A 660,960-nucleotide genomic window follows, 5' to 3' on the forward strand; every position below is an offset into this window, starting at 1 on the left:
TGCGCGAAAACCAGCCATGAATGACTGTTATCGGCTGGTTCTTGCCGCTCTGGACAGCAAGGCCCGGCAAATGTTATTTTTGAACAAATGTTCATTTAATTTCGGAGACCGCGATGAAGCTTTCCATTTCTGCTGCTGTGATCACCGGGGGCGCATCCGGGCTTGGCGCGGCAACGGCCGAGGCGTTTCGCAGGGCCGGTGCCGCGGTGATGATCCTCGATCGTGACGCAGGTGGCGCGGCTTTCGCCGAAGGGATCCATGCCGGGTTTGCCGAAGTCGACGTGACCGATGAAGGCTCTGCCAAGGCGGGCATTGACGCGGCGATGAAGGCAATGGGGCGCATTGACGTTCTGGTGAACTGCGCCGGGATCGCGACCGCGGAAAAGACCGTCGGGCGCGAGGGTCCTCACCGGCTGGAAAGCTTTCGCAGAACCGTCGACATCAACCTTGTGGGCAGCTTCAATATGCTGCGCCTCGCCGCTGCCGCGATGGCCGAGAATCCGGGGCCGGAGCGCGGGGTGATTGTGAATACCGCGTCCATCGCCGCCTTTGACGGTCAGAAGGGCCAGGCGGCCTATGCGGCTTCAAAAGGTGGGATCGTCGGAATGACTCTGCCCGTCGCCCGCGATCTGGCGGGCCAGGGTATACGCGTCTGCGCCATTGCGCCGGGCATTTTCGCGACGCCTATGATGAAGGGACTGCCGCAGGATGTGCAGGATAGTCTGGCTGCCGAAGTCACCTTCCCCAAGCGGCTCGGCGATCCGGCGGAATATGCCGCCCTTGCCGGTTTCATCGTCGAATGCGGGTATATGAACGGCGAGGTGATCCGCCTCGACGGCGCGCTCAGGATGCGCTGACATCGGTCGGCCGGGCGTCGGCGAAGCGTCTGCAAAACGTATGGCACGGGCGCGCGGGGCCTTCACCCGACCTTTACGGCCAGCCCTTGCGCGCCCAGTTGCTCAGCGCGACTTGAAGAGCGAGCCGAGAATGCCGCGCACCAGCGCCTGACCCGTCTTGGTTCCAAGCTGGCGGACGAGGCTCTTGCCGAAGGCGGTGGCGAGGCTGTCGGAACGCGAGGACCGGCGACGCGAGGTTGACCGGCCGGTAGCGCGGTCATCGTAGCGGCGCGCCTCTTTCTCGCGGCGGGCCTCTTCTTCCAATCGCTCCTCTTCCTCCTCAGCGCGCGCGGCGGCCTCGGCAGCCTCCGCGGCGCGGGCCTGCAGCCGCTCAAAGGCGGAATCGCGGTCGATCACCTTGTCGTATTTCAGGCCAAGGCCCGAGGACTGGATCACCGCGCGACGCTCTTCGGGCGTGATCGGGCCAAGCTGGCTGGCGGGTGGGCGGATCAGTGTGCGCTCGACGACCGAGGGCACGCCCTTGGCCTCGAGAAACGATGTCACAGCCTCGCCGGTGCCGACCTCCTTGATCGCGGTTTCGGTGTCGAAGCGGGGATTGGGGCGGTAGTTCTGGGCGGCGCTTCGCAGTTCCTTCTGATCTTTCGCGGTAAAGGCGCGGAGCGCGTGCTGCACCCGGTTGCCGAGCTGGCCGAGAACATCGTCAGGCACATCCGCCGGATTCTGGGTGATGAAGAAGACCCCTACCCCCTTGGAGCGGATCAGCCGCGCCACCTGTTCCACCTTGTCGATCAGCGCTTTTGGCGCGTCGTCAAAGAGAAGATGCGCCTCGTCGAAGAAGAAGACGAATCTCGGCTTGTCCGGGTTGCCGACCTCGGGCAGTTCCTCGAACAACTCCGACAGAAGCCAGAGCAGGAAGGTCGCATAGAGGCGCGGCGAAGCCATCAGCTTGTCGGCGGCAAGGATGTTGATCTGACCGCGGCCGTCGGTGGCGGTGCGGATCATGTCGGAAAGCTCCAGCGCCGGTTCGCCAAAAAGACGCGTGCCGCCCTGATTTTCCAACACCAACAACTGGCGCTGGATCGCACCGATCGTCGCCGATGCCACGTTGCCGTAGCGCAGGGCGATCTCGTCCGCGTTCTGGCCGATCCAGACCAGCATCGACTGAAGATCCTTGAGGTCGAGGAGCGGCAGGCCTTCCTCATCCGCCAGCCGGAAAGCGATGTTCAGTACCCCTTCCTGGGCTTCCGAGAGATCCATGAGGCGCGACAGCAGGAGCGGCCCCATCTCGGTTACGGTCGTCCGAATCGGGGTGCCCGACTCGCCAAAGAGGTCCCAGAACGCCACCGGGAAAGATTGATATTGCAGGTCGTAGCCGATGGTCGAACAGCGTTTCATGAAGGCGTCATGCAGCTTTGCGTCCGCCGATCCTGCCACCGCAAGCCCGGCGAGATCGCTTTTCACATCCGAGAGAAAGACTGGAACGCCGGCGGCAGAGAAACCTTCTGCAAGTATCTGGAGCGTGACTGTCTTGCCCGTGCCCGTCGCCCCGGCGATCAGCCCGTGGCGATTGCCGAATTTCAACAAGAGTTCTTGCGGCGTAGCATAGGCTTCGCCACCACCGCCCACGAAAATCCCGGCCTCTGTCAACACGTCCTGCCCCCTCACTCAAACCCGTGGCGGTGCCACAATACAATCTTAACCCCGCCATGCCAGTCTCGATTGCATCCGGGCCGCAATCCTCTTCGCCCGGATTTACTTCCTCCCTGTCAGACTGGCCGCGCCCGCAACGGCGCGGTCTTTTTCCGTGCAAAATCAAATTTGTGCGTCCGGCAATTTTTCCGGTTGACGCATCGGGGCGAACTGAATAGCGTGCCGACCAATGACTAAGTCGGCCTGTCCGACAGGGAGCGAAAGATTGAAGAAGGGCCCCGCACGGGGCCCTTTTTTATTGACGCGACGGGCATATCCCGGGTGACGTTGCGGCAGCTTCCAACATAGGCGGATTGCCGCTTTCACGCTTTTGTCCGCTGACATGCCCCGCGGCACATGATAAGCCCGGGCCGAACTTCACGAGAAGGATCAACGGACCCAAAATGCCTGCATTTCCCAAAACGCTCTCGATGCTTTTCGCGCTGACCCTGGCCATGCCGCTTGCGGCGCAGGAAACGGCTGCGCCCGAGACGACCGAACAGCCGACCTCGCCCGCCGTGGCGCCGGCCACCGCGCCCGAACCCTATGTCAAGGAGAGCTTCGGCGACTGGCAACTGCGCTGCGTTAAGGTAGAGGAAGGCCCGGAGCCCTGCCAGCTTTACCAACTGCTCGAAGACAAGGAGACGGGCAACCCGATCATGGAGATGACCCTTCTGCCGCTGCCCGAAGGCGGTGAGGCCGTTGCCGGCGCCACCGTGATCGTGCCCCTGGAAACGCTGCTGACCCAGAAGCTCAACCTCACCATCGACAGCGGCAAGACCAAGCGCTTCGATTTCACCTTCTGCGCCGAAGTGGGCTGCGTCGCCCGCATGGGTCTGACCGAAGATGATTTGAACGCGTTCCGCAAAGGCAATGCTGCGACGCTGACGGTTGTTCCGGTTGCCGACCCCTCGCGCACCGTAGATGTCGAAATGTCGCTGAGCGGCTTCACCGCCGGTTTCGAAGCCGTGCAGGCGGCAATGCCGAAGGCCGAATAAGACCTGCCTACAGCGGTAGGAAGAATCGAACGCCGCCCTTCGGGGCGGCGTTTGTCATGGGAGCACATGAATCGTCCACGTTTGCCCCCGGTTTCCGGATCAGGCCCTTTTCAGCGCGATCACCGCGTTCAGCCCCCCAAAGGCGAAGGCATTCGACAGGGCCGCGCCAACCTTTGCCTCACGCGCGACATTCGGCACCACGTCGAGCGCACATTCCGGGTCCGGCTCTTCATAACCGATGGTGGGCGCGATCACACCGTTGCGCAAAGCCATGATGCAGGCCAGCAGCTCCACCGCGCCGGTCCCGCCGATCAAATGGCCATGCATCGCCTTCGTCGAAGAGATCATCAGCCGGTCGGCGTCGGCACCGAAAGCATGGGCGACGGCGGCGCATTCGGTCTTGTCATTGGCGGCCGTCCCGGTGCCGTGGGCGTTGACGTATCCGACATCGGCCGGGTTCAGCCCCGCATCGCGCAAGGCGCCCGAGATCGCCCGCTCAGCCCCTGCCTGACTTGGCATCACGATATCGGCGGCATCGGAACTCATGGCAAAGCCCGCCACCTCGGCCAGAATATCGGCGCCGCGTGCGGCCGCGTGGTCCCAGTCCTCGAACACAAAGACCCCTGCCCCCTCGCCCTGCACCATGCCGTTGCGGTTGGCGCTGAAGGGGCGGCAAGCGTCCTTGGACATGACCCGCAGCCCTTCCCAGGCCTTGATGCCGCCAAAGCACAGCATCGCCTCAGACCCACCGGTGATCATCGCCCGCGCCGCGCCTGAACGGACCATCTGAAAGGCAAGCCCCATCGCGTGGTTGGACGAGGCGCAGGCCGTGGCGACGGTGAATGAAGGGCCGCGCAGGTTCCATTCCATGCTGACATGGCTGGCGGCGGCATTGTTCATCAGTTTCGGCACGACGAAGGGATGGACCCGGTTCTTTCCGTCCTCATAGACTGTCCGGTAGTTTTCGTCCCAGGTGTTCACCCCGCCCCCAGCGGTGCCGAGCACGACCCCGCATTCGAGCCCGAGGCGGCCCGAGAAATCGAGCCCGGACTGGGCGACCGCCTGCCGGGCGGCGATCATAGTGAACTGGGTGAAGCGGTCGAAGAGCGCCAGATCCTGGCGGTTGAAATGGGCCTCAGCCTCCCATCCCCGGACCTGTCCCCCGATGCGGATCTGAAGCCGGTCGACATCGCGGAACTCCAACGGACCGATGCCGCAGCGCCCCTCGCGCATCGCGGTGAGCGTGGTTGCGACATCATGGCCAAGCGCGTTGATCGTGCCCGCGCCGGTAATGGCCACGCGCCTCATGCCGATTGCGCCACCAGATCCTCGACCGCCGCGATCACCGAGGCGACCGAAGACATGTCGAAGCTGCTTTTTTCGGGGGCGTTGGCATTGAAGGGAACGGTGATGTCGAACGTCTCTTCGATCGCGAAGATCGCTTCGACGAGGCCAAGGCTGTCGATCCCCAATTCGTCCAGCCGCATCTCGGGGCTGACCTGATCCACATCGAGAACCGCCTGTTCGGCGATGATCGCGATCACCCGGTCCTTAACGCTCACCGTCATCCTCCACGTCTTTGCGCCCTGTCTGCCCCAGACGTGTAACGGCTTCACGAAGTTCGGCGACCTGTTCGAAAAGTCGGCCGAGACGGCGGATATTCTTCCACGCCTGGACATGGGTTTCCATCTTGATGGCCGGATAACCGAGAAGCACGCGGCCCGCAGGGGCGTTCGAGAGGATCTTGGTGCCCCCACCCGCGATGACATCGTCGCCAATGAAGATATTGTCGACGACGCCGCATTGGCCGCCGAGGATGACGCGGTCGCCGATTTTCACCGATCCTGCAATGCCCGTCTGGCCGCAGAGCAGGCAATCCTCGCCCACGACGACGTTGTGGCCAAGGTGAACGAGATTGTCGAGCTTGGTGCCGTTGCCGATCACCGTGGCGCGGATGGTGCCCGCGTCGATTGTGGCGTTTGATCCGATCTCCACATCGTCGCCAATCTCTACCCCGCCTAGCGTATGGATGCGCGACCATTTCTGTTTGCGTATCTCGGTCTGCTGGCCAAGTTTCTCCCGCACTTCCTCGGCGCCCGATTTTTCGGGCGTGACATAGGAAAAGCCGTCACCGCCGATCACCGCACCGGGTTGGCAGATGAAACGGTCGCCGATCCGTACATTGCGGCCGATGCGGGCACCGGAATGGATCAATGCGTTCACGCCGATCCGGCTGTCTGCGCCGATGGTGACTTGACCCGCGATCCGTGCGCCCATGCCGATCTCAACGCTTTCACCGATCACCGTATAGGGACCGATCGCAGCTCCTTCGCCGATGCTCGCCCCTGCACCAACAATCGCCGTGGGATGTATGCCCGGAGCGATTGCCGGGCCCGGGTCCAGACGTTTCGTGATCACGGACATCGCGACGCGCGGGCGGGCCACGAAAATCGCCGCCTTCAAACCCAAGGCCCGCCAATCGGCATCCTGCCACAAAACCGCGACGCGCGCTTTCCCCTGGGCAAGGCCACTGGCATATTTCGGGTCCATCGCCAGGGCGAGGTGATCCGGTCCGGCCGTCGCAGGTTCCGCGGCACCGTATATCCGCAGGTCGAGGTCGCCCTCGGCAGGGGCACCGAGCGCCTCGGCAATCTCTGCGACCGAAAAAGATTGTTGCATCGGACCCTCCTGCGCCGGACCCAAGTGGCCCCGGCGACAGAATTAGCCCCGAAGTTCTGGCAAGACCACCCCGGCGGCCACCAGTGCGTCGAAAATCCGCCCGTCCCGTCCATAGACATCGCGGCGGAATTCAATCTCCCCCCGTGCCGAAGGCCAGGCGGTGAAGTAGACCAGATGCACTGGCACCGGTTGCGTAAGCGGCACCGTCACTTCACGGCCAGTATTCAGGTGGCGGCGGAACTCTGCCTGCGGATCATCGCTTTGACGCGCCAGCAGCGTGTAGGCGAGATCGAAAGGCTTGCCGAGCCGGATGCAGCCATGGCTGAAGGCGCGCACCTCCTTGGCGAAAAGCGATTTCGACGGCGTATCATGAAGATAGATGTTCCACTTGTTGGGGAACATGAACTTCACAAGGCCGAGCGCATTCGAGTTCGATGGCGGCTGCGACATTGCGAAGGGGAAGTTCCGCGCCGTGAACTGGGTGAAATCAACCTGGGTGCGATCGACAACCTGCCCCCGCCGGTCGGTGATCTTCAGATGACCGACCGAGTTCGGGTTCTTCTGCAGCATCGGCAGATATTCTTTGACCGTGATGGACCGCGGCACATTCCAGGTCGGATTCACGACCATGTGTTCCATCTGGTCGGAAAACTCCGGACTGCGGCGGTCATGCTGGTTCATGCCGACGACCGTCACAGTTTCAAACGTGACCTTGCCGTCATCAACCACCTTGGCGGTGAAATCCGGCAGGTTAACCCAGATATGGCGCTTGCCGAGCGATATGCCGTTCATCCAGCGCATCCGCTCCATCGCGACGAGCACGGAATGCAGCCGTGTTTCAGGCGAAACATTGATTTCGGTCAGTGTACCGGGACCGGCGACACCGTCGGGTGCGAGCCCGTGTTCGATCTGGAACCGCTGTACCGCCTTCTGTATGGCGCCATCGTAATCCTGCGTCGACGTGCGGTGCAGATAGCCCATCCGGATCAGGCGGTCGCGAAGCGAGATTACCGCCGCCCCACTGTCGCCGGGTTCAAGTTTCGTGCCATCAGCGGGGGCACCCCAGCCGCCCGCAGCGATGGTGTCAGTGAGGCTGAACATGGCGCGGCGGAGCTGTTCGTATTCGCGCGACTGCGGCGGCAACGACCGCAGATAGGCCCGCGGCTCGGCCGCAGCGAGGCCCCGCAAAGTGGCAAGCGGATCTCGGTAGGGCACCTCGCGCACGATCCCGGGATCGACGCTGGCCGGAACAAGCACCCCGGTCTGGACATCCTTGGCGTAGTGAAGAAAGGCTTCGGTCACAGCCACTTCGAGCCGCCCGCGCTGACGCTCGGATGACAAGGCCGCGAACCGCTCGCGTAATTCGGCATCCCCATACTGGCCTGCAGGCAGTCCGTGATCGCCTGCAGAGGCCAAGGCGCGGAACAACGCCTCGCGCCGGGCGGCATCCTTGCCCGACGTCCAGAGCGGCGCATAATCCCGTTCGCGGTAGAACGCGGCAACTGCCGGGTCCGATGCGGCGCTTTCGGCAACGGCCTGCTGAAACGCGAGCCCCTCGCCCTGCGCCGCACCGGTAAGCCCGATGAGCAGTATGGCGGCGACCGAGGCCACATGGCGTAGATTATCCAGTGTCTGTGCGCGCAGCGCCATCGTCATGACCGTTCCCCTCAAGCCGTCTTCGCCTGTTTCATGCAGTTTCGGGAAACTCGGCCTTCAAGTCCATTAACGAAACAGTCATCCCGCCCCTGACCCTCATTTCATTGTCGCATTTCGGCAACGACAATCGGAATTGTATTGCAGAAAAACCACGCAGAATCGCTTTCAGCGAAATCTCGCCGATGACGCTTGAAATTCCAATCCGGGGACAATTGCCCGGTTGGCGCGGGAATCGTCTTGTGCCATAAAGTGGCAGCACTTGGGGATTGTGCAATAAAAGCCGCTGATAAGGCGGCGAAAACACACGGGACAGGCGTCAAGCCATGACAGATCATTCGACCTCGGGTTTCTCTCGGCGTGGACTTCTTGCGGCCTTCGCTGCGACCGCAGTAGTCGCCGCTCCGACATGCTCCAACGCCTTCGGTCTGCTGCGTGGCGCGGGCGACGTCCGCCGCATCCGCATGTATTCGGGCCGGACTGGGGAAAGCATCGACACGATCTACTGGATCGAAGGCGAATATGTTCCCGAGGCCCTGAACGAGATCACCTATTTCATGCGCGACTGGCGGTCGGATCAGACCAAGGATATTGACCCGCGCATGATCGACATCGCTGCCGCCTCTCACAGGCTTCTGGATGTCAGCGAACCCTACATGCTGCTTTCGGGCTACCGCACGGCGCAGACGAACGCGATGCTGCGCTCGAAGTCGCGGCGGGTGGCGCAGAATTCTTTGCACATGAAGGCGCAGGCGGCGGATCTTCGGCTGCGGTCGCGGTCGGTCAGCCAGATGTATCGCGCGGCATCGGCCTGCGAAGCCGGCGGCGTCGGCAAGTACAGCCGCTCCAACTTCGTCCATATGGATTGCGGCCCGATCCGCACCTGGGGCAGCTGAGGCTGGTCAAATTCTGAAGACGGGCGCCGGTTCTGCGGCGCCTTTTTTATTTGGCCCGCCCGTTGCAGCGGCCCGGTTCAGAGTTTCGATGAGATGACGCCCGTCGCGAAGCCGCCCATGCGCAACTCGCCGTAAAGCCGCTGGTATTCGATCTTGGGGCAACGGTTCTGCACCACCCTGATCCCGCGCTCCTCGGCCCGCGCCGCGGCCTCGGCATGTTCCACGCCGATCTGCATCCAGATTGTCTTCAGCTTCGGCAGTTCCGCCAGCGCCTCGTCGACAATGGCCGGTACCGCGTCCGAGCGGCGGAAGATGTCGACCATATCCACGTTCATATCCTTGGGAATGGAGGCAAGATCGGCATAGACGGTGCGGCCGAGGATCTCGCCCCCAGCGTGACCGGGATTGACCGGGATCACGGTAAAGCCCTTCAGCCCTAGATAGCGCGCGACATAATAGGACGGCCGCACCGGATTGGGCGACACCCCGACCACCGCGATCACGCGGGTCGATGTGAGGATGCTGCGCAGGAAACTGTCGGAATAATCGGTCATGAAGGCCCATTGCCAGAAAAAGGCGCCCGATCCAAGGGGACGGGCGCCAGTCGCGGAACGAGGGACAGTGAATTGAAACGCGGCTGTTCCGGTGCCACGTTTCCAAAGAATTATGTAGGTATTGCCATTCGACTTTAAAGATTCCGTCGCGCAGTTGTGATCACATCACTGGCCGAGTGCCGCGGGCCAGTTTCCGTTGGCAAGAGCGATATTGCCGGGAATGTCGCCGCTCCAGATCGTGCGGACCTCGGTCGAGAAGTTCATGTACAGTCGGCCGTCATGAACCGTGAAGGCCTCGGGAACCGTCGGGGCGATCGCCCCTTTCGACATCGCATAAGCACAATAGCCGCCATATTGCGGCGCGTATCCGGCGGGGTTCATTTCAAACGATTCCATCGCCTCGGCGCTGGCAAAGTACCACAGCGCGCCGCGCCAGCGCAGCGCGTGGGCCGCCTTGCCCATCACCGGACGGCCATCGGTGAAATAGGCGACCGGGTCATAACCGCCCATCGCGACCCCGTTCGGGGCATAAACTTCCGGCTCCGCAGCCAAGGCCGGGCGCAGAATGGTTCCTGCAACGGGGATCACGAGGATAGCAGCGATAAGCGCGCGGCGGGTCAGTGTCATGGTGGTTCCTCAAGGGCGGGTGCCCGGTTGGCCTCAAGATGACATCACCCGGAGCTTCGTGAAAGATGCCTCCCGCAAGCGTGATCGAAAGTGGGGCAAGGGTGATCTATAGAACCGATGTCTAGCGCGTTGCCGCCGCGTAGAGCGCGACCGCCGCCGCGTTGGATACGTTGAGCGAGCCGAACGTGCTGGCGAAGGGGATTTTCACAAGGTGATCGCAGGTTTCGCGGGTCTTTTCCCTGAGGCCCGGCCCCTCGGCGCCCAGAACAAGGGCGACAGGCCTTTGACCCGTATCGGCCAAAGCCTCGGCCAATGTCTTGTCCGCCTCGCCATCAAGGCCCAGTAGCACGTAACCCATGTCCCGCAGCCGTTCGAGGGCCTCGGCAAGATTGCCGATGCGCAGATAGGGCTGGCGTTCCAGCGCGCCGCTCGCCGTCTTGGCCAGCGCCCCGGTTTCGGGGGCCGCATGGCGGGCCGGGGCGATGACGGCACGGGCGCCGAATACCTCGGCCGAGCGCAGGATCGCGCCGACATTGTGCGGGTCGGTCACCCGGTCCAACGCAACAACCAGCGCCCGCCCCTGCCCCGCCGCGCAGACCTCGTCGAGCCCGCCCCAGGCCAGCGGCTTCACCTCCAGCGCCGCACCCTGATGGACGCTGTCGGCCCCGAGCGGCACATGGGAATCGAACTTGCGCGGATCGACGATTTCGGGCTCCGGCCCGCCTGCACCGAGCGCTTCACCCAGCCGGTCAGCGGCATTCTTGGTCACCACCAGACGCAGTTTCTCACGCGCGGGATTCATCAAAGCGTCGCGCACCGCATGCAGCCCGAAGAGCCACACGGTTTCGGCCGCCGCAGCCCGCCTCGCGCGTTCCTTTTCGATCACCCAGGCGGGTTTTTTCATTGTATCAGGTCCCTTTGCCGATGGCGGCTGACAATGCGCCCTGGGCCCGAATGACGCAAGACCGCAAACGTGGATTTTCTTCCTTGACGCCTATCAGCCCCTCGCGTATTCCCGGCCCCGCGTCGGGCGACGTGCTGCAAGGTGCGGCAGCGGACTGTAACTCCGCCGGGGAGACCCATGCCTGGTTCGATTCCAGGGTCGCCCACCATCCACCCTCCCATTCAGAGCCAGATATTTCTGCACGCGGTATTGTGCCGTGGTTTCCGCGCCTTGTGCGGAGCAGGCTCCGAACATCGGCGGCATTTCGTCTCTGTAAGGGGCCAGAAGCTGCGGTTTCCGCACAAAGTCTCTGAGGGCGGATTTCGCGTGATATCTCTCCGTGGTCTGTGCTGCGGATCAGGCGGCAGGGAACCCAAGGGCCCGGCGCTGGTCGGACCAGGCGAGCGGGAGTTCCGGCAGATCACGCAAGGCCTTGGCCGTAAGGTCAGCGTGCTGGCGGCCTTCCAGGATCGCCTGTGTGATGTCCGGCGCGAGCCAGGCCAGCGGCAGGATGCGGCTGATGGCGCCGGGACGCAGCTGCTCCCGCTCGGTGAGTTCGGCAACGGAACCCGCCCGGCCTTCAATGAGACCCTGCATCCAGCGCCGCGCATCCGCGACCAACGCGATGAGGTTCGGATCGCGCTGCGGAACACGTTGTCCGCCCGCAGCACGATCGGACGGTTCCGGCCGTTGCGTTGCAGCGTGATCGGTACCTTGATCGGAGGGGCGAGCACTTCGGACGCAACAAGATCATTGAGGAGCGGTGCGAGATTGACCCGAAAGCTCACAAGTCCTTCCCGCAGCTCAACTCGATGCAGATAGGCTGAAAGGCTGTCCATGCCGCTCGCACCTGAGAGAGCGGATGCGTCCTTCGGGGCCTGCTCCAGCGCATCAGAGATTGCTTCGGGACGAACGCCGGCGGTGGCCAGCACCGATGTCAGCCAGGCACGGTCCAGTAGGCGCCGCAGGATGGTCTCTCGTACGACACTCTCCAGAGGACCAGCCGGACGGCGATCTACTATCCGTCTGTCGTCAGCGTGATCCGGCTTCGACACATGGTACCAGTAGCGTTTGGACAGCCGAACCGATCCGGATCGTACCGTCCGCATCGCGTAGCTTGTCCTCATCGGGCAGCCGTGCTGGTTGAAGAGGTGGCCGTCAAGCCAGCGTTAGGCGGGCTTGCGGCGACCGGATATCGGGCCGCCGCCGTTGCCGTCGAGATGCTCCTGTACACGTTGCCAGGTGGCTTCATCCACGATCGCAGCATGCTGACCGATGTGAATGTCACCCTTGTGACGGACCTTGCCGACATAGGTTGCGTTTTGCAGGAGATGATAGAGTGCGCCGGACGAGAATGGCTGCCCGCCGGTCACCCGTCCGTGTCTTTCCGTCTGGACCTTGCTGACGATCCCGAGCCGGCCGAGCCGTCGCCGCGAGACCGGGACGGAGCCGGCCTCCAGATACTCCCGGAAGATTGTCCGCACGGCGTCCGCCTCGTCGGCGTTCACGATGAGCGCCTTGTCCTGTGCCTCATAGCCAAACGGCACGGCGCCGCCCATCCACATGCCCTTCCGCTTCGAGGCCGCCACCTTGTCTCGGATGCGCTCCGCAGTGACCTCGCGCTCGAACTGGGCAAACGAGAGAAGCACATTGAGCGTGAGCCGCCCCATCGACGAGGTCGTGTTGAAGGCCTGGGTCACCGAAACGAAGGAGACGCCTGCCGCATCGAAGATCTCCACCATCTTTGCGAAGTCCGACAGGGCCCGCGTCAACCGGTCCACCTTGTAGACCACGATCACGTCGAGCCGCCCCGCGCGGACATCTTCAAGCAGCCGTTGCAAACCCGGACGTTCCATCGACCCGCCGGAGAAGCCGCCGTCGTCGTAGCGATCGGAAAGTTCCGACCAACCCTCCTATCGCTGGCTCAGGATGTAGGCGCTGCAGGCCTCCCGCTGCGCTTCGAGCGAGTTGAAGCTCTGCTCCAACCCCTCTTCCGTGGACTTCCGCGTATAGATCGCGCAGCGCTGCCGGATCATTGCCCGTCCTCTCGGAGCCCGAAAAACCTGGGTCCGCTGCGCGGTGTCCCCGTCATCGCCCGCGCCACGGCGGAGAGGGAGGAATAAGGCTTTCCCTTTCAGATCACGTTCTCCGCAGTGACGAGCACTTCGTGGGTCTCCCCGCCCCACGACTTCAAGAGCCGGGTGCCTGAGGCGGCGGGTGGTGCGGAGAGACCGTTCACCGCATCTTCCGCGTGTGCACCCCCTGCCCTCCGGGTCATGACCGCCTGCCATTGCCGACGAACCGCCGAAGACTCGCCGCCCTCCGCGTCGGCCTAGATCTCCCAGGCGAGGACGAGCCGCATGAGGCGCCCCGAGAGTGTCGGCGGCGGCTCTCCGCGCCGCGCTTGCCAGAGCTGCCGCAAATCAGCTGCCTTCGCTCCGGCCAGTACGGCAAGATCAAGGTCGGGAGGCCTGTGCTGCGCGGGCTTCGCTGCCATCGCTTCAGCCCTGCAGCCGGTATGCCTTGCGACCGCCCTCCTCGGACAGGACGGCCGGAAAGCCGCGCGGCCTGCACCGGTAAGGAAGTATGTTGCCGCGTCTGCAGTCTCGTCTCCGTCGGGGATCGCCTGTTTCGCGAGCCCCTTCGTCACGAGGGCTTCCAGAGCGCGATCATGGACCTTCCCGGCAATCCCCTCCGGTGCGAGCAGCAATGCGCCTTCATCCCGTGTTGCGGCGTTTGCGATCAAGGCAGCTTCTGTCTTGCTCAGTTTGGTCATTCCCGGTCACTCCATTCACGGCGGCGCCCCATGCACCGCCAGGTACTGACCGAAGGCCCGAAACCCGGGCCGAGCACGCGCCACCCAAGTGTCGGCGCTCACCTGCGACTACCGCTTCCCTTGCACACGTAGTCCAGCGGTTGCTTCAGAAGATCGGGGGAAACGGCCCTTTGCCGACATCCAGCGACTGGCAGCGATGCTGCGGTCGCAGCCCGCATTGCTGCCATTCAGGTTCGACGCAGAAAGTCGGAGTCAGATTGTTCGGAGATGGATCTCAGAGGTGCCGCTCGACATCCATGCTCTGATGAAGGATCCGCACGACCACGATATCGTCTTCGCTCTTGCGAAAGAAGATGACATGGCGCCCGGACAGGTATTTCTGCATTCCCTCCGCAATCGACACCGGCCTCCCCGTCCGGTCGCCGCGCGCGTGTTGGTCAACCGCGTTGATTAGGTCGGTGTTACAGGCGACCGCTTGTTCTGTGGACCAGCGCTGCGCGGTGAACAGCCAGATGTCTTCAAGGTCGGCCTCCGCGAGCGGAGAATACAGTATCCGTGTCATTTCACCCGGCGTGTCGGCGGTGCATACGAGCCTGGAAGGCTTCTGCATTCAAGGGACGGGGCGGGCCGGAGGAGATGCCATGACCATCGCCAATCTTCCCGCCATCCGCGCCTGCCGCCCCGCCTGGAACAAGTGCCATCTCGTCGGCCAGAAGCGGCCTCTGCTGCCGAAGCATGTCTGGGCGATCCGGGTCCGGCTCGAACTGGCCGGGAACATCCGCGACCTCGCGATCTTCAATACCGTGATCGACAGCAAGCTCAGGGGCTGCGATCTGGTGAAGCTCGAGGTCGCCGATGTCTATGCGGCGGGACAGGTGAAGGAGCGCGCCTCGATCATCCAGAGCAAGACACAGAAGCCGGTCCGCTTCGAACTCTCCGAGGGCACGCGGAAGTCGCTGGAGGACTGGTTCAGAAACCCGCTGATGATCGGTTCGGAATATCTCTGGCCCGGACGCTTTCATGAGCGGCTTCATATCTCAACGCGCCAATACGCCCGCCTTGTGCGCGACTGGGTGACGTCGATCGGGCTTGAGCCAAGTTCCTACGGGACGCATTCGATGCGGAGGACGAAGGTCGCCGAGATCTATCGCAAGACCGGCAATCTGCGTGCCGTGCAACTCCTCCTGGGGCACACCAAGATGGACAGCACGGTCCGGTATCTCGGTGCCGAGATCGAAGACGCGTTGGCCATCGCCGAAGGAATCGAAGTCTGAGCCGTAGGACCCTCCGGATACGGGCGGCCCATAGCGACATTCGCGACGGGGTTCGACGCCACGGCGCAGCTTCCGCGAAGCTGCCGTTAGCGCTTGGTTGCAGCATTTCCGTCGGTCGAACGGCAATATAGCGGACAAGGACGAAGCCGCTGCGCGGCAATGGCTCTTGCGGCTGAGGTATTGAGCGACCTGCGAGGGCGCGATATCTGTGTCAGATTCGGTGCGGCGCTTACAGCCGCACGCCATCTGGGCCAAAAAAGTGCAGCCGCCTGGCATCCACGCTGACGGACTGCCAGGCGCCTTCTTCCAGAACCACCTGGCCCGGCGCGCGGATCTTGACGATCTGTTTGCCGGCGCGTGCATTGACAATTGTGTAGCCACCCAAAGGCTCCACTGTGACGATGCGCACCTTCAAGGACGGGTTGCCTTGGGTTTCGCCCAGCCAGATATCCTCGGGGCGCACTCCCAGTGTTCCGACCCCACCCTTCTGCGTCGTGCCGACAACCGGGATACGGGTGCCTAGGGCATCGCTTTCAAAATGCAAGGCGTTGTCCGAGAACCTTCCCTTGAAGAAGTTCATCGGGGGCGACCCGATCACACCGGCGACATCAATCGAGCATGGTTCGGTATAGACCTCGTCCGGGGTTCCGATCTGGGCGATCCTGCCGCCGATGATCACTGCGACACGGTCGGAAATCGCCATCACCTCCTCCTCGTCATGACTGACATAGACAAAGGCCTGATTATTCTCGCGTTGCAGGCGTTTGAGCTCGACGCGCATCTCTTCGCGCAGGCGGGCATCGAGCGCGGCGATGGGTTCATCCAGAAGCATGGCGCGGGAATGTGCGGCAAAGGCCCGGCCCAAAGCGATGCGCTGGCGTTCGCCGCCGGACATCTGCGCGGGGTTTTTGTGCAGGATATGGCTGACATGCAGCACTTCGGAAACCATATCCAGCCGATTGGAAATCTCGGCCTCCGGGGCACCACGTTCCTTCAATGGGAAAATGATGTTCTCGCGCCCGGTCATGTGCGGAAACAGCGCGAGGTTCTGGAACACCATCGAAATGCCGCGTGCCGAGACGTCCAGCCCGGCCGCGTCCTGACCGGCAATCTCGACGCGGCCCTCATCCGGGCTGAGCAGGCCGAGGATCAGTTTCAGGATCGAAGTCTTGCCCGTCGAAGGCGGGCCGAAGATACCAAAGAACTCGCCCTGCCGGACCGACATGCTGATCGGTCCGAGCGTGAATTCAGGATAGCGTTTGACCGCTTCCGTGATCTTGATTGCGTCCATCTTACACCCCTCCCAGCCTGCGGCCGGTCTTCATGTCGAATGCCAGGCTCTTGTCCGACGGCAGGAAAAACGGCACTTCATCCCCGACCCGAAGCTGGTCCAGATCGTCAAAGGCCAGGAACAGCGTGTCCTGCACCTGAAGATGGGCGAGCCGTTTGGGCCCGACGCGCTCCAGAACCTCGACCTTGCCGTGCATGGTAATGTCGTCGCCGCCACGCTTTTCGCCGAAATAGATATCCTGCGGGCGCACCCCGAAGGATCCGCCATGCACCGATCCGTCACAGGTAAAATCGGCACGCACCTTCCCCGAAAGCGGAATTTCGGCCCCGCCATGCAGCATCAGATGCAGCGCGCCTCGTTCTTCGCGCAACTCACCGTCCACAAGGTTCATCCGCGGGCTGCCGACGAAGTTGGCGACAAAACGGTTCTGCGGGTCGTTGTAGATATCCAGCGGCGCGCCGTATTGCATCAGGCGGCCCCGGTCGATGATGGCGATCTTGTCGGCGAGGCTCATCGCCTCGATTTGATCATGGGTGACATAGATCATCGTCTGGCCAAACTCGTGCTGAAGCACCTTCAGCTCGGCCCGCATGTAGGCGCGGAAGCCTGCGTCAAGGTTCGACAGCGGCTCGTCCAGAAGGAAGATCCGCGGCTCGACAATGGCCGACCGTCCGATCGCCAGTTTCTGCATCTCGTTAACCGAGAGGCTGGATGCCGGCTGATCGAGGCGATGAGAGATGCTCATCCGCTCGGCCATCGCCTGCACGCGGCGTTCGATTTCAGGCTTGGCGACTTTCTTAACCTCAAGCCCATATGACAGGTTCCTGTAGACGCTCAGATGGGTGAAGATCGCGTAGTTCTGGAAGACGAAACCGATATTGCGGTCCTGGATACGCAGGCCCGCGAGGTCCTGCCCGTCAAACAGGATCTGCCCCTCCGTGGGCTCTTCCAGCCCGGCGATCATGTTCATCGTCGTGGTCTTGCCGCAGCCCGATGGCCCGAGAAGGGCGACGAATTCGCCCTCTTCGATGTCGATGGAGAAGTCGCGCACGGCAGTGAACTCGCCGAACCGCTTGGTCACGTTTCTGATCTGGATGGAGGACATGGCGTTACCCCTGTTTCCTGGCCATGTAGGCAAGGCCCTTGGCAGCGATGACAGAAAGGACGATCAGGATCGTCAGGCCGATTGCGGCCACATAGGACCATTCCAGATCGCCAAAGGTCTGCTTGTAGAGAAAGACCGAAATGGTTTCAGTCTGCACGCCCGGACCGCCCTTGGTCATGATGTAGATGAGGTCGAAGATCTTGAAGCACTCGACCGTGCGCAGCACCAGCGCGATGATGATGACAGTTTTCATCCGCGGCAGGATGATCTTGACGAAGTTCTGCCAGTTCGACCCGCCGAGAAGCCGCGCCGCGAGAAGTTGATCGGAGGGCACGCCCAGCATGCCCGCGAGCAGGATCAGGAACATCAGCGGTGTCCATTGCCAGATGTCGGCAACGATCACCGAGATCATCGCCCGGTTCACGTCGGTCAGCCACGAGAAATCCGCCGGAAGCCCCAGATGCGCGTTGACCGGCCCGGTGCCCTGAAAGAGCAGGAAGAACATCAGCCCGACGACCGCCGGCACGATCATCATCGGCGTCAGCAGGATCGAATAGAAGAGCTTGCGGCCCGGGAACTGGTCGATGAAGAGATAGGCCAGCGCCATACCCAGAAAAAACTGTGCAGGGACCGCGACGATCATGATCAGCGCCGTCCGCCAGAGTGCGCCCCAAAGCCGGGGATCGGTGGCAAGCGTCAGGTAGTTGTCGAACCAGCTGAAGACCTCCCACGCGCTGTACCAGGGGATGCCTTCCAGCGGCGTCCACCAGGTCACGCTGAGATAGAGCTGCATGAAGAAGGGAAAGACCACGATGAAGAGCAGCAAAAGGAAGGTCGGCAGGATGAACCAGAAGCCCATCTTCTGTCCGTCGCGGGCCACACTTGCCCAATAGCCCTGTGGTCTGGTGGTTCTGGCTTCGCCCGTATGTGCTTGATCGGTCATTGCTTGAGTGCTCCGAAGGTCAGGCCGCGCACCAGATGTTTCTGGATCATCAGCCCGAAGACGACTGGCGGGATGGCGGCGATGACGCCAAGCGCGGCCTTCATGCCATACATCTGCCCGCCCATGGCCGAGGTCAGCGTGGCCATATAGACCGGCAGCGTGACCCATTCCTTCTGCGTCAGCATCAGCGCCAGCAGGTAGTCGGACCAGTTCAGGATGAAGACGAACAGCGCGCAGGTCGCCAGCCCCGGTTTCACGATGGGCAGGGTGATGCGGTAGAAGACCCGCCAGTAGGAACACCCTGATACACGGGCCGCGTCCTCGATCTCGACCGGGACCTCTTCGAAGAAGGTCTTCATCAGCCAGAAGGCAAAGGGCAGCGTCACGATGCCGTAGATCAGCGACAGGCCCCACCAGGTATCCACCGCGCCGATAAAGGCCCACATCACCATGACCGGGATCATGACCGCCAGCGGCGGGAACAACCGCAGTTGCAGGACCGAGAGCGGCAGCGATTGCGCCAGCCCGAAACGTACCACGGCATAGGACGCCAGCGTGCCCGAAACGACCGCAAGCGCCGTGCCGCAGACCGAGGTGACGAGGCTTGCAATCAGCGGGCCGGTGATGGTGCGGTCAAGGCTGACGACCAGACCTTCGGCACGGCCGTAGAAGATGAACTCGAAATTCTGCCAGGTCGGGTCTTGCGGCAGCCAGGTCAGCCCGGCGACGGTCGTCCATTCCGGATAGGGCTTGAAGGCCATCGTGACCATCCAAAGCAGCGGATAGAGCACGACCGCGCAGGCCAGAAGGATAAAGAGATATTTCAGCGCCAGGGCGCCCGGTGACGGTTTCATCGCTGTCTCCCTGAAATCGTGGGCTGGTCTGACGGGGTGGAACCGACCCACCCCGCCAGAGCCGGGTCAGGCCGGATCGACGAGCGTCGGCCAGGTGGCGCGGCTGGCCTGGATCGCCTCGACGATGCCATTGCGGGCCTGCCGCTTGATGATCTTTTCCCACTTGCCCTGCGCCGCATCCATGGCGTCGCGCACCGATTTCTGGCCAGTGATCGCCGCCTGCAGCTCTTCGTCCAGCGCGTTATCCAGCGCGGTCTGGCCAGCGAAGTTGATCGAGGGAACCGACCGGGCGATGGTCGCCGGGATCGTCTCCATCGAATAGGGCTGGTAGCTCTGCGCCACGAGCGGTTCCTTGAAATTCGCCTGCTGGAACGGGTCGAAATAGCCACCGGGGTTGCCCGCCATCCAGGTATAGGTGCGGGTCGAGCTGAGCCATTGCAGGTACAGATAGACCGCCTCGGGATGCTTCGACTGCGACGAAATCCACGCAGTGATGCTGTAATAAAGCACCGAACGACGGTTGATCTGATCGCCGAAGCGGCGCCCGACCGGAAGGTGGCTGCCGATCATGCCCGTGGCTTTCGATTTCGGCGTGCCGTCGGGGTTGAACCCGTCACCGAACTTTACAAGGTTAGTGTAAATCGCGGTATGCGGGATCTGCAGGTTCCACATGGTGGCGTAGGCCTCGGCCCATGTGAAGGTCAGCGCGTCGGGCGGGCTCCACTCGAAGGAGCGGACATGCTCCTCGGCGCATTGCAGGCCAAGCTCGCTGTTCAGGTTCGGGCTGCCATCTTCGTTGAAGAAGAAGAAGTTCGGGAAATCCATCGAGGCGAAGCGCGCATAGAAGGTGGCCAGCCCCCAGAACGGGCTCATCAGGTTGCCATTGCCGTACATCGGACCATTGCCGAAATCCTTGCCCGTGAAGAATTTCGAAATGCGGTCGACCTCTTCCCATGTGTCAGGCGCCTTCAGCTCTGCCCCGGTTTCGGTCAGGAACGCCTCCTGCACGCGCGGGTCTTCGTAAAGACCCTTGAGGTAGAACCAGGTCTGATAATCGCCGTCGAGCGAGAAGGAATAGTAATCGCCCGCGTAGGTATAGAGGAGCTTCTCGTTTTCCGGCGTCGTCGTGCCGCGTTCGGGATCACCCCAGTCCGGCTGGTACTTCGCCACGAAGTCAGAGCAGTTCACCGCGCCACCCGACGACACCAGATCGCCGGTCGAGTTCCACGGGCCGGTATAGATGTCAAACGTGCCACCCCCGGTGGTCACATCCTGCATCACCTTCTTGAAGATGTCTTCGGCCGGTGCGCCGATGATGTCGATCTCGATCCCGGTCTCGCGTTCCCAGACCTCCTTGGCAGAGGGCGCCCCTTCCGGGAACGGGTTGGTGATCTGGCCAATCGCTCCGTCGGTCAGCAGCATGGAAATCTTGGTAGGCGCATTGCCCGCCGCCTGAAGCGCCTTGATCCCCTCGATCGCCCGACCTTCGGACATGGTGTTGTTGTACTGGAACCGTTCGGCGCCCTCAAAGCCGGTTGGTCCGCCGGTCATCCCCGCGGCATAGCCATTGGCAAAGGACGGCGTCGCGATGAACGACCCGATCCCGCCGAGGCCAGCGGCGGCGACGGCGGCGGATGAGTTTTGCAGGAATGCCCTGCGGGTCGGGTTCGTGATGGTTTGCGAACTGTATTTCATTCCTTCCTCCCTGATCGGCATTCAGATGGTGCCAATCAGAAGAAAGCAACGACCATGCCAGTCCGGCCAACTCAAACAGTCAAGCCTTTTAGATCATTGTTATTGCAATATTAAATTCTCAGGTAGATCGTCGATCCCGACCACACCGTCATTGCTGAGCGCCAGGCACAGTTCGAAGACGTTGATCATCTCACGGATGTTGCCTGGCCAGTCATGGGCCATCAGCGCCTCTTCCGCAGGCTTGGAAAAGCGCATCACAGATCCGTCCGACACCAGCGCGGCGATCTGCCGGATGACCCAAGACTTGTCTGTCCGGTCCCGCAGCGCCGGAATACCCAGAACCACACCGTTCAGCCGGTAATAAAGGTCCTGCCGGAACTGCCCCGCATCGACCAGCGACTTGAGATTGCGGTGCGAGGCCGAGATCACCCGGATGTCGACAGGCACGGGTTTTGTCGAGCCAACCGGCATCACCTCTTTTTCGGCCAGCACCCGTAACAGACGCGCCTGCAAGACCAACGGCATGTCCCCGATCTCGTCCAGGAACAGCGTGCCGCCATTGGCCTGTTCGATCAGGCCCTTCTTGCCCTTTGAATTGGCCCCGGTAAAAGAGTTGGGCGCATAGCCGAACAATTCGCTCTCGATCAGCGCCTCGGGCAAGGCGGCACAGTTGATCGCAACGAAGGGTCCCTTCTTCTTGCGCGAGGCATGGAGCGCCTTGGCGACATATTCCTTGCCGACGCCGGTTTCACCTTCAAGGATGATGCTGATCTGCTTGTCGACGATCCTTGCCGCCTTCTCTGCAATACTCTGCATGCTTGCGTCGCCGCCGTGGATTTCCGCAAGCGGCTTTGGCAGGACAGATCGCGCCGGGGCGCGTTCACGCCGCAAGGGCGCCTGCACATCGGCAAAGATGACCTGTCCATCGGACAGTTCCAGCGCCTGTTCCCCCGGTGTCTCGGCATTAACAAGGCAGGGTATTTCATTGAAATCGAAATCGAATACTTCCTCAAATGGTTTGCCCACAAAGGACTGCGCATTGGGGGTCTGAAGACCCTGTGTCTTGGAGAACAACTGATGCGCGCCGTGGGTCAGCCCCGAAATCGTTCCGTCCGGGGCCACCGAAATTGCGCAACTTGGATCGACGCCAAGAAACTCGGACGTCCGGTTCAGCCGCAAAATCCAGTCGGATTTGCGCGAATTCATCAGATTGGCCAGTTCGATCCGGCGAACACAGGACTTGACCACTTCCAGCGTCAGGGCCTGGGAATATTTCTCGGTCGGTGACATCAGCAAGGAAACGTCAAGCACACCGATCAGCGCGCCGTCCGAATGATAGATCGGCGCGGCGGTGCAGCTTAAGGGCGTATGCGCCATGTCGAAATGGTCGGTCTGGTGGATGACGATCGCCTCTCCCGATGTCAGGCAGGCGCCGACGCCACAGGTTCCGGCGTTCTGTTCGCTCCATTCGGAGCCGATATAAAGGCCCGCCCGCTTCAGTTCGCGGTCCACCTTTTCGTCCCCGATGAAATCGACCGTCACCCCCTTGGCATCGGTCAAAAGCAGCACATAACCCATGGAGTTGACCCGCCGGTAGAGATCCTCCATCCCGAAGCGGGCGATGGTCATCAGGTCTTCGGCTTCCTGCTGATGCTGACGCAGGACATTCTGGGGGAGAATTCGGGCCTCGCCCTTGTGTTCGGGGTCAAGTTTGTAGTCGTTCAGGCAGCGCAGCCAGGACTGGACAACCTCGGGGTCGCGCGACGTCTGTTTGCCCTCGGCGGCCGAGACGATTTCTTCCACATGCCGCGCGAACGCGATTGACTGATCCATGACGGCGCCCCTCCCAAAGCGTCGACCCCGCCATCGGCCCACGGAACTGCGCGGGCGATGACGAGGCGAAACTATCAACAAAACAAGGGTATTGCGAGTCTTTTGAGGCTTGGCGGCAGGACGGACAGTCCCCTAAACCCTCCAAGGGCGAGCTGACGTCAGACTATCGCGCGAGGTGTGAAAGAACCTCCCCCGACGCGGTGATTGTGACCGCGGTAGCATCCGGTTCGATGGCCATCCAGTCCACCCTCTCGTCACGGATCACCGCCGCATAGCGCTGCGTCCGCAGCCCCAGCCCCAGATCCATCAGGTCCAGAACCTGCCCGGCGTCACGGGCAAACTTCTGGCTGCCATCGGCCATGAACTGCACGGTTTCGGGCGGGTCGAACTGGTCGGCCCAGGCCCTGACCACGAAAAAGTCGCTGGTGGCAAGGATGATGATTTCATCCACTCCGGCGTCCCGGAACGCCTCAGCGTCGCGCAGATAGCCCGGCACGTGATCGTCGGTGCAGGTCGGCGTGAAGGCACCCGGCACCGCGACCAGAACCATGGTTTTCCCGGCCGAACGTGCGGCAAGGTCGATCTGCCTGACCTCGCCGTCCGCCAGTTGCTGAACGGGTGTCGACGGCACCCTTGATCCTGTTTTCATCTCGTCCTCACTCAATGCGGTGATGTCGTCAAAGCTGATCAAAGGCATCCAGCGCCTTCGCCGCGTAGACGGTTCCGGGCCCGCCCGACATTTCGACCGCTATCGCCAGAACCTCGACCAGCGTGGCGCGGTCAGCGCCGTGGGTTTTGGCCTCGTTCACATGATAGAGGATGCAATCCTCGCAGCCCCGCGCGGCGGCGATGGCCACGGCGATCATCTCCTTCATCGCGGTCGCGACATTGCCCTCGCGCACCGCCGTGTCGCTGAGACCCTTGAAGGCCAGCATGGTTTTCTGATCGGCCTTGAAAAGACCCATCAGGCGCTTGTTGGTTTCGGCCAGTTTTTCTTTCTGCGTGCTCATATCATTCGTCTTTCCATGAAAATGCCCACCCGGACGGGAGCGTACCGGGTGGGCAGGGGCCGGATCAGATCTGATCCCTGATCAGATCATTGACCCGCGAGGAGCCCTCCATCTGGACCATGTGGCCCGCGCCCTCGATGACGGTGACGCTGGCGCCGGGGATGGCATTGGCGTGGGCTTGCGGGATCACCGCGTCCCCGGCGCCCCAGATCACCTGAACCGGACCACTGAAACCGGCCAGACCCGCAACGATCCCGGCGGCTTGTCGGCCCGCGACAAAGAGGTTGCCCCTGAGGGCTTCAAGGAAGCCCTGCACACCGTCCAGCCGCTTGTATTTCAAGAGGTCATCGACCATCGCGCGGCTGACAAGGCTCTGATCGGCAAAGAGGTCCTTCAGCACAGGCTTAAGCTCCTTGCGGCTGGCCGCCCCGACGAAACCGTCGATATAGCCGCTGTTGATCTCCTCCCCCAGACCGGCGGAACAGATCAGCGTCAGCGAGGCGACGCGGCCCGGATGGTCGATGGCGACCTGTCCGGAAACGAGCCCGCCCATCGAATGGCCGACAAGATGAGCCTTTTCGATATTGAGGTGATCCATGAGCTGCACCACAGCATCGACCATCGTACCAAGGCCGGGATTGTCCACAGCCTTGACCGACTGGCCATGGCCGGGCAGATCCAGCGCGTGAACCGGCGCCTTTTCGGCCAGCGCGTCGATGTTGAAGAGCCAGTTGTCCAGATCGCCACCAAAGCCATGGATCAGGAGGATCGGCACGCCCTCGCCCTCTCGCGTGGTATAGCGGATGCGGCCGATGGGCAGATCGGCATAGTCATGCGCCGGGCCGGAGTCTTCATCCTCCTCGACCTGCGGCATCTCGAAGGCATCGACATAGGCGTCAACCTCGGCGTCCGACACTTCGGCCGGGGCCAGAACCCCCAGAAGCGCGCGGACAGGATAGACCTCGCCCGCCTGCCCGACGCGGCGCCGGAGGAGACCGCCATCGGCGGCCTCCACGACATTTGCGATCTTGTCGGTCTCGACATCCATGATCTCGTCGCCGGGGCTGATCTCGGTGCCTTCCTCCACATGCCAGGCGGCAAGGGTGCCTTCCCGCATGGAAAGGCCCCATTTCGGCATGAGGATCGGCGTTATCAGATCGCTCATTCCCTCAGGCCCCCATGGTCTTGCGCACCGCCGCGGCGATCCGGTCGGGCGACGGGATGTAGAGGTCTTCAAGCGCGGGCGAGAAGGGCACCGGCGCATGCGGCGCTGTGACCATCGCGATCGGCGCCTTCAGTGCCTTGAACGCCTCCTGCGCCACGCTGGCCGAGACGTCGGAGGCAATGGAACAGCGCGGGTTGGCTTCGTCCACGCAGACCAGACGGCCGGTGTTCTCGACGCTTTCGATCACCGTATCCATATCGATGGGCGAAAGCGTGCGCAGGTCGATCACCTCGACGTCGATGCCTTCCTTCTTCAGCGTCTCGGCGGCGGCCAGAGAATTGGGCACCATGAGGCCATAGGTCACGATTGTCACATTGCTGCCCTCGCGGGCGATGTTCGCCTCGCCGAAGGGGATGGCATAGGGCTCTTCGGGCACATCGCATTCCGAGGCGTAAAGGTTCTTGTGCTCAAGGAAGATCACCGGATCGTTGTCGCGGATCGCCTGGATCAGAAGGCCCTTGGTGTCATAGGCGTTCGAGGGGCAGACCACCTTCAGCCCCGGGATATGGGTGAAGATCGGGGTCAGCATCTGGCTGTGCTGGGCCGCCGCGCGGAAACCCGCGCCGCACATCGCGCGGATCACCACCGGCGTCTCGGCCTTGCCACCGAACATGTAGCGGAACTTGGCCGCCTGATTGTAGATCTGGTCCAGACAGACGCCCATGAAGTCGATGAACATCAGTTCCGCCACCGGCCTGAGGCCACAGGTTGCCGCCCCGATCGCCGCGCCGACATAGGCGCTTTCGGACAAGGGCGTGTCGATCATCTGTTTCGGGTGCTTGTGGTAAAGCCCTTTCGAGACCCCCAGAACCCCGCCCCAGGCATCATCCTCGCCCGCCGCACCGGCGCCGCCGACGATGTCTTCGCCCATCATGATCACCGTCGGGTCGCGGGTCATTTCCTGATCCAGCGCCTCGTTGATCGCGTCTTTCATGCTCAATGTACGTGCCATGTTCTCTCTCCTTTCTCGTGTCAGCGCGTGTCAGTAGGACACGTACACATCGGTGGTCAGGTCTGCGGGGGTGGGCAGGGGCGCGGCCTTGGCCTCGCGCACCGCATCCTCGATCAGCGTCATGACTTCGGCGTCGATGGCATTCAGCTCGGCATCGGTCAGTACGCCCGCCTCGGTCACCTTGGCGCGGAAGATCTTGAGGCAGTCGCGGTTCTTGCGGTTGTCCTCGTTCTCGCCCGGGGCGCGGTAGGTCTGGGCGTCGCCCTCGAAATGGCCGAAGAAGCGGATCATCTTGCATTCCAGGAGCGTCGGTCCGCCGCCTTCGCGGGCGCGCTTCACGACCTCGCCCGCCGCCTCGTAGACAGCGAAGAAATCGGTGCCGTCCACCGTGATGCCGGGCATGCCGAACCCGGTCGCGCGGTCGACATAGCTGTCGGAGGCGACGGCATAGTCAACGCTGGTCGATTCCGCATAGCCGTTGTTTTCCACGACGAAGATGGCAGGCAGGTTCCAGATCGCGGCCAGGTTCATCGATTCCAGCACCGTGCCCTGGTTCGAGGCGCCGTCGCCGAAGAAAGTGATGCCCACCCCGTCATGGCCCAGCTTCTGCGCTGCCAGCGCAGCACCACAGACAAGCGGCGCACCGGCGCCGAGGATGCCGTTCGCACCCATCATGCCCTTGGACAGGTCGGCGATATGCATCGACCCGCCCTTGCCCGCGCAAGAACCGGTCGCCTTGCCATAGATCTCGGCCATCATGCCTTTGACATCCACGCCCTTGGCGATGCAGTGGCCATGGCCCCGGTGGGTGGAGGCGATGCGGTCGTGGTCCTGCAAGTGCATCATGATGCCGACGCCCGCGGCCTCTTCGCCCGCATAAAGGTGCACAAAGCCCGGGATGTCGCCGCGGCCAAAATCGACATGCAGACGCTCTTCGAATTCGCGGATCGTCTTCATCCGGCGATAGGCTTCAAGAAGCCCGTCTTTTTCCAGTGGGAACGGGTTGCTCATGTGGTCCTCCCTGTTTGATGAGCGGTACGCAGCGCCTCGGACGCCGCGCGGGTGAGAAGCCCGTGCCGGGCCGCATAGGCCATGCAATCGGGCACGTTGACGGTTCGGAACGCATCGGTCTGAAGGCGGATGCTGACATCGCAGGTTTCGCTGAAGGTCAGCTCGCGCTCGCCATCGAGCGCGAAGGACCCGGCCGAGACGCTGGGCAGATAGACCGTGTCGGGCAGAACCTTTTCGACGCCGCCGATGCCGACCTCTTCGATCAGGCCGGGCGCGATCGGGGCGACCAGCCGGGTCTTTGCCGTCTCCAGCGGCAACAGGCGCGCGCGCCGGCCTTCGGGTGTCTGCCGGTCAAGTGGCGCCAGAAGCCCGATGATCGACGACATGCCGATCCCGTCTGGCCGCCCGAAGGTGACAAAGAGATCGCGGAAATTTGCGGTCTTCCAGATCGCGCGGGCACCGATGAAGCGTTCGGAGACGACGGCGACATCGACCAGCGCGATCTCACGCTGATCGTTGACGCGCACTTCCAGCCGCTTGTTGTAGGAATAGGCATGATCGCAGGGTACCTGCCCCGTCACCGCCAGCCCTACCGCCAGACCGGTGATCGTCGGTTCGCGCAGTTCGGGGAAGGCGTTGTTCGTGCCGGTGGATACCCCCGCAATCGGCGTGTTGCCGCAACGCGAGACGACGACGCGGTTGGTCCCGTCACCGCCCAGCACCACGATCGCGCCGACGCCCTGATCGTGCATCTGCCGCGCCGCCTCAGCACTGTCGTCCGAGGTGCAGGTGACCGGCATGTCCAGATAGCTGACGCGCGGAAACCGCAGATGGCCCATGCGGGATTCGCGGTCGATGGTGCGCATCAGCTGGGTGCGGATGCCGCCGTTTTCCGGCATGATCACGACCTCTTCCACCCCGGTCGCCATCAATCCTGTCAGCATCCGCAGGACGATATTCGCGCGATCGTTGATCGGCAGGTTGCCTGCATGGCTGACAATCCGCCGGATGTCGCGGGCCGAAACGGGATTGGCGATGATGCCGACTTTGGTCATGGCGGCGGTCTCCTTTCCACCTTTGAAAGCAACGATCGTGCCAGTTTGGCTGGCGCAGCGCATCGCCCGGATGGCGACTTGGCCACAATAGGGAACGGGCAACATCCGAACCCGGACCGCCCGTCATTTCTGGAAACTGCAATTGGATGTGGGATTATTCAGGCAGGCAGATATCGGACCGGGTCAGGAACCTGCGGCCGGACCCGTTTTCGAGCGAAAACATCCCGCCAATCCCCTTGATCGCGTCGATGGTCAGGTCGGTGTGCTTCCAGCGCTCGTACTGATCTGCGTTCATGTAGAATGGCACCCCGTCGACATCGCTGACCAGAACGTCGTTATTGCCGATCAGATAATCGCCCTGCTGAAACAGCATCGGTGCGGATCCGTCGCAGCACCCGCCGGATTGGTGAAACAGAAGATCGGCCCCGAACCGCGCCTTGATCTCGCGCAGCAGGTCCAGTGCCTCGTGCGTTGCCGTCACTGTCATGTTGCGCTGCATTCTTGCGTCCTTTCGCGATGGCGGCCCCGCACCAGGTCGGGACCGCCGTTCTGTCGATCTATCAGAAGAAACCCAGCGCGTTCGGGCTGTAGCTGACCAGCAGGTTCTTGGTCTGGCGATAATGGTCCAGCATCATCTTGTGCGTTTCCCGCCCGATGCCGGACTGCTTGTATCCGCCAAAGGCCGCATGGGCGGGATAGGCGTGATAGCAGTTGGTCCAGACCCGACCCGCCTGAATGCCGCGGCCGAAGCGGAACGCGCGGTTTGTGTCGCGCGTCCAGACACCGGCACCGAGGCCATAGAGTGTGTCATTAGCGATTTCCAGCGCTTCGGCATCGTCCTTGAATGTCGTGACCGATACGACCGGGCCGAAGATCTCTTCCTGAAATATCCGCATCTTGTTGTGGCCCTTGAAGACCGTGGGCTGGATGTAGTTGCCATTCGGCGCGCCCTCGACACTGCCCACGGACCCACCCGTCAACAACTCGGCCCCTTCCTTGACCCCAAGCTCCAGGTAGGACTTGATCTTTTCCATCTGCTCGGTCGACGCCTGCGCGCCGATCATCGTCTCCATCTGCAGCGGGTTGCCCTGCCTGATCGCCTTGGTGCGCTCGACCGCACGAGCGATGAAATCGTCATAGATCGATTCCTGGACCAGCGCGCGCGACGGGCAGGTACAGACCTCACCCTGGTTCAGCGCAAACATGGCGAAGCCTTCAAGGCACTTGTCGAAATAGGCGTCGTCAACATCCATGACGTCTTCGAAGAAGATGTTTGGGGATTTGCCGCCCAGTTCCAGCGTCACCGGAATGATGTTCTGCGAGGCATATTGCATGATCAGGCGGCCGGTAGTGGTTTCGCCGGTAAAGGCGATCTTGGCGATCCGGTTGGACGATGCGAGCGGCTTGCCCGCCTCAAGGCCGAAGCCGTTGACGATGTTCAAGACACCCGCCGGCAGCACATCGGCGATCAGTTCGGCCAGAACCATGATCGAGGCCGGGGTCTGTTCGGCGGGCTTCAGCACGACGCAATTGCCTGCCGCCAGTGCCGGGGCCAGCTTCCACACAGCCATTAAAAGCGGGAAGTTCCAGGGAATGATCTGACCGACGACGCCCAGCGGCTCGGGAATGTGATAGGCATAGGTATCGGCGTCAATCTCGCCGATCGTGCCTTCCTCGGCGCGGATACATCCTGCGAAATAGCGCCAGTGATCCACACAGAGCGCCAGGTCGGCCGCAATGGATTCGCGGATCGGCTTGCCATTGTCGAACGTCTCGGCCACCGCCAGAAGCTGGGTGTTCTGCTCCATGATGTCGGCGATCTTCAAGAGCATGTTCGACCGCTCGGCGATCGACGTTCTTCCCCAGGCCGGGAAGGCCGCATGGGCGGCATCCAGTGCGAGATTGATGTCATCTTCATTCGACCGGGCGATCTCGCAGAGCACTTCGCCGGTGATCGGCGTGACGTTCTCGAAGTAGCGGCCGGATTTCGGTTCGACGAAGGCGCCGTTGATAAAGTTGCCGTAACGCAACTTGAACGGGTACTCGACCCCCAGATGGGACGTGTCGAGCGCGGCGCTGCGGGCTTGGGTGTTCACATTCATGGCTTCCTCCAGGGTTATGGCATTTGACTGCAAGCAACGATGATGCCAAGCTGACAGGGCACCTCTCACGTCAGCGTCCCGGGACAGGCAATGCGGCAAGTTCAAAGGCAGACACAGGCTCAGAAACTTGCCCTGACACAGGTCATGCGCCACTCGCTCGCACTCCTGTCGATGGATGCGGACGAACTGCAAGACGCCATCCGCCGCCAACAAAGCCGCAATGGGTTTCTTCGTACGCCCCCACCGGCCCCGCCCTCTGGCAATACCGGAGAGGTGCGCGCCGACACCGCCGCGCAGGAAAGCGCCACGGACGATCTGTTGCGGCAAGTCTCGCTCATCCGGCTGAGCCCCCGGCAAAGCCTGCTGGCGCGGGATCTGGTTTATAGCCTAGACGATCGCGGCTTTCTGCCCGACAGCCCCGAGGAAACCGCCGACTACCTTCAGTGCAATCTCTCTGAACTGAAGGTGCTGCTGCCGCTCCTTCAGCAGGGTACGGAGCCCGCGGGCCTGTTTGCCTGGTCGCTAGCCGACAGCTTCCGCCTTCAGCTGCAGGCCAGAAACCGTTTCGACCCGCTTATAGAGAGATTGCTCGGCCGGCTCGATCTCATTGCGCGGCAGGATATCGACGCTATCTGCGCGGCTTGCGAGGTTGATCGCGAAGACGCCGTTGAGATGCTCGACGACATCCGGGCCCTGAACCCGGCCCCCCTGGTGCGCCAGTCGGCGGTGGAGCCACAACCGAGCGCACCGGAGCTTTTATTCACCACCAGTGACGGGGATACCTGCACTGCGTCGCTGAACGAATCAGCCCTGCCCCAAATCCTGACCGATGACGCACTTTTTTCCGCTACAATGGCCGCCGAGACTGACGCCCGCGCGCAAAGCTATTACCGCGATTGTTATCGAGGGGCCGCCTCCATGGTTCGCGCGATGCAGAAACGCGCCAACACCCTGCTGGCGGCCGGTCAGGCCATCGCGGATCATCAGCACAAGTACATCCGGACCGGACGCGCCCGCGACAAGCTGCCCCTGACCATGGCGCAGCTTGCGCACCGGATCGGGGTCAACAAAAGCACCATCAGCCGGGCCCTTTCCAATTGCAGGATCGGCACCGATCTGGGCGTTCTCCCCGCCGGGCACTTTCTGGCGCGCCCAGTCAGCGACGAGGCCCCCGACCGGACGCGCGACCATGTGTTGAACAGGCTGCGTCTGCTCGTCGAAACGGAGGATCCACGATGCCCCCTATCGGACGAGGCGCTGGCTAGGCAACTCGTCAAGGCGAGGCTGCCGATTTCACGGCGCACAGTCGCAAAGTATCGGCAGTTTCTTGATATCCCTGGAGCATACAGCCGCAAGGCCAATGGTGGAGCGTGATTCCTGTTCACTCCCAAATGCCCCAATGGCAATCCGCTTCCCTTGGCGACGACCGTAAACTCGAACAAGCTCGCACTCTAAAGTCATCTGAAGCAACGAGGTATCTCAAACCACCGGATCCTTCCACCAAAGGACGGGCCCATGCACTGTGGTTCCATTCGACGTGGAATCTGAATCTCCATAACGGTCATTAATCCTCGGCACTTTCGCACCTGCCGCGAATTTCCGCTTCGGACGAAACGGTCATTTGCACCGATTTGTCCTATTGGCACTTGCGGCCCATTGCGGACTCTGACCGTCGACCGTCACGCAACGGTGCAGCTTCCCTGAAGCCGACCTTGAATGACAGGTGCAGCATTACTGACGGCTGAGCAACTGCAGTGCGGACCAAGCTGCCTTTTGGCAGGGGTCGTCGCTTAGCCAGCACCTGGCCTCGTCTCGGGGCGAATTCTTCTGAAACGAACCTAAAAATCCTTCAGAAGCCGGGTTGTCTCTGGGTCGAGGAACCCCGCGACGGTCGCTTCGGTTTCCAGTTGCAGCGCCTGATGCAGCCCGCCGGCCGTCGCCTGGTTCAGCACTCGTTTCATCGCACGGGTGGACAGTGTCGGCAGCGCGGCCAGTTGCGATGCGACCGCTTCGGCCTCGGCCAGCAATTCATCATCCGCCACCACCTTCCACGCGACACCTATCTCTTTCAGTTCCGCCGCCGAATACCGCTGCCCCAGGAACAGCATTTCGCGTGCCTTCACCGGGCCGACAATACCGGGCAGGATCGAGGTCACGGCACCCGTCACGAACAGGTTGAGCGACACTTCGGGGAAAAAGCCCTTGGCGCTTTCCGCCCAGATCGGAAAGTCACAATTGATCGCCCATTCGAAACCGCCACCGACCGCCCAGCCGTTGATCGCTCCGACGACCGGCTTTGCCCCCATGACGATGGCAACCGTCGCGCGCTGGATCGCGTCGACTACGGCACGGGCCTCTTCTTCGGTCTCAGGGTGCACATGCTCATGCCGGTCATCGCCTGCGCAGAAGGCACGCCCTTCACCGGTCAAGATTATGGCCCGCGTGCCGGGGTCACGATTGGCATCGCCGAATGCGACCGAGATTTCGTCGATCAGGCGGCGGTTCATCGCGTTCATCGCCTGCGGGCGGTTCAGGGCAATCATCCTGACGCCTTCGGCTGTCATTTCCGAGCGAATGGTCTCATAGCTGAAGGTGGTCATTGATAGCTCCTGATCACACGTTTCGTTTTGCCTTCGGTTCGCGGGAATGTCCCGTGGGGGACGATCTTGACCCGGATCGTCGCCCCTAGTTTCTGCTTGAACCGCTCTTCCATCCGCCGGGTCAGCGCGCCATCGTCATGTCCGTCCGCGGCCAGCTCCGCATGCACAGGCAACACGTCGTAGGGTGGTGGCGCGTCCAGAACGATCCGGTAGTCGCCCGACAGTTCGTCAAAGCTTGTCACCACGGCAGCCACCATGGTCGGGAACATGTTCAGCCCCCGCACGACCACCATGTCATCCGACCGACCAATCACCCGGAACCGGAACCCAGCGCAGCCACAGGCGCAGGTGTCAGTGTTCTCGACCCGGATGATGTCGCCCGTGCGGAAACGGACCAGCGGCTGGCATTCTCGACTCAGATGGGTCAGCACCAACTCGCCCTCGTTCCCGGCGGCAACCTCCTTTGGTGTGCCGCTGTCTGAATCGATCAGTTCCACATGCAGCACATCATGCGCTACGAAATGCAGCGCCGTGTCGTGTGCACATTCGGACGCGAAATTGCAGAACACGTCGGATACACCGTAATTCGCATTGCGTGGCTGCATCCCCCAAGTGCCGCTCAGACGTTTGCGGAATGCCGGATCGTCAATGCCGGGCTCGCCCCCGAATAGGCCCAACTTAAGCCCGAGGTCACGGGGGGTGAGATGCGGGAATTTCTCGGCAATGACCCGTTCCAGAACACCCGGGTAGGAGGGCGTGCAGGAAATCGCCGTGATCCCGGTTTCCAGTATCGTGTTGATCAGCAACTCCGTCGATCCGACGCCGAACGGAACGACGGTTGCGCCCGTGCGCTCCAGCGTCAGGTGATCGGTCAACCCGCCCATCCACATCTGGTAGTTCAGGCAGTGGACCACCATCGTGCCCGCCTTCAACCCTGCAAGCGATTGCGCCCGGCCACCGACGATTTCGGTAATTTCGCAATCCCGCGCGCTCATCGCAAGGTTCATCGCCTGCCCCGTGGTCCCGGAGGTCCGGTGCAGCCGGCTGACCTTCTCGGGCGCCGCCGCCAGGTAGTCACCGAACGGCGGCGACGCGGGCTGCGCCAGTCGCAGCCCCGCCTTGTCCGAGAAAGGCAATTCGGCAATATCCTCCAGTCGTCGGGGCGGCGCCTTGCCATCCCAGAGTCTTTGGTACAAAGCCGAGTTCGCGGCGACATAGACGCTTTGCCGCTCCCAAGCCTCCTGCCGTTGCTCCGCGATACCGGCCAGTGGCAACAGGTGCCCGTCCTGAAGCAAGCTCATTCCTCCATGCCTTTCGTCCAGATGCTTGTAAGGGTTGAAATCACCGCCTCGGGATCCCGCGAGATCGCGGCGATCCACGGGTCTTCGGTCACGAAGAGGGCGGTGAGATACTGATCGACCATGCCACCAAGCGCATAGGCCCGACGCATCATCTCGTCTGCCTCAGGATGTCCGGCTTGCTTCTGTCTTTGAAGCGAGCGAACAACAGTTGTTGCCCACTCGTTGTTAAGTCGCTGGAATGCCCCTCTCGCTTCGGGAAAGGCGTCGATGCCCATCACGAGGCATTTCATCAACCCGGCATTTTCTTTGAACAGCGCGTAATATGCCGCAGTCGTATCACGGACGGGATCCTTGCCTTGCCGCGCGGCCGACCGCATCTGGATTTGAACATGGTCTACAAATAGGCCGAGCACCTCTGCCAGGATCGCGTTGAGATTATCGAAGTAGACGTAAAACGTTCCATGGGCGACGCCTGCCGCCTTGCACAGACCCGAAACCGTGAGGCGATCAAATGGCTCTGAAGCAAGAAGCGCAGCACAGGTTACCATCAGGTCCTTGCGTGTGCGCTCTCCCTTACGGAGGCTTGTACGGTCGCCGGCAAGCCAAGCGCAAAATTCACTCTCACCGTGGTGAGGTTCCACAGCGTGAATTGAAAGGCCGTTCATTTTCTCGCTTTTCTCCAGGCAAATACAGGACGCGCTGACCGCTTCTCAAAGGTTGTGCGGGTCGCGCCCGCAGAGAGGATGAATGAATTTTGCCAAGACTCATTCGGCCCTCTGCAACACAACAACCAACGCTAGGTTGACATAAATATGAAAATGATGTCAATTTTATTTTATTCGATCTCAACCTTTGCGGTCAGGGTCATTCGATCTCGTCTCTGTCAGGACAATAGCGCGTCTCGGGCATACTGACGCCGGACGCCGTCTGGCTCGTTTTACTCGTTGCGCCGCTCTCGGGTGTGTTTGCTGCGGGAGGAGCGAGTCTTCTCTGCACCTGGGTTCTGGCTCGCAAGCTGCACCCTCGGTTGGATCGGGCGCGCATTTCTGTCGAGACCTTTTCCAATGATCGCGACGACGACTTCTCCGCCACGGACCCTCTGCAAGCAATGGTTCGCAAGCGGACCCAACGGTTTTGACTACCAGACGAAAGAACCTAGAGAGCCATGTTTTGGCATCGCGCAGTATCACTCGCCGGGGGTCAATGCCAGTATTCTTACGCCTAGCGAAGAGCGGCCCAGCGCGGTCATTGGCCAAACTACTGCCGGCGGCGGCGCAGCGTCCCCAAACTTGCCGTTCGGCCCTAAGCGCAGCATTTCCGGCAGCCGTATGGCCGCTAGACTGGCGAACCCTGCTTAACTGGAAATCGTTATCGCGGTCGTAATTCGACGTACATCTGACACGGAACCTTGAGGTACACCTAGATTAGTAGACGCTTTGCCCCCTAACTTTGATCCGGGAAAGTCAATAGGGGGACAAACAATTGGAGCGACGAGTTCAAGTTGGAAGCGGCCATCATACCGAACCTTGGTCGATCGTGCGGCGTTGTTACAATGCAAGAAATCGCAATACAGGATCTTGCCGATCTCAGTCGATCGGTGGTCAGAGTGACTCTGCACCGTCGAGAACCAGTGCATGTCCTGTCATGAATGACGATCGGTCAGAAGCAAGATATACGATGCTTTCAGCGATCTCGTCGGGCGTTCCCCACCGCCCCATCGGGATGGTTTCCGATACATAAGTCTCGAGCGCTGCTCGGCCTCCCATTTGCGTTTCAAAACCGGCATTAAAGACCGTATCCACGAAACCCGGACAAATCGCGTTGCAGCGCACACCGAAGCGGGCATAGTCGACGGCAATCTGGCGCACCATTGCGATGACGGCATGTTTCGTTGTGCAATACGCGATCATCTCCCGGTCGTACTGCACGCCGGAATTCGATGAGGTGACGATGATTGACCCACGCCCGCACTGCTTCATGACCGCCATCGCGGCGCGCGCAGCAACAAAATGCGACCTGACATTGAGCCTCCAGGAAGCGTCCATCTGGTCCACACTGACCTCATCAAGGCGCCCCGGGATCTGGATGCCTGCATGGGAATGGAGGATATCGAGCCGTCCGAACCTGGCATTGGTTTCAGCTATTGCGTCTTCCAGCGCGGCATCGTCGGTCACATCAAGGCCGAGCGCGTGAGCGTGGCCGCCGCGAGCGGTAATCTCGGCGACAACGGTTTCGGCGCGGTTGGGATCGAGATCGCTTACCACCACAATCGCGCCGTTGCGGGCAAGGGCCAGCGCCCCAGCCCGGCCGATCCCTGATCCTGCGCCGGTCAGAAAAGCCACATGGTTTTGAAGCAGCGTCTCCATCTCGGTTCAGCCCGTTTTCGCGCGGCGGTCGCGCTGCAGGATGGACTGCGCAATAATCAGGATCAGCAGAGACGCTGCCAGAACCATCGTGCCAATGGCGTTGATCTCCGGGGTGACGCCGCGCCGGATCGACGAGAAGACATAGATCGGCAGCGTCGTTTCCGAGCCCGCGACGAAGAAAGCAATGATGAAGTCGTCGAAGCTGAACGTAAAAGCCAGTAGGAAACCGGCGAGGATCGCGGGGAAGATCTGCGGCAGGGTCACCTGCCTGAATGTGCCGAAGGGTGTTGCGCCGAGGTCGGCAGAAGCCTCCATCAAGCTGCGGTCCATACCCGCGACGCGGGCGCGGACGATGATCACGACCAGCGCCATCGTGAACATCCCATGCGCGGCGATAAGCGAGCCTTTGCCCATCTGCAGCTTAGGGGCGTTTTCGGCCACCGGCCAGAGCGCGGCGATCATCGGATTCAGCCAGTCGAAAAGTGTGACGAGCGCGATCAGCGTCGAGATGCCGATGACGATACCGGGCACCATGACAGCAACGTAGAGAAGCGCATCGAAGATCATCCTTGGTTTGCCGGTCACACCCTGCAGCGCCAGAGCCGCAAGCGTTCCGGCGACGGTCGCAAGCGTCGCCGACATCGCCGCCACGGTCGCGCTTGTTTGCAGCGCTTCCATCACGAACGGGTTCGACAGTGCCTTGCCGTACCACTGGGTCGAGAAGCCCTGCAACTGCGCTGCATAACGCCCGGCATTGAACGAAAAGACCGCGATCACACCAATCGGGATGTAGAGGAAGAGGTAGACGGCAATCGCATAGAACCGCATCGCGCCCTCACATCAACGAGACGTCGTCGCGCCCGCCCGCCCAGCGGCGGGTAAACCGCATGTAGGCGGTAACGGTGACGAGCATTATGACGACGAGCGCAACGGCCACGGCTGCGCCGTAGGGCCAGTTGCGTGATTGCAGAAAGAGATCGACGAGCGCATTGCCAACGAAGAACACCTTGCCGCCGCCGAGCATCGCTGGGATCAGGAATTCACCCATCAACAGGATGAAAACCAGCATGCAGCCGGTCGCAACACCGGGCGTCGATAGAGGCAGCGTGACCTGCAGGAAACTCCGCCAAGGCGGGCTGCCGAGGTCGGCAGACGCCTCCAAGAGGCGCTTGTCGAGCCGTTCAAGGCTGACATAGATCGGAAAGACCATGAGCGGCAGATAGCCATAGGTGATCCCGATCAGCACGGCGAAAGGAGTGTTGATGAGGCGTGGATTGCCGAAGCCGAGTGTCGAGATGAGCTTTGGGATGCCTTGACCGCCCAAGAGGTAGATCCAGGCGTATGACCGGATCAGGATCGAAGTCCAAAAGGGCACGATCACCAGGATCAGAAGCAGAGTGCGCCATTTCGGATCGACCTTGACCGCGAGGTAATAGGCAAGCGGATAAGCGATTATGAGACACATCAATGTGCCCGCCGGCGCCAGCATCAGCGTATTCTTGAACGCCGCCCAGCGGGCCCCGAGATTGGCGAAATTTTCCAGCGTGAAGGCGGCGGAGTAGCCCCCCGCCGCCGCACGCTCGCCAAAGCTAAAAACAGCCACGACCACCAACGGCAGGACGAGCATGGCCAGAAGCCATGCCGTCGCTGGCGCCAGCAACAGTGACGTCCTCAGCCGCGTGGACATGCGCTTAGGCTGACTTGAAGCGCGCCATCAGTTCGGCGCGGTTGGGGTCAGTCAGCGTCACCGCCGCGCCGAATTCGAGCGCATCGAGAAGCTCCTGCGCGGGGTAGAGGATCGGGTCGTTCAGAACCTCGGCTGGCAAGAGTGCATCGACGCGCGCGTCGGCGGTCGGGTAGCCGTGGAAGAGCGACTCTTTCGCGTTCACCGCCGGGTCGAGCAGGAAGTTGATCAGCGCATAGGCCGCGTCCATGTGCGGTGCGCCCTTGGGGATAGCGTAAAAATCAGACCAGAGCTCGCCGCCCTCCTTGCCCAGAACGTATTCTATCTCGGGCATGTCACGGTTCATCTGTTTGCCGTCGCCGGTCCAGCAAATTGTCATCCATGCGTCGCCCGACCGCATCGAGGGCTGGTAGTCCGAGTTGATCGCGAAAAGGTGCGGCTTGGCATCGATCAGGAGCTTCTCCGCCTCGGCAAGTTCCGCTGTATCGACCGAATTGAAGGAATAGCCGAAATACTTCAACGCGTTGCCGATCGTGGTGAGCTGGTAGTCGTGCACCATCGTTCGGCCCGAGAAGTCGGCCATTGTCATGTCCCAGAATTCCTTCCAGGTCGTGGGCTTGGGGTTGCTGCCAAGCTGCGCGGTGTTCACGGCAAAGCCCGTCGTGCCCCAGTTCTTCGGCACGGCATAGACGGTGCCGTCCACTGTGCCAGGGCCGGCGAAGCGCTGGTTGTAGGACGCCGCGTCGTAATTGGCGATCTTCGACAGATCGAGCGGTTCGATCAGGTCCTCGCCGACATAGGTGGTGATCGTGTAGTTCGTCGGCACGAACACGTCCCAGCCCGAGCCGCCGGCCTGAAGCTTGGCCAGCATCTCCTCGTTCGAGCCGAAGACGTTGACGTCAACGGCGGCCCCCGTCGCCGCCGTGAAGGCCTCGAAGTTGGCCGGGTCGTGGTAGTTCGGCCAGGTGGCAAGCACCACGCGGTCGCCGATATTGGCCTGCGCCCAGGCGGCCGACTGAAGCCCGGGCATGGCCGAGCCCAGCACCGCCGTCGCGGCGCCGAGGCCCGTCACGCCGAGGAAGTACCGCCGCGTCACCGAGCCCTTCTTGTAGCGATAAAGCTCGGCCATGAATTTCTCGCGTGAGATGAAATCATTCCGGTTCGTCATGTTCATTCTCCCAGTTGGTTTCAGTCGTTGTTGAGAATCAGCGCCGCGCCATCCCGCCAGCGCACGCTGCCCGTTTCCCCCGGTTCGAGATTGCCCTCCCCCGCTTCCGCCTGGCGTGATGCAAGGATCAGGAACTGGCCCAGATCGGGGTTCTGGACCAGATATTCGGTATGTTCCCCAAGAAAGATGCGGTTCACGACGGTGACGGGAACGTCGCCGCTGCCCCGGCTGAGGCTGATCTGTTCCGGTCGCAGGCTCGCAATCGCGCTTTGGCCGGTCGCAATACCGGCGCTGGCATGGCCAATGAAGGAAATGCCGCCAGCGCCGCGCATATCCGCCGTTTCACCGGAGACCGACGTCACCTTGCCTTCGAAAAAGTTCGATTTTCCGACAAAGTCCGCGACATAGCGGTTCTTCGGCCGGTCGTAGAGCTCGCGTGGGCTGCCGATCTGGACGATTCCGCCATCGAGCATGATGCAGATCCGGTCCGACATTGACAGCGCCTCTTCCTGATCATGAGTGACGAGGATGAAGGTGATCCCAAGCTTCCGCTGCAATGTCTGCAACTCGATCTGCATGTCATGGCGCAGCTTTTTGTCGAGCGCCGCCATCGGCTCGTCCAGAAGCAGAAGTTTCGGTTCGTTGATGATCGCGCGAGCCAGCGCCACACGTTGCTGCTGACCGCCTGACATTTCCCAGATCCGGCGCGGACCGAAACCCGGCAGGCGCACGGTTTCAAGCGCACGATTCACCGCTGCCTCAATCTCAACGGCGGGCGGCCTGGGACGCCGCTGGCGTAATCCGTAACAGATGTTCTCCGCCACGGTCAGATGCGGAAAAAGCGCGTAGTGTTGAAAGACCATGTTTACGGGGCGCTGATGAGGAGGAATATCGTTAACCCGCTGCCCGTCGAGATAGATGTCACCTTCTGTCGGCGTTTCGAATCCTGCCAGCATCCGGAGCGCCGTTGTCTTGCCGCACCCCGAAGGGCCGAGGAAGGACAGGAACTCTCCACGATTGATGCTGAGATTGATATTCCGGGCCGCGACAACGGCGCCGAACCGTTTGGTCGCGCCGCGCAGTTCCGCGATGGAGGATTTATCGTCTCCAGTCAAACTTTCAGCACCCACAACTATGCCTCAGATTGGCATAAATCGTAGAAAATAGCTTTCATCTTGTATATACCACAAAGTGCATAGTTTAGCGAAAGATGCGCCAGATGAGCATAGGGCTCCAATTCGACCGGATCGGCCGGATGATTACCGCCGAAGGCACCTCGGACTTTCCGAAATGCCTCGCGGAGTTTCTGCGGACGGTCGCAACCTATGATTTTACGGTCATGTTCAGCTATCGAGGCGCAGCGCGGCCGCTTAACCTGTTCGACGACTTTCCAGGCAAGAAACGAGCGATCTTCGTCACCGACTATCAGGCGGGGCCCTACATGCTCGACCCGTTTTATCTCGCGGCGACGAAGCCGGTCGAGCCAGGGCTTTACCGGATGCGTGATCTTGCACCCGACCGATTTTATCAGGGCGAGTATTTCCGCAGTTACTATGTTCAAACCGGGCTCGCCGAAGAGATCGGCTTTTTCATAGATGCGGGTCGCGGCGCGGTCGTCGTCGTTTCGCTCATGCGCGCACAGAAAGTCTTCTCGGCAAAGGAATTCGCCGCCATACAGCGCGCCTGGCCGATCGTCGAGGCCGCCTGCGCACGCCATTGGGCCGATATCGCCGACCAGTTCAACACCAAAGGCGCGGCGGATGCGGACTCGTCCGAAGGGCGGATCGAACGCACCTTCCAACGGTTCGGGGATGGGCAATTGACACCGCGCGAACGTGAGGTCGTCGAATACACGCTCAAAGGTTATTCGGCCGAGGCGATCCGGCAGGTTCTCGGCATCTCCTCGGGCACGGTGCGCATTCACCGGCGCAATATCTACGCCAAACTCGGTATCAGCTCTCAAGGAGAGCTTTTTGCTCGGTTCATTGACACTTTGGTCAATACGTGAAGCGGTATGGAGCGGACACAAGCGTCATTCCCGTCAGCGCAAGCGGCCCAGAGCCGACATCAAGCAGCTACCTACGATGCTGCGGTCGCAGCCCGCTTTGCTGCCATTCGTGTGGATCGCGGCGGTAAAACATCTGACAATGGCACGAGATGCAATGCGGAGTTTGGTCTTCATTCTGCCGATCTCAGAGTCCGCATCCAGCAAAATCATCGCGTCAGGCCCGCCGGCCAAGCAGCCAGACGAAGAAGAGCCCGCCGAGAAGGCCGGTGACGACGCCGATGGGCATGTCCTCCGGGGCCATGACGATGCGGGCGAAGGTGTCAGCCCAGACGAGGAAGATCGCCCCGAAAAGCGCCGAGAAGGGCAAAATGCGGGCATTGTCGCCGCCGAGGATCAACCGGACGATATGTGGCATCATAAGCCCGACGAATCCGATCATGCCGGAGAAGGCGACCATCACCCCGGTGATCAGTGCGCCCGCGACAAAGACCGAGAGCCGAAGCCGCGCGGGGTCGAGGCCGAGGGTGGCGGCGGTTTCGTCCCCGACCGTCATTGCATTGAGCGCCCGGGCCTTCGACCAGAGCCAGAGCCCCGCTGACCCGAGGATCGCGGCCGGATAGATCAGGTGCGACCATTGTGCGAGGCCAAGCCCGCCCAGCATCCAGAAGACGACCGTATGCGTGGCGCGGGGATCGCCGAGGAAGATCAGGATATTGGCCCCGGCCATCACGATGAACGACACCGCGACGCCCGCCAGAACCAGCCGGTCGGCCGAGGTTGCCCCGGCCAGCCTTGCGGTCCCGACGACCAGCATCGCGGCGAGAAGCGCACCGGCAAAGGCCAGAAGCGGCACGGTCAGGAGGCCGAGGAAAAGACCTGTATGGAGAAGCGCGAGGATCGCCCCGAAAGCCGCGCCCGAGGAGATGCCGAGCAGATGCGGATCGGCGAGCGGATTGCGGGTTACGGCCTGCAAGGCCGCGCCGACAAGGCCGAGCCCGCCGCCGACAAGGGCGGCGAGCAGGGCGCGGGGAAAGCGGATTTCCCAGACGATGGCGGCCTGCGCGCCCGTCGCGGCCGCACCGGGCAGAAGCTTCGACAGGACCACATCGATCACTGTGGCCAGCGGCACCGGCACCGCGCCGACCGCCACCGCAATGAGGATGGAAAAACCGAGAAGGCCGAGACCGGCGCCCGCACCCGCGCCGAGGCGGAGGCGGGTGGCACTTGGCAGGTTGGTGGCGATATCGGCCATTCCCGTCTCTTCCGTTCCTGTCAGTTCACGAGCTTTTCGCGCGCCTCGGAAAAGCCCACGACGAGGTCCTCGACCGCGCGGATATTGCGGGGGCCCGGAGTCGCCTCGACATAGTCGAGGACGACGAAGTTGTCATTCTTTACGGCTGCCATCCCGGCAAAGGCCGGGTTGGACTTCATGAAGGCGATCTTCTGTTCGGCCGTCACGTCGCCGTAATTGACGATGATCACCACTTCCGGATCACGCGCGACAACCGGCTCCCAGCCGACGGTGGCCCAGCTTTTTTCCAGATCATCCATCACGTTCACGCCCCCCGCCGCCTCGATCAGCGCGGTCGGCATTGCGTAGCGCCCGGCGGTGAAGGGCGTGTCCTCGCCGCTGTCATAGACAAAGACGCGGATCGGATCGGTCCCGCCGACACCTGCCGTCACCTCGGCCAGCCGCGCCTCGTAACCCGCGACCAATTCCTCTGCCTTTTGTTCGACGCCGAAGATGCGGCCGAGATTCAACAGGTCATTGTACATGTCGGCCATCGCCACCTTGGGTTTTTCACCGATATGGATGCAGCTTTCTGTAAGCTCGTAGACCTTGATGCCGAAGGGGGCGAGCGTTTCGGGCGTCACCTCGCCGCCGACCTTCATGCCGTAGTTCCAGCCGGCAAAGAAGAAATCCGCACCGGCGCCCACCAGCACCTCTTTTGTCGGGTATTTTTCCGACAGTTCCGGCAGTTCCGCGACGCCTTCGCGCATCTCCTCGTCGAGCGTCTTCCAGCCCGAGATGCCTGTATAGCCCACCATCCGGTCGGCAAGGCCGAGGACCAGCATCATCTCGGTCAGGTTGACGTCGTTCGAGACCGCGCGGGCGGGCGGCGTGTTGAAGGTCACGTTGCGGTTGCAGCTTTCGACGGTGACCGGTTCGGCAAGGGCTGCGCTGGCCGAAAGCAGAAGGGCGAGAACGGGCAGTTTCATAAATGGCTCCGTTGAAGGGTCAGAGATGGAAGGAGAATCTGGGCGTGCCACCCGACCGGTCGATCCGGGCGGAGACGTTGAAGGCGTGGGCGATGGTTTCGGGGGTCAGGATCTCGGCCGGGCTGCCCTCGGCCAGTTTCCGGCCCCCGGCGAGAACCAGCAGACGGTCGGCGAATTCGGCGGCCAGCGTCAGGTCGTGCAGGGTCAGCACCACGGTCAGGCCAAGCTGGCGCAGCAGCGCCAGCAGTTCGAGCTGATGGCGGATGTCGAGGTGATTTGTCGGTTCATCGAGAACCAGCAGTTCCGGCTCCTGCGCCAGCGCGCGGGCGATCATCACCCGCTGCCGTTCGCCCCCTGAAAGCCGGTCGAACCGGGTTTCTGCAAAGCGAGTGAGGTCAAGCTGCCGGAGCGCGGCGGCCACGATCTCGGCATCATGCGCGCTGGCGCCGGATAAACCGTCGCGATGCGGCAGGCGGCCGAGAGACACCATCTCGCGCACGGTCAGGGCGAAGTCGGTGGGCTGTTCCTGCACTACGGCGGCGACCCGGCGTGCTGTTTCGCGCCGGGGCAGAGCATGCAGGTCGACGCCAGACAGCAACACCTGGCCCAAGCGCGGTGTGAGGTAGCGGTAGATCAGCCGCAAGAGCGTCGACTTTCCGGCCCCGTTCGGTCCACAGACCGCGAGGACCTGATCTCGCTGCAGGGCAAAGGACAGATCGTGCAGGATGTCGGGCGCGCCTTTCGGCCCCCAGGAGAGGTCGTGGACGCCGAGATGCGGCGCATCGGGAACGGGATCGGGCGCGAGAGCCCTTTGCATCGCCATCAGAACACTCCTTCCGGGACACCCCGCCCGGGTCGAGAACCAAATTCAGATGGCAGGTCTCCTGACTTCGCGGGTCAACGCTCGCCCCGCCTTCCCGGCCCGGATCGGACCAGTGGCGTCGGGGGTCGCTCGCCGCTTACAGTTGCGGGGGCAGTCACGGGTTTGGCGCCTGATGGCTACACCGCACCGTGTTCCCTTTTCATCCGGCACCGCTTTGCGGGCCCGCCGGAACCATCGGACGTGAATCTACTGCCGACACCGTGGAGCGCTGCGGCAAACACGACAAACAGCATCACATTCGCGACTGGCATTTTCTGCGCCGATGTCAGCGGCGGCCAATGCGGACCGCCATTACACTTTCGAACGCTGCGACGCAGCTCCATCAGCTCTGCCGTTAACAGGACTCATCGGACGCTTCAGTGCAGTGCTCGCGGGCCACGCGCGAAAGTTTTGGGGGCGAGGGCGCATTGGCACTAGCGGGCATAGGAACAGAGTAACTCCTTAAAAAATTTTGTTATTTTAAGCGCTCGAAGCTCGATATAGAATCAAGGCGCAGCGGTAGCGTCGTAGATGCACCACATTCCGGGCGATAGCTTCGGCTGCGGCAGGCAGGCTCAAAGTCAAGCCCGGCCAGACGACTGAACAAGAGCCGGTTCGACCAGAAATGCCCAACAACGACTACTTCGCAAGATCGATCGCGAAGAGCGAGCATCCGGTCTGCCACGCGCCCCGTCCTGATCCAAACATCATGCAGGCTTTCGCCGCCCGGAACCGGTACGCACAGGTGGTCCTTGCGAAGCCGGAGACTGGTCTCCCGTTTCGACTTTCCCTCATAGACCCCAAAATCAAACTCGGTGAGGTCATGCTCGACGACCGGCACCAGCCCATGCAGCGCCGCGACCGGGGCGGCGGTTTCGAACGCCCGACGTAGGGGGCTTGTCAGCACGGCCCGGATCGGCGCGGCGCGCAATTCTTCGGCTATCCGTTGTGCCTGCCGGTGTCCCCTTTCGGTCATCGCGACATCGGTGCGCCCGGCAAAACTCTGGCCGCTGGTCGCGGTTTCGCCGTGGCGGACGAGGTAGATGATCATGCGCCCGCCACCAGACTGTCGTAAACCGCGTCCACCGCGCCTGCGGCGGTGGCCCAGTCGAAGCTCTGCGCCCGGCGACGCGCGGCGCGACCAAACTCTGACCGCAGATGTTCGTCGGTGATGAGCAAGCTCAGAGCCGCCGCTAGTTCCTGCGGATTGTCCGGCGAGATTAGCTGCGCCGCGCCTCCTGTCACTTCGGGAATGGCGCCGACGGCGCTGGCGACGACCGGCAAACCCATGGCCATGCCTTCGACGATGGCAAGGCCGAAGCCTTCCCATCGCGACGGGGCGGCGAGGATGTCAAAAGCCGCCAGAAGGTCGCCGATATCCTCGCGGTGCCCGACTAACCGGATGGCCTGCCCGGGCACCGCCTCCGCGCGGGCGCGGAGAGTGTCGGCAAGGGCCCGGTCCTCCATCGCGCCAAGCACGACAAACCGGGCCTGGGGCAGGTCGGGCAGCAGCCGTTCGGCCGCCTCGACGAATGTATCGACGCCTTTCTGCGCGCAGATGCGTCCGACGAGCCCGATGCAGATCTCGCCCTCCGCCAGTCCCAGCGCGGCGCGGCCGCGCCCCCGGTCGCCCTGCGCCAGACGGCCGAGGTCGAGCCCGTTGCGGATGACCGTCAGGCTCTCGGGCGCGACACCCGTCCATTCCGCGACATGCAACGCGACCGCGCCGGAAACCGCGATCCGGGCATCGGTGATGCGGCCAAGACGCCGTTCCAGCGCGATGGCGGAGGGGTCGGACCACTTGTCGGCATAGTCGTTGTGATAATGCGCCACGATTTTCAGCCCGGACGCCCGCAGAAGTGCGCCCGCCATGCGGCCATAAAGGTTCGGCCGGAAGGAATGCGTGTGCAGGATGCCGATGTTCCGCGCTTCCAGAAACTCCGCGAGTGCCGCGATGGCCCCGGTCTTGCCGCGCTCCTCTGCCGCGACCACGACCGTCGCATCGAGCCCCGAAAAGAGATCGAGGCCCTCGCCCGGTTTCAGGATGAAGACCGCGGGCGTGTAGCGCCGTCTGTCGGTCAGGCCCGCAAGCGCCCTGACCACGCGGGGGACACCGCCGAATCCGGGCGTGTTCAGGACATGAGCGACGCCTGTCGTCATCTTGAATACCCCAGTCGGCGCAGGATGTCCCTTGCCCGTCCCGCGCTCATGGGCCCGGGCCGTTGGGCATAGAACTTGGCAAGGTGCAGTGCGACGATGCCCAGGCACCAGTCGAAACTGTCCGCGCCCCGCTCTCTCAGTTCCCGGCAGGCCGCCGAAACCGTGGCGTCAGTGAGGCTGCCCAACTGGACTTCCATGTGCAGACGTCCGTAAAACTGCGCCAGATCGTAGTCGGGCGGGCCGAGGGACAGGCTTTCAGTATCTATCAGGGTGATCCCGGCAGGCCCGATGATCACATGTTCCAGCTTCATATCGCCATGGATCGGCCTCAGCGCCAGCCGCACCGGCGTTGCCTTGAGACGGCTGACGACACTCCGCGCAAGTGCGGCCAAACCCGGCATGACCTCTTCAATCAATCCAGCGGACCTCTCCGCGTTTTCAAGCAGGGCTTGCCGGTCATAGAGACGTGTCGGCGTGATTGGGGCAGACCAGAGGTTGCGCAGGTCAGCACACACCACGGCAAGTAGCTGTGTTGCTTTGTCCGGCGCCAGTTGCGACAGGGCTTCTTGAAGGTTCTGGCCCGGCACTGCGGTGAAGGAAACGGCATTCAGGTCGTGGTTAACCGCGTGGACCCGTGCGATCTGCAAGCGCGTCCCTTCGAGGTTGTCTGCCAGAAGGGCATTGGATGCGGCGAGCCGCGTCACCGCCGCGTCGCGCTGGAGCTTGACGTAAAAGCTGGCGCCATCGCGGCGCTGACAGCGGAAGGTGCAGGACAGGCCGGGGCGGTAGCGGACGAGCTGCGGGGCCCCGTCAGGTGCGCCGCCGATCAGAGGGCCGGCGAAGTCCGCGTAGCCGCTCAGGAATGTGCCAATCTCGGGCAGGCGGGGATCTTGGGGGAAGCGGGTGTAAAGCGCGTTGGTTCCCGGGTCGAAGACCGTGCCCCCGTTACGCGCGGCCAACCGCCGTGCCTTTTTGCCGGGATAGAACCAGATCGCCCCTTCGCGCGGGGCGTCCGACCCTTCCACTGTGCTCGACAGGTGCAGGATCGCGCGCTGGCCACGACTGTAACGAAGGCGAAGGACCTCGACGTCGGACGCCCCGGTGATCGCGCGCAACCGGTCCTGTGCCAATCCGTTGAGGCCCGGTAGCAGGGGATCGTCGATGGTGATCATCGCGCCGCCTCCGCAATCAGCCGGTGCAGAATGTCCGGGGCGGTGTCGGAAAAGGCATAGATCATCGCCAGCCGCAGCAGCGCCGCGCGGCGCCAGAGGCGGGCGCGGGCCACCGGCAGGTCGGGCATCCCGATCAGGAGCGCCCATTCGAAGGCCTGAAGGGACCGGCCTGCATGCAGGCCCGCGAGGAACAGGTGGGCCTGCAGGTTGCCGATATCGAGCGCGGGGTCTGCAAGCGACAGCGTGTCGAAATCGAGGATACCGGCGGCGTTCCCGGCGATGAAGATCTGTTTTTCGTGCAGGTCGCGATGTGTCGGCACTGGGTCGAGGGGTTCCAGTGCCGCGAGATCGGTCCTCAGGCGGTCGAGCGGCGCATGGATCTTTGCGGCAAGGCCGGGAAAAACCGATCGGGTCCGCCGATACCAGTCGCGCAGGATCGCGGTTTCCGCGCCCGTGTCATGTACCGGCAGGTCGGTGAGAGGCAGCAACTGCAGGGTGCGCAGGGCAGCCGTGATATCGCGGCAGGCGGCATAGCCGTCGAGGCCGAAAAACCGTGGCGCGTGGCCCGCAAGCGGCGCGTAGAGCGACAGGCCAAGCGCGGGGTCTTCACCCAAGGGTTCGGGAATGCGCAGGCGGCTGTGCTCGCCCAAGGCCCGCCACAGCGCCAAATGCCGTGCGAACTGGACCTGCCCCGTATCGCTCTTGACCGCCCGCAGCCGGGCATAGCGTCCTTTCCCGTCTGCCGCGTCAAGGCGCAGCACGGCGCGTTTCCCAAGCCGGTGCGCGACCAGTTGCGGTGTGATCGGACCCGGATTGGCGCCCTCCAGCCTGCCGACTAAGTCCCGCGCGGCTTCGGCGTCGTAAAGCAGCCGCAGGCCCGGCAGCCGCTCGTCCAAGCCGGATGTCCTGAGAATGAAGTCGCGGTCGGCGACGATGCGCGCCTCGGGGCAGCCCCGGGCCTGTCCGTGGCGGGGCTTACAAAGACGCCGGATCGTCTCAGCCGCGCGTTCCTTGCCCGCGTCGGGCACCCATTCGGCAAGAAGGGTTTCGTGTCCCGCCGCATATTGCAGAAGCACCGGTCGCCGGTCCGAGAAATGCACGCGTTCCAGACGTGGCCGTCCGGCGCCCGCGCCGATCAGCGCATCGATCGCCTTCTGGCTCGGCCCCTCGCGCAGCTTGGCGCGAAAAGCTTCGGACAGGTCGGTGCTGGCGGTGGCCACACTCATCATGCCTGCCTCGCGACATGGGGCCGGGAAGCTGCAACGAAGCCGCCATTCTCGAGATTCAGAACCCGGTCGGCGAGGATCAGGCATTGCGGATCATGGGTGATGAGCAATGTCGTCCGCCCACGCGTCGCGCCTCGCAGTTCCGCCATCAGCGCGGTTGCCGTCGCCGCGTCGAGCCCGGTCAGCGGTTCGTCCAGGATCAGGATCGGCGCATCGCGCAGGATCGCACGGGCAATGGCGATGCGCTGGCGCTGGCCGCCCGACAGGGTCTCACCCCGCTCGCCGACGATGGTGTCGTATCCGTCCGGCAGCGCGCGGATGAATCCGTCTGCCCCGGCGGCACGGGCGGCGGCGAGGATCTCGTTCTCCGAAGCATCGAGGCGGCCATAGGCGATGTTCTCGCGGATGGTCGCTGCAAACAGCACCGCCTCTTGCAATACGACGGCGATGTTCCGGCGCAGGCTGTCGAGCGTGAAGTCACGGATGTCGGTGCCGTCGATGGTGACCTGCCCCGCAACGGGGTCGTAAAATCGCATGATCAGCTTCGCGACGGAGGATTTGCCAGTGCCGCTTGGTCCGAGAAGGGCGACGACCTCGCCCGGGCGGATCGTCAGATCGGCCTCCGACAGCACGAGCGGCGTGTCGGGATAGGCGAAGCTGACGCCCCTGAGCGCCACCTCTCCGGTCAGCCGCCCCGCCTCTGCGGCGTCGGGGCGTTCGGCCACGTCCGGCTGCAGGTCGAAGATTTCCAGAAGCCGCTCGCCGCTTGCCGTCGCCTTGGCCACGCGGGCGGCCATCGAGGCCATCTTCCGCACGGGTTTGTAAAGCGTCGTCAGATAGGCGGTGAAGACCAGAAGGTCGCCCGGGCTGATCGCACCGGCCCGCACCAGCGTGACGCCGTACCACAGGACGACGCTGGTGCCGAGCGCCAGCAACACCTGATTGACCCGGTCCATATGGGCGGCAAGCCGTGTCGTCTGCACGCCCGCCTCGGCCGAGGACGAGTTCTGCCGGGCGAAACGTTCCTCCTCATAGGCCTCCCGCGCGAAGCCCTTGACGACGTTGATGGCCGACATGCTCTCGGTCATCACGATGGCGATCTTGCCCTCGTTCTTGCGCTGACGCCGGGCCGCGCCCTTTATCTGGGCACCGAAATGGCGCGACAGGACCCAGAGTGCGGGCAGGATGGTCAGCGCGATCAGCGTCAGCCGCCAGTTCATCCAGGCCATGATGCCAACCGTTGCGAGGATCACGAGAATGCGGGCCGCAAAGAAGACGACCGCATCGATCATAAGGTCGCGCATCAGCCGCACATCGCCCGTCAGCCGTGCGATGATATCGCCGGTCGAGGCGCTGTCATGATAGCTGTGCGACAGGTTCTGGATATGGCGGTACAGGTCCAGCCGGATCGCGGCGACCACCTTCTGGCCGACGGCGGCGATCAGATAGGCCTGAACATAGGCCGCCGCACCACCGGCAAGCGCGATGACGAGGATCGCGAGCACCGAGGCCGCAAGCAGCCCGTCGCCTGAGCCGAACGCGCCTATCAGCCAGGCCGTGACGCTGTCGGGCTGGTCCTGCGGAATGAGGATGCCGTCAAAGAGGATCTTCAGCGGCCAGGGCGCCAGCACCTCGGATGCGGCGACACCGATCATGGCAAGTCCGCCAAGGATCAGCTTTCGCCGGTATGGGCCAAGATGCGGTCCCATCCGTCGGAAGAGCCGCCAGAGCGCGCGCGGCTGAACCGTGTCGCTCCGGCGGCTCATGCGGCCTTCCTGTGTTTTTCGACAAACTCGATGACTCGTTGGGCATTTTCTTGCCAGTCATGTTTGCGCCCCTCTGCGGCGGCGGCGCGCGCCATGCGGGCGCGTCGGTCAGGGTCAGCCTGAAGTGCGGCTAGCGCCGTAGCCAACGCGTCGGCATCGCCCGGCGGCAGCAGATAGGCCGCGTCCGATCCTGTCAGCAATTCCGCCGTCTGACCGATCCGGCTGGCCACGACCGGTCGACCCATGGCGAGGTATTCATAAAGCTTCAGGGGCGAGAAATAGTGGCTGTCATCCTCGGGATAGGGGGCGGTCGCCACATCCATGCGGGCGATCATGGGCGCCAGGCTGGCGTGATCGACCCAGCCGGTCAGCGTCAGCGCTCCTGCGAATCCGGCCCCTTCGGCAAAGCCCTCGATCCAGCCCCGCTGCGGCCCGTCGCCGAGGATCAGAAGATGCGCGTCGGGGCAGGTCCGGTGGACTGCGCCGAAGGCGCGCAGCAGCGTTTCGACCCCGTGCCAGGCCTTGAGCGACCCGGTGAACCCGACGACAAATGCCGTATCGGGAATACCGCTGATCTGTGCCGGTCTGACGCCGGGATGGAACCGCGACGTATCGACACCGTTGCCGATGACCCTGACATGATCCGGGCGAGCGCCCCGGCTGATCGCGTATTCGGCGACCTGCCAGGACACGGCAGCAAGGATGGTTGAACTGGCAAGAACCATCGCCTCGATGGCCCGGGCCTCATTCTCATGTACCAGTTCCCGGTATTCGGATTGTTCGACCAGTAGTGGCGCGTTGATCTCGGTCACCACGGGCACACCAAGCCGGGCAGCGGCGCGGATGCCCGCTTCGGACCAGAGCGAGTAGCGTTCGTAGATGAGATCGAAGGGTCGCTGGCCATGCAGCGCGATCAGCCGGTCCTCGATGGCGCGGGCCTGCGCCATGGCGGCACGTTCCTTGGCCGGGCGGGTCGCACCGGAAAGAGCAGGATTGCCGACCTCCTCTACCGACAATTCGCCGCTCAGCGAGATGCCCTTGCGGGCGGCAAGTGCGTGAACCTCGTGACCGAGCGCGGCGAAGGCGCGCATCATCGCCTGAATGTGGACCGAAGCCCCCTTGGCGCCGAAAACCGGTATGCCACGATCGGCGGTGACATAGGCGATGCGCATCAGGCCGCCCTCCCGATCCGGGCGGGTGCCGTCATAGGGGCGGCCAGCAAGGCGCGCAGGGTGGCGGCATTCCGTTCAAGGTCAAAGAGCCGTTCCGCCCGCTTTCGTCCGGCTGCGCCCATCAGGCGGGCCCGGTCGCGATCGGTCAGAACGGATGCGATTGCGTCAGCGAGCGCAGCCGGATCGTCGGGAGGACAGAGCTTGCCGGTGACATCAGGCACGACGATTTCCGGGCCACCCGCGACGGTCGTGGTGACTACGGGCAGGCCCCGCGCCATCGCCTCCAGCAGGACCGTGGGCAACCCGTCCCGGTCGCCGCTGTCGGTCACGGTACAGGCAAGCACTGCGAGCGAGGCCGCCTCCATCCGCTCGACCAGCCGCTCCTGCGGTAAGGACCCGGCAAGCGTCACCTGACCCGACAGTGCCAGCCGGTCGATCTGTGCAGCCAGCGCCACCTCCAGCGGTCCGCTGCCGACGATTTCCAGATCGAAGGCGATATTCCGGTCGCGCAGGATCGCCACCGCGTCGACCAGCGTGGTAAAGCCCTTCTTTTCCACCAGCCTGCCGACGGCCAGCATCCGCCCCGTCCTTTGCCGCGCCGGACTGACCGGGCGGAAGGCGCCAAGGTCGATGCCATTGTAAAGTCGCACGATCCGACCGGCGGCCTCGGGACAGAGCATGCTCAGATGGCGGACGTTGTAGTCCGACACGGTCACTGTGAACGCCGCTTCGCGAAGTTTGGCGCGGCGCATCTCTGCGTCGGCCGTGAGTGAAACGTAGGTGTGATAGATGTCGCGGGCATGGGCGGTGAAAGAGAATGTGCCTCCCATCGCCCGCGCCGCCAGCAGCGCCACCGTCGCGGCGTCGGACCCGAAATGGGCATGCAGATGCCTGATTCCCCGCGCCTGCGAAGCTTCTGCCACGACCTCGGCCTTGGCCAACAGGCGCCCGATCTGATGCGGCGTCTTACCCGAAAAGAGCGCACCGTCCTCCGGCGCGGGTTCAGCCTCGCGGCTGTTGCCCTCGCCTGAAAGCATAGTCACGCGGGCCTTCAACCGCGCGAGGCTGGCGTGGCGGGGCTCATCCGGAGGATCGAGCAGGGAAAAGACATCGACAATGGCGCCGGCTTCCTCATGCGCGAGAAGTTCGTTGAGGATGAAAGTCTCGCTGAAACGGGGGAAGCGTTTCAGCACATATCCGATGCGAAGGCCGTCAGTGGGTCGGGGCATGGGTGACCTCCTCCTCATACCGGGATCTGGTCCGCGTCAGATGCAGGGCGAGCAAAGCTGCGGCTCGGCGGGCTCCGTCGAAACTTAGGCCCTCGGTGCGGGCGACGGGCGGTGGTGCCATCATCATCCGAGCGAGGCTTTCTGGGGTCAGCGTTTCCCGGCAGAGATGGCGGGCCAGGCCGCGCGCCGCCAGCGTCTCGGCCCGGATGCGTTGCTCGGCCGAGGGGCCGAGGCGTGGTACGGTGATGATCGGGCAACCTTGGGCAAGGGCTTCGTTGATCGAGTTGTAGCCAGTCATCGTGATCAGGAGATCGGCGGCATGGAGAAGTGAAGCGAGGTCGGGAACGCTGTCGAGACAAACGACGCCCAGCCGGGCAGCGCGGGCCGAGGCGGCGATCCGCAGTTCTTCGTCCATCAGCGGCCCGGTGACGACGGTCATGGCAGGTCGATTGCGCCGCGGAATCGTGGCCAGCGCGGAAAGCGCTGTGTCGATCAGCGGATAGGCGTCGCGGCCACCGCCGCCCGAGACCAGGATCGCACGCGGCGACTTGCCGGCGGGCCGCGTGCGGGCACGTCCCGGTGTGGTCACAATGCCGGAATAGTTGACCCGCCCCGGCAGCATCGCCTCAAGCCCATAGGCGGTGGCCGAGGGGTAGAACCCCTCGTTGCCATATATCATCACCCGATCATAACTGTTGGCGATCACCTGCGCGGTGCCGTTTGCCGTCCAGGCGTCGCGCACCCGTTCCGGATCATCGAGAATGTCGCGCAGGCCAAGGATTGTGCAGGGCCGCTCTCGCCGACGACGCTTCTCGAGCACCGGCAGGAGTTCGTCGAGAACTCCGCCCGGCTCGTGATCGACCAGCAGAAGATCGGGACGGAATGCCTCGAATACACCGTCGATGATCCGGCTTCGCATCTGCCGCAGGGTTGCAGCGTCAAGGCGCAGAGCGCCCGATTGGAATGCCCCCCTCCCAAGTTTCGTGAGTGAGGGCAGCTTGACATAGTCAATGCCGGGATGCGGTTCGAAGATCATGCCCGACGGGCAACCGACCAACATCAGCACTGACAAGCCGGGCACCAGCGCCACCAGTTCCCGCGCGATCGAGGAATTGCGGCGCATATGGCCGAGCCCGATCGTGTCATGCGAATACATCACCACCGATGGTCCGCGCATGGTGCGTGTGCCGGGCCCACCGTTTTCCGTGGTGAGTGCGGTGACCAGTTCCCTGAGCCGTGACAAAGCGAAGGGTTTTGCCAGGAACGCCGCCACCGGGACACTCTCGGCCCGGCCGCGGTTGTAGAGGCTGTCCTGTCCGGTCATCACCACGACCGGCGTTTTCCCAAGGCGGCTCCCAGCAGCAGAAATCACCTCGATCCCGTCGCCATCTCCCAGCGAGACATCAGCGAGCACAAGGTCGAACCTCCCCACGCGGAGTGCGGTCTCGGTCTCTCTCGCCGAGGCGGCATGAGTGACATGCATCGCGCAGCCTTCAAGCGACCGCATGATGTTTCGGGCAAGGACAGGTTCGTCTTCCGACAGGAGTATTCGGGTCATGGTGTGCCTCATCTTCTGATCAATATGCCCGATCGACGGCCGGGGCCTGAGAGGGAGGAAGGTCCCAATTTGGGCCAATTGCCGCGCCGGAATTGGGGCAAATGCCCCAATTTCCGCCAATGAATGCCAGTCTGATAACTCATCGGACCATGGTCCGTAGTCATGACACGCCCAACCGTCGAATACTCCGCGATAGGAGCCGATCTGAGGACATCCATGCCGTCGAAGCTGACAGAAGCGAAAGGCTCGCCGCATTACGTGCGGGTGCTGTCGCTCTTCATCGTCACGAGCTTCCTGGCGATCTTCGGGACGACCTTTCTCTTGTCATCCTACCTTGCCCGTTACGTCGCCGGTCAGATGATGATGCGGGATGCAGTCGTCTCGATGCAGTTCCTGAATTCCATCGTCCGCGTCGAAGAGGCCAACAGCTATTTTTACGGCGAAACGAAGAACCGCGAGGTTCCGGCGATGGAAGAGTTCTTTGTTCACGTCTCGCGTTTGCCCGATGTCTTCCGTGCCAATGTCTATGCCATGTCGGGAGAGATCCTTTGGTCAAGCGACCGCGAGATGATCGGCCGGACATTCGACGAGAACGACGAACTTTCTGCGGCGATGCGGGGTGAACTGCACCCGGAAGTCAATGTGATGGAGCGGGGCGAAAAGGATGAACATGTCGGGCTGCCACCGGATGTGACCGAGTTCATCGAGTTCTACATTCCGATCTGGTCGGAGGACCGCAGCTTTGTCGTCGGTGCGGTCGAGGTTTATAAGGCACCTGCGAGCCTGCTTCTGTCGATCCACAACACCGAGCGTTTGAGCTGGATTGCCGCCCTCTTGTCTGGCGCGGTGCTGTTTGCAGCGCTGCTGGGCGTCGTGATCTATTCGACGCGAATTCTGCGGCGGCAGGAACAACGGCTGGTCGAAACCGAGCGCTTGGCCGTTGTCGGCGAGATGGCCTCGGCCGTGGCGCACGGGTTGCGCAATCCGTTGGCGGCGATCCGGTCCTGCGCCGAACTGGCGGGCGAAGACGATCTGCCGGAAACGTCGCGGCAGTCGGTCCATGATATCATCGATCAGGTTGATCGGCTTGAGGTCTGGATCCGCTCGTTCCTGACCCAGATGCGCAACGATCCGGCCTCCGCCACCGACGCTGCACATATCGACATCATCATTCAGCGCTGCATTCAAAACTTCCGGCCACAACTTGAGAAACGCGGCATCCAGATCGTGGTTGACGGTTCGGGCCACAATGCCCTCGCCGCCGCCGGATCGGCCGAGATCGAGCAGGTGTTGAGCACGGTCTTTTCCAACGCGATCGAGGCGATGAATTCCGGCGGCCTTCTGCGCATCTCCTGGAATCGGGCGCCCGGGGGCAGGATCGCTGTCCAGGTCGCCGATACCGGACCGGGACTGAGCGAGGAGCAGTTGACCAGGCTTTTCATGCCTATGCAGACCACGAAATCCGCTGGCCTCGGTGTTGGTCTGGCACTGGGCCGCCGGATCGCCGAGCGACTTGGAGGCAGCCTCGACCTGCGCAACGGGCCGGAACGTGGGGTCGAAGTGACACTGACATTGCCAGCGGGGGCATGACATGAGTGAAGTTCTTGTGATCGACGACGAAACCGTGTTGGCCCGCGCGATGGTCAGTTTTCTGGAGCGGCGCGGGTTCCCGAGTGTCTATGCGGTCGACGGGGTGTCGGCAAAGGCGATGTTTCAACGCGAACAGCCCCGACTGGTCATTCTCGATTACAAGTTGAACGAGGATGACGGGCTGGAACTGCTGGAATGGATCCTGGAATCCGATCCGCGCACGCAGATCGTCATGATGACGGGACACGGCGATGTCGGCGTGGCCGTGCGGGCGATGAAGGCTGGCGCACGGGATTTCATCGTCAAGCCTGCCTCGCTTGCATCCATCGCGGCGATTGCCAGGGACCTGATGCTGGACGAACTCGGGGCGGGGCTGAACCGTACCGGTGTGGAACGCATCATCGGCCGCTCTTCCGCCGCCAACTCCCTGCGCACGGCCATCACCGGGCTTGCCCGCCCCTGCGACCGCGACACCCGGCCCGGCGTTCTTATCGTCGGTGCCGCGGGAACCGGCAAAACTCTCGCCGCCCGTGCGCTGCACGACGCGTCGGGCGGGATGCCGGAAGGATTTATCTGCGTCGACTGTACCCATCGGCGCGAAGACATGGGCGCGCATCTGGCCGAGATGGTATCCCGTGCGGCCCGGGGCACACTGGTGCTGCGTCATCTGGAGCACCTTTCCGAAACCGCGCAGGGTCAGCTCCTTGCCCTTCTCGACGATGCAGCAACGCCACCATCGCTCATCGCCACGGCGAACCAGTATCTGTCGCCCGGGAATGGTGAGGGGCTGATCCTGCCCGGTCTTCTTTATCGGGTGCAGGTCGGCTGGATCGACGTGCCGTCGCTGGGGGAGCGGACCTCCGACATCCTGCCCATCGCGGATTACACGGCCAGCCGGATCGCCCGTGACAACGGATTTGGCCGCCCGAGGCTGACCGCCGAGGCGCGGGCGCGGCTCTTGCAGCTCGATTGGCCCGGCAACGTGGCCGAACTGGTCAACTGCATCGAACGGGCGATGCTGCTCCAGACCGACGGCGTGATCGACGCGGGCCATATCCGGCCGATTACCGCGCGGTGCCCGGTGGATGACGATGTTCCGACGCTTCAGGAACTGGAACTTGGCGCGATCCGCAAGGCGCTGGGCATGGCGGGTGGGAATGTCTCACGCGCGGCGGGGCTATTGGGGGTCAGCCGGGACACGTTGCGCTACAGGATGGAGAAATTCGCCCTGTCACGGCGCTGAAAGGTATTGGGCGAGTGCCGCACCGTAGTCCGGGCGCCCGGCAGCGCGCAGCTTCAGATGGCGGCGGATCAGCGCCAGCCGAAGATACCGATCAATCCACTTTGGATCGCATCCGCGCCCGAGCGCGGCCCAGCCGCCAAGGACCTCCCTCTGCCAGAAGGCGAGGCTATCGGCAAAATTGCTGCGGGCGGTTTCTGCGCTCGACGACAGATGGGCGATGAAATTGCCTAGATCAGCCTCCGGCGGGCCTATCGCGAGATCGTCGAGGTCGACCAGCCACATGTCGCCCGCCTCATCGCGGATGAGTTGCCCGACATGGAAATCGCCGTGCAGGAGTGTCGTCCCGCCGATTTCTTCTGACCCCAGTTGGTCCAGCGCAGCGGTCAGCCAACCGGGATCGTCCGCGGTCCGGCGTGGCCGAATGCGCAACAGAGGGTCAAAACTGGGCACAGCCTTTGCAGGCACGTCGTGCAATGCGGCAAGCGGGGCGAGCAACGCAGAGATCGGCACGACTGCGATCAGCTCGAACCTGCTCGCGCCCGCAATGTAATCGAAAAGCAGATCCTTCGGGCCCCTGCCCGGACGGGCTTCCGGCGTGCGGATCCCCCCCGCACGCAGCCAAGTCGTCCGGCGTCCGGCTACCGTTGCCGCAGCAGCCGTCGCGTACGATTTCCGGAACAATGTCATAGCAGATCGAGAATCAGCTCGGCCGCACGCGCCGCACCGTCCGCGCCCAGAACGATCGGCGCCCTGCGTGTGGGCCGCGCGATCTGAGCGGAAAGCCAATCAACGGCCGCATCGTGCTGTTTGGGCGCGTAGCCATGGCCAAGTTTCGGCCCCCAGAGCCGGACACGCGCCGCCTGATCGTCAAGGCTGCGCGGGATGGGCAGCAAGAGCGCGGGCGTATCGGTTGTCGCCAGTTCAAGGACCGAATTGTAGCCCGCCGTAGTGATAACCAGATCGGCGGCTCGGAAGGTCAGGTTCAGATCGCCGCCGGGATCGAAGACTTCATCCGCCCCTGCAAGTTGTGCCCCACCTGCCCGTGGGCCAATCGCCTGCCGGATCAAGAAGGGAGCGCCAATTCGCCCGCGAGTATCGGCGAGAAGACGGTCAAGTATGGGATAGAGCAGATTTCGCGTCGCCTCGGTTCCGCCCCCTCCGGTCGCGACGACAATGCCTGCCGGTTTGTCCGAGGCGCGACGTACACCTGTCGTTCGCACGATCCATCCCGTCGGCTCGACGGAAGTCGACAGTGCAGAGCCGTCCGGCATCCAGTGAGCCCGTGGATTGGGCACGAGGACACGGTCCCAGAGACCGCCGGGGATGCGGAACGACGCAATACGATCCGCCGGTGTTTCCCTCAGGATCAGCACTTTTCGGCCTGCGGCCCGCTCGATCCCAGGCAGCTCGATGGTGTCGCAGACCAGGATGCCTGATGCCTCAGCCACGACTTGCGCCATCTCCGCTCTCGGTCGCAGAAGGATCCGGTCAAACACACCCAGTTCATCGCAGGCGATACCCGCTGGGGCAGCGTTGGTGATCAGCTGCAGATCGAGTGCCTTTGCCTTTCGGCGCAGGGCATGAGCAACCGTTGTCACGCGACGCAGATGGCCAATCCCGGATCTGCCGGTGGCAAGAAATGAGAGGGTGCTTTTATTCATTCTCGCTTAGGACTTGGGCTTCAAGACAATCACAGAGTTTCTTGGCCCATGATAGGCTCGAACGCCCGCAGATTGGGTTATCTCGCCAATTCCGCCCCGTATCGAATTTTGCGCCCAAGTTGCGTCGATAGTCCAATCTGCCGAAAACCATCCAGCCGTCGGATCCATGCTCCGAAGGTCCTAGCGAAGGGTAGCGCACCGTCGGAAAATCTGACGCAGCACTGAGAGTTACGAAATCAACCTTTGCGTTGGCCAGCAACGATGTCTGAATGGCAGGTTTCGCGGTTGACGCAGCTCACCTTCGCAACCGCAGCGAATGCCCGCTTCCCGCCGACCTGCTAGGCATCGCCCGGTGATCAACGGATCAATCACGCCCCGTGCGGATTGGGTTCGCCGCGCCGATCAGCTGTCGGCTGGCATGTCGGGCGCGAAGAATCCGAATGACGTGAAGTGCGCTGCAGTCTATCAATTGTTGCGACGGAACTGTTCTGGATTTTGTTGAGGGAACGCACCATGACGACCGCGACGGCCTTGAAACCCCGCCCGAATATCGACCATTGGCAGGAACGGGTTGAGCTTGCCGCCGCGTTCCGCTGGACGGCGCGGCTGAATATGCATGAGGGCGTCGCGAACCATTTCTCGCTTGCGGTCAATCCTGACGGCACGCAGTTCCTGATGAACCCCAATCAGGTCCATTTCTCGCGGATCAAGGCCTCCGACATCCTGCTTCTGGATGCCAATGACCTCGACGCGCTCAAAACGCCCGACGCGCCCGACCCCACCGCCTGGGGCCTGCACGGCTCGGTTCACCGGCGCTGCCCGCATGCGCGCTGCGTTATGCATGTGCATTCGATCTTTGCGACCGTGCTCGCCTCGCTTGCCGACAGCAATATACCGCCAATCGACCAGAACACCGCGACCTTCTACAACCGCTACATCATCGACGCGCATTTTGGCGGTCTTGCCTTCGAGGATGAGGGCGAGCGCTGCGCGGCGGCGCTGACCGATCCGACGAAGAAGGTGATGATTATGGGCAATCACGGTGTCCTCGTCCTCGGAAAGGATGTCGCTGACGCCTTCAACCGGCTTTATTATTTTGAACGCGCGGCCGAGACATATATCCGCGCGCTGCAGACCGGTCAGAAACTGCGGGTGCTGAGCCACGAGATCGCCGAAAAGACCGCGGCGGAGCTTGACGACTATCCCGGTCAGGCGGAGCGGCACATGGCCGAACTCAAGGCGATCCTCGACGAGGAAGGGTCCAACTATGCAAGCTGAGGCGGCTGGCAGCGCGGCGTGTCAGCCGCGCTCATCAGTCTGCATCCGGCGTTCGAGCCACCGCACCCCGGCTGAGACGATCAGGATCAGAACGAGGTATTCCAGCACCAGAACGGTGTAGATTTCAAGCGGTCGGTATTCGGTGACGACGAGTTCATTGGCCTTGCGGGTCAGTTCCTGCATGCCGATGACCGAAACCAGCGACGACATCTTCAGCATGTAGACAAGCTGATTGCCGAGCGCGGGCAGGATGCGGCGGATGGCCTGTGGCAGGATGACGTAGCGCATCGTGTCGATGTAGTTAAGCGAGACGGAATAGGCGGCCTCGTACTGGCCGCGCGCGATGGACTGGATGCCAGCACGGAAGATCTCGGCCTCGAACGCGCTGTCCGACAGCGCCAGCGCGATCACCCCGGCCCAGAAGACGCCGATGGTCAGGCCCGTCAGTTGCGGCAGGCCGTAATAGACCCAGAGGATCATGACGAGGATCGGCACGGCGCGGATCAGTTCCACATAGGTCCGGCTGGCCCGGCGCAGCCAAGGGCGTGATGACAGGCCGGGAAGGGCAACCAGCAGCCCCAGTGCAATCGAGATCAGGATCGCAGTCAGCGACAGAAGAACCGTGTATTTCAGGCCGCTGAGAAGGAAGGTGAGGTTGGTCCAGCCCGCCTTGGTCTGCGGGTTCACCACATACCAGCCCCAATTGGCCGAACAGGCCGAAAGCGCGAAAGCGAGGAATATGAGAAGAAGTCTGTTCATCGCCCGCCCCTAATGATTGAGGATCTTGTCGAGGAAATCGCGGCACCTCTGGCTTTTCGGTGCTGTGAAGAACTCCCCGGGCGCGGCGGTTTCGACGATCTCGCCATGATCCATGAAGACCATGCGGTCAGCGACCTTGCGGGCAAAACCCATCTCATGCGTCACGACGATCATGGTCATGCCGGTGCCCGCAAGTTCGACCATCACATCGAGCACCTCGGTGATCATCTCGGGGTCGAGCGCGGAGGTCGGTTCATCGAACAGCATGATCCGCGGTTCCATGCAGAGCGAGCGGGCGATGGCGACGCGCTGCTGCTGACCACCCGAAAGCTGGCGCGGATACTTGTCGGCCTGCTCCGGGATGCGCACCCGTTCCAGATAACGCATCGCAAGGTCACGCGCCTCACCGCTGCTCATTTTGCGCGCCCGGATCGGTCCGAGGGTGAGGTTTTCCAGAACCGTCAGATGCGGAAAGAGGTTGAACTGCTGGAACACCATGCCGACCTGGTTGCGCACCTTGCGAAGGGCTGCAGCATCTTTGCCAAGGCGCTGACCATCGACCGTGATTTCGCCCTGTTCGTAGCTTTCCAGACCGTTGATGCAGCGGATCAGTGTCGATTTACCCGATCCGGAGGGGCCGCAAACCACGATGCGTTCGCCTGACATGGCCTCGAAATCAACGGATTTCAGAACCTGAAAGTCACCGTAGAATTTTGAAACACCCGTGAACCGGATGATCGCGGTCCGCTCTTTTTCCGACATTCGTCCCCCTTCGGAAAAACGTCACCGCGAACCGGCGCGGGACAGGATCGTGCTGATAGTCCTCGCACATTTTGTGATTTGACGCTACAATATTATGTCTGCACATTATCAAATATACCTGAACATAAACAAACCGACCAACGACTGGGAGAAGGCATCATGAATCTAGTGAAGGCTTGTATCGCCGCTTTGGGACTTGTTCTTGCAGCACCTGCGGCCATGGCTCAATCCGCGCTTCAGGACATTCTGAACAACGGCGTTCTGAAAGTCGGAACGACGGGTGACTGGAACCCGATGACCATGAAGGATACCGCGACGGACTCTTATACCGGCTACGATATCGACGTCATGACCGCGCTTGCCACCGATCTCGGGGTCGAGGTGGAGTTTGTCCCGACCGACTGGAAGACGCTGGTCAGCGGTGTGACGGCGGGCAAGTACCACATGACCGGTTCGGCCTCGATCTCACCCGCCCGCGCAAAGGCGGCGGGTTATTCACAAAGCTACTTCTCGCTCGCCACCGTGCCGCTGATCAACAAGAAGGATGCTGACAGGTTCAAGGACTGGGCCGATCTCGACAATGGCGATGTGACCGTTGCCGCGACGCTTGGCACGACGCAGGAAAAGCAGGTGAAGGAGTTCTTCCCCAATGCCCAGTACAAGATCGTGGAAGCCCCCGCGCGTGACTTCCAGGAGGTGCTGGCCGGTCGTGCGCAGGCGCATATCACCTCGAACGTGGAGGCCAACAAGCTTGTCGCGCAGTACCCGGAACTGATGATCGTGCCGGTGTCGGCGCCTCGTGCACGGACGCCCATCGCGATGCTGCTGCCGCAGGACGATCAGGTCTGGATCAACTACGTGAACACATGGATCACGCTGAAGAAAGAGGCCGGGTTCTTTGACGAGCTTGGCGCCAAGTGGAACCTTGGCAACTGACGGGGACGGGGCGCTTTCGGGCGCCCCTTTTCTTACATGCTGAAACTCTATGCCATTCCGGTCAGCCTCTACTCTGCCAAGACGCGGATCGCGTTGCGGTTCAAGGGGCTGGACTGGAAGGAAATCGCGCCCCCGGGCGGCTATGGCTCGGCCGAATACAAGCGGATCGTGGCCAGCGGGAACTTGCCTGCGCTGGATCATGACGGCTTTCTGATCGCGGATTCCGAGGCCATTGCCGAGTATCTTGAGGAACGCTTTCCCGAGCCGCCCTTGTTGCCGAAAAATGCGCAAGACCGGACGCGGATGCGCGAACGGTCACGATTTCACGATACCCGGCTGGAACCGGCGCTGCGGGCGCTTTTCGGCAATCTCGCCGCTGACCGGCGCGACGCTGACCTGAACGCCCGGCAGTCAATTGCGATGAGCGAGCGGCTGGGCCAGTTTGCGCGGCTGCTGGATGCAGCCCCTGACCTTGCCTTTGGCTTGGGCGATTGCGGGTTCGCGGTGACATTCGCATGGATCGACGCCCTGACGCAGCGTCTCGGGCTTCAAATCGACTGGCCGGATACAGTCCGCTCCTATCAGGCAAGGCTGTCCGACGAGGCGGCGGTTGCGGCGGAGTTTCAGACCTATCTGCCAAGGCTTCAAAGCTAACTCGACGCGAAGGAGGAATAGGCCTTGCGGCTTGATCACATGACCTGGCCCGAGGTCGAGACGCATCTGGCCCGCAAGGGCGGGGTCATTCTGCCGGTCGGCTCGACCGAACAGCACGGGCCGATGGGGCTGATCGGGACCGATGCGCAATGCGCAACCGTGATTGCCGAGCGGGCGGCGGGCCTCTGCGGTGCGGTGGTGGCCCCGACGCTGGCACTGACGCCCGCACCGTTCAACATGGCCTTTCCCGGCACGATCTCCATCTCAGCGGCGACATTCGCTGCGCTTGCCGGGGAAGTCATTGATGCGCTGGCCCATCATGGCTTCAACCCGATCTACATCCTGAACGCACATGGCGCGAACCTCGCACCGCTGCGCGACGTCGTGGAGGCGCGCCCTGCCCTGCCGCTCTGCCTGAAAAGCTGGTGGGATTTTGAGCCGGTCAACGTGTTGCGTCGTGAGTATTACGGCGACTGGGAGGGCATGCACGCAACCCCATCCGAGGTCGCCATTACCAAAGCCGCGATCCGCGACGTTGCCGCAACCGAGGTAGCAAAGGCACCGCCAAGAATACTGACGCCCGACTTTATTCGCGACCATGCCGGGGATCGCCACGGCCCGCCCGATAAACACCGCAGGGATTTTCCGGATGGAAGGGTCGGTTCGCATTCCGCACTTGCACGGGCAGAACATGGCGAATTGCTCATTAAAGCGGCAGCCGCGGCCGTGGCTGAAGACTACCGGCTGGCAGCCTGACCCGGCACGATGTTTCTGCCGGTCCTGGCTGCATTAAGTATATACTTATTGCGAATTGCCGCTAACATGATTGCAGGCGCGAACTGGACCACGGGGGAAGACAGCGTTGAATCCCGGCGCATCGTCCATCATCGAACTGACCGGCGTTTCCAAGTATTTCGGGCCGTTCAAGGCGCTGGATGACATCAAACTAACGGTCAGGACCGGCGAACGCGTTGTTGTCTGCGGCCCGTCCGGATCGGGCAAGTCCACGATGATCCGGTGCATCAACCGGCTTGAGGAACATGACGAGGGGAAGATCGTCGTCGACGGCATCGAACTCGGTGAGGATACCCAGAACATCCGTGCCGTCCGGCAGGATGTCGGCATGGTGTTTCAGCAGTTCAACCTTTTTCCCCATCTGACGGTTCTGGAGAACCTGACCATCGGCCCGATCCGCGTGCGCAAGATGGAGAAGGCGAAAGCCGAGGCGCTGGCGCGGCAATATCTGGACCGCGTCCACATTCCCGAACAAGCGGGCAAATACCCGGCCCAGTTGTCCGGCGGTCAGCAGCAGCGCGTTGCCATCGCCCGCTCGCTCTGCATGGAACCGCGCATCATGCTGTTCGATGAGCCGACCTCGGCGCTCGACCCGGAAATGATCAACGAGGTGCTGGACGTCATGGTGGAACTCGCGGGCACCGGCATGACGATGGTCGTCGTCACGCACGAAATGGGCTTTGCCCGCAAGGTGGCCGACCGCATGGTATTCATGGAATCCGGCCGCATCGTCGAAGTGGCGCCACCGGCCAAGTTCTTCTCCGATCCCGACAGCGACCGGGCGCGGCTGTTCCTAGATCAGATCCTGGAGCATTAGGTGAGCGCGGGCGGGGATATCGCCGGTGCCGGGGCGCGTGCCGCCCGTGTCACGCCGCGGTGGCTGAAGCAGGCGCGCCGGGTCATGGCGTCGAGACCGGCCTCGATTCTCATCTACCTTGCCGTCATTTGGGCAATTGTCGCGACCGCGCTGAACGGCGCGGAGGCGATGGGGTATAACTGGCAATGGTACCGCATCCCGCGCTATTTTTTCGAGGCGGTCGAGGGCGGCATCGTTCTTGGCGAAATCCCGTGGGGGCTCGTCGGGACGCTCGCCCTGTCGGCCACGGCATTTCTTCTGGCCACATTTATCGGATTGATCGTGGCGCTTCTTCGCCTTTCCGATCTGATCGTCGGACGCTGGGTCGCGCGTGGATTTCTTGAAATCGTCCGCAACTCGCCGCTTCTGGTTCTGCTTTACGTCTTTTACTACGTGTTTGGCCCGATCTTCGGGCTCGACCGTTATTCCGCCTCGGTACTTTGCCTTGCCGTTTTCCACGGCGCGCTGATATCCGAGATCTTCCGCGCCGGGATCAACGCGGTCGCGAAGGGCCAGTGGGAGGCCGCCGATGCCATCGGCATGACACGCTGGCAGGTCTATCGCTATATCGTCCTGCCGCAATCGGTGCGCTTCATGCTGCCGCCGATGACGGGCGAAGTCGTGAACATGATCAAGAGCTCGGCCATCGTCAGCGTCATCGCCGTTGCCGAACTGACCACGATCGGGCGCAACATCATCTCTGACACTTACATGAGCTTTGAAATCTGGTTCACCATCGCGGCGGTCTACATGGTCGTCACGTTGATCATTTCCACCGGCGCCACGCTGCTTGAACGGCGCTACACCGTGCGCGACTGACGCAACTCACACTATCCGCAACAGGGAGAAACGACATGAAACTGACAAGACGAATGCTCAATGCAGGGCTCGGCGCGGTCATGGCCGCGGCCCTTGCCCTACCTGCCATCGCGCAGGACACGCGGCAGATGCTGTCCTCGGAAAGCGTGATCGAGACGATCAAGGAACGCGGGGTCATCAAGATCGGGTTGTCGCTCTTCGTGCCATGGTCGATGCGCGACAAGAATGGCGATCTGATCGGGTTCGAACTGGATGTCGGGCGGCAACTGGCCGAGGATATGGGCGTGGATGTCGAGTTTGTGCCGACCGCCTGGGACGGGATCATCCCGGCGCTGGTTTCGGGTAAGTTTGACGTGATCATCTCGGGCATGTCGATCACGGCGGAACGGAACCTGACCGTCAACTTTTCGGACCCGTATGCATTCTCCGGCCTCACGGTTCTGGCCAACAGGTCGATGACCGAAGGCTTCACGATGGAGGATTTCAACAAGCCTGAAGTGATCTTCGCCGCCCGCCGGGGTGCCACGCCGGTTCAGGTCATCCAACGCATCTTCCCCAACGCGCAGCTTCTGCAATTTGATGAGGATGGCGCGTCGGCACAGGAAGTGCTGAACGGCAACGCCCATGCTACGATGGCGTCCGAGCCGACCCCGTCGCGGGAAGCGCGCAAATACCCCGAAACGCTCTATGTGCCGTTCGATCAGGTGTTCGATGCACGGGGCGAAGGCTTTGCCTATCGCAAGGGCGATCCGGACGCGACCAACTACTTCAACAACTGGATCGGCACGCGCTGGCGGATCGGCTGGCTGAAAGAGCGTCACGACTACTGGTTCAAGGGCAACGAATGGGAATCGATGGTCGAGCAATGATCTGACTTCGCCCGGCCTTCGGGCCGGGCGGCCAAGGCGAACAGGACATGCGCAAGGCACGCAGGAAACTTCACTGGCTCGATTGGCTGATCCTCGCGGTTCTGGCGGGGTTCTTTGCCGTGATCTGGTTCCGCATTTCCGGCACGCTGAACTACAAATGGCAATGGGAGCGCATCCCCAACTACATCCTGCGCTGGGATGAGGAGGATGGCCGCTGGGTCACCAACCTCTTGTTGCAGGGCCTGATCACCACGATCCGCATTTCGATCTACGCCAGCGTTCTGGCGCTGATCCTTGGTACAATCCTTGGCATCGCGCGCTGCGCCCAGAACCTCGCCGTCCGTATGCTGGCGCGGACCTATCTGGAGTTTCTGAGAAACATTCCACCGGTCGTCGTCATCTTCATCTTCTACTTCTTTCTCTCGGAACAGATCGTCGCCGCCTTTAATATCGAAGGCTGGGCGCGGGGCATCGCGAAGCAGGAAGACAACGGCGTCTGGGAGTTTTTCTTCGGTGACATGCGGCGGTTCCCGTCGATGATCTCGGGGGTCATGGTGCTCGCGCTCTTTGAAAGCGCCTTCGTGGGAGAGATCGTGCGCGCCGGCATCCAGTCGATCCCGCGCGGCCAGCGCGAAGCGGCGCGCTCGATCGGCATGAGTTGGGTGGACGAGATGCGCTTTATAGTGTTGCCACAGGCGATGCGCAAAGTGATCCCGCCCCTATCGAACCAGTTCATCTCGCTGGTGAAGGACAGTTCCATCATCTCACTCATCTCGGTGCAGGAACTGACCTACAAGACTGTGGAGCTGGTTTCCTCCACCCGGATGATATTCGAGGCCTGGCTGACGACGGCGGCGCTCTATTTCATCCTCTGCTTCGGTCTGTCGCTTCTGTTCCGGCGGCTGGAACGGGCGCCTGCGCGGTGAAAAGCCCCCCGATCAGGTCACGGGCTGTGCGTTCGGCGATAAAGAGCGAGAGCACAAGCCCGGTGGTCACCGCAACCGCGATGCCGAACCACACCCCCCATGTGCCAAGTTCGAAGACCCGCACGAAGAGATAGCAGAAGACGGCGACGGCGATGCCCTGACGATAAAGCCCGACCCAGACGGTCGCCATTGGCCGCTTCAGGGCCTGAAGGAACGAATTCAACGAAAAGAGCACTATATAGACCGGCAGGATGAAGCCGTCGACATGCAGATAATCGCCACCGAGCCGCACCACGTCGGGATCGGATGTAAAGACTCCTACGAGTGGACGCGCGGCGAACCACAGCACGAATGAGCCGCAAAGCATGATCGCAACCCCCGCCTTGCAGCAGAAGAACACCGCCTCGCGCACCCGGTCGAAGTTCTTCGCCCCGAAATTCTGCGCGGCAATGGGCAGAAGCGCCCCGGTAAGCCCGAAACCGGGTAGGAGGATAAGCTGTTCGATTCTTAGCCCCACTCCATAGGCCGCCAAAGCGGCGGGGCCAAAGGATTTGAGGTAATATTGAACGACGAATCCGGCGATCAGCAGGATCATCATCGCGAATGTCGATGGCAGCGCCTGTGCCGTCACCTCTCTGTAGCGGGCCAGACGTGGCCACCACTCGGCCGGGCTTTCGTGACGCATCAGATCGCTCTGCATCACATGCCAGAGAACGTAGGCCATGACCCCGGTCTGGCTGACCAGTGTCGACAGCGCGATGCCGTTGAACCCCATGCCGGGGAACACCCCCGGCAGCCCGTAGATGAAGAGCGGGTTCAGCACGATATTGGCGAAGAAGGCCGCGATCTGGGCGCGCTTCATCGTGTCTGTATCGCCCTGCGCGCCGAGGATTCCGTTCGCGCCGAAGGCCAGAAGGAAGGGCGCCGTCGCGAAGAGTATGACGTTCATATAGGCATTGGCCGCGTCGCGGTAGCCGCCCGGCTCCGAGACCAGCGCGAGCATCGCGGGCGACCCCCAGATACCGCCGATACCCAATAGGATCGAGACGATGACACCATATCCGAGCCCCTGACAGGCGATCCGCTTCGCGCCTTCGGGATCGTCGGCCCCCAGCGCATTGCCGACGAGCGCGCTCATCGCGTTTCCAAGGCCCACGCCGAAGGCGATGAGGATGAAAAAGACCTGAAAGGTAATCGACAGTCCTGCCAGTGCCGTCGTGGACAAGAGCCCTGCAAACCACATGTCGACGACGTTGTAGAGCGTGGTGAAGACCATACCGATCGCCGCCGGAACAGCCAGCGCCCTGAAATGTCCGGGGATCGGTCCCTGCCTGAGATTGCGCGCGCGTTTCATCGACTATTTCGGAGTTTCTGACGCCGGGACCAGACCCGCCGCCACTGCGCGCAGCCTATACAGGGCCCAGTAATAAGTATATACTTAATCATTCCCAGCGGAGGCCACTCATGGCGAGGGACGTCATCACCCCGATCACCCAGGCGCTGGCCGAGGGCAAGCTGACCCGGGTCGAATTGCGCGCCCTGATGACGCGATCCGACGCGGCAGCTTTTCGGCATCTGGCAGGATGGCTTCTGCTGCTGCTGGCAACCGGCTCTCTGGTCTGGCTCAGCCTCGGCACATGGTGGGTGTTGCCCGCGATGTTCGTGCATGGTGTAGTTCTGGTCCACCACTTCTCGCTCCAGCATGAATGTGTGCATTACACGGTCTTCCGCACCCGCAAGCTGAACGACTATGCGGGAATTCTCTGCGGCTGGATCATCGGCCTGCCGCACCAGTTCTTCCGTTATGAACACTGTGACCACCACACATACACACAGCTTCACGGCGAAGACCCGGAGATGGTCGAGCTTCAAAAGTCGATCTGGGGCTATCTCTGGTACCTATCGGCCATCCCCTATTGGCGTGCAAAGCTGTCCGAGATCTCCCGCCATGCCCTTGGCCGCCTGAATGAAACCGAGCGGCGTTTCGTGCCGAAAGTGGCGGAAGCGACATTGGTGCGCGAGGCGCGGGTGATGGTTGCAGTTTATGCGCTGATCGCGGTCGCGATGGTCGTTTTTCAGTGGTGGGCGCCCCTGTGGTTCTGGCTGGTGCCGCTGATCCTTGGCGAACCCGTGATGCGCTTCGTGCGGATGACCGAACATGTCGGCCGCCCCACCGTGTCGGCGATGCGGGTCAATACCCGCACCAATCTCGTCTCGCGCCCGATGCGGTTCCTGTGCTGGAATATGAACTACCATGCCGAACATCACTATGCGTCCTCGGTTCCGTTCCACGCGCTGCCGCGGCTACATCAAAAGCTGCGTGACCATATCCATGTCGAACCGGACGGCTATCTGGGTGCGCATCGCGATATCCTCGCCCAGATCCTCGGCCGCAAACCGCGTGCGGATGATGGCGTGGTTGCCGGGCAATGAAGGATGACGCCGGTTGGCAGGACCTGATCGCCGTCGATGCACTGGAGCAGGGCTGGGTCACGGAAGCGAACCTCGGGCCACGCAGGCTTGCGGTTTACGATACACCGACCGGGGTCCATGTCTCGCTCGCGCTTTGCAATCACGGCGGGGCCAGCCTGTGCGACGGCTATTTCGACGGCCATGTCATCGAATGCCCGCTGCATCAAGGTGCATTCGATGTGCGCGACGGGCAGCCGGTCAGCGCGCCCGCGACGCGGCCGATGAAGGTGTTCGAGGCACGGGTCAAAAACGGAATGGTTCAGGTCAGGGTCTGACGGGCAAGGAATGGAATTTGACAAAACCCCTCTACAAAGCCGTGAAAACCACCCTGCTGGACCGGATCCGGTCGGGCGATCTTGCCTTTGGCGATCCGCTGCCGAATGACGCGGACCTGGCCGAAGAGTTCGGCTGCGCCCGTCTCACTGTTTACCGCGCCATGCGCGAGCTTGCGGATGAGGGTTACGTCGAACGCCGCAGGCGCGCGGGCACACGGGTTGCCACCCGCGCCAGCAGGGGGGTTCAACTTTCGATCGCGCGGGTGGACGAGGAAATCTTCGCCCGAAACGCCGTCTACCGCTACGAGCGTCTATTGCGCGAAAAAGCAGTCCCTCCAGCGGCGGTTGTCACCGCTTTCGCTTTGAAAGCGGGACAGAAGGCGCTGCACATCCGGTGCCGGCACTGGGCCGATGACCGGGTCTTTCAACTGGAGGACCGCTGGATCAACCTTGAAGCCGTGCCAGAGGCGGCTGAAAGGCCGTTCCTGCATTATGGGCCGAACCATTGGCTTTTAGAGCATGTGCCGTTTTCCGAAGTCCACCACGACATCAGCGCGGTCTGTGCAGATGCCGCCGATGCGGAAGGTCTGAAGGTTGCGGTCGGACATGCCCTGCTTCGGCTCGGCCGTACGACCGTATCGAAGGCTGGCTGCATTACGGTTGCAGACCTCAAACATCCCGGCGAGTTGTTCAGCCTGTGCTCTGATCCTCAACCCGCCTGACCGGTCGGGGTTGAGGCTTCGCGCCGCAGCCAATCGCGGAACTCGCGGATTTCGCGCACTTCCAGCGATTTCGGCGGGCAGACAAACCAGTACGAAAATTTCGACCGGGCTATGTGGGAAAGCGGCGCGACGAGTGTGCCTGAGGCAAGCGCATCGGTGACAAGCGGTTCACGGCCGAGCGCAACCCCTGCCCCCTGGATCGCGGCCTGTACCGACAGGTTTGACTGGCCAAAGCGTCTGATTCGGCTCGGGCGCGGCAGCGTCTGCCCGGTTTCATCCGCCCAGAAGTCCCAGGTGGGCGGTCGGGCCCGAGCGGGTCCGTGGACATCGACAAGCAGGGTGTGATCCGCCAGATCCGCGGTGGTCGCGATCCCCTGCCCTGTAGTCAGCAGCGTCGGCGCACAGACCGGAAACACATTCTCGCCCATCAACCGTTCGGCATGGAATCCCGTCGGTTTCGAAGCGGCATAGCGGATGGCCACATCGACGCCGCCGGTTTCGAACACCCCGATGCCGGTCTGGGTCCAGATCGATACCGGGATATCCGGATGGTCCTGATCAAAATTGATCAGCCGGGGAAAGAGCCAGTTGACCGCAAAACCCGGCGGGCACGCGACATTGACCGTTGCATTAGACCGGCGGGCCGAGCGGAGTTGATCGACCACACCGGTGATGAGTCCAAGCCCGTCAGAAATCGCCTCGGCCAGAAGCCGCCCGTCCGCCGTTGCCGACGACTGGCGCGATCCGCGCAACAGAAGGGTGCGGCCCGTCCAGTCCTCCAGCGCTTTGACATGCTGACTGACCGCGCTTTGCGTCATGCCCAGTTCTTCCGCCGCACGGCTGAAGCTTTTCAACCGCGATACGGCCTCGAAAACCCGAAGGGAAGGAAAGGGAAGTGCGCGCATTTTATTAGTTTGTCTAATGGATAGCATTATGCAAGCGAAATTGCCCGACCCGCCTGCCGCGGCAACAATAAAGCCGGGGAACCTTCGGAGGCACAAATGACACTGGGGGAAAGGCCGATTGACCGGGCCGCAGCCAATCTCCTGTCGCATTGCGCCGGTCTGAAGACCGGTAACCGCCTGATTGTGATCAGCGAGACCGAAGGCGGCGGATACTATGACGATTGCCTGGCCCCCGCCGTCGCCGGCATGGCCCGGGAACGGGGCATAAGGACGACGCTCTGCTCCGTCCCGTTTCAAGATGCGGTCGAAGACCTCGACGATGAAATCGCAGAACTGATATCCGAATCCGACTGCACGATCTTTTTCGCGCGGCTCGGCGATCAGGTCAGGTTCCGCGATCTGCGGAGCGGCAGCCGGGCAGTGGTCAGCTATGCGCTGGACATGGACATGCTCACGTCGCCCTTCGGAACCGCCCACTACCATGCCTTTACCGCCCTGAAGACGGCAATCGACCAGCACCTCGCCACGGCGCGCGAAGTTCATGTCACCTGCCCCAACGGAACCGATTTCACGGGCCCCGGCCCCGGCTGGCACAAGAAACCGAAGCAGGATGTCACCATCGTCCGGTTCCCGATGTCGGTCTTTGCCCCGGTTCCCGCCGCCGAGTTCACGGGCCGCGTTGCGATGGCCGGTTTCCTGATGGGTACCGGCTCGCGTTACTACGAACCCTATGGCCGCCAGCTTTCTGGCCGGTTGATCGCACATTTTACGCGGGGACAACTGAACGGTTTCAGTGGCGCGCCAGAGGCCGTGGCCGCGGCAAACGCGCATTACGACGACATTGCCGCGCGCTTCGGGATCGACCGCAACGTCGTGCATTCCTGGCATGCGGGCATTCATCCCGGTTGCGCGTTCAATCATCCGGTCGAAAGCAATTTCCTGCGCTGGAGCGGCGGCGCCTTTGGCAATCCGCGCATCCTGCATTTCCACACCTGCGGCGCTTACGCCCCGGGTGAAATATCCTGGAACGTCCTCGATCCGACGATCCGGGTCGACGGTGTCGCTGTCTGGGAGGACGGGCGGCTATACCCCGACCGCGTTCCGGGCGGGGAGGACATTCTGGCGCGCTATCCCTGCGCAGCGGCCGCCTTCGAAAACCCCGCACGGGACGTCGGCATCAGCGATACAGCGCTGCGAGCCAGCTATGCCTGATCTCCAGGCCCGCTATTTCTCACCCATCGGTCATCGCTTCGAGAAGCGCGCGGGCATTGCCGCCTGCAATCCTTTCCTTGTCGGCGTCGTCAAGGCGTGCCGGGGAAAGGGCGCGTTCATACGGGTTGTCGGAGAATATCGGATAATCGGAACCAAGAAAGATACGGTCCGCCCCGTAAAGGCCAGCCGCCGCTTCAACTGCGCGAGGGCCGAGCGAGGCGCAGTCATACCAGAGATTGCGAAGCCGGGCCGTCGGGAAAGGCGCGTCAGGGTTTCGGTGACGCGCAATGGCTTCCATCCGCTCATGGATGAACGGCAGTGTCCCGCCGAGATTGACAAGCTGGAAGCTGAGACGGGGCCAGAGGTCCTGAATATCGGACAGGATCAGCGTCAGGACATTCTGCGACACCTGGGCCTGCAATGCCACTGCCGACGTGCGGTACTGAACGAAGTCGTCCGGCGGCGCCGGAGGCGCCTCGCCCGCCTTCAGGCCCGGATGCAGCATGATGTGACAGCCTGTCTCGTTCGCGGCCGACAGGACGGGGGCGAGCGATTTCGCCTCGGCGACCGAGTTGAAATAGTTGGACGGCAGGATGATGCCCGGCAGACGCAACTCACGGCGAATGCGGCGCACCTCCTGCGCCGCGAGTTCGGGATCGGTAAGTGGCAGTCCGGCAAGGCCGAAAATGCGCCCTCCGGTCGCTCCATGAAGTTCGGCGAGATGGGTGTTGAAGGCAGTAATCGCCAGAGCGACCTCCTCGGCGGGCAACACGTCCAGCCCGAGCGCCCCCGGAAACGTCAGCAGACGGTGGGTAAGTCCCTGTTGATCCATCTGAGTAAGGCCCACGACGATATCGAAATAATCGGGCTTGAACGGAAACTCACCATTCATCGCGACCATGCCCTGCGACCCGTCCGGCCGGTGGCGCAGATAGGGGCGCGCGGTCCGGCCGTGCAGCATGTCCTGCAGGCCGCCACCGTAAAAATGGGCATGCATGTCGATGCGGTCTTTCACCAGAAGCTCCTTGCTTGCCGGGCAACAGCTTTAGTACCGATAAACCAGTTGCCGTGACGCGGTTCAACGAAATCCATGGCGGGAGGATGCGATGTTCTCAGGCGAATATCCACGAAATTGCTGGTACGTTGCGGGCCGGAGCGAGGATTTCGACCAGTCGCTGAAACCGCTTCGGCTTTTTGGTGAAGAGATCGTCTTTTACCGCAAGGCCGACGGCACGGCTGTCGCACTGGAAGATGCCTGCCCGCATCGGAAACTGCCGCTCTCCAAGGGCAAGATCGAAGGTGACCGGGTCGTCTGTGGCTATCATGGGCTGACCTTTGACGGCACCGGCACCTGCGTCGCGGCGCCGACGCAGGAAGGCGCGATTCCCAAGCGGGCGCGGGTGAAAAGCTATCCGATTATCGAGAAATACGGCTTCGTCTGGATCTGGCCCGGCGCACCGGAGAAGGCCGACATTGCCGAACTGATAGATATTCCGAATTACGATAATCCCGGCTGGGGCAAAACCCGGCGCGGTGCGCTCGACATCGCCTGCAACTATCTCTGGATAACCGACAATCTTCTTGACCCCAGCCATGTGGCATGGGTTCACCTGACCTCCTTCGCAGGCGGGGGCACCGACAATGTACCACTGGAGATCACCGAAGGCGAAGATCGTGTGATTGTCTGGCGCTGGATCCCGGACCGTCCCGCTGCGCCCTATTACCAGCAGTTTATCGGGTTCGAGGGGCATTGCGACCGCAAGCAACACTACGAATGCCGCGTACCGTCGATCGCAATCAACAAGTCGATCTATACACCCGCAGGCACCGGAGGCGACGATGACGCCCTGCCCCAGACGGCTTTCGTGAATTTCTCCTACAATTTCATGACGCCAATCGATGCGGATCACACACTCTATTTCTGGTTCCAGCACCGCAATGCCCTTGCCGATGACGAGGACGTCTCACGCCGCATGTTCGAAGGCGCGACGATGGCATTCAACGAGGACAAGGATGTGCTGGAAGAGGTGCATCGCGGCATGAAGGCCCCACGCTCCCCGCATCTCAACCTCGGTCTGGATGCCGGCGCGATGCGGTTCCGCAAACTGGTTGAAACCCGGATCGCCGCTGAAGCGCAATAAAAGATTGAATCGGCGCATCGAGCCACTGCGCGGGGCAACAACCTGAAATCATGGTGTAAATGGGTGGCGCACCCGACAGGATTCGAACCTGTGACCTCTGCCTTCGGAGGGCAGCACTCTATCCAGCTGAGCTACGGGTGCCTGTTGGTGGGATATAACGGCACGATGCCCGGCCCGCAATCGCGAATTTTGCCTTCGGTCAAATGCCGTGTCAGGCGAAAAGCTCGTGGCAGAGCTCCAGCGCCTCGATGAGTTTGTCGACCTCGGCCTTGGTATTGTAGAGGCCGAACGAGGCACGACAGGTCGCGGTAGCGCCGAAGAAATCGAGAAGCGGCATCGCGCAATGGGTGCCTGCACGAACCGCGACGCCCTTCTTGTCGAGGACGGTCGAGATGTCATGGGCATGGGCCGCGCCCTCAAGCGTCATCGAAAAAATGGCACCCTTGCCAGGTGCGTCGCCTTGGATGTTGAGCCAGTTCAGCCCCTTGAACCGCGTGGTCGCATAGGCCGCGAGTTTCGCCTCATGCGAAGCGATGTTCTCCATGCCGAGCCCCATGAGATATTCCAGCGCCACGCCCATGCCGATCTGCTGGACGATACCGGGCGTACCTGCTTCGAATTTCATCGGGGGATCGTTGTAGGTGACGGTGTCGCGATACACGTCACGGATCATGTCGCCGCCGCCAAGGAAGGGGCGCATCTCCTTCATTCGCTCCTTGGCGATCCAGATCGCGCCGGACCCGCTCGGCCCGTAGAGCTTATGCCCGGTGATCGCGTAGAAATCGCAGCCGATCTCGGGGATCGAGACGGGCCGGTGGACGGCGCCCTGCGAGCCATCGACAAGGACCGGCACGCCCTTCTCCTTTGCCCCCCGACAGATCGCGGCGACATCGACCAACGTGCCAGTGACATTCGACATCTGCGTCACCGCGACAAGTTTCGTCTTCGGCCCGATTGCATCAAGAACCTTCTGCGGGTCGAGCGAGCCGTCCAGTTCCGGCTCGACCCATTTCAGCACCACGCCCTGCCGTTCGCGCAGGAAATGCCAGGGCACGATATTGGCGTGGTGTTCCAGCACGCTTAGCACGATTTCATCCCCCGCCTGCATCCGCGGCGCGGCCCAGGCATAGGACACAAGGTTGATGCCCTCGGTCGTGCCGGTGGTAAAGACGATCTCTTCGGGGTCGGGCGCGTGCAGGAACCGGGCGACGATGCCGCGCACGGCCTCGTACTTGTCTGTGGCGAGGTTAGATAGGTAGTGTAAACCCCTATGAACGTTTGCATATTCATGTTCGTAGGCATGGGTCATCGCGTCGATCACGACGCGCGGCTTCTGGGCCGAGGCGCCGTTGTCGAGATAGACCAGCGGCTTGCCGTTCACCTCGCGCGACAGGATGGGAAAATCCGCCCGGACCTTTTCGACGTCATACATGGGATCAGCCTTTCTCAACCGGCGGCGCGACGCCGAACATGATCAGTACCATCGACAGGATCGTGATGATCACGAGGAAACTCACCACCATGCCGAGAACGACAAGGGCGAGGTTGGTGAAGCCGTGTAGCGCGGCGGTGAACTGAACAAGTAGCCAGATCAAGAGCCCGATGGCCACAAAGGCGATGAGCATGCCGACAGGCGGCACGAGGACGAGCGCGACCAGTTGCACCGCCTGGGCAAGAACCAGCATAAATTCGAGCCAGACGATCAGGAGGAGTGCATCCGCAAAGCTGCCCGTCCCGCCGAAGATTCGACCGATCCAAGCAATGGCGGTCGCGATCACAAGCTGCGACAAGACCTGAAACGGCACGCCGAGCACGGGGTCGGCGGCAAGCGCGAAGATCGGCGGCTGATCGTCGAGCGGCAGGACCAGACCGCCAAGCCGGGTTTCCAGAAGTGCCAGTACCGAAACCAGCAAGAGGCCGATCCACCGCGCCTCCATCGGCGGGTCGAGCGCAATGATCCGCCGGGCGGCCTCGCGTGGCGACCGCAGGGTCTCCATCACCAGATCGGTGACGAGGGCGGGCAGGCCGGTCATTCTCCGCCCCCGAATTCCGCGACCCTGAGGCCTGATACCCAGAACCACAGGAAGACTGTGAAGACGATCACGCCGACCAGCGTCGCCTGTAATCCCGGCCCGATAAAGCCGGCAACCATACCTTGCAGCAACATCAGCGGCGTGACCGCCAGAAGCGCCCAGAAGAGCGCAATGCGCGCGCTGAAATAGTCGCCGCGCCCGCCAAGGGCACGGGCCGCGAGGTGGCCGAGCGCCGCAAGCAGGTAAAAGGCCGGGATCATCGCCAGAGCGGCGAGGAACGTGCCTACCATGTGCTGGGTCAGCGGCACATCCGGCGCGAAATGGGCGGCCCGGCTAAGGCGCGGCCATTGCGCGACGAAGATCACGATCAACGCCGCAATCAGATAGGTCAGTGCCCGCGCCTCATGCCGCTCGCCCTGCAACAGGCGGCGCATGACGACGCGGGGTCCGCGATAGGTCGCAACGATATCGTCGGTGACGGCCATTACTTCTTCCGGCGTGCCAGCCAGGCTTCCAGACGTTCGACGATCTCGGCAGCCAATGCCTCGTCCTCGATCTCCTCGATCGCGTCGGCAAGGAAGGAAAGCACCAGAAGCGCGGTGGCATCCTCACGCGGCACGCCCCGCGAACGCAGGTAGAAAAGCGCGGTTTCGTCGATGGCGCCGGTTGTGGAGCCGTGCGAGCACTGGACATCGTCGGCATAGATTTCCAGCTCCGGCTTGGCGAGGAACTGGCTGTCCTCATCCAAGAGAAGCGACTGGCTGATCTGATAACCGTCGGTCTTCTGCGCGCCCGGCTTAACCAAGATTTTGCCCTGGAACACCCCGGTCGCGCCGTTCTTCAGCACCTTCTTGAAGACCTGCCGGCTTTCGCAACGCTCCGCGTCATGGGTGATAAAGATCGTGTCGTCATGATGGAACTTGCCGTAGCTGCCGTCACCAAGGGCCGCCCCCGCGACATGGGCCACCGCGTCGTCGCCCGCGATGTCGATCACGCATTCGTTGCGGGTCATCTGTCCATTGGCGGTCAGCGTAAAACTCTTGAAGCTCGCCTCTTCGGCAACGCGTGCGAAGATATGTGTGATCGCACGGCGCTCATGGTCGCGGCCCTGCGCGCGGACATGGTGGAACTTGCCGCCTTTGGCGATATCCACTTCCATCACCTTGTTGAACCGCGCCGCCGCAGGGCCGGTTTCCAGCACGGTGATCTCGGCCCCTTCCTCGACCTTCACGCAATGGTGCAAAACCGCGTCGGAGGTCTCGGACGCATGGCGATAGACCAGATGCACGGGCTTTGACGCCTGCCCGGTCACGCGGATCAGCACGCCATCGCTGGCAGCGGCGGTGTTCAGCGCCGCCAGCGGACGGGCAACCGGGTCCTGCCCGCGCGCTTCCAAAACGCCGTAAAGGTCCTGCGCCCAATGTATATCCGCCCTGCCCGCCTCGGCCAGCCGCGAAATCTCGACACCCGCCATGGCAGGATCGTCCGATTCCCATTCGGAAAAGACGCCATCGACGAAGACCAACTTGACACTGGCGACGGTGCCGAAAAGCTGCGGTTCTTTTCCGTCGAACAACGCTGCCTTCGGCGCCTCGGCCGCGATCAACGAGGCCGGATCGGTGAATTTCCAGTACTCATCCCGCCGGGTCGGCAGGCCCATCTCCCGCAGACGCGACACCGCTTCGGCGCGCGCCACGGCCGTGAACCCGCTCTTCGGCAGGTCCAGCGACGCAATCCGCACCTCGGTCACCTCGACCCGCGCCTGATCCTTTCGCATCGGCGCCGCCATCAGGCCATCTCCGCCAGAATATCGGCATAGCCGTTCTTTTCGACCTCAAGCGCCAGTTCCGGCCCACCGGTCTTCACGATGCGGCCATCGGCCATGATGTGGACGACGTCGGGTTTGATATGGTCGAGAAGCCGCTGGTAATGGGTGATGACGAGGAAAGACCGCCCCGCATCACGCAAAGCGTTCACACCGTCCGAGACGAGTTTCATCGCATCGACATCAAGTCCGGAGTCGGTTTCATCCAGAACGCACATGCGCGGTTCCAGGACGGCCATCTGAAGGATCTCGTTGCGCTTCTTCTCGCCGCCCGAAAAGCCGACATTCACCGGGCGCTTCAGCATTTCAGCGTCGATCTTCAGCGTTTTCGCCTTTTCGCGGACCAGCTTCAGGAACTCACCTGCGCTGACTTCCTCTTCGCCGCGCGCCTTGCGTTGTGCATTCAGCGCGGTGCGCAGGAAAGTCATATTGCCGACGCCGGGAATTTCGACCGGGTACTGGAACGCGAGGAACAGCCCCGCCGCCGCCCGCTCCTCAGGCTCCATCTCCAAGAGATCCTCGCCTTCCAGCGTCGCACCGCCATCCGTAACCTCATAGCCGTCCCGGCCGGACAGCACGTAGGACAAGGTCGACTTGCCCGACCCGTTCGGCCCCATGATTGCATGCACCTTCCCGGCCTCGACCGTCAGGTTCACACCCTTGAGGATCTGCTTGTCCTCTTCCTCAAGTTTGACGTGCAGGTTCTTGATTTCGAGCATGTTTTGTCCTTTCAAACGGCAAAGGCGGCCCCGGGGCCAAAGGCCCGGGCCGCGCTGATTTCAGATGTGGGTGAGTCTAGCCGGCGGGCGTCAGACGATAGTCCTTGCCTTCCTCGGCCAGAGCGGCGGCATAGTCCGCCGAGAAGAGTTGCGCCCAGATACCCTGCGCATTCGAGGCCACGGCGGCCTCGCCGTAATGCATCATCAGACAGCCGACGATGAGCGCCGGGAAACGCTGACGGGTGAAGAGGTGGAAAGCCACCATCAGGACACCGGCCAGAACCAGCGCGAACAGCAGCATGCCGCGCTGCTCCAGATCGTAGAATGCCTTCGGCAGACCTTCGAGCTTGGACATGTTGAAATAGATCACCCGGCCAAGCAGAACCGCCGAGATACCGGACAGGAAGGCCAGCAAAACCATCATCTTGTCCGCGAACGTGCGCTTTTGGTGCTTCGGTCGCTGCTTGAGGATCTTGTTGAATTTCTTTTGCGTCGACTGACCCACCAGGTCTGCATGTTCGAACTGCTTCCCGGCCTCGATCCGCTTCAGGCGTTCGGCAAAGGCGGTTTTCTGATGGTCCAGCATGGACATTCCGTGACCCCGGTCTTCTTCCCTTTGCGCGGCAGGATGAGAAAGATTCAAGGCGGAAATCAGGCGCGAAAGATGCGCTTTTCGGGGCACTTACGGCCGCCAGAAGGGTCAATGACGACGTAACGGCGCTTCTGTCGCCCAGGGGCGAACAATGCCCAATCTGCCTCTCTGCGGTCATGATAAACTCACCGCCGTGCCCGATGCCGAGACCATCAGCATGTTGTTGATCACCTCATAGTCCAAGTCGACGCCGACAATGGCATTCGCCCCCATCGCCACCGCCCGCTCCTCCATCTCGCGCAATGCGGTTTCCCGCGCCCGGCCCAGTTCCTGCTCATAGGCGGCCGAGCGGCCACCGACGATATCGCGGACCTGCGCGAACAGATCGCGGAAGATATTGGCACCAAGGATTGCCTCGCCGGTGACAATGCCGTGGTACTGGCGAATGGTTTTTCCTTCGACGGAAGGGGTGGTTGTGACGATCATCGTTGTTCCCTTCCCTCTTTTTCGGCCTGCAAACGTGCGATCAGATCGGCCTTTTGTCGGGCAAGCTGCTTCTGGGTCTCTGCTTCACGCGCCGCGCGCACGGCCTCACCGTTTCCGTTACGTGGGTCGGTCGCATCCAAATTCGCGAAAGCAACCCCGTGTTGCCACGCAGAAACCGGAGTGTTCAGCTTCCGGACCCAGCGGGCGACGAGCAGCCCTGCACCAGCACCGAGAGACAAAACCAGCCCGATTTTGCCAAACCGAGGCAGCCACGCCAATTCGACGGAAGAAAACAAAATCGTCCCGCCAATCCAGATCACTGCGGCAGCCTGAATGGCTTCGCGAACACCGCTCGTGTGGCGGCTGTCAAACGCATCGGCGGGTTCCTGAACCGGCCCCCTCCCATGTCCAAGACCGAACACTAACCGACGCTCCCCTCAAGCGATATCGCCACAAGGCTCTGCGCCTCCATGGCGAACTCCATCGGCAGCGCCTGCAGCACTTCCCGGCAGAAGCCGTTGACCACCAGCGCCACCGCCTCTTCCTCGTCCATGCCGCGCGAGCGGCAGTAGAAGAGTTGATCGTCATCGACCTTAGAGGTCGTCGCCTCATGCTCCACGCGCGAAGAGTTGTTCTTCACCTCGATATACGGCACGGTATGCGCCCCGCACTGGTCGCCGATCAGCAGGCTGTCGCACTGGGTATAGTTGCGGCTGTTCTTGGCCTTCGGATGCATTGTCACCAGACCGCGATAGGTGTTCTGCGCCTTACCGGCAGAAATCCCTTTTGAAACAATGCGAGAGCGGCTGTTCTTGCCCAGATGGATCATCTTGGTGCCGGTGTCGGCCTGCTGCATGTTGTTGGCGATGGCGATTGAATAAAACTCGCCCTGGCTATCGTCGCCGCGCAGGATGCAGGACGGGTATTTCCAGGTGATCGCCGAACCGGTCTCGACCTGAGTCCACATCACTTTCGCCCGGTCGCCCCGGCAATCGGCGCGCTTGGTGACGAAGTTGTAGATGCCGCCCTTGCCCTCCTCATCGCCGGGGAACCAGTTCTGCACGGTCGAGTATTTCACCTCGGCATCCTCAAGGATGACGATTTCGACGACGGCCGCATGAAGCTGCGCCACATCGCGCTTCGGCGCGGTGCAACCCTCCAGATAGCTGACATAAGACCCCTTGTCGGCGATGATCAGCGTCCGCTCGAACTGGCCGGTATTCTCCGCGTTGATGCGGAAATAGGTCGAAAGCTCCATCGGGCAGCGGGTGTTCGGTGGGATGTAGACGAACGAGCCGTCCGAGAAAACCGCCGAATTGAGCGTCGCAAAGAAGTTGTCGGATTGCGGCACGACCGAGCCGAGATACTTCTTCACCAGTTCCGGATGCTCGCGGATCGCTTCCGAAATCGAGCAGAAGATCACACCCGCCTTCTTCAGTTCCTCCTTGAAGGTCGTACCTACGCTGACCGAGTCAAAGACCGCATCGACGGCCACCTTGCGGGCATCGGCAGGCGCCTCATCCGCGCCCTCGACACCGGCCAAAATCATCTGTTCTTTCAACGGGATGCCGAGCTTTTCGTAAGTGGCCAGCAGCTTCGGATCAACCTCATCCAGAGACTTCGGCTTGACGTCCATGCTTTTCGGCCGGGCATAATAATACTGCGACTGGTAGTCGATCTCGGGATAATTAAGCATGGCCCAGCGCGGCTCTTCCATCTCCTGCCAGCGGCGGAACGCGGCCAGACGCCACTCGGTCATCCACTCGGGTTCTTCGTTCTTGGCCGAGATCAGGCGCACGATGTCCTCGTTCACGCCGATGGGCGCGTAGTCCATCTCGATCTCGGTTTCCCAGCCGTATTTGTAGGCGCCCATGTTCTGAACCGCCTCGACCGTCTCGCGGTCCACGCCCTCGCGGACTTCCAGTTCCACCGTCTCGCCCTGAGCCATGATCTTTTCCTGTTCGTTTTCCATGCGTTCCGCGTCTTTCCTCATGCAGCTCGCGCGCGTTGCCGCGCCCGTGCCGCGATCCAGGCCTCCGCGAAACGGTCGACCTCATCCATCGTCGTCGTGGGTCCGAGCGAGACGCGGATGGCCGAAGCCGCCTCTGCCTCGTCATAACCCAGTGCCTTCAACACCCGGCTTGCCTTGACCTTGCCCGATGAACAGGCCGAACCCGCCGAAATCGCAAACCCGGCCAGATCCATCTGCATCACCTGCGTCTCACCCTTCCAGCCCGGCGTCAGAATGCAGGTCGTGTTGGGCAGCCGTGGGCCGTCACCACCGACGAACACCGTTTCAGGTGCAGCCTCGGCAATACGCGCCTCAAGCCGGTCGCGCAACTCGGCAACGCCGCTCCAGACGCCTGCCTCCTGATCCGCCAAAGCCGCCTTCGCCGCCGCGCCGAACCCCGCGATGCCGCTGACGTTCTCGGTCCCAGAGCGACGCCCCAGTTCCTGCCCGCCGCCCGGCCGCAGGGTCGCAATCTCCAGCCCATCCCGCACGATCAGCGCGCCGACACCTTTCGGCCCGCCGATCTTGTGCGCGGAGACAATCGCGAAATCCGCGCCTGACCAGGAGAAGGCGAAGGGCACCCGCCCCACCGCCTGCACAACATCCAGAAGCAGCCAGTCGGCCCGCCGCGCGCCGTAAGGATAGCCGTCCTCACCCTTGGCGGGGGGCTCTGTGATCACCCCGGTCTCACTGTTGGCCAATCCCATTGCCAGCGTATGGCCACCCTCGGCAGCGCTATCCATCCGCCAATGCGCCATCAGGCAGTCATGCGCAGTCGGGTCGACATAGACGTCATGACCCCCGGCCAACACCCCTGCCGCCTCGGTCGCGCCCGAGGTGAAAACCACCTCTTTCGCGCGGCACCCGACCAAAGCCGCCACATCCTCGCGCGCCCGCTCGACGATCATTTTCGCCGCCCGCCCTTCGGCATGAACCGAAGACGGGTTGCCGACAGCGTCAAGTGCCGCGACAACGGCCTCCCTTGCATCCACCCGCAAGGGCGCCGTCGCGTTCCAGTCGAGATAGACCCGCCCCGTCACGCCCGCACCTTCTTCTGTTCGCAAATACTCCCGGCGGAGCCGACCCGAGCCGGAGACGCCAGGCGGAGGCGAGAAAAAACGCGTGGCGCGGAACGCGCCTCAATTTGAACAGACAGGATCATTCGTCGACCACCTGAAACAGCGCGGGCACCGCCGGGCAGGGTTTCAGCGTATTGCCGATCACATCCGAAAGCGTCGTCTGGTGAAGGAAGACGTAGACATGGGCCGACAGGCCTTCCCACAGCCGGTTGGTCATCGACTGCGCCCGGCTGCCTGAGACACCACCCGATGCTCCCGCGCCCGTGTGCAACGCACTCACCGTCTCATCGACCGCTTCCAGAACCTCGCTCACCCGGATCTCGACCGGATCACGGGCGAGCTTGTAGCCGCCCCCTGGCCCCCGCACCGATTCGACCAACCCCGCCCGGCGCAGCTTGACGAAAAGCTGCTCCAGATACGGGAGCGAGATGTCCTGACGCTTCGAGATCTCGGCCAGCGAGGTCAGCTGATCCTCGCGGACCGTGGCCAGATCGGCCAAGGCCACCATCGCATACCGCCCTTTGGTCGAGAGTTTCATCAGTTTTTGCCCCGCAAAGACATTGACGACGGGCAGAAGGCCGCTTAACTCCTTTCCACCCGGTCACCGGCATCCGCCGGTATTTAGAACAATTCTAGGGTGCCTGAGCAAAATCGTCAAGAATGGCCATGCCATTTTGACGGCAAAGGCCCCGCCAGAGAGAAGACAAGCGATGCCCGAAGTGATTTTTGCCGGCCCCGAGGGTCGGCTGGAAGGCCGCTACCACCCCCAGAAACAGCCCGACGCGCCGATTGCGATCATCCTGCATCCGCACCCTCAGTTCGGCGGCACGATGAATAACCGCGTGGTACACCGGCTGCATTACGCCTTCCACGAACTGGGCTTCACCGTCCTCAGGTTCAACTTCCGTGGCGTCGGCCGCAGCCAGGGCGAATATGACCAGGGCATCGGCGAACTTTCTGACGCGGCCTCTGCGCTCGACTACCTTCAGGCAATGAACCCGAACTCCAAGCATTGCTGGGTCGCGGGGTTTTCGTTCGGCGCATGGATCGGCATGCAGCTTCTGATGCGGCGGCCCGAGATCACCGGTTTCATCTCTGTCGCCCCTCCCGCCAACATGTATGACTTTTCCTTCCTCGCGCCCTGCCCCTCCTCGGGTCTGATCATCAACGGCACCGCCGACCGCGTGGCGCCGCCGAAGGACACGCATTCGCTGGTCGGAAAGCTGCGCGAACAGAAAGGCATCACCATCACACATCACGAGGTGGAAGGTGCCGGGCATTTCTTCGAGAATGACGAAACCCAGATGAACCCGATGATCGAAACCGTGCAGGCCTATGTCCAGCGCCGCCTTGGCGAGCAGACGAGGTAAGACCATGCCGTCGACCGAAGAGCTGGGAATCGCGCTGGCCGAGGACGTTTTGAAGGCGGTCGAGGAACTGGGCGACGAGGCGATCGTCAACGAGGTCAACAAGATCGTCGAGGCCTCGTCTTCGGGCCTCCAGGAAGCCTACATGGCCGCCATCCGCGCACAGCGCGCCTCGGCCCGGGCGCGCGAGCATCTCGAGGCGCGGCTGGAGAAAGCCCGCGCATCCAAGGCCAAACCCACGGCGGAAGCCGCTCCTGCAACCACGCACCCGCAGGGATGACCGACCGGCTCGACGCCCAGTTCGCCTTCCTGATAGAGGCCGACAAACTCAAACAGGTGATCCGCGCCACCACGCTCGCCGACGGGTCGCGGCGCGAAAACTCCGGAGAACACAGCTGGCATCTGGCGCTCTACGCGCTCGTTCTTGCCGACCAGGCCGGGCCCAGCGTGAATATCGACCGCGTCATCAAAATGCTGATCCTGCACGATCTGGTCGAGATCGACGTCGGCGACGTGCCGATCCATTCCGCGAACGGCGCGGCCCATGGGTCCGCAGAGATCGCCGAGGCCGAAGCGCAAGCGGCAACCCGTATTTTCGGTCTGCTTCCCGCAGATTTAGGCACAGACCTCCGCGCCCTATGGGAAGAGTTCGAGGCGGCCGAGACCCCCGACGCAATCTTCGCCAAGTCGCTAGACCGGGTGCAGCCTGTCCTCCACAACATCGCCTCAGGCGGCGGGACCTGGACGGAATACAACGTCACCTTCGATCAGCTTGAAACCCGAGTCGGCCAGAAGGTTGCGCGCGGCGCGCCGACGCTCTGGACCTATGTCCGAGGACGGCTGCGATCCTTTTTCCCCGAGGTTTGATCGGGCGTTTCCAGCGCTAAGTGAAAATCGAGCAAAACTGAACACAGATTTCTGCTGACCGCCTCTCACCAGCATATACAACACATGGACTCGCAAAAAAGTTTCGCATGATTTTTTTGTATACCATCGCATACCATCTTCCCCCTGCCTGTGTTTTCAGCTATGTGGACGCCAACGAGTCAGGCAAGCGAGAGGGCAAGCCCATGGGTAACACCGCCAATCCCGACATCATCTACACCAAGGTCGACGAAGCGCCGGAACTGGCCAGTGCCTCGCTTCTGCCGATCATCCGCAAATTCGCGTCGGCCGCCGGGATCACGATAGGAACCAAGGATATTTCGCTTGCGGGCCGCATCCTGTCGGCCTTCCCCGATGCCCTGACCGCAGACCAGCGCATCCCCGACGATCTGGCCGAGCTTGGCGAACTAGTGAAGACGCCCGACGCCAATGTGATCAAGTTGCCGAACATCTCGGCCTCGGTCCCTCAGCTCGTCGCCGCAATCAAGGAATTGCAGGCACAGGGCTACGCGCTGCCCGACTATCCCGAAGACCCCGCAACGGACGCAGAAAAGGCCGCCCGCGCGAAATATGACGCGATCAAGGGGTCGGCGGTGAACCCGGTCCTGCGCGAGGGCAATTCGGATCGCCGTGCAGCGACGGCGGTGAAGAACTATGCGCAGGCCAACCCGCACCGGATGGGCGACTGGTCTTCGGCCAGCAAGACCCGCGTTGCAGCGATGGCGGGCGATGATTTCCGGTCCAACGAAACCTCCGCGACACTCACAAACGCCACGACTGCGAAGATCGTGCTTGAGACGGCAAGCGGCGAGACCGTCCTGAAGGACGGCATCAAATACCCTGCCGGAACGGTCGTTGACGCGACCTTCATGTCGGCCAAGGCGCTTGATGCGTTCCTGACGAAGGAAATCGAAAAGACCAAGGCCGAGGGCGTACTGTTCTCGCTCCACATGAAGGCGACGATGATGAAGGTCTCGGACCCGATCATCTTCGGTCATGCGGTCAAGGCCTGGCTCGCCCCGGTCTTCGAGAAATTCGGCGACCAGATGGAGGCGCTTGGCGTCAACCCGAATTCCGGCCTCGGCGATCTTCTGGATCGGGTGAAGGATGACACTGAGATCATGGCAGCCATCGACGCCGTGAACGCCGAACGCCCGCTGATGTACATGGTGAACTCGGACAAGGGCATCACCAACCTGCATGTGCCCTCGGACGTGATCATCGACGCCTCGATGCCCGCGCTCATACGCGCTGGCGGCAAGGGCTGGGGACCGGACGGGAATGAGGCCGACTGCGTCTGCGTCATCCCCGACAATTCCTATGCGCCGGTCTATGACGCGGCGATCGAATTCTTCAAGGCGAACGGCAAGCTGAACCCGGCCACTGCCGGCACGGTGCAGAATATCGGCCTTATGGCGCAGAAGGCCGAGGAATACGGCTCCCACCCGACAACGTTCGAGATCCCGGCGGACGGCACCGTGAAGATGGTGCTGGAGGACGGCACCGTCCTGCATTCGCACGCGGTCGAAAAGGGCGACATCTGGCGGTCCGCCTCGGCCCGCAAGGCACCGATCGAGGACTGGGTGAACCTCGCCATCGACCGCCAGCGCTTGACCGGGTACCGCGCGATCTTCTGGCTGGATGCGACCCGCGCCCATGATGCCGAGCTCATCAGGATGGTGAAGCCCATCCTCGAGGCAAAGGGCGTGGCCAACAAGTTCGAGATCATGGCCCCGCGCGAGGCGACGATCGCCAGCCTTGAGACGATCACCAAGGGCGAAAACACCATCGCCGTCACGGGCAATGTGCTGCGCGACTATCTGACCGACCTCTTCCCGATCCTCGAACTCGCGACCAGCGCAAAGATGCTCTCGATCGTCAAGCTGATGCAGGGCGGCGGGCTCTTTGAGACGGGCGCGGGCGGCTCGGCGCCGAAGCATGTCCAGCAGTTGCAGGAGGAAAACCACCTGCGCTGGGACTCGCTAGGCGAGTTCTGCGCGCTCGGCGAAAGCTTCCGCTTCCTGGCAGAGAGCAAGGGCAACGCCAAGGCCAAGGTGCTGGGTGATGCGGTCGATGCCGCAACACAGGGCATCCTGGACCACGACCGTTCGCCGGGCCGCAAGGTCGGCCAGCCCGACAACCGCGACAGCCATTACTGGTTCGCCCGCTATTGGGCCGAAGCTTTGGCCGCGCAATCGGACGATGCCGGGTTAGCCGCTGAATTCGCCCCGGTGGCGAAAGCGCTGGCCGAGGATGAGGCGAAGATCGTCGCTGAATTCGCCGCCGTACAGGGCAAACCGGCCGATATCGGCGGCTACTACCACGCCGACCCGGCCAAGCTTGCCGCTGTGATGCGGCCAAGTGGCACGCTGAACGCCATCATCGACTGAGGAAACCGTGAGCGGGGGGCCAGCCCCCCGCACCCCCCGGAGTATTTTGGGACAGAAAGTGACAATAGCACACTTTCTGTCGGTAAATACCGTCGGAGGTGAATTGCCTGAATGGGCAGGAGGGGGCAGAAGGCCCCCTTTCTTTTGCCCGGCCCCTAGCCATTGGGCGCGATTTCCTCTATCGGGGCGCAACTTCAGAAAATGGCGGACCCATGGACCTTCGCAATATCGCGATCATCGCGCACGTTGACCACGGCAAGACGACGCTAGTCGACGAGCTTCTCAAGCAATCCGGAACGTTCCGGGAAAACCAGGCCACGACCGAACGGGCGATGGATTCGAACGATATCGAGCGTGAGCGCGGCATCACCATCCTTGCGAAATGCACGAGCGTGGAACACGGATCGACCCGGATCAACATCGTCGATACGCCCGGCCACGCCGATTTCGGCGGCGAGGTGGAGCGTATCCTCAATATGGTCGACGGCGTCGTCCTCTTGGTCGATGCCGCCGAAGGGCCGATGCCGCAGACGAAATTCGTGACCTCCAAGGCGCTGGCGCTGGGTCTGCGCCCCATCGTCGTGCTGAACAAAGTCGACAAGCCGGATGCCGAGCCGGACCGCGCGCTGAACGAAGTTTTCGACCTTTTCGCCAACCTCGGCGCCGATGACGATCAGCTCGACTTCCCGCATCTCTACGCCTCGGGCCGGTCTGGCTGGGCGGATGCGGAGCTTGACGGGCCGCGCGAAAATCTCGACGCGCTTTTCGACCTGATCGTCAAACATGTTCCCGCGCCGCGCCAAATCGCCGATGCCGACAAGCCCTTCCGCATGCTGGCCACTACCCTTTCCGCCGACCCTTTCATCGGCCGCATCCTGACGGGCCGGGTCGAAAGCGGCACGCTGAAAGTGGGCGAGACGATCAAGGCGCTCAGCCGCAAGGGCGAGCGGATCGAACAATTCCGCGTAACCAAGATCCTCGCCTTCCGCGGCCTTGGCCAGCAGCCCATCGACGAGGCCGTCGCGGGCGATATCGTCACGCTTGCGGGTATGACCAAGGCGACGGTTGCCGACACGCTTTGCGATCTTTCCATCGACGTTCCACTCCCCGCCCAACCCATCGACCCGCCGACGATCTCGGTCACCTTCGGCATCAACGACAGCCCCTTGGCAGGCAAGGACGGCAACAAGGTCCAATCCCGTGTCATCCGCGAACGCCTGATGAAAGAGGCGGAGAGTAACGTCGCGATCAAGATCGAGGACACGCCGGGCGGCGAGGCCTTCGTGGTCTCGGGGCGTGGCGAACTCCAGATGGGCGTGCTGATCGAGAATATGCGTCGCGAGGGGTTCGAGCTTTCAATTTCCCGCCCCCGCGTGATCTTCCGCGAGGAAAACGGCCAGCGGATGGAACCCGTCGAAGAGGTCATCGTCGATGTCGATGACGAGTATTCCGGCGTGGTGATCGAAAAGCTGACCGGTCAGCGCAAGGGCGATCTGGTGGAGATGAAACCGGCAGGTGCAGGCAAAACCCGCATCGTCGCCCATGTGCCCTCGCGCGGGCTCATCGGCTATCACGGCCAGTTCCTGACCGATACGCGCGGCACCGGCGTTCTGAACCGCATCTTCCACGGTTGGACCCCGCATAAGGGTCCGATCGAGGGGCGCCATGTCGGCGTCCTGATCTCGATGGAGAACGGCGTTTCGGTCGCCTATGCACTCTGGAACCTCGAAGACCGGGGCAAGCTTTTCATCGGCGCGCAGGAACAGGTCTATGAGGGCATGATTATCGGTGAACATTCCCGCGACAACGATCTGGAAGTGAACCCGCTTAAGGGCAAGAAGCTGACCAACGTCCGCGCCTCAGGCACGGATGAAGCGGTTCGTCTGACCCCGCCCGTTCGCATGAGCTTGGAAGAGGCCATCGCCTATGTGCAGGACGATGAACTGGTGGAGGTTACGCCGAAGATCGTGCGCCTCCGCAAACGCTTCCTCGACCCGCATGAGCGCAAGCGCCAGGCAAAGGCAGGTTGAGTCGTCACCACTTGTGACGACCACCCTGCCAGCCCGCGGCGACTTGTGTTTCGGCTTGTCCTTTTCGGCTCGTAGCTTTTTGAAAGCCTCTCGAAACACATGATCAATTATGCAATATCGGTCGCGTAGGGCAGGAAGGAACACGTGTTGAGCGGGAAAGGCGAACCCAAACTCGCGAAATGGATATCCATCATCGCGGCGCTGGCTCTTTTTGGCGGCGGCTCTTTCGCGTATGGTCTCTATTCCGGTGCCAAGGAAACCGGTTTGTTCAACGCTGCGAAGCGGTTCGAACAAATTGCCAAAGAGGCAGTTAGCCAACTCCGGCAGAACGTATCCAACCGGCCCGAAGAGTTTCTGCAACCTGCGCGGTTCGAAGGCAGCGGTGTCGTTAAGAACGACGTAACCGATCAGGACCTGGTAATGATCGCCGGGTTCTTTGACGGTGACAACGGGGTGCGTCTTCTTCGCAGAGATGGAACAGTGGTTGCCGCTTGGCGTCTGACATTTTCAGATTATGTCCCCGACCCGAGTTATCTGGGTGAAGACGCCCCCGCAACGGACTGGAACGTTGACCTGCATGGCACGTTGCTCAATCCGGACGGTTCTCTGGTCACAAACTTCGAATATGCCGCACTCGTCAAACTCGACCGCTGCGGCAGGCTCGACTGGATACTAGAACAGCCGACGCATCACTCAGTCGAGCGGTCGGAGCTTGGCGGGTACTGGGTGCCGGGTCGCCGCTTTACGAACGGCAAGGGGCCGGAGGCATCATTTCCACCGCTCACAGACATGAGTGGAGAACATCGGTACAAAGAAGATGAGATCCTTCACGTTACCGAGGACGGGCAGATCGACAAAACGGTCTCAGTGCCTCGCATTCTCTACGACAGTGGTCTTGCTCCGGTATTGAGCGCGACCGGAATTCGCTATCTGCCCGGCCGTGAGTGGTCGGACGAAATTGTCCATGTCAACAAGATCGCGGAACTGCCCGCCGCGCTTGCCCCTGCCTTCCCCATGTTCGAGGCAGGAGATCTGGCGATCTCGATCCGGGAATACAATCTTGTAGCGGTGATCGACCCGGATACATGGAAGGTCAAATGGCACCGGACGGGGCCATGGGTCCGCCAGCACGACCCAGAATTCATCGCCGATGGAACGATCGCGGTGTTCAACAACAACACCTATGCGACTCGCGTCGGTGCGTACAACCGAACCTCTCCGAACGACCCGCGTGTTTCCGACGTGATGGCTGTGAACCCGGCCACGGGAAACACCACGATTCCTTTCGCCGCCGGGGACGGCGAGGGAATGCTAAGCGTGGTTCGGAGCAAAATCGACCCTGTGACCGACGGCGGCTACCTCATAACCGAGTTCGAGGCCGGACGCGCCCTGCAAACCGATCGCGCGGGCCGGATCGTCTGGGAATACATCAACCGCTACGATACGGAATTCGTCGCTGAGATCACCGAGGCGCGACTCTATCCAGCGGATTATTTCACCGTCGACGACTGGTCCTGCGCCCAGTAGCACCGCAATTAACAGCGATCAGGCGGCCGTATCCACCACCTCGACCCCATGCGTCACCTCGGCCGTCTTGGCCATCATCGCCGAGGCGGAGCAGTATTTCTCGGCCGAAAGCTGCACTGCGCGTTCGACCTTGGCGGGGTTGAGGCCCCTGCCCTTTACCGTGAACTGCATATGGATCTTCACGAAAACCTTCGGCTCCGTCGTCGCACGTTCGGCGGTCAGGTCACAGGTGCAATCCTCAACCGGCTCGCGGCCCTTCTCAAGGATATGAATCACGTCGTAGGCGGCGCAGCCGCCGGTGCCGATCAGCACAAGCTCCATCGGGCTCGGCCCCGGTTTGCCACTCTCGCCATAGGCGTTGCCGAGAACGATCTGATGGCCCGCCTCAACCGTCCCGGTAAAGGTACGGTCCTCGACCCATTTCACGCGTGCTTTCATGATCTTCCCCTGTCTGACCGCCGCGCATCATGGCGACAAGGCAGGGTGGCTGCAAGGGTACTAGGCCGGCTTTCGCACGAACAGGAAATAGGCCGGATTGATGCCCGTCTCGACCAGGGTAAAACCGAGCGCGCGGGCGGTTCGGGCGATGGCCGCCGTGCGGGGATTGTCGGCGGCGAAGAGGATCGCTGACAGGCCGAACTCCCGGACGCCCCTGCGCAAGGTGTCTTTTGTGTCCGGAGCGTCCGTCTTGCCGTTCACGAGGTCAAAGAGCGCATGACGCAGGCCTAGCGCCTCAGGCGTCATCGTGTGCCGGTAATGCACGAGGTATAGGTCGCGTACGGCGATCTGTCGGCGCAGCGGCTGTAACGTGGACAGCCAGACCGCAACCGGTTCAGGCGCCAGCACGGTATCTGCGGCCGTCGTCGCGCCTGCGACCTCCTGTGCGATCCGGTAGTCGCCTTGAACCACCTTCAGTCCGAGGGGATCAAGATGGCCGCCATTGCGCGGAGCAAGGATAGACAGTGGCGACAGGAGCGCGGCCAGAAGCGCTAGTCCGGGGATCACCGCGCGTAGTTTCGGTGACAGCCCGCGTACCAATGCTGCAAGACCGATGCCGGTCAGCGCCGGGATCGGGATCGCGTAGAACAGCCGGTAGTTGAGATTGCCGGTGACGTGATCGGCGAAGGAATCAAACAGAATTGGGTTGAACGGTAACGCGAGAAAAACCAGAAGCACCCCCGCTGAAAAGCGCCGCAGGAACCCGGCCGGTAAGAAAGACCAGACCGCGAGGCCAATCCAGAGCGTGACGAGGCCAGGCACATTGGCACCGAAGATCCGCAACGTCTCGCGTAACGGCGGGATCACATCGGTGTATTCCGAGGCGAAGGCCCCGGTTGTCAACAGGACGACACCCCCCATCAAAACCGGCCAGAGGCTTGTTAGACCGCCGAGAACGTAGCGGACCGGTTGCACCGGTCCAGTGATCAGCAAGGCGGAGAAGGCGAGAAAACCGGCAATGGGCGCAAGGTAGATGCCGTTGGCCGTCATGCCGACCACTGCCGTCTGTGTCGCGGCCAGCAGTATCCAGTCACGCCGGCCGCCCGATGACCAGAAGCGGAGCGCGAAGAGATAGATCAGCGGCACGAGGATCGTGAAGGCAGCCCCCTTTCCCTGCTGGAAGCGGACAAAGCTGAAGTTGCCGTAACTGGCATTGGCGCCGGAATTCAGAAGCAGAAAGGTCAGGGTGAGCGCGACGGCAATTAGCCAGTGTCCCGGCAACAGTCGGCGGGCCAAGGCGGCGAAGACAAGCACACTAAGTGCTGCCATCAGAGGTGGCCAGACCAGATGCGCAACGGTGATGACCTGCCAGCCGGTCAGTCCGGCCATTGCGGCAAAGAGTGCGGGCAGCGCCTCCACCCGGTATGTGGGCAGATGAATGGGTTGGGCCGGGTCCCCGATCATCGTGTCCCATTGCAGGATCGGGCGCGGATCTTCGAGAATACCGACCGCAAGATTGAGGAAATTCGCGTCATCCTGATCCGGGCGTTGGATCAGAAGCGTGACCGCCATCGCGCCGACGATCAGAATAAGCAGGCCGAGAATATCGCGATAAGCGACCGGAGTAGCATCATCGGTCCGGCGTCCGGAAGAGGGCGCGGAATCGCGGCTCAGCACCCCAAAGATGAGCGTCAGCATGGAGATGAGCCAGAAGGCTGGATAGCTCTGGCCGCCGTAAAGCGCCGCAACGGCGACAAGCATCGCCGCCGCTGGGATGTAGCGGCGAAAAACGGACGCAGATGTGTTGCTCTTGGCCCCAATAACCACCTCGTCAACACCTTCTGGCACCAAGAAGGCGATAACAACACCACCGAACAGGGCAACGGCCAAGGCAGGGGTCAGAAATGCCGCGGACATCCCGGCCTGCACGCCAATATTGCAGATCACGGTCCAGACCGCGAAGAAGCCGATTGGGCCCGCAACCGCACGTGTCAGCGCCCGGTCGAACGTCCTTCCGTCAACGTTTCGCAGCATTCCCGTCTCCGGCGACAAAGACGAATCTGGCGGACAGGAAATAGGTGAGGAACATCGCCACCACTGAAGCAATGGCCTGCGGAAGCGCCGGATATTCCCTGGCCCAACCATAAAGTGCGATGAAAGTTGTGTAGACCACGAGATTGACCGAAACGCCTGCGATCTGCGAGCCGAAATATTTTGAGAAAATCCGGGTTTGGCCGCCTCCACCCCTGCGGTCACCGAAGGTCCAGACCCGGTTCAGGAAATACGTGGCCGCAACGGCAAGCCCGAATGACGGCACGCGGCTAAGCAGTGGGTCGACGCCGAAACCGTTGGCAAGGATCGTGAGCACGCCCGCATCGACGAGAAAACCGATGCTGCCGACCCCCACGAACCGCGATTTTCGGCGCAAGGTCACCGCACCGCGCCCTTGCGTTCGGCGGCGATTACGGGTCGGGGTGCTTCCCCCGCCCTGCGCATGAGTTCGGCGTGGATCGAGGGGAACGACAGATAGTGCAGCCGCTTCATCTCGCGCCGGCCGCGCGTCGTCGTATCAAGAATCAAACCCGCGACCAGACTCAGCATTGCGATCATCATCAGCGACGCGGCCAGAATCGCCGTTGGGAATTTCAGCACCAGACCGGTTTTCATGAACGCGTAGACGACTGGCAGGCCAAAGGCGAGCGATGCGGTCGCCGCGACGGCGGACATTACCGAAAAGAAAGCTAGCGGCCGTTCGTCGCGGATAAGCCGGGCAACGGTCCGCAAAATCCGCCAGCCATCGCGGAAGGTCGAAAGCTTGCTTTCCGACCCGTCGGGCCGGTCGAAATAGCTGGTCCTGAGCTCACCGATGGGCATCCGCAGTTCCAGCGCGTGTACCGCCAGTTCGGTCTCGGTCTCGAACCCCTGCGACAGGGCCGGGAAGGATTTCACGAACCGCTTCGACAGACCTTTATAGCCCGACAGCATGTCGTTGATCTCTGTGCCGAAGATCGACCGGACCATGCCGGTGAACATCAGATTGCCGAATTTGTGGCCGGGCCTGTAGGCGGCCTCCAGGTCAGTCACGCGCACGCAGTTAAGAAAGTCGAGCCCTTCGTCCAGCATCCGGCGCACGATTTCGGTCGCGGCGCTGGCGTCATACGTCGCGTCGCCGTCGACAATGATGTAGATATCGGCGTCAATGTCGCTGAACATACGACGCACGACATTGCCCTTGCCCTGTCGTCTTTCACTGCGAACGATGGCACCGGCCGTCTTGGCGCATTCGACGGTTGCGTCTGTGGAGTTGTTGTCGAAGACGAAGACGGTTGCAGACGGCAAGGCATCACGGAAGTCCGCCACGACCTTCGCGACGGTTTTCTCCTCATTATAACAAGGTATTAAAACAGATATTCTGGGAAACTGATCCATCGCCGTCACAAAGCGATCTCCTGCTGATACTGTCATGAGGGCATGGCCAGCCCGCACGCTCACCCGGCTGACCATACCGGCCCCTCGCGACTCTGCCGCAACCGGACCCCAATCGCAATGAAAGACCGGCGCTGTCCTCCCGGTCAGGTGCGCCCGAATTCGTCCTCGATCCGTTCGATATCGTCTTCCTCAAGGTAACTGCCGGTCTGAACCTCGATGATCTCGACCGGAATCTTGCCGGGATTGGCCAGCCGATGGACCGAGCCGATCGGGATATAGACGCTTTCATTCTCATGCAGGATCGACACTTTGGCATCGACCGTGACCTCGGCCGTACCCCGCACGACGACCCAGTGTTCGGCGCGGTGGTGGTGTTTCTGCAAGGAAAGCTTCGCGCCGGGCTTCACGACGATGCGCTTGACCCGGAAGCGTTCGCCAAGGTCCATTGTCTGGTACCAGCCCCAGGGCCGGTGGTTGCGGATATGTTCGACCGCCTCGGCCCGGTCCGCCCCCTTCAGCGCGCCAACAAGGCCCTTCACGTCCTGTGCCTTTTCACGCGGCGCGACCATGATCGCATCCGGCGTTTCGATTATGGCGAGCCCTTCGACACCAACAGCGCAGACGAGCCGCCCCTCGGAATGGATCAGGTTGTCCTTCGCCTCGAACGCGAACCCGTCACCGCGGATCGCGTTGCCCACGGCATCCTTGTCGGATTCCGTCCAGACCGCATCCCAGTCGCCGACATCGGACCAGCGGAACCGGCCCGGTGCCACGCGGGCCTCGCGCGTCTTTTCCATGAAACCGTGATCGAACGAGATCGCACGGGCCTTGCCAAAGCTCTTGCCTGGCACCCACATGCCGAGATCCTCGATCATACCGGCGACGGCCTGCGTCACATGCTCGACCGTGTCGGGTTCGACGGCGCGCACCGCCTCGATCAGCCAGCCCGCGCGGAAGCAGAACATGCCCGCATTCCACAGGCAGCCTTCCGCGATCAACTTTTCCGCCCGCGCCTCGTCGGGTTTTTCAACGAAACGTTCGACCGGCGATGTACCATCTTTTGCCGCAGCCCCGGGTTTGATGTAGCCAAGCCCTGTCGACGGACCGGTCGGCGTCACACCGACAAGGGCGATCCCCGATTTGCGCACTGATCCGGCGGCGGTATGTACGGCCTCGCTCAGCGCCGATGCATCGCGAATGAGGTGATCGGAGGGCATCACCGCCAAGACCTGATCGGGGTCGTCCACCGCCGCAATCGCCGCTGCGAGCAGAACCGCCGCCAGCGTGTCGCGCCGCTCAGGCTCGATCACCACACGGGCCTCGGGCGCCACCGCCTCCACCTGATCGCGGATGGTGAACCGCACGGCATGGGCGCCGATGACCATCGGCGCACCAAAACCGTTTCCGGCCACACGCGCCAGCGTCATCTGCAACAGCGTCTGGTCGCCGAGGATCGGCAGAAGCTGCTTGGCCATTCCCTCACGCGACACCGGCCAGAGGCGCGTACCGGTCCCGCCACACAGGATCACCGGCAGGATCTTGTCACTCATATTCCATCACTCCGCATTCAGGCGTCCGAAAAGAATAACCGGGGCCACGCCGGGGCGCGACTTCGCGTGCAGGGAATACCTCGATTGGCAGGCAACTGGAAACAATCGACGTCGTTCAACATTATTTCCGACAATGTCTTTGCCCAAGGGCAACCGGGATTCGCAGGGGCGCGGTGAAAGGCCATCAGAATGGTATCTTCAACGGTGCGGACTATACATCGCGGCCCGATCTGTCACAATGATCCACGCTAAACCACTGAAAGTAAACCACGGAAAGTCATCGCTATCCATGCCCCCCAAATTCGGCACGAGTGGCCTGCGCGGCCTTGTCAGCGACCTGACCGACGGACTTTGCGCAGGTTATGTGCGCGCCTTTCTGCAGGTCACGCCCCATTCCGGGCAGTTGATGATCGGCCGCGACCTGCGACCGTCGTCGGAACGGATCGCGGCGGCGGTCGCGGCGGCGGCGGCGGCAGAGGGTCTGACACCGGTCGATTGCGGGGCCCTGCCGACACCGGCGCTGGCGCTTGCGGCGATGGAGGCCGGAGCGCCGTCGGTAATGGTGACCGGCAGCCATATCCCGGCTGATCGAAACGGGCTGAAGTTCTACACCGCCAATGGCGAGATCACCAAGGCGGACGAGGCAGCGATCCTGCGGGTCTATGCGGGCGAAACCGACTGCCCGCCGGTCGAGGCGGTCGAGGACCCCGAGGCCGTGCCCAGCTATCGCCGCCGTTATCTGAGCTACCTTGGCCGCAGCGCGCTGTCGGGGCTCAGGATCGGCGTCTATGAACACAGTTCGGTAGCCCGCGATCTGCTGTCCGAGACGTTGCGATTTCTCGGGGCCGAAACGGTGTCTCTTGGCCGGTCCGAGACGTTCATTCCGGTCGATACCGAGGCCGTCGATACCGCAACGCGGGACATGCTCGCAGGATGGGCTGCGGAACACGGCCTGACCGCGATCGTCTCGACCGACGGCGATGCTGATCGCCCGCTGATGGCCGATGCGGCCGGACGTGTGATCCCCGGCGACGTTCTGGGCGTTCTGACTGCAAGCCTAATCGGGGCCGATACCGTGGTGACGCCGGTTTCCTCCAATACCATGATCGAGCTTTCGGGCCGGTTCACCCGGGTTGTCCGCACGAAAATCGGGTCCCCCTATGTGATCGCCGCGATGCAGTCGGCCCCGAAAAGCGCCCGTGTCGCCGGGTTCGAGGCCAATGGCGGCTTTCTTCTGGGCTTCGCCGCCGAGGGACGCGGCGGCCTGATCGCGCCCCTGGCCACGCGTGACGCGTTCCTGCCGATCCTCCTGCCGCTCGCCGAATGTGTGCGGCGCAGTGTCGGGCTGGCCGATCTAGTGGCGGCCCTGCCCGCTCGGGCAACCGCCAGTGACCGTCTGACCGGGGTTGAAACCGAAAAATCGCTGGCGCTGGTCGAGCTGCTGTCGACCGAGCCGGAGGCACGGCAGGTGTTTTTCGACGGCAACGGCCCAGAAGCCGCGATCGACAAGACCGATGGCCTGCGCGTGACCTTCCAGTCAGGCAACATCCTGCACCTGCGTCCCTCGGGCAACGCGCCGGAACTGCGCTGTTACGCCGAGGCGGAAGATACCGAAACCGCCGCCGAACTGGTGCAAAAAACGCTGGAAGTTGCGCGCGAGGCCATCGGCTAAACGCGCGACCTTGGATCACGTCCGGGACGGGGTTTTCACCATGACCCTGTCCGGCGTGTGGATCACCTTTTCCCCGGCCACGAAATCATCCAGCGAGAAGGTCCAGATTCCACGCGGCCAGCGCAGATCCATATGGCGCAAACGGGGCCGATAGACGGCCGTGTAAAGCGTGCCGAAACCGCGCGAAAACGCTGTCGAATAAAGCGGCGGGCGCAGGAAGGCGCCGATGAACTTCTCCTCAGGCTCCACATGCAGGGTTAGCCGTTGAAGCAGGAAACGTTCCCTTTCCACCGTCGCGGTCATGCGGGCATGGTCAGTCCATTCGACCGACTTCTGGTGGTTCGTCGCGACCGCCGCATGGGTGATCTGGGCAGGCCGGTCCGGTGCCATCAGAGCCGTCAGAAAGTGGCGTTTGGCGTCAAGCACCGTGACATTGTAGCTCATATGCGTCGGGATGCGGGCCAGCGCCTTGCCCGCCTCTTCCGCCGTCGTACAGGTTTCCAACACGTAACGCAGGATCAGCGGCACGCCGAACCCCTCGCCCACGACCTGCCGCCCACCGAAGGTCAGCGATACCGCAAGCCCGGCGTCGTTCATCCCGTCCACAAGCCCCCAGAGCCCGTCCGACGTGCCAAGCACCCGGCGCCCACGCCAGTTGGTGCGCATGATGAGGCGGTCGAACGCCGCAGGGCTGTAATCATAGTTCCGCACCATGACCGGTTCGCGCCCCGGCCAGATCGCCTGCGAACAGCCCGAAAGATATGGCGGAGGTCGCCAGAAACTCAGGAACCGGGCGGCATGATCGCCCCCACCCGCAAGTTCACAAAGCTGGTCATAGAGCCCGACCAGTTCCGGCATATGCGCCTCAAGCGCCTTGCGGCTTTCCCAATACGGCGGCCGCGGACCTTCACCCTCGCGCAGCCACCAGCGGTGGTAATCCGGCCAATACTCATGGAAAAGCGCGGCCCAAACCGGGCCAAGCTCCTCGATATCGACGGCGCGCCAGAGATAGTCCATTGCAGCTATGTGCCGGGGCTTGCCCCCGAAGTCTACATGATCTTGAAGGCAGGATCGGCAAAGGCCGGTCCCGCTTCAGCTGACGGCAGCGGCCGGGCGGCAAAGCCCTGCTTGATGCCGTGGATCCACTTCTTGGCCCTTTCGTTCAGCTTGAACCCATTGGTCATCGAGCGTCCGCGGGTGACGAGAATACCGAGGTCGGCCCCTTCATAGCGATAATCACCGGGCTTCAGGATACGCAGGAAGAAGGCCTCGTTTTCGGATTCAACCGCGCGGCGGTGATAGTCGAAGCGGTCATAGACGACCCGGCCATCCTCCAGCATCCGGTAGATGCCCGATTGCGGGGCATGGGTGACGATGTCCACCGAATCCTCGGTATGCTTGATCACCATCTGCGACCACGAGTCGATCATCGACTGATCGGCCCATCGGGCGTTCAGTTCCTCCACATCTAGATGGAACTTTTTCTTTGAGAATTCTAGGAGATGGAAGAGGAACAAGGGCGCATCGGCATGGGCAAAGGCCGCGTGGTTGGTCATCGACGACGCCCCGGTGATGCGGGGGTTCAACTCGCCCAGCCAAATCTCGCCCGTCTTTTTGTCGATCAGGAAATCAAGCTCGAAATAGCCGCGATAGCCTTCTTTCCGAAGCTGTTCGCCGAACTGGAACGTGAGTTCCCGCGCGCGTTGACGGGTCTTCGGCGGGAAGGCGGTGGAGAAGATTTCGTTGCCGCACCAGCCGCCACGATAAGGGGTGAGTTCCTTGAATCCCACAAGCTCGGTCATCAGCGGGCCGACGATGGTGCCCTCTTTCGTGGCGCAGGCCTCGATGGCAGACCCCCGGCAATCGATCCGCTTCATGATCTTTATTTCGCCCTCACCGACAATCTCATGCTCATGACGGCGGAAATCGGCCTCGGACTTGATGAAGAACGTGGTATGGCCGCTGTCACCGAAGGCCGATTGCAGTACCAGGTCATGACCGAGCCCGGCCTTGTCACAGATCTTCTTCAGGTGATCGTAGCTTTTCACCTCCGACAAAGTGTTCGGCACCGATGGCACGCCCGCCTTGTTGCCGATGCGGACCGTCTCGATCTTGTTGTCGCACTTGGTCCGAAGCTTCGCCTTCGGGAACCAGACCTCACCGCCCAGTTCCTTGGCTAACCGCTCGGTTTCCTCGTCAAACATCAGGAAGACGAATTTCGGCTTGCCACCACGCCGCTTGATCAGGTCGATCACCTCCTTGTGCTGCAGAAGGTAGTTGTTGATCTCTTCGATCGACTGGAATTCCGCATGCGGCTGCTCGGAGGGGCAGAAGACGTTCGGATGGCGGCCATCATAGCAATCGATGTAACATATGTATTTGAAATTCTTGCACCATTCGTCGATGCCCAGCAGATTGAAGTTCGTCGCGGATACGAAATAGATCGGGTCTTCGTTGCGGTGAAAGTGCCGGCGGATTTCCGAGATGTTCTTCAGTTCGCTGGTCGCCATTTGATACTCCCTGTTATTCCGCCGCTTCCGGCAGTTTTTGTCCCATGCGCTTTGCCAGCGCCTCTTCCGTAAAGACCCTCAGGCCCAGATCCGCGCGGTATCCGTGGATTTCGTTGACATCGAGCGCCCGCATGAAGGCGAGAATCTCCGAACTAACCACCTGCCCCGGCACGAGGATCGGGAAGCCCGGCGGATATGGGATGATGAACGAGGCCGACACAACTTCGCGCCCGCTTTCCATCGCCGCCTTGATCGAGCCGTCAAGCTCCAGATAGTCGCAGTTCTTGTCGTCGTAGCTGAGGAAGAACGCCGTTCGGATGTCGCCCTCAGTCGTCTCGCCGCCCGCCCGGAACGCATCATGGAAGCGCGAGAAATCGGGCAGCGGCGGCAGGTCTTCCATCAGCGCCTTGACGCGATGCTCGAATGCGCGCCGCTCCATGTTCGACGCGTCATCAAGCCGGTCGTCGAGTTCCTTGGCGATCTCGACCAGAACCTCGATCAGATAGGCGACCGAGGACCGCGTGGTGCCGATATTCGTCATGAACAGAACGGTGTTCCGCGAGGTCTTGTTGATCTGGATGCCGTATTTGTCCATCAGGATCTGGGTCTTGAACGTATCCCCGTCCCAGCCGGTGCCGCCGACGGCCAGCGTCACGCGGGTGGCGTCCAGCACGAACTCGTCCTTCTCCCAGCATTCCCAGATATCGGTCCAGCCCTGATGCGGGTCGTAGTAACTTGCCACACCGCTTTCGCGATATTCGTCGGGGATCATGTCGCCGGCCGTCAACACCTTGAAATATTTTTGCAAAAGCGGATGGGTGGAGATCGCCTTGCGCATAGACATGGCGGCCTCGACCTGACGCTGGACGAACTCGAACCCTTCCAGTTCCACCTGCCTGCGACCCACGTCGAGGGACGCAATGATTTGGTAATTCGGGCTGGTGGAGGTGTGGGTCATATAGGCTTCGTGGAACGACTGCTCCACCTCGCCCTTGAAATCCTGATCGTTGACATGGATCATCGAGCCCTGTCTGAGAGAGGTCAGCGTCTTGTGGGTCGACTGCGTTGTATAGACCCGGACGCGGGCATCCGGTGGCGGGATGAGGCGCGTGTTCAGTAACGTCTCTTCATCTGCGTCCTTCAGCTTCTCGGCCTGTTTTTCATAGGCCTTGGCGTGTTCGGGCGACTTCAGCCATTCACGCAGCAAATTGGCGGCATTCATGCCGGTCCGCTGGCGATAGGTCGGGCCGAAGCGGGCGAAGGCGAACCACGCCTCATCCCAAAGGAAGATGAGGTCGGGCTTGATGGCGAGGCATTCCTCCATCACCCGTTCGACATTGTAAACCACGCCGTCAAAGGTGCAGTTGGTCAGCAAAAGCATCCGCACCTGATCAAGTTTGCCCGCCGCCTTCAGCTTCAGAAGCTGGTGCTTGATCTCTTTCAGCGGCACCGCGCCGTACATCGAGTATTCGTTCAGGGGATAGCTGTCGAGGTACACGACCTGCGCACCCGCCAGCACCATGCCGTAGTGGTGAGACTTGTGGCAATCGCGGTCGATGAGCACAATATCCCCAGGTCTGACAAGGGCTTGCACCACTATCTTGTTACAAGTCGAGGTGCCGTTGGTGGCAAAAAAGGTCTGCTTCGAACCGAAGGCCCGCGCTGCCAGTTCCTGTGCCTTCTTGATCGGACCGTGGGGTTCAAGAAGGCTGTCAAGGCCACCGGACGTCGCCGAGGTTTCCGCAAGGAAGATGTTGGGCCCGTAGAAGGCCCCCATGTCCTGAATCCAGTGCGACCGCGAGATCGATTTACCGCGTGAGATCGGCATGGCGTGGAAAACGCCGGTCGGCTGCTTGGAATAGTTCACGAGCGCGGTGAAGAACGGCGTATTGTAACGCGACTGGACGCCCCGCAGGATGTTCAGATGCAGTTCCTGAAAATCTTCCTGATTGTAGAAGACCCGGCGGCAGATGCCGAGGTCCAGGCCGGCGATTTCCTCGACCGAACGGTCTGTGACCAGATAGGCGTCGAGCTCGGGCCGAACCGACGCGATCAGGCGGCAAAGTTCGGGCCCGTAATTCTCAGGTTTGAGTCCTTCCAACCCCTCGGCACCACCGGCGCGGTTGAGGTAACGCTTCAGGATCGGCAGGTCGACGCCCGATTTCAGCCGCAGGCCCGGCCGCACGACGACCGCCTGTACGTTATGGTTGAACAGTATACCGATCAGCGCGTCCTCGAGGCTCGGCACAACCACGGTTTCGTACATGAACGGATCTTCGAAGCGCCGCATCCGGGCGACGTTGTTCTTCAGCCAGCGTTCCTGATGTTCGTTGAGGTCATCGACGATCATCACCTCGAAATAGGGCTTGGTGAGGGCCCGCGCCTCCGGCGACAGCAGCGCCTCATCCTCGTGGTCTTCGGCGTCGGCGCTTTCGCGATCCAAAGGAATATGACGGCGGCGATAGGCACCGGTGGTCAGAGCCCGCGTCACCCGGTGTGTGCCAAAGGCCACGTCGTCGAGGCTGCCATGCTCGAATTGCCGCCTAAGTTGCTCGAAAGCCTGCATTCCAGGAAACGCCCAATAGCGTTCGATCAGGGCAAGCGATGCGAACAATTCCTCGATCTGCTTGCGCAGGGCAGCCGATTTCTTGCCCTGCGGATCACGGCTCAGCGCCCCGGTCGCCTCGCGCAGCGCGCTCCAACGGTCCGAACGCAGCTGGACCGCCGAGTAATAATCATTGACCGATTGCATCGCATCATCCCCGTCAGTGACGGCAACTGATGCCTTTTGCGGTCCTTCCGCGAGCCTTGCGGCGTTCCGCGAGGGGCTCAGCCGCTCGCTGTCTTGTCCGCCAAGGGCGGTATGTAACCCACGTCCGACCCAATCGGACCCGGACTGATGTTACCGCCAGCATGCGACATCCTGTCACCAGCCACAAGCGGCTTTTCCAGACCAGCGCGAGAGCCCTGACGCGGCATTTCCAGCGGCCCGAGCGTCTTCAGATACTCGTCGGCACCGCTCGACCGGTCATAGACGGAGAACTCCGCATCCCTGTCGCGGAAGCTTTTCAACACCTGACCCAACCCCTTGATCCCGGTTTCCCGCTGGCGGCGGACAAGCGACAGGTCGACCTCGATCGGGAACATGTCCTCCTGCCCCGCAGATTGGTGCAGCACGGTGGCCGAGGGGTCGACGATCAGCGAGCGACCCACGCCCCCTGCCCCAAGTCCGTTCACGTCGATGACGTAGCACTGGAACTGTGCCGCCGTGGCGCGAGCGATGGCAAGCTCCGCATCCCGGTCGGTAGTGCCGGTCAGGACCGGGTGCAGCAACACCTCAACCCCCGCGCTCGTCAGTTGCCGCGTGGTTTCAGGGAACCAGATATCATAGCAGATCGACAGGCCAAAGCGCCCGACATTCGGCACATCAAAGATGCAGAACTCTGTCCCCGCCTCGACCTCGATCTCATAGGGCCGGAACGGGAACATCTTGCGATATTTGGTAACTATCTGTCCGTCCGGATCGATCACGGCCGATGTGTTGTAGATCCGACCATCTGAGGTCTTTTCGAACATTGACCCCGGGATCAGCCAGATCTTGTGCTTCTTCGCCGCTGCGCGAAATTGGTCCAACGCCTCGTTTTCAAAAGGCTGGGCGAAGCGGTGCAGCGGGCCATAGGGCGCAAGTTCGGAAAACAGCACCATCTCGGTCCATGGAAACCGCGCCATCAGGACGTCGATCCGGTGGATCATGCCTTCGACATTGGATTGCAGCGCGTTCACGTACATCTGCACGCCGGCGATTGCGAATGGGGTCATCTTCGTCCTTCTGCACCGCGAAGCGTAACGGCCGCGCGCATGCCTTCTGTCATATCGTCCCGCCCTCTTATCCTGTCACGCAGGGAACCGGAACCCGATTGCACACGACTGTGACACCTATGTCGCAACACTTGCACGCTGTCCGGGCGGCGAAGGTCATTCGCGTCAGGTTTGTGTCGCGATCTGTCGCTTTCAGCGCGATGATTCCCACCTTTTTCGCGGATAAGCGCGCAGCCCGCCAAATCCGGCGGACACCGTCACATTTCAGGGACCCGCACCATGCTCCGCGATTCCGACATCCTCTCGCAGCTTCTCTCCCGCCGCCCGAAAACCTCGCTCGGCCGCGACTTCTACACCGCCCCCGAGGTTTATGACGCCGATATGCGGCTGATCTGGACCCGCGACTGGGTCTATGTTGTCTCGGCGCCCGAGATCGCGAAGCCCGGCAATTACGTCACCGTACAGATCGGCGACTATTCGGTGATCGTCGTGCGCGGCAATGACAACATCATCCGCGCGTTCCACAATTCCTGCCGCCATCGCGGCAGCCGCATCTGTCAAAGCGTCAAGGGCTCGAACCCGAAGCTCGTCTGCCCCTATCACCAGTGGACCTACGAACTTGACGGCCGTCTCCTCTGGGCCCGCGACATGGGGCCGGATTTCGACGCCACCAAACACGGGCTGAAACCGGTTCACTGCGACGTTGCCGCTGGTATGGTCTTCATCTGCCTCGCTGAAACCGCACCCGACTTTGCGCCGGTGAAAGCCGAAGCTCTGCGCTATACCGCACCGCACGGACTGGATGATCTGAAGGTCGCCGCCCAGTCCACGATCATCGAGAACGGCAACTGGAAGCTGGTGCTGGAAAACAACCGCGAATGCTACCATTGCTCGGGCTCGCATCCCTCGCTGTGCCGCACGTTCAACGACGACCCGAACCTCGTTGGCGCCGATGACTCGGTCTCGTCGCCCGTCGGCGCGGCCCATGTCGCACGTTGTGAAGCGGCCGGCCTGCCGTCGAAATACGTCATTGACCCGAACGAACAGTGGCGTTTTGTCCGCATCCCCTTCGTCGGCGACGCGGTCAGCTACACGATGGACGGCAAGGCGGCGGTCAGGAAAATGCTGAAGGGCATGCCTTTTGCCAATGCGGGCACGCTCCTCTTCTTCCACTACCCGAACACCTGGAACCACTTCCTGTCGGATCACATCCTGAACTTCCGCGTCCTGCCGGTCAGTGCGACGGAAACCCAGGTCACGACCACCTGGCTCGTGCACAAGGATGCCGTCGAGGGCGAGGATTACGACCTCAAGCGCCTGACCGAGGTCTGGGAAGCGACCAACGACGAGGACCGCATCGTCGTCGAGCAGAACCAGCTTGGCATCAATTCGCCCGCATACGAACCCGGCCCCTATTCCGACCTGCAGGAAAGCGGCGTGATCCAGTTCATCGACTGGTATGTCGCGACACTGCAGAACCGGATGGTCGGCCGCAAAGTCATCGCCGCGGAGTAAGCGCCATGATCCCGATGCCGCGCGAGGATACGCCGCTCTGGACCGATGCAGAGCCCTTGGAATGCGTGATGGTCGTCCCCGAGGCGCCGAACGTGAAGACATTCGTCTTCCGTCCGCCTTCGGGGGCTACCTTCCTCTTCCGCGCCGGGCAGTTCATCACGCTGGAACTGCCCGTGAAGGGCGGGCCGCTCTACCGGACCTATACGATCTCGTCGAGCCCGACCTCGAACGTCTACCTTTCGATCACCGTGAAGGCGCAGCCCAATAGTGAGGGTTCGCGCTGGCTGGTCGAAAACCTCGTGCCCGGCATGCGGCTGAACGTGAAGGGGCCCGGCGGCGTCTTCCACCTGCCGCGCCAGCCCAATGGCAAGTACCTTTTCATCTCGGCGGGTTCAGGCGTCACGCCAATGATGTCCATGGCCACGTTCCTTTGGGAACGCGGTGAGGAACCCGATATCAGCTTCATCCAATGCGCCAACAAGCCGTCGGAACTGATTTTCCGCAAACGGCTCGAATACATGGCGGGACGGGTGCGCGGCCTCCGGCTGAACTTCGTCGTGGCCGAAGAAGACCCCTATGAAGTCTGGACCGGCTATCGCGGCCATTTCAACCAGCTCATGCTGGGCCTGATGACACCCGACTACCTCGACCGTGATGTCTATTGCTGCGGGCCTGAGGGCTTCATGACGGGGGTGCGTGAAACGCTCTTGTCGCTTGGCTACGACATGGAACGCTACCACCAGGAGACGTTCCAGGCCCCGGTCATGCGGGTCGAGGATATCGAGGTCCACGAGGATGTGGTGCCGCAGGAAACCGCGAAGGCCGAAATCGCCTTCGTCAATTCCGGCGTGACCACGGAATGCACCGAGACCGATACGGTTCTGGCGGTCGCCAAGGCATCGGGCCTCAACATGCCATCGGGGTGCAACTTCGGCGTCTGCGGCACCTGCAAGGTCAAGACCCGTTCGGGTCAGGTTCACATGGTCCATAACGGCGGGATCAGTGAAGAGGATATCGAGGCCGGTTACATCCTCGCCTGCTGCTCGCGCCCGCTGGGCCGGGTTGAGGTCGAACTCTGAGCTTTCGCCGGGCGCGGCTTGACCGTGCCCGGGCGCTTTGCGACGGTGCCGGGACAATTCACGAAAGGACCGCCATGAGCCGCCTTGAAGCCGCCCTTGCCGCCATCGACGCCGCCAACGATGCCGACCCCGACGTGACCGAAGGCGCACCCGCCGCGCGGCTTTACGGCGAGCGGATGACGGTGGAACTGGAACGCCTCTTTTCCGATGCGTCGGACGAGTTGCGCATCGCCGCGCGTGGCCAGCATATCGAACGCTGGACATCGCCGCGCTCCGCCTATCCCGAGGGCCGTGAAGGCTACCTCAACTGGCGTCGGGATCTGGGAGCCTTCCATGCCGCCCGTGTCGGCGAAATCATGGCCGAAGCCGGATATGGCGAGGAGAGCATCGCCAAAGTCGGCACAATGCTGCGCAAGGAGGGCATCAAGCGGGACCCGGAGGTGCAGGCGCTGGAAGACGTGATCTGCTTCACCTTCCTGCGGTGGTATTTCCAACCCTTCGCCGAAAGCCGCGATGCCGCCTCGCTGGAAAAAATCGTCGCCAAGACCGCACGCAAGATGTCGGCAGAGGCGCGGGCAAAGGCATTGAAAGAATTCAATCTTCCTGAACCCTTCGCCGCGTCCTTCCGCAGCTGAGTCGTGCACAATTGTGTACCGCCAATTGAGTGCGCGCAGATCCCCTTCTGGTTGTGCGAAATAAAATTTCGTCGCGTAATATTGTTTCAAAAGCGCGTCTTGTCTGGCGCTAACAGGTCAAAACTGTTGCGAAATCGACTCGAAAGCAGGCGGATTGCCGCGCTGCGGCTTGGCGAAATCAACATCTCGTAGGAGACTCTCTTGACGGTGGGGAGAAGCGGACATATTTGCGCCGCGCGATTGCCACCGACATGTGTGAGTGATGGCCAGAGAGGCTTGGTAAATGTGATCTGAAAGATCACGCGGGAAGGAAGAGACGAATGGATATGCCCAAGCAGATGGACGCGAGCGGAGCAGCACCGCGCCAGCAGCAGCAACAGGGCGAGACCGACCGCGCCGAAAAGCGCCGGACGGCCGCGTCTGAGATTGCTGAAACGCCGGCCGAGCAGATGCGCGCCATGCATTTCAGCGACTGGGCCTCGATCTGAGGCTTTCGCCGGGTCGCGGCAGGAATTAACCTCGGGGCTCCGACGGAGAGACCCCATGCCGACACCCGTATCGACCATACCCAATCTCGGCCCCGCCTCCGAGGCAGCCTTTGCCCGTGCAGGCATTCATTCGGCCGAGGAAATCCGCGCGATGGGTGCGGACGCGGCCTATCTCAGGCTTCTGCAAGCCGACACAAGGCCTCACTTCATTGGCTACTACGTTCTGGTAATGGGTCTGCAGGGTCGCCCTTGGAATGATTGCCAAGGCGCGGAAAAAGCCGCCCTGCGGACGCGCTTCGACGAATTGAAGGCACAGGCAGCACGTACCCCTTCAAACAAAAGAGACCGCCTCCGGTTGGAAGCGGTCCTTGATGAGATCGGGCTTCGGGAGCCACCGAAGTAGGGTGCGCTTCAGCGCACCGCTCACCCGACGAGTTCGAGACCCGAGAAGAAGAAAGCGATTTCCTGCGCGGCGGTTTCCGGCGCGTCGGAGCCATGGACCGAGTTCTCGCCGACCGAGAGCGCGAATTCCTTGCGGATCGTGCCCGGCTCGGCATTGGCGGGGTTGGTCGCGCCCATCACTTCGCGGTTCTTGGCAATGGCGTTGTCGCCTTCCAGAACCTGCACGACGACCGGGGCCGAGGCCATGAATTCACACAGTTCGCCGTAGAAGGGGCGTTCCTTGTGAACCTCATAGAACTTGCCAGCCTGTTCCATCGAGAGCTTGATGCGCTTCTGTGCGACGATGCGCAGGCCCGCATCTTCGAACTTGGCGTTGATCTTGCCGGTCAGGTTGCGGTTCGTTGCATCGGGTTTGATGATGGAAAGCGTGCGTTCGGTCGCCATGGGTCAGCCTTCTTGCATTGGGGGCACGGGGCACCCTGCCCCGGCCGGATTTGGATTGCGCGCCTGCTATCATGCTGAGCCCGGCTTGAAAAGGTGCGGCGGCGGGCATGGCGGGCGTGTCCGGCGGGAGTATTTCCACCAAGATGAAGGTGAGGCGGTTGTGGCTCCGGTCGATCTGACAGATGATCGCGGCCAGAACGGTCCCGGGGGCAGGCAATGAAGATCGCGACATTCAATATCAACGGCATCAAGGCGCGGGCCGAGGCGCTGCCCCAGTGGCTGGACGAAGCCGCACCGGATGTTGTGCTGTTGCAGGAGATCAAGTCGGTTGACGAAGCCTTTCCGCGCGATCTCTTTGAGGATCGCGGCTATTTCGTCGAGACACATGGGCAAAAGAGCTTCAACGGCGTCGCGATCCTGTCCAAGCTGCCTCTGGAGGATGTAGAACGCGGCCTGCCGGGCGATGAGGATGACGATCAGGCGCGCTGGATCGAGGCGACGGTGGTGGGGAAAACCGCCGTCCGGCTGTGCGGGCTCTATCTGCCGAACGGCAATCCCGCGCCAGGGCCAAAATTCGACTACAAGCTTTCATGGATGGCGCGGATGAAGGACCGGGCTTCTGCCCTTCTCGCGGACGAAATGCCGGTCGTCATGGCGGGCGATTACAACATCATCCCGCAGGCCGAGGATGCGGCGAAACCAGAGGCCTGGTTCGAGGACGCGCTTTTCCGCCCTGAAAGCCGCGCTGCTTTCCGGCGTATCCTGAACCTTGGCTATACCGAGGCGTTCCGGTCCCGAGAACCGCGCCCTGGCCATTATTCCTTCTGGGACTATCAGGCTGGCGCATGGCAGCGGAACAACGGCATCCGCATCGACCATCTGCTTCTGTCGCCACAGGCCGCCGATCTGCTCACCGGCACGGGGATCGACAAGGAGATCCGGGGCCGCGACAAGCCCTCGGACCATGTACCGGTCTGGATCGAGCTTGACGCCTGACCCATGCGCTATCCCGATACCTTTTACAGCCGCACTTTGCGCGACACCCATTCGCGACCGACACTGACGGGCGTTGAAGAGGCGGATGTTGTCATCGTCGGCGGCGGCTTTGCCGGGCTGACGACGGCGCTGGAACTGGCCCGCGCGGGCAAGCGTGTGATCGTACTGGAAGCCGAATCCGTCGGATTTGGCGCCTCGGGCCGCAATGGCGGCATCGTCAGCCCGGCCTTTTCCGGTGGCGATGAGGCAATCCGGGCCCGGGTCGGGTCAAAAGCTGCCCGCGAGTTGCACCGGCTTTCCATCGAAGGCGTCGAACGGTTGCGGGCAACCATTGCCGATCTGAAAATCGACGGCGCGGTAACCGGCGAGGGTCTTTTCAGCCTTCGCCGCTTCGACCGCGCCGATGATCTGAAACGCCATGCCGAGGAGTTTGACCGCGATTTCGGCTATGAGATGCGCTATCTCGACCGCACGGCGCTCGCGGACCATCTGGTGAGCGGGCGCTATCATCACGCGCTTTATGACCCCCGCTCGTTCCACATCCATCCCCTGAACACGTTGCGGGGAATCGCCGCTGAAGTGGAGCGTCTCGGCGGGCGGATCTTCGAGGCATCAACCGCAACCGGACACGATCTGACGGGGCCCGCCAAACGGGTCGTCACCGCCACAGGACGGGCTGAGGCCCAAACGGTTGTCTTCGCCACGGGCGGCTATACCGGTTCACTGGTGCCGCGTCTGAAGCGCGCGATCCTGCCGATCGCGACCTATCTGACGATGAGCGAGGCCGCGCCCGACCTGCTGGCCAGCGCCATCCGCACGCGCGCCTCTATGTATGACGACCGGCGCGCGGGCGACTATTACCGGCTGGTCGAGGGTGGCAGCCGGCTTCTCTGGGGCGGAAGGATAACCACGCGGGCGGCATCGCCCGAGGGGATCGTGCGCGAGCTTCGCCGCGAGATGGTGGGAGCCTTCCCGCAGCTTGAGGGATTGAAGATCGAACTCGCCTGGTCCGGCCTCATGGGCTATGCCCGCCACCTGATGCCGCAGGTCGGAGAGATGGGCCCCGGCGTCTGGCACATCACGGCCTTTGGGGGCCACGGATTGAACACGACCGCGATCGCGGGAAAGGTGCTGGCCGAGGCGATGCTCGGCGAAAGCGACCGCATCAGCATGTTCGCGCCTTTCGGGCTGGACTGGGCGGGCGGTGCGGCTGGGCTTGTTGCAGCCCAGTTGACCTATTGGAAACTGCAGATGCAGGACCGGTGGCGCGAGCGTGGCTGAGCCGGATCAGCGCCCGCCTGTCACGTCATGATCATAAAGCCAGGCGAACCGGTCCATCACCTTGCCCGGCGCAAAACGGTTCAGCGTCTTCAGCCCGAAATGGGCGATGTCGCGGCGGATACCGGAAAGGTGGTAGTTCCGGGCATTTGCATTGGCCGCCTCGACAATCCGGCTGACCCGCGCCTGACGGCGTTGCTGATAGGCCGCGAAGGCGGCGTCGGGTTCAGCAGCAGACAGAGCTTCGGCCAGAACCCAGGCATCCTCCAGCGCCATATTGGCCCCCTGCGCCAGAAACGGCAGCGTCGGATGGGCAGCGTCGCCAAGGATCGCCGCGCCCTGCCCGTGCCAGCGTTTCGCAACGGGATGGCGGAAGAGCCCCCAGAGGTTCGGCCGCTCGATCTGGTCAAGCCAGCGCCGCACCTGCGGAACAAACTCCTCAAACGCGATGCGCAGGGCCAAGGGATCGTCGGTCAGCGACCAGCTTTCCTCCGCCCATTTGTGGCGCTCCTCAATCGCGACGATGTTCCTCAGCCGCCCTCCACGCAGGGGATAGGTCACGATATGACGGCCCGGCCCCATGAAAAGCTGTGCGACGGGACGGATATCGGGTTCCGCCGGAAGGGTCGCGCGCCACGCAACCTGATGGGTGAAGAAAGGCGCGACCGTTCCATTCAGGGCCTGCCGAACCTTCGAATGCAGCCCGTCAGCACCGATCAGGATATCCGCCTCGATCTCGGCACCCTGCGTGGTCTTCAGCCGCGGCGAGTGGTCGCCGAGCGTCACCTCGGTGATCTGCTGCAACAGGCGGATTTCGACACCTGCCGCCCGCGCGCCTTCGGCCAGAACGGTGATAAGGTCGGCACGGTGGACAAGGCGGAACATGCCTGCGGTCCGCTGCCGCGTCAGGTCGAGGCGCAGGACCTGCCCGCCGGTTTCGCCGTCGATCAGCTCCACGGCTTCCGATCCGATGCTTTGCGCCTCAAGCTCGGCCCCAAGGCCGAGCGCGCCCATGACCCGCGCACCATTCGGCGTGATCTGCAACCCGGCGCCGACCTCGCGAATCTCGGGTGCCTGTTCGAGAACGGTGACCTTCGCGCCCTTCAGCGCCAGCGCCCGCGCCAGCGCGAGCCCCGCGACCCCGGCGCCCAGCACCGTCACCGCCCGACCGTTCAACATGATAGCCCCCGTATGAAAACGAAAGCGCCGGAGCCTTGCGACCCCGGCGCCGAAATTCATTCCGACCCGTCGCCGGGATCAGTCGTCGCGATGCACACGCTCGCGGCGTTCGTGTTTTTCCTGCGCTTCCAGCGTCATCGTCGCGATCGGCCGCGCATCGAGGCGCTTTAGCGAAATCGGTTCGCCGGTCACTTCGCAATAGCCGTATTCGCCGTTTTCAATTCGCCGCAGCGCAGAATCGATCTTCGACACCAGCTTGCGCTGGCGGTCGCGCGTCCTGAGTTCCAGCGCACGGTCGGTTTCCTCACTCGCACGGTCGGCGATGTCGGGAACATTGCGGGCGCTGTCCTGAAGACCTTCGAGGGTCTCAGCCGACTGTTCCAGGAGTTCTTCCTTCCAGGTTGTCAGCTTGCGCCGGAAATATTCGAGTTGCCGCTCATTCATGAACGGTTCGCCTTCAGCCGGACGATAATCGTCGGGAAGAAAGACCTCTGGCTTCATCTTCGCTCCCTTCTGCCCACCGGATTCTGAATTCACTGTATCCATCTTCGTCCGGTACTCCTCGGGCGCTCCCATAGCCCATGCACCGGGGGATGTCACTAGCCCTAGCGGTGTCTTGCGGCAAATTGATGGCCCCGATAAGAGTCGCGTGATCAAAACGGGCCATTGTTGCGGAAAGAATATGAAATTCGAAGGCACAGACCGCTATGTCGCCACGACGGACCTCACTGTTGCCGTCAACGCATCAGTGATGCTGGAAAGACCCTTATTGGTGAAGGGCGAACCCGGGACCGGCAAGACCGAACTGGCCCGTCAGGTCGCTGAGTCGCTCGGGCTGAAACTCGTCGAATGGCATGTGAAATCAACGACCAAGGCGGCGCAGGGGCTTTACGAATACGATGCCGTCAGCCGGTTGCGCGACAGCCAGCTGGGCGACGAACGCGTTCATGACGTGAAGAACTATATCCGCAAGGGTAAGCTTTGGCAGGCTTTCGAGGCGGATGAGAAGGTCGTGTTGCTGATCGACGAGATCGACAAGGCCGATATCGAGTTTCCAAACGACCTTTTGCAGGAACTCGACCGGATGGAGTTTCACGTCTACGAGACGGGCGAAACGATCCGGGCAAAACACCGGCCGGTGATCATCATCACCTCGAACAACGAAAAGGAACTGCCCGACGCCTTTCTGCGACGGTGTTTCTTTCACTATATCCGATTCCCCGAGGCCGAGACGCTCTCGCAGATCGTCAATGTCCACTTCCCGGGCATCAAGGACCAGATCCTCGCAACCGCGCTGACCCAGTTTTATGAGATCCGCGAAACGCCGGGCCTGAAGAAAAAACCCTCCACCTCTGAAGTGCTGGATTGGCTGAAGCTGATCCTCGCCGAGGATCTTTCGCCAGAAGACCTGAAACGCGATCCGAAGAGCCTCTTGCCGAAGCTGCACGGTGCGCTTCTGAAGAACGAACAGGATGTGCAGCTTTTCGAACGTCTGGCATTCCTCGCCCGCAGCCGCGGTTAGGTCAGTTTCCGGAGAACCTGATCCCGCCCTTACGGCTGGCGGAATGACCGCAGACCGGCTAGCTTCACGGCAATAACGGGAGGCAGGCATGATCAGCTGTGTGGAGATTCAGCCGGAGAGAGTCCGTTGCGTGTAGTTCTTCCGGGCTGTTTCGTAATACTCTCCCTGCTTCTCGGTGCCTGCGCCGCCCCGACAAACCGCCCCGTCGCAACGCGCGCAGTCGCGAGCGATATGGCGCTGCCGCCGATGCGGCGGTTCGGGAACACGGTGGTCGCGCCGCCCGCCAGACCGAACGCCGAGATGATGCAGGATTTTCTCGATCTTGCTTTCCAACTGGAAAGCGGCCGCAGCCTGCCGGTCCTCACGCGCTTTGAGGGGGCTATCAATGTCCGGATGACCGGCCCGGTGCCGCCCAGCGCGCAAGCCGATCTGACCCGCGTCCTCGGACGCTTAAGGGCAGAGGCCGGAATACCGATCCGGCAGGCACAGGGCGAGGCGGCGGCGATTACCATCGAGTTCCTGCCCCGCCGCACCATGCAGCGTCTCGTCCCGCGCGCAGCCTGCTTCGTGGCCCCTCGCGTCAGATCGTGGGCCGAATACCGCCGGGCGGGGCGAAATGCGCTCGACTGGACGACGCTGGAGGCACGGCGGCAAAGTGCGATCTTCATCCCGAACGACACCGCGCCGCAGGAAATCCGAGACTGCCTGCACGAGGAACTGGCGCAGGCGCTGGGGCCGTTGAACGACCTCTACCGGTTGCCGGATTCGGTCTTTAACGACGACAATGTGCATACGATCCTGACTGGCTTCGACATGTTGATGCTGCGTGTCTACTACGCGCCGGAACTGGCCAACGGCATGAGAAGGGGAGAGGTAGCGGCCCGGCTGCCCCGCATATTCGCGCGGCTTAACCCCCGCGGAGAAGGGCGCTCTGGACGTATTGCAGACCCGGCACCGCCCGCCTTCGGCCGGGCCATCGAAACCGCGCTCGGCCCGGGAACGTCGCCGGGCCGCCGCCGCTCTGCCATCCGCGAGGCGCTGGCCATCGCACAATCGCGAAGCTGGACCGACGCGCGCGCGGGGTTCGTCTGGCTGGCGCTCGGCCGCCTGTCGCTTGGCCATGACGCGGAAGAGGCGCGCGACGCCTTCCTCCAGGCTTCGGCCATCTATCACAACGCGCCGGGCCTCGCGCTTCAGGCGGCCCATGCCGATATGCAACTGGCCGCTTTCGCGCTTTCGAACGGGCAGCCCGACATCGCGATCGGCCTCGTCGACCGGTCAACACGGGTCGTGGCCGCAGCCGAAAACGCAGCACTTCTCGCGAACCTCCTGATGGTCAAGGCCGAGGCGCTGGACCTCCTTGGCCGTCACACCGAGGCGCGGATCGTGCGGCTCGACAGTCTCGGCTGGGCACGCTATGGCTTCGCCTCCGATGCCGAGGTGGAGGAGCGTCTGCTGAACGTCGCCTCCCTGTCCCCGGTGCAGACTAAGAGGCGACCATGATCTTCTTCCCCGCCATCGTCATTGGTGCAGCGCTTGGCTGGTACCGGGCCACGAAACGCGGCGGCAACCGGCTGGACAAGCTGCAATATGCCGGCAGCCACGCGATCCTCTTCGCGATCCTCGGCCTCTTCCTCACGATCATCTACCACCGCCTGACCTGAGCCGATGTTCCTGCGCTTCTTCGAGACCCTGAGGAAGACCGGCGTCCCGGTCACCTTGCGGGAATATCTCAGCTTTCTCGAAGGCATGGCGGCAGGGCTTGTTACCTACGATATCGAGGGTTTCTACTACCTCGCCCGCACGGCGATGGTGAAGGACGAACGCCATCTCGACCGCTTCGACCGCGCTTTTTCTCAAGCGTTCAAAGGACTTGAGATGATCACCGCCGATCAGGTTCTGGAAGCGATCGACCTGCCCGCTGAATGGCTGGAACGGCTGGCCGAGAAGACGCTGAGCGAGGAGGAGAAAGCGCAGATCGAGGCGCTCGGCGGGTTCGAAAAGCTGATGGAGACGCTGAAGAAGCGGCTGGAGGAACAGAAGGGCCGCCATCAGGGCGGATCAAAATGGATTGGCACCGCGGGCACCTCGCCCTTCGGGGCCTATGGCTATAATCCGGAAGGCGTCCGGATCGGCCAGAAGGAAAGCCGCCACCAGCGTGCGGTCAAGGTCTGGGATAGGCGGGATTTCAAGAATCTCGACGATCAGGTTGAGCTTGGCACCCGCAATATCAAGGTTGCGCTGAAGCGGCTCCGCCGCTGGGCGCGGGAAGGTGCCGCCGAGGAACTTGACCTGCCGGAGACAATCCGCGCGACAGCCGAACACGGCTATCTCGACGTCAAGACCCGGCCCGAGCGGCACAATGCGGTCAAGGTGCTGCTGTTTCTCGATGTCGGTGGGTCAATGGACCCCTTCATCAAGGTGGTTGAAGAGCTGTTCAGCGCCGCGCGGGCCGAGTTCAAGCATCTGGAGTACTACTACTTCCACAATTGCCTCTACGAAGGCGTCTGGCGCGACAACCGCCGCCGCTGGGACGCGCAGACGCCCACATGGGAGGTGCTGAGGACCTATGGCGGCGACTACAAGGCGATCTTTGTCGGCGACGCCTCCATGTCGCCCTATGAGATCGCCTATGCCGGTGGCGCCAACGAACACTGGAATGCCGAGGCCGGGCAGGTCTGGCTGACCCGCGCCCGCGAACACTGGCCCGCAAATGTCTGGCTGAACCCACTGCCCGAGCGGCACTGGCAATATACCCAGTCGGTCGGCATGGTCCGACAGATCTTCGACGGCGCCATGTTCCCCCTGACGCTTGACGGGATCGGCCGGGCGATGAAGGCGCTGACGTGACCGCGTTTGGTCACCTCTGGCGTGAACACCGCATCGCGCTTCTGGCCTTTGTTGCAGCCCTCGTATTGGCGGTTTTCTTTGGCCTCAGGCTGATCGTTTTCACGATCTATTGGTCCGATCCGGCGCATCTGAACCAGCATCCCGAAGGATGGATGACGCCGGGCTACATCGCCCGAAGCTGGGATGTGCCGCGCGAAGATCTGCGTGCGGCGCTCGGGCTTGCGACTGAGGATGGTCGGCCCCGCACACTGGCCGAAATCGCCCGTAGCCGGGGCATGCCCCTTCCTGACCTGATCGCCGAGGTCGAGGCGGCGCTGAGGGCGTTGAGGGCCCGGACGGAATGACCGAATGGCTGCTCGCGCTCGTGCCCGAATACGGGGTCTGGCTGCTGTTCGCCATCACCTTCGTGTCCTGTCTCGCGCTGCCTGTGCCATCATCGCTCGCCATGTTGACCGCAGGGGGATTTTCGGCGGCAGGCGACATGGGCCTTCCCACGGTGATGCTTGCGGCGTTGACCGGGGCTGTCGTGGGGGATCAGACCGGATTCGCACTTGGCCGGATCGGCGGGCCTGCTTTTCTTGACCGCGTCGGACGCGGGCCGAAACGTCGTGCCGCGCTCGACCGCGCAAGAGCACTTCTGGCGCGCCGGGGCGGGATCGCCGTCTTTCTCACGCGCTGGCTCTTCAGCCCGGTCGGGCCCTGGGCCAATTTTGCATCGGGCGCGGGTGGGTTGGACTGGGCGCGCTTTACGCTCGCCGGTGTACTGGGCGAAGCGGTCTGGGTCGTGCTCTACACCGGTACAGGCCATGTCTTCGCGGGCAACCTCGTCGCGGCATCCGACATTCTCGGCTCTGCCCTCGGCCTTCTGGGCGCGCTTGCGGCAGCGCTGGGGCTCGGGCTCTGGCTGCGCGCTATGGCGAGGCAGCACGGATAAGGGACTGTTCCCAAACGCGCGCCCAATCCCCATATTGACCCCATGCTCAAGCTTACCCCGATCCTGCTTGCCGTTCTTTATGGCCTCGCCATGTACCGCTTTTCCGTATGGCGGACGAAACGGGAGCTTGATCAGCGTTCATCCGAACTTGCCGATCCCCGGCTTATGGCGCTGACCCGGCGTCTGGCCGAAGCCCTTGGGGTCGCGCGGGTGCCGGTCCATATCTATGAGATCGCCCCGGTGAACGGATTGGCCGCGCCGGACGGGCGCATCTTCATCACCCGTGGCTTTTATCAGAAATACACCGAAGGCGCGGTGACGGCTGAAGAGATGGCGAGCGTCATCGGCCACGAACTGGGCCACGTGGCCCTTGGCCATTCGCGGCGGCGGATGATCGACTTTTCCGGGCAGAACGCGATCCGTGTGGTGCTGGCAACTGTCCTTGGTCGCTTCCTGCCGGGGATTGGCGTCTATCTCGCCGGGTTCCTGACCTCAATGCTGGCCGCGCGGCTGTCGCGTCAAGACGAATACGAGGCGGATGAATATGCCTCAGCCTTGCTGGTGAAGGCAGGAATCGGGACCGGGCCGCAGAAATCCCTGTTTGAGAAACTTGAACACCTGACCGGCATGGCGGGCGGTGCGCCCGCGTGGCTCATGAGCCACCCGAAGACGTCGGAACGAATCGCCGCGATCACCCGGAACGAGTCACGCTGGGGCGTGCCGACGGCAAAGATCTGACGCCGGGGCTGCAGATCAGATCACGACGTCACGGCCCGCAAGCTACGCATCGACGCGGTCGAGCTTCAGCCACAACTCCCCGGATTTGTATCCGCCCCGGATCAAATATCCCGGCTGGTGCAATTCGGGATGTGTCTTTTCCGCGCCGCGAAAGCGACCATTGGTGACAACCCGCGCGCCCAAATGGCGGGCTGCTGCCAGAACCGTTGTTTCCGCCGTTTCGTCTTCGTCAATCACCAACACATTGTCCATCGGGAGGCCCAACAACCGTCCCAGAGCCGCGTTGTCCTGCGGCGCTCCGGTCAAGACTTGCCCGGCATCCGTGTCGAAAACGACACCGGGCGTGTATCCGAGGGCCATTACGTGTCGCACAACTTCGCGCAGGGTCTCCAGTTGCGGTTTCCCGTCCTTCCAACTCATCACATCCGATGCATCCACGACGATCCGTCTATTGTAGGCCCTGCCTGAAGGAGCTGGGTCGGGTTTGACGTTGGGGGTCTTCTCGCGAGTTCTGGCTCGAACCAACAGGTACAGGCTGGCAGCAAGGCTAGGCCCCGCGACGATCACGAGATCGGTCATGCCAGGAAGAGCGTAGGCGGCAATGATGCCGGCCAGAGACAGAAGGAGCAGGAGGAGCGGTGCAATCATAGATCCAGACTACGCTGTCTGCGGCAACTTTCAATGCTGGCGTACATGGATCCAGCCCCAGACACGCGGCATAAAGAGAAAGCCGGAATGTCGTTTGGATTGTCCCTGCAGGGACCTCAATCCGCATCAATCGGGCGGTGGCGCCCCGCCTTCGGCGCTGCGATCAGCAATGAAACGTGTAATACGATGGCCCCGGCCTTCGGATCCGTCGGGCGGCGCAAACTCTGCCAGCACGGTCTGCCAGATCGACGTCGCGCGTTCGGTCGACGTCTGCGCACCTGCCGCTTCCCAACTGCCGTGGTTCGCAAGATCCGCCACGAGCGGACCATAGAACGCGCGATCAAAACGATCCATCGTGTGCTGCGTGGCAAAGAAATGCCCACCGGGCTGGACGTCCGACAGCGCCGCCCAAGCGAGGTCGTCGGGGTTTGAACTGAGCGGGGTGCAAAGCTCGGCGATGATCTGCAACGCCTCTATATCGTTGATGAATTTCTCGTATCCGAAGGTCAGACCACCCTCCAGCCAACCAGCGGAATGAACGGTCAGCGTCGCATTGGCGACAAGGTTAGCCCAAAGGCCCATATGGTTCTCTCCAGCCGCCTGCATGTCGGCCACATTGGATGCTGACCCGGCTGCCGAGCGCCATGGCATTCCGACGTGACGGGCAAGTTGCCCGGTGCCAATGGCCAGCCGGATATGGGTCGGCGTGCCGAAGGCCGGGGCGCCAGATTTCATGTCGACGTTGGACGAAAACCCGCCATAGCTGACCGGTGCGCCGGGTCTTACAAGCTGCGCCAGCGTGATCCCGGCCAGACATTCCGCATGTTGCAGAACCAGCGCCCCTTCGACCGTCACGGGCGCCATGGCCCCGGCAAGGCAGAAAGGTGTGATGATCGACAATTGCCCGGCGCGGGCGAAGTCGATGATCCCCTCGGCCATCGGTTTGTCGAGCTGGCGCGGCGAGTTGGTGTTGATCACCGTCGTCGCCCAAGATCCATCGGTGAAATCGTCCTCTGACAGCCCCATCGCGAGACGGATCATCTCGAAGCTGTCCTCAATCTGCCCCCGTCCCCTCGCATAGACGAAAAGCGGCTTGTCCGAGAGCGTAAGCTGGCCCCGCATCATCGCGTAGTGCCTGAGATGCGCGGGCACGTCCTGTGGTTCAGCCGAGGGGCCGAGCTTGTGGATCACGTCAAAGCTCTGATGCAGCTTCAGCGTCTCTTCGAAGGTCGCCAGATTGCCGGGACGCCGACCGCGGATACGGTCCGTTGCATTGGGGCAGCCGCCCGCAGGCGAGAAGATGAGCGCCCCCTCCTCATAGATCAGCTCGCGTTCGGGGTTGGGCGCGCGCATCCGGATCGACTTCGGCGCGGTGGCGAGCGATGCCGCCACCATGTCGCGGCCAATACGGACCATTTCGGTCCCCTCATCGATGATCGCCCCGCCGGATGCATAGATCGCGCGGGCCTCGGGTAGAAGAACGCGAAGGCCGAGGTCTTCGAGCAGACGCAGCGCCATGTCGTGAATGGCGGCGACGGCATCGTCGGACAACACTTTCTGCGCCGTGAAAGGATGGCGGAGATGCCGGTAGTCCACGTTGCGAACGGGGGGGGCGCCGCGTCGTAAAGCGCGGCCCTTGCGGCGGGATGTCTTGTCCATCGAAGTTCCTTTCGCAGCAAGCCTTTCAGCTTGCCGCCACGCAATCTCGTCCGATTGCGACATGGAAACACCCGCATTCTGGATAAAGAACCGGGGCACGGGGTTTATTTTTTGCGCCCCCTTGCGGATACAGGTACCGCATCAGCATTTCAGGCCGGTCGGGTTCAACGAAACAACAGGGACATCATGCTGACGATTTGGTTGCCGCTTCTTGGCGGTCTGGTTCTTCTTGTTCTTGGCGGCGAGTTTCTGGTCAGGGGCGCCGTGCGCGTCGCCGAACGGTTGGGCGTATCGCCGCTGGTCATCGGCCTGACCCTTGTCGGGTTCGGCACCTCCACGCCCGAACTCGTGACCTCTGTTCGTGCAGCACTCGCCGATGCCCCCGGGATCGCTTACGGCAACATCGTCGGTTCAAATATCGCCAACGTTCTGCTGATAGGTGGCGTGGCGGCGCTCCTCGCCCCGATTTCAGTCGGCTCGGCTGCGCTGAAACGGGATGGCGGTGTCATGATACTGGCCGCGGTCGCGTTCGTCGCGCTCGCGGCAAGCGTTCCCATGACACGCGTCGTCGGGTTTGCCTTCGTGATCGCACTGGCGCTTTACGTCTACGCGTCGTTTCGAATGGAGCGAAACCCGGCGGAAAGTGAGCACGGCGCGGTCTATGAAAAGGCAGCAGCGCTCGAAGCGATTGACCCGGCCGTGGTCCCGGATGGGTCGGACGGAGCCGGGCTCTGGCCGTCGGTCGCGACGGCTCTCGGCGGGCTCGTGCTTGTCGTGCTGGGCGGAGGACTGCTCGTCGATGGGGCTGTCGCGCTGGCACGGTCCATGGCGATCTCCGAGACCGTTATCGGCCTGACAATCGTCGCGGTGGGCACGTCAATGCCGGAACTGGTCACGTCGGTCGTCGCGGCAATCCGCCGCCAATCCGATGTGGCCTTCGGCAATATCGTTGGATCGAACATCTATAACCTTCTGGGCATTGGCGGGATCACGGCGCTGATCGCCCCGACCGAGGTCCCCTCCCAGATCGTCGCGTTCGACAATCCGGTGATGCTGGGTGTTTCCTGCATTCTGATCGGCTTCGCCTTTACCGGCCTCAGCATCACCCGGCGCGAGGGGGCCGCGCTGCTGGCGGGGTACGGGGTCTATCTGTGGTGGATTTGGCCGGCCTGATCCTGGCCGTCAGACACCGAGATGCCGGTTCACCACATCCTCACCCAGCTCGGACATTGGCCCCTGCCACACTGCCTGCCCGCGTTCGAGGATCACGGCACGGTCGGCGACGCTGCCGAGTTCCTTCAGCGACTTGTCGATGACGAGGATCGAAACCCCCTGCCCCTTCAGGGCCCGGATCGCCGTCCAGATTTCCGCGCGCACCACGGGGGCCAATCCCTCGGTCGCCTCGTCGAGGATCAGAAGGCGCGGATTGGTCAGCAGCGCGCGGCCGATGGCCAGCATCTGCTGTTCGCCACCCGACAGCGTCCGCGCCGCCTGCCCCATCCGCTCCCCCAAACGCGGAAAGAGCTCAAGAACGCGCGGCAGCGTCCAGTCGCCCGGCCGGGCGGCAACGGAAAGGTTTTCCGCCACTGTCAGGGGCGCGAAGCAACGCCGCCCCTCCGGCACCAGACCGAGGCCGGCTTGTGCGGCACGGTAGGACGACAACCGCGCAATGTCGCGGCCGTCGAAGAACAGCGTTCCGCCGGTCAGTGGTAGCATCCGCATGATCACCCGCACGGTCGTGGTCTTGCCCATGCCATTCCGGCCCATCAGCGCCAGCACCTCGCCCTCGCGCAGCGCCAGCGTGACGCCGAACAGCGCCTGCACCGCACCGTAACCTGCCGTGACATCAGAGAGGTCAAGAAGCGCGGTCATGCTTCTTCCCCCAGATAGGACCGGCGCACCTCGGGATTTTTTCGGATTTCATCGACCGTACCGGTCGCGATGACCTTGCCGTACACCAGCACGGATATCCGGTCGGCCAAGGCAAAGACCGCATCCATGTCGTGCTCCACCAGAAGAATCGGCGCCTCGGACTTCAGTTCGGCAAGGATCGCCGTCAGGTCATGCGCGCCTTCGGCGCCCATCCCCGCCATCGGCTCATCAAGCAGGAAGGCGCGTGGGCGCATGGCAAGCGCCATGGCGATCTCCAGCCTGCGACGTTCGCCATGGGCCAGATCCGCCGCCTTCACCGTTTCGCGTCCGTCAAGCCCGGAATGCTGGATATGGAACAGTGCGGGAGCGGTGAGGTTGCGGTCTGACAGCGCCGGGCGGATGAAACGGAAGCTTGCACCGGACGCCCCCTGCACGGCCAGCATGACGTTTTGCAGGACGGTAAAGCCGGGGACGACGGAGGAGACCTGAAAACTGCGCGCCAGACCGAGCCGGGCGCGGTCCGCGGGACCGAGATCGTCAATCGCCTGACCCTCAAACGTCACGCTGCCGCTGTCAGGCCGGATTTCCCCCGCGATCTGCTTGATCAGTGTCGATTTACCCGCCCCGTTCGGGCCGATAAGCGCGTGAATTTCCCCGGGACGCAGGTCCAGCGATACGTCGTCGGTCGCCTTTAGCGCGCCAAAGCTCTTCGACAGGTGGCTGAGGGTCAGGATCGGCTCAGGCATTTCCGCGTTTCCCCAGTGCAAGCCCCATCAGGCCCTTGGGTGCGAAGAGAACGATCAGGATCAGCAAAAAGCCTAAAAGTGCCTGCCAATGGTCGCTGATGGGGCCAAGCAGGTATTCCAGCGTGATGAAGACCGCCGCCCCGGCGATCGGCCCTGCCAGCCGTCCGACGCCGCCGAGGATGACGAAGATGATGATCTCTCCCGACATGTGCCAGCTGAGCATCGTGGGACTTACGAAGCGGTTGAGGTCGGCGAAGAGCGCACCCGCCAGACCCGCAACCATGCCGGATAGGACGAAGGCGGTCAGGCGGATGGCAAAGGGCTTGATGCCGGAGGCGATGACACGGGTCTCGTTTTCTTTCGCCGCGCGGAGCGCAAGTCCGAAGCGCGACTGGGTCAGAAGCGCCACAAGGACCATCGTGATCGCGAGCATTGTTGCGCATATGCCAAAGAACTGCAGCGGCGCGAAGGTGTTGGCACCCGGGAAGGTATTTCGAACATAAAACGAGAGGCCATCCTCGCCGCCATAAGTCGGCCATGAAATCGCGAAGTAATAAAGCATCTGGGCAAAGGCCAGCGTGACCATGATGAAATAAACACCCTTGGTGCGCAACGACAGCGCTCCGATGACAAGGGCGGCAAACCCAGCAACGAGGATCGCGAAGGGCCATATCGCCAGCATCTCGTTTGTGCCCATCATCGTGAAGGGGAAGGTCGCAACAGGGGTGGCGCTGGCGGCATGGCTGGCAAGGATCGCGGTCACATATCCGCCAAGCCCGAAGAACGCGGCATGGCCGAATGAGACTAGCCCTCCGTAACCCAAAGCCAAGTTCAGCCCGACGCCCGCCAATCCGAAAATCGCCACCTTGGTGGCCAGCGTCACGATATAGGGATTGCCGGTCAGGTCGGCGATGACCGCTACAGCAATCAGCGCGGCAAAGACCACGAAGTTCGGAAGCGCACCGGTCAGCCTCATGCCCTTGCCCCGTAAAGGCCCGTGGGTCGCCAGATCAGCACCAGCGCCATCAGCACATAGATCAGCATCGAGGCCAGCGCCGATCCGACCGAGGTCGCGGCAGATGCCTCCATGAAGCGGGCGAACAGCCCAGGCAGCAATGCCTTGCCCAGCGTATCGGTCATGCCCACCAGCAGCGCGCCGATCAGCGCCCCCTTGATCGAGCCTATGCCGCCAATGACCACGGTGACAAAGGCAAGGATCAGCACCGGTTCGCCCATGCCCACCTGCACCGACTGGACCGACCCGACAAGCGCCCCGGACAGCCCCGCAAGTGCGGCGCCGAGAGCAAAGACCATCGTATAGAGCTTTGCGATATCGACACCAAGCGCGGCAATCATCTCGCGGTCCGCCTCGCCCGCGCGGATGCGAATACCAAGCCGTGTGCGGGTGATCAGCCAGAAGAGCCCGAGCGCGACCAAGACGCCGATGACGATGATCGCCAGACGGAAAGCGGGATAGATCAGCCCGCCGGGCAAGGTCACCGCGCCAGATAAAACGGGTGGTAGCGAAAGATAGAGGGGAAACGACCCGAAAAGCCAGCGAGTGCCTTCGGAAAAGACAAGGATCAGTGCGAAGGTGGCCAGAACCTGATCGAGATGGTCGCGGGCATAAAGTCGGCGGATCACCACGATCTCGACCAGCGCGCCCAAAGCCGCTGCCGCCGCGAGGCTCGCCGCAAGGCCCAGCCAGAATGACCCCGTGGCCGCCGCCACCGCCGCGCAGGCAAAGGCACCGACCATGTAAAGCGAGCCATGCGCAAGATTGATCAGCCCCATAACGCCAAAGACGAGCGTCAGCCCGGCGGCCATGAGAAACAGCATCATCCCGTATTGCAGGCCGTTCAGGACCTGCTCGGCCAGAAGCAGCATGTCAGGAAATCCCCGAAAGGCGGGCCGGGGTCAGTCCCCGGCCCGAACCCGTCACATCTTGCATTCTGCGGCGTAGGCGTCGCCGCGATCCTCAAGGGCAGTGCCGATGATCTTGTTGGTATAGACATCGCCCTCTTTCACCACTTCGCGGACATAGATGTCCTGGATCGGATGGTGGTTCGGGCCGAAGGCGAAGTCGCCGCGCACGGAGGCGAAATCGGCCGCTTCCAGTGCCGCACGGAACGCATCGGCATCCTTCAAATCGGCCTTCGCCATGGCCGACAGAAGCAGGTTCGCGGTGTCATAGCCCTGGCTGGAATAGAGCGAGGGCAGACGACCATATTCCGCCTGATAAGCCTCGACAAAGGCGGCGTTGGCCGGATTGTCGATATCCTTGTTCCATTGCGAGGTGTTTCTGACGCCAAGTGCCGCGTCGCCGACGGCCTGAAGGATGTTCTGGTCAAACGAAAAGGCCGGGCCGACCAGCGGGATATCGACCCCGGATTCGGCATATTGCTTCATGAAGGCGATGCCCATGCCGCCGGGCAGGAAGAAGAACACGCTGTCTGCGCCCGAGTTGCGGATCTGTGCGATCTCGGCGGCGTAATCGGTCTGACCCAGCTGGGTATAGACCTCACCCGCCGCAGCGCCTTCGTAGAACCGCTTGTAGCCCGCGATCGCGTCGGTACCCGCCGGATAATTCGGCGCCAGCATGAAAGAATTCGCGTAACCCGCTGAATTCGCGTAGGCTCCGGCGGCTTCATGCAGGTTGTCGTTCTGCCAGGCGACGTTGAAATAGTTCTTGTCGCAGCCCGCCCCCGCCAAAGCAGAAGGCCCGGCATTGGGCGACAGGTAGAACTTGCCCTGCGCAACTGCAGCCGGCACGACGGCCATGGCAAGGTTCGACCAGATGATACCGGTCAGCACATCGACCTGATCGGACTGGATCATCTTGTCGGCGATCTGAACGGCGATATCGGGCTTTTGCTGGTCATCCTCGACGATCAGCTCCACATCGCTTGTCCCGGCCATTTTCAACGCCAGCTGGAACCCGTCGCGCACGTCGATGCCAAGACCCGCGCCGCCGCCAGAAAGCGTGGTGATCATGCCGACCTTCACGCCCTCGGCATGGGCCATGCCCGCCGTAAGCGCCAAAGTGGCAAGACCCGCGATCAGTTTTCCCTTCAGTGTCATCATCTTCTCCCTGTTTTCATGTTTTGCCGCATTTCTGCGCGTTTAGCGGGCCACGTCCAGCCCCTTCAGTGTTTTTCCCTAAGCCGGAACCTCTGGATCTTGCCGGTCGCGGTCTTCGGTAGTGCGCCGGTAAAGACGATCCGGCGCGGGTATTTGTAGGGCGCAATCACCTGTTTCACGTGCTCCTGAAGCCTCAGTACCGTCGCCTCATCCGGCCTCACACCTTCTGTCAGAACCACATGAGCCGCAACAATCTGGCCCCGCGCCTCGTCCGGAGTTCCGATCACCGCACATTCCAGCACGTCGTCATGGGCCAGCAGCGCTGCCTCCACCTCGGGACCCGCGATGTTGTAGCCCGAAGATACGATCATGTCGTCGTTGCGCGCTGCGAAGTGGAAATAGCCATCCTCGGTCTGCACGAATGTATCGCCTGTGATGTTCCAGCCGTTTCGGACGTAGTTCCGCTGGCGATCATCGGCGAGGTAGCGGCACCCCGTCGGCCCCTTCACCGCCAGCCGCCCGGGCGTTCCGCGCGGGCATTCGTCGCCACTCTCATCAACCACCCGCGCCTCGTATCCCGCGACCGGCTTGCCGGTTGAGGCCGGGCGGTGGTCGTCGAAACGGTTGGTGAGGAAGATGTGCAGCATCTCGGTCGCACCGATCCCATCGAGCATTGGCTTGCCAGTTTTCGCGATCCATTCGTCATAGACCGGCGCGGGCAGTGTCTCGCCCGCGCTGACAGCGGCGCGCAAGCTGGAGAGGTCCGCCCCCTCTTCCATCGCCTTCAACATCACCCGGTAAGCCGTTGGTGCCGTGAAACAAACTGTCGCCTTGTACTGCTGGATGATGGAGATGAGGTTCGGCGGCGTCGCCTGTTCCAAGAGCGCCGCAGCGGCGCCGAAGCGCAAGGGAAAGACGGCCAGGCCACCCAGCCCGAAGGTAAAGGCGAGGGGCGGAGAGCCGACAAACACATCCTCGGGCACGACCTTCAGCACTTCCCTGGCGTAGCCATCCGCAATGATCATCAGGTCGCGGTGGAAATGCATCGTGGCCTTCGGCTCCCCCGTTGTGCCCGAGGTAAAGCCCAGAAGCGCCACGTCGTCGCGCCCGGTCTGCACCGCCTCAAACCGCACCGGCTTGCCGAGGGCTGCACGATCCAATTCGGCGTCATGGTTCGCGGTGCCGTCAAATCCGATCACCTTTTTCAAAAATCTCGAGCCCTTGGCGCAGGCCACGATCTCATCCATCAACCGGGTGTCGCAGAGCGCAAGCACGACCTCGGCCTTGTCGACGATCTTCGCAAGCTCGCCCGCACGCAGCATGGGCATTGTGTTGACCACGACCGCACCCGCCTTGGTCGCGGCCAGCCAGCAGGCCACCATCGCAGGGTTGTTGGCAGAGCGGATAAGAACGCGATTACCGGGCTTTATGCCATGATCCTCAACCAGAACATGGGCAATGCGGTTCGACCAGTCGGTCAGTTCCTTGTAGGTGCGGATACGGCCATTGCCGATCAGCGCCGTATGATCGCCGAACCCCTTCGCGACCATCGCATCGGTCAGTTCGACAGCGGCGTTCAGATAGTCGGGATAGTCGAAGCCCTCCAGCCGCATCTCGGGCCACTGATCCGCCGGCGGCAGGTTGTCACGGGCGAAGCTGTCGGTATGGGCGCTTGGTCCCAGCATGGTCTCCTCCCCTCACTCCGGCACGACGGCCGTTGCCTCGATCTCCACTTTCGCGCGGTCCTCGACCAAAGCCACGACCTGAACCAAGGCCATCGCCGGATAGTGCCGCCCGATGATCTTGCGATAGGCCGCGCCGATTTCGGGCAGGCTGGCCAGATAATCCCGCTTGTCGGTGACATACCAGGTCAGCCGCACCAGATGCTCCGGTCCCGCACCGCCCTCGGCCAGCACGGCGACGACATTGCGCAAGGCCTGCGCCACCTGCCCTGAGAAGTCGTCGGTCTCAAAGACGCAATCGGCGTTCCAGCCTATCAGGCCACCGGTGAAGATCATCCGCCCCGTGGCGGCCACTCCATTTGCGTAGCCCTTCGCTGGCTTCCAATGCGCCGGATGCAGGATCTCGTGCGGGCTCATGGCGCCTCCTCCAGATGTGCCGCCAGCCCATCAGCCAGCGCCTTGGGCCACCGTGCAGGCTTCAGGCCCGGACCCGTCCAGACGATAACCTGCCGGACGGTCAGCCGCCTTTCTGCGCCACAGGTGACAAGGGTTTCAAATGTCGCGCTCGATCCGCCGATCCGGCGAACCCTCAGCGTGAATGTCAGCACCTCACCCAGACGCGAGGGCGCTTGGAAGTCGACATCCAGATGCGCCGTCGGCACCCCGCAGCCTTCCTCGATATGGATACGTGCAAAGGAATGGCCCAATGCTTCGGCGAAGAACGCCTCCACCGTCGCATTCAGCATCTCGAAATAACGCGGGTAAAAGACGATCCCGGCAGGGTCGCATTGGCCGAACTGGACGGTGAAATCACGGGCATAGCTCATGTGAGAAGGCTCCGCGCGATGACCAGCCTTTGCACATCGCTGGCGCCTTCATAGATGCGCAGCGCCCTTATTTCGCGGTAAAGGTTTTCGACCGGCATGCCGGTCCTAACCCCGTCGCCGCCATGCAGCTGCACCGCCATGTCAATGACCTCCTGCGCCGCTTCAGTCGCGTAGAGCTTGGCCATCGCCGCCTCGCGGCTGATCCGCGCGGCACCCTGATCCTTGACCCAGGCCGCTCGGTAGATCAGCAGAGCGGCGGCGTCGATCTTCAGCGCCATGTCAGCCAGATGTCCCTGCACCATCTGGTAGTCCGCCAAGGGGCCCGAGGGACGCGCCCGCCCGACCCGTACCAGAGCCTCATCGAGCGCCCGCCGGGCAAAACCCAAAGCCGCCGCCCCAACCGTCGGGCGGAAATGGTCAAGAACCGTCATGGCGATCTTGAACCCCTCGCCCGTCTTATCAATCAGTGCGGTTTCGGGCAGGACGACCCCATCCATCCTGAGATGTGCCAAGGGGTGCGGCGCCATGACGTCGATCCGATCGACAACCGACAAGCCCGGCGCATCGGCTGGCATCAAGAAGGCTGAAAGCCCCTTCGCCCCAGGTGCTTCACCCGTCCGGGCAAGGACCACATAGACATCGGCAATGCCACCATTGGAGATATAGGTCTTCTCGCCCGACAACCGCCAGCCACCGGAAACCCGCTCCGCCACAGTGGCCGTCGCCGCCACATCCGATCCCGCACCCGGTTCGGTCAGCATGAACCCGGCGATGGCCTTGCCGGCCCGCGTTCGCTCCAGCCATTCGCGCTGTTCTGTCGTCCCGAAAAGGCTCACCGCCCCCATGCCCAGCCCCTGCATTGCAAAGGCAAAATCGGCCAGCCCGTCATGCCGCGCCAAAGTCTCGCGGATCAGGCTGAGCGTGCGGATATCCAACCGCTCGCCCTCACCCGCGCCGCTATGGGTAAGCCAGCCACCGGCCCCCAGCGCCACCACTAGCGTGCGGCACGCCGCATCGACATCGACGTGATCGACTGGCAGATGCGTTACGCACCATTCCTCCAGAGCCGCCGCCAGTTCACGATGGCGGGACTCAAAAAATGGCCAGTCAAGAAAGCTCGTGTCGCTCATCTCACTTTCTGTCCCAAAATACTCCGGGGGTCCGGGGGCTGGCCCCCGGTCCTCCCCTCAATCCCCCTGAAACTCGGGTTTCTTCTTCCCGACAAAGGCCCGGTAGGCCCGCTCGAAATCCCGCGTCGCCATGCAGATCGCCTGTGCCTGCGCCTCGGCCTCGATGGCCTCGTCCAGCCCCATATCCCATTCCTGAAGAAGCTGCGTCTTGGTGATCCCGTGGGCAAAGACCGGCCCGTCCGCCAGAGACCGCGCGAGCCGCATGGCTTCTTCCTCCAGCGCGTCGGACGCGTGCAGCGCGTTCCAGAAACCCCAACGCTCTCCCTCCGCGGCCGTCATCACCCGACCAGTATAGAGAAGCTCTGCCGCCCGCCCCTGTCCAATAATGCGCGGCAACATCGCGCAAGCGCCCATATCGCAGCCCGCCAGGCCGACTCGGGTGAAGAGGAATGCGCATTTCGCCGAAGGCGTCGCCAACCGCAGGTCTGCGGCCATGGCAAGGATCGCCCCTGCACCGACGCAGATACCGTCCACCGCCGCGATGACCGGCTTGCCACAATGCAGCATCGCCTTGACCAGATCGCCGGTCATCCGGGTGAAAGCAAGCCGGTCCTTCATGTCCATTCCGACCAGAGGGCCGATGATGTCATGCACATCCCCGCCCGAACAGAAATTGCCGCCATTCGATGCCAGCACGACCACATCGACATCCGTCGCATGGGCCAAAGCCCGAAACGTATCGCGCAGCTCGGCATAGCTCTCGAAGGTCAGCGGATTCTTCCGCTCCGGCCGGTTCAGCCGGATCGTCGCGACCCGGTCCGTCACGCTCCAGAGAAAATGGGCGGGCCTGAGCCCGGCAAGTTCGGTCATGCCTGCCCCCTCGCGCGTTTCATGATATCGGCCAATGTGTCGAGGTCGTTTTCATCGAGTGCGGCAAACAGCGTATCGACCTCGGCCTCGTGGTCCGCCGCCAGACCTTCGAACTGTGTCGCACCTGTGGGTGTCAGTGCTACATGCACCGTGCGCCGGTCGGCTTCGGACGGCGTGCGGCGCACCAGCCCCTCACCCTCCAGCCGGTCCACCACAGCGGTCGCATTGCCGTTCGAAACCAGCAGCATGCGGCTGAGTTCAGACATCGTGACCCCTTCGCGCCGCCGGTAAAGCGCGGCCATTACGTCAAAGCGTGGCAGGGTCGTGGCGTGGTTCACCCGAAGGTATTCACGCAGATGGTTCTCCGCCGCGCGGGTCACACCGAGAAGCCTGATCCATGCCTTGAGCCGACGCTTCGACAGATCGCTCATGTCTCGCCCCCGGAGATTGCGATGGCCTGACCGTTCACGCCCTCCGATCCCGGACCGCAAAGCCACAGCGCGGCGGCGGTCACCTCGGCGGGCTGGATCAGCCGACCCTGCGGGTTCATCCCTTCCAGCGCCGTCCGCGCCTCTTTCTCGGTTCGGCCGGTCTTTTCGCGGATTACCGCAATGGTCTGCTCTGTCATCGGCGTATCGAGGAATCCCGGGCAGATCGAATTGACGGTCACCTCGCTGCGCGCGACCTCGAGCGCGAGTGAGCGCGTCAGCCCGATGACGCCATGCTTGGCCGCCGCATAGGGAGCGATCTTGGCATACCCCTTCAGCCCCGCAGTCGAGGCGACCGAAATCAGCCGCCCCCAACCTGTCATCTGCAAAAGCCCGGCCCGGAGCGTCAGAAACACGCCCGTCAGGTTGACTGCGATCATCGCGTTCCACTGGTCGAACGTCGTCTTCCGGAACGGCGCGGAATCTGCCGCCCCCGCATTGGCGATCACGATGTCGCAGGGTCCGGCAGCATCAAACATTGCGGCGACGGAGGCCTCGTCGGTGACATCGGCTGTCACGCAGCGGACATTTGCGAGTTCCGTGGCAACGCGCTCCAGCGGTTCCCGCCTACGGCCCGAAATCACCACTTCGGCTCCAGCCTCTACAAAACCGCGAGCGAGGTCAGCCCCAGCCCCGGTGCCTCCACCGGTGATCAGAACACGCTTGCCGGTCATGCTCATGCCCGTATCGCCTCCTGCGCGCGTTCGGCCAACCGGTAGGCCTGATCGCGGCCCGGCAGATAGGGCAGCGGCCAGTCCGGTCCCCTGTCGCCCAAAGCCACCGCGGCATGCAAAGTCCAGTAGGGATCGGCCAGATGCGGCCGGGCGAGGCAGACGAGGTCAGCGCGCCCTGCCATCAGGATCGAATTGACGTGGTCGGGTTCATAGATATTGCCAACCGCCATTGTGGCGATGCCCGCCTCATTGCGGATACGGTCGGAAAACGGCGTCTGAAACATTCGGCCATAGACCGGCTGCGCCTCGGTCGAGGTCTGACCGGCGGAAACGTCGATGATGTCAGCGCCCGCCGCATGGAAGGCGCGCGCGATCTCCACCGCCTCTTCGGGTGTAACGCCGGCCTCGCCGACCCAGTCATTGGCGGAGATACGGACCGACATGGGTTTGTCGTCGGGCCAGTTGGCGCGAAGGGCGGCAAACACTTCAAGCGGATAGCGCATCCTATTCTCAAGACCGCCGCCATACTCGTCACCGCGCCTATTGGACATGGGAGAGATGAAGGAAGAGATAAGGTAGCCATGGGCGGCATGCAGCTCAATCATGTCAAAGCCCGCCCGGTCGGCCATCCGCGCGGCGGCGATGAATTGATCCCGCACCCGGTCCATATCCGCGCGCCTCATATCCAGCGGCACCTGATTGGCGGATGACCATGGGATCGGAGAGGCCGACATGACCGGCCAGTTCCCTTCCGTCAGTGGCGCATCGCCCTCTTCCCAGCCAAGCTGGGTGGAGCCCTTGCGGCCGGAATGGCCGATCTGACAGCAGATCTTCGCACCGCTTTCGGCATGGACGAAATCGACGATACGCTTCCAGGCCGCCTCATGCTCGGGTGCATAAAGCCCCGGGCAGCCCGGCGTGATGCGACCCTCGGGACTTACACAGGTCATCTCGGTATAGACCAGCCCCGCCCCGCCCTTGGCGCGTTCGCCGTAATGTACCAGATGCCAGTCGGTCGGGGAGCCATCCACGGCGCGGTATTGCGCCATGGGCGAGACGACGACGCGGTTCTTCAACGCCATCCCGCGCAATCGAAACGGCGCGAACATCGGCGCGCTACCGGGCGTGCCGCCTGCCCGTTCCTGAAACCAGTCTTCCGCCTCACGCAGCCAGTCAGGATCGCGCAGGCGCAGGTTTTCGTGGCTGATCCGCTGTGACCTTGTCAGCAGCGAATAGGCGAATTGAAGGGGCGGCATGTCGAGATAACGCTCAACCTCCTCGAACCACTCCAGAGAGTTCCGCGCCGCCGATTGCAGGCGCAACACCTCCAGCCGCCGTTCGTCCTGATAGCGTTCGAAGGCGGCCTCCATTGTCGGTTCCGAATGCAGGTAGTCGGCCAGCGCGATGGCGCTGTCGAAAGCGAGGCGCGAGCCGGACCCGATGGAAAAATGCCCCGTCGCCGCCGCATCGCCCATCAGGACGACATTGTCCTTGTACCAGCGCTCGCAGATGACACGCGGGAATTGCATCCAGACCGCCGAGCCCCGCAGATGCGCGGCGTTGGACATAAGCGCATGGCCACCAAGGTGGCGTTCGAAGATACGACGACAGGTTTCGACCGTCTCCTCCTTCGACATCGCCTCGAACCCCCAGCGATCCCATGTCTCGGGCAGGCATTCGACGATGAACGTCGCGGTGTTGTCGTCGAACTGGTAGATATGCGCCCAGACCCAGCCATGTTCAGTCTTCTCGAAGATAAATGTGAAAGCGTCGTCGAATTTCTGATGCGTGCCGAGCCAGACGAACTTGCAGCGGCGGATGTCGATATCGGGACGGAAGACCGCTTCATATTCCGTACGGACCTTCGAATTAATCCCGTCGCAGGCGACGACAAGGTCATAGTCCTTGCGATAGGTCTCCGCGCTCCCGAACTCCGTCTCAAACCGCAGATCAACGCCAAGCTCGCGGGCCCGTTCCTGCAGGATGATCAGCATCTGCCGTCGCCCGATTCCGGCAAAGCCGTGCCCGCCCGACACGGTGCGGTGGCCGTCATGGACAACGGCGATATCGTCCCAATAGGCGAAGTGGCTGCGGATCGCCTCGGTCGATTTCGGGTCGTTGCCCTCCATTCGGCTTAGCGCATCATCCGACAGGACAACGCCCCAGCCGAACGTATCGTTGGCGCGGTTTCGTTCGAGGACGGTGACCTGATGCGCCGGGTCCCGCAGCTTCATCGAAATCGCGAAGTAAAGCCCAGCCGGACCACCTCCGAGACACAGGACCTTCATTCCGCCCTCCCCTGGCTACAGGCGAAGCGTGGCATTGGTTGGAAATTATTTCAAGTTTAAAATTTATAACGCCGACCAGCTAAGTTGCTGGAGCCGGTTCGCGGCCACGGTGCACGCTGAGGGCGTTTCCGCCTTTCCGCCCCGGTCAAATTCCCTTAAACCCCGGGGACGAGCCGTACGGACGATACGCATGACCCAGACCATCATCGAACGCTGCGAGGCCAAGGGCCTCAGGATGACCGAGCAACGCCGGGTCATTGCGCAGGTGCTTGAGGAGTCCGACGACCATCCCGATGCCGAGGTGCTTTATGCTCGCGCCTGCGCGGTCGACCCAAAAATATCGCTCGCGACCGTCTACCGGACGCTGAAGCTCTTCGACGAATCCGGCATTCTCGACAAACTTGAATTCGGCGACGGGCGCGCGCGGTACGAGGATGCCGAACGTGCGCATCACGACCACCTGATCGACCTGACGACGGGCGAGGTGATCGAGTTCGTCGACCCCGAGATCGAGGCGCTGCAGGAAAAGATCGCCAAACGGCTCGGCTACCGGCTGAAGGGTCACCGGCTGGAACTGTTCGGCGTTCCCGTAAAGCAGAACGGCTGACCCCTTGCACAATCTGCGCGGCATCTTCCTGATCCTCTTCTCCATGGCCGCCTTTTCGGTCGAGGATGCGTTCATCAAGTCGCTGACGGGGTTACTGCCCATCGGGCAGGTGATGCTGACGCTTGGCCTCGGCGGCGTCGTGGTGTTTGCCGCCATCTCGGGGCCGAGGGCATGGCCCGGCATCGCGCGCGCCTTGTTCGTGCCGCAGGTCGCCTTGCGCACGGCAGGTGAGGCTGTGGGCGCGGTGTCCTTCATCACGGCCCTGTCGCTCATCCCGCTCTCGACCGTTGCGGCCGTCTTTCAGGCAACCCCGCTTGCGGTGACAGCAGGCGCCGCAGTTCTTTTCGGCGAGGCAGTCGGCTGGCGGCGCTGGAGCGCCATCGCGGCGGGTTTCATCGGCGTCCTAATGATCCTGCGGCCGGGGCTGGAAGGGTTCCGCCCCGAGGCCGCCATCGTCCTTGTGACCGTCGTTGCCATCGCGCTGCGCGACCTTGTCACCCGGCGCATTCCCGAACATGTCCCCTCTGTCGCGGTGTCGTTCCACGGCTTCTTCGCGCTGGTCATTTCCGGCTCTGTGCTGCTTCTCTTCGGCCCCGCCCCCTTAACGCCCGAACCCGTCGTCTGGGCCCGGATGGGGGCCGCAATCCTCTGCGGTACGACCGGCTATTACGCCATCGTCGCCGCGATGCGGATGGCGGATGCTTCGGCCCTGATGCCCTTCCGCTATTCGCGGCTGGTCTTCTCGCTGATCATCGGTGTCGTCGTCTTTGCCGAACGGCCCGATACGATGACGCTGGCCGGCGCTACACTGATCGTCTCTGCCGCCTTCTACACCTATCTGCGCGAACGCCGCGCCCTTACCACCCGCCCCGCCTGAAGGGCTTTCCCTTGGGCAAAGGAGGGCGTAAAGACCGCATCAACAGTCATTTCCGCCGAAGGGACCGCTTTGCCATGAGCACGATCATCGACATCCATGCCCGCGAAATCCTCGACAGCCGGGGCAATCCCACGGTCGAAGTCGACGTGACGCTGGAAGACGGCACGATGGGCCGCGCCGCCGTGCCCTCTGGCGCCTCGACCGGCGCGCATGAGGCTGTGGAAAAGCGCGATGGCGACAAGTCGCGCTATATGGGCAAGGGCGTTCTGGAGGCCGTCGCCGCCGTCAATGGCGAGATTGCCGAAAGCCTTCTGGGCGAGGATGCGACCGAACAGGTGGCCATTGACCGGCTTATGATCGAGATCGACGGCACACCAAACAAATCCCGCCTTGGCGCCAATGCGATCCTCGGCGTGTCGCTCGCGGTCGCCAAGGCGGCGGCAGATTTCACCACTCAGCCGCTTTTCCGCTATGTCGGCGGCACCTCGGCCCGTGTCCTGCCGGTGCCGATGATGAACATCATCAATGGCGGCGAACATGCCGACAACCCGATCGACATCCAGGAATTCATGATCATGCCGGTCGCCGCGCCCGATATCCGCGGCGCGGTCCAGATGGGGTCCGAGGTCTTCCATACGCTGAAGAAGGAACTCTCGGCGGCGGGCCTGTCCACGGGCATCGGCGATGAGGGCGGTTTCGCGCCGAACCTGTCATCGACCCGCGAGGCGCTGGATTTCATCCTGAAGTCCATCGAGAAGGCGGGCTACAAGCCGGGCGAGGATATCTATCTGGCGCTCGACTGCGCCTCGACGGAGTACTTCAAGAACGGCAAATACGTGCTGTCGGGCGAGGGCAAAACCCTGTCCTCCGAGGAAAACGTCGACTACCTCGCTGCACTTGTGAAGGATTACCCGATCATCTCGATCGAAGATGGCTGCGCCGAGGATGACTGGGCGGGCTGGAAGCATCTGACGGATGTTCTGGGTGGCAAGTGCCAGCTCGTGGGCGACGACCTTTTCGTTACCAACCCCGCGCGGCTTGCTGAGGGCATCGCGAAAGGCTGCGCCAACTCGATGCTCGTAAAGGTCAACCAGATCGGCACCCTGACCGAAACGCTTCAGGCCGTCGATATGGCCCACCGCGCGCGTTATACTAACGTCATGTCGCACCGCTCGGGCGAGACCGAGGACGCGACCATCGCCGACCTCGCCGTCGCCACGAACTGCGGCCAGATCAAGACCGGCTCGCTCGCCCGGTCCGACCGGCTCGCGAAGTACAACCAACTCATCCGTATTGAGGAAATGCTGGGCGAGACAGCGGAATATGCCGGGGCGTCGATCCTGCGCGCATAAGCGTCTCTGTTACTAAGATCCCGCCGGAGGCAAAAACGCCATTGGCGGGTTTTCTTTGCAGGATAGGCCGTTACAGCGCGACCTTGTGTTCCTGTACCGTGTTGCCGCCATCGACCACAATCAGTTGACCCGTGACATAGCTCGCCTCTTCGGCAGCGAGGAACAGAACCGCGTGGGCGACTTCCTCCGGCCGCCCCGGGCGGCCCACGGGCGTGTAACGGCCTGCGATGATCTCGTCCTCGCTCGATGACCCTGTCTCGATCCATCCCGGCCCGACGCAGTTCACCGTCACGCCCTTGGGTCCGGCATCAAGCGCCAGTGCCCGTGTCATTCCGAGCAGCCCCGCCTTGGCTGCAGCATAGGTCGAACTGGTCGCGATCCCGACCAGCGGCCCGGTGACGGACGACATCTGCACGATCCGCCCATAGCGTCGTGCGCACATGCCCGGCAATACCGCCCGCGTCAGGCGAAAGGCCGAGGTCAGGTTGATGTCCATACCGTAGGCCCAGTCGGCGTCGGATATCTCGGCAAGTCGCTGACCTTCGACGTCCACGCCGACCTGCACCATGCCCGCATTATTGACGAGTATGTCGATCGGCCCAAGCGCCGCCTCGGTATCGCGCACCAGTCGCTCGGCATCGGCGGTCACGCTCAGGTCGGCGGTCGCGGCGAAACTGTTGTCCGGCCCAAATTCATCCAGTCGCTGGAATATCCTGTCGGTCGTGGAACTTATCGCGACCTTTGCGCCCGCTGCTTTCAGAACACGCGCGCAGGCAAAGCCGATCCCGTCGGCACTTCCGGCGCCCGTCACCAGCGCCACGCGCCCTGCCACACCTGCCATTGTCCGCCCCCCCTATTCGCCGCGAGGCTAGCCGGGGCTATGAAAAAAGCAATGCGTTCAGTCGATATTTCCGCGGCGGATCACGCGGGCGGAAAGTTCTTCATAGGCCGCGCGCCAGGCCACTTCCAGTTCCCCGGTGAAGCTCTCGCCCAGTTCGTTGCGCAACGTGTCAATCAGCGCCTCGCCCATCGGCGCGAAATGCGCCGCTTTCACGCCGATCAGCGCATGGCCCTTGCCCAGTTCCTCGAACCGGTCGCCCAGTTTTTCCGGGTGGTCGATATTCTCGATCACCATGCCAAGCGTCGTCATGAACTTCATGCCCTGCCCGGCCAGATCGTCGCGGAACATCGACCGAAGCGAGGGATCGCGGGCAAAGAGCGCCTCGTAGAAGTAGATCGACGCCGGCTCCAGCCGCTCGCGCAAGAGAGCGAAACTTTCCCGGATCATGACGGACTGCTGCGCGGAGAGTGGCATCGGGCTTGTCCTTTGTTGTTGTCGATGGGAAAAGCCTGACAGGCGGGGCCAAACCTCGCCTTGACTCATCTCAAGTGACACTTGGCCGTTGCGGCCGGAGTACGAGCGGGCAAGTATGGGTCATGACCGCAGATGACATCATCGCCCTTCTTGATCTGTCGCCCCATCCCGAGGGCGGCTGGTATCGCCAGACATGGATCGCCGAAGGCGAAGGGCGGCCGTCCGGATCTTGCATCTATTTTCTGCTGAAGGCTGACGAACGCAGTCATTGGCACCGGGTCGATGCGGCCGAGATCTGGCACCATTACGCAGGCGCGCCGCTGACCCTGTCGATGGCCGAAACCGCGGCAGGCCCTGCCTGCGATCACCAGCTTGGGCCCGATCTTGCGGCGGGTGAACGCCCGCAGATCGTTGTACCTGCACATCACTGGCAGGCGGCGCGGTCACTCGGCGACTGGACGCTGGTCGGTTGCACTGTCAGCCCGAGTTTCCGGTTCGACGGGTTCGAACTGGCACCGGATGGGTTTGCAATCCCCAGCGCTTAACTCTGCGGTGAAAGGGCCTTGCCAAGGCGCGGCAGCCGCGCACGTTTCATCAGCGGTCGCAACGGCTGCGGCTCGCCCGACAGCTGTTCGGCTTTGGCGCGCACATTCTCGACCACTCGTTCGACCGATTCGGGATACGATTGCCACATGCCAAGAAGAAAATGGTCGGGATCATCGCGTTTCAGCCCCTCCTCGGTCAGCGTGTGGCGCGGGAAGTCGCTGGCATTGAAGGTGACGATAAGGTCCGCATGACCGGCAATGGCGGCCGCCAGCACATGGATATCGGCCGGGTCCGGCAGCCAGAGGCGCGCCTCAATCCCCTCCCGCGCGACAACACTTGCCTTCGGAAAATCCGCCCGCAACGCCGCGATCTCACCTCTCGCGATGTCCTCCGCACCCCGGCCGAGCTTGATTGTCGCGCGCGCCCATTCCTCGAGGATCCGGTCGGACCAGAGCGGGTCGTAGAGCCCCGCCTTGGCGACCCCGATCAGGATCTCGCGAAGGACGGTCGGGTAAAGGACGCAGGCGTCGAGGACGGCCTTCATCCGTCGAGCCGGAAGAAGAGCGCCTTGAGGTAACCGCTTTCGGCCAGTTGCGGCAATTGAGGGTGATCCGGCCCCGCAAAGCCCGTGTGCAGGAGCTGCCCCCGCCGCCCGCCGCGTCCGATGCCGCGGGCCGAGGCATTGCGGAACTGTGTGAGGTCCGCCGCATGTGAGCAGGAGCAGAGTGCGAGATAGCCCCCCGGCGCGACGAGCGGCGCGGCCAGCCGCGCCACACGCTCATAGGCCCGAAGTCCCGCCTGAAGCGCGGGTTTCGACGGTGCGAAAGCGGGCGGATCGCAGACGACGAGGTCGAACACCGCACCTTCCTGCCCCAACTCCTCCATCACCGCGAAGGCATCGCCCTTGCGGGTCTCAAATCGGTCGCCGAAATCCGATGCCGCCGCCCCCTGCCCCGCCAGATCGAGGGCCGCAGCCGAGGCATCGACCGCCAGCGCGCGTTCCGCCCCACCCGCGAGCGAGGCCAGCGCGAAGCCGCCGACATGCGAAAAGACATCAAGCATCTTTCCGCCCCGTCCTAGCCGCGCGGCAAAGGCGTGGTTGTCGCGCTGATCGAAGAAAAGCCCGGTCTTCTGCCCGCCGATGAGGTCGGCCAAATAGGTTGCACCGTTCATCGGCACCGGAACAGGGGCGTCGAGTCCACCGGAAAGCACGGCCATTTCCTCAACGAGCCCCTCCAACCCGCGCGCCCGGCCCGTACCGTTCTTGATGATCGTCGTGACACCGGTGACGTCCGCCAGCGCCCCGGCGAGATCCGCGCTCATCGCTTCGGCCCAGGCGGCGTTGGGCTGGATCACCGCCGCATCACCGAACCTGTCGATGATGACGCCGGGCAGCCCATCGGCCTCGGCATGGATCAGCCGGTAATAGGGTTTGTCATAAAGACGGTCGCGCAGAGCCGTTGCCCGGGCGATGCGCGCCGCGATCCAGTCGCGGTCAATAACCGTCTCCGCATCGCGGTCCAGCATCCGGGCGATGATCTTCGATTTCGGATTGACCGTAACCACGCCCAGAGGCCGCCGCTCGGCATCCTCCAAAACCGCGATCGTTCCCGGGACCAGCGCCTGTGTCCGGCGGTCAGTCACCAGTTCATCGGCATAGATCCAGGGAAAGCCGTGACGGATCGCACGGGCCTCGGCCTTTGGGCGCAGGCGGACGGTCGGATAGGCAGAGGACATCTGAGACTTTCCTGAGGACGAAGTTTCCCCTCCTCTAGTCGCATCGCCGCTTTGGGAAAAGCCCGCTTCGGTGCTAATTTCCACATCCCTTGTGGCAGGGTACGTGCCGATGATCTGCGCCAATTCACGCCAGGCGCTCCAACTGCTTGGTATGCGACAGCCACCGGACCTTCACGGCAGTTCCGATATGCACCCAATGCAGATCGGTGGGAAACGCACTTGTTAGCGCTAACACATCATGCTATTGCGCCTCCGACCAGATAGGCTAACGAAAGCCGGACCTGACAGGAGCCCCCCATGACCCTGAACACGCGCCTTGCAGAGATCACCGACAGGATCGTGCAGCGCTCGGCAACAACGCGCCGCGCCTATCTGGACCGGATCGCGGATGCTGCTGAGGCAGGACCGGCCCGCGCGCATCTGAGCTGCGGCAACCAGGCCCATGCCTATGCCGCCATGGGCGGGGACAAGGCCGATCTGGCGGCGGGACGCGCGCCGAATATCGGGATCGTCACCGCTTACAACGACATGCTTTCTGCCCATCAGCCTTACGAGGACTACCCGAAACTGATCCGCGACACTGCCCGCCGTGCGGGTGCGACCGCTCAGGTCGCGGGCGGAGTTCCGGCAATGTGCGACGGGGTCACGCAGGGGCGCGACGGTATGGAACTGTCGCTCTTTTCCCGCGATGTGATCGCTTTGTCGGCGGGCGTGGCGCTCAGCCACAACTGTTTTGACGCCGCGCTCTTCCTTGGCATCTGCGACAAGATCGTTCCGGGCCTCGTAATCGCTGCGGCAACCTTCGGCCATATCCCCGCAGTCTTCGTTCCCGCCGGACCGATGACGAGCGGTCTGCCCAATGACGAGAAATCGAAGATCCGCAACCGCTTCGCGGCAGGGGAAATCGGGCGCAAGGAGCTGATGGAGGCCGAGATGGCGGCCTATCACGGGCCGGGCACCTGCACTTTCTACGGCACCGCGAACACCAACCAGATGCTGATGGAATTCATGGGGCTGCACCTGCCGGGCGCGAGCTTTGTCAATCCGGGCACGCCGCTCCGCGATGCCCTGACAACAGCCGCTGTCGAACGGGCCGCCGCGATCACCGCCCTTGGCAACGATTACCGGCCCGCAGGCGAGATTCTGGACGAGCGGGCCTTCGTCAATGGCATGGTCGGGCTGATGGCGACGGGGGGATCGACGAACCTCGTGATGCATTTGCCGGTCATGGCGCGCGCCGCCGGGATCGCGCTCGAATTGCAGGACTTCGCCGATATCTCGGCAATCGTTCCCCTGATGGCGAAGGTCTATCCGAACGGACTTGCCGACGTGAACCATTTCCACGCGGCTGGCGGGCTTGGATTCATGATCGGAGAACTTCTCGATGCCGGGCTTCTGCATGAGGATGTGCGCACCATCGCGGGCGACGGACTTGGCCGGTACACCCAAGAACCGGCCCTTGCAGGGGGTGAACTGGTCTGGCGCGACGGACCGAAAACCTCGCTCAATGACAAGATCCTGCGCCCGGCGGCGCAACCCTTCGACGCGCAGGGCGGACTGAAACAGCTTTCCGGAAACCTTGGGCGCGGCGTCATCAAGGTCTCTGCCGTGGCGCCAGAGCGTCACGTGATCGAGGCCCCGGCCCGCGTTTTCGCCGATCAGGACGAGGTCAAGGCGGCGTTTGCAAAGGGGGAATTCACGACCGACACCGTGGTCGTCGTCCGGTTCCAGGGGCCGCAGGCCAACGGCATGCCGGAACTACATTCTCTGACGCCGATCTTGTCGGTCCTTCAGGACCGGGGACTGAAAGTCGCGCTTGTCACCGACGGCCGCATGTCGGGGGCGAGCGGGAAGGTCCCGTCTGCCATCCATGTCAGCCCCGAAGCGGCGGCGGGTGGCCCGCTTGCGCGGCTTCAGGACGGCGATCTCGTGCGCCTTGACGCGGTGGCCGGCACGATTGAAGTCAGGGGCGTCGATCTGGCGGCGCGCCAGCCTGCCACGCCCGACCTCTCTATGAACCGCTTCGGTACGGGTCGCGAGCTTTTCGAAACCTTCCGTCGCCATGTTGGCCCCGCGACCGAGGGGGCATCCGCACTGCTTTGACGTTCCGCCGAACGCTTACTGACCCGCCACAAGCCCCGCCTGAAAGGACCCAGCGATGACCCCAGCCGAGCAAAGCCGCCACGCAGCCGATATCTGCGCCCTTGCCCCGGTCGTTCCGGTTCTGGTGATCGACGATGCAACGAAAGCCGCCGACCTGGCCCGGGCGCTTGTCGCGGGTGGTTTGCCCGCACTCGAGGTCACCTTGCGCACGCCTGCCGCGCTCGACGCGATCCGCGCGATGGCGGAAGTGCCGGGCGGCGTGGTCGGGGCGGGCACCCTTCTGACGCCCGAGGACGTCAAGGCCGCAAAGGCTGCGGGGGCCCGGTTCGGTGTCTCGCCCGGCGCAACCGACCGCCTGCTAGCGGCCTGTGCCGAGGAGGATCTGCCGCTTCTGCCCGGCGCCGCGACGGCAACAGAAGTGATGGCTCTGCTTGAGAAGGGTTACACCGTGCAGAAGTTTTTTCCGGCCGAAGCGTCAGGCGGGGCAAAAGCGCTGGCCGCGATCGGTGCGCCCATCCCGCAGGTCCGGTTCTGCCCGACAGGCGGCATCGGCCCCAGGAATGTCCTCGACTATCTGAGCCTCGCGAATGTCCTCTGTGTCGGTGGCAGCTGGGTCGCACCGAAAGAGATGGTCGTGGCGGGAGACTGGTCCGGTATCGAGACGCTTGCGCGCGAAGCCGCGACGCTTGCCCGGTAGAGCCTAGCGCGAGGTTTCGACCCCGCGAAGCGCCCTGAGCAGGGTCTGCGTCGTACCGGCCCTGTCGCCGATCATGATCCAGGCGACGATGAACAAGAAGGCAACCATACCGAGAAACACAAGCGGTCCGGCCGCCTCAGGCGCGTCGATGCCGAGCGACAGCGCCAACCGCAGCGCCAGATCAACAGTCGCAGCCGCGGTCACAGCAAACAGGAATGCATAGCGACCGCGGTTACGCCTAAGATCGAGAACTCGCAAAACCGGTTCAGCCCCACCGCGACCGGCGCAGGCGAGGCTACATGCCGTCGCCGCACCGGTCGCAATGACGAAGGCCAGGAACCCGATCCCGAGAAGGATCATACCGGCATAACCAGGTATCCGAGGCGCCGCGAGAAACGCGAGGAGGAGGGCCAGGCCGCCTCCGGGTACAAAGAACAACAGGAACAATCGTAAGACGCAAGCAGCACGCGAAGTCTCGGACATCGAACACCTCCGTATAGAGGATATTCGCGAATCAATTTGGCGCTGAAATGGCCCGGGAGAGGTCCGGAAGCGGCAATTCTCGGACCTTTTCAACCCTCGGGATTATTGCCCTGTTCAGAGATCGCCCGAACGTGGAACGCGGGCACTTCTTCCCCCCCGGCGCACCGGTGCGGACGGGGCCGTGAGTCCCGCGGTCAGAACCGCCGTCATCGGATGATCCGGCCAGTCTGGCCCGTAATGCGACAGAAGAACCCGGATCGCCTCGGCCGTCTCGACCCCCGGTTTCAGGCTCAGCGCCCAGTCGAGGAAAATCGAGCGGCATTCCGACGCCTTGATCCCCTCGATCGCATAGCTTTCGCGAACCAGCCCCTTGGGGTCCGCCAGTGACATTTCCATGACTTTCCTCGCCATCGGTGCGCCCTGTCCGCCTGCTACCCCCCGCCGGCTTCCGGCGGCTGAAGGCATTTCGCGATAATCGACGCGGCGCGGGCGGTGTGGCCTTCCAGCCGCGACGCCATCTGGTCAAGTTCCGACGCGCCCGTCTCGCGCATGAGGAACGCCCGCCCGCCTTCTCCGATCGCATCCATATCGAGCGGCCCTTCGGTCAACAGTCGCCCGCCCGCCTGTAGCCGCCAGAGGAACCGATAAGCTTCCTGCAGTGCCGCCTCGTCCTCCTTCGCCAGATGCCCGGCGCGGAGCCCGGCGCGCAGTTGCGCCTCTACCCTGCGGGCGGGGGCGGCGGTGCGGAGTGCGCAGGCTTGCGCCAGAAGCTCGATATCCTGCAACCGGCCGGGACCGATCTTGGCCTCCCACGCGCCATCGGGCGCCTTCGCCGCGAAGATGCGGTCACGCATCTCGGCCACATCCGGCAAAACGCGGTCCTCGCACCCTTTGGCGGTCAGGACCTGCTGGCGCGCGGCCTCCACCTCTTCAGCCAAGACGACATCCCCCGCAACCGGCCGGGCGCGGGTGAGCGCGAGGTGTTCCCAAGTCCAGGCCTCCTCCATCTGATAGCTGGTGAAGGACTGGATCGAGGTCGCGACCGGCCCCTGACGGCCAGAGGGACGAAGCCGCATATCGACCTCGTAGAGCCGCCCGTCCGCCATTGGTGCCGAAAGACCCGTCACCAGCGCTTGCGTCAGACGGGCATAGTACGCCCGCGCCGCCAGCGGGCGCGGCCCGTCCGACGCCTCGACCCCGTCCGCATCATAGATCACGATCAGGTCGAGGTCGGAATGCGCGTTGAGCCGTTCGGCGCCCAGCGATCCCATGCCCAGCACAACCGCCCCCCGCCCCGGCGGCGCACCATGCTTGCGCGAGAACTCCGCCACGCAGACCGGCCAGAGTGCGGCAAGAATCGCGCCCGCCAGATCGGCATATTCGCGCCCCGCCTGCCCCGCGTCGATCAAGCCGCGCAAATGGTGCACACCGATGCGGAAGTGCCATTCCCGCGCCCAGATTCGCGCCGCACCGAGGCGCCATTCGTAATCGTCACGTTCCGCCAACCGTTTGGTCAGCGCCTCGGTCAGCGGCCCGAGCCCCGGCCAGGGTGCGAAAAAATCGCCGCCCAGAACGGCATCCAGCACGGCGGCATTGCGCGAGAGATAGGCGGCAAGGCCGGGCGCGGTGGCGCAGATATCAACGATCAGGTCGATCAGCTGCGGGTTCGCCTCAAAGAGCGAGAAGAGCTGCACTCCGGCGGGCAGACCGGAAAGGAAGCCATCGAATTGTCTCAGCGCCTCCCCCGGGCTCGCCGCGCGGTCAAGGCGTGAGAGGATCTCGGGCTGCACCCGTTTGAAGATCGCGACCGCGCGTTCGGACCGCAAGGCGGGATAGGAGCGCCAGCCATCGACGATCTCCTGCATCTCAGGCGTCATTTCGGGGCCCGACCGCACCTCACCCGGGGCGAAGAAACCCTCGGTCAGTTCCGCCACCCGCTCCAGCCGTTCTTTCAGCCCATCGCAGAAGGCGTCGGTATCCCCCTCACCACACATCCGGGCAATCCGGTCGAACTCACCCGGCATTGTCGGCAAATCGTGGGTCTGGACGTCGCCCACCATCTGCACCCGGTGTTCCACCTCGCGATGGGCACGGTAAAGCGCGGTCAGTTCCTCCGCGTCACCTTCGGGCACCCAGCCCTTCGCCGCCAGAGCGGCAAGCCCACCCACGGTGTCGCGGGCACGCAGCGACGGGTCGCGCCCACCGGCGATGATCTGCCGGGTCTGGGTGAAGAACTCGATCTCGCGTATACCGCCCGCCCCGAGCTTCATATTGTGGCCTTCAAGTACGATCGGCCCGTGCAGACCCTTATGCTCGCGGATGCGCAGCCGCATATCGTAGGCATCCTGAATGGAGGCGAAATCCAGATGCCGCCGCCAGACGAAGGGTGTCAGCGTTTGAAGAAACCTCTCGCCTGCCGCCAGATCGCCGCCGCAGGGCCTCGCCTTGATATAGGCCGCCCGCTCCCACGTCCGGCCCTGCGCCTCATAGTACTGTTCCGCTGCCGCCATGGAGATACAGACCGGCGTGACCGAAGCATCGGGACGCAGGCGAAGATCGGTGCGGAAGACATACCCATCAGCGGTCAGGTCCGACAGCATCGCCGCCATCTTGCGCACGACGCGGATGAAGGCCGCGCGGGCCTCCTGCACATCGTCGGGATCATATCGGGTCTCGTCAAAGAGGCAGATAAGGTCGATGTCGGAGGAGTAGTTCAACTCCCCCGCCCCCATCTTCCCCATGGCGAGCGCCACGATACCTGCCGCGGTTTCGGCGTCTTCGGGCGTAGCACCCGGCACCTTGCCGCGCCGGATTTCGTCAGCGCTGAGCGCCCTCAACGCGTGATGCACGGCCGTATCGGCCAGACGCGTCAGCGCGCCCGTAACCTGCTCCAATGGCCAGACCCCACCGAGATCGGCGAGCCCTGCCAGAAGCGCCACCCGCGCCTTGGCCTGACGCAGCGTAGAGCCAAGCTGATCAGAAGCAAAATCGTCGAACCCGGCGAGCGCGCCCGCCAGTGCATCCTCGGGCGCACCCACAAGCGTCTCTTCAAGCCAATCCGCCTGTCGCTCCATCAGCCCTGTCAGGTACGGGCTGCACCCTGCCGCGCCTTCCAGCAGATTTCTCAGTTCCGGAGCGAGCCCGGCGAAACGGGTTTTTACCTCGGCGGCCCGGTCGGGCTCAAAGGCGATTGGCGTGCGAGTCATGCGGGCGGCGAAGGTCATGGTCCGACACTAGCGTGCCGCGTTGCGGCGTCAACGACTGGCAGGACACCGTCCTTGCAATCCCTGTTGGGCCATGACTTCCTTTCCGCCGGAAGCGACGGGAAGGTGACGCATGAGCAAGAGTTTGAAACGGGTACGCGCGGCACTCGACGCGGCAGGCGTCCCGGCCGAAATTCTGGAAATGCCCGGAGAGACGCGCACAGCGGAACAGGCCGCCGCGGCTGCGGGATGCGCGCTGGACCAGATCGCCAAGTCGATCATCTTCCGGGGCGAGGCAACCGGCCATGTCGTCCTGTTCCTGACCGCTGGCGGCAACCGGGTCGATCCTGCCAAGGCCAGCTCCGTCGCGGGTCAGGCGCTTGGCCGTGCCGATGCCGATCAGGTCCGCGCGGAAACCGGTTTCGCGATCGGCGGGGTGGCGCCGTTGGGGCATCTGTCGCCCATCACCAGTTACTTCGATCCACGGCTACTTGAATTCGACCGGGTCTGGGGAGCGGCGGGCACGCCACGGCATATCTTTCCGATCGATCCCCAAACCCTCTTGCAGATCACCGGCGCGACGCTGGCCGATTTCACCTGAACCCTCCGCAACCGGAATGTAAAAAAGTTTTACATCACCTCTTGACGATGCGGAGCCGAGCCCCAATCTTGGGTCATGTGAAAGACATTTACATACCTTCAACGGAGGAACGCATGTCCACCATCGCCGCCTGGCCTTCACGGGCCGAAATGTGGCTCGACGAACGCGGCAAAGGCGCCTGGATCGCCGCCATGGTCCTTGGCTTCATCTTTTTCTGGCCCGTCGGCCTTGCCCTTCTTGCCTATATGATCTGGAGCAAACGCATGTTTTCGAAAGGCTGCGGCTGGAGCCGCAACGACGCCCACCACCACATGTCGCGCTGCCATGCGCGCCGCCACGGCTTCCGGTCGTCCGGCAATACCGCGTTCGACGCCTACAAGGCCGATACGCTTGACCGGCTGGAACGCGAACAGGAAGAGTTCGAAACCTTCCTCAAGCGTCTGCGCGAAAGCAAGGACAAGGCCGAGTTCGACCAGTATCTCGACGAGCGGGCCCGCGCCGCCCAAGAGACGGGTACGGATGCCGATGACGAGACCAAGGATCGGTCGGGTTCCGGCGCTTACTGAGCCGCGAGACTGGACAATCCCGCCCGGGCGGCCCGATTTGGGGCCGCCCGATGCGTTTCGCGGTTCGAGTGATCGGGGCCACGACTCAACACTTGGCGGATTCGAATCCGCTTGCTAACGTCGCCCTGCACCATCGAACCGATCGCGACCATGCGTCATACACTGCCCATAGCGCCCCAGTTTTATGTGACGGCACCACAACCCTGCCCCTATCTGGATGGCCGGTCAGAGCGGAAATTGTTCACGGCACTTCAGGGTGAAAATGCCGAAAAGCTGAACGACGCGCTTTCCAAACAGGGCTTCAGGCGGTCGCAGAACGTGCTTTATCGGCCCTCGTGTTCGGAATGCTGCGCCTGCCTTTCCGCACGGATCAGGGTCGCGGATTTTACACCGAACAAAAGCCAGCGCCGCACGCTTCGGCGCAATGCCAATCTAAGGCGCGAGGCGACGAGCCCCTGGGCGACCGAGGACCAGTACGCACTCTTCCGCCGCTACCTCGACAGCCGCCACGCCGATGGCGGCATGGCCGACATGGACATCTTCGAATTCGCCGCGATGATCGAGGAAACGCCGGTCAAGAGCCGGGTGGTCGAGTACAGCTCCCCGCCCGAGGCCAAGGGCGGACGCCGGTCGCTGACGGCGGTTTGCCTGACCGATGTGCTCGATGACGGACTGTCGATGGTCTATTCCTTCTACGATCCGGACCGGATCGGTGACAGCCTGGGCACCTATATCATCCTCGACCATGTGGAGATCGCCCGGCGTGCTGGGCTTCCTTACGTCTATCTCGGCTACTGGGTGCCGGGCAGCCGGAAGATGGGTTACAAGGCCGGGTTCCGCGCGCTTGAAATCTATAAGAACGGCCATTGGCAGGATATCGGCGAACCGGCGGATCATTCGTCCGAGACCCATCCGCTTTCCGTCGATCCGATTGCCGAGCAGGTGGCCCGCATCGCCCTACCCGAAAGCCGTCCGGTAAAGAACGGCTTGTGAGAGGTGTACGCCCCCTAAAAAGCGATCCTGACCGCCGTTTTGTGACATCTGACGCGGCCGGCCTGCTGATCCGGCGGCAGGCGCCCGCCCAGTCGCCGTCACACAGATGAGTTCGAATTCAGAGGGAGGAAGACCATGATCGAGAAAGTCCTTGTTGCCGTCGATGGCTCGGCCCATTCACTTAAAGCGGTGGAATATGCGGCGGAAATCGCGGGTGCCTGCAAAGCCAAGCTTTCCATCCTCACGGTGCTGAAGCCTCAGAAGGTCCCGAAAGTCTCGGAAGAACTGCGCAAATATGCGCAGTTGGAGCATATCGACAACGCCGATTACGAGGCAATCAAACTCTTGTCGAGCGACCTGCTGTCCCATGCCGCGGACGTCGCCAAGAAAAACGGCGCGACGGAGGTCGAAACCGCTGTCGAAACCGGACCCGTTGCCCGGACCATCGTGAACGCAGCAGTGAAGAAGAAAGTCAGCATGATCGTCATCGGATCGCGCGGCCTCGGCAATATCGAAGCGACGTTACGGGGCGGCGTTTCGCACCGTGTCGAATTGCTGGCAAATTGCCCGGTATTGACCGTCAAGTAAGACCGGGTCGGGGGCGATGACGCCCCCTTCCCCTTCGCATCAGTTGTTCGGCAACAGGTCCGGCACGATCGTCACGATGCCTGGGAAGGCCCAGAGAATGCCAAGCCCGATCACCTGGATCAGCACGAACGGGACAATGCCGCGGTAGATCATGCCGGTCGTCACGCTCGCAGGCGCCACACCGCGAAGATAAAAGAGTGCGAAACCGAAGGGCGGCGTCAGGAACGAGGTCTGCAGGTTGACCGTGATCATGATCGTCACCCAGGACGGGTCATAGGTACCGCCATAGATGACCGGCCCGACAATCGGCACGACGATGTAGATGATCTCCAGAAAGTCCAGCACGAAGCCAAGCACGAAGAGCACCAGCATCACGATCAGGAAGGCCGTCCATTCCTGTTCGAACGAACGCAGGAAGCTCTGGATATAGTGCTCACCTCCAAACGAGATCAGAACAAGGTTCAGGATCTGCGACCCGATCAGGATGGTGAAGACCATCGACGTGACCTTGGCGGTTTCCCGCACCACCGGCCCGAGAACCGAGCTGCGGAGCAGCACCCAACAGGCATAGAGGATGCCGAAGAGCGCAAAGAAATAGGCCGCGCGCGCGGCATAGAAGGCGATCTGATCCTCTAGCGGCACGTCGGACCGGGTGATCCGAAGGTCGAAATTGATACCGATCAGGATCATGATGATGACAGCAAAAGACGTGGCGAGGATGATCACGCCGCTTTTCTGTTGCTCATGCAACTTGCGGTAGGCGGCAAGAAGCAGCGCACCGCCTGCCCCAAGTGCGGCCGCCGGCGTCGGGTTGGTGATGCCGCCGAGGATAGAGCCGAGAACGGCGATGATCAGCACCAGAGGCGGAAAGACCACGCGGATCAGGTCGTTATGCGACATGCTCTTCGCCGCCGCCGCACAGCCATAAAGCGCAATGGCCATCGGCAGAGCGAGCATCACGAAGGTCTGCCCCGACGTGGCTGTGACGGGGATGAGGACGATATCGGCCAGAAGCCCCAGCACAAGTCCCCCCGCCCCGATCAGCAGCGGCTTGGGATCGGCTGTGGGCGAGACACCGCGCGCGGTGGTCAGGATGAGGCCAAGGAGGACAAGAAGCACGGCAACACCGGTACCAACCGGCGCCGCATCGTCGATCTTGGCGGCAAGCGCCGTTTCAAGCTCTTCAGCGGTACGACGATGGCTGGACGCAACCCCACCGGCCGCGTCGATCTCTGTCTGCTGGGCGACGGCGGCATCCCAGGCTTCCTGACCGTGAAGCTCGATCATCGAGGCCTGGCATTGCTCCGACACCCGGGTGCGCAGGCTCGCAGCCTGACCGGCATCGGTAAAGCTGTCGACGGTCAGGTTCTGGCTGCCGACGAACCCGACTTGCGCGGCCAGAAGCGTACCGCCGATGAGCGCGACCGGGGCCAGCACGAACCAGCGCATGGCGTCCGAACGGGTGACGATCTCACCCCCGACGGGTTCCAGCGAAACCGGCGGCGCTTTCTGCGGATTGTAGAGCGCAAAGCCGAAAGCATAGAGGCCATAAAGACCCGCCAGCATGATCCCGGGCAGAAGCGCCGCCTGAAAGAGCGTACCGACCGACAGGACGGCGGCCTCACCGAGATAGGTCAGCGCGTCGGAACAGCCCGCGGCACTGGCGCGGATCTCCTGCCCAGCGGCGTAAAGGTCGCCCGCGAGCGTGCCGAGAAGCACGATGACGATGGAGGGCGGAATGATCTGGCCGAGCGTGCCCGAGGCGGCGATGACGCCAGTGGCGAGTTCCGGCGAATAGTTGTTGCGAAGCATCGTCGGCAGCGACAGCAGGCCCATCGTCACGACGGTGGCCCCCACGATCCCGGTCGAGGCGGCAAGGAAGGCACCAACGACCACAACCGATACCGCCAGACCGCCCGGCAGCGGACCGAAGACCCGCGCCATCGTCGTCAGAAGCTCATTGGCGATCTTGGAGCGTTCAAGCGTAATGCCCATCATGACGAACATGAGAACGGCCAGCAGCGTCTCGATCGACTGCCCTGCAAATACCCTTTCGTTCATCCGGTTGACGATGAAGCCAAGATTGCGGTCCATCGCTAGTTCCCAACCACCGGGAAACAACGCCTCAGTGGCGCGTGGTAGGTCGGGATAGGTGAATTTCGATATCTCTATCTCGGGTATGCCCTGCGCCAGTAGCGCCTGGTAGCCCTCCGATCCCCGGTCGACAAATTCGTGGACCAGAAGGCCCGAACTGTCGAGCGCGGCGAGGATACCGAAGGCGATGACGCCCGCGCCACCCAGCGCGAAGGCCACAGGAAAGCCCGAAAGAATGCCCGCGAAGAGGCAGAGGAAGACGATGATCAGACCGATCTCGACGCCGTCAAATCCCAGAAACATGATCCATCTGCCCCTTAATGCGTGCCTTCATAGGCTTCTTCGCCCTGCCCGAGCGTGTCTTTGTCGAGATAGCGCCCCTCGCTTTCCGGTCCTTCGAGGAATTCCAGGAGCGAGCGCCAGAAGAAGGTCATCGCATGCAAGATCGTCAGGCCGACAAAACTCAGGATCAGAACCTTGAAGAGGAAGTAGGCGTCAAAGCCGTTCGGGCTGAAGCCGATGGTTTCCACCTTCCAGCGCACCGCGCGCGCTTTCATCAGGAGTTTGTCGAGGCTGTCCGAGGCCGAGGAGTTCGGCACCACCATGACCCGCCAGAAGAAGAACCAGGCGAAGAGCCAGGTCAGGAATGCGGCAGGCAGCATGAAGAAGAGGGAGCCGAACATGTCGATCAGCTTCTTGGTGCGGTAGGAAACGCCTGAATAGACCAGGTCCACACGCACATGGCCGCCCTGAATGAAGGTGTAGGTGACGCAAAGCGCCACGATCATCGCGTTGTAGAGCTTTAGCTCTTCCGACCACCAGCTTAGGTCCTTGGTGAACCCGATGCCGAACAGTCCGAACTCGATCTGCGCGACCGAGAAGATGCGTTGCAGGAAGACGATGACGATCTGCTGGATGACCATAATCAGACCAACCCATGCGGTGATGCGGCCGAGACCATTGGCGAAGGACTCGAGCCCCCGCACATAAGCCCACATGACCGGACGGCGCAGAAGGCCGATGATGGTCAGAATGACGAAAAGGACGAGGACGACGAACAGGAACTCTTTCGAGCTGCCGTAATAGATGAACCGCATCAGCGATTCCTTGGCCTCTGGCGTCTCCAGCTTGCCAATCTCGCCAACCCAGGCCAGCCACGCGGCCGGGTGGGTCAGGGCGTAAAAGACATTGACGAAGGCATTCAGAATGTTGGCGAAAAGCCAGGTGATGGCGTCGACCATCGCATCCCCCTCTGGTTCCGGTGGCCGTTTGCCGACCTTTCCGGAGATTGTCCCCGGCCGGAAGGCCGGGGACTTATCTTCATAGTGTCAGGCTTTGCTTAGCCGAGCACGCGGTCGCGCTGCGCGGTATAGGCGCTGTCCGACAGTTTGATCCACGCCGAAGAGGACTTCATCGAGGCATAGTAGCTGTCGTAGATATTCTTATAGAGCTCGTCGCCCATCTTGGCCGGGTCAGTCAGAACCTCGTTCGCGGCCTTGCCGAAGGCATCCCAGACGGTGTCAGGGAATTCGAGCGTCTTGACGCCCGCAGCCTGCAGCCGCGACAGCGCGGCGGCGTTGTTGGACAGGAACTGCGCGAGGTTGTGCTGATGCGCCTCACCAGCCGCGATCTCGAAGATCTTCTGTTGGGAGGGGGTCAGGCTGTCATAGACCTCCCGGTTCATGGCCAGCGACAGACCCGAACCCGGCTCGTGGAAACCTGCGGTGTAGTAGAACTTGGTGATTTCCTGGAACCCGGCCTTTTCATCGGCCCAGGGGCCGATCCATTCGGTGCCGTCGATCGCACCCGATGCCAGCGCCTGATAGACCTCGCCGCCGGGCAGGTTCTGCACCGATGCACCGAGTTTGCCAAGCGCCTCGCCACCAAGCCCAGGCATCCTGAACTTAAGCCCGGCGAAGTCCTCGGGGCCGTTGATCTCCTTGTTGAACCAACCGCCGGCTTGCGCGCCGGTGTTGCCGCCAAGGAACGACTTCAGGCCAAAGATCTGGCCGAGTTCGTCGTGGAATTCCATACCACCGCCGTGGTAATACCAATTCACCAGTTCCTGAGCAGTCATACCGAACGGAACCGAAGTAAAGAACGCGTATCCGGGATGCTGACCCACGAAGTAATAGTCCGCACCGTGATACATGTCGGCCTGACCGGAGGTCACGGCGTCGAACACTTCGAACGCACCCACAAGTTCGCCTGCGGCCTTCAGATCGACCGTCAGTTGCCCGTCGGTCATCGCGGTGATCATGTCGGCACCGCGCTGGGCGGCGTCATGCACACCGGCGAGGCCGCGGCCCCAGGTGGTGACGAGCGTCAGCGTGCGGTTGCCCTGCGCATACATCGGCGCAGCAAGCGCGGTTGCTGCCGCGGCAGTGGTGCCGCCAAGGGCCGCTTTCGTCAGGAATGAACGACGATCCATTCAGGTATTTCCTCCCAAGATTCGTCCGCCCGCGTTCCGGGCGGATCGTTGAAACTGACGGGAGACTAGCTGTGGAATTCTACCGTGGGAATACCGACTACTGCGTAGGCGGGTGCGGTTTTTTGACCGAATGGAGCGTCCTGCCTTCCGTTTGGCGCGCGAATTGACCTGCGGATAACAGACGGTCATTGTCAGAGGCGAATCACGGGGATCGGCTATCAGGAACAGGGCGAATGTGGGCTCGGCTGGCGGCGTTGCGACAGGCAATCCGCCTCAACTACGGACAGAAGATCTATCTGATCGCAACGCTGCCCCTCGTCTTCGCGGCAACGGCGATTGCGCTTCTGGTTGCGCATCAGTCCCGCGAACTGGCTCAGCGCGAAATCGCTGGACTTGAGGCGCAACTGATCTCTGTGAAAAAAGAGGAGCTGAGGAACTATATCAGCCTTGCCCGCACCGCCTTTGGCGGCATCTATGGCAACGCCCTGCCTGATGATGCGGCTGCAAAGGAACGGGTCGCGCAGATCCTCGCTGCGATGCTTTACGGGCAGGATGGTTATTTTTTCGTCTATGACTATGACGGCACGAACATCGTCGCGCCGCGCCAGACCTGGCTGATCAACCGCAACTGGGCCGGGCTCAACGACATCGCGGGAACGCCCGTCGTCGACGAACTGATCCGCATCGCCCGTCAGGGTGGCGGTTATCACTCATATGTCTGGCCGAAACCGTCGACGGGCAAGGATGCCCAGATGATCTCTTATGTCGTGGGCCTGCAGGACTGGCGCTGGGCCGTGGGGACCGGGGTCTTCGTCGACGACATCCTCGCCTCGGTCGCGGCGGCACGGGACGAGACAGAAGAACGCATCGGCCAAACCTTCCGCTGGATCGCCGCGATCGCGGTTGGCGCGGTACTGCTGGTGTTTACGAGCGGCTTGGGCATCACGATCCGCGAACGACGACTGGCCGACGCCAAGTTGAAGAAACTTACCCAGCGCATCATTGATACGCAGGAAGAAGAGCGCGGGCGGGTGGCGCGCGAATTGCACGATTCCATCAGCCAGATCCTAGTGGCGGTCCGCTACGCGCTAGAACTTGCGCGCCGACGGCTGTCACTCGGGGACGAGCGCGCAGGCGAAAGCCTGTCAGCCGGGATCGACAGTCTGAATGGCGCCATTGGCGAGGTGCGCCGGATCAGCCGGGACCTCAGGCCGGGCGTGCTGGACGATCTCGGTCTCGGCCCCGCACTTCAGACACTGATGGAGGATTTCAGCAAACGTACAGGGATCGAGACCGAGTTTGAGACGGTCGTTTTCCGAAACCGGCTCGACCAGGACGCCAAGATCGCGCTTTACCGCATCGCGCAGGAGGCATTGACCAATGTCGAAAAGCATTCCGGAGCGACCAAGGTGCGGCTTCTGGTGCGCGGCCACAAACAGGGTGCCATGATGCGGATCGAGGACAACGGGCGCGGCGTAGCGGCGTCTCGCGAGAGCGATGCCGCAGATGGCGGGCTGGGCCTGAGAAACATGACGGAACGGATGGAACAGTTGAACGGCTCACTTCGTGTCCTGTCGTCCCGAACCGGCACCGTGATCGAGGCGCAGGTGCCGTTGTCACATATGCTTCAACCCGCCGGACAAGCCTCAAAGAAGAAGGACAGCGCATGACCGCCCTTACACGCGTTCTCATTGTCGATGATCACCCCATGGTGGCCGAAGGCATCCGTGCCATTCTTGAGACCTATGACGACGTTATCGTTGTCGGCACGCTCGGCAACGGGCAGGAGGCGATCGACCAGGCCGAGGCTCTCGCGCCCGATGTGATCCTGCTCGACCTCAACATGCCGCAGGTGAACGGGCTTTCGGCCACGGAAATCCTGCTGGAGCGCAATCCCGAGACCCGCATTCTGATACTGTCGATGCATGACAGCCCCGAATACATCTCGACCGCATTGCGCCACGGCGCAGCTGGCTATGTGCTGAAGGACGTGCCAACCGAAGAGATCAAGGCGGCCATCGACAGGGTAATGGCTGGGGAACGCTACCTCTGCACCGGTGCGACGGCGAGCCTGAAGCCCTCCACGACCGATGGGCGCGAGCCTCTGACCGAACGGGAACAGACGATCTTGCTGCAACTGGCGCAAGGCAAGTCGAACAAGGATGTGGCGGCAGAACTCGATATCTCGATCCGTACGGTCGAGACGCATCGCAAGAACATCAAGCGCAAGCTTGGCATCGCGACGACCGCCGGGCTGACCCGCTATGCGATGGAACATGGTGTGCTGCAGGGAACCGGGCACTGAGGAGGACCACCTCGGGGGGCATCAAGCCCCCCTCGCCGGGCGTCGCGTTCCGCGCCGCGGCCTCCGGCGGGAGTATTTTGGGACAGAAAGTGGAGAAAGCGCCCCTACCCGCGCTGTGTCAGGATGACGCCGATGGCCATCAGACCGAGACCGGTCGCCCGCATTGGCGTGATCTGCCGCACGATCGCGCCCATCAGACCGAACTGGTCGATCACGGCGGCCGAGAGGAGCTGGCCGAGAAGAACGCAGGTGATCGCGTTGCCAAGCCCGAAGCGGGGAGCGACCCAGGTGATCGAGAGGACGTAGAAGACGACGAGAAGGCCGGCAAGGAAGAGGTGCTTTGGCTGCCCCGGAGCGGAGGCAAGCGCTGATATACCACCGGTCGCGATCATGGTCAGCGCGGCCCCTGCAAAGGCCACGCTGAAGAGGATGGCGGCGGCGGCGGCGGGCGAGCCGATCCGCACCCCGAGTCGGGCGTTCAGCGCCGCGAGGACCGGAATGCCGATCCCCGCCAGAAGCATGATTACCGCGTATCTGACCGTATCCGCCGTCATCCGTCATTCCCTAACCTTGCGACTGGGCCCGGAATGCCTGAACCCGCAGCCCGCCCACGCCCCAGTTTTCCAGTGCCACCTCGCCGATCACCACATGCGTGGTCGCCGGGTTCTTGTCGAGGACGCGGACGAGAAGGTCTGTCACGCCCGCGATCAGCTCGGCCTTCTGTTCACCGGTTGCGCCTTCGCGGGTGATCTTGATGTTGACGTAAGGCATTGTCCATCCTTGCTTTCAGGTCGTTCGCTCTTCCCAGTGGAAGACCTTGGAGATGATCTGCCAGCGCCCCTCATCGAGGATCAGCGTCAGGCAGTCGGTGAAGAATTTCGGCCCGATGGCGCAGTTGACCCGCGCGGTGGCGGTCTTTGGTCCGGCAAAGGCGATCCCGACGATCCGGTCGGCGCGCGGTTCTCCCCGCGCGGCGGGGGCTTCGCGGGCGGCGACGATGGGGAAATACTCCGCCATCGTCTTGTGGATCAGCGTGTCGCCGGTGGCCGAGAGATAGACCGCCTGAGGGTGGAAGACGCGGGCCAGAAGGCCCGTGTCGCTTTGGGACACCCGTCGAAATAGTCCTGAAGAACGGCGGCGACGGCGGAAAAATCCCCACCCGTCATGCGAGACCTTCGGCCTTAAGCGTTGCCTGCGTCGCGGGCCGCCCGGCCACGCGGGTGACGAAATCCTTTAATCGCGGCCAGCCGTCGAGTGGAATGCCGGTGAAGTTGGACCAGTTCGTCACCACGAAGGCATAGGCATCGGCGATGGTGAAATTTGCGCCCGTCAGATAGGCACGCCCGTCGGACAGTTTCGCCTCCAGCCAGTCGAATTTCTTCTGAACATTCTTCTTTGCCGCCTCTTTCGCAGCATCGTCGGAGGCGGGGTTGAAGAGCGGGCTGAAGGCGGGGTGAAGCTCAGAACTGACATAGGTCAGCGCCTCGTTCACCCGCGCCCGCGCCATGGTTCCGGCCTTCGGCGCCAAAGTCTCGGCCCCTGCAGCATCGGCCACGAATTGCAGGATCGCCGGGCCTTCGGTCAGGATGTCCCCCTGATGGTCAAGAACTGGGACTTTGCCCTTTGGATTGACGGCAAGGAAATCGACGCCAGACGCGGTTTTCTTCGCGGCATTGTCGACACGCTCGGCCTCGAGGGCTGGCCGATCTCGGTCAGGACGATGTGGGACGCCATGGAGCAGGCGCCGGGGGAGTAGTAGAGTTTCATGGGGGACCTCGTCTTGGGCTTGCGTTATGAAGATTACATAAAGCCATATGGTATCTATTGGAAACCATACATCTTGAAGTAACCGGTATTTTCGGGTAACCATCCGGTAACCCGGAGACCCAGATGCCCCTGAAACGTCGTAAGAATTCAGCGCCAAACCCGCTCTGCCCGCTTTCATCCTGTATGGCGCTTATCGGCGGCACCTGGACGCCCAATGCGATCTGGTACCTGTCCGGCGGACCGCGCCGGTTTTCCGAATTGAAGGCTGATATGAAACCCGTATCGGCAAAGGTGCTGACGCAGCGTCTGCGCGAGATGGAAGAGAACGGCATCATCACGCGCCGGGTTGTCCCGACCTCGCCGCCCTCGGTCGAATATGAACTGACGGAACTCGGAGGAGAACTGTTGCCCGCAATCCGGGCGATCGCGGATGTTGGCATGAAGCTCAAACAAAAAAACGGAAAAAACGCGGCCTGATCGCAACAACGGCGACCACCATTCCGCAACCCCTTGCATTCGCGGGCTTCACACCGATCTTGGGATGAACAGCCCCGGAGTACAACTTGACCTATTTTCTTTTTCTCGTCGGCCTGGTTGGTCTCTTTCTCGGCGGCGAGGTGCTGATCAGGGGGGCAGTCGGGGTTGCTAGGCGGTTTCATGTGCCGCCGTTGATCATCGGATTGACGATTGTCGGCTTTGGAACCTCGACGCCAGAACTGCTCGTTGGCTTGCAAGCCGCCCTTGCCGGGGCCCCGGCGCTGGCCATCGGCAATGTGATCGGTTCGAACATTGCCAATATCCTGCTGATCCTCGGGGCTTCAGCTGTGATCGCCGCAGTTCCGCTTCCCCTGCCCACGATGCAGCGCGATTTCACGGTCATGATCGGAGCGACGCTTACTCTATGGCTGATGCTGGCAGGCGGCACCGTCACACGGTTTGAAGGGCTGATCCTGCTGGCGGCGCTTGCCGTCTACCTCTGGCAATGCCTCAGAAACGCCGCGGGATCGGAACCACCCACTTTAGAGGAAGAACCCCGGCCGCTTTGGCAAAGCCTCGCAATGGCCCTTGGCGGGCTCATCATCCTGATGGTCGGTGCGCGACTGCTGGTCGACAGTTCGACCGAGATTGCCCGCGCTTTCGGTGTTAGTGAAGCTGTGATCGGCCTGACCATCGTCGCCATCGGCACTTCCCTGCCCGAGCTTGCGACGGCTGTAATCGCTGCCCTGCGCGGCCACTCCGAGATCGCTGTCGGCAACATCCTCGGGTCAAACGTATTCAACATCCTTGGCATTCTCGGGGTTACGGCGACCGTGACCCCCATTCCAGTTGAGCCGCGTTTCGTCGGGCTCGACATGGGACTGGCGCTCTTGGCCGCGCTCGCGATGCTGGGCTTTGCTGCGTTGACCGGGAAGGTAGCCCGCGCGGGCGGCGGCGTGCTCTTGGCGGCCTATGCCGCTTACATCGGGGTTATGGGCGCCGGCTGAATGCAAACACCGGAAGGAATCCGCCAATTCCTCCCCACAGTTTTGCGAGGAACCGCCCTGCCCCGGCACCGGTATCTGGGAATCGCGTTTCTTTCGAAGATGGCCGCATCTGCGGCAATAAAAGAAGCCACAGATCAGACCCGGCGACACAATATTGCGCATTTTGACGGTTGACGCCCTTTGGAAGCCTGAATAATGTCCGCTGCACAGCAGCAATGGGACCCGGGCGGATGGCTTCGATCCTCGTACTTGTAAGGACATGGCGCATGGGCCGGTAACGGTAGACCATAATGGTTCCCATGCGCCCCGGACCCGGATCCGGGGCTTTTTGTTGCTAAAGGAACGGCACGGACGGAGAAAACGGATATGTCGCGGCAGATGACCGGTGCGAAGATGGTGGTTCAGGCGCTCAAGGATCAGGGCGTCGATGTGGTCTTCGGCTATCCGGGTGGCGCGGTGCTGCCAATCTATGACGAGATCTTCCAGCAGAACGACATCCGCCACATCCTTGTGCGCCACGAGCAGGGTGCCGTGCATATGGCCGAGGGTTATGCGCGGTCGACAGGCAAGCCGGGCGTTGTCCTTGTGACCTCGGGCCCGGGGGCCACGAACGCCGTCACCGGCCTGACCGATGCGCTGATGGACTCGATCCCAATCGTCTGCCTCACCGGACAAGTGCCCACCTTCATGATCGGCACCGATGGATTTCAGGAGGCCGACACCGTTGGCATCACCCGCCCCTGCACCAAGCATAACTGGCTGGTGAAGGACACGAATACGCTGGCCGATACCATTCATCAGGCCTTCCATGTTGCCACGAAGGGTCGCCCCGGCCCGGTTCTGATCGACATTCCGAAGGACGTGCAGTTTGCGACCGGGACCTACACCGCGCCGCGCGAGGCGAAGGTCGGGCATTACCAGCCGAAGGTTAAGGGGGATCTGGCGAAGATCACCGAACTGGTCGCGCTGATGGAAAAGGCCGAACGGCCCGTCTTCTATACCGGCGGCGGCGTGATCAATTCCGGCCCCGGCGCGAGCCAGCTTCTGCGCGAACTGGCCGATGCAACGGGCTTTCCGGTGACCTCGACCCTGATGGGGCTTGGCGCCTATCCCGCGTCGGGCAAGAACTGGATCGGCATGCTTGGCATGCACGGGCTTTACGAGGCCAACCTTGCCATGCATGGCTGCGATCTGATGATCAATCTCGGCGCGCGGTTCGATGACCGGATCACCGGCCGCATTGCCGATTTCAGCCCGAAATCGAAGAAGGCGCATGTCGATATCGACCCCTCCTCGATCAACAAGGTCATCCATGTCGATATCCCGATCACCGGCGATGTCGGCCATGTGCTGGAAGACCTGATCAAGGTCTGGAAATCACGCGGCCGCAAGGTGAACAAGGACGGGCTTGCCAAATGGTGGAGCCAGATCGAACAGTGGAAGCTGAAGCGCTGCCTGTCCTACAAGAACTCCGACAAGGTCATCAAACCGCAATATGCTTTGCAGCGGCTTGAGGAACTGACCAAGGGCCGCGACCGCTATATCACGACCGAGGTCGGCCAGCACCAGATGTGGGCGGCACAGTTCCTCGGCTTCGACGCGCCCAACCGCTGGATGACCTCCGGCGGCCTCGGGACCATGGGCTACGGCTTCCCCGCTTCGATCGGCGTGCAGGTCGCCCATCCCGACGCGCTGGTGATCAATGTCGCGGGCGAGGCCTCCTGGCTGATGAACATGCAGGAGATGGGCACCGCGACCCAGTTCCGCGCGCCGGTCAAGCAGTTCATCCTGAACAACGAACGGCTCGGCATGGTGCGCCAGTGGCAGCAACTTCTGCATGGCGAGCGGTATTCGCATTCGTGGAGCGAGAGCCTGCCCGATTTCGTCAAGCTGGCCGAGGCCTTCGGCTGGAAGGGCATCCAGTGCAAGGACCCGAAGGACCTCGACGACGCGATCATGGAGATGATCGACTATGACGGGCCGGTCCTCTTTGATTGTCTCGTCGAGAAGCACGAGAACTGCTTCCCGATGATCCCGTCGGGCAAACCGCATAACGAGATGCTTCTCGGTGACGCCTCAACCGAGGGCGCGATCCAGGCGGGTGGCGCGGTGCTCGTCTGAGCCCCCGGGGGCCCTGCCCCCGGACCCCCGGAGTATTTTCAGACAGAAAGTGAAAGCAGGAACTGAGATGTCCGCACTGAAGATCAAGAAAGGCGCTTCCAGCCATTCCGCCTATGACCTGCGCGACCCGAATGCCGAGGTGATCGGCTCGCATACGCTGGCTGTCATGGTTGACAACGAGGCGGGCGTGCTTGCGCGCGTCATCGGGCTTTTCTCGGGGCGCGGTTACAATATCGAGAGCCTGACCGTGGCTGAGGTGGATCATGAAGGTCACCGGAGCCGTATCACGGTCGTCACCACCGGCACGGCGGCTGTGATTGAGCAGATCAAGGCGCAGCTTGGCCGTCTAGTGCCGGTCCATGAGGTTCATGACCTGACGGTCGAAGGCCCGTCAGTGGAGCGCGAACTCGCGCTGTTCAAGGTAGCGGGGTCGGGCGAGAAACGGGTCGAGGCCCTGCGGCTGGCCGACATCTTCCGCGCCAATGTGGTCGACTCGACGCTGGAAAGCTTTGTTTTCGAGATCACCGGCACGCCGGAGAAAATCGACGCTTTCGCGGAACTCATGCGGCCCCTGGGACTCGTTGACGTGGCCCGTACGGGCGTCGCGGCGCTGGCGCGCGGCGCCTGAGAAACGCGGGGCCCCTCCAATCGGCTGGGGAAGGGAAGAGTGGCAGGGCCCCGCGCTCGGGCCTTAGCTGTCCGTGATCAGCGTGCCCGCCTCGACCGCGGCGGTGAGTTCGGCCTCATCCACCGCGCCATCAGCATTGGCGTCAATCGTGACAAACGTGTCCTCGGTCGCGCTCGGATAGGCCACCTGGAGTTCTGCAAGGGAAAGCGCGCCGCTGCCGTCGGCATCGAGCTCGGTCATGCTCTGGGCAAAAGCCATTCCGGTCGCGGCAAGCCCGAAGGCGAGGGTGAAGGCGAGTTTTTGCATCGGATAGTCTCCTTGGTTCATCCGTGATCTGGAAGGCCGCCGTTTCGCGGCCCTCACATGTCAGGACGCGGCTGGACGGTGTTTATTCCCGTGCCTCCGGCTTCCACGCCCACCCCCGGCGGCAGGTTGCGCATGGCGTTCACCGGCACACGCGGGTTGCCGCCCAAAAAGCCCGCAACCATACAGCGATGCGTGGCTCGGCGGGATTCCCCGGGCTTGTCCGGCGTGCGGACCGGTTCAATGTCATGCGGGAAAGGAGACCGCCATGACGCACCCTACCCGTCCCTGCACCACACCCGACCTCCTCGCCCTCATTCCCGCATTACGCCGCCTTGCGCGCCGCCTGACCCGCGACCCCACTGCAGCAGAGGATCTGGCGCAGGAGGCATTGTTGCGCGTCTGGATACAGTTAGGCCGCAAAGCCGGAATTGACGATCTGAAGCCCTATCTGATGACAGCCGCGCGCAATCTTGCCCGGCGTCCTCGCCCGACGACCCTCGCCCTTTCAGACGCTCCGGAACCCTCGGTCCCGTCGGACGCTCCCGGCAGGCTTGCCCTGCGCGACGTCGCGGGCGCGCTCGCGCGGTTGCCGCCTGCCGAGGCGCGACTGATCCTGCGGCAGGTCACCGGCGGCGAAAGCTATGCCCAAATCGCGGCGGCCGAGGGATTGCCCATCGGTACCGTCATGTCTCGTCTTGCCCGCGGCCGCGCGCGTCTACGGCAGGATTGCGGGTTGCCCGAAAGCGGTCCGGTTGCCGACTACCTTACCCGAGATGATGCTGCCTGAACGAGCGGGATGGTTCCGTTTGCCTTCCAACCGGCGCCTTGCCCGAAAACGGTTCTCCCCCCTAGACTGATGTCCGACCACAAAGCAGGCGCCAGAAGGCATGTTCCAATCAAAGCCACGCATTCCGAATGAGACTTTGGCGAATTGGCAGCGCATTGTTGACCTGATTTCCCGGCTCACCGATGTGCCCGCAAGTCTGGTCATGCAGACGGATGCGCCGGATCACTCGGTCTTCGTTACCAGCCGTGGCCCCGAAAACCCCTATGAAGTCGGCCGCAAATTTACGCTCAACGAACGGCTCTATTGCTACGGTGTCCTCAAGAACGATGGCGAACTTGTGGTTGAGGACGCGACATGCGACCCCGTCTGGGCCGACAATGACGACATGGAGCACGGAATGCGCTTTTATGTCGGATATCCCCTGAAATGGCCTGATGGCGACGTCTTCGGCACGATCTGCGTTCTCGACCGCCGGCGAAACCGAAAGGCTCTGATGTTCCGTGACGGGCTTATGGAATTCGCTAGGGTGATCGAAGCAGATCTGCAGCTCCTGTCCGAAATCGAGGAGCGCAAGCGCCTTGAGGCGGCGTTGCAAACCGCGCTCGACCAGATGGAACAGCGCGTTGAGGAACGCACCGCCGATCTGGAGGAGGCCAATACCGCGCTTCGGGTCCTGCTGAACAATGTAGAGATGTCGCGAGATGAGTATGACGCAAAGGTACTGGGTCAGATCAAGGGATTGGTATTGCCACATCTGGGAAAGCTGCGGAGCCGCCTGAAAGCGGACGCCGCAGCAAGCGCCTATCTGGAAATCATCGACGAAAATCTGCGCGCCATCTCGGCCTCGATGTCGAACCGGCTGACCACAATGTTTGAAACGCTGACCCCGTCAGAGCAGGAGATCGCGCAACTGATCATTCACGGGCAGACCACCAAGGACATCGCGCGCACCCTGTCACGCGAACCCAGCACCGTGGAATTTCATCGTAACAACATACGCAAGAAGCTCGGTTTGCAGCGCAGTGGTCAGAACCTGCGCAGCATGCTGCGGTCAATGCAATAAACCATGGGGATTTTCCCCATGTTTCCCCATTGCTTTTCCCACAGTAGTGACATCGGTTCGCTTTGCTACCCTTTCGCCACCGGGGCGGCCCGGAGCCACACCAAGAGGGAGAGAGCGAATGGAACGAGAAGATCTGGATCTCAAACCGACACTTCTGAACGGACAAAAGGATACATTGTCGCCAGGCCTGTCGCGCAGGTCATTTTTCATGGCGGCGGGTGCCGCCGGCGTTGGCGGGACCGCGAGCTTGCTGAGCGGCACGGCCGCAAAGGCCCAATCGACGGACTGGACTCAGCCCGGCAACAACAACGGGGTGATCGAGCTGCAGAAAACCACCGGCACCCATGTTGCCGGTGATGTCGGGATCGACTTTTACGGCCACTGCGCACTCAAAATCACGTCACCGGGCGGCGCGACGCTGTTGTTCGACCCCTGGCGCGACGATCCGTCAGGCGCATGGGGGCTGTGGTTCAAGAACGAGTTCCCGGAAGTGCCGGTCGATATCTGCATGTCCACCCACACCCATTTCGACCATGACGCCATTCACCGTCCGGTTTCGACGATGGTTCTGGACCGGATGGTCGGCAATTTCGAATTTGCCGATATCAAGATCACCGGATTTGCCGACAAGCATGCCTGTGTCGCCCCCGGCTGGTACAGTTGGACCGACGCCTTGGCCGAATTCGGGCTGGATGCCTGCCCGCCCAACAATCCCAACCATATGGATATGGTGGTCTATCTGGTGGAAACCGGTGGCATCCGGACCCTGATCTGGGGCGACAATCGCCACAATCCCGCTGACGAATTCTGGGATGCGATCGGTCAGGTCGACGTGCTGACATTGCCGGTCGATGGCTCGATGCACATTCTCAGCTACGATATGGGCAATGCCATTGTCGAACGCCTGAAACCCAAGGTTGTCATTCCGACGCACTACCTCAATGAAACCACCAGCTACACACTGACCACATTGCAGAGCGCTGATGAATGGGTGAAGGCGCAGGCGAGCTACAAGATGCTCGACAGCGCGAGCCTGTCACTCAATGCCGGTGACGTGTCAGGGATGGACCGCGAGTTCCTGTATTTCGGCAATAATGCGATGACGGCCTGAACAATTTCGCATTGACCGGTCTGAACCCGGATCGGCTGCCCGGATCGACTGGCACCCTAAAACACAAGGGCCCCGGGGCGCGAACCCCGGGGCCTGTCCCGTAACGGGAGCGGATCGCGAATTACTGAGCGATCGTGCCGGCTTCCTGAGCGGCAGCCAGTTCGTCGGCGTCAACAGCACCGTCGGCGTTCGCGTCGATGGCCGCGAAGGTTTCCGCGGTCATGTCCGGGTACGCAGCGGTCATCTCTTCGATCGAGAAGGTGCCGTTGCCGTCGGTGTCGGTGACGACGGTCTGGGCATTGGCAGCGGCGGCGAAAGCGGCAACGGCGCCGAGGGCCAGAACGAACTTTTTCATCTTGTTGTACTCCAAAAGGGCAACGCCCTAGAATCAGTGGCTTAGGCACCACCGGGCGCTATGTGGCGTGCCGCGATGCGTCCCGCAAGAGGGGTGAAACAGCCGATCACGTCGGCGTGATCATACAAGCATAAAGACGCCGATGGATATATGCCCATAACGCATTCATCCGCCGAACTGCCGTGGGAACCGCTATTTCCTTGCGTTCTTCAGGCGGTTGGAACCGGCGCAAAAGAAAATCGGGGGGCCAGGGCCCCCCGTTTGAGTTTCGCCGTCCAGGCTCATCCTTGATACCGCTCGGTTTTCTGCCTGCGGCCTGAACGTCGTCTGGGGCGAGCGCACCCGCCCCGGAACTGGTCACCGGGGTGACCGGTATTCATGTGCGCTTGCGCACTCAGCGCCTAATTGAGTTCGTCACTCCTTCGTCAAAGCTAGCATTGCGCGTTCGACATACCCTTCCGGAAGAAGCCGCTCATGTACCTTCCGAGTTAGATATTGCTTGAAACGTCCCTCGCCGATGTAGTCTTCGCGAAACCAGCGACGAAACTCCCCGAGAGCACCATCAGGATAGCAAGCGGCAAGTTGTGGATTGCTGACGGCTTGGGGAAAATATGACGGATAATTATGGGGATACGACGCTCGCGTTCCGTACGCGTCCGCCATCCGAGCCTTTTCCCAGTGTTTGGCCCACGCCTGCCCCACGCTAATATCGGGTACAAACTTTTCATCGATGTGGAGTCCAGCAAGACCCAGAGTAACGATAAGGCTCGCCAACTCCTTAAAAACTCCGAAGTACCCCGCAGGAACTGCGTCATAGGTGAGGCTCACGCGGTCGCGGAATATCTTCCAAACATCATCTTCTGATTTGGAAACGTATCCCGTTTCGGCATAGATGAACCGTTTCAGTCCATGCCGAGCCAATCGCCTGTAGTTTTGTAGAGCGATATCAGCTCCCGCCCGATCCGCTTCGAATGCGAAGTACTCCAGAATCGCCATACAGACCGTATCTGGATATGCGAGGTAGCGACGCCGCCCGACCCACACTTCGATGTGCGGCACAGAGGGAATCGTTACCCCCTGATCATAGAGTAACTCTTTGACACGGCGTACTTCAGTTGGTGAATTTTGAGAATTCCACTCGGCAGAAATGATGCCGATGTACTTGTTCCTCAGCCCACAAAGGTCGCCGATTCCGCGTTGGTTTAGGAAGGGTGTGCCGTCACTAAGCACGCCCATTCCTATGCCATCTCGATCAATCTCACACTCTACGTGAAGCTCGAGTTCCGGCTGGTCAGGGTTAGCGAGCCTAGCGCGAACCGGCATCCGTGTTATTTTGGTGCTCACCGATTTGGCCATCTCAGCTACACCCGCTCGTTCCGCCGCAGGTGTTGCACTTCATGCAGGTGCCGTTCCTGACCAGCGTGTAGTTGCCGCATTCGCCGCAGGGATCGCCCTCGTAGCCCTGCATCTTGGCCTTTGTACGGGCATCCATCGTGACCGTACCCGTGGCAAGGGCCGTCGTCGCCGAAGCCGCGACCGCCTGCCCCGTTACCGGCACCAGCGTGTTCAGCGCCGCGACTGGGTCGCCGGAAAGTGCCATGGCGCCCACGCCCCCTTGCAGCACGATCAGTTCCTGCGGCAGGCGCTTGCGCATATAGCCGGTCGAGGCGACCTGCTTCAGCACCTCCAGCGACTTTGACGCGGCACTTTCGCTGATCTCGGAGACATTGGCCTGCCCCTCATTGGCGCCACCACCGAGGTCGTCAAAGCTCGCGCCCTGCGGCTGGACATGCGCGAGGTCGGTGCGGTCGAGATAGGAGATCGCCAGTTCGCGGAAGATATAGTCGAGGATCGACGTCGCCTGCTTGATCGAGTCGTTGCCCTGCACCATGCCCGCCGGTTCGAACTTGGTGAAGGTGAAGGCGTCGACAAACTCCTCCAGCGGCACGCCGTATTGCAGGCCGACCGACACCGCGATGGCGAAGTTGTTCATCATCGCGCGGAAGCCCGCCCCTTCCTTGTGCATGTCGATGAAGATCTCACCCAGCGCACCGTCCTTGTATTCGCCGGTGCGCAGATAGACCTTGTGGCCGCCGACGATAGCCTTCTGGGTATAGCCCTTGCGCCGCTCGGGAAGCTTCTCGCGGTGCGATTTCACCACTTCCTTGACGATGATCTTCTCGACGATCTTCTCGGCCAGAACAGCGGCCTTTTCCTGCGCCGAGCCGGTGGCGAGGATTTCCTCGGCCTCCTCGTCATCCTCGACCAGCGACGCGGCCAAGGGCTGGCTGAGCTTCGATCCGTCGCGATAGAGCGCATTGGCCTTGATGCCGAGTGACCACGAGAGTTCATAAGCCGCCAGCGTATCCTCGATGGTCGCGTTGTTCGGCATGTTGATCGTCTTGGAGATCGCGCCCGAGATGAAGCTCTGCGCCGCGGCCATCATGTGGATATGGCTGTCGACACCAAGGAAACGCTTGCCCTTCTTGCCGCAGGGATTGGCGCAATCGAAGACAGAGTAATGCTTGGGGTCCAGATGCGGCGCGCCTTCCAGCGTCATCGTGCCGCAAACGTGGTCGTTCGCCTCTTCGATCTGGCGGCGGGTGAAGCCGAGGTGACGCAGCAGATCGAAGGTCGGGTCGTTCAGCTTTTCGGCAGGGATACCAAGGGTTTCCGTGCAGAACTTCTCACCCAGGGTCCACTGGTTGAAGACAAAGCGGATGTCGAAGGCTGAGGGCAGAGCCGCCTCGATCTTGTCCAGTTCCGCCTGGCCGAAGCCGTGGCCGATCAGCGACGTGTGGTTGATGCCCGGGCAGTTGCCAAGCGAGGCATGGCCGACGGCATAGGCGATGATCTCTTCGATCTCGGCGCTGCCATAGCCCAGCGTTTCCAGCGCCGCCGGAACCGAGCGGTTGATGATCTTGAAGTAGCCGCCCCCTGCCAGCTTCTTGAATTTCACCAGCGCGAAGTCGGGTTCAATCCCGGTCGTGTCGCAGTCCATGACCAGACCGATCGTGCCCGTGGGCGCGATGACGCTGGTTTGTGCATTGCGATAGCCGTTCTTCTGGCCCAGCTCCAGCGCCTCATCCCATGCGGTTTTTGCAAGGGAAACAAGGCTTTGGTCGGGGCAGTTCGCGTGATCGAGTGCGACCGGCTTGACGGCGAGGTCTTCGTAGCCATCGGTCTTGCCATAGGCCGCGTTGCGGTGGTTGCGGATGACACGGAGCATGTGGTCGGCATTGCGCTCGTAGCCCGGGAAAGCGCCCAGTTCACCTGCCATCTCGGCCGAGGTCGCATAGGCGATGCCGGTCATCACGGCGGTCAGCGCACCGCAAAGTGCGCGGCCCTCATCCGAGTCGTAGCCATAACCCATGTTCATCAGAAGCCCGCCGATATTGGCGTAGCCGAGGCCGAGCGTGCGGTAATCGTAGCTGCGCTGCGCGATTTCCTTCGACGGGAACTGCGCCATCAGGACCGAGATTTCCAGCGTCACGGTCCAGAGGCGGGTCGCGTGGACATAGGCCTCGGCGTCGAACTTGGCGTCCTTGTAGAAGGTCAGGAGGTTCATCGAGGCGAGGTTGCAGGCCGTGTCGTCGAGGAACATGTATTCCGAACAGGGGTTGGAACCCCGGATCGCGCCGTCTTCTGGGCAGGTATGCCAGGCGTTGACGGTGTCATGGAACTGGATGCCGGGATCGGCACAGGCCCAGGCGGCGTGGCCGACCTGCTCCCAAAGCTCGCGCGCCTTGATCGTCTTGGCGACCTTGCCGTCGGTCCGGCGGATTAGTTCCCAGTCGGCATCGTCCTTGACCGCCTTCAGGAAGGCGTCGGTGACACGGACGGAGTTGTTGGAGTTCTGGCCGGAAACCGTCGCATAGGCCTCAGAGTCCCAATCCGTGTCATAGGTCGGGAATTCGATGGACGCATAGCCCTGCTTGGCGTAGTCGAGCACGCGCTTGACGTAAGTTTCTGGTATCGAAACCTTTTTCGCGGCCTTGATGGCCGTCTTCAACGCCTCGTTCTTCACCGGATCGACGGCATCCTCGCTGGAGCCGTCCCACTGACGGATCGCGGCGAAGATCTCGTTCAACTGGCGTTCGTGGATCTTTGAACCCGCGACAAGCGCCGCGACCTTCTGTTCCTCGATGACCTTCCAGTTGATGAAATCCTCGATATCGGGGTGATCCATGTCGCAGATCACCATCTTGGCCGCGCGGCGCGTGGTGCCGCCCGACTTGATCGCGCCCGCAGCGCGGTCGCCGATCTTGAGGAAGCCCATCAGGCCCGACGACTTGCCGCCGCCCGACAGCGGCTCATTCGCGGCGCGGAGCGAGGAGAAGTTGGTGCCGGTGCCCGAGCCGTATTTGAAGAGCCGCGCTTCCCGCACCCAGAGATCCATGATGCCGCCTTCCTGGACCAGATCGTCCGAAATCGACTGGATGAAGCAGGCGTGCGGCTGGGGATGTTCGTAGGCTGAGTTGGATCGGGTCAGCTTGCCCGTGGCGTGATCCACATAGTAGTGCCCCTGCCCCGGCCCGTCGATTCCGTAAGCCCAGTGAAGGCCGGTATTGAACCATTGCGGCGAGTTTGGTGCGGCCATCTGTTCGGCCAGCATGAAGCGCATTTCGTCGTAGTAGGCCTGCGCATCGGCCTCGGTCGAGAAGTAGCCGCCCTTCCAGCCCCAATAAGCCCAGGCACCGGCAAGGCGGTCAAAGACCTGTTTGCCCGAGCTTTCACCAGTGTAACGCTCATCCTCTGGCAGCTCCGCCAGAGCCTTCTCATCGGGGGCCGATCGCCAGAGGAACTCGGGCACGCCCTTTTCCTTGACCTTCTTCAGCCGCGCCGGAACGCCCGCCTTGCGGAAATATTTCTGCGCCAGAACGTCAGAGGCAACCTGGCTCCAGTCCGCCGGCACTTCGACCTTGTCATTCCTGAACACGACCTTGCCGTCGGGATTGCGGATTTCCGACGTCGTCGTGCGGAATGCAACCTCGGCATAGGCGTCTTTACCTGCCTTGGTGAATTTGCGTTCGATCTTCATCTGCCCCGTCCTTCATGTTTTCACTGTGCGGTCCGCCCCTCCGGGGCTTGTCACCGCGATCACTGAAGGGGCACGAGGGACGCGAATTTCCGACGCAGCGCGTGCGCTCGCTGCGTGGCGGCCATCATGATTGCGGCCTCTTCGTTTGGTGTTCTGTCCCCGTCGAACCGGCCACTAAATGTTGTGGCTTCTCCGTCAGCCCCCACAAACTGACGTATGACCCCCGGTCGGGTCAACAGCTTTTTCTCTTTTTTGTGACAAGATTTCGGTTGACCCAAAACGACCGTTCGCATGGCCAGTAGACGCCACCGATTCACCCACAAACCTCACACCAATCCGTTCGGCGGAAAATCGCTTGTTTGGTGGGAGCTTGGATCGCGTTGCTTTGAAAAAGCTTCAATTCATCCACAGGGATTTATCACGATTAACGCAAAGCAAGCGGCCGTCAGTATGTCCGCTCGATGGTCGAAACGACACATTTTTAATGCGGGTTTTTCGAAGTGGTCGGGGCGAGAAGATTCGAACTTCCGACCTACGGTACCCAAAACCGTCGCGCTACCAGGCTGCGCTACGCCCCGACATGCCGTCTCTAGCGGCTTGTCGCCGGAAGGGAAAGAGGCAAGGTCAGGAACAGGGCCAAAGAGCCGTTTCGGCAGCCAACGCGGGATGGCGCATTTCGGCGCCCTCGGCGAGCCCAAGCCGCGCGGCCAATCCACCCTTGATTTCAAGAACCATCAGCGTGGCGTCCGGGCCAGGAATGCCGGTAAGGTCGCCGGGGATAGCATTTGAATGCACGCGATTCACCCGGCCATCGGCCCCGATAAAGATCATGTCGAGCGGGATCAGCGTATTCTTCATCCAGAAGGACACTTTCTGCGGCTGATCATAAATGAAAAGCATCCCCGCACTGGAGGACAGGCTTTCTCGAAACATCAGCCCCCGCGCGCGCTCGGCATCGTCGTCGGCAATCTCAACCGCGAATCGGGCACCACCGCCGTCCCAACGAAACTCGGCCAGAGTCTCGGTGCAACCGGCCCAGGCGCCGGATCCCGTGATCAGGGCTATGGCGCCGGAAAGAACAGTCTTGATCACTTCTGAACCCGCAATGCCGCGTCCCAGGACACGACCTGCGCCGCCATCCGCCCGCGCTTGCCGTCCATGACGCGCAGACAGACTGCCTCACCGGGCTGGAGATCGGCAAAGCCCGACCGACGCAAAACCTCAATATGGATAAATACGTCCTCAGGGCGGCTATAGACGTTGGCGAAACCGAAACCTTTTGTCTTGTCGAACCATTTCACCCGCGCGGGTTCGAGGGGCAACCCGGCGATGACCTCGGCATCCGCCTCGCCGAGGTCCTGTATCGGGGGGGCGCCCTCATCTTCCGGGGGCAGAATCTCAACAACCTCGATCGCCTGTGCTCCGCGTGCCGTCTGCTGGACCATCACGGTAATCCGGGCATTGTCGGCAACCGAGCTTTGACCGAAATTCCGCAGGACATTGGCGTGCAAAAGGATATCACCGCCGCTTTCATCGGCCACGATGAACCCGAAACCCTTTGTGGGGTCGAACCATTTCACGCGGCCGGTGACCTCGTGCTGGCTCTGTTGTTCTTCTTGCATCGTCCGTTTCCCATTTCCGGCGTCCCCACAATGCAGTTCAGGGGGCGGCGGTTTCAAGCATGTCTTCGAACACTAGCACTCATAATCCGACAATTTGTCGGCAATTCCTCGACCATTAACAGATTATTAACAATCCATTCACCAATCACTCATATCAGGGATTCAGCCGTTCCACATCCCACCCGTCGTCAAGCGTATCACGACTCCATCGGAAACGATCGTGTAGCCGAAACGCTCCATCGGCCCAGAACTCGATTTCCAAAGGCCTTAGCCTGATACCGCCCCAGAATGGCGGACGTTGAGGCGACATGCCCTTGGACGCGGTCACTCGTGCTACCTCGGCCAACAACGCGCCGCGAGAGGCAAGAGGTTCCGACTGATGCGACGCCCAAGCGCCGAGCCGGCTCTGCAAAGACCGCGAAGCGTAATACGCATCCGCCTGCGGCCCCTCTTCGCGACTGGTCACACCCCTTACACGGATCTGCCGGCGCAGCGACTTCCAGTGCATAACGAAAGCTGCCTTGCCGGTAGCGGCGATTTCTCGCCCCTTGGCCGAACCATAGTTTGTGTAAAAGAGAAACGCGTCGGCCTCAATCTCTTTCAGCAACACCATTCGCGCATTCGGAAATCCATCTTCATCGACCGTTGCGAGCGCTATCGCATTGGGATCATTGGGTTCGGCCGGCTCAGCCTCGGCAAGCCAAGCGCGCGCGATGGCAAATGGGTCGTCCCCCACAAATATACCAGTCCTGTCGCCCATTTGATTTCCTGTCCCCTCGCTCATCCCTTGATTGCGCACAAAGCCTGCCACTCGCCCAGCATCCGGGCGCCGCGCCCTTGATGCGCGTCCGAAGTTAGCCTAATGCTTCGGCAATCAGTAAGAAAGTGGCACGGGGACGGAAATGGCGACCGAATTGATGGCCGGTAAACGCGGCCTGATCATGGGTTTGGCAAACGACAAGTCGATTGCTTGGGGAATTGCCAAGGCCTGCGCGGAACACGGAGCCGAACTGGCCTTCTCTTATCAGGGCGAGGCGCTGAAAAAGCGGGTGGAGCCGCTGGCCGCGCAGATCGGTGCGACCGAACTGGTCGAATGCGACGTCTCGGATTCGGCGTCCCTCGACGCGCTTTTTGCGCATCTGCAAAAGGTCTGGGGCAAACTGGATTTCGTCGTTCACGCGATCGGCTTTTCCGACAAGAACGAACTTCGGGGCCGTTATGTCGACACCGGGATCGAGAACTTCCGCATGACGATGGATATTTCGGTCTATTCCTTTACCGCCGTCTGTCAGCGAGCGGCGGCGATGATGCCAGATGGCGGCAGCCTTCTCACGCTCACCTATTACGGGGCGGAACGGGTGATGCCGCATTATAATGTGATGGGTGTCGCGAAGGCCGCGCTCGAAGCTTCCGTCCGCTACATCGCCGAAGACCTCGGCAAGGACGGTATCCGCTGCAACGCGATCTCGGCCGGACCGATCAAGACGCTGGCGGCAAGCGGCATCGGCGATTTCCGCTATATCCTGAAATGGAACGAATTGAACTCTCCCCTCCGCCGCAACGTCAATCAGGACGAGGTCGGCAAATCGGCACTTTACCTTCTCTCCGATCTCGGCTCCGGCGTTACCGGCGAAACCCATCACGTCGATTGCGGCTATCATGTCGTCGGTATGAAGGCCGTTGATGCACCCGATATCGACGCGGTGACGGGGCGCAAGGAGTAAGCCATGACCGACCGGCTGCCGCATGAAAAAGGCTTTCACGTCTCCTGGGACCAGATCCACCGGGATGCCCGCGCGCTCGCCTGGCGGCTGGATGGTAAGGGGCCCGAGAACGGCGACTGGCGCGCCGTCGTGGCCATCACGCGCGGCGGAATGGCGCCCGCGATGATCGTCAGCCGCGAGTTGGATATCCGTGTCGTCGATACCGTCTCGGTCAAGTCGTACAATCATCAGGATCAGAGTCAGCCCCGCCTAATCAAGGCGCCGCAGACCGAGATCATGGGCGATCAGGGTGAAGGCGTTCTGATTGTCGATGACCTCGTCGACACAGGCAAGACGCTGGAACTGGTGCGCAACCTTTATCCAAAGGCGCATTTCGCGACCGTCTATGCCAAGCCCGAAGGGCGCGGCATGGTCGACACCTATATCACCGAGGTCAGCCAGGACACCTGGATCTTCTTCCCCTGGGACATGGCGCTGCAATATGTCCAGCCCTATCGCGGGTCGGACTGACTGAACGGGTCCTGCGGGAGTATTTCCGAAAAGCTGAAGCCGCCACGCGGCCAAAGGAGTGTCCATGGTCCTGCCTCTGAACCCGGATATCCGCGCGACCTTCCTGCCTCCGGTGATGGAGGCGCGGCGCTGGTTGGAGGGCGTGGCTTTCCCGCCTGAGCGCCCCTTGATCAACGTCTCGCAAGCCGCGCCGATGGAAGCCCCGCCCGAGGGGTTGAGGCAGGCATTGGCAGATGCCGCACTGAACCAACCCGAGGCGCATCTTTACGGTCCCGTACTTGGCCTGCCGGAACTGCGTGCCGAAGTCGCGTCGCAGTGGTCCGTTGCCTATGGCGGAACGATTGCGCCTGAAGAGGTCGCGATCACGCAGGGCTGCAATCAGGCCTTCTGCACGGTGATCACGACTCTGGCGTCGGCGGGAGATGAAGTGCTTCTGCCAACGCCATGGTATTTCAACCATAAAATGTGGCTCGACATGCAGGGCGTCGGCGCCGTGCCGTTACCCACCGGCGCGGGTCTTATCCCCGATCCGGACGAAGCGGCAGCGCTGATCACGCCCCGCACCCGCGCCATCGTCCTTGTGACCCCCAACAATCCCGGCGGGGTGGAATATCCTGCGGAAACTCTCCGCGCCTTCTACGATCTCGCCAAGACGCGGGGCATCGCGCTGATCCTCGACGAAACTTATCGCGATTTCGATGCCCGGACCGGCGCACCGCATGATCTTTTCGCTGACCCCGACTGGCGCGGCACGCTGATCCACCTCTATTCCTTTTCCAAGGCCTACCGCCTGACTGGCCACAGGGTCGGCGCCATCGTTGCCGATGCCGCGCGTCTGAGCGAGGCCGAGAAGTTTCTCGACTGTGTCGCGATCTGCCCCAGCCAGCTTGGCCAGATCGGTGCGCTCTGGGGGATGCGGAACCTCTCGCAATGGGTTGCGGGCGAACGGGACGAAATCCTCGCCCGCCGCAAGGCGATGTCAGAGGGGTTTGCGAAGCTTCCCGGCTGGAAGCTGCTCGGCTGCGGCGCATTCTTCGCCTATGCTGAACACCCCCATCCCCTGCCCTCGCCAGAACTGGCCAAAAGGCTGGTACGCGAGGTGGGTATTCTGCTTTTGCCCGGCACGATGTTCCGCCCCGAAGGCGATCCGCGCGGCGAACGTGAGGTCCGCATCGCGTTCGCGAATATCGGAGTTGGCGATATCGCGCGATTGATTGCCCGTCTGGCCGCATGGCAGAGCTGACGCATACCCTTGCCCCGCCACACGGGCTGGCCTAAACACCCCCAGAACAGGTCTTTCGGGAGGGAAGCGCCCATGTCGAGCCCGCTGCGCAGCAAGAAGCGCGGAAACATGATCATCTGGATCCTCATGGGGATGCTGATCCTCGGCCTTGGCGGTTTCGGGGCCACGAATTTCGGCGGTTCGGTCCGCTCCATCGGATCGGTCGGAGATCGGGACATCGACCTGCGCGATTACGCCCGCGCGCTGCAAAGCGAGATCCGCGCTCTGTCGGGGCAGATCGGCCAGCAGCTCAGCTTCGAACAGGCCCAGTCACTCGGGATCGACCGCGATGTGCAGGCCCGCGTCATAGGCTCGGTCGCGCTGGAAAACGAAGCAGACAAGATTGGCATTTCTGTCGGTGACGCCACCGTCCGTGACCGGGTGCTGGCGGTCGAAGCCTTCAAGGGCCTGAGCGGTGAGTTCGACCGCGACACCTATGCGCTGGCCCTGCGTCAGGAAGGACTGAGCGAGGCTGAGTTTGAAACCAAGCTGCGCGATGAAGCCGCACGGACCCTGTTGCAGAGCGCCGTTCTCGGCGCCGCGACAGCCCCCGGCAGCTATGTCGAAAGCATCGCAAGCTGGCTTACCGAAACGCGCAGCTTCTCGCTGGCGGAACTGACCGCGTCGGATCTGGCCGAACCTGTGCCTGTCCCGACCGACGATGAGATGAAAGCCTATTACGACGCCCATCCCGAAGATTTCACCAAACCGGAAGCGCGCCGCATCAGCTATGTCTGGCTGTCGCCCGAAATGCTGGCCGACAAGGTGGAGCTGGACGAAGAGGCGCTGAAGGCCGCCTATCAGGACCGCATCGACGAATATGTCACGCCGGAACTGCGGCTGGTGGAGCGCCTCGTCTATCCCGATGAGGAAACCGCCGCCGCCGCCAAGGCGCGGCTCGACTCCGGTGAGGCGACGTTCGAGGACCTTGCCGCCGAGCGTGGGCTGACACTTGCCGATATCGACCTCGGCGAAGTCGCTGAAGCCGATCTCGGCGCGGCTGGCGCGGCGATTTTCGCGCTGGATACGCCCGGCGTCGTCGGCCCCTTCGCCTCCGATCTCGGTCCGGCGCTTTTCGCGATGAACGGTATTCTCGAAGCCAAGGAAGTGCCGTTCGAAGACGCCCGCGACGACCTTGCGGCAGAAGCCTCGGTCGACCGGGCGCGTCGGCTTGTCGCTGATCAGAGCGATGGGATCGAAGATCTGCTGGCCTCCGGCGCGACGCTGGAGGAAGTGGCCACTGAAACCGGCATGGAACTGGGTCAAATCGAATTCAGTGACGGCACCGACGAGGGCATCGCGGCCTATCCCGCCTTCCGCGAAGAGGCCGCCGCGGTTACCGCCGAAGCCTTCCCCACACTCGTCGCGCTTGACGATGGCGGTATCTTCGCCCTGCGCCTTGACGGGATCGACCCGCCCGCGCTCCGCCCGCTCGACGAAGTGCGCGACGCGGTGATCGCGGGCTGGACCCGGCAGGAAACCCATACCCGACTTCTCGCCCGGGCCGAGGAACTGAAAGCGGCGGTCGAGGGCGGTGCGGCACTAGAAGCGACCGGCGCTATCGTCACACGGTTCGCCGATTTCGCCCGCGACGGTCATATCGCCGACACGCCCGCCGATGTCGTCACCACACTCTTCAAGCAGAACGAAGGTGGCGTGGCGGTAATCGACACAAGCAGCCGCGTTTTCGTCGGCGCACTGACGGGCATCCATGCCGCCGATGCTGAGGGCGACGACATGACCCGCGCCCGGCAGGCCCTGACCGCGCAGGCCGGTCAGGCGGTGGCACAGGACATGTTCGAGCTCTTCACCCATGCGATCGAGGCCGAGGCGGGCATCCGGCTCGACCCGGCGGCCATCAACGCCGTTCACGCGCAGCTGAACTAAGGACGACCCCGTGGCGCTCACTCCTTCCTACGAGGCTTTCGAGGCGGGCTGGGCCCGGGGCGAAAACCAACTGGTCTATACCCGGCTCGCCGCCGACCTCGATACGCCGGTGTCGCTGATGCTGAAGCTGGCCGAAGCGCAGCCGATGAGCTTCATGCTGGAATCGGTCACCGGCGGCGAGGTCCGTGGGCGCTATTCCGTTGTCGGGTTGAAGCCCGACGTGATCTGGGATTGCCGGGGTGATGCCAGCCGGATCAACCGGCAGGCGCGGTTCGACGCGGACGCCTTTGAACCGCTTGAGGGTCATCCGCTGGAGACACTCCGCGCATTGATCGCCGAAAGCCGTATCGAGATGCCCGAGGGGATTCCGGCAATTGCCGCCGGGCTTTTCGGCTATCTCGGCTATGACATGATCCGGCTGGTGGAGCATCTGCCGAACGTGAACCCCGATCCGATCGGGGTGCCCGATGCGGTACTGATGCGCCCGACGATCATCGCGGTGCTGGATGCGGTGAAAAGCGAGGTGACGGTCTGTTCGCCGGTCTGGGTCAGTTCGGGGCTCTCGGCGCGGGCTGCCTATGCGCAGGCTGCCGAACGGGTGATGGATGCGGTCCGTGATCTGGAACGGGCACCTGCGGGCGAGACCCGGTCGCTTGGCAACGCCGCGCATCTGGGCGAGATGAAGTCGAACTTCACGCCCGAGGGCTACCGCGCCGCTGTCGAAAAGGCGAAGGAATACATCCGCGCTGGCGATATCTTTCAGGTCGTGCCCTCACAGCGCTGGACGGCTGATTTCACCCTGCCGCCCTTCGCGCTCTATCGCTCGATTCGGCGCACCAACCCCTCGCCTTTCCTGACCTTCTTCAATTTCGGCGGCTTTCACATCGTCGGCTGCTCACCCGAGATTCTGGTTCGAGTCCGCGATGGCGAGGTAACAATCCGACCCATCGCCGGAACGCGTCCGCGCGGGCGCACGCCAGACGAGGATCGTGCGCATGAGGCCGATCTCATGGCCGACAGGAAGGAACTGGCCGAACATCTGATGCTGCTCGATCTTGGCCGCAACGATGTCGGGCGGGTCGCGAAAATAGGGACGGTTCATCCGACCGAGAAATTCATCATCGAGCGCTACAGCCACGTCATGCATATCGTGTCGAACGTGGTGGGCGAACTCAGCGCCGATCATGACGCACTGTCGGCCCTGCTTGCGGGCCTGCCCGCTGGCACCGTCTCAGGCGCACCCAAGGTCCGGGCGATGGAGATCATCGACGAGCTGGAGCCGGAAAAGCGTGGCATCTATGGCGGCGGCGTCGGCTATTTCGCAGCCAACGGCGAGATGGATATGTGCATCGCGCTGCGTACAGCCGTGGTGAAGGATGAAAAGCTTTATATCCAGGCGGGTGGCGGCGTTGTCTATGACAGCGACCCCGAGGCCGAGTTCCAGGAAACGGTGAACAAGTCGAAAGCCCTCAAGGCGGCGGCCGAAGATGCCGGGCTTTTCGTCCGGCGCGGCAACTCCTGACCCGCAAAGGCGGCCCGGCTATTGCCGGGCCAACATCACAGCCGAGGCCGGTGCGATCACCGTTCCTTTGGCCCCAGCGGCAGCCCAGTCCTTCAATGCCTGAACCGTCGTCGGTGCCGTCGTACCCGCGACCAGGATCTCACCCTGCCGCGCCGCTTCGAAAGCAACCCGGTCAAGATAGCGGGCAATTGCCGCCTCGTTTTCCCCGCTTGCATCGAGCTCGCGGTAGACCGAGGCGTGTGGAAGGCCGTCACGGAACGCTGCCTGCTGGGCAGGGTTGAGACCGCGATCATAGGTTACAAGTCCGCGTCCTTCGGCCGACAGCAAAGCGACAAGGTGTTGCGCCAGACGCCGGTCACTCTGGAACGCGGCATCGGGCTGCCCGATCAGAGTAACCGTTTCAGGAAGTGCCCGAACGAAAGCGTGATAGCTGACCTCCATATCCGAGGCTTTCGCACCAGATGGCAGATCAGCCGCAAGGATTGCGATTTCGAGCCCGGCGGCGCGATACGCAGCGGCCCGTTCGCCAGCGTCAGGGCGGGTCGGGTCAATTGCAACCGTTACCGGAAGACCGATCCCGGCCAATGCTGCAGCATCAAGCCCACCGTTCTGCTCGCCCCGGTCGATCAGCACCACGCCGATGATCGGGAGCGACTCCGGATTGTCGAACGGCGCTGCGTAGCGTGCGACCGCAGGCAAATCCTCGGTCGACGGAAGCGTGACAATGTCTGAGGAGGGTTCGTCAGACAGAGTTTCAGTCGTATCACCGATGCTTGGCAACCGGTTGATCTTTACCCCGGGAACAGCTTGCGAAAAACCGGGCTGCGGAGCGGCTGCATTGGTGAGCGGCTGCGATTCCACGGTCAGGATAACCGGTTCGTCTGCCGCTGCCGCAGCGGGTTCCGTTGCTGCCTCCGGTGCGGCCTCTACTACGGCATTGTCCTGCACTTCGTTGACAGGTGCCACATCTGGTTCCGGTTTAGATTCAGGTTCCGACGCAGGCGGCTCCGGTGCAGCAGCGACCACGATCTCTTCTTCAGCATTCTCGGGGGCGTCGTTCTCAAGCGCGGGCGCTTGCGGTGCGTCGGGCGCCGTTTCGGGTGCGGCCTCTGCCACCACCGGCACGTCCGCAACGGCGGGCGGTTCCTGCGCCGCGGTTACGGCAGCCGATTCGTCGGCCATTTCAGGAACGACGGCTGGGGTGGTCTCAGGCAGAGCCGTCTCAGCGGCGGCTTCCGCTGCCTTCAACACCGGCGTTTCGGGCGCCTCCGGTGCCGGTTCGGTCATGTCTGCGACGACATCGGCCGCCGTCGGCTCCGCCGTGGGGTCGGCCGTAATGGCGATATCCTGCACCTCGGGCGCGGTTTCGGGTTCGGCGACCACCGTTTCCTCAACCGGCTCGACCTCCGGTTGCGGCTCGGCCGTCACGGCGGGCTCCGGTTCGGCCACAGGCTCGGCGGTGGCCGCCTCGGTCGCTTCGGGCTCGACCGCAACCACCGGTTCCGCCTGCACAGCGGCACCGTCCACGGACCCCGCGCCGGTATCAACGTCGGCTGCGCCGGCCGCCTCACGCATTGTCCCGACCGGCGGCGCCATCAGCGATGCAATCGCCAACGCCGATCCGCTGATCAGAAACCCGACCAGCACTCCATTTACCAGACCTCTGCCCACGCCTGCCTCCGACGTTCTATTCCTGCGGTCGGGGGCGCATCTTGCCTTGACCCCGCCGCGCTGCTCTGACCATGTATAGCCCGTCACGCGGGCGCGATCACCCCCTGATTGCGTCTGCAATTCGCGAAGGTCCGCCGATGCTGCTACTGATCGATAATTACGACAGCTTTACGTACAACCTCGTTCATTATCTGGGCGAGTTGGGTGCCGATGTTGTCGTTCACCGCAATGACGCGCTGAACGTGCAGGAGGCGATGGCGCTGAAACCCTCGGCCATCGTACTGTCGCCCGGCCCCTGCACGCCGGACCAGGCGGGCATCTGCCTTGCGCTGACAGAAGCAGCGGCCGAGACCAAAACCCCGCTTCTGGGGGTCTGTCTGGGTCACCAAACCATCGGGCAGGCCTTCGGCGGAAAGGTCATCCGCTGCCATGAAATCGTACATGGAAAAATGGGGCTGATGCACCATGCGGGTAAGGGCGTCTTCGCGGGCCTGCCCTCGCCTTTTGAGGCAACACGCTATCATTCGCTGGTCGTCGAGCGGGAAAGCCTGCCAGATTGCCTTGAGGTCACGGCATGGCTGGAGGATGGCACGATCATGGGACTCAGGCACAAGACCCTGCCCATCGAGGGCGTGCAGTTCCACCCCGAATCGATTGCCTCCGAACACGGGCATCAGATGCTGAAGACCTTCCTTGAGGGCGCGGGCGTGCCGCTGACGGTTCCGGCATGAGCATGGATATACGTCCGCTGATCGGCCTTGCCGCCGACCGCCCTCTGGCCCGCGACGAGGCTGAGGCGGCGTTCGAGGCCCTGTTCGAAGGTGCGGCGACGCCCTCGCAGATGGGCGGCCTTCTGATGGCTCTCCGCACCCGCGGCGAGACCGTCGAGGAGATTGCAGCAGCGGCGCGGGTGATGCGTGCGAAATGCCACAAGGTCCGTGCACCCGAAGGGGCGATGGACATCGTCGGCACCGGCGGCGACGGCAAAGGCACTCTGAACATCTCGACGGCGACGGCCTTTGTCGTGGCGGGCGCAGGTGTCGTCGTGGCCAAGCATGGCAACCGCAACCTTTCTTCAAAATCCGGCGCAGCGGATGCGTTGACCCAGATGGGCGTCAACGTGATGCTCGAGGCGGAAGCGGTTGAAAAGGTTTTAGAAAGCTGTGGTATTGCGTTCATGATGGCGCCGATGCACCACCCTGCGATCCGCCATGTCATGCCGACACGGGCGGAACTGGGAACGCGCACCGTCTTCAACCTGCTTGGGCCGCTGACCAACCCTGCAGGCGTCAAGCGGCAACTGACCGGCGCGTTTTCGCGGGAGTGGATCCGTCCGATGGCCGAGACATTGCAGGCCCTCGGCTCGGACCGGGCCTGGCTGGTTCATGGATCAGACGGGACCGACGAGCTGTCGATCGCAGGCGTCAGCTGGGTTGCCGCTTTGGAAAACGGCGCGGTGAGGGAGTTTGAGCTGCATCCCGAAGAGGCAGGCCTGCCGGTGCATCCGTTCGAGGCGATCATGGGCGGCAGCCCGGAAGAGAATGCAAACGCCTTCCGCGCGCTTCTCGCAGGCGAAACGGGCGCTTACCGCGACGCCGTGCTTCTGAACGCCGCCGCGGCTTTGGTTGTGGCAGGCAAGGCAGGGGCGCTGACCGAGGGCGTTGCCATGGCCGCCGAAAGCATCCACAGCGGTGCCGCGAAAGCGAAGGTAGAGGCGCTGGCCTCGGCCTCTCAGGCGGCATGATCCCGGAAAGCTGGGCACATCTGCCCTTTTTCACTAGGGACTGGCCCCGGATCGCGGCCGCGCTGGCGGCTGAGACCCGGATGATCCTGCCTTCCGCGTCGAAGCGTTTTGCGGCATTGGACCTGACACCCCCCGACAAAGTGCGGGTGGTGATACTCGGGCAGGACCCCTATCCGACGCCGGGCCATGCCCATGGTCTGGCCTTCTCGGTGGAACCGGACCTGCGCCCCCTGCCCCGGTCCTTGAACAACATCTACAAGGAGTTACAGGACGATCTTGATATAACGCGCCCGAATGGCGACCTGCGCGGGTGGGCGCGGCAGGGTGTGCTGCTGCTCAATACCGCCTTGTCCGTCCCGGCTGGTGATGCGGGTGGACATGCGAAACTCGGCTGGCAACGGTTGACCGAAGACATTCTGGACGCCGTCTCCGCCACGCCTTGTGCGTTCATTCTCTGGGGCGGCCATGCGCAAAAGCTCCGCCCGCATATCCGACCCGGCGATCATCTGGTGATCGAGACCGCTCATCCCTCGCCCCTCTCGGCGCGACGAGGATTCTTCGGCTCACGACCGTTCAGCCGGGTCAATGGCTGGCTGGAGGCGCGGGGCGAGGCACAGGTCGATTGGGGCGGATAAGTCGAAGGCGGGTGTATTTTCACAATGCGGAAGCAGGGGCTTTTCCGGGCATTGCACGGCGGGTAAGAGGAAGCATGGATATTCTCGAGAAGATCAAGGCCTACAAGCTGGAGGAAGTGGCGGCGGCGAAGGCACGGCTTCCTCTTGCAGAGGTCGAGGCCGCTGCACGGGCCGCCGATGCCCCGCGCGGCTTCGCGGCCGCACTGCGGCGGGCGTCGGCCTCGGGTTATGGGCTGATTGCCGAAATCAAGAAGGCGAGCCCGTCGAAGGGCCTGATCCGCGCCGATTTCGACCCGCCCGCTTTGGCCCGTGCCTATGAGGCTGGCGGGGCAACATGCCTTTCGGTTTTAACCGACGCACCGTCCTTTCAGGGCGCGCCGGAGTTTCTGACCGCGGCCCGCGCTGCCGTCTCGCTGCCAGCGTTGCGCAAGGATTTCATGTACGACACCTATCAGGTCACCCAGGCACGCGCCTGGGGGGCGGATTGCATCCTGATCATCATGGCCTCGGTCTCCGACGCGCAGGCGGCAGAACTGGAGGATGCAGCCATCGGCTGGGGCATGGATGTGCTGTTGGAGGTGCATGATCGGCCAGAACTGGACCGGGCGTTGCAGTTGAAGTCACCACTCGTCGGGATTAACAACCGCAATCTCAAGACCTTCGATGTCACTCTTGACACCACGCGGGCGCTTGCGCCGCTGATCCCGTCCGACCGGATGGTGGTCTGCGAAAGCGGTTTGTTCACCCCCGCGGATCTGGCTGAAATGGCGGCGGTCGGGGCGCGAACATTCCTGATCGGGGAAAGCCTAATGCGGCAGGCGGATGTCACGACCGCGACTCGGGCGATCCTTGCCGATCCGGTGGGGGGCTGACCATGGCTTTGACGCATTTCGACGAGGACGGTCAGGCCCATATGGTCGATGTCTCGGACAAGGCGGTAACCGACCGGGTGGCCGTCGCGGAGGCCTTCGTAAGAATGAAGCCCGAAACGCTTGCTCTGGTTATTGCCGGGACCGCAAAGAAGGGCGACGTTTTGGGTGTTGCACGACTTGCGGGGATCATGGGGGCGAAGAAATGTGCCGACCTGATTCCCCTTTGTCATCCCCTGCCGATCACCAAGGTCGCGCTCGACCTCGCGCCGGATGCGGAGCTTCCGGGCGTGCGGATCACCGCAACGGTCAAGACCACCGGCCGGACCGGGGTGGAAATGGAGGCGCTGACGGCGGCCTCGGTCGCCGCCCTCACGGTCTATGACATGCTTAAGGCGGCAGAGAAGTCGATGGAAATCGGCGGCCTGCGCGTTGTTCTCAAAGATGGTGGAAAATCAGGTCGTTACGAGGCGACCTGAAGGCAGGAGTGCGGAATGATTTCGGTCGATGAGGCCCTGTCGCGGCTTTTTTCCCTCTGCACACCGCTGCCCTCGGAAATCATCCCACTGCGTAATGCCGCCGGGCGGGTGCTGGCTGCACCTGTGGTCGCAGGGCTTGACCAGCCACCCTTCGCGGCCTCGGCGATGGATGGCTATGCGATCCGCGAGACCGATCACCGCGCGGAGACCCGGCTGCGCGTGATCGGCGAAGCCGCTGCGGGGTCGGGATATCCTGGCGAGGTTCGTGCCGGGGAAGCGGTGCGTATCTTCACCGGTGCGCCTGTGCCCAAGGGGGCTGATTGGGTCGTGTTGCAAGAGGATGTCACCCGCAAGGACAGTTTCATCACGCTGGGCGACCGGCTGGAACACGGCTCAAACATCCGCGGGGCCGGACAGGATTTCAAATCCGGTGACCGGATCGAAGCACCACGCCGCCTGGCCCCCGCCGATCTGGCGCTTATCGCGGCAATGAACGTGCCCGAAGTCACGGTCACCCGCCGCCCGGTCGTGGCTCTGATCGCCACCGGCAACGAGTTGGTGATGCCCGGCGAGGAGCCGGGGCCGGACCAGATCATCGCCTCGAACAGTTTCGCACTGGCCGCGATGGCCGAGTCTGCGGGGGCAGAGGTCCGTATGCTACCCATCGCTCGCGATACCGAGGCCAGTCTGGGCTTCACGCTCGATCTTGCCCGCGACGCGGATCTGATCGTGACCATCGGCGGCGCATCGGTGGGCGATCATGACCTTGTGGGAAAGGTGACCGAGGGCATGGGGATGGAGCGGTCGTTCTACAAGATCGCGATGCGGCCGGGAAAACCGCTGATGGCCGGACGGCTTGGCACGTCCGTCCTTCTTGGTCTTCCGGGAAATCCTGTATCCTCAGTAGTATGTGGTCATATCTTCATGTTGCCCATGCTGCGCGCGATGCAGGGGCTTGGCGCTGAACCCGCCGTGACGAGGTCCGGCAATCTCGCTGCGCCGGTCGAGGCAAACGGCCCCCGCGCCCACTATATGCGCGCCAAGACAGAGCATCGCGATGGCGCCGTACTACTGCACCCATTCGATCGGCAGGACAGTGCGCTCCTGACCGTTCTGGCCGAGGCCAATGCGCTTTTGATCCGCCCTGTGGGCGACGCCGCCCGCGCGACCGGAGCAGCAGTTGAATACATCCCGCTCTGACCAAACGATCTGAATTAATTGACACAAAAAGGGAACACGCGTAGAACACGAACAGAACAGCTTCGGAAAAAGCAAAGGAAAACAGGCATCATGCTGACCCGCAAGCAACTGGAACTCCTGGATTTCATCCAGAAACGCGTCGCGCGTGACGGGGTTCCCCCCTCATTTGACGAAATGAAGGATGCGCTCGACCTGCGCTCCAAGTCCGGCATTCATCGGCTGATCACGGCGCTCGAGGAACGCGGCTTTATCCGCCGACTTGCCCACCGGGCCCGCGCGATCGAGATCGTGAAACTGCCCGAGGCGATGGAGAAACCGGGCTTCAAGCCCAAGGTGGTCGAGGGCGACCGCAAGGCGCCGCCGAAAGGTGCGATGCCGGTTTCCGCTGAGGTGATGGAACTTCCCCTCATGGGTCGCATCGCCGCCGGTGTGCCGATCGAGGCGATTTCCGAGGTTTCGCATCATGTCGCCGTACCGGGCTCGATGCTTTCAGGGCGCGGCCAGCACTATGCGCTGGAGGTCAAGGGCGATTCGATGATCGAGGCAGGGATCAATGACGGCGACGTCGTGGTGATCCGTGAACAGTCGACGGCCGACAATGGCGACATCGTCGTGGCCCTTGTCGAGGGGCATGAGGCGACGCTGAAACGCTTCCGCCGCCGGGGTCACATGATCGCGCTGGAGGCAGCGAACCCCGCCTATGAGACCCGTGTTCTGCCCGAGGATCACGTCAAGGTGCAAGGCAAGCTCGTGGGCCTTATCCGCAGCTACTGACGCGCGGCAAGCCTGTCGCGCCAGATGCGCCGGTTCCAGAGGCGGTCGCCCGCTGCGTCACGTGCTGTGAGGATGCGCAGCCCATCGGAACCGACATAAACGGCCAGCGCTCCGGTTTCGCGCAGTTTGGACTTGTCATACATCAAACAGGGGCCTGCCGGGCCGCTCCACTCCTCTGAGAGTATCACCAGCGCCCCGCCATTGCAGGCATCGCCTGCCCGTCCTGCTGACCCTTTTCCTGAGAAATGCGCGATGGTGGTCCCCGAGAGATCGGCGGTCAACGCGCCTTTCGGACCCTGAAACCCCATCCGTACAAAGGCGGCGTCCTGTTCGGCCAGGTCGCCGTCAGCCTCCAGCCAACTTTTTGCGACAAAGCCCGCGCCTTTGGGTTTCGTCAGCGCCCTGCCCTCTGCCCCGAGCAGACCGGCAATCGCCCCATCGGAGGAGACGAGAAGCGCGGGGCGCTCGACCATCGACCACAGGACAAGGGCCGCGACCATTCCCCCCGCGCCGACACCCCTCAGCCATATCGCACGGGCTATAAGCGCTAGAAGTCCGCCAAGCGCGATCAGCGGCAACGCGACCATCGGCGGTGCAGTTACTGCCACGACCGCGCCCTCGAGCCCCGAGACCGAATGCGCGATGGCTAGGATCATCGCGGTCCCCTTGCCCATGACCCAAAGAGCGGGTGCCTCCAGCCCCAAAGGCGCAAGCAAGGCGGCAACCACCGCCGCAGGCATCACCACGGTCCCCATCAGCGGCACAGCGAGCAGGTTGGCCAGAAGCCCGTACTCGGCAATCCGATTGAAATGCGCGGCCGCAATGGGGGCTGTAGCGAACCCTGCCGCCATTGAAGATATCAACAACATTGCCACCGGACGCAACAATGCGGGGATATGATGCTGCATCTTCGCCCAGGGCTGAAAGACGACGATCAGCGCCACGGTCGCCCCGAAGGACATCTGAAACCCCGGCTCGACAAGGCTTTCCGGTTCGATCCACAGCACGATGATAGCGGCAATCGCGACTGACCGCAGCGAGATCGCCCGCCGGTCGACCAGCACCGCGACCAGCATCACCGCCACCATGATGAAGGCGCGCCGTGTTGCGACGCTCGGCCCGGCCAGAATCAGATAGAAGGCGGCGACGAAAATTGCGACAATGGCGGCGAGTTTCTTGGTGTTGATCCGCAATGCGACCGGCGGCACCAGTGCTAGCCCGTAGCGGCATGAGGCAAAGACGAAGCCGGTCAGAAGTCCCATATGCAGGCCGGAAATCGCGATGAGATGCGACAGGTTCGACCCGCGCAGGGCATCCGTCGTCGTCCGCTCCACCCCTGACCTGTCGCCGGTCATAAGGGCGGCCGCAAAGGCGCCCGGCTGCCCCCCGATCCGCGCCTGCATCGCCCCTGAAATCGCCATGCGCAGCCGGAAAGCCAGAAGCGCCAGCCGCCCCTCGGGCGGTTCCAGCGCCAAGACCGGCGAGCGCGTATAGCCGACGGCGCCAAGCCCGGAAAACCACGCGAGGCGCTGAAAATCGAATCCCCCGGGCTCGACCGGCCCCTCGGGAGGCGAGAGATGGGCCGAGAGGATCACGGTCAGCCCTGGCACCGGCCGGATGAAACTCTGATCGCCGTGAAGCGCCACACGGACCCGCGCCGGTGTGCGGTCAGGCGGAATATCCTCCAGTACGACACGATCAAGCGTCAACCGCGTCTGGTCGGAGAAGGAGCGGTCGATATCGACGATGCGTCCCTCAACGGGACCGTAATAGCGGAAGTGAAGCACCGGGGCGGCCACAGAATGGGCGCGGTACGCAGCCAGCACCAACCCCGCCAGGACGAGGGCGAGCCCGGTCGCAGGTATCCGCAGACGCTCCGGCCCGCGCCATCCGAGGGTGGCGAAGATCATTGTGACGACAGCAACCGGCATGAGTACAAATGGTCCAGGCTCCACCTTCAGCGCGAAGTAACCGCCGATGCCCAGCGACAGGAATACCGGCGCCCAAACCATCAGCCGCCCGCGCACCGCGCCGAGCGCGTCCAGCATCCAGATCACCGCCCGCACCTTGTTTCCCCGTCCGGCTTTGCCTATTGAGTGCCGTCAGCCTGAGCTTTCATGGTTTCCGAAAGGTTAACGCGCCCATGCCCGAGAACGCCAAGACCGCGATCGTCACCCGCTTCGCCCCCTCGCCCACCGGGTATCTGCATATCGGCGGCGCACGTACGGCGCTTTTCAACTGGCTTTACGCACGGGGTCGTGGCGGCAAGTTCCTGCTCAGGATCGAGGATACCGACCGCGAACGATCCACCCCCGAAGCAACAGCTGCGATCCTGAAGGGCCTCACATGGCTCGGCCTCGACTGGGACGGCGATGTCGTCAGCCAGTTCGAGGGCCGCGAGCGTCACGCTGAAGTGGCGCGCGAGATGATGGCGCGGGGGCATGCCTATAAGTGCTTCTCGACGCAGGACGAGATCGAGGCTTTCCGCGAGGCCGCACGGGCCGAGGGGCGCTCGACCCTGTTTCAAAGCCCGTGGCGCGATGCCGATCCGGCCACCCACCCGGACGCGCCCTTTGTCATGCGCCTGAAAGCGCCCCGCACCGGAGAGACGGTGATCGAGGACGCCGTGCAGGGCAATGTCACCATCCGCAACGACCAGCTCGATGATATGGTTTGTTTACGGTCCGATGGTACGCCCACCTACATGCTGGCGGTTGTCGTAGATGACCACGACATGGGCGTCACGCATGTGATCCGGGGGGATGACCACCTGAACAATGCTGCGCGTCAGATTCAGGTCTACCGGGCCATGGGCTGGGACGTGCCGGTCTTTGCCCATATCCCGCTCATCCACGGACCCGATGGCAAGAAGCTCAGCAAACGCCACGGGGCGGTCGGGCTGGAAGAGTATCAAGCCATGGGCTACCCGGCCTCGGGCATGCGCAACTACCTGGCCCGGCTCGGCTGGGCGCATGGTGATGCCGAATACTTCACCGATGCCGAAGCCCGCGAATGGTTCGACCTTTCGGGAATCGGGCGCGCGCCCGCGCGGCTCGATTTCAAGAAACTGGAAAACATCTGCGGGCAGCACATTGCCGCCACGCCGGACGCGGCGCTTTTGCCTGAAATTGAGGCATATCTTGACGCTGCAGGCGCGAAACCTCTTTCGCAATCGCAGAAAGAAGGGCTATCACGCGCTCTTTATTGCGTGAAAGACCGGGCAAAGACTTTTCCGGAACTCATTGAAAAAGCGCATTTTGTTCTGTCATCAAGACCCTTTGAGCCGGATGAGAAAGCCGCAAAATCACTCGATCCGGTATCCCGTGGTATACTGAAAGAATTGACGCCGCACCTGCAAAATGCTAGCTGGGAGCGGGACATGCTGGAAACCACCGTGGGCACGATCGCCGAGGCTCACGGGATCGGGCTCGGCAAGATCGCTGGCCCCCTTCGGGCCGCGCTTGCCGGACGCACGGTCAGCCCCAGCGTCTTCGATATGATGCTCGTCATCGGGCGGGAGGAGACCATCGCCCGGTTGAAGGATGTGACAGCCTGACGGCGCATTCGGCGCCCGGACTGTGAGGAATATCCAGATGCAGGCACCACCCGCCGGCATCTGAAGCAAAGGGAGCCGAGATGGACAAGATGATCAAGAACGCGACACTAAGCTTCAACGGAAAAACGATCGACCTGCCCATCCTGCAACCGACCGTGGGCCCCGAGGTCATCGACATCCGCAAGCTCTACGGTCAGGGCGATGTTTTCACCTACGACCCGGGCTTTACCTCGACCGCTGCCTGCGACAGCGCCATCACCTATATCGACGGTGACAAGGGCGAACTGCTCTATCGCGGCTACCCGATCGAACAACTGGCCGAGAAATCGCATTTCCTCGAAGTCTGCTACCTGCTCCTCTACGGTGAACTGCCTGACGAAGGTCAGATGAAGGACTTCGAAGCGCGGGTCACGAACCACACGATGGTGCATGAGCAGATGCACTATTTCTTCCGCGGGTTCCGCCGCGACAGCCATCCGATGGCGACCATGGTCGGTGTCGTCGGCGCGATGTCGGCCTTCTATCACGACAGTACCGATATCAACGATCCCTGGCAGCGTGAGGTCGCCGCGATCCGCATGATCGCAAAACTGCCGACGATCGCTGCGATGGCTTACAAGTATTCGCTGGGTCAGCCGTTCGTCTATCCGAAGAACGCGCTCGATTATCCGTCGAACTTCCTCCACATGTGCTTTGCCGTTCCGTGCGAGGACTATGTCGTCAACCCGATCCTGTCGAAGGCGATGGACCGGATCATGATGCTGCATGCCGACCACGAACAGAACGCCTCGACCTCGACCGTGCGGCTGGCGGGCTCCTCAGGCGCCAACCCCTTCGCCTGCATCGCCGCTGGTATCGCCTGTCTCTGGGGTCCCGCCCATGGCGGCGCCAACCAGGCCTGCCTCGAGATGCTGCGCGAGATCGGCACGGTCGAGAACATCCCCGACGCGATCCGCCGGGCAAAGGACAAGTCCGATCCGTTCCGCCTGATGGGCTTCGGTCACCGGGTGTACAAGAACTTCGACCCGCGCGCGAAGGTGATGAAGGAAAGTGCCGACGAGGTGCTGGACCTTCTCGGCATCCACGACAACGAAACGCTGAAGGTCGCCAAGGAGCTGGAGCGGATCGCGCTTGAGGACGAGTATTTCGTCGAGAAGAAGCTTTACCCGAACGTCGACTTCTATTCGGGCATCATCCTCGAGGCGATGGGCTTCCCGACCTCAATGTTCACGCCGATCTTCGCGGTCAGCCGCACGGTTGGCTGGATTTCGCAGTGGAAGGAAATGATCGCCGATCCGACCCAGAAAATCGGCCGCCCGCGTCAGCTTTATATCGGCCAGACGCGGCGCGATTACACTGACGTGGCCAAGCGCTGATCACAGGTGAACGATTGGAAAGGCCGCCTCGAAAGAGGCGGCCTTTTTATTCTTTCAAACATTCAAGTTCTTCCGGAAGGGACGCAAAAGCCCAGGCGCCTCACGCCGCCGTCGCATGCTCCTTGGAAATCCGCTCGGCTTCCTTACCGTAGATCTCTTCGTAGTGGTCAAAGCTCATCTCGTGCCAGGCGGTCCCTTGCGTGGACGAACCGAGCGCCATGGCGAGGTCTTCCTCAGCCGATGCCGGCAGAAGCGCCCGGAACACGTCCCATCCCCGGTAGTCAGGATCGCCGTCAAAGCCAAGAACCTGCCCCTTCAGCGAAGAGATCAGCGATACCATCGCGCCCGAATAGATGGAGGGGACATGGATATCGACCCGCTCGATCGGTTGCAGCAGGACGGGTCCTGCCTTGCCAAGGGCCTCGCGCAAAGCCATGCGGCCAGCCGTGCGGAAGGCAAAGTCGGAACTGTCGACTGCGTGGTGCTTGCCATCGGTCAATGTCACCGAAACATCGGTGACCGGGAAGCCCAACGGCCCTTTGTCCAAGGCCTCGCGTGCACCTTCCTCAACCGCCGGGATGTAGTTTTTGGGCACGGCACCGCCCTTGACCACCTCGTCGAAGAGGAACCCCTCGCCCCGCGCTGATGGTTTGACAATGACCGCGACATCGGCGAACTGGCCTGCCCCCCCTGACTGCTTTCGGTGGCGGTAATGTTCATCGACCTGAGACGATATCGTCTCCAGGTAGCGCGGGTCGGGCACATGGGTTGTGACCTCAACCCCGAAATCATCGGCTAGAGTCGCGAGTGTCTGACGCTCATGCATCACGCCCTGCAACTTCAACAGTGCATGGCCCGTAGCTTGATCCTGTTCCAGCCGCAGCATCGGATCGGCCTCGGCCAACCTCGCGAGCGCGGTCGACAGCCGCACCTCGTCGCGCTCATGCGCGGGCGAAACGAGACGTGCCAAGGCGGGCGGGCAGCCCCTGCCCCAATCCGGCACCGGTGATCCGCTCGATGCGGAAAAGACCTTGCCTGCATCGAGCTGGTCGGATTTTACCGAAATCCCGATTTCCCCCACCTCAAGGTGATCGTTGCCTGCCTTACCTCCGATCTCGACAAGTCCGCCAAGACCGCCGCCGCCAAGCTGCGACCCGACCTTGACGCCTCCCTGCAGAGCCCGAAGCATCACGCATTTGCCAAGGTGCTTGCGGATCTGGGCGTGAAAGCCGATGGCCACTGCATCCTTGACGCCCAGCCTATCTTTCAGCGCGGATACGTCCGGCGCCTCGTGCCGGAGCGCCTTCATCAGCCGCAGGATGCCGTTCTTGTGGCTGGCAGCCCCCAGAAAGGTTGGGACGACATCGCGGTGCTGGGTTTCGCGCTTCGCGATCTCGAACAAAGCGCCGGTTGCTGGCTCATGATCCTCGATCAATTCCTCCAGAAGCTTGTCGTCATAATCCGACATCTGTTCCAGAAGCTCGGCGCGCGCCTCGTGCTCCCGGTCGGCCTCGCCCTTCGGCATCTCCACAAGCTGCGACGGCTGTCCTTCACGGTAACGCCATGCGCGTTCGGAAATCAGATCGATGGCACCCACAACTTCGCCGCCCTCGCGGATCGGGATCTGACGCAGGACGACGGAATGGCCGGTATAGGCCTGAAGCGCCGCGACGATGTCGCGCACCCGGCCCTTCGGCGCATCCATCTTGTTGATGAAGATGAAGGAGGGGACATTCGCCGCCTCGGCTGCCCTGATCCAGGGTGCTGCGAGCACAGCCTCATCTGGATCGGGTGCCACGCAGATCACAGCCGCATCGGCCGCGAGCAAAGCCGCGCCTCCCATGCGGGCGAATTCCGGCCCACCCGCAACATCGATGGCGCACCAATCCTCCCCCATGAAGCCAAAGCGGGTCAGCGTCAGGTGACCGGCCGTCTCGGACCGGGGATGAGCGTCCTCAAGCGCCGCCAGCGCCCCGACAAGCTCCGTCTTCCCCGATTGAGACGGCCCCAATACCGTGAAACAGCGCATGGATTTCCCCCTGTCGGCACGTCAGGCGAGCGCTTTTGGTGGCTGGCCCCCGTGCCTTCCGGGCCATGCGCCCTTTTGGCTTAACTCTCGGCTGCGAAGCGCCTTTGGTCAAGGATGGAAAGGATCGTCTCCTTCATCTTGGGCGAAATACATCCGCCGGAGGCAATCCCGAAGCGCCGGGTTGTGGCCGGGCAGTGAGCTATGTCATGGCGCGTGAACCGCACCTTATAACGATTAAAGCTAGCGGCCCTGAAACCGCGCGGGACGTTTTTCCAGAAAGGCATCAACACCTTCACGGAAATCTGCGGTCCGTCCGCATTCGCCCTGCAACCGCGCCTCTAGCGCCAACTGCGCCTCGATATCGTTCGACAAGGACGCCCGCACCGCCTGTTTCACCCTTGCATAGGCCGCCGTCGGCCCCTTCGCCAGCTGCGCCGCCCGCGCCCGCCAATACGCGTCGAAAGCATCGTCGGCAACCGCTTCCCAGATCATGCCCCAGTCGGCGGCCTGCCGTGCCGTCACCTTGTCGGCAAACAACGCCGCCCCCATCGCCTTGGCCATCCCCATGGCGCGCGGCAGCACAAAGGTGCCGCCCGCGTCGGGGATCAGCCCGATCCGGGTGAAGGCCTGAATGAAACTCGCACTTTCTGATGCGATCACCACATCGGCGGCCAGCGCCAGATTGGCCCCTGCCCCCGCAGCAGCCCCGTTCACTGCGGAAATCACCGGCACCTCGGCGGCAAGGATCGCCCGCAGCATCGGTTCGTATTCCTCGGCGAGAGTCTTTGAGAGGTCGAAATCGCCATCAACCCGGTCGCTCAGATCCTGCCCCGAACAAAAGGCGCGCCCCGTGCCGGTCAGCACGATCACCCGCGCCGATGCGGCAGCGTTCGTCACCGCGGCTGTGATCTCTGCCCGCATCTTCGTATTGAGTGCATTCATCACTGCGGGCCGATTGAGCGTGATGACGGCAACCCCGTCCGCCTCATCAAACAGGATCGTCTCATACGTCATGCATTTCTCCTCGGAGGCTTTTTACGCCCCAGATTAGCGAGCCCGCCAGAAGGCCAAAGCGAAACCGCACGTCACTTTTTCAGGATTTCCTTAAGCCGCGCCTGCTCGTCAGCGCTGAGTGGCGCAGGAGCGGCGTCAGGCGCCGCTTTGCGCCGACGCAAATAGAGTGCCGCGGAACTCAACGCAACGATAAGCATCGCTGGTCCGGCAGTCCAGAGGATCAGGTTTTCGCCAGATGCGGTCGGTTGCAGCAGCACATATTCGCCATATCGGTCGACTAGATAGGCAATGACCTCGTCATCGCTGTCCCCGGCAACGAGGCGCTCGCGCACCAGAACGCGCAGGTCACGGGCCAGATCGGCATTGGATTCGTCGATATTCTCGTTGCGGCAGACCAGGCAGCGCAGGCCCTTCGACAATTCGCGCGCCCGCGCCTCCAGCACCGGATCGGCAAGGATCTCATCGGGTTGCACCGCCTGGGCGGGGGCAGCCAGAAGGCAGAGGGACAGGATCAGCCAGCGCATCGCCTATTCCGCCGGTTGGGCCATGGCGGGCGCCTTGCGGGCCCCGGCGGCGACACGGTATCGGCGGTCGGTCAGGCTCAGGATGCCGCCAAGGGCCATCAGGATCGCACCGCCCCAGATCCAGTTGGCGAAGGGCTTGATATAGGTCCTGACCGCCCAGCCGCCATCATTCTGCGGATCGCCGATGACGACATAGATGTCGCGCCAGATCCCGTTGGAAATCGCTGCCTCGGTCGTCGGCATCGCGGCGACCGGATAGACCCGTTTCTCGGGGTGAAGCAGCGCCACCTCCACGCCCTTGCGGCTGACCCGCATCGTCGCGGTGGTCGAGAGGAAGTTCGGCCCCTCGACCTGCTCGACCTTTTCAAGGGCGATGTCATAGCCCGCGACATCGAATGTCTCGCCGACCTTGGCCACCCGGATATCCTCGACATCCCAGGCCATCAGGCAGGCGATACCGATGAAGACAATGCCAAGCCCGGAATGGGCGCAGGCCTTGCCCCAGTCCGCGCGCGGCAAGCGCGCCAGACGCCCGCCCTTGCGGCCTGCCCGCTGCCACAGCTCGGCCCCGGCCCCGGCGATCAGCCAGACACCCAAAGCCACGCCAACCGGTGCCAGAGCGGACCCGCCCGTGGACATCGCAAAAGCCAGCGCCCCAAAGGCAACCGCCAGTATCATGGCGGGATAAAGCGGTTTCAGGCTGCGCCCGATCCGCGCACGCTTCCACGGCATGATCGCCCCGATGGGCAGGATCACGGCAAGGATGACCATGAACGGCGTGAAGGCCTGATTGAAGAAGGGCGCGCCGACCGAAAGCTTCCGGTCGAAGGCCAGTTCGGCGATCAGCGGCCAGAGCGTGCCGACGAAGACCACAAAGGCCGCCACCGCCAGCAGCACGTTGTTCATCACCAAAGCCGATTCCCGGCTGACCATGGCGAAAACGCCCTTGGCCTCCATCGCGCCTGCCCGCGCGGCGTAAAGCGTCAGCGCACCGCCGATGAAGACGGCAAGGATCGCGAGGATAAAGATGCCGCGCTCGGGGTCGTTCGCGAAGGCGTGGACGGATGTGATGATGCCCGACCGCACGATGAACGTGCCGATCAGCGAGAAGCCGAAGGCGAGGATCGCCAGAAGGATGGTCCAGCTTTTCAACGCCTCGCGCTTTTCCACCACGATGGCCGAATGCAGCAGGGCTGCAGCAATCAGCCAGGGCATGAAGGACGCATTTTCGACAGGGTCCCAGAACCAGAATCCGCCCCAGCCAAGCTCGTAATAGGCCCACCAGGACCCGAGCGCGATACCGACGGTCAGGAACATCCAGGCCGCTAGCGTCCATGGCCGAACCCAGCGCGCCCATGCGGCGTCGACACGGCCCTCGATCAGCGCGGCGACGGCGAAGGAGAACGCCATCGAAAGGCCCACATAGCCGAGATAGAGGAACGGCGGATGGAAGGCCAAGCCGGGGTCCTGCAACAAGGGGTTCAAGTCCTGCCCGTCGAAGGGCGGCTCGGCCAGACGCAGGAACGGATTCGAGGTAAAGAGGATAAAGGCGAGGAAAGCCACGCCGATCATTGCCTGAACGCTCAGCACCCGCGCCTTCAGCCGGTCGGGTAGGCTTTGCCCGAACCAATGCGCCGAAGCTCCGAAGAGTGCCAGAATCAGCACCCAGAGCAGCATCGAGCCTTCATGGTTCCCCCAGACGCCCGACACCTTGTAGAGCATCGGTTTCAGCGTGTGCGAATTGAGCGTCACCAGCCGCAGCGAAAAGTCGGAAGTGACAAAGGCATGCGTCAACGCCCCAAAGGAAACCGCAATGCAGAGAAACTGCGCCGACGCCGCAGGCCCCGCCATTGCCATCCAGCCGCGCCAGCCCTTATGCGCGCCGACAAGCGGCACCACCGCCTGAAGCGTGGCGATCATGAGGGCGAGGATAAGGGTGAAATGGCCAAGCTCTGCGATCATGCCGCGGAGCATAGAGCGTTGCGCGGGCGCCGCCAATGGGCTGCGATTCAATGTCGCGGGAGGCGTGTCGGATCAGCGGTCGACGCGCTGCCGCCATTCGCGGAGCGCTACGTTGTCGTCGTCTTGCGATGTCGCCGCCGAGGCGACCGGAAGCGGCGCGACCTGTGTCCTTGTGCGGAAATAATGCGCCTCACGCGCGCCGAAATAGAAACCGACGATAGCGGCGAGAAGCCACCACAAGGGTTCGGGCACGTAGTTCAGCCCCACCATGCGTCGGGTGAAGCTATCCGGGTCGACCATCGCGTAAACGAAAAGCCCAAGTGTACCCAAGGCCAGCATCGGCCGTGGCAGGCGGTTCAGCGCATTGACGAAACGGTCGAAGATGCCGTCCCCAACATATTGAAACTCAGTCCCGTATTCGCCAAGCGCGGCCATGTAGGCGTCATGCGCGGCCTGCATCTTTTTTGTGGCATTGGGGCGAAAGACCTCCGCCACGCCGGTTGCGGCCTGCCCCAGCGCCGTGGTGGCGGAGGGATCGCCGAGTATGCGTCCGATCAGGCCCATGTCGCGGTCCTTGTCCGGTGTTCGGCCTCGGTCAGGTGGAAGCGCGGAGAGATGAACTCCTCGGCGCGTGCGATCCAACCGCCCTTGCCGCCATCGCGGCGGCGCGCATATTTGCGGCTGGAGGGGCGGGCATCGGCAAGCGCGTAATAGTAGTTGCGCCGGGCGATGCCATAGGCATCGGCGACAAGCTCGGGCCGGTCCCCGCAGACCTTGTGGGCGGCGGCGATGCTGATGGGGCCGAGCGCGCCATCGACGGTCAGGACGTGGCCCATCTCGTTCAGGAGGCGTTGCAACACCTTCACGGCGTTGGAGCCCGCGTTGACATACATGTCGAAGACCGAAGGTTGCAGTGCCTCCGGCAATTCGGCGATGCGCGGGCGGCGGTAATAGTGGTCAACGAAAATCCCGACCGCCTGATCGCGTGTCAGACGGCGCACATCGGCACCCGTCACCTTGCCGTCGCCGTTCAGGTCGATCCCGAGGCGCCGCATCGTGTGGATGGTGACGCCGTGATTGGTCGCGCCGCCGGGATCGTCGGGGTCGTTCACATAGCCGCCCTCGCGGGCGACGATGGCTTTGGCGATGTCTGTGACTGTCTGCATGAGCCTTTTCCCTTCACTGAAGGGAAAGGCTCGGGCCGAAAGGTTAATTCGTCGCTGCGGCAGCGTCCGGTTCGACATACACGCCCTGTTCCTTCAAGGCATCGATCACTTCCTTCGGCATGTAGGTCTCGTCGTGCTTGGCAAGTATCTCGGTCGCCTCGAACGTACCATCGATCAGCTTTCCCGTGGCGACGACGCCTTCGTTTTCGCCAAAAAGATCGGGGAGGACACCTTCGTATCTCACGGGGATCGCCGCACCGCCATCGGTGACGCTGAAGGTGATCGCCGCCCCCTGACCACGCACAAGGCTGCCCTCTTCCACCAGCCCGCCGATGCGGAAGGTCTCATTCGGTCCCGGCGCCTTCTCGGCGACTTCGGTGGGCGAGCGGAAATACTGCAGCGCATCGGGCGCGGCATAGTAGAAGGCCGCGAAACTCGTCACCATCGCCACGGCGGCCAGAACGATAATCTGAATGCGGCGCTGTTTCTTCAGTCCCTTCATCTGATCCTCACGGAAAGACCGGCGCGAGCATCAGCCCCGCCGTTTCATCGAGCCCAAGCATCAGGTTGGCGTTCTGCACCGCCTGACCCGAGGAGCCTTTGTTCAGGTTGTCGAGCGCCGCCACGACCAGCGCGCGGCCCGGCTTGCGGTCGCCGATGACGCCGATATGGCAGAAGTTCGACCCCGCGACCGCGCCCGTCCCCGGGGCCTGACCGAAGGGCAGGACGGTCAGGAAGGGTTCATCGGCATAACGCGCGGCCAAAGCGGCATGGATCGCCTGCGCATCGCCCTTGACGTAGCAGGAGGCAAGGATGCCACGCGACATCGGCACGAGATGCGGGGTGAACATGATCTCGACCTTCCGGCCCGCAAGGGCACTGAATTCCTGATCGAATTCTCCCAGATGCCGGTGCTTGCCGCCTTGACTATAGCCAAGCACGTCGGTCTGCCGTTCCGTGAACAGCATGTTTTCCTTAAGGCTGCGCCCTGCGCCAGAGATGCCGTTCTTCAGATCGCATATGATGTCATCAAGGTCGATGAGCTCGCCTTCAATCAGCGGGCGCAGCGCGAACTGCACGGTCGCGGCGTTGCAGCCGGTCCCGGCCACCAGCCGTGCGGCGCGGATGTCGTCACGGTAGAACTCGGTCAGGCCATAAACGGCTTCTTTCTGTAATTCGACCGCGACATGCGGCGCACCGTACCATTTTTCATAGGCCGCCGGATCGCGCAGCCGGAAATCGGCGCCAAGGTCGACGACCTTCACCGAGCGCGGCAGATCACGCACCAAAGCCTGTGACAGGCCATGCGGCAGGGCCGCGAAACAAAGGTCGATCTTTGAGAAGTCGATCTCTTCAATCGTTGAAAGTGTCGGCAGGTCGAGATGACGCAGCTGCGGATAGACGCTCGCCATCTCCTGCCCGGCCTTGCGGTCGGCGGACAGAGCGGCGATCTCCATCGCGGGATGGGTGGCGATGATGCGGACAAGCTCGGCCCCGGTATAGCCGGACGCGCCGAGAATGGCGATATTGTGGGTCATTCAACTCTCCGCAAATTGCGAGCCTTACATGTACAATCGCCCGTCTGCTTTCAACCGTATTAATCTTGGCTGACAATCCATCAATTCAGCTTCAACGAGCTTGCTTCCCGGTGCATCCATTGTGCTCCCGTGCCCGAAACCTGATGTGCACCAGATTGCCGCCGACATGACAGTCATTTTTTTAACCTTGTCGAGAGAGTTTCGTAGGCTCAAGGAGGCTAGTGCTGTTCCGTCCTCGCGCACCACCTTCTCCCACCATTATCTCATAGGTTCGGTCGAGAGAAAGTGGGCCCTGCACTCTCTCAATTTGCCTTGAATTCATGAAGGGCGCTTCGGTTTCGAGAATGGGCAGCAATACCGGCAGGGTGACTTCCGAAGGCTTGAACTCCGCAACCTTCCGGAAAATTGAAACACCCGGGCAGCTTCTTTTGCGATCGCCATGGCTTCGATGTGTCGGGATGGTGACTGCTTCGAAGAACGGCAAGCGTTGCATCTGCAACACGAGTAATGCAAGCCCATCATAACACATTGTATCATGCATCACGATAATCCCGCCCAGTTTCAGCTTTGACCCAAAGTATGCAATTTCGCGATTCAGATGACCAAACGAATGCAATGAATCCAGAAACAGGAAGTCTATGCGACGCCCGTCAAGTCTGTCTTGGACGTCAAACTCCAGTGAGTTGCCAATAGTCGCAACTATGCTTTCCGCGATGTCCTCAGATTCAAAAAAGCGGTTCGGGCCAAGCTTGGCATCGAGAGTATGCACCACTGCATCGGTTGCGACGATGCGCGCGGCCGCCGCTAAATGGCACGTAGAGAATCCGCGTGACGTTCCGGTTTCGATGATTGTCGTGCTTCCGGTATTCAGAACCAGACTTGCCAGCAAATCCGCCACTGGCAGTTCAACGCAATCGTACCGAACTTCGGGATATTTGCTGCGATAAGTACCGATCGCCTCCTCGGAGAGTCTTTCTGCTTGCATCCGAACCGGGAGGTGATACCCGCCACTCCGTGGCTCGTAGAGTTGGCGGCAGATTCGAGACTGAGATCCGATATTCTTTAAAATCTGTTCAAACAAAGCCATCTCCCCGAATGATACGACCTGCCACAGATCCGAAGCAATCAGTCACGGTGCTGTCAGTCTGTATTGGTACGGTACGGACTTGACCGGTTTGTGCAGAGGTTGTTGACACCCTCCACCGGTAGAGTTTCATAGATTGGGTTGAAAACGGGGACAATACATTCTCGTGTCCAATTACGCCGCCTGAAAGGCGATCTTTCGTCGCAGGAACTGCGTGGCCTTGTTCGAGACGCGGGCCGGGTCGCCGGTGGTCAGGAATTTGGCCTCAGTGCCCGTCCCGAGGAAATCCGGCCGGCGCTGCAGATAATCCTTCAGGCTTTCAGCCACCAGATTGGCCTGCGAATAGACCGTGACCGAAGGGCCAAGGGCCTCCTGAAAGACCTTTTCCATGAGGGGATAGTGGGTACAGCCGAGAACCGCCGCCTCGGGCTTCGGCATCCGCCGCCTCAAGGCCTCGACATGGGACCGCACGAGCGCCTCGGCGAGGATCTCATCGCCCTCCTCGATCGCATCGACAACACCGCCGCAGGGCTGCGCCTCCACGTCCACGCCGATTGCGCGGAAGGCAAGCTCTCGCTGGAAGGCACGGGAGGCGACCGTGGCGGGCGTCGCAAAAAGCGCCACATGCTTGACCGCAACCTCGCGCGGCGGGGAATTGTCGCCCCATTGCCGTTCCGTCAGCGCCTCGATCAGTGGGACAAAGACGCCAAGAACGCGTTTGTCCGCCGGGACCCACTTTTCCTGCATCCGGCGGAGAGCAGCGGCCGAGGCGGTATTGCAGGCAAGGATCACAAGGTCGCAGCCTTCGTCCCAAAGCCGTTCGACGCCTGCGCAGGTCAGGTTGTAGATGTCATCGGCATCACGCACGCCGTAAGGCGCATGGGCGTTGTCGCCGAGATAGACGAAGGGCACCTCGGGCAAGGCCTTTGCCACGGCATCATAGACCGTAAGCCCACCAAGACCCGAATCGAAAACGCCGACCGCCATATGCCTGCCCCGTGAAATGCATGCCCGTCTTACGCGCCGGGGCGGCGGAAATCCACGGCTTTTCCACACGCATCCTCGCCGCCTCGAATGGGGCAAGAAAATTCAAGTTTTCTTGGCAAAAGTCATTGAAGATTTTTTCGCCCTATTCGGCTGCCGCCTTCATGGGCGCCCCGCCTGCCCGGATCGTGGCCAGAAGCTCTTCCCGCCGTTTCGCCGCCGCGCGTTCCGCCGCCTGTTTCACCGGACCGAAGCCACGAATGGAAAGCGGCAATTCGGCGAGCGCCACAGCCGCATCTAGTGTTTCCGGCCGGACGCGTGGCAAGACCTCGGCCATATCGGCCTCGTATTGCGCGATCAGCGCGCGCTCCATCTTTCGTTCCGAAGACCTGCCGAAGAGGTCGAGCGTTGTACCCCGAAGGCGCTTCATCGTCGCGAGCAGCCGGAAGACCGGCAGCATCCACGCACCATATTCCTTCTTTACCGGCCTTCCGTCTTTACCTTGCTGCGCAAGGAAGGGCGGTGCGAGATGGAAGGTCATCCGGAAATCGCCGCCGAACTCCGCCTTGGCCTTTCCTGCGGTTTCAAGATGTAGCCGGGCGATCTCGTATTCGTCCTTGTAGGCAAGAAGCTTGTGGTAGCCAATCGCCACCGCCTGACGCATATCTGCAGGCGCGGCATCCACCAGCTTGCGGTAGCGCGCGGCATAGGCCTCGTTCTGATAGGCGGTCAGATGCGCCACACGGAATGCAATTTTTTCCTCCAGCGTCAGATGCTTGGCCGCCGCTTCCGCCAGATGGTCGGCAACCTCGGCCGGGTGCAGCATCGCCCAGCGGCCGATGTCGAAGGCGCGCAGGTTGCCCTGAACGGCAGCGCCATTCAACTCGATCGCTTGCTGGATCGCATTCGCCGACAGGGGCACAAGACCCCGCTGCCAGGCCGCGCCCAAGAGCAGCATGTTGGAGTAAATCGAATCGCCCAGCAGTTTCCGCGCCAGTTCGGAGGCGTCGAGGAACTGCACACGATCCTTCAACCGCGCTTCAAGAGACAGCCGCAACCTTTCAACCGGCAAATGAAAATCGCGATTACGCGTGAAAGCGCCGGTCATGATCTCATGCGCGTTCACCACCGCCCCGGTACGGCCCGTTTTCATCAGGCCCAGCGTCTTGGCCCCGCCGCTGACGACCAGATCGCCGCCGATCACGCAATCGGCCTCTCCAGTCGCGACCCGGATCGCGTTTATATCTTCGGGCTTTTCCGCCAGCCGCAGATGGATATTGACGGCACCACCCTTCTGGGCAAGGCCCGCCATCTCCATCATCCCGGCACCCTTGCCGTCGAGATGCGCTGCCTGTGCCAGAACGGCACCGATTGTCACCACGCCGGTCCCGCCGACGCCGGTGATCAGCACGTTATAGGTGCCCCTGATCGGGGGCAGTTTCGGATCGGGTAGTTTCGGCAGCGTGAATTCGGCCGCGACTGCCTTCTTTACCTCAGCCCCTTTCAACGTCACGAAAGAGGGGCAGAACCCGTCGATGCAGGAGAAGTCCTTGTTGCAGGACGACTGATCTATGGCGCGTTTCCGGCCCAGTTCGGTCTCCACCGGGACAATAGAGACGCAGTTCGACTGGATGCCGCAATCGCCGCAGCCCTCGCAGATATCGGTGTTGATGAAGACGCGTCGGTCAGGGTCCGGAAACGCGCCGCGCTTGCGGCGTCGCCGTTTTTCGGCGGCACAGGTCTGGACATAAAGAATGACAGATACACCCTTGATATCCTTGTATCTCTTCTGCACCTCCGGGAGATCATGTCGCTCGTGCTTCTCGATCTCCGCCGGGAACTGCGAAAGCTCCACCCCCTCCTTCTCGTCATAAACGAGGGCCACGTTCTTCACCCCCATCGCCATGACCTCGCGTGCGATCTGAGGCGCGGTCAGCCCGCCTTCATTCGGTTGGCCGCCGGTCATCGCGACGGCGTCGTTGAAGAGGATCTTGTAGGTGATGTTGGTCCCCGCCGCCAAAGCGGCACGGATCGCAAGGATGCCGGAATGGTTGTAGGTGCCGTCACCAAGGTTCTGGAACACATGGCCGCGTGTGGAGAACGGCGCTTGCCCTACCCAGTTCACGCCCTCGCCGCCCATCTGCGTGGCCCAGCGGGTATCGCGATCCATCCAGACGGTCATGAAGTGGCAACCGATGCCGGAATACGCAACCGAGCCTTCCGGAACCTTCGTCGATGTGTTGTGGGGACAGCCCGAGCAGAAATAAGGCGTCCGCTGCGCCAGTTCCGGCACATTGTCGGCCCACCGCGCCTCGCGCACCTCGCTCAGGCAGGCGCGCATCTCATCGGTCGCACGACCCTCCTCAATCAGAATGTCGCCGATCTTTTCCGCAATCATCGCGGGATCAAGCGCGTAACGGGTCGGGAACAATTCTTCGCGGTGCATGCCGCCCGCGCCGCCCTTGTACCAGCCATAGACTCGCCGGCCCTGACGGTCGTCAAAGATCGCCTCCTTGATCTGGACTTCCATCAGCTTGCGCTTTTCCTCGACCACAATGATCAGGTCGAGCCCTTCTGCCCAGTCATGGAAACTGAGCATATCGAGCGGGAAAGTCTGCCCCACCTTGTAGGTGGTGATGCCCAGCCGCTCGGCCTCGGCGGCATCGATCCCTAACATTTCGAAGGCATGGCAGAGGTCGAGCCAGTTCTTGCCCGCCGACACAAAACCGATCTTCGCCCCCGACTTGCCCCAGACCCGTTTGTCGATCTTGTTGGCGCGCGCAAAGGCCTCGGCTGCATGGCGTTTGTAGTCGATCATCCGGGTTTCCTGGAGGACCGGCGTGTCGCCAAGCTGGATATTAAGCCCGCCTTCGGGCATCTGGAACTCGGGTGTGACGAATGACATCCGGAACGGATCTCCATCGACGACCGCCGTTGCCTCGGCCGTGTCCTTCATGGTCTTGAGGCCGACCCAGACTCCGGCAAAGCGCGACAGGGCCCAGCCATAGATGCCGTAATCCAGCACTTCCTGAACGCCGGCCGGGCTGACGACCGGCATATAGACATCGACCATCGCCCAGTCGGACTGGTGCAACGTCAGGGAGCTTTCGCCGGTATGGTCGTCACCCATCGCCATCAGCACGCCGCCATGCTTCGATGATCCAGCAAGGTTCGCGTGCCGCATCACATCGCCCGTACGGTCCACCCCCGGCCCCTTGCCGTACCAGAGGCCGAAGACGCCGTCATAGCGCCCCTCGCCATACATTTCGGCCTGCTGGGTGCCCCAGAGCGCGGTCGCAGCAAGATCCTCGTTCAGGCCCGGTTCAAAGCGGATATCGTTGGCATCGAGCAGTTTCTTCGCCCGCGCCATGTTCAGATCGACCCCGCCGAGCGGAGAGCCGCGATAGCCCGAGACGTAACCGGCGGTATTCAGCCCCGCCTTCCGGTCGCGTTCCTTCTGCATCAGCATCAGGCGCACAAGCGCCTGTGTGCCGTTCAAAAGCACAGGTGATTTGGTCAGGTCGTACCGATCATTGAGGCTGATCTGCGGCTTGCTCATCTGGCCCTCCCCGCTAGCAGAGCAGCACCATTATAGGTCAAAACTTCTGACCTACAAAGCGCCTTTTTTCTGACCATCCGGACAGTTTTGTTCCAGTTACATTGCAGTTTTACTTTCCCGGCTTAAGTAATTCCGCCATAAAGCCGGGACGCAAAACGACAGAAAGCACCAGGATGGACTGGGACAAGCTCAGAATCTTCCACGCGGTCGCCGATGCGGGAAGTCTTACGCATGCGGGCGAGAGCCTGAACCTGTCGCAATCCGCCGTCAGCCGCCAGATCCGCGCGCTGGAAGAGAGCCTGCACACCACCCTTTTTCACCGCCATGCGCGGGGACTGATTCTCACCGAGCAGGGCGAATTGCTGTTCGACGCGACGTCGGCGATGAACAAGCGTCTGGAAACTGCCGCAGCCCGCATCCGCGACAGCGAGGATGAGGTATTTGGCGAACTCAAGGTCACGACAACCACGGCTTTCGGGACGCTCTGGCTCGCGCCGCGCCTCGGCAAGCTTTACGACAAGTATCCCGATCTGAAGATCGAGATGATGCTTGAGGAACGTGTACTTGACCTCCCGATGCGTGAGGCCGATGTCGCGATCCGCATGAAGGAACCCAGTCAGGCCGACCTGATACGCCGAAGGCTGATGAACATCCGGATGCGGCTCTATGCTACCGCAGAATATCTTGAACAGGCCGGAACCCCGGAATCACTCGAAGACCTCGGCAGGCACCGGCTGATCAGTCAGAGCCTGACCGCCCCGCAGGTCGGGGCCGGGGCAACGCTGGTTCAGACCCTTCTGGCCCATGACATCCGTTCGACGCTGACCGTGAACAGCTATTACGGCGTACTGCAATCGGTGCTGTCGCATCTCGGCATCGGTGTGCTGCCGGATTACCTGACGGATGACTTCCCCAACCTTGTGCGCGTCCTGCCGGATGTGGAATCCGGCGAGGTGCCGGTCTTTCTCGCCTATCCCGAGGAACTCCGGCAATCCAAACGCGTGGCGGCCTTCCGCGACTTCGTGATGGAAGAGATCATTCTTTACCGAAAAAGCCGCCGCGACGAGCAGACAACCTGAAATTGCAGTGAGGCATGTGCGCAACGCATACCGGCCATGACACGATTCAGATGCGTTTTTCCTTGATCCGGCGAAACCCACAACCTAGATAGGAATAGAAGCCAGCGGTTGAGGAAACTCTCGCTGACTTCTACCTCCCTGTTGGACTTAGGCCGAGCTTGTCTCGGCCTTTTTTTTGTTTCGCGGGCAGTCATGGCATGATGCCCTACGGCTGTCCACCAACAAGTGAAAGCAAGTGCCTATCTGGATCTTTATTCCGTCAGAAATTCATTCACTGCTGAAGCAGGCGTCGCCTTTGTCCAATTCCTGACAGCGGGTGGTCATTCTGTAGGCATCTCGACTTTGCAGAGCCCCAAGGATCGGCAGGTTTCGATTAGGGTTTAAACGAAGCTGACGCCCCTACGCTGCGCCCGCAATCTCGGGTCGTGCGACTTGATCAATACCGACCGCCCCTCCAGCGCCTCGTCGCAGCGATCCAGGGTCTCGCGCTCCAACCGCTCCATCGCTTCGGCGGTGTAGAAGGTCAGATGCGGCAACATCAGGACGTTGGGGAGGCTGAAGAGCGGGCTCATGAGGTGGTCGGAGAGGTTGAGAGGTTCAGCGGAAAAGACATCCAGCCCGGCACCGGCGATACGGCCTTCGGTCAGTGCCGCGACCAGGGCAGCCTCATCCACCAATGCGCCGCGTGACGAGTTGATGAGGAGAGCGGTGGGTTTCATCGCGGCAAGTTCGGCGGCGCCGATGATATGGCGGGTCGTGGCGTTCAGTGTGCAGTGGAGCGAAACGAAATCGCTTTGCCTGAGCAGGTCGTGCAGATCGTCGACCTTTTCGACGCCACACGCGGCCATCTCCCCGGCTTCCATGCCGGGCGTATAGGATATGACCCGCGCGCGAAAGCCCTGCCCCGCCATGCGAGCAAAGCTGCGCCCGATCCTGCCCAGCCCGACGATGCCGACGGTCTTTCCCGCGATATCCGAGCCCATCCACCGGGCGGTGGGCCAGGCCCAGCCCTCGGCCCGCATCTGGCGGTCGAGGGGGATCAGCTTTTTCGCCAGCGCGATCATCAGGGTGAATGCGCCCTCGGCCACGGTTTCCTCGGCATATTCAGGGATATTGACGACAGGAATGCCGCGCGCGATGGCGGCCGGGATGTCGATCGCGTCGATGCCTACACCGTACTTGACGATCCCCTTCAGGCGCGGCGCGGCGGCGATCACCGCCGCTGTAACCGGTGTGTAACACATGAGCAGAAGGTCTGCGTCGGCCACGGCCGCGACAAGCTCCGCCTCGGACGCGCCGTCAGGCAACAGCACAAGCTCACCTCGTTTGCGCAATTCGGCGTCGAGGAACGGCGTTTCCAGTTCAGCATCGGTGCGAACGGTCTTCATGGCCCCTGACCCGTCTTCGGTTATGCCTTGACCGTGCTATCATGCGGTGATCGGACCAGCCATAGCGGAGGGCACAATGCGCGAGGTTGCCTGCTCTGTAAGGGTCACGGGCCGGGTGCAAGGCGTGGCCTATCGCGCCTGGACGCGGTCTCAGGCCGTGGCGCTCGGCCTTCGGGGCTGGGTCAGGAATCGCGGTGACGGCTCGGTTCTGGCGCTGATCGCGGGGCCTGAGAACGCCGTCGATGCGATGGTCATGGCGATGGCCGAGGGTCCTGGGGCCGCGCGGGTGACCGATGTATCGCGGGAAGAGGCCGATCCGGCCACGGTGCCCACCGGTTTCAGCATCGTGACCTGAAAGGGCCGGCGCCACCCGGAGAGAGGCGGCACCGGCGGTTCTGACGCCATCACTCCGGACAGGGGTCCTTGGCGTTCAGAAGGTTTCCGGTCGAATACCAGACCGTCTGCGCCCCGCTGAGGTCAAGCGTTTGAGGCTTGTCTCTCCGGCCCTCGAAACTGACCGGATGCGTGGTCGCTGACAGCGGTTCGGTGCAACTCACGGGTTCGGACGGCAGATCCGGGAATTCGACAACGACCCCGGCAGCCAGTTCGGCCACCGAAAGCCAGTCCGGCGGGGCGGGCAGCGTTAGTATGTGCTGAAAGGAGGGATCTCGGGCGATGTAGTGGGTCAGATGCGCCTCATCGCCCTGACCGAAGATGACGTAGTTCAAATTTGCAGGTCGTTCGATCGAGAAGTTGAAGTGGCGGAAGATGACCACATCCTCGATCGTGACCGGCACATTGTCCCACAGGACCGCCCCGGGCGTGCCGCCGCCCGCGTTCGAATAGCCATCATAGATCGTGGCCTTGAACTGACGCACTCCGCCCGCCTTGATCTCGGGCAGGGTGAACTGGTCGTCCGCGACATTGATCAGGTTGTAGGCCGTGCCGGAGTTTTCCGTGCGCAGCTTGCGGTATCCCGCCATCTGCTCATCCGGCAAGCTGGCGCGCAGCACGACCTGATACATATGCTTTTCCATCGTGAACATCGGCATGTGGAGCAGGAAAAGACTGTCCTCGCCCACCATGAACATGCCGTGCTGGCCCGGCTGATCGGCCGCATCGGGGCCGGGCGCATGGGCGCGCGACGGTATAGCCAGGCCGATCAGAAGCAGGATCGCGAGGGCAAGTGCCAGGGCATAGGAAACTGATCGGCTCATTCAGAAAACTCCCTGGAAATTGTTACGCCGGTCACGGGCTGGCTGCTGGATGCCGTGCCGAAGAGGAAAGAAAAGTCAGAGGCGAGTGTCTTGCTGCCCGCGATGGTCGCGCTTTGGTGGCAGGCATTGCACGAGGGGCCGAGCCCGGGGGTGAAAAGCTGGGCATAGGTCTCCATCGTGGTGTTGGCGACGGGTGCGTTGGCCTCGGACTGAAAGGTGCCGTAGTTCAAGGGCACGACGGCATTCGCCCCGGGTTCGGGCGAAGGAGGTGCTGCGGCGCCGTCCCAGAGCACGTTGACGAGTTGATAATACTGGAACACCGATTTGCCACCGGTACTGGTCGCGAAGAGCTTTTGAACCTCGCTGTTGGTGGCGTTGAGGCCTGACGAGATCGGCACCTGCCGCGTCACCTGAATGGGTTTGGAATAGTCGCAGGTCTGGCCGCATTTCGGCATCACGTTCGGTGTGTCGCTGCTTTGCGGGTTGTTGAAGCTGTAGCCTGCGGGCGGCGTACCGTTTCCGGGCACATTGTCCACCTGTTCAAAGGTCGACCAGATGAGATTGGGCATCGAGGCGGTCTTGTGGATGATATGGAGGCCCACGAGCCCGACCACGGTCTCGCTGCAGGTCCCATCAGGGGCGACCAGATAGGCGGTGGAGGTCAGGTAGCGGTCATATAGCTCGGTATCGGCGCCAAGGTTGCGCCAGGCTGCCTTGAGTTCGAAGGCGCCAAGTTCCTCCTGGCTCTGCACGCCTGATCCGGCTGGCTTGCCCTTGGGCAGCGACAGGCCCTCGGGCGTCGTGCCATTGGCATTGGTCGCGACCGCCATCTGGTTGGCCGCGTCATAGAGCTTCTTGCCGGTGATATAATCGTATTCGGCCTTGCCCATCAGACGTTCGAAGAAAACCAGATTGCCCGATTGATCGGTCAACCAGCCGCCCGTGGCTTCAAGGATTTCGTCCGAGACGGTCGAAAGCGTTCCGGTGCCAAGGTTGAAGCGATGCATCGGGTGGACCGCGGATTTCGAGGTGGCCGTCAGCACCCGGCCCGACCCGCCCGTGCCGAGCGTGCCATTGGCAGAGGTGCAGCTCGAGGGTGGCGGCGGCACGACGCCCCAATCGGTCGGGGTCGCGGCCCCCGCCTTGAAGACCTCGGGCGCGGCCATGAAGCTTTGCCAGACCGTGCCCCCCGCCATCGCCTGACCGCCCTGCCCCGGCAGGCCGAAATCGGCAATGGTGGCCGTCCGGTCAGGCTCTCCCGCTTTGGCGGGCGTCGCGGGCCAGCCGGGATCGACCGGCCAATTCAGTGACAGGAACATCTGCCAGGAATAGCAGTTCATATCCGCCTGCGTGGCGGTGAAGGGCGTGTCGCCGGTCAGGAACTTCGCCGAGGTCGGATCGGTGATGAGCTGACCGCTGCACGATTGTGCATGCACGGCACCGGCGGCAAGAAAAAGACTGACAGCAAGGTTGGCTAAATGGGAAAGACTATGCATGGGAATACCCTGTCCGGAGGTGAAAAAACAGGGCGGCCCCTGGCGGTTCTGGGGCCGCCCTGTGGCTCAGGCTGACGGGATGAGGGCCTGCCCGGCTTCCCAGGGATGTTCATCCGGCGTCGGGTTCTGCCCTTCGCCGGGGTTCAGCGCCCGGACCATGACCGGACCGGGCGCTGCCCCTTTTGCAACCGTTACACTCATCACAAACCCCTGCGTGCCGCCACCATTGGTCTGCCCCGGCACGGCCGATGCATTCTTGAGAAACTTTTCCACCACGCAGGTGACATTCGGGTCGGAGAACGCGACCCGCGCTGTCGCGGGCGTGGTGTTTTCATCTGCCCCCTGCACGATCAGCACGAAGCGGTTGGTCGTTCCCGGCACCAGAAGTGCTGGCAGGTCGGACGGGGACTCACCGTAGAAAAGACTTTCCGGCAGAAGCTGCACCGGCCAGGGCTGAAGCCCTGTTTTCCGGTCGGCGACGCAGGCCAGCGCCGTCAGGTCGGGCGCATCCCCGTTCGGCGTGACAGCAAGTGCGATCTTCATCTGGTTCAGGATCACGCCGACATGGCTGATCGGTATGCCGTAGATCGTGCAGTCCTCGATCGAAAAACCCGCGCTGTCGGGAATGTCGAAGGTGACATGCAGGATCTGGTCCGAGCCGTTCGGCCCGGTCCCGGCCGTGCCACGGGTGATCTGCCAATAGCCCGAGATATCCTCGCCATTCGGGCCCTGCCAGCCTGCGAAGCTTTGAGGCTGCTGGATGTAAAGACCCACGGGATCGGTCAGCGTCAGTTTCGATGTCCGAGAGGCCTGATTGGCCGCGAACCCGATATTTGGATCGGAGTTACGGAAGTTCTGGCCGTATTGCGCGCAGCAGATCAGCGTTTGGGGGTTGGTATTGACCGAGGACGAGCGCTGGATCGTTGCGGCAGCGGCAAGATAGACCTCGGCCGAGAGCGTGTTCGGGGGTGAGGTCAGGTGCATCGCGCCGCCGAAGGACCCGATCACGCGGCTTGGGCCCCGGTTCCACTTGTTGGTCGGGTCATAGGCCGGGTTGCCCGTCGTCGGGTCGATGACAGGATCGCCCTTCTTGCCCGTCGGCTGATCGTATTCGTAGCGCAGGTAAAGGTCCTCAAGCTGCACCGTCGGGTCGATATAGGCCTTGTAGATGCCCAGAACCGCTTTCGGGTTCTGCCGCCACATCGTCAGGTAATAGGCGGGGTTTTCGCAGGTGAAGGCAATCGACTGCATCTTCCCTGCCGCATTGCGCAGGATCGACCATTCACAATACTCATCCTGCCAGCCGCGCGGGCCGGGGGGCGAGAAATCGGTGTATTTGCCGGTCCAGTTGATACTGGGGCAGCGTTCGGCCGGGATTTTCAGCAGCACCTGCCCCGGTTGCGGGTCATAAAGGACATAGGTCGTGCCATTCTGCGCGATCTGCCCGGTATCGGCGAGCGCCTGCACCTCGTCCATCGTCAGCGGGGCGGTCAACTGGCCGCCATTGGTGATGCCGGGATTGGTCAGGAACTGAATGAGCCGGTTGGGAAACGGCGTCCATTCGACAACGGCGGCGGTCGCGGTACCCATGCCGGCAGTCAGCGGATTGTAATAGTTGTCGCGCGGCGCGTCGTTCAGGTTCGACCAGGGATTGCCGATGATCGACATCGCGGTCCAGCCGGCGACATTATCGCTCCAACCCTTCTGGAATGCGGCGAGATCGGCGGCTGACAGTCCAAGTTGCTTGTAGTCCTTCGGCCCCTGATGGGCGGGCGTGGAAAAGCTCGTGAAGCTCGACATTCGGAAATCCTTTCGGTCTGGGGCGTCAGTGGCAGCAGGGCCTCTCAGACGACCGGTCGATGGGGGCGAAACGCAGGTCCCCCCAGTGGAAAACGGGGGTAAATCCGGGCAAATCCCGATACTCGTCCTCACTCAATTCATGTCCGGTGTGCAGATGACTGACCCGGAAGCAGAGCCCCGGTTCCTCTCCGGCGGAAAGGCCAAGCGCCGCCGCCGCGCGGGAGGCGTCCAGCATGCGCGGGACACCATGGCGGATACAGCGACCCTTGTCGTCCGCAATGCCCATGCCGATGCGGCTGAAGCGGCCGACATAGGCGGGATTGTCAGCCTGCGCCGCGCCCGCCGCACCACCGAGGAATACATCAATCGTGTAGCTGTCATGGGTGCAGCGCACGCCGTCGAAGATGACCCAAGCAGGCCCCGGGGCGCTGGCGGACGGGGCAGACCCACCACTTATCGTCTGCCCCGTCCTCGCGCCGGACCCAGCCACCGGCGCGCGCCCCGTGAACTGCGGCGCGACAGGCGGGCCATAGTCGTAGCCCAGATGTCGGCTGTCCTGCGCCAGATCGCCCAGCGTCGTATAGCGCCACAGGTCAGGTGTTGCTTCGTTGATCTCTGCCGCCACCGGGCCGGTAAAGGGCCTCAGCGCCACGCCTGCGGTGTATTGCGCCACCGGATGGGCACGGATCCAGACTTCGAGCATACGGTCGATATTGGCGTGGTAGCAGATGAAGATCGGGTCGACGGCGGTATAGGCATTGTCGGCCATGTCGGCGCCAATCCAACCGTGGTAATTGTCGTGCGGCTGCTCATAGGCGCCGTCGAAATTCTGGTCGCGGTAGGGGTAAAGATCATCCGGCTGCGGCGGGGTGAAGGCGGGGATGTTGGCCCAGGGAAAGCCGGGCGAGCCCTGCGGCACGCTGAAGGTGGGAAACTTCAACGCATCCACGACCTGCTGCTGGAAAATCTCGGCCATCGCGAAGAGCTTCGCCCGCTCGGCCCGGTGATCGTCGCCCCTGGTGTAGAAAAGCGGATTGCGCTGGACATAGGTGCAATCGGGACCCGACATTTTGCCGATGGCGCAGAGCTTTGACCGCCCGTCCTTGGCCGCCGCGTAGCGCAAAGGATTTGGCCGCGTCTCACCGGTGCCGGGATGCACGTAGGTCTCATCGAGAAAGCATTGCGGCAGTCCCGCCGAGGGGCTGCCATCAATGCTCGCATCCTTCGCCATCCAGTCCCAGTAAGGGATCGGGCAGCCAAGAAGCGTCTCAAGATACATCAGGTATCCGCGATGCCAGAAGGCAAAGGCTTCCTGATAGTGCAGGCACCAGTTGGTGTGGATATAGGCCCATTTCTGCCAGGGCGAGGCCGGCGACGGATCGCCAACCTGCATGATGTCGTCAAGCCGCGCGCGGAAATCGTCGATCTCATCAGGACGCATCGCGGCCAGATCGCGCCGGATATAGGGCTCGGACGGGGGGACCGGCGGCTTCGGGATGCGGTCAGCCTTGTCGATCGGATCGGAGGACACCCTGCGCCAGCCCTGATTGACCCACAGCCGGAAAGTTTCAAGCGCATCGAAGGGCCAGAACTGCCGCGCATCGTCCGTCAGCGGCATCGAGCGCGACGCAAGGTGGTTGTAGATCGTCACCGACCATTCGCAGACAGACGCATAGTCGCCAAGGTCGATCAGATAGCCTTTCATGCAGCCGCGCCAGCCCTTGGCAATATCTGCGCGATCTTCGGCGGGCAGCCAGTAAGGGGCTGTGAAATAACAACTAATGTCGTCTGTCCATGTGGGTTGCGATGCAATCATCAGGCATTCTGCCTTGGGGTAAAATTCCTCTTCCAGATGTACTCGCTTGAGGCGAAAATCCGTATCTATTTTCGCCCGAGGCTGTTAGTTGGTTTTCACCAAAATGCTGTTGGGGAAAAAAATTTGCACGACGTCGATATTTCGATTCTGAAATTGCTTCAGGAAGACTGTTCGCTCTCATTGGAGGCCATCAGCGAACAGGTGAACCTTTCGGTGGCAAGTTGCCACCGCCGGATCAAGGCGCTGGAGGCAAAGGGCGCGATCAAGGGCCGACGGGCCGTGCTCGACGCCAACATCTTGGGATTTTCGGTCACCGGCATATTCCTGATCAAGCTCGCCCAGGACGGGCCGGATGTGGACCGCCGCCTGATGCAGCGGCTGGAACGCGAGCCGGCTGTCGTCACCTGCTATCTTGTGACCGGCGAGTTCGACTTCGTGATGATCGCAAAGTTTCGCACCGCGGCCGAGTACACTGATTATATCTACAGCTTTCTTGACACTTACGAGGATATCCGCATCCAGAGTTACACCTCTTCGCTAGTCGTCCGCACGCTCAGGGACAACGCTGCCCTGCCGCTCTGACCCTCAGGCGACGGGTTGCAGGCGCCGGCGTTCTAGGCAACGATCCGGCACGTGGCAGCGATAGGGGGACCCCATGAAACTCGTCCGTTACGGGGCGCCCGGTGTGGAAAAGCCGGGAATGATTGATGCCGGTGGCACCTTGCGGGACCTGTCGCAGCATGTATCCGATGTCGCGGGCGCAACCCTGTCGGATGCGGGGATAGCCGCGCTTCGGGCGCTCGACCCGGCCAGCCTGCCACAGGTCGCGGGGAACCCGCGCCTTGGCCCCTGCGTCGCAGCAATCGGCAAGATGCTCTGTATCGGGCTCAACTATTCCGACCATGCCGCCGAGGCGGGCATGAAGATCCCCGAACATCCGATCCTGTTCATGAAGGCGAACTCTGCCATCGTCGGCCCTGATGACGACGTGATCCTGCCGCGCGGTTCCACCGAAACCGATTGGGAGATCGAACTCGGAGTGGTGATCGGTACCGCAGCCAAATACGTAACCAAGGAAACCGCGCTCGACCATGTCGCGGGCTATTGCATCGTCAATGATGTCAGCGAACGGCAGTTCCAGACCCGGCTCAGCGGCCAGTGGACCAAGGGAAAAAGCTGCGACACGTTCGGACCGACCGGCCCATGGCTGGTGACACGCGACGAGGTGCCGGACCCGCAGTCACTGACCATGCGGCTTGACGTCAACGGCACCCGCCGCCAGACCGGCAGTACCGCGACGATGATCTTCACCGTGGCCGAAATCATTGCGCATCTGTCGCAGCTCTTCACGCTGCATCCCGGCGATATCATCAGCACCGGGACGCCGCCCGGCGTCGGCATGGGAATGAAACCGCCGCTCTTCCTGAAACCGGGCGACGTGATGGAGTTGGAAATCGACCGGCTTGGCCGTCAGCGGCAGGTGGTGCGGCAGGACGCCTGAGGTTCAGCCGAGCACGATCCCCAGAACGACCATCATCAGGCCGAGCCCGGACAGAAGCATCGCGCCGAGATTAAGCGCCACGGCCTTTTGCAGCTTCGCGCGCAGATCGGCATCCGGCAGGCCCGCCTTGCGCGCCCGGTTGATGCCAAAGATGACCCAGACGAGAAGCGCAAGCCCCGCCAGAGTGACGACAGCGCCGATCCAGATGAGCCAGTCCATGTCGCGTCCCCCATGCAATCGCCCCGCCCTAGCGTGAAGCCGCCAGAAGGGCAAGGCCGAGCCTTGAAGCACCGCGCCCGACCGACTAGTCAGGGCGCCAGCCCTTTTCAGGAGATGACGCCATGAACCAGCCCGTATCCGATGCCACCTACAACGTCGCCGCCGACGAACTGCGCCAGTTCATCGAACGCTATGAACATCTGGAGGCCGAGAAAAAGGACATCGCCGATCAGCAGAAAGAGGTGATGGCCGAGGCCAAAGGGCGCGGCTACGACACCAAGGTCATGCGCAAGGTCATCGCGCTGCGCAAGCGCGACAAGGACGATCTGGCCGAGGAAGAAGCGGTTCTGGAGATGTACAAGGCCGCGCTCGGCATGGCCTGACCTGCCATCGAATTGCCGCCCGGGCGTCAGGCCATGCTGACATGGCGCGCCGGCGGCAGGAACGTCTTTTCAGCAGACGATCTGGATCAGGGCTGAATGAACGTGACACCTGCCATCGCGGCAATCTCGGCACAGTCATTCTCGTAGTTGGACGTGACCTGGGCCAGAAGTTCTTCGCTCCAACCCGGGAGATCAAGCTCGGCCACCAACTCTTCCGGTTTGGCGAATTTTTCCAGAAACGCGGTGGTGATGCGCCGCCTTTGCGCCAGTGTCCGGGGCGGATGTGCCTCAAGGTAGGTTTTGAACTTCGTCATCCCCTCTTCCGTCAAGAGGGCCGTCAGAACATCGAAATCGCCCTCCAAGGCATCTTCGGCGCCAAGCCCGGCGAGGGCACGCAGGATTTCGGGCCAGATCAGCGGCACATCCTCGTGGCACCAGACCGTCAGGTTCACGTCCGGGTGGTACGCCAGTATGCGCCGGATTGTGGACGACCAGCGGATCTCGGTCGGTCTGGTCTGGCCCATGATCCGCTCATAGGTGCCGCCTGCGGGAAGATCGATCAGCGACGGGATCAGCGTGGCCGGGTTGACAAGCGCCAGATAGAATTCCTTCGTCGCCGCCGGGAAGAGGTTGGAATAGGCCTCGATCCGCTGCGGGGCCATGGCATAGAAACCGTGTGCCGATATGACATTGGCCGGAAAGCACACAAGGGAATCGTGGCTGAAGATCACGCGCTGCGCATTCTCGACGTCCAGTACCGCGTCGAGAAGGACATGCTGAGCATCATCGACGACCTGCCCCGACTTCAGGCTTTTCGCGACCTTGGGAAGTACCTGACGATAGAGCTTGGGCGCAGGCACCGCGACACCCATGGCTTCCAGCGTGCCCCGGTTCTTCAAGAGCGCGCGGACGATCCATCCGTCATCGGTGCCATGCGCCCCTATATGATACACGATCTCCATGTTGACCGGATGTCCGTTCCTGACCTTCGCCGTGTGCCGTTGACGCGACCCTATACGGGCTTTCTGGACAGTAAAACCGCTTTCCTGTAACCGCTTGCCCATGACCGATGGAAATAGTCAAGCTCTGGGACGAACAGGGATGCGGCACTTGCTGCGGCGCAGGGATGGCAGCGGCATCTGGTCGGTCGGCGCTCTTGCCATAGCCGCCATCGTGATCCTGCCAATCCTGTCGGTTCTGGTACTTGCCTTCGCGCCGACAGAGAACATCTGGCCGCATCTTATGGCGACCACCCTGCCCCGCTACGCCGCCAACACGGTCCTGATGACGCTTGGCACCGGCGCCATGGCAGCTGCGATCGGAGCCGGGGCTGCGTGGCTCGTCACGATGTACCGGTTTCCGCTGGCAAATCTTCTGGAATGGCTGTTGCTGTTGCCGCTCGCGATCCCGGCCTATATCGGCGCCTATGCCCTTGTCGATTTCCTCGACTATTCCGGCCCGGTCCAGATCGCCCTGCGCGAGACAATGGGCTGGACCTCGGCGCGCGACTACTGGTTTCCGCAAGTCCGGTCCCGCTGGGCCGCCGTAATCGTGCTTGCGGCAGCTCTCTATCCTTACGTCTACATGCTCGCCCGCGCAGCGTTTCGCGAACAATCAGCGGGCAGTTACGAGGTTGCACGCGCCCTCGGCGCCGGGCCATTCGGGCTTTTCCGGCGCGTCGGCCTGCCACTGGCCCGGCCCGCCATCGCCGCAGGCGCCGCCATCGTGATGATGGAAACTGTGAACGATTTTGGCGTGGTCGACTTCTTTGCCGTTCAAACGCTTACGACGGGTATCTTCACCGTCTGGCTGGAAACCGGCAATGCCGGAGGGGCCGCTCAGATCGCCTGCGTCATCCTTGCGGTGATCCTAGCCCTTGTCGCGCTGGAGAAGGTCAGCCGCCGCAATTCGCGCTACTACCATTCCGCGCGCCAGCCCCGCCCGATCACCAGAATCAGGTTGAGCGGCGCACCGGGTTGGATCGCGACGGCGCTTTGCGCCCTGCCGGTCTTCGCGGGGTTCATCCTGCCCGTCGCCGTGATCGCAGGCCATGCCCTCGACCGGCCCGAAACATGGGTGAGTTCCGGCCTTGGACGGGCGTTTCTGAATACGCTGTCTGTTGGCGGCTCGGCATCGGTGCTGACCGTCGCCGGGGCGCTCTTCATGGTCTACGGCGTCAGACAGACGGGGCGGCGATTGCCAAAACTCATCCTGCCGGTCACCACGATCGGCTACGCCGCCCCCGGCGCGGTGTTGGCCGTGGGCATCCTGATCCCGGTCGCGGCCTTCGACCACAGGGTTGCCGATGCGCTTTTGTGGCTGACGGGCCGCGATCCGGGGCTGATCCTGACCGGCTCCGCCGCGGCCATCGTCATGGCCTATTTCGTGCGCTTCTTCGCCATCGCCCAGGGCGCGACGGACGCGGCCTTCGGCCGGGTCTCGCCGTCGCTGCCAATGGCGGCACGGTCGCTGGGCCGCACGGCCGGGGGAACGCTGCGCGAGGTTTACCTGCCGCTGATGAAGGGCTCGGTCGGAACCGCTCTGCTGCTTGTCTTCGTCGATTGCGTGAAAGAACTCCCGGCAACACTCCTGCTGCGCCCGTTCAACTATGACACGCTCGCGACCCGCGCCCATGAAAAGGCGAGCCTTGAGAATATCGGCGAAGCTGCTCCACCGGCGCTTCTCGTCATCCTCGTCGGGCTTGTTGCGGTCGCGCTCCTGGCGCGGACCAATCTCGGCGCCGCGCGCCGCTGACGACGGCCCGGACTTGCGCAGGCGCGCGAGCCGGTCTATGTGCGGATCAGTGCCCCTATAGCTCAGCTGGTAGAGCATCTGATTTGTAATTCCCGACAACCCAGACATGCAGACACCCGTGGACGGATGTCCACCTGCTAAATCAACGAGTTACCTCGGTTGATTGGTTGCGGAAAGGTCGATTTTCACCCGACGTTGGTGGCGAAGTGGCGGTCAAAGCGCCATCAAACCGACGACGGAGTGAACCATGCCCCATGCAAAGATCACCCAAGCCTATGTGGACGGCCTGCCGTTCTCTGACGCGACTATCTGGCACCACGACACGGAGCTTGCGGGCTTCAACCTCGCTGTGGGCAAGCGGACGCGCACCTTCTATGCCGCAAGCGAAACGCAGGGGCGCTTCCTGCGCGTGAAGATCGGTCGGTCAGACCTCGTGCGCGTCAACGTCGCTCGTGACCTCGCGCGCAACGTCCTGCTGCCTGAAATCCGCGCAGGCGTTGACCCAAGGACCAAGCACTGGTCCCAGGACGACGACGCCCGCACGGCCATGTCTCAGGAGGCGCGGACGGCACTTCGAGCGATCAGGTTCCAGGAGAAGGTCGAGCGCAAGGCGCGTGTCTTGCGCGACGATCCCCGCCCGCAACCGGGTCAGGTCGAGACGTTCGCGCAGACTTGGCACGAGTACCGTCACTTTGGCTCCAAGGCAAAGTCCTCGACCCTGACCGAGTATGAGCGCACCTTGAAGGTCCATGTCCCCGACTGGTTCGAGCGCGCGACCGTCGAGATCACCCCGCAGGACGTGCTGACGACGTGGCGTCGCTTGTCCCGTTCGAGCGTGGTGACAGCGAAGGCGCTGATGCGCGTCGTCTCGGCTGTGATGCATGATGCGCAGCGGCGTGAGGTGATCACGCGAGTTCCGACGACCTCGCTCCCGAAGGGTTGGTCAACGGTGATCCGCAACCCGAAGCGGATCAAGGACGTGTTCCATTGGTGGCGCGAGGTTGATCGGATCGACGACCTCTATTCCAAGAGCGCGCTCAAGGTTCTGCTGCTGACCGGGCTGCGCGTCGGCGAGGTGCTGTCGCTGCGCTGGGAGGACGTTGACCTCGACGCCGCGAAGATTTACGTCCGCGACCCGAAGCGCGGCCTGCCGCGTGATGTGGCGATCTCGACCTGGACAGTGCGCCAGTTGAAGCGCCTGCACGAGATCAAGTCAGGCGGCTTCTGGGTATTCCCGTCGCACGCGCACAAGGGCTACCGCCAGAAGCTCCCTACCATCACCTACAAGGACCAGAAGTGGCGTCCGAAGGACACGCGCAACGAATGGGATTCTATCGCGACCGAGATCGGTATCCCCCATGCGCAGCGCGCGGCGCAAATGGGTCACGCTGCGGGCAACATGACCGACTCCTACGTCGTGACCCCTGACGTGCGGAACGCCGTTCAGGCGGTCGCAGACGAGATCATGCAGCGGGTGAAAGGAGCCGCCGTCTGACGAAGACTTTCGTCTCTGCATCGACGACCGCCGCGACCTCATGCCCGTCGTGGCGGTATGTCAGTTCCAGGTCGAGGCGACGGCACACCTCAACGGCAAGCTGCTCCCACTTCGGATGCGCCTTTCTGAGCGCGTTGATCGTGCCGCCTCGCTTCATCGTCAGCGCGCGCAGGACGCGCCCCTGTTGGGAGTTTTCGCGGGGCAGCGACGGGCCGACCAAGGCCCGATCATTCGGGCAGTAGAGTGTGCCGTCCTCCCGAACGTCAAAGATGCCGACCGTCTCAACCACTGACGGGAGCGGGATCGAAACGGGTTCTGATGGTTCCTCGGGTTCGCCTTCGGGCGGGCGCGTCTGCGTCGGCTGGGCCTTCCTCGGCGGCGAGTTGATCGCGGCCCACAGGTCGCGCGATGCCTGCACCTCTTTGGGCTGGCCGTAGTCAACCTTGCCGTCCATGACCTTGAGCGCCCATTCGTGCAGGCGCTCAGGATCGACGCCCGCAGAATAGCAGGCATGTTCCCGCGACTTCGCCCACGCACCGCGAGGGGTGAGCAGGAAGCGCAGGGCCTCCACCCGGTCAAGTTCGATGCGGAAGGCGTCGCCCTTGTCGAAGGCATCGCGCACGGCATGAAGCACGACCGCCGCCCACAGGCTTTGTTCGGGTCTGCGGGCGGCGTCCGCGTGCGGGTCGGTCGAGTCGAGCCGGGTCGCCACGGTGTCAGGCCGTCAGTGCCGCGCGCACGTCGTCCGGAGCCTCTTCCCAGGTGCTGACGGGCACGATCCGCTTCATCTCAGCGCGGGCCTGCGTCGTCAGGCGCTGATAGGTGCGAGGATCGACAGCACCCGCCCGGATATAGAGCGCGTCGTCGGTCAGGTGGTGCGTCGCCTAGATCACCTGTTTCTGCGCGCCGTCGTCGGTCGGGTTGTCCACGACCTGCACGGTTTGGCCAACGGCTTCGGCCATCTTGCGAGCCTTCATGTAGGTCTCTCGATCACGCGCTTGGGCGCGGGTCATGACAAGGTCTTCGGGTTTGACGTGCACCACGTCAACGCCGAGTTCGTTCGCCTTCGCGACCGTCCGTTTGAACAGGTCCGAGTCTCGGTCGGCTTCGGATTTGGCGATGTAGAGCGGTTCGGGCATTCTTCATTCCTCTGGTTGGGCGGACAGGCCCGGCTCGTCGCAGGAAGGAGCAACCGCAACCCAAGCCCAGACCTGTCCTTGAGCGGTGCTTGGGCTGGCGTGACGATGCGGCGAGACAGCCCGAGACGACCATCCGGTGTTTGAGGTCCAGGACGGGCGACGGGCGGGAAAATGAGGTGCTGCGGTCAAGACGCCATCAATCTCGTGGCGCTCGTGCTGCCAACCATCGGCAATCGCACACGAACCGCCTTGATCAATGATCACTTGCCGCGACGATCACGGGCCGACCTTCGCAGAGCGCGTCAGCCAGTGGTGTTTTGGGGAGTTCGGGGGCGACGTAGGGGCTAACCCCAGGACTCGCGGCGCTCGCCTAGCTGGCTGGGGCGCTTACCGCAGAGCGATGCAGACGAGTGCCACCATCATCGCGAGCGCGAGGGCTGCGTCCAGGTTCGCGTTCATCATTCGACCGTCAGGGAGGGGATGGCTACGTTGTCCACGGCTTCCCACGCCTCGGCTAGGGTCATGCCGCGCTCTTTGGCAAGCTGCTGGATCATCCCATCGACGGGAACGCCCATGCGGCGTGCCATCTCGATTGTCTTGATCCGGGAGTCGACTGCTTCAATCTCGACCTTGCCCTCGAAGTTCACGGACGACAGCTTGGGTCGGACATACTGGGCGACTTCTTTCATGGCGGCCAGTGCTACGACGGTTTCGCCTTTGTCGTAGGCCTCCGCGCCGATGATCGCCATGAGCACCACGGGATCGAATTCTTCGTTGCCCGCGTGCAAGCGCAATTCCCGCAGCTTCGCGTCCATGCGTGCGGACAACTCGTCCTTCGACTTGGTCGGTTTGCCCGTCTTGCGGCCAGAGGAATAACGCATCAGGCGGACCCTCCCGAAGGAAAGCCCGCCTGACTGACTGCAACCAAGGAGGAGAGAGCAAAACCGCTCGCCTTGATCATCGCATCCGAGGCGGGGCGATGCGACCGCGATTCCAGGTCCAGGTGATTGTTCATCATGGCGGTTTGCCCCTTGTATAACTCGGTTATGCCGTTAGGCGGCGTCGTCTGATTGCTGCTTGACCGGGAACGTGAACGGCGCGCGGTTGGCCGATGCAGCGGGCGGCAGATCGTCGAGCAGGATGCGCCACGGCCAGCCGGGCAGATCGCAGGCGCGCAGGGCATCCGCACCGCCCACGGAGGCGTTGTGCAGGGCGACGAGTTCGTTCCGGGTCGATGTGTAAACCAGTAGCAGCGTGCCGTCGTCGGTCGTCCAAGGAGTCAGGGCATCCTCGCCTGAGGAAAAGACCTGCGCCTCCTCGCCAGGTTCGACCGTCCAGGCGTGGGTGTTGGCGAGCCAGAAATCGGCATAGGGGTTCGGGTGCTTCATCTTTGGTCCTTTCAGCGTGCGGGCGGCACGCGCTTGATGGCGTCGAGCAGGCGGGTGAAGCCTTCGGTGTGGGCATCACGGGACAGGGTGCGCTGCTCCTTCCCGATGATCACCGTGACGATGGCCGGGTCTTCGTGGCCGAACACCGAGAAGGCGAAGGAGCGGTTATCATAATCCACCGTCTCGCTCTCGATGATGTGGTCGAGGGGACGTTCCTCGAAGGTCTTGACCGTGCGCTTTGTCAAAACGGCTTGCCTCCGGTGATCCGGTATGCGCCGGGAGCGCCTTCGTCGCGCGGTCCCGGCCAGGAATGGCCGACGCGCAGGCCGTTCGATGGGTTGGCGTCTTCGGCCACCTTTCGCTGGTAGCCGGTGGGCTGGTCAGACCAAAAGAAAGTGATCGCGCAGTCAGTGCGCCGAACGTCCACAAGTGTTGCCGCGTCAAGCATCGTGCAGCGCCCCCGGCAGGATCAGGTTGGCTTGCGCGCGTTCGGCTTCGGTCGGCGGCTTGCGCCACTGAACCAGGGGCGTGCCGTCGCGGTCGGCAATGCCTGTCACGTCGAGGCCTTGGGCGCGGAGGGTGGTCAGGCGGTCGTCGGCAATGGGTGTGGGCTTGGGCTTCTTCAAGGGGGACTTCTCCTAGCGTTGTCAGTCCCTTACATCTTACAACCCGTCTTCCTGCCATCCGACCGAGATCGAAGGTCCAGCCGCCCAAACTGATGATCAATCAAGGTGGAACGTCTGCGCCATCAAGCCGTTGACCGCGCGCAGCCGTCAGTTTGACCGATGCTTGACCGCGACCGATGGGGCGCGATGCAGGACGACAGCGACGGCTTGCGCGGCGCATGGTGCAGAGCGCGGCAGAGCTGGGGCGCTAGGCGGTGTCTTGCGCTTTTGGGCGTCGATGTAGGGCAGAGGCACGAACCGCCTTCGCTGACGCGCTGAGCGCGGTTTTCGTCGATGGGCGCAGAATACGTCACCAAGGCTGACATACCGCGCTCGCGAGATACGTCACCAAGGCTGACATTTTGGGTGGTCACGCCCTCTCCTGAAGGATCGGTCGCGGCAGAACGCGCTGCCCTGTATCGTCGGTTCGACGATGGAGGATGCAATGGACGAGCAAGTGACAATCAGCCTGCCGCTTCGGAAATTGGCCGAACAGATCGGCGACGAGGTGACTGAAGATATGGGAAAGGTCGCCTTCTACTTCCATGTCTGCACGGCGCTTGCAGAAGCTGGCCATGCGCGCATCAGTAAGGACGATCTAGCGCAGGTGACGCTCATCGCTTTTCAGCGACGGCAGGACCGCTTTCCAAAAGTGCCGATCCTGAACGCCGTGGGCGTTTATTCTCAGGAATGACGGCTATCTGCACGCGCGCATGTGTATGCGTGAAAAAATGATGATGATCCCGAGGCGTCGAAACCAGAATGCTGCACCAGAACGTGCGCGCACGCATATGAACAAAAAAATGATGATGATGAGTATCGCCGCAATCATCATCATTTTTTTCGCATATGCACGCGCGCGCTATTGAGCGCAGCAGCGATAGCACTGGATAAGCCAGTTATCCTGATCGCCCGTCCTGCATAACCGAGTTATTCCAGGAGTAACCTTCATCCTTGGTCGAGCCATGCCGCACCTGGGCGATATGATGCAAAGCATCAACCGCGCCCGACGCGCATCAGAACGGAGACCCGAACATGAACCCCGGACTTGCCGAAGACCTTCGCCATATCGACCAGGTGATCGAAGACGTGATGGCGCGCGAACGTGACCCTCAGAATGCCCGCGAACTGATCCGCTGGTCCTTCCGCCGCGCCGCAATGGGCACCCTTGCCGTGCTGCGCTACAACGCCCGTCTTGCGCAGGGCACGGCGGCAAGCACCTCCTTCGCCTGATTGCCTAACCCATGAAACGAAAAAGGCCGGCTTGTCGCCGGCCTTCTTTCATTCGACGGTGTAAACCCGCCCAGGTTCGATTTTCTCGATAGGCGGGATGCAGTCCAGAAGGTAGCCGTCAATGACAGGCTCACGCCCCTCAGCATCCAGGCCCGCGCGCCTCATTGCCTCGTCCCGTGCATCGGCCCCGCCGGGAATGTCGTGCTCATCAACGTCCCGCCACCGCCAGACGTAGGGCGTGAACTCGTAGTACCATTCCGCCTTGCGTTCGATCCAAACGCGGCGGCGGTCCTGTTCAATGGTCTCGCCTTCGACGGCCAGGGACGACGGCACTTTGACGCGAACCTTGAGCAACCTGTCCGTGCGCGCCATGCCGCGCGTCCATGCGTCCCAACGCAGCGTCCGCTCAACGATCACCTGCGAGGACCATTCCCAGCGGAAATCGTCCGAGACAAAGTTCTGGAACGTCGTGACGACCTCGTGGGTTTCCGGTTTCGGGTCGTCAGCGCGGTAGCGCGGAAAACCTGCATCGACCAGCTTCTTGAGCGCCGCCGCGTCTTCGCTCTCGTCCTTGCGGTGCCGAAACTCGAACTGAGGCCGTTCAGGGTTCGCCGGATCGAAGCACATGTGATAGGAGATTGTCTCGTAGTCACGCAGGCGCTTGAACTCCTGTAGGGCCGCGACTTCGCCCCTGGTGTCGTGAACGTCCTTCACCCAGGTATCGAGCATCTCGAAACGGTCAAACTGCTCGCGGGCGCACCGTTCCCAGCGTTCGAGTGCCGACATGACACGCAAACGCCATGCAACGGCGCGCTCCCTGACCGCAGGCCATTCCTTCGGCTCACCGCGCGACATCCAGGTCTGGAACGAACTCGGCTTGCAGAGGTCATCCAGAGCAAGGGCACGATACCACCAGGTGTTCGGCGCATATTCGAGCGCCACCTTGCGGAATGCGTCGATGGTTTCCGGGATCTCAGGCGGTTCGCAGGCCGGACGCGGATCACGCGCGACCTCACGCCGCAACTCGGCCAGAAGCTGCGCGATAGGTTCCCAGACGTGATCGCCGTTGATCGCTTTGCGCAGCGTCGATTCCGAGATTTCCTTCTGGAGGCGCGGATGCTTGCGCGCCATGTGCTGCGCGCGAGGCACGATCTTCTTCACGACCCCACGATAGGTCCGAAGCAATTCGTCTTGTTCCCAGAAGAAGTCGGTCTCGTCCTGTCTCTCGCGGAACGTCGTCATCCCCGCACCCCCTCAATAACCCGCGCCTCGACGTGGTTCTGCAAAATCAAGTGCCGAAGGAACTCCTGCCCGTAGTCGTCCTGCGTCCCTCTCACGCGGGCGCGCTCGACGCGAACAGCACTCCGGTCGATCCGGCGATCAGCCTCAGCCCGCGTCACATATTCCCAATCCTCAATCGGCGGGAGACCGAGCAGGTAGCGAAGCTGGCGGCGCACTTCCATCTTGGTCATCCCTGTGCCCTCATAAAAGCGTCGAGTTCCGCCTTCTGATAGCGCACCATTCTCTGCCCGATGCGTTTAAACGCAGGACCTTTCCCGTGCGCCCGCCAGTAGTTGAGGGTGTTCTGGGACGTGTCCATATAGCGGGCGGCGGTTTCCTCGCTCATCCACTCCGGCCATTCAGGTAACACGCGCGACTGAACCGCCATGTTGATCTCCTTGAGGTTGCATCATGACATGACGATACATGGTGAGGAAGGGCGTCGCAGCGGGCAAACGAAGGTCCACCACCCCGAGCATCTAAGTTTTTCAGGTGCTGACTCCCGCGACGCCCTCGGATAGACAGAGGGCATGACCATTGATCCTCGAATCCTTGAACTATGCGAGAAGGTTACGGCGAAGCGTCCGCGCACCGTGATCGACTTCATCTTGAAGCACGGCCAGGTCACGACAGACGACCTGCTCGAACTCGGCTATGCCCATGCCCCGCGTGCTGCGCGCGACGTGCGGGAGCAAGGCGTGCCGCTGGAAACGATCAGTGTGACGAGTGAGAAGTCGGGGCGGCGAATGGCTGCCTATGTCTTCGGTGATCCGTCGCAGATTAAAGCGGGTCGGATCGGCGGGCGGAAAGCCTTCTCGAAACCCTTCAAGGAAAAGCTGCTCGCCCACTATGGGTCGCGCGAGGCGTTCACGAATGAAGTCCTCGACGGACGCTATCTGCAAATCGACCACCGCGTGCCATACGAGGTCGCGGGCGACGGTGCGCAGCACGAAGGCGATCCGGCGGAATACATGCTTCTCGACGCATCGAGCCAGCGCGCGAAGTCTTGGTCCTGCGAGGCCTGCGAGAACTGGAAAGCGATCCAGGACGAGTCGATCTGCCGCGCCTGCCTGTGGGCGTTCCCTGAGGACTACTCCCACATTGCGATGAAGCAGGTTCGCCGCGTTGATGTTCAGTGGCAGGACGACGAAGTTGCGGTGTTCGATGCGCTGAAAGCGAGGGCGGATGCCGAAGGGACGACGGTCGCCCTCCTGCTCAAATCGCTAGCGCGATCTGCGTCGGGCCTCGAATGATCTCGGGCGTCGGCTCGGCCAGCCCCTCGGACATGTAGAGGCTCTCGACCGTCTCGGCCTTGCGACCAGAAAGCGTCGCCTGTGACGACGTGCCTGCGTGCAGCAGGAGGCGTGTCATGCGCAGGTGATCCGGCAGAGGCGGGCCATATTCCTTGTCCCCGGTCATCCCGTCATAGGACAAGGCGAATGGGATCGACCGGTCATTGAGGCTCGCTAGTCCTTCGATCAGCGGTTCCTGCGTCATCTGCTGGTGATACCGCTTGTCCGGCCCGACCGACGTTCCGAGATAGGGTGGGTCCATGTAGATGAAGTCCTGTGTCGTCGCATCGGCGGTCGTTTCGAGCCAGTCACCAACCCGAAACTCGGTCCTGCCGCGTAGCAGTGACGACACGCCGAGAACTGCTTCGCGCATCTTCTCCGGGCGCATCCCAAGGCGACGCTTGTCCACGGATTGCGTGAAGCGGCCAGAGGCGTTGAACCTGACCGCGTTCTTGACGCATCGGCAGATCAGATAGAGCAGATCGACCGGGTCGCGTTCCGCGTTGTATCGGTCGCGCACCTCGTTGAAGTATCCCGTGTTGCCATCCGTCTGGCCGAGCCAGATTTCCTTGTAGCGCGCAGCCGTCGCGTCCGGGCGCTCGACAATCGCCTCCTGCAACTGGACGATGGGTTCCAGGCTGTCTGCGATAACGAAGCGGTCAGCGAGGCCCTTGTGGGCCGCGTAGATCGTCATGGCGGCTGAACCGCAGAACGGTTCGTAGAAGGTCTTCGACCGGGGCACATATTGGGCGATGATCGGCGCGAGCTTTCGCTTGCTGCCCTGATACGGGATGGCGTGAGGTAGGCGCATGAATCTTCCTTTTCTATCTTCTAACCCGCGCAAGCACTTGGTCACAACATGCAGTTTGCGGAAATGCAGGGTCAACCAGATGCTGCGTCGGGCGGTTCCTGACCACGCCGTGCTCTGTCTTAGACCACCTGCTCGGGCATACGACCAACTCGACCACGGCAATCGCCATCGCGGCGGTGTGCAGGAAGGCATAAAGCGGCAAGGCGAACGCATCCCAAGGCGACCGTCCGGCCCTGATCGCCGCGACCATGAAGACGACGATTGTCAGGGCATATCCTGCGAACAGGAGGACGGCCAAAGGGCCGTGGGGATCGTTGAACGCGACGGCCATGCCGACAGGATGGGACGCGAGGCACAGAAGCTGCACAGGGAGTTGAACAGCAAGGGCGACACGATCACGCAGCCGCATCGGCGGGGTCCAGCGGTCGATTGCCTTCGGCAACAGGCCGTGGACGAGTACGGTTTGAAGCCAACCTTTGATCCATCGGGAACGCTGCTTGATCCAGGCCGTGACGGTCACGGGTGCCTCCTCCCCCGTAACAGACAGGACGACTGACGACGTGTAGCCAGCGCGCGCCAGCCTGACTGCAAGGTCTGCATCCTCAGTAACCGAGTGTGCGTCAAAGGCACCCACGGCTTCCAAGACGTCGCGCCTGAAATATTGACTTGTGCCCCCGAGGAGGAACGGAAGGCCGAACCGGCTCAGGAACGGGAGCACTCCCCTGAACAACACGCAGTATTCTAGGTGCCACAGCCTCGTGACCAGCGACCCGTCATGATCACATGCGAGAACGCCCTGGACGACGGCGCACCTGGAATCAGACAGGAGCCGTGCGACGGCACGCTTCGGTTGATCCTCGGCGGGTCGATCTTCGGCGTCATAGACGACGACTATTTCCCCTGACGTATTCAACAACCCGAAATTGACCGCCCTCGGCTTTGTCCGCGGCCTGCCATCAGGCACGACCAAGACCTGAAACGGCCAGACAGGCAGGACGGCTTGGGTTTCCAAGTCGTCCTCCTCCACGAGCAGCACGATTTCCAACGACGGGTAGTCAAGGGCGCGCATTGCAGCGGCAAGGTCCGGGATCACTGACGGCTCGCGATAGACGGGCAAGAGGACGGTCAGGCGCGGCCATCTTGCAGGCTCTGGGTCGTGATGATCCGTCCACCTGATCAGCGCGGCCGCCCTGAGTGTCAGGACAGCGAGAAAGCACGGCACGAGCAGCCATGCCGGTGGCGGCCAGATCAGCGGCAGCAGGGCGACGAGGACGACGACCGCGCCAAGCCAAGGCTCCCTGATCGAACGGGCAGATAGGTGTTCTGGAACAGATGAGGCGGCCCACGAGGCCGCCTCTTGCGCAGGATCGACGTGCCGCATGGGTCACACCAGCGCGGCGATGATCGCGCCCCACACACCGATGCTCAGGACCGCCCCCGGAAGAATCCACCAGCCGGGCGTCATGCGTGGCACTCCGAGGCGAACTGTTGGAGCAGGAAGGCGGGCGTGCACTCGCAGCCGTCTTGGTCGATCATCGGCAGGCCGAGCCGGTAGACGGCGATCTGCGCGCCGGTGTCGAGGGATAGTTGCTGCGCCGTCTCCATCGCGGTCAGCAGGTCGTCGAGGTCGTCAAAGAGGGTCGAGGCCACCAAGATGCGATACATTTCTGGAACTCCGTTGTTGGAATCGAAAGGCCCGCCGAGTGGCGGGCCTGTTTCGTTGATGCGGTGAGGGCTGGTTCCAGTATCAACCGGAACCGAAGGATAGCGCGGCCAAGGTCATGACGATGCCGAACCAGCCGATGGCTTCGACGAGGCCGCGCAGGACACGGAAGGCACGACGGCCAAGGGACGGCTTCGATGCGGTCGAACGGCCCAGCGCCTTGATGGCTGCGGGCACAGACAGGCGGAACCATTCACGGGCATCGTTGACGCGGTAGCGGGCAAGCGCCGCGTGAGCGTCGCGCTCTGCCGCCCGCACGTCGTCAACGGCCCAAGCAGCGGCAACGTGGAACGGCATCGGAACGCCCGTCGATGCCAACTCCTGCGCACGTTCCTCTGGCGACCTTGTGGTCATCCCGATCTTGACCAACGCAGGCATCGCTGGATTGGTCAGGAGGTAGAGCCAGCCGGGTTCGATCACGGTGAGCGGCATCATTTGCAAGCCGCCACGCGGGCCTCCTCGCGCGTCGCCGTCGCCTCGCGCACGGGCAGCGCCTTCATGCCTTCGGGCAGCAGGAGGAAATACTTGTCGCCCTTGCGCTCGACACCGAGGCCAATTGCGCCAACGTCGGTGCGGATGGCAGACGAAACCGTCGAGCGGTTCCAGCCGAGCAGGCTTTCCAGGTGTTCCAGCGTGCAGCCACGCGACAGCGCCTGAATGAGCAGCGCGCGCTTGCTGCCCTCCTTCGTCGGCTTCACGTCCTCGACCTTGCCGGGTTGGAGCAGAACGCGGTCCTCAAGGACGCGCACTTTCTTCGTCGTGGGCATCGCGACAACGTTCGCGGCCTTCTTGTCGGCTTTCGTCGGCTGAACCGTTGCCTTCGCCTCGACACCTTCGGCCAGCAGGTCGAAGGCGACGCGGATACCGAGGTCCGTCAGAACCTGCTGGACGGCACCTTCGCCGTTCACCGGGTCGCAATCGGTCACGACGAGGCCTTTCGTCGAGAGCGACGTGAGCACGCCGTTGACTTGCTTCTTCGAGAGACCAGTGCGCTTCGCCGTCTCCGCAACGTCGCTCCAGGTCATGTTGTCGGCCAGCATCTCCTCGCAGGTTTCGCAGCCGTTGCAGTCGATCCCGGCTTCCAGGTGCGCGACGGTCACGGCCTTTTCGAGCGGGGTCAGGTTCTGGATCACGTCGCCCAGCGTCGGTTCGGTCGGGCGCGCCTGCTCCCCGGCCATCTCCACGAGGTCTGCGTGGGAGGTCTTCTTGATCTGGCTCGCGGTCAGTTCGATCCCAGCGGCTTTCAGGGCGGCTGCGAGTTCGGCTTTGGTCATGTCGATGAAGTCGGTCATGTCAGTTGCTCCGTTGATGATCGTTCCGGGTTTGTTCCCGGCGATGCACAACGTATAAGCGAGTTATCGTATCTCGCTCAACCGGGGAAATGACCTCAAGCATCTGAAATCAGACGACTTTTTCGAGGTCGCCGGTTGAACGACCGGGCGAGCGTGCGGACGTTGTGAGCCTATCAACGGAGGCAACCGCCATGAATCTCACGGCAATCTCGGGTATCGCCCACTTCGTCGTCGCGACAGACGACGCCCAGGAAATCCTGCACCTCATGCGGTGCGCACTGCAAACACCCGGCTACGGGGAGCATCAGATCGCGCACTTCACCATCATGAAGCAGCCGAAGACTTTCACCTTGTCGGACGGCATCACGACGTTGACGGTGCCCCTGTCCGACGCCTCAGACCTGCTCGAACAGATGGATGAGATGAAGCAGGATTTGGGGGAGGTTGCGGTATGAAGGAGATCACACTGACCCAGGAGCAGATCGAACAGGGGCGCGCGGCTGCGATGAAGCGCGATGGCAAGTATAGGCCGACACCGCCCGAGGCAGTCGCGCTGGCGCGGCAGTTGTTCGAGGAGCGAAGGAAGTTCACTGAACGCGAAGCGAAGGAAGTTGCTGCCTTGATCGGGTGGAGCCACGTTACCATCTGGCAACGCTACCTGATGGGCGAGTTGGGCCTTCCGACACCCAACATCGAACGCGCGCTCGCGTTCACAGCAGGTCAGCATACCTACACACGCACGGATGGCACGGTGCGCCGGGTCAACGACGGCCGGAACTTTCATCATGACCGTGCGAACTGGATAGGGCAAGCGGCGATGGGCGCAGCCTTCCCGGGTTTCAGTGCCGACGACTACGGGCGTCTATGGGATGAGAGCGGTGGGCGTTGTCCTTGCTGCGGCGTCGAGATGGACGGTGCTGAGAAAGCCAGAAATGCGACGGTTGACCATCTGGTCCCGGGCGTCCGGTCGATAGCGAACGCGCGTCTTCTATGCTCCGCGTGCAACGTGATCAAAGCGAACGCGCTGCCGGAAACTCTGCACCGCGTCGCTGATTGGATGCAAAAGACCCCCACGGAAATGCTAGCCGTCGCGCGCACTTTGCCCGCGATGCCGAGGCGTCGGGTCGATGGGCAGGACAGGTGGAAGGCGATGCTTTGGCATAAGAAGGCAGGAGCGAATGAGTGCGGCATCGACTTCAACTTGGCACTCCACGACTTGCCATTCACGGCTGTCTGTCCGGTCCTCGGTGTCCCGTTCTTGCTGCCGGGATCAGAGGAGTCGCTTTCGGCCTGCCGCGCATCAGGTGTGAAGCGTGGTCGCAACTTCTGGAACTCCCCCTCCTTCGACCGGATCGACCCGAGGCAGGGCTACGTCGCAGGCAACGTCGTGCTAGTCTCAAACCTCGCGAACAAGATCATGTCCAACGGGACCTCCCCCGACCGTGTCCGTCTCGTGGCCGACTGGTTCGAGCGGGAACTTGCAACAGCGCCTGACCTTGCCGCGCTGATCGACTACGACGCGCACGAGCACTGGAAGATCGCCGCAGAATGATGCGCTCTCGCGGCGCTGACCAGGCAACGACAGGCACGACGCCAACGAGCGCGACGACAGACGCGGGCCTAGACCCGGATGCCTGCCCGTTTAAACAATGCCTCGGGGAAATCGGACGGCGGGACACCCGCCTTCATCGCATCGGTCAGAGCCTTTGCGATCTTCTTCCGATGCTTCTCTTCGGTCTTTGCCGTGCCGACAGAGGCGGTCGGGAACAGCTTGTTTTCCGGCAGTTCGCGAATATACGGCTCTAGGGTCTTCATCGCCTTGCTGCGTGCCAGGATGATGCGGTACTCGATGCTGTCCGGCGTATCCTGATCAGGCATCGGAAGATGGTCAGGCCCTTTGGGCAGGTCGCGTCCGCGATTGGTGTCGTTCTCGCTCATGGGTTGAGCATCGCACGACCAAGTTTTACTGGCAAGATGGGTTGCGAGTCAGAGCGTTAGCGTGATAGTGGGAACGGGCGTAGCCCTTATAGCTCAGCTGGTAGAGCACCTGACTTGTAATCAGGGGGTCCGGCGTTCGAATCGTCGTGGGGGCACGCAAAATCAGCAATCAAATACCGGTCAAACCGTGGTGTCAGGCCCGCTAACCGCTTGATTGAAGGCGCGATCCGGCGTCATTTGTAATCAGAGGGTCGGCGGTTCAAGTCCGTCTGGGGGCACCACTTGTACAGGCGTTCGGATCAATCTGCGTTCAGGTCGGCGAATTTCCGACCGTTCTTGATCAGTTCATCCCAAAGCGCCGCCGGGCGCCAGAAGGTCTCTTCCTCGCGGGCGTAGTCGCGCAAGGTATCGCGTAATTCCAGCAGACCGACCTGATCGGCCATCTGCATCGGACCGCCGCGCCAGCGGGGAAAGCCGTAGCCAGTGAGCATGACAAGGTCGATATCAGACGGGCGGGCGGCGATCTTCTCCTCCAGAATACGCGCTCCTTCGTTGGCCATGGCTGCCAGTGCCCGGCGCTGAATCTCGGCCTCGGTGATCCGCCGCGGCTCGATTCCCTTGGCCGTGCGTTCAGCGGCAATGACCTCCAGAACCTCCGGATCCTCGGTGCCGGTCCGGGCCCCTTCCGCGTAAAGATAGTAGCCCCGTCCGGCCTTTTGGCCGAGCCGCCCGAGTTTGCATAGCCGGTCCCCGATAGCCACGTAGCGTTCGGACGGATCGCGGTGCTCAGCCAGCCGCGTGCGCCGCGCCCAGGAAATATCAAGCCCCGCCATGTCGAGCACCTGATACGGTCCCAGCGGAAAGCCCCAACCGACCATCGCCCGGTCAATCTGATAGGGGCTTGCGCCGTCTTCCAGGAGGAAATCCGTCGCTGTGCGGTAAGCCGTCAGCACTCTGTTGCCGATGAAGCCGTCGCAGACGCCCGCCCGAACCGCGACCTTGCCCAACCGCTTGGCCAGTGCAAACGCGGTGGCGGTGACGTCCGGCGACGTCCGTTCGGCCACGACCACCTCAAGGAGCTTCATCACCTGCGCCGGAGAGAAGAAATGAAGGCCGATCACGTCGCCGGGCCGCGATGTCGCTGCCGCGATCCGGTTGACGTCAAGATAGGATGTGTTGGTCGCAAGCACCGCGCCCGGTTTCACCACCCCGTCCAGTTCCGCGAAAATCGCCGTCTTGACGCCTTCATCCTCAAACGCCGCTTCGATCACCAGATCCGCCCCCGCAAGAGCCGACATTGCGGTCGCGCCGGACATCCGAGACCATTCGGTTTCCCTGTCCGCGACGGACAACTGCCCCTTCGCTACAGCACGATCCCGGTTCGTGGCGACCCGGGCCAGTCCTGCAGTCAGCGCCTGATCGTCGCGTTCGATCATAGTCACGCGATATCCTGCCGCAAGGCAGGCCGTGGCGATACCCGATCCCATCAACCCACCACCGATCACCCCGATCTCAGCGATTTCGCGCGGTTTGGTCGCGGCGAGTTCGGGATGGCGGGCGGCGCGGCGTTCGGCCAGAAAGGCGTGGCGCAGGGCGGCCGCCTCAGGTGTGCTCACCAATTCCTCAAAAGCGGTTCGTTCGTAGGCAAATCCTTCTTCCTCCGGCAGAAGCAGCGCCGCCTCAACGCAGTCGATGATGCGGGGCGGTGCAGGCAAACGGCTGACGCCGAGTCCCTTGCGGGCCTCAGTGACCGCCGCGAGCCAATCTGATGCATCCATACGATGATCGGGCCGTTCTGCGGCGGATGGCAGACTTGCCTCGCCAGCGATATGGGCGGCCGCCAGCCGTTGGGCAGCAAGCCGCGCCTCACCTTCGGTGACTGCGTCGATCAGCCCAAGTTCAAGCGCCCGCTCTGCCGGAATGGGCAACCCGCTCGTCATCATGCCCAGCGCGGCGCGGGCCCCGATCAGGCGCGGCAATCGCTGGGTCCCACCCGCGCCGGGCAAGATGCCCAGCGTGACCTCGGGCAAACCAAGCCGCGTGCCGGGGTCAGCCAAACGCACATGCGCGGCGAGCGCCAGTTCCAGCCCTCCGCCCAGCGCGTTGCCGTGCATCGCGACGATAACCGGTTTGGGACATGCGGCGACCGCAGAGCAAACTTCGGGAAGCCAAGGGTCACGCGGAGGTTGTCCGAATTCTCGGATATCGGCGCCGGCTGGCCAGGTCCTGCCAGCGGCGGCCAGCACGATCACCTGAACCGACGCGTCGGCTTCGGCATCACGCAAGGCTGTCATCAGGTCGCGACGAAGGTCTGCGCCAAGTGCGTTGACGGGCGGGTTGTCGATGACGACCGTCGCCACCCCGTCCGTGGTGCTCACGCGCACTGTGTCAACCATACCGTCCGCCCCGTTTAGCCCATTGCATTCAGTCTAGATGACACAGACCTCTTGGCAATGCTCCATCGCCTTCTCGGGCAGATCCGTGCCTATTTCTGAGGGGCGCAGTTGCGGCAAAACGGGGTTGCGGGCAGGAGGTCAAGCCGCTCCTCGGAGATCTGGTCACCGCATTTCACGCAATAGCCGTATTCGCCTTCCTCGACCCGGGCGAGCGCGGCCTCGATCATGCGAATTTCCGCCTGTGCCGACTGGCCGAGATCTTCCAGCACCTCGTCCGCCTCACGTTCCGTCGCCATTTCTTCCCAGTCCTTGGCCTCATGGCTGTCAAGTTCGGCGCCGATCCCGGCGATACGGTTTTCCAGATCGGCCTTGCGGGCTTCTAGTTCGCCTTTGCGTTCGGCAACGGATTTCATTCGGGTCTCCTTCACCAATCCCCAAACTCTTATGTGCAGGCTCGGCGGGAACCGACCTTGATGCAAGTCAATCCTGCAACGGCTGCCCGGTCGCTGCAAGCCATGCGGTGCCGATATCCTCTTTCGTCGGACGGCGGCACTGAGTATGGTCGCGCTGCCCGAACGACAGCCATGTCCACAGGAGAGATCATGGAGATCCGCCAGCTGACCCCGACTTATGCCGTGTCTCCCCAGATCGCTCCGGAAGAGGTGGCCGCCATCCGTGCCGCGGGATTCACCATGATCATCAACAACCGCCCGGACGCCGAGATCCCGGCGGATCTGCGCGCAGATGCGATGCGGGTGGCGGCAGAGGCGGCCGGCCTGACCTATGTCGTGAACCCCGTCATCGGCGGCGCCATCACGATGGAGAATGTAGCGCAACAGCGTGCCGCGATTGATGCCGCGACGGGACCGATACTGGCCTATTGCGCCTCGGGCAACCGGTCTTCCATCGTTTGGGCACTGGCGAATGCGGGCCGTGAACCGACGAATGCGCTGATTACGACACCGGCCCGCTGGGGTTACAATCTGGAGCCTTTCCGGGCGACGATCGATCAGCTGGCCACCGGCTGACCGCTTTCCGGACACCGGTCGTGCGGGCGGTACGGCTACGGCAACCGTCGCCAGTCAGTGAAAAGCTGCCTGGCCACGGCCCGATGGCTACGCGGTGGTGGGAGCGTTTGACCCGCCTTTCGGGAGGACAGCAGCGGGCGCGTCCGCCTTCTGTTTGTCGCCGTTCACCGTGGGTCGATGCGACGGGACGACAGTGTTATCAACGGCCGCCTGTTGCGGCGGCTTCACCGCAACCGCCCCATGCACATCGTCAGGCGCTCGACCGGCAATCGAGTTTGCGTCGGGCGCTACGGCGTCCCCTTCCAGATCGATCAGCAGCCTGACTGCGAGATTGCCCTGACATTGACCCAGTTTGCCATGCGCGAGAAACCGGCGTCCGCGCCCTTCGATCCGAAGTCGCGTAATCATCCCCGGCGAAAGGGGTACGAAATCACCCGGTGAGAGTTCAAGCAATGCCGAGAGGGGCAAGGTTACGCGATCGAGGACCGCCTCAATATGGACGCGCGCGCCGAGCACCGCTGTTTTCAACCGCGCGCTCCATTCGGCGATTGCAGCGGCGCTGCCATCGACAACCGTCTGGCCCTGAGCGGCGGAGCCCGTCGTCTTCGGCGGCGCGCCCTGCCCGTCCGATGGCAGAGCAAGCAACAGCTTTCCCTGACGCCCGCCGTCGCCTCCGATTTCCAGCGTAACACGAAACCCGTTGTAACCGGCGTCTTCCATCAGCAAGGCCAGCGGGCGCGAGTCTTCCAGATAGGATGCGTAGCGAAATCCACCGGCCCAGACGATCGCCATATCAGCGGCAAGGAGCAGGTCCAGTTCTTCAAATACCCGGTCGAGAAAGGCGGCTGACATCGCCGCGTCGGTCCGGGTCGGTCGCCTTGCGGCAATGTCTCCGGCCCCAATCTTGCCGGTCGTCTGCATTTCGATCAGGCTGGCCAACACCTCTGGCGCCAGCGCGATCAGCCCCATGGCCTCACCCGGCCCATGCAGAAGGGCAATGAGCGGCCACTCTGGCAGGGCTTCGATGAGTTCCGCAAGCGACATACGCCCCTGCCGGATCGACGCGACACGCATCGACAGCTTCATCCTGTCCTGCGCCGCCTTTGCCAGCGCCTGACCAATTGCCTTTTCGGGCGTCAGCGCACCGCCAGTATGGCCACGGCCTGCTTCCACCTTTCGCTTCAAGACCGTATCGTTTGCGCGTTCGCTCATGCCTCCGTCCCGGCAACCCGTGCGGACCTCCGGCCAGACTAGGCCGGACAGGGTTACCAAAGCGTTGCGGATGCCACGTGGACGGGCCTATTCCGCAGCGGCCGCGTCGATCGCGACCTCGCGCCGGACCGGCAGCGAAACCCGGAATGCCGCGCCACCCTGCCCTGGAAGATAGGCGATGGTGCCGCCAAGATTGGTCATGATCTCGCGGCAGATCGCGAGGCCCAGCCCCGCCCCCCCGGCCCGCGCGGTATCGGTCAGGCGCGCGAATTTCTCGAAGATCAACCGTTGAGAGGCTTTCGGAATACCCGACCCATTGTCGATGAAATCCACGATCACCCGCCCGCCGCGCTGACGCGCATTGATCGTCAGTTCCGGCCGCTCGGCGTCGCAGTATTTGCGCGCGTTTGAGACGAGGTTGATGAAGACCTGCACGAGCCGGTCGGTATCGGTGATGACCGGAATATGCTCGGCCGGGTAATCGCGATGCAGCGTGAACTGCCGTTCGGGCCGCGTATTAGACGCGGCCTGCACCGCCTTTGAGATCAGGTCATGCAGGTTGGCGACTTTCACGTCGAGCTTTACCTTTCGGTTCTCCAGTACCGAAAGATCCAGCAGGTCATCCAGCAGCCGGGTCAGACGGATCGTCTCATCATGGATGACACCGGCATATTTTTTCTGCATCTCAGCTGGCAGGTCCGGGTCCTTGAGGATCTCGGAAAACGCCCGGATCGAGGTCATCGGGGTCCTGAGTTCATGGCTGATCTGGCTCAGGAACGCATCCTTCTGCACCGAAAGGTCTTTCAACTTGTCATTGGCCTCGGTCAATTGCCGGGCGGTGCGGGCCAGTTCTTCGGACTTTGCCTCCAACTGGGTTGAGTATTCGAGAATCTGCTGCGCCTCGGATGCCACTGCCATCAGGTCCTGCGCGGACACCGCTGCGCCAACAGCGAACTGGGCGATCATCGCATGGGCGGTGGCCGACCCGACCGCGCCTGCCAGCCGCCGTTCCAGGCGTTCGATGAAGTCGGGCGTGGTTTCGGGAAGGAAGCCCGCCTTGCCCTGCGCCTGCGCTTCGGCCTCGAAGAACCCCTGCGCCTCTTCGGCACCGAGTATACCTTGCGCCATGGCCAGCAGGTCCTCTGCCTCGGCCCCGCCCCGGCTCCAACCCCGCGCGCCGGGGTCGTGGTCGAAGACATTGACGAAGGCGAGACCCTGCATCCGTTCAACCGGGCCTGGGAAAGTGAAAAGCGAAACGCTTACAAACGCAAATGTATTGAGCGAGAGCGACCAGAAAAGCGCGTGCAGCAGGGGGTCGAGACCTTCGATCCCGAAAAGCGCCTGCGGGCGCAGCCAGTCTATGCCCCAAGGGCCTTCGGCCAGAATCCGGGCCGAGAGCAACCCACCTTCGCCGAAGGACGGAAGGTAGAGCGTGTAAAGCCAGATCAGGAATCCGACCGTCAGGCCAAGCGCCGCCCCCGTCCCGGTTGCCCCGCGCCAGAATATGCCGCCAATCATCGCGGGAAGGATCTGCGCCACGCCGAGAAAGGCGATAAGCCCGATGGCGGCAAGGGCTGCCGATCCACCCGAGAGGACGTAGTAGATATAACCCAGCGCCAGTACGGCGGCGATGGAGATGCGCCGCGACATGAGAACGAGGCCCCGCACATCGCCCGGCGCCCGCGCGCCGCCTTCACGCAGGCTGAGCCAGAGCGGCATGACGACATGGTTCGACACCATCGTGGCGAGCGCGATTGCCGCGACGATGACCATCGAGGTCGCCGAGGAGAACCCCCCGAGGAAGGCCAGCATCGCAAGCTTGCCCTGTCCTTCCGCCAGAGGGAGGGTCAGGACAAACAGGTCAGGGTTCGATCCAGCGGGCAGTTCGGCAAGCCCGACAACCGCGATCGGCACGACGAAGAGGCTCATCAGCAATAGATAGAGCGGGAACGCCCATGAGGCCGTCGAAAGGTGCCGTTCGTCGGAATTCTCGACGACCATGACCTGAAACATGCGGGGAAGGGTCAGGACCGCGGCCGCCGAAACGAAGGTCAGGCCGATCCAGCGGCCTGGTTGAAGCGGCCAGTCGGCGATGGGTGATGCATGAACCCGGGCTGCAATATCGGACCAGCCATCGGCCACACCCCAGACGACGAAGATACCCACGGCAAGGAGGGCAACAAGTTTGACCACGGCTTCGAGCGCGATGGCCATGACCACACCGTGATGGCGTTCATTTGCGTCCAGATTGCGTGTGCCGAAGAGGATGGTGAAAAGGGTCAGCCCCCCCGCAACCCACAGCGCGGTTGCGCTTTGATCCGGCAAAGCCCAGCCCTCGGGCGTGCCCGAGGCGAAAACCCCGAAGGAAAGCGTCACCGATTGCAGTTGCAGCGCAATGTAGGGTGTCGCTGCAACGACCGCGATCACGGTGACGATGACGCCGAGCACGTTGGACTTGCCATAGCGGGACGAGATGAGGTCGGCGATGGAGGTCACGCGCTGACTGCGGCCGATGCGGACAAGCTTGCGAAGGATCACCCACCAGCCGATCAGGACCAGCGTCGGCCCAAGATAGATGGTCAGATATTCAAGTCCCGACCGCGCCGCGTAACCCACCGCGCCATAGAAGGTCCAAGCCGTGCAGTAGATCGACAGCGACAGCGTGTAGACCAGAGGAGAGCGGAGCCAGCCGACCCTTCCACGCTCGGCCCGTCTTTCGGCGGCGAAGGCGACGAGGAAAAGCAGCCCGACATAGACGAGGCAGACCGCGACGAGAATATTGAAAGGCACCATCAGCGCGGCTCCTCATCGCCGGATGTGTCTTGCGTATGCGGTGCGGAGAGAAGGCGGGAGAGGAATAGGGCGGCGACGATGAGGACAATCCAAACGGTAAAAAGGTAAACGCCGCCGACCGCCGTATCGGCTTCGGCGCTTTCTGCGGGGCGCCAGAGGATTGGTAATAGGACGAGGAAAACGCCGAGAAGCGGCAAGAGCCGTGCAGCATCGGCCATGCGCCGCCGCCGATAACTTTGTCGGGCAAGAAATCTGGGTTGTTTCAACGGCATGGGTCCAGCCTCGCAATGGTCTGACCGCTCATACAGGTGTCATCTGTCGTAGTGTAGCGACGATCTCGTCGTTGGCGAAGGGCTTGGCAATGAACCGCGACGCCCCGGCCTGTTCAACTTTGGCGCGGGTGTCGGCATGTCCCCGCGCCGAGAGCACAAGCACTGGCAGGGTGGCAAGGTCGGGATCCCCCCTGAGATCGGAGAGGATTTCGTGGCCCGACCGGCCGGGCAGCATCAGATCGAGGATCAGCACATCGGGGGCGGCGCGCCGGATCACCTCGACGGCATCGGTACCATCGCTGTGACTTGTCACCGCCCAGCCGTCGCGGGCCAGCAGGAAACGGATCGCCTCTGCGATATGCGGCTCGTCCTCGATCAGCAGGACATGTCGTCCCATCTGCCGCCTGCCTCCCCATCGCCCCCGCCGGATTGAGGCCGACTATCGCCGAAAGAAGCCACTCCTGTCAAAATCCGTTTGTCAGAGGTGATCCGATTGCGCGCGCGTCCCACGCGGAAAAAAGATGTCGCGGCTTTCGCCAAATAGAAATCCGCTTCGTTGCCTCCGGCGGGAGCCTTCAATGACAGCAGAAAGCGCGGATCAGCGGCCGACCAGAATCGAAGGTTCGCGCCTCGCAGCACAATCGGCGCTTGGGCAGATCCGGCAGGACGGCCCTATAGCCTTAGGCACACTTTCCAGCACTTCAGGCGGTGGCAGGATCAGCATCAATGCCTCGACCACTCTTGGACCATCGAAACCGCCGGGAAAACTCGGCTCTGAAAAGGCGTAGGTGGTAAAACGTTGCGGCACCCGACCGGCCATTTCCACGACCGCCCGGATCGGCGCCATCGGCCGTATCAGCGCCTCGTAAAGCGGCCAGAGTGGACATGCCGCGCCATGCCTGGGCAACGCAAAACCCGGCGCGGGACGACGGAATGTCAGCGTGCCCGAGGCGTCACAAGCAACAAGGCCAACAGGTGGCCCTACCCCTTCGGGCAAGGTTGCGAAGCGCCGGAAGACTGCGCCAAGTCCGGTACCGAGCCCATGCGCGAGGGCCGCAGGGTCGGGCCCGGATTCCGCGAGTGCCTTCATGAAACGGTCAAGCGGCAGGGCCAGTGCATCAGACCGGTACCGGCGGATATGGGCGAGCGCCAGCTGCCGCGCCGCACCGCTGGCAAGTTCCGGCACTCCGGCGACCAGCGTCTCCGGCGCGGGCGGATGAGCGCGCTCCATTGGCGCAAGATGATAGTGCATCCTCGCCAGCCATGCCTCGACCTCTTCCTGCGGCGAGGATAGACCGGTTTCGGCTTCCTGCGACGTATCGAGATAGGCCACGAGCGCCGCCGCCGCCTCGCTCAGCCGGATACTGTCCTCGAAGACATTGCGGTGAAAGCGCGCGCGCCACTCAGGCTCGATCTCTTCGCTTTCGGCAAGGATCGCGGCGGTGGAACGGACCGACGTGACGGCCGACACGACCTCGTGCAGAGAGGCCGAGAGGAAGGGATCATGCGCCATACGTTCATGCAGCGCCTCGACGGCACGTTCCAGACCCGCGATCCGGCCCTGCTGCGCCGAGACAAGCGCGGCCCAGCCGGGAAACCGGCCGACGAACTCCTCGATCCGGCCGATTTCTGCCGCGCCATCCTCGATTGTTACGGCCGCCGCAGCCTCACGCAATCCCTCGAAGAGCGCGCTTTCCGCACCTTCGGCAAGAGCCGTCTCCTCAACCCCGAGCGCACGAGCCAAAACGCTCAGAAGCTCTGGCCCCACGCGGCGGCGGTTATGTTCGATAAGGTTGAGATAGGCCGGGGAGATGCCAGCGGCCCGCGCCAGGCCGGCCTGCTTCATGCCAATCAGCAATCGGCGTTCGCGAACCCGCGTTCCCGTAAGAGCCGACCGCGCCACAGCACCTCTCCCGAAACCGGATCACTACGACCCGCTGCCGCACTTTACAGCTTTTTCCAGCGTTCCAAAAGCGTTGCATGTCGCTTTTCAGATATTCAGCAATTTGGCGGGGCGACATCATGGATGCGTTCGACCACGGGTTTCCCGTCGACGCATTCCGTCAGTTGATAGGGATTGCGTTCACAACCCTGCACCAGCAGCAGAACCACCGTCGCGACAGATATCGCCGCCGCCCTTTGTCTGAAACTTGTGTTTTTCACCGCCGTCACCCGTCCAGCGCGGGTCATAGGCCCGCTGTTCCTGACCGAGATAGACCGTGAACAGCGTCGGAGGGCAAGCAAAAACCACGATGATCGTGTTAGCGGTCAGCAAGCCGGGGGCGTCACATCGGCCATACGGCTGAGATCGCTTACGCCTTCCTCGCATTCAACCACCCCGGCATCTGGCGTCTCGCATCCAGCCAGCACGACAAATGTCAGCAGCGCCAAACCGCGCATCGTCCACAATGAGATCGTGGTCATCCTCTTTCCTTTCCAACTGCGTCTGTGGTCGCGGTGTGATCGCGCCGCCGATATCTGAACCCGATTAAGGTGTCACGCGCGCTGAGCCCGTGCCTTGACCGGGATCAATCTTCATCCTGCAACTCGGCGGCAGCGGCAAGGGCACAGCATCCGAACACGGGTTCCATAGGTCAGATCCGGGATTACCTAATGGTCTCACTTGGTCTCGGACGTGAAAGACGAGGAAGAGGCTGGTCCCGACTATCTGATGGCGTGGCACAGATGCCGCTACTTGAACCGGATTGATCTTTACATTCGAGAGCAATCTTGGATCATAACCCCCCATGGAGCTTGCAGAAAACAGATCGATCACACTACGAGGGCTTGAAGTCTTCGACGAACTGGCGCGCACCGGGTCGCTGCATGATACTGCGCGCAGACTTGGGCTCAGCCCGCCAGCCGCGTCGCAACAACTGAAGAACCTGGAAACGGCGCTCGGTGAACCTCTGGTCGACCGCAACCGCCGCCCGCTGGAACTGACCGAGGCGGGGCGCGGATACCTCCTGCATGTGCGTCAGGCGCTTCAGCATCTCAGGCAAGGCGCCGCCGAGGTTTCGCTGAAAGACCTCGGTCGCCTCCGGACGCTGCGCATCGGCTACATCGACGATTTCAACGGTGAGGTAATCCCGAGCCTTGCCGTTTCGCTCGCCCGGCTGCTGCCCTACTGCGACATGTCGATCATGACTGCGTCGAGCCACATCATCATCGAAGACCTTCTCGCTCGTGAAAATGAAATCGGCATCGCCGCGCGACCGCCGGAGCTTCCTGCCGGACTGGTGGAATGGCCGATCCTGCGCGATCCGTTCGTCATCATCATTCCACGCGGCTACCTGCCGAGCGCACCACAGGATATCGCTGAACTCGGTGAGCTGCCACTGGTGCGATACGACCAAAGGCAACTCGTTGGCCGACAGATCTCAGCCCATCTCAGGCGTCGGCGGCTGGAACCGCCGAGCCGGATCGAGATCGACAGCAACCAGGCGATGTTCGGCATCGTCGCGAGCGGCGCGGGCTGGGCGATTACCACGCCGCTCGGCGTCCTCCAAGCCCGGCGGTTCCTCGGGCAGGTCGATATCCACCCCCTGCCCTTTGCAGGGTTTTCGCGCACGATCTCGCTTTATCACAGGACCGACTGGAACGACGAGATCTCGGGGGTCCTGTGCACCAAGCTTCGGTCCATTATCAAGACAGCGGTGATCGAGCCCGGAGTTGCCGCAATGCCCTGGCTTTCCGGGTCACTGACAATATTGACCGAGTGAACAGGTGGTATCGGCCCCTTTTCGGGCACGTTGCGCGGGGCAACTACCACGCCACGCGCTCGCCGGACCATGTGCGGAAACTTCCGCTGTCTTCCGGAGCAGCATCCGCAATCCGTCTTACAAGACCGCGTGCCGCGTCAGCGACATCCAGTTCCGCCTCCGGTCCGCCCATATCGGTTTTGATCCAGCCGGGATGCAGCAACAGCACCGTCAACGCGGGATCGTCATAGGCCAGTTTGCGGGCAGCCATGTTGAGCGCGGCCTTCGAGCAGCGATAGGCATAATCGCCATCGGGGTCCAGCCCTTCGGCAATCGAGCCTGCGCGGGATGAGATCATGGCGACTGTCCGCGCGTCCCCCGCCATTAGGTTCGGTCTGAGTTCTCGCGTTAGGATCAGGGGGGCCGCGGCATTGATCCGCATCACCTGTTCAAAATCGGCGAACCCCACATCAGTGATCCCGCCTGTCGCCCCCCGTATCGCGGCGTTGTGAATCAGGATGTCAATGGCCGCCCCACCCAGCAGCGCCGGGAAAGACAGGATCGAAGCCTCGTCCGCGAGATCAAGCGGCAGCCAGCGCACATCGCCCAGGATGTCCTCTCCCCGCCGTCCGGGATCACGGCAGCAGGCGATGACTTCGCCTCCCTTTGCCGCGTAAAGGTGGGCGAGTTCGCGCCCGAGTCCCCGGTTCGCGCCGGTGATGAGGACCGTGGCCATCAGCGGGTGTTCCGGGCAATCCGGCCGAAGACCTCGCCCGACAGCTTCAACCGCCTGTCCCGCGTGTCGGGATCGACATGGGCCAGACCGAACGGCACGGTATAGCCCGAGGCCCATTCGAAATTGTCCATCAGCGTCCAGGCGAAATAGCCTTTCACGGGCACCCCGGCGCGTGCGGCTTCGGCCACATGTTCGAGATGTTCGACAAGATAGCGGGCGCGTTCAGGATCATGCACCTGTCCGTCCGACCCCGGCACTTCGGGCGGCGTCGCCATGCCGTTTTCGGTGATCAGCAGTTTCTTCGGCCCGTATTCCCGGTGCACGAAATCCAGCGCGTCGCGGATGCAGCGCGGCCAGATTTCCCAGCCCGTCGCCGTGTAGCGCCCCGGCGGATTCACCCTGGCGAAGCTCAAGGGCGGCAGCTCCGCCCCCGCGCCGATGACCGAACGGCGGTAGATATTGACGCCGAGATAGTCGAGGGCCTGGGCGATCGTCGTGGTATCGCCCTGCCGTATCTCCGGCAGAAGGTCCGCGCACAGCTCCAGAATGTCTGCCGGATATTCGCCCCTGAAGACGGCATCGAGATACCAGCGGTTCTGCACGCCCTCGAAGCGTTTTGCCGCCGCCACGTCCTCGGGCGCATCGCTGGCCGGGCTGACGACGTTCAGATCGAGCACGATCCCCACCTCGGCCCCCGGCGCGGCGGAGCGGATGCGGGGCACGGCCATCCCATGGGCCAGCAGCGCATGGTGGCTGGCCGCCAACCCGCCCTTCACCCCATCGGCCAAACCCGGAGCGTCCTCGCCGTAAGCATGGCCGAACCAGCCAAAGGTCCAGGGCTCGTTCAGCGTCGTCCAATGACCCACCCGGTCGCCGATGGCCGCAACTGCCAGTTCCGCGTAGTCGGCAAAACGTTCCGAGGTCTCGCGGCTGTACCACCCGCCCCTCTCCTGCAACTCCTGCGGCAGATCCCAGTGATAGAGCGTGACATAAGGCGCTATCCCGGCCTCCAGCAGCCCGTCGATCAGCCGGTCGTAGTAGGCAACACCCGCAGCGTTCAACGCCCCCTGCCCGCCCGGCTGCATCCGCGCCCAGCCGAGCGAGAAGCGGTAGGCGCCAAGGCCCATCTCGCGCAAAAGCGCGATATCGTCGGACCAACGGTGATAGCTGTCACAGGCCGTCTCGCCCGACGTGCCATCGACTATCACGCCGGGGCGGCGGGTGAAGCTATCCCAGATGCTTTCCCCCTTGCCCTCCGCGTGAATGGCACCCTCGATCTGATAGGCCGCCGTTGCCGCGCCGAGGACGAAGCCCTCGGGCAGCCGAAGCGAGGCGGCGCGCTCCTCCAGCGGGAACGTGTCAGCGGCGTTTAACATCGTAGCGCCTTTCGATACTGGCAATCAGGCTCGCCGCCGCGAGGGTCAGACAGACATAGAGGATCGCGGCGGAGTTGAAGGGCGCGAAGGGCAGGAAACTCGCCGACTGGAATTCCCGCATCCTTTGCGTCACGTCGCGGACCGAAAGGATCGAGAGCAGCGAGGTATCCTTGAGGATCGCGATGAATTCGTTGCCGAGGGGTGGGATAACGATCTTCAGCGCCTGCGGCAGGACGACAAGTCGCGCCACCTTGTAGTTGTTGAGGCCGAGCGACCGCGCCGCCTCCACCTGGCCCTGCGGCACGGCCTCTATGCCCGCGCGGAAGATCTCGGCGAGGTAGGCGGAATAGCCGATGGCGATAGCGATGACGCCCCTCAGCACGTTCGGCATGTCGATCGTACCACCCGAAACGTCCTTCAGTGCGCCTGCGAACGGCAGGCCGACGAAAAGGATAATTACCAGCATCGGAATGCCGCGCACCGTGTCGATGAAGAACTCGGCGCTGACTGACAGGGGGTGGCGCCCATGCTGGTGGGCGGAGAAGGTCAGAAGGCCCAAGAGGAGACCGCCGACGAACAGAAACACCGCCGGAATGCGGAACCTGTCAGGCAACTGGCTGGTCTGCCACAGGACCTGCAAGCCCTCCGGCGCAAGTTCGGCAGGCAAGAGCGCGGCGGAAACCTGTGACCCATCCTCGATCAGCTTCAGCGCATTGTCGTTCGAGGCCGTACTTCGCAGGCCGATCTCCCTCTCCGGCGCGCCTTCGAACTCACCGAACCGCACTGCATCGACCAGCGCCTTGGGCGTGCCCTTGACGATGGCGACCCTTTTTTCGAGCGTACCGGTCAGGACGAAACTCTCATGCGGCTGCATCCAGAGCACGCCCGCCAGTACCAGCGCCCCGGCACAGACCGCGCCCCAGACCTTCGTTGTGTTGCGCGAGGGGCTGAGAAACAAAAGCCCCGCCCAGATCAGGCCAAGGCAGGCGGCCAGCAGATAGGCGAATATCCCCGCGCGCAACGTGGTGAACAGGCCCGAGGCAAAGCCGATATGGGCAACCAGCATCAGATAGACCAGCCCCGCACCGTTGAGGAGCAGAAGCCCCAGCGGCACCCAGCGGCCGATCCCCCTGCCCGTGCCAAGCTCCACCAGCCCGGTGAGCGCCAACCCCGCGGCAAGAACCGCATAGAGCCAGAGCCCCGTGCCGAGTTGTGCCGTTACGAGGGCCGCGCCCTCGGGCGTCAACTGGCGCGGGGTGACCGCGCGCACCACCAGATCGGAGGTCACCGGGTCGAGCGCGTTGGCGACAATGGACGAGGCAAGCGCCGAGATGTCGCCCAATGCCGCCAATGCCACGGCCAGAACCGCATTGCCGATCAGCGCCGCCATCGCCACGGCCCGGCCGTGCCCACCATCAGCCTTTCCCCGCCGCCGCAGGAGCGGCCAGACGATGCCCGCAACCAGCATGGCCATCACCAAGAGCCAGTCACGCAGAAGCACGCCCGCCCCCGGTTCGATCCCGACGATGGCGGTGATCGAGCGGCGGTAATTCGGCACCATCGTGAAAAGATAGAGGATGAAGGGCAGAACCGTCAGGATGACGAGGTTGCTGGGTCGGATACGGGCAAGCCGGTGCATCGCGGGGCCTATCGGTCAGGGAAAGAGAGGGCCGTGCGCGTTACGCTGCGCACGGCCGGACAGGGCCCTTCGGCCCGGTCAAAAGGTCAGTTCGTCGTCCAGTATTTCGCGACGAGCGCGTCAAGCGTGCCGTCAGCCTGAATCGCCGCAAGACCTTCGTTGAAGGCCGCGACGTTTTCATCGCCCTTGCGGAAGACAAGACCAAGGGGATCGGCCTGCAACCCGGTGATGCCGATGATCAGGTCGCCCGCAAACTCCTTTTCATAGGCGGCAGCCGAAGTGCCGTCGATGATCACGCCGGCCACATCGCCGTTCTGAAGTGCCACGACCGCACCGACGAAGGTGTCGTAAAGCGCGACGTTGTCGCGGCCGACGAGTTCTTCAGCGAGGTCGGCATTGGTTGTTGCCGTCTGCGCGGCCAGTTTGCGGCCCGAAGCCTTGATATCGTCGATGGTCATGCCCTCATCCTCGACCTGCATCAGCACGGCCTGGCTCACGACGAGGTAGGCTTCGGTGAAGTCCATCGTCTGCTTGCGCTCATCGGTGATCGAGACACCCGAGGCGACAAGGTCGAACTCACCCTGTTGAAGCGCGCCAAAAATGCCGTCCCAGGCGGTGGTGACGAACTCGGCGGTGCAGTTGATGCGTTCGCAGATCGCGTTCACGACGTCGACGTCGAAGCCGACGATCTGCCCGGTCGCCGGATCGACCGTTTCCATCGGCGGATAGGTCGTATCGGACCCGACCATGAGATGGGCGCCGCCGAGATCGGCGGCATTGGCAGCAAGGCCAAGGGCGGCAAAGGCCGCGGCAAGGAATGTGGTCTTCATGCTTTTCTCCTCTGTTGATGGGTTTGCCCCGCATCCGCCAGCCGGTCGGGCTGACGCGGGATCAGTCTTGGCCGGAAGACCCTGACAAGGTCGCCCGGCGCCTCCCCCGCCATGCGGCGGAGAAGGAATTCGCCCAGACACCGGCCGAGCTCCTCGACCGGCTGGAAATAGGTTGTGAGTGGCGGGGCGAAGTATTCGGACACGTTGAGGTCGTCGTAGGAAATTACCGAGACATCGGCTTCCGCACTGAGGCCGAGATCGCGCAGACCGGCCAGCAGGCCAAGCGTCGTCGCCTCGTTCACACAGACAAAACCGGTTGGCGGATCGGTCACAGCACGCAAGCGGTGCAGGCTTTCCCGCCCGAACCGCGCAGTCAGGTCGCCCTCGGCAATCAGGTCGTCGCAGGGCGCGAGCCCCGCTTGGGCAAAAGCCGCGCGAAAGCCTGCGATACGGTCCTGCGCATAGGCAAAATCGGGGTCGGGATTGATCAGCGCGATCCGTCGGTGCCCACCCGAGATCAGGCGACGCGTCGCGTCCCCTGCGACCCAGCCACTGTCGATATCGACATAGGCGTGACCGCTGGCGGTATCACAATGCCCCATGGCGACAAACGGAAAGTCCATGCTGCTGAGATAGGCGACCCGTGGGTCGTTCCGGCGGATACCGGAGAAGACAATCCCGTCGGCCAGCCCTCGCCGGACGATCCTTTCGGCGACATTGCGACCATCCTCGGCGTCGCGGATAAGGTGGACCGAAAGCTGGTAAGACGAGCCCTCAAGTGCGCGACTGATCCCGCTCAGAATTTCGGCATATTCCACGCCGTGCCATTCGTGCCCCTCAGCCACCGAAATCGGCATAAGTACTGCGGCCTGAAAGCTTTTCCCGGTGCGGAGTGAGGCCGCACGCGGGTTGGCCGCGTAGCCGACGCTTTCCGCCGCCGCGCGAATCCGGGCCTTGGTTTCATCCGTGACAACGGGCGAGTCGTTCAGCGCCTTTGATACGGTGGCGATGGAGTAACCGGTCATTTCGGCAAGCGTTTTCACCGTCGGGCGCCGGGCGGGCGCTGAGCGATGAGCCGTTTTTGCCGTCATGATCCCCCCGGTGACGGATGCCGCTGACGTAGCGGCTTATAAAAACGTTTTTATAGTCTTTTCGATACCTGTCAACGGACTCATGCACCGACCTCTGCCAAGGCCGCCTCCAGCGCCGTGATCAGGATGTCCGCCTCGGCCCGACCGAAGACCATCGGCGGTTTGAACTTGAGGACGTTGTCCAGGGGTCCGTCGGTCGATGCCAGCACGCCCTGCTGCCGGATATGGTTGACGATCCGGCCCGCCTCTTCGGTCGCAGGCTCCCTCGTCGTGCGGTCGCGAACCAGTTCGATGCCGGAAAAGAGCCCCCGCCCCCTGACATCGCCAACGAGCGGGTGGCGATCAGCCATTTCTTCGAACCGGGCGAGCATATAGTCACCCGTTTCCAGCGCCTTCGCCTGCAAACCCTCGCCGTCGATAATGTCGAGTACGGCAAGACCCACGGCCATCGACACCGGATTGCCGCCGAAGGAGTTGAAATACTCCATCCCGTTGGCGAAACACGCCGCAAGCTCCGGCGTTGCAACCACCGCTCCGAGTGGATGGCCATTGCCGATGGGTTTGCCCATTACCACGATGTCCGGCACCACGCCCTGCAATTCGAAGCCCCAGAAGGTAGACCCCACACGCCCGAAACCGCATTGCACCTCATCGGCAATGCAGACGCCACCGCGTGCGCGGACATGGTCGTAGGCGGCCTTGAGATATCCGTCAGGATATACAACCTGTCCACCGACGCCCGAGATCGACTCGGCGATGAAGGCAGCCGCCCCACTTCCTGTCTTGGCCTCCACCGCATCGAGGCAGCGAGCCACGTCAGCGGCATAGGCCCGGCCGGACGCCTCGGACATACCTTTGTGTGGGCCGCGATAAGGGTCTGGAAACTCGGCTATTTCCACGAAGTCTGGCTGCGGATAGCCGCCCTTGCGCTTGAACTTGTAGGGGCTGATATCGACCATCCCGCCGGAATTGCCGTGATAGGCCCAGTCTAGCACGACGGTGGACTTCTTGCCGATTGCCGTCCGCGCGATGCGCAGCGCGAGTTCATTCGCCTCGGTCCCGGAATTGACGAAGTAGGCGACCTTCAGGTCGCCGGGCAGTTTCGCCGTCAACCGGTCGGAGAAATCGAGCATCAGGTCGTTCAGGTAACGGGTATTGGTGTTGAGAACGGCTGCCTGCCGGGCGATGGCCTCTACCACCTTCGGGTGGCAATGGCCGACATGGGTGATGTTGTTAACCGCATCCAGATACTTGCGCCCGGTATGGTCGATCAGCCACGGCCCCTCACCCCGCACTACCTTCAGCTTTTCGGCGTATGAGATTGACAATGAAGGGCCAATCGACTTAGAGCGCCGATCCATAAGCTTAGCTGGCGGGTTCGGATCGACGATGAAGCTCTCCGGGGCGAGCCGCAGGATCAGATTCGGATCGGGGCAGATGCCGGACCACACATCCCATAGGCTGTCATGGCCGACACCGAAGAAATTGCCCTTCTGGCTCAGCATGTCGGTCATGACCTGAAAATGCAGATGCGGTGCCCAGCCGCCGTTTTCGTCCCAGTCGCCGAAGTGGGCGATAAGCTCCCCCGCCGCGACCTCCTGCCCTTCGGCCAAAAGCCCTGGCAATGACCCGCCGAGATGACCGTAAAGCGTATAGAAGGGCACGCCCTCTGGTGTCGCGTGTTCAATGATAAGGGTATGACCGTAATCGAGGGGTTCGGCATTGTAGGCGATCGTATGAACCCGCCCCGGAAAGGGGGCATGAACCGGTGTGCCTGCGGAGGCGAAGACGTCGATCCCCAGATGCCTCGTGCGTCGTTCCTCACTAGCCGCATCGGCGAATTGTGCGGCAGTGTAGACAGACCGCTTTTCCCCATAAGATCCAAGGCCATAAAACCCGACATTGAGTGGAAGATTGGCGGGTCTCTGCGCTACAAACCAATCGTCCCACGCGCGGTCCTTGATGTCGGGCATGCCCGCAGGTGGCGCGTTGGTCAGAAGCGCGAACCGGGCCGAGCGGGCGATGTCGGGATGAAACATCGGCGACGCCTCAGACCTGGCGAGATGCGCCCGTACCGCTTGTTCTGAGCGGGTGGCGTCAAAGCCAGCGGCGCAGCGGCATAGCGCCACCATGAATTCTGGATCGAGAGTGTCGAGCCGTTCAAGCAGTCTGAAAGCAGGTTCCTGCGAGATGGTCAGATATGCGTTGTCCGGATGCTCCTTGGCCCGCCGGGAGGATATACATACAGACGCCGCCAGCCGCATCCGCATCAGGTCGAAAAGAACTTCGGCCTCATCCTCAGTGATCGGGAATTCCGACACGTAACCACCGATTATGGCCCGCATCGATGCATAGAGGTCGTCAGCATCCAGAAGCGCGTAAGCCAAGGTGATCGCCAGTTCGTTGATCGTTCGGCCAAACGACATGTCGCCGAAATCGATCAGCCCGACAATGCGATCAGGATCACTGGCATCGACGATCACGTTGTTGTCGTTGGCATCCTGATGCAGAACCGACGCACGAAGCCCCGGCAAACGCGGCGCGACCCTGTCGCTGTATCTGGCGAACAGACCCTCGACCATCCGGCGGCGCGCGGGCGCTGCAATGTAACTGTCCCAAGACGACAGATTGCCAACGTGGTCGAGCGACCAAATGAAATCCGACCGGAAAGCGGCGGGATGTCCGAAACCCTGTAGTCCCCGGGTGACCCTGCCCATGAAGGCTCCAAGGTTCTGCAGCTGGTTAAGGCTGCGGGGGCCGCCACTTAGCAAAGCACCATCCAGCCACGTTACAAGCCTTACGATAGACTTGGCGCCGCTCACGTCAACTTCTGCAGTGTCAACTCCTGCCAGCGTCGGAACGACCTGAGGAACGCCTTGCACGCCGGCACGTCCGAGATGCGACATCGCGGCGTTCTGCAATGCGATCTGGTCCAGGTCTTCACCGGCATTGGCGATCTTCAGCACGAAGGTTCCGGTGCCAGCATCTATGCGGGCATTCTGGTCCCGCTCTGAAATCAGTGGCGATACCTCACCAGCGAATCCGTAGAGACGCCGGACGAGTGTCTGCATCTGAGCCGGAGCAAGATCGGGCGGCGGCGTTGTGAAGGCGGACATGGCATCTCCGGTTGGCTGGTAAATGTGAAACGGGGCCAATAGGCTCTTGAAAGTCGTCATGCGGCAAGCCCCGACATTTTTGCCATCGCAATGCTGCGCCCCCCGAGCATCGACGCGTGTTTCACTCGGACAATATAAACGATTTTATTGTTTGCAACCCATCAGATTCAAGCAACCGGACGAGAACTCATCGTCCCGCTAGTATGCCGCCGTGTCGCAGCCGGGAATACCGCCATCCAAAAATCCACCAACGATCGTTTCCCGTCCGAGGGAAAATGACGGAACCTAAAATATCCCCTGGTCGGGCTAGATCGGTCCGAACATGACGGCATCGCAGAATGCAATACAGTTCGCATCAGGGAACTGAGTGTGAGCCTGCTTAAGACATGCCACTATGCCGCCCAGTTTTCAAAATTTATTTCAATGACTTGTCTGGACGGCGCCCGCAGCATCCGATTCAAACAAAACCGATCGCCTCTTGCTGGCCCCTGCCCCTCCTCCTATATTTGCGTTGTTCGGGTCCGCCCGGACTATGGACATAAACGCGCTCGTAATAAGCGGATCGGACCCGGGGGCGGTACCCGGCGGCTCCACCAAACTCCCGGTATTGGCGGGACATGGGGCCGAAACAGGATCGACGAACGTCTAAAGGGGTTTGCTTTGTCCCGGTGAGGTACCACCGTTATCGGTCCGCAAAGTACAGTTGCCAATAACAACCGTGCTCCGATGGCTCTGGCTGCGTAAGCAGTTCGATCTATCGAAACTTAAGCCCTTGCGCCTAGCAGCGTAAGGCGGGGTTCGCAGGCACCTGGCAACAGAAGCCTGCACTTCCCTCTTCATGCTTCGTCAAGAACGTCCGTTTAGGGTTGCGTCCATACGCGCGACGTCCCGGGCCGACGGAGGCATGATGACAAATCTCGAACTACTTCAGGACTGGTACAACCGCGTCTGGGTTAAAGCGGACCTTGACGCGATCGACACCTATTTTGCGCCGCGCGCCGGGGCCGATGGGATCATGCCGGACGGCCAGGTCGGGGTGGAGGATTTCAAGGCGCTGGTACCGGCGCTCTTGGCCCTCGTGCGTGACCTTTCCATCGACATTGAACGCAGCCATGAGATCGGCGACTGGCTCTGGACCCAGATCGTCGTGAAGGCCTCGACCGCCCATGGCATCGATCCGATCCTTGCGCGCGGGCAGGTGATGGTGCGGATCGAGGACGGCAAGATCACCGAGGCCTATAATTGCTTCGACTTCATCACCTTCTTCGAACAGGCCGGACTGCTGCCGCAAGATGCGTTCATGCTCCTTCTTTCAGGCGAGAAACTCAGTTGAACCGCGGGTATTGCCGGTGATGGGGTTCGGTCGCATGATTGGACCATGCAACGTGCCCTTCTTCCTGCCCTCCTTCTGCTGTCGCAGCCGGTTCTGGCCTGCGACCTGGCGCTCGTTCTGACCATTGATGTGTCGGGGTCGATCGACCGCGGCGAATACCGTTTGCAGGTTCAGGGACTGGCCGATGCGCTCGCCGATCCGGAAATCGCGGATGCACTGGTGCTCGGACAGGTGGCCTTGGCGGTTGTCGAATGGTCCGGCACCGGACAACAGAATTTGTCAATGCCCTGGCGGCGCATGCTCAGCTATGAAGAGGTCGCGGATTTCTCGGATCGCGCCCGCGATCTCAAGCGCGCCTATTCCGGGTCGGACACGGCGGTGGGCGAGGCCATTGCATTTTCGGTCCAGCAGTTCGCGGCGGTCTCCGACTGCCGCCGCAAAGTGATCGATATATCCGGCGACGGGCCACAGAATGCGGGCTTTCCCCTTGCGCCCGAACGCACCGGGGCCGAGGCTGCGGGGATCGAGATCAATGCCGTCGCCATCGAGGATATCGGACAGGCAACGCCGATCACCGAGTTCTATCGGCGTTACGTCGTCACCCGGAACGGGTTTGTATTGACCGCGCGCGGGCTGGAGGATTATCCGCGGGCCATCCGCGCCAAGATCCTGCGCGAGGTTGCCAGGCCGCTCGGCTGAGGGCTTGACCACACCTGATCAACCATGCAAGCGTCAACCTGTGGGGCCTGCGACCGCGCCCCGTGAGGCCGAGGCCAGAAGCGTCGCATCCTTCTTGATCAACCCAAAGGATGCCCCATGCCCGGCTTCGGCTCTATCTCACCCGTACAACTCGCCCGCCTTATCGGCACGCCCGATTGTCCCGTCCTTATCGACACTTGTATGAACGACGACTTTGCCGACAACCCGCATCTGATACCCGGCGCGCGGCGATATCCCTTCGGCCGGATCGCCGAGTTTGTCACCGAAATCGGGGACCGTCCGGTCATAGCGATCTGCAAAAAAGGGCTGAAACTCTCGGAAGGGGCGGCCGCGATCCTGCGCTGCCACGGAGTTAGGGCCGAAACACTGGAGGGAGGCATTCTGGCCTGGCAGGCCGCCGGTTTGCCGATGATCCCCGCTGCCGCCCTGTCCGCCTCGCGCCTCTGGGTCACACGACACCGGCCCAAGATCGACCGCATCGCCTGCCCCTGGCTGATCCGGCGATTTATCGACTCCGACGCGCAGTTCCTATTTGTCGCCCCAGCGGAAGTGTCCGCCGTAGCAGAAAAATTCAACGCCGCGCCCTTCGACATCGAAGGCGTCACCTTCTCGCATCGGGGCGGCAAATGCTCATTTGACGCCCTTCTCGACGACTTCCAGCTTCACACCGAACCGCTCGACCGGCTGGCGCTTGTCGTGCGAGGGGCCGACACTGACCGTCACGATCTGGCGCCGCAGGCGGCAGGACTCCTGGCCCTGTCGGTCGGTCTCTCGCGGCAATACAAGGACGATCTGGAGCAGCTTGAGGCCGGAATGCTCATGTATGACGCGCTCTACCGCTGGGCCCGTGACGGGTTCGAAGAAGGCCATGACTGGCCAGCGGGGCGCAAGGCATGAGCGACCCTCAGCTTTGGACGGTCTTCGGCCGGATCGGCATCCTTTCCTTCGGCGGGCCTGCCGCGCAGATCGCGTTGATGCACCGCGAATTGGTGGAGGAACGCGACTGGCTGAGCGAGGAGGAGTACCTCCGGGCGCTCAGCTTTTGCATGCTCTTACCGGGACCCGAGGCGATGCAGCTTGCCACCTATGCGGGCTGGAAGCTCGGTGGCATCAGGGGCGGACTGATCGCGGGTGGCCTCTTCGTGCTGCCCGGCGCGGCGGTGATCCTTTTGCTGGCGGCACTTTATTCTGCCTTCGGACAGGTCCCGCTGGTCTCGGCGCTTTTTCTCGGCGTCAAGGCTGCCGTCGTGGTGATCGTGATCGAGGCCCTGATCAGGGTGGCCCGTCGGGCGCTGAAAGGACGAGCGGCCTATGCGATTGCGGTCCTCGCCTTCATCGCGATCTTCGCTTTCAATCTGCCCTTCCCGGTCATTGTCGTTGCGGCTGCCATCGCAGGGGCAACTCTTCTGCCGCGCCCGCCCGCCAAGGATATAGCCCTTCCCAACCATCCCCGCCTTGCCGGAACAGTGGCGGCCGGCCTCGGGCTCTGGTGGGCACCGGTCGCAGCCCTTGCGCTTTGGGGACAGGACTTTCTGGTGGAAATCGGCCTCTTCTTCTCAAAGCTCGCCGTTGTCACCTTCGGCGGCGCCTATGCCGTTCTGGCCTACATGACCCAAACCGTCGTGCAGGATTACGGCTGGGTGACGACACCTGAAATGATGGATGCGCTGGGGTTGGCCGAGACGACTCCGGGACCGCTAATTCTCGTGACCGAATTCGTGGGCTATCTTGCCGGATCACACCAGGGCGGGGTGGGCCTCGCCATCTCGGCGGCTGCGCTGACGATCTGGGTGACATTCCTGCCCTGCTTTCTCTGGGTCTTCGCTTTCGCGCCATATATCGAATGGACCGCCACACGCCCGCGTCTGGCCGCCGCACTGTCCGGCGTCAGCGCCGCCGTCGTCGGCGTCATAGCCAATCTGGCGATCTGGTTCGCATTGCATCTGTTCTTCGCCCGCACGAATAGTCTCGGCGGTTTGCCCCTGCCTGTTCCGGAGTTCGCGTCCTTTCACTGGCAACCCACGCTGATTGCTTTGCTGTGCGCCTGGCTCCTGTTGCGGCGGCGCTGGAACATGATCGCTGTTCTCGGCATCGCCGCACTTGTCGGCGCTGCCCTTTCAGCGGTCCGGTGACAACGCTCCGCGTACGCGCGGCAAGGGCCCTTTCATTCCGGTTCGAATCCCTTATGCTGGCCGTCACGCAGCCACGGGAAGACCGCAAAATATGAGTAAAACCATCGACTACGGCAACCTCATGCACCGCGCGATGCGGGGCCTGATTCTGGAGGTTTTGCGCGGGGTCGAACGGCATGGTCTGCCCGGCGAACATCACTTCTTCATCACCTTCGATACACGCCATCCCTCGGCCCAGCTCGCCGACTGGCTGCGCGAAAGGTATCCCGAGGAGATGACGGTGGTGATGCAGCATTGGTACGATGCGCTGAGCGTGAATGACGACGGTTTCGCCATCACGCTGAATTTCGGAGACAACCCGGAACCGCTTTACATCCCCTTCGACGCGATCCGCACATTCGTCGATCCCTCAGTCGAGTTTGGCCTGCGATTCGAAACGCAGGACAGCGACGACGACGAGGAGGATGAGGACGAAGACGACACCGCGGAGGCCACCGCGCCGCGGAAAGAGGCCGAGGTTGTCAGCCTCGACAAATGGCGGAAGTGACGCTTTAGCGACGTTAGCGCCACCGTTAACGACATCGTCCTTGGCCCCCCGGCCGGAATCGCTTAGGCAGGGTCCGACATCTTCCAAGGACGGACCTTCGCCATGACCAAGACCCGCACCGAGACCGACAGCTTTGGCCCGCTTGAGGTTCCCTCCGACAAGTACTGGGGGGCGCAGACCCAGCGCTCGATCATTAACTTCCCCATCGGCTGGGAAAAGCAGCCCGTTGCGATCATCCGTGCGCTTGGTGTGATCAAGCAGGCAGCGGCCGAGGTCAACATGGCGACCGGCAAGCTCGACCCCGCCATCGGCAAGGCAATGGTACAGGCGGCCTCTGAGGTCGTGGCGGGCAAGTTCGACGACAACTTCCCGCTGGTCGTCTGGCAGACCGGATCGGGCACCCAGTCGAACATGAACGCGAACGAGGTCGTGTCAAACCGCGCCATCGAGATCCTCGGCGGCGAGATGGGGTCGAAGAAGCCCGTCCATCCGAACGACCACTGCAATATGGGCCAATCGTCGAACGATACCTTCCCGACCGCGATGCATGTCGCCATCGGCATGATGGCGCGCGATGTGCTGCTGCCGGGTTTGCGTAAGTTGCATGGCGCGTTGGCGGCGAAGTCGGATGAGTTCAAGGACATCATCAAGATCGGCCGCACCCACACTCAGGACGCCACACCCCTGACACTTGGCCAGGAATTCGGCGGCTACGCCCATCAGGTGAAGAAGGGGATCGAGCGGGTCGAGGCCTGCCTGCCCGACATCTATGAACTGGCGCAGGGCGGCACTGCGGTTGGCACCGGGCTGAATACCAAAAAGGGCTGGGATACGGCGATTGCCGCCAAGATCGCCGAGATTACCTCCCTGCCCTTCGTCACCGCCCCGAACAAGTTCGAAGCACTTGCGGCACATGACGCGATGGTCATGTTCTCGGGGGCGTTGAAGACGGTCGCCGCGAGCCTCTTCAAGATCGCCAACGACATGCGGCTTCTGGGCTCCGGCCCCCGGTCCGGCCTCGGCGAACTGATCCTGCCGGAGAATGAGCCGGGGTCGTCGATCATGCCGGGCAAGGTCAATCCGACGCAGGCCGAGGCGCTGACGATGGTCTGCGCTCATGTGATGGGCAACGACGCCGCCGTGGGCTTTGCGGGGTCGCAGGGTCATTTCGAACTGAACGTCTACAACCCGATGATGAGCTACAACGTGCTGCAATCGATGCAGCTTCTGGGCGACGCGGCGGGGTCGTTCACCGACAACATGGTTGTGGGGACCGAGGCGAACGTGGCGCGGATCGACAAGCTTATGAAAGAGTCGCTGATGCTGGTCACGGCACTCGCCCCCACCATCGGCTATGACAACGCGACCAAGGTCGCCAAAACCGCGCACAAGAACGGTACGACGCTCCGCGAAGAGGCCATCGCGCTTGGCTTCGTCGATGGCGAGACGTTCGACCGCATCGTCCGACCGGAACTCATGGTCGGCCCGGAGGACTAAGACCTGCCACAGATCGTCAACCTGAGAACCGAGCGGAAGCGGCGCGAGCGTGCCAAGGACCGGGCAAAGGCGGCGGAAAACGCCGCCCGCTTCGGTCGGTGCAAGATTGCCAAGGCCGAGGAAGAGGATACGGCCGCCCGCGCGACCCGGCACCTCGACCAGCACCGGCGCGAGGACCCGGAGACGTGAGCCGTCCGCTCAAAAGGTCGTTGACCCTGAACGGGCACCGGACGAGCGTGTCACTGGAAGAACCTTTCTGGCGCGCCTTCAGGCAGATTGCCGAAACCAGGGATCAGCCAATCAACGCGCTCGCGGCAGAAATCGATGCTGCGCGTGATGCCGAAACCGGCCTTGCAACGGCGATACGGCTGTTTGTTCTGAACGATCTTCAGGCCCGGCTTGACGTACGCTGATACTCAGCTTGCGACAGGGTGAGGGTAAAGCGCGCGCCGCAGCTTAGTTGAGAGCAATTTCTGATATTCTTCATCGTCGGTCAGGTCCCTGCGGCGGGGTCTGGATTTGAGTTCCCCGGAAAAGAGTGCCTGGATTTCCTCGCGCGAGACGGTTTCGAACTCCGGCTCCGGTTCAACATGAATACCGACAAAGCGCCAGGACGGGATGGCGATGCGTAGAAGGCTGCTGGCAGCGTGACGCCCCGCTTGACCGCAATGATATTCCTGTAACGTCATGTTCCCTCCCCAGGGTCACGACAATCCTCACACGATCTCTTCGCCCTTGATGACGGAAGAATCGCAGGCCAGAGCTAAGACTGCGATAGTTTCTCTTCTCGGATCAATTCCCGGTTGCAGAGTTTATTGATTTCCCACCAACGGCGTTGACACTTGTTGTCTGGACGCAACAGCTTTTCCGCACTCTTGCGGCCCTAAGGGGAAAATCCGCGATCCATACTGTGCATTTCTCAAATGCTCAGACAGGCCCGCGACGCACATGCGCCCGAAAACTAGTTACGTTCCCGCTGCAGCAGGGCCGCTATTTCCTCACGAGAGACTGAGAGGTCGGCAACACTGTTCGTGAACGGCTGAGACGACCGGATACCAAAGGACGGAAAGGCGATACGGATATGCACCGGCAAGTTCCCGGGGAAAGCAGAGCCCTCGCCGTGAGTGCCGCGAAAACCAGTTCAACATCATTACCCGCCCCCCGACGGATGTATAATCGGGGCCAGCACCTGAGTGCGCCTGCGGCCCCGACGGGCGTTGCCGCCCGATGTGGTGACATAGTCAATTGCGGCGACAGTCTTAACAAATCCCTTAATGGTTGTATTTACACTCAAGCCAAGTAACGTGGCGTCACCCTCGATTTTCCATCTAGCAGATCGCCTGAATCGTGGCAAAATTGTGATTTTTACTCTCTAACCGCCTTTATCTGGCCTTTTTTAGAGATGAGGACCAATTCGGCGCTTGTCCTCGAAACCCGATTCGCCAAACCTGGCGCGCCACCACAAAGAGGCAACCACCACCAAAGGTTGCTCCCGTCGTCATCGCGGCGGCTACTGCCGTAACGCAACCCGAAGCAAAATGCCCGCCTGCGACCGGACCGTGAGATGGGCAACCGGAACTGGCGGCGATCCTTCCGTCGAGAATTCCAGATCGCGGACGAGGAGCGCGAGCAGGAGCGGTCCCTCGATCATCGCGAACCCGGCCCCGGGGCATACCCGAGGGCCTGACGAAAACGGCAGGAACGCACGCCGCGCACTGTCGCGCCCCTCGGGGCTCCGCCACCGCCCGGGATTGAAATCATCGGGCTGGTCCCACAGCCTTTCATGCCGGTGCACATGCCAGGGGCTGATGACGATCTGCGCCCCGCGCGGAACCGCCCGATCTCGGAACCGGACGGGACAGCGCGCCTCACGCACCATCATCGGCACCGGCGGGTAAAGCCGCAGCACCTCACGGAAGACATCGCGGGTAAGTTTCAACCGGGCGACATCGGCAAAGACGGGTTTTTCGCTCAGAACCTCCCGCGCCTCCGCGGCGACGCGCGCCTGCAACTCGGAATCGGTGGCCAGCAGATAGAGCGCCCAGGCCAAGGCCGATGCCGAGGTCTCGTGTCCCGCCAGGAAAAAGATCGCGACCTGATCGACCATCTCGGAGGCATCGAAGCGGTCGCCTGTTTCCGGATCGACGGTCGTCATGATCTTTGTTGCCAGATCATCGGGCGCGGTGCCGACGGCGATTTCGGCTGCACGCCCGGTCGTCAGTCGGGCGATAAGGCCCCGGATCTCGCGCGCAGCCCGGCGGATGCCCGGGCGATGGAACCGCGGAACCCAGCGCGGCAGCGGCAGGAAAGCGGCGAGGTTCAAGAGCGGCTGCGCCCGCTGGTATCGGCGGAAGGCGTGGAACACGCCGGATGCGATCTCATGCTCAATCGGGATCGAGAACAGCGTCCGAAAGATCACGTCGGCAGCAGCGTGGCTTGTCTCTTCCTCTACCTCGACCACCGTTCCCGCACGTGCCGCCATCCGGTCGCGCGCAGCCTCGGCCGCCCCGAGCATTGCGGGAAAACTCTGATGCAGCCTACCACCTGCAAAAGCAGGGTCGATGATCCGCCGTTGCCGCGCCCATTCCTCGCCGTTGGTGACAAAAACCGAGCGGCCAAGCAACGGCAACAACCCTTCGCGCACCCGGTCGGATTTCGGGAAATCCGCAGGGCGTTCATTCAACACGCGGTCGATCAACTCCGGATCATTGCAAAGGTACGACCGAAAAAAAGGCGTGCGGAACTCGGCCATCCAGGCGCGATAAAGCCTGGCGGGCTGTGCAGAGAGAATATCGGCCCTGAACAGTCGCAGGTATCGCAGTAGCGACACCTTGTCAGGACGGGAGGCAGGTTTCGGAGCGATCATGCGATATCCCGGTAATGGTTTGCCACACGCTCGATCCGGCTTTGTGACGGCTTGCGGTCGCGGAACCGGGCTGAAAGGGTCTGAGGCCCTGCCGTGATGCGGAAATAGTCATAGTCGCCCGGTCGGTCGAAAGCACACAGATACTGGAAATGCAGCCTGAAATACCGCCGCTTCAATGCCTGCCAGCGTTCCGGGCTTAGGGTCTGGGTGAATGCAGCGGAGATGACCAGCGGCCAGCGTTTACCGGGCGGGGCGACGCCGGTCACGCTGACCGGGTCGCAGAGCGCGAAGGCGCAACCGTCACCCGGTGCTGTGACATCGACCCAGGTCAGTTCGTCTCGCGCCGAAAGGAAGGCGAGATCGGCCCTGAGGCGACGCGCGCGCGGCAGGAAGGCGGCCATCGGCACGACATGACCGAGCGACAGAAACCCCAGCGCGGGCCCGGATGCGGGCACCCTGCCCGCCCGGATCAGATCGGCCAGCACCGAGACAGCCAGATGCACGCCGGAGGAATGTCCGACAACCAACACCTCATCCCAGTCCTCCTGCAGTTCGGCCGCGACCCGGTCTGCAAACTGTGCCAGCCGCGCCTCGAGCACGGCCGGATAGGCGCCGCCCTCCTGCGCGGTGAACGCATAATCATGCATCAGATAATAAGCGTAGATCCGGCCATCGAGCGCGCGAAACCGCCAGAGCACCGCCCAGACCAGCACGACACCCCCGATCCAGCCGACTTCGGGCGGTATTCCCGCCGCCCCAAGCCCCCGGCCCAGCAAGAGCGCCGCGCCCCAGCCCGCTGCCGTCGCCACGAATAATTGCAGCAGCAGAACCACCACGGGATAGAGCGCGGCAATCGTCGGCCCCTTCCTGAGCCGCATGACACGGAAGATCACCCCCGAGGCGACATAGGTCCAGGCCGTTCTGGCAAGCTGGCCGTAGGTTGCGATGATCCCTTCGGCCATCGAGGATCGCACGATATCCGACCAGACCAGCACCTCGATCCCGGCCTCGGTCTCGCCACGCTCCATCCGGCCGACCACCTGCCAACCATGAGCGGTGCCCGGACGCCTCGGAGAGAACGCTACATCATATCCCGATATTTCGGATTGCGCCCTGGCTTCGCTGCGATAAAGCTCGCGGTAGCGGCGTGGATGAAAAGGATCGTAGCCGGGGATGTAGAACACCCGCCGACGCGCAACCCTGTCCCGGTTCCCGCGCTGCATCCGCCTGCCGCCTGCCGCCTGCCTCTGTTGGCAGTGATGCTAGCGGAGATTGCCCGGCAATACCAATCAGGAACCGCTTTCTGCCCGATCAGAGGTCCTGCCCAGCCAGGATAGCGCCTGCAGCCCGCCCCAATTGGCGCGACACATCCTCGAAAACAGTATCATATCCGGCGAACAGCGCCCGGTTCAGGTCACGCCCGGCCTCGGTTTCGGAAAAGTCGATATACTCGCCAATCTCCTCGTCGGACAGCGGAGCGTAGGCCATGGCCAGATAGGACAGGATCCATATCTCTGTTTCGTCGCGGATATCGGCCTCCTGCCCCCAGATTTCGCCGATTATCTCATCCTCACTCATCGCCGACGGCAACGCGCCGGCGTCGGCCAGTCCGAGGTAAAAAGCATAGTTGGCGTTCAGCCCGCCCGTGACATTGGCATCGACAAGATCATTGACCGAAACGAACTCCTCGATCAGTTCCAGACGGGGGTCGCCGGTCTCCCGCATTTCGTCCAGTTTCGCCCGGCTCGCCTCGTCAACGGCTTCATCGAGAAGGGCACGGCGGGCCGAGATTTCCAGCGCGACAACCCGGCGGCCAAGATCGGACGAAAAGAATTCTAGCATCGAGGAGACATTGCCACCGGAAGTGTCAAGTGCTGCCTCAAACGCTTCGGAGAAACCGTCGACCATGCGCCCTGTTTCATAAATGCCGGCGACCGCTTCATTCCACCGGGCGCCGCCACTGCCCGGAAACATGTCAGCTTCGAGCTCGCGGCCATAACCGAGCCCTTCCTCGGTCATCACAGCAAAGACTTCGGGCAGTTGGAGCGCGGCGCTCAATTCCGTCACGTCACTGTCGGCGGCACGGGATGAGTCGGCCAGCGAGAAAAAGAGTGCGACAGGTAGCGCTGCGGCAAGGCGGAACATGGATGGTCCTCGATCGAGTGGAGACATACACCTAGTCGCACAGGATGCTTCTGCCAAGAACCCGGCGCACTCGTTTGAGTCCACCAAGGCCAAACCTTGCGAAAATTACGGGTTGCGCTGCTGCGCGCGGCCCGCTAAATCCCGCGCACAACGACCCCTGACGCGGAGAGGTGCCGGAGCGGTCGAACGGGGCGGTCTCGAAAACCGTTGTGGGTGTGAGCCCACCCAGGGTTCGAATCCCTGTCTCTCCGCCAAATCTCATCTATTAATTGCTTAAATACAAATACATAACCAAAAAAAGCGCGAATTCATCCCCCATTATGACCGCCATTGTGATTTCGGTGCCCGCCGCGTGAAAGCCCAAAATGTTACGGTTTATACCGGATGAACGGGGCGAGCGGTTCAGTGTTAGCTGGCTCGGAAGAATCTACCTCCCCTCCCGGCCCTTTCGCTCGTGACCCTCGGAAAGGTCGTAGGACGCTGAAAAATTATTACCGCCCGAACGCACCAAGACCTCGGCATGGCGATAGGCGCTCTCGGACCGCGAAGAACGCTCATAGAAACGTCGCGAAACCTCAGCGTTGAGCTCCTTTTAAGAAGCTCTTGGATAGGAAATTGATAATCTCTGTTCGAGCTTCCTCGTCCGGAGCATGATGTTTCGATAAAAAAGCTGCAAAGCTGTCATAGCCGTACGTTTCGACGTGACGCCTCGCAAAACCAAGCATCAGAATTGGACTGTGGCAGAAGACACATCGTGCTCTGAGAAGGTTTGCTGCATGATCAGTATCCCCGTCCGAGCGCTGCTCTTCTGCGAGCACCGGCTGCGCCAGCAGTACACAAGTGATGGCGACAACATGGACCCAGATTGAGCAATGACGATTATGCATAGCTAACCTTGGCGGCTTTGCTGTAGGCCAACCAATTACTCAGGCTCCACAGCCCCCTTGCGCTGATAACTGTACGCTCACCCTTCCTAAAACCACTTGATCGGCGTCAACCGAAAGAGGCCAAGAAAGGCACTTCAATTGGGTGGCTCAGCTAAGCAGTGGGTTAAGGCTCGAATTGTACTGGCCAAGCCAATGACCGCGATGCGGGACAAAGCTGCCGTACGATACCAAGCAGCGTTCCTGTTTGATTAAACTTCGCTTCGCAGACAAAACACACTTCGGATGTTCGACGGTGTCTTCAAAGAGGGAAGAAGCGGACTCGGCGAAAGAATTCAAAGTGACACCTTGTATTGCGCTTCACTAGAATGACCTGCAGCGACCAAGCATGGAGAATCATCGATGCAGCCGTCCGGTATCTTGCGTGAACTTCTCGGAAGGTTACCCCGGGATATCGTGATTGATCCTGAAGCGCCGAGTTACGAATCTTTACGTCGCGTCTGTATTGTTTGTCGCGTTGTCGAGTTTTCGTCCAACCGATAGTTCATCCCTGACCTCAGGGTCGGTGTCCAAAAACTGGGGTTCCACCATCGCTCCGACCGCATCGAAATAGCGGCTCACAAAGGCGCGAAACGATGCAGCAAGTGCGATATCGGCGATGTTGAGGTCGCTGAAACCAAGCACACGCAGCCTCTGGATGTCGGCCTCAATTACACGCGAAGCGTCCTGGCTGATCTGCGCAGCATAATCAAGCATCGCGACTTCCTTGTCTGAAAGACCTGCGTTCCGGTGATCTCTCCTAATCGCAAGTGCTGTCTCCCGGCCCAGAGCCTGGGACAGGGCCCGGAAGTAGACGTGAGAGCAGTAGCTAGAAGGTACGAACTTTGCGGCGACAAATGTGATGAGCCTGAAATTGAGGAGGCCGAGCGAGAACCCGTCCCGTAACTGATGTAAGAGGCTTTCGATGGGAAGAATGACATCGGGTCGAGCCGACCAGCACTGAGTGGCCTGCATGACCAGGCCCATCGACGCCACTTCCGCGCTGTAAAGCTTTGCGAGCTCTCCGGTCGCATCTTCCGGCTCTATTGTCTTGATGAACATCAATCGGCCTCCCCAAGCACGATGATGAAACAATATCGGTGCGGTTGGTTCTCGGCGATGATTCTTCTTTTTGAGGGTATTATCTGGTGCTTCCGCTTGGGGCTCAGTTCCCCCCGGCGTCCGGCATCCAGCGACGAATGACGCCCTCGCTGTCGTCAAAATGTGCTTCGAATATGGGCGAAGCCAGGACTGCCAACATATGCAGCTCGCCGTCTCCCATATTGCGGAAGCAGTGGCGGATTTTTGCAGGTACCAGTGCCGAGTGGCCCGCACTCGCTTGAAACCGTTCCCCTTCGATCCAGATCTCCGCTTCGCCCGATAGCACAGTCAGGACTTCCTCGACCGGGTGCCAATGAGTTGGGGCCCCTAGCCCTGGCTCGCACCACTGCTCAAAGATCAAAAGGGCAGACGCGCCGGTCAGGGCCGAGATGCGCATGCGCGTCGAGACACCGGGACGCCATTCGAGTCGGGCTTGAATGTTGTGATCGATCAGGTCCAAGGCAAGCCCCCCATGTACAGGCGGCGTAGGGCCGCAGGTTTTGGCTCGGCAAACAAGACTTGATGAGTCCGCAACACCGGAAACGCGATCGACATCTGCCCACCTAAAGGAATCTAACGCTCGCATCTCCCAGGAACAGCTGCGCAATCAATAAATTACCACTGCTTGCCGCAAAGTGCACGCGTGTCTGCTTCGGGCTCAACGCGGTCATCTGATCCAAGCCCTTAGATGTCTCGGTTGAGCCCGAATTCGACGCTTACTCCGAGCAGCGATAAGGAGTTCGTATGGGTGCCGATCGAAACTCACGCGCCTGGCACATAAGCCTGAAGGATGGCAGCCCGTTCGCGCTCTGCTTTGTAAGCTGCACGGAAGCGCGGAGCAAAAAAAGCCGCGAAGGCGCGGACCTCAGGACGACGATAGGCTTCAGGACTGATTGCCAACCAGGACGACAGACCTGTTCCCTCAGGTGGCTCGAAGCAACGCACCAGATCGGGGTAGTCCAACGCAAAAGAGATACTTAGCGGACCGATGCCGAGCCCTGCAGCTACACTGGCGGCAATGGCCTCCGCGTCTTGGCAGCGACCAACTATCTGTTCGGGCGAAATCCGCTCAACCAGCCAGCGGTTGAGGAAGAGTGCAGCAGGCATCGGATCGTAGATCACGAAGCTGTGGCCAGCAAACTCCTCGGGCGATGAAGGCAACCCTCGGCGATCTGCGTAGCTGCGCGACGCGAAGAGTGTTGATCTGACATCTGAAAGCTTTGTGCAGATCAACCGCTCGTCGGCAACGCTCGGAGCGATACGCAGCGCAATATCGGCTTCGCCGGCGACCAGATCCAGAACCTGGTAAGTCGATATCAATTCGTAACGCACATTCGGATTCTCCGCGCTGAAGTCCGATAGTATCGCGGAGAATATGGGCGAGAAGTTTCGGCGAGGCGCGGTGATACGAATGGTCTGTACGTTCGGCCGGCGTGCCTGATGGGCCGCGCCCTCGAATTCGTTCGCTGCCTTCTCCAGCTTTTCCGCATGTGGCAGGAGGCATTTGGCTTCGTGTGTTGGATGAAAACCGCGCGTGTCCCTCAGGAACAGAGTCAGCCCGAGTCTGGTTTCCAGCGCTTCGATCTTTCTGGTCACGGTCGGCTGTGAAATGCAAAGTCTCCGAGACGCCGCCAGCGTCGAACCGCTTCGGTAGACAGCAAGAAATACACGAACGTCCGACCAGTCCATGCGCGTCGCTATACATTCATGAAGAGCGGCTTTTCACCAAAGTGCATACCACGCCTCAGCCCTTCATCATAGCATCCTCTCAATCGCGCTTGGGCATGAGGGTCTTCGAAATGGCAACGATTGAAGGATTATTCCGGTCCGAGGCTTTCTTCAGAACCCTTCATTTTTCTTGGCCGCGGTTGCGTCGGGCCACAGAAAGATCCGAAAGCGACCCCGACGCCTGTCGCGCCCGCATGGAGTTCGTGAAGAAGATGATACAAGCCTGCCCTGAAGCCTTCACATCCGTGTCAGACATCGAAAGCATGTCGATCTTAATGTCGCGACGATACTGAGGTGCGCGGGTGTTCACAGTCGAATGGAAATCAGCTTTCGAGCCGACGCTGGCCAATTACAAGGCACAAACCAGACATATTACCGGCCGGGGCGATATCCGATTGGTCTTTGTATTCTTTGGTGAATTCAGCCGAAAGAGGCCAACGCTGCACGGGCTGTCGAGGAAGCGAGTATGCGCCCTTTCAATAGGCGAGTTAATGTTCTGGCGATCGCGTCGCGAACGGAACTTGAGGACAGTAGCATGCGGCATCTCGCATTGACGGCAGACCATGTTGCCCGGGCTAAAAGGCTCATACCCCAGACTGCGACGCAAACCACTTTGTTGATAAGTGCGACGAGGTTTAGTCTCTGGCTTTTCAGGTCGACCGTGGTCACTCTCGCAAAGAGCATAGCTGCTCTGTCTGGGATAATTGGAAGCTCCGCACGAATGGCTTATGTCGATCCATACATGCCGAACAAAAAAAAGGAAGGAACTGATCTAATTGGTTGATACGAAGCCAATCTGTCCGCTTTGGGCTCAAAGCGGTCATCCCACGGGCCCAGTCGCGCTGATCCATCCGTTCTTGTGGCTGATCGTCCGCTGTGCGGGACGAAGCGGGCCTAAGTTTTTTATCAACCGAAGTCGACCAAAATATGATTCTTCTTGATGACGCAACGAACGGTTACTTTCTGTTCGACTCTCTCAGAGTTCCTTGACGAAAAGTAGCCATTCGGTTCCGTCGCCGTTCCATGACCCCTGCACTATTGGTCGGCTGTCAGTGACTCGGTAGCCGTGGCGTTGGTACAGTCGGCGGGCTTCGGCATTTGTGTCTGAAGTGATCAGGCTGATCGTCGTGTTTCCCGCTTCGTGGGCCAATCCCTCGGCAAGACCCAGGAGACAGGTGGCATGTCCGCGTCCACGGGCCTCGGGAAAGGTGGCAATGGCGTTCAGATACCACGTGCCGAGCGCCTCATTCTCAAGTTCTATGAGTGGCCGTGCGACATCGCCGAATGCATCGGTTGGTTCGGGCTCAAGGGGCATGGAATACCCCAGTAGCGCAGCCTCGATGCCATCCCCGCGATCTATGACGATCATTTGTATATCCGGATCTTTGATACGTGAGAGAGCGCGACGTCGGCCAACGTCCCAAGCGCTTTCACCTACGCCACGCATAGTCTCCCAAATCGCGACAAGAACACCGTGTCCCGCCATGTCATAAAGCTTTATGAAGCTTTCGACGTCACTGGGCTCGGCGCGGCGGAGAGGCGGAGTTAAAGTGATGCTCATGATAGACCTAAAAAACGCGACGGCTCCCGGCGGCTCAACGCCTTCTTTTGGGCGTTGTCGGCGAACTCACGCTATCACATTTCAGAGTCGCAAGGTCTGAATTTTTTTCTCTCACGTCCGTCCCAAGATGGGCTGCATCAGTAATCCGTTTTCGGCTCAAAGCGGTCATCGGATGTATTCGTCCGCTGCCCTAGATTTCATGTCCTTCATCACGGGCCATCCTCGCGAGCGTGTTCACCAGTCGGCGCATCTCAACCGCTTCCTCCGACCGCTCCCCGTGCTTCCAGTTCCAGTGCGCCTTGCCGCGCGGCGCACCGCCGCCCGCGCCGTGAACGCGGCACACGGCCCATCCGTTGACCGCTGGGGCTTTGCACCGCTCTCCGGTTGACTTGGCCCTAGCGTGGCACCTAGGCGCGTCCCTGAGGCGCTGGGCGGGGCTCATGGGGCAAAGTATCTGGACGCCTCGCCAATGGCCGCTATGCGGGTAAAGAGGATATTTACTGTTCTAGAATGAACCTCAGTTTTGACACTCATCAATATGTGGGAACTTCTGCGTGGTAAGAAGGTGAAATGTAGAAGGAGCATAAAATGCAACTTAGAAGATCTACTTTGTTTGCGCTCTTGATTCCAATTTTGGCAATCAGCTGCACTCCGTCTCAGAGTTCTGGCCGATTAATAGTTGGCTCGACTGCGTCCGGGGATTTGATGACTCCAGAGCAGGCTGAGGCGAAATGTCGGGAACTCGGGAAAACATCAATGCTTCAGATCACAAAAACAAGAACTGATAACATTTGTGTATGAACCTCTCTTCCGTTTTTCGAAGTCAGGCTCGCGAGTTTTCTAGCGTCGCCTCACGCTCAAGGCGGTCAACTGATGCATTTGCTCGCTTCCTTAGATTGCTTCCCCTTCATCACGAACCATCCGCGCGAGCGCGTTGACCAGTCGGCGCATTTCGACCGCCTCTAGAGACCGCCCGCCGTGCTTCCAGTTCCAATGCGCCTTGCCGCGCGGGGCACCGCCGCCAGCCCCGTGAACGCGACATACAGCCCACCCGTTGACCGCTGGGGCCTTGCACCGCTCGCCGGTGGACTTGGCCTTGGCATGGCATCTGGGCGCATCTCTAAGGCGCTGCACAGGGCTCATGGGTTTAGCGTCACTTTTTTTCATTGGCCCTCCCCCCCATGCTGAACGGGGCCGACTATTGCCCGACCGCCCTCGTTCACTGTGACGCGCTCTACCCGGACAACCTGCTGGGCCTTTGACCGATACCGTTTCAGCGTTTCCATCTGCGCCGCGAAGGTGCGGGTGAGCTTGTTTAGCGCCCTTTCAGAGCTGTCCCTGCTCGCAAGAGTTTCCGCCCAAAGATAGCGCCGCGATGTGTCCATTGCACAGACATGCACCGCCGCCATCTGTGCTGCCAGCATCGCCTCGACTTCATCCCTCGGTTCCAGACCGACGACGACGCCCAGCGCAAAGCGCATTTTGCTTTCGGATACTGAGCCCTTGTCAGATACCGCGTTGGCAATCTGGCCGAGAAAAGCATCCATGAAGCCATAGTCAAAGGTGCCCACCGCCGCCATCAGCCGCAGATATTCCTCTCCGTTGCTTTCCTCCCCAACCGTGAAGCTCGCGGCGTTGCCCTCCATCGTAACGGACACTTCCGGGGCTTTCGCGCGGCGCTCGTGAAGCTTCTCCTTCAACTCGGCGAAATTCGGTGCTTGTTTCTTGCTCACTTCGTTCATTCGGTACCTGCCTATGGCTAGATGTATATATGTCCTGTTTTTTGGGACGGGGATTTCGCGGAAACTGCCGAATGCGTCCCTTTTTTTGGGACAGTTTCGGGTGTTTTGCTGCTCTCGGGGCTGCGAGTGTCCCGAAAATTAGGACGGGGCGTCCTGTTTTTTGGGCGGGGATTCTGTTTTTCGCTCCACCGCATGAACCCCTTCAGGGCAGGCTTGCCGTTCGTCGTGGGCTCCTCCTGCAAAGCCCATTTCGACGCCTTGCCGATACCGTTTGCCCCAAGATGCGGGGCTTCCGTCATCGTGATGAACTCGCGCTCGGCCAGTTCGCGGAAATATCCCGTGACGGTGTTGCGGTTCACGTTGAGCGCGGTGGCCGCGTCCCGGTGACTGAGGAATATGTCGCCGTTGTTGGCACCATTGAACCGGCGCTTCAGTTCGATGTAGAGCGCTCGTGGGCCGGGCTTCAGGGTGGCCCAAGCCTCGCTCGCCTGTAGCCATTCGGGAAGCTGGACGTGACGCCCAGCCCCCCCTTTCTTATGCGCCTTGTAGCGTTTCGCCGGTCTAGCCATGCCGCCCCTCGTAGAAGGCCAGGAACGCCACTGCACGGGCGCTGGGCTCTGAGAGCCCGTGCTTACGCATGATGCGGCGTACGGGCGCTGGAAGCGGCGCTGGGCGCATCTGGGCAACAACTTGCGTCATTCGCCAGCCTCCATGCCCGAGACGGTCACTACGGCGTCACAGGCAAGCCTGTAGCGGGCGTGAACCCCTTTGTAGGTGCCGCTATGTTTTTCAATCTCGGTATCGACCGGGATGCCCTTGTCGCGGAGCTGGTGGACGTAGGTCGACCACCGCAAAGCCGGTTTTTCGAGCGGGCTCACGCCGCGCGCACCAGCACGGTAGAGTTGATATAACGTCCAGCCAAGACGGCCAGTAAGCCGGAATGTGCGGGGGCATTCGCCGCCCCCAAGGGTGACGTTGACTTTCATCTGAAAGCCTTTCAATGAAAGGCGCGATGCATTAGGACTTACGTTGTCGAGACTACCCAGCGCCCGCGCCTGATTTCAGGTTAGCGGGCGTTATTCGATGCCGCGCTGCGCTGGGCGAGCCAATCTGCAACCGCGCTTTCCGGCCAAGCGACCGCGCGTGAGGTCAGCTTAACCGGGCGGGGGAACTCATCCTTCGCCATCAGCGCATAAAGGGTGGACCGGCTGAGGCCCGTCATGGCCTCCACTGTTCTGCGTCGAAGATGTCTTTCCGTCATATTACCCCTATCTCGCTCCGCAAGTTGGTTGCGGAATCGTTCTCAGTTTGCGAGAGTTGGGGCAGGACACCGGGAGTGCTTTCCGTATCCTGCCCGACCGCCCTTTGGCTTTACCAGAGCCGGGGGCGGTCAACGGGTTACTCTCTTTGACCCGTTTGTAAGGCGCGTATTCCCTCTGTTGCCTGTTCTTTCCACCATAATCCGGTGGTGTGCCGGTCGGGTCAAGGCCGGTCTGGCCCCCTCTTTTTCCCATTTTCTTTCGCGTGTTTCTTTGTGGTGCCTGCAACTTCCCCGATTGTCCGTGGGCGTGCCGGTCCGATCAAGAATTTTCGGTCAATATTTCGCTTTTTTCCGTGGCGGCGCCACGTGGCACGCCTTAAGCCTAAGAATTCATATAAAGAATTTTAGCCGGATTTCCGTCGCAATGGAACGTTTCTTCATGGGGTTATTCACAAACCGCCCAAAACATTTCCACGCTTATTCCCCGGAAAATTCAGGTGCGCCTATGAAATCCGGGGCACTCTGCGCGAAATTGCCGAATCTTCGATATGCAAAGCCCATGCCTCCATCATCTTCCGCCGCTTGTCGAAGAGATTTGACCGGGCATAGGCCGCTTCCGCCGTGTCCTTGATGGTGTGGGCCAGCGCCGCCTCGGCCACCTCGCGTGGGTAGTTGGTGCGCTCCTGCGCCCAAGTACGGAAGGACGTACGGAACCCGTGTACATCTGCATCGAAGCCTAGTTCCTTAACGAGCTTCGACAGCGTCATGTCGGACAGCGGCTTGCCGTGTTTCGTACCGGGGAAAACGAGCCCGGTTCCGTCAGAGAGGTTCTTGGCGGCTTGCAGGATTTCAAGCGCGCGGGCTGACAGCGGCACGACATGGTCGCGCTTCGCTTTCATTCGGCTCGCCGGGATGGTCCATGAGCCCGCGTCCAAGCCGATTTCTTCCCAAAGAGCTCCGCGCGTCTCGCCCGAGCGGGTCGCGGTCAGGATAAGAAATTCCAACGCAAGTTTGGTTGACGGGTCCGCACCCGATGCCTTCACCGCCACTATGCAGCCTGCGACCTCGTTGTAGTGCAAAGCCTTGCGGTGCTGTTTGGTCTTGTCCTGCTTGGGAAGCGCTTGCGAAATGGCATCGGCGGGATTGTCGGAGCGCCAGCCTTGCGCCACCGCCCATTTCATCACCATGCCGATGCGTTGCCGCACCCGCCGCGCGGTTTCAGCTTTCTTCAGCCAGATGGGGGTAAGAACCGCCAGCACATCGGCGCTGCTAACGTCGGACACCTTCGTGCGCCCCATTCTCGGGAAGGCATAGGTTTCAAGTGTCGAGATGAACTGTGCCGCGTGCTTCTTGTTGCGCCATGACGGTTCGTGCAGCTTGTGCACCTTCCGCGCGGCCTCTTCGAAGGTCAGCACCGCTTTTTCCCGTTTCTTATCGGCCAGCGGATCACCGCCAGACCGCGCCAGCTTGCGGTTGGCAAAGGCCGCCTCCCGAGCTTCCTTGAGCGATACGAGGGGAAAAGCCCCAAGGCCAAGTTCGCTGCGCTTGCCTCGAATGACGATACGCTGCACCCACCGCCGCGCGCCGGTCGCATCCACCTTCAGAAAGAGGCCGTGTCCGTCGAAGTATTTGCCCGGTTCGGCCACCGTGCGCACGAAGGCATCACTTAGGGCTTTTTCAGGGTGCTTGCCTTGCTTTCTGCTTTCAGCGTCGTCCACCATTCCGTCCCCCATTAATAATCGGAATATGGGGGACGCTATCGGAACGTGCAAGACAGGAAATCAAAGGAGATCAAACAGTTTAGGGAATCTTCTGGAACATAGCGGAAGCCATGTAGGCGGACTGTCTCTCCGCCATCACATTCAGAGCAGTCCGTAAGTTTGACGCGTTGCCAGCTGCTGTATCAGTAGCCAGGCGACCCGAAGCTTGGCACCGGACCATTCACCGCTTGCAGGCGCTCCAGATTTACAATCGTTGACAGCATGATGCGGTCCTGACTCCAGTCGCCGGGCTTTTGGATCGCTATGGCGGCGGTTAGCGTGATCGCGACGAAAGGCGCGGCGAGAAAGGCGAAAACTAAGGTCGGATTACGTTCCGCCCTCCCCTCGATCACCCTGATCATCCGGCGTTTAAGAAGCGCCGCCGCGCGTCCGCCGAACAGTCCACCTTCGGTTCGTAGCAAAGCCACGGCAGGCAGTTCCACAGCGATCAGTCGGCGCGGACGCAGCCCGTCATGGCAGACACGCAGCAGACAGTCGCAATACTCAGCCACGCTGTAGCCCCGCCGCATCAGAATCTGGCGGTCACACGAGAGTTCGCGCAACTCCTCTACCTGCCGTTTCCAGAGATGGAAGGCTGGGTTCCAGAAAAGGAACGGCTGGATCAGGCCAAGCGCGATTTCCCACTCGACATCGCCCTGGCGCAGGTGCTGCAACTCATGCCCCAGCGCGATCTTCAGATCCGCCTCGCGGGCAAGCATGGTGGATGGGAGTACCACGATTCGGGACCGGATCCCCCGAGTTGAAAAGGGAACGTTGACCGCGTCCGACAGCCGCAGTTCCACCCGGCCGATCCGCCGCCAAACGTAACTCTCGACGATGATGCGGCGAAGCTGAAGGAAAGAGACGAAAAGCCGCAACGCGAATATCAAAAAACCCGCACCAAGGAAGGCCGCAATCCCCTGACCGAGTGGGCCGGACAGCACAAGCGCCACCTCGCTCCGGAAACCGATAAGCCGTTCGAGATCCGCAGGGTTCATCTCGAACCGGCCTTGAAGGTACTGCGACAGGACGAAATCGGTAAGGTTCACCGTGTTTTCAGGCACCACATAGCCCGCCTGCATCGCCATCGAGACCGCCGCGACGAAAATCGGGCTGACAATGACTGCAAGGAAAACCGTTCTTAGCAGCCTGAGACGCGCGGTGACCGCGTGACCGAGCCCCGCGATATTGAGGAGTCGGGAAAAGACCGCCCAGACGAGGCAGGTAAAAACCAGCAGGACGTTGACCTCGATATAGGCGCCGAAAAGGGTGCTAGCGTTTGTCATCCCTGAGCCTCTTGTCAATCAGCGCCCGGATCTCGTCGAGCGCCTCTTCCGACAGGTCGTAATCGTCGACCAGCCGCGCGACGAGCGTCGCGGGCGCATTGTCGAAGAGTTTTTCGGAAAGGTTCTTCAGCGAACGCGACTGATAGGTGTCCTTGCTCAGCGTTGCCGAATAGAGGAAGGTCTTGCCCTGTTTCGTGCTTGTGACGAAACCCTTTTGTTCAAGGATGCGCAGGATCGTGGCAGCTGAGGTATAGGCAAGCTTGCGCGCGGGCGCGAGTGCCTCCTGCACCTCCCGCACGGTCGCTTCGCCCAAGTCCCAGAGCCGGGACATGAATTCCAGCTCCACCTCGGTCAGGAATTTGATTTTCTTGTCGCTCATTTTTTGGTCTTCCCGATCCAGCTCGATCCTCGGGACCTTTCTACTAAGCTTTCCACATTTCTCAAAACGGAATGCGTTTCAGACCTTCCAGAAGCAGAACACACCCCAGCCGATGGAAATCGCCAGCGGCCACCAGAGCGGCATGCCGATCAGCCCAAGCCAGGCCATGAAGATGTAGGACGTACCGAGAAGCGTGATGAACAGCCGGTCGCCGCGCGTCGTCGTCAGGCCCAGCACACCTTGTCGTTCATCCCCGCCCGGGCGGCGGATTTCCAGCACGGTAAGTATGCCCATCGCCGTAAAGATGCCGATGAAGACCAAAAGCGTCGCCGGTGTCCAGGCCATCCAGAACGAGGGCCAGAGCGGTGAGGTCCAGGAGAAGCCCTTGTCCTCAGTCTGTCCGAGATTGCCCCAGCCTTGCGTCTGGGCGTTCGCCGCCAACGGCAGCAGCGTCAGGAATAACGCGAGAGCTCTCATCACACCCTTCCCAGGGCGAAGCCCTTGGCGATGTAGTTGCGCACGAACCAGATGACGATGGCACCCGGGATGATCGTCAGCGTACCGGCCGCCGCCAGCAGCCCGAGTTCGTAGCCCGCCGAGGAAGCCGTGCGCGTCATCGTGGCTGCGATGGGTTTGGCATAGACCGCTGTCAGTGTTTTGGCCAAAAGCAGTTCCACCCAGGAAAACATGAAGCAGAAGAAGGCTGCGACGCCGACGCCCGCCTTGATCGTCGGCAGGAAGATCTGCGTGAAGAAACGCGGGAAGGAATAGCCGTCGACAAAGGCGGTTTCGTCAAGTTCCTTCGGCACGCCCCCCATGAAGCCCTCGAGGATCCAGACCGCGAGCGGGATGTTGAAGAGGCAATGCGCCAGCGCCACCGCGATATGGGTGTCGAAAAGCTCCATCGCCGAATAGAGCTGGAAGAACGGCAGCGCGAAAACTGCCGCAGGCGCCATGCGGTTCGTCAGGAGCCAGAAGAACAACTGCTTGTCGCCGAGGAACCGGTAGCGTGAGAAGGCGTAAGCCGCGGGTAAGGCGACGGTGACGGAGATAACCGTGTTGATCGTCACGTAGATGATCGAGTTGATATAGCCCCAATACCACGTCGGATCGGTGAAGATTGTCCGGTAGCTCGCCAGCGTCCATTTCTGCGGGAAGAGCGAGAAGCCGCCAAGGATTTCTTGCGTGGTCTTGAAGCTCATCGCCACCAACCAGTAGATCGGAAGCATCAGGAAGATGATGTAGAGGATCGGAATGATTGATCTTTTCTGCATGGTGATCCCCTATTTCACATCGTGCCGCGTCATCAGCGTGTAGAAAAGCCACGAGACGAAGAGCGTGATGGCAAAGTAGATGAGCGACATCGCTGCTGCTGGCCCGAGGTCAAACTGCCCAAGCGCGATCTTCACAAGGTCGATGGAGAGAAGCGTGGTCGAATTGCCCGGGCCCCCGCCGGTCAGCACGAAGGGCTCGGTATAGATATTGAAGCTGTCCATAAAGCGCAGCAGGACCGCGATGGTCAGCACCTGTTTCATCTTCGGCAGTTGGATGTAGCGGAACACCGCCCAATTCGACGCGCCGTCGATCTTGGCCGCCTGATAATAGGCGTCGGGGATCGAGACGAGGCCCGCATAGCACAGAAGAACGACCAGCGATGTCCAGTGCCAGACATCCATGGTGATGATCGTCACCCAGGCGGCAAGCGGGCTGCGGGTCATGTTGTAGTCGATGCCGAGCGTATGGTTCATGAAATAACCCAGAAGCCCGATATCTGGCAGGGTAAAGATATTCCACATCGCCCCCACGACGTTCCACGGGATCAGCATCGGCAGCGCCATCGTCACCAGGCAAACGGGCACCCAGAACCCCTTGCGCGGCATCGAGAGCGCGATGATCACGCCCAAGGGCACCTCGATGACCAGAATCAGGAAGGTGAAGAGGAATTGGCGGCCGAGCGCGGCGTGAAAGCGCTCTGACCGCAGGATATCCTGAAACCAGCCCAGTCCATGCCAGAAGAACTGGTTGTTGCCAAAGGTTTCCTGCACCGAATAATTGACGACCGTCATCATCGGCACAAGCGCGTTGAAGGCGACAAGCACGAGGACGGGCAGGACGAAGAACCAGGCTTTCTGATTGACCTTGCGCATCAGGCGGCCCTTTCCTGTTTGGTGGCAATCCAGCCATCGCGGTAAAGCCGGGTCTGGTCAGGGCGGAAGGTCAGGTGGACGCTCTCGCCCTGCCCCGGGACCGCGCCTTCGACAATGGCGCTGACTCTGGTCTCACCGGCCACGGCCTCCACCACCGAATGGCGGCCAAGATCCATGACCTTGCGCACGGTGGCGGGGATGCCGGTCGAGCCAAGCGTCACATATTCCGGCCGAATGCCGATCTCATGGCGCCCCTCGCCGGGAGCGACAGCACCTTCCAGCGTGACCTGCTCGCCGTTGAAGAAGGTGGCACCATCCTTCACCTCGGCCGGCAGAACATTCATGCCGGGCGAGCCGATGAAATGGCCGACGAAAGTATGGGCGGGTCGTTCGAAAAGGTCGACCGGCGTGCCGATCTGCACGACCTGGCCTTCCTGCATCACAACGACCTGATCGGCGAAGGTCAACGCCTCGGTCTGGTCATGGGTGACGTAGATCATCGTCACCTTCACTTTCTGATGCAATTCTTTGAGTTTTGACCGTAATTTCCACTTCAGGTGCGGGTCGATGACGGTCAAGGGTTCATCGAACATGATGACATTGACATCATCGCGGACGAGGCCGCGCCCCATGGAGATCTTCTGCTTGTTATCGGGGCTGAGATGGGCGGCGCGGGTCCCCAGCATCTCGGTCACGTCGAGCATCGCGGCGATATCTTCGACGCGTGTTTTGACGCGGCTCTCGTCCACGCCCCGGTTGCGCAGCGGAAAGGCGAGATTGTCGTAGACGGACATCGTGTCGTAGATCACCGGAAACTGAAACACCTGCGCGATATTGCGCTGATCGGGGGGCAGGCCGGTCACATCCTTACCATCGAAAAGAATGCGCCCCTCGGACGGATGAAGCAGCCCCGAGATGATGTTCAAAAGCGTGGACTTGCCGCAACCGGACGGCCCGAGCAAAGCATAGGCACCGCCATCCTGCCAGTCGAGATTCAATTCCTTCAGCGCGTAATCCTGCGGTCCTTTCGGATCGGGCATGTAGGAGTGGCGGAGCCGGTCGAGGGTGATCTTGGCCATGGGCGCTCCTCAGGCGGCTAGCGCGCCGTCGGGCGCGAAGTAGAAGCAATGGGCGGGGTCCATGAAGAACTCATGATCCTCGCCGACACGGTAGGGATGGACGCCCGGCGCGAGCGAGACCCAGATGTCCGACCCCATGCTGAAATGCGCCGTCGATTCCGAGCCGGATAGCTCGGTAATCTGAATGGTGCCCGTCATCGGTACATGTGCCGCATCCGAGCGGACGGGCGAGACATAGTTGGGGCGCACTGCGACCGTATAGGCCCCGTCCCTCAGCCCCGCCGCAGGACCGGCGACGGTCCAGCCAACACCATGGCCCAGTTCCATCCGGTCGCCTTTCTTGGTGACCGGGGCAGAGTTGATCGGCGGGTCGGAAAAGACACGGGCCGAGGTCAGCGTGTTGGGCTTGCGGTAAATCTCGGCGGTCGGCCCGAACTGGGTGACATGCCCGTCCTGCATCAGCGCGGTGCGCCCGCCAAGCATCAAAGCTTCGGCGGGTTCCGAGGTGGCATAGACCACGATCGCGCCACGCCCCGCGAAAAGCTCCGGCAACTGATCCCGCAATTCCTCGCGCAGCTTATAGTCAAGATTGGCCAGCGGCTCATCGAGAAAGACGGCGGTCGATTCCTTGGCGATGGCCCGCGCAAGCGCGGTGCGCTGCTGCTGCCCGCCCGACAGTTCATGCGGACGGCGGTTCAGCATGGGGCGCAATTGCAGCACATCCGCCGCCGCCTCCACCCGGCCCTGTATTTCCGACTTCGCCACGCCTGCGACCCTGAGGGGAGAGGCGATATTGTCGAAGACAGTCATATGCGGATAGTTCACGAAGAACTGGTGGACGAGGCTGATATTGCGCTTCTGCGGGCTCATCCCGGTCACGTCCTGCCCGTCCATCAGGATCTGCCCCGACGCGACCCGGTCCAGCCCGGCCATCAGCTTGATGAGAGAGGTCTTGCCCGATCCCGTTTCGCCCAGGAGGACGTTGAAACGCCCCGGCTCAAGCACGAGAGAGGTTTCCTTGATATGCGTCACCTGCCCCACGCGCTTGGTGATCGCCTTCAGTTCCAGCGCCATGTCCCCTCCCCGAGGTGTCGCTTTTGTATCGTTGGTGGGAAAGGCCGGAACGAAGCCGCTACGGCCGGACCCTGCCCGGGATCATTACCCGGGCAGGGAGTTGATTAAGGCGTCAGTTCTCAGCCCAGCGTGCTACGAGTTCGTCATAATTGACGGTCTCGCCCTGTGGCTTCTCGTTGTCGAGCTTGGCCTTCGGCCCGTCAGCCTTGCCGAGCCATTCGGATGGATCGACCTCAGGGTTAAGACGCGGACCACAACCGCCATAGACGCCGGCGCTTTCATCGGCTGCCTGCATCCGGGCCATGGTGATGTCCATTTCCTCGGCCAGGCGGTCCATGGCTTCCTGCGGCGTAAAGGCGCCGGAGTTCACATCACCAATCTGCTGCCACCAGATCTGCGCTAGCTTCGGATAGTCGGGCACGTTGATGCCTGTCGGCGACCAGCGCACGCGGTCGGGCGAGCGGTAGAATTCCACAAGACCACCGAGTTTCGGTGCGCGTTCGGAGAAGCTCTCATGCCGCACGGTGGAGTCGCGGATGAAAGTCAGTCCCACGTGGGATTTCTTCACGTCGACCGTCTTCGACACCACGAACTGGGCATAGAGCCAAGCCGCCTTGGCGCGGTCTTCCGGCGTCGACTTGAGGAAGGTCCACGACCCCACGTCCTGGTAGCCGACCTTCTGACCTTCCTGCCAGTAGGGGCCATGTGGCGAGGGTGCCATCCGCCAGAGCGGCGTGCCTTCGTCGTCCACCGTATTGTTGCCTTCGGACTTCGGCTTCACCATGTCAGCGGTAAAGGCAGTGTACCAGAAGATCTGCTGGGCGACGTTGCCCTGCGACAGGGCCGGCAGCGACTGGTAGAAGTCGTAGGACGCCGCACCCGGAGGCGCGTACTTCCGCAGCCACTCATCCCACTTGGCGATCGCGTAGACCGCCGCCGGGCCGTTGGCTTCGCCGCCGCGGGAAACCGAGGCGCCGACCGGGTTGCAGGTACCCGCTTCCATGCGGATGCCCCATTCGTCGATCGGCACACCGTTCGGCTCGCCCTGCGTGCCCGCGCCGGCCATGGAAAGCCAGGCATCGGTCATCCGCCAGCCAAGGTCCGGGGCGCGTTTGCCATAGTCCATGTGGCCGTAGATGGCGACACCGTCGATTTCCTTCACGTCGTTGGTGAAGAACTCGGCGATGTCCTCGTAGGCCGACCAGTTGACCGGCACGCCGAGGTCGTAGCCGTACTTGGCCTTGAACGCCTCCTGCAGGTCGGCACGGTCGAACCAGTCCTTGCGGAACCAGTAGAGGTTCGCGAATTGCTGATCGGGCAGCTGATAGAGCTTGCCATCCGGGCCGGTGGTGAACTGACGGCCCATAAAGTCATCGAGGTCGAGACCCGGGTTCGTCACATCAGCCCAGCTGCCGGCCATCTGGTCGGTGAGATTATAGGCCAGCTGCAGCCGCGAATGCGTACCGATGAGGTCGGAGTCATTGACATAACCGTCATACAGGTTGCGCTGCGTCTGCATCTGCGTCTGCACCGCCTGCACCACCTCGCCTTCGCCGAGGATCTGGTGATTGACCTTGATCCCGGTGATTTCCTCGAAGGCCTTGGTCAGAACCTCCGATTCATAGGAATGGGTCGGAATACCTTCCGACAACACGTTGATTTCCATCCCCGCATAGGGTTCGGCAGCATTGATGAACCATTCCATCTCGGCCATCTGCTCTTCCTTCGAAAGCGCAGAGGGCTGGAATTCGCTGTCGATCCACTTCTGTGCGGCCGCGGCATCGGCAAAAGCCTGCCCGGCCCCCGCAATGACCGCAGATACGGCCACCGCGGAGAGAAGATACTTCCGCATCCTGTCTCCTCCCTGAGATTTGTTGGGCCAGCGGAAACTGGCCGATAGATATTCAAGCGAGATGTTAGCGTTTGTCAAACTAAAACTTTAGTAGAAATTAAATTAGGTGTAACATTATGTTATAATTACATTTAATTAAAAAAGCAGACTCCCACCCAAAGGTTCATCGGCACGTCGCGAATTTTCTGCCCCACAAAGCTCCGCCGTAAATCCCAGTTTGAATGAACAGACACGCCTCGGCCGATGACAAGCACAAACGTCGCGCGATCGTCAAAAACCTGCCCTGTTTCGGGCTCATAAAGGTCATGGCGGCATGCCCCAATAGCTTCGGGGGATTTTCACAAGCGGGGCCGCCAATGACCCATTCCGAAACTGACCGCGAACGCCGGGGTTCTGCATTCCTGACAGGGGCAAAGTCCCGTATCGGACGAATGATGGTCGTTGCGGCACTTGCCGGGATTGTCCCGGTATCATCGGACGCAACGCAGCCTCGCCCGGTGAACCACATGGTCGCCCGTAAGGCTATCGCAGCGCCCTCCGGCGCCAAGGCGCTGTGCGTGCAGCACAGCTGGGCCTGTGCCCGTGGTGGCGGCGCTCACCTTTCAGAACGCGCGGCAATGAAATTGGCCCACAAAGTAAACGTGAGCGTCAACAAGAAGGTCCGCCCGATTTCCGACCGCGCACAATACGGCGTCGACGAACGCTGGGACCTTCCGACCCGGCGCGGCGGCGATTGCGAGGATTTTGCGCTCCTGAAGAAGAAGCAACTCGTCGAAGCCGGCATTAGCCCCGAAACTCTGCTGATCGCAACCGTGCTCGACCGCAATCGCGGCGCGCATGCGGTGCTGGTGCTGAGGACATCTGGCGGAGATTACGTGCTCGACAATCTGGGAAACCGAATCAAGCCTTGGCGTGACACCGGTTACAGTTTCATCCGGATGCAGGATCCGAACCGCCCCGACCGCTGGGTGGCAGTTCTCGCGGGTGGTGTGTTTGACGCCTGACGTCTTGATCAGAAGCGATAAAGAAGAAAACCCGCATGCCTAGACATGCGGGTTTCTCTTTTCTTGAGCTTTTTCAGCGCGGCTGTCAGTTCACGCAAGGCAACACGATTGAACGGCTAACCTTTCATGGCGGTCAGCGCAGACGCCTGCCATGACCGACACCGGAATTACCCTGGCCACTGTGTTCTGAATTCTCGGCGTTATTGTTGTCGCCTGAATTGCCCGGAGCATCCTGATCACCATTCCCGTGACCGTTGTTTTCGTGCCCGCCGCCACCACCGGAACCTTCGCCACCGCCTGAGCCTTCACCACCGCCGGAGCCTTCGCCACCACCGGAGCCTTCGCCGCCGCCGGAGCCTTCACCGCCGCCGGAGCCTTCGCCGCCACCGGAGCCTTCGCCGCCACCGGAGCCTTCGCCGCCACCGGAGCCTTCACCGCCGCCGGAGCCTTCACCGCCGCCGGAGCCTTCGCCGCCGCCGGAGCCTTCGCCGCCACCGGAGCCTTCACCGCCGCCGGAGCCTTCGCCGCCGCCGGAGCCTTCGCCGCCACCGGAGCCTTCGCCGCCGCCGGAGCCTTCGCCACCACCGGAGCCTTCGCCGCCGCCGGACCCTTCACCGCCGCCGGAACCTTCGCCACCGCCGGACCCTTCGCCGCCGCCGGACCCTTCACCGCCGCCGGACCCTTCGCCGCCGCCAGTGCCGCCGTCACCGCCAGTGCCGCCGTCACCGGTATCGGCACCGCTCAGCCCAGGGATCGTGGCTGTTGCCGCATCTGCCAGCAGCGCCGCGATTTCCGGACAGTTTTCCAGCGCATATTCGAGGATTTCGGCATAGTTCGCGCTGTTACGAATGCGCTTCGCCTCCTCGGGCGACAGCGTCGCCCGGGCGCAGAGATCGGCCAGATAATCATTCATGGACACCTGAATGACCGGCGCAGACATGCCGCCGCCATATGCCATTCCGGATGCTGAAATCACAACAAGAGCTGCGTAACCCGCAGCCAGAACCAACGACCGGCGAACGCCGACGAACTCAAACATATCCCACTCCGTTTGCTGCTCACCACCGCGGCAGAAATTTCTCTGCCTTTATTTTGCCACGACTCCACCACATTCGCGCCAAAAGTCAAGAAAGTCCGGGGTGGATCGCGAATTGTTCGCCCATAGCTGATAATCCCGCAACTGTGTCGCGGTTTGTGGTGAAAAAACAGTTAACCGTTAAGGTGTTGTGCCGTCGCAATAAAACTCTGCCGCCCACAAAACGCGCAGCAATTCAAGCTTTGACCGAGTTCCGCGCAGCTTCACGCACGGCGTGTGATATAGCCCCAGACCTCGCCCATCACCCAGACCGTACTGAGGATCATTACGAATGGCAGCGCCTTGAGATATCTACGCCCACGGCCCTTCTTACGCTGCAAAAGCCCGTGCCGAAGCCATAAAAGAGGTGCGATCGCCGGGCTTGCCAGAATGTATTTTAGCCGCTGGCCGGGTGTGAACTGCATCGCACGAATTTTGCCGAAGAGACGCCCCCAGTGGAACCGCTCGATCAGAAGCGATCCAAGCCGTGCCTGCGCACGACCATGGAAGACCACAAGGTCCGACGAAAGGTAAAGCGCCTCGCCCCGGTCAAGGAAATAGGAATGGACGAGGGGCTCGTGGAACCGCTCGCTCCAGATCGGGCGGGTATCCTCCAGCGCCTTGCGCGAATAGCTGACATTGACGTCCGAAACCCAAGCAACCGGTCCGCTGTCGAACGGCCGTGCGTAGCGGCCGAAATCGGTGACATAGACCGCCCAGTTCAGAAGACCGACCGGTTCGCGGCACTCGATGGCGCCGCCGATGACGTTGTGGCCTAATTCCGCATGAAGCTGCATCAACCGGCGCGCCCAGTCCCGCCGCGGCCAGCCGCGCTCCTCCAGAATGCCAATGATATCGCCTGTTGCGGCCGCGAGGCCTGCGGCGCGCCGGCGGTCGTAAAGTTCGTGTTGTCCGGCCTCGGTTGTGATCGGGCGTTCAGGCACGATGGCGCCGATGTCGAGGAACCGAACGCCCGGAAACTCTTTCGCCATCGCGGCGATTTCGGCGATGCTCTGGTCGTAGGGTACGATCACCTCGACCGGCCCTTCATAGTCAAAATGCATCACCTCGCCCAGAAACCCGCGCAGCTGTTCGCCTGAATCAACGATGGTAACGATGAGCGAGAGTTTCCTGACGTCGGACACGGGGGGCGCTTCCTTTCAAGTCACTCGATCATTTTCCGCCGGCCAGTGATGGCAGCCTGACCGGCAATCCGGCACGCGAGCTTTCGGGCACCGCGACCGCTATCTCAACGGCGCGCAGTGCTGCATCAGCATCAGCGATGCGCAAACCCGTTCTGCCTTCGGTGAGGCCGATGAAATCCGCCAGTTCCTCCTGAAAGGACTGTACCGCCGTCGTCTTCCAGGATTTCAGCTTTTCCCGCACCTTGATGTCGAAATAGCGCTTGCGCAGGGTCCTTGCCTCACCTCCGGTCTCGTCCATGGTGATCAGCAGGTTCTCCATCGGCGCGTAGGCCCCCCGAACCATGCCCTTCGTGCCATAGACCTCAACCGCGCTCTGATAGCCTTTCCAGTCGTTCCAGGTCGCCTGATAGATCGCGGCGAGGCCAGAGGACGACTTGAAGATCGCCATTGCGTTGTCTTCCGATCCCGGCACCTGCCATACTTTCTCACTGGCGACGCCGTAGATCTCGACAATGTCGCCCATCAGGTAGTGGGCGATATCGGTCATGTGGATGCCGACATCCCAGAGCGCGCCGCCCCCTGACATGGGCGCACGGTATTCCCATTCATTGGCGAAGTTGGAGAGGCCCCCGTGCCCGCCATAGACGCGGATATGGTCGATCTCGCCAATGAGCCCCTGATCCAGAACATTCTTCACATAGGCGAACGCGGGGTAGTACCGCATGTTGAAGCCGGCACCGAGCGCGCGGCCTGCTTCCCTTGCCGCCGCATGGATGCGCCGGGCGCCCTCGACCGTATTCGACAGAGGCTTTTCCGTCAGGACATGCAGCCCCGCCTTGAAGGCAGCAAGGCAAATCGGTTCGCGCACATGGGCTGGGGTGGAGATCACCACGGCATCCATCGGAACCCCTAGAAATGAGTCGAGGTCAGTAAATACCTGCGCGCCATGGGCATGGGCACGGGCCTTTTCTTCGGTCACATCCATCACCGCAACCAGTTCGGTGTGCTTCTCGGCCAGGATCGTCGCAACCCGCATCTGGCCGATCTTACCGGCAGCCCCGATCACCCCAATCCGCATGTCCGATCCTTCCCGCGCCACCTTTGGCGCCGAATGTATTCCGTAGTTCAATGCGTTGCGGCTAGCATAGCGCCCGGATTCGGACCAGCCCGCGCAAGTTCGGTTGGTTCCAATGGGGCTGGGCTGTGGCTATTCTGCGCCCCAGTGGCCAAGTGGGTGACGGGATGGAAACAGACTTGAGGGGAAGCAGGGTCTTCGTCACCGGGGCGTCCGGCTTCATCGGGCGGCGTCTGGTGGCGGCACTGGTGAAAGCAGGGGCCGAGGTTTCGGTCCTGAGCCGGTCCCGCGCAGCGCTGCGAGGCCTGCCGCAAGGGGTAAAGGCACGGATCGGGTCGATATCGGACCGGGCGCTGGTGGAAACCGCGCTTCACGGGCAGGATGTGCTCTTCAACCTTGCCTACGACATTCGCGCCACTGCCGCAGAAAACCTGTCTGGCTTCGACAAGCTCATGGCGGCGGCTGAGGCCGCAGAAGTGGGGCGCATCGTCCACACGTCTTCCATTGTCGTTTATGATGCCTGGCCGGACCGCGATTGCACTGAGACGGGTTCGATGGATCGGCCCGGCGGTGGCCATTACCGTCAGGCGAAGATCGAGATGGAGAGGCGGCTCATGGCCGGTCGCCTGCCCGCCGCGATCCTGCAACCGACCATTGTCTGGGGACCGGGATCGTCTCTCTGGACCGACGGTTTTGCTCGCGCACTTCTGGCGGGCGGGGTAATCATTCCGGAGCCGGAAGGTCTCTGTAACGGGGTCTTTGTCGATGACGCTGTGCAAGCCTGCATCAAGGCGGCGGCTCTGCCGGATCTCCGTCACGAACGATTTGTCATTTCCGGGCCAGAGCCCTTCCCATGGTCGGCGCTCGTCGACGGCTATGCGGGCATTCTCAACACAGCGGGCGCAACCCGCGTACCGGTTGAAGAGATTGCCCGCAATCTCGGCCCGCGGCCGGATGACAGTACTGGCAACGGGCTTTCGCTTGCCGCCCGGATCAGTGCCGCAGGACGGCGCGCGCTTGGGCATCGCCGGTTCGAAGCGCTTGTAGGTTTCGTCAAGGCAAAACTCTCGAAGGGCGGCGCGCTCTATCCCGACCATCATCTTCTGGAGGAGTATTCCGGCAAGGGTATCTGCCACATTGAACTTGCCCGGAACCGGCTTGGTTATGAGCCCGAGTATGACCTCGAACACGGACTGAAGGCATCGGAAGACTACCTGCGGTCCTTCAAATCCTAAGCTCGCCCGGCGAGCCTGATATAGGTCTCCTCGAATTGACGGTGCACCCAGTCAGGATCGAACCGATCAAGTCGCGATTTCGTGAGAGCCGCCTTACCCATGTTTTTCCGAAGCATTTCATCCATCGCAATGCGTGCTACCGCATCGGCCGTGGCCTCGACATCACCGATGGGCACGACAGCGCCCACCTCGTCGTCGATCAGTTCCACCACGCCCGAACAAGCCGCCGCGATGGAGGGGATACCCGCCTGAAAAGCTTCGACGATGGTGAAGGGCAAGGCCTCCCATCGCGAGGTCAAAAGGAAGAGGTCGGAGGCGCGCAGGTAAAGATGCGGTCGGTTAACCCGCCCAAGAAAGCGCAAGTGCGCGTCAACTCCGCGCGCGCGCGCAAGGGCCTTGAGCCGCTCCTCATCCGGGCCGTCACCGGCCACGACAAAGCGAAGACCGGGATGATTCTTGATCAGCCGCGCCACCACGTCGATCAGAATATCCACGCCTTTTTGGTGCACGAGCCGCGCGACGGTGATGATCAGCACCTCGCCATCCCCAAGCAATTCCTTCCGCAGCGATGCGATCTCTTCCGCGCTGTCATAAGGGGCCGGTGCCACGCCAAGGCCAATTACCTTCAGCTTATCGTCCGGCACGCCACCGATCCGCGCGAGGTCTGATGCCGACGCATGGGACGGTGTAATTACAAGATCGGTCTTTGCCGCGATCCCGCCAAAGGAGGCGATCCGCTCTGGCTCGGACCCATGATAGGTGACGGCAAGCGGGATGCCCGTGCCGATCCGCGCCAGATTGGCGACAAGGGCGGGGGCCGATTCATGGGCGTGGATCAGGTCGACCCGGTTGGCCTTCAGCCAGCGGCGCAGCGCACGCGCTCCGCGCACCACCTGCAAAAGCCGCATCGGCAGGCCACCGCCGCCATCAGCCGAGACGAATTTGGTCGGTAGATCGAGAAAATCGGGCTCGGTCTCGGGTCCCGCCCAGGCGGCCGGCGTGCCACCCAGAGTCACCCTATGACCATGCCCCCGCATCCAGTCGCGCAGGCACAAAACGTGGCGCGTAATGCCGCCGACACCAAATTGTGTCTGAAGTTCCAGTATGTGAAGCCTGACCACGGCCGGTTCGTCCTGCGTCATGTCCCTGAATGCAACTTGCGACTATAGACTCTTTCCATAGCGTAACTGCATCCCCGTGACATCCCCAACAAACCTTAGGCTCCTGATCCTGATCCGATCGGTGATGGAAAAGAAACGAAGTGGCCGATTTGCCATCTTTGCGGTCCGCTCAGCCTCGCGGCCGTCAGAAGTCAGGGAAGCGGTTGGGCAAAGATGTTATTTCGCTTATGGAAGGTGCCAACGGGCACGGAGGATCGGGCATGCATGTCGGCATAGACGCCACATCATGGGACAATGAACGCGGTTTCGGCCGTTTCACCCGCAGCCTTGTTTCGGCACTTGCTGCCCGAGATAACGGGTTCCGCTATACGCTCTTGTTCGACCGAGCACCTGAACGCCCCGTCCCGGAGGGCGTTGAAGTCACAATCGCAGGAGCGCGGCGATCCATGTCCGAGGCATCTTCGGGTACGAAGGCGCGGGGCGGCGCTGACATGTTTACCCTGTCACGCGCAGCAAAGGAGCTCGGCGCTGATCTCTTCTTCTTCCCCGCGCATTACTCGTTCTATCCGATCTTCAGCCGGGTGCCGAAACTCGTCTGCATCCACGACACGATCCCGGAACGCTTCCCCGACCTTATCTTTCCAACGAAGCGCAATTTCATGCTGTGGCAGGTAAAAACTCGGCTCGCGCTCTTTCAGGCGCGACGGGTTCTGACCGTGTCGGACGCGTCGGCCAACGATATCTCTAATATCTTGAAAGTCCCGCGCGACCGCATCGATGTCACGACAGAGGGACCATTCGAGGCGTTCGGCCTGATCGAGGATGAGGCCCGGATCGCCGCCACACGCGCGCGTCACGACATTGCCGATGGCGACAGGCTGCTGGTCTATGTCGGCGGTTTCAACCGCCACAAGAACGTGCTGCGCCTGATCGAAGCGATGCCCGAGATTCTCGCCGCCTGCCCCGAGGCACGGCTGGCCATCGTCGGGCGCATCACAGGTGACCGGTTCTGGGACAATGTGGAGGAACTGACAGCAGGCGCCGCGCGCGATGCCCGCGCTTCGGGCCGGATCAGCTTCACCGGCGAAATCGACGACGGTGAGCTGGCGGAGCTGCTGGCGGGAGCGGAGGCGCTTGTGCTGCCCTCGCTTTGGGAAGGGTTCGGCCTGCCGGCGGTCGAGGCGATGGCCTGCGGCACACCGGTTCTGGCATCCGATCGCGGCAGCCTGCCCGAGGTGGTGGGCGATGGAGGTCTCCTGTTCGACCCCCGACAAACAGAGGACATCGCGCAATCCGCGATCCGGCTTCTGTCAGAGCCTGAACTGCAGTCGGAGCTGCGCCGCAACGCCCTTGCACGGGCAAAAATGTTCACATGGGACCGTTCGGCCGAACTGGTCGAAAGCGCATTCCGCCGCACGGTCTCGCCGACGTGACCGTTCATGAGAAACGGACATCAGCCATAAAAAGGGTTTCCTCGGCTCGGCGCTCAGGCGGCGGCCTCTTTGGCCAGCTTGCGGATGCGGCCTATCATTGCCTTCAGACCGTTCGACCGCTGCGAAGAAAGATGATCATCAAGTCCGAGCCGTCCCAGCTCGGCCCCGGCATCGACCTTGAGAACCTCTGCCACGGTTAAGCCAGAGTAGAGCGCGTGGAGGATGGCGATAAGGCCGCGCACGATCATCGCGTCACTGTCGCCCTGAAAATCGAACCGCGCCCCGGCGCCTGTGCCGTCAATCCGCGGCAGGAACCAGACCTGGCTGGCGCATCCTTCCACCTTGGTTGCAGGCACCTGAAAGGCCGGGTCAAGCGGAGCCATCGCTTTTCCCATCTCGATCACATGCCGATACCGCTCCTCCCAGTCGTCGAGGAACTCAAAGGTCTCGGCAATATCCTCGAAGGCTTCGGTTGCCATGATGATCTCCGTTGCAGCAATCATTGACCTAGTTGCAAAGCCTCGCGGCGTCCAGTCATCGGGGACCCTTTTCACAACCGTCCGAATGGGCTAGGCAGAACGCGGAGCTGGAAGGGAGCCGCCACGCATGAGATTGCCTGTCACCGGTCTGCTGATCCTTGCGCTGACGCTCGGCGCCTGCGGCAAGGTCCGCGAAAGCCGCCTTAACCCTTTCAACTGGTTCGGCCGATCGGAGACTGTCGTGGTCGCGACCGAGGGTGTCGTGCCCGGCCGCCCCGACGATCCGCGTGTGCTTGTGGCTGACGTGACCGATATGGAAGTCGCGCGCCAACCGGGCGGGGCGATCATTCGCGCCTCAGGCCTGCCGCCAACGCAAGGCTGGTGGGATACGGCGCTGGTGCCGGAAAATGATGGCGTTCCGGTCGACGGCGTCCTGACCTATCGCTTTGTTCTTGCCGAGCCTCTGGGCACCAAACCCGTCTCAACCCGCCAATCGCGGGAACTGACGGCCGCGACCTATATCTCGGATATCAAACTCGCCGGGGTTAGCCAGATCGTGGTGGTCGGCGCTCAGAATAGCCGTGCAAGCCGCCGCTGAGGCGCCACTTCGGAATTACACCTCAGACCGGAACAACCCGTACCGCGCCACCCTTGGCCGAAAGCGCAATCTCGCCCTTGCAGAGCCGCATCGCGTCATTGCCGAAGACTTCGCCGCGCCAGCCCTTGAGGGCCGCAACAGACTTCTCGCCCGCAGCCAGCGCGTCCAGATCTCCTGACGACGCGATCAGCTTGGGTGCGACACCCGCAGATTCGGACTTGGCCTTCAGAAGCACGCGCAGCAGGTCAGCAAGCGCGGTGTTGACCTGCAACTGATCACGGCTGGTATCGGGCTTGGGATAATTCTCGGGCTTGACCGCGAGACCCGCCTTCACTGCCGCAATGATCCCCTCGGCGATGTCAGGCCGCCGCCCTTCGCGCAAGAGAAGCCGCGACCGGCCAAGCTCTTCGACCGTGGTGGGTTTGGTCGAGGCCAGTTCCAGAAGCGCATCGTCCTTGAAAACCCGGCTGCGCGGCACGTTTCGGGTCTGCGCATAGCTTTCACGGAACTCAGCGAGTTCGCGGACGATCGCGAGGAACTTGCCCGAATTGGTCCGCGTCTTGACCCGCATCCAGGCCTCTTCGGGCCGGTTGGTATAGGTTTCGGGATCGAGAAGCACCGCTTCTTCCTCCTCCACCCAGAGCTGGCGCCCGGTGCGCTTCAGTTCCTTGTCGAGGAATTCGTAGATCACCCTTAGATGGGTGACATCGGCAATCGCATAGGTCTTCTGCGCTTCGGACAGCGGGCGGCGCGACCAGTCGGTGAAGCGCGAGGTCTTGTCGAGCGATTGCTTGGCGATCTTGCGAACGAGGGTTTCATAGCCGACCTGATCGCCGAAGCCGCAGACCATGGCGGCGATCTGCGTGTCGAAGAGCGGCTCGGGAAAGACATTTCCCTCGACGAAGAAGATCTCCAGATCCTGCCTTGCGGCATGAAAGACCTTTACGGTGCCTTTGTGACGAAAGAGGTCGTAGAGCGGTTCCAGCGACAGCCCGTTTGACAGCGGATCGACCAGCACCGCCTCGCCGTGTTCGCCGGGCAGCGCAAGCTGCACGAGGCACAGCTTTGAGTAGTACGTCCGTTCGCGGAGGAATTCGGTATCGACGGTGACATATGCCTCCGCCTTGGCTTTGTCACAGAACCGGGCGAGGTCTTCCGTCGTCGTTATCGTATACATCAACTGTCCGTTCAGGCGCGGGGTCATCCCGCAGGTTCAGCCGTCTTATGTCAAGCGGACGCGATTGGAAAGGCCGGGGAAATTTCATGCCGGAGTGGTGCATTTCCGCCATGAACAGGGTCTTAAGAATCCGCCTCAAATGCCCCACAACTACAGGTAGATCGAATCCGGAAATCCAGTCTATCCCGGTGGCACCACAACAAAGGAGGCCACCTGTGGAACAATCGAAAATCCTGTCCGCCAATTCGACCATCGCCGCCTATGGTTTTGCTTCGGCGGCCTTTGCGAATGCCTATATCCGCATGGATGGGCAGGGTGTGACCAAAAACACGTCTCCCGGCGGCGGTGTCGTCAATGCCCAGATCGGCATGGGCCCGTGGGAGCAGTATTCGCTGGTGCCGCAGACAAACGGCACCTTTGGTCTTGTCTCGCGCCAGTGGACTAATGTGGCCGTGCGGATGGGTGACGCGATGATCGCGCAGGGCCAGCGTCAGGTGAACTGCCAGTTCGGCGTCGGACCTTATGAGACCTACAGATTGCTGGTGACGGGACCGAACCTTTTCACCTTCGAATCGACCGCCCATGCAGGCTGGTACCTTGCACTGGATACGCTTGGCCAGACCAAGCCGAACGGCGCGGGGGTCGGCAAGGTCTATGGCACTCAGACGCTCGACGCCAAGGCGCAGTTCCAGTTCATTCCCGGCACCTAATTGAGAAGAATGGGCGTCCGGTCTCCGGCCGCAAAACGGGCCAGAACCGCCGGGTAAAGCCGATGCTCTTGCTTCAAGACCCGGGCGGCCAGCGTTTCGGCCGTGTCGCCCGGCTGGACGGGGACACGCGCCTGACCAAGGATCGGCCCGTCATCCAGAACCGGCGTCACTTCATGCACGGTGCAGCCCGCCTCCGTGTCGCCCGCATCGAGCGCGCGCTGATGAGTGTGAAGGCCGGGATATTTCGGCAGGAGAGAGGGGTGGATGTTCAGCATCCGCCCCTCGAATTTCTGGACGAAAGCCGGTGTCAGAACCCGCATGAATCCGGCAAGGCACAGGATGTCGGGTTTGGCGGCAAGGATCGGTTTCAGAAGCTCCGCCTCGAAAGCCACCCGGTCCGATCCGAAGGGCCGGTGATCGACTGCGGCGGTCGGGATGCCCATCGCAGCGGCCTTCTGCAGACCACCCGCTTCGGGGTCATTCGAAGCAACCAGCACCGGCCGCGCCGGATGATCACCCACCATGCTTTTGACCAGCGCCACCATGTTGGAGCCGCCGCCTGAAATCAGGATCGCAACACGTTTCAAAGCAGGCGGCCCTTATAGGCGACCCCCTGCCCCTTCGTCACCTGACCGAGCTTGTGCACCGTCTCGCCCTCCGCCTCCAGGAGCAGCCGGAGATCATCCGCCCGGTCGGCCGCGACCACAACGATCATGCCGATGCCCGAGTTGAACGTCTTGAGAAGTTCCTTCTCCACCATCCCGGCCGTCTCGGCCAGCCAGCGGAAAACCGGCGGCAAGTCCCAGGCGCCGAGGTCGATCTCGGCCCCGAGCCCTTCGGGCAGGACACGGGGCAGGTTCTCGGTCAGCCCGCCACCGGTGATATGGGCGAGCGCGTGAACGCCACCCGCACGAACGGCGGTCAGCGCCTGTTTCACGTAAAGTCGCGTCGGAGCCAGCAATTCCTCGCCCAACGTCGCAGAGCCAAAGGGCGCTTTCGCGTCCCAGCCGAGCCCCGACATCTCCACCACTTTGCGCACGAAGGAATAGCCGTTTGAATGAACCCCGTTCGAGGTGAGGCCGAGCAGAACATCGCCCTCCTCCACGCCTGCCGGCAGGTCCTGCCCGCGCTCCATGGCGCCGACGGCGAAGCCTGCAAGGTCGAAATCGCCTGCATGATACATGCCGGGCATCTCGGCCGTCTCGCCGCCGATCAGCGCGCAACCAGACTGAGCGCACCCCTCAGCAATGCCTTCGATGATGCGGGCCGCCTGATCGACGTCCAGTTTTCCGGTCGCAAAGTAGTCGAGGAAGAACAGGGGCTCCGCCCCCTGACAGACCAGATCGTTGACGCACATCGCCACGAGGTCGATGCCGATTGTGTCGACATTGCCAGTATCAATTGCGATGCGAAGCTTTGTGCCCACCCCGTCAGTCGCCGCCACCAGAACCGGATCGCTGTACCCTGCCCCCTTCAGGTCGAACAGTGCTCCGAACCCGCCAAGGCCGGACATCGTGCCGGGCCGCTGAGTGCGTTTAGCCGCCGGCTTGATCCGTTCCACCAGCGCATTACCCGCGTCGATGTCAACGCCTGCGTCAGCATAGGTCAGGCCGTTCTTGATCGTCATCTGGGGTCCCCCTTGGCACGTCGCGCCCCCCGATAGACCAATGCGCGACGACTGTCTACGCCCCGCACTTGACGCCCCCCCGCCGGCCCCCTAATCAGTCTCAGGCCGGGCCTGTAGCTCAATTGGTTAGAGCAGGGCGCTCATAACGCCTTGGTTGGGGGTTCGAGTCCCTCCGGGCCTACCACATGCACTGAAAATAAAGGGTTATCCTCTCCTTGTAACGGAGAAAGATACCGATGACCCTTACAATTCTACCTCACGGCTTGTTTAAGCGCGGCGGGAATTACGCTGTGCGATTCTCGGTGCCAACTCAGGTTCAACCTGTAGTCGGACGAAAAGAAATCGTGAGAACCCTAGGAACCTCAAGCCTTGTCGAAGCACTCGCAAAGCGCAACGAAGTCCTAGCTGAAATCAAAGCCTCGCTCTTTGAGGCTCACGACACAAAGGACAGAAAACGCCTTCCAGCCACCAAGAGTGCGAGCGAGCAAGACTTGACCATCAGAGCCGCAGCCCACCGATGGCTGACCGAGAGTGACGGGATAAGCGGAACGACAAGACAGAAATACCGGATGATCTTGGAAGCCTTCGAAGCGTTCTCGGGCAACTGTGAGGTTACCGCGATCAACCGTGACCTAGCCTTGCGGTTCATGGATCATCTGAAAGGCACACCCTCAGTACGCACTGGGGAACCTAGGTCACACAGGACACTTGGGGCATACCAAATCTGCCTCGCTTCCTTCTGGTCAGTCTGTGACCACTGGGGTTTGGTCAATGGAGATATGCGAAACCCGTTCTCGTCCCTACTCAAGAGGGTAGCAGGGCAGAGGAAGAAGGTAGACCTTCGGGCCAAGTCCCTACGACCTGTCAGGCGGGAAGAAGCGCAAGCCTTGCTTGGCTCCATCGCTGGCAATCCCTCGCTCAAATACTATCGGGAAATGATCGTCGTCGTAAGGCTTCTTTGGGTGACCTCATGCCGCCTTAACGAAATCGCTGCGCTCCGCCTTGAGGACATTAAAGACAATGGTGACCACTTCGCCTTGCAGATCACCAAGGCCAAGACCGAGGCAGGGAACCGGGTGGTCATGGTGGTCGGAGAGGACGACTGTAGGTTGCTTAGGGACACCGTGAGGCTGGCCAAGATCACTGAGCCGGTGCAGCCTGAGAATGATGGCCTGTTGTTCCCTAGGTTGCTCCGAGGGGGATACGACAAGAAACCCGGCCACTACCTCGGCAAAGCCTTGGAGAAGGCGAGGAAGGCGCTTCCCGGCCATGATGGATCATGGGACATGCACTCTTTCAGACGGACTGGCGTATCGGCCTTAGTCAACGCAGGGGTAGCTAGGGAAGCCCGTAACCTTGTCGTCGGTCATTCAAACAAGGACGACATAGGCGTGTCGGTCTATGCCAAGAGGGGCGATCTTAGCGAGGTCATCAAGACGACCTTTGAGGCGCTCTATGGTGAACTTGGGGGAAGCCTGACGACCCCTTTCAGCCGCGAGGCGCTCAGCCTCACCCACCCAAACCAGTAACGATCAACCAATACCGTTCAGCCGCAAGGCGCTCAATACATCGGAGAAGATTAGAATGATTAGTGTCGGAAACCTGTCAGTGGCCCAAGCCATCCATGAGCGTATCTGCTTGCTCTATGCCAAGCTGGAAGGTGCGCCCGAAGTGGCCTTGAGGCTGGCTGAGTTCGACCTTGAGACAGGATGGGGGTTGAACCATAGGGACGACCGAGAGTCTCTGCACAGGCGGCTTGTGGACGCTCTGTGTGCCTATGAGGAAGTTACCGGGGGACAGGTGCATCCGGCGAACGGGTGGTTGCTGGAAATCGCGGTGTAGGGCGCGAGGGGCTTTAGGTTGACCCTAGGGGGCTGGCGGCGACGCTGGCCCTCATTCGTTTTAAGCCGCCGTAGACCTGCCGTGCATCGTTCCGAGAGTTAGAACGTCGAGACTTTCCTAGGGGCACTCCGAATGCCCAAGGAATGATGCGATCTCCGGGGATGCGGTGGCGAGTATCTTCGGGACGCGGCGCGAAATAGAGGTGGGCATTTTTCGCCTTTAAACAAATCAATCTCGACAGAACCTTACTCATCGCATTGCGAGGCGCAATGGGGCCGATCAACCTTTGGCGCAATAGATTGCGGCATGGCGTTCGTGGCGACCGCTGACGGGCTGAACCGCTGGATCACCACTAAAGATGCGCGACTTGCCGACATAATGGGCATGTCGTGATCCACAACATGCCCTTGCCCACATCACCGTGGTATGGTCTTTGGCTCGTCGCTTCGACTAAGTACACCGGCAATCATCGTTAGCGCCCTGTCCCTGTATCGGTAGGCGCTGGCCCGGGGTATCCCCCGGGCCTCAAGCGCCCGGCGGAAATCGCGCTTGTGGGCCTTGCAGCCGAGCCAGATCGCCAGCACCCGCCGCAACTCGGGATCAGGGACGTAAAGGGTCAGCCACGTCAATGCTCGCTCATGGCCGCTGATCTGGCGGGGCGTCGGCGGCAGTTCAATCTCGCGATCCGGCTCGGGACCGTCGGCCCTTTCGATCAGGCCCCAACCCGCCTCCGCGTGGGCGGCCTCGTCGGCCAAAAATGCCCGGCTGACGCGGCTCGATACCATGCCCCGGCCCATCGCCCGAGGGGCGTAGCGGCGGAGCCAGCGCAGGGCTTCGACCATCCGGTCAATCACGTCGTCATGGCTCCAAGACGCCACGCCGCGCCCCGTTGGAGGCGTCTGGCGCCGCCCCCTGCCCGGTGCCGTCGCATATCCCGCCAAGGTGATCTTCGCCGCCGTCCGGCGGCCCTGCGCGCTGCCCGTCGTCATCCCCCGCCCCATGCCGATTACCTGCGCCCGCAAGGTAGCAAATGGCGGTCGACGGCGCACCATCAAAGCGGTTGAATTTCCGTAGGAGCAGGCACTTTTTCCAGATTTACTAGCGATTTGTGACGGGAAGTTGCGACGGCAGATTATGACGGTTTACCCTTCCCTGCCAGGCTAACACCCTCGAACAAATGCACGCGCGAGATCGTAGATGCCACCCCTAGCATCGTTCGCAGACGGCCTGTTGACACGTTCAAGAACTACTTTCGTAGATTGCGATGTGCCCGCTGCCGCGCGCGTTCTGCAAGCGCCGCCCGGCGCTCCGCCAAATCAACTGGTGCCGTCATGCCTGTGTCCCTTCCTCTGATTGCCGGTTTGGTCGGATTTCCTCATATAAACAGTACCAAAGCAGGCTCAGTTGAACCATCAAAGGCACTGCGGTGCGGGGCCGCTTTGCGCCGCGATGACGCGCCGTTACGGGGCGGGCGCAGGCGGAAGCGGTTACGTTCCGGGCAGTCAGACGGGCGGTTGACCGGGCTCTCGCATTGCAAAATCAAAAGCTGTTTTGCAAAGCAGAAAAAACACAGAAATATCGGGCAACGCGCGCCCGCATAGCGGGGCTCCCCGGTAGGGTTCCTAAGGGGTCTGCGTTATCCCCTCACTCGCTAAGCCCAAAACCATTTTGCGACGCGCGCTGGTCAGCTTTGCGGACTTCACCGCTTTCCACAAAGATCGTGAAAGTAGAAAAACGACTGAAAATCTAGGCAGTTAATCAAGTCAATCTGGTTTGATATTCTAGACTGTTACGTTATTGTTCTTGGGAGTTCTTCGTACACGAGAGAGTACTTGGCCTTGCCAGTTTTGATTGGAATTCTTGGACAGGCCTTGATCCAAGCAGTGACGAAGCCTTGGCCTTGGCTCACCTTGCTCGGCTTCCTTGCAGTATCCAAGTTTGATCTGGGCGTTTTCGCTGAGGAGGCCAGATCGACTGTTTGGGAGCTGTGGCCATTCGTTGTTCTCGTTATCTTACTTTGGTTTGCGTTACTCTTTTTTCGATCATACTTGGAACTTTCGAACGGCAAGAAGAAGTGATGAAGCTGGGGCGTCGAGAAGAAAGGCTCGTGCATCGCACCTTCGTGCTGATAGTCGTGGCGGCCGTCATGGGCATTGGGGTCGTGGTGATCAAAGAGAACACCGAGATACAAAAACTCATCGAGCCGTCTATCGCTCGCGATCTATTGCTTCTGATCGCGCCCCTCGCGGGCTTGGCCATGACCGGTTACTCACTGGCTAGTAAAACGCTTTCCTCAGGTGGCTTTCTGAGTGAGTTCTTTGCCCTCGTCGGATCTTACTCCATCTTCATTGCAGTAGCGTTGCCTTCATTCACAAAACGCGAATTGGCATCAGGCGAGGTCTGCAGTTTTTGGCAGCTTTTTTGCAAAGAGACACTTTTGGTAAGAGATCATCGGATAACATTGGTGTTCTCGGTCGTCGCCGTAGTCCTCGTTGCTGTATCCTTGTTAAAAGCAGGCATTTTCCGTGTACCCGACAAGGATTAATACCAATAGTTGAATAGTTGCCAAAGGCACAAACTTGAACAAAACGGTATGGCGACTTGGCCAATATCATTTGGCCCGCCAGAGTACACGCCCACTCTTTAACACCTAACCTCCGGTCGCCCGCCGCGATGCCCCGCAGCGCGCGCAGGGGGCGTCTGCGGGCGGCATCTAGGCTTGGCTGGCAGGGGTGGGTAGCCGACCGGGGCTGGACCGGCCTGTCCGCGCGGACGGTAAGGCGCCGGCGGGGATATGCGACGGGGCGGGCAATAATGCCCGCCCCGCCAGTGCCTCGACCGTCACTGAGCCGGGCGAGGCGTCGACCCCCGGTCAACGACACCGGGCCGACCGTCGGCGCCCCCCCATCACAAAAGGCACCGACCTGTACTTTTGGGACGGGCGGCCTCGCCAGAAATCCGCCCACCCCTTCCCGCCCCGGATGCTCCGCAGACGCGAATGCTGTCAGGGTTGCAGCGCGTCGTCGTGGGCGAGAACCCAACGTGGGTCGGCATCCGCGCGGCGCAGGACCGACAGTCCGGCCCGCTCGGCCTCGCGGAACAGGAGTTCCTCGCCGCGCTCCAACGCTTCAAGTTCGTCCTCGGCCTTGGCGATCAACGTCGGGCGTTCGGCCTCGGAAGGGAAAGACCGCCCCTCGTAAACCTGCCCTATTTCGTCGAGCAGGGCATCGCGGAGAACCGCCGGGGCGAGAAACGCCAGCATCGAAAGCGTCATGGGCTGATTACTCCGGATGCGCAGGTTCGGCGCCTGTCCTTCGCCGGGTCGCGTCAGCGGCCCGATTACCGACCGCATGGCCGGTTTGACCTCGGACGACAGGCGGGCGATTTCCGCGTCGACGGCGGCAACGGCACGATCACGGTCAACCGGCAATGCGCTAAGCTGCGCGATGCGATCCTTGCATTCAAGGACGGCGACAAGGTGCTGGTCAAGCGCTCCATGCATTTCCGCAACGGCCTCGGCCTGACGGGCGAGAAGTTTAGACATTGGTTTTGTCATTGGCTTACCCCCGCCGCTGCTCGCACTTTCGAAAGTCTCTCTTGCTCAACCTCGTGCATGCGTTCGACCGGATCGGGCGCGCGGTGCCGATGCTCCGTCGGCAAATCGAGGCCGAGCTGCACGGCAAACGCACGGCAGGCGTTTAGCAACTGGCCCGCCACAGCCCACGCCTCCTGCGCGTCGGCGAGTTCGTCGGTCTGGCGTTCAAGGTCGTTTTCGAGACCGGTAATTCGTTCGCGAAGCCCCTCCGCTTGTGCCTCGGCGGCCGCCGGGTCGACCTTCGGCGAACCATCTGGGTTCTTGACGTTCTGGCAAAGAAGGGTCCGCCTGCTGAGTGATGCCGCAGCCTCGCCCTCGATTTCCGCCAACGCCTTTTGTTCGGCAAAAAGTTCGCGGGCCGTCGCGTTTCGGGCGTCGCCCGCCCGCCGGGCGGCGGCGAGGCGCGCGTCGGCGATGGCTTCCAGATGGCGCAACCGGCTCGCGGCGTCCATTTTGTGTGTCGGTTTGGTGGTCATGTTGCCTCCTGCTCGATTGGGTCAACATTACCAGCGCCGTCATCCGGGGTCGCGTCGAACAGTTGCGGCGCGGACGCGGCCTGCGCCGCGATCCGCGCGTCGTCGCCGGCGATCAGATCAGCGATTTGTCGAGTGCCAGGTATCGACCAGCGGCCCTGATTATCGCCCCGGATCAGGCGCCAGAGGGATGCGGCGGGCTCGGCTGCCGGCGCCGTATCATGCCGTGCGAAGTGGCGACGACGGAACTCATCGACGTCGCCCCTGATCAACGTCGCAGCCCGGAACGGAGCCAGATGCAAGAGGACCGGCCGCCGGGCGAGCGACCGCAGGATCGCGTCGCGATGCGCCAGTGCCGCCGCCACAGACGGCGCGACGCCGCCGACCGAGGAGAGGCCAAGGTCCCGGACCAGATCGCCGAGGCTACCGCTCTGGACGGTTGCGAGGCCCGTTCGTGCCATTTCTGCGACCGCCGGATCGGCGTCGCCTGTTGCCCGCTCGAAGATCTTCGAAAGCGCCGCAAGCCGGGCCGCAAGTGTCTGCGTCCGGCTCATGCCACCCTCACTTCTCTGCTAGAGGAGACGTCGTCGCTGAACGTGGCGGTCGGGGGCGCCACAAGCGCCCCCGATCCGTCGCCCTCAAATGCGCCGGCCATTGCGTCGAACGTCACTTCGGAAAGGCGATTAAACGTACCTGTACAGTCGAGCGACCGGCGCGCCCAAGGGCGCCGGTCGCCGTCCAACTTAACTCGTAAGTGTGAAGCTCCCGGGCACCACCCTAGATTATACTTACTATGGTGGCCTCGCAGCGTGGCCAAAAATCGCGGGTATTTTTGGCCTAAGCTCGCGGCCAAAAATCGGAGGTATTTTTGGCCGCTATAGGGTGTCCAAAAATCAACCATGATGGACCCCCACATAGACGTTCGACATGCGGCCCTTCCCCCTGCCTTCCCCCCGGTGCCGGGCATTAAACGCGGCCTCCTCATCGTCGGTAGCGCGGCGCAGGACGCCGGCCTCGATCATCGCTTTGATCGCGTTCTTGACTGTGGTCGGCGACGCGATGCCGGTCGCCGCGCATATGTCCTTTACGGATCGAAAGCACATCAACCGCTCGTCAAACCACTCAGACAAATGAGCCATAACCCTCGCCCTAGGATCGGCGCCGGCCCGCAAGATAGAGCCCGTTAGCCACTCGTGCTGCGGTGATGGCCTGCGCCGGCGCGTTGCGATGATCTTGCTGGGGCCGGGCGTCATAGCCGGCCCCAGCCATAGGGCGACCCTAACAGCTTCGCATTGGTTTCTGGGGGGCTCCAATCAATCAGCGTCGTTGCCCACCGGGCGGTATGCTGATAGAACATTTCTGTCTCGTTTTGATATGGCCGCGTCCCGGTTTCCGCCCGGGCGCGGCCGCTTCATTTGATGGCCCCGGCGTCGAGCCGGGGCCTCCGCCATTCACGACCGCGCGGACACAGGCGGACGCGGACATGCCGAGCGCGGCGCCTCCGGACGCTTGGGCGACGGGTGCAACTGGCGCACCGGCTCATCCGGCGCGCGAGCGGCCAGCGGATCGAAGATTGCGATCCGACCGGCGCGGACCAGATCGCGCAAGACGACGGAGACCTCGCCCTCAGTGCAAGCCAGACGCCGCGCAATCACAGATGCGATGCTCGGGAGGGCCGTGCTTGTTTCCGGTCCGTCAACTTGCTGCCCGGCGCTCATGATCGAGCCCCCGGGCGCTTCGATCCTTCAAGAATGAAGTGCTCGACCTCACTCCGCAGGAAAAAGCGGCGCCTGCCAATGTGGCGAGGCGTCGGAAATCCGGCGGGAGGGTTTTTCAGAAGCCGCGCGAGCGTATCTTCACTTACCCCGCCGAGAAGCTCGCGGGTCTGTGTTCCGTCCAGTAGCGTGAGCTGATCGCCCATATCGCCCTCCTTTGCCCCGAAATTTCGGGGGTTGATTGGTGCCCGCGCCGATCCCGGTTCGGGCCGTTTGCCCGGTCAACGACCGGACGCGACAATCTCCAATCAATCAAAGGAGCGGGCGACTAAGCGATCCCGCGAGGCCAGTTCCTCGGCGACGCGGTTAGGCGTCGCTATGCAAAGCTAAGGTGATTTGCTGCATAGGCTCAAGCGGATATTTGCGGCGTGACACCCGCCTTTTCGGATGGGCTGTCTATCCGACATGGGCGTCGTCATCGCCGTCTCCGTTAGAAACGCAAAACGCCCTTCCGAGCGATCCAGCGGGCGTCTATGGCGTAACCTATTGTCGCTGCTAGGAAAGGAGGCGCCTCTAAGCGGCTGCGAATACCCCGAACAGTATGGGGGGGTAAAGGATTGCAGCGCCCCGGGCCTACCACATTTCCGGTCCGGGGAGACGGAAACGGATTCGTAACCTGTGTGTTTCTTTCCGGAAAAAAACTGACGCGAAAGGCGTGCAGCTTAACTCGGTCAACATAGGGCGCGTCTGCCCCGGCATCGACCGCGCCGAAAATATCAACGCGCCAGAACGAGTTCCGCCTTCAACCCACCCAAACGCTCGCTGTCGCGCAGGCGCAGCGTGCCACCGTGGCTGCGGGCGATGTCCGCGGTTATGGCGAGACCGAGACCGACGCCGCCGCCACGGTCCTGGTTGCGCGAATCGTCAAGCCGCGTGAAGGGCCGTAACGCCTCGTCCCGCCGGTCGCGGTCGATACCCGGTCCGTCATCCTCGACGGTGATCCGGATCGAACGATCGAGGACTTCCAGCGACACCTCGGCGCGCGTACCGTATCGAACGGCATTGCCGATAAGGTTTTCCAGTGCCCGGCGCACAGCATCAGTCCGCAGCGGTGCCTCGCCCGCCCCTTTGACCGCGTGCAGCGTCACGGCCTGACCTGCCCGGCGCGCATCCTCTACCACGGTCCGTACGAACGGGACCGGGTCAGTCTTGACCGGGTCTTCCTCAAGTGCGTCCCCGCGCACAAATGCCAGAAAGGCATCGAGAAGCCGCTCCATGTCGCTGATATCACGTTTCATCGCCTCGACCTCGGGGTCCGGCGACATAAGCGAGAGGCTGAGTTTCAGCCGGGTCAAAGGCGTTCTGAGATCGTGGCTGACCCCCGAAAGCAGGAGCGTGCGTTGCTCGATCTGGCGTTCGATCCTCGCCCGCATGTCAAGAAAGGCGTTTCCCGCCGAGCGCACCTCGATCGCACCCGTCGGACGATACGGCAGGACCCTCCCCTTACCGAAGGCTTCAGCGGCGCGGGCCAGTCGCCGGATCGGGCGGAGCTGATTGCGCAGGAACAGAACGGCGATGAGCGTCATCAGAAGACCCGTGACGGCCATAAGCACGAGCAACTGATGCGGATTGCTGGCGGAAACCCGACGCCGGTCAAAGGTGATTTCAAAGGCACCGTGCGGCCCATCCATCACCAGCCGAACCACGCGCAGATTGGTCAGATCAACTGCGCGCACCGTATCGAACGCGTCGCGCAAGGTTGCGATAACGACCCGGCCGGAAAAATCGTAGAAAAGTCGACTGTCTGCGGCAGGCGCATCCGCACGGGCGGGCAGTTCCACATTCATCGACAGCGCGGCACCGAACAGCGCAACCTCTTCCGCAGCCGCATTTGGATCGACCGCGCTGGCCAGGCGATTGTCCAGAAACGCGATTTCGTTGACCACATTGCGGGTCATCTGCCGCGTCACGCCTTCGAAATGCCGCTGAATGAAGGCAACTGAAACTACAGCCTGAATCATCACGATCGGAAGAATAAGGATAAGCGCAGCGCGGCCGTAAAGCCCACGCGGCAAAAAACGCTTTGTCCAGTGACCGATCATGGACAGACCCTATAGCGTTTCGGACCCACATTGAATCAGAATTCGATCCTTTTCCGTTCGAATTCTGATACTTGATATATCAGCACAATCCGGCCCGCTGCGGCGGAGCCACGCAGGGAGCAAACGGCAGGATGATGCCCGAAAAGAATACCGCCATACGATACGGCATCGCCGAGCAACTCGAACCGGGCTTGCGGCGGGTGATCGCCCCCAACCCGTCCCCGATGACGTTGCACGGGACAAACAGTTACATTCTCGGCGAAGGGCGGGTCGCCATCATTGACCCCGGACCCGCAGATCTTGCGCATTTCACCGCCCTTCTTGCCGCCCTCGCGCCGGGAGAAAAGGTAACCCACATCCTCGTTACCCACGCACATCTCGATCATTCGCCGCTGGCGCGGCCTCTGGCGGAGGCGACCGGGGCACCGGTCCTTGCTTTCGGCGACGCCCGCTCCGGGCGCTCAGCCCTCATGGAGAAACTGGCCGAAACCGGCGGGCTGGAGGGTGGCGAAGGTGTGGATGCCGGTTTTTCCCCGGATGAAGAGGTGTCAGACGACAGCACGATTTCGGGACCCGACTGGGCAATCAAGACGTGGCACACCCCGGGGCATTTTGGCAATCACCTCTGCTTTCAATGGGGCGAGGCGTTTTTCAGCGGTGATCAGGTGATGGGCTGGGCCTCGTCACTGGTTTCCCCTCCTGACGGGGATATGGGGGCCTATATGGCATCGCTAGACAGATTGTCGGCGCTGAGACCGCAACGAATGTATTCGGGTCACGGCGCCCCGATTCCGGATGCTCTGGCACGGATCGCCGAACTTTCCACCCATCGGCGCGAGCGCGAGACCACAATACGAAACGCGCTTTCCGAAGGCCCGGCGAATGCCATAACCCTCGCCCACAAGATCTACACCGATACACCGGCCGGGCTTTTGCGGGCGGCAGCGCGCAATGTCTTTGCCCATCTCATTGACCTGACAGAAAGAAATCTTGTCGAGCCTTGTGGCGCACTTTCCTTCGGCACCTCTTTCAGCGCTCGGTAGCCGCGTATGAATTTTGTGTCAAAAGCCACTGGACGCCCCTGACAACGCTTGCTATATCGCGCCCCGTGTTCCGGCGTAGCTCAGCGGTAGAGCAGTTGACTGTTAATCAATTGGTCGTAGGTTCGATCCCTACCGCCGGAGCCAAATCTCCCGAATGAGTTGAATTACGCGGCCATTCTTGTGCCAAGCAATCATCGCATCCGTCGTTCGGGCTAACGATGACCCGATACCGATTATACTGGTCGATTGCGCGCGGGCGTGACACTTTGCGGACATGTGATCGTCGGCTTCAGTGCAGCCGGAACTCCCCCACGACGTTACGCCATTCACCGGGCGCGATCAGCTTGCGGTGACAGAAGCGTACCGAATGCAGCGGGCCCTCGATCTTGTCCTGCCAGAACTCGATGAACCCGAAAAGCTCCGGGTAATCCGGAGCAAGGTCGTATTCCTGCCAGATGAAGCTGTTCAAGACGTGCCGGTAATCCGGCATCCGGTAGTAAAGTTCAGCCGTCGTGAGCCCGTAGCCCTTCAGCATAAGCTCCGTCTCGGCCCCGGGGTGATCTGCCCGCATGTTGGCCTCCGTCAGTGCCTGATGCATTCATGCTACATGAGTCGCGGTTAACGACAATGAAAACAATGTGTTATGTTTGTGTTACCGCATCCCTGCGAAACCCGTTTTCCTGCCATTGCACCCAACGGATGGCATGGGGTATAGTCGCGCGCAACAATATCTAGCCCCTGCGCGGGCGCAATAAACAAAGGGCGAGCATCCGTGACCGACACCCCGGAAACCCCCGAAAACGCTGAGGAAAAGCCGCAGCGCCCCGCCTATGCCGGCCCCTCGGTCGATATCGCCGAGGAAATGAAGACCGCCTATCTCGACTACGCGATGAGCGTGATCGTCAGCCGGGCGATTCCGGACCTGCGCGACGGGCTGAAACCGGTGCACCGGCGCATCCTCTATGCGATGCACGAGACCGGCAACAGCCACGACAAGCCCTACCGCAAATCCGCCCGCCCCGTGGGCGACGTGATGGGTAAGTACCACCCGCATGGCGACGCCGCGATCTATGACGCGCTCGTCCGGATGGCGCAGGATTTCTCCATGTCGCTGCCGCTTCTCGACGGACAGGGCAACTTCGGCTCGATGGACGGCGATAACGCCGCAGCCATGCGCTACACCGAAGTGCGGATGGATAAGCCTGCGGCCTCCCTTCTTGCCGATATCGAGAAGGAAACCGTTGATTTCCAGGACAACTACGACGGCAAGGACAAGGAACCGACCGTCCTTCCCGCCCGCTTCCCTAACATGCTGGTCAATGGTGCGGGCGGTATTGCCGTCGGCATGGCCACCAACATCCCGCCACACAATCTGGGCGAGGTGATCGACGGCACGCTCGCGCTGATCGAGGACCCGGATCTGTCCATGGAAGCGTTGATGGAGATCATCCCCGCGCCGGATTTCCCGACGGGCGGCATCATCCTTGGCCGCTCAGGCGCGCGGAAGGCCTATCTGGAAGGGCGCGGCTCGGTGATCATCCGCGCCAAGACCCGGGTCGAAGAGATCAGGAAAGACCGCTACGCCATTGTTCTGGATGAGATTCCCTATCAGGTGAACAAAGCCTCGATGATCGAAAAGATCGCCGAGATGGTGCGTGACAAAAAGATCGAGGGCATCGCCCATGTGCAGGACGAAAGCGACCGGGTCGGCGTTCGTGTCGTCATCGAACTGAAGCGCGATTCCACACCGGAAGTGGTGCTGAACCAACTCTTCCGCTTCACGCCGATGCAGACCTCTTTCGGGTGCAACATGCTGGCGCTGAACGGCGGTCGGCCCGAGACACTGAGCTTGCGCGATTTCCTCACCCATTTCATCAGCTTCCGCGAGGAAGTTGTGGCTCGCCGCACAGCCTATGAACTCCGCAAGGCACGCGAGCGCAGCCATATCCTCTGCGGCCTTGCCGTCGCTGTGTCGAACGTGGACGAGGTCGTCGCCACGATCCGCTCTTCCGCCGATCCGGCAGAGGCGCGCGAGAAACTCATGACCCGCCGCTGGCCTGCCCATGACATCGTCGAATACATCCGTCTGATCGACGATCCGACCCACAAGATCAACGATGACGGCACCTATAACCTGAGCGAGATTCAGGCCCGCGCCATCCTAGACCTGCGCCTTCAGCGCCTGACTGCGATGGGCGTCAAGGAAGTCACCGACGAACTTCAGGAACTTGCAGCAAAGATCCGGGATTACCTGGATATTCTGGGGTCGCGCGAGCGGATCATGGCGATCATTTCGGACGAACTGCGTGAGGTGAAAGACCAGTTCGCCGTCCCCCGCCGGACCGAGATCGTCGACTGGGCCGGCGACATGGACGACGAGGACCTGATCGAGCGTGAGGACATGGTCGTCACGATCACCTCTGGCGGCTATATCAAGCGGACCCCCCTCGCAGATTTCCGGGCGCAGCGCCGGGGCGGCAAGGGTCTTTCGGGCATGGCCACGAAAGAGGATGATGTCGTCACGACCCTTTTCGTCGCCAACACCCATACCCAGCTCCTGTTCTTCACCACCGACGGCATGGTCTACAAGCTGAAGACCTGGCGCCTGCCTCTCGGCGGCCGGACGGCGAAGGGTAAGGCCATCGTCAACATCCTGCCGATCCCGACAGGTGTTTCGATTGCCGCGATCATGCCCGTGGACGTGCCCGAGGAGGAATGGGAGAACCTTCAGATCTTCTTCGCCACATCCGAGGGCGACGTGCGCCGCAATGCGCTGTCCGATTTCACCAATGTGAAGTCGAACGGCAAGATTGCGATGAAACTGCCCGAAGGCGTCTCTCTTGTGAATGCGCGCATCTGCGATGAGAATGACGACGTGATGCTGGTCACGGCGCTCGGCCGCGCCATCCGCTTTCCGACGACCGAGGTGCGCGTCTTCAAGGGCCGCGATTCGACTGGCGTGCGTGGCATTAGGCTGGCCGCGAAAGACAGGGTCGTGTCGATGTCGATTATCCGCCATTTTGAGGCCGATCCGGCTGAGCGTGCCGCATACCTAAAACAGCGCCGCCTGATGGCGGGCGTGACCGAGGAAGAAGCGGTGGATGAGGATGACGAAGCCGTCGCCGAAGGCCAGCTCTCCCAGGAACGCTATGCCGAGATGTCGGCGGCTGAGGATCTGATCCTGACCATCACCGCCAAGGGTGCAGGCAAGATCTCCTCCAGCCATGACTACCCGGTTCGCGGACGCGGCGGTCAGGGCGTGATGGCGATGGACAAGGCAATGCGCGGCGGCACGCTTGTCGCCTCCTTCCCGGTCGAGGGCGACGACCAGATCATGCTTGCGACCTCGACCGGTCAATCGATCCGCTGCCCTGTCGACGGGATCAGCTTCCGTTCCCGGTCGGCCGGAGGCGTGAGGGTATTCGATACCGCGAAAGGCGAAGAGGTCGTCTCGGTCGCCCGCATCGCCGATCAGGGCGAAGAAGAAGCAGAATAACGTTGCCGCAAATCAACGGTCGGGGTCGGAAATCTGCTGGTTTCCGCCCTTTTCGCATTAATGAATTGTTAGTGAAATTGGATCAGGCTCAAACTACGACCGGGGACCATCTGGGGAAAAGTGGTGTGCTGACCGTCACGGCCGTTCTGCGGCCGAATGGAGGACACGGATATGAGCTTGTCGGACTTTGCCGCACCACCACGGCATGCCGCCCTGAACGAAGCGGGCCTTGTTGCAACTCTCCTGCACTGGCTGAACGGAACCGATGAGGGCACGAACGCATCTGCGCCCAATGTCAATGAGCGCAAAGAATTGCACGCCGCCCGCGAAAAGGGCTACCTGCACGACATTGGCATCTGACTTCAGCAGCGAAGCCGCGCCTCAACGCCGGGGCTTTTCAAACACCGCTCCATGACCTAAGTCGCCAGTCATGCGCGAGACACTTCACATCGTCGGCGGCGGGATGGCCGGGTCCGAAGCTGCCTGGCAGGCCGCCCGGTCGGGCGTTCCGGTCGTCATCCATGAAATGCGGCCCAAGGTGGGGACGTTCGCCCACCGCACCGGCAATCTGGCCGAGATGGTGTGCTCGAACTCCTTCCGCTCGGATGATGACGAACGTAATGCCGTAGGCCTTCTCCATTGGGAAATGCGCGCCGCGGGTGGTCTGATCATGGAAATGGCCGACCAACATCGCCTGCCTGCGGGTGGCGCGCTGGCCGTCGACCGCGATCCGTTTTCCGAATCCGTCACAGAACGGTTGCGCGCGCACCCTCTGATCACCGTCACGGATGAGGAAGTCACCTCTCTGCCCACCGATGGCCACTGGATCATCGCTACGGGCCCCCTCACCTCGGGCACTTTGGCCGAAGCGATCAGGTCTGAGACCGGGGCCGAGGCGCTGGCCTTCTTCGACGCCATCGCCCCGATTGTCTATGCCGAAAGCATCGACATGTCCGTGGCTTGGGCGCAGTCGCGCTATGACAAGGGCGAGACTGAAGCGGAACGGAAGGCTTATCTTAACTGCCCGATGACCAAGAATGACTACGAGGGCTTCATCGACGCGCTATTGGCCGCTGACAAGACCGAGTTCCATGAGGGCGAAACAGCGGGGTATTTCGACGGTTGCCTGCCGATCGAGGTCATGGCCGAACGCGGCCGTGAGACTTTGCGCTTTGGGCCAATGAAGCCCGTGGGCCTTACGAATGCACATAGGCCCGATGTCAAACCCTATGCCGTCGTCCAGCTTCGCCGCGACAACGCGCTGGGAACCCTTTACAATATCGTCGGCTTTCAGACAAAGATGAAGTACGGCGCCCAGACGGATGTTTTTAAACGCATTCCCGGCCTTCAGGATGCCAGCTTCGCCCGCCTCGGCGGCATCCACCGCAATACCTTCATCAACTCACCCACGCTTCTTGATGCGCAGATGCGGTTGAAATCCCGCCCCCATATCCGCTTCGCCGGCCAGATCACCGGGGTTGAGGGCTATGTCGAAAGCGCGGCCATGGGACTTCTGGCGGGACGCATGGCGGCGGCTGAAATCCTCGGGCGCGACCTGCCATCGCCAGGACCGGAAACGGCGATGGGGGCACTTATCACCCATATCACGGGCGGGGCCGAGGCAAAGACCTTCCAGCCGATGAACGTCAACTTCGGGCTTTTTCCGCCCATCGATGCAAAGGGCGGACGGCGCGGCCGCAAGGACCGCTACAAGGCCTATACCGACCGGGCGAAAACTACGTTTAATGAATGGCTTGTCGGCCAAGGCTGATGCGCACCCGCTTCGCGCCCTCACCCACCGGCCCCCTGCATCTTGGGCACGCTTATTCGGCCCTTTTTGCCCATGACATGGCGCTCCGCGCGGGCGGCGAGTTCCTTCTCAGGATCGAGGATATCGACCAGAGCCGGGCGCGTCCGGAATGGGAAGAATTGATCTATGACGATCTCAGCTGGTTGGGCCTGTCATGGGAAACACCCGTCGTGCGTCAGTCCGACCGCCTGCCCGTTTACCGCGACACTCTGACCAAACTCTGGAACAGCGACACCCTATTTGCCTGCACCTGCAACCGCCGCGACATCCTCGCTGCCACCAGCGCGCCGAACGAAGGCGAACCGGTCACCGGCCCGGATGGCATCGTCTATCCCGGAACCTGTCGAGCGCACCGGTCGGATCACGGTCGTCTCCCCATCCCCGATGACGCGGCCCTGCGGCTCGACATGGGCTACGCCGCCCGCGCCGTCAGCGACCCGCGTGCGGGCGGGAATGTCGTAACCTTTCAAGAGGCCGGACACGGCCCGAAGGGTGAAACCGGGTTCATCGACACAACAACCCGCCAATTGACCGATGACATCGGCGATGTGGTCCTTGCACGCCGCGACATGGGCACCTCCTATCACCTCTCTGTCGTCATCGATGACGCCGAACAGGGCATCACCCATGTCACACGGGGTCAGGACCTGTTCGAGGCGACGAAGATCCATGTCGTCCTGCAACGCCTGCTCGTCCTGCCGACGCCCGTCTACCACCACCACCGCCTGATCCGCGACGATCAGGGCAAACGGCTTGCCAAACGCGATGATGCCCGTGCGATCCGCACTTACCGCGACGATGGGGCGAGCCCCGAAGACATCCGCCGCCTCGTCGGGCTCAGCTGACATTCTTCCTGGAGAAATACTCCCGCCGGAGGCGCCCGCATTTTCGACCGGGCTCAGACCTCGGGGGCCATCAACTCCGTTTCGGCGCCATCCTTAATTCCGGTATAGAAACAGCTACGCCGATTGGTGTGGCAGGCGGGTCCCGTCTGTTCGACCAGAATCAGAAGACAATCCCGGTCACAATCCACCCGCATCTCGACCAATTCCTGCACATGGCCCGAGGTTTCGCCCTTTACCCAGAAGGCCTGCCGCGAACGCGACCAGTAGGTGACGCGTCCCGTCTCAAGCGTCCGCGCCACGGCGTCCGCATTCATCCAGGCCAGCATCAGCACCTTGCCCGATACATGGTCCTGCGCAATCGCCGGAATCAGGCCGTGGTCGTCATAGACCAAGGTCGCAGGATCAAAACGCATCGCACTGCCTTTGCAAAAGCCACTGGTTCCGCCTATCTAGGTGGGATTACGGCCCGAGGAAAGTCATGAGCGATACCGATCTCATCAAGCTCTACTCACAGCGCATCCTCGCGCTGGCGGCCGACATTCCGTATATGAAGCGCCTTGAGAACCCGACGGCAACGGTCCGCAAGCGCTCTCCGCTCTGCGGGTCGACCGTTACGGTGGACATCGTTGTGCGGGATGGCAAGATCGCGGAATACGGACAGGACGTGAAGGCCTGCGCTCTCGGTCAGGCGTCTGCCGCGCTCTCCGGCGCGGTCATGATCGGCCGCACGAAGGCCGAAGTCGAACGCGCCCGCGACGAATTGCGCGCTATGCTGAAGGAAAACGGTCCCGTCCCATCTGCGCCCTTCGAGGGTTACGAGGCCCTGACGCCCGCGCGCGACTTCAAGAACCGTCACGCCTCGATTCTTCTGGCGCTCGAAGCAACGGCAGAGGCGATGGCCGAGGCTGAAGCCGCCGCCTGATGGTCCCGTAAGGTGGGTTTACGACCACCTTACTTCCTGAGATTGAATGGCCCGATATTCTAACTGAAAAAAACCGCCGCACTCCAATTGGAGGCGGCGGCAGGAAGCGATTTCCGATGTCCGGACGCGGGGCTCGGGGGAGCCGGGGATTTGGGACAGGCGTATTCCGGGCGGAGAACCGCGAGGCAGGTAACTGTTAGGGCATTTCGGAGAAACGCCGCAGGATCAGATCAGGCTCGGCAGGTGCAGCCCGATGATCAGCATCATCACGAGGGAAAGGAGACCGGCGGCATCCTGTGCAATCGTCCCGCGTGCCCGGATCAGAACGGATTTCAGATCGGTTTTCATCTTGCCACCTTCCTCTTCACCTCTGTTGCTGATTTGTTCTCACATCCTGAACGTGATGTAAAGAACTTTTTAAGAACATTTGAGAACGAGAAGAGAACGATGGTTAACCGACCGAGATCAGGCGGATCGCCCGGTCCTGCTCCATCAGCCACAAAAGCACCCGCGCCGCCTGCCCGCGCGGGCTCTCCAGCTTCGGGTCGTCAGACAGGAGCTTGCGCGCGTCCGTTTGCGCCACGGCCATCAGCGCCGATTGCCGTTCCAGATCGGCCACGCGGAATTTCGGCAGGCCCGACTGTGCCGTTCCGATCAGGTCGCCTGCCCCCCGCATCGCCAGATCTTCCTCGGCGATACGAAACCCGTCTTCGGTCTCTCGCAGGATCGAGAGCCGACGCTCCGCGCCCTCGTTGAGCGGCGGCTGATACATCAGAAGGCAGGTCGATTCCTCCGCCCCCCGCCCGACCCGGCCGCGAAGCTGGTGAAGTTGCGCGAGACCGAAAATCTCTGCCCGCTCGATCACCATTATCGAGGCATTGGGCACGTTCACACCGACCTCGATCACGGTCGTAGCGACCAGCACCTTGGTCTGTCCCTGCACGAAGGCCGCCATCGCGGCATCCTTCTCGGCCGGTGGCATTTGGCCGTGGACCAGACCGACGACTCGCTCGCCCATTGTCGCACGCAGGGCCTTGAACCGTTCCTCGGCCGCCGTCAAATCGACCAGTTCGCTTTCATCGACAAGAGGGCAGACCCAGTAGGCCTGCCGCCCTTCGGCCACCGCCTGCCTCAGATGCCCGACCACCTCTTCATAACGTCCGGCCGAGATCAGCGCCGTCTTCACGGGCTTCCGACCAGCAGGCTTTTCGTCCAGCACGGAGACATCCATATCGCCGTATTGCGCAAGCGAAAGCGACCGTGGGATAGGTGTTGCCGTCATCACCAGAACATCCGCGGCTGTCCCCTTGGCGCCGAGTTCCATGCGTTGCGCCACGCCGAAGCGGTGCTGTTCGTCGACGATGGCAAGGCGCAGGTCGTGAAATTCGACATCCTTCTGAAAGACCGCATGCGTGCCGACGAGGATATGGATGTCACCTGCCGCCAGCGCCTTCAGTTTGGCCACCCGTTCCGCACCCTTGTCGCGGCCCGTAAGGATTTCAAGCACCACACCCGCATCCTCGGCCAAGGGCCGCAGCCCTTCCAGATGCTGGCGGGCAAGGATCTCGGTGGGCGCCATCATCACCCCCTGCCCGCCTGTCTCGACTGCGATCAGAAGTGCCATGAAGGCCACGAGCGTCTTACCCGACCCTACATCGCCCTGCAGCAAGCGGCTCATCCGCTTGTCAGAGGCCATATCTGCGGCAATCTCGGCAATCGCGCGGGTCTGCGCACCGGTCGGCGCATAGGGAAGCGCGGCCAGAACCTTATTCTGCAGGACCCCGGTCCCGATACTCTCCCGCCCTTTGCCGCGCCGCATGGACATTCGGGCTAGCGCGAGAGTCAGTTGATGCGCGAAGAGTTCGTCATAGGCCATCCGCTGCCGTGCAGGCGCTTCTGCGGTGATGTCGGTCAGGGTCTCCGGCGCGTGCGCGGCGCGGACGGCATCGGCCCAGCCCGGCCATTTCTCGCGCGCCAAAAGGCCGGGGTCGATCCAGTCCTCCAACTCGGGCAGGCGCGTCAGCGCCGAGAGCGCCGCCTTCTGGATCGCGCGCTGCGTCACCCCGGCAGTCAGCGGATAGACGGGTTCGTATGCGGGCAAGTCCCCTGCCTCTTCGGGACGCAGGATATGATCGGGATGGGGCATCTGCGCCAGACCGTCGAAGAGTTCAATCTTGCCCGAAATCAGCCGCCTTTGCCCGGTCGGCAATTGCTTTTGCAGCCAGTCGCCCTTGGCGTGAAAGAAGACGAGCTGAAACTCTGTCTCCGCGTCGCGCACGAAGACCCGGGCCGGGCCGCCCTTGCGGCGGGGGGGTACATGTGCGCCGACCTCGACCTCGACCGTCACCGTCGATGGCAGGGCCGCGCCCTTGATCGTCTTTCGTGGACGGCGGTCGATCACCGCGTATGGCAGGGTAAAAAGCAGGTCACGTGGGCGCTCGACCTCCAGCTGCGCGAAATGCTTCGCTGTCTTCGGCCCGACGCCGTCTAGCGTCTCAAGCTCCGCGAATAACGGGAAGAGGACGGCGGGGCGGCTCATGCGCCGATCAGCCTCAGCCAGGCATCCTCGTCGATCATCTCGATGCCCAGCGCCTCGGCTTGCTTGGCCTTCGACCCGGCCCCCGGCCCCGCCACGACAAGGTCGGTCTTGGCCGAGACCGAGCCCGACACCTTGGCCCCCAACGCCTCGGCCCGCGCCTTGGCCTCTGCCCGCGTCATCTTTTCCAAACTGCCGGTGAAGACCACGGTCTTGCCCGCAACCGGGCTGCCTTCGGTCTTCGGCCTGTCCACATCCTGAACGTCAAGCTCGGCGACCAGCCGCTTGATGGACGCGCGCTCGGCCTCCTGATGGAATGCGTTGACCAGCGAGGCCGCCATCACGCTGCCTACGCCATCGACCGCGAGAAGGTCCGCCCATTCCGGCCCCTCGCCTATAGTAGCCGCTTTCATCGCACTTTCGAAGGCAACCCAGCTTCCATAGTGGCGCGCGATGAGGTTGGCCGAACTGTCGCCGACATGACGGATGCCGAGCGCGAAGATCAAACGGTTGAGCGATATTTTCCGTTTATCCTCAACCGCCTGAAAGAGATTGCTGACAGATTTCTCGCCAAACCCGTCGCGGTTCTTCAGCTTGGTCAGGTTCGCGGCATCTCGTCTGGCCAGAGTGAAGATATCCGCCGGTTCTTTGATCGGCAATGTGTCATCGGCATAGAACATCTCGATCTGTTTCGCACCGAGCCCTTCAATGTCGAAGGCCCCGCGCGATACGAAATGTTTCAGCTTTTCAACAGCCTGCGCCGGGCAGATGAGGCCACCGGTGCACCGACGCACTGCATCGCCCTCTTCCCGGACCGCGTCCGATCCGCATTCCGGGCATGTGTCGGGGAACCGGTAGGGCTCTGCGCCTTCGGGGCGTTTGGACAGGTCCACGTCCGCCACTTTCGGGATTACGTCACCCGCACGATAGACCTGCACCCAGTCGCCTTCGCGGATGTCCTTGCCACCCCGGATCAGGTTGCCCTTGGAGTCTCGCCCGGAGATATAGTCCTCATTGTGCAGTGTGGCGTTCGAGACGACGACGCCTCCGACCGTCACCGGAGTCAGACGCGCGACGGGGCTGAGCGCGCCCGTGCGGCCCACCTGAATCTCGATTTTTTCGAGCCGTGTCCAGGCGAGTTCGGCCGGGAACTTGTGCGCTATAGCCCAACGCGGCGTCGTAGAGCGGAAGCCGAGCCTCGCCTGCAATCCAAGATCGTTGACCTTATAGACCACACCATCGATGTCATAGCCCAAAGTTGCGCGTTTCTGTTCAATCCCGGCATAGGCCTGTATCAGGGCTTTCGGCCCATCACATTCTTGCGTGAGCGGATTAGTCTGGAAGCCCAATGCCTTCAGGCGCGCGACCGCTGCCATTTGGGTCCCAGCCAGCGGTTCGGAAAGCTCGCCCCAGCTATACGCGAAGAAGCGCAAAGGTCGCGACGCGGTGATTTTCGCGTCCAACTGGCGCAAAGACCCGGCGGCGGCATTGCGCGGATTGGCGAAGGTCTTGCCGCCGGTCTCCGCCTGCCGAGCATTGAGTGCCGCGAAATCCGCATGGCTCATATAGACCTCGCCGCGCACTTCCAGCACGTCTGGCGCGCCGGTCAGGCGTTCGGGAATATCGGCGATGGTGCGGGTATTCTCAGTGACATTCTCGCCCGTTTCGCCATCGCCGCGGGTGGCAGCCTGCATGAGAACGCCCTGTTCATAGCGAAGCGACAGTGACAGCCCGTCGATCTTCGGTTCGGCCGTATAGCTGAGCGCCGCGTCAGGGCCGAGGTTAAGATACCGCCGAATGCGGTCGTCAAAATCTTCAATGTCCTCAGGTGCGAAGGCATTTTCGAGGCTGAGCATCCTGACTGCATGGCGCACTTTGGCGAAAGTCTCGGACGGCGTTGCGCCGACATGACGGGTCGGACTGTCTTCCGATGCCAGTTCGGGAAAGCGCGCCTCGATCTCCAGAAGACGCCGCTTCAACGCATCATAATCGGCGTCGGAAATCTCGGGCGCATCCTCGGTATGATAAGCCTGATTCGCCCGTTCGACCTGAGCGGCAATGCTATGCCATTCTGTCTCGGCTTCTTTCGCGGACAACGCCCTGACCGGGCGCTCGTCGCCTTCGCCCGCCGTCTGCAGCCCCTGCCCTGCACCCGACATAAAAAACCTCCCCGAAACGTCCCCGTCAGTGTTAGGGGCAGCGTCCGGAGAGGTCCAGTCTTCGTGTCATCATGCCTGCCTACCGTGAGTGATGTCAGGCGCCGACCGCCAGTTTGCGGCTGGTCTCCTTCGGGTTGGGTTCGCGCAGCACATAGCCCCGGCCCCAGACCGTCTCGATATAGTTCTCGCCCCCGGTGGCCTCGGCGAGCTTTTTTCTGAGTTTGCAGATGAAGACGTCGATGATCTTCAGTTCCGGCTCGTCCATACCGCCATAGAGGTGATTGAGGAACATCTCTTTCGTCAACGTCGAGCCCTTGCGGAGCGAAAGAAGCTCCAGCATCTGGTATTCCTTGCCGGTCAGATGTACGGGCGCCCCCTCGGCCTCCACCGTCTTGGCATCCAGGTTCACATTGATCTTGCCCGTCTTGATGACCGACTGGGCATGTCCCTTGGACCGACGGATGATCGCATGGATGCGCGCCACCAGTTCCTCGCGGTGAAAGGGTTTGGTCAGATAATCGTCTGCACCAAAGCCGAAGCTGCGGATCTTGTTTTCCGTATCATCCGCGCCGGTCAGAATCAGAATCGGCGTGTCGATCTTCGACAGGCGCAGCTGACGCAGGACTTCGTGCCCGTTCATGTCCGGAAGATTGAGGTCGAGAAGGATGAGATCATAGTCATAGAGCTTCGCCAGATCGATGCCTTCTTCGCCAAGATCGGTGCAATAGACGTTCAGATTGGCGTGGGTCAGCATCAACTCGATACTGCGGGACGTCGTGGGGTCGTCCTCGACCAACAGAATTCTCATCAAGCGTACTCCGCGTTAATCCCTAGATTAACCCGACCTTGGCGCAGAATGGTTAACCGCAAGTTACCAGTGCGTTCAAGGCCCAGAAATCAACCTATGGTTGACGGTATTTCTGGATTGCCGTGACTTTCAAGCCCTTTTCGCCATGGCGTTCCACCGCTGACCGCCAGAGCTCGAACTCTTCCTCGGATAACGCGTACCGGTCGAGCGCCTCTTTCAAGGGCAACAGCCCGAAGGCCACGGCCTTCACCACTTTCGCCTTGCGGCTCGCGACCCAGCGCCGCGTCTCGGCCGGCGGCAGGTCGGCCCGCGTCATGATCGTCCCATCCGGCAATGTAATGGCGCGTGGCCCGTCGATCTTTTTCAGGAACATGATCTACCCCTCGATCTTCACCCGGTGAGAACCCTGCGGCGTCAGGCTTAAGGAGGGGTGAAACCGTGGCTTGTGAGTGATTAGGATTTTCCTATATTCCTCTACATCTCCCGGAGGTCCCATGGCGCTCGACGACACACTGCCCCTGAACTCGCTTGGCTTCGCCAAATCCCCCGCCGACACGCGGGTCGTGGTGGCGATGTCGGGCGGCGTGGATTCGTCAGTCGTTGCCGCGATGCTGGCCGAGGAAGGCTATGATGTCGTAGGCGTCACCTTGCAGCTTTATGACCACGGCGCGGCTTTGGCCAAGAAAGGCGCGTGCTGCGCGGGTCAGGATATCCATGACGCCCGCCGCGTGGCCGAGGCGATGGGCTTTCCGCACTACGTCCTCGACTACGAGAACATGTTCCGCGAGGCGGTGATCGACGAATTCGCAGACGCCTATCTGGCGGGAGCGACCCCCGTGCCCTGCATCCGCTGCAATGAGCGGGTGAAATTCAAGGACCTTCTGGCGACGGCCAGGGACCTTGACGCCGACTGCATGGCGACGGGCCATTATATCCAAAGGAAGGTAGGGCCGAACGGGCCGGAACTTCATTCTGCTGCCGATCCGAACCGCGACCAGAGCTATTTCCTGTTCTCGACGACGCCTGAACAACTCGAATACCTGCGCTTTCCGCTCGGCCATCTGGCGTCCAAGGCCGAGACGCGGGCGCTTGCCGCAAAATACGGGCTTTCGGTTGCCGACAAGCCCGACAGTCAGGACATCTGCTTTGTACCGAACGGCAACTATGCCTCGGTCATCGAGAAGCTGCGGCCAGGTGCGGCCGATCCCGGTCAGATCGTGGATATGGACGGCAATGTTCTGGGCGAACACAGGGGCGTCATTCATTACACGATCGGCCAGCGACGCGGGCTCGGCATCGGCGGGCTCGTCGATCCCTTGTATGTCGTCAAGCTCGACCCCGAGACGCGCCATGTCGTCGTCGGCCCAAAAGAGGCGCTGGCGACACGGACCGTGCCCGTGCGCGAAATCAACTGGCTCGGCGACGGCCCGTTCGAAGGCCAGCCCGAACGGCAGGTTCTTGTGCGCATCCGCTCCACCCGGCCGCCGCGCCCTGCAGTGATCCGCCCGCTGTCCGCGACCGAAGCGGAAGTGGAACTGATGGATCCCGAGGAAGGCGTGAGCCCCGGTCAGGCCTGTGTCTTCTATGAAGATGGCACCAGCCGCATTCTCGGCGGCGGGTGGATCTGGCGCGGCGCAGCGTGAGGCCTTTTCTGTAAGGTGGGTTTAAACCCACCTTACCCGATCCCGCCGGAGGCTCACATTCCCGGGAACCACGCCTTCGTGCAGAGAACGTGATCGCGCTTTTCCTTAGGCTGATCCCATCTGCCAAGGAGGATCGAGATGACCCGTGATATGAACCGCCGTGCACTCCTGAAAGGGTCCGCACTGACGCTGGTCGCGGCGCCCTTCGCCGGGGCCGCCCAAGCGGCCGTCGTACCCGGACAGGACGCCTTTGAATATGAGGTCACGCGCAGTGATGACGACTGGCGCGCGCGGCTTGATGAGAACGAGTACACGGTCCTGCGCCTGGGCGGCACTGAAGAACCGAAATCGAACCCGCTCTGGAACGAAATGCGCGCGGGCAGATATGCCTGCAAGGGTTGCGACCTGCCGGTTTACGAATCCATGTGGAAGGTCGAAGTCGACAAGGGCTGGGCCTTCTTTCGGCAATCAGTGCCGAACGCGCTTTTGATGAATATCGACTGGCCTGCCGATACGGGCGTCGACCCGGTTTTTGCCCGGTTCACGACGATCGAGGCGCATTGCCGCCGCTGCGGCAGCCATATGGGGCATATCCTGCTGGTCGAGGATCAGTGCCTGCACTGCATCAACGGCACGAGCCTGGTATTCACCCCAGAAGCGGCGTGAGCCCTCTCAGCCGTCACCGAGAGCGCGCAGCACGGACCGCGCGGCGCGCCGGCCCGGTGCCTCCGCCCCACGGCCCAGCCGGTCCATCGTCAGTTCCATCGCATTCAGCTGCGCCTCGCGGTCGCTTTCGCCAGCCAGAAGCCGGGCGAGCGCGGCGCTGATCGGGCCGGGCTGGCAGGCAGGACCGAGAAATTCGGGCACGGTCCGCGTCTCGGAGACGATATTGACCAGCGTCACCGTGTCGATCAGCGCGGCACGTTTCATCATCCACCAGGTCAGCCGGTTAAAATCATGGGCGATGACCATTGGCACCCGGTTCGCGGCAAGTTCCAGGCTGACTGTGCCCGAGGCAGCAAGCGCCAGATCGGCGGCCGCGAAGGCCGCACGTTTTTCCGCCGCGTCCTCTATCACCAGAGGCGTGATCTTCCAGCGCGCCGTCATCCCGCGCACAAGGGGCGCCACCCCGCGCACGGTCGGGATGACCACGCGCAGGCCGGGTTCACGGTCGCGGAGCCGCGCGATCGCTTCTTCGAAACGAGGGGCAAGCCTCGTGACCTCCCCCTTGCGCGATCCCGGCAGGCAGAGGAGGAGCGGTTGATCCGGCCCGATCGCCTGCGCTTCGCGAAATGCGGCCGCGTCGGCCCCGGTTGCCCGCGCCTCGGCCACGACAGGGTGGCCCACGAAATCGCAGGTCATGCCAGCCGCTTCCATATAAGGCGGCTCGAACGGAAAAAGTGCCAGCACATGGTCGATGACCTCGGCCATCTTCGCGGCCCGTCCGGGCCGCCAGGCCCAGACCGTGGGGGCGACATAGTGTATGGTCTTCTGATCGGGGTTGGCGGCGCGGACCAGTCGCGCGACGCGCAGGCAGAAGTCGGGGCTGTCGATAGTGATCAACGCGTCAGGCGCGATCCCTTCGACCCGCGCCGCCGTCTCGGCGATCCGGCGCTTTAGATGGCGGTACTTCGGCAGGACCTCCATGATGCCCATGACCGATAACTCTTCCATCGGGAAAAGGCTGGTCAGCCCCTCGGCCTCCATCTTCGGCCCGCCGACCCCGTGGAATTCCACCCCGGGCGCCAGGGCCTTAAGCCCCGACATCAGTGCGGCGCCAAGGCTGTCGCCCGAAGCCTCACCCGCAATAAGAAAGAGCTTCATGGCTCGCGTGCCCAGAGGAAGAGCCCAGCCGTCTCTGCCGCCGCGATCATCGCCTCACGGTCGATGAGGATTACGCCACCCGCCTCCCAGACGATCCCAGCGAGACCGGCCTTTGCAACCGCTGCAACTGTCGCGGGACCGAGTGTCGGCAGATCGACGCGGCGATCCTGACCCGGCTTCGGCGCTTTGTAAAAGACGCCGCGGGCACCGTTCGGATCTGGCCGCAGCCGCCCTGCATGCTCGGCAACGAAAGCCAGCATCGCATCGGTTCCCGGCAAAGCCTCCACGGCAATGCAGAGCCCCTGCGCGACCACCGCCCCCTGTCCGATATCCAGAGGCCCGATGCCCGCTACGATCTCTGCTGCGCGCGCCGCGTCACGGCGATCGTTATCGCAGGGCGCACCAGTGATCACGCCCGCACCCGGAACGAGGTCTGGGCTGATGTCACTCACCCCGACAACAGTGAAATCCCAGTCCTCGAAGATCGCGATGACTTCGCGCAGCAGCCAGTCGTCACCTTTCTGGAATGCGCCCAGAAGCCGGGGCACAAGCGTGGCAGTGCGGGCATCTATCAGTTCAGGGTCGATCTGCGGGCGGCGCAGGGCACCAGCAAAGACGACGCGGGTGACGCCCTCGCGCGCGAGATGATCGAGGAAGGGGGCAAGCCGTTCGATCCGGTAGCGGACAGGATCAGCACCGGGAATGTCCGAAGGGAACCCCTCCATCTCTGCAATGATATGCGCCTCACCCGACGCCTTCAGCGCGGCGGCGAGACGGACCGGCAGACCGCCCTGTCCGGCAATGAGTGCGGTCCTTGTCATCGTGGCGTGAGGAAGGAGCGGTCGGAGGGCCCCAGGATGAAATCCAGCACCTCGCGAACGAGTTCGCTATCGGTGCCTGCCTCGGCGCGCACGCGCGCGGTTTCGCGGAACGTACCCTTCCCCAATTCCCCGATCAAATCACGAAGAGCCGCGATATCGGCACGACCCGCCCCACGTCGTTTCAGCCCGACAACATTCAGCCCGTCGAGCGTGCCGCGCGGCCCCTGAACGAGCCCGTGCGGAATGACATCAGCCGTGACCATGGTCACAGCACCGATCATCGCGCCCCTCCCGATGCGGACGAATTGATGCACGCCGGAAAGACCGCCGACGATAACCTCGTCTTCCAGCACGCAGTGGCCGGCAAGGGCCACGTTGTTAACAAGGATCACCCTGTTGCCGATCTGGCAGTCATGGGCGACATGGCAGCCGGTCATAAAAAGCCCGTCATCGCCGATCCGCGTGACCCCGCCACCACCTTCGGTGCCGGTATTCATCGTCACACCTTCGCGGATGCGGTTGCGTTTGCCGATGATCAGTCTTGTCTTCTCACCCTTGAACTTAAGGTCCTGCGGCACCTCGCCGAGCGTCGAGAAGGGAAAAACTTCTGTCTCATCACCGATCTCAGTCTGGCCGGTGACGATCGCATGGCTCTTCAGTTCAACCGCGCGACCCAGCGCAACCTCGCCGCCGACAACGCAGAAGGGACCGATCCGGCAGTCCGGGCCGATCACGGCCCCCGGTTCGATAACAGCCGATGGATGGATCGCAGCGCTCCCGGCGATGGTCATCGGGTCAGTCCCGAAGATCCATCATCGCCGCGATGTCGGCCTCACAGGCCAGCTCGCTGCCAACCTTTGCCGCACCATGAAATTTCCAGATCTTGCCGCCGCCGCGCTTGACCGTCATGTGCAGCTCCAGAACGTCACCGGGCACGACCATACGACGGAACTTGCAGCCGTCGATGGAGAGAAAATAGGTCAGAAGATCGCGACCGACTACATCCATCGAAATTCCGACGAGAACCGCTGCAGCCTGCGCCATCGCTTCGACAATGGTTACGCCGGGCATGATCGGCTTGGCGGGAAAATGACCCTGGAAATGCGGCTCGTTGAACGTGACGTTCTTGATGCCGGTGCAACGCTCGTTCGGGACAATGTCAACCACCTTGTCAATCAGCAAGAACGGATATCGATGCGGGATGATCCGCTGAATCAGATGGATATCGGCCTCGGTGATTGGCGTTGCGGTCATGCGTTTCTCTCCCAGCGGGGCGTGTCAGTCAGGTCTTGCTAACAACTCGGTTACACACTGGCAAGCAGCAGCGCTCAGTCGCCGTTTGTGGAGCCGGGATCTGACTGTAAGGCGTCAGGTGCGGCGACATCATCCCCGGCGCCAAGTTCCGTGTCGATACGCTCAATCAGGATATCGGTGATGTCGATCGCTTCTGCGGCCAGAAAGATTGCCCGTGAATCGAGCACCGCAACCGCTCCCCGGCTGCGAACAACATCGCCGATCACAGGAAAGGCCGCTGCAAGGAATCGCTGGCGCTCAGTCTCCTGCAGGCGACCTATAGCACGGAGTTTTGCGTCCTGGGTCTGGCGGATCTCGGTCACTTTGGCATCGAAAGCATCGGCAGCTGCCCTGAATGCTTCGGGCGTCATCGTCGCGCGACGGTCGGTCAATGCCCGCTCCTCGACGGTCAGTTCCCCTTCGATCTGCCGGTTCTCCAAGGCCAGTTCGGTGGAACGCGCCTCAATGCGTTCCGCCGCACGTTTGCCCCATAGGGATTCGGAAAAAAGCCGTTCCTGATCAAGCGTTACAATCGGACTTGGTACGGGCGACACCGTTTCCTGCGCGGCCGCGCGGCCGAACCCAGCCGCAAGCGCCAGAACCACCAGCGCCGCCAACACCCCGCGCATCAGAAGCGCGTCGAAACGGTCAAGTCGAAGTTCTGCTCCTTATCGTAGCTTTCCTTTTGCAACGCTTTGGAGAAGTTGAACCGCAAGGGACCGAGTGGGGTATCCCAGAAGATCGAAACACCAATCACACTCCGAAGTTTGAGGTCGTCATCGATTGAACCGCTGAGATTGTCATCCAACCCCCAGACCGAACCGACATCGGCGAAAAGACCACCGGTGATGCCATATTCTTCGGGCAGACCGAGCGGGAATTCTGCCTCGAAACGCGCTACTGCGAAGAAGTTGCCGCCGAGGGCATCTTCGTTCGCCACCGTAAGATCGCGCGGGCCGATACCATTCGGTTCGAAACCCCGAATCTTGCCGTTGCCGGTGAAGCGGTCGAGCAATCGGCTGTCGCCATTGGTCGTCACAACTGCACCGCCTTCAAGCTCTGCCCGAAGCGTGACCTCTTCGCGGAACGCCTTCTGCTGGTAGGATGCAAGCGCATTTGTGGTAACACTTTGAATGTCGCCACCGACGCCTGCGAAGTCCTGACCGAATCTGAGCCGGAACGATCGGTTCGGGTCGAGTCCGCCAATGCGGGTGTCATATGTATAGGCGTAGCCGAGTGAGCTCGTGATCTGGGCGCCCAGCGCTTCCTCATTCTTAAGCAATGTCGAGGAATTCGCATCTACATCGAACAAGTCGTCCTGCGAGATGCTGTACCGCAGTTCCAACCGCCCGAACTCGCTGATCGGGAACTCAATCGATGGCGAGAACCCAATGCGTTGAGTTGAATAATCCGAGTTGTCGTTTTCCGTAGTGTTGTAATAACCGGTGAAACGAAAACGCAGATCCCGGTCGAGGAAAGCCGGTTCGATGAAGGTGATTGAACTGTTCTTGTTGTCGGTACCCGCCGTCAGGTTGAGACTCACGAACTGGCCGCGACCAAGGAAGTTCGCTTCGGACAGACCGATATTGAAGCCAACACCATTCGATACCGAATAGCTTGCACCGAAGGTCAGCGACCCGGTCGGCTTCTCCTCCACATTGACGTCGACAATCACCTGATCCGAGGCGGTGCCCTGACGTGCGTCGACCTCTGCCGTTTCAAAGAAATCAAGCGCTCGGATCCGTTCCGCACCCTCACGGATTTCGCGCGGATTGAACGGGTCGCCTTCGACCGTCTTGAACTGACGGCGGATCACCTTGTCGAGGGTCGTCGCATTACCCTCGATATCAATACGCTCGACGAAAACCCGTGGCCCCTTGGTCAGTGCAAAGACCACATCCAGAGTCTGTTCACGTTCATTCCGGGTAATACGCGGAACGACCGCCATGAAGTTGACGCCCTGCTTAAGCGCAACCGCTTCGAGACGATCGATGTTGTTGTCGATCAGGTTCGGTGAGTAGGTTAGGCCGGAGCGAAGCCGCACCGCCTTTGCGTATTCCTCGACATCGACGCCGTCATATTCACTGACGGTGCTGACGTTACCGAACTTATAGCTCAACCCCTCGCGCACCGCGAAAGTGAGGAAGAAAGCGTCGCGTTCCTGCGAGAACTCGCGCGAAACAGAAAGGACCTGAAAGTCTATAAACCCACGCGAACGGTAGAAATCGGTTAATAGCTGCTTGTCGAACTCGACCCTGTCCGCGATGAAGGTATCGCGCTGAATGATGTTACGCAGCAGACCGGCTTGCTTGGTTTCAAGCACCTGGCGCAGACGACGGTCCGAATAGGCGCGGTTGCCGGTAAAGGACAGCCGCTCGATCTCGGTCACCCGGCCTTCGCGGATTTCAAACACCAGATCAACGCGGTTGCCGTCGCGTTCGATGATCCGCGGCTCGACCCGGGCGGCCAGTCGGCCAGCTAGGGCATAGGCCTCAGTGATCGCCGCGGCATCGGCTTCGGCCTGCAGTGTCGAGTAGACGCGCCGGGACTGCGATTTGATGACGCCCGCAAGCTGTTCGTCCTTGATGCGCTTGTTGCCCTCGTAGGAAACGGTATTGATCGTAGGGTTTTCCACCACCCGGATGACCAGCGTGCCGCCAGAGGGCACAACGTCAACGCTTTTGAATAGACCCGAGGCATTCAACCGCTGAACCGCATCATTGAGCGCGCCCGCGGTGACGCTTTCGCCTTGGGCGATTCCAGCGAATTTCACGATTGTGGCCGGTTCAATATGCTCGTTCCCTTCGACCACAATCCGCGAAAACGCATAGTTCTGCGCCGTCGCCGCAGTGAAGAAAAGACCGAAAAGTATTGTGAAAAAAACAAAAAGTGCCGCCTTTGCACGACCTGCAAGAACATTGCTTGCACCCAGTACGCCCTGCCCGTCCGACACCATGATCTGCCCCCTGGATGAATGCCACTATCTTTGGAAACGTGACTACCGATAAAGCAGATGCTTGTCAAAAGCGACGGCGCGCCACCGAGTGGGGCGCGCCGTAAAAACTTCGGTGCTGGAGGAACAGAGCCCTCAGCGAATGAAATGCTGCTCGTGCTTCTGGATCTGGGACAGTTCGGCGCCGATCATTGCACCGCCAGCGAGCCCGACCACAATCGCAAGAGGTATGAGAATCCGGTCAAGGCCAAGATCCATCATCAGAGAAAAGCTCCGATATCCATTCTGGATCAGTTGCATCGTCCTAGGCCTCCCGGCGGTTCACGGTTGCCAAACAAGCTAGGTTTGGAATGTGGCGGTTTTGCGGCTTATTCGCGGTGACAAGACGCCGTTTGCGCAATTCAGACGCAGAACAGGTCGTTGCTCAGGCCGAATGCCATCAGCGCCAGCACCAGCGTCAGACCGATGGCCATGGCAACGTTCATCACTTTGTCCGATGGCGGACGTCCGAATGCCCATTCATAGGCATGGAAGACCAGATGGCCACCATCGAGAACCGGGATGGGGAACAGATTCAAAAGTCCGATCGCCGTCGAGAGCGCCGCTACAAGCCATATGAACGACGACAACCCGGCGCTTGCGGCCGTGCTGGTTGCCTGGGCGATGGCGATCGGTCCATTGATATTGCAGCTGGAAATCTTGCCACCCACGACGCTGCCGATGCCGATGAACGTCCCTTCGATCACGCGGTAGGTCTGCATCACCCCAATTCGCGCCGCCTCGGTCAGGCCGGGAAGGCGCGTCATCGGCTCGAAGACATAGCCCGAACTGAAGCCAATCAGATAACCGGTTTCCAGACCACCATCGTCGGCCTCTACCGGTCGTGGGCGTGGTTTAAGGCGGGCTTCAAGGATTTCACCTGCACGCCACACGGTCAGCGTCACCTCCTGCCCGCCGCCCGAACGGATCAGGCTTTGGACATCGGAAAACCGCGGCGTGGGCATTCCATCAACGGCGGTGATGACGTCACCGATCATCAGCCCGGCATCCTGCGCGGCGCTCTTGGGCTGGATGCCACCGATCATCGGCGGGATCAATGTCGGTCCAGTCACCGTTACCTCTGCCCCGTCTCGCAGCACAAGGTAGTCTACCGTATCGCTAGGGGGCAGCGTATCGACCACTTTGTTCAGCGCCTCATAGTCTGGCGTTTCATGTCCGTTCACCTTGAGAATGCGGTCCCCCGGGGCCAAGCCGTTTTCCACAGGCACAGGCATCAGCGCGGCGATCTCGGGCCGGTCGGTGGCAAGGCCGGTTGCAAAAGGCATTGCTGCGAAGATCAGGAAGGACAAAACAAAATTGAAAAATGGGCCTGCAAAAACGGTCGCCGCGCGGGCCCAAAGGGGGGCACCGTGCATCGTGTGGCGACGTTCTTCGTTCGAAAGTCGTGACATCGTATCGACATCTGCACCCGCCGAGGCCGCATTGGCATCACCGAGGAACTTCACGTATCCGCCGAAGGGGATCGCGGCCACCTGCCAGCGGGTGCCGCGCTTGTCGATGCGCGACCAGAGCCTGGGACCAAAACCGAGCGAGAAAACCTCGGCATGAATACCCGACCAGCGCCCGACGATGTAATGGCCATATTCGTGAACTGCCACGATGATCGACAGCGCGACGAGGAAGGCGCCGACGGTCTGCAAGGTATCAAGAGCGGAAGCCAGAAGGCCGGGAAAATCCAAGGTCACGTCCTCTGCATATCTTTAATCACTTCAACAGTCATGCGGCGCGCGGTGCGATCCGCATCCAGAACCATATCGAGGCTCGTGGCCGGTTTGCCAAGCCCCGTATCCCGCGAAAGCCGTTCCAGCACGTCCTCGACCACGTCGGCCATCTTGGTGAAACCGATGCGACCGTCAATGAAGGCATCAAGCGCAGCCTCCTTCGATGCGTTGAACGCCGCGCCACTCAGCCCGCCCGCCGCCATCACCTCGCGCGCGAGGCGCAACGCGGGATAGCGCGCCGGGTCGGGGGCCGAAAAGCTCAGTTGCCCGATCTTCGCGAGGTTCAGCCGCGACACCGGCAGATGATTGCGTTCGGGCCAGTTCAGCGCATAGCCAATCGCGTGGCGCATATCCGGCGCCCCAAGATGGCCGATAACGCCGCCGTCCCGGAAACCGACAAGCGCATGGACGAGGGATTCCGGATGAACGAGAACTTCGATCCGTTCAGGTTCGATACCGAAGAATTCGTGGGTTTCGATGATCTCCAGCGCCTTGTTGAACATCGACGCGGAATCGATAGTGATCCGCTGTCCCATCGCCCAGTTGGGGTGGGTGGAGGCCTCTGCCACCGTTGCCGTCGCCAGCCGTTCGAGCGGCCAATCGCGAAAGGCGCCGCCCGAGGCGGTGATGGTGATCGCTTCCACCGCCTCCATTTCTTCGCCGACCAAAGCTTGAAAAACCGCCGAATGTTCACTGTCCACCGGCAGGATACGGGCACCATGGGCGCGCGCCTCGGCCATCAGCAAAGGCCCGGCGGTCACGAGGCTTTCCTTGTTGGCCAAGGCCAGAGTGCCACCATGCGACAGGGCACGGAATCCGGGCGCAAGACCGGCGGCACCGACGATACCGGACATGATCCAGTCAACGGGGCGGTCGGCCGCTTCCAAAAGGGCATTCTGCCCGGCCGCAGCGACAGTACCAGAACCCTGAAGCGCGGCTTTCAGGTCGGGCAGCAAAGCGTCGTCTGCGATAACCGCGACCTCGGCTTTCAGTGCCTTGGCCTGTTCAGCCAATCGCGCGACATTCCTGCCACCGGTCAGGGCAACCGTCCGGTAGGCCTGCGCCCCACCCTGCCGCATCAGAAGGTCAAAGGTGCTTTCGCCGATGGAACCTGTGGCGCCGAAAACCGATACGCTGCGCATCGGCTCAGAACCGGACGACGGGGACCGGCGTGAGCTGGGCCACAAGCAGCATGAACAAGGCCGCCCCCAAAAGCCCGTCGAACCGGTCCATCAGCCCGCCATGGCCCGGGATGAGGCGCGAACTATCTTTGACGCCCGAGCGCCGCTTGATCGCGCTTTCGGCGATATCGCCAAGCTGCGAGGCAAAGGCCAGAAGTGCCGAAATCCAGATCAGGTCTCGCCCGGCGGTCGAGATTTGCAGGAAGATGAGGCCGACGATGGCCGCCGCGATCCATCCCGCGGCAGTGCCCGACCAGGTCTTCTTGGGGCTGAAACGCGGCCAGAATTTCGGGCCCCCGATGATGCGGCCCGCAAAATACCCGGCAATGTCTGTCACGACGACGACAAGGATCAGCCAGAGAAGCCAGAGCATTCCGTAGCCTTCGCGGAAAGCGACGAGCCCGTAGCAGGCGATCATGATCGCAATCGAATAAATGCCATAATCGACCCGCATCGGTCGGCCCGGCCGCACCAGACCGACGATCGTCGGCAGCGCCAAAAGCGGCAGCAGGAACGGATCACGGGTATAAAGCACGATTGTCAGGGCAACAGCGGCCAACACGGCGAGCATCACGGCCTCGGACGGGCGCCCCCGGTCGGTCATCGCCGCCAGTTCCCAGACCATAAGCGCACCTGCAACGATGGCCAGTGCTGCAAACCACGGCCCACCGAGCCAGACCAGAAGCAACCCGCCAAGCGCCATCGCCGCGCCCGAGATCAGGCGCGGCGCGAGGTCGCCCCATTTACCGGATGCATCGCTCATGCGCTCAGCGCGCCGCCGTAACGGCGTTCACGGTCGGTGAAGCGGGCCATGATCGCTTCAAGCTCAGCCGGGGTGAAATCGGGCCAGAGCGTATCGGTGAACTCGTATTCCGAATACGCCGACTGCCAAAGCAGGTAGTTCGAGATCCGCGTCTCGCCCGAAGTGCGGATCACAAGATCAGGGTCCGGCAGGTCATGGGTGTCAAGGCGGGCTTCGATCGCGGCCTCATCGACCTCATCAGGGGCCAGACGACCTGCGGCGACATCCTCGGCCACCTTCTTCGCCGCGCGCGCCAGTTCGTCCCGGCCGCCATAGTTGATGGCGACGGTCAGATGCAGCCGGTCGTTGTCCTTCGTCCGCTCCTCAATCCCGGCCATCAGCTTTTGCAGCTTCTTGTCGAGCCGCGACCGCTCACCAATAAAGCGCAGCCGCACACCCTCAGCCGAAAGCCGTTCGGCTTCCGACTGGATGTAGCGGGCGAAGATCGTCATCAGGCCGATGACCTCTTCGGTCGAACGCTTCCAGTTTTCCGTCGAAAAGGCGTAAAGCGTGAGATAGCGGATACCGAGCCCGGGCGCCGCCTCGACGATGGTGCGGACACGTTCCGCCCCCCGACGGTGGCCAACAAGACGCGGCCAGCCCCGGCTGGTTGCCCAGCGGCCGTTGCCATCCATGATGATGGCGACATGCGCCGGAACGCTGCCCGTGATGTCCTTCGCGGCCATCGGCCTGCCCTTTCCGCCCCCGGGACCTGCCGGTCCTCAGACCTGCATGATCTCCGCCTGCTTCTCTTCCAGCGCCTTGTCGACAAGCGCGATGTGCCGGTCGGTCATGGCCTGAACTTCGTCATGCCAGAACTTCTGGTCATCCTCGCTCATGCCGTCACCCTTGGCCTTCTTGATCTGGTCCATGCCGTCACGGCGCACATTGCGAATCGCTACACGAGCATTTTCGGCATATTGTGCCGCAACTTTGGTCAATTCGCGGCGGCGTTCCTCGTTTAGCTCCGGAATCGGCAACATTATGATCGTGCCATTAAGCTGTGGATTGATGCCAAGCCCGCTTTCGCGGATCGCCTTTTCAACCTTGCTCACGAGCCCCTTGTCCCAGACGTTGATCGTGACCATGCGCGGTTCCGGCACGTTGATCGTGCCGACCTGGTTGATCGGTGTCATCGCGCCATAGGCGTCAACCATCACCGGCTCCACCATCGTGGCCGAGGCGCGACCCGTTCTCAGCGTGCCGAATTCGTGGCGAAGCGCGCCCATCGCGCCGTCCATACGGCGCTCAAGGTCATCAGTGTCGATCTCAATATCGTCGGACATGGGGTATTCCGTCTTGTGCTCGTTAATCTTTTCGTTTTGCGCCCTTTAGCACGAAACCGCGCCGGAAGGGTAGAATTTCAACCGCCAACCAGCGTGTAGGTTCCGTCACCCGACAGGATGCCGCGGAAACCGCCCGGCTCATCCAGCGAAAAGACGATGATCGGCAGGTGGTTGTCACGGGCAAGCGCGATGGCCGAAGCATCCATGACGCCAAGGTGCTTTTGCAGCACCTCGTCATAGCTGACCTTGTCATAGCGCTTGGCGTCGGCGTGCTTGACCGGGTCCTTGTCATAGACCCCGTCCACCTTGGTGCCCTTGAAGATCGCCTCGCAGCTCATCTCATTGGCGCGGAGCGTCGCGGCGGTGTCGGTGGTGAAATAAGGGTTGCCGGTGCCGGCGGCGAAGATACAGACCCGCTTTTTCTCAAGGTGGCGGACCGCGCGGCGGCGGATATAGGGTTCGCAGACCTGATCCATCGGAATGGCGCTGATCACACGGGTATGGATGCCCAGCGCCTCAAGGGCTGCCTGCATCGCAAGCGCGTTCATCACGGTGGCCAACATGCCCATGTAGTCGGCCGTCGTCCGCTCCATCCCCTGTGCGGAGCCTTGCAGGCCCCGAAAGATGTTGCCACCGCCGATGACCATGCAAATCTCGACACCGAGGTCGTGAACCGATTTCACTTCCGCCGCGATGCGGTTGACGGTCGGGGGATGCAGACCATAGCCCTGATCGCCCATCAGGGCCTCGCCGGAGATTTTCAGAAGAACGCGTTTATAGGTGACTTTCGGTTCCTGTGACGCGTCCATGCTCTGCTTCCCTTGCCGCCCCGTTCGATCGCGCGCAAAATGGAGGAAATCGGCGGCGGGTTCAACCGGGCTCGGGCGGAAAGTCCGGCCGGAATTTGCCTGCGGCACAAGGGCACATGAGCATCGGCAGGCAAGGCACTGGATTTTATAAAGAACATAGACTCAGAGAGACCTGTCGTGATCGCCGGGGCGACCGCTTCAGGCAAATCTGCACTGGCGCTAGAAATCGCCCGGACGCAGGGCGGCGTGATCGTCAATGCCGACGCATTGCAGGTCTGGTCCTGCTGGCGGGTATTGTCGGCCCGACCCAGCGCCGAGGAAGAGGCCGAGGCACCGCATCTGCTCTACGGTCATCTGCCACGAGATGCGGATTATTCGGTGGGCCACTGGCTGCGTGAGGTCGAACCGATCCTGAAAGGCCCGGAACGGCCGGTTATCGTCGGTGGAACCGGCCTTTACCTGACCGCGCTGACCGAAGGGCTGGCCGACATTCCCGCCATACCGGCAGAGATTAGAGCCGAGGCGGACCGACGTCTCGCAAGCGCCGGGCATGAGGCGATGCGGGCCGAGTTGGACGCAGCAACCGCAGCCCGCATCGACCGGCAAAACCCTGCCCGCATCCAGAGGGCGTGGGAAGTGTTGCGGGCAACCGGTCGGGGATTGATCGAATGGCAGGCTGAGACGGGCGCGCCGCTCCTGCCGCTCAGGGACTGTACCGCGCTTGTTCTCGATGCCGACCGCGACTGGCTGGCCAAGCGGATCGACCGGAGGTTCGAATTGATGGTCGAGGCGGGCGCTGTGGATGAAGTCCGGGCTGTCCTGCCGTACTGGTCCCCCTCCTCTCTCTGGGCCAAAGCCATCGGCGCGCCGGAACTGATCAGCCATCTCAGGGGAGAGATCACACTGCGAGACGCGATAACGGCAGCGCAGGCCTCCAGCCGCCAGTATGCAAAACGCCAGCGCAGCTGGTTCCGGGGCAGAATGCGGGGCTGGCAGCGGATCGTTCGCCCGTGACCGGTCGGCCACGCACCGCCGACAGCACTGTGTTCCGGACATTTTCCCTTGGGTTTCCGAATCGGCCCGCATAGACTCCCGTCGCCCGGGCCCTGAACCGATTGCAACCAAGTGGTCGACAACACCGCGACCGGATCTTGAGGATTTGTCCTGTGAAACTCTTCACCGGCACGCCACTGTCGAAATTCTCCGACCCGTCGGCGAAGCGGGACGCGCGCGGTGGCAATGACAATCCGGATAAAACGGCTGTCTCTGCAACGAGCCCTGCCGAGAAGACCTCAAAGCTGCGTATCGTCCCAATTCCACGTCTTGCCGCTGGCGGACGCTGGCGGGTCGAGGCGATGCGGTCCTATTCCGAACCGCTTCTGCTGTGGTTCACGCGGGGTCAGGGCCGCATCACGGTCAATGGAGTCACTCGCGGTTACGGCGCACATAATGCGATCTTTATCCCTGCCGGTGTCATGCATGGCTATGATGTCGGCAGCCAAAGCTATGGTACGGCTGTCTTCTTCGGGCGTGGCACCGACCTTTCCCTGCCCGGCACGGCCCATCATCTGCGCATACGCGATGTCGGGCCGCAGGCCGAGCTTTCCGGCCTGATCGACAACGTCCAGCGGGAACTGGACAGTGGCAAACCAGGCGCAGAACGAGCCGCGCATCACCATCTCGGCCTTCTCGGCGTTTGGCTTGAACGGCAGGTGGAGATTGCCAAGGCGGATGCAAAAAAACCCGGCGCGGCAGCCCGTCTTGCCGCGCGCTATACCGAACTGCTCGAACGCGACTTCCGTAGCGGCAAAGGCGTTGCAGAATACGCGCGCGAATTGGGTGTAACGCCGACCCACCTGACGCGCGTCTGCAATCAAAGCTGTGGCCGCTCCGCTTCGGACCTGCTGCACGACCGGGTGATCTTCGAGGCGCGCATTCTACTGACCGAAACCCGCATGCCGATCTCGCACGTCTCGCAAGAGCTTGGCTTTACGTCCGCTGCCTACTTTACAAGGGCATTTCAGCACCGGACCGGCAAGACTCCTACAGCGTTTCGCAAGGCTGGCTGAATACTGGTTCAGCCCGACTGAACTTTGCCGCCGAACCAACCGTCAATGTCGTAAAATCTTCGAAAGTGACGGAATCCGGCGTTGACGCAGCGACAAAAACCGGGCGCAATGCTTCGGTGAGTAATTTCGTTGCGCATGGGGGGCCGGTATCAGACCGGTCGTTGCCGCGGCGGAATAAAAAAAGTCACGCAGGGAGAAAAAGCATGACTAAGCACTTCACGCCGGATGTCCATCCGGCGGCCAAACTCTACGCCGATGAAGTTCGTGCCGGTTCGCTGAGCCGTCGCGAGTTTCTGACCCGGGCCTCCGCGCTTGGCGTCAGCTCGGCCGCGGCTTACGGCCTTCTCGGCCTTACCGCGCCGCAGCAAGCCCGTGCCCAGACGATGGGCGGCACGATCCGTTGCCAGCTTGAGACCAAGGCGCAGAAAGACCCGCGCACCTGGGACTGGTCGGAACTCGCGAACTTCGCGCGCGGCTGGCTCGACTACCTTGTCGAATATAACGGCGACGGTTCGATCCGCGGAATGCTTCTCGAAAGCTGGGAAGTTAACGAAGACGCCACCGAATACACGCTGAAGGTCCGTCAGGGCGTCAAGTGGAACAACGGCGACGACTTCACCGCCGCCGACGTGGCCAACAACATCACCCGCTGGTGCGACGCCAATGTCGAAGGTAACTCGATGGCCGCGCGGATGGGTGCGCTGGTTGACGAAGGCACCAAGATGGCCCGCGACGGCGCGATCACTGTCGTCGATGACCACACGGTCAAGCTGACTTTGCCCGCGCCCGACATCACGATCATCGTCGGTATGGCGGACTATCCGGCCGCTGTCGTGCATTCGTCCTATGACAATGGCGATCCGTCCGCCAACCCGATCGGCACCGGCCCGTATCTGCCGGAATCGAACGAAGTCGGTGTTAAGCAGGTTCTGGTCAAGAATCCCGACCACACCTGGTGGGGCACCGAGGTGTATGGCGGTCCCTATCTGGACCGGATCGAGTATATCGACCTCGGCACCGACCCGTCGTCGTTCCTTGCCGCTGCTGAGGCTGAAGAAATCGACATGCTGCACCGCACTGACGGTGATTTCGTCGACATCTTCGACTCGATCGGCTGGACCAAGTCTGAAGCGGTCACCTCGGCCACGCTCGCGGTGCGCTTCAACCAGGACGCGGAGCTTTACAAGGACGTGAATGTCCGTAAGGCGCTGCAGATGGCCGTGGATAACTCGGTCGTGCTGGAGCTCGGCTACGCCAATCTCGGTAGCCCGGCCGAAAACCACCATGTCTGCCCGATCCACCCGGAATATGCCGAACTGCCGCCGCTGGTGGTCGATCCGGCCAAGGCGAAAGAGATGATCGACGCGGCCGGCCATGCCGACACCGAGTTCGAGCTGATCTCGATCGACGACGCCTGGCAGGCGAACTCTTGTGATGCAGTGGCCGCACAGCTTCGCGACGCAGGCATCAACATCAAGCGGACGATCCTGCCCGGCTCGACCTTCTGGAACGATTGGGCGAAGTATCCGTTCTCGGCCACCGAGTGGAACATGCGTCCGCTTGGCGTGCAGGTCCTTGCGCTTGCCTACAAGTCGGGCGTGGCCTGGAACGAAACGGCCTATGCCAGCGCCGAGTTCGACTCGCTTCTGGCCGAAGCCATGTCCATCGCTGATGCCGATGCACGGCGTGAGGTGATGGCCAAGATCGAGAAGCTGATGCAGGACGATGGTGTGCTGATCCAGCCCTACTGGCGGAACGTCTACCGGCACTTCCGCGAAAGCGTGAAGGGTGCCGACATGCACCCGACCTTCGAGCACCACCACTACAAGTGGTCGATCGAGGCCTGATCGGTCTTAGTGCGGCGCGCGGAACAAATCCGCGCGCCGCTTTTTGTTGACGTGACGGCCCACGCACTCCAACCTGCCCCTACGTTCTTTGGGGGGAAGGACATGAAAAAATGCTGATATTCCTGCTTCGGCGGCTGTTGACCATGGTCCTGACAGCCCTCTGCCTGACGTTCGTCGTCTTCTTTCTGACAAACCTGCCACCCAATCTTGAAAAGCTCGCCAAGACCGAGGCTGGCAGCCGCATCACTGATGAGGAGGTGCTGAGCTGGCTGGACAAGAACGGCCATGGCAGCCCGCTTCTGGTGCGCTACGGCGAATGGCTCGGTGTCCTTCCCGGCTGGACGCGCGAGGAAGATGGGGTGACGACCGGCCGCTGCATCCAGCGCGGGCAGGACCCGGCGACAGCTTCCCGTTTTTGTGGCGTTCTGCAGGGCAAGTGGGGTTTCTCCTCAGTCTTCAAGGACGAGGTATCGACGATCGTCGGAACACGACTGTCACTCACCGGCATTCTCATGTTCTGGGTCATGGTGGTGATGGTTCCCGTCTCGCTGATCATCGGCGTCCTGGCGGGCATGCGCGAGGGGTCGAAACTCGACAGGTCGCTTTCCACCTTCTCCATCGCGACCACGGCAACGCCGGAATACGTGTCTGGCGTCATTCTTATCGCGGTCTTCGCCTCCTCCATGTTCGGACTGAAATGGTTCAAGGGCACGGCGGCGAGTGCCATGGACGGCATCACGTTTGAAAACTTCTTCCTGCCGGTCATCACCATCGCGCTTTACGGCATCGGCTATATCGCCCGAATGACCCGCGCCTCGATGACCGAGGTCATGACCGCCCAGTACATCCGCACGGCACGGCTCAAGGGTGTATCCTTCCGCAACGTGGTCATGAAACACGCGCTCCGCAACGCGCTGATCGCGCCGTTCACGGTCATCATGCTCCAATTCCCCTGGCTTCTGAATGGCGTCGTTATCGTCGAGACCTTGTTCAACTACAAGGGCTTCGGCTGGACGCTCGTCTCGGCCGCGGGCAACAACGACATCGACCTGCTTCTGGGCTGTTCGGTAGTAGCCGTCATCGTAGTTCTGGTGACCCAGCTGATTTCCGACATCGGCTATGTCTTCCTGAACCCGCGTATCCGGATATCCTGAGGAGGAACTGACAATGGACCCGTTAACCTGGACCGGCGCTCTTTCCGTCCTCAATCCGGTCACCATGGCAATTGCGGCCGCCTTCGCGTTGGCCATCATCGCGCAGATCGTTCTGTCTTTCTCCGCCGCTGAAGTATCCGTCGTGGCCAATCCCGATGGCACGATTGCGGCACGAGGCGGCGCTTACGGTACAGCCGAAAAAGCCGTGCGCTGGCTGTTCGTCGCGCTTGTCGCGATCGTGGTTATCTACCTTGTTGCGGGCGCCGTCATGCCCTACGGCGATGTCGGCATCATCGGCGGGCTGGCCAAACGCTTCCTGCCGGTCTGGATATCGCTGATCGTGCTGTATGCGGTATCCATCCGCTACAAGCGGCGGCTGGGCCTCTACGGCAAGCTCTTTGACTCCACGATTGGCATGATCGGTTTTGCGATCGTCATGTTCTGGGTCTTCTCGGCGATCTTCGCCAACATGATCGCGACCCATGACGTTCTCAGCCAGATCAGCCAGATGAAGAACAAGGTTCCCGGAACGCCCACCCCGGACGACATGGGCTGGTACCTCCTGGGCGGCGACCATCTGGGCCGCGATGTGTTCAGCCGTGTCGTACTCGGCAGTCGCATCGTTGTGCAGATCGCGCCGCTGGCCACGCTTTTTGCCTTCATGGTGGGAATCACGCTGGGCCTTCCGGCAGGTTACTACGGCGGCAAGCTGGATACAGGGCTGTCGTTCCTCGCGAACCTCATCCTCGCTTTTCCGGTGATCCTGCTCTTTTACCTGCTCGTGACCCCGGAAATCGTCGAAACCGGCATGCCGCAATACATGGCGATGGTGCTCTTTCTCTTCCCCATCGTCTTTCTGATGGTGCTGGTCAATTCGCGCTACTACGTGGTGCCGGCATTCCGAACGAAGGTGCTTTTGATCATCCTCTGCGTCGGTGGCTACCTCTACCTGTCGCTTGTGGGTGAGGTTGGCACCAAGGTGGCGGTCCTGCCCAACATGCTGGACCTGATCCATGTGCCGGGCAATATCCTGATCGTCTTCGTCTCGGTCGTGTTCGTGAACTCGCCGACCGTGTTCCGGATCGTGCGCGGCATCGTCCTGGACGTGAAGACGCGAGACTATGTCTCCGCCGCCCAGACACGCGGCGAACGTCCCTGGTACATTATGCTGTGGGAAATCCTGCCCAACGCCCGCGGTCCTCTGATCGTCGATTTCTGCCTGCGAATTGGCTACACGACGATCCTTTTGGGAACCCTCGGCTTCTTCGGCCTCGGTCTCAGCCCCGAAAGCCCTGACTGGGGCTCCACGATCAACGCGGGCCGCAAGCTGATGACGGTTGCGCAACACCCCGCCATCGTGCCCGCACTCGCGCTGATGAGCCTCGTTCTGGGCCTCAATCTTCTGGCCGACGGCCTGCGTGAAGAAAGCCTCAGGGATTAAGGGAGACGGATTATGACCAAGTGGGACTATGACGGCCCGATCCTTGAGATCGAAAACCTCTCGATCAGCTTCTTCACCCGGCTTCGGGAAATCCCGGCGGTGATGGACTTTTCCTGCACCGTGCAGCCGGGCGAGGCGATGGGCCTCGTCGGGGAATCCGGTTGCGGCAAATCCACCGTCGCACTCGCCGTGATGCGGGACCTTGGCAAGAACGGCCGCATCGTCGGCGGTACGATCAAGTTCAAGGGCCGCGACCTGACGACGATGAGCGAGGAAGAACTGCGCGACATCCGCGGCTCGGAAATCGCGATGATCTATCAGGAACCGATGGCCTCGCTCAATCCGGCGATGAAGATCGGCAAGCAGCTGATGGAAGTGCCGATGATCCATGAGCGGGTCTCGCAGGAAGAGGCCTATCAGCGCGCGCTGGAGGTCGTCACCGATGTGCGCCTGCCGGACCCCGAGCGGATCCTGAAAAGCTACCCGCACCAGCTTTCGGGCGGGCAGCAGCAGCGCATCGTCATCGCCATGGCGCTGATGTCGAAGCCCGCCCTTCTGATCCTCGACGAACCCACGACCGCACTCGACGTGACGGTCGAGGCCGCCGTTGTCGACCTCGTGAAAGACCTCGGCAAGAAATACGGCACGTCGATGCTCTTCATCTCGCACAATCTCGGCCTGGTGCTCGACACCTGCAACCGGCTTTGCGTTATGTATTCGGGCGAGGCGGTGGAGACGGGTTCCATCAAGGATGTCTTCGACAAGATGCAGCATCCTTACACTCAGGCGCTCTTCCGCTCGATCCCGCTGCCCGGCGCGGACAAGAACGCACGCCCCCTGATTGCGATTCCGGGCAACTTCCCGCTGCCGCATGAACGCCCCAACGGGTGCAATTTCGGCCCCCGCTGCGATTATTTTTCTGCCGGGCGCTGCGATGCGGGCGAGATCAAGATGCGCAACGTGCCGGGCGACGACCGCCACGATACGCGCTGCCTGAGGGTCGATGAGATCGACTGGAACGCCCCGCCGCAAGTCGCCGCCAAGGCTGCGAAGACTCCCATCGGTGACGTCGTCTTGAAAATGGACGACCTGCGCAAGTACTACGAGGTCAGCGCCAATGCGCTCTTCGGCGGCGGCAGCAAGAAGGTCGTGAAGGCCAACGAGACGCTGAGCTTCGAGGCGCATGAGGGCGAAACGCTGGCCATCGTCGGCGAATCCGGCTGCGGCAAGTCCACCTTTGCCAAAGTGCTGATGGGGCTGGAAACCGCGACAGCGGGCCAGATCCTGCTGCACAATCACGAAATTCAGGACACGCCGATCGAGGAGCGGTCGACCGAAACCGTCTCAAGCGTGCAGATGGTGTTCCAGAACCCGTTCGACACGCTCAATCCGTCGATGACGGTCGGGCGGCAGATTATCCGGGCTCTGGAGATTTTCGGCGAGGGTAATTCCGACAAGGACCGCGAAGAGCGGATGCTGGAGCTTCTCGACCTCGTGAAGCTGCCGCGTGCGTTCGCAGAACGCATGCCGCGCCAGCTATCGGGCGGGCAGAAGCAGCGCGTGGGCATCGCGCGCGCCTTTGCAGGCGGCGCGAAGATCGTCGTGGCCGACGAACCGGTCTCGGCGCTCGACGTGTCGGTTCAGGCGGCGGTCACGGACCTTCTGATGGAGATCCAGCGCGAGAACCGGACGACGCTGCTCTTCATCAGCCACGACCTCTCCATCGTGCGTTATCTCTCCGACCGGGTCATGGTGATGTATCTCGGCCATGTGGTGGAACTGGGCACGACCGATCAGGTCTTCAGCCCCCCCTACCACCCCTATACCGAGGCGCTGCTGTCCGCCGTGCCCATCGCCGACACCCATGTGGAGAAGAAGCGGATCGTGCTGGAGGGCGATATCCCCTCTGCGATGAACCCGCCCCCGGGCTGTCCGTTCCAGACCAGATGCCGCTGGAAGTCAAAGGTTGCGGGCGGGCTCTGCGAAAAGGACGTGCCGCCGGTTCAGACGCTGCCGAACGGGCACCAGATCAAATGTCACCTCTCGGCCACCGAGTTCGAGCAGATGGAACCCGTGATCAAGATCGCGGCCGAGTAAGGGCGGGCAGGACAAGCATCGTTGCGCCCAAGGGCGCCACGGTTGCACCGCTGCCGATCTTGAACCGCGCAAGGCCCGGCGCGGCGTCGGCACTCGCATCGCCAAGATCGAGTGTACGATAGCCTTGTTCGTGCAGGTCGCGGATCACATGCCACAGTAGAAGCTGATGAGCGTTCACGCGCCGCCCCTCGGCACCCGACCAGCCGATGTGATAGCTCGCTCCGGGCCGGTGCAACAGAACCAGCATTGTTGCGATCGTCCGACCGCGATGCTGCGCTTCGTAAAGGATCATGCCTTCAGGATCGGCCTTCAGCCAACCCAGGGTAAATGCGGGCGGCAAGGCTCGATAGCCGCGCTGCCTTTGCTGTTCGACCTCTCGGGACAAAAGCCGGGCAAGTTGCCCCGAATCCGGTAACGATTGCAGAACCGATATTCCCTCCAGTTCGGCCCGCACTAGCCTGTTGCGCCATTTCCCGCCGAGCCGCGCGCGGATTTCCGAAGGCGCGGGGCGAAGCTCGATCACCGCTTCATGCCGCGCCGCGATCAGCGGGATGAGCCCAGCACCACGCAGTTCAACCTCTGGCGTGACGATCATGAGCCCCGCCTCACGACCAAGCGCGCGTAGCGCCCGAACCGCGAAGTCCGGCGCGACAGGCTCCAACCAGACAGGCCCCCGGCTGAGGAGCGTCACTCGCAGGGGTCCAAAGCGTCGCGAAACGACCTGCGCGAGGCCGAGCCGCCGCCCCCCAAAGATGATCTCGGCATGGCGAACATTGCGCCCCATCGCGGACAGGACCGCACCGTAGGTCCAATGCTGCTGGGCCGGCAGCGACACCTTCGCCGTAGCAGCCCTCCATCCCTTCCGGTCGATCTGGTCCCAGACGATCTCCATGCGCGGCAGTAAGCATGGGGATACCTAACGCGAACCTAACCGCGTGACGCCCGTGTCAACCGGCCCGCATGGTCGCGGCAGCTTACTTTTCAGCAGCAATGTGGAATTGCTCGACGGCCGCACTTGATACCGTCTCCGGATTGGGCATAACAGACGGGCCCCCCTGTCCTGGAGCGTATAGCCACCGATGCCGACGTTGCTTTCTCTTGTGGTCGATATCGGCGGCACCAATACCCGCGTGGCGCTCGCGAACGGCGACCGCGTCGACCGCTCCACGATCCGGCGTTTCGCCAATGCGGAATATCCGGGGCTGGGCCCGATTCTGTCGTCCTATCTCGACGCCACGGGCCGTCCGGCCTGCTCGGGCGTCTGCGTTGCCGTAGCCGGCCCGGTGGATGACGGCATAGCCCGCATGACCAACCTCGACTGGAGTATCGACGGCGACGCGGTCGCCTCGGCCACGAACACCGCCAATGTCGCGATCCTGAACGATCTGCAAGCACAGGGCCACGCGCTAGGCCATATCGCGGAATCGAGCTTGGTGCCGTTGATCAAGGCGACCCAGCGTGCGGGAGCGGCGCAACTGGTGATTGGTGTCGGAACCGGCTTCAACGCCGCCCCGGTACTGGATCAGGCCGGGCGGAGGACGGTCGCCCCTGCCGAATGCGGTCAGATCAGCCTTCCGGTACGCAACGAAACCGACCTGCGGATGATGCGCTTCGTCTCGAGAGATACCAGTTTCGCCTGTGTCGAGGACGTGCTCTCGGGGCGCGGGCTGGAACAGCTATTTGCCTTCCACGCGCACGAGGCCGGGCAGATCCGCACTCAGAATGCGGCCTCTATCATGCAAGCGGTGGCGGCAGGGGACGACCCCGTCGCCGAGGCCACCGGGCGCAGCTTCGTCAGGCTGCTCGGTGCGGTTTCAGGCGATCTGGCCCTTGGGTACCTTCCCTTTGGCGGCATCTACCTGATCGGAGGCGTGGCGCGAGCCTTCGCCCCCTATTACAAGCGCTTCGGTCTGGCCGATGCGTTTCAGGACAAGGGCCGCTTTGCCGCCTTCATGAACCGCTTTCCGGTCATTCTGGTCGAGGATGATTATGCCGCGCTCGAAGGATGTGCCCGCTACCTCCTGACCTCGGCGACCTGATCGGCCTGGCTGCGTCAAACCAATCTTAACGCTTCGACACATAGCCTGCCTCGGTGAATTCGACGGAGGCGGTAAGGTGCGGATACCAGCACGGAAGACGGACTTGACGGCATGATGGCGCTGGTTCTCGACAGCCGTCTCGACCTCCCCGTTGCCCGGCGATTGCACGCGACGTTGCTGGCTCGCAGCGGCACAGCACTGGAGATTGATGCAAGCGCGGTATCGCATCTTGGCGGACTCTGCCTGCAGATCCTTCTCGCTGCGGGCCAGAACTGGCGAAAGACAGGGACCTCCCTGATCATCCGACAACGATCCGCCCAGTTCGACGCCGCGCTTAAGGCATTTGGCGTCGAGCCAGCCGATCTGCAGTCCCTCCCGGAGGAGGGCGTGTGATGGGGATCAAGATCTTGGCAGTCGACGACAGCCGGACGATCCGAGACATGCTGGCTCTGGTGCTTGGCGAGGCGGGCTATTCGGTTCAAACCGCTGAAGACGGACAGGATGCGCTGGATACGCTCGATGGTTTTGAGCCAGACGTGATCATATCCGACATCAACATGCCGCGGCTCGACGGGTTCGGTTTTGTCCAGGCCGTCAGGCGGATAGACCGCTACCGCGCGACGCCTATCCTGGTGCTGACAACGGAAAGTGCGCCGGAACTCAAGGCGTGGGCCCGCGCGGCGGGGGCGACTGGCTGGATCGTGAAGCCGTTCGACGCGCAAAAGCTGATACGCGCCATTCAGATGGTGGCGGGGTAAGGGCCAGACATGACCGACCGGCGCGATCCGATGTCAGAGCTTAAGGCCGGCTTCTTCGCAGAATGCGCCGAGCGGATCGAGCAGCTGCAGGACGCATTGGTGACCTTCGGGGAATCGGTCGGCGGTGGCGGGACAGTCGATCCGGAAGTCATCAACACCGCGTTTCGCGCCATCCATTCGATCAAGGGGGGGGCAGGCGCCTTCGGGCTGGATGCACTGGTCCGGTTCGCACATGGCCTTGAGTCGGTTTTCGACTTGGTGCGCGGTGAACAGGCTGACCTCACGTCCTGGCAGATCAACGACCTGATGCGGGCCAGCGACCACCTCGCCGACCTGATTGATGCCGCCCGCGACGGGATCACGGCACCTCCGGGTGGCGACGATATCCTTGGTACCCTGTCCGCACCCGCGTCAGCCATAATGCCGGCACTGGAAGCCAGCCCTCTTACGGGCCCATGGACCCTCCGGTTCCGTCCACACACCGCGCTTTACGCCTCCGGCAACGACGCGTTGTTTCCGCTTCTGGCCCTGAGGGAGTTGGGGGCGACCGAAATTCGCTGCGACGTCGCGGCCCTGCCCGATCTTGCTGCGCTCGACCCGGAAGAAGCCTATCTTGGCTGGACCCTCACAGTGTCCGCGGAACGGAACGAAACGGAAATCGCCGAATTGTTCGATTTCGTCATCGGTCTCTGCGATCTCGCGATCTTGCGCAAGCCACCGACGACCAACGCCATCACCGATGCACCCCGGACGCAAGCTTCCGAAACATCACCGACCATGCGGGTCGATCTTGAAAGAATCGACCGGCTGATGAACGTGGTTGGTGAACTGGCGATCGGCCAGTCGATCCTGGCCCAAAGCCTTGCCGAGATCGGTCTGGACCGGCAATCGCAACTGGCTGAGCGTCTCGATACGCTGACCGGTCTGACACGCGACCTTCAGGACAGCGTCATGACGATCCGCGCGCAGCCCGTCAAACCGCTCTTTCAACGTATGGGCCGGGTTTTGCGCGAAACTTCTGCTGCGCTCGGAAAGCCCGCCCGCCTCGTTCTCGAAGGCGAGACGACTGAGGTTGACCGCACCGTGATCGAACGGCTTTCCGACCCGCTGATGCACATGATACGCAACGCGGTCGATCATGGGCTGGAATCGCCTAGCGCACGTCTGGCCAGTCAAAAGCCGTCCGAGGGGACGATCACACTCGCAGCCGCGCATCGCGCGGGCCGCTTGGTGATCGAGCTCCATGATGACGGGCGTGGCCTCGACCGTAATCGTATTCGCGCCAAGGCCGAGGACCGAGGGCTGATCTCAAAGGGCGATATATTAAGCGGAACGGCAATCGACGAGTTGATATTTCATCCCGGCCTATCCACCTGTGAGAGCCTGTCGAATGTTTCCGGCCGGGGTGTCGGAATGGATGTGGTGAAAACCGCAATCAGCCGTCTCGGAGGACGCATTTCAATCGCATCGGAACCGGGATGGGGCACCCGCTTCACGCTTTCACTTCCCCTGACGCTGGCCGTGATGGACGGTATGGTCGTAAGTGTCACCGGCCAGATGTTGGTGATCCCCATAGCGGCGATCCTCGAAACCGCCGCACTTCGGACGCTCGACCGGCGCGCCGCGGGATACGATGACGAACTGGTGCGAATACGCGGCGCTTTCGCAAAACTGATCGATGTTAGCGCCGCACTCGGCATTCGCAGGCCCGGACATTTGCCGGACAACGCAATCGCGGTTCTGACTGCCTCCGAGGATGGCAGCCGGGCGGCACTGATTGTCGACGCGGTCATCGATCAAAGACAGATCGTGGTCAAATCGCTGCGTGGCGGCTTTGGCAGCATTCCTGGGATCTCGGCGGCAACGATCCTTGGCGACGGGCAAATCGCCTTCATATGCGATCCCGGCGAACTCGCCCGCACTTTACCCGTTGACCGGAACCAACCGGCGACCGTGGAGGACAGAAAATGTCAGATGCCGGCGAGATAGTGGAACTGCTCGCCTTCCGCCTGGGCGAGGAACGGTTCTGCGTCGATGTGACCGCGGTTCGCGAGTTGCGCAGTTGGGGACGCCCGACGCCCCTGCCCCACGCTCCGGCCTATCTCTCCGGGGTAATCAATCTCAGGGGAACAATCCTGCCGGTACTGGATCTGGCGACCCGACTCGGCCTTCCTCCGCTGGCAGGCGGCGACCGGAATGTGATCATTGTAGCCGAAGCGGCAGGGCAGAGTGCCGGGCTGATCGTCGACGCCGTCAGCGATATCCACCGGGTGGAACGCGGCGCGCTCGAAGCGCCCCCCGCGATGGCAAGTGATGGTCAGACCGTCTGCATCTCGGCCCTCTCGCTGATCGGTGACCAGATGGTCCGGGTGCTCGATCTTGCCGCGCTGTTATCCACCACCGTGGTGGATGCGGCATGAGCAGCCCCCCCTCCCCCGAAATGCAGGAAAGTGTCCGCATTATTGACCTTGCCGTGCATCTAGCAGAGGAGCTGTCCCATCTGGCGCTGCTCAGCCAGACTGTGCAGGAGGCGCTGTCGGATTGCGTCTTCGCCGAGCCGCCGGATGAGGCGACTTTGGCCCGGCTTCAGTCCATTGACCGGATCGGTCAGGGGTTGGCGGATCTCACAAGATTGATGGGCCTGTTTCAGTCAAGGCTACCCGGCGAGACGATGCTGCCGCGCGATGTCGTCCTTGCGCATCTGCATTTGCGCGAACTGGCCGACCGTATCGTCGCACGAAACCGGTCGGACAGGCCGGATATCCTCATTGCTCGTGGTGAGGTGGTCTGGCTCTGACTGTGCCCGGTGTGGTTATCGCCGCCGGCAGCGCAAATCTGGTTCAGTCGTTCTGATCGGAACCAGACTGGTCTGGCTCAGGATCCACCGCGCAATCGCATCGAGCGGAACTGCCGCCCCGGCGGCGCCCAAAGCCAGTGCCGCGCCGGGCATACCGAATGCCGCCGAACTCTTCTTGTCCTGGGCAATTGTCTGCGCGCCCGCGGCGCGCAAGCGCAACATCGCCGTCACGCCATCCTGGCCCATGCCGGACAACATGACCGCAACAACCCGCCTGGCCAGCGGCAATGCTGATGCAAAAAGCGCGTCCACGGAGGGTGAAAAATTCCCTTCGGTGCAAGATGGGTGCAACCGGCATACCGGCCTGAGACCGGCACCAATCACCAGATCAACCCCGCCGCCCGGCGCCAACCATACCTGACCCGGTCGGATTAATGATCCGGTCTCGGCGACCGCCACGGGCATCCGGATGCGGGTGGCCATCCGGGCTGCGAACCGTTCCAGGAATGCAGCGGGCATATGCTGCGCTATCAGAACGGGTGGACCGTCTGGCGGGAGTCCGCGCAACACCGTTTCCAGCGCTGTGACACCGCCTGTCGATGCCCCGATCAGAACTACCTTCCCGTTCCAGGGAAAGGGTCCGGTTGGAAGCCTCGGAGCGGCAGCGCCGCGAGACGCCTGCGGATATGTGCGTGACGCCGCGACAAGGCGATCGGCAAGCGATCGGTTTGCGCGGGCGTCGGCCAGTTCCGACTTAGAGATACAATCGACGGCACCGGCGACAAGAGCCTCGACCGCGAGTGCACTGCCGCGCCTTGTCATGCTCGACATCATGACAACCGGCAGCGGTCGCATCCGCATTAGATGATACAGGAATGTCAGTCCGTTCATGCGCGGCATCTCGATATCGAGCGTCAGAATGTCGGGATCAAGCTGCCTGATCAGTTCGCGCGCCTCGAACGGATCCGCGGCCTCACCGATCACCTTGATGCGGGGATCATCGGCGAGCGCGGTCCGGATTAGCAATCGGGTTGTCCTGGAATCATCGATTACCAGAATGCGGCGCTGGCCCGTCGAACCCGCCGGAACCGGGCAGATCGTCACGGTCAGAATTCCTCCCAGCCGGGTGTCACTGCGGGCAGCGGGCGGCGACGCGCCACCACCGACGCCATACGCCGTACCCCGTTCGCCCCCTTGAAAGCAGCAGAGGCGGCGGCGCTGGCCGGGCCGCAATCTTCCGCCCCAGGTCCACCGCCGCGCAGATCGATCCGGAAGCGACCCATCGTGGCCGTCAGCGCCTCCGCCCCCCGGGTCAGCGACTGGCTGGCAACCGATGCCTGACCGAACAGCGCAGCATTCTGTTGCGTGACCTGATCGATCTGATTTACGGCAATATTGATCTCGGCGAGACCCGCTGACTGTTCCTGTGCCGAGGCGGCAATTTCCGAAACGCGCTCCGCAATACTGGATACCGAGGCGACGATGTCCGTCAATGCTTGACCGGCCTCGCCGACGAGGCCGACACCGCGCTTGACCTGTGCGGAGGAAGCAGAGATCAGGCCGTCAATCTCGCGTGCCGCGTCTGATGAACGCTGAGCCAGAGCTCTGACTTCAGCAGCCACGACGGCGAATCCGCGCCCTGCCTCGCCCGCGCGGGCCGCTTCCACTCCGGCGTTCAAGGCCAAAAGATTCGTCTGAAAAGCAATGTCGTCGATAACTTCAATGATACGGGCAATGCGCTCCGACGAGCTCTCTATCTCGCCCATGGCCCGGACGGCCTCCCTCACCACAGCGCCCGATGCCTCGGCCGAGGCAAGAGCATCGCCAACCACAACGCTCGCTTCAGCCGCCCCGCTCGCCGCCGATCGGACCGATATCGTCAGTTGATCAAGCGCCGCAGCGGTCTGTTCCAGCGTTGCCGCCTGTTGTTCAGTTCGGCCCGTCAGATCCTCGGCGGAGCGCGCGATGTCAGCCGCCTCGCCCTCGATGCCGGAGGCGTTTTCCATCACAACGGCCATCGCTACGCCAAGCTGTTCGATGGCGTTGTTAAAATCGTCGCGTAGGGTTTCGTATTCGGCCGCGAAGCCACTCTCGATACGTGTGGTGAGATCACCTTGCGAAAGTTCGCTCAACCCGATCCGAAGTGCCTCCACGACCTGGTTCTGCGCCTCTTCCAGCATTCGCCTGTGTTCCTCGGCGCGGCGCAGGCGGCGTTCGGCGACAGTCATGTCGGCCCCCATCAACAGCACTTTCAGCAAAGCCCCATCGTGATCGTGGATCGGCGACAGACTGCCATCCACGACGCCTTCGGGTCCGTCACCGATCCGTGCCCGAAAGCGGCCGAAGACCGAAGCTCCGGCCATCAGCCGATCCCAGAGCGGTCCACTGTCACCACTTCCGTCATCGTCGAGATGCAGCAGGTCGGCAAGATGGCATGCCGGGATATCGATTCCTGGCAAACCGAGCAGGGTGCGCATCTTCTCATTGGCGTTGATCAGGTTGCCATCGGATTCAAATTCCGCTGTTGCGAGGTTCCGGTCGAATGCGGACAGCACGGCCCGGTTCATACGTTCGACCGTGACGTCGCGCCATTCGACGACGAAGCCGATGCGGCCGTGATCCTCCATCACGACTTCGTTGATCTCGAGAGCGAAGCGCGCGTCACCTATACGAATCTCTGCGCGGTGAGGAAGATGAGCGGAAGCGGCCAACCGCTCCGCTATGCTATCTGACGCCTTGTGGCACGCATCCATATTGCGACCGACGACCCCTGCTGCGTCGAAGTCAGGCGTGACCTTACGAAACTCTTGGATATGGTGACGGAAAAGACCTTCAAGCGATGCATTTGCGTAGGTAATGCGAAAGTCACGGTCCATGATCATCAGGGCTGCGGACGATCCTTCGAAAGCGGCGCTTTTGAACGCGGCATCCCGGGCGATCTCGGCGCTTTTTGCCAGGCCATCTCGGAATGTCTCCAGCGCCCGGGCGATGGTGCCGATCTCATCCCGCCGCCAAGTATCCAGGACAGAAACATCATAGTTGCCCTCGGCGATTTCCCGCATCACGCTGGAATTCGCAATTAGCGGCCGCGATAGGCTGCTGGCGATCAGAGACACAACTCCGCCGAGAACAACCATGGAGACAAGCCCGGCGGTGACAAGGCTTGCCGTCAGGTCCCGGACGGGGGCCAATGTCGTTGCGAGAGGCTCCTCGTGCACCAGAACAAGATCGAGACCCGGCAAGGCAACCCGACTGGCCATGACGATCGACTGAGTGCCGAAAAGACCCGGTTCCTGCCTCAGTGCCTCACCCCCGGCAAAAGCCACCCTGACCGATTGGGACGCGGTTCGCAGGCTCAGGATGGCATGCCTATCAAAGCCCTGAACATCAGACCGGAGCTTGAGGTCCTTGCCGACAAGATAGGTCAGACTGTCCTTTTCGTGATGCTCAGCCGGCCTCCGGGTCAGGGCGGTCACCTGATCGGCCGAGATCTGAAAGATCAGTGCGCCGACTGTCTTGCCGTCGCTGTCCTTCAGCGGAACTGCAGCAAAACTTGCGGGGTCGGTCCCGGACGGACCATAAAAGGCGAAATCGGTGAAGATCACATCGGCCTCGGGCATGTGCATGACACGGCGCGCGACCCGTGACAGGCTGCTGGAGCGCAACTCGCCGATGAAAAGATTCTGGCCCAGATCCTCTTCTTTTGCGACGGAATAAAGTACGTTGCCCGCCACATCGATCATAAGGACGTCGTGATATCCTTTCTGTTCGACAAACGCTGAAAAGATCCCGTGATACCGCCCGTGGGCAATCGAGTAATCCGAAATATCGGAAACGCTTTTCAGCTTGTAGCGCTGCCCGCTCGGATGGGGGTTGAGTTCGATGAAGTGATGACGGAGCAGGGTGCCGGGTCCATCGCCCATCCGCTCCCAAGCGCGGGAATAGTCCCTCAGGGCGCGGGCGGTTTGCGGGCTGTCCGCCAGCGAGCGCAGGTCGGTAGAAACGACCGCGAACCAGGCTTCGATCTCCAGCGCCTTGGCGTCAACGAAAATGCCGACCTGCTCCTCCCCCGCTTTTAGGAGGGCCGCACGGGCATAGTGATATCCCGTGTATCCCATCGTCAGCAGGGCCACGAGTGCGACAGTGCCCAGTACCAACGGCAGTTTCAGGGCAAGGCTGACATCGTCGAGCAGGCGCATGGCGGTTTCCGTCCGAAAACGCGCAGGTCTACGCGTCACCGGCCAACATGCGTGCGGGAATTGAAGATTCGCTTAACTACGCAGCCAGGCGACAAGTGCGCGGGTGGAACCATCCTTGCCTGACCCGTCCTCCTGCCCGCTGAACACGGGCTCCAGCGCCAGCGCCAGTTCCTTGCCCAGTTCGACCCCCCATTGATCGAAGGAGTTGATCCCGAGGATAACGCCTTCAGCAAAGACCCGGTGCTCGTAAAGCGCTATGATCTGACCGAGAACGAAGGGGGTGAGTTTCGGGTAGAGCAATGTCGTCGATGGCCGGTTGCCGGGAAAGACCCGGTGGCGGGCTTGCCGGTCCAATTCCGCACCGGTCAGCCCCTTTGCGGCCATGACCGCGCGGGCCTCTTCAAGGGATCGTCCACGCAAAAGCGCCTCAGATTGCGCGAGGCAGTTGGCGGCCAGAAGGCGGTGCTGATGTGCGAGGTCCGGCTCGTGCCCTTCCCGGCCCAGAAGGAACTCACACGGGATCACCCGCGTGCCCTGATGGATCAGCTGGTAGAAGGCGTGCTGGCCATTGGTGCCGGGCTCGCCCCAGACAACCGGGCCGGAATGTATCACCAGATCCGACCCGTCCATCGCCACGCGCTTGCCGTTGCTCTCCATCTCCAGCTGCTGAAGATAAGCGGGCAGCCGGGCAAGTCGCTGTTCATAGGGCAGGACCGCGCGGGTCGCGTGGCCGCAGATCTGGTTGTGCCAGAGGCCGGTCAGCGCCAGCATCACCGGCATGTTGTCGACAAAGGGGGCGTCGCGGAAATGGTCGTCCATCGCCCGGCCGCCATCCAGAAATGCGCGGAAATGTTCCGGCCCGATGGCGATCATCAGCGTGAGGCCGACCGGCCCCCACATCGAATAGCGCCCGCCGACCCAGTCGGCGAAACCGAAGACCCGTTCGGGCGGAATGCCGAAGGCTGCCGTCTTGTCGGCGGCAGTAGAGACGGCGGCGAACTGCGCAGCCGGGTCGGCGATCTTGTCCGCCATCCAGCGCCGCGCGGTTTCGGCGTTCGTCATCGTCTCGATGGTGGTGAAGGTCTTTGATGCGACGACGATCAGCGTCGTTGCGGGATTCAGCCCGGCCAGCACGTCATGCACGTGGGCCCCGTCCACATTCGACACGAAATGCGCCCGTGGCCCGTCGGCGTAGGGCGACAGTGCGATAGCCGCCATGGCGGGGCCGAGGTCCGATCCGCCAATGCCGATATTGACCACATCGGTAATGCGCCCGCCCTGCCCCGTGATGCGTCCATCACGGATGTCACGGGCAAAGTCTTGCATCCGCGCATGGGTCGCGCGCACCTCGGGCATAACGTCGCTGCCGTCCACCATGACCGAAGCGTCGATGTTGCGAAGCGCAGTATGCAGGACTGCGCGGTTCTCGGTTTCGTTGATCTTCCCGCCTGAGAACATCGCGTCGCGGCGGCTAGCCAGATGCGAGGCCTCAGCCAACCGGATCAGTAGCCCGCGGGCATGGGGGTCAATGGAGGTCTTGGAATAGTCGAAGTAGAGCCCGCCGGCTGCGATCGAGAAATTCTCTGCCCGCCCCTCGGCCTTGAACAGATCAAGAATCGGACGACCCGAATGGGTTTCATGGTAAAAGCGCAGATCTTCCCAAAGGGTCATGGTCTCTCCGCAGGATCAGGGGGCCCAGTGGACCGTCGCGTTGGAAAGGACGGCAGCCACGGGCGCTTCCTCAGCCGGCAGGCTTTCGGCCCGTTCAACGGCCGCTCGTTTTTCGGCCCCGGTGATGAGGATATGGCAAGCCATCGCGTCCGCCAGCACGCGGGCCGAGAGTGTCACACGTGGTTCAGCCGCACCGGGCGCGCGCATCGGGATTAGGATGGGTGCATCAGGCACGAGCGCCTCAGCCAGACGGTCGGCGCCGGGAAAGAGTGAGGCGGTATGCATATCCGCGCCCATCCCCAGAAGCAGCACATCAATCGGCAGGCAGGGTTCTATGGCGGCCGCGAGCATTTCCACTGCGGCGTCGGGCTCCGGCGTATCCGCATATAACGGCAGGAAGGATGCGGCGGCGGCACGGCCTGTCAGCAGGCGGCTTTTCAAAAGCCGCGCATTTGAGCGTTCATGGCTCTCTGGCACCCAGCGCTCGTCGTTCAGAAAGATAGCCACCCTATCCCAGTCGAGATTCACGCCCGACAGCACATCGAAGACCGGACCGGGCGTCGTGCCGCCGGGGACGCAGAAACTGACCCGGTCATTCTGGCGCAGGGCGGCGGCAAGTTCGCTGGCCAGAATGTCGGCCAGATCGAACATCATCAGTTCGGAATCGGGGTATTCGATGAGTTTCATTCACGGATCTCCCGCCACCTCCGGCCATCCCTGTGCAGCAGCATAAGCGCATCTTCCGGCCCGGACGAGCCCGGATCGTAACCCTTCGGCCGATCACCGCGTGCCTCCCATGCGGCGATGATCGGATCGGTCCAGGCCCAGGCGGCCTCCACCTCATCCCCGCGCATGAAGAGCGTCTGGTTGCCCCGGATCACATCCATGATCAGGCGTTCATAGGCGTCCGGAATATCGGCACCATCCTCGCCCAGAGCCTCGGCAAAGGACATGTCGAGTGGCACCTCGGTCAGACGCATGCCACCCGGGCCGGGTTCCTTGATCATGACGCTAAGGTTCATGCCCTCATTCGGCTGCAACCGGATCGCCAGCACGTTCTCGCGCCAGCCCTCTTCATCGCCGAAAATCGAATGCGGCACTTCCTTGAAGACGATGGCAATCTCGGACGCGCGGCCGCGCAGTTTCTTGCCGGTGCGCAGGTAGAACGGCGTACCCTTCCAGCGCCAGTTGGCGATATGGGCCTTCAGCGCGATGTAACTTTCGGTCCTTGTCGCCGGGTCGCCCACATCCTCAGCATAAGATGGGGCCGCCCCCTTTTTCCCGCCGCCGCGATACTGGCCGCGTACGATATCGTCCGGCTCCACCGGCAGCAGCGCATGGATGACCTTCAGCTTTTCATCCCGCACTGCGTCGGGGTCAAAGCGATAGGGCGGTTCCATCGCGATGAGACACAGAAGCTGCATCAGATGGTTCTGCACCATGTCCCGCATCGCGCCCGACTTGTCATAGTAGGCGCCCCTGCCCCCGACACCGACCGTCTCGGCCACGGTAATCTGGACGTGATCGACATGGCGGGCGTTCCAGAGCGGCTCGAACAGGATGTTGGCGAACCGTACCGCCATCAGGTTCTGGACCGTCTCCTTGCCCAGATAGTGGTCGATCCGGTAGATCTGGCTTTCGTCGAAATGCTCGGCCAACGTCGCGTTCAGCGTCTTGGCACTGGCAAGGTCGCGGCCGAAGGGCTTTTCAACCACGATGCGCGAATTCGGCGTCGCGATGCCATGGCGGTGCAATCGCTCGGCCAGATCTCCGAAGAGCGACGGACCGACGGAGAAGTAATAGGCCTGCACAACATCACGGCGGATCAGAGCCGCCAGTTCCGGCCAGCCGCCATCGCCTTTGGCATCCACGGCGACGTAATGCAAATGGTCGAGGAATCGCGCGACGCTGTCCGCGTCACGCTTTTTCACATCGAGGAATTCCTCGATCGCCTCGGCCACAAAGGCCCGGAAGCCCGCCGCATCCATCTCCGTTCTGGCCGAACCGATGATGCGTGAGGTTTCAGGGATCTGCCCCGCCACAAACCGACGATAAAGCCCCGGCAGGATCTTGCGCCGCGCCAGATCGCCCGTTGCGCCGAATACGACAAGGTCGAACGGATCGACCGGAATCACCCGTGAGACCATTTTCCGTTCCTTTGCGGCTTCCGTTAGCGCTAACGGTGCTGCTCATAGCGCCTTGTGGACGATAAGTCTAGCACCGCCTACAGGGCCGAGACAATTGTGGTCCAGCGGGCGACTTATTGGCCGTACATGCGTTTCTTGCGCGCCCGGGTCTCCTGCGTACCGGCCTCGGTCCCATCGTGGAAAGTGCCGAACCAGCGATCCCACGGCATTTCCTGATTGCCGTAGTTACATTCGTAATAGCGGTGGTGGAGCTGGTGATAGAAGGTCCCGAGCGCGAGGCGGCGCTTGTCCTTGACCAGAAGATCCTCATAGCCGGTATGGGTCATCGAGGCGCCGGGGCCTTCGTAGATCACGTGGAAGATGAGGTGGATCGGATGCGAGGCAACGATCCAGTGGATGGCGAGCGACGAGAAATAAAGGAAATGTTCGACCGGATGCATCGACATGCCCGACCAGGGGCCGATGTTGACATTCCGGTGATGCAGCGAATGGACCCGTCTGTACAGTAACGGAACGTGCAAAAGCCGGTGCACCCAGTAGAAGTGGAACGCCGACCAGATCGGAATGAGGATAAGGGCCAGAATGAACCAGATGGGGTGTTCGGCAAAGGTGATGACCGGTGCGTAGCCATTCGCCATCAGCCAGATCGTCACGACCTGAAAACCGGTCAGTTGGGCCACGCCCGAGGTCAGCGACCAGAACATGTTGTCACGGACCTGATCGGCGAAATTCCACAGCCGGTTGCCCTTCGCCTGCTCCTTATGGTCGAATTTCAGCCGCTTGCCCTGCCCTTTCCTCATGTAAAAGTACCAGTGCAGCCCGCCCGCGATCACGATCACCAATGCCATGTTGATCGCCCAGACCTGCGCGACCCAGCCGACGGCAAAATTCTGTGCTGTTTCCAGCGACGGATAGGCGATTACGTAAAGGACGAAGGCGAGGATCACCATCATCACTCGCTCGCTCAGCATCAGCCAGTTTCGGGCGAACCAGCGCACAAGGAAACCGGGATCGGGCGGCCAGCGGAAGATCGAGGGATCGGCAAGCGGCAGGTCCGGGTGGTAATTCCACTCGCGGCTCATCGGTGAGTCATCACCCTGGCTCATGGCATCGGCCCTCTTGCGGGTTTCCTTGTGCCAAGCCTATGACGCGTGCCAGCGGGTCACCACGCCAATAGCGACGCCCAGTGTCGCGCCGGAGCGTCCTTTGTCCCGCTAATACAGGTAGGGCGGCCGTGACCGGCCGTCGCTCTCAGACGGTTCAGGCGTTCACATCAACGACGACACGGCCCTTGACCTGACCTTTCAGAATATCGCGGCCGAGGCCGGGCAGGTCCGAAAGCGTCGCGGGCCGGATCATCGCGTCTAGCTTGTCCATTGGCAGGTCCTGAGCAATCCGTTCCCACGCGCGGACACGGTTTGCGTAGGGCTGCATGACCGAGTCGATGCCCAGAAGGTTAACGCCGCGCAGGATGAAGGGGGTGATCAGAGCGCCTTCGATGGCAGCGCCCCCGGCCAAGCCCACGGCAGCGACCGAAGTGCCATATTTCATCTGTTTCAAGACGCGGCCAAGCATCGCGCCCGCAACCGCATCAATGCAACCTGCCCATTGTTCGCCCTCAAGGGGCTTCTTCGTCACTTCGGTCAGGTCTTCCCGCGCAACGATCTGGCTTGCGCCAAGGCTTTTCAGATAGTCTGCCGTCTCGGGCCGCCCGGTGACGGCGGCGACCTCATGGCCAAGCTTGGCGAGGATCGCGACCGCGACCGAACCGACGCCACCAGCGGCGCCAGTCACCAGAACCGGACCGTGGCCCGGCTGAAGCCCGTGATCCTCAAGCGCCATGACCGAGAGCATGGAGGTCAGGCCCGCCGTACCCACCGCCATTGCCTGACGGGTGCTCAGGCCCGCAGGCAGCGGCACGAGCCAGTCGGCGCGGACGGAGGCCTTCTGGGCATAGCCGCCCCAATGCGCCTCGCCCACGCGCCAGCCGGTCAGAACGACCTTGTCGCCCGCCTTGTAACGCGGGTCGGACGACTTTTCGACAGTCCCGGCAAAGTCGATCCCTGGCACATGGGGGTAGTTGCGAACCAACCCGCCGCCCGGCCCGATACACAGACCGTCCTTGTAGTTCACCGTCGAGTATTCGACGGCGACCAAAACCTCGCTTTCGGGCAGGCGGCTTTCCTCGATCGCCTGAACGCTGGCCGACGTCTTTCCGCTTTCTTCGTCCTTCGTGACAACCAGAGCGTTGATCATGCCTCTCTCCTCAAATCCAGAACTTCGCCTGCAAGACGGCGTTTCGCATGCCGTCCTGCGTTTCCACTTCGATCTTGCTGCCCGCATCCCAATGGCTGTCGGCGATCATGCCGATGGCGACATTGGTCCCGAAATCGGGGCTTCGGACGGCACTTGTCACCTGTCCGACCCGTTTCCCTCCGGCATAGACATGCCAGAGCCGGTCGCACGGAGGAATGTCGCCCTCGATCGCCAGGGCCCGGATCATCCGGCGCGCTGGACGCAGGCCCAGCCCCGCCTTGCCGATGTACTCGCCGGGCGCATTGACGAACTTGCCCAAGCCCGCCTCCATCGGCGTGTTTTCGCGGGTCATGTCATTGCCATAGGACAGGAGTCCACCCTCGACCCGTTCGATCAGGTTGGGGCAACCGGCACGGACATCCATATCCTCACCCGCCTTAAAGAGCGCGTCCCAGAGCGGCATGCCGAGGTCGAAGTCATCGACATAAATCTCGAACCCGCCCTGCTTGGAATAGCCCGACCGGGCGATGATGAAGTCGTGCCCTTCGAAAGCCAACCGCTTGTAGCGGAAGAAACGGATATCACGCACCGCGTCGCCAAAGACCCGCGCCATCAGGTCGTCCGATTTCGGCCCCTGAATGGCGAGCGGGGAGACGTCGGGTTCCTCCACCACGACATCCAGTTCCAGCGCATCCGCGATACCCAGCACGTATTGCAGGAAATCGCTGTCGGCGATGGAGATCCAGTAGTGATCGGGGGCGAGTTTCACCGCCACAGGATCGTTCAACATGCCGCCATGCCGGTCCACGACCGGAATGTAATAGCACTGGTCGTCCGCCATCTTTGAAAGGTCGCGGGGGGAGATCAGCGTCATCAACCGCAACGCATCCGGACCTTTCACGCTCACCTGCCGCTCGCAGGCTACATCCCAAACCTGAACATTGCGCTTCAGGTGATGGTAATCATTGACGAAATCCTGCCCGAACCGGGTCGGCAGCAGCATGTGGTTATAGACCGTATAGCCCTTGACCCCGGCGGCTTCGACACCGGGCGTGAAAGGGGTGCGGCGCACGCGCCGCGAGGGGGTGATGTCGGCCATGTGTGTCCCCGATCAGGTCAGTTCGGACCATGCCAGTCGATCTGGCAGATCTCGGCCGAGCGGCCGTCGAAATCCCAGACCCGGCCGAAGGCGCGGACCTTGCCCTTCGATGCCTTGGCGACCGTGATATCCGGCCCCATCCAGTATTCGGTATTGGTGACAACGATATCCTCGCCCTTGTTGCCGGGCACCGGCGCGATCTCGCCCTTGATGGCACGGCCCACGGTCAGACGGCGGGTCTTGCCTTCGGTCTCATAGGTGACGGGTGCCCGTTCAGCACCGAGGAATTCGCTGACCAGCACCTTGAACAGGCCAGTCGTGCCGCGCGCCTGGCCTGTGAAGACCTTCAGAAGGCCCTCATAGGCCGTATCGCTCGCCCGGTCATCGATATAGGCCGCCGCCTTCCAGTTGCCGCGCCCCATCTTGCCGGGAATTTCGAGGAGGAGGCCGATATTGAGGCCGGAAATATCCTCGCCATCATAGTGCCCCTCGTCGATGCGGATACCAGCCCAGCCCATGCAATAGCCCTCGGTCGGGGGATGATCGCCGAGCGAGATCACGCAAGGACAGAAGACCGTGCAGTTGCAGTTGAGGATCAGTTCCCCCTTGATGGCCCATTCGGGCAAGGTGTCGGCCATATCGGTCCTCCGTCAGACAAGTTGCAATGCGCGAAGGATCGAAACACCCCCCGCGAGGATCAGCGCCCAACCGGCGGGCCGGGTGAGCCAACGCCCGATCTCGGGCAGTTTTTCCAAGGTCATGAAGTGCGTCGCCGCCCCCATCCAGATCAGGTTCATCGTACCGCCGATGAAGCCGAGCGCCATCAGTGCCCAGCAGCAGCCAAGGCAAAGCGCACCAAGCCGCAGGCCCATATCAAGCGCCGCCACTGCGCCGGGGCGCCAATGGCTCATGAAGAAGGTCAGCGGCATCCGGCATTTCGCAAGGCAGGCAGCCTTGAAGACCGAGAACTGATAGGCCCCAGCCCCGAAGAGCAGTCCGGCGGTCAGCCAGGGCGACAGGCTTGCCCCTGCAGGCGTCAGCATGCCGTTCCGCGCCAGCCCCCACTGCGCCGCCGCACCGATGACCGACGCGCCAAGCCAGATCGCAGTATACCCCGCGACAAGCGCCAGTGCGCCCGCCCCGTTCGTTGCTCCGGTCGCCGAAAGATCGGTGAAGGTTCGAAGCGCGGGCACGAAGGTCGGCAGCATCATCGCCATGGCCATCAGCGCCCACATCGCCCAGAGGGCAAAGGGGTTCGCCTCGGCCGCTGAAGCGCAAAGCGCGGCCCAGAATTCTGCCGGCACATCCGCCAACTCCGAGCCCGGCAAACCACGTGCCATCAGCACGACGGCAATCCATGACAGAAGGATCAGCGCATAAAAACCAAGCCAGCCCGCAGCGCGCGGGCTGAGCCAGACAGGCACTCGCCTTTCACCACGCAGGATCGGTGCGGACATGGATGCCCCCTGGCAAAAAAGGATGGACGGACAGCCCCGTCCTGCCTAGGGTCTACCTATCCGCGGCAAATGTCAAACATTTAATGTCTGACAATTGAGGGAAGAGATATGAAAGGCCTGCAACTCGGCACCGAAGGCGAATTGCCGATCCGCATTGCGGCGGCGATCCGCGATGCAATTGTCGCGGGGCGGCTGATCGTGGATGAACGCCTGCCTTCGGAACAGGAACTGGCCGAACAGTTCGGCGTCTCACGTCCCACGGTGCGGGAAGCGTTAAAACGGCTTGCGGCGCAAAGCCTGATCCGTACGCAGCGGGGCGCCACCGGGGGAGCCTTTATCAACCGGATATCGTACGAAGAGGCGGCCGGACAGCAGATCACCACGTCCACACTGTTGCTCAGCATGAATGCGGTCGATTTCGAGACCGCCTGCGAGGCCCGTTATGCGCTCGAACGCGCCTGCGTGCCCTTTGCCGCCGAACGGCGTGAGGCTGACCATCTCGCTGCGATGCGGGCCGAGATCTTCCGCCAGTCGCAACCCGGCCTGTCGGACGAAAGCTTCTGCGCTTCTGACGTTGCCTTTCACCGCGCGCTCGTCGATGCGGCGGGCAATCCCGTGCTCTCCTACCAGCTTGCGGGCGCAGTCGAGGCGATGCAGCCCCTGATGAATATGATCACCTTCACCGCCCGTTCGCGCGAAAGGATCGTGTCCCTTCACACGGCGATAGCCGATGCCATCGAGTCCAAGAATCCTGCAACCGCCGAGGCGGCACTGGCAGAACTTGCCACCTACACAATCGGTCTAGCCGCCGATATCCGCGCCAAACGCCTTACGACTAAAGGCGCGGCAGGGCAGTGAGAAAAGACCCAGCGCTTAATCCCCGAACAGCAGGAACGGCAGTCGCGCGGCAAGTGGCAATGCGTTGACCTGTTCGGCGCTGACTGTCGTCGCGGGCGCGGTTTCGACGGCAGCCATTTCGCCTTCACCCGACGCTTCGGGAACAGCGAATGTCGGCAGAGCCGCGGGCGCTTCTCGGGCCGACGCCTGATCCGCCTTGCCCGCAATCGTATAGGCGGCCTTGCGCACCAGTTGCATGCGGTCGGGCTGGCCCGGCGTGAACGGCACCGTTCCCGTCGTCGCGGCGGCCGAAATCGCCATGTCGTACCAGTCGAAAGCCAGATCCGCCCGCTGTGCGGCACCGAATCCCTGGCTCAGATGATGACCGAGCAACTCGCCATAGGCACCCTCGCCCAGGGCCGCGAGAATGAGACCCGAAGCCACGGCGATATCCATATTGTCCTCGGCATAGCCAACCGACAGGCAGATCTTCGCCGTGGCGGCAAGCTGCACCGGCGCCATGCCTGAACTCAAGGCAAAGCCGCGCACATCGGCGATGACCGCCTCGGCCGGTTCCAGCGACAGTGCGGCAACCTGCGCCTTCATCGCCGGACCAAAACCCGCACATTGCGCCGAGATATCGGCCTTCGTCACACCGGGCACCTTGGCGGCCAGTTCCTCGCCCTCGGCGATGGCGAAGCTACGGACAAGGCAGAACTGCTCGCCAAGCGCGGTCATCGGGTCGGTCATCGTCGCCGCCGTCATGTAGCCGCCATTGGTGGAGGTCATCAGCCCGATCCGGTTGCAATGCGAGGCAAGCGAGGCAGCCACCGCACCACCGCCAAGGAAGGTCGGCAGGCCCGGCGCTGCTGGTTCGGTTCCCGGCTCGGTCATGGCTTCGGTCGCTGCCGGGGCTTCGGGCGCCGGGGCGGGTGTGGTGGGCGTAACCGCGAACTGTGTTTGCGGCAAGATGCCTGCCGCCTCATCCCGCCATTGCAGCAGGAGGCCCCGCATACCCATCGGGTTCGCCGCGGCTTGCTGCATCGTCACCGGTCCGCCCGCGATGGCGCGGTGGTAGGAGGTAATGAGATGATTCCGCTCATAATCGGTCAGATAACCCGTCGCCGGATAGCCGAGCGTCGACTGGTACTGCGCGATCGCGGCCCGCGACTGGCGGCCAAGCACACCGTCGGGCGCGCCGACCGGATAGCCGAAATAGTTGAGCGCGACCTGCGTGTCGCGATTGGCGGCGCGGGTCGCCGAACTGATGCCCGAACTCGTCGATTTCCGTACGACGGTGCGTTGTTTCTTCTTGTTGGATTCGTTGACGATGGCACCGCCGATCAGCCCCCCGATAATACCGCCGGCGATGGCATCGCCCGCATCGGCCAGAACCGGTGTCGTCGGCGTGAAGGCCAGCGACATCGCCACGGCACCGGTTGCAAATCCCTTGCAGATCATAGTCCCCTCCCAAATGGCAGACGGTCCGGACCCGCAAGCAGATGGGCCCGGCACCGCATCTCAAGAATATCAATACCCGCCACTCTGCGCCCTTTTTGCCGATCTGGCAAATCCGGCCTCAGCCCCGATCACTCGTCACGGGTTATCCGGACGTAACTCGCCCGGTTCATCTGGGCATGGGGTGCGACCAGCCGCGTGACCTGACGCGCGGCATGCCGCGGCACGTAACGGTCGGGTTCCACGACGGGCTTGTCGTAAAGCACCCGGTTCATCTGGGCTGTGGGTTGCGGCACCTCTGCCTGCGCGGCGATGAGGACGGATGCAAACAAAAGACCTGCAATAACGGCGACCGATCCGGCCGCCACATGGAATACACTCATGGCTGCCTCCAATGGCATCTATTGAAATACGGGATGGGGGAATGCCCCCGACTTACTGGAATGGTCGCATAATGCGCCCGGCCCGGTCCTGCCGCCAGTCCGGTATTCCTGCCCCGTCAGGTTCCCAAGCGAGAGATACTTTTCACCTCTTGCGCGAGGGGGTATGTCCATGCGGAGAACGCCGCTTGAGGATCAACATTGGTCGAATGGATCACCAGCCCGGGCCTCGTGCCCTACGACCACGCACTTGCCGAGATGGAAGCGCGGGTCGCCGCCATGGCCGAGGGCCGCGCGGGCGAGGCGATCTGGCTTCTGGAACATCCGCCGCTTTACACAGCAGGCACTTCCGCCCGCGCAGAGGACCTTACCGATCCCGACCGCTTCCCGGTCTTCGTGGCGGGGCGCGGCGGGCAGTACACCTACCATGGTCCCGGCCAGCGCGTGGCCTATGTCATGCTCGACCTCAACACCCGCGGCCGGGACGTGCGCGCCTTTGTCGGGCGGCTGGAGGCCTGGGTCATCGCGGCGCTCGCCGAGTTCAATATCCGGGGCGAGGTCCGAGAGGGCCGAGTGGGTGTCTGGGTCCCGCGGCCCGACAAGCCGCCCCTGCCCGACGGCAGCCCGCGCGAAGACAAGATCGCGGCAATCGGCGTGAAGCTCAGAAAGTGGATCAGCTTTCACGGCATCTCAATCAATGTCGAACCCGACCTGTCGCATTTCGACGGGATCGTGCCCTGCGGCATCCGCGATCATGGGGTCACGAGCCTCGTCGACCTTGGCCTGCCTGTGACGATGGAGGACCTCGATGTGGCACTTAAGGCAACCTTCGCCACCGCGTTCGGATGATACCGGCGCCGGTCCAGAGCCTTCGGCAACGGACGGAGCAAAAATCATAATGATTTTTGCCAAGAAAATTCAAATTTTCTTGGCCCCTCCCCACCGGATCGCGCAGGATTGAAGGATATGCAGGTCGGTCCTGCCACTTGACTTATAGCAAGTCGGCCCGGAACCGGCCATGGTATAGGCGCGTGACGCAGTCCGCCTGCGCGCGAGTAACGACAAAGAGGACCATCGTGATGAAAACCAGATTTCTTGCCCTTGCCGCCGCGCTGACCCTTGCCGGTCCCGCCCTTGCCGAGGGCGATGCCGCCAAGGGCGAATCGGACTTCAAGAAATGCAAGGCCTGCCACATGATCGTCGCCGATGACGGCACCGAGATTCAAAAAGGCGGCAAGACGGGTCCGAACCTCTACGGCGTGATCGGCCGGGCTGTCGGCTCTGCCGATTTCAAATATGGCGATGCGCTTGTTGCCATTGGTGAGGGCGGCCTTGTCTGGGACGAGGCCGAACTGGCCGCCTATGTCACCGACCCCAAGGCCTGGGTGCAGGACAAGTCGGGGGATGCCGCCGCCAAGTCCAAGATGACCTTCAAGCTGACCAAGGGTCAGGAGGACATGGCCGCCTATCTCGCCTCGGTTTCCGCTCAGTAATCGGTTCGGGTTAAGAAACACGGCTCCCCCCTTCTCACGAGGGGTGGAGCGCCGGACGAGGGCCTAGTTTATCCCTCGGTGCGGCAATTTTTCCTGTTCCCTGCGGCTTGGTGGATTGCCCAAGCTGAAAACGCCCACTATTACGGGGCCGGACGAGGTATCGGTGAGACGGCCGGTGCCCCCGTGCATGGAATGGGAGAACAGCATGGCCGACGCAGCCGTTCATGGCCACGGTGATCATGGGCACCCCGGGTTCTTTACCCGCTGGTTCATGTCCACCAACCACAAGGATATCGGTATCCTCTACCTCTTCACGGCCGCCGCCGTGGGTCTGATTTCGGTGATCTTCACCGTCTACATGCGCATGGAGCTCATGGAGCCCGGCGTGCAATATATGTGCCTTGAGGGCGCGCGGTTCTTCGCATCTGACGAGGTCTGCACCCCGAACGGCCATATCTGGAACGTGATGGTGACCTATCACGGCGTCCTGATGATGTTCTTCGTCGTCATTCCGGCGCTCTTCGGCGGTTTCGGCAACTATTTCATGCCGTTGCATATCGGAGCGCCCGATATGGCCTTCCCGCGCATGAACAACCTTAGCTACTGGATGTTCGTCGCCGGTGTGGCGCTTGGCGTCGCGTCGCTCCTCTCGCCGGGCGGCAACGACCAGGCCGGGTCGGGCGTCGGCTGGGTTCTCTACCCGCCACTGTCGACGAACGAGGCAGGCTGGTCGATGGACCTCGCGATCTTCGCGGTCCACGTCTCGGGCGCGTCGTCGATCCTCGGCGCGATCAACATGATCACGACCTTCCTCAACATGCGGGCACCGGGCATGACGCTGCACAAAGTGCCGCTCTTTGCCTGGTCGATCTTCGTCACCGCCTGGTTGATTCTTCTGTCCCTGCCGGTTCTGGCGGGCGCGATCACCATGCTGCTGACAGACCGCAACTTCGGCACCACCTTCTTCCAGCCCTCAGGCGGCGGTGACCCGATCCTCTACCAGCACATCCTGTGGTTCTTCGGCCACCCCGAGGTCTACATCATCATCGTGCCGGGCTTTGGCATCATCTCCCACGTCATCGCGACCTTCGCCCGCAAGCCGATCTTCGGCTACCTGCCGATGGTCTACGCGATGGTGGCGATCGGTGTTCTGGGCTTCGTCGTCTGGGCGCACCACATGTACACGGTCGGCATGTCGCTGACCCAGCAGTCCTACTTCATGCTGGCGACAATGGTGATTGCGGTGCCAACAGGCATCAAGGTCTTCTCGTGGATCGCAACGATGTGGGGCGGCTCGATCGAGTTCAAGACACCGATGCTCTGGGCCTTCGGCTTCCTGTTCCTCTTCACCGTCGGTGGTGTTACGGGCGTCGTGCTGAGCCAGGCGCCGGTCGACCGGGTCTATCACGACACCTACTACGTGGTCGCCCACTTCCACTACGTGATGTCGCTGGGCGCCGTATTCGCGATCTTCGCGGGCGTCTATTTCTGGATCGGCAAGATGTCGGGCCGTCAATATCCGGAATGGGCGGGCAAGCTGCATTTCTGGATGATGTTTATCGGTGCGAACCTGACCTTCTTCCCGCAGCACTTCCTGGGCCGCCAGGGCATGCCGCGCCGCTACATCGACTATCCGGAGGCCTTCGCCCACTGGAACTACATCTCGTCGCTGGGCGCATTCCTTTCCTTCGCTTCTTTCCTCTTCTTCATCGGCATCGTGTTCTACACTTTGCGTGCCGGTAAGCGGGTCGAAGAGGCGAACTACTGGAACCCCTATGCCGACACGCTTGAATGGACCCTGCCCTCGCCGCCGCCGGAGCATACGTTCGAACAGCTCCCGAAGCAGAGCGACTGGGATCACGGGCACGCCCACTAATCGGCGCAGATGAACGAACAACGGCCCCGGAACGTTCCGGGGCCGTTTGCTTTTGCAGCCATCTCCTGGTCGCTCGTCAAGTTGAGACGCGGTGAAGTGTCGCGACTTTCAGTTCATTCCAGGCCGTCACTTGCGGCAAACGAACGTCGTCGACGACAGCGGCATCGTCATACCGCACGGACCAAAGGCCTCTTGGAGCGCAGCGAGCATTGCCGCTGCGACTTCGTCAGGGTCTACGTCACCACGCTCGCGGATTTCATCGATCAACGGATTGCCAAAAACTAGAGCGGTCGCAAACGCTTCCGGATTGACGATCGCCTTTTGCAACCGGATGGTCTTGTGGCCGATACTGCTCCATCCGGCCGAACCAAGGTCGGATATGACTCCCTCGGGATCGCCATAGTGGAACGGCACCTTGTAGAAACCGGGAGGATTGGTGGGAAAGAACCGCTTTCCGACGTCGTGCGCTACGAGTGAAAACGGATTATCGTCCATCGCGCTCCAAACATTGAAGACATAGCGCCCACCCTGCTTCAGGACACGGGCCGCTTCACGAAATGAGGCGGCTTTGTCCGGGAAGAACATGACCCCGAATTGGCAGGCCATCAGATCAAATGTCGCGTTCTCGAAAGGCAGGTCCATTGCATCGACGACCGCGTAATCCACGTTCTCCGCACCGGAGAGCTTGGTTTTGGCGACATCCAGCATCGGTGCGTTTAGGTCCGTTACCAACAATGCCGCTTCACGCGGCAATCCGGACCGCAGCATCTGGCTAAGGATGCCGGTTCCGGCCGCCAGCTCCACGACTCTCCTCGGCTTTTCCTTGCAGCATTCCTCGGCAATAGCCTCGGCGTAATCGACAAATATGTTCGGCCCCAGACCATTGTCGTAGTGACGCGGGATATCCCCGACAAAACTGGCAGAATGAGTAGACATACCTACCTCCAGTCCGGTCGCTGGTGGTGATTGCGACGAGTATAGCCAAAAATCTCGTATCGCGCCAACATGGCCACCTTGCTGAGACGGAGGCCCTCGACGATCATGAGCATATTCAAGATCGGAAATTGGCCTGGAGCGCAGTTGGATGCCCTATGAATGGATCAGACGCGAACCGACCGATATAAACCCGGCCGAGCTGCATCTCTGGCCGTACAGGTCGCTGCCGCGCAAGGGTTTTGTGGTCTTTATCGGGATAACGGCTGCATTGCTCGCACTGCCGCTCTTTGCCGCCCTCGGCACGCTGGTTTTCTGGGGGCTCCTGCCCTTCCTGATCGCAACTGTCTGGGGCATCTGGCATGCGCTCACGCGCAGCTACCGGCAGGGGGAAACGGCCGAGATCCTGCGGCTCTGGCCCGACCGGATCGAGATTGCCCGGCGCGCACCGGACGGGGCTGAAAAGCACTGGCAGGCCAATCCCTACTGGGTCACGGTCACGCTTTACCCGAGCGGCGGGCCAGTCCCGTTCTATCTCACGCTGAAGGGTGAGAACCGCGAGATCGAGCTTGGAGCTTTTCTCACCGAAGACGAACGCAAGGCACTTGAGGGCGAAGTGCGGGCGGCACTGGCCACCCTGCGCTGACAAGGGTCAGTCCTCTGGGCGGATGCCCGAAACGGCCCAGACCCGGTGCGGCACGTTCAGGGGCTCTTCTGGAAATCGGGCAGCCAAGAGTTTGGCCATTTCCGCATCGAACCGCGCCACCTCTCCTTTTGTCAAAGAGGCCTTGACCCCGGCGCTCGCCCGGATCCGGCCGCGCCAGGCCTCATGGCTATAAGGCTGCTCATGATCGAAGGAGAAACTTTCGATCCCGCCGAACCCCGCCCCTGCGAGGTCGGCGAACCAGCCGGGATAAAGCCCGGTGCCGCCGCCCAAGGTCCAGGCGGGGTTGTGGCGCAGGATCAGATCCTCGGTCGCGGCCACAATATTGCCGGCCAAGGGCAGCCAGTCGAAATGCGCGATCACGATGCGCCCGCCGGGCCTGAGCAGCCGGAAGGCCTCCGCCGCTGCGCGCGACCGGTCAAACCAGTGCCAGCACTGGCCCGCCGTGATCAGGTCAAGGCTGCTGTCGTCCCCGCCCGGCGCCTCCGCTTTGCCCGTTCGGTATGTTACCGTGACTCCGGCTTCAGCATCCAGCACCCCGGCCTCCGCCATCAGCGCCTCGGACGGGTCGAGCCCCTCGACCGTCAGACCGAGCCGCGCAAGCCCCCGCGCCACCGTTCCCGTGCCAGTGCCAAGGTCAAGCGCCCGTGCGCCGGGGACCGCCCATTTCCGATGTGAAAGAACGCGAAAGAACCGGTCGGGAAACCCAGCCCGATGGGCACGGTACTCCCCTGCGGCCCGGCCGAAATCCACCGTCCCGCCAAACTTGCGCGTTGCATTGATATCCGGCCCCGCCATGCGCCCCCACTTTCTGTCCGAAAATACTCTCGGGGGGAATTGCCCGCAGGGCAATGGGGGGCAGACTGCCCCCCCCCTTTGGCGTCTCAGCCGAGCTTGGCCTTGACCATGGGGCCGACAGCGCCGAAATCCATCCGGCCGGTGAATTTCGTCTTCAGCGCCGCCATCACCTTGCCCATGTCGCGGATTGACCCGGCACCGGTCTCGGCAATCGCCGCGTCGATGGCCGCCGCGACCTCTGCCTCGTCAAGCTGGCGGGGCAAGAAGTCCTCGATCACCCGAATCTCGTTCAGTTCCTTCTCGGCCAGTTCCAGACGCCCGCCTTCTTCATAGGCGCGCGCCGATTCCTGGCGTTGCTTGACCATTCGGCCCAAGATCGCCAGCACCTCGGCATCGCCAACGGCACCCTCGCCGCCCTCGCCACGCAAGGCGATGTCCTTGTCCTTGATTGCGGCATTGATCAGCCGCAGGGTCGACAATCTCTCAGCATCTTTAGACTTCATCGCGTCTTTCAACGCGGTGCCGATCCGTTCGCGCAGTTCCATCGGGTCTCCATCCCCTGAGCTTCCGAAGACCCCCACCATATCTGCAACGCAACGCCGACACAACCGGCAGATTTTTCCATAACTTATTGAAATCGTTACGTAAGCCATATCGCACCTTCCCCCTTGACCCCGCCTCTCCCGCCCCTTAGGTTCCGCGGGATTTGACCGCCGGGGAGTCGCGCCATGCCCAACAGTGACAAGCCCACCGCCTGCCTCGCGCTGGCCGACGGCACACTCTTTTACGGCAAGGGTTTCGGCGCTTCGGGCGAGACTGTGGCAGAGCTCTGCTTCAACACCGCGATGACCGGCTATCAGGAGATCATGACCGATCCCTCCTATGCCGGTCAGGTCGTGACCTTCACCTTCCCCCATATCGGCAATGTCGGCGTGACGCCCGAGGATGACGAGGCGGCCGAGCCGGTCGCTGCCGGCATGGTCGTGAAATGGGACCCGACCGAGCCTTCGAACTGGCGCGCCGCCGGAGATCTGGTCCATTGGCTGGAAAAGAACGGCCGCATCGGTATCGGTGGCATCGACACCCGCCGCCTGACCCGCGCGATCCGACAGCAGGGCGCCCCCCACGTGGCGCTGGCGCATGACCCTGAAGGCAATTTCGACATCGCCGCTCTGGTCGCGAAGGCGCGGGCATGGTCAGGTCTTGTCGGGCTCGATCTGGCCAAGGACGTAACCTGCGCGCAAAGCTACCGCTGGGATGAAACCCGCTGGGCCTGGCCCGACGGCTATGGCAAGCGCGAGGGCGACGGTTTCCGCGTCGTGGCCATCGACTATGGCGCGAAACGCAACATCCTGCGCTGCCTTGCGAGTGCCGGCTGCGACGTCACCGTTCTGCCCGCCACCGCGACCGCCGAAGAGGTTCTGGCCCACAATCCCGAAGGCGTGTTTCTGTCGAACGGCCCCGGCGATCCGGCGGCGACCGGGGAATACGCCGTGCCGATGATCAAGGACGTGCTGTCCCGTGACCTGCCGGTCTTTGGCATCTGCCTTGGCCACCAGATGCTGGCGCTCGCTGTCGGCGCCAGGACGATCAAGATGAACCACGGCCATCACGGCGCCAACCACCCGGTCAAGGATGTGGAAACCGGCAAGGTGGAGATCACCTCGATGAACCACGGTTTCGCGGTCGATGCCCAGACCCTGCCCAAGGGGGTCAAGGAAACCCATGTGTCGCTCTTCGACGGATCAAACTGCGGTATCCGGCTGGAAGGCCGCCCGGTCTTTTCCGTGCAGCACCACCCCGAGGCGAGCCCCGGCCCACAGGACAGCTTCTACCTTTTCGAGCGCTTCGCACAGGCGATGCGCGACCGGCGCGCCGCCTGACGGCCGGGCGATCCCGTAGAAGAACCTGCAAATATTAACAAAATTTTCCGGGTTCCCTTAACCCGCCATTAACCCTGTCGGCCTCAGGCTCAGCGAAAGCTCGGCACCGGAGGCCCCATGGCACCCGTCGTTTCGCATCTTCATCTCGTCCCGGACCCGGCGGCAAAACCGCCCGTCGCAACCACCAAACTGCCCGCGGGCAAGCCGCGCCGCACGGGACGGCCCGACCGCAAGCCGCTTGGCCAGATCCTCATCGACATGAGGGCGGTAGAGCCGGGCGACATGCTCAAGGCGATCGCGCTCCGTGACCGGGAAGAGGCGCGGCTCGGCGATATCCTTCTGACCCATGGCTGGGTCAGCGAGGCCGACCTCATGGCGGCGCTGTCGCTGCAATGGGGGGCGCGGGCGCTCGATCTCGTCGCGCATCCGCCCGATGCGCGTTTGCTGGACGGGCTTGGCGCTGCGTTTTGCCTGAAACACGGTGCCTTGCCCTGGCGCCAGATCGGCGGCGCGACGGTCTTGGCGACCTCGCGGCCCGAGGAGTTCGCCCAGCTTCGCAACTCTCTGCCCGAGGATTACGGCCCAGTTATCATGGCGCTGGCCCCCGAGCGCGACCTTCACACGGCCCTTGTTGCCGCACGTGAGACAACGCTAATCCGCAAAGCCGAAACACGCGTTCCCGAAGCTGAAAGCTGCCGCAGCCAGAACATAAACCGCGCGCACCGCATTGCCATCACTGCGCTTGCAATGCTGGTAGCGGGTGCGGTGATCGTGCCGTTGCAGACCTATCTTGCCCTCGCCTTATGGGCGGTCCTTTCTACCGTCGCGTTCACAGGACTGAAATTTGCCTGTTTCCTCGCCGAATCCCGCGCCCAACGCCGCGCTCCGCCGCCGCTGCCACCAAGGCCCATGGCCCGATTGCCCATCGTGTCGGTCATGGTCCCGCTCTTTCGCGAGGACGACATCGCACCACGGCTGATCCGCCGGATCGGCCGGATCGACTATCCCAAGGAACTGCTCGATATCCTCATTGTCGTCGAGGAGGACGATCACCAGACCCGGACCGCGCTGGAACGCCGTGGCCTGCCGCGCTGGATGCGGGTCGTTACCGTGCCAGACGGGCCCATCCGGACCAAACCCCGCGCGCTGAACTACGCGCTCGACTTTTGCCGCGGCTCCATTGTCGGCATATGGGACGCCGAGGACCGCCCGGAAGCGCAACAGATCCGCAAGGTCGTACGCGGCTTTTACGAGGCGGCACCGGATGTCGCCTGCCTTCAGGGCATTCTCGATTTCTACAATGCCCGGCACAACTGGCTGACGCGCTGTTTCACCGTCGAATACGCCTCGTGGTTCCGTGCTTTCCTGCCCGGGTTGGCACGGCTTGGCTTCGTCGTGCCGCTTGGCGGCACCACGCTCTTTTTCCGCCGCGAGGTTCTGGAGAAACTGGGCGGCTGGGACGCGCATAACGTGACCGAGGATGCCGATCTCGGCGTCAGGCTGGCCCGTCATGGCTACCGGACGGACCTGATCGACACCGTGACCGAGGAAGAGCCAAACTCCCATGCCGTGACCTGGATCCGTCAGCGCTCGCGCTGGCAAAAGGGATTTGCCGTCACCTGGGCCAGCCATATGCGTGACCCCGCCCGGCTGTGGCGCGAGCTTGGGGCGAAGCGGTTCTGGGGCGTGCAGATCCTCTTTGTCGGCTCACTGTCTCAGGCCGTTCTGACACCGGTCCTGTGGTCGTTCTGGCTCATCACGCTTGGGCTGCCGACGCCTTTAAACGATGTGCTGCCGCCGATGCTGCTGCTTTCCGTGGGCTTGTTGTTCGTCTCTGCCGAGGCGATCAATATCGCGGTTGGTATCTGGGCAACGCGCGGCCCCGCGCACCGGCACCTGCAAAAATGGGTGCCGACGCTGCATGTCTATTTCCCGCTAGCGGCGCTGTCGTCATACAAGGCGCTTTATGAATGGATCACCCGTCCCTTCTACTGGGACAAGACCGCCCATGGCGTCGTCGCCGCACAGCAGGACATCGGGGCCATGCTTCCGGCCTATCTCCTGACCGATCCCGTGCATGTTCCGGCCGACCTGCCGCCTTCGGTCCAACTCCATTCCGACCGCAGCGCCGATTCCCGGCTGCATCTCTTCAGCATTGGCGATAACGGACATACGCAGCCATATTCCATAGTGGCCGAGCCGCGTGCAGATTTCGCATCGGCTTCGCCGCAACGCCCCGCCCTGGCGCTTTTACCCAGCGCGCCCGAGGCGACCTATCTTCTGTTGTCGCCTCTACCCGGCACTGCGCACCGAACCGGCATCGAGCTTCAGCCGGGTCTCGAAGGCGCGGGAGATATGTGACCTGAGCGCATCGGCGGCCGCATCACCATCGCCCGCCGCGATCGCCTTTACGATCGCCTCATGTTCGCCAAGCGCCGCCTCCCCCCGCCCCTCGGCCGCAAGCGAGGTTGTGGCCAGAAGCGCCATCGACCGATGCACTAGGTCAAGCTGCTGCACCAGATAGCGGTTGTGCGAGGCAAGGTGGATCTGCTTGTGAAACCGCCGGTTGGCCCGCGACAGGGCCGAGGGGTCGTTCAGGAACTCACGGTCCGCCTCGACCATATCGGCGAGGACCTTGACCTCTTCCGGGCTCGCATGTTTCGCCGCGAGCTTCGCGGCCAGCCCTTCCAGCTCGGCCCGCACGACGTAAAGTTCGGCAAGCTGGTTGTGATCGAGCGAGGCCACGATCAGCGACCGCCCGTCGCGCGCCAGCATCGACTGGGTTTCCAGCCGCTGCAACGCCTCACGCACCGGCGTCCGCGACACGCCGAACCGCTCCGCCAGTTCCGCTTCGACCAGCCGGTCGCCGGGCCGGTAGACGCCGCCGTCGATCGCCTCCAGAATTAACGTATAGGCGTCCTTCTGCATCGTGGTCCCTTTTGCCCGTCCCCCGCGGCGCGGAGCCTAAGCGCCTGCGGTCACTCTTGGCAACCCATCCCATTGCGGCGCATGCGCGCAGCGCATAATGTCGCGCCATGCCGCGCGAAGCCTTTTCCCATGTCGAGGCCTGGGTCTTCGACCTCGACAATACGCTCTATCCGCCATCGGTCCGGCTCTTCGATCAGATCGAAGTGCGGATGACAGCCTATGTGATGGACGCGCTCGGCGTGCCGCGCGAGGAAGCCGACCGGCTGCGCAGCCACTACTGGAAGCTTTACGGCACGACACTGGCAGGGTTGATGCATGAACATGGGCTCGACCCGGATCCCTATCTCATTGATGTGCATGATATTTCCTTCGATGCGCTAACCCCGGACCCGAGCCTGCGCAACGCAATCTCCGCTCTGCCAGGTCGGCGGATCGTCTATACCAACGGATCGGCGCCCTATGCCGAACGGGTCCTCGCCGGGCGCGGGCTCAGCGGGCTATTCGACGCGGTCTACGGCGTGGAACATGCGGGCTACCGGCCGAAACCAGAACGGGTGGCCTTTGAGACGGTCTTTGCCCGCGATGGCGTCGCGCCCGAACGGGCCGCGATGTTCGAAGACGATGTGCGCAACCTCGCCGCCCCGCATGAGATGGGGATGCGGACGGTGCATGTGGCACCCGCGCCCGAGCCCGCGCCCTTTATCCACCACCATACCGACGACTTGTCCGATTTCCTGAAAAGCCTCCTGAGCTGATCCCGGACTGCGGCATTCAGACCCGTTGCCGCGCAGCCTGCGCGTTCATATCTGCCCTTCCGCGCAACAGGAGAACTTTATGACCGTAACCACTGCCCACAATCCCTGGTACTTCGCCATCCCCGTTTTCGGTTGGATCGCACGCGATCTCATCCATGGGACTCGCGACAATATCCTCTATTTCCTCGTCATCCTGCTGACCCTTCTGGTGCTGGCGGTGAAGAACTGGGGGCTTGTGGCGCTGGCAATGACGGCGCTCGCCACCGTGCCGGTTATCTTCGCGACGCTGATCCTGATCACGCTGGGAAAGTAACACCGCGACGGTGTGCCCTCTGGCTGTCCGGTCCCGGCTCGCCTAGACTCCACCCAAGCGAAAGGCGGGGCCATGGCAGTGACGACCGATATCCTGATTTCCGGTGGCGGTGTTGCCGGGCTGACCGCGGCAGCGGCCTTCGGCGCGGCGGGGTTTTCAGTAATCTGCACCGATCCCGCACCCCCCGTCACCGATGATGGCGAGGGCGCCGACCTGCGCACCACCGCCTTTCTGCAGCCGGCCCGTTCCGTCCTGACCGAGGCCGGACTCTGGGACCGGCTTGCCCCCCACGCGGCGGAACTCAAAGTGATGCGCATCGTCGATGCGGGCGGTGAGATACCCGAGCCGCGGGTCGTGAAGGATTTCGACGCGGCCGAGATCGGCGAAGAGCCCTTCGGCTGGAACTTCCCCAACTGGCTATTGCGCCGCGAACTGGTGGCCCGGATCGCCGAATTGCCGAATGTCGATTTCCGCCCCGGCATCGCGACACGCGGGGTTCTGACCCGCGAAACCGAAGCGCGGGTGACGCTGTCGGACGGGGCGCAGGTCTCGGCCCGGCTTCTGATCGCGGCCGACGGGCGGGGCAGCCCGGTGCGTGAGGCCCTCGGCATCGGCGTGAAGACCATGCGCTATGGTCAGAAGGCGCTCGCCTTCGCCGTCACGCACCCGATCCCGCATGAGAATGTCTCGACCGAGATTCACCGCACCGGAGGACCGTTCACCCTCGTTCCCCTGCCCGACCGCGATGGCAAACCCTGTTCCGCCATCGTCTGGATGGAGCGGGGGCCGGAAGCCGAACGCCTCGCCGCCCTGCCCGCCCCGGAATTCGAGTCGGCGATGTTCGAGCGCTCCACGGGCCTCTTCGGGCCGCTGACGCTGGTCACAAGACGGTCGATCTGGCCGATGATCGCCCAGATCGCCGACCGGTTCGAGGCCGAACGCACCGCGCTGATCGCCGAGGCCGCCCATGTCGTTCCACCCATCGGCGCGCAGGGGCTGAACATGTCGCTCGCCGATCTGGCCTGCCTGTTGGATCTTGCGAAAGCCGCGCCGGAGCGGCTTGGCGACCGGACCATGCTGCAAAGCTATCACCGCCGCCGTTGGCCAGAGGTCAAGGCGCGGGTTCTGGGGATCGACCTTCTGAACCGTACCTCGATGCTCTCGCCCCGCCCGCTGCGCGACATGCGGGCCAGCGCCCTGAATGCGCTCTATTCGCTCGCGCCGGTCCGAAAAACGCTGATGAAGGCCGGGCTCGGGATGCGCTAGACTTCGCACAGAAAGCTGACAGTCCGGATACGGCGCTCCTTCAGGTTCTGCACCTGATTACGCACCATCTCTTCAAACCCATCGCCGAAGATGATGCCGCTTGAACTCGCACGCGCGCCAGATTGGGCGATCCTCGCGGCCACGTCCTTGAACCAGTTCAGACTTTCTTCGGTTGAATCGATCCGCTCCAGCCGCGTGAAGCCTGCGGCCACAAGCAGTTCGCCAACCTCATCAGGCGTCGCCACGAAGCTGATCGACGCGTCCCGCGCCCATGGCACCGGATAGATGATGTCACCGCCCTCGCCCTGCATGACATCATAGACCGCAAACCGCGCGCCCGGTTTCAGCACGCGATGCGCCTCGGCATAAAGCTTGTCCTTGGCGGCAATGTTCATCGCGACGTGAACGGTCAGCGCGGCGTCGAACGCGTTATCCTCGAAAGGCAGAGCCGTGGCGTCGCCCTGAACGAAACGCACCTTGTCGGAAAGCCCGACCCAGCCGCTCATCTCATCTGCGGCCCGGCAAAACTCCGGCGTGAGGTCGATCCCCGTGACGTGACAGCCCCAGGTCTCGGCCAGGGTCCGTGCAGGTCCACCGAGCCCCGATCCAAGATCAAGCACACGCGTCTTCGGACCAAGCAACAAAGCCTCGCCCAGTTCCAGCGTCGCCTTGCGGCCACGGATGTGAAATTCGTCCACCGGGCCCAGATCGGCCGTGGTGATCGCCCCCAGATCCTTGCCGTCTTGCTTCAGGCTCGCCGCGATCCTTGCGGCAAGCCCTTCACCACGGGTGTAGTGTTCTGTGACATCTGTCATCGTCGACCCTCCCCCGGCGGCCAAGTCTAACCGCAGGCGGGCCGTCCGGGCAAATTCGGTCAGCCCATCGCGGCGTCGAGCGCACGTTTGATCCGCCCGACGGTACCCTCGACATCATAAAGCTTGTCGAGACCGAAAAGACCCAGACGGAAACTGCGATAGGCCTCGCCCTCGCCCACCTGCAACGGCACACCGGCGGCGATCTGCACGCCCGCCGCGACGAACTTCTTGCCGGTCTGGATATCGGGATCGTCGGTGAAGCTGACCACCACGCCCGGCGCGCCGAAGCCTTCGGCGGCGACCGACTTGACGCCGCGCGATTTCAGTTCGGCCCGAACCGCATTGCCAAGTGCCCACTGCGCGTCGCGCAACTTCTCGAAGCCGTAGTCCTTGGTCTCAACCATCGTGTCGCGGAAGGCCGTCAGCGCATCGGTCGGCATGGTCGCATGATAGGCATGCCCCCCGCCTTCATAGGCCGCCATGATCGACCGCCACTTCTTCAGGTCCATCGCGAAGCTGGAAGACGTCGTTCCCTCCATCCGCTTCTCCGCCTCGGCATTCATCATCACGAGCCCGGCCGAGGGCGAGGCCGACCAGCCCTTCTGCGGGGCGGAGATCAGCACATCGACACCGGTCGCCTTCATATCGACCCAGACGCAGCCCGAGGCGATGCAGTCCAGAACGAATAGCGCGCCGACCTCATGTGCGGCATCGGCCAGAGCCTTCAGGTAGTCGTCGGGCAGGATCATGCCGGACGCGGTCTCCACATGCGGCGCGAAGACGACGTCAGGCTTTACCTCTCGGACGGTCTTCGTCACTTCCTCAATCGGCGCGGGCGCAAAGGGGGCCTGTGCCTCGTTGCCCGCACGCCGCGCCATCGCGACATGGGTTTCACCCGCGAAACCGCCCGCCTCGAAGATCTGGGTCCAGCGGTAGGAAAACCAACCGTTCCGCACGATCAGCGCGCGTTTGCCCGAGGTAAACTGGCGGGCGACGGCTTCCATCGCATAGCTGCCACCCCCCGGCACCAATGCCACCGCATCGGCGTTGTAGACCTCTTTCAGCATGGACGAGATATCCCGCATAACCTGCTGAAACTGTTTGCTCATATGGTTCAGAGACCGGTCGGTGAATACGACCGAAAATTCTTCCAGTCCCTCAGGGTCAATATCGGGAAGCAAAGCGGGCATGCGCATCTCCTTGGCAAATCAGACCTCGCGTAACGCAGGGAATCGGTAAAGGCAAAGTCTACCTTTGCATACCGACAGAAAATTGCGCGGCCAGCCCGGAAGGGAGACATTTCATACCCGCCCACCCCGGCCGTAAGGTGGGTTTAAAACCACCTTACCCCAAAGGTCCGGGCCGCCTTTCCTCGGAAAGAAGCACATTGGCCTCCACATTGCCGACCCCCGGCAGGGTCATGACCCGGCGGCGCAGGACACGCTCAAAATCGGCCAGATCGCGGGCGGTCACACGCAGGCGGTAATCGTATAGGCCAAGAACGTGCTGGACGGTCTGCACCTCGGGGATGGCGGTAGCGGCGCGCTCGAAATCCTCAAGGCTGACTCGACCCTTTGTGGCGAGTTTCACGCCAAGAAAAACGGTGACGCCGAAGCCGAGCCTTTCGGCATCCAGATCGATGCGGCGACCTGCGATCACGCCCGCCTCCTCCAGTCGTTTGATCCGCCGCCAGGTCGCGGGCTGGGAAAGCCCCAGCGCCCGCCCCACGGCGCCCGCACTTTGCGTCGCATCCGCGACCAGCGCCCGCAGGATCGACCGGTCGGTGTCATCAAGCGCGATCATAGCGGCAGGCTCCCCGTCTCCTTGATCGTCGAAACCAGCATCAGGCTTTCAATATCGGCGATATGCGGCAGGGTCAGGATGCGGTCGCGGTAGACCTCCTGATAATGCCCCATGTCGCGGGCGATGACGTTCAGACGGATGTCAACGCGACCGAGGAAGGTCTGGATCTCGATCACCTCTGGCACCTCACGGGCAGCGTCTAGAAATTCGTCGAAGGCGCGCGGATTGGTCTTGTCGAGCGTGAAGCGCAAGCTGACTTCGACCGCCCAGCCCAAAGCGCGCCAGTCGATCACCGCATGCTGACCCTTCAGCACGCCCGCCTCGGTCAGCTTCTCCAGCCGCCGCCAGCAGGTGGCCGCCGTCACGCCCGCCCGTTCCGCCAGATCGGCGGTGGCAAGGCCCGGCTCTGCCAGAAGCTGGCGCAGGATGCGGCGGTCTGTGTCGTCGATTTGCATGATTTTTCCGTATTGTGCCGCCAAATAGAATTGAATTTCACGATATATGTAAATTTTATCGAACTTTGAACGGTAAATCGCCCGCGCCTGTCTATCTTCGCCCCCAGAAACGAAGAAAGGAACGCATCATGCGCGTCTATTACGATCGCGACTGCGATATCAACCTCATCAAGGACAAGAAAGTCGCCATTCTCGGCTATGGTTCGCAGGGCCACGCCCACGCGCTGAACCTGCGCGACTCGGGCGCCAAGAACGTGGTCATCGCGCTCCGCGAAGGCTCGCCCTCGGCCGCGAAATGCGAGAAAGAGGGCCTGAAGGTCATGGGCATCGCCGAGGCGGCTGCCTGGTGCGACGTGATCATGTTCACCATGCCGGACGAACTGCAGGCCGAGACCTACAAGAAATACGTGCATGACAACCTGAAAGAGGGTTCGGCGATTGCCTTCGCCCACGGCCTCAACGTGCATTTCGGCCTGATCGAGCCGAAGGCCGGCGTCGACGTCATCATGATGGCGCCGAAGGGCCCGGGCCACACCGTGCGCGGCGAATACGTGAAGGGCGGCGGCGTGCCCTGCCTCGTGGCCGTCCATCAGGACGCGACCGGCAAGGCGATGGAAATCGGCCTCTCCTACTGCTCCGCCATCGGTGGTGGCCGGTCGGGCATCATCGAGACGAACTTCCGCCAGGAATGCGAAACCGATCTTTTCGGCGAACAGGCGGTTCTCTGCGGCGGTCTTGTCGAGCTGATCCGCATGGGCTTCGAGACTCTCGTCGAGGCGGGCTACGAGCCCGAGATGGCCTATTTCGAATGCCTGCACGAAGTGAAGCTGATCGTGGACCTGATCTACGAAGGCGGCATCGCCAACATGAACTACTCGATCTCGAACACCGCCGAATATGGCGAATATGTCTCCGGCCCGCGCATCCTGCCTTACGATGAGACCAAGGCCCGGATGAAGGCAGTTCTGACCGACATCCAGACCGGCAAGTTCGTGCGTGACTTCATGCAGGAAAACTCGGTCGGCCAGCCGTTCTTCAAGGCGACCCGTCGCCTGAACGATGAGCACCAGATCGAACAGGTCGGCGAGCAGCTCCGCGCGATGATGCCCTGGATCTCCAAGGGCAAGATGGTCGACAAGTCGCGCAACTGATCCCGCCCAATTGCAGACCTGCCGGGGCGGTCGCGCCTGCCCCGGCAAAATGTTAGTGTTTTGCCGTATGTTCCGACCGTGTTACTCTTTCCGTAAAAAAAACGGAGGGGTACATGGACAGAAGATCCTTTGGCACTGGGCTAGTAGCCGCTGGTGCATCCTGCGCGATAAGTCCCGCCGCAGCGTCCGAGGAAGACCGTGACAAGGAAATCCGCAGGCTGGCGGATCAGTTCATGCGGGTCAGTCTCAAGGTGCCGGGCCTTGGGTCAGCGGTTCTCCTGACTGCCCTTCTGATTGTCGTAGGCGACTTCGCTTATTCCTATAACATGCAGCAGAAGTGGCAGCGTTTTGCATTATCACGGGCCAATCTCGGGAAAGTCCCTCTGTTTGGTGGCCTGACCCGTCCGACGGTTCTGACGCGCATGGCGACAATGATGCCGGTCGGCACTGCGATACTGGTGCATACCACGCTGATCCTGCTTCTCGATGCTGTTCTGCCACGGCCCCCGAAAAGCATGACAATCGTCAATGATGATAACGAGTTCTGGACCAAGTCGAGACCGGATCGGGTTCGATGGAACAGAAATGCACGGGAGTTTGAACGCAATTCCACACTCGCCAGGATCGGCGGCTACTTCGACCCGAAGACTGGCGAGTTTCTGGCGCTGATACCGCCACACCTTCGATTGAACTGACCCACAAGCACGTTCCGACGATTGGAGGCGCCTTATCCGACGCGGTCAGACGGCGGCTTCAACCGCCGCGACGATCCCATCCACGACCTCGGTCAAAAGCGCCTCATCCTCGCATTCGGCCATGACCCTTATCAACGGTTCGGTGCCGGATTTGCGGATCAAAAGACGGCCAGAGCCGTTCAGGCGCGCCTCGGCGCCGGTGATGGCGTCCTGCACCGAAGCGGCGGAAAGCGGTTCTTTCCCAGCGCCATAGCGAACGTTCTTTAGAAGTTGCGGCACGGTGTCGAACTGGCGAGCGAGTTCCGAGGCCCGCTGCCCGGTCTCGGCCATGGCAGCAAGGAATTGAAGGCCGGCAATCAGTCCGTCACCCGTGGTCGCATAGTCCGTCATCACGATATGGCCCGACTGCTCGCCACCGAGGTTGAAACCGCCCTCGCGCATCCGTTCGACCACATAGCGGTCGCCGACAGCGGTGCGTTCCAGCCTGAGGCCGCGCCCGGTCAGGAACCGCTCCAGCCCCAGATTGGACATCACGGTCGCAACCAGCGCACCGCCCTTCAGTCTCTCGGCCTCGGCCCAGCGCGCAGCAAAGAGCGCCATGATCTGGTCGCCATCGGCCACACGCCCGTTTTCGTCGAGGATCATGACCCGGTCAGCATCGCCATCAAGGCTGATGCCAAGATCTGCGCCATGGGCGACGATCGCCTCGGCTGCTGTCTGGGTATAGGTGGAGCCACATTTATCGTTGATGTTGAAGCCGTTAGGGGAAATTCCGACCGGGATCACGTCGGCCCCCAGTTCCCACAGCACCTCGGGTGCGGCCTTGTAGGCAGCGCCGTTGGCACAATCGACAACCACCTTCAGGCCCGACAGCGCCCCTCTCACCGGGAAGGTCGTCTTGGCATATTCGACATAGCGGCCCAGCCCGTTGTCGATCCGCTTGGCGCGACCGATATTCTGCGGCTGCGCGAGCGCGATATCGCCTTCGAGGATGCGTTCGATTTCTGCCTCGGCCTCATCCGACAGCTTGAACCCGTCTGGGCCAAAGAACTTGATGCCGTTGTCATGTGCATGATTGTGGCTGGCCGAGATCATGATGCCGAGATCGGCGCGCATCGACCGGGTGAGGAAGCCGACACCGGGCGTCGGCACCGGGCCAAGCAGCAGCACGTTCATCCCCGTGGAGGTCAACCCCGCTGTCAGCGCGTTTTCCAGCATGTAGCCCGACAGCCGCGTATCCTTGCCGATCACCACACGGTGGCCGTTGCGCCCGTCGGTACGGAAGAACCGCCCCGCCGCCGCGCCGAGCCGCAGCGCCATCTCCGCCGTCATCGGATAGGTGTTCGCGGTTCCCCGCACGCCATCGGTGCCGAAAAGCTTCCTGCTCATGTCGTTTCTCCCAGCGTCACGGCCTGCCAAAGCCTCAGCGCCTGTTTTGCCTCTGCCATATCATGAACGCGGTGAACCTGCACGCCCTGTGACAGCCCCGCGAGCGTGACGGCCAGCGTGCCAGGCACCCGGTCATCGGCCTTTTTCGCCCGCCCGATCGTACCGATGAAGCGCTTGCGCGAGGCCCCGAGCAGGATCGGACAGCCGAGCCCATGGAAGAGCGACAGACCCCGGATCAGGGCGAGGTTGTGGTCAACCGTCTTGCCGAAACCGATGCCGGGATCGACGATGATCCGGTCGCGACGAATACCCGCCGCCTCGGCCACGGCGACGCGCGCCTCCAGATAGTCGTAGACGTCGAGCAGGACATCGTCATAGCGCGGATCGTCCTGCATCGTCGCGGGATCGCCCTGGGCATGCATCAGGCAGAGCGGCACGCCCGCCTTCGCCACCACTGACGCCAGTCGAGGATCATAGCTCAAGGCCGCAACATCGTTGACGATTCTTGCCCCGGCGGCAAGCGCTGCCTCGGCGACCTCCGCCTTGCGGGTGTCGATCGAGATGGGCGTCTGAATCCCCGCTCCGGCCAGCGCGCGGATCACCGGTTCGGTGCGCTGGACCTCTTCGCCGACGCTCACCGCCGCTGATCCCGGCCGCGTGCTTTCGCCGCCGATATCAAGGATATCGGCCCCCGCCTCTGCCATGCCGCGCGCATGGGCGACCGCCGCATCGGCCGCATGGAACCGGCCACCGTCGGAGAAACTGTCGGGCGTCACATTTATGATGCCCATCAGGCGCGGGCGGTCCATCGTCAGCCCGGCTATCGGGCCACGCGCATCGCACAACCGCCGCAGCACCGTTTCGGGCACCTCATCGACAGTGACCACTTTCGCGGCCTTGCCTCGTTCCAGCCGTTCCAGCCGGTCGAACCATGACCAGCCGCCTGCAAGCCAAGGCGCAAGGGCCGGGCGGGCGGCATCTGTCTGGGCGATGGGGCGGTAATAGATCATGGTAAGCGGTTTAGGCCGGGCCGGGCGCGAATGGCAAGCGGCCCCTGTCACGCCCGCTCGACCGGCACGCGGCAACCCGCCGGAATTGCAACATCGCCGTGAGCAACGATCTTTGCCGCGCCGAGGTCTTCGGCCAGCCAGCAGGCCAGCACGCCCGCATCCGCAACTTGCGGGGCGCCCGGCGTGTCAAGGATGAGTTTCGACGGCGCCCAGACCACGGCGAGGCCCTGTTTCAACGCCCAGTCAAGCTCGGTGCGGGTGGCGACCACGGTAAGGGCGGGATCGCCGGCCGCCGCACCCCATGCCGCCTGTTCCATCGCCAGGAGGTCGATGCGAAGCTGAGCGACGCCGGTCGTGGCCATGGGCCGTTTCTCGGGCAAGGGCGGCACGACCACGGCCGGACCTTGCGCGCGGCCTATCTGCCAGCCGCCCTGCCCCGATACGTGGACGACCGGCATTGGCGTTTCGGCCGCCACGGCGGGGCCCGCGATATCGGCGCGGCTGCGGACGATCTCTACCCCCAGCGCATAGGGCCCCCGGTCGAGCTTCTCGATCCTCAGGAAAACGCGTTCCGCCTGCGGTTCGGCCAGAATGCGGGCGGCGATATTATCGGCCAGCGTCTCCAGAAGGTTCAGCCGCTCAGCAGCAAGTTCGGCCCCGATCGCCTCGGTCAGTCGATCGTAGGATAGAATGAGATCGACGTCATCGTCCGCAGCGTTCTGCGGGGCAAGCTCCACCACGACATTGAAGCGCAATCGCTGCTCCTGCCCGCGTTCGACCTGAAAGGCACCGATATCGGCCGAGACGATGTAATCGCGCAACGACAGCCGGTCGGGCGGGTTAGACCCTTCCATGGCTTTCGCTCGCTCCTCGGGATGGGCGAAGGCCTGGGTGATTTCGTCGGACATGAAAGGCTCCGGGGCAGCGTCGCGGGCGATCATAGCGCCGCGCGCGGGCACCGAAAGGCGGAAGGCGGCATGGTGCCGCCCGCCAGCGTCAGTTCATCGCGGTCTTGAGCGGCGCCCGGTAGAAGATGTGGCGGCCGATCTTCGTCGTCTTTTCGAACCGCTTCGCCCATGAAGGCCGCACGGCGGGCGTATGGAAATAGGTCGCCCCATCCGTCAGCTGACGCGGCGCGCCGTCTATCATCGCGCGCGCGATCTTGCCCGCCACCGTCCATGCGCCGCGGTCGCGGATGTTCTCCGGCCGCCCGTCGCAGGTGAACGAGAACTGGCAGCCGCGCGAATTGCCCTGATTGACCACGCCGCAGATCGTCTGCGGGAAGGTCGGGCTTTCGACCCGGTTGAGGATGACCTCAGCCACGGCGGCCTGGCCCTTGATCCCCTCACCGCGCGCCTCGAAATAAAGCGCGGTCGCGAGACATTCAAACTCAGGTCCGCCCTTCGCGGCGGGTTGCTCGGCCAGCCAATCCGCGTCATAGGCAATATTGCCATCGGATTTCGACTTCGACGGCTTCGCCACTGGCGGCGTCACGATCTTGGTCAGCCGGGCGGCACTCACAGCCCCCAGCGCGGCCTTTTCCTGGCCAAGGAGCGCCGTGAGGTTCATCCCCAGGGCAGCGGTCGGATCATTGGACTGGCTCACCGTCATCTCGGCATGCACGCCTCCGGCGAGGGCGAGGAGCAACACCGCGCTCCCGGTCCAGCACTTCAGCACTGACATTGTTCTTTCCCGAATTACTTCGTCGAGCCACAGCCCCCCAAGGCTTTGACGGTGGCGGACATAGCCGAAATGGCCGACCCCGTCCACCCTTGAGACATTTTTGCAACAATACCTGTGGATAACCTGCATACCGTTTCCGAACAGGAAATCCTGTCGCAGCCAGCCACACGCGACGAAATCCATCTTAAATTATTGATATTTATTGATATTTTTTCGAATTTTGCCGATCGAGAAGAGCAAAATGGGCCGCTGCGAGACGCGCCACAGGCACCCGGAACGGCGAGCAGGAGACGTAGTCGAAGCCCAGCCTGCGACAAAATGCAATAGAGGCGGGGTTGCCGCCATGCTCTCCGCAGACCGAAAGCGTCACATCTTGTCGTATTTCGCGCCCGCGAGCAGAGCCCATAAGCAAGAGTTCGCCGACGCCATCCTCGTCCAGAACGTGGAAAGGATCCTCTGGGTAGACCCCCTGCTGCACGTAGTCGCTCATAAAGCGACCGGCATCATCGCGCGACAGGCCGTAGGTCATCTGCGTGAGGTCATTGGTACCGAACGACAGGAAAGCCGCGTGCTGCGCGATCTCGCCTGCGCGCAAAGCCGCGCGTGGGGTTTCCACCATCACGCCAAGCCGGTAGTCGAAATCGGCGGCGGTCGCGGTCCGCACAGCAGCGGCAACAGCGTCGACCCGCATCTTGACCAGTTCAACCTCGCGCTTGGCCGAGACGAGCGGGATCATCACCTCGGGCACCACCGCCGCACCGCGTTTCGACGCCTCGACCGTGGCCTCGAAAATCGCACGAGCTTGCATCTCATAGATCTCGGGCACGGTCACGCCGATGCGAACGCCGCGCAGGCCGAGCATCGGGTTGAATTCCGATAGCGCCTCCACCCGGCGCATCACTTCCGACAGCGGCCGGTCGAGCGCCTCGGCCAGTTCGCGCATTCCCTCGCGGTCCTGCGGCAGGAACTCGTGCAGGGGAGGGTCGAAAAGCCGGATGCAGACCGGCAATCCCGCCATGATATCGAAAAGCGCGATGAAATCGGCCCGCTGCATCGGCAGAAGCAGATCCAGCGCGACCTTCCGGTCCTTCGCCGTGTCGGCAAAGATCATCTCGCGCATCACCGTCAGACGGTCCTCGTCGAAGAACATGTGCTCGGTCCGGCAAAGACCGATCCCCTCGGCCTCGAACATCCGTGCCGTGCGGGCATCATCGGGCGTGTCAGCGTTGGCGCGAACACCGATGTCGCGCACATTGTCCGCCCAGTGCAGCAGCGTCGTGAACCATTCGTCGAGCGCGGGTTCCAACATCTCTGCCTGACCGGCCAGAACATCGCCCGTCGTGCCGTCAACGGTGATCACATCGCCTTCGCGGAAGCTGCGGCCATCCTTTGTCTTCAGAACCTTGTCGCGCTGATTGATGTCTATCTCAGACGCCCCGACAATGCAGGGCAGGCCCAGCCCACGCGCGATCACGGCGGCATGGCTGGTTACCCCGCCACGCTCGGTCAGGACGGCAACGGCGGCATGCATGCCGCGAATGTCCTCGGGCGAGGTCTCGCGCCGGACAAGAATGCAGCGTTCGTCCCGCGCCGCCGAGGCCTGAGCATCGGCCGAGGTGAAGACCAGGCGCCCCGACGCACCACCGGGACTGGCTGCGATACCGCGGGCAATCCGGTCGCGCGGCGCGCGCGGATCGACCTGATAGTGCAGCAGTTCGGATATCGCGCGCGGCTCCACCCTCAGGATCGCTTCTTCGCGGTTGATGATCTTGTTCTTCGCCAGAGTCACGGCAATCCGCACGCTTGCTCGCGCCGAACGCTGGACCCGCACCGCGTCAATCACCTTCAGCGCGCCGTTTTCAAGCGCGAATTCGATCTGCATCTCTTCGCGCAGCTTCCGGCGACAGATCTGGCAATGTTCCTGCAGGGCGGCAAAGACCTCGGGCGCCGCCTCTTCCAGCGAATGGCCACGCTTGTCCTTAACCAGATAAAGGGTTTCCTCCGCCTTGCGGTTGGCCGGTTTCAGCCCCCGGAACCGGCCCGTGACCTGCGGTGCGCCGGTCACAGGTTCAATGAGCTGGATCGTGCCGCGCCCAGACAGGCCGGGACCGAAGGCCTGCGCCATTTCCTGAACGACCAGCCCGAGTGGCGCATCCGCAGGCGCCCCCTTAGCCTCGCGCAGAAGCCGGGCCGTCGTGCCTTCCCAGGCCCGCGCCATGGACCGCATCACCTCGGTGAATTGCTGGGCAGGGGATTGCGGGAATTCCTCGTCCATCTCGGCTTCATAGGCCGCGAGCGCGGCGGCCAGCGCCTCGGCCGATGGCTCGGCGGTGAACATGTCGGGATCAAGCCGCGCCACATGGATCGCATAGGACTGCACAAAACCCAGATAGGTCGCATCGGCGAAGGCCTGCCCGTGGTCGCGAGCAAGCTGGGCATGTTTATCGCCATTCATGCCGACGTTCAGGACCGTGTTCGGCCCGCCCCAGTCGGGATTGCCCGGCGAAGGCCGGATCGAGACGAGCACACCATCGAAACGCGCGGCGATACCGCCAATATCCGGCATCTGCCCGGCAGCGATGGCGCGCACCGTGTCGCAGGGCAAGGCCACGGTCTTTGGAACCGGCAGATCAAGACGGATCAATCGCTGCAGGCATTTCGCCCGCCAGCCGTGACGTGCCGGGTCAATCGCCGCAGACGGCGTGACCTCGGTATACTGGGTGAAATCGCTATGCTTCTGCACTGCGGCAACCTTTCTTCGCGCCGCAGAATAGCGCCGATCCGTTGGCACGCAAGCAAAAGCGCCGCAACCGGCCTGTGGCGTGACGCCCCGGCGTCCCGGCTTGCACGCCGCCCTTCATTGCGCCATGACTGGCGCGAGACAGGAGACGATCATGGCATTGCCGATCCGGAAGCAGGCGACATATTGGGGCATCGCGGCGGGCGTGTTCTTTGCTGCGCTCTGGGGGCTCGGCAATGTGATTCTGCCCTTCCTCGTCGGCGGCGCCATCGCCTATTTCCTCGACCCGGTTGCCGACAGGCTGGAACGCGCAGGCCTCAGCCGAACGGCGGCAACCTCGGTCATATCGGTAGGTGCACTTCTTATCTTTGTCCTTCTGTCGCTGCTCATCGTCCCGATGCTGGTGCGCCAGCTTGTCGGCCTCGTGAACGCGGCGCCGACGATCTTCGGCGAATTGCAGGGCTTCCTGACCGCGAAGTTCCCCTCGTTGATGGATGAACAAAGTGCCCTGCGCGACGCGCTGAACGGTATCGGCAAGACCATTCAGGCGCGGGGCGGTGAACTGGCGCAGGGCCTTCTGACCTCCGCCCTGTCGGTCATCAACGCCATCGTCTTCATCGTTGTGGTGCCGGTCGTCGCCTTCTACCTGCTTCTCGACTGGGACAACATGGTCGCCAAGCTCGACAGCTGGCTGCCGCGCGACCACAAGGAAACGATCCGCACCATTGCCCGCGACATCGACCGGGTGCTGGCGGGCTTCGTGCGCGGGCAGGTTTCGGTCTGCATGGCGCTTGGGACCTTTTACGCCGTCGCGCTGATGATCGCCGGGCTCGATTTCGGGCTGATCGTCGGGGCCATCGCCGGGCTCATCACCTTCATACCCTATGTCGGCGCGCTGATCGGCGGCGCGCTCGCCATCGGGCTGGCGCTCTTCCAGTTCTGGGGCGACTGGCTGTCGATCGGCATCATCGCTGCGATCTTCGCCGCGGGCCAATTCCTTGAAGGCAATGTCATCACGCCGCGCTTTGTCGGCAAATCCGTGGGCCTGCACCCGGTCTGGCTGCTGTTCGCCCTCTCGGCCTTCGGCACCGTTTTCGGGTTCGTCGGTATGCTGGTCGCCGTTCCGGTCGCTGCCGCCATCGGTGTGCTGGCGCGGTTCGGTATCGGCCGGTATCTTGACAGCCGCCTCTATCAGGGCCTTGCCGGGCGGGACGAGGAATAAATGCCACGCCAGCTTGCCTTCGACCTGCCGGTGCGCCCCGCACTGGGACGCGAGGACTTCTTCGTCTCACCCGCAAATGAACTGGCACTGGCCGCACTCGATGCGGGCGGCTGGCCGCAGGGCAAGATGCTGCTTCTCGGGCCCGAAGGCGCGGGCAAGAGCCATCTGGCGCAGGTGTGGGCGGGCGATACCGGCGCACAGGTTATCGCGGCCCGTGACATTACCGCCCTGCCCCTGCCCGAACCCGGACCGATGGTGGTCGAGGATGCCGACCGCATCGCGGGCGACCGTGAGGCGGAAACCGCGATCTTTCACCTGCACAACCATCTGTTGGCCGCAGACGCGCCCCTGCTGCTGACCGCCCGGCGCGGCGCGACGCATTGGGGCCTGACCCTGCCGGATCTAAAAAGCCGGATGGAGGCGACCGCCACCGCCGAGCTTATGCCACCCGATGACGCGCTGCTCGCCGCGGTCTGCCTGAAACTCTTCGCCGACCGCCAGCTTCAGGTGACCCCTGCCCTGATCCAATGGCTCGTCCGCCGCATCGACCGGTCCTTCGCGGCTGCGCGGGCCGCCGTCGCCGCGCTCGACGCCGCGGCACTTCAGCGCGGACGGCCCGTGACGCGAGCCCTGGCGGCCGAGGTGCTGGACACCGCGCCGCACGACGACGCATGATGCGTCACGAAAGCGTCACATATCACGATCATAAGCCCCGCATGACACAGGCAGATTTCCTCAAGGCCCCCTTCCCCAAACCGGTCACCCTGCCTGAGGCGGACCTTACCGGCCCGAAACGCTTCTTCAACCGCGAACTGAGCTGGCTGGCGTTCAACTGGCGGGTTCTGGACGAGGCGCGCAATCCCCGCGTGCCTTTGCTGGAGCGGCTCAGGTTCCTGTCGATCTCGGCCACCAACCTTGATGAATTCTACACGGTCCGCGTGGCGGGCCTGCGCGAACTGGTGCGGGCGGGCAATTCGATGCATTCGGATGACGGCCTCAGCCCCGCCGAGCAGCTTCAGCTGATCAACGCCGATGCGCGCCGCCTGATGACGATGCAGCAGACGGTGTGGAACAAATTGCGGAAGGAGTTGGACGCCGAGGGGATCGTCCTGCTGACCCGGTCGAAGTTGACGAAGAAGGATGAGGCGTTCCTTTCCGACTACTTCCTCAATAAGGTCTTTCCAGTCCTATCGCCGCTGGCCATCGACCCGGCCCATCCCTTCCCGTTCATCCCCAATACCGGCTTCTGCCTCGCGTTGGAGCTTGAACGCGACAAGGGCAAGCGGCACCTGCAGGCGCTTCTGCCGATCCCGCAACAGATCGCCCGCTTTGTCGCCATGCCGGGCGGCAAGAGGTTCCTGCCGATGGAGGAACTGCTGCTCCTCCATCTGAACTCGCTCTTCCCCGGCTATGTCGATACCGGCCACTGCGCCTTCCGGGTGCTTCGAGACAGCGATATCGAGGTCGAGGATGAGGCCGAAGACCTCGTGCGCGAGTTCGAGACCGCGCTGAAACGCCGCCGCCGGGGTCAGGTGATCCGGCTGAAGATGACGGCTGGTGCGCCCGAAGCGCTGCGCGCGCTGATCATGGAGGAACTGGCCGTCACGCCGGACGAGGTCGTGGAGGTCAAGGGCATGGTCGGCATGGCTGACCTGAAGGAACTGGTGCTCGACAGCCGCCGTGACCTGCAATGGTCCTCCTTCACGCCCCGCGTGCCGGAACGGGTGCAGGACCATGACGGCGACATGTTCGCGGCGATCCGCCAGAAGGACATGCTTCTGCACCATCCTTACGAGACCTTTGACATGGTCATCCGCTTCCTCTCTCAGGCGGCGGCGGACCCGAATGTGCTGGCGATCAAGCAGACGCTCTACCGGACATCACAGGACAGCCCCATCGTCTCGGCGCTCTGCGAGGCGGCGGAGGCCGGGAAATCCGTCACCGCGCTCGTGGAACTGAAGGCGCGGTTCGATGAGGCCGCCAATATCCGCCAGTCGCGGCGGCTGGAACGCGCGGGCGCCCATGTCGTCTATGGCTTCATCAACTACAAGACCCATGCCAAGATCTCGACCGTGGTGCGGCGCGAGGGCGAGAACCTCGTGACCTATACCCACTACGGCACCGGCAACTATCACCCGATCACCGCACGCATCTATACCGACCTCAGTTTCTTCACCTGTGATACCTCCCTTGGCCGCGATGCGACCAAGGTCTTCAATTACCTCTCCGGTTATGTGCAACCCGAGGGGCTGGAGAATATCGCGATCTCGCCGATCAGCCTGAAGCCACGGCTTCTGGAGATGATCGCGGCGGAGGCAGAGCATGCCCGTCAGGGGAAGCCGGCGGCGATCTGGGCCAAGATGAATTCGCTCATCGAATCCGACATGGTCGACGCGCTCTATGCCGCCTCTCAAGCCGGTGTGAAGATCGAACTTGTGGTGCGCGGTATTTGCGGCGTGCGGCCCGGCATCAAGGGGCTATCCGAGAATATCCGCGTCAAATCCATCGTCGGCCGGTTCCTTGAACACAGCCGGATCGTCTGTTTCGGCAACGGCCATGGCCTGCCCTCGAAACACGCCCGCGTCTTCTTTTCCTCTGCAGACTGGATGGGCCGCAACCTCAACCGCCGGGTCGAAACGCTGGTCGAAGCGACGAACCCCACCGTGAAGGCGCAGATCGTCAGCCAGATCATGGCGGCAAACCTTGCGGATGAGGCGCAAAGCTGGGTCCTGCAGCCCGACGGGCGCTATATCCGCGACCTGCCTGAAGGGCGCGATGATCTCTTCAACTGCCACCGGTTCTTCATGGAAAACCCCTCGCTATCGGGCCGCGGCTCGGCGGGGGCGAAGGACGTGCCGAAACTCGCCCATGCCGATTGAGGATCTCCGGATGCCTGCCAGCACCGCCAAGAAAAAACCGACGAGCCGCGAGAAGAAGAAGGAAAAGGTCGCCAAGGCCCGGTCGCTCGCCGAGGATTCAGGCCCCTTCGGCAAACCGTTGTTCGACGACCCCTCCGCCCGCGCGCTGGAACGGGTCGGCGTGGTCGATGTCGGCTCAAACTCCGTCCGTCTCGTTGTTTTCGACGGTGCGGCCCGCAGCCCGGCCTATTTCTACAACGAAAAGATCATGGCGGGCCTCGGTCAGGGGCTGGCCGAAACCGGACGGCTGAACCCGACCGGCCGCGCAAGGGCGCTTGCGGCGTTGAAGCGTTTCGCGGCGCTTGCGAAGGGCATGGACCTGCCGTCCCTGTCCTGCGTCGCCACGGCGGCAGTGCGCGAAGCCGAGGACGGATCGGAATTTCAGGCCGAGGTGGAGCGCGAGACCGGGCTGAAGCTCTGGGTCATCGACGGGCTGGAAGAAGCGCGGCTGTCGGCGCAGGGCGTTCTGCTCGGCTGGCCCGAGGCTGAAGGCATAGTCTGCGATATCGGCGGCAACTCGATGGAACTGGCGGAGGTTTCCGGCGGCAAGGTCGGTCGCCGCGTCACCTCGCCCCTCGGCCCCTTCCGGCTGCAACAGATCAAGGGCGGTAAGAAGGGCCTACAGGCCTATATCAAGGAAACGGTGGAGAAACTCGCGGCCGAAATCGGCACGGGACACGAACGCATCTATCTGGTCGGCGGGTCATGGCGGGCGATCGCAAGGCTAGACATGGAGCACCGGGCCTATCCGATGACGGTTCTGCACGAATACCGGATGAAACCGCAGGCGCTCTTGCAGACGCTGCACTGGATCGGCGAAAGCGACATGAACGATCTGAGGGCGAAAACCGGCACATCGGCGGCCCGGATGGAGCTGGTGCCACTTGCCACACAGGTGCTGCGCCAGCTCGTGCTGACCTTCCGCCCAAAAGAGATCGACGTGTCCTCTTATGGCATCCGTGAGGGGCTTCTCTACGAGCAGATGCCCGAGCGGCTGCGCATGCGCGATCCGCTGATCGAGGCCTGCCGCCACGCCGAACGCACGATGGCGCGGATGCCGGGGTTCGGCAAGAAACTCTACCAGTTCCTGCTGCCGCTTTACGCCAGCGAAAGCTTTCAGAAACTGCGCATGATCCGAGCCGCCTGCCTTCTGCACGACACAACCTGGCGGGCGCATCCGGATTACCGGGCCGAGGTCTGCTTCGACAACGCCACCCGCGCCAATCTCGGCGGGCTCAGCCATCCGGAGCGGGTCTTCCTCGGCCTGTCGCTCCTGCACCGCTACAAGAACTCGCGGGCGGGATCGCGGATGGAACCGCTCTTTGGCCTGCTGAGCGAGGCGCAGATCAAGGAAGCGGAAGTGCTGGGCAAGGCAATGCGCTTTGGCGCGATGTTCGCCGTGAAGTCGCCCGAAGAGGCCGGCGAACTCGTCTGGCGGCCGAAGAAAAAGGTTTTGGAACTCAGGCTCAACGCCCATTCCGAGGCACTGTTCGGCGAGGTGGCACAGGCGCGGTTCGGATCCTTGGCCGATGCGCTGGGGGCAGAGGCCATCGTGACGAACGTCGCCATCTGATCTTCGGCGGGGTGAAAAAGCGGCACGCCGCACCGCTTTTCCCTGTCGCAAACTGCGGCGCTTTGCGCCGTCAGCCGAACACGACATCGCTTGCGTCGATCAGCGAGGCATCGACGCCGGTCAGCACCACCGTGACATTGGCGAAGTGCAATACCGTATCGCTGCCCTGCCCCGCCACCGTGATTCCGGTGACGTCCAGCACCCCGGCGGTGATCCGGATCAGGTCGGTGCCATCCTCGAAATCCGCAACAGTGTCATGGCCATCGCCGGTGGCAAAGACGAACTCATCCGCGCTGGCCCCACCGGTCAGCCAATCATTCCCGGCCCCGCCAGCAATTCTGTCCGCCCCGTCACCACCTGTGACCGTATCGTTGCCAGAGCCACCGTCGAGGATGTTCCCCGTGCCGCCGATCACGGTCAGGCTGTCATGCCCCGCGCCACCGTAAAGTTCAGAGAAACCGCTGCTGCCCGCCTCGATCGTGGCGGTCATCTGGTCGTTGCCATTGCCGCCATCCAGAAGGTTATGGGCGACGGCACCGGCATAGGGATCGTCAAAGGCATTGGCATCGGCATAGGCAGACATCACATCACTGCCGTGGCCGCCATGCAGGACGTTCTCGGCGCTAGCCCCGGGAAAGTAGGCCCCGGCAATCGTGCTTGCCGTCATCAGATCGTTGCCCGAACCGCCGTCGAGGGTGTTGGTCGCCGCAGCCACGCTCTGAGCCAAGGCGAGGATCGTGGAGGTCATGCTGTCATGCCCGGATCCGCCATCGAGGGTCGAGGTCATCGTCGTGCTGTCATTCTCGCCGTCAGATTCCTGATCCGCCGTCAGCACGTCATGGCCGCTGCCACCGGACAGGATGTTCTCGCCCGCCGGCGCGGCCGAATTGGAATCGAGATGGATGCTGGCCGAAAGGACATCGTTGCCCGAACCGCCATTCAGCACATTCCTGGCCAGAATGCTGCTGTTGGAGAACACCGTGGCCACGGCCGTAATCGTATCATGACCCGAACCGCCGAAGATATCGTTGATCGCGGTGCTCTCGTTGCCAAAGAAATTACCACCGACCGCCAACGCGGTGATGGTATCATGACCGCTGCCGCCAAAGACCCAGTTTGTCACCACGCTGTCGCCGAACGCGTCGGACACCGTGCTGATCTCGATCACATCCGATCCGGACCCGCCGCTGACAGTCACATCGAATACTGCGTCGGAAATGTCGTTGTCCGTCCCCGTGAAATCGACCGTTATCGTATCGTCGCCCGATCCGCCACCGGCAACGGCGCTGACGGTCCAGACCTCTGCCGCCGGGTCATTGGCCAGATTGAGCGCGATCCCAATCGTATCGTCACCGGAATTGCCAAAAAGTGCGGTGTGATTGAACGTGCTGGTCAGCGTATCGTCGCCCGCCAGACCGAAAACCAATTGCCCCGCGCCCGTTGCCGCGAGCGTATCGCTGCGCGATGTACCAACAACCGGCGAGAGAAGCGAAACGGGGCGTGATGCCCCTTCTGAAGATGACATCTCGGACATTCCGCCCTCCAAAAATAGTAAATCAAAAGCCGCGGCCGAAAATACCGCAGCGGAAAGCATGCCAATGCGACCCCGAATCCACAACGTGAAATTTGGCTCGCGCCGCACGAAAACGCGCTGATTGCGAAAAGTTCCGGGGCACCCGCGTCAGCCGGTCAGCGGTGGAAACTAGGTCAGATGTCTATTTCCTCGCCCGGTTCGGGCATCGCCAGTTCTTCGGGCGATTTTCGGCGGATGATGATGTCACCATTCGGCAGCACCTCGGGCGCATGGTAATTCTTGATGTCACCGATCATCGCCGAGAGATCGCGCAGCATCGGCTCCATTTCGCCCCATGCCTCGCCAAGCTGGAATTGCAGGTCTTTCAGCGTCGGCTCGACCTCATCGAGCATGGAGCGCATAATGATCTTCGCCCCCTCTTCCAGCAGGCTGAAGCCCTCATCGACGCTTTCGTCACCGGCCTCCTGCGCCATCAGTGGCGCGGTGCTCAGCATCAGGGCAGTCAGGGTGATCGCGATGCGGTTCATGGCCTCAATATAAGGCATGCGCCGCCCGAAAAACAGGAGCGACGTCAGAATGTGATGTCGACCGAGACCGGGAAATGATCGGACGCGGTCAGGAGCGCCTCGCGCAGTTCCGGCACCGCATAGATCTTCGGGTCATCGAACGGATGCCAGATCCGCCATTTCGGCGCCCTGGCGCGCAGATCGGGCGAGACCATGATGTAGTCGAGCAAGGCCGAGAAGTAGCAACCCTTGTCGTCAAGATAGAACCGCGCCGTCGTCGGCATCAGCGCGACCTTCTTGCCGAAGGCCACCCGCGCATGGGGATCGAAAAGCCGCGTCTCATGCGGTTCGTCCCAGCCCATGACGATCTCCACCCCGGACCGGCCGAAGAGTTTTTCGTATTCGTCCAGCCCCGGCCCGTCGTTGAAATCGCCCATCACCATCAGGCTGTCGCCCGCCGCCAGATGTTCCAGCACCCGTTCGCGCAGCCAGATGCTCTGGGCAAGCTGCTTGCGGCGGTTCTCGATGGCGAGCCGTTTGGCCTGCGCCGTGCTCCGCGCCCCGTGCGGGGCTTTCGATTTCACATGCACCCCGATCATGCGGAATTCGGCGCCTTCTGGGGTTGTCGCGGCGATTTCCAGGGGAGGTTTCGAAAACCGCACGACATCCATCTTTGCGTCGATATTCAGATCGATCCGATAACTCGAATCGAACCGCGGCGCGGCGGTGCCCTCGATCGGTTGGTCGGGCAGACCAAGCGGGTCGTGGCGCACACTCAGCTTGTCGGGATCATAGAGCAGCGCGATTTCCTGCTGCGTATCGTTCTCGTAGCCGATCAACGCCCTGCGGGTGCGCAGATCGTAGCGCGCGGCAAAAGCTTCCAGCATGTCGACCGACTTGTGGCGCCGGTTGTTGTCAGGGGCCTCGATGATCATCACCGCATCGGCATCCATCGCGGTAAAGACGATGCCCAAGGCGGCCAGCTGATCGGCGCGGGTGACGTTGTAGCGCGACGACCAGCCGCCATCCTCCAAAAGTTGCCCGTCGCGGTCGAAGAGGTTGGTGAACCACTCGACATTGTAAGTGGCGATGCGCATCGGCTCAGGCCGCCTTCTTGCCGGTGATTTCCTCCCAGGCGCGGTTCACCGCGACCAGCCGCTGTTCGGCCAGCTTCAGCGCCTCTTCCGGCAGGCCGCGGGCGCGCATCCGGTCGGGATGGCAGTCCTTGACCGCCTGCCGCCAGGCCGCGCGGATGTCGTCCATGGGCGCGTCATGCGACACCCGCAGGACGTAATAGGGATCGGGCGCGGCGTCGGGCACGAACCGGGTCAGAAGCGAGCGGAAGCAGCGGTCATCGACGCCGAAGATGCGGGCGACCTCACGCAGGAACGCGTCCTCATGCGGATGATACTCGCCATCGGCCATTGCGATGTGAAAGAGGCCCTCCATCAGATCGACCAGAACCGGATCACCCGGTCCGAGCATCGCGGCAATCTTGCTGGCATAAAGCTCGAACCCCGCCACGTCCTGCCGGGCAAGGTTGAAGACGCGGGCGGCATTGTCCTCTTCCTCGCGGGCAATCGCAAAAACCTCGCGGAAGGCCGTGACCTCATCCCGCGTCACCTGCCCGTCGGCCTTGGCCATCTTGGCGCCCAGAGCGATGACGGCGATGGTAAAGCCGATGGAGCGTTCGGGCGGTGTCTTCAGCCGGTCGAAGACAGCCGACAGCCCCTCGCCCTTGGCAAGGGCGGCTAGGGCCTCGGATATTCGGGTCCAGATCGACATGGGCAGACCATAACTGCGTAAGTCAGGATTGTCAGTGCGTCACTTGATCTGATCTTTCAATAGCCTCTGCGGCCTTTGTCAGAGCAGTTTCGCATCCTTCGCATGGCGCAATGCCTCATCCGGGGTCCGCGCCAGAAGCGCACCACAGAGCGCATCGATCCGCGCCCTCCCGTCGGCCTCGGTCACGCCCAACGCCCGTGCAACGGCGGCCCCAGTCGCGCCTTTTGCGACCTCGCCGAGAATTGTGCGGTCCTCCGTCGAAAGGGTCTCAGGCAGTTTTGCCGCATCGTGAAGGGCGAAGACGATGGTCTTTGCCGCCGCGATCTCGTCATCGGTGAACTCGCGGTCAGCGCGGCCCATCGAACAGATGGTCAGCGAATTCAGCGGCCCGCAGGCGACCGAAGCGCCATAGACCAGCCCGTGTTTCTTGGCCTTGCGGAAGATGCCGAACGGGTCGGGCAGGAAGGCCGAACTCCAGCGGATCGTACCGCCGACGGTCATTGCCCAGGTCAGAAGCGGATCGCGCAGCATATAACCGTTCTGGGTATATTCGTCGGTCCAGGCCTTCGGATACGTATTGTAGGTCTGAAGCGGCGAGGTGCCGCGGATCCTGAGCGCCAGAAGATATCCGCCAGGGGCGATATCCGCGATCTTGCCGGCCTCATTGTCCAGCCGGCTGAGCAGGGTGTCGGTCATTTCCGCTCCCACCCGGACTGCAATGCGGTTCGGGCAAAGTAAGGTGGGTTTGAACCCACCTTACCAAACACTTCCGTCCTCGGGATCACTCGACCGACAGCGCCACGAACCTGGGATCGCCGTCGCGGCGGATGAGCAACAGAAGCGACTTGCGTCCGGCCTCCTTGGCCTCGTCGATCCGAGCCTCGAAATCAGCGATGGAGGCGATTTTCTGCTGCCCGGCCTCGGTGATCAGATCACCTGCGCGCAACCCCTTGCCAAAGGCCTCGCTCGTCTCGTCGATTTCCGAGATCAGAAGCCCCTCGCTGTCCGCGGGCAGGTTCATCTGGCTGCGGATATCGTCAGTCAGGACGCCCAGCGTCATGCCCAGCACGTCCTGCTCAACCGGCTCGGTCGATTCCACCGAGGCCGGAACAGGCTCACCTTCCGCCAGTTCGCGGCGGCCAAGCGTCACCAGCAGCGTTTGGCTCTTGCCGTCACGCAGCACGATCACCCTGACCGCCTTGCCGACATCGGCGTCGCCCACGCGGCGCACCAGTTCACGGGTATCGGCGACCTCGGCCCCGTCAAACGACGTGATGACATCGCCCGAGAGCATGCCGCCGTCCTTGGCAGGCCCGTCCGGCACATCGGTCACAAGGGCACCCTTGGCATCGGCCAGACCCATCGCCTCGGCCACGTCCGGCGTCACGTCCTGAATGCGCACGCCCAGCCAGCCGCGCCGGGTTTCACCGAATTCCTTGAGTTGGCCAACGACCTTGGAAACGACGTTCGACGCCATGGAAAAGCCGATACCGATGGAGCCGCCATTGGGGCTGAGGATCGCGGTGTTCACCCCGATCACCTCGCCGTCCATGTTGAACAAGGGTCCGCCCGAGTTGCCACGGTTGATCGCGGCATCGGTCTGGATGAAGTCATCATAGGTGCCGGAAAGCTCGCGGTTGCGGGCCGAGACGATCCCGGCCGAGACCGAGAAGCCCTGACCAAGCGGGTTGCCCATCGCCATGACCCAGTCGCCCACCCGCATCACATCGGAATTGCCGAAATTGACGAAAGGCAGCGGCGTTTCGCTTTCCACTTTCAGAAGCGCGATATCGGTCTTGGGGTCGGTGCCAACCAGTTCGGCGTCGAGTGTTGCACCCGAGAAGAACTCGATGGAGATCTCGTCGGCGCCTTCGATGACATGGTTGTTCGTCACGATGTAGCCGTCTTCCGAGATCACGAAGCCCGAGCCCAGCGCATTGGAACGGCGGGGGCCCCGCGGCGCGTTCGGGTTTCCGAATTCGCGGAAGAAATCCTCGAAGGGCGAGCCTTCGGGCACGATCGGCCCGCCATCCACAGGCGCCGCGACCGTCGTCGTTGTCGTGATATTGACGACCGAGGGGCTGATCCGATCGGCAAGATCGGCGAAGCTTTCAGGCGCTGCGCGGGCCTCCACGGGGACTGCCTGTCCAATCGCCAGCGCCAATCCCAGCGCCATCGCCCAGACCGTTCCGGCCACGGCACCGGGCCGCAGGGCGGGTTTATGAAGAGTCATCACCTGAGATTTCACTCCGAACTCCCTTGTTCTTCGTTCTGCGGCGGGAACGGCCGTTCCGCCCCCGGGCCGCCGTAAAAGCAGCATTGAGTTAAGCACTCCGCAGCACAAATCAAAGCCAGTCGCGCCTGCTCAACAGGATGTGATCACCCCTTGCGCCTTTTGACGCGATTGTTTCAGCCCGCGAGCCCCTGGGCAAGCCAAATGAGCGCAACACCAAGCGCCACCGCCCCGAGCCCCAGATTGCGCCGCATCTCGACCGGCATCTGCCGGATCAGTTCCAGAAGCTCGTCGATACGCGAAGGGGCCAGTGCAAGCACCAGCCCCTCCAGCGTCAGTACCAGCCCGATGGCCAGCAGAAGGAGTGCGAACGCCCCCATCGCTACCGCTTTTCAGGCGATTTCAGATAATCGAAGAATTCGCTGTTCGGCGCCATGACCATCGTCGAGTTGCCTCCCAGAATACCCGCGCGGTAAGCCGCGAGCGAGCGGTAGAAGTCGAAGAACTCCGGATCGGCGCCGTAGGCTTCGGCAAAGACCGCGTTGCGGCGGGCATCGGCCTCACCGCGGATGATCTCGGCCTGACGCTGGGCATCCGACACCAGTTCGACCTTTGTCCGGTCGGCCTGCGCGCGAACGCGCTGTGCCGCTTCGTTACCGCGTGCAACCTCGTCGGCCGCCTCGCGTTCGCGTTCCGCCCGCATCCGGGCGAAGGTCGCGTCAAGGTTCTGTTCCGGCAGATCGGTGCGCTTCAGCCGCACGTCGATGATCTCGACCCCGAGTGAATTGGCCTCGTTCCGTGACGCATCGCGGATCTGAGTGGCAAGTGCCGCGCGGTCCTCTGAGAGGATCTCGGACGACGTGACCGAACCCAGAACCTCGCGTGTCTGGGCGCGCAGGATCGTGTCGATGCGGTTTTCGGCAAGCGCCACGCCCGAGGCGCCGACGGCCTGCCGGAACCGTTGCAGGTCGGCAATCCGGTAACGGGCGAAGGCGTCCACCACCAGACGGCGGTCATCGAGCGGGGTGACTTCCAGAGGTTCGACGTCCAGCCCCAGGATGCGGTCGTCATAGCGCACAACCTCCTGAATGAGCGGGAGCTTGAAATACAGCCCCGGCTCCTCGCGAATGGCCTTGATCTGACCAAATTGCAGGACCAGCGCCTTTTCGCGCTCATCGACGATGAAGATCGCCGAAAGAGCCGCTGCAAGGGCGAGAACGACGACGGGAAGAAGTAGCGTTGCGCGGTTCATCAGTTGGTCCCCCCGGTCGATGCGGGTTTCTTGCCCAGTTCGTTCAGCGGCAGATAGGGAACGACCCCCTGCCCGCCCTGATTTTCGTCGATGATCACCTTGTCTACGCGACCCATGACCTCTTCCATCGTCTCAAGGTATAGACGCTTGCGGGTCACTTCCGGCGCCTTGGCATACTCGGCCAGAACCGCCGTGAAACGGCTCGCCTCACCTTCGGCCTGGTTCACGACCTGGGCGCGGTAGCCCTCGGCCTCTTCCAGAAGCTGGGCGGCCTGACCGCGCGCACCGGCCAGAACCGTGTTGGCATAGGCGTCGGCCTCTTTCTGCAACCGGTCGCGCTGCTGTTCGGCCGACTGCACGTTCTTGAACGCGTCAATGACCTCACGCGGCGGGTCGGCGCGGTCGAAGTTCACCCGCACGATGTTCAGACCGGAATCATAGCTGTCGAGCGTGGTCTGGATCAGGTCCTTCAGCCGCTCGGCAATGATGCCGCGATCGCGGTTCAGGATCGGCGCAAGCTGCGACTGGGCGATGATCTCACGCATCGAGGCCTCGGCCACCGCGTTGATCGTCAGTTCCGGGTCGCGCAGGTTGAAGAGGTATTCAGTCGGGTCGTTGATGTTCCAAACGACCTGGAAATCGATATCGACGATGTTCTCGTCGCCGGTCAGCATCAGCCCGCTATCCGATCCGCCACGGCCGACGCCGATATCCTCGGTCCGTTCCGGCGTGACCGGCACCACATTCGCGGTGACAAAGGGCCAGGGCGCGAAGTTCAGGCCCGGCTGGCCGATGGAGGAGAACTTGCCGAGGAAAAGCTCCACCGACTGTTCTTCCGGCTTTACCGTGTAGAAGCTGGCAAACGCCCAAAGGCCGGCGGCTGCAAGCGCGGCCAGCCCCAGCGTGCCGCCGGTCAGCTTCGGTCCCTGTGGACGTCCGCCACCATTGACCGGCCCGCGCGGCCCGCCGCCACGTCCGCCCATCAGCACTTTGAGCTGTTCGGCGCCCTTCTTCATGATCTCGTCGATCTCGGGGATCTGTCCGCCCTCGCCCGGCCGACGTCCGCCACGACCGCCCTTGCGGTCGTCATCGTCGCCGCCAGACCCGCCGCCGCCCCAGGGGCCTCCGCTTCCAGCCATCAGGTCATTTCCCTCTTGTTGTTCTTCACAAATTCACATCCGAACTGGGCATCCGGGGCGGAAAGTCAAGCTGTCCGCACCGGTTTGCGCAATGTCACCAGTTCTTCGGCCATTACGGGGTGAACCGCAACCGTTCTGTCGAAATCTTCCTTGGTCGCGCCCATCTTGATCGCGATGGCGGCCAGCTGGATCATCTCGCCCGCACCCGGCGCGACGATATGGCAGCCGAGCACCTTGCGCGTCTCGGCGCAGACGATGAGCTTCATCATCACCCGGTCCGGCCGCCCGGCAAAAGCCGACTGCATGGGCCGGAACGAGGTCGCATAGACCTCGATCGGCCGTTCGTCCCGCGCGGCTTCCTCGGTCATGCCGACCGTGCCGAATTCCGGCTGGGTAAAGACCGCGCTGGCCACAAGCTCATGGTCGGGCTTCGTGGGCTTCGCGCCGAAGATCGTATCGGCGAAGGCATGGCCCTCGCGGATCGCGACCGGCGTCAGGTTGATCCGGTCGGTCACATCGCCCACGGCAAAGATCGACGGCACGGCGCTCTGCGACCATTCGTCCACCACAACCTCACCCTTGCGACCTAACTTCACGCCGAGCGTGTCGAGGCCAAGCCCGTCGGTATTCGGCACCCGGCCGGTCGCATAGACGACCTTCTCATAGACCGCCTCGCGCCCGTCCGTGGACTTGACCCAGGTCCCGCCGTCCACCGGTTTCATTTCAATTACATCGGTGCCGACATGCAGGTTGATACCCGCATCCCGCATGTGTTCGGCGATATGGCCGCGCGCCTCGCCATCGAAGCCGCGCAGGATCTGTTCGCCCCGGTAGAATTGTGTAACGTCGACGCCCATCCCATTGAGGATGCAGGCAAACTCGCAGGCAATGAAACCGCCGCCGACGATCAGGATCGACTTCGGCAGGGCATCGAGCTTGAAGATGTCATTCGACGTCATCGCCCCCGCCTCTGCCGCCATGTCCGGCACGAAGGGCCGGCCGCCCGTGGCGATCAGGATGTGTTTCGCGGTGAAGGTTTCACCGGTCGCAAGCCGCACCGTATGCGCATCCTCGACAGTCGCGCGGCAATCGTGGATGGTCACCTTCGCACCCGTCAGCCCGGCGCGATAGACGCCTTCCAGCCGGTCAAGCTCGGCGTCCAGCTTCGCCCGGAACGCCGTCCAGTCGAAGCCACCCACGGTCACATCCCAGCCATAGGCCCGGGCATCCTCGAAAGCGGGTGCGTAGGACGAGGCAAAGACCATCAGTTTCTTCGGCACGCAACCCCGGATGACGCAGGTCCCGCCCATCCGGTATTCCTCGGCGATGCCGACCTTCGCCCCGTATTCGCCGGACGCAATCCGCGCCGCACGCACGCCGCCAGACCCGCCACCAATGACGAAAAGATCGTAGTCGAACGCCATGCCTGCCCTTCCCGGCCGTTAATCGCCGAGATCGGCGAAGATGTTTTCGGGTTCCCCAAATTCGACGGGATCGCCCTCCTGCGCCCCGCCGGACAGGCCGTGGATATCGACCCGCCCGTCGGGATGGCCGACGATCACCTGGTCACAGATATCCACGAAGAGGCCATTTTCAACCACGCCCGGCACCTGATTGAGCACAAGCGCCATCTGCCGTGCATTGCCGATGCGGCCAAGATGCAGGTCAAGGACATAGTTACCCTCATCCGTGACAAAGGGTTTGTCGCCGTTCATCCGCAGCGTCACCTCGCGGCCGAGCACGTCGAGCGACACCAGCATCTCCTCGATCAGCGCGCGCGTTGCCGCGAGACCGAAGGCCAGAACCTCGACCGGCAGCGGGAAGGCGCCAAGCTGCGCGACCTCCTTGCCGGGATCGGCGATCACCACCATCCGGTCGGAGGCCGTGGCCACGACCTTCTCGCGCAGATGCGCCCCGCCGCCACCCTTGATCAGGTTCAGTTCGGGATCGAACTCATCGGTGCCGTCAATGGTCAGGTCGAGCCACTTTGCCTCTTCCAGCGTGACAACTTCCAACCCCAGTTCGCGCGCAAGTTCCCCCGTCCGCTCCGAGGTCGGCACGCAGGTGATGGACAACCCCTCTTTTTTGACCCTCTCGGCAAGGCACCGCACCATCCAGGCAGCAGTCGATCCGGTGCCGAGCCCCACCCGCATGCCATTTTCGACAAGGTCGACGGCGCGTTTGGATGCGGCGTATTTCGCCCTGTCGATGGGTGAGAGTTCAGTGGCCATGGGATCCTCCGTCAGGGCAAGCGCCATGGTTATAGGGAAGATGCCAGCTAGGTTCGAGGGGCAAATCGCCCCTGCGGATGCGTTGAAGCCCCGAATTTGCTAGGCTTGCCGGCAGGGGAAGGAGCCGCGATGCTTGAATTTGACGCTGAAACCACCCGCATTCTCGATACGGCCTATCAGGGCGCCGATATCACCCTGCGCCGCCGCATGAGTTTTGATGCGCTCGACATACGGCCGGGCGAGCACGTTCTGGACCTCGGCTGCGGGCCCGGATTGATGACCCAGGAGCTTGCGCGGGCGGTCGGTCCGGAGGGCAAGGTCACCGGCATTGACCCAAGCCCCGTCATGCGGGACACCGCGATGGAGCGCTGCGCCAATGAGCCCGCCGTCCAGATTCTCGACGGCACCGCGCAGTCGCTTCCGCTTGGCGACGGAAGCGTCGACAAGGCGGTCTCGCTCCAGGTTTTCGAATATCTCGACGACCTTTCGGGCCCGATCGTCGAAATCCACCGCGTTCTGCGCCCGGGTGGGCGCGTGGTGATCTCCGACATGCATTGGGACAGCTGGGTCTGGAGCAGCGACGACCGCGACCGCATGCAGCGGATGATGACGGCATGGGACAGCCACCTTGCCGACCGGCTTGTGCCCGAAAAACTGCCGGAAGAGCTTGCGGCGGCCGGTTTCGGACACATCCGGACCATTCCGGTCACCTTCTGCGACACGGTGATGAAACCGGACGGTCTTGCGCGGATGATGCTGATCCTGATGGTCGGCTACGTACAACAGAACAACCTGCTGCCTGAAGCCGAGGTGATGGCGTGGCAGTCCGAACAACTCGCCCGCGCGGCCGAGGGGCGGTTCTTCATGTCGCTGACGCAATACGTCACCGTGGCCGACCGCGTCTGACCCGCCCGCGACGACATTCACTACACGCGGTTTTTGCCCCGAAACGTCGCTTTCCACCGCTCGTTTGGGACCGCACAGGCGCATAAGGCGGCTATGGAAACCGCGCCCTACATCCTGCACTACGCCCCGGACAATGCCTCGCTGATCGTGCGGCTGGTGCTGGAAGAATTGGGCCAGCCCTTCCGCACCGAACTCGTCGATCGCAAACTGCGGGTGCAGGACAGCGGCGAATACCGCCGCATCCACCCCAACGGCCTCATCCCGGCCCTCGAAACCCCCGACGGCCCGATTTTCGAGACCGGCGCGATCCTGCTCTGGCTTTCCGAACGCCACGGCGCGCTTGCGCCGCTGCCGGGCGCGCCCGAGCGGGCGGCGTTTCTGAAATGGCTCTTTTTCACCTCGAACACGCTCCACGCCGACATACGTCTGCACTTCTACCCGGACCGCCATGCCGGCGCACCCGACTGCGTGCCCGCCTTCTCCGCCGCGACCCGCGACCGCATCATCCGGCATCTGGGACTGATGGAGGTTATGGCGACGGAACGGCCCCTCTGGTTCCGGCCCGAGACGCCCTCAATCCTGACCTATTATGTGTCCTGCCTCCTGCGCTGGCTCGCGCTTTACCCCGAGGGCGGCACCGGCTGGTTCGACCCTGCCAGCTGGCCGTCGCTCAACGCCATAGCGGCGGCAATGGAACTCCGCCCCGCCGCCACAAAGGCCGCCCTTGCGGAAGGGCTGGGCCAGACGATATTTACCAAACCCTCCTATGCCTGCCCGCCCGAGGGCAGCGCCACCTGAAAGGCTGCCGCATGTTTCTTTCCGTCTTCGACATGTTCAAGGTGGGCGTCGGCCCGTCCTCGTCCCACACGATGGGACCGATGGTGGCCGGGGCCCGTTTCCTCGCGGCCTTGCGCGCCTCGCCCTTCCATGCCCACGGGCTGAAGGCCTCGCTGCACGGCTCCTTGGCCTTCACCGGCAAGGGCCATGCGACGGACCGGGCGACGATCCTCGGCCTCGCCGGCTTCCTGCCCGACAGCTATGATCATGAGAAGGCCGAAGCCACGCTCAAGGCCATCGCCGAGACCGGCACCGTCACGCCACCCGACCTGCCCACGCTGGCCTTCCAGCCCGAAACCGACCTGACCTTCGATTACGGCCCCTCGCTGCCCGGCCATGCCAACGGCATGATCCTGATGGCGACCGACGCGCAGGGCGACGTGATCATGCAGGAGACCTACTATTCCATCGGCGGCGGTTTCGTGTTGACCGAGGCCGAACAGGCCAATGCCGGCAAGAAGGCGGCCGCACCGTCGGGCTGCCCCTACCCGTTCCAGTCGGCTGCCGAGATGCTGGAAATGGCCGCCGCCTCGGGCAAGTCCATCGCCGAGATGAAGCGTGCCAATGAGCTGCATTTCCGCTCCGCACGCGAGCTGGAGGACGGCATGGCCCGGCTCTGGCAGGTGATGAACGATTGCATCGAACGCGGGTTGGCCACCGACGGTATCCTGCCGGGGGGCCTGAAGGTGCGCCGCCGCGCGAAAGGCATCCATGAGGCGCTGAAGGCCGAATACGGTATGAACATCACCGCCCCCCATGTCATCAACGACTGGATGAGCGTCTATGCGATGGCGGTGAACGAGGAGAACGCGGCGGGCGGTCAGGTCGTGACCGCGCCCACCAATGGCGCGGCGGGGGTGCTGCCCGCGGTGATCCGCTACTGGCTGGACCACGTCCCGGGCGCGACCCAATCAAAGATCGGCGACTTCCTTCTGACGGCTGCTGCGATTGGGGGGCTGTGCAAGCACAATGCCTCGATCTCGGGCGCGGAATGCGGCTGCCAGGCCGAGGTCGGCTCGGCCGCCGCAATGTCCGCCGCCGGGCTTTGCGCGGTGATGGGTGGCACACCGGAACAGGTTGAAAACGCGGCTGAAATCGCGCTGGAGCATCACCTTGGCATGACCTGCGACCCGGTCAAAGGTCTGGTGCAGGTGCCCTGTATCGAACGGAATGGCCTCGGCGCGATCAAGGCGGTTTCGGCCGCCTCGCTGGCGCTCAGGGGTGACGGCAAACATTTCGTCCCCCTCGATTCCGCCATCGAGACCATGCGCCAGACCGGGCATGACATGCACGAGAAATACAAGGAAACCTCGCTCGGCGGGCTCGCTGTCAACGTGCCGAACTGCTAAGGCGCGGGGCAGTTGGTTTCGGCCGCGGCTTCGCCTCGGCCGATCCGGGGGGGCAGTGGGTTGGGCCCGCGGCTCCCCCCCGGCCGATCCGCCGGGGAGGCGCGGCCTCCCCGGACCCCTCCGGAGTATTTTCTGACAGAAAGTGAAGGCGGCGACCCGCATTGCCACTTTCTGTCCGGCAGATAGTCCCACCGGAGGCGATCCGAATCGACCCGGCCGCGTTCGGGGCGACGCGACCTGTCATGGCCCGGAACGGGCCTCCACGTCGAAGTCGCCCGGACCGGGAGATGTCGCTTTCCGGCTGGACGCGGCGGCGCGGCCGGGATAGCGGAAGGCCATGAACCCGACCGACCGCATCCTGACCGGCGTCGCGCTGATGATCGGCTTTTGCATCTTCGCGCCGCTCATCGACGTAGCCTCGAAACTCGCCGCGCAAGAGGTGCCGGTGGGGGTCGTCACGCTAGGCCGCTTCGTCGTGCAGGGCGCGCTGATGGCGCCCGTGGTGGCGCTGATGGGACTGTCGTTCCGGCTGACGCCGCGTACCCTTGGACTGACGACGCTGCGCGCGGTCATGGCGATCGTATCGACCTATTGCTTCGTCGCCGCCGTCAAGGTCATGCCCATCGCCGACGCGCTCGCCATCGTCTTCGTCGAACCCTTCATCATCCTCCTGATCGGCAAGCTCGTATTGTCCGAACAGGTCGGTCCGCGCCGTCTCGCCGCCTCAGTCGTTGGTTTCGGCGGGTCGCTCCTCGTCATCCAGCCGTCCTTCGCCGCCTTCGGCGCGATCGCGCTCTTCCCGCTCGGAACGGCGGTCAGCTTCGCCGTTTACATGCTGATCACCCGCCATCTCAGCCGCGAGATGCATCCCGTGCCGATGCAGTTTCATACCGCGATTGTCGCCGGTCTCCTCTGCCTGCCGATCCTGACCCTCGGTCACAGCGTTGGCGAACCCTCGCTCAACTTCGTGGCGCCCGAGGGTATCTTCTGGCTCTGGTGTTTCTGCGTGGGCCTCGCCGCTACGGTCAGCCACATGGCCATGACTTATGCGCTGAAATTCGCGCCTTCCGCCACGCTTGCGCCGCTTCACTACCTTGAGATCGTGACAGCCACGCTCTTTGGCTATCTCTTCTTCAGCGACTTCCCAGACTTGCTCACCTGGGTCGGCGTCAGTGTGATCGTCGGCTCCGGCCTCTATGTCATCCACCGCGAGCGTCAGGTGGCCCGCGCCGCGCGCCTTACGCTCGATCCCCCGGCGCCAGAGCTGCGATAGCCGCACCAAGGCAATCACGCGGCAACATCACCAGCATCCTCGCCGCGTCGAACTCAAGCACCACCGGCCCCGTCGCCCGGTTCGACGTGCCGATGCGGCCATCCGGGGCAAAGCCGATACCGTCAATCGGCCAGAACAACCCCTCCGACCGCCCGCTGACCGCACCCATCGGAAAGAGCGACACCCGCGCGCCCTCCGACAGGTCGAGGTGAAGCCGCCGCGGCGACAGGAACACCACATCCTCCTGCCCCAGGATCAGGCAGCGCCGATCCGGATAGCGTGCCAGAGCCGTCCAGACCGCGGCGACGTGATCGAGCCGCCCACCCGCGAATCCGACGCCAAGGATCAGCGGCGCCGCGATCCGCGCGAGGCATTTCTCGAAATCCGTGCTATCCTGCTCGGCAATGTGCCACAGGCGGTCGCCGGGGATGGCCGAACGGGTGTCCGCGCTGATCGAATCCAAATCGCCGATCACGATCTCGGGAACATGGCCCGCCGTAACCGCCACATTCGCGCCACCATCGGCGGCTACAAGAAATGGTGCGTAAGCAAGGGCTTCGGCGAGACAGCCACCCGTTGAGTCGCCGGCACCGAGAAGCGTAACAGGTGATGTGGCCCGGAAGACTTGATCAGACATGGCGCATTGATGACGATTTTGAAGAAATGACACAATATGGGCCGAAAATTATCCTTCAATTAACCTCTTTTTATCCACGTATTGCAGCATGGTCGGACTGATCACATTGGCAGGCAAGGCAGAAGGCGGGTAATCCATGGTCGGTGCAAGCAAGATCCTCACGGTCTCGTACGGCACGTTTTCCTGTACGCTGGAAGGGTTTGACGATCCTTTCACCACGATGAAGGCGATTGCGGAGTATTTCCGCGAACTGGCCGCCGATGACCGGTTCTTCGGCGCCGAACCGCCGACTCCGGATGCCAACATGCTGCACCGCATTGCCGAGCGCGAGATTCAGCGCCGGGTGGAGGCAAAGGTCAGCGACAAGGGCGTCGTCCTGCGTGCCGAACGTGCGCCGGATGTGACTGCCGCTCAGGCCGAACCGGCCGCCGCCGCGCCGCGTCCCGCCATGGACCTCGCCGCGGCCCTTGCCGCCCGCGCCCGGTCTGTCGCTCCGTCAGCCGCGCGCGCATCCGCAGCGGATGCCGATGCCGACAGCATTGCCGCCAAGCTCAACCGCATCCGCGCGGTGGTGAATACCGCGCAGGACTCCACCGACAGCGCGTTCGAGGATGACGACCAGACCGGCGATCTTGCCGTGGCCGAGCCGGAACCGGTCGGCGACTTCGATTTCGAGATCGATCTCGGTGATACCGTCGCGCTCGATGCGGCTCCGGCTGTGGATGAACCGGTGGCGGCGGACGATGCCCCGGCTGTCGAGGCCGAGGAACAGCATTTCGCGGTCGAGGAACCTGCTGACCTGGCGGAGCTCGACGCGCCCGAAGCAGCCGCCCTCCTCGCTGAAGGCGAAGTAATGCAAGCTGAAGACGATGGCATCGTCTCGGAATTCGACGACATGGCGGATGGTGCCGAAGCCGTCGAGGAAATCGCCGAAGCCGAAGCTGCCGCCGCGGTCGAAGTCGCGCCTGTTGCTGAAAGTGCCGAACCAGTCCAGGCGGAGGACATCTTCGCCGAGGACGAGGCTGTCGAGGAAGAATTCGTCGCGGAAGTTGGTGCCGTGGACGAAACGGCAAGCACCGAAGGCGTTCTCGACCTCAGCGCATGGCGGACGGATGACGACGCGCCCGACATGAGCGGCGCAGCCCCGGAAGCGCCCGCCGTCGATGAAACGCCCGCCCCGCAGGGCCGCGTCTACAAGATCGAGCGCGCCGATACGGCACCGGCTGCCGAAGCCGCGGAAGACACGTCTCCCGCCGTCGAAGCCGCCAGCGCCGAACCGGAAAGCCGCACGGCTATCTTCGCCGCCCTCGCCGACGATATCGACGGCGAGGAAGAACAGACGGACGAACCGCAGAACGAAGAGCTGGAGACGGCTGAAGACAATGACGACGCGTTGCTGGCCGGTATCGGCGCGGCGATCGGCGACAGCGGGCTGGAGCCTGATGCCGAGGATGAATTGCTGCGCGAACTGGCCGCGGTTGCGCGCGAGGCCCGCCGCGACGCCCATGAGGGCCGCGCCATTCTCGAAAGCACATCCCGCGATGACGGCGCGTCCGTTGAACGGCTCATGGAAGAGGCGAAGTCCAAGCTTGAAGGCGACGAAAACCGCCGCCGCTTCACGGCCATCTCGCATCTAAAGGCCGCCGTGGCCGCAACCGTCGCCGACAGGCAGATGAAGTCGCAGGACGACATGCCGCGCGACGACCGGACCGACCTCGACCGCTACCGCGACGACCTGTCGAAGGCCGTCCGTCCGCGTCGGCCCGAGACAGAGCAGGCCCCGGCCGCCGAGCAGGCTCCAGTAGCGGAACAGGCCGCACCGGAAGCCCGTCCGGCGCCTCTGGTTCTGGTCTCGGAACAGCGCATCGATACACCGCAAGGCGACAATACGAGCGGTGCCGTGCGCCCGAGCCGCGTCGAGACAGCCAAATTCATGCGCGACGATGAAGCCGATCTCGACGACATCGCGATGGCGCGCGCCGAAAGCGCCATCTCGCCGGGCGACGCCAAGAATTTCGCGGAATTCGCCGAACGACTGGGCGCGACAAGCCTGCCCGAACTGCTTGAAGCCGCCGCCGCCTATACTGCGACGGTCGAAGGCCAGCCGCATTTCTCGCGCCCGCAGATCCTGCGCAAGGTGGCGCATGTCTCGGAAGATGCCGATTACAGCCGCGAAGACGGGCTGCGCTCTTTCGGGATGCTCCTCAGGGAAGGCAAGATCCAGAAGATCAGCCGTGGTCAGTTCATGATCACGGAAGGCTCGAAATTCCTGTCGGAAGACCGGACAGCTTCCCGTTAGCATCGCCCGCTAATTGAGAAGTGACAGCGGAGCGGCCCTAGGACCGCTCCGTTTTCTTTTCGGAATCCGGATCGGGCTTGCCGATGCCGCGGAACACCGCCCGGAAAGGCAGAATCCAGAGAAAACCGAGAACGAGGTAGATCAGCACCTCGGCCCAGATCGGCTGCCGCCCCCAGGTCGCATCCATCCAGTTCACCGCCGTGATCGCGACGACCAGATAGGCGGGCAGCCCGACCAGCAGGATCAGCAGCGCGAGGCGGCGGCGGGCGCGGTAGCTCAGCATCAGTCGGCGAACGGGTCGGTGACGAGGATCGTGTCGTCGCGCTCGGGGCTCGTCGACAGCATCGCCACCGGGCAGCCGATCAGTTCCTCGACCCGGCGGACATATTTGATCGCCGCGCCCGGCAGGTCGGCCCAGCTGCGGGCACCTTCGGTCGATTCCTGCCAGCCCTCGATTTCCTCATAGACCGGTTTGCAGCGGGCCTGCTGGTCGGCTGCGGTGGGCAGGTAATCCAAAATCGTGCCATCCAGATCGTAGCCCGTGCAGATGCGGATCGTGTCGAAGCCATCGAGCACGTCGAGCTTCGTCAGCGCAATGCCGTTGATACCGGAAATCGCGCAGGTCTGGCGCACCAGCACCGCATCGAACCAGCCACAGCGACGCTTGCGCCCCGTCACGGTGCCGAACTCGCGACCCCGCTCGCCCAGACGCTGTCCGTCACCATCAAAAAGTTCCGTGGGGAACGGCCCCTCTCCCACCCGGGTCGTATAGGCCTTGACGATGCCAAGGACGAAGTCGATCGCATTCGGACCGAGGCCCACGCCCGTCGCCGCCTGACCGGCGATGACATTCGACGAGGTAACGAAGGGATAGGTGCCGAAGTCGATATCCAGAAGCGAGCCCTGCGCCCCTTCAAAGAGGATACGCTTGCCGGACTTCCGCGCCTCGTTCATCACCTTCCAGACCGGCGCCGCATAGGGCAGGATCTGGGGCGCAATCGCGCGCAGATCGGCCAGCAGCGCGTCGCGGTCGATCGGACCGAGCCCGAGACCGTTGCGCAGCGCATTGTGATGCACCAGCGCCCGGTCGACGCGCAGTTCCAGCGTCGCTTCGTCGGCCAGATCGGCAACCCGGATCACCCGGCGGCCAACCTTGTCTTCATAGGCCGGGCCAATGCCGCGCCCCGTGGTGCCGATCTTCGCGACCGAGTTCTGGCCTTCGCGCGCTCGGTCCAGCTCGCCGTGGAACGGCAGGATAAGGGGCGTGTTCTCGGCGATCATCAGCACGTCGGGGCTGATCTCGACCCCCTGTTCGCGGATCGAGGCGATCTCTTTCACCAGATGCCAAGGGTCGAGCACGACACCGTTGCCGATGACGCTGAGCTTGCCGCCGCGTACCACACCCGAGGGCAGCGCGTTCAGCTTGTAGACCTTGCCGTCGATGACCAGCGTATGGCCCGCATTGTGCCCGCCCTGAAAGCGCGCGATGACATCGGCGCGTTCGGAAAGCCAGTCGACGATCTTGCCCTTGCCCTCGTCGCCCCACTGGGCTCCAACCACCACGACATTGGCCATCCGTCACGCTCCCTCAAAGGCAAACCCGGCACCGTATAGCGGGCCGCGCGGCCGGACGAAACCGGATTCTTGCCCAGCGCGCGGAACGGCCGGGCAAAGAAAGACTTTTCAAAAAGTCTTCCGACGGAAAATCATTTTCCGTCGGCCCGCTGGACAGGCCGGATGCAAGGCGATAGCCCAAGGGAAAAGGGAGGCCGATCATGGGATTTCTGTTGCGCTGGCTCGCCGCATTCGGGCTTCTGTCGGCCACCTATAACCCAACGGGCTGGAGCTTCAGCCACTGGGCGACAGAGTCCTTTTCCAGCCAGATGCCGATGATCGTGCTTGCGGGGCTTCTGCTCGTCGTAGGCTACGTCATCTATCTGCGGGCCACGATCCGCTCCATCGGCGCGTTCGGCATGCTTCTGGTCGCGGCCCTTGTGGCGGCCCTTGCCTGGGTGCTAATCGACCGTGGCCTCCTCAGCCTCGACAATCCCTCGCTCAACGCCTGGCTTGGCATTCTCGCGCTGTCGGTCGTTCTCGGCACCGGCCTGAGCTGGAGCCATGTGCGCCGCCGCCTCGCGGGCCAGGCCGACATGGACGATCTCGGCGACTGAGGGGTTGCGGTGCCGGCAGGTTGCGCCTAGATAGGCGCGTCACGACGATACTTTGATACCGGGCCCAGATGGAAAACGTTCTCCTCACCGTTCTGCTGATCCTCGCGCTGCTCCTGATCGGGGTCGTGCTCCTGCAGCGGTCAGAAGGCGGCGGTCTTCTCTCGGGCGGCGGCTCAATGTCGGCGCGTGGCGCTGCCAATGCGCTGACCAAGCTGACCTGGCTCTTCGGTGTTGGCTTCATGGCGACCTCGCTCGCCCTGACGATCATCGCGTCGCAGAACAGCGGAAGCGGGTCGATCCTCGACACCGTCGGCGACGCCCCGGCCGAAAGCAGCGACGCGCCTGCGCTCCCGGCCCTGCCCGAGGGCGATCTTCTGCCGCCCACCACCGGTGACGCCCCGGCCTCTCCGCCCCCGGCTGAATAGTCCGACCACCACGATTTGACCCTACGGTCAAAGACCACCACAACACCTTGCGGTCTGGTTGCGGGCAGCTCGCGAATCTGTTACTGCTTAAATCCCGTGATGCAGCGTCGCGAAAAGACGCCGCAAACCCAAGAAACTTGAGGCAATCACGGGGAGCTTTCACCAATGGCGCGTTACGTATTCATCACCGGCGGTGTGGTCTCCTCGCTTGGCAAGGGCCTCGCCTCGGCGGCCCTCGGGGCGCTCCTGCAGGCACGCGGCTATTCGGTGCGGCTGCGCAAGCTCGACCCCTATCTGAACGTCGATCCCGGCACGATGTCGCCCTTCGAACATGGCGAGGTCTTCGTCACCGATGACGGGGCCGAAACCGACCTCGACCTCGGCCATTACGAACGCTTCACCGGCGTCCATGCCCGCAAGACCGATTCCATCTCCTCAGGCCGCATCTATTCCAACGTGCTGGAGAAGGAACGCCGCGGCGACTACCTCGGCAAGACCATCCAGGTCATTCCGCACGTCACCAACGAAATCAAGGAATTCCTCAGGATCGGCGACAACGAGGTCGATTTCATGCTCTGTGAGATCGGCGGCACGGTCGGCGATATCGAGGGGCTCCCGTTCTTCGAAGCCATCCGCCAGTTCATCCACGAACGCCCGCGCGGCCAGTCGATCCTGATGCACCTCACGCTGCTCCCCTACCTCGCAGCGTCGGGCGAACTGAAAACCAAGCCCACCCAGCACAGCGTCAAGGAGCTTCAGTCGATCGGTCTCGCCCCCGACGTGCTCGTCTGCCGGTCTGAACATCCGATCCCGGAAAAGGAACGCGCCAAGATCGCGCTTTTCTGCAATGTCCGGGAAGAGGCGGTCATCCCCGCCTATGACCTGAAGACGATCTATGAGGCGCCCCTCGCCTATCACAAAGAAGGGCTGGATCAGGCGGTCCTTGACGCCTTCGGCATCGCCCCCGCGCCCAAGCCCAACATGGACCGCTGGGAAGACGTGATGGACCGGCTGACCAATGCCGAGGGCGAGGTCCGCGTCGCCATCGTCGGCAAGTACACCCAGCTTGAGGACGCCTACAAGTCGATCGCCGAGGCGCTGACCCATGGCGGCATGGCCAACCGCGTGCGCGTCAAATCCGAGTGGATCGACGCCGAAATCTTCGAACGCGAAGACCCCGCCCCCTATCTCGAACGCTTCCACGCGATCCTCGTCCCCGGCGGCTTCGGTGAACGCGGCACCGAAGGCAAGATCAAGGCCGCCCAGTTCGCGCGGGAAAAGAACATCCCCTATCTCGGCATCTGCCTCGGCATGCAAATGGCGGTAATCGAGGCCGCGCGCAACAAGGCCGGTGTCACCAAGGCGGGGTCAGAGGAGTTCGACCACGAAAAGGGCGCGAAACGGTTCGAGCCGGTCGTCTATCACCTGAAGGAATGGGTGCAGGGCAACCAGATGGTCCAACGCAAGGCCGATGACGACAAGGGTGGGACGATGCGGCTCGGCGCCTATACCGCGCATCTGAAAGAGGGCTCCAAGGTCGCCCATGTCTATGGCGACACGGTGATCGAGGAACGCCACCGCCACCGTTATGAGGTGGATATCAAGTACCGGGAAAAGCTGGAAAAATGCGGACTGATCTTTTCGGGGATGAGCCCCGACGGACGGCTGCCCGAGATCGTCGAATGGAAGGACCACCCGTGGTTCATCGGCGTCCAGTTCCACCCCGAGCTAAAGTCCAAACCCTTCGCGCCGCATCCGCTCTTTGCAGATTTCGTCCGGGCGGCGAAGGAGGTGGAGCGGTTGGTGTGAGCCTACGGCGGCAATGTCTAAAGCGAGCGCGGTTGTGGCTGACGCTCGGCGCGAGCTTTGCTGTATCGTGGCTCTGTATCACATCAGATGGGGCCGCCGCTCAGGATGCGGCAACACTGTTCGACGAATACTACCTTAAGATTGTCGCCGAACCGGCCGTCACCGGAAAGAAACCGGATCTTCGCGGTTTTGTCCGTACGGGTCGCGATGACTACGACCTGCCTGATAGTTCATTTGCATTGTCGTACTTTGAACCATCTGAGGACGCTTTCGCCGCCTCCGCGTTCGGCAGTTACACGATAGAAGATGGCGATGTTTGGACCGAAGAAGAGATGCCGTTCGGTGGTTGGAGGATTACCGATGAGAGCGAGGTCGCCGACATCATCAAGCGTTTTGAATCTTGGATCTCAGAGCATCCCAACCTGAATGACGCCCAACCCTGCGCCGGTGAAAAGCCGACAGATGACGCCACATCAGCGCTCTATAGACGTGCCGTGTCATTCGTCACTTCCGACAAGAGTGTCGGTATCGTGAGCCTCTCAATCGACAAGCGGATAAGCTATTATCTCGAACCGGAACGCGGTCACACTATCTATGTCCATGCCTGGACCTTTTCAGGTCCTTCGGCTGCTTGCTTGACGGGCTACTGACGACTCAGAAACCTGTAGGTCGGGGTTCACCCCGACGCGCCACTCAACGCGGTCATGACCTGCAATTATTGCGGGGTACCCCCCCTATCCGGCCCCGGAGGCGCGAAGCCGGTCACGCCGCGTAGGGTGCGCATTCATTGCGCACCGCCATTGCCCCCACGCGCTCAGCAGAATCCGTCCAAAGACCGCACGCCGTCATCCGGGCGGCCCATCCCGGCCCCATTCCCGCCTCTATTCAACAATAGGTTTCCCTTACGGAAACTAAGGAGATCGGCATGAGATATATTCAAGCCCCCATTGCGCTCGGCCTTTTCGGCTGGCTGTCCTGATCGGTCGCGACCGGCTCCTTTCCCGGCGGGGATGGCGGGTCGTCGAAGACACGGGCGCTGAAGTCCATGGTCGGCTCGGCCACGGACAGTTTCGGCGTGATGCCCACCGCAGCTGGCCTTGCCGTCATCGGCATCGGGCTGGCGCTCTTCTTCCTTCTCCGTCGCGGAGAGGAAGCAGAGGCCTGAGGCCCGACCCCGGGCGGGTCCGTCTGGCCGACATGGACCCGCCCGCACTTCCCGCAGCCGTTCATCCGCAATTCACATATTTTCCCGACCTCGCCCCGGCTCTTCCCAAATCCCGCCACATTGCAGGCGCCCAATACATGTCAGGGGATAGGACGAAAGGGGCCGACATGGTCATCGGGGCCGTCATCGCAGGAACAATCGCCGGCATCGCCGCCGCCATCGTCGCCGTGATGGGCTTCGGCCTTCCAGTCTGGGCGGGAATTCTGATCTGGTCCGGCTTCGGATCACTTGTCACGCTCCTGCCGCTCATCGCGCTCGCGCTTCTGCCCGAGGACGACGTTCCCGACGAGGCGCTCGCCACCGCCTGACCCGCAGGTCCGACGCTTGCCATACGTTTTGCCGACATTTCGCATACGCTTTGCAGACCTCTGAAAAGCAGCCTATATGGCGGGCATGTTCGGACGTCTCCTCACCCAGTTACTCACCCCGGAACCCACCCCCCTGCCCGCACCCGAGGCGCGGCTGGCGCTGGCGGCTTTGCTCGTCCGCCTCGCCCGCGCTGACGAGCACTACACCGATCCCGAACGCGCCCGGATCGACCGGGTGCTGGCCAGCCGCTACGGGGTCTCCCCGTTCGAGGCCGCGAAGATCCGCACCGAGGCCGAGGTGCTGGAGGCCGAGGCCCCCGACACGGTCCGCTTCACCCGCGCGCTGAAGGACGCCGTGCCGCATGAGGACCGGATGAGCCTGATGGAGGCCCTGTGGTCCGTGGCGCTGATCGACAATGACCGCGACCCGCGCGAGGATGCGATGATCCGCCAGGCGGCCGACCTTCTCGGCGTCTCCGACAAGGACCGCGCCATCGCCCGTCAAACGATTGAGAAAAAACAGAAATGATCGCCAGCCTCGCGATGTATGACTGGCCGCAGGTCGCGGCCGAACATGACCGCCTGTGGTCGCTGATCCGCGATGCCCTCGCCGATGAGGGGATCGACGCGCCCGAGGCGCTGACCCGCAACGGCAGCCTGTGGGATATCTGGGAAAGCCCGGACCTGCTGCTCGGCCAGACCTGCGGCATGCCCTACCGCACCCGGCTGCATGGCAATGTGACGCTGGTCGGAACGCTCGATTACGCCCTGCCCGACGCACCTCCGGGTTACTACTATTCGCAGTTCATCACCCGCGCCGATGAGCCGGGTGAGGTTCTGGATTTCATCGACCGGACGCTCGCCTTCAACGGTCAGGACAGCCAGTCGGGCTGGGCCGCACCGCAGAATCACGTGACCCCCCTGACCTTCAAACACACCCGCCACACCGGCGCCCACCGCGACAGCGCCCATGCCGTCGCGACAGGACGTGCCGACATCGCCGCCATCGACGCGGTGACCTGGCGCCTGATCGTGACCCATATGCCGGAGCTTGCCGCGAAGCTGCGCATCATTGGCCACACCGACCCCACGCCGGGCCTTCCGCTGATCACCGCCGCTCACCGCGACCCTGCGCCGCTCGCCCGCGCGGTGACGAATGCCGTTACGTCACTTTCGCCCTCGGATCGCGACGCGCTTGGCCTTTGCGGCCTCGCCACGATCGCCGCAAAGGCCTATGTTTCCGTGCCAACCCCACCGCCGCCATCGCAAGATGTGCCGTTGAACTGAGCGGATTGCCGGTATTTTCTGGCAAGACCGATCAAAAAGCGCGTTGTAAACCGGCAAAATTTCCGCACTACTCACCGCCGGGGAGTACAGAACGTGACAGAACAAGAAATACCGGTCATCGAAATCCGGGATCTGCACAAGGCTTATGGCAATCTTGAGGTCATCAAGGGGGTCTCGCTCGCCGCACATCGCGGCAAGGTGATCTCGCTCATCGGCTCGTCCGGGTCCGGCAAATCGACCATCCTGCGCTGCTGCAATCTTCTGGAGGACAGCCAGCAGGGTGACGTCATCTTCAAGGGGGAGAAGGTCAAGTGGAAGGGCGAGGGGCTGGGACGCCATCCCGCCGACCGCGACCAGATGATCCGCATCCGCACGAACCTTTCGATGGTCTTCCAGCAGTTCAATCTCTGGTCCCACATGACGATCCTGCAAAACGTCATGGAAGCGCCTCTGACCGTCCTGAAGCGTGATCGGGCAGAGGTTGAGGCGGCGGCGCGCAAATATCTCGACAAGGTCGGCATCGGTGACAAATGCGATGTCTATCCCGCGCAGCTTTCCGGCGGCCAGCAGCAGCGTGCCGCGATTGCCCGGGCGCTTTGCATGGAGCCGACGGCGCTTCTGTTCGATGAGCCGACCTCGGCGCTCGATCCCGAATTGCAGCAGGAGGTGGTAAAGGTGATCAAGGCCTTGGCCGAGGAACACCGCACCATGATCATCGTGACCCATGACATGCGGCTTGCGGCCGATGTCTCGGACCACGTCGTCTTTCTGCATCAGGGCCGGATCGAGGAAGAAGGCCCCCCTGCCGAGCTTTTCGGCAACCCCAAAACCGAACGCCTGCAAGGGTTCCTGAGCGCGACCGTTGCGGCCTGACCAATCAAAGCAGCTCAAAAGAAACTGGGAGTAACCTAATGAACAAGTTGATCCTTTCCGCCGCCGTGCTGGCACTGTCCGCCGGGCTTGCCTCGGCCCAGACCGTGCGCATGGGCACCGAGGGCGCCTATCCTCCGTACAACTTCATCAACGACGCCGGCGAAGTGGACGGGTTTGAGCGGGAACTCGGCGACGAGCTTTGCGCCCGCGCCGAACTGACCTGCGAATGGGTGACCAACGACTGGGATTCGATCATTCCGAACCTCGTCTCGGGCAACTACGATACGATCATCGCCGGCATGTCGATCACCGACGAGCGCGACGAAGTCATCGATTTCACGCAGAACTACACACCGCCGGCAGCTTCGGCCTATGTCGGCCTTTCCGCCGATGTCGACCTGTCGGGCGTAATTGCCGCGCAGGCCGCGACCATCCAGGCCGGTCATGTCGCCGAAACCGGCGCCACTCTGCTTGAATTCCCGACCCCGGACGAAACCATCGCCGCCGTCCGTAATGGCGAGGCTGATGCGGTTCTGGCCGACAAGGACTTCCTCGTCCCGATCGTGGCTGAATCGAACGGCGAACTGACCTTCGTCGGCGACGACGTGCCGCTCGGCGGCGGCATCGGCATGGGCGTGCGGGAATCGGACGCCGAGCTCAAGGGCAAGTTCGACGCCGCGATCCAGTCGATGAAAGATGACGGCACGCTGAACGCCATGATCAAGAAGTGGTTCGGCGAAGAAGCACTCGTCTTCTGAGGATGAAGGGCGGGGCCCATCAGGCCCCGCCCGATTTGACCCATGTTCAGCTATTGCACCGATCCCGGCATGCTTGAGGGCCTGAGCTGGCTCAGCTGCTACCTGACCACAGGCAAGCACCAATCGATCTATTGGGCCGTGGGAACGGTGCTGCTGCTGCTGGCGATCACCGCCCCCACAGCGCTTCTCTTCGGCTTTGGTGGCGCCTCGGCGGCCCGCAGCCGGTTCGCGCCGCTCAGCTGGTTCGGCAAGACCTATATCTCGGTCGTGCGCGGCGTGCCGGATATCGCCTTTTTCCTCTTCTTCGTCATCGCGCTTGATCAGGCGTTCGAATGGGTTCGCCACAAGGTGAAATGCCCCGACTGGGATCAGGAAGTCTGGCAGGGCAACGATTTCGTGGTCTGCGCCGAGGCCAAGCTGCCGCTCGGCACTGCAGCGCAATGGGTGCATGAAACCTATGGATTTTTCCTTGCCGTCCTGACCTTCGCCATCGTCTTCGGCGCGTTTGCGGCCAACGTGCTTTATGGCGCGATGCAGGCCGTGCCGCGCGCCCAGATCGAAACGGCCGAGGCTTACGGGATGAGCAATCGACAAGCCTTCTGGCGCATTCTCGTGCCGCAGATGTGGGTCTATGCCCTGCCCGGCCTTTCCAACCTCTGGATGGTGCTGATCAAGGCGACGCCCCTTCTGTTCCTGCTCGGTGTCGAGGATATCGTCTATTGGGCGCGCGAACTTGGCGGGTCCAAGACCGCGCAGTTCACCGATTACCCGCATCCCGACTGGCGGATGTGGTACTTCGCGGCGCTTCTGATCTTCTATCTCGGCTTCACCCGTGTGTCAGAAATCGTTCTCGAAAAGATCATGCGGCGTCTGACCAAGGGGCAGGCGACCATGGCTGGCGAGGCACAGCGAAAGGCGGCGGCATGAGTTGCTGGGAAACCATCGCAGATTACGGGCTACGCAGCCTTGGCCATGGCGAACGGCTGTTGCCACGATCCGATTTCACGCTCTGCCAGCAGTTCACGCTGATCGGCTCGGGCATGATCTGGAATATCTATTTCGGCACGCTGGCGCTGGTCTCCGGCTTCGTGCTGGCCACCGCCGTCGCAATGGGCAAGGCCGCGCGCAATCCCTGGCTGCGCAAGCCCGCCGAGTGGTTCGTCTTCGTCTTCCGGGGCTCGCCGCTCTTCATCCAGTTCTTCTTCGCCTATTTCCTGTTCCTGAGCCTGAAGACCTCGTATGCGGCCTTTGCCCCACTCACGGCGGCGGCACTCGGGGCGCTGATCGTACTTTTTCTCAATACCGCCGCCTATTCGGCCGAGATCTTCTACGGCGCACTGCAATCCATTCCGAAGGGCGATATCGAGGCCGCCGATGCCTATGGCATGTCGGGCTGGAGCCGTTTCCGCCGGATCATCTGGCCGACCATGCTGCGCCTTGGCTGGCCCGCCTACACGAACGAGGCAATCTTTCTTTTCCATGCCACGACGCTGGTCTTCTTCTCGGGCTTCCCGACGATCAAGCAGAAAGGCGACGCGCTGTATTACGCCCAGTATTTCGCCGACAAGACCTTCAACCCCTTTATCCCCTACCCGATCCTCGCCTTTTACTTCATCCTGCTGACGCTAACCGTCATATTTCTCTTCGGTCGGGTGAATGCGCGGCTCAACCGGCACCTGCCGCAAGACACCCGCAGCAAAATTCGCTTGCGTCCACAGCTGATCCGGTAGTATCTATGATTTGATCAAATTGTGGATGCAAGTGACGGCCCGTTTTTCCGACACTTGGCGGCGCACCAAGCCCCCGACCCGTAATTTGATCATAAACAGCTAAGGCCCAAGGGCATGGGCCGATGCTGCCGGGCGGACTGATACGTCCCAACCAAGGCGGTTTCGGAACCACGGCTCGGACCCGTTCAGGTGAGACGATGAAGAACTGGCTCAGAAAACACCCCGAGGTGCGCACGATCCGTGTGGCCGCCGCGGACCTCAATGGACAGCCGCGCGGCAAGCGCGTGCCCGTCCGCTTCGCCGATGCCGTCGTGGAAAACGGTACCCGCTTCCCGATGTCGGTCTTGAACCTCGACATCTGGGGCGAGGATATTGACGACAGCCCGCTTGTTTTCGAAAGCGGCGACAAGGACGGTATCCTAAAGCCCACCGAACGCGGCTTCATGCCGATGCCGTGGCTCGACAGCCCCTCGGCCCTTCTGCCGATCTGGATGTATCGCGAAAACGGCAAGCCTTATGAAGGTGACCCCCGTCATGCGTTGTCCAGCGTTGTCGCACGCTACAAGAAGCGCGGCCTGACGCCGGTCTGCGCGATGGAGCTGGAGTTTTTCCTGATCGACGATTCGGGCAAGAACCTGCAGGTTCCGCTCTCGCCCCGTTCGGGCAAGCGCCGCAAGGCGGCCGAGATCATGTCGATCCGCGCGCTGGACAGTTTCGACACGTTCTTCACCGACCTCTATGATGCCTGTGAAGAGATGGATATCCCGGCCGATACCGCAATTTCGGAATCGGGGCTGGGCCAGTTCGAGATCAACCTGATGCATTGCGACGACGCCTTGCGCGCGGCAGACGATGCCTGGCTGTTCAAGATGCTTCTGAAGGGCATGGCCCGCCATCACGGCTTCGCCGCCAGTTTCATGGCCAAGCCCTATCCGGAATATTCCGGCAACGGTCTTCACACCCATTTTTCGGTCATCGACAAGGACGGCGACAACGTCTTTTCCAATGACGGGCCGGAAGGGTCGGACATGCTGCGCCACGCCGTCGCGGGCTGCCTTGCCGCGATGCGCGACTGCACGCTTCTCTTCGCACCGCATGCCAACTCCTATGACCGCCTGATCCCGGAATCGCATGCGCCGAACGCCATCTGCTGGGCTTACGAGAACCGCACCTCGGCGATCCGCATCCCATCGGGCAATCCGGCCGCGCGGCGCATCGAACACCGTGTCGCGGGGGGCGATGTGAACCCCTATCTGATGCTCGCCGGTATCCTCGGCGCGGCCCTGATCGGGATCGAGGATCAGATGGAGCCGCCAAAGCCCATCACCGGCAACGCCTATGCGATCGAGGATCTGCCGCTTCTGTGCGAAACTTGGGAAGAGGCCATCGACGCCTTCGAGAACAGCGAAATGGTCGCGCGTATCTTCCCCAAGGAACTGATCCGCAACCTCGTCATGACCAAGCGTCAGGAAGTGCATTACATGGCGGAACTGTCACCCGAGGAGAAGACCGAGATCTATCTCGACACCGTCTGACCGCAAAGGGCCGCTTGCAAAGCCTTGCGGCCCGGCGCACCCTTTCTGCAAACCGCGAACCAAGAGATCAAAATGCGTATCGGCATCCTTCAGACCGGCCAGGCCCCCGACGTCCTTCGCGACAAGATGGGCGACTACCCGGACATGTTCGCCCGGCTGCTGGCGGGGCGCGGGCTCGACTTCACGTCCTACCATGTGGAGGGGATGGAGTTTCCCGAAAGCGTCCATGACTGCGACGGCTGGCTGATCACCGGCTCGCGCCATGGCGCCTATGAGGATCATCCCTTTATCAAGCCGCTGGAGGAGTTCATCCGCAAGGCCTATGCCGAAAAGGTGCCGATGGTCGGCATCTGCTTTGGCCACCAGATCATCGCGCAGGCATTGGGCGGCAAGGTGGAGAAGTTCAAGGGTGGCTGGGCCGTTGGCCCGCAGGACTATCAGTTCAACGGCGAGACCGTGAACCTCAACGCCTGGCATCAGGATCAGGTCGTCGAAAAACCCGCCGTCGCCGAAACCGTCGGCACCAATGCCTTCTGCGAACATGCAGCACTGCTTTACGACGACCGCGCCTACACTGTTCAAGCCCATCCCGAATACGGCAACGACTTTATCGACGGGCTGATGACGACGCGCGGCAAGGGCCTTGTCCCCGACGAGATCATGGACGCCGCTCGCGCCCGTTTTGCGCCCACCAATTCCTCGACCGCGATTGCCGATCAGATCGCGAATTTCTTCAAGCAAACCCGAAACTGAAAGCAGTGTGACTCATGTCCGACTGGACCCAGAAACTGCCCGAAGCCGCCCAGGAATATATCGCCGGACGCCGTCTGGACGAGGTGGAATGCCTCGTCTCGGACCTTGCCGGCGTGGCCAAGGGCAAGGCGATGCCCGCCTCCAAATTCGGCAAGCAGAAATTTTTCCATCTGCCCAACTCGATCTTCGCCCAGACGATCACGGGCGACTACGCCGACATGCCGGATGAAAGCGAATTCACCGAGCCCGACATGGTGCTGGTGCCCGATTTCTCGACCGCGACGGCAGTGCCGTGGACGGCGGACTGGACCTTGCAGGTCATCCATGACGTGCTGGACCAGAAGGGCGAGCCTGTACCGATGGCGCCGCGCAACGTCCTGAAGCATCTGGTTAAGCTCTATGCCGATCAGGGCTGGCGCCCGATCGTCGCGCCCGAGATGGAGTTCTACATCGTCGCCCGCAACATCGACCCCAACCAGCCGGTCATTCCTCCGGTTGGCCGGTCCGGCCGCCGGGTGATGGCCAATCAGGCCTATTCGATGTCCGCCGTCGACGAATACGGCAAGGTCATTGACGATATCTACGACTTTGCCGAGGCGCAGGGGCTGGAGATCGACGGTATCGTGCAGGAAGGCGGCGCGGGTCAGGTGGAACTGAATCTCAGCCACGGCGATCCGGTCGTGCTGGCGGACGAGGTCTTCTACTTCAAGCGCCTGATCCGCGAGGCGGCCCTCCGCCACGACAGTTTCGCCACCTTCATGGCCAAGCCGATCGAGGGCGAACCGGGCAGCGCGATGCACATCCACCAGTCGGTCGTCGACATCAAGACCGGCAAGAACATCTTTGCCGATGCGAAGGGCAACGAAACCGACGCCTTCATGCATTTCATCGCCGGCATGCAGAACTACCTGCCCGCCGTGGTGGCCCTGATGGCGCCCTACGTGAACTCTTATCGCCGCTATGTCCCGGACTTCGCCGCGCCCATCAACCTTGAATGGGGCCGCGACAACCGGACAACGGGCCTGCGCGTTCCGATCTCGGAGCCTGCCGCCCGGCGTCTGGAAAACCGCCTGCCGGGGATGGATTGCAACCCCTATCTCGGCATGGTCGCAACCATGGTCTGTGGCTATCTCGGCCTGATGGAAAAGAAGATGCCGCGGCCCGAGAAGGTCGGGAACGCCTATATCGACAGCGACGAGTTGCCGACGACACTCGGCGATGCACTCGACCTCTTCTCAGAATGTCAGCCGGTGCGCGATGTGCTGGGGAGCGAATTCTGCGACATCTACGAGGCGGTGAAGCGGAACGAGTACAAGGAGTTCCTGCAGGTCATCAGCCCGTGGGAACGCGAGCATCTGCTCCTGAACGTCTAAGCGCAACTTTCCGCTGATTTTCACAGGCCGCCTTCGGGCGGCCTGTGGCGTTTGGCGAAAGCCTGAGGTAAGGAATAGTGAAATCTGAGATTTCAAAAAGGTGAAATATGGCTGGTGTCGCCCTCGCCCAAGCGAAAGCCCCCGATCCCTATCAGGCAGAGCCTATCCCAGAGGCAGCGCGGGCCGAGATTGACCGGCTGCTGAGCACCGGCGACCTCTTCCGCTATACCGCGCCCGAAGGCGCGCCGGTGGCGCTCTTGGAGGCGGAATTCGCCGCCTTCATGGGCACGCGCTATGCGCTCGCCGTATCGTCCTGTTCGGCGGCACTTTTCCTTGCACTGAAGGCGCTGGACCTGCCGCGCGGCGCGCGGGTCCTGATCCCGGCCTTTACTTTCGCCGCCGTGCCCTCGGCGGTCGTCCATGCCGATTGCACGCCGGTTCTGGTCGAGGTCGGGCCGAACTTCCGCATCGACCTTGACGATTTCCGCGCAAAGCTCGACGGGGCGGATGCCGTCCTGATCAGCCATATGCGCGGCCATACCTCTGACATGGACGCGATCATGGCGGAATGCGATGCGCGCGGTCTGCCGGTCATCGAGGACGCCGCCCATTCACTTGGCACGCTCTGGTCGGGGCGCAAGATCGGCACGATCGGCAAGATCGGCTGCTTTTCCTTCCAATCCTACAAGCTGGTGAATGCGGGCGAAGGCGGCATGTTCGTCACCGACGACCCCGAACTTGCCGCCCGTGCAGTGATCATGTCGGGCGCCTATGAGCATAACTGGAAGAAACATCCCGGCCTGCAGAACAGCTTCCTGAACTGGCAGAACAGGCTGCCGCTTTACAACATGCGTATGCAGAACCTGTCCGCAGCCGTGATCCGGTCGCAGATCGGCGAGATCGAGCCCCGTGTCGTCGCCGGGCGGCGCAATCATGACTACGTCGCAGAACGGTTGAACACCTCCGCGTGGATCGACGTGCCCCCTGCCCTGAAACAGGAAAAGCGCGCGCCGGATTCGCTCCAGTTCAACCTGACGGGTTTTGAGACCGACGATGAGGCCCGCGCCTTTCAGGACGCGGCCAAGGCACGTGGCGTCAGCGTGCAGGTCTTCGGCCTTTCGGCCGACAATGCCCGCGCTTACTGGAACTGGCAGTTCCTCGGCGACCTGCCTGACCTGCCCAAGACCCGCGCGATGCTGATGCGCGCCTGCGATCTGCGCCTGCCTGCACGCCTGACGAGGCCTGAGCTTGACATCATCGCGGATGCGCTGGTCGCAGCCGCTGACGACATCAAGGGAACCTAACCCGCAACACTTTCTGTCCGAAAATACTCCCGCCGGAGGCCCCTGACCGGGCCACCGGCGACACCGTCAGAGCTTCGACAGCTTAGACTGCAACTCTGCCAACTGCTTCTTTATCGCTTCCAGATCCTCGCCGCTCTTGGCTTTCGCCTTCGGTTTCGGCGCCGGTTCCTCTTCCTCCGGTTCGGGACCGGACGATCCCGAGAACCCGCCCATGATCGACTTCAGGAAAGCCTGCTGCTGGCGCTGAAGCGCATCAAAGCCCGGCATCGAAGCCATGGGATTGGGGAAGGTCGAAAGGTTTTCCAGCATCTTCGACTGACCCTCGCGCAGCATTTCAAAGCTCGCGGCCAGAAACTGCGGCACCACGCTTTGCGCATTCGTCGTATAGCTGCGCACCAGATCGGTCAGCACGTCGATGGGCAACACGCTTTCGCCCCGGCTTTCGTGCTCGGCAATAATCTGCAGCAAATACTGCCGGGTCAGGTCGTCGCCGGATTTCAGATCGACGATCTGCACCTCGCGTCCGTCGCGGATGAAGGCGGCGATATCCTCCAGCGTCACATAGTCGCTGGTTTCCGTGTTGTAGAGCCGCCGGCTCGCATAGCGTTTAATCAGCAGCGGCTTGGCGTCGTCGGCCATCAGCCATCCTCCCCAGGATCATTCTTTTGCGTTGCAGCGAGATTAAGCCGCGCGGCAGAAAACACAACCAAAAGAAAAGGCGGGCACAACGTGCCCGCCTGAGTGCGGTCTCACCGACAGGGAGGAGTTAGGAGACCGTAAAACCGTTACTCGTTACCGAATTCGAACTTACTTCACCGAAGCGGTGGCTTTCTTCGCGGCAGCGGTCACTTCGGCCTGGGCCTTCTTGACAGCGGCGGTCGCGTCTTCCGAGAAGTCCTTGCCAGCGGCAAGCATCAGTTCGACGGTTTCCATCTGGGCTTTCTTCGCGACTTCCGCGAAAGCGGCGAGGTTCGCGGCGGCCAGTTCGGCAGCGGACGAAGCGAAGTCCGAAACGGCCTTCGAATAGTCAGCCGGCTCGTCCTTGACGGCGGTCAGCGCGCCAACCTTGCCGAGCGTTTCTTTCGTCCACTTGGACGAGATCTCGTTCGACTTTTCGGCAGCTTCGAGAGCAACCTTGGCGACCTTCTCGCCGAGAACGGCGGAGGTCTTGAACGTGTCCTGAAGAGCTTTCGCGTCGAACGGGAAAGCGGCAGCCATGTCATTCATGACTTTGGTGAAGTCCTGGGTCTTCTGCATCTGTCTATCTCCTGAGCATGGGCGATTGCCCTTTCTGCGTCTGCAATGAAGATAGATGCTGCGACGCAGCATTTCAAGTGTTTTTGCTGCGGTGCAGAAAAAAGTTTTTCGGCTTATTTTTCAGATGATTGGCGTCTCGGTAACGTAGGTTCCGGGCGCTGGCGCCAGAACCGGGTGCTTCGAATCGCCCAGTTCACGCGCCTCAACCATCTTGCCCGCGCGTGGTTTCACCCATGCTTCCCAGCGTGGCCACCAGCTGCCTTCATGGAAGGTCGCTGTGGCCAGCCAGTCATCGGCCTCGCCCATCTCGGCGTCATTGGTGTAATGACCGTACTTGTTCTTCGTGGGCGGATTGATGATCCCCGCGATATGGCCGGATTGCGAAACGACAAAGGTCTTGTCCTTCGAGCCATATTGCCGGATGCCGTTGAACGACCCTTTCCACGGCGCGATGTGATCTGCCTCGCAGGCCACAGCGAACAACGGAATCTTCACGTCCTTCAGCCCGATCGTCTCGCCGCAGATCTCGATCGTGCCATCGGCCAGCCGGTTCGCCTGACAGATCCAGCGCAGGTATTCGACCGCCATCTTCGCGGGCAGGTTGGTCCCGTCACCGTTCCAGTAGAGAAGATCGAAGGCCGGCGGCTTGTCGCCCAGCATGTAGTTGCGGATCGCGGGCGCATAGACGAGGTCATTCGAGCGCAGGAAGGAGAAGGTCCGCGCCATGAAATACTTATCGAGATAGCCGTCGCGCCCGACCTGTTCCTCAATCCCGTCAATGAAATCGTCGTCGAGGAAGACCGACACTTCGCCGGGATCAGAGAAATCCGTGAGCGTGGTGAAGAAGGTGGCCGATTTGACCGACTTGTCGCCACGCTTGGCCAGAACCGCCTGCGTCAGGGTCAGGGTCGTTCCGGCAATGCAGTAGCCGACGGCATTGACTTGCTTTTCACCGGTGATCTTCTTGGCCTCTTCGATGGCCGCGATGAACCCTTCCTCGACATATTCGTCGAGGCCGACATCGGCATAGCTCTTGTCGGGATTCTTCCAGCTGACAACAAACAGAGTATAGCCCTGATCGACGATCCACTTGATCAGCGAATTCGAGGGCTTGAGGTCCATGATGTAGAACTTGTTAATCCAGGGCGGGAAAATCACGATCGGCGTCGCATGCACCTTCTCGGTCGTCGCCTTGTACTGGATCAGCTCGATCATCCGGTTGCGATAGACAACCGCACCTTCGGTCGCGCCGATATTGTCGCCGAGAGCAAAGGCATCGGGATCGGCCAGCCGCACGAGGAAATCGCCGTGGTTGCTCTCGATGTCGTGGACGAGGTTTTCCAGCCCCTTCACCAGGCTTTCGCCATCGGTCTCAACCGCGCGTTCCAGTGCGTCGGGATTGGTGGCGAGGAAATTCGTCGGCGCGAGCATGTCCATCAGCTGATGGGCGAAATGTTCCACCCGCTTGCGCTCATGCGGTTCCAGATCGTCGATATCCGACAGCGCCATCTCCATCGCTTCGACATTGCGGAAATACTGCTGCTTGACGAAGTTGAAATAGGGATGGGTTTTCCATAGCGGGTTTGAAAACCGCCGGTCGGTCGGCGTGTCGTCCTCGGGCGCGGTGAACTTGCCCGAGGCAAGCGCGTGCTGCGCGTCGATATAGTGCTTCAGCGTCTTGCCCCAGAGCGTGGCCTGCTGTTCGATCAGCTTGCCGGGGTTCTCCATCGCCTCTTTCCAATAGGCAGTCACCGCATGGGTAAACAATCCCATCCCGGGCGCTTCCACCGCAGGATTCGGCGCGCGTTTCTGCGAAACCGCCTGAACCAGACGCTGAGTCAATTCCTCCAATCTGGTGAGATTTGACGTCAGTTTCTCAAGATTCTCGGTAGGGACGTTGAGATCGGTTGTCATATTAACCTTTCCTTCCTACTCTGTTGCAGTGCAGCATAACGATGTTGCGACCGCAGGAAAAGCGACGATTCGGTAACGGTGCCGGCAAAGGAGACGCCATCATGAAGAGTATGTTCTCTTACGACCTGATGGAGAGCGCCCGCAATACCAATGAATGGCTGGGCGCTTCGGCCCGCGCCATGGCGTCCTATCCGGTCTGGGGACTGGTGCCGCATCCGATGTTCAAGGTGATGTCCGCCTGGGGCCGGGTGACCGAACGCAGCTTTGCCCGCATGGTGATCAAGCCCGACTGGGGCATCCGCACCGTGGTGGGCGAGGATGACCGCGATCATCTGGTCGAGATCGAGACCCTTGTCGACCGCCCCTTCGGCAGCCTCATCCATTTCAAGGTCGTCGGCCGCGATCCGATGCCGCGCCGCGTTCTTCTGGTGGCGCCGATGTCGGGTCACTATTCCACTTTGTTGCGCTCGACCGTCAAAAGCCTGCTGCCCGATTGCGACGTCTATGTCACCGACTGGCACAATGCCCGCGATATTCCGGTCAGCGCCGGAAAGTTCGATATCGAGGATTATGCCGCCTACCTCGTCGATTTCATGCGCCATCTCGGCCCTGACATCCATGTCGTCGCGGTCTGCCAGCCGGTTCCGATCACACTCGCCGCGACCGCCCTTCTGGCCGAAACCGATCCGGCCGCGCAGCCCCGGACGCTGACGCTGATCGGTGGCCCGGTTGATCCGGACGCGGCCCCGACCGAGGTGACCGATTTCGGCCGCCGTCTGACGATGGGTCAGCTTGAGCACCTCGCGATCCAGCGCGTCGGCTTCAAATATGCCGGTGCCGGGCGGCTGGTCTATCCGGGCCTGTTGCAACTCGCCTCCTTCATCTCGATGAACATGGACCGCCACGCCCAGGCTTTTTCCGACAAGATCACCGCCGCAGCGAAGGGCGAGGATGGCGAACGCGACGCCCATAACCGTTTCTATGACGAATATCTCTCGGTCATGGATATGACGGCGGAGTTTTACCTCTCGACGGTCGAACGGATCTTCAAGAACCGCGAGATCGCGCAGAACACTTTCTCGGTCGCCGGTCATCAGGTCGATATCGGCAAGATCACCGATGTGGCGGTGCATGTCATCGAGGGTGAGAAAGATGACATCTCGGCCCCCGGCCAGTGTCTTGCAGCACTTGGTCTCTGCACCGGCCTGCCTGAGTCGAAAAAGGCGAGCCACGTAGAACCCGGCGCAGGCCATTACGGCATCTTCGCGGGCAAGTCCTGGCGCAATAATATCCGGCCGCTGGTGCTGGATTTCTTCGACGCCAATTCCAGCGCTCCGCGCCGCCGCTCAGCCGCAAAAACTGCCATTCGCGCCGTCTGAGCAGTCAGGCCACCTCACCGATCCGCTGGATTACCTTCAGCACGCTGAGCTCGATCAGCTTCAAGCATTCGGGTGTGGAAAACCGGTGGTCGGCATCCTTGACCAGTGTTAGCCTGATATCCGGCCCCGTCGCATGTTCGATCAGCCGCACCGCGACCGAGACCGGCACATCGGCATCGGCCGTTCCCTGCAGCATCCTGACCGGCATCGGCAGGTTGAGGGGGGTGCGCAGCACCAGACGCCCGCGCCCGTCCTCGATCAGCCGTTTCGTGATGATATAGGGCTCATCGGAATAATCCGACGGCAGGGCCACCTGCCCCGCCTCGATCAGCTCCTGCCGCTGGGTATCGGAAAACTCCGCCCACATCCCGTCCTCGGTAAAGTCCGGCGCGGCGGCAATCGTCACCAATCCCGCGACCTTTTCAGGGTATTCCCGCGCCATCAGCAGCGAAATCCAGCCCCCCATCGACGAACCGACCAGAACCTGAGGCCCTTCGGTCAGTTCCAGAATCGCGGCCCGCGCATCCTCGAACCAGTCACCGATGCACCCGTCGAGAAAATCGCCCGAGGATTGCCCGTGCCCGGAATAGTCGAAGCGCAGGAAGGCGCGGCCATGGCGTTTCGCCCATGCCTCCAGTGCCAGCGCCTTGGTGCCTTCCTTGTCCGACCGGAACCCACCCAAAAACACCACGCCAGGGCCGGCGCCATCGATGCGGTCATAGGCAATCTCGCGGCCGTCCTGCGTCTTCAGCATCTCACTCATCGGCGTCCCCCTGCTTCTTCTGTTCTCAAATACTCCCGGGGGTCCGGGGGTGGAACCCCCGGCCGTTGACTTCCCCCACGCGATCCACCAATAAAGCCGAAACATCACCCGCAACCGGGCGTTCCGTGGGCGCCAAACCGACGAGGAGCTAGGCCATGAGCCAGATTTCCCTGACATTCCCCGATGGCAATGCGCGCGACTACGACAAGGGCGTGACCGCCGCCGATGTGGCCGCCTCCATCGCACCGTCGCTCGCCAAGGCCGCAATCTCGGCCAGCATCGACGGCCAGCACTGGGACCTGCAATGGCCCATCGAGGCCGACGCGCAGATCGCCATCCACACGATGAAGGACGACGCCCAGGCGCTGGAACTCATCCGCCACGACTTCGCCCATGTCATGGCCCGCGCGGTCCAGAAGCTGTGGCCCGAGGTCAAGGTCACCATCGGCCCGGTGATCGAGAACGGCTGGTACTACGATTTCGACCGGGACGAGCCCTTCACGCCCGAAGACCTCGGCGCGATTGAGAAGGAAATGAAGGCGATCATCAATGAACGCGATCCGGTCCGGACCGAGGTCTGGGACCGGTCGCGCGCGATCAAGCACTATGTCGAGAAGAAAGAGCCCTTCAAGGTCGAGCTGATCGAGGCGATCCCGGGCGATGAGCCTCTACGCATGTACTGGCACGGCCATTGGCAGGACCTCTGCCGCGGCCCGCATCTTCAGCATACGGGCCAGCTTCCCGCCGACGCCTTCAAGCTGATGTCCGTCGCGGGTGCCTATTGGCGCGGCGATCACACGAAAAAGCAGCTTCAGCGCATCTACGGCGTCGCCTTCAAGAATCGCGATGATCTGAAGGCGCATCTGACCATGCTGGAAGAGGCCGCCAAACGCGACCACCGCAAGCTCGGCCGCGAGATGGAGCTTTTCCACCTTCAGGAAGAAGCCCCCGGCATGGTGTTCTGGCATCCGAACGGCTGGACGATTTACCGCGAGCTTGAGGACTACATGCGCCGCCGTCTGCGCACTGCGGGCTACAAGGAAATCAAGACTCCGCAGGTCGTCGATCGTGTCCTCTGGGAACGGTCGGGCCATTGGGAGGCCTACCGCGAAAACATGTTCATCGTCGAGGTCGAGGAGGAACACGCCAAGGAAAAGCGCACCAACGCGCTGAAGCCGATGAACTGCCCCTGCCATGTGCAGGTCTACAATCAGGGCCTGAAGTCCTACCGCGATCTGCCGCTGCGGCTGGCCGAATTCGGCTCCTGCCACCGTTATGAATCCTCAGGCTCCATGCATGGTCTCATGCGGGTGCGCGGTTTCGTGCAGGACGACGCGCATATCTTCTGCACCGAGGATCAGATCGAACAGGAATGCGCGGGCTTCATCGGGCTTCTCTCGTCGATCTACAGCGACCTTGGCTTCACCCAGTTCGACATCAAGCTTTCCACCCGTCCCGATGTGCGGGTGGGCAGCGACGAGATCTGGGACAAGGCCGAAACCGCGCTGGAAAGCGCGGTGCGGAAGGTCACGAATGATTATGAGGTCGATCCGGGTGAAGGCGCCTTCTACGGGCCGAAGCTCGATTTCAAGCTGACCGACGCCATCGGCCGCGAATGGCAATGCGGCACATTCCAGGCCGACTTCAACCTGCCGGTCCGGCTCGGCGCGGAATATGTGGGTGAGGACGGGGCCAAGCATCGCCCGGTCATGCTGCACCGCGCGATCCTCGGCTCGTTCGAGCGTTTCCTCGGGATTCTCATCGAGAACTATGCGGGCAAGCTGCCGTTCTGGCTCGCCCCCCGTCAGGTCGTCGTCGCCTCGATTGTCTCGGATGCCGACGACTACGTGGCCGAGGTGGTGGCCAAGCTGCGCGCCGCCGGTATCCGGGCCGAGGCCGATACGCGGAACGAGAAGATCAACTACAAGGTGCGCGAGCATTCGGTTGGTAAAGTCCCCGTGATCATGGCCATCGGCATGAAGGAGGTCGAGACCCGGACTGTTTCAGTCAGGCGGCTTGGCGAGAACCGGACCGAAACGTTGGACCTAGCCGCAGCACTTGAAACCTTCACCGCCGAGGCGACGCCGCCGGACCTGAAAAACAAATAATAACAAACCATTACGGGCGCCACGACAGAGGCGCCCGTTTTGTTTTGACGATCGGAAAACCATCCGAAAGTGTTTCAGGACTTCACGCGGTTGTGGCCCCACAGCTTCGTGAGTGGCCAGAGACCGGGCCCTGCCGCTAGGGTCCGAATTGTCGAAGATACGACGATCTGAACATTAACAAGGGAAGTACCCATGTCTCACTCGATGAAGACCCTCGCCGTTGCCGGTTCGCTCGCCGCCGCTCTCTCCGCGCATTTCGTGACGCCTGCCGCCGCACAGGACGACAAGGAAAAGTGCTTCGGCGTTGCGCTCGCCGGTAAGAACGACTGCGCCGCGGGCCCGGGCACGACCTGCGCCGGCACCTCGAAAGTGGACTACCAGGGCAACGCCTGGACGCTGGTCCCTGCCGGCACCTGCGAAACCATGGAACTGCCGGACGGCCGCATGGGTTCGCTCGAAGCCCTTGACCGCGACCTGCCGCAGGGCTGAGATTGATTGGGCACCTCCGGCATATGGCCGGGGGTGCCGACCGCGACCGCTGACTACGGACGACCAAGGGGGACACCATGCTCGACCAATCCGCCAAGCGTCAGCTGCCACCCCGGCCCGGCATCGGTTACAAGCCCCAGCACTTTTCGAACATTTTGCAGGATGCAGAACCGGTGAAATGGCTCGAGATCCATGCAGAAAACTACATGGGTGACGGTGGCCGCCCACTTGCACAGCTTCGTTACCTTGCCGAACGGTTCCCGATCTCGGTCCACGGCGTCGGCCTCTCCATCGGCGGAGAAGGCCCCCTGAACCGCGATCACCTTGCGCGCCTGAAACATCTCTGTGACTGGGTTGACCCGGCGAGCTTCTCGGAACATCTCGCCTGGTCTACCCATGGCGCGGAGTTCCTGAACGATCTGTTGCCGCTACCCTACACAGACGCAACCCTTGAGCGCGTCGCAGACCACATCGCTGAGGTGCAGGATCATGTCGGCCGCCGGATGCTGCTCGAAAACCCCTCAGTCTACGTGAACTTCACCGAGACCAATATGGGCGAGATCGAGTTCCTGACCGAGGTCGCCAGACGCACCGGCTGCGGGCTGCTACTCGACGTCAACAACGTCTTCGTTTCCTGCACAAACCGGCAGACCGATCCTTACGACTATATTGACCGCTTCCCGCATCAACTAGTGGGCGAGATTCATCTTGGCGGCCATGACGAGGATACTGACGACATGGGGGCGCCCCTGCTGATCGACGCGCATGGCAGCGAAGTCGTCGATCCGGTCTGGCAGCTCTATGCCCATACGATCGCAATATCGGGCCCGAAACCCACGCTGATCGAATGGGACAACGACGTTCCCGATTGGCCCGTGCTGGCCGACGAGGCCAGCCGCGCCGCCCGCATTCTCGACAAGGTCATCGCATGAGCCAGACTGAGTTTCGTGCGGCTTTGCTGAACCCGGAGCGTCCGGCCCCGGCAGGTCTGGCCGACCCGCAGGGCCGCCCCGCCGGGCGTCGGTTCGACGTCTACCGCAACAATGTCACGGTCTCGCTGACAGAAGCCCTGCGGCAGGCGTTCCCGGTGATCCGCAAACTGGTGGGGGAAGAGTTCTTCACGGCCATGGCGCGCGAGCATCTCCGCGCCCATCCGCCGACATCACCCCTGATGATGCATTACGGCCGCGACATGCCGGAATTTCTGGAAAATTTCCCGCCGGTTCAGCACCTTGGCTACCTGCCCGATATCGCCCGGCTGGAGCTTGCCCTGCGCGAAAGCTATCACGCGGCGGATGCCACATCCGTGTCCGCAGAGGCCCTGCAGGCATTATCCCCGGATACGCTCATGGCGTCGCGCCCCACGCTCGCCCCGTCGCTCCGCCTCATCCGCTCGCGCTGGCCGATCCACGCGATCTGGTCGGCAAACATGCGTGGCACCGAAGCGCCGAAATCCGCCGTGGCCGAGGACGTGCTGATCGCACGACCGGACTATGACCCCGAACCGCATCGCCTGCCCGACGGCGCCGCCCCCTTCATCGCCGCGCTGATGCAGGGCGCGGCCGTGGCCGAAGCGCTTGAGGCGGGACCGGAATTCGACCTGACCGCGACGCTGGGCCTATTGCTCGCGACCCGCGCCATCACCGCCGTCAACCCCGGAGACCAGACGTGATCGCCCTTTATGACCGCTTTGCCAACGGCCTGTCGCGCCTCGCCCCCGTCACCCTGCCGACGCTCGCCCGGCTGACCTTTGCCGGCGTTCTCCTGATCTATTTCTGGAACTCCGCCCGCACCAAGTTCGGCGAGGGCTTTGCCGGGCTCTTCACCCCGTCCGACGGGGCCTATTACCAGATCTTCCCCAAGGCGATCGAAGCGGCGGGTTACGACTTCTCGCAGCTGACCACGTTCCATTGGGCCGTGGTGATGGCGGGAACCTGGGCCGAGGTTCTGCTGCCGCTCTGCATCATCATCGGGCTTTTCACCCGGTTTGCGGCTATCGGCATGATCGGCTTCGTCATCGTGCAAAGCCTGACGGACGTCCATGGTCATGGTGTCGGCGGCGATGATCTCGGTCGCTGGTTCGACGCGGCGTCCGGGGCGCTCATCCTCGATCAGCGGGCGCTCTGGATCACGCTGCTCATGACCCTCGTGCTGATGGGAGCGGGCCCGCTGTCTGTGGACCGGATTCTGGCCGGCAGACGATCCTGAAACCCCTTTTCCGTCAACAATCTTGATTTTTTAAGGGAATCGCTCATCATTCGCCTCGCGTGAACGCAGACTTTCCTACCGCCTCCCTCTCTATGGGGCAGCCGGAAGACCCGAAAGACCTGGCTGCACGGCCCCGGCAATGACGCTCGGGGAACTACGACGGAGGAGAAACGGATGGCCACTGGCACCGTGAAATGGTTCAACACCACCAAGGGCTTCGGCTTCATCGCGCCGGACGATGGCGGCAAGGATGTGTTTGTGCACATTTCCGCCGTCGAACGCGCCGGTCTGAAGACGCTCGCCGACAATCAGAAAGTATCCTACGAGATGCAGTCGGGCCGCGATGGCCGGTCTTCGGCTGGCGATCTCAAACTGCTCTGAGCCCTCGGGACCAGGACATCAAGGCCCGCGCCCGGCGCGGGCCTTTTTCATGCCAGAAACTCGGCCTGCACATCCTTGCCCCAGCCGAGGGTCAGGTGCCCGTCGTGGTCGATCACAGGTCGCTTCATCAGCGCCGGGTGGGCGGCGAGCAAAGCCTCGGGCGGGCCTCCGCGTTCATACTCGGACAGCCCGCGCCAGGTGGTGGAGGCGCGGTTGATCAGGCGGTCTCCGAAGGCGGTGTGAAAGCCTGCGATTTCTGCCTGTGACAGCGGTTCGTCGCGGACATCGCGAAACGTCACCTCATGCCCCGCCGCCATGAGCGCTTTCTGCGCCTTGCGGCAGGTATCGCAGTTTTTCAGCCCGTACAGGATCATCGCCAGCCCCCATCTCCCCAACCCGTAGACACCGAAACATTGCGTAACACAAGAACTGGGCGGATCTTTGCCGGTGGGGATCTGATGGGCCACCGCGATCGGCGGAAATCCGACCACCGTCGGCAGCTTTTCGTCGTTTCCGCAATGTCAACACTTCGTGCCATTGCGAAAATCTTCATGGCGTTTTAGCAACAGTGCAGGTGGGCAGTACGAGTCTCGTTTAGCAGCAACAAAGAACGGAATACGTTCCGCGGCCCTGCCCTCACGGGGTGCGCGGAAGGGGGCACAATGACAGTATCAAATGACCTGATCGAGCGGTTGTCGACCGAGACCGGCCGCCGCATGATCGACCAGGCGCGGCAGGGGCGGCGCCGGGCCTTGGCGACGATTTCCCATATCTGCGTGACGGTTACGACCGACGGGCAGACCACGCACGATGAGTTGTTCGACGAAACGCCGACGCTCGGCCAGATCGTCGACCGTGTCGGGCCCGAGGCCTATGTCGTCTCGATCCGGATGCAGCGCCGCTCGCTGCGCGACCGCATCCGGCTGGCGCTTCTGGCAGCCTGATAACCGCGTCGGATCCGCGTCTGCAAAACGTATGGCAGGCGTATGGCATCCGTCCCGACAGCGTCAGGCGCCGGTTTCCGGCGGGTCGGTGCGGACGATCTCGATCTTCACCTTGGTGACGAAGGCGGCAAGCGCGCCGATCACTGCCAGAAGGGGTGCTGCCAGCACGACCGCGCCCCCGGCAAGCGCACCGATGGTCAGCGGCACTTCCAGAACCAGATCACCATCGGGTTCGGTGATGCGGATGCGCTTGACCTCCGCCTCGGCGGCAAGCTCCTTCACCCGCGCCACAAGCTGATCGCCCGCGACCTCGATCTCTTCGGTCCAGGTACGTTTCTTCGGGTCTTTGGGGTCGGTGTCGGTCATCGCTTTGGCCCTCCATCTGATGGCTGCGCGGACCATGGGCCGAGTCGGCGCGGCTGTCGTTGACAGGGATCAAAAGGGGCGCGGACAGGCCGCACGTTCAGGTTGTTGCCGCCCCTCATAATGCGCAAAGCGAGGGGCGGGTATACCCGACTACGTGGCTCACGGCGATGCTGACATCATCGAAGGCTTAAAAAAACGTTCCGGAGAGCACCGGGCATATAACGGGGTCCAGTACGATTTTCTGTAGTGACCCAAGGACCCCACTTTTTCGGAAGGGGGACTATTGTGACCGATTTCATATTTGTTGCCGCGCTTTACTACGCTTGCGATCAGGCCGCGATCCAGAACCGGCTCAGCGCCAGGGACATCCTGCGGTGTTCCCGGGTCTATGAGACGGTGAAGGTCCATTTCCTGAGCGACGAGGAACGGCAGGCGCTGCCAACCCTCGCGCCCCGCGACCACGCGCTGACGATGCAGACGGCCTATCTGCGGTTCAAGGATTGGGAAAAGGACAATCCCGACCTCGTGGCGTCGCTGAAGGCAGAGGCCTTTGCGGCGGTCTATTGAGGGGGGTGAACGACCTCTGCCGCTGCCCCGTGGTTGAACCCGCCCGGGGGCGCCGCGGTTTACCCCGCTTTAACTGTGTCCCGCCGATCATCGGCCATGTCCCGCTACCGCCGCCCGACCATCCCCGGCGCCACGGTCTTCTTTACCGTCGCGCTCGCCGACCGCCGCTCGGACCTTCTGGTCCGCGAGATCGGGGCGTTGCGCAACGCGGTACGGGCGACACGGGCGGAGCGGCCCATTGCGATCGATGCATGGGTCGTGTTGCCCGACCACATGCATTGCGTCTGGACCCTGCCAGAGGGGGACGCGGATTTTTCGGTGCGCATGGCGGCGATCAAGGCCCGGTTCACGCGTGTCATCCGTAGGTCGGGGTTTACCCCGACTCCACCCGCCAATCCGTACGGCGCGCGGGCGGGACGGAAGAGAGTCGGGGTGAACCCCGACCTACCCAAGGATGAAGCGCCGGTATGGCAGAAACGATTTTGGGAACATCACATCCGCGACGAGGCGGATTATCAGGCGCATGTCCGGTATTGTTGGATCAACCCGGTAAAGCACGGGTTGGTCGAACGGCCCGAAGATTGGCCGTATTCGTCATTTCATCGGGATGGCGGCACGAACCCGTAGGGTGCGCATTCATTGCGCACCCGGGTGGTGTGAAGAGGGGGCGGGGATGACGGAAAAAAGGGGTGAATTCGGAGGCGGTCTCGAAGGGTGTGGTGCGCAATGAATGCGCACCCTACGGCTTGCTAGAGAACTGCCCTCGCAAACCGCTTGCCAAACTCCGTAAGATCAATCGTGCCTTTTATAAATTTGATTTCCTCATCATCTTCCAAATTATTGAAAATATCTTTGTATTCTTGTCGAGCCTCCACCCAATCATATAGATTCTCGCCTGCGGCATGTCGATCATAACGCACCTCTACAAGCCCCAAGCGAATCCAATTATCTATCATTGATGGGAATGCCGGAATTTTGGCCATTTCGCCCGTCTCTGAGTAGAACCAGTTATAAAGATGCCTATATTTTACCCGATACTGACCACCTGAATCCTTGATACCAGCAGTAACCGTAGCAATTGTTCGATTTGCCTGCCCAGCAATAAAGCTATTGAGAAGGCCCGCCTCAAGAGGGTCCAACTGCCTAATAATATCTGAAAAAGATGGATGGACATCGTCCGTTTTTTGCCGAGTCATCGACGATCGGATGAGTCGGAGGTAAAGTTCCTTAAGGTTCGGTTCGTCACTCGAGAAAGCGAGACCTTGCAATGCAGGCGCAACTAGAGAAGCCTTAGGTTCAACAATATCCTCCTGCGGCACGTCCTTCATAACTTCTTCGAGATCGTGCTCAAATTTTGACTCGAAATATTTCCGCCCCTTATCAAATGCGAAGGTCACCGCTGCAATTGGCAACAAACAAACGTTGATCGCTTTGGTCAGTGTTAGGGCACTCTTTGCAAGTTCAGAGCCAGCCTCGCGTAGCTCTGGTGTGTCCTTTGCTACCGACATTATAGTAGTAACGACTTCGACGGTTTGTTTTGCCTTGTCGATGCTCATCACTCACCCCCAAACCCCCTCAAACTCCCGCCATTCGCCCTTCGACATGCCGGAGTTTTCCTGTGTCACCACCTCTCCGGCCAGCCGTCGCTTCAGCGCCTCGACCCCCTTGCCCGACAGGTTCACCCCGCCCATGCGGTAGTCCTCGAAAGCGCCGTAGGCCAGCGGCACCCAGTCGCGGACGATGTCGCACATGACCTCGGCATAGGCGCGGATTTCGTATTGGGCGTGGGTGTCGGCGCGCAGGCGCAGGAAGTGGAAGAGGTTGTGCAGGTCCACCTTCCAGTACCATTGCGTATAGACATTGGCGGGCAGGTTCATGCGGGCGAGTTCGCGGGCGAGGCCCTTCTGGCCGTCCTGCGACAGCATATCCTCGTAATGGTCATAGGCCCGCGTGGCGTCGTCGCGCAGGATGTCGAGCACGCGCTGCGCCTCTTCGCCCTGCAACAACTCCCCCCTGCCCTGATTGTTCACCGTCGATTGCGCGGCGAGATGTTCCGGCGCGGGGATGTAGAATTCGCGGTCGAGGATCGAGTAGCGGGCGGAGTATTCGTTGACGTTGGCGGTGCGGTGGCGGATCCACTGGCGGGCGACGAAGACCGGCAGCTTGACGTGGAACTTGACCTCGCACATCTCGAACGGGGTCGAGTGCCAGTGGCGCATGAGGTAGCGGATGAGCCCTTCGTCATTCGTGACATGCTTGGTGCCCTTGCCGTAGCTGACGCGCGCGGCCTGCGTGATGGCGTTGTCGTCGCCCATATAGTCGATGACGCGGACAAGGCCGTGGTCGAGCACTTCGTGGGCCACGTAGAGGCGCTTTTCCATGCCCTCGGAGGTGACGCGCAGCGTCGGCCTGGTCTCGGCGCGGGCCTCTTGGATCTCGGCCTGCTGTTCGGGGGTGAGTGTCATGGCGTCCTCCGGCTTCTCGAATCGTGATCCACTATATCTATGGGTTGGCCGGGCGGTAAACGCGATAGAGTGTATCAGGGGCAGATTTTCTGTCCGGCCCCGATTTTCTGTGGATCGGGCCGCTTGGCGGCGGGGCGGCGGGGCTGCTAGGCTGCCGGAAAACATCAGGGAGCAAGACATGGGCCTGAAATATCTGCACACGATGGTGAGGGTGAAGGATCTGGACGCCTCGATGGCGTTTTACCGGCTTCTGGGGCTGGAAGAGACGCGGCGCTGGGACAATGAGGGGGGGCGGTTCACGCTCGTCTTCATGGCGCCGCCGGGGCAGCCGGACTGCCCGGTGGAACTGACCTACAACTGGGACGGGGATGAGGGGCTGCCCTCGGACAGCCGCCATTTCGGGCATCTCGCCTATGAGGTCGACGATATCTACGCGACCTGCGCCCATCTCTTGGCCAATGGCGTGACGATCAACCGGCCGCCGCGCGACGGGCACATGGCCTTTGTCCGCTCGCCCGACAATGTCTCGATCGAGTTGCTGCAGGCAGGTGAGGCCAAGGCGCCCGCCGAGCCCTGGGCGAGCATGGGGAATACCGGGCATTGGTAAGAGCGGCGCTGACGCTGGCCTTTTGCCTCGCTGCGGCTCCGGCGGTGGCCGGGTGTCGGCTGGCCCTGCTGCTGGCGCTCGATGTCTCGGCCTCGGTCGACAGGGACGAGGACCTGTTGCAGCGGCAGGGGCTGGCGCGGGCATTGCTGGCCCCGGCGGTTGAGGAGGCGTTCCTAGCCTTCGGCGACGACCATGTGGCGCTCGCCGTCTATGAATGGAGCGGGCGGCATCAGCAGGACCTGCTTCTGGACTGGACGGTGATCACGGGGGCAGAGGATCTGGCGGTGGCGGCGGCGACGGTGGCCACGAGCGAGCGGGGGCATGACGACATGCCGACGGCGCTTGGATATGCGTTGGGTCATGCGGCGAGCCTGTTCGAACGCGCGCCGGATTGTACGGCGCGGAAGCTCGACGTGTCGGGCGACGGGCGCAACAATGAAGGCTTCGGCCCGGATCTGGCGTATCGCGAGTTCCCTCTGGACGGTGTGACGATAAACGGCCTCGCCATTTCCGAAAGCGACCGCGAGATTGCCGATTATTACCGGCGCAAGCTGATCCGGGGACCGGGGGCCTTTGTCATCGAGGTGACCCGGTTCGAGGATTACGAGGCGGCGATGGAGGAGAAGCTTCTTCGCGAGTTGGAAGGCCCGGTGGTCAGCATGCTGGCACCGCGCAGCCCGGGATGATCCGGGCGGGGCTTGCAGCACTGCTGCTGGCCGCGGCACCGGCCCATGCCGCCTGCCGACAGGCTTTGGCCATTGGTCTCGATGTGTCGGGATCCGTCGATCAACGGGAATTCGTCTTGCAAGTGCAGGGCCTTGCCGCTGCGCTGAGCTCTGACGCGGTGCGTGCGGTCCTTCTGGAAGCGCCGGGTTATCCGGTGGCTCTGGCGGTCTATGACTGGTCAGGGGCTGAACATCAGCGGCTGATCCTCGACTGGGTGGAGATCACCGACGAAGTGGTGCTTGAGCGGGTGGCGGGCGTGATCGCCACGGCGGTCAGGATCGAACGGTCGCCCGCCACGGGTGTCGGCGCGGCGATGCTTTATGGCGATGCGCTTCTCGCGCAGCGGACGGATTGCCCGCGCGCGGCGCTCGACCTGACGGGCGATGGGCTCAACAACTCCGGTCCGCAGCCGCGCGATATCGTGCTGCCGGGCCGCGTGCCCGACGTCACGGTCAATGCCCTTGTGATCGGAGTGAACCGGGATGAGGGATGGGATGGCGGCGATCCCGGCGTGGCGGAACTGACCGCCTGGTTCACGGCCGAGGTGATCCGGGGACCGGATGCCTTCGTCGAGGTCGCCCTGGGGTTTGAGGATTTCGCGGCGGCGATGGAACGAAAGCTTTTGCGCGAACTTGCCGAGCTGACGGTCAGCGCGCTCCCCGGGTCCGATGACAAGGTGGCCCTACAGTATGGAGATGCCGTACCGGGCGTATCTAGCGCAAGATGAACGTAAGGCTCAGTAGATGTAGCGGATCTGGTCGGTCCAGAATCGTTCCATCCGGCGCAGGAGTGCGTTCATCTCCTCCGTCGCGGCAAATCCGATGACACCGCGCGCCTGCATCGTCTCGGCATGGCGGGCGAAGAGATCGGAAACGGCATCATGCACTCCCCTGCCCTTTTCCGTCAGCCGCACCCGGACCGAGCGGCGGTCGGCCTCGCAGCGTTCGTGATGCATGTAACCGGCATCGACCAGCTTCTTGAGATTATAGCTGACATTGGAGCCCTGATAGTAGCCGCGCGATTTCAGCTCACCCGCGGTCACCTCATGTTCGCCGATATTGAAGAGAAGGAGCGCCTGCACCGCGTTGATCTCGATCTGGCCGAGCCGCTCAAACTCATCCTTGATCACGTCGAGAAGCAGGCGGTGCAGCCGTTCAACCAGCCCGAGCGTTTCGATATAGGAGCCGAGCAGGCCTTTCTGCCGGGTCTCATCGACCTGAGCGTGAACCGTCATCTTTTTCTCCGCCGTTTTTTCTGCTGCTGGTCACAGCCTCGGCGGAAAGAGGAAAATTTCGGTTAAAAGCGAAAGAGTTCAGGACCGGGCGCGGTTCCGGTCCCGTGCGAACCCGGCGATCTCTGCAATCAGGGTCGAGAAGCGTTCCGGCGCCGGCGCGGCGCCGGTCATCCACGGGTAAAGATCCTGATCGTTCTCACCCAGAAGCGCATCATAAAGCGCCAGACGGTCAGGCGGCATGGCTGCAAGATGGGCATCGGCATAGGGGCCGAGGATGAGGTCCATCTCTTTCGTGCCGCGCCGCCATGACCGCATGGCAAGACGTTTCAGCATCGCTTCGGCAGACTCGCTCACGCGGCGCTCTGGTCCAGCCCCTGACGGAGCTTCTTTTCCAGCCGCCCAAGGCGCCCGGTCATCGCGGTCATTGCGGTACGCAATTCGCGAATCTCGGCAAGAACGCCCTTGACTTGCGCCGTTTCGGCCGCTGTCTCGTCCGGCATATCCACGCCGTCGCCCTCACCGGTCAGAAGCCACATCAGCGACACGCCGAGCATGCCGGCCAGCATCTGCAGACGGTTGGCGCGCGGCTCTTTCGCGTCGGCTTCCCAATGTTCGATCACCTTTGTCTTCACGCCAAGGCGTTGGGCAAGATCAGCTTGACTCAGACCGGCCGCCTCACGCGCGGCAGCCAGCCGGTCGCCGAAGGTCGCAGCATCATCGCTGAACCAATTTTCGGCGGTTTCCGCGGTCTTTTCGAGCGTATCGGTGGTCATTAGAATTCCTTCTTGAAGTCGCTTGCGGGGGATGAAGTGGCAATCTAAGACATGGGCCCGGCAATTACAAACCGGAGTTCCGACAAATGCCCTTCATTTCCGACACGCTGGCCCGCGTCAAACCGTCGCCCACCATCGCGGTGACCACGAAAGCGCAGGAACTGAAGGCCGCTGGCCGCGACGTGATCGGCCTTGGCGCGGGCGAGCCGGATTTCGACACGCCTGACAATATAAAGGCCGCCGCCAAGCGCGCGATTGACGAGGGCAAGACCAAATACACCGCCGTCGATGGCATCCCGGAACTGAAGAAGGCGATCTGCGCCAAGTTCGAACGTGAAAACGGCCTCAGCTACAAGCCGAACCAGATCACGGTGGGCACCGGCGGCAAACAGACGCTGTACAATGCACTGATGGCGACGCTGAACCCGGGCGACGAGGTGATCATCCCCGCGCCCTACTGGGTCAGCTATCCCGACATGGTCCTGCTGGCGGGCGGCACGCCGGTGCCGGTGGCCTGCGGGATCGAGAGCCAGTTCAAGCTGACGCCCGCGCAGCTTGAGGCGGCGATCACGCCAAAGACCAAATGGTTCATCTTCAACTCGCCCTCGAATCCCACCGGGGCAGGCTATAACCGGGACGAGCTGAAGGCGCTGACCGATGTGCTGATGCGCCACCCGCATGTCTGGGTGATGTCGGATGACATGTATGAACATCTCGTCTTCGACGATTTCGAATTCGTCAGCCCCGCGCAGGTCGAACCCGGCCTTTACGAGAGAACGCTGACCTGCAATGGCGTCTCGAAAGCCTATGCGATGACCGGCTGGCGGATCGGCTATGCGGCGGGACCGGTGGAGTTGATCAAGGCGATGGGGACGATCCAGTCGCAATCGACCTCGAACCCCTCGTCAGTTTCGCAATATGCGGCTGTAGAGGCGCTGAACGGGCCGCAGGATTTCCTGGCCGAGAACAAGGTGACCTTCCAGCGCCGCCGCGATCTGGTTGTATCGATGCTGAACCAGGCCAAGGGGATCAACTGCCCGCGCCCTGAAGGCGCGTTCTACGTCTATCCCGATATTTCGGACTGCATCGGCAAGACCTCGGCCGGGGGTACGAAAATCACCGATGACGAAGCCTTCGCCACCGCGCTTCTGGAAGAGACGGGCGTCGCTGTCGTCTTTGGCGCGGCCTTCGGGGTTTCGCCAAACTTCCGCGTCAGCTACGCTACTTCGGACGCGGCGCTGGAAGAGGCCTGCCGCCGGATCCAGTCCTTCTGCGCGGGGCTGAAATAGGGGGAAAGCATGGCGGGCGATCTGCCGGATTACTACTTCCGCATCCGCGAAAATGGCGCTGCGGTCTTTCGGGTGGATACCGAAAACCGCCAGCGGCGGATCGAGATGGACCAGATCGCCGTCGTCAATGTGAAGAACGGCGAGATCAAGCCGCAGGGCGACCGCAAGCTCTCGGCTGGGGACATGGCGACGATCCGCGACTGGCTGGAGGCGCGGCGGGCATTGCTGGCGCGGCGGGATGTCGACGATATCCTCCGCGCGGTCGATCACCTCAACCTCACCACGCAATGGGCGCAGTCGAAGGCGACCGATGCGCAGCTGGAGGACGTGACCGACGCGCTCCTGCTTGCGATGCATGACCTGCGGTCGGTGCTGGTGCGCAAGAAATCCGAGCGGGTCCTGGCGTCGCAGGGCGACAAAGCGGCCGGCGGATCCTGATCCCACTGCTTTCAAATTGCGGCACCCGTTCCGGGCGCCAGGACATATCTCGCTCCCGCAAAAGCGGGGGCTCGGGCCTGCCTCCGGCGGGAGTGTTTTCCGACAGAAAGTGACGGGCCTTTATCCACTTTCTGTCGGAAAATACTCCGGGGTTTGGGGCAGCGCCCCAACCGGCCGCGCCGATGCGCGGCCCCAGTAAAGGAATGACCCGGAACGGGCCGCCTTGGGATCAGGCCAGTTCCACCTGCCCCCAACGCCCCCAGAAGCGCCACATCAGAAGGACCGCAGCAACGGCAAGTCCGATGGTCAGCCCAAGCCAGAGACCAGCGCCGCCGAAGCCCATGGGAAAGGCCAGAAGATAGCTCGCCGGGATGCCGATCACCCAATAGCTGATCACCGTGATCCAGAGCGGACCGGCCGTGTCCTGCACCCCGCGCAGAAGGCCGAGCGCCATGACCTGCGCGGCATCGAACATCTGGAAGAGCGCCGCGAGCGCCAGAAGCACGGTTCCGAAGGCGACGATCGCACCTGCCTCCGGTTTCGCCTCGTCGAGGAAAAGCCCGATGATCGGCCCCGGCAGGATCAGGAAGACCGCCACGACGACAAGCCCGAAGAGAAGCGACATCGCAATCGCCGCGACGGCCCCGTCGCGGAGCCCGACAAAGTCGCCCCGCCCCTCGGCATGGCCGACCCGCACGGTCGCGGCATTGGAAAGCCCCAGATGCACCATGAAGGCTAAAGCCGCGACCTCGATCGCGATGCCATGGGCGGCCAGTTCCACCGTGCCGACCCAGCCCATCATCAGCGCCGAGGCGTTGAAAAGCCCGCCCTCGGCCAGCCCCGTCAGACCAACCGGCCAGCCGAGCCGCCAGACCCGGGCGAAGGCGGGCCAATCTGGCCGCCAGAACCGCTGGAACAGGTGGAACCGCCTGAGATCCGGTTGCCGTGCTGCGTAGAAGGCGAGCAAAAGCGCCGTGACGCTCTGCGTCACCAGCGTCGCCACCGCCGCGCCGCGCACGCCAAGCTCCGGCGCCCCCCAGTTGCCGAAGATCAGCATCCAGTTCAGCGCCACGTTGACACAGGCCCCCGCCATCGTGGCCCACAGCACCACCCCGGTCCGTTCCAGCGCCGACAGATAGCCACGAAAGGTATTGACGAGCAAAGCCGGGATCAGACCGAAGCCCGCGATCCTCAGGTAATCCTGCGCCAGCGCGGAAAGCTCCGGCTCCTGCCCGAGCGCGATGAGGATCGGCCCCGACCACCACATCACCGGCAGCACCGCCACGCCGAAGAGGATCGAATGCCACATCGTCATCCGTGTATCGCGGCGGACCTGCGTCTCGTCCCCCTTGCCGAGAGACGAGGCCACCATGCCCATCATCGCAATGGAATAGCCTGCCCCGAGGATGAAAAGGATGAAGAAGGTGGAGGCACCCAGTACGACCGAGGCCAGAGCCTCCACCCCATACCAGCCCAGCATCACCGTATCGGTGACATGCAGAACCATCTGCGCGAGGTTCGAGCCGATGAGCGGCAGCCCAAGCGCAAGAAGCGCCCGCATATGGGCGCCGTATGTAAGCCGTTCCGTCATCCCCGAGCCTTACGCCTGACCGGGGGTAAGGTCCAGAGGCTGTCTCAGGCGGCGATATGCGCCGTCACGACGGAAGGATCGCGTTCAGGCAGGCGGATGAAGCCCGCGCGGTCAGATATCCGCCGGATCGCGGTATTGGTCCTGAGGAAATGGATCCAGATGTCACTAAGACCGCGCCGCCGCGCCTCGCTGACGGCAACGTCAAAGAGCGCGCCACCGATCCCGGCCCTTCGGGTGTCCTCATCGACCGACAGCGCGATTTCTGCCACCGGATCGCTGCCGTCGCCAACATGCAGTTCGGCAAGGCCGCACAATCGTCCATCAATCCGGGCACCGAGGACAAGCGCGGGCCGGGTGGCCGCCGCGTAGCGCATGATGGCGGCATCCGAGGACCAGACGAGGAACCGGTTCAGCCGCGAGTCCGGGCCGAGATGCAACAGATGCGCCTGCAGGACCGGGCGCCAGAACGGATCGTCCGGCCGCCAGGCATTAAAGTTCAACCGGGATATGACTGGATCGGACATCGTGCCCGCCCCTGATTCTGCGCATGCATTGCCGCAATGCAGCATCAAGATGGGGCTTCGAAGGCGTCATGGGAATACCCAGTGACCGCAATTCCGATCTGCGGGGCAAGCAAGTCACGTGCCCCGCACCCGGTTCATGCCTTGCTTGTGGACGCAGTCCTCCGCCTCGGTGCCGGCTTAACGGCGGTTTCGGCCGCTGTCGGCTCTTTGCCGTTCTGACCGGGTTTGCGGCGCAGATCCGGATGCATCGACGCGCCGAGGATATGGTCTGAGCCATGGACGACATGGCTCGCCCGGCCGACGATCAGGGGATCGGGCGCGCCGACAACCTCGGTGTCCTTGTCGGGATAGTCGAGCGAGGCGAGAAAATGGCGCATGCAGTTCAGCCGCGCCCGTTTCTTGTCGTTCGACTTGATGATCGTCCAAGGCGCGTCGGCCGTGTCGGTATAGAAGAACATCGCCTCTTTCGCCTCGGTATAGTCATCCCACTTGTCGAGCGACGCCTTGTCGATCGGCGACAGTTTCCAACGCTTCAGGGGGTCGGTTTCCCGCGACTTGAAGCGGCGGCGCTGTTCGGTCTGCGTGACGGAGAACCAGTATTTGTAAAGCCGGATGCCCGACCGGACGAGCATCCGCTCCACCTCGGGCGCCTGGCGCATGAATTCGAGGTAATCGGTGGGCGAGCAGAAGCCCATCACCCGCTCAACACCCGCGCGGTTGTACCAGCTCCGGTCATAGAAGACCATTTCGCCCGCGGTTGGCAGATGTTCGATATAGCGCTGGAAGAACCACTGGCCGCGTTCCTCGTCGGTCGGCTTGTTCAGCGCCACGACGCGGGCGAAGCGGGGGTTGAGATGCTCCATATACCGCTTGATCGTGCCGCCCTTGCCAGCAGCATCGCGGCCCTCGAAGAGGATGACGAATTTCTGCCCCGTCTCCAGTGCCCATTTCTGCACCTTGAGTAGCTCTGCCTGAAGACGGGCTTTCTCCGCCTCGTAATCGCGGCGGATCATCTTGCGGGAATAGGGATAGCGGCCGCTTTCAAAGGCATGGCGGATCGCGTCGGCGTCAACGACGGGGAAACTCTTCGGACCCTTTGGCGCCTCACCGTTAGGCACTAATTGATCCTCGACCGCATCCTCGCCTCTTGCTGACTGTGCGACGGGCGGCTCCGAGTCCATCGCCACCTCTGTCGCCTCACTGGCCGCTGATGTCACGTCATCTATCATCGCGCTCCTCCATTCCCGTGCGAACCCAGCCACGCTGGCACGTTTGGGCGCGGACAACCTTGATGCGGGTCAAACTGCCGCAAAATTGTCAGAGACGTTGCAGCTATTGCTCCTGTATCGTCTGGAGATAGTAGACGACAGCGAGAATACGACCCTGCGTGACCGCCTTCGCGTCTCGCGGATTGGACGCCGGGTCTTCCATCTCCTCGGCGACGAAATACCGACCCCAAACCGGCATATTTGAATATCCGTGGCCCTTGATCTCCGTCGTCCCGTCAATCGACTTGTAGACAGCTTCGAAAGGGAAGAGCCCACCATTGTCCTTGGCAAGATGGGAGAGATTGCGCGGCTTGCGGTCGAAAAGTTCACCCACCAATCCATCGCCAGCCCCAGTTTCACCATGACAAACCGAGCACCGCTCCTGGTAGATTTCCGCTCCAATTGCCGCGTCTTGCGCCGAGGCGAAGCCGGCACCCAGCAATCCGGTCAATAATGTGACGGACGCAGTCAACTTGAATACAGACATTTGCTCCTCCTTCTGCATCATAATCGGAGTATCCTTGCATGGGCGGATCGGAGGGAATTGATCTCCATCAATCGCCTCGCGTTGCGGGCCGACCGATCTGATCGGCACAGAGTGTAGGGACTACCGCTCTCTGTCGCTTCGCGCTAACGATGGGCCCATCATGTCCGAGGAAAAACCATGCTCACAATCTACGGCGTCTATCGCAGCCGCGCCTCGCGCAACTTCTGGCTGCTGGAGGAACTGGACATGGAGTTCGAGCATGTTCCGGTGATCCAGGGCTACCGCCTGCCCGATCCCGAGGCGGAGGACGCGCCCTTCAACACGCTCTCGCCCGGTTTCGTCGCGATCAGCCCGGCAGGTGCCGTCCCGGTCCTGAAGGATGGTGACTTCGTGCTGTCGGAATCGCTCGCGATGAACCTCTACATAGCGCGCAAGGCAGGCGGGCCGCTCGCCCCGGCGGACGAGAAGGAAAACGCGCTGATGGAGCAATGGGCGCTTTACGGCATGACCGCGATCGAGACCCATGCGCTCGCCATCATGTACGCCCATGCCGAGGGACGGGCGAAGACACCGGCAGGAGAGGCCGAGATCGCGTCCGAGACCGCCCGGCTGCGCCGCCCGCTCAAGGTGCTCAATGCCCATCTGCGCGAAAACGGCCACATGGTCGGCGGGCGCTTCACCGTCGCCGACATCAACATGGCCGAGATCATCCGCTACGCCCAGGCCGAGCCCGGGCTGGTCGACCAGTTCCCCGCCATTGCGGGCTGGATATCGGCCTGCCACGAACGGCCCGCCTTCAAGGCGATGTGGGCGAAACGGCTGGCCGAGCCTGCGTAGGTGCGGGGTCGTCGTCCGGGCTGAAAAACCTTTAAGAATGTAGTTCAGGGGTGCGGGAGGCGATTTCTTGAAAAGAAATCGCACCGGAAACTTTCAGAGTTTCCGGTGCCCGGTCTGTTTTCGTGAGCTTGCGCCCATGCAGCCGATCCGCCCGCTTTACCCCGCGATGGCCCGGATGCCGAGGAAGATGACCGCTGACATCAGCGCGGCAGCGGGAACGGTGATGACCCAGGCGGCTATGATCGTGGTGAAATGGGTCCGGCGCACCAGCTTGCGGCGGCCGCGTTCATCCGGGCCAATCTCAAGACCTTCAGGCATATCCATTCGCGCCTTGCGCATCCGCCGCCCGGTATCCCATTCGCGGAAGAACCCGACGCCAAAGACCGCGCCCACCGCGATATGGGTCGAACTGACGGGCAGACCCAGCCAGCTTGCGACGATCACGGTAATTGCCGCCGACAGGGCCACACAATAGGCCCGCATCGGATTGAGCTTGGTGATCTGGCTGCCGACCATCCGGATCAGTTTCGGACCGAAAAGGAACAGGCCGAACGAGATGCCCAGCGCCCCGATCACCATGACCCAGTGCGGGATGCTGACCGATTCCGAGAAATCTCCGGTCTGCGAGGCGCTGACGATGGCCGCGAGCGGCCCGACCGCATTGGCGACATCGTTGGCGCCATGGGCAAAGCTCAGAAGTGCTGCCGAAACCACCAGCGGAATGCCGAAAAGCACCTTCAGCGACTTGTTGCGGTTCTCCAGCCCCTTCGATTGCTTGCGGATCACCGGGATCATCGCGACCCAGACCGCGCCCCCCGCGACAAGGCCGATGAGAAGCGCCGAGCCGAGGGATATCTTCACCAGATGCTTCAACCCCTTCAGCGACAGGTAAGCCGCAAAGGCGCCTGCCATAATACCCACAAGCATCGGCACCCAGCGCCGCGCGGCGGCAATCTTGTCATCCTGATAGATGATGCGCGCCTTGATGAACCACAAGAACCCGGCAGCAATGACCCCGCCAAGAACGGGTGAGATCACCCAGCTTGCCGCGATCGTGGTCATCGTGCTCCAGTTGACCGCGCCGAACCCCGCGGCCGCAATCCCGGCACCCATGACGCCGCCGACCACGGAATGCGTGGTGGAGACCGGTGCCCCGATCCATGTGGCAAGGTTGACCCAGAGCGCGGAGGACAGAAGTGCGGCCATCATCGCCCAGATGAAGATCGACCCGTCCGCCATGGTTTCGGGCGCAACGATGCCCTTGGAAATGGTCGAAACCACGTCGCCACCGGCAATCAGCGCGCCCGCGCTTTCGAAGATCGCGGCAATGACAATCGCGCCGGTCATGGTCAGGGCATTCGCCCCAACCGCCGGTCCCATATTGTTGGCGACGTCATTGGCGCCGATATTCAGCGCCATATAGGCCCCGAAGGCGGCGGCGATGACAACGATCAGCGTGTTGCTGGTCTGGCCGAAGAAGATCGCGGCGGCAAGGGCTGCGAGCATGATGAAGACAAAGGCAATCCCCGGCCCGACCAGCGGCCGGCCAATATAGGCCGTCGCGGTTTCCAGATTGGACAACCGCCCCAGATCGCGGTCCAGCGTCTCAAGGTGACGTGCTTCAAGATCGTTGTCGGCCATCTGCGCCCCCGGATTTTTGCGCCCGCTGGGTAGGGGGGAATCACCTTCAGATCAACAGCCGATACCTTCGCTCCCCCGGTTTTCCTGCGGCAGAGGCTTTTTCGTCCCTCAGCGCAGGCTGTCAGGGATTTCGCAGACCGGAATCGGCACCATCTTGTGCTGGTTTGCACGGTTCAGACGGCGATAGATCGCCATGACTTCGGCCTGCCGGCCGGTCAGGGCAGCATCATCGCCATCATAGGTCATCGCCCATTCCAGTTCCGGATAGCTAGCGCCGATCTGGTCCTCATCGGTGCGGCTGTCTCCCCAAAGGCCATCCGTCGGCGGCGCTCCAAGAATGGCATCGTTGACGCCAAGCGCCCGGCCGATCTCATAGACCTCGGACTTCATCAGATCGGCAATCGGGCTCAGGTCCACCCCGCCATCGCCGTATTTGGTGAAGAACCCGACGCCGAAATCCTCGACCTTGTTGCCAGTGCCGACAACCAGACGGCCATGCTGCCCGGCAAGGTAATAGAGCGTGGTCATGCGCAAACGGGCGCGGGTATTTACCAAAGCCATCTCGCGCGCTGCACCCTGCGGTTCCCCCGGTAGTGCGGTGACAAGACTATCAAAGACGTCGGTCAGTTCAACCTCGACACCGTCAACCGCCGCGTGCCGCGCCTTCAGCATGGCGATATGGTCGCGCGCCCGGCTGACCTGATCCCTGCCCTGATGGATCGGCATCTCCACCACCAGGGTTGGCAGCCCGGTCCGCGCGGCAAGCGCCGAGGACACGGCGGAATCGATCCCGCCCGAGACGCCGACGACAAAACCCTTCGTTCCCGCCCGCGCGCAGTACTCCTCCAGCCAGCCGGTGATATGGTCGATGACCGCTTCCGTCTTCATGATCCCTGATCCTTGCTGCGGCCCCACCCTCACTCCATGGTGGACCACTCCCGCTTCACCGCTATATTTCGCGCTCCCTCAGCGGATTGCAAGGGCAAGCCCGCTTGCCCCGCCGCCCCCCGCATGGTCTAATCCGCCACCAATCAAGAAGACGAGCAGCACCATGGCGAACGACATCTTCTCCGGCCAGCCGGACGACTACAACGCCTCTTCCATCGAGGTGCTTGAGGGGCTGGAACCCGTCCGCAAGCGGCCGGGCATGTATATCGGCGGCACCGACGAACGGGCGCTGCATCACATGGTGGCCGAGATTCTCGACAACTCCATGGACGAGGCGGTGGCGGGCCATGCCAACCGGATCGAGGTCGAGCTGCACGAAGACCACGCCATCACCATCCGCGACAACGGCCGCGGCATCCCCATCGACCCGCATCCGAAATTCCCCGACAAGTCGGCTTTGGAGGTGATCCTCTGCACACTGCACGCAGGCGGCAAGTTCTCCGGCAAGGCTTACCAGACTTCGGGCGGTCTGCACGGCGTCGGCGCCTCGGTCGTCAACGCGTTGTCCGATTCCATGGTCGTCGAGGTCGCCCGCAACAAGGAGCTTTACGAACAGCGCTTCTCGCGCGGCCTGCCGCTTGGCCCCGTGCAAAAGACCGGCGCCACCCAGAACCGGCGCGGCACCACGATCACCTTCCACGCGGACGAAGAGATCTTCGGCCACCACCGCTTCAAGCCCGCGCGGCTCTTCAAGATGGTCCGGTCCAAGGCCTATCTCTTCTCGGGCGTCGAAATCCGCTGGAAAAGCGCCATTGATGACGGCGAAACGCCGACCGAGGCCACGTTCCACTTCCCCGGCGGCCTTGCCGATTACCTGAACGAACAGCTCAACGGCTCCACCACCTATGCCGACCGCCCCTTCGCCGGAAAGGTCGGGTTTCAGGAGAAATACGGCGAACCCGGCTCCGTCGAATGGGCGATCAACTGGACGCCCTCGCGCGACGGTTTCATCCAGTCCTATTGCAACACCGTCCCCACGCCCGAGGGCGGCACGCATGAGGCGGGCTTCTGGGCCGCGATCCTGAAGGGCATCCGCGCCTACGGCGAGTTGGTCAACAACAAGAAGGCGGCGCAGATCACCCGCGACGACCTTCTGACCGGGGGCTGCGCGCTCGTCTCCTGCTTCATCCGCGACCCGGCCTTTGTCGGGCAAACGAAGGACCGGCTTTCGACCGAGGTGGCGGCGAAGATGACCGAAGGCGCGGTGCGCGACCATTTCGACAACTGGCTGGCCGCCGACACCAAATCGGCCGGGGCGATCCTCGATTTCCTCGTCCTCAGGGCCGAGGAACGCCTGCGCCGCCGGCAGGAAAAGGAAACCGCGCGCAAATCGGCCACCAAGAAACTGCGCCTGCCCGGCAAGCTCGTCGATTGCTCCGCGACCAGCCGCGAAGGCACCGAGCTTTTCATCGTCGAAGGCGACTCGGCGGGCGGTTCGGCCAAGATGGCGCGGGACCGCAAGACGCAGGCCCTCTTGCCCCTGCGCGGCAAGATCCTCAACGTGCTTGGCGCCGCCTCATCGAAACTCGGCACCAATCAGGAGATCAGCGACCTGACCCAGGCGCTCGGCTGCGGGCTGGGCACACGGTTCAATATCGACGACCTGCGCTATGACAAGATCATCATCATGACCGACGCCGATGTCGACGGCGCCCATATCGCGTCCCTCTTGATGACCTTCTTCTTCACCCAGATGCGGCCGATGATCGACAAGGGTCACCTCTACCTCGCCTGCCCGCCGCTCTACCGCCTGACTCAAGGCGCGAAACGCATCTATGTGGCCGACGATGCCGAGAAGGAACGCATGCTCGCCAAGGGCCTCGGCGGCAAGGGCAAGATCGACGTCCAGCGCTTCAAGGGGCTGGGAGAGATGGACGCCAAGGACCTGAAAGACACAACCATGAACCCCGCAACCCGCAAACTGATCCGGGTCAGCATCCACGACGAGGTGCCGGGAGAGACCGGAGACCTCGTGGAGCGGCTGATGGGCAAGAAGCCGGAACTGAGGTTTCAATATATCAGCGAGAACGCGCGGTTCGTGGAGGAGTTGGATGTGTGAGAACTGTTAGCCCAGTAACTTCATGACCTGATTTTCGGAAATAAAGCGAGGAAGTTCGGAGCGTAGCCGCAATTCTTGGGCCTTTCGGATTTTCGTCCCGCGATTCATTTCGATCCAGTCGCGCGCCGCTTCGCCACCAACGATCAGAAAGTCAGTTTTTCCAGAAACGTTGCGAGATATTTGAGCACCGAATTCCTCCAGTTTCTCTTCAAGCAATGACCTTGGATTTGTTTTAAACGTTCCAGTCAATACTATCGTTCGGCCTTCAAAGTCGCTTTCAATACTTGAAAGCCTAAACTCACCGTAGTTTGCTACTCCGAATGGCTGGGATAATCCGGTGTCGCCATAGCAGTCACCCACGATCTGACCAATTGCCTCACATATCTCACTGGATTCGCCTGCCGTCAGAATGGAATCCGCCAACGCGTCTTCGCAACAAATCCTGATTTGCCGCACTCCAACAATCTGCGACAGAACCGGATTTGCATTGATCCTATCCAGAATGGCCGCCGCTTCGCGCTCCGTAATAGTCCCATCGCATGCAATACCTCGGCAGAACCCAAGAAAGCGATTAACTCCACTCTTTTCACAAGAACCATCAATTTCGGCGACTCGAACTTCCACGATACCCAGTACATTTTCGTGGTCCAACAGATCGGCGTCCAGATCCTGAAGCAAATCAGACGCGTCCCCATCGGCCACACGCGTGACAAACTCCTTACATTCGGCGATCAGAGGAGCAATCTCACCTCGCTCCAGATAACCACTGGCCGCAATGCCTTCCAAGAATCCCGTAAAGTAGCAAAAGAATTTTCTATCGTTACGCTGGCGGTGAATTCGCGCAAGCTCCGGACCGTTGTGTTCAAGCTCTGACATTCTCAATTCCATGAGTTATCAAGGGGTTTCACTCTTGAAGGACATAAACGCTCACGCGCAAATAAATGCAAGAGACAACCATTAGGTGTGCGTCTTGTATAACTGCGCGTTCACCCACCATTCCGGCACGCGGGCCACACTAATCGCCGCCAGTTCAGCCAACGCTGCAATTTGCCCCGCCCGATTTACGACCGCCGGAGCCAGCCAAGACCCCCTTGCCCTCCGGCTTGCGCCTCCGGGCAATCGGACCGGGTAAAGGTCCACTGGACCTTTACCTGATCGGTCCTCAGGCTGGGCTTCGCCAACCCGATGCTCGCCCCTATTTCTTCAGCCAGCCGCAGGGTGCGCCTAAGCGCACCCCACTCCGTTACGCCGCGTCAATGCCCGGTCATTCCACCCGAGTCATCAGCGGCACGCCTTCCTGGCTCACCTGGATGAGCAGGATCGTTACCGGATCGGTGGCGCTTTCGTTGCGGGCGACCATCGCGGTGTCCATCGGCTCGGCCGCAAAGCCACCGGCCGACAGCGTCGTCGGACCCTGACCTTCCAACTCAACGGTGATCTCGCCGTCCAGCACATAGACGAAGACCGGCCCGCCATGGGTGTGGCGCTCGCCCGTCCAGCCGCCGGCGAAAGTCACGCGCTGGATCGCGATCGCCTGGCCTTCGGCACCGGGCAGCGGCGTGTTGGTCAGTTCCACCCTCTCGCCCGGCGTATAGGCCTCTCCGGCCTCCTGAGCGGCGGTCGCGGTACAAATCGCGGTCATCGCGCATGCAAGCAGCATCGGTCTCATCGGCTGTCCTCCCTGAGATTGTTTGCGCTGAGGATGCGTCGCGCCGGCATGTCGCGGTCCGAGCCGCGCGTGTCCGGTGCCGGCACCAATCGACGCAGCCGCGCGCACTATAGCACGCCGCCGCCGTTTCGCGGAGGACAAAGGGAAACCGCAGGGCAGGCAGGCCAGCCCCATGGAGGCGTTATTTCTTCAGCAGCGTCGCCCCGGTCTCGGTCCTCAGGATCTTGCCGTCCTTGAGCGTATGAACGCCCATCACCGCCTCGCTGGTGCCGTCGGGGAAATCCATCACCGAATGTTCGACGAGAATGTCGCCGTTCTCATAGATCAGCCGCTGGTCGCGGACGGCCATCTTGTCGCTGGCCATCATCCGTCGGACCATCTCGGCCATCGCGGCCTTGCCCATCGTCTCGCCGCTCTGGTGGCGAACGAACGTGAAGTCGTCGTGCATGAGGTCGATATAGGCCTCGGCGTCACGGGCCTCCATCGCCTTATCGAGCATCTGGTAAAGTGCCATCGCATCCTCCCTCGCTGTGCCGATCCCCAAGGGTGAACCTGCCCCGCCCCTGGGGCAAGGCGAAAGACACGGGCGCGACTCGCGTCTTCCTGCCTTCGCGAGGGCAGTGAAAGGGACCACTCGATTGACCGGTACCGGAGGCAATGTTAATGAATTCAAAGTATTTAACCCTCAACGCACGAAAGCGCCCCTTGCCTTGAACCGACGTCGCTTGCTGATGCTGAGCAGTCTGCTGGGTGCAGGCGCCCTGTACGGGGCATGGTTGTGGGGCCGTGGCCCACGCGTTGAGGAACACCTGGCAACCGATCCCGACGCGACAAGCTTCATATACCGCGACGGTTGGATCGTGCCGGTCTGACATGCGGGTAAACAGCGACTTCCTGCGGCAGGCAGACCTTCCCCCGGTTGTAATCATCGGAACCGGCCCCGCCGGAATGACACTGGCCTTATCGCTCGAGGAGAAAGGGATCGACTGTCTGCTGGTTGAGGGCGGCGACGAATTCTACTCGGAAGACTCTCAAAGCGTTTACGAGGGCAAGACGTTTGGCGACGAGTATTTCGCTCTGGACGAGACAAGGCTGCGGCAGTTTGGCGGCAGTTCCAACCACTGGACCGGTTTATGCCGCCCGCTGGATGCCGCTGATTTTGAAGCTCGACCTGAACTCGGTGTTCCCGGATGGCCGATCAAGAAAACCGATCTCGATCCTTACGACATGGCCGCGCGGGACATTCTCGAGATCGGACAAACCCGGGATTTCGAGTTTTCCGGCACAGTAGACGAAATTGCCTTTGCAATGAGTCCCCCGGTGATTTTCAGCCAGAAATACGGCGACAGGATTGACGCATCCCGGCATATTCATCTGTCGTTGAACACGTCCCTGATCTCACTTGTCGCGGAAGGCCGGTCGGTTACGCATCTGGAACTCGCCGATGCCGCCGGAAACAGGGTCAGACTGTCGCCGCGCCTCGTCGTGGTCGCCTGCGGAGGGCTTGAGAATTCGCGCCTTCTGCTCTGGTCGAACGAGGTGTCAGGCGACCCTGTCGTTGCCGAAGCGTCTGCGCTGGGGCGTTACTGGATGGAGCATCCCCATTTCCGGCTTGGCGATTGCATGCTGAACAGGCCCTTGCATCGCAGTGACATACCGGATTGGCAGACCACATATTTCAACCCAAGGGCCGAGGTCATGCACCGCCATGGCGGTCTGGGTTTCGCACTTGAGATGCCTTTCCAGGGGCCCGACGACAGCCTTCGCGGCCACATGCGCCAGATCGGCTGCCGTGATCTGCCTGCCATGCTGGAAATGCTGAGTTCCGTTCGCGGGAAAACACCCACGTGCGGCTACACTCTCACCGCTGCCTGGGAACAAGCCCCCGATGTGGATAACCGCATCGTCCTGTCGAAAGAGGAACGCGATCGATTCAATGTGCCGCGTCTCCAGCTCCATTGGCGCAAAACGGCCTTCGATCTGCACACCGCAAAGGTGGGATTTGAACTGGTCGCCCGCGACATTGTCGCAAAGGGCATCGGTGCCGTGCGTGCTTATCGGCATTTGATCGACATGGAGAACTACACGAATAAGCACGGGATCGCCGGGCACCATCATATGGGCGGCACCCGCATGTCCGACCGGGCGGCTGAGGGGGTCGTCGATCGGAACCTAAAGATTCATGGCATGTCCAATGCCTATGTTCTGGGATCATCGGTGTTCCCACGCGCCGGGCATGCCAACCCGACTTTCACGATCGTTCAATTGGCCCTTCGCATGGCCGACCACCTCGCAAAACGCATCATCTAGACCGGTGATCTGGCTGTCTGGTCGCCTCGGTGACCGGCTCAGCCAATGACCGATGCACCGGGCGGCTATTCCGTCACGCCATCAGCCTGTCCCCTATCGGAAGGGACCGATCAGCGTGCCGAACGCACCCGACAAGTCGGTTTCCGCTCACGCCCCTTACACCCCCCTTGCGAGCCGCAAAAGCGGCGCTAGATTTCCCCGCGCAGGACCGGCGCAAACCGCCCCCCTGCTGCCCATCGGGATCATCGCCCTGACCACCCCAAGGGTCAGGCTCCCCTGACACCCCCTGAGCATCGGACCGGACGGCATCCGCCGCCCGGAACTCACGCCAAAGGGAACTCTCATGTCCAAGGAAAAAAGCCGCGGCAACCGCGAGGCCAAGAAGCCGAAGAAGGAAAAGCCGAAGGTGCTGGCCACCGCCAATTCCGGCGCCAAGGCCGATCCGGTGATCGCCGGCAAGAAGCTCAAGTAACATCCAAGGGGCGGGTCCGCCGGGCCCGCCCCGATTGCATTGCGGCCCGCATTCGCCGACACTCCGCCCGAACGAGGCGAGATGGGGGGCAGGCATGACCGAGGTCACCGGCGGATGCCAATGCGGCGCGGTCCGGGTCGTTGCGCGCGGGCAACCCCTGCGGGTCGGCATCTGCCACTGCCTCGACTGCCGCAAGCATCACGGCGCGCTCTTCCACGCCTCGGCGATCTTCCCCAAAGCTGCCGTCACGATCACGGGTGAGACGCGCGCCTATAAGGGCCGGCATTTCTGCCCCACCTGCGGCTCCTCGGTCTATTCCCGGTCGGGCGACGAGATGGAGCTGCATCTCGGCATGTTCGACGACCCCGACCGGTTCCGCCCGAGTTACGAACTCTGGACCATCCGCCGCGAGGGCTGGTTGCCGCCTTTCCCGACCGACCGCCTGTTCCTGCGCGACCGCGAGGAGTGAGCTTCCTGTACCGACATCTGTCGGGACGGAGGCTGTACGCAGGCCATACGCTTGCGGTACGGATACCATACCGGGTTTGCGGCAATACGGGCGGGCATCATGGATTTCATCACCGACAACCAGCTGCCGCTGATCCTGATCAGTTTCGCCATCGGCTGTTCCCTCACCGCGATCCTCTTCCGTCGCCATGTCTCGCAGAAAGCGTGGAAAATCGCCGATCTTGTCTGGATCTGCCTTGGCGGGATCGGCGCATTAACGGCAGTGATTGCAGGGGTTTACGCCGAAGACTCGTCCCGCCTCTCGCGCCAGATCGACATCGCCTATGCCACGACCCGCGAGTTTGACCGCGACGCGGCAAGGTTCCGGCTCGCCCATTGCGAGGTCGACCATCCTGCCGCCAGCTTCCGCACCGCCATCCGTGACCTCTGTGACAAGGTCGAATTTCTCTCCGCCTCCACCGCCGGCAACGCCCAGTTACCGCTCTTCATCGCGGTCACCGAACGCGCCGCGCCCCTGCAGGGCTTGAATCTGTTTTTCGGAAGTAAATCCAGTGATATGGAGGACGAAGTTGAGAGCTTCGATACAGCAGAATTCCTCGCCTTCGAGCCGCGGGACGCGATGACCGAGGCCGCCGTCGCGCTGCTTCGTCAAGCCCCCAGCGTCGCCGGAATCGCCGCCGAGTTCCAGGTCATCGCCAAGGCCTATGAGGACCTGATCGGCGAGGTCATGCATCTGAGAGATGAATGGCAGGTGCTGGAGGACAGCGCGGGCATCCTGACGCTTCAGATCCTCGCGCTCTGCCTCGTCGCCTTTGCGGCCCCCTTCAGGTTGGGAAAATCGATCGTCGATCTTATCTGAACTTATTGCTGCAAGCCCTTCAGATAATTGGCCAATGCGACAAGGTTGGCCGGTGTGGGCGTCGCGATCCCGTCGCCGGTATCGACCCGCACCAGCGGCCCTTCCTGCAAGGCTACGCCCAGTTCCGGCATCACCGAACTCCGGTCGCCGCGGCGGGAATAACCGTCGATCGCCGACATGACCTGCACCATCGGGAATGTCCCGCCATTGCGCGCAGAGATCGTCGTCAGATCTGCCGGTGCCTTGCCGAGCCCCTCCGCCGCCGGACCGTCGCCGCGACCGCCCGCCCCGTGGCAGGACAGGCAATAGTCCTGATAGAGCGCCCGGCCGGACACCTGCCGCTCGGGCGCGCAGGCCGTTAGTGCGCAGGCTGCCGCGATGGGTATGAGGATCCGGATCATGCTTTGTCCTTTCGTGACGGTGTCGTCATTCTTCCACCTGTATCGCAGCCAGATAGTCTACGACAGCCAGAACCCGTTCGGAGGTTATGACCGGCGTGCCGTCGCGGGCATCGGCGACGGAGGCATCGCCCGCAAAGACCGTGCCGAACAGAGGCATCGGGCCGCCATGACCGCGCAGACCAGTGCGGCCGTCGATGATATGAACCACCTTCAGCCAGGGGAACTCCCCGCCATTGCGCGCGGCGATGCGGGTCAGATCGGGAACCGGTATCGTGATCAGATCGCGCATCGGCCCGTCGCCTGCGGCCTTCTCCCCGTGACAGGCCGCACAGGCGCCGGCATAGACCTCTGCGCCAAGTGTCATGTCCGATGCGGCTTGGGCCGGGTATGTCATGAGGCAGAGAATGAGGGCGAGCGGGCGCATTGCGGTCTCCTGTTGCGTCTGCGTCATCCTGCGGCGGGCCTGACGCCAGCACCTTGATCAGGATCATGTCAGCCGCTTAGTGCGGCTGCAATCCCGCAGGATCATAGCCGTTGAAGCGCAGCACATCGCGCGCTGCCTGCATCAGGTCGGGCCGCACCTCCGGCGTGCGCGACAGGATGCGGGCGAAGTGCCGCGACGGGGTACCGATCACTGCGATCCGGTAATCCGCATCGGTCCAGAGCACCCAGAGTGCCTCAGTTCCCTCCGGCATCCGTCGCTCTATACGGCCAGGGCCGGTGACCGCCGCTTCGGTCGCGAAAGTCCGCGCCCCGGACGGCCCGCAGACCGTGCCGGTGACGCGATAGCGCCCCGCGCCGGTCACGGCCCAGGTCTCCGCGTGCGGACCGCAGGCCGGGTCGCCGATTGTCGCCGCGACATGCCAGACATCCGCGAACCGTCCCGCGTCGAAAAAGGCCGCCGAGGACATACCGGGGGTCTCCGGTGCGGGCGGCGTCCGGTCGCATCCGGCAAGCGCAGCCAGAACAAGAGGCAGCAGCACGGCAAGATCTGTCAGGCGGGGCATTCAAGGAGCTCCGGGCGAAGGGGACGCCTCGTCACCCTTATCGAGACCGGCCCGATGCGCAAGGCGGCTTGCCGGCCAGAGCTTGACCGAATACGAAACGAATTGATGAAACGCGAAAAGCCGATCTTTGCCCCAGACCCCGCGCCGCTCGACGTGGCGGTGCTGGTCATGGCCGATACCAACGCCCTGTCGTTGGCAGCCGCGGTCGATCCGATGCGGGCGGCAAATCGCCGGGCGGGGCGGACGCTCTTTACCTGGCGCTATTACAGTGCGGCGGCGGGCGCGATTCCGGTGACGACCGGGTTCCGGATCGACGCGGACGCGCTGCCGGACCGGATCGAAGCGGACATCCTGCTGATCGTCGCGGGCTTTCGGCTGATCGAACAGGCAACGCCGCCGCTGCTGGCCCGGCTGAGGCGTCTTGCCCCGCGGCTCAGGGCGATGATCGGGGTCGATGGCGGTCCGTGGTTCCTTGCGCTCGCGGGGCTTCTGGATGGGCGGTCGGCGACGGTGCATTGGGAAGACCTCGAAACCTTCGCCGACCGGTTTCCCGCCGTCGATGTCCGTCAGGACCGCTACGTGATCTCGGGGCCTTTTGTGACCACCGGGGGCGCCGCGCCCTGCCTCGACATGATGCTGGAACTGATCCGCACGCGGCATGGGGCAGAACTGGCTCTGCGGGTTGCGGGGGCCTTTCTTTACGAGCCGGTCCATGCCGCGACTGTGCCGCAGCAGGCAGTGTCGGCCGCAAGGCTGGCCAAGGGCGATCCCGCACTTGGCCGCGCGATCGCGCTGATGGAACGGGGCGTGGAGAACCCGATCCCCATTGCCGCCATTGCCCGGCGCATCGGCCTGTCGCAACGGCGGCTTGAGATGCTGTTCGCCGAAAGGCTCGGCACCAGCCCGGGCCGGTTCTTCCTTGACCTCAGGCTCGACGAGGCGCGGCGCATGGTCGTCGATACAAGGCTTCCCTTGCAGGAGGTTGCGCTCAGAACCGGGTTTTCCAGCCAGATGGCGTTTGCCCGGGCTTTCAGGGCGCGGTTCGGCGCACCGGCCTCGGCGCTCAGACGGTCAGCGGGTACGGTTCAGGCAAAGACCCCCTGACAGAACCAGCCGCCCGGCACAGCCCCGCCATAGGCGTAGTAGAGCCAGAGCCTTTCGCCCGTCGTCACCTCCACCCGCCAGTAATCGCGGGTGCCCGAGCGCCAGCCGGGTTCATCGAGCCACCATTCCGGCGCGATCCGTTCCGGGCCGGTGGCCGAGGCCGTCACCAGATCCCGCCGACGCCAGCGGAAGCGGGCGGGCACCATCGGGTCGTCATGGGCCTGAACCGGCTCGCAGCGGAAAAGCACGACGGGCCGGGGATTGCAGGGCGGCGGCCATGTCTCGGCCGGTTTCGACCAGGCGACGGGCAGGATTTTCGCGGTCTTCTCAGGGATATGGGTATCGACCGGAACGAGCCGGGTGATCGCCTCCATCCCCACCCGGGTTCCGAGCCGCGAGACCATCTTTTCAAACTCCTCCCCTTCGGGGCAGCCCTCGACCGGGTCATAGGGGCCGCGATGCTGGCGGGCCTGAACCGGTTCGGTGACATGCGCCTCCAGCCGGAGCGTGTCGATGCCGAACCCCGCCTCCACCCCGGTCAGTTTCAGCGCCAGAAGCGGGCGCAGCATGGCGGGGTCGGCGCTGGCGCGGGCCAGACCGATCTCGACCTCCTGCATCCTGTGATCGGCGTGGAAAAGCTGCAACCGGACCCGGCGGGCACCCTGCCCCCGCGCCCTGAGCCGGTCGCAGAGCGCGGGCAGAAGCCGGTCGAGACCGGCCATGATGTCCTCGGTGAGCCCGATCGGATCGGGCAGCGTCAGGCGCACCGCGAAATGCAGGGGCGGACGGGCGGGCGAGACCGGCTCCTCCTCCAGCCCCAGGGCCTGATCGAGACGGCGGACCAGTTCGCGACCAAAGCGCCGCGTAAGGGGCGCGCGCGGCGTGCCGAGGATATCGCCGACATGGCGCAGGCCGAGGCGTGCGAGCCCGTGGACCGTCTTTTCGTCAATGCGGAGCGCCGCGAGCGGCAGGGACGCCAGCGCCTGCCGGGTCTGGCCGGGTGTGGCGATGCGGGCGACCGGCGCGGGCGGGGCGATGGTCACCGGCGCTGCCCCGCCCCTGATCCAGTGCCGTTTGGCCGAGCGCGACCGGGTCGCCCGCGCCTCCTGATCAATGGCATCGCCGTTGCGGGTCACCGCGCCGGGCTTGCCGGCATAGCGCGCGAGCCCCCAGGCGGTGCCGACCGTATCGGCAATCCCTGCCTCCACCGTCAGCCCGAGCCCCTCGCAATCCGCGGCCACGGCCGCCAGCACGCCCTCCTCGCCGCCGAAAAGATGGGCAGCACCCGTCAGATCGATGATGAGCCCGTCCGGCGCTTCCTCGCCCACCCAGGGGCTGAACCTGCCCGCCCAGCGCCGGAGCGCGGCCAGAAAGGCCGCCTCTATTTGCGGATTGCGGATGCGGGTGACAAGGTCTGGGCACATCGCGCGCGCATCCGGCAAGGGCTGGCCGAGATAGAGCCCCTTCGCTTCCGCCTCCGCGCTCAGCGAGGTCAGGACCTGACGGTTGGCCTCTTCCCCGACAATGGCAAAAAGCCCGGGCGGCAGGCCACGCATCCGCCGCAGCAGACATTCCGCCCCGAGGCGGGGGAACCAGAGGGACAAAATCCGGCGACAGCGCATGACAGAATGTTCCTGATATGTTCCACTCTATGCCCCTTCAGTCGCCGAGTCGAGTCGCCCCGGAAGGCCGGGGCGTAAGGTAGGTTAAAACCCACCTTCTCCGGGAAAACCTCAACCGCAGCGGATCGCGGCGATGCGGCCCTCCGCGTCGATCTCGACGTTCAGACGCTGCAGGCTGAAGTCCATCGTGATCGCATCGCCGGGATGGATGACCCGGACGGGTTCATCCAATCCGCTTGGATCGAACGCGGAGTCCGGTTGTCCGACAAGATATTGCAGCCCCTCGGCGGAACAACTTGCATCAGCTGGATCGGGCTGATCCGCCGCTGCCCCGACACAGCCGCAGAGCCCCACCAAAACCGGCAATATGGCAAAAGCTTTCATTTTCTGTCGCTTCCCGAATTGCAATGAGTGCCAGTATCGCACAGGGTCAATGAAAGAGAACGAAGGAATTGGGAGGATCTCTTATGCGCACCCGTGCCGCCGTGGCCGTTCAGGCCGGCAAGCCCCTCGAAATCATGGAGGTGAACCTCGAAGGTCCGAAAGCCGGCGAAGTGATGGTGGAAATCAAGGCCACCGGCATCTGCCACACCGACGAGTTCACACTGTCCGGCGCCGACCCCGAAGGATTGTTCCCGGCCATTCTCGGCCATGAGGGCGCGGGCGTCGTGGTCGAGGTCGGCCCCGGCGTGACCAGCGTGAAAAAGGGCGACCACGTGATCCCGCTTTACACGCCGGAATGCCGGACCTGCCCGTCCTGTCTTTCCCGCAAGACCAACCTCTGCACCTCGATCCGGGCGACGCAGGGCCAGGGCGTGATGCCCGACGGCACCTCGCGCTTCACCACATTGGATGGCGATCCGATCCTGCACTACATGGGCTGCTCGACCTTCTCGAACTACACGGTCCTGCCCGAGATCGCCGTCGCCAAGGTCCGCGAGGACGCGCCCTTCGACAAGATCTGCTATATCGGCTGCGGCGTCACCACGGGCATCGGCGCGGTGATCAACACCGCCAAGGTGGAGATCGGTGCGACGGCCGCTGTCTTCGGCCTTGGCGGTATCGGACTCAACGTCATCCAGGGCCTGCGCCTTGCCGGGGCCGACAAGATCATCGGCGTCGACATCAACAACGACAAGAAACCGATGGCCGAAAAGTTCGGCATGACCCATTTCGTCAACCCGAAAGAGGTCGAGAACACTGTTCAGGAGATCGTCAACATCACCAAGACGCCGTTCGACCAGATCGGCGGCGCGGATTACTCCTTCGACTGCACCGGCAACGTCAAGGTGATGCGCGACGCACTGGAATGCACCCATCGCGGCTGGGGCCAATCGATCATCATCGGCGTCGCCCCCGCAGGTGCGGTGATCGAGACGCGCCCCTTCCAGCTTGTCACCGGCCGGGTCTGGAAAGGCACCGCCTTCGGCGGCGCGCGCGGCCGCACCGATGTGCCGAAGATCGTCGACTGGTACATGGACGGCAAGATCGAGATCGATCCGATGATCACCCACACGCTGAAGCTCGACGACATCAACAAGGGCTTCGACCTGATGCATGCAGGTGAATCAATCCGCTCGGTCGTCGTTTACTGAGACACTGAAACATGCGAACGAAGGGGCAAGGCGCTGCCTTGCCCTTTTGTTTTGTGGCGCCACGTCATTCCCCGCGACAACTCGCTCCCCCAGATGCTGCTTTGCATTGAAATCAGGGAGGTTCCATTATCGAAAACGGCGGTTAATCTGGCCCTATGGGGGAAAAGACTAGCTTTACGACGACCAAGGATCGGGTCTGGTCGGCATATGCCGTTTTCGCCGGATGGCTGGCGCGTCAGCCTCAGCTTGTCCGGAAACTCGGCTATGGTCTTTTCGGGCTGGCCCTTTGGATCGCTTACCTGCTACCGGGAAATCTGGTGCGACCGACATTCGCCGCTTTGGCAAAACAGACGAAGGCCGGGAATGCTTTGCGCCTTTTCGCAAGGTACGTGCGCGAGTTCTGCCGAGGCATAGACAGGCTCGAGCAGGTGCGGCACGGCCGCACCGATGCTATCGACCGTATGTTCCGGATCCCCGAGGAACAACGATTCCGGACGCTCACGGCTGAACGTGGGTGCATTCTGGTGCTTCCCCACACCCAAGCCGGTTTTCCCATGGGCCGCGGGTTCTCTGCGCGCTACCCGCTTCTGGCCCTTGTGCGATCGGCAACGGACAAGCGACGTGCCGCAGCCGAATGGGAGGTCTATCAACATCTCGAAGCCGAAGTTCTGGATGTCCGCGTGGAACAACAGACGACCGTCGCGCGAAAGGTGCTTGGTACGCTCAGGCAGGGGCAACTTGTGCTTGGCGTGGTCGACCGTATCCGGGCGGCACCGCCGCCTGAGGCACCTATAGATCCGGTGACAGATACGATACGAGCCAATGCCTTCGGCCAACCCGTCGGGATCACCGGCTGGCCGGCCCGGTTCGCACGTAAGGCCAACGTCCCGATCCTGCCCGCAACGGTGGTACAGACGAAGGATACGATTACGTTGCATCTGGGAACTGCCATAGAACCCGACCCGGATTTGGCAGCCACAACACAGGCTTGGCTGGCGGAACTGGAACGGCTGATCAGGGAACATCCGGAAGAGTGGACCTTCGCGCTCGACAAGCACTGGTCAAGGGTGCTGCGCGCCTCCGTCGGCAATTGATTGGAGGAAAATCAGAGTTCTGCGCGTCGGTTTAGTTCATTCAGGGCAAAGGCAAGCAATTCCATCGGTCGATGACCGACCTGCCTTTCCACGTAGTGCACCCGATCAATAGGGCATCGGATGCGCCTTGTGCGCCTCCGCGATCTCGGCCAGCACCTCGTCCGTGAGCTTAATCGCCGCCGCATCCAGCGCGGGTCCAAGCTGATCAAGCGTCGTCGCACCAAAGATCGGCACCGTCGGAAACGGTCGCGTCAGCGTCCAGGCCAGCGCCATCTGTGCGGGGTCGAGCCCGTGGCGATGCGCGATGCCGAGATAGGCCGAAACCGCCTCCCAGACCCGCGGCGTGATGCGGCCGCCCAGCGCAGCGTTCGCCTCGCGCCGCGAGCCGGCCGGGATCACGTCGCCTGCATATTTCCCGGTCAGAAGCCCTGCCCCCATCGGCGAGAAGGCCAGAAGCGTCACCTGCTCATTATGGCCTAGCTCCGCGAGGTCGGTGTCGTAAAGCCGGCAAAGCAGCGAATATTCGTTCTGCACTGAAACCGGACGCGGCCCCCTGCCCTCATCCGCCAGCCGGATCCATTGCGCCATGCCCCAGGCGCTTTCGTTCGACAGGCCCCAGTGCCGGATCTTGCCCTCGGTGACGAGCGCGGCGAGCGTCTCCAGACACTCCTCCATATTCGCGACCACCGCCGCGCGGTCCTGTTTCGACGGATCAAAGCGCCAGTTCTGGCGGAACATGTAGCTGCCACGATTGGGCCAGTGGAACTGGTAGAGGTCGACATGGTCTGTCCGGAGCCGCTTCAGCGAGGCGTCCAGCGCCTTGCGGATCGACCGGCCGTCGATCACCTCGTCCTTGTCGCGCGCGACGGACCCTTCGCCAGCGATCTTGGTGGCGATCACCCAGTCGCCGCGATTGCCGCCCTTCGCGATCCAGTTGCCGATGATCTCTTCGGTGCGGCCCACGGTTTCTTTTCGGACCGGGTTGACCGGATACATCTCGGCCGTGTCCATGAAACTCACGCCGCGTTCGGCAGCCATGTCGATCTGGGCATGGGCCTCGGCTTCCGGCGTCTGGCTGCCCCAGGTCATCGTGCCAAGGCAGAGGGCGGACACTTCAAGATCGGTCGGTCCTAATGTGACGCGTTTCATGGTGCCTCCTTGCGTTGACCCGGCGAACCTTGGCCCGGTGGGGGGCGGGCGTCAAGCAAAGGCGGATTGAGAACATAAAGTGAACAAGTTATTCTTTTCGCATGACGACCCAGAATCTCGCCCGACTCATTTCGCGCCAGAACCGGCGGCCCCGTCCGGGGCTGCCCTTTCTCGGCGCGCTGTCGCTGGCGCGGGCACGGGTGCATGAGTTCTGTGGGCCCGCGCGGCGGGTGCTGGCGTTGATGGCAGCGCGCGCCACGCAAGGCCCGATCCTCTGGCTGCGCCCCGGCTGGCTGCCCGAACGTCTGTTTCCCGAGGGGGTGGTCCCCTTCATCGAACCGGGGCGGCTGATCTTCGTCACTCCGGGCCGGGCCGAGGACCTTCTGTGGTGCTTCGAAGAAGGCCTGCGCGCCGGGGCCACACCCCTCGTCGTCGCCGAACTGCCCGAACCGCCGCGCCTGACCCCGGTGCGACGGCTGCAGCTGGCCGCCGAGACCGGCGCGACAGAGGGCAGGATGGTGCCGACCGGGCTGATGCTGACCCCCGGAGCGGGCGGCGCGCCGGGGGTTGAAAGCCGCTGGTCCCTCGCCCCCGATCACGCGATGGGCCGGACCCGCTGGCAGCTCGACCTGCTGCGCGCCCGCGCCGATCCGCCGCAAAGCTGGGCGCTCACCGCACGCGCGGACGGGGCGGGATTTGCCCTTGCCCGGATGAAATCCCAAGGTCCCGATCACGCGGAAATGAGCGCGGCCGGACATGGGCAGGTATAGACTGGGCCTGATCCAAACCCGGAGCCGACATGCGCCACGCCCGCAACCAAACGGCATTTCTTTTTCTTTTGGCGCTGCTCGCAGCCTTGCGGCTCTGCAGCCTCGCAACCGGCCATTCCCTGATCCCGGCCGCCCATGCGGCGGTCCTGACCTACGTGCTCGACACCGAAGGCTCCGCCGTTGGGTTCGAGACCGATTTCGGCCGCACCCCGATCCGGGGGCGGATGCCGGTCACATCGGCCGATCTCAGCCTTGATTTCGACCGGGCGGCGGCCAGCCATGTCGAGGTCACGCTGAATGCCGATGCCGCGCGGGCAAGCTTTCCCTTCGCCACACAGGCGATGAAAGGGGGAAGCGTTCTCGACACGCGACGGCATCCCGAGATCCACTTCGAAAGCACACGAGTCCGCCCGACCGATACCGGCGCCGCCGTCACCGGGCTCCTCACGATCCGGGGTGTAACGCGCGAGATCACGCTCGACGCCCGGCTCTACCGGCCCGCCGGCACGGAGGCGGGCCATCGCGAAAATCTTTCCATCCTGCTCACCGGAAAGGTCAGCCGGTCCGATTTCGGCGCCACGGGTTTCGCCGATATGGTCGGCGATGAGGTGCGGCTGAAGATCCTCGCCCGAATCCGCCGCGCTGGCTGAACGGGCCCGGTCCGATTGAGCGCCCGCGAAACGCGGGCACAGGCCTTGTGGCACTTCATGCGATTCCGCTCCGCGGGCGGCTTCTAGGCTCCAGACACATTCTTCTTCAGATCCGAAACATGACGGTTGCGTCGGGCACGACGACTTTCTCTTCGCCCCCTCGGAGGTCGGCCCCTCCGTGAGCCGGGCGAAAACCCCTATGTCACCCCATCGCTTCCAACGCTTGCAGAACGTCTTCGGCGCCCCATAATTCCGAGCCGCATCGTACCGCCTCAATTTCTTGCGATTGCTGAAGATAATGCAATCTGGACAGGTCGACCCTCCACATGTGCCTGCCATGGTCATGGGGAAAGGACTTACGGCACGACATCTGGCTCGCCCAAAAACAGTGCGCCGAACCGTTTGCCGATCCTCCTCGATCCGTCAGCCGGCAAACAATGAGTTCGGCCCCTAAACAGGGTAAACCGCTTGTCTCGCGAGCACTCGTTGGCAATGGGTCAGGCAAAGCTCGGCGGGATGGTCCTGTCATTTGGCCTTGCGCGCCAAGATCAGTGTCGGACCGAACCCACCGATGAGATCAATCATGATCTCGACCGCGCCCGCGAAACATGCAATTCGTCGCGCGCGCCCCGCGCTGGATGCTGACGGCGTTCCAATGATCTGATAATGCTTCGCCGGGAAGGGGTGTCTTGATGAAACCGGAATTCGACACGATTGCCAGGCGGTCCATTCTTCTTGCCGCGGTCCCGCCGGACATCTGCAACCATCTTCTTACGAATGCACATATCCGCTCCTTCGACCGCGGTGGCACGATCTTTCTTCAGGGAGAAAGGGCGGCTGCCATCTACATCGTTGCGGATGGTTGGGTGAAGCTCTACCGCATCGCACCCAACGGCGCCGAGGCGATCGTCGGCACCTTCACCAACGGGGCGAGTTTTGGCGAGGCGGTCGCCTTCCGGCACGACAGCTATCCGGTTTCCGCTGAGGCCGTGACGGACTGCACGCTGATCCGGATCGAGGCCGATGTCTTTCTTCGGGTAATCCGCGAAAGCCCCGAAATCGCGATATCGATCCTGTCGGCCACTTTCGCGCATCTGCATTCCCTTGTGGCACAGATCGAACAGCTGAAGGCGCAGACCGGGGCGCAGCGGGTTGCAGAATTTCTTCTGGAACTGTCTAACTGCACGTCCGGCCGGTGCGAGGTGACGCTGCCCTACGACAAGGTGCTGATCGCGGGGCGGTTGGGAATGAAGCCGGAAAGCCTGAGCCGTGCCTTTGCGCGGCTGAAAGGCTATGGGGTCAGCATCCGCCAGAACGTCGCGCTGATCGACGATGTTGCGGCCTTGCGGGACTATATCGAAGAAGACCCGGCCCTCGCCTGGTCGCGTTCCTGAGGGAGTAGGTCAGACGGCCTCAGGCCGCGGCACCGAGAACCGCGAAGACGATCAGCATGAGGATCAGGGCAAGGTCAAAGCCGGCACGGATCGACGGCGCTGTGGACAGCCCCAGATAGCGTGCGAGTATGACATGCGCCTTGCCCCCGGCGAGCGACAGCACCAGAACGACGAAGACCGTACCGCGCATCCCGGACGCGGCCAGCGTGGTGGACGCCGCCGATAGAACCAGAAGCATCAGCCATGCGCGGGTGAGGGTCATAGCAGATAGACCACGGGAAAGAGCAACACCCAGACCAGATCGACCATGTGCCAGAAAGCTGCACCGGTTTCGACCGCGCGCGGGCTGCCGGGAACTGCGACCACCGCGAGAAGGATCATTCCCGCGATCACATGGGCAGCATGAAAGCCGGTCAGCAGATAGGAAAAGGTGAAGAACGCATGAGTCTCGAAGCTGATTCCGGCGGCGGCGAGATCCACATATTCCGCGGCCTTGATCACGAGAAACACCGCGCCAAGCGCAATGGCGCCCGCGACAAGCGACCTTAATCTGCCGATATGCCCCGCCTCGGCGGCCTGAACGGCGCAAGCGGCCAGCCAGCCCGAGGTGACAAGGACGATGGTGTTCACCCCTGCCCCGGCACGGTGCAGATGGGACTGCGCTTCGGCGAAGCCGGAAGGATCCGTGATGCGGACAGCGAGAAAGGCTGCAAGACCCGCGCCGAAGACCACGAGCTCCGACACGATCAGCACCCACATCATCAGTTCGCCAGGAAGCTCGTCGAGGAGGGTGGGGCGGCCTTCAGCTCTCTCCTCCATCAGGTCACGAGCTGTCGGCATATCTGTGGCAGCGCCTGCGTGAGCTTTTCGGGATGCGGGATCAGAACGAAGGCGCCCTGCCCGAACAAACGCGGGAACCACGATTTGCCATCGCGATCCACGGTGATGCCAAAGACCGAATGCCCCGCGCGGCGCGCCTCCAGCACTGCCATCCGGCTGTCCTCGATGCCATGGCGACCTTCATAATGATCGAGATCATTGGGCTTGCCGTCTGTGATGACCAGAAGCAGTCGGCGTTTGCGGGACTGTCTGGAAAGTTCGGCTGAAACGTGACGGATCGCGGCGCCAAGACGCGTGTAATGGCCCGGCTTCAATGCGGCGATGCGCTGTTCTGTCATCATTGTCATCGGCTCTCCGAAATCCTTCACCGTCTGGACGAAGACACGATGCCGCTTCAGCGAGGAAAAGGCGTGGATCGCGAAATCATCTCCGCATGTGTCGAGGCCCCAGGCCAAAGCGGCGAGCGCCTCGCGCTCCACATCGATGACGCTGCGGCCGTCATGGCCGTGGCCTGGGATGGCGCTTTCGGTCGAGCGGGAAACATCAAGCAGGATCGAAACTGCAAGGTCGCGGCGCTCCTTCCGCGTCTGCCGCCAGACGCGGTCGGTGCCCTCGCCGCAGGCCAGAAGCTCCACCCGTGCACGCACGGCGCGTTCGGTGTCCAACTCGTCGCCTTCCGGATGGCCGGGCGTCGAGACGAGGCTTGGACGCAACGCCTCGAACTGGCGGCGGACGGCGCGGATTCGGGCGCTCGCCCGCGGGTCCGCGCGAAAGGCCGGGATCTCGTCGCTGGCCTCGGCACGGGAATGCAGGACACGGGCATGGGCGGGCAGATAGGCACCCGTTCGGACATCCCATTCAGGATAAAGCCGCTCACCTGACAGCGCCTCGCGGTCCACGTCCTCGGGCGCGAGGTCGAGATGCAGCTTCAGTCTGGTGGCCGGAGCCTTCGAAAGCTGCGCGAGCCCAATCTCTTCCTGATCATCGGCAGCCTTGCGGGCGCTGTCCTCATCGTCCTCCTCGACCCTTCGGTTGAGGTTCAGGAACTCTGTCATCGACAGGATCGCCTCGAACTTGTGCAGGATGAAGCTGTCGTTGCGGTCGGCCTGATCGGCCTTGCGGCGGCGGGCACGGCGGGCTGTTTTCTCCTCGGCTTCCTCGGGCGTGCCCTCGGTGGCGCGGGTTTCGACCGCTGTCGCCTCGGACCGCGCAAGCGCGCGGAGATCGGGCCAGAGCGGGACCGGGCGGAAAGGACGGTATCCGCGCGGAGCCTTAAGCGGCAGAGGGGTCGCGGGCAAGGGCGCCGGTTCGCCCAGCGCCTGCCTCACACGCGCTTCGACGGCGGCCTCGACGGGTGGGAGCCGCGCGGTCTGGCGGAAGAGAAGCGTCGCTTCGCAAAGGTCGCGGTAAAGGCGTCTGAGGCCGGGTGCCTCTGCCAGCGCCGCCTCGGTCATGGCGCGGGCGGCATCGATCATCGCTAGGTCCGCAAGCAACGGATCGTCGTCCATGCAAGGGATTGACGAAGGAGCGGCGGCAGCCATGACGGCAAGCCAGATGTAGAGCGCCGCGTTCGCCTCCCTTGCGGGAAAGACGGCCAGGCTTTCCGGCAGCCGCAGGCTCGCACCGTCGAAACTGGCGCGCGGCACAGCCTCGCGCCAGGTGCCCAGGCTTCGCAACGCTGACAGCCGGTGATGGCTGACCTCGTCGGCCACCGGCTTGATCTCGACCGCCGGGTCGCCGCCGAGACCGCGAAAGAGAACTGCCAACCGTCCGCCCACCTCGGAAAGGTGAACGCGGGCTCCTTCGTGGACGGGTTGCCCGTCCAGACGGCTGGCAAAGGCGTGCCACAGTTTCCCGACTGTTTCCTCGGGTTCCCATAGCTCGATCTCGATCCGTGACATCGTCGGCCTCACCCGAAAACGGCGGTCACAAGATCGCGGAGCCCGTTCTTAACATCCTCATCATCTGTCAGGGGTTCGATCATCGCGGCGCGAATGGCGCGGTCCACCGACATGCCGTTGGCGATCAGCGTGGCGGCATAGATGACAAGCCGGGTGGACACCCCTTCCTCCAGATCCTGTCCCTTCATGGCGCGCAGTTTTCCCGCAAGCCGGACAAGCGGTTTGACCCGCTCTTCAGAGAGGCCGGATTCGCGCGCGACCACCGGAATTTCATGCTCCGGCTTAGGGAACTTGAACTCCATCGAGACGAAGCGCTGACGCGTCGAGGGTTTCAGGGTCTTGAGGATGTTCTGGTAGCCTGGATTGTACGAGGCAACGAGAAGGAAGCCCGGTGCGGCCTCCAGTTCCTCGCCCGTCCGGTCGATCGGCAGGATGCGGCGATCGTCGGTCAGCGGATGCAAGACAACGGTCACATCCTTGCGGGCTTCGACCACCTCATCAAGATAGCAGATCGCCCCTTCGCGCACCGCCCGGGTGAGCGGACCATCGACCCAGACCGTCTCGCCGCCTTTCAGCAGGTAACGTCCGATCAGGTCCGCCGCCGACAGGTCGTCATGGCAGGCCACGGTGTAAAGCGGACGGCCAAGGCGGTGCGCCATCGCCGCGACGAAGCGCGTCTTGCCGCAACCCGTCGGGCCCTTCAGCAGGATCGGCAATTCACGGGCCGCAGCGGCAAGGAACACATCGCATTCGTCGCCTTGCGGCAGGTAGAAGGGGGCGTCAGCCGCCCCCTTCAGGTTGAGGGTTCCGTCCATATCCATCACTCCGCCGGGGTCTGCATGCCGGGCTCAATGACCTCTCTCCGCGGGGCAAGGACCGCATAGATGAAGAGAAGGGCACCAAGAACCACGGCTATGCCCGAGGCGAACCGCATGGCGTAGAAGACCCAGAGCTGGTCCTGCACCTCCATGTAGTTCACGCCCATGACGCGCTGCAGATGGGTCTGCACCGTGCCCGCGAAGGTCAGCGTGAAGGTCATGAACACCACACCGCCGGACATCAGCCAGAACGACGCCATGTTGAGCACCTGATTGTAAGGATCACGCCCCTTCAGGATCGGCATCGCATAGCTGATGATCGCGAGGTTGAGGCAGACATATGCGCCATAGAACGCGAGGTGGCCGTGGGCCGCGGTGATCTGCGTGCCGTGGCTGTAATAGTTCACGCCGTGCAGCGTGTGCAGGAAGCCCCAGACACCGGCACCGAAGAAGGCGAGCGTCGCGCAGCCCAGCGACCACAGAAGTGCTGCCTTGTTCGGGTGATCCCGGCGACCCTTCCAGACCATGACAAAGGCAAAGGCCATCATCGCGAAGAACGGTACAACCTCGAGGCTGGAGAAGATCGACCCGATCCACTGCCAGTAACCCGGCGTACCGATCCAGTAGTAATGGTGGCCGGTGCCAAGGATGCCCGAGAAGAGTGCAAGCGCCGCGATGACATAGAGCCATTTCTCCACAACCTCGCGGTCAACGCCCGTCAGCTTCAGCATCAGGAAAGCAAGGATCGAGGCCATGACCAGTTCCCAGGTGCCCTCGACCCAGAGATGGACGACGTACCACCAGTACATCTTGTCGAGCGCAAGGTTCGACGGATTGTAGAAGGCGAAGAGGAACAGGAGCGCCAGCCCCCAGAGGCCAAGAAGCAGGATATTGGTGATCGCCGTCTTCTTACCCGCCAGAACGGTCATCGACACGTTGTAGAGGAAGATCAGCGCCGCCACGACGATGCCGGCCTTGACCCAGCGCGGCTGTTCGAGGAACTCACGCCCCTCGCGGCCAAGCAGGAAATTGCCCTCGAAGAGGTTGAAGAAATAGGTGACGACCACACCGGCCGTGCCGAGAACGAAAATTGCCAGTTGCAGATAGGCGAGCTTCGGGGAATGGATCTCCCGCTCGGCCTCCTCGGGGATAAGGTAGTAAGCCGCCCCAAAGAAACCCAGCAGCAACCAGACGATCAGGCTGTTGGTGTGCAGCATACGACCGACGTTGAAGGGCAGGATCTCGGACAGGAACGTGCCATCGACATAGATCCAGCCAAGGACGAGCCCGAGCGAGACCTGCACGGCAAAGAGCACCATTGCGACCAGGAAGTAGGCCAGCCCTATCTTTTGCGATTGATATTTCATGGTTCTGTCTCCTCAGCCCGCGTCGTTCGGTGGCCAGTCCTGGGCGCGGATCTTGTTCGTCCACAGGAGGAAGTCCGTAAGTTCGCGATATTCCTGATCGTTCAGGCCGAAATTCGGCATCTGGCGGCGGCCCTCGATGCCCGTGGGCATCGCATCCATCCAACCTTTCAGCGCTTCGAATGCCGCCTCAGGATCGTCAGCGACGCCCCAGCGGGTCATCACATTGGCCAGTTCCGGGGCGAAATAGGCGCCTTCGCCAAGGATCGTGTGGCAGTTGACGCAGGCATGTTTTTCCCACAGGTGCTTGCCTGCCGCGACGCTGTCGGTCAGCCCGGCTTCGTCGGTCGATGTCGTTGTTATGTAGTTGTGCGAGTGAACCGTTAGGCCCACGAAGATGATGATGAAGAACAGCGACCCGCCGTAGAAGATATTGCGGGCCATGCTCTTGGTCATGACTTCGCGCATGGCGGAATCCTTCCCGGAGCTGTTTCAGGTAACGCCGGTGTGATCCTTTCGGGAGAGTCGGGCCTTAACAAAAGTCAACCGGAACGCCCGCGCGGCAGTTCAGGCGACGATTTCGATCCGCGCGCCCGGAAATTCCGTCAGCGCTGCCTCCATCGCAGACCGGTCCATCAGGCAGAACGCGGTGGACAGCGCGTCCGCCACAGCGGCTTCGGGCGCGCTGACCGAGATGGTCGACCAGAGCGGCGGCTGTCCTGACGGGCCGAGAATGTGCGATTGCCCGCTGCCGATTAGCGTTCCACGCGGTGAGGACGTGGCGAGCGCCCGGTTGGTCAGACGAACCTCCCTGAGCGTCTTTCCCGCATGGCTGGCTATCGCCGCCGTCCAGCCAGACCGGTTCGGCCCATTCCCGAGCGCCTGGATTTCACCCATATCGATCAGGGCGTCACCATATCCGTCCGCCCGCAGCAGCGCAGCGATCCGGTCGGCCGCCCAGCCCTGCGCGATGCCGTTGAAGGTCAGCGCCTGACCGTGGGACAGACGGACCTCCTCCGGTGCAATCTTCACGCGGGTCCAGCCGATGGTGTCACGCGCCACCGACAGATCCCCACCCCGCGCCTCGGCGAGCCAAAGGGGCTGAACAGTAGGATCGAACGCACCGGACGTCGCGCCGTGAACACGCGCGCAAAGGTCAAGCAGCGCGTGGAAGTCGGACGAGGGCCAGGCAAGTCGTCCATCGCGGTTCAGCCGTGTCAGCGCCGAGTCGCGGTAGAGCGAGAACTGCGCCTCGATCCATTCGATTTCCGCCTCCACCCGACGAAACGTCCGGCGCGCGTGAAGTGGGTCTGCCCCGACAAGACGCAGCATGAGCGCCGCACCGAAGCCGGTACCCTGCCATTCGGACAGGGTCGCGGCCCGCGCAGGCATTGCGAGCGCGCAGGCGGTGAGCGACAGGAAACGGCGGCGGTTCATGTTGTGGGCTTTCCGACGGGGGCTCGGGGGACGCGGGGCAGAAGCCAGGCCGGGATCAGCATCGTGAAGGCCAGTGCGAAGGCGGCGATCCATAGCCCACCCGCGATCAACGATGCCTGCATGTGCCAATCCGGCATCGTGCTGCCGACGTAGCGAGCAAGCGCGGCGAGCGGCATCAGAACATAGGCAAGCGCCACGGGTCCGGGTGCAGCCAGTGGCCGGCCGGTGTGACCGAGCGTCGCCCGCGACAGAACCGACAGAGTCATGCCGCCGACGGCACCGATGCCGAGAAGATGCAGCGCGGCGACCTCGGACCCGATATTAAGATTCGACAGCCCATAAGCCAAAAGCCCCAGACCGGTAAGGCCGTAGGACAAATGCAGCGTCCAGAGGATTGGCCGCCGCACGGTCCAGCCGCCCCGCCAGAGGGTCAGCCGCGCGACGGCGGCGCTGCCCGCGAGTATGGCAAGCAGGCCGGTGATGATTTCGGGCAATCCCGCCAGCACCGCAGGCGGAAGCGCAAGCGCCGGAGCAATAGAAAGCACGGCCAATGGCCTGGGGTTCACGGGCAGCCTGTCCTCGCGCCCGGTGGCCACCATTGCATTGCGCGTAAAGCCCGGTGTCACGCGACCGCCGAGAATGACGATCATCGCGATCAGGGTCAGAAGACCGGCGCGCAAACCCGGCTCCACCCCGTCGGACAGGATACCCAGCCATTCGAGATGGCAGAAAAGGTTGGCGGACCAGAAAAGCGCCAGCGCCAGAAGGAAGATCAGCTGCTGCGGCTTCGGGCGGACCAGAAGCTGTGCGGCGATCTTCAGGGCGAGTATCGGCAGGAAAGCAAGGTCTGCAACCGCAACCCAGAATGGCGGCAGAAGCGCCGAGTCCCACATCGCCAACCGCCCGGCGAACCAGAACAGAAATGCCAAACCGATGAAACGCTGCGGTGCGGCCTTGCCGCCGGTCCAGTTCGGCACCGCTGTCAGCAGGAACCCGCCCAAAGCCGCCGCGCCATAGCCGAAGATCATCTCATGCGCGTGCCAGATGTGAGGCGGCTGCGCCGGGGCAAGAACAGCGATGCCACCCATCGCATCGACCGCGAGGTAACCCTCCCACACCCCCATGGCGACCAGTGCAAAAAGGCAGGAAGCCAGAAAAAAGATGCGGAACCCTTCGGAGAATACTCGCAGGATCATGGTCACGCGGCCTCCGCCCGCGCCCGGCGTTTCAGGACCGGGCATTGTGCTGCGTCATTCATGATCACCTGACACCGCAGGCAAAGGACGCATTCATTGGGATTGATGCGGCCGATCGCGTCGATCGCGCCGACGGTGCATTTCGTTTCGCACATCCGGCATTCGCGCCCGCATTGAGGCCGACGCTTCAGCCAGTCGAAGATCTTCAGTTTCGCTGGAATGGCAAGACCGGCGCCCAGCGGGCACAGATAACGGCAAAAGAAGCGTTCGATGAAAAGGCCTGCGGCAAGCAGCGACAGCGCGAACAGCACGAAAGGCCATGCCCGCAGGAAACGGAGCGAAATCGCGGTCTTGAACGGTTCGACCTCGGCCGCGATCAGGGCGTGATGCATGGAATAGAACGACAGCGCTAGGATGCCGACAAACGCAGTGTATTTGATCACCCAGAGCCGTTCATGCAGCGCCTGCGGCACCGCGATCTGCTTGACACCGAGTTTTTGCGCGGCCGCGTTCGTCAATTCCTGCAACGCCCCGAACGGGCAAAGCCATCCGCAATAGACCCCGCGCCCCCAGAACAGCATCCCAAGCGCCGTAAAGCCCCAGAGAATGAAGATCACCGGCTCGATCAGGAAGGTCTCCCAGCGGAATCCGGTCAGTAGTGAATGAATGAAGGCCACGACCTGAACCACTGACAGTTGCCCGTTCAGCCCCATGCCCAGCACAAGGAAGGTCGCGGCGAGAAAGGTCAGGCGCCCGGTTCTCCACAGACGCGGACGGCGGGTGATCCATTCCTGTGCAAAAAGGATCAATGTGAGGACCGTCAGCATCAAAGCCACGATCGCGATCTGCGGCTGCTTGGCGCGCCACGAGGAGACCCAAAGCGGATCGTCTTCGGGCGGCGGCGCAACGCGGAATGCGCCAGGCAAGCTGTAGGGAAGCGCAATGGTCATCGCGACCTCGCCCGTCTCGGTCGGACGGGTCGCGTTGACCTCGACCGTGAAAGGTAAGGTCGGGTCGATCTCGACCGGCAACGCAAAAAGGCTGATCTCTTTCATCTCAGGCGCGCCTTCTGCACGCAGCCGCTTTTGCATCTGGTATCGGTTCTCGGTCGGTTGCCAGCGCCTATCGCCCTGAACCACGGTGAGGCGGTCAAAGACGCCGGTTTTCCGCCAGTCGGTGCCCCGGTGCGACTGGACACCACGGGACATGACGATAAGCGCCGTGCCCCCGACGCCAAGATTGCCCGTCGCCTTCGTGAAATCCTGCTGGCCCAGCAGGTTACGGCCCACCGTTGGCGTGTCGATAATGCCGGCCCAGAGGTGCAGGAACTCGCCCGGCCCCGGTGTGATCGGCACCTTCGCCCCGGCCAGCGCGGCCGCCGCCTCCGCCATGGTCACGCGCGTCTCGGTCAGTGCCCCCATGGCCACAAGCTCGTCCCATGTGGCGGGCGCATAGGCCAGCCGGTCAACGCCGTTGCTTCCCGCAATCACCCCGCGCGCGATCGCGAGCGTTCGGGCCGTGCGCAGGATGCCGTCGCGAATGACGCCGGTCGATACCGTCGCGCGGCTGATGACATCCGGCAACCCGTCAGGGGATCCGGCGGCCCCGGCAGCACCAAGGTCATGGTCGGCGAAACCGGCGACATAGGCCGCGATATCTTCATCCGAAATACCAAGGGTCAGCACCGGCTCTTCATGCCGGACAAGAAGTGCTCCGCCGATCCTTCCCTCGGGCGTGACCGCCACGAGTACATCGAGCGGGCGGCCGGAATAGCCGACTGAACCCGCAACCTCCCAGGTGGAACCGATATGGCCCGCAACAGTGCCACCCGCGGAAACGGTCCATCCGGGAACGCCGCCTTCCGAACGCGTCACCTGCACGGGCCCGGCCAGACCGAGAAGCGAAGCGGCTTCAAGGGCCGTCGGTGCACGCAGGTCAGGCGCGTCCTCGGCCAGTGGCCCGGCTGCCTGCGCAGGAAGGGCCAGAAGGCAGAACAGCAGAAGGACGCGCAGGATGCGGAACATGTTTCTTCCAGTGCGCGATCCGTCGCAGGCCAGCCTTAACGAAAGTCAAGGAACGGGATTGTGAGGCCACCACATAGTACCGCCAGCCTCACCAGCTGAACGGAGAGATTCCATGAGACCCCAAGCCAAATCAGTCCGGGCTGTCCTTTTGGGCAGCGCCGCGCTGGCGCTTGGTCTTCTCGCCGCGCCCGTCTTCGCGCAGGAGAAGCCCAAGGATCACGCGGACGGCCCCGCGGCCGCCTACGAGCCGTCGATGACCACACTCGGCCAGTTGCAGGTCGAAATTCCGGGCCGCAAACCGGACGATCCGGTCATGACGCAGGAAGAATTCCAGCGCGGCACGCAGATTTATTTCGAGCGCTGCGCAGGCTGCCACGGCGTTCTGCGCAAGGGCGCGACGGGCAAGCCGCTGACGACCGACATCACGCGGGAAAACGGCTACGACTACCTGCACAGCTTCATCACCTACGGCTCGCCCGCAGGTATGCCGAACTGGGGCACCTCGGGCGAGATGACCGAGGAAGACGTGGACCTGATGGCCCGCTACCTGCTCTTGGAACCGCCGGCGCCGCCGGAATTCGGCATGCCGGAAATGCGGAACACCTGGAAGGTGCTGGTTGAGCCGGCTGACCGCCCGACCGAGAAGATGAACGATATCGACATCGACAACCTCATGTCGGTGACGTTGCGCGATTCCGGTCAGATCGCCCTGATCGACGGCGGAACCTATGAAATCCACGCCGTCATCGACACCGGCTATGCGGTGCATATCAGCCGCCTGTCGGCCTCTGGCCGCTATCTCTTCGTGATCGGCCGCGATGCGCTCATCAACATGATCGACCTCTGGATGGAAACGCCCGCCACGGTCGCCCAGCTCAAGATCGGGTCCGAGGCGCGGTCGGTCGAGACCTCTAAGTTCGAGGGATGGGAGGACAAATACGTGGTCGCCGGGTCCTACTGGCCGCCGCAATACGTGATCATGGACGGTGAAACGCTGGAGCCGCTGAAGGTCGTCTCCACCCGTGGCAACATCTATGACGAACAGACCTACCACCCGGAACCGCGCGTGGCCTCCATCGTCGCGTCACACTACAACCCCGAATTCATCATCAACGTGAAGGAAACGGGCAAGATTCTTCTGGTCGACTACACCGACCTGAAGAACCTCAAGACGGTGGAGATCGAGGCCGAGCGCTTCCTGCATGACGGCGGGTTCGACTCGACCAAGCGTTACTTCCTCGTGGCGGCCAACGCTCGCGGCAAGGTCGCGGTCGTCGATACCAAGGAAGACAAGCTGACGGCGCTGATCGAAACCGGCGGCGCCACGCCCCACCCGGGCCGCGGCGCGAACTTCACCCACCCCGATTTCGGTCCGGTCTGGGCGACCTCGCATCTTGGCGACGAAACCGTGGCGCTGATCGGCACCGACCCTGAGGGTCATGCCGACCATGCCTGGAAGATGGTGCAGAGCTTCTATGCCCTTGGCGGCGGATCGCTCTTCATCAAGACGCACCCGGAAAGCGACCATCTCTATGTCGATGCGCCGCTGAACCCGGATGCGGAAATCTCGTCCTCGGTCGCGGTCTTCAAGATCAGCGACATGAAGGCGGATGTTGAGCCCGAGTTCACCACCCTTCCTATCGGCGAATGGGCGGGCATTCCTGAAGGGCAGCCGCGCGTGGTGCAGCCCGAGTTCAACAAGGAAGGCACGGAGATCTGGTTCTCGGTCTGGAATGCCAAGGACAAGGAATCGGCGATCGTCGTGGTGGACGACAAGACGCTTGAACTGAAAACGGTGATCAAGGACCCGCGCCTGATCACGCCGACCGGCAAGTTCAACGTCTACAACACGCGGAACGACGTCTACTGACGCCAACCTGGACGGGCGGGGGCTCCCTAGCGTTCCCTCTCTCCCCCGCCCGTCCCTTTCGGTTCGAGTGAAGTCCATGAAAGATCTTCCCCAAGGCAAAGTCTTCCTCATCGGCGCCGGTCCGGGCGATCCTGAGCTTCTGACGCTCAAGGCGCTCCGCCTGATGCAATCCGCCGATGTGGTGGTCTTTGACCGGCTCGTATCCGATGAAATTCTCTCGCTGGTGCCCGAAAGCATCCGCCGGATCGATGTCGGCAAGATGCCGGGCTGTCACAAGGTCACGCAGGACAAGATCAACGAGATATTGGTCAATCTGGCGCGGGACGGCCTGACGGTCGTCCGGCTCAAAGGCGGCGACCCGCTGATCTTCGCGCGCGGCTCAGAAGAGGCCGAGGTGTTGCGGGATGCAGGTATTTCCGTCACTTACGTTCCAGGCATCACCGCCGCTCAGGGGGCCGCGTCGTCAACCGGCGTACCACTGACCCATCGCGGACTGGCCACCGGCGTGCGTTATGTCACCGGCCATCGCGCCAAGGATGCGCGGCTCGACCTCGACTGGGAATCGCTGGCGTCCGAGGAAACGACATTGGTCGTCTATATGGGCGCGGCCAATATCGCCGAGATTGCCTTCCAGCTTATGCGCCACGGACTGCCCGCAAAGGTGCCGGTCATGGCGGTCGCCTCGGCCACGACACCCCGCGAACAGCGCATCCTTTCGACCCTTGGCGGTATCGCGGCCGATATCGCGACGGCCGAACCCGAGGCGCCGGTTCTCTTTGTCATCGGCAACGTCGTGTCGCTTTACGACAGCATCGCGCTGGCCGATGCGCTGGCCTGCGACGGCGCCGGGATGGCTGCCTATGCGTAGCCTCGCCGCCCTTCTGATGCTAAGCCTGCCCGCAGTGGCAGAGGTCAGCCCGGAACGGGCCGATAAACTTGAACACATGGTCATTCAGGATTGCGGGTCCTGCCACGGACTGACGATGAAGGGCGGGCTTGGCTCGCCACTCACGCCCGACGTGCTGGCCCATGCCGAACCCGAAGGCCTCGCGCTGATCATCCTCGACGGCGTGCCCGGCACGGCGATGCCGCGCTGGCGGCCTGTACTGAGCGAGGATGAGGCTTTGTGGATTGCCCGCTATCTGAAGGGAGATACCGAATGAAGGCGCTGATCGCCGCCCTGATGCTGAGCGTTGCGACCCCCGTCTGGGCGGGCGAGCCCTGCTGCGCGACAGGCGATCTGGGCCTTGTCATCGAACGCGCCACCGGTTCGGTTCTGGTCATCGACCGTTCCGACCGGGCCGCCATCGGCCGGATCGAGGGGCTGGGCGACCTCAGCCATGCGAGCCTGACCTACAGCCCCGATGAACGCTTTGCCTATGTCTTTGGCCGTGACGGCGGACTGACCAAGATCGACATGCTGACCCGCACGGTCGCCAAGCGCATCGTGCAGGGCGGCAATTCGATCGGCGGTGCGATTTCCGACGATGGCAGGTTGATCGCCGTATCGAACTATGAACCCGGCGGGGTGAAGGTCTTCGACGCCGAAACACTCGACCAGATCGCCGACATCCCGGCAGGCGCCAAGACCATCGGCCTTGTCGATGTGCCCGGCCGCCGTTTCGCCTGGGCAACGTGGGAGACGGGTGAAGCCTTCATGGCTGATTTCTCCGGGCCGGAGATGAAACTGACCAAGCTCGGCGATGTCGGCGCCAACCCGTTCGACGCGGTGCTGACCGAGGACGCGAGCACCTATCTGATCGGGCTTTTCGGGGAAAAGGGTGTGACCGCCATCGACCTCTGGGACGATCAGCCAGAACCTGTGCGGTTTCTAGAGGACTATGGCAAGACCGAAGACGACCTGCCGGTCTACAAGATGCCCCATCTTCAGGGCTGGGCCTTCACCGAAGGGCAATATGTCCTGCCCGCCGTGGGCCAGTACGAATTGCTCTGGGTCGACAGCGACACGTTGCAGGAAGTCGCCCGCACCCCGACCCATGGCCAGCCCGTCTTCATCATCGCGCAGCCCGCCTCTCCCTATGTCTGGGTGAACTTCGCCACGCCACTGAACGACACCGTGCAGGTCATCGACAGCCGCACCCATGAAGTCGTCAAGACCCTGACCCCCGGCGCCGCAGTCCTCCATATGGAGTTCGCGCCGAGGGGGGCAGAGGTCTGGATCTCGGCCCGCGACGACAACACCGTCGCGATCTACGACACGCGCTCCTTCGAACGTGTGGGAGAGATCGCCGCCGACAGCCCCTCGGGCATCTTCTTCACCGCGCGCGCGCACCGGACGGGGCTCTGACAATGAATGGCCGTGACCCCATCGACGCCCGTCTCCTCGACGAGTTCCAGCGCGACATGCCGCTGGTGGAGCGGCCGTTCGCGGCGATGGCAGGCACTCTCGGCATTCCAGAGACGGAGGTGATCGAACGGCTGGCGCGGTTAAAGCAGGAAGGCGCGGTGGCACGGGTCGGCGCGACGGTGCGCCCCAATACCGCCGGCGCCTCGACACTGGCCGCGATGAAGGTGCCGGATGCCCGGATCGATGAGGTTGCGGCCCTCGTGAACGCCGAGCCGGGCGTCAATCACTCCTATCTGCGCGAAGATGAATGGAACCTCTGGTTCGTCGCGACCGCGCCCGATTCCGCCGCGCTTGAGGTGAGCCTTAAGCGCCTCGATGCCCGTACCGGGTTGCGGTTGCTTGATCTCAGGCTCGTGCGCGCCTTCAATATCGACCTCGGTTTCCGCCTCTCCGGCGCCCGTCATGCCATGCCGCCTGACAGCGGTGTCCGGCCTATCGACCTGTCGGACGAGGATCGCGCCCTGCTGGCTGGCCTCTCGCACGGGCTGCCGCTGGTGCCCCGCCCCTTCGCGGCGCTCGGCCTGACCGAAGCGGAGGCGTTGTCGCGTATCGCCACGCTTCTCCATTCCCGCGTGATCACACGGCTCGGCGTGATCGTGCGCCACCGCCCGCTGGGCTGGACAGCCAATGCCATGGTCGTCTGGGACCTGCCCGACGACCGTATCCCGGCGGCAGGCGCGGCACTTTCGGCGCTGCCCGGCGTGACGCTTTGCTATCAGCGCCTGACTGTGCCGGGTGTCTGGCCCTATGCTCTTTATTCCATGATCCACGGCCGCAGCCGACCCGAGGCGCTGGCCGTTCTGGATCAGGCGCGCGCGCTTCCCGAACTGGCGGGCGCGACGGCGAAGCCGCTCTTCTCCACCCGCTGCTTCAAGCAGACCGGCGCATTGATCAGGGCGGCGGCATGAGACGCGCGGCGCTTCCAGATGACGCACTTGATGAGGTCGACCGCGCCGTATTGAACCGCCTGCAGGATGGATTGCCGATCACCCACAGGCCCTTCGCCGACGCCGCAACCGCGCTGGGTCTTTCCGAAACCGATCTCATCGATCGCATCGCCCATCTCAGGGAGATCGGCGCGATCACGCGGTTCGGTCCATTTTACGACGCCGAAGCGATGGGCGGCGCCTTTTGCCTCTGTGCGATGGCGGTGCCTGCCGAGCGCTTCGACGACGTCGTGACTTTGGTCAATGCCCATGCCGAGGTGGCGCATAATTATGAACGCACCCACCGGCTGAACATGTGGTTCGTGCTAGCGACCGACCGGCCGGAGGGGATCGAACGGGTGGCGCAGGAAATCGAGGCCGAAACCGGGCTCCCTGTCCTGCTCTTCCCGAAACTGAAGGAATTCTTCATAGGTTTCCGGGTTACGGCATGACCATCGACGCGACAGACCGGCGCCTCATCAACGCCACCCAGAGCGGCCTGCCGCTGACGCCCGAGCCCTTTGCCGAGATCGCGAGTTGGCTCGGCCTGACCGAGGACGAGGTGATCGACCGGCTGTCCGCCATGCAGGCGCGTGGCGTGATCAGGCGCATCGCGCTGGCGCCCAACCACTACGCGCTCGGCGTCACGGCAAACGGGATGAGCGTCTGGGACGTTGCCGACGACCAGGCCGAAACGCTCGGCGCGAAGGTCGGCGCGCTCGACTATGTCAGCCATTGCTACCTGCGCCCGCGCGCCCTGCCCGACTGGCCCTACAACCTCTTTGCAATGATCCATGGCCGCGACCGCGCCGAGGTCGAGGCGAAGCGCAAAGAGATCGCCGCCCTGCTCGGCGATGCCTGCCGGGCGCGTGAAATCCTCTATTCCACGCGCATCCTGAAGAAGACCGGACTCAGGCTGAAGGAAGGAAGCTGACCGATGTTCCGCCTCACGCAATACATGCACGAACTCGTCGTGCCCACGCCCGTCCGCCGCCGCTCCGGTCCGGTCAAGCCCGTGGTCATCTGGAACCTCACGCGCCGCTGCAACCTGCGTTGCAGACATTGCTATACGACCTCCGCTGACGTGCCGTTCCCGGGCGAGTTGACCCACGAACAGGCGATGGGCGTTCTGGACGACCTCTCGGCCTTCCGCATCCCCGCGCTGATCCTCTCGGGCGGCGAGCCGCTTTCCCGCTTCGATTTCTTTGAACTTGCCGAGCGCGCCCGCGCGCTGAATTTTCGTCATCTCAGCCTGTCGACCAACGGCACGAAGGTCGCCGAGCACGCCGACCGCATCGCCGACCTCGGCTTCGACTATGTCGGTATCTCGCTCGACGGGATCGGTAAGGTAAACGACTGGTTCCGGGGCGTCGAGGGCGCCTTCGACGACGCGCTGGCCGGGGTCCGCGCCTGCAAGGCAAAGGATGTGAAGGTCGGCCTTCGCTTCACGATCACAGAGGACAATGCCCATACACTCACGGACATGCTTGACCTCTGCGAGGGCGAAGGGGTGGACAAGTTCTACCTCTCGCACCTCGTCTATGCCGGACGCGGTGACAAGCACCGGGGCGAAGATACCGCCCATGCGCGAACCCGCGCGACGATGGATGTCTTGATCGAGCACGCCTGGGACGCGATCGAAAATGACCGGCCGCTGGAGATCGTGACCGGCAACAACGACGCCGACGCCGTCTGGTTCCTGCGTTGGGCGGAAGAGCGGTTCGCACCCGAAAAGGTCGCCCATCTCCGCGATCACCTCGAAGCCTGGGGCGGCAATTCCTCGGGCCTCGGCGTCGCCAATATCGACCCGCAAGGCAAGGTTCACCCCGATACATATTGGTCGGACTACACCGTGGGCAGCGTGAAGGAGACGCCATTCTCCACGCTCTGGACCGGCGACGACCCGATGCTGGCGACGCTCCGCCAGCGCCCGCGTCCCTTGAAAGGCCGCTGCGGGGCCTGCGCGTTCAAGGCCGTTTGTGGCGGCAATACCCGCATCCGCGCGCTTCAGGTTACGGGCGATCCATGGGCCGAGGATCCGGCCTGCTACATGACCAATGCAGAAATCGGCTTGGACGAAGCCGAACGACTGACCGTCACGCCCTTCCGCGGGAAAAGCCATGATCCGGCTCATCGTTTCCTTTAGCCTTCTCGCCTCCGCAGCCTTCGCCGCACCGGACGGGGCCATGATCTACGCCGATCAATGCGCCTCCTGCCACGCAGAAACCCGACTCGGCGGCACGGGGCCCGCGTTGATCCCCGAAAGCTTGGGCCGTCTGAAGGGGGACAAGCTGGAGGCCGTCATCGCGGATGGACGCGCGATGACCCAGATGCCGTCCTTCAGGGCAACGCTCGCGCCCGAAGAGGTCGCCGCGGTCGCCGCCTACGTTTCCGCGCCGCTTGCCGCACCGGCGGTCTGGACCGCAGACGAGATCACCGCCAGCCGAGAAATGAACCCCGACTATGTCGCCGCCCCGGCGCCGGTCTTCACCGCCGATCCGATGAACATCACGCTCGTCGTCGAAACCGGCGATAGCCATATTTCGGTACTCGACGGCGACACGTTCGAAGTGCTCGACCGGTTCGAAACCCCCTTTGCCGTCCATGGCGGCCCGAAATTCTCGCCGGACGGCCGTTATGTCTTCGTCATGTCGCGCGACGGCTGGGTGCAGAAATACGATATCTGGTCGCTGCACGAGGTTGGCCGCATCCGCGCCGGCCTGAACAGCCGCAACATCGCGATGAGCCATGACGGCAAATGGCTTGCAGTGGCGAATTATCTGCCCGCAACACTGACGATCCTTTCAACCGACGACCTGTCCATCGCCAATGTGAGGGAGGTGACGGGCCGCGACGGCACACCGAGCCGCGTTTCGGCCGTATACCAAGCCCCTGACCGTAAATCCTTCATCCTTGCGCTCAAGGACGTGCCGGAGATCTGGGAAATCGCCACCGATCCCGATGCCGGTCCCTATCACGATGGGTTCGTGCACAGCCACGAGGCGGGGATGGAGGAATCGCTTGCCGCCGAGAAAGGGCTTTTCGCCCGCAGGCGCATCGACGTGTCCGCGCCGCTCGACGATTTCTTCTTCGACCCACGCTATCGCAACCTGATCGGCGCCAATCGCGACGGCGAAACCGGCGTCGTCGTCAACCTCATCGTCGGGCGCGAGATCGCGAGCCTGCCGCTGCCCGGCATGCCGCATCTCGGCTCGGGCATCAGCTGGCTCCGCGACGGTCGCCGCCTGATGGCGGTGCCGCATCTGAACGAGGGTCGGATCAGCGTGATCGACATGGCCGACTGGAGACTCGTCAAGACGATCGAAACTTCGGGGCCCGGCTTCTTCCTGCGGTCGCATGACGGCACGCCCTATTTCTGGGCCGATGTCTTCACCGGACCGAACAAGGGTCAGATGCATATCATCCACAAGGAAACGCTTGAGGTGGTGAAGGTGCTGACGCCTGAGCCCGGAAAGACCGTCGCCCACACCGAATTCACCAAGGACGGGCGCCATACTCTTGTGTCCATCTGGGAGCAGGACGGCGCGGTCATCGTCTTTGACGCGAAGACACTGACCGAGGTCAAACGCCTGCCGATGGTCAAGCCTTCGGGGAAATACAATGTCTGGAACAAGATCACCTTCGAAGACGGCACCAGCCACTGAAAGCCTCTGGAAGCTCGGGGCGATCCTCTGGCCCTTCGTGGCCGGAGCGGTGGCGATCAATGTCTTCCTTCTGGGGCTGATCTTCCATTCCGCCGGATGGTCAAACGCCATTTCCCCGGTCGCATCCCTTCTCTGGGCGCTGCCGCTGTCGGTTCCCGCCACCTGGCTGGCAGCCCGCTGGGTTCGGGGGCTGATCCGTGAGGCCGAAGGTCGGTAGAGTCCCGGTTGGCGGACGATACTGCGATTCCGGATTACGCCGGGGTGGCCGAGACAGTCACGAACGTCACGCTTTCCGTCCGCACCGATGTCACGCCATGGCGAAGCTGGGCATCGAAGCTGAGGCTGTCGCCGGTACCGACTTCGTATTCGGTGCCGCCGCAGGAATAGATGCACGCCCCCTCGACGACCGTCAGAAAGACATAGCCACGTCCGAAATAGACCGGATGCGTGCCGTCATCTTCGCGGCGCAGGGTGACGCGGGCGGCCGAGAATGTCAGCGCGTTATCGGCGAACTTCGCCAGCAGCCGGTAATCGTGCACATGATCCGGGGCAAAGCGTTTCGCCGCAACCCCCTCTCCTGCCTTGACGAAGTGGATGTCGGCGGTCTGGATCGTGTGCTGAAAAAACGAGATCACCGGAACCGAAAGTGCCTTCGCCAAGGCCTCCAGCGTCGACAGCGAGGGCGAGACCTGCGCGTTCTCGATGCGCGAGATCATGGCCGAGGACACGCCTGAGGCACGGCCCAGGTCGCGGATGGCGAGGCCAGCGGCAATACGCTGCCGCCGCAGTGCTAGCGCCACTGCGCCACCGATACCCAATGGGTCCTGAAACGCGACGATCTCTTCAGGGGCATCTTCGCTGTCGGTCATCTGCCCTCCGTTCCGTTTCCCGCTCGATCAGCCGTAACATGGCCCTGCCGAGTCATGAAACCAGTTATATGGCCTTGGCTCCCTGACGGGTCATTCCCCGCCGCTACCAGTCCCTTACCCTACATGGATCGGCAATCAGGTGCAGGCAAGTCGAAGGCTCTCTTCGAACCAATCTGCATAACTCCGATCCACCGCGATCTCATATCCGGCCGCAATCGTGCGGATGGCTGACCGGATGCCAAATGCCTCTGTCCAAGACGCGCCATCCGGCGGAAAGCTGTCGGGATGAAGGTCGAGCGGGGTGGCCACCGCCATGACTTCGGCCACATCGGGTCCGGTCACGGCGAAGAAGGTCAGCGTGTCGGATACAGGGGTAATCGAGAGATCAACAGGCACCTTGTCCGCGCGAAGCGCCGTGGCCAGCGCCGCTTCCTCGGCCAGCGGCGCCATCAGCAGCCAGCGATCGGGACCCGTCCAATGAAGACCGCGATCGGCTGCTTCCGTCCGGCTGTTCGGACGGCCCGGGAAGGGGGGCAACGCCGTGCCGCACCATTTTTCAAGCGCCGCTGCCCTGCCTTTCAGATCGAAAAGGGCGCGCAGCGGTAGACGGGTAATGGTGACGTCATAAGGCATTAGGACCGCAACCTTTCCCCCTTGGGGTCGTGGAATACGGGATCGGAAAGTTCCACCTCGATCACCTCATCGGGCAGGCGCACATGCGCGCGCCCTCCGATACGGGCACGCCCGTCGGTCAGCAGGGCAAGGCCAAGCCAGCGGTTCTCCACGACGGACCAGACACAGGCGGTGACGAAACCCTCCGTTGCTTCCTTTCGCCCGCCGGGCGTCAGCGGCGCGCCTTCGGGTACTTGACGGTTCGGATCGAGCGGGCGGATGCCCACCAATTCCCGGCGCGACCTGCCTGATGCGCGGCGCAGCTCCACCGACCGTTTACCGACGAAGTCGTCCTTCTTCCGCGACATGACCCAGGACATGCCAAGGTCATGGGGATCGACAGTGCCATCGACCTCGTGACCCAGCGAAAGAAACCCCTTCTCGACCCTCAGCACATGGTTTGCCTCGGATCCGATTGGCGCGATATCGAAGGGCGCACCTGCCACCATCGCGGCCTCCCACAAGGCAGGCAGGTCGCGGGGGCGGACATTCACCTCAAACGACAACTCGCCCGTGAAGGACACGCGCACCACCCGCGCGGGCAGGTCCGCCACCTGACCGTCACGGAAGGCCATGAAGGGGAAAGCATCGGGCGAAAGGTCGATATCGCTGCCCATCGCGGCCATCACCTCGCGCGCCTTCGGGCCGCAGATCGTGGCATTGGCCCATTGGCTGGTGACATTGGTGATCTTCACCCGCCAGTCCGGCCGCTCAATCTGAAGGAGCTTTTCCATATACTGCCCGACCGGGTCGGCATTGCCGGTAGAGGTCGATATCAGAAACCGGTCCGGCGCCAGACAGACCGCCACGCCATCATCGAGAATGAGGCCATCATCGGTCAGCATGAGGCCGTAGCGGCCGTTGCCGACCGTCAGGCTGGACATGACATTGGTATAGATCCAATCGAGGAAGGCGCCCGCATCCGGCCCCTTGATCTCGTATTTGCCAAGCGGCGCACCGTCATAGATGCCGACGCCCTCGCGCACACACCGCGCCTCACGGTTCACCGTGTCCTGAAAGCTTTCACCCGCGCGCGGATAATAGCCCGGCCGCCGCCAGCGCGCGCCCGCCTCATACATCACCGCGCCGTTGTCCTTGTGCCACCGGGTCAGCGGTGTGTGCCGGTAAGGCAGAACGACCGGACCCGCCCGCCGCCCGGCGATGGCGCCGAATTCGACCGGCGTGTAGGGCGGGCGGAAAGTGGTGACGCCGACCTGATCTGGCGTGATGCCCTGCCGCTCAGCCACCGCCCCGATGATGTTCACATTACCGGTCTTGCCCTGATCGATCCCCATGCCACCGGTCGTATAGCGTTTGAGATGCTCGATATTCGAATAGCCCTCGCGCAAAGCCAGTTCGATATCGGCCACGGTCACGTCGTTCTGGATGTCGAGAAACGCCTTCGCCCCGGCGCCGGACGCGGTCCAAAACGGCGTGACCGTATAGGGCGTATCGTCAGTCTCCGGCAGGGCCGGAACGTCGCTCCTCTGCCCGAGTGCGGCCAGTGCCGCGACCGCCCGTGCCGCCCCTTCGGCGAGCGCATCCCCAAGCCCCATCGCCCCGTTCGCGGCCCCCGCTGCCAGCACGGCCTGCGCCGGTTCGGCGGGCACGAAGCTGGCGATCCGCTTATCCCAGACAATCTTGCTGCGCGATTGCGAATAAAGATGCACGGCAGGGTTCCAGCCGCCGGACACGGCAAGCAGGTCGCAGGGCATCCGCCGGGCCGTGCCGCCGATGCAGGGCGCAATCGAAACGCCACGGACCCGGCCTCTGCCATGAACCGAGGTGACCGCCTGTCCGGCATGAACCGCGATATCTGGCACCAGCGCCATGGCATGGTCGGGAACGGCAGCGCGGCTGTCGACGATGGCCGCGATCCCGACACCCCCCTGCGCCAGATCGGCGGCAGCGGCATAGGCGCTGTCATTGTTGGTGAAGATCACGGCGCGGCTGCCGGGCCGCACCGCCCAGCGATTGACATAAGCCTGCGCGGCAGAGGCGAGCATCACGCCGGGCCGGTCGTTGCCCTGAAACACCATCATGCGCTCGATAGCGCCCGTGGCGGTGATCGCCTGCCCGGCCCTGACCCTCCAGTTGCGACCCAGCAGGGACGGGTTCCCGGGCGCGCGTTCCTGCACCATCAACAGGTTGTGCTCGCGATAGGCCCAGACGGTCGCGTTCTGCAGGTGGGTGACATTCTCCATCCCGGCAAGCTCTGCCACAGCCGCCGCGACCCAATCCTTCGCGGGCTGGCCCCCAATGGTCAGATTGCGGTTCAGAAGCGCCCCGCCCGCCTCCGTCCCCTCGTCGGCGATGAACACTCGCGCGCCCGCGCGCCCTGCGACCAGAGCCGCCATCAGCCCGGCGGGCCCGGCCCCGGCGATCAGGATATCGGCATGGGCATGGCGCGACTCGTAGGCGCGTTCCGGCGGCTCCTTCGGCGCGCCGGCCAGACCTGCTAAGCGGCGAATGGACGGCTCATAGAGATGCCAGTCCGGCCATTTGAAGGTCTTGTAGTAGAAGCCCGCCGGGATCAGTCGGGCAAAAAGCTGATTGACCGCGCCAAGGTCCAGCCTTGCCGACGGCCATGCATTGACCGACCGCGCCGCCAGCCCTTCAATCAGGGGCACCGTGGTGGCAGGGCGGTTGCCCGAGGCCACATCGCCCTCAAGCTCCACCAGCACCGCTGGTTCTTCCACCCCCGCACCCATAATGCCGCGCGGGCGGTGGTACTTGAAGCTGCGCGCGGCAATCCGCACGCCATTGGCCAGCAGGGCCGAGGCGAGCGTATCGCCCGCAAAGCCCTGATAGTCCCGCCCGTCGAAGCGGAAACGCAGCGGCCGCGACCGGTCGATGCGACCGCCATCGGCCAGACGATGCGGGTCAGCGGCCAAGGCGCACCTCCGTGATCTCATGCGTCACGGTGTGGCGACGGATCGTCAGCCAGGCGCCGCAGCCGCGGGAATGCCACCAGCGCTCCTCGACCGGGCCCATCGGATTGGGCGGCACGGTCACCCAGTCGACCCAGTCTGCGTCGCTCACGGCCCCCGGATCGGCCGGGCGCGGGGCCAGCGCCGGGCCGCCATAGGTGAACTCGGTCTCGTTCCTCGGGCCGCAGAAGGGACAGTCGATCAGCAGCATCGCATCACCTCGCCGTCGTCGTGCCGGTCTCGACCACGTAGTCTAGCGTACGGAATCGGTTCAGTCCGAAGGGCGCGATCAGCGGATCGGGTCGCCCGGTGGCGATCAGATGGGCAAGCCCCGCGCCACCCGCCGGGATTGCCTTGTAGCCGCCCCACCAGCCCGCCGAAACGATGAGCCCCGGAATGTCGGTCATCGAGACAATCGGGCTCGCATCATGCGCCATGTCGAGATGCCCGCCCCATTGCCGCATCAGCTTCAGCCGGGCGAAGGCGGGGAACAATTCCAGAAGCGAAGCGACCGTATCCTCGAAGACTGCCTGCTTGATGTCGCGGCGGAAGGATTGACCCAGATCGGTCGCCCCGCCGATCACCAGTTCGCCCTTGTCGGACTGGCTGAGGTAGACGCCTAGATCGGGGCAGTTGACGATGACATCGACGACGGGCTTGACGGGTTCCGACACGAAGGCGGTCAGGTTGATCGTCCGCAGCGGCAGGCGCAGCCCAACCGTCTCGGTCAGGGTCGTCGTGTGGCCCGAAACGGCCAAAGCCACAGTCTTCGCCCGGACCGTACCGCGCGGCGTCTCTACGCCTTCGATGACGCCATCGGCCCCGCGCAGAAGCCGCGTTACCGGTGTCTGCTGATGGATGGACACCCCCATCGCGCTCGCCGCGCGGGCATAACCCCAGGCAACCGCGTCATGCCGGTTCACGGCAGCGTCGGTATGGACCGAAGCGCCGAGGATCGGTAACCGGCTCTCCGCCCCGCCGCCGGTCAGCGCGGGCACTCGGCGGCGCAGTTCGGCAACCGAAATGTCCTCGTAGGCCGACCCGTAAATGTCCATGATCAGCCGCCGCCGCCGCCGGTCGCGCACCATGCCCCAAGTCTGCAGCACATCGATCATCGTGCGTTTGGAATGCATCATGTTGAAATTCAGGTCGCGCGTGAGCCGGTCGTACATCGCCACCGACTTCACATAGAACGGGATCGACTCGTCGCGCATATAGTTCGAGCGGATCGTGACCGTATTGCGCGCGACATTGCCCCCGCCGAGCCAGCCCGCCTCCAGAACGGCGACATCGGTCAGCCCATGTTCCTTCGCCAGATAATAGGCCGCCGCCAGCCCATGCCCGCCCGCACCCACGATGATCGCCTGATACCGGTCCCGCAGCGGCCGGCTCCGCCATGCCGGTGCCCAGCCCCGGTGACCGCGTAGCGCATGACGGAAGAGGGATAGGGCGGAATACCGTTGCATGATGGTAATGATGTTTATCTATAATTACCAATCGCGCAATGGGGGAGATTTTCGGGAATTATGGGTCGGGCATGCCAATCTGCACACAAGTTGCCGGGCATTGGCTCTGTTCAGCTTGCAATGCTGACATTACTTCCGTTTGGACATTACCCCCTTGCGCGACCGGCAGCAGCGCAGTCTATGTGCTTTCGGAAGCAGGGCGATAGGCGGCATAGGCCAGTTGGATCGCGATTTGATCTGCGATGAACCGTGCGTCGTGCCAAACACCCCAGATGAAGGACGATCCGCGCCGGGACAGCCACGGCAGTCCGAGGAAATAGACGCCTGGTTCCGTCGAAACACCACGCCGGTGGTCAGGCTGCCCGTTCTCATCAAACGCATCGACCTGCAGCCACCCATAATCCAGCGTGAAACCGGTCGCCCAGATCACGGACGAAATCCCTGCCCCCGCCAGATCAAGCTCCCGGATGGGGTTGGTCAGGCAGTCCGGGTCGGGCCTGAGATCGCGCGCGGCTGGGTCAGGCGGAAAGTCAAGCCCGTGACGCGCGACATAGGCGTCGGCTTCATCGAGAACCGACAGGTAGTTCCGGTCCCCCCTTTCGATGTTGCGCCTGAGGTCGTCGGAAAATCTCAGGACGCCGTCCTCATAGGCCGAGGTCCGGCCGACGAGCGTGATGCCCGACGCCGCGAAACGCCGGAAATCCACGGTCTGGCCGCCATTCGCGCCGCTGATCGCGACGGTGACATGTTCCGTGCCGGGGGCCGGCGTCTGCAGGTCCCATTTACCAAGCACACCCAGCCACCAGACGAAATCACGCCCGCGATAGCTGCGCGGCGTCCGGTCATGCGGGCCGACGGACAGATAGACCTTGCGTCCGGCCGCCATCAGTTCCTCGGCGATCTGCGCGCCGGAAGACCCTGCCCCGACCACCATCACCGCACCTTCGGGCAGTTGCGACGGATTGCGATAGGCGGCGGAGTGGATCTGCGTCACCGCTGCGTCAGGCGGGATCAGGTTCGGAATGACCGGCACCTGAAACGGCCCGGTCGCGGCAACGACATGACCCGCTTGCAGGGTGCCTTCCGATGTCTCCACCTCGAATCCGCTCTTGCCTTCGACTTTGCGGACCCGCGTCACCTCGACCCCGCAACGGACCGGCGCGCCAATCTTGCTTGCATAGGCCTCGAAATAGTCGGCGACGGCCTCTTTTGGAACGAACTCATCCGGGTCATGCGTCGTGAATTCCATGCCGGGAAAGCGGTCATGCCAGGCAGGACCGTTGGCCACAAGCGAATCCCACCTTTCGCTGCGCCAGCGCTCCGCGATGCGGCTGCGTTCAAGCACGACATGGCTGATGCCATGGGCCCCGAGATGTTCGCTCATCGCGATCCCGGCCTGGCCGCCACCGACGACCACCACATCGACGTTTTCCGGTATCATTGGCGTTGTTTCCTGTTTCGGCCCATAGTTTCGCGCAGGCTCGGGTGATGGACCTTAGACAGTTCACTTGGTCGCTGAAAATACGGAATGCCACAGCACTGATTAGGCATTGCCTAAAGCCGAACGCACTCTAAGGCTGGGTAACATTAGGAAACGCCTAATCCCTGCTGAGAAAGTCCGTACTTTCCGGGCGGCGCGGGCCACCCGATCCTGCAAGGTGAACGACTCTGCGCGGAGAACAGGACATGGCGATGGACGGGGACGGGCCGCAGGTCGTGGCGCTCTTGCGCGCGGCGACCGACAGGCCGTTCGAACAGGCGACCGCGATGCCGCCCGATGTCTACAGGACCGAGAGCTTTCTCGACCTTGAGATCGAGCACATCTTCTCAAAGGAATGGTACTGCGTCGGACGGGCCGACAGCCTGCCGGGGCCGGGGGATTATCTGACTTGCGAACTCGCAGGCCAGCCGATCATTGTCCTTCGCGATCAGGAGGGGCACCTGCGCGCGCAATCGAATGTGTGCCTGCACCGCATGTCGACGCTTCTCCACGGTCGCGGCAATACCCGCTCCATCGTCTGCCCCTACCACGCCTGGACCTACAATCTCGACGGTCGCTTGCGCGGGGCTCCGGCCATGTCGCGGAACGAGGGCTTCTGCCGTGACGCCTACCGGCTGCCGCAGATCCGCTGCGAGGAATGGCTGGGCTGGGTCTTCGTCTCGCTGAACCCCGACGCCGCGCCGGTGGCCGAGCAACTGGCCGATGTGGAAAAGCTGGTCGCAGGCTATGACATGACCCACTACACCGAAGCCTTCTTCGAAGAACATGTCTGGGACACGAACTGGAAGGTTCTGGCTGAGAATTTCATGGAAAGCTATCACCTGCCGGTCTGCCATGCGGGCACGATCGGGGGGCTGTCGAAGCTGGATGAGATGATCTGCCCGCCGGGCCTGCCCGCCTTCAACTATCACACGATCCTGAAGGACCCGTCCCTGCGCATCGCCATGGCGCATCCGTCGAATACCCGTCTGAAAGGTGATGAGCGGCGCACGACCTATCTGCTGGCGATCTACCCGTCGCTGCTGATCACGCTGACGCCGGGCTATTTCTGGTATCTCTCGCTGCATCCAAAGGGGCCGGGGCAGGTTCATATCCGCTTTGGCGGTGGTATGTCGGATGACTACAAGGACGACCCCGACGCGCAGCAGAATTTCAGCGATCTGAAGGCCTTGCTGGACGACGTGAATGTCGAGGATCGCGGCTGCACCGAGAAGGTGTTTCGCGGTCTCTCGTCCCACCTCGCCCGTCCGGGCCACCTGTCGCATCTGGAACGGCCAAACTACGACTTCGCCACCTATCTCGTCTCGAAAGTCTCGCAATGACCGCGTTTTCCCTTCCTGACCTGCCGGGCCTTTTGCCGGGGTTACTCGACGGATTGCAGCAGACGGCAGCCTTGCCCGCCGATAGACCCATGGGGCTGCATGGGGCCTATTACACCTCGCCAGACCTCTTCGAACTGGAGAAGGCCACACTTCTGCGGGACGGCTGGCATTGCCTTGGCCGCGCGGATGAAATCCCCGAACCGGGCGATTACTTCGCGGCCCGGCTTCTGGGGGAACCGCTGATCGTGATGCGCGGCGATGACGCGGTGATCCGGGTCTTCGCCAATGTCTGCCGCCACCGGGGCATGCTGCTGGCCGGGGGGCGGGGGAACGTCAAACGGCTGATCTGTTCCTACCACGCCTGGAGCTATGGCCGCGACGGCAGCCTCCTGCGCGCCGCCCATATGGAGAATGCCGGTTTCGACCGCGCGAATTGCCGGTTGGCGGAGTTTCACTGCGAGATCTGGCAGGGCTTCATCTATGTCAGCCTCGCCGACACACCCCGTCCGCTCGCGGAACAACTTCAGCCGCTGGCCAACGCGCTCGCGCCCTATGAGACGGGCAGCTTCCGCGTCGTGCATTCGGCCGAGGAAGACTGGCAGTGCAACTGGAAATGTCTCGTCGAGAATTTCATGGAGGGCTATCACCTTTCGGTCGTCCATCCGCAGACCCTGAGGGGCTATACCCCGACCGAGCTTTGCACCAAGGGACCGTCCGCCCCGGCCTTCACCAGCTACAATGCGAATTACCCGGACGGCATCCCCAGCAGGGGCAAGGGCGCGCCGGGGCTCGATGAGCGCCAGCGTCAGCGGTCGTTTCTGTTCAACGTCTTCCCGACACAGGTCGCCAGTCAGGCCGCAAGCCTTCTCGCGTCGCTCAGCCTGCAACCTGTCAGCGTGGATTGCGTCCATGTTAAGTGGACTCTCTCGGTCTATGGTGACGATCTGGATGCGGACACAATCGCCCAGCGCATCGCGCTCTGGACCGAGGTCAACCGCGAGGACCGGGAGAAGCTCGAAAAGTTGCAACAGGCTCTTGGGTCATCCCGAGCCGATCCCGGGCCCTTGGCGGGCGAGAATTTCGAAGGGACAATCCGCGACTTTCACCTTTATCTTGCGGGGGCACTGACCCCGGCCAATCCGACCTGACAAGGAGCCCTAAATGGCGCATTACCGCCACCGCAAGTTCAACACCAAGGATACCTATCCCGAACAGAAGCTCGACAACGACCTCTGTCAGGCGGTGGTCACCCAAGGCGGGCGCACGATCTACCTGCGCGGCCAGTGCCCGCAGGATCTGGACACCGCGAAGAATATCGAGAGCCACGATCCCGTGGAGCAGACCCACAAGGTCATGCAGAATATTCGCCAGCTGATCGAGGAATGCGGCGGACGGATGGAGCATCTGGTGAAGGTCGTGGTCTACATCACCGATGTCCGCCACCGCGAGGCGGTCTATCGCACGATGGGCGAATATCTGAAGGGGGTGCATCCGGTCTCCACCGGGCTTGTCGTCTCGGCGCTCGCCCGGCCCGACTGGCTGGTCGAGATCGACGGCACCGCCGTGATCCCGGATGAGGCGCCATGACCTTCTCGCTCGTCGCCCGCTGTGAAATGACCGGTATGTTCGGGGTCGCGATTTCCTCCTCCTCGCCCGCCGTTGCCGCGCGCTGTTCCTATGCCCGCGCAGGCGTGGGCGCCGTCGCCTCGCAGAACGTCACCGACCCGACGCTCGGACCCTTGGCGCTCGACCTCATGGAAGGCGGGCTGAGCGCGTCCGAGGCCGTGTCCGAGGTGAAACGGCGGGGCGCCTTCATCGAATACCGGCAGGTGCTGGCCGTGGACCGAAGCGGGATGACGGCAATCCATTCCGGGCCGAACTCGCTCGGCATCTGGACGCAAGCGGAGGGGCCGAATGTTGCCTCGGGCGGCAACCTTCTGGCCAACGACAGCGTGCCGCAGGCCATCGTCGATGGGTTCGTGTTGGCCAAGGGCCATCTCGGCGACCGGCTGATCGCGGCCATGCGCGCGGGCCTTGCGGCGGGAGGTGAGGCGGGGCCGGTGCATTCGGCGGGCATGAAGCTGGTTGACAAGGTCGCTTGGCCCGTCGCCGACCTGCGCTGCGACTGGACCGAGGACTGCCCGATCGAGGCCGTCGCCACGGCTTGGGATATCTACAAGCCCCAGCTTGACGCCTATGTGCAGCGCGCGCTCGATCCCCGTGCGGCCCCGTCCTATGGCGTGCCGGGCGACGAATGATCCCGGAAACGGGAACTTTCCCTCTCTTCCCTTGATAATCCTGCCGCAGTCGGCCCAACCTGTCCAAGCGAACGGAAATCTTACCCGGGTCCCGGAGTTACGATGCTGAGATTCACATTGCGGCAGCTGGAATATTTTGTTGCCGTCGGCGAAAGCGGCAGCATCGCGCTGGCCGCGGCAAAGGTGAACGTCTCATCGCCGTCGATTTCCGCCGCCATCAACCAGCTTGAAAAGGAACTCGGCCTGCCGCTCTTCGTTCGCCAGCATGCGCAGGGGCTGTCGCTGACGCTGGCGGGACGGCAGTTGATGACACAGGCTCAGCGGGTGCTTTCCGACGCCGAACAGCTTGTCGATCTCGCGGGCGACATCGCGGGCAGCGTGCGCGGGCCACTGGCTCTGGGCTGTCTTCTGACCTTCGCGCAGGTCGTCGTACCGGCTCTTCGGGCGTCGTTCGAACGGCTCTACCCGGACGTGCGGATCGGGCAGACCGAGCTGAACCAGTCCGAGATCTTCAGCAAGCTCCGGCGGGCCGAGATTGACGTCGCCCTGACCTATGATCTCGATCTACCGGCGGATCTGAGGTTTCAGACGATCACATCGCTGCCGCCCTACGCGATCTTCGACGCGGGCCACCCGCTGGCCACGCGCGCCTCGATCGAGGTCGCCGACCTTGTCCCCTACCCCATGGTCCTTCTCGATCTGCCAATCAGCTCAGACTATTTCCTCTCCTTCTTCTCCCGTGCCGGGCTGAAGCCCAACATCGCCGAACGCACCCGTGATTTCGCCGTCATGCGCAGCCTCGTGGCGAACGGCTTCGGCTATTCCATTGCCAATGTCAGGCCGCTGAACGACCTCGCGCCTGACGGAAAACCGCTGCGCTTCGTTCCCCTGTCGGGACAGGTGCGGCCGATCAATGTCGGCATCCTGACGACGCCCGATGCGGCGAATGCCAATATCATCCGCGCCTTCATCGACCATTGCCGCGCCGCTCATGCGGCGGGTCAGATCCCCGGGCTGAGCCTGAAACCGGTCGGGGAGAACGCGCCTTGAAACTGGTCCTCGAAACGCTCGACCGGCTTATCGGGTTCGACACGGTCAGCGCACGGTCCAACCTTTCGCTGATCGGGTTTGTCGAGGCCTTCTGCCGCGAAAGGGGTGCCGAGACCCGCCGGATCAGCGGCACCACAAGCGACAAATGCGGGTTGATCGCCCGGTTCGGCCCGGACCGGGAGGACGGTATCCTCCTGTCCGGCCACACCGATGTCGTTCCCGCCGAAGGGCAGAACTGGACGCGTCCCCCTTTCGCGCTGACCCGCGAGGGCGACCGTCTCTTCGGACGCGGCACGACTGACATGAAGGGTTTTCTGGCCTGTATGCTCGATGCCGCCGACACCGCCGCGCGCGCGGACCTCACCCGACCCCTCACACTCCTTTTTTCCTACGATGAAGAGATCGGCTGCGTTGGCATTCAGGAGATGCGGCCGGAACTGGAAACCCTGCTGAGGCCGCAACGGCTCTGCATCGTCGGTGAGCCGACAGGAATGCAGGTCGCCACCGGCCACAAGGGCAAGGCCGCGCTCAAGGCGCGCTGCACCGGCCAAAGCGGCCATTCCGCCCTCGCCCCGCACTTCGTCAACGCCCTGCATCTGGCCAGTGACTTCGTGACCGGTCTGCGCGGGGTTCAGGCGTGGTTCGAGGCGAACGGCGCGCGGGACGCAGCTTATGACGTGCCCTACACGACCCTTCACGCAGGTCGCATGACCGGCGGCACCGCGCTGAACATCGTGCCGGACCGGGCCGAGGTCGACTTTGAATACCGCTACCTTCCCGCCGATGGCGATGCGGCCGTCCTGTCCCGCATCGAAAAGATGGCCGACAGCATTGCCGCGTCCTATGCCGGGCGATGGGATGGGGCCGCCATCGCCATCGAACGCCTGAACGCCTATCCGGGGCTGGAGATCGCGGCGGATGCGCAGGCGGTGCGGCTTGCCTGCGACCTTTCTCCGGTGGCGGGCCTCACCAAGGTGGCCTTCGGGACGGAGGCGGGCGTCATCAGCGCGCTTGGCATTCCGACCGTCGTCTGCGGCCCGGGCTCCATGGCCGGTCAGGGCCACAAGCCGCACGAATATATCGAGCTATCGCAGTTGAACGCCTGCAAGACCATGCTGGACCGGACCGTCGGCACCCTGACCTGACTACCGGGTTCAGCTCAGCGCCATCCGCCGGTAGAACCCCGACAAGAGAAGGGGCGTCGTGTACATCGGAATCTGATAGCAGCCGATGAACATCAGCACCTGATCGGTCACCGCGGGCGGCAGCGCGATCAGGAACAGCGCGATGTTGCGATTGCCCGCGACGATCGCCAGCGATGGCAGGTCGCGGCCTACCCCGCACCGCCTCAGCGCAAAGGCCGCAAGGACCTGACCGCCGATATTCACCGCAAAAGCGAGCGCGAGCCAGCCGAGAAGCACGTCAGGCGCCGTACGCAATGCAGGGCCAATGGCCGACATCAATCCGACGACGACCACCGCCATCGCCAGCGCCGACGCGCCGTCGAGCGCGGCCATTCTTACAGGGCCGGGATTGACGAACACAGTCTTGCGCAAGGCGAATGCGGCAAGGGCCGCCACGGCAATAACCATCAGAAGCCGCGCGGCAGGCAACAGCACCTCCGCCCCCCGCCCCAGCGCGGGCATCAGGTGAAAGACCGGTATGACGGTCAGCGGCAGCAAGGCCGTGCCCACGATCAGCAGCCGGAAGGCGGGCGCGGGATCTGCGCCCGAGAGGATGGCAAGGTTGGGGCTTCCCGCGATCGAGGCAGCACTGAGGACCAGAACCATCGCCAAAGCGGCAGGCGTCGTCGCGATGCCCGCCGCATGGGCGATGCCAACCGCCAAGAGCGGCAGGACAAGCTGGTAGATCAGCACCGTGAGAACTGCAGGCAGCGTTCTTTGCAGCGACCCGGCAAGCCGCCCCGGCCCGACCCGCAATGCGGCGAGAAACAGCAGCAGCGCCACCAGTTCCCGCAGCCAGGGCTTCATCGCCTGCGCCAGCCCCGGCAGCAAGGCCCCGGCCAAGAGGCCGAGGATCAGAAGCAATCGCCCATGCTTTGCGGCAAGACCCAGCCCCGCGACGACCGCGTTCACCCCTGCCGCCTCATCCGCCGGGTCGCTGGATGATGTTCTCAGGCAGCCACGTCGCAAGCCCGGGGAAGGTGATCAGGACAAAGACCATCACCACCATGATCAGGAACATTGGGATTGCCGCCTTGGCGATGAAATTCATCTCATGCCCCGTCATGCCCTGCAGCACGAAAAGATTGAAGCCGATCGGCGGAGTGATCTGCGCCATCTCGACCACCACGACGATGAAGATGCCGAACCAGATGATGTCGATGCCCGCCTGGCGGATCATCGGTTCCACAACCGCCATGGTGAGGACGACGGACGAGATACCGTCGAGGAAACAACCGAGCACGATGTAGAAGATGAGAAGCGCCATCAGCAGTTCCAGCCTGGTCAGGCCGAGCGACCCTATCCATGTGGCGAGCGCGCGCGGCAGCCCGGTGAACCCCATCGACAAAGAGAGGAACGCCGCACCCGCAAGGATCAGCGCAATCATCGCCGAGGTGCGCGTTGCCCCCATCAGGCTTTCCTTCAGGCTTTCCCAGTTGAGCGAGCCCTGCGCGGCGGCGAGCGCCATTGCGCCCAGAACCCCGAACGTCGCGGCCTCGGTCGCGGTGGCAAAGCCGAGATACATCGAGCCGATGACGAGGGTGATCAGCAACAAGACCGGGATCAGGAATCGCGAGTTCTTCAGCTTTTCGGCGAAGGTTGTCACCGGCTCCGCCGTCGGCTCGAACCGGGACGACAGCCGCGAATAGATCGCGATATAGCTCATGAACATCGACGCGAGCACGAGGCCCGGGAAGATGCCCGCCATAAAGAGCTTGGAGATCGACTCATTGATCGTCACCCCATAGACGATCAGCGTCAGCGAAGGCGGGATCATCAGCCCCAGCGTCGCCGCCCCGGCAAGCGTGCCGATCACCATCGGCTCCGGATAGTTGCGCTTCATCAGTTCGGGAATCGACATCTTGCCGACGGTCGTCAGCGTCGCGGCTGATGAACCCGAGACAGCGGCGAAGACGGTGCAGCCAACCACATTGGTGTGCAAAAGCCCCCCCGGCAACCGCGCCATCCAGGGCGAGAGGCCGCGGAACATATCCTCGGACAATCGGGTTCGGTAAAGGATCTCGCCCATCCAGATGAAGAGAGGAAGCGCCGTCAGGGACCACGAGGAGGAGGATCGCCAGATCACCGTCATCATCGTGTCGCCGACGGGGCGCGTGGTGAACAGTTCCATCCCCACGAAAGCGACCCCGAGAAGCGCCAGCCCGATCCAGACGCCGGAGCCGAGAAGCAGGAAGAGGGTGAAGAGAAAGATCGCCAGAGGCCAGAATTCCTGTGCCATTCCCGCCCCCTATTCCGCGTGGCTCTGAACCGCGACATCGTCGCGGATATTGTCGCGGCCGGTCAGGATCAGCGCGATCAGGTTGTCGGCAAAGGCCACGGCCAGCAGGATCGCACCGCAGGCAACCGGCATCTGCACAATCCACAAGGGCGTCGCATCCTGCCCCTGACTGACATCGTTCAGCTTCCAGGACCAGTAGACCAGCCGGACCGCGTACCACGACAGGTAGACGGTCGCCGCCGTGCCCACGACCAGACACCAAAGCTCGCCCCAATACCGGCGTTCTCCGAGCGCCGTCAGGAACAGGCCCACGCGGATATGCGCGCCGGAGTTCAGCGCGCTGGCAAAAGCAAGAAACGAAGCCGCCGCCATCAGGTAGCCCGCGTAATCCGTGGCGCCCGGAAAGGTGAAGGCCGACCAGCGCGCGATCATCTGCATGACGATCACGCCCAGCATCGCAACAAGGCAGGCCGCCGCCAGCGCCGCCGAGGCGGAATAGATACGGTCAAGCACCCGGCGCAGAACGCCGGCACGGGTTGTTTGATCCACCTGGGTCCCCTCCCTTCGTCTCGGATGATGCGTGCGGGACAGTGTCCCGCACGCGCCGCGATCCGGTTACTGGGCCTGATAGGCGTCGACCACGGCCTTGCCGGCATCGCCGGCGGCAGCAATCCACTCCTCGGTCATCGTCGCGCCGAAACCCTTGAGACCTTCCTTCAACTCATCGGACGGGGCAGCGACGGTCATTCCGTTTTCGGCCAGCGTCTTGAGGTATTGATCCGTCAGTTCCTTGGCGCGCGCCTCACCCGAGGCAGCGGCCTTGGCGCCGCAATCCATGATCGCCGCCTGCGCGCCTTCGTCGAGGCCGTTGAAGCTGTCCTTGTTCACGAAGATCGTGTTGCGCGGCAGCCAGGCCTGAACGTCATAGAAATGCGTAAGGCTTTCCCAGACCTTGGAATCGACGCCGGTCGAGCCCGAGGAGATGAAGCTTTCCGCAACGCCGGTGGCGAGCGCCTGGCTCAGTTCCGCCGCCTCGATCTGCACCGGCGTCATACCCGCAAGCTCGGCAATGCGCGCGGTTGCGGCGTTGTAGGCGCGGAACTTCACACCCGACATGTCGGCGACAGCGTTGACCTCTTTCTTGAAATAGAAGCCCTGCGGCGGCCACGGCACCGAATAGACATAGACGAGGTTCTGTTCGTCCAAGGCCGCGACAATCGCGTCATGCGCAGCGGCGGCGAGTTTGTCGCTGTCGTCGAAGGAGGTGGCGAGAAACGGGATCGAGTCGAACCCGAACATCGGGTTTTCATTGGCATGGGCCGAGAGGAGACGCTCACCGATCGGGGCCTGTCCGGTCTGCACCGCGCGCTTGATGTCGCTGCCCGAAAAGAGTGAGCCATTCGGATGGACCACGATCTCCAGCGCCCCGCCTGTGCCTTCCGTCACGCATTCGGCAAAAGTGACGCCATTCTCGGTGTGATAGTTCGTGGCCGGATAGGCCATCGGCATGTCCCATGTCTCGGCGGCAGCACCGGTGGCGGAAAGCGCCGTTGCGGCGAGCAGATAGGTCAGTTTTTTCATCTCGTTCTCCCTTATTGGTTGTTGTGGTCGTTCCTTTGGCTTCTTTGTCCGAGCTTATTGAAAACGTTCAGGCGCATAGGGCGCAAGGTTTATGTTCGGGGCGGTGCCGGCGATGAGCTGCGCCAGGATGCGGCCCGTCTTCGGTCCCCCCGTCAGCCCGACATGGTCATGGCCGAAGCCGAGGAAGGCCCCTTTGATGCCCGGCACGGCGCCGATGACGGGCGTGGAATCGCTGAGCGAGGGACGGTGCCCCATCCATTCCACCGTCTCTTTCCACTTGATCCCCGGGATCGCGGCGCGGATCGACCGTTCCAAGAGACGGAAAGGCGCGCGCGAAGGGGGCGCGTCCAGCCCGCCGAACTCGACGATTCCCGCCAGACGCAGCCGTCCCTCCATCGGGGTGACGACGAACTTGCCCGAGGCCACCATGACCGGCGAGCGCGGTATGATATTCGGCTCCCACAGCTCCAGGTGATAGCCGCGCTCGGCTTCCAACGGCACCTTAAGGCCCAGCTTTTCGGCGATGGGTTTCGACCAGACGCCGGTCGCGAGAACCGCAGCGTCGCAGGCGATGGTCTCGCCCCCGACCCGAACGCCGGTCACGCGACCGTTTTCCCGCGCTATATCAGTTACTTCACCGATGACCATCCGAGCGCCCTCAGCCTCGGCATGGGCAGCTAGGTCCTTCACATACCGGCCGGGATCCGCGATACGGCCATGATCTTTCAGCCGCGCGGCGCATCCCAGGTCGGGCGAATAGGCTGGGTCATAGGCGCGGAACGCCTCGCCTTCCAGAAGGTCCCATTCGATGCCGTGCTCGGCCCGAACAGACCAGCCGAAGGCGTCGCCCTCGTAATGCGCCCGGTCGTTGTACAGAAAAAGGTAGTCCGCCGGGTGCAGCCATTTCTCGGCCCCCGTCCCCTTCGACAATGCCTGATGCTCGGCAAGGCTGTCACCGATGATCGGTGCCATCGCCGCCGCCCGGCGTCGCACCGCGTCGGCATTGGCATGGCCAAGGTAATTGATAAGCCATGGCGCGAGTTTCGGCAGATAGCCCCATTTCAGGAACAGCGGCTGGTTCGGATCAAAGAGCATCCGTGGCGCCTTGCGCAACAGCCCCGGCACCGTCACCGGCACGATGGAGCAGGAGGCAAGCACCCCGCCATTGCCATGGCTCGTGCCTTCACCGGGCCCCTTGCGGTCGATCAGGATCACCCGGTGCCCGCCCCGTTGCAGCCAGATCGCGGTCGAAACCCCGACGATCCCGGCACCGATTATGGCGACTGTCGATCCGGCGCTCATATCGCCCGACCCCTTGGACGAACGACTGCTTCGCGTACCCGCCCGGCCCGCGTCACAGCGCGTTGCACCTGCAGGCCTATGATCATCCTGTCAAAAGCGTCCATGTTTGACAGCCTCCCGGTTGCGACCAGAATGCCCGCCAGATTACATCATCTCAAATACTAATATTTCACGACTCCATAACTAAAAATGATATAGTCGCGGAATGAGTGCCCCGTTCCGCCAATTTCAGGCCTTCCATGCCATCATCGAGCACGGCACCGTAACAGCCGCTGCCGAACACTTGGGCATTTCACAGCCGGCGATCAGCAATCTACTTTCGCAGCTGGAGCGGAACACGAAGCTCAAACTGTTCGAACGCACGCGCGGGCGGCTGGTTCCCACACCCGAGGCGCATGTGCTCTTTGACGAAATCGACACTGTCGTGCGCGGCCTCGACCACGTGAATCAGGCTGTCGTCGATCTTCAGAACCAGACCGCCGGACAATTGCAGATCGCCACGAGCCACGCGCTGGCATTCGGCTTCATGCCTGCCGAGATCGCGAAATTCAGCGCCGGGCGGCCAAATCTGACCATCGCGTTTCAATCGCAGTATTCCAGCAAGATCCAGGAATGGGTGACGGCCGGTCTCTTTGAGATCGGCATCTGCGAGATGCCCGTTCGCATGGAAGGCCTTGAACAACACCCGTTCACCATCGAGACCTCATGCGCGATCCCGCGTTTCGCCGACGTGGCTGAACATGAACGGTTGAACCCGATGTTATTGAACGATTTTCCGTTCATCATCATGGGTGCCGATCACATGGTGACGCGCCGTACGCGCGAAGCGTTTCACACGGACGGCGCAAACTTTCGTATTCGCGGCCATACCGACCTCTTTCACAACGCACTGAACCTCGTAAAGCAGGGTCTCGGGGCCGCGATGATCGACCCGTTCACGCTGGCCGCCGATGGCGGGGGGGAATATCTGGTCCGCCGGTTCGAGCCCGCGATCTACCTCGACATCGTGCTCATCACCGCCCGCGGACGACCACTTTCCATCATAGGTCAGCAGTTCCTTGATCAGGTCGTGCCGCGACTGAAACAAATCGCGGTAAACACTGACGGTCAGTAATCCGCACCCGGGCGTTCTTCCGGCTTCATCCCATCCACCGTCTGACCGGGGCTGCCGCTTCTTCCAAAGGCTGGGTGACGATATCGACCAGTGTCGGCCCGTCATGCGCCAATGCCTCGCAGAGCACGCTTTCCAGACGGGCCGGGTCCTCCACCCGCCAGCTTTTCACGCCGAAGGCGGCGGCGACGGCAGCCTGATCGCTGCGGCTGAAATCCACATTGTAGTAGCGCGCGCCCTTGTCGGCCCTCTGGCTGGCCTTGATCCAGCCGAAGCTCGCGTTGGAAAAGACGATATAGGTGATGTCGGCCCGTGCCCGGCAGATGGTCTCCAGCTCGCCGCAACTGAACCCGAAGGACCCGTCGCCCATCAGCGCCACGACCTTGGCATCCGGTCGCCCGTACCATGCGCCGAGCGCGGCGGGCAGCGCGTAGCCGAGCGCCCCGTGGGCGCGGTTGGTGATAAAATGCCGCCCCGCCTGCGGCAGTTGGTAATAGGCCGAGAAATAGGGGCAGCTTGTGCCGGGGTCAGAAAGGATCACCGCGTCCTCCGGCAGAACGCGCTGAAGCGTCGCGATGACGCGTTCGGGCCGGACCGGTGCCGCATCGCTTTCGGCAAGCGTTCGGAACCGGTCGAACTTGCGGCTGCGGATTTCCGCGACCTGCGCCGCGCCGCCGAAATCGGCGCGGGTTTCGGGGCGCTGATCCAGAAGCCGATTTGTCTCGGCCAAGGCCAGCCGCAGATCGGCGACGACGCCGACCTCGGTCGGGTAGTTCGCGCCGATCACCATCGGGTCGCTGTCGAAATGCACGATGCGTGCGCCGGGTGTCGGCGCCTCCCACCGCGCAGTGGTCGTCGACCCCGCCCGGCAACCCATGAAGACCACCAGATCGGCGGCTTCCATCGCTGCCCATGTCTCATCCGTACCGCCGTTCGACCCGACGACGCCCACGGCGTTTGGATGGGTCTCGGCCAGTGACCCCTGTCCCGAAATCGACGTCGCGACCGGGATGTCGAGCCGGGCCGCAAGGCGCGCCAGTTCCTCCATCGCGCCCGCGATGACCACGCCACCGCCGCAGACGATCAGCGGCGATGTCGCCGACAGGATCGCCTCCAACGCTGCCTCTGCCGCGCCGGGCGCGGGGGCGGCGGGATAGGCAGGGAAGGTCTGCAAGGCGGGGTCAGCCCAGAGGTCCGCCGGGTCCACCGGATCGTACTGAACGTCATAGGGCAGGCCGATATGCGCCGCCCCGGGCCGTCCGGTCACCATGGCGCGAAAGGCCGCACGGACCATGCGCGGAATGTGGTCGGCCCGCCGGATCACCGTGTTCCACTTGGTCAGTGGCCGCATCATCGCCTGCTGATCGACCTCGGTCAGCGGATATTTCCCGTAGCTTGCCACCGACACATCGCTGGTGATGCCCAGAACCGCATAGCTCGACTCCGACGCCTCGATCAGCCCCGGGAGGATATAGGTCGCCCCGCCGCCCGACGGCCCCTCGCAGACGCCCGGCCTTCCGGTGACGCGGGCATAGGCATCGGCCATGTAGGTGGCCGACCGTTCGTCGCGCGTCAGGATATGGGTGATGCCGTGATCGAGTTTCAGCAGGCTGTCATAGAGCGGCAGGCTGGTGTCGCCGCACAGGCCGAAGATATGGCGGACGCCATGCGCCTCCAGCATCCGCACCATCGCGTCGGCGCCGTTCAGGGTGTTGGACATCCGCTCCCCCAGCCTCGAACCTGTTGCGGGACCGTTGCACGGGGCTGTTATTGCGTCAACGGGCGCGGTAGACTTTACAATGAGTTGCGAGAGGCGGTGGCTATGATCGAAACCGGTGGCAAGACGGTCTATGGCGCGACACTCGGCATCCTGATGCTCGAGACGCAGTTCCCCCGCATCCCCGGCGATATCGGCAACGCGCTGACATGGCCCTTCCCGGTCCAGTACCGCATCGTGCGCGGCGCCACGCCCGACAATGTGGTGCGCGGCGACGCCGAAGCACGGCTGGAGGATTTCATCGCGGCTGGCCGCGATCTGGTGACCCATGGCTGCGACGGGATCGCCACGAATTGCGGGTTCCTCGTGCCCCTGCAGGACCGGATGGCCGAGGCCCTCGGCGTACCGGTCGCCAGTTCGTCGCTGATGCAGGTGCCGATGGTCAGGCGCACTCTGCCGAAGAAAAAGCGGGTCGGCGTCGTCACCATTTCCCGCGCGACGCTCACGCAAAGGCACCTCGCCGCGGCCGGCATTCCCGCCGATACCCCCGTCGTCGGCACCGACGAAGGCAAGGAGTTCACGCAGAAGATCCTCTCCGACGCCCCCGATATCGACTTCGCACAGGCCCGCGTAGATGTCGTTGACGCCGCGCTCCGCCTGCAGAAAAAGACACGGGACCTTGGCGCCATCGTTCTGGAATGCACCAACATGGTCCCCTATGCCGCCGATGTGCGCCGCGCGACGGGGCTGCCGGTCTTTTCGATCTATACCTATCTCGTCTGGTTCCAGGCCGCCCTGATGCCGCGCCGGTTTTCGCCCGAACTGGATGATGGCGGGCGCGCATAAACCAATCGTACCAACCACTAGGCACGACTCGGACGCGCGGCAGGATCCGGCACCCCTCCCCCGCACAAATGCGCACCGCCGCAATTGTTCGCGCAGCCCCGATCGGCTATCCTCACCACCAACAGAGGCAGCGAGCAGGCCCACCCGCCGATGACGGCGCTCAAGGAATATCAGCGGCTGGAATGCACCGGCCTGTGGCGCGACACACCCGACGCGCAACGGCGCGAGGTCATCGTCGCGTTCGGCGATGCCACGCTCGTCATCTCGGATGCCCGCAACACCCGCGCGCTGGCCCATTGGTCGCTGCCCGCCATCATCCGTCTGAACCCCGGCGAACAGCCGGCGATATTCGCCCCCGGCACCGATGCCGGCGAAGCGCTTGAGATCGAGGACGAGACGATGGTCGCCGCCATCGCCAAGGTCCACGCCCTGATCGAGGCGCGGCGTCCGCATCCGGGGCGTCTGCGCACGGTGCTGCTCGGGATCGTTTTGGCCCTCGTGATCGCGCTTGGCCTCTTCTGGATGCCGCGCACGGTGATCGAACACACTTCGGCCGCTTTGCCCCATGTCAAACGGCAGGAAATCGGCCTTGCCGCTTTGGCCGACATGACGCGCCTCACAGGCCTTGCCTGCGACGCGCCCGAGGGCCGCGCGGCACTTGCGCGCCTTAGCACCCGGCTTCTCGGCCCCGGCGGGCGTATCATCGTCCTGCCCGAAGGGCTCGACGCCACCGCGCATCTGCCCGGCGGCCTGATCCTCGTGCCGCGCGAAGCGGTCGAAGACGAAAGCAATCCCGATATCCTCGCCGGCAAGATCCTGGCCGAGGATTTGCGCCGACAGGCGGGCACGCCGATGGCCGACCTTTTGCGCCATGCCGGGCTGCGGGCAACCTTGCGGCTCCTGACCACCGGCGACCTGCCCGGTGAATCCGTCGCGGGATACGGCGAAACCGTTCTCGCCGTCACGCCGCGTCCGGTTGACCTCGCGAAACTCGTCGGGCGTTTCAAGGCGGCGGACGTCTCGTCAACCGCCTATGCCTATTCCGTCGATCCGAGCGGCGAGGCCGTTCTGGCCCTGATCGAAACCGACCCGTTCCGCACGACGTCCGCGCCGGAACTGCTGCTCAGCGATACCGACTGGGTCGCGCTTCAGGGCATCTGCGACGGGTAACGCCGCTCACTTCGTCCCAAACATGCGGTCCCCGGCATCGCCGAGGCCCGGAACGATATAGCCGTGATCGTTCAGATGGCTGTCGAGCGCCGCAGTCACGATCGGCACATCGGGATGCGCCTCCTTCATCCGGGCAACGCCTTCGGGCGCGGCCAGCAGGCACATGAAGCGGATATTCTTCGCCCCCGATTTCTTCAGAAGATCAATGGCCGCAGCAGAGGAATTGCCGGTCGCCAGCATTGGGTCGAGCGCGATGACCAGCCGGTCCTCAAGGCTCGCGGGGACCTTGTAGTAATACTGCACCGGCTGCAGCGTCTCGGGGTCGCGGTAAAGCCCGACAAACCCGACCCGCGCCGCCGGGATCAGCTCCAGCACCCCGTCCAGAAGCCCGTTCCCCGCCCGCAGGATCGAAATCAGCGCCAGCTTCTTGCCGTCGATCACCGGCGCGTCCATCGGGCACAGGGGCGTCTCGATCCGCTTCGTCGTCATCTCCATCTCGCGCGTGATCTCATATGCCAGAAGCTGGCTGATCTCACGCAGAAGGCGGCGGAAGGAATTGGTCGAGGTGTCCTTTTCCCGCATCAAGGTCAGCTTGTGCTGCACTAAGGGATGGGTGACGACGGTCAGATGGTTATGCATGGCGGCCCCCGGGGTGATGTCTGGCAGTTCCCCGAGGCCTGACCGATCCACCCGCCCGCGTCAAGTCCGTGTACTCTTGTCAGGGTAACCAGTGACTAAGTTCAATTTTCATCAACACGGACAAAGAGGTCATTTGTTAGCCTGCCCGCAGATTCATTATTGCTGCAGATCAAACCCCGTTGGCGGCGTGTTTGCTAGTCTGCCTCCTTAGGCGCAGATGAAATGCGCCGGATATTGAGTAGCTGGTTTACCTGCGTAGGAGAAACTGGCGATCCGGGTTGGTCGAATGACGGATAGTGAAAACATCAGAAGGCATCTCCTGCCCCTTGTGGCCTTTGCGCTGAGTGCGGTCTGCGCGGGCCCGGCTTGGGCCAACATGCCAATGGCGCCGTTTTTTGCTTTCGTCAAAATGAGTATGTGGTGGGTAATTCTACTGGCCCTGTTCATCGAGACCGTGGCCTTGCGATATCTGTTCCTCACTGAGTGGCCGCATGCTGCGAAAGCGGCACTGAGCATCAATGTGATATCGCTTCTCTGCGGCTTGATCCTGTACCCATTGGCCGCTGTATTGGGCTACGAGTTGTTGGACGACTTGATCGTAGATCTGTTCGGTGCCAGCGATCTTGTCGAGATTTCTGCGCTGTGGCTTGGGTCTTCTGTTGTCGACGCCTTCGTCGAGTTGCTTGCACTCAGATGGATCTTTTCACTTCGCAGCAATTTCGGTCAGAGCTTCGGTTTTCTCCTCGCGAACCTGGCAAGTGCTGGTGCTCTTGTTATCGTGATGGCTTGGCAGGCGCATGTTCCGGACATGCCCGTAGAAGAGGCGGCAAGGGTCGAGCGAGAATATGCTCCTGAAATCGCTTTTCTTCGCAAAACGTTGGACGCGTTCCCTGCACATGTCGTCGTGCCGGAGCCAAAAGGCGGCTTCCACCGGCCCGACCACGACTGGACGCAGGGCCTCCTGTCCGAATTGGCTGCATTGCGCATTCGCACCATGGCACTTTCACTGCCTCCAACGACCGTCTGGATCAAAGGTAGTACCGCCCTTTGGGCAGTGGATTCCCGGTTCAAAGACGACGATCGTGTGGTTGACAAAGGATATGTGGACACTGTTTTGGCAGGTCAGCAACCACGCCCTACAGGGTCGCCGCATTACCGATACCGCATCGAACGCGAGTTGGATGGGACGGTTTACGCCATCGAGGTAATCTTAAGAAACTAGGTTTCTTAAGCCAAAACGGGGCAGGTCCGCCATGGGCCCAAAGCGAGCATCAAAGCTGGACGCTACGGTGGGATGGGGGTGAGCAACTACTCCGACAGCCGCTTCGCCACCGCCTCCCGCGTCGCCTCGTCGCAGAAGGCTGCCGCGAGGGAGGTCTTGGCGATTTCCTCGAACACCCCGTCATCCCAATCGAATGCCTCGGCCAGCATCTGGTATTCACGCGCCATCGTCGTGTGGAAGAAGGGCGGATCGTCGGTGGAGACCGTCACCTTCACGCCCCTTTCCCGCAGCCGGTGGATCGGATGCGTCCGCCAGCCGGGATAGAGGCCAAGGGCGATGTTCGAGCCCGGACAGACCTCCAGCACTATCCCCTTCTCGGCGATCTCATCGACCAGCGCCAGGTCCTCGATGGCACGCACCCCGTGGCCCACGCGCTCGATACCGAGATCGCAGATCGCATCGCGCACGCTTTCCGGCCCGCCCCATTCCCCGGCATGGGCGGTCAGCCTCAGCCCCGCCTCACGCGCCGCATCGAAGGACCAGGCAAAGTCCTTGGGCTTGCCCATCTTCTCGTCCCCTGCAAGGCCAAACCCGACGAGCCAGTCGCCCGCTGTTTCGGCGGCACACAAAGCGGTTTCCTTCGATTTCTCCGGACCGAAATGGCGGATCGCGGTGACGATGCCGCGCAGGATGATCCCGTCGCGCTTTTCGGCCAGATCGGCCGCCTCGCGGATCGCGTGCAGGTATTCCCGCCATGCGCCCACATCGCGCCCGCCGCAGAAATCCGGGCTGAGGAAGGTCTCGGAATAGATCACGCCAGAGGCTGCACTTTCCTCCAGCACGGCGAGCGTCAGCCGGTGATAGTCCTCGGGGATCTTCAGCGTCTCGGTCGCGGCCTCATAGACCTTCAGGAATTGCCAGAAGTCGGTATAGCTGTAATTGCCCCGCTCATCGAAGATGCCAGAGATGTCCATCTTCTTCTCCGCCGCAAGGCCGCGGATGAAGGCCGGCGGTGCGGCACCTTCAAGGTGCAGGTGAAGTTCCACCTTGGGGTGGGTCTGGGTCATGGCAGCGCTCTCTCGTCGGGATCGGCGGCACATTCCACAGCCGCCCGTCCGTTGCAAGTCCGTGAACGCGGCGTGCGCGCTGTCGGGACGGATGCCATACGCAGGCCATACGCTTGCGGGACGGATGCCATACGAGATTTTCGGTCACAGAAAGCTGCGTCCCGGCCCCTGTGACGGCACCCCCAGATGCGCCGCGACCGAGGCCCCGACATCGGTGAAGGCGATCTGCCCGACGGGCTTCAGGCCCAGCCCGTAACCCACGACCGGCACCCTCTCGCGGGTATGGTCGGTCCCGGTCCAGGTCGGGTCATTGCCATGGTCGGCAGTAAAGATCGCAAGGTCGCCGGGGCGGAGTTTTGGCAGGAACTCCCCTACCCTTTTATCGAACCATTCCAGCGCCTTGGCGTAACCTGAGACATCTCGCGGATGACCAAAGAGCGTGTCGAATTCCACGAAATTCGCGAAGGTGAGCGAGCCGTCTTCCGCCTCCTCCGCCGCCGCCATCAGGTGATCGAACAAGGCCGCATCCGTCCCTTTCTTCACGTCGTCGATCCCCTGCATAGAGAAGATATCGCCGATCTTGCCGATCGCGTGCACCTTGCGCCCAGCGACCTGCACCCAGTCGCACAAGGTGGGCGATGGCGGCGCGATGGCAAAGTCCTTGCGGTTGGCGGTTCTCTTGAACTTTCCGCACTTTCCGACGAAAGGACGCGCGATCACGCGACCCACCTTCATTGCATGAAGTGTCGGCGCCAAGTCTTTGCAAAGATTAAGCAAACGATCGAGACCAAAAGTCTCTTCATGAGCTGCGATCTGAAAGACGCTGTCGGCCGAAGTATAACAAATCGGCCAACCCGTCCTAAGATGCTCCTCGCAATGGGCCTCGATGATCGGCACGCCGGAGGCATGGCAATTACCCAATGTACCTTCCGTTCCGGCCAACCGCGCGACCTCTGCCATGAGGCTTTCGGGAAAGGCGGGCTGCGTTTCAGGGAAGTAGTGCCAATCCCAGGGCACAGGCACCCCGGCCAGTTCCCAATGCCCCGATGGCGTGTCCTTGCCCTTGGAAATCTCAGTCGCAGCCCCCCACAGGCCAGTCGGCGTGGCGTCAAAGCCCCGCATCGCGGCGCCAGAGGCCAGCCGCACCGCCGCGCCCAGCCCCAAAGCATCCAGATTGGGCATCTGCAGCGGCCCCGACCGTCCCGTCTCCGCCCGGCCCGCGGCACATTCCTCGGCAATATGCCCCAGCGTGTTGGCCCCGGAATCGGGTCTTTCACCATTGAAAAACCGGTCCGCATCCGGCGCACCGCCTGCACCAACACTGTCCATCACGATCAGAAAGGCCCGTGCCATCAGGCGATCCTCTGATGGATCAACGGCGGTTCCTCGGGTTCGTCCGCGCTGATCCGGATGGCCGCCTGAACCACCTCCCGCGCCTTTTCGGCATCGCCGGGATTGGCGGCATGAATACGGACGATCGCCTCGCCCGCCTCGACCGGTTCGCCGATGGGCATGATCTCGGACAGGCCCACCGAGGGGTTGATCCTGTCACCACCGCGCAGGCGTCCGCCCCCAAGATGCACGACCGCATGGCCCAGAGCCTCACTGTCGATTTCGGCAATGAATCCATCCTCTTCCGCGACGACATCAAAAAGCACAGGCGCGGATGGCAGCCGGTCAGGATAGCGCTCGACAAAGTCCGAAGGTCCGCCAAGCGCGGCGACCATGCGGCCGAAGGTTTCCGCAGCGCGGCCCGATTCCAGCGCTTCCTCAATCTGATCCGCGCCATCGCCCGCGTCTTCGGCAAGACCTGCCAGCGCGAGCGCCTCGCCCCCCAAGGCCACGGTCACATCCCAGAGTGCCTGATTGATCGCGACGCCGGTCAGCGTTTCCATTACCTCCAGCACTTCCAGCGCATTACCCGCCGAAGAGGCAAGCGGTTGGTCCATGTCCGTGATCAGCGCGGCCGTCCGGCACCCCGCCCCGTTCGCGGTGTCCACAAGCGAGCGCGCCAAGGCCTCAGCCCGCTCGGGTGTCTTCATGAATGCACCGGAGCCGACCTTGACGTCGAGGATCAGCGCCTCCAGCCCCGCTGCGAGTTTCTTCGACAGGATCGACGCGGTGATGAGGTCGATCGACTCCACGGTCCCGGTCACGTCACGGATCGCGTAAAGACGCCTGTCGGCAGGCGCGATATCGGCTGAGGCGCCGACGATGGCGCAGCCGACCTCGGCCACCAACCGGTGCAGGTCCTCCACCGACACATCGCAGCGATAGCCCGGGATCGCCTCCAATTTGTCCAATGTGCCACCAGTATGGCCAAGGCCGCGCCCCGAGATCATCGGCACGCAGGCACCACAGGCCGCAAGGGCGGGCGCCAGAAGCAGTGAGGTGCAATCGCCGATCCCGCCGGTCGAATGCTTGTCGACCACCGGCCCCGGCAGGTTCCACTCCAGAACCGAGCCGCTGTCGCGCATGGCAAGCGTCCAGCCGACCCGTTCCTTTTCGGAGAGGCCATTCAGGAACACCGCCATTGCGAATGCCCCGGCCTGCGCGTCGGTCACATCGCCGGAGGCGAGGCCATCCGCGAACCATTTGGCGGACTTGGAAGTCAGCCCTTTGCCGTCACGCACCCCCGCGATGATCGTACGGGCGTCCATCAGCTCCGTTCCATGTGTTCGGCTGAAAAGACGCCGGGCAGGAGGTCACCGATAGTGGTTTCATGCAGTTTGCCATCGGTCGTGGCCAGCGCCACCTTCACGTCATGCCGCCCGAACTCAGCCAGCTTCTGACGACAGCCGCCGCAGGGCGAGACCGGCAACGGGCTGTCGGCGATGACGGCCACCTCGGTCAGCTCGGTTTCACCTGCGGCAACCATCGCGGCGATGGCCCCGGCCTCGGCACAGGTGCCTTCGGGATAGGCCACGTTTTCCACGTTGCAGCCGCTATAGACCTGGCCGGATTTCGCCCTGACCGCCGCGCCGACCTTGAAATGCGAATAGGGAGCGTAGGCGTTTTCCCGCACCGCGCGGGCTGCATCGATGAGTGACATCTCATTCTCCTTCTTGCCCAGCGACACTGCGCCCGGGTCAGGCCAGATGCAAGCCTAACTGGCTAGCGTGGTCGCAAAGTTCCCCGGCAGACTGACTTCGAGAATCTCGATATCGTCGGTGGGCTCGGTCCAGCGGGTGCGCATCCCCGGCGGGATAACGTAAGCGTCGCCGGGCGACAGGCGGAATGGGTCCTTGCCCTCGCCTTCCAGCACCATGCCGCCCTCCATCACGAAACCGAACAGGATATCGCTGTCATGGGTCGCCCATTGCGGGTCGCCCTGCCCCCGGCGGATGACCTGCACCCCCGCCACACCCTTGGTGTTCGCGTTGATCGACGTGTCGCGGCAGATATAGCCCGGCAGGCGGAAGTCCTGCCAGTCCGCACCCTTGGCAAGATTGTGGACGAAGCGCTGGCCATCCCATTCGCGGTCGGGCCGGTAGTCTGGCGTCGGCAACGTCATCTCATGATCGATCTCGGTCACATGTTCGGCGGGAACCCCGATCTCGATCACCTCGATATCGTCGCCCGCCTCCAGCACCCGGTGGCGGATCTGAGGCGGCTGGATAAAGCAGTCTCCGGCGGTCAGTCGGCGCGTATCGCCCTGATCTTCATAGAGAACATCCACCCAACCCCGGTAGCAGAAGATCAGCTGAAACCCCACCTTGTGGAAATGCACCATGTCCGGGACCTTGCCGTCCGGCACGCGGATATGGCTAGCGATAATGGCCCCACCAAGGCGCGAAGGGATGAGGTCACGGTACTTCATGCCCGCCCGGCCGATCACCCAGGGCGCTTGGTCGGCAAGGCGGCGGACGACGAAGGCGTGGTCGGTGGGCGGCTGTATTACGGGCGGATCAAGCACGTCGACATCGACAATGGTTCCACCGGGTGACGTCAGGTTGCGCTGGCCATCCGCGATTACGTCCGGTTCATCTGTCAGGATACGCAGGTGTCCCGGCCCACCGGTCACGGCCGAATCCAGCCGCACGCGCAACCCGTGACCGGACATGATCGCTACGGCCGGGTTGTCGGCAGGCCAGATCGCATCGAGCCGCATTTGCAGCACTTTGGTGAAAAACGGCAGGTCCTTGGCGAGACTTGATGTGGGCAGCACTGTTTCAGCACGAATTTCAGACATGATGGCTCCTGTCATGCTATGGGGAGGTTGTGCGGAGCCGGTCGGTTTGGCAAGCGGGTTCCACCGCAAGCAAACACCCTTTCGCGGAAATTGAATGTAGTTTAATGCTAAACCAGTTCTGACGGGAGGTTGGCGTGGACGACGCAAGACAGGAAAACGCACGGCAGGCGGCACTGGACTATCACGAGTTTCCCAAGCCCGGGAAACTGGAGATCCGCGCGACAAAGCCCATGGCCAACGGCCGCGACCTTTCCCGCGCCTATTCCCCTGGCGTCGCCGAAGCCTGCCTTGAGATAAAGGACGATCCGTCTACCGCAGCGCGTTATACCGCGAAAGGCAACCTCGTCGCCGTCGTCTCGAACGGTACCGCAGTACTTGGTCTCGGCAATATCGGAGCGCTGGCCTCCAAGCCGGTGATGGAGGGCAAGGCGGTTCTGTTCAAGAAGTTCGCTTCCATCGACTGTTTCGATATCGAACTGAACGAGCCCGACCCCGAAAAGCTGGCCGATATCGTCTGTGCACTGGAACCGACCTTCGGCGCGATCAACCTAGAAGACATCAAAGCGCCGGATTGTTTTATCGTTGAACGAATTTGCCGCGAGCGAATGAACATCCCGGTTTTCCACGACGATCAGCACGGCACCGCGATCGTCGTTGGCGCCGCGGCGACCAACGCGCTGCATGTGGCGGGCAAGAAATTCGAAGACATCAAGGTTGTCTCAACCGGTGGCGGCGCGGCGGGGATCGCCTGTCTGGACATGCTGTTGAAGCTGGGGGTGAAGCGCGAAAACGTCTGGCTCTGCGATATCGAAGGGCTGGTATATGAGGGACGCGAAGCGCAGATGACGCCGCAGAAGGCAGCTTATGCGCAAGGGAGAAGCCCGGCCACACTGGATGACGTGGTCGGCGGCGCAGACCTGTTCCTCGGCCTTTCCGGTCCCGGCGTCCTCAAGCCGGAAATGGTGAAGAAGATGGCCAAGAACCCCATCGTCTTTGCCCTCGCGAACCCCACACCCGAGATTCTGCCCGATGAGGTCCATTCGGTCGCGCCCGATGCCATCATGGCGACGGGGCGTTCCGATTTCCCCAATCAGGTCAACAACGTCCTCTGCTTCCCCTTCATATTCCGCGGCGCGCTCGATGTCGGCGCGACGACCATCAATGACGAGATGGAAATCGCCTGCATCGAAGGCATTGCCGCGCTGGCCCGCGCCACGACCAGTGCCGAGGCCGCTGCCGCCTATCGCGGTGAGAAGCTGACCTTTGGTCGCGACTACCTGATCCCGAAACCCTTCGATCCGCGCCTGATCGGCACTGTCGCCTCGGCCGTCGCCAAGGCCGCGATGGAAACCGGCGTCGCCACCCGCCCCATCGCCGATCTCGATGCCTACAAGGAACAACTGCAAGGTTCGGTCTTCAGATCCGCCCTGATCATGCGCCCCGTCTTCGAGGCTGCTCGCACCGCACAGCGCCGCATCGTCTTTGCTGAGGGCGAGGATGAGCGTGTTCTGCGCTGCGCCAATGCGATGCTGGAAGAAATGACCGATCGGCCGATCCTGATCGGACGGCCCGAAGTAATCGAGCGGCGCTGCGAACGCGCCGGCCTGCCTATCCGGCCCGACCGCGATTTTGAACTGGTGAACCCCGAGAACGATCCGCGGTACCGCGATTACTGGGGCAGCTATCATGAGCTGATGGCGCGGCAAGGGGTCACGCCCGATCTCGCGCGCGCGATCATGCGCACGAACACGACGGCGATTGCGGCGATCGCCGTCCATCGCGGCGATGCCGACAGCATGATCTGCGGCACGTTCGGCCAATATCTGTGGCACCTGAACTATATCCGTCAGGTCCTTGCCCGTGACGGGCTGTCACCGCATGGCGCGCTGAGCCTGATGATCCAGGAAGACGGCCCCCTTTTCGTCGCCGACACCCATGTGAATGCGATACCGACACCGGAAGAGATTGCGACAACGATCTGCGGCGCCGCACGTCATGCCCGCCGCTTTGGCGTGACCCCGAAGGTTGCGCTTTGCGCCCATTCGAATTTCGGCAATCTCGACACCGACAGCGCCCGCCGCATGCGCGCGGCGCTGTCGATCCTCGACGCGAAAGGCGTGGATTTCGCCTATGAGGGCGAGATGTCGGCTGACGCGGCGCTTGACCCGGAGCTGCGCGAACGGATCTTCCCCGGCGGCAGGCTGGAGGGTGCGGCCAATATCCTCGTCTTCGGTTACACCGATGCCGCGAACACCGCCCGGAACGTGCTGAAGATGAAGGCCGGCGGGCTGGAGGTCGGGCCGATCCTGATGGGGATGGGAAACAAGGCGCATATCGTCACGCCTTCGATCACCGCACGCGGGCTTCTGAATGTCTCGGCCATCGCGGGCACACCCGTCGCGCTCTATAGCTAGTTAGAATCACCTCGGGGTCACTTCGCAGGACTTCACTGCAAATATTTGCAAACCCTTCTCGCTTGCGTTCAGTATTTCGCTGTCATGGAGACTTTGCAAAAATTTGCGAAAGATTTGAGAAAGGTTCTGCAAATTTATTGCACTCCTCGGCCTATGTGACCGGTAACGGCGTTGCGCGGGCGCCCTGCCGTCGCGTAACACTGCTCCAAGCTTTGGAGGAGGCACGACCATGGGATATTCCGAGATCTATTCCGGCTGGAAAGCCGATCCGGAAGGCTTCTGGATGCAGGCGGCGGAGGCCGTCGAATGGGAACGGAAACCCTCGCGCGCGCTTTTTGCTGAGAATGCTCCGATCTATGAATGGTTCTCCGACGGCATGGTCAACACCTGCTGGAACGCGGTCGACCGCCACGTCGCGGCGGGGCGCGGCAAGCAGGTCGCGATCATCCATGATAGCCCCATTACCGGTGCCAAGCGCGAAATCACCTATGCGGCGCTGCAGGACCGAGTCGCGAGCCTCGCGGGGGCGTTGAAGGCCAAGGGTGTCGAAAAGGGCGACCGCGTTATCATTTATATGCCCATGGTGCCCGAAGCGGTCGAGGCGATGCTGGCCTGCGCCCGGCTTGGCGCCATCCATTCGGTGGTGTTCGGCGGGTTCGCCGCTCATGAACTGGCGGTCCGCATCGACGATGCGACTCCCAAGGCGATCATCGCGGCCTCCTGCGGTCTCGAACCCGGCCGGGTCGTCCATTACAAACCGCTGGTCGATGCCGCCATCGAACAGGCCAAGCATAAGCCGGACTTCACGCTGATCTTCCAGCGCGACGAGGAAGTGGCAAAGCTGATCCCCGGCCGCGATTTCGACTGGCATGAGGCGCAGGCAGGCGTGGCACCTGCCGATTGCGTGGCGGTGGAGGGCAATCATCCGGCCTATATCCTCTATACCTCGGGCACGACCGGCGCGCCCAAGGGCGTCGTCCGCCCCACGGCGGGCCATCTGGTTGCGCTCAACTGGACCATGAAGGCCATCTACAATGTCGATCCCGGCGACGTTTTCTGGGCGGCCTCGGATGTGGGCTGGGTCGTCGGGCATTCCTATATCTGCTACGCGCCGCTGATCGCGGGCTGCACGACCATCGTCTTTGAGGGCAAGCCGGTGGGCACGCCCGACGCAGGGACCTTCTGGCGGGTGATCTCCGAGCACAAGGTGAAAAGCTTCTTCACTGCGCCGACGGCGCTTCGCGCCATCAAGCGCGACGACCGTGAGGGCGAGTTCATCAAGAAATACGACCTGTCTGGAATGAAGGCGCTGTTCCTGGCCGGCGAGCGAGCCGACCCGGACACGATCCAGTGGGCGCAAAACCATCTTGGCGTCCCCGTCATCGACCATTGGTGGCAGACAGAGACCGGCTGGGCTATCGCGGCAAATCCGCTTGGGATCGAGCAACTGCCGGTCAAGATCGGCTCGCCATCGGTCGCGATGCCCGGCTTTGACGTGAAAGTGCTGGACGAAGGCGGCCATCCGGTCGCGCCAGGCACGCTGGGCGCCATCGCGGTCAAGCTGCCCCTGCCCCCGGGAACCCTGCCGACGCTCTGGAATGCGGAAGCACGTTATCGCAAATCCTACCTCACCACATTCCCCGGCTACTACGAGACTGGGGATGCAGGGATGATCGACGAGGACGGATACCTCTACATCATGGCGCGCACCGATGACGTCATCAACGTCGCGGGCCACCGCCTGTCGACCGGCGCGATGGAAGAGGTTCTGGCCAGCCACCCCGATGTTGCCGAATGCGCAGTTATCGGGGTTGCCGATCAGCTCAAGGGCCAGATGCCGGTGGGCTTCCTCTGCCTCAACAAGGGCTCCAAGCGTGAACACGGCGATGTTGTGAAGGAATGCGTGAAGCTCGTGCGCGACCAGATCGGTCCCGTCGCGGCCTTCAAGCTGGCCACTGTCGTCGACCGGCTGCCAAAGACCCGTTCGGGCAAAATCCTGCGTGGCACGATGGTCAAGATCGCTGATGGCGAGGACTACAAGATGCCCGCCACAATCGACGATCCGGTGATTCTGGATGAGATTACAGTTGCGCTGAAAGGCATTGGCTATCCCGCAGGCTGATCGAACCGCAACAATGTCGGGCGGGGCCGGGTACTAGTTCCGCGGCTCTGCCCGACATGGCGTTTCAGACAGGTTGGCGTAGAAATTTTCCTCGCGTACAACCAAGCTATCATGCAACCGAAACTTGTATTCGATTGTCCGTGTAGCATTGTCAGGTGGGGTGGTTGTTAACGATGCGGGGCGACGATTCCGAACAAGACCCTGCGGACTCCCGGCCCGCCGATCAAGGCCGGATGATATTGCTCGGCCATGACCTGCGCGCAGCAGTTTCGGATATTATCGGCGGCCTTCGGCTTGTTGACCAAAACGGTCTGGACGACGCGATGCGCCTGCAATTGGAACGTGTGCGCGCCTCTGGCGAAATCGTCGCCCGTCTGCTGGAGGACGGCCTGTCGATGATGCTCGGCGAAGACGACTTCGCCGCCACGCATCCGGCCAATCTTCAGATGGGCCGCTTTCTCTACGATATCGAAATGCGCTGGTCTGGCCGGGCAAGTGAAATGGGCCTTCGGTTTCAGATGACCCGGGGCCCGGATGTCCCCGAAGTGCTGACGCTCGACCGGATCGCCTTGGAACGGGTGATATCCAACATCCTGTCGAACGCGATCAAATACACCGATACCGGTACGGTCACGCTCGATGTCAGCATGTCCCAAGCCGGCGCCTTGCAGATCGCCGTGACCGATCAAGGCCCGGGCTTTTCCCCCGAAGCATTGGCCCGCCTCTTCGAATACAAGGGCCGACCGGACGGAAATGCCAAGCCCGGTCAGGGTCTTGGCATGCATATCTCGAAACACATGACCGGCAGGCTCGGTGGGTCGATCAGCGTCGAGAACCTTCCAAGGCGGGGCGCACGCGTCGTCCTTGAGCTTCCTCCGGACACTTGGACCATCGCGCCACCCGATGCGATGGTGGAACTGCCAGATCTGAGCCGCACCTCGGTGCTTATCGCCGAAGACAGCTCCACCAATCAGGCGATCATCGGTCACATGCTGGCCAGAATGGGCGCCCGCTTCGAAATCGCCAATGACGGCATCGAGGCGCTGCGCTGGCTTGAGCGCAAGAATTTCGACCTGGCGCTCATTGATATCGAGATGCCAAGGCTGATGGGGCTTGAAGTGATCCGGACGGTTCGGGCCAGCAACTATCTGCACTCCAAGATGCCGATCATTGCGATTACCGCCTATGTCCTGCGTGCGAACCGGGATGCGATCTACGCTGCGGGTGCCGATGCGATACTGGCCAAGCCCTTTGCCGGAATTGAGACATTCGGGCTTACGATTGCGAAGGTTTTGAACGGCCCGGGCATCTCGCCCGGGGGCATGGCGCAGCCTAAAGACCCCGGTGTGGATTTCGACCGCGACTGCTTCGACAGGCTCATAGAGATTGCCGGCCCTCAGGCGGCAATGGAACTGCTCGCCCGCCTCCACAATGATCTGAGCAATTGCGAACGCAATCTCGTCGCCGCCCTTGCCGACAGGAACAAGTCGGCACTCAGGGCCGAAACCCATGTGCTGATCGCCCTTGCAGGCGCGGTTGGGGCCGTACGCCTGCAGGCATTGGCGCAGGCCATGAACTCGGCCGCGCATCACGACGATCAGGGGGACTTGTCGGCGCTCGGAGGCGAAGCACTCACTCATCTGGACCGGCTCATTCACTTCATTGCACAGGAACGGTCGCGCCAGGGAGATACGGCATGACGGACCGGCCATTGCTGCTCGTGGAGGATACGCAGTCCTTGCAACTCGTTTACGAGGCCGTTCTTCGCTCAGCGGGTCACGACGTCGTCTCTGCTGCCGATGCCAGTTCGGGTCTTGCAGCCTTCAAGAAACTGCAGCCTCCGGTCGTCCTTCTCGATCTGATGTTGCCTGACCGGGACGGGCTGGACCTGATGCGCGATTTCCTAGCGATCTGCCCCGATACCCAAGTCATCGTGATCACCGCCAATGGCTCCATCAACAAGGCGGTGGCTGCGATGCGTGCCGGAGCGCATGATTTCCTTGTCAAACCGTTTGATGAACAGCGGTTTCTGTCTGCGATTGACAATGCGCTCAGTTCGAAAGTCCGAAATGGGACGGACAACAGACCCGGCCACGACGCCCTTGAGTTCGCGGATTTCATTGGCGACTCTCAACCGATGCGGCGGGTCTATGCCAAGATTAACTCAGTCGCGCGGTCTATGGCGACGGTGTTCATCACCGGCGAAAGCGGAACTGGCAAGGAGATCTGCGCGCAGGCCGTGCACGATCATTCCAGCCGCGCTGACGGGCCCTTTGTGCCGCTGAACTGCGGCGCGATCCCATCCGAACTGCTGGAATCGGAGGTGTTCGGTCATGTCATGGGCTCGTTTCCCGGCGCGATCAGCGATAAGCCGGGCGCGGCGGCGGAAGCGCATGGCGGAACGCTCTTTCTCGATGAAATCTGCGGGCTGGATCTAAACCTTCAAACGAAACTGCTGCGCTTTCTTCAGACATCCACTATCCAGCCGGTTGGCGCGACACGGTCGCGCAAGGTCAACGTCCGCATCATCTGCGCGACGAACCGCGACCCGCTGGAAGAAGTTCGGCGCGGACGATTCCGCGAAGACCTCTACTATCGCCTGCATGTCGTACCGATCCATATGCCGCCATTGCGCGACAGAGGCAGTGACGTTCTGGCGATCGCGGATGCCGCACTGGAACGGTTCGCAGCCGAGGAAGGCCGGACCTTCGAGGCATTAGACCCCGATGTCGCGTCCCTGTTCCGCCGCCTCACATGGCCCGGCAATGTACGCCAGCTTCTCAACGTGATCCGCCATGTCGTCGTGCTGAACGACGGGCCCGTGGTCACTCGGGACATGCTGCCGTTCGAGTTGCACCACGAACTTGAGCATCCCGAAACACCGCCTGATCTCGGCGAAAGACCGCGCGTTACCTTGGATGGCCTGATCGGGCGGACATTGGCCGAGGTGGAGCGGATGGTGATCGAGGAAACCATCGCTACCCATGGCGGCTCCATTCCGAAGGCGGCGCGGGTGCTGGATGTGTCACCCTCCACACTCTACCGCAAGATCGATAGCTGGAAGTCGGACAGCTGAAGAATCAGACGAACTGCTCGCGCGTCAGCCGTTCTTCAAGGCCATGTCCGGGGTCGAAGAGGATGCGGTGACGGATCGTGGGTTCCGACCGCACCTCCACTGACACGACGTTCGGGGCTGAGCGGCCATCGGCGTCGGCCATGACGGGGCGTTTGTCGGCATCGAGCACATCGAAGCGTACCACGGCGGTTTTCGGCAACAGCGCTCCACGCCAGCGGCGGGGCCGGAAGGCGGCCATTGCGGTCAGGGCCAGAACTTCGGCGCCGATGGGCAGAATTGGTCCATGGGCGGAATAGTTATAGGCGGTCGACCCGGCGGGCGTACAGACCAGCGCCCCGTCGCAGACCAGTTCCTCCATCCTGACCTTGCCGTCGATGGTGATCCTGAGCTTCGCCGCTTGCGGGCCTGCGCGCAGAAGCGAGACCTCGTTGATCGCCAAGGCCTCGCGGATGGAGCCGTCTGCCGTCTCGGCCCGCATTGCGAGCGGGTTGATCAGCTCCTCCTCGGCAGCGGCCAGCCGTTCGCGCAGCCCCTCCTCGCCATATTCGTTCATCAGGAAGCCGATCGTGCCGCAGTTCATGCCATAGACAGGCACGTCCATCGCCTGTGTCGCGTGCAGGGTCTGAAGCATGAACCCGTCGCCGCCTAGCGCGACAATAACATCGGCCTTGTCAACCGGGACCGAGCCGTAGACCGCAGTCAGTTTGGCTAACGCCTCCTGTGCGACCGGGGCATCGCTTGCCAGAAATGTGATACTCTCAGCCAAAGTCAGCCCTAGCCCCGCATTCGTTCCTGATGCATTGATTCACTGACGGGACCGCGAAGACAACCCCATCCGGCCGTCCGGGGTCGGTTTCATGAAAGCTTTGCCGATGCAGAAAGCACCTCGTTTGTCTCGCCGCGCCACACTGTTGGGGCTGACCGCGCTTGCCGCACCCGCACTGATCCGGCCACGTAACGCCCTTGCCGCGACCGGCAGCCCATTCGTCCAGCCACGGCTCAACGAAGGCAGGATTGAGGACGGCCGCCGGGTCTTCGACCTGACTGCCGCCCCGGGCGTGCATGAATTCCGCCCCGGCATCGCCACCGACACGATCGGCATCAACACAACCTTCCTCGGCCCGCTTCTGGCAGCCCGCGCGGGCGACCGGCTGCGGATGAATGTGACGAACGGGATCGGCGAGCCGATGACGCTGCATTGGCACGGGCTTCACCTGCCCGCCGCCGCCGATGGCGGCCCGCATCAGGAAATCGCGCCGGGCGCGGTCTGGTCACCTGAATTCGACCTGATGCAGAAGGCCGGAACCTTCTGGTTCCACGGGCACCAGCATGAAAAGACCGGCGCCCATGTATGGGCAGGTATGGCCGGTGTCTTACGGGTAACTGACGACGAGGAAGCCGCGCTGCCCCTGCCCCGAACCTATGGCGAAGACGACTTCACCCTTGTTCTGCAGGACCGCCGCTTCGACGCCAATGGCCAGATGCCTTATGCAATGAACATGCATGACAGGATGGCGGGGATGCAGGGCGACGTGATGCTGGTGAACGGTCAGACCAGCCCTGTGCTTGCGGTCGATGCCCCTCTGATCCGCCTTCGTATCCTCAACGGAGCGAACGGCACCTTCTACGGGCTGCATTTCGCCGACAATCGGACGTTTCACCAGATCGCCTCAGACGGCGGGCTGCTGACCGCGCCGGTGCCCATGCAGGGCACGATCCTCAGCCCCGGGGAGCGGGGCGAGTACCTCGTCGATGTCTCGGATGGTGCGGCGGCGATGCTGCGGGCGGAAACCTTCGGCGCCGAGGTCGCGATGATGGGCACGACCGGAACGCCCGACGTGATGGAAATCCGGCCAAGATCGGCCCGCCCTGCGCCAACCCTGCCAGCGCGGCTGGCCGACGTACCGCCACCACCCGATGCCACGGGCGAGGATCGGCGGTTCGATCTGGCCATGACCGGCATGGGCATGATGGGCGATTTCACCATCAATGGCAGGCGTTTCGACCATTCGCGCATCGACTTTACAGTGCCGCTCGGTGCGACGGAGACCTGGACCTGGACCAACACCACGCCAATGCTGCACCCGATGCATATCCACGACGTGCAGTTCCGCATCCTGTCGCGCAACGGCCAGCCGCCCGCGCCGCAGGAAACCGGGCTGAAGGATACGGTCCTGATCCGGCCACAGGAGACGGTCGCTCTAAGGCTGTCATTCGCGGACTATGCCGACCCGATCCATCCCTATATGTACCACTGTCATATCCTCGAACACGAGGATGCCGGGATGATGGGCCAGTTCACCGTGGTCTGAACCGAACCGCTTGACCCGAGGTCAGCAAAAAGTTTCCTATAGTGGAATTCGTTTCGCGTGTGAGCCAAAACATGTCGGATTCCACGCTTCCCGGCCCAGCCCTCCTCCGCTACAACGCGCCCAACTTCAGCCCTCAGGAGACGCCTATGAACGCCCCGCAACGTGACTCCGGTTTCTTCACCGAATCCCTCGAAAGCCGCGACCCCGAACTTTACGGCTCGATCCGGGATGAACTTGGCCGCCAGCGCGACGAGATCGAGCTGATCGCATCCGAAAACATCGTTTCTGCCGCCGTGATGGAGGCGCAGGGTTCGGTGATGACGAACAAGTATGCCGAGGGCTATCCCGGCAAGCGCTATTATGGCGGCTGCCAGTTCGTCGATGTTGCTGAAAACCTCGCGATCGAACGGGCCAAGCAGCTCTTCGGTTGCGCATTCGCCAACGTCCAGCCGAACTCGGGCTCGCAGGCCAACCAGGGTGTGTTCAATGCGCTTCTGAAACCGGGCGACACGTTCCTCGGCATGAACCTCGCCTCCGGCGGCCACCTGACCCACGGCGCCGCGCCGAACCAGTCGGGCAAGTGGTTCAACGCCATCCAGTACGGGGTTCGCAAGCAGGACAGCCGCATCGACTATGACGAGGTCGCCGCGCTTGCCAAGGAACACCAGCCGAAGCTGATCGTGGCTGGCGGCTCGGCTATCCCGCGTGTCATCGACTTCGCTAAGTTCCGCGAGATCGCAGACAGTGTCGGCGCGCTCCTGATGGTCGACATGGCGCATTTCGCCGGCCTCGTCGCCGGTGGCCAACACCCGTCGCCCTTCCCCTATGCCGATGTCGCCACCACGACGACGCACAAGACGCTCCGTGGGCCGCGCGGCGGCATGATCGTCACGAACAACGAAGAGATCGCCAAGAAGGTAAACTCGGCCATCTTCCCAGGTATTCAGGGCGGCCCGCTGATGCATGTCATCGCCGCTAAGGCCGTGGCCTTCGGCGAGGCGCTGCGCCCGGAGTTCAAGGCCTATGCCGCGCAGGTCGTGAAGAACGCACAGGCGCTTGCGGATGAGCTGATGAAGGGTGGGCTCGACATCGTTACCGGCGGCACTGACACCCATGTCATGCTGGTCGACCTGCGTCCGAAGAAGGTGAAGGGCAACGAGACCGAGAAGGCACTTGGCCGCGCCCATATCACCTGCAACAAGAACGGCATCCCGTTCGACCCGGAGAAACCGACGATCACCTCGGGCGTCCGCCTCGGCACCCCTGCCGGCACCACGCGTGGTTTCGGTGAGGAGGAGTTCCGCCAGATCGCGCGGATGATCATCGAGGTTGTCGACGGGCTGGCCGCGAATGGCGAGGATGGCAACGGCGCGGTCGAGGAGAAGGTCAAGGCGGAAGTCGCCGCGCTCTGCGCCCGCTTCCCGCTCTATCCGGGGCTCTGAACACTCCAAGACGTAAGAAAAGCCCCCGCGCTTGCGGGGGCCTTTTTGTTTGCGGGCCTGCTGGTGTGCCGCGCCGGGGTAACCGGCGCGGCGTTGTCAGTCGGCCGTCATGATCAGACCATGAGCGTCATGCTGTCGCCAAGCGTGATCAGATCGCCACCCCAGACCAGCAGCGCGGCATCGTCGCCGAATTCGAGAAGCTTGCCGCCGCCGCAGATATCGGCGGCATTGTCCACGACATCCTGCAGGGTCTGACCTTCGGCCAGAAGAGCAGGATCAATCTCGAACGCATCGGTGCCTGCCTCGAAGTCGAGGATCATGTCCCAGCCGCCGGTGAAGATGAAGGTATCCGCCCCCGCGCCGCCGATCATGAGGTCATGTCCCTCGCCACCATCGAGCCGGTCGTCTCCGCCCTGCCCGACCATGAGGTCGTTGCCGCAACCGCCTTCGATCTGGTCAGCCTCGTTTGTGCCAAAGAGCCAGTCGCTCCACGGCGTCCCCTTGACGAGGTTCAGTTCCGGGTCGGGCGTCGGTTGCGGATCGGGTGTCGGCTCGGGGTCAGGCGTCGGCTCGGGGTCGGGCGTCGGCTCCGGATCGGGCGTCGGCTCGGGGTCGGGCGTCGGCTCGGGTTCGGGTGTCGGCTCGGGTTCGGGTGTCGGCTCCGGGTCGGGCGTCGGCTCGGGTTCGGGTGTCGGCTCCGGATCGGGTGTCGGCTCAGGATCGGGTGTCGGTTCCGGATCGGGTGTCGGTTCCGGATCAGGCGTCGGTTCCGGATCAGGCGTCGGCTCGGGGTCGGGCGTCGGTGTGCTGCCATCCGCCATTGCATCCAGTTCTGCCGCTGTCAGCGTCCCGTCGATAAACCGGAACGTCTCGACATTGGTGTAGGTGTCGGTACCGTCCGCCGAAGTCACGACATAGCTATTGGTCGCGCGGGACACCTGAATGTCGGTCGTCGCGGCATTAATGACCACCTCGTCCCCACCGGCACCGCCGTCGATCACATCATCCCCGGCCCCGCCGTTGATCACGTTGGCGCCATCATTTCCGGTCAGGATGTTGGCCGCATCGTTGCCGGTCAGGTCCAGATCAGCGACCCCCAGAAGCCGCGCATCGTCGAAGCCTGAAACCAGCGTCAGATCAGCCGAGCTCAGCACTTCGGACCCGTTCACCACATCAAGCTTCACATTGCCTGCCGACAGGTCGACGCTGACCTTGCCGTTGCGGCTGCCCGATGTCAGCGACACCTCGGTATCGGCCGCGCCCGAGGCAAGCTTCAGCGCATACCCCCCGGCCTGTTCCGAGACCGCCTGCTGGCCTCCGACCGAGATGGTCGTACCACCCCTACCCTCTCCGAGCGAATAAAAGGCGTCATTGTCGGCATCGTCATAGACCACGCCGGTAAGAAAGACGTCGCTTCCGTTATCGCCGAAATTCTCGGTGATGACCGAACTGTGCTGGTACTGCCGGAACGGTCCGGTTTCATGTCCGACGCCGATCTCGGAAAACCCGTCATTCATGATCGCCGTGCGGTGGCCTGCGCTTTTCAACAGACCTTCATGCTGCGCGCGGATCGTGTTGTTCATGTCGAGCGCGCCGGTCGAGGCCTGGTAGGAGATGTTCTCGCCGGAGCGGGAGCCGGCCCCGAGGTCATATCCGGCAGCCTCCATCCGGTCGCCCGGATCGGACCCGCCCACGCCCCGATGGTCGAAGGTGCCGGTCGTCCGCATCCAGTCCGAGTGATCCTCCGCCGCCTGGGCCAGCACGTCATTCGGCGCCAGGACCTGCTTCGGCGCCCCGTCGATCGTGCCGGGGGCAAGCCCGTCATTCAGGCCGATGCCCGCCCGCGCCGGTTCGCCCTGCGGGTCGAGACGGGCGCGGTTGATCAATTCGATCATCAGCTGCTCTGTTTCGCTATGTGCCATGTGTTTTCCTTTCGGCTGCCCCAGCCAAGCGGCACAGGACGGCATCGGGAACCAGCGATCAAGACCGGAACTAATTTGGAGGGGATGGCGAGCGAAGAGGCGCGGATCGGGGCGTTGAACATACACAACCCTCCGCCTTGAAACGAAAATCCGCCAATGGATTCAAAAGGTTTCGGCAGATGCCTGCCGAATGCGCCCGATCAAAGCCACCAGATCAAGATGAGAACCGTGGCCACAAGGACGGCAAAGACCGCAAATCCCGCGCTCTCAAGCACATCAAGGAACAATGCGCGCCGACGCTCCAACGCGCCGAGCGGCTTCAGATGGGTCAGGCATGCGTGATAGGCATTGGCGATACGGGCCTGATCGAGCTGCATCCTGAGTTTCGGAATCTGGTCCTGTTCGCTTGCGTGAAGCAGGTATTCCGCCTCTCGCCGGACCTTTCGCGGAAGCAGGCGTCCGCCCCGCCGCAACTTTTCGGCCAACCCTTCGCCGCGAATGCGAAGCCGGGCTTCGATCAGCCCGGCAACGTCATCTGCCATCTCGGTCACGGTCACGGCCGACACCCCTTACCCCCGCCCGGCAGGTTAGCGTCGGGCAGGCCGTGTCGCAATGGTCTGGAAGCCGCTGCGCCGCCGGTTTAGGAAGAGCCATGCTCAGATACATCGAATACGGAACCGCCACCGATCTGCCGACGCTCCTTATCGTGCACGGGCTTTACGGCTCGGCACGGAACTGGGGGGCTATCGCACGCCGCATGGCATCGGACCGGCGCGTTGTCGCGGTGGACATGCGCAATCATGGCGAAAGCTTTCATGCGCCGAGCCATAGCTATGCCGACATGGCCGGTGACCTTGCCGGTGTGATCGGCGAGATTGGCGGACCGGTCGATCTGGTTGGCCATTCCATGGGTGGCAAGGCCGCAATGCAACTTGCATTGACGCAGCCCGAGTTGATCGGGCGGCTGATCGTGGCCGATATCGCGCCGGTTGCCTATGGCCACAGTCAGGCGCATCTGACCCAGGCGATGCGGCGGCTTGATCTGACCGGCCTCACTTCACGCAGCGAAGCCGATCAGCGGCTCACGGCAGAGGTGGACGACCCCGGTGTTCGCGCCTTCCTTCTGCAATCGCTCGACCTGAAATCCGACCCGCCCCGGTGGCGGCTGGCGCTCGACGTGTTGGAGGCCGAGATGGACAAGATCACCGGTTGGCCGGGAACCAGCGGGCGCTATGACGGGCCGACGCTGTTCCTGACAGGTGCATTGTCAGACTATGTCCGCCCCGAATATCGGGACGGAATCAAACAGCTTTTCCCCAAGGCGAAGTTCGCCAAGCTGCCGGGCGCGGGCCATTGGCTGCATGCCGACCGGCCACGGGAATTCGAGGCCGCACTGAGGACCTTCTTCGGCCATTCAGATAGCTGACAATTTCTTGGTAACCTCCCAGGCGACTGGCAAGGCCACGATGGCACCGATCGCCGCAGCGCCGATAATCGGACGCGTTCCAAACATTCCCATAGTCAACGCCGCGACAATGGCCGATCCGGCCAAGGTTACCGAAGCAAGCGTGTATATGACAGAAAACAGCCTGATCATGGGCCTCTCTCTTTCTCAGCGCGCGTTCGGTTGCTGCCTACACGCGGCAGGGCGCAATTTCCTTGATCTGGGTCAGACGCTGCAATCAAGGTCGAGCCGTGCCTCACCGGTATCGCCCGGAATCCGCGTTCGCATCGAATTCGGGATGACCCGGCAACCGGTGGTGAATTCCACCGCCTCCTCCATCAGCCGCGGCACGGCTGCGCGCTGCGCCCGCTTCAGGTAACCCATCCGCACCACTTCAGCCTGGCTGCCCTTGTGAAAGACGATGAAGTCGATTCCGCCCCTTGTGACCTGATGCCGTTCGGCGCCGAAGAACTGCGGCGCGGGCGAGGCGCACGCGGCGAGAAGAAAAAGGGCGAAGAGTAGGCGCATAAGCGCAGGTTCGCCCAACGGGGTTAACAGCGTCTTAACTTCCGCTCAGGTCAGGCATCATGCGTGACGGCCTCTTGACCGCTGTCGTCGATGGGGTCAAACCGGGTTTGACCATCAAGCATGAGGCCAAGGTGAAGAACCGTCTTATCCTGTTCCTGTTCACAACGCTCGCACTTGCCGCCTGCGAAACCGTCAAGGGCGCCGGACGCGATATCGGAACCGCCGGTGACGCGATCAGTTCGACCGCAAACAAAGTGCAGTCGCAGCTCTGACTTTCCGGTCGGTTCAGAACTAATTTCCGAACTGCCCCGCAAGACCGATTGCGGCAGATCCTATGCTGCTTCCGGGGGTGGTAGGCGACGCAGTCAGTGCCACTGTCGAGCCAAGCCGATACCCTGCGCCGGGTCGCTGGCTGTCATAAATCGCGTAAACCCCGATGAGCACCGCTGCGGCAGCGAGTAGCTTTGCCATGGGAAACCTTCCGTTCCTTCATCGGAAACGATAGCGATGAAATCAGGCGGTTTTGGGACAATTTCGGGCCGCAAAAGGTCCCCAAAAACGACTAGCGGGGCCATCGCCACCGATGACCCCGCCGGTCAACCACACTACGGAAACAAAACTCCGAAACTCGCACTACTATTTCGGTAATCTATAACAGTACTTACTCGCTATAGGTGCATTAGGCGCTCATATTCAGGATTCGGAAACTAGGATTTTGGGACATGTCTAAAAGTTAGTTTTTCTACGATTTCACCATCGGATATGGGCACGAACCATGAAAGCGCTGATGAGCGAGAAGAAAAGCCGCACGGAATCTCAAACTGTTTTGGACAATCGTGTCGCCCGCGTCTTCCTGTCCTGACGCCACACCTCTGGCGTTACGCCCTCAACGGTCCGAAAAACCCGGATCAGGTGCGAGCTGTCACAGAATCCGGTTTCAGCAGCAATGTCGGTTACGGACCGGCCATCTCGCTCCAGCAGCGCGCGAACCTGTGCCAGCCTGATCCGTAGTCCGGCATCGGCTGGTGTCATTCCGAGTGCCGCCTTGAAGTGGCGTTCGAGCTTTCGTCGGCTCACCCCCAGCCGCTCGGCAAGCCGGGACACCGGAAGCGGTGTATCCTGCGTTTGCTGCATCCAGAGTAGCGCACGTTTGACGAGGGGATCGCTCGCCGTCAGATCCAGTGGCAAACCCGGCTGCGGGCGCTCGGCTGCGACCGCCTCGTCCATGATCATGATCGACAGGCTTTTGCGTGCGGCGGCCCGGCCGATGTGGCGATCGACCAGAAACGCCGCAAGATGCGCGGTGGACGCACCACCCGAACAGGTCAAGCGATCGCGGTCGACGACGAAGACCTGATCTGAAATCGGGATCAACCCTTCAAACTCGTCCAGAAAATCCTGACGGTGAAACCAGCTGACGCAGCACCGGTAGCCCTGCATCAGACCCGCCCGGTGAAGAATAAAGGCGCCGGTGCAAAGACCGATCAGCGGCACTTTTGCCGCCGCCGCCGCTTGCAAAAACGCCGTCACCTCGGATCCAACCTGTTGCGCTCCGCCGATCAGGCCGCCGGCGACGACGACGTAGTCGAACCGCCGGGGATCGCCCAAGCGTTCTTCGGGCTCGACGGCGACCCCACAACTGCTTTCCACGGGTTCGAGTGTCGGTGCGATCAGGCGCCAACTGCACAAGATCGGCCGCGACCGGTCTCCCTCGTCAGCCGCAAGGCGCAGGACATCAATAAAGTTCGCGAGCGCCGCCAAGGTGAAGCGCCGCGCGGGGATTATTCCGACCCGCAAACGCGGGCGTGGCAGGGCCACGGGTTCGGGCATGTGGGCCTCTCGTCAAGTTGACGCATATCTAACGCCATTATGCCGCAAATATCCAATCACGAATCTCGGAAATGCCGCACCTAGCGCGGAACGCTCGCATCCGCCCGGTGCGGCCAGTCAGGGAGGCCCGTCACATGTCTCACCAAAGCCAGATCCGTGCACTTCACAAGGTCAGTCTTCCCGCCCGGGAAGAGGCCGCGACCGGACAGCGATTCACGTTCCTCTTGATCGACGGCTTCGCCCATCTGCCGCTGGCTTCCGCGCTTGAGCCCATGCGCCTTGCCAATCAACTTCTGGGAAACCGCGCTTATTCCTGGCGGATTGCAAGCCTGACCGGCGCCCCGGTCGTCTGTTCCTCCGGGCTGACGATGATGACCGACGGCCCATACAGTCCGCTCGGGCGTGGCGACACGCTCGTCGTCATCGGCGGGTCCTCACTGCGCCGGAACCCGGACCCGCGTCTCAGCCACCTCTTGAGACGGGAAGCGGCGCACGGTGTCCGGATCGGCGGTTTCTGCATGGGGGTCTACGCGCTGGCCCATGCCGGTCTGCTCGACGACGAAGAATGCGCTGTTCACTGGGCCGATATCGACGGTTTCGGCGAGGAATTCCCCAAGGCCCGTCTCAGCCGCAACGCGTTCGTCATGAGCCGCCGTCCAACCGCGCCGGGGGGCGCAGTCGCCGCCGATCTGATGATGCATCTGATTGCCGACACACACGGCGCTGAACTTGCGACCCGGATCGCCGACCTGATGGTCTGCAACGGCGTGCGCAGCCCCAAGTCGCAGCAAAAGGTCTCGGTCCAGTCACGATACGGTATGCGCAATCCGCGTCTCGTAAAGGTGCTGAAATGTATGGAGGCAAATCTTGAAACGCCGCTGACGGCGCAAGAGATCGCCGATATCGCCGCCATGTCGATCCGGCAGACGGAACGCCTGTTTGCCCGCTATCTCAACACCACGCCGATGAATTTCTATGCCAACATGCGGCTGGAAAAGGCGCATACGCTGCTGTCGCAGACCGAGCTTTCGGTCACCGAAGTCGCCGTAGCCTGCGGCTACAAATCGACGTCGCATTTCACCAAGAGTTTCCGTCTCGCATACGGCGTTACACCGAAACGGATGCGGGCCGTCGGGAACTGATCGGCATACGGAGGCAAGAACCAATGCGATCGGCTCCGCGAAAACAATATTTTACATGATGTCCGGAATGCCTGCATAGGCAATGGAAATACTTCGGGTTTGGTCGGTCAGAACCGAATTCCCCCGCTTGGCCAAACGATGCGGGCAGTTCCGCCTCGGGATTTTGGGGTCGGAACGCCCGTATTCCGACACGTTGACTCTCCTGCTTCCAGTCCAGCCTTGGACCGCACCTGGTTGAAAAAGCTGATATCCCGCAAAATGCGCTTCCCGTTGAGTTCTACGACCGCCCTGCGCAGCATGCGCCGAATGCCGACCGCGCTGCTCGCATCGGGGAAATAGGACGCGCCGCACACGGCAAGCTGGCCACCATTGTTGAACACGATCCAGCGATATTCGTATGCGCGACCGTATCCGCTCACCGTTATCGAGCCGCCACCGAACGAGTCGTCAATTGAAAGTACGAATTCCTCTGCGGCCATCACCGGCGCCGCGACTAGAAAAAGTGCCGCCACTGAACTTACGATCTTGTCGAAATTCATCGCCCCCTCCCATGCCAGTCACTCTTAAGAGCGTATCCAATGACTTAAGGTCGAACCTTGACGCCGATCACCCTGTGGACAAGTCACCAAGCTATAGACTTGCGAAATCCTCATTATGCATTCCGGCCAGCAGGCGCCGCTGACACGACGGCGAGGATCAGGGGGATCAGCACCATCGGGCGAGAAATCTGCGTCGCATGTCTCCAACATCGTCCGCACACAGCATTACCCCAAGCCGACATGTGCTGTCGGAAACGGAGCGAAAAGGTCACTTCATCGCAGCTTCCGGATAACGCCTTGACGCGCAGCCCCCGGGTCTGACCCGGGGGCGCATACTGCCGTTTGTCGCCATTCAGAGGGCTACTAAGCCCTAAAACCGGACGAACCCGCTGGGAAATTTGACATCGACGTCAACATCTTCGGATATCGGTGTTGGAAAGCCTGTCATGACACAATTTGCCGGGCCGACTTCCAGCGCCGCTTCGGACCGGACCTGAGAAAAGAAGCTTAGATCGCGGACCACTTTACGCCCGTTGATCCGTACCTCTGCCTGCCGCAACAGGCGTCGAACACCGACTGCACTGCTCGCATCCTGGAAATATCCAGCGCCACAAACGGCAATCTGTCCCTGCTGATCCGAAAGCAACATCCGATAGACATACCCTTTGCCATAGCCGGGAAATGTGAGTGAACCGCCGCCGAAGCGCTGATCGACCGGCATCTGAAATTCACCGGCGGCCATTGCAGGCGCGACCAGCGACAATGCAAGGAAAGCGGCTGCAACCGTTCGAAACCTCATTGAAATACTCCATAATCAGTAAACGTAATCAAATGGATATATCTATGGCTTGAATTTTCAAGCGGATATCACGCATCGGTTGTATGGCGTTGCGCACGGTTCACGGCGTCCGGTAGCGCTCGACGAAATTTCGAAGGATAATCTCGGGCATATGCACGTCGCTTGCCCGGCAAAGAGCAATGAGACGGTCGGCATCCTCGGGCGGGAAATAGCCCTTGTTGCGATAGATCCGAATGCGCAGTTCGAACCCGTCGCTGTCGGCTTCGGGGTGGAACTGGGTGGCATAGACATTCCGGCCATAGCGGATCATTTGATAGGGACATGGGTCCGAGGACAGCAGGTGAACTGCCCCGTCGGGCAGGGCCTGCAACGCCTCCTTATGACCGACAAAGGCCTGAAACCGTGCGGGCAACCCGGACAGGAGCGGGTCCCCTGCACCGTCCGGCGTCACTTCGCACAGGGTCGCGCCGACCGGCTCGCCAAACCTCTCCTTGCTGACCGGCCCTCCGAGATGATGGCCCAAAACCCCAATCCCGTAGCAGCATCCCATGAACGGAAAGTCGCGCCCCGTGATTTCGGGCATGAGGCCCAGAACCGCACTCTCGATCCGCTTCTCGACCGGCGACTTCTCGTCCGGTGCGTCACTGACGCAGCCCGGTCCACCGCCGACGATCACGCCGGAATAATCCGACAGGTCCAAATCGGTGGGAATCGCGTCTAGATCCAGACGGATGCGATGCACGTCATCCGCTGCCAGTCCGCCCTTTTTGAGGAAGGCCGCGAATTCATCGTCCGCCGCCTCGGCCTCGGGGCGGAGTTGCAGGATCAGGAACGGCTTTGTCACGCGGGCATCCGCTCCTCGACGATACCGGCCCACCAGGAGCAGCCCGCCGGGATCGCGTCATCGTTGAAGTTGTATTCGGGGTGATGGACCATCGCCGTATTGCCATTGCCGACGAGGATATAGGCGCCCGGCCGTTCCTCCAGCATATAGGCGAAATCCTCGCCGCCCATGATCAGGGGCGCGGTGCCGCATGCGCCCGAGACCTTTTTCGCGACGCTGGCGGCAAATTCGGTCTCGGCCTCGGAATTCACCATCACCGGATAGCCGAGCATGTAGTTGACCTTTGCTTTCGCCCCATAGGCATCCGCCGTCGCCTCGGCGATCTTGATCACGCGCTCGCGCGCCAGCTTGCGTACATCCCGGTCGAGCGTCCGCACGGTGCCCTTCAGTTTCACTTTCTGAGGAATGACGTTGAAGGCCTTCGACTCGGTCTCGAAACTGGTCACCGAGACGACAACCTGACTGACCGGATCGACATTGCGGCTGGCGATGGTCTGCAGCGCGATCACGATCTGGCTGGCGACGACTGTCGTGTCGATCGTCTCATGCGGCTTGGCGGCATGGCCACCCTTGCCCTCGATGTCGATCTCGAACTGGTCGGTCGCGGCGAAGAAAGCGCCCGGACGGATGGCGAAGGTTCCAACTGGCACGCCCGGCCAGTTGTGCATACCGTAGACCTCCTGAATCTTGAACCGCTCCATCATCCCGTCTTCGCACATCTCGCGCCCGCCTCCGCCGCCCTCTTCGGCAGGCTGGAAGATCACAACAACCGTGCCGTCGAAATTGCGCGTCTCGGCCAGGTATTTGGCGGCCCCCAACAACATCGCCGTATGGCCATCATGGCCGCAGGCATGCATCTTGCCGGGCGTTTTGGAGGCATAGGGCAGACCCGTCGCCTCGATGATCGGCAGCGCATCCATATCGGCGCGCAGGCCAATGACCTTGCCCTTGGTATCGGACTTACCCTTGATCACGCCGACAACGCCGGTGCGGCCAATCCCCTCGACCACCTCGTCGCAGCCGAAATCGCGCAAAAGGCCGGCGACCTTGCCAGCCGTCCGGTGGGTGTCGAACAGAAGCTCCGGATTCTCATGGATGTCGCGCCGCCATTCGGTGATTTCCGGCAGAAGCTCGGCGAAGCGGTTCTTGATGGGCATGGGTATCGACCTTCGGATTGAATGCGGCAGGATCGTCGGCGAAATCGCCCCGGGCCGCAAGGGTGGTCAGCGGTCGATGAGCCCGTACCAGCTATAGGCCATCGGCAGGAGCATCCGCCGGAAGCGGCCAAAGGGGAACCGTGCGGGAGGTGCTGCCATCAGCGCAGGCACGCCCCCCTGCCCTGTTGCAAGGCCAGCCAGAAGCTTGCCGGTATAGGAGCCGAGCGCAACGCCATTGCCGTGATAGGCAAAGCCCGCCCAGGCATCGGGCCAGTCGCCAATGGGGCCGGCATAGGGCGTTAGGTCACGCGAGAGGCAGACGAAACCCGACCAGAAATGCGGCGTCTCGACATGGGCCCAGGCGGGAAACATCCTTTCGAAGTTGGCACGTATCTTCGCCTTCATTTGCGAAAGTGCAGTCGCGGATGCGCTGGTCCCGCCCCGCATACCGAAGAGGAACCGCCGGTTCGGCATCAGGCGGAAGTAATGTAACAGGCGGCGCGTATCGTAGGCCATCAGATCGCTCGACCAGCCTTGCGCCGCGATCTCTTCATCACTCATTTCCCGCGTCACCAGCACGGCCGATTGTGCCGGAAGGTAGCGTCCGGCCATCCAGTCCGGCACATCATCGCTCGAGTAACCATTGGTCCCGATGATCAGCTTTTTCGCGATGAGAACGCCACCCGGCGTGGTCAGTCGGTATTCGCCATTCTCCCGCGTCACGCCGCTGACCGGCGAGCCTTCGAAGATGCGCGCGCCAGCCTCGCTCGCCGCGCGGGCAAGGCCGAGAACATATTTCAGTGGGTTGAGCGCAAAGCCGAGGGGGAAGCGGATCGCACCGTGAAAGCCCGGCCCGGCCAGCCCTTCACCCGCCAGTTCCGCAGGCCCGATTACATCGACCTTCACACCGTAGCCGCGCTCCAACGTCTGAGCTTCCTCACGCAGCACCTCGAAATCTTTCGGCCGGTGCGCCATGACCGCCTCGCCACCGCGCGAATGGGCATCGGCATCGACCGAATAGCGTTCAAGGAAATCCGAGACATGCTCGGCCGAGGCGATCTGTGCCCGGTGCCAGTCTGCCATGCCGTCAGCCCCGAAACGCCGCGTCAGCACGGAATCGCTGGCCTTGGTGCCACCGATACAGGCAAAACCGCCATTGCGGCCCGAGGCGCCCCAACCGATGCCGTTAGCCTCCAGCACTGCGACATCCGCCCCGGCATCGCGGGCCAGATGCAGAGCGGCGGTCAGACCGGTATAACCGCCGCCAATGACCGCAACCTCGGCCCGCACCTCGCCCTGCAGCGCCTGACCGCGCGGCGGGCGGGCAATGGTGGTTTCCCAGTAGCAGTCCGCCACCGGGCCATCGCCATAACCATGCTCTTCGTAGATACGCTTCATTGTAGCGGCGATCAGGTCCTGACCGCCGCCTGTTCATCCGCGCGCTGCTTGGCAATCGACCGCTTGGAGATCAGCGAGGCGGTGATCACACCCACCGTCACGATAGAAATCATGAGCGTCGACAGCGCGTTGATTTCCGGGCTGACGCCAAGGCGCACAGACGAAAAGATCTTCATCGGCAAGGTCGTAGAGGACGGACCCGCCGCAAAAGACGCAATGACGAGGTCGTCGAGCGACAGCGTGAAGGCCAGAAGCCAGCCAGAGATCACCGCGGGGGCGATGATCGGTAGCGTCACCGACTTGAACGCGTCGAAGGGCGTACAGCCGAGGTCCAAAGCGGCCTCTTCCAGTGACTGGTCGAAGGTCACCAGCCGTGATGAGACAACGACCGAAACGTAGCACATCGTGAAGGTCGTATGCGCCAGCACGATCGTGGTCACGCCACGGTCTAGCCCGATGGCGATGAACAAGAGAAGCATCGCCAGACCGGTGATCACCTCGGGCATGACGAGCGGCGCATAGATCATCCCGGAGAACAAAGTCCGCCCCCGGAACCGCCCGGCCCGAACCATCACATAGGCTGCCAATGTCCCTAGGATCGTCGCCAGCGTTGACGACAGCACCGCGACCTTCAGCGTCACCCAGGCCGCGTTCAGGAACGCGTCGTTCTGCAACAGTTCACCATACCACTTGGTCGAGAACCCGGCCCAGACCGTCACGAGCTTCGACTCGTTGAACGAGAAGATCACCAGAATGATCATCGGCAGGTAGAGGAACGTGAACCCCAGCGTGAGCGAGGTCGCGTTGAACCATGTGAACTTGCGGTTCATAGCCCGGCCTCCCTCTGCTTCTGCTCGTTGCGCTGGAAGAGGATGATCGGGATGATCAGGATCAGCAGCAGCACGACCGCCACCGCAGAGGCCACCGGCCAGTCGCGGTTGGAGAAGAACTCTTCAAACAGCACCTTGCCGATCATCAGGGTCGAGGACCCACCCAGCAGCGACGGTATGACGAATTCACCCAAGGCCGGAATGAAGACGAGGAAGCAGCCCGCAATGATACCCGGCTTCGACAGCGGGATTGTCACCAGCCAGAAGGCCTGTGCCCGCGAACAGCCCAGATCCTCGGCCGCCTCGATCAGCGACCCGTCAAGCTTTTCCAGCGCCGAATAGATCGGCAGGACCATGAAGGGCAGGTAGGTATAGACGATGCCGACATAGACCGCGACGTTGGTGTTCAGGATCGTCAGAGGGCTGTCGATCAGTCCGATCCCCATCAGCGCCTGATTGAGGAACCCTTCGTTCGACAGGATGCCGATCCACGCATAGACACGGATTAGGAACGAGGTCCAGAAGGGCAGGATCACCAGCATCATCAGCGTCGGACGCCATTCGTCCGACGACTGCGCCATTCCGTAAGCGACCGGATAACCGACCAGCAGCGTGATCAGGGTCGCAATCGCCGCGATCTTAAGGCTGGAGAGATAGGCCGAATAATAGAGCGCGTCGGATGCAAGGAACGTGAAGTTCTCGAAATCCAGATCACTGAAGAAGCTTTTGACCCCCTCCCATCCCGCCGACAGGTCCAGTTGCGGCGTGTAGGGCGGGATCGAGATCGCGTAGTCCGACAGCGCGATCTTGAAGACGATCGCGAAGGGGATGAGGAAGAAGACCAGAAGCCAGGTATATGGCGTCAGGATCAGGAAGAGGCGGCGGAAGTTCATGGCCGCCTCCTCAGTTCAGGAGGACAACGCCGGCAGTATCCGTGAAGGACAGCCAGACCTTGTCATCCCAGGAAATGTCACGCCGCGCGATGCGGCGGTCGTTGGCGACCTGCGCCTTGATCATGCGCCCACCTGCGACCTCGACCTTGTAGGTGGAGATATTGCCGAGATAGGCGATGTCGTGGACCGTGCCTTCGATCACGTTGGCCTTGCCCTCGGGGCGATCCGAGGAAATGGCGACTTTCTCGGGCCGGATCGCGAAATGAACCTTCGTGCCGGGCGCCACACCTTCGGCGATGCTCGCCGATATCTCGGGCTGCCCCTCGGCCCAGGCGATGGCGACCTTTCCATCGCCTTTCGGCGTCGCGGTGCCCTCGACAATATTCACATCGCCGATGAAGTCCGCCACGTAAACCGAATTGGGCGTTTCATAAATCCGATCCGGCGTATCGACCTGGATCATCTTGCCATGATCCATGACCGCAACACGGCTGGCGACCGTCATCGCCTCTTCCTGATCGTGGGTCACGATCACGAAGGTGGTGCCGGTCTTTTCCTGAATATCCATCAGTTCAAACTGCGTGTCCTGACGCAGCTTCTTGTCGAGCGCGCCGAGGGGTTCGTCGAGCAGCAGGAGCTTCGGCGCCTTGGCCAGCGACCGTGCAAGCGCCACGCGCTGACGCTGACCGCCCGAAATCTGATGCGGCTTGCGCTTGGCGAACTTCTCCAGCCGGACAAGTTTCAGCATCTCTTCCACCCGCGCCGGGATCTTCTCCTTCGGCATGTCCGAGCGCTTCAGGCCGAAGGCAATGTTTTCCCAGACGCTGAGATGCGGGAAGAGCGCGTAGCTCTGGAACATCATGTTCGTCGCCCGCTTGTTCGGCGGGATCGGAGCGATATCGACGCCGTCCAGCAGGATCGTGCCCTTGGTCGGTGTCTCGAACCCCGCCAGCATCCGCATCAGCGTGGTCTTGCCGCAACCGGACGGACCGAGAAGCGCAAAGAACTCCTTGCGGTAGATGTTCAGCGTCATGTCGTCGATCGCAGTGAACTCGCCGAATTTCTTGGTGACGTTCTTGAACTGGATCAGCGGTTTTTCGTTCGGATCGTTCCAGGGCGCAAAAACCGGGCGGTTGGCGGGCTGGGCCATGATATCCTCATGCATGGGGAAAGCCCCGCGCCGGTGGGCGCGGGGCAGACTGTGGATGGGCGATCAGGTGCCCGACTTGATCTTGGTCCAGAGCCGCGTGACGTTGCGGTTGACCTTCGGATCCCAGGTCGTGGTCGTGTAGAGGTTGTTGACCGTTTCCTCGTCCGGATAGATCGCCGTGTCGCCGATCACATCCTCGTTCAACAGAGCCTGCGACGCCATGTTGCCGTTGGCGTAGTAGACGTAGTTCGAGGCAGCCGCCGCGTTGTTCGCGTCCATGATGAAGTTGATGAACTTGTGCGCGGCATCCGCGTTCGGCGCATCGACCGGGATCGCCATCTGGTCGAACCACATCAGGGCGCCTTCCTTCGGGATGTGATACTCGATCTCGACCCCGTTATCGGCCTCGGCAGCACGGTCGCGGGCCTGAAGGATGTCACCCGACCAGCCGAAGGCCACGCAGATGTCGCCGTTGGCGAGCGCGTTGATGTATTCGGACGAATGGAACTTGAGCACGTGCGGTGCAATCGCGGTCAGGACCGGCTCCACCTTCTCGATCGTCTCATAGTCCTGGGCGTCCGATTCCTCGCCAAGATAGGTCAGCGCGGCCGGAATGACCTCGGTCGGAGCGTCGAGCATGTGGACGCCGCACGACGCGAGCTTTTCCATGTTCGCCGGATCGAAGAGCAGGGCAAGCGAGTTCACCGGCGCATCATCGCCAAGAACTTCCTTGACCTTGTTGATGTTCACGCCGATGCCGGTCGAACCCCACATGTAGTTGACCGAGTATTCGTTGCCGGGATCGTACTTCTCGGTCCGCTCCTCGATCGCATCCCACATGTTTTCAATGTTCGGAAGCTTCGACTTGTCGAGCTTCTGGAACGCTCCGGCCTGGATCTGCCGCGACAGGAACGTGCCGGACGGCACGACCACGTCATAGCCCGAGCCGCCCGCGAGCAGCTTGGTTTCAAGGATTTCGTTCGAGTCGAACACGTCGTAGATCAGGTCGATCCCGGTCTCTTCCTCGAACTTGGTCAGCAGTTCCTCGTCGATGTAGTCCGACCAGTTGTAGACGTGGACCTCTTCGGCGCCAGCCGCTCCGGCCGCCACAAGGGCCGCCGCCATCGTCATCCCCGTAAACTTCATAGTACCTCCTAGTGAGTTTGATTCGACGGCCATTCGGGGCCGCCTGTCGGTCTTTGCCTTCTTGTCGCTCTATTTTGATCAAATTTTGCGACTCAAATCAACATGGCATTTTCGTGATGCCTAAATTATTATGGCAGAAACGGAATTGTGCGCAGCCCCCTAGAAGGAGCACGGATGAAAAACCTTCGTGACGCCGACGAATCCCCCCGCAAGGTGCCGTCACATGAAGTGACCTATTGTCGGCTCCGCGACATGATTCTCTTTGGTCAGCTGACGCCCGGACAGCCCGTTACGATTCAGGGACTGACAGCAACGCTTGAGGCCGGAATGACCCCCGTGCGCGAGGCGATCCGCAAGCTGACGGCGGAAGGCGCGCTGGACCTTCAGGGCAATCGCCGGGTCTGCGTTCCGCAACTGACCGCATCGCAACTGGATGAACTGGCATTTGCGCGCCTGACCATCGAACCAAAGCTGGCCCATATGGCAGCCAAGAACCTTTCAGCTGGCGATATTTCCCAGCTGACCCGGATCGACGCCGATATCAACGAAGCGATCGCGACAGGCGATGTTCATCGCTATCTGATGAACAATTTCCGCTTTCATTTCACGCTTTATGAACATGCCGGGGCGCCGATCCTCCTGTCGCTGGCGCAGATGCTGTGGCTGCGCTTCGGCCCGTCGCTGCGTGTCGTCTGCGGCCGCTATGGAACCTCCAACCTTCCGGACCGTCATGACGAGGCACTGGCGGCGATGCGCGCTCACGACGCGGAAGCCGTTGCGACGGCCATCCGGGAGGACATCGAACAGGGAATCAGTCAGATCAATCTCTCCCTGACATCGCAGTAAATTTGATCAAATCCAGTTGACATTCGGCGTTTTGATCATATCCTGAGCGCCAAGGACAGCAGGAATGCGACGGACTATTCGGCGCTTCCTTTGCTGCAACACCCCGCCCAACAGGCCCAGATATCATAGGTTATGCGATGACCCAGATTACCAATCATCTGCCGACAAAAGAGCTTCAGGCCCTCGATGCGGCCCATCACATGCACCCGTTCACCGAGGACGCCGCGCTTGCCAAGAAAGGCGCGCGAATCATCACCCGCGGCAAGGGCGTCTACCTGACGGACAGCGAGGGGCATGAGATTCTGGACGGCATGGCCGGCCTCTGGTGCGTCAATCTCGGCTATGGCCGCAAGGATCTGGCCGAGGTTGCCGCGCGGCAGATGGAGGAGCTTTGCTATTACAACACCTTCTTCCAGACGTCGCACGTTCCCGCCATCGCGCTCGCTGCAAAGATCGCGGAACTGGCGCCGGGCGATCTGAACCACGTCTTCTACGCAGGCTCCGGTTCCGAGGCGAATGACACCAACATCCGCCTCGTCCGCCGCTACTGGGAAGTGAAGGGCAAGCCCGAGAAGAACATCATCATCGCGCGCAAGAACGGCTATCACGGCTCCACCATGGGCGGCGGATCGCTGGGCGGCATGGCGGGCATTCACGCCCAGGGCGGGCTGCCGATCCCGAACATCACCCATATCGGTCAGCCGCACTGGTACGAAGAAGGTGGCGACATGACGCCCGAGGAGTTCGGGTTGATCCGTGCGCGCGAGCTTGAGGACAAGATCAACGAGTTGGGCGTCGACCGGGTCGCGGCCTTCATCGGCGAACCGGTTCAGGGCGCTGGTGGTGTCGTCATCCCGCCGTCGACCTACTGGCCCGAGATCCAGCGCATCTGCGACAAGTACGGTATCCTCCTGATCGCCGACGAAGTCATCACCGGCTTCGGCCGCACCGGCAACTGGTTCGGGTCGGACACGCTCGGCATCAAGCCGCATATCATGACCATCGCCAAAGGCCTGTCGTCGGGTTACGCGCCCATCGGCGGCTCGATCATCTGCGACGAGGTCTACAACACCGTCGCTAATTCCGGCGAGGACTTCAACCACGGCTACACCTATTGCGGCCATCCGGTCGCCGCCGCCGTGGCATTGCGCAATCTGGAGATCATGGAAGAGGAAAACATCCTCGACCATGTTCGCAACGTCGCCCACCCCTATCTGGCCAAGAAATGGTCCGCGCTGGCAGATCACCCGCTGGTCGGCGAGGCGCGCCTGATCGGCCTCATGGGCACCATCGCGCTCACGCCCGACAAGGCAACGCGCGCCGCCTTTGCGTCCGAGACCGGCACCATCGGCTATCGCTGCCGCGAACGCTGCTTTGCCAACAACCTCGTGATGCGCCATGTCGGCGACCGCATGATCATCTCGCCGCCCCTCGTCATCAAGCCCGAGGAGATTGACGTCTTCATCGAACGCGCGACGAAATCGCTCGATGAAACCTATGCCGAAATCAAGGCGGACGGCCTGCTGAAGGCGGCCTGAGCGGGGCCTCATGGACATCCTCTACGCGAATGACAGGGCCGGGGAATACCCCCGGTCCTGGTATGCAGACACTGCCGAGGCGCCGGGCCCCTATCCGGAAGCAGCGGGCGATCTGTCCTGCGATGTCTGCGTCGTCGGCGCGGGCTTCACGGGACTTTCAGCGGCGCTTCACCTCGCGTTGCGCGGCTTCGACGTGACCCTTCTCGACGCGCACCGCGTCGGCTGGGGCGCGTCGGGCCGCAATGGCGGTCAGGTGGGCACCGGTCAAAGGCTCGATCAGGAAGATCTGGAAAAGATGGTCGGCCTCGACCATGCCCGCGCACTCTGGGATCTGGCGCAGGAATCAGTCGCGCTGACGAAATCCCTTGCTGCCGAGCATTCGCCCGAAGCCGCTTTCGCGCCGGGCATCATCCATGCCTGCCACCGGGCGCGTTACGTCCCCCATTCCCGCGACTACGCAGAGAAAATGGCACGGGACTACAACTACGACCTGATCCGCCCGCTCGACCGCGATGAGATGCGGGCGATGGTCGGATCGACAGCCTATCACGGCGGCGATATCGACATGGGCGGTGGGCACCTGCACCCGCTGCGCTACGCCTTTGGCCTCGCCCGCGCGGCCCATTCCAAGGGCGTGCGCATCTTCGAACGCTCAAAGGTCACTGGGATTGCCGAGGGCACTCCCGCTACCATCACGACAGATAAGGCGAAGATCACGGCACGGCATGTCGTCCTCGCCTGCAACGGCTATCTCGGCCACCTGAACAGCCGCGTGGCCACCCGAGTGATGCCGATCAACAACTTCATCGTCGCGACCGAACCGATGACGGCTGATCAGCAGGAAAGCCTGATCAAGGGCAACCATGCAGTGGCCGACACCAAGTTCGTGATCAACTATTTCCGCTTCTCGGAAGATCACCGCCTTCTCTTCGGCGGTGCGGAAAGCTACGGCTACCGCTTCCCCGATATCGCGAAGCTTGTGCGCAAGCCGATGCTGGAGATTTATCCCCAGCTTCGCGACATCAAGGTCACCCATGCCTGGGGCGGCACACTTGGTATCACATTGAACCGGATGCCGCATTTCGAACGGCTCACGGGCAATATCCTCTCAGCCTCCGGCTATTCCGGCCACGGCGTCGCCATGGCGACGCTCGGCGGCAAACTTGCGGCCGAGGCCATCGCCGGTCAGGCGGAACGCTTCGACCTGATGGCGCAGGTCCCGACCCGGGCCTTTCCAGGAGGCGTGACCTTCCGCTGGCCGCTTCTGGTCCTCGGCATGGTCTGGTTTTCGCTCCGCGACAAGCTCTGACCCCCTTGGCGCTTCTTCTTGGCTGAAATACTCCCGCCGGAGGCATCCGCCCGAGCGGGGGCTCAATGCCCCCCGAGGGCGGCCCCCGCTGTCAGAGCGACGGGCCGAGCACGATCTTCGATCCATCCGAAAACCGCCCGAAGCGGAATCGCGACAGGTCATGACCCGGCGCGCGGCCCTCGACCAGATCGGCCACCACGCGCCCCACACCCGGCCCGATGCCGAAACCATGGGCCGACATGCCCGTCGCCATGGTCAGACCTGGCAGGGCCGCCACATGGTCGATCACGGGCACCACATCGGGCATCGTATCGATCATCCCGGCCCATGCCTGGGCGATCCCGGGCCGACCGACCGCGGGGAAGGCCGCCGCGAACCGGTCGCGTAGCCGCTCCACCATGGTCATGTTCGGGTCGGGGCTGAGGATGCGCATCCGCTCGAACGGGCTTTCATCATCCTCGCCCCAGAACCGCTTTGTGCCCCATGCATCGGGATAACCTCCCGGCGCGGCGGGCAGAAAACGTGTGCCGGAAATGTCGGCGCGAATTTGCGTCCAGTAGGCGCCGAGATGCCGGAATGCATCGGGGCCGATGAAAAACTCATGAAAATGCCCGCCCGCAAGCGTATAGCCGCCATCCGCGCGTCGCCGTATCGCGAAATGGCTATCGGCCACGGCGCCGGACCATATCTCCGGCATCGGTTCGGTCGCCGTCACCGTTGCCCGGACTGAAAGCTGCGGCAGGTTCACCCCGTGCCGCCTCGCCAGCAGCGACGACCATGCCCCACCGGCCAGCACCACCCGGTCGGCGCGGATGCGGCCCGACTCGGTCACAACACCGCTGACCCGCCCTGCAGAGACATCCAGCGCCCGGACCGCACAATTCTCAACGACGCTGACGCCCTTCGTTGCCAGCGCATCGGCAAGGCGCGTCACCGCAATCCATGGCTCGGCGCGGGCATCCGAGGCCGTCCATAACCCACCGATCCATCCGGCAGCATTGGGCAGCATCGCCTGAAGTTCCGCCTGCCCCAGAAGCTTTGTATCGAGCCCATGTGCTCGCGCATGGCCCATCCACGCCTCATACCCCGCCATGGCCTTCGCGGTATTGGCGGCGTAGAGTACGCCTGTCTGGCGAAAGCCGAGATCGGCGCCGACCTCCTCCGCCAAACCCTTCCAGATCGACATGGCTTCGATCATGACCGGCAATTCCGCCGGATCGCGCCCCTGCTTGCGGACCCAGCCCCAGTTGCGGCTCGATTGCTCCCCGGCGATCCGTCCCTTTTCGCAAAGGACAACCTTCACGCCGCGTTTGGCAAGGAACCATGCCGTCATGACCCCGATAACACCACCGCCGACCACGACGACATCGGCCGCGCTGGGTGGCGGCCCGGGGAACCGCACCGGGCTTGAAACATCAATCGGGAAAGGCATCGGGGGGCTCCGGGAAGGACGATCCGGGCGACCGTGGCGCGGGCCATTGCTGCGGTCAAGAGCCTCGATTCGACCTGCAATCCGGCCTTTGGCCTCTGTGTCTCACCCAGCACGTTCGGCGTCCTGAAATAAGGACAATATTCCACACTGCAGGGTGGCAGAGACGACGCCATTCCTACAATACGCGGGACCAGGAACATCCAGACCGATCAAGTGGCATTGCAGATATTTTTTCCCGTATCTTCGCGGAACGCAAACAAATGTTCTCTTTGAACCGCTCAAATCCCCCGCTATCTGGAAACAAATTCCGATATCCGGAGATGTAGAGATGTTCGAGACGCTTGGATTCGAGACACTGGGCCCGCGTGAGGTCTCTGTCTTCTTCGGCCTTGCCGTGGGTGCCCTGTTCGGCGCGCTGGCCGAGGCGACACGGTTCTGTCTGCGCCGTGGTCTGGTGGGTGAGGCAACCGAGCGGCGTTCGGCCCTTGGCGTCTGGCTGATGGCACTGGCCGTGGCCGTGGTCGCTACACAATCCGCCGTCAATGCCGGATGGATCGGCTTTGGCGAGCATCGTTTCATGGCAGGTGATCTGCCTGTCCTCGCCATCATCGCAGGCGGGCTGATCTTCGGCGCGGGCATGGTCCTGACACGCGGCTGTGCCTCGCGGTTGACGGTACTTGCGGGCACCGGCAATCTGCGCGCGCTGACGGTCCTCGCGGTCTTTGCCATCGCCGCCCATGCGACGCTGAAGGGCGTCCTCGCCCCCCTGCGCACGGCACTTGGCAGCTACACCGTCGCGCTTGGTGATACAGTATCGCTAGCCGCCCTGCCCGGCGGCGCGCTTCTCTCGACCGCGATCATCGCGGCGGCGGCGCTGGCCTATGCGCTGCGGTCCGGCAATCGTCCGACGGTGCTTCTTGGCGCCGCCCTGATTGGCGCACTGGTGCCCGCCGCATGGATCGGCACCGGCTTCGTCCTTTATGACGAGTTCGACCCGATCACGCTCGAAAGCCTCTCCTTCACCTCTCCCGCCGCCGAAACGCTCTTCTGGACCGTGGCCTCCAGTTCCATCCCGGCGGGGTTCGGTACCGGCCTGATCGGTGGTGTCATTGCGGGCGCGGCGGTGCTGTCACTGATCGCGGGCCGCTTCCGCTGGCACAGCTTCACATCCCCGCGTGAAACCGGGCGCTATCTGGCCGGCGCGGTCTTGATGGGTATCGGCGGCGTGCTGGCAGGCGGCTGCACCGTCGGCGCGGGGCTCGCGGGTATTCCGACCCTGTCCGTCGCTGCGATCCTCGCCCTGCTGGCCATCGTCGCAGGCGCGCGGATCACCGACCGGGCGCTCAGTGCATCCCCTTCCGGATCCGCCGGATCGATAGCCACACCAGCAGAATGACGGCAGGCGTCAGAAGCGCCGTCATCAGCCCCTTGGACATCCCGAGGGGCTCCATCACCGGATAGGCGGCATAGGCGGCAAGGTTGACCGCGTAATAGCTGATTGCCACAACCGAGAGCCCTTCGACCGTATGCTGTAGCCGCAGCGCAAGATCGGCACGCCGGTCCATGCTTTCCAGAAGCTTCTGGTTCTGGGCCGAGCGTTCGACATCGACGCGGGTCTGCAACAGCTCCCCTGCCCGTTCCGCCCGCTCGGCCATCTGCTCCAGTCGCCTTTCGGCCGACTTGACCGTGCGCATCGCCGGATCGTAGCGGCGCATCATGAACTCGGCGAAGGTCTGACGGCCGTTGAACCGGGTTTCCCGCAAAACCTCGACCCGCTGGTTCACCAGCGCCTCATAGGCTCCGGCGGCACCGAAGCGGAAGGCGTGGCGCACGGCCTGCGCCTCAAGGGCTGCCGAGATTTCAAGCAGTTCATGCAGCGTGTCCTCGGCATCGCGGCCTTTGTCGGACATCGTTGCCACGAGGTCGGACAATTTCGGGTCCAGCGCATTCAGGTGCTTGTTCAGTTCCCGCGCCCGACCAAGGCCCAGCATCGACATCGCGCGATAGGTCTCGATCTCGCAAAGCCGCTGCACGATACGGCCGATACGGCGGGCACCGGTTCCGGGGCGGGCAAAGATCGCGAAGCGCATCTGGCCCGCCGGGTCGATCTGGAAGTCGCCCGCAATGATCGCGGTTTCATCGAGCACCCAGGAACAGGCCATGCTTTCCGGCACGAACCACTCCTCCAGCCGCGACTTCACCGCGACGAGGTTTTCGGGCAGCGGCTCCACCCGGATCAGGATCGCGGCGATGCGTTTTCCCGGCGCGCTGGCCATCCAGTCGGCGGGAAAAACCTCAGCCTCGGCCGGGTTGAAGGCCCGCTCGCCCACGCCCTTGCCAAAGGCAGAGTAAGTCACGAATTCGGTATGGCTTTCCCATTTCAGATCGTGCCGCCCGATCCGCGCGGCATGATGGGTCGCACCTTCGGGCGGATGCGCCGCCCCATGCCGATCCAGAAGTCCCAGAAGATGCGCGCGATCCTCGGCCCGGTCGCGGTTATGGGCATCGACCGGCTGCTTCACCGCGAAATAGACCACATGGCAGGGCAGGTCGAGCGACGGGAAGGGCCGCGCGTGTAATTCGTTCACAAGCGCATAGCGCTGGGGATGGTCGTCAATCATGGGTTAATACCGGTTGGATTTGGCGCGACATTAGCCAGTTTCGCGAGGTGAAGCAGAGACTTCGACGCGAAAGGCAAGGCACACCAGCGTATACTTGTTTTTCTGCAACGCCGCCCCAAGCAAAACGCCCCGCCAGCAGGCGGGGCGCTTCATTTACAGGCGTTTCGCAAACGAAATCAGTCGAGCATCGGCAGAAGGCTGTCCACCGATGCCTTGGCATCGCCGTAGAACATCCGCGTATTGTCCTTGTAAAAGAGCGGGTTCTCGATCCCGGAATAGCCGGTCCCCTGCCCGCGCTTCGACACGAAGACCTGTTTCGCCTTCCAGACCTCCAGCACCGGCATCCCGGCGATGGGGCTGTTGGGGTCTTCCTGTGCGGCCGGATTGACGATGTCGTTCGAGCCGATGACGATGGCGACATCGGTCGAGGGGAAATCGTCGTTGATCTCGTCCATCTCCAGCACGATGTCATAGGGCACCTTGGCCTCGGCCAGAAGCACGTTCATATGGCCCGGCAGGCGGCCCGCAACGGGGTGGATGCCAAAGCGCACCTCTTTGCCCTTGGCGCGCAGCTTGCGCGTCAGTTCCGCGACCGATTGCTGCGCCTGCGCCACCGCCATGCCGTAGCCCGGCACGATGATCACGCTGTCGGCGTCGTTCAGCGCAGCGGCCACGCCATCCGCGTCGATGGCAATCTGTTCGCCCGCGATCTCCATCGCCGGACCGGCCGTGTTGCCAAAGCCGCCAAGGATGACGCTGATGAAGGACCGGTTCATCGCCTTGCACATGATGTAGCTCAGGATCGCACCCGACGAACCGACAAGCGCGCCGGTGACGATCAGGAGGTCATTGCCAAGCGAGAAGCCAATCGCGGCCGCGGCCCAGCCCGAATAGCTGTTCAGCATTGACACGACGACGGGCATGTCTGCGCCCCCGATCCCCATGATCAGATGATAGCCGATAAAGAGGGCGGCCAAAGTCATCAGGAAGAGCGGGAAGAAACCGCCCGTGTTGAAGTACCAGATGAGGCACAGGACCGAGAGCGCGGCGGCACCCGCGTTCAGCATATGCCCGCCCGGCAGCTTTTCCGCCTTCGACGTCACCTTGCCGGCAAGCTTGCCGAAGGCGATGACCGAACCGGTGAAAGTAACGGCACCGATAAAGATGCCGAGGAAAAGCTCGACCCTGAGGATCGACTGTTCGACGCCCGTCTTGTGAGCGAGAACCGCGGCGAAACCTTCCAGCCCGTGACGCGCCTCTTCGCTCATCGCCAGCACGTTGCCCAATTCGAAATGGGCGTTGAAGCCGACAAAAACCGCTGCCAGACCGACCAGCGAATGCATCGCGGCGACAAGCTGCGGCATCTCGGTCATCTGGACCTTATTGGCAACATAGGTGCCGATGACGCCGCCACCGGCGATCAGAAGAAGCGACAGGAACCAGAGGCCAGAGCCCGGCCCGATGAGTGTCGCGGCAACCGCCAGCGCCATGCCGACGATGCCGTACCAGACCGCCCGCTTGGCGCTTTCCTGACCGGACAAGCCACCAAGCGAAAGGATGAAGAGAACCGCCGCAACGACATAGGCGGCCGTGGTGAAACCGAATTCCATCTGAGCGGCCCCCTTACGATTTCTGGAACATGGCGAGCATGCGCCGGGTGACAAGGAAACCGCCGAAGATGTTGATTCCGGCCATGAAGATCGAAAGTGCTGCAAGCAGGATCACGAGGAACGACCCCGAGCCTATCTGCATCAGGGCACCCAGAATGATGATCGACGAGATTGCGTTGGTAACCGCCATCAGGGGCGTGTGCAGCGAGTGGCTGACATTCCAGATCACCTGGAAGCCGACAAAGACCGAGAGCACGAAGACGATGAAGTGCTGCATGAAGCTTGCAGGGGCCACGAGGCCGACGCCCAGCAGAAGCGCCGCACCAACGGCCAGCAATGTCACCTGGCTGCGGGTCTGCGCCTTGAAGGCCGTCACTTCCTGCGCCCGCTTCTCCTCGACCGTCAGTTCCTTTGCTTTTTCCTTCGGCTTCTGCGCCGCTATGGCCGCGATCTTCGGCGGCGGCGGTGGGAAGGTGATCTCACCGCCATGGGTCACCGTCGCGCCGCGGATCACGTCGTCTTCCATGTTGTGGTTGACGACGCCGTCCTTGCCGGGCGTCAGGTCGAACATCATGTGGCGGATATTGTTGGCGTAAAGCGTCGAGGACTGCGCCGCCATGCGGCTCGGGAAATCGGTGTAACCGACGATGGTCACGCCATTGTCCGTGACGACCTTCTGATCCGCCTTGGTCAGTTCGCAGTTGCCGCCACGTTCGGCGGCAAGGTCGACGATGACCGAACCGGGTTTCATCGCCTCGACCATGTCCTTGGTCCAGAGAACAGGCGCATCGCGGCCGGGGATCAGGGCCGTGGTAATCACGATGTCCATCTCGGGCGCAAGCTCGCGGAACTTCTTCAGCTGTGCCTCGCGGAACTCAGGGGAGGACGGGGCTGCATAACCGCCCGTCGCCGCACCGTCCGTCTGCTTCTCCTCGAAATCGAGATAGACAAATTCAGCGCCCATCGATTCGATCTGCTCGGCCACTTCGGGCCGCACGTCGAAGGCGTAAGTGATGGCACCAAGCGAGGTCGACGTGCCGATGGCGGCCAACCCGGCGACACCCGCGCCGACGATCAGAACCTTCGCAGGCGGCACCTTGCCAGCCGCCGTCACCTGACCGGTGAAGAAGCGGCCGAAATTGTTGCCCGCCTCGATGACGGCACGATAACCGGCGATATTGGCCATCGACGACAGCGCGTCCATTTTCTGCGCGCGGCTGATGCGCGGCACCATATCCATGGCGACGACGGTCGCGCCCTGCTTGTTGGCAAGCTCAAGAAGTTTTTCGTTCTGAGCGGGATAGAAGAAGGAAATCAGTGTCTGACCCTTCGACAGCCGCTTGGTCTCAGCCTCGCTCGGCGGCCGCACTTTGGCGACGATGTCGACCTCTTTGAAAAGCGCCGTCGCCGTCTTCACCACGGTCACACCGGCAGCCTCATAGGCCTTGTCGGAAAACCCGGCGGCAGCGCCCGCGCCCGCCTCGACGAAGCATTGGTGGCCAAGCTTCTGCAGATGCCCTGCAGAGTCCGGCGTCAGCGCAACCCGCGCCTCGCCCTCGAATATTTCCTTCGGTACCCCGATCTTCACTATTCTGTCCCTCTCAGCCCTGGCCTGCCCCTGCCGGACCCGGCCCGTTTCCTCGCTCGCGCAAGATTATTACCCTTTTATGCCGCGCTGCGGCAAGAAGGTTTTCCGCCGCTCACAACCAACGTCGCGTCTTGGCCCTGTAGGCGTCGTATTCTTCGCCAAAAAGCTCGCTCAGGCGGGCTTCCTCATCCAGTATGAACCGGCTCTGGATCACATAAATGAAGACTGCGATCATCGGCAGCGCGATCAGCGCGTCCCAGGCGACGTAAAGCCCGATCAGCAGAATCACATCCGCCAGATAGATCGGATTGCGGCTCAGGCGGAACACACCGCCAGTGACCATCGCATCGGGATTTCTACGTGGAATGACCGTGGTCCGTGCGACCATCATCTGAAGGGCAGCGATGACCATCAGAACGAGCCCCAACAGGATCAAGATCGAGCCCACAACATCGTTGAGCGCAAGATGAACCGGAAACGCGCGTCCGAACAGCCCACCGATTGCGGCAAAGCCGGCCAGCCAGACCGGCGGGAAGTCAACGTCCTTGGCCATTGAGTGGCGTCCATATCCCCGAAAACACGGGGACCCTATGATCGCGTTGCGATACAGGCAAGACCACAGGCATCAGAATGACGTTTCACCGGCCCGGTTTCCACAATCCGTGTCGGACGATCAACAAATCACTGGTGAACTCACCTTAAATATTTTAAACATAAAATAATTCGCGGCCGCCGGTCAGGACGGAGATTACGATGGGAACCGACTTCACCGCCACCCGGGCGATGTTTCGCATGCAGGAAGGCGTGATCTATCTCGACGGCAACTCGCTCGGCCCGACACCTGCTGCCGTGGCCGAAAAAGTCCGGGCCTGCATCACGAATGAATGGGGCGAAATGCTGATCACCGCCTGGAACCGGGCGGGCTGGATGGACAAGCCGCGCGCACTCGGCGACCGTATCGGCCGGTTGATCGGGGCAGAGCGCGGGACGGTTGTTCTTGGCGATACGCTGTCGATCAAAGTCTATCAGGCGCTCGCCGCCGCACTGGAACTCCGGCCTGATCGCAAGGTTGTCCTCTCGGATACCGGCAATTTCCCCACCGACCTTTACATGGCCGAGGGGCTGATCCGATCCCTTGGCGGGGGCCACGAACTCCGCACGGTCGCGCCTGAGGAGGTGGAAGCCGCGATTAACCAAGACATCGCTGTCCTTATGCTGACCGAGGTGGACTACCGCACCGGGCGCAAGCACGAAATGAAACACCTGATCGAAATGGCCCATGCGGCGGGCGCCCTCGTCGTCTGGGATCTGGCCCATTCCGCCGGGGCTATCGAGGTCGATCTCTCGGGTGCGGGCGCGGACTTTGCGGTCGGCTGCACCTACAAGTACCTCAATTCCGGGCCGGGCGGCCCGGCTTTCATCTACGTCGCCCCCCGCCTTGCTGACCGGGTGAACCCAGCTTTGTCAGGCTGGATGGGGCATGAAGCCCCTTTCGCCTTTGACCTCGGCTATCGCCCTGGCGAAGGGATCGAACGCATGCGGGTCGGCACGCCCCCGATCCTCCAGATGGCGGCACTCGAAGCCTCGATGGATATCTGGGACCGGGTCGACATGGCCGATATCCGCGCCCGGTCGATCGAACTGACCGAAGCCTTTGTCGAAGCCGTCGAGGCGGCCTGCCCCACACTTACGCTCGCCTCACCGCGCGACCCTGAAGCCCGCGGCAGCCAGATCAGTTTCCGCCATCCTGAGGGCTATGCAATCATGCAGGCCCTGATCGCGCGCGGCGTGATCGGCGATTTCCGCGCGCCCGACATCCTGCGCTTCGGCTTCACGCCGCTTTACACTACGATGGAGGACGTGAGCCACGCCGCCGCCATCCTGGGCGAAATTATGCGGGACAATCTGTGGGACCGGGCAGAATTCAAGACGCGGGCCAAGGTCACGTGAACCAGTCCCAGCGCCCCATACCTCCACTCGCCCTGCCCGGCGCCTGGGCCGGGTTCTGGCGCACTTTCGGCCTTCATTCCGTCACGACGTCGGAATTTCTGTAGGACCGATGCCCGACGGGGCCGTTTCCCAAAGATTTTCCCGGAGACCGACATGACCCAATCCTACGATCCCGGCACCGAAGGCGCGAAGATGTCCTTCGACGATGCCATGTCCTATGGCGACTACCTGTCGCTCGATACGATCCTGTCCGCACAGCATCCGAAATCGGACGCCCATGACGAGATGCTATTCATCATCCAGCACCAGACCTCCGAGCTTTGGATGCGGCTGATGCTGCACGAACTGGACGCTGCCCGCCGATCGATCGCGGCCGACGCGCTGCAACCTGCGTTCAAGATGCTCGCCCGGGTTGCCCGGATCATGGAACAGCTCAATTCCGCATGGGATGTGCTGCGCACAATGACACCGTCGGACTACACCCGGTTCCGTGCCGCCCTTGGCGCCTCGTCGGGTTTCCAGTCCTGGCAATATCGGCTGATCGAGTTTGCCGCTGGAAACCGCAATGCGGCTATGCTGAAACCCCATGCACACCGGTCCGATATCACCGCCCTGCTCGTTGCCGAACTGGCCCGCCCGTCCCTTTACGACGAGGCATTGCGGGCGGCCCATCGCGCGGGCCTGTCCGTGCCGGACGAGGTCCTGAACCGCGACGTCGGTGCGCCCTGGACCCCGCATGACGGTGTCGAAGCCGCATGGCGCCAGGTCTATGCCGATCCCGAAACCTACTGGACGCTCTACGATCTCGCCGAAAAGCTGGTTGATTTTGAAGACTATTTCCGCCGCTGGCGGTTCAACCATGTCACAACCGTCGAGCGTGTGATCGGCCTGAAGCGCGGTACAGGCGGCACCGGCGGCGTGCCCTATCTGCGGCGCATGCTGGAAGTGGAGCTCTTCCCCGAACTCTGGCGGCTCCGCACCGCGCTGTAACCCACGGCTGACCCGGCCTCGCATGCTCTCCGCGGCAGGACAGATGCCATCTGAGGCCGGGCATTGCTTCTCCGCCGCGAAAGCCGGCGGAAGGACAATTCTTATAGGAATCTTTTAGAAACATCGTCGCGACGCTGCCGCAGGCCCGTCAAACTTCCGCCTTCGGCGATTTTTAACCAGTCCGCGTAATGGTGTGACGACTCGGTCCGGAGCCCGTGGTTCCGGCATGTTAAATGGTGAAAGGTCTGCGATATGCCTTCCGGCTATCTCGTTTCCCTTGGCGGGAACAACGCTCTCAACAGCGGCGATACGATCAGTGGCGCTACCGTCACTTTTACTACGCAGACTTCGCTTGGCTCCGGTCAATGGACATGGAGCGGCACTTACGGCGGAACCGCCTATACCAATGAACTGGAGCCGGGGCAGTATTTCCTCGCCACCGACGGCAACGTCTATTTCGTACCCGATTACGGGCCTGTCGCCACGCTGACTTCGTCCAGTGTAATCTCGTCGCCGACATTCGCACCGACAATGGGTACATCGGGCGGCGATACACTGGTGGGCGGTACCGGCAACGACACGATCTATGGCGGGTCAACGACCAGCCAGAACGGCACCGGAAACGACGTGATCAGTGGTGGCACCGGTAATGACGTCATCTTTGCGGGCGACGGCAACGACACGCTGCAGGGTGGCGCAGGCGCAGATACGCTTTACGGCGGCGCAGGCACCGATACGGTCAGCTATTCCGGCTCGGGCAGCGCGGTCAATGTCAACCTGTCCACAAACACCGCGACGGGCGGCAACGCGACCGGCGATGTCCTGAATTCGATAGAAGACGTCGTCGGATCGAACTTCAATGATACTCTGACCGGCTCAACCGGGGCCAACTACATCGATGGCGGCGCGGGTGCGGATACGATCTCGGCGGGGGACGGCAACGACACCGTTCTCGGCGGGGAAGGCAATGACACGATCAATGCCGGGGCGGGCAACGATTCCGTCTCGGGCGGGATGGGCAATGATTCCATTTTCGGCGGCAGCGGCAGTGACGCGATCGATGGTGGCGGCGGCGCGGATAGGATCCATGGCGGCGACGGCGCCGATGCCATCCTCGGCGGCGACGGCAACGATACGATCTATGGCGGGGCGCAGACCACAACGGCCACGCAGGAGCATCTGAGCTGGATCGGTCAGGGCGCAGGCGGCACCAACCTTGCCAGCGGGTTCACGCAGGATACCGGCGGCATGCACGTGACCGCCAGCTTCGTGAACGATGGCAGCAATACCGCGATCCAGACATCCGGCTCGACCCAGTATGTCGGCGGGGGTGAGCCGTTCAGCACGACCTCCGGCCTCTACCTGACCGGTACTGGCGGCCCCAATGTCACAACGACGCTGACATTCGATGCCGAAAGCGGCAGCGGCCTGACCAGTTCCGTGTCCAACGTGTCGTTCCGCATCAACGACATCGACATGCGGGGTTGGCAGGACATCATCACTGTCACCGCCTACGACATCAACGGCAACCCGATCACCGTCAACATCACGATGACCGGGAACGATTCCGTTTCCGGAAATACGATCACGGCTGCCTACAGCGACGACACAGCAAGCATCGCGAACGGTTCGGCGCTGATTTCCATTCCGGGCCCGGTCCACTCGATCCAGATCTCCTATTCCAACGGGGGCACGGCGGGTCAGGCGCTTTGGATCACCGATGTCCATTACACGACGGTGCCCGTCACGAATGCCGCCGATACCGGCGACACGATTGATGGCGGCACCGGGTCCGACCTCATCTATGGCCAAACCGATGATGACACGATCAACCTGACCGGCACTTTCGGCAACGACACGATTGTCGGTGGCGAGACGGGCGAAACCGCGGGCGATCTGATCAACTCCTCGACGCTAACGCAGGACACGACGCTGACCTTCAGCGGCAATGAGGCAGGTACTCTCACAGACGGTTCCTCGGCCGCCGCCTTCAGCGAGATCGAGCGTTTCCAGCTTGGTTCGGGTGATGATGTCATTAACGCAACGGCCACGAAATCAGGCGTCAACGTCGATGGCGGGGCGGGTAATGATACCCTGATCGGCGGCAGCGGCGACGATCAGCTCAGCGGCGGGGCCGGGGCCGACAGCGTCACCGGCGGTGCCGGTGACGACACGATCGACCTGGGACTGAATGACAGCGTCGCCGATACCGTCGACCTTGAAGACGGCAGCGGCAGCGACGTCATCTCCAACTTCGTCGCGCCGACCGATAACGGCGACGGCACCTATACCGGCCATGATCAGTTCGACGTCTCCGACCTGACCGATGCCGGCGGCAGCCCTGTCAATGCCTGGGACGTTACGGTTTCCGACACCAATGGCGACGGCACGGGCGACGCGATCCTGACCTTCCCCAACGGGGAAAGCGTAACCTTGGTCGGCGTGACGCCGAGCCAGGTTGACAGCGCGGCAAAGCTGAATGCCATGGGCATCCCCTGTTTCACGCGAGGGGCGATGATTGCAACGCCGCGCGGCGAGATTTCGGTTGAGGACCTGCAGGTCGGCGATACTGTCTGGACCCGCGACAGCGGCGCACAGACCATTCGCTGGATCGGATCGAAACGCGTGGCTGCCATCGGCCCATTGGCACCGGTCTTGATCCCCGAAGGAACCTTGGGAAACTCACGCGACATCAAGGTCTCCCCCCAGCACCGCATGCTGATCGGTGGCTGGAAAGCCGAACTCTACTATGGCGAGACCGAGGTGCTTGTGGCCGCAAAGCATCTGGTGGATGGCTCGGTGATCCGGTTTGCCCCGGGTGGAGAGGTGGAATATTTCCACATCCTCTTTGACCGGCACGAAATCGTCGTTGCCGACGGCGCTCCGAGCGAGAGTTTTCATCCGGGCGATCAGGGGCTGAGCGTTCTGGACGAAGACGCGCGCCGCGAAGTGTTCATGCTCTTCCCCGAGCTTGAGACGAAAGGGCCCGCATCCTACGGTCCGGCCGCACGGCGCAGCCTTAAGGCGCATGAAGCGGTCCTGCTTCGCCCGGGATCGACGAAGACCGCACCGGCCTTGAACCTGCGCAGGGCATGAGGCTGATCACGGAAGGCAACCTTCCCGCCGGTCCGGCGTCAGGCAATCCGGCGGGCTGACGCGGTCCCAGCGCCTGCGGTCCAGCCCCGCACGGCCGCTCCGAAGGCTTCGAAGAGCGGCCGCGACACCGGGTCCTCCGCGGCGTTCCACTCGGGATGCCACTGCACCGACAGGGTAAACCCAACGGCGCCCTCGACATAGAGCGCCTCGGGCGTCCCATCGGGCGCCCAGCCATCGACGACGATCCGGCTCCCCTCGGTCTTGATGCCCTGACCGTGGAGCGTGTTCGTCATAACTTCAGAAGCGCCGAACAACCGGTTGAACACGCCACCCTCGGTGAAACGCACCGCATGGCGCAGGGCGAATTTCTCCGCCAGCGTACCATCCGGGGGCATCCGGTGGTTCATCCGCCCCGGCAGGTCACGGATCTCGGGGTAAAGCGTGCCGCCCATGGCGACGTTAACCTCCTGAAACCCCCGGCAGACGCCCAGAAAGGGTTGGCCACGCTCAACGCAGGCGCGGATCAGCGGCAGCGTGATCGCATCCCGGCATCGGTCGAAGGCCCCGTGGGCCTCGGTCGGCGCCTCACCATATTCCTCGGGATGCACGTTGGGCCGCCCGCCGGTCAACAGGAACCCGTCACAGGCCTCCAGCAGTTCCGCAACGCTTACCAGCCGAGGATCGGCCGGGATCAGTAGCGGCATGCAGCCAGCGACCTGTGCCACCGCCTCGGAATTGATCACGCCTCCGGCATGAACAGGATACTCGTCATTGATGAGGTTCATATTGCCGATGATGCCGACAATGGGCCGTGTCATGGCGCTCCGTCCTCTTTACCCCTGTGATGCAGAATAGAACGACGCCCCGGTCAGGAAAAGCCCCGCCCGGCGCACAGTGAGTGCGCATGTGCTATGCCGCCTCAGGCCTCAGGCACGAACTGGGCGGCGCGGATACCGGCCTCGGCAGCGATCGCGTCGTTGTCCGACGTATCGCCCGTGACTCCCACAGCACCCACGACCGCACCGACCGCGTCGCGGACCAGCACGCCGCCCGGCACCGGCAAGATTTTCCCCTCGTAGACCCCACTGAGAGCGGCCATGAAATAAGGCTGCGCCTCTGCCCGCGCCATCTGCGCCCGTCCGCCGAGGCCCAGCATCACCGCGCCGTGGGCCTTGGCCCGCGCGATGTCAAACCGCCCGGGCGAGGCTCCGTCCGACCGTTCAAAGGCCAGAACGTGCCCGCCCGCATCCAGAACCACGACCGACAGGGGTTTCATGCCCGCCGCCTGCCCCGCTTTCAGCGCCTCGGCGATCATCACCCGCGCCGCCTCGATCCCCAACATCGTTCAGCCCTTTCCCTACTGCGGACGGTGTTTCAACCGGCCGCCTTAACTTCGGCCCGCCGCCGGTGAAGCACGGGTTCAGTATATCCTGACGGCTGCTCCCGCCCGAGGAAAATCAGATCGCAGGCCGCCTGAAAGGCGATGCCCTGAAAACCCGGCGCCATCGGGCGGTAAGCCGGATCACCCGCGTTCTGCCGGTCGACGACAACCGCCATCTTCTTCAGCGCGTCCATCACTTCCTCGCGGCTGACCACGCCATGATGCAACCAGTTCGCCACATGCTGGGCCGAGATACGGCAGGTGGCGCGGTCCTCCATCAAGCCCACATCGTTGATGTCCGGCACCTTGGAACAGCCGACCCCCTGGTCGACCCAGCGCACCACGTAACCAAGAATGCCTTGGCAGTTGTTCTCCACTTCGCGCCCGACCTGGCCCGGCGTCCACTTGCGGTAGGCGGCCAAGGGAATGTCGAGGATAGTGTCGACATAGGCTCGCCGCCCGCCCTTGGCGAGCTTCTCCTGCACCGCGAATACATCGACCTTGTGGTAATGCAGCGCATGCAGCGTCGCCGCAGTCGGCGAAGGCACCCAGGCACAGTTCGCCCCCGACTTCGGATGTTCGATCTTTTGTTCGAGCATTGCCGCCATCATGTCGGGCATGGCCCACATGCCCTTGCCGATCTGCGCTTTGCCCGACAGCCCGCATTCGAGCCCGATATCGACGTTCTGGTTCTCGTAGCCTGAAATCCACGCCTTGCGCTTGATGAAATCCTTGCGGGAAAACGGTCCCGCCTCCATCGAGGTATGAATCTCGTCGCCGGTCCGGTCGAGGAAGCCCGTATTGATGAAGGCCACCCGGTGCCGCGCCGCGCGAATGCATTCCTTGAGGTTGACCGACGTCCGCCGCTCCTCATCCATGATGCCGATCTTTACGGTGTGTTGCGGCAGGCCCAGGGCCGCCTCGACGCGGGTGAAGATCTCGTCAGCGAAAGCCACTTCCTCGGGACCGTGCATCTTCGGCTTCACGACATAGACCGAGCCGGTGACCGAGTTGCGCGCGCCTCCGGTTTTCTTGAGGTCATGCAGCGCGATCGTCACCGTGACCATCGCGTCCATCAGCCCCTCGAAGACCTCCGCCCCCTCGGCATCGAGAATGGCGGGATTTGTCATCAGATGGCCGACATTTCTGACCAGCATCAGCGCCCGGCCCTTCACGCTGAACTCTGACCCGTCCGGCGCGGTCCAGACATGATCGGGCTCCAGCCGCCGGGTCAGGGTCCGCCCACCCTTTTCGAACGTATCCTCCAGATCGCCCTTCATCAGGCCCAGCCAGTTGGCATAGGCTCCGACCTTGTCCTCGGCATCGACGCAGGCGACGGAATCCTCACAATCCATGATCGCGGAAATCGCGCTTTCCATCCTGACATCAGCCAAACAGGCCTGATCGCGAGCCCCGATGAAATGTGCCCGGTCGAAGACCAATTCGACATGCAGCCCGTTGCTGCGCAACAACACCGCCTCGGGCGCACGCGGATTGCCGCGATAGCCTGCAAATTTGTCAGGGCTGACCAAAGGCATATCGTCGACCAGAAGGACACCCTCCTTGACGTAATAGCGCCGCACATCGGCATGGCTGGTGCCCTGAATCGGAAAGGCCTCGTCCAGAAACACCCGCGCCCGCGCCACGACCCGTGCCCCGCGGCCACGTTCGTAACCGCCCTTCGGTGGCAGCGAGCCCATCGCATCGGTACCATAGAGACAATCGTAAAGACTGCCCCAACGGGCATTGGCGGCGTTCAGCGCGTAGCGTGCATTGGTGATCGGCACGACAAGCTGCGGACCGGGAACAGAGGCGATTTCGGGATCGGTATTCGCAGTTTCGATCAAAAAATCAGGCCCTTCCGGCAACAGATAGCCGATTTCCGCCAGATATGCCTTGTAACCCTCATGATCATGCGGCTGGCCGGCCCGGTCCCGATGCCACTGGTCGATTTTTGCCTGCAACTCGTCGCGCCGCGCGAGCAGCGCGCGGTTCTTCGGGGTCAGATCGCTGATCAGCGCTGCGAAACCCTGCCAGAACTGGTCGGGGCTGATGCCGGTCCCCGGCAGCGCGTCCTTTTCAACAAAGGCGGCAAGCTCCGCCGCCACCTGCAATCCATGCCGATCAACCCGCGTCATCTTTGCCCTTTTTGTTCCCGTATGCCGCTGTATGCCATTCTCACATGGTCTATCTCAGCGACGAGCGCACGGCAACTGATGCGCAGGCGGCGTACGACCTGCGAAATTACTTAGCCGTCTGACTAAGTTTTTCTTGCGACTCGGGTCATCGCGATATACTTAGGCAACAAGCTAACTATTGGAAGCACCATGAACCTCGCCCCCGGGCAACTCGACCTTCTGTTCCAAGCGCTCGGCGATCCGACCCGCCGCGCGATCCTCGAACGGCTGGCGCGCGGTCCAGCGACGGTAAGCGAGCTGGCGGCCCCCTTCGACATGGCCTTGCCCTCGCTTCTGGGCCATGTCCGACGCCTTGAAGATTCCGGCCTCGTGACAAGCGACAAGGAAGGCCGCGTCCGCACCGTCCGACTGGTGCCCGGCGCCTTCACGCCGGTGCGCTCATGGCTCGATGCACAGCGGGCGATCTGGGAAGACCGCCTTGACCGACTGGACGATTACGTAACCCGCCTTATGAAGGACCGCGCCGATGGATCTCGATCCGCAGACTGATCTGCACTTCACCCGCACGCTTTCCGTGCCCCGCAAGCTGATCTGGGAATGCTGGACCTCGCCCGAACATATCCCGCATTTCTTCGTCCCCCGTCCCCACAAGGTCACGTCCTGCGACATCGACCTGAAGGTCGGCGGTCGGTTCAACACGACCTTCGAGGTCGAGGGCAAGCCGATGGACAACCATGGCGTCTTCCTTGAAGTCATCCCCGACGAAAAGCTCGTCTTCACCGACGCCTACACGGAAGGTTGGAAACCCGCGCCAGACCCGTTCATGACCGCGATCCTGCTTTTGTCGGACGCGTCGGATGGCGGCACGACTTATACCGCGATTGCCCGGCACCGTTCACCCGAGACCCGCCAAGCGCATGAGGATATGGGCTTCTATGGCGGCTGGGGAACCGTTGCCGACCAACTCGTGGAATATGCCCAAAGGCTGATGAAATGAACGGGAGTGAAGACAGAACAATGCTGATTGAGCGGGTCATCGGCGCGCCCATCTCGGTCATTTGGGCGGCATGGACCGACCCGCAGGCGCTGCCTGAGTGGTGGGGACCCGACGGGTTCTCCTGCCGCACCACGCGCATCGACCTCAGCGACGGGGGCGAATGGGTCTTCGACATGATCGGGCCCGATGGCACGGTCTATCCCAACCACCACAAAGGCATCCGCCACCGTCCGATGAAACAGATCGACTACACGCTGCTTTGGGGTGAGAACGGCCCGAAACACGCCGACGCCTCGGTCCGGTTCGACGATCTCGGCGGCCGGACCCGGGTGACGCTGTCGATGACATTCGTAACGTCAGAGGAATGCGAGACCGCGCGGGGCTTCGGCGCGGTCGAACTGGGTCAACAGACGCTCGGCAAACTGGCCTCCTTTGTCGGGGCGGGTTGATACAGGCTTTGTTGCGGTGCGGAGGCGATGCGCCTAACGTCCGCACCGCAACCATCCGGAGAGCCCGATGAAAGACGCCGCCCCACAGCCGACACTGCTTGCCGACTATGCCCCCTACCCGTTTACGATCTCCGATGTCGCGCTGACCTTCCGCCTAGACCCCGATGCGACCCGCGTCATCGCGCGGATCGGCTTCGCACCAAACCCGGAGCGGCCCGGGCGCCATGACCTCCGGTTGGATGGCGAGCATCTGACGCTGATCTCAGCCAAGGTCGACGGCAAGGCGGTGAAGCCGGTGCAAGACCAGACTGGCCTGACCCTGTCAGCGGATCAGCTGCCAGAGGGCGCATTCGTCTGGGAAGCCGAGGTGGAGACCGCGCCGAAGGCCAATACCGCGCTGGAAGGGCTGTACATGTCGGGCGGCATGTACTGCACCCAGTGCGAGGCCGAAGGCTTCCGCCGCATCACCTTCTATCCCGACCGGCCCGACGTGATGGCGCCCTTCAAGGTACGCATCGAAAGCGACATGCCGGTCCTTCTGTCGAATGGCAATCCCACCGGCAAGGGCGAGGGCTGGGCGGAATGGACCGATCCCTGGTCGAAGCCCGCCTATCTCTTCGCGCTGGTGGCCGGTGACCTGAAAGCGGTCTCTGATACCTTCACCACTTTGTCGGGCCGCAAGATCGACCTGAACATCTGGGTCCGCGACGGCGATCAGGACCGTTGTCCTTACGCGATGGACAGCCTGATCCGCTCGATGAAGTGGGATGAGGAGGTTTACGGCCGCGAGTACGATTTGGACATTTTCAACATTGTTGCCGTCGATGACTTCAATATGGGCGCGATGGAGAACAAGGGGTTGAACATTTTCAACTCCAAGCTCGTTCTCGCCAGCCCTGAAACCGCGACCGATCTCGATTTCGAACGGATCGAGGGCGTCATCGCGCATGAGTATTTCCACAACTGGACCGGCAACCGCATCACCTGCCGAGACTGGTTCCAGCTGTGCCTGAAAGAGGGGCTGACGGTCTTCCGCGACCAGCAGTTCACGTCGGACATGCGGTCAGAGCCGGTCAAGCGCATTGACGACGTACTCACGCTCCGCGCCCGCCAGTTCCGCGAGGATATGGGCCCCTTGGCCCATCCCGTTCGCCCCGACAGCTATATCGAGATCAACAATTTCTACACCGCGACGGTCTATGAAAAAGGTGCCGAGGTGATCGGCATGCTTAAACGGCTGGTGGGCGATGATGGCTACCGCAAGGCGCTCGACCTCTATTTCGACCGCCATGACGGCGACGCCGCCACGATCGAGGACTGGCTGAAGGTCTTCGAGGATGCCACCGGCCGCGATCTGACGCAGTTCAAACGCTGGTACACCGATGCGGGCACCCCGCGCCTGACCGTTTCCGAGGCATGGTCAGACGGCACCTATACGCTGACCTTCATCCAGAAGACGCCGCCCACGCCGGGGCAGGACCAGAAGCCGCCCCGTGTAATCCCCATCGCGGTCGGCCTTCTCAACCCCAACGGAGACGAGGTCGTGCCCACCACCGTGCTGGAGATGACAGAGGCGACGCAAAGCTTCCGCTTCGACAATCTGGCCACCCGCCCCACCCCGTCGATCCTGCGCGGGTTCTCGGCACCCGTCGTTCTGGACCGAAAGGTCAGTGCCAAGGAACGCGCCTTCCTTCTGGCCCATGACACCGACCCGTTTAACAAATGGGAAGCGGGCCGGGCGCTGGCCAAGGATGTGCTGATCCGGATAATCACGGATGAAGAGGCACCCGCAGACAGCCTGATCGACGGGCTTGGCCATGTCCTTGGCGACGAGACCCTCGACCCGGCTTTCCGCGCGCTCTGCCTGCGGCTGCCGTCCGAGGACGATCTGGCGCAGACCCTGCATGATGCGGGTCGAACGCCGGACCCCGAGCGGATCGCGGCGGAACGGACCGCGCTGGCCAAGACCATCGCCCGGCAATTGCAAAAACCGCTGACCGCGACCTACGACGCGATGGCGACCGAGGGCCCCTTCTCGCCCGATGCCGCTGCAGCCGGGCGGCGGGCCTTGCGGCTGGCCTGTCTCGGCCTCTTGAACAAGAACGACAACGGCACCCGTGCCGCTTCGCTTTTCGCCATGGCGGACAACATGACCGAAAGCCACGGAGCGCTCGCCTGTCTGATCGACGGCGGCCGTGGCGCGCGGGAAATCGCGGCCTTCTATGACCGCTGGAGCGGCAACCGGCTGGTCATCGACAAATGGTTCGCGGTGCAGGTCGCCCATGCCGAACCCGACATGGCCGCCCAGATCGCCGACCGCCTGTCGCAACACCCGGATTTCGAATGGAAAAACCCCAACCGGTTCCGCGCGTTGATGGGGGCGCTCTCCGCCAACCACGCCGGGTTCCACCACATCTCGGGTGCGGCCTATCGCTTCTATGCCGACTGGCTTCTGAAGCTCGACACTGTGAACCCGCAGACAACCGCCCGCATGTCCACCGCGTTCGAGACCTGGACGCGGTACGACGGCGACCGCAAGGCGCTGATCCGGGCGGAACTGGAACGCATCTCCGCCGCGCCCGACCTGTCGCGGGATACGTTCGAGATGGTGACACGGATCCTCGCGGCCGATGCGTAAGACCGTCCTCATTACCGGCGCCTCAAGCGGGATCGGCCAGGAAACGGCGCGGCAGTTCGCCCGCGCGGGCTGGGACGTGGCGATACATTACCACAGCAACCGCGCCGGGGCGGATCTGACCGCCCAGGCTGTGACCGAGGCAGGTGGTCGCGCCGTGATTCTGCAGGCCGACCTCTCCGATCCGACGAACGCCCAGCGCCTGATGGCCGATTACGACGCCGCGTTCGGCCGATTGGACGCGCTGATCAACAACGCCGGCATCGTCGATGTCGCGCGCCGGGTGGAAGAGATGTCGCCGGAACGGCTGATGCGGATGTTCACGGTCAACCTGACCGTGCCCTTCCTGCTGGCCGGGCTGGCGGCAAAGCGCATGTCGACGCGCCATGGCGGCGCGGGCGGAGTGATCGTCAACGTCTCGTCGGTCGCCGCCCGGCTTGGCTCGGCCGGGCAATATGTCGACTATGCCTCGGCCAAGGCGGGGCTCGACACGCTGACCAAAGGACTTGCCGGAGAGGTCGCGGGCGAAGGTGTCCGTGTCGTCTCCGTCCGACCCGGCATCATCGACACGGAGATTCACGGCAAGGGTGGCGACCCCGACCGCGCGCACCGCCTGGCATCGGCGATCCCGCTCGGACGGGCGGGCCAGCCCTATGAGATCGGGCGCACCATCCTGTGGCTCGCCTCGGATGACGCGTCCTACATCACCGGCACGGTGATTGACGTCAGCGGCGGCCGCTAACGCGAATCAAGGGAAATCTGCGGGCTGAAGCGTCCGGCGGGCGGAATTGCGGGCCAAGGCGCGGCAAGTCCGGGGCGAAAATGTGGCATTGTTCACGAATTGGGCTAACAAGCCCGCTGAGCAAGCGTTTGTGCTGTTCTCAACGACGCAGCAGCGGTATTCTCAATGTGTGGTGGCTGGATTTAATGCGATGGTACTTGTTGAAACATTTGAATCCCGTGGTCAGGCCCGCCGTGGCCGGACCTATCTGGCGCTCGGGCTGGGCATGGCCGCGCTCTATTACGCGCTCAAGCATGACATGGACCCGATCGTTCCCGCGCTTGCCGGGATCTATTTGGCCCTTGTCCTTGTGCGGCTCATCCTCAATCCGACACGCGGGTTCCGCCTCGGTGAGAACCGGCTGACTTGGTATGCTGGGCTACGCCGTTACAGCCTGCCTTACGATGAGCTCGACACGGTCAGCATCGGCCGCAATCCGAACGGCAAGACGCTCTGCGTGGTGACAACACGGGATGGCCAGACGCTTTCGCTACCGGGTGTAGAACGGTCAGACCCGGGCAAGCTGATGCGCGAGTTTGGGCTGCACGGCGTTCCGATCATGGGCCTATCGCCGCGTCCGATGGCGATCTGAGACCGATAGGGTTTCGGTAAAGCTATAGTTCAGAACTGAAATTTTTTCTTCTAGTTCAAACGCTTATCGTTCCCACCAAATCTCGAAACGCTTTATCCGCAATAAGACTGCGCGCGCGTCCATGCGGCGATATCGTCGCGCTTCTTTTCGCTGCGCATCGGGGCCCAGTCGCGGGCAATGCCGCGCCAGCCATCGCCGTCGCTGACAATGGCCCCGTCGCGCCCAACCTGCACCGCCGCGATCTTCACCGCACAGGCAAGATTGGCCTTGCCGTCGGTCAGCCCCTTGCCCTCGGGCAGATCGCAATCATAGGCGTCAGCCGTCCGGGGCGCGATCTGCATCAGCCCGATCCAGCGACCGCCGCCACCCTTGGCCTTCGGGTTCCAGGTGCTTTCATGCTTGGCCAAAGCCGAAAAGAGACCTGCCCAAAAGGCGCGCCGCTCGGGCAGGGTCGCATCGGCATAATTCGGGCAGAACTCGTCCACATCGACCGGTACGGTCGAGGCCAGCACCGCGCCTTCCGAACGCAACGCCGCAAGCGTCGCTGCGGTCCAGTCGTCGGCCTCGGGTCTGTGATCCCAGCGCATCGCCGGCAGAAAGGCCTGTTGCGTCACCTCCGGCGCCTCGGCCGTCATGCAGCCAAGGGGCAGAAGAAGAAGGGCAAAGGCCAGCGGCCGGACGGGGCGAAACTGCATTGGGATTACAGCCGATTGCACCGGACCTGTGCGCCGGCGGGCGGGAACGTCGGCCAAAAGACCAGACCGCGCAATATGGCTTGACCATCGTAGGCGGAACCTTGCCTGAATTCCGCCGCTTTGCCGGGTGATTATCGGCAACAACACCGCTTTTTGCGACGAACCGATTTCAGAACCGGAGGTATTCATGCCCATCATTCTCGGCCTTCTCGGCGCAATTACCTTGGCCTTCATCTGGATCATGCGCATGCGCAACGCCGCTGAAATGACACATGAAATTGCCGGTGTCGCGCAGGATGTTCTGTCCGCCGCCCGCCGCCTCGGCTTTCGGCGCAAGCTCAACACCCACCCGGTCGACTCGCTGGACGAGCCGAAGCTGGCCATCGGGGCGCTTGGAATCGCGTTCCTTGAGCTTGGCGGCCTGCCCACGGCCGAACAGCAGAACGCGCTTTTGAAATCCTTGCAGGCCCATACCGGCCAAAACCTCGGCGACGCCGAAGAAACGCTGATTCTCGGCCGCTGGCTGGTCAATGAAGCGAACGGACGTGAACCGGCGATCACCCGGCTGTCGCGCCGGTTGGCGAAACTCGATCGCGCGGGAAGTTTCACGCCGCTGATGGCGGTCCTGAACGATGTCGCCAAGGCCAGCCGCGATGGCTCGGTCTCGGACCGGCAGCGCGATGCGCTGACCGAAATCGCGCGGGCATTCAAACTGAACTGATCCCTCGCCGGATCGTGAAAGACCGTGAAGCCCGGCGCGCGCTATCAAGGGGAAAACCGATGGGATCCCGATGCGCCGCCTCGCCCTCCTCCTCTGCCTCGCCGCCCTGCCCGCCCATGCTCAGGACCGGGAGGGCAACGACACGCCGGGCGACTGGGTGGTGACGCACCATATACATTTCGGGCTTTGGGATTCGGTCTGCGACGAACGCCCCGAAGGCGGGTCGATGCATCAACGCTGTTACATCCGCTATGTCGACGTCTTCTCCCCCCGCCCCGATTTCGCCGCGCATTTCGTTTTTGTCACGCCAGAACCGGACGGTGTACGGATCGAATACGGGTCCGAACCCGGCACCCGTTTTGCACGCGGTGGCAACCGGATCGAACGGGCGGGCGAAACCGTATGGTCCACCGACCGCGCCGCCTGCCTGACCGGCGGTTCATGCATTTTCGCAGGGGTTGAGGCGATGGAGCTATACGCCACGCTCAAGAAGGGCGGCGCATGGCGCTTCGACTTCGCCGACCGCCACGGCTATGTTCAGTCGCTGGAATGGTCCCTTGCTCCCTTTGCCGAGGCTGCGGCGGATTTCGAGGCCGAAGCGACTGCGCGGGGTCTGCGATAGCCCTTCTTGTCTCGCCCGCTCTGCTCGCTTAGAAAGCGGCCGGACAGCCGAAGGACCGCCCCATGCTCGACCTGACCTATGAAGCCCCGAAACCCAAGGTGATTTCCGGCGCGAAGGAAGACTGGGAACTCGTCATCGGGCTGGAGGTTCACGCGCAGGTTGCCTCTAACTCGAAACTCTTCTCCGGCGCCTCGACCGAATTCGGCATGGAACCCAACTCCAACGTCTCCTTCGTTGATGCGGCCATGCCGGGTATGCTGCCGGTGATCAACGAGTTCTGCGTGGCGCAAGCGGTGAAGACCGGGCTTGGCCTGAAGGCGAAAATCAATCTTGTGTCTGCCTTCGACCGCAAGAACTATTTCTACCCCGACCTGCCGCAGGGCTATCAGATTTCCCAGCTTTACCACCCGATCGTGGGCGAGGGCGAGGTGATCGTCGACATGGCCCCCGGCGTCGCCCGCCGGGTGCGGATCGAGCGCATTCATATGGAGCAGGATGCAGGCAAGTCGATCCACGACCTTGACCCGACCATGTCCTTCGTCGACCTCAACCGGACCGGCGTCGCGCTGATGGAGATTGTCTCGCGCCCCGATATTCGCGGGCCGGAGGAAGCGGCGGCCTATGTCGGCAAGCTGCGCCAGATCATGCGTTACCTTGGCACCTGCGACGGCAACATGCAGAACGGCAACCTGCGGGCCGATGTCAACGTCTCGGTCTGCCGTCCGGGCGACTATGAGAAATATCAGGCGACGCAGGATTTCAGCCATCTCGGCACGCGCTGCGAGATCAAGAACATGAACTCCATGCGCTTCATCCAAGCCGCCATCGAATATGAGGCGCGGCGCCAGATCGCCATCATCGAGGATGGCGGCAAGGTCGTGCAGGAAACCCGGCTCTACGATCCCGACAAGGGCGAAACGCGGTCGATGCGCTCGAAGGAAGAGGCGCATGATTACCGCTACTTCCCCTGCCCCGACCTCCTGCCGCTGGAGATCGAACAGGCATGGGTTGACGAAATCGCCACGTCGATGCCCGAACTTCCCGACGCCAAAAAGGCGCGGTTTGTCACCGATTACGGCATGACCGAATATGATGCGAACGTGCTGACCGCCGAGGTCGAAAACGCCGCCTTCTTCGAGGAAGTGGCCAAGGGCCGCGACGGCAAGCAGGCCGCGAACTGGGTGATCAACGAACTTTTCGGACGGCTCAACAAGGAAGGCCATTCGATCGGCGAAAGCCCGATCTCGGCGGCCCAGCTTGGTGGCGTCCTTGACCTCATCGCCAAGGGCGAGATCTCCGGTAAGATGGCCAAGGATCTCTTTGAGATCCTCTGGACCGAAGGCGGCGACCCGGCCGAGGTCGCGGCGAAACACGGCATGAAGCAGGTCACCGATACCGGCGCGATCGAGGCTGCCGTTGATGAGGTCATCGCCGCAAACCCGGCGCAGGTCGAAAAGGCCAAGGCCAACCCGAAGCTCGCGGGCTGGTTCGTCGGTCAGGTTCTGAAGGCGACCGGCGGCAAGGCAAACCCGGCAGCTGTCAACGAACTGGTGGCGAAAAAGCTCGGCCTCTAAAGGTCGAAGCGGCATCGCCACCGGTTCACCACCGACATGTGAAATGCGCCAAAGCCTGACAGGCGATTTTCTGAAAACAATATGTTTTCAGCATCTTGCCGATCATCTCTCAGATCAGAATGGCACCTTTCCGCCGGCGGCTTACTTCCATCATGCTTGCCCGATACCCCCGTTTCCGCTAAGGGCGGTTCCGGGAAGGCAGGCGAACGAGGCTTTCGATGCAGCAATACGAATACAGGGTCATCCCCGCCCCCAACCGGGGCGAGAAGGCGCCGGGGGTCAAGACCGGACCGGACCGCTTCGCCCATGCGCTCGCCTCTGTCATGAACGAGTTAGCCCGCGATGGATGGGAATATCTGCGCGCCGACACCTTGCCGTCCGAGGAACGGTCGGGCCTGACCAAGCGGACGACGGTCTATCACTCCGTCCTGGTGTTCCGCCGGGCGGTCCCACGCCTGACCGAGGAAGCGCCGCGCCGGGTTCTTACCGCCGCACAGCCGCAGGGACGCGCGCCCGCGCTCACACTGGAACCGAGCGCGCGGAAAGACAGGCCTGCGGAACCGCAAACTCAGCCTGCAGGACCAGAACGCGAATCCCGCTGAACTGGCCGCAATGATCACCGGCCCCTACGCGTCCGGAATCCGTCAGCAATGAACAACGTGAGGAATCGTTGTTTACAACCGCAAAACAACGCGAAATTCAGCCGGCGCATCACGCAATCCGATTTTTTTTGAATATATATCAATTACTTATTCAGAACTCTGGAATCGCGCCGCCCCAAACGCGGCACCAATCCGACAACTTTTCGCCGCATTTCCTTTTCCACCGCTGCCGCGAGGGCCATAATGATCGGGTATCGGCGGTGAGAGCCAGACATGTATGAGTACAAATTCATTCCGACCCCGCAGCAGGTCAAGCTCAATGGCAAGTTGAGGAATGACCGGGGTGGACTTGCGGGCACGCTTGACAGCGAGGCGACGTTCCTGTCTGCCTCTGGCTGGGAGTTCATGCGTTTTGACCGGGTGCCGGTTACCCGCCGCCGCATGCTGGTCCTCAAAGTCGCCGATGAAGAACAGGTCATGGTGTTCCGCCGTCCGGTGAACGACGTCCTGCCGGGCAACGTCCCGACCGCCCCTGCGACCCTGCCCGAAGCTCAAGCCCGCCCGCATCGCCTGTCGCGCGGTCGCAAACGCTATATCCCCGAACGACTGATGGTTCCCGGTCCGGACGCGTGATTCCGCGCGAAACCCGGTCGTCCCGGCGGGCTGGAACCGGCAGTTTCCGGCCCTTTTGTATGTCCGGCCCGATGCGGATAGTCTCACAAACCGGTATTTTCGTGCTTCTCCCCCTTCTCTGCGCCGAGAAATAGCCTAAACTCTGGCCCCCGAGTCGAAAAAGCCAAAGTCCGAGGCCAGAGCATGACCAGACCCGATCCTTTCGGTTTCGATATTTCCGCCGCCTCCGACAAGAAGAAGCGGTCAAAGGGGCGGCGTGGCATGTCAGGCGCGTTCGAGACCTCGACGCGCGCCTGTGATCACGCAGGCTGCGAAGAGGCGGGCCAGTACCGCGCCCCGAAATCGCCCGACCAGCTCGAAGATTATTTCTGGTTCTGCAAGGAACATATCCGGGAATACAATCTGAAATGGAACTTCTTCCACGGCACCAGCGACGAGGAGTTTCAGAAGTTTCTCGACAAGGACCGGGTCTGGGGACGCGAGACCAAGCCCTTCGCCAAGAAGGGCGACGAGGACCGCGCCTGGGCGCGGCTCGGCATCGAGGACCCGATGGAGATCCTCGGCGCCAATGCGACCCAGAATCCGGGCCGCGCCGTGGTTGGCCGCAAGCTGCCGCCCACGGAGCGTAAGGCGCTAGATATCCTTGAGGCCAAGGACAGCTGGACCAAGATCGAGATCCGCAAGCAGTACAAGAGCCTCGTCAAGGACCTTCACCCCGACATGAACGGCGGCAACCGCGACGACGAGGAGCGCTTGCAGGAGGTCGTCTGGGCCTGGGACCAGATCAAGGACAGCCGCAACTTCCGCGATTGACCTCAGCCCTCCTTGATAAGTTCACCAATAAACTTGCGATCCTCGTCGCTCCATGCAGAAGGATCCTCACCGTGGGCAATCCGTGCATGGGTTTCCAAGAGCTGCCAAACCTCCGCCTCGGTCGCGGCGGTCACCTTGCCGGGGCAGTCCTCCATTCCTTCGTAATCCGCACAGGCATAACTGTAGGTCTTGGCCATGATAGGCTCCTTACTTACTCGGGTTCGAATGGGTATCAGGGGAACTTCGAAAACGCTTTCAAAGCGTCGTCGAGCGCGACCCACGGCTGCTTGTGGTCAAGGTAAACATTCGAGGTCGGCGCCGCAGCAGCGGGGTCATCGAGCGTCGCAGTCATTACCGCGATATCGGTCCACGCTTCGCCTCCATAGGTAAGGGAAGTACCGCACTTTCTGCAGAACCCGCGCTCCACTCCGGGCGAAGACCGGTAGATCGCAAGCTTGCCATTGGTGACGGAAAAGTTTTCCGGCGCGACCGCGGAATAGGTGGCGAACCCCGCCCCGACGGCGCGCTGGCACGACCGGCAATGGCAATGGGCGGAATACGTAAAAGCTCCGCTTAGCCGGTAGCGCACCGCTCCACACATACAGCCCCCGTCGTGTACCTCGATCGCCATGATCACCCCCAGTTCCCTCTTCACGCCCGTGAGTTTTCCAGACCAGCAGGAAGAAAGCGATTAAGTAATTTTCGATATCTGTTAGAATATCTGACAGATGAAGTGGACCGACATACCCCCTTTGAACAGCTTGCGCGCCTTTCTCGCGCTGGCCGAGAACGACAGCTACGCCGCCGCCGGACGTGCGCTGAACGTCTCGCACGGGGCGGTGATGCAGCAGGTTCGCGCACTTGAGAACCGACTTGGCGTGGCGCTTGTCGAACGCAGCGGCCGGGGCGTGATCCTGACCCCACAGGGTCAAACACTGGCGCGGGATCTGGCGGACGGGTTCGCGATAATCGAGCTTGGCATCGGTCATCTTACGGGTGACGAGGGTCGACGCCCGGTAAAGGTGTCGATGTCTCCGGCATTCGCCATCAGCTGGATGATGCCCCGTCTCCCCGACTTCAAGCGCCGTCATCCGGACATTGCGCTCACGCTGATGCCGACTTCCGAAATTCTCGAACTCCACCCGGGAGGCGTCGAGATCGCAGTGCGATACACGGATCGCCAAAACCTTCCCGACCTCGCCGATATCGACGTGCTGCTCCTCGCCGACATGGTCGCGGTCTGCACGCCTGGCATAGTTGGAGAACTCGAAATCACCCGAGCCAGCCAGCTGGCCGACCTGCCCTGGCTCGAAGAGCTGGGCACTGACGAGGCCATGGATTGGTTTCTGCGTAAGGCGGGTGAAACTGCCAAACCACCCGTGGCATCGCAAATGCCGGGCAACCTGATCATGGAAGCCGTGCGGCGCGGAGATGGCGTCACATATACCGCACGACCATTCGTCGAGGCTGAGATACGCGCTGGCACTCTCGTCGAGTTCTTCCCCGACCCACATTTCGGCGTCTATTTCCTGGAGACCGTTCCAGAACCGAACCGCGCACCGGTCCGAACATTCCTGCGCTGGCTTCGTCGACAGGCTGGCCCGGTCAGGCCGGTTTGAACACCATCGCCAGACCATTCATGCAATAGCGCTTTCCGGTCGGCTTCGCCCCGTCATTGAACACATGGCCCAGATGCCCGCCACAGCGACGGCAGTGAACCTCGGTCCGCTTGCCGAGGATGCCCCAGTCGGGCTTGGTGCCAACTGCATCCGGTAAAGGCTCCCAGAAACTCGGCCAGCCGGTGCCGCTGTCATACTTGGCCTTGGAGGAGTAAAGCGGCAGGTCACAGCCGGCGCAGTGATAGGTGCCCGCACGCTGTTCCTTGTCCAGAGGGCTCGAGAACGCGCGCTCGGTCCCCTCTTCCCGCAGGACCCAGTATTGCGCCTTGGTCAGGATCTTGCGCCATTCCGCGTCGGTCTTCGACACCTCGAAGCTTTCGGCTGCGGTCATCCGCTTCGCCCCCGCCATCACGGCGAGCGCCCCAAAGCTCAAAGCCAGCATGGCCCTGCGTGTCACCATCATTCCACTCCATCTCTCATCGCGGGCATGAACGACCTGACTATGCCCTGAACGAAGGCCGTACTGCGGTAAAAGATAGCCCCGACCGGATAGCAATCGCGTGATCACGTCCCCCGCTGGCCCTAAATAATGTCGGAAACTGGCCGCGCGACTTCGCCCCCTACCCTTGCACCCCCCGCCGTTATGCTCCATCAAAGCGCGGTGGCGCCCGGGGCCCGTCCGGGGCGCGTTTTGGACATGGGCAGGACGATGCTGGATACGACCGCGAAACCCACCGAGGAAATCTCCGTCCGCGAGGTTTTCGGGATCGACACCGAGATGAAGGTCAAGGGCTTCGCCGACCGTTCCGACCGCGTGCCGGAGATCGACCCGACCTACAAGTTCGACCCGGACACCACCTTGGCCATCCTCGCTGGCTTTGCCTATAACCGCCGGGTGATGATCCAGGGCTATCACGGCACCGGCAAATCGACCCATATCGAACAGGTCGCCGCGCATCTGAACTGGCCCTGTGTGCGCGTCAACCTCGACAGCCATATCAGCCGGATCGACCTGATCGGCAAGGACGCGATCAAGCTGCGCGACGGCAAGCAGGTGACCGAGTTCCACGAGGGCATCCTGCCCTGGGCGCTTCGCAACCCGGTCGCCATCGTCTTTGACGAATACGATGCGGGGCGGGCCGACGTGATGTTCGTCATCCAGCGGGTGCTGGAGCATGACGGCAAGCTGACGCTGCTTGATCAGAACGAGATCATCACACCCAACCCGTCGTTCCGCCTTTTCGCCACCGCGAACACCGTGGGTCTGGGCGATACGACCGGCCTTTACCACGGTGTCCAGCAGATCAACCAGGCGCAGATGGACCGCTGGTCGCTTGTGGCCACGCTGAACTACCTCAGCCACGATGCCGAGGCAGCGATCGTTCTGGCTAAGAACCCGCATTACAACACCGAAAAGGGCCGCAAGCAGATCGGTCAGATGGTGACGGTCGCCGACATGACCCGCACCGCCTTCATGAACGGCGATCTTTCGACCGTCATGTCGCCCCGGACCGTGATCAACTGGGCCCAGAACGCCGAGATCTTCCGCAATCTCGGCTATGCGTTCCGGCTGACCTTCCTCAACAAATGCGACGAGCTGGAGCGGCAGACGGTCGCCGAGTTCTACCAGCGCTGCTTTGACGAGGAACTGCCGGAGAGCGCTGCGAGCCAGAGCATCCGGTGATGAAACGCGCGCAAATTCCTTTGATAGGAATTTGCCAAAAGTCTTTGAAAGACTTTTGGTCAGCGCAGACTGCTAGGTGCGGCACATGACCCAACGCTCCGACAACCCCGCCGATCCGTTCAAGAAGGCGCTCGCCGAGGCCACCAAGACCATGGCCGACGATCCGGACCTGACGGTCTCCTACTCCGTCGATCCGCCGGGCATGGCGGGCGAGAATATGCGCCTGCCGCAGGTCTCGCGCCGGATGACGCGGGATGAGGTGCTGATCGCGCGCGGCACGGCCGATGCCTTCGCGCTCCGCCACCGCTATCACAACCCCAAGACCGCCGCGAAATACCTGCCGCAGGGCCAGATGGCGCGCGACCTTTATGAGGCGATGGAAACCGCACGCTGCGAAGCCGTGGGCGCCCGCGACATGCCGGGCACCTTGGGCAATATCGACGCCAAGATCGGGGCCGAGGCCGCCAAGCGCGGTTACGACCAGATCCGCGCCGCGCAGGACGCGCCGCTCACACAGGCCGCGGGGTACCTCGTCCGCCACCTTGCCACGGGCCGCGACATGCCCGGCGGGGCGCAGAACGTGATGGAGCTCTGGCGGCCCTTCATCGAGGAACAGGCCGGCGGCACGCTCGACCATGTGGGCGACGTTCTGGCCGATCAGGCCGCCTTCGCCCGCCTTGCCCGGCAGGTGATCAAGGATCTCGGCTACGGCGACCAGCTGGGCGACGATCCGGATCTGGAGGACGAAGCAGAGGGCGACGAGGCGCAGGAGGAAGAGCAGGAGACGCCGGAAAGCGAAGAGGGCGACGATCAGTCCGAGGAATCGGAGGCAAGCCCCGAGCAGAGCCAGGAAGATCAGGACGACCAGTCCCAGGCCGAAGTCTCGATGGACGAGATGGCCGAGATGGAGGATGGCGACGAGGCCGAGATGCCCGAGGGCGAGGCACCGCTGGAGCCGCCGCCCCCTGCCCCCTATTCGGACGCCGACCCGAACTATGCCGTCTATACCACAGATTTCGATGAGGAAATCAAAGCCGAGGAGCTGGCCGAACCCGCCGAGCTGGAGCGCCTTCGCGCCTATCTCGATCAGCAACTCGAACCCTTGAAAGGCGCCGTGTCGCGGCTGGCCAACAAGCTTCAGCGCCGCCTGCAGGCACAGCAGAACCGGTCGTGGGAGTTCGATCTTGAGGAAGGTATACTCGATGCGGGCCGTCTGGCACGCGTCGTCGCCAACCCGACGACCCCCCTCAGCTTCAAGGTCGAGAAGGACACCGAGTTCCGCGACACCTGTGTGACGCTGCTTCTGGACAATTCCGGGTCCATGCGCGGCCGCCCGATCTCGATCGCCGCGATCTGCGCCGATGTTCTGGCCCGTACCCTCGAACGCTGTCAGGTCAAGGTGGAGATCCTCGGCTTCACCACCCGCGCCTGGAAGGGCGGTCAGGCACGTGAACGCTGGCTGGCGGCGGGGCGCGAACAGCAGCCCGGGCGGCTGAACGACCTGCGCCACATCATCTACAAGGGCGCCGATGCACCATGGCGCCGCGCCCGGCCCAATCTGGGGCTGATGATGAAGGAGGGGCTCCTGAAAGAGAACATCGACGGCGAGGCGTTGGAATGGGCGCATCGGCGGATGATCGGTCGGCCCGAACAGCGAAAGATCCTGATGGTGATTTCGGATGGCGCACCGGTCGACGACTCAACTCTGTCCGTCAACCCCGCGAATTATCTCGAAAAACATCTCCGCGACGTAATCGCGATGGTGGAACGGCGCAAGGCGGTGGAACTGATCGCCATCGGCATCGGCCATGACGTGACACGCTATTACCAGCGCGCAGTCACGATCACCGATGTGGAGCAGCTGGCCGGTGCGATGACGGAACAGCTTGCCAGCCTGTTCGACAGCGATCCGCGGGCTCGCGCCCGGGTCATGGGGATGCGCAAGGCCGGGTGAGCTGACACCTGTTTACGGTTTTTCCAACATGTGGCCCTAGGATTGGTGCGAATCAACCCTTTCCGAAGCCGACCCATGGTGCATCCGGCCTATATCCTCCTGCGATGGATTGAATCCTCACTGTGTTATCTGGTGCAGTTCGCAACCGGCTTCCTGCTTCTTGCGGTCAGCCTGCTGAAGACCGATGCTGCCTTGATCGCCCTGCGGAACGGTCCGACAACTTTGGACGGCGCGATGGCGATCGCCGACTGGCTCGGTGCGGGTCTGGCGGGGGTGATCTTCATGACCTACCACCACTTCGAAAAGCTGCTGGCCCGCCTCCGCTACGGCCCGGGTCGGCTCATCCTCGATATGCTGATGGTCGCGATCTTCGTCCGGGTCGCGCTTTTCACGTTCCACCTCGTCCTGAGCCCGGAATCGCCCCTGAACGGACGGATCGACCACCCGTTTTTCCTGGCGACCGCCTCCGGTTGGCTGGTGATGTTCTTCGTGGCGTTCCTGTTCCCCGGTCTGGCCCATCGCCGGCTGGATCCCCTGCCGACCCTGCGCGAGGCGTGGGATGACTATCTCAGGTCACGCGATCTCAGCTATGTGCGCATCGCCATTGTCGGCTTGCTTCTGATCGGCCCGGTCGTACTCGTCATTCCCTCGCTTCAGCTTCGGTCCTGAACGCGCGCCTCCGCGTCCAACCCCGCTTGCCCGTCACGGCGCTGTCTTGCTAGGAAAGAGCGTTCCGGCCCCGAGGGGCAGATCCGCGACGGGGTGTCCATGTTCCAGAGTTTCGAAAACACTGCCCGCCCCGAACAGGGGCCACCGCGGCTTGCCTCGCTCCGCGGCGAAATCGCGCGGGCCGGGCTCGACGGGTTCATCGTGCCACGCGCCGACGCTCATCAGGGTGAATACGTCGCCCCTGCGGATGAACGGCTGGCCTGGCTGACCGGCTTCACCGGCTCTGCCGGGTTCTGCATCGTCCTGCCGAAAATCGCGGGTGTCTTCATCGACAGCCGCTACCGGACGCAGGTCAAGGCGCAGGTCGATCTTGCAAGCTACGCGCCCGTACCCTGGCCCGATATCAAACCCGGTAGCTGGCTGAAGGAGCAGCTGAAATCAGGCGGACGCATCGGTTTCGACCCCTGGCTGCACACAAAGAAGGAAATCGCCGAGCTGGAAGCGGCGCTTGAGGGCAGCGGCATCACGCTATGCCCCGAACGGAACCTCGTCGATGCGATCTGGGCCGATCAGCCCCAGCCACCGAAGGGGCCGGTCGCTGTTCAGCCCCTCGATCTTGCGGGCGAAAGCGCCGAGGCGAAACGCATCCGCATTGGCGCTGAACTGGCCGCCGCCGGACAGGATGCGGTCGTACTGACCCTGCCAGACTCGATCTCGTGGCTCCTGAACATTCGGGGCTCGGATATCGAGCGCAATCCGGTCGTGCAGGCCTTCGCGATCCTGCATGCGACCGGGCGGCTGACGCTCTTCATCGCGCCCGAGAAACTATCGGACGCGGTCCGGACGCATCTCGGCCCCGAAGTGACGCTACGCCCGCCATCGGCCTTCGCCGCTGCCCTTCGAACGCTGACCGGCCCGGTCCGCGTCGACCGGGCGACGGCACCACTGCAGGTTGCGCGCGAACTTGAGGACGCGAATATCGCCATCAGCTGGGCCGCCGATCCCTGTCTGCTCCCCAAGGCGAAAAAGAGCGCGGCCGAAATTGCCGGAATGGAGGAGGCGCATCTGACCGACGGCGCGGCGATGGTCGAGTTCCTCGCCTGGCTCGACGCGGAACTGCCGGGCGGCGGGCTGACCGAGATCGACGTGGTCCGGGCGCTGGAAGGATTCCGGCGGGCGACGAACCAGCTCAAGGAAATCAGCTTCGAGACGATCTGCGGCACCGGCCCGCATGGTGCAATCATGCATTACCGGGTGACGAAAGATACGAACCGGCCCTTGCGGCCGGGCGAGATCGTGGTCATCGATTCCGGGGGCCAGTACCTGAACGGCACGACCGATATCACCCGTACGGTCGCCGTCGGTCCCGTAGACACGGAAGCAAAGGCCGCCTTCACCCGTGTGCTGCAAGGCATGATCGCCATATCCCGCCTGCGCTGGCCGAAAGGCATCGCTGGCCAGCATCTCGACGCCATCGCGCGCTACAACCTCTGGCTTGCGGGTCAGGATTTCGACCATGGCACCGGCCATGGCGTCGGCTGCTATCTTTCTGTCCATGAGGGGCCGCAGCGCCTGTCGCGCACGGGCGATGTCGTGCTGGAACCCGGCATGATCCTGTCGAACGAACCCGGCTATTACCGCGAGGGGGCCTTCGGCATAAGGATCGAGAACCTGGTGCTTGTCGAAGATGCCCCCGCACTGCCCGGCGGCGACGATCACCGCGCGATGCTGCGCTTCCGGACCCTGACCTTCGCCCCCATCGACAGGCGACTGATCGACGCAGAGGCCTTGACCGAGGGCGAACGGGCATGGCTCAATGCCTATCACGCCGAGGTGGCGGAGCGGATCGGCCCGCGCGTCTCGGCGCCGGCGCGCGACTGGCTCGCCGAGGCGACAAAACAGGTCTGACATATTCCTGAAAGACTGTTCGGCAAAGCTGCCCGCAAGGGCGAAATCAGAGGTGCGAGATGGCAGACCATATCAGGATCAGGGAAGCGGGCGGCACATGGGTGGTCCGCGCGGGCGGTGCGGTAATCGGCGAAAGCAAGAGGGCGCTGGAACTTTCCGAAGGAAGCTATGACCCGGTGATCTACTTCCCCCGCGACGACATCGCGATGGCCTTTCTCGACCCAAGCACAAAGCAGACGGTCTGCCCACACAAGGGCACGGCGAGTTATTTCACCATCGCCGCCAAAAGCGGGCCCATCGCCGATGCCGCATGGAGCTACGAGACCCCGAAAGAGGGAATGGAGGCAATCGCAGGCCACCTCGCCTTCTACCCCGACAAGGTCACGGTCGAGAGGCTGTAAGAAGGCGCGACTGTCAGCTGTGTTCCTCGGCCGCAGTGTCGGCCAGCGCCTTGGCATAGGCGCGCAGCGCATCCGTCTGGAACACCGCGCCCAGCAGCTCCGGCTCATCCTCGCCCGGTGATTTCCGGATAATCGGGATGAAATCGGCCCCGGTTGCCTCAAATGTCCGCAAAGCCGTCTCAAGCGTCTGGTTCTCGCCCAGCATCGTGCCCTCGCCGATCATCTCGCGGCAAACGGCTTCGGGCGCGGCGCGGCGATGGTCCATCCCCCGCAGGATCGCCGACAGGCGGATCGTATCTGCAAGATAGGCCTGCGGTCCGGCCGCAAGATGCACACCCCGGCGTTCAAGCTGGGTCAGGAAGAACGACCGGTCGACCAGACGCGAGGCAAGCGCGGTCGACAGCGACACAGCGGTCATCACGGCCAGCCCGGTTTCCCAGTCGCCCGTCAGTTCGAAAACAATCAGCGTGGTGGAGATCGGCGCGCCCAGAACCGCAGCCGCCACCGCACCCATTCCGGCCAATGCATAGATCGTCTCTGCCCCCGACACTTCCGGCAGTACACTTGTGGCGATCAGGCCAAAGGCGAGGCCCGTCAAGGCCCCGACGACGAGCGCGGGCGAAAACATGCCGCCCCCCATGCGCCCTCCCATCGTCACCGCGACGGCCACGACCTTGACCACAGCGTAAAGCACCGCTGCGCCCAGCCCGATCTGGCCTGTCAACGCGGCCGACGTCGTCTCGTACCCGACCCCGATGATATGCGGGAACGGGATCGCGATGGCGCCAAGCACGGCCCCCGCAAGCATCGGTCGCAGGTAGCGTGGAATACAAAGCGCCTTCTGCACGCTGTTGCCCACATCCTCGGCAAAGATCACCGACTTCATCAAGGCCACGGCGACAAGCCCCGAAACGAGGCCAAGCAGCAGGAAGGCCGGCAATTCAGCATAGAAGGCCAACCCGCCCTCACCGGGCAGCATGAACTCGGTCACGCCGCCGAATTCCAGCCGGTTGATGACGGTGCCGGCAACCGAGGCGATGGCGATGGGGGCAAAGGCATGAACGGCAAAGTGGCGCAGGACCACCTCCAGCGCAAAAATCGCCCCCGCGATCGGGGCGTTGAAGCTGGCCGACACCGCAGCAGCCACGGCGCAGCCCAAAAGGTCCCGTCCGGTAATGCCGTTCGCATTGATCCGGTTCGACACCCAGGTGGAGATCACGGCAGCCAGATGCACGACCGGGCCTTCCCGCCCCGAAGACCCGCCGGAACTCAGCGTGATCAGCGAGGCCGCCGCCGAAGCAAGTCCTGCGCGCCGCTCCACCCGCCCGGCGTTCAAGGCCGCGCCCTCGATCACATCGGCCACCGCCCGGACCCGCCCATCCGGCGTGAACCGGTCGAGGATCAGCCCCACAACCAGCCCGCCGAGGATCGGCACAGCCAGCACCCACCACCACGGCAACTCGCCGGCGACCGAGGCAAGGCGCAGATCATCGCTGCCGTAAAGAAAGGTCTGAAGCGCCGAGATCCCCTTGCGGAAGGCCAAGGCCGCCACACCCGCACCAATCCCGATCGCCAAAGCGATGAACCAGAACTGGATCTGGCTCGGCCCCCGCTTCCGCATCACGTCCAGCGCCCGCGCCAGTTCGGCACGAACCGCCAATGCCTGTCGGCGGGTCCAGTTCGGGGTCTCTTCCGTCACCCGGCACATTTCCGCGGGGCCGATTTCTCAGGGCTTCCCCGGGCCGCCCGCTTGGCCTAGGGTCGCCGCGCCCATCCCCGAGGTTTTCATGCCCCACGACGCAGCGCTTGCCGAACTTGCAACCTTCTTAGGAGATCGCCTCGTGCGGTCCAAGGCCGAACGTGACCAGCATGGCCGGAACGAGGCATGGTTTCCCGACACACCCCCCGATGCCGTGGCTTACCCCGAGACAACCGAAGAGGTCGCCCGCATCGTCGCCACCTGTGCGCGCCACAACTGCCCGGTGACCGCCTGGGGCACCGGCACCTCGCTGGAAGGCCACGCACTGGCGATCCGTGGCGGCATCAGCCTCGACCTCATGCGCATGAACCGGGTGCTGCAGGTCCGGGCCGAAGATATGCAGGCCGTCGTCCAGCCGGGGCTGACGCGCGAGGCGCTGAACACCGAACTGCGCGCCACGGGGCTGATGTTCTCGGTCGATCCCGGCGCCGATGCCTCGCTTGGCGGCATGGCCGCGACGCGCGCCTCGGGCACCACCGCCGTGCGCTACGGCACGATGCGCGACAACGTCATGGCGCTGGAGGTCGTGCTGGCCGACGGGCGGATCATCCGCACCGGCTCGGGCGCGCGCAAATCCTCGGCAGGTTACGACCTTACCGGCCTCTTCGTCGGTTCCGAGGGCACGCTCGGCATCATCACCGAACTGACGCTCAAGCTCCATGGCCAGCCCGAGGCGATCTCCGCCGCCGTCTGCGCCTTCGAGGATTTTGAGGCCGCGGTTCAGACTGTCATCACGACGATCCAGATGGGCATACCCATGGCCCGGATCGAGTTCCTCGACGAAACCGCCGCCGCTGTCTTCAACGCCGCCAATGGCACCTCCCTGCCCGAAAAGCCCCATTTGATGGTGGAGTTCCACGGGTCTGAGACCTCCGCCGCCGAGGATGCGAAACGGTTTGGCGAGGTCGTGGCCGAGATGGGCGGCGCGCATTTCGACTGGGCGACGACGACGGAGGACCGGAATCGGCTCTGGAAGATGCGCCACGGGGCCTACCCCGCCTGCCTCGCCTTCCGCCCCGGCTCCCTCGGTCTTGTCACCGATATCTGCGTCCCGATCTCGCGGCTGGCCGAGGCCGTGCGCGAAACCCGGGCCGATATCGCGGCAAGCGGCCTGACGGGGCCGATTCTTGGCCATGTCGGCGACGGCAATTTCCATGCGGTCCTGCTGATCGAACGCGGCAATGAGGCAGAGCTGAAAACCGCCAAGGCGCTGGCACGGAAGATGGCGGAACGCGCGCTCAGCCTCGGCGGCACGATCACCGGCGAACATGGAATTGGCTTCGGCAAGAAGGACCTGATGGCGATGGAACATGGTGAGGCATGGGAGGTGATGGCGCGGATCAAGCGGGCGCTCGATCCCGATGGCATCCTCAACCCCGGCAAGGTGGTGGAGGTGAACCAGTGACCCTGCCCGCCCCCGACGCCTTCCCCCGCGCATTCGCGAACGCATGGTCTGCCCGCGACGCGCGCGCCATGGCCGAGCTATTTGCCGAAGATGCCGATTTCCTGACGCTGACCGGCCACTGGGCCGAGGGGCGCAAGGCCATTGCCGAGACGCTGGCGGGCGAGATGGCAGGCGCCTTTTCGCGGGCGAAACTCGTGACCGGGCGGACCAAGCAGCGCACGCTCGCTCCGGGTGCCGCACAGGTGATGCAGCGCTATGTGCTGTCGGGCATCGTCAATGCCGACGGGTCCGATGCAGGCCGCGTCGGTGCGATCTTGTCGGCGGTGCTGGTGGAGGGGCCGCAGGGCTGGACTGTCGCCACGGCGCAGTTCACGGCGGAAGGGTAATAGAAATAAGGGCAGCGCCCGACCCTGTGTGGGCGTGAAGCGCCCTCCCGGGGGGAGGGTCGGGCGCTGCCCTGCGTTTCCGCCGGGCGGGGCCTAACCTTCCAGCTTCGTGAGGTCCGCGACGCTGAGGCAGATCGTGCGGATGCGGCTGAGCAGGTTCAGCCGGTTGCGCCGGACGATTTCATTGTCGGTATTGACCTGCACGGCCTCGAAAAACGCGTCGATGGGCGCGCGGAGGGAGGCCATCGCCGACATGGCCGCACCGAAATCCTCATCCTTCATCGCGGGCGCGATAGCGGCCTCTGCCGTGTCGAGCGCGGCGAAGAGTGTGCGTTCAGAGGCATCCTCGGCGAATTTCGGATCGGCGCCGAAGCTGTATTCCACCCCGTCCTTTTCCTCGGCCTGGCTCAGGATATTGTTCGAGCGCTTGAAGCCCTGAATGAGGTTCCCGCCGTCATCGGTCTTGAGGAAGGCAGAGAGCGCCTCGGCGCGTTTGACCAGAAGCGTCAGGTCGTCATTGCCGGGCATGGCGAGGCAGGCGTCGATGACATCGTGCCGGATGCCCTCGTCGCGCAGATGGACCTTGAGCCGGTCGTGGAAGAAGGCGAGGAGGTCATCGCGAATAATCCAAACGCCTTGCGTGTCTACCTGCATACCGCGCCCGGCGTAGGCGGCTGCAATTTGCTCGGCCTGTTCCCTAGTTACTCGGGTTTGATCTTCCGCATCTTCCAGAGCTTCCCAGATCTGATTGATATGATAGACATCGCCTCCCTCTAAGGCTCTAAGCTCTGCGAGAGTCTGAGCGGCCTCGGAATAGTCATGCACAAACTGCTCTGTTAGGCTCTTAATGGACTTCCCGTATTGCTGTTCAATCTCAACGTCGCGTGACGCGTGAATAACCCTGCCCAAATCTAGTCGCAACTCGTTCCCCAACACCAACCGGATCACCCCGAGCGCCGCCCTTCTCAGCGCGAACGGATCCTTCGACCCGGTGGGCTTCTCGTCGATGGCCCAGAAACCGGTCAGCGTGTCGATCTTGTCGGCGAGGGCCACGGCGATCGAGACCGGATCGCTCGGCACGGCGTCGGACGGGCCGAGCGGCTGGTAGTGTTCCTTGCAGGCATTCGCCACCGCGTCAGGCAGCCCGGCGGCCTTGGCGTAATAGACGCCCATCGTGCCTTGCAGTTCGGGGAATTCGCCGACCATCGCCGATTGCAGGTCGGCCTTGGCGACCCGCGCGGCTTCGGCAGCGAGGTCGGGCTTGGCGCCGACCAAAGGCGCGATCTCGCGCGCCAGCGCCTCGATCCGGTCGATGCGGTCGCGCTGAGACCCGAGCTTGTTGTGGAAGGTGACATTGGCCAACCCGTCGGCCATGCCTTCCAGACCCGTCTGAGCAACGGTCCGCAAGTCATTTTCCCAGAAGAACTTTGCGTCACTCAACCGCGCTGACAGAACCTTCTGGTTTCCCGCAAGGATCGTTGCCCCGTGGTCGGCGGGTTCATTGTTTGCGACCGTGACGAAGCCCTCAATCCGCCCCGTCTTCGCATTGCGGCAGGAGAAGAACTTCTGGTGCTCCTTCATCGAGGTCTGCAACACCTCAGGCGGCAGGCCAAGGAAATCTTCGCCGATCCTGCCCATCAGCACGACCGGCCATTCGACAAGCCCCGCGACCTCGGTCAGCAGGCCCTTATCCTCGACCACCTCCAACCCGGCGGCGAAGGCCGCGTTGGTGGCGTCGTGCCAGATATGCTCGGCCCGCTCGTCGGGGTCGAGCATCACCTTCGCGAGCTTCAGCTTCGCCGCGTAATCTTCAAAAGACGTTACAGAAAACGCCTCCGGCGCAAGGAAGCGATGGCCGCGCGTTGTGTTGCCTGATGCGATGCCGTCAATGTCAAGCGCCACGACCTCCGCCCCGCCCTCATCGCTCAGCAAACACAGGATCGAATGCAGCGGCCGCACCCAGCGCAAGCTTCCCGCGCCCCAGCGCATCGACTTCGGCCAGGGGAAATTGCGGATGGTGGCCTCAAGCACCCCGGCGGCGATCTCCGCCGCCTTGCGCCCCGGCTTTTCGATCACCGCGAAATAGGCCTGCCCCTTGCCTGCGTCGCGTATCTCCAGCTGGTCCATCGTCAGCCCGGTCGACCGCAGGAAGCCCTGCACCGCCTGCTCGGGCGCGGTGGTCGCGGGACCTTTGCGCTCCTCGCGCACGGCGCGGCTTTCCGCCGTCAACCCCTCCACCGCCAGCGTCAGGCGGCGCGGGGTGGAGAGCGCATGCGCCCCCGTATAGGTCAGCCCGGCCTCGACCAGCCCGTCGGTGATCAGTTTCTTCAGGTCCTCGCGGGCCTTGCCTTGCATCCGGGCGGGGATTTCCTCGGAGAAGAGTTCGATGAGAAGGTCGGGCATTTACTTCTCCGCCGTTTCATTGAGTTCGTGCCAGGCAAAGGCCTGGCCATCGGCATAGACCGCGACAACGCGGTCGACACCGGGATGGATGTTCTTTTCCGAGAGGAAGGCCAAAGCCGCGCCGGATTGCAGATCGGCACCGATGCGTTCCGCATCGAAGCAGGGGAACTGACGCGGGCCGATCAGTGGTTCGGCACCGGGATAGTCGGCATAGGTCTCGGTCATCAGCGCGAGCGACATCGGCACCTTGAAACAGGCGCGGAAGCGCAGGGGGGAGCTGTCGGAATCGATCCCCTCGAAACCGTCCGTCGGCACCGGCTCCACCGCGCCCGACAAGGCGGTCAGGCGGATTTCAGCGGCGGCGGAGGCGGGCTCCACCGGCGCGTAATACGCGTATTCCTGAACATAGTAGAGGCCGATGCCGGCCAGAAACGCCGTTACCACGATGAACCCCGCAACGATCTTTCCGTTCACGCCGCCCGGCCTTCCGAAGCGCCACCCGCTTCGGTCGTCACGAACGCATCGGCGCATTTCTTCGCAAGCGCGCGGACCCGGCCGATATAGGCCTGCCGCTCGGTGACCGAGATCACGCCCCGCGCGTCGAGAAGGTTGAAGAGGTGGCTGGCCTTGATGCATTGGTCATAGGCGGGATGCGCCATGACGATGCGGCGACCTGCGCCGTCGGTCTCATCCGCGGCAAGGATGCGTTCGCATTCGGCCTCGGCATCCTCGAAATGCTTCAGAAGCACTCCGGTATCGGCCTGATCGAAGTTCCAGCGCGAATATTCCTGTTCCGTCTGGCGGAAGATATCGCCGTATTTCAGGGGGATCGGCGCGTCGGGATCATTGAACGGCATATCCATCACATGATCGACGCCCAGCACATACATCGCCAGACGCTCCAACCCGTAGGTCAGTTCGCCCGAGACCGGGTGGCAGTCATGCCCGCCGACCTGCTGGAAATAGGTGAACTGGCTGACCTCCATCCCGTCGCACCAGACCTCCCACCCGAGACCCCATGCGCCAAGCGTCGGGCTTTCCCAGTCATCCTCGACAAAGCGGATGTCATGGACGCTCGCATCCACGCCAATCGCGGCGAGCGAACCGAGATAAAGCGCCTGAAGATCGGGCGGCGAGGGTTTGATGATGACCTGATACTGGTAGTAGTGCTGCAGCCGGTTCGGGTTCTCACCATAGCGCCCGTCGGTCGGGCGGCGCGACGGCTGAACATAGGCCGCGGCCCAGGGACGCGAGCCGAGCGCGCGCAGGGTCGTCGCCGGATGGAAGGTGCCCGCGCCGACCTCCATGTCATAGGGTTGCAGCACGGCGCAGCCCTTCGAGGCCCAGTAGGTCTGAAGCCTCAGGATGATCTCCTGGAACGAACGGGGGGCTGTCGTGGTCATGTCTGGCCTGTCCTCGGGCGAAAGCGCGTTCTCAATAGGCAACAGGTGCGGGGCGGTCAATCGGCGGCGAGGCGATTGTGACGTGACGCCGCCAGCGAGACTGCTAGGTTTGGGACCGGATTCGTTCCGATAAGAAACGACAAGGGGTTTTTAGGGATGCGTTTTACGGGCCTGGTTGCCGGATTTCTGATGATGATTGCCGCCGTTGCGGCCGAGGCTCAGGAAACATGGGTACAGATTGAGGCGCAACCGTCCCTGCGCGAAGGCGAGGAACGCGCCCGCGCCTATTCAGGCGTCTTTCCCAACGTGAACGGTTTCGCGATGACGACCGGCTGGTATGCGGTCGTGCTGGGCCCCTTCACGCCTGAGGAGGCTGAGCGTCAGCTCTTTCTGCTGAAAAGCGAACGGCTGATCCCGGCAGACAGCTACATCGCCACCGGTTCCCGCTTCGGCAGCCAGTTCTGGCCCGTTGGCGGCACCGCTGCCCTGCCGCAACCCGAAGCGCCCGCTGTCGACACCCTGACGGCGACCCAGCCCTCGGCCCTGCCGGACGAAACCCCGAACGAGGCGCGCCGGTCCGAGGCGCTGCTCTTGGCCGAGGAACGCCGCGCGCTGCAGGAAGCCCTGCAATGGGAAGGGTTCTATACCGGCGCCATCGACGGCGCCTTCGGTGCCGGCACCCGCCGGTCGATGGGCGCGTGGCAGGCCGCGAAAGGATACGAGGCGTCCGGCATCCTCACGACCGCCCAGCGCGCCGAGCTCATGGCTGCCTATCAGGTCGACCTCGCGGCGATCGGGCTAGAAACCGTGACCGAGGACGAGGCAGGGATCGAGATTGCCCTGCCCCTCGCGCTGATATCCTTCGACCGCTATCAGCCGCCCTTCGTCCATTACGGCGAAAAGGACGGGTCCGGGTTCCGCGCATTGCTGATTTCGCAAAAGGGCGATCAGGCGACGCTGTCCGGGCTCTATGACATCATGCAGACGCTTGAAATCGTTCCGGTCTCGGGCGACCGCCAGTTGAACGCGACATCGTTCGTGCTGACCGGCCAGAATGACCGCCTGCAATCCTACAGCCAGGCCGAACTTGCGGGCGGGACGATCAAGGGCTTTACGCTTGTATGGCCCGCTGCCGAAGCGGACCGGGCAGCCCGGGTGGTCGAGGCGATGAAGGCATCCTTCCGCTCTCTCGGCGATACCGCCCTGGATGAGGGGCTCGGCACGCCATTGGCCGAGGATCATGCGAAACTGATGTCCGGTCTGGAAATCCGCCGTCCGGCGCTGTCGCGGTCCGGGTTCTATCTCGACGGCACCGGGCTGGTCGCGACGACGGATGAGGTGATCGCCGAATGCCGCCGTCTGACGCTCGACGGCGGGATCGAGGCGGACACGGTTCTGCATGATGCTGCGACCGGCCTTGCCGTTCTCAAGCCCCGCACATCGCTTGCGCCACGGGCGCGGGCCACTCTCAGCTCTGGTCGGATCAATTCCGAAATCGCCGTTGCGGGCTTCTCCTATCAGGATGCGCTCGACACTGCGGTGATGAGTTTCGGCACGCTCGCCGATACGCGCGGGCTCGGCGGTGAGGAACAGTTGACCCGCCTCTCGGTCAGGACGCTTGACGGCGATGCAGGTGGCCCGGTTCTCGACGCGACGGGTGCCGTCGTGGGTATGCTTCTGCCGCGTGACAAGGATGGCAGCCGGGTATTGCCGGAGGATGTCGGCCTCGCGCTCGACGGAACCACGATCCGGGCGGCGCTCGCCGGGGCTGGGCTGGTCGCCGAACCGGTGGCTGAGACCGCAAGCACCGCAGCACTTGCCCCTGAGGACCTGACCATGCTCGGGCGCGACATGACCGTGCTTGTGTCCTGCTGGAACTGAGCCGGGCCGTCAGGCCCGCCAGAACCGCGGCAGGAAAAGCACCAGAACGACCAGCAGTTCAAGACGGCCAAGCAGCATCGCCCCGGTCAGGATCCATTTCGCCAGATCATTGATCGCGGCGAAGTTCCCGGCCGGTCCGATGATCTCGCCCAGCCCCGGGCCGATATTGGCAATGGCGGTCGCAGCACCTGAAATCGACGTGGTGAAGTCGAGCCCTGTCAGCGCGAGCGACACGGCAATAAGGCCAAGGCTGACGACGAAAAGCCCAAGAAAACTCATAACCGAGGACAGGACCTCATCCGTCACCGGCTGCCCGGCGTAACGCGGCGCAAAGACCCCGTTCGGCGAGTGGATACGGCGGATCTGGGCGCTGACCGCTGCAATCAAAAGCTGATAGCGGAAGATCTTGACCGAGCAACAGGTCGATCCGGCGCAGCCGCCGATAAGGCCGATGAAGAAAAAGAGAACGATCGAAAAAGGCCCCCAGAGCTGGTAGTCGGCACTGGCATAGCCTGTCCCGGTGATGATCGAGGTCACGTTGAAAACCGCCTCGCGCAGCGCGTGCAAAATGCTGTCCGCGCGCACGAAGACGCGATAGGCCCAGATCACCGCGATGAGCACGGCGAGCGTCCATAGAAAGCCCCGCACCTGCGCATCCTGCCAGAGCGGCCGGGCGCTGCCTGCCACAAGCTGGACGTAGCGCACGAACGGCAGCGCCGCGACGACCATGAAAAAGGATGACACATATTCCGGCGCGCCCTGAAAGAGCCCGAAGGATGCGTCCGAGGTTGAGAACCCTCCGGTGGCGATAGTTGTCATCGCATGGTTCACCGCCTCGAATCCGGTCATACCGACGGCAACATAGGCCAGTCCGCAGGCGATCGTCAGCGCGACATAGATCGCCATGATCTGCGCCGCGATCTGGGCGGCACGCGGCAAGACCTTGCCGCCGGTGTCGAACCCTTCGGAGCGGAAGATCTGCATGCCGCCGACCCTGAGTTCGGGCAGAAAGACCATGGCAACGACGATGATCCCGACGCCCCCGAACCATTGCAGCATCGACCGCCAGAGCAGAAGCCCGGCCGGAAAATCATCCAGACCGATGAAGACCGTCGCCCCGGTTGTCGTCAGGCCGGACATTGCTTCGAAAACAGCGTCCACGACCCGCGCACCCGTCGCACCGAAATAGAACGGCAACGCCCCGAAAAGCGGCAGCACCATCCAGACACCGGTCGCCAGAAGGAAGGTCTGCTGAAGCGACAGCCGCCGCTGCACCCCGTTGGCGCAGGCCAAGGCCATAAAGCCGCCGCCAAGCCCTGTGATCAACGCGCTTTGCCCGAAGGCCTGCCAGTGGCCATTGGCATAGGCAAGATCGACCGCCATGGGAATGATCATCGTCACCCCGAGCACGGCGGTCAGCAGGCCAATCACATATCCGACGGGGCGCAGATCCAACATGCCAGAGCCATGGCGGGGCATCGCGAATCTGTCAAGCGTGACAGGATGGGGCGCGACAGGTTCAGGCCCGCCAGAAGCGCGGCAGTGCCACCACGAATATCGACAGAAGCGACAGACGCCCCATGATCATCGCAAGGATCATCAGAAGTTTCGCAGGGTCGGGAAAGTCGATGAACGTGCCCGTCGGCGCCACCAGCGGGCCATAGCCATAGCCAATATTCCCGATGGAGGTCCATGAGGCGAAAATGGCGGATTCGATGTCGACGCCCGTATCGAGGATCAGAACCGCGACAACGCCGAAGGTCAGGATATAGGCGCCGAGATAAAGCGTTATCGCGTCCAGCGTATCGCGGTCCACCGGACGGCGGTCATAACGCAGGGGTACGATCCGGCTGGAGGAATGGATGCGCCGGATCTCGGCCATCAGCCCGTTCAGCAGCACCTGAACACGGAACACCGACAGGCCCGCCGCACTCGATCCCGAACAGGCACCGATAATGCCGATCCAGAGTGCGACCATGATCGCATAGCCACCCCAGCTCGGGAAACTGCCGGTGCCGAACCCGGTGGACGACATGATCGACACGAGGTTGAACAGTGCCTCGCGAAAGGCCGGTTCCACCGACTGATCGCTGGTCAGTACGCGCCAGAGCGTGACCGACAGAACCGCCGCGGCGATCCAGCCCAGATAGGCGCGCACCTGCGCGTCGCGAAAGAGCGGTCGCGCAGTCCCGCGAACAAGCTGGACGTAGCGGATGTAAGGCAGACTGCCGAGGATCATGAAGATAACCGTCGCATATTCAATCGGCGCGGAATAACCGGCGAACGAAGCGGCCCGCGGCGAGAACCCCCCGGTGGCGATCGTCGCGAAACCATGAGCCACAGCCTCGAAGACCGGCATCCCGAGCAGTGAGTAGCTTTCCATGCACAGGATGGTCAGACCGGCATAAACGAAAAAAAGGTCGCGGGCGATGTCGGTTGCGCGCGGCAGAACCTTGCCAAAGGTGTCAAAGCCTTCGGTGCGAAAGAATTGCATGCCGCCGACCCGCATCACCGGCAGGAAGATCATGGCGATGAAGGCTATCCCAAGCCCGCCGAGCCAGTTCAGCATCCCGCGCCAGAGGTTGACCCCGGCCGGAAGCAGGTCAACGTCAACGAAGACCGACGCACCCGTCGTCGTGATACCTGAGACTGCCTCGAAATATGCGTCGATGATGGCGACGTCCGGCTTGCCGATGACGAAGGGCAATGCACTGAAAAACGGCACCAGCAGCCATATGCCGACCGTCAGCAGGAAGGCCTGGCGGATGGACAGGCTGCGCCCCGCCCGGTTCTGGCATGCCATGGCAGTCAGCCCGCCGAAGATGACGCTTAACAACGCCGCTTCACCGAAGGCATGGGCATTTCCGTTGGCCAGCCAGAGATCGGTCGCGAATGGTATGAGCATCGTCACGCCAAGCGCGGCAATGACAAGTCCCAGGACGTAACCGACGGGGCGCAGATCGACCATGACGGGGCGAAGTCATGCGCCTCGTCCCGTGAAGTGTCAAGGGCGGCCGTGCTGCATTGCCGCGCGCTGGAACAGCACCGTTCCGGCCACAATGAGCATGACGGCAGGCCAGAAGGCGGGTGGCAAAGCCTCGCCCAGAACGACAACGGCAAGGACGGCGCCGACCATGGCGGCAACCCCGCCGATCTGGCTCATATAGACAGGTCCGGCCAGCGCCTGCAGGCGGAATTGCAGAACATATTGCGCCGCCACCACGGCCGATCCCGTCAGGATCAGAAGCAGGATGTCATGATCGGTCCAGAGCACCGAAAGCCGGCTACCTTCACTGACCATGGCCAGCGGCAGAACCAAAGCCGCGCCGATCAGGACCGACAGCGCCGCAAGCGTCAGCGGCGCTTCTCCAACGGGCCAGAACCGGGTGCGAAAGATGTTGCCCAATGCCAAAGCCGCCGGAATGGTCGCCGCGACACCCACCCAGAGCGCCCCGTCGCCGGGCCCGCCGGTCTCCGCCAGCTTGCCGGATGCCAGCACAACGCCGCCAACCAATGCCGCCGAGACGCCCAGTCCCTGCCCGCGTCTTGCGCCGTCCATCCGCAATCCCCGCGCGATGACCCATGTGATCAGGACCGGAAATGCGAATGTCAGCGAGACGAAGCCAGCGCCGACATGGCCAACGGCAAGATATCCGGCGGCACTCGGCGCCATCATCAGCGCGCCTGCGCCGAAACTGTAGGGCATGAGCTGGCCAAGACCAGCCACACCCCGTCCGATCAGAACCGGCACGATCAGCATCGCTCCCGCCCCGACCCAGACCGCGCCGAGATAGCCAAGCATAGGCGCCCCCGCTGCTGCGGCAAGTTTCGACAACGCGACCGCCGTCGCGATCAGTGAACCGACCGCGACCAGAAGAAGCGGCGCGGCAAGGGAAGACCCCATGACGCGGGGGGGCATCCCCGCGCGGGAAACGGCATCCGCCATTTGATTTCACTCCAAACTGGATTAGTATCTTGTCGGAGACTAACTTAGTGAAAAGTATCTTGATGTCAAGACAAATGGATCGTGCGACCTTCGCCGTATCTCAATGGCGGCAGGAAATGCCTGACCTCGACCTCAGGGCGATGGAGGTTCTGGGCCGGTTGTCCGAACTTGCACTGGTGATCCGCCGCGATCATCTGGTGCCGGTTTTCGTCGAGTTTGGCCTTCAGGACGGCGAATTCGACGTTCTGGCTGCGCTCCGCCGGTCCGGTTCGCCCTACCGTATGACTCCTACCGAGCTTTATGGCGTCACGATGCTCTCGTCGGGTGGCATGACCGCAAGGCTCGACCGGCTGGAGAAATCGGGGCTGATCGAACGCCTGCCAAATCCCGCCGACCGGCGCGGCACGCTCGTCCAGCTCTCTGAGAAGGGCCGCGACCTGATCGAGCGGGCGCTCTCCGCCCATTCGCAGAACGAAACCCGGATATTGTCCGCGTTGAGTGAAGACGAACAGGACCAGTTGGGCGCCCTGATGGCAAAACTGCTCTCCGGGCTTCCCTCCGGCACCTGACCTGCGGCATTCTTTGCCGCGTTCAATGCGCCCCACCCGCAGACCAAGGACCAGACTGACCCGATGACACGGATATCAAAGGAAGCGCTTGTAAAGGAAATCGAAGCCCGCGCGCGCAGCCACGACCGCCTGCTGGTCGGCTTCGCAGGCGCACCCGGTTCGGGCAAGTCGACGATCGCCGAGGATCTGGCCGCGCGTCTCGGGCCCGGGGCAACGGTCCTGCCGATGGACGGGTTCCATCTCGACAATGATCGCCTGCGGCAAATGGGGCTTCTGCATCGCAAAGGCGCGCCTGAAACCTTTGACGCAGACGGTTTCGTCGCTCTCGTCCGCAAACTGCGCCAGAAGGGCACCGTTGAATTTCCCACCTTCGACCGGGAAGCCGACAGCACCGTGCCCGGCGCAGGCCAGATCGGCGAAGACATCCGTATCGTCCTGATCGAAGGAAATTACCTCTTGCTGAACACACCACCATGGTCGGATCTGGCGGGGCTTCTCGACCTGCAAATCCGTCTGGATGTCAGCCGAGAGGAGCTTGAGGCCCGGTTGATCAGGCGATGGCTCGATCACGGCCTGTCCCCGGATGCGGCGCGCGCGCGCACCCGTGACAACGACATGGTGAATGTCGATTATATCGCCCTGAATTCCCGGACGCCCGACTTTATATTGGCAAAGGAATAACGGAACCGCGCAGGCCCCGGGCCCAGCCATGTCTCATAAGGGCTGGAATCCAATCCCAATTGTCGCTGGTCCCCTGCTATGCTAGCGCGGCATCGAACGCGAACGGGGGACGGAATCATGAAAGTTGTCGTCATGGGCGCCGGGGTGATCGGCGTCACCACGGCCTATTACCTCGCCCGCCAAGGCGCCGAGGTCGTGGTTCTGGACCGCCAGCCGGGCCCGGGCATGGAGACGAGCTATGCCAATGCGGGAGAGCTTTCATATGGCATGACCTCGCCCTGGGCTGCGCCCGGAATCCCGATGAAGGCGCTGAAATGGCTCTTCATGAAGCGCCGCCCGCTTTTCATCTGGCCGTTGATCAGCCCGACGATGTGGAGTTGGGGCGCCAAGATGCTGGTGAACTGCAACGAGAGCGCCTATGCGCTCAACAAATCCCGCATGGTCCGCGTCTCGAACTATTCGCGCGACGTGATGCCCGACCTGATCGCCGAGACCGGCATCGACTATGACGGCCGCGAACAGGGAACGCTGCAGCTCTTCCGCACCGAAAAGCAGATGAAGGCGTCGAAGGCCGATCAAGCGATCCTCGCCGAGTTCGACAGCCCCTATGAGGTCCTCGACCGCGACGGCTGTATCGAAGTCGAACCCGCACTGGCCGAGGTCAAGGACAAGTTCGTGGGCGGGCTGCGCCTGACCGCCGACCGCACCGGCGATTGCCGGATATTCACCATGGCACTCGCCGAAAAGGCTGCGGCTCTTGGGGTCACCTTCCATTACGGCCAGAAGATCAGGCTGATCCAGACCCGCGGCGAAGAGGTGATCGGCGTCCTGACCGAAAGCCTCGGCCGGGTCGAGGGCGATCGCTATGTCTGCGCGCTGGGATCGTTCGGGCCAAAGCTGCTCAATCCCATCGACATCCGCCTGCCGGTCTATCCGGTCAAGGGATACTCAGTCACCCTGCCCGTCACCGACGACGCCTTCGCGCCGCAATCGACGATCATGGACGAAACCCACAAGGTCGCGATCACCCGGCTCGGCGACCGTATCCGGGTGGCGGGCACCGCCGAGATCGCCGGCTATTCCGACCGGCTCGGGCCCCATGCGACCGATACGGTGCGCCACGTCATCGGCGATCTCTTCCCCAAGGGCGGCGATCTTTCGCAAGCCGAAGGCTGGACCGGTCTTCGCCCGATGACGCCCGACGGGACCCCAGTTCTCGGCCCCACCCGCTACCGCAACCTCTACCTTAACACAGGCCACGGTACGCTCGGCTGGACCATGGCGGCCGGTTCGGGCCGCGCGGTCGCCGATCTGGTCATGGGCAAGAAGCCCGAGATCGACTTCGACGGCCTCACCGCCGCGCGCTACGGGATCTGAGCGGGGTTATTTGCGGACGTATTTCCGGGTGACGTCATCCTCCACCCGGTAGTCCCATGCCGTTCCGTTTGCCGCCATCGCGGCGTTGACCACCGCCTTTTGCGGCAGCCGCGCCCAGACATCGGCCTCGATCGCGTCGAGGTCGAAGCGCCCGCCGGTGATCACGGCATTCAACTCGGCCTCGATCCCCGCCACGGCAGGATCGCCCGCGCGGTTCACCCACTCGCCGGGGTCCTCTTCTATGTTGAAAAGCTGCGGCGCCGAGCGATGGCAGTAGATGTATTTCCACGCGCCTTTCCGCACCAGAAAGCTCGGCCGCATGATGCCTTCGCCGTGATACTCGGCGATGACCGGAACCTCCTCCAGCGCCTGACCGCTGAGCGCGGGCAGCAGCGAGCGTCCCTCCATCGGCCGCGCCAGCTCCTGCTCCGCGAGATCGGCCAATGTCGCAGGCAGGTCCATCAAGGAAACCGGCGTCGCCACATCGCGCCGCGTGCCGCCCGGCATTGCCACGATCAGTGGAATACGTGCCGACCATTCGTAAAGGCTGCGCTTCTGGATCAGCCCCTTCTCGCCCAGCATCTCTCCATGATCCGACGTGAAGATGACGATGGTGTCGTCGGTCAGACCCTGCTCGTCCAGCACATCCATCAACTCGCCGACCTTGTCATCGACATAGTGGGCAAGGGCGGCAAAGCCCCGCCGCATGGCGATCAGATGTTCAGGGTCACGGATCGACTTCCGGTCAAGCCCGTACCAGCGGATGAAGGCCCGGTCGAAATCGGAGTATTTCTCATCCATATCGTCGGGATAGTGCGGCAGGGGCAGGTCGGCATCCTTGTACATCTCCCAGTGCTTGCGCGGCACGACATAGGGCGGATGCGGGTTCGTAAAGCTCACTGTCAGCATCCACGGCCGGTGCTTCGGCGTATGGCGCAGATATTCCAGCGACCGGAACTGGGTTTCCTCGTCATATTGCAGCTCGGCCGTCCAGCCCGGCCCGATATTCTCCGCCCGGTATTGCGGCGCGAAATCGAAGGCCATCGCCTTGGGATCGTCCTCGGGCAAAAGCGGATAGGACCAGAGGAAACCCGACGGATAGATGTCGGTGTTCAGGCGCCTTCCAAACCCATGCAACTGATCGGCGCCTATGAAATGCATCTTGCCCGACAGCACCGTGTCATAACCCGCATTGGTCAGGTAATGCGCAAAAGTGGGGATGAAGCTGGGGTAAGGGTCGCCGTTGTCATAACACCCCGTTGTCGAGGTCAGAAGCCCGGTCATCAGGCAGGATCGGGCAGGCACGCAGATCGGGCTTGGCGTATAGGCATTGGTGAAATTCACGGCACGGTCGGCAAGCGCCGAAATATGCCGGGTTTGGGCACCGGGATAGCCACAGGCCTCCAGCATGAAGGGCGTCATCTGATCGGCAATGATCAAGAGAATGTTCGGCAGGCTGGTTTTACCCGTCATCCTCGTCCCCTTGTAACGTCCGCCCCTATCAGGCCCTCAGGTCAACTTGCGAATGACTTCGACAACCCGCGCGCCCGTTTGCGACAGATCGTTGGCGTTCAGCTGCCGTAAACCGCCGCCCAGCGCTCGATCAGTTGCTGCTGCATCTGGCGCGACCGCCGCGCCCAGGCCTTGCCGCCTTCGGGCCGTTCCTTCTGACTGTCGGGCACCGCGTCGCGCCGGGCGATATCGCCGGTGAAGATCGCGAACGCCAGGTCGCTGCCGCCGGCCGAGACGTAACCGGCAAGCGCCGAGACGAAGTTCAGCGTGCCGGTCTTGGCCAGTACCTGCACATGCGACAAAGGCTTGCCAGCCTTGTCCTTGTACCGGATTTCCTTCATCAGCCCGCCAAGCTGCCCGCCGGGGCCGAGTTTCACCAGAATCCGCACCATATCGGCCGCCGAGATGCGCGAGGCACCGGCAAGGCCAGAATGATCGGCAAAACGCGGCGTGGTGACCCCGGCGCGCGCCTTGGCCCAGTCCGACATGGCCCGGCCCGAGGCGACATGGCTGGTGACGCCGCTGCGGACCGAGGCCGCCATGCCCACCGCCTCGGCGGTCATGTTGGTCGAATACTTCATCATGCCGCGCAGGATCGAGCGCAATTCCGAACTGCCGTGCTGCGCAATGACCGTTCCTGCGGGCAGGCTCCCGACCGCTTCCGGCGCAGGCAGGGGCGCGCCCTGCGCACGCGCCAGCGTCTGGAACACATCGCCCGCGTAAAGGTCAGGCCGACGGACCGGCAGCCAGCGGCTTCCGCCCTTGCCCAGCGCGCCCTTCGCGACGGTCCATTCCTCGACCTTGCCGCCATTCTCATAGGTATAGACCGGAAGGCTGCGGTCGGCGATCGTCACCCGTGCGGAGTAGACCTGCGGCGCAAAGCGCGTATCGCGGGCATCCATACCCACCTCATAGCCCGACCCCGCCCGCTTCCAGACGAAATTCACCCGGTTGAAATTGAGGTTTAGGCCAGAGACGGCCGGATTGTAGCCCAGCCATTCCGGCTGGCTGCGGTCGATCGCCTCCAGATACGGAAGCGCCCCGCCCCAGACGAGGAACCGCCCGGTGATCCCGGTCACGCCCGCCTTGCGCAGTTCCGCGGCCAGATCGCCAAGATCGTCGGTCGACAGGACCGGATCGCCGCCCCCCGCCAACACCAGATCGCCCTGCACCTTGCCGCCGGAAACCGGGCCGGTCGCGATCAACCGCGTGCCGAAGCGGTGCCCCGGCCCGAGATGATCCAGCGCGTATAGCGAAGTAATGATTTTCGCGGTTGAGGCAGGCGGCAGCGGCAGATCGGCGTCCGAGGCTTCCAGCACCAGCCCGGTCCGCGCATCGGCCACGACAAAGCCGACGCGACCGCCAAGCCCCGCCGCCCGGATCAGATCCTCCGCCGGGGCGGCCGACACCGTGGCAACCCGCAAAGGCCGCGCCTTTGGCCGGGGCGAAACCATGGGCGCCTCGGCCAATGCCTGCCCCGCTAGCCCGCCCAGCATGCCCGTCAGAATAAACCGCCGCGTCAGCCGCGTCATTGCCACCTGTCCTCCCGCGCGGAAATCTCGCCCATGGGCAGGCCGGAGGCAACCCCCATCAGGCGCGCCAGTCGCCGCGTGCGCGGATTGCCGTGGACGAGATGTTCACCATCGGCACGTCAAGGAAAGCCCAGACCGGCGGTTGCATCCGGGGCAACAAAAGCGCCGCCTGCGACGGCAGCCGGAACCGCGCAAATTCTTCCGCGGCCCGCGCACCCCGCGCCTCAAGCCGCGCGCCGGGCCGGGCAAAGACCCCGACCGGCACGTTATGCATGATCCATTCCCAGTCCTGCCAGAGATGGAACTGGGCCAGATTGTCCGCGCCCATCAGCCAGACGAACCGCACCCCGGGATAAAGTGCCATCAGGCGCTGCAGGGTCTCAGCCGTATACCGCGTCCCCAGCCGCGCCTCGATATCCGAGATCACGACGCGCGGATGGCCCATGACCCGCCTACCCCTTGCGATCCGGTCGGCCATCGGCGCGGGCTGCCGCGCCTTGAGCGGATTGCCGGGCGAGACCAGCCACCACACCCGGTCCAGCCCGAACCGCTTCAACGCTTCCCGCGTGATATGGGCATGGCCCTCATGCGCCGGGTCGAACGACCCGCCGAGAAGACCAATACTCATGCCGGGATATGCGACGGGATAGCCTTGCACGTCCTGCTCCTTGCCTGTCCGCCCTTTGTTCCCGCCACCTCGCCCCCTGTCAACGCGGACGTGGTATCGAAACCGGCAATGGGGCCGGACGCCGGGGGCGGACCCCGATCACCACTCCACCGCCACGACCCTGCATAATCGCACAGCCAATCCTATTCGATAATATTTTTGTTCTTTTTCGAACACGTCCTGTTTGACGATACCGAATTGCCCCAAAGCCCCGCCGGTCCCACTCTCCGCAGCAATGAAACGCAGCCCGCAACGGAGACTGACATGACAACCCAAACGCTTTCCGCCCTGCCCGGCACCACCGCCGACCGCATCGCCCTCGCCGCGCTCATCCTGCGCGTGACGAACGGGGTCTTCTTCATCATCCACGCGCTTCTCAAGATCGTGGTCTTCACGCCCGCCGGAACGGCAGGCTTCTTCGAAAGCATCGGCCTGCCGGGGCCCCTTGCTTATCTCGTGATCGCGGCCGAACTGTTCGGCGGCCTCGCTTTGATCGTGGGCTTCAAGACCCGCCTCGTCGCGCTCGCCCTCGTCCCCGTCCTGCTCGGCGCGATCTTCACCGCCCACTGGTCGGCGGGCTTCATCTTCTCGAACCAGGGCGGCGGCTGGGAATACCCGGCATTCTGGTCCGTGGCTCTCATCGTCCAGGCCCTGATCGGCAGCGGCGCCTACGCGCTCGACAACCGGGAATAAGCCCCGCCGCAACAAACAAAGGCCGCCTTCGGGCGGCCTTTTTTTCCGCCGCCAATTGCCCTTCCCGGCACTCTTGACTAGAGGAGAAGGCCACACCGGATCGCGGAGGGAAAAATGGCATCCTACCAATACGTCTACCACATGGATGGCGTCTCCAAGACCTATCCCGGCGGCAAGAAATGCTTTGAGAATATCCGCCTGAACTTCCTGCCCGGTGTCAAGATCGGCGTCGTCGGCGTCAACGGCGCGGGTAAATCGACCCTCCTGCGCATCATGGCCGGAATCGACAAGGATTTCAGCGGAGAGGCCTGGGCCGCCAAGGGCGCGACAGTCGGCTACCTGCCGCAGGAACCCCAGCTTGACGAAAGCCTCGACGTGCGCGGCAACGTCATGCTCGGCGTCGCCGCTAAGAAGGCCAAGCTCGACCGCTACAACGAACTGGCGATGAACTATTCCGACGAGACCGCCGACGAGATGGCGAAGCTTCAGGATGAGATCGACGCCGAGAACCTCTGGGACCTCGACAGCCAGATCGACGTCGCGATGGAGGCTTTGCGCTGCCCGCCGGATGAGGCCAAGGTCGACACGCTCTCGGGCGGCGAAAAGCGCCGCGTCGCGCTCTGCAAGCTGCTTCTCGAAGCGCCCGACATGCTGCTCTTGGACGAACCCACGAACCACCTCGACGCCGAAACCATCGCCTGGCTGCAAAAGCACCTGATCGAATATGGCGGCACCATCCTCTGCGTCACCCATGACCGCTACTTCCTCGACGACATCACCGGCTGGATCCTCGAACTCGACCGCGGCCGCGGCATTCCCTACGAGGGCAACTATTCAAGCTGGCTCGAACAGAAGGCCAAGCGGCTGGCGCAGGAGGCGCGCGAGGACAAGGCGCGCCAGAAGGTGCTGGAACGCGAACTCGAATGGATCCGCGCCGGGGCAAAGGCCCGACAGTCGAAGCAGAAGGCACGGATCGACCGCTATAACGAACTGGCCGACCAGTCCGAGCGCGACAAGCTGACCCGCGCCCAGATCATCATCCCGAACGGGCCCCGCCTCGGCGGCAAGGTGATCGAGGTCGAGGGGCTGAAGAAGCACATGGGCGACAAGCAACTGATCGAGGACCTGTCCTTCGCGCTGCCCCCCGGCGGCATCGTCGGCGTCATCGGCCCGAACGGCGCGGGCAAGACCACGCTCTTCCGCATGCTGACCGGTCAGGAACAGCCCGATGCCGGGACGGTGACCTATGGCGACACGGTGAAGCTCGCCTATGTCGACCAGTCCCGCGACGCGCTCGATGCGAACAAGACCGTGTGGGAGGAGATCTCCGGCGGCGCCGAGCAGATTGAGCTTGGCGACGTCCAGATGAACTCCCGCGCCTATTGCTCGGCCTTCAACTTCAAGGGCGGCGACCAGCAGAAGAAGGTGGGGCTCTTGTCGGGCGGTGAGCGCAACCGCGTGCACATGGCAAAACTCCTGCGCTCGGGCGGCAACGTCCTGCTGCTCGACGAACCGACGAACGACCTCGACGTCGAAACGCTTCAGGCGCTGGAGGCCGCGCTCGACGACTTCGCCGGCTGCGCCGTCATCATCTCCCACGACCGCTTCTTCCTCGACCGCCTCTGCACCCATATCCTCGCCTTCGAGGGCGAGGCCCATGTCGAATGGTTCGAAGGAAACTTCGAGGCCTATGAGGAAGACAAGATCAGAAGGCTGGGACCGGATTCGGTGGAACCGAAGCGGGTGAAGTACAAGAAGTTCACGAGGTGAGCGACGAAGGCAAACTACGCGCTGAAGCGGTTGTTCGTGCGCTCCATCCCACGATGGAGATAATACGACATGGTAGAAACTTGGCTCACTCCCATGCGATTTTTCGAAAGATCGTAATGGACCATGAACTTATGCAAAGACAAAAAGGTGATGAAGGGGCGCACAGTTTGAGAATGCTTCGACGACTAGTGACTAACTCAATTGTCCTCGACCTCGTTGCATTTTGGGAAACAGATGAACGGTCTCCAAGTCAGAGCTTGAGCCTTCCCGGCGCCCTGTACCGTTTGGAGCAAGAGCTGAGCGAGAGGCCAGATCTTTTTACATTTCCTTTGCCTGGTGGTGATCGCGGATTCTCTATTGCTACAAGACATCTCAGAAAGATCATCGCGTCGGCCAAAAGTAGCCCGCGATATAATCGGCTAAAAAACCATCGCGATAAATACATCGCTCACAAACTGACCAAGACGAGACGTGAAGCAACCGCAGAGCTACCGCTTCCAATCTACGAGGATGTAGATCGTTTGGCGCTATACTCATTAGTGGCACTTCGCGAACTATCGAGATCGATCTACCCGATGGGTTCAAGTCCCGGCGAAGTCTACGAAAAGGCAACGCGATCGGTTACAGCCATGATAAGAGCTTGGAACCCGCGCTTGGGAAAGCGCGTCCTTCCACCAACCTAGCGAGCCGTCGGGCACTGATCGGAACCTTTCCGGATCAAAAGAAAAAGCAAGCCGTAGGGTGGGTCGTTGCTAGCGCCCCGCGCGCGGACTGAACCATCACCGATCATCCATGCAGATGAACCGCGCCTCCCAACCACGTCCGCGCGAAACTGTGGGTGAACCCACGATACACGCGGATCCACCTTCCCGCACACTAGGCGTTACGCTTCTTCATAGAGCCAATCTCGCCAATCACTCTATGATGATGTAGCTTGGACGGCGCGCCTGCCCGCCTATAACAGCGCTATCATCACTCTTGGTTTTGTCGCAGGAGAACTGGTGTATCTCTTCAGTACTCAGCGCGTTCACTGCATTGCCACCCTTATAGTTAGCGAACTTCCCGTACTTCGCACAGTGCCGAGCGGCCTCGTCTAGGGCTTGAGCGGTAAGCGTTGGCACTTCATCGTACGCATGGTAGCGCAACGCCACGGCGTTTTCTGACGCGAAGTGCAGCGTCGGCGTGGTCGGCGTACAGGCTGCCAGCAACGGGAGCAAGGCAAAAAACCAAAAGCGACCCATGAAAAACCCTTTCTTTGCAATCATTTGAGCTGCAGCCAATTAGCAGCAATGCTTTAAGTTTGGCAATGTCATCGACCGAAAAAAACTGGCAATAGTATGGGCGCATTTCGCACGCCCCCGCTCAAAACCACCCTTCGACGCATCCCCCACTATCCCGGCTCGACGGAAAAAGTGATCCGGTTGCGTGCTCGCTCCGTACCCCTTCTCACAAACTGACAGGAGGACATCATGCTCAAACCCATTCTGACCGCCGCCGTCGTCGTTGCCTTCGGCACCGCCGCTTCCGCCAATAACGGTATCGGCGAAACCGTCTCCGGCACGTTCAAGGGCGGCCCGAACTCGGCCCATGGACAGACCTACGGGTCAGTCAACAAGGCGGTCAACGAGGCGATCCGCGAGAACGGTTCCTATACCTCGGTGCACAGCGGCAAGACCTATGACAAGCCCGGCGCGGGCAACCGTCTCGGCAACGGCGCGGGCAACCGCAACTGAACCGAAACTTCTGTCGGGCGGCAACCACCGCCCGACAGCCCCCTTCCCCGCAGGTGATTGAGCGGAGGTAAACGGGCCGGACATCCTTGCCATACGTTTTGCCGACGCAGTGCCGACCCCTGGCCGATGCCCTGCCCGCCTATCCTTCCGGCACCACGCGCGGTCGCCCGGCATCGTCGATCGCCACGAAGGTAAAGACCGCCTCGGTCACCTTCTCGCGCTGTCCGTGCCGGTCGCGCAAGACCCATGCCTCGATCTCCAGGGCCATCGAGGTGCGCCCGATCCGGGCGATTTTCACATAGATACAAAGGACATCGCCGACCTTCACCGGCCGGATGAACTTCATCGCATCGACCGCGACAGTGGCCACCCGCCCCTTCGCCCGTGCCCCGGCGACGATCCCGGCGGCGATGTCCATCTGACTCAGCACCCAGCCGCCGAAGATATCGCCGTTCACATTGACATCGCGCGGCATCGCCAGCGTTCGGAGGGTCAGTTCCCCCTCGGGCGTATCATTCGACATTCGCGTTCCCCTGGGACCATGTACGGCGAGACTAGCGCAAGGCGCAGGCCCCGCAAGCACGGTGTGGTGGCTTCCGGGGGGCGTTTGGCCTAGTTGAAAATGGACTCGCCCTGCTGGTCGATGAGCGACTTGGCCTTGCGGAGCGTCATCTCCGCTGCGGCCTCGGCGGTGGCGACGGTATCGGCCCGCACCATCCGGTGGGTCCGGACCTCTCCGCCGATCTCTTTCTCGATCCGCGCTGCCACGCGGAAGCCCGCGCTTTCCTTGATCGGATCGACGAAGATGTGAAAGCCGTTATGATCGACAGGCTCGGGCTTGGGCTCATCACCATTTGAGCCGGAAAAGAGGCGAGAAAGCCATGACATGTGGTGCCTCCGCGTTTTACTGATCCAGGAAGCTCCTGAGCTTCCTCGACCGGCTCGGGTGCTTCAGCTTCCGCAACGCCTTCGCCTCGATCTGACGGATCCGTTCGCGCGTCACCGAGAACTGCTGGCCCACTTCCTCCAGCGTGTGGTCGGTGTTCATGCCGATGCCGAAGCGCATGCGCAGGACGCGTTCCTCGCGCGGTGTCAGCGAGGCCAGAACCCGCGTGGTAGTTTCCTTAAGGTTCTCCTGAATGGCCGAATCCAAGGGCAGGATCGCGTTCTTGTCCTCGATGAAATCGCCAAGCTGGCTGTCTTCTTCGTCGCCAATGGGGGTCTCCAAGGAAATCGGTTCCTTGGCGATCTTCATCACCTTGCGGACCTTTTCCAAGGGCATCTGCAGCTTTTCGGCCAGTTCCTCAGGCGTCGGCTCGCGGCCGATCTCATGCAGCATCTGGCGGCCGGTGCGCACCAGCTTGTTGATCGTCTCGATCATATGGACCGGGATGCGGATCGTGCGGGCCTGATCGGCGATGGACCGGGTGATCGCCTGCCGAATCCACCATGTCGCATAAGTGGAAAACTTGTAGCCGCGGCGGTACTCGAACTTGTCCACGGCCTTCATCAGGCCGATATTGCCTTCCTGAATGAGATCAAGGAATTGCAGCCCGCGGTTCGTGTACTTTTTGGCGATGGAAATGACGAGGCGAAGGTTCGCTTCTACCATTTCCTTCTTGGCTTGCCGGGCTTCCTTTTCGCCCTTCTGGACCTGATTGACGATGCGGCGGAACTCGCTGATGTCGACGCCGACATACTGGCCGACCTGCGCCATCTCGGCGCGCAAGGCCTCCACCTTGTCCTGCGATTTCTCGATCAGCCCTTGCCAGCCGCGACCGGCCTTTTCCGCCATGCGGTCAAGCCAGGTCGGGTCAAGCTCATAGCCCCGGTATTCGTCGATGAACTCGCGCCGGTTGATGCGGGCCTGATCCGCGAGCTTCACCATGTTCGAGTCGATCGACATGATCTTGCGGTTGATACCGTAAAGCTGGTCGATCAGCGCCTCGATCCGGTTGTTGTGCAGGTGAAGCTCGTTCACCAGCGTGACGATTTCCGAACGCAGCTTCTGATAGGCGGTCTCATCGGCGAGCGAGAAGGTGCCATCCTCGTTCAGCGTCGCGGACATGCGCAGGTCCTGCATTTCGGACAATTGCACATAGTCGCGGGCGATGATTTCCAGCATCTCCAGCACGCGCGGCTTGAGGGCCGCTTCCATCGCGGCAAGCGACATGTTGGAGGCGTCGTCATCCTCATCATCGTCGTCATCGGCCTTCGCGATCGGATTTCCGTCGGCGTCGAGTTCGGGCTCATCGTCACCGCTTTTCGCCTGTGTCGGGGCGGCCGCACCCTCGACCACCGGCTCGTCCTGATCGTCGTCCTCCATGGACCGGCCGAAGGTCGCCTCCAGGTCGATCACATCGCGCAAAAGGATGTCTTCGTTCAGAAGCTCATCGCGCCAGATCGTGATGGCCTGAAAGGTCAGCGGGCTTTCGCAAAGCCCCGCGATCATCGTATTCCGGCCCGCCTCGATCCGCTTGGCGATCGCGATCTCACCCTCGCGGCTCAGAAGCTCGACGGTGCCCATTTCGCGCAGATACATCCGCACTGGATCGTCGGTGCGGTCGAGCGTTTCACCCGACGATGAGGCAATCGCAACTTCGCGCGAGGTGGAGGCTTCCACGACCGCGCCGGAGGAGGAACTCTCGGCCTCTTCGGCCTCGTCATCCTCGATGACATTGATGCCCATTTCCGAGAGCATCGACATCACGTCCTCGATCTGCTCGGACGAGACCTGTTCGGGCGGAAGCACCTGATTGAGCTGGTCATAGGTGATGTAGCCACGCTCCCGCGCGTCGGCGATCATCTTCTTGACCGCGGCCTGAGACATGTCGAGCGTGTGCTCGTTCTCGTCGGTGGCGGGCTTCTGCTCGTCGGTGTCCTTGGCGGCCATCGGGGCTCCTTTGGTCTCGGGCGAATCGCCTGTACTGCGAATCGGTTCCGGTCTTGTAGCGAATCGCCGGGCCGAATCACAGGGGCCGGGACCCTGCGCGCGGGCGATTCAGTGTTTCTTCTTTTCCCAGGCGGCGGTGTCGATCAGACGCTGCAATTCCGCCGACAGCGCCGCGCGGTCCTCGCCCATGTCGCTGTCGTCGTCGAGCTTCGACCGTCCCGCCCGATGCCGCGCCTCGGCGGCCTGCGACAGTCGCCATGTCAGGCCCTCGTCGGCCAGTCCGGTCAGGTCTTCCATCGCCTCGGCCACCTCCGCCTCGGCCCCCCGCCGCGCTTCCAGCTTTGCCAGTTCCTCGGCCAGACACATCGCGGCCAGGTCTGCATTGTCGGCATTGCGCACCGGGGGGGCTGTCCGGACGTGGGCAAGGCCCATCAGCTTTTCAAGGTCGGGCCCTACGTTTGCCGCGATATTCCCGCGCAAATCGCCGGTCTCATGCGCCGCGACCAGCAGCGCGTGGCGCAGCCTTTCATGTCCTGCATCACGCATCTCGACCGTCTCCAGCTGGCTTTCGAAGCGTTGGATACAAGTCGGATGCGTGATAGCGATGGCAAGGATCATCGCCTCACGCAGAAAGTCCTCCACTTCCGCCCCTGACGCGGCGGCCAGAAGCGAGGCTTTCGTCGCCGGCAGCGGCTGCTGCGGCGCCGGTTTCCACTTGCCGCCGCGCATCGGCGCGGGGCCACGGGCCGCCGGGCGGTTGGAACCGAACAACTCCCAGCGCAGCCGCTTGATCTCTTCGCCGTAATGAGCGCGGATCGACGGATCCGCAATGCGTTTGATCGCCTCGCGCAGAGACTTGTCGAGCGTGGCCTTGCGTTCGGGGCTGTCGAAGACCTTGCCTTCGGTTTCGCGCTGCCAGAGCAGGTTCACCATCGGTTGCGCCGCATCGATCAGCTTGGCCATCGCCTCGCGGCCCCGAAGCTTGATCAGGTCGTCGGGGTCCATGCCCTCGGGCAGGATGACAAAGCGCAGGCTCTGCCCGGCCTCCAGCATCGGCAGCGCAAGGTCGATGAGCCGCGTCGCCGCCCTGATCCCCGCCGTATCGCCGTCGAGCATGATCAGGGGTTCTGGCGAAAGCCGCCAGAGAAGGCGCAACTGATCCTCGGTGATCGCGGTGCCCAGAGGCGCCACGGCCGCCTCGAATCCCGCGCCCACCAGCGCGATCACGTCCATATACCCTTCGGCGACGATCAGCGGCTGGCCCTTGCCCGCCGCCTCGCGCGCAGGCCCGTGGTTGTAAAGGCTGCGGCCCTTGTCGAAGAGCTCCGTCTCCGGCGAGTTCAGGTATTTAGCATTGTCATTCGGGTCCATCGCCCGCCCGCCGAAGGCGATGCAACGGCCGCGCGGATCGCGGATCGGAAAGATGATGCGATTGCGGAAGACGTCATAGGGTGCCTTGCCCTTGGTCGAGGGTTTGGCGAGCCCCGCGCCAAGGATCAGGTCCTCGGCGATGCCCCGCGCACGGAGCGCATCCCAGAGCCCCTGCCAGCCTTCGGGCGCAAAGCCGATCTCGAACCGGTCCTGCGCGGCTTCACTGAGCTTGCGGCGGGCCAGATAATCCCGCGCCGCCGCCCCTGCGGCGGTCTTCAGTTGCAGCCGGTAATGCCGCAACGCCTCTTCCATCACCCCGGCCAGCTCTGTCCGCCTGTCCGCGCGCTCGGCAGCCTTCGGGTCGGCGGCGGGCATCTGCATGCCAGCCTCGCGCGCAAGGGTTTCGACCGCCTCCATGAAGGACATGTTTTCCGCGTCCTTCAGGAAGGAAATCGCGTCACCCTTCGCGTGGCAGCCGAAGCAGTAGTAATAGCCCTTGCGGTCATCGACATGGAAGGAGGCCGTCTTTTCCTGATGGAACGGGCACGGCGCCCACAGGTCACCCTTTGCCTGATTTGACTTGCGGTTGTCCCAAGTGACCTTGCGCCCGACCACGTGGGAAAGCGTGGTGCGCGTACGCAATTCGTCAAGGAAACCGGGCGGCAGACTCATCTGGCGAATATCGGCCCTCACCCCGGCCTGAGCAAGGGGCTGTCCGCCCCCTCTTGCCGCTTTCGCGGCAATTCACCCCCGAGAGTGTATTTCGACAGAAAGTGTGGACCTGTTCGCTTTCTGTCGAAAATACTCCGGGGGAATCCCCGCGTTAACGCGGGGATGGGGGCAGCGCCCCCTTGCGGCGGTGGATCAAAGCGCCGCGGCCCGGGCGGCGAGCGCCTTCATGGCATGGTGCAGTTCATGCACAGCTGAAGCGGTCATGGAGCGGAAGACCATTATGTCGAACGTCTCGGCCCCCGCGCGATGCAGAACCATCATCATGTGGTTGAGTCCGGTCCGCGCGACGCTTCCCGTTGGGAAAGCAGCGGTTCGCAGATCGAGCGGCACCAGCCGTGCAAGAACGGCCTCGGCCCCTGCACCCTCGAGCCGTATCCGTGCCCATCCGTCACTCTGGTCACTCAACGCCGCGACCCCGTCGAGCTCGGCAGGAGAGGCACTGATCAGGAAGGCCTGACCGCGACCGGTCCAGAGGATCTGTGCCTCATCCTTCGTGAATGACTGACCGGGTTTCGGCCAACCGAGGCCCATGGTTTTCAGCGCGGCATCGGTGGCCTTTTCCTGTCCGGCAAAGGGGGCGACGGAGGTCACGCGGGCGGGCGCTGCTTCGCTAAGCGTTACGCCACCTTCAGAGAGGGGCAGCAGGCCGTCACAGGCGGATTTCGCAATCAGGCTAGGCACGGGCGCGTCCTCCCTCAGGGTCGAAGAAGACAGGGTTCATCACTTCACAGACCACATCTGTCCCCCTCAGATGATCGACAAGGCGGATGCGTTCGCCATGCCGGGCGCGACCGTTCTTCAGGAAGGCGAGCCCGAGATATGTCTTCAGCACCGGCGAGTACCCGACCGAGGTGACGTAGCCCTGATCGTTCACCCGTACCGGATCGGCCCCTTCATTGAACAGGTGCGCGCCCGCGCCAATCTGGCGCGACATCGGAATGGGGCGCAGACCGACGAGTTGTTCGCGTTCCGGACCGGCAAGACCCGGGCGTTTACTTGCGCCCTTACCGATGCAATCCTTCTTGGCGCTGACCATCCCCTCCATCCCGATATCGAAGGCCGTGACTCGGCCATGGATTTCGGCATGGGTGATGAAGCCTTTCTCGATCCGAAGGACATTCAGCGCCTCCATCCCATAGGCCCCGCCGCCAAGGCTTTCGGCACGGGCCACGAGGTCGCGGTAAAGCGACTCGCCGTACCGTGCCGGAACAGCGATTTCATAACCCAACTCACCCGAGAACGAGATGCGGTAAAGCCGTGCATCGACATCCATCAGCCGGACATCGGCAACCCCAAGAAAGGGCGGCGTGGTCACGTCAATCGGGGTTTCAAGGACCGAGTTCAGAAGCTCACGCGCGAGCGGCCCCGCGACTGCAAACTGGGCCCATTGTTCGGTGACCGAGATCATGCGGACATCCCAGCCGGGGCAATGCGCCTGCTGGACAAATTCCAGATGCCGCATCACCTGCCCTGCGGCCGCCGTCGTGGTGGTCATCAGGTAATGCCCCTCGGCCAGACAGGCCGTGGTGCCGTCATCCATGATCAACCCGTCCTCGCGCAGCATCAGCCCATAGCGCACGCGCCCCGGCTTCAGCGTCGAGAAGGTGTTGGTGTAGACGAGGTCGAGGAAACGGGCGGCATCCCTGCCCTGAATGTCGATCTTGCCGAGCGTCGAGACATCGCAGACACCGACCCGGTCGCGCACCATCATGACCTCGCGGTCGCAACTCTCGCGCCATGTCTTCTCGCCCGGGCGTGGGAAGTAGGACGGCCGGTACCAGAGCCCCGCCTCGATCATCGGCGCGCCGCGTTCACGGGCGGCCTTGTCGGAGGTGGTGAAGCGCTGTGGGGCAAAGCCCGCGCCCTGCCCGCCCGCGCCCATCGCGGCGATAGAGACGGGCGTGTAGGGCGGGCGGAAGGTCGTAGTGCCGGTTTCAGATATGCCGCGCCCGGTTGCATCGGCAAGGATCGCCAAAGCCGCGACGTTGGAGTTCTTGCCCTGATCGGGCGCCATGCCTTGCGTCGTGTAGCGCTTCATATGCTCGACTGAGCGGAAGTTTTCCTGTGCCGCCAGCCGCACGTCCTTTGTCGTCACGTCATTGGCGAAATCGAGCCAGGCGCGGTGCTTGGGTTCCGGCACTTCCCAATAGGCGCGCATCCTGACCGCGCCATCCTCGGCCTCGGGCATCTCAGCCTTCTTCGGTTTCCGGCCCAGAGCCTCCAGTGCCGCCTCGGCCGCCGCGATCCCTTGGGCAAGGCAGGCCCGTGTCGAAAACGCGCCGTTCGCAGAACCCGCCGCCTCAAGCCCCGGCACCATGCCGGGCTTCGGCACGAAGGCCGCGATATCCTCGCGCCAGACCGGGCGGCCGTTCATGTGGCATGTCAGATGCAACGCCGGATTCCAGCCGCCAGAGACGGCAAGGCAATCGCTGACGATCCGCGAAATCTGGCCCGACTTGTCGGCGATGACCACGTCCCGCAGCCCCTTGCGGCCGACCGTGTCGATGACCCGATAGCCCGCATAAACGGGGAAGTCGCCCACGACCTCGACATCCTCGCGCACGTCGATCAGGCCCGCGATCCTGACACCGGCGGCGGAGAGGTCGCGTGCGGTTTTGTGGGCGTTATCGTTATTGGCGAAGATCGTTACGGCATGGCCGGGCGCCACGCCCCAGCGGTTCAGATAGGCCCTGACCGCGCCCGCCGTCATGATGCCGGGCCGGTCGTTGTTGGAGAACGCGATCTGGCGTTCATGCGCGCCGGATGCGAGCACCGCGCGTTTCGCAACGATCCGCCAGAAACATTCGCGCGGCAGGTCCTTCGGCGGGTTGGCAATGTGCAGGCCAACTCGTTCCAGCGCGCCATAGGTGCCGTCATCATAGGCGCCGGTCACGGTGGTGCGTGTCATCAGCCGGACATTGGGCATGGCTTCCAGTTCGGCCACGATCCCGGCAGCCCAGTCTGCAGCGGGTTTGCCCGCGATTTCGAACGTCTCGGACAGGCAGCGGCCACCCATGCGGTGGTCTTCCTCGGCAAGGATCACTTCGGCCCCCGCACGAGCCGCCGTCAAAGCCGCCATGAGACCTGCGGGGCCGGAGCCGATGATCAGCAGGTCGCAGTGGGCCCAGGCCTTTTCATAGCTCTCGTCGTTATGCTTGCCGGAAAGGGCACCGAGCCCCGCCGCGCGGCGGATCGCGGGTTCATAGAGCTTTTCCCAGAAGGCCCGCGGCCACATGAAAGTCTTGTAGTAAAAGCCCGCGCTGAAGAAGGGCGCGAAGAGGTCGTTTACCGCCATAAGGTCGAGGTTGACCGAGGGCCATGCGTTCTGCCCCCGCGCCTCCAGCCCGGCATGGATTTCCTGCACGGTTGCACGGACGTTCGGCACCTGTGCGGCCCCCTTGCCCACTGTCACCAGCGCGTTTGGCTCTTCCGACCCGGCCGACATCACGCCCCTCGGGCGGTGATACTTGAAGGACCGGCCAAAGACCTTCACGTCCGAGGCAAGAAGCGCCGAGGCAAGCGTATCGCCCTCGAACCCGGTATAGTCCTTGCCGTCGAAGCGGAACCCAACCGTATTGGCGCGGTCGATCAGCCCCTTGCCCGCGATCCTCATGTCTTCTTTCCCTTCTTCGCGGGGGCCTTGCGATCCGTCAGAAGACGGGTCGCGGATATCTCATGCGTGACGGTGTTGCGCGTCACCTCGATCCAGGATGAACAGCCCATTTCGTGATACCAAAGATCGCGCGTCTCGCCTGCCGGGTTGTCGCGCAGATGCAGGTAGTCGTCCCAAGCCTCAATGGGGGCGCCGTCGGCGGGACGGTCGGCATATACCGCATCGCCGTAATAGGTGAATTCACGCCGGTCGCGGGTGCCGCAGAGGGGACAGTTGATACGCATTATCGGGCCTCGCACGCAGATTGCGGAAATTCGATCCGAGCAACTTCAATGGGATCGCCAGACCTGAGTCGCGATGGCTTAAGGCTGAGTGAGTAGAACAGTCTTCCTCCGGCCATGACAAATGCCTCCTCATCCTCACTTGCAGTAACGCAAAATACCTGACGCACGGCACGCTTTTGGCCCTGTTCGAAAGACGCGGTCAAACCCGGCCGGAATGCCACGAGTTCCGGCACCCTGAGTGATAAGTCGCTATCCAAGAAGTAGTTAACCTGCACGCTTGCAACGGGCGTGTTCGGCACAAACTCGGGCAAACCCCAGTATTCCCTGCTCCAGCCCGAACCGACGTCGGCGATGCTCTGATAGGTCGACATCCCGGGGGCGGGCAGAACTCCGTTTTCTTCGAGCCATAAGTCCACAAGTTTGTCGAGCCGACACAGACGGGAGTCATCCAACACCGGTACCGCTGACACGCTTGCAGGATAACAAAGTCGACCGGCCCCAAAAGCCGTTTGCGGTGAAAATGCTTGCACAAGAAGTGCTATGATGAGCGCCAACCGTTTCATCAGTGCAGGTTATGCTGCGACCCGGTGCCTTCTTCATCCAGAAGATGGCCCGTGACGAAACGGTTCAAGCGGAAACGGCGGGCGAAGTCGTGGCTGTCGCCGGTGGCCATCAGATGCGCCATGCACCAGCCCGAGGCAGGCACGGCCTTGAACCCGCCGTAGTTCCAGCCGCAGTCGATATAAAGCCCGCCGACATCGGTCTTGTCGATGATGGGTGAACCGTCGGGCGTCATGTCCATGATCCCGCCCCACGACCGCAGCACCTTCGCCTTGCCGATCATCGGCATCAGCGTCATGCCCGCCTCCATCACATGCTCGACCATCGGCAGGTTGCCGCGCGCGGCGTAGGAGGAATAGAAATCAAGATCGCCGCCGAAGACGAGCCCGCCCTTGTCCGACTGCGAGATGTAGAAATGGCCCATGCCGAAGCTGACCACATGGTCGATGACGGGTTTAAGCCCCTCGGTCACGAAAGCCTGAAGGATGTGGCTTTCAACCGGCAGCCGCATCCCCGCCATGGCCGCAACCTGCCCCGACCGACCCGCGACGATGATGCCGACCTTCTTGGCCTTGATCGCGCCGCGCGTCGTCTGCACGCCCGTCACGCGACCATCCACGATGTCGATCCCCGTCACCTCGCAGTTCTGGATCAGGTCGACGCCACGCTGATCCGCACCCCGCGCATAACCCCAGGCAACCGCATCGTGCCGCGCCGAGCCGCCGCGGCGGTGCAGAAGGCCGCCGTAGATCGGGAAACGGGTCTGTTCGAAATCGAGATAGGGCAGATGGCGACGCACGCCCTCGCGGTCCAAGAGTTCCGCATCGTCGCCCTGATTTATCATCGCGTTGCCGCGCCGGGCGAAGGCGTCGCGCTGGCCATCGCTATGGAAGAGGTTGATGAGGCCACGCTGCGAATGCATGACGTTGTAGTTGAGCTCAGCCTCCAGCCCCTCCCACAGCTTCAGGGAGTGGGAATAGAATTCCTGATTGCCCGGCAGGAAGTAGTTCGCTCGCACGATCGTGGTATTGCGCCCGACATTGCCGCCGCCGAGGTAGCCTTTCTCCAGCACAGCGATATTGGTGATGCCGTGGTTCTTCGCCAGGTAAAACGCGGTCGAGAGGCCATGCCCGCCGCCGCCGATGATCACGACCTCATATTCCGGTTTGGGCTCGGGGTCGCGCCATGCAGGCGTCCAGCCCCTATTGCCGAAGAGCCCCTCGGTGATCACCCTCAACCCGGAATATCGCATGATCGTCCTCCCTGCCCGACCCACTGAACCGGTACGCCCACGAGATTTCAATGCCTATCGGCATTTTCCCCGCCGGATCGCGACATGAAGGGTCGCGGTCGGACCGCGGCAAGAAAAAACGGCCGGCGCGGAGCTGCACCAGCCGTTTTGAGTTTCGTCTTTCGACGAGGGAAGAACCGGCGACGCGGCCTATTTGGCCAGACGGAAATAAGCCGCTTCGTAGTTGTTGTTCATGCCTGCACCGCCACAGAAGCCATAGCCACCGTTGGATGTGACGTCCAATATGCCGCCGGCAACAAGTGACACACCTTCAAGCCCGTCCGCACTGGCGGTCAACGAGATATCTTTTGCTGCGATGATTTGGCTGCCGTAAATCGAAGCGTCGGATGCAAAGCTGACGCTGCCACGGGTCACGATCTGGACATCGCCTCCTTCGGCGCAGTCGTCATCCTTGCCGATCACGACGGCCGCAGGCGCACGGACGGCCGTGTCATCCGCGTTGTCTACGAAAATCACTGCATCCTCGATGCGCGCGCCGGAATGGATCGTCAGGCGGCAGTCGGTGATCAGCACGGCATTTCTAAGATCCGTGCCGGGCTTGAGGTCGTAGGTCCACTTGTCCTGTTTACAGCGCACTTCGTGGATGCGGTTCTGCGTGAACGTCCCGCCTTCTGCGTCCATCTTGTAGTTCAGATTGATGACCTGAAACTTCTTGATGTACGAACGGTAATACTCGTTCGGGTCGCCGTTCGGCATCGTCGGGGTCATGACCCCGAACGTGCTGTGCTTCGGGTCCATCAGGCCGGTGTAGATGTCGTTGATGCGGTTCAGGATGCGGATCTTGTAGGACCCGTCGCGCAGGGCCGCTTCCAGACCGGTATTCGTTGCAAAACCTGAATTCGGCAATTCGACATCGGATTTGTCCGGCATCGATACCACGGTGCCTGGGTCGAATTGGTTGTTGGAAGACGCCTTCACATAGTTTTGCGAATGGATGCAGAAGCCCGCGCCATAATGGCTGCCGCTTTGAACCTCGACCCGGTCCTGGGCCACAAAACCTTCGCGGAAACACATCGGGTAATAGGTTTCAAAGACGGTGCCCGAGGTCACGTCGAGTTCATCATACCCGACAAGGCCGAGCATATAGGTGCCGACACCGTTGCCACGGTTCTTGTGGCGCTTGGTCGCAACAAGCACGGCATTGCGCGATTTCGGATTTGCGGTAAAGACCTGCTTGTCGCGGTCCCAATCACCAAACTGGATATCATCAGCGGTCAGCACATTGCCGTACTTCCCGGCAGGCATGTTTGCCGCCGCCACCTGGAGCGCTTTGGTCTTCGCTTCGTCCGCAGTGTGATATTCACGCGTGTAGACGGCAGCGTGGGCCGCCGCGTCGCCGGCGACCTGAAGCTGGGTTTTGGTCGCAACGCCGCTGCCGAAATCGACAGCGAGGCCACCGATGACGAGCGTTGCCAGAAACATCTGCAGGCTCAGGGCGGTGATACCACCAGCTTCATCAGCTGCGAACGTCGTTGCCTTGTGGCTGAACTTGAGGGGCTTGCGGTGAAACATTGCTCAGTTCTCCATCAGATGCTCGGCCTGAACCGTCATCCGTACGTTCTTGAACACGCCCGCCACGCCGAACAGGTCCAGATCCGTCATCGGAACGCTGGCGGTGGTCAGGATGAGGCCGGCACTGGTGACAGTGGTCGCTTTCGGATCTTTCGACATGGTACCAGCTCGGGCGATCACGAAGTCCTGCACGGCGGCAGTCGTCGTCAGCCGACCGATGGACATGTTGCGATTAGCGTCCTGGACAATGCGCAACAGCTTAGACTGGCCATGAAAAATCATGGAAACGTCGACCAGAAGGCCGAACAGCATAATATAAAACGGAAGCCATAATACGGCTTCGATCGTTGCCGCTCCGTCTTCCTCGCGCGAGATTTTCCGCAAAGACAGAGTACGATAAAAACGGCGTATCATTATTGCCCTTCCCCGGCGAATTAGTCCGTCTTACAGCGTTTTCGTTTTTGCCCCCACACAACGAAACACGCGTCAATTCTGGCAATAATTGGGCAACGGGGCTGGATTAAGCGAACAAAGCGTCGAAACTGGACGAATTGACCATTCCGTTAAACCTGCGTTCATCTTGGGCTAATCTACCGTTAACCTTGATCGAAATGTCCCTCATTCGGGCGATTATTCAGATCGTTGATTCGGCCCGGCGAAGCCCCGGTCAGTGGAGCAGTCCGACAATAAGCCAGCCGCGGTAATGCACGATCCGCCCGAGACCAAGAGGCGCATGCAGATCGACATCGAAATGAAAACGCCCGCCTTCCTCGCGCTCGACAGCGAACGACAACGGCAACAGCGCTTTGGGAATAGGCACAGGTCCAAGCCGGCCCGCTGTCACAGGAAATACAAGCGTTCCATTGTGAACCGCCAGGGCGAGCGTGAATTCGAACGGCCCAAAGCTCTCGGTCATTTCGTTGCGGCGAAGGCGCAGGCGGGACCGAAACTTCCGGTCGCCGAACGCGCGCAGCCAGACCTCACCATCGCGGTTCTTCAGTTTGGTGACGGTCACGGCCACATCCTCACCCGCCGGGGGAAAACCGAAGATCGTGGCAATTATTCGGACAATCACCCCTGGGCCGCGAACAATTGTGGCACGCCCGGAGAGCCGCATACAGCCTGCCCAGTCGTGGCTTTGCTGCACCGCTTCCGGAAGTGACCGGAAGGTCTGTCCAAGGAAGGTGGGAAACAGGGGCGGCGTTTCATGCTCTTCGCGTTCCGTCGCAACAGCGAGATCGGCCATTGCCGCCTCGAACGCGGCAAGTGGCAGTTCGGCAAGGGCGGGTCGTGCTCCCGTCGGAATGTCACGCGCTCCGGCAAGGATCGCACGGGCAGCCACCGCCGGAACGAACGGCCCGTCTCCGGCTTCGGCGACGAGTCGCCATTCGGCGGCGACCGGCGCACCGTCGCGGCGTCCACTGATCCGTACGATCATCCCTCCCCTGTCGGACCCGAACGGCGACAGGAGACGGGCCAACCCGTGCGCAACGCGCACCATCCAACGCGGCGGCGTGAACCCGAGCATCGAACGTAACCGCGACAGCACCGCCAGCCCCACATTCATCGGCCAGAGCTCCAGCCCCGCGCGGAAGCTGACAGAGCTTGCCTTAAAATAACCTGGAAACAACCTGTTATCTGGAACTTCTAACAAGTATCCGGCTCTGAACAGGCCGGGTGCCAGTCGGTACAGGCGCGCATCCGACCAGCCTCGCCGCATCTCCCACGCATCGCCCTGCCAGAACCGGAACGGAGCGCCCGTGCGGTCAAGGATCGCACCGATGACCGAGATCCCGCGCGGCGCGCGGTTGCCGGGCAGGATCGCCATGTCGATTTCGTCGATGTGCTCCATACCCGCCGCCAGGGTCGCGACGACAGCAGAAGACAGGCCCGGAACGGACGAGACGCCCGAAAGCGCGAAAACGCCCGCGGCCTTTGCCTCGGCATCAAGCGCCGCGATCCCGGCGCAGAAGTCGGGATCATCGGCCAAATCAAGATAGTAGATGCCTCGCGCGATGCAGGCGCGGACCAGCCGAAAGGGATCGTCGCCATAGGCGTGGAACGGGCCTGCGGCATCGACGACGGCTTCGGGCGTCACAGCCCAGAGCGGTGACAGATCGCCGTCACGGTCGAAGTGCAGCGCGCGGGCGTCCAGACGTGCCGCAACCTCTTTCGCGCGGCCGAGGGTGCGGGCTGCGACGAAGACCTCATGCCCGTCGCGCACCAGAAGCGCTGCCAGCCGGCTGCCAAAAACGCCGGTGCCACCGAGGATCGCGACCCTCATCGCATCAGCCTTGCCCGCAGCGATGGTGGTGCCATTTCGCAAAGCTTCGACCGGCCAAAGAGCGTATAACGGTTGCGCGCAAGGCGGGCATACAGCCAGTCGCGAAGAGGCCGGGGAATGACCAGAAGCAGCCTCAGTAAATGCCCCCAGCCGCCGGACCGGGCGCCGACGCGCGCCATCGCGTCGAAATCGCGCCAGACCCGCCCCGCTTCGAGGAAGAGCCAGCTTTCCGGATCGTCCGGGTTCAGCCCGTAATGGCGCAGCATCGCCTGCCCGAGTGGGGTTTCGACCGGACAGATACGGATATCCCCTTTCCGGTCGAGCCGGTCGATCATACGGGCACCAAAGGTGCAAAGCGCGCAGTCGCCATCCATGAACGCCACCGGCGCCCCGTCATCAAAGTCGGGCACGGCGGGATCGTCACGATAGCTGTAGGGAGGCATGAAGGCGGCTCCTTTACGGCACAGTCTGCCGCCCTCCCCCGGGGTCAGTCCATGCGACCTATTCGACCCATTCCCAAGGCCGGGTGAACTCACCCAGCTTGTGTTTCAGCGCTTCCTCATCAACTTCACCGGTCTTTACCAGCCGCGCCACAAGACCGCGCTTCTTGTCCTCAGCCACGTCCCTTACGCGGACTGCAAATCCAGCCTCCGCCAGTGCCGCATCATAAACCCTCTGAATCGCACGCTTTCTCAGATCCGGCTTGAAGATCTTGCCGACGGCGGTCTTGGGCAATTCGCCAAGAACCTCGATATGCTTCGGGATCGCGGCCCGTTCGTGAATGTGGGACTTGGCGAATTCGATCAGCTCCTCGGGCGTGACCTGCCCGCCATCGACAAGCTCGACATAGGCACAGGGCAATTCGCCCGCGAAGGCGTCCGGCTGGCCGATCGCGCCGACAAACGCAACCGCGGGATGACCCATCAGCGCCTCTTCGATCTCAGCCGGGTCAATATTGTGGCCACCCCGAATGATCAGATCCTTGGCCCGGCCGGTGATCCAGAGGTAACCGTCGCCGTCGATCCGGCCCAGATCGCCCGTGCGCAGATATCGCCCTTCGGCAAACAGGTCGCGGTTCTTGTCGACCTCGGTATAGGTCGAGCCTTCGAAGACGCCGGGATTTGAAATGCAGATCTCTCCCACCTCATCCGTACTGCATTCCTTGACGACGTCGCCCGCGCCATCGGTATGCAGGATGCGCACATGGGTATAGGGCAAGGGCACCCCTACAGAGCCGACTTTCTTGTGCCCGTCGACAGGGTTGCAGGAGACGAGGCAGGTCGCTTCGGTCAGGCCGTAGCCCTCGGCGATCTGAACGCCGGTGGCCTTTTCAAAGCGGTTGTAGAGTTCCAGCGGCAGCGGCGCGGACCCAGAAATCGCGATCTTGAGCGAGGAGACATCAGCATTCACCGGCCTCTGCATCAGCGCAGCGATGGCGGTCGGGACCGAGATCAGGAATGTCACCTGCCAGCGCTCGATCAGCTTCCAGAAATTGTCGAAGACCCCGTCACCCCGATAGCCCGCCGGGGTCGGCATGACGACATGGGCACCGGCCGCAATCACCGACATGAAAACCGGATAGGCGGCAAAGACATGAAAGAGGGGCAGCGGGCAAATCAGAACGTCCTTTTCGTCGAAAAGCAGCGTGCCGCCCAGCCAGCCGTTATAGATCATGCCGGAATATTTGTGCTGCGCGACCTTTGGCATACCGGTCGTGCCGCCGGTATGGAAATAGGCGGCCACCCTGTCGCCGGTGCTGTCCGAAAAGGTCAGCCGGTCGGCAGGCTGCTTTGCGCATTCGGCGTTGAAATCCAGTATCTTGGCCTTGTGTTCTACCGGATTTTTCGGCCTTACGAAGGGCACGATCCAGCTTTTCGGCGGAGTGAGGTAGCGGTTTAGATCGACCTCCAGCACCGTATGCACGCCGGGCGCCAGCTTCAGCGCGGCGGCGGCTTTTTGCGGCACATCGGTCTTGGGGAATGCCTTCAGCGTGACCAGCACCTTGGCCTTGGTCTCGCGCAGGATCGCGGCGATCTGCTCGGGCTCCAGAAGCGGGTTGATTGGATTGACGATACCCGCAACCCCGCCGCCAAGCAGTGTCGCCGCAGTTTCAAGGGAGTTTGGCAGGAGATAGGCGACGACATCGTTTTCGCCGATGCCAAGCGACCGGAACAGGTTCGCCGCCTGCGTGACCTTTCCTAGCAGCCCGTTCCAGTCCCATGTTTCGGCTTTGGATTTCGGATCGGACAGGATTTGGAAACTAATCGCGTTACGGGTGCCGTGTGCATCACGGGTTCTGGTTAGGAATTGGTAAAGCGTGACCGGCAGGTCGCGCTGGTCATAGGGCATTTCCTGCTCAACGGCATCGCGGTCCGCAACGCCCGAAAACTTCGGCATCTGTCTCTCCCCTTTCCGGGTTTCCCGGATATTCCTTGACCGCAGGATGCGGGCAAAGGCGGCTTTGGGCAAGACTGTGATACCGGTTCCGACGCCGCGTCAGAACGGGTTGAAGCACCGAAAATGCAGGATACGGGCTGGACCGTTGTGAGTATGCTGCTAGCGTCGGTGCATGTGTGGCCGCTTCATCCTTAGCGACGCCTCTTGGGCAGAGTATCACGACGCGCTGCGGCTCATCCGCGGCGCAAGCGGTCATGTCAGTTACAACATCAAGCCGACTCAGACGGTCAGCCTTGCCCGCATCGTCGATGGCAGACTGACGGCGGACCAAGCGCGCTGGTGGTTCGTGCCCGCGTGGTTCGATGGAGAGATACGCAACTGGAAGGCCACCACCTTCAATGCCAGGATCGAAACGGCCGCAAGCAAACCGGTCTTCCGACGGGCTTGGAAAAGCGGCCGCTGCATCCTGCCCGCCTCGGGTTACTACGAATGGACCGGAGACAAATCCGCGCGGCGACCGTGGTTCATAGGGCTGACACAGAATGCGCCGGTCTTCTTTTTCGCCGGTCTCTGCGAGGCGCGGGCAGATAGCGCGCTGACCTGCACGATCCTGACGCGCGAGGCGGCGCCTGAACTCAGCCATCTGCATCCGAGAATGCCCGTAGTGCTGACGGGCGAAGAACTGCTGCCATGGCTGTCGGGAGAAACCGGCGATGCGGCCGCGCGCGATCTGGGACGGGGTTGGGCCGGACGGTTCATCACCCGACCGGTGCGCCCCTTTGGACGTGACGATGACGGGCCGGAATTGATCGAACAGGACGGATTTGATCTCTGACCGGAAATCGGCCAGTCGCCCCACACTTGATACATCCCGGTGGAAATGACCGATGGGATGGAACAAATCGCCTCCCACCGGTCATTCCACCAGTTGCAGCCCAGAACTCTCGGAACCAAAAACCACCAAACGTTCCGCAACCGGGATGTGAGTGGTGAGCGTTGCCGACACATCCGCCGACCCGAAATGACAATCGGGAACGCGCCGCCTCATACTCAAGAAAACTCGACACAGCCCCCACCAGACCCATTGTTCTTAGTCGTGACCGTGCTGCTATGGTTCAAAAAAAATTTAACAACCGCCGCCACGGACGAGTCCCCAGCCAAATTCGCTGTCGCGGCCGGGGCGGCCAAGGTCTTCGGCACGATCCGAAAGCCGGTTCAGAATTTCATCCTGTTTTAGAGGGTTCCGGGCCAATTCTCGGGCAATCAGACCACTCACCACGGCGGCGGCGTATGACGTGCCGGAGCGGTAAGTCGCCTCACCGGGGCCGGGAATGAGTATGTCGACTCCGGGAGCGGCCAAGTCGATCTCGCTTCCGATATTCGCCGAACGGTACCGGCGCTTGCGCGCATCAACGGCTGTTACCGAGATTACATTCGGGTCGGCTGCCGGAAACGCCACTTCGTCGCGCCCGTCATTTCCCGCCGCGGCGACAAGGATGGCGCCACGGGCGGCCGCGGCCTGCATTGCACGGGCCAGAACACGGTTGCGCGGACCCGCAAGCGAAAGATTGATCAGTTCCACCCGTTCCGAGACGAGCCAGCCGAGTGCCGCGACCATGGTATCCAGGCGCATCTCGTCCTTGCTGCCGTTTCGCGCAAAGGCTTCGGCCATGTAAAGCCGGGCGCCCGGTGCAATACCCGGCAGTCCGCCCCTATGGCTGGCTGCGGCGATCACTTTGGCGAGGCTGGTTGCGTGGTCGCGATCGCCGGGCTCATCGTCCGCGTCGAGGACAGACCTGGCTACAACCGATACGTTGGAAGCGCGAAGACCGGCAAGATCCACCGGCCCGTCGATCACCCCAATACGGACCGGGTGCTGCAAAGGACATGCCGCGGTTTCGGGTAATCCGATCATCGTCCGCACATAGCTTCGGCCAGTCCCGGCAGGCTGATAGATGGCATTTCGGTCGACCGTGACGCCGATCCCTTTGCGCTGAAGGCGCGCGCGTAGGATCGGAAGGGTCATCAGCGCGCCGATATCAGCCGCGCTTATCGCAAGGCCAAGGCCCGGAAGGTCTTGCTTTTGCAGGATCTGCCCGCCGAATCCGGCAATTTCTGCCTCTGCGCGTGCCACCTCGCGCGCGGCACCGAGAATTAGAACTTCCGGACTACCCAGCGGACGTGTTCTGCCTTTATCGTCTTTCTTAGTCCTTCCGGCCCTCGCGCGAGGCTTGGGGTCGGGTGGATCTTCAGGTTCTGCCTGAGCGAGAATTATGCGGCCGCCACCGTAGAACGGGTCCGCGATAGCCTGCCCCACCCCGGCAACCGCAACGAGAACCGCTGCGAACAGTACAGGCACCATCATTCGGCGGCACCCGCGCTTTCGACAAGCTCAGCAGCTTCTTCGAGTGCGGCGATGACATCCGCCGCTGACGTCACCTCAGGAACGAGGACACGGTATAGCCCGAGCGCCGATGGGCCATCGACAATCGTCAGATCATGGACCAGCAAAAGATCGGAAATCGCGCCCTGCGGCGCATCCGGCCGGAAAGCCACGAAAAGTTCCCCCTGCGCGGCGGCGATACCCGCCTGTTCATAGACCGGCACACGATCCGCATGAGAAAGATAGAGGGTCGCGCCTGCCACGACACTCACCGCCGCGACGGAAGCCGCGAGCAACCTGAAGGGGCGCCGCTTCGGCTCAACAGCCTGCATCAGCCGCGCCAGCCCCAAATCGCCCGGCGAGTAATTCATTTCCTCGGCTTTGATCGTAGCGCGGATATGCCGGAGGAGATCGACTTGCGCACGCAGGCCGACATCTGCGGCCAGAAGCGCCTCCACCTCGGCCCGCTCCTCTGATGACAGGGTTTCGTTCACATAGAACGGCAATAACTCAGCCACCCGTCTTTCGCGGTCATTCCGATCAATCATTACTTTTTTCCCAACGTCAGACGGGCCGAGAGGCACCGCATCAAAAGCTGCTTGGCGTGGAAGACGCGGCTTTTCACCGTTCCTTCAGGCACGCCCTTAACCAGAGCGATGTCGCCATAGCTCATGTCCTCGTAGAACGTGAGTTCAACCGCCAGCCGGTGTTCGGGCTTCAACCCCTCAAGACAGCGGCGCACCGCTTCCGCGTTTTCGGCCGCGATCAACGCGGCTGCGGCATCGGGGCTGTCATCCACCTGATCAGGCAGCTCGTCCTGATAGCTCACCCGTCCTTCCCGTCTGAATACATCCATAACCTTCCGGTATGCGATCGCGAAGACCCATGTCCGGACGCTCGATTTCCTTTGGAATGCGCCGGCACTGCGCCAGACTTCCAGAAACACTTCATGGACTATGTCGGCAGACCGGAACGGATCGTTCAATTTTATCTGGACGAAGCGGAACAGCGGGCGTTCCAGCGCCCTGTATAGCTCTTCAAACGCGAGTCGATCCCTTCGTGCGATCGCCTCGACAAGGGTATCAAGCTTCTGGTCGACCATTCACATACCTGGCGCAGCCCTGATGAGTGGCACGGCCAGGACTGCATCGCGTCAGGTTAACACTGTTATCAGGGGGAAACGAGATGTCGCGTTACGTCACTCGGCCGCCAGGCCTTCGGTGAACTGAAGCCGCGCAAGCCGCGCATAAAGGCCACCTTCGGCGACCAAAGCATCGTGGGTGCCGGTGGCGACGATCCGGCCCTGGTCGAAGACGACGATCCGGTCGGCCTTCTTCACCGTTGCCAGCCGGTGGGCGACAATAAGCGTCGTGCGGTCTTTCGACACCGCTTCGACCGCCTTCTGCACCGCCCGTTCGCTCTCCGCATCAAGGGCCGAGGTCGCCTCGTCGAGAAGCAGCACGGCCGCGTCGCGCAGAATCGCGCGGGCGATGGCGATCCGTTGTTTCTGCCCGCCCGACAGCATCACGCCGCGTTCGCCGACATAGGTGTCATAACCCTCTGGCAGAGCGGTCAGGAAATCATGCGCGGCGGCGGTGCGGGCGGCAGCTTCGACTTCTTCATTCGTCGCGTCGGGGCGGCCAAAGCGGATGTTCTCTCGTGCGGTGGCGGCAAAGATTACCGGGTCCTGCGGGACAAGAGCGAGCGCCTTGCGGAACTCGGACCGCGCCATGTCGCTCAGCGCGACGCCATCGAGCGTAATGCGGCCTTTGTAAGGATCGTAGAAGCGCAGAAGAAGCTGGATGACCGTGGTCTTGCCTGCGCCGGAAGGACCGACGAGCGCCACCGTCTCACCCGGCTTCACATGAAGGTTCATCTCCTCCAGCGCCGATTGCTCGGGCCGGGCCGGATAGTGGAAGGTCACACTGTCGAAGACAATCTCCCCCCGTGACGGGCGGGGCAGCGCCACTGGCGCCGCGGGCTCGGTCACGCTGTCGGTGACGTTCAGAAGCTCCACCAGCCGCTCGGTCGCCCCCGCCGCGCGCTGCAACTCGCCCCAGATTTCCGACAGGGCGGCGACTGACCCCGCCGCCATGATCGCATAGATGACGAACTGCACCAGTTCGCCCGGGCTCATCGCGCCCGCCCGCACATCGCGCGCGCCAATCCAGAGGACGCCGACGACCCCGGCGAAAACGAGGAAGATCACCGCCACCGTCATCGCCGCACGGGTACGGATACGGGCCTTGGCCGATATGAACGCCTCTTCGGTCACACGTGCGAATTCGGCCCGGCTTTCACGCTCATGGGTGAAGGCCTGCACGGTCTGGACGGCACCCAGGGCTTCCGATGCTGAACCGGAGGACGCCGCGATCCAGTCCTGATTTTCGCGGGAAAGTCGGCGCAGGCGGCGGCCTTGCGTGATGATCGGCACCAGCACCAGCGGCACGATCAGCAGAACCAGCCCCGTCAGCTTGGCCGATGTGAACAGCATCAGCACGATGCCCCCAAGCAGGATCAACAGATTACGAAGCGCGACCGAAACCGAGGAGCCGATCACTGATAGGATCAGCGTCGTGTCCGTCGTGATGCGGCTGACGACCTCGCCCGTCATGATCTTTTCGTAGAAAGCCGGGCTCATCCCGATGACCCGGTCGAAGACCGCCTTGCGGATATCCGCGACCACGCGTTCGCCCAGCCGCGTGACGAGGTAGTACCTTGCACCGGTTCCAAGCGCGAGCAGACCGGCAATGACCATGGCGCCCGCGAAATAGCTGTCGAGCAGTTCTGCACCCTCGCCGAACCCGTCGATCACGCGGCGCACGGCGACCGGCAGGAGAAGCGAGATCGAAGCAGTCAGCACCAGCGCAACACCCGCCCCGGCTACAAGGCCGCCATAGGGCCGAAGAAATGGCAACAGCCCCTTCAGCGCACCGACACGTTTCGATGACACGCGATCCTCTCCCTGACTATCCGTTCGCCGTGCCATATCCCCTCCGCTCCGACCCCACGGGTTTATGCGCCTGCGCGGCGCGGGGCAAGCGGCGGGGCGTCGCAGGGAGAGGGCCACCCCAGTCACGCAAGGAACGTGCGACTTTTCCTATATTGCGCAATATTCTACTGCATTATGAGAAATATTAGGCATATCTTACGAAGAAAATTGCGTCATCCTGAAAATTAGGGAGGCAATCCCATGACTATCGGGTGACACTAATCCACCCGACACAACCGGGAAACAACGAGGGAGAAGATGATGGCAAACATATTCGTTGCCGCCTATGACGGCAGTCCAGCCGGCAGGCGGGCCGTCGACCATGCCGTGGCACAGGCCAAACTGGCCGGCGCTTCGGTCGTCGTGGCCCATGTGCTGGAATGGTCACCGTATTCGTTCCTGACACCGGAAGAAATTGCCGAACGCCACAAGCGGCGGGCGGAAGAACTGAAACGCGCGGAAACGGCCGTAATGGCCCCGTTAACCGCTGAACTGTCCAAATCGGGCGTCAGCATCTCGACCGAAATCAAATACGGCCATGTCGCCGAGACGCTCTGCGACATCGCGAAGGATCATGGCGCCAGCCAGATCTTCATCGGTCGCACCGGTCATTCGACCATCGTGGAGCGGCTTTTCGGATCGGTCGCGGGTTCACTCGCCCAGATCGCACCGGTGCCCTGCACCATCGTGCCGTAACAGAACGGGGACAATCATATGAACAAGAGAATGGAAACGCGCGCCCTTGTCGGCGCTGCCGCGGCATCGCTACTGGCGGGCGCGGCGCAGGCGCAGACACTCGATGAAACTATCAACGCGACCTTTGCCAGCGCGACAGGCTGGTTCGTCAACTTCATCTTCTCCCCCTTCCCGGGGACGTCCTTCCCATGGATCGTGGCCTGGCTTGTCGTCGCGGCCTCGGTTTTCACGCTTTACTTCGGCTTCATCCAGTTCCGGGTGATCAAGCATTCGATCCAGCTTGTGAAGGGCGACTATTCCGACCCGAATGACGCGGGCGAAGTCAGCCACTTCCAGGCCCTGGCAACCGCGCTTTCGGGCACAGTCGGCCTCGGCAACATCGCTGGTGTGGCGGTCGCCATCGGCATCGGTGGACCAGGGGCGACGTTCTGGATGATCCTTGCGGGTCTTCTGGGGATGGCATCCAAGTTCACCGAATGTACGCTTGGTGTGAAGTACCGCAACGAATACCCGGACGGCACTGTCTCGGGCGGTCCGATGTATTACATTACCAAGGGATTTGCCGAACGCGGCGTTCCGGGGGGCAAGTTCCTCGCCGCGCTCTTTGCGATCTTCTGTATCCTCGGTGCCTTCGGCGGCGGCAACATGTTCCAGGCCAACCAGGCGCATCAGCAGCTCTCCGGCGTGCTGGGCGACTATCCGGGCTGGATCACCGGCGTGATCTTCGCCATCGTCGTCTTTATCGTAATCGTCGGCGGCATCAAGTCGATCGCGCAGGTCACCGAAAAGATCGTGCCCTTCATGGCGATCCTCTACTGCGGCACCGCGCTGATCATCATCCTGATGAATATTGGCAATATCGGCTGGGCCTTTGGCCAGATCTTCGCCGGTGCGTTCACCGGTCTCGGTATCGCAGGCGGTGCGGTTGGTGCGCTGATCCAGGGCTTCAAGCGGGCGGCCTTCTCGAACGAGGCGGGCGTCGGCTCAGCCGCTATTGCGCACTCGGCCGTGCGGACCAAGGAACCGATCACGGAAGGCTTCGTGTCGCTGCTTGAACCGTTTATCGACACCGTCGTGATCTGCACCATGACTGCATTGGTGATCATCTTCACCGAGCAACTGGTGACCGATCCCGCAACCGGGCTTTACGTGATGGACGAGGCCGCCGGCCGCATCGCGACCGTCGGCAACACTTCCGGCGTCAGCCTGACCTCGGCAGCGTTCGGGTCCGCCTTCTCTTGGTTCCCGTATATCCTCGTCGTGGCGGTCGTGCTCTTCGCCTTCTCGACGATGATCTCGTGGTCCTACTACGGGCTGAAGGCCTGGACCTACCTCTTCGGCGAAGGCAAGACGCAGGAACTGATCTTCAAGCTTCTGTTCTGCTTCTTCGTCATCGTCGGCGCTGCGGCAAGCCTTGGTCCGGTCATCGACTTCTCGGATGCCGCGATCTTCGCCATGGCGGTCGTGAACATCATCGGGCTCTATGTCCTGATGCCGATCGTGAAGCGCGAGGTCGAGAGCTATCTGAGCCGTCTGAAGTCGGGCGAGATCAAAAAATTCGTCTGATCTTAACGACCTGAATCCAGCAAAGCCGGGCGGCCTCCGCCCGGCTTTTTTGCCTGCAACTATTTGAAGATACGCATGACAACCCCGGGGGCGGGTGTGTTTGACATGAGTTGTGTTCCGGTCATTCGGACCTGAAGGAGAGAAATTGACGACCAAAGCCCCCCGAAGGTGCCGCGTTTGCGCTCTGGCCATCACTCAGGGTATCGCCGCGCTCATTGGCCCGGCAGCGCTCGCCCAAGAAGCCTGCACGACCTATACCGTCAAGGACGGCGACACTCTGGGTGCCATAGCCCAAACTGCCTATGGCAGCTTCGACTATCAGAACATCTTCAACGCCATCCGCGACGCCCTCGGCGCCAATCCGAATTCGGTGGAGCCGGGAACGCTCCTGAAACTGCCCTGTAGGGACGGACGCATCAGCACGGATGTGGAATTCGGCGCTGTGATCGCCGAGCAGGAGGCCATCGCCATCGATAAGGCCAACAACAGCGAATACCACCCGCCGATCCGGCTTGTGACGGCGAATGACTGGGCGCCCTTCACCGACGAGGGGATAAAGGGCAACGGCATGCTCGTGAGGCTTACCACGTCGGCGCTGAACCGGGGCGGCAATGACCGCGCCTATACCATCGACTTCATCGACGACTGGAACGCTCATCTCGACACGCTGCTGCCGTCGGGGTCCTTTGCTGTCTCCATCGCCTGGGATTTCCCGATCTGTCAGATCGTCGACTCGATGTCAGACTTCGCAAAGACCCGTTGCCGCGAATTCAACCCGACTGTGCCGATTTACGAGATGGTCTACGGCTACTACACGCTGCCCGACAGTGCATAGGCCAAAGTGAGTCGGTTGGAGGACCTTGCCGGTGCCCGCATCTGCCGCATGGATGCGTGGCCGACCTGGGACCTGGAAGAGGCAGGTCTGACCGAGCCACTGATCACGCTCATCCGGCCTCCCTTGCCTAAAGATTACATGGAGGCCGTGCTGAACGGCGAGGCCGATATCACTGGGATGGAGACTGAATCCGCCGTCGGCGCAATCCGGGAACTGGAGGCCGGGACGAAGCTCGTTCAGAACCCCGAACTCAGCCACATCATGTCTCTGCACTTCACCTCGCACAAGCCAAACCCACAAAGCCCGCTGGTTACCGCCATTTTGAACAAAGGCATTACTGAGATGCGGCGGTCAGGCGAATGGTATGACATCGTCTCCTCGGCCCTTGCCGAATTCAACGGATTGGCGCCAAAAGGGTAGTCACGCCACCGCCATTTCCCGTGGGTAACCTGTGGCGCGGCAGCCCGTTCCTCCGCGCCACAGACACATAAGATGCTCAGCCATTGGCCCCGCGGTATCATCCGGCTAGATTGAAAGCATACAGCCTTCGCTGGTGACCGGGAGTAATTGAATGGCATCCGAGATCGTGACGACCGCCGCTGATCTGATCAAACGGCTAAAACGGGCAAGCGGCGGCGAAACGATCCTTGTACAGGGTCAATTTGGCGATGTGACCCTGTCGGGACTTCGCAAGGAGAGCGGTGTTACGGTCGCTGCCGCTTCGCCGGGCGCCGCGCATTTCGAGCGCATCTGGATCGAGGGATGCGAAAACCTTACTTTAGCTGGCCTGTCCTGCTGGCCGCTTTCACCGGTGAAACACAGCCGCCGCCGCAAACACCTGATCGAGGCCGACAGGCAATCCGCCAACATCGAGGTGACGGGTTCGGTCTTTCGCGGCAGGGCTGACAGCGACAACCACACGAACTGGACGATCGACGACTGGAATGAAGCTAAGATCAGCGCGGTCTTTCTGGCCGGACCGCGCTGTGTGATCCGCAACAACGTGGCAATCGGCGTGTTTTTCGGTTTCTTCGTCGCCGGTGACCGTTCCGAGATTTTCCAGAACACAGTGTTCGGTTTTTCCGGTGACGGGCTTCGGATCACCGGCAACAATTGCGTGGCCATTGGCAACCGCGTCACCGATGGCGTCAGGATCGACGGCAATCATCCCGATGGCTTTCAGGCCTTCAGGAACAGAGGGCTCCTGAGCGGGCTCGTCATCAAGGACAATATCGTCATGGAATGGAGCATAAGGCCCGATAATCCCCTGCGGGTCAAACTACAGGGCATCTCTTTGCATGACGGTCCATACGAGAACATCGTGATCCGCGACAATTCAGTCGCGGTGTCGAGCCCGAACGGAATCCGCATTCACGGAGCACGGAATATCGAGGTCACCGGCAACCGGATCCGGCACCCGGACGGGCCTCACGGCAAGTTCCCGCAGCTTCGGATCCTCAATTGCGGCGGCACGATGATAGTCGAGGACAATCAGGCAGAAAAATTCGGTATTCCCAAGGGGATCGGACGTCGCAATCGGAAGCCGGATTATAGAACGCCGTTCTGAAGCGACGCAGATCTCTTAGCATTGGAATGGAGCGGGCGGCGGGAATCGAACCCGCGTCTCCTGCTTGGAAGGCAGGGGTCTTACCATTACACAACGCCCGCTCGGCGCGCTATGAGGTAAGCGATGTAATCTGCGGGGTCAAGTAGGCCTCGAGGGGATCCGCGGGAGGAGACAATGGACAAACCACGCGCTGTCATCATCGGAGCCGGAGACGGGCTGTCCGCGTCCCTTGCCCGGGACCTGTCCCGCGATCACGCGCTGACCCTCGCGGCCCGCAGCCGCGAAAAGATGAAGGTCGTAGCCGATGAGACCGGCGCCGAAACCGTACTACTCGACGCGACCAACTAGGCGGCGGTGAAGGCCCTGTTCGACGCCCTGCCCCAGCCGCCACGGGTCGTCATCTACAATCCCTCGATGCGCGCGCGCGGCCCGATTGCCGAGCTTGCGGTCGAAGATGTGCGACGCGCGATCGAGGTCACCGCGGTCGGCGCGTTCCTGACCGGCAAACACGCCGCGCGGCGCATGCTCGAGGCTGAGCCCGTAGCGGGCTACCGCGGCACCATATTGTTCACCGGGGCTTCCGCGGGCGTGAAGGGCTATCCGCAATCGGCACCCTTCGCGATGGGGAAGTTCGCCCAGCGCGGTTTGGCCGAAAGCATGGCCCGCGAGTTGCACCCGAAGGGCATTCACGTCGCATGGATCAACATCGACGGAATGATCCTGAACCCGGGACGGAGCGAGGCCGACGACCGGCCGGGATCGATGCTGCGGCCGGACGCCATCGCCCGCACCTATCGCCACCTGATCGAACAGGACCGCAGCGCCTGGTCCAACGAGGTCAGTGTACGACCGTGGGTGGAGACGTTCTGACTTCTTACTTCTGGATAGCCGGAGTTGCTGCCATTCGAAAGGTCGCGCTGCGCTTCATTGCAGCCTTTACACTCCGGACGTTCGGCCCAAATGTAGCGTCAGCCAATTATGCGAGCTTGAAAATACGTTAATCTGCCGTTGGTAAGGCCCACCCAAACCGTCTCGGCTCGATCGCATGTATGAGCAACGCTACGCGAACCGCCGTAGCCAAAGTAACGGCTGAAGGCGTATCACCATGGGCACAATGGTGTTTATACGTGTGGGTATGCGTTTGCCGCTTTCTGCGATGATGGCACCTTGCCGCATCATCTCGACCACCCGGCGGGCCGCTTCTTTGTGATCATGGATAACCGCACCAGGCTAGCTACGATCGACAAGCGTTGCTTCGTCATTGTAGGCCCGGTCGACGAAGATTTCATGGATGTTCACTGCCCCGGCTTCCTCGGCGGCTGCTTCCTGGGGCAAGCCCGCCAGCACCAAAATAGGGGTGCCAGGCGCGGCGGCTAGCGCGGTGTCGTTGCCCATGCGCCGGGGACCGGACCCCTCCCCCATATCTGCGTAAAGGTCGACGCTTTGTATCATTGGTCGTGCCTTTCAAGATCGTCGCCAGCGGTGACCCCGCCGATCAACTGGTAGGATAGAAGATCGGGGATCTCTTCCGGCAACCGCACCAGACGTCGAATGCGCGCCGACGGCCTTTGCCAGTCCTTCCGGGCTGCCGCTTCGATGGCCATACCCTTGTCGATGTCGACAAACTCGTAACGCAGCGTGTCGCCGGGTCGTGCCTGTGCGACCCGAGGCAGGTCGGCATGCAGGACAGTGCCGATGCGGGGATATCCGCCCGTCGTCTGGCACTCGGCCATTAGGATAAAAGGCGTGCCGTCACCGGTGATCTGGATATCGCCCGGGACGACGACCTCGGACAGTACGGAAAGCCCGACCTCGCTTTTAAACGGTGCGCCCGAGGGTAGAAACCGCACCCCCATCCGGTTGCCGCGTGTGTCGCGGCGGAAGGTCTCTGCCGCAAAGCGCGCCAGCTCGTTATCGGCAAAGAGCGGTGTCTGTGGTCCGCAGAGGACACGCACGGTGCCCCCCTCAAAGCGCGGTTCGGCGTCGATCCCGAACCCGATAACCCCGGGATCGGGATCATCGGCGACCGGCAAGGTGTCACCCGCCGCGACAGCCGAGCCGATGCCACCGGCGAGATGGGCCGACCGGGAGCCGAGACGAACGGGCGTATCAAAGCCGCCGCCCACATGCAGGTAGCCGTAGAAGCCAAGAACGGCCGGCCCGATCGACAGCTGTGCGCCCTTGGGCAAAAGGTGGCTTGCCGACCATGCAACAGCCTTGCCGTCGATCTCAGCACGCATCGGCGCCCCGGTAAGTGCGATCCGCATGTCGGCAGACGCTTCGAAAACGCCGCCGAAACCGGCCATTTCGACCGCTGCCAAGCCTGGCGACTGGCGCAGAAGGGCCGCGCCCTCGTACAACGCCAGCCGGTCCATCGCGCCGCCGCGCGACAGGCCGGATCCAAGCAGGCCCGCGCGCCCCAGATCCTGCACCGTCACACCCGGGCCGATACTGCGAACCATGAGCGCCCTCATGGCAAGGACTCCGACCGCGCGCCACCGTCCGGACCGGAGGCCTCAATGGCGGAATAGTCATTGGCCGTCACGGGTTCAAAGAGCACCTCGTCGCCGGGGCGGAGCGGGAACGGGTCCTGCGCGTCAGGCCGGAAGGCGCGGAACGCGGTCTCGCCGATATGACGCCAGCCGGTCGGGGTGGAGACCGAAAACAGCACAAGCTGCCGGATCGCGACACACAAAGCGCCGACCGGGACACGCTCGGTCAGTTGCGTCTGGCGCGGTATGTCCCATTCAGGGGACAGTTCACCGAGATAGGGCTGGCCCGGCGCGAAGCCGATCGTCTGCACCCGAAGACGCGTAGTTGCGATGGACAGTATCGCCTTGTCGGGCGCAAGACCCGCCTCCGCTGCGGCCTCGGCCAGTTGCGGCGCGCGGTCGGTGCCGAAGAGGCAGGGGATGCGCCAGAGGCGCCGGTTTTCCGGCAACGGCGCGTCAAACCAGTCGCGGTCGGCGAGAAGCGTCTCGATCTCCGCGAGCACCCGGGCACGATCCTCGAGCGCCGGATCTAGGCGCAGGTAGGTCGAGGCGAGGCTGGTCGCGGTTTCCGCCACACCGGCTATGCCGGCGCGGTCCATGGCTGCGCGGAAGGCCAGCGCGGCGCGGTTTGCCGGCTCGCCCAGCCGGTCTCCAAAGCTGACAAGTACACCATCGCTGCCAAGCGGGCTCACTCGCGGCCAGGATGGCCCGCGCGCGTCAGGACGGTCCGGGCTGGTCATTGCATCGCGTCAGGCAGGAAGAGGGCGATCCCGGGGAAGGCGATCAGCGCGGCAACCATCGCCAGCATGACGGCAATGAATGGCAATGTTCCCAACATGACCTCGCTCATCTTTCCTTTTCCGCGTGCACCCTGAACGACATACAGGTTCAGCCCAACAGGCGGCGTGATCAGCGCCATCTCGATCAGCACGATCATCAGGATGCCGAACCAGATCGGATCATAGCCCTGTTCGACCACCAGCGGCACGACGATGGGTATGGTGACAACCATCAGCGACAGCGTTTCAATAAAGAACCCGAGCACGATGTAGATCAGCACGATCACCATCATAAAGGCGAGCGGCGACAGGCCGAGCCCGCCGAGAAACTCCTGCAACTCGCGCCCGATTCCGGCCGAGGCGAGCGTGAAATTCAGAAACGACGCCCCCATGATCACGAGCATGATCATTGAGGTGATCTTGACCGTCCCGAGGATCGCCTCGACCAGCATGGCCATGCTGATACCGCCGAAAAGTGCGGCGATGCCGAAGGCGCCTGCGACGCCCACGGCGGCGGCCTCGGTTGGTGTGGCCCAGCCCTTGTAGATCGTGCCGATGATGATGCTGAAGAGAAGGATGATCGGAATCAGGTCCAGAAGCGCCCGCATCATCTGCGAGAGTGCAAAGACGCGACGCTGGCCCCCGAGAGACGGGCGAAGCATGCAGATCAGGACAGTGATCAGGATGAAGGCCAGCGCCAGCGCGATGCCGGGCACCAGCCCGGCAAGGAAGAGGCGCGGGATCGAAGTCTGGGTCAGGAAACCGTAGACGATGAGGTTGATCGACGGCGGGATCATAATGCCCAGCGTTCCGCCCGCCGCGATGGCGCCGGAGAAAAGCTTCGGGTCGTAGCCGAGTTTTTCGGCCTGCGGCATCGCCACCGTGGCGACTGTGGCCGCGGTCGCGACCGACGATCCAGACGTGGCCGAGAACATGGTCGCGGTTGCGATATTGGCGTGTACGAGCCCGCCCGGCAGCCAGCTGACCCAGCGGTCAAGCGCTTCGTAGGTTCGCGTCGCGATGCCGGATCGCACGAGGATTTCGCCCAGCATCACGAAGAACGGGATTGCGATCAGCGTGGAGTTCTCCGAGGTCGACCAGACCAGATTGCCGAGCCCCTTGGTCAGCGGAAAGGGGCTGAAGAAGAGGTCGATGCCGAAGCCGAGGAGGAAGAGCACGATGCCGACCGGGATCGACAGACACAGGAGCCCCAGAAGGCCGATGGTGAGATAATAAATCATTTCAGCGCGTCCAGTTCGCCGAAGGTCCCGATCGTCGCCTCTGATGCTGCGAAGTCGCGCCGCATGACCATCGTCATTGCCGCGATGAAGGTCAGCCACGAGACCACCGCGAACCATGCCCAGCCCAGCAGCCACGGCGTCTGAACCAGTGCCAATGGCGTCTCAAGCGGGGTATTCGCGCGTGAGCTGTTGGCCAGCGACCGCGCCAGGACCGGCCAGCCCTGCACCGCGATCAACGTCACCGTAACCGACAGGGTAAGCAATGACAGAAGGTCGAACATCGCGCGGCCGCGGCTTGCGACGCGGCTGCGCAACAGGTCGATGCGGACATGACCAAGCTCGATCAACGTGAAGGCCATGCCCCATGAGGTGGCGATGGCCATCACGTAGCCGCTGATCTCATCAGTCCCGCCAAGAGAGGAGCCGAGCTGACGCAGTACGATGTCGGCCAGTACGAAGGCCACGCAGGCCAGAAGCAGGACCCCGACAAGGATCGCGACCCCGCGGTTTATCCGCCGTAGTCCGGACAACACCGTCTGCATCTTCGTTCCTCCCCCTGTCGGAAATCAGCCGCCGATCGAGACGCCGACGACCTGGCCGACCGACGCGTTCCACCGTTCTGCCCAGTCGCCGCCGGCACGTTCAGCCCAGTCGGGCAGCACCTTGGTGACCAGAACCTCACGGGCCTTGGCGAAATCGGCATCCGACACCTCGACAAGCGTCATCGACCGCGCATCGCCCGAGGCGCAAGCGCCATTGCCGGTCAGGCAGGCGACATCATTGTCGAGCGCGCCCTGCGCGGCGGCCCAGGCGGGCGCCTCGAAATCGGTCGCAATCTTGTCGGTGATCAGCGCCTGGGTTTCTGCGTCAAGGCTCGACCACTTGTCGCTGTTGATTGCGGTCACGACACTGTCCCAGCCGCCGAGCGGAATCGGCAGAAGATGGGTCGAGACCTCCCACCAGCCCGCGGAATAACCCGATCCGGCACCGGTGATAGCGCAGTCCACGACACCCTTCTGAAGCGCGCCGGGAACCTCGGAAAAGGCGACGTTCACACCCTCAGCGCCAAGCGCCTCGAGGAACAGCGTCGTCATCCGCCCAGATCCCCGCACCTTCTTGCCGGCAAGATCGTCAAGCCCGTTGATCTCGGCGTTGCAGAAAACGACCTGCGGCGGATAGGGCGCAATTGCCAGAACATGGCTGTTGAAGCGGGCGTTGTAGATGTCCTCGACCATCGGCCGTGCGGCATCGACCATCGCGCGTGCCTCGTCGGCGGTCAGGGCCACGAGCGGCACGTCGAGCCCTTCCAGTTCAGGCGCGTCGGCCACCGCGTAGTCCGCGACGGTCATGGCGACGTCATAAACACCATCGCCGAGCAGGCGGTACACGTCTCCGACGCCGAGATTCATCTGATTATGCGTTGTCAGCGCCACGTTGATCTCGCCACCCGAGGCCGCGGGCAATGTTTCACTCCAGAAGGGTGCCTCGAAGTCATTGTGCAGCGGCAGGCTCGACCAGCTGCCGACGACGGACAGGTCCTCGGCCAGCGCAGGCGCCGCAAGAATTGTGGATGCCGCAAGCATTGTCAGGGTGTGTTTCATTGTCTTCCTCCTCGTCGGGTTCATTGTCTATCGGTTTGAAGCAGTGAGAATGGGGATTTCGACATCCTCGGGTACGTCGGTGATCAGCATGTGGCCGGGGGTATGCGTGATGCAGAGCGGCACGCCTGCAGCCTCGATCGCGACCTGGGGCGTGACACCACAGGCCCAGAAGACCGGCACCTGCCCCTCTGCAACCGGGGCCGGATCGCCCCAATCCGGCCGACCGATTTCAGAAATGCCGATCGCAGCGGGATCGCCTATGTGAACCGGGCCGCCATGGGCCAGCGGGAAACGCCGCGATACGGCGACGACGGTATCGACCGCGCCCGCATCGATGCTGCGCATGGACACCACCATTTTGCCGCCGAAGGGGCCAGCCGGAACCGTGTCGATGTTCGAACGGAACATCGGCACAGTCGTATCATTATCGATATGCCAGACCGGAATGCCGGCCTCCTGCAGCGCCCGCTCGAAGGTGAATGAGCAGCCAAGCGCAAAGGCGACCATGTCGTTCGACCAGATGTCACGAATGTCCGACCGGCGTTCGGCAAGCCGGCCGTCGCGATAGACGTTGTAGCTGGGCACATCCGTCCGGATGTCTATGTCCCGGCCAAGCGTGAACAGGGCTGGATTGCCGGTATCCGAGACACCGACCAGCGGACACGGTTTCGGATTGCGCTGGCAAAAGCGCATGAAGTCGAGCGCGAAAGCCTCGGGCAGGATCGCGAGGTTGGTCTGAAGATACCCCGCCCCAAGCCCGGCTGTATGCGATCCATACCGGTTGGCGCGGATCGCGGCCCTGACCGCGCCGACATCCTTGCCGCGAAGCTCGCGATACAACTGCACCATGATTGGCCCTCCTTCCGGAAGGCTGCCATCATAAAATCATAAATTCAAATTCATAATTTGATACTATCATCATAAATATTGTTTATGATCTGCGAACTCGAAGGCGACGTCACGCGCCAGCCGCGCAGCCGTTTCACACAGGGTCCGGCGCGGTTCTGCCAAATAGGTGGCGGTAAAGTTCAACGGACTTGGAACCCAGCCCGGGTCGAATTCCTTGATCGTGCCGCGGGCTACGTAATCGCTGCCCAGCGCGCGCGGCAAGGCGGCCACGCCGAGATCGGCCTCCACCAGTCGGAAGCAGGTCGATAGCGACGACGAGGGAAACATCGCCACATCCGGCCCGACGCGTTCCAGAAGAAGTTCGCGCAATTCCCGGTAGGGCCGGGTCTGTCGAGCATATGTCAGCACCGGACGCTTGAGGTAATCGACGGGAACATCGCAATGCGGCGCTGTCGCCGAGACGTACCAGGCCAGGTCAAAACCGGGCAGTTCTACATTCTCAACGGTGTATTCCGAGATCGGCCCGAGCAGGACCGCCAGATCGAGCGCGCGGTCCAGGAGCGCCGCTCTCAGGTTGGTCGAAATGTCCACGTTGAACTCGATCTCGAGCCGCGGATGCCGTTCGTGCAGCCGCGCGATCAGTTCCGGCAGCCAGCACTGGGCAATAGTCTCGGACACACCGATACGCAGACGGCCCTCCAACGCGTCCGGCGCCACGATATCGCGGGTCATCAGGTCGTGTAGGCTTTCGAATTTCTCGGCATATTTCAGCAGGAGCTCGCCCCGCTCGGTTAACCGCATGCCTCCGGTCCCGCGGCTGAAGAGCGCCGATCCAATGGTCTGTTCGAGATTCCTGATCCGCGCGGTCACGGCAGGCTGCGTCAATCGAAGCGCATCGGCGGCCTTGCCGACACCACCAAGCCGCGCGACATGAAGAAAAGCGTTCAGCTGATCGAGGCCAATTCCATTCATGGAAAGAGCTTTGCACCATTTACTGCAAGCGGTCAGCAGATTTCGTCGGATGACACTTTGGCGCCGCAACGCTTCGACATCATATGTTTGGTCTGCTGCGCACCAACACCACTTAGGCTCCAGACTCATTGATCGTCAAAGCCAGAACATGACGGTGGCAGCAAGGGCGACAGCGGAGAGGAAGGTCTTTGCGCATCTGTCGTCGTGGGTTGCGACCCTGCGCCAGTCTTTCAGCCGCCCGAACATGCTCTTTATCCGGTTGCGCCGTTTGTAGCGGCGTTTGTCGTAACCGACGGCTTTGCCGCGAGACTTCCGGCCGGGAATGCAGGGGCTTATCCCCTTGTCGGTCAGCGCTTTCCGGAACCAGTCAGCGTCATAGCCCCGGTCCGCGATCAACCATTCGGCAGCAGGCAAGCTGCCCAGCAGGGCGGCGGCTCCGGTGTAATCGTTTACCTCGCCTGCGGTCATGAAGAACTTCAGCGGACGCCCCTTCGCATCGGTGGCAGCGTGCAGCTTGGCGTTCAGCCCGCCCTTCGTCCGACTGATCAGACGCCCGCGCTGATCGTCGGATCCTCCTTTTTCGCCTGCTGGCTGGAAGCCGTGCGACGCGCCTTAAAATAGGTCGCGCCGATCGTGATGGCCCTCTGCTCGGTGCCCTCGGAAGCCAGCCCCTCCATCATCCTGGCGAAAACCCCCATGTCGCCCCACCGTTTCCAGCGGTTGTAGAGCATCTTCGGCGGGCCATTTCCCCGGGGCGCGTCACACCACCGCAATCCATTGCGATTGATACAGATTATCCCGCTCAGAACATGTCGGTCCTCGACACGCGGCTTGCCATGACTCTCTAGAAACAAGGGCTTCTGACGCTCCATCCGCTGATCGGTCAGCAAGAATAGGTCGCTCATCATCACCCCCGTCAGTTCGGGAGCATGAATTACGCAGGCCGGACGGCCGCAACCCGATTAATGGGTCCTGAACCTAAAGTGTCATCCGATTCAGCCGAACCGTAGGTCACTTGAAGGCATTCCTCTTATTCATCTTGATAACCGCACGAGTGGCCAGGGTTGTGCATCTGTTGGACGCGAGTCGTCATGCAGAAGTCGACGTGTGGCGTCACGCGCGCTGACAGCCGCTCAGAAAACTCGTCAAGTTCGCACCAAGGTCGCGCTGAAGATAACCACCTTCCTGCACGATCAGGGTTGGAGTTCCGAGGTTCAGGATAGCTTCAGCTATGCGCGCGAATCCGTCGGTCGTAACCTTGAAGCCCTGAAAAGGATCGTTCTCGTGCGCGTCAAGGCCGAGAGCGAGGACGATGACATCGGCGCCGAACATCTGGATTCGCCGGAGCGCTATGCCGAGCGCATCGAGATAGCCCGCGTTATCGGTTCCTCTCGGCAGCGGAATGTTGAGGTTGTAGCCCAATCCCTCACCGATGCCGCGTTCATCTGCGTGCCCCCAGAAGAACGGGTAGAACCGGATCGGATCGGCATGGATGGAGACCGTCAGAACGTCTCGGCGATGATAGAAGATGCCTTGCGTCCCGTTGCCGTGATGGACATCGACATCGAGGATCGCGGGGCGGAGACCGGCCTTGAGGAAGGCCTCCGCCGCGATGGCGGAATTGTTGAGAAAGCAGAAGCCCCCGGCGAGATCGCCGAAGGCGTGGTGACCGGGCGGGCGCGAGAGCGCATAAACCGCGCGGTCGCCCGCCATCACCGCGTCCGCGCCCGATAGCGCGGTCTGGGCCGACCAGTAGGCGGCCTCCCAGGTCCCGGCCGAGATCGGGCAGGACGTATCGGCCTGATGGAAGCCGGCCTGACCCACCGCCGAACGCGGATAGGAGGCGGTGCGGCGGTCAGGATGGATGTTCGGGATCACCTCGTCCGAGGCGCCCTCGATCCGGCTCCAGCGCTCATGGATCGTCTCAAGGAACACGAGGTATTCCGGCGAATGGAGCGCCGCTATCGGGCCGATCCCGTGATCGGTCGGCGCCTCGAATTTGCAGCCTGCGGCCTCCGCGCCCGCCCGCAGGACCTCGATCCGCTCCGGCTGCTCGGGATTGGGCAGGCGGGTGCCGTTGGCCATGAACATCTTGGGGTCATGGACCCGCTGCCTGTCGTCCAGAACCGCCTTCATGCCGTGCCTCCAATATCGCCCAGTGCCGCGTCGGCAATGATCATCCCGACCTCGCCCGATCTCGCCTCAAATCCCATCCGTTCATAGAATGCCACGGCGCGCGGATTGTCGGCATAGACGGCGAGCCGGATGAACCCGCAACCGGCGCGCGCCGCCGCGTCGTCCCGCACCGCCGCCAGAAGCCGCGGGCCGAGCCGCGCCCCGCGCACCGAGGGCGCGACCCAGAGGTCGGAGACGAAGACCCCGGCCGAGGCCCGCGTCGTCGAGTAGATCGGCGAGAAGACCGCAGCTCCGACGACGACGTCGCCCCGCATTGCGATGACCGCGCGGAAGGCCGGATCCGGGCCAAACCCCGCCGCCGCGATATCGGCATCCGTGGCTCCGTGGCGGTCGCCGAGATCGTCCGACAAAGCCCTGAGTGCAGCGCTCAGACGCACGGCATCCGCCGCCTCCGCCAGCCGGATCGTGATCCCCACCGCCATTCAGAACCCCACCGCGCCGACGCCCTTGAGACCAAGCAGATCGCGCGCTTCGTCCGGCGTTGCGACAGTTCGCCCAAACCCCTCGACGAGCGCACGGACCGTCTCTACCTGTTCGGCATTCGAGCGGGCCAGGACACCCTTTGAGATGTAAAGGTTGTCCTCCAGCCCGACGCGCACATGCCCGCCCATCGCGGCAGATTTCTCGGCCATCGCCATCTGCTGGCGCCCCGCCGCCAGAACCGAGAAAGCATAGTCGTCGCCGAAGAGACGGTCGGCAGTTGCCTTGAGATGGTCGAGATGTTCGGGTTCCGCCGCGATGCCGCCAAGGACACCCATCACGAACTGGATGAAGATCGGTCCATCGACCAGCCCGCGGTCGGCGAAGTGACGCAGCATGTAGAGATGGCCAACATCGTAGCATTCAAACTCGAACCGCGCACCGCGCTCCTGTCCCATCTGCCGCAGGACGCCCTCGATATCGCGGGGGGTATTCTTGAAGACGAGGTCGTCGGAATTGCGCAGGAACGGCTCTTCCCAGTCATGCAGCCACACGGTGCGCTTGCCCAGCATCGGGTAGAGCGCGAAGTTCATCGTCCCCATGTTGAGCGAGCACATTTCCGGGCGCAGCTTCAAGGGGGCTGCCAGCCGCTCCTCCAGACTCATAACCGCGCTGCCCCCGGTCGTTAGGTTGACCACGGCGTCGCACCCGGCGCCGATGGCAGGCAGGAAGCCCATGTAGTGATCCAGCGATGAGGATGGTCGCCCATTCGCCGGATCGCGGGCATGCAGATGAAGGATCGCCGCGCCGGCCTTCGCCGCGCCGATTGCCTGCTCGGCAATCTGCTCGGCGGTTACGGGCAGATGGGGCGACATTGAGGGTGTGTGGATGGAACCGGTGACCGCGCAGGTTATGATGATCTTCGACATGGGGTCAGGCGCTTCGCCGCAGCGCAGGTTCGACACGTTCGGCAAAACGGTCGAGCGCGGCAGTCAGCATTTCCATGAGTTCGTCGATCTGTGCCGCGGTTGTGATCATCGGCGGGCAAACGAGGAAATGGTCGCCCTCGACCCCATCGCGGGTGCGGCGGGAATAAATGATCAGTCCCTGTTCGTAGGCCAGTTCCACGAGTTCGCTATGCGCATTCAGTTCTTTTGGCAGCGGGCGCATGGACTGGCGATCAGATACGAGTTCGAAGGCGAGCAGCAGGCCCCTGCCGCGCACGTCGCCGATGAAGGCGTAACGCTGCATCAGGTCGTTCAGACGGGATTTGAGCAGGTCGCCCGAACGCGTGGCATTCTCCATCATGCCGCCCGCTTCGATCTCTTCCAGAACCGCGAGTCCGGCGGCACAGGCGAGCGGATTGCCGGCATAGGTGTGGCCATGCATGAACCCGCCCGATTGCAGAACCGGCTCAACCAGCCGGTCATGCGCGATCATCGCGCCCAATGGCGCATAGCCCGCGCCGAAGCCCTTGGAAATCGCGATGATGTCCGGGGCCACGCCCCAGTGATCCGCGCCAAGGAACCGTCCGGTGCGGCCGCCACCCGACATGACCTCGTCATGGATCAAAAGCACGCCATGACGATCGCAGATCTCGCGCACCGCCTGCATGTATCCGGCGGGTGGCACCAGCGCGCCTGTCGAGGCGCCGCCTACCGGTTCATGGATGAAGGCGAGGACCGTATCGGGACCTTCCTCGATGATCTTCCGTTCCAGCATCTCGGCATAGTGATTGCCCGTCGCCGGATCGTCGATGTCCAGCCCGTCAAGATAGGCGCGTGGCGCCGGGATCTTGGGCATCGGTTGCATCATCGGCTCGAACGGGCGGGTCAGAGGGTTGTACCCCGTCAGCGCCAGCGCGCCGAGCGTCGAGCCGTGATAGGACGGTGTGCGCGAGATCACCTTCCATCGCGAATTCTGCCCCACCGTCACCGCGTATTGCCGCGCGAGCTTGATCGCACTTTCCACTGCCTCGGAACCACCCGAAACGAAGAACACCTTTTCCATACCCTCCGGCGTCAGCCCCGCGACTTTCGCGGCCAGTTTCTCGCCAGGCTCGGTCTCGAAATGCAGGCGGTAGCCGAAGGTGGATTTCTCCATCTGCCGCCGCATCGCGTCGAGCACGCGCGGGTTGGAATGGCCGATATTAGACACCATCGCCCCGGACGAGCCGTCGATATAGCGCTTGCCGTCGACATCCCACATGTAGATGCCGCGCGCCTCGGCAAGAACCGGCCTTCGGCTGTCAGTCTGGTAGAAAAGATGGCTTTTCGTGGTCATTCGCGGGTCTCCGGCGGCAGGGCGGCGCAATCCTTGGCCCGGAAGCTTACCGAGACATCGGCCCCGGCGGGAAGAGGGCGTTCATCGATCATGTTGATCGCCTGTAACTGGTGTTGGCCCGCGCGCAGAAAGTAGCGCGCCGACTGACCCTGATAATCCACTGCCTCGACCTTGGCGTCGATGCTGTAGGCCCCATTCGACACTGGGCCCGGTGGCCGGACCTGCAACTTCTCGGCGCGGATCACGAGCTTCGCTGGCCCCGCCCCGGCGATGCGCGGCGCGCGGTCGCGGGGGATGGCGAGCGTCGGAAAGTCAGGCAGTGTCAGGCCGACTTCGTCGCCGTTCACGCCCGTGGATTCGGCTGCGAGAACATTCGACGCGCCAAGGAAATTGGCAACGAATTCGGAGGCGGGCGTGTTGTAGACCTCTTCCGGCGCACCCATCTGCTCAACCCGGCCTTCAGACATCACGATTATGCGGTCGGACATCGCCAGCGCTTCGGTCTGGTCGTGGGTGACAAAGACAGTTGTCACGCCAATGCGCTGCTGGATGTTCTTGAGTTCGACCCGCATATCCTCGCGCAGATTGGCGTCGAGCGCGGAAAGCGGTTCGTCGAGCAACAGAACATCCGGCTCGATCACAATGGCGCGGGCCAGAGCCACCCGCTGCTGCTGCCCCCCGGACAGCTCCTTGGGGTAGCGTGCGCCAAGATTGGGCAATTGGACAAGCTCCAGCGCCTTCGCGACCCTACCCTCGATCTCGGATTTGGGGACGTCGCGGTATCGAAGCCCGAAGGCCACGTTGTCGGCCACCGTCTTGTGCGGAAAGAGCGCGTAGTTCTGGAACACCAGACCCAGATTACGGCGGTGAATCGGCAGGTCGTTCACCCTCCGCCCGCCAATGGATATATCGCCCTCGGTCGGATCAAGCAGCCCCGCGATCATCCTGAGTGTCGTCGTCTTTCCGCAGCCCGACGGGCCGAGCAGGGTCACGAAGCTGCCTTGCGGGATTTCAAGCGACATGCGGTGAACGGCAGTGAAGGTGCCGAAGCGCTTGACGATGTCGGTCAGGGTAACAGCACTCACGGGGCCAGATCCTATCGGTCAGGTTGCCCGGCCCGCCTGTTGACGGGCCGGGGCAGGGTTTCGCGTCAATAGCCGCGCTGGACGCGGGCGAAGGTCTCGGACCACTCGGCCTCGTTGCCGTTCCAGTAACCCGGATCAGCGAAGGTCAGCCCTTCGAGCGTGCCGGTCGGGTCGAAGGCCGGCAGCGTGGGGATCTTCTTGCCCAGATCCACCTTGGTCGGGTCGAGTGCGGGCGGATAGTTCTGCCCCTCCGCCACTGCGATCGAGGTTTCGACGTCGAGCATGAAGTTAAGCAACTCCTCGCAGGCCTCCATCGGGCTGCCCTTGATAACGAAGAGGCATTCCTGCCAGCCGAAACCTTTCGGCGGGTCGTAATAGCCGATGTCGTGGCCCTGCTCTTGCAACGCAAAGACGCGGCCGGACCAGGCTTCGGTGACGTGGATTTCCTCCTCGGCCAGAAGGCTCATCAATTCCGCGCCCGAGGCCCAGTATTTCAGTGCAAGATCGCGGTGCTGCCGGACGGCGTCCCAGACGGCTTCGATATCTGTAATGCCGTTCGGGTCCTGATCGGTCTGAAGCGCGCCGTACCAGACACGGGTGCGCCAATCGCTCCAGCCACCGATCTTGCCCTTGTGGGCTGCGTCGATCAGGATCTTCGCACCTTTCTCCTTCATCTCCTCGTCCGAAATGTACTTGCGGTTATACGCAAGCCCTGTCGAGCCGTAGTCGTAAGGCGCGGCGCTGAGACTGTCGGGTGTGACCGAACTGAAAGCATTGATCAGCGCGGGCATGACGTTCGCCATGTTAGGGATGTTGTCGAGGTTCAACGCGCTCGTAAGATCGAACGAATGATAGCGGGCATAATCGAAGACGCCGGAAAGATGGGCGATATTGTATTCGCCGGGCTGCGAGGCGCGGACCTGCGCGAGGTATTCATCGCCGCCGGGGAAGGTGCCGTCGACCACGGTGACGCCGGTTTTTTCAGTATAGGGATCGAACGCGTATTTGCGGAACGCCTCGGAGACGACGCCGCCCCAACCGTCAAACCGTACCTGCGTTACATCCTGAGCCATCGCGTATTTTGCGAATGGCGTCTGAAGCCCATAGGCGGCACCAGCCGCGCCGATCAGACCAAAGAACTTGCGGCGGGAAATGTCCCCGTTCCGGTAGCGCTCGCGCAGTCTTTCGTAGCGTGTCGTATTGTCCATTGTCAGCCTCCTTGCTGTGTTGCGTATCCGGGCGGTTCATCCGCCCCTTCTGTTTCCGAGGTATCGGGCGATGCCGGCCCCGACCAACGGCAGCCCGACGGTCATCACGATCATGACCGTGCCGAGCGCATTGATCTCGGGCGAGATGGAGTTGCGCAGCATCGAGAAGATTTGCGTCGGCACCGTTTCAACGCCGCCGGGTTTCCAGAAAAGCGTGCCGGTGATGTCGTCGAAACTGATGGTGAAAGCGAAGAGCGCGCCGGCTGCCACGGCAGGCATGAGCAGCGGCAGCGTCACCGCGAAGAAGGTCTGGCGCGGGGTCGCGCCAAGGCTCATCGCAGCCTCCTCGACATCGCGGCGGATCGAGACGAGCCGTGCCTGGACGACGAGGATCACGAAGGGCAGCGTGAAGATCACATGCCCCATCAGAAGTAGGAAGAAACTCTTGTTGATGTTGAGAAAATTCAGGAACAGCAGTAGCGCCACGGCCAGCACGACCTCGGGCACGAGGATCGGCGCGATCAGCAGCGTCGTGATCATGTCCCGCCCCGGCACCTTGTAGCGCACGAGCGCGAGCGCGGCGAGGACGCCGAGCGTCGTCGAGACGATCGCTGTCATGAGGCCGAGAACGATCGAGGTGCGGAAGGCCCGTACCACGGCATCATTTTCCCAAAGAGCCTGGAACCAGCGCAAGGAAAAGCCCGTCATCGGGAAGCTGCCGAACTGGCTGGCATTGAACGACAGCAGCACCACGACTGCGACCGGCAGAAACATGAAGAGGTAGACAAGCACCGTGTAGGCGCGGATGAGGGACCATCCCCAGTTCCTGTTGCCAGCCATCAGCCCAACCCCTTCGCAAGCTGCGCCATGCCGAGATAGCGGTTGTAGATGAGGACAAGCGCACCGAGGACCGCGAGAAGCGCGAGCGACAGCGCCGAGCCGAGCGGCCAGTTAAGCTGACGGATGATCGCCTCGAAGACGAGGTTGGCGAACATCGCGTCGCGCGGGCCGCCAAGGATTACCGGCGTGATATAGGTGCCCGCGCCGAGCACAAAGCAGAGAAGCCCGCCAGCCGCCAGACCTGGCAGCGACAAGGGCAGCGTCACCTGAAGGAAGCTCTGCCAGCGCGTCGCGCCGAGTGAATTCGCGGCATCCTCAAGGTTGATGTCGATGCCCTCCAGGCTCACATAGACATTCAGCACCATGAACGGCAGCAGGAAGTGCACGAGGCCGAGGATCACCGTCGCCTCGTTGTAAAGCATCTGGACCGGTTCCGAGATGATGCCGAGTGCCAGCAGCGCCGAATTCAGCGCCCCCGAGATGCCGAGGATGTTGATCCAGCTCATCGTCCGGATGATGTAGCTGATCCAGAACGGCAGCATCAGCAGGACAAGCAGGATGAGCTTATTGCCGCGCGACCGGGCGATGAAATAGGCGGCCGGATAGCCCAACAGCGCACAGAACACCGTGGTTATCCCGGCAATTTTGAGCGTGTTCAGCAGGATGTCGCGGTAGAATCTGTCGGTCAGAACATTCTGCCAGTTGTCCAGATGGAAGCCGGGCGTATCCGCGCCTGCGGCACTTCGCAGCCAGAAGGAATAGACCACGATGAAGAGAAGCGGCACGATCAGCAGCAACGTCACTGCCGTCAGTGCCGGGGACAGAAGTATCCATGGCTGCCGTCTCTCTCGTGACTCGATGGTCATCGCAACCAGCTTTCCCGATGCTGCTCCCTCTGCAGGGTGAGGCTGCAGGGCGTCATAAATCAAATAGATAATTGAAATTCTCAATATTGATGTAGTCTATGGCCATGACTCGACTCACCCCTGCCGAGCGCCTTGCGCGCGACCTGGACTGGAATCTCCTGCGCACCTTCCTCGTTCTGGCCCAATCTCGGTCCGTCACCGATGCCGCAGAGCGGTTGGGACTGAAGCAGCCGACCGTCTCAAGCGCGCTGAAGCGCTTGGAGGACCGGTTGGGCAAGCGTCTGATCAACCGCGGTCCCGGCGGGTTCGAACTGACGGCGGCGGGCCGGCTTCTGCATGCAGAGGCCACAGACATCCATGGCGCCATCATCCGGCTTGGCACGGTCATGCGCGATGTCGATGACGAGGTTCGCGGACATGTTTCGATCGCGATGGCCAGCCACGTTGTCTGCCCGCTCTTCGATGCCGCGCTGACCGAATTTCATACCGCCCATCCCGCCGCCACGCTTTCCATCGACGCCATGGCCAGCCGCGAGGCGTTGGAGGCGGTCACCTCGCGCCGTGCCTCCTTCGCGGTATGTCTGGTGAACGAACACAAGCCGGGGCTCGAATACCGGCGGCTGTTCCGCGAGTATTTCGGCCTTTTCTGCGGCCCGACGCATCCACTTTATGGCCGCGCCGGTCTCGCGACGGCCGATCTGGCGGGTCAGTCATCGGTGAGCTTCGTGACCGACCAGATGAACGACGCGCTGCGCGCCGTCACGATGATGCGCAGCGAGGCGCGGCTCGATGACCGCATCGTCGGCACTTCGGCCAACCTTGAGGAAGTCCGTCGTATGATCGTCGCCGGGCTGGGCATCGGCCCCTTGCCCCTCCACGTCGTGCGGGAGGATGTCGACATGGGACGGCTCTGGCGATTGCCGCCTTACGAGTCGCCGCCGGCAATCGACGTTCACGTAGTCTGGAACCCCCGGACCCGAGCGAACCGGGCGGAGCGGGCAGTTTTGACGGGGCTGCTGGAGCGTATCGACGCGACGCCCATGACAGAGCGGATTTACACGTAGGCTTGGTGGTGACACCCGACGCACAAGTTGCACATTGGCGCGGATAGCCAGCGAGCTTACAGTCGATGACGTTGTGAGTCTGTTGCGGCGCGGGCCCAAACTACAAAATCAAAAAAATTCACGACGCTGCCGCTGCCGCAATCGAGGACCGCGTACAGATATTTGTCTCCTAGGTGGATTGAGAGAGTTTGCGGCGGGACGCCCGGTCAGGCGTCGGTATGAGCCCGTCATCCGACATTTTGGATCAAACGAGTTCTGCTTTCCCGTGAGATCGTCGCGTGCGCGGTCTGTACTTACCATTGCTTTCCTCTCAGCACGTCGGATGTCGATGTCCCTCCGGAACGCCTTCCCGTGTTCAGTCCGGCAATGCACAAAATCGTAGCTCCAGATGTGATCGCGATGCTCAGGCCCCAGCTGCACCACCCGAGTTACCTTTAAAGTACGCGGCTCAATCCTAATGCGGCCTAACGTCGTCGAACGACGTGGCTCCGACGGTCTTTGTGAACAAGATCCAATCGCTTGCGTCAACATCCCAGTCACCCTTGATGACCGGACGGCGGGCGATCTGCCGGTAACCCTTCGCCGCATAGAGGCGAAGCGCTTCATAATGCGTGTCTTCGGCGATCAGACTGATGGTATCGTGACCGCCAGCGACCGCGATTGTTTCGGCATGCGCCAGCAACGCGCTGCCCACCCCCTTGCCGCGAAAGGCCTCATAAGTGGCCAAAACGTTCAGATACCACGCCCCTGGCGCCAGTGCTTCCAGTTCCAGCAGCGGCACGAAGATCGGTGGTGTTTCCGGGGCGATCGGGCCAGGTTCCGCGTCGGCGGCATAGCCAAGCAGGCATGCGGCGATCACGCCGTCGATCTCTGCCAGCCAAGCGTTGCGATAGGAGAAGTTCCCCGTTTCACGGGCCGCGCGTTCCTCACCAAGCGCCCACGGATCACCCCCGGGACCGACCGTTTTTTGCCAGAAATGCAGCGGCAGGTTGTCCGCCGCCATGTTGATGAAGCGCACCAAATGCGGGGCATCCGATGCTCTGGCCTTACGAATATCCATACTCACTATCCGTCCCTGCCGCGTCCTTTCGCGCGCTTAAGTCTTTGACTGATTTCGTGCCCGCTTGCCAGCAACTTCGGTGATCGCGCGCCCGCGCAGATCATCCGGCTTGCGCGACACATGGGCGCCACCTACCAAGGACGATATCCAACGAGATGCCACATGAGGACAGATATGAGCGATTCGGTTTTCCGCTTCCCCGAAACGGGCCCGGAGCCCATCACCACCGACCTGGAGGGTTGGGTCAAGACCGAGGGCAATCCGACAATGCGCTATTGGGTGCAGCACACCTCGCAAGATGGCAGCATGATTTCCGGCACTTGGGAGGCGACCACCGGCACCTGGCACGCGAGCTACCAGTTCTACGAGTTCGTTCACCTGATCGAGGGCCGCATCACCATAACGCCTGACGCTGGCACCCCTGTCACGCTAATGCCGGGCGACGCCTTCGTGGTCGAACCGACGTTCAAGGGCACCTGGACTATCGAGGAACCGGTACGCAAGCATTTCGCTATCAAGCTCAAGTAGCCCCGCCGCTTCTCCGTTGACCCGTCCGCGGCACCGACGACGGGCAGCCGCACCTCTACGGGCGAGCCCGAGTGACCGCTCTTCGGCTACTCCTTCTCAGATCTCAGATTGATCAGCCCCACCTAAGTGGCCCTGAACCACGTCCGGCGATACGACTTCGCGCATTGCCGGACCGACGGTGGCAAGGCATTCCGGACGCTGGACATCCTCGACGAACTCAGCCGAAAATGCCTGGCGATCAAGGTCGAACGCAGGCATAACGCCACCAGCGTAATCGATGCGCTCACCGACCTGTTCATCCTCCGCGTCCCACCCACCTACATCCGGTCGGACAACGGCCCTGAGTTCGTCGCCCAGGCGGTACGGGACTGGAGCACCGCCGGATCGGGCGATTTGCCCGCCTCGATCAGACGTTTGCCGATCATGTAGGCGCGGGCATCGTTCATCGCGT

At 62.5% G+C, this 660,960-nt stretch carries 651 protein-coding genes, 8 tRNA genes, 1 other RNA gene, 3 pseudogenes and 1 riboswitch; of the genes and pseudogenes, 270 read left to right on the plus strand and 393 right to left on the minus strand.

Annotation, left to right across the window (positions count from 1 at the left end; all coding sequences use genetic code 11):
- Window positions 1-113: 113 nt before the first annotated feature.
- Window positions 114-857, plus strand: a complete 744-nt coding sequence (locus OEZ71_RS11940) for an SDR family NAD(P)-dependent oxidoreductase (RefSeq protein ID WP_263740222.1) — start codon at window positions 114-116, stop codon at window positions 855-857.
- Window positions 858-959: 102 nt separating this feature from the next.
- On the opposite strand, the gene OEZ71_RS11945 is transcribed toward OEZ71_RS11940, so the two are convergent.
- Window positions 960-2,507: a helicase HerA-like domain-containing protein gene (locus OEZ71_RS11945; protein ID WP_412175629.1), complete on the minus strand. Its 1,548-nt coding sequence runs from the start codon at window positions 2,505-2,507 to the stop codon at window positions 960-962.
- 443 nt (window positions 2,508-2,950) lie between these two features.
- Between OEZ71_RS11945 and OEZ71_RS11950 the strand changes: the two genes are divergently transcribed.
- On the plus strand, window positions 2,951-3,544 hold the full coding sequence (locus tag OEZ71_RS11950; protein ID WP_263740223.1) for an invasion associated locus B family protein: 594 nt from the start codon (window positions 2,951-2,953) through the stop codon (window positions 3,542-3,544).
- 99 nt (window positions 3,545-3,643) lie between these two features.
- Here OEZ71_RS11950 and OEZ71_RS11955 read toward each other — a convergent pair whose 3' ends face one another.
- Genes OEZ71_RS11955 through OEZ71_RS11970 form a run of 4 tightly spaced genes read right to left on the minus strand, consistent with a single transcriptional unit; the run spans window position 3,644 to window position 7,879 of the window.
- On the minus strand, window positions 3,644-4,852 hold the full coding sequence (locus tag OEZ71_RS11955) for a beta-ketoacyl-[acyl-carrier-protein] synthase family protein (RefSeq protein WP_263740224.1): 1,209 nt from the start codon (window positions 4,850-4,852) through the stop codon (window positions 3,644-3,646).
- On the minus strand, window positions 4,849-5,112 hold the full coding sequence (locus OEZ71_RS11960; RefSeq protein ID WP_263740225.1) for an acyl carrier protein: 264 nt from the start codon (window positions 5,110-5,112) through the stop codon (window positions 4,849-4,851). Before OEZ71_RS11960 ends, OEZ71_RS11955 begins: the two co-directional genes overlap by 4 nt.
- The gene (gene lpxD, locus OEZ71_RS11965) at window positions 5,096-6,223 is read right to left on the minus strand and encodes a UDP-3-O-(3-hydroxymyristoyl)glucosamine N-acyltransferase (RefSeq protein ID WP_263740226.1); all 1,128 of its coding nucleotides are present in this window, start codon (window positions 6,221-6,223) and stop codon (window positions 5,096-5,098) included. Before lpxD ends, OEZ71_RS11960 begins: the two co-directional genes overlap by 17 nt.
- Window positions 6,224-6,265: 42 nt before the next feature.
- Window positions 6,266-7,879 (minus strand): L,D-transpeptidase family protein, encoded by a 1,614-nt coding sequence (locus tag OEZ71_RS11970; protein WP_318527836.1) that lies wholly within the window; start codon window positions 7,877-7,879, stop codon window positions 6,266-6,268.
- 323 nt (window positions 7,880-8,202) lie between these two features.
- On the opposite strand from OEZ71_RS11970, the gene OEZ71_RS11975 reads away from it, so the two are divergent.
- Entirely contained in the window at window positions 8,203-8,772 is a 570-nt protein-coding gene (locus OEZ71_RS11975; RefSeq protein WP_263740227.1) for a YcbK family protein, read from the plus strand.
- Between the two features lie 77 nt (window positions 8,773-8,849).
- Here OEZ71_RS11975 and OEZ71_RS11980 read toward each other — a convergent pair whose 3' ends face one another.
- The 3 genes from OEZ71_RS11980 to rlmB form a co-directional block, all read right to left on the minus strand.
- The gene (locus OEZ71_RS11980) at window positions 8,850-9,326 is read right to left on the minus strand and encodes a CoA-binding protein (RefSeq protein WP_263740228.1); all 477 of its coding nucleotides are present in this window, start codon (window positions 9,324-9,326) and stop codon (window positions 8,850-8,852) included.
- A gap of 165 nt (window positions 9,327-9,491) precedes the next feature.
- Window positions 9,492-9,953, minus strand: coding sequence for a YHS domain-containing (seleno)protein (locus OEZ71_RS11985; protein ID WP_263740229.1), 462 nt, complete (start codon window positions 9,951-9,953; stop codon window positions 9,492-9,494).
- Window positions 9,954-10,074: 121 nt separating this feature from the next.
- The gene (gene rlmB / locus OEZ71_RS11990; RefSeq protein WP_263740230.1) at window positions 10,075-10,857 is read right to left on the minus strand and encodes a 23S rRNA (guanosine(2251)-2'-O)-methyltransferase RlmB; all 783 of its coding nucleotides are present in this window, start codon (window positions 10,855-10,857) and stop codon (window positions 10,075-10,077) included.
- Window positions 10,858-10,981: 124 nt separating this feature from the next.
- On the opposite strand from rlmB, the gene OEZ71_RS11995 reads away from it, so the two are divergent.
- Window positions 10,982-11,065: transfer RNA gene (locus tag OEZ71_RS11995), tRNA-Tyr, on the plus strand.
- Window positions 11,066-11,253: 188 nt separating this feature from the next.
- Here the strand turns inward: OEZ71_RS11995 and OEZ71_RS12000 are convergent.
- From OEZ71_RS12000 to OEZ71_RS12025, 6 genes are all read right to left on the minus strand, one after another.
- Window positions 11,254-11,493: a hypothetical protein gene (locus OEZ71_RS12000; protein WP_263740231.1), complete on the minus strand. Its 240-nt coding sequence runs from the start codon at window positions 11,491-11,493 to the stop codon at window positions 11,254-11,256.
- A gap of 572 nt (window positions 11,494-12,065) precedes the next feature.
- Complete coding sequence (locus OEZ71_RS20260) at window positions 12,066-12,752, minus strand: recombinase family protein (protein ID WP_412175630.1); 687 nt, start codon at window positions 12,750-12,752, stop codon at window positions 12,066-12,068.
- Window positions 12,753-12,928: 176 nt separating this feature from the next.
- Window positions 12,929-13,000 (minus strand): hypothetical protein, encoded by a 72-nt coding sequence (locus OEZ71_RS20265; protein ID WP_412175636.1) that lies wholly within the window; start codon window positions 12,998-13,000, stop codon window positions 12,929-12,931.
- A gap of 30 nt (window positions 13,001-13,030) precedes the next feature.
- Window positions 13,031-13,135 (minus strand): DUF2924 domain-containing protein, encoded by a 105-nt coding sequence (locus OEZ71_RS12015; RefSeq protein WP_263740232.1) that lies wholly within the window; start codon window positions 13,133-13,135, stop codon window positions 13,031-13,033.
- 93 nt (window positions 13,136-13,228) lie between these two features.
- Complete coding sequence (locus OEZ71_RS12020; RefSeq protein WP_263740233.1) at window positions 13,229-13,672, minus strand: hypothetical protein; 444 nt, start codon at window positions 13,670-13,672, stop codon at window positions 13,229-13,231.
- A 274-nt stretch (window positions 13,673-13,946) separates the two neighbouring features.
- Window positions 13,947-14,282: a type II toxin-antitoxin system RelE/ParE family toxin gene (locus OEZ71_RS12025; protein WP_263740234.1), complete on the minus strand. Its 336-nt coding sequence runs from the start codon at window positions 14,280-14,282 to the stop codon at window positions 13,947-13,949.
- 31 nt (window positions 14,283-14,313) lie between these two features.
- Here OEZ71_RS12025 and OEZ71_RS12030 point away from each other — a divergent pair, with 31 nt between their 5' ends.
- Window positions 14,314-14,946, plus strand: coding sequence for a tyrosine-type recombinase/integrase (locus OEZ71_RS12030; RefSeq protein WP_263740235.1), 633 nt, complete (start codon window positions 14,314-14,316; stop codon window positions 14,944-14,946).
- A 229-nt stretch (window positions 14,947-15,175) separates the two neighbouring features.
- Here OEZ71_RS12030 and OEZ71_RS12035 read toward each other — a convergent pair whose 3' ends face one another.
- The 14 genes from OEZ71_RS12035 to adh form a co-directional block, all read right to left on the minus strand.
- Window positions 15,176-16,237 (minus strand): ABC transporter ATP-binding protein, encoded by a 1,062-nt coding sequence (locus OEZ71_RS12035; RefSeq protein WP_263740236.1) that lies wholly within the window; start codon window positions 16,235-16,237, stop codon window positions 15,176-15,178.
- 1 nt (window position 16,238) lies between these two features.
- On the minus strand, window positions 16,239-17,342 hold the full coding sequence (locus tag OEZ71_RS12040) for an ABC transporter ATP-binding protein (protein ID WP_263740237.1): 1,104 nt from the start codon (window positions 17,340-17,342) through the stop codon (window positions 16,239-16,241).
- A 4-nt stretch (window positions 17,343-17,346) separates the two neighbouring features.
- A complete protein-coding gene (locus OEZ71_RS12045; RefSeq protein ID WP_263740238.1) occupies window positions 17,347-18,285 on the minus strand; it encodes a carbohydrate ABC transporter permease in 939 nt (312 codons plus the stop codon).
- Window positions 18,282-19,139, minus strand: a complete 858-nt coding sequence (locus tag OEZ71_RS12050; protein WP_263740239.1) for a carbohydrate ABC transporter permease — start codon at window positions 19,137-19,139, stop codon at window positions 18,282-18,284. Before OEZ71_RS12050 ends, OEZ71_RS12045 begins: the two co-directional genes overlap by 4 nt.
- Before the next feature lie 66 nt (window positions 19,140-19,205).
- The gene (locus OEZ71_RS12055; protein WP_263740240.1) at window positions 19,206-20,834 is read right to left on the minus strand and encodes an ABC transporter substrate-binding protein; all 1,629 of its coding nucleotides are present in this window, start codon (window positions 20,832-20,834) and stop codon (window positions 19,206-19,208) included.
- 99 nt (window positions 20,835-20,933) lie between these two features.
- Window positions 20,934-22,667: a sigma-54-dependent Fis family transcriptional regulator gene (locus OEZ71_RS12060; protein ID WP_263740241.1), complete on the minus strand. Its 1,734-nt coding sequence runs from the start codon at window positions 22,665-22,667 to the stop codon at window positions 20,934-20,936.
- A 163-nt stretch (window positions 22,668-22,830) separates the two neighbouring features.
- Complete coding sequence (locus OEZ71_RS12065; protein WP_263740242.1) at window positions 22,831-23,364, minus strand: peroxiredoxin family protein; 534 nt, start codon at window positions 23,362-23,364, stop codon at window positions 22,831-22,833.
- Window positions 23,345-23,677: a carboxymuconolactone decarboxylase family protein gene (locus OEZ71_RS12070; RefSeq protein WP_263740243.1), complete on the minus strand. Its 333-nt coding sequence runs from the start codon at window positions 23,675-23,677 to the stop codon at window positions 23,345-23,347. Before OEZ71_RS12070 ends, OEZ71_RS12065 begins: the two co-directional genes overlap by 20 nt.
- Window positions 23,678-23,741: 64 nt before the next feature.
- Window positions 23,742-24,842 carry an acetoin dehydrogenase dihydrolipoyllysine-residue acetyltransferase subunit gene (locus OEZ71_RS12075; protein ID WP_263740244.1) on the minus strand — a complete coding sequence of 367 codons (1,101 nt, stop codon included), beginning with the start codon at window positions 24,840-24,842 and terminating at the stop codon, window positions 23,742-23,744.
- A gap of 4 nt (window positions 24,843-24,846) precedes the next feature.
- Window positions 24,847-25,854, minus strand: coding sequence for an alpha-ketoacid dehydrogenase subunit beta (locus OEZ71_RS12080; RefSeq protein ID WP_263740245.1), 1,008 nt, complete (start codon window positions 25,852-25,854; stop codon window positions 24,847-24,849).
- Between the two features lie 30 nt (window positions 25,855-25,884).
- Complete coding sequence (locus OEZ71_RS12085) at window positions 25,885-26,865, minus strand: thiamine pyrophosphate-dependent dehydrogenase E1 component subunit alpha (RefSeq protein ID WP_263740246.1); 981 nt, start codon at window positions 26,863-26,865, stop codon at window positions 25,885-25,887.
- A complete protein-coding gene (locus OEZ71_RS12090) occupies window positions 26,862-27,920 on the minus strand; it encodes an ATP-NAD kinase family protein (protein WP_263740247.1) in 1,059 nt (352 codons plus the stop codon). Before OEZ71_RS12090 ends, OEZ71_RS12085 begins: the two co-directional genes overlap by 4 nt.
- A 154-nt stretch (window positions 27,921-28,074) precedes the next feature.
- Complete coding sequence (locus OEZ71_RS12095; RefSeq protein WP_263740248.1) at window positions 28,075-28,419, minus strand: DUF779 domain-containing protein; 345 nt, start codon at window positions 28,417-28,419, stop codon at window positions 28,075-28,077.
- Window positions 28,420-28,480: 61 nt separating this feature from the next.
- The gene (gene adh, locus OEZ71_RS12100) at window positions 28,481-30,022 is read right to left on the minus strand and encodes an aldehyde dehydrogenase (RefSeq protein WP_263740249.1); all 1,542 of its coding nucleotides are present in this window, start codon (window positions 30,020-30,022) and stop codon (window positions 28,481-28,483) included.
- Window positions 30,023-30,112: 90 nt separating this feature from the next.
- On the opposite strand from adh, the gene OEZ71_RS12105 reads away from it, so the two are divergent.
- Entirely contained in the window at window positions 30,113-31,396 is a 1,284-nt protein-coding gene (locus OEZ71_RS12105) for an RNA polymerase factor sigma-54 (protein ID WP_263740250.1), read from the plus strand.
- A gap of 464 nt (window positions 31,397-31,860) precedes the next feature.
- On the opposite strand, the gene OEZ71_RS12110 is transcribed toward OEZ71_RS12105, so the two are convergent.
- The 8 genes from OEZ71_RS12110 to OEZ71_RS12145 form a co-directional block, all read right to left on the minus strand.
- Window positions 31,861-32,622: an enoyl-CoA hydratase/isomerase family protein gene (locus tag OEZ71_RS12110; RefSeq protein ID WP_263740251.1), complete on the minus strand. Its 762-nt coding sequence runs from the start codon at window positions 32,620-32,622 to the stop codon at window positions 31,861-31,863.
- The gene (locus OEZ71_RS12115; protein ID WP_263740252.1) at window positions 32,619-33,923 is read right to left on the minus strand and encodes a phenylacetate--CoA ligase family protein; all 1,305 of its coding nucleotides are present in this window, start codon (window positions 33,921-33,923) and stop codon (window positions 32,619-32,621) included. Before OEZ71_RS12115 ends, OEZ71_RS12110 begins: the two co-directional genes overlap by 4 nt.
- Window positions 33,920-34,588, minus strand: a complete 669-nt coding sequence (locus OEZ71_RS12120) for a TetR/AcrR family transcriptional regulator (protein WP_263740253.1) — start codon at window positions 34,586-34,588, stop codon at window positions 33,920-33,922. The genes OEZ71_RS12115 and OEZ71_RS12120 overlap by 4 nt, the downstream gene beginning before the upstream one ends.
- A 936-nt stretch (window positions 34,589-35,524) precedes the next feature.
- Window positions 35,525-36,289, minus strand: coding sequence for an SDR family NAD(P)-dependent oxidoreductase (locus OEZ71_RS12125; protein ID WP_263740254.1), 765 nt, complete (start codon window positions 36,287-36,289; stop codon window positions 35,525-35,527).
- Between the two features lie 6 nt (window positions 36,290-36,295).
- Window positions 36,296-37,117 (minus strand): ABC transporter permease, encoded by an 822-nt coding sequence (locus OEZ71_RS12130; protein ID WP_263740255.1) that lies wholly within the window; start codon window positions 37,115-37,117, stop codon window positions 36,296-36,298.
- Between the two features lie 7 nt (window positions 37,118-37,124).
- Window positions 37,125-37,976: an ABC transporter permease gene (locus tag OEZ71_RS12135; RefSeq protein ID WP_263740256.1), complete on the minus strand. Its 852-nt coding sequence runs from the start codon at window positions 37,974-37,976 to the stop codon at window positions 37,125-37,127.
- 4 nt (window positions 37,977-37,980) lie between these two features.
- Entirely contained in the window at window positions 37,981-39,141 is a 1,161-nt protein-coding gene (locus OEZ71_RS12140; protein ID WP_263740257.1) for an ABC transporter substrate-binding protein, read from the minus strand.
- A gap of 20 nt (window positions 39,142-39,161) precedes the next feature.
- Window positions 39,162-40,256: an ABC transporter ATP-binding protein gene (locus OEZ71_RS12145; RefSeq protein ID WP_263740258.1), complete on the minus strand. Its 1,095-nt coding sequence runs from the start codon at window positions 40,254-40,256 to the stop codon at window positions 39,162-39,164.
- Between the two features lie 104 nt (window positions 40,257-40,360).
- Between OEZ71_RS12145 and OEZ71_RS12150 the strand changes: the two genes are divergently transcribed.
- Window positions 40,361-41,149 carry a helix-turn-helix transcriptional regulator gene (locus OEZ71_RS12150; protein ID WP_263740259.1) on the plus strand — a complete coding sequence of 263 codons (789 nt, stop codon included), beginning with the start codon at window positions 40,361-40,363 and terminating at the stop codon, window positions 41,147-41,149.
- A gap of 214 nt (window positions 41,150-41,363) precedes the next feature.
- Here the strand turns inward: OEZ71_RS12150 and OEZ71_RS12155 are convergent, their stop codons facing one another.
- The 11 genes from OEZ71_RS12155 to OEZ71_RS12205 form a co-directional block, all read right to left on the minus strand.
- On the minus strand, window positions 41,364-42,401 hold the full coding sequence (locus OEZ71_RS12155) for a FecCD family ABC transporter permease (RefSeq protein ID WP_263740260.1): 1,038 nt from the start codon (window positions 42,399-42,401) through the stop codon (window positions 41,364-41,366).
- 20 nt (window positions 42,402-42,421) lie between these two features.
- Complete coding sequence (locus OEZ71_RS12160; RefSeq protein WP_263740261.1) at window positions 42,422-43,369, minus strand: ABC transporter substrate-binding protein; 948 nt, start codon at window positions 43,367-43,369, stop codon at window positions 42,422-42,424.
- Between the two features lie 19 nt (window positions 43,370-43,388).
- Window positions 43,389-44,192: an ABC transporter ATP-binding protein gene (locus OEZ71_RS12165; protein ID WP_318527837.1), complete on the minus strand. Its 804-nt coding sequence runs from the start codon at window positions 44,190-44,192 to the stop codon at window positions 43,389-43,391.
- A gap of 34 nt (window positions 44,193-44,226) precedes the next feature.
- A riboswitch (cobalamin riboswitch) is annotated at window positions 44,227-44,443 on the minus strand.
- A gap of 263 nt (window positions 44,444-44,706) precedes the next feature.
- Window positions 44,707-45,282: a histidine phosphatase family protein gene (locus OEZ71_RS12170; RefSeq protein WP_263740262.1), complete on the minus strand. Its 576-nt coding sequence runs from the start codon at window positions 45,280-45,282 to the stop codon at window positions 44,707-44,709.
- On the minus strand, window positions 45,279-46,391 hold the full coding sequence (locus OEZ71_RS12175; protein WP_263740263.1) for a glycosyltransferase: 1,113 nt from the start codon (window positions 46,389-46,391) through the stop codon (window positions 45,279-45,281). The genes OEZ71_RS12170 and OEZ71_RS12175 overlap by 4 nt, the downstream gene beginning before the upstream one ends.
- A complete protein-coding gene (locus OEZ71_RS12180) occupies window positions 46,388-47,563 on the minus strand; it encodes an aminoglycoside phosphotransferase family protein (RefSeq protein ID WP_263740264.1) in 1,176 nt (391 codons plus the stop codon). Before OEZ71_RS12180 ends, OEZ71_RS12175 begins: the two co-directional genes overlap by 4 nt.
- Window positions 47,560-48,789 carry an aminoglycoside phosphotransferase family protein gene (locus OEZ71_RS12185; protein WP_263740265.1) on the minus strand — a complete coding sequence of 410 codons (1,230 nt, stop codon included), beginning with the start codon at window positions 48,787-48,789 and terminating at the stop codon, window positions 47,560-47,562. The genes OEZ71_RS12180 and OEZ71_RS12185 overlap by 4 nt, the downstream gene beginning before the upstream one ends.
- On the minus strand, window positions 48,789-50,555 hold the full coding sequence (locus tag OEZ71_RS12190; RefSeq protein WP_263740266.1) for an ABC transporter ATP-binding protein: 1,767 nt from the start codon (window positions 50,553-50,555) through the stop codon (window positions 48,789-48,791). The genes OEZ71_RS12185 and OEZ71_RS12190 overlap by 1 nt, the downstream gene beginning before the upstream one ends.
- The gene (locus OEZ71_RS12195) at window positions 50,552-51,727 is read right to left on the minus strand and encodes a glycosyltransferase family 4 protein (RefSeq protein WP_263740267.1); all 1,176 of its coding nucleotides are present in this window, start codon (window positions 51,725-51,727) and stop codon (window positions 50,552-50,554) included. Before OEZ71_RS12195 ends, OEZ71_RS12190 begins: the two co-directional genes overlap by 4 nt.
- On the minus strand, window positions 51,727-52,956 hold the full coding sequence (locus OEZ71_RS12200) for a glycosyltransferase family 4 protein (RefSeq protein ID WP_263740268.1): 1,230 nt from the start codon (window positions 52,954-52,956) through the stop codon (window positions 51,727-51,729). The genes OEZ71_RS12195 and OEZ71_RS12200 overlap by 1 nt, the downstream gene beginning before the upstream one ends.
- Window positions 52,940-54,514: a response regulator gene (locus OEZ71_RS12205; RefSeq protein ID WP_263740269.1), complete on the minus strand. Its 1,575-nt coding sequence runs from the start codon at window positions 54,512-54,514 to the stop codon at window positions 52,940-52,942. Before OEZ71_RS12205 ends, OEZ71_RS12200 begins: the two co-directional genes overlap by 17 nt.
- Before the next feature lie 162 nt (window positions 54,515-54,676).
- Between OEZ71_RS12205 and OEZ71_RS12210 the strand changes: the two genes are divergently transcribed.
- Window positions 54,677-56,104, plus strand: coding sequence for a sensor histidine kinase (locus OEZ71_RS12210; RefSeq protein ID WP_263740270.1), 1,428 nt, complete (start codon window positions 54,677-54,679; stop codon window positions 56,102-56,104).
- A 1-nt stretch (window position 56,105) separates the two neighbouring features.
- A complete protein-coding gene (locus OEZ71_RS12215; RefSeq protein WP_263740271.1) occupies window positions 56,106-57,347 on the plus strand; it encodes a sigma-54-dependent transcriptional regulator in 1,242 nt (413 codons plus the stop codon).
- Here OEZ71_RS12215 and OEZ71_RS12220 read toward each other — a convergent pair.
- Together OEZ71_RS12220 and OEZ71_RS12225 are read right to left on the minus strand one after the other, a co-directional pair.
- Entirely contained in the window at window positions 57,336-58,028 is a 693-nt protein-coding gene (locus OEZ71_RS12220) for a phosphotransferase family protein (RefSeq protein WP_263740272.1), read from the minus strand. The two genes, OEZ71_RS12215 and OEZ71_RS12220, sit on opposite strands and share 12 nt — an antisense overlap.
- A 2-nt stretch (window positions 58,029-58,030) precedes the next feature.
- Window positions 58,031-59,008, minus strand: a complete 978-nt coding sequence (locus OEZ71_RS12225; protein WP_263740273.1) for a glycosyltransferase — start codon at window positions 59,006-59,008, stop codon at window positions 58,031-58,033.
- A 513-nt stretch (window positions 59,009-59,521) separates the two neighbouring features.
- Here OEZ71_RS12225 and OEZ71_RS12230 point away from each other — a divergent pair.
- Window positions 59,522-60,286: a class II aldolase and adducin N-terminal domain-containing protein gene (locus OEZ71_RS12230; RefSeq protein WP_263740274.1), complete on the plus strand. Its 765-nt coding sequence runs from the start codon at window positions 59,522-59,524 to the stop codon at window positions 60,284-60,286.
- Between the two features lie 21 nt (window positions 60,287-60,307).
- Here the strand turns inward: OEZ71_RS12230 and OEZ71_RS12235 are convergent, their stop codons facing one another.
- Together OEZ71_RS12235 and OEZ71_RS12240 are read right to left on the minus strand one after the other, a co-directional pair.
- Complete coding sequence (locus OEZ71_RS12235; protein ID WP_263740275.1) at window positions 60,308-61,045, minus strand: amino acid ABC transporter permease; 738 nt, start codon at window positions 61,043-61,045, stop codon at window positions 60,308-60,310.
- Window positions 61,046-61,054: 9 nt separating this feature from the next.
- Complete coding sequence (locus OEZ71_RS12240) at window positions 61,055-61,807, minus strand: amino acid ABC transporter ATP-binding protein (protein ID WP_318527838.1); 753 nt, start codon at window positions 61,805-61,807, stop codon at window positions 61,055-61,057.
- Window positions 61,808-61,966: 159 nt separating this feature from the next.
- On the opposite strand from OEZ71_RS12240, the gene OEZ71_RS12245 reads away from it, so the two are divergent.
- The 7 genes from OEZ71_RS12245 (at window position 61,967) to OEZ71_RS12275 (ending at window position 67,662) form a co-directional block, all read left to right on the plus strand.
- Entirely contained in the window at window positions 61,967-62,743 is a 777-nt protein-coding gene (locus OEZ71_RS12245) for a transporter substrate-binding domain-containing protein (RefSeq protein WP_263740276.1), read from the plus strand.
- 36 nt (window positions 62,744-62,779) lie between these two features.
- Entirely contained in the window at window positions 62,780-63,397 is a 618-nt protein-coding gene (locus tag OEZ71_RS12250) for a glutathione S-transferase family protein (protein ID WP_263740277.1), read from the plus strand.
- A gap of 24 nt (window positions 63,398-63,421) precedes the next feature.
- The gene (locus OEZ71_RS12255) at window positions 63,422-64,153 is read left to right on the plus strand and encodes a creatininase family protein (protein WP_263740278.1); all 732 of its coding nucleotides are present in this window, start codon (window positions 63,422-63,424) and stop codon (window positions 64,151-64,153) included.
- Between the two features lie 106 nt (window positions 64,154-64,259).
- The gene (locus OEZ71_RS12260; RefSeq protein ID WP_318527839.1) at window positions 64,260-65,009 is read left to right on the plus strand and encodes an amino acid ABC transporter ATP-binding protein; all 750 of its coding nucleotides are present in this window, start codon (window positions 64,260-64,262) and stop codon (window positions 65,007-65,009) included.
- A complete protein-coding gene (locus OEZ71_RS12265) occupies window positions 65,010-65,867 on the plus strand; it encodes an amino acid ABC transporter permease (RefSeq protein WP_263740279.1) in 858 nt (285 codons plus the stop codon).
- Between the two features lie 35 nt (window positions 65,868-65,902).
- Window positions 65,903-66,736, plus strand: a complete 834-nt coding sequence (locus tag OEZ71_RS12270; RefSeq protein WP_263740280.1) for a transporter substrate-binding domain-containing protein — start codon at window positions 65,903-65,905, stop codon at window positions 66,734-66,736.
- Window positions 66,737-66,783: 47 nt separating this feature from the next.
- Window positions 66,784-67,662 carry an amino acid ABC transporter permease gene (locus tag OEZ71_RS12275; protein WP_263740281.1) on the plus strand — a complete coding sequence of 293 codons (879 nt, stop codon included), beginning with the start codon at window positions 66,784-66,786 and terminating at the stop codon, window positions 67,660-67,662.
- Here the strand turns inward: OEZ71_RS12275 and OEZ71_RS12280 are convergent.
- Entirely contained in the window at window positions 67,601-69,016 is a 1,416-nt protein-coding gene (locus OEZ71_RS12280) for an MATE family efflux transporter (protein ID WP_263740282.1), read from the minus strand. The genes OEZ71_RS12275 and OEZ71_RS12280 overlap by 62 nt on opposite strands.
- A 110-nt stretch (window positions 69,017-69,126) precedes the next feature.
- Between OEZ71_RS12280 and OEZ71_RS12285 the strand changes: the two genes are divergently transcribed.
- The 3 genes from OEZ71_RS12285 to OEZ71_RS12295 are packed head-to-tail and all read left to right on the plus strand — an operon-like array spanning window position 69,127 to window position 71,131.
- Window positions 69,127-70,095, plus strand: coding sequence for a fatty acid desaturase family protein (locus OEZ71_RS12285; RefSeq protein ID WP_263740283.1), 969 nt, complete (start codon window positions 69,127-69,129; stop codon window positions 70,093-70,095).
- Window positions 70,092-70,409: a non-heme iron oxygenase ferredoxin subunit gene (locus OEZ71_RS12290; RefSeq protein WP_263740284.1), complete on the plus strand. Its 318-nt coding sequence runs from the start codon at window positions 70,092-70,094 to the stop codon at window positions 70,407-70,409. The genes OEZ71_RS12285 and OEZ71_RS12290 overlap by 4 nt, the downstream gene beginning before the upstream one ends.
- Window positions 70,410-70,450: 41 nt before the next feature.
- On the plus strand, window positions 70,451-71,131 hold the full coding sequence (locus OEZ71_RS12295) for a GntR family transcriptional regulator (RefSeq protein ID WP_263740285.1): 681 nt from the start codon (window positions 70,451-70,453) through the stop codon (window positions 71,129-71,131).
- Here the strand turns inward: OEZ71_RS12295 and OEZ71_RS12300 are convergent.
- The gene (locus OEZ71_RS12300) at window positions 71,119-72,036 is read right to left on the minus strand and encodes a LysR substrate-binding domain-containing protein (protein WP_263740286.1); all 918 of its coding nucleotides are present in this window, start codon (window positions 72,034-72,036) and stop codon (window positions 71,119-71,121) included. The genes OEZ71_RS12295 and OEZ71_RS12300 overlap by 13 nt on opposite strands.
- Window positions 72,037-72,132: 96 nt before the next feature.
- On the opposite strand from OEZ71_RS12300, the gene OEZ71_RS12305 reads away from it, so the two are divergent.
- A complete protein-coding gene (locus OEZ71_RS12305) occupies window positions 72,133-73,248 on the plus strand; it encodes a hypothetical protein (protein WP_263740287.1) in 1,116 nt (371 codons plus the stop codon).
- Window positions 73,249-73,267: 19 nt separating this feature from the next.
- Here the strand turns inward: OEZ71_RS12305 and OEZ71_RS12310 are convergent, their stop codons facing one another.
- Window positions 73,268-74,263 (minus strand): amidohydrolase family protein, encoded by a 996-nt coding sequence (locus tag OEZ71_RS12310; RefSeq protein ID WP_263740288.1) that lies wholly within the window; start codon window positions 74,261-74,263, stop codon window positions 73,268-73,270.
- Between the two features lie 91 nt (window positions 74,264-74,354).
- On the opposite strand from OEZ71_RS12310, the gene OEZ71_RS12315 reads away from it, so the two are divergent.
- Window positions 74,355-75,389 carry an aromatic ring-hydroxylating dioxygenase subunit alpha gene (locus OEZ71_RS12315; RefSeq protein WP_263740289.1) on the plus strand — a complete coding sequence of 345 codons (1,035 nt, stop codon included), beginning with the start codon at window positions 74,355-74,357 and terminating at the stop codon, window positions 75,387-75,389.
- Window positions 75,390-75,453: 64 nt separating this feature from the next.
- Here OEZ71_RS12315 and OEZ71_RS12320 read toward each other — a convergent pair.
- The 12 genes from OEZ71_RS12320 to iscR all read right to left on the minus strand — a co-directional run bounded on the left by OEZ71_RS12320 (window position 75,454) and on the right by iscR (window position 84,672).
- Window positions 75,454-75,530: transfer RNA gene (locus OEZ71_RS12320), tRNA-Arg, on the minus strand.
- Between the two features lie 70 nt (window positions 75,531-75,600).
- Window positions 75,601-76,821, minus strand: coding sequence for a cysteine desulfurase (locus tag OEZ71_RS12325; RefSeq protein ID WP_263740290.1), 1,221 nt, complete (start codon window positions 76,819-76,821; stop codon window positions 75,601-75,603).
- Between the two features lie 4 nt (window positions 76,822-76,825).
- Window positions 76,826-77,422, minus strand: a complete 597-nt coding sequence (locus OEZ71_RS12330) for a Yip1 family protein (RefSeq protein WP_263740291.1) — start codon at window positions 77,420-77,422, stop codon at window positions 76,826-76,828.
- Window positions 77,419-77,907, minus strand: coding sequence for a YIP1 family protein (locus OEZ71_RS12335; protein ID WP_263740292.1), 489 nt, complete (start codon window positions 77,905-77,907; stop codon window positions 77,419-77,421). The genes OEZ71_RS12330 and OEZ71_RS12335 overlap by 4 nt, the downstream gene beginning before the upstream one ends.
- Window positions 77,907-79,199 (minus strand): Fe-S cluster assembly protein SufD, encoded by a 1,293-nt coding sequence (gene sufD / locus OEZ71_RS12340; RefSeq protein WP_263740860.1) that lies wholly within the window; start codon window positions 79,197-79,199, stop codon window positions 77,907-77,909. The genes OEZ71_RS12335 and sufD overlap by 1 nt, the downstream gene beginning before the upstream one ends.
- An 11-nt stretch (window positions 79,200-79,210) precedes the next feature.
- Complete coding sequence (gene sufC, locus OEZ71_RS12345) at window positions 79,211-79,966, minus strand: Fe-S cluster assembly ATPase SufC (protein ID WP_263740293.1); 756 nt, start codon at window positions 79,964-79,966, stop codon at window positions 79,211-79,213.
- Between the two features lie 76 nt (window positions 79,967-80,042).
- Window positions 80,043-80,552, minus strand: coding sequence for a hypothetical protein (locus OEZ71_RS12350; RefSeq protein WP_263740294.1), 510 nt, complete (start codon window positions 80,550-80,552; stop codon window positions 80,043-80,045).
- A 180-nt stretch (window positions 80,553-80,732) separates the two neighbouring features.
- Window positions 80,733-81,044 carry a heavy metal-binding domain-containing protein gene (locus OEZ71_RS12355; RefSeq protein WP_263740295.1) on the minus strand — a complete coding sequence of 104 codons (312 nt, stop codon included), beginning with the start codon at window positions 81,042-81,044 and terminating at the stop codon, window positions 80,733-80,735.
- Complete coding sequence (locus OEZ71_RS12360; protein WP_263740296.1) at window positions 81,041-81,466, minus strand: hypothetical protein; 426 nt, start codon at window positions 81,464-81,466, stop codon at window positions 81,041-81,043. Before OEZ71_RS12360 ends, OEZ71_RS12355 begins: the two co-directional genes overlap by 4 nt.
- Window positions 81,466-82,992, minus strand: a complete 1,527-nt coding sequence (gene sufB, locus OEZ71_RS12365; protein ID WP_263740861.1) for a Fe-S cluster assembly protein SufB — start codon at window positions 82,990-82,992, stop codon at window positions 81,466-81,468. The genes OEZ71_RS12360 and sufB overlap by 1 nt, the downstream gene beginning before the upstream one ends.
- A 41-nt stretch (window positions 82,993-83,033) precedes the next feature.
- Complete coding sequence (locus OEZ71_RS12370) at window positions 83,034-84,095, minus strand: cysteine desulfurase family protein (RefSeq protein WP_263740297.1); 1,062 nt, start codon at window positions 84,093-84,095, stop codon at window positions 83,034-83,036.
- A 118-nt stretch (window positions 84,096-84,213) separates the two neighbouring features.
- Entirely contained in the window at window positions 84,214-84,672 is a 459-nt protein-coding gene (gene iscR, locus OEZ71_RS12375) for a Fe-S cluster assembly transcriptional regulator IscR (RefSeq protein ID WP_263740298.1), read from the minus strand.
- Between the two features lie 172 nt (window positions 84,673-84,844).
- Here iscR and OEZ71_RS12380 point away from each other — a divergent pair, with 172 nt between their 5' ends.
- The 6 genes from OEZ71_RS12380 (at window position 84,845) to OEZ71_RS12405 (ending at window position 92,333) form a co-directional block, all read left to right on the plus strand.
- Window positions 84,845-85,504 carry an alpha/beta hydrolase gene (locus tag OEZ71_RS12380; RefSeq protein WP_263740299.1) on the plus strand — a complete coding sequence of 220 codons (660 nt, stop codon included), beginning with the start codon at window positions 84,845-84,847 and terminating at the stop codon, window positions 85,502-85,504.
- A gap of 4 nt (window positions 85,505-85,508) precedes the next feature.
- Window positions 85,509-85,781, plus strand: coding sequence for a hypothetical protein (locus tag OEZ71_RS12385; RefSeq protein ID WP_263740300.1), 273 nt, complete (start codon window positions 85,509-85,511; stop codon window positions 85,779-85,781).
- Window positions 85,778-86,368 (plus strand): HD domain-containing protein, encoded by a 591-nt coding sequence (locus OEZ71_RS12390; RefSeq protein WP_263740301.1) that lies wholly within the window; start codon window positions 85,778-85,780, stop codon window positions 86,366-86,368. The genes OEZ71_RS12385 and OEZ71_RS12390 overlap by 4 nt, the downstream gene beginning before the upstream one ends.
- Before the next feature lie 203 nt (window positions 86,369-86,571).
- The gene (locus tag OEZ71_RS12395; protein ID WP_263740302.1) at window positions 86,572-88,776 is read left to right on the plus strand and encodes an NADP-dependent isocitrate dehydrogenase; all 2,205 of its coding nucleotides are present in this window, start codon (window positions 86,572-86,574) and stop codon (window positions 88,774-88,776) included.
- A gap of 212 nt (window positions 88,777-88,988) precedes the next feature.
- Window positions 88,989-90,806 carry a translational GTPase TypA gene (typA, locus tag OEZ71_RS12400; protein ID WP_263740303.1) on the plus strand — a complete coding sequence of 606 codons (1,818 nt, stop codon included), beginning with the start codon at window positions 88,989-88,991 and terminating at the stop codon, window positions 90,804-90,806.
- 147 nt (window positions 90,807-90,953) lie between these two features.
- Window positions 90,954-92,333, plus strand: a complete 1,380-nt coding sequence (locus OEZ71_RS12405) for an arylsulfotransferase family protein (protein WP_263740305.1) — start codon at window positions 90,954-90,956, stop codon at window positions 92,331-92,333.
- 18 nt (window positions 92,334-92,351) lie between these two features.
- Here the strand turns inward: OEZ71_RS12405 and OEZ71_RS12410 are convergent, their stop codons facing one another.
- The 5 genes from OEZ71_RS12410 to OEZ71_RS12430 all read right to left on the minus strand — a co-directional run bounded on the left by OEZ71_RS12410 (window position 92,352) and on the right by OEZ71_RS12430 (window position 97,750).
- Entirely contained in the window at window positions 92,352-92,771 is a 420-nt protein-coding gene (locus OEZ71_RS12410) for an OsmC family protein (RefSeq protein ID WP_263740306.1), read from the minus strand.
- A gap of 60 nt (window positions 92,772-92,831) precedes the next feature.
- On the minus strand, window positions 92,832-94,805 hold the full coding sequence (locus tag OEZ71_RS12415; RefSeq protein WP_263740307.1) for a DUF6077 domain-containing protein: 1,974 nt from the start codon (window positions 94,803-94,805) through the stop codon (window positions 92,832-92,834).
- Window positions 94,789-95,178, minus strand: coding sequence for a GtrA family protein (locus OEZ71_RS12420; protein ID WP_263740308.1), 390 nt, complete (start codon window positions 95,176-95,178; stop codon window positions 94,789-94,791). Before OEZ71_RS12420 ends, OEZ71_RS12415 begins: the two co-directional genes overlap by 17 nt.
- A 23-nt stretch (window positions 95,179-95,201) precedes the next feature.
- Complete coding sequence (locus OEZ71_RS12425; RefSeq protein ID WP_318527840.1) at window positions 95,202-96,275, minus strand: glycosyltransferase family 2 protein; 1,074 nt, start codon at window positions 96,273-96,275, stop codon at window positions 95,202-95,204.
- A 68-nt stretch (window positions 96,276-96,343) separates the two neighbouring features.
- Entirely contained in the window at window positions 96,344-97,750 is a 1,407-nt protein-coding gene (locus OEZ71_RS12430) for a mannose-1-phosphate guanylyltransferase/mannose-6-phosphate isomerase (protein ID WP_263740309.1), read from the minus strand.
- 289 nt (window positions 97,751-98,039) lie between these two features.
- Here OEZ71_RS12430 and OEZ71_RS12435 point away from each other — a divergent pair, with 289 nt between their 5' ends.
- The gene (locus OEZ71_RS12435; protein ID WP_263740310.1) at window positions 98,040-99,422 is read left to right on the plus strand and encodes a phosphomannomutase; all 1,383 of its coding nucleotides are present in this window, start codon (window positions 98,040-98,042) and stop codon (window positions 99,420-99,422) included.
- A gap of 15 nt (window positions 99,423-99,437) precedes the next feature.
- Here OEZ71_RS12435 and OEZ71_RS12440 read toward each other — a convergent pair whose 3' ends face one another.
- The 4 genes from OEZ71_RS12440 to OEZ71_RS12455 all read right to left on the minus strand — a co-directional run bounded on the left by OEZ71_RS12440 (window position 99,438) and on the right by OEZ71_RS12455 (window position 105,751).
- Complete coding sequence (locus OEZ71_RS12440; RefSeq protein WP_263740311.1) at window positions 99,438-100,439, minus strand: C45 family autoproteolytic acyltransferase/hydolase; 1,002 nt, start codon at window positions 100,437-100,439, stop codon at window positions 99,438-99,440.
- A 32-nt stretch (window positions 100,440-100,471) separates the two neighbouring features.
- On the minus strand, window positions 100,472-101,932 hold the full coding sequence (locus OEZ71_RS12445; RefSeq protein WP_263740312.1) for a biotin carboxylase: 1,461 nt from the start codon (window positions 101,930-101,932) through the stop codon (window positions 100,472-100,474).
- Window positions 101,933-101,945: 13 nt separating this feature from the next.
- Window positions 101,946-104,684, minus strand: a complete 2,739-nt coding sequence (locus tag OEZ71_RS12450; protein ID WP_263740313.1) for an aminotransferase class I/II-fold pyridoxal phosphate-dependent enzyme — start codon at window positions 104,682-104,684, stop codon at window positions 101,946-101,948.
- Between the two features lie 77 nt (window positions 104,685-104,761).
- The gene (locus OEZ71_RS12455; protein WP_263740314.1) at window positions 104,762-105,751 is read right to left on the minus strand and encodes a carbon-nitrogen hydrolase family protein; all 990 of its coding nucleotides are present in this window, start codon (window positions 105,749-105,751) and stop codon (window positions 104,762-104,764) included.
- 279 nt (window positions 105,752-106,030) lie between these two features.
- Here OEZ71_RS12455 and OEZ71_RS12460 point away from each other — a divergent pair, with 279 nt between their 5' ends.
- The 5 genes from OEZ71_RS12460 (at window position 106,031) to OEZ71_RS12480 (ending at window position 109,871) form a co-directional block, all read left to right on the plus strand.
- Window positions 106,031-107,266: an aromatic ring-hydroxylating oxygenase subunit alpha gene (locus tag OEZ71_RS12460; protein WP_263740315.1), complete on the plus strand. Its 1,236-nt coding sequence runs from the start codon at window positions 106,031-106,033 to the stop codon at window positions 107,264-107,266.
- Window positions 107,267-107,271: 5 nt separating this feature from the next.
- Window positions 107,272-108,345, plus strand: coding sequence for an FAD-binding oxidoreductase (locus OEZ71_RS12465; protein WP_412175631.1), 1,074 nt, complete (start codon window positions 107,272-107,274; stop codon window positions 108,343-108,345).
- A 74-nt stretch (window positions 108,346-108,419) separates the two neighbouring features.
- Window positions 108,420-108,980, plus strand: coding sequence for a DUF4202 domain-containing protein (locus tag OEZ71_RS12470; RefSeq protein ID WP_263740316.1), 561 nt, complete (start codon window positions 108,420-108,422; stop codon window positions 108,978-108,980).
- A gap of 320 nt (window positions 108,981-109,300) precedes the next feature.
- On the plus strand, window positions 109,301-109,468 hold the full coding sequence (locus OEZ71_RS12475; RefSeq protein ID WP_263740317.1) for a hypothetical protein: 168 nt from the start codon (window positions 109,301-109,303) through the stop codon (window positions 109,466-109,468).
- Window positions 109,469-109,523: 55 nt separating this feature from the next.
- Entirely contained in the window at window positions 109,524-109,871 is a 348-nt protein-coding gene (locus tag OEZ71_RS12480; RefSeq protein ID WP_263740318.1) for a TfoX/Sxy family protein, read from the plus strand.
- A gap of 20 nt (window positions 109,872-109,891) precedes the next feature.
- On the opposite strand, the gene ndk is transcribed toward OEZ71_RS12480, so the two are convergent.
- Window positions 109,892-110,314, minus strand: coding sequence for a nucleoside-diphosphate kinase (gene ndk / locus OEZ71_RS12485; protein ID WP_263740319.1), 423 nt, complete (start codon window positions 110,312-110,314; stop codon window positions 109,892-109,894).
- A gap of 216 nt (window positions 110,315-110,530) precedes the next feature.
- Between ndk and xth the strand changes: the two genes are divergently transcribed.
- Together xth and OEZ71_RS12495 are read left to right on the plus strand one after the other, a co-directional pair.
- The gene (gene xth / locus OEZ71_RS12490; protein WP_263740320.1) at window positions 110,531-111,310 is read left to right on the plus strand and encodes an exodeoxyribonuclease III; all 780 of its coding nucleotides are present in this window, start codon (window positions 110,531-110,533) and stop codon (window positions 111,308-111,310) included.
- Window positions 111,311-111,313: 3 nt separating this feature from the next.
- Complete coding sequence (locus tag OEZ71_RS12495; RefSeq protein ID WP_263740321.1) at window positions 111,314-112,591, plus strand: NAD(P)/FAD-dependent oxidoreductase; 1,278 nt, start codon at window positions 111,314-111,316, stop codon at window positions 112,589-112,591.
- A gap of 6 nt (window positions 112,592-112,597) precedes the next feature.
- Here the strand turns inward: OEZ71_RS12495 and OEZ71_RS12500 are convergent, their stop codons facing one another.
- Together OEZ71_RS12500 and dksA are read right to left on the minus strand one after the other, a co-directional pair.
- Window positions 112,598-113,770, minus strand: a complete 1,173-nt coding sequence (locus OEZ71_RS12500; RefSeq protein WP_412175637.1) for an FAD-dependent monooxygenase — start codon at window positions 113,768-113,770, stop codon at window positions 112,598-112,600.
- Between the two features lie 75 nt (window positions 113,771-113,845).
- The gene (gene dksA / locus OEZ71_RS12505) at window positions 113,846-114,268 is read right to left on the minus strand and encodes an RNA polymerase-binding protein DksA (protein ID WP_263740323.1); all 423 of its coding nucleotides are present in this window, start codon (window positions 114,266-114,268) and stop codon (window positions 113,846-113,848) included.
- A gap of 181 nt (window positions 114,269-114,449) precedes the next feature.
- Here dksA and OEZ71_RS12510 point away from each other — a divergent pair, with 181 nt between their 5' ends.
- The 7 genes from OEZ71_RS12510 to OEZ71_RS12540 all read left to right on the plus strand — a co-directional run bounded on the left by OEZ71_RS12510 (window position 114,450) and on the right by OEZ71_RS12540 (window position 119,811).
- Window positions 114,450-115,289, plus strand: coding sequence for an AAA family ATPase (locus OEZ71_RS12510; protein WP_263740324.1), 840 nt, complete (start codon window positions 114,450-114,452; stop codon window positions 115,287-115,289).
- A 126-nt stretch (window positions 115,290-115,415) separates the two neighbouring features.
- Complete coding sequence (locus OEZ71_RS12515) at window positions 115,416-116,792, plus strand: DUF2927 domain-containing protein (RefSeq protein ID WP_263740325.1); 1,377 nt, start codon at window positions 115,416-115,418, stop codon at window positions 116,790-116,792.
- On the plus strand, window positions 116,789-116,953 hold the full coding sequence (locus tag OEZ71_RS12520) for a hypothetical protein (protein ID WP_263740326.1): 165 nt from the start codon (window positions 116,789-116,791) through the stop codon (window positions 116,951-116,953). Before OEZ71_RS12515 ends, OEZ71_RS12520 begins: the two co-directional genes overlap by 4 nt.
- A 4-nt stretch (window positions 116,954-116,957) precedes the next feature.
- Complete coding sequence (locus tag OEZ71_RS12525; RefSeq protein ID WP_263740327.1) at window positions 116,958-118,139, plus strand: vWA domain-containing protein; 1,182 nt, start codon at window positions 116,958-116,960, stop codon at window positions 118,137-118,139.
- Window positions 118,136-118,483: a hypothetical protein gene (locus tag OEZ71_RS12530; protein WP_263740328.1), complete on the plus strand. Its 348-nt coding sequence runs from the start codon at window positions 118,136-118,138 to the stop codon at window positions 118,481-118,483. Before OEZ71_RS12525 ends, OEZ71_RS12530 begins: the two co-directional genes overlap by 4 nt.
- On the plus strand, window positions 118,480-119,073 hold the full coding sequence (locus OEZ71_RS12535) for a DedA family protein (protein WP_263740329.1): 594 nt from the start codon (window positions 118,480-118,482) through the stop codon (window positions 119,071-119,073). Before OEZ71_RS12530 ends, OEZ71_RS12535 begins: the two co-directional genes overlap by 4 nt.
- A 42-nt stretch (window positions 119,074-119,115) precedes the next feature.
- A complete protein-coding gene (locus OEZ71_RS12540) occupies window positions 119,116-119,811 on the plus strand; it encodes a M48 family metallopeptidase (protein WP_263740330.1) in 696 nt (231 codons plus the stop codon).
- A gap of 42 nt (window positions 119,812-119,853) precedes the next feature.
- On the opposite strand, the gene OEZ71_RS12545 is transcribed toward OEZ71_RS12540, so the two are convergent.
- Together OEZ71_RS12545 and OEZ71_RS12550 are read right to left on the minus strand one after the other, a co-directional pair.
- Entirely contained in the window at window positions 119,854-120,390 is a 537-nt protein-coding gene (locus OEZ71_RS12545; protein WP_263740331.1) for an NYN domain-containing protein, read from the minus strand.
- Between the two features lie 195 nt (window positions 120,391-120,585).
- Window positions 120,586-122,118, minus strand: a complete 1,533-nt coding sequence (locus tag OEZ71_RS12550) for a trimethylamine methyltransferase family protein (protein ID WP_263740332.1) — start codon at window positions 122,116-122,118, stop codon at window positions 120,586-120,588.
- A 186-nt stretch (window positions 122,119-122,304) separates the two neighbouring features.
- On the opposite strand from OEZ71_RS12550, the gene OEZ71_RS12555 reads away from it, so the two are divergent.
- Window positions 122,305-123,291 carry a calcium/sodium antiporter gene (locus OEZ71_RS12555; protein WP_263740333.1) on the plus strand — a complete coding sequence of 329 codons (987 nt, stop codon included), beginning with the start codon at window positions 122,305-122,307 and terminating at the stop codon, window positions 123,289-123,291.
- 9 nt (window positions 123,292-123,300) lie between these two features.
- Here OEZ71_RS12555 and OEZ71_RS12560 read toward each other — a convergent pair whose 3' ends face one another.
- The 13 genes from OEZ71_RS12560 to OEZ71_RS12620 all read right to left on the minus strand — a co-directional run bounded on the left by OEZ71_RS12560 (window position 123,301) and on the right by OEZ71_RS12620 (window position 135,776).
- Window positions 123,301-123,990: an ABC transporter ATP-binding protein gene (locus OEZ71_RS12560; protein WP_263740334.1), complete on the minus strand. Its 690-nt coding sequence runs from the start codon at window positions 123,988-123,990 to the stop codon at window positions 123,301-123,303.
- Entirely contained in the window at window positions 123,987-124,736 is a 750-nt protein-coding gene (locus OEZ71_RS12565) for an ABC transporter ATP-binding protein (RefSeq protein ID WP_263740335.1), read from the minus strand. The genes OEZ71_RS12560 and OEZ71_RS12565 overlap by 4 nt, the downstream gene beginning before the upstream one ends.
- Window positions 124,729-125,712, minus strand: coding sequence for a branched-chain amino acid ABC transporter permease (locus tag OEZ71_RS12570; RefSeq protein ID WP_263740336.1), 984 nt, complete (start codon window positions 125,710-125,712; stop codon window positions 124,729-124,731). The genes OEZ71_RS12565 and OEZ71_RS12570 overlap by 8 nt, the downstream gene beginning before the upstream one ends.
- A complete protein-coding gene (locus OEZ71_RS12575) occupies window positions 125,709-126,623 on the minus strand; it encodes a branched-chain amino acid ABC transporter permease (RefSeq protein WP_263740337.1) in 915 nt (304 codons plus the stop codon). The genes OEZ71_RS12570 and OEZ71_RS12575 overlap by 4 nt, the downstream gene beginning before the upstream one ends.
- A 51-nt stretch (window positions 126,624-126,674) precedes the next feature.
- The gene (locus tag OEZ71_RS12580; protein WP_263740338.1) at window positions 126,675-127,817 is read right to left on the minus strand and encodes an ABC transporter substrate-binding protein; all 1,143 of its coding nucleotides are present in this window, start codon (window positions 127,815-127,817) and stop codon (window positions 126,675-126,677) included.
- 65 nt (window positions 127,818-127,882) lie between these two features.
- Window positions 127,883-129,502: an AMP-binding protein gene (locus tag OEZ71_RS12585; protein ID WP_263740339.1), complete on the minus strand. Its 1,620-nt coding sequence runs from the start codon at window positions 129,500-129,502 to the stop codon at window positions 127,883-127,885.
- Between the two features lie 12 nt (window positions 129,503-129,514).
- Entirely contained in the window at window positions 129,515-129,916 is a 402-nt protein-coding gene (locus OEZ71_RS12590; RefSeq protein ID WP_263740340.1) for a RidA family protein, read from the minus strand.
- Window positions 129,913-130,326 carry an acyl-CoA thioesterase gene (locus OEZ71_RS12595; RefSeq protein WP_263740341.1) on the minus strand — a complete coding sequence of 138 codons (414 nt, stop codon included), beginning with the start codon at window positions 130,324-130,326 and terminating at the stop codon, window positions 129,913-129,915. The genes OEZ71_RS12590 and OEZ71_RS12595 overlap by 4 nt, the downstream gene beginning before the upstream one ends.
- On the minus strand, window positions 130,323-131,456 hold the full coding sequence (locus OEZ71_RS12600; RefSeq protein ID WP_263740342.1) for an acyl-CoA dehydrogenase family protein: 1,134 nt from the start codon (window positions 131,454-131,456) through the stop codon (window positions 130,323-130,325). Before OEZ71_RS12600 ends, OEZ71_RS12595 begins: the two co-directional genes overlap by 4 nt.
- A gap of 57 nt (window positions 131,457-131,513) precedes the next feature.
- Window positions 131,514-132,326, minus strand: a complete 813-nt coding sequence (locus tag OEZ71_RS12605; protein WP_263740343.1) for an enoyl-CoA hydratase family protein — start codon at window positions 132,324-132,326, stop codon at window positions 131,514-131,516.
- Window positions 132,323-132,757: a MarR family winged helix-turn-helix transcriptional regulator gene (locus tag OEZ71_RS12610; protein WP_263740344.1), complete on the minus strand. Its 435-nt coding sequence runs from the start codon at window positions 132,755-132,757 to the stop codon at window positions 132,323-132,325. The genes OEZ71_RS12605 and OEZ71_RS12610 overlap by 4 nt, the downstream gene beginning before the upstream one ends.
- Window positions 132,754-133,494, minus strand: a complete 741-nt coding sequence (locus tag OEZ71_RS12615) for an SDR family NAD(P)-dependent oxidoreductase (protein WP_263740345.1) — start codon at window positions 133,492-133,494, stop codon at window positions 132,754-132,756. The genes OEZ71_RS12610 and OEZ71_RS12615 overlap by 4 nt, the downstream gene beginning before the upstream one ends.
- Window positions 133,491-135,776, minus strand: coding sequence for a bifunctional salicylyl-CoA 5-hydroxylase/oxidoreductase (locus tag OEZ71_RS12620; protein ID WP_263740346.1), 2,286 nt, complete (start codon window positions 135,774-135,776; stop codon window positions 133,491-133,493). The genes OEZ71_RS12615 and OEZ71_RS12620 overlap by 4 nt, the downstream gene beginning before the upstream one ends.
- A gap of 190 nt (window positions 135,777-135,966) precedes the next feature.
- On the opposite strand from OEZ71_RS12620, the gene OEZ71_RS12625 reads away from it, so the two are divergent.
- The 3 genes from OEZ71_RS12625 to eno all read left to right on the plus strand — a co-directional run bounded on the left by OEZ71_RS12625 (window position 135,967) and on the right by eno (window position 138,612).
- Window positions 135,967-136,383 (plus strand): Fur family transcriptional regulator, encoded by a 417-nt coding sequence (locus OEZ71_RS12625; RefSeq protein ID WP_263740347.1) that lies wholly within the window; start codon window positions 135,967-135,969, stop codon window positions 136,381-136,383.
- Between the two features lie 4 nt (window positions 136,384-136,387).
- On the plus strand, window positions 136,388-137,260 hold the full coding sequence (locus tag OEZ71_RS12630; protein ID WP_263740348.1) for a DMT family transporter: 873 nt from the start codon (window positions 136,388-136,390) through the stop codon (window positions 137,258-137,260).
- A 74-nt stretch (window positions 137,261-137,334) separates the two neighbouring features.
- Complete coding sequence (gene eno / locus OEZ71_RS12635) at window positions 137,335-138,612, plus strand: phosphopyruvate hydratase (protein WP_263740349.1); 1,278 nt, start codon at window positions 137,335-137,337, stop codon at window positions 138,610-138,612.
- A 70-nt stretch (window positions 138,613-138,682) separates the two neighbouring features.
- Here eno and OEZ71_RS12640 read toward each other — a convergent pair whose 3' ends face one another.
- On the minus strand, window positions 138,683-139,453 hold the full coding sequence (locus tag OEZ71_RS12640; protein WP_263740350.1) for an SDR family NAD(P)-dependent oxidoreductase: 771 nt from the start codon (window positions 139,451-139,453) through the stop codon (window positions 138,683-138,685).
- A gap of 57 nt (window positions 139,454-139,510) precedes the next feature.
- On the minus strand, window positions 139,511-139,927 hold the full coding sequence (locus OEZ71_RS12645) for a globin domain-containing protein (protein WP_263740351.1): 417 nt from the start codon (window positions 139,925-139,927) through the stop codon (window positions 139,511-139,513).
- A gap of 122 nt (window positions 139,928-140,049) precedes the next feature.
- Between OEZ71_RS12645 and OEZ71_RS12650 the strand changes: the two genes are divergently transcribed.
- A complete protein-coding gene (locus OEZ71_RS12650) occupies window positions 140,050-140,472 on the plus strand; it encodes a cupin domain-containing protein (RefSeq protein ID WP_263740352.1) in 423 nt (140 codons plus the stop codon).
- On the opposite strand, the gene OEZ71_RS12655 is transcribed toward OEZ71_RS12650, so the two are convergent.
- Together OEZ71_RS12655 and OEZ71_RS12660 are read right to left on the minus strand one after the other, a co-directional pair.
- On the minus strand, window positions 140,469-141,017 hold the full coding sequence (locus OEZ71_RS12655) for an RSP_2648 family PIN domain-containing protein (protein ID WP_263740353.1): 549 nt from the start codon (window positions 141,015-141,017) through the stop codon (window positions 140,469-140,471). The genes OEZ71_RS12650 and OEZ71_RS12655 overlap by 4 nt on opposite strands.
- On the minus strand, window positions 141,014-142,210 hold the full coding sequence (locus tag OEZ71_RS12660) for an RSP_2647 family RNA methyltransferase (RefSeq protein WP_263740354.1): 1,197 nt from the start codon (window positions 142,208-142,210) through the stop codon (window positions 141,014-141,016). The genes OEZ71_RS12655 and OEZ71_RS12660 overlap by 4 nt, the downstream gene beginning before the upstream one ends.
- A gap of 297 nt (window positions 142,211-142,507) precedes the next feature.
- On the opposite strand from OEZ71_RS12660, the gene edd reads away from it, so the two are divergent.
- Together edd and eda are read left to right on the plus strand one after the other, a co-directional pair.
- On the plus strand, window positions 142,508-144,313 hold the full coding sequence (gene edd, locus OEZ71_RS12665; RefSeq protein ID WP_263740355.1) for a phosphogluconate dehydratase: 1,806 nt from the start codon (window positions 142,508-142,510) through the stop codon (window positions 144,311-144,313).
- Between the two features lie 55 nt (window positions 144,314-144,368).
- A complete protein-coding gene (eda, locus tag OEZ71_RS12670; RefSeq protein ID WP_263740356.1) occupies window positions 144,369-145,010 on the plus strand; it encodes a bifunctional 4-hydroxy-2-oxoglutarate aldolase/2-dehydro-3-deoxy-phosphogluconate aldolase in 642 nt (213 codons plus the stop codon).
- Between the two features lie 3 nt (window positions 145,011-145,013).
- Here the strand turns inward: eda and OEZ71_RS12675 are convergent, their stop codons facing one another.
- The 3 genes from OEZ71_RS12675 to OEZ71_RS12685 all read right to left on the minus strand — a co-directional run bounded on the left by OEZ71_RS12675 (window position 145,014) and on the right by OEZ71_RS12685 (window position 148,717).
- On the minus strand, window positions 145,014-145,370 hold the full coding sequence (locus tag OEZ71_RS12675; RefSeq protein ID WP_263740357.1) for a hypothetical protein: 357 nt from the start codon (window positions 145,368-145,370) through the stop codon (window positions 145,014-145,016).
- A gap of 237 nt (window positions 145,371-145,607) precedes the next feature.
- A complete protein-coding gene (locus tag OEZ71_RS12680; RefSeq protein ID WP_263740864.1) occupies window positions 145,608-145,889 on the minus strand; it encodes a hypothetical protein in 282 nt (93 codons plus the stop codon).
- A 35-nt stretch (window positions 145,890-145,924) separates the two neighbouring features.
- Window positions 145,925-148,717, minus strand: a complete 2,793-nt coding sequence (locus OEZ71_RS12685) for a [protein-PII] uridylyltransferase family protein (protein WP_263740358.1) — start codon at window positions 148,715-148,717, stop codon at window positions 145,925-145,927.
- 112 nt (window positions 148,718-148,829) lie between these two features.
- Here OEZ71_RS12685 and OEZ71_RS12690 point away from each other — a divergent pair, with 112 nt between their 5' ends.
- The 4 genes from OEZ71_RS12690 to OEZ71_RS12705 all read left to right on the plus strand — a co-directional run bounded on the left by OEZ71_RS12690 (window position 148,830) and on the right by OEZ71_RS12705 (window position 151,444).
- Window positions 148,830-149,297, plus strand: a complete 468-nt coding sequence (locus OEZ71_RS12690) for a YbaK/EbsC family protein (RefSeq protein ID WP_263740359.1) — start codon at window positions 148,830-148,832, stop codon at window positions 149,295-149,297.
- Window positions 149,298-149,410: 113 nt separating this feature from the next.
- A complete protein-coding gene (locus OEZ71_RS12695) occupies window positions 149,411-149,863 on the plus strand; it encodes a DUF2852 domain-containing protein (RefSeq protein WP_263740360.1) in 453 nt (150 codons plus the stop codon).
- A 150-nt stretch (window positions 149,864-150,013) separates the two neighbouring features.
- Window positions 150,014-150,856 carry an arginyltransferase gene (locus tag OEZ71_RS12700; RefSeq protein ID WP_263740361.1) on the plus strand — a complete coding sequence of 281 codons (843 nt, stop codon included), beginning with the start codon at window positions 150,014-150,016 and terminating at the stop codon, window positions 150,854-150,856.
- A 135-nt stretch (window positions 150,857-150,991) separates the two neighbouring features.
- A complete protein-coding gene (locus OEZ71_RS12705; protein ID WP_263740362.1) occupies window positions 150,992-151,444 on the plus strand; it encodes a universal stress protein in 453 nt (150 codons plus the stop codon).
- A gap of 39 nt (window positions 151,445-151,483) precedes the next feature.
- On the opposite strand, the gene OEZ71_RS12710 is transcribed toward OEZ71_RS12705, so the two are convergent.
- From OEZ71_RS12710 to OEZ71_RS12720, 3 genes are all read right to left on the minus strand, one after another.
- On the minus strand, window positions 151,484-153,841 hold the full coding sequence (locus OEZ71_RS12710) for a TRAP transporter large permease (protein ID WP_263740363.1): 2,358 nt from the start codon (window positions 153,839-153,841) through the stop codon (window positions 151,484-151,486).
- Window positions 153,842-153,855: 14 nt separating this feature from the next.
- Window positions 153,856-154,779: a TRAP transporter small permease subunit gene (locus tag OEZ71_RS12715; protein WP_263740364.1), complete on the minus strand. Its 924-nt coding sequence runs from the start codon at window positions 154,777-154,779 to the stop codon at window positions 153,856-153,858.
- A gap of 98 nt (window positions 154,780-154,877) precedes the next feature.
- On the minus strand, window positions 154,878-155,969 hold the full coding sequence (locus OEZ71_RS12720) for a TRAP transporter substrate-binding protein (protein WP_263740366.1): 1,092 nt from the start codon (window positions 155,967-155,969) through the stop codon (window positions 154,878-154,880).
- 233 nt (window positions 155,970-156,202) lie between these two features.
- Here OEZ71_RS12720 and OEZ71_RS12725 point away from each other — a divergent pair, with 233 nt between their 5' ends.
- Both OEZ71_RS12725 and OEZ71_RS12730 read left to right on the plus strand, forming a co-directional pair.
- Window positions 156,203-157,639: a cache domain-containing protein gene (locus tag OEZ71_RS12725; protein WP_263740367.1), complete on the plus strand. Its 1,437-nt coding sequence runs from the start codon at window positions 156,203-156,205 to the stop codon at window positions 157,637-157,639.
- Window positions 157,636-158,274, plus strand: coding sequence for a response regulator transcription factor (locus tag OEZ71_RS12730; protein ID WP_263740368.1), 639 nt, complete (start codon window positions 157,636-157,638; stop codon window positions 158,272-158,274). Before OEZ71_RS12725 ends, OEZ71_RS12730 begins: the two co-directional genes overlap by 4 nt.
- A 104-nt stretch (window positions 158,275-158,378) precedes the next feature.
- Here the strand turns inward: OEZ71_RS12730 and OEZ71_RS12735 are convergent, their stop codons facing one another.
- From OEZ71_RS12735 to OEZ71_RS12755, 5 genes and pseudogenes are all read right to left on the minus strand, one after another.
- Window positions 158,379-158,828 (minus strand): DMT family transporter, encoded by a 450-nt coding sequence (locus OEZ71_RS12735; protein WP_263740369.1) that lies wholly within the window; start codon window positions 158,826-158,828, stop codon window positions 158,379-158,381.
- Between the two features lie 10 nt (window positions 158,829-158,838).
- The gene (locus OEZ71_RS12740) at window positions 158,839-159,045 is read right to left on the minus strand and encodes a tautomerase family protein (protein ID WP_263740370.1); all 207 of its coding nucleotides are present in this window, start codon (window positions 159,043-159,045) and stop codon (window positions 158,839-158,841) included.
- A gap of 15 nt (window positions 159,046-159,060) precedes the next feature.
- On the minus strand, window positions 159,061-159,384 hold the full coding sequence (locus tag OEZ71_RS12745) for a nuclear transport factor 2 family protein (protein WP_263740371.1): 324 nt from the start codon (window positions 159,382-159,384) through the stop codon (window positions 159,061-159,063).
- Between the two features lie 52 nt (window positions 159,385-159,436).
- Window positions 159,437-159,829, minus strand: a complete 393-nt coding sequence (locus tag OEZ71_RS12750) for a glutathione binding-like protein (protein WP_263740865.1) — start codon at window positions 159,827-159,829, stop codon at window positions 159,437-159,439.
- 30 nt (window positions 159,830-159,859) lie between these two features.
- Window positions 159,860-160,219, minus strand: a pseudogene (locus tag OEZ71_RS12755) (hypothetical protein); the annotation flags it as partial.
- Between OEZ71_RS12755 and OEZ71_RS12760 the strand changes: the two are divergent.
- The 4 genes from OEZ71_RS12760 (at window position 160,165) to ilvN (ending at window position 164,274) form a co-directional block, all read left to right on the plus strand.
- On the plus strand, window positions 160,165-160,518 hold the full coding sequence (locus tag OEZ71_RS12760) for a winged helix-turn-helix transcriptional regulator (protein WP_263740372.1): 354 nt from the start codon (window positions 160,165-160,167) through the stop codon (window positions 160,516-160,518). The pseudogene OEZ71_RS12755 and the gene OEZ71_RS12760 sit on opposite strands and share 55 nt — an antisense overlap.
- 86 nt (window positions 160,519-160,604) lie before the next feature.
- The gene (locus OEZ71_RS12765) at window positions 160,605-161,525 is read left to right on the plus strand and encodes a calcium/sodium antiporter (RefSeq protein ID WP_263740373.1); all 921 of its coding nucleotides are present in this window, start codon (window positions 160,605-160,607) and stop codon (window positions 161,523-161,525) included.
- A gap of 366 nt (window positions 161,526-161,891) precedes the next feature.
- Window positions 161,892-163,646: an acetolactate synthase 3 large subunit gene (locus OEZ71_RS12770; RefSeq protein ID WP_263740374.1), complete on the plus strand. Its 1,755-nt coding sequence runs from the start codon at window positions 161,892-161,894 to the stop codon at window positions 163,644-163,646.
- Window positions 163,647-163,713: 67 nt separating this feature from the next.
- Entirely contained in the window at window positions 163,714-164,274 is a 561-nt protein-coding gene (gene ilvN / locus OEZ71_RS12775; RefSeq protein ID WP_263740375.1) for an acetolactate synthase small subunit, read from the plus strand.
- 63 nt (window positions 164,275-164,337) lie between these two features.
- Here the strand turns inward: ilvN and OEZ71_RS12780 are convergent, their stop codons facing one another.
- Window positions 164,338-164,580: an EF-hand domain-containing protein gene (locus OEZ71_RS12780; protein WP_263740376.1), complete on the minus strand. Its 243-nt coding sequence runs from the start codon at window positions 164,578-164,580 to the stop codon at window positions 164,338-164,340.
- Window positions 164,581-164,845: 265 nt separating this feature from the next.
- Here OEZ71_RS12780 and OEZ71_RS12785 point away from each other — a divergent pair, with 265 nt between their 5' ends.
- The 3 genes from OEZ71_RS12785 to OEZ71_RS12795 all read left to right on the plus strand — a co-directional run bounded on the left by OEZ71_RS12785 (window position 164,846) and on the right by OEZ71_RS12795 (window position 167,541).
- A complete protein-coding gene (locus tag OEZ71_RS12785; protein ID WP_263740377.1) occupies window positions 164,846-165,367 on the plus strand; it encodes an RNA polymerase sigma factor in 522 nt (173 codons plus the stop codon).
- A gap of 100 nt (window positions 165,368-165,467) precedes the next feature.
- On the plus strand, window positions 165,468-166,430 hold the full coding sequence (locus tag OEZ71_RS12790; protein WP_263740378.1) for a LuxR C-terminal-related transcriptional regulator: 963 nt from the start codon (window positions 165,468-165,470) through the stop codon (window positions 166,428-166,430).
- A 118-nt stretch (window positions 166,431-166,548) separates the two neighbouring features.
- On the plus strand, window positions 166,549-167,541 hold the full coding sequence (locus OEZ71_RS12795; protein ID WP_263740379.1) for an MBL fold metallo-hydrolase: 993 nt from the start codon (window positions 166,549-166,551) through the stop codon (window positions 167,539-167,541).
- 121 nt (window positions 167,542-167,662) lie between these two features.
- Here OEZ71_RS12795 and OEZ71_RS12800 read toward each other — a convergent pair whose 3' ends face one another.
- The 7 genes from OEZ71_RS12800 to pdxH form a co-directional block, all read right to left on the minus strand.
- Window positions 167,663-167,896, minus strand: coding sequence for an EF-hand domain-containing protein (locus OEZ71_RS12800; RefSeq protein WP_263740380.1), 234 nt, complete (start codon window positions 167,894-167,896; stop codon window positions 167,663-167,665).
- Between the two features lie 414 nt (window positions 167,897-168,310).
- A complete protein-coding gene (locus tag OEZ71_RS12805; protein ID WP_263740381.1) occupies window positions 168,311-169,252 on the minus strand; it encodes a hypothetical protein in 942 nt (313 codons plus the stop codon).
- Window position 169,253: 1 nt separating this feature from the next.
- A complete protein-coding gene (locus tag OEZ71_RS12810) occupies window positions 169,254-172,937 on the minus strand; it encodes a vitamin B12-dependent ribonucleotide reductase (protein WP_263740382.1) in 3,684 nt (1,227 codons plus the stop codon).
- A gap of 501 nt (window positions 172,938-173,438) precedes the next feature.
- A tRNA-Pro gene (locus OEZ71_RS12815) sits at window positions 173,439-173,515 on the minus strand.
- A gap of 46 nt (window positions 173,516-173,561) precedes the next feature.
- Window positions 173,562-174,026 carry a DUF192 domain-containing protein gene (locus OEZ71_RS12820; RefSeq protein ID WP_412175638.1) on the minus strand — a complete coding sequence of 155 codons (465 nt, stop codon included), beginning with the start codon at window positions 174,024-174,026 and terminating at the stop codon, window positions 173,562-173,564.
- Window positions 174,026-174,559: a cold-shock protein gene (locus OEZ71_RS12825; protein ID WP_263740383.1), complete on the minus strand. Its 534-nt coding sequence runs from the start codon at window positions 174,557-174,559 to the stop codon at window positions 174,026-174,028. The genes OEZ71_RS12820 and OEZ71_RS12825 overlap by 1 nt, the downstream gene beginning before the upstream one ends.
- Window positions 174,560-174,713: 154 nt before the next feature.
- Window positions 174,714-175,319, minus strand: coding sequence for a pyridoxamine 5'-phosphate oxidase (pdxH, locus tag OEZ71_RS12830; protein WP_263740867.1), 606 nt, complete (start codon window positions 175,317-175,319; stop codon window positions 174,714-174,716).
- A 142-nt stretch (window positions 175,320-175,461) separates the two neighbouring features.
- Between pdxH and fabI the strand changes: the two genes are divergently transcribed.
- From fabI to trpE, 5 genes are all read left to right on the plus strand, one after another.
- Window positions 175,462-176,283: an enoyl-ACP reductase FabI gene (fabI, locus tag OEZ71_RS12835; protein WP_263740384.1), complete on the plus strand. Its 822-nt coding sequence runs from the start codon at window positions 175,462-175,464 to the stop codon at window positions 176,281-176,283.
- A 3-nt stretch (window positions 176,284-176,286) separates the two neighbouring features.
- Entirely contained in the window at window positions 176,287-176,793 is a 507-nt protein-coding gene (gene gpt, locus OEZ71_RS12840; RefSeq protein WP_263740385.1) for a xanthine phosphoribosyltransferase, read from the plus strand.
- A gap of 64 nt (window positions 176,794-176,857) precedes the next feature.
- A complete protein-coding gene (locus tag OEZ71_RS12845) occupies window positions 176,858-178,036 on the plus strand; it encodes an aminotransferase (RefSeq protein WP_263740868.1) in 1,179 nt (392 codons plus the stop codon).
- Window positions 178,037-178,108: 72 nt separating this feature from the next.
- Window positions 178,109-179,962: a peptidyl-prolyl cis-trans isomerase gene (locus tag OEZ71_RS12850; protein ID WP_263740386.1), complete on the plus strand. Its 1,854-nt coding sequence runs from the start codon at window positions 178,109-178,111 to the stop codon at window positions 179,960-179,962.
- Window positions 179,963-179,972: 10 nt separating this feature from the next.
- Complete coding sequence (gene trpE, locus OEZ71_RS12855; RefSeq protein WP_263740387.1) at window positions 179,973-181,484, plus strand: anthranilate synthase component I; 1,512 nt, start codon at window positions 179,973-179,975, stop codon at window positions 181,482-181,484.
- A gap of 18 nt (window positions 181,485-181,502) precedes the next feature.
- Here trpE and OEZ71_RS12860 read toward each other — a convergent pair whose 3' ends face one another.
- Complete coding sequence (locus tag OEZ71_RS12860; protein ID WP_263740388.1) at window positions 181,503-183,155, minus strand: divergent polysaccharide deacetylase family protein; 1,653 nt, start codon at window positions 183,153-183,155, stop codon at window positions 181,503-181,505.
- 137 nt (window positions 183,156-183,292) lie between these two features.
- Here OEZ71_RS12860 and OEZ71_RS12865 point away from each other — a divergent pair, with 137 nt between their 5' ends.
- The 7 genes from OEZ71_RS12865 (at window position 183,293) to lexA (ending at window position 188,856) form a co-directional block, all read left to right on the plus strand.
- Window positions 183,293-183,886: an anthranilate synthase component II gene (locus OEZ71_RS12865; protein WP_263740389.1), complete on the plus strand. Its 594-nt coding sequence runs from the start codon at window positions 183,293-183,295 to the stop codon at window positions 183,884-183,886.
- Window positions 183,883-184,899 carry an anthranilate phosphoribosyltransferase gene (gene trpD / locus OEZ71_RS12870; protein ID WP_263740390.1) on the plus strand — a complete coding sequence of 339 codons (1,017 nt, stop codon included), beginning with the start codon at window positions 183,883-183,885 and terminating at the stop codon, window positions 184,897-184,899. Before OEZ71_RS12865 ends, trpD begins: the two co-directional genes overlap by 4 nt.
- The gene (locus OEZ71_RS12875; RefSeq protein WP_263740391.1) at window positions 184,896-185,534 is read left to right on the plus strand and encodes a uracil-DNA glycosylase; all 639 of its coding nucleotides are present in this window, start codon (window positions 184,896-184,898) and stop codon (window positions 185,532-185,534) included. The genes trpD and OEZ71_RS12875 overlap by 4 nt, the downstream gene beginning before the upstream one ends.
- 74 nt (window positions 185,535-185,608) lie before the next feature.
- A complete protein-coding gene (trpC, locus tag OEZ71_RS12880; RefSeq protein WP_263740392.1) occupies window positions 185,609-186,406 on the plus strand; it encodes an indole-3-glycerol phosphate synthase TrpC in 798 nt (265 codons plus the stop codon).
- A 2-nt stretch (window positions 186,407-186,408) separates the two neighbouring features.
- On the plus strand, window positions 186,409-186,882 hold the full coding sequence (gene moaC, locus OEZ71_RS12885) for a cyclic pyranopterin monophosphate synthase MoaC (protein WP_263740393.1): 474 nt from the start codon (window positions 186,409-186,411) through the stop codon (window positions 186,880-186,882).
- Between the two features lie 15 nt (window positions 186,883-186,897).
- Window positions 186,898-188,082 (plus strand): molybdopterin molybdotransferase MoeA, encoded by a 1,185-nt coding sequence (locus OEZ71_RS12890; protein WP_263740394.1) that lies wholly within the window; start codon window positions 186,898-186,900, stop codon window positions 188,080-188,082.
- Window positions 188,083-188,172: 90 nt separating this feature from the next.
- Complete coding sequence (gene lexA / locus OEZ71_RS12895; RefSeq protein ID WP_263740395.1) at window positions 188,173-188,856, plus strand: transcriptional repressor LexA; 684 nt, start codon at window positions 188,173-188,175, stop codon at window positions 188,854-188,856.
- Here the strand turns inward: lexA and OEZ71_RS12900 are convergent.
- Complete coding sequence (locus OEZ71_RS12900) at window positions 188,850-190,922, minus strand: ComEC/Rec2 family competence protein (protein WP_263740396.1); 2,073 nt, start codon at window positions 190,920-190,922, stop codon at window positions 188,850-188,852. The two genes, lexA and OEZ71_RS12900, sit on opposite strands and share 7 nt — an antisense overlap.
- A 77-nt stretch (window positions 190,923-190,999) precedes the next feature.
- Between OEZ71_RS12900 and gltX the strand changes: the two genes are divergently transcribed.
- Window positions 191,000-192,412: a glutamate--tRNA ligase gene (gltX, locus tag OEZ71_RS12905; RefSeq protein ID WP_263740397.1), complete on the plus strand. Its 1,413-nt coding sequence runs from the start codon at window positions 191,000-191,002 to the stop codon at window positions 192,410-192,412.
- An 89-nt stretch (window positions 192,413-192,501) separates the two neighbouring features.
- A complete protein-coding gene (locus OEZ71_RS12910; protein WP_263740869.1) occupies window positions 192,502-193,788 on the plus strand; it encodes a citrate synthase in 1,287 nt (428 codons plus the stop codon).
- 100 nt (window positions 193,789-193,888) lie between these two features.
- On the opposite strand, the gene OEZ71_RS12915 is transcribed toward OEZ71_RS12910, so the two are convergent.
- The 11 genes from OEZ71_RS12915 to OEZ71_RS12965 all read right to left on the minus strand — a co-directional run bounded on the left by OEZ71_RS12915 (window position 193,889) and on the right by OEZ71_RS12965 (window position 207,648).
- Window positions 193,889-195,817 carry an elongation factor G gene (locus OEZ71_RS12915; protein WP_263740398.1) on the minus strand — a complete coding sequence of 643 codons (1,929 nt, stop codon included), beginning with the start codon at window positions 195,815-195,817 and terminating at the stop codon, window positions 193,889-193,891.
- Between the two features lie 240 nt (window positions 195,818-196,057).
- The gene (locus OEZ71_RS12920; RefSeq protein ID WP_263740399.1) at window positions 196,058-196,831 is read right to left on the minus strand and encodes an enoyl-CoA hydratase-related protein; all 774 of its coding nucleotides are present in this window, start codon (window positions 196,829-196,831) and stop codon (window positions 196,058-196,060) included.
- Window positions 196,832-196,902: 71 nt separating this feature from the next.
- On the minus strand, window positions 196,903-197,355 hold the full coding sequence (locus OEZ71_RS12925; protein ID WP_263740400.1) for a cytochrome c-type biogenesis protein: 453 nt from the start codon (window positions 197,353-197,355) through the stop codon (window positions 196,903-196,905).
- A 3-nt stretch (window positions 197,356-197,358) separates the two neighbouring features.
- Complete coding sequence (locus OEZ71_RS12930) at window positions 197,359-199,317, minus strand: heme lyase CcmF/NrfE family subunit (protein WP_263740401.1); 1,959 nt, start codon at window positions 199,315-199,317, stop codon at window positions 197,359-197,361.
- A gap of 72 nt (window positions 199,318-199,389) precedes the next feature.
- Window positions 199,390-199,881, minus strand: coding sequence for a holin family protein (locus OEZ71_RS12935; RefSeq protein ID WP_263740402.1), 492 nt, complete (start codon window positions 199,879-199,881; stop codon window positions 199,390-199,392).
- Complete coding sequence (locus OEZ71_RS12940) at window positions 199,872-200,483, minus strand: holin-associated N-acetylmuramidase (protein WP_263740403.1); 612 nt, start codon at window positions 200,481-200,483, stop codon at window positions 199,872-199,874. The genes OEZ71_RS12935 and OEZ71_RS12940 overlap by 10 nt, the downstream gene beginning before the upstream one ends.
- Window positions 200,484-200,526: 43 nt before the next feature.
- Window positions 200,527-200,985, minus strand: coding sequence for a cytochrome c maturation protein CcmE (ccmE, locus tag OEZ71_RS12945; protein WP_263740404.1), 459 nt, complete (start codon window positions 200,983-200,985; stop codon window positions 200,527-200,529).
- Between the two features lie 7 nt (window positions 200,986-200,992).
- Window positions 200,993-202,021 carry an N-acetyl-gamma-glutamyl-phosphate reductase gene (argC, locus tag OEZ71_RS12950; RefSeq protein WP_263740405.1) on the minus strand — a complete coding sequence of 343 codons (1,029 nt, stop codon included), beginning with the start codon at window positions 202,019-202,021 and terminating at the stop codon, window positions 200,993-200,995.
- A 181-nt stretch (window positions 202,022-202,202) separates the two neighbouring features.
- The gene (locus OEZ71_RS12955) at window positions 202,203-203,108 is read right to left on the minus strand and encodes a class I SAM-dependent methyltransferase (RefSeq protein ID WP_263740406.1); all 906 of its coding nucleotides are present in this window, start codon (window positions 203,106-203,108) and stop codon (window positions 202,203-202,205) included.
- Between the two features lie 171 nt (window positions 203,109-203,279).
- Window positions 203,280-204,092 carry a glutamate racemase gene (locus tag OEZ71_RS12960; protein ID WP_263740407.1) on the minus strand — a complete coding sequence of 271 codons (813 nt, stop codon included), beginning with the start codon at window positions 204,090-204,092 and terminating at the stop codon, window positions 203,280-203,282.
- Window positions 204,093-204,234: 142 nt separating this feature from the next.
- On the minus strand, window positions 204,235-207,648 hold the full coding sequence (locus OEZ71_RS12965; protein ID WP_263740408.1) for an indolepyruvate ferredoxin oxidoreductase family protein: 3,414 nt from the start codon (window positions 207,646-207,648) through the stop codon (window positions 204,235-204,237).
- Window positions 207,649-207,821: 173 nt separating this feature from the next.
- On the opposite strand from OEZ71_RS12965, the gene OEZ71_RS12970 reads away from it, so the two are divergent.
- The gene (locus OEZ71_RS12970) at window positions 207,822-208,727 is read left to right on the plus strand and encodes a LysR family transcriptional regulator (RefSeq protein WP_263740409.1); all 906 of its coding nucleotides are present in this window, start codon (window positions 207,822-207,824) and stop codon (window positions 208,725-208,727) included.
- A gap of 380 nt (window positions 208,728-209,107) precedes the next feature.
- Here OEZ71_RS12970 and OEZ71_RS12975 read toward each other — a convergent pair whose 3' ends face one another.
- Window positions 209,108-210,115 (minus strand): 2-hydroxyacid dehydrogenase, encoded by a 1,008-nt coding sequence (locus OEZ71_RS12975; protein WP_263740410.1) that lies wholly within the window; start codon window positions 210,113-210,115, stop codon window positions 209,108-209,110.
- A 76-nt stretch (window positions 210,116-210,191) separates the two neighbouring features.
- On the opposite strand from OEZ71_RS12975, the gene OEZ71_RS12980 reads away from it, so the two are divergent.
- A complete protein-coding gene (locus OEZ71_RS12980) occupies window positions 210,192-210,470 on the plus strand; it encodes an acylphosphatase (RefSeq protein ID WP_263740411.1) in 279 nt (92 codons plus the stop codon).
- A gap of 49 nt (window positions 210,471-210,519) precedes the next feature.
- Here the strand turns inward: OEZ71_RS12980 and OEZ71_RS12985 are convergent, their stop codons facing one another.
- The 4 genes from OEZ71_RS12985 to OEZ71_RS13000 form a co-directional block, all read right to left on the minus strand.
- Complete coding sequence (locus OEZ71_RS12985; RefSeq protein WP_263740412.1) at window positions 210,520-211,332, minus strand: hypothetical protein; 813 nt, start codon at window positions 211,330-211,332, stop codon at window positions 210,520-210,522.
- Window positions 211,329-212,828, minus strand: coding sequence for a hypothetical protein (locus OEZ71_RS12990; protein ID WP_263740413.1), 1,500 nt, complete (start codon window positions 212,826-212,828; stop codon window positions 211,329-211,331). Before OEZ71_RS12990 ends, OEZ71_RS12985 begins: the two co-directional genes overlap by 4 nt.
- Window positions 212,829-212,894: 66 nt before the next feature.
- Window positions 212,895-214,628 (minus strand): hypothetical protein, encoded by a 1,734-nt coding sequence (locus OEZ71_RS12995; protein WP_263740414.1) that lies wholly within the window; start codon window positions 214,626-214,628, stop codon window positions 212,895-212,897.
- A 25-nt stretch (window positions 214,629-214,653) separates the two neighbouring features.
- Complete coding sequence (locus OEZ71_RS13000) at window positions 214,654-216,333, minus strand: tyrosinase family protein (RefSeq protein ID WP_263740415.1); 1,680 nt, start codon at window positions 216,331-216,333, stop codon at window positions 214,654-214,656.
- 234 nt (window positions 216,334-216,567) lie between these two features.
- Between OEZ71_RS13000 and OEZ71_RS13005 the strand changes: the two genes are divergently transcribed.
- Both OEZ71_RS13005 and OEZ71_RS13010 read left to right on the plus strand, forming a co-directional pair.
- On the plus strand, window positions 216,568-217,026 hold the full coding sequence (locus tag OEZ71_RS13005) for an Lrp/AsnC family transcriptional regulator (RefSeq protein ID WP_263740416.1): 459 nt from the start codon (window positions 216,568-216,570) through the stop codon (window positions 217,024-217,026).
- A gap of 73 nt (window positions 217,027-217,099) precedes the next feature.
- On the plus strand, window positions 217,100-217,945 hold the full coding sequence (locus OEZ71_RS13010; RefSeq protein WP_263740417.1) for a fumarylacetoacetate hydrolase family protein: 846 nt from the start codon (window positions 217,100-217,102) through the stop codon (window positions 217,943-217,945).
- A 3-nt stretch (window positions 217,946-217,948) separates the two neighbouring features.
- Here the strand turns inward: OEZ71_RS13010 and OEZ71_RS13015 are convergent, their stop codons facing one another.
- Window positions 217,949-218,164, minus strand: a complete 216-nt coding sequence (locus OEZ71_RS13015) for a hypothetical protein (RefSeq protein ID WP_263740418.1) — start codon at window positions 218,162-218,164, stop codon at window positions 217,949-217,951.
- 122 nt (window positions 218,165-218,286) lie between these two features.
- Here OEZ71_RS13015 and OEZ71_RS13020 point away from each other — a divergent pair, with 122 nt between their 5' ends.
- Entirely contained in the window at window positions 218,287-218,547 is a 261-nt protein-coding gene (locus OEZ71_RS13020) for a DUF2312 domain-containing protein (protein WP_263740419.1), read from the plus strand.
- Between the two features lie 86 nt (window positions 218,548-218,633).
- Here the strand turns inward: OEZ71_RS13020 and OEZ71_RS13025 are convergent, their stop codons facing one another.
- Window positions 218,634-219,509, minus strand: a complete 876-nt coding sequence (locus OEZ71_RS13025; RefSeq protein WP_263740420.1) for a hypothetical protein — start codon at window positions 219,507-219,509, stop codon at window positions 218,634-218,636.
- A gap of 139 nt (window positions 219,510-219,648) precedes the next feature.
- Here OEZ71_RS13025 and OEZ71_RS13030 point away from each other — a divergent pair, with 139 nt between their 5' ends.
- Together OEZ71_RS13030 and OEZ71_RS13035 are read left to right on the plus strand one after the other, a co-directional pair.
- Complete coding sequence (locus tag OEZ71_RS13030) at window positions 219,649-221,301, plus strand: ABC transporter permease (protein WP_263740421.1); 1,653 nt, start codon at window positions 219,649-219,651, stop codon at window positions 221,299-221,301.
- A 247-nt stretch (window positions 221,302-221,548) separates the two neighbouring features.
- A complete protein-coding gene (locus OEZ71_RS13035) occupies window positions 221,549-222,796 on the plus strand; it encodes a tyrosine-type recombinase/integrase (RefSeq protein WP_263740422.1) in 1,248 nt (415 codons plus the stop codon).
- Here OEZ71_RS13035 and OEZ71_RS13040 read toward each other — a convergent pair.
- The 7 genes from OEZ71_RS13040 to OEZ71_RS13070 all read right to left on the minus strand — a co-directional run bounded on the left by OEZ71_RS13040 (window position 222,765) and on the right by OEZ71_RS13070 (window position 225,949).
- Window positions 222,765-223,508, minus strand: coding sequence for a hypothetical protein (locus OEZ71_RS13040; protein ID WP_263740423.1), 744 nt, complete (start codon window positions 223,506-223,508; stop codon window positions 222,765-222,767). The two genes, OEZ71_RS13035 and OEZ71_RS13040, sit on opposite strands and share 32 nt — an antisense overlap.
- Before the next feature lie 172 nt (window positions 223,509-223,680).
- On the minus strand, window positions 223,681-223,935 hold the full coding sequence (locus tag OEZ71_RS13045) for a hypothetical protein (protein ID WP_263740424.1): 255 nt from the start codon (window positions 223,933-223,935) through the stop codon (window positions 223,681-223,683).
- A gap of 458 nt (window positions 223,936-224,393) precedes the next feature.
- A complete protein-coding gene (locus OEZ71_RS13050; RefSeq protein ID WP_263740425.1) occupies window positions 224,394-224,816 on the minus strand; it encodes a hypothetical protein in 423 nt (140 codons plus the stop codon).
- 171 nt (window positions 224,817-224,987) lie between these two features.
- Entirely contained in the window at window positions 224,988-225,323 is a 336-nt protein-coding gene (locus tag OEZ71_RS13055; RefSeq protein WP_263740426.1) for a hypothetical protein, read from the minus strand.
- Between the two features lie 11 nt (window positions 225,324-225,334).
- Window positions 225,335-225,568, minus strand: a complete 234-nt coding sequence (locus OEZ71_RS13060; protein ID WP_234170182.1) for a hypothetical protein — start codon at window positions 225,566-225,568, stop codon at window positions 225,335-225,337.
- Window positions 225,565-225,771, minus strand: a complete 207-nt coding sequence (locus OEZ71_RS13065) for a hypothetical protein (RefSeq protein ID WP_263740427.1) — start codon at window positions 225,769-225,771, stop codon at window positions 225,565-225,567. Before OEZ71_RS13065 ends, OEZ71_RS13060 begins: the two co-directional genes overlap by 4 nt.
- The gene (locus tag OEZ71_RS13070) at window positions 225,764-225,949 is read right to left on the minus strand and encodes a hypothetical protein (protein ID WP_263740428.1); all 186 of its coding nucleotides are present in this window, start codon (window positions 225,947-225,949) and stop codon (window positions 225,764-225,766) included. The genes OEZ71_RS13065 and OEZ71_RS13070 overlap by 8 nt, the downstream gene beginning before the upstream one ends.
- 484 nt (window positions 225,950-226,433) lie before the next feature.
- Here OEZ71_RS13070 and OEZ71_RS13075 point away from each other — a divergent pair, with 484 nt between their 5' ends.
- Both OEZ71_RS13075 and OEZ71_RS13080 read left to right on the plus strand, forming a co-directional pair.
- The gene (locus tag OEZ71_RS13075; protein WP_263740430.1) at window positions 226,434-226,682 is read left to right on the plus strand and encodes a hypothetical protein; all 249 of its coding nucleotides are present in this window, start codon (window positions 226,434-226,436) and stop codon (window positions 226,680-226,682) included.
- A gap of 341 nt (window positions 226,683-227,023) precedes the next feature.
- Complete coding sequence (locus tag OEZ71_RS13080) at window positions 227,024-227,221, plus strand: hypothetical protein (protein ID WP_234170186.1); 198 nt, start codon at window positions 227,024-227,026, stop codon at window positions 227,219-227,221.
- Window positions 227,222-227,269: 48 nt separating this feature from the next.
- On the opposite strand, the gene OEZ71_RS13085 is transcribed toward OEZ71_RS13080, so the two are convergent.
- From OEZ71_RS13085 to OEZ71_RS13095, 3 genes are read right to left on the minus strand one after another with little or no spacing between them, the layout of a single operon-like run.
- Window positions 227,270-228,463, minus strand: coding sequence for a hypothetical protein (locus OEZ71_RS13085; protein WP_263740431.1), 1,194 nt, complete (start codon window positions 228,461-228,463; stop codon window positions 227,270-227,272).
- Window positions 228,460-228,693, minus strand: a complete 234-nt coding sequence (locus OEZ71_RS13090; protein WP_263740432.1) for a hypothetical protein — start codon at window positions 228,691-228,693, stop codon at window positions 228,460-228,462. Before OEZ71_RS13090 ends, OEZ71_RS13085 begins: the two co-directional genes overlap by 4 nt.
- Window positions 228,690-228,890: a helix-turn-helix transcriptional regulator gene (locus OEZ71_RS13095; protein WP_263740433.1), complete on the minus strand. Its 201-nt coding sequence runs from the start codon at window positions 228,888-228,890 to the stop codon at window positions 228,690-228,692. Before OEZ71_RS13095 ends, OEZ71_RS13090 begins: the two co-directional genes overlap by 4 nt.
- 205 nt (window positions 228,891-229,095) lie before the next feature.
- On the opposite strand from OEZ71_RS13095, the gene OEZ71_RS13100 reads away from it, so the two are divergent.
- Complete coding sequence (locus OEZ71_RS13100; protein ID WP_263740434.1) at window positions 229,096-229,755, plus strand: hypothetical protein; 660 nt, start codon at window positions 229,096-229,098, stop codon at window positions 229,753-229,755.
- Here the strand turns inward: OEZ71_RS13100 and OEZ71_RS13105 are convergent.
- The 5 genes from OEZ71_RS13105 to OEZ71_RS13125 all read right to left on the minus strand — a co-directional run bounded on the left by OEZ71_RS13105 (window position 229,718) and on the right by OEZ71_RS13125 (window position 233,620).
- Window positions 229,718-230,605, minus strand: a complete 888-nt coding sequence (locus tag OEZ71_RS13105; RefSeq protein WP_263740435.1) for a DNA adenine methylase — start codon at window positions 230,603-230,605, stop codon at window positions 229,718-229,720. The genes OEZ71_RS13100 and OEZ71_RS13105 overlap by 38 nt on opposite strands.
- Before the next feature lie 13 nt (window positions 230,606-230,618).
- Window positions 230,619-231,986, minus strand: a complete 1,368-nt coding sequence (locus OEZ71_RS13110; RefSeq protein ID WP_263740436.1) for a glycosyltransferase family 2 protein — start codon at window positions 231,984-231,986, stop codon at window positions 230,619-230,621.
- Window positions 231,987-232,066: 80 nt separating this feature from the next.
- Window positions 232,067-232,270: a hypothetical protein gene (locus tag OEZ71_RS13115; RefSeq protein ID WP_263740437.1), complete on the minus strand. Its 204-nt coding sequence runs from the start codon at window positions 232,268-232,270 to the stop codon at window positions 232,067-232,069.
- Between the two features lie 82 nt (window positions 232,271-232,352).
- Window positions 232,353-232,763, minus strand: a complete 411-nt coding sequence (locus OEZ71_RS13120) for a GIY-YIG nuclease family protein (RefSeq protein WP_263740438.1) — start codon at window positions 232,761-232,763, stop codon at window positions 232,353-232,355.
- Window positions 232,760-233,620, minus strand: a complete 861-nt coding sequence (locus OEZ71_RS13125) for a hypothetical protein (RefSeq protein ID WP_263740439.1) — start codon at window positions 233,618-233,620, stop codon at window positions 232,760-232,762. Before OEZ71_RS13125 ends, OEZ71_RS13120 begins: the two co-directional genes overlap by 4 nt.
- Before the next feature lie 191 nt (window positions 233,621-233,811).
- Between OEZ71_RS13125 and OEZ71_RS13130 the strand changes: the two genes are divergently transcribed.
- Together OEZ71_RS13130 and OEZ71_RS13135 are read left to right on the plus strand one after the other, a co-directional pair.
- Window positions 233,812-234,075 carry a hypothetical protein gene (locus tag OEZ71_RS13130; protein WP_263740440.1) on the plus strand — a complete coding sequence of 88 codons (264 nt, stop codon included), beginning with the start codon at window positions 233,812-233,814 and terminating at the stop codon, window positions 234,073-234,075.
- Window positions 234,072-235,172: an endonuclease VII domain-containing protein gene (locus OEZ71_RS13135; protein ID WP_263740441.1), complete on the plus strand. Its 1,101-nt coding sequence runs from the start codon at window positions 234,072-234,074 to the stop codon at window positions 235,170-235,172. The genes OEZ71_RS13130 and OEZ71_RS13135 overlap by 4 nt, the downstream gene beginning before the upstream one ends.
- Before the next feature lie 68 nt (window positions 235,173-235,240).
- On the opposite strand, the gene OEZ71_RS13140 is transcribed toward OEZ71_RS13135, so the two are convergent.
- Window positions 235,241-235,558: a hypothetical protein gene (locus tag OEZ71_RS13140; protein WP_263740442.1), complete on the minus strand. Its 318-nt coding sequence runs from the start codon at window positions 235,556-235,558 to the stop codon at window positions 235,241-235,243.
- An 82-nt stretch (window positions 235,559-235,640) separates the two neighbouring features.
- Between OEZ71_RS13140 and OEZ71_RS13145 the strand changes: the two genes are divergently transcribed.
- Window positions 235,641-235,713: transfer RNA gene (locus tag OEZ71_RS13145), tRNA-Thr, on the plus strand.
- Window positions 235,714-235,857: 144 nt separating this feature from the next.
- Here the strand turns inward: OEZ71_RS13145 and OEZ71_RS13150 are convergent.
- Both OEZ71_RS13150 and OEZ71_RS13155 read right to left on the minus strand, forming a co-directional pair.
- Window positions 235,858-237,936 (minus strand): 3-hydroxyacyl-CoA dehydrogenase NAD-binding domain-containing protein, encoded by a 2,079-nt coding sequence (locus OEZ71_RS13150; RefSeq protein ID WP_318527841.1) that lies wholly within the window; start codon window positions 237,934-237,936, stop codon window positions 235,858-235,860.
- Between the two features lie 107 nt (window positions 237,937-238,043).
- Entirely contained in the window at window positions 238,044-238,367 is a 324-nt protein-coding gene (locus OEZ71_RS13155; protein ID WP_263740444.1) for a TraR/DksA family transcriptional regulator, read from the minus strand.
- Window positions 238,368-238,556: 189 nt separating this feature from the next.
- On the opposite strand from OEZ71_RS13155, the gene OEZ71_RS13160 reads away from it, so the two are divergent.
- The gene (locus OEZ71_RS13160) at window positions 238,557-238,982 is read left to right on the plus strand and encodes a protein tyrosine phosphatase family protein (RefSeq protein ID WP_263740445.1); all 426 of its coding nucleotides are present in this window, start codon (window positions 238,557-238,559) and stop codon (window positions 238,980-238,982) included.
- A gap of 87 nt (window positions 238,983-239,069) precedes the next feature.
- Here the strand turns inward: OEZ71_RS13160 and OEZ71_RS13165 are convergent, their stop codons facing one another.
- The 7 genes from OEZ71_RS13165 to OEZ71_RS13195 all read right to left on the minus strand — a co-directional run bounded on the left by OEZ71_RS13165 (window position 239,070) and on the right by OEZ71_RS13195 (window position 245,683).
- Window positions 239,070-240,194 carry a FliM/FliN family flagellar motor C-terminal domain-containing protein gene (locus tag OEZ71_RS13165; protein WP_263740446.1) on the minus strand — a complete coding sequence of 375 codons (1,125 nt, stop codon included), beginning with the start codon at window positions 240,192-240,194 and terminating at the stop codon, window positions 239,070-239,072.
- An 87-nt stretch (window positions 240,195-240,281) separates the two neighbouring features.
- Window positions 240,282-242,984 carry a sensor histidine kinase gene (locus OEZ71_RS13170; protein ID WP_263740870.1) on the minus strand — a complete coding sequence of 901 codons (2,703 nt, stop codon included), beginning with the start codon at window positions 242,982-242,984 and terminating at the stop codon, window positions 240,282-240,284.
- Between the two features lie 2 nt (window positions 242,985-242,986).
- Window positions 242,987-243,205: a hypothetical protein gene (locus OEZ71_RS13175; RefSeq protein WP_318527842.1), complete on the minus strand. Its 219-nt coding sequence runs from the start codon at window positions 243,203-243,205 to the stop codon at window positions 242,987-242,989.
- Window positions 243,206-243,287: 82 nt separating this feature from the next.
- On the minus strand, window positions 243,288-243,656 hold the full coding sequence (locus tag OEZ71_RS13180) for a response regulator transcription factor (protein ID WP_263740448.1): 369 nt from the start codon (window positions 243,654-243,656) through the stop codon (window positions 243,288-243,290).
- 201 nt (window positions 243,657-243,857) lie between these two features.
- The gene (locus OEZ71_RS13185) at window positions 243,858-245,162 is read right to left on the minus strand and encodes a short-chain fatty acyl-CoA regulator family protein (RefSeq protein WP_263740449.1); all 1,305 of its coding nucleotides are present in this window, start codon (window positions 245,160-245,162) and stop codon (window positions 243,858-243,860) included.
- Between the two features lie 95 nt (window positions 245,163-245,257).
- Window positions 245,258-245,449: a hypothetical protein gene (locus tag OEZ71_RS13190; protein WP_263740450.1), complete on the minus strand. Its 192-nt coding sequence runs from the start codon at window positions 245,447-245,449 to the stop codon at window positions 245,258-245,260.
- Window positions 245,450-245,527: 78 nt separating this feature from the next.
- Window positions 245,528-245,683, minus strand: coding sequence for a hypothetical protein (locus tag OEZ71_RS13195; RefSeq protein WP_263740451.1), 156 nt, complete (start codon window positions 245,681-245,683; stop codon window positions 245,528-245,530).
- A gap of 323 nt (window positions 245,684-246,006) precedes the next feature.
- Here OEZ71_RS13195 and OEZ71_RS13200 point away from each other — a divergent pair, with 323 nt between their 5' ends.
- Window positions 246,007-246,981: a LysR family transcriptional regulator gene (locus OEZ71_RS13200; RefSeq protein ID WP_263740452.1), complete on the plus strand. Its 975-nt coding sequence runs from the start codon at window positions 246,007-246,009 to the stop codon at window positions 246,979-246,981.
- 43 nt (window positions 246,982-247,024) lie between these two features.
- Here OEZ71_RS13200 and OEZ71_RS13205 read toward each other — a convergent pair whose 3' ends face one another.
- The 6 genes from OEZ71_RS13205 to OEZ71_RS13230 form a co-directional block, all read right to left on the minus strand.
- Window positions 247,025-247,696, minus strand: coding sequence for an SDR family oxidoreductase (locus OEZ71_RS13205; protein ID WP_263740453.1), 672 nt, complete (start codon window positions 247,694-247,696; stop codon window positions 247,025-247,027).
- Window positions 247,696-249,072, minus strand: coding sequence for a GH1 family beta-glucosidase (locus OEZ71_RS13210; protein WP_263740454.1), 1,377 nt, complete (start codon window positions 249,070-249,072; stop codon window positions 247,696-247,698). Before OEZ71_RS13210 ends, OEZ71_RS13205 begins: the two co-directional genes overlap by 1 nt.
- Window positions 249,056-250,711: an amino acid ABC transporter permease gene (locus OEZ71_RS13215; RefSeq protein ID WP_263740455.1), complete on the minus strand. Its 1,656-nt coding sequence runs from the start codon at window positions 250,709-250,711 to the stop codon at window positions 249,056-249,058. Before OEZ71_RS13215 ends, OEZ71_RS13210 begins: the two co-directional genes overlap by 17 nt.
- An 86-nt stretch (window positions 250,712-250,797) precedes the next feature.
- Complete coding sequence (locus OEZ71_RS13220) at window positions 250,798-251,541, minus strand: transporter substrate-binding domain-containing protein (RefSeq protein WP_263740456.1); 744 nt, start codon at window positions 251,539-251,541, stop codon at window positions 250,798-250,800.
- Window positions 251,538-252,632, minus strand: a complete 1,095-nt coding sequence (locus tag OEZ71_RS13225) for a LacI family DNA-binding transcriptional regulator (RefSeq protein WP_263740457.1) — start codon at window positions 252,630-252,632, stop codon at window positions 251,538-251,540. Before OEZ71_RS13225 ends, OEZ71_RS13220 begins: the two co-directional genes overlap by 4 nt.
- Before the next feature lie 80 nt (window positions 252,633-252,712).
- Complete coding sequence (locus OEZ71_RS13230) at window positions 252,713-255,748, minus strand: aminotransferase class III-fold pyridoxal phosphate-dependent enzyme (protein WP_263740458.1); 3,036 nt, start codon at window positions 255,746-255,748, stop codon at window positions 252,713-252,715.
- 474 nt (window positions 255,749-256,222) lie between these two features.
- On the opposite strand from OEZ71_RS13230, the gene ssrA reads away from it, so the two are divergent.
- From ssrA to OEZ71_RS13275, 9 genes are all read left to right on the plus strand, one after another.
- Window positions 256,223-256,577: a transfer-messenger RNA gene (gene ssrA / locus OEZ71_RS13235) on the plus strand.
- A 78-nt stretch (window positions 256,578-256,655) separates the two neighbouring features.
- Entirely contained in the window at window positions 256,656-257,081 is a 426-nt protein-coding gene (locus OEZ71_RS13240; protein WP_263740459.1) for an ester cyclase, read from the plus strand.
- A 45-nt stretch (window positions 257,082-257,126) separates the two neighbouring features.
- The gene (locus tag OEZ71_RS13245) at window positions 257,127-257,780 is read left to right on the plus strand and encodes a DUF1194 domain-containing protein (protein ID WP_263740460.1); all 654 of its coding nucleotides are present in this window, start codon (window positions 257,127-257,129) and stop codon (window positions 257,778-257,780) included.
- 117 nt (window positions 257,781-257,897) lie between these two features.
- Window positions 257,898-258,698 carry a chromate resistance protein ChrB domain-containing protein gene (locus OEZ71_RS13250; protein WP_263740461.1) on the plus strand — a complete coding sequence of 267 codons (801 nt, stop codon included), beginning with the start codon at window positions 257,898-257,900 and terminating at the stop codon, window positions 258,696-258,698.
- Entirely contained in the window at window positions 258,695-259,933 is a 1,239-nt protein-coding gene (gene chrA / locus OEZ71_RS13255; RefSeq protein WP_263740462.1) for a chromate efflux transporter, read from the plus strand. The genes OEZ71_RS13250 and chrA overlap by 4 nt, the downstream gene beginning before the upstream one ends.
- Before the next feature lie 91 nt (window positions 259,934-260,024).
- Complete coding sequence (locus OEZ71_RS13260) at window positions 260,025-260,480, plus strand: SspB family protein (protein ID WP_263740463.1); 456 nt, start codon at window positions 260,025-260,027, stop codon at window positions 260,478-260,480.
- A 102-nt stretch (window positions 260,481-260,582) separates the two neighbouring features.
- On the plus strand, window positions 260,583-261,977 hold the full coding sequence (gene fumC, locus OEZ71_RS13265; protein WP_263740464.1) for a class II fumarate hydratase: 1,395 nt from the start codon (window positions 260,583-260,585) through the stop codon (window positions 261,975-261,977).
- A gap of 21 nt (window positions 261,978-261,998) precedes the next feature.
- On the plus strand, window positions 261,999-262,166 hold the full coding sequence (locus tag OEZ71_RS13270; RefSeq protein ID WP_318527850.1) for a DUF4169 family protein: 168 nt from the start codon (window positions 261,999-262,001) through the stop codon (window positions 262,164-262,166).
- Window positions 262,163-262,390 (plus strand): ribbon-helix-helix domain-containing protein, encoded by a 228-nt coding sequence (locus OEZ71_RS13275; RefSeq protein WP_263740465.1) that lies wholly within the window; start codon window positions 262,163-262,165, stop codon window positions 262,388-262,390. Before OEZ71_RS13270 ends, OEZ71_RS13275 begins: the two co-directional genes overlap by 4 nt.
- Before the next feature lie 3 nt (window positions 262,391-262,393).
- On the opposite strand, the gene OEZ71_RS13280 is transcribed toward OEZ71_RS13275, so the two are convergent.
- The 4 genes from OEZ71_RS13280 to OEZ71_RS13295 form a co-directional block, all read right to left on the minus strand.
- Window positions 262,394-262,666 carry a hypothetical protein gene (locus OEZ71_RS13280; protein WP_263740466.1) on the minus strand — a complete coding sequence of 91 codons (273 nt, stop codon included), beginning with the start codon at window positions 262,664-262,666 and terminating at the stop codon, window positions 262,394-262,396.
- Between the two features lie 821 nt (window positions 262,667-263,487).
- The gene (locus OEZ71_RS13285; RefSeq protein WP_263740467.1) at window positions 263,488-264,843 is read right to left on the minus strand and encodes a cytochrome P450; all 1,356 of its coding nucleotides are present in this window, start codon (window positions 264,841-264,843) and stop codon (window positions 263,488-263,490) included.
- Entirely contained in the window at window positions 264,840-266,066 is a 1,227-nt protein-coding gene (locus OEZ71_RS13290) for a hypothetical protein (protein WP_263740468.1), read from the minus strand. The genes OEZ71_RS13285 and OEZ71_RS13290 overlap by 4 nt, the downstream gene beginning before the upstream one ends.
- Window positions 266,067-266,154: 88 nt before the next feature.
- Entirely contained in the window at window positions 266,155-266,988 is an 834-nt protein-coding gene (locus tag OEZ71_RS13295; RefSeq protein ID WP_263740469.1) for a DUF2059 domain-containing protein, read from the minus strand.
- Between the two features lie 164 nt (window positions 266,989-267,152).
- Between OEZ71_RS13295 and OEZ71_RS13300 the strand changes: the two genes are divergently transcribed.
- Window positions 267,153-267,242: transfer RNA gene (locus tag OEZ71_RS13300), tRNA-Ser, on the plus strand.
- A gap of 1,119 nt (window positions 267,243-268,361) precedes the next feature.
- Here OEZ71_RS13300 and OEZ71_RS13305 read toward each other — a convergent pair.
- The 19 genes from OEZ71_RS13305 to OEZ71_RS13395 all read right to left on the minus strand — a co-directional run bounded on the left by OEZ71_RS13305 (window position 268,362) and on the right by OEZ71_RS13395 (window position 284,881).
- A complete protein-coding gene (locus OEZ71_RS13305; RefSeq protein WP_263740470.1) occupies window positions 268,362-268,973 on the minus strand; it encodes a carboxymuconolactone decarboxylase family protein in 612 nt (203 codons plus the stop codon).
- Window positions 268,974-269,076: 103 nt separating this feature from the next.
- Window positions 269,077-269,472 carry a cupin domain-containing protein gene (locus OEZ71_RS13310; RefSeq protein ID WP_263740471.1) on the minus strand — a complete coding sequence of 132 codons (396 nt, stop codon included), beginning with the start codon at window positions 269,470-269,472 and terminating at the stop codon, window positions 269,077-269,079.
- Between the two features lie 302 nt (window positions 269,473-269,774).
- Entirely contained in the window at window positions 269,775-270,701 is a 927-nt protein-coding gene (locus OEZ71_RS13315; protein WP_263740472.1) for a LysR family transcriptional regulator, read from the minus strand.
- Window positions 270,702-270,861: 160 nt separating this feature from the next.
- On the minus strand, window positions 270,862-271,089 hold the full coding sequence (locus OEZ71_RS13320; protein WP_263740473.1) for a hypothetical protein: 228 nt from the start codon (window positions 271,087-271,089) through the stop codon (window positions 270,862-270,864).
- Window positions 271,090-271,716: 627 nt separating this feature from the next.
- Window positions 271,717-272,109, minus strand: a complete 393-nt coding sequence (locus tag OEZ71_RS13325; RefSeq protein WP_263740474.1) for a GNAT family N-acetyltransferase — start codon at window positions 272,107-272,109, stop codon at window positions 271,717-271,719.
- Between the two features lie 382 nt (window positions 272,110-272,491).
- Window positions 272,492-272,644 carry a hypothetical protein gene (locus OEZ71_RS13330; protein WP_263740475.1) on the minus strand — a complete coding sequence of 51 codons (153 nt, stop codon included), beginning with the start codon at window positions 272,642-272,644 and terminating at the stop codon, window positions 272,492-272,494.
- An 820-nt stretch (window positions 272,645-273,464) separates the two neighbouring features.
- Window positions 273,465-274,043, minus strand: a complete 579-nt coding sequence (locus tag OEZ71_RS13335; RefSeq protein WP_263740476.1) for a hypothetical protein — start codon at window positions 274,041-274,043, stop codon at window positions 273,465-273,467.
- A gap of 17 nt (window positions 274,044-274,060) precedes the next feature.
- Window positions 274,061-274,648, minus strand: a complete 588-nt coding sequence (locus tag OEZ71_RS13340) for a hypothetical protein (protein ID WP_263740477.1) — start codon at window positions 274,646-274,648, stop codon at window positions 274,061-274,063.
- Between the two features lie 90 nt (window positions 274,649-274,738).
- The gene (locus OEZ71_RS13345; protein ID WP_263740478.1) at window positions 274,739-275,029 is read right to left on the minus strand and encodes a winged helix domain-containing protein; all 291 of its coding nucleotides are present in this window, start codon (window positions 275,027-275,029) and stop codon (window positions 274,739-274,741) included.
- 80 nt (window positions 275,030-275,109) lie between these two features.
- Entirely contained in the window at window positions 275,110-275,304 is a 195-nt protein-coding gene (locus tag OEZ71_RS13350) for a helix-turn-helix transcriptional regulator (RefSeq protein ID WP_263740479.1), read from the minus strand.
- Window positions 275,305-275,807: 503 nt separating this feature from the next.
- Entirely contained in the window at window positions 275,808-277,025 is a 1,218-nt protein-coding gene (locus tag OEZ71_RS13355) for a tyrosine-type recombinase/integrase (protein ID WP_263740480.1), read from the minus strand.
- Between the two features lie 182 nt (window positions 277,026-277,207).
- Entirely contained in the window at window positions 277,208-278,350 is a 1,143-nt protein-coding gene (locus OEZ71_RS13360; RefSeq protein ID WP_263740481.1) for a M56 family metallopeptidase, read from the minus strand.
- Entirely contained in the window at window positions 278,337-278,729 is a 393-nt protein-coding gene (locus OEZ71_RS13365) for a BlaI/MecI/CopY family transcriptional regulator (protein ID WP_263740482.1), read from the minus strand. Before OEZ71_RS13365 ends, OEZ71_RS13360 begins: the two co-directional genes overlap by 14 nt.
- Before the next feature lie 78 nt (window positions 278,730-278,807).
- Entirely contained in the window at window positions 278,808-279,074 is a 267-nt protein-coding gene (locus OEZ71_RS13370; protein WP_318527851.1) for a DUF2160 domain-containing protein, read from the minus strand.
- A 131-nt stretch (window positions 279,075-279,205) separates the two neighbouring features.
- Window positions 279,206-280,003 carry a carbohydrate ABC transporter permease gene (locus tag OEZ71_RS13375; RefSeq protein WP_263740484.1) on the minus strand — a complete coding sequence of 266 codons (798 nt, stop codon included), beginning with the start codon at window positions 280,001-280,003 and terminating at the stop codon, window positions 279,206-279,208.
- Window positions 280,004-280,012: 9 nt separating this feature from the next.
- Window positions 280,013-280,876, minus strand: a complete 864-nt coding sequence (locus OEZ71_RS13380) for a carbohydrate ABC transporter permease (RefSeq protein WP_263740485.1) — start codon at window positions 280,874-280,876, stop codon at window positions 280,013-280,015.
- Complete coding sequence (locus OEZ71_RS13385; RefSeq protein WP_263740486.1) at window positions 280,876-281,955, minus strand: ABC transporter ATP-binding protein; 1,080 nt, start codon at window positions 281,953-281,955, stop codon at window positions 280,876-280,878. The genes OEZ71_RS13380 and OEZ71_RS13385 overlap by 1 nt, the downstream gene beginning before the upstream one ends.
- Window positions 281,956-281,964: 9 nt before the next feature.
- Complete coding sequence (locus tag OEZ71_RS13390) at window positions 281,965-283,029, minus strand: ABC transporter ATP-binding protein (protein ID WP_263740487.1); 1,065 nt, start codon at window positions 283,027-283,029, stop codon at window positions 281,965-281,967.
- A gap of 112 nt (window positions 283,030-283,141) precedes the next feature.
- Window positions 283,142-284,881, minus strand: a complete 1,740-nt coding sequence (locus OEZ71_RS13395) for an ABC transporter substrate-binding protein (protein ID WP_263740488.1) — start codon at window positions 284,879-284,881, stop codon at window positions 283,142-283,144.
- A 356-nt stretch (window positions 284,882-285,237) separates the two neighbouring features.
- Here OEZ71_RS13395 and OEZ71_RS13400 point away from each other — a divergent pair, with 356 nt between their 5' ends.
- Complete coding sequence (locus OEZ71_RS13400) at window positions 285,238-285,885, plus strand: transglutaminase-like cysteine peptidase (RefSeq protein WP_263740490.1); 648 nt, start codon at window positions 285,238-285,240, stop codon at window positions 285,883-285,885.
- A 133-nt stretch (window positions 285,886-286,018) separates the two neighbouring features.
- Here OEZ71_RS13400 and OEZ71_RS13405 read toward each other — a convergent pair whose 3' ends face one another.
- The 3 genes from OEZ71_RS13405 to OEZ71_RS13415 form a co-directional block, all read right to left on the minus strand.
- Window positions 286,019-286,924, minus strand: a complete 906-nt coding sequence (locus OEZ71_RS13405; protein ID WP_263740492.1) for a hypothetical protein — start codon at window positions 286,922-286,924, stop codon at window positions 286,019-286,021.
- 260 nt (window positions 286,925-287,184) lie between these two features.
- Entirely contained in the window at window positions 287,185-288,105 is a 921-nt protein-coding gene (locus OEZ71_RS13410; protein WP_263740493.1) for a hypothetical protein, read from the minus strand.
- A 28-nt stretch (window positions 288,106-288,133) separates the two neighbouring features.
- Window positions 288,134-289,183, minus strand: a complete 1,050-nt coding sequence (locus OEZ71_RS13415) for a Gfo/Idh/MocA family protein (protein WP_263740494.1) — start codon at window positions 289,181-289,183, stop codon at window positions 288,134-288,136.
- A 164-nt stretch (window positions 289,184-289,347) separates the two neighbouring features.
- Here OEZ71_RS13415 and OEZ71_RS13420 point away from each other — a divergent pair, with 164 nt between their 5' ends.
- Entirely contained in the window at window positions 289,348-290,415 is a 1,068-nt protein-coding gene (locus OEZ71_RS13420) for an NAD-dependent epimerase/dehydratase family protein (RefSeq protein WP_263740495.1), read from the plus strand.
- Here OEZ71_RS13420 and OEZ71_RS13425 read toward each other — a convergent pair.
- Entirely contained in the window at window positions 290,412-291,557 is a 1,146-nt protein-coding gene (locus OEZ71_RS13425; protein WP_263740496.1) for a glycosyltransferase family 4 protein, read from the minus strand. The genes OEZ71_RS13420 and OEZ71_RS13425 overlap by 4 nt on opposite strands.
- Before the next feature lie 239 nt (window positions 291,558-291,796).
- Here OEZ71_RS13425 and OEZ71_RS13430 point away from each other — a divergent pair, with 239 nt between their 5' ends.
- Window positions 291,797-292,969 (plus strand): glycosyltransferase family 4 protein, encoded by a 1,173-nt coding sequence (locus OEZ71_RS13430; protein ID WP_263740497.1) that lies wholly within the window; start codon window positions 291,797-291,799, stop codon window positions 292,967-292,969.
- 53 nt (window positions 292,970-293,022) lie between these two features.
- Here OEZ71_RS13430 and OEZ71_RS13435 read toward each other — a convergent pair whose 3' ends face one another.
- Window positions 293,023-293,448 (minus strand): SufE family protein, encoded by a 426-nt coding sequence (locus tag OEZ71_RS13435; protein WP_263740498.1) that lies wholly within the window; start codon window positions 293,446-293,448, stop codon window positions 293,023-293,025.
- Window positions 293,449-293,575: 127 nt separating this feature from the next.
- Between OEZ71_RS13435 and OEZ71_RS13440 the strand changes: the two genes are divergently transcribed.
- Window positions 293,576-294,046: a hypothetical protein gene (locus OEZ71_RS13440; RefSeq protein WP_263740499.1), complete on the plus strand. Its 471-nt coding sequence runs from the start codon at window positions 293,576-293,578 to the stop codon at window positions 294,044-294,046.
- 22 nt (window positions 294,047-294,068) lie between these two features.
- On the opposite strand, the gene rnd is transcribed toward OEZ71_RS13440, so the two are convergent.
- Window positions 294,069-295,223 (minus strand): ribonuclease D, encoded by a 1,155-nt coding sequence (rnd, locus tag OEZ71_RS13445; protein ID WP_263740500.1) that lies wholly within the window; start codon window positions 295,221-295,223, stop codon window positions 294,069-294,071.
- A gap of 215 nt (window positions 295,224-295,438) precedes the next feature.
- Between rnd and OEZ71_RS13450 the strand changes: the two genes are divergently transcribed.
- Window positions 295,439-295,933 carry a hypothetical protein gene (locus OEZ71_RS13450; RefSeq protein ID WP_263740501.1) on the plus strand — a complete coding sequence of 165 codons (495 nt, stop codon included), beginning with the start codon at window positions 295,439-295,441 and terminating at the stop codon, window positions 295,931-295,933.
- Here the strand turns inward: OEZ71_RS13450 and purN are convergent.
- Together purN and purM are read right to left on the minus strand one after the other, a co-directional pair.
- Window positions 295,930-296,520, minus strand: coding sequence for a phosphoribosylglycinamide formyltransferase (purN, locus tag OEZ71_RS13455; protein ID WP_263740502.1), 591 nt, complete (start codon window positions 296,518-296,520; stop codon window positions 295,930-295,932). The two genes, OEZ71_RS13450 and purN, sit on opposite strands and share 4 nt — an antisense overlap.
- On the minus strand, window positions 296,517-297,560 hold the full coding sequence (gene purM, locus OEZ71_RS13460) for a phosphoribosylformylglycinamidine cyclo-ligase (RefSeq protein WP_263740503.1): 1,044 nt from the start codon (window positions 297,558-297,560) through the stop codon (window positions 296,517-296,519). Before purM ends, purN begins: the two co-directional genes overlap by 4 nt.
- A 107-nt stretch (window positions 297,561-297,667) precedes the next feature.
- Between purM and OEZ71_RS13465 the strand changes: the two genes are divergently transcribed.
- The 3 genes from OEZ71_RS13465 (at window position 297,668) to OEZ71_RS13475 (ending at window position 299,402) form a co-directional block, all read left to right on the plus strand.
- A tRNA-Ile gene (locus OEZ71_RS13465) sits at window positions 297,668-297,744 on the plus strand.
- Window positions 297,745-297,796: 52 nt separating this feature from the next.
- The gene (locus tag OEZ71_RS13470; RefSeq protein WP_263740504.1) at window positions 297,797-299,089 is read left to right on the plus strand and encodes a DUF6538 domain-containing protein; all 1,293 of its coding nucleotides are present in this window, start codon (window positions 297,797-297,799) and stop codon (window positions 299,087-299,089) included.
- A 55-nt stretch (window positions 299,090-299,144) separates the two neighbouring features.
- Window positions 299,145-299,402, plus strand: a complete 258-nt coding sequence (locus OEZ71_RS13475) for a hypothetical protein (RefSeq protein WP_263740505.1) — start codon at window positions 299,145-299,147, stop codon at window positions 299,400-299,402.
- A 416-nt stretch (window positions 299,403-299,818) separates the two neighbouring features.
- Here the strand turns inward: OEZ71_RS13475 and OEZ71_RS13480 are convergent, their stop codons facing one another.
- Window positions 299,819-300,391, minus strand: a complete 573-nt coding sequence (locus OEZ71_RS13480; protein WP_263740506.1) for a hypothetical protein — start codon at window positions 300,389-300,391, stop codon at window positions 299,819-299,821.
- Window positions 300,392-301,479: 1,088 nt separating this feature from the next.
- Here OEZ71_RS13480 and OEZ71_RS13485 point away from each other — a divergent pair.
- The gene (locus OEZ71_RS13485; RefSeq protein WP_263740507.1) at window positions 301,480-301,947 is read left to right on the plus strand and encodes a hypothetical protein; all 468 of its coding nucleotides are present in this window, start codon (window positions 301,480-301,482) and stop codon (window positions 301,945-301,947) included.
- Window positions 301,948-302,406: 459 nt separating this feature from the next.
- Here the strand turns inward: OEZ71_RS13485 and OEZ71_RS13490 are convergent, their stop codons facing one another.
- From OEZ71_RS13490 to OEZ71_RS13515, 6 genes are all read right to left on the minus strand, one after another.
- The gene (locus OEZ71_RS13490) at window positions 302,407-302,946 is read right to left on the minus strand and encodes a hypothetical protein (protein ID WP_263740508.1); all 540 of its coding nucleotides are present in this window, start codon (window positions 302,944-302,946) and stop codon (window positions 302,407-302,409) included.
- An 8-nt stretch (window positions 302,947-302,954) separates the two neighbouring features.
- Entirely contained in the window at window positions 302,955-303,473 is a 519-nt protein-coding gene (locus OEZ71_RS13495) for a hypothetical protein (protein WP_263740509.1), read from the minus strand.
- Window positions 303,470-304,024 (minus strand): hypothetical protein, encoded by a 555-nt coding sequence (locus tag OEZ71_RS13500; RefSeq protein WP_263740510.1) that lies wholly within the window; start codon window positions 304,022-304,024, stop codon window positions 303,470-303,472. The genes OEZ71_RS13495 and OEZ71_RS13500 overlap by 4 nt, the downstream gene beginning before the upstream one ends.
- Before the next feature lie 339 nt (window positions 304,025-304,363).
- Window positions 304,364-304,573, minus strand: a complete 210-nt coding sequence (locus tag OEZ71_RS13505; protein WP_263740511.1) for a helix-turn-helix domain-containing protein — start codon at window positions 304,571-304,573, stop codon at window positions 304,364-304,366.
- Window positions 304,574-305,184: 611 nt separating this feature from the next.
- Window positions 305,185-305,391, minus strand: a complete 207-nt coding sequence (locus OEZ71_RS13510) for a helix-turn-helix transcriptional regulator (RefSeq protein WP_263740512.1) — start codon at window positions 305,389-305,391, stop codon at window positions 305,185-305,187.
- A gap of 570 nt (window positions 305,392-305,961) precedes the next feature.
- Window positions 305,962-307,287, minus strand: a complete 1,326-nt coding sequence (locus OEZ71_RS13515; protein WP_263740513.1) for an ATP-binding protein — start codon at window positions 307,285-307,287, stop codon at window positions 305,962-305,964.
- A 131-nt stretch (window positions 307,288-307,418) separates the two neighbouring features.
- Between OEZ71_RS13515 and OEZ71_RS13520 the strand changes: the two genes are divergently transcribed.
- Together OEZ71_RS13520 and OEZ71_RS13525 are read left to right on the plus strand one after the other, a co-directional pair.
- Window positions 307,419-308,330, plus strand: a complete 912-nt coding sequence (locus OEZ71_RS13520) for an MBL fold metallo-hydrolase (protein WP_263740514.1) — start codon at window positions 307,419-307,421, stop codon at window positions 308,328-308,330.
- A 69-nt stretch (window positions 308,331-308,399) separates the two neighbouring features.
- Window positions 308,400-308,474: transfer RNA gene (locus OEZ71_RS13525), tRNA-Asn, on the plus strand.
- A 145-nt stretch (window positions 308,475-308,619) separates the two neighbouring features.
- On the opposite strand, the gene OEZ71_RS13530 is transcribed toward OEZ71_RS13525, so the two are convergent.
- Complete coding sequence (locus OEZ71_RS13530; protein ID WP_263740515.1) at window positions 308,620-308,928, minus strand: usg protein; 309 nt, start codon at window positions 308,926-308,928, stop codon at window positions 308,620-308,622.
- 174 nt (window positions 308,929-309,102) lie between these two features.
- Between OEZ71_RS13530 and gyrA the strand changes: the two genes are divergently transcribed.
- The 4 genes from gyrA (at window position 309,103) to gluQRS (ending at window position 314,481) form a co-directional block, all read left to right on the plus strand.
- Window positions 309,103-311,826 (plus strand): DNA gyrase subunit A, encoded by a 2,724-nt coding sequence (gyrA, locus tag OEZ71_RS13535; RefSeq protein ID WP_263740517.1) that lies wholly within the window; start codon window positions 309,103-309,105, stop codon window positions 311,824-311,826.
- A 171-nt stretch (window positions 311,827-311,997) separates the two neighbouring features.
- Window positions 311,998-312,186, plus strand: coding sequence for a hypothetical protein (locus OEZ71_RS13540; protein ID WP_263740518.1), 189 nt, complete (start codon window positions 311,998-312,000; stop codon window positions 312,184-312,186).
- Window positions 312,187-312,256: 70 nt separating this feature from the next.
- Window positions 312,257-313,597 (plus strand): methylenetetrahydrofolate--tRNA-(uracil(54)-C(5))-methyltransferase (FADH(2)-oxidizing) TrmFO, encoded by a 1,341-nt coding sequence (gene trmFO / locus OEZ71_RS13545; protein ID WP_263740519.1) that lies wholly within the window; start codon window positions 312,257-312,259, stop codon window positions 313,595-313,597.
- Window positions 313,597-314,481, plus strand: coding sequence for a tRNA glutamyl-Q(34) synthetase GluQRS (gluQRS, locus tag OEZ71_RS13550; protein ID WP_263740520.1), 885 nt, complete (start codon window positions 313,597-313,599; stop codon window positions 314,479-314,481). Before trmFO ends, gluQRS begins: the two co-directional genes overlap by 1 nt.
- 53 nt (window positions 314,482-314,534) lie before the next feature.
- Here the strand turns inward: gluQRS and hisI are convergent, their stop codons facing one another.
- Entirely contained in the window at window positions 314,535-314,894 is a 360-nt protein-coding gene (gene hisI / locus OEZ71_RS13555) for a phosphoribosyl-AMP cyclohydrolase (protein WP_263740521.1), read from the minus strand.
- Window positions 314,895-314,959: 65 nt separating this feature from the next.
- On the opposite strand from hisI, the gene OEZ71_RS13560 reads away from it, so the two are divergent.
- The gene (locus OEZ71_RS13560; RefSeq protein ID WP_263740522.1) at window positions 314,960-315,403 is read left to right on the plus strand and encodes an iron-sulfur cluster assembly scaffold protein; all 444 of its coding nucleotides are present in this window, start codon (window positions 314,960-314,962) and stop codon (window positions 315,401-315,403) included.
- A 225-nt stretch (window positions 315,404-315,628) separates the two neighbouring features.
- Here the strand turns inward: OEZ71_RS13560 and OEZ71_RS13565 are convergent, their stop codons facing one another.
- The 5 genes from OEZ71_RS13565 to sciP all read right to left on the minus strand — a co-directional run bounded on the left by OEZ71_RS13565 (window position 315,629) and on the right by sciP (window position 321,279).
- Window positions 315,629-315,751 carry a hypothetical protein gene (locus tag OEZ71_RS13565; RefSeq protein ID WP_263740523.1) on the minus strand — a complete coding sequence of 41 codons (123 nt, stop codon included), beginning with the start codon at window positions 315,749-315,751 and terminating at the stop codon, window positions 315,629-315,631.
- Between the two features lie 103 nt (window positions 315,752-315,854).
- Window positions 315,855-317,942 (minus strand): ATP-dependent DNA helicase RecG, encoded by a 2,088-nt coding sequence (gene recG, locus OEZ71_RS13570; RefSeq protein WP_263740524.1) that lies wholly within the window; start codon window positions 317,940-317,942, stop codon window positions 315,855-315,857.
- Complete coding sequence (gene ligA, locus OEZ71_RS13575; protein WP_263740525.1) at window positions 317,939-320,098, minus strand: NAD-dependent DNA ligase LigA; 2,160 nt, start codon at window positions 320,096-320,098, stop codon at window positions 317,939-317,941. Before ligA ends, recG begins: the two co-directional genes overlap by 4 nt.
- A 94-nt stretch (window positions 320,099-320,192) precedes the next feature.
- Window positions 320,193-320,906, minus strand: coding sequence for a response regulator transcription factor CtrA (gene ctrA, locus OEZ71_RS13580; protein WP_263740526.1), 714 nt, complete (start codon window positions 320,904-320,906; stop codon window positions 320,193-320,195).
- A 94-nt stretch (window positions 320,907-321,000) separates the two neighbouring features.
- Window positions 321,001-321,279 (minus strand): CtrA inhibitor SciP, encoded by a 279-nt coding sequence (sciP, locus tag OEZ71_RS13585; RefSeq protein WP_263740527.1) that lies wholly within the window; start codon window positions 321,277-321,279, stop codon window positions 321,001-321,003.
- A gap of 121 nt (window positions 321,280-321,400) precedes the next feature.
- Here sciP and mnmA point away from each other — a divergent pair, with 121 nt between their 5' ends.
- Window positions 321,401-322,549, plus strand: a complete 1,149-nt coding sequence (gene mnmA / locus OEZ71_RS13590; RefSeq protein ID WP_263740528.1) for a tRNA 2-thiouridine(34) synthase MnmA — start codon at window positions 321,401-321,403, stop codon at window positions 322,547-322,549.
- Window positions 322,550-322,687: 138 nt separating this feature from the next.
- Complete coding sequence (locus OEZ71_RS13595; protein WP_263740529.1) at window positions 322,688-323,215, plus strand: peptide-methionine (R)-S-oxide reductase; 528 nt, start codon at window positions 322,688-322,690, stop codon at window positions 323,213-323,215.
- A gap of 6 nt (window positions 323,216-323,221) precedes the next feature.
- Here OEZ71_RS13595 and lpxB read toward each other — a convergent pair whose 3' ends face one another.
- The 13 genes from lpxB to pyrH form a co-directional block, all read right to left on the minus strand.
- Window positions 323,222-324,373, minus strand: a complete 1,152-nt coding sequence (gene lpxB / locus OEZ71_RS13600) for a lipid-A-disaccharide synthase (RefSeq protein WP_263740530.1) — start codon at window positions 324,371-324,373, stop codon at window positions 323,222-323,224.
- The gene (locus OEZ71_RS13605; RefSeq protein ID WP_263740531.1) at window positions 324,370-325,194 is read right to left on the minus strand and encodes an LpxI family protein; all 825 of its coding nucleotides are present in this window, start codon (window positions 325,192-325,194) and stop codon (window positions 324,370-324,372) included. Before OEZ71_RS13605 ends, lpxB begins: the two co-directional genes overlap by 4 nt.
- On the minus strand, window positions 325,191-325,985 hold the full coding sequence (gene lpxA / locus OEZ71_RS13610; protein ID WP_263740532.1) for an acyl-ACP--UDP-N-acetylglucosamine O-acyltransferase: 795 nt from the start codon (window positions 325,983-325,985) through the stop codon (window positions 325,191-325,193). The genes OEZ71_RS13605 and lpxA overlap by 4 nt, the downstream gene beginning before the upstream one ends.
- A 4-nt stretch (window positions 325,986-325,989) precedes the next feature.
- Window positions 325,990-326,448 carry a 3-hydroxyacyl-ACP dehydratase FabZ gene (gene fabZ, locus OEZ71_RS13615; RefSeq protein WP_263740533.1) on the minus strand — a complete coding sequence of 153 codons (459 nt, stop codon included), beginning with the start codon at window positions 326,446-326,448 and terminating at the stop codon, window positions 325,990-325,992.
- 74 nt (window positions 326,449-326,522) lie between these two features.
- Window positions 326,523-327,116, minus strand: coding sequence for an OmpH/Skp family outer membrane protein (locus OEZ71_RS13620; protein ID WP_263740534.1), 594 nt, complete (start codon window positions 327,114-327,116; stop codon window positions 326,523-326,525).
- Complete coding sequence (gene bamA, locus OEZ71_RS13625; protein WP_263740535.1) at window positions 327,116-329,443, minus strand: outer membrane protein assembly factor BamA; 2,328 nt, start codon at window positions 329,441-329,443, stop codon at window positions 327,116-327,118. Before bamA ends, OEZ71_RS13620 begins: the two co-directional genes overlap by 1 nt.
- A 132-nt stretch (window positions 329,444-329,575) precedes the next feature.
- On the minus strand, window positions 329,576-329,740 hold the full coding sequence (locus OEZ71_RS13630; protein WP_263740536.1) for a hypothetical protein: 165 nt from the start codon (window positions 329,738-329,740) through the stop codon (window positions 329,576-329,578).
- A 101-nt stretch (window positions 329,741-329,841) separates the two neighbouring features.
- Window positions 329,842-331,179: an RIP metalloprotease RseP gene (gene rseP, locus OEZ71_RS13635; RefSeq protein ID WP_263740872.1), complete on the minus strand. Its 1,338-nt coding sequence runs from the start codon at window positions 331,177-331,179 to the stop codon at window positions 329,842-329,844.
- A 2-nt stretch (window positions 331,180-331,181) separates the two neighbouring features.
- Complete coding sequence (gene dxr / locus OEZ71_RS13640) at window positions 331,182-332,363, minus strand: 1-deoxy-D-xylulose-5-phosphate reductoisomerase (RefSeq protein WP_263740537.1); 1,182 nt, start codon at window positions 332,361-332,363, stop codon at window positions 331,182-331,184.
- A 4-nt stretch (window positions 332,364-332,367) separates the two neighbouring features.
- Window positions 332,368-333,165, minus strand: coding sequence for a phosphatidate cytidylyltransferase (locus tag OEZ71_RS13645; protein WP_263740539.1), 798 nt, complete (start codon window positions 333,163-333,165; stop codon window positions 332,368-332,370).
- Window positions 333,162-333,890: an isoprenyl transferase gene (locus tag OEZ71_RS13650; protein WP_263740540.1), complete on the minus strand. Its 729-nt coding sequence runs from the start codon at window positions 333,888-333,890 to the stop codon at window positions 333,162-333,164. The genes OEZ71_RS13645 and OEZ71_RS13650 overlap by 4 nt, the downstream gene beginning before the upstream one ends.
- Before the next feature lie 36 nt (window positions 333,891-333,926).
- Entirely contained in the window at window positions 333,927-334,490 is a 564-nt protein-coding gene (gene frr / locus OEZ71_RS13655) for a ribosome recycling factor (protein ID WP_263740541.1), read from the minus strand.
- A gap of 77 nt (window positions 334,491-334,567) precedes the next feature.
- Entirely contained in the window at window positions 334,568-335,299 is a 732-nt protein-coding gene (pyrH, locus tag OEZ71_RS13660; protein WP_263740542.1) for a UMP kinase, read from the minus strand.
- Window positions 335,300-335,437: 138 nt separating this feature from the next.
- Between pyrH and miaA the strand changes: the two genes are divergently transcribed.
- The 6 genes from miaA to OEZ71_RS13690 all read left to right on the plus strand — a co-directional run bounded on the left by miaA (window position 335,438) and on the right by OEZ71_RS13690 (window position 343,907).
- On the plus strand, window positions 335,438-336,313 hold the full coding sequence (gene miaA / locus OEZ71_RS13665; protein WP_263740873.1) for a tRNA (adenosine(37)-N6)-dimethylallyltransferase MiaA: 876 nt from the start codon (window positions 335,438-335,440) through the stop codon (window positions 336,311-336,313).
- Window positions 336,314-336,465: 152 nt separating this feature from the next.
- Entirely contained in the window at window positions 336,466-337,368 is a 903-nt protein-coding gene (locus tag OEZ71_RS13670; RefSeq protein ID WP_263740543.1) for an AraC family transcriptional regulator, read from the plus strand.
- A 203-nt stretch (window positions 337,369-337,571) separates the two neighbouring features.
- The gene (locus OEZ71_RS13675; protein WP_263740544.1) at window positions 337,572-339,215 is read left to right on the plus strand and encodes an ABC transporter substrate-binding protein; all 1,644 of its coding nucleotides are present in this window, start codon (window positions 337,572-337,574) and stop codon (window positions 339,213-339,215) included.
- A 110-nt stretch (window positions 339,216-339,325) separates the two neighbouring features.
- Complete coding sequence (locus tag OEZ71_RS13680) at window positions 339,326-340,369, plus strand: ABC transporter permease (protein WP_263740545.1); 1,044 nt, start codon at window positions 339,326-339,328, stop codon at window positions 340,367-340,369.
- Window positions 340,370-340,382: 13 nt separating this feature from the next.
- Window positions 340,383-341,810: an ABC transporter permease gene (locus tag OEZ71_RS13685; protein WP_263740546.1), complete on the plus strand. Its 1,428-nt coding sequence runs from the start codon at window positions 340,383-340,385 to the stop codon at window positions 341,808-341,810.
- 12 nt (window positions 341,811-341,822) lie between these two features.
- Window positions 341,823-343,907 (plus strand): dipeptide ABC transporter ATP-binding protein, encoded by a 2,085-nt coding sequence (locus OEZ71_RS13690; RefSeq protein WP_263740547.1) that lies wholly within the window; start codon window positions 341,823-341,825, stop codon window positions 343,905-343,907.
- Here OEZ71_RS13690 and OEZ71_RS13695 read toward each other — a convergent pair.
- Window positions 343,888-344,799 (minus strand): GNAT family N-acetyltransferase, encoded by a 912-nt coding sequence (locus OEZ71_RS13695; RefSeq protein WP_263740548.1) that lies wholly within the window; start codon window positions 344,797-344,799, stop codon window positions 343,888-343,890. The two genes, OEZ71_RS13690 and OEZ71_RS13695, sit on opposite strands and share 20 nt — an antisense overlap.
- Before the next feature lie 187 nt (window positions 344,800-344,986).
- On the opposite strand from OEZ71_RS13695, the gene OEZ71_RS13700 reads away from it, so the two are divergent.
- The 6 genes from OEZ71_RS13700 (at window position 344,987) to OEZ71_RS13725 (ending at window position 349,501) form a co-directional block, all read left to right on the plus strand.
- On the plus strand, window positions 344,987-345,946 hold the full coding sequence (locus OEZ71_RS13700; protein ID WP_263740549.1) for a glucokinase: 960 nt from the start codon (window positions 344,987-344,989) through the stop codon (window positions 345,944-345,946).
- A gap of 114 nt (window positions 345,947-346,060) precedes the next feature.
- Window positions 346,061-346,339: an STAS domain-containing protein gene (locus OEZ71_RS13705; protein ID WP_263740550.1), complete on the plus strand. Its 279-nt coding sequence runs from the start codon at window positions 346,061-346,063 to the stop codon at window positions 346,337-346,339.
- Window positions 346,339-346,704 (plus strand): response regulator, encoded by a 366-nt coding sequence (locus OEZ71_RS13710; RefSeq protein WP_263740551.1) that lies wholly within the window; start codon window positions 346,339-346,341, stop codon window positions 346,702-346,704. Before OEZ71_RS13705 ends, OEZ71_RS13710 begins: the two co-directional genes overlap by 1 nt.
- A gap of 9 nt (window positions 346,705-346,713) precedes the next feature.
- Window positions 346,714-348,693 carry a chemotaxis protein CheA gene (locus OEZ71_RS13715; RefSeq protein WP_263740552.1) on the plus strand — a complete coding sequence of 660 codons (1,980 nt, stop codon included), beginning with the start codon at window positions 346,714-346,716 and terminating at the stop codon, window positions 348,691-348,693.
- Window positions 348,672-349,124, plus strand: coding sequence for a chemotaxis protein CheW (locus tag OEZ71_RS13720; RefSeq protein WP_263740553.1), 453 nt, complete (start codon window positions 348,672-348,674; stop codon window positions 349,122-349,124). Before OEZ71_RS13715 ends, OEZ71_RS13720 begins: the two co-directional genes overlap by 22 nt.
- Entirely contained in the window at window positions 349,121-349,501 is a 381-nt protein-coding gene (locus OEZ71_RS13725; protein ID WP_263740554.1) for a hypothetical protein, read from the plus strand. The genes OEZ71_RS13720 and OEZ71_RS13725 overlap by 4 nt, the downstream gene beginning before the upstream one ends.
- 15 nt (window positions 349,502-349,516) lie before the next feature.
- Here the strand turns inward: OEZ71_RS13725 and cheB are convergent, their stop codons facing one another.
- The 10 genes from cheB to OEZ71_RS13775 form a co-directional block, all read right to left on the minus strand.
- Window positions 349,517-350,605 carry a chemotaxis-specific protein-glutamate methyltransferase CheB gene (gene cheB / locus OEZ71_RS13730; RefSeq protein ID WP_263740555.1) on the minus strand — a complete coding sequence of 363 codons (1,089 nt, stop codon included), beginning with the start codon at window positions 350,603-350,605 and terminating at the stop codon, window positions 349,517-349,519.
- 2 nt (window positions 350,606-350,607) lie between these two features.
- On the minus strand, window positions 350,608-353,700 hold the full coding sequence (locus OEZ71_RS13735; protein ID WP_263740556.1) for a methyl-accepting chemotaxis protein: 3,093 nt from the start codon (window positions 353,698-353,700) through the stop codon (window positions 350,608-350,610).
- A 72-nt stretch (window positions 353,701-353,772) separates the two neighbouring features.
- Complete coding sequence (gene pgi / locus OEZ71_RS13740) at window positions 353,773-355,371, minus strand: glucose-6-phosphate isomerase (protein WP_263740557.1); 1,599 nt, start codon at window positions 355,369-355,371, stop codon at window positions 353,773-353,775.
- A 15-nt stretch (window positions 355,372-355,386) separates the two neighbouring features.
- The gene (gene pgl, locus OEZ71_RS13745; protein ID WP_263740559.1) at window positions 355,387-356,058 is read right to left on the minus strand and encodes a 6-phosphogluconolactonase; all 672 of its coding nucleotides are present in this window, start codon (window positions 356,056-356,058) and stop codon (window positions 355,387-355,389) included.
- Entirely contained in the window at window positions 356,055-357,518 is a 1,464-nt protein-coding gene (gene zwf / locus OEZ71_RS13750) for a glucose-6-phosphate dehydrogenase (protein ID WP_263740560.1), read from the minus strand. The genes pgl and zwf overlap by 4 nt, the downstream gene beginning before the upstream one ends.
- A gap of 113 nt (window positions 357,519-357,631) precedes the next feature.
- Complete coding sequence (locus OEZ71_RS13755; RefSeq protein WP_263740561.1) at window positions 357,632-358,624, minus strand: sterol desaturase family protein; 993 nt, start codon at window positions 358,622-358,624, stop codon at window positions 357,632-357,634.
- Window positions 358,625-358,778: 154 nt separating this feature from the next.
- Window positions 358,779-359,774: an acryloyl-CoA reductase gene (gene acuI, locus OEZ71_RS13760; protein ID WP_263740562.1), complete on the minus strand. Its 996-nt coding sequence runs from the start codon at window positions 359,772-359,774 to the stop codon at window positions 358,779-358,781.
- A 10-nt stretch (window positions 359,775-359,784) separates the two neighbouring features.
- Complete coding sequence (locus OEZ71_RS13765; RefSeq protein ID WP_263740563.1) at window positions 359,785-360,873, minus strand: dimethylsulfoniopropionate demethylase; 1,089 nt, start codon at window positions 360,871-360,873, stop codon at window positions 359,785-359,787.
- Window positions 360,874-360,890: 17 nt separating this feature from the next.
- Complete coding sequence (locus OEZ71_RS13770; RefSeq protein WP_263740564.1) at window positions 360,891-361,511, minus strand: DUF1326 domain-containing protein; 621 nt, start codon at window positions 361,509-361,511, stop codon at window positions 360,891-360,893.
- Between the two features lie 12 nt (window positions 361,512-361,523).
- Window positions 361,524-362,330, minus strand: coding sequence for a DUF2182 domain-containing protein (locus tag OEZ71_RS13775; RefSeq protein ID WP_263740565.1), 807 nt, complete (start codon window positions 362,328-362,330; stop codon window positions 361,524-361,526).
- Window positions 362,331-362,438: 108 nt separating this feature from the next.
- Here OEZ71_RS13775 and OEZ71_RS13780 point away from each other — a divergent pair, with 108 nt between their 5' ends.
- On the plus strand, window positions 362,439-363,188 hold the full coding sequence (locus OEZ71_RS13780) for a FadR/GntR family transcriptional regulator (RefSeq protein ID WP_263740566.1): 750 nt from the start codon (window positions 362,439-362,441) through the stop codon (window positions 363,186-363,188).
- Window positions 363,189-363,203: 15 nt separating this feature from the next.
- Here OEZ71_RS13780 and OEZ71_RS13785 read toward each other — a convergent pair whose 3' ends face one another.
- Window positions 363,204-364,628, minus strand: coding sequence for a peptidoglycan-binding domain-containing protein (locus OEZ71_RS13785; RefSeq protein ID WP_263740567.1), 1,425 nt, complete (start codon window positions 364,626-364,628; stop codon window positions 363,204-363,206).
- Between the two features lie 128 nt (window positions 364,629-364,756).
- A complete protein-coding gene (locus OEZ71_RS13790) occupies window positions 364,757-365,008 on the minus strand; it encodes a hypothetical protein (RefSeq protein ID WP_263740568.1) in 252 nt (83 codons plus the stop codon).
- Between the two features lie 198 nt (window positions 365,009-365,206).
- On the opposite strand from OEZ71_RS13790, the gene lipB reads away from it, so the two are divergent.
- From lipB to ctaD, 3 genes are all read left to right on the plus strand, one after another.
- Window positions 365,207-365,854 carry a lipoyl(octanoyl) transferase LipB gene (gene lipB / locus OEZ71_RS13795; RefSeq protein ID WP_263740569.1) on the plus strand — a complete coding sequence of 216 codons (648 nt, stop codon included), beginning with the start codon at window positions 365,207-365,209 and terminating at the stop codon, window positions 365,852-365,854.
- 230 nt (window positions 365,855-366,084) lie between these two features.
- Entirely contained in the window at window positions 366,085-366,498 is a 414-nt protein-coding gene (locus OEZ71_RS13800; RefSeq protein ID WP_263740570.1) for a c-type cytochrome, read from the plus strand.
- Window positions 366,499-366,703: 205 nt separating this feature from the next.
- A complete protein-coding gene (gene ctaD / locus OEZ71_RS13805; protein ID WP_263740571.1) occupies window positions 366,704-368,374 on the plus strand; it encodes a cytochrome c oxidase subunit I in 1,671 nt (556 codons plus the stop codon).
- 126 nt (window positions 368,375-368,500) lie between these two features.
- Here ctaD and OEZ71_RS13810 read toward each other — a convergent pair whose 3' ends face one another.
- Window positions 368,501-369,310 carry a class I SAM-dependent methyltransferase gene (locus OEZ71_RS13810; protein WP_263740572.1) on the minus strand — a complete coding sequence of 270 codons (810 nt, stop codon included), beginning with the start codon at window positions 369,308-369,310 and terminating at the stop codon, window positions 368,501-368,503.
- A 148-nt stretch (window positions 369,311-369,458) separates the two neighbouring features.
- Here OEZ71_RS13810 and OEZ71_RS13815 point away from each other — a divergent pair, with 148 nt between their 5' ends.
- Entirely contained in the window at window positions 369,459-369,953 is a 495-nt protein-coding gene (locus OEZ71_RS13815) for a DUF2244 domain-containing protein (RefSeq protein WP_263740573.1), read from the plus strand.
- 6 nt (window positions 369,954-369,959) lie between these two features.
- On the opposite strand, the gene OEZ71_RS13820 is transcribed toward OEZ71_RS13815, so the two are convergent.
- Window positions 369,960-370,769 carry a class I SAM-dependent methyltransferase gene (locus tag OEZ71_RS13820; protein WP_263740574.1) on the minus strand — a complete coding sequence of 270 codons (810 nt, stop codon included), beginning with the start codon at window positions 370,767-370,769 and terminating at the stop codon, window positions 369,960-369,962.
- An 86-nt stretch (window positions 370,770-370,855) separates the two neighbouring features.
- On the minus strand, window positions 370,856-371,314 hold the full coding sequence (locus OEZ71_RS13825; RefSeq protein WP_263740575.1) for a GatB/YqeY domain-containing protein: 459 nt from the start codon (window positions 371,312-371,314) through the stop codon (window positions 370,856-370,858).
- Window positions 371,315-371,497: 183 nt separating this feature from the next.
- On the opposite strand from OEZ71_RS13825, the gene carA reads away from it, so the two are divergent.
- Window positions 371,498-372,652, plus strand: coding sequence for a glutamine-hydrolyzing carbamoyl-phosphate synthase small subunit (gene carA / locus OEZ71_RS13830; protein WP_263740576.1), 1,155 nt, complete (start codon window positions 371,498-371,500; stop codon window positions 372,650-372,652).
- 117 nt (window positions 372,653-372,769) lie between these two features.
- Window positions 372,770-375,013 (plus strand): glycosyltransferase, encoded by a 2,244-nt coding sequence (locus tag OEZ71_RS13835; RefSeq protein WP_263740577.1) that lies wholly within the window; start codon window positions 372,770-372,772, stop codon window positions 375,011-375,013.
- Here the strand turns inward: OEZ71_RS13835 and OEZ71_RS13840 are convergent.
- Window positions 374,945-375,580 carry a GntR family transcriptional regulator gene (locus tag OEZ71_RS13840; RefSeq protein WP_263740578.1) on the minus strand — a complete coding sequence of 212 codons (636 nt, stop codon included), beginning with the start codon at window positions 375,578-375,580 and terminating at the stop codon, window positions 374,945-374,947. The two genes, OEZ71_RS13835 and OEZ71_RS13840, sit on opposite strands and share 69 nt — an antisense overlap.
- 107 nt (window positions 375,581-375,687) lie before the next feature.
- On the opposite strand from OEZ71_RS13840, the gene OEZ71_RS13845 reads away from it, so the two are divergent.
- From OEZ71_RS13845 to OEZ71_RS13855, 3 genes are all read left to right on the plus strand, one after another.
- Entirely contained in the window at window positions 375,688-376,335 is a 648-nt protein-coding gene (locus tag OEZ71_RS13845; protein WP_263740579.1) for a pyrimidine 5'-nucleotidase, read from the plus strand.
- A 79-nt stretch (window positions 376,336-376,414) separates the two neighbouring features.
- Window positions 376,415-376,648 (plus strand): hypothetical protein, encoded by a 234-nt coding sequence (locus tag OEZ71_RS13850; RefSeq protein ID WP_263740580.1) that lies wholly within the window; start codon window positions 376,415-376,417, stop codon window positions 376,646-376,648.
- Window positions 376,649-376,720: 72 nt separating this feature from the next.
- The gene (locus tag OEZ71_RS13855; RefSeq protein WP_263740581.1) at window positions 376,721-377,914 is read left to right on the plus strand and encodes a UbiH/UbiF family hydroxylase; all 1,194 of its coding nucleotides are present in this window, start codon (window positions 376,721-376,723) and stop codon (window positions 377,912-377,914) included.
- Here OEZ71_RS13855 and OEZ71_RS13860 read toward each other — a convergent pair.
- From OEZ71_RS13860 to OEZ71_RS13875, 4 genes are all read right to left on the minus strand, one after another.
- The gene (locus tag OEZ71_RS13860) at window positions 377,911-378,729 is read right to left on the minus strand and encodes a class I SAM-dependent methyltransferase (RefSeq protein ID WP_263740582.1); all 819 of its coding nucleotides are present in this window, start codon (window positions 378,727-378,729) and stop codon (window positions 377,911-377,913) included. The two genes, OEZ71_RS13855 and OEZ71_RS13860, sit on opposite strands and share 4 nt — an antisense overlap.
- A 59-nt stretch (window positions 378,730-378,788) precedes the next feature.
- Window positions 378,789-379,919 (minus strand): aminotransferase class V-fold PLP-dependent enzyme, encoded by a 1,131-nt coding sequence (locus tag OEZ71_RS13865; RefSeq protein WP_263740583.1) that lies wholly within the window; start codon window positions 379,917-379,919, stop codon window positions 378,789-378,791.
- Between the two features lie 154 nt (window positions 379,920-380,073).
- The gene (locus OEZ71_RS13870; RefSeq protein ID WP_263740584.1) at window positions 380,074-380,532 is read right to left on the minus strand and encodes an Lrp/AsnC family transcriptional regulator; all 459 of its coding nucleotides are present in this window, start codon (window positions 380,530-380,532) and stop codon (window positions 380,074-380,076) included.
- Window positions 380,529-380,987 (minus strand): Lrp/AsnC family transcriptional regulator, encoded by a 459-nt coding sequence (locus tag OEZ71_RS13875; RefSeq protein ID WP_263740585.1) that lies wholly within the window; start codon window positions 380,985-380,987, stop codon window positions 380,529-380,531. The genes OEZ71_RS13870 and OEZ71_RS13875 overlap by 4 nt, the downstream gene beginning before the upstream one ends.
- Window positions 380,988-381,115: 128 nt before the next feature.
- On the opposite strand from OEZ71_RS13875, the gene ilvC reads away from it, so the two are divergent.
- On the plus strand, window positions 381,116-382,138 hold the full coding sequence (ilvC, locus tag OEZ71_RS13880; RefSeq protein ID WP_263740586.1) for a ketol-acid reductoisomerase: 1,023 nt from the start codon (window positions 381,116-381,118) through the stop codon (window positions 382,136-382,138).
- A gap of 113 nt (window positions 382,139-382,251) precedes the next feature.
- Entirely contained in the window at window positions 382,252-382,833 is a 582-nt protein-coding gene (locus tag OEZ71_RS13885; protein ID WP_263740587.1) for a hypothetical protein, read from the plus strand.
- A gap of 45 nt (window positions 382,834-382,878) precedes the next feature.
- Here OEZ71_RS13885 and glmM read toward each other — a convergent pair whose 3' ends face one another.
- From glmM to OEZ71_RS13910, 5 genes are all read right to left on the minus strand, one after another.
- Complete coding sequence (glmM, locus tag OEZ71_RS13890; protein ID WP_263740588.1) at window positions 382,879-384,222, minus strand: phosphoglucosamine mutase; 1,344 nt, start codon at window positions 384,220-384,222, stop codon at window positions 382,879-382,881.
- The gene (folP, locus tag OEZ71_RS13895) at window positions 384,219-385,232 is read right to left on the minus strand and encodes a dihydropteroate synthase (protein WP_263740589.1); all 1,014 of its coding nucleotides are present in this window, start codon (window positions 385,230-385,232) and stop codon (window positions 384,219-384,221) included. Before folP ends, glmM begins: the two co-directional genes overlap by 4 nt.
- Window positions 385,233-385,279: 47 nt before the next feature.
- Complete coding sequence (locus tag OEZ71_RS13900; protein WP_263740590.1) at window positions 385,280-386,140, minus strand: dihydroneopterin aldolase; 861 nt, start codon at window positions 386,138-386,140, stop codon at window positions 385,280-385,282.
- Window positions 386,141-386,228: 88 nt separating this feature from the next.
- Complete coding sequence (locus tag OEZ71_RS13905) at window positions 386,229-386,915, minus strand: cell wall hydrolase (protein ID WP_263740591.1); 687 nt, start codon at window positions 386,913-386,915, stop codon at window positions 386,229-386,231.
- A gap of 199 nt (window positions 386,916-387,114) precedes the next feature.
- The gene (locus OEZ71_RS13910) at window positions 387,115-389,658 is read right to left on the minus strand and encodes a pyruvate, phosphate dikinase (protein ID WP_263740592.1); all 2,544 of its coding nucleotides are present in this window, start codon (window positions 389,656-389,658) and stop codon (window positions 387,115-387,117) included.
- 151 nt (window positions 389,659-389,809) lie between these two features.
- On the opposite strand from OEZ71_RS13910, the gene OEZ71_RS13915 reads away from it, so the two are divergent.
- Genes OEZ71_RS13915 through OEZ71_RS13930 form a run of 4 tightly spaced genes read left to right on the plus strand, consistent with a single transcriptional unit; the run spans window position 389,810 to window position 395,368 of the window.
- Window positions 389,810-390,877, plus strand: coding sequence for an AI-2E family transporter (locus OEZ71_RS13915; protein ID WP_263740593.1), 1,068 nt, complete (start codon window positions 389,810-389,812; stop codon window positions 390,875-390,877).
- Window positions 390,878-391,552: a P-loop NTPase family protein gene (locus OEZ71_RS13920; protein ID WP_263740594.1), complete on the plus strand. Its 675-nt coding sequence runs from the start codon at window positions 390,878-390,880 to the stop codon at window positions 391,550-391,552.
- Between the two features lie 41 nt (window positions 391,553-391,593).
- The gene (locus tag OEZ71_RS13925; RefSeq protein WP_263740595.1) at window positions 391,594-393,756 is read left to right on the plus strand and encodes an RNA degradosome polyphosphate kinase; all 2,163 of its coding nucleotides are present in this window, start codon (window positions 391,594-391,596) and stop codon (window positions 393,754-393,756) included.
- A 10-nt stretch (window positions 393,757-393,766) separates the two neighbouring features.
- Entirely contained in the window at window positions 393,767-395,368 is a 1,602-nt protein-coding gene (locus OEZ71_RS13930; RefSeq protein ID WP_263740596.1) for a Ppx/GppA family phosphatase, read from the plus strand.
- Between the two features lie 70 nt (window positions 395,369-395,438).
- Here the strand turns inward: OEZ71_RS13930 and OEZ71_RS13935 are convergent, their stop codons facing one another.
- The 11 genes from OEZ71_RS13935 to rpiA all read right to left on the minus strand — a co-directional run bounded on the left by OEZ71_RS13935 (window position 395,439) and on the right by rpiA (window position 406,048).
- Window positions 395,439-396,902, minus strand: a complete 1,464-nt coding sequence (locus tag OEZ71_RS13935) for a calcium-binding protein (RefSeq protein ID WP_263740597.1) — start codon at window positions 396,900-396,902, stop codon at window positions 395,439-395,441.
- 173 nt (window positions 396,903-397,075) lie between these two features.
- Window positions 397,076-397,447 carry an AAA+ family ATPase gene (locus OEZ71_RS13940; protein WP_263740598.1) on the minus strand — a complete coding sequence of 124 codons (372 nt, stop codon included), beginning with the start codon at window positions 397,445-397,447 and terminating at the stop codon, window positions 397,076-397,078.
- A 26-nt stretch (window positions 397,448-397,473) separates the two neighbouring features.
- Entirely contained in the window at window positions 397,474-398,505 is a 1,032-nt protein-coding gene (locus tag OEZ71_RS13945; RefSeq protein WP_263740599.1) for an endonuclease/exonuclease/phosphatase family protein, read from the minus strand.
- Window positions 398,506-398,509: 4 nt separating this feature from the next.
- Window positions 398,510-399,193: a molecular chaperone DjiA gene (locus OEZ71_RS13950; protein ID WP_263740600.1), complete on the minus strand. Its 684-nt coding sequence runs from the start codon at window positions 399,191-399,193 to the stop codon at window positions 398,510-398,512.
- Between the two features lie 78 nt (window positions 399,194-399,271).
- Window positions 399,272-399,889, minus strand: a complete 618-nt coding sequence (locus tag OEZ71_RS13955; protein WP_263740601.1) for an autoinducer binding domain-containing protein — start codon at window positions 399,887-399,889, stop codon at window positions 399,272-399,274.
- Window positions 399,890-399,974: 85 nt separating this feature from the next.
- The gene (locus tag OEZ71_RS13960) at window positions 399,975-401,426 is read right to left on the minus strand and encodes a Do family serine endopeptidase (protein WP_263740602.1); all 1,452 of its coding nucleotides are present in this window, start codon (window positions 401,424-401,426) and stop codon (window positions 399,975-399,977) included.
- A 176-nt stretch (window positions 401,427-401,602) separates the two neighbouring features.
- Window positions 401,603-401,806, minus strand: coding sequence for a DUF2065 domain-containing protein (locus OEZ71_RS13965; protein WP_263740603.1), 204 nt, complete (start codon window positions 401,804-401,806; stop codon window positions 401,603-401,605).
- A 2-nt stretch (window positions 401,807-401,808) separates the two neighbouring features.
- A complete protein-coding gene (hflC, locus tag OEZ71_RS13970) occupies window positions 401,809-402,678 on the minus strand; it encodes a protease modulator HflC (protein WP_263740604.1) in 870 nt (289 codons plus the stop codon).
- Entirely contained in the window at window positions 402,678-403,817 is a 1,140-nt protein-coding gene (gene hflK, locus OEZ71_RS13975; RefSeq protein WP_263740605.1) for an FtsH protease activity modulator HflK, read from the minus strand. The genes hflC and hflK overlap by 1 nt, the downstream gene beginning before the upstream one ends.
- Before the next feature lie 65 nt (window positions 403,818-403,882).
- On the minus strand, window positions 403,883-405,241 hold the full coding sequence (gene gorA / locus OEZ71_RS13980; RefSeq protein WP_263740606.1) for a glutathione-disulfide reductase: 1,359 nt from the start codon (window positions 405,239-405,241) through the stop codon (window positions 403,883-403,885).
- 18 nt (window positions 405,242-405,259) lie between these two features.
- Window positions 405,260-406,048 carry a ribose-5-phosphate isomerase RpiA gene (gene rpiA, locus OEZ71_RS13985; protein ID WP_263740607.1) on the minus strand — a complete coding sequence of 263 codons (789 nt, stop codon included), beginning with the start codon at window positions 406,046-406,048 and terminating at the stop codon, window positions 405,260-405,262.
- 129 nt (window positions 406,049-406,177) lie between these two features.
- Here rpiA and OEZ71_RS13990 point away from each other — a divergent pair, with 129 nt between their 5' ends.
- From OEZ71_RS13990 to OEZ71_RS14005, 4 genes are all read left to right on the plus strand, one after another.
- Window positions 406,178-406,954 (plus strand): methyltransferase domain-containing protein, encoded by a 777-nt coding sequence (locus tag OEZ71_RS13990; protein ID WP_263740608.1) that lies wholly within the window; start codon window positions 406,178-406,180, stop codon window positions 406,952-406,954.
- Window positions 406,955-407,047: 93 nt separating this feature from the next.
- On the plus strand, window positions 407,048-407,752 hold the full coding sequence (locus OEZ71_RS13995; RefSeq protein ID WP_263740609.1) for a glutathione S-transferase family protein: 705 nt from the start codon (window positions 407,048-407,050) through the stop codon (window positions 407,750-407,752).
- An 11-nt stretch (window positions 407,753-407,763) separates the two neighbouring features.
- Window positions 407,764-409,140 (plus strand): L-serine ammonia-lyase, encoded by a 1,377-nt coding sequence (locus OEZ71_RS14000; protein ID WP_263740610.1) that lies wholly within the window; start codon window positions 407,764-407,766, stop codon window positions 409,138-409,140.
- Window positions 409,141-409,477: 337 nt separating this feature from the next.
- A complete protein-coding gene (locus OEZ71_RS14005; protein ID WP_263740611.1) occupies window positions 409,478-410,413 on the plus strand; it encodes a DMT family transporter in 936 nt (311 codons plus the stop codon).
- Here the strand turns inward: OEZ71_RS14005 and OEZ71_RS14010 are convergent.
- A complete protein-coding gene (locus tag OEZ71_RS14010; protein WP_263740612.1) occupies window positions 410,379-411,050 on the minus strand; it encodes a thiamine diphosphokinase in 672 nt (223 codons plus the stop codon). The two genes, OEZ71_RS14005 and OEZ71_RS14010, sit on opposite strands and share 35 nt — an antisense overlap.
- A 136-nt stretch (window positions 411,051-411,186) precedes the next feature.
- Here OEZ71_RS14010 and OEZ71_RS14015 point away from each other — a divergent pair, with 136 nt between their 5' ends.
- A complete protein-coding gene (locus OEZ71_RS14015) occupies window positions 411,187-413,349 on the plus strand; it encodes a hypothetical protein (protein WP_263740613.1) in 2,163 nt (720 codons plus the stop codon).
- A gap of 37 nt (window positions 413,350-413,386) precedes the next feature.
- Here the strand turns inward: OEZ71_RS14015 and OEZ71_RS14020 are convergent, their stop codons facing one another.
- Together OEZ71_RS14020 and OEZ71_RS14025 are read right to left on the minus strand one after the other, a co-directional pair.
- Window positions 413,387-413,632 (minus strand): DUF2842 domain-containing protein, encoded by a 246-nt coding sequence (locus tag OEZ71_RS14020; protein ID WP_318527843.1) that lies wholly within the window; start codon window positions 413,630-413,632, stop codon window positions 413,387-413,389.
- Window positions 413,632-414,924, minus strand: a complete 1,293-nt coding sequence (locus OEZ71_RS14025; RefSeq protein WP_263740614.1) for an adenylosuccinate synthase — start codon at window positions 414,922-414,924, stop codon at window positions 413,632-413,634. Before OEZ71_RS14025 ends, OEZ71_RS14020 begins: the two co-directional genes overlap by 1 nt.
- 200 nt (window positions 414,925-415,124) lie before the next feature.
- Here OEZ71_RS14025 and OEZ71_RS14030 point away from each other — a divergent pair, with 200 nt between their 5' ends.
- The 15 genes from OEZ71_RS14030 to OEZ71_RS14100 all read left to right on the plus strand — a co-directional run bounded on the left by OEZ71_RS14030 (window position 415,125) and on the right by OEZ71_RS14100 (window position 428,900).
- The gene (locus tag OEZ71_RS14030) at window positions 415,125-415,520 is read left to right on the plus strand and encodes a DUF6524 family protein (RefSeq protein ID WP_263740615.1); all 396 of its coding nucleotides are present in this window, start codon (window positions 415,125-415,127) and stop codon (window positions 415,518-415,520) included.
- A 68-nt stretch (window positions 415,521-415,588) separates the two neighbouring features.
- Window positions 415,589-415,945 carry a preprotein translocase subunit SecG gene (gene secG / locus OEZ71_RS14035; RefSeq protein WP_263740616.1) on the plus strand — a complete coding sequence of 119 codons (357 nt, stop codon included), beginning with the start codon at window positions 415,589-415,591 and terminating at the stop codon, window positions 415,943-415,945.
- A gap of 165 nt (window positions 415,946-416,110) precedes the next feature.
- The gene (locus OEZ71_RS14040; protein WP_263740617.1) at window positions 416,111-417,754 is read left to right on the plus strand and encodes a CTP synthase; all 1,644 of its coding nucleotides are present in this window, start codon (window positions 416,111-416,113) and stop codon (window positions 417,752-417,754) included.
- A 32-nt stretch (window positions 417,755-417,786) separates the two neighbouring features.
- Window positions 417,787-418,404, plus strand: a complete 618-nt coding sequence (locus OEZ71_RS14045) for a hypothetical protein (RefSeq protein ID WP_263740618.1) — start codon at window positions 417,787-417,789, stop codon at window positions 418,402-418,404.
- A gap of 682 nt (window positions 418,405-419,086) precedes the next feature.
- The gene (locus tag OEZ71_RS14050; RefSeq protein ID WP_263740619.1) at window positions 419,087-419,287 is read left to right on the plus strand and encodes a hypothetical protein; all 201 of its coding nucleotides are present in this window, start codon (window positions 419,087-419,089) and stop codon (window positions 419,285-419,287) included.
- A gap of 85 nt (window positions 419,288-419,372) precedes the next feature.
- Window positions 419,373-419,816, plus strand: coding sequence for a tellurite resistance TerB family protein (locus OEZ71_RS14055; protein ID WP_263740620.1), 444 nt, complete (start codon window positions 419,373-419,375; stop codon window positions 419,814-419,816).
- Window positions 419,813-420,574, plus strand: a complete 762-nt coding sequence (locus tag OEZ71_RS14060) for a phosphate/phosphite/phosphonate ABC transporter substrate-binding protein (RefSeq protein WP_263740621.1) — start codon at window positions 419,813-419,815, stop codon at window positions 420,572-420,574. The genes OEZ71_RS14055 and OEZ71_RS14060 overlap by 4 nt, the downstream gene beginning before the upstream one ends.
- A gap of 93 nt (window positions 420,575-420,667) precedes the next feature.
- A complete protein-coding gene (locus tag OEZ71_RS14065; RefSeq protein WP_318527844.1) occupies window positions 420,668-421,447 on the plus strand; it encodes an ABC transporter ATP-binding protein in 780 nt (259 codons plus the stop codon).
- A 38-nt stretch (window positions 421,448-421,485) separates the two neighbouring features.
- Window positions 421,486-422,205 carry a transporter substrate-binding domain-containing protein gene (locus OEZ71_RS14070; protein WP_263740622.1) on the plus strand — a complete coding sequence of 240 codons (720 nt, stop codon included), beginning with the start codon at window positions 421,486-421,488 and terminating at the stop codon, window positions 422,203-422,205.
- 42 nt (window positions 422,206-422,247) lie between these two features.
- Window positions 422,248-423,132: an ABC transporter permease gene (locus OEZ71_RS14075; RefSeq protein ID WP_263740623.1), complete on the plus strand. Its 885-nt coding sequence runs from the start codon at window positions 422,248-422,250 to the stop codon at window positions 423,130-423,132.
- Window positions 423,129-423,935, plus strand: coding sequence for an ABC transporter permease (locus tag OEZ71_RS14080; protein WP_263740624.1), 807 nt, complete (start codon window positions 423,129-423,131; stop codon window positions 423,933-423,935). Before OEZ71_RS14075 ends, OEZ71_RS14080 begins: the two co-directional genes overlap by 4 nt.
- 197 nt (window positions 423,936-424,132) lie before the next feature.
- Window positions 424,133-425,470, plus strand: a complete 1,338-nt coding sequence (locus tag OEZ71_RS14085; protein ID WP_263740625.1) for a glutamine synthetase family protein — start codon at window positions 424,133-424,135, stop codon at window positions 425,468-425,470.
- Window positions 425,471-425,542: 72 nt separating this feature from the next.
- The gene (locus OEZ71_RS14090; protein ID WP_263740626.1) at window positions 425,543-426,223 is read left to right on the plus strand and encodes a type 1 glutamine amidotransferase; all 681 of its coding nucleotides are present in this window, start codon (window positions 425,543-425,545) and stop codon (window positions 426,221-426,223) included.
- Between the two features lie 14 nt (window positions 426,224-426,237).
- On the plus strand, window positions 426,238-427,596 hold the full coding sequence (locus tag OEZ71_RS14095; protein ID WP_263740627.1) for a glutamine synthetase family protein: 1,359 nt from the start codon (window positions 426,238-426,240) through the stop codon (window positions 427,594-427,596).
- 107 nt (window positions 427,597-427,703) lie between these two features.
- Window positions 427,704-428,900: a DegT/DnrJ/EryC1/StrS family aminotransferase gene (locus OEZ71_RS14100; protein ID WP_263740628.1), complete on the plus strand. Its 1,197-nt coding sequence runs from the start codon at window positions 427,704-427,706 to the stop codon at window positions 428,898-428,900.
- 66 nt (window positions 428,901-428,966) lie between these two features.
- Here the strand turns inward: OEZ71_RS14100 and phaR are convergent, their stop codons facing one another.
- From phaR to OEZ71_RS14115, 3 genes are all read right to left on the minus strand, one after another.
- Entirely contained in the window at window positions 428,967-429,539 is a 573-nt protein-coding gene (gene phaR / locus OEZ71_RS14105) for a polyhydroxyalkanoate synthesis repressor PhaR (protein WP_263740629.1), read from the minus strand.
- Between the two features lie 168 nt (window positions 429,540-429,707).
- Window positions 429,708-430,157, minus strand: coding sequence for a phasin family protein (locus OEZ71_RS14110; protein ID WP_263740630.1), 450 nt, complete (start codon window positions 430,155-430,157; stop codon window positions 429,708-429,710).
- A 120-nt stretch (window positions 430,158-430,277) separates the two neighbouring features.
- Window positions 430,278-432,071, minus strand: a complete 1,794-nt coding sequence (locus OEZ71_RS14115) for a PHA/PHB synthase family protein (RefSeq protein WP_263740631.1) — start codon at window positions 432,069-432,071, stop codon at window positions 430,278-430,280.
- A gap of 101 nt (window positions 432,072-432,172) precedes the next feature.
- Between OEZ71_RS14115 and phaZ the strand changes: the two genes are divergently transcribed.
- Window positions 432,173-433,450, plus strand: a complete 1,278-nt coding sequence (gene phaZ / locus OEZ71_RS14120) for a polyhydroxyalkanoate depolymerase (protein ID WP_263740632.1) — start codon at window positions 432,173-432,175, stop codon at window positions 433,448-433,450.
- Window positions 433,451-433,454: 4 nt separating this feature from the next.
- On the opposite strand, the gene OEZ71_RS14125 is transcribed toward phaZ, so the two are convergent.
- Entirely contained in the window at window positions 433,455-434,213 is a 759-nt protein-coding gene (locus OEZ71_RS14125) for an alpha/beta hydrolase (protein ID WP_263740633.1), read from the minus strand.
- A gap of 155 nt (window positions 434,214-434,368) precedes the next feature.
- Between OEZ71_RS14125 and thrS the strand changes: the two genes are divergently transcribed.
- The 6 genes from thrS (at window position 434,369) to OEZ71_RS14155 (ending at window position 439,399) form a co-directional block, all read left to right on the plus strand.
- Window positions 434,369-436,321, plus strand: a complete 1,953-nt coding sequence (gene thrS, locus OEZ71_RS14130; protein WP_263740634.1) for a threonine--tRNA ligase — start codon at window positions 434,369-434,371, stop codon at window positions 436,319-436,321.
- A gap of 192 nt (window positions 436,322-436,513) precedes the next feature.
- A complete protein-coding gene (locus OEZ71_RS14135) occupies window positions 436,514-436,810 on the plus strand; it encodes a BufA1 family periplasmic bufferin-type metallophore (protein ID WP_263740635.1) in 297 nt (98 codons plus the stop codon).
- A gap of 77 nt (window positions 436,811-436,887) precedes the next feature.
- Window positions 436,888-437,742, plus strand: coding sequence for an MNIO family bufferin maturase (bufB, locus tag OEZ71_RS14140; protein WP_263740636.1), 855 nt, complete (start codon window positions 436,888-436,890; stop codon window positions 437,740-437,742).
- Window positions 437,739-438,482, plus strand: a complete 744-nt coding sequence (locus OEZ71_RS14145; RefSeq protein WP_263740637.1) for an HvfC/BufC N-terminal domain-containing protein — start codon at window positions 437,739-437,741, stop codon at window positions 438,480-438,482. Before bufB ends, OEZ71_RS14145 begins: the two co-directional genes overlap by 4 nt.
- The gene (locus OEZ71_RS14150) at window positions 438,479-439,018 is read left to right on the plus strand and encodes a DoxX family protein (RefSeq protein ID WP_263740638.1); all 540 of its coding nucleotides are present in this window, start codon (window positions 438,479-438,481) and stop codon (window positions 439,016-439,018) included. The genes OEZ71_RS14145 and OEZ71_RS14150 overlap by 4 nt, the downstream gene beginning before the upstream one ends.
- Window positions 439,019-439,192: 174 nt before the next feature.
- Window positions 439,193-439,399 (plus strand): cold-shock protein, encoded by a 207-nt coding sequence (locus tag OEZ71_RS14155; RefSeq protein WP_105513230.1) that lies wholly within the window; start codon window positions 439,193-439,195, stop codon window positions 439,397-439,399.
- Window positions 439,400-439,446: 47 nt separating this feature from the next.
- Here the strand turns inward: OEZ71_RS14155 and OEZ71_RS14160 are convergent, their stop codons facing one another.
- A complete protein-coding gene (locus tag OEZ71_RS14160) occupies window positions 439,447-439,773 on the minus strand; it encodes an arsenate reductase family protein (protein ID WP_263740639.1) in 327 nt (108 codons plus the stop codon).
- A 288-nt stretch (window positions 439,774-440,061) separates the two neighbouring features.
- Between OEZ71_RS14160 and OEZ71_RS14165 the strand changes: the two genes are divergently transcribed.
- Complete coding sequence (locus OEZ71_RS14165) at window positions 440,062-440,343, plus strand: hypothetical protein (protein ID WP_263740640.1); 282 nt, start codon at window positions 440,062-440,064, stop codon at window positions 440,341-440,343.
- A gap of 63 nt (window positions 440,344-440,406) precedes the next feature.
- Here the strand turns inward: OEZ71_RS14165 and OEZ71_RS14170 are convergent, their stop codons facing one another.
- The gene (locus tag OEZ71_RS14170) at window positions 440,407-440,709 is read right to left on the minus strand and encodes a DUF4342 domain-containing protein (RefSeq protein ID WP_263740641.1); all 303 of its coding nucleotides are present in this window, start codon (window positions 440,707-440,709) and stop codon (window positions 440,407-440,409) included.
- A 285-nt stretch (window positions 440,710-440,994) separates the two neighbouring features.
- Between OEZ71_RS14170 and OEZ71_RS14175 the strand changes: the two genes are divergently transcribed.
- Both OEZ71_RS14175 and OEZ71_RS14180 read left to right on the plus strand, forming a co-directional pair.
- Window positions 440,995-441,276 (plus strand): hypothetical protein, encoded by a 282-nt coding sequence (locus OEZ71_RS14175; RefSeq protein ID WP_263740642.1) that lies wholly within the window; start codon window positions 440,995-440,997, stop codon window positions 441,274-441,276.
- A 96-nt stretch (window positions 441,277-441,372) separates the two neighbouring features.
- The gene (locus OEZ71_RS14180; protein ID WP_263740643.1) at window positions 441,373-441,903 is read left to right on the plus strand and encodes an REP-associated tyrosine transposase; all 531 of its coding nucleotides are present in this window, start codon (window positions 441,373-441,375) and stop codon (window positions 441,901-441,903) included.
- A gap of 122 nt (window positions 441,904-442,025) precedes the next feature.
- Here the strand turns inward: OEZ71_RS14180 and OEZ71_RS14185 are convergent, their stop codons facing one another.
- Both OEZ71_RS14185 and thyX read right to left on the minus strand, forming a co-directional pair.
- On the minus strand, window positions 442,026-442,832 hold the full coding sequence (locus OEZ71_RS14185) for a DUF4393 domain-containing protein (RefSeq protein WP_263740644.1): 807 nt from the start codon (window positions 442,830-442,832) through the stop codon (window positions 442,026-442,028).
- 3 nt (window positions 442,833-442,835) lie between these two features.
- Window positions 442,836-443,741 carry an FAD-dependent thymidylate synthase gene (gene thyX / locus OEZ71_RS14190; protein ID WP_263740645.1) on the minus strand — a complete coding sequence of 302 codons (906 nt, stop codon included), beginning with the start codon at window positions 443,739-443,741 and terminating at the stop codon, window positions 442,836-442,838.
- 178 nt (window positions 443,742-443,919) lie between these two features.
- Here thyX and OEZ71_RS14195 point away from each other — a divergent pair, with 178 nt between their 5' ends.
- The 3 genes from OEZ71_RS14195 to OEZ71_RS14205 are packed head-to-tail and all read left to right on the plus strand — an operon-like array spanning window position 443,920 to window position 445,801.
- Window positions 443,920-444,348, plus strand: a complete 429-nt coding sequence (locus tag OEZ71_RS14195; protein ID WP_263740646.1) for a VOC family protein — start codon at window positions 443,920-443,922, stop codon at window positions 444,346-444,348.
- Window positions 444,342-445,034: a DUF1194 domain-containing protein gene (locus tag OEZ71_RS14200; RefSeq protein WP_263740647.1), complete on the plus strand. Its 693-nt coding sequence runs from the start codon at window positions 444,342-444,344 to the stop codon at window positions 445,032-445,034. The genes OEZ71_RS14195 and OEZ71_RS14200 overlap by 7 nt, the downstream gene beginning before the upstream one ends.
- Window positions 445,031-445,801 (plus strand): DUF1194 domain-containing protein, encoded by a 771-nt coding sequence (locus tag OEZ71_RS14205; protein WP_263740648.1) that lies wholly within the window; start codon window positions 445,031-445,033, stop codon window positions 445,799-445,801. The genes OEZ71_RS14200 and OEZ71_RS14205 overlap by 4 nt, the downstream gene beginning before the upstream one ends.
- Before the next feature lie 9 nt (window positions 445,802-445,810).
- Here the strand turns inward: OEZ71_RS14205 and OEZ71_RS14210 are convergent, their stop codons facing one another.
- From OEZ71_RS14210 to OEZ71_RS14220, 3 genes are all read right to left on the minus strand, one after another.
- On the minus strand, window positions 445,811-446,308 hold the full coding sequence (locus OEZ71_RS14210; protein WP_263740649.1) for a MarR family winged helix-turn-helix transcriptional regulator: 498 nt from the start codon (window positions 446,306-446,308) through the stop codon (window positions 445,811-445,813).
- 78 nt (window positions 446,309-446,386) lie between these two features.
- Window positions 446,387-446,662 (minus strand): succinate dehydrogenase assembly factor 2, encoded by a 276-nt coding sequence (locus tag OEZ71_RS14215; RefSeq protein WP_263740650.1) that lies wholly within the window; start codon window positions 446,660-446,662, stop codon window positions 446,387-446,389.
- The gene (locus OEZ71_RS14220; RefSeq protein WP_263740652.1) at window positions 446,659-447,081 is read right to left on the minus strand and encodes a helix-turn-helix domain-containing protein; all 423 of its coding nucleotides are present in this window, start codon (window positions 447,079-447,081) and stop codon (window positions 446,659-446,661) included. The genes OEZ71_RS14215 and OEZ71_RS14220 overlap by 4 nt, the downstream gene beginning before the upstream one ends.
- A gap of 86 nt (window positions 447,082-447,167) precedes the next feature.
- Between OEZ71_RS14220 and OEZ71_RS14225 the strand changes: the two genes are divergently transcribed.
- Together OEZ71_RS14225 and OEZ71_RS14230 are read left to right on the plus strand one after the other, a co-directional pair.
- Window positions 447,168-448,370 (plus strand): pyridoxal phosphate-dependent aminotransferase, encoded by a 1,203-nt coding sequence (locus tag OEZ71_RS14225; RefSeq protein WP_263740653.1) that lies wholly within the window; start codon window positions 447,168-447,170, stop codon window positions 448,368-448,370.
- Between the two features lie 9 nt (window positions 448,371-448,379).
- The gene (locus OEZ71_RS14230) at window positions 448,380-448,808 is read left to right on the plus strand and encodes a hypothetical protein (RefSeq protein WP_263740654.1); all 429 of its coding nucleotides are present in this window, start codon (window positions 448,380-448,382) and stop codon (window positions 448,806-448,808) included.
- A 229-nt stretch (window positions 448,809-449,037) separates the two neighbouring features.
- Here OEZ71_RS14230 and OEZ71_RS14235 read toward each other — a convergent pair whose 3' ends face one another.
- The 4 genes from OEZ71_RS14235 to OEZ71_RS14250 all read right to left on the minus strand — a co-directional run bounded on the left by OEZ71_RS14235 (window position 449,038) and on the right by OEZ71_RS14250 (window position 452,678).
- A complete protein-coding gene (locus OEZ71_RS14235; protein WP_263740655.1) occupies window positions 449,038-450,399 on the minus strand; it encodes an MATE family efflux transporter in 1,362 nt (453 codons plus the stop codon).
- Window positions 450,400-450,443: 44 nt separating this feature from the next.
- Window positions 450,444-450,923: a GNAT family N-acetyltransferase gene (locus OEZ71_RS14240; protein ID WP_263740656.1), complete on the minus strand. Its 480-nt coding sequence runs from the start codon at window positions 450,921-450,923 to the stop codon at window positions 450,444-450,446.
- A gap of 134 nt (window positions 450,924-451,057) precedes the next feature.
- Window positions 451,058-452,152, minus strand: coding sequence for a polyphosphate kinase 2 (gene ppk2 / locus OEZ71_RS14245; RefSeq protein ID WP_263740657.1), 1,095 nt, complete (start codon window positions 452,150-452,152; stop codon window positions 451,058-451,060).
- 103 nt (window positions 452,153-452,255) lie between these two features.
- Window positions 452,256-452,678, minus strand: a complete 423-nt coding sequence (locus OEZ71_RS14250; protein WP_263740658.1) for a c-type cytochrome — start codon at window positions 452,676-452,678, stop codon at window positions 452,256-452,258.
- A gap of 177 nt (window positions 452,679-452,855) precedes the next feature.
- Between OEZ71_RS14250 and OEZ71_RS14255 the strand changes: the two genes are divergently transcribed.
- Window positions 452,856-453,515, plus strand: a complete 660-nt coding sequence (locus OEZ71_RS14255; RefSeq protein WP_263740659.1) for a glutathione S-transferase family protein — start codon at window positions 452,856-452,858, stop codon at window positions 453,513-453,515.
- Between the two features lie 156 nt (window positions 453,516-453,671).
- Here the strand turns inward: OEZ71_RS14255 and OEZ71_RS14260 are convergent, their stop codons facing one another.
- Together OEZ71_RS14260 and nadE are read right to left on the minus strand one after the other, a co-directional pair.
- Window positions 453,672-455,156, minus strand: coding sequence for an inorganic phosphate transporter (locus OEZ71_RS14260; protein ID WP_263740660.1), 1,485 nt, complete (start codon window positions 455,154-455,156; stop codon window positions 453,672-453,674).
- A gap of 108 nt (window positions 455,157-455,264) precedes the next feature.
- Window positions 455,265-456,044, minus strand: a complete 780-nt coding sequence (gene nadE / locus OEZ71_RS14265) for an NAD(+) synthase (protein WP_263740661.1) — start codon at window positions 456,042-456,044, stop codon at window positions 455,265-455,267.
- A gap of 163 nt (window positions 456,045-456,207) precedes the next feature.
- Between nadE and parE the strand changes: the two genes are divergently transcribed.
- Window positions 456,208-458,163, plus strand: a complete 1,956-nt coding sequence (gene parE, locus OEZ71_RS14270) for a DNA topoisomerase IV subunit B (RefSeq protein ID WP_263740662.1) — start codon at window positions 456,208-456,210, stop codon at window positions 458,161-458,163.
- A gap of 6 nt (window positions 458,164-458,169) precedes the next feature.
- Here parE and OEZ71_RS14275 read toward each other — a convergent pair whose 3' ends face one another.
- From OEZ71_RS14275 to OEZ71_RS14285, 3 genes are all read right to left on the minus strand, one after another.
- Complete coding sequence (locus tag OEZ71_RS14275; protein ID WP_263740663.1) at window positions 458,170-459,039, minus strand: BRCT domain-containing protein; 870 nt, start codon at window positions 459,037-459,039, stop codon at window positions 458,170-458,172.
- A gap of 388 nt (window positions 459,040-459,427) precedes the next feature.
- The gene (locus tag OEZ71_RS14280; protein ID WP_263740664.1) at window positions 459,428-459,832 is read right to left on the minus strand and encodes a cupin domain-containing protein; all 405 of its coding nucleotides are present in this window, start codon (window positions 459,830-459,832) and stop codon (window positions 459,428-459,430) included.
- 181 nt (window positions 459,833-460,013) lie between these two features.
- Window positions 460,014-460,346 carry a nuclear transport factor 2 family protein gene (locus OEZ71_RS14285; protein ID WP_263740665.1) on the minus strand — a complete coding sequence of 111 codons (333 nt, stop codon included), beginning with the start codon at window positions 460,344-460,346 and terminating at the stop codon, window positions 460,014-460,016.
- A gap of 359 nt (window positions 460,347-460,705) precedes the next feature.
- On the opposite strand from OEZ71_RS14285, the gene OEZ71_RS14290 reads away from it, so the two are divergent.
- The 4 genes from OEZ71_RS14290 (at window position 460,706) to OEZ71_RS14305 (ending at window position 463,941) form a co-directional block, all read left to right on the plus strand.
- On the plus strand, window positions 460,706-462,142 hold the full coding sequence (locus OEZ71_RS14290; protein WP_263740666.1) for a GMC oxidoreductase: 1,437 nt from the start codon (window positions 460,706-460,708) through the stop codon (window positions 462,140-462,142).
- 343 nt (window positions 462,143-462,485) lie between these two features.
- On the plus strand, window positions 462,486-462,614 hold the full coding sequence (locus OEZ71_RS14295; protein WP_263740667.1) for a hypothetical protein: 129 nt from the start codon (window positions 462,486-462,488) through the stop codon (window positions 462,612-462,614).
- A 94-nt stretch (window positions 462,615-462,708) separates the two neighbouring features.
- The gene (locus tag OEZ71_RS14300) at window positions 462,709-463,083 is read left to right on the plus strand and encodes a GFA family protein (protein WP_263740668.1); all 375 of its coding nucleotides are present in this window, start codon (window positions 462,709-462,711) and stop codon (window positions 463,081-463,083) included.
- A 99-nt stretch (window positions 463,084-463,182) separates the two neighbouring features.
- The gene (locus tag OEZ71_RS14305) at window positions 463,183-463,941 is read left to right on the plus strand and encodes a hypothetical protein (RefSeq protein ID WP_263740669.1); all 759 of its coding nucleotides are present in this window, start codon (window positions 463,183-463,185) and stop codon (window positions 463,939-463,941) included.
- A 2-nt stretch (window positions 463,942-463,943) separates the two neighbouring features.
- Here OEZ71_RS14305 and OEZ71_RS14310 read toward each other — a convergent pair whose 3' ends face one another.
- From OEZ71_RS14310 to OEZ71_RS14320, 3 genes are all read right to left on the minus strand, one after another.
- Window positions 463,944-464,342 (minus strand): c-type cytochrome, encoded by a 399-nt coding sequence (locus tag OEZ71_RS14310; protein WP_263740670.1) that lies wholly within the window; start codon window positions 464,340-464,342, stop codon window positions 463,944-463,946.
- Window positions 464,343-464,367: 25 nt separating this feature from the next.
- Complete coding sequence (locus tag OEZ71_RS14315; RefSeq protein ID WP_263740671.1) at window positions 464,368-464,766, minus strand: c-type cytochrome; 399 nt, start codon at window positions 464,764-464,766, stop codon at window positions 464,368-464,370.
- Between the two features lie 76 nt (window positions 464,767-464,842).
- Complete coding sequence (locus tag OEZ71_RS14320) at window positions 464,843-465,349, minus strand: lipocalin family protein (protein WP_263740672.1); 507 nt, start codon at window positions 465,347-465,349, stop codon at window positions 464,843-464,845.
- Between the two features lie 105 nt (window positions 465,350-465,454).
- On the opposite strand from OEZ71_RS14320, the gene OEZ71_RS14325 reads away from it, so the two are divergent.
- Complete coding sequence (locus OEZ71_RS14325) at window positions 465,455-466,453, plus strand: GlxA family transcriptional regulator (RefSeq protein WP_263740673.1); 999 nt, start codon at window positions 465,455-465,457, stop codon at window positions 466,451-466,453.
- Here OEZ71_RS14325 and OEZ71_RS14330 read toward each other — a convergent pair.
- On the minus strand, window positions 466,435-468,075 hold the full coding sequence (locus OEZ71_RS14330) for a DNA polymerase Y family protein (protein ID WP_263740674.1): 1,641 nt from the start codon (window positions 468,073-468,075) through the stop codon (window positions 466,435-466,437). The genes OEZ71_RS14325 and OEZ71_RS14330 overlap by 19 nt on opposite strands.
- Before the next feature lie 111 nt (window positions 468,076-468,186).
- A complete protein-coding gene (locus tag OEZ71_RS14335; protein ID WP_263740675.1) occupies window positions 468,187-468,459 on the minus strand; it encodes an I78 family peptidase inhibitor in 273 nt (90 codons plus the stop codon).
- 83 nt (window positions 468,460-468,542) lie between these two features.
- Here OEZ71_RS14335 and OEZ71_RS14340 point away from each other — a divergent pair, with 83 nt between their 5' ends.
- Window positions 468,543-469,670 carry an S-(hydroxymethyl)glutathione dehydrogenase/class III alcohol dehydrogenase gene (locus OEZ71_RS14340; RefSeq protein WP_263740676.1) on the plus strand — a complete coding sequence of 376 codons (1,128 nt, stop codon included), beginning with the start codon at window positions 468,543-468,545 and terminating at the stop codon, window positions 469,668-469,670.
- Window positions 469,671-469,825: 155 nt separating this feature from the next.
- Window positions 469,826-470,764, plus strand: coding sequence for an LpxL/LpxP family acyltransferase (locus OEZ71_RS14345; protein ID WP_263740677.1), 939 nt, complete (start codon window positions 469,826-469,828; stop codon window positions 470,762-470,764).
- A 105-nt stretch (window positions 470,765-470,869) separates the two neighbouring features.
- Here the strand turns inward: OEZ71_RS14345 and OEZ71_RS14350 are convergent, their stop codons facing one another.
- A complete protein-coding gene (locus OEZ71_RS14350) occupies window positions 470,870-471,913 on the minus strand; it encodes an aldo/keto reductase (protein WP_263740678.1) in 1,044 nt (347 codons plus the stop codon).
- A 101-nt stretch (window positions 471,914-472,014) separates the two neighbouring features.
- On the opposite strand from OEZ71_RS14350, the gene OEZ71_RS14355 reads away from it, so the two are divergent.
- From OEZ71_RS14355 to OEZ71_RS14365, 3 genes are all read left to right on the plus strand, one after another.
- A complete protein-coding gene (locus OEZ71_RS14355; protein ID WP_263740679.1) occupies window positions 472,015-472,683 on the plus strand; it encodes an ImuA family protein in 669 nt (222 codons plus the stop codon).
- 29 nt (window positions 472,684-472,712) lie between these two features.
- The gene (locus OEZ71_RS14360; RefSeq protein ID WP_263740680.1) at window positions 472,713-473,333 is read left to right on the plus strand and encodes a YceI family protein; all 621 of its coding nucleotides are present in this window, start codon (window positions 472,713-472,715) and stop codon (window positions 473,331-473,333) included.
- 692 nt (window positions 473,334-474,025) lie between these two features.
- Window positions 474,026-474,727: a Crp/Fnr family transcriptional regulator gene (locus tag OEZ71_RS14365; RefSeq protein ID WP_263740681.1), complete on the plus strand. Its 702-nt coding sequence runs from the start codon at window positions 474,026-474,028 to the stop codon at window positions 474,725-474,727.
- Window positions 474,728-474,746: 19 nt separating this feature from the next.
- Here OEZ71_RS14365 and OEZ71_RS14370 read toward each other — a convergent pair whose 3' ends face one another.
- The 9 genes from OEZ71_RS14370 to OEZ71_RS14410 all read right to left on the minus strand — a co-directional run bounded on the left by OEZ71_RS14370 (window position 474,747) and on the right by OEZ71_RS14410 (window position 484,307).
- Entirely contained in the window at window positions 474,747-474,989 is a 243-nt protein-coding gene (locus tag OEZ71_RS14370; protein WP_263740682.1) for a hypothetical protein, read from the minus strand.
- Window positions 474,986-475,546, minus strand: coding sequence for a cytochrome c oxidase subunit 3 (locus tag OEZ71_RS14375; protein WP_263740683.1), 561 nt, complete (start codon window positions 475,544-475,546; stop codon window positions 474,986-474,988). Before OEZ71_RS14375 ends, OEZ71_RS14370 begins: the two co-directional genes overlap by 4 nt.
- A complete protein-coding gene (locus OEZ71_RS14380) occupies window positions 475,546-477,468 on the minus strand; it encodes a nitric oxide reductase activation protein NorD (RefSeq protein WP_263740684.1) in 1,923 nt (640 codons plus the stop codon). Before OEZ71_RS14380 ends, OEZ71_RS14375 begins: the two co-directional genes overlap by 1 nt.
- A gap of 8 nt (window positions 477,469-477,476) precedes the next feature.
- Window positions 477,477-478,283: a CbbQ/NirQ/NorQ/GpvN family protein gene (locus tag OEZ71_RS14385; protein WP_412175632.1), complete on the minus strand. Its 807-nt coding sequence runs from the start codon at window positions 478,281-478,283 to the stop codon at window positions 477,477-477,479.
- Window positions 478,284-478,288: 5 nt separating this feature from the next.
- Window positions 478,289-479,653, minus strand: coding sequence for a cbb3-type cytochrome c oxidase subunit I (locus OEZ71_RS14390; RefSeq protein WP_263740686.1), 1,365 nt, complete (start codon window positions 479,651-479,653; stop codon window positions 478,289-478,291).
- A 12-nt stretch (window positions 479,654-479,665) separates the two neighbouring features.
- A complete protein-coding gene (locus OEZ71_RS14395) occupies window positions 479,666-480,118 on the minus strand; it encodes a c-type cytochrome (RefSeq protein ID WP_263740687.1) in 453 nt (150 codons plus the stop codon).
- A 99-nt stretch (window positions 480,119-480,217) separates the two neighbouring features.
- Window positions 480,218-481,087, minus strand: coding sequence for an FAD:protein FMN transferase (locus tag OEZ71_RS14400; RefSeq protein ID WP_263740688.1), 870 nt, complete (start codon window positions 481,085-481,087; stop codon window positions 480,218-480,220).
- Entirely contained in the window at window positions 481,084-482,283 is a 1,200-nt protein-coding gene (locus OEZ71_RS14405) for an NnrS family protein (protein ID WP_263740876.1), read from the minus strand. Before OEZ71_RS14405 ends, OEZ71_RS14400 begins: the two co-directional genes overlap by 4 nt.
- 2 nt (window positions 482,284-482,285) lie before the next feature.
- Window positions 482,286-484,307, minus strand: a complete 2,022-nt coding sequence (locus OEZ71_RS14410; RefSeq protein ID WP_263740689.1) for a NosR/NirI family protein — start codon at window positions 484,305-484,307, stop codon at window positions 482,286-482,288.
- Between the two features lie 112 nt (window positions 484,308-484,419).
- Here OEZ71_RS14410 and OEZ71_RS14415 point away from each other — a divergent pair, with 112 nt between their 5' ends.
- The 10 genes from OEZ71_RS14415 (at window position 484,420) to OEZ71_RS14460 (ending at window position 493,353) form a co-directional block, all read left to right on the plus strand.
- Window positions 484,420-486,177 (plus strand): nitrite reductase, encoded by a 1,758-nt coding sequence (locus OEZ71_RS14415; RefSeq protein ID WP_263740690.1) that lies wholly within the window; start codon window positions 484,420-484,422, stop codon window positions 486,175-486,177.
- Window positions 486,178-486,253: 76 nt separating this feature from the next.
- Complete coding sequence (gene cobA, locus OEZ71_RS14420; protein WP_263740691.1) at window positions 486,254-487,045, plus strand: uroporphyrinogen-III C-methyltransferase; 792 nt, start codon at window positions 486,254-486,256, stop codon at window positions 487,043-487,045.
- Window positions 487,038-487,340: a c-type cytochrome gene (locus OEZ71_RS14425; RefSeq protein WP_263740692.1), complete on the plus strand. Its 303-nt coding sequence runs from the start codon at window positions 487,038-487,040 to the stop codon at window positions 487,338-487,340. Before cobA ends, OEZ71_RS14425 begins: the two co-directional genes overlap by 8 nt.
- A complete protein-coding gene (locus OEZ71_RS14430) occupies window positions 487,337-488,485 on the plus strand; it encodes a cytochrome D1 domain-containing protein (protein ID WP_263740693.1) in 1,149 nt (382 codons plus the stop codon). The genes OEZ71_RS14425 and OEZ71_RS14430 overlap by 4 nt, the downstream gene beginning before the upstream one ends.
- A 2-nt stretch (window positions 488,486-488,487) precedes the next feature.
- Window positions 488,488-489,453 (plus strand): siroheme decarboxylase subunit beta, encoded by a 966-nt coding sequence (ahbB, locus tag OEZ71_RS14435; protein ID WP_263740694.1) that lies wholly within the window; start codon window positions 488,488-488,490, stop codon window positions 489,451-489,453.
- Complete coding sequence (locus OEZ71_RS14440; RefSeq protein ID WP_263740695.1) at window positions 489,450-489,923, plus strand: Lrp/AsnC family transcriptional regulator; 474 nt, start codon at window positions 489,450-489,452, stop codon at window positions 489,921-489,923. The genes ahbB (OEZ71_RS14435) and OEZ71_RS14440 overlap by 4 nt, the downstream gene beginning before the upstream one ends.
- Window positions 489,920-490,405 (plus strand): siroheme decarboxylase subunit beta, encoded by a 486-nt coding sequence (ahbB, locus tag OEZ71_RS14445; protein ID WP_263740696.1) that lies wholly within the window; start codon window positions 489,920-489,922, stop codon window positions 490,403-490,405. The genes OEZ71_RS14440 and ahbB (OEZ71_RS14445) overlap by 4 nt, the downstream gene beginning before the upstream one ends.
- 3 nt (window positions 490,406-490,408) lie before the next feature.
- Window positions 490,409-491,617 carry a heme d1 biosynthesis radical SAM protein NirJ gene (gene nirJ, locus OEZ71_RS14450; RefSeq protein WP_263740697.1) on the plus strand — a complete coding sequence of 403 codons (1,209 nt, stop codon included), beginning with the start codon at window positions 490,409-490,411 and terminating at the stop codon, window positions 491,615-491,617.
- Window positions 491,592-493,136: a nitrite reductase gene (locus OEZ71_RS14455; RefSeq protein WP_263740698.1), complete on the plus strand. Its 1,545-nt coding sequence runs from the start codon at window positions 491,592-491,594 to the stop codon at window positions 493,134-493,136. Before nirJ ends, OEZ71_RS14455 begins: the two co-directional genes overlap by 26 nt.
- Window positions 493,093-493,353: a hypothetical protein gene (locus OEZ71_RS14460; protein WP_263740700.1), complete on the plus strand. Its 261-nt coding sequence runs from the start codon at window positions 493,093-493,095 to the stop codon at window positions 493,351-493,353. Before OEZ71_RS14455 ends, OEZ71_RS14460 begins: the two co-directional genes overlap by 44 nt.
- A gap of 34 nt (window positions 493,354-493,387) precedes the next feature.
- On the opposite strand, the gene OEZ71_RS14465 is transcribed toward OEZ71_RS14460, so the two are convergent.
- From OEZ71_RS14465 to OEZ71_RS14490, 6 genes are all read right to left on the minus strand, one after another.
- Entirely contained in the window at window positions 493,388-494,005 is a 618-nt protein-coding gene (locus OEZ71_RS14465; protein WP_263740701.1) for a helix-turn-helix domain-containing protein, read from the minus strand.
- 135 nt (window positions 494,006-494,140) lie between these two features.
- Window positions 494,141-494,638, minus strand: a complete 498-nt coding sequence (locus OEZ71_RS14470; RefSeq protein WP_263740702.1) for a sarcosine oxidase subunit gamma — start codon at window positions 494,636-494,638, stop codon at window positions 494,141-494,143.
- Window positions 494,638-497,571, minus strand: a complete 2,934-nt coding sequence (locus OEZ71_RS14475) for a sarcosine oxidase subunit alpha family protein (protein WP_263740703.1) — start codon at window positions 497,569-497,571, stop codon at window positions 494,638-494,640. The genes OEZ71_RS14470 and OEZ71_RS14475 overlap by 1 nt, the downstream gene beginning before the upstream one ends.
- The gene (locus OEZ71_RS14480; RefSeq protein WP_263740704.1) at window positions 497,561-497,818 is read right to left on the minus strand and encodes a sarcosine oxidase subunit delta; all 258 of its coding nucleotides are present in this window, start codon (window positions 497,816-497,818) and stop codon (window positions 497,561-497,563) included. Before OEZ71_RS14480 ends, OEZ71_RS14475 begins: the two co-directional genes overlap by 11 nt.
- A gap of 4 nt (window positions 497,819-497,822) precedes the next feature.
- Window positions 497,823-499,073, minus strand: a complete 1,251-nt coding sequence (locus OEZ71_RS14485; RefSeq protein WP_263740705.1) for an FAD-dependent oxidoreductase — start codon at window positions 499,071-499,073, stop codon at window positions 497,823-497,825.
- A 178-nt stretch (window positions 499,074-499,251) separates the two neighbouring features.
- On the minus strand, window positions 499,252-500,514 hold the full coding sequence (locus tag OEZ71_RS14490; protein ID WP_263740706.1) for a flavin-containing monooxygenase: 1,263 nt from the start codon (window positions 500,512-500,514) through the stop codon (window positions 499,252-499,254).
- A 251-nt stretch (window positions 500,515-500,765) separates the two neighbouring features.
- On the opposite strand from OEZ71_RS14490, the gene OEZ71_RS14495 reads away from it, so the two are divergent.
- The 6 genes from OEZ71_RS14495 to argE all read left to right on the plus strand — a co-directional run bounded on the left by OEZ71_RS14495 (window position 500,766) and on the right by argE (window position 506,349).
- A complete protein-coding gene (locus OEZ71_RS14495) occupies window positions 500,766-501,896 on the plus strand; it encodes an aromatic ring-hydroxylating oxygenase subunit alpha (RefSeq protein ID WP_412175639.1) in 1,131 nt (376 codons plus the stop codon).
- Entirely contained in the window at window positions 501,893-503,044 is a 1,152-nt protein-coding gene (locus tag OEZ71_RS14500; RefSeq protein WP_263740708.1) for an aromatic ring-hydroxylating oxygenase subunit alpha, read from the plus strand. Before OEZ71_RS14495 ends, OEZ71_RS14500 begins: the two co-directional genes overlap by 4 nt.
- Window positions 503,045-503,057: 13 nt before the next feature.
- The gene (locus OEZ71_RS14505; protein ID WP_263740709.1) at window positions 503,058-503,483 is read left to right on the plus strand and encodes a RidA family protein; all 426 of its coding nucleotides are present in this window, start codon (window positions 503,058-503,060) and stop codon (window positions 503,481-503,483) included.
- The gene (locus tag OEZ71_RS14510) at window positions 503,480-504,154 is read left to right on the plus strand and encodes a DUF1028 domain-containing protein (protein WP_263740710.1); all 675 of its coding nucleotides are present in this window, start codon (window positions 503,480-503,482) and stop codon (window positions 504,152-504,154) included. The genes OEZ71_RS14505 and OEZ71_RS14510 overlap by 4 nt, the downstream gene beginning before the upstream one ends.
- Window positions 504,155-504,256: 102 nt before the next feature.
- The gene (locus tag OEZ71_RS14515; RefSeq protein ID WP_263740711.1) at window positions 504,257-505,204 is read left to right on the plus strand and encodes a LysR family transcriptional regulator; all 948 of its coding nucleotides are present in this window, start codon (window positions 504,257-504,259) and stop codon (window positions 505,202-505,204) included.
- A complete protein-coding gene (gene argE, locus OEZ71_RS14520) occupies window positions 505,201-506,349 on the plus strand; it encodes an acetylornithine deacetylase (protein ID WP_263740712.1) in 1,149 nt (382 codons plus the stop codon). The genes OEZ71_RS14515 and argE overlap by 4 nt, the downstream gene beginning before the upstream one ends.
- Before the next feature lie 9 nt (window positions 506,350-506,358).
- Here argE and OEZ71_RS14525 read toward each other — a convergent pair whose 3' ends face one another.
- The 5 genes from OEZ71_RS14525 to OEZ71_RS14545 all read right to left on the minus strand — a co-directional run bounded on the left by OEZ71_RS14525 (window position 506,359) and on the right by OEZ71_RS14545 (window position 511,510).
- Complete coding sequence (locus OEZ71_RS14525; RefSeq protein WP_263740713.1) at window positions 506,359-507,300, minus strand: hypothetical protein; 942 nt, start codon at window positions 507,298-507,300, stop codon at window positions 506,359-506,361.
- Between the two features lie 10 nt (window positions 507,301-507,310).
- Complete coding sequence (locus tag OEZ71_RS14530; protein WP_263740714.1) at window positions 507,311-508,627, minus strand: TRAP transporter large permease; 1,317 nt, start codon at window positions 508,625-508,627, stop codon at window positions 507,311-507,313.
- A gap of 9 nt (window positions 508,628-508,636) precedes the next feature.
- Window positions 508,637-509,176, minus strand: a complete 540-nt coding sequence (locus tag OEZ71_RS14535; protein WP_263740715.1) for a TRAP transporter small permease — start codon at window positions 509,174-509,176, stop codon at window positions 508,637-508,639.
- A 66-nt stretch (window positions 509,177-509,242) separates the two neighbouring features.
- Window positions 509,243-510,208, minus strand: coding sequence for a TRAP transporter substrate-binding protein (locus tag OEZ71_RS14540; protein ID WP_263740716.1), 966 nt, complete (start codon window positions 510,206-510,208; stop codon window positions 509,243-509,245).
- Between the two features lie 54 nt (window positions 510,209-510,262).
- Entirely contained in the window at window positions 510,263-511,510 is a 1,248-nt protein-coding gene (locus tag OEZ71_RS14545; RefSeq protein ID WP_263740717.1) for an NAD(P)/FAD-dependent oxidoreductase, read from the minus strand.
- A gap of 205 nt (window positions 511,511-511,715) precedes the next feature.
- Between OEZ71_RS14545 and OEZ71_RS14550 the strand changes: the two genes are divergently transcribed.
- A complete protein-coding gene (locus OEZ71_RS14550) occupies window positions 511,716-512,624 on the plus strand; it encodes a LysR family transcriptional regulator (RefSeq protein WP_263740718.1) in 909 nt (302 codons plus the stop codon).
- 25 nt (window positions 512,625-512,649) lie between these two features.
- Here the strand turns inward: OEZ71_RS14550 and OEZ71_RS14555 are convergent, their stop codons facing one another.
- Window positions 512,650-514,341, minus strand: a complete 1,692-nt coding sequence (locus OEZ71_RS14555) for a thiamine pyrophosphate-binding protein (RefSeq protein WP_263740719.1) — start codon at window positions 514,339-514,341, stop codon at window positions 512,650-512,652.
- Between the two features lie 105 nt (window positions 514,342-514,446).
- On the opposite strand from OEZ71_RS14555, the gene OEZ71_RS14560 reads away from it, so the two are divergent.
- The gene (locus OEZ71_RS14560) at window positions 514,447-515,184 is read left to right on the plus strand and encodes an aspartate/glutamate racemase family protein (protein WP_263740877.1); all 738 of its coding nucleotides are present in this window, start codon (window positions 514,447-514,449) and stop codon (window positions 515,182-515,184) included.
- Between the two features lie 150 nt (window positions 515,185-515,334).
- Window positions 515,335-516,354: a hypothetical protein gene (locus tag OEZ71_RS14565; RefSeq protein WP_263740720.1), complete on the plus strand. Its 1,020-nt coding sequence runs from the start codon at window positions 515,335-515,337 to the stop codon at window positions 516,352-516,354.
- Window positions 516,355-516,360: 6 nt separating this feature from the next.
- On the opposite strand, the gene upp is transcribed toward OEZ71_RS14565, so the two are convergent.
- Window positions 516,361-516,993, minus strand: coding sequence for a uracil phosphoribosyltransferase (upp, locus tag OEZ71_RS14570; protein ID WP_263740721.1), 633 nt, complete (start codon window positions 516,991-516,993; stop codon window positions 516,361-516,363).
- Window positions 516,994-517,279: 286 nt separating this feature from the next.
- Between upp and OEZ71_RS14575 the strand changes: the two genes are divergently transcribed.
- On the plus strand, window positions 517,280-518,215 hold the full coding sequence (locus tag OEZ71_RS14575; RefSeq protein WP_263740722.1) for a hypothetical protein: 936 nt from the start codon (window positions 517,280-517,282) through the stop codon (window positions 518,213-518,215).
- Window positions 518,216-518,301: 86 nt separating this feature from the next.
- Here the strand turns inward: OEZ71_RS14575 and OEZ71_RS14580 are convergent, their stop codons facing one another.
- From OEZ71_RS14580 to OEZ71_RS14600, 5 genes are all read right to left on the minus strand, one after another.
- The gene (locus OEZ71_RS14580) at window positions 518,302-519,282 is read right to left on the minus strand and encodes an adenosine deaminase (protein WP_263740723.1); all 981 of its coding nucleotides are present in this window, start codon (window positions 519,280-519,282) and stop codon (window positions 518,302-518,304) included.
- Window positions 519,283-519,426: 144 nt separating this feature from the next.
- A complete protein-coding gene (locus OEZ71_RS14585; RefSeq protein WP_263740724.1) occupies window positions 519,427-520,635 on the minus strand; it encodes a phosphopentomutase in 1,209 nt (402 codons plus the stop codon).
- Window positions 520,635-521,942 (minus strand): thymidine phosphorylase, encoded by a 1,308-nt coding sequence (locus OEZ71_RS14590; protein ID WP_263740725.1) that lies wholly within the window; start codon window positions 521,940-521,942, stop codon window positions 520,635-520,637. Before OEZ71_RS14590 ends, OEZ71_RS14585 begins: the two co-directional genes overlap by 1 nt.
- Window positions 521,942-522,334 (minus strand): cytidine deaminase, encoded by a 393-nt coding sequence (locus OEZ71_RS14595; RefSeq protein ID WP_263740726.1) that lies wholly within the window; start codon window positions 522,332-522,334, stop codon window positions 521,942-521,944. The genes OEZ71_RS14590 and OEZ71_RS14595 overlap by 1 nt, the downstream gene beginning before the upstream one ends.
- Window positions 522,335-522,388: 54 nt before the next feature.
- Window positions 522,389-523,474 carry a cupin domain-containing protein gene (locus tag OEZ71_RS14600; protein WP_263740727.1) on the minus strand — a complete coding sequence of 362 codons (1,086 nt, stop codon included), beginning with the start codon at window positions 523,472-523,474 and terminating at the stop codon, window positions 522,389-522,391.
- A 134-nt stretch (window positions 523,475-523,608) separates the two neighbouring features.
- On the opposite strand from OEZ71_RS14600, the gene OEZ71_RS14605 reads away from it, so the two are divergent.
- The 4 genes from OEZ71_RS14605 to OEZ71_RS14620 all read left to right on the plus strand — a co-directional run bounded on the left by OEZ71_RS14605 (window position 523,609) and on the right by OEZ71_RS14620 (window position 531,086).
- Complete coding sequence (locus OEZ71_RS14605) at window positions 523,609-525,888, plus strand: NADP-dependent malic enzyme (RefSeq protein ID WP_263740728.1); 2,280 nt, start codon at window positions 523,609-523,611, stop codon at window positions 525,886-525,888.
- A gap of 229 nt (window positions 525,889-526,117) precedes the next feature.
- Entirely contained in the window at window positions 526,118-528,010 is a 1,893-nt protein-coding gene (gene prpE, locus OEZ71_RS14610) for a propionate-CoA ligase PrpE (RefSeq protein ID WP_263740729.1), read from the plus strand.
- Between the two features lie 323 nt (window positions 528,011-528,333).
- Window positions 528,334-529,710 carry an ATP-binding protein gene (locus OEZ71_RS14615; RefSeq protein ID WP_263740730.1) on the plus strand — a complete coding sequence of 459 codons (1,377 nt, stop codon included), beginning with the start codon at window positions 528,334-528,336 and terminating at the stop codon, window positions 529,708-529,710.
- Window positions 529,707-531,086, plus strand: a complete 1,380-nt coding sequence (locus OEZ71_RS14620) for a sigma-54-dependent transcriptional regulator (RefSeq protein ID WP_263740731.1) — start codon at window positions 529,707-529,709, stop codon at window positions 531,084-531,086. The genes OEZ71_RS14615 and OEZ71_RS14620 overlap by 4 nt, the downstream gene beginning before the upstream one ends.
- A 4-nt stretch (window positions 531,087-531,090) precedes the next feature.
- Here OEZ71_RS14620 and OEZ71_RS14625 read toward each other — a convergent pair whose 3' ends face one another.
- On the minus strand, window positions 531,091-531,852 hold the full coding sequence (locus OEZ71_RS14625) for an NAD kinase (RefSeq protein WP_263740732.1): 762 nt from the start codon (window positions 531,850-531,852) through the stop codon (window positions 531,091-531,093).
- A 106-nt stretch (window positions 531,853-531,958) separates the two neighbouring features.
- Here OEZ71_RS14625 and OEZ71_RS14630 point away from each other — a divergent pair, with 106 nt between their 5' ends.
- Together OEZ71_RS14630 and glyA are read left to right on the plus strand one after the other, a co-directional pair.
- On the plus strand, window positions 531,959-533,398 hold the full coding sequence (locus OEZ71_RS14630; protein ID WP_263740733.1) for a multicopper oxidase family protein: 1,440 nt from the start codon (window positions 531,959-531,961) through the stop codon (window positions 533,396-533,398).
- Window positions 533,399-533,544: 146 nt separating this feature from the next.
- Window positions 533,545-534,840, plus strand: a complete 1,296-nt coding sequence (gene glyA, locus OEZ71_RS14635; RefSeq protein WP_263740734.1) for a serine hydroxymethyltransferase — start codon at window positions 533,545-533,547, stop codon at window positions 534,838-534,840.
- A 113-nt stretch (window positions 534,841-534,953) separates the two neighbouring features.
- Here glyA and OEZ71_RS14640 read toward each other — a convergent pair whose 3' ends face one another.
- Together OEZ71_RS14640 and OEZ71_RS14645 are read right to left on the minus strand one after the other, a co-directional pair.
- A complete protein-coding gene (locus OEZ71_RS14640; RefSeq protein ID WP_263740735.1) occupies window positions 534,954-536,762 on the minus strand; it encodes a CAP domain-containing protein in 1,809 nt (602 codons plus the stop codon).
- Window positions 536,763-536,962: 200 nt separating this feature from the next.
- Window positions 536,963-537,319, minus strand: a complete 357-nt coding sequence (locus OEZ71_RS14645; RefSeq protein WP_263740736.1) for a hypothetical protein — start codon at window positions 537,317-537,319, stop codon at window positions 536,963-536,965.
- Window positions 537,320-537,414: 95 nt separating this feature from the next.
- On the opposite strand from OEZ71_RS14645, the gene OEZ71_RS14650 reads away from it, so the two are divergent.
- Window positions 537,415-538,188: an alpha/beta fold hydrolase gene (locus tag OEZ71_RS14650; protein WP_263740737.1), complete on the plus strand. Its 774-nt coding sequence runs from the start codon at window positions 537,415-537,417 to the stop codon at window positions 538,186-538,188.
- Here the strand turns inward: OEZ71_RS14650 and OEZ71_RS14655 are convergent.
- Both OEZ71_RS14655 and OEZ71_RS14660 read right to left on the minus strand, forming a co-directional pair.
- Complete coding sequence (locus OEZ71_RS14655; RefSeq protein WP_263740738.1) at window positions 538,177-538,359, minus strand: hypothetical protein; 183 nt, start codon at window positions 538,357-538,359, stop codon at window positions 538,177-538,179. The genes OEZ71_RS14650 and OEZ71_RS14655 overlap by 12 nt on opposite strands.
- Window positions 538,360-538,431: 72 nt before the next feature.
- Complete coding sequence (locus OEZ71_RS14660) at window positions 538,432-538,734, minus strand: hypothetical protein (RefSeq protein WP_263740739.1); 303 nt, start codon at window positions 538,732-538,734, stop codon at window positions 538,432-538,434.
- Between the two features lie 59 nt (window positions 538,735-538,793).
- On the opposite strand from OEZ71_RS14660, the gene OEZ71_RS20245 reads away from it, so the two are divergent.
- Complete coding sequence (locus OEZ71_RS20245; protein ID WP_318527845.1) at window positions 538,794-539,006, plus strand: entericidin A/B family lipoprotein; 213 nt, start codon at window positions 538,794-538,796, stop codon at window positions 539,004-539,006.
- Window positions 539,007-539,550: 544 nt separating this feature from the next.
- Here OEZ71_RS20245 and OEZ71_RS14670 read toward each other — a convergent pair.
- A complete protein-coding gene (locus OEZ71_RS14670; protein ID WP_263740740.1) occupies window positions 539,551-540,564 on the minus strand; it encodes a GlxA family transcriptional regulator in 1,014 nt (337 codons plus the stop codon).
- 134 nt (window positions 540,565-540,698) lie between these two features.
- Between OEZ71_RS14670 and OEZ71_RS14675 the strand changes: the two genes are divergently transcribed.
- Entirely contained in the window at window positions 540,699-541,706 is a 1,008-nt protein-coding gene (locus tag OEZ71_RS14675) for a GlxA family transcriptional regulator (RefSeq protein WP_263740741.1), read from the plus strand.
- 107 nt (window positions 541,707-541,813) lie between these two features.
- Here OEZ71_RS14675 and OEZ71_RS14680 read toward each other — a convergent pair whose 3' ends face one another.
- From OEZ71_RS14680 to OEZ71_RS14720, 9 genes are all read right to left on the minus strand, one after another.
- Window positions 541,814-542,245, minus strand: coding sequence for a hypothetical protein (locus OEZ71_RS14680; protein ID WP_263740742.1), 432 nt, complete (start codon window positions 542,243-542,245; stop codon window positions 541,814-541,816).
- A gap of 370 nt (window positions 542,246-542,615) precedes the next feature.
- Window positions 542,616-543,044 carry a hypothetical protein gene (locus OEZ71_RS14685; protein ID WP_263740743.1) on the minus strand — a complete coding sequence of 143 codons (429 nt, stop codon included), beginning with the start codon at window positions 543,042-543,044 and terminating at the stop codon, window positions 542,616-542,618.
- 100 nt (window positions 543,045-543,144) lie between these two features.
- A complete protein-coding gene (locus OEZ71_RS14690) occupies window positions 543,145-543,888 on the minus strand; it encodes a glutamine amidotransferase (RefSeq protein WP_263740744.1) in 744 nt (247 codons plus the stop codon).
- On the minus strand, window positions 543,885-545,045 hold the full coding sequence (locus OEZ71_RS14695) for a M20 aminoacylase family protein (protein WP_263740745.1): 1,161 nt from the start codon (window positions 545,043-545,045) through the stop codon (window positions 543,885-543,887). The genes OEZ71_RS14690 and OEZ71_RS14695 overlap by 4 nt, the downstream gene beginning before the upstream one ends.
- A gap of 66 nt (window positions 545,046-545,111) precedes the next feature.
- Complete coding sequence (locus OEZ71_RS14700; protein WP_263740746.1) at window positions 545,112-546,443, minus strand: NAD(P)/FAD-dependent oxidoreductase; 1,332 nt, start codon at window positions 546,441-546,443, stop codon at window positions 545,112-545,114.
- An 11-nt stretch (window positions 546,444-546,454) separates the two neighbouring features.
- The gene (locus OEZ71_RS14705) at window positions 546,455-547,273 is read right to left on the minus strand and encodes an ABC transporter permease (RefSeq protein WP_263740747.1); all 819 of its coding nucleotides are present in this window, start codon (window positions 547,271-547,273) and stop codon (window positions 546,455-546,457) included.
- Complete coding sequence (locus OEZ71_RS14710; protein ID WP_263740748.1) at window positions 547,270-548,166, minus strand: ABC transporter permease subunit; 897 nt, start codon at window positions 548,164-548,166, stop codon at window positions 547,270-547,272. Before OEZ71_RS14710 ends, OEZ71_RS14705 begins: the two co-directional genes overlap by 4 nt.
- A gap of 10 nt (window positions 548,167-548,176) precedes the next feature.
- Window positions 548,177-549,331, minus strand: coding sequence for an ABC transporter ATP-binding protein (locus OEZ71_RS14715; RefSeq protein ID WP_263740749.1), 1,155 nt, complete (start codon window positions 549,329-549,331; stop codon window positions 548,177-548,179).
- A 48-nt stretch (window positions 549,332-549,379) separates the two neighbouring features.
- Window positions 549,380-550,462, minus strand: a complete 1,083-nt coding sequence (locus OEZ71_RS14720; protein ID WP_263740750.1) for a polyamine ABC transporter substrate-binding protein — start codon at window positions 550,460-550,462, stop codon at window positions 549,380-549,382.
- Window positions 550,463-550,636: 174 nt separating this feature from the next.
- On the opposite strand from OEZ71_RS14720, the gene OEZ71_RS14725 reads away from it, so the two are divergent.
- The 3 genes from OEZ71_RS14725 (at window position 550,637) to OEZ71_RS14735 (ending at window position 554,155) form a co-directional block, all read left to right on the plus strand.
- On the plus strand, window positions 550,637-551,308 hold the full coding sequence (locus tag OEZ71_RS14725) for a GntR family transcriptional regulator (RefSeq protein WP_263740751.1): 672 nt from the start codon (window positions 550,637-550,639) through the stop codon (window positions 551,306-551,308).
- 137 nt (window positions 551,309-551,445) lie between these two features.
- Window positions 551,446-552,846: an aspartate aminotransferase family protein gene (locus OEZ71_RS14730; protein ID WP_263740752.1), complete on the plus strand. Its 1,401-nt coding sequence runs from the start codon at window positions 551,446-551,448 to the stop codon at window positions 552,844-552,846.
- Between the two features lie 10 nt (window positions 552,847-552,856).
- Entirely contained in the window at window positions 552,857-554,155 is a 1,299-nt protein-coding gene (locus OEZ71_RS14735; protein ID WP_263740753.1) for an NAD(P)/FAD-dependent oxidoreductase, read from the plus strand.
- Between the two features lie 91 nt (window positions 554,156-554,246).
- Here the strand turns inward: OEZ71_RS14735 and OEZ71_RS14740 are convergent, their stop codons facing one another.
- On the minus strand, window positions 554,247-555,587 hold the full coding sequence (locus OEZ71_RS14740) for an NAD(P)/FAD-dependent oxidoreductase (protein ID WP_263740754.1): 1,341 nt from the start codon (window positions 555,585-555,587) through the stop codon (window positions 554,247-554,249).
- A 328-nt stretch (window positions 555,588-555,915) separates the two neighbouring features.
- Here OEZ71_RS14740 and OEZ71_RS14745 point away from each other — a divergent pair, with 328 nt between their 5' ends.
- On the plus strand, window positions 555,916-556,983 hold the full coding sequence (locus OEZ71_RS14745) for a YeeE/YedE family protein (protein WP_263740755.1): 1,068 nt from the start codon (window positions 555,916-555,918) through the stop codon (window positions 556,981-556,983).
- On the opposite strand, the gene OEZ71_RS14750 is transcribed toward OEZ71_RS14745, so the two are convergent.
- The 4 genes from OEZ71_RS14750 to OEZ71_RS14765 form a co-directional block, all read right to left on the minus strand.
- Window positions 556,931-558,208: a DUF3422 family protein gene (locus OEZ71_RS14750; RefSeq protein WP_263740756.1), complete on the minus strand. Its 1,278-nt coding sequence runs from the start codon at window positions 558,206-558,208 to the stop codon at window positions 556,931-556,933. The two genes, OEZ71_RS14745 and OEZ71_RS14750, sit on opposite strands and share 53 nt — an antisense overlap.
- Window positions 558,209-558,384: 176 nt before the next feature.
- Window positions 558,385-559,818 (minus strand): NAD(P)(+) transhydrogenase (Re/Si-specific) subunit beta, encoded by a 1,434-nt coding sequence (locus tag OEZ71_RS14755; RefSeq protein WP_263740757.1) that lies wholly within the window; start codon window positions 559,816-559,818, stop codon window positions 558,385-558,387.
- Between the two features lie 13 nt (window positions 559,819-559,831).
- Entirely contained in the window at window positions 559,832-561,406 is a 1,575-nt protein-coding gene (locus tag OEZ71_RS14760; protein ID WP_263740758.1) for a Re/Si-specific NAD(P)(+) transhydrogenase subunit alpha, read from the minus strand.
- 112 nt (window positions 561,407-561,518) lie between these two features.
- A complete protein-coding gene (locus OEZ71_RS14765) occupies window positions 561,519-561,959 on the minus strand; it encodes a methyltransferase family protein (protein ID WP_263740759.1) in 441 nt (146 codons plus the stop codon).
- Window positions 561,960-562,159: 200 nt separating this feature from the next.
- Between OEZ71_RS14765 and kynU the strand changes: the two genes are divergently transcribed.
- The 3 genes from kynU (at window position 562,160) to OEZ71_RS14780 (ending at window position 567,442) form a co-directional block, all read left to right on the plus strand.
- Complete coding sequence (kynU, locus tag OEZ71_RS14770; protein ID WP_263740760.1) at window positions 562,160-563,356, plus strand: kynureninase; 1,197 nt, start codon at window positions 562,160-562,162, stop codon at window positions 563,354-563,356.
- Between the two features lie 153 nt (window positions 563,357-563,509).
- A complete protein-coding gene (gene kynA / locus OEZ71_RS14775; RefSeq protein WP_263740761.1) occupies window positions 563,510-564,346 on the plus strand; it encodes a tryptophan 2,3-dioxygenase in 837 nt (278 codons plus the stop codon).
- A gap of 252 nt (window positions 564,347-564,598) precedes the next feature.
- Window positions 564,599-567,442, plus strand: a complete 2,844-nt coding sequence (locus tag OEZ71_RS14780; protein ID WP_263740762.1) for a Hint domain-containing protein — start codon at window positions 564,599-564,601, stop codon at window positions 567,440-567,442.
- 38 nt (window positions 567,443-567,480) lie between these two features.
- On the opposite strand, the gene OEZ71_RS14785 is transcribed toward OEZ71_RS14780, so the two are convergent.
- The 3 genes from OEZ71_RS14785 to OEZ71_RS14795 form a co-directional block, all read right to left on the minus strand.
- Window positions 567,481-568,260, minus strand: a complete 780-nt coding sequence (locus OEZ71_RS14785) for a gamma-glutamyl-gamma-aminobutyrate hydrolase family protein (RefSeq protein ID WP_263740763.1) — start codon at window positions 568,258-568,260, stop codon at window positions 567,481-567,483.
- Window positions 568,261-568,361: 101 nt separating this feature from the next.
- Window positions 568,362-568,784 (minus strand): GlcG/HbpS family heme-binding protein, encoded by a 423-nt coding sequence (locus OEZ71_RS14790; protein ID WP_263740764.1) that lies wholly within the window; start codon window positions 568,782-568,784, stop codon window positions 568,362-568,364.
- A gap of 32 nt (window positions 568,785-568,816) precedes the next feature.
- Window positions 568,817-570,961, minus strand: a complete 2,145-nt coding sequence (locus OEZ71_RS14795; RefSeq protein ID WP_263740765.1) for a malate synthase G — start codon at window positions 570,959-570,961, stop codon at window positions 568,817-568,819.
- A 189-nt stretch (window positions 570,962-571,150) separates the two neighbouring features.
- Here OEZ71_RS14795 and OEZ71_RS14800 point away from each other — a divergent pair, with 189 nt between their 5' ends.
- The 6 genes from OEZ71_RS14800 to OEZ71_RS14825 all read left to right on the plus strand — a co-directional run bounded on the left by OEZ71_RS14800 (window position 571,151) and on the right by OEZ71_RS14825 (window position 576,415).
- On the plus strand, window positions 571,151-571,510 hold the full coding sequence (locus OEZ71_RS14800; RefSeq protein WP_263740766.1) for an ArsR/SmtB family transcription factor: 360 nt from the start codon (window positions 571,151-571,153) through the stop codon (window positions 571,508-571,510).
- The gene (locus OEZ71_RS14805) at window positions 571,488-571,958 is read left to right on the plus strand and encodes an SRPBCC family protein (protein WP_263740767.1); all 471 of its coding nucleotides are present in this window, start codon (window positions 571,488-571,490) and stop codon (window positions 571,956-571,958) included. Before OEZ71_RS14800 ends, OEZ71_RS14805 begins: the two co-directional genes overlap by 23 nt.
- Before the next feature lie 20 nt (window positions 571,959-571,978).
- A complete protein-coding gene (locus OEZ71_RS14810) occupies window positions 571,979-572,407 on the plus strand; it encodes an SRPBCC domain-containing protein (RefSeq protein ID WP_263740768.1) in 429 nt (142 codons plus the stop codon).
- Between the two features lie 67 nt (window positions 572,408-572,474).
- Window positions 572,475-575,045 carry an aminopeptidase N gene (pepN, locus tag OEZ71_RS14815; protein WP_263740769.1) on the plus strand — a complete coding sequence of 857 codons (2,571 nt, stop codon included), beginning with the start codon at window positions 572,475-572,477 and terminating at the stop codon, window positions 575,043-575,045.
- Window positions 575,038-575,784: an SDR family oxidoreductase gene (locus OEZ71_RS14820; RefSeq protein ID WP_263740770.1), complete on the plus strand. Its 747-nt coding sequence runs from the start codon at window positions 575,038-575,040 to the stop codon at window positions 575,782-575,784. Before pepN ends, OEZ71_RS14820 begins: the two co-directional genes overlap by 8 nt.
- A gap of 190 nt (window positions 575,785-575,974) precedes the next feature.
- Window positions 575,975-576,415, plus strand: a complete 441-nt coding sequence (locus tag OEZ71_RS14825; protein ID WP_263740771.1) for a hypothetical protein — start codon at window positions 575,975-575,977, stop codon at window positions 576,413-576,415.
- Window positions 576,416-576,507: 92 nt separating this feature from the next.
- On the opposite strand, the gene OEZ71_RS14830 is transcribed toward OEZ71_RS14825, so the two are convergent.
- Window positions 576,508-577,110 carry a lytic transglycosylase domain-containing protein gene (locus OEZ71_RS14830; RefSeq protein ID WP_263740772.1) on the minus strand — a complete coding sequence of 201 codons (603 nt, stop codon included), beginning with the start codon at window positions 577,108-577,110 and terminating at the stop codon, window positions 576,508-576,510.
- A 187-nt stretch (window positions 577,111-577,297) separates the two neighbouring features.
- Between OEZ71_RS14830 and OEZ71_RS14835 the strand changes: the two genes are divergently transcribed.
- From OEZ71_RS14835 to OEZ71_RS14860, 6 genes are all read left to right on the plus strand, one after another.
- On the plus strand, window positions 577,298-577,831 hold the full coding sequence (locus tag OEZ71_RS14835) for a hypothetical protein (protein WP_263740773.1): 534 nt from the start codon (window positions 577,298-577,300) through the stop codon (window positions 577,829-577,831).
- A 70-nt stretch (window positions 577,832-577,901) separates the two neighbouring features.
- Window positions 577,902-578,453: a hypothetical protein gene (locus OEZ71_RS14840; protein ID WP_263740774.1), complete on the plus strand. Its 552-nt coding sequence runs from the start codon at window positions 577,902-577,904 to the stop codon at window positions 578,451-578,453.
- A 62-nt stretch (window positions 578,454-578,515) separates the two neighbouring features.
- Complete coding sequence (gene gatB / locus OEZ71_RS14845; RefSeq protein WP_263740775.1) at window positions 578,516-580,027, plus strand: Asp-tRNA(Asn)/Glu-tRNA(Gln) amidotransferase subunit GatB; 1,512 nt, start codon at window positions 578,516-578,518, stop codon at window positions 580,025-580,027.
- A gap of 218 nt (window positions 580,028-580,245) precedes the next feature.
- A complete protein-coding gene (locus OEZ71_RS14850) occupies window positions 580,246-580,629 on the plus strand; it encodes a DUF4177 domain-containing protein (protein WP_263740776.1) in 384 nt (127 codons plus the stop codon).
- Between the two features lie 273 nt (window positions 580,630-580,902).
- Window positions 580,903-581,262, plus strand: coding sequence for a hypothetical protein (locus tag OEZ71_RS14855; RefSeq protein WP_263740777.1), 360 nt, complete (start codon window positions 580,903-580,905; stop codon window positions 581,260-581,262).
- A 183-nt stretch (window positions 581,263-581,445) separates the two neighbouring features.
- Window positions 581,446-582,075 (plus strand): J domain-containing protein, encoded by a 630-nt coding sequence (locus OEZ71_RS14860; RefSeq protein ID WP_263740778.1) that lies wholly within the window; start codon window positions 581,446-581,448, stop codon window positions 582,073-582,075.
- A gap of 2 nt (window positions 582,076-582,077) precedes the next feature.
- Here the strand turns inward: OEZ71_RS14860 and OEZ71_RS14865 are convergent, their stop codons facing one another.
- Window positions 582,078-582,272: a DUF1059 domain-containing protein gene (locus OEZ71_RS14865; RefSeq protein ID WP_263740779.1), complete on the minus strand. Its 195-nt coding sequence runs from the start codon at window positions 582,270-582,272 to the stop codon at window positions 582,078-582,080.
- Window positions 582,273-582,307: 35 nt separating this feature from the next.
- Entirely contained in the window at window positions 582,308-582,730 is a 423-nt protein-coding gene (locus OEZ71_RS14870) for a GFA family protein (protein WP_263740780.1), read from the minus strand.
- Between the two features lie 73 nt (window positions 582,731-582,803).
- Here OEZ71_RS14870 and OEZ71_RS14875 point away from each other — a divergent pair, with 73 nt between their 5' ends.
- Window positions 582,804-583,694, plus strand: a complete 891-nt coding sequence (locus OEZ71_RS14875) for a LysR family transcriptional regulator (protein WP_263740781.1) — start codon at window positions 582,804-582,806, stop codon at window positions 583,692-583,694.
- Here the strand turns inward: OEZ71_RS14875 and msrB are convergent.
- Window positions 583,681-584,151 carry a peptide-methionine (R)-S-oxide reductase MsrB gene (gene msrB / locus OEZ71_RS14880; protein WP_412175640.1) on the minus strand — a complete coding sequence of 157 codons (471 nt, stop codon included), beginning with the start codon at window positions 584,149-584,151 and terminating at the stop codon, window positions 583,681-583,683. The genes OEZ71_RS14875 and msrB overlap by 14 nt on opposite strands.
- Window positions 584,152-584,403: 252 nt before the next feature.
- Between msrB and cobS the strand changes: the two genes are divergently transcribed.
- The 5 genes from cobS (at window position 584,404) to OEZ71_RS14905 (ending at window position 590,310) form a co-directional block, all read left to right on the plus strand.
- Window positions 584,404-585,378: a cobaltochelatase subunit CobS gene (gene cobS / locus OEZ71_RS14885; RefSeq protein ID WP_412175633.1), complete on the plus strand. Its 975-nt coding sequence runs from the start codon at window positions 584,404-584,406 to the stop codon at window positions 585,376-585,378.
- Between the two features lie 85 nt (window positions 585,379-585,463).
- On the plus strand, window positions 585,464-587,332 hold the full coding sequence (gene cobT, locus OEZ71_RS14890) for a cobaltochelatase subunit CobT (protein WP_263740783.1): 1,869 nt from the start codon (window positions 585,464-585,466) through the stop codon (window positions 587,330-587,332).
- 75 nt (window positions 587,333-587,407) lie between these two features.
- A complete protein-coding gene (locus OEZ71_RS14895; RefSeq protein WP_263740784.1) occupies window positions 587,408-588,001 on the plus strand; it encodes a hypothetical protein in 594 nt (197 codons plus the stop codon).
- A 99-nt stretch (window positions 588,002-588,100) separates the two neighbouring features.
- Entirely contained in the window at window positions 588,101-589,909 is a 1,809-nt protein-coding gene (locus tag OEZ71_RS14900) for an aminopeptidase P family protein (protein ID WP_263740785.1), read from the plus strand.
- Window positions 589,910-589,968: 59 nt separating this feature from the next.
- On the plus strand, window positions 589,969-590,310 hold the full coding sequence (locus OEZ71_RS14905) for a DUF427 domain-containing protein (protein WP_263740786.1): 342 nt from the start codon (window positions 589,969-589,971) through the stop codon (window positions 590,308-590,310).
- A gap of 13 nt (window positions 590,311-590,323) precedes the next feature.
- Here OEZ71_RS14905 and OEZ71_RS14910 read toward each other — a convergent pair whose 3' ends face one another.
- Complete coding sequence (locus OEZ71_RS14910; RefSeq protein ID WP_412175634.1) at window positions 590,324-592,009, minus strand: chloride channel protein; 1,686 nt, start codon at window positions 592,007-592,009, stop codon at window positions 590,324-590,326.
- An 88-nt stretch (window positions 592,010-592,097) separates the two neighbouring features.
- Here OEZ71_RS14910 and OEZ71_RS14915 point away from each other — a divergent pair, with 88 nt between their 5' ends.
- On the plus strand, window positions 592,098-593,474 hold the full coding sequence (locus tag OEZ71_RS14915) for an FAD-binding oxidoreductase (protein WP_263740787.1): 1,377 nt from the start codon (window positions 592,098-592,100) through the stop codon (window positions 593,472-593,474).
- Window positions 593,471-593,860 carry an SgcJ/EcaC family oxidoreductase gene (locus OEZ71_RS14920; protein ID WP_263740788.1) on the plus strand — a complete coding sequence of 130 codons (390 nt, stop codon included), beginning with the start codon at window positions 593,471-593,473 and terminating at the stop codon, window positions 593,858-593,860. Before OEZ71_RS14915 ends, OEZ71_RS14920 begins: the two co-directional genes overlap by 4 nt.
- 93 nt (window positions 593,861-593,953) lie before the next feature.
- On the opposite strand, the gene glyS is transcribed toward OEZ71_RS14920, so the two are convergent.
- Genes glyS through OEZ71_RS14935 form a run of 3 tightly spaced genes read right to left on the minus strand, consistent with a single transcriptional unit; the run spans window position 593,954 to window position 597,666 of the window.
- Window positions 593,954-596,263, minus strand: a complete 2,310-nt coding sequence (gene glyS / locus OEZ71_RS14925) for a glycine--tRNA ligase subunit beta (RefSeq protein ID WP_263740789.1) — start codon at window positions 596,261-596,263, stop codon at window positions 593,954-593,956.
- A complete protein-coding gene (locus OEZ71_RS14930) occupies window positions 596,264-596,737 on the minus strand; it encodes a DUF6446 family protein (RefSeq protein ID WP_263740790.1) in 474 nt (157 codons plus the stop codon). It lies immediately after the preceding gene.
- On the minus strand, window positions 596,734-597,666 hold the full coding sequence (locus OEZ71_RS14935) for a glycine--tRNA ligase subunit alpha (RefSeq protein WP_263740791.1): 933 nt from the start codon (window positions 597,664-597,666) through the stop codon (window positions 596,734-596,736). The genes OEZ71_RS14930 and OEZ71_RS14935 overlap by 4 nt, the downstream gene beginning before the upstream one ends.
- Window positions 597,667-597,822: 156 nt before the next feature.
- On the opposite strand from OEZ71_RS14935, the gene OEZ71_RS14940 reads away from it, so the two are divergent.
- On the plus strand, window positions 597,823-599,547 hold the full coding sequence (locus OEZ71_RS14940) for a serine protease (RefSeq protein ID WP_263740792.1): 1,725 nt from the start codon (window positions 597,823-597,825) through the stop codon (window positions 599,545-599,547).
- 9 nt (window positions 599,548-599,556) lie between these two features.
- Here the strand turns inward: OEZ71_RS14940 and OEZ71_RS14945 are convergent, their stop codons facing one another.
- From OEZ71_RS14945 to OEZ71_RS20270, 3 genes are all read right to left on the minus strand, one after another.
- Window positions 599,557-601,005 (minus strand): TrkH family potassium uptake protein, encoded by a 1,449-nt coding sequence (locus OEZ71_RS14945; RefSeq protein WP_263740793.1) that lies wholly within the window; start codon window positions 601,003-601,005, stop codon window positions 599,557-599,559.
- Between the two features lie 61 nt (window positions 601,006-601,066).
- Window positions 601,067-602,515, minus strand: a complete 1,449-nt coding sequence (locus tag OEZ71_RS14950; RefSeq protein ID WP_263740794.1) for a TrkH family potassium uptake protein — start codon at window positions 602,513-602,515, stop codon at window positions 601,067-601,069.
- A gap of 36 nt (window positions 602,516-602,551) precedes the next feature.
- The gene (locus OEZ71_RS20270; RefSeq protein WP_412175635.1) at window positions 602,552-603,106 is read right to left on the minus strand and encodes an EamA family transporter; all 555 of its coding nucleotides are present in this window, start codon (window positions 603,104-603,106) and stop codon (window positions 602,552-602,554) included.
- A 461-nt stretch (window positions 603,107-603,567) separates the two neighbouring features.
- On the opposite strand from OEZ71_RS20270, the gene OEZ71_RS14960 reads away from it, so the two are divergent.
- From OEZ71_RS14960 to OEZ71_RS14970, 3 genes are all read left to right on the plus strand, one after another.
- On the plus strand, window positions 603,568-604,062 hold the full coding sequence (locus OEZ71_RS14960; protein WP_263740796.1) for a MarR family winged helix-turn-helix transcriptional regulator: 495 nt from the start codon (window positions 603,568-603,570) through the stop codon (window positions 604,060-604,062).
- A 63-nt stretch (window positions 604,063-604,125) separates the two neighbouring features.
- Entirely contained in the window at window positions 604,126-604,743 is a 618-nt protein-coding gene (locus OEZ71_RS14965; RefSeq protein ID WP_263740797.1) for a nucleoside/nucleotide kinase family protein, read from the plus strand.
- A gap of 117 nt (window positions 604,744-604,860) precedes the next feature.
- The gene (locus OEZ71_RS14970) at window positions 604,861-606,120 is read left to right on the plus strand and encodes a D-amino acid dehydrogenase (RefSeq protein ID WP_263740798.1); all 1,260 of its coding nucleotides are present in this window, start codon (window positions 604,861-604,863) and stop codon (window positions 606,118-606,120) included.
- Window positions 606,121-606,126: 6 nt separating this feature from the next.
- Here the strand turns inward: OEZ71_RS14970 and OEZ71_RS14975 are convergent, their stop codons facing one another.
- From OEZ71_RS14975 to OEZ71_RS14985, 3 genes are all read right to left on the minus strand, one after another.
- The gene (locus OEZ71_RS14975) at window positions 606,127-607,593 is read right to left on the minus strand and encodes a sulfatase-like hydrolase/transferase (protein WP_263740799.1); all 1,467 of its coding nucleotides are present in this window, start codon (window positions 607,591-607,593) and stop codon (window positions 606,127-606,129) included.
- 98 nt (window positions 607,594-607,691) lie between these two features.
- The gene (dacB, locus tag OEZ71_RS14980) at window positions 607,692-609,164 is read right to left on the minus strand and encodes a D-alanyl-D-alanine carboxypeptidase/D-alanyl-D-alanine endopeptidase (protein ID WP_263740800.1); all 1,473 of its coding nucleotides are present in this window, start codon (window positions 609,162-609,164) and stop codon (window positions 607,692-607,694) included.
- A 58-nt stretch (window positions 609,165-609,222) separates the two neighbouring features.
- The gene (locus tag OEZ71_RS14985; protein ID WP_263740881.1) at window positions 609,223-609,792 is read right to left on the minus strand and encodes a nicotinate-nucleotide adenylyltransferase; all 570 of its coding nucleotides are present in this window, start codon (window positions 609,790-609,792) and stop codon (window positions 609,223-609,225) included.
- Window positions 609,793-610,095: 303 nt separating this feature from the next.
- On the opposite strand from OEZ71_RS14985, the gene OEZ71_RS14990 reads away from it, so the two are divergent.
- The 3 genes from OEZ71_RS14990 to OEZ71_RS15000 all read left to right on the plus strand — a co-directional run bounded on the left by OEZ71_RS14990 (window position 610,096) and on the right by OEZ71_RS15000 (window position 612,977).
- The gene (locus OEZ71_RS14990) at window positions 610,096-610,524 is read left to right on the plus strand and encodes a DoxX family protein (protein ID WP_263740801.1); all 429 of its coding nucleotides are present in this window, start codon (window positions 610,096-610,098) and stop codon (window positions 610,522-610,524) included.
- 114 nt (window positions 610,525-610,638) lie between these two features.
- Window positions 610,639-612,294 (plus strand): energy-dependent translational throttle protein EttA, encoded by a 1,656-nt coding sequence (ettA, locus tag OEZ71_RS14995; RefSeq protein ID WP_263740802.1) that lies wholly within the window; start codon window positions 610,639-610,641, stop codon window positions 612,292-612,294.
- Between the two features lie 53 nt (window positions 612,295-612,347).
- The gene (locus tag OEZ71_RS15000) at window positions 612,348-612,977 is read left to right on the plus strand and encodes an AbiU2 domain-containing protein (protein ID WP_263740882.1); all 630 of its coding nucleotides are present in this window, start codon (window positions 612,348-612,350) and stop codon (window positions 612,975-612,977) included.
- Window positions 612,978-613,208: 231 nt separating this feature from the next.
- Here OEZ71_RS15000 and OEZ71_RS15005 read toward each other — a convergent pair whose 3' ends face one another.
- Entirely contained in the window at window positions 613,209-613,574 is a 366-nt protein-coding gene (locus tag OEZ71_RS15005) for a hypothetical protein (protein ID WP_263740803.1), read from the minus strand.
- A gap of 189 nt (window positions 613,575-613,763) precedes the next feature.
- Between OEZ71_RS15005 and OEZ71_RS15010 the strand changes: the two genes are divergently transcribed.
- Window positions 613,764-614,027, plus strand: coding sequence for a hypothetical protein (locus OEZ71_RS15010; RefSeq protein ID WP_263740804.1), 264 nt, complete (start codon window positions 613,764-613,766; stop codon window positions 614,025-614,027).
- Between the two features lie 139 nt (window positions 614,028-614,166).
- On the opposite strand, the gene OEZ71_RS15015 is transcribed toward OEZ71_RS15010, so the two are convergent.
- The 14 genes from OEZ71_RS15015 to OEZ71_RS15080 form a co-directional block, all read right to left on the minus strand.
- Window positions 614,167-614,550, minus strand: a complete 384-nt coding sequence (locus tag OEZ71_RS15015; protein ID WP_263740805.1) for an acyl-CoA thioesterase — start codon at window positions 614,548-614,550, stop codon at window positions 614,167-614,169.
- Window positions 614,551-614,639: 89 nt separating this feature from the next.
- Window positions 614,640-614,915, minus strand: a complete 276-nt coding sequence (locus tag OEZ71_RS15020) for an HlyU family transcriptional regulator (RefSeq protein WP_263740806.1) — start codon at window positions 614,913-614,915, stop codon at window positions 614,640-614,642.
- Window positions 614,916-614,931: 16 nt separating this feature from the next.
- Window positions 614,932-616,920: an RNA polymerase sigma factor RpoD gene (rpoD, locus tag OEZ71_RS15025; RefSeq protein WP_263740807.1), complete on the minus strand. Its 1,989-nt coding sequence runs from the start codon at window positions 616,918-616,920 to the stop codon at window positions 614,932-614,934.
- A 108-nt stretch (window positions 616,921-617,028) separates the two neighbouring features.
- Window positions 617,029-618,963 carry a DNA primase gene (dnaG, locus tag OEZ71_RS15030; protein ID WP_263740808.1) on the minus strand — a complete coding sequence of 645 codons (1,935 nt, stop codon included), beginning with the start codon at window positions 618,961-618,963 and terminating at the stop codon, window positions 617,029-617,031.
- 192 nt (window positions 618,964-619,155) lie between these two features.
- A complete protein-coding gene (locus OEZ71_RS15035; RefSeq protein ID WP_263740809.1) occupies window positions 619,156-619,704 on the minus strand; it encodes a sarcosine oxidase subunit gamma in 549 nt (182 codons plus the stop codon).
- The gene (locus tag OEZ71_RS15040; RefSeq protein ID WP_263740810.1) at window positions 619,697-622,636 is read right to left on the minus strand and encodes a sarcosine oxidase subunit alpha family protein; all 2,940 of its coding nucleotides are present in this window, start codon (window positions 622,634-622,636) and stop codon (window positions 619,697-619,699) included. The genes OEZ71_RS15035 and OEZ71_RS15040 overlap by 8 nt, the downstream gene beginning before the upstream one ends.
- The gene (locus OEZ71_RS15045) at window positions 622,633-622,920 is read right to left on the minus strand and encodes a sarcosine oxidase subunit delta (RefSeq protein ID WP_263740811.1); all 288 of its coding nucleotides are present in this window, start codon (window positions 622,918-622,920) and stop codon (window positions 622,633-622,635) included. The genes OEZ71_RS15040 and OEZ71_RS15045 overlap by 4 nt, the downstream gene beginning before the upstream one ends.
- Complete coding sequence (locus OEZ71_RS15050) at window positions 622,920-623,291, minus strand: hypothetical protein (protein WP_263740812.1); 372 nt, start codon at window positions 623,289-623,291, stop codon at window positions 622,920-622,922. The genes OEZ71_RS15045 and OEZ71_RS15050 overlap by 1 nt, the downstream gene beginning before the upstream one ends.
- A 191-nt stretch (window positions 623,292-623,482) precedes the next feature.
- A complete protein-coding gene (locus OEZ71_RS15055) occupies window positions 623,483-624,733 on the minus strand; it encodes a sarcosine oxidase subunit beta family protein (RefSeq protein ID WP_263740813.1) in 1,251 nt (416 codons plus the stop codon).
- Window positions 624,734-624,922: 189 nt separating this feature from the next.
- Window positions 624,923-626,305 (minus strand): pilus assembly protein TadG-related protein, encoded by a 1,383-nt coding sequence (locus OEZ71_RS15060; protein WP_263740814.1) that lies wholly within the window; start codon window positions 626,303-626,305, stop codon window positions 624,923-624,925.
- A 3-nt stretch (window positions 626,306-626,308) separates the two neighbouring features.
- On the minus strand, window positions 626,309-626,719 hold the full coding sequence (locus tag OEZ71_RS15065) for a TadE/TadG family type IV pilus assembly protein (protein WP_263740815.1): 411 nt from the start codon (window positions 626,717-626,719) through the stop codon (window positions 626,309-626,311).
- A gap of 253 nt (window positions 626,720-626,972) precedes the next feature.
- Window positions 626,973-628,589: an SDR family oxidoreductase gene (locus tag OEZ71_RS15070; RefSeq protein WP_263740816.1), complete on the minus strand. Its 1,617-nt coding sequence runs from the start codon at window positions 628,587-628,589 to the stop codon at window positions 626,973-626,975.
- On the minus strand, window positions 628,586-629,032 hold the full coding sequence (locus tag OEZ71_RS15075) for a thiol-disulfide oxidoreductase DCC family protein (protein ID WP_263740817.1): 447 nt from the start codon (window positions 629,030-629,032) through the stop codon (window positions 628,586-628,588). Before OEZ71_RS15075 ends, OEZ71_RS15070 begins: the two co-directional genes overlap by 4 nt.
- A 58-nt stretch (window positions 629,033-629,090) precedes the next feature.
- Window positions 629,091-630,986, minus strand: a complete 1,896-nt coding sequence (locus OEZ71_RS15080; RefSeq protein WP_263740818.1) for an acyl-CoA synthetase — start codon at window positions 630,984-630,986, stop codon at window positions 629,091-629,093.
- A 172-nt stretch (window positions 630,987-631,158) separates the two neighbouring features.
- Between OEZ71_RS15080 and OEZ71_RS15085 the strand changes: the two genes are divergently transcribed.
- A complete protein-coding gene (locus OEZ71_RS15085) occupies window positions 631,159-631,821 on the plus strand; it encodes an SOS response-associated peptidase (RefSeq protein ID WP_263740819.1) in 663 nt (220 codons plus the stop codon).
- Window positions 631,822-632,112: 291 nt separating this feature from the next.
- Here OEZ71_RS15085 and OEZ71_RS15090 read toward each other — a convergent pair whose 3' ends face one another.
- The 4 genes from OEZ71_RS15090 to OEZ71_RS15105 all read right to left on the minus strand — a co-directional run bounded on the left by OEZ71_RS15090 (window position 632,113) and on the right by OEZ71_RS15105 (window position 636,358).
- A complete protein-coding gene (locus tag OEZ71_RS15090) occupies window positions 632,113-633,120 on the minus strand; it encodes a S8 family serine peptidase (protein ID WP_263740820.1) in 1,008 nt (335 codons plus the stop codon).
- Between the two features lie 227 nt (window positions 633,121-633,347).
- The gene (locus OEZ71_RS15095; RefSeq protein ID WP_263740821.1) at window positions 633,348-633,917 is read right to left on the minus strand and encodes an anti-sigma factor; all 570 of its coding nucleotides are present in this window, start codon (window positions 633,915-633,917) and stop codon (window positions 633,348-633,350) included.
- Window positions 633,917-634,471 (minus strand): RNA polymerase sigma factor, encoded by a 555-nt coding sequence (locus OEZ71_RS15100; RefSeq protein ID WP_263740822.1) that lies wholly within the window; start codon window positions 634,469-634,471, stop codon window positions 633,917-633,919. The genes OEZ71_RS15095 and OEZ71_RS15100 overlap by 1 nt, the downstream gene beginning before the upstream one ends.
- Before the next feature lie 96 nt (window positions 634,472-634,567).
- On the minus strand, window positions 634,568-636,358 hold the full coding sequence (locus tag OEZ71_RS15105; RefSeq protein WP_263740823.1) for an ABC transporter transmembrane domain-containing protein: 1,791 nt from the start codon (window positions 636,356-636,358) through the stop codon (window positions 634,568-634,570).
- A 264-nt stretch (window positions 636,359-636,622) separates the two neighbouring features.
- Here OEZ71_RS15105 and OEZ71_RS15110 point away from each other — a divergent pair, with 264 nt between their 5' ends.
- From OEZ71_RS15110 to OEZ71_RS15130, 5 genes are all read left to right on the plus strand, one after another.
- Window positions 636,623-637,057 carry a universal stress protein gene (locus OEZ71_RS15110; protein ID WP_263740824.1) on the plus strand — a complete coding sequence of 145 codons (435 nt, stop codon included), beginning with the start codon at window positions 636,623-636,625 and terminating at the stop codon, window positions 637,055-637,057.
- A 30-nt stretch (window positions 637,058-637,087) separates the two neighbouring features.
- Window positions 637,088-638,623, plus strand: coding sequence for an alanine/glycine:cation symporter family protein (locus tag OEZ71_RS15115; protein ID WP_263740825.1), 1,536 nt, complete (start codon window positions 637,088-637,090; stop codon window positions 638,621-638,623).
- 145 nt (window positions 638,624-638,768) lie between these two features.
- On the plus strand, window positions 638,769-639,458 hold the full coding sequence (locus OEZ71_RS15120) for a LysM peptidoglycan-binding domain-containing protein (RefSeq protein WP_263740826.1): 690 nt from the start codon (window positions 638,769-638,771) through the stop codon (window positions 639,456-639,458).
- Between the two features lie 6 nt (window positions 639,459-639,464).
- Window positions 639,465-639,878, plus strand: coding sequence for a transporter substrate-binding domain-containing protein (locus OEZ71_RS15125; RefSeq protein WP_263740827.1), 414 nt, complete (start codon window positions 639,465-639,467; stop codon window positions 639,876-639,878).
- A gap of 151 nt (window positions 639,879-640,029) precedes the next feature.
- Complete coding sequence (locus tag OEZ71_RS15130; protein WP_263740828.1) at window positions 640,030-641,025, plus strand: right-handed parallel beta-helix repeat-containing protein; 996 nt, start codon at window positions 640,030-640,032, stop codon at window positions 641,023-641,025.
- Between the two features lie 27 nt (window positions 641,026-641,052).
- Here OEZ71_RS15130 and OEZ71_RS15135 read toward each other — a convergent pair.
- Window positions 641,053-641,126 (minus strand) — tRNA-Gly (locus OEZ71_RS15135).
- A 73-nt stretch (window positions 641,127-641,199) separates the two neighbouring features.
- Between OEZ71_RS15135 and OEZ71_RS15140 the strand changes: the two genes are divergently transcribed.
- Window positions 641,200-641,373 carry a hypothetical protein gene (locus tag OEZ71_RS15140; RefSeq protein ID WP_263740829.1) on the plus strand — a complete coding sequence of 58 codons (174 nt, stop codon included), beginning with the start codon at window positions 641,200-641,202 and terminating at the stop codon, window positions 641,371-641,373.
- A 6-nt stretch (window positions 641,374-641,379) separates the two neighbouring features.
- Window positions 641,380-641,895, plus strand: a complete 516-nt coding sequence (locus tag OEZ71_RS15145; protein ID WP_263740830.1) for an SDR family NAD(P)-dependent oxidoreductase — start codon at window positions 641,380-641,382, stop codon at window positions 641,893-641,895.
- A gap of 189 nt (window positions 641,896-642,084) precedes the next feature.
- On the opposite strand, the pseudogene OEZ71_RS15150 reads toward OEZ71_RS15145, so the two are convergent.
- From OEZ71_RS15150 to OEZ71_RS15230, 17 genes and pseudogenes are all read right to left on the minus strand, one after another.
- Window positions 642,085-642,477: pseudogene (locus OEZ71_RS15150) on the minus strand (LamB/YcsF family protein).
- The gene (locus tag OEZ71_RS15155; protein WP_263740831.1) at window positions 642,474-643,499 is read right to left on the minus strand and encodes a 5-oxoprolinase subunit C family protein; all 1,026 of its coding nucleotides are present in this window, start codon (window positions 643,497-643,499) and stop codon (window positions 642,474-642,476) included. The pseudogene OEZ71_RS15150 and the gene OEZ71_RS15155 overlap by 4 nt, the downstream one beginning before the upstream one ends.
- Window positions 643,496-644,209: a 5-oxoprolinase subunit B family protein gene (locus OEZ71_RS15160; RefSeq protein WP_318527846.1), complete on the minus strand. Its 714-nt coding sequence runs from the start codon at window positions 644,207-644,209 to the stop codon at window positions 643,496-643,498. The genes OEZ71_RS15155 and OEZ71_RS15160 overlap by 4 nt, the downstream gene beginning before the upstream one ends.
- A 44-nt stretch (window positions 644,210-644,253) precedes the next feature.
- The gene (locus tag OEZ71_RS15165) at window positions 644,254-645,537 is read right to left on the minus strand and encodes a TRAP transporter large permease (RefSeq protein WP_263740833.1); all 1,284 of its coding nucleotides are present in this window, start codon (window positions 645,535-645,537) and stop codon (window positions 644,254-644,256) included.
- Window positions 645,534-646,079, minus strand: a complete 546-nt coding sequence (locus OEZ71_RS15170; protein WP_263740834.1) for a TRAP transporter small permease subunit — start codon at window positions 646,077-646,079, stop codon at window positions 645,534-645,536. Before OEZ71_RS15170 ends, OEZ71_RS15165 begins: the two co-directional genes overlap by 4 nt.
- A 24-nt stretch (window positions 646,080-646,103) precedes the next feature.
- The gene (locus OEZ71_RS15175; protein WP_263740835.1) at window positions 646,104-647,138 is read right to left on the minus strand and encodes a TRAP transporter substrate-binding protein; all 1,035 of its coding nucleotides are present in this window, start codon (window positions 647,136-647,138) and stop codon (window positions 646,104-646,106) included.
- A 27-nt stretch (window positions 647,139-647,165) separates the two neighbouring features.
- Window positions 647,166-647,987, minus strand: coding sequence for a putative hydro-lyase (locus tag OEZ71_RS15180; protein WP_263740836.1), 822 nt, complete (start codon window positions 647,985-647,987; stop codon window positions 647,166-647,168).
- A gap of 69 nt (window positions 647,988-648,056) precedes the next feature.
- Complete coding sequence (locus OEZ71_RS15185; RefSeq protein WP_263740837.1) at window positions 648,057-648,959, minus strand: LysR family transcriptional regulator; 903 nt, start codon at window positions 648,957-648,959, stop codon at window positions 648,057-648,059.
- Window positions 648,960-649,094: 135 nt separating this feature from the next.
- Window positions 649,095-649,864 (minus strand): IS5 family transposase gene (locus OEZ71_RS15190; RefSeq protein ID WP_263740838.1). Its coding sequence is split into 2 segments (ribosomal slippage): window positions 649,095-649,543 and window positions 649,543-649,864, totalling 771 coding nucleotides; the frame shifts between segments, so codons are not numbered across the junction.
- A 208-nt stretch (window positions 649,865-650,072) separates the two neighbouring features.
- Window positions 650,073-651,095 carry a histone deacetylase family protein gene (locus tag OEZ71_RS15195; RefSeq protein ID WP_263740839.1) on the minus strand — a complete coding sequence of 341 codons (1,023 nt, stop codon included), beginning with the start codon at window positions 651,093-651,095 and terminating at the stop codon, window positions 650,073-650,075.
- The gene (locus OEZ71_RS15200; RefSeq protein WP_263740840.1) at window positions 651,092-651,577 is read right to left on the minus strand and encodes a GNAT family N-acetyltransferase; all 486 of its coding nucleotides are present in this window, start codon (window positions 651,575-651,577) and stop codon (window positions 651,092-651,094) included. Before OEZ71_RS15200 ends, OEZ71_RS15195 begins: the two co-directional genes overlap by 4 nt.
- Window positions 651,578-652,504 carry a beta-keto acid cleavage family enzyme gene (locus OEZ71_RS15205; protein WP_263740841.1) on the minus strand — a complete coding sequence of 309 codons (927 nt, stop codon included), beginning with the start codon at window positions 652,502-652,504 and terminating at the stop codon, window positions 651,578-651,580.
- A gap of 4 nt (window positions 652,505-652,508) precedes the next feature.
- A complete protein-coding gene (locus OEZ71_RS15210; protein WP_263740842.1) occupies window positions 652,509-653,858 on the minus strand; it encodes an aminotransferase family protein in 1,350 nt (449 codons plus the stop codon).
- Window positions 653,855-654,943: an ABC transporter ATP-binding protein gene (locus OEZ71_RS15215; protein WP_263740843.1), complete on the minus strand. Its 1,089-nt coding sequence runs from the start codon at window positions 654,941-654,943 to the stop codon at window positions 653,855-653,857. The genes OEZ71_RS15210 and OEZ71_RS15215 overlap by 4 nt, the downstream gene beginning before the upstream one ends.
- Window positions 654,944-655,008: 65 nt before the next feature.
- A complete protein-coding gene (locus tag OEZ71_RS15220) occupies window positions 655,009-656,151 on the minus strand; it encodes an extracellular solute-binding protein (protein WP_263740844.1) in 1,143 nt (380 codons plus the stop codon).
- A gap of 36 nt (window positions 656,152-656,187) precedes the next feature.
- Complete coding sequence (locus OEZ71_RS15225) at window positions 656,188-656,991, minus strand: ABC transporter permease (protein WP_263740845.1); 804 nt, start codon at window positions 656,989-656,991, stop codon at window positions 656,188-656,190.
- Entirely contained in the window at window positions 656,991-657,857 is an 867-nt protein-coding gene (locus OEZ71_RS15230) for an ABC transporter permease (protein ID WP_263740846.1), read from the minus strand. Before OEZ71_RS15230 ends, OEZ71_RS15225 begins: the two co-directional genes overlap by 1 nt.
- 104 nt (window positions 657,858-657,961) lie before the next feature.
- On the opposite strand from OEZ71_RS15230, the gene OEZ71_RS15235 reads away from it, so the two are divergent.
- Entirely contained in the window at window positions 657,962-658,921 is a 960-nt protein-coding gene (locus OEZ71_RS15235) for a LysR family transcriptional regulator (protein ID WP_263740847.1), read from the plus strand.
- A 454-nt stretch (window positions 658,922-659,375) separates the two neighbouring features.
- Here OEZ71_RS15235 and OEZ71_RS15240 read toward each other — a convergent pair whose 3' ends face one another.
- Window positions 659,376-659,939 carry a GNAT family N-acetyltransferase gene (locus OEZ71_RS15240; RefSeq protein WP_263740883.1) on the minus strand — a complete coding sequence of 188 codons (564 nt, stop codon included), beginning with the start codon at window positions 659,937-659,939 and terminating at the stop codon, window positions 659,376-659,378.
- 216 nt (window positions 659,940-660,155) lie between these two features.
- Here OEZ71_RS15240 and OEZ71_RS15245 point away from each other — a divergent pair, with 216 nt between their 5' ends.
- On the plus strand, window positions 660,156-660,509 hold the full coding sequence (locus tag OEZ71_RS15245) for a cupin domain-containing protein (RefSeq protein ID WP_263740848.1): 354 nt from the start codon (window positions 660,156-660,158) through the stop codon (window positions 660,507-660,509).
- A gap of 135 nt (window positions 660,510-660,644) precedes the next feature.
- Window positions 660,645-660,890: pseudogene (locus OEZ71_RS15250) on the plus strand (DDE-type integrase/transposase/recombinase); the annotation flags it as partial.
- Between the last annotated feature and the right edge of the window lie 70 nt (window positions 660,891-660,960).

It is taken from the genome of Albidovulum litorale, assembly GCF_025751495.1.
GTDB classification, from domain to species: Bacteria; Pseudomonadota; Alphaproteobacteria; order Rhodobacterales; family Rhodobacteraceae; genus Albidovulum; species Albidovulum litorale.

Bases quoted from the DNA above. Each gene is read 5' to 3' on its own strand.
- OEZ71_RS11940 (WP_263740222.1), top strand. From the start codon at position 114: ATGAAGCTTTCCATTTCTGCTGCTGTGATCACCGGGGGCGCATCCGGG.
- OEZ71_RS11950 (WP_263740223.1), top strand. From the start codon at position 2,951: ATGCCTGCATTTCCCAAAACGCTCTCGATGCTTTTCGCGCTGACCCTG.
- OEZ71_RS11955 (WP_263740224.1), bottom strand. From the start codon at position 4,852: ATGAGGCGCGTGGCCATTACCGGCGCGGGCACGATCAACGCGCTTGGC.
- OEZ71_RS11960 (WP_263740225.1), bottom strand. From the start codon at position 5,112: ATGACGGTGAGCGTTAAGGACCGGGTGATCGCGATCATCGCCGAACAG.
- lpxD (WP_263740226.1), bottom strand. From the start codon at position 6,223: ATGCAACAATCTTTTTCGGTCGCAGAGATTGCCGAGGCGCTCGGTGCC.
- OEZ71_RS11970 (WP_318527836.1), bottom strand. From the start codon at position 7,879: ATGACGATGGCGCTGCGCGCACAGACACTGGATAATCTACGCCATGTG.
- OEZ71_RS11975 (WP_263740227.1), top strand. From the start codon at position 8,203: ATGACAGATCATTCGACCTCGGGTTTCTCTCGGCGTGGACTTCTTGCG.
- OEZ71_RS11980 (WP_263740228.1), bottom strand. From the start codon at position 9,326: ATGACCGATTATTCCGACAGTTTCCTGCGCAGCATCCTCACATCGACC.
- OEZ71_RS11985 (WP_263740229.1), bottom strand. From the start codon at position 9,953: ATGACACTGACCCGCCGCGCGCTTATCGCTGCTATCCTCGTGATCCCC.
- rlmB (WP_263740230.1), bottom strand. From the start codon at position 10,857: ATGAAAAAACCCGCCTGGGTGATCGAAAAGGAACGCGCGAGGCGGGCT.
- OEZ71_RS12000 (WP_263740231.1), bottom strand. From the start codon at position 11,493: ATGCAGGGTCTCATTGAAGGCCGGGCGGGTTCCGTTGCCGAACTCACC.
- OEZ71_RS20260 (WP_412175630.1), bottom strand. From the start codon at position 12,752: ATGGAACGTCCGGGTTTGCAACGGCTGCTTGAAGATGTCCGCGCGGGG.
- OEZ71_RS12020 (WP_263740233.1), bottom strand. From the start codon at position 13,672: ATGACCAAACTGAGCAAGACAGAAGCTGCCTTGATCGCAAACGCCGCA.
- OEZ71_RS12025 (WP_263740234.1), bottom strand. From the start codon at position 14,282: ATGCAGAAGCCTTCCAGGCTCGTATGCACCGCCGACACGCCGGGTGAA.
- OEZ71_RS12030 (WP_263740235.1), top strand. From the start codon at position 14,314: ATGACCATCGCCAATCTTCCCGCCATCCGCGCCTGCCGCCCCGCCTGG.
- OEZ71_RS12035 (WP_263740236.1), bottom strand. From the start codon at position 16,237: ATGGACGCAATCAAGATCACGGAAGCGGTCAAACGCTATCCTGAATTC.
- OEZ71_RS12040 (WP_263740237.1), bottom strand. From the start codon at position 17,342: ATGTCCTCCATCCAGATCAGAAACGTGACCAAGCGGTTCGGCGAGTTC.
- OEZ71_RS12045 (WP_263740238.1), bottom strand. From the start codon at position 18,285: ATGACCGATCAAGCACATACGGGCGAAGCCAGAACCACCAGACCACAG.
- OEZ71_RS12050 (WP_263740239.1), bottom strand. From the start codon at position 19,139: ATGAAACCGTCACCGGGCGCCCTGGCGCTGAAATATCTCTTTATCCTT.
- OEZ71_RS12055 (WP_263740240.1), bottom strand. From the start codon at position 20,834: ATGAAATACAGTTCGCAAACCATCACGAACCCGACCCGCAGGGCATTC.
- OEZ71_RS12060 (WP_263740241.1), bottom strand. From the start codon at position 22,667: ATGGATCAGTCAATCGCGTTCGCGCGGCATGTGGAAGAAATCGTCTCG.
- OEZ71_RS12065 (WP_263740242.1), bottom strand. From the start codon at position 23,364: ATGCCTTTGATCAGCTTTGACGACATCACCGCATTGAGTGAGGACGAG.
- OEZ71_RS12070 (WP_263740243.1), bottom strand. From the start codon at position 23,677: ATGAGCACGCAGAAAGAAAAACTGGCCGAAACCAACAAGCGCCTGATG.
- OEZ71_RS12075 (WP_263740244.1), bottom strand. From the start codon at position 24,842: ATGAGCGATCTGATAACGCCGATCCTCATGCCGAAATGGGGCCTTTCC.
- OEZ71_RS12080 (WP_263740245.1), bottom strand. From the start codon at position 25,854: ATGGCACGTACATTGAGCATGAAAGACGCGATCAACGAGGCGCTGGAT.
- OEZ71_RS12085 (WP_263740246.1), bottom strand. From the start codon at position 26,865: ATGAGCAACCCGTTCCCACTGGAAAAAGACGGGCTTCTTGAAGCCTAT.
- OEZ71_RS12090 (WP_263740247.1), bottom strand. From the start codon at position 27,920: ATGACCAAAGTCGGCATCATCGCCAATCCCGTTTCGGCCCGCGACATC.
- OEZ71_RS12095 (WP_263740248.1), bottom strand. From the start codon at position 28,419: ATGCAGCGCAACATGACAGTGACGGCAACGCACGAGGCACTGGACCTG.
- adh (WP_263740249.1), bottom strand. From the start codon at position 30,022: ATGAATGTGAACACCCAAGCCCGCAGCGCCGCGCTCGACACGTCCCAT.
- OEZ71_RS12105 (WP_263740250.1), top strand. From the start codon at position 30,113: ATGCGGCAAGTTCAAAGGCAGACACAGGCTCAGAAACTTGCCCTGACA.
- OEZ71_RS12110 (WP_263740251.1), bottom strand. From the start codon at position 32,622: ATGACCACCTTCAGCTATGAGACCATTCGCTCGGAAATGACAGCCGAA.
- OEZ71_RS12115 (WP_263740252.1), bottom strand. From the start codon at position 33,923: ATGAGCTTGCTTCAGGACGGGCACCTGTTGCCACTGGCCGGTATCGCG.
- OEZ71_RS12120 (WP_263740253.1), bottom strand. From the start codon at position 34,588: ATGAACGGCCTTTCAATTCACGCTGTGGAACCTCACCACGGTGAGAGT.
- OEZ71_RS12125 (WP_263740254.1), bottom strand. From the start codon at position 36,289: ATGGAGACGCTGCTTCAAAACCATGTGGCTTTTCTGACCGGCGCAGGA.
- OEZ71_RS12130 (WP_263740255.1), bottom strand. From the start codon at position 37,117: ATGCGGTTCTATGCGATTGCCGTCTACCTCTTCCTCTACATCCCGATT.
- OEZ71_RS12135 (WP_263740256.1), bottom strand. From the start codon at position 37,976: ATGTCCACGCGGCTGAGGACGTCACTGTTGCTGGCGCCAGCGACGGCA.
- OEZ71_RS12140 (WP_263740257.1), bottom strand. From the start codon at position 39,141: ATGACGAACCGGAATGATTTCATCTCACGCGAGAAATTCATGGCCGAG.
- OEZ71_RS12150 (WP_263740259.1), top strand. From the start codon at position 40,361: ATGAGCATAGGGCTCCAATTCGACCGGATCGGCCGGATGATTACCGCC.
- OEZ71_RS12155 (WP_263740260.1), bottom strand. From the start codon at position 42,401: ATGGCCGATATCGCCACCAACCTGCCAAGTGCCACCCGCCTCCGCCTC.
- OEZ71_RS12160 (WP_263740261.1), bottom strand. From the start codon at position 43,369: ATGAAACTGCCCGTTCTCGCCCTTCTGCTTTCGGCCAGCGCAGCCCTT.
- OEZ71_RS12165 (WP_318527837.1), bottom strand. From the start codon at position 44,192: ATGGCGATGCAAAGGGCTCTCGCGCCCGATCCCGTTCCCGATGCGCCG.
- OEZ71_RS12170 (WP_263740262.1), bottom strand. From the start codon at position 45,282: ATGATCATCTACCTCGTCCGCCACGGCGAAACCGCGACCAGCGGCCAG.
- OEZ71_RS12175 (WP_263740263.1), bottom strand. From the start codon at position 46,391: ATGACGACAGGCGTCGCTCATGTCCTGAACACGCCCGGATTCGGCGGT.
- OEZ71_RS12180 (WP_263740264.1), bottom strand. From the start codon at position 47,563: ATGATCACCATCGACGATCCCCTGCTACCGGGCCTCAACGGATTGGCA.
- OEZ71_RS12185 (WP_263740265.1), bottom strand. From the start codon at position 48,789: ATGAGTGTGGCCACCGCCAGCACCGACCTGTCCGAAGCTTTTCGCGCC.
- OEZ71_RS12190 (WP_263740266.1), bottom strand. From the start codon at position 50,555: ATGAGCCGCCGGAGCGACACGGTTCAGCCGCGCGCGCTCTGGCGGCTC.
- OEZ71_RS12195 (WP_263740267.1), bottom strand. From the start codon at position 51,727: ATGCGCATCGCCTATGTCACCGCCGATCGTGGCATACCGGTTTTCGGC.
- OEZ71_RS12200 (WP_263740268.1), bottom strand. From the start codon at position 52,956: ATGCCCCGACCCACTGACGGCCTTCGCATCGGATATGTGCTGAAACGC.
- OEZ71_RS12205 (WP_263740269.1), bottom strand. From the start codon at position 54,514: ATGACCCGAATACTCCTGTCGGAAGACGAACCTGTCCTTGCCCGAAAC.
- OEZ71_RS12210 (WP_263740270.1), top strand. From the start codon at position 54,677: ATGACACGCCCAACCGTCGAATACTCCGCGATAGGAGCCGATCTGAGG.
- OEZ71_RS12215 (WP_263740271.1), top strand. From the start codon at position 56,106: ATGAGTGAAGTTCTTGTGATCGACGACGAAACCGTGTTGGCCCGCGCG.
- OEZ71_RS12225 (WP_263740273.1), bottom strand. From the start codon at position 59,008: ATGAATAAAAGCACCCTCTCATTTCTTGCCACCGGCAGATCCGGGATT.
- OEZ71_RS12230 (WP_263740274.1), top strand. From the start codon at position 59,522: ATGACGACCGCGACGGCCTTGAAACCCCGCCCGAATATCGACCATTGG.
- OEZ71_RS12235 (WP_263740275.1), bottom strand. From the start codon at position 61,045: ATGAACAGACTTCTTCTCATATTCCTCGCTTTCGCGCTTTCGGCCTGT.
- OEZ71_RS12240 (WP_318527838.1), bottom strand. From the start codon at position 61,807: ATGTCGGAAAAAGAGCGGACCGCGATCATCCGGTTCACGGGTGTTTCA.
- OEZ71_RS12245 (WP_263740276.1), top strand. From the start codon at position 61,967: ATGAATCTAGTGAAGGCTTGTATCGCCGCTTTGGGACTTGTTCTTGCA.
- OEZ71_RS12250 (WP_263740277.1), top strand. From the start codon at position 62,780: ATGCTGAAACTCTATGCCATTCCGGTCAGCCTCTACTCTGCCAAGACG.
- OEZ71_RS12270 (WP_263740280.1), top strand. From the start codon at position 65,903: ATGAAACTGACAAGACGAATGCTCAATGCAGGGCTCGGCGCGGTCATG.
- OEZ71_RS12275 (WP_263740281.1), top strand. From the start codon at position 66,784: ATGCGCAAGGCACGCAGGAAACTTCACTGGCTCGATTGGCTGATCCTC.
- OEZ71_RS12280 (WP_263740282.1), bottom strand. From the start codon at position 69,016: ATGAAACGCGCGCGCAATCTCAGGCAGGGACCGATCCCCGGACATTTC.
- OEZ71_RS12285 (WP_263740283.1), top strand. From the start codon at position 69,127: ATGGCGAGGGACGTCATCACCCCGATCACCCAGGCGCTGGCCGAGGGC.
- OEZ71_RS12290 (WP_263740284.1), top strand. From the start codon at position 70,092: ATGAAGGATGACGCCGGTTGGCAGGACCTGATCGCCGTCGATGCACTG.
- OEZ71_RS12300 (WP_263740286.1), bottom strand. From the start codon at position 72,036: ATGCGCGCACTTCCCTTTCCTTCCCTTCGGGTTTTCGAGGCCGTATCG.
- OEZ71_RS12305 (WP_263740287.1), top strand. From the start codon at position 72,133: ATGACACTGGGGGAAAGGCCGATTGACCGGGCCGCAGCCAATCTCCTG.
- OEZ71_RS12315 (WP_263740289.1), top strand. From the start codon at position 74,355: ATGTTCTCAGGCGAATATCCACGAAATTGCTGGTACGTTGCGGGCCGG.
- OEZ71_RS12325 (WP_263740290.1), bottom strand. From the start codon at position 76,821: ATGTATGACGTCGAAAAGGTCCGGGCGGATTTTCCCATCCTGTCGCGC.
- OEZ71_RS12330 (WP_263740291.1), bottom strand. From the start codon at position 77,422: ATGACCGGCCTGCCCGCCCTCGTCACCGATCTGGTGATGGAGACCCTG.
- OEZ71_RS12335 (WP_263740292.1), bottom strand. From the start codon at position 77,907: ATGGCCGTCACCGACGATATCGTTGCGACCTATCGCGGACCCCGCGTC.
- sufD (WP_263740860.1), bottom strand. From the start codon at position 79,199: ATGCGAAAGGATCAGGCGCGGGTCGAGGTGACCGAGGTGCGGATTGCG.
- sufC (WP_263740293.1), bottom strand. From the start codon at position 79,966: ATGCTCGAAATCAAGAACCTGCACGTCAAACTTGAGGAAGAGGACAAG.
- OEZ71_RS12350 (WP_263740294.1), bottom strand. From the start codon at position 80,552: ATGCTGGACCATCAGAAAACCGCCTTTGCCGAACGCCTGAAGCGGATC.
- OEZ71_RS12355 (WP_263740295.1), bottom strand. From the start codon at position 81,044: ATGATCGTCACAACCACCCCTTCCGTCGAAGGAAAAACCATTCGCCAG.
- sufB (WP_263740861.1), bottom strand. From the start codon at position 82,992: ATGGCTCAGGGCGAGACGGTGGAACTGGAAGTCCGCGAGGGCGTGGAC.
- iscR (WP_263740298.1), bottom strand. From the start codon at position 84,672: ATGAAACTCTCGACCAAAGGGCGGTATGCGATGGTGGCCTTGGCCGAT.
- OEZ71_RS12380 (WP_263740299.1), top strand. From the start codon at position 84,845: ATGCCCGAAGTGATTTTTGCCGGCCCCGAGGGTCGGCTGGAAGGCCGC.
- OEZ71_RS12385 (WP_263740300.1), top strand. From the start codon at position 85,509: ATGCCGTCGACCGAAGAGCTGGGAATCGCGCTGGCCGAGGACGTTTTG.
- OEZ71_RS12390 (WP_263740301.1), top strand. From the start codon at position 85,778: ATGACCGACCGGCTCGACGCCCAGTTCGCCTTCCTGATAGAGGCCGAC.
- OEZ71_RS12395 (WP_263740302.1), top strand. From the start codon at position 86,572: ATGGGTAACACCGCCAATCCCGACATCATCTACACCAAGGTCGACGAA.
- typA (WP_263740303.1), top strand. From the start codon at position 88,989: ATGGACCTTCGCAATATCGCGATCATCGCGCACGTTGACCACGGCAAG.
- OEZ71_RS12410 (WP_263740306.1), bottom strand. From the start codon at position 92,771: ATGAAAGCACGCGTGAAATGGGTCGAGGACCGTACCTTTACCGGGACG.
- OEZ71_RS12415 (WP_263740307.1), bottom strand. From the start codon at position 94,805: ATGCTGCGAAACGTTGACGGAAGGACGTTCGACCGGGCGCTGACACGT.
- OEZ71_RS12425 (WP_318527840.1), bottom strand. From the start codon at position 96,275: ATGGTCAGCCGGGTGAGCGTGCGGGCTGGCCATGCCCTCATGACAGTA.
- OEZ71_RS12430 (WP_263740309.1), bottom strand. From the start codon at position 97,750: ATGAGTGACAAGATCCTGCCGGTGATCCTGTGTGGCGGGACCGGTACG.
- OEZ71_RS12435 (WP_263740310.1), top strand. From the start codon at position 98,040: ATGCCCCCCAAATTCGGCACGAGTGGCCTGCGCGGCCTTGTCAGCGAC.
- OEZ71_RS12440 (WP_263740311.1), bottom strand. From the start codon at position 100,439: ATGGACTATCTCTGGCGCGCCGTCGATATCGAGGAGCTTGGCCCGGTT.
- OEZ71_RS12445 (WP_263740312.1), bottom strand. From the start codon at position 101,932: ATGGCGACCAGCGAACTGAAGAACATCTCGGAAATCCGCCGGCACTTT.
- OEZ71_RS12450 (WP_263740313.1), bottom strand. From the start codon at position 104,684: ATGCAATCGGTCAATGATTATTACTCGGCGGTCCAGCTGCGTTCGGAC.
- OEZ71_RS12455 (WP_263740314.1), bottom strand. From the start codon at position 105,751: ATGACCCCATTCGCAATCGCCGGCGTGCAGATGTACGTGAACGCGCTG.
- OEZ71_RS12460 (WP_263740315.1), top strand. From the start codon at position 106,031: ATGCTCCGCGATTCCGACATCCTCTCGCAGCTTCTCTCCCGCCGCCCG.
- OEZ71_RS12465 (WP_412175631.1), top strand. From the start codon at position 107,272: ATGATCCCGATGCCGCGCGAGGATACGCCGCTCTGGACCGATGCAGAG.
- OEZ71_RS12470 (WP_263740316.1), top strand. From the start codon at position 108,420: ATGAGCCGCCTTGAAGCCGCCCTTGCCGCCATCGACGCCGCCAACGAT.
- OEZ71_RS12475 (WP_263740317.1), top strand. From the start codon at position 109,301: ATGGATATGCCCAAGCAGATGGACGCGAGCGGAGCAGCACCGCGCCAG.
- OEZ71_RS12480 (WP_263740318.1), top strand. From the start codon at position 109,524: ATGCCGACACCCGTATCGACCATACCCAATCTCGGCCCCGCCTCCGAG.
- ndk (WP_263740319.1), bottom strand. From the start codon at position 110,314: ATGGCGACCGAACGCACGCTTTCCATCATCAAACCCGATGCAACGAAC.
- xth (WP_263740320.1), top strand. From the start codon at position 110,531: ATGAAGATCGCGACATTCAATATCAACGGCATCAAGGCGCGGGCCGAG.
- OEZ71_RS12495 (WP_263740321.1), top strand. From the start codon at position 111,314: ATGCGCTATCCCGATACCTTTTACAGCCGCACTTTGCGCGACACCCAT.
- dksA (WP_263740323.1), bottom strand. From the start codon at position 114,268: ATGAAGCCAGAGGTCTTTCTTCCCGACGATTATCGTCCGGCTGAAGGC.
- OEZ71_RS12510 (WP_263740324.1), top strand. From the start codon at position 114,450: ATGAAATTCGAAGGCACAGACCGCTATGTCGCCACGACGGACCTCACT.
- OEZ71_RS12520 (WP_263740326.1), top strand. From the start codon at position 116,789: ATGATCTTCTTCCCCGCCATCGTCATTGGTGCAGCGCTTGGCTGGTAC.
- OEZ71_RS12525 (WP_263740327.1), top strand. From the start codon at position 116,958: ATGTTCCTGCGCTTCTTCGAGACCCTGAGGAAGACCGGCGTCCCGGTC.
- OEZ71_RS12535 (WP_263740329.1), top strand. From the start codon at position 118,480: ATGACCGAATGGCTGCTCGCGCTCGTGCCCGAATACGGGGTCTGGCTG.
- OEZ71_RS12540 (WP_263740330.1), top strand. From the start codon at position 119,116: ATGCTCAAGCTTACCCCGATCCTGCTTGCCGTTCTTTATGGCCTCGCC.
- OEZ71_RS12545 (WP_263740331.1), bottom strand. From the start codon at position 120,390: ATGACCGATCTCGTGATCGTCGCGGGGCCTAGCCTTGCTGCCAGCCTG.
- OEZ71_RS12550 (WP_263740332.1), bottom strand. From the start codon at position 122,118: ATGGACAAGACATCCCGCCGCAAGGGCCGCGCTTTACGACGCGGCGCC.
- OEZ71_RS12555 (WP_263740333.1), top strand. From the start codon at position 122,305: ATGCTGACGATTTGGTTGCCGCTTCTTGGCGGTCTGGTTCTTCTTGTT.
- OEZ71_RS12560 (WP_263740334.1), bottom strand. From the start codon at position 123,990: ATGACCGCGCTTCTTGACCTCTCTGATGTCACGGCAGGTTACGGTGCG.
- OEZ71_RS12565 (WP_263740335.1), bottom strand. From the start codon at position 124,736: ATGCCTGAGCCGATCCTGACCCTCAGCCACCTGTCGAAGAGCTTTGGC.
- OEZ71_RS12570 (WP_263740336.1), bottom strand. From the start codon at position 125,712: ATGAGGCTGACCGGTGCGCTTCCGAACTTCGTGGTCTTTGCCGCGCTG.
- OEZ71_RS12575 (WP_263740337.1), bottom strand. From the start codon at position 126,623: ATGCTGCTTCTGGCCGAGCAGGTCCTGAACGGCCTGCAATACGGGATG.
- OEZ71_RS12580 (WP_263740338.1), bottom strand. From the start codon at position 127,817: ATGACACTGAAGGGAAAACTGATCGCGGGTCTTGCCACTTTGGCGCTT.
- OEZ71_RS12585 (WP_263740339.1), bottom strand. From the start codon at position 129,502: ATGCTGGGACCAAGCGCCCATACCGACAGCTTCGCCCGTGACAACCTG.
- OEZ71_RS12590 (WP_263740340.1), bottom strand. From the start codon at position 129,916: ATGAGCCCGCACGAGATCCTGCATCCGGCGCATTGGAAGCCAGCGAAG.
- OEZ71_RS12595 (WP_263740341.1), bottom strand. From the start codon at position 130,326: ATGAGCTATGCCCGTGATTTCACCGTCCAGTTCGGCCAATGCGACCCT.
- OEZ71_RS12600 (WP_263740342.1), bottom strand. From the start codon at position 131,456: ATGAGCGACACGAGCTTTCTTGACTGGCCATTTTTTGAGTCCCGCCAT.
- OEZ71_RS12605 (WP_263740343.1), bottom strand. From the start codon at position 132,326: ATGACCGAACTTGCCGGGCTCAGGCCCGCCCATTTTCTCTGGAGCGTG.
- OEZ71_RS12610 (WP_263740344.1), bottom strand. From the start codon at position 132,757: ATGAGCGATCTGTCGAAGCGTCGGCTCAAGGCATGGATCAGGCTTCTC.
- OEZ71_RS12615 (WP_263740345.1), bottom strand. From the start codon at position 133,494: ATGAGCATGACCGGCAAGCGTGTTCTGATCACCGGTGGAGGCACCGGG.
- OEZ71_RS12620 (WP_263740346.1), bottom strand. From the start codon at position 135,776: ATGAAGGTCCTGTGTCTCGGAGGTGGTCCGGCTGGGCTTTACTTCGCG.
- OEZ71_RS12625 (WP_263740347.1), top strand. From the start codon at position 135,967: ATGACCCAGACCATCATCGAACGCTGCGAGGCCAAGGGCCTCAGGATG.
- eno (WP_263740349.1), top strand. From the start codon at position 137,335: ATGAGCACGATCATCGACATCCATGCCCGCGAAATCCTCGACAGCCGG.
- OEZ71_RS12640 (WP_263740350.1), bottom strand. From the start codon at position 139,453: ATGGCAGGTGTGGCAGGGCGCGTGGCGCTGGTGACGGGCGCCGGAAGT.
- OEZ71_RS12645 (WP_263740351.1), bottom strand. From the start codon at position 139,927: ATGCCACTCTCCGCGCAGCAGTCCGTCATGATCCGGGAAAGTTTCGCT.
- OEZ71_RS12650 (WP_263740352.1), top strand. From the start codon at position 140,050: ATGACCGCAGATGACATCATCGCCCTTCTTGATCTGTCGCCCCATCCC.
- OEZ71_RS12655 (WP_263740353.1), bottom strand. From the start codon at position 141,017: ATGAAGGCCGTCCTCGACGCCTGCGTCCTTTACCCGACCGTCCTTCGC.
- OEZ71_RS12660 (WP_263740354.1), bottom strand. From the start codon at position 142,210: ATGTCCTCTGCCTATCCGACCGTCCGCCTGCGCCCAAAGGCCGAGGCC.
- edd (WP_263740355.1), top strand. From the start codon at position 142,508: ATGACCCTGAACACGCGCCTTGCAGAGATCACCGACAGGATCGTGCAG.
- eda (WP_263740356.1), top strand. From the start codon at position 144,369: ATGACCCCAGCCGAGCAAAGCCGCCACGCAGCCGATATCTGCGCCCTT.
- OEZ71_RS12675 (WP_263740357.1), bottom strand. From the start codon at position 145,370: ATGATCCTTCTCGGGATCGGGTTCCTGGCCTTCGTCATTGCGACCGGT.
- OEZ71_RS12680 (WP_263740864.1), bottom strand. From the start codon at position 145,889: ATGGAAATGTCACTGGCGGACCCCAAGGGGCTGGTTCGCGAAAGCTAT.
- OEZ71_RS12685 (WP_263740358.1), bottom strand. From the start codon at position 148,717: ATGACCTTCGCCGCCCGCATGACTCGCACGCCAATCGCCTTTGAGCCC.
- OEZ71_RS12690 (WP_263740359.1), top strand. From the start codon at position 148,830: ATGAGCAAGAGTTTGAAACGGGTACGCGCGGCACTCGACGCGGCAGGC.
- OEZ71_RS12695 (WP_263740360.1), top strand. From the start codon at position 149,411: ATGTCCACCATCGCCGCCTGGCCTTCACGGGCCGAAATGTGGCTCGAC.
- OEZ71_RS12700 (WP_263740361.1), top strand. From the start codon at position 150,014: ATGCGTCATACACTGCCCATAGCGCCCCAGTTTTATGTGACGGCACCA.
- OEZ71_RS12705 (WP_263740362.1), top strand. From the start codon at position 150,992: ATGATCGAGAAAGTCCTTGTTGCCGTCGATGGCTCGGCCCATTCACTT.
- OEZ71_RS12710 (WP_263740363.1), bottom strand. From the start codon at position 153,841: ATGTTTCTGGGATTTGACGGCGTCGAGATCGGTCTGATCATCGTCTTC.
- OEZ71_RS12715 (WP_263740364.1), bottom strand. From the start codon at position 154,779: ATGGTCGACGCCATCACCTGGCTTTTCGCCAACATTCTGAATGCCTTC.
- OEZ71_RS12720 (WP_263740366.1), bottom strand. From the start codon at position 155,969: ATGGATCGTCGTTCATTCCTGACGAAAGCGGCCCTTGGCGGCACCACT.
- OEZ71_RS12725 (WP_263740367.1), top strand. From the start codon at position 156,203: ATGTGGGCTCGGCTGGCGGCGTTGCGACAGGCAATCCGCCTCAACTAC.
- OEZ71_RS12730 (WP_263740368.1), top strand. From the start codon at position 157,636: ATGACCGCCCTTACACGCGTTCTCATTGTCGATGATCACCCCATGGTG.
- OEZ71_RS12735 (WP_263740369.1), bottom strand. From the start codon at position 158,828: ATGACGGCGGATACGGTCAGATACGCGGTAATCATGCTTCTGGCGGGG.
- OEZ71_RS12740 (WP_263740370.1), bottom strand. From the start codon at position 159,045: ATGCCTTACGTCAACATCAAGATCACCCGCGAAGGCGCAACCGGTGAA.
- OEZ71_RS12760 (WP_263740372.1), top strand. From the start codon at position 160,165: ATGCCCCTGAAACGTCGTAAGAATTCAGCGCCAAACCCGCTCTGCCCG.
- OEZ71_RS12770 (WP_263740374.1), top strand. From the start codon at position 161,892: ATGTCGCGGCAGATGACCGGTGCGAAGATGGTGGTTCAGGCGCTCAAG.
- ilvN (WP_263740375.1), top strand. From the start codon at position 163,714: ATGTCCGCACTGAAGATCAAGAAAGGCGCTTCCAGCCATTCCGCCTAT.
- OEZ71_RS12780 (WP_263740376.1), bottom strand. From the start codon at position 164,580: ATGCAAAAACTCGCCTTCACCCTCGCCTTCGGGCTTGCCGCGACCGGA.
- OEZ71_RS12785 (WP_263740377.1), top strand. From the start codon at position 164,846: ATGACGCACCCTACCCGTCCCTGCACCACACCCGACCTCCTCGCCCTC.
- OEZ71_RS12790 (WP_263740378.1), top strand. From the start codon at position 165,468: ATGTTCCAATCAAAGCCACGCATTCCGAATGAGACTTTGGCGAATTGG.
- OEZ71_RS12795 (WP_263740379.1), top strand. From the start codon at position 166,549: ATGGAACGAGAAGATCTGGATCTCAAACCGACACTTCTGAACGGACAA.
- OEZ71_RS12800 (WP_263740380.1), bottom strand. From the start codon at position 167,896: ATGAAAAAGTTCGTTCTGGCCCTCGGCGCCGTTGCCGCTTTCGCCGCC.
- OEZ71_RS12805 (WP_263740381.1), bottom strand. From the start codon at position 169,252: ATGGCCAAATCGGTGAGCACCAAAATAACACGGATGCCGGTTCGCGCT.
- OEZ71_RS12810 (WP_263740382.1), bottom strand. From the start codon at position 172,937: ATGAAGATCGAACGCAAATTCACCAAGGCAGGTAAAGACGCCTATGCC.
- OEZ71_RS12825 (WP_263740383.1), bottom strand. From the start codon at position 174,559: ATGCAAGAAGAACAACAGAGCCAGCACGAGGTCACCGGCCGCGTGAAA.
- pdxH (WP_263740867.1), bottom strand. From the start codon at position 175,319: ATGGGCGACAGGACTGGTATATTTGTGGGGGACGACCCATTTGCCATC.
- fabI (WP_263740384.1), top strand. From the start codon at position 175,462: ATGGCGACCGAATTGATGGCCGGTAAACGCGGCCTGATCATGGGTTTG.
- gpt (WP_263740385.1), top strand. From the start codon at position 176,287: ATGACCGACCGGCTGCCGCATGAAAAAGGCTTTCACGTCTCCTGGGAC.
- OEZ71_RS12845 (WP_263740868.1), top strand. From the start codon at position 176,858: ATGGTCCTGCCTCTGAACCCGGATATCCGCGCGACCTTCCTGCCTCCG.
- OEZ71_RS12850 (WP_263740386.1), top strand. From the start codon at position 178,109: ATGTCGAGCCCGCTGCGCAGCAAGAAGCGCGGAAACATGATCATCTGG.
- OEZ71_RS12865 (WP_263740389.1), top strand. From the start codon at position 183,293: ATGCTGCTACTGATCGATAATTACGACAGCTTTACGTACAACCTCGTT.
- trpD (WP_263740390.1), top strand. From the start codon at position 183,883: ATGAGCATGGATATACGTCCGCTGATCGGCCTTGCCGCCGACCGCCCT.
- OEZ71_RS12875 (WP_263740391.1), top strand. From the start codon at position 184,896: ATGATCCCGGAAAGCTGGGCACATCTGCCCTTTTTCACTAGGGACTGG.
- trpC (WP_263740392.1), top strand. From the start codon at position 185,609: ATGGATATTCTCGAGAAGATCAAGGCCTACAAGCTGGAGGAAGTGGCG.
- moaC (WP_263740393.1), top strand. From the start codon at position 186,409: ATGGCTTTGACGCATTTCGACGAGGACGGTCAGGCCCATATGGTCGAT.
- OEZ71_RS12890 (WP_263740394.1), top strand. From the start codon at position 186,898: ATGATTTCGGTCGATGAGGCCCTGTCGCGGCTTTTTTCCCTCTGCACA.
- lexA (WP_263740395.1), top strand. From the start codon at position 188,173: ATGCTGACCCGCAAGCAACTGGAACTCCTGGATTTCATCCAGAAACGC.
- gltX (WP_263740397.1), top strand. From the start codon at position 191,000: ATGCCCGAGAACGCCAAGACCGCGATCGTCACCCGCTTCGCCCCCTCG.
- OEZ71_RS12910 (WP_263740869.1), top strand. From the start codon at position 192,502: ATGATCAAGAACGCGACACTAAGCTTCAACGGAAAAACGATCGACCTG.
- OEZ71_RS12915 (WP_263740398.1), bottom strand. From the start codon at position 195,817: ATGCGCTGTTTCACGGTATTGGGGCCGTCTCAATCGGGGAAGACGGAG.
- OEZ71_RS12920 (WP_263740399.1), bottom strand. From the start codon at position 196,831: ATGACGTATGAGACGATCCTGTTTGATGAGGCGGACGGGGTTGCCGTC.
- OEZ71_RS12925 (WP_263740400.1), bottom strand. From the start codon at position 197,355: ATGCGCTGGCTGATCCTGTCCCTCTGCCTTCTGGCTGCCCCCGCCCAG.
- OEZ71_RS12930 (WP_263740401.1), bottom strand. From the start codon at position 199,317: ATGATCGCAGAGCTTGGCCATTTCACCCTTATCCTCGCCCTCATGATC.
- OEZ71_RS12935 (WP_263740402.1), bottom strand. From the start codon at position 199,881: ATGGGCCTGATCGGACGCATACTCGGCGATCCCTCCGCCACCACGGCG.
- OEZ71_RS12940 (WP_263740403.1), bottom strand. From the start codon at position 200,483: ATGCAGACAGTCACAGACATCGCCAAAGCCATCGTCGCCCGCGAGGGC.
- ccmE (WP_263740404.1), bottom strand. From the start codon at position 200,985: ATGAAGGGACTGAAGAAACAGCGCCGCATTCAGATTATCGTTCTGGCC.
- argC (WP_263740405.1), bottom strand. From the start codon at position 202,021: ATGACCCACAATATCGCCATTCTCGGCGCGTCCGGCTATACCGGGGCC.
- OEZ71_RS12955 (WP_263740406.1), bottom strand. From the start codon at position 203,108: ATGGCTTTGTTTGAACAGATTTTAAAGAATATCGGATCTCAGTCTCGA.
- OEZ71_RS12960 (WP_263740407.1), bottom strand. From the start codon at position 204,092: ATGGCGGTCGGCGTTTTCGATTCGGGTCTTGGTGGGCTTACGGTCTAT.
- OEZ71_RS12965 (WP_263740408.1), bottom strand. From the start codon at position 207,648: ATGAGCAAGCCGCAGATCAGCCTCAATGATCGGTACGACCTGACCAAA.
- OEZ71_RS12970 (WP_263740409.1), top strand. From the start codon at position 207,822: ATGGACTGGGACAAGCTCAGAATCTTCCACGCGGTCGCCGATGCGGGA.
- OEZ71_RS12975 (WP_263740410.1), bottom strand. From the start codon at position 210,115: ATGAAGACCGTTCGCACCGATGCTGAACTGGAAACGCCGTTCCTCGAC.
- OEZ71_RS12980 (WP_263740411.1), top strand. From the start codon at position 210,192: ATGCGCGAGGTTGCCTGCTCTGTAAGGGTCACGGGCCGGGTGCAAGGC.
- OEZ71_RS12985 (WP_263740412.1), bottom strand. From the start codon at position 211,332: ATGAGCCGATCAGTTTCCTATGCCCTGGCACTTGCCCTCGCGATCCTG.
- OEZ71_RS12990 (WP_263740413.1), bottom strand. From the start codon at position 212,828: ATGCATAGTCTTTCCCATTTAGCCAACCTTGCTGTCAGTCTTTTTCTT.
- OEZ71_RS12995 (WP_263740414.1), bottom strand. From the start codon at position 214,628: ATGTCGAGCTTCACGAGCTTTTCCACGCCCGCCCATCAGGGGCCGAAG.
- OEZ71_RS13000 (WP_263740415.1), bottom strand. From the start codon at position 216,333: ATGAAAGGCTATCTGATCGACCTTGGCGACTATGCGTCTGTCTGCGAA.
- OEZ71_RS13010 (WP_263740417.1), top strand. From the start codon at position 217,100: ATGAAACTCGTCCGTTACGGGGCGCCCGGTGTGGAAAAGCCGGGAATG.
- OEZ71_RS13015 (WP_263740418.1), bottom strand. From the start codon at position 218,164: ATGGACTGGCTCATCTGGATCGGCGCTGTCGTCACTCTGGCGGGGCTT.
- OEZ71_RS13020 (WP_263740419.1), top strand. From the start codon at position 218,287: ATGAACCAGCCCGTATCCGATGCCACCTACAACGTCGCCGCCGACGAA.
- OEZ71_RS13025 (WP_263740420.1), bottom strand. From the start codon at position 219,509: ATGGAGATCGTGTATCATATAGGGGCGCATGGCACCGATGACGGATGG.
- OEZ71_RS13030 (WP_263740421.1), top strand. From the start codon at position 219,649: ATGCGGCACTTGCTGCGGCGCAGGGATGGCAGCGGCATCTGGTCGGTC.
- OEZ71_RS13035 (WP_263740422.1), top strand. From the start codon at position 221,549: ATGCCCCATGCAAAGATCACCCAAGCCTATGTGGACGGCCTGCCGTTC.
- OEZ71_RS13045 (WP_263740424.1), bottom strand. From the start codon at position 223,935: ATGCCCGAACCGCTCTACATCGCCAAATCCGAAGCCGACCGAGACTCG.
- OEZ71_RS13050 (WP_263740425.1), bottom strand. From the start codon at position 224,816: ATGCGTTATTCCTCTGGCCGCAAGACGGGCAAACCGACCAAGTCGAAG.
- OEZ71_RS13055 (WP_263740426.1), bottom strand. From the start codon at position 225,323: ATGAAGCACCCGAACCCCTATGCCGATTTCTGGCTCGCCAACACCCAC.
- OEZ71_RS13065 (WP_263740427.1), bottom strand. From the start codon at position 225,771: ATGCTTGACGCGGCAACACTTGTGGACGTTCGGCGCACTGACTGCGCG.
- OEZ71_RS13075 (WP_263740430.1), top strand. From the start codon at position 226,434: ATGGACGAGCAAGTGACAATCAGCCTGCCGCTTCGGAAATTGGCCGAA.
- OEZ71_RS13080 (WP_234170186.1), top strand. From the start codon at position 227,024: ATGAACCCCGGACTTGCCGAAGACCTTCGCCATATCGACCAGGTGATC.
- OEZ71_RS13085 (WP_263740431.1), bottom strand. From the start codon at position 228,463: ATGACGACGTTCCGCGAGAGACAGGACGAGACCGACTTCTTCTGGGAA.
- OEZ71_RS13090 (WP_263740432.1), bottom strand. From the start codon at position 228,693: ATGACCAAGATGGAAGTGCGCCGCCAGCTTCGCTACCTGCTCGGTCTC.
- OEZ71_RS13095 (WP_263740433.1), bottom strand. From the start codon at position 228,890: ATGGCGGTTCAGTCGCGCGTGTTACCTGAATGGCCGGAGTGGATGAGC.
- OEZ71_RS13105 (WP_263740435.1), bottom strand. From the start codon at position 230,605: ATGCGCCTACCTCACGCCATCCCGTATCAGGGCAGCAAGCGAAAGCTC.
- OEZ71_RS13110 (WP_263740436.1), bottom strand. From the start codon at position 231,986: ATGCGGCACGTCGATCCTGCGCAAGAGGCGGCCTCGTGGGCCGCCTCA.
- OEZ71_RS13115 (WP_263740437.1), bottom strand. From the start codon at position 232,270: ATGTATCGCATCTTGGTGGCCTCGACCCTCTTTGACGACCTCGACGAC.
- OEZ71_RS13120 (WP_263740438.1), bottom strand. From the start codon at position 232,763: ATGATGCCGCTCACCGTGATCGAACCCGGCTGGCTCTACCTCCTGACC.
- OEZ71_RS13125 (WP_263740439.1), bottom strand. From the start codon at position 233,620: ATGACCGACTTCATCGACATGACCAAAGCCGAACTCGCAGCCGCCCTG.
- OEZ71_RS13130 (WP_263740440.1), top strand. From the start codon at position 233,812: ATGAATCTCACGGCAATCTCGGGTATCGCCCACTTCGTCGTCGCGACA.
- OEZ71_RS13135 (WP_263740441.1), top strand. From the start codon at position 234,072: ATGAAGGAGATCACACTGACCCAGGAGCAGATCGAACAGGGGCGCGCG.
- OEZ71_RS13140 (WP_263740442.1), bottom strand. From the start codon at position 235,558: ATGAGCGAGAACGACACCAATCGCGGACGCGACCTGCCCAAAGGGCCT.
- OEZ71_RS13155 (WP_263740444.1), bottom strand. From the start codon at position 238,367: ATGAAATCCGTTGCCGAACGCAAAGGCGAACTAGAAGCCCGCAAGGCC.
- OEZ71_RS13160 (WP_263740445.1), top strand. From the start codon at position 238,557: ATGGAGATCCGCCAGCTGACCCCGACTTATGCCGTGTCTCCCCAGATC.
- OEZ71_RS13165 (WP_263740446.1), bottom strand. From the start codon at position 240,194: ATGAGCGAACGCGCAAACGATACGGTCTTGAAGCGAAAGGTGGAAGCA.
- OEZ71_RS13175 (WP_318527842.1), bottom strand. From the start codon at position 243,205: ATGGCCGATGCTGCACGGCTCTTGCCGCTTCTCGGCGTTTTCCTCGTC.
- OEZ71_RS13180 (WP_263740448.1), bottom strand. From the start codon at position 243,656: ATGGGACGACATGTCCTGCTGATCGAGGACGAGCCGCATATCGCAGAG.
- OEZ71_RS13190 (WP_263740450.1), bottom strand. From the start codon at position 245,449: ATGACCCGCGCTGGACGGGTGACGGCGGTGAAAAACACAAGTTTCAGA.
- OEZ71_RS13195 (WP_263740451.1), bottom strand. From the start codon at position 245,683: ATGACCACGATCTCATTGTGGACGATGCGCGGTTTGGCGCTGCTGACA.
- OEZ71_RS13200 (WP_263740452.1), top strand. From the start codon at position 246,007: ATGGAGCTTGCAGAAAACAGATCGATCACACTACGAGGGCTTGAAGTC.
- OEZ71_RS13205 (WP_263740453.1), bottom strand. From the start codon at position 247,696: ATGGCCACGGTCCTCATCACCGGCGCGAACCGGGGACTCGGGCGCGAA.
- OEZ71_RS13210 (WP_263740454.1), bottom strand. From the start codon at position 249,072: ATGTTAAACGCCGCTGACACGTTCCCGCTGGAGGAGCGCGCCGCCTCG.
- OEZ71_RS13215 (WP_263740455.1), bottom strand. From the start codon at position 250,711: ATGCACCGGCTTGCCCGTATCCGACCCAGCAACCTCGTCATCCTGACG.
- OEZ71_RS13220 (WP_263740456.1), bottom strand. From the start codon at position 251,541: ATGAAGACCACATTCCTTGCCGCGGCCTTTGCCGCCCTTGGCCTTGCT.
- OEZ71_RS13225 (WP_263740457.1), bottom strand. From the start codon at position 252,632: ATGACGGCAAAAACGGCTCATCGCTCAGCGCCCGCCCGGCGCCCGACG.
- OEZ71_RS13230 (WP_263740458.1), bottom strand. From the start codon at position 255,748: ATGTCCGCCTTCACAACGCCGCCGCCCGATCTTGCTCCGGCTCAGATG.
- OEZ71_RS13240 (WP_263740459.1), top strand. From the start codon at position 256,656: ATGACAAATCTCGAACTACTTCAGGACTGGTACAACCGCGTCTGGGTT.
- OEZ71_RS13245 (WP_263740460.1), top strand. From the start codon at position 257,127: ATGCAACGTGCCCTTCTTCCTGCCCTCCTTCTGCTGTCGCAGCCGGTT.
- OEZ71_RS13250 (WP_263740461.1), top strand. From the start codon at position 257,898: ATGCCCGGCTTCGGCTCTATCTCACCCGTACAACTCGCCCGCCTTATC.
- chrA (WP_263740462.1), top strand. From the start codon at position 258,695: ATGAGCGACCCTCAGCTTTGGACGGTCTTCGGCCGGATCGGCATCCTT.
- OEZ71_RS13260 (WP_263740463.1), top strand. From the start codon at position 260,025: ATGAGTAAAACCATCGACTACGGCAACCTCATGCACCGCGCGATGCGG.
- fumC (WP_263740464.1), top strand. From the start codon at position 260,583: ATGACCAAGACCCGCACCGAGACCGACAGCTTTGGCCCGCTTGAGGTT.
- OEZ71_RS13280 (WP_263740466.1), bottom strand. From the start codon at position 262,666: ATGACGTTACAGGAATATCATTGCGGTCAAGCGGGGCGTCACGCTGCC.
- OEZ71_RS13285 (WP_263740467.1), bottom strand. From the start codon at position 264,843: ATGATCGCTCCGAAACCTGCCTCCCGTCCTGACAAGGTGTCGCTACTG.
- OEZ71_RS13290 (WP_263740468.1), bottom strand. From the start codon at position 266,066: ATGCAGCGCGGGAACCGGGACAGGGTTGCGCGTCGGCGGGTGTTCTAC.
- OEZ71_RS13295 (WP_263740469.1), bottom strand. From the start codon at position 266,988: ATGTTCCGCCTTGCCGCAGCGCTACCTGTCGCACTCTTTTTCTCGCTG.
- OEZ71_RS13305 (WP_263740470.1), bottom strand. From the start codon at position 268,973: ATGTTCATCAAGACAATAGAGCCGGAAGATGCGACCGGAGAGCTCGCA.
- OEZ71_RS13315 (WP_263740472.1), bottom strand. From the start codon at position 270,701: ATGGACTGGTCGGACGTTCGTGTATTTCTTGCTGTCTACCGAAGCGGT.
- OEZ71_RS13325 (WP_263740474.1), bottom strand. From the start codon at position 272,109: ATGATCGTCATAGATCGCGGGGATGGCATCGAGGCTGCGCTACTGGGG.
- OEZ71_RS13335 (WP_263740476.1), bottom strand. From the start codon at position 274,043: ATGAACGAAGTGAGCAAGAAACAAGCACCGAATTTCGCCGAGTTGAAG.
- OEZ71_RS13345 (WP_263740478.1), bottom strand. From the start codon at position 275,029: ATGAAAGTCAACGTCACCCTTGGGGGCGGCGAATGCCCCCGCACATTC.
- OEZ71_RS13350 (WP_263740479.1), bottom strand. From the start codon at position 275,304: ATGACGGAAAGACATCTTCGACGCAGAACAGTGGAGGCCATGACGGGC.
- OEZ71_RS13355 (WP_263740480.1), bottom strand. From the start codon at position 277,025: ATGGTGGACGACGCTGAAAGCAGAAAGCAAGGCAAGCACCCTGAAAAA.
- OEZ71_RS13360 (WP_263740481.1), bottom strand. From the start codon at position 278,350: ATGACAAACGCTAGCACCCTTTTCGGCGCCTATATCGAGGTCAACGTC.
- OEZ71_RS13365 (WP_263740482.1), bottom strand. From the start codon at position 278,729: ATGAGCGACAAGAAAATCAAATTCCTGACCGAGGTGGAGCTGGAATTC.
- OEZ71_RS13370 (WP_318527851.1), bottom strand. From the start codon at position 279,074: ATGGCCTGGACACCGGCGACGCTTTTGGTCTTCATCGGCATCTTTACG.
- OEZ71_RS13375 (WP_263740484.1), bottom strand. From the start codon at position 280,003: ATGCAGAAAAGATCAATCATTCCGATCCTCTACATCATCTTCCTGATG.
- OEZ71_RS13380 (WP_263740485.1), bottom strand. From the start codon at position 280,876: ATGCGCAAGGTCAATCAGAAAGCCTGGTTCTTCGTCCTGCCCGTCCTC.
- OEZ71_RS13385 (WP_263740486.1), bottom strand. From the start codon at position 281,955: ATGGCCAAGATCACCCTCGACCGGCTCCGCCACTCCTACATGCCCGAT.
- OEZ71_RS13390 (WP_263740487.1), bottom strand. From the start codon at position 283,029: ATGGCGCTGGAACTGAAGGCGATCACCAAGCGCGTGGGGCAGGTGACG.
- OEZ71_RS13395 (WP_263740488.1), bottom strand. From the start codon at position 284,881: ATGCGGAAGTATCTTCTCTCCGCGGTGGCCGTATCTGCGGTCATTGCG.
- OEZ71_RS13400 (WP_263740490.1), top strand. From the start codon at position 285,238: ATGACCCATTCCGAAACTGACCGCGAACGCCGGGGTTCTGCATTCCTG.
- OEZ71_RS13405 (WP_263740492.1), bottom strand. From the start codon at position 286,924: ATGTTTGAGTTCGTCGGCGTTCGCCGGTCGTTGGTTCTGGCTGCGGGT.
- OEZ71_RS13415 (WP_263740494.1), bottom strand. From the start codon at position 289,183: ATGCGGATTGGGGTGATCGGGGCTGCCGGTAAGATCGGCCAGATGCGG.
- OEZ71_RS13420 (WP_263740495.1), top strand. From the start codon at position 289,348: ATGGAAACAGACTTGAGGGGAAGCAGGGTCTTCGTCACCGGGGCGTCC.
- OEZ71_RS13425 (WP_263740496.1), bottom strand. From the start codon at position 291,557: ATGACGCAGGACGAACCGGCCGTGGTCAGGCTTCACATACTGGAACTT.
- OEZ71_RS13430 (WP_263740497.1), top strand. From the start codon at position 291,797: ATGCATGTCGGCATAGACGCCACATCATGGGACAATGAACGCGGTTTC.
- OEZ71_RS13435 (WP_263740498.1), bottom strand. From the start codon at position 293,448: ATGGCAACCGAAGCCTTCGAGGATATTGCCGAGACCTTTGAGTTCCTC.
- OEZ71_RS13440 (WP_263740499.1), top strand. From the start codon at position 293,576: ATGAGATTGCCTGTCACCGGTCTGCTGATCCTTGCGCTGACGCTCGGC.
- rnd (WP_263740500.1), bottom strand. From the start codon at position 295,223: ATGTATACGATAACGACGACGGAAGACCTCGCCCGGTTCTGTGACAAA.
- purM (WP_263740503.1), bottom strand. From the start codon at position 297,560: ATGACGATCAAGAACGGCCTGACCTATGCTGACGCAGGCGTTGACATC.
- OEZ71_RS13470 (WP_263740504.1), top strand. From the start codon at position 297,797: ATGACCCTTACAATTCTACCTCACGGCTTGTTTAAGCGCGGCGGGAAT.
- OEZ71_RS13475 (WP_263740505.1), top strand. From the start codon at position 299,145: ATGATTAGTGTCGGAAACCTGTCAGTGGCCCAAGCCATCCATGAGCGT.
- OEZ71_RS13480 (WP_263740506.1), bottom strand. From the start codon at position 300,391: ATGACGACGGGCAGCGCGCAGGGCCGCCGGACGGCGGCGAAGATCACC.
- OEZ71_RS13485 (WP_263740507.1), top strand. From the start codon at position 301,480: ATGAAGCTGGGGCGTCGAGAAGAAAGGCTCGTGCATCGCACCTTCGTG.
- OEZ71_RS13490 (WP_263740508.1), bottom strand. From the start codon at position 302,946: ATGTCTAAACTTCTCGCCCGTCAGGCCGAGGCCGTTGCGGAAATGCAT.
- OEZ71_RS13495 (WP_263740509.1), bottom strand. From the start codon at position 303,473: ATGACCACCAAACCGACACACAAAATGGACGCCGCGAGCCGGTTGCGC.
- OEZ71_RS13500 (WP_263740510.1), bottom strand. From the start codon at position 304,024: ATGAGCCGGACGCAGACACTTGCGGCCCGGCTTGCGGCGCTTTCGAAG.
- OEZ71_RS13505 (WP_263740511.1), bottom strand. From the start codon at position 304,573: ATGTGCTTTCGATCCGTAAAGGACATATGCGCGGCGACCGGCATCGCG.
- OEZ71_RS13510 (WP_263740512.1), bottom strand. From the start codon at position 305,391: ATGGGCGATCAGCTCACGCTACTGGACGGAACACAGACCCGCGAGCTT.
- OEZ71_RS13515 (WP_263740513.1), bottom strand. From the start codon at position 307,287: ATGATCGGTCACTGGACAAAGCGTTTTTTGCCGCGTGGGCTTTACGGC.
- OEZ71_RS13520 (WP_263740514.1), top strand. From the start codon at position 307,419: ATGATGCCCGAAAAGAATACCGCCATACGATACGGCATCGCCGAGCAA.
- OEZ71_RS13530 (WP_263740515.1), bottom strand. From the start codon at position 308,928: ATGCATCAGGCACTGACGGAGGCCAACATGCGGGCAGATCACCCCGGG.
- OEZ71_RS13540 (WP_263740518.1), top strand. From the start codon at position 311,998: ATGAGCTTGTCGGACTTTGCCGCACCACCACGGCATGCCGCCCTGAAC.
- trmFO (WP_263740519.1), top strand. From the start codon at position 312,257: ATGCGCGAGACACTTCACATCGTCGGCGGCGGGATGGCCGGGTCCGAA.
- gluQRS (WP_263740520.1), top strand. From the start codon at position 313,597: ATGCGCACCCGCTTCGCGCCCTCACCCACCGGCCCCCTGCATCTTGGG.
- hisI (WP_263740521.1), bottom strand. From the start codon at position 314,894: ATGCGTTTTGATCCTGCGACCTTGGTCTATGACGACCACGGCCTGATT.
- OEZ71_RS13560 (WP_263740522.1), top strand. From the start codon at position 314,960: ATGAGCGATACCGATCTCATCAAGCTCTACTCACAGCGCATCCTCGCG.
- OEZ71_RS13565 (WP_263740523.1), bottom strand. From the start codon at position 315,751: ATGAAAACCGATCTGAAATCCGTTCTGATCCGGGCACGCGGGACGATT.
- recG (WP_263740524.1), bottom strand. From the start codon at position 317,942: ATGAGCCGCCCCGCCGTCCTCTTCCCGTTATTCGCGGAGCTTGAGACG.
- ligA (WP_263740525.1), bottom strand. From the start codon at position 320,098: ATGTCGGGTGCAGGGCAGGGGCTGCAGACGGCGGGCGAAGGCGACGAG.
- ctrA (WP_263740526.1), bottom strand. From the start codon at position 320,906: ATGAGAATTCTGTTGGTCGAGGACGACCCCACGACGTCCCGCAGTATC.
- sciP (WP_263740527.1), bottom strand. From the start codon at position 321,279: ATGTTCCTGAAAAAGATCGACGGGCCACGCGCCATTACATTGCCGGAT.
- mnmA (WP_263740528.1), top strand. From the start codon at position 321,401: ATGGCGCTCGACGACACACTGCCCCTGAACTCGCTTGGCTTCGCCAAA.
- OEZ71_RS13595 (WP_263740529.1), top strand. From the start codon at position 322,688: ATGACCCGTGATATGAACCGCCGTGCACTCCTGAAAGGGTCCGCACTG.
- lpxB (WP_263740530.1), bottom strand. From the start codon at position 324,373: ATGAAGCTCTTTCTTATTGCGGGTGAGGCTTCGGGCGACAGCCTTGGC.
- OEZ71_RS13605 (WP_263740531.1), bottom strand. From the start codon at position 325,194: ATGACAAGGACCGCACTCATTGCCGGACAGGGCGGTCTGCCGGTCCGT.
- lpxA (WP_263740532.1), bottom strand. From the start codon at position 325,985: ATGACCATCGCCGGGAGCGCTGCGATCCATCCATCGGCTGTTATCGAA.
- fabZ (WP_263740533.1), bottom strand. From the start codon at position 326,448: ATGACCGCAACGCCAATCACCGAGGCCGATATCCATCTGATTCAGCGG.
- OEZ71_RS13620 (WP_263740534.1), bottom strand. From the start codon at position 327,116: ATGCGCGGGGTGTTGGCGGCGCTGGTGGTTCTGGCGCTTGCGGCTGGG.
- bamA (WP_263740535.1), bottom strand. From the start codon at position 329,443: ATGGTGTCGGACGGGCAGGGCGTACTGGGTGCAAGCAATGTTCTTGCA.
- OEZ71_RS13630 (WP_263740536.1), bottom strand. From the start codon at position 329,740: ATGCAACTGATCCAGAATGGATATCGGAGCTTTTCTCTGATGATGGAT.
- dxr (WP_263740537.1), bottom strand. From the start codon at position 332,363: ATGCGCAGCGTATCGGTTTTCGGCGCCACAGGTTCCATCGGCGAAAGC.
- OEZ71_RS13645 (WP_263740539.1), bottom strand. From the start codon at position 333,165: ATGAGCGATGCATCCGGTAAATGGGGCGACCTCGCGCCGCGCCTGATC.
- OEZ71_RS13650 (WP_263740540.1), bottom strand. From the start codon at position 333,890: ATGGCCGCGAAGGACATCACGGGCAGCGTTCCGGCGCATGTCGCCATC.
- frr (WP_263740541.1), bottom strand. From the start codon at position 334,490: ATGTCCGACGATATTGAGATCGACACTGATGACCTTGAGCGCCGTATG.
- pyrH (WP_263740542.1), bottom strand. From the start codon at position 335,299: ATGGACGCGTCACAGGAACCGAAAGTCACCTATAAACGCGTTCTTCTG.
- OEZ71_RS13675 (WP_263740544.1), top strand. From the start codon at position 337,572: ATGACTAAGCACTTCACGCCGGATGTCCATCCGGCGGCCAAACTCTAC.
- OEZ71_RS13680 (WP_263740545.1), top strand. From the start codon at position 339,326: ATGCTGATATTCCTGCTTCGGCGGCTGTTGACCATGGTCCTGACAGCC.
- OEZ71_RS13685 (WP_263740546.1), top strand. From the start codon at position 340,383: ATGGACCCGTTAACCTGGACCGGCGCTCTTTCCGTCCTCAATCCGGTC.
- OEZ71_RS13690 (WP_263740547.1), top strand. From the start codon at position 341,823: ATGACCAAGTGGGACTATGACGGCCCGATCCTTGAGATCGAAAACCTC.
- OEZ71_RS13695 (WP_263740548.1), bottom strand. From the start codon at position 344,799: ATGGAGATCGTCTGGGACCAGATCGACCGGAAGGGATGGAGGGCTGCT.
- OEZ71_RS13700 (WP_263740549.1), top strand. From the start codon at position 344,987: ATGCCGACGTTGCTTTCTCTTGTGGTCGATATCGGCGGCACCAATACC.
- OEZ71_RS13705 (WP_263740550.1), top strand. From the start codon at position 346,061: ATGGCGCTGGTTCTCGACAGCCGTCTCGACCTCCCCGTTGCCCGGCGA.
- OEZ71_RS13710 (WP_263740551.1), top strand. From the start codon at position 346,339: ATGGGGATCAAGATCTTGGCAGTCGACGACAGCCGGACGATCCGAGAC.
- OEZ71_RS13715 (WP_263740552.1), top strand. From the start codon at position 346,714: ATGACCGACCGGCGCGATCCGATGTCAGAGCTTAAGGCCGGCTTCTTC.
- OEZ71_RS13720 (WP_263740553.1), top strand. From the start codon at position 348,672: ATGTCAGATGCCGGCGAGATAGTGGAACTGCTCGCCTTCCGCCTGGGC.
- OEZ71_RS13725 (WP_263740554.1), top strand. From the start codon at position 349,121: ATGAGCAGCCCCCCCTCCCCCGAAATGCAGGAAAGTGTCCGCATTATT.
- OEZ71_RS13735 (WP_263740556.1), bottom strand. From the start codon at position 353,700: ATGCGCCTGCTCGACGATGTCAGCCTTGCCCTGAAACTGCCGTTGGTA.
- pgi (WP_263740557.1), bottom strand. From the start codon at position 355,371: ATGACCCTTTGGGAAGATCTGCGCTTTTACCATGAAACCCATTCGGGT.
- pgl (WP_263740559.1), bottom strand. From the start codon at position 356,058: ATGAAACTCATCGAATACCCCGATTCCGAACTGATGATGTTCGATCTG.
- zwf (WP_263740560.1), bottom strand. From the start codon at position 357,518: ATGGTCTCACGGGTGATTCCGGTCGATCCGTTCGACCTTGTCGTATTC.
- OEZ71_RS13755 (WP_263740561.1), bottom strand. From the start codon at position 358,624: ATGAGCCAGGGTGATGACTCACCGATGAGCCGCGAGTGGAATTACCAC.
- acuI (WP_263740562.1), bottom strand. From the start codon at position 359,774: ATGATCAACGCTCTGGTTGTCACGAAGGACGAAGAAAGCGGAAAGACG.
- OEZ71_RS13765 (WP_263740563.1), bottom strand. From the start codon at position 360,873: ATGGCCGACATCACCCCCTCGCGGCGCGTGCGCCGCACCCCTTTCACG.
- OEZ71_RS13770 (WP_263740564.1), bottom strand. From the start codon at position 361,511: ATGGCCGACACCTTGCCCGAATGGGCCATCAAGGGGGAACTGATCCTC.
- OEZ71_RS13775 (WP_263740565.1), bottom strand. From the start codon at position 362,330: ATGTCCGCACCGATCCTGCGTGGTGAAAGGCGAGTGCCTGTCTGGCTC.
- OEZ71_RS13780 (WP_263740566.1), top strand. From the start codon at position 362,439: ATGAAAGGCCTGCAACTCGGCACCGAAGGCGAATTGCCGATCCGCATT.
- OEZ71_RS13785 (WP_263740567.1), bottom strand. From the start codon at position 364,628: ATGATCTGCAAGGGATTTGCAACCGGTGCCGTGGCGATGTCGCTGGCC.
- OEZ71_RS13790 (WP_263740568.1), bottom strand. From the start codon at position 365,008: ATGAGTGTATTCCATGTGGCGGCCGGATCGGTCGCCGTTATTGCAGGT.
- OEZ71_RS13800 (WP_263740570.1), top strand. From the start codon at position 366,085: ATGAAAACCAGATTTCTTGCCCTTGCCGCCGCGCTGACCCTTGCCGGT.
- ctaD (WP_263740571.1), top strand. From the start codon at position 366,704: ATGGCCGACGCAGCCGTTCATGGCCACGGTGATCATGGGCACCCCGGG.
- OEZ71_RS13810 (WP_263740572.1), bottom strand. From the start codon at position 369,310: ATGTCTACTCATTCTGCCAGTTTTGTCGGGGATATCCCGCGTCACTAC.
- OEZ71_RS13815 (WP_263740573.1), top strand. From the start codon at position 369,459: ATGCCCTATGAATGGATCAGACGCGAACCGACCGATATAAACCCGGCC.
- OEZ71_RS13820 (WP_263740574.1), bottom strand. From the start codon at position 370,769: ATGGCGGGGCCGGATATCAATGCAACGCGCAAGTTTGGCGGGACGGTG.
- OEZ71_RS13825 (WP_263740575.1), bottom strand. From the start codon at position 371,314: ATGGAACTGCGCGAACGGATCGGCACCGCGTTGAAAGACGCGATGAAG.
- carA (WP_263740576.1), top strand. From the start codon at position 371,498: ATGCCCAACAGTGACAAGCCCACCGCCTGCCTCGCGCTGGCCGACGGC.
- OEZ71_RS13835 (WP_263740577.1), top strand. From the start codon at position 372,770: ATGGCACCCGTCGTTTCGCATCTTCATCTCGTCCCGGACCCGGCGGCA.
- OEZ71_RS13840 (WP_263740578.1), bottom strand. From the start codon at position 375,580: ATGCAGAAGGACGCCTATACGTTAATTCTGGAGGCGATCGACGGCGGC.
- OEZ71_RS13845 (WP_263740579.1), top strand. From the start codon at position 375,688: ATGCCGCGCGAAGCCTTTTCCCATGTCGAGGCCTGGGTCTTCGACCTC.
- OEZ71_RS13850 (WP_263740580.1), top strand. From the start codon at position 376,415: ATGACCGTAACCACTGCCCACAATCCCTGGTACTTCGCCATCCCCGTT.
- OEZ71_RS13855 (WP_263740581.1), top strand. From the start codon at position 376,721: ATGGCAGTGACGACCGATATCCTGATTTCCGGTGGCGGTGTTGCCGGG.
- OEZ71_RS13860 (WP_263740582.1), bottom strand. From the start codon at position 378,729: ATGACAGATGTCACAGAACACTACACCCGTGGTGAAGGGCTTGCCGCA.
- OEZ71_RS13865 (WP_263740583.1), bottom strand. From the start codon at position 379,919: ATGCCCGCTTTGCTTCCCGATATTGACCCTGAGGGACTGGAAGAATTT.
- OEZ71_RS13870 (WP_263740584.1), bottom strand. From the start codon at position 380,532: ATGATCGCGCTTGATGACACCGACCGGTCGATCCTGCGGGCGCTGGTC.
- OEZ71_RS13875 (WP_263740585.1), bottom strand. From the start codon at position 380,987: ATGCAAATCGACGACACAGACCGCCGCATCCTGCGCCAGCTTCTGGCA.
- ilvC (WP_263740586.1), top strand. From the start codon at position 381,116: ATGCGCGTCTATTACGATCGCGACTGCGATATCAACCTCATCAAGGAC.
- OEZ71_RS13885 (WP_263740587.1), top strand. From the start codon at position 382,252: ATGGACAGAAGATCCTTTGGCACTGGGCTAGTAGCCGCTGGTGCATCC.
- glmM (WP_263740588.1), bottom strand. From the start codon at position 384,222: ATGAGCAGGAAGCTTTTCGGCACCGATGGCGTGCGGGGAACCGCGAAC.
- folP (WP_263740589.1), bottom strand. From the start codon at position 385,232: ATGATCTATTACCGCCCCATCGCCCAGACAGATGCCGCCCGCCCGGCC.
- OEZ71_RS13900 (WP_263740590.1), bottom strand. From the start codon at position 386,140: ATGTCCGACGAAATCACCCAGGCCTTCGCCCATCCCGAGGAGCGAGCG.
- OEZ71_RS13905 (WP_263740591.1), bottom strand. From the start codon at position 386,915: ATGTCAGTGCTGAAGTGCTGGACCGGGAGCGCGGTGTTGCTCCTCGCC.
- OEZ71_RS13915 (WP_263740593.1), top strand. From the start codon at position 389,810: ATGGCATTGCCGATCCGGAAGCAGGCGACATATTGGGGCATCGCGGCG.
- OEZ71_RS13920 (WP_263740594.1), top strand. From the start codon at position 390,878: ATGCCACGCCAGCTTGCCTTCGACCTGCCGGTGCGCCCCGCACTGGGA.
- OEZ71_RS13925 (WP_263740595.1), top strand. From the start codon at position 391,594: ATGACACAGGCAGATTTCCTCAAGGCCCCCTTCCCCAAACCGGTCACC.
- OEZ71_RS13930 (WP_263740596.1), top strand. From the start codon at position 393,767: ATGCCTGCCAGCACCGCCAAGAAAAAACCGACGAGCCGCGAGAAGAAG.
- OEZ71_RS13935 (WP_263740597.1), bottom strand. From the start codon at position 396,902: ATGTCCGAGATGTCATCTTCAGAAGGGGCATCACGCCCCGTTTCGCTT.
- OEZ71_RS13940 (WP_263740598.1), bottom strand. From the start codon at position 397,447: ATGCCTTATATTGAGGCCATGAACCGCATCGCGATCACCCTGACTGCC.
- OEZ71_RS13945 (WP_263740599.1), bottom strand. From the start codon at position 398,505: ATGCGCATCGCCACTTACAATGTCGAGTGGTTCACCAACCTCTTCGAC.
- OEZ71_RS13950 (WP_263740600.1), bottom strand. From the start codon at position 399,193: ATGTCGATCTGGACCCGAATATCCGAGGCCCTAGCCGCCCTTGCCAAG.
- OEZ71_RS13955 (WP_263740601.1), bottom strand. From the start codon at position 399,889: ATGACCGACACCCTGCTCAGCCGGCTGGACAATGAGGCCGGCAAGATC.
- OEZ71_RS13960 (WP_263740602.1), bottom strand. From the start codon at position 401,426: ATGACTCTTCATAAACCCGCCCTGCGGCCCGGTGCCGTGGCCGGAACG.
- OEZ71_RS13965 (WP_263740603.1), bottom strand. From the start codon at position 401,806: ATGGGGGCGTTCGCACTCCTTCTGCTGGCCATCGGGCTGGTACTGACG.
- hflC (WP_263740604.1), bottom strand. From the start codon at position 402,678: ATGAACCGCGCAACGCTACTTCTTCCCGTCGTCGTTCTCGCCCTTGCA.
- hflK (WP_263740605.1), bottom strand. From the start codon at position 403,817: ATGGCTGGAAGCGGAGGCCCCTGGGGCGGCGGCGGGTCTGGCGGCGAC.
- gorA (WP_263740606.1), bottom strand. From the start codon at position 405,241: ATGGCGTTCGACTACGATCTTTTCGTCATTGGTGGCGGGTCTGGCGGC.
- rpiA (WP_263740607.1), bottom strand. From the start codon at position 406,048: ATGGCCACTGAACTCTCACCCATCGACAGGGCGAAATACGCCGCATCC.
- OEZ71_RS13990 (WP_263740608.1), top strand. From the start codon at position 406,178: ATGCTTGAATTTGACGCTGAAACCACCCGCATTCTCGATACGGCCTAT.
- OEZ71_RS13995 (WP_263740609.1), top strand. From the start codon at position 407,048: ATGGAAACCGCGCCCTACATCCTGCACTACGCCCCGGACAATGCCTCG.
- OEZ71_RS14000 (WP_263740610.1), top strand. From the start codon at position 407,764: ATGTTTCTTTCCGTCTTCGACATGTTCAAGGTGGGCGTCGGCCCGTCC.
- OEZ71_RS14005 (WP_263740611.1), top strand. From the start codon at position 409,478: ATGAACCCGACCGACCGCATCCTGACCGGCGTCGCGCTGATGATCGGC.
- OEZ71_RS14010 (WP_263740612.1), bottom strand. From the start codon at position 411,050: ATGTCTGATCAAGTCTTCCGGGCCACATCACCTGTTACGCTTCTCGGT.
- OEZ71_RS14015 (WP_263740613.1), top strand. From the start codon at position 411,187: ATGGTCGGTGCAAGCAAGATCCTCACGGTCTCGTACGGCACGTTTTCC.
- OEZ71_RS14020 (WP_318527843.1), bottom strand. From the start codon at position 413,632: ATGCTGAGCTACCGCGCCCGCCGCCGCCTCGCGCTGCTGATCCTGCTG.
- OEZ71_RS14025 (WP_263740614.1), bottom strand. From the start codon at position 414,924: ATGGCCAATGTCGTGGTGGTTGGAGCCCAGTGGGGCGACGAGGGCAAG.
- OEZ71_RS14030 (WP_263740615.1), top strand. From the start codon at position 415,125: ATGGGATTTCTGTTGCGCTGGCTCGCCGCATTCGGGCTTCTGTCGGCC.
- secG (WP_263740616.1), top strand. From the start codon at position 415,589: ATGGAAAACGTTCTCCTCACCGTTCTGCTGATCCTCGCGCTGCTCCTG.
- OEZ71_RS14040 (WP_263740617.1), top strand. From the start codon at position 416,111: ATGGCGCGTTACGTATTCATCACCGGCGGTGTGGTCTCCTCGCTTGGC.
- OEZ71_RS14050 (WP_263740619.1), top strand. From the start codon at position 419,087: ATGGTCATCGGGGCCGTCATCGCAGGAACAATCGCCGGCATCGCCGCC.
- OEZ71_RS14055 (WP_263740620.1), top strand. From the start codon at position 419,373: ATGTTCGGACGTCTCCTCACCCAGTTACTCACCCCGGAACCCACCCCC.
- OEZ71_RS14060 (WP_263740621.1), top strand. From the start codon at position 419,813: ATGATCGCCAGCCTCGCGATGTATGACTGGCCGCAGGTCGCGGCCGAA.
- OEZ71_RS14070 (WP_263740622.1), top strand. From the start codon at position 421,486: ATGAACAAGTTGATCCTTTCCGCCGCCGTGCTGGCACTGTCCGCCGGG.
- OEZ71_RS14075 (WP_263740623.1), top strand. From the start codon at position 422,248: ATGTTCAGCTATTGCACCGATCCCGGCATGCTTGAGGGCCTGAGCTGG.
- OEZ71_RS14080 (WP_263740624.1), top strand. From the start codon at position 423,129: ATGAGTTGCTGGGAAACCATCGCAGATTACGGGCTACGCAGCCTTGGC.
- OEZ71_RS14085 (WP_263740625.1), top strand. From the start codon at position 424,133: ATGAAGAACTGGCTCAGAAAACACCCCGAGGTGCGCACGATCCGTGTG.
- OEZ71_RS14090 (WP_263740626.1), top strand. From the start codon at position 425,543: ATGCGTATCGGCATCCTTCAGACCGGCCAGGCCCCCGACGTCCTTCGC.
- OEZ71_RS14095 (WP_263740627.1), top strand. From the start codon at position 426,238: ATGTCCGACTGGACCCAGAAACTGCCCGAAGCCGCCCAGGAATATATC.
- OEZ71_RS14100 (WP_263740628.1), top strand. From the start codon at position 427,704: ATGGCTGGTGTCGCCCTCGCCCAAGCGAAAGCCCCCGATCCCTATCAG.
- phaR (WP_263740629.1), bottom strand. From the start codon at position 429,539: ATGGCCGACGACGCCAAGCCGCTGCTGATTAAACGCTATGCGAGCCGG.
- OEZ71_RS14110 (WP_263740630.1), bottom strand. From the start codon at position 430,157: ATGCAGAAGACCCAGGACTTCACCAAAGTCATGAATGACATGGCTGCC.
- OEZ71_RS14115 (WP_263740631.1), bottom strand. From the start codon at position 432,071: ATGACAACCGATCTCAACGTCCCTACCGAGAATCTTGAGAAACTGACG.
- phaZ (WP_263740632.1), top strand. From the start codon at position 432,173: ATGAAGAGTATGTTCTCTTACGACCTGATGGAGAGCGCCCGCAATACC.
- OEZ71_RS14125 (WP_263740633.1), bottom strand. From the start codon at position 434,213: ATGAGTGAGATGCTGAAGACGCAGGACGGCCGCGAGATTGCCTATGAC.
- thrS (WP_263740634.1), top strand. From the start codon at position 434,369: ATGAGCCAGATTTCCCTGACATTCCCCGATGGCAATGCGCGCGACTAC.
- OEZ71_RS14135 (WP_263740635.1), top strand. From the start codon at position 436,514: ATGTCTCACTCGATGAAGACCCTCGCCGTTGCCGGTTCGCTCGCCGCC.
- bufB (WP_263740636.1), top strand. From the start codon at position 436,888: ATGCTCGACCAATCCGCCAAGCGTCAGCTGCCACCCCGGCCCGGCATC.
- OEZ71_RS14145 (WP_263740637.1), top strand. From the start codon at position 437,739: ATGAGCCAGACTGAGTTTCGTGCGGCTTTGCTGAACCCGGAGCGTCCG.
- OEZ71_RS14155 (WP_105513230.1), top strand. From the start codon at position 439,193: ATGGCCACTGGCACCGTGAAATGGTTCAACACCACCAAGGGCTTCGGC.
- OEZ71_RS14160 (WP_263740639.1), bottom strand. From the start codon at position 439,773: ATGATCCTGTACGGGCTGAAAAACTGCGATACCTGCCGCAAGGCGCAG.
- OEZ71_RS14165 (WP_263740640.1), top strand. From the start codon at position 440,062: ATGACAGTATCAAATGACCTGATCGAGCGGTTGTCGACCGAGACCGGC.
- OEZ71_RS14170 (WP_263740641.1), bottom strand. From the start codon at position 440,709: ATGACCGACACCGACCCCAAAGACCCGAAGAAACGTACCTGGACCGAA.
- OEZ71_RS14180 (WP_263740643.1), top strand. From the start codon at position 441,373: ATGTCCCGCTACCGCCGCCCGACCATCCCCGGCGCCACGGTCTTCTTT.
- OEZ71_RS14185 (WP_263740644.1), bottom strand. From the start codon at position 442,832: ATGAGCATCGACAAGGCAAAACAAACCGTCGAAGTCGTTACTACTATA.
- thyX (WP_263740645.1), bottom strand. From the start codon at position 443,741: ATGACACTCACCCCCGAACAGCAGGCCGAGATCCAAGAGGCCCGCGCC.
- OEZ71_RS14195 (WP_263740646.1), top strand. From the start codon at position 443,920: ATGGGCCTGAAATATCTGCACACGATGGTGAGGGTGAAGGATCTGGAC.
- OEZ71_RS14205 (WP_263740648.1), top strand. From the start codon at position 445,031: ATGATCCGGGCGGGGCTTGCAGCACTGCTGCTGGCCGCGGCACCGGCC.
- OEZ71_RS14210 (WP_263740649.1), bottom strand. From the start codon at position 446,308: ATGACGGTTCACGCTCAGGTCGATGAGACCCGGCAGAAAGGCCTGCTC.
- OEZ71_RS14220 (WP_263740652.1), bottom strand. From the start codon at position 447,081: ATGACCACCGATACGCTCGAAAAGACCGCGGAAACCGCCGAAAATTGG.
- OEZ71_RS14225 (WP_263740653.1), top strand. From the start codon at position 447,168: ATGCCCTTCATTTCCGACACGCTGGCCCGCGTCAAACCGTCGCCCACC.
- OEZ71_RS14230 (WP_263740654.1), top strand. From the start codon at position 448,380: ATGGCGGGCGATCTGCCGGATTACTACTTCCGCATCCGCGAAAATGGC.
- OEZ71_RS14235 (WP_263740655.1), bottom strand. From the start codon at position 450,399: ATGACGGAACGGCTTACATACGGCGCCCATATGCGGGCGCTTCTTGCG.
- OEZ71_RS14240 (WP_263740656.1), bottom strand. From the start codon at position 450,923: ATGTCCGATCCAGTCATATCCCGGTTGAACTTTAATGCCTGGCGGCCG.
- ppk2 (WP_263740657.1), bottom strand. From the start codon at position 452,152: ATGATAGATGACGTGACATCAGCGGCCAGTGAGGCGACAGAGGTGGCG.
- OEZ71_RS14250 (WP_263740658.1), bottom strand. From the start codon at position 452,678: ATGTCTGTATTCAAGTTGACTGCGTCCGTCACATTATTGACCGGATTG.
- OEZ71_RS14255 (WP_263740659.1), top strand. From the start codon at position 452,856: ATGCTCACAATCTACGGCGTCTATCGCAGCCGCGCCTCGCGCAACTTC.
- OEZ71_RS14260 (WP_263740660.1), bottom strand. From the start codon at position 455,156: ATGGCCGACAACGATCTTGAAGCACGTCACCTTGAGACGCTGGACCGC.
- nadE (WP_263740661.1), bottom strand. From the start codon at position 456,044: ATGAAGACGGAAGCGGTCATCGACCATATCACCGGCTGGCTGGAGGAG.
- parE (WP_263740662.1), top strand. From the start codon at position 456,208: ATGGCGAACGACATCTTCTCCGGCCAGCCGGACGACTACAACGCCTCT.
- OEZ71_RS14275 (WP_263740663.1), bottom strand. From the start codon at position 459,039: ATGTCAGAGCTTGAACACAACGGTCCGGAGCTTGCGCGAATTCACCGC.
- OEZ71_RS14280 (WP_263740664.1), bottom strand. From the start codon at position 459,832: ATGAGACCGATGCTGCTTGCATGCGCGATGACCGCGATTTGTACCGCG.
- OEZ71_RS14285 (WP_263740665.1), bottom strand. From the start codon at position 460,346: ATGGCACTTTACCAGATGCTCGATAAGGCGATGGAGGCCCGTGACGCC.
- OEZ71_RS14290 (WP_263740666.1), top strand. From the start codon at position 460,706: ATGCGGGTAAACAGCGACTTCCTGCGGCAGGCAGACCTTCCCCCGGTT.
- OEZ71_RS14295 (WP_263740667.1), top strand. From the start codon at position 462,486: ATGTCCAAGGAAAAAAGCCGCGGCAACCGCGAGGCCAAGAAGCCGAAG.
- OEZ71_RS14300 (WP_263740668.1), top strand. From the start codon at position 462,709: ATGACCGAGGTCACCGGCGGATGCCAATGCGGCGCGGTCCGGGTCGTT.
- OEZ71_RS14305 (WP_263740669.1), top strand. From the start codon at position 463,183: ATGGATTTCATCACCGACAACCAGCTGCCGCTGATCCTGATCAGTTTC.
- OEZ71_RS14310 (WP_263740670.1), bottom strand. From the start codon at position 464,342: ATGATCCGGATCCTCATACCCATCGCGGCAGCCTGCGCACTAACGGCC.
- OEZ71_RS14315 (WP_263740671.1), bottom strand. From the start codon at position 464,766: ATGCGCCCGCTCGCCCTCATTCTCTGCCTCATGACATACCCGGCCCAA.
- OEZ71_RS14320 (WP_263740672.1), bottom strand. From the start codon at position 465,349: ATGCCCCGCCTGACAGATCTTGCCGTGCTGCTGCCTCTTGTTCTGGCT.
- OEZ71_RS14325 (WP_263740673.1), top strand. From the start codon at position 465,455: ATGAAACGCGAAAAGCCGATCTTTGCCCCAGACCCCGCGCCGCTCGAC.
- OEZ71_RS14330 (WP_263740674.1), bottom strand. From the start codon at position 468,075: ATGCGCTGTCGCCGGATTTTGTCCCTCTGGTTCCCCCGCCTCGGGGCG.
- OEZ71_RS14335 (WP_263740675.1), bottom strand. From the start codon at position 468,459: ATGAAAGCTTTTGCCATATTGCCGGTTTTGGTGGGGCTCTGCGGCTGT.
- OEZ71_RS14340 (WP_263740676.1), top strand. From the start codon at position 468,543: ATGCGCACCCGTGCCGCCGTGGCCGTTCAGGCCGGCAAGCCCCTCGAA.
- OEZ71_RS14345 (WP_263740677.1), top strand. From the start codon at position 469,826: ATGGGGGAAAAGACTAGCTTTACGACGACCAAGGATCGGGTCTGGTCG.
- OEZ71_RS14350 (WP_263740678.1), bottom strand. From the start codon at position 471,913: ATGAAACGCGTCACATTAGGACCGACCGATCTTGAAGTGTCCGCCCTC.
- OEZ71_RS14355 (WP_263740679.1), top strand. From the start codon at position 472,015: ATGACGACCCAGAATCTCGCCCGACTCATTTCGCGCCAGAACCGGCGG.
- OEZ71_RS14360 (WP_263740680.1), top strand. From the start codon at position 472,713: ATGCGCCACGCCCGCAACCAAACGGCATTTCTTTTTCTTTTGGCGCTG.
- OEZ71_RS14365 (WP_263740681.1), top strand. From the start codon at position 474,026: ATGAAACCGGAATTCGACACGATTGCCAGGCGGTCCATTCTTCTTGCC.
- OEZ71_RS14370 (WP_263740682.1), bottom strand. From the start codon at position 474,989: ATGACCCTCACCCGCGCATGGCTGATGCTTCTGGTTCTATCGGCGGCG.
- OEZ71_RS14375 (WP_263740683.1), bottom strand. From the start codon at position 475,546: ATGGAGGAGAGAGCTGAAGGCCGCCCCACCCTCCTCGACGAGCTTCCT.
- OEZ71_RS14380 (WP_263740684.1), bottom strand. From the start codon at position 477,468: ATGTCACGGATCGAGATCGAGCTATGGGAACCCGAGGAAACAGTCGGG.
- OEZ71_RS14385 (WP_412175632.1), bottom strand. From the start codon at position 478,283: ATGGACGGAACCCTCAACCTGAAGGGGGCGGCTGACGCCCCCTTCTAC.
- OEZ71_RS14390 (WP_263740686.1), bottom strand. From the start codon at position 479,653: ATGAAATATCAATCGCAAAAGATAGGGCTGGCCTACTTCCTGGTCGCA.
- OEZ71_RS14395 (WP_263740687.1), bottom strand. From the start codon at position 480,118: ATGCGCGAAGTCATGACCAAGAGCATGGCCCGCAATATCTTCTACGGC.
- OEZ71_RS14400 (WP_263740688.1), bottom strand. From the start codon at position 481,087: ATGAACCGCCGCCGTTTCCTGTCGCTCACCGCCTGCGCGCTCGCAATG.
- OEZ71_RS14405 (WP_263740876.1), bottom strand. From the start codon at position 482,283: ATGATCCTGCGAGTATTCTCCGAAGGGTTCCGCATCTTTTTTCTGGCT.
- OEZ71_RS14410 (WP_263740689.1), bottom strand. From the start codon at position 484,307: ATGTTCCGCATCCTGCGCGTCCTTCTGCTGTTCTGCCTTCTGGCCCTT.
- OEZ71_RS14415 (WP_263740690.1), top strand. From the start codon at position 484,420: ATGAGACCCCAAGCCAAATCAGTCCGGGCTGTCCTTTTGGGCAGCGCC.
- cobA (WP_263740691.1), top strand. From the start codon at position 486,254: ATGAAAGATCTTCCCCAAGGCAAAGTCTTCCTCATCGGCGCCGGTCCG.
- OEZ71_RS14425 (WP_263740692.1), top strand. From the start codon at position 487,038: ATGCGTAGCCTCGCCGCCCTTCTGATGCTAAGCCTGCCCGCAGTGGCA.
- OEZ71_RS14430 (WP_263740693.1), top strand. From the start codon at position 487,337: ATGAAGGCGCTGATCGCCGCCCTGATGCTGAGCGTTGCGACCCCCGTC.
- ahbB (WP_263740694.1), top strand. From the start codon at position 488,488: ATGAATGGCCGTGACCCCATCGACGCCCGTCTCCTCGACGAGTTCCAG.
- OEZ71_RS14440 (WP_263740695.1), top strand. From the start codon at position 489,450: ATGAGACGCGCGGCGCTTCCAGATGACGCACTTGATGAGGTCGACCGC.
- ahbB (WP_263740696.1), top strand. From the start codon at position 489,920: ATGACCATCGACGCGACAGACCGGCGCCTCATCAACGCCACCCAGAGC.
- nirJ (WP_263740697.1), top strand. From the start codon at position 490,409: ATGTTCCGCCTCACGCAATACATGCACGAACTCGTCGTGCCCACGCCC.
- OEZ71_RS14455 (WP_263740698.1), top strand. From the start codon at position 491,592: ATGATCCGGCTCATCGTTTCCTTTAGCCTTCTCGCCTCCGCAGCCTTC.
- OEZ71_RS14460 (WP_263740700.1), top strand. From the start codon at position 493,093: ATGTCTGGAACAAGATCACCTTCGAAGACGGCACCAGCCACTGAAAGC.
- OEZ71_RS14465 (WP_263740701.1), bottom strand. From the start codon at position 494,005: ATGACCGACAGCGAAGATGCCCCTGAAGAGATCGTCGCGTTTCAGGAC.
- OEZ71_RS14470 (WP_263740702.1), bottom strand. From the start codon at position 494,638: ATGCCTTATGACGTCACCATTACCCGTCTACCGCTGCGCGCCCTTTTC.
- OEZ71_RS14480 (WP_263740704.1), bottom strand. From the start codon at position 497,818: ATGCTGCTGATCGACTGTCCCTTCTGCGGCCCGAGGAACGAGACCGAG.
- OEZ71_RS14485 (WP_263740705.1), bottom strand. From the start codon at position 499,073: ATGCAACGGTATTCCGCCCTATCCCTCTTCCGTCATGCGCTACGCGGT.
- OEZ71_RS14490 (WP_263740706.1), bottom strand. From the start codon at position 500,514: ATGATACCGGAAAACGTCGATGTGGTGGTCGTCGGTGGCGGCCAGGCC.
- OEZ71_RS14495 (WP_412175639.1), top strand. From the start codon at position 500,766: ATGGACGGGGACGGGCCGCAGGTCGTGGCGCTCTTGCGCGCGGCGACC.
- OEZ71_RS14500 (WP_263740708.1), top strand. From the start codon at position 501,893: ATGACCGCGTTTTCCCTTCCTGACCTGCCGGGCCTTTTGCCGGGGTTA.
- OEZ71_RS14505 (WP_263740709.1), top strand. From the start codon at position 503,058: ATGGCGCATTACCGCCACCGCAAGTTCAACACCAAGGATACCTATCCC.
- OEZ71_RS14510 (WP_263740710.1), top strand. From the start codon at position 503,480: ATGACCTTCTCGCTCGTCGCCCGCTGTGAAATGACCGGTATGTTCGGG.
- OEZ71_RS14515 (WP_263740711.1), top strand. From the start codon at position 504,257: ATGCTGAGATTCACATTGCGGCAGCTGGAATATTTTGTTGCCGTCGGC.
- OEZ71_RS14530 (WP_263740714.1), bottom strand. From the start codon at position 508,627: ATGGCACAGGAATTCTGGCCTCTGGCGATCTTTCTCTTCACCCTCTTC.
- OEZ71_RS14540 (WP_263740716.1), bottom strand. From the start codon at position 510,208: ATGAAAAAACTGACCTATCTGCTCGCCGCAACGGCGCTTTCCGCCACC.
- OEZ71_RS14545 (WP_263740717.1), bottom strand. From the start codon at position 511,510: ATGAGCGCCGGATCGACAGTCGCCATAATCGGTGCCGGGATCGTCGGG.
- OEZ71_RS14550 (WP_263740718.1), top strand. From the start codon at position 511,716: ATGAGTGCCCCGTTCCGCCAATTTCAGGCCTTCCATGCCATCATCGAG.
- OEZ71_RS14555 (WP_263740719.1), bottom strand. From the start codon at position 514,341: ATGTCCAACACCCTGAACGGCGCCGACGCGATGGTGCGGATGCTGGAG.
- OEZ71_RS14565 (WP_263740720.1), top strand. From the start codon at position 515,335: ATGACGGCGCTCAAGGAATATCAGCGGCTGGAATGCACCGGCCTGTGG.
- upp (WP_263740721.1), bottom strand. From the start codon at position 516,993: ATGCATAACCATCTGACCGTCGTCACCCATCCCTTAGTGCAGCACAAG.
- OEZ71_RS14575 (WP_263740722.1), top strand. From the start codon at position 517,280: ATGACGGATAGTGAAAACATCAGAAGGCATCTCCTGCCCCTTGTGGCC.
- OEZ71_RS14580 (WP_263740723.1), bottom strand. From the start codon at position 519,282: ATGACCCAGACCCACCCCAAGGTGGAACTTCACCTGCACCTTGAAGGT.
- OEZ71_RS14585 (WP_263740724.1), bottom strand. From the start codon at position 520,635: ATGGCACGGGCCTTTCTGATCGTGATGGACAGTGTTGGTGCAGGCGGT.
- OEZ71_RS14590 (WP_263740725.1), bottom strand. From the start codon at position 521,942: ATGGACGCCCGTACGATCATCGCGGGGGTGCGTGACGGCAAAGGGCTG.
- OEZ71_RS14595 (WP_263740726.1), bottom strand. From the start codon at position 522,334: ATGTCACTCATCGATGCAGCCCGCGCGGTGCGGGAAAACGCCTACGCT.
- OEZ71_RS14600 (WP_263740727.1), bottom strand. From the start codon at position 523,474: ATGTCTGAAATTCGTGCTGAAACAGTGCTGCCCACATCAAGTCTCGCC.
- prpE (WP_263740729.1), top strand. From the start codon at position 526,118: ATGGGATATTCCGAGATCTATTCCGGCTGGAAAGCCGATCCGGAAGGC.
- OEZ71_RS14615 (WP_263740730.1), top strand. From the start codon at position 528,334: ATGCGCCTGCAATTGGAACGTGTGCGCGCCTCTGGCGAAATCGTCGCC.
- OEZ71_RS14620 (WP_263740731.1), top strand. From the start codon at position 529,707: ATGACGGACCGGCCATTGCTGCTCGTGGAGGATACGCAGTCCTTGCAA.
- OEZ71_RS14630 (WP_263740733.1), top strand. From the start codon at position 531,959: ATGCAGAAAGCACCTCGTTTGTCTCGCCGCGCCACACTGTTGGGGCTG.
- glyA (WP_263740734.1), top strand. From the start codon at position 533,545: ATGAACGCCCCGCAACGTGACTCCGGTTTCTTCACCGAATCCCTCGAA.
- OEZ71_RS14640 (WP_263740735.1), bottom strand. From the start codon at position 536,762: ATGGCACATAGCGAAACAGAGCAGCTGATGATCGAATTGATCAACCGC.
- OEZ71_RS14650 (WP_263740737.1), top strand. From the start codon at position 537,415: ATGCTCAGATACATCGAATACGGAACCGCCACCGATCTGCCGACGCTC.
- OEZ71_RS14655 (WP_263740738.1), bottom strand. From the start codon at position 538,359: ATGATCAGGCTGTTTTCTGTCATATACACGCTTGCTTCGGTAACCTTG.
- OEZ71_RS14660 (WP_263740739.1), bottom strand. From the start codon at position 538,734: ATGCGCCTACTCTTCGCCCTTTTTCTTCTCGCCGCGTGCGCCTCGCCC.
- OEZ71_RS20245 (WP_318527845.1), top strand. From the start codon at position 538,794: ATGCGTGACGGCCTCTTGACCGCTGTCGTCGATGGGGTCAAACCGGGT.
- OEZ71_RS14670 (WP_263740740.1), bottom strand. From the start codon at position 540,564: ATGCCCGAACCCGTGGCCCTGCCACGCCCGCGTTTGCGGGTCGGAATA.
- OEZ71_RS14675 (WP_263740741.1), top strand. From the start codon at position 540,699: ATGTCTCACCAAAGCCAGATCCGTGCACTTCACAAGGTCAGTCTTCCC.
- OEZ71_RS14680 (WP_263740742.1), bottom strand. From the start codon at position 542,245: ATGAATTTCGACAAGATCGTAAGTTCAGTGGCGGCACTTTTTCTAGTC.
- OEZ71_RS14685 (WP_263740743.1), bottom strand. From the start codon at position 543,044: ATGAGGTTTCGAACGGTTGCAGCCGCTTTCCTTGCATTGTCGCTGGTC.
- OEZ71_RS14695 (WP_263740745.1), bottom strand. From the start codon at position 545,045: ATGCCCATCAAGAACCGCTTCGCCGAGCTTCTGCCGGAAATCACCGAA.
- OEZ71_RS14700 (WP_263740746.1), bottom strand. From the start codon at position 546,443: ATGAAGCGTATCTACGAAGAGCATGGTTATGGCGATGGCCCGGTGGCG.
- OEZ71_RS14705 (WP_263740747.1), bottom strand. From the start codon at position 547,273: ATGAACCGCAAGTTCACATGGTTCAACGCGACCTCGCTCACGCTGGGG.
- OEZ71_RS14710 (WP_263740748.1), bottom strand. From the start codon at position 548,166: ATGAACTTCCGCCGCCTCTTCCTGATCCTGACGCCATATACCTGGCTT.
- OEZ71_RS14715 (WP_263740749.1), bottom strand. From the start codon at position 549,331: ATGCATGAGGATATCATGGCCCAGCCCGCCAACCGCCCGGTTTTTGCG.
- OEZ71_RS14720 (WP_263740750.1), bottom strand. From the start codon at position 550,462: ATGAAGTTTACGGGGATGACGATGGCGGCGGCCCTTGTGGCGGCCGGA.
- OEZ71_RS14725 (WP_263740751.1), top strand. From the start codon at position 550,637: ATGAAAAACCTTCGTGACGCCGACGAATCCCCCCGCAAGGTGCCGTCA.
- OEZ71_RS14730 (WP_263740752.1), top strand. From the start codon at position 551,446: ATGACCCAGATTACCAATCATCTGCCGACAAAAGAGCTTCAGGCCCTC.
- OEZ71_RS14735 (WP_263740753.1), top strand. From the start codon at position 552,857: ATGGACATCCTCTACGCGAATGACAGGGCCGGGGAATACCCCCGGTCC.
- OEZ71_RS14740 (WP_263740754.1), bottom strand. From the start codon at position 555,587: ATGCCTTTCCCGATTGATGTTTCAAGCCCGGTGCGGTTCCCCGGGCCG.
- OEZ71_RS14745 (WP_263740755.1), top strand. From the start codon at position 555,916: ATGTTCGAGACGCTTGGATTCGAGACACTGGGCCCGCGTGAGGTCTCT.
- OEZ71_RS14750 (WP_263740756.1), bottom strand. From the start codon at position 558,208: ATGATTGACGACCATCCCCAGCGCTATGCGCTTGTGAACGAATTACAC.
- OEZ71_RS14755 (WP_263740757.1), bottom strand. From the start codon at position 559,818: ATGGAATTCGGTTTCACCACGGCCGCCTATGTCGTTGCGGCGGTTCTC.
- OEZ71_RS14765 (WP_263740759.1), bottom strand. From the start codon at position 561,959: ATGGCCAAGGACGTTGACTTCCCGCCGGTCTGGCTGGCCGGCTTTGCC.
- kynU (WP_263740760.1), top strand. From the start codon at position 562,160: ATGGGAACCGACTTCACCGCCACCCGGGCGATGTTTCGCATGCAGGAA.
- kynA (WP_263740761.1), top strand. From the start codon at position 563,510: ATGACCCAATCCTACGATCCCGGCACCGAAGGCGCGAAGATGTCCTTC.
- OEZ71_RS14780 (WP_263740762.1), top strand. From the start codon at position 564,599: ATGCCTTCCGGCTATCTCGTTTCCCTTGGCGGGAACAACGCTCTCAAC.
- OEZ71_RS14785 (WP_263740763.1), bottom strand. From the start codon at position 568,260: ATGACACGGCCCATTGTCGGCATCATCGGCAATATGAACCTCATCAAT.
- OEZ71_RS14790 (WP_263740764.1), bottom strand. From the start codon at position 568,784: ATGTTGGGGATCGAGGCGGCGCGGGTGATGATCGCCGAGGCGCTGAAA.
- OEZ71_RS14795 (WP_263740765.1), bottom strand. From the start codon at position 570,961: ATGACGCGGGTTGATCGGCATGGATTGCAGGTGGCGGCGGAGCTTGCC.
- OEZ71_RS14800 (WP_263740766.1), top strand. From the start codon at position 571,151: ATGAACCTCGCCCCCGGGCAACTCGACCTTCTGTTCCAAGCGCTCGGC.
- OEZ71_RS14805 (WP_263740767.1), top strand. From the start codon at position 571,488: ATGGATCTCGATCCGCAGACTGATCTGCACTTCACCCGCACGCTTTCC.
- OEZ71_RS14810 (WP_263740768.1), top strand. From the start codon at position 571,979: ATGCTGATTGAGCGGGTCATCGGCGCGCCCATCTCGGTCATTTGGGCG.
- pepN (WP_263740769.1), top strand. From the start codon at position 572,475: ATGAAAGACGCCGCCCCACAGCCGACACTGCTTGCCGACTATGCCCCC.
- OEZ71_RS14820 (WP_263740770.1), top strand. From the start codon at position 575,038: ATGCGTAAGACCGTCCTCATTACCGGCGCCTCAAGCGGGATCGGCCAG.
- OEZ71_RS14825 (WP_263740771.1), top strand. From the start codon at position 575,975: ATGGTACTTGTTGAAACATTTGAATCCCGTGGTCAGGCCCGCCGTGGC.
- OEZ71_RS14830 (WP_263740772.1), bottom strand. From the start codon at position 577,110: ATGCAGTTTCGCCCCGTCCGGCCGCTGGCCTTTGCCCTTCTTCTTCTG.
- OEZ71_RS14835 (WP_263740773.1), top strand. From the start codon at position 577,298: ATGCCCATCATTCTCGGCCTTCTCGGCGCAATTACCTTGGCCTTCATC.
- OEZ71_RS14840 (WP_263740774.1), top strand. From the start codon at position 577,902: ATGCGCCGCCTCGCCCTCCTCCTCTGCCTCGCCGCCCTGCCCGCCCAT.
- gatB (WP_263740775.1), top strand. From the start codon at position 578,516: ATGCTCGACCTGACCTATGAAGCCCCGAAACCCAAGGTGATTTCCGGC.
- OEZ71_RS14850 (WP_263740776.1), top strand. From the start codon at position 580,246: ATGCAGCAATACGAATACAGGGTCATCCCCGCCCCCAACCGGGGCGAG.
- OEZ71_RS14855 (WP_263740777.1), top strand. From the start codon at position 580,903: ATGTATGAGTACAAATTCATTCCGACCCCGCAGCAGGTCAAGCTCAAT.
- OEZ71_RS14860 (WP_263740778.1), top strand. From the start codon at position 581,446: ATGACCAGACCCGATCCTTTCGGTTTCGATATTTCCGCCGCCTCCGAC.
- OEZ71_RS14865 (WP_263740779.1), bottom strand. From the start codon at position 582,272: ATGGCCAAGACCTACAGTTATGCCTGTGCGGATTACGAAGGAATGGAG.
- OEZ71_RS14875 (WP_263740781.1), top strand. From the start codon at position 582,804: ATGAAGTGGACCGACATACCCCCTTTGAACAGCTTGCGCGCCTTTCTC.
- cobS (WP_412175633.1), top strand. From the start codon at position 584,404: ATGCTGGATACGACCGCGAAACCCACCGAGGAAATCTCCGTCCGCGAG.
- cobT (WP_263740783.1), top strand. From the start codon at position 585,464: ATGACCCAACGCTCCGACAACCCCGCCGATCCGTTCAAGAAGGCGCTC.
- OEZ71_RS14895 (WP_263740784.1), top strand. From the start codon at position 587,408: ATGGTGCATCCGGCCTATATCCTCCTGCGATGGATTGAATCCTCACTG.
- OEZ71_RS14900 (WP_263740785.1), top strand. From the start codon at position 588,101: ATGTTCCAGAGTTTCGAAAACACTGCCCGCCCCGAACAGGGGCCACCG.
- OEZ71_RS14905 (WP_263740786.1), top strand. From the start codon at position 589,969: ATGGCAGACCATATCAGGATCAGGGAAGCGGGCGGCACATGGGTGGTC.
- OEZ71_RS14915 (WP_263740787.1), top strand. From the start codon at position 592,098: ATGCCCCACGACGCAGCGCTTGCCGAACTTGCAACCTTCTTAGGAGAT.
- glyS (WP_263740789.1), bottom strand. From the start codon at position 596,263: ATGCCCGACCTTCTCATCGAACTCTTCTCCGAGGAAATCCCCGCCCGG.
- OEZ71_RS14935 (WP_263740791.1), bottom strand. From the start codon at position 597,666: ATGACCACGACAGCCCCCCGTTCGTTCCAGGAGATCATCCTGAGGCTT.
- OEZ71_RS14940 (WP_263740792.1), top strand. From the start codon at position 597,823: ATGCGTTTTACGGGCCTGGTTGCCGGATTTCTGATGATGATTGCCGCC.
- OEZ71_RS14945 (WP_263740793.1), bottom strand. From the start codon at position 601,005: ATGTTGGATCTGCGCCCCGTCGGATATGTGATTGGCCTGCTGACCGCC.
- OEZ71_RS14950 (WP_263740794.1), bottom strand. From the start codon at position 602,515: ATGGTCGATCTGCGCCCCGTCGGTTACGTCCTGGGACTTGTCATTGCC.
- OEZ71_RS20270 (WP_412175635.1), bottom strand. From the start codon at position 603,106: ATGGACGGCGCAAGACGCGGGCAGGGACTGGGCGTCTCGGCGGCATTG.
- OEZ71_RS14960 (WP_263740796.1), top strand. From the start codon at position 603,568: ATGGATCGTGCGACCTTCGCCGTATCTCAATGGCGGCAGGAAATGCCT.
- OEZ71_RS14965 (WP_263740797.1), top strand. From the start codon at position 604,126: ATGACACGGATATCAAAGGAAGCGCTTGTAAAGGAAATCGAAGCCCGC.
- OEZ71_RS14970 (WP_263740798.1), top strand. From the start codon at position 604,861: ATGAAAGTTGTCGTCATGGGCGCCGGGGTGATCGGCGTCACCACGGCC.
- OEZ71_RS14975 (WP_263740799.1), bottom strand. From the start codon at position 607,593: ATGACGGGTAAAACCAGCCTGCCGAACATTCTCTTGATCATTGCCGAT.
- dacB (WP_263740800.1), bottom strand. From the start codon at position 609,164: ATGACGCGGCTGACGCGGCGGTTTATTCTGACGGGCATGCTGGGCGGG.
- OEZ71_RS14985 (WP_263740881.1), bottom strand. From the start codon at position 609,792: ATGAGTATTGGTCTTCTCGGCGGGTCGTTCGACCCGGCGCATGAGGGC.
- OEZ71_RS14990 (WP_263740801.1), top strand. From the start codon at position 610,096: ATGACAACCCAAACGCTTTCCGCCCTGCCCGGCACCACCGCCGACCGC.
- ettA (WP_263740802.1), top strand. From the start codon at position 610,639: ATGGCATCCTACCAATACGTCTACCACATGGATGGCGTCTCCAAGACC.
- OEZ71_RS15000 (WP_263740882.1), top strand. From the start codon at position 612,348: ATGGAGATAATACGACATGGTAGAAACTTGGCTCACTCCCATGCGATT.
- OEZ71_RS15010 (WP_263740804.1), top strand. From the start codon at position 613,764: ATGCTCAAACCCATTCTGACCGCCGCCGTCGTCGTTGCCTTCGGCACC.
- OEZ71_RS15015 (WP_263740805.1), bottom strand. From the start codon at position 614,550: ATGTCGAATGATACGCCCGAGGGGGAACTGACCCTCCGAACGCTGGCG.
- OEZ71_RS15020 (WP_263740806.1), bottom strand. From the start codon at position 614,915: ATGTCATGGCTTTCTCGCCTCTTTTCCGGCTCAAATGGTGATGAGCCC.
- rpoD (WP_263740807.1), bottom strand. From the start codon at position 616,920: ATGGCCGCCAAGGACACCGACGAGCAGAAGCCCGCCACCGACGAGAAC.
- dnaG (WP_263740808.1), bottom strand. From the start codon at position 618,963: ATGAGTCTGCCGCCCGGTTTCCTTGACGAATTGCGTACGCGCACCACG.
- OEZ71_RS15040 (WP_263740810.1), bottom strand. From the start codon at position 622,636: ATGAGGATCGCGGGCAAGGGGCTGATCGACCGCGCCAATACGGTTGGG.
- OEZ71_RS15045 (WP_263740811.1), bottom strand. From the start codon at position 622,920: ATGCGTATCAACTGTCCCCTCTGCGGCACCCGCGACCGGCGTGAATTC.
- OEZ71_RS15050 (WP_263740812.1), bottom strand. From the start codon at position 623,291: ATGTCGACCTATCAGAGCATCGCCGACGTCGGTTCGGGCTGGAGCAGG.
- OEZ71_RS15055 (WP_263740813.1), bottom strand. From the start codon at position 624,733: ATGCGATATTCCGGGTTGAGGGTGATCACCGAGGGGCTCTTCGGCAAT.
- OEZ71_RS15060 (WP_263740814.1), bottom strand. From the start codon at position 626,305: ATGTTTCACCGCAAGCCCCTCAAGTTCAGCCACAAGGCAACGACGTTC.
- OEZ71_RS15065 (WP_263740815.1), bottom strand. From the start codon at position 626,719: ATGATACGCCGTTTTTATCGTACTCTGTCTTTGCGGAAAATCTCGCGC.
- OEZ71_RS15070 (WP_263740816.1), bottom strand. From the start codon at position 628,589: ATGAGGGTCGCGATCCTCGGTGGCACCGGCGTTTTTGGCAGCCGGCTG.
- OEZ71_RS15075 (WP_263740817.1), bottom strand. From the start codon at position 629,032: ATGCCTCCCTACAGCTATCGTGACGATCCCGCCGTGCCCGACTTTGAT.
- OEZ71_RS15080 (WP_263740818.1), bottom strand. From the start codon at position 630,986: ATGCCGAAGTTTTCGGGCGTTGCGGACCGCGATGCCGTTGAGCAGGAA.
- OEZ71_RS15085 (WP_263740819.1), top strand. From the start codon at position 631,159: ATGTGTGGCCGCTTCATCCTTAGCGACGCCTCTTGGGCAGAGTATCAC.
- OEZ71_RS15095 (WP_263740821.1), bottom strand. From the start codon at position 633,917: ATGATTGATCGGAATGACCGCGAAAGACGGGTGGCTGAGTTATTGCCG.
- OEZ71_RS15100 (WP_263740822.1), bottom strand. From the start codon at position 634,471: ATGGTCGACCAGAAGCTTGATACCCTTGTCGAGGCGATCGCACGAAGG.
- OEZ71_RS15105 (WP_263740823.1), bottom strand. From the start codon at position 636,358: ATGGCACGGCGAACGGATAGTCAGGGAGAGGATCGCGTGTCATCGAAA.
- OEZ71_RS15110 (WP_263740824.1), top strand. From the start codon at position 636,623: ATGGCAAACATATTCGTTGCCGCCTATGACGGCAGTCCAGCCGGCAGG.
- OEZ71_RS15115 (WP_263740825.1), top strand. From the start codon at position 637,088: ATGGAAACGCGCGCCCTTGTCGGCGCTGCCGCGGCATCGCTACTGGCG.
- OEZ71_RS15130 (WP_263740828.1), top strand. From the start codon at position 640,030: ATGGCATCCGAGATCGTGACGACCGCCGCTGATCTGATCAAACGGCTA.
- OEZ71_RS15140 (WP_263740829.1), top strand. From the start codon at position 641,200: ATGGACAAACCACGCGCTGTCATCATCGGAGCCGGAGACGGGCTGTCC.
- OEZ71_RS15155 (WP_263740831.1), bottom strand. From the start codon at position 643,499: ATGAGGGCGCTCATGGTTCGCAGTATCGGCCCGGGTGTGACGGTGCAG.
- OEZ71_RS15165 (WP_263740833.1), bottom strand. From the start codon at position 645,537: ATGATTTATTATCTCACCATCGGCCTTCTGGGGCTCCTGTGTCTGTCG.
- OEZ71_RS15170 (WP_263740834.1), bottom strand. From the start codon at position 646,079: ATGCAGACGGTGTTGTCCGGACTACGGCGGATAAACCGCGGGGTCGCG.
- OEZ71_RS15175 (WP_263740835.1), bottom strand. From the start codon at position 647,138: ATGAAACACACCCTGACAATGCTTGCGGCATCCACAATTCTTGCGGCG.
- OEZ71_RS15180 (WP_263740836.1), bottom strand. From the start codon at position 647,987: ATGGTGCAGTTGTATCGCGAGCTTCGCGGCAAGGATGTCGGCGCGGTC.
- OEZ71_RS15185 (WP_263740837.1), bottom strand. From the start codon at position 648,959: ATGAATGGAATTGGCCTCGATCAGCTGAACGCTTTTCTTCATGTCGCG.
- OEZ71_RS15195 (WP_263740839.1), bottom strand. From the start codon at position 651,095: ATGAAGGCGGTTCTGGACGACAGGCAGCGGGTCCATGACCCCAAGATG.
- OEZ71_RS15200 (WP_263740840.1), bottom strand. From the start codon at position 651,577: ATGGCGGTGGGGATCACGATCCGGCTGGCGGAGGCGGCGGATGCCGTG.
- OEZ71_RS15205 (WP_263740841.1), bottom strand. From the start codon at position 652,504: ATGTCGAAGATCATCATAACCTGCGCGGTCACCGGTTCCATCCACACA.
- OEZ71_RS15210 (WP_263740842.1), bottom strand. From the start codon at position 653,858: ATGACCACGAAAAGCCATCTTTTCTACCAGACTGACAGCCGAAGGCCG.
- OEZ71_RS15220 (WP_263740844.1), bottom strand. From the start codon at position 656,151: ATGGACAATACGACACGCTACGAAAGACTGCGCGAGCGCTACCGGAAC.
- OEZ71_RS15225 (WP_263740845.1), bottom strand. From the start codon at position 656,991: ATGGCTGGCAACAGGAACTGGGGATGGTCCCTCATCCGCGCCTACACG.
- OEZ71_RS15230 (WP_263740846.1), bottom strand. From the start codon at position 657,857: ATGACCATCGAGTCACGAGAGAGACGGCAGCCATGGATACTTCTGTCC.
- OEZ71_RS15235 (WP_263740847.1), top strand. From the start codon at position 657,962: ATGACTCGACTCACCCCTGCCGAGCGCCTTGCGCGCGACCTGGACTGG.
- OEZ71_RS15245 (WP_263740848.1), top strand. From the start codon at position 660,156: ATGAGCGATTCGGTTTTCCGCTTCCCCGAAACGGGCCCGGAGCCCATC.